This is a genomic window from Zobellella aerophila (assembly GCF_039539325.1).
GTDB lineage: Bacteria > Pseudomonadota > Gammaproteobacteria > Enterobacterales > Aeromonadaceae > Oceanimonas > Oceanimonas aerophila.
Genome location: NZ_BAABCX010000001.1, coordinates 346,029 through 1,268,774 on the forward strand (window position 1 = coordinate 346,029; position 922,746 = coordinate 1,268,774).

General features: G+C 58.6%; 817 protein-coding genes, 22 tRNA genes, 1 other RNA gene, 11 pseudogenes, 1 CRISPR repeat array, 3 riboswitches and 1 other annotated feature (2 of these 856 running past the window's edge). Of the genes and pseudogenes, 379 read left to right on the plus strand and 472 right to left on the minus strand.

The window, feature by feature from the left end; translation table 11 throughout:
- On the minus strand, window positions 1-194 hold the start of the coding sequence (msrB, locus tag ABD806_RS01620; protein ID WP_344954069.1) for a peptide-methionine (R)-S-oxide reductase MsrB. It extends 277 nt beyond the left edge of the window; 194 of the gene's 471 nt are visible here — the first part of the coding sequence; it begins with the start codon at window positions 192-194; its stop codon lies beyond the left edge, outside the window.
- 12 nt (window positions 195-206) lie between these two features.
- The gene (gene msrA, locus ABD806_RS01625) at window positions 207-812 is read right to left on the minus strand and encodes a peptide-methionine (S)-S-oxide reductase MsrA (protein ID WP_344954071.1); all 606 of its coding nucleotides are present in this window, start codon (window positions 810-812) and stop codon (window positions 207-209) included.
- A gap of 182 nt (window positions 813-994) precedes the next feature.
- Between msrA and ABD806_RS01630 the strand changes: the two genes are divergently transcribed.
- Window positions 995-1,777, plus strand: a complete 783-nt coding sequence (locus tag ABD806_RS01630; protein WP_344954073.1) for a TSUP family transporter — start codon at window positions 995-997, stop codon at window positions 1,775-1,777.
- A 3-nt stretch (window positions 1,778-1,780) separates the two neighbouring features.
- Here ABD806_RS01630 and ABD806_RS01635 read toward each other — a convergent pair whose 3' ends face one another.
- Both ABD806_RS01635 and speD read right to left on the minus strand, forming a co-directional pair.
- A complete protein-coding gene (locus ABD806_RS01635; RefSeq protein WP_344954075.1) occupies window positions 1,781-2,650 on the minus strand; it encodes a LysR family transcriptional regulator in 870 nt (289 codons plus the stop codon).
- 88 nt (window positions 2,651-2,738) lie between these two features.
- Complete coding sequence (gene speD, locus ABD806_RS01640) at window positions 2,739-3,551, minus strand: adenosylmethionine decarboxylase (RefSeq protein WP_344954077.1); 813 nt, start codon at window positions 3,549-3,551, stop codon at window positions 2,739-2,741.
- A gap of 354 nt (window positions 3,552-3,905) precedes the next feature.
- Here speD and btuC point away from each other — a divergent pair, with 354 nt between their 5' ends.
- The gene (gene btuC, locus ABD806_RS01645) at window positions 3,906-4,916 is read left to right on the plus strand and encodes a vitamin B12 ABC transporter permease BtuC (protein ID WP_344954079.1); all 1,011 of its coding nucleotides are present in this window, start codon (window positions 3,906-3,908) and stop codon (window positions 4,914-4,916) included.
- Window positions 4,903-5,655 carry an ATP-binding cassette domain-containing protein gene (locus ABD806_RS01650; RefSeq protein WP_344954081.1) on the plus strand — a complete coding sequence of 251 codons (753 nt, stop codon included), beginning with the start codon at window positions 4,903-4,905 and terminating at the stop codon, window positions 5,653-5,655. The genes btuC and ABD806_RS01650 overlap by 14 nt, the downstream gene beginning before the upstream one ends.
- Window positions 5,656-5,677: 22 nt before the next feature.
- Here the strand turns inward: ABD806_RS01650 and ABD806_RS01655 are convergent, their stop codons facing one another.
- The 4 genes from ABD806_RS01655 to ABD806_RS01670 form a co-directional block, all read right to left on the minus strand.
- The gene (locus tag ABD806_RS01655) at window positions 5,678-8,728 is read right to left on the minus strand and encodes an efflux RND transporter permease subunit (RefSeq protein ID WP_344954083.1); all 3,051 of its coding nucleotides are present in this window, start codon (window positions 8,726-8,728) and stop codon (window positions 5,678-5,680) included.
- Complete coding sequence (locus ABD806_RS01660) at window positions 8,706-9,722, minus strand: efflux RND transporter periplasmic adaptor subunit (protein ID WP_344954085.1); 1,017 nt, start codon at window positions 9,720-9,722, stop codon at window positions 8,706-8,708. Before ABD806_RS01660 ends, ABD806_RS01655 begins: the two co-directional genes overlap by 23 nt.
- Before the next feature lie 104 nt (window positions 9,723-9,826).
- Complete coding sequence (locus ABD806_RS01665) at window positions 9,827-10,867, minus strand: 3-deoxy-7-phosphoheptulonate synthase (RefSeq protein WP_344954087.1); 1,041 nt, start codon at window positions 10,865-10,867, stop codon at window positions 9,827-9,829.
- 121 nt (window positions 10,868-10,988) lie between these two features.
- On the minus strand, window positions 10,989-11,402 hold the full coding sequence (locus tag ABD806_RS01670) for a VOC family protein (protein WP_344954089.1): 414 nt from the start codon (window positions 11,400-11,402) through the stop codon (window positions 10,989-10,991).
- A gap of 79 nt (window positions 11,403-11,481) precedes the next feature.
- Here ABD806_RS01670 and ABD806_RS01675 point away from each other — a divergent pair, with 79 nt between their 5' ends.
- A complete protein-coding gene (locus ABD806_RS01675; protein WP_344954091.1) occupies window positions 11,482-11,784 on the plus strand; it encodes a putative quinol monooxygenase in 303 nt (100 codons plus the stop codon).
- Between the two features lie 92 nt (window positions 11,785-11,876).
- Here the strand turns inward: ABD806_RS01675 and ABD806_RS01680 are convergent, their stop codons facing one another.
- Both ABD806_RS01680 and ppsR read right to left on the minus strand, forming a co-directional pair.
- Window positions 11,877-13,292, minus strand: coding sequence for a uracil-xanthine permease family protein (locus ABD806_RS01680; RefSeq protein WP_344954093.1), 1,416 nt, complete (start codon window positions 13,290-13,292; stop codon window positions 11,877-11,879).
- 284 nt (window positions 13,293-13,576) lie between these two features.
- Window positions 13,577-14,389 (minus strand): posphoenolpyruvate synthetase regulatory kinase/phosphorylase PpsR, encoded by an 813-nt coding sequence (gene ppsR, locus ABD806_RS01685; RefSeq protein ID WP_344954095.1) that lies wholly within the window; start codon window positions 14,387-14,389, stop codon window positions 13,577-13,579.
- A 189-nt stretch (window positions 14,390-14,578) separates the two neighbouring features.
- On the opposite strand from ppsR, the gene ppsA reads away from it, so the two are divergent.
- A complete protein-coding gene (gene ppsA, locus ABD806_RS01690) occupies window positions 14,579-16,960 on the plus strand; it encodes a phosphoenolpyruvate synthase (RefSeq protein ID WP_344954098.1) in 2,382 nt (793 codons plus the stop codon).
- A gap of 91 nt (window positions 16,961-17,051) precedes the next feature.
- Here the strand turns inward: ppsA and ABD806_RS01695 are convergent, their stop codons facing one another.
- From ABD806_RS01695 to ubiG, 6 genes are all read right to left on the minus strand, one after another.
- Window positions 17,052-17,555 carry a DUF6482 family protein gene (locus ABD806_RS01695; protein WP_344954100.1) on the minus strand — a complete coding sequence of 168 codons (504 nt, stop codon included), beginning with the start codon at window positions 17,553-17,555 and terminating at the stop codon, window positions 17,052-17,054.
- Between the two features lie 97 nt (window positions 17,556-17,652).
- The gene (gene yfaE / locus ABD806_RS01700) at window positions 17,653-17,925 is read right to left on the minus strand and encodes a class I ribonucleotide reductase maintenance protein YfaE (protein WP_344954102.1); all 273 of its coding nucleotides are present in this window, start codon (window positions 17,923-17,925) and stop codon (window positions 17,653-17,655) included.
- The gene (nrdB, locus tag ABD806_RS01705) at window positions 17,922-19,055 is read right to left on the minus strand and encodes a class Ia ribonucleoside-diphosphate reductase subunit beta (protein ID WP_344954104.1); all 1,134 of its coding nucleotides are present in this window, start codon (window positions 19,053-19,055) and stop codon (window positions 17,922-17,924) included. Before nrdB ends, yfaE begins: the two co-directional genes overlap by 4 nt.
- Window positions 19,056-19,258: 203 nt before the next feature.
- Window positions 19,259-21,538 carry a class 1a ribonucleoside-diphosphate reductase subunit alpha gene (gene nrdA, locus ABD806_RS01710; protein ID WP_344954106.1) on the minus strand — a complete coding sequence of 760 codons (2,280 nt, stop codon included), beginning with the start codon at window positions 21,536-21,538 and terminating at the stop codon, window positions 19,259-19,261.
- A 346-nt stretch (window positions 21,539-21,884) separates the two neighbouring features.
- Window positions 21,885-22,562 (minus strand): HAD-IA family hydrolase, encoded by a 678-nt coding sequence (locus ABD806_RS01715; protein WP_344954108.1) that lies wholly within the window; start codon window positions 22,560-22,562, stop codon window positions 21,885-21,887.
- On the minus strand, window positions 22,562-23,263 hold the full coding sequence (ubiG, locus tag ABD806_RS01720; RefSeq protein ID WP_344954110.1) for a bifunctional 2-polyprenyl-6-hydroxyphenol methylase/3-demethylubiquinol 3-O-methyltransferase UbiG: 702 nt from the start codon (window positions 23,261-23,263) through the stop codon (window positions 22,562-22,564). Before ubiG ends, ABD806_RS01715 begins: the two co-directional genes overlap by 1 nt.
- A 154-nt stretch (window positions 23,264-23,417) precedes the next feature.
- Between ubiG and gyrA the strand changes: the two genes are divergently transcribed.
- The 4 genes from gyrA (at window position 23,418) to aroA (ending at window position 30,121) form a co-directional block, all read left to right on the plus strand.
- A complete protein-coding gene (gyrA, locus tag ABD806_RS01725; protein ID WP_344954112.1) occupies window positions 23,418-26,072 on the plus strand; it encodes a DNA topoisomerase (ATP-hydrolyzing) subunit A in 2,655 nt (884 codons plus the stop codon).
- Between the two features lie 126 nt (window positions 26,073-26,198).
- The gene (gene serC, locus ABD806_RS01730) at window positions 26,199-27,284 is read left to right on the plus strand and encodes a 3-phosphoserine/phosphohydroxythreonine transaminase (protein ID WP_344954115.1); all 1,086 of its coding nucleotides are present in this window, start codon (window positions 26,199-26,201) and stop codon (window positions 27,282-27,284) included.
- Between the two features lie 345 nt (window positions 27,285-27,629).
- Window positions 27,630-28,730 (plus strand): histidinol-phosphate transaminase, encoded by a 1,101-nt coding sequence (hisC, locus tag ABD806_RS01735; protein ID WP_344954117.1) that lies wholly within the window; start codon window positions 27,630-27,632, stop codon window positions 28,728-28,730.
- A gap of 107 nt (window positions 28,731-28,837) precedes the next feature.
- Entirely contained in the window at window positions 28,838-30,121 is a 1,284-nt protein-coding gene (aroA, locus tag ABD806_RS01740) for a 3-phosphoshikimate 1-carboxyvinyltransferase (protein ID WP_344954119.1), read from the plus strand.
- A gap of 30 nt (window positions 30,122-30,151) precedes the next feature.
- Here the strand turns inward: aroA and ABD806_RS01745 are convergent, their stop codons facing one another.
- A complete protein-coding gene (locus tag ABD806_RS01745) occupies window positions 30,152-30,550 on the minus strand; it encodes a MerR family transcriptional regulator (protein ID WP_344954121.1) in 399 nt (132 codons plus the stop codon).
- Between the two features lie 136 nt (window positions 30,551-30,686).
- On the opposite strand from ABD806_RS01745, the gene ABD806_RS01750 reads away from it, so the two are divergent.
- Complete coding sequence (locus tag ABD806_RS01750; protein WP_344954123.1) at window positions 30,687-31,184, plus strand: radical SAM protein; 498 nt, start codon at window positions 30,687-30,689, stop codon at window positions 31,182-31,184.
- On the opposite strand, the gene ABD806_RS01755 is transcribed toward ABD806_RS01750, so the two are convergent.
- The 6 genes from ABD806_RS01755 to ABD806_RS01780 form a co-directional block, all read right to left on the minus strand.
- On the minus strand, window positions 31,156-32,988 hold the full coding sequence (locus tag ABD806_RS01755; RefSeq protein ID WP_344954125.1) for an EAL domain-containing protein: 1,833 nt from the start codon (window positions 32,986-32,988) through the stop codon (window positions 31,156-31,158). The two genes, ABD806_RS01750 and ABD806_RS01755, sit on opposite strands and share 29 nt — an antisense overlap.
- 178 nt (window positions 32,989-33,166) lie before the next feature.
- A tRNA-Asn gene (locus ABD806_RS01760) sits at window positions 33,167-33,242 on the minus strand.
- Between the two features lie 26 nt (window positions 33,243-33,268).
- Window positions 33,269-33,344: transfer RNA gene (locus tag ABD806_RS01765), tRNA-Asn, on the minus strand.
- 26 nt (window positions 33,345-33,370) lie between these two features.
- Window positions 33,371-33,446: transfer RNA gene (locus tag ABD806_RS01770), tRNA-Asn, on the minus strand.
- Window positions 33,447-33,473: 27 nt separating this feature from the next.
- Window positions 33,474-33,549 (minus strand) — tRNA-Asn (locus ABD806_RS01775).
- A gap of 28 nt (window positions 33,550-33,577) precedes the next feature.
- Window positions 33,578-33,709, minus strand: a complete 132-nt coding sequence (locus tag ABD806_RS01780; RefSeq protein WP_344954127.1) for a hypothetical protein — start codon at window positions 33,707-33,709, stop codon at window positions 33,578-33,580.
- 1,296 nt (window positions 33,710-35,005) lie between these two features.
- Between ABD806_RS01780 and phbB the strand changes: the two genes are divergently transcribed.
- The 5 genes from phbB (at window position 35,006) to glnS (ending at window position 41,276) form a co-directional block, all read left to right on the plus strand.
- Window positions 35,006-35,752 carry an acetoacetyl-CoA reductase gene (phbB, locus tag ABD806_RS01785; protein WP_344954129.1) on the plus strand — a complete coding sequence of 249 codons (747 nt, stop codon included), beginning with the start codon at window positions 35,006-35,008 and terminating at the stop codon, window positions 35,750-35,752.
- A gap of 60 nt (window positions 35,753-35,812) precedes the next feature.
- Window positions 35,813-37,021 (plus strand): acetyl-CoA C-acetyltransferase, encoded by a 1,209-nt coding sequence (locus tag ABD806_RS01790; protein WP_344954131.1) that lies wholly within the window; start codon window positions 35,813-35,815, stop codon window positions 37,019-37,021.
- A 266-nt stretch (window positions 37,022-37,287) separates the two neighbouring features.
- Window positions 37,288-37,623, plus strand: coding sequence for a phasin family protein (locus ABD806_RS01795; RefSeq protein WP_344954133.1), 336 nt, complete (start codon window positions 37,288-37,290; stop codon window positions 37,621-37,623).
- Between the two features lie 56 nt (window positions 37,624-37,679).
- Entirely contained in the window at window positions 37,680-39,461 is a 1,782-nt protein-coding gene (gene phaC / locus ABD806_RS01800) for a class I poly(R)-hydroxyalkanoic acid synthase (RefSeq protein WP_344954135.1), read from the plus strand.
- 153 nt (window positions 39,462-39,614) lie between these two features.
- Window positions 39,615-41,276 carry a glutamine--tRNA ligase gene (gene glnS / locus ABD806_RS01805; protein WP_344954137.1) on the plus strand — a complete coding sequence of 554 codons (1,662 nt, stop codon included), beginning with the start codon at window positions 39,615-39,617 and terminating at the stop codon, window positions 41,274-41,276.
- 75 nt (window positions 41,277-41,351) lie between these two features.
- On the opposite strand, the gene fur is transcribed toward glnS, so the two are convergent.
- Window positions 41,352-41,789 carry a ferric iron uptake transcriptional regulator gene (gene fur, locus ABD806_RS01810; protein ID WP_344954139.1) on the minus strand — a complete coding sequence of 146 codons (438 nt, stop codon included), beginning with the start codon at window positions 41,787-41,789 and terminating at the stop codon, window positions 41,352-41,354.
- A 208-nt stretch (window positions 41,790-41,997) separates the two neighbouring features.
- Between fur and ABD806_RS01815 the strand changes: the two genes are divergently transcribed.
- Both ABD806_RS01815 and ABD806_RS01820 read left to right on the plus strand, forming a co-directional pair.
- Window positions 41,998-42,495: a DUF4442 domain-containing protein gene (locus ABD806_RS01815; RefSeq protein ID WP_425583058.1), complete on the plus strand. Its 498-nt coding sequence runs from the start codon at window positions 41,998-42,000 to the stop codon at window positions 42,493-42,495.
- A 104-nt stretch (window positions 42,496-42,599) separates the two neighbouring features.
- The gene (locus ABD806_RS01820) at window positions 42,600-42,842 is read left to right on the plus strand and encodes an LPP leucine zipper domain-containing protein (protein ID WP_116473406.1); all 243 of its coding nucleotides are present in this window, start codon (window positions 42,600-42,602) and stop codon (window positions 42,840-42,842) included.
- A 58-nt stretch (window positions 42,843-42,900) separates the two neighbouring features.
- Here ABD806_RS01820 and ABD806_RS01825 read toward each other — a convergent pair whose 3' ends face one another.
- The 5 genes from ABD806_RS01825 to ABD806_RS01845 all read right to left on the minus strand — a co-directional run bounded on the left by ABD806_RS01825 (window position 42,901) and on the right by ABD806_RS01845 (window position 45,899).
- On the minus strand, window positions 42,901-43,800 hold the full coding sequence (locus ABD806_RS01825) for a L,D-transpeptidase family protein (RefSeq protein ID WP_344954144.1): 900 nt from the start codon (window positions 43,798-43,800) through the stop codon (window positions 42,901-42,903).
- Between the two features lie 170 nt (window positions 43,801-43,970).
- Window positions 43,971-44,498 (minus strand): flavodoxin FldA, encoded by a 528-nt coding sequence (gene fldA / locus ABD806_RS01830; protein WP_344954146.1) that lies wholly within the window; start codon window positions 44,496-44,498, stop codon window positions 43,971-43,973.
- 44 nt (window positions 44,499-44,542) lie between these two features.
- Window positions 44,543-44,827, minus strand: a complete 285-nt coding sequence (gene ybfE, locus ABD806_RS01835) for a LexA regulated protein (RefSeq protein WP_344954148.1) — start codon at window positions 44,825-44,827, stop codon at window positions 44,543-44,545.
- Window positions 44,828-44,830: 3 nt separating this feature from the next.
- Window positions 44,831-45,052, minus strand: coding sequence for a DUF2788 domain-containing protein (locus ABD806_RS01840; RefSeq protein WP_116473402.1), 222 nt, complete (start codon window positions 45,050-45,052; stop codon window positions 44,831-44,833).
- Between the two features lie 55 nt (window positions 45,053-45,107).
- Entirely contained in the window at window positions 45,108-45,899 is a 792-nt protein-coding gene (locus ABD806_RS01845) for an alpha/beta fold hydrolase (RefSeq protein ID WP_344954151.1), read from the minus strand.
- Window positions 45,900-46,028: 129 nt separating this feature from the next.
- Here ABD806_RS01845 and seqA point away from each other — a divergent pair, with 129 nt between their 5' ends.
- The 4 genes from seqA (at window position 46,029) to ABD806_RS01865 (ending at window position 50,699) form a co-directional block, all read left to right on the plus strand.
- On the plus strand, window positions 46,029-46,523 hold the full coding sequence (gene seqA / locus ABD806_RS01850; RefSeq protein ID WP_344956402.1) for a replication initiation negative regulator SeqA: 495 nt from the start codon (window positions 46,029-46,031) through the stop codon (window positions 46,521-46,523).
- A gap of 18 nt (window positions 46,524-46,541) precedes the next feature.
- The gene (gene pgm / locus ABD806_RS01855) at window positions 46,542-48,185 is read left to right on the plus strand and encodes a phosphoglucomutase (alpha-D-glucose-1,6-bisphosphate-dependent) (protein WP_344954153.1); all 1,644 of its coding nucleotides are present in this window, start codon (window positions 46,542-46,544) and stop codon (window positions 48,183-48,185) included.
- A gap of 302 nt (window positions 48,186-48,487) precedes the next feature.
- Window positions 48,488-49,513, plus strand: coding sequence for a succinylglutamate desuccinylase (gene astE / locus ABD806_RS01860; RefSeq protein ID WP_344954155.1), 1,026 nt, complete (start codon window positions 48,488-48,490; stop codon window positions 49,511-49,513).
- 322 nt (window positions 49,514-49,835) lie between these two features.
- Window positions 49,836-50,699 carry a hypothetical protein gene (locus tag ABD806_RS01865; protein ID WP_344954157.1) on the plus strand — a complete coding sequence of 288 codons (864 nt, stop codon included), beginning with the start codon at window positions 49,836-49,838 and terminating at the stop codon, window positions 50,697-50,699.
- Between the two features lie 66 nt (window positions 50,700-50,765).
- Here ABD806_RS01865 and ABD806_RS01870 read toward each other — a convergent pair whose 3' ends face one another.
- Together ABD806_RS01870 and ABD806_RS01875 are read right to left on the minus strand one after the other, a co-directional pair.
- Window positions 50,766-51,548, minus strand: a complete 783-nt coding sequence (locus tag ABD806_RS01870) for a nucleoside-binding protein (RefSeq protein WP_344954159.1) — start codon at window positions 51,546-51,548, stop codon at window positions 50,766-50,768.
- 469 nt (window positions 51,549-52,017) lie between these two features.
- Window positions 52,018-52,554 carry an HPP family protein gene (locus tag ABD806_RS01875; RefSeq protein ID WP_344954161.1) on the minus strand — a complete coding sequence of 179 codons (537 nt, stop codon included), beginning with the start codon at window positions 52,552-52,554 and terminating at the stop codon, window positions 52,018-52,020.
- A 134-nt stretch (window positions 52,555-52,688) separates the two neighbouring features.
- Between ABD806_RS01875 and ABD806_RS01880 the strand changes: the two genes are divergently transcribed.
- The gene (locus ABD806_RS01880) at window positions 52,689-52,898 is read left to right on the plus strand and encodes a hypothetical protein (RefSeq protein WP_344954163.1); all 210 of its coding nucleotides are present in this window, start codon (window positions 52,689-52,691) and stop codon (window positions 52,896-52,898) included.
- Between the two features lie 52 nt (window positions 52,899-52,950).
- Window positions 52,951-53,041, plus strand: a tRNA-Ser gene (locus ABD806_RS01885).
- Between the two features lie 299 nt (window positions 53,042-53,340).
- On the opposite strand, the gene ABD806_RS01890 is transcribed toward ABD806_RS01885, so the two are convergent.
- From ABD806_RS01890 to ABD806_RS01900, 3 genes are all read right to left on the minus strand, one after another.
- Window positions 53,341-54,477, minus strand: a complete 1,137-nt coding sequence (locus tag ABD806_RS01890; RefSeq protein ID WP_344954165.1) for a MalY/PatB family protein — start codon at window positions 54,475-54,477, stop codon at window positions 53,341-53,343.
- A gap of 81 nt (window positions 54,478-54,558) precedes the next feature.
- Window positions 54,559-55,455, minus strand: a complete 897-nt coding sequence (locus ABD806_RS01895; protein ID WP_344954167.1) for a LysR family transcriptional regulator — start codon at window positions 55,453-55,455, stop codon at window positions 54,559-54,561.
- Between the two features lie 102 nt (window positions 55,456-55,557).
- Window positions 55,558-56,325 carry a YciK family oxidoreductase gene (locus ABD806_RS01900; protein ID WP_344954169.1) on the minus strand — a complete coding sequence of 256 codons (768 nt, stop codon included), beginning with the start codon at window positions 56,323-56,325 and terminating at the stop codon, window positions 55,558-55,560.
- Window positions 56,326-56,469: 144 nt separating this feature from the next.
- Between ABD806_RS01900 and sohB the strand changes: the two genes are divergently transcribed.
- The 3 genes from sohB to ABD806_RS01915 all read left to right on the plus strand — a co-directional run bounded on the left by sohB (window position 56,470) and on the right by ABD806_RS01915 (window position 58,451).
- Window positions 56,470-57,492 (plus strand): protease SohB, encoded by a 1,023-nt coding sequence (sohB, locus tag ABD806_RS01905; protein ID WP_344956404.1) that lies wholly within the window; start codon window positions 56,470-56,472, stop codon window positions 57,490-57,492.
- Between the two features lie 94 nt (window positions 57,493-57,586).
- Window positions 57,587-57,677 (plus strand) — tRNA-Ser (locus tag ABD806_RS01910).
- Window positions 57,678-57,800: 123 nt separating this feature from the next.
- A complete protein-coding gene (locus ABD806_RS01915) occupies window positions 57,801-58,451 on the plus strand; it encodes a TIGR01621 family pseudouridine synthase (protein ID WP_344954172.1) in 651 nt (216 codons plus the stop codon).
- Window positions 58,452-58,575: 124 nt separating this feature from the next.
- On the opposite strand, the gene cra is transcribed toward ABD806_RS01915, so the two are convergent.
- Window positions 58,576-59,553: a catabolite repressor/activator gene (cra, locus tag ABD806_RS01920; protein WP_344954174.1), complete on the minus strand. Its 978-nt coding sequence runs from the start codon at window positions 59,551-59,553 to the stop codon at window positions 58,576-58,578.
- A 170-nt stretch (window positions 59,554-59,723) separates the two neighbouring features.
- Between cra and fruB the strand changes: the two are divergent.
- The 5 genes and pseudogenes from fruB to ABD806_RS01945 form a co-directional block, all read left to right on the plus strand.
- Window positions 59,724-60,809 (plus strand): annotated as a pseudogene (gene fruB, locus ABD806_RS01925) (fused PTS fructose transporter subunit IIA/HPr protein); the annotation flags it as partial.
- Window positions 60,810-60,884: 75 nt separating this feature from the next.
- A pseudogene (locus ABD806_RS01930) lies at window positions 60,885-61,166 on the plus strand (HPr family phosphocarrier protein); the annotation flags it as partial.
- A 117-nt stretch (window positions 61,167-61,283) separates the two neighbouring features.
- A pseudogene (gene ptsP, locus ABD806_RS01935) lies at window positions 61,284-62,933 on the plus strand (phosphoenolpyruvate--protein phosphotransferase); the annotation flags it as partial.
- Window positions 62,930-63,865: a 1-phosphofructokinase gene (gene pfkB, locus ABD806_RS01940; protein WP_344954176.1), complete on the plus strand. Its 936-nt coding sequence runs from the start codon at window positions 62,930-62,932 to the stop codon at window positions 63,863-63,865. The pseudogene ptsP and the gene pfkB, both read left to right, overlap by 4 nt.
- 16 nt (window positions 63,866-63,881) lie before the next feature.
- Window positions 63,882-65,618 (plus strand): PTS fructose-like transporter subunit IIB, encoded by a 1,737-nt coding sequence (locus ABD806_RS01945; protein WP_344954178.1) that lies wholly within the window; start codon window positions 63,882-63,884, stop codon window positions 65,616-65,618.
- Between the two features lie 103 nt (window positions 65,619-65,721).
- Here ABD806_RS01945 and ribA read toward each other — a convergent pair whose 3' ends face one another.
- Entirely contained in the window at window positions 65,722-66,330 is a 609-nt protein-coding gene (gene ribA, locus ABD806_RS01950; RefSeq protein WP_344954179.1) for a GTP cyclohydrolase II, read from the minus strand.
- 219 nt (window positions 66,331-66,549) lie between these two features.
- On the opposite strand from ribA, the gene cmk reads away from it, so the two are divergent.
- The 6 genes from cmk to pyrF all read left to right on the plus strand — a co-directional run bounded on the left by cmk (window position 66,550) and on the right by pyrF (window position 71,682).
- Complete coding sequence (gene cmk / locus ABD806_RS01955) at window positions 66,550-67,230, plus strand: (d)CMP kinase (protein WP_344954180.1); 681 nt, start codon at window positions 66,550-66,552, stop codon at window positions 67,228-67,230.
- A 108-nt stretch (window positions 67,231-67,338) separates the two neighbouring features.
- Window positions 67,339-69,012, plus strand: a complete 1,674-nt coding sequence (rpsA, locus tag ABD806_RS01960; RefSeq protein WP_344956406.1) for a 30S ribosomal protein S1 — start codon at window positions 67,339-67,341, stop codon at window positions 69,010-69,012.
- Between the two features lie 10 nt (window positions 69,013-69,022).
- Complete coding sequence (ihfB, locus tag ABD806_RS01965) at window positions 69,023-69,361, plus strand: integration host factor subunit beta (RefSeq protein WP_344956408.1); 339 nt, start codon at window positions 69,023-69,025, stop codon at window positions 69,359-69,361.
- 112 nt (window positions 69,362-69,473) lie between these two features.
- Window positions 69,474-69,761 carry a LapA family protein gene (locus ABD806_RS01970; protein WP_344954181.1) on the plus strand — a complete coding sequence of 96 codons (288 nt, stop codon included), beginning with the start codon at window positions 69,474-69,476 and terminating at the stop codon, window positions 69,759-69,761.
- Between the two features lie 8 nt (window positions 69,762-69,769).
- Complete coding sequence (gene lapB / locus ABD806_RS01975; protein WP_344954183.1) at window positions 69,770-70,939, plus strand: lipopolysaccharide assembly protein LapB; 1,170 nt, start codon at window positions 69,770-69,772, stop codon at window positions 70,937-70,939.
- Window positions 70,940-70,971: 32 nt separating this feature from the next.
- A complete protein-coding gene (gene pyrF / locus ABD806_RS01980) occupies window positions 70,972-71,682 on the plus strand; it encodes an orotidine-5'-phosphate decarboxylase (protein ID WP_344954185.1) in 711 nt (236 codons plus the stop codon).
- Between the two features lie 514 nt (window positions 71,683-72,196).
- Here pyrF and ABD806_RS01985 read toward each other — a convergent pair.
- Together ABD806_RS01985 and ABD806_RS01990 are read right to left on the minus strand one after the other, a co-directional pair.
- A complete protein-coding gene (locus ABD806_RS01985; protein ID WP_344954186.1) occupies window positions 72,197-73,276 on the minus strand; it encodes a PLP-dependent cysteine synthase family protein in 1,080 nt (359 codons plus the stop codon).
- A gap of 705 nt (window positions 73,277-73,981) precedes the next feature.
- The gene (locus ABD806_RS01990; protein ID WP_344954187.1) at window positions 73,982-74,383 is read right to left on the minus strand and encodes an H-NS family histone-like protein; all 402 of its coding nucleotides are present in this window, start codon (window positions 74,381-74,383) and stop codon (window positions 73,982-73,984) included.
- A gap of 169 nt (window positions 74,384-74,552) precedes the next feature.
- Between ABD806_RS01990 and ABD806_RS01995 the strand changes: the two genes are divergently transcribed.
- The 3 genes from ABD806_RS01995 to ABD806_RS02005 all read left to right on the plus strand — a co-directional run bounded on the left by ABD806_RS01995 (window position 74,553) and on the right by ABD806_RS02005 (window position 77,229).
- Entirely contained in the window at window positions 74,553-74,834 is a 282-nt protein-coding gene (locus ABD806_RS01995) for a hypothetical protein (RefSeq protein ID WP_344954189.1), read from the plus strand.
- A gap of 8 nt (window positions 74,835-74,842) precedes the next feature.
- Window positions 74,843-75,019: riboswitch (Lysine riboswitch) on the plus strand.
- 70 nt (window positions 75,020-75,089) lie between these two features.
- On the plus strand, window positions 75,090-76,667 hold the full coding sequence (locus ABD806_RS02000; RefSeq protein ID WP_344954191.1) for a Na+/H+ antiporter NhaC family protein: 1,578 nt from the start codon (window positions 75,090-75,092) through the stop codon (window positions 76,665-76,667).
- Window positions 76,648-77,229 (plus strand): thymidine kinase, encoded by a 582-nt coding sequence (locus tag ABD806_RS02005; RefSeq protein WP_344954193.1) that lies wholly within the window; start codon window positions 76,648-76,650, stop codon window positions 77,227-77,229. The genes ABD806_RS02000 and ABD806_RS02005 overlap by 20 nt, the downstream gene beginning before the upstream one ends.
- A gap of 49 nt (window positions 77,230-77,278) precedes the next feature.
- Here the strand turns inward: ABD806_RS02005 and ABD806_RS02010 are convergent, their stop codons facing one another.
- Window positions 77,279-78,529 carry an outer membrane protein transport protein gene (locus ABD806_RS02010; RefSeq protein ID WP_344954195.1) on the minus strand — a complete coding sequence of 417 codons (1,251 nt, stop codon included), beginning with the start codon at window positions 78,527-78,529 and terminating at the stop codon, window positions 77,279-77,281.
- A 170-nt stretch (window positions 78,530-78,699) separates the two neighbouring features.
- Window positions 78,700-80,163 carry a sodium/proline symporter PutP gene (putP, locus tag ABD806_RS02015; protein ID WP_344954197.1) on the minus strand — a complete coding sequence of 488 codons (1,464 nt, stop codon included), beginning with the start codon at window positions 80,161-80,163 and terminating at the stop codon, window positions 78,700-78,702.
- Window positions 80,164-80,370: 207 nt separating this feature from the next.
- Here putP and ABD806_RS02020 point away from each other — a divergent pair, with 207 nt between their 5' ends.
- Complete coding sequence (locus ABD806_RS02020; protein WP_344954199.1) at window positions 80,371-80,934, plus strand: porin family protein; 564 nt, start codon at window positions 80,371-80,373, stop codon at window positions 80,932-80,934.
- A 57-nt stretch (window positions 80,935-80,991) separates the two neighbouring features.
- Here ABD806_RS02020 and ABD806_RS02025 read toward each other — a convergent pair.
- From ABD806_RS02025 to ABD806_RS02035, 3 genes and pseudogenes are all read right to left on the minus strand, one after another.
- A pseudogene (locus tag ABD806_RS02025) lies at window positions 80,992-81,611 on the minus strand (transposase domain-containing protein).
- A 119-nt stretch (window positions 81,612-81,730) separates the two neighbouring features.
- Window positions 81,731-82,459, minus strand: a complete 729-nt coding sequence (locus ABD806_RS02030; RefSeq protein ID WP_344954201.1) for a DUF3379 family protein — start codon at window positions 82,457-82,459, stop codon at window positions 81,731-81,733.
- Window positions 82,452-83,021, minus strand: a complete 570-nt coding sequence (locus tag ABD806_RS02035) for a sigma-70 family RNA polymerase sigma factor (protein WP_425583059.1) — start codon at window positions 83,019-83,021, stop codon at window positions 82,452-82,454. Before ABD806_RS02035 ends, ABD806_RS02030 begins: the two co-directional genes overlap by 8 nt.
- A gap of 175 nt (window positions 83,022-83,196) precedes the next feature.
- Between ABD806_RS02035 and fadI the strand changes: the two genes are divergently transcribed.
- The 6 genes from fadI (at window position 83,197) to ABD806_RS02065 (ending at window position 88,374) form a co-directional block, all read left to right on the plus strand.
- Window positions 83,197-84,510 (plus strand): acetyl-CoA C-acyltransferase FadI, encoded by a 1,314-nt coding sequence (fadI, locus tag ABD806_RS02040; protein ID WP_344954203.1) that lies wholly within the window; start codon window positions 83,197-83,199, stop codon window positions 84,508-84,510.
- Entirely contained in the window at window positions 84,507-86,642 is a 2,136-nt protein-coding gene (gene fadJ, locus ABD806_RS02045; protein WP_344954205.1) for a fatty acid oxidation complex subunit alpha FadJ, read from the plus strand. The genes fadI and fadJ overlap by 4 nt, the downstream gene beginning before the upstream one ends.
- Window positions 86,643-86,754: 112 nt before the next feature.
- The gene (locus ABD806_RS02050; protein WP_344954207.1) at window positions 86,755-86,955 is read left to right on the plus strand and encodes a hypothetical protein; all 201 of its coding nucleotides are present in this window, start codon (window positions 86,755-86,757) and stop codon (window positions 86,953-86,955) included.
- A 75-nt stretch (window positions 86,956-87,030) separates the two neighbouring features.
- Complete coding sequence (locus ABD806_RS02055; protein ID WP_344954209.1) at window positions 87,031-87,204, plus strand: TIGR02808 family protein; 174 nt, start codon at window positions 87,031-87,033, stop codon at window positions 87,202-87,204.
- A gap of 406 nt (window positions 87,205-87,610) precedes the next feature.
- Window positions 87,611-88,123, plus strand: coding sequence for a phosphohistidine phosphatase SixA (sixA, locus tag ABD806_RS02060; protein WP_344954211.1), 513 nt, complete (start codon window positions 87,611-87,613; stop codon window positions 88,121-88,123).
- A 35-nt stretch (window positions 88,124-88,158) separates the two neighbouring features.
- On the plus strand, window positions 88,159-88,374 hold the full coding sequence (locus tag ABD806_RS02065; RefSeq protein ID WP_344954213.1) for a DUF1107 domain-containing protein: 216 nt from the start codon (window positions 88,159-88,161) through the stop codon (window positions 88,372-88,374).
- Between the two features lie 138 nt (window positions 88,375-88,512).
- Here ABD806_RS02065 and smrB read toward each other — a convergent pair whose 3' ends face one another.
- A complete protein-coding gene (gene smrB / locus ABD806_RS02070; protein WP_344954215.1) occupies window positions 88,513-89,037 on the minus strand; it encodes an endonuclease SmrB in 525 nt (174 codons plus the stop codon).
- A 54-nt stretch (window positions 89,038-89,091) separates the two neighbouring features.
- Here smrB and prmB point away from each other — a divergent pair, with 54 nt between their 5' ends.
- The 5 genes from prmB (at window position 89,092) to ABD806_RS02095 (ending at window position 93,282) form a co-directional block, all read left to right on the plus strand.
- Window positions 89,092-90,018, plus strand: coding sequence for a 50S ribosomal protein L3 N(5)-glutamine methyltransferase (gene prmB / locus ABD806_RS02075; protein ID WP_344954217.1), 927 nt, complete (start codon window positions 89,092-89,094; stop codon window positions 90,016-90,018).
- 16 nt (window positions 90,019-90,034) lie between these two features.
- Window positions 90,035-91,120 carry a chorismate synthase gene (gene aroC / locus ABD806_RS02080; protein ID WP_344954219.1) on the plus strand — a complete coding sequence of 362 codons (1,086 nt, stop codon included), beginning with the start codon at window positions 90,035-90,037 and terminating at the stop codon, window positions 91,118-91,120.
- A 204-nt stretch (window positions 91,121-91,324) separates the two neighbouring features.
- Complete coding sequence (locus ABD806_RS02085; protein WP_344954221.1) at window positions 91,325-91,855, plus strand: elongation factor P hydroxylase; 531 nt, start codon at window positions 91,325-91,327, stop codon at window positions 91,853-91,855.
- An 8-nt stretch (window positions 91,856-91,863) separates the two neighbouring features.
- Window positions 91,864-92,988 (plus strand): ATP-NAD kinase family protein, encoded by a 1,125-nt coding sequence (locus tag ABD806_RS02090; protein ID WP_344954223.1) that lies wholly within the window; start codon window positions 91,864-91,866, stop codon window positions 92,986-92,988.
- A complete protein-coding gene (locus ABD806_RS02095; RefSeq protein WP_344954225.1) occupies window positions 92,989-93,282 on the plus strand; it encodes a YfcL family protein in 294 nt (97 codons plus the stop codon). It abuts the gene before it with no gap.
- Window positions 93,283-93,419: 137 nt separating this feature from the next.
- On the opposite strand, the gene ABD806_RS02100 is transcribed toward ABD806_RS02095, so the two are convergent.
- Together ABD806_RS02100 and ABD806_RS02105 are read right to left on the minus strand one after the other, a co-directional pair.
- Window positions 93,420-93,507: transfer RNA gene (locus ABD806_RS02100), tRNA-Ser, on the minus strand.
- A gap of 155 nt (window positions 93,508-93,662) precedes the next feature.
- On the minus strand, window positions 93,663-94,088 hold the full coding sequence (locus tag ABD806_RS02105; protein WP_425583082.1) for a YbjN domain-containing protein: 426 nt from the start codon (window positions 94,086-94,088) through the stop codon (window positions 93,663-93,665).
- Window positions 94,089-94,307: 219 nt separating this feature from the next.
- Between ABD806_RS02105 and ABD806_RS02110 the strand changes: the two genes are divergently transcribed.
- On the plus strand, window positions 94,308-95,168 hold the full coding sequence (locus ABD806_RS02110; protein WP_344954229.1) for a universal stress protein: 861 nt from the start codon (window positions 94,308-94,310) through the stop codon (window positions 95,166-95,168).
- 54 nt (window positions 95,169-95,222) lie between these two features.
- Here ABD806_RS02110 and cysQ read toward each other — a convergent pair whose 3' ends face one another.
- The 3 genes from cysQ to cysD all read right to left on the minus strand — a co-directional run bounded on the left by cysQ (window position 95,223) and on the right by cysD (window position 99,028).
- Window positions 95,223-96,023, minus strand: coding sequence for a 3'(2'),5'-bisphosphate nucleotidase CysQ (gene cysQ, locus ABD806_RS02115; RefSeq protein ID WP_344954231.1), 801 nt, complete (start codon window positions 96,021-96,023; stop codon window positions 95,223-95,225).
- A gap of 195 nt (window positions 96,024-96,218) precedes the next feature.
- Window positions 96,219-98,129, minus strand: coding sequence for a sulfate adenylyltransferase subunit CysN (cysN, locus tag ABD806_RS02120; protein ID WP_344954234.1), 1,911 nt, complete (start codon window positions 98,127-98,129; stop codon window positions 96,219-96,221).
- Complete coding sequence (gene cysD, locus ABD806_RS02125) at window positions 98,129-99,028, minus strand: sulfate adenylyltransferase subunit CysD (protein WP_344954236.1); 900 nt, start codon at window positions 99,026-99,028, stop codon at window positions 98,129-98,131. Before cysD ends, cysN begins: the two co-directional genes overlap by 1 nt.
- A 119-nt stretch (window positions 99,029-99,147) precedes the next feature.
- Here cysD and ABD806_RS02130 point away from each other — a divergent pair, with 119 nt between their 5' ends.
- A complete protein-coding gene (locus ABD806_RS02130; RefSeq protein ID WP_344954238.1) occupies window positions 99,148-100,875 on the plus strand; it encodes an SLC13 family permease in 1,728 nt (575 codons plus the stop codon).
- 23 nt (window positions 100,876-100,898) lie between these two features.
- Here the strand turns inward: ABD806_RS02130 and ABD806_RS02135 are convergent, their stop codons facing one another.
- From ABD806_RS02135 to ABD806_RS02225, 19 genes and pseudogenes are all read right to left on the minus strand, one after another.
- On the minus strand, window positions 100,899-101,246 hold the full coding sequence (locus ABD806_RS02135) for a hypothetical protein (protein ID WP_344954240.1): 348 nt from the start codon (window positions 101,244-101,246) through the stop codon (window positions 100,899-100,901).
- Between the two features lies 1 nt (window position 101,247).
- The gene (locus tag ABD806_RS02140) at window positions 101,248-102,651 is read right to left on the minus strand and encodes a cytochrome P450 (protein WP_344954242.1); all 1,404 of its coding nucleotides are present in this window, start codon (window positions 102,649-102,651) and stop codon (window positions 101,248-101,250) included.
- Window positions 102,648-103,808, minus strand: coding sequence for a hypothetical protein (locus ABD806_RS02145; protein ID WP_344954244.1), 1,161 nt, complete (start codon window positions 103,806-103,808; stop codon window positions 102,648-102,650). Before ABD806_RS02145 ends, ABD806_RS02140 begins: the two co-directional genes overlap by 4 nt.
- Window positions 103,809-103,841: 33 nt before the next feature.
- The gene (locus ABD806_RS02150; RefSeq protein WP_344954246.1) at window positions 103,842-105,875 is read right to left on the minus strand and encodes a capsular polysaccharide biosynthesis protein; all 2,034 of its coding nucleotides are present in this window, start codon (window positions 105,873-105,875) and stop codon (window positions 103,842-103,844) included.
- A gap of 32 nt (window positions 105,876-105,907) precedes the next feature.
- Window positions 105,908-106,819, minus strand: coding sequence for a glycosyltransferase family protein (locus tag ABD806_RS02155; protein WP_344954248.1), 912 nt, complete (start codon window positions 106,817-106,819; stop codon window positions 105,908-105,910).
- 121 nt (window positions 106,820-106,940) lie between these two features.
- A complete protein-coding gene (locus ABD806_RS02160) occupies window positions 106,941-109,040 on the minus strand; it encodes a glycosyltransferase family 2 protein (RefSeq protein WP_344954250.1) in 2,100 nt (699 codons plus the stop codon).
- Window positions 109,041-109,050: 10 nt separating this feature from the next.
- Window positions 109,051-110,541: a methyltransferase domain-containing protein gene (locus ABD806_RS02165; protein ID WP_344954252.1), complete on the minus strand. Its 1,491-nt coding sequence runs from the start codon at window positions 110,539-110,541 to the stop codon at window positions 109,051-109,053.
- 14 nt (window positions 110,542-110,555) lie between these two features.
- The gene (locus ABD806_RS02170) at window positions 110,556-113,471 is read right to left on the minus strand and encodes a glycosyltransferase (protein ID WP_344954254.1); all 2,916 of its coding nucleotides are present in this window, start codon (window positions 113,469-113,471) and stop codon (window positions 110,556-110,558) included.
- 181 nt (window positions 113,472-113,652) lie between these two features.
- Window positions 113,653-114,540, minus strand: a complete 888-nt coding sequence (locus ABD806_RS02175) for a glycosyltransferase family 2 protein (protein ID WP_344954256.1) — start codon at window positions 114,538-114,540, stop codon at window positions 113,653-113,655.
- 64 nt (window positions 114,541-114,604) lie between these two features.
- Window positions 114,605-116,632 (minus strand): glycosyltransferase family 2 protein, encoded by a 2,028-nt coding sequence (locus ABD806_RS02180; RefSeq protein ID WP_344954258.1) that lies wholly within the window; start codon window positions 116,630-116,632, stop codon window positions 114,605-114,607.
- A gap of 16 nt (window positions 116,633-116,648) precedes the next feature.
- Window positions 116,649-118,667, minus strand: coding sequence for an FkbM family methyltransferase (locus ABD806_RS02185; protein WP_344954260.1), 2,019 nt, complete (start codon window positions 118,665-118,667; stop codon window positions 116,649-116,651).
- Window positions 118,668-118,706: 39 nt separating this feature from the next.
- A complete protein-coding gene (locus ABD806_RS02190; protein WP_344954262.1) occupies window positions 118,707-120,047 on the minus strand; it encodes a hypothetical protein in 1,341 nt (446 codons plus the stop codon).
- Between the two features lie 79 nt (window positions 120,048-120,126).
- A pseudogene (gene rfbC / locus ABD806_RS02195) lies at window positions 120,127-120,617 on the minus strand (dTDP-4-dehydrorhamnose 3,5-epimerase).
- 36 nt (window positions 120,618-120,653) lie between these two features.
- Window positions 120,654-121,736 (minus strand): KpsE/RkpR family capsule polysaccharide export protein, encoded by a 1,083-nt coding sequence (locus ABD806_RS02200; RefSeq protein ID WP_344954264.1) that lies wholly within the window; start codon window positions 121,734-121,736, stop codon window positions 120,654-120,656.
- A gap of 40 nt (window positions 121,737-121,776) precedes the next feature.
- The gene (locus tag ABD806_RS02205; RefSeq protein ID WP_344954266.1) at window positions 121,777-122,457 is read right to left on the minus strand and encodes an ABC transporter ATP-binding protein; all 681 of its coding nucleotides are present in this window, start codon (window positions 122,455-122,457) and stop codon (window positions 121,777-121,779) included.
- Window positions 122,454-123,242, minus strand: a complete 789-nt coding sequence (locus ABD806_RS02210; RefSeq protein ID WP_344954268.1) for an ABC transporter permease — start codon at window positions 123,240-123,242, stop codon at window positions 122,454-122,456. The genes ABD806_RS02205 and ABD806_RS02210 overlap by 4 nt, the downstream gene beginning before the upstream one ends.
- A gap of 9 nt (window positions 123,243-123,251) precedes the next feature.
- On the minus strand, window positions 123,252-124,970 hold the full coding sequence (locus tag ABD806_RS02215; RefSeq protein ID WP_344954269.1) for a polysaccharide biosynthesis/export family protein: 1,719 nt from the start codon (window positions 124,968-124,970) through the stop codon (window positions 123,252-123,254).
- A 24-nt stretch (window positions 124,971-124,994) separates the two neighbouring features.
- Window positions 124,995-125,297 (minus strand): DVU3141 family protein, encoded by a 303-nt coding sequence (locus ABD806_RS02220; RefSeq protein ID WP_344954271.1) that lies wholly within the window; start codon window positions 125,295-125,297, stop codon window positions 124,995-124,997.
- A 367-nt stretch (window positions 125,298-125,664) separates the two neighbouring features.
- Window positions 125,665-126,948 carry a capsule biosynthesis protein gene (locus ABD806_RS02225; RefSeq protein ID WP_344954273.1) on the minus strand — a complete coding sequence of 428 codons (1,284 nt, stop codon included), beginning with the start codon at window positions 126,946-126,948 and terminating at the stop codon, window positions 125,665-125,667.
- A 172-nt stretch (window positions 126,949-127,120) separates the two neighbouring features.
- On the opposite strand from ABD806_RS02225, the gene ABD806_RS02230 reads away from it, so the two are divergent.
- From ABD806_RS02230 to ABD806_RS02240, 3 genes are all read left to right on the plus strand, one after another.
- Window positions 127,121-127,342 (plus strand): hypothetical protein, encoded by a 222-nt coding sequence (locus tag ABD806_RS02230; protein ID WP_344954275.1) that lies wholly within the window; start codon window positions 127,121-127,123, stop codon window positions 127,340-127,342.
- The gene (locus tag ABD806_RS02235; RefSeq protein WP_344954277.1) at window positions 127,339-127,785 is read left to right on the plus strand and encodes a barstar family protein; all 447 of its coding nucleotides are present in this window, start codon (window positions 127,339-127,341) and stop codon (window positions 127,783-127,785) included. The genes ABD806_RS02230 and ABD806_RS02235 overlap by 4 nt, the downstream gene beginning before the upstream one ends.
- A gap of 359 nt (window positions 127,786-128,144) precedes the next feature.
- Window positions 128,145-129,737 carry an ABC-F family ATPase gene (locus ABD806_RS02240; protein WP_344954279.1) on the plus strand — a complete coding sequence of 531 codons (1,593 nt, stop codon included), beginning with the start codon at window positions 128,145-128,147 and terminating at the stop codon, window positions 129,735-129,737.
- 321 nt (window positions 129,738-130,058) lie between these two features.
- On the opposite strand, the gene ABD806_RS02245 is transcribed toward ABD806_RS02240, so the two are convergent.
- On the minus strand, window positions 130,059-130,913 hold the full coding sequence (locus ABD806_RS02245; protein ID WP_344954281.1) for a universal stress protein: 855 nt from the start codon (window positions 130,911-130,913) through the stop codon (window positions 130,059-130,061).
- Between the two features lie 14 nt (window positions 130,914-130,927).
- Window positions 130,928-132,412 carry a SulP family inorganic anion transporter gene (locus ABD806_RS02250; protein WP_344954283.1) on the minus strand — a complete coding sequence of 495 codons (1,485 nt, stop codon included), beginning with the start codon at window positions 132,410-132,412 and terminating at the stop codon, window positions 130,928-130,930.
- Between the two features lie 419 nt (window positions 132,413-132,831).
- Between ABD806_RS02250 and ABD806_RS02255 the strand changes: the two genes are divergently transcribed.
- Window positions 132,832-133,233: a phosphate-starvation-inducible protein PsiE gene (locus tag ABD806_RS02255; protein WP_344954285.1), complete on the plus strand. Its 402-nt coding sequence runs from the start codon at window positions 132,832-132,834 to the stop codon at window positions 133,231-133,233.
- Between the two features lie 57 nt (window positions 133,234-133,290).
- Here the strand turns inward: ABD806_RS02255 and ABD806_RS02260 are convergent, their stop codons facing one another.
- The 4 genes from ABD806_RS02260 to ABD806_RS02275 are packed head-to-tail and all read right to left on the minus strand — an operon-like array spanning window position 133,291 to window position 136,266.
- Window positions 133,291-133,773: a DUF3299 domain-containing protein gene (locus tag ABD806_RS02260; RefSeq protein ID WP_344954287.1), complete on the minus strand. Its 483-nt coding sequence runs from the start codon at window positions 133,771-133,773 to the stop codon at window positions 133,291-133,293.
- Window positions 133,770-135,017, minus strand: a complete 1,248-nt coding sequence (locus ABD806_RS02265; RefSeq protein WP_344954289.1) for an ABC transporter permease — start codon at window positions 135,015-135,017, stop codon at window positions 133,770-133,772. The genes ABD806_RS02260 and ABD806_RS02265 overlap by 4 nt, the downstream gene beginning before the upstream one ends.
- Window positions 135,011-135,697 carry an ABC transporter ATP-binding protein gene (locus ABD806_RS02270; protein WP_425583060.1) on the minus strand — a complete coding sequence of 229 codons (687 nt, stop codon included), beginning with the start codon at window positions 135,695-135,697 and terminating at the stop codon, window positions 135,011-135,013. The genes ABD806_RS02265 and ABD806_RS02270 overlap by 7 nt, the downstream gene beginning before the upstream one ends.
- Window positions 135,698-135,699: 2 nt before the next feature.
- Window positions 135,700-136,266: a DUF2796 domain-containing protein gene (locus ABD806_RS02275; protein WP_344954291.1), complete on the minus strand. Its 567-nt coding sequence runs from the start codon at window positions 136,264-136,266 to the stop codon at window positions 135,700-135,702.
- Window positions 136,267-136,565: 299 nt separating this feature from the next.
- Here ABD806_RS02275 and ABD806_RS02280 point away from each other — a divergent pair, with 299 nt between their 5' ends.
- The 12 genes from ABD806_RS02280 (at window position 136,566) to ABD806_RS02335 (ending at window position 154,803) form a co-directional block, all read left to right on the plus strand.
- Window positions 136,566-138,848: an FdhF/YdeP family oxidoreductase gene (locus tag ABD806_RS02280; RefSeq protein ID WP_344954293.1), complete on the plus strand. Its 2,283-nt coding sequence runs from the start codon at window positions 136,566-136,568 to the stop codon at window positions 138,846-138,848.
- Between the two features lie 275 nt (window positions 138,849-139,123).
- Window positions 139,124-139,915 carry a sulfite exporter TauE/SafE family protein gene (locus ABD806_RS02285; protein ID WP_344954295.1) on the plus strand — a complete coding sequence of 264 codons (792 nt, stop codon included), beginning with the start codon at window positions 139,124-139,126 and terminating at the stop codon, window positions 139,913-139,915.
- Between the two features lie 83 nt (window positions 139,916-139,998).
- Window positions 139,999-140,095: signal recognition particle sRNA small type (gene ffs / locus ABD806_RS02290), an RNA gene on the plus strand.
- Window positions 140,096-140,228: 133 nt separating this feature from the next.
- Window positions 140,229-140,855, plus strand: a complete 627-nt coding sequence (locus ABD806_RS02295; RefSeq protein ID WP_344954297.1) for a TnsA endonuclease N-terminal domain-containing protein — start codon at window positions 140,229-140,231, stop codon at window positions 140,853-140,855.
- On the plus strand, window positions 140,852-142,711 hold the full coding sequence (locus ABD806_RS02300; protein WP_344954299.1) for a Mu transposase C-terminal domain-containing protein: 1,860 nt from the start codon (window positions 140,852-140,854) through the stop codon (window positions 142,709-142,711). Before ABD806_RS02295 ends, ABD806_RS02300 begins: the two co-directional genes overlap by 4 nt.
- On the plus strand, window positions 142,701-143,723 hold the full coding sequence (locus ABD806_RS02305) for a TniB family NTP-binding protein (protein WP_344954301.1): 1,023 nt from the start codon (window positions 142,701-142,703) through the stop codon (window positions 143,721-143,723). Before ABD806_RS02300 ends, ABD806_RS02305 begins: the two co-directional genes overlap by 11 nt.
- A gap of 87 nt (window positions 143,724-143,810) precedes the next feature.
- On the plus strand, window positions 143,811-144,113 hold the full coding sequence (locus ABD806_RS02310) for a helix-turn-helix transcriptional regulator (RefSeq protein ID WP_344954303.1): 303 nt from the start codon (window positions 143,811-143,813) through the stop codon (window positions 144,111-144,113).
- A gap of 186 nt (window positions 144,114-144,299) precedes the next feature.
- On the plus strand, window positions 144,300-147,818 hold the full coding sequence (hsdR, locus tag ABD806_RS02315; protein WP_344954305.1) for a type I restriction-modification system endonuclease: 3,519 nt from the start codon (window positions 144,300-144,302) through the stop codon (window positions 147,816-147,818).
- A 32-nt stretch (window positions 147,819-147,850) separates the two neighbouring features.
- Complete coding sequence (locus ABD806_RS02320; protein ID WP_344954307.1) at window positions 147,851-149,479, plus strand: class I SAM-dependent DNA methyltransferase; 1,629 nt, start codon at window positions 147,851-147,853, stop codon at window positions 149,477-149,479.
- Window positions 149,479-150,942: a restriction endonuclease subunit S gene (locus tag ABD806_RS02325; RefSeq protein WP_344954309.1), complete on the plus strand. Its 1,464-nt coding sequence runs from the start codon at window positions 149,479-149,481 to the stop codon at window positions 150,940-150,942. The genes ABD806_RS02320 and ABD806_RS02325 overlap by 1 nt, the downstream gene beginning before the upstream one ends.
- A 24-nt stretch (window positions 150,943-150,966) precedes the next feature.
- Window positions 150,967-153,219 (plus strand): McrB family protein, encoded by a 2,253-nt coding sequence (locus ABD806_RS02330; RefSeq protein WP_344954311.1) that lies wholly within the window; start codon window positions 150,967-150,969, stop codon window positions 153,217-153,219.
- Window positions 153,220-153,225: 6 nt separating this feature from the next.
- A complete protein-coding gene (locus ABD806_RS02335) occupies window positions 153,226-154,803 on the plus strand; it encodes a DUF2357 domain-containing protein (protein ID WP_344954313.1) in 1,578 nt (525 codons plus the stop codon).
- A gap of 13 nt (window positions 154,804-154,816) precedes the next feature.
- Here the strand turns inward: ABD806_RS02335 and ABD806_RS02340 are convergent, their stop codons facing one another.
- The gene (locus tag ABD806_RS02340) at window positions 154,817-155,116 is read right to left on the minus strand and encodes a hypothetical protein (RefSeq protein ID WP_344954315.1); all 300 of its coding nucleotides are present in this window, start codon (window positions 155,114-155,116) and stop codon (window positions 154,817-154,819) included.
- Between the two features lie 129 nt (window positions 155,117-155,245).
- Between ABD806_RS02340 and ABD806_RS02345 the strand changes: the two genes are divergently transcribed.
- The 5 genes from ABD806_RS02345 (at window position 155,246) to ABD806_RS02365 (ending at window position 161,797) form a co-directional block, all read left to right on the plus strand.
- Complete coding sequence (locus ABD806_RS02345; RefSeq protein WP_344954317.1) at window positions 155,246-156,490, plus strand: TniQ family protein; 1,245 nt, start codon at window positions 155,246-155,248, stop codon at window positions 156,488-156,490.
- Between the two features lie 3 nt (window positions 156,491-156,493).
- The gene (locus tag ABD806_RS02350) at window positions 156,494-158,605 is read left to right on the plus strand and encodes a type I-F CRISPR-associated protein Csy2 (protein WP_344954319.1); all 2,112 of its coding nucleotides are present in this window, start codon (window positions 156,494-156,496) and stop codon (window positions 158,603-158,605) included.
- The gene (gene csy3, locus ABD806_RS02355) at window positions 158,592-159,635 is read left to right on the plus strand and encodes a type I-F CRISPR-associated protein Csy3 (protein WP_344954321.1); all 1,044 of its coding nucleotides are present in this window, start codon (window positions 158,592-158,594) and stop codon (window positions 159,633-159,635) included. The genes ABD806_RS02350 and csy3 (ABD806_RS02355) overlap by 14 nt, the downstream gene beginning before the upstream one ends.
- Window positions 159,636-159,637: 2 nt before the next feature.
- Window positions 159,638-160,249 carry a type I-F CRISPR-associated endoribonuclease Cas6/Csy4 gene (gene cas6f / locus ABD806_RS02360; RefSeq protein ID WP_344954323.1) on the plus strand — a complete coding sequence of 204 codons (612 nt, stop codon included), beginning with the start codon at window positions 159,638-159,640 and terminating at the stop codon, window positions 160,247-160,249.
- 327 nt (window positions 160,250-160,576) lie between these two features.
- Window positions 160,577-161,797: a hypothetical protein gene (locus ABD806_RS02365; RefSeq protein WP_344954325.1), complete on the plus strand. Its 1,221-nt coding sequence runs from the start codon at window positions 160,577-160,579 to the stop codon at window positions 161,795-161,797.
- Window positions 161,798-161,951: 154 nt separating this feature from the next.
- Here ABD806_RS02365 and ABD806_RS02370 read toward each other — a convergent pair whose 3' ends face one another.
- Both ABD806_RS02370 and ABD806_RS02375 read right to left on the minus strand, forming a co-directional pair.
- Window positions 161,952-162,098, minus strand: a complete 147-nt coding sequence (locus ABD806_RS02370) for a hypothetical protein (RefSeq protein ID WP_344954327.1) — start codon at window positions 162,096-162,098, stop codon at window positions 161,952-161,954.
- A gap of 194 nt (window positions 162,099-162,292) precedes the next feature.
- A pseudogene (locus ABD806_RS02375) lies at window positions 162,293-162,675 on the minus strand (transposase); the annotation flags it as partial.
- Between the two features lie 19 nt (window positions 162,676-162,694).
- On the opposite strand from ABD806_RS02375, the pseudogene ABD806_RS02380 reads away from it, so the two are divergent.
- Window positions 162,695-163,054 (plus strand): annotated as a pseudogene (locus ABD806_RS02380) (integrase core domain-containing protein); the annotation flags it as partial.
- Between the two features lie 76 nt (window positions 163,055-163,130).
- Here ABD806_RS02380 and ABD806_RS02385 read toward each other — a convergent pair.
- From ABD806_RS02385 to ABD806_RS02405, 5 genes are all read right to left on the minus strand, one after another.
- Window positions 163,131-166,868 carry a hypothetical protein gene (locus ABD806_RS02385; RefSeq protein WP_344954329.1) on the minus strand — a complete coding sequence of 1,246 codons (3,738 nt, stop codon included), beginning with the start codon at window positions 166,866-166,868 and terminating at the stop codon, window positions 163,131-163,133.
- 395 nt (window positions 166,869-167,263) lie between these two features.
- Complete coding sequence (locus ABD806_RS02390; protein ID WP_344954331.1) at window positions 167,264-168,502, minus strand: Wadjet anti-phage system protein JetD domain-containing protein; 1,239 nt, start codon at window positions 168,500-168,502, stop codon at window positions 167,264-167,266.
- Window position 168,503: 1 nt separating this feature from the next.
- Complete coding sequence (locus tag ABD806_RS02395) at window positions 168,504-172,016, minus strand: SbcC/MukB-like Walker B domain-containing protein (protein ID WP_344954333.1); 3,513 nt, start codon at window positions 172,014-172,016, stop codon at window positions 168,504-168,506.
- A complete protein-coding gene (locus ABD806_RS02400; protein ID WP_344954335.1) occupies window positions 171,976-172,671 on the minus strand; it encodes a DUF4194 domain-containing protein in 696 nt (231 codons plus the stop codon). Before ABD806_RS02400 ends, ABD806_RS02395 begins: the two co-directional genes overlap by 41 nt.
- Window positions 172,661-174,067 (minus strand): Wadjet anti-phage system protein JetA family protein, encoded by a 1,407-nt coding sequence (locus ABD806_RS02405; RefSeq protein WP_344954337.1) that lies wholly within the window; start codon window positions 174,065-174,067, stop codon window positions 172,661-172,663. Before ABD806_RS02405 ends, ABD806_RS02400 begins: the two co-directional genes overlap by 11 nt.
- A 174-nt stretch (window positions 174,068-174,241) precedes the next feature.
- Between ABD806_RS02405 and ABD806_RS02410 the strand changes: the two genes are divergently transcribed.
- A complete protein-coding gene (locus ABD806_RS02410; protein ID WP_344954339.1) occupies window positions 174,242-175,234 on the plus strand; it encodes a BrxR family helix-turn-helix transcriptional regulator in 993 nt (330 codons plus the stop codon).
- A 691-nt stretch (window positions 175,235-175,925) separates the two neighbouring features.
- Here ABD806_RS02410 and ABD806_RS02415 read toward each other — a convergent pair.
- Both ABD806_RS02415 and ABD806_RS02420 read right to left on the minus strand, forming a co-directional pair.
- Window positions 175,926-176,609 (minus strand): glutathione binding-like protein, encoded by a 684-nt coding sequence (locus ABD806_RS02415; protein WP_344954341.1) that lies wholly within the window; start codon window positions 176,607-176,609, stop codon window positions 175,926-175,928.
- Between the two features lie 10 nt (window positions 176,610-176,619).
- Window positions 176,620-177,321: a glutathione S-transferase family protein gene (locus ABD806_RS02420; protein ID WP_344954343.1), complete on the minus strand. Its 702-nt coding sequence runs from the start codon at window positions 177,319-177,321 to the stop codon at window positions 176,620-176,622.
- A gap of 124 nt (window positions 177,322-177,445) precedes the next feature.
- Between ABD806_RS02420 and ABD806_RS02425 the strand changes: the two genes are divergently transcribed.
- The 4 genes from ABD806_RS02425 (at window position 177,446) to ABD806_RS02440 (ending at window position 183,408) form a co-directional block, all read left to right on the plus strand.
- Window positions 177,446-178,018, plus strand: coding sequence for a TetR/AcrR family transcriptional regulator (locus tag ABD806_RS02425; RefSeq protein ID WP_344954345.1), 573 nt, complete (start codon window positions 177,446-177,448; stop codon window positions 178,016-178,018).
- 177 nt (window positions 178,019-178,195) lie between these two features.
- Window positions 178,196-178,858 carry a dienelactone hydrolase family protein gene (locus ABD806_RS02430; protein ID WP_344954346.1) on the plus strand — a complete coding sequence of 221 codons (663 nt, stop codon included), beginning with the start codon at window positions 178,196-178,198 and terminating at the stop codon, window positions 178,856-178,858.
- Between the two features lie 270 nt (window positions 178,859-179,128).
- Window positions 179,129-180,268: an efflux RND transporter periplasmic adaptor subunit gene (locus ABD806_RS02435; RefSeq protein WP_344954347.1), complete on the plus strand. Its 1,140-nt coding sequence runs from the start codon at window positions 179,129-179,131 to the stop codon at window positions 180,266-180,268.
- 26 nt (window positions 180,269-180,294) lie between these two features.
- Window positions 180,295-183,408, plus strand: a complete 3,114-nt coding sequence (locus ABD806_RS02440; protein ID WP_344954348.1) for an efflux RND transporter permease subunit — start codon at window positions 180,295-180,297, stop codon at window positions 183,406-183,408.
- A 778-nt stretch (window positions 183,409-184,186) separates the two neighbouring features.
- On the opposite strand, the pseudogene ABD806_RS02445 reads toward ABD806_RS02440, so the two are convergent.
- From ABD806_RS02445 to ABD806_RS02460, 3 genes and pseudogenes are all read right to left on the minus strand, one after another.
- Window positions 184,187-184,725 (minus strand): annotated as a pseudogene (locus ABD806_RS02445) (hypothetical protein).
- 43 nt (window positions 184,726-184,768) lie between these two features.
- A complete protein-coding gene (locus tag ABD806_RS02455) occupies window positions 184,769-185,059 on the minus strand; it encodes a glyceraldehyde 3-phosphate dehydrogenase NAD-binding domain-containing protein (RefSeq protein ID WP_344954351.1) in 291 nt (96 codons plus the stop codon).
- A 55-nt stretch (window positions 185,060-185,114) separates the two neighbouring features.
- Window positions 185,115-185,450 (minus strand): metalloregulator ArsR/SmtB family transcription factor, encoded by a 336-nt coding sequence (locus ABD806_RS02460; protein ID WP_344954353.1) that lies wholly within the window; start codon window positions 185,448-185,450, stop codon window positions 185,115-185,117.
- A 145-nt stretch (window positions 185,451-185,595) separates the two neighbouring features.
- Between ABD806_RS02460 and ABD806_RS02465 the strand changes: the two genes are divergently transcribed.
- Together ABD806_RS02465 and ABD806_RS02470 are read left to right on the plus strand one after the other, a co-directional pair.
- Complete coding sequence (locus ABD806_RS02465) at window positions 185,596-186,948, plus strand: hypothetical protein (protein WP_344954355.1); 1,353 nt, start codon at window positions 185,596-185,598, stop codon at window positions 186,946-186,948.
- 210 nt (window positions 186,949-187,158) lie between these two features.
- The gene (locus ABD806_RS02470) at window positions 187,159-189,393 is read left to right on the plus strand and encodes an NADP-dependent isocitrate dehydrogenase (protein ID WP_344954357.1); all 2,235 of its coding nucleotides are present in this window, start codon (window positions 187,159-187,161) and stop codon (window positions 189,391-189,393) included.
- A gap of 444 nt (window positions 189,394-189,837) precedes the next feature.
- On the opposite strand, the gene ABD806_RS02475 is transcribed toward ABD806_RS02470, so the two are convergent.
- From ABD806_RS02475 to lhpI, 3 genes are all read right to left on the minus strand, one after another.
- Window positions 189,838-191,124: an NAD(P)/FAD-dependent oxidoreductase gene (locus ABD806_RS02475; RefSeq protein WP_344954359.1), complete on the minus strand. Its 1,287-nt coding sequence runs from the start codon at window positions 191,122-191,124 to the stop codon at window positions 189,838-189,840.
- On the minus strand, window positions 191,121-192,572 hold the full coding sequence (gene nhaC, locus ABD806_RS02480) for a Na+/H+ antiporter NhaC (protein WP_344954361.1): 1,452 nt from the start codon (window positions 192,570-192,572) through the stop codon (window positions 191,121-191,123). The genes ABD806_RS02475 and nhaC overlap by 4 nt, the downstream gene beginning before the upstream one ends.
- A 343-nt stretch (window positions 192,573-192,915) precedes the next feature.
- Window positions 192,916-193,941 (minus strand): bifunctional Delta(1)-pyrroline-2-carboxylate/Delta(1)-piperideine-2-carboxylate reductase, encoded by a 1,026-nt coding sequence (gene lhpI, locus ABD806_RS02485; RefSeq protein ID WP_344954363.1) that lies wholly within the window; start codon window positions 193,939-193,941, stop codon window positions 192,916-192,918.
- A gap of 210 nt (window positions 193,942-194,151) precedes the next feature.
- Between lhpI and ABD806_RS02490 the strand changes: the two genes are divergently transcribed.
- Window positions 194,152-194,937, plus strand: a complete 786-nt coding sequence (locus ABD806_RS02490) for a helix-turn-helix transcriptional regulator (protein ID WP_344954365.1) — start codon at window positions 194,152-194,154, stop codon at window positions 194,935-194,937.
- A 280-nt stretch (window positions 194,938-195,217) separates the two neighbouring features.
- On the opposite strand, the gene ABD806_RS02495 is transcribed toward ABD806_RS02490, so the two are convergent.
- Window positions 195,218-197,476: a putative bifunctional diguanylate cyclase/phosphodiesterase gene (locus tag ABD806_RS02495; RefSeq protein ID WP_344954367.1), complete on the minus strand. Its 2,259-nt coding sequence runs from the start codon at window positions 197,474-197,476 to the stop codon at window positions 195,218-195,220.
- Window positions 197,477-197,791: 315 nt separating this feature from the next.
- On the opposite strand from ABD806_RS02495, the gene ABD806_RS02500 reads away from it, so the two are divergent.
- A complete protein-coding gene (locus ABD806_RS02500) occupies window positions 197,792-199,225 on the plus strand; it encodes a heavy metal sensor histidine kinase (RefSeq protein WP_344954369.1) in 1,434 nt (477 codons plus the stop codon).
- Between the two features lie 75 nt (window positions 199,226-199,300).
- Here the strand turns inward: ABD806_RS02500 and ABD806_RS02505 are convergent, their stop codons facing one another.
- The 3 genes from ABD806_RS02505 to ABD806_RS02515 all read right to left on the minus strand — a co-directional run bounded on the left by ABD806_RS02505 (window position 199,301) and on the right by ABD806_RS02515 (window position 202,601).
- Complete coding sequence (locus ABD806_RS02505; RefSeq protein WP_344954371.1) at window positions 199,301-199,822, minus strand: cupredoxin domain-containing protein; 522 nt, start codon at window positions 199,820-199,822, stop codon at window positions 199,301-199,303.
- 71 nt (window positions 199,823-199,893) lie between these two features.
- Complete coding sequence (locus tag ABD806_RS02510; RefSeq protein WP_344954373.1) at window positions 199,894-200,757, minus strand: copper resistance protein B; 864 nt, start codon at window positions 200,755-200,757, stop codon at window positions 199,894-199,896.
- Window positions 200,758-200,792: 35 nt separating this feature from the next.
- Window positions 200,793-202,601 (minus strand): copper resistance system multicopper oxidase, encoded by a 1,809-nt coding sequence (locus tag ABD806_RS02515; RefSeq protein ID WP_344954375.1) that lies wholly within the window; start codon window positions 202,599-202,601, stop codon window positions 200,793-200,795.
- Between the two features lie 179 nt (window positions 202,602-202,780).
- Between ABD806_RS02515 and ABD806_RS02520 the strand changes: the two genes are divergently transcribed.
- From ABD806_RS02520 to ABD806_RS02530, 3 genes are all read left to right on the plus strand, one after another.
- Window positions 202,781-203,464 carry a heavy metal response regulator transcription factor gene (locus tag ABD806_RS02520; RefSeq protein WP_344954377.1) on the plus strand — a complete coding sequence of 228 codons (684 nt, stop codon included), beginning with the start codon at window positions 202,781-202,783 and terminating at the stop codon, window positions 203,462-203,464.
- Between the two features lie 159 nt (window positions 203,465-203,623).
- Window positions 203,624-204,583 (plus strand): c-type cytochrome, encoded by a 960-nt coding sequence (locus ABD806_RS02525; RefSeq protein ID WP_344954379.1) that lies wholly within the window; start codon window positions 203,624-203,626, stop codon window positions 204,581-204,583.
- Window positions 204,584-204,723: 140 nt separating this feature from the next.
- Window positions 204,724-205,458, plus strand: a complete 735-nt coding sequence (locus tag ABD806_RS02530; protein WP_344954381.1) for a DUF6969 family protein — start codon at window positions 204,724-204,726, stop codon at window positions 205,456-205,458.
- Window positions 205,459-205,562: 104 nt separating this feature from the next.
- On the opposite strand, the gene gstA is transcribed toward ABD806_RS02530, so the two are convergent.
- Window positions 205,563-206,159 (minus strand): glutathione transferase GstA, encoded by a 597-nt coding sequence (gstA, locus tag ABD806_RS02535; protein ID WP_344954383.1) that lies wholly within the window; start codon window positions 206,157-206,159, stop codon window positions 205,563-205,565.
- Between the two features lie 250 nt (window positions 206,160-206,409).
- On the opposite strand from gstA, the gene ABD806_RS02540 reads away from it, so the two are divergent.
- From ABD806_RS02540 to ABD806_RS02555, 4 genes are all read left to right on the plus strand, one after another.
- Window positions 206,410-206,793, plus strand: coding sequence for a thioredoxin family protein (locus ABD806_RS02540; RefSeq protein ID WP_344954385.1), 384 nt, complete (start codon window positions 206,410-206,412; stop codon window positions 206,791-206,793).
- A 9-nt stretch (window positions 206,794-206,802) separates the two neighbouring features.
- Window positions 206,803-207,531, plus strand: coding sequence for a cytochrome c biogenesis CcdA family protein (locus tag ABD806_RS02545; RefSeq protein WP_344954387.1), 729 nt, complete (start codon window positions 206,803-206,805; stop codon window positions 207,529-207,531).
- Window positions 207,532-207,628: 97 nt separating this feature from the next.
- Window positions 207,629-209,023 (plus strand): hypothetical protein, encoded by a 1,395-nt coding sequence (locus tag ABD806_RS02550; protein WP_344954389.1) that lies wholly within the window; start codon window positions 207,629-207,631, stop codon window positions 209,021-209,023.
- Window positions 209,023-209,976: a metallophosphoesterase family protein gene (locus ABD806_RS02555; RefSeq protein WP_344954391.1), complete on the plus strand. Its 954-nt coding sequence runs from the start codon at window positions 209,023-209,025 to the stop codon at window positions 209,974-209,976. The genes ABD806_RS02550 and ABD806_RS02555 overlap by 1 nt, the downstream gene beginning before the upstream one ends.
- Before the next feature lie 196 nt (window positions 209,977-210,172).
- On the opposite strand, the gene ABD806_RS02560 is transcribed toward ABD806_RS02555, so the two are convergent.
- From ABD806_RS02560 to ABD806_RS02590, 7 genes are all read right to left on the minus strand, one after another.
- Complete coding sequence (locus ABD806_RS02560) at window positions 210,173-211,273, minus strand: FAD-dependent oxidoreductase (protein WP_344954393.1); 1,101 nt, start codon at window positions 211,271-211,273, stop codon at window positions 210,173-210,175.
- Window positions 211,270-211,884, minus strand: a complete 615-nt coding sequence (locus ABD806_RS02565; RefSeq protein WP_344954395.1) for a TIGR04282 family arsenosugar biosynthesis glycosyltransferase — start codon at window positions 211,882-211,884, stop codon at window positions 211,270-211,272. The genes ABD806_RS02560 and ABD806_RS02565 overlap by 4 nt, the downstream gene beginning before the upstream one ends.
- Window positions 211,881-212,552 (minus strand): TIGR04283 family arsenosugar biosynthesis glycosyltransferase, encoded by a 672-nt coding sequence (locus ABD806_RS02570; RefSeq protein ID WP_344954397.1) that lies wholly within the window; start codon window positions 212,550-212,552, stop codon window positions 211,881-211,883. The genes ABD806_RS02565 and ABD806_RS02570 overlap by 4 nt, the downstream gene beginning before the upstream one ends.
- The gene (locus ABD806_RS02575; RefSeq protein WP_425583061.1) at window positions 212,549-214,756 is read right to left on the minus strand and encodes an FAD-dependent oxidoreductase; all 2,208 of its coding nucleotides are present in this window, start codon (window positions 214,754-214,756) and stop codon (window positions 212,549-212,551) included. The genes ABD806_RS02570 and ABD806_RS02575 overlap by 4 nt, the downstream gene beginning before the upstream one ends.
- 31 nt (window positions 214,757-214,787) lie before the next feature.
- Entirely contained in the window at window positions 214,788-215,756 is a 969-nt protein-coding gene (gene arsS / locus ABD806_RS02580; protein ID WP_344954399.1) for an arsenosugar biosynthesis radical SAM (seleno)protein ArsS, read from the minus strand.
- A 191-nt stretch (window positions 215,757-215,947) separates the two neighbouring features.
- Window positions 215,948-216,160 carry an anti-sigma factor family protein gene (locus tag ABD806_RS02585; RefSeq protein WP_344954401.1) on the minus strand — a complete coding sequence of 71 codons (213 nt, stop codon included), beginning with the start codon at window positions 216,158-216,160 and terminating at the stop codon, window positions 215,948-215,950.
- Complete coding sequence (locus tag ABD806_RS02590; protein WP_344954403.1) at window positions 216,154-216,771, minus strand: RNA polymerase factor sigma-70; 618 nt, start codon at window positions 216,769-216,771, stop codon at window positions 216,154-216,156. The genes ABD806_RS02585 and ABD806_RS02590 overlap by 7 nt, the downstream gene beginning before the upstream one ends.
- A 484-nt stretch (window positions 216,772-217,255) precedes the next feature.
- Here ABD806_RS02590 and ABD806_RS02595 point away from each other — a divergent pair, with 484 nt between their 5' ends.
- Together ABD806_RS02595 and ABD806_RS02600 are read left to right on the plus strand one after the other, a co-directional pair.
- Entirely contained in the window at window positions 217,256-219,520 is a 2,265-nt protein-coding gene (locus ABD806_RS02595) for an Orn/Lys/Arg family decarboxylase (RefSeq protein WP_344954405.1), read from the plus strand.
- 8 nt (window positions 219,521-219,528) lie between these two features.
- Window positions 219,529-220,128 (plus strand): DUF938 domain-containing protein, encoded by a 600-nt coding sequence (locus tag ABD806_RS02600; protein ID WP_344954407.1) that lies wholly within the window; start codon window positions 219,529-219,531, stop codon window positions 220,126-220,128.
- 138 nt (window positions 220,129-220,266) lie between these two features.
- Here ABD806_RS02600 and ABD806_RS02605 read toward each other — a convergent pair whose 3' ends face one another.
- Window positions 220,267-221,415, minus strand: a complete 1,149-nt coding sequence (locus ABD806_RS02605; protein ID WP_344954409.1) for a GNAT family N-acetyltransferase — start codon at window positions 221,413-221,415, stop codon at window positions 220,267-220,269.
- Window positions 221,416-221,894: 479 nt separating this feature from the next.
- On the opposite strand from ABD806_RS02605, the gene ABD806_RS02610 reads away from it, so the two are divergent.
- The 6 genes from ABD806_RS02610 (at window position 221,895) to oppF (ending at window position 229,372) form a co-directional block, all read left to right on the plus strand.
- Window positions 221,895-223,262 (plus strand): YjiH family protein, encoded by a 1,368-nt coding sequence (locus ABD806_RS02610; protein WP_344954411.1) that lies wholly within the window; start codon window positions 221,895-221,897, stop codon window positions 223,260-223,262.
- Window positions 223,263-223,700: 438 nt separating this feature from the next.
- Entirely contained in the window at window positions 223,701-225,326 is a 1,626-nt protein-coding gene (locus ABD806_RS02615) for an ABC transporter substrate-binding protein (RefSeq protein WP_344954412.1), read from the plus strand.
- A gap of 225 nt (window positions 225,327-225,551) precedes the next feature.
- Window positions 225,552-226,472, plus strand: a complete 921-nt coding sequence (oppB, locus tag ABD806_RS02620) for an oligopeptide ABC transporter permease OppB (RefSeq protein WP_344954414.1) — start codon at window positions 225,552-225,554, stop codon at window positions 226,470-226,472.
- Between the two features lie 13 nt (window positions 226,473-226,485).
- Window positions 226,486-227,394, plus strand: coding sequence for an oligopeptide ABC transporter permease OppC (gene oppC / locus ABD806_RS02625; protein WP_344954416.1), 909 nt, complete (start codon window positions 226,486-226,488; stop codon window positions 227,392-227,394).
- Between the two features lie 12 nt (window positions 227,395-227,406).
- Entirely contained in the window at window positions 227,407-228,381 is a 975-nt protein-coding gene (gene oppD / locus ABD806_RS02630; protein WP_344954418.1) for an ABC transporter ATP-binding protein, read from the plus strand.
- Window positions 228,371-229,372: a murein tripeptide/oligopeptide ABC transporter ATP binding protein OppF gene (gene oppF, locus ABD806_RS02635; RefSeq protein WP_344954420.1), complete on the plus strand. Its 1,002-nt coding sequence runs from the start codon at window positions 228,371-228,373 to the stop codon at window positions 229,370-229,372. The genes oppD and oppF overlap by 11 nt, the downstream gene beginning before the upstream one ends.
- 62 nt (window positions 229,373-229,434) lie before the next feature.
- On the opposite strand, the gene ABD806_RS02640 is transcribed toward oppF, so the two are convergent.
- The 3 genes from ABD806_RS02640 to dinG all read right to left on the minus strand — a co-directional run bounded on the left by ABD806_RS02640 (window position 229,435) and on the right by dinG (window position 232,993).
- Window positions 229,435-230,067 carry a YccT family protein gene (locus tag ABD806_RS02640; protein WP_344954422.1) on the minus strand — a complete coding sequence of 211 codons (633 nt, stop codon included), beginning with the start codon at window positions 230,065-230,067 and terminating at the stop codon, window positions 229,435-229,437.
- Window positions 230,068-230,165: 98 nt separating this feature from the next.
- Complete coding sequence (locus ABD806_RS02645) at window positions 230,166-230,933, minus strand: sulfite exporter TauE/SafE family protein (RefSeq protein WP_344954424.1); 768 nt, start codon at window positions 230,931-230,933, stop codon at window positions 230,166-230,168.
- The gene (gene dinG, locus ABD806_RS02650) at window positions 230,933-232,993 is read right to left on the minus strand and encodes an ATP-dependent DNA helicase DinG (RefSeq protein WP_344954426.1); all 2,061 of its coding nucleotides are present in this window, start codon (window positions 232,991-232,993) and stop codon (window positions 230,933-230,935) included. The genes ABD806_RS02645 and dinG overlap by 1 nt, the downstream gene beginning before the upstream one ends.
- 255 nt (window positions 232,994-233,248) lie before the next feature.
- On the opposite strand from dinG, the gene ABD806_RS02655 reads away from it, so the two are divergent.
- The gene (locus ABD806_RS02655) at window positions 233,249-234,211 is read left to right on the plus strand and encodes a porin (RefSeq protein WP_344954428.1); all 963 of its coding nucleotides are present in this window, start codon (window positions 233,249-233,251) and stop codon (window positions 234,209-234,211) included.
- Between the two features lie 111 nt (window positions 234,212-234,322).
- Here the strand turns inward: ABD806_RS02655 and ABD806_RS02660 are convergent, their stop codons facing one another.
- Window positions 234,323-234,682, minus strand: a complete 360-nt coding sequence (locus ABD806_RS02660; RefSeq protein WP_344954430.1) for a transcriptional regulator, TraR/DksA family protein — start codon at window positions 234,680-234,682, stop codon at window positions 234,323-234,325.
- A gap of 79 nt (window positions 234,683-234,761) precedes the next feature.
- Entirely contained in the window at window positions 234,762-235,691 is a 930-nt protein-coding gene (locus ABD806_RS02665) for a tRNA-dihydrouridine synthase (RefSeq protein ID WP_344954432.1), read from the minus strand.
- A gap of 128 nt (window positions 235,692-235,819) precedes the next feature.
- On the opposite strand from ABD806_RS02665, the gene ABD806_RS02670 reads away from it, so the two are divergent.
- The 4 genes from ABD806_RS02670 (at window position 235,820) to ABD806_RS02685 (ending at window position 239,496) form a co-directional block, all read left to right on the plus strand.
- Entirely contained in the window at window positions 235,820-236,212 is a 393-nt protein-coding gene (locus tag ABD806_RS02670) for a YbaN family protein (RefSeq protein ID WP_344954434.1), read from the plus strand.
- Between the two features lie 68 nt (window positions 236,213-236,280).
- A complete protein-coding gene (gene apt, locus ABD806_RS02675) occupies window positions 236,281-236,826 on the plus strand; it encodes an adenine phosphoribosyltransferase (RefSeq protein ID WP_344954436.1) in 546 nt (181 codons plus the stop codon).
- 6 nt (window positions 236,827-236,832) lie between these two features.
- Window positions 236,833-239,115, plus strand: coding sequence for a DNA polymerase III subunit gamma/tau (dnaX, locus tag ABD806_RS02680; protein ID WP_344954438.1), 2,283 nt, complete (start codon window positions 236,833-236,835; stop codon window positions 239,113-239,115).
- A 51-nt stretch (window positions 239,116-239,166) separates the two neighbouring features.
- Complete coding sequence (locus tag ABD806_RS02685; protein ID WP_344954440.1) at window positions 239,167-239,496, plus strand: YbaB/EbfC family nucleoid-associated protein; 330 nt, start codon at window positions 239,167-239,169, stop codon at window positions 239,494-239,496.
- 131 nt (window positions 239,497-239,627) lie between these two features.
- Here ABD806_RS02685 and ABD806_RS02690 read toward each other — a convergent pair whose 3' ends face one another.
- The gene (locus ABD806_RS02690) at window positions 239,628-239,957 is read right to left on the minus strand and encodes a hypothetical protein (protein ID WP_344954442.1); all 330 of its coding nucleotides are present in this window, start codon (window positions 239,955-239,957) and stop codon (window positions 239,628-239,630) included.
- A gap of 204 nt (window positions 239,958-240,161) precedes the next feature.
- Here ABD806_RS02690 and recR point away from each other — a divergent pair, with 204 nt between their 5' ends.
- A complete protein-coding gene (gene recR, locus ABD806_RS02695) occupies window positions 240,162-240,767 on the plus strand; it encodes a recombination mediator RecR (RefSeq protein ID WP_344954444.1) in 606 nt (201 codons plus the stop codon).
- 129 nt (window positions 240,768-240,896) lie between these two features.
- Entirely contained in the window at window positions 240,897-242,807 is a 1,911-nt protein-coding gene (gene htpG / locus ABD806_RS02700) for a molecular chaperone HtpG (protein WP_344954446.1), read from the plus strand.
- Window positions 242,808-242,900: 93 nt separating this feature from the next.
- On the opposite strand, the gene ABD806_RS02705 is transcribed toward htpG, so the two are convergent.
- Window positions 242,901-244,664, minus strand: a complete 1,764-nt coding sequence (locus ABD806_RS02705; RefSeq protein ID WP_344954448.1) for an amidohydrolase — start codon at window positions 244,662-244,664, stop codon at window positions 242,901-242,903.
- Between the two features lie 413 nt (window positions 244,665-245,077).
- Here ABD806_RS02705 and adk point away from each other — a divergent pair, with 413 nt between their 5' ends.
- Entirely contained in the window at window positions 245,078-245,722 is a 645-nt protein-coding gene (adk, locus tag ABD806_RS02710) for an adenylate kinase (protein ID WP_344954450.1), read from the plus strand.
- A gap of 61 nt (window positions 245,723-245,783) precedes the next feature.
- Window positions 245,784-246,752 (plus strand): ferrochelatase, encoded by a 969-nt coding sequence (hemH, locus tag ABD806_RS02715; protein ID WP_344954452.1) that lies wholly within the window; start codon window positions 245,784-245,786, stop codon window positions 246,750-246,752.
- 149 nt (window positions 246,753-246,901) lie between these two features.
- Here hemH and ABD806_RS02720 read toward each other — a convergent pair whose 3' ends face one another.
- The gene (locus ABD806_RS02720) at window positions 246,902-247,372 is read right to left on the minus strand and encodes a hypothetical protein (RefSeq protein WP_344954454.1); all 471 of its coding nucleotides are present in this window, start codon (window positions 247,370-247,372) and stop codon (window positions 246,902-246,904) included.
- 156 nt (window positions 247,373-247,528) lie between these two features.
- On the opposite strand from ABD806_RS02720, the gene ABD806_RS02725 reads away from it, so the two are divergent.
- On the plus strand, window positions 247,529-247,726 hold the full coding sequence (locus ABD806_RS02725) for a DUF4250 domain-containing protein (protein ID WP_344954456.1): 198 nt from the start codon (window positions 247,529-247,531) through the stop codon (window positions 247,724-247,726).
- Between the two features lie 55 nt (window positions 247,727-247,781).
- Window positions 247,782-248,435: a thiopurine S-methyltransferase gene (locus ABD806_RS02730; RefSeq protein ID WP_344954458.1), complete on the plus strand. Its 654-nt coding sequence runs from the start codon at window positions 247,782-247,784 to the stop codon at window positions 248,433-248,435.
- Window positions 248,436-248,505: 70 nt separating this feature from the next.
- Here the strand turns inward: ABD806_RS02730 and cdd are convergent, their stop codons facing one another.
- The 6 genes from cdd to ABD806_RS02760 form a co-directional block, all read right to left on the minus strand.
- The gene (cdd, locus tag ABD806_RS02735; RefSeq protein ID WP_344954460.1) at window positions 248,506-249,363 is read right to left on the minus strand and encodes a cytidine deaminase; all 858 of its coding nucleotides are present in this window, start codon (window positions 249,361-249,363) and stop codon (window positions 248,506-248,508) included.
- A 17-nt stretch (window positions 249,364-249,380) separates the two neighbouring features.
- The gene (locus tag ABD806_RS02740) at window positions 249,381-250,067 is read right to left on the minus strand and encodes an LrgB family protein (RefSeq protein ID WP_344954462.1); all 687 of its coding nucleotides are present in this window, start codon (window positions 250,065-250,067) and stop codon (window positions 249,381-249,383) included.
- Entirely contained in the window at window positions 250,064-250,402 is a 339-nt protein-coding gene (locus tag ABD806_RS02745; protein ID WP_344954464.1) for a CidA/LrgA family protein, read from the minus strand. The genes ABD806_RS02740 and ABD806_RS02745 overlap by 4 nt, the downstream gene beginning before the upstream one ends.
- 17 nt (window positions 250,403-250,419) lie before the next feature.
- The gene (gene sbcB, locus ABD806_RS02750; RefSeq protein WP_344954466.1) at window positions 250,420-251,832 is read right to left on the minus strand and encodes an exodeoxyribonuclease I; all 1,413 of its coding nucleotides are present in this window, start codon (window positions 251,830-251,832) and stop codon (window positions 250,420-250,422) included.
- Window positions 251,833-252,139: 307 nt separating this feature from the next.
- Window positions 252,140-252,478: a MaoP family protein gene (locus ABD806_RS02755; protein ID WP_344954467.1), complete on the minus strand. Its 339-nt coding sequence runs from the start codon at window positions 252,476-252,478 to the stop codon at window positions 252,140-252,142.
- Between the two features lie 239 nt (window positions 252,479-252,717).
- Window positions 252,718-252,927, minus strand: coding sequence for a cold-shock protein (locus tag ABD806_RS02760; RefSeq protein WP_116473063.1), 210 nt, complete (start codon window positions 252,925-252,927; stop codon window positions 252,718-252,720).
- 349 nt (window positions 252,928-253,276) lie between these two features.
- Between ABD806_RS02760 and ectA the strand changes: the two genes are divergently transcribed.
- The 20 genes from ectA to ABD806_RS02860 all read left to right on the plus strand — a co-directional run bounded on the left by ectA (window position 253,277) and on the right by ABD806_RS02860 (window position 275,693).
- Window positions 253,277-253,789 carry a diaminobutyrate acetyltransferase gene (ectA, locus tag ABD806_RS02765; protein WP_344954469.1) on the plus strand — a complete coding sequence of 171 codons (513 nt, stop codon included), beginning with the start codon at window positions 253,277-253,279 and terminating at the stop codon, window positions 253,787-253,789.
- 60 nt (window positions 253,790-253,849) lie between these two features.
- A complete protein-coding gene (gene ectB, locus ABD806_RS02770; RefSeq protein WP_344954471.1) occupies window positions 253,850-255,121 on the plus strand; it encodes a diaminobutyrate--2-oxoglutarate transaminase in 1,272 nt (423 codons plus the stop codon).
- 55 nt (window positions 255,122-255,176) lie between these two features.
- Entirely contained in the window at window positions 255,177-255,584 is a 408-nt protein-coding gene (locus ABD806_RS02775; RefSeq protein WP_344954473.1) for an ectoine synthase, read from the plus strand.
- A 145-nt stretch (window positions 255,585-255,729) separates the two neighbouring features.
- Entirely contained in the window at window positions 255,730-257,166 is a 1,437-nt protein-coding gene (locus ABD806_RS02780; protein ID WP_344954475.1) for an aspartate kinase, read from the plus strand.
- Between the two features lie 153 nt (window positions 257,167-257,319).
- Window positions 257,320-257,604 carry a peptidylprolyl isomerase gene (locus tag ABD806_RS02785; protein ID WP_344954477.1) on the plus strand — a complete coding sequence of 95 codons (285 nt, stop codon included), beginning with the start codon at window positions 257,320-257,322 and terminating at the stop codon, window positions 257,602-257,604.
- Between the two features lie 180 nt (window positions 257,605-257,784).
- A complete protein-coding gene (locus ABD806_RS02790; protein WP_344954479.1) occupies window positions 257,785-259,407 on the plus strand; it encodes a DUF2813 domain-containing protein in 1,623 nt (540 codons plus the stop codon).
- A 36-nt stretch (window positions 259,408-259,443) separates the two neighbouring features.
- A complete protein-coding gene (locus ABD806_RS02795; protein WP_344954481.1) occupies window positions 259,444-260,178 on the plus strand; it encodes a hypothetical protein in 735 nt (244 codons plus the stop codon).
- A 94-nt stretch (window positions 260,179-260,272) separates the two neighbouring features.
- Window positions 260,273-261,409 carry an MFS transporter gene (locus ABD806_RS02800; protein WP_344954483.1) on the plus strand — a complete coding sequence of 379 codons (1,137 nt, stop codon included), beginning with the start codon at window positions 260,273-260,275 and terminating at the stop codon, window positions 261,407-261,409.
- 372 nt (window positions 261,410-261,781) lie between these two features.
- Entirely contained in the window at window positions 261,782-262,255 is a 474-nt protein-coding gene (locus ABD806_RS02805; protein ID WP_344954485.1) for an outer membrane lipoprotein, read from the plus strand.
- 622 nt (window positions 262,256-262,877) lie between these two features.
- Entirely contained in the window at window positions 262,878-263,834 is a 957-nt protein-coding gene (locus ABD806_RS02810) for a helix-turn-helix transcriptional regulator (protein ID WP_344954487.1), read from the plus strand.
- Between the two features lie 175 nt (window positions 263,835-264,009).
- Window positions 264,010-267,885 (plus strand): ATP-dependent RNA helicase HrpA, encoded by a 3,876-nt coding sequence (gene hrpA / locus ABD806_RS02815; protein WP_344954489.1) that lies wholly within the window; start codon window positions 264,010-264,012, stop codon window positions 267,883-267,885.
- Window positions 267,886-268,120: 235 nt separating this feature from the next.
- Complete coding sequence (gene rplY, locus ABD806_RS02820; RefSeq protein WP_344954492.1) at window positions 268,121-268,408, plus strand: 50S ribosomal protein L25; 288 nt, start codon at window positions 268,121-268,123, stop codon at window positions 268,406-268,408.
- Between the two features lie 680 nt (window positions 268,409-269,088).
- Window positions 269,089-269,460 (plus strand): VOC family protein, encoded by a 372-nt coding sequence (locus tag ABD806_RS02825; protein ID WP_344954494.1) that lies wholly within the window; start codon window positions 269,089-269,091, stop codon window positions 269,458-269,460.
- A 223-nt stretch (window positions 269,461-269,683) separates the two neighbouring features.
- The gene (locus ABD806_RS02830; RefSeq protein ID WP_344956419.1) at window positions 269,684-269,983 is read left to right on the plus strand and encodes a transposase; all 300 of its coding nucleotides are present in this window, start codon (window positions 269,684-269,686) and stop codon (window positions 269,981-269,983) included.
- Between the two features lie 25 nt (window positions 269,984-270,008).
- The gene (locus ABD806_RS02835) at window positions 270,009-270,380 is read left to right on the plus strand and encodes an IS3 family transposase (protein ID WP_344954496.1); all 372 of its coding nucleotides are present in this window, start codon (window positions 270,009-270,011) and stop codon (window positions 270,378-270,380) included.
- A 420-nt stretch (window positions 270,381-270,800) separates the two neighbouring features.
- Complete coding sequence (locus tag ABD806_RS02840; RefSeq protein ID WP_344954499.1) at window positions 270,801-271,397, plus strand: NADPH-dependent FMN reductase; 597 nt, start codon at window positions 270,801-270,803, stop codon at window positions 271,395-271,397.
- Between the two features lie 171 nt (window positions 271,398-271,568).
- A complete protein-coding gene (locus ABD806_RS02845; protein WP_344954501.1) occupies window positions 271,569-273,389 on the plus strand; it encodes a C1 family peptidase in 1,821 nt (606 codons plus the stop codon).
- Window positions 273,390-273,470: 81 nt separating this feature from the next.
- On the plus strand, window positions 273,471-273,962 hold the full coding sequence (locus ABD806_RS02850) for a gamma-glutamylcyclotransferase family protein (protein ID WP_344954503.1): 492 nt from the start codon (window positions 273,471-273,473) through the stop codon (window positions 273,960-273,962).
- 219 nt (window positions 273,963-274,181) lie between these two features.
- The gene (locus ABD806_RS02855) at window positions 274,182-275,144 is read left to right on the plus strand and encodes a ribonuclease Z (protein ID WP_344954505.1); all 963 of its coding nucleotides are present in this window, start codon (window positions 274,182-274,184) and stop codon (window positions 275,142-275,144) included.
- A 54-nt stretch (window positions 275,145-275,198) separates the two neighbouring features.
- A complete protein-coding gene (locus tag ABD806_RS02860) occupies window positions 275,199-275,693 on the plus strand; it encodes a hypothetical protein (RefSeq protein WP_344954507.1) in 495 nt (164 codons plus the stop codon).
- A 3-nt stretch (window positions 275,694-275,696) separates the two neighbouring features.
- Here ABD806_RS02860 and ABD806_RS02865 read toward each other — a convergent pair whose 3' ends face one another.
- Entirely contained in the window at window positions 275,697-276,554 is an 858-nt protein-coding gene (locus ABD806_RS02865; protein WP_344954509.1) for a PA4780 family RIO1-like protein kinase, read from the minus strand.
- A gap of 177 nt (window positions 276,555-276,731) precedes the next feature.
- On the opposite strand from ABD806_RS02865, the gene ABD806_RS02870 reads away from it, so the two are divergent.
- Window positions 276,732-278,582: an SLC13 family permease gene (locus ABD806_RS02870; RefSeq protein WP_344954511.1), complete on the plus strand. Its 1,851-nt coding sequence runs from the start codon at window positions 276,732-276,734 to the stop codon at window positions 278,580-278,582.
- Between the two features lie 49 nt (window positions 278,583-278,631).
- Entirely contained in the window at window positions 278,632-279,528 is an 897-nt protein-coding gene (locus ABD806_RS02875) for a dienelactone hydrolase family protein (protein ID WP_344954513.1), read from the plus strand.
- Between the two features lie 81 nt (window positions 279,529-279,609).
- Here ABD806_RS02875 and ABD806_RS02880 read toward each other — a convergent pair whose 3' ends face one another.
- The 4 genes from ABD806_RS02880 to ABD806_RS02895 form a co-directional block, all read right to left on the minus strand.
- Window positions 279,610-280,242, minus strand: coding sequence for an MBL fold metallo-hydrolase (locus tag ABD806_RS02880; protein ID WP_344954516.1), 633 nt, complete (start codon window positions 280,240-280,242; stop codon window positions 279,610-279,612).
- 52 nt (window positions 280,243-280,294) lie between these two features.
- Window positions 280,295-281,389: a tRNA 2-selenouridine(34) synthase MnmH gene (mnmH, locus tag ABD806_RS02885; protein WP_344954518.1), complete on the minus strand. Its 1,095-nt coding sequence runs from the start codon at window positions 281,387-281,389 to the stop codon at window positions 280,295-280,297.
- On the minus strand, window positions 281,382-282,419 hold the full coding sequence (gene selD, locus ABD806_RS02890) for a selenide, water dikinase SelD (protein WP_344954520.1): 1,038 nt from the start codon (window positions 282,417-282,419) through the stop codon (window positions 281,382-281,384). Before selD ends, mnmH begins: the two co-directional genes overlap by 8 nt.
- Window positions 282,420-282,543: 124 nt before the next feature.
- A complete protein-coding gene (locus ABD806_RS02895; protein WP_344954522.1) occupies window positions 282,544-283,737 on the minus strand; it encodes a class I SAM-dependent methyltransferase in 1,194 nt (397 codons plus the stop codon).
- 47 nt (window positions 283,738-283,784) lie between these two features.
- Between ABD806_RS02895 and yccX the strand changes: the two genes are divergently transcribed.
- Window positions 283,785-284,093, plus strand: a complete 309-nt coding sequence (gene yccX / locus ABD806_RS02900; protein ID WP_344954524.1) for an acylphosphatase — start codon at window positions 283,785-283,787, stop codon at window positions 284,091-284,093.
- 39 nt (window positions 284,094-284,132) lie between these two features.
- Here yccX and ABD806_RS02905 read toward each other — a convergent pair whose 3' ends face one another.
- A complete protein-coding gene (locus ABD806_RS02905) occupies window positions 284,133-285,653 on the minus strand; it encodes a fumarate hydratase (RefSeq protein WP_344954526.1) in 1,521 nt (506 codons plus the stop codon).
- 125 nt (window positions 285,654-285,778) lie between these two features.
- On the opposite strand from ABD806_RS02905, the gene pabB reads away from it, so the two are divergent.
- From pabB to ABD806_RS02920, 3 genes are all read left to right on the plus strand, one after another.
- On the plus strand, window positions 285,779-287,146 hold the full coding sequence (gene pabB / locus ABD806_RS02910) for an aminodeoxychorismate synthase component I (protein WP_344954528.1): 1,368 nt from the start codon (window positions 285,779-285,781) through the stop codon (window positions 287,144-287,146).
- Window positions 287,143-287,706, plus strand: a complete 564-nt coding sequence (locus ABD806_RS02915) for a CoA pyrophosphatase (protein ID WP_344954530.1) — start codon at window positions 287,143-287,145, stop codon at window positions 287,704-287,706. The genes pabB and ABD806_RS02915 overlap by 4 nt, the downstream gene beginning before the upstream one ends.
- Before the next feature lie 236 nt (window positions 287,707-287,942).
- The gene (locus tag ABD806_RS02920; protein ID WP_344954532.1) at window positions 287,943-289,325 is read left to right on the plus strand and encodes an L-serine ammonia-lyase; all 1,383 of its coding nucleotides are present in this window, start codon (window positions 287,943-287,945) and stop codon (window positions 289,323-289,325) included.
- Between the two features lie 268 nt (window positions 289,326-289,593).
- Here ABD806_RS02920 and metG read toward each other — a convergent pair whose 3' ends face one another.
- The gene (gene metG / locus ABD806_RS02925) at window positions 289,594-291,864 is read right to left on the minus strand and encodes a methionine--tRNA ligase (protein WP_344954535.1); all 2,271 of its coding nucleotides are present in this window, start codon (window positions 291,862-291,864) and stop codon (window positions 289,594-289,596) included.
- Here metG and apbC point away from each other — a divergent pair.
- The 6 genes from apbC to efp all read left to right on the plus strand — a co-directional run bounded on the left by apbC (window position 291,825) and on the right by efp (window position 298,140).
- Window positions 291,825-292,940 (plus strand): iron-sulfur cluster carrier protein ApbC, encoded by a 1,116-nt coding sequence (gene apbC, locus ABD806_RS02930; RefSeq protein WP_344954537.1) that lies wholly within the window; start codon window positions 291,825-291,827, stop codon window positions 292,938-292,940. The two genes, metG and apbC, sit on opposite strands and share 40 nt — an antisense overlap.
- A 115-nt stretch (window positions 292,941-293,055) precedes the next feature.
- A complete protein-coding gene (gene udk / locus ABD806_RS02935; RefSeq protein ID WP_344954539.1) occupies window positions 293,056-293,700 on the plus strand; it encodes a uridine kinase in 645 nt (214 codons plus the stop codon).
- 21 nt (window positions 293,701-293,721) lie between these two features.
- On the plus strand, window positions 293,722-294,303 hold the full coding sequence (gene dcd, locus ABD806_RS02940) for a dCTP deaminase (RefSeq protein ID WP_344954541.1): 582 nt from the start codon (window positions 293,722-293,724) through the stop codon (window positions 294,301-294,303).
- Window positions 294,304-294,325: 22 nt separating this feature from the next.
- The gene (locus tag ABD806_RS02945) at window positions 294,326-296,251 is read left to right on the plus strand and encodes an AsmA family protein (RefSeq protein WP_344954543.1); all 1,926 of its coding nucleotides are present in this window, start codon (window positions 294,326-294,328) and stop codon (window positions 296,249-296,251) included.
- Window positions 296,252-296,372: 121 nt separating this feature from the next.
- Window positions 296,373-297,533, plus strand: coding sequence for an elongation factor P maturation arginine rhamnosyltransferase EarP (gene earP, locus ABD806_RS02950; protein ID WP_344954545.1), 1,161 nt, complete (start codon window positions 296,373-296,375; stop codon window positions 297,531-297,533).
- A gap of 49 nt (window positions 297,534-297,582) precedes the next feature.
- Window positions 297,583-298,140, plus strand: coding sequence for an elongation factor P (gene efp / locus ABD806_RS02955; protein WP_344956421.1), 558 nt, complete (start codon window positions 297,583-297,585; stop codon window positions 298,138-298,140).
- A 186-nt stretch (window positions 298,141-298,326) separates the two neighbouring features.
- On the opposite strand, the gene ABD806_RS02960 is transcribed toward efp, so the two are convergent.
- The 3 genes from ABD806_RS02960 to ABD806_RS02970 all read right to left on the minus strand — a co-directional run bounded on the left by ABD806_RS02960 (window position 298,327) and on the right by ABD806_RS02970 (window position 301,355).
- Window positions 298,327-299,535 (minus strand): ammonium transporter, encoded by a 1,209-nt coding sequence (locus ABD806_RS02960; RefSeq protein ID WP_344954547.1) that lies wholly within the window; start codon window positions 299,533-299,535, stop codon window positions 298,327-298,329.
- A gap of 266 nt (window positions 299,536-299,801) precedes the next feature.
- On the minus strand, window positions 299,802-300,449 hold the full coding sequence (locus tag ABD806_RS02965; protein WP_344954549.1) for a glutathione S-transferase family protein: 648 nt from the start codon (window positions 300,447-300,449) through the stop codon (window positions 299,802-299,804).
- Between the two features lie 96 nt (window positions 300,450-300,545).
- Window positions 300,546-301,355 carry a DUF4922 domain-containing protein gene (locus ABD806_RS02970; protein WP_344954551.1) on the minus strand — a complete coding sequence of 270 codons (810 nt, stop codon included), beginning with the start codon at window positions 301,353-301,355 and terminating at the stop codon, window positions 300,546-300,548.
- A gap of 289 nt (window positions 301,356-301,644) precedes the next feature.
- Here ABD806_RS02970 and ABD806_RS02975 point away from each other — a divergent pair, with 289 nt between their 5' ends.
- Complete coding sequence (locus ABD806_RS02975; protein ID WP_344954553.1) at window positions 301,645-302,124, plus strand: low molecular weight protein-tyrosine-phosphatase; 480 nt, start codon at window positions 301,645-301,647, stop codon at window positions 302,122-302,124.
- 118 nt (window positions 302,125-302,242) lie between these two features.
- Here the strand turns inward: ABD806_RS02975 and rne are convergent, their stop codons facing one another.
- On the minus strand, window positions 302,243-305,314 hold the full coding sequence (gene rne, locus ABD806_RS02980) for a ribonuclease E (protein ID WP_344954555.1): 3,072 nt from the start codon (window positions 305,312-305,314) through the stop codon (window positions 302,243-302,245).
- A 329-nt stretch (window positions 305,315-305,643) separates the two neighbouring features.
- On the opposite strand from rne, the gene rluC reads away from it, so the two are divergent.
- Entirely contained in the window at window positions 305,644-306,594 is a 951-nt protein-coding gene (rluC, locus tag ABD806_RS02985; protein ID WP_344954557.1) for a 23S rRNA pseudouridine(955/2504/2580) synthase RluC, read from the plus strand.
- Window positions 306,591-307,232: an HAD family hydrolase gene (locus ABD806_RS02990; protein WP_344954559.1), complete on the plus strand. Its 642-nt coding sequence runs from the start codon at window positions 306,591-306,593 to the stop codon at window positions 307,230-307,232. The genes rluC and ABD806_RS02990 overlap by 4 nt, the downstream gene beginning before the upstream one ends.
- Before the next feature lie 88 nt (window positions 307,233-307,320).
- On the opposite strand, the gene ABD806_RS02995 is transcribed toward ABD806_RS02990, so the two are convergent.
- Window positions 307,321-307,899: a Maf family protein gene (locus ABD806_RS02995; RefSeq protein ID WP_344954561.1), complete on the minus strand. Its 579-nt coding sequence runs from the start codon at window positions 307,897-307,899 to the stop codon at window positions 307,321-307,323.
- A gap of 169 nt (window positions 307,900-308,068) precedes the next feature.
- Between ABD806_RS02995 and yceD the strand changes: the two genes are divergently transcribed.
- The 15 genes from yceD to ABD806_RS03070 all read left to right on the plus strand — a co-directional run bounded on the left by yceD (window position 308,069) and on the right by ABD806_RS03070 (window position 320,089).
- The gene (gene yceD, locus ABD806_RS03000) at window positions 308,069-308,590 is read left to right on the plus strand and encodes a 23S rRNA accumulation protein YceD (protein ID WP_344954563.1); all 522 of its coding nucleotides are present in this window, start codon (window positions 308,069-308,071) and stop codon (window positions 308,588-308,590) included.
- Window positions 308,591-308,611: 21 nt separating this feature from the next.
- Window positions 308,612-308,782, plus strand: a complete 171-nt coding sequence (gene rpmF, locus ABD806_RS03005; RefSeq protein ID WP_116473111.1) for a 50S ribosomal protein L32 — start codon at window positions 308,612-308,614, stop codon at window positions 308,780-308,782.
- Between the two features lie 10 nt (window positions 308,783-308,792).
- Window positions 308,793-309,803, plus strand: coding sequence for a phosphate acyltransferase PlsX (gene plsX / locus ABD806_RS03010; protein ID WP_344954566.1), 1,011 nt, complete (start codon window positions 308,793-308,795; stop codon window positions 309,801-309,803).
- A 5-nt stretch (window positions 309,804-309,808) separates the two neighbouring features.
- Entirely contained in the window at window positions 309,809-310,768 is a 960-nt protein-coding gene (locus ABD806_RS03015; RefSeq protein WP_344954568.1) for a beta-ketoacyl-ACP synthase III, read from the plus strand.
- A 13-nt stretch (window positions 310,769-310,781) separates the two neighbouring features.
- Entirely contained in the window at window positions 310,782-311,717 is a 936-nt protein-coding gene (fabD, locus tag ABD806_RS03020; RefSeq protein ID WP_344954570.1) for an ACP S-malonyltransferase, read from the plus strand.
- Between the two features lie 183 nt (window positions 311,718-311,900).
- Window positions 311,901-312,635: a 3-oxoacyl-ACP reductase FabG gene (gene fabG, locus ABD806_RS03025; RefSeq protein WP_344954572.1), complete on the plus strand. Its 735-nt coding sequence runs from the start codon at window positions 311,901-311,903 to the stop codon at window positions 312,633-312,635.
- 158 nt (window positions 312,636-312,793) lie between these two features.
- Window positions 312,794-313,030 (plus strand): acyl carrier protein, encoded by a 237-nt coding sequence (gene acpP, locus ABD806_RS03030; RefSeq protein WP_014292450.1) that lies wholly within the window; start codon window positions 312,794-312,796, stop codon window positions 313,028-313,030.
- 75 nt (window positions 313,031-313,105) lie between these two features.
- Window positions 313,106-314,347, plus strand: coding sequence for a beta-ketoacyl-ACP synthase II (gene fabF, locus ABD806_RS03035; RefSeq protein ID WP_344954582.1), 1,242 nt, complete (start codon window positions 313,106-313,108; stop codon window positions 314,345-314,347).
- A gap of 58 nt (window positions 314,348-314,405) precedes the next feature.
- Window positions 314,406-315,212 carry an aminodeoxychorismate lyase gene (pabC, locus tag ABD806_RS03040; protein ID WP_344954584.1) on the plus strand — a complete coding sequence of 269 codons (807 nt, stop codon included), beginning with the start codon at window positions 314,406-314,408 and terminating at the stop codon, window positions 315,210-315,212.
- On the plus strand, window positions 315,196-316,194 hold the full coding sequence (gene mltG / locus ABD806_RS03045; protein WP_344954586.1) for an endolytic transglycosylase MltG: 999 nt from the start codon (window positions 315,196-315,198) through the stop codon (window positions 316,192-316,194). Before pabC ends, mltG begins: the two co-directional genes overlap by 17 nt.
- A gap of 3 nt (window positions 316,195-316,197) precedes the next feature.
- Window positions 316,198-316,821, plus strand: coding sequence for a dTMP kinase (tmk, locus tag ABD806_RS03050; protein ID WP_344954588.1), 624 nt, complete (start codon window positions 316,198-316,200; stop codon window positions 316,819-316,821).
- Window positions 316,806-317,771 carry a DNA polymerase III subunit delta' gene (gene holB / locus ABD806_RS03055; protein ID WP_344954590.1) on the plus strand — a complete coding sequence of 322 codons (966 nt, stop codon included), beginning with the start codon at window positions 316,806-316,808 and terminating at the stop codon, window positions 317,769-317,771. The genes tmk and holB overlap by 16 nt, the downstream gene beginning before the upstream one ends.
- On the plus strand, window positions 317,761-318,549 hold the full coding sequence (locus ABD806_RS03060) for a TatD family hydrolase (protein WP_344954592.1): 789 nt from the start codon (window positions 317,761-317,763) through the stop codon (window positions 318,547-318,549). Before holB ends, ABD806_RS03060 begins: the two co-directional genes overlap by 11 nt.
- Before the next feature lie 143 nt (window positions 318,550-318,692).
- Window positions 318,693-319,109, plus strand: a complete 417-nt coding sequence (locus tag ABD806_RS03065) for an NfeD family protein (protein ID WP_344954594.1) — start codon at window positions 318,693-318,695, stop codon at window positions 319,107-319,109.
- A gap of 26 nt (window positions 319,110-319,135) precedes the next feature.
- Window positions 319,136-320,089, plus strand: coding sequence for an SPFH domain-containing protein (locus ABD806_RS03070; RefSeq protein WP_344954596.1), 954 nt, complete (start codon window positions 319,136-319,138; stop codon window positions 320,087-320,089).
- A gap of 102 nt (window positions 320,090-320,191) precedes the next feature.
- Here the strand turns inward: ABD806_RS03070 and ABD806_RS03075 are convergent, their stop codons facing one another.
- The 4 genes from ABD806_RS03075 to ABD806_RS03090 all read right to left on the minus strand — a co-directional run bounded on the left by ABD806_RS03075 (window position 320,192) and on the right by ABD806_RS03090 (window position 325,478).
- Complete coding sequence (locus ABD806_RS03075; protein WP_344954598.1) at window positions 320,192-321,370, minus strand: Bcr/CflA family multidrug efflux MFS transporter; 1,179 nt, start codon at window positions 321,368-321,370, stop codon at window positions 320,192-320,194.
- A 307-nt stretch (window positions 321,371-321,677) separates the two neighbouring features.
- Window positions 321,678-324,224 (minus strand): MlaD family protein, encoded by a 2,547-nt coding sequence (locus ABD806_RS03080; protein WP_344954600.1) that lies wholly within the window; start codon window positions 324,222-324,224, stop codon window positions 321,678-321,680.
- Entirely contained in the window at window positions 324,224-324,844 is a 621-nt protein-coding gene (locus ABD806_RS03085; RefSeq protein ID WP_344954602.1) for a paraquat-inducible protein A, read from the minus strand. Before ABD806_RS03085 ends, ABD806_RS03080 begins: the two co-directional genes overlap by 1 nt.
- The gene (locus ABD806_RS03090) at window positions 324,837-325,478 is read right to left on the minus strand and encodes a paraquat-inducible protein A (protein ID WP_344954604.1); all 642 of its coding nucleotides are present in this window, start codon (window positions 325,476-325,478) and stop codon (window positions 324,837-324,839) included. The genes ABD806_RS03085 and ABD806_RS03090 overlap by 8 nt, the downstream gene beginning before the upstream one ends.
- 101 nt (window positions 325,479-325,579) lie before the next feature.
- Here ABD806_RS03090 and ABD806_RS03095 point away from each other — a divergent pair, with 101 nt between their 5' ends.
- The gene (locus ABD806_RS03095; protein ID WP_344954606.1) at window positions 325,580-325,855 is read left to right on the plus strand and encodes a YebG family protein; all 276 of its coding nucleotides are present in this window, start codon (window positions 325,580-325,582) and stop codon (window positions 325,853-325,855) included.
- 1 nt (window position 325,856) lies between these two features.
- Here ABD806_RS03095 and ABD806_RS03100 read toward each other — a convergent pair whose 3' ends face one another.
- Window positions 325,857-327,626 (minus strand): ABC transporter ATP-binding protein, encoded by a 1,770-nt coding sequence (locus ABD806_RS03100; RefSeq protein ID WP_344954608.1) that lies wholly within the window; start codon window positions 327,624-327,626, stop codon window positions 325,857-325,859.
- 92 nt (window positions 327,627-327,718) lie between these two features.
- On the opposite strand from ABD806_RS03100, the gene ABD806_RS03105 reads away from it, so the two are divergent.
- The 7 genes from ABD806_RS03105 (at window position 327,719) to ABD806_RS03135 (ending at window position 340,403) form a co-directional block, all read left to right on the plus strand.
- Complete coding sequence (locus tag ABD806_RS03105) at window positions 327,719-328,177, plus strand: GAF domain-containing protein (protein ID WP_344954610.1); 459 nt, start codon at window positions 327,719-327,721, stop codon at window positions 328,175-328,177.
- Window positions 328,178-328,265: 88 nt separating this feature from the next.
- The gene (proQ, locus tag ABD806_RS03110; RefSeq protein WP_344954612.1) at window positions 328,266-328,814 is read left to right on the plus strand and encodes an RNA chaperone ProQ; all 549 of its coding nucleotides are present in this window, start codon (window positions 328,266-328,268) and stop codon (window positions 328,812-328,814) included.
- Between the two features lie 10 nt (window positions 328,815-328,824).
- A complete protein-coding gene (gene prc, locus ABD806_RS03115) occupies window positions 328,825-330,831 on the plus strand; it encodes a carboxy terminal-processing peptidase (RefSeq protein ID WP_344954614.1) in 2,007 nt (668 codons plus the stop codon).
- A 76-nt stretch (window positions 330,832-330,907) separates the two neighbouring features.
- Entirely contained in the window at window positions 330,908-333,514 is a 2,607-nt protein-coding gene (gene pepN / locus ABD806_RS03120; RefSeq protein WP_344954616.1) for an aminopeptidase N, read from the plus strand.
- Window positions 333,515-333,861: 347 nt separating this feature from the next.
- Window positions 333,862-338,697 (plus strand): NAD-glutamate dehydrogenase, encoded by a 4,836-nt coding sequence (locus ABD806_RS03125; RefSeq protein ID WP_344954618.1) that lies wholly within the window; start codon window positions 333,862-333,864, stop codon window positions 338,695-338,697.
- Window positions 338,698-338,754: 57 nt separating this feature from the next.
- Entirely contained in the window at window positions 338,755-339,762 is a 1,008-nt protein-coding gene (gene pyrD, locus ABD806_RS03130) for a quinone-dependent dihydroorotate dehydrogenase (protein WP_344954620.1), read from the plus strand.
- Between the two features lie 98 nt (window positions 339,763-339,860).
- On the plus strand, window positions 339,861-340,403 hold the full coding sequence (locus ABD806_RS03135) for a cell division protein ZapC (RefSeq protein WP_344954622.1): 543 nt from the start codon (window positions 339,861-339,863) through the stop codon (window positions 340,401-340,403).
- Between the two features lie 176 nt (window positions 340,404-340,579).
- Here ABD806_RS03135 and ABD806_RS03140 read toward each other — a convergent pair.
- From ABD806_RS03140 to ABD806_RS03160, 5 genes are all read right to left on the minus strand, one after another.
- Window positions 340,580-340,656: transfer RNA gene (locus ABD806_RS03140), tRNA-Met, on the minus strand.
- Window positions 340,657-340,689: 33 nt separating this feature from the next.
- Window positions 340,690-340,766: transfer RNA gene (locus tag ABD806_RS03145), tRNA-Met, on the minus strand.
- A gap of 33 nt (window positions 340,767-340,799) precedes the next feature.
- Window positions 340,800-340,876, minus strand: a tRNA-Met gene (locus ABD806_RS03150).
- Window positions 340,877-340,909: 33 nt separating this feature from the next.
- Window positions 340,910-340,986, minus strand: a tRNA-Met gene (locus tag ABD806_RS03155).
- 33 nt (window positions 340,987-341,019) lie between these two features.
- Window positions 341,020-341,096: transfer RNA gene (locus tag ABD806_RS03160), tRNA-Met, on the minus strand.
- A gap of 179 nt (window positions 341,097-341,275) precedes the next feature.
- Between ABD806_RS03160 and rlmKL the strand changes: the two genes are divergently transcribed.
- From rlmKL to rmf, 4 genes are all read left to right on the plus strand, one after another.
- Window positions 341,276-343,381, plus strand: coding sequence for a bifunctional 23S rRNA (guanine(2069)-N(7))-methyltransferase RlmK/23S rRNA (guanine(2445)-N(2))-methyltransferase RlmL (gene rlmKL, locus ABD806_RS03165; RefSeq protein ID WP_344954624.1), 2,106 nt, complete (start codon window positions 341,276-341,278; stop codon window positions 343,379-343,381).
- Complete coding sequence (locus ABD806_RS03170) at window positions 343,378-343,608, plus strand: glutaredoxin family protein (protein ID WP_344954626.1); 231 nt, start codon at window positions 343,378-343,380, stop codon at window positions 343,606-343,608. The genes rlmKL and ABD806_RS03170 overlap by 4 nt, the downstream gene beginning before the upstream one ends.
- The gene (uup, locus tag ABD806_RS03175) at window positions 343,605-345,503 is read left to right on the plus strand and encodes an ATP-binding cassette ATPase Uup (RefSeq protein ID WP_344954628.1); all 1,899 of its coding nucleotides are present in this window, start codon (window positions 343,605-343,607) and stop codon (window positions 345,501-345,503) included. The genes ABD806_RS03170 and uup overlap by 4 nt, the downstream gene beginning before the upstream one ends.
- Window positions 345,504-345,795: 292 nt before the next feature.
- Window positions 345,796-345,972, plus strand: coding sequence for a ribosome modulation factor (rmf, locus tag ABD806_RS03180; protein WP_344954630.1), 177 nt, complete (start codon window positions 345,796-345,798; stop codon window positions 345,970-345,972).
- A 106-nt stretch (window positions 345,973-346,078) separates the two neighbouring features.
- On the opposite strand, the gene fabA is transcribed toward rmf, so the two are convergent.
- Together fabA and ABD806_RS03190 are read right to left on the minus strand one after the other, a co-directional pair.
- A complete protein-coding gene (gene fabA, locus ABD806_RS03185; protein WP_344954632.1) occupies window positions 346,079-346,609 on the minus strand; it encodes a 3-hydroxyacyl-[acyl-carrier-protein] dehydratase FabA in 531 nt (176 codons plus the stop codon).
- Between the two features lie 94 nt (window positions 346,610-346,703).
- The gene (locus ABD806_RS03190) at window positions 346,704-348,659 is read right to left on the minus strand and encodes a Lon protease family protein (protein ID WP_344954634.1); all 1,956 of its coding nucleotides are present in this window, start codon (window positions 348,657-348,659) and stop codon (window positions 346,704-346,706) included.
- 263 nt (window positions 348,660-348,922) lie between these two features.
- Here ABD806_RS03190 and ABD806_RS03195 point away from each other — a divergent pair, with 263 nt between their 5' ends.
- Window positions 348,923-349,432, plus strand: a complete 510-nt coding sequence (locus tag ABD806_RS03195; RefSeq protein ID WP_425583083.1) for a phosphatase PAP2 family protein — start codon at window positions 348,923-348,925, stop codon at window positions 349,430-349,432.
- 18 nt (window positions 349,433-349,450) lie between these two features.
- On the plus strand, window positions 349,451-350,500 hold the full coding sequence (locus ABD806_RS03200; RefSeq protein ID WP_344954637.1) for an MJ1255/VC2487 family glycosyltransferase: 1,050 nt from the start codon (window positions 349,451-349,453) through the stop codon (window positions 350,498-350,500).
- Window positions 350,501-350,522: 22 nt separating this feature from the next.
- Here the strand turns inward: ABD806_RS03200 and ABD806_RS03205 are convergent, their stop codons facing one another.
- Both ABD806_RS03205 and ABD806_RS03210 read right to left on the minus strand, forming a co-directional pair.
- Window positions 350,523-351,470: a GGDEF domain-containing protein gene (locus ABD806_RS03205; protein ID WP_344954641.1), complete on the minus strand. Its 948-nt coding sequence runs from the start codon at window positions 351,468-351,470 to the stop codon at window positions 350,523-350,525.
- Window positions 351,467-352,255, minus strand: coding sequence for an ABC transporter substrate-binding protein (locus ABD806_RS03210; protein WP_344954644.1), 789 nt, complete (start codon window positions 352,253-352,255; stop codon window positions 351,467-351,469). The genes ABD806_RS03205 and ABD806_RS03210 overlap by 4 nt, the downstream gene beginning before the upstream one ends.
- 318 nt (window positions 352,256-352,573) lie before the next feature.
- Between ABD806_RS03210 and ABD806_RS03215 the strand changes: the two genes are divergently transcribed.
- Window positions 352,574-353,719, plus strand: a complete 1,146-nt coding sequence (locus tag ABD806_RS03215; protein WP_344954646.1) for a CapA family protein — start codon at window positions 352,574-352,576, stop codon at window positions 353,717-353,719.
- Here ABD806_RS03215 and ABD806_RS03220 read toward each other — a convergent pair.
- The 5 genes from ABD806_RS03220 to ABD806_RS03240 all read right to left on the minus strand — a co-directional run bounded on the left by ABD806_RS03220 (window position 353,607) and on the right by ABD806_RS03240 (window position 358,647).
- A complete protein-coding gene (locus ABD806_RS03220; protein ID WP_344954649.1) occupies window positions 353,607-354,416 on the minus strand; it encodes a substrate-binding domain-containing protein in 810 nt (269 codons plus the stop codon). The genes ABD806_RS03215 and ABD806_RS03220 overlap by 113 nt on opposite strands.
- A 264-nt stretch (window positions 354,417-354,680) precedes the next feature.
- Window positions 354,681-355,187: a DUF6933 domain-containing protein gene (locus ABD806_RS03225; protein WP_344954652.1), complete on the minus strand. Its 507-nt coding sequence runs from the start codon at window positions 355,185-355,187 to the stop codon at window positions 354,681-354,683.
- A gap of 511 nt (window positions 355,188-355,698) precedes the next feature.
- Window positions 355,699-356,925, minus strand: coding sequence for a DEAD/DEAH box helicase (locus ABD806_RS03230; protein WP_344954655.1), 1,227 nt, complete (start codon window positions 356,923-356,925; stop codon window positions 355,699-355,701).
- Window positions 356,926-357,254: 329 nt separating this feature from the next.
- Window positions 357,255-357,560 (minus strand): MTH1187 family thiamine-binding protein, encoded by a 306-nt coding sequence (locus ABD806_RS03235; protein WP_344954658.1) that lies wholly within the window; start codon window positions 357,558-357,560, stop codon window positions 357,255-357,257.
- A 142-nt stretch (window positions 357,561-357,702) separates the two neighbouring features.
- The gene (locus ABD806_RS03240) at window positions 357,703-358,647 is read right to left on the minus strand and encodes a LysR family transcriptional regulator (RefSeq protein WP_344954661.1); all 945 of its coding nucleotides are present in this window, start codon (window positions 358,645-358,647) and stop codon (window positions 357,703-357,705) included.
- Window positions 358,648-358,787: 140 nt separating this feature from the next.
- On the opposite strand from ABD806_RS03240, the gene speB reads away from it, so the two are divergent.
- The 4 genes from speB (at window position 358,788) to ABD806_RS03260 (ending at window position 363,066) form a co-directional block, all read left to right on the plus strand.
- Window positions 358,788-359,762 (plus strand): agmatinase, encoded by a 975-nt coding sequence (gene speB / locus ABD806_RS03245; protein WP_344954663.1) that lies wholly within the window; start codon window positions 358,788-358,790, stop codon window positions 359,760-359,762.
- A gap of 100 nt (window positions 359,763-359,862) precedes the next feature.
- Complete coding sequence (locus tag ABD806_RS03250; protein ID WP_344954665.1) at window positions 359,863-361,263, plus strand: YjiH family protein; 1,401 nt, start codon at window positions 359,863-359,865, stop codon at window positions 361,261-361,263.
- A gap of 233 nt (window positions 361,264-361,496) precedes the next feature.
- Window positions 361,497-362,270: a TIGR01458 family HAD-type hydrolase gene (locus ABD806_RS03255; RefSeq protein ID WP_344954667.1), complete on the plus strand. Its 774-nt coding sequence runs from the start codon at window positions 361,497-361,499 to the stop codon at window positions 362,268-362,270.
- A gap of 517 nt (window positions 362,271-362,787) precedes the next feature.
- On the plus strand, window positions 362,788-363,066 hold the full coding sequence (locus tag ABD806_RS03260; protein ID WP_344954669.1) for a hypothetical protein: 279 nt from the start codon (window positions 362,788-362,790) through the stop codon (window positions 363,064-363,066).
- Here the strand turns inward: ABD806_RS03260 and ABD806_RS18000 are convergent.
- The gene (locus tag ABD806_RS18000; RefSeq protein ID WP_425583062.1) at window positions 362,985-363,386 is read right to left on the minus strand and encodes a DUF2442 domain-containing protein; all 402 of its coding nucleotides are present in this window, start codon (window positions 363,384-363,386) and stop codon (window positions 362,985-362,987) included. The two genes, ABD806_RS03260 and ABD806_RS18000, sit on opposite strands and share 82 nt — an antisense overlap.
- Here ABD806_RS18000 and ABD806_RS03265 point away from each other — a divergent pair.
- Window positions 363,354-363,602: a hypothetical protein gene (locus ABD806_RS03265; RefSeq protein ID WP_344954671.1), complete on the plus strand. Its 249-nt coding sequence runs from the start codon at window positions 363,354-363,356 to the stop codon at window positions 363,600-363,602. The two genes, ABD806_RS18000 and ABD806_RS03265, sit on opposite strands and share 33 nt — an antisense overlap.
- 142 nt (window positions 363,603-363,744) lie before the next feature.
- Here the strand turns inward: ABD806_RS03265 and ABD806_RS03270 are convergent, their stop codons facing one another.
- Window positions 363,745-365,043: a tyrosine-type recombinase/integrase gene (locus ABD806_RS03270; RefSeq protein ID WP_344954673.1), complete on the minus strand. Its 1,299-nt coding sequence runs from the start codon at window positions 365,041-365,043 to the stop codon at window positions 363,745-363,747.
- Between the two features lie 470 nt (window positions 365,044-365,513).
- Between ABD806_RS03270 and ABD806_RS03275 the strand changes: the two genes are divergently transcribed.
- The 3 genes from ABD806_RS03275 to ABD806_RS18005 all read left to right on the plus strand — a co-directional run bounded on the left by ABD806_RS03275 (window position 365,514) and on the right by ABD806_RS18005 (window position 369,284).
- A complete protein-coding gene (locus ABD806_RS03275; protein ID WP_344954675.1) occupies window positions 365,514-368,360 on the plus strand; it encodes an AMP-binding protein in 2,847 nt (948 codons plus the stop codon).
- 58 nt (window positions 368,361-368,418) lie between these two features.
- Window positions 368,419-368,940, plus strand: a complete 522-nt coding sequence (locus tag ABD806_RS03280; protein ID WP_344956423.1) for a sigma 54-interacting transcriptional regulator — start codon at window positions 368,419-368,421, stop codon at window positions 368,938-368,940.
- A gap of 191 nt (window positions 368,941-369,131) precedes the next feature.
- Window positions 369,132-369,284: a helix-turn-helix domain-containing protein gene (locus ABD806_RS18005; protein ID WP_425583084.1), complete on the plus strand. Its 153-nt coding sequence runs from the start codon at window positions 369,132-369,134 to the stop codon at window positions 369,282-369,284.
- 149 nt (window positions 369,285-369,433) lie between these two features.
- Here ABD806_RS18005 and ABD806_RS03285 read toward each other — a convergent pair whose 3' ends face one another.
- On the minus strand, window positions 369,434-369,625 hold the full coding sequence (locus ABD806_RS03285; protein ID WP_344954677.1) for a hypothetical protein: 192 nt from the start codon (window positions 369,623-369,625) through the stop codon (window positions 369,434-369,436).
- Window positions 369,626-369,849: 224 nt separating this feature from the next.
- Between ABD806_RS03285 and ABD806_RS03290 the strand changes: the two genes are divergently transcribed.
- Window positions 369,850-370,233 (plus strand): dienelactone hydrolase family protein, encoded by a 384-nt coding sequence (locus tag ABD806_RS03290; RefSeq protein WP_344954679.1) that lies wholly within the window; start codon window positions 369,850-369,852, stop codon window positions 370,231-370,233.
- 10 nt (window positions 370,234-370,243) lie between these two features.
- On the opposite strand, the gene ABD806_RS03295 is transcribed toward ABD806_RS03290, so the two are convergent.
- A complete protein-coding gene (locus tag ABD806_RS03295; RefSeq protein WP_344954681.1) occupies window positions 370,244-370,555 on the minus strand; it encodes a hypothetical protein in 312 nt (103 codons plus the stop codon).
- 467 nt (window positions 370,556-371,022) lie between these two features.
- Between ABD806_RS03295 and ccoN the strand changes: the two genes are divergently transcribed.
- From ccoN to ttcA, 11 genes are all read left to right on the plus strand, one after another.
- Window positions 371,023-372,447, plus strand: coding sequence for a cytochrome-c oxidase, cbb3-type subunit I (gene ccoN / locus ABD806_RS03300; RefSeq protein ID WP_344954683.1), 1,425 nt, complete (start codon window positions 371,023-371,025; stop codon window positions 372,445-372,447).
- Between the two features lie 12 nt (window positions 372,448-372,459).
- Window positions 372,460-373,068, plus strand: a complete 609-nt coding sequence (ccoO, locus tag ABD806_RS03305; RefSeq protein WP_344954685.1) for a cytochrome-c oxidase, cbb3-type subunit II — start codon at window positions 372,460-372,462, stop codon at window positions 373,066-373,068.
- Window positions 373,069-373,083: 15 nt separating this feature from the next.
- Window positions 373,084-373,302 (plus strand): cbb3-type cytochrome oxidase subunit 3, encoded by a 219-nt coding sequence (locus ABD806_RS03310; protein ID WP_344954687.1) that lies wholly within the window; start codon window positions 373,084-373,086, stop codon window positions 373,300-373,302.
- On the plus strand, window positions 373,299-374,270 hold the full coding sequence (gene ccoP, locus ABD806_RS03315) for a cytochrome-c oxidase, cbb3-type subunit III (protein WP_344954689.1): 972 nt from the start codon (window positions 373,299-373,301) through the stop codon (window positions 374,268-374,270). The genes ABD806_RS03310 and ccoP overlap by 4 nt, the downstream gene beginning before the upstream one ends.
- 90 nt (window positions 374,271-374,360) lie before the next feature.
- Window positions 374,361-374,846 carry a FixH family protein gene (locus ABD806_RS03320; protein WP_344954691.1) on the plus strand — a complete coding sequence of 162 codons (486 nt, stop codon included), beginning with the start codon at window positions 374,361-374,363 and terminating at the stop codon, window positions 374,844-374,846.
- A gap of 1 nt (window position 374,847) precedes the next feature.
- The gene (locus ABD806_RS03325) at window positions 374,848-377,220 is read left to right on the plus strand and encodes a heavy metal translocating P-type ATPase (protein WP_344954693.1); all 2,373 of its coding nucleotides are present in this window, start codon (window positions 374,848-374,850) and stop codon (window positions 377,218-377,220) included.
- Entirely contained in the window at window positions 377,217-377,411 is a 195-nt protein-coding gene (ccoS, locus tag ABD806_RS03330; RefSeq protein ID WP_344954695.1) for a cbb3-type cytochrome oxidase assembly protein CcoS, read from the plus strand. Before ABD806_RS03325 ends, ccoS begins: the two co-directional genes overlap by 4 nt.
- On the plus strand, window positions 377,408-378,091 hold the full coding sequence (locus tag ABD806_RS03335) for a sulfite exporter TauE/SafE family protein (protein ID WP_344954697.1): 684 nt from the start codon (window positions 377,408-377,410) through the stop codon (window positions 378,089-378,091). Before ccoS ends, ABD806_RS03335 begins: the two co-directional genes overlap by 4 nt.
- A 69-nt stretch (window positions 378,092-378,160) precedes the next feature.
- Window positions 378,161-378,907 carry an FNR family transcription factor gene (locus tag ABD806_RS03340; RefSeq protein ID WP_344954699.1) on the plus strand — a complete coding sequence of 249 codons (747 nt, stop codon included), beginning with the start codon at window positions 378,161-378,163 and terminating at the stop codon, window positions 378,905-378,907.
- A gap of 28 nt (window positions 378,908-378,935) precedes the next feature.
- Complete coding sequence (uspE, locus tag ABD806_RS03345; protein ID WP_344954701.1) at window positions 378,936-379,856, plus strand: universal stress protein UspE; 921 nt, start codon at window positions 378,936-378,938, stop codon at window positions 379,854-379,856.
- A 72-nt stretch (window positions 379,857-379,928) separates the two neighbouring features.
- Window positions 379,929-380,852, plus strand: coding sequence for a tRNA 2-thiocytidine(32) synthetase TtcA (gene ttcA / locus ABD806_RS03350; protein ID WP_344954703.1), 924 nt, complete (start codon window positions 379,929-379,931; stop codon window positions 380,850-380,852).
- Window positions 380,853-381,046: 194 nt separating this feature from the next.
- Here ttcA and ABD806_RS03355 read toward each other — a convergent pair whose 3' ends face one another.
- The 10 genes from ABD806_RS03355 to thrS all read right to left on the minus strand — a co-directional run bounded on the left by ABD806_RS03355 (window position 381,047) and on the right by thrS (window position 390,476).
- On the minus strand, window positions 381,047-381,667 hold the full coding sequence (locus ABD806_RS03355; RefSeq protein WP_344954705.1) for a DUF2987 domain-containing protein: 621 nt from the start codon (window positions 381,665-381,667) through the stop codon (window positions 381,047-381,049).
- On the minus strand, window positions 381,664-382,440 hold the full coding sequence (locus ABD806_RS03360; protein ID WP_344954707.1) for a DUF2189 domain-containing protein: 777 nt from the start codon (window positions 382,438-382,440) through the stop codon (window positions 381,664-381,666). Before ABD806_RS03360 ends, ABD806_RS03355 begins: the two co-directional genes overlap by 4 nt.
- A gap of 227 nt (window positions 382,441-382,667) precedes the next feature.
- Entirely contained in the window at window positions 382,668-383,426 is a 759-nt protein-coding gene (cobB, locus tag ABD806_RS03365) for a Sir2 family NAD+-dependent deacetylase (protein WP_344956425.1), read from the minus strand.
- A gap of 82 nt (window positions 383,427-383,508) precedes the next feature.
- Window positions 383,509-383,805 carry an integration host factor subunit alpha gene (gene ihfA, locus ABD806_RS03370; RefSeq protein WP_344954709.1) on the minus strand — a complete coding sequence of 99 codons (297 nt, stop codon included), beginning with the start codon at window positions 383,803-383,805 and terminating at the stop codon, window positions 383,509-383,511.
- A gap of 4 nt (window positions 383,806-383,809) precedes the next feature.
- A complete protein-coding gene (pheT, locus tag ABD806_RS03375) occupies window positions 383,810-386,197 on the minus strand; it encodes a phenylalanine--tRNA ligase subunit beta (protein WP_344954711.1) in 2,388 nt (795 codons plus the stop codon).
- 15 nt (window positions 386,198-386,212) lie between these two features.
- A complete protein-coding gene (pheS, locus tag ABD806_RS03380; RefSeq protein ID WP_344954713.1) occupies window positions 386,213-387,196 on the minus strand; it encodes a phenylalanine--tRNA ligase subunit alpha in 984 nt (327 codons plus the stop codon).
- A gap of 159 nt (window positions 387,197-387,355) precedes the next feature.
- Window positions 387,356-387,712, minus strand: a complete 357-nt coding sequence (gene rplT / locus ABD806_RS03385; RefSeq protein WP_116473192.1) for a 50S ribosomal protein L20 — start codon at window positions 387,710-387,712, stop codon at window positions 387,356-387,358.
- 14 nt (window positions 387,713-387,726) lie between these two features.
- Window positions 387,727-387,924: a 50S ribosomal protein L35 gene (gene rpmI / locus ABD806_RS03390; protein ID WP_116473193.1), complete on the minus strand. Its 198-nt coding sequence runs from the start codon at window positions 387,922-387,924 to the stop codon at window positions 387,727-387,729.
- A gap of 78 nt (window positions 387,925-388,002) precedes the next feature.
- A complete protein-coding gene (gene infC / locus ABD806_RS03395) occupies window positions 388,003-388,545 on the minus strand; it encodes a translation initiation factor IF-3 (RefSeq protein ID WP_425583085.1) in 543 nt (180 codons plus the stop codon).
- On the minus strand, window positions 388,542-390,476 hold the full coding sequence (thrS, locus tag ABD806_RS03400) for a threonine--tRNA ligase (protein WP_344954718.1): 1,935 nt from the start codon (window positions 390,474-390,476) through the stop codon (window positions 388,542-388,544). The genes infC and thrS overlap by 4 nt, the downstream gene beginning before the upstream one ends.
- Window positions 390,477-390,875: 399 nt before the next feature.
- On the opposite strand from thrS, the gene ABD806_RS03405 reads away from it, so the two are divergent.
- The 3 genes from ABD806_RS03405 to ABD806_RS03415 are packed head-to-tail and all read left to right on the plus strand — an operon-like array spanning window position 390,876 to window position 392,723.
- A complete protein-coding gene (locus ABD806_RS03405) occupies window positions 390,876-391,739 on the plus strand; it encodes a fructosamine kinase family protein (RefSeq protein WP_344954720.1) in 864 nt (287 codons plus the stop codon).
- Window positions 391,740-391,747: 8 nt separating this feature from the next.
- Window positions 391,748-392,494, plus strand: coding sequence for a pteridine reductase (locus ABD806_RS03410; RefSeq protein WP_344954723.1), 747 nt, complete (start codon window positions 391,748-391,750; stop codon window positions 392,492-392,494).
- Between the two features lie 25 nt (window positions 392,495-392,519).
- Entirely contained in the window at window positions 392,520-392,723 is a 204-nt protein-coding gene (locus ABD806_RS03415) for a CPXCG motif-containing cysteine-rich protein (RefSeq protein WP_344954725.1), read from the plus strand.
- A gap of 44 nt (window positions 392,724-392,767) precedes the next feature.
- On the opposite strand, the gene ABD806_RS03420 is transcribed toward ABD806_RS03415, so the two are convergent.
- Window positions 392,768-393,373, minus strand: a complete 606-nt coding sequence (locus ABD806_RS03420) for a riboflavin synthase subunit alpha (protein WP_344954727.1) — start codon at window positions 393,371-393,373, stop codon at window positions 392,768-392,770.
- Window positions 393,374-393,546: 173 nt separating this feature from the next.
- On the opposite strand from ABD806_RS03420, the gene ABD806_RS03425 reads away from it, so the two are divergent.
- From ABD806_RS03425 to aptA, 6 genes are all read left to right on the plus strand, one after another.
- Window positions 393,547-394,935, plus strand: coding sequence for an MATE family efflux transporter (locus tag ABD806_RS03425; RefSeq protein ID WP_425583063.1), 1,389 nt, complete (start codon window positions 393,547-393,549; stop codon window positions 394,933-394,935).
- Complete coding sequence (locus ABD806_RS03430; RefSeq protein WP_344954729.1) at window positions 394,880-395,917, plus strand: DUF3080 family protein; 1,038 nt, start codon at window positions 394,880-394,882, stop codon at window positions 395,915-395,917. The genes ABD806_RS03425 and ABD806_RS03430 overlap by 56 nt, the downstream gene beginning before the upstream one ends.
- 91 nt (window positions 395,918-396,008) lie before the next feature.
- Window positions 396,009-396,085: transfer RNA gene (locus tag ABD806_RS03435), tRNA-Val, on the plus strand.
- 47 nt (window positions 396,086-396,132) lie between these two features.
- Window positions 396,133-396,209 (plus strand) — tRNA-Val (locus ABD806_RS03440).
- 47 nt (window positions 396,210-396,256) lie between these two features.
- Window positions 396,257-396,333 (plus strand) — tRNA-Val (locus ABD806_RS03445).
- A 265-nt stretch (window positions 396,334-396,598) separates the two neighbouring features.
- Complete coding sequence (aptA, locus tag ABD806_RS03450; protein WP_344954731.1) at window positions 396,599-397,921, plus strand: omega-aminotransferase AptA; 1,323 nt, start codon at window positions 396,599-396,601, stop codon at window positions 397,919-397,921.
- A gap of 125 nt (window positions 397,922-398,046) precedes the next feature.
- Here aptA and ABD806_RS03455 read toward each other — a convergent pair whose 3' ends face one another.
- Window positions 398,047-398,643, minus strand: coding sequence for an FMN-dependent NADH-azoreductase (locus ABD806_RS03455; RefSeq protein WP_344954733.1), 597 nt, complete (start codon window positions 398,641-398,643; stop codon window positions 398,047-398,049).
- A 1,000-nt stretch (window positions 398,644-399,643) separates the two neighbouring features.
- On the opposite strand from ABD806_RS03455, the gene ABD806_RS03460 reads away from it, so the two are divergent.
- From ABD806_RS03460 to ABD806_RS03470, 3 genes are read left to right on the plus strand one after another with little or no spacing between them, the layout of a single operon-like run.
- Window positions 399,644-401,566 carry a PrkA family serine protein kinase gene (locus ABD806_RS03460; RefSeq protein ID WP_116473221.1) on the plus strand — a complete coding sequence of 641 codons (1,923 nt, stop codon included), beginning with the start codon at window positions 399,644-399,646 and terminating at the stop codon, window positions 401,564-401,566.
- 27 nt (window positions 401,567-401,593) lie between these two features.
- Window positions 401,594-402,862, plus strand: coding sequence for a YeaH/YhbH family protein (locus ABD806_RS03465; protein WP_344954736.1), 1,269 nt, complete (start codon window positions 401,594-401,596; stop codon window positions 402,860-402,862).
- 8 nt (window positions 402,863-402,870) lie between these two features.
- On the plus strand, window positions 402,871-404,394 hold the full coding sequence (locus ABD806_RS03470) for a SpoVR family protein (RefSeq protein WP_344954738.1): 1,524 nt from the start codon (window positions 402,871-402,873) through the stop codon (window positions 404,392-404,394).
- A gap of 33 nt (window positions 404,395-404,427) precedes the next feature.
- On the opposite strand, the gene fadR is transcribed toward ABD806_RS03470, so the two are convergent.
- Window positions 404,428-405,141, minus strand: a complete 714-nt coding sequence (fadR, locus tag ABD806_RS03475) for a fatty acid metabolism transcriptional regulator FadR (protein WP_344954740.1) — start codon at window positions 405,139-405,141, stop codon at window positions 404,428-404,430.
- Window positions 405,142-405,280: 139 nt separating this feature from the next.
- On the opposite strand from fadR, the gene dsbB reads away from it, so the two are divergent.
- On the plus strand, window positions 405,281-405,784 hold the full coding sequence (gene dsbB, locus ABD806_RS03480; protein ID WP_344954742.1) for a disulfide bond formation protein DsbB: 504 nt from the start codon (window positions 405,281-405,283) through the stop codon (window positions 405,782-405,784).
- Between the two features lie 52 nt (window positions 405,785-405,836).
- On the opposite strand, the gene ABD806_RS03485 is transcribed toward dsbB, so the two are convergent.
- The 3 genes from ABD806_RS03485 to ABD806_RS03495 are packed head-to-tail and all read right to left on the minus strand — an operon-like array spanning window position 405,837 to window position 407,267.
- The gene (locus ABD806_RS03485; RefSeq protein ID WP_425583064.1) at window positions 405,837-406,277 is read right to left on the minus strand and encodes a YcgN family cysteine cluster protein; all 441 of its coding nucleotides are present in this window, start codon (window positions 406,275-406,277) and stop codon (window positions 405,837-405,839) included.
- The gene (locus tag ABD806_RS03490) at window positions 406,261-406,938 is read right to left on the minus strand and encodes a fumarylacetoacetate hydrolase family protein (protein ID WP_344954744.1); all 678 of its coding nucleotides are present in this window, start codon (window positions 406,936-406,938) and stop codon (window positions 406,261-406,263) included. Before ABD806_RS03490 ends, ABD806_RS03485 begins: the two co-directional genes overlap by 17 nt.
- A 47-nt stretch (window positions 406,939-406,985) precedes the next feature.
- Complete coding sequence (locus ABD806_RS03495) at window positions 406,986-407,267, minus strand: YcgL domain-containing protein (protein WP_344954746.1); 282 nt, start codon at window positions 407,265-407,267, stop codon at window positions 406,986-406,988.
- A 105-nt stretch (window positions 407,268-407,372) separates the two neighbouring features.
- Here ABD806_RS03495 and minC point away from each other — a divergent pair, with 105 nt between their 5' ends.
- Genes minC through minE form a run of 3 tightly spaced genes read left to right on the plus strand, consistent with a single transcriptional unit; the run spans window position 407,373 to window position 409,169 of the window.
- Window positions 407,373-408,056 carry a septum site-determining protein MinC gene (minC, locus tag ABD806_RS03500; RefSeq protein WP_344956434.1) on the plus strand — a complete coding sequence of 228 codons (684 nt, stop codon included), beginning with the start codon at window positions 407,373-407,375 and terminating at the stop codon, window positions 408,054-408,056.
- A gap of 24 nt (window positions 408,057-408,080) precedes the next feature.
- Entirely contained in the window at window positions 408,081-408,893 is an 813-nt protein-coding gene (gene minD, locus ABD806_RS03505) for a septum site-determining protein MinD (protein WP_344954748.1), read from the plus strand.
- Window positions 408,894-408,896: 3 nt separating this feature from the next.
- Complete coding sequence (gene minE / locus ABD806_RS03510) at window positions 408,897-409,169, plus strand: cell division topological specificity factor MinE (RefSeq protein WP_344954750.1); 273 nt, start codon at window positions 408,897-408,899, stop codon at window positions 409,167-409,169.
- Between the two features lie 54 nt (window positions 409,170-409,223).
- On the opposite strand, the gene rnd is transcribed toward minE, so the two are convergent.
- The 9 genes from rnd to ABD806_RS03555 form a co-directional block, all read right to left on the minus strand.
- Entirely contained in the window at window positions 409,224-410,318 is a 1,095-nt protein-coding gene (gene rnd, locus ABD806_RS03515) for a ribonuclease D (RefSeq protein ID WP_344954752.1), read from the minus strand.
- Window positions 410,319-410,369: 51 nt separating this feature from the next.
- Window positions 410,370-412,079 carry a long-chain-fatty-acid--CoA ligase FadD gene (gene fadD / locus ABD806_RS03520; RefSeq protein WP_344954755.1) on the minus strand — a complete coding sequence of 570 codons (1,710 nt, stop codon included), beginning with the start codon at window positions 412,077-412,079 and terminating at the stop codon, window positions 410,370-410,372.
- Between the two features lie 286 nt (window positions 412,080-412,365).
- Window positions 412,366-413,052: a tRNA (adenosine(37)-N6)-threonylcarbamoyltransferase complex dimerization subunit type 1 TsaB gene (tsaB, locus tag ABD806_RS03525; RefSeq protein ID WP_344954757.1), complete on the minus strand. Its 687-nt coding sequence runs from the start codon at window positions 413,050-413,052 to the stop codon at window positions 412,366-412,368.
- A gap of 7 nt (window positions 413,053-413,059) precedes the next feature.
- Entirely contained in the window at window positions 413,060-414,979 is a 1,920-nt protein-coding gene (gene yoaA, locus ABD806_RS03530) for a DNA repair helicase YoaA (protein ID WP_344954759.1), read from the minus strand.
- A 99-nt stretch (window positions 414,980-415,078) separates the two neighbouring features.
- Window positions 415,079-415,798, minus strand: coding sequence for a ZIP family metal transporter (locus ABD806_RS03535; protein ID WP_344954761.1), 720 nt, complete (start codon window positions 415,796-415,798; stop codon window positions 415,079-415,081).
- A 108-nt stretch (window positions 415,799-415,906) separates the two neighbouring features.
- Window positions 415,907-416,290: an ankyrin repeat domain-containing protein gene (locus ABD806_RS03540; RefSeq protein WP_344954763.1), complete on the minus strand. Its 384-nt coding sequence runs from the start codon at window positions 416,288-416,290 to the stop codon at window positions 415,907-415,909.
- Between the two features lie 101 nt (window positions 416,291-416,391).
- Entirely contained in the window at window positions 416,392-417,156 is a 765-nt protein-coding gene (locus tag ABD806_RS03545) for a ceramidase domain-containing protein (RefSeq protein ID WP_344954765.1), read from the minus strand.
- A 51-nt stretch (window positions 417,157-417,207) separates the two neighbouring features.
- Window positions 417,208-417,414 (minus strand): DUF3565 domain-containing protein, encoded by a 207-nt coding sequence (locus ABD806_RS03550; protein WP_344954767.1) that lies wholly within the window; start codon window positions 417,412-417,414, stop codon window positions 417,208-417,210.
- A 55-nt stretch (window positions 417,415-417,469) separates the two neighbouring features.
- On the minus strand, window positions 417,470-417,757 hold the full coding sequence (locus tag ABD806_RS03555) for a sll1863 family stress response protein (protein WP_344954769.1): 288 nt from the start codon (window positions 417,755-417,757) through the stop codon (window positions 417,470-417,472).
- A gap of 240 nt (window positions 417,758-417,997) precedes the next feature.
- Here ABD806_RS03555 and hglS point away from each other — a divergent pair, with 240 nt between their 5' ends.
- From hglS to gcvA (ABD806_RS03575), 4 genes are all read left to right on the plus strand, one after another.
- Window positions 417,998-419,368, plus strand: a complete 1,371-nt coding sequence (gene hglS / locus ABD806_RS03560) for a 2-oxoadipate dioxygenase/decarboxylase HglS (protein ID WP_344954771.1) — start codon at window positions 417,998-418,000, stop codon at window positions 419,366-419,368.
- Window positions 419,369-419,634: 266 nt separating this feature from the next.
- The gene (locus ABD806_RS03565) at window positions 419,635-419,805 is read left to right on the plus strand and encodes a TRAP transporter large permease subunit (protein ID WP_344954773.1); all 171 of its coding nucleotides are present in this window, start codon (window positions 419,635-419,637) and stop codon (window positions 419,803-419,805) included.
- A 65-nt stretch (window positions 419,806-419,870) separates the two neighbouring features.
- Window positions 419,871-420,203 carry a DUF3394 domain-containing protein gene (locus tag ABD806_RS03570; protein WP_344954775.1) on the plus strand — a complete coding sequence of 111 codons (333 nt, stop codon included), beginning with the start codon at window positions 419,871-419,873 and terminating at the stop codon, window positions 420,201-420,203.
- A 97-nt stretch (window positions 420,204-420,300) separates the two neighbouring features.
- Window positions 420,301-421,191 carry a transcriptional regulator GcvA gene (gene gcvA / locus ABD806_RS03575; RefSeq protein ID WP_344954777.1) on the plus strand — a complete coding sequence of 297 codons (891 nt, stop codon included), beginning with the start codon at window positions 420,301-420,303 and terminating at the stop codon, window positions 421,189-421,191.
- Window positions 421,192-421,223: 32 nt separating this feature from the next.
- Here gcvA (ABD806_RS03575) and ABD806_RS03580 read toward each other — a convergent pair whose 3' ends face one another.
- The 7 genes from ABD806_RS03580 to ABD806_RS03610 all read right to left on the minus strand — a co-directional run bounded on the left by ABD806_RS03580 (window position 421,224) and on the right by ABD806_RS03610 (window position 426,479).
- On the minus strand, window positions 421,224-421,409 hold the full coding sequence (locus tag ABD806_RS03580) for a DUF1289 domain-containing protein (protein ID WP_344954779.1): 186 nt from the start codon (window positions 421,407-421,409) through the stop codon (window positions 421,224-421,226).
- Between the two features lie 101 nt (window positions 421,410-421,510).
- Window positions 421,511-421,891, minus strand: a complete 381-nt coding sequence (locus ABD806_RS03585) for a VOC family protein (protein ID WP_344954781.1) — start codon at window positions 421,889-421,891, stop codon at window positions 421,511-421,513.
- A 190-nt stretch (window positions 421,892-422,081) separates the two neighbouring features.
- Window positions 422,082-422,885 (minus strand): hypothetical protein, encoded by an 804-nt coding sequence (locus tag ABD806_RS03590; RefSeq protein ID WP_344954783.1) that lies wholly within the window; start codon window positions 422,883-422,885, stop codon window positions 422,082-422,084.
- Between the two features lie 285 nt (window positions 422,886-423,170).
- Window positions 423,171-424,079 carry a hypothetical protein gene (locus ABD806_RS03595; RefSeq protein ID WP_344954785.1) on the minus strand — a complete coding sequence of 303 codons (909 nt, stop codon included), beginning with the start codon at window positions 424,077-424,079 and terminating at the stop codon, window positions 423,171-423,173.
- A gap of 241 nt (window positions 424,080-424,320) precedes the next feature.
- Window positions 424,321-424,845 carry a hypothetical protein gene (locus ABD806_RS03600; protein ID WP_344954787.1) on the minus strand — a complete coding sequence of 175 codons (525 nt, stop codon included), beginning with the start codon at window positions 424,843-424,845 and terminating at the stop codon, window positions 424,321-424,323.
- A gap of 291 nt (window positions 424,846-425,136) precedes the next feature.
- Window positions 425,137-425,712 carry a hypothetical protein gene (locus ABD806_RS03605; protein WP_344954789.1) on the minus strand — a complete coding sequence of 192 codons (576 nt, stop codon included), beginning with the start codon at window positions 425,710-425,712 and terminating at the stop codon, window positions 425,137-425,139.
- 287 nt (window positions 425,713-425,999) lie between these two features.
- Window positions 426,000-426,479, minus strand: coding sequence for a hypothetical protein (locus tag ABD806_RS03610; RefSeq protein WP_344954791.1), 480 nt, complete (start codon window positions 426,477-426,479; stop codon window positions 426,000-426,002).
- Window positions 426,480-427,020: 541 nt separating this feature from the next.
- Window positions 427,021-427,147, plus strand: a sequence feature (His leader region).
- A 45-nt stretch (window positions 427,148-427,192) separates the two neighbouring features.
- Between ABD806_RS03610 and hisG the strand changes: the two genes are divergently transcribed.
- The 12 genes from hisG to ABD806_RS03670 all read left to right on the plus strand — a co-directional run bounded on the left by hisG (window position 427,193) and on the right by ABD806_RS03670 (window position 441,235).
- Window positions 427,193-428,089 (plus strand): ATP phosphoribosyltransferase, encoded by an 897-nt coding sequence (hisG, locus tag ABD806_RS03615; RefSeq protein WP_344954793.1) that lies wholly within the window; start codon window positions 427,193-427,195, stop codon window positions 428,087-428,089.
- Between the two features lie 2 nt (window positions 428,090-428,091).
- Window positions 428,092-429,384 carry a histidinol dehydrogenase gene (hisD, locus tag ABD806_RS03620; protein WP_344956436.1) on the plus strand — a complete coding sequence of 431 codons (1,293 nt, stop codon included), beginning with the start codon at window positions 428,092-428,094 and terminating at the stop codon, window positions 429,382-429,384.
- Window positions 429,381-430,439 (plus strand): histidinol-phosphate transaminase, encoded by a 1,059-nt coding sequence (gene hisC, locus ABD806_RS03625; protein WP_344954795.1) that lies wholly within the window; start codon window positions 429,381-429,383, stop codon window positions 430,437-430,439. Before hisD ends, hisC (ABD806_RS03625) begins: the two co-directional genes overlap by 4 nt.
- Window positions 430,440-431,510: a bifunctional histidinol-phosphatase/imidazoleglycerol-phosphate dehydratase HisB gene (hisB, locus tag ABD806_RS03630; protein WP_344954797.1), complete on the plus strand. Its 1,071-nt coding sequence runs from the start codon at window positions 430,440-430,442 to the stop codon at window positions 431,508-431,510. It abuts the gene before it with no gap.
- Entirely contained in the window at window positions 431,507-432,097 is a 591-nt protein-coding gene (hisH, locus tag ABD806_RS03635) for an imidazole glycerol phosphate synthase subunit HisH (RefSeq protein WP_344954799.1), read from the plus strand. Before hisB ends, hisH begins: the two co-directional genes overlap by 4 nt.
- Before the next feature lie 79 nt (window positions 432,098-432,176).
- Window positions 432,177-432,914 carry a 1-(5-phosphoribosyl)-5-[(5-phosphoribosylamino)methylideneamino]imidazole-4-carboxamide isomerase gene (gene hisA / locus ABD806_RS03640; RefSeq protein WP_344954801.1) on the plus strand — a complete coding sequence of 246 codons (738 nt, stop codon included), beginning with the start codon at window positions 432,177-432,179 and terminating at the stop codon, window positions 432,912-432,914.
- Window positions 432,896-433,669 carry an imidazole glycerol phosphate synthase subunit HisF gene (gene hisF, locus ABD806_RS03645; protein WP_344954803.1) on the plus strand — a complete coding sequence of 258 codons (774 nt, stop codon included), beginning with the start codon at window positions 432,896-432,898 and terminating at the stop codon, window positions 433,667-433,669. Before hisA ends, hisF begins: the two co-directional genes overlap by 19 nt.
- Window positions 433,662-434,270: a bifunctional phosphoribosyl-AMP cyclohydrolase/phosphoribosyl-ATP diphosphatase HisIE gene (gene hisIE / locus ABD806_RS03650; RefSeq protein WP_344954805.1), complete on the plus strand. Its 609-nt coding sequence runs from the start codon at window positions 433,662-433,664 to the stop codon at window positions 434,268-434,270. Before hisF ends, hisIE begins: the two co-directional genes overlap by 8 nt.
- Before the next feature lie 120 nt (window positions 434,271-434,390).
- Window positions 434,391-437,522 (plus strand): PAS domain S-box protein, encoded by a 3,132-nt coding sequence (locus tag ABD806_RS03655; RefSeq protein ID WP_344954807.1) that lies wholly within the window; start codon window positions 434,391-434,393, stop codon window positions 437,520-437,522.
- A complete protein-coding gene (locus tag ABD806_RS03660; protein WP_344954809.1) occupies window positions 437,519-437,905 on the plus strand; it encodes a response regulator in 387 nt (128 codons plus the stop codon). Before ABD806_RS03655 ends, ABD806_RS03660 begins: the two co-directional genes overlap by 4 nt.
- The gene (locus ABD806_RS03665) at window positions 437,898-439,550 is read left to right on the plus strand and encodes a diguanylate cyclase (RefSeq protein WP_344954811.1); all 1,653 of its coding nucleotides are present in this window, start codon (window positions 437,898-437,900) and stop codon (window positions 439,548-439,550) included. Before ABD806_RS03660 ends, ABD806_RS03665 begins: the two co-directional genes overlap by 8 nt.
- A gap of 68 nt (window positions 439,551-439,618) precedes the next feature.
- On the plus strand, window positions 439,619-441,235 hold the full coding sequence (locus ABD806_RS03670) for an ATP-binding protein (RefSeq protein ID WP_344954813.1): 1,617 nt from the start codon (window positions 439,619-439,621) through the stop codon (window positions 441,233-441,235).
- Between the two features lie 106 nt (window positions 441,236-441,341).
- Here the strand turns inward: ABD806_RS03670 and lpxM are convergent, their stop codons facing one another.
- The 3 genes from lpxM to ABD806_RS03685 form a co-directional block, all read right to left on the minus strand.
- Window positions 441,342-442,310 carry a lauroyl-Kdo(2)-lipid IV(A) myristoyltransferase gene (lpxM, locus tag ABD806_RS03675; RefSeq protein WP_344954815.1) on the minus strand — a complete coding sequence of 323 codons (969 nt, stop codon included), beginning with the start codon at window positions 442,308-442,310 and terminating at the stop codon, window positions 441,342-441,344.
- A 105-nt stretch (window positions 442,311-442,415) separates the two neighbouring features.
- A complete protein-coding gene (locus tag ABD806_RS03680) occupies window positions 442,416-443,018 on the minus strand; it encodes a DUF924 family protein (protein WP_344954817.1) in 603 nt (200 codons plus the stop codon).
- Complete coding sequence (locus ABD806_RS03685; protein ID WP_344954819.1) at window positions 443,015-443,794, minus strand: DUF3025 domain-containing protein; 780 nt, start codon at window positions 443,792-443,794, stop codon at window positions 443,015-443,017. Before ABD806_RS03685 ends, ABD806_RS03680 begins: the two co-directional genes overlap by 4 nt.
- Window positions 443,795-443,916: 122 nt before the next feature.
- Here ABD806_RS03685 and ABD806_RS03690 point away from each other — a divergent pair, with 122 nt between their 5' ends.
- Window positions 443,917-444,432, plus strand: a complete 516-nt coding sequence (locus ABD806_RS03690; RefSeq protein WP_344954821.1) for an ATP-dependent zinc protease family protein — start codon at window positions 443,917-443,919, stop codon at window positions 444,430-444,432.
- Between the two features lie 14 nt (window positions 444,433-444,446).
- On the opposite strand, the gene ABD806_RS03695 is transcribed toward ABD806_RS03690, so the two are convergent.
- The gene (locus ABD806_RS03695) at window positions 444,447-445,463 is read right to left on the minus strand and encodes an adenosine deaminase (protein ID WP_344954823.1); all 1,017 of its coding nucleotides are present in this window, start codon (window positions 445,461-445,463) and stop codon (window positions 444,447-444,449) included.
- Window positions 445,464-445,634: 171 nt separating this feature from the next.
- Here ABD806_RS03695 and mtgA point away from each other — a divergent pair, with 171 nt between their 5' ends.
- From mtgA to asnB, 5 genes are all read left to right on the plus strand, one after another.
- Window positions 445,635-446,309, plus strand: coding sequence for a monofunctional biosynthetic peptidoglycan transglycosylase (mtgA, locus tag ABD806_RS03700; protein ID WP_344954825.1), 675 nt, complete (start codon window positions 445,635-445,637; stop codon window positions 446,307-446,309).
- Window positions 446,310-446,409: 100 nt separating this feature from the next.
- Window positions 446,410-447,162 carry an HAD-IIA family hydrolase gene (locus tag ABD806_RS03705; protein ID WP_344954827.1) on the plus strand — a complete coding sequence of 251 codons (753 nt, stop codon included), beginning with the start codon at window positions 446,410-446,412 and terminating at the stop codon, window positions 447,160-447,162.
- A 20-nt stretch (window positions 447,163-447,182) separates the two neighbouring features.
- Window positions 447,183-448,778, plus strand: a complete 1,596-nt coding sequence (locus ABD806_RS03710; protein ID WP_344954829.1) for a cation:proton antiporter domain-containing protein — start codon at window positions 447,183-447,185, stop codon at window positions 448,776-448,778.
- A 183-nt stretch (window positions 448,779-448,961) separates the two neighbouring features.
- Window positions 448,962-449,585 carry a 2OG-Fe(II) oxygenase gene (locus ABD806_RS03715; RefSeq protein ID WP_344954831.1) on the plus strand — a complete coding sequence of 208 codons (624 nt, stop codon included), beginning with the start codon at window positions 448,962-448,964 and terminating at the stop codon, window positions 449,583-449,585.
- Window positions 449,586-449,776: 191 nt separating this feature from the next.
- A complete protein-coding gene (gene asnB / locus ABD806_RS03720; RefSeq protein ID WP_344954833.1) occupies window positions 449,777-451,441 on the plus strand; it encodes an asparagine synthase B in 1,665 nt (554 codons plus the stop codon).
- Between the two features lie 89 nt (window positions 451,442-451,530).
- Here asnB and ABD806_RS03725 read toward each other — a convergent pair whose 3' ends face one another.
- On the minus strand, window positions 451,531-452,148 hold the full coding sequence (locus ABD806_RS03725; RefSeq protein WP_344954835.1) for a hypothetical protein: 618 nt from the start codon (window positions 452,146-452,148) through the stop codon (window positions 451,531-451,533).
- A 115-nt stretch (window positions 452,149-452,263) separates the two neighbouring features.
- Between ABD806_RS03725 and ABD806_RS03730 the strand changes: the two genes are divergently transcribed.
- A complete protein-coding gene (locus tag ABD806_RS03730; protein WP_344954838.1) occupies window positions 452,264-453,025 on the plus strand; it encodes a penicillin-insensitive murein endopeptidase in 762 nt (253 codons plus the stop codon).
- Between the two features lie 32 nt (window positions 453,026-453,057).
- On the opposite strand, the gene glpD is transcribed toward ABD806_RS03730, so the two are convergent.
- Entirely contained in the window at window positions 453,058-454,581 is a 1,524-nt protein-coding gene (gene glpD / locus ABD806_RS03735; RefSeq protein WP_344954840.1) for a glycerol-3-phosphate dehydrogenase, read from the minus strand.
- Between the two features lie 404 nt (window positions 454,582-454,985).
- A complete protein-coding gene (locus ABD806_RS03740; RefSeq protein ID WP_344954842.1) occupies window positions 454,986-455,747 on the minus strand; it encodes a DeoR/GlpR family transcriptional regulator in 762 nt (253 codons plus the stop codon).
- Window positions 455,748-456,004: 257 nt separating this feature from the next.
- On the opposite strand from ABD806_RS03740, the gene ABD806_RS03745 reads away from it, so the two are divergent.
- Window positions 456,005-456,859, plus strand: a complete 855-nt coding sequence (locus ABD806_RS03745; RefSeq protein WP_344954844.1) for an MIP/aquaporin family protein — start codon at window positions 456,005-456,007, stop codon at window positions 456,857-456,859.
- Window positions 456,860-456,883: 24 nt separating this feature from the next.
- On the plus strand, window positions 456,884-458,389 hold the full coding sequence (gene glpK, locus ABD806_RS03750; protein WP_344954846.1) for a glycerol kinase GlpK: 1,506 nt from the start codon (window positions 456,884-456,886) through the stop codon (window positions 458,387-458,389).
- 60 nt (window positions 458,390-458,449) lie between these two features.
- Here glpK and ABD806_RS03755 read toward each other — a convergent pair whose 3' ends face one another.
- The gene (locus ABD806_RS03755; RefSeq protein ID WP_344954848.1) at window positions 458,450-460,471 is read right to left on the minus strand and encodes a bifunctional diguanylate cyclase/phosphodiesterase; all 2,022 of its coding nucleotides are present in this window, start codon (window positions 460,469-460,471) and stop codon (window positions 458,450-458,452) included.
- A gap of 692 nt (window positions 460,472-461,163) precedes the next feature.
- Complete coding sequence (locus ABD806_RS03760; RefSeq protein ID WP_344954850.1) at window positions 461,164-461,352, minus strand: hypothetical protein; 189 nt, start codon at window positions 461,350-461,352, stop codon at window positions 461,164-461,166.
- A gap of 239 nt (window positions 461,353-461,591) precedes the next feature.
- Here ABD806_RS03760 and ABD806_RS03765 point away from each other — a divergent pair, with 239 nt between their 5' ends.
- A complete protein-coding gene (locus ABD806_RS03765) occupies window positions 461,592-462,572 on the plus strand; it encodes a DUF3179 domain-containing protein (RefSeq protein ID WP_344954852.1) in 981 nt (326 codons plus the stop codon).
- Window positions 462,573-462,602: 30 nt separating this feature from the next.
- Here the strand turns inward: ABD806_RS03765 and ABD806_RS03770 are convergent, their stop codons facing one another.
- The 18 genes from ABD806_RS03770 to ABD806_RS03855 form a co-directional block, all read right to left on the minus strand.
- Window positions 462,603-464,777 (minus strand): DUF6701 domain-containing protein, encoded by a 2,175-nt coding sequence (locus ABD806_RS03770; RefSeq protein WP_344954854.1) that lies wholly within the window; start codon window positions 464,775-464,777, stop codon window positions 462,603-462,605.
- Entirely contained in the window at window positions 464,774-465,160 is a 387-nt protein-coding gene (locus ABD806_RS03775) for a hypothetical protein (RefSeq protein ID WP_344954856.1), read from the minus strand. The genes ABD806_RS03770 and ABD806_RS03775 overlap by 4 nt, the downstream gene beginning before the upstream one ends.
- Window positions 465,150-465,905: a prepilin-type N-terminal cleavage/methylation domain-containing protein gene (locus tag ABD806_RS03780; protein WP_344954859.1), complete on the minus strand. Its 756-nt coding sequence runs from the start codon at window positions 465,903-465,905 to the stop codon at window positions 465,150-465,152. Before ABD806_RS03780 ends, ABD806_RS03775 begins: the two co-directional genes overlap by 11 nt.
- On the minus strand, window positions 465,902-466,438 hold the full coding sequence (locus tag ABD806_RS03785) for a type IV pilus modification PilV family protein (protein ID WP_344954861.1): 537 nt from the start codon (window positions 466,436-466,438) through the stop codon (window positions 465,902-465,904). The genes ABD806_RS03780 and ABD806_RS03785 overlap by 4 nt, the downstream gene beginning before the upstream one ends.
- Window positions 466,428-466,979 (minus strand): prepilin-type N-terminal cleavage/methylation domain-containing protein, encoded by a 552-nt coding sequence (locus ABD806_RS03790; RefSeq protein WP_344954863.1) that lies wholly within the window; start codon window positions 466,977-466,979, stop codon window positions 466,428-466,430. The genes ABD806_RS03785 and ABD806_RS03790 overlap by 11 nt, the downstream gene beginning before the upstream one ends.
- A gap of 38 nt (window positions 466,980-467,017) precedes the next feature.
- A complete protein-coding gene (locus ABD806_RS03795) occupies window positions 467,018-467,527 on the minus strand; it encodes a pilus assembly FimT family protein (protein WP_344954865.1) in 510 nt (169 codons plus the stop codon).
- Between the two features lie 160 nt (window positions 467,528-467,687).
- Window positions 467,688-468,911 (minus strand): type II secretion system F family protein, encoded by a 1,224-nt coding sequence (locus ABD806_RS03800; protein WP_344954868.1) that lies wholly within the window; start codon window positions 468,909-468,911, stop codon window positions 467,688-467,690.
- Window positions 468,911-470,608, minus strand: coding sequence for a GspE/PulE family protein (locus tag ABD806_RS03805; RefSeq protein WP_344954870.1), 1,698 nt, complete (start codon window positions 470,606-470,608; stop codon window positions 468,911-468,913). Before ABD806_RS03805 ends, ABD806_RS03800 begins: the two co-directional genes overlap by 1 nt.
- A complete protein-coding gene (locus ABD806_RS03810) occupies window positions 470,586-471,356 on the minus strand; it encodes a tetratricopeptide repeat protein (RefSeq protein ID WP_344954872.1) in 771 nt (256 codons plus the stop codon). Before ABD806_RS03810 ends, ABD806_RS03805 begins: the two co-directional genes overlap by 23 nt.
- The gene (gene mshL / locus ABD806_RS03815) at window positions 471,353-472,969 is read right to left on the minus strand and encodes a pilus (MSHA type) biogenesis protein MshL (RefSeq protein WP_344954874.1); all 1,617 of its coding nucleotides are present in this window, start codon (window positions 472,967-472,969) and stop codon (window positions 471,353-471,355) included. The genes ABD806_RS03810 and mshL overlap by 4 nt, the downstream gene beginning before the upstream one ends.
- On the minus strand, window positions 472,966-473,286 hold the full coding sequence (locus ABD806_RS03820; protein WP_344954876.1) for a hypothetical protein: 321 nt from the start codon (window positions 473,284-473,286) through the stop codon (window positions 472,966-472,968). Before ABD806_RS03820 ends, mshL begins: the two co-directional genes overlap by 4 nt.
- On the minus strand, window positions 473,279-473,935 hold the full coding sequence (locus tag ABD806_RS03825) for an MSHA biogenesis protein MshJ (protein WP_344954878.1): 657 nt from the start codon (window positions 473,933-473,935) through the stop codon (window positions 473,279-473,281). The genes ABD806_RS03820 and ABD806_RS03825 overlap by 8 nt, the downstream gene beginning before the upstream one ends.
- The gene (locus tag ABD806_RS03830; protein ID WP_344954880.1) at window positions 473,932-474,513 is read right to left on the minus strand and encodes a PilN domain-containing protein; all 582 of its coding nucleotides are present in this window, start codon (window positions 474,511-474,513) and stop codon (window positions 473,932-473,934) included. Before ABD806_RS03830 ends, ABD806_RS03825 begins: the two co-directional genes overlap by 4 nt.
- Window positions 474,497-475,375, minus strand: coding sequence for an MSHA biogenesis protein MshI (locus ABD806_RS03835; RefSeq protein ID WP_344954882.1), 879 nt, complete (start codon window positions 475,373-475,375; stop codon window positions 474,497-474,499). Before ABD806_RS03835 ends, ABD806_RS03830 begins: the two co-directional genes overlap by 17 nt.
- 155 nt (window positions 475,376-475,530) lie before the next feature.
- Entirely contained in the window at window positions 475,531-476,412 is an 882-nt protein-coding gene (locus ABD806_RS03840; protein WP_344954884.1) for an AEC family transporter, read from the minus strand.
- 81 nt (window positions 476,413-476,493) lie between these two features.
- On the minus strand, window positions 476,494-477,825 hold the full coding sequence (locus tag ABD806_RS03845; RefSeq protein WP_344954886.1) for a mechanosensitive ion channel family protein: 1,332 nt from the start codon (window positions 477,823-477,825) through the stop codon (window positions 476,494-476,496).
- A 245-nt stretch (window positions 477,826-478,070) separates the two neighbouring features.
- Window positions 478,071-479,321 carry a D-amino acid dehydrogenase gene (locus ABD806_RS03850; protein ID WP_344954888.1) on the minus strand — a complete coding sequence of 417 codons (1,251 nt, stop codon included), beginning with the start codon at window positions 479,319-479,321 and terminating at the stop codon, window positions 478,071-478,073.
- 240 nt (window positions 479,322-479,561) lie between these two features.
- Window positions 479,562-482,324, minus strand: coding sequence for a hybrid sensor histidine kinase/response regulator (locus ABD806_RS03855; protein ID WP_344954890.1), 2,763 nt, complete (start codon window positions 482,322-482,324; stop codon window positions 479,562-479,564).
- 191 nt (window positions 482,325-482,515) lie between these two features.
- On the opposite strand from ABD806_RS03855, the gene ABD806_RS03860 reads away from it, so the two are divergent.
- Entirely contained in the window at window positions 482,516-483,883 is a 1,368-nt protein-coding gene (locus ABD806_RS03860; RefSeq protein WP_344954892.1) for an SLC13 family permease, read from the plus strand.
- Window positions 483,884-483,949: 66 nt separating this feature from the next.
- On the opposite strand, the gene ABD806_RS03865 is transcribed toward ABD806_RS03860, so the two are convergent.
- On the minus strand, window positions 483,950-484,162 hold the full coding sequence (locus ABD806_RS03865) for a DUF1127 domain-containing protein (protein WP_344954894.1): 213 nt from the start codon (window positions 484,160-484,162) through the stop codon (window positions 483,950-483,952).
- A gap of 304 nt (window positions 484,163-484,466) precedes the next feature.
- On the opposite strand from ABD806_RS03865, the gene ABD806_RS03870 reads away from it, so the two are divergent.
- The 4 genes from ABD806_RS03870 to ABD806_RS03885 all read left to right on the plus strand — a co-directional run bounded on the left by ABD806_RS03870 (window position 484,467) and on the right by ABD806_RS03885 (window position 488,339).
- On the plus strand, window positions 484,467-485,945 hold the full coding sequence (locus ABD806_RS03870; RefSeq protein ID WP_344954896.1) for a sodium-dependent transporter: 1,479 nt from the start codon (window positions 484,467-484,469) through the stop codon (window positions 485,943-485,945).
- On the plus strand, window positions 485,942-486,046 hold the full coding sequence (locus ABD806_RS03875) for a MetS family NSS transporter small subunit (protein WP_344954898.1): 105 nt from the start codon (window positions 485,942-485,944) through the stop codon (window positions 486,044-486,046). The genes ABD806_RS03870 and ABD806_RS03875 overlap by 4 nt, the downstream gene beginning before the upstream one ends.
- A 123-nt stretch (window positions 486,047-486,169) precedes the next feature.
- Complete coding sequence (locus ABD806_RS03880; protein WP_344954900.1) at window positions 486,170-487,066, plus strand: DNA replication terminus site-binding protein; 897 nt, start codon at window positions 486,170-486,172, stop codon at window positions 487,064-487,066.
- Between the two features lie 76 nt (window positions 487,067-487,142).
- Window positions 487,143-488,339 (plus strand): Bcr/CflA family multidrug efflux MFS transporter, encoded by a 1,197-nt coding sequence (locus ABD806_RS03885; protein WP_344954902.1) that lies wholly within the window; start codon window positions 487,143-487,145, stop codon window positions 488,337-488,339.
- Between the two features lies 1 nt (window position 488,340).
- On the opposite strand, the gene ABD806_RS03890 is transcribed toward ABD806_RS03885, so the two are convergent.
- Window positions 488,341-489,249 carry a LysR substrate-binding domain-containing protein gene (locus tag ABD806_RS03890; RefSeq protein WP_344954904.1) on the minus strand — a complete coding sequence of 303 codons (909 nt, stop codon included), beginning with the start codon at window positions 489,247-489,249 and terminating at the stop codon, window positions 488,341-488,343.
- A gap of 169 nt (window positions 489,250-489,418) precedes the next feature.
- Here ABD806_RS03890 and ABD806_RS03895 point away from each other — a divergent pair, with 169 nt between their 5' ends.
- Both ABD806_RS03895 and ABD806_RS03900 read left to right on the plus strand, forming a co-directional pair.
- Window positions 489,419-490,348: a DMT family transporter gene (locus tag ABD806_RS03895; protein WP_344954906.1), complete on the plus strand. Its 930-nt coding sequence runs from the start codon at window positions 489,419-489,421 to the stop codon at window positions 490,346-490,348.
- Window positions 490,348-491,436, plus strand: coding sequence for an NADH:flavin oxidoreductase/NADH oxidase (locus ABD806_RS03900; protein WP_344954908.1), 1,089 nt, complete (start codon window positions 490,348-490,350; stop codon window positions 491,434-491,436). The genes ABD806_RS03895 and ABD806_RS03900 overlap by 1 nt, the downstream gene beginning before the upstream one ends.
- A gap of 100 nt (window positions 491,437-491,536) precedes the next feature.
- Here ABD806_RS03900 and ABD806_RS03905 read toward each other — a convergent pair whose 3' ends face one another.
- The 3 genes from ABD806_RS03905 to ABD806_RS03915 form a co-directional block, all read right to left on the minus strand.
- The gene (locus tag ABD806_RS03905; RefSeq protein ID WP_344954910.1) at window positions 491,537-492,727 is read right to left on the minus strand and encodes an amino acid aminotransferase; all 1,191 of its coding nucleotides are present in this window, start codon (window positions 492,725-492,727) and stop codon (window positions 491,537-491,539) included.
- A gap of 150 nt (window positions 492,728-492,877) precedes the next feature.
- Window positions 492,878-494,008: a mechanosensitive ion channel family protein gene (locus ABD806_RS03910; RefSeq protein WP_344954912.1), complete on the minus strand. Its 1,131-nt coding sequence runs from the start codon at window positions 494,006-494,008 to the stop codon at window positions 492,878-492,880.
- 167 nt (window positions 494,009-494,175) lie between these two features.
- Window positions 494,176-494,541, minus strand: a complete 366-nt coding sequence (locus ABD806_RS03915; RefSeq protein ID WP_344954914.1) for a SpoIIAA family protein — start codon at window positions 494,539-494,541, stop codon at window positions 494,176-494,178.
- Window positions 494,542-494,971: 430 nt separating this feature from the next.
- Here ABD806_RS03915 and ABD806_RS03920 point away from each other — a divergent pair, with 430 nt between their 5' ends.
- A complete protein-coding gene (locus ABD806_RS03920) occupies window positions 494,972-495,451 on the plus strand; it encodes a hypothetical protein (RefSeq protein WP_344954916.1) in 480 nt (159 codons plus the stop codon).
- Window positions 495,452-495,532: 81 nt separating this feature from the next.
- Here ABD806_RS03920 and ABD806_RS03925 read toward each other — a convergent pair whose 3' ends face one another.
- Entirely contained in the window at window positions 495,533-495,988 is a 456-nt protein-coding gene (locus tag ABD806_RS03925; protein WP_344954918.1) for a helix-turn-helix domain-containing protein, read from the minus strand.
- A 75-nt stretch (window positions 495,989-496,063) separates the two neighbouring features.
- On the opposite strand from ABD806_RS03925, the gene ABD806_RS03930 reads away from it, so the two are divergent.
- Window positions 496,064-496,555, plus strand: a complete 492-nt coding sequence (locus ABD806_RS03930; protein ID WP_344954920.1) for a DUF2938 domain-containing protein — start codon at window positions 496,064-496,066, stop codon at window positions 496,553-496,555.
- A gap of 57 nt (window positions 496,556-496,612) precedes the next feature.
- The gene (locus tag ABD806_RS03935; protein WP_344954922.1) at window positions 496,613-496,837 is read left to right on the plus strand and encodes a DUF2798 domain-containing protein; all 225 of its coding nucleotides are present in this window, start codon (window positions 496,613-496,615) and stop codon (window positions 496,835-496,837) included.
- A 124-nt stretch (window positions 496,838-496,961) separates the two neighbouring features.
- Here ABD806_RS03935 and ABD806_RS03940 read toward each other — a convergent pair whose 3' ends face one another.
- The 7 genes from ABD806_RS03940 to ABD806_RS03970 form a co-directional block, all read right to left on the minus strand.
- Window positions 496,962-497,360: a GFA family protein gene (locus ABD806_RS03940; protein WP_344954924.1), complete on the minus strand. Its 399-nt coding sequence runs from the start codon at window positions 497,358-497,360 to the stop codon at window positions 496,962-496,964.
- A 174-nt stretch (window positions 497,361-497,534) separates the two neighbouring features.
- Window positions 497,535-498,014 carry a VOC family protein gene (locus tag ABD806_RS03945; protein ID WP_344954926.1) on the minus strand — a complete coding sequence of 160 codons (480 nt, stop codon included), beginning with the start codon at window positions 498,012-498,014 and terminating at the stop codon, window positions 497,535-497,537.
- Between the two features lie 101 nt (window positions 498,015-498,115).
- The gene (locus tag ABD806_RS03950) at window positions 498,116-498,784 is read right to left on the minus strand and encodes a dihydrofolate reductase family protein (RefSeq protein WP_344954928.1); all 669 of its coding nucleotides are present in this window, start codon (window positions 498,782-498,784) and stop codon (window positions 498,116-498,118) included.
- 105 nt (window positions 498,785-498,889) lie between these two features.
- Window positions 498,890-499,327, minus strand: a complete 438-nt coding sequence (locus ABD806_RS03955) for a DUF1801 domain-containing protein (RefSeq protein ID WP_344954930.1) — start codon at window positions 499,325-499,327, stop codon at window positions 498,890-498,892.
- Between the two features lie 92 nt (window positions 499,328-499,419).
- Window positions 499,420-500,211, minus strand: a complete 792-nt coding sequence (locus ABD806_RS03960) for a hypothetical protein (protein ID WP_344954932.1) — start codon at window positions 500,209-500,211, stop codon at window positions 499,420-499,422.
- 15 nt (window positions 500,212-500,226) lie between these two features.
- Window positions 500,227-500,829: an N-acetylmuramoyl-L-alanine amidase gene (locus ABD806_RS03965; RefSeq protein WP_344954934.1), complete on the minus strand. Its 603-nt coding sequence runs from the start codon at window positions 500,827-500,829 to the stop codon at window positions 500,227-500,229.
- Window positions 500,830-500,922: 93 nt separating this feature from the next.
- A complete protein-coding gene (locus tag ABD806_RS03970) occupies window positions 500,923-502,401 on the minus strand; it encodes a lipase family protein (protein WP_344954936.1) in 1,479 nt (492 codons plus the stop codon).
- 357 nt (window positions 502,402-502,758) lie between these two features.
- Here ABD806_RS03970 and ABD806_RS03975 point away from each other — a divergent pair, with 357 nt between their 5' ends.
- Window positions 502,759-503,724 carry an integron integrase gene (locus ABD806_RS03975; protein ID WP_344954937.1) on the plus strand — a complete coding sequence of 322 codons (966 nt, stop codon included), beginning with the start codon at window positions 502,759-502,761 and terminating at the stop codon, window positions 503,722-503,724.
- Window positions 503,725-503,863: 139 nt separating this feature from the next.
- The gene (locus ABD806_RS03980) at window positions 503,864-504,142 is read left to right on the plus strand and encodes a leucine zipper domain-containing protein (RefSeq protein WP_425583065.1); all 279 of its coding nucleotides are present in this window, start codon (window positions 503,864-503,866) and stop codon (window positions 504,140-504,142) included.
- A 279-nt stretch (window positions 504,143-504,421) separates the two neighbouring features.
- Here the strand turns inward: ABD806_RS03980 and ABD806_RS03985 are convergent, their stop codons facing one another.
- Together ABD806_RS03985 and ABD806_RS03990 are read right to left on the minus strand one after the other, a co-directional pair.
- The gene (locus tag ABD806_RS03985; protein WP_344954939.1) at window positions 504,422-505,816 is read right to left on the minus strand and encodes a DEAD/DEAH box helicase; all 1,395 of its coding nucleotides are present in this window, start codon (window positions 505,814-505,816) and stop codon (window positions 504,422-504,424) included.
- A 201-nt stretch (window positions 505,817-506,017) separates the two neighbouring features.
- Window positions 506,018-506,332, minus strand: coding sequence for a DUF6172 family protein (locus tag ABD806_RS03990; protein WP_344954943.1), 315 nt, complete (start codon window positions 506,330-506,332; stop codon window positions 506,018-506,020).
- Between the two features lie 40 nt (window positions 506,333-506,372).
- On the opposite strand from ABD806_RS03990, the gene ABD806_RS03995 reads away from it, so the two are divergent.
- Complete coding sequence (locus ABD806_RS03995; protein ID WP_344954946.1) at window positions 506,373-506,690, plus strand: hypothetical protein; 318 nt, start codon at window positions 506,373-506,375, stop codon at window positions 506,688-506,690.
- A 74-nt stretch (window positions 506,691-506,764) separates the two neighbouring features.
- Here ABD806_RS03995 and ABD806_RS04000 read toward each other — a convergent pair whose 3' ends face one another.
- The 5 genes from ABD806_RS04000 to ABD806_RS04020 all read right to left on the minus strand — a co-directional run bounded on the left by ABD806_RS04000 (window position 506,765) and on the right by ABD806_RS04020 (window position 514,607).
- Window positions 506,765-507,121 (minus strand): hypothetical protein, encoded by a 357-nt coding sequence (locus ABD806_RS04000; RefSeq protein WP_344954948.1) that lies wholly within the window; start codon window positions 507,119-507,121, stop codon window positions 506,765-506,767.
- A 72-nt stretch (window positions 507,122-507,193) separates the two neighbouring features.
- Window positions 507,194-511,603 (minus strand): chromosome partition protein MukB, encoded by a 4,410-nt coding sequence (gene mukB / locus ABD806_RS04005; RefSeq protein ID WP_344956438.1) that lies wholly within the window; start codon window positions 511,601-511,603, stop codon window positions 507,194-507,196.
- 8 nt (window positions 511,604-511,611) lie between these two features.
- Entirely contained in the window at window positions 511,612-512,286 is a 675-nt protein-coding gene (mukE, locus tag ABD806_RS04010; RefSeq protein ID WP_344954950.1) for a chromosome partition protein MukE, read from the minus strand.
- Window positions 512,267-513,592, minus strand: coding sequence for a chromosome partition protein MukF (gene mukF / locus ABD806_RS04015; protein ID WP_344954952.1), 1,326 nt, complete (start codon window positions 513,590-513,592; stop codon window positions 512,267-512,269). Before mukF ends, mukE begins: the two co-directional genes overlap by 20 nt.
- Window positions 513,593-513,833: 241 nt before the next feature.
- The gene (locus tag ABD806_RS04020) at window positions 513,834-514,607 is read right to left on the minus strand and encodes a methyltransferase domain-containing protein (RefSeq protein WP_344954954.1); all 774 of its coding nucleotides are present in this window, start codon (window positions 514,605-514,607) and stop codon (window positions 513,834-513,836) included.
- A gap of 80 nt (window positions 514,608-514,687) precedes the next feature.
- On the opposite strand from ABD806_RS04020, the gene ABD806_RS04025 reads away from it, so the two are divergent.
- The 12 genes from ABD806_RS04025 (at window position 514,688) to gloA (ending at window position 525,577) form a co-directional block, all read left to right on the plus strand.
- Window positions 514,688-515,452 carry an ElyC/SanA/YdcF family protein gene (locus ABD806_RS04025; protein WP_344954956.1) on the plus strand — a complete coding sequence of 255 codons (765 nt, stop codon included), beginning with the start codon at window positions 514,688-514,690 and terminating at the stop codon, window positions 515,450-515,452.
- Between the two features lie 123 nt (window positions 515,453-515,575).
- Complete coding sequence (gene tpiA / locus ABD806_RS04030) at window positions 515,576-516,328, plus strand: triose-phosphate isomerase (RefSeq protein WP_344954958.1); 753 nt, start codon at window positions 515,576-515,578, stop codon at window positions 516,326-516,328.
- A gap of 174 nt (window positions 516,329-516,502) precedes the next feature.
- Window positions 516,503-517,465: a 6-phosphofructokinase gene (pfkA, locus tag ABD806_RS04035; protein ID WP_344954960.1), complete on the plus strand. Its 963-nt coding sequence runs from the start codon at window positions 516,503-516,505 to the stop codon at window positions 517,463-517,465.
- Between the two features lie 296 nt (window positions 517,466-517,761).
- Window positions 517,762-518,478 (plus strand): sulfite exporter TauE/SafE family protein, encoded by a 717-nt coding sequence (locus tag ABD806_RS04040; protein WP_344954962.1) that lies wholly within the window; start codon window positions 517,762-517,764, stop codon window positions 518,476-518,478.
- Window positions 518,479-518,569: 91 nt separating this feature from the next.
- Entirely contained in the window at window positions 518,570-519,151 is a 582-nt protein-coding gene (gene rsxA, locus ABD806_RS04045; RefSeq protein WP_344954964.1) for an electron transport complex subunit RsxA, read from the plus strand.
- A gap of 1 nt (window position 519,152) precedes the next feature.
- Entirely contained in the window at window positions 519,153-519,710 is a 558-nt protein-coding gene (rsxB, locus tag ABD806_RS04050) for an electron transport complex subunit RsxB (RefSeq protein WP_344954966.1), read from the plus strand.
- Window position 519,711: 1 nt separating this feature from the next.
- Complete coding sequence (gene rsxC, locus ABD806_RS04055) at window positions 519,712-521,931, plus strand: electron transport complex subunit RsxC (RefSeq protein WP_344954968.1); 2,220 nt, start codon at window positions 519,712-519,714, stop codon at window positions 521,929-521,931.
- Window positions 521,931-522,980 carry an electron transport complex subunit RsxD gene (gene rsxD / locus ABD806_RS04060; protein ID WP_344954970.1) on the plus strand — a complete coding sequence of 350 codons (1,050 nt, stop codon included), beginning with the start codon at window positions 521,931-521,933 and terminating at the stop codon, window positions 522,978-522,980. The genes rsxC and rsxD overlap by 1 nt, the downstream gene beginning before the upstream one ends.
- A 79-nt stretch (window positions 522,981-523,059) precedes the next feature.
- Complete coding sequence (gene rsxG, locus ABD806_RS04065; protein WP_344954972.1) at window positions 523,060-523,692, plus strand: electron transport complex subunit RsxG; 633 nt, start codon at window positions 523,060-523,062, stop codon at window positions 523,690-523,692.
- The gene (locus ABD806_RS04070) at window positions 523,689-524,384 is read left to right on the plus strand and encodes an electron transport complex subunit E (RefSeq protein WP_344954974.1); all 696 of its coding nucleotides are present in this window, start codon (window positions 523,689-523,691) and stop codon (window positions 524,382-524,384) included. The genes rsxG and ABD806_RS04070 overlap by 4 nt, the downstream gene beginning before the upstream one ends.
- A gap of 22 nt (window positions 524,385-524,406) precedes the next feature.
- Window positions 524,407-525,048, plus strand: a complete 642-nt coding sequence (gene nth / locus ABD806_RS04075) for an endonuclease III (protein ID WP_344954976.1) — start codon at window positions 524,407-524,409, stop codon at window positions 525,046-525,048.
- 121 nt (window positions 525,049-525,169) lie between these two features.
- Window positions 525,170-525,577, plus strand: a complete 408-nt coding sequence (gloA, locus tag ABD806_RS04080; protein WP_344954978.1) for a lactoylglutathione lyase — start codon at window positions 525,170-525,172, stop codon at window positions 525,575-525,577.
- Window positions 525,578-525,686: 109 nt separating this feature from the next.
- Here the strand turns inward: gloA and cysB are convergent, their stop codons facing one another.
- The gene (cysB, locus tag ABD806_RS04085) at window positions 525,687-526,661 is read right to left on the minus strand and encodes an HTH-type transcriptional regulator CysB (protein ID WP_344954980.1); all 975 of its coding nucleotides are present in this window, start codon (window positions 526,659-526,661) and stop codon (window positions 525,687-525,689) included.
- A gap of 232 nt (window positions 526,662-526,893) precedes the next feature.
- Between cysB and ABD806_RS04090 the strand changes: the two genes are divergently transcribed.
- Window positions 526,894-527,439, plus strand: coding sequence for a VOC family protein (locus tag ABD806_RS04090; RefSeq protein WP_344954982.1), 546 nt, complete (start codon window positions 526,894-526,896; stop codon window positions 527,437-527,439).
- On the opposite strand, the gene ABD806_RS04095 is transcribed toward ABD806_RS04090, so the two are convergent.
- Complete coding sequence (locus ABD806_RS04095) at window positions 527,423-528,622, minus strand: MFS transporter (protein WP_344954984.1); 1,200 nt, start codon at window positions 528,620-528,622, stop codon at window positions 527,423-527,425. The genes ABD806_RS04090 and ABD806_RS04095 overlap by 17 nt on opposite strands.
- Window positions 528,623-528,710: 88 nt before the next feature.
- Between ABD806_RS04095 and ABD806_RS04100 the strand changes: the two genes are divergently transcribed.
- From ABD806_RS04100 to ABD806_RS04110, 3 genes are all read left to right on the plus strand, one after another.
- Window positions 528,711-529,613: a LysR family transcriptional regulator gene (locus ABD806_RS04100; protein ID WP_344954986.1), complete on the plus strand. Its 903-nt coding sequence runs from the start codon at window positions 528,711-528,713 to the stop codon at window positions 529,611-529,613.
- Window positions 529,614-529,695: 82 nt separating this feature from the next.
- Window positions 529,696-530,685, plus strand: a complete 990-nt coding sequence (locus ABD806_RS04105) for a YeiH family protein (protein WP_344954988.1) — start codon at window positions 529,696-529,698, stop codon at window positions 530,683-530,685.
- A 135-nt stretch (window positions 530,686-530,820) separates the two neighbouring features.
- Complete coding sequence (locus tag ABD806_RS04110; protein WP_344954990.1) at window positions 530,821-531,246, plus strand: universal stress protein; 426 nt, start codon at window positions 530,821-530,823, stop codon at window positions 531,244-531,246.
- Between the two features lie 91 nt (window positions 531,247-531,337).
- Here ABD806_RS04110 and nfsA read toward each other — a convergent pair whose 3' ends face one another.
- On the minus strand, window positions 531,338-532,063 hold the full coding sequence (nfsA, locus tag ABD806_RS04115; RefSeq protein WP_344954992.1) for an oxygen-insensitive NADPH nitroreductase: 726 nt from the start codon (window positions 532,061-532,063) through the stop codon (window positions 531,338-531,340).
- 71 nt (window positions 532,064-532,134) lie between these two features.
- On the opposite strand from nfsA, the gene ABD806_RS04120 reads away from it, so the two are divergent.
- Window positions 532,135-532,821: a DUF2982 domain-containing protein gene (locus ABD806_RS04120; protein ID WP_344954994.1), complete on the plus strand. Its 687-nt coding sequence runs from the start codon at window positions 532,135-532,137 to the stop codon at window positions 532,819-532,821.
- Between the two features lie 66 nt (window positions 532,822-532,887).
- Complete coding sequence (locus ABD806_RS04125; protein ID WP_344954996.1) at window positions 532,888-533,796, plus strand: LysR family transcriptional regulator; 909 nt, start codon at window positions 532,888-532,890, stop codon at window positions 533,794-533,796.
- Between the two features lie 201 nt (window positions 533,797-533,997).
- Here ABD806_RS04125 and ABD806_RS04130 read toward each other — a convergent pair whose 3' ends face one another.
- The 15 genes from ABD806_RS04130 to ABD806_RS04195 form a co-directional block, all read right to left on the minus strand.
- On the minus strand, window positions 533,998-535,668 hold the full coding sequence (locus ABD806_RS04130) for an AMP-binding protein (protein WP_425583066.1): 1,671 nt from the start codon (window positions 535,666-535,668) through the stop codon (window positions 533,998-534,000).
- A gap of 98 nt (window positions 535,669-535,766) precedes the next feature.
- Window positions 535,767-536,234: an aminoacyl-tRNA deacylase gene (locus ABD806_RS04135; protein WP_344954998.1), complete on the minus strand. Its 468-nt coding sequence runs from the start codon at window positions 536,232-536,234 to the stop codon at window positions 535,767-535,769.
- A gap of 83 nt (window positions 536,235-536,317) precedes the next feature.
- Entirely contained in the window at window positions 536,318-536,683 is a 366-nt protein-coding gene (locus ABD806_RS04140) for a hypothetical protein (RefSeq protein ID WP_344954999.1), read from the minus strand.
- Between the two features lie 167 nt (window positions 536,684-536,850).
- Window positions 536,851-537,156, minus strand: coding sequence for an NIPSNAP family protein (locus ABD806_RS04145; protein ID WP_344955001.1), 306 nt, complete (start codon window positions 537,154-537,156; stop codon window positions 536,851-536,853).
- A 38-nt stretch (window positions 537,157-537,194) separates the two neighbouring features.
- Window positions 537,195-537,512 (minus strand): transposase, encoded by a 318-nt coding sequence (locus tag ABD806_RS04150; protein ID WP_344955003.1) that lies wholly within the window; start codon window positions 537,510-537,512, stop codon window positions 537,195-537,197.
- Between the two features lie 113 nt (window positions 537,513-537,625).
- Window positions 537,626-537,919, minus strand: a complete 294-nt coding sequence (locus ABD806_RS18010) for a chitin-binding domain-containing protein (RefSeq protein ID WP_425583067.1) — start codon at window positions 537,917-537,919, stop codon at window positions 537,626-537,628.
- A 160-nt stretch (window positions 537,920-538,079) separates the two neighbouring features.
- Complete coding sequence (locus ABD806_RS04155; protein ID WP_344955005.1) at window positions 538,080-538,598, minus strand: DUF2441 domain-containing protein; 519 nt, start codon at window positions 538,596-538,598, stop codon at window positions 538,080-538,082.
- A 119-nt stretch (window positions 538,599-538,717) separates the two neighbouring features.
- The gene (locus ABD806_RS04160) at window positions 538,718-539,044 is read right to left on the minus strand and encodes a low molecular weight protein tyrosine phosphatase family protein (RefSeq protein ID WP_344955007.1); all 327 of its coding nucleotides are present in this window, start codon (window positions 539,042-539,044) and stop codon (window positions 538,718-538,720) included.
- 72 nt (window positions 539,045-539,116) lie between these two features.
- Window positions 539,117-540,160, minus strand: a complete 1,044-nt coding sequence (locus tag ABD806_RS04165; protein ID WP_344955009.1) for a hypothetical protein — start codon at window positions 540,158-540,160, stop codon at window positions 539,117-539,119.
- A 95-nt stretch (window positions 540,161-540,255) separates the two neighbouring features.
- Window positions 540,256-543,363 carry a DEAD/DEAH box helicase gene (locus ABD806_RS04170; RefSeq protein WP_344955011.1) on the minus strand — a complete coding sequence of 1,036 codons (3,108 nt, stop codon included), beginning with the start codon at window positions 543,361-543,363 and terminating at the stop codon, window positions 540,256-540,258.
- Window positions 543,353-544,168 carry a Hachiman antiphage defense system protein HamA gene (locus tag ABD806_RS04175; protein WP_344955014.1) on the minus strand — a complete coding sequence of 272 codons (816 nt, stop codon included), beginning with the start codon at window positions 544,166-544,168 and terminating at the stop codon, window positions 543,353-543,355. The genes ABD806_RS04170 and ABD806_RS04175 overlap by 11 nt, the downstream gene beginning before the upstream one ends.
- Before the next feature lie 147 nt (window positions 544,169-544,315).
- Window positions 544,316-544,840, minus strand: coding sequence for a DUF6988 family protein (locus ABD806_RS04180; RefSeq protein ID WP_344955015.1), 525 nt, complete (start codon window positions 544,838-544,840; stop codon window positions 544,316-544,318).
- A 216-nt stretch (window positions 544,841-545,056) separates the two neighbouring features.
- Complete coding sequence (locus ABD806_RS04185; protein WP_344955017.1) at window positions 545,057-545,476, minus strand: hypothetical protein; 420 nt, start codon at window positions 545,474-545,476, stop codon at window positions 545,057-545,059.
- A 140-nt stretch (window positions 545,477-545,616) separates the two neighbouring features.
- Window positions 545,617-546,618: a DUF4917 family protein gene (locus ABD806_RS04190; protein WP_344955019.1), complete on the minus strand. Its 1,002-nt coding sequence runs from the start codon at window positions 546,616-546,618 to the stop codon at window positions 545,617-545,619.
- 1,300 nt (window positions 546,619-547,918) lie between these two features.
- Window positions 547,919-548,006: transfer RNA gene (locus tag ABD806_RS04195), tRNA-Ser, on the minus strand.
- Between the two features lie 356 nt (window positions 548,007-548,362).
- Between ABD806_RS04195 and rnt the strand changes: the two genes are divergently transcribed.
- Entirely contained in the window at window positions 548,363-549,022 is a 660-nt protein-coding gene (gene rnt, locus ABD806_RS04200) for a ribonuclease T (protein ID WP_344955021.1), read from the plus strand.
- 31 nt (window positions 549,023-549,053) lie between these two features.
- On the opposite strand, the gene ABD806_RS04205 is transcribed toward rnt, so the two are convergent.
- Window positions 549,054-549,704 (minus strand): cupin domain-containing protein, encoded by a 651-nt coding sequence (locus ABD806_RS04205; protein WP_344955023.1) that lies wholly within the window; start codon window positions 549,702-549,704, stop codon window positions 549,054-549,056.
- 66 nt (window positions 549,705-549,770) lie between these two features.
- On the minus strand, window positions 549,771-551,246 hold the full coding sequence (gene modF / locus ABD806_RS04210) for a molybdate ABC transporter ATP-binding protein ModF (protein WP_344955025.1): 1,476 nt from the start codon (window positions 551,244-551,246) through the stop codon (window positions 549,771-549,773).
- A gap of 178 nt (window positions 551,247-551,424) precedes the next feature.
- Between modF and ABD806_RS04215 the strand changes: the two genes are divergently transcribed.
- Complete coding sequence (locus ABD806_RS04215) at window positions 551,425-551,670, plus strand: TIGR02647 family protein (RefSeq protein ID WP_344955027.1); 246 nt, start codon at window positions 551,425-551,427, stop codon at window positions 551,668-551,670.
- Window positions 551,671-551,733: 63 nt separating this feature from the next.
- Here ABD806_RS04215 and ABD806_RS04220 read toward each other — a convergent pair whose 3' ends face one another.
- A complete protein-coding gene (locus ABD806_RS04220; protein ID WP_344955029.1) occupies window positions 551,734-552,339 on the minus strand; it encodes a peroxiredoxin in 606 nt (201 codons plus the stop codon).
- A gap of 244 nt (window positions 552,340-552,583) precedes the next feature.
- On the opposite strand from ABD806_RS04220, the gene ABD806_RS04225 reads away from it, so the two are divergent.
- Complete coding sequence (locus ABD806_RS04225; protein ID WP_344955031.1) at window positions 552,584-553,906, plus strand: Na+/H+ antiporter family protein; 1,323 nt, start codon at window positions 552,584-552,586, stop codon at window positions 553,904-553,906.
- A gap of 248 nt (window positions 553,907-554,154) precedes the next feature.
- Here ABD806_RS04225 and ABD806_RS04230 read toward each other — a convergent pair whose 3' ends face one another.
- Complete coding sequence (locus ABD806_RS04230) at window positions 554,155-555,057, minus strand: LysR family transcriptional regulator (RefSeq protein ID WP_344955033.1); 903 nt, start codon at window positions 555,055-555,057, stop codon at window positions 554,155-554,157.
- Between the two features lie 118 nt (window positions 555,058-555,175).
- Here ABD806_RS04230 and aguB point away from each other — a divergent pair, with 118 nt between their 5' ends.
- Window positions 555,176-556,066 carry an N-carbamoylputrescine amidase gene (gene aguB / locus ABD806_RS04235; RefSeq protein ID WP_344955035.1) on the plus strand — a complete coding sequence of 297 codons (891 nt, stop codon included), beginning with the start codon at window positions 555,176-555,178 and terminating at the stop codon, window positions 556,064-556,066.
- Window positions 556,066-557,157, plus strand: coding sequence for an agmatine deiminase (gene aguA, locus ABD806_RS04240; RefSeq protein ID WP_344955037.1), 1,092 nt, complete (start codon window positions 556,066-556,068; stop codon window positions 557,155-557,157). The genes aguB and aguA overlap by 1 nt, the downstream gene beginning before the upstream one ends.
- 175 nt (window positions 557,158-557,332) lie before the next feature.
- Here aguA and solA read toward each other — a convergent pair whose 3' ends face one another.
- Both solA and ABD806_RS04250 read right to left on the minus strand, forming a co-directional pair.
- On the minus strand, window positions 557,333-558,460 hold the full coding sequence (gene solA, locus ABD806_RS04245; RefSeq protein WP_344955040.1) for an N-methyl-L-tryptophan oxidase: 1,128 nt from the start codon (window positions 558,458-558,460) through the stop codon (window positions 557,333-557,335).
- A gap of 226 nt (window positions 558,461-558,686) precedes the next feature.
- Complete coding sequence (locus tag ABD806_RS04250) at window positions 558,687-559,025, minus strand: Grx4 family monothiol glutaredoxin (RefSeq protein ID WP_116472932.1); 339 nt, start codon at window positions 559,023-559,025, stop codon at window positions 558,687-558,689.
- A gap of 285 nt (window positions 559,026-559,310) precedes the next feature.
- On the opposite strand from ABD806_RS04250, the gene sodB reads away from it, so the two are divergent.
- From sodB to pyk, 4 genes are all read left to right on the plus strand, one after another.
- Entirely contained in the window at window positions 559,311-559,892 is a 582-nt protein-coding gene (gene sodB, locus ABD806_RS04255; RefSeq protein WP_344955044.1) for a superoxide dismutase [Fe], read from the plus strand.
- A 276-nt stretch (window positions 559,893-560,168) separates the two neighbouring features.
- On the plus strand, window positions 560,169-561,482 hold the full coding sequence (gene rimO / locus ABD806_RS04260; protein ID WP_344956440.1) for a 30S ribosomal protein S12 methylthiotransferase RimO: 1,314 nt from the start codon (window positions 560,169-560,171) through the stop codon (window positions 561,480-561,482).
- 281 nt (window positions 561,483-561,763) lie between these two features.
- Window positions 561,764-562,615, plus strand: a complete 852-nt coding sequence (locus ABD806_RS04265) for a MurR/RpiR family transcriptional regulator (protein WP_344955046.1) — start codon at window positions 561,764-561,766, stop codon at window positions 562,613-562,615.
- Between the two features lie 285 nt (window positions 562,616-562,900).
- Entirely contained in the window at window positions 562,901-564,340 is a 1,440-nt protein-coding gene (gene pyk / locus ABD806_RS04270; RefSeq protein WP_344955048.1) for a pyruvate kinase, read from the plus strand.
- A gap of 55 nt (window positions 564,341-564,395) precedes the next feature.
- On the opposite strand, the gene ABD806_RS04275 is transcribed toward pyk, so the two are convergent.
- Both ABD806_RS04275 and psrA read right to left on the minus strand, forming a co-directional pair.
- A complete protein-coding gene (locus tag ABD806_RS04275; RefSeq protein WP_344955050.1) occupies window positions 564,396-566,660 on the minus strand; it encodes an acyl-CoA dehydrogenase in 2,265 nt (754 codons plus the stop codon).
- Between the two features lie 29 nt (window positions 566,661-566,689).
- Complete coding sequence (gene psrA, locus ABD806_RS04280) at window positions 566,690-567,322, minus strand: TetR family transcriptional repressor PsrA (protein WP_344955052.1); 633 nt, start codon at window positions 567,320-567,322, stop codon at window positions 566,690-566,692.
- A 231-nt stretch (window positions 567,323-567,553) separates the two neighbouring features.
- Here psrA and rsmS point away from each other — a divergent pair, with 231 nt between their 5' ends.
- Window positions 567,554-567,715: a pleiotropic regulatory protein RsmS gene (gene rsmS, locus ABD806_RS04285; protein ID WP_344955054.1), complete on the plus strand. Its 162-nt coding sequence runs from the start codon at window positions 567,554-567,556 to the stop codon at window positions 567,713-567,715.
- A gap of 124 nt (window positions 567,716-567,839) precedes the next feature.
- On the opposite strand, the gene speA is transcribed toward rsmS, so the two are convergent.
- From speA to ABD806_RS04300, 3 genes are all read right to left on the minus strand, one after another.
- Entirely contained in the window at window positions 567,840-569,744 is a 1,905-nt protein-coding gene (gene speA, locus ABD806_RS04290) for a biosynthetic arginine decarboxylase (RefSeq protein WP_344955056.1), read from the minus strand.
- A gap of 73 nt (window positions 569,745-569,817) precedes the next feature.
- A complete protein-coding gene (gene speE / locus ABD806_RS04295) occupies window positions 569,818-570,675 on the minus strand; it encodes a polyamine aminopropyltransferase (RefSeq protein WP_344955058.1) in 858 nt (285 codons plus the stop codon).
- Between the two features lie 344 nt (window positions 570,676-571,019).
- Window positions 571,020-571,955 carry a patatin-like phospholipase family protein gene (locus tag ABD806_RS04300; protein ID WP_344955060.1) on the minus strand — a complete coding sequence of 312 codons (936 nt, stop codon included), beginning with the start codon at window positions 571,953-571,955 and terminating at the stop codon, window positions 571,020-571,022.
- A 91-nt stretch (window positions 571,956-572,046) separates the two neighbouring features.
- Here ABD806_RS04300 and olsF point away from each other — a divergent pair, with 91 nt between their 5' ends.
- Window positions 572,047-573,750: a bifunctional ornithine lipid synthase OlsF gene (gene olsF / locus ABD806_RS04305; RefSeq protein ID WP_344955062.1), complete on the plus strand. Its 1,704-nt coding sequence runs from the start codon at window positions 572,047-572,049 to the stop codon at window positions 573,748-573,750.
- A 68-nt stretch (window positions 573,751-573,818) separates the two neighbouring features.
- On the opposite strand, the gene ABD806_RS04310 is transcribed toward olsF, so the two are convergent.
- From ABD806_RS04310 to ABD806_RS04320, 3 genes are all read right to left on the minus strand, one after another.
- Window positions 573,819-574,091, minus strand: a complete 273-nt coding sequence (locus tag ABD806_RS04310; RefSeq protein WP_344955064.1) for an Rdx family protein — start codon at window positions 574,089-574,091, stop codon at window positions 573,819-573,821.
- A gap of 81 nt (window positions 574,092-574,172) precedes the next feature.
- Window positions 574,173-574,904 (minus strand): hypothetical protein, encoded by a 732-nt coding sequence (locus tag ABD806_RS04315; RefSeq protein ID WP_344955066.1) that lies wholly within the window; start codon window positions 574,902-574,904, stop codon window positions 574,173-574,175.
- 35 nt (window positions 574,905-574,939) lie between these two features.
- Window positions 574,940-575,500, minus strand: coding sequence for a YceI family protein (locus tag ABD806_RS04320; protein WP_344955068.1), 561 nt, complete (start codon window positions 575,498-575,500; stop codon window positions 574,940-574,942).
- Window positions 575,501-575,628: 128 nt separating this feature from the next.
- Here ABD806_RS04320 and ABD806_RS04325 point away from each other — a divergent pair, with 128 nt between their 5' ends.
- Window positions 575,629-576,537 (plus strand): LysR family transcriptional regulator, encoded by a 909-nt coding sequence (locus ABD806_RS04325; protein ID WP_344955070.1) that lies wholly within the window; start codon window positions 575,629-575,631, stop codon window positions 576,535-576,537.
- On the opposite strand, the gene folE is transcribed toward ABD806_RS04325, so the two are convergent.
- Window positions 576,534-577,190: a GTP cyclohydrolase I FolE gene (folE, locus tag ABD806_RS04330; protein ID WP_344955072.1), complete on the minus strand. Its 657-nt coding sequence runs from the start codon at window positions 577,188-577,190 to the stop codon at window positions 576,534-576,536. The two genes, ABD806_RS04325 and folE, sit on opposite strands and share 4 nt — an antisense overlap.
- 162 nt (window positions 577,191-577,352) lie before the next feature.
- Here folE and moeA point away from each other — a divergent pair, with 162 nt between their 5' ends.
- Window positions 577,353-578,594, plus strand: a complete 1,242-nt coding sequence (gene moeA, locus ABD806_RS04335; RefSeq protein WP_344955074.1) for a molybdopterin molybdotransferase MoeA — start codon at window positions 577,353-577,355, stop codon at window positions 578,592-578,594.
- Entirely contained in the window at window positions 578,594-579,346 is a 753-nt protein-coding gene (locus ABD806_RS04340; RefSeq protein WP_425583068.1) for a molybdopterin-synthase adenylyltransferase MoeB, read from the plus strand. The genes moeA and ABD806_RS04340 overlap by 1 nt, the downstream gene beginning before the upstream one ends.
- Window positions 579,347-579,373: 27 nt before the next feature.
- On the opposite strand, the gene moaE is transcribed toward ABD806_RS04340, so the two are convergent.
- The 13 genes from moaE to ABD806_RS04405 all read right to left on the minus strand — a co-directional run bounded on the left by moaE (window position 579,374) and on the right by ABD806_RS04405 (window position 590,079).
- The gene (moaE, locus tag ABD806_RS04345) at window positions 579,374-579,823 is read right to left on the minus strand and encodes a molybdopterin synthase catalytic subunit MoaE (protein WP_344955076.1); all 450 of its coding nucleotides are present in this window, start codon (window positions 579,821-579,823) and stop codon (window positions 579,374-579,376) included.
- A 1-nt stretch (window position 579,824) separates the two neighbouring features.
- Window positions 579,825-580,073 carry a molybdopterin synthase sulfur carrier subunit gene (gene moaD / locus ABD806_RS04350; protein ID WP_344955078.1) on the minus strand — a complete coding sequence of 83 codons (249 nt, stop codon included), beginning with the start codon at window positions 580,071-580,073 and terminating at the stop codon, window positions 579,825-579,827.
- The gene (gene moaC, locus ABD806_RS04355) at window positions 580,070-580,543 is read right to left on the minus strand and encodes a cyclic pyranopterin monophosphate synthase MoaC (RefSeq protein ID WP_344955080.1); all 474 of its coding nucleotides are present in this window, start codon (window positions 580,541-580,543) and stop codon (window positions 580,070-580,072) included. The genes moaD and moaC overlap by 4 nt, the downstream gene beginning before the upstream one ends.
- Window positions 580,540-581,055, minus strand: a complete 516-nt coding sequence (gene moaB, locus ABD806_RS04360) for a molybdenum cofactor biosynthesis protein B (protein ID WP_344955082.1) — start codon at window positions 581,053-581,055, stop codon at window positions 580,540-580,542. Before moaB ends, moaC begins: the two co-directional genes overlap by 4 nt.
- A gap of 137 nt (window positions 581,056-581,192) precedes the next feature.
- Complete coding sequence (locus ABD806_RS04365; protein WP_344955084.1) at window positions 581,193-581,786, minus strand: cytochrome c3 family protein; 594 nt, start codon at window positions 581,784-581,786, stop codon at window positions 581,193-581,195.
- A gap of 9 nt (window positions 581,787-581,795) precedes the next feature.
- Complete coding sequence (locus ABD806_RS04370) at window positions 581,796-582,260, minus strand: nitrate reductase cytochrome c-type subunit (RefSeq protein ID WP_425583069.1); 465 nt, start codon at window positions 582,258-582,260, stop codon at window positions 581,796-581,798.
- A gap of 27 nt (window positions 582,261-582,287) precedes the next feature.
- Window positions 582,288-584,777, minus strand: coding sequence for a nitrate reductase catalytic subunit NapA (gene napA / locus ABD806_RS04375; RefSeq protein ID WP_344955086.1), 2,490 nt, complete (start codon window positions 584,775-584,777; stop codon window positions 582,288-582,290).
- On the minus strand, window positions 584,774-585,046 hold the full coding sequence (locus tag ABD806_RS04380) for a chaperone NapD (RefSeq protein ID WP_344955088.1): 273 nt from the start codon (window positions 585,044-585,046) through the stop codon (window positions 584,774-584,776). Before ABD806_RS04380 ends, napA begins: the two co-directional genes overlap by 4 nt.
- A 2-nt stretch (window positions 585,047-585,048) precedes the next feature.
- Window positions 585,049-585,543, minus strand: coding sequence for a ferredoxin-type protein NapF (napF, locus tag ABD806_RS04385; RefSeq protein WP_344955090.1), 495 nt, complete (start codon window positions 585,541-585,543; stop codon window positions 585,049-585,051).
- A 219-nt stretch (window positions 585,544-585,762) separates the two neighbouring features.
- Window positions 585,763-586,743: a GTP 3',8-cyclase MoaA gene (gene moaA, locus ABD806_RS04390; RefSeq protein ID WP_344955092.1), complete on the minus strand. Its 981-nt coding sequence runs from the start codon at window positions 586,741-586,743 to the stop codon at window positions 585,763-585,765.
- Window positions 586,731-586,869, minus strand: a riboswitch (molybdenum cofactor riboswitch). (Overlaps the previous gene by 13 nt.)
- A gap of 476 nt (window positions 586,870-587,345) precedes the next feature.
- The gene (locus tag ABD806_RS04395; protein WP_344955095.1) at window positions 587,346-587,720 is read right to left on the minus strand and encodes an Hpt domain-containing protein; all 375 of its coding nucleotides are present in this window, start codon (window positions 587,718-587,720) and stop codon (window positions 587,346-587,348) included.
- The gene (locus tag ABD806_RS04400; RefSeq protein ID WP_344955097.1) at window positions 587,717-589,096 is read right to left on the minus strand and encodes a sigma-54-dependent transcriptional regulator; all 1,380 of its coding nucleotides are present in this window, start codon (window positions 589,094-589,096) and stop codon (window positions 587,717-587,719) included. The genes ABD806_RS04395 and ABD806_RS04400 overlap by 4 nt, the downstream gene beginning before the upstream one ends.
- Before the next feature lie 224 nt (window positions 589,097-589,320).
- Entirely contained in the window at window positions 589,321-590,079 is a 759-nt protein-coding gene (locus ABD806_RS04405; protein ID WP_344955099.1) for a Nif3-like dinuclear metal center hexameric protein, read from the minus strand.
- A gap of 55 nt (window positions 590,080-590,134) precedes the next feature.
- On the opposite strand from ABD806_RS04405, the gene ABD806_RS04410 reads away from it, so the two are divergent.
- Entirely contained in the window at window positions 590,135-590,944 is an 810-nt protein-coding gene (locus ABD806_RS04410) for a DUF1853 family protein (RefSeq protein ID WP_344955101.1), read from the plus strand.
- A gap of 20 nt (window positions 590,945-590,964) precedes the next feature.
- Here the strand turns inward: ABD806_RS04410 and ABD806_RS04415 are convergent.
- Both ABD806_RS04415 and ABD806_RS04420 read right to left on the minus strand, forming a co-directional pair.
- A tRNA-Cys gene (locus tag ABD806_RS04415) sits at window positions 590,965-591,038 on the minus strand.
- 13 nt (window positions 591,039-591,051) lie between these two features.
- Window positions 591,052-591,127: transfer RNA gene (locus ABD806_RS04420), tRNA-Gly, on the minus strand.
- A 245-nt stretch (window positions 591,128-591,372) separates the two neighbouring features.
- Between ABD806_RS04420 and ggt the strand changes: the two genes are divergently transcribed.
- Together ggt and ABD806_RS04430 are read left to right on the plus strand one after the other, a co-directional pair.
- A complete protein-coding gene (gene ggt, locus ABD806_RS04425) occupies window positions 591,373-593,109 on the plus strand; it encodes a gamma-glutamyltransferase (protein ID WP_344955103.1) in 1,737 nt (578 codons plus the stop codon).
- 16 nt (window positions 593,110-593,125) lie between these two features.
- The gene (locus ABD806_RS04430) at window positions 593,126-593,476 is read left to right on the plus strand and encodes an MGMT family protein (protein WP_344955105.1); all 351 of its coding nucleotides are present in this window, start codon (window positions 593,126-593,128) and stop codon (window positions 593,474-593,476) included.
- Window positions 593,477-593,480: 4 nt separating this feature from the next.
- Here the strand turns inward: ABD806_RS04430 and ABD806_RS04435 are convergent, their stop codons facing one another.
- Together ABD806_RS04435 and topA are read right to left on the minus strand one after the other, a co-directional pair.
- Window positions 593,481-593,645 (minus strand): hypothetical protein, encoded by a 165-nt coding sequence (locus ABD806_RS04435; RefSeq protein WP_344955107.1) that lies wholly within the window; start codon window positions 593,643-593,645, stop codon window positions 593,481-593,483.
- A 249-nt stretch (window positions 593,646-593,894) separates the two neighbouring features.
- A complete protein-coding gene (gene topA / locus ABD806_RS04440; protein WP_344955109.1) occupies window positions 593,895-596,537 on the minus strand; it encodes a type I DNA topoisomerase in 2,643 nt (880 codons plus the stop codon).
- Between the two features lie 336 nt (window positions 596,538-596,873).
- On the opposite strand from topA, the gene astB reads away from it, so the two are divergent.
- Complete coding sequence (gene astB, locus ABD806_RS04445) at window positions 596,874-598,211, plus strand: N-succinylarginine dihydrolase (protein ID WP_344955111.1); 1,338 nt, start codon at window positions 596,874-596,876, stop codon at window positions 598,209-598,211.
- Window positions 598,212-598,485: 274 nt separating this feature from the next.
- On the plus strand, window positions 598,486-599,142 hold the full coding sequence (locus ABD806_RS04450; RefSeq protein WP_344955113.1) for a Bax inhibitor-1/YccA family protein: 657 nt from the start codon (window positions 598,486-598,488) through the stop codon (window positions 599,140-599,142).
- Between the two features lie 571 nt (window positions 599,143-599,713).
- Here the strand turns inward: ABD806_RS04450 and ABD806_RS04455 are convergent.
- The 5 genes from ABD806_RS04455 to ABD806_RS04480 form a co-directional block, all read right to left on the minus strand.
- The gene (locus ABD806_RS04455) at window positions 599,714-600,064 is read right to left on the minus strand and encodes a cupin domain-containing protein (RefSeq protein WP_344955115.1); all 351 of its coding nucleotides are present in this window, start codon (window positions 600,062-600,064) and stop codon (window positions 599,714-599,716) included.
- Window positions 600,061-601,377 carry an NAD(P)/FAD-dependent oxidoreductase gene (locus tag ABD806_RS04460; RefSeq protein ID WP_344955117.1) on the minus strand — a complete coding sequence of 439 codons (1,317 nt, stop codon included), beginning with the start codon at window positions 601,375-601,377 and terminating at the stop codon, window positions 600,061-600,063. Before ABD806_RS04460 ends, ABD806_RS04455 begins: the two co-directional genes overlap by 4 nt.
- 10 nt (window positions 601,378-601,387) lie before the next feature.
- Entirely contained in the window at window positions 601,388-602,761 is a 1,374-nt protein-coding gene (locus ABD806_RS04465) for an FAD-dependent oxidoreductase (RefSeq protein ID WP_425583070.1), read from the minus strand.
- Window positions 602,762-602,857: 96 nt separating this feature from the next.
- Window positions 602,858-604,285, minus strand: a complete 1,428-nt coding sequence (locus ABD806_RS04475; protein WP_344955119.1) for an aldehyde dehydrogenase family protein — start codon at window positions 604,283-604,285, stop codon at window positions 602,858-602,860.
- 3 nt (window positions 604,286-604,288) lie between these two features.
- Window positions 604,289-605,485, minus strand: coding sequence for an aromatic ring-hydroxylating oxygenase subunit alpha (locus tag ABD806_RS04480; protein WP_344955121.1), 1,197 nt, complete (start codon window positions 605,483-605,485; stop codon window positions 604,289-604,291).
- A gap of 324 nt (window positions 605,486-605,809) precedes the next feature.
- Between ABD806_RS04480 and ABD806_RS04485 the strand changes: the two genes are divergently transcribed.
- The gene (locus ABD806_RS04485) at window positions 605,810-607,531 is read left to right on the plus strand and encodes a BCCT family transporter (protein ID WP_344955123.1); all 1,722 of its coding nucleotides are present in this window, start codon (window positions 605,810-605,812) and stop codon (window positions 607,529-607,531) included.
- Between the two features lie 73 nt (window positions 607,532-607,604).
- Here ABD806_RS04485 and gcvA (ABD806_RS04490) read toward each other — a convergent pair whose 3' ends face one another.
- Window positions 607,605-608,531 carry a transcriptional regulator GcvA gene (gene gcvA, locus ABD806_RS04490; protein ID WP_344955125.1) on the minus strand — a complete coding sequence of 309 codons (927 nt, stop codon included), beginning with the start codon at window positions 608,529-608,531 and terminating at the stop codon, window positions 607,605-607,607.
- A gap of 151 nt (window positions 608,532-608,682) precedes the next feature.
- On the opposite strand from gcvA (ABD806_RS04490), the gene ABD806_RS04495 reads away from it, so the two are divergent.
- Both ABD806_RS04495 and ABD806_RS04500 read left to right on the plus strand, forming a co-directional pair.
- Window positions 608,683-610,929 carry an FUSC family membrane protein gene (locus ABD806_RS04495; RefSeq protein WP_344955127.1) on the plus strand — a complete coding sequence of 749 codons (2,247 nt, stop codon included), beginning with the start codon at window positions 608,683-608,685 and terminating at the stop codon, window positions 610,927-610,929.
- Window positions 610,930-610,940: 11 nt separating this feature from the next.
- Window positions 610,941-611,270: a TusE/DsrC/DsvC family sulfur relay protein gene (locus ABD806_RS04500; RefSeq protein WP_344955129.1), complete on the plus strand. Its 330-nt coding sequence runs from the start codon at window positions 610,941-610,943 to the stop codon at window positions 611,268-611,270.
- Window positions 611,271-611,347: 77 nt separating this feature from the next.
- On the opposite strand, the gene dedD is transcribed toward ABD806_RS04500, so the two are convergent.
- The 6 genes from dedD to ABD806_RS04530 form a co-directional block, all read right to left on the minus strand.
- Complete coding sequence (gene dedD, locus ABD806_RS04505) at window positions 611,348-612,097, minus strand: cell division protein DedD (RefSeq protein WP_344955131.1); 750 nt, start codon at window positions 612,095-612,097, stop codon at window positions 611,348-611,350.
- Between the two features lie 9 nt (window positions 612,098-612,106).
- Window positions 612,107-613,351, minus strand: a complete 1,245-nt coding sequence (folC, locus tag ABD806_RS04510) for a bifunctional tetrahydrofolate synthase/dihydrofolate synthase (RefSeq protein ID WP_344955133.1) — start codon at window positions 613,349-613,351, stop codon at window positions 612,107-612,109.
- Window positions 613,351-614,214 (minus strand): acetyl-CoA carboxylase, carboxyltransferase subunit beta, encoded by an 864-nt coding sequence (accD, locus tag ABD806_RS04515; RefSeq protein ID WP_344955135.1) that lies wholly within the window; start codon window positions 614,212-614,214, stop codon window positions 613,351-613,353. Before accD ends, folC begins: the two co-directional genes overlap by 1 nt.
- Window positions 614,215-614,508: 294 nt before the next feature.
- Window positions 614,509-615,300, minus strand: coding sequence for a tRNA pseudouridine(38-40) synthase TruA (gene truA, locus ABD806_RS04520; protein WP_344955138.1), 792 nt, complete (start codon window positions 615,298-615,300; stop codon window positions 614,509-614,511).
- A 53-nt stretch (window positions 615,301-615,353) separates the two neighbouring features.
- Window positions 615,354-616,730, minus strand: a complete 1,377-nt coding sequence (locus ABD806_RS04525) for a FimV/HubP family polar landmark protein (protein WP_344955140.1) — start codon at window positions 616,728-616,730, stop codon at window positions 615,354-615,356.
- An 18-nt stretch (window positions 616,731-616,748) separates the two neighbouring features.
- Entirely contained in the window at window positions 616,749-617,864 is a 1,116-nt protein-coding gene (locus ABD806_RS04530) for a 4-phosphoerythronate dehydrogenase (protein WP_344955141.1), read from the minus strand.
- Between the two features lie 117 nt (window positions 617,865-617,981).
- Between ABD806_RS04530 and ABD806_RS04535 the strand changes: the two genes are divergently transcribed.
- Window positions 617,982-618,740, plus strand: coding sequence for a phosphatase PAP2 family protein (locus ABD806_RS04535; protein ID WP_344955144.1), 759 nt, complete (start codon window positions 617,982-617,984; stop codon window positions 618,738-618,740).
- 131 nt (window positions 618,741-618,871) lie between these two features.
- Here the strand turns inward: ABD806_RS04535 and fabB are convergent, their stop codons facing one another.
- The gene (fabB, locus tag ABD806_RS04540; RefSeq protein WP_344955146.1) at window positions 618,872-620,086 is read right to left on the minus strand and encodes a beta-ketoacyl-ACP synthase I; all 1,215 of its coding nucleotides are present in this window, start codon (window positions 620,084-620,086) and stop codon (window positions 618,872-618,874) included.
- 105 nt (window positions 620,087-620,191) lie between these two features.
- Between fabB and mnmC the strand changes: the two genes are divergently transcribed.
- The 5 genes and pseudogenes from mnmC to ABD806_RS18015 all read left to right on the plus strand — a co-directional run.
- Window positions 620,192-622,180, plus strand: a complete 1,989-nt coding sequence (mnmC, locus tag ABD806_RS04545) for a bifunctional tRNA (5-methylaminomethyl-2-thiouridine)(34)-methyltransferase MnmC2/FAD-dependent 5-carboxymethylaminomethyl-2-thiouridine(34) oxidoreductase MnmC1 (RefSeq protein WP_344955148.1) — start codon at window positions 620,192-620,194, stop codon at window positions 622,178-622,180.
- Window positions 622,181-622,399: 219 nt separating this feature from the next.
- Entirely contained in the window at window positions 622,400-623,347 is a 948-nt protein-coding gene (gene corA / locus ABD806_RS04550) for a magnesium/cobalt transporter CorA (protein ID WP_344955150.1), read from the plus strand.
- 44 nt (window positions 623,348-623,391) lie between these two features.
- Window positions 623,392-623,862: a CreA family protein gene (locus ABD806_RS04555; protein ID WP_344955152.1), complete on the plus strand. Its 471-nt coding sequence runs from the start codon at window positions 623,392-623,394 to the stop codon at window positions 623,860-623,862.
- A gap of 356 nt (window positions 623,863-624,218) precedes the next feature.
- The gene (locus tag ABD806_RS04560; protein ID WP_344955154.1) at window positions 624,219-624,503 is read left to right on the plus strand and encodes an ester cyclase; all 285 of its coding nucleotides are present in this window, start codon (window positions 624,219-624,221) and stop codon (window positions 624,501-624,503) included.
- Window positions 624,504-624,537: 34 nt separating this feature from the next.
- Window positions 624,538-624,633: pseudogene (locus ABD806_RS18015) on the plus strand (hypothetical protein); the annotation flags it as partial.
- 94 nt (window positions 624,634-624,727) lie between these two features.
- Here ABD806_RS18015 and uvrB read toward each other — a convergent pair.
- The gene (gene uvrB / locus ABD806_RS04565) at window positions 624,728-626,728 is read right to left on the minus strand and encodes an excinuclease ABC subunit UvrB (RefSeq protein ID WP_344955156.1); all 2,001 of its coding nucleotides are present in this window, start codon (window positions 626,726-626,728) and stop codon (window positions 624,728-624,730) included.
- A gap of 155 nt (window positions 626,729-626,883) precedes the next feature.
- Here uvrB and ABD806_RS04570 point away from each other — a divergent pair.
- Window positions 626,884-626,959, plus strand: a tRNA-Asn gene (locus tag ABD806_RS04570).
- A gap of 592 nt (window positions 626,960-627,551) precedes the next feature.
- Here ABD806_RS04570 and nagE read toward each other — a convergent pair.
- On the minus strand, window positions 627,552-629,063 hold the full coding sequence (gene nagE / locus ABD806_RS04575) for an N-acetylglucosamine-specific PTS transporter subunit IIBC (RefSeq protein ID WP_344955158.1): 1,512 nt from the start codon (window positions 629,061-629,063) through the stop codon (window positions 627,552-627,554).
- Between the two features lie 228 nt (window positions 629,064-629,291).
- Between nagE and nagB the strand changes: the two genes are divergently transcribed.
- The 5 genes from nagB to ABD806_RS04600 all read left to right on the plus strand — a co-directional run bounded on the left by nagB (window position 629,292) and on the right by ABD806_RS04600 (window position 633,753).
- On the plus strand, window positions 629,292-630,092 hold the full coding sequence (gene nagB / locus ABD806_RS04580) for a glucosamine-6-phosphate deaminase (RefSeq protein ID WP_344955160.1): 801 nt from the start codon (window positions 629,292-629,294) through the stop codon (window positions 630,090-630,092).
- A gap of 8 nt (window positions 630,093-630,100) precedes the next feature.
- Window positions 630,101-631,249, plus strand: coding sequence for an N-acetylglucosamine-6-phosphate deacetylase (gene nagA, locus ABD806_RS04585; RefSeq protein WP_344955162.1), 1,149 nt, complete (start codon window positions 630,101-630,103; stop codon window positions 631,247-631,249).
- A complete protein-coding gene (locus ABD806_RS04590) occupies window positions 631,249-632,466 on the plus strand; it encodes an ROK family protein (protein ID WP_344955164.1) in 1,218 nt (405 codons plus the stop codon). Before nagA ends, ABD806_RS04590 begins: the two co-directional genes overlap by 1 nt.
- Window positions 632,466-632,789 carry a translation initiation factor gene (locus tag ABD806_RS04595; RefSeq protein WP_344955166.1) on the plus strand — a complete coding sequence of 108 codons (324 nt, stop codon included), beginning with the start codon at window positions 632,466-632,468 and terminating at the stop codon, window positions 632,787-632,789. The genes ABD806_RS04590 and ABD806_RS04595 overlap by 1 nt, the downstream gene beginning before the upstream one ends.
- A 406-nt stretch (window positions 632,790-633,195) precedes the next feature.
- The gene (locus ABD806_RS04600; RefSeq protein ID WP_344956449.1) at window positions 633,196-633,753 is read left to right on the plus strand and encodes a TMEM165/GDT1 family protein; all 558 of its coding nucleotides are present in this window, start codon (window positions 633,196-633,198) and stop codon (window positions 633,751-633,753) included.
- Between the two features lie 332 nt (window positions 633,754-634,085).
- On the opposite strand, the gene nhaD is transcribed toward ABD806_RS04600, so the two are convergent.
- Window positions 634,086-635,531, minus strand: a complete 1,446-nt coding sequence (gene nhaD / locus ABD806_RS04605; RefSeq protein ID WP_344955168.1) for a sodium:proton antiporter NhaD — start codon at window positions 635,529-635,531, stop codon at window positions 634,086-634,088.
- A 374-nt stretch (window positions 635,532-635,905) separates the two neighbouring features.
- Between nhaD and argA the strand changes: the two genes are divergently transcribed.
- Both argA and lysC read left to right on the plus strand, forming a co-directional pair.
- Window positions 635,906-637,234, plus strand: a complete 1,329-nt coding sequence (gene argA, locus ABD806_RS04610) for an amino-acid N-acetyltransferase (RefSeq protein ID WP_344955170.1) — start codon at window positions 635,906-635,908, stop codon at window positions 637,232-637,234.
- 68 nt (window positions 637,235-637,302) lie between these two features.
- Window positions 637,303-637,473: riboswitch (Lysine riboswitch) on the plus strand.
- 70 nt (window positions 637,474-637,543) lie between these two features.
- Window positions 637,544-638,881, plus strand: coding sequence for a lysine-sensitive aspartokinase 3 (gene lysC / locus ABD806_RS04615; protein ID WP_344955172.1), 1,338 nt, complete (start codon window positions 637,544-637,546; stop codon window positions 638,879-638,881).
- A gap of 64 nt (window positions 638,882-638,945) precedes the next feature.
- Here the strand turns inward: lysC and ABD806_RS04620 are convergent, their stop codons facing one another.
- The 16 genes from ABD806_RS04620 to ABD806_RS04695 form a co-directional block, all read right to left on the minus strand.
- The gene (locus ABD806_RS04620; RefSeq protein ID WP_344955174.1) at window positions 638,946-639,761 is read right to left on the minus strand and encodes a DMT family transporter; all 816 of its coding nucleotides are present in this window, start codon (window positions 639,759-639,761) and stop codon (window positions 638,946-638,948) included.
- Between the two features lie 13 nt (window positions 639,762-639,774).
- Window positions 639,775-641,052, minus strand: coding sequence for an MgtC/SapB family protein (locus ABD806_RS04625; protein WP_344955176.1), 1,278 nt, complete (start codon window positions 641,050-641,052; stop codon window positions 639,775-639,777).
- A gap of 132 nt (window positions 641,053-641,184) precedes the next feature.
- Entirely contained in the window at window positions 641,185-641,892 is a 708-nt protein-coding gene (locus ABD806_RS04630; RefSeq protein ID WP_344955178.1) for a glutathione S-transferase family protein, read from the minus strand.
- Between the two features lie 71 nt (window positions 641,893-641,963).
- Window positions 641,964-642,434, minus strand: coding sequence for a VOC family protein (locus tag ABD806_RS04635; RefSeq protein ID WP_344955180.1), 471 nt, complete (start codon window positions 642,432-642,434; stop codon window positions 641,964-641,966).
- A gap of 103 nt (window positions 642,435-642,537) precedes the next feature.
- Window positions 642,538-642,915: a DUF2784 domain-containing protein gene (locus ABD806_RS04640; protein ID WP_344955182.1), complete on the minus strand. Its 378-nt coding sequence runs from the start codon at window positions 642,913-642,915 to the stop codon at window positions 642,538-642,540.
- Window positions 642,912-643,733: an NRDE family protein gene (locus tag ABD806_RS04645; RefSeq protein ID WP_344955184.1), complete on the minus strand. Its 822-nt coding sequence runs from the start codon at window positions 643,731-643,733 to the stop codon at window positions 642,912-642,914. Before ABD806_RS04645 ends, ABD806_RS04640 begins: the two co-directional genes overlap by 4 nt.
- 265 nt (window positions 643,734-643,998) lie before the next feature.
- Complete coding sequence (locus ABD806_RS04650; protein WP_344955186.1) at window positions 643,999-644,238, minus strand: hypothetical protein; 240 nt, start codon at window positions 644,236-644,238, stop codon at window positions 643,999-644,001.
- Between the two features lie 12 nt (window positions 644,239-644,250).
- The gene (locus ABD806_RS04655) at window positions 644,251-644,862 is read right to left on the minus strand and encodes a DNA ligase (RefSeq protein ID WP_344955188.1); all 612 of its coding nucleotides are present in this window, start codon (window positions 644,860-644,862) and stop codon (window positions 644,251-644,253) included.
- Between the two features lie 102 nt (window positions 644,863-644,964).
- Window positions 644,965-646,083 (minus strand): alanine dehydrogenase, encoded by a 1,119-nt coding sequence (gene ald / locus ABD806_RS04660; protein ID WP_344955190.1) that lies wholly within the window; start codon window positions 646,081-646,083, stop codon window positions 644,965-644,967.
- A complete protein-coding gene (locus ABD806_RS04665) occupies window positions 646,046-646,810 on the minus strand; it encodes a glutamine amidotransferase-related protein (RefSeq protein ID WP_344955192.1) in 765 nt (254 codons plus the stop codon). The genes ald and ABD806_RS04665 overlap by 38 nt, the downstream gene beginning before the upstream one ends.
- A gap of 36 nt (window positions 646,811-646,846) precedes the next feature.
- Complete coding sequence (gene amrS, locus ABD806_RS04670) at window positions 646,847-647,941, minus strand: AmmeMemoRadiSam system radical SAM enzyme (protein WP_344955194.1); 1,095 nt, start codon at window positions 647,939-647,941, stop codon at window positions 646,847-646,849.
- Window positions 647,942-648,274: 333 nt separating this feature from the next.
- Complete coding sequence (locus tag ABD806_RS04675) at window positions 648,275-649,120, minus strand: ABC transporter permease subunit (RefSeq protein ID WP_344955196.1); 846 nt, start codon at window positions 649,118-649,120, stop codon at window positions 648,275-648,277.
- Window positions 649,117-650,013 carry a putrescine ABC transporter permease PotH gene (gene potH / locus ABD806_RS04680; protein WP_344955198.1) on the minus strand — a complete coding sequence of 299 codons (897 nt, stop codon included), beginning with the start codon at window positions 650,011-650,013 and terminating at the stop codon, window positions 649,117-649,119. Before potH ends, ABD806_RS04675 begins: the two co-directional genes overlap by 4 nt.
- A 12-nt stretch (window positions 650,014-650,025) precedes the next feature.
- The gene (gene potA / locus ABD806_RS04685; RefSeq protein ID WP_344955200.1) at window positions 650,026-651,162 is read right to left on the minus strand and encodes a polyamine ABC transporter ATP-binding protein; all 1,137 of its coding nucleotides are present in this window, start codon (window positions 651,160-651,162) and stop codon (window positions 650,026-650,028) included.
- Window positions 651,163-651,217: 55 nt separating this feature from the next.
- Window positions 651,218-652,327 (minus strand): extracellular solute-binding protein, encoded by a 1,110-nt coding sequence (locus tag ABD806_RS04690; RefSeq protein ID WP_344955202.1) that lies wholly within the window; start codon window positions 652,325-652,327, stop codon window positions 651,218-651,220.
- A 112-nt stretch (window positions 652,328-652,439) separates the two neighbouring features.
- Window positions 652,440-653,768: a glutamine synthetase family protein gene (locus ABD806_RS04695; RefSeq protein WP_344955205.1), complete on the minus strand. Its 1,329-nt coding sequence runs from the start codon at window positions 653,766-653,768 to the stop codon at window positions 652,440-652,442.
- 241 nt (window positions 653,769-654,009) lie between these two features.
- Here ABD806_RS04695 and ABD806_RS04700 point away from each other — a divergent pair, with 241 nt between their 5' ends.
- From ABD806_RS04700 to ABD806_RS04710, 3 genes are read left to right on the plus strand one after another with little or no spacing between them, the layout of a single operon-like run.
- Window positions 654,010-655,362, plus strand: a complete 1,353-nt coding sequence (locus ABD806_RS04700; protein ID WP_344955207.1) for a glutamine synthetase family protein — start codon at window positions 654,010-654,012, stop codon at window positions 655,360-655,362.
- A 14-nt stretch (window positions 655,363-655,376) separates the two neighbouring features.
- On the plus strand, window positions 655,377-656,654 hold the full coding sequence (locus ABD806_RS04705; RefSeq protein ID WP_344955209.1) for an NAD(P)/FAD-dependent oxidoreductase: 1,278 nt from the start codon (window positions 655,377-655,379) through the stop codon (window positions 656,652-656,654).
- Between the two features lie 41 nt (window positions 656,655-656,695).
- Complete coding sequence (locus ABD806_RS04710; protein WP_344955211.1) at window positions 656,696-656,953, plus strand: DUF1289 domain-containing protein; 258 nt, start codon at window positions 656,696-656,698, stop codon at window positions 656,951-656,953.
- 35 nt (window positions 656,954-656,988) lie between these two features.
- Here the strand turns inward: ABD806_RS04710 and ABD806_RS04715 are convergent, their stop codons facing one another.
- The 5 genes from ABD806_RS04715 to queC all read right to left on the minus strand — a co-directional run bounded on the left by ABD806_RS04715 (window position 656,989) and on the right by queC (window position 660,823).
- On the minus strand, window positions 656,989-657,855 hold the full coding sequence (locus ABD806_RS04715; RefSeq protein WP_344955213.1) for an alpha/beta fold hydrolase: 867 nt from the start codon (window positions 657,853-657,855) through the stop codon (window positions 656,989-656,991).
- Between the two features lie 15 nt (window positions 657,856-657,870).
- Window positions 657,871-658,683, minus strand: a complete 813-nt coding sequence (locus ABD806_RS04720; protein ID WP_344955215.1) for a MetQ/NlpA family ABC transporter substrate-binding protein — start codon at window positions 658,681-658,683, stop codon at window positions 657,871-657,873.
- Between the two features lie 372 nt (window positions 658,684-659,055).
- A complete protein-coding gene (queE, locus tag ABD806_RS04725) occupies window positions 659,056-659,775 on the minus strand; it encodes a 7-carboxy-7-deazaguanine synthase QueE (protein ID WP_344955217.1) in 720 nt (239 codons plus the stop codon).
- A complete protein-coding gene (gene queD / locus ABD806_RS04730) occupies window positions 659,772-660,128 on the minus strand; it encodes a 6-carboxytetrahydropterin synthase QueD (protein WP_344955219.1) in 357 nt (118 codons plus the stop codon). Before queD ends, queE begins: the two co-directional genes overlap by 4 nt.
- Window positions 660,116-660,823 (minus strand): 7-cyano-7-deazaguanine synthase QueC, encoded by a 708-nt coding sequence (gene queC, locus ABD806_RS04735; protein ID WP_344955221.1) that lies wholly within the window; start codon window positions 660,821-660,823, stop codon window positions 660,116-660,118. Before queC ends, queD begins: the two co-directional genes overlap by 13 nt.
- A 258-nt stretch (window positions 660,824-661,081) precedes the next feature.
- Here queC and ABD806_RS04740 point away from each other — a divergent pair, with 258 nt between their 5' ends.
- Window positions 661,082-661,636 carry a hypothetical protein gene (locus ABD806_RS04740; RefSeq protein WP_344955223.1) on the plus strand — a complete coding sequence of 185 codons (555 nt, stop codon included), beginning with the start codon at window positions 661,082-661,084 and terminating at the stop codon, window positions 661,634-661,636.
- Window positions 661,637-661,689: 53 nt separating this feature from the next.
- Here ABD806_RS04740 and guaA read toward each other — a convergent pair whose 3' ends face one another.
- Entirely contained in the window at window positions 661,690-663,267 is a 1,578-nt protein-coding gene (guaA, locus tag ABD806_RS04745) for a glutamine-hydrolyzing GMP synthase (protein ID WP_344955225.1), read from the minus strand.
- Window positions 663,268-663,362: 95 nt separating this feature from the next.
- A complete protein-coding gene (gene guaB, locus ABD806_RS04750; RefSeq protein WP_425583071.1) occupies window positions 663,363-664,826 on the minus strand; it encodes an IMP dehydrogenase in 1,464 nt (487 codons plus the stop codon).
- 159 nt (window positions 664,827-664,985) lie between these two features.
- On the opposite strand from guaB, the gene xseA reads away from it, so the two are divergent.
- The gene (gene xseA, locus ABD806_RS04755) at window positions 664,986-666,329 is read left to right on the plus strand and encodes an exodeoxyribonuclease VII large subunit (RefSeq protein ID WP_344955227.1); all 1,344 of its coding nucleotides are present in this window, start codon (window positions 664,986-664,988) and stop codon (window positions 666,327-666,329) included.
- Window positions 666,330-666,647: 318 nt separating this feature from the next.
- Window positions 666,648-667,148 (plus strand): aminoacyl-tRNA deacylase, encoded by a 501-nt coding sequence (locus tag ABD806_RS04760; RefSeq protein WP_344955229.1) that lies wholly within the window; start codon window positions 666,648-666,650, stop codon window positions 667,146-667,148.
- Between the two features lie 190 nt (window positions 667,149-667,338).
- On the opposite strand, the gene sucD is transcribed toward ABD806_RS04760, so the two are convergent.
- The 8 genes from sucD to sdhC all read right to left on the minus strand — a co-directional run bounded on the left by sucD (window position 667,339) and on the right by sdhC (window position 676,817).
- Window positions 667,339-668,211: a succinate--CoA ligase subunit alpha gene (gene sucD / locus ABD806_RS04765; protein WP_344955231.1), complete on the minus strand. Its 873-nt coding sequence runs from the start codon at window positions 668,209-668,211 to the stop codon at window positions 667,339-667,341.
- A gap of 4 nt (window positions 668,212-668,215) precedes the next feature.
- Window positions 668,216-669,382, minus strand: coding sequence for an ADP-forming succinate--CoA ligase subunit beta (gene sucC / locus ABD806_RS04770; protein WP_344955233.1), 1,167 nt, complete (start codon window positions 669,380-669,382; stop codon window positions 668,216-668,218).
- Between the two features lie 81 nt (window positions 669,383-669,463).
- Window positions 669,464-670,669, minus strand: a complete 1,206-nt coding sequence (odhB, locus tag ABD806_RS04775; protein ID WP_344955235.1) for a 2-oxoglutarate dehydrogenase complex dihydrolipoyllysine-residue succinyltransferase — start codon at window positions 670,667-670,669, stop codon at window positions 669,464-669,466.
- Window positions 670,670-670,688: 19 nt separating this feature from the next.
- Window positions 670,689-673,499: a 2-oxoglutarate dehydrogenase E1 component gene (sucA, locus tag ABD806_RS04780; protein ID WP_344955237.1), complete on the minus strand. Its 2,811-nt coding sequence runs from the start codon at window positions 673,497-673,499 to the stop codon at window positions 670,689-670,691.
- Between the two features lie 93 nt (window positions 673,500-673,592).
- Window positions 673,593-674,309 carry a succinate dehydrogenase iron-sulfur subunit gene (locus ABD806_RS04785; protein WP_425583086.1) on the minus strand — a complete coding sequence of 239 codons (717 nt, stop codon included), beginning with the start codon at window positions 674,307-674,309 and terminating at the stop codon, window positions 673,593-673,595.
- 12 nt (window positions 674,310-674,321) lie between these two features.
- Window positions 674,322-676,088: a succinate dehydrogenase flavoprotein subunit gene (sdhA, locus tag ABD806_RS04790; RefSeq protein ID WP_344955241.1), complete on the minus strand. Its 1,767-nt coding sequence runs from the start codon at window positions 676,086-676,088 to the stop codon at window positions 674,322-674,324.
- 1 nt (window position 676,089) lies between these two features.
- The gene (sdhD, locus tag ABD806_RS04795) at window positions 676,090-676,434 is read right to left on the minus strand and encodes a succinate dehydrogenase, hydrophobic membrane anchor protein (RefSeq protein ID WP_344955243.1); all 345 of its coding nucleotides are present in this window, start codon (window positions 676,432-676,434) and stop codon (window positions 676,090-676,092) included.
- A complete protein-coding gene (gene sdhC / locus ABD806_RS04800; RefSeq protein ID WP_344955245.1) occupies window positions 676,428-676,817 on the minus strand; it encodes a succinate dehydrogenase cytochrome b556 subunit in 390 nt (129 codons plus the stop codon). The genes sdhD and sdhC overlap by 7 nt, the downstream gene beginning before the upstream one ends.
- Before the next feature lie 405 nt (window positions 676,818-677,222).
- On the opposite strand from sdhC, the gene ABD806_RS04805 reads away from it, so the two are divergent.
- Window positions 677,223-678,509 carry a citrate synthase gene (locus ABD806_RS04805; RefSeq protein WP_344955248.1) on the plus strand — a complete coding sequence of 429 codons (1,287 nt, stop codon included), beginning with the start codon at window positions 677,223-677,225 and terminating at the stop codon, window positions 678,507-678,509.
- A 50-nt stretch (window positions 678,510-678,559) separates the two neighbouring features.
- On the opposite strand, the gene ABD806_RS04810 is transcribed toward ABD806_RS04805, so the two are convergent.
- The 8 genes from ABD806_RS04810 to ABD806_RS04845 all read right to left on the minus strand — a co-directional run bounded on the left by ABD806_RS04810 (window position 678,560) and on the right by ABD806_RS04845 (window position 687,354).
- On the minus strand, window positions 678,560-679,099 hold the full coding sequence (locus ABD806_RS04810; protein ID WP_344955250.1) for an Hsp20/alpha crystallin family protein: 540 nt from the start codon (window positions 679,097-679,099) through the stop codon (window positions 678,560-678,562).
- Window positions 679,100-679,259: 160 nt separating this feature from the next.
- Complete coding sequence (locus ABD806_RS04815) at window positions 679,260-680,291, minus strand: ADP-ribosylglycohydrolase family protein (protein ID WP_344955252.1); 1,032 nt, start codon at window positions 680,289-680,291, stop codon at window positions 679,260-679,262.
- Window positions 680,292-680,372: 81 nt separating this feature from the next.
- Entirely contained in the window at window positions 680,373-681,392 is a 1,020-nt protein-coding gene (gene fbp, locus ABD806_RS04820; protein ID WP_344955254.1) for a class 1 fructose-bisphosphatase, read from the minus strand.
- A gap of 101 nt (window positions 681,393-681,493) precedes the next feature.
- Window positions 681,494-682,243 (minus strand): 3-deoxy-manno-octulosonate cytidylyltransferase, encoded by a 750-nt coding sequence (gene kdsB / locus ABD806_RS04825; RefSeq protein ID WP_344955256.1) that lies wholly within the window; start codon window positions 682,241-682,243, stop codon window positions 681,494-681,496.
- Window positions 682,240-682,428, minus strand: a complete 189-nt coding sequence (locus ABD806_RS04830) for a Trm112 family protein (RefSeq protein WP_116472803.1) — start codon at window positions 682,426-682,428, stop codon at window positions 682,240-682,242. The genes kdsB and ABD806_RS04830 overlap by 4 nt, the downstream gene beginning before the upstream one ends.
- Complete coding sequence (gene lpxK / locus ABD806_RS04835) at window positions 682,418-683,383, minus strand: tetraacyldisaccharide 4'-kinase (protein ID WP_344955260.1); 966 nt, start codon at window positions 683,381-683,383, stop codon at window positions 682,418-682,420. Before lpxK ends, ABD806_RS04830 begins: the two co-directional genes overlap by 11 nt.
- On the minus strand, window positions 683,383-685,134 hold the full coding sequence (gene msbA / locus ABD806_RS04840) for a lipid A ABC transporter ATP-binding protein/permease MsbA (protein WP_344955262.1): 1,752 nt from the start codon (window positions 685,132-685,134) through the stop codon (window positions 683,383-683,385). The genes lpxK and msbA overlap by 1 nt, the downstream gene beginning before the upstream one ends.
- Window positions 685,135-685,161: 27 nt before the next feature.
- Complete coding sequence (locus ABD806_RS04845; RefSeq protein WP_344955264.1) at window positions 685,162-687,354, minus strand: DNA internalization-related competence protein ComEC/Rec2; 2,193 nt, start codon at window positions 687,352-687,354, stop codon at window positions 685,162-685,164.
- A gap of 27 nt (window positions 687,355-687,381) precedes the next feature.
- On the opposite strand from ABD806_RS04845, the gene ABD806_RS04850 reads away from it, so the two are divergent.
- Entirely contained in the window at window positions 687,382-687,894 is a 513-nt protein-coding gene (locus tag ABD806_RS04850; protein ID WP_344955266.1) for a DUF2062 domain-containing protein, read from the plus strand.
- Between the two features lie 60 nt (window positions 687,895-687,954).
- Here the strand turns inward: ABD806_RS04850 and lolE are convergent, their stop codons facing one another.
- From lolE to ABD806_RS04865, 3 genes are read right to left on the minus strand one after another with little or no spacing between them, the layout of a single operon-like run.
- Window positions 687,955-689,196 (minus strand): lipoprotein-releasing ABC transporter permease subunit LolE, encoded by a 1,242-nt coding sequence (gene lolE / locus ABD806_RS04855; protein ID WP_344955268.1) that lies wholly within the window; start codon window positions 689,194-689,196, stop codon window positions 687,955-687,957.
- A complete protein-coding gene (lolD, locus tag ABD806_RS04860) occupies window positions 689,196-689,879 on the minus strand; it encodes a lipoprotein-releasing ABC transporter ATP-binding protein LolD (RefSeq protein WP_344955270.1) in 684 nt (227 codons plus the stop codon). The genes lolE and lolD overlap by 1 nt, the downstream gene beginning before the upstream one ends.
- Window positions 689,872-691,089 carry a lipoprotein-releasing ABC transporter permease subunit gene (locus tag ABD806_RS04865; RefSeq protein ID WP_344955273.1) on the minus strand — a complete coding sequence of 406 codons (1,218 nt, stop codon included), beginning with the start codon at window positions 691,087-691,089 and terminating at the stop codon, window positions 689,872-689,874. The genes lolD and ABD806_RS04865 overlap by 8 nt, the downstream gene beginning before the upstream one ends.
- Window positions 691,090-691,183: 94 nt before the next feature.
- On the opposite strand from ABD806_RS04865, the gene mfd reads away from it, so the two are divergent.
- The 7 genes from mfd to ABD806_RS04900 all read left to right on the plus strand — a co-directional run bounded on the left by mfd (window position 691,184) and on the right by ABD806_RS04900 (window position 700,945).
- A complete protein-coding gene (gene mfd, locus ABD806_RS04870) occupies window positions 691,184-694,627 on the plus strand; it encodes a transcription-repair coupling factor (protein ID WP_344955275.1) in 3,444 nt (1,147 codons plus the stop codon).
- A 175-nt stretch (window positions 694,628-694,802) separates the two neighbouring features.
- Window positions 694,803-696,254 (plus strand): FAD-binding oxidoreductase/lyase, encoded by a 1,452-nt coding sequence (locus ABD806_RS04875; RefSeq protein WP_344955277.1) that lies wholly within the window; start codon window positions 694,803-694,805, stop codon window positions 696,252-696,254.
- A gap of 109 nt (window positions 696,255-696,363) precedes the next feature.
- A complete protein-coding gene (locus ABD806_RS04880) occupies window positions 696,364-696,645 on the plus strand; it encodes a DUF503 domain-containing protein (protein WP_344955279.1) in 282 nt (93 codons plus the stop codon).
- 16 nt (window positions 696,646-696,661) lie between these two features.
- The gene (locus tag ABD806_RS04885; protein WP_344955281.1) at window positions 696,662-697,309 is read left to right on the plus strand and encodes a DsbA family oxidoreductase; all 648 of its coding nucleotides are present in this window, start codon (window positions 696,662-696,664) and stop codon (window positions 697,307-697,309) included.
- A gap of 1,286 nt (window positions 697,310-698,595) precedes the next feature.
- A complete protein-coding gene (locus ABD806_RS04890) occupies window positions 698,596-699,201 on the plus strand; it encodes a hypothetical protein (protein WP_344955283.1) in 606 nt (201 codons plus the stop codon).
- A 111-nt stretch (window positions 699,202-699,312) separates the two neighbouring features.
- On the plus strand, window positions 699,313-700,170 hold the full coding sequence (locus tag ABD806_RS04895) for a DUF2806 domain-containing protein (protein ID WP_344955286.1): 858 nt from the start codon (window positions 699,313-699,315) through the stop codon (window positions 700,168-700,170).
- 370 nt (window positions 700,171-700,540) lie between these two features.
- Window positions 700,541-700,945 (plus strand): VOC family protein, encoded by a 405-nt coding sequence (locus ABD806_RS04900; protein ID WP_344955288.1) that lies wholly within the window; start codon window positions 700,541-700,543, stop codon window positions 700,943-700,945.
- 276 nt (window positions 700,946-701,221) lie between these two features.
- Here the strand turns inward: ABD806_RS04900 and yegD are convergent, their stop codons facing one another.
- From yegD to hinT, 7 genes are all read right to left on the minus strand, one after another.
- Entirely contained in the window at window positions 701,222-702,580 is a 1,359-nt protein-coding gene (gene yegD, locus ABD806_RS04905) for a molecular chaperone (RefSeq protein ID WP_344955290.1), read from the minus strand.
- 224 nt (window positions 702,581-702,804) lie between these two features.
- Window positions 702,805-704,043, minus strand: coding sequence for an alanine racemase (gene alr / locus ABD806_RS04910; protein WP_344955292.1), 1,239 nt, complete (start codon window positions 704,041-704,043; stop codon window positions 702,805-702,807).
- A gap of 418 nt (window positions 704,044-704,461) precedes the next feature.
- Window positions 704,462-705,754, minus strand: coding sequence for an NAD(P)/FAD-dependent oxidoreductase (locus ABD806_RS04915; protein WP_344955294.1), 1,293 nt, complete (start codon window positions 705,752-705,754; stop codon window positions 704,462-704,464).
- 182 nt (window positions 705,755-705,936) lie between these two features.
- Window positions 705,937-706,947 carry a beta-N-acetylhexosaminidase gene (gene nagZ, locus ABD806_RS04920; RefSeq protein WP_344955296.1) on the minus strand — a complete coding sequence of 337 codons (1,011 nt, stop codon included), beginning with the start codon at window positions 706,945-706,947 and terminating at the stop codon, window positions 705,937-705,939.
- Between the two features lie 227 nt (window positions 706,948-707,174).
- Window positions 707,175-707,999, minus strand: a complete 825-nt coding sequence (locus tag ABD806_RS04925) for a choline kinase family protein (RefSeq protein WP_344955298.1) — start codon at window positions 707,997-707,999, stop codon at window positions 707,175-707,177.
- Window positions 707,989-708,633 carry a penicillin-binding protein activator LpoB gene (locus ABD806_RS04930; RefSeq protein WP_344955300.1) on the minus strand — a complete coding sequence of 215 codons (645 nt, stop codon included), beginning with the start codon at window positions 708,631-708,633 and terminating at the stop codon, window positions 707,989-707,991. The genes ABD806_RS04925 and ABD806_RS04930 overlap by 11 nt, the downstream gene beginning before the upstream one ends.
- Before the next feature lie 9 nt (window positions 708,634-708,642).
- Entirely contained in the window at window positions 708,643-708,993 is a 351-nt protein-coding gene (gene hinT, locus ABD806_RS04935; RefSeq protein WP_344955302.1) for a purine nucleoside phosphoramidase, read from the minus strand.
- A 169-nt stretch (window positions 708,994-709,162) separates the two neighbouring features.
- Between hinT and ABD806_RS04940 the strand changes: the two genes are divergently transcribed.
- The 3 genes from ABD806_RS04940 to ABD806_RS04950 all read left to right on the plus strand — a co-directional run bounded on the left by ABD806_RS04940 (window position 709,163) and on the right by ABD806_RS04950 (window position 710,453).
- A complete protein-coding gene (locus ABD806_RS04940; RefSeq protein WP_344955304.1) occupies window positions 709,163-709,420 on the plus strand; it encodes a hypothetical protein in 258 nt (85 codons plus the stop codon).
- A gap of 358 nt (window positions 709,421-709,778) precedes the next feature.
- Window positions 709,779-709,855: transfer RNA gene (locus tag ABD806_RS04945), tRNA-Pro, on the plus strand.
- 175 nt (window positions 709,856-710,030) lie between these two features.
- Window positions 710,031-710,453 carry a hypothetical protein gene (locus tag ABD806_RS04950; RefSeq protein ID WP_344955306.1) on the plus strand — a complete coding sequence of 141 codons (423 nt, stop codon included), beginning with the start codon at window positions 710,031-710,033 and terminating at the stop codon, window positions 710,451-710,453.
- Window positions 710,454-710,994: 541 nt separating this feature from the next.
- Here ABD806_RS04950 and putA read toward each other — a convergent pair.
- Window positions 710,995-714,609, minus strand: coding sequence for a bifunctional proline dehydrogenase/L-glutamate gamma-semialdehyde dehydrogenase PutA (gene putA / locus ABD806_RS04955; RefSeq protein ID WP_344955308.1), 3,615 nt, complete (start codon window positions 714,607-714,609; stop codon window positions 710,995-710,997).
- Between the two features lie 394 nt (window positions 714,610-715,003).
- Here putA and ABD806_RS04960 point away from each other — a divergent pair, with 394 nt between their 5' ends.
- Entirely contained in the window at window positions 715,004-715,447 is a 444-nt protein-coding gene (locus ABD806_RS04960) for an Lrp/AsnC family transcriptional regulator (RefSeq protein ID WP_344955310.1), read from the plus strand.
- 84 nt (window positions 715,448-715,531) lie between these two features.
- Here the strand turns inward: ABD806_RS04960 and ABD806_RS04965 are convergent, their stop codons facing one another.
- The 3 genes from ABD806_RS04965 to tamA all read right to left on the minus strand — a co-directional run bounded on the left by ABD806_RS04965 (window position 715,532) and on the right by tamA (window position 723,229).
- Window positions 715,532-717,346: a PglL family O-oligosaccharyltransferase gene (locus ABD806_RS04965; protein WP_344955312.1), complete on the minus strand. Its 1,815-nt coding sequence runs from the start codon at window positions 717,344-717,346 to the stop codon at window positions 715,532-715,534.
- 478 nt (window positions 717,347-717,824) lie between these two features.
- A complete protein-coding gene (gene tamB, locus ABD806_RS04970; protein WP_344955314.1) occupies window positions 717,825-721,517 on the minus strand; it encodes an autotransporter assembly complex protein TamB in 3,693 nt (1,230 codons plus the stop codon).
- Complete coding sequence (tamA, locus tag ABD806_RS04975) at window positions 721,514-723,229, minus strand: autotransporter assembly complex protein TamA (RefSeq protein ID WP_344955316.1); 1,716 nt, start codon at window positions 723,227-723,229, stop codon at window positions 721,514-721,516. The genes tamB and tamA overlap by 4 nt, the downstream gene beginning before the upstream one ends.
- A gap of 165 nt (window positions 723,230-723,394) precedes the next feature.
- Here tamA and mobB point away from each other — a divergent pair, with 165 nt between their 5' ends.
- A complete protein-coding gene (gene mobB, locus ABD806_RS04980) occupies window positions 723,395-723,940 on the plus strand; it encodes a molybdopterin-guanine dinucleotide biosynthesis protein B (RefSeq protein WP_344955318.1) in 546 nt (181 codons plus the stop codon).
- On the opposite strand, the gene ABD806_RS04985 is transcribed toward mobB, so the two are convergent.
- Window positions 723,894-724,451, minus strand: coding sequence for a peptide-methionine (S)-S-oxide reductase (locus ABD806_RS04985; protein ID WP_344955320.1), 558 nt, complete (start codon window positions 724,449-724,451; stop codon window positions 723,894-723,896). The two genes, mobB and ABD806_RS04985, sit on opposite strands and share 47 nt — an antisense overlap.
- A 74-nt stretch (window positions 724,452-724,525) precedes the next feature.
- On the opposite strand from ABD806_RS04985, the gene ABD806_RS04990 reads away from it, so the two are divergent.
- The 4 genes from ABD806_RS04990 (at window position 724,526) to ABD806_RS05005 (ending at window position 732,445) form a co-directional block, all read left to right on the plus strand.
- Window positions 724,526-725,218, plus strand: a complete 693-nt coding sequence (locus ABD806_RS04990; protein WP_344955322.1) for a DUF1499 domain-containing protein — start codon at window positions 724,526-724,528, stop codon at window positions 725,216-725,218.
- A gap of 45 nt (window positions 725,219-725,263) precedes the next feature.
- A complete protein-coding gene (locus ABD806_RS04995) occupies window positions 725,264-726,997 on the plus strand; it encodes an ABC transporter transmembrane domain-containing protein (protein WP_344955324.1) in 1,734 nt (577 codons plus the stop codon).
- Window positions 726,987-728,759, plus strand: a complete 1,773-nt coding sequence (locus ABD806_RS05000) for an ABC transporter ATP-binding protein (RefSeq protein WP_344955326.1) — start codon at window positions 726,987-726,989, stop codon at window positions 728,757-728,759. The genes ABD806_RS04995 and ABD806_RS05000 overlap by 11 nt, the downstream gene beginning before the upstream one ends.
- Window positions 728,760-729,295: 536 nt before the next feature.
- Complete coding sequence (locus ABD806_RS05005) at window positions 729,296-732,445, plus strand: transglycosylase domain-containing protein (protein ID WP_344955328.1); 3,150 nt, start codon at window positions 729,296-729,298, stop codon at window positions 732,443-732,445.
- A 124-nt stretch (window positions 732,446-732,569) separates the two neighbouring features.
- On the opposite strand, the gene ABD806_RS05010 is transcribed toward ABD806_RS05005, so the two are convergent.
- From ABD806_RS05010 to ABD806_RS05020, 3 genes are all read right to left on the minus strand, one after another.
- A complete protein-coding gene (locus ABD806_RS05010; RefSeq protein ID WP_344955331.1) occupies window positions 732,570-733,202 on the minus strand; it encodes a malonic semialdehyde reductase in 633 nt (210 codons plus the stop codon).
- Between the two features lie 81 nt (window positions 733,203-733,283).
- Entirely contained in the window at window positions 733,284-733,619 is a 336-nt protein-coding gene (locus ABD806_RS05015) for a DUF4144 family protein (protein WP_344955333.1), read from the minus strand.
- Between the two features lie 54 nt (window positions 733,620-733,673).
- Window positions 733,674-734,069, minus strand: a complete 396-nt coding sequence (locus tag ABD806_RS05020; protein ID WP_344955336.1) for a septal ring lytic transglycosylase RlpA family protein — start codon at window positions 734,067-734,069, stop codon at window positions 733,674-733,676.
- A gap of 271 nt (window positions 734,070-734,340) precedes the next feature.
- Here ABD806_RS05020 and cobT point away from each other — a divergent pair, with 271 nt between their 5' ends.
- From cobT to ABD806_RS05040, 4 genes are all read left to right on the plus strand, one after another.
- A complete protein-coding gene (gene cobT, locus ABD806_RS05025; RefSeq protein WP_344955338.1) occupies window positions 734,341-735,381 on the plus strand; it encodes a nicotinate-nucleotide--dimethylbenzimidazole phosphoribosyltransferase in 1,041 nt (346 codons plus the stop codon).
- The gene (cobS, locus tag ABD806_RS05030) at window positions 735,375-736,160 is read left to right on the plus strand and encodes an adenosylcobinamide-GDP ribazoletransferase (RefSeq protein WP_344955340.1); all 786 of its coding nucleotides are present in this window, start codon (window positions 735,375-735,377) and stop codon (window positions 736,158-736,160) included. Before cobT ends, cobS begins: the two co-directional genes overlap by 7 nt.
- An 11-nt stretch (window positions 736,161-736,171) precedes the next feature.
- Entirely contained in the window at window positions 736,172-736,711 is a 540-nt protein-coding gene (locus ABD806_RS05035; RefSeq protein WP_344955342.1) for a histidine phosphatase family protein, read from the plus strand.
- Window positions 736,712-736,817: 106 nt separating this feature from the next.
- Complete coding sequence (locus tag ABD806_RS05040; RefSeq protein ID WP_344955344.1) at window positions 736,818-737,384, plus strand: hypothetical protein; 567 nt, start codon at window positions 736,818-736,820, stop codon at window positions 737,382-737,384.
- Between the two features lie 28 nt (window positions 737,385-737,412).
- On the opposite strand, the gene ABD806_RS05045 is transcribed toward ABD806_RS05040, so the two are convergent.
- The gene (locus tag ABD806_RS05045) at window positions 737,413-738,660 is read right to left on the minus strand and encodes a CynX/NimT family MFS transporter (RefSeq protein ID WP_344955346.1); all 1,248 of its coding nucleotides are present in this window, start codon (window positions 738,658-738,660) and stop codon (window positions 737,413-737,415) included.
- 160 nt (window positions 738,661-738,820) lie between these two features.
- On the opposite strand from ABD806_RS05045, the gene mobA reads away from it, so the two are divergent.
- Window positions 738,821-739,417, plus strand: a complete 597-nt coding sequence (mobA, locus tag ABD806_RS05050) for a molybdenum cofactor guanylyltransferase MobA (RefSeq protein ID WP_344955348.1) — start codon at window positions 738,821-738,823, stop codon at window positions 739,415-739,417.
- 116 nt (window positions 739,418-739,533) lie between these two features.
- Here the strand turns inward: mobA and ABD806_RS05055 are convergent, their stop codons facing one another.
- Both ABD806_RS05055 and ABD806_RS05060 read right to left on the minus strand, forming a co-directional pair.
- Complete coding sequence (locus ABD806_RS05055; protein ID WP_344955350.1) at window positions 739,534-740,088, minus strand: NAD(P)H nitroreductase; 555 nt, start codon at window positions 740,086-740,088, stop codon at window positions 739,534-739,536.
- A gap of 80 nt (window positions 740,089-740,168) precedes the next feature.
- The gene (locus ABD806_RS05060; protein ID WP_344955352.1) at window positions 740,169-742,178 is read right to left on the minus strand and encodes an FAD-dependent oxidoreductase; all 2,010 of its coding nucleotides are present in this window, start codon (window positions 742,176-742,178) and stop codon (window positions 740,169-740,171) included.
- Between the two features lie 166 nt (window positions 742,179-742,344).
- Between ABD806_RS05060 and sppA the strand changes: the two genes are divergently transcribed.
- Together sppA and ansA are read left to right on the plus strand one after the other, a co-directional pair.
- Window positions 742,345-744,183 (plus strand): signal peptide peptidase SppA, encoded by a 1,839-nt coding sequence (sppA, locus tag ABD806_RS05065; RefSeq protein ID WP_344955354.1) that lies wholly within the window; start codon window positions 742,345-742,347, stop codon window positions 744,181-744,183.
- A gap of 46 nt (window positions 744,184-744,229) precedes the next feature.
- Entirely contained in the window at window positions 744,230-745,240 is a 1,011-nt protein-coding gene (gene ansA, locus ABD806_RS05070; RefSeq protein ID WP_344955356.1) for an asparaginase, read from the plus strand.
- 149 nt (window positions 745,241-745,389) lie between these two features.
- On the opposite strand, the gene ABD806_RS05075 is transcribed toward ansA, so the two are convergent.
- The 12 genes from ABD806_RS05075 to ABD806_RS05130 form a co-directional block, all read right to left on the minus strand.
- Window positions 745,390-745,638, minus strand: a complete 249-nt coding sequence (locus tag ABD806_RS05075; protein WP_344955358.1) for a hypothetical protein — start codon at window positions 745,636-745,638, stop codon at window positions 745,390-745,392.
- 693 nt (window positions 745,639-746,331) lie between these two features.
- Window positions 746,332-752,602: direct repeats of the CRISPR family, unit length 28 nt; unit sequence TTTCTGAGCTGCCTGTGCGGCAGCGAAC.
- A gap of 128 nt (window positions 752,603-752,730) precedes the next feature.
- Entirely contained in the window at window positions 752,731-753,282 is a 552-nt protein-coding gene (cas6f, locus tag ABD806_RS05080; protein WP_344955360.1) for a type I-F CRISPR-associated endoribonuclease Cas6/Csy4, read from the minus strand.
- Between the two features lie 9 nt (window positions 753,283-753,291).
- Window positions 753,292-754,320, minus strand: coding sequence for a type I-F CRISPR-associated protein Csy3 (gene csy3 / locus ABD806_RS05085; RefSeq protein WP_344955362.1), 1,029 nt, complete (start codon window positions 754,318-754,320; stop codon window positions 753,292-753,294).
- A gap of 11 nt (window positions 754,321-754,331) precedes the next feature.
- On the minus strand, window positions 754,332-755,312 hold the full coding sequence (csy2, locus tag ABD806_RS05090; protein ID WP_344955364.1) for a type I-F CRISPR-associated protein Csy2: 981 nt from the start codon (window positions 755,310-755,312) through the stop codon (window positions 754,332-754,334).
- The gene (gene csy1 / locus ABD806_RS05095; protein ID WP_344955366.1) at window positions 755,309-756,625 is read right to left on the minus strand and encodes a type I-F CRISPR-associated protein Csy1; all 1,317 of its coding nucleotides are present in this window, start codon (window positions 756,623-756,625) and stop codon (window positions 755,309-755,311) included. The genes csy2 and csy1 overlap by 4 nt, the downstream gene beginning before the upstream one ends.
- A 377-nt stretch (window positions 756,626-757,002) precedes the next feature.
- Window positions 757,003-760,296, minus strand: coding sequence for a type I-F CRISPR-associated helicase Cas3f (gene cas3f, locus ABD806_RS05100; protein ID WP_344955368.1), 3,294 nt, complete (start codon window positions 760,294-760,296; stop codon window positions 757,003-757,005).
- Entirely contained in the window at window positions 760,293-761,270 is a 978-nt protein-coding gene (gene cas1f / locus ABD806_RS05105) for a type I-F CRISPR-associated endonuclease Cas1f (RefSeq protein ID WP_344955370.1), read from the minus strand. Before cas1f ends, cas3f begins: the two co-directional genes overlap by 4 nt.
- Before the next feature lie 118 nt (window positions 761,271-761,388).
- Complete coding sequence (locus ABD806_RS05110) at window positions 761,389-762,225, minus strand: BrxR family helix-turn-helix transcriptional regulator (protein WP_344955372.1); 837 nt, start codon at window positions 762,223-762,225, stop codon at window positions 761,389-761,391.
- Between the two features lie 213 nt (window positions 762,226-762,438).
- Complete coding sequence (locus ABD806_RS05115) at window positions 762,439-763,641, minus strand: pyridoxal phosphate-dependent aminotransferase (protein ID WP_344955374.1); 1,203 nt, start codon at window positions 763,639-763,641, stop codon at window positions 762,439-762,441.
- 74 nt (window positions 763,642-763,715) lie between these two features.
- On the minus strand, window positions 763,716-765,122 hold the full coding sequence (locus tag ABD806_RS05120; RefSeq protein WP_344955376.1) for an amidase: 1,407 nt from the start codon (window positions 765,120-765,122) through the stop codon (window positions 763,716-763,718).
- Window positions 765,123-765,125: 3 nt separating this feature from the next.
- Window positions 765,126-766,094, minus strand: coding sequence for a D-2-hydroxyacid dehydrogenase (locus ABD806_RS05125; protein WP_344955378.1), 969 nt, complete (start codon window positions 766,092-766,094; stop codon window positions 765,126-765,128).
- A 132-nt stretch (window positions 766,095-766,226) separates the two neighbouring features.
- The gene (locus ABD806_RS05130; RefSeq protein WP_344955380.1) at window positions 766,227-766,859 is read right to left on the minus strand and encodes an HAD-IA family hydrolase; all 633 of its coding nucleotides are present in this window, start codon (window positions 766,857-766,859) and stop codon (window positions 766,227-766,229) included.
- A gap of 112 nt (window positions 766,860-766,971) precedes the next feature.
- Here ABD806_RS05130 and ABD806_RS05135 point away from each other — a divergent pair, with 112 nt between their 5' ends.
- Entirely contained in the window at window positions 766,972-767,811 is an 840-nt protein-coding gene (locus ABD806_RS05135; protein ID WP_344955382.1) for a helix-turn-helix domain-containing protein, read from the plus strand.
- A gap of 97 nt (window positions 767,812-767,908) precedes the next feature.
- On the opposite strand, the gene htpX is transcribed toward ABD806_RS05135, so the two are convergent.
- From htpX to bioB, 5 genes are all read right to left on the minus strand, one after another.
- On the minus strand, window positions 767,909-768,784 hold the full coding sequence (htpX, locus tag ABD806_RS05140; protein ID WP_344955384.1) for a protease HtpX: 876 nt from the start codon (window positions 768,782-768,784) through the stop codon (window positions 767,909-767,911).
- 286 nt (window positions 768,785-769,070) lie between these two features.
- Window positions 769,071-769,751 (minus strand): dethiobiotin synthase, encoded by a 681-nt coding sequence (gene bioD, locus ABD806_RS05145; protein WP_344955385.1) that lies wholly within the window; start codon window positions 769,749-769,751, stop codon window positions 769,071-769,073.
- The gene (bioC, locus tag ABD806_RS05150; protein ID WP_344955386.1) at window positions 769,744-770,517 is read right to left on the minus strand and encodes a malonyl-ACP O-methyltransferase BioC; all 774 of its coding nucleotides are present in this window, start codon (window positions 770,515-770,517) and stop codon (window positions 769,744-769,746) included. The genes bioD and bioC overlap by 8 nt, the downstream gene beginning before the upstream one ends.
- Window positions 770,514-771,650, minus strand: a complete 1,137-nt coding sequence (gene bioF, locus ABD806_RS05155; RefSeq protein WP_344955387.1) for an 8-amino-7-oxononanoate synthase — start codon at window positions 771,648-771,650, stop codon at window positions 770,514-770,516. The genes bioC and bioF overlap by 4 nt, the downstream gene beginning before the upstream one ends.
- A gap of 150 nt (window positions 771,651-771,800) precedes the next feature.
- Complete coding sequence (bioB, locus tag ABD806_RS05160) at window positions 771,801-772,832, minus strand: biotin synthase BioB (RefSeq protein WP_344955389.1); 1,032 nt, start codon at window positions 772,830-772,832, stop codon at window positions 771,801-771,803.
- Window positions 772,833-772,940: 108 nt separating this feature from the next.
- Between bioB and bioA the strand changes: the two genes are divergently transcribed.
- The 7 genes from bioA to ABD806_RS05195 all read left to right on the plus strand — a co-directional run bounded on the left by bioA (window position 772,941) and on the right by ABD806_RS05195 (window position 781,579).
- Window positions 772,941-774,209 (plus strand): adenosylmethionine--8-amino-7-oxononanoate transaminase, encoded by a 1,269-nt coding sequence (bioA, locus tag ABD806_RS05165; protein ID WP_344955391.1) that lies wholly within the window; start codon window positions 772,941-772,943, stop codon window positions 774,207-774,209.
- Between the two features lie 257 nt (window positions 774,210-774,466).
- Window positions 774,467-775,495: a TRAP transporter substrate-binding protein gene (locus tag ABD806_RS05170; RefSeq protein ID WP_344955393.1), complete on the plus strand. Its 1,029-nt coding sequence runs from the start codon at window positions 774,467-774,469 to the stop codon at window positions 775,493-775,495.
- Window positions 775,492-776,040, plus strand: a complete 549-nt coding sequence (locus ABD806_RS05175) for a TRAP transporter small permease (RefSeq protein WP_344955395.1) — start codon at window positions 775,492-775,494, stop codon at window positions 776,038-776,040. The genes ABD806_RS05170 and ABD806_RS05175 overlap by 4 nt, the downstream gene beginning before the upstream one ends.
- Window positions 776,037-777,338, plus strand: a complete 1,302-nt coding sequence (locus ABD806_RS05180) for a TRAP transporter large permease (protein WP_344955397.1) — start codon at window positions 776,037-776,039, stop codon at window positions 777,336-777,338. The genes ABD806_RS05175 and ABD806_RS05180 overlap by 4 nt, the downstream gene beginning before the upstream one ends.
- 327 nt (window positions 777,339-777,665) lie before the next feature.
- Window positions 777,666-778,589, plus strand: coding sequence for a LysR family transcriptional regulator (locus ABD806_RS05185; protein WP_344955399.1), 924 nt, complete (start codon window positions 777,666-777,668; stop codon window positions 778,587-778,589).
- Between the two features lie 246 nt (window positions 778,590-778,835).
- A complete protein-coding gene (locus ABD806_RS05190) occupies window positions 778,836-780,374 on the plus strand; it encodes an AbgT family transporter (protein ID WP_344955401.1) in 1,539 nt (512 codons plus the stop codon).
- A gap of 11 nt (window positions 780,375-780,385) precedes the next feature.
- Window positions 780,386-781,579, plus strand: a complete 1,194-nt coding sequence (locus tag ABD806_RS05195; protein ID WP_344955402.1) for a M20 aminoacylase family protein — start codon at window positions 780,386-780,388, stop codon at window positions 781,577-781,579.
- Window positions 781,580-781,684: 105 nt separating this feature from the next.
- Here the strand turns inward: ABD806_RS05195 and ABD806_RS05200 are convergent, their stop codons facing one another.
- From ABD806_RS05200 to paaA, 29 genes are all read right to left on the minus strand, one after another.
- Entirely contained in the window at window positions 781,685-782,632 is a 948-nt protein-coding gene (locus tag ABD806_RS05200; RefSeq protein ID WP_344955404.1) for a tetratricopeptide repeat protein, read from the minus strand.
- Between the two features lie 30 nt (window positions 782,633-782,662).
- Window positions 782,663-783,589, minus strand: coding sequence for a type II secretion system F family protein (locus ABD806_RS05205; RefSeq protein ID WP_344955406.1), 927 nt, complete (start codon window positions 783,587-783,589; stop codon window positions 782,663-782,665).
- A 13-nt stretch (window positions 783,590-783,602) separates the two neighbouring features.
- Window positions 783,603-784,577 carry a type II secretion system F family protein gene (locus ABD806_RS05210; RefSeq protein ID WP_344955408.1) on the minus strand — a complete coding sequence of 325 codons (975 nt, stop codon included), beginning with the start codon at window positions 784,575-784,577 and terminating at the stop codon, window positions 783,603-783,605.
- A gap of 8 nt (window positions 784,578-784,585) precedes the next feature.
- Window positions 784,586-785,893, minus strand: a complete 1,308-nt coding sequence (locus tag ABD806_RS05215) for a TadA family conjugal transfer-associated ATPase (RefSeq protein ID WP_344955410.1) — start codon at window positions 785,891-785,893, stop codon at window positions 784,586-784,588.
- A gap of 157 nt (window positions 785,894-786,050) precedes the next feature.
- Window positions 786,051-787,262 (minus strand): CpaE/TadZ family protein, encoded by a 1,212-nt coding sequence (locus tag ABD806_RS05220; RefSeq protein WP_344955412.1) that lies wholly within the window; start codon window positions 787,260-787,262, stop codon window positions 786,051-786,053.
- Entirely contained in the window at window positions 787,259-787,783 is a 525-nt protein-coding gene (locus ABD806_RS05225; RefSeq protein ID WP_344955414.1) for a TadE/TadG family type IV pilus assembly protein, read from the minus strand. The genes ABD806_RS05220 and ABD806_RS05225 overlap by 4 nt, the downstream gene beginning before the upstream one ends.
- Window positions 787,783-788,256, minus strand: a complete 474-nt coding sequence (locus ABD806_RS05230; protein WP_344955416.1) for a TadE/TadG family type IV pilus assembly protein — start codon at window positions 788,254-788,256, stop codon at window positions 787,783-787,785. The genes ABD806_RS05225 and ABD806_RS05230 overlap by 1 nt, the downstream gene beginning before the upstream one ends.
- A complete protein-coding gene (locus ABD806_RS05235) occupies window positions 788,256-789,545 on the minus strand; it encodes a pilus assembly protein TadG-related protein (protein WP_344955418.1) in 1,290 nt (429 codons plus the stop codon). The genes ABD806_RS05230 and ABD806_RS05235 overlap by 1 nt, the downstream gene beginning before the upstream one ends.
- Window positions 789,546-789,564: 19 nt before the next feature.
- Entirely contained in the window at window positions 789,565-789,834 is a 270-nt protein-coding gene (locus ABD806_RS05240) for an addiction module component (RefSeq protein WP_344955420.1), read from the minus strand.
- A gap of 9 nt (window positions 789,835-789,843) precedes the next feature.
- A complete protein-coding gene (locus tag ABD806_RS05245) occupies window positions 789,844-791,259 on the minus strand; it encodes a type II and III secretion system protein family protein (protein ID WP_344955422.1) in 1,416 nt (471 codons plus the stop codon).
- 16 nt (window positions 791,260-791,275) lie between these two features.
- Window positions 791,276-792,061: a Flp pilus assembly protein CpaB gene (cpaB, locus tag ABD806_RS05250; protein WP_344955424.1), complete on the minus strand. Its 786-nt coding sequence runs from the start codon at window positions 792,059-792,061 to the stop codon at window positions 791,276-791,278.
- 79 nt (window positions 792,062-792,140) lie between these two features.
- Window positions 792,141-793,376: an AAA family ATPase gene (locus ABD806_RS05255; protein WP_344955426.1), complete on the minus strand. Its 1,236-nt coding sequence runs from the start codon at window positions 793,374-793,376 to the stop codon at window positions 792,141-792,143.
- A 9-nt stretch (window positions 793,377-793,385) separates the two neighbouring features.
- Window positions 793,386-793,901: an A24 family peptidase gene (locus ABD806_RS05260; protein WP_344955428.1), complete on the minus strand. Its 516-nt coding sequence runs from the start codon at window positions 793,899-793,901 to the stop codon at window positions 793,386-793,388.
- A 57-nt stretch (window positions 793,902-793,958) separates the two neighbouring features.
- Window positions 793,959-794,159: a Flp family type IVb pilin gene (locus ABD806_RS05265; RefSeq protein ID WP_344955430.1), complete on the minus strand. Its 201-nt coding sequence runs from the start codon at window positions 794,157-794,159 to the stop codon at window positions 793,959-793,961.
- 469 nt (window positions 794,160-794,628) lie between these two features.
- Window positions 794,629-794,817 (minus strand): Flp family type IVb pilin, encoded by a 189-nt coding sequence (locus tag ABD806_RS05270; RefSeq protein ID WP_344955432.1) that lies wholly within the window; start codon window positions 794,815-794,817, stop codon window positions 794,629-794,631.
- A 66-nt stretch (window positions 794,818-794,883) separates the two neighbouring features.
- A complete protein-coding gene (locus tag ABD806_RS05275; protein WP_344955434.1) occupies window positions 794,884-796,206 on the minus strand; it encodes a L,D-transpeptidase family protein in 1,323 nt (440 codons plus the stop codon).
- Window positions 796,207-796,406: 200 nt separating this feature from the next.
- Window positions 796,407-797,003: a gamma carbonic anhydrase family protein gene (locus ABD806_RS05280; RefSeq protein ID WP_344955436.1), complete on the minus strand. Its 597-nt coding sequence runs from the start codon at window positions 797,001-797,003 to the stop codon at window positions 796,407-796,409.
- Between the two features lie 91 nt (window positions 797,004-797,094).
- Window positions 797,095-798,021, minus strand: a complete 927-nt coding sequence (gene paaX / locus ABD806_RS05285) for a phenylacetic acid degradation operon negative regulatory protein PaaX (RefSeq protein WP_344955438.1) — start codon at window positions 798,019-798,021, stop codon at window positions 797,095-797,097.
- A 144-nt stretch (window positions 798,022-798,165) separates the two neighbouring features.
- Window positions 798,166-799,455, minus strand: a complete 1,290-nt coding sequence (gene paaK, locus ABD806_RS05290; RefSeq protein ID WP_344955440.1) for a phenylacetate--CoA ligase PaaK — start codon at window positions 799,453-799,455, stop codon at window positions 798,166-798,168.
- A gap of 25 nt (window positions 799,456-799,480) precedes the next feature.
- Window positions 799,481-800,689, minus strand: coding sequence for a 3-oxoadipyl-CoA thiolase (pcaF, locus tag ABD806_RS05295; protein ID WP_344955442.1), 1,209 nt, complete (start codon window positions 800,687-800,689; stop codon window positions 799,481-799,483).
- Window positions 800,682-801,128 carry a hydroxyphenylacetyl-CoA thioesterase PaaI gene (gene paaI / locus ABD806_RS05300; RefSeq protein WP_344955444.1) on the minus strand — a complete coding sequence of 149 codons (447 nt, stop codon included), beginning with the start codon at window positions 801,126-801,128 and terminating at the stop codon, window positions 800,682-800,684. The genes pcaF and paaI overlap by 8 nt, the downstream gene beginning before the upstream one ends.
- Complete coding sequence (locus ABD806_RS05305; RefSeq protein ID WP_344955446.1) at window positions 801,125-802,624, minus strand: 3-hydroxyacyl-CoA dehydrogenase; 1,500 nt, start codon at window positions 802,622-802,624, stop codon at window positions 801,125-801,127. The genes paaI and ABD806_RS05305 overlap by 4 nt, the downstream gene beginning before the upstream one ends.
- A gap of 1 nt (window position 802,625) precedes the next feature.
- Complete coding sequence (gene paaG / locus ABD806_RS05310) at window positions 802,626-803,417, minus strand: 2-(1,2-epoxy-1,2-dihydrophenyl)acetyl-CoA isomerase PaaG (protein ID WP_344955448.1); 792 nt, start codon at window positions 803,415-803,417, stop codon at window positions 802,626-802,628.
- Entirely contained in the window at window positions 803,417-804,193 is a 777-nt protein-coding gene (locus ABD806_RS05315; protein ID WP_344955450.1) for an enoyl-CoA hydratase-related protein, read from the minus strand. Before ABD806_RS05315 ends, paaG begins: the two co-directional genes overlap by 1 nt.
- 9 nt (window positions 804,194-804,202) lie before the next feature.
- Window positions 804,203-805,264: a 1,2-phenylacetyl-CoA epoxidase subunit PaaE gene (paaE, locus tag ABD806_RS05320; protein ID WP_344955452.1), complete on the minus strand. Its 1,062-nt coding sequence runs from the start codon at window positions 805,262-805,264 to the stop codon at window positions 804,203-804,205.
- Window positions 805,265-805,290: 26 nt separating this feature from the next.
- Entirely contained in the window at window positions 805,291-805,785 is a 495-nt protein-coding gene (paaD, locus tag ABD806_RS05325; protein ID WP_344955454.1) for a 1,2-phenylacetyl-CoA epoxidase subunit PaaD, read from the minus strand.
- A gap of 11 nt (window positions 805,786-805,796) precedes the next feature.
- Window positions 805,797-806,561 (minus strand): 1,2-phenylacetyl-CoA epoxidase subunit PaaC, encoded by a 765-nt coding sequence (paaC, locus tag ABD806_RS05330; RefSeq protein WP_344955457.1) that lies wholly within the window; start codon window positions 806,559-806,561, stop codon window positions 805,797-805,799.
- A gap of 8 nt (window positions 806,562-806,569) precedes the next feature.
- A complete protein-coding gene (gene paaB, locus ABD806_RS05335; protein ID WP_344955459.1) occupies window positions 806,570-806,857 on the minus strand; it encodes a 1,2-phenylacetyl-CoA epoxidase subunit PaaB in 288 nt (95 codons plus the stop codon).
- A gap of 14 nt (window positions 806,858-806,871) precedes the next feature.
- The gene (paaA, locus tag ABD806_RS05340; protein WP_344955461.1) at window positions 806,872-807,804 is read right to left on the minus strand and encodes a 1,2-phenylacetyl-CoA epoxidase subunit PaaA; all 933 of its coding nucleotides are present in this window, start codon (window positions 807,802-807,804) and stop codon (window positions 806,872-806,874) included.
- A gap of 272 nt (window positions 807,805-808,076) precedes the next feature.
- Here paaA and paaZ point away from each other — a divergent pair, with 272 nt between their 5' ends.
- Both paaZ and asnS read left to right on the plus strand, forming a co-directional pair.
- A complete protein-coding gene (gene paaZ, locus ABD806_RS05345) occupies window positions 808,077-810,116 on the plus strand; it encodes a phenylacetic acid degradation bifunctional protein PaaZ (RefSeq protein WP_344955463.1) in 2,040 nt (679 codons plus the stop codon).
- Between the two features lie 254 nt (window positions 810,117-810,370).
- A complete protein-coding gene (gene asnS / locus ABD806_RS05350; protein WP_344955465.1) occupies window positions 810,371-811,771 on the plus strand; it encodes an asparagine--tRNA ligase in 1,401 nt (466 codons plus the stop codon).
- Between the two features lie 134 nt (window positions 811,772-811,905).
- Here asnS and ABD806_RS05355 read toward each other — a convergent pair whose 3' ends face one another.
- The 20 genes from ABD806_RS05355 to ABD806_RS05450 all read right to left on the minus strand — a co-directional run bounded on the left by ABD806_RS05355 (window position 811,906) and on the right by ABD806_RS05450 (window position 832,538).
- Window positions 811,906-813,198, minus strand: coding sequence for an NCS2 family permease (locus ABD806_RS05355; RefSeq protein WP_344955467.1), 1,293 nt, complete (start codon window positions 813,196-813,198; stop codon window positions 811,906-811,908).
- A gap of 156 nt (window positions 813,199-813,354) precedes the next feature.
- Entirely contained in the window at window positions 813,355-813,933 is a 579-nt protein-coding gene (locus tag ABD806_RS05360) for a HupE/UreJ family protein (RefSeq protein WP_344955469.1), read from the minus strand.
- Window positions 813,930-814,580, minus strand: coding sequence for an urease accessory protein UreG (gene ureG, locus ABD806_RS05365; RefSeq protein WP_344955471.1), 651 nt, complete (start codon window positions 814,578-814,580; stop codon window positions 813,930-813,932). Before ureG ends, ABD806_RS05360 begins: the two co-directional genes overlap by 4 nt.
- Window positions 814,580-815,278 (minus strand): urease accessory protein UreF, encoded by a 699-nt coding sequence (locus ABD806_RS05370; protein ID WP_344955473.1) that lies wholly within the window; start codon window positions 815,276-815,278, stop codon window positions 814,580-814,582. Before ABD806_RS05370 ends, ureG begins: the two co-directional genes overlap by 1 nt.
- Window positions 815,244-815,708, minus strand: coding sequence for an urease accessory protein UreE (gene ureE, locus ABD806_RS05375; protein WP_344955475.1), 465 nt, complete (start codon window positions 815,706-815,708; stop codon window positions 815,244-815,246). Before ureE ends, ABD806_RS05370 begins: the two co-directional genes overlap by 35 nt.
- Window positions 815,709-815,908: 200 nt before the next feature.
- The gene (gene ureC, locus ABD806_RS05380) at window positions 815,909-817,606 is read right to left on the minus strand and encodes an urease subunit alpha (protein WP_344955477.1); all 1,698 of its coding nucleotides are present in this window, start codon (window positions 817,604-817,606) and stop codon (window positions 815,909-815,911) included.
- 1 nt (window position 817,607) lies between these two features.
- Complete coding sequence (locus tag ABD806_RS05385) at window positions 817,608-817,928, minus strand: urease subunit beta (RefSeq protein ID WP_344955479.1); 321 nt, start codon at window positions 817,926-817,928, stop codon at window positions 817,608-817,610.
- 8 nt (window positions 817,929-817,936) lie between these two features.
- Window positions 817,937-818,239, minus strand: coding sequence for an urease subunit gamma (locus tag ABD806_RS05390; RefSeq protein ID WP_344955481.1), 303 nt, complete (start codon window positions 818,237-818,239; stop codon window positions 817,937-817,939).
- Window positions 818,240-818,249: 10 nt separating this feature from the next.
- Window positions 818,250-819,128, minus strand: coding sequence for an urease accessory protein UreD (locus ABD806_RS05395; protein ID WP_344955483.1), 879 nt, complete (start codon window positions 819,126-819,128; stop codon window positions 818,250-818,252).
- Window positions 819,129-819,420: 292 nt separating this feature from the next.
- Window positions 819,421-820,776, minus strand: a complete 1,356-nt coding sequence (locus tag ABD806_RS05400) for a cytosine permease (RefSeq protein WP_344955485.1) — start codon at window positions 820,774-820,776, stop codon at window positions 819,421-819,423.
- 470 nt (window positions 820,777-821,246) lie between these two features.
- Window positions 821,247-822,698, minus strand: coding sequence for a bifunctional 2-methylcitrate dehydratase/aconitate hydratase (locus ABD806_RS05405; RefSeq protein ID WP_344955487.1), 1,452 nt, complete (start codon window positions 822,696-822,698; stop codon window positions 821,247-821,249).
- 77 nt (window positions 822,699-822,775) lie between these two features.
- On the minus strand, window positions 822,776-823,888 hold the full coding sequence (gene prpC / locus ABD806_RS05410; protein WP_344955489.1) for a bifunctional 2-methylcitrate synthase/citrate synthase: 1,113 nt from the start codon (window positions 823,886-823,888) through the stop codon (window positions 822,776-822,778).
- Entirely contained in the window at window positions 823,881-824,756 is an 876-nt protein-coding gene (gene prpB / locus ABD806_RS05415) for a methylisocitrate lyase (protein ID WP_344955491.1), read from the minus strand. Before prpB ends, prpC begins: the two co-directional genes overlap by 8 nt.
- Complete coding sequence (locus tag ABD806_RS05420) at window positions 824,753-825,391, minus strand: GntR family transcriptional regulator (protein ID WP_344955493.1); 639 nt, start codon at window positions 825,389-825,391, stop codon at window positions 824,753-824,755. Before ABD806_RS05420 ends, prpB begins: the two co-directional genes overlap by 4 nt.
- A 325-nt stretch (window positions 825,392-825,716) precedes the next feature.
- The gene (locus ABD806_RS05425; protein ID WP_344955495.1) at window positions 825,717-827,636 is read right to left on the minus strand and encodes a putative bifunctional diguanylate cyclase/phosphodiesterase; all 1,920 of its coding nucleotides are present in this window, start codon (window positions 827,634-827,636) and stop codon (window positions 825,717-825,719) included.
- A 3-nt stretch (window positions 827,637-827,639) separates the two neighbouring features.
- Window positions 827,640-828,137, minus strand: a complete 498-nt coding sequence (locus ABD806_RS05430) for a putative pterin-binding protein (RefSeq protein ID WP_344955497.1) — start codon at window positions 828,135-828,137, stop codon at window positions 827,640-827,642.
- Between the two features lie 471 nt (window positions 828,138-828,608).
- On the minus strand, window positions 828,609-830,564 hold the full coding sequence (locus ABD806_RS05435) for a bifunctional metallophosphatase/5'-nucleotidase (RefSeq protein ID WP_344955499.1): 1,956 nt from the start codon (window positions 830,562-830,564) through the stop codon (window positions 828,609-828,611).
- A gap of 101 nt (window positions 830,565-830,665) precedes the next feature.
- On the minus strand, window positions 830,666-831,535 hold the full coding sequence (purU, locus tag ABD806_RS05440; RefSeq protein ID WP_344955501.1) for a formyltetrahydrofolate deformylase: 870 nt from the start codon (window positions 831,533-831,535) through the stop codon (window positions 830,666-830,668).
- Between the two features lie 143 nt (window positions 831,536-831,678).
- The gene (locus tag ABD806_RS05445) at window positions 831,679-832,155 is read right to left on the minus strand and encodes a GNAT family N-acetyltransferase (RefSeq protein WP_344955503.1); all 477 of its coding nucleotides are present in this window, start codon (window positions 832,153-832,155) and stop codon (window positions 831,679-831,681) included.
- Between the two features lie 44 nt (window positions 832,156-832,199).
- Window positions 832,200-832,538 carry a hypothetical protein gene (locus tag ABD806_RS05450; RefSeq protein WP_344955506.1) on the minus strand — a complete coding sequence of 113 codons (339 nt, stop codon included), beginning with the start codon at window positions 832,536-832,538 and terminating at the stop codon, window positions 832,200-832,202.
- A gap of 152 nt (window positions 832,539-832,690) precedes the next feature.
- Here ABD806_RS05450 and ABD806_RS05455 point away from each other — a divergent pair, with 152 nt between their 5' ends.
- Window positions 832,691-833,335: a phosphoribosyltransferase gene (locus ABD806_RS05455; protein WP_344955508.1), complete on the plus strand. Its 645-nt coding sequence runs from the start codon at window positions 832,691-832,693 to the stop codon at window positions 833,333-833,335.
- Window positions 833,336-833,485: 150 nt separating this feature from the next.
- On the opposite strand, the gene ABD806_RS05460 is transcribed toward ABD806_RS05455, so the two are convergent.
- Window positions 833,486-834,382, minus strand: coding sequence for a MurR/RpiR family transcriptional regulator (locus ABD806_RS05460; protein WP_344955510.1), 897 nt, complete (start codon window positions 834,380-834,382; stop codon window positions 833,486-833,488).
- A gap of 226 nt (window positions 834,383-834,608) precedes the next feature.
- Between ABD806_RS05460 and ABD806_RS05465 the strand changes: the two genes are divergently transcribed.
- Both ABD806_RS05465 and ABD806_RS05470 read left to right on the plus strand, forming a co-directional pair.
- Window positions 834,609-835,934, plus strand: coding sequence for an aspartate aminotransferase family protein (locus ABD806_RS05465; protein WP_344955511.1), 1,326 nt, complete (start codon window positions 834,609-834,611; stop codon window positions 835,932-835,934).
- Between the two features lie 106 nt (window positions 835,935-836,040).
- A complete protein-coding gene (locus ABD806_RS05470; protein WP_344955513.1) occupies window positions 836,041-836,598 on the plus strand; it encodes a carboxymuconolactone decarboxylase family protein in 558 nt (185 codons plus the stop codon).
- A 340-nt stretch (window positions 836,599-836,938) separates the two neighbouring features.
- Here ABD806_RS05470 and ABD806_RS05475 read toward each other — a convergent pair whose 3' ends face one another.
- Entirely contained in the window at window positions 836,939-837,826 is an 888-nt protein-coding gene (locus tag ABD806_RS05475; protein ID WP_344955515.1) for a LysR family transcriptional regulator, read from the minus strand.
- Between the two features lie 152 nt (window positions 837,827-837,978).
- Between ABD806_RS05475 and ABD806_RS05480 the strand changes: the two genes are divergently transcribed.
- From ABD806_RS05480 to ABD806_RS05505, 6 genes are all read left to right on the plus strand, one after another.
- Window positions 837,979-839,007 (plus strand): TRAP transporter substrate-binding protein, encoded by a 1,029-nt coding sequence (locus tag ABD806_RS05480; RefSeq protein WP_344955517.1) that lies wholly within the window; start codon window positions 837,979-837,981, stop codon window positions 839,005-839,007.
- Between the two features lie 18 nt (window positions 839,008-839,025).
- Window positions 839,026-839,589, plus strand: coding sequence for a TRAP transporter small permease (locus tag ABD806_RS05485; protein WP_344955519.1), 564 nt, complete (start codon window positions 839,026-839,028; stop codon window positions 839,587-839,589).
- 1 nt (window position 839,590) lies between these two features.
- A complete protein-coding gene (locus ABD806_RS05490) occupies window positions 839,591-840,889 on the plus strand; it encodes a TRAP transporter large permease (protein WP_344955521.1) in 1,299 nt (432 codons plus the stop codon).
- 97 nt (window positions 840,890-840,986) lie between these two features.
- Entirely contained in the window at window positions 840,987-842,486 is a 1,500-nt protein-coding gene (locus tag ABD806_RS05495) for a M81 family metallopeptidase (RefSeq protein WP_344955523.1), read from the plus strand.
- A complete protein-coding gene (locus ABD806_RS05500; RefSeq protein WP_344955525.1) occupies window positions 842,483-843,382 on the plus strand; it encodes a carbon-nitrogen hydrolase family protein in 900 nt (299 codons plus the stop codon). The genes ABD806_RS05495 and ABD806_RS05500 overlap by 4 nt, the downstream gene beginning before the upstream one ends.
- A 175-nt stretch (window positions 843,383-843,557) precedes the next feature.
- On the plus strand, window positions 843,558-844,829 hold the full coding sequence (locus ABD806_RS05505; protein WP_344955527.1) for a lytic murein transglycosylase: 1,272 nt from the start codon (window positions 843,558-843,560) through the stop codon (window positions 844,827-844,829).
- Between the two features lie 44 nt (window positions 844,830-844,873).
- Here the strand turns inward: ABD806_RS05505 and ABD806_RS05510 are convergent, their stop codons facing one another.
- Window positions 844,874-845,200: a cupin domain-containing protein gene (locus ABD806_RS05510; RefSeq protein WP_344955529.1), complete on the minus strand. Its 327-nt coding sequence runs from the start codon at window positions 845,198-845,200 to the stop codon at window positions 844,874-844,876.
- Window positions 845,201-845,301: 101 nt separating this feature from the next.
- Between ABD806_RS05510 and ABD806_RS05515 the strand changes: the two genes are divergently transcribed.
- The 4 genes from ABD806_RS05515 (at window position 845,302) to ABD806_RS05530 (ending at window position 848,173) form a co-directional block, all read left to right on the plus strand.
- A complete protein-coding gene (locus ABD806_RS05515; protein ID WP_344955531.1) occupies window positions 845,302-845,505 on the plus strand; it encodes a hypothetical protein in 204 nt (67 codons plus the stop codon).
- Window positions 845,506-845,511: 6 nt separating this feature from the next.
- A complete protein-coding gene (locus tag ABD806_RS05520; RefSeq protein WP_344955533.1) occupies window positions 845,512-845,997 on the plus strand; it encodes a Mut7-C RNAse domain-containing protein in 486 nt (161 codons plus the stop codon).
- 207 nt (window positions 845,998-846,204) lie between these two features.
- Complete coding sequence (gene rarD, locus ABD806_RS05525; RefSeq protein WP_344955535.1) at window positions 846,205-847,086, plus strand: EamA family transporter RarD; 882 nt, start codon at window positions 846,205-846,207, stop codon at window positions 847,084-847,086.
- Between the two features lie 193 nt (window positions 847,087-847,279).
- Window positions 847,280-848,173: a hypothetical protein gene (locus ABD806_RS05530; protein WP_344955537.1), complete on the plus strand. Its 894-nt coding sequence runs from the start codon at window positions 847,280-847,282 to the stop codon at window positions 848,171-848,173.
- A 6-nt stretch (window positions 848,174-848,179) separates the two neighbouring features.
- On the opposite strand, the gene ABD806_RS05535 is transcribed toward ABD806_RS05530, so the two are convergent.
- A complete protein-coding gene (locus ABD806_RS05535) occupies window positions 848,180-848,380 on the minus strand; it encodes a hypothetical protein (protein ID WP_344956486.1) in 201 nt (66 codons plus the stop codon).
- Window positions 848,381-848,452: 72 nt separating this feature from the next.
- Between ABD806_RS05535 and ABD806_RS05540 the strand changes: the two are divergent.
- The 7 genes and pseudogenes from ABD806_RS05540 to ABD806_RS05570 all read left to right on the plus strand — a co-directional run bounded on the left by ABD806_RS05540 (window position 848,453) and on the right by ABD806_RS05570 (window position 856,369).
- Window positions 848,453-849,468 (plus strand): annotated as a pseudogene (locus ABD806_RS05540) (ABC transporter ATP-binding protein).
- Entirely contained in the window at window positions 849,468-850,121 is a 654-nt protein-coding gene (locus tag ABD806_RS05545; protein ID WP_344955539.1) for an HAD family hydrolase, read from the plus strand. Before ABD806_RS05540 ends, ABD806_RS05545 begins: the two are co-directional and overlap by 1 nt.
- Before the next feature lie 89 nt (window positions 850,122-850,210).
- Window positions 850,211-851,965, plus strand: a complete 1,755-nt coding sequence (locus ABD806_RS05550) for a bifunctional diguanylate cyclase/phosphodiesterase (RefSeq protein WP_344955541.1) — start codon at window positions 850,211-850,213, stop codon at window positions 851,963-851,965.
- Window positions 851,966-852,151: 186 nt separating this feature from the next.
- On the plus strand, window positions 852,152-853,174 hold the full coding sequence (locus tag ABD806_RS05555; protein ID WP_344955543.1) for an amino acid ABC transporter substrate-binding protein: 1,023 nt from the start codon (window positions 852,152-852,154) through the stop codon (window positions 853,172-853,174).
- A 62-nt stretch (window positions 853,175-853,236) separates the two neighbouring features.
- On the plus strand, window positions 853,237-854,415 hold the full coding sequence (locus tag ABD806_RS05560) for an amino acid ABC transporter permease (RefSeq protein WP_344955545.1): 1,179 nt from the start codon (window positions 853,237-853,239) through the stop codon (window positions 854,413-854,415).
- 1 nt (window position 854,416) lies between these two features.
- Entirely contained in the window at window positions 854,417-855,517 is a 1,101-nt protein-coding gene (locus ABD806_RS05565; protein ID WP_344955547.1) for an amino acid ABC transporter permease, read from the plus strand.
- 99 nt (window positions 855,518-855,616) lie between these two features.
- Window positions 855,617-856,369: an amino acid ABC transporter ATP-binding protein gene (locus tag ABD806_RS05570; RefSeq protein ID WP_425583072.1), complete on the plus strand. Its 753-nt coding sequence runs from the start codon at window positions 855,617-855,619 to the stop codon at window positions 856,367-856,369.
- Window positions 856,370-856,574: 205 nt separating this feature from the next.
- Here the strand turns inward: ABD806_RS05570 and ABD806_RS05575 are convergent.
- A pseudogene (locus tag ABD806_RS05575) lies at window positions 856,575-856,939 on the minus strand (aldehyde dehydrogenase family protein).
- A gap of 128 nt (window positions 856,940-857,067) precedes the next feature.
- Window positions 857,068-857,163 (minus strand): hypothetical protein, encoded by a 96-nt coding sequence (locus tag ABD806_RS05580; protein ID WP_344955550.1) that lies wholly within the window; start codon window positions 857,161-857,163, stop codon window positions 857,068-857,070.
- A 1-nt stretch (window position 857,164) separates the two neighbouring features.
- On the opposite strand from ABD806_RS05580, the gene ABD806_RS05585 reads away from it, so the two are divergent.
- Window positions 857,165-857,695, plus strand: coding sequence for an AAA-type ATPase lid domain-containing protein (locus ABD806_RS05585; RefSeq protein ID WP_344955552.1), 531 nt, complete (start codon window positions 857,165-857,167; stop codon window positions 857,693-857,695).
- A 213-nt stretch (window positions 857,696-857,908) separates the two neighbouring features.
- Here the strand turns inward: ABD806_RS05585 and ABD806_RS05590 are convergent, their stop codons facing one another.
- Window positions 857,909-858,625 (minus strand): L,D-transpeptidase family protein, encoded by a 717-nt coding sequence (locus ABD806_RS05590; protein WP_344955554.1) that lies wholly within the window; start codon window positions 858,623-858,625, stop codon window positions 857,909-857,911.
- A 136-nt stretch (window positions 858,626-858,761) separates the two neighbouring features.
- Complete coding sequence (locus ABD806_RS05595; RefSeq protein ID WP_344955556.1) at window positions 858,762-861,419, minus strand: EAL domain-containing protein; 2,658 nt, start codon at window positions 861,417-861,419, stop codon at window positions 858,762-858,764.
- 240 nt (window positions 861,420-861,659) lie between these two features.
- Between ABD806_RS05595 and ABD806_RS05600 the strand changes: the two genes are divergently transcribed.
- Window positions 861,660-861,884 carry a hypothetical protein gene (locus tag ABD806_RS05600; protein WP_344955559.1) on the plus strand — a complete coding sequence of 75 codons (225 nt, stop codon included), beginning with the start codon at window positions 861,660-861,662 and terminating at the stop codon, window positions 861,882-861,884.
- Window positions 861,885-862,225: 341 nt separating this feature from the next.
- Here ABD806_RS05600 and ABD806_RS05605 read toward each other — a convergent pair.
- The 14 genes from ABD806_RS05605 to ABD806_RS05670 form a co-directional block, all read right to left on the minus strand.
- Window positions 862,226-862,312: transfer RNA gene (locus ABD806_RS05605), tRNA-Leu, on the minus strand.
- A 15-nt stretch (window positions 862,313-862,327) separates the two neighbouring features.
- A tRNA-Cys gene (locus ABD806_RS05610) sits at window positions 862,328-862,401 on the minus strand.
- Window positions 862,402-862,524: 123 nt separating this feature from the next.
- Window positions 862,525-863,073, minus strand: a complete 549-nt coding sequence (gene pgsA / locus ABD806_RS05615) for a CDP-diacylglycerol--glycerol-3-phosphate 3-phosphatidyltransferase (RefSeq protein ID WP_344955561.1) — start codon at window positions 863,071-863,073, stop codon at window positions 862,525-862,527.
- A 47-nt stretch (window positions 863,074-863,120) separates the two neighbouring features.
- Window positions 863,121-864,950 carry an excinuclease ABC subunit UvrC gene (gene uvrC, locus ABD806_RS05620; protein WP_344955564.1) on the minus strand — a complete coding sequence of 610 codons (1,830 nt, stop codon included), beginning with the start codon at window positions 864,948-864,950 and terminating at the stop codon, window positions 863,121-863,123.
- 5 nt (window positions 864,951-864,955) lie between these two features.
- Window positions 864,956-865,597, minus strand: a complete 642-nt coding sequence (gene uvrY / locus ABD806_RS05625; protein WP_116472692.1) for a UvrY/SirA/GacA family response regulator transcription factor — start codon at window positions 865,595-865,597, stop codon at window positions 864,956-864,958.
- Between the two features lie 433 nt (window positions 865,598-866,030).
- Window positions 866,031-867,926, minus strand: a complete 1,896-nt coding sequence (locus ABD806_RS05630) for a SurA N-terminal domain-containing protein (RefSeq protein ID WP_344955567.1) — start codon at window positions 867,924-867,926, stop codon at window positions 866,031-866,033.
- Between the two features lie 118 nt (window positions 867,927-868,044).
- Window positions 868,045-868,317 carry a nucleoid-associated protein HU-beta gene (gene hupB / locus ABD806_RS05635; RefSeq protein ID WP_116474491.1) on the minus strand — a complete coding sequence of 91 codons (273 nt, stop codon included), beginning with the start codon at window positions 868,315-868,317 and terminating at the stop codon, window positions 868,045-868,047.
- Window positions 868,318-868,547: 230 nt separating this feature from the next.
- Window positions 868,548-870,899, minus strand: coding sequence for an endopeptidase La (lon, locus tag ABD806_RS05640; protein ID WP_344955571.1), 2,352 nt, complete (start codon window positions 870,897-870,899; stop codon window positions 868,548-868,550).
- 137 nt (window positions 870,900-871,036) lie between these two features.
- On the minus strand, window positions 871,037-872,317 hold the full coding sequence (gene clpX, locus ABD806_RS05645; RefSeq protein ID WP_344955573.1) for an ATP-dependent protease ATP-binding subunit ClpX: 1,281 nt from the start codon (window positions 872,315-872,317) through the stop codon (window positions 871,037-871,039).
- Between the two features lie 79 nt (window positions 872,318-872,396).
- On the minus strand, window positions 872,397-873,020 hold the full coding sequence (gene clpP / locus ABD806_RS05650) for an ATP-dependent Clp endopeptidase proteolytic subunit ClpP (protein ID WP_344955575.1): 624 nt from the start codon (window positions 873,018-873,020) through the stop codon (window positions 872,397-872,399).
- A gap of 87 nt (window positions 873,021-873,107) precedes the next feature.
- Window positions 873,108-874,418, minus strand: a complete 1,311-nt coding sequence (gene tig, locus ABD806_RS05655) for a trigger factor (RefSeq protein ID WP_344955577.1) — start codon at window positions 874,416-874,418, stop codon at window positions 873,108-873,110.
- Window positions 874,419-874,639: 221 nt separating this feature from the next.
- Window positions 874,640-875,194, minus strand: a complete 555-nt coding sequence (locus ABD806_RS05660; protein WP_344955579.1) for a hypothetical protein — start codon at window positions 875,192-875,194, stop codon at window positions 874,640-874,642.
- Between the two features lie 239 nt (window positions 875,195-875,433).
- Entirely contained in the window at window positions 875,434-877,131 is a 1,698-nt protein-coding gene (locus ABD806_RS05665; protein WP_344955582.1) for an NAD-dependent malic enzyme, read from the minus strand.
- 127 nt (window positions 877,132-877,258) lie between these two features.
- The gene (locus tag ABD806_RS05670) at window positions 877,259-878,350 is read right to left on the minus strand and encodes a GGDEF domain-containing protein (protein WP_344955584.1); all 1,092 of its coding nucleotides are present in this window, start codon (window positions 878,348-878,350) and stop codon (window positions 877,259-877,261) included.
- A gap of 264 nt (window positions 878,351-878,614) precedes the next feature.
- On the opposite strand from ABD806_RS05670, the gene ABD806_RS05675 reads away from it, so the two are divergent.
- From ABD806_RS05675 to ABD806_RS05690, 4 genes are read left to right on the plus strand one after another with little or no spacing between them, the layout of a single operon-like run.
- On the plus strand, window positions 878,615-878,965 hold the full coding sequence (locus ABD806_RS05675; protein WP_344955586.1) for an ArsC family reductase: 351 nt from the start codon (window positions 878,615-878,617) through the stop codon (window positions 878,963-878,965).
- A gap of 28 nt (window positions 878,966-878,993) precedes the next feature.
- Complete coding sequence (gene dapE, locus ABD806_RS05680; protein WP_344955588.1) at window positions 878,994-880,127, plus strand: succinyl-diaminopimelate desuccinylase; 1,134 nt, start codon at window positions 878,994-878,996, stop codon at window positions 880,125-880,127.
- 11 nt (window positions 880,128-880,138) lie between these two features.
- Window positions 880,139-880,810 carry a M15 family metallopeptidase gene (locus ABD806_RS05685; protein WP_344956456.1) on the plus strand — a complete coding sequence of 224 codons (672 nt, stop codon included), beginning with the start codon at window positions 880,139-880,141 and terminating at the stop codon, window positions 880,808-880,810.
- A 3-nt stretch (window positions 880,811-880,813) separates the two neighbouring features.
- Window positions 880,814-881,041, plus strand: a complete 228-nt coding sequence (locus tag ABD806_RS05690; RefSeq protein ID WP_344955591.1) for a hypothetical protein — start codon at window positions 880,814-880,816, stop codon at window positions 881,039-881,041.
- Window positions 881,042-881,083: 42 nt separating this feature from the next.
- Here ABD806_RS05690 and ABD806_RS05695 read toward each other — a convergent pair whose 3' ends face one another.
- From ABD806_RS05695 to dapA, 3 genes are read right to left on the minus strand one after another with little or no spacing between them, the layout of a single operon-like run.
- Window positions 881,084-883,426, minus strand: coding sequence for a DNA polymerase II (locus ABD806_RS05695; RefSeq protein ID WP_344955593.1), 2,343 nt, complete (start codon window positions 883,424-883,426; stop codon window positions 881,084-881,086).
- A 51-nt stretch (window positions 883,427-883,477) separates the two neighbouring features.
- The gene (gene bamC, locus ABD806_RS05700) at window positions 883,478-884,488 is read right to left on the minus strand and encodes an NlpB/DapX family lipoprotein (protein WP_344955596.1); all 1,011 of its coding nucleotides are present in this window, start codon (window positions 884,486-884,488) and stop codon (window positions 883,478-883,480) included.
- 1 nt (window position 884,489) lies between these two features.
- Complete coding sequence (gene dapA, locus ABD806_RS05705; RefSeq protein WP_344955598.1) at window positions 884,490-885,377, minus strand: 4-hydroxy-tetrahydrodipicolinate synthase; 888 nt, start codon at window positions 885,375-885,377, stop codon at window positions 884,490-884,492.
- 132 nt (window positions 885,378-885,509) lie between these two features.
- On the opposite strand from dapA, the gene ABD806_RS05710 reads away from it, so the two are divergent.
- Together ABD806_RS05710 and bcp are read left to right on the plus strand one after the other, a co-directional pair.
- Window positions 885,510-886,037, plus strand: a complete 528-nt coding sequence (locus ABD806_RS05710; RefSeq protein ID WP_344955600.1) for a glycine cleavage system transcriptional repressor — start codon at window positions 885,510-885,512, stop codon at window positions 886,035-886,037.
- An 11-nt stretch (window positions 886,038-886,048) separates the two neighbouring features.
- On the plus strand, window positions 886,049-886,516 hold the full coding sequence (bcp, locus tag ABD806_RS05715) for a thioredoxin-dependent thiol peroxidase (protein ID WP_344955603.1): 468 nt from the start codon (window positions 886,049-886,051) through the stop codon (window positions 886,514-886,516).
- A gap of 88 nt (window positions 886,517-886,604) precedes the next feature.
- Here bcp and ABD806_RS05720 read toward each other — a convergent pair whose 3' ends face one another.
- The 5 genes from ABD806_RS05720 to ABD806_RS05740 all read right to left on the minus strand — a co-directional run bounded on the left by ABD806_RS05720 (window position 886,605) and on the right by ABD806_RS05740 (window position 891,934).
- Window positions 886,605-887,033 carry a DUF6691 family protein gene (locus ABD806_RS05720; protein ID WP_344956459.1) on the minus strand — a complete coding sequence of 143 codons (429 nt, stop codon included), beginning with the start codon at window positions 887,031-887,033 and terminating at the stop codon, window positions 886,605-886,607.
- Window positions 887,034-887,043: 10 nt separating this feature from the next.
- A complete protein-coding gene (locus ABD806_RS05725; RefSeq protein ID WP_344955605.1) occupies window positions 887,044-887,454 on the minus strand; it encodes a YeeE/YedE family protein in 411 nt (136 codons plus the stop codon).
- Window positions 887,455-887,683: 229 nt separating this feature from the next.
- Complete coding sequence (locus ABD806_RS05730; protein WP_344955607.1) at window positions 887,684-887,863, minus strand: hypothetical protein; 180 nt, start codon at window positions 887,861-887,863, stop codon at window positions 887,684-887,686.
- A 338-nt stretch (window positions 887,864-888,201) separates the two neighbouring features.
- The gene (locus tag ABD806_RS05735; RefSeq protein WP_344955609.1) at window positions 888,202-889,587 is read right to left on the minus strand and encodes an MFS transporter; all 1,386 of its coding nucleotides are present in this window, start codon (window positions 889,585-889,587) and stop codon (window positions 888,202-888,204) included.
- A 181-nt stretch (window positions 889,588-889,768) separates the two neighbouring features.
- Window positions 889,769-891,934, minus strand: coding sequence for a malate synthase G (locus tag ABD806_RS05740; RefSeq protein WP_344955611.1), 2,166 nt, complete (start codon window positions 891,932-891,934; stop codon window positions 889,769-889,771).
- Window positions 891,935-892,424: 490 nt separating this feature from the next.
- Here ABD806_RS05740 and ABD806_RS05745 point away from each other — a divergent pair, with 490 nt between their 5' ends.
- Complete coding sequence (locus ABD806_RS05745) at window positions 892,425-894,074, plus strand: putative bifunctional diguanylate cyclase/phosphodiesterase (protein ID WP_344955613.1); 1,650 nt, start codon at window positions 892,425-892,427, stop codon at window positions 894,072-894,074.
- A 184-nt stretch (window positions 894,075-894,258) separates the two neighbouring features.
- On the opposite strand, the gene iolG (ABD806_RS05750) is transcribed toward ABD806_RS05745, so the two are convergent.
- From iolG (ABD806_RS05750) to ABD806_RS05785, 8 genes are all read right to left on the minus strand, one after another.
- Complete coding sequence (gene iolG, locus ABD806_RS05750) at window positions 894,259-895,245, minus strand: inositol 2-dehydrogenase (RefSeq protein ID WP_344955616.1); 987 nt, start codon at window positions 895,243-895,245, stop codon at window positions 894,259-894,261.
- 27 nt (window positions 895,246-895,272) lie between these two features.
- Window positions 895,273-896,094, minus strand: coding sequence for a 5-deoxy-glucuronate isomerase (iolB, locus tag ABD806_RS05755; RefSeq protein WP_344955618.1), 822 nt, complete (start codon window positions 896,092-896,094; stop codon window positions 895,273-895,275).
- Between the two features lie 444 nt (window positions 896,095-896,538).
- Window positions 896,539-897,486 (minus strand): TIM barrel protein, encoded by a 948-nt coding sequence (locus ABD806_RS05760; protein WP_344955621.1) that lies wholly within the window; start codon window positions 897,484-897,486, stop codon window positions 896,539-896,541.
- Between the two features lie 136 nt (window positions 897,487-897,622).
- Window positions 897,623-898,372, minus strand: a complete 750-nt coding sequence (locus ABD806_RS05765) for a sulfite exporter TauE/SafE family protein (protein WP_344955624.1) — start codon at window positions 898,370-898,372, stop codon at window positions 897,623-897,625.
- An 81-nt stretch (window positions 898,373-898,453) separates the two neighbouring features.
- On the minus strand, window positions 898,454-899,494 hold the full coding sequence (locus ABD806_RS05770; protein WP_344955627.1) for an ABC transporter permease: 1,041 nt from the start codon (window positions 899,492-899,494) through the stop codon (window positions 898,454-898,456).
- Between the two features lie 21 nt (window positions 899,495-899,515).
- Complete coding sequence (locus tag ABD806_RS05775) at window positions 899,516-901,000, minus strand: sugar ABC transporter ATP-binding protein (protein ID WP_344955629.1); 1,485 nt, start codon at window positions 900,998-901,000, stop codon at window positions 899,516-899,518.
- Window positions 901,001-901,059: 59 nt separating this feature from the next.
- The gene (locus ABD806_RS05780) at window positions 901,060-901,983 is read right to left on the minus strand and encodes a sugar ABC transporter substrate-binding protein (protein ID WP_344955632.1); all 924 of its coding nucleotides are present in this window, start codon (window positions 901,981-901,983) and stop codon (window positions 901,060-901,062) included.
- 580 nt (window positions 901,984-902,563) lie between these two features.
- Window positions 902,564-903,574 (minus strand): LacI family DNA-binding transcriptional regulator, encoded by a 1,011-nt coding sequence (locus ABD806_RS05785; protein ID WP_344955634.1) that lies wholly within the window; start codon window positions 903,572-903,574, stop codon window positions 902,564-902,566.
- 227 nt (window positions 903,575-903,801) lie between these two features.
- On the opposite strand from ABD806_RS05785, the gene iolG (ABD806_RS05790) reads away from it, so the two are divergent.
- The 3 genes from iolG (ABD806_RS05790) to ABD806_RS05800 all read left to right on the plus strand — a co-directional run bounded on the left by iolG (ABD806_RS05790) (window position 903,802) and on the right by ABD806_RS05800 (window position 906,343).
- Window positions 903,802-904,815: a bifunctional inositol 2-dehydrogenase/D-chiro-inositol 1-dehydrogenase gene (iolG, locus tag ABD806_RS05790; RefSeq protein WP_344955637.1), complete on the plus strand. Its 1,014-nt coding sequence runs from the start codon at window positions 903,802-903,804 to the stop codon at window positions 904,813-904,815.
- A gap of 17 nt (window positions 904,816-904,832) precedes the next feature.
- Window positions 904,833-905,660 (plus strand): TIM barrel protein, encoded by an 828-nt coding sequence (locus ABD806_RS05795; protein WP_344955640.1) that lies wholly within the window; start codon window positions 904,833-904,835, stop codon window positions 905,658-905,660.
- A gap of 542 nt (window positions 905,661-906,202) precedes the next feature.
- Window positions 906,203-906,343: a hypothetical protein gene (locus ABD806_RS05800; protein WP_344955642.1), complete on the plus strand. Its 141-nt coding sequence runs from the start codon at window positions 906,203-906,205 to the stop codon at window positions 906,341-906,343.
- 437 nt (window positions 906,344-906,780) lie between these two features.
- On the opposite strand, the gene ABD806_RS05805 is transcribed toward ABD806_RS05800, so the two are convergent.
- The 11 genes from ABD806_RS05805 to ABD806_RS05855 form a co-directional block, all read right to left on the minus strand.
- The gene (locus tag ABD806_RS05805) at window positions 906,781-907,866 is read right to left on the minus strand and encodes a ferritin-like domain-containing protein (RefSeq protein ID WP_344955644.1); all 1,086 of its coding nucleotides are present in this window, start codon (window positions 907,864-907,866) and stop codon (window positions 906,781-906,783) included.
- A 9-nt stretch (window positions 907,867-907,875) separates the two neighbouring features.
- Complete coding sequence (locus ABD806_RS05810) at window positions 907,876-909,474, minus strand: GMC oxidoreductase (protein ID WP_344955646.1); 1,599 nt, start codon at window positions 909,472-909,474, stop codon at window positions 907,876-907,878.
- A gap of 3 nt (window positions 909,475-909,477) precedes the next feature.
- On the minus strand, window positions 909,478-909,945 hold the full coding sequence (locus tag ABD806_RS05815; RefSeq protein ID WP_344955649.1) for a hypothetical protein: 468 nt from the start codon (window positions 909,943-909,945) through the stop codon (window positions 909,478-909,480).
- Window positions 909,946-910,238: 293 nt separating this feature from the next.
- Window positions 910,239-911,192 carry a methionyl-tRNA formyltransferase gene (locus tag ABD806_RS05820; RefSeq protein ID WP_344955651.1) on the minus strand — a complete coding sequence of 318 codons (954 nt, stop codon included), beginning with the start codon at window positions 911,190-911,192 and terminating at the stop codon, window positions 910,239-910,241.
- Window positions 911,193-911,201: 9 nt separating this feature from the next.
- Window positions 911,202-912,479 (minus strand): SAM-dependent methyltransferase, encoded by a 1,278-nt coding sequence (locus ABD806_RS05825; protein WP_344955653.1) that lies wholly within the window; start codon window positions 912,477-912,479, stop codon window positions 911,202-911,204.
- Between the two features lie 104 nt (window positions 912,480-912,583).
- Window positions 912,584-913,225 carry a phage tail protein gene (locus ABD806_RS05830; protein ID WP_344955655.1) on the minus strand — a complete coding sequence of 214 codons (642 nt, stop codon included), beginning with the start codon at window positions 913,223-913,225 and terminating at the stop codon, window positions 912,584-912,586.
- 195 nt (window positions 913,226-913,420) lie between these two features.
- On the minus strand, window positions 913,421-914,056 hold the full coding sequence (locus ABD806_RS05835) for a phage tail protein (RefSeq protein WP_344955658.1): 636 nt from the start codon (window positions 914,054-914,056) through the stop codon (window positions 913,421-913,423).
- A gap of 590 nt (window positions 914,057-914,646) precedes the next feature.
- Window positions 914,647-916,149, minus strand: coding sequence for a CoA-acylating methylmalonate-semialdehyde dehydrogenase (locus tag ABD806_RS05840; RefSeq protein WP_344955661.1), 1,503 nt, complete (start codon window positions 916,147-916,149; stop codon window positions 914,647-914,649).
- Window positions 916,150-916,161: 12 nt separating this feature from the next.
- Complete coding sequence (gene iolE, locus ABD806_RS05845) at window positions 916,162-917,052, minus strand: myo-inosose-2 dehydratase (protein WP_344955663.1); 891 nt, start codon at window positions 917,050-917,052, stop codon at window positions 916,162-916,164.
- Between the two features lie 205 nt (window positions 917,053-917,257).
- Window positions 917,258-919,111 carry a 3D-(3,5/4)-trihydroxycyclohexane-1,2-dione acylhydrolase (decyclizing) gene (iolD, locus tag ABD806_RS05850; protein ID WP_344955665.1) on the minus strand — a complete coding sequence of 618 codons (1,854 nt, stop codon included), beginning with the start codon at window positions 919,109-919,111 and terminating at the stop codon, window positions 917,258-917,260.
- A gap of 2 nt (window positions 919,112-919,113) precedes the next feature.
- A complete protein-coding gene (locus ABD806_RS05855; RefSeq protein WP_344955668.1) occupies window positions 919,114-921,027 on the minus strand; it encodes a bifunctional 5-dehydro-2-deoxygluconokinase/5-dehydro-2-deoxyphosphogluconate aldolase in 1,914 nt (637 codons plus the stop codon).
- Between the two features lie 850 nt (window positions 921,028-921,877).
- Here ABD806_RS05855 and ABD806_RS05860 point away from each other — a divergent pair.
- Window positions 921,878-922,746, plus strand: the 5' portion of a protein-coding gene (locus ABD806_RS05860) for a MurR/RpiR family transcriptional regulator (RefSeq protein WP_344955670.1). Its footprint extends 1 nt past the window's final position; the window shows 869 of its 870 coding nt (coding positions 1-869); the start codon lies at window positions 921,878-921,880; the stop codon is cut by the window's right edge — 2 of its three bases fall inside, at window positions 922,745-922,746.

The following is a 922,746-nucleotide window of genomic DNA, read 5'->3' on the forward strand; positions in this document are numbered from 1 at the left end:
AACAGCGGCAGGGCGCACAGCTTGCAGATGTAGTTGCCTTCCTGCTTGTTATCCAGCAGGCCGCCACAAAACGGCGGTTCCGTGCCCTGGTTGAGCAGGATGCGCCGCTCTTCTTCACTCAGGCTGGCGGCCAGCCGGGCCAGCTGCTGCGGCTCGGGTGGGCTTAGATCGTAGGGGCTGGGGGTCTGAGCCATGGTCGGGTGTCCTTACTTCAGTCGACTTTTAAAGAAATGCTGTACCTTGGCCACCTTGGGCTGCGCGACGGCGGCGATATAAGGCTGGGCGGGATGCAGCGCCGCATAATTCTGATGATAATCCTCCGCCGGATAAAAGGCGGTCAACGGCTCCAGGGTGGTCACTATCGGGGCGGTGAATGCCGCGCCCTGCTCGAGCCGGGTGATATAGTCCGCGACCAGTCGGCGTTCGGCCTCGTCCTGATAAAACACCGCGGAGCGATACTGGCGGCCCTGATCATTGCCCTGGCGGTTGAGCTGGGTGGGATCGTGGGCGATGCCGAAAAACACCTTCAGCAGGATGGCCGGGCCTATCAGGGCACTGTCGTATTCGATGCAGATGGTCTCGGCATGATCGGTACGGCCGGTGCACACCGCATCATAGTTGGCGGTGTCGGCGCCGCCACCGGTGTAGCCCGAGGTGACCGACAGCACCCCCTCCAGCTGCCGGTACACGGCTTCCGTGCACCAGAAACAGCCGCCCGCCAGATACAGCCGGCGCTGTCCGGTATTGATAAAGGCGCCGTCGTCGGCCTCGGGAAAATCGCAAGGCAACAGGCTTAAAACGGAATCCGTCATCGCATTTCTCCTCGTTGAATGTGGGCGAGGCACGCCCTGCTGTTAAGTTACCATAGCCGGTAGCCTTGGCACACCTTGCCTGAACGATGAATAACAGGAATGGGTTGCAGTCTTTGCTTTCCCTGTCTCTGGCGGGGCACTCCTGTTAGGCTAGCCCCCGGATCAATACCTCGGAAACAAATATGGAACTGGACTTGCTCACCCTGGGGGGGCTGGCGCTGGTTGCGCTGGTGGCCGGCTTTATCGATGCCATCGCCGGTGGCGGCGGCCTGATCAGTTTACCCGCCTTGCTGGCGACCGGCATGCCGCCGACCATGGCCCTGGCCACCAACAAGCTGCAAAGCAGCTTCGGCTCGTTTTCGGCGACCTTCTATTATTGGCGGCGGGGGCTGATCGACTGGTCCAGCATGCGCTGGGCGGTGGCCTGCACCTTTATCGGCAGCATGCTGGGTACCCTGTTGGTACAGCGCATCGATACCGGCCTGCTGCAGCAGCTATTGCCGTTTCTGCTGGCGGCCTTCGCCCTGTATTTCGTGTGCTCTCCCCGGGTGGGGGATCAGGACCGGCAGCGGCGGCTGGGGGTGATCCCCTTCGCCCTGCTGGTGGGCACCGGGGTCGGCTTTTACGACGGTTTCTTCGGCCCGGGAACCGGCTCTTTCTTTGCCCTGGGCTTTATCGCCCTGGCTGGGTTCAGCATGGCGCGGGCCACCGCCCACACCAAGTTGCTTAACTTCACCTCCAACTTCGCGTCCCTGCTGTTTTTTATCCTGGGCGGGCAGGTGGTGTGGACGGTAGGGCTGGCGATGGCCGGCGGCCAGTTTCTGGGGGCCCGGCTGGGCTCCCGGGTGGTGGTCAGCCAGGGTACCCGCATCATCAAACCCATGCTGGTGACGGTGTCGCTGCTGATGTCGGCCCGCCTGCTGTGGCAACAGCATCCGGAGTGGTTTGCCGGCTGGCTCGGCTGATCGCTAGCTGCCAGTGTTCAGCGTCGGCTTCAGGGTCGCGAAGTGCTGCGCCAGAGCGGTGATCAGGCGGGCAATCCGTTCACGCTTGCGCGCACTGGGCCGGAAGCACAGGCTGACCGGGCGGGTCAGCCGGCTGTCGGCCGGCGGTAGATGGCAAAACGCCGCGGCTATGCCCATCAGGCGGGCAACCCCGAGCGGTACCGTGGCGGGTGCCAGGCCGGCGCGACCCAGCTCGGCGGCGGCAAAATAGGAGTCCATCTGCATCCAGGGGGATAATTGCGCCTGGCTGAGCCGGGCATTCAGGTAACGGTTGGCCGGATTGCCCAGATCGATGCTGATCACCCTGAGCGGGTGCCCAAATTCGGGGCGGTCGGGGTAAATCAGGCAAAAGGGTTCCTCCAGCAGGGGCAGTATCTCCAGCCCCTGGGCACCGACTATTTCGCCGGCACAGATCCCCAGCACCGCATCGCCGGCGCGGATCTTTTCGAGGATGACGGGGGTGTGGTGGGTGGCAAAATCGAGGTGCTGGTCCCGTTGTATGTAGTCACGCAAAAAGGGGCCCAGATAGCCGGCGAGGATGGTTTCCGAGCAGGCGATATGCAGCTTGCTGTCGTCGGTCAGCCGCTGGCTGTCGAACAGAACTCCCTTGAGTTCATCCAGGTTGGGGCCAATACGTTCCAGCAGGGCGAGCGCGTCCGGTGTCAGCCGCAGATGACGGCCGTCCGGCTCGACCAGCTTCTTGCCCAAGCGGGACTCCAGATTACTGATGCGCTTACTGACCGCCGACTGGGTGATATACAAACGACTCGCCACCTTGCCCATGGTTTTTTCCCGGGCCAGCAGGTAGAGGGTTTCCAGTCCTTCGAGCAGCATAACGATGACCTATTCCTTAGTGGAATAAGGAGCCTAGCAGTATCCGCAGGGAAATAAAAAGCCCGGCTGGTGGCCGGGCTTGGTGGGCTTACTGAATGTCCGGCAGGTTGCGGCCGTAGTAGATCTCCTGCATCTCTTTGTAGAGGCGCTCGGTGATCACTTCCGCTTCCTGTTCGGACAGGCTTTCCGGCGCCACGTCAAACAGGTACAGGGACAAGTCGAAGTCCTTCAGCATCATCTTGGTGTGGAACATGTTTTCCGAGTACACGTTCACATCCACCATATGGTACAGGCTCTTGATGTCGTCGGTCATGAAGTTCTGGATCGAGTGGATGGCGTGGTCGATGTAATGCTTGGTGCCATTCACATCGCGGGTAAAGCCGCGCACCCGGTAGTCGATGGTGACGATATCGGAGTCCAGCTGGTGGATCAGATAGTTCAGCGCTTTCAACGGAGAGATGATGCCGCAGGTGGACACTTCAATATCAACGCGGAAGGTACAGATGCCGGTGTCCGGGTTGCTCTCCGGATAGGTGTGCACGCAGATATGGCTCTTGTCCAGGTGGGCGACCACCGATTCGGGTGTGATGGGGCCCGGGGTCTCGGTCTTGTCGACCTGATCAGACTCCTTGATGGGCTCTTCACTCACCAGGATTGTTACGCTGGCACCCTGGGGCTCATAGTCCTGGCGGGCAATGTTGAGCACATTGGCCCCTACGATATCGCAGGCTTCGGTCAGGATTTCTGTCAACCGGTCGGCGTTGTACATCTCATCTATGTAGGCTATGTATTCGTCGCGCTTTTCCGACGTCGGCGCATAACAGATATCATAGATACAAAAGCTCAGGCTTTTGGTCAGGTTGTTAAATCCCTTGAGCTTGAGTTTTTTGGTTGATAGCACTTATTCCAATCCTCAACTGCACCGGTTCCCCGGTATCAAAAATGTCCCCACCTGCGCCCGGCAGGTGGGCTTAGCCCATGAATGCGGGCAGCCCCCTGGGCAACCGCACCATCATCGTTGATGTTAGCAAGACTCGGGTCTTACGCATCCTGATTACCATGTAGAGTCGCTCCCGCCCAACAACGGGCAAGAATAGGGGTCGAATTGTAGAGATTCGGCCCCCCAATCACAACCTTGTTATCTGTCATTTTAGCAAGCCCCTGCTGTTATCAGGGGTAAATTTGCCGGAACGGCCGGGTTTGTGGTCGCGCATCCGGGTGATACCATGCCCTTTTATCCAACCGGTGTCCGCCGTTGCTCGCACTACCTCTTCAACAACAGCAAGATAGACAAAAACGCTGGCTATGGGGGCTGGTCCTGGCCCTGTTATTCAGCGCGGCCCTGAGCCTGCACCTGGGGGCCTTTGAACTGGGGCTGGACGCCCTGTGGCGGGAGCTGTCACCGCTGGAGCGGCAGGTGTTCTGGCAGTTACGGCTGCCGCGCACCCTGCTGGCTATCCTGGTGGGGGCCAGTCTGGCCCTCTGTGGCGCCGTGCTGCAGGTGCTGTTGCACAATCCGCTGGCCGAGCCCGGCTTGATCGGCATATCCAGCGGCGCCAGCCTGGCCGCGGTGAGCACATTGGCGCTGGGGGCTAACCTGGAACTGGTGCTGCCATACTGGAGCCTGTCGTTAGCGGCCTTCCTCGGTGCCTGGCTGGTGACCCTGGCCCTGCTGACCCTGGCGCGCCGCCAGTGGCTGGGGCCGGGTCAGCTGCTGCTGTTTGGTGTGGCGGTGGGTATTTTTGCCAACGCCATCATGACCTGGCTGCTGTATCTGGCCGACGATGCCTCCCTGCGCACCTTCCTGTTCTGGATGATGGGCAGCCTGGGCTATGGTCAGCAGCTCAGCCTCTGGTTCTGGCTGCCGCCGGTGGCGGTGCTGCTGTGGCTGGGCCGGCAGGGCGCCAAGCTGGATCTGCTGGCCCTGGGCGAGAGCCAGGCGCACCTGTTGGGGCTCAATACCCGGCGATTGCGGCCCCTGCTGGTGCTGGCGGTGTGTCTGCTCACCGCCTTCTGCGTGGCGATGGCGGGGGTGATAGGTTTTATCGGCCTGGTGGTACCGCATTTGTTGCGTTTGCTGGTCGGTGGTCAACAGCGCTTCTTATTGCCGGCGTCCATGCTGGCCGGTGGCTGTTTCCTGACCCTGGCCGATATCGCCGCCCGCCAGGGGATCAGCAGCGGTGAACTGCCCATAGGGGCGGTGACCGCCACCCTGGGGGCGCCCCTGTTCCTTTATTTACTGGTGCGTCGCCATGCTGGTGTTTGAACGTTTTGCGGTGCCCGGCCGCATCGGTCCCGTCAGCTGCGGCTTTCAGCCGGGCAGGCTGACCTGCCTGCTGGGTCCCAACGGCAGCGGCAAATCCAGCCTGCTGGCGGGGGCGGCGGGCTTGTTGTCCGGCGAGGGCGGGGTAAGCTTGGACGGACGGCGCCTGGAGCGCTACGAGCTGGCCGAGCTGGCCCGGCGGCGGGCCATGCTCGGCCAGCAGCAAACCATGCCCCTGGGACTACGCGGCTTCGAGTTGCTGGCGCTGGGCGCCGAGCCCATCGGCGGGGTGACCGAGGCGGTATGCCTGGCCATCGCCGATCTCACCGAGCCGCTGGGCCTGAGCGGCCTGTTTGAGCGCACCGTCAGCAGCCTGTCGGGTGGCGAACAGCAACGGCTGATGATCGCCAAGGCTATGATACAGGTGAGTCCTTCTGTCAATGATCAGGCCCGACTGCTGCTGCTGGACGAGCCGCTGGCCAGCCTGGACTGGCAGCACCAGCTGAGCGTACTGCGGGTGTTGCAGCAACTCAGCCGCCAGGGGCTGGCGGTGGCGGTTTCTATTCATGATATCAACCTGGCCTGCCACTACGGTGATGAACTCTGGTGCCTGAAGCAGGGCCAGCTGGTGGCCAGAGGTGGCCCCGAGGTGATCACCAGTGTGCTGATTGAACAGGTATTCGGGGTACGCACCCGCTTGCTGGAGCAGGACGGCAGCCAGGTCTTTATGCCGCTGGATTAAATGGGTCTGTTGCCCGGCAACATTAATTAAACTGCCGGTACAGCAGGGGAATGGCGAACAGGGTGAGCAGGGTGGACACCGTCAGCCCCCAGACGATGGCGGTGGCGACTGGCCCCCAGATCAACGAATGGCCGGCCAGCCCGGTAGCCAGGGAGAACAGCCCGGCGATGGTGGTCAGCGAGGTGATTAAAATCGGGATCAGCCGCCGCCGGGCGGCGAACAGGGTGGCGTGGAGCAGACCCATGCCCGCTTGGCGGCGCTGGTTGGCGGCGGAGATCAGCACGATGGCCGAATTGACCGCGATACCGGCCAGGGCCACCACCCCGTACAGGGTATAGAGGCTGAGCGGGTTATTGCTCAGCAACAGGCCGAATACCACCCCGGTAAAGGCCATGGGCACCGTGGTCAGGATCAGCAGCGGCTGAAAATAGCTGTTGAACTGGGTGCCCAAAATCAGGTACATGACGCCCACCCCCAGCAGGAACAGCCGTCCCATGGCGTCCAGGCTTTGCTGTATGTCGTCCAGCTCGCCGGAGAAGTCCAGGTCGATATTGGCGAACCTGGCCTGATATTGCCGGTCCCAGCGCTCCCGGATCAGCCGGTTGGCCGCCAGGGTATCGGGGCCGCCCTCGGCGAGCGAGGCCTCCACCGTGATCGCCCGGCGGAAATTATAATGGCGGATATTGGCCTGGCTCTGGCGGCGTTCGGCGTGCACCAGCTGGCTCAGCGGCGCGGGTCCCGCGGGGCCCGGTAACTGAAAGGCCAGCAGCTGCTCGATATCCGTCAGCGGGCGGTCTTTGGCCTGCACCCTGACTTCCAGCTTCTGCCCCTGGTGCTGGATATCCGCCACCAGCTCGCCATCCACCAGCAGGTTAAGGGTGCGCAACACCTGCAGCGGGTCCAGACCGGCCTGGATTATCGCCTCATAATCGGGGCTCAGGGTCAGCGCCATGCGGCCGCCACCGGCGTCATTGTCGATATCGGTCACACCGTCAATATCGGCCAACAGTGTTTGCAGTGCCTGGGCGGCCCGGGTCACCTCGGCCACCTCGTTGCCGCGCACCTTGATGCTGATCGGGCGGGAGACAGGCGGGCCGCCGGCCAGGGTCAGGAAGGACAGGTTCAGGGGCCCGGGCAGGCTCGCGACGGGTTGGCGCAGCCGCTCGACTATCTCGGCCACTTCCTTGCCACCCTGTCGTTTGGGTGTGAGCCCCACCAGCAGCTGACCGTAGTGGTCGCCGAACAAGGGTTCCCGATCGGTAAACTTCTGGCCGCCGTAGCCGGCGATGGCGCGGATGTCGTCGGGGTTCAGGTGGGCCCGTACTATCCGCTCCAGCTGCTGTACCTTGGCTTGGGTGTCCTGCACCCGGGTATGGGCGGGCATTTCCAGGGTGATGTAGAACAGGCGCAGGGGATCCGAGGCAAAAAAGTCCATGCGGATCAGTCCCATGGCCAGGGACAGCAGGGCGGCGAGAAACAGGCTGCCGATCAGGCCAAAGGTTAGCCAGGGACGGCGCATGGCCTTGAGCAGATAACGCAGATACAGTTGTTGCAGCCGGCGACCCATCCGGCGGCGAAAACGCGCGCCCCGGCTGTGCCGGCGAAAGCGGACCCGGGCCGCCAGCACATGGGCGGGCAGCATCCAGAAAGCCTCCAGCAGCGAAATGGCCAGGGCCAGGCAGACCACCATGGGGATCACCTTCATAAACTGGCCGAGGATGCCGGGCAGCAGCATCAGCGGCAGGAAGGCCGCCATGGTGGTGAGCACGGCGCTGACCACGGGGCGGCCCACTTCGGCCATGGCCCCCAGGCAGGCATCCAGGGGTGGGGAGCCCCGGTTGAGGCGGTAATAGATCGACTCGACCACCACCACGGCGTCGTCCACCAGCATGCCCAACACGATCACCACCCCCAGCAGCACCACCACGTTCAGGGTTTCACCGGCGGCCCAGAGCACCAGGAAGGTGCCGGCGAGGATAAAGGGAATGCCGATGGCGGTGAGCAGGCCGATACGAAAGCCCAGAAACAGCCAGGCGACCAGCAGCACCAGGGTCAGGCCGATCAGGGCATTGGTCTGCATCACCCGGATGGCATTGCGGGTCGGGATGGTTTGATCGTCGACCAGGATCAGTTCGACCCCGGTCTGGTTACCGAGCCGGTTGCGGCCGTGCAGGTAGTCCTGGATGCGCGCCACCAACGCCAGGGTATTGGCGTCCCCCTGTTTCATCACCGACATCAGCACCGCCGGCCGGCCGTTCACCCTGGCCAGCTGACGGGGGTCGCGCCGTGCCTGCCGCACCTCGGCCAGATCCGCCAGGCGGATATGCTCAGCCGGGCCAACCAGCGGCAGTTGCTTGAGGGCATCGGCGTCGGGCTCCCGGCCGATCAGCCGCACCAGCCAGGCCTGATCCTCGACCGACACCCGGCCGGCGGCGATATCCCTGAACCAGAGCGCCACCGCATCGGCCAGCTGCACCGGCGACAGCCCCTGGCCCGCCAGCCGCGCGGGGTCGAAGCGTACCTGCAGCTCGGGCCTGAGCAGCCCGATGGGATCGACCCTGTCCACCCCATGGAGGAGTTCCAGATCCTGGCGGATGGCAAACGCCTGCCGGCGCAGGTTTTCGTCGTTGGCGGTGCCGACCACCGCCAGGGTGACGGTGGGAAAGGCGTTGGCCGAGGTGATCTCCAGCACAAAGGGGGAGGAGGCCAGCTCGGGCAGCTCGTCTTCGGCGTTGCTCAGCTCCCGGCGTACGCTCTGGACGTGCTTGTCGAAGGTACGGCTGTCGATGTCCTTGAAGCGGATCAGCAGGCTGGAGACATTTTCCCGGCTGTTGGAAGAGACGAACATGGTGTCGGGTATGGCCCGCAGGGCGTCTTCCAGCGGGTTGGTGACCTGACGCTCCACATCTTCGGCGGCGGCTCCGGGTAGGGCGGTGGTAATCGCCAGCCAGTTGAAGTTGATGGTGGGATCCTGCTGGCGCGGCAGTTGCCAATAGCCGATGGCTCCCACCACCAGCACCAGCAGGAAGCTCAGGTTGGCCAGCACATGATTAGTGAGCAGGCGTCGTATCATCCCGGCTGTCCTCGACCCGGACCGGGTCGCCGTCGACCACGGTAAACTGCCCTTCGATGATCACCCGGGTGGCGGCCGGCAGGGCGATGGCACTGGCCTGACCCTCGATGGCATCCGGCAGCGGCACGAAGCGGGCCCGCTCCTGTTCCAGCACCATAACGCCCAGCCGGTCACCGCGCCTGACCAGTAAATTGGCTGGCAACAGTGGCTCGGCAGCCTGCCAGACCAGGATCCCGGTGGCGCCGGTGAGGGGGCTGTGTTGGGTAAAGCCGAGGCGCAGCTCCTGGGTGCGGCCGGCGTTGATATGGCCGACCACCCGGCGCAGCCGGACCGGATATACCTGACCGGCAAACTCAAACCAGAGGCGCTCGGCCTCGGTAATCCGGGCCACCCGCGCGGGGGCCAGCAGTACGCTCAGCTCGGCGCCCTGTTCCTGCTGCAGCCGGAACAGGGGGGTACCGGCCTGCACCAGAGTGCCGGTGGCGCTCAGCCGTTCCAGTATGATGGCGTCGAAGGGGGCCGCAATACGGCAGCGTTCGGCATCCAGCTCGGCCCTGGCCAGGGCGGCCCGGCCGGCCTTGATATCGGCGTTGAGCACCGCCAGCTCGCTGCGGCGCTGATCCAATGCCTCCTCGGACAGGTTGTTTTGGCCGTGCAGGGCGCGGGCGCGGGACAGCCGCCGGGCCAGCAGTGGATGGCGGGCCTGCAGCTGCTCGAGGGCGGCGGCCTGTTGCCGGTGGCTCAGCTGTTGATCCTGGCAGTCCAGCTCGAGCAACAGCTCCCCTTGCGCGACCCGGTCACCGACCCGGACCAGGACTCGGATGACTTCTCCGGATATGCGGGCAGCCAGCAGGGGTTGCTGTTCATTGACCACCCTGGCCGGTGCGTCCTGTCGCTGAGGCTGGGTCAGGGCGGACAGCGGCGCGACCCTGACCGGTACCTGCGCCAGTACTGGGCAGGCCAGCAGCAGCAGCGCGCCGGGGAGTGCTTTCATCCATTTCTCCTGCTTGTGGATGGATTACCACAAGCATAGAGGAAAGCTGGCCGCCGATGAGGCCTGGGGGAGCTTCATCAGGCCATGGAGGGGCCCGTGATCAATTAAGCGAGTGCCTGATACAGCATGGCCAGCAGGCGTTCGCTGTCGCCCCAGCCCAGGCAGGCATCGGTGATGCTCTGGCCGAACACGGCGGCCTTGCCGTCCACCACCTGCTGGTTGCCTTCGATGATAAAGCTTTCGGCCATCACCCCGGCGATATGCCGGCTGCCCTGCTTGAGTTGCCGGCAGATATCCTCGGCCACCAACAGCTGGCGGCTGTGCTGCTTGAGGCTGTTGCCGTGACTCAAATCCACGATCAGCCGCGGGGTCAGGCCGGCCTGGCTTAAGCCCTCGGCGGCCAGACCGATGCTGTCGGCGTCATAGTTAGGAGCCTTGCCACCGCGCAGGATCAGGTGGCCGAAGGGGTTGCCCTGGGTCTGGTAGATGGTCATCTGGCCGTCTTTATCGGGGGAGCAGAAGATGTGGCCGTAGCTGGCGGCGCGCACCGCATCCAGAGCGATCTGGATATTACCGTCGGTGCCGTTCTTGAAGCCGACCGGGCAGGAGAGGGCCGAGGCCATTTCCCGGTGCACCTGGGATTCGGTGGTGCGGGCACCGATGGCCCCCCAGCTGATCAGATCGGCAATATACTGTCCGGTCACCATATCCAGGAACTCGGTGGCGGTGGGCACCCCCAGGGCATTGATATCGCACAGCAGCTTGCGGGCCAGGCGCAGGCCGGTGTTGACATCGAAACTGCCGTCTAGGTGCGGGTCGTTGATCAGCCCCTTCCAGCCGACGATGGTGCGCGGTTTTTCAAAATAGCTGCGCATGACGATGCACAGCCGGTCCCGATAGCGCAGACGCAGGGTGTTCAGCCGCTCGGCATAGGCCAGGGCGGCCTCGGTGTCGTGCACCGAGCAGGGCCCGATGATCACCAGCAGGCGGGGATCTTCGCCCTTGAGGATGGCCTCTATCTCGGCCCGTGCCTGGAGCACGGTCTCGGCCATGGCGTCGGTCAGGGGATACGCCTGGCTTAATGCTTTGGGCGTGATCAGGCTGTCCAGGCGGCGGCTTCTTAATTCGTCTGTATGTATCGACATAGTGTTCTCGGAAATATAGAAAGTTGGTGTGCAGGGCGCACTATGTCACTACCATAACGGAAAGCCGGCAGGCTGAAAACCTGCCGGCGTTATTATCATCGGGCGGGGGCATCAAGGGGGGTTACTGACCGGGTTTGCTGAACCGCTGCCCGGAGATGGCCGGGTGATAGATGGGCTGGATCACATTGCCGGCGGGATCCGTGATGTGGAAGCTGCGGGCGCCGTCGCTGTGGTCGAAGGGGCTATCGAGCAGGGGCACGCCCTTGCTCTGGAAATAGCGGTACCAGGCATCCAGTTCCTCCTTGGTGTCGACCACGAAACCGAAGTGATCCATACGCTGTACGCCGCTGGCCGCCGCTTCACCGCGGCCGAGGGACAGGTTGTCGTTGCCGCAGGTCAGGTAAACCAGGTTTTTGCTGGCCCGGTTCAGTACCGTCATCCCCAGGATGTCGACATAGAAGCGTTCACATTCTTCCAGGTTGGGCATCACAAAGGCGATATGGCGCATGCCATTTAAACGTCCGGGTCTTTCCATGGGAGGCTCCTTGTGCATTTGTTGGTAATATTGTGTACTATTTTTTATGTTTTTTAGAACATTTCTTAAGGAGTCTACCTTGTATTCGATTATTGTCAAAACCAAGCTCAAGGCCGGTACCCGGGAGCAGTTTCTGCCGACCATGCTGGAAAACGCGGCGGCCTCGGTACGGGATGAGCCGGGCTGTCATGTGTTTGATGTGCTGCAGGATAAGGCCGATCCCGAGTTGTTTTATCTGTATGAAGTCTACGAGGATGAAGCGGCGCTGGCCGCTCATAAGGAAACCCCCCATTACCAGCGCAGCCGGGCAGTGGTGAACCCACTGATCGCCGAGCAGTCGGTGATCAGGGCCGAGATGCTGGCGGTCAATCCGGGGCGGTAACTGGCCGTTTTTTGTGTAGTTAGAACAGCTTTTATCGCAAAAAGCCGGTCATGGGACCGGCTTTTTGTGGTGTCGACGGGGTTGGCTGCCGATTAGTTAGTGGCTTCCATCTCTACGGCCTTGTTCTGATAAGCCGCTTTCTTTTCGTCGTCGCCGTTCATTTCCTGTTCAATCTGCTCCCGCTCCCGGGCTTCGTCCAACAGCGTCTTCTTCGGCAGCATCATGTTGAGGGTAAAGGCCACCACGGCGGCCACGATGACCGGTGAGCTGACCAGCATGTTCAGGGTATCCGGCAGTTGGCCGATCGCCTCGGGTACCGCCTTGATGCCCATGGCCAGTGCCAGCGACAGGGCCACTATGGTGACGTTTCTGGAAGACAGCTCGTCTTTGATCAGCAGCTGGATACCGGTCATGGTGATCATGCCGAATACGATGATGGTGGCGCCGCCCAGAACCGGATAGGGGATGGTGGTCATCAGGGCACCGAATTTAGGCATAAAGCCGGCCAGGATCAGGAATACCGCGGCCACACCCAGCACATAGCGGCTGATCACCTTGGTCATGGCGACGATGCCCACATTCTGGCTGAACGAGGCGGTCGGCAGCGCACCGAACAGGGAGCCGACCAGGGTGCAGACCCCATTGCCCAGCAGGCCGCCGGACAGCTCCTTGTCTGCCAGCTCGCGGTTCATGCCGCCGACCGTGGTGGCCGACAGATCGCCGATGGTCTGTACCGAGTTGACCACGCAGATCACCACCATGGAGATGATGGCCGTGGCATGAAACTCGATGCCCAGGGCAAAGGGGGTGGGCAGCAGCAGCCAGGGGGCGTCGGCCAGCTTGGAGAAGTCGACCATGCCGAACAGGAAGGCCATCACATAGCCGACCACGATGCCGCAGATGATGGCGGCCAGGCGCAGATAGCCCTTGGCAAACTGCGAGCAGCACAGCACCACGGCCAGGGTGGTCAGGCCCACCAGCCAGTTTTCACCGCTGCCGAACCCGGCGGCATTGATATTACCGCTGCCGGCCATGTATTTGATGGCGATATCATAAAGGGACAGGCCGATCACCAGCACCACTGTGCCGGCTACCACCGGGGGAAACAGGTGGCGGATCTGCTTGATAAACACACCGACCACTATCATGGCGATACCACCGGCTATCTGGGCGCCCAGGATGCCGGGGACACCATACACGCTGCCGATGGCGATCAGGGTCGGTACATAGGCGAAGCCGACGCCGAAGATGGTCGGCAGGCCGGCGCCCAGCTTGCCGACGGGGTAGAGTTGCAGCAGGGTGGATATCCCCGAAAACAGCAGGGCGACCTGGATCAATAACATCGTCTCATAGGCATTGGCACCGGACACCCCGGCGACGATAAGGGGCGGCGTGACGGCACCCATGATCATGGCGAGTATGTGTTGAAAAGACAGCGGCAAGGCCTTGCCCAGTGAGGGTTTTCCATAAAAATCGAATACCGATTTGTTCTGGTTGGTGGTTTTCATAAAGACGAGTCCCTGATGATCTTTTGTCGTTGGCTTCTTCGGTCCATATTAAGCTGGTTGCGGATTGGCGCATCAGCTGTGTTGTTCTGCTGTTGTATCTATGTTAAGTGTAAATTGATGCGATGTATTATCTATTAGTGTATACATTTCTGTAAACAAAAAATTAATGTGTTGTTCTTGTGAGTGGCACAAAAGGTTGAGCAATAAGGGGAAAAATTGGCGAGAACAGGGCCGACTGTGGGGCAAGGAAAGGGCCAGGCAGAGATGGCCTGGCCATACCGGCATCAGAAAATACGTCGGCGGATACCGGCACGCTCCAGGATCTTGACCGAGATTTCCTCGACCGAATGGAAGGTGGTGTCGATAAAGGGAATGGCCTCCATGCGGAACAAGCGCTCTATCTGGTTCAGCTCGTAGCGGCACTGCTCCGGATCCGCATAGCGACTGTCGGCGCGTCGACGCTGGCGAATTTCCTGCAGCCGGTTGGCGTCTATGGTCAGGCCGAACAGCTTGTGGCGGTTGGCCTTGAGCATGGGCGGCAGGGTCAGGTGCTTCATGTCCTGATCGATAAAGGGATAGTTGGCGACCCGGATGCCGAACTGCAGGGCCAGGTACAGGCTGGTGGGGGTCTTGCCGCAGCGGGACACGCCCACCAGTATGATGTCCGCCTCGTCGTATTCCTTGGTGTTGACGCCGTCATCGTTGTCCAGGGCATAGTTGACCGCATCGATACGGGCATCGTAATGCTGGCGGTTGTCCATGCCGTGGGTCCTGTGGGTGCGTGGCTCGGCCTTGACTCCCAGCTGCTGTTCTATGGGGGCGACGAAGGTATTGAGGAAGTCGTAACACATGGCGTCGCTGTCGGTGATGATATGGCGCACCTTGTCGTCCACTATGGTGTGGAACACCAGTGGCTGTTTGCCGCTTTGATGGAAGCTGTGGTTGATACGCTCCCTGACCGCCAGCGCCTTTTCCTTGTCTTCGACAAAGGGCACGCTGAACTGCTCGAAAGGCAGGGGAAACTGGCTCAACACCGCATGGCCGAATACCTCGGCTGTGATCGCCGTCCCATCAGATACATAAAAAACCGTGTGCATGGGACCTCCAAGTCTCACTTTTAACATTTGCCTTGGGTAAAACGTTTACCCGCTTTTTGACGCCATTGTAGAATCATCCCGTGCATGCGCCCATAAGCGAACGTAAATAATAAAACGAGTTAAACCAGGCATGTGCATTTTCGCAGTAAGATTGAACGGAACCCTCGGCTAACTAATGGAGACGTCGCAGTGCAGGATAATGTGATTTGGTACGAACAGCTCGGTATGCATGATGTGGACCGGGTGGGTGGCAAGAATGCCTCCTTGGGCGAAATGATCAGCCAACTGGCCGGTGCCGGTGTGTCCGTGCCCGGTGGCTTCGCCACCACGGCCCATGCTTTCAACGAATTTCTTGAGCAAAGCGGCCTCAACGATCGCATTCATACGTTGCTCGACAGCCTGAATGTGGACGATATCGCGGCCCTGGGCGAAGCCGGTCGCACCATTCGCCAGTGGGTGATCGACACCCCCTTCCTGCCCGAACTGGAGCAGGCCATCGCCGACGCCTATCAGCAGCTGGCTGGCGAGGCCGGTGATCAGGCCTCGTTCGCCGTGCGCTCTTCCGCCACCGCCGAAGACATGCCCGACGCCTCGTTCGCCGGCCAGCAGGAAACCTTCCTCAACGTGCGCGGCCTGGACGCGGTGATGGTAGCCATCAAGCACGTATTCGCCTCGCTGTTCAACGACAGGGCCATCTCCTACCGGGTGCACCAGGGCTATGACCATCGCGGCGTGGCGCTGTCCGCCGGTATCCAGCGCATGGTGCGCTCCGACATCGCCGCCTCCGGCGTGATGTTCACCCTGGACACCGAATCCGGCTTCGATCAGGTGGTGTTCATTACCTCCTCCTGGGGCCTGGGCGAGATGGTGGTACAGGGTGCGGTCAACCCGGACGAATTCTATGTGCACAAGCCGACCCTCAGTGCCGGTCGTCCGGCGGTGGTGCGCAAGACCCTGGGCTCCAAACTGCAGAAGATGATCTACGCCGAGGGCGTCGAGCTGGGCAAGCAGGTCGACATCAAGGAAACCAGCCTGAGCGAGCGTCGCAGCTTCTCGCTCACCAACGATGAAGTGATGGAACTCGCTAAGCAGGCGATGATCATCGAACAGCATTACGGCCGCCCGATGGACATCGAGTGGGCCAAGGACGGTGCCGACGGCCAGCTGTATATCGTACAGGCCCGCCCCGAAACCGTGCGCAGCCGCCAGGACGCCAATGTGCTGGAGCGTTTCGCGCTCAGCCAGAAGGGCGAAGTGATCGCCGAAGGCCGGGCCATCGGCCAGAAGATCGGCGCCGGTGCCGCCAAGGTCATCGCCAGCATAGAACAAATGGACGAAATCAAGGCCGGCGACGTGCTGGTCACCGACATGACCGATCCGGACTGGGAGCCGATCATGAAACGGGCCGCGGCCATCGTCACCAACCGTGGCGGCCGTACCTGTCACGCCGCCATCATCGCCCGCGAGCTGGGGATTCCCGCCGTGGTCGGCTGTGGCGACGCCACCGACCGCATCCAGACCGGCCAGGAAGTGACCGTGTCCTGTGCCGAGGGGGATACCGGCTTTATCTACCAGGGCAAACTGGACTTCAATGTGTCCACCTCCGAAGTCGGCTCCATGCCGGTATCACCGGTCAAGGTGATGATGAACGTGGGTAACCCGGATCGGGCCTTCGACTTTGCCCAGCTGCCCAACGCGGGCGTGGGCCTGGCGCGCCTGGAGTTCATCATCAACCGCATGATCGGTGTGCACCCCAAGGCGCTGCTGGACTACGACCAGCAGAGCCCCGAGCTGAAGATGAAGATCGACGAGCAGATCGCCGGTTACGACAGCCCGCGCGAGTTCTTCGTCGGCAAGCTGACCGAGGGCATCGCCACCCTGGCCGCCGCCTTCTGGCCGGAGCGGGTGATCGTGCGCCTGTCTGACTTCAAGTCGAACGAATACGCCAACCTGATGGGCGGCGACGCCTACGAGCCGGACGAAGAAAACCCCATGCTGGGCTTCCGCGGCGCCTCCCGCTATATCTCCGACGACTTCCGTGCCTGTTTCGCCATGGAATGCGAGGCGGTCAAGCGGGTGCGTAATGACATGGGCCTGACCAACGTCGAAATCATGATCCCCTTCGTGCGTACCCTGTCCGAAGCGGCCTCTGTTATCGACATCCTGGCGGAGAACGGCCTCAAGCGCGGCGAAGCCGGCCTGAAGGTGATCATGATGTGCGAACTGCCGTCCAACGCCCTGCTGGCCGACAAGTTCCTGTCTTACTTCGACGGCTTCTCCATCGGCTCCAACGACATGACCCAGCTGACCCTGGGCCTGGATCGGGACTCCGGCCTGGTGGCCGGCTCCTTCGACGAGCGCGACGACGCGGTCAAGGCGCTGCTGTCGATGGCCATCCAGGCCGCCCGCAAGGCCGGCAAGTATGTGGGCATCTGTGGTCAGGGCCCGTCCGACCACGCCGACTTCGCCGCCTGGCTGGTGGAGCAGGGCATCGACTCGGTCTCCCTCAACCCGGATACCGTGGTCGACACCTGGCTGTACCTGGCCAAGCAGTTCGGCGAAAAGGAATAAGCCGGCAGGCCGGTTAAATAAAGAGCTGAACAAGGGCGCCCGCGGGCGCCCTTGTTGTTTTTCAACTCTCTGTGGCTGTCAGCCGGCGGAACTAATGCCAGTCGACGATCATTTCCAGTTTTTCCTGATTGTTGTCCAGGCCACACATTTCGTCGTAGGGCGTGGCTTGTTTCAGCCACACTTCGTCAAATGTCTCGTGTGAAAAGTGTTCCTTGATTTCATTCAGACAATGAAAGGCCCGGGGATGGTTGTGTTTATCCCTGACCAGTTTTTTATCTTGCCCCTCGACCATGGTTGCGAGATAGGTGCCGCCCTCAATAGACTCAATAAACAGATTCATATTGCCTCCGGGGTTGTGCCGAATGTGAACGAAACCGGTGATCATCCAGATCAACACACCTATACAGAGTATAGTCAGCCGGCAGGCGGCGGAGGCTGCACCGGTGGCCGGCTCCGCGGCGATACGGTCAGGGTGCTGTCGTTGAGGTAGCTCGCAGGGCCGATTAAATAAAGAACGAGGCTTGATTCTACAACAGCAGTCAGATCCCAAGCACAGACACGCCGTAAACCCTCCATGGGGGCTCCGCTGCGCCATCCCTGGCGCAGAGGGTCTGCTTCTCGGTTCCTGACTACTGTCTTATTTGTTTGGTGAGAGGGGTGCTCTCCAGGCAGGGTAGCAATAGCGGGCCTACTTAAGCCTGTTTCTTTACCGGCTCGGCCTCTATGTCCAGGGTGATGTCGCCGACCGGGCGGCAGCAGCAGGGTAGGATTTCGTCCTTGGCCACGCAGGCCAGGGGGACCTCCTGGTAGCACACTTTTCCTGCCAGCAGAGGGGTGCGGCAGGAGCCGCAGTAGCCGCTGCGGCACTGGTATTCCACCTCGTGGCCGGTGCGCTCAAGCCCGTCGAGCAGGGTTTCCCCCGCTCGAAGGGTAAAGCTGGCGTGCCGGGTGTGGATGCGGCTCACAGCTCGAAGTCACCCAGATCGTCATGGCTCATCTGGGAGTCGATCTGGCCGACCAGGTAGGAGCTGACCTCCACTTCCTGGGGGGCCACCTGCACGTTGTCGGACGACAGCCAGGCGTTGATCCAGGGAATGGGGTTCTGCTTGGCGCCGTCAAAGGCCGGGGCCAGGCCCACCGCCTGCATGCGCAGGTTGGTGATGTATTCCACGTACTGGCACAGGATGTCCTTGTTCAGGCCGATCATGGAGCCGTCCTTGAACAGGTATTCGGCCCATTCCTTCTCCTGGATGGCGGCATCCCTGAACAGCTCGAAGCACTGCTGCTCGCAGTCTTTGGCCACCTGGGCCATTTCGGGGTCGTCCTCGCCGGCGCGCAGGATGTTGAGCATATGCTGGGTGCCGGTCAGGTGCAGGGCTTCGTCGCGGGCGATCAGCTTGATGATCTTGGCGTTGCCTTCCATCAGCTCACGCTCGGCGAAGGCGAAGGAGCAGGCGAAGCTCACATAGAAGCGGATCGCCTCCAGGGCATTGACGCACATCAGGCATAGGTAGAGCTTCTTCTTCAGCTCGTAGCGGTTGACGGTGACCTTACGGCCCTTGATCTCGTGCTCGCCTTCCCCGTACAGGTGGTAGAAGTTGGTGTATTCGATCAGTTCGTCGTAGTAGCCGGCGATGTCCCGCGCCCGCTTGAGGATATGCTCGTTGGCCACGATATCGTCGAACACGGTGGCCGGGTTATTGACGATATTGCGGATGATATGGGTGTAGGAGCGCGAGTGGATGGTCTCGGAAAACGCCCAGGTTTCAATCCAGGTTTCCAGCTCGGGGATCGACACCAGCGGCAGCAGGGCCACGTTGGGGCTGCGGCCCTGGATGGAATCCAGCAGGGTCTGATACTTGAGGTTGCTGATGAAGATATGCTTCTCGTGCTCGGGCAGGGCCTGGTAGTCGATCCGGTCCTGGGACACGTCCACCTCTTCCGGGCGCCAGAAGAAAGACAGCTGCTTCTCGATCAGTTTCTCGAAGATATCGTATTTTTGCAGATCATAACGCGCCACGTTCACCGGATTGCCGAGGAACATGGGCTCTTTCATATGATCGTTCTGAACTTGACTGAAAGTAGTGTAAGACATTTCTATTATTCCGCGCATAAGGCGTAATGCTAGCCAGAAAAGAGGGATAAGAGGGGCCCCAGGCCAACCGTCGACGGCAGGGATGCCGTCGCCGAGCATACATGGATGTACTTGCTGCGTGTTGGCATGGGGTTCTCTTTTCCCGATAGCACTTGGCTGACGGGCATTACGCATCAAGGCGGGGTTCCCCCCGCCATCATGACTTAAATTTTACAGGCGCCGCCGGCACAGCCGTCGTCTTCTTCCTGCATATCGTTCTGGGCGTCTGCGGCACCATCACGGGTGTTATGGTAATACAGGGTCTTGAGACCGAACTTGTAGGCGGTGAGCAGGTCTTTCAGCAGCTGTTTCATCGGTACCCGGCCGCCTTCGAAACGGGCCGGATCATAGTTGGTGTTGGCGGAAATGGCCTGGTCAACAAATTTCTGCATCACCCCCACCAACTGCAGGTAGCCATCGTTGGAGGGCATCTTCCACAGCAGTTCGTATTGATCCTTCAGCCCGGCATAGTCGGGTACCACCTGCTTGAGGATGCCGTCTTTCGAGGCCTTGACCGACACCAGGCCACGGGGCGGCTCTATGCCGTTGGTGGCGTTGGAGATCTGGCTGGAGGTCTCGGACGGCATCAGCGCGGTCAGGGTACTGTTGCGCAGGCCCACCGTCTTGATCTGCTCGCGCAGGCCTTCCCAGTCCAGGTGCAGTGGTTCCTGGCAGATGGCGTCCAGATCCTTCTTGTAGGTATCGATGGGCAGCACACCCTGGGCATAGGTGGTTTCATTAAAGGCCGGGCAGGGGCCGAACTCGCGGGCCAGCTTGACCGAGGCTTTCAGCAGATAGTACTGGATGGCCTCGAAGGTCTTGTGGGTCAGGCCGATGGCGCTGCCGTCGGAATACTTCACCCCGTGCTTGGCCAGGTAATAGGCGTAGTTGATCACGCCAATCCCCAGGGTACGGCGGTTCATGGAGCCCTTGTGGGCCGCCAGCAGCGGGTAGTCCTGATAGTCGAGCAAGGCGTCGAGGGCGCGTACCGCCAGCTCGGCCAGCTCTTCCAGCTCGTCCAGGCTGTCGATGGCGCCCAGGTTGAAGGCCGACAGGGTACAGAGCGCGATTTCGCCGTTTTCGTCGTTGATGTCCATCAGCGGTTTGGTGGGCAGGGCGATTTCCAGGCACAGGTTGCTCTGGCGCACCGGGGCCACCGCCGGGTCGAACGGGCTGTGGGTGTTGCAGTGATCCACGTTCTGGATGTAGATACGGCCGGTGCCGGCGCGCTCCTGCATCATCAGAGAGAACAGCTCCAGGGCCTTGATGGTGCGCTTACGGATGCTGTCATCCTGCTCGTACTTGACGTAGAGTTCTTCGAACTTCGCCTGATCTTCGAAGAAGGTGTCGTACAGGCCGGGCACGTCGGAGGGCGAGAACAGGGTGATGTCGCCGCCCTTGATCAGCCGCTGGTACATCAGCCGGTTGATCTGCACGCCGTAGTCCATATGGCGGACCCGGTTTTCTTCCACGCCGCGGTTGTTTTTCAATACCAGCAGGGATTCCACTTCCAGGTGCCACATGGGATAGAAGAGGGTGGCGGCGCCGCCGCGCACGCCGCCCTGGGAGCAGCATTTGACCGCGGTCTGGAAGTGTTTGTAGAAGGGGATGCAGCCGGTGTGGAAGGCCTCGCCGCCACGGATGGGGCTGCCCAGGGCGCGGATGCGGCCGGCGTTGATGCCGATGCCGGCGCGCTGGGATACATAACGCACGATGGCGCCGGAGGTGGCATTGATGGAATCCAGGCTGTCGCCGCACTCGATCAGCACGCAGGAGCTGAACTGGCGGGTCGGGGTGCGCACGCCGGACATGATGGGCGTGGGCAGCGACACCTTGAACTGGGAAACCGCATCATAGAAGCGGGTCACATAGCCGAGCCGGGTGTCCTTGGGATACTTGGAGAACAGGCAGGCGGCCACCAGCATGTAGAGGAATTGGGGGCTTTCGTAGATGTCGCCGGTCACCCGGTTCTGCACCAGGTACTTGCCTTCGAGCTGCTTGACCGCCGCATAGGAGAAAGTCAGATCGCGCTCATGATCCAGGTGGGCGTGCATGGCCTCGAATTCGTTGCGGCTGTAGTCGGCCAGGATGTGCTGGTCGTACTTGCCCATTTCGGTGAGCTTGACCACATGGTCATGGAAATGAGGCGGCTCAAACTGGCCGTAGGCTTTCTTGCGCAGGTGGAAGACGGCCAGGCGGGCGGCCAGATACTGATAATCCGGGGTCTGCTCGGAGATCAGATCGGCGGCGGCCTTGATGATGGTCTCATGAATATCTTCGGTGCGGATACCATCGTAAAACTGGATGTGCGAACGCAACTCCACCTGGGAGACGGAGACATTGTCCAGCCCTTCGGCGGCCCAGGTGATCACCCTATGGATCTTGTCCAGGTCGATAGGCTCTTTGGCGCCACTACGTTTGGTAACCAGCAGATGTTTATTCATGGAACGGACCGTCTCCCATTGTTGTTATGCAGGGCTGTGGGCGGATGGGCGGCCCGAGCCTCACCTCTCATTATTGTGGTCCAATATTAAGAGGAATGCACAACATCTAGTTGTTGTATTGAAGGTGGGCTACAAGATAGTGGGTGCCCCCGGTATTTTCAAGCCGAGGGATCTGCATACGCCTGTGGATAATCTGTGTGGATCTTTTCGGGGTTTGTGCTCACTAACTGCTACTGCGTTTCCTATGAGGAGCTTACAAAACCGCGGTGATTTTATGGCCTTGTCGAAACTTTTTTTCAAATAAATGGCTTGCCAAAGCGGGTCGATGGAGATCCTGGTTGATCCATCAGCAGTTGGTGTCGAATGTGTCTTCCAGCCAGCGGCCGAAGTCCTGGACCGAGTCGATAATATGGTCGGCCTGCCACAGGGGCAGGACGGCGTCCGCGGCGATATAGCCCCAGGCGGCGACGGCGGTGGCCATGCCCGCCGCCCGGCCGGCCTCGACATCCCGTTGATGATCGCCGATATAGAGGCAATGGCCGGGGGCCACCGTCAGGCAGTCGGCGGCATACAACAAGGGGTCGGGGTGGGGTTTCTTGCGGGGCAGGGTATCGGCGCTGACGGTGACACCACAACGGGCAAACTGGGGGAGGCTGGCCAGCAGCGGCAAGGTCAGGGCGGACGGCTTATTGGTGACGATGCCCCAGGGGATCCGCCGGGCGTCCAGCCAGTCGATGACCGCCGGTATGCCCCGATAGGGGCGGGTATGGACGCACAGGTTCAGGGCATAGTAGTCGAGCATCTGGCGGCGCAGTTGCTCGAGTCCCAACTGCTCAATCAGTGCCGCATGGATACCTGCCTGCAGCAGGGCATAGGAGCCGTCCGAGGTGGTTGAGCGGATAATGTCATCGGACAGGGGAGGCAGCCCTAGGCCCTGGATCACATGATTGGCCGCCGCCCCCATATCCCCTGCGGTATCCAGCAGGGTGCCGTCCAGATCGAACAACACCGCCTTGGTCTGCATCAGAGCTCCGGTTTGATGGCATACACCATATAGTTTACATCCGCATCCGGGCTTAGCTTGAAACTGTCGGACAGCGGCCGATAGACCACACCGCTGATGTCCCGGACCACCAGCCCGGCCTGCTCGATATAGTGGCACAATTCGGCGGGGGTGATGAATTTGCGGTGATCATGGGTGCCCTTGGGCACCATCTTGAACAGGTGCTCGGCGGCGGCGATCATCATCAGCCAGGACTTGGGGTTGCGGTTGATGGTGGAAAACACCAGGGGCGCGCCGGGCTTGGCCAGGTCGGCGCAGGCCTGTACTACCGAGGCGGGCTCGGGCACGTGCTCGAGCATCTCCATGCAGGTGACCAGATCAAACTGGCCGGGCTGCTGCTCGGCCAGCTGTTCGGCGGTGGTCTGACGGTAATCGACGCTGACGCCCATCTCCAGGGCATGCAGGCGGGCGACCGCCAGCGGCTCTTTGCCCATGTCGACGCCGGTGACCTCGGCACCTTCCCGGGCCATGCTCTCGCTCAGGATGCCGCCGCCGCAACCGATGTCCACCGTCCGTTTGCCAAACAGGCCGCCGGCCTTGTCCGCAATCCAGTTCAGGCGCACCGGGTTGAGTTTATGCAGGGGCTTGAAGTCGCCTTCCAGATCCCACCAGCGGGAGGCCATGGCCTCGAATTTGTCGATTTCCTGTTGGTCTACATTCACGGGCAACGCCTTAAACGATTGGCAAAGTTAAGAGCGGCCATTATAGCCAACTCCCTTTTCGCTGCCAGCATGACTGCTGTGGTTTGTCATTTGTGTGTTAGAATGATGCGTTTTTTATTGCCGTATAAACAATAAATTGGGGATAAGGCTTGCTATGACCGATCTGGCCCGAGAAATCATGCCGATAAACATCGAGGAAGAGCTCAAACGCTCCTACCTGGATTACGCCATGAGCGTAATAGTAGGGCGCGCTCTGCCGGATGTCCGTGATGGTTTGAAGCCGGTGCATCGCCGCGTGCTGTTCGCCATGAACGAACTCGGCAACGACTGGAACAAGCCCTACAAAAAATCGGCCCGTGTCGTGGGTGACGTAATAGGTAAATATCACCCTCATGGCGACAGCGCCGTCTACGACACCATAGTGCGCATGGCCCAGGATTTTTCCATGCGCTATACCCTGGTCGACGGCCAGGGCAACTTCGGCTCGGTGGACGGCGACTCCGCCGCCGCCATGCGTTATACCGAAGTGCGTATGGACAAGATCGCCCATGAACTGCTGGCCGATCTGGATAAAGAAACCGTCGACTGGGTGCCCAACTACGACGGCACCGAAATGATACCCGCGGTCATGCCCACCCGGGTGCCCAACCTGCTGGTCAACGGCTCGTCCGGTATCGCCGTGGGCATGGCCACCAATATCCCGCCTCACAACCTGAATGAAGTGGTGGACGGCTGCCTGGCGGTGATCGACAACGAGCATATCAGCATCGATGAGCTGATCGGGTTGATCCCGGGTCCGGATTTTCCCACCGGCGGCATCATCAACGGCAAATCGGGCATCATCGATGCCTACCGTACCGGCCGTGGCAAGATCTACGTGCGCGGCTTGGCCGAGATTGAGGTGGATGATAAGAGCGGCCGGGAAACCATCATCGTTTCCGAGCTGCCCTATCAGGTGAACAAGGCCCGGTTGATCGAAAAAATCGCCGAGTTGGTCAAGGAAAAACGCATCGAGGGCATCAGTGCCCTGCGCGACGAGTCCGACAAGGACGGCATGCGCATCGTGATCGAGATCCGCCGGGGCGAGGTGGGCGAGGTCATCCTCAATAACCTCTACGCCCAGACCCAGTTGCAGACCGTGTTTGGCATCAACATGGTGGCCCTGGACAACAACCAGCCCCGCACCTTCAACCTCAAGGACATGCTGGAGTGTTTTATCCAGCACAGACGAGAGGTCGTGACCCGCCGGACCATCTTCGAGCTGCGCAAGGCGCGGGACCGGGCCCATATCCTGGAAGGCCTGGCCATTGCCCTGGCCAATATCGATCCGGTGATCGAGCTGATCCGCCGTTCGCCGACCCCGGCCGAGGCCAAGGCCGGCCTGATCGGGCAGGGCTGGGAACTGGGTAATGTGGCCGCCATGCTGACCCAGGCCGGTGACGATGCCGCCCGTCCCGACTGGCTGGAGCCCGAGTTTGGCATCCGTGACGGCCTTTATTACCTGACCGAGCAACAGGCCCAGGCCATCCTGGATCTGCGCCTGCACCGGTTGACCGGCCTCGAGCATGAGAAGATCCTGGAAGAATACCAGAACCTGCTCGAGCAGATTGCCGAGCTGCTGCATATCCTCAACAGTCCGCTGCGGCTGATGGAAGTGATCAGGGAAGAGCTGGAAGCCGTCAAGGCCCAGTTCGGTGACCCGCGTCGTACCGAAATCACCGCCTCCAGCGCCGAGATCAATATCGAGGACCTGATCACCCAGGAAGACGTGGTGGTGACTCTGTCCCACCAGGGCTACGTCAAATACCAGCCGTTGACCGACTACGAGGCCCAGCGCCGGGGCGGTCGTGGCAAGTCGGCGACCCGCATGAAGGAAGAAGACTTCGTCGAACGCCTGCTGGTGGCCAACACCCACGATACCATCCTGTGCTTCTCTACCGCCGGCAAGGTGTACTGGCTCAAGGTCTATCAGTTGCCGGAGGCCAGCCGGGCGGCGCGGGGACGTCCCATCGTCAACCTGCTGCCGCTCGATGAGGGCGAGCGGATCACCGCCATACTGCCGGTGCAGGAGTATGCCGAGGACAAATATGTGTTCTTCGCTACCGCCGAGGGCACCGTCAAGAAGACCAGCCTGTCGGCCTTCAGCCGGCCTCTGGCGTCCGGGATCCGGGCCATCAACCTCAAGGAGAGCGATGAGCTGATCGGCGTGGATATTACCGACGGCAGCAACGAGATCATGCTGTTCTCCGAGGCTGGCAAGGTGGTGCGCTTTGCCGAAGGCAGTGGCCGCAGCGATGATGAGGATGATGCCGACGACAGCCTGGAAGAAGGTGAGGGTGCCGAAAGCAAAGGCAGCTTCAAGGGCGTGCGGCCCATGGGCCGTACCGCCGGCGGGGTGCGTGGCATCAAGCTGGCGACGGGTGATAAGGTGGTGTCGCTGATCGTCCCCCGCGGCGAAGGCGCCATCCTCACCGCCACCGCCAACGGCTATGGCAAGCGTACCGCGCTTGAGGAATATCCGACCAAGAGCCGGGCTACCCTGGGAGTGGTGTCGATCAAGGTCAGCGAGCGCAATGGCGCCGTGGTCGGCGCCATTCAGGTGGATGACAACAATGAAATCATGTTGATCACCAACGGCGGTACCCTGGTGCGCACCCGGGTGTCCGAGGTCAGCCTGATCAGCCGTAACACCGCCGGTGTGCGGCTGATCCGCACCGGCGAGGATGAGCAGGTGGTCGGCCTGCAGCGCATCGAGGAAACCGAGGACGACGAGGTGTTGTCCGGGGATGCTGTCGATACCGAAGAATAACAAAAGGGGCGTGAGCCCCTTTTTGCTCGATAAGATGCCCATTCATATACAAAATCATTTTGACTCGGCAGCCCGCTGCCGTGTAAAAGCAAGTAAGCCCATTGGTTAGGATGAGTCATAAAGGAAATGGATAAATTGGTGTATAACTTCAGCGCAGGCCCGGCCATGTTGCCGGTTGAGGTAATGAAACAGGCCCAGGCCGAGTTTCGCGATTTTAACGGTCTGGGTGTGTCCGTGATGGAGCTCAGCCACCGTGGCGCCGACTATATGGCGGTGGCGGCGCAGGCCGAGCGGGACCTGCGTGAGTTGATGCAGATCCCGGACAACTACAAGGTGCTGTTCCTGCAGGGCGGCGGCCGTGGCCAGTTTGCCGCCGTGCCCCTGAACCTGATGGGAAAAAATGCCAAGGCCGACTATATCGTCACCGGCCAGTGGTCGAAGTCGGCGGTGGCCGAGGCGGAGAAAGTGGGCAAGGTGCGGGTGCTCGACGGTCTGCAAAAGACGGCGGACGGTCGCCAGGCGCTGGCCACCGGCTGGGATCTTGACCCCACCGCCGCCTATGTCCATTACTGCCCGAATGAAACCGTAGAAGGCATCGAATACGACTTTATCCCTGATACCGGTGACGTGCCCTTGGTGGCGGACATGTCTTCCACCATTTTGTCCCGTCCGGTCGATGTATCCCGATTCGGCATTATCTATGCCGGCGCCCAGAAAAACATCGGCCCTTCCGGACTGGCGGTGGTCATCGTGCGTGACGATCTGCTGGCCCAGGCCTGCCCGCAGACTCCGGCGATCCTCGATTATGCTGCCATGGCCAAGGCCGACTCCATGCTCAACACGCCGCCGACCTATGCCTGGTACCTGTCCGGCCTGGTATTCCAGTGGCTCAAGCGCCAGGGCGGCTTGGCCGCCATCGGCGAGCGCAATCAGGCCAAGGCCGAGCTGCTGTACGGTTTTGTCGACGCCAGTGATTTTTACCGCAACGACATCGCTCCCAGCGCCCGTTCCTGGATGAACGTGCCGTTCTGGCTGAAAGACGATGCCTTGAACGATGCCTTCCTCAAGGAAGCCAAGGCCGCCGGCCTGCTGGCCCTGAAAGGACACCGTATCGTCGGCGGCATGCGCGCCAGCCTGTATAACGCCATGCCCATCGAAGGGGTGCAGGCGCTGGTGTCTTTTATGGACAAGTTTGCCAAGCAGCACGGTTGAATGAACGGCAGGGCGTAAGCCTGCCGCCTGGTTACACCCTGTCTTTTGAACACAGGTTTTTGTTGACGTAGATGACAGCAATGAATCGGGCAAAGGGCACGGCTCCACCGACACGCCGTAAACCCCTCCCTGGGGGCTCAGCCGCGCCATCCTTGGCGCGGATGGTCGGTGGAGCGGACACCCTTTGCCCTCTTCGGGGCAGCGGAGTCGTCTGATGACACCTCTAACAGGCAGCTCTGGGTCATGCAAGAGGCAACCGTGTTGCCTCTTTCTCCAGTCTTCGGTTAACTCGAAGTTCAAGTCATTGTCGTCGTGCCTGATAGAAAAGAGTTGAAAGGAGCCATCGTGAGTATTAACTATCTGGCCCTGGCCAATGCCGGGGTCGACCAATTACAGCCTTATCAGCCCGGCAAGCCGGTGGAAGAACTGGAGCGGGAGCTGGGCATCAGCAACAGCGTCAAGCTGGCCTCCAACGAAAACCCATTGGGCCTGGGCCCCAAGGCCAAGGCCGCCATAGAGCAGGCCTTGCCCGAGCTGGCCCGCTACCCGGATGCCAACGGCTTTAACCTCAAGGCCAGGCTGGCAGGTCGGCTCAAGGTGCGTACCGATCAGCTGATCCTGGGCAACGGCTCCAATGAGCTGATCGACCTGCTCTACCACACCTTTGTGTCCGCCGGCCAGGAAGTGGTGTATTCCCAGTACACCTTCGTGGTCTATGCCCTGGCCACCCAGGCGCACGGCGCCAAGGCGGTGGTGGTGCCGGCCAAAGACTTCGGTCATGACCTGGATGCCATGGCTGCGGCTATTACCGGCAACACCAAGCTGGTGTGCATCACCAACCCCAACAACCCGACCGGAACCTTTCTGGGCAAGGCCGAGCTGGAAGCTTTCCTGGCCAAGGTGCCGGAAAACGTGTTGGTGGTGCTGGACGAGGCCTATACCGAGTATGTCGATGAAGCCGAACGCATCCCTTCCATCGACTGGCTGGCAGGCTACCCGAACCTGATCGTGTCCCGTACCTTCTCCAAGGCCTACGGGCTGGCCGGACTGCGGGTGGGTTACATGGTATGTCACCCCGAGCTGGTCGGGGTACTGAACCGGGTACGTGAACCCTTCAACTGCAACAGCCTGGCCCTGGCGGCGGCGGAAGCGGCGCTGGATGACACCGACTATCTGCAAAAGGCGGTCAATCTGAACCGGCAGGAAATGGCCAGGTATGTCGCCTTTTTCGAGGAAAAGGGCCTGAACTACATTCCCTCCAAGGCCAACTTTATTACCCTGGATCTGCAGCGGGATGCCGGTCCCGCGTATGAAGCGCTGCTGCGGGAAGGGGTGATAGTACGGCCCATCGCCGGCTATGGCCTGCCGACCTGTCTGCGGATTAGCATCGGCCTGGAGCACGAAAACCAGCGCTGCATGGAGGCGCTGGCCAAGGTACTCGCCTAATAACAAGGCCGGTGCAAACCGGCCTTGGTTTATCTTGCCCTGATGCGGCAGCCCTGTTAACGTCTAAGCAGCCCCTTTGGTTTATTTCTCTCGCATCCAGGAAAGTTATGGAAAGCCTCAAGTTACTGCCTATTACCCGGGTCGAAGGCCAGGTTAACCTGCCGGGATCCAAATCTGTTTCTAACCGGGCCCTGTTGTTGGCCGCGTTGGCTCAGGGCACCACCCGCCTGACCAACCTGCTCGACAGCGATGATATTCGTCATATGCTCGATGCCTTGAAGGCACTGGGTGTTCAGTACCGGCTATCGGAAGATAAAACCGAGTGCGTGGTACAGGGGCTGGGGCGTGCCTTCAGCGTCCATGAGCCGGTGTCCCTGTTTCTGGGCAATGCGGGCACCGCCATGCGCCCCTTGTGTGCCGCCCTCTGTCTGGGTACCGGCGAGTTTACCCTGACCGGTGAGCCGCGCATGTGGGAACGGCCTATCGGCCATCTGGTGGAGGCGTTAAGGGAAGCCGGGGCCGATATCAGTTACCTGAAGACCGACGGTTATCCACCGGTCTACATCAACGGCAAGGGGCTGTGGGGCGGCGATGTGCATATCGACGGCTCCGTCTCCAGCCAGTTTCTCACCGCCTTCTTGATGGCGGCCCCCATGGCGGCGGGCGATACCCGTATCCATATCAAGGGTGAGCTGGTCTCCAAGCCCTATATCGATATTACCCTGCAGATCATGGAGCAGTTCGGGGTTACCCTCGAGCACGATAATTACCAGACTTTCTATATCAAGGGTAACCAGAGCTATGTGTCGCCGGGCACCTTCCTGGTCGAAGGGGATGCCTCTTCCGCCTCCTACTTTCTGGCGGCCGGCGCTATCAAGGGCAAGGTACGGGTAACCGGCATTGGCCGCAACAGCATCCAGGGTGATATCCGTTTTGCCGATGTGCTAAAAGCCATGGGAGCCAAGATCACCTGGGGTGATGACTTTATCGAAGCCGAGCATGTGGCGCCGTTAAAGGGCATCGATATGGACATGAATCATATCCCCGATGCCGCCATGACCATCGCCACCACGGCGTTGTTTGCCGAAGGTACGACCCGGATCAGCAATATCTATAATTGGCGGGTAAAGGAAACGGATCGCCTGTATGCCATGGCGACCGAGCTGGCCAAGCTGGGGGTGACGGTGGAGGAAGGGGAGGACTACCTGGTGGTGACCCCGGTGACCCAGTTGCAAGAGGCCGAGATAGCGACCTACAATGATCACCGCATCGCCATGTGTTTCTCGCTGGTAGCGCTGAGTGACACACCTGTGGTGATCCTGGATCCCAAATGTACGTCCAAGACTTTTCCGGATTATTTCGATAAGCTGGAAAGTATCAGCCAACGTTAACAAGTCAAGGCCTGCGACAGCAGGCCTTGCTCACGTATGGGGTTTCATCTTTTCCAGGGTTTCCTTGGCCCTGATGTCGGCGGCTTCCAGCTCGGCCAGTACTTTTGCTATATCTTCCTGTTGTTGCCGCAAACTGGCGCGTTTCTCGTCGATCATGGCAATCATGGAATGCAGCTGGGGGCGGCTGCGATGCTCGGCATCATAGAGATCGAACAACTCACGTATTTCGGCCAAGCTGAATCCCAACCGTTTTCCCCTCAGGGTCAGGGACAGGCGGATCCTGTCTTTATGGCTATAGATGCGGGTATTGTTTCCCTTGCGGCGCGGCAGCAGCAGGCCCAGGTCTTCGTAATGACGGATACTCCGTGGAGTAATATCAAACTCATCGGCCAATTCAGAAATGGTATAGGTGACTTCTTTATTGGGCATATCCGGAACTCCTGACGTATGCTGCTACCTTCGGTGGGCCTGACCATACACCCATATGAGCGGACTGTGAAGCCTTGCTTTGACTCGGGGTAATGATTGAGTCAAGATGGTTATTTTGCCGCTAATCGGAGCTGCTGTGTTTATCTTCAAGGTCAAGGATCATGATGGTGCCCATGCGGAGATCCGCATTCAGGCCCTGGACTGGAGCCTGCGGGGAGACGTGGAATTTTCCTGCAGCCGGGATCATTTGGCCGTACTACTGCTGTCGGGCTGTCGCAGCGGTGCCGGTTTTTTCGAACTGCTGGCCGGTACCAAGCCCATGTATGTGGAGCAGTGGCTGGAGTATCTGCACGAAGCCGGCTCGTTGGCAGAGGTCGATGTCGAAATCAAGACGCCGATGGATGCGGATTATGCGGAGTTTTGCGGTTTTTCCGATGAACAGCTCAAGAAACTATTGGATTTGATCTACCAGGTCGGTGGTTTTAATCGACTGCAAATCATGCGTTATCTCAAACACCGCAATAATCCCTCGACCATGTCCACGCGTTACAATGCCGAGGAATTACTGCGTTATCGCCAGCTGGGTGAATTGATTAACTACCTGGTCAAGCTGAAGACACAGTCCGCTGGTTAAAATCGTCCATATCTGTGGGCCTGGCAATCAGATATCCCTGGATGCCGTCGATATACATGGTATCGAGCGTGCGTTTTTGCTCCGGTGTTTCTACCCCCTCGGCAATCACCCGGCAACCCAGTCGCTGGGCTAAATCCACTATCATGCGTACAAACTGCTGATTGGCACTGTCGTCCTGCAGATGCCTGACCAGCTGAGCATCCAGCTTGATGTAATCGGGTTTGAACTCCTTGATCTGACGAAATGAACCATAACCATGGCCGAATTTGCTGATCGCCGAACGGGCTCCGCAGCGCCTGAGCATATCTATCAGCCGCTTTCCTGCCACCAGCTGATATTCGAGGATGTGTTCATCCAGTTCGAACACCAGGGAGGACGTTACATTGACATCCCGCAGCAGGATGCGCTCAAGCCAGATAACAAAAGAGGGGTGCTGCAGGCTGGCAGGGGTGAGGTTGATCGCCCAACGTTGTGTCGACAGGTTTCTTGACGCGATACGATGGATCGCCATTTCTATGATCTTCTGCTCGAAATGCATCGATAAATCGAGTCGCTGCAGCATGGCAAAGACGGTGGAGCTGGGGTACCAGCCGTCGGTGTCATTCGGAAAACGTGACAAGATCTCATTGTAACCGGGCAGATCCGAACGTTTGAACTGCACCGGTTGCACCATAAGGTGAATGTGCTCTTCTTCCAGAATGCTTTCCAGCCGCCGCCGCCACTGGGTTTCGCCCAGCTCCTTATCATCCTCGTTTTTATGGACCACTTGCCAGCTGTTGGGTTCATTGACCTGGGCATGGGCCAGGGCGGAATCGGCGCGTACCAGTACCTGCTCGGGTGACTGGCCGGGCAACAGCTGGGTGAAGCCCATATAGGCGGTACAATCCAGGCCATGCAAATGCTGATAATGGTTGAAGTCCTGATGTAACTGGGTACCCAGGGATTGCGCCAATGGATCACATTGCCCTTTCATCAGTACGGCGATATCGGTGCCCGTGGTTCGGTAGGCCTTGGCACCCAGCATGGGCTGGATAGCCTTGCGTACAATACGGGTAATATCCTGCAGGTATTGATCCCCCGCCTGATGATCGAGACGGCTGTTGATCTCGTTCAGGGCGGTGGCGCGTATCATCAGCAGGGTTGAAACAGCCAGTTTATTTTCATCGTTCAGCAGTTGGGTCAGATCACGGCGGAATGCATAACGGTTACCTAAATTGGTCAGGCTGTCTTGATGGCTCTGCTGATGGGCCTCGCTCAGTTGTTGTTGCAGCGAGTCTATCTGGCTCTGATAGGCGTGATGCCACTGGATAATGCTTTGCTCCAGTGGGGTATTGCCGGTGGTCAGCTCCGGATCTGTATTGATGATCAAGTCGTGCAGATGCTGTTCCGTTTTCCGGTTTTCCTTTGACCAGCGGACGTAGAGGCCGATAAACAACAATAAGCTGGTGGCCATCAACGGCAGGGACAGGGACAGCCAATATTGGGTGGCAAAGCGGGTATCGAGTTGATAAAAAAACGGGGTGTCTCCCAGTATAAGTTGTTTGCTCTCGGCGGCGCTACCGAACCACCAGGCAGATGACTGTGGGGGAAGGGGCTGTCCGTAAGAAAGCTTGGCAATGCCGGGCAGGGATGCTACCTGAGCCTGTTCAACGGAATCCAGCCAGGTAGCGAGGTTGGCGGCAGTATCCCGTTCATGGTGTGCAAGGACTCGATAACCGCCCCACCAGGGCAATAGCAGGCTGGTCAGCACGGAAATCAGCGCCGCCAAGATCAATATTCGATTAAATGTACGGGATTCCCGCATAAATATTCATCCTTGTATTCAAATGGTGTATCTGAGCACTACACTGAATTAAAAATAGAATAAAGATGCAGAATATCATCCTGATACTCAAATGGTATATAAAAGAATAGGTAGAGATAAGGATAGAATAAGAATGTGGCGAGGGGGGGGACGAACCGAGATTAAGCTGCGTAAAATATGGCTCCCCCTGCTGGACTTGAACCAGCGACATACGGATTAACAGTCCGCCGTTCTACCGACTGAACTAAGGGGGAACAACTTGGAACTTTTCACTAAAAAATGGCTCCCCCTGCTGGACTTGAACCAGCGACATACGGATTAACAGTCCGCCGTTCTACCGACTGAACTAAGGGGGAACAACTTGTAACTTTTCACTAGAAAATGGCTCCCCCTGCTGGACTTGAACCAGCGACATACGGATTAACAGTCCGCCGTTCTACCGACTGAACTAAGGGGGAACAACTTGTAACTTTTTTACTAGAAAATGGCTCCCCCTGCTGGACTTGAACCAGCGACATACGGATTAACAGTCCGCCGTTCTACCGACTGAACTAAGGGGGAAGAGGCATCCTTGAATGCGAGGCGCATGTTAATGGCTGCCCTTGAGGCTGTCAACACCGAAACCGGCTTTCCTTGGCAAATCAGTTTGTTTGCTGCAAGAATGCTCAAGCTCGGGTGATTTCTGCAGCAATCGATTCTGCTTCTCCGGTGTTGTTGCCATCGTCCTCTCCTACTCTCTGCTTTTCCCATTGCCTGCCGGGCGAGCTACGGAGGATGCTGTGTCAAAACCCCGGCTGCGACTGCCTGATAGCGTCCCCATTGTGCCTCAGTGGGGGATTAATATTGGCTGCGTTATAGTCACTTAGGATGGCGGTCCGCCGAGAACATGCATTTATGGTTGGACCGGTGCCTTCGGCCTTGAGGCATGGTCGGCTCCACTATCGACGGTCAGGGACTTGAGCGGCACAGTGACTGCGTCATCAATGCACAATGAGGGACATCCGAAATGACTGTGCCTCATATTGCAACATCGACCAGGTACCGCACGCAGACACCTCGGGGTCCAAGGTCACCGTCGCAGGGTAACGGACCGTATATCCGGTGAATATTTACAGCCGTTGCCCGGCTTGGTGCCGGCAGCAAACTGTACATGGGGCTCTGCTGCGCGCTCTAACCGCCAGGGATGGCGGAAATGCCAATAATGCAGGAGCATATTTCGGCCCCGGCGTAGAAGGTCCGCTTACCGGCCACCTGCCTTTGCTCCAGATGCAGCAATATTAGGCTCGGTTATTGAGATGTTTAATTTGATGGGGCATCGTTTTCCAGGGGGGTCTGCGTTGATCCCTGTTATTTAAAAAGACGGTACCCAGCCGGCAGTCGCACACCAAGAGCACGGATAAATAGAATATGCGCCTGGTCCTGAGAAAATGCTGAAGCTATGTCGCTGTTGTTGTCATGTCTGTGTCATATGGTGTTGTGCAAGCCTCGGCGTTGGTCCTGTACTTGCAAATTGCTAGGAATCTTTATCTGACGGATAAAATATTTCACGTTGCCATCCTTTGGTCACCTCCTCGTCGGTCGGCCGGGGACATGACGTTTACGCTAGGGTAATAGTAATAAATGATATCTATAAGCTGGCTCGTATTTCGATACTTTCAATATCTGTTGTTGATAACATAAAAAACAGTTTAATGGTGGATGAAAACTCTCTTTTTGAAAATCTGTCGGCATAAAATCTCGATGCCCGACCATCCAATGGTTTGTTTTTAAGATGGATTGGTTTTCGGGTAATATAAAACCCCAATTTTACAACATTTTAACAAACAATGCTGCCTATTGATCATGACATTGTCATATAAATAAGTTTATAGTGAGCAACATCAAAATTAATTTTTCCTGACGGATTTGTCGGGAGTGATTGCAGTATTGAATCATGTTGTATGACGCTGCATATTCAATGCCTGCCAATAATCGATACAGACTGGTATACAGTTGAGAGAGCAAAGGAGTGGATTTGATGACACAGAAGAAAGTTGCATTAGTGACCGGCGCAGCCGGGGGTATTGGTACAGAAGTATGTCGTCAGTTAGTCAATAATGGATTTAAAGTTGTAGCCACTCACCGGCCCGGCAAGGCAGAACAGGCCCAGGCCTGGCTGCAGGAGCAGAACCTGGCCGACAAGGATATCAAACTGTTAGCCCTGGATGTTGCCAATCATGAGGGCGTTAGCCAGGCTCTGGGTGAATTACTCAAGGCTGAAGGCAGAATTGATGTACTGGTCAATAATGCCGGCATTACCCGCGATTCCGTTTTCAAAAAAATGTCACTCGAACAATGGCGTGAGGTGATGTCCACCAACCTGGACAGCCTGTTCAGCGTCAGCCAGCCTGTGTTCAATGCCATGTGTGAACAAGGCAGCGGGCGTATTATTAACATTTCCTCGGTAAATGGTTTGAAAGGACAGTTTGGCCAGGTGAACTATTCTGCCGCCAAAGCGGGCATGATTGGTTTTACCAAAGCCCTGGCCGCCGAAGGTGCCCGTTTTGGTGTGTGTGTTAATGCCGTTGCCCCAGGATATACCGCGACACCCATGGTGACCGCCATCCGTGAAGATGTGCTGGACTCAATTAAAGCGACGATTCCCCTCAAGCGTCTTGCCACCACAGAAGAAGTAGCCGGTGCTGTATTGTACCTGGCAGGTGAACACGGTGGTTATGTGACAGGTGAAACCCTGTCTGTCAATGGCGGCCTGTACATGCAATAAGGGTTTCGGACCCTCGATATCGACCTGTTATCAATATTCAATATAGAGTGAGCGTTATTTATGTCTGAACCTGTTTATATTGTTGCGGCGAAACGTACCCCCATCGGCAGCTTTTGCGGTGCCCTGAAATCTATTCCTGCCGCCCAACTGGCCGGCATCGCCATCAAAGGCGCCCTTGAGCAGGCCAACCTTGCCCCCGAGCAGGTCAATGAAGTGATCGTCGGCAACGTGGTCGGTGCCGGCCAGGGCATGGGCGTGGGTCGCCAGGCTGCACTGGCCGCCGGCATTCCTGTGGGCGTCCCCGCCTATAGCCTGAACATGGTCTGCGGCAGTGGCATGAAAACCCTAATGGACGCCTGTGCCCATATCAAGGCCGGTGATGCGGAAATCGTCGTTGCCGCCGGTTGTGAAAACATGTCGCAAATCCCTTTCGTCGCCAAGGGTGATCTGCGTAACGGCAATAAAATGGGTGATATGACCCTGTCTGATCTGCTGATCAGTGATGGTCTGACCGATGTGTTCAACAAATATCATATGGGCGTGACCGCCGAAAACGTGGTTGCCCAAGAAGGCATTACCCGTGCCGCTCAGGATGCTCTGGCAGCTGCCAGTCAGGCGAAGGCCGTGGCGGCCATCGAAGCCGGTCATTTCCAGGCTGAAATCGTGCCGGTTGAAGTGAAAGGCCGTAAAGAAACGGTCGTTGTGGATACCGATGAATATCCCAAGGCCGGCACCACCGCCGAGACCCTGGGCAAGCTGCGTCCGGCATTCAAGGCCGATGGCTCCGTGACCGCCGGTAATGCCTCTGGTATCAACGATGGTGGCAGTGCCATTATTGTTGCCAGCAAGTCTGCCGTGGAGCGCCTGGGGCTGACGCCGCTAGCCGAAGTGGTCGCCTATGGTCAGGGCGGTGTGGCACCCGAAGTCATGGGCCTGGGTCCGGTTCCCGCCATCGAGCAGGCCCTGGCCCGCGGCAACCTGAAACTGAGCGATATCGAACGTTTGGAACTGAACGAAGCCTTTGCCGGCCAGGCGTTGGGCGTGGTCAGCCAGCTGTCTGCCCAGCACGATATTTCCCAGCAGGCGCTGCTGGAGAACACCAACGTGAATGGTGGTGCCATTGCCCTGGGTCACCCCCTGGGGGCATCCGGCAACCGTATCCTGGTCACCCTGTTGTATGAACTGCAGCGCAGCGGTGCCGGTTTGGGCCTGGCATCTCTCTGTGTCGGTGGGGGTATGGGTACTGCCGTTGTCCTTAAAAGAGTTTAAGGCATGATTGAATACCGTTTCGTGCGGGCTGCCATCCAAAGGAACAGCCGGTAAGCATGCTGTTGGTGCCAGGACCTTGATGTGTTCCGGGCGGTCCGTTACCCATGGGGTAATTGCGCCCTTAAGCCCGCTGGAGCCGTCGGGCTGCGTGCTAGCCTGGCGTCTCGCATGAATTGAAATGGTCATTAAATAGATTTTATTAACGCGGGAGCCTCCCCGGTGGTGGCCTCGCGTATTATCCCTTTTAAAATTTTCGGAGTTAAACCATGTATACCGATATGTTCAAAACTTTTAACGATCAGACTGAAACAGCCTTTGGTCCCGTCGTTAAATTCAACCAGCTGGTGACTAAGAACTTTACCGATTTGACTAACCTGCAGTTGGAGGCCGCGCGTCAGTATGCCGAAATCGGTCTGTCCCAGCTGCAAGTCAGCAGCCAGGTTAAAGATGTGCAGTCTCTGATGGCCAGCAGCTCAAAGCAATTGGAAACCATGACCAAGATCAGTCAGCAAATGATCGAAGACGGTAAGAAAGTGGCTGAATTGGCGCAAGAGTTTAAAGCCGGTGTCGAGGCCCTAGTTGCAGAAGCCCAGAAAAAATAACGTCCTGTCATTACATTGCCCCCTTCTCGGGGGCCATATCGATATCAGGAGGGACAATGGAACAAAACAGTAACCAGGGTGCGGATCCCATTCGGCATTTTTTCCAGTGGAACGAGCAGATGTGGTCAGAGATGCAGCGGGAGCGGCTGGGTGATAATCCGGTTACTCAGGCTTTATCAGAATTGAATTCTCAGGATCTTGCCGCTTTTTACGAATCCGTAGCGTCAAACCCGGCGCATTTATTTGACGTGCAGATGCAGTGGTGGCAAGGCCAGCTGGCCATTTGCCAGAATGCCTTTGGTAAGAGTATGGGCATCGACAGTTCCAGTATTATTGAAGATCCTCCCGGTGATCGTCGTTTCCAGTACAAGGCCTGGAAAGATGAGCCCAACTTTGATTTTTTGCGTCAGTCCTATCTGCACTTTGCCAAATCATTGATGAAGACGCTGGATGCCATCGAAGGTTTGTCCGAGCCGGTTCGTCAGCGCCTGGCTTTTTTCTTCCGTCAGACCATCAATGCCCTGTCGCCGACCAATTTTATCTGGAGCAATCCCGAGGTACTGCAGCGTACCCTGGAAGAGAAAGGGGCTAACCTGGTTAAAGGCGTGAAGCTGTTCCAGGAGGATTTGGCATCCAGCGGTGAGTTGTTGAAAATACGTATGACCAAGCGTTCGGCCTTTGTATTGGGCAAGGACTTGGCCAGCACGCCGGGTGATGTGGTATTCAAAAACGATATCTTCGAATTGATCCAATACAAGGCCAGTACAGAGTCTGTTTTCCAGACCCCGCTGCTGATCATACCTCCCTTTATCAACAAATTTTATATCCTGGATCTGAAAGAGCAGAACTCCCTGGTGCGTTGGTTGAGGGAGCAGGGGCATACGGTTTTCCTGATGTCCTGGCGTAACCCGGGTAAAGAACAGGCCGACATCGGCTTTCAGGATTTAATCCATAGCGGCACCATGGAAGCGATCCGGGTGATCGAGCAGATCACCAGCGAAAAAGAAGTCAATGCCATCGGCTACTGTATTGGCGGTACCTTGCTGGCGTCGACCATGGCCTTGTATGCCGCCCGCCGGATGAAGCCGAGGGTGAAGAGTGCAACTTTCCTGACCACCCTGCTGGACTTCACCCAGCCGGGGGAAATCGGTGTCTTTATCAATGATCCCGTGATCAGCGCCATGGAACTGATGAATGATGCCGAAGGGTTTTTCGATGGCCGCCAAATGGCGGTGACCTTCAGCCTGTTACGGGAAAACAGCCTGTACTGGAACTACTACATCGACAACTACCTGAAAGGCGAAGAACCCTCCGACTTCGATATTCTTTACTGGAACAGCGACAGCACCAACCTGAGTGCTGCCTGTGCCCGCTTCCTGTTGCGCGAGCTGTACCTGAACAACAGCTTGAGCCGGGGGGGAGAAGTCAAGGTAGGCAACTTCGGGCTGGATCTGACCAAGGTGAAGACCCCCAGCTTCTTCCTGTCCACCAAAGAAGACCATATCGCCTTGTGGGATGCCACCTTTAAAGGCGCCAGCTTGCTGGGGGGAGAGAAAACCCTGGTGCTGGGGGAGTCGGGTCATGTGGCCGGTGTGGTTAATCCGCCGAGTAAGAACAAATACGGGTACTGGACATCGGATCAGGGTTTTGAGGATGCCGAGTCCTGGTTGGCCGGCGCCACCCGCGAAGCGGGCTCCTGGTGGCCCCATTGGCAACAGTGGGCCACCCCTTATCTGGGTGATAAGGTAGCGGCCCGGACGGTGGGCAGTGACGAATGTCCGGCCTTGATGGCGGCTCCCGGTCTTTATGTGCAGCAGACCCTGCCGATCGAAGAGTAAATATTGCTTGGTACTACTTCACCGCCCTTTCGGGCGGTTTTTTTTTGAGTGGCCTTGGCAGCCAGGGCACGATATTCCGCGTTCTGCTATTGAGCCCCGGGCGCAGATCATGGATCATGAGCGTTTGAATTAAGCCATCCCCGAGGTGTATGAATGAGTCAGGCGGACCATAGTCCCAGCAATTTTATTCGTCAAATCATTGATGAAGATTTGACGAATGGTAAACATCAGTCGGTACATACCCGTTTTCCGCCGGAGCCAAACGGATATCTTCATATCGGCCATGCCAAATCCATTTGCCTGAACTTTGGTGTCGCCCAGGATTACCAGGGCCAGTGTAACCTGCGTTTTGACGATACTAATCCGGAAAAGGAAGATGTCGAGTACGTCGAGTCCATTAAGCAGGATGTCAGCTGGCTGGGCTTTTCCTGGAGCGGGGATATTTGTTACTCATCCAATTATTTCGATCGCCTCTATGGCTATGCCGTTGAGTTAATAGAAAAAGGCTTGGCTTATGTTGATGAGCTGACACCTGATAAAATCCGTGAGTACCGGGGCACCCTGACCACTCCCGGGCGTAACAGCCCTTATCGGGACAGACCGGTGGAAGAAAACCTGGAGCTGTTTACCCGCATGCGTGCCGGTGAGTTTAAAGAAGGCCAGGCCTGTCTGCGTGCCAAAATTGATATGGCATCTTCCTTTATGGTGATGCGGGATCCGGTGATCTACCGGGTGCGTTTTGCCCACCACCACCAAACCGGTGACCAGTGGTGCATCTACCCCATGTACGACTTCACTCACTGTATTTCCGATGCCATCGAAGGAATCACCCATTCCCTGTGCACCCTGGAATTCCAGGATAACCGCCGGCTTTATGACTGGGTGCTGGACAACATCAGCATCGAGTGTCATCCGCGCCAGTATGAGTTCTCCCGGCTGAATCTGGAATATACCGTGATGTCCAAACGCAAGCTGAACCAGCTGGTGGTTGAAGGTCATGTTGACGGCTGGGACGATCCCCGTATGCCGACTATCTCCGGCTTGCGTCGCCGTGGCTATACCCCGGCGTCCATCCGCGAGTTTTGTCGGCGCATCGGCGTGACCAAGCAGGACAATACGGTCGAGATGGGCATGCTCGAAGCCTGTATTCGCGACGATCTCAATGAAAATGCTCACCGTGCCATGGCGGTGCTGCGTCCGGTGCGGGTGGTGATCGAAAATATGGCGGAGACTGAGCCGGAGATCCTAATGGCACCCAACCATCCCAATAAACCGGAGATGGGCGTTCGCGAGCTGCCGTTTACCCGTGAAATCCTTATCGACCAGGATGATTTCCGCGAAGAGGCCAACAAAAAATACAAGCGCTTGGTGCTCGGCAAGGAAGTTAGGCTGCGCAATGCCTATGTGGTCAAGGCCGAGCGGATAGAAAAAGATCAACAGGGCAATATCACCACCATCTTCTGCAGCTACGATCCGGATACCCTGGGCAAGGATCCGGCTGATGGCCGCAAGGTGAAGGGGGTCATTCACTGGGTCTCCGCGACTCAGGGGCTGCCCGCGACGGTACGGCTCTATGACCGTCTGTTCAGCATACCCAACCCGGGCGCGGCCGAGTCCTTTGAATCGGCGCTCAATCCCCATTCCCTGCAGGTGTTGACCGAGGCGGTGGTTGAGCCTTCCTTGCTGGCGGCCGAGCCTGAGCGGGCCTACCAGTTTGAACGGGAAGGCTATTTCTGCCGGGACAGCAAGTCCGATGGACTGGTATTCAACCTGACGGTGGCCTTGCGCGATTCCTGGGGTAAGGAAGAAGGCTGAGCCTGACTACCACCGCAGAGATTGAACTCAAGCCGCGCCAGTCGCGGCTTTTTAGTGGGAAAACGTTAGCGCGGATTATTGTTGCTCGTCATTATGATCACATTGATCATTCAGGCAATGGCCATAGAGATAGAGGCTGTGGTTGGTCAATTTGATATTGTAGTGGCCGGCGATCTCGCGCTGGCGCTGCTCAATCATTTCATCGTGAAATTCGATCACCTTGCCACAATCCAGGCAGACCAAGTGGTCATGGTGCTCCTGGGTGGCCAATTCGAAGACGGATTTCCCCCCTTCAAAATGGTGGCGGGTGACGATACCCGCATCGTCAAACTGGTTGAGCACTCGATAGACGGTTGCCAGGCCAATCTCTTCACCGTGTTCGATCAGCAACTTGTACAGATCTTCTGCACTCACATGCTGGGTCTCGGGCTGTTGTAACAGCTCCAGTATCTTGACTCTGGGCAGGGTAATTTTAAGCCCCGCTTTTTTCAGCGCCTGGTTATTATCAGCCATAAAGATAAATGTTCGTATTTCGTTTGGGTATTGCTTTCATTGTGCTTGTTCAGCCAGGCAAAGGCAACCCGAATATTATGTCTATGGCCAAGGGACCGGATTTGGCCTCGATATCGTCGTCTTGCTCAAATGTTGGCGGAATCAGTCTGTTTTTTACGGCGAACATTTGGTAACGTAACCCCAATCCCTAACTGGTCGGATGAGATTAATGAGGGTGGTATTTGCACGACCGCGCCTAGTGCAGGCGCTGCTCAACCTATGGCCGCCTTTCTGGGGCGCGGGCATTCGTATCGAAACCCTCAGTCCGGATTACAGCTATTGCCGGGTAGGCCTGGTGTTACGCTGGTGGAACAAGAATGCCAACCGCACTCAATATGGCGGCAGCCTGTTTTCGATGACGGATCCTGTCTATAGCATGATGCTGATGGCAGTATTGGGGTCTGATTATCATATCTGGGACAGGGCGGCCCGGATCACCTTTTTGAAGCCGGGGAGGGGGCGGGTGCTAGCTGAGATTCGCTTGAGCCATGATCGTATCGACGAAATCCGTTGTGCCACCGATGGGGGAGATAAATATTTTCCTCACTTTCGTATTAATATAGTTGATGAGCATGGCGAGCTGGTTGCCGAGGTCGATCGAACGCTATATGTGCGCAAAAAACGAGCATTTTCAATGAAATCCAAGACATTGAGCAAAAATTCCTAATGTCATGCTTTATAAAATAATTTGTGGTTTTATGATGTTTTCGTCCATACTTAGGGCGCCTAATGTGGTCATTTTGACTCCCAATAAAAAACAAGGAGCAGGTAATGCGTAATAAGAAAATGTTGATGGGTGGTATTGTAAGTGCTTTGTTGCTGGCTGGTTGTAGCTCCAATGATGCCCTGGAAAGCAAGGTAGACAGCCTGGCTCAGGACATTCAAGCTGTTCAGCAAGGTCAGCAAATGAACTCTTCCAAGATCGACCGTCTGGCCGCCGATGTAGCTGAAGCCCGCGCTTCTGCCGATCGTGCCAACTCCCGTCTTGACCAAATGGGCCGTTACACCAAGTAACAATGGCTTTACGTAAAAAAGGCCTGACAATGTCAGGCCTTTTTTATTGGTAAACGATTCAGTTGTACAGCTGGCCTATCATCTTGGGCATGCCTTGCTGCTGTTTGATGACTTCATCGACCTGTCTTTGGTCGATGCCCTGCTCGAACAGGGAAACCACAGGGGTCAGATCCAGCGGAGCACCCGCCTCGCCCGATGGGGTCAGTGGTTCATGCACTTCCATAAAGGTCTGGCCGTATTGATCCGTGCTGACTTTCAGGGCTTGGTTGACGATTTGCACCGGGGTTCCCTTGTCAACCTGGGCAAACAGCCATTCCACATGCTCTGGATACATTCGTATACAGCCGGCACTGGCACGTAGTCCCACATCCAGGGGGTCATTGGTGCCGTGGATCAGGTATTCGCCGCTGCCGTAGGCCAGGCGCATGGCGTATTCACCCAGGGGGTTGTCAGGCCCGGCGGGTACCACGGCCGGCAAGGGAATACCCTTGGCCTCGTATTCCTTACGGGTGTTAGCGGTCGGGGTCCAGGTTGGATCTTTACGCATCTGGCTGATCTGGGTGCTCATCTCGGGGGTTTCCCGTCCGACCCGACCGATACCGATGGGGAAGACATGGACTTGTTCGCCATTTTCCGGGTAATAGTACAGGCGCAGTTCGGCCAGGTTAATCACTATGCCCTTGGTGGCCGCCTTGGGCAGCAGCAACTGGTTGGGGATGGTGACCTTGTCGCCATCTTTGAGCAGGAACAGGTCTTTGCCCGGGTTGGCCGCCATAATCAGGATGGGGCTGACACCATAATATCTGGCCAGGCCGGCCAGATTATCGCCGTCCTGGACGACGTGGGATACCACTTGGCCGACCGGCTGGCCCTTGTCTTCCGGCAGGGGGAGGGTAGGTACCTGGGCCTGAGCCAACCAGGCGGGAACCAGTAGTAATAAAAATAAACGTTTAAACATGCGTTCTTTACTCTTGTTATGTTGCTTGAAAGCTTATCCGTGATAAACGACAGTCTTTTTATCGAAACTGCTGCGTGAGCACAGGGGTATTTTAAAGCCTGTTTAACTTTTAACCAAACACAAAAAAGGGACGCATTGCAGCATCCCTTCAGTAGACCGGGTTGTAGGTGTTATGCTTCCAGTTCTTTCAGACACATTTCTTCGTAGATCTGTTTGCACCAAGCTTTGACTCTGTCCTGGGTCAGCTCGGGCTGGCGGTCTTCGTCGATGCCAAGGCCGATGAAGTTGGCATCATCCACCAGGGCCCGGGAGGCCTCGAAGTCATAGCCTTCGGTCGGCCAATGGCCGATGATGATGGCGCCCTTAGGCTCAATGATGTCCTTGAGGGTACCCATGGCGTCGAGGAAGTATTCGGCATAATCTTCCTGATCACCACATCCGAACAGGGCGACTAGCTTGTCATTAAAATCGATTTGCTCAAGCTCGGGGAAGAAGTCATCCCAATCCGCTTGAGACTCGCCGTAGTACCAGGTCGGAATACCCAGAAGCAGCAAATCGAAACCGGCGATATCTTCTTTGGTGCTTTTGGCGATATCGTGCACTTCAACCAGGTGCTTACCCAGTTCTTTCTGGATCATCTTTGCCACGGCTTCGGTATTGCCGGTATCGCTTCCAAAAAACAGACCTACACTTGCCATAATTATGCTGTACCTGTCGAAAAGTGTGTTGCAGACCCTCTGGCCTAGTCTAAATCCTGTTGTTCCAGCTGTTGCAACAGGAGCGAATAAATAAGCTCAGCCCGACTGAGTTGCCGCTTGGCTGCCAGTACATTGAGTTGGCTCAGCAGTTGTTCATCCACTTTGAGCTCGATGCGGCTGAGACCACGTTCACGGTCACGTTTTAGCTGATTACGTTTATTGAGTTTTAACTGGGCTTGACGGGGCAGGGGGTTGGTCTTCGGCCTGCCGGGCCGGCGCTCATCGGCAAACAAATCCAGCGTGGTTCTGTCTGTATCCTGCTTGGCCATGGGTCAACCGAGTCCGTTTCCTTCCCAGGTGAGCTCGATGATGCCTTTGGCGACAAAGCCGGCACATCCCACGAATAACACCAACCATACGATAAAACGGCCAAACTTGGGGACATTTCCTCGTTTGAGCACGTCCTGGATGGCCAAGCCGATAAGCAGAAAAATGACCACAAAAAACAGTTTGAGGCCGATGCTTTCCAGCAGCTCGATTTGTTCAAATGACATTATCTTGCCTACCCATTAAAATTCGCAGCACTATACCATAAAGGATTCAAGCCTGTTAACTGGCCCGGGCCAGGAAATCCTGCACCAGGCGGTTAAACAGCTGGGGCTTTTCCGCATGCAGCCAGTGCCCGGTGCCCGGGATCACCCGCACCGTGGCGGCGGGAAACTGTGCCAGCACCTCGGGCTGATATTCCGGCAGCAGGTAGTCCGAGTCCCCCCCCTTGATAAACAGGATAGGCCCGTCGTAGCTCAGCTCACTTCCGGGCCAGCCGATAATCTCCTGATAATTGGCGATAAGGGCCTGCAGGTTGAAACGCCAGGTTTCCGGAGTGCCCGCCACAAAGGATTTCAATAGAAACTGCCGTACGCCGGCTTCTTCGATGTATCGGGACAGGATCCGGTCGGCTTCCCGACGGTCGTTGGCGCCCTCCCGCTGTACGGCCTGCAGGCCTTGAAACACCGCATCATGACGGGCCTGCCGGTAGGCGACCGGCGCTATGTCTGTCACCACCAGCTTGCTGACCCGCTGCGGCGCCATCTTGGCGGTCATCATCGCTATCTTGCCCCCCATGGAATGCCCGACGATGGCGGCCTGCTCCAATTCCAGCTGATCCAGCAGTGCCAGTATATCCTCGGCCATCTCCTGGTAACTCATGGTGTCTGTCCGGGGAGACAGGCCATGGTTGCGTACATCGACGGCGATGACGTCATGGTCGGCCGCCAGCACCCGGTTGACCCCGTTGAGATTATCCAGGTTGCCGAACAGGCCATGGATCAGCAGCACCGGGCTGCCTGTTCCCTGGCGGCGATGGTTGAGTGCCGCCTTCAGTGAAGTGTTAAATGGCATATATATCTCCTTCAAACAGAGTGCCGCTATTGTTGCCTTGTCAGGGAGAGGGTGCAAGCGCTTGGGCAAGGGCATAAGCCTATGTATAATTGGGCTCCATTATTGGGAGTGGACATGTCAACAAACACTATGAAAACCATAGAGGTAGATGAAGAACTGTATCGTTATATTGCCAGCAACACCCGGCATATAGGGGAAAGTGCATCCGATATTTTGCGGCGTTTACTCAAGCTGGACGAGCAGTTAGCCTCGGTTCGGCGGCAGCCGGCCCCGCCGGTGGCGACCGCTCAGGGTATCCACAAAATACTGGAGCAAGGCGAGCTGGCCAGGCAAGAAGCGGCCATCGACCGCTTTATGTTGATATTGTCCGAACTGTATAAGGAAAATCCGGCCGCATTCGCCCAGGCGAGTGATATAAAAGGACGTAAACGCATTTATTTTTCTGATTCAGAAGAATCCTTGCTTGCCGCCGGCAACACCACCAAACCCAAGGCCATCGCCGACAGTCCCTATTGGGTGATCACCAATACCAATACCGGCCGCAAGCGCAACATAGTCGCTCAGCTGATGGCCGCCATGGGCTATTCCCATGGACTGATCGAGCAAGTTTGCCAAAGTATTTGATTACCATTAAGGACAGTTATGACTATGCACCCCAGAGCAGGGATGCCGGCCAGCGCCGAAGATCTGGTTAATATCCCTCGTTTGATGGCGGCTTATTACCAGCTGGAGCCCGATGCCGAGATCTCATCCCAACGGGTCTCGTTCGGCACATCCGGCCACCGGGGCTGTGCCCTGGATGTGAGTTTCAATCAGCGTCATATTTGGGCTATCTGCCAGGCGGTGGCGGAATACCGGCAGCAGGCAGGCCTGAGCGGCCCTCTGTTTTTGGCCATGGACACCCATGCGCTGTCGGAAGCCGCCTGGGGCAGTGCGTTAGAAGTGCTGGTGGCCAACGGTCTGGAGGTCAGGGTACAGGCGGGGCAGGGGTATACTCCCACCCCGGTGATCTCCCATGCCATCCTCAATCATAACCGGCTGCACCAGAACGCCCAGGCGGACGGCATCGTCATCACCCCTTCCCATAACCCTCCCCGGGATGGCGGCATCAAATACAATGGCCCCGATGGCGGCCCGTCTTCCACCGAGGCCACCGGCTGGATCCAGGCCCGTGCCAATCGGCTGATCGCCGACGGCTGTCGCGAGGTGCGCCGTTTGCCCTTCGCCGAGGCCTTCGGGCGGGCGGTACAATACGATTACATCACCCCCTATGTGGCCGAGCTGGATCAGGTGGTCGATATGGTGGCGATCCGCAAAGCCGGCATCAAGATCGGCATCGATCCCCTGGGGGGAGCCGGTCTGGCTTACTGGCCGCCGATTGCCGAGCGCTACGGGCTGGATATTACCGTGGTCAATCAAAGCCAGGATCCGACCTTCGGTTTTATGTCCCTGGATCACGACGGCCAGGTCCGCATGGATTGCTCCAGTCCCTATAGCATGACGAACCTGCTAGCATTGAAGGACAACTTCGATATCGCCTGTGGCAACGACCCGGATTATGACCGTCACGGCATAGTGGATAGTGAAGGGCTGATAAACCCCAATCATTACCTGGCGGTGTGCATCCATTATCTGTTTACCCATAGGGCCCAATGGCCAACCACCCTGGCGGTGGGTAAGACCCTGGTGTCGTCTTCGATGATCGACCGGGTCGCGGACAGCCTGGGGCGTTCGCTGATGGAGGTACCGGTCGGTTTTAAATGGTATGTGACCGATCTGATGGCGGGCCGGTTGGGTTTTGTCGGTGAGGAAAGCGCCGGCGCCTCTTTCCTGCGCAGGGACGGCCGGGTATGGAGCACCGACAAGGACGGCTTTATTCCTTCCCTGCTGGCGGCGGAAATCCTGGCGGTAACCGGCAAGACCCCGCATCAGTATTACGCCATGCTGGCCGCTGAGTTAGGTCGCCCTGTCTACCGCCGGCTGGATGCCCCCGCCAGCCAGGCACAGAAACAGGTATTGGCCAACCTGAATGCCGATGATATCAAGGCAGCCAGCCTGGCCGGTGATGCCATCATCGCGACCCTGACCCGGGCGCCCGGCAACAATGCCTCCCTGGGGGGCCTCAAGGTGGTCACCGAGCAGGGCTGGTTCGCTGCCCGTCCCAGTGGTACCGAACAGGTGTATAAAATTTACGCCGAAAGCTTCCGCGACGCGGAGCACCTCGAACGTTTGATTGACGAGGCCAAACAACTGGTGAGCGCCGCCTTTGTCAAGGCAGGGGCGTAACCGGGCAGCTAACAGCAGCAGGCCGGCCTGCTGCTGTGCTCTCTCTTCGTATTTTACTGTCCAGATTTAAAATTTTTCATCCCGTGGCCAGCTTGACCCTGTGCATAACAAAAGGCTGAAAACCGTAAAAACGGCATAGGTTTGCGGTTCTGGTGCTTAAGTTGGCGAGGACCTTCATTCGATAGTGTTTTCTGCCGCTGCCCTCGCCGGGGGCGGTTCCCTGATCCGCTAGACATTGATGCTGACTTCATGTTTTATTTCAAACTGAAATGTTGTTTTTAATGGTTTAGCTGGAGGGATATATGAAGGTAAGCCGGATTGCGAATTTTTTGTCACTGAGCCGTGAACATCCATGGGAGCTGGCTCCCTTTAGCGAGCCGTTGGCAACCGGCGGTACCGTATCCGTCTGGGATACGGGGGTCGTCTGTTTTGAACCGGCGTCCCCGGGCAATAAAGATATCGTGATTTCCTGCGGCATCCACGGCAATGAAACGGCGCCAATAGAGCTGTGCGATCAGCTGCTGCGGGACCTGGTGGAGGGGAGGCTGAGCTGCCGGCACCGGCTGCTGCTGATTTTTGGCCATCCGGCGGCCATGAACCAGGGGGTACGTGAGCTCGAGGTAAATCTCAACCGCCTGTTTTCCGGTGCCCATGAGCGCGGGGATAGCCCCGGCCTGGAGCAACAGCGGGCGGCCAGGCTGGAGTTGTATGTCGGCCGCTTTTTCGGTCAACGCTCTGGTGCCGAGCGCCTGCATTACGATCTGCATACGGCGATCAGGCCTTCAAAATATGAAAAGTTTGCCATTTACCCCTATACCCACGGCCAGCCTTACAGCCGTCGGCAGCTGGCATTTTTGCGAGACTGCGAAGTCGACACCATCCTGCTGGCTCACGGGCCGACCACTACCTTCAGCTATTTCAGCGCTCATCGGTTTGGCGCCCATGCTTTTACCGTCGAGCTGGGCAAGGTCATGCCCTTCGGGCAGAATGATATGCGGCGGTTCAAGGCGGTCGATCATTGCCTGCGCCAGTTGGTGAGCGAAGCGGACTGGATGCCGGCTCCGCTTGAACCTGGTCAGATCCGGGTGTTCAAGGTATGCCGGGAAATCATCAAGCAGAGCGATGCCTTTCGTTTTCACTTCGGCAAGGATGTGGCGAATTTCACCGCCTTTGAGCCAGGTGAGCTGTTGGCTGAAGACGGTGAACACCGCTGGCGGGTGGATGCGCAGAGAGAGGCGGTGGTATTCCCCAACCCCGCGGTGGCGAACGGTCAACGGGCTGCACTGATGGTCATTGATTATCCCCTTTCCGGATCCGAGCTGGATTAATTGTTTTGCCCACGTCGCCGTCCGGCGACGTGGGAGCCGTATGCAGCCCTACTGCCCATGACGGCGATGACTTTATGCACAATAAACGGGCCACCCGTTACCTCCCTGCAACCTGCACCGCCGCATCCCTGGACCATAGCGCCTCAGTAAGACACTTTGTATATATGGATTATTAAATTTGTGATCAATTTGTTGATCATGATGATATTTGTATGTAATCATTTTTGTGTACAGTGTTGGTGATAAAATTTATTCAATTGTCTTAAAGCATCTGAAAAAACAGATGGAATGTCATTTTCTCAAGGTGAAGGAATCACATATCATGAACTATACCGGCAAGCGCGTTCTTACCTTTTCCACGCTGGCATTGGCCGTTACCTCTGCTCCTTATGTCGCCGCATCCACCTGGTCTGACACCTATATCGGATACAGGTATGGTACCGAATTTACCGAGCCCAATAATTCCAACCATATACAAAAACATGTCATCCAGTTCACTCATGCCAGCGGCTATGCCTATGGCCAGAATTTCCTGAATGTGGACTTGCTGCAATCGGACGGCAATGACAAGGCGAATGGTAGTAACAAGGGGGCGAGCGAGGCGTATGTGACCTATCGTCATCAGCTGCATCTGGGTAAGGTATTCGATACCGATCTGAGTGTTGGCCCGGTGAAGGAGGTGGCGCTGTCAGCCGGCTTCGACTGGAATACTAAAAATACCGCCTTTGCGCCGCGGAAACGCCTGTTGCTGGTGGGGCCGACCCTGAAGTTTGATTTGCCCAAGGGGTTTGCCGATCTGAGCTTGTTCTATGCCTATGAGCAAAATCACTGTGGCCTGACGCCCTGTGGTCTTCCGGGTAACCATAACGACATCAGTTTTGACCCCTATTATGTGGTCAGCGCCGCCTGGGGCATTCCGTTTACAGCGGGTTCCCTGCCGATGAAGTTCCAGGGTTTTGCCAACTACAACGGCGAAAAGGGCAAGGATTATTTCAACGCAGAAACCAAGCCCGAAATTCTCACGCGCAGCTCACTGATGCTGGATGTGGGTCAGCTGGCCTTCAACAAGCAAAACACCCTGTGGGCGGGGGTGGGCTATGAATACTGGCATAACAAGTTCGGTAACCACGGTAAGCCCGGCACCAATACCACTGCGCCGACCTTCCAGGTAGAATGGCATTTCTAAACCTGTATGACGGTGTCTTTGCTTTAGGGACAGACGGGAGGGCACCAGTACCTTCCCGTCTGTGGTTCAGAATCGCCAGACCGCCAGGCCCTGGACGGCACTTTCGATAACGTCACTGCCGAACTTGTGGTACCAGTATTGGTATTCAATACCGACGAACAATCGCTGAGGGTCGTTAAAGAGGCTTTTACCCAGGTCATAACGTAGCTGAGGTTGAGCCAGGAAGTGACCCTTGACCTTGTCACCAAACTCATTGTCGCGGCTGCCGATATATTCGGCATGGCCTTCCAGGCTGAAATCATGGTGAGCTAAGGCGAAAGGGAAGGCCCAGGCGGTATCCAGCATCCAGCTATCCCCTTCCTTGGGGGCGCCGTCGTTGGCCACACCGACGCTATCATCGATATAGGCGGTGAGCAGGGTATTGAAGAAGGCCGCGCCAGGCACATCCAGCGCCAGCTGGATGCCGGGCAGGTACTTGCGTATCTTGCTGTCGCCACCTGCATTAACACCCATGACCAGGCCCACATCCTTCACCGGCCCGAGGCTCAGCTCGGTCCCGCTGATCTTGCCCAGGCTGAAGTTGAAATAGCCCTCACCGTACCAGTCTCGCCGACGTTGTCCGTCGTCCCAGTCGGAATAATCGATAAAGAAGAAGTTATCACCGTATTTCCAGCCGCTGGCATGCTGCAGGGTATAGATGTTGGTGGTGGACTTCTGTTCTGGATCGGCGCCGAAAGGGTTCTGCTTAAGTTTACCCAGCTGATAATGCAATTCGGTGTTGCTCCAATCTGCACCGAAGGCCGGTGCGGCGGCAGCGGTAATCAGCAGTGCTAAGGCAGATTTTTTCATTATGACTCCCTGTCATGTAAGGAAAGGTATCCGTGTTGCTAATAAATCGTGTGTATCTAAATAAAATACGTGAATAACTAACGACACCATGATGTTACAGAACGGCCGGGCAGGATATTGTGACAAAGGTCATACTTTTAATTAAATCTTCATATGAAGATTCTTTCTATGGAGATACTTGCGCCGGTGTCAGCTGAGCGGAACCTTGCCGTTAGCGATGCCTTTTCGGATGGAATTGAATTTTTTATATTCAGATACATTCATAAATAAAAGGGAGCACGGTGGTGCAATGCCGTTCACTTAAGATGAAAAGGGAAGTCCTCCTCCACATGCCGACTCGCCGAAATCCGTCCCTGGGGGCTAGGCGGCATCATCCATGACGCCAACGGTCGGCTTGGTAGATGAGGGCTCCCCTTAACTGAGCAGCATTAAGTACGGTGGTGCTCCCTTTTTTGATGAGGGGTGATGGTCAGTCGGTGGCCACTTTGGCTTTGGCGCCGGTATTCGCAGTGCTTTCCTTGCTTGCCGGGATCTTAGGCCCAAACGGATAGCGACGGTGGGTGAAAGCCTTATGGTAGAGGCTGGCAAACGCGACCATAAACAGGGTTCCGGCCAATGTCGGCAGAATAAAGTCCATCGGCGGCAAGTGGGCACCAGAGAGGTAAATCAAGATCGGGTTGGCCCCGGCCGGAGGATGAAGGGTGTCGGTCAGCACCATCAGGGTGATCCCCAGCCCAAAGCAGACCGCCAGGCCGAGGACGGGATCCGGCAGTAACTGCATCCCCAATACCGCCAGGCAGGTTGTGAGCAGGTGCCCCAGGATCACGTGTTTGGGCCGAGACAAGGGTGCCGAGGGCAGCAGCAGCAGTAGCACCAGGGTGGCGCCGAGCGGTGCGCTCAGCACCATAAAGTGTGTCCAGCTTTTCAGATAACTGAGGAGGATTATTGCCACAAAGGCAGCCAGGCCGGCGAGGGTGGCGTCTCGCAGTCGATGTTTGAAATGCATGATGACCTCGATTGCAATGAGATATTGTTATTATCTATGGTTATAAAATAACGGGTTAAATTGTATTCAAAATGCATAAAAAATAAAAGGCGATCCTGATGCCAAAAGTTTATAACTTATAGTCGGAGGCCGGCATGAACGAACATGAATCCCTGGGTAAGGCGCTGGCCTGGCTGCTTGAACAGGAGCAGATTAGGGTAGAAGACCTCGCCGAGGCATCCAACCATTTCGATCTCTCACCGTTGGATGAGGCCTTCCTGCGCCACTACTTTGCCCTGCACTCAGCAGAACCGCGTGCAGACCATACAAAAAATACCCAGAGTGATGATTTTAAAGGCAATTAAACAAACAGCTATTTACAGGCACAACCACCGTCAGTATGATGCATTCCGTTCCGGAGGGGTGGCAGAGTGGTTTAATGCACCGGTCTTGAAAACCGGCGTGGGTTTATAGCCCACCCAGGGTTCAAATCCCTGCTCCTCCGCCATAGTCGCTTTGTACACAAAGCAAAAAACCGCCAGGCTAAACGCCTGGCGGTTTTTTTATGTCTGTGTGGTGGCCTGGACGCCCGGCAGGGTGGCGGCACCCAGGGGTTTGAGCATCGACATAGTGCCCTTCCTTAGGTGGGACGGGAAGCAGATGGGTGGTGTTGGCCAGGCCCTTAAAGATAGTCAAGAAATGTCTGTTCATGGCGCTGAATGGAGATGGCTTGCGGAAAGGTGTATGAGGCTGAGATGGGGATGGTTTTGAACGGATGGGGCGCCCGGTGTGCCCCATCCCTGCCCGTCAGCGGGCGTTGATGGCCGCGATCATGCGATGCAGGGCCTCATCCAGCATGGCTCTGGGGCAACCAAAGTTAAGCCGCACAAAGTCGCTGCCGCCGAACTGGCCGCCGGGAGACAGGCCCACCCCCGCCTGTTCAAAGAAGCCGATGGGATCCTCGATCTCCAGCGCGCTGATATCGATCCAGGCCAGATAGGTGGCCTCGGGCGACAGCACCTTGACCCCCGGTACTTTGCCCAGCCGCTCGACGATGATATCCCGATTCTGACGCAGGTAGGCCAGTTGCGCAGCCAGCCAGTCGTCACCATCCTGATAGGCGGCCTCGGCGGCGACGAATCCCAGCAGGTTGACATCGGCCATGATGCCGCGGGCGGCACGGGTGAAGCGGGTGCGCAGCTCGGCATTGGGGATGACGGCAAACGAACAACACAGGCCGGCGATATTAAAGGTCTTGCTCGGCGCCATCAGGATGATGCTGCGGTTGGCGGCATCGTCGTCCAGGGCGGCATAGGGCAGGTGCCGTTTGCCTTCATCCAGCAGCAGATCACAGTGGATTTCGTCGGAGCACACCAGCAGGTTGTGGCGTTTGGCGATGTCGTTGATCGCCAGCAGTTCTTCCCGGCTGTAGATGGTGCCGCCCGGGTTATGGGGGTTGCAGAACAGCAGCAGTTCGGCGTCTTTGGCCTGGGCTTCCAGCTCTTCCAGATCCAGCAGCCAGCGACCGTCCTTTTCGACCATGGACACATGGGCGGCCTTACGGCCGTGGAAGCCGGGGGCATGCAGAAACGGGTAATAGATGGGCTTGGGCATCAAAATGGAATGGCCCGGCTCGCTGAAGGTCTGGCAGGCCAGGTTCAGGGCCGGTACCACTCCCGGCATATACACCAGCCAGTCAGCTTCAATCCGCCAGTCATAACGCTCCGCCAGGCGGGCAATAATTAACTCGGTCAGGGCCGGGCTGGGGCGGCTGTAGCCGAAGATACCGTGGTCAACCCGTTCCCGTAGCGCCTCGATCACCGCCGGCGGGGCCTTGAATTCGGTATCCGCGACCCACATGGGCAGAATGTCGGTACCTTCATATTTCAGCCACTTCAGCGCCCGGCTCGGCTTCCTGTCTATCCACTGATCAAAATCAAACATAGGTCATCCTGTTAACAACGAGAGGGCCAGCATAAGGAAGACGCCGGGGGCTGGCAAGTTCTCGCCGACGGGGAACCCAGCTTAAGCCGGCACCGCTGTGCCGGACTGGCCGTAATCCTGTCTGATCAGGGTCAGCAGCAGGCTGGCCGCCGGCCCGGGCGGGGTGGCACGGGGCAGGATCAGATGGGTGAAGCGCTTACGCAAACCATGATGGGCCATGGGCAGCCGTTGCAACTGGCCCGCTTCCACCAGGGGGGTGACCACATCCAGCGGCAGCCAGGCGAAGCCGACCCCCCGGCGCAGCAGAGACAAGGTATCGTGCAGGTGGTTGATAACCCATCTTTCCTCGGTCCTGGCCCAGCCTTCTTCTTCCTCGCTGCCATCGGCCAGCACCAGCTCCAGCTGATGCTCTAGCTCGTGCTGGCTGACCTCGCCGAATTGGGTGAGCGGGTGATGGGGGGCGCAGACCGGGACATAGGTGGTGGTGGTCAGGGGCAGGGCGCTGGCCCCGGGGAAGGTGCGGCTGGCCAGCACGATATCGGCGGCCTGTTTGGTGACCACCGTCTGGCAGCCGGAAGGCTGGGCCTCCAGCAGGTGGATACGGCAGCCTCGGGACTGGCTGGTAAAGGCGGCGAGGGCGTCATACAGCGGCTGGCGCGGCAGCGACGCCTCCACCACGATACGCAGCACGGCTTCCCAGCCCTTGGCCAGCACATCGGCCAGCTGCTCCAGGCCTTCGATGTCCTGGGTCAGCTTACGGGAGCGGCGTAAAAACACTTCTCCGGCCGGGGTGAGGAAGGCCTTTCGGCCTTTGACTTCCAGCAAGGCAAGACCCAGTCCCTGTTGTAGCTTGGCGACCGCATGATTGAGGGAAGATTGACTCTTGTTAAGGGTTTCCGCTGCCTGGGCATAACCGCCGCAGTCCACGACTGCCTGAAAAATACGCCACTGCTCTACCGTGCTTTTGGGACGATACATGGCCTTTCCTTTTGCGCTGAACAAGGGCCCGGCCGGCCCTTGTGGGTGTTTCCCGATTAAACTACCCGTTTATTGTTAACCGGCTCGGCGAATCTTGCCAGTTCAATCAGCGGCGGAGTTGCGTACCTTGTCCGGCTGGGCATCCAGTGACTGACCGGTCACCTCCAGGCTGTCGTCGCTCATCAGGTAAAGATAGCTCGGCATGATCTCGGCCGGGGTACGCAAGCTTTCGGGATTCTCGCCCGGATAGGCGCGGGCGCGCATCGCCGTGCGGGTCGCACCCGGGTTGATGCAGTTCACCCTGACCCGGGTGTTGGACAGCTCGTCGGCCAGTACCTGCATCATGCCCTCGGTGGCAAACTTGGAGACGGCATAGCTGCCCCAATAGGCGCGGCCCCGTTTGCCCACGCCGGAGCTGGTATAGATGATGGAAGCGGGGGTGCTGGCTTTCAGTAACGGCAGCAGCGCCTGGGTCATCAGAAACTGGGATTTGACATTGACCTGTATCACCTTGTCCCATTCATCTTCGCCAATCATCTCGAGTGGCCCCAGGGTTCCCAACAGGCCGGCATTGAACAGCACGCCGTCGAGGCGCCCAAATTGCTGCTTGATAGTTTCGGCCATATCCAGATAGTGCTGGCGGGTCGCCCCCTGCAGGTCCAGGGGGACGATGGCCGGTTCGGGGCTGCCTTGTGCCAGCAGCTCATCATACACGGCTTCCAGTTTCTTCACGGTTTTACCCAGCAAGATCAGGGTGGCACCGTGGGCGGCGAAGCTCAGCGCCGACTGACGCCCTATGCCGTCACCGGCGCCGGTAACCAGGATAACCTTGTTTTTCAATAGTTCGGCCGATGGATGATAGTCCTGCATGAAGCCTCTTACATTTCAACGTTATGGATTGCAGGATCAAACCAGACTCTGGCGCCGGATGCCAGTGGCTGGTTTAAAAAAGCGATGGGTTCTGGCAAAAATGGCTCTTAGAATAGCGGCTGACATAACTGAGGAGATCCCATGCTGGAATTTTTCTATGAATACGGTCTATTCGTGGCCAAGAGCCTGACCTGGGTATTGGCCATCGTGTTGCTGGTCGCCCTGGTGACCAGTGTGATCGCCAAGCAAAAGCAACTGGCCGAGCGGCTGGAGGTGGACGATATCAGTGCCCGCCTGCGGCGCCAGAAACAACGCCTGCAGTTGGCGAGTGCCGTTACGGAGGCGGAACGCAAGGCGCTAAAGCAGGAAGTAAAGCGGGCCAAGAAGGAGGCCAAAAAAGCCGCCGCTACCCTCAAGCCCAAATTGTATGTGCTGGATTTTAAAGGCAGCATGGACGCCCACGAGGTCAGCGATCTGAGTCTGGAGGTCACCGCCCTGCTGCAGCTGGCCCAGCCCGGTGATGAGGTTTTGTTGCGTCTGGAATCCGGTGGCGGCGTGGTGCATGGCTATGGCCTGGCGGCGGCGGAGCTTGGCCGGCTGAAGGAGCACGGCCTGAAGCTGAGTATCGCCATCGACAAGGTGGCGGCCAGCGGTGGTTACATGATGGCCTGTGTCGGCGAGCAGATACTCGCGGCTCCCTTCGCCATCGTCGGGTCCATCGGCGTGGTCGCCCAGTTGCCCAATTTCAACAAGTTGTTGAAGAAGAAAGATATCGATATTGAGCTCCATACGGCGGGGCAGTACAAGCGTACCCTGACCCTGTTTGGCGAAAATGACGATGAGGGACGCGCCAAGTTTCGCGAGGAGCTGGAAGTCATCCACCAGCGCTTCAAGGAGTTTATCCGGGCCAACCGCCCGGCGCTGGTGCTTGACAAGGTGGCGACGGGCGAACATTGGCTGGCGACCGATGCCAAGGAACTGGGCCTGGTGGACCGGCTGATGACCAGCAGCCAATACCTGCTGGATAAGGCGGACAGCCATCATGTCATCAGCCTGAGACACAAGCCGAAGCAAACCCTGAAAGACAAACTGGCCAAGGCGGCGGAAGCCGGTGTCAGCCGCGGCCTGCTCAAATTATACGAGGCGGGGCAGCGACCTTTTGGCTGAATGGGTGGTTTTGCCCATTTATTGCCCACTCGCACGCGAGTCTTGATTTTAGGGTTTACAAGGCAGGGGCGGCTGCGTAATATTGGCGCCCGTCGGAGGGGTGGCAGAGTGGTTTAATGCACCGGTCTTGAAAACCGGCGTGGGTTTATAGCCCACCCAGGGTTCAAATCCCTGCTCCTCCGCCATATTGAACATCTGTGACCCGTCACCATTTAACGGGTAAAAAAAGCCCAGCATATTTCCATGCTGGGCTTTTTGCTGTATGTGTCGCTGCGTTTTAAATCCCTTCAGCCTGGTATATTTCCCCTATGACACAGATATTATTGGCCCACCCGGACTTTTATGCCGTCAACAAGGCCGCCGGCATAGGCATGCATCAGGAGGGGTCGGAGGCCGGCCTGGTCCGCGTGCTCAGTGAGCAATTGGGTGATGCCCTGTATCCGGTGCACCGGCTGGATAAAATGACCACGGGCGTGTTACTGCTGGCCCGAAGCCCCGAGGCCAACCGGGAATTAAGCCGGCAATTTGCCGAACGGGCCACCGAGAAGACCTACCTGGCGTTAAGTGATCGCAAGCCGGCCAAGAAGCAGGGTTGGGTGAAGGGAGATATGGAAAAGGCCCGGCGGGGCAGCTGGAAGCTGACCCGCACCCAGCATAATCCGGCGGTGAGCCGCTTTTACTCCCATTCCCTGGCTCAGGGCCTGAGGGCGTTTGCAATCTACCCCTTGACCGGCAAGACCCACCAGATAAGGGTGGCGCTGAAAAGCATCGGCTGTCCCATACTGGGTGATGCCCGCTATGGCGGTACACCGGCGGATCGGGGCTATCTGCATGCCTGGCGACTGGCCTTCCGCCATGGCGGCGAAGATTTTCAGTTGCAGGCCCCCTTGGTGGAAGGCGCGCTGTTTATCGAGCATGGCCCCGCCATGGAAAGTTGGGCCGCTCAGCTGGCACCCTGACCCGGATTGGCACCCAGATGGTCGCGGCTCTGCATCTTGCTTGCGTAACTGGCGGCTATCCGGTGGCATGTGCCGATTTATTGCCCCAGCCATTGGCTCTTTCCATGTAAACCGGCAGGGAAGATTAACGGCGGTGCAGGATGCGGGGTATGGGATAGTGGCCACTGCGATAGTTGCCGCGTATGGCATCCAGGGTCAGGGTCAGCACCTGTTGCGCCACCATGTGGTGATCCTGGGCTATGGTGCTGATCGGCGTGGACAGAAAGTCCAGCAGCCGGTGATCGCCGAAGGTACCCAGCTTGAGCCCGGATGGGAGCCGGGCTTCATACTGGTAAAAATAATCCAGCACCCCTTCCAGCAGGACAAACGCCGTGGTGACGATGGCCTGGGGACGTTGCCAGTTCACGTCCTCCAGCTCATTGAGCAGGCGAAAAGCGGTTTGCCGATCGAAGCGATCGCCATACAGCACCTGATAAGGGACCCCCGAGGACTCTAACGCCCTGATAAAACCCTGCTCACGTTCCAGGCTGACTCCCAGGCCAGGCGCGGCCGATACCAGCCAGATCTGCTCCAAATCCGGGGTAGCCAGGGTCTGGGCCAGGCGGAATGAGGATGCCCGGTTTTCGCTGCTGACGGAGATAAGCGGCGAGGGCAGGGAGCGGTCGACGCCGATCACCGGCAGGTCCTGATGAAGCCGCAGGTAAAAATCGTCTTCCGGTGGCAGGCTGGATGCCACGATCAGGGCATCGACCCGGCGTCCCTTGAGCATTATTGCCAGTTCCCGCTCTGTGTCTGCGTCATCGTCGGAGCAGGTTATCAGCACTTGAAAACCGGCCTGGCGGGCCTGCGATTCCAGCAGCTTGGCCAGGCGGGCATAGCTGGGGTTGTCCAGGTCGGGTACGATCAGGCCAAAGGTATGGGAAAGGGCGCCACGCAAGGCGGCGGCCTGCCTGTCCGGCTGGTAGTTATGGGCCTTGACCACCGCCATCACCTTGTCCTGGGTGACCTGACTGATCCTGTGTTGTTCGGCTTTACCGTTGATCACGTAGCTGGCGGTAGTGCGGGATACGCCGGCCAGGCGGGCAACTTCATCCAGTTTCATGTTAAAAATCCGTAAAAATGTGCACTGGATCATATCATCGTGATCTGCCAAGGCGGATAGCTTGCGCGATCTGCTGAAACGATTCAGTATGGGTTCAGTTATAAAATAACAAACATTATTTCAATCTTGATCCAGGATGTAGTGATCCTTGTAAATTAGCGGGTGATGTCATGCTTTCACTGTCCATACAAGACGTACAAATAGGTATCCGGCTGGCCGATAAACAAGCGGTCATTGCCGAACTGGCAAACTGGCTGGAGCGGGATGGCCTGGTGGCTTCCGGCTACGGTGCCGGTATGCAGGCCCGGGAAGCTCAAACTGCTACCTATCTGGGACAGGGGATAGCCATACCCCATGGTACCCTGGATACGCGGCATCTGGTACTGAAAACCGGTATCAAGGCGCTCCATCTGCCCGAAGGCGTGGAATGGGGCGACGGTGAAAAAGCCTACCTGGTGCTGGGTATCGCCGCCGGCTCCGACGAGCACCTGGGCCTGTTAAAACAGCTGGCACGTGCCCTGTCACAGGATGACTTGGCCGAGCAGGTCCGTACCGCCCGTAAGCCACAGGATATCCTGCAACTGCTGCAATGTGAGGAAGCGCAACTGGCGCTGAGTGCCCGGCAACTGGGTGTTCGGGTGGCGGCCAGCTCCCTGTCGCAGCTGGCCGAACAGGCCTGTGAACTGATGGGCGCGGATGCGGCAGAGCAACAGGCGTTAGGAAATGCGAGTCATCTGGGGCAGGGCTGGTGGTTGAGCCAGGTCGCGGCCAGTAAAGAGGCTAAGGCGGCACTGGTGACCCCGCTCGCCGTGTTTGAGCATCAACAGCAACCGGTGCACGGCTTGCTGGCCCTGGCCTCCAGTGGCAGTAGCCACAAAAACATCCTGAACCAGCTGGCCGACTGGCTGGTGGCCGGGCAGGGCACGGAGCTTGCTGATCACTCATCGGCCGAGGCTTTGCGGGTGGCCCTTAATACCGGCCCGGGCGAGGCCATTGGTGGTGAGCAGCGGGTACAGGTGCGCAACCCCCATGGCCTGCATGCCCGTCCCGGAGCCATGCTGGTGAAGGCGGCAAAGCAATTCAAGGCCGATATCCAGGTGCGTAACCTGGACGGATCAGGCAAGCCGGTATCGGCCAAAAGCCTGATGAAAATCATGACCCTGGGGGTAAAGCTGGGCCATACCCTGGCCTTCAGCGCTTCGGGCGAGGACGCCGACGCGGCGATAAAAGGCATGGTGGCGGCAGTGGAGTCCGGCCTGGGTGAAGACACGGTGGCACCGGCGGCCGAGCCGGTTCAGTCCGCAGCGCAATCCGATCCCCAGTCTGTAACCCCGGCGCTGGCCGCCAATGAACGGCTGGTGACGGTGCGCAATGCCCATGGCCTGCACGCCCGTCCCGGCGCCATGCTGGTGCAGACCGCCAAGATATATGAGGCCGACATTCAGCTGCGCAACCTGGACGGCGACGGTCACAGCGTATCGGCCAAGAGCCTGATGAAGGTGATCAGCCTGGGCGTCAAGGCCGGCCATCAGCTGGTATTCAAGGCTGAGGGCGTCGATGCGGAGCAGGCCCTGGCGGGCCTGGTCGAGGCGGTGGAGTCCGGCCTGGGCGAAGAGATAAGCACCCTGGCAGCGCCTGCCGCACAGGAGCAGGTGGCAGTGGAGACGGGTAGCCAGCCCGAGATGCATCAGGTACACGACATCGCCGCCAATACCGAATTACAGGGGGTGGCCGCCTCACCAGGCACCGCCATAGGTCCGGTGTTTGTCGAAGCGGCCATGGTGTTCGACTATCTTCAACATGCCGATGACGCCGCCGCCGAGCAAGAGAAACTGAACGCCGCCATCAGGCAGGCGGATGAGAGCCTGGCCGCCAGTGTAGCCGAGGCGACGCAGACCCAGGCGAAAGAAATCATGGCCATGCACCGGGAGTTGCTGGACGATCCGTCCCTGGCCGAAGGGGCGGTTGAACGTATCAGGCAAGGTCAGTCCGCCCCGGCCGCCTGGTGGTCAGAAATCGACTCTGCCGCCACCCTGCAGGCTGCCAATCCCGATACCCTGCTGGCCGAACGGGCCGCCGATATCCGGGATATCGGTCGCCGGGTGATGGCGATCCTGTGCAACACGCCCTTGCTGGAAAAACCGGCCAAGCCCTATATTTGGGTGGCGGAGGACATAGGCCCCTCCGATGTGGTGAACATGGACCCGGACAAGGTGCTGGGCATGGTTACCGCCGGTGGCGGAGCCTCTTCCCACAGCGCCATCCTAGCCCGCTCCCTGGGCATTCCGGCCCTGGTCGGCATGGGCGGTGGCGTGATGACCCTGGCACAGGATACCCAGGTTATCCTCGATGGCGAAGCCGGCACCCTGTGGGTCGCCCCCGAGCAGACGGCCTTGGAGCAGGCCAGGGCCCGCCAGCAACAGGAGCGTGAATTGGCGGAAAAAGCCTGGGCCAGCCGCGATCAGCATGCGACCACCCGTGATCAGCACAGGGTCGAAGTCTGTGCCAACCTGGGTGACACCGCCAAAGCGGTGGAGGCGGTGGACGCCGGTGCCGAAGGCGTCGGGCTGCTGCGTACCGAGTTTGTGTTCATGGCCCAGAGCAGCGCCCCGGATCTGGCCAGCCAGATTACCGAATACAAGAAAGCCATCGACGCCCTGGACGGCCGTCCCCTGGTGGCCCGGACCCTGGATGTGGGTGGCGATAAGCCGCTGCCTTACTGGCCGGTGCCGAAAGAGGAAAACCCCTTCCTCGGGGTACGCGGGATCCGTTTGTGCATGAAGAAACCGGAACTGCTCGAAACCCAGTTGCGAGCCCTGCTGACCGCCGCCGGTAACCAGCCGATCCGCATCATGTTCCCCATGGTCGCCGATTGGTCCGAGTGGCGCTGGGCTAAGCAAATGTTCGATCGGGTGCAGGCCGAGGTACAGGCCAAGGATGTGCAACTGGGCATCATGATTGAAGTGCCTTCCGCCGCCCTCAATGCTCATGTGTTTGCCGAAGAGGCCGATTTCTTCAGCATAGGCACCAACGATCTGACCCAGTACACACTGGCGGTGGATCGGGGTAATGGCGAGCTGGCCTCCTTGTCCGACGGCCTGAATCCTGCGGTGTTGCGGTTGATCAAGATGACGGTGGATGCCGCCCACGCCAAGGGCAAATGGGTGGGTGTCTGCGGTGAGCTGGGCTCGGATCCCAAAGCCTTGCCTGTGTTGCTGGGTCTGGGGGTGGACGAGCTGTCGGTCAGCCTGAAACGGGTCCCTCTGGTCAAGGCCCAGGTACGGGAATGGAGCCTGTCCCGCTGTCGCGAACTGGCCGAGCAGGCCCTGGTGGCACAAGATGCCGAAAGCGTGCGTGGCCTGGTAGGAGAAGCAAGATGAGTATTCTGACACTGACCTTGAATCCGGCGCTGGATTTGACGGTTTCATTGGATCAACTGACCGCGGGCAGCGTGAACCTGGCCAGGGAAGGACACCTGGGGGCGGCAGGCAAGGGGATTAATGTCGCCCGGGTGCTGAGTGACCTGGGTCATGCTCCCAAGGTCAGCGGTTTTCTCGGCCTGGACAACGATGCTGCGTTTCGGGCGCTGTTCAACCAGCACGGTATAGACGATGCCTTCGTTCGCCTGGCCGGCAATACCCGGGTCAACGTCAAGGTCAGCGAAGCAAGCGGTCGGGTGACCGACATCAACCTGCCAGGGCTACAGGTGTCCGATACCGAGTGGAATCGTTTGCTGGCCCGGCTGGAATCCCTGGCCAGCGGTTTCGACACCCTGGTGGTGGCGGGCAGCCTGCCGCCCGGGGTACGTCCCCAGCAACTGGAGGGCATGATTGAAATGTGGCGTGAGCGGGGCAAGCAGGTATTGCTGGACGCCAGCGGCGGTGCCCTCAAGGCGGGCATCAAGGGGCTGCCTTCATTGATCAAGCCAAACATCGACGAGCTGGCGGGCCTGGTGGGCCGCCCGGTCAGCGAGGGCATGGATCTGGTCGCCTGCGCCCGGGAGATACAGGCCCAAGGCATAGCTCATGTGGTGGTCTCGGCCGGGGAGGACGGTGTGCACTGGTTCAGCCCCACCGGTTACTGGCGTGCCCGGGTGCCTACCGTCAAGGTGGTCAGTACCGTCGGAGCCGGTGATTCACTGGTGGCCGGCTTCTGCGCCGGTTTTGTCGAGGGCTTGTCGGAAGAAGACACGCTGCGCCTGGCCTGTGCCCTGTCGGTAATGGCCGTGACCCAGGTCGGGGTGGGGATCCGCAATCAGAAGGAACTGCACGACTACCAGCGGGCCATCATGGTCGAGCGGGTAGCGGCATAAAGGAGAATATAGATAGATGAAAGCGCTTATTATTACCGCCTGCCCGACCGGCATGGCCAGCAGTTATATGGCGGCGCGGGTGCTACGCCAGGCCGGCGAGGAGCTGGGCTGGGATATCGCGGTTGAATGCCATAGCCAGCTGGAGCTTCTTACCCCTTTTACCGAGCATCAGCTAGCCCAGGCCGAGCTGGTGGTGGTGGCCGCCGCGACCGAGCTGGAACTGGCCCGCTTCAGTGGCAAACGGCTCTATCAGACCGGCATCCAGGACGCCTTGAACGCGCCCAAGGACTACCTGCAGCAGGCCGCAGCAAGGGCCGAAGTGTGGCAAGCGGGACCAGCCTCTGCCGGCAAGACCCGGCTGGTGGCGGTCACCGCCTGTCCAACCGGGGTCGCTCATACCTTTATGTCCGCCGAGGCACTGAATGAAACCGCCAAGGCCATGGGCTTTGAGATCAAGGTAGAAACACAAGGATCGGTCGGTGCCCAGAATGCATTGACCGCCGAGGATATCGCCGCCGCCGATTGTGTGATTGTCGCCGCCGATATCGAAGTGGATCTGTCGCGCTTCAACGGCAAGCGTCTGTATCGCACCAGTACCGGCCAGGCGTTGAAAAAGCCCAAACCGACCATCACAACCGCGCTGGATGAGGCCAGGGTATACCAGCATCAGGGGCAGCCCCAAGGTGGAGCAGACAAGTCGGATGATAAGAAAAAAGCCGGTCCTTATCAGCATCTGCTGACCGGGGTGTCCTTTATGCTGCCGATGGTGGTGGCCGGTGGCCTGATCATCGCCCTGTCCTTCGTGTTTGGGATCGAGGCCTTTAAACAGGAAGGTACCCTGGCGGCGGCGTTGATGCAGATCGGGGGGGCTTCGGCATTCGCCCTGATGATCCCGGTGTTGGCCGGTTATATCGCCTATTCCATCGCCGATCGCCCGGGTATTGCTCCCGGCATGATCGGCGGCATGCTGGCCAGCTCCCTGGGTGCCGGTTTCCTCGGTGGTATCGCCGCCGGTTTCCTGGCTGGTTACAGTGCCCGCTGGCTGGCGATCAAGGTGCCCATGCCTAAAGCCTTAGAGGCCCTCAAGCCGATCCTGGTGATCCCGCTGTTCGCCAGCCTGTTCACTGGTCTGGTGATGATCTATGTGGTGGGTGGTCCGGTGTCCGGCATCATGAATGCGATGACCGCCTTCCTCAACAACATGGGCTCGGCCAATGCGGTGTTGCTGGGCATACTGCTCGGGGCCATGATGTGTTTCGACATGGGCGGGCCGGTCAACAAGGCAGCTTATGCCTTTGGCGTGGGGCTGCTGGCATCGGAAACCTATGCGCCCATGGCGGCGGTGATGGCGGCCGGTATGGTGCCGGCATTGGGCATGGGCATTGCCACCTTCCTGGCCCGGCGCAAGTTTAACGACAGCGAGCGGGAAGCGGGCAAGGCCTCCTTTGTGCTGGGGTTATGTTTTATCTCCGAAGGCGCCATTCCCTTTGCCGCCCGGGATCCGCTGCGGGTGATCCCAAGCTGTATGCTGGGGGGGAGCCTGGCTGGCGCCCTGTCGATGCTGTTTGGTGCCAAGTTGCTGGCGCCCCACGGCGGTATATTCGTGTTCTTTATTCCCAATGCGGTGACCGCCCTGTTGTGGTACGTCATCGCCATCGCCGCCGGTGCCTTGCTGACAGGCGTGCTCTATTCGGTGCTCAAGCGCAGTGATGCGGAGCTGCTCGGCACCGCGCAGGTGGCGGCCAAGGCCTGAGTCGGCCGTCATGGTGAACAAGGCTCCGGCTGATAACAGACAGGGCCTAATCAAGAAGGGCCGTGGATTGCTCCACGGCCCTTCTTGCATTTCATAGCGGCTTTCAGCTTTCCTGCTCTTTATCCTTGAGCATATGGCCCAGCTTGCCGGCCTTGGTATTCAGATAATGCTCGTTGAAGGGGTTGCGCCCTTCCTGTAGCGCTACCCGCTCCACTATCTTGATACCGAAATTTTCCATCGCCTTCACTTTGCGCGGATTATTGGTCATCAGACGCAGCTGGGTTACGCCCAGGCTGTGCAGCATATCGGCACAGATGGTGTAGTCGCGCATATCGGCGGCGAACCCCAGGGCGACGTTGGCCTCAACGGTGTCTTTTCCCTGATCCTGCAGATGGTAGGCATGGATTTTGTTCAACAAGCCAATGCCTCTGCCTTCCTGGCGGACATACAAGAGCACGCCGCGGCCGGTTTTGGCGATGTTTTCCAGCGCCGCCTGCAATTGAAAACCACAGTCACAGCGCAGGCTGAACAGGGCATCGCCGGTCAGACACTCGGAATGAATACGGCCCAGCACCGGCTCACCATCGGTTATATCGCCCATCACCAAGGCGGCATGGTCCTTACCTGTTCCTTTTTCTTCAAAACCTACCAGGGTAAAAGTGCCCCAAGGAGTCGGCAGTTTCGAGTTTGCCATCCGGGTAACACTGCTCATGGCCTTCCTCATAAATTACGGCGAGTTATAAAATGGCGTTATTGTAAAGCGGATGGGCGCCAAGGTATAGGCACAATAGCATTCCCTTCATTTCCCACTCATTTTCCCCAAAATCTTATGTTAATTAATTGTATCTCATGCCTTTGCCGGCCAATTTCGATATAATGGGCCGGTGCGGCACCCATGGGTGCCCAATCAATCAATTTTCTGGAGGATGCAATGTCTGAACTAGCTCCCGTCATCACAGTCGATGGCCCGGGCGGTGCCGGCAAGGGAACCCTGTGTCAACTGCTGGCCGAAAAAATGGACTGGCATCTGCTGGATTCTGGCGCGATATATCGCGTGCTGGCGCTGGCGGCACTGCATCATGATGTGGCTCTGAATGATGAAAGTGGGCTGATGCCGCTGGCGGCACATCTTGATGTGCAGTTTCCGGTGGTGAACGGGCAGGTGAAAACCATACTGGAAGGCGAGGATGTGTCTCGTCCGATCCGAACCGAGAAAATGGGCGAAGCGGCCAGCCAGGTTGCAGCTTTCCCCCGGGTACGGGAGGCCCTGTTGCGGCGCCAGCGCGCATTTCGGGCAGGCCCCGGGCTGATCGCCGATGGCCGGGATATGGGCACCGTGGTGTTCCCCGATGCCGAGGTCAAAATCTTCCTCGATGCCAGTGCCGAGGAAAGGGCCCTGCGGCGGCTTAAACAGTTGCAAGACAAGGGCTTTGATGTTAGTTTTGACCGCCTTTTAAGCGAAATTCAGGCGCGTGATGACCGGGACAGAAACCGGGCCGTGGCGCCCCTTAAAGCGGCCGAGGATGCGCTGGTCATTGATTCAACCGATTTGTCCATTGCCGAGGTGCTGGACAAGGTGTTGAGTCATACTAAGGTTATTCTTGGTCGCTGAAGCGATTTTGGCTTTGCCGGCCTTAAGGACGAGGCGGCCAATGTTAATCACCCCCACCGGTGCTGGATTGCCCTGTGGATGTTCAACTTTAAAGTGTATCCATTAAACATGACTGAATCTTTTGCTCAACTCTTTGAAGAGTCTCTGAAAGAACTGGAAACCCGTCCGGGTTCCATCGTAAAAGGCGTCGTCGTTGCCATCGAGAACGGTATCGTTCTGGTTGACGCGGGTCTGAAGTCTGAGTCTGCCATCCCTGCCGAGCAGTTCAAAAACGCTCAGGGCGAGCTGGAAATCAGCGTTGGCGACAGCGTTGACGTAGCGCTGGATGCGGTTGAAGACGGTTTCGGTGAGACTCTGCTTTCCCGTGAAAAAGCCAAGCGCCACGAAGCCTGGCTGCAGCTGGAAAAAGCCTACGAAGATCAAGAAACTGTTATCGGCGTTATCAACGGTAAGGTTAAAGGTGGTTTCACTGTAGAAGTGAACAGCATCCGTGCCTTCCTGCCCGGTTCTCTGGTTGACGTGCGTCCGGTACGCGACACCCTGCACCTGGAAGGCAAAGAGCTTGAGTTCAAAGTAATCAAGCTGGATCAAAAGCGCAACAACGTCGTGGTTTCTCGCCGTGCCGTGATCGAAACCGAAAACAGCGTTGAGCGTGAGCAGCTGCTGGAAAACCTGCAGGAAGGCCAGGAAGTCAAGGGTATCGTCAAGAACCTGACCGACTACGGTGCTTTCGTAGACCTGGGCGGCGTAGACGGCCTGCTGCACATCACCGACATGGCTTGGAAGCGCGTTAAGCATCCTTCCGAGATCGTGAACGTGGGCGACGAAATCAACGTCAAGGTCCTGAAGTTCGACCGTGAGCGTACTCGTGTATCTCTGGGCCTGAAGCAACTGGGCGAAGATCCTTGGGTCGATATCGCCAACCGTTATCCGGAAGGCACTCGTCTGTCTGGCCGTGTGACCAACCTGACCGACTACGGCTGCTTCGTTGAGATCGAAGAAGGCGTTGAAGGCCTGGTTCACGTGTCCGAAATGGACTGGACCAACAAGAACATCCACCCGTCCAAAGTGGTTTCCGTTGGTGACAGCGTAGACGTGATGGTACTGGATATCGACGAAGAGCGTCGTCGTATCTCCCTGGGTCTGAAACAGTGCAAGTCCAACCCTTGGCAGCTGTTTGCAGAAACCCACAACAAGGGCGACCGTGTTTCCGGTAAGATCAAGTCTATCACTGACTTCGGTATCTTCATCGGTCTGGACGGCGGTATCGACGGTCTGGTTCACCTGTCCGACATTTCTTGGAACGCCAATGGCGAAGAAGCCGTTCGCGAATTCAAGAAAGGCGATGAAATCGACGCAGTCGTACTGCAGGTCGATCCTGAGCGCGAGCGCATCAGCCTGGGCGTGAAGCAAATCGACGAAGATCCTTTCAATAAGTACCTGTCAGATAACAAGAAAGGTGCTATCGTTAAGGGTAAAATCACTGCCGTCGATGCCAAGGGTGCCGTCGTTGAGCTGGAAGAAGGCGTGGAAGGTTACATCCGCGTTGCCGACATCTCTCGTGACCGTATCGAAGACGCTTCCACCGTTCTGAGCGTAGGCGAAGAAGTTGAAGCCCGTTACGTTGGCGTAGACCGCAAAAACCGCACCCTCAGCCTGTCTATCCGTGCGAAAGACGAAGCTGAAGAGAAAGCTGTTATGGATAACCTGAACCAACAACAGCAAGAAGAAGTTGGTTTGAGTGCCATGGCCGAAGCTTTCAAGGCTGCAAAAGGCGAATAAGCCTGTCCGAATTCAAAAGGGGGCGTTCGCGCCCCCTTTTTATTTGGTGCAGAAGGAGCAAGTAACCATGACCAAATCTGATTTAATTGAGCGATTGGCCACCCACTACAATCATTTATCTGCCAAGGAAGTGGAAAATGCCATTAAAGAAATCCTTGAGCAGATGGCATCCACACTGCAAACCGGTGACCGCATAGAAATACGCGGTTTCGGCAGCTTTTCCCTGCACTATCGTGCACCCCGCCAGGGCCGTAACCCCAAAACCGGGGAGAAGGTCGAGCTGACGGGTAAATATGTTCCTCACTTTAAGCCTGGCAAAGAGTTACGAGAGCGCGTCAACCCCGCCTGACAATCCATGGCATTCTTCGTTTGATCTCATATTTCATGGCATGACGACTGGTAGCTCAGGCTATTTTCCGGGATAATCGGCGTACTCAAAATTAGGATGTTGAGGGGGTAAGGTGAAAATTATTCTGGTCTTGGTTATCCTGGCAATTCTGTTTGGACTTGGGTTAACCTTGGGAACACAAAACGATCAATTGGTGCAGGTGAACTATCTCATCGCCCAAGGTGAATTCCGCCTCTCCAGCTTGCTGGCGGTAGTGTTTGTCGCGGGTTTTGTGTTGGGCTGGCTGATACTGGGTCTGGTGATGTTGCGCCTTAAGATGAATAATTCAGGGCTACGCAAGAAGGTCGATCGCCAACATAAAGAGCTGGAAGAACTCAGGGCCTTGCCTGCTAAGGATTGACGAGCCCCATGCTGGAATTGCTGTTTCTGCTACTTCCGGTAGCCGCGGCTTATGGCTGGTACATGGGACGACGGGGTGTTCGCCAGGATGCCCAGAAACAGTCAAATACCTTCTCCCGGCAGTATGTTGCCGGGCTAAATTTTTTACTTTCCGATGAACCGGATAAAGCGGTCGATCTCTTTATCCAGTTGCTGCAGGTCGACAGCGAGACCATAGATACCCACCTGGCATTGGGCAATTTATTCCGCTCCCGTGGCGAGGTGGATCGTGCCATCCGCATTCATCAAAACCTGATTGCCCGCCCTAATTTGACGCTGGAACAGCGCCACCTGGCTATGCTGGAGCTTGCCCGAGACTTTCTGGCGGCAGGTCTGCTGGACCGGGCCGAGCAAATCCTGGTGGAGTTAAGGGATGATCCCGACTATGAGCAGGAAGCGCTCAGCCAACTGATGATCATCAACCAACAGCTGCAGGAATGGGATAAAGCCATTGAAGTGGCGGCTCGGCTGAAAAAATTGCAAGGACTCAAGGTGTCTGTGCCCATGAGTCATTTCTATTGCGAGCTGGCAGAGCATAAATTGCGCCAGGACCAGCTTAAGCCTGCCATCGCCAGTCTTAAAAAAGCGCTGCAGGCCGATCCGGGTTGTGTGCGGGCCAGTATCAGGCTGGCCAGCCTCTATATGGAGCAGGCGCAATGGTCCCTTGCCATCAACCATTTGAGCAAGGTGAGCGAGCAGGATATGGATTTTGTCAGCGAAGCCCTGCCCAAGCTAAAAGATTGTTATCAGGCACTCGATCAGCCCGCCGAGTGGGCGTCCTTGTTGGAACAGCTGGTAGCCAAGGGGGCGGGCGCCAGCGCTGTGCTGATGCTGGCTGACTGGCTACAGCAAAATCAGGGCCAGCTGAATGCAGAGCAGCTGGTTCTGGGACAATTAAAGCGTCACCCGACCATGAAAGGTTTTTATCGCCTGATGTCTTACCATGCGGCCAATGCGGAAGCAGGACGAGCCCGAGAAAGCCTTGAAATGCTCAAGGATCTGGTAGACACACAAATCCACGCTAAACCGAGCCACCGTTGCGGTCAGTGTGGTTTTTCCAGTAATACCCTATTTTGGCAATGCCCCTCCTGCAAGCAGTGGGGGAGTATTAAACCTGTGCGTGGCCTCGACGGTGAATAATCACGCCAGACAGACAAATAAAAAGGTAGCAGATGCAAGACTCCAAGACTCAAGATCCAAAGATCATCGTCGCCCTCGACTTTGCCGATGAGCAGGATGCCAAGACCCTGGTTGCCAGGCTGACTCCCGAGGCATGCCGGCTGAAGGTGGGGAAGGAAATGTTTACCCTGTTCGGGCCCAGGTTTGTGCGTTATCTGGTGGACGCCGGCTTCGATGTATTCCTGGATCTCAAGTTTCACGATATTCCCAACACGGTGGCCAAGGCCGTAGCTGCGTCTGCCGAACTGGGGGTCTGGATGGTTAACGTACATGCTAGCGGCGGTGTACGAATGATGGAGGCGGCGCGAGCGGCCCTGGTGCCTTATGGTGATAAGGCGCCACTGCTGATCGGGGTGACAGTGCTTACCAGTATGACAGGTGAGGAACTGCATCAGACCGGCGTGTTACGTTCACCGGCGGAGCAAGTGCTGTCGCTGGCCCGTCAGGCTCGGCAGGCGGGACTGGATGGGGTGGTCTGTTCCGCCCAGGAAGCCAGTCTGCTAAAGGCCGAACTAGGGCCGGACTTCAAGCTGGTGACCCCGGGAATTCGCCCGGCCGGCAGCGAGGCCGGCGATCAACGGCGTATTATGACGCCAGAGCAGGCCATTGCCGCCGGCAGCGACTACCTGGTGGTAGGACGCCCCATCACCCAGGCGGATGATCCGGCGGCGGTATTGGATGAAATTAATCGCAGCATGGAATAAACACGGGAAGTTGGCAGAGAAACGGGCCTATTTCTCAATGCTGTTCAGTTAAGGGGGTCGTCACCCACTGGGCCGGCCATTGGCATCATGGCCGAAATATGTTCCTTGAATTTCCGCCATCCATGACGGTCAGATGGCGTCGTCGAGCCCCAGGGACGGGATGCCGGCGGATCTGCGTGGTGGAGGAGGGCTCCCTTTGCTGATTAACTGAGCTGCATTAGACTTACTTCTTACTTCTTACTTCTTACTTCTTACTTCTTACTTCTTACTTCTTACTTCTTACTTCTTACGTCTAAATAGCTGTTCCGAATAGTAGGTGACAGCGACCGGGTATCGCTAAGCAGAGCCTCTGCGCCAGGTATGGCGCAGCGGAGCCCTCAGGGGGGGCAGCTTGCTGCCTGCATCGAGCTTGGTAGCGGACTGAATATCCAGTGAATATTCGCAGCCGTTACCAAGCGAAGATGGCCTTAGCTCATGATGTGTCGGCGTGCGTTACCCGGTCGATGTAGCAGTATTAGGAACAGTTATTTAGCGCCTCAAATTCACCCCGATACCAGAAGGCCCTTAGCCTGTCCAGCCAGGGGGCGACATCCAGCCCCTGGCCCCGGCGCCAGTGGGCATCATAATAGGTATTTAGATAACGATCACCCTGATCACAGATCAGGGTGATCAGGGATCCCGACCGTTCTTGTTCCGCCATGGTCTTTAATTTAAGTAGGATGCCCATAAAGTTGGTACCGGTACTGCCGCCGCACTTACGGCCCAATATCTCTTCTAGCAACAGCATGGCCGCCAGGCTTGCCACATCGGGGATCTGATGCATGTCATCGATGATATCGGGCATGAAACTGGGCTCTACCCGGGGGCGGCCTATGCCTTCTATACGCGAGCCGTTGGCGGAAGTCAGCCCGGGATCCCGTTGCCGGTAATAGTCATAAAACACCGAATGCTCCGGATCCACCACGCACAGCCGGGTACGCATCTTGGAGTAGCGGATATGGCGCCCTATGGTCGCCGAGGTACCGCCGGTGCCCGCGCTCATCACCACCCATTCCGGTTCTGGAAAAGGCTCCTTGGCCATCTGTTCGAACATGCTTTCGGCAATATTGTTATTGCCGCGCCAGTCGGTTGCACGCTCGGCAAAGGTAAATTGGTCGACGAAATGACCGCCGGTTTCTTTTGCCAGGCGATATGATTCGGGATAAATCAGGCTGGCATCATCTACCAGGTGACATCGGCCGCCATAAAAGTTGATCTTGGCAATTTTTTCAGCGGAGGTGTGCCTGGGGATCACGGCGATAAAGGGTAAACCCAGCAACTTGGAAAAGTAGGCTTCGGACACCGCGGTACTGCCGCTGGAGGCCTCTATGATGGTCCTGCCTTCATCGATCCAGCCATTGCAGAGGCCATAAAGGAATAAGGAGCGGGCCAGCCGGTGTTTCAGGCTGCCGGTGGGATGGCTGGATTCGTCTTTCAGGTAAATATGACGATCTGGCCAGGACGGTGGTGTCACCTTGAACAGATGGGTATCGGCGCTGCGCTGGAAGTCGGCTTCTATCTTGTTGATGGCCTCGTTGACCCATAAACGACCCATGTTGGCTCCTGTTGCCGCAAATTTTTATAGTCTATAGGAAAGGAGAAAATATGTAATCGTCGGGTTTGCGCGTTTGATCAGGGTGTCCATACCTTGTGATAAGTATCGGATACGACCTCGCTCCGCCCATGGCATACCTGTACCGGCTTGAGCGCGAGGTTGGCCGGCGGGGAGCTGGTGGACAAGAATAACTCCAGGGTAGTTTGCTATGCTCACTGGATGAGTTGAAGTCCTTTATCTGTTGGTGCCGCGGCTTGTCGGGCCCGGATAAAATGTTGCCTCGAGGCCGGTTGAATAACATACAGAAAGAGTTGTTTGATATTGGGTGTGACTATCCTTTGCCTATAAAAGCCATTTTAGTAGTAAGCCAAATCTGACAGGGTTGACTGTCTGGAAGTCTGTATCGATGAGTTGTCTGCTCGTTTGCTTCTATTACGCCAGTTGATCTTGCCGGATGGAGTCAGCAGGTCACGGCATTTCATATGGCACGCACCATTGCCAGGCGGGCAAAGCGACAGCTGGTGTCATTGGAAATAAGGTTAATCCGGAAAGTACCAGGTACCCCGACAGGCTAAGTGACCTGTTGTTTGTATTGGCCTGGGATACCGCACTTCAGAGGGGGGAGAGGAGACTAACTGGCAGCAGGCTAAACTGAGGCTTAAGACGACTAAATAAATTTCAGGGCCGGAGGGCCCTGAAATTGTGTTATTTGATTAAGAAATCATCCAGGCTGCCGCCGTTGTCCAGTGCTGTTTGGATAACTGAAGGCTTGCGGCCTTGGCCAGTCCAGGTTTTCTGCTCGCCATTTTCGTCGGTATAGGCATATTTAGCAGGACGCTTACTACGACCGACGGATTTTTTGCTCGGTTCGGCCAGTTCAACCAGGTCATTAATATCGATGCCGTCGGCGGCCAGCATATTCATGTATTCTTTCAGTTTACGCTCACGTTCGGCGGCGGTGGCGCGTTCTTCTGCTTCAGCTTCGCGACGCTCTTCAACCACTGATGATAATTTTGCCAAGCCTTCTTCTAATTGCTCCAAGGTGAGTTCACGGCCAGCGGCGCGCAGGCTGCGGATATTCAGCAGGGTCTTTAGAAATTCAGTCATCGCGATTACCTATATAAGTTATTTGCTTCGATATTTAAGCTGGTTTAAGTCAACATAATTATTTTATATCACGCGGTTAACTAATACAAACTCAAATTAAAAATGAAGGAAGTGGTAATTCAAAACAATATTTTGTAATGCATTGCATATTGCAAAAAAGCATATGGTGATGAAAGTGTTAAACGTACTACCAACTGCCTGGGCTAAAATTTTTCCTTATTTAGTCTATGGTAAAGCTAAAGGTAAAGGTATCGGACAGAAACATCAGTTGTTCGGGCTGTTTATTAATCAGTTACTCACAACCTGGTGTGAAAAAAGAGGTACAAGAGATACAAAAGAGACCTTTTTGTTTAAAATCGGACTCATTGGTGACTCTTTTGATATATTGACCTGTAATGATTTATTTATTTGGATTAATATATTGATTTTAATGATTAAGTTAGTACAATGAGTTGTTCTAACTTGCGTAGAGGTGCGCGTCTTATCAGTTCAGTCGATCAGTTCAGGGTGATACTGTTTATGCTGATTAAGAGGAAGCCGCGCCGAAGCCGCCTTTGCCGATCGGGCAAGGTGGTTGGGATCAGGTCGAACAGGCCGGATACTGTCATGCATATGCCATGATGCGCTACTGCTGGGAATGTTAAGGGGCTCTGTCTGACTTGTCTTTTCCTGGTGGGTTTTTTAGCAAGCAAGCATAGGTGCTGTAATGGATTCCCATCTTTTTATTCAAACACATTGGTCTTTACTGCCACCATTATTGGCCATTTTGCTGGCTATAATGACCCGTCGGGTGCTGTTGTCGCTAGGAATGGGCATTGTGCTGGGGGGGCTGCTGGTTAACGAGTTTCAGCCTGTTGATTCCATTAGCCATTTGTTTAATAAGGTTTTATCCCTGTTTTGGCAGCAGGGAGGCCTGAATGAATGGAATATGAACATACTGTTATTCCTGTTATTGCTGGGTTGTATCATCAGTATCCTCAGCCGGGTAGGCGCTACTCAGGCATTTGCCGAATGGGCGCAAGAGCGTATTAAAAGTCGCCGGCAGGCTAAGATCATGACCGGTTTACTGGTGTTTGTCTTTTTTATCGACGATTACTTTCACAGTCTATCGGTGGGAGCCATATGTCGCCCTGTGACCGATAGATTCAACATATCCAGGACTAAGCTTGCTTACCTGCTTGATTCCACGGCGGCTCCGGTATGTGTGTTAATGCCGGTATCTTCTTGGGGAGCTTATATTATTGCCTTGGTAGGCGGCATCCTGACCAGCTACAGTATGACCGGGCACAGCGCTTTCGGTGCTTTTTTGTTGATGGGGAGCATGAACTTTTATGCCATCTTTACCCTGCTGATGGTCGTGCTGGTCATTAAGGGAGACTGGGATCTAGGGGCCATGGGGCGTCATGAATCCCTGGCCCTGGAAGGAGAATTGTTTGACGGTAACAAAGGTGCGCCACCAGGCGTAGCCGATATAGCCGGACCCGATGGACGGGTCAGTGATCTGGCATTAGCCATCGGTGTGCTGACATTGGTGACGGTATTCGGCCTGTTATTTAGCGGCGCACAGAGTCTGGCGGCAAATGATTTGCCTTTTAGCTTGCTGTCGGCCCTGGAAAATACCAATGTAGGGCGAGCCCTGGTATTAGGGGGTGTGGCCGGGTTAGTCGTTTGTGGCTGGGCGATGTTGCGCCAAAAAGCCGATGTCGGACAATGGGGGCAGGCGTTGTGGACGGGTATCAGGGGGATGCTACCGGCCATCTATATTTTGCTGTTTGCCTGGACCATAGCCGGTATGATTTCCGAGCTGGAAACCGGGAAGTATCTTGCATCCCTCATTCGGCAGAACCTGCCGGTCTATCTGCTGCCGGCCCTGTTGTTCTTGTTGGCGGGGATAATGGCATTTGCTACCGGCACCAGCTGGGGTACCTTCGGCGTTATGCTGCCTATTGCCGCGGATATGGTGATGGCGATCGATGCTCAGCTATTGCTACCGGGTTTATCTGCCGTCATGGCGGGAGCGGTATTCGGGGACCATTGCTCGCCCATATCAGATACCACCATATTGTCTTCTACCGGGGCTTCTTGCCATCATATCGACCATGTGATTACTCAGCTGCCTTATGCGCTGTCTATCGCTTTGGTGAGTGTGGCTGGATATTTGGTATTGGGGTATAGCGGCTCCCTGGCCACGGGCTTTATTGCTGCCCTGTCGTGTTTTGCATTGATACTCCTCGGCTGGCGTCGATGGCAAGGGAGGAGGGCCCATGGCGTCGCTGCACTATAAATATGCCGCCATGAATTCGGGCAAGTCGACCCAGCTTATTCAGGCGCACTTTAATTACCAGGAGAGGGGCCTGACACCCTATGCCATGACACCTCGCATGGATACCAGGGCGGGGATGGGTATTATCCGGGCCCGGGTTGGGTTGCAGCTTGAGGTGGATACCTTCGGCACAGGCTGTAACTTGTTCAGGTTGATCAAGGTGAAGGCAGAGCTGGCATCGCTGGATGTATTTATTTTGGATGAGGCGCAGTTTCTGACCCGGGCACAGGTGTACCAGTTGGCGCAAATCGTGGATGAGCTCAATGTTCCGGTGATGGCTTACGGTTTGAAAAGCGATTTTCGTGGTGAGCTGTTCGAAGGCGCTTACTATTTGTTGTGCTTGGCCGACAAGCTGGAAGAGCTGAAAACCATTTGCTGGTGTGGAAACAAGGCCCATATGAATGCCAGACTGGATGCCGAGGGGAGCCTGGTCAGGGAAGGAGAGCAGGTGGAAATCGGCGGCAATGAACGCTATGTGGCACTCTGTCGCCGGCATTATATCCAGGGTAAGGCTCGGGCCTGAGTGTTAAACAAAAGGCGCCTGACGGCGCCTTTTGTTGTTTGTTTCCTGCTCAGAATCGGTAGTTCATCTGAAGGCCAAACAGGTAGGCATCGCCGCCGGAGATAAATTCAAAGTTATCTTCTTTGACGTCGACCTTCTTACCGTTCAGGAAGGCAAAGGAGGCATCGAAGCTCAGTTGCTGGTTGTAGCTGTAAGTAGAGCCCAGGCTGTACCAGACACGGTTGCTGTCGGGAATCGAGATGGAGCGGAATGCTTCCCGTACCGGGGATCTGTCATAGGCAACACCGCCGCGCAAGGTCCATCGCTCATCGAGCCGATGGGTGGCGGCGGCACTCACCCGCCAGCTGTTTTTAAACTGTTCGTCTTTCTGGAATAGTTCCTGGCCGGTGGAGCCCACGGCTTTCAGCTCCTTAAAGCTGCTCCATTCGGTCCACAGCAGACCATAGTGCAGTGCCCAGTCGGGATTGAGCCGATGGAAACCGGAAAACTCCGCCATGGCGGGCAAGGTGACATCCAGGTTGGCGGGAACCCTCTGCTGTGCGGAAGTAAGTCCCGTAAACTCCCCACTAAACTTAATATCGACCCCAGACCGATAGCTCAGGCCCCAGCGGTTGTGCTCATCGGCCTCAACCAGCAGGCCGATATTCCAGCCGTAGCCCCAGTCATCGCCCTCCAGGCGAGCGGCCTCTGTTGTCGGTACCGTTCCTGGGATCAGCGCAGAGGCGATACCTAGATGGCGCACCAGCTCGGCATCGGCATATACCGCATTGACGCCGGCTCCCAGAGAGAGGTGGTTATTGGCCTTGAAGGCGATATTGGGATTCAGGTTCAGTGTTTTAAGCGAGGTCATGCCGGCGACCGTGCCCGCATAATGGTTGTCCTGATATGAAGTGGACAAGCCATAGTTGGTGAAGGCGCCGAAGCCCGTTGTCCACTGGTCGTTGATGGGCTGGATGTAATAGAAAAAGGGAACCAGGGCATCGCCGGCGATATCTTCGGATTGGGTGGGTAAACCGGAACCTTGGCCCGTTGCTGCCGTTGTCCCTTTACCTTCTACGTCTACCTCAGGGTTAACGTAGATGGCACCCGCAGAGAGTGCCGCGCTGTCAAACAGGGTCATGGCCGCCGGGTTACGACCTAATACAGAGGCGTTGTCGCCGATGGCTCCCTCTCCGGCATAGGCACGGCCGAGACCGGTGGTGTTTTGTTCGGCCAGCTGGAAGGCGGCGGAGTGGGCTTGCCCGGTTGCCACTGTAACAGCAGCGGCGAGCAAAGACAGTTTCAAGTTTTTTGGGCACATAAGTAGATTCCCTTACTCAACGTATCCTGCAGGTGCATTTGGATTTTATTGTTGGCGGTAAGTGGTATGAACTCTTACCAGATGACAAGATAAATAAGTGTAAAGGAAAAGTAAAACACTTGTTTACAAAAAAGGGCCGATAAGGCCCTTTTTGTTATTGATATCAATGGTTAGAGATCTGACTCCATTCTCCTGAACCCCAGCACTACGGTCTTTTCCGGCTCCCTGTCCAGCTTGCTGACCAAGATACAGGTCAGGCCACAGAGCAGGAAGCCGGGCACGATTTCATACAGATCGAACAGGCCGCCGTTGAGTTGCTTCCAGCCGATCACCGTCAGAGCGCCCAGGACGATACCGGCCAGGGCACCGTTACGGGTCAGGCGAGGCCAATATACCGAAAGAATGATGACAGGGCCGAAGGCGGCGCCAAAACCGGCCCAGGCATAACTGACCAGGCCAAGCACGGTGGTTTGTGGATCCAGGGCCAGCAACATGGCAGAAATGGCTACCACCAGCACGGCGATCCGGCCGATCCACACCAGCTCCTGGTCATGGGCATGGGGCCTGAGCCAGCGTTTGTAAAAGTCTTCGGTCAGAGCGGAAGAGCACACCAGTAATTGGGAGTCGATGGTGCTCATGATAGCCGACATAATGGCAGCGATCAGAAAGCCTGCCACCCAGGGGTTAAATACCGCATTGGCCAGTGCCAGGAACACGGTTTCTGCATTGATCAGTGGCGCATCGGCAAAATACACGGCACCGACCAGGCCCACGCCGAGGGCGCCAATCAACGACAGTATCATCCAGCTCATGGCAATGCGGCGTGACAAGGGTACCGAGCGGGGTGAGTCTATGGCCATGAAACGGGCCAGAATATGCGGCTGGCCAAAATATCCGAGTCCCCAGGCCATCAAGCTCAGGCCGCTCAGCAATGAGAAATCATGAAGAAAATCAAGCTTGTTGGCATCCATCTTACCCAGGGTGTCCAAGGTCTGCTCTAGCCCACCCAGTTCATTCATCACCGCCCAGGGCATGACGATCAGTGCCAGCAGCATCAGGATGCCTTGAAAAAAGTCGGTCCAGGACACCGCCAGGAAGCCCCCCATAAAGGTATAGGCCACGATCACGCTGCCGCCGATTAACAAGGCGCTCAGGTAAGGCAGGCCAAAAACCTTTTCAAACAGGATAGCGCCGCCGACCATGCCCGAGGCGGTGTAGAATACGAAAAATACCAGTATGGTGAGGGCGGAGATCACCCGCAGCAGACCCGAGGTGTCGGCCAGCCTGTTTTCCAGGAAATCGGGCAGGGTAAGGGAGTCATTGGCTTGTTCGGTATAGATACGCAGTCGCTTGGCTACAAACAACCAGTTCAGCCAGGCTCCGATCACCAGGCCGATGCCGATCCAGGCCTGGTTGACACCATACAGATAAACCGCACCCGGCAGCCCCAGCAGCAGCCAACCACTCATATCGGATGCGCCGACACTCAAGGCGGCCACCGCCGGCCCGAGTCGGCGCCCACCCAGGATATAATCGCTCAGCGAGCTGGTTGCCCGATAGGCGACCAAACCAATCAGCAGAGTGAGCAAGAGATAGCCGACAAAGGTAATCAAGATTGGGAATTCAATATTCATTGAGGAGATTCCTGTTGTTCCGAACAGCGTTTTCGCTTCCATGTGAGCGAGGGGGCGGCATGCTACACCAGATAGGGTGCTTACTTACAGCATAGTCAGGAATTTATTTGCCCAGCTCTTTGTTGTGGAACTTTGACTGAAGGTCTAGCTTTACTTTTACGGGTAAATGCGCAAACACAATAAGAACCAAAAACAAGGATTGTCGATATGATCAAACCTATCTTAGTGGCTTCATGCCTGGTGGCGGCCAGTGCTCATGCTCAATCCCCTGTATATACCAGCTGGCATAACCCTGACTATCAGTTTTATGTGGGGCTGAATTATGCCAACCTTGATTTTGACACGGACTCATTGAGTGAATCCGTTAACTGGGACTCTGTCGGGCTGAACCTGGGTTTTCAGCCGTCACCCTATCTTGCTGTTGAAGGTCGCCTTGGGAAGGGCTTTGGTGATGATACTGTGGCTGGAGTGGTGAAAACCGAACTTGAACATTATTATGGCGTTTATTTGTTGCCTCAGTTCCCGATCGAGGACGTTATGTCGGTCTATGGACTATTGGGCTGGACAGAAGCCGAAGCGGAGGCCAGTGCCCCTGCATTTGGCCTGAAAGAATCCGATTCTGAAAGCGATCTCAGTTATGGGGTAGGGGTGCGTTTCTTAGGCAAGCGTCACCAACGGGGAGTCGGCTTCTTTGCCGAGTATGCCCGCCTGTTGGACAAGGATGATTTTGAAATGGATGCGCTGACCGTGGGGCTGACCTGGCATTTCTGACCGCCCCCTATAGCCCATAGTGATAAAATGGAGGCCAAGCGGCCTAATGCTTGTCAGTTAAGGCGCTGGCAAGCGTTGATCCCTCGCAGGCCGGGTCGCGTAGCGCCCCGGCCTTTTCTTTACCGTCCTCGGGTAACTACGTTCGCGTTTGGCCGGCAAGATAAAACTCTCTGCCATATCCAGTATGGTTTGCATTACCTTGGGAATATTACCCGCTGCCACCGCCGGTAATAATTGCAGCTGACCGATAAGAAAAAGGGCCGCTGGCGCATCCGGCCATTTCTTTCTGGCCTGGGGCGAGACGCTCAGGGGAACCGGCTCCTGACCTGGACAAGCTTCCTGAGCCGCTGGTACTGGGCGCCTTTACGCAAGGGCAACAACCAATGACGTTCACTCCCCGCGGACTGCCAACGATGGAGTAACCCCAACGCATAAAAACCGCGGTCAAACAAGGTTAGGGAATGGCAACCATGGCTCATGGACAGGTGGTGATACAGGGAGATGCCCACCACGGCCCACACCATCACCTCCATTGCCAGGCGCTGTTTGCGAAGGGACGCAACGCCGGTATCGATTAGGCATTGTTCGATGAGTCCAGGCGACAGCAGATCGGACAAGCCGGCAAACTCTTCAGGGGTGAACTGATGAACGGCATCAAGCGCCTGACTTAATTGCATAAAAAATCCGATGACCAGTGAGCATCGGATTTTGTCAGTTATGCAGGCTTGGTCAATGGATCCTTAACTGATCGGCATTAGGCCAAGCGACCCCTTATTTATAGGCGAGCGGTGAGCAGTTAAATGATATGCTCCAGCGATGTTTTGACGGTGTCGGTTACCTGTTTAAGGTTTTCCTGCATATCGGTAACGATCACCAGGCGGTAATTTTGCATCGGTACCACCTCACCCTGCAGCCCCTGACCGGCAAATTGGCTTTCCATCTTTAACGGTTGATCCATGGGTACCAAAAAGATATTGATACGCTCATACTCGCCCGCGATCACCAGATGTGCGACCGTGCCGCCGGGAAACATGCAATGATTGGCATAGTAAATCTTGCCTACCCGGCTCATGTCACTCAAGCGGGCGCCATAGGGCGCCAACTTGGCATTGGCAGCGATCAGCGTGACCTGCTCATCCACATAACGGGTAAAGGGCATTTCCGTCTGTACATGCTGCAGGGCCACCTGAGCAATCGAAGGTAGCCCGGGACTGGCCTCGGCAGGTAAGTGGATAAAACGGGTAGCAAAGCCAAGGACAAAGGCTACCGAGGCGGCAATAGCCAAGTAGCGCCAGCCTGGCCCTTCTCTGTATTTTGGTTCACCCAGGAGGTGCCTCAACATCAGGGTATCGGGGAAGCCCTTGGGCACAGGCACATTCATGGCCTGTTCTAACTTATGATTGAAGTCTTTCATTTCGTTTAGAAACTGCCGGTTTGCTGCATGATCGGTGGAAGCAGATAGAAAATCCGGATGCTTATCGTTGGGATCGGTATAAACCCGACGGCGAAACTCTAACTCATCCATTGTTCCGACCTCTAATCGTTTTGTCATGATCCAGTGCCTCTTTTAACTGATTCCGGGCCCGGAATAGACGTGTCATCACCGTATTTTTGTTTAAATTCAAAATGTCGGCTATCTCTTCGCCACTGAATCCTCCGATCACCTGTAACAGCAGTGGCTCCCTGTATTCGATGGCCAGCTCACCGATATGACGCCTGAGCAACTCGCTTTCCATGTCCTGCTCCGGTCCAGGGCTGTGCTTGTCAGGGACCTGTTGGTTATCCAAGTCCACCAGGTCAAACTGTTTGCGTTCGAAACGGCGGGCATTTTCTCGTCTTAAAATGGTAATCAACCACGCCTTGGCCGCTTTTTCGTCTTTGAGGCTGTCGAGGGCCTTCCAGGCCCGTAAAAAAGTTTCCTGCACCAGATCCTCTGCCACCTGGCGGTCGTGACACAGCCAAAACGCATAACGAAACAAGTCCGCATGCAGGGCGTAGACCAAAGCCTCATAACGTTTTTGTTTTACCCTTATGCCTTTAGAGACCGCATCAGGCTTGGGTATCTTTCGTTTAAACAGGGAAATCATTGATCACCGTAGAGTAGGGGCGGCTTTTCCTAGTCTAATGTGCGAATAGGGACCACTCCAGCTTAATTGTTAAGCTTTTTCCTAAATCAGGATATTTTCAATCAACTGTTTTAAACCTGTTGTAGGGTTGCTAAAATCCCATAGAGGTCAGACCTCTTTAGAGCAAGGAGCGAACATGATGCTGGCTAGCAAGTTAATTACCCCTAGGGGCGACCGGATCGCCATTGTTGATGGGTTGAGGACCCCTTTTGCCCGACAGTCTACCGCCTATCGCGGCATTCCGGCGCTGGATCTAGGAATACTGGTGGTGGCGGAAATGTTGGCCCGTATGCCCATCCCGTCAACTGAAATAGAGCAATTGGTGTTTGGCCAGGTGGTTCAGATGCCCAAGGCACCCAATATTGCCCGGGAAATCGTGCTGGGCACGGAATTATCGGTAACAACCGATGCCTACAGTGTCTCACGGGCCTGTGCCACCAGCTTTCAAGCCGTCTCCAATATTGCCGAAGCCATGATGGCCGGCCAGATCAACACAGGTCTGGCAGGCGGTGCCGATTCATCATCGGTGTTGCCGATAGGTGTTTCCAGGGCCTTGGCCGAGGCCCTGTTGGATCTCAGCAAGGCCAGGACATTGAGTGCCAAGCTCAAGATATTACGTCGCTTAGGGTTGAAGGATCTGGCCCCAGTGCCACCGGCGGTAGCCGAATATTCTACCGGCCTCTCGATGGGACAAACCGCCGAGCAGATGGCCAAGCGCCATGGTATCAGCCGCAAGGAGCAGGATGAGCTGGCCCATCGGTCCCACCAGTTGGCCGACACCGCCTGGCAGCAAGGGCGGCTTGCCGATGAAGTGATGGCCGCCTATGTGCCCCCTTTTCAGACACCCTTGTTACGGGATAACAATATCCGCACCGAGTCTAGCCTGGCGGACTATGCCAAAGTGAAACCTGCTTTTGACAAACGGCACGGCACCGTCACCGCCGCCAACAGTACGCCCTTGACCGACGGTGCCGCCGCAATACTGATGATGACCGAAAGCCGAGCCAAAGCGCTGGGCCTCAGGCCGTTGGGTTATCTGCGCAGCTATGCCTACAGCGCCATCGACGTGTGGCAGGACATGCTGCTGGGCCCATCCTATGCGACGCCGTTGGCCCTGGAGCGGGCCGGCTGTCGGTTAAGCGATATGGATCTGATCGATATGCATGAGGCGTTTGCCGCCCAGACCCTGGCCAACCTGAAGATGTTCGCAAGCCGGCAGTTTGCCGGTCAGCAGCTGAATCGCAGCCAGGCCATCGGTGAGGTCGATATGAGTAAGTTCAATGTGTTGGGGGGCTCCCTGGCTTATGGCCATCCCTTTGCCGCCACCGGTGCACGCATGATCACCCAGACCCTGAGAGAGTTGAACCGCCGGGGAGGCGGGCTGGCATTAACTACCGCCTGTGCCGCCGGTGGCCTGGGCGCGGCTATGGTATTGGAGGCAGCCGAATGAACGAACAGGTCCAGACCAGCAAGGTGAGCGCCTTCACCCTGAGTAAAGATGACGGCATTGGCATTATTACCATGGATGTGCCCGGGGAGCGCATGAATACCCTGCGTACCAGCTTTGCCGAGGAGTTCAGAGCGTTGCTGATGGAAATAAAGGCGGATGATCAGCTCAACGGCTTGGTGCTGTGCTCCGGCAAGCCCGACTCTTTTGTGGCCGGGGCCGATATCAATATGCTGACCGCCTGCACCACGGCCGCCGAGGCGGCCGCCTTGGCCAAGGCGGGACAGCAGATCTTTGCCGAGCTGGAGGCGTTGGACATTCCCCTGATCGCCGCCATTCATGGCCCTTGCCTGGGAGGTGGGCTAGAGCTGGCCCTGGCCTGTCATGGGCGGGTATGTTCCGACGCTGACAGCACTCGCCTGGGTCTGCCGGAAGTACAGCTGGGGTTGCTCCCCGGTTCCGGTGGTACCCAGCGTTTGCCCCGACTGGTCGGCTTGACCCGGGCACTGGAGATGATGCTCACCGGCAAACCGCTGCGTGCCCGAGCCGCATACAAGGCCGGTCTGGTGGATGACATGGTGCCGGAAACTATCCTGATCGATACCGCCATCCGGTTGGCACGTCAAGGAAAGCCGGAGCATAAGCGCCAAACCGGGCTTAAAAGCCTGTTACTGGAAGCCAATCCCCTCGGCCGCAAGCTGGTGTTTGACAAGGCGCTGAGTCGCCTGCGGGACAAAACCCGGGGTCGTTATCCGGCGCCGGAAAAACTGCTGGAGGTGGTGCGCATCGGGCTGGAGCAAGGCATGGCATCTGGCCTGGGCGCCGAGGCCGCCGCCTTTGGCGAGTTGGTGATGAGCTCCCAGTCGGCGGCGTTGCGGCATCTGTTCTTCGCCACCACAGAGATGAAAAAAGAACGCAGCTTCGCCGGCGCTGATCCTTTGCCCCTACAGCGTATCGGTGTGTTGGGGGGAGGTCTGATGGGCGGCGGCATCGCCTTCGTAACTGCCACCAGGGCCGGATTGCCGGTGCGCATCAAGGATATCGACCACAAAGGCATCAATCAGGCCATGGCGACCTGCTATGGCTTGCTGATGCCCAGGGTGCGGGAAAAGAGACTGAGCCAATTCCAGATGCAGGTGCAGCTGGGCCGTTTGACCGGCGGTATCGACTATAAGGGGTTTGATAAGGTTGATATGGTGGTCGAGGCGGTATTTGAGGAGCTGCCGGTGAAGCAGCAGATGGTGGCGGATATCGAGACCCATTGCCCTGTACACACGATTTTTGCCTCCAACACCTCTTCTTTACCGATCCATCAGATTGCCGCCAAGGCGCAGCGGCCGGAACAGGTGATCGGGTTACATTATTTCAGTCCGGTGGACAAGATGCCGTTGGCAGAAATTATTCCCCATGCAGGGACCAGTGCCCAAACCGTAGCGACGGCATTGGCACTGGCCCGGGAGCAAGGCAAGACGCCGATAGTGGTCGGGGATAAGGCCGGTTTTTATGTCAATCGGATCCTGGCGCCCTATTTAAATGAGGCGGCCCGTTTATTGCTGGAAGGTGAGCCCATTGAGGGCATAGACAGTGCCTTGGTGGACTACGGCTTCCCGATTGGTCCCATCAGCCTACTGGACGAAGTGGGCATAGACGTCGCCGCCAAGATAGCGCCTGTGTTAGCGCGGGAGCTAGGTATGCGGTTTCAGGCCCCGGCGGCGTTTACCACCTTGCTGGACGACAAGCGTTATGGCAAGAAGAATGGTCGTGGTTTTTACCGTTTTGGTGGTAAGAATAAGACCAGGTCGGTGGATGAAGCCGTCTATCGGCTGCTGGGGGTTAAACCCAAGGTCAAGCTGCCGGCCCAGGAAATCGCCGAACGTTGTGTGCTCCCGATGTTGAACGAGGCGGTGCTTGCCCTGGAGGAGGGGGTGATCGCTTCGGCCAGGGACGGAGATATCGGCGCCATCTTCGGCATCGGTTTCCCGCCTTTCCTGGGCGGGCCCTACTATTATATGCAGCAGCTGGGTGCCCAGGCCCTGGTGGATAAAATGCAGGAGTACAGCCGTAAATACGGCGAGCGCTTCGCCCCTTGCGAGCCCCTGCGGCGCCGGGCACGGGAGGGACGGGGGTTTTACTGAGGGGGGGCCAGGGAGCGACGCAGAGCCGGCTCCTTGTGACGATTTTCTCGTTGAAGGCGCTTAAAAATCCACCTCTGCTGTGCTAGGCTTGCGCCATTGCGGAGGGTATTTGATGATGCTGTTGTTACTCTTTACTGCCCCTTTTTTCGGCTTGTGTTATTACGTCGCAGCGGTGCAAAGTGCGCTGCCGCCACGTCGCTGGGCGTTGCTGGGGTGTCTGTTCGGACCTGCGGTATTGCCGCTGTTTATGGCCAAACGGCGTTGGTCTCTGGTGTGTGCCCGGGGCATGAAATATTGCTTATGGCATGCCTGATTTGATCTCGCTCAAGCCGGTTGTACGGCTGAGCGGTTAAGCTATGCCTCATCAGGATCTGTTTGGAGATGTAAGATGAGTGCCCTGGAAAAGCTAATCTGGAATGTATTGGGTTACGCCGCCATGCCGGTCATCTTCTTGATTGGCTTTATCGGTGTCGCCGTGTTTACTTGCCTGGTACTGTTATGGCTGGATACCAGTAAACAGACATCAAGGTGGTTTGTTGACCCGGATCAAGCAGGCCGATGAGGGAAGTGATTAAGCTGGGTGTCGTTGGCGTCACGTTAACAGCCAGATAATCACCAAGCTGTTCTCGGATTCGGTTTCTGTTCACTCGTTAGTATGACATCTTTTGACTGGCCTCCTCGGCCAGTTTTTTTTCTGTTTTTTAAATAAAATGTCATAAATTCAGGGTAATCTTTGGCTGTAGCCGAGCCAGGGGTTGCTAGTTCCACCGTTTACCAGCCCGCTTCCCTGTCGCAGAAAAACAGGATTTCCTGTGAAGTTGCGATCTTTATGTTATAGCTAAAAGAAGACCTGGATTTGGCTCATTCGGCCTCTTAGTCAAAGGGTGAGCTGGATCCTTGAGCACAGGGAAGAGCAAAGGTATGATGCCCGCCGATGAGGGCGGAGTTCGCCTTAAAGTGAGGTGGAGATGAATATCTTTATCATGCGCCATGGCCAGTCGGCACCAGAAGCATCCAGTGATGCCTTACGGCCCTTGACTGAGCAAGGCAGGGACGAGACCTGTTTAATGACGCAGTGGTTGGTACCCCAGGTACCAGGATTTGATCGGGTATTGGTCAGCCCTTATTTACGTGCCAAACAAACCTGGCAGCAGATCGCCGACAAGATACCGGCGGCTCAGGTGGAATGGTGTGAAGAGTTAACGCCCAATGCGGATCCTGATATAGCAGCCAGCCTGCTGTTGGCATATGCTGAAATTAACGAAGCCGGTAACCTGCTGGTGGTCAGCCATATGCCTTTGGTCGGTTTTTTGGTTGAAAGCCTGTGTCCGCCACTGATGGCTCCCATCTTTGTGACCGCGGGTATCGCCAAGATTACCTTGAACGCGGGACAGGGTGCCGATTTTAACTGGTTGGAAGGACCGCATAATATCCGACCTCATTATGAACATTATTACCAGAAATGCAGGTCTTTAGGGTAGGGTAGAGCAAAAAATAGAATAAGCAGAGGTGAGTCATGCGTATTTTTAAACAGTATCAACCTTTGTTAATTGCCAAATACGTAAAAACCTTTTTCAGTGGTCGTTTATATATTCGTGGCCGGGGCGCGTTTTGGTATGCCAAAGGGATGTTGGTGATGCCTGCTCATGCAGATGAGCGCCATCGTACTACCGTGCAGGAAATCAATAGGTTGATAGGTCAGCTGCACATGCCTGCAGACGCGGCATCATAGATGGCCGTTCGCTAATCGGTGTTGCCGCGCTGGATGCGGCAATATCGTGCAAGCATGCCTTGGAGCTAGTCCGTAAGTTCATCGTTATCCGAATATTACCTTAAATCTGGATGAGCTCGAGCCTGCTAGCGTATCGCTTTACAGCTCGGTTTTTAACAACACCAGCAGGGCGGCATCTCCGCCCCATTCCCGCGTTGACTGATGGAAGGCCTGTACCTGAGGATGCTGTGCCAGCCACATGGGCAGGCGTTGCTTCAGAATGTGCTTGCCATGGCCATGCATGATGGACACGCAGCGCACATGCTGGCGCCGGGCCGCCAGTAACAGGGCCGACAACTCCTCCTTGGCCTGCTCCTGGGTCAGGCCATGCAAGTCCAGAAACAGATCCGGTACATAGTCGCCGCGTCGCAATTTTTTCAGTTCATAGGACGAGGTGTCGGCCTGACGATAGCGGGTGGGCCCTTCCTGCTCCAGGTAAGGCTCGTAGACATCGGAAAACGGATGCGCTTCGGCCTTGTCTTTCTTGCCTATCCACCGCTGAGCTTTCACCTTGACCGGCGTCCGGTGCGGACTTATGGTATCCTGCTTTATTCTACGGACACCCTGCACCGCCTCCTTAAAGAGCGTTTTATCGTCATCTTCGGGCGGGATGGATGCAGTCATAATTTGATGGGGTCCGTTTGCTTAAAACAGCCATTTTATCGAGGTGAAGGGGTTTTGGACACGGTTTTTCATGATGAGGCGCTCACCGAGCTACATACCATAGGCGACTGGCTGCGTTTTGCCACTAGTCGTTTTCAGCAGGCCGGCCTGTTTTACGGTCATGGTACAGATAATGCCTGGGATGATGCGGTGCAGCTGATCTTGCCTCTGCTACACCTGCCACTGGATTGTCCGCCCACCATACGGGACGCCCGGCTGTTACCGTCAGAGCGAAAGCAGTTGCTGGATGCCCTGCGACAAAGGGTAGAGCAGCGCCTTCCCACGCCTTATATCACCCATACCGCCTGGTTTGCCGGTTACGAGTTTTATGTTGATGAGCGGGTGTTGATCCCCCGTTCACCCATCGCCGAGCTTATCGACAGCCGCTTCGCGCCTTGGCTGACCATTGAGCCCACCCGTATCATGGACTTGTGTACCGGCTCGGGCTGCATTGCCATCGCCCTGGCCCACGCCTTCCCCGAGGCCGAAGTGGACGCCCTGGATATTTCCCGTGATGCGCTGGATGTGGCGGACATCAATATTCAAAACCATGGCCTGGAGCAGCAGGTGATCCCGATTGAGTCGGATTTGTTTTCGGCGCTCCCCGCTGGGGACAAATATGACCTGATTGTGACCAATCCACCCTATGTGGATGAAGAAGACATGGGGGATCTGCCCGAGGAATTCCGGCACGAGCCTGAGCTGGCACTGGCTTCGGGCTTCGACGGGCTGGATTTCACCCGCCGTTTGCTGGCCCAGGCCTGTGACTTCCTGAGTGACGAGGGACTGCTGGTGGTGGAAGTGGGTAACAGCCTGGTACATATGGAGTCCTGCTTTCCCGAGTTGCCGTTGACCTGGGTGGAGCTGGAAAAAGGCGGCCATGGGATCTTTGTTATCAACCGTAACGATCTTCTACCTTTTCGTGATCAGTTTTTAGTTTAATTAAAAGGAAACCACAATGGCAGGGAACAGTATTGGAACCCTTTTTCGTGTCTCCACCTTTGGCGAAAGCCATGGTTTGGCCTTGGGCGCCGTGGTGGATGGCGTGCCGCCGGGGGTTGAGCTGACAGAAGACGATCTGCAGCAGGACTTGGATCGGCGCAAACCCGGCACCTCCCGTTTCACCACCCAAAGGCGTGAAGCGGACCGGGTTAAAATTCTGAGCGGGGTATTCGAAGGCAAGACCACGGGTACCTCTATCGGCTTGTTGATTGAAAACACCGATCAGCGCTCCCAGGATTATTCCGCCATCAAGGACCTGTTCCGTCCGGGTCACGCGGATTACACCTATCACCAGAAATACGGTATCCGGGACTACCGGGGGGGCGGCCGCTCCTCCGCCCGGGAAACCGCCATGCGGGTCGCTGCCGGCGCTATCGCCAAGAAGGTGCTGGCCCAGTTTGGTGTGTCCATCTACGGTCACTTGACTCAGTTGGGCCCGATCAAGGCTGAGGCCTTCGAGCGGGACATTATCGAGACCAATCCTTTCTTTTTTGCCGACGCCGGTAAGCTGGATGCGCTTGATGAATATATGCGCGAGCTGAAAAAAGAGGGTAATTCGATTGGGGCCAAGATCCAGGTGGTAGCCAGCGGTGTGCCCGTGGGCCTGGGGGAGCCCGTATTCGACCGACTGGATGCGGACATCGCCCATGCGTTGATGAGCATCAATGCGGTCAAGGGGGTAGAGATCGGCGACGGCTTCGATGTGGTCGAGCAGAAAGGCTCGGAACACAGGGATGAAATGATGCCGGAAGGTTTCGCCAGCAATCATGCGGGCGGTATTTTAGGCGGTATTTCCAGCGGCCAGGACATAGTGGCCAGCATAGCCCTCAAGCCGACCTCCAGCATCATGGTGCCAGGCAAGACCATAGACGTAAAAGGGGACGCCACCGACATGGTGACCCGCGGCCGCCATGACCCTTGCGTCGGCATCCGTGCCGTGCCCATCGCCGAGGCCATGCTGGCGATCGTGTTGCTCGATCATTTAATGCGGCATCGGGCGCAAAATGCCGGAGTCAGCACCACCACACCGTTGCTGAGGTAAGCTCAGCAGGAAGGCCGGATGTCAGCTGGAAGTCGACTGCCTCCTTGTGGGTCAGAACTTGTTCTGACAATTGCGTAGGCCGGGCCTTGGCCCGACTAAAAAATCTTGGCCCGACGAGCTGACCCACAAAAGGCGGCATCCCCTACTTGTGGGCCCGGGCTTGTTAAGTAAAATAGCGGCTTCGCACAGAGAGCCGCTTTTATCATGTCATTTTGCTACCGGGATCTGATTTCCCTGTTTCACCAAACCTTCTTTGACACGTACAATACCCGTCTGGAATTAGGCGATGATGAGCCTATTTATCTGCCCGCCGATGAGCGGGGCGGCCATCACCGGGTAGTATTTGCGCACGGTTATTTTGCCAGCGCCCTGCATGAAATCGCCCATTGGCTGCTGGCGGGAGAAGCCCGGCGTACTCAGGTGGATTACGGCTACTGGTACCATCCCGACGGCCGGGATGCCCAGGCGCAGCAACAGTTTGAAGCGGTCGAGATCAAACCCCAGGCAATAGAATGGGCGCTGTCGTTGAGCTGTGGTTTTCCCTTCAACGTCAGCTGCGACAACCTGAACGGCACGGTCGAGCCGGACAGACTTGCCTTTCAGGCCAGGGTGCGGGAACAGGCCCTGGCCTATCTGGACCAGAGCTTTCCGCCACGGGCTGAAGCTTTTATGGCGGCACTCAGGCAACATTATGGTCGTCCCGTGCTGACCCCCGACAACTTTGACTATCAATAGGGTAGGGCATGTTTCGTATTGGACTGATTGTAAACCCGCTGGCTGGACTGGGTGGCAGTGTTGCCCTCAAGGGCAGCGACGGCATGGCGGCAGAGGCACTGGCGCGTGGCGCCGAGCCGCGGGCGTTGCAACGAACCCAGCTGGCTTTGACTGAGCTGGCGGCGCTTAAGGATCAATTCTTTATCTATACGGCTGCCGGTGATATGGGCGAAAGCGTCTGCCGGGCCCTGAACCTGCCCCATCAAACCCTTTATCAACCGGCCTGCCCCAGCACCGCGGCCGACACCCACCAGGCGGCACAGTTATTGGTGCGAGAGGGGGTCGATCTGTTGTTGTTCGCCGGAGGGGATGGCACCGCCCGGGATATCTGTGTCGAAGTTCCGGAAAGCCTGTGTGTGCTGGGTATTCCGGCCGGCGTGAAGATCCATTCCGGCGTCTATGGCGTGACTCCGGCCGGTACCGGCCGGTTGCTGGCCAGGTTGGTACGGGGTGAGCCGGTCAGCTTGGTCCAGGCCGATGTGATGGACATAGACGAAGCGGCTTTCCGGGAAGGCCGGGTGCGTGCCTGTCGCTACGGTGAAATGCGGGTGCCCGGCGAACTGGAATATATCCAGGCGGTCAAGGTCGCGGGCAAGGAGTCTGCCGAGCTGGTGCTGACCGACATCGCCGACGAGCTGATCGAGCGGATGGAGGATGACTGCTACTATATCATGGGCTCGGGAACCACGGTGGCGGCGGTGATGGAGCGTCTTGGCCTCGAGAACACCTTATTAGGCGTGGACCTGGTACACCAGGGCCGGCTTATTGCCTCAGATCTGGATGCCAGAGGCTTGTATGAGTATGTCAAGGATAAAAAATGCAAGCTGGTGATCACTTTGATCGGTGGCCAGGGCCATATTTTTGGTCGTGGCAATCAACAGCTGAGTCCCCAGGTCATCAGGGCCGTGGGGCCCGACAATATCTGGCTGCTGGCGACCAAATCCAAGCTGAATTCCTTGCATGGTCGTCCGCTGCGAGTTGACACCAATGATCCCGAACTGGATCGGCAGTTATGCGGTCTTATCCGGGTGATCACTGGCTATCGTGATGAAGTTCTGGTTCGGGTGGCAAACCCGGAATATGAGGCAGAATAAATGAATATTTTTGAATTTGAACGCCTGCTGCTGGCTGAAATCGACGGCAACGTCGCCCATTGTAGCGAAGATCAGCTGTTTGCCGGTGGTTATTTACGTGGCCATATCACGCTGGCGGTGGCTCAGAGCGAGATTGCCGGCCGCAACCATATCAAGGATGTAAAGGCCCGGGTTAAAACCAGCCTCAACCAGGCCATCCTCAGCGGTGAACTGAATGATAAGGATCAAAAACTGGTCCTCGGTTTCTGGCAGCAACTGGTGGATAAGGTAGACAAGCAGCTGACGGAACAGTAATTATTTCGGCAATCGGCGAAAATACCACTCGAAGAGTGGTATTTTTTTACCGCTACAATATAGTGAGACTCAGTATTGATGAACTGACAATTTGCAGGCATAAAAAAACCTGCTGTTAAGCAGGTCTTTTTATAATCTGGCGGTGAAGGAGGGATTCGAACCCTCGATACGTTGCCGTATACACACTTTCCAGGCGTGCTCCTTCAGCCACTCGGACACCTCACCAAATTTTTCGTGTTTTTTGATAACGGGTGTCACTGTCACCAGTTCGTTCGCACTCTCGCGGGAACGGGGCGTAATTTAGCGACTTGCCGTGCGGGAATCAAGGACTTTTATCCGCTTTGGGACTCAACTGCCTTAACTCCCGCCACTTTGGGTGCTTAGTGAACAGCGGAGCGGGGTTTTTGCTGTTCTTCCACCGCCAGTAACCCCAGCTCGGTAATCTCTTGTACCAGTTGCTGGGTTGCCATCATGGTCTGCTGCATAATCCACATGAACTGATGTTGTTCAATGCCGGCCTGGGTATGAATATATTCGGCCACGATCAGCCGGGGCAGGTTGTCGTCGATGATATCGACAAACACCTTCAAGCTGGGGTAGTTCATATTCAGCCTGCCCAGCTCGGCCATCAGCGGCAACAGGCCGGTGGGACGGATCTCCACCTCGGTGGTCATGATGGCGTTTTCATGCTCCACGAACAATCGGCTTTCCAATACCCCGTCCAGGCCCTGGATCTCGGATAAATGAATGCCGTGGCAATTTTCGCAGACATAATGGTTAATATGGCCGGCAACCAACCAACGCATGGCAACTTCAGCTGTTAACACGGGAAGTCCTGGAATGTAAAAAGAGGTCTAGTGTAAACCAAAGGCCTGCCCGAACAAAATAATAGCCAGGAGAGCCGGATAATCCCTGTAAAGAGAAGGCTTAATTTGCTTTTGTCGACAAAAGTGGGAATGCTTAGCAGAGCAGAGAGTTCAGGGTAATCTGCTCGTAATGGGTCCGTTTTGACTAAGGGGAAGGTTATGACTACTCTGCTCGCCGCCATCGACTTAGAGCCAGACTCAATGGTGGTTATCCGGCGGGCCAGCGAACTGGCTCGCGTGCTGGATGCCGACTTGCATTTGGTCCATGTGGTTGATGAGGCCTTCACCCTTTATGAGTCGCTGGTCGAGGCTCCTATGCGCCACCGCTTGGAGGAAGCGGGCAGACGGGCCCTGCAGGGTTTTGTTGATTCCTTACCTGAGAAGCTAACACAGCGCAGCCATTGCGATGTTATCTTGGGTAAACCGGCCAAGGCGATGATCACCAAGGCCAGAGACATTGCAGCCGATTTAATCATCGTTGGCAAGCATCATAAGGATCCGCTGCAGGACTTGTTTGCGGGTACGACAGCAGAGAAACTGCTGAGATATAGCCATATACCCTTATTGTTGGTAACGGGTGAGGTAACGGGGGCTTACCAGAGAGTAGTGGCGGCTACCGACTTTTCTCGTAGCTCCCACTATGCCCTCAAGTCTGCCTTATGGGTGGCACCACAAACACAAATACGATTGATACATGTGTTTGAGCCTCCTTTTATGGGACTCATTCATTACCGACAGCAAGATATGGAAGAGTTGGTGGCGCTGCAGAATACGCGTATCAAGCAGGAAATAGCCGAAGAAATGCTCCACTTCCTGGCCAGTGATGTTCAAAGCCGCATCAACACCCAGGTGTTGACCGGCGAAACCCAAGCCTGTATTGCCCATGCGGTGGACAAACATCGGTCACAACTGTTGGTGCTGGGTACCCATGGTCGGCAGGGGATAAACCGTTTGATGATGGGCAGCGTCGCCATGAATTTCTTAAGCGCGCCGCCCTGTGATGTGTTGGTGGCTAAATAGGCCGCCTGCTGTTGCATATAGTATTTTTGTCGGGCCAAGGCCCGACAATGGGGTTCAGGCAAACAGTTTGGGCCAGTCCAGCTCGTTTTTACCCAGCACCAGGAAGAAGGGATTCAGCACCTGCCGGGTATCGGCATAGCTGAGGGGCTGGCCATCGAGTTGCACCACGGCGCCGCCGGCCTGTGCTACTACACAATGGGCGGCGGCGGTGTCCCATAATGAGGTGGGCCCGAGACGGGGATAGGCATCGGCCGCGCCTTCCGCCACCAGGCACAGTTTAAGCGAGCTGCCCATGGCCACCAGCTCATGGGGCCCCAGTTTATCCAGCAATTGCTGCAATGAATCGCCCGCATGGGAGCGGCTGCCGACGATGCGCCAGACGGTACCCTGCGCATGCTCGGCCACCCGAATTGCCTGGCGTTGGCCCTCGCTGTCTATCTTAAAGGCACCAAGCCCGCTGGCGGCCACATAAGCCACGTCCAGCGCCGGGGCATAGACCACGCCCAGTACCGGCTTGCCTTGCTCGATCAGCGCGATGTTGACGGTGAATTCGCCGTTGCGCTTGATAAACTCCTTGGTGCCGTCGAGGGGGTCAACCAGCCAGTAGCGGCCCTCGTCATCGGCGCCGGAAAAGTTCCGGGTGTCTTCTTCCGACAACAGGGGCAGCTGTAAGGGCAGGGTAGACAGGCGTTCTGCAATCAGGTTGTGGGCGGCGGCATCGGCCTCGGTCAGCGGGGAGTTATCGGCTTTTTCTGCTATTGAGAATTCACGGCCATAAATGGCCATGATGGCGGCACCCGCTTCCCGGGCGGTGGCCTCGATACGGTCCAGCAGATCATGGGTCAGGTAAGTCATGGTTCATTCCAGAATGAGGTAAAAGGGGAGCGGTGACCTCGCCGCGATGATATCTGGCGAGATGCCGGTTTTATCGGCCCAGGCCCAAAAATCAGCTTGAAGCTATCAGTTGTAATCTGGAAGCAGAGCCCCTGTCAGGTTTAGCTTGGCAGGGGCTCTAAATGGTGATTTACAAGCTTCTAGCTTCTATAGGTTTCAATCCGCCAGCAGGATTCCCTGACGCTTGAGGGCTTCGATTACCTCATCGGCGGCGGCCTCGATGCTCAGGCCTGTGGTGTCCAGGCGAATTTCCGGATTTTCCGGCTGCTCATAGGCCGAATCGATACCGGTGAAGTTTTTCAGCTCACCGCGACGGGCTTTCTTGTACAGGCCCTTGGGATCCCGTTCTTCCGCGACGCTCAGCGGGGTATCGACGAACACTTCGATAAACTCGCCGTCTTCCATCAGCTCCCGGGCCATGCGGCGTTCGGAGCGGAACGGTGAGATAAAGGCGGTCAGCACGATCAGTCCGGCGTCGACCATCAGTTTCGATACTTCCGCAATCCGGCGGATGTTCTCGACCCGGTCGGTATCGGTGAAGCCCAGATCCTTGTTCAGGCCGTGGCGCACATTGTCACCATCCAGCAGATAGGTGTGGCGACCCTGGGCGTGCAGCTTTTTCTCCACCAGGTTGGCGATGGTGGATTTGCCGGCTCCGGACAGACCGGTAAACCACAGCACGCAGGGCTTTTGGCCCTTGGTCACGGCACGGGCGGATTTGTCCACATCCACATGCTGCATGTGGATGTTCTGGCTGCGGCGCAGGGCAAAATGCAGCAGGCCGGCACCGACCGTATTGTTGCTCATCCGGTCGATAATGATAAAGCCGCCGGTGTCCTTGTTGTGCTGATAGGCGTCGAAGGCGATGGCGCGGTCAAGGCTGATATTACATACGCCGATGGCGTTCAGTTCCAGTTTCTTGGCGGCGGTGTGCTCCAGGGTGTTGACGTTCACCTGATACTTGATATCGGTAATGGTGGCGGTCACCGTCTTGGTGCCTACTTTCAGCAGGTAAGAGCGACCGGGCAGCAGCGGTTCATCGTGCATCCACACCAGGGTGGTTTCGAACTGATCGGCGATTTCCGCCGGGGCCTCGACGGTGGAAATCACATCGCCGCGGGAAATATCGATTTCATCGGTCAGGGTCAGGGTCACCGACTGGCCGGCCACCGCCTGGGGCAGATCACCGCCGTGTACCACGATGCGATCCACATGGCTTTCCTTGCCGGAAGGCTGTACCCGGATACGATCACCGGGCTTGATCACGCCGCTGGCGATGGCGCCGGAAAAGCCGCGGAAGTCCAGGTTGGGGCGGTTTACCCACTGAACCGGCATGCGGAACGGGTTCCGTTGCAGGCGGGTGTCGTCCACTTCCACCGTTTCCAGGTAGCCCATCAGGGTGGTGCCGTGGTACCAGGGCATTTTGTCGCTCAGGGTGATGATGTTGTCGCCCTTGAACGCCGACATGGGGATAAAGGTGACCTTGGTCAGGCCAATCTGGTTGGCGAATTCGCTGTATTCTTCCACTATGGTACGGAAGGTTTTTTCCGAATAGCCCACCAGGTCCATCTTGTTGATGGCTACCACGATATGGCGGATCCCCAGCAGCGACATCAGGTAGCTGTGGCGGCGGGTCTGGGTCAGTATGCCTTTGCGGGCATCGACCATCAGGATGGCGGCGTCGGCGGTGGAGGCACCGGTGACCATGTTGCGGGTGTACTGTTCATGACCCGGGGTATCGGCGACGATAAACTTGCGTCGGTCGGTAGAGAAGAAGCGATAGGCCACATCAATGGTGATGCCCTGCTCGCGCTCCGCGGCCAGACCGTCGACCAGCAGGGCGAAGTCGATCTCATCGCCCTGGGTGCCCCATTTCTTGGAGTCGGCCTCGATGGCGGTCAGCTGATCTTCAAACAGCATCTTGGATTCATACAGCAGGCGGCCGATCAGGGTGCTCTTGCCGTCGTCCACGCTGCCGCAGGTGATAAAGCGCAGCAGACTCTTCTGCTCGTGGGCCTTGAGGTATTGCTCGATATCGGTGGCAATCAAATCGGATACGTGCGCCATTAGAAGTAACCCTCTTGTTTTTTCTTTTCCATGGATGCGGCGGAGTCGTGGTCGATAACCCGTCCCTGGCGTTCGGAAGTCTTGGTCAACAGCATTTCCTGGATGATGGCCGGCAGGGTGTCGGCATCCGACTCCACGGCACCGGTCAGCGGGTAGCAGCCGAGGGTACGGAAACGCACCTTCTTCATCGTCGGTACTTCGCCCTCTTTCAGCGGCATCCGCTCGTCGTCGACCATGATCAGGGCACCGTCGCGCTCAACCACCGGGCGCTCGGCGGCGTAATACAGGGGCACGATGGGAATATTTTCCAGGTGGATATATTGCCAGATATCCAGCTCGGTCCAGTTGGACAGCGGGAACACCCGGATCGACTCGCCCTTGTGCTTGCGGGCGTTGTACAGCTTCCACAGCTCGGGGCGTTGATTCTTGGGATCCCAGCGGTGCTGGGCGGTGCGGAAGGAGAAGATACGTTCCTTGGCGCGGGACTTCTCTTCGTCCCGGCGGGCACCGCCAAAGGCGGCATCGAAGCCGTACTTGTCCAGGGCCTGTTTCAGGCCCTCGGTTTTCATCACGTCGGTATGGATGGCCGAGCCGTGGGTGAAGGGATTGATGTTCTTTTCGATGCCTTCCGGGTTGACGTGCACCAGCAGGTCCATGCCCAGCTTTTCGGCCATCTGGTCCCGGAAGCTGTACATTTCGCGGAACTTCCAGCGGGTATCCACATGCAGCAGCGGGAACGGCGGCACCGACGGATAAAATGCCTTCATCGCCAGGTGCAGCATCACGGCGCTGTCCTTGCCGACGGAGTAGAGCATGACCGGGTTATCGGCTTCCGCCACTACTTCACGCATGATATGGATACTTTCGGCTTCCAGCCGTTGCAGGTGCGTAAGTGTCATGGTGTCTGTTCTCATCAATGGATTATACTAATAGCTAAATGTTATATTAAATCTATATATCCAGTTTATTTGATATATGATTACAATGATAGCCCTGCTTAAAGAGCGAGTGGTTATATATGTCAGCGTATTGGGTATTAGCATCAATCGGGGCCCTGTTGGGCCTGTTGATCCAGGGACGATTCTCGCCGGCCGTGCTGTTCAGCTGCTGGGCTGCTGGCTACCTGATGCTTGGCATAGTGGATGAACAAGTCCTGCTTGCTAGCTATTCTAACCCGGCCCTGGCGACCCTGATAGTGCTGATGCTGGTGTCGCTGGCGCTGGAGCGCTCGCCATTGCTCGATCGTTTTTCCGATATGCTGCTCAAGGGCAGGGAGTCTTTCGCTACCTTGCGCTTGATGGGGGTGACCGCGCTTTTCTCCGCCTTTTTGAACAACACCGCGGTGGTGGGTTCACTGCTGGGGGTGATTTCCCGCCAGCGTTACCTGCCGGCTTCGCGGCTGCTTATCCCCTTGTCGTTCGCCTCCATCCTGGGCGGTATCACTACCCTGATTGGCACCTCGACCAACCTGGTGGTCAATTCCTTTGTGGTCAATGCGGGCCTGCCCGCCCTGGGCATGTTCCAGTTTGCGCTGGTGGGCATACCGGTGGCCCTCTTGTGTCTGGCGGGCCTGCTGCTCAGTGCTAGGTTGCTGCCCAGCAACAATGCCCAGGATAAGGAAGCCAATCAGGCTTATTTTCTCGAGGCGGAAGTGATGGAGGGTTCTCCGCTGATTGGCAACAGCATAGAAGGCAACCAGTTGCGCAGCCTGGATGGCTTGTTTTTGCTGGAAATCGAGCGGCATGGCCGGCTGATATCTCCGGTATCGCCCGATGAAGTTTTGCATCAAGGTGATGTCTTGGTATTTACCGGAGAAACCCACAAGGTACAGGCATTGCAACGCTTTCAGGGCTTGGATGTATTCGGTTCCCGGGCCGATGCGCTGCTGGCCTCCAACCTGGTGGAAGTGGTTATCTCCAACGAGTCGGAACTGGCCAAGCGTACCCTGCAGGAAGTGGATTTCAGGACCATGTTTAATGCCGGGGTGGTGGGGATACGGCGGGGCGAACGGCGGCTGACCGGTCAATTGGGCCGGGTGCCGCTGCGGGTAGGAGACAGCCTGTTACTGGCGGTGGGATCGGATTTTACCCAGCACAAAAACCTGGATCGCAATTTTCATGTGTTGAACGGCACCCTGCTCAGACCCAAGCTGAGCGCCCGGCAAAGCACCCTGGCGTTTAGCGGTTTTGGCGGGGTGATTGCCCTGGCTGCCTTGGGGATCTGGCCCCTGTTCAATGGTTTGATAATGCTGCTGGCGGCGTTGCTGGTGACCCGGGTGTTGACGGTCAGCGAGTTGCGTCGACGCTTTCCGTTTGAATTGATGCTGATCATCGGCTCGGCACTGACGGTCGCCAAGGCGCTGGAAAGCTCGGGGGCGGCGGCGCTGGTGGCGGACTTTATGCGCCTGGTATTTGATGGCTATGGGGTATTGGGGGCCTTTATCGGCGTGTATCTGATCACCCTGGTGCTGACCGAGACGGTGACCAATAACGCGGCGGCGGCCCTGGCTTTTCCCATCGGCCTGTCTACCGCCCAGGCATTTGGTGCCGATCCACTGCCCTTTATCATGGCGGTGGCCTACGGTGCCAGCGCCTGTTTTATCGTGCCCTTTGGCTACCAGACCCACCTGATGGTCTATTCACCCGGCCGTTATCGCATGCTGGACTATATGAAGACCGGCCTGCCGGTGAGCCTGCTTTATTCTGCCGGGGTGATAGTGCTGGTGCCGCTGGTGTTCCCGTTTTAAGCCGAAAGTTTAAAGCTGGAAGCTTACTTGATGGTCTGCTTATGCAGGCCTTTTTGCAGCACCAGGTCGACGATTGGCTGTTCACGCTTGTTGGCGCGCCGGCAGTGATCCTGCTGGAACCGGTCGGTCAGCCAGACAACCAGGCGGGCCCAGCGCTTGTGGTCCCGTGCACGCCAGGCATGGGACGAAACCGACTCCCAGGCATAGCCGTTGAACACGGCGGCATTGACAAAATGATCCAGGGCGCGCACCCCGGCGCGAGCGCGTTCAACCCGGCCGAGGAAGCCCACATAACAAAGGATCACATAGCCCAAAATGGCCATGGGCACTACTACACACATCAGCAGAAAACCCGCTATACGTTCCCTCATATTACTCCCTGCGACTCAAGACCAATTTCATGCCATTGGCAGAACGGATGGTCAGCCGTCCCACGGGTTCGGGCACGAAGTCCTCAACCAGGGTAAAGCGGTAGTCCTGCAATAGGGTGGCCAGGATCAGGCTTGCCTCCTGCTGGGCAAAGGCCGCACCGATGCACACCCGGGGGCCCGCGCCGAAGGGCAGGTAAGACTTGTGCAGCGGAGTCTTGAACTGGCCCCGGGTAAAGCGGTAGGGATCGAAGCCATGGGGGTTGTCCCAGAAATCCTGGTGGCGGTGAATTAGCCAGGGAGAAACCACCACGGAGGCGCCCCTGGGCATTTTCTTGTCACGCATCTCGGTGGCAGAGGCGCACTGGCGGACCAAGAAGCCCACCGGAGGGTAGAGGCGCAAGGCCTCGCGGAACACATCCCGTACCAGCACCATCTTTTTCAAGGCTTCCACGCTTAAGGGCTGCTCCGCCAGCACTCGCTTGACCTCATCGTGGGCATCCTGCTGGATCTCCGGATACAGCGCCAGCAGATACAGCGACCAGCTGAGCGCACTGGCCGAGGTTTCGTGCCCGGCGAGGAACAGCATGGAAATCTGATCCACTATCTCATCAAAGCTAAACGGCTCACCCGAGCTGGCATCCTCCGCCAGCAGCAGGGAAGAAAGGATATCCTGCCGGCCCTCCAGCGCAGCCCTGGACTGCGGACAGCCGGCCCGGGCCGCTGCCGCCTCGCCGTAGCGGGGCCGGAGTATGTCCTCAATGGTGGTACGGATCACCCTGGCCGCCTGCAACTGCTTGCGCCCACTCAGGCTGCGTTGCAGCCAGTTCGGCATACGGAACATCCTGAGCAGGGCCAGCTTGGGTGACTCGGCCTGAAAATGTACAAAGGCGGCCAGGATACGACTGGCCTGCTTCGGCTCCAGTTTCGCCGACATGATGGTACGGAAGATGATGTCGGCGGTGACATAGGTTATTTCCGGATCCATATCCACCATGGGAGCCTGATCCAGCTGTTTCAGCCGGGCTGACATAGCGGTTGTCGCATCCAGCATCAGGCCAAACACTTGTTGCACGCGGGCATGTTTGAACGCCGGATCCAGCATATCCCGCTGAGCTTGCCACCGGCTGCCATTGGTGGTGAAGATGCTTTCTCCAAGCAGGGGGGTGAGGATGTCCTCCAGCATCTTGTGCTTGGGGAACTGCTCCACTTCCTGCACCATCACCCGGCGCACCAGCTCGGGTTGGTTGATCATGTAGAGCCTGAGGCCGGGCAGGTTGAACTGGCCCATTTTCATGCCATAGCTGCGTTCATACAGGGCATCCAGCCAGGAGTGGTGTTTGGTAAGGAACACCTTCCACAGCGAGGCCTTGGTTTTGGCCGGCTTCGGGAATACGGGACAGGTCATCGTTGTTGCTCCAGGCGCGCCGCAACCCGCTCGGGACCGGCGGTAAAGGCGAAAAAATCGTAGGGGCCGGCCTTGTCGGTGGCCATCAGATACAAGAAGTGCATGGTGTACCAGGCTCGTCTGAGCCTTTTATAGTGATCTGCATGATAGAGGGTGAAAAAGCGTGGCGACAATATCCTGGGGCCGGCTTCCCGGGCGCGTATCAGCCCACAGGAGGTGACGGGATCCAACAGCGGAAAACAGGCGCCATCGGTGGGGGCGCTGTAATCCAGCCACAGCAGCCGCGCATCTTGCCCCAACCGTTGCAGGGCCTGGCGAAACGGCTTGGCGCTGGGCTGAAAACTGAGCAACGGAATACAGTGCCCCAGGGTGATCAGCACCACCCGGCGGTGGGCAAACGGCTGCCTATCCTGAATATGGGCCAGTACCCGGGCCATCACGAGGACCACCAGCATGGTGCCGACGCTGTGGGCGATGATCACCACTTCTTCGTTATCGGTATCTTCGATCGCCCGGCTGATCTCATCGGCAAATACCGAGATACGCTGATCCAGCCCGGGGATATCGCCCCTGGCCCATTTGGCGGAAAAGGCATAGATGCGCAACAGCCAGAACACCGCCAGCCTGTTGCCCAGGCCCATAAAGCCGGATATAGCCAGGCAGCATACAAGGGCGGCGAGCAGGCTCCTCAGTATGCTATCGAGGCCGCCGGGCAGGGCGGGAAAGGGCGGCAGGGTCGATGCCAGGTAGCCCAGATAGCCGCTTGCCGTCAGGGCAAGTAGCACGAAGAGGACAGGATAAAGGCCGGCCAGCATTTGTTTGCGCGAGGCGCGGGCAAACGCCAAGATGCGACCGGTAGCGATATAGACCCACAGGCAATAACAGAGGTCGGTAAAAATAGCAGGCCAGCCCCGCGTCCAGTTGGCGCGGATAATATCGTCCCAGCTTAAAAAATTGTACCGGCTCCGGGTATGCCGGGTGTCCAGCTGCCACTGGTGCAGGTGGGCCGACAGCCGTCGCCGGCGGGAGACCTCGATCGCCAGCCCGTGGCCTTCGGCCTGCTTCGCGGCCTGGGACCGGTATAAAGCATGATAATGGGCGGCGCCACGAGGATCGAAGCCGGAAATATAAAACACCTGGCGTTGTTTAACCGTCAAAAGCCACCTCCTCCATGACCTGGTGAGCCTGGGTTATCCCCGTAGCGCTTCCCACAAATTTCGCACTCGGTGCGGCCACCAGCGGGTCAGGGGGGCCATCCCCATATTAGCGGCGGTCCGCTCCTGCTCCAACCGCCATGCCATGCGCAGCGGCGTGCTATACAAACCGGTCGGCCAGTCTATATAGGTGGGATACCAGGCATAGGTGGCGTACACCAGGGCGGCTAGCGGCAGGGGCCGGTGGCGGCGGGGAACTGGATGTTTGTCTTCCGTTAGTCCCCAACCGCTATAAAACGGCTGCCCCCATACGGTGACCGGCTTACCGCGGATCAGGGCTTCCAGCCCGGTGAGTGAGGTAAGCGTATGCACCGCATCGCATTCATCCAAACAGGCGACGATATCGGCCTCGCACTCGACCATATCGACGCAGGTGGCGAGCACCGCTTCCGCCACCTTGCCATGACGATTGCCACTTACCACATCCGGGTGCGGCTTAAATACAATAAAGGCCTCGGGATGTTCGTTCCGCAGCCGTTGCAACAGCGCGGCATTCCCCGACACGAAGGGACTGCCCAGGCGAATAGAAGCATCGTCATCCACCTGGCCGGGCACCAGGATGACGGGCTTGTCACCGGCCCTGACGCGCCAGTTTAACGCGGCTTGGGTGCCCACATTATATTTAGTCAGCGCCTGTTCCCGGAGGTGGTCAATCAGCCGTTCACCCTGTGCCAGTTCATGCCCGGTAAATGCATGGGTGGCCAGATACTGTTCGACGGTGCTGCATGTGCGCGGATCGTAATACATGCCCAGATTATCCACCACCAGGGACCCGGGCCGGCGCAGATCCGAGCCCAGGCCGACCGAGCGCAAAAAGCCGTCCTCCATCCGCCATACCGGCAGGGCATAACCGGCCAATTCCGGCTCAAATTTGCGGCCCCACGTCAAGACCGCATTGTTGCCGGCAGGCTCCCGCCCGTGCGGCAAAGCCGACACATCTTTGACAAACGTCAGCTCATCCGCATAACGACGTAAAAAAACGGGGGCGAATCGTCGCCGCCACAACGAAAACCCAACGACATACAGCTTGTTAACCCGACCGGCAGGCGGGCGCTGCACCAGGATCAAATCCAGTAGATCTTCCAGTTCGCACCGTTCACCGGTGATCGGATCTGCGTACCGGCAATAACGTAAATATGCGGCTGCCAGCAGCTGGTGGAGCGAGCGTTTGAGCCCCCGGCGTTCGATGGCGACCCGGTCGTCCGTCAGCCCCCAGCCGGCATAAAAAGGCGCGCCGAAGCACACCACCGGTTTGCCGACCAACAGCGCTTCAAAACCCAGTTGGGAAGTGACGGTATAGACCTTATCCACCGCCGTCATCAGTGCAAAAGGGTTGATGGAATCGGCCAGCAGCAACATATCGTCACCGACAAGGTTTGTTAAATAGCCCTTTTTGTTGCCCAGCAACACATCCGGATGGGTGCGAACAATCAGCTGGGCGCCGGGGTTTTCTGCGCGGGCGGCGGCCAGCATATCGGCAAAGCTGTGCTCACCCGCCAGCCCCAAATGCACGGCGGGGTCGTCCTTGGTCTGATCAATCACCAATACCTTGGGACGACCGGCATCCAGTTGACTGGCCAGATGCGCCGGAAGCTGGTTATCTCCATAGCAGTTATATTTAGTGACCCCTTGGGTTACCAGCATGCCTAACAGCGCTTCCGTCCGTCGCTGCCAGGCAGGGTTCCACCAACTGGTGTCACCGATCAGTTGTTCCAGCCGGCTCGGGCGGGTGGCGTCGTAATACACGCCCACCTCATCGACAATCAGCGACAACCGCACGGCTCCGGTTGCCGGGTGACCAATATAGCCGATAAAGCCGTCTTCCAGTTGCCAAAAGGGCAGGCCACGGCGGGTTGCCCACTGGCGTGCCCGGTCGGTATTGGCTTTCATTCCCCAGCCCACAACTGCGTTCAGCGACCCACTGGGTCTCCGAGTCAGGGTATGGGGAGCAAGCAGCCCATTGAGTATCCGGCGCTGACGCCAGATGCCGTGTGAAGTGGTTAGCAGCATTTAATACGGTCTAATGGAGTTCCTGAATTTCACTATAAAGGGGTGCCGGTGTTTTTTAATATTCGCTGCCGGTATAGGTCGTCTCGACTCAGCTTCAAGATGGCCTCTACCCACAGCTGTTGGTCCATCGGTAATAACAGACCATTGTGCTGGTGGCGGACGATAGACTGGTACACGGGATGATCGGCATAGATGCCTGCGGCACCGGCTCGGGTGATATCAAAAAACTTGGTATAGGAGCGGGCTGAATTAAAGGCATTGTCCAATAACGGAGCCAGGCCTATCGTTCTGCCAGGGTGACTCAACAAGGCCTGGTAGGCCTGCCACGTCATCGGATGGAGAACATAAACGCGCGGTAACGCGGAGAACAGCGAATGTACCCGGCTATCCCCAATTATCTCGAAGCAGAGGGTCGGCTCCTGTTTAAGCACGGCTTCGACGACCGGATACAGCCAACGGATCTCATCACTGTGCGATTCAGAACCATGATAGAACAGCGTTTTCAGTGGTTGCGGATCGCCATAGGGCGTTCCGGGCTGTAAGACGCGGGGGTTCCAGTCTGCATATTTCTCAGCCATCCAGGGTGTGGATACCCATAGCTGCGCACCGATCTTCCTGAGCCATTGCTGATGCCGCCAGGCAAGGCGATAAAGTTTCCAACGATAATGCAGCGGCAAGCCGGCGTGCGCTTTCAGGTCAAAGAGATCATCGTCCATAAAAAAAATGATCTGCCCCAACCGATCTTTGTTTGCCTCCACCCAGCGACGCCAGCGGGGTGACAGATAGCGCACGAAGATCACCGAATCACCTTCAAGAACGGTCACCGGCGGCGGTTCACCGAGCCCAACCCGTTCAGGCGTTACACCCAACGTATTCAGTAACGGCTGAATAAAAAAATCCGTCGTGGGGTTGGGAAGTTGTTCTACGATCAGGGGCCCAGGCATCATCGGTCCCCTAAACAAGGGGGGCTGTCGAAAACGAGGTCCAGGATCCTGCCCTGAGCCCAACTAACATCAGATATCGAAAGTGCTTGAAAATCCATGAGCCACTCGAACAAGAAAGCGTTCACCAAGGCCAGGTCACTCGCGGGACCTTGCCCAGCTTGAAGTCGGGTTGTGAATAGTTGAGGTTGGGGTTGTAGAACGGATCCCGTTCAATGACATGGCCCCAACACCTGCGCATGTACTCGGCTTCGCGTTTCGCCCGTGCCTGCTTCTCCGGCTCATCGTCCCGGCCTCGAGAAACGGATTCATGGTGGTACAGCTCCGCATAAGGCGTATAAACCACTCGCCAGCCTGCCTCTCTTACCCGCAGACAGTAATCTACATCGTTGAACGCCACCGGCAGGTTGGCTGCATCCAGCCCGCCCAGCCGTTGATAGAGCGTACGCCGGGTGACCAGACAAGCGGCGGTCACCGCAGACAAGTCCTGTGGGAGCACGGCCCGGTGCATATAGCCGGGATCATCCGCTTCCAGCACGCCATGTAGATGGGCCGCACACCCACCGGGCCCCAGCACATCGCCGGCATGTTGTACCCGACCGTTGCTGAAATACAACCTGGCGCCTACCACTCCCACGCCGGGCTGTAGCAAACGGGAAACCATTTCTTCAAGCCAATCGGGAGAGATGACCTCGGTATCATTGTTCAACAGGCAGAGGACCTCTCCCTTGGCCTGTTGAACCGCATAGTTATTGATGGCAGAAAAGTTAAACGGTTGATCATAGCGCAATACCCGCACCCGAGCATCACGATCCAACCGTTCAAGGTAAGCCAAGGCCCCGCTATCGCGACTTTGATTATCAACCACCAACAGCTCGAAATCCGGCCAGGTGGTCTTGCTCAGTACGCTTTCAACACAGGTCTTGAGGTAGCGCAGTGCATCCCGGGTCGGCACCACAATACTGACTTTGGGTCGTGGTTCGGGGAGTCGATAGCGCACCCTGAGATGGGTGCCTGATGGTTCCACCTCGGCCTCCACACCACGTTGCCTCAGATGTTTTTCCAGCACCTGTATATTGGCTGCCATCGCGGATGGACGGTATCTTTGATGGCAAAGCACGGCGGGGATATGACATATCGCCGAGGGGCCGGCCAGGGTCGCCGCATCCAGAATCAACTGAAAAGTACTGTCAAACCCCGCTTGCAGCAATACCCGGCGAAACAGATCGGCGCGCACGGCAAAGGTCTCGCCGACATAACCCGAGGCTAGCGCCAGCTCTTCAGACCAGTCCGGTTTGAACTGAGGATGAATCCGCTTGCCAGCCATCAGATAATCATGGTCGGAATAGATCAGTTTGGTCTCGGCAGTGCGTGTTTCAATCGTCATCCAGGCCAGTGTCCAGGGCGCCAACTCGGTCCCCGGAGCAAGCATAAAGACCCATTTACTGGAATCTAATAGGCCAGGGAGTGCCTCTGCATCCAGTACGGTTGCCCGGCCCCGCAGTTTTTCCTCGAGTTCGGCATGGTGCCGTTCAGTGGTTAACACCCAGGGCCGGAAAGGTATTTCCAGCTGTCTGCCAAGCGATACCAGCGAACGGGAAATTGCCGCTAACGGCGCACCTTCACGGGCATCAATTACGACATCAAAGACGCATTGCCGCAGCGCCTTGCCTGTTATCGCACGTTTCAAGCGCCTTCGATCGGCGGTTGTATGCTGTTCACAGAGGGCTATCCAGTCGGAGTAGGAGGGCGACGCGGCAAAATGACGGGCTTTACCCACCAGGCCATATGCCTTGCGCGGATTAAAAAGCGTTAACGCCCATGTGAGTCCTTGGGCACGGCGTTGTCGTAATGGTGTGTTTAAGAGCGCCGAGAAGGTCCGGCGCCACATCAAAATCCGGCAGGTGAGCAGGCTGACCGGCTCGAGGGCAATGGGGCCGGTACAGCTAACTGGCTCGTTGCTGCTGAGCTCAATCCATACACGCTGGACCCCCTTTGGTAAATAAACCAGCTCGAGTAGCGTACCTTTAAGCGTGACCGGCAGGGCAAAATGCTTTCTTTTTCCTTGCTGGTCTTCCGCTATCAGGTTTGCTTCCAGGCTCGAGCCCCTGTACTCGAGTAAACCACGTATCAGCACCCAGCCAGGACGCAATGCGCCTTGGCTGACACCGACCTTGAGGTGTTGCCATCGTTCCGAGTCCGAGGCATGGGAGGGAAAGATCATGGGGTCACCATCAATCCGGGCGCCTGCCACGATACCGCATAAAGCTGCGGGCAAGACGCATGCCTAAACTTTCGGTTTTGCGCGATGACAGTCGTGCATGTGCAACAAAAGCCAGAGGAACATGCCGGCTGCCCGAGATCATTCCCAGTTCGAAGCCTGCCTCTAGCCAGTGAGCCGGCAGCTCAAAAGAAAAGCCGCAGGGCCGGGACTGCCAGAACGGGGGGGCATGGTCTTCGCTGCCAAAAAGCGCACGAAGCACATCGAGACGCCTCTGCTGTGGCTTAAACTGCAGGTGACCTTGCCGGCCGGCAACGTATATCTCAAATTCCCGCTCAAGGTGGTCCTCTGTCACCAGCCACCCGGCTACCTTGAAAGTGCCCTCGTTAACCAGCCATTCGCCATTGGCCGGTGAGTCCAGGTGCCAGCGTACCCGTGGTGTTACGTCGTCCCGAAGCCGCCTGGTTATCCGCACGCAATCGGCAGGGCGGGCGCGAACCACGTCTTTAAGGTGCGTCTGGTAACCGTTGGCTTTTTCACACGCAAGCTTGGAGTCCGTGAGCGGCGTGTTGTCCCAGCAAAGTTCCACCGGGAAATACCCCAGTGATTGCAGGCTGTCTTTAATCTGCTGCCGGTACGCTTCGGGTACATAGGAGTCGAGCACAAAATCCCTGAAGCCCGCCTGGTCTACCCACAGCGCGACCACTTCCTCGGCCAGGCCTTGCGCCATCACGCGCCGGGTAACCCTGTCGATACTGGCCGTGGAGAATTCCTCGTTGATCAGCGTGCGGAGCTTATCGGACACCTCGAGTTGGCCTTCGAACACCCGCAAATAGGCGTGGTCGCCCGAGACGACAGGTACGCCAGGCTTTCCGCCAAACATCCGCCGGCTGATGGTGGACTTGCCCGACCCCGGATCCTGCATCAGCAGCCAGGCATAGGGTTTGAGTTTACGAACATGTACCACATAGCGCTGCAATGGATCGCCGGCCTGGTTAACACTGTGGCCAATCAGCTTCCAGGCATAGTCTTTGAGTTCAGTTCCCAGTTTTTTACAGGTAGGGAAATAGCGTTCGTCAATGGCGCGGCGCACCCTGACCCACTCATCCTCGGTACCTGGCGCCATGCTGATTTCCAGTACCAACAAGCCGTCGTTTGCCAGTGATGCCATCAAGCGATGGATTAAATCCGCCTGATCTTCTGCATAATGCAGCGCCGAAAGCAGGGTAATGACGTCGAATGGCCCTTCCGGCAGCGACGTCCATGACTGATTAATAAACACCGCTTCCGGGAAACGTAGCGCGGCTTTGCCAAGCGCAGTGGCGGAGTTATCTATGCCTACCACCCGGGTGGCGCCATCAAACAGGGCATAGCCACAAAAAAAACCTTCGTTACAGCCAACGTCAAGGAAGCGCTTGCCTTGCAAGGGGGGCAGGCGTAGCGCCTTGAGTTTGAGCAGGGACTGGGAGTCGCCCTTAACGCCGGGAAAAGACTGGTATTGCATCCCTGCTCCCCATCTTATAAAGGTGCCCCCGACTGGGCGTTAAGCACCTTGAGCAGTGCCGCCTGCATCACTTCTGGGCTGTAACACTGCTCTGCACGGCGCCGACCGGCATGACCCATATGCCGGCGCCATGCGGGATCCGCAGCCAGCTGGGCGATGCGTTCGGCCACGCCGTCAATATCGCCCGGTGGCAGTAAAAAACCGGTTTCGCCATCCATCACCAATTCGGCCGGCGCCTCCCAGCGGTAGCCAATCACCGGCTTGCCGGCCGCCATCGCTTCCAGCAGGGTACGGCCGAAGGACTCCGGTACGCGGGATAAATTCAGCACGATATCGGCCTGGGTCAGCGCGGCCGTGATTGGCATGTATCCCATAAAAATCAGGTTATCCGGTAAGTCACCGGCGGCCTGCCGATGTTTCAACCTGGTCACCTCTTCGGTTTCCGGGCCGATTAACAGGCAGCGCACGGCAGCTTGGCTGTGGGCTAATCGTTGTGCCAGCAGCACAAAATCAGATAAGCCCTTTTTAGGCAGGTTGCTGCTGATCAACGCTACCTTCACGCTGCTGGCGCAGGCGACGGGCAGCTCATAATCGGCAACATTTACCACGTTCGGCACCACGACCGATGGCGTATGAGGCCAGTAATCGGCCACCGCCCGTGAATTGGCGAGCAGGATGTCGGCCATGGCGGCGACCCGCTCTCGCATGATGGCCGGTGTTACACCTAATGCGGCACAGAGCTCGGAGTCTGACTCAATCAGCTCGTGCACATACCAGGCAACCCTTATACCGCATCGTCTGGCCGCCAGTAAGGGTTCATCCAGCACCAGGGTGTTGGCCAGCAGCATGGTGACCGCATATTGCTCCATCAACCCGGCAAACAGGGTCACGGTTTGCATGCAGGTGGGCTTATCGGCATGCCACCAGCCGTAGGGTAATACCACCAGGCGCCGGCAGCGTTGCCGAACGGCGGCAACATAGTCTGCGTTCAGGGCACTGGGTAGGGTAACCAGTACATTCAGTTGTAATGCCGATAATGCCGCCAGCACGTCCAGCAAGCAGCGTTCGGCACCAAATACCTGCTGGGCTGACTGGTGGCCGCAGACCATCACCCAGGGGCGGTTATCGTGCTCGGGTTGGCTCCCGGGCCAGTGTGGGCACGCCTGATATCCCAGACCTTGGCCAATCGTCAGGAAGTGGAGCAATGCCTCGGTAGCAGAAATGGGCTGTTCGACGCTGGAATAGAAGGCGGCATAGCTGGAGGTATTGAATAGCGGACCCGGATCTCGGCCTTCGGCAGCCCCGTGCCGGCAGTAATGCAATACCGGGTCGAAGGTGCTTTGTTGTAAGTCGGCATAATGACTGACGTACCAGGGGGCATCAAACCAACCACTTTGCTGAATGATATCCAGCCGGTCGGGACAGCTGACGACCTTATTGTGGCGACACAACAGCGGTGGTGCCGCAAACGGGCGTTGAGTCGGGGAAGCGGCCAGATACAGATCTCGGGGCCGGCGTGCCCGGGCGTGCCAGCGGCACGCCGCATCTATGTAGTGCTTTCTGACCCCATTAAACTGGGTGAGCAAATGTGTTTCATTGTGCTGAGTGAGTGATGATGACACAACACGGCCGATGGCCAAGGGTACCCGCGGCAATACTTCGACCACACTCTCGACGCCGTAGGCGGCCTGGACTCGCCGCAGGTATTCCGTGTCGGCGGCCACCCGCACCTCGTCCCAGCAACCCAGTTCAGTGACTGTAGCGCGGCGCAGCATCAATGAGGACTCATTGCGTTCGGTCCAACGCTCACCGGCACGCCATTGGCCAAACTGCAACTGGGGCGTTGCCCGTACCCAGAACGATACCGACGCCATACGCCGTGGCTGGGCAAGCAAAGCCAGTATTTGGTGTTCTATTTTTTGTGGATGCGACCAGTCATCGCCGTCGTGAGTGGTAACAAAGGCGCCGCTGGCTTTTGCCAGCCCCGCATTTCGGGCGGCATAAGCACCGCCATGATTGGCCCGTGTTAATATCCGCACCGTTTTGCCGGAGGGCAGGGGGTGGCGTGCCAACCAGTGTCGGGCCACAGCCTGCGTGTTATCGGTACTGGCATCATCAACCAGCAACAGTTCGATATATGGCCAGGTTTGTTCGGCCAGGGCGCGCAACGCGGTGGTAATGAAACCGGCGGCGTTATACACCGGCATAATGACGGTGACGGTGGCATCCGCTGCAGTCACGCCGGCGGGCAGTTTCGAGCCGGTGGCAGCGGTGCCCGCATGCAGGCTATCCAGTCGTGAGGGGGCCGACGGAGCGGCACCTATCTCACCTAACCCGTGGTCACGAAACACCTTATTCAGCAACGCCAGCTGCGCCTCGCTCGAGCCGGCCCGCAGGTTGGCCTGCGCCAGCAACAGATCGGTTTCTTGCGGTAACAGGGCCCTGGCATGCTGCAACAGCGCCAGGGCCTGAGCATGCCGGTGGGTGAACTGCAGCGCGGTTGCCAGCAATAGCCAGGGCCCTGGGTTGGTGGATGCAGGTGCAGTAGATGTGCAATAGGGTTGTAAATACGCCACCACCCTTGACCAGGAGCCCTGCCAGGCGGCCCAACGTGCCAGGGCCCACAGCGCCGTGCGGCGTTCTTGTTCGCTGGTTTTTGCATCCAGCAGCAGCGCCTGCAGTAATGGCAGCATCCGCTGTTCCAGCCCGCACCACAGATGATGTTCGTAAATCAGCGCGCGGTTTCGCTGCAACGGGCGATGCTCCGCCCGGCCATAGCGACAGTAATGGGTCCAGGCATCCATCCCGGCGGCGGCCACATCGGGGTTGGCAAGCAGATAGGCCGCCTCGTCAAAACTTGGCGGTGCAGAGGGCAAAGCCAGACCGGAGGCTGCCAGATTATGTTGTAACCAGCGGAATAGTCTAACCATACAAGCGATTGGCACAACCATGGGTTATTAGGCAAGAAAGGAAAAAGAGGGGGAATTGACCATCAGTTTCTAGTCTTGGCGATTTTAAATGGATTATATTACGGTGTCTGGTGTTATATTGATTTGGTTTTTTAAACTGATTTTTTAAAAGTAAAGGAATTACGTTGGTGGACTTTATTGTTCATGATGTGGGTTGGAAACTGGTTATATCAATTCTTGAGTTGAAAGTTGATATGTATTCACAGTTCACCTTTGATTCTATTTCAGAGTAAAATGGTACTGATGATAAATATTTGAACTCATCGCTGATGATGAATTCACTTGCTTTTCTTGTTAGCTGTCGCATCAGAAATTCGTGAGAGTTTTCATTTATGTTGTTTAGTTTAAGCCAATCATCGAAAGATTGTCTTTCTATATGGTTGGTTGGCATTTCTTTGTGATACTTGAATCTCAGGCTTCTTAATGCGACATTTTTCGGATGTTTCAGGACATCTAGGTGAAGAATGCAGCAGGGGCTGTTTTCCTTGTTCATGTATAATCGCTTTGGATTGTCTTCCATCGAGCAAAACTCGTCAGCATATTGACCATTTTTATACCTGAAAGAGTTACTTCTGTAAAGTCTAATGTCACCATTAAGGCCGGCATATTTATTATCCCTTCCAATGCAGTTGAAGCCAAAGCCGATATTTACGGCTTTAAATAAGCAAAGATCAATTTCTTTATCAATCATAAGGTCTATTGAGTCACTCAATAATGACTTGAAGTCAAGTTTTGCCCCAAGGTGAGAGCGCATGGCGACAAAGTCTGAATCCCATTTTAATATTAATTCGCTGTTGGAATTGTCAATTATCCAGTTCCTGCACTCGGCCATGCTGAGGTTTTTTTCGTTTTTTAAAGTAATAAGTCTCTCATCTTCAAACCCAGAAAGGATCTGAGCGGTTTTATCTGTGGAATCATTATCAACAACAATAACCGAGTCAACAATATCTAAAATTGAAAGTATGGATTCATTTATAGATGTGTCTGCATTTTTAACTACTATGCCAGCGGTGCATTTAAATCTAGGCACAATAAATCCTCTAAACGTTGTATTGTTTGATTGTGTGAGTAAAAATCAACAGGTTAGGGGGTTTCTATGTTTTTGTTAATTTGTATTTTCTACAACCTTCATTTTTGGAGGTGGCTTCGTATTTCCAGTTTTTTATATTCTGCCTCTTAAGTGCTTTATTAACTACATTGAAATGATTTTCTTTTTGAACGTGAGCATTTATGATGGATGTGTTGTTGCCGTGAATTACTCGATTGTAGCATATTTTATTTACGTGTTTGAATGGCCCTATTTCGCTAAGTTTTAAATACATATCATAGTCAACTGCATTGGTTATATTTTCATCAAATTCGTCCGTCAAAATCCATGCTCTAATAGTGAACATTCTGAAATGGTGGCAAATCATGGCAGTGGTGAATTTTTCACGAGAGTATTCTGGCCAGTTGTAACCATTGGATATTAGTGAGCCATCAGGGTTAACATTTCTATTCGCTGTATAAACACAAGCCAGTTTTGTATCAGAAAAAAACTCTTTCAAACAGGTTTCAACTGCATCCGGCTCCAAGTAATCGTCCGAGTCCAGTTGGCCGATATAAAAGCCTCTGCACATTTTTACGGCCGCATTAGACGCAGCGCCTATGCCACCGTTTTTATGTGTCATAAAGCGAACTCTTGGATGGTCAGAGTACAGCCTTTTCAGAAGCTGGAGTGTTCCGTCAGTAGAACCGTCATCACAGATGCACACTTCTAAGTCCACAATGGTCTGATTTAAAGCACTGGTTACACATCGTTCAATATATTCTTCACAGTTATATGCGGGTATATAGATAGATACGAGTGGTACACGTTTAATGGTGGCTCTGTTTATTGGTTCAAGCTTGCGGTAGAAGTAAGGTGTTTTTTGTTCGACGATTTTAATCGTAACTTCCTGACCAGCCGCCCTGTCGGTTTCATTTTCTCTTCCTGGTGGCTCTTGATGATAGGCTAAAGCACCATCTATGGCCTTGAAAAAACAGCCTGAACGATACAAACGGTAACCAAACTCGTTATCCTCCCCACCCCAATGAGTAAACTCTTCATCGAACCAGCCAGCAATAGCTAACCATTTTTTTGCGAAAGCGATATTACCTCCGCTGAAGAATCTGAACGGTGAGTCACACAGACGAAGGTTGTCGGTTTTTTGGAAGTGCTCTAGGCGCCAGTCAACAGAGACTTTACCATTGATATTGCTGCTGACACTGTTGTTAGTTTTTACCTCTGGTAATGATGAAATAAGTTCGGGATTGGCTAGTATATCTTCTGCCATGATGCTGTGAGTATCAATATATTTTCTTGGTCCAATAAGTGCGATATCTGAACTTTCGATTAAACCAGACATATAAGACTGAACCCAATGTCTTCCCGGTGCCATATCACAGTCTAAAATTGACACATAGTCATATTTTGCTGTTCTCAGTCCAAGGTTTCTTGTCGCACAAAGCTGATAGCCACAGTCTTTTTTTCTTACATATTTAATGTCCAAGGAGTTTTCATATTTTCGCGAGACTAAGGTTATATCCTCTTGGCTACCGTCGTCTGAAACTATCACTTCAAATGGGTATTCGGTGATTTGGTTCACCAGACAGGAAAGTGTTATGTCTAGAATTTCTGAGCGATTAAAGGTAGGAATGATAACGCTTAGTCCGATGTTGGTGTCTTGAATGCTGTTTTTCGCCTCCTTTTCCAATAGCCATGAATAGTCATTGGTTGATTCGGGTAGTGCCCTTAGGGTAAGGCTTTCAGGCCAATCTGCAGGAACAGGATTAATCTGTTTTACTGCAAGGGATTCTGATTTTTTTGTTTTTAATGAGTTGTAAAAATTGATGTTTTCTGTGTGCCTGTCTGGCGTGATGGTGTGGATGCTTTCTTGAGAGTTATAGAGTAATATTTGAGTGACGCAGTCCAGTGGGCTTAATGAGTCATTGGGGCTGTCTTTAAGCATCTTTTCGCATAGGTAAATGTTGTAAGAAACCAATTTTTCACCAAATATTTCAGATGCTTTTCTGTAAATAATGAGAGCTTCAGAATACTTTCCGTCGAGGTATGACTTCCTTGCCTGCTCGAAAATGCTCATGCTAATTACCTGCTTTTTATAAAACGTTTAAAATGGCCAGCCCTTTTTCACATGCGATCACTTCAACGATAAAATCATGATCAGTTGTGATCTTTCTCCATAACTCAATGATTTCCTGTTCTTCGGGTCGATTATAATCATCCATGACTAATGTTAGCTGATGATCTGGGAGTGATTGGATTAGGTTGGGTAATGCCGGAAATCTTGCATTTTTGTTTGTTGCTCCTGGAGGGCCATCGACCAGAACCATGATATTTGCTTTTTTTTCTTTGAGACTTACCGCCAATTTATTCAGTGTTTCTTGGCAGTCATAATATAAAAACTGCGTGTCATCCGTATATTGATAATCAACCAGCGGGGCGTGCACCAGCTCAACCAGGTGCTCAATGTTATTATCTGACAGTAATTTGGTGGTTTTTCTGTGGTAAATTATGTCATGTTCGAAAGAAATGATGTGGGGGAGTGTGTTGTAATTCGACTTATTGGTTTTTTGTTTTTTGTTTTTTGTTTTCGATTTTTTCTTGATGTTTTTTGTTGTCAAAGAGTACTGCTTTCTTTGTAAGGCTTTCGCCATTAATAGGGTCGATGTGCCACTGCCAAACTCGATGATACAATCGTAATCGTTAGCATCTATCAAGCCGATAAGGTAAAGGCCGAGATCCGGGCTGATTGGCCAGCCATGGAAGCTGAGAGGTTTAGAGCCTTTTTCAAGATAGTTCTGGATACCGATAAAACATTCTATTTGCTTGGCTGTGTTGGCCAATCCATTACTGATCTGGTTTTTAAGCCCTATCAAAGGCGTGGTGATTTTCTGTGCCTGTTCTGTGATGATTTTTTTTGTTTTCTCTTCCAGGGTATCCGCAATCTGCTGATTGCTTTCAATCAACTTCTGCATGTCCTTATGACAGGCGGACTCTTTTTCTTGCATTGCCAGGGTTTGCTTCAGTGCATCACATATTTCTTTGGTTCTATCACGTTCGCTTCTGGCTAGGTTGCTGTCTTGCCGGGCGGCAACCAGTTGTTGTTTTAGGTCGTCGTTGGCTTGGCTCGTCTCGTCCAGCCGCCGCCGTAGTTCGGCGGTTTGCTGTTCGTGGTCGGTTTTGGTATTGGCCAGCGTCTGCTGCCATTTGTTATTGGCCTGCTCCGCCATGGCCAGCCGTTGTGTCAGCTCGCTGTTGGCCTGCTTGGCGTCATCCAGGTGCCGTTGCAGTTCAGCAAGCTGTTTTTTATGTTCGGACTGGATGGCGGAAAATGCCTGTTTTAACCCATGGTTGGCTTTATTGGTTATGCCGAGTTGTTGTTTCAGTTCAGTGGCGGCATTGCTCACTGCTGCCAGTTGGTGGGCTTGTTCGGTCAGTTTTTGCTGCAGCTCTATTCTGTCTTTTTGTGCTTCGCTCAGGGCTGCTTCGGTGGCGTGCAACTCCAGCTTAAGCGTATTACGGTACAGGGTGTACGCCGGCCGATCAGGATCGCTGTTGTCTTTGGCGATGAGCTCATAGCCTTGTTGGTACAGGCGGCTCAGTACCTCGGTGCTGTTGCTGTCGCTGCTGTAGTGGGGATCGCTTGGGCAATATAGGATGATATGGGCAAAGGGATTGTGTTGATCCAGCCGTGCTAGTTGCTCGGTGATGAGCCGTTCTGCACCGGGCGCATCGATAATGAGCAGGTTATTCCCTTCCTCTGTCAATTGTACATCGTTCAACAGGGTGGCCAGGGTGCGGGTTTGTACGTCGATGACCTGTTGTATTTTCAGGCCCGGCATCAGTTGGGTTAGACCCGAGGCCGGATACAGGCTGCTGGCCTGATGCCAGTTATAGAGGTTGAAGCAGGCACTGCCATTATTGTCGGCAATGGCCAGTTGATAGAGGCTCACATTGTCGTTGGTTTGGATTATTTGCCTCAGTGCGGTGGCGTCCTGGGGGGAAGGTTCTATTAACACCAGGCGCTGCGCATGTTGGTAGTGTTTGTTGTCGTTACCTTTACCGGCACCTATGTGTACCAGGGTATTCAGCATATGTGGAATGTGAATGGTCATGGCAATGAGTCACCGTATATCGATGCGGGGCGGTTGTCTTTATGCGGTTGCGTTGGGCCGCGGGGCTTCTTCTTGACCGAATTTAAGATAATGCACCAAGGGGTTGAGGTTGCTCTCTGCAGTACTTGGATTCAGTTGCCGGTACCAGTCGGTGTCAAAGCGAACGCTGGGGTTACGGCCTTCGTCGGCGCCAAATTTCAGATAGTGTTCCCTGGGATCCATACCGCTTTCGGCCACGTCCGGATAGGTGGCCAGGTACCAGTCGGCGTCGAACAGTTCGGTTTTGGCCAACAGCCTGAGCTGTTTTTTCAGCTCGCGTCGTTCCGGCGACCTTGGCCGGAGCGCCTTGCCTAGTGAACGAATGGGAGCGGTGAGCTTCCAGCTGGCGCTGGCGGTGATGCTTTGCAGGCTTTGGTTCTGCTGTTGTATTTGCTGCCGCTGCTCGCTTAGCTGTTGAGTGAGTCCTTGGTTGTTCAGGTAGTAGTGCTCCAACTCCTCCTGAACTTGGTGCAGTTGTTGCAGAAGCATTTCATTTTCTTCTTCAACGTCCTTTTTGTCTTGTTGCAGGTATTGCAATTCGGCCCGTGCCTTATCGCGCCCTTGTTTGAGCGAGTCGCAGCTGGCTTGCAGACGCTGATGCTCTTCGCTCATGACCTGAATCTGTGTTTTGTATTCATGCAGGGCCTCTTCGTTGTCCATGTTTTGCTGGTGCAGGGCTTCCAGCTCTTCCTGTACCTGATGTAGTTGAGCAAGGAGCTGGTTGTTTTCCTGTTCCTTTTCTTCCAGTTGGCTAAGCAAACCGCTCTGTTGCGCGCATGTCTGTGCCTGTTTCACGAGCTGCTGGTGTAACTGCTCGATGTCGATGTCTGGTACGTCGGTATGGTTCAGCAATGGCGTGGTGCCGGCTTCCAGTTCTTGCAGGACATCGAGTAGTTCCGGCTGTTGCAGCACCAGCTGTTGTGCCAGCAATTGGCTGAGTGTTGTGGGCGGGACAATAGCTTCGAGGAGGGGGGGCTTGGCGTGAATGCCGAAGCGCTGCCGGCAATGCCGCAGAAATATTTGCGGCTTGAGCACGGCGTGCATGACGTTGATCAGCAGGGTCTGGCGGCGATGACGGCGATAAAACCGCAGGCATTGCCGCAGGGCGGTTTGCCATTGTTGCAGAGCTACGCTGGGTGTTTGCCCCTGATCCAGGGCGTAGGCAATGGCGATGTGTGCCGGGGTGTACAACAGCAGGTAGGCCCGGCTCGTCACGGCCGCGGCGTTGCCGGTGCATTGTTCCGGCTCAATGCGGTTGGCCGGGTTCCAGCCCAGTTGTTGCAGCAGGCTGTTAAGGTGTCGCCATTGGCTGTATGGGGTTGAAGCTACCATTAATTCCATTTAAGCAAGCTCCCGAATTTTTGTTATTCATTCATCCTGGTCGTCAGGCAAAGGTGTCGGCCTGCCCAAGGAGCAAGTCTTACCGATCTTTGGCCGAGAGTATTGGCTGTATGCCGTGCAGGGGCCAGTCTATGTTCAATGCCGGATCGATCCATAGCAGGGTGCGCTCGTGCACCGGCGCGTAAAAATCGGTGGTTTTGTATAAAAATTAAGCGCTGCCGCTCAGCACCAGAAAACCATGGGCGAAGCCTTCCGGTATCCACTGCTGGCGATGGTTGCTGGCGCTGAGGATGACGCCTACCCATCGCCCGAAGGTGGGGGAGTCGCGGCGCAGGTCAACGCTGACATCAAACACTTCACCCTGGGTGACTCGCACCAGTTTGCCCTGTGGTTGTTGTATCTGGTAATGCTGGCCGCGCAAACCCCCAGTGCCGATTTGCTGTGGTTGTCTTGTACGAAGGTACGGGCTTGCCCGGTGAGTTCGATAAAGCGGTGCAGGTTAAAGCTTTCGTAGAAAAAACCACGTTCATCACCGTATATGACGGGCTCCAGCAGGACCACATCGGGTATCTGTGTGGCAAATGGTCACAGAGCCACCAGCTATTTTCAGTCTCTGTGATCCCTGACTATCAACATGATCATATTAATGATGAAGGCCAGAAACAGGGTGGTGATGGCAAACACACTGCTATTATAGAGTCGCTCCGGTTCGGTGGCGTATTCTGGTAACAACGGACTCTGCAGCACGCTCACTTGCTTAAGTTTTCGGGCAGCCTCGATGCGGGTGTTTTCCAGTGCGGCCAGGGCGCTGGAATAGGTTTGTTGGGCGAACTGGGCTTTTAATTCCAGGGTCTGATATTCCGATGAAATCCGGTTAAGGGCATTGCCGGCTGCCTGTGCCAGGCGGTTACGCTCTTTTTCTATTTGTTGCTGCAGCGCGTTTATTTCGCTTTTTATCTGCACCAGCTCGGCCGAGCGGGTGCTTTGGTAGCTTTGAGCGGCACTGTATTTTGCTTGTCCCCGGGCCAGCTCTCCCTCCAGCGTGGCAACGACCTGGTTAAGGCTTTCCACCGTGTGAATGGGGGAGATCAGGCCATATTCGTTCTGGTAAGCGAGCAGAACGCCCCGGGCCTCATCTAGCCGTTGTTCCAGCCGGTCTACCTGGCGTTCAAGAAAGCGCACCTGCTCTTCCGCCAAACGCTGGCCCATGTCATTCATATGGGCTTCACCGGCGCTGAGCAGCAGTTGCGCCAGGGCATGGGCGAACTCGGGATTAAAGGCCTGCACATTGATATTCAGAACACCGGCGTATTCATCCAGCTCGACGGATACACGCTTTTTATAGTATTTATGCAGCTCTTCAATGGGGGCGCCGGTTTTGAACAGACGGGAAAAAAGATCGCCATTTTGGCTATAGTGTTCGCGAAAAGGTAGTGCTTGTTGCACTTTTTTCAGCATATCCACCGAGAGCAGATGTTCGCGCAACAACAAAAGGTCGCTGTTACTGCTCCCTCCTTTTAATATGCTGGAAAAACTGAGTTCCGGCGCGGCGATGTGTGGGCTTTCCAACACGACGGTGGCACGGGATACATAACGGTCCGCGGCCCATGCAAACCAGTAAAAACTCACGGTGATAATGGCGAGCATGGCCGCCGCCCAGTGCGGTTGGGATTTAATAAATCGCATCATAAGATTATTAACCAGCAAAATAAGGGTGAGATATCTCTCATTACGTATTTGATGGCGAGCCGGATTCCTGGTGATAGGCCGCGATGGCCTGATTGATATCGTCGTACCAGCTGGCTTCGCCTTCTTTAAGGTAAATCCCGGCCTGGCACAGCTCTTTTAAGATAGCTTCGCCGTGCGACACTATGATCAGGCTGGATGTTCCGATCTTATCCTTGAAGGCCTGACTGGCTTTGTCCCTGAAGTTGCGATCCCCCACGGCGGTGGCCTCGTCAGACAAATACACGTCAAAGTCAAAAGCCAAAGACAATCCAAAGTTAAGTCGGGCGCGCATGCCGGAGGAGTAGGTTTTAATCGGCTGGTCAAAGGCTTCGCCCAGTTCGGCAAATGTTTCTACATAGTCGATAATGTGCTGCACGTTGAAGCCGCCGCCATGTACCCGGGCGACAAACTTGACGTTCTGCCGGCCGGTCATGGAGCCCTGAAAGCCGCCGGAAAGACCGATGGGCCAGGAGACCCTGCACTGTCGTTCCACTGAGCCGCGTTCGGGGTTATCCATGCCGGCAATTAGCCGCAACAGCGTGCTTTTACCGGCACCGTTCCGCCCCAGCAGACCTACACTCATTCCTTTGGGAATGGTGAGGTTGATGTCTTTCAGTACCCAGTCGCTTATCGAGCCGTCGTGGTTGTGATAGCGTTTGTACAGGTTTTTGATGTTAATCATTGTGCTTTCAGCCTGTTGCGATAATGCATATGCATTAAGAGACCGAGGGCATTGAGTGACAGTATAAACAACCACAAATAGCTCAGGCTGGTGCCGTTAACCATCCGGTAGTGTTCAAAGAAACCCAGGCGCAGTAGCTCCAGCCCATGCACAATGGGATTGGGCATGAGATATTCCAGTGCATGATGAGGCAATACATTAAGCGGCAAGATAACACCTGATATGATCAGCAGTGGCAGGCTTAACATGCGCACAATGCGGGCCAGTTCGGGAACAAGCGTGCCCGCCACGGAAACGACCAGACCGGCTCCCAGGCCGAGTGACCATAGCGAGAACCAGGCGAACATGGCGTTAATGGCATTATCGGGGAAAATATCCAGCTTCAGCAGCAGCCCGCCCACCACAAACAGCAGGAAGATAAAGGTTCTGAGCATGCCTTCCACAAAGTTGCGTACCAGCACCGTGTCTACCGGCTGTACCTGGCGGTAGGCAAACAACGCCTGATTGGCATCGACCGCCCCCAGGCTGCGCATCATACCTTCACGTACCAGAAAAAAACCCATCATGCCGGTAATCATCCAGGGGATAAAATCGGCTCCCATGATCAGACCATTGCTGTGGCTGATCAGGCTACGTATCAGCACCATAATGGCAATCATCGCCATAGGCTCGAAGATCATCCAAAACCAGCCCAAGCGGTCGGTCATGGTACGGGTGACCGCTTCCCGCATAAACATGGCAAACCATACGCTGCGGGTAACCTGCCAGGGCGTTCGTGCTTGCATGGCATTTTCCTACAGGTCTATCGCCACTTTGGCGGCCACCGCCAGCTGATAGAGGATCTGGCTGATGCTGGTGGCCAGCTGCAGGTTTTTGGTGGGCACGACCGGGAGGACCAGGACTTCGTCGCCCGCGCGCAGGGTCACCTCGTCTGCCTCGCGTACCTCGCCGTTCTGACGCACCACCAGGATGCGTTTTTCGTCCGCGTGCTGGGTAAAGCCGCCGGCGCCTTCTATATAGTCGATGGCCTCGCGGCCGGGAGTGAATACCACCGACTGGGGTACCAGCACTTCACCGCTGATCAGCAGGGAGTCACTGCGTTCGGGAATGGTGATGATGTCGCCGTCCTGCAGGCGGATATTGCTGATCTGGCCGTTGTTGGCCAGCACCAGCCGGCCATTGGGCTCCACCTGGGCGGCACGTTTAATGAAGCTGTTGATCAGTTCGGCTTCTTTGACCCTGATCTGGGCCTCTTCGGTGGTAGCGGAAGAGGCGCCCAGGTAGGTGGTTTCCAAGCGGGCCAGACTCTCTTTCAGAGACTGTTTTTGCCGTTCGGCGACGCTCACCCGTTTAAGGGAAATGCTGTGCACATCGGTCATGTCTTCGGGGACCGGAATGGCGTCCAGCAACTCGTGCAGCTGGGTATCGCGCGGCAGGGCAAAACGGGAGGGGCCGTAGTAGCTGCCTTCTATCTGTACCACTATGGTGTCGTCACGCATGTCGGTACTGAATACCACCTGGTCTCCGTTTTGCAGCTGTTGCTGGTTAAAATCGGCCAGGGCTATGTAGCTGGAGATGGGCCCGGTGTTGCGGGCCCCCCGCAGCAGCGCATGGGTGACGTTGGATTTCAGCCGGGCAAGCTCCAGCAGGGACTGTCCGGACATCATATTGGGGGTAAGCTCATAGCGGTAGGGGCGGGCAACGTCACCTTCTACGGTGACGGTAGGGCCGCGCTCTTCCACCACTATGGTGTCGCCGTCGCGAAACTGCGGGCGTGGCAGGCTGCCATTGATCAAAAAGTCGTACAGATCGGCACTGGCTATGGTGCTGCCGGTGCGCACTATCCTTACCCTGCGGTAGCTGCCTACGGCATCGTCTATACCGCCGGCCTGATCGAGAAAATACAGCAGCGAGTCATTGGGGGTGCCGGCAAAACGGCCAGGATTGGTGACATAGCCGGTCACGAATACTGAAACAGGCTGCACGCCCTGCAGGTTGGTGTATACCTGCACGTTGTTGGAATACACGGAATTAACGGCGGCGCGTACACGGCCGTCCAGCTGGCTGTGCCGAATGCCTTGTACCCTGATGGGGCCGACGGCGGGAATGAAGATATTGCCCTGGGCGTCGACCGGCAGCACCCTGTCTATATCCACCGCGCCCCATACCCGCAAGGTGATCTGGTCGCCGGGTGCGATGATGTAATCGGCGTTCAGGCCGTCGGCGCGAACCCCCCGGAAGCCGCCGGTGAACAAATGGGCGCCAAAGCTTGGAATGCTGTGGTTGGTGGTGGCGTGTGACTGCAGCGGGCCGTAGCGGCCGTTCTGCCAATAGGTGTTGGTGTTGCTGCTGGCCTGGTCGGCTTCGGACGGTGCGTTAAAACGGCTGTGTTGCTCGGGGGGCAGTTCACCGGCACTGGCGCCAATCAGCTGGGCCTGGCTAGCGTGGGTGACGAGCGCCAAAATGGCAAACAGGCACGCCCGGTTAACAAAAATATTGATACGGCTGTTCATATAGTGACCCGAGTTGTTGTGTGTTCAGCGAGTAAGCAAACGGGTAACCGGACGCACCGGGGCCCAGGTATTTTGGCCTGTCTGGCAGACGATGTGTTGCTGGGTGTCGCCGGAGGGCAGGGTAACGTCCAGCTTCCGGCAGGTGCGGCCGCTGGCGGCAAAGTAGGGTGTACTTGCCTGTATCTGTACATTGCTGCCCCAGGGGCTGTGCTTCAGGGTAACGACGCTGCCGGTAACGGCAGAAGCGAGATAGTTGTTCAATTCAGACTCGGACGAAAAAGGCGCTGGGCCGTTGTCGACAGGGTCGGCCTGCATATTTTGTATCATTGAGCATCCACTGGTAGTGAGGATCACCAGTGTCAGCACGAAAAACTGAAGTACCTGTTTGAATTTTGACTGCATCAGACTATTGCGCTCTGTAAATTCTGAAAAGTGGCGTAGGGTCAGGCCGGTTGCCTGTTGATTCACGGGGTTCTGTACGGCTGTACGGGATGATGATTTTAAATGTAACTATTTTTTGCTACGGAAGCGAATACGCTACCGCCCTTAGGTTACAGCTCCCAACTCGCTGGTTTCACTACTCCTTGTCAAACCCTGCTGCAAATCGTTTCTTAAGGCTGCCCAATACTAAAATGCTTTTTCATGTCGCCGGCAAAGGATAAACGGCTTTATGTTTGTTGTTGTACATCGGCGCTCAACTGGCTTGTTGCAATGGTGCTTCTGGTATATCGGCTTCGATTAAGACCGGCTTTGGATGGGTATTATCGAGTTGAGAGGATTCCCCCAATCGCTGCCAGACTTGTTCGCAGGTTTTTTTATATTCACCATAGAAACTGCCGTTAACCTGGGTATGGCTTAATAAAAAAAGCCGGAGTTGCGTAAACAACGGGTGGTTTACCGGCTCTGGTCTCTGCCAGAAGGTGTCCAGCCCACATTGGCTGGTGAGTCCGGGCAGGTCATACAAGGCCTTGCCCAGTGTGAGCGTCGGCACTTTGTGCAGCAGGGCAGAGATGCCGACCGTGCTGTTGATGGTGACCACCCCTTTACAGTGACGGTAGAGTTCGGGCAAGGAAAACTCGAAGCCGTAGAATACCCTGTTGTTTAAACCCAGGCGTGTGCAGTGTCGCTTGATCTGCCGGCGATAGTTGCTGTACCCGCGATCCATGGGATGATGCTTAAGCACCAACACATCATCTGCCGCAGCGTTAGTGGCAAACGAATCCATGATATGGCTGATGGCCTGAGCCACGTCCTTGAAGGGCGAGTGGGCCCGTATTTGGAAGTCATCCGCTACCTGTAGCGGTATCAGGAAAATATTCCCGGAATGATGGTCGATGAGCCGTTGCTGCTGTTCCCTGTCATGGGCCTTATGGCTGAGCTTGGTGTACCAGCCCTTTAGCCAGGAAGTGCCCTCGGTCCAGCACGGACGATGGCGATGATGTACATAATGGGAAAATCGACCTGCATTCAACTGCATGCCCAGGTAATAGCGAATTGCATAATAAATACGTTTATTGAAGGTGGGCGCCACCGCAAAGTGAAGCTGTTCGTCGTCGGTTGGCGCCTGGGATGCCAATAATGATGCTAGCCGCCCATACCAGGGGCTGTGGGCATTCACCCCACCCTTTTCGAGGGTAATGTAGTCGGGCCTTAAATAACCTTCTTCAAACACATAAAAGTCAATCTTGTGTTCCAGGCAGTAGTGGCGCGCCTTGAGATGATATGCACGGCAGTCGTTATAGCAGAACACGGCATCGATGCGATGACTTTTGACGAAATCGGCAAGATAGCGGGGCCAGTCAGGCAGGCTGCCGTGATAGCTGGTGTTGGTTCCGGCACAGGGCCAAGCGTCATCTCCACCATTGAAGTTGAGCTTATGCACCCGTATGCCTTGCCCGTCTAAAAACCGGGAGAAGCGCTGAAAAAAAGGCCCCAAAGGTCCTTGGAGTAGCAATACTGACCGCATGCTTGCACCCACCTTTCTTTCTTTAGTTAATTTATCTATATATTTTCTTTATGTTTTCATTAAGTTAAGTATGTAAGCAGGCACAAAAGCCGCTGAACTCTAACACCCCTCTACTCCAATATAGGCGGGTTGGCTCGGGGTTCAACCCCGATGTTGAGATGTCTGATCTGGATCTCATCGCCAGATGAGCGCCATTCATGGCTTTTTTTCAAAAGTGTTCTGGAATAAAGGGGATACTGGCGTTGCGGACCCCGGTGGAAATGGAGCCATTCTCCGGAACAAAATCGGCTTAATGCTGGCGACTATCATGGGATATAAGCCACTGCCCGGCGGGCAGCCAGCGGCGGTCTATGATTATACGAAGGATCATCACAATCGCTTGAAAGCGTTCCAGGTGACACTATGAAAAAATCACTGCTAGTGCAAACGTTAACCACGGAGCCGGCCCGGACCTGCTGCTTGGCGCCAGCAGATCATCAGGTGCTGGAGCAGGCTGCGGCCGAGCTGGGTCTGGCTTTCTGGTCGGTGGATTTCAGCGGGGTAACCGACAAGGCCGGCTGTGTGGATCGGCTGACCACCAGCCTGGGAGTACCCGGCTGGTTTAGCGAGAACTGGGATGCGGTGCACGATGGCTTTATCGAATTGGTCGAACCTGATCAAAGGGGCGGCCTGCTGTGCTTGCGGTGTGTGGATGCATTCGCCAGCCAGGATCATGCCAGCTGGCTTATCCTGTTGGATCTGTTGGCCGACGCCACCGAATACTGGTGCGAGCAGGAGCTGCCCTTCTGGTGCGTGGTATTAAGCTCGTCACCCGTGTCTTTGTCTTTGGCTGAGCTGGAAAACCATTGAGTTAGAGCGTAGGTCGGACTTAGGCCCGACGCTGAAGGGGTGTTCTATGTTTAAACATTGTCGGCCCAAGGGCCGACCTACCGGTGACTTGTGGCTCCGCAAATACGCTGGCAATAACTTGCCGGATGAAACCAGGCTCTCAATCATCCTCCCGCTTTCCGCTTTCCGCTTTCCGCTTTCCGCTTTCCGCTTTCCGCTTTCCGCTTTCCGCTTTCCGCTTTCCGCTTTCCGCTTCAGTCTTTGAACTTTGCCGCCAGTACCAGTATCCTTGGAGCCCAGTGTCGGTGTGTTAACCTTGTTGATGTCGCCTTTGGGCCAGATCCCGCCCCTTAATTCTTAGTGAAAAGTGAGTTAATTCTTTGATTTCTACCAACAACATTACCATGCAGTTTGGTGCCAAGCCGCTGTTCGAAAATATTTCCGTCAAGTTTGGTGATGGCAACCGCTATGGTCTGATCGGCGCCAACGGCTGCGGGAAGTCCACCTTTATGAAAATTCTGGGCGGCGATCTGGAGCCAAGCGCGGGCAATGTTAGCCTGGATGTCAACGAGCGACTGGGCAAGCTGCGCCAGGATCAGTTCGCCTACGAAGATGCGCGGGTACTGGACGTGGTGATGATGGGACACAGTGAGCTGTGGGCCGCCATTCAGGAACGCGACGCCATTTACGCCAACCTGGAAGCCAGTGACGACGACTACATGAGAGCGGCGGAGCTGGAGGGCAAGGTGGCGGAGTACGATGGCTACACCGCCGAGGCGCGAGCCGGCGAGCTGTTGCTGGGTGTGGGTATCCCGGTCGAACAGCATTTTGGTCCCATGAGCGAAGTGGCGCCGGGCTGGAAGCTGCGGGTACTGCTGGCCCAGGCGCTGTTTTCCAATCCGGACGTGCTGCTGCTCGACGAACCGACCAACAACCTGGATATCGACACCATCCGCTGGCTGGAAGGCGCGTTGAACGAGCGTAACAGCACCATGATCATCATCTCTCACGACCGTCATTTCCTGAACAGCGTCTGTACCCACATGGCGGATCTGGACTACGGCGAGCTGCGGGTCTACCCGGGCAACTACGATGATTATATGCTGGCGTCTACCCAGGCGCGCGAGCGGCTGATGTCCGACAACGCCAAGAAAAAGGCCCAGATTGCGGATCTGCAGTCGTTTGTGGCCCGCTTCAGCGCCAATGCCTCCAAGGCCCGTCAGGCCACTTCCCGCGCCAAACAGATCGAAAAGATCAAGCTGGAAGAAGTCAAGGCCTCCAGCCGCCAGAACCCCTTCATCCGTTTCGAGCAGGAGAAAAAACTGTATCGTAACGTGCTGGAAGTGGAGCAACTGGCTCAGGGCTATGGCGAAGTGCCGCTGTTCAAGAACCTGAACATGCTGGTGGAAGTGGGGGAGCGCATTGCCATCCTGGGTACCAACGGCATCGGTAAGTCGACCCTGGTCAAGACCCTGGTCGCCGAACTGGCTCCCGTCGGCGGCCAGTACAAGTGGTCGGAAAACGCCACCATCGGCTATTATGCCCAGGATCACGCCGCCGATTTCGACATGGACATCACGGTGTTCGACTGGATGAGCCAGTGGCAACAGGAAGGGGACGACGAGCAGACCATCCGCGGCGTACTCGGCCGCCTGCTGTTCAGCCAGGACGACATCAAGAAGAAAGTCGGGGTGCTGTCCGGCGGTGAACAGGGCCGTATGCTGTTCGGCAAGCTGATGCTGCAAAAGCCCAACATACTGGTGATGGATGAACCCACCAACCACCTGGATATGGAATCCATCGAATCGCTGAACATGGCGCTGGAGATGTATCAGGGGACCCTGATCTTCGTCTCTCACGATCGGGAATTCGTATCGTCACTGGCTACTCGTATCCTCGAGCTGAGCGAAAACGGCATCCGCGACTTCAGCGGCAGCTACGAAGATTACCTGCGCGAGCAGGGCGTGGTGTAACCGGAACCGGAATAAAAAAGGCCGGGGATATCCTGTATCCCCGGCCTTTTTATTGTTGTTGGTGCAGGCCAACATCTCGCTCCGGTTGACCCGATTTTATTTGGATAGCCGTTATACCAGTTCCATTAAGTATCTGATCTTCTTTTGGGCCTCAGCTGCAGAGGCATCATAGCCGTCTCCCACGACACGCCAAATACCTTCACGGTCGTGAGAGCCGCTCTCGGTTGCCTCTTCTTGAACACCGCGTTGCCCGCGGACAGCGCTAACAAGCTATGATGATGCATCAAGGAGGATAAGGGAGCGACTCCACAGGCCCGGTGCTTACCGCAGCACCAGCAAGGGGGCTTTGGCGGCGGCGATCATGGCGGTGGTGGTGCTGCCCACCAGCCATTGGCGAATGCGGGAATGACCGTAGGCGCCCATCACCATCAGATCGATATGGTTGTCCTGCTGATACTGGCCGAGCACCTTGTCCACATCGCCGGCGACAATGCGGGCCGGGGCATGGATACCGGCGGTCTCCAGGGTGGTTTTGGCCCAGTTCAGCTGCTCCCGGTTGTCGTCGGTGTCGGCACCGACCAGTACCAGATGGCAGCTGAGTCCCTTGAACAGCGGGCTCTGAGCCAGCATTTCCACGCCCTTGCGAGTGGTGGCACTGCCGTCGAAGGCCAGCATGATGTGCTGCGGCGCCTTGAACTCCCCCAGGGTGACCAGCACCGGCCTGTGCACGGCACGGATCACCTGTTCAACGTGGCTGCCCAGGTGGGCAAAGGCGGAGTCGCTGTCCTCCCCATGACGGCCCAGTACCAGCAACCGGGTATGGGGCTCAAACTCCACCAGGGTGTCCACCAACTCACCGTGGCGTTGCAGGGTAGTGGGCTCGTTCACGCCGTCTTTAACGGCGCGTTCCCTGGCCGCTTCCAGCATCAGCCGGCCCTGCTCCTTCGCCAGCCTGGCGCGTTGTTCATCCAGGCCGGCCAGTTCCTCCAGCAGATGCTCCTGGGTGCCCAGGCCGATGGTGCCGCTCAGATCGGCCAGATCCGGCTGTTTGGCCTTGTCCAGCACATGGATCAGGGTCAGGGGGGCATCCAGGCGCAGGCTGGCCCAGCTGGCGAAATCACAGACGGCGCCGGCGAAACCGGAGCCATCGATACATGCCATTACATTGGTGGTCATCATTTTCCCCTTGTTCAGTGGCCCATCAGCTTTTCTACGGCGTCAGGCTTATTATGCACGGCGAAGCGGTCCACGAGTGTGGCACTGGCCTCATTTAGGCCAACCAGTTCCACTTCGGTTCCCTCCCGGCGCAGCTTGAGCACCACCTTGTCGAGCGAGCTGATGGCGGTGATGTCCCAGAAATGGGCGCGGCTCAGATCGATGCGCACCTTGTCGATGGCCTCCTTGAAGTCGAAGGCGGCGATAAACTGCTCGGATGAGCTGAAGAACACCTGGCCGACCACCCGGTATTCGCGGGTACCCTCGTCGGTCAGCTCGGAACCCACATAGAGGATCTGGCCCACCTTGTTGGCGAAGAACAGGGCGCTGAGCAGCACGCCGACCAGCACGCCGTAGGCCAGGTTGTGGGTGAACACCACCACCACCACGGTGGCGACCATCACCACGCTGGAGCTGGTGGGGTTGGTGCCCAGGCTGCGCAGGGACTCCCAGCTGAAGGTACCGATGGACACCATGATCATCACCGCCACCAGGGCGGCCATGGGGATCTGCGACACCCAGGGGCCGAGGAACACCACTAGGATCAGCAATACCACACCGGCCACCAGGGTGGACAGGCGGCCGCGGCCCCCAGATTTTACGTTGATCACCGACTGGCCGATCATGGCACAGCCGGCCATGCCGCCGAGCAGGCCGGTGGCGATGTTGGCCAGGCCCTGGCCCTTGCACTCGCGATTCTTGTTACTCTGGGTATCGGTGAGGTCGTCCACTATGGTGGCGGTCATCATGGATTCAAGCAGACCCACCACCGCCAGCGCCAGCGAGTAGGGGAAGATGATGCCCAGGGTTTCCAGGTTCAGGGGCACCTCGGGCCAGAGGAACACCGGCAGGCTGTCGGGCAGCTCGCCCATGTCGCCGACGGTGCGGATATCCAGGCCGATCACCAGGGAAACGATGGTCAGCACTATGATGCACACCAGCGGTGAGGGCAGCAGCTTGCCGACCACCGGCACCAGCGGCAGCAGGTAGATGATGCCCAGGCCGGCGGCGGTCATGGCGTATACATGCCAGGTGACATCGGTCAGCTCGGGCAATTGCGCCATAAAGATCAGGATGGCCAGGGCGTTGACGAAGCCGGTCACCACGGAGCGGGATACGAAGCGCATCAGCTCACCCAGCTTCAGATAGCCGGCGACAATCTGCAACAGGCCGCAGAGCAGGGTGGCGGCGAGCAGGTATTGCAGGCCGTGTTCCTTGACCAGGGTCACCATCAACAACGCCATGGCGCCGGTGGCGGCGGAGATCATCCCCGGCCGGCCGCCGGCAAAGGCGATCACCACCGCCATGCTGAAGGAGGCATAGAGGCCGATCTTGGGATCGACGCCGGCGATGATGGAAAAGGCGATGGCCTCCGGGATCAGGGCCAGGGCCACCACCAGGCCGGCGAGCACGTCTCCTCTGATGTTGAAGAACCAGGTTTGCTTGATACTGGGCAGCATGATTGTTGTTCCAAGGTTGTAGGTAAAAAAAGCAGTTCAACTACCATACCGGCTAGAGCGGCCCGGTGTGGTACGAAATTATAGACATAGCGAACAGCTCGCCCGGAGACGGGCAGGGGGCGCTGCGGGATAGGCACAGCAGGAACGTAAGACTAGGGCGGCGTGGGCGCTTTATTCAAAAATGTCATAAATAATTATTTTTTTATAAGTTTTGTTTTTTCAAGCCGGGGTATTATAGGGAGTAAGGCCGGGGGGTACAAGGTTGGGGCTCAGGGGAAGCCGGCAGAGAACGCCGAAACCTGCTGCAGGTAAGAATTTATTTTTGCTGCAACGGAACCTGTGCTGACTACAGCTTTAAATTTCTGGTATAAATTTTGCCTGTAAAAATGTAAGGCAACCAATTCTTTAAGGACGAAAAAATGAACGATATGCGGATATTGGGTAGCCAGTTGCTACATGGATTACAATATCTTGGTTTGATGATAGTGGCACTCGCCACCTTGGTGGCGGTGGGCATAGAGGTCAACACCATGTGGGTGGCGCAGACCGTGACCCTGGCCGATTTGCTGCTGTTGTTTATCTATCTGGAAGTGCTGGCCATGGTGGCCATCTATCTGCAGTCGGGCAAGTTGCCGATCCGCATTCCCCTGTATATCTCCATAGTGGCGCTGGCCCGTTACCTGATCCTGGATATGAAGGGCATGGATAACTTGCGGCTGATCGTCGTCGCCGGTGCCGCCCTGGTGCTGGCGCTGACCATACTGGTGATCCGTTTCGGCCATGTCCGCTACCCTTACGACAAGGATGAGGGCGGGCATTAAGCGCTACTCATTGTAGGAGCCAAGTGCTTCTTGGGGACTTGGCTCCCATACAATCCATCAGAGATTGTAGGGTTCGACACCCATTCCTTCCAGCGAATACGAGGCCTGGGCGATATCATGGCTGGCGCCGACGGTGCGCAGGGTGCCGGTCACCCAGACCGCTTCCCACAGATCATCGACCTTGGCCCCTTGGGGATAGTCCACATAGACAATCTGGTTGGTGGGGGGCGGTGGTACGTGAATGCATGCGCCAAAATAGGGCACCAGGAAGAAAGTGGTGACCTCCTTGCTGTCGCCTTCGAGCGGCACCACGAAGCCGGGCAGGCGCACCCGCTGGCCATCCAGTGATGCCACCACCTTACCGACCGGCTGGGACGGGATGGCGAACTCGTCGTCATGATCCACCTCGGGCAGCGGTGGCGGATTTAGCTGTTCTTCCAGCGGAATAAGCTCATCCCATTCCAGGGTTTTATAGTCGTCGGCCCAAGCGGGCGAGAGTACCAACGCCAGGGTGGCCATCAGCCAGGTTAATCTTTTCATATTTTGATACTCATACCGTCGTTAACAGAGTAGCGATAGGCCTGCGCCGCGGGCAGCAGGCCTATCACCATACCCGCCAGCCAGATCAGGCCCAGCAGACGCCATTCGGCGGCGGTGGGCAGGCCTGGATAGAACAGCAGTCCGTATTGCGCCTGCACCAGGGGCGCGGCCAGGGTCAGGACAATATACAGAGTAAGCATGCCCAAGAAAATACCCAGACCGGTGAGCACGGCGGCTTCCAGCACCAGCAAGGCGAACAGATGGTGGGGGCCGGCCCCCAGCGAGCGCAGTATGGCCAGTTCCCGGCGGCGGGCCGAGAGGCCGGCGAGCAGGGTGGTCAGCATGCCCAGCAGGCCGGCGGCGACCACAAACAGGGCGATAAAGGCGATCGCACGCTCTGCCATGCTCATCATGCTCCATAGTTCGTGCAGGGCGGTGCCGGGCAGAATGGCCGACAGTGGCTCGGTCCGGTAGTTATTGATCGCCCTTTGCAGCTGGAACGCCAGTACCTTGTTATCCAGCCCCATCAGGAAGGCGGTAATGGCCTTGGGAGTGAGATCGGCGGCACGCGCCTGATCCGGGCTCAGGCTGCGGGCCTGGCGGCCGCCCTGCCAGCCCAGGTGGATGGCTTCCAGGCCGTCCAGGCGCACATGCACGGTTTTGTCCACCGGCGTGCCGGTCGGCGCCAGTATACCCACCAGGGTGAAGGGCAGATCCTCGTGACGGCTGAACGAGGTGTTGCCGGCGCCGTGGGCAAGCACCAGGCTGTCATTCAGGCGATAGCCCAGCTGGCGTGCAACATCGGCGCCGATCACCGCCTCGAAGGTATCGGCGAAAGGCCGGCCTTCGGTCAGGTCCAGCCGCTGCTGGCGGCCGTAGGCGTAATGGCGGAAATAGTCTTCGCTGGTACCCAGCACGCGGAAGCCCTGATGGGAGTCTCCCAGCGAGAGGGGAATGGTCCAGGCAACCCCTTTCTGCCGTTTGATCTGCTGATAAGATTCCCAGCTGATGTTGTTGGTGGGATTGCCCAGCCGGAACACCGAATACAACAGCAGGTTGAGTTGCCCCGAGCGGGCGCCGACGATGAGATCCGTGCCCGAGATAGTGCGGGCAAAACCGTCTTTCAGCTCAATCCGGACTTTTTCCACGCCCACCAGCAGCACCACACTGATGGCGATGGCCGCCAGGGTCAGCCCGGCGGTGAGCCGGCGCGCCCACAAACTCTTAAAGGCCAGCATCAACATAGGTTCACCTTATTCAGCTCGGACAAGGACAGTACCCGGGAAAAGAGCGGTTCAAGAAAAGGATCGTGGCTGACAAACACCAGGGTGCTGTCCTGCTGTTGGCATTCGGTAAACAGCAGCTCGATAAAGGCCGCCCTATTGTCCGTATCCAGCGCCGAGGTGGGCTCATCGGCGATCACCAGCTCGGGACGGCCGATCAGCGCCCGGGCGGCGGCTACCCTTTGTTGCTGGCCGATGCTCAGGTTGTGTACCGGCTTGTGCCATAGGCCGCGGGGCAGTTGCAGCTCAGCCAGCAGCCGCTCGGCCTCGGCCCCTGCCGGGGCCCGCAACCGGCTCCGCTTGTGGCGTGAAAATATCAGTGCCGAGGTTACATTTTCCAGCACCGACAGGAAGGGCAGCAGGTTGAATTGCTGGAAGATATAGCCCAGGTGATCGGCGCGAAACCTGTCCCGGGCGTGCCCGCCCAGCCGGGTCAGATCCTGGCCCAGCACGGCGAGCCGGCCCTGATTGGCCTTCTGTATGCCGGCGAGCAGGCCCAGCAGGGTGCTTTTGCCGCTGCCGCTTGGACCCTTGATAAAGACCCGTTCACCGGGGTAAACGCTCAGTTGCTCGATATGGAGCAGCTCGGGTTGATCCGGCCAGGCAAAGCGCAGTTCGGTGATATCAATCAGTGCGGCCATGATTACCAGTGGATACGGGGTTGAGAGGGGGTCAGGGTGGTGGCTAGCTGGCCGGTGGGCACGATAGCCTGTACGTCCAGGCGCTCGAGGCTGGGATACAGGTCGAACAGGGTAACATCCAGGCCGTTCAGGGCCGTCGGGTTGGCACAGTGGTAATAATAGTGGACCGTAATATCGTTATGGCCCTGCTCGCCGTCTGCATCATGTTCTTCATGCCCTTCATGCCCTTCATGCCCTTCATGCCCTTCATGCCCTTCATGTTCATCGTGACTGGCATCGCCCAACACCACCTCACCGAGCCGGCACTGAGCTGCGGTGGCCGGGCTGAACAGGGTATCGGCCTGGCGTACTCTTGCCAGCGAGGCGGCCAGGCTGGCTTGGTCTTGCTCGGTCTCGGCCTGATGTTCAAAGCCCACGATGTCGGCGGCGGGGGCGTTCAGCACCAGCACCAGCTGTTCCCCATCCAATACCAGGTTGAGCTGGCCGAAGCCGTGTTCATGCACGCCCAGCTGGGTTTGGGCAGGTAGTGCAAAAGGCAGCAGGGAGAAGGCGAGGGCAAGATATTTCATGGCGGGCTCCGTATTCCAAAAAACAGAAGTGTTATGTTATAACACCTGCCGGTATGATAGCAAAGTGCTCCGTATTAATTTTATTAATTCATTGATAAAAAAGATAAAATACAGCTCGTTTGGACTTGCTTTGGGATCTTTTATACACTGGCCGCCTGTTTCTCCCTGCGACTTGCCTGCTCCTCGCCAGAACGATTTTTGGGCAAGATTGCCCTACCCAGGCGGACGATAGGCAGGGCCGCTGCCATTGCAAACTGAACCACCCGGCGCCTCCTGGCCGTGGTGATGCCGGAGTATCCATGCCTGATTATAAACGAATCGAACCTTACGACGGTGCCGCCGGTGGCTGGGGAGCCCTGGTATCCACCACCCGGGCCCTGCTCAACAGCCGGCGGCCGTTGGCTAATATCCGCAACCTACTCAAGGTCAATCAGGCCAAGGGCTTCGACTGTCCCGGTTGCGCCTGGGGCGATGCGGCGGGTCATAGCGTCAATTTTTGCGAAAACGGCGCCAAGGCGGTGGCCTGGGAGGCCACCGCCAGCCAGGTGCGGGCGGACTTCTTCCGCCGCCACAAGGTCAGCGCCCTGCGCCGGCAGAGCGATTACTTCCTGGAATACCAGGGCCGCATCGCCGAGCCGCTGAGCTATAACCCGGCCACCGATGAATACGAGCACATCAGCTGGCAGGATGCCTTCGAGCTTATCGGCGAAAAGGTAAGGGCGCTGAGCTCGCCCGATGAGCTGCTGCTCTATACCTCGGGCCGAGCCAGCAACGAGGTGGCCTATCTGTATCAGCTGTTCGGCCGTTTTTATGGTACCAACAACTTCCCTGACTGCTCCAACATGTGCCACGAGGCCAGCGGCGTGGGCTTGAGCCAGAGCATAGGGGTGGGCAAGGGTACGGTGACCCTGGATGACTTCGAGCAGGCCGACGCCATCTTTGTGTTTGGCCAGAATCCGGGCACCAATCATCCGCGCATGTTGCATACCCTGGGACAGGCGGCGAAAAAGGGCGCGGCCATCGTCAGCATCAACAACCTGAAGGAGCGGGGCCTGGAGCGGTTCGACAATCCGCAGGATCCCAGACATATGCTGACTCGCAGCACCTCCTCCATCAGCTCCCTGTACCTGTGCCCCAAGCTGGGCGGTGACATGGCGCTGGTGCGCGGCATGGTCAAGCAGCTGTGGGACTGGCAGCAGCAGGGCCGGCCGGTGTTCGACCGGGACTTTATCGATCGGCATACCCAGGGACTGGATGGCTATCTCGGGTTGGTGGAACAGACCGGCTGGGCCGAAATAGAGGCACAGTCGGGCCTGAGCCGGTCACAGATCACCGAGGCCGCCGCAGTGTTTGCCGGTGCCAAGCGGGTGATCTGCACCTGGGCCATGGGCATTACCCAGCATCGCCATTCGCTGGCAACCGTGCAGGAGATAGTCAACTTGCAGCTGTTGGCCGGACACATCGGCCGCCCCGGCGCTGGTTTGAGCCCGGTACGCGGGCACAGCAATGTGCAGGGTAACCGCACGGTCGGCATCAACGAGCTTCCGAGCGATGATTTTCTGGATCGGCTGGAGAGCCATTTCGAGCGGCCCATGCCGCGGAAGCACGGCCTGAACACGGTCGAGTCCATCGCCGCCATGGAGCAGGGCACGGCCAGGGCCTTTATCGCCCTGGGCGGTAACTTTGCCGCCGCCGCTCCGGACAGTGGCCGTACCCAGACGGCGTTGAGCAATTGCGAGCTGACCGTGCATATCAGCACCAAGCTCAACCGCAGCCATCTCTGGCCGGGCAAGGCCGGACTGATCCTGCCCTGCCTGGGCCGCACCGAGCAAGACCTGCAAAACGGCACGCCCCAGTACATCACGGTGGAGGACTCGTTCAGCATGGTGCATGCCTCCCAGGGGATGACGGCACCCAACTCCCCCGAGCAGCGCTCGGAGGTGGCGATAGTGGCGGGCATCGCCGCCGCCGTACTGGGCGAGGAGGAACTGCCCTGGACCGTACTGGCCGGCGACTATGGCCGCATCCGCGAGCTGATCGGCCAGACCATCCCGGGGTTTGAGGATATGAATACCCGGCTGGACACCCCGGGCGGCTTCTACCTGGACAACAGCGCCGCCCGCCGCGAGTGGCGGACCCCGTCCGGCAAGGCCAACTTTTTCGCCCATCCCCTGCCGACTCAGCTGTTGCCGCTGGAATTCGAGGGCCGGCCGGTGCATACCCTGCAGACCCTGCGGGCTCACGATCAGTACAACACCACCATCTACGGGCTGGATGACCGATACCGGGGTGTGTACGGTCAGCGCATGGTGCTGTTTATCAACCGGGAGGACCTGGTGGTGCTGGGAATGGAGGCGGGGCAGAAGGTGACCCTGCAATCGGTATGGACCGATAACCGGGAGCGCAAGGTCGCCGGTTTTACCCTGGTGCCCTACGATATCCCCCGGGGCAACCTGGCGGCCTACTACCCCGAGACCAACCCGCTGGTGCCCCTCGACAGCATCGGGGAGGGCACGGGCACCCCCACCTCCAAGGCCATCGGCGTGGTGCTGATCCCCGAGCGGGACAGCCGGATCCTTTAATCCCCGGATGCCAGCCGACTCCTTTTTGAGGCCCTGAGTGCAAGTGTCATTCAGGGCTTTCGTGTTAATATGGGCCGGTAACCAGCAAGTCCGGGATGTGGTAGGTGTTTTTTGGCTCCCTCTACGGATTGTATTTGGTGTTTGAGCTGGAGGGTTCCTGTCCGTATGCTGCTGTCGCCGGTGACAATACCTCATCCCCTGTTGCCGGCCAGGACTGCCTCAATCACCTTGAGCTGGTTTGAACGCGTAATGCCATCGATATTTTAGGAATAATAATGACCTGGATAATGTATCTGGTGCTCGGTGCCTGCGCCGGGACCATGGCGGGACTGTTTGGCGTGGGCGGGGGCCTGATCATCGTGCCCGTGCTGATCTTCAGTTTTAAATTGCAGGCCATCGGCGGTGATGTCATGGCCCATATGGCGGTCGGTACCTCGCTGGCGACCATTATCTTCACTTCCATCAGTTCGATTCATGCCCACCATAGCCGCAAGGCCATCGACTGGCCCCTGGTGGTGCTGATGTCGGGCGGCATCGCCGTGGGCGCCTGGCTGGGCGGGTTCACCGCCGACAAGATTTCAGGCCCCCACCTGCAGATGATTATCGGTATTTTCGCCTGGCTGGTGGCGGCGCAGATGCTGCTTAACCTGGTACCCAAAGGCCGTGCCCAGCTGCCCGGTAAGCCGGCCCAGGTAATGATAGGCGGGGTGATCGGCTGGGCATCGGGCATTTTCGGCATCGGTGGCGGTTCGCTGACGGTGCCCTTTCTTACCTGGAGCTCGGTGCCCATGCAGCGGGCGGTGGCGGCCTCGGCGGCCTGCGGCCTGCCCATCGCGCTGGTGGGCACCATCAGCTATCTGGTGCATGGCTGGGGGCATGCGGATCTGCCGGACGAGGCCTGGGGCTATATCTATTTGCCTGCGCTGATCGGGATAGTGCTGACCAGCATCCCCTTTGCCCGCTTTGGCGCCCTGTTGGCCCATAAACTGTCGGCCAAGGTGCTCAAGCGCAGTTTTGCCTGCTTGCTGATCGCCATTGGCGCGAAATTTCTGCTGTTTCCCGGCTAACGGCCAATAAACCAGCACTCAAACGCCGCTCCATTGCAATTGATGCTCAGTTTGCTAGACTGGCGGCGCTTCGATGGTGACCCCGTTGGTCCTCTCGCATCGATACCTCGTCGACCTGGTCAGGCCCGGAAGGGAGCAGCCAAGGCGAGCGACTCGAGTGCCGGGATGTGGCTGGCGGGCGTCACCTCCAATTTCGTAATTTGTCGCTTTTAGCATAAGTTGACAAATCTTTACTATAAGCTGACAAAATTTGCACCATAAGGTGACATAGCCTACTTTTGTTGTAGTATTACAACAAATGACGGTGCTGCCTATGTATAGGCGTCGGTTGAAACACTCCCCGGTAAAAAATATCTTCCGCTTTGCCAGCGCCAAGATGAGCGCTGTAGTGACGGTTGAATCCTCTCTTGAGTTCGATACTTGCTTCCACCTTGAGTATTCCCGTGACATAGCTTCGTTCGAGGCACAACCTGAAGGTTTCTACTACACCTTTGAAGGTAAATTGTTGCCTTACACGCCGGATTTTAAGGTCCAACATCGGCAGCAAGGTACACAGTTCATTGAAATTAAACCCCATGAAAAGACGCTGAACCAATACTTCAGGACGCGCTTTCAGGCCAAACAACTGGCAGCTCAAGATAAAGGACTCACATTAATACTTGTCACTGATCGCCAGGTGTGTGTCTACCCCATACTCGGTAACCTCAAACTTCTTCATAGATATTCAGGTTTTCAATCCACGACCTCTTTGCATCTGCAGTTGCTTGAAGCCGTAGAGAGGTACGGTGTGACTACCCTACTCAATCTGGTTCGTTCTACTGGTATTCGGCAGGGAGAAGTGCTTAGTTCGATTTTGTCATTGATCGCTTCAGGTAAGCTGGACTCAAATTTGGTCGATCAGGATTTTGGACTTGATTCTGAAGTCTGGAGTGTGCAATGACTACCAATAGCTCTGGCAGAGGTTTTTTTACCGATGAATTTGAGTACGCTGATGATGAAGTCATCCAGGAAGCGGATTCATCTCCGGCTGATCCGGTGACGGTACCGAGAGACCTTGCCAGTTACCCTGAAGAGACGAGAAATGAGGTACAACGGCGAATTGGATACATCAACTGGGTGAGAAAGCGTCTGGACGGAGGCTGGACCAAAGCGAAACTTGATCCTTTGATTCAGCAGGCATCTGTAGAGATTGAAGGTTATCCACCCAACTGGCGGACTTTGGTAAGGTGGTGGAAGTTATATTCAAGCTCGGGCTATGAACTTGCTTCGTTAATCCCCAAGCATGGGGGAAAGGGAAACCGCAAGAGCAAAGCTGATGCCAATGCCGAAGTGTTTCTTGACAGAGCAATTGAACGCTATCTAGTAAAGGAAAGGCCGTCCATTGCAAAAGTATATCGCTATTATGCGGACTCAATACGCTTGGCTAACCAACATCTTGAAGGAGAACGGATAAAAGCTTTGTCATACTATGGGTTCTATAACCGAGTCAAAGAGTTACCTCCTTATGAAGTCGCAGTGGCTCGCTATGGAAAATTTATTGCGGACCAGAAGTTCAACGCAATAGGCGCTCACATACCACCTGAGCGTATACTGGAAAAAGTTGAAATAGACCATACTGCACTAGATCTCATTTTACTGGATGATAAACTATTGATCCCTTTAGGCAGGCCTTGCCTTACCCTTCTTGTTGATTGTTACAGTCACTGTATTATCGGATTTTATATTGGTTTTGAGGGAGCAAGCTACGACTCGGTGCGAAAAGCACTACTGCACTCCATCAAGCCAAAAACTTATGTCCATGACCGATATCCATGCATTGAGCATGACTGGCCATGTTATGGAAAACCAGAGATTCTCGTGGTTGATAATGGAGCTGAATTCTGGAGTGAAAGTCTTGAACTCGTTTGTTTGGAAATGGGTATCAATATCCAGCCTAACAAGAGGCGAACTCCATGGCACAAACCACTTGTTGAGAGAAATTTTGGCATTGTCAATAATATGTTGCTGGATGATATACCGGGAAAAACCTTCTCTGATATTCTCACGAAAGCAGGGTACAATCCGGAAAAAGATGCCATTATGCGTTTTTCCACTTTTATTGAACATTTTCATCAGTGGGTGATTGATAAGTATCATAACAGTGCAGACAGCCGAAAGCGTTATATTCCGGCGTTGTTATGGAATAAGGGTTTCCAGTCGTTGCCCCCTGCCAAAATTAGTGGAGAGGATTTAAAAAAGCTTGAGGTCATCATTGGCCTGTCTGCATATCGCAAGCTAAGACGTGGTGGTATCCATATCCATTGTCTTCGTTATGATTCTGAAGAGTTGTCCCATTATCGAAAAAATAACTCGCCTAAAGATTCGGTACTGGTGAAAACCAACACGGATGATTTGTCGTCAGTTCATGTCTACCTGAAAGGTATGGATGGGTATCTTCAAGTACCCTGTATTGATCCGGTTGGCTACACAAAAGGGCTTACGTTACAGCAGCATCAAATAAATCTCCGTCTTCATAGAAATTATATCGACGATGCCTTGGATCTGGATAGTCTGGCAAGGGTAGGGAAGTTGATGAATGAGCGAATTGAACGTGAGATAGAAGAGCTGAGTAATTTCAAAAATAAAAGTCGTAGCCAGAAGGGCATGTCTCGGCTGGCTCGGCATCAGCAAGTGGGTAGTGGTGAAAATGGCAGCGTAGTACCTCAGCAAGAACTGTTGCCTCTAAAATCCGAACAGGATACCGACAAACAACTGGAAGACTGGGATGACTATGTGGACGACCTAGATGGCTACTGATCAAACTTTACCACCAGAGAAGGAAGACCTGCTCAGACAGTTTGTCACCTGCTTTGTGGAGTATCCGGTCGTGACGAAAATATATGAGGATTTTGATCGGTTGCGATATAATCACAGGCTCGGTGGAGAGCAGCAGTGCATGCTTTTGACAGGAGACGCTGGCAGTGGAAAATCAATGCTGGTGAAAAATTATCAACAGCACTTTTCAAAAGCTAGTCAGGGGGGGTACTCTCATAACCCATTGCTTTTCAGCCGAATTCCCAGTAGGCCTACGCTTAGTGCAACAATTTTGCAGTTAATCAGAGATTTAGGTCAAGACAGCGCTGCTCGTGTTCAGAGAAGAAGCTCCGATATTTATCTAACCGATGTTCTTGTTCAAAGCCTTATAAAATACGGAATAGAACTTATTGTTATAGATGAGTTTCAAGAACTAGTAGAGTATAAAACTGACCGAAAGCGGACTGAAATCGCTAATCGACTTAAATTGGTAAGCGAAAAAGCCCGAATATCTATCGTACTCGTTGGTATGCCTTGGGCAAAAAAAATCACAGAAGAACCACAATGGGCTTCTCGTCTGATGATCCGACGGCAAATCCCGTTTTTCAAAATCTCCGAAGAGCGGGATAACTTCGTCCGATTTTTGATGGGGTTGGCGAACCGTATGCCGTTGCTGGAAACGCCAAGGCTGCAGGAAAAGCATACAGTGTTTGCCTTGTTTTCTGTTTGCAAGGGATGTCTCAGAATCCTGAAATATTTCCTCAATGAAGCACTGAAGCTGGCTTTGCTGGATGATGCACCGACCCTGCAAAAAGAGCATCTTTCACGCACTTTTGTCATGCTCCATCCAGAAAAAACTAATCCTTTCAAGCAAAACATTGATGAATTGTTGGTCTCGGAAGTAAAGGAGTATTCCAGATACGATGAGGGGGCTACACACTCTGAAGATGCGGTTATCCCAACCCAGTTCACTGATCGTCTCCCCATCTCCATGTTGTTAAAAAAGTCACGCTAAACGGAAACCTTGCTAAGAAAACCTTAGTACAATTACACTCAGTGTACTAAGATAATCTTAGCTATCTGTGTCAATCTGGATAGCGTTATGGATTCCCCTTTACCCAGGAGGCTCAAGGCGGCCCGTCTGAGTTGCCAGCTCACCCAGCGAGAACTGGGGGTTTGTCTCGGCATGGAAGAAAACACGGCGAGTGCGAGGATGAATCAATACGAAAAAGGCAAACATGCACCGGACTACCAGACCATGCAGAGGCTGGCCAAGGTGCTGGGCGTGCCGGTCGCCTACTTCTACTGTGATGATGATCTTCTGGCCAAGTTGCTTTGTGCTATCGCCAAGCAGCCAAAAGAAAAGCAGGAGCAGCTGCTACGGGAACTAGGCGAAGATGAGTAATTTTATTGCCTCGACTTCATCTATCGGTCTTTCTTGTTGAGTTTTCCAACCAGCTTGCCTCTAAACCATTGGCCTTTCCGACCGGGGCTGATAAATTACCTGCCATAAAAGTAATCCCCTGAATTATCAGAATAAAAAAACAGTCACCGGTACATGTGGCTGATTATCAGAGCACAGGGAGGCAGGGTGCAACACCTCGACGTTACATCATCCGTAAACTTCGGCTTTCTGGCCGAGCACGATGAACTCTTTATCCAACTGGCGGCGGCAGCCGAACGCGCTTTTGCCAGCGATCCCAACACTACCCTGATCAAGCTGCGTCAGCTGGGTGAAGCCCTGGCACAGCATCTGGCTGTGCTTTCCGGTATCGAATTTGATACCCAGACCACGCAGGCCGATCTGCTCTACAGGCTTGGCCGAGAGCTGAAGTTCGAGCCTGTCATTCGTGAGCTGTTTCATACCTTGCGCATAGAGGGCAACAAGGCCACCCATCAGTTCAGAACCCAGCACAAGGAAGCGTTGGACGGCCTCAAGATCGCCCGGGCACTGGCTATCTGGTTTCACCAGTCCTTTGGCAAAAATGGCACCAGTTTTAAACCCGGTCCCTTTGTGCCGCCGGCCGATCCCAGCGGGCAGCTCAGACAGCTGCAATCGGAAATAGAGCAGCTCAAAAGTGAGCTGCAGCGGGCCAACGTAGAGCTGGACTCCAGCCAGCAGCTCAATGACCTGGTCGCCAGAGAAAAAGCCGAATACGAAGCCCTGGCACTGGCCATGGATGAAGAATCCCGCGCCAAGGCTCAGGAAGCCCTTGTGCACGAACAGGCTCTGGCTCAGCAGCAGCAAGAATACGAGCAGAAGATCACGGCGTTGCAGCAGCAACTGGCGGAGCAGGGTGAAAAGTCCATTTCATCCCAGCGCCAAAAGATTGCCAAACAAACTCAGGCCGCCAGTCAACATGTTGTGTTGAATGAAGAGCTGACCCGAATTCTGATTGATCAGCAACTGGTGGAAGCCGGCTGGGAAGCCGACACGCAGGAGCTGACCTACAGCAAGGGTGTCCGGCCCGAAAAAGGGGTTAATCGTGCCATTGCCGAGTGGCCAACTCAGGGAGGTCGCGCCGATTATGTGCTGTTTGCCGGCCTGACACCGCTGGCGGTGGTGGAAGCAAAAAAAGAAAACGTGAATGTGGCCGACAAAATTCGTCAGGCCGAACGCTACAGCAGAAACATCGAAATCAGCCCTCCGCTTGTCGGAGCCTGGGAGCTGGCTGGCCACACAGTAGCCTGGCCGGATGAGGCTGAAGGTCACTACAAGGTGCCTTTCCTGTATTCCTGCAATGGCCGCCCTTATGTGCCCCAGCTGGCGGAGCAATCCGGCACCTGGTTTCGTGATGCGCGGGATCCCAGCAACCTTCGCCGTGCCTTGCCCGGTTTCCATACGCCAAAGGGCTTGCTGGACTTGCTGGGTCGCAGTAAGGAGCTTGCCGAACAGCGGCTACAACAGGAGCCTTTTGGCTATTTAAAACTGCGTGACTATCAGCAGGCTGCCATCACGGCCACCGAGAGCTCGTTGGCCCGTGGCGTGCGCAACGCCTTGCTGGCGATGGCCACCGGCACCGGTAAAACTCGTACCATCATTGGTCTGATGTATCGCTTTCTCAAGGCCGAACGGTTCAGGCGCATTCTGTTTCTGGTGGACCGTACCGCCCTCGGGCAGCAGGCGATTGATGCCTTTAACGAAGCCCCGCTGGAGCAGAACCACACCCTGTCTACCATCTACAACCTGGCAGAGCTGGGTGATATGGCGGCCGAAGCGGAAACCCGTATTCAGGTGGCCACGGTCCAGGCCATGGTTAAGCGCATTTTCATGAGTGATAACCCGCCACCGGTCGATCAGTTTGACTGCATCATTGTAGACGAGGCGCACCGGGGTTATACCCTGGATCAGGAAATGACCGAAGGCGAACTGGCCATACGGGATACCAGCCAGTATCTCTCCAGCTATCGCCGGGTGCTGGACTATTTTGATGCGGTCAAGGTAGGCCTTACCGCAACACCGGCCAAACACACCAGCGAGATTTTCGGAAAGCCGGTTTACACCTATTCCTATCGTGAAGCGGTGGCAGATGACTGGCTGATCGACCACGAGCCGCCCATCCGTTACGAAACCCTGCTCACCAAACACGGTATCCAGTTTGAAAAGGGGAGCAAGGTGGAAGCCATCAATACCCAGACCGGTGCCATTGAAACCGCCGAGCTGGAGGATGAGCTGCAATTTGAAGTGGATGCGTTTAACCGCAAGGTGATCAATGAACACTTCAACCGGGTGATCTGCGAGCAGCTGGTGCAGGAGCTGGATCCCTTTGGCGAAGAAAAAACCATGATCTTCTGCGCCACCGATCTGCACGCCGACATGGTCAAGCGCCTGCTGGATGATGCCTTCAAGGCGCTCTACAACGGTGACTACAACCAGGCTGCGGTAGCCAAAATCACCGGCAAGAGCGAAAAGGTTGAGCAACTGATCCGGCAATTCAAAAACGAGCGCTATCCCAACATTGCCATCACCGTGGATCTGCTCACCACCGGTATTGATGTGCCTCGCATCTGCAACCTGGTGTTTATGCGCCGGGTTCGCTCGCGCATTTTGTATGAGCAGATGATAGGCCGGGCCACCCGCCGTTGTGACGACATCGGCAAAACCGTTTTCCGTATTTACGATCCGGTCGATATCTATGCCGTCCTGCAAGACGTCAACACCATGAAGCCTCTGGTGAAAGACCCCAACATCACCCTGGAGCAACTGATGGGCGAGCTGACCGATGCCGAACATCTTGAGCAGGCCCTGAACAGCCCAGGTGAGCAGAATGGTGAAAGCCATGCCGATGTGGTGCTCAGCCAGCTCAGCCAGAAACTGATGCGGGTGCTGCGCAAGGCCGACAACAAGGCCGAGCACAGGCCGGAGATAAGGCAAAAGCTGGGCGAGCTGGAGCAGTTGTGGGGAGTTGAGCCCAAGTCCCTGCACCAGCATCTGCACCAGCTTGGCCCCCGGCAGGCTGCCGAGTTTCTGCACCAGCATGCCGGGCTGCTCAACCAGCTCGCGGAGATCAAAACCCTGCTTGGCAGCGAGAATATGCCGGTCATTTCGGAGCATGAAGACGAGTTGATAAGCCGGGAGCAAACCTACGGCGTGCATGAAAAACCGGCGGATTATCTGGACAGCTTCAACCGGTTTGTCAGGGAGCAGCTCAACCAGTCGGCAGCCTTGGCGGTGGTGGTCAACAAACCCCGGGATTTAACCCGCGAGCAGCTTAAAGAAGTGAAGCTTTTGCTGGATAATGCCGGCTACTCGGAAGCCAGGCTGCAAAGCGCCGTGCGTAACCAGAGCAACAAGGACATTGCCGCCAGCATCATTGGCCACATTCGTCGTGCCGCCCTGGGCGAAGCCCTGGTGCCGTTCGAGCAACGGGTGGCGGCGGCCATGGACCGGATTTATACCAGCCATACCTGGAATCCAAACCAGCGAAGATGGCTGCAACGGCTGGCCAAGCAGCTCAATCACGAGGTGATTATCGACCACGACACCATCAACCAGATGCCGGCCTTTGAAGGAGGAGCCAGGCAACTGGACAAGGTGCTCGACGATCAGCTGGATACCGTGCTGAACGAGCTTTCCGACGCGCTCTGGCTGGCACTGAACGCCGGATAATGCCCCAACAACCCAAAATATCAGGATAACGAATGACCAATAACGATATCGTCCAGAAACTGTGGAACCTGTGTGACGTGCTCCGTGATGACGGCATCAGCTACTCCGACTATGTCACCGAGCTGGTACTGTTGCTGTTTATCAAAATGGTGCATGAGAACACCGAGTCCGGCACTCTGAAGGAGCACCCGCTGCCGGAAGGTTGCCGCTGGACGGATCTGAATGGCAAATCGGGCATTAATCTGCTTAACGACTACAAGCGTATTCTGCTCAGCCTCTCTACCGGCAAGGACGGTGACGGCAACCTGGTGCATGGTGATCCACTGATCAGCGCCATTTATGCCGATGCCCAGACCCGGCTGAGCGAGCCCCGCCATCTGGAACAAATGATCAAGAACCTGGACCAAATCGACTGGTTCAGCGCTCAGAAAGACGGCCTGGGTGATCTCTATGAAGGCTTGCTGGAGAAAAACGCCGGTGAAACCAAGTCCGGCGCGGGCCAGTATTTCACGCCCCGCACGCTGATCAACGCCATGGTCCGCTGCATCAAGCCCCGGCCCGGCGAAGTGATTCAGGATCCGGCAGCCGGAACCGCAGGCTTTTTGATTGCCGCCGATCAGTACATCAAGGAGCAGACCGACGATCTGTTCGACCTGACCGCCGCCGAGCAGCGTTTTCACAAGAACAAAGCCTTTGTGGGCATCGAGCTGGTATCAGGCACTCGCCGCCTGGCCCTGATGAACTGCCTGCTGCACGGCATGGAAGGGGACGGCGAAGGCGTGGTGCACCTGGGCAATGCCCTGGGGCAGGCGGGCAGCGCACTGGCAAAGGCCGATGTGATCCTGGCCAACCCGCCTTTTGGTACCGCCAAGGGCGGTGATGCCAGCATTACCCGGGACGATCTCACCTATAAAACCAGCAACAAGCAGCTGGCTTTCTTGCAGCATATTTACCGCAACCTCAAGCCCGGTGGCCGGGCCGCCGTGGTGCTGCCCGACAACGTCTTGTTCGAGGCCGGGGTCGGCACAGAGGTGCGCCGGGATCTGATGGACAAGTGCAACCTGCACACCATACTGCGCCTGCCCACCGGTATTTTTTATGCTCAGGGGGTCAAGACCAATGTGCTGTTCTTTACCAAGGGCAGCTCCCTCGACAAGTACCAGAGCGAATCCTGTACCGACAACGTCTGGGTGTATGATCTGCGTACCAATATGCCGAGCTTCGGCAAGCGCAGCCCCTTTGGCGAGCAGCACCTCAAATCCTTCGAAGCGGTATACGGCGACAAGCCCGACGGCACCAGCCCGCGTACCGAAGGTGAATGGAGCTTTGGCGCGGAAGACATCGACCTGGTACCGGAGGCCAGAGAAGCCGATGAAAACCAGAACGTGGACGAGCACCTGGCCCACAGCCGCTGGCGTTGCTTCAGCCGCGACTGGATACGGGAGCACAAGGGCGACTCCCTCGATATCAGCTGGTTGAAGGATAAGGACAGCGTGGATGCCGCCAGCCTGCCGGAGCCCAATGTGCTGGCAGGCGAGGCCATGAGCGAGCTGGTACAGGCTCTGGGCGAGCTGGATGCGCTGATGCGCGAGCTGGGTGCCGGTGATGAGGCGGATGCACAGCGGGTACTGCTGAAAGAGATGCTGGGTGAGGGGGAGTAATGGCTAACTTAAATATACCCGAGCCATGGCAAGCAACGGTACTTGAAAACGTCCTGTTACAAGTCGTTGGCGGTGGCACTCCCAGTAAATCACGAGTTGACTACTACAAGGGACATATTCCTTGGATGAGTGTCAAAGATATGAACAAAAATGTTCTTTATGACACTGCGGATCATATAACTCAGGAAGCGGTAGAAAACAGTAGCACAAATATTATACCGGCTGGTACGCCTATTATTGCGACACGTATGAGCTTAGGGAAGATTGTTATAGCAAGTTTTGACTCAGCTATTAACCAAGACCTTAAAGCTCTATTTTTACCTCCTGATATCTCAAAGGGTTACCTAATTTATTGGTATCGTTCTATCGCTAGAAATATTGAACAGTTGGGTACAGGGACAACTGTAAAAGGGATTAGGCTAGAAGTCTTAAAGGGACTTGATTTCCCATTAGCACCATTGTCAGAACAAAAAGTCATCGTCGAGACCCTCGACACCCTGCTGGCTCAGGTGGAGAGCATTCAAACCCGTCTGGAGCGGGTACCGCACATCCTCAAGCGCTTTCGCCAGTCTGTGCTGGCGGCGGCCGTGAGCGGCAAGCTGACGGAAGAGTGGCGCAGGGAAAACCCTTGTGATTCAAAAGAACAATTAAAGTCGATAAAAGAACTTTATCCGTGCAAGCCTCCAAAAAGTGATCTGGCCAAATTCCATGAGCTACCTGAATCATGGAGTTGGGCTTTTGTTCGGGAAGTTGGCTCTGTACAACTTGGAAGGCAGAGGGCGCCAAAATATCACTCTGGCTCTAATATGCGCCCGTACCTGAGAGTTGCAAACGTAATGGAAGGATACATTGATACCTCTGATGTTATGGAAATGGATTTTGATACCCAAGATTTTGATAGGTATCGACTTCGTGATGGTGATATTTTGCTCAATGAAGGGCAGAGTCATGAGCTTGTTGGCCGACCGGCTATATTCCGAAACGAGTTAGAAAACGTCTGTTTTACCAATACATTGGTCAGGTTCCGGCCACACGGTTCTATTTCGAGCGAATTCTCTTATATGCTGTTTTTGAGCTACCTAAAAACAGGAAGGTTTCAGGAAATTGCATCAAGGACTGTCAATATTTCTCACTTAGGAGCAGGGCGGTTTGCAGATATGGAGTTTCCGTTTCCTCCATTCGAAGAACAAACCGAAATCGTCCGTCGAGTCGAACAGTTGTTTGCTTATGCGGATACCATAGAGCAGCAGGTCAATCAGGCTCTGGCCCGGGTCAATAATCTGACCCAGTCCATTCTGGCCAGGGCCTTCAGTGGCGAGCTGACCCGGGCGTGGCGTGAGGCCAACCCGGAACTGGTCAGTGGCGATAACAGCGCCGAGGCATTACTGGCCCGCATTCAGGCCGAGCGGGCAACCCAGAAGAAAACCAGCACCAAAAAAAGCCGCACGGCGGCAACACAATAACTTAATAAACAGCACAGGGATGTTATGACAATCAATTTAACCGACGATAACCAGCTCAAAGCGGTGGTCACCGCCATTCAGCCCTTTGAGCGCAGCAAGGGCTGGCTGGACAACCTAGCCGCGTTTCTCGACGAAGTCCGACAGGCCGATCTCGATACCCGCGCCTCGCAGAGTTTTCAGCAGCGGCTGTGGGAGAACAACCCGGTCAGCAGCGTCGGCATGGGCACCGTGGATGTGAGTGCGGCTCTGGCCGACCCGACATTTCGACGCTGGTTGGCTGAAGCCTCTTTGAAACCCCTTCCCGAAGGGGCGGAGGCTCGTCTTGCCTGGTTTCAGCAATTACATGATGAGATTGTAAAAAGGCTGAGATCTTATGGAAACCGGGTGGCCCGGGTTAAAGTTTTTCGGGTGCTGGCCGCCTTTTATCCGCGCTACTTCAGCACCATCACCTACGGCAGAATGGCACTGGAATGTCATCGCGCCTGGTTTGGCACCGCCAGAGGCAAGCCCGGTCCTGTGCCCCGGCAACTGGCGCTGATGGCCCGGCTGGAACAATTGCTTGGTCCGGCAGAAGACAGCCCCCGTGCACTGGCTGAGCGCATGACCCTGCCCTGGATTGTGTATGAAGATCATGTGCAGACCGTCAGCACCGAAGTAGAGACAGAAACCTCCACATTACAGGGCAAGCTCGAGCTCAAGCCATTACCCGCCCTGCAGCGGCGCAAGGGCTTTACCAGCATTCGGGGTGGCATGGATACCCTGTTCAGTGCCCTGAGTTTTGTGGTGGAAGGCGTAAGCCGTGAGGAGCTGCTGGACTTTTTGCGTGCGGAGTTTCCCGATTACCGGGACAGCAGCCTGCGCACTCTGCTCAGTATCTTCAAACATGAGTTTTATGTCATTCAGGAAGTGGACGGCTTGATCACCCAGACGGCGAGGGGAGAGCTGTTCCTGGAAACCGAAGATCCCCAGGAGCTGATCCCGCTGTTTATTACCCGGATTCTGGGGGTGGATCATGTGTTGTGTGCCCTGAAGGACGGGGAAAAGACCACCGACGAGCTGATCCGGTTGCTGAAGCAGGTTAACCCGGGCTGGACCACCAACTATGCGCCGGGAGCCATGCTCAAATGGTTGCGTGACTTCGACTTGCTGACCCCGACAGACAGCAATACCCATGTGCTGACTGACACTGGCCGATATTGGGCAGGGCAGATCCACTGGACCCCTGAACCCCTTCCCAGAATGGTAACCCCGGAGTCGGAAGACAAGCCGTCTTCGGCTGCGGCACTCGATATCAACAGTCTCGATTTAGCCGCACTAATTGGTGCCGTGACCGATGGCACTGCCTTTTCAAAACACCAGGCCAGCCAGTTGCATTGTGGGTTGTGGGCACACGAGCGGCGTCATTTTGCCATTCTGGCCGGCTTGTCGGGCTCGGGCAAAACGCTGCTGGCCCAGCGTTACGGTGAAGCCCTGGCGCGGCAGTTTGGCGTGTCGCCGGAGCAGCATGTGTTTGTACAGGCGGTACAGCCCGGCTGGTATGATCCTTCTCCCTTGTTTGGTTATATCAACCCGCTGCGACCCGACAACTATGTACGTTCACCCTTGCTGGACTTCCTGTTGGCGGCGGCCAACCATCCGGATCAGCCTTTTGTGGTGATCCTTGACGAAATGAACCTGTCTCACCCGGAGCAGTATTTTGCACCCGTGTTGTCGGCCATGGAGTCGGGAGATCGGCTACGGCTGCATAACGAGGGCGACAGCTTTGATGGCGTACCCATGACCCTGGCCTATCCGGCCAATGTGGCCTTTATCGGTACGGTGAACATGGATGAAACCACCCAGGGCATTTCCGATAAGGTGCTGGATCGTGCCTTTACCCTGGAATTCTGGGACATCAATCTGGATGACTATCCACACTGGCATCGTTTTTCTCTGGCAGAAGATCAGCTGACCCAGGTAAGAGAATGTCTGAACGGGCTGCTGGAAGCACTGGCACAGGAACGGCTGCACTTTGGCTGGCGTACAGTAGAGGACGTACTCAGTTACCTGGATAAGGCGCTCAGAATGCCTGACAGCAAGCTGACCGAGTCGCTGGATGATGTGGTGTATGCCCGCATACTGCCAAAGCTGAGAGGAACAGAGAGCAACCGTCTGCACCGGGCTTTGGATAACACGATGAAAGTGCTGGAGCAGCACGATTTGACCCGCAGCAGAGCCAAGGTGCAATCGCTCAAAACTGATTTGACCGATACCGGCATGATGCGTTTCTGGCGTTGATGCAGTATGGAGCTGTTCATTTCACAAAAGCAGGGTGAGCAGGCTGCGCCCTGTGGCTGCTTATCTCCGGGCTTGCCGTTTACCGGCTGTATGGAAATGCAAACCTACCTGATTGCCGTCCCCTGTGAACAGGCGCGATTGTATGTAGATGATGCCCCGCTGGACATGGATGCGCGGCAGCAATACTGGGAGTGGCAGCCGGGGTTCTATGCCGGATCCGTTGAACTTGAGCTGGAACTGCCGCAACTGCGTGATCCCATTCGCTATGTCGTTGATGTGGGTCCAGAACAGCAGAAAACCGGACGGGAGCAGTATCTTGAATATCTGCAGCAAATCGCTGACTTTGACCCTGGCTTGTTGTTGGGCAGAGAGCCTGCCATGCACGGGCTTGGAGGGCGTTCGGCGTCCCCTGAGCAAGTGTGGCTGGAGTATGCCCGCTTGCGTCAGTTTATTGGCCGATACCTTAACGGCCTGAAACAGATCTGTGAGCGGCCTATTATTCGTCATGCCAGTCAGCGGGCCAACATGCCCTTGTCTGTGGCAAAACGGGTAGATGGAACAAGCTTGCAGCAGCTGGCCACTCGTCCGGGATTGCTGGCGGCTCTGGCCGGCGAGCCGGAAGCAACAGACACTGCTGTTACCGATGCAGACCCACGCATTAATGTGCCTTTCTTTGAGCCGACCATGGATACCCCGGCCAACCGGCTGGTAGCACGTCAGCTCACAGAGGTGAGAAGGCGGGTCAGAGTACTGGAGCAGCGCCTTTCCACGATGGCAACAAAAGCCTCGGAAACCGAAACCGATATATGCGCTCGTCTGCCCAGACGCAGGAAGTACCTTGCGCAACTGGATCGGCAATTGGCTCGCATAGCGGCGAGTTTGCCTTTTGCGGTGGCCAACATCAGCAAGAAGAGCGGGGCAGAGCTGAACTCGGTGGCCGGGTATCCCCATTACAGCCAGGCTCACAGAATGGGGATACGGTTGCTGCGTCAGGGCCTTTCCGATCTTGCCGACGACGAGCAGCATGCCCTGGCACCCACCTGGGCAATATACGAAGCCTGGTGCTTTGTCGCGCTTTCGCATGCCTTGAAGCAGCGCTTCCCGGACCTCAACTGGGCCTTGAAGATTCAGCAGACATCGGCAGATCTGCTGCTGAGTGGCAGCGGGAATGGCATGACCATCCAGCTTTACTATCAAATGACCTGCCGAGGAATGTCTAAGCCGAACAGCTACAAGTACTACTCCATTACCGGTGAGCGCCGGCCGGATTTGGTGCTGGAAGTAACGGAGCAGGGTATGACCCGCTTTATCTGCCTCGACAGCAAGTACTCTGCCAGCCGCAGGCGCATTCTCGACGCCATGTCTTCGGCCCATATCTACCATGACGCGTTACGCCGAGATGAAGACAGAGCTCAGTTATCGCTGATCCTGGTACCGGCGAATAAGGAGCTTAAAGAGCTCACCGAGGGGGATTACTGGCGGAAGCATGGTGTCGGTTGCTATTCGATGAGGGAGATGAAAGATGCCCAAGAGCTTCTGGGCAAGCTGCTATGGTCTGAGTTGCCGGTACGGCTACAGGCTTAGGCTGCTGTCTTGTCTATAAAATTTCGTTACTACCTTCAACCAAGCCAAACGCCAGGCCCGGCTCACAGCTTTCTCCTGAGGAAGCTTTGTTGCGTGAATGCTGTTCCTTAAGGGTAGCCAAAGCCGTAAAGAAACAGCCTTCACACAGGTGGACCTGATAAGATTCACCATCATGTGTCGAGCCATACCCCCAGCTTGCCTGCAGCACGCCGAACTGGGGACCGCAGCGACCATTGTCCGAGGTACTCTCGCCGCAAACGTCGCACTGGACATCGGTAACTACATCTACCAGCTTCTTGCTCGTTATCTTCATTCAAAACATCCCTGACCAAACGTCCTTGAAATGTGCAGTCCAGTATAGCGATTGATGCTTGGTTGCACTTGCCGTGTTGGTAATCTCTGCTAAACCTTAGCTAAGATATTCTTAGTTTTGTGGTTGCTGATGAAATTTCTGTTCAAACCCGAGCCTTACCCGGATGAGACCCTTGAAAGCTATCTGCTTCGGTTGTCTCAGGATAACGGTTTTGAGTCTTACTCGGTGTTCAGCAGCGTGTTATGGGAAATGCTGATGGAGCGGGATCATGAAGCGGCAGGAGCTTGGCCTCGCAGCCTGAGCCGAGTCAATGTATACCACACAAGGAACAGCAGCGGCCTTCGGGTACGAGCGCTCCAACTCATCGAACAGATGACCGATTTGCCATCCATGCAGTTGCTGAGCCTGTCACTGATGGGATCGGCCGCCAGGTTTGGGCAGCATGTCGCGGTACATCGCGCCGGCGTTGATATTCCCCGCCTGTTTTTGCGCACCGCTGGCGTGCCTGTGTGTCCTCATTGCATCAATGAATCTGCCTACATTCGGCAATATTGGCATTATCACCCCTATGTCGCCTGTCATCGGCATCGCTGCGCGCTGCTGTTTCAGTGTCCTGGTTGTGAAGCTGAGCTGAATTACCAGTTGAGTGAATCGATAATCCAGTGTCAGTGTGGCTATGAGCTAACCCATGAGCAACCTGCTGAAGCATCTGACGAGTTGGGAGCTCTGGCAGACCTGGTGGCCGGTGAGCCTGCTCACAGCGCTGGCTCCAACCCTCTGCTGGTAACTCAGGATCAGTCGATGAGGTTTGGTGCTCTGCTCTGGTTCCGGCAACGCCATCATCAGCCAGGCATGGAATCGGACCAGATCAGTAATAACGATTTTTCTGGTGTAGTCGAGTACTTTGGCAACTGGCCTCAAAGTTTGTGGCAGGAGCTGGAAGAAACAAGGCTGACTGCTGAATATGGTCTGACGCAAGCCTACCACCAGACTGCTTTTAGTCGCGTTTTCGGTTCTTTGTTGACAGCTTGCGGGCAGCTTCCCATGCGAGAAACCAGCAAAAACTTCATTCTGCGCGAAGTACAGGCTTATCTGGTCCAGTTGGTACGGGAGCATCCAAGATCCCGACAGCCCAATATTGGCGACATTTTACTGTCGGTGGCCGAAGCGGCAGCATTGTTGTCTACCAATTACAGTCAGGTGTACCGGTTATGCCAGGAAGGGATGCTGAAAATAAGTAAGCGCCTTGGGCTGAGGCAAGACCTCCACCCAAATCTGGCGGCCTTTCGCCTGCGGCATGTTGTTGAAGCAAAGCTTTCCTACATGCAATCCCATCAAGATGCGGCTATGAACACTTATCTGCCCAAATGGTGAGCTATGCACCTGAGAGACGTACTGAACATACAGGACATTCAAGAACGGAATGGCAAGCTGCGACAGAGTTTTGCGTCACTGGCACCCTGGCTTGAAACTGTGGGAGAGGAAAAATCAGCGCTCGTGACTTTGCTCAACCTCACCCGCAGAAGGGCCGAAAACGTTGATTTGTGTGATGAACAAAGTGCCACAGAGGCGTTGGCAGATTCCGCTCATCTTTCCCGTTGCATAGAAACGGTTCGCTGGCAGCATAGTCACAATTTGAAATATCCGGATACTCGCGTGCATGGGCAACGTTTGGTTGCACCTTCTCCTACTTTGATCAGTGGGTTGGTTACCAGTGCGGGCATAGATGTACATCTTGGCTGGACACACAACAGCGCCAATATTAACCATGCAAAACTTTTTTCAGGTGCATTCAGATACAAGGGAGTCGTTACCAACCTCGCTCTCTTACTGAGCGCCGGAGTAAAGGTATGGCTGAAGTCTCTGGTTGAGCTGGGTTTGTCTAAGCTTGATGTTGAGGTAGTCATCGAAGAGGTTAAAAAACAGACTGAGGTGAGCTTGTGCCCGGAAAGTGTTAGTCCCTATTCCAAGCAGTTACGTTTTCCACTTGATGATAGCCAGGGAACTCCGCGCTATTTGTCGTTTACGCCAGTCATCAGCGATAGTCTGGTAGCAGAAATTCAACGGGCTGCAAGTAGTAAAAAAGCTCGTGTTACATATTTGAATCACGCTCGCTCAGCCAGCATAGGTGATCTGGCCGCAGCACGGGGTGGACGCCTGGCGGTGTTGTTTTACCCTCCGCCAGTCTGGCGCAGTGAGCGAGCTTTCTTTTCTCAATCGCGCAAGAAGCTAGGTGATGCTCTGTTTGATCACAGTGCAATTCTAGGTGACTCAGCAAGGCGGGCCATGGCTGCCATTATCCGGCAGGATCGTTTGCTGTCCCATCAACAGGCAAGACAAGTTCGCGAGCGTGCTCTTCAGGTGTTGAGACGTCAGCTCGCCTACTGGCTTGCTCCGGTGATCGAATGGCGAGATGAACTATCAAATTCATCAGAGCTTGCAAGAGATGATGCAGTAGTCAGTCTGGCACAGCGGTTGGCAACCATTCCTCTTCCAAGACTACCAGAGCTCAGTGGCGAGTTGGCTGCCGCTGTGCATGAGGCGTTACAGGGGCACCGTAAAGGGCGGCCCTATGCATACCACCCTGACTTAGTGATTGTGCTGAAGAACGAAATAAATTGGCTATTACAGCGTCTGTCGGATCAGACCCCGCTGGCATCGACTACTTCCAGCACTTGCTACGTACACATGTCCGGGCTCAGGGTATATGAAGCTCTGGCGTTGTCAGGCCCTTACATTTGTGGGCTGCCATCACTAACGGCGCTGGGAGGGATGGTGCATCAATTCCAGCGGCGGCTGAGCCAGCAGCTTGGCGCTGAGGTTAAGATTCAGGGAGCCGCCTGGTTCCTTCGCCAATATAGCTTGAATGCAGGTAGTAACTTGCCCGAGCCGGACCATGTGGCAAAACGGGTGAAAATCAGCCCTGTTGTCAGGCCCGGAATAACAGAAACACGCACCTGCGACATGGTCATGGACCTAGTAGTAGCAATTCAGACTGGGTCGCACCTGGAGTCTGTGAGTCAGTTAATGGCCGCACTACCCAGCCGTTTCGCCGGCGGCACAATGTTACCACCAGCTCTATACGAGCAGAGTCAGTGGTGCCATCTCTATCATGATACTGGCGAACTCTTCAGTATCCTTTCACGTCTGCCTCGAAATGGCCGTTGGATATATCCTGTAAAAACAGAGGTTTGTAGCTTGGATGGAATGCTGGAAGAGATGGCATCTGAGTCAAGCATGAGGCTTGTTAATTTGGGATATGTGGGGCTTCATAAACCTGGTCAGCGGGATGGTGCGTTGGAACCCATGCATTGTTACGCAGAGCCAGCCATGGGGCTGGTGCAGTGTCGAGACCCTGTCAGTGTAAGGCTGAAAGGGTGTTTTGATTTTCTGTCCAGTGCATTCTGGCGACTAAATTGTCAAGACGGGACTATGATAATGGTTAGGTCTGATGTGTCGGCTGAGCCCCAATATCATGATAATATGTAACCACCTCAACTATATGCGCTCTTTGTCTCCCGGCAAAGCCATCTTCTATTACCAAACAAAAGACCGTGAGTTCAATCCGCTACAGGTGGAAAGAACCTCCATATCCGGACAAAAATCGGGGCTAAATGAAGCCTATGATAATAGCATGAAGCCTTTGAATGTAGGGCTACATGCATTGTCCTGTGCCAATATACACACTATTGATTGCTGTTATGTCCCACCAGGAGTCAGTGAACTGTACTGCCGATTCTCTTTGAGGGTTGAAGCAAATTCACTCGAACCTAACATGTGTTCTGATGGGGCAGTGAAAAAATTGCTCAGTGAGCTTTCTCACCTCTACAGATTGAAAGGGGGTTACCAAGAACTGTCCAGGAGATATTGTAAAAATATATTGATGGGTCGGTGGTTGTGGCGAAACAAGCACACTAGGGGAACTCGTATTGAAGTGGAGTCATCTTCAGGTCGTAAATATTCTATAGAGGACTCAAGGCAGCTCACCTGGCATGATAAGTGGGAAAGTGAAAATAAGGAGCAGCTTGAAAAGTTGAGCTCTGAGTTATCTGTAGCACTTAGTACTCCTGACACCTATTGGTATGCTGATGTAAATGCCATTATGCAAACAGGGTTTTGTGATGAAGTATACCCTAGCCAGGCTTTTACCGAAAAGGCAGGGAAAGGTGAGTGCAGTCGGCAGCTAATGACAGCTATCTGTAACGATGGTAGCAAGGCTGCCTGCTTTAGATCCGACAAAGTTGGGGCTGCAATACAGATGGTTGACGACTGGTGGTCACCTGATGCCGATAAACCGCTGAGAACACATGAATATGGCGCAGATAGAGCCAGTATGATAGCCATGCGGCACCCGTTGAGAAAGAACGACTTTTACCAACTTCTGACAAAACTGGAAGAGCTTGTTGAACAAATAAATGGCAGTGAGTGCCAAGATGGTAGCCAGATTTCTGGTGATATTCACTTTTTGATGTCTGTATTGATTAAGGGAGGGATGTTTCAACGGGGGAAGGAGAAGTAAGCATGAGATACGCCTTTGTCATTAAATTTATGCCCGAAAAGGCTGATGAAAAACTGTTGGCTGGAAGGTGTATTAAAACTCTTCATTATCATCATGGTAAATGCTCTAATTTTTCTGTTGGTGTAGGTTTTCCTTCGTGGAGTAGTGAATCACTAGGTAGGCACATATCTTTCTCTGGCGTGTCAAGTAGGCAGGTTTGTGAATTAAATGAAGAACATTATTTTAAATTTATGAAAAATGAAGGTTTTTTTGGTGTTTCTGATGTTTTTGAAGTGCCTGAACATGTCTATGATGTTCGTTTTATCAGGAATCAAGGTGTTTCAAAGTGCTTCGCTGGTGAAAGGCGAAGGCGTATGCTCAGGGCTAAAAGGCGTGCAGAGAACAGGGGTGAAGTTTACTCTCCTGATGAAAATTTAGAAGAAAGAGTAGTAGATAACTTTCATGTGGCCTATGTGGATAGCAGTAGTACAAATCAACGGTTTGCACTGTTTATTCAAAAAGAGATAGCCAGTGATGAAGTGAGCTGTGGCTATAATGCTTATGGTCTCTCGACAAACTCACATCACAGAGGAACAGTGCCAGAGCTAGGACACTGCTTGGAAACTATTTTTTGATATTGTGCTAAAGTTAGCTGATAAGCATATACTTATGTCTTTGGTGTGAAAAAGATTTTTTTCAAGTTGTACGCTTTATGATTTTGACAAGTTTATGATTATAGATAATGTTAAATAGTGTACTGCCGGATAGGCAGCTGAGAAACAGGACGCCAACCCGGTCACCAGCGCACTGGTGTGTACTGCCGGATAGGCAGATGAGATTAGGTCAGGAATAGAGCAACCAAAACGAGGATGCTTAGAACTACCGGAAAGGTAGAGTGTATATAAACAGTCCAGTTTGAACTGGGCTGTTTTTCATAAATTTTATCTGCAAGGTCTTTTGAAGTGGCTAAAAAAATAAAGCTGGCCTATTCTGGCTCTAATTTTGCGTTGCTACCTCCAATCAGTGATGTCGTGAGCTTATTTGGTGGACCTGCATCTACTCCTGCCATGATTAGAATGATCGCTCGACATCGAAAGCTGGACAAGCCTCCTGCTGGGCTAGACAAGAAGACTTTAAATAAAGCATTCGATACGGGAGTATCCTCCCGAGTTGCTGATAAAATTACAGATTTCATGATTGATGTTAATAGTGACTGTAAGTATTTATCGATAGATGAATTAGTGAGGATGCTACAGGAGAATACAGCGGAACGAGGAAATGGCCCAGTATGGCTTGCATCCATTCAAGGCTTAAAGGAAGGGTTGCAACGAAGCGCTCCGGATAAACCATTGCTACGTCGAACAATATCATTTATTGAAGGGCGAATTGAGGTGGAGGCTCACATTTTTCGAGTCGCACAACAAGCTGACGTTCCTCTTTATATTAAGTTGTTATTAGATGCTGTTAAAAATCACACGTTAATTAATTATTCAAATGCTGAAAAATCACTTTCTATTCTTCCCATGTTGCGAGTAGATGGAGAGTGCTGCTGGTTATTGTCAAGTGAAGAAGGGGAAACAATAGAAGTTTTCTGCTTGCAGTTTTACTTGGATTTTTATTTCTCTTTGTTGGTATGTATTGAGTTGGATGTTATTGAGGATTCATTTGTTGCAAGTGAGTCATGTTTGGCTAGTGAGCTGTATGATGGTTTATTAAGTGAAGTTTTTACAAAGTCCATTGATAATGAAAAAAGAAAGATAAATCAAGCATTTGAAAACTTACTGGATCATTGGAGGGAGAGCAGGAGTTTATCATGGAGTCAGATTGCGGAGTACATCCCAGACCCTGAACCCATGCGTAGTCGAATCCCCTGTAAAAGAGCGCGTTCACCAGAAAAAATTAAAGAAACAAAAAATAGGCGGCTACATGAGTGGCGTAATGATACAATGCCAACTGATGACCAACTTGAACGATTTATAAACAACCTGATACCTGAAAAGGATGGCCAGTTCTATCACTTTGTTATTGCGAAGTTAGTTTTAGGGTGGGGAAGGCTATTGCATAGGTTTTTGGAGAAAAAAACGAAATATATTAATCATCAAGATATTCTCAATCATTTTAAATGTTATTCTGAGTATCGTATATGGATGCAAAGCAGGCTGCCGTTTAAGCAGCCTGAGTAAAATACAAACTAATGATCATCCTCTAGCCGATCTTCCCAGTCATCTGGTCGCTCGTCTTCACCTCTGCTCTGCCAATAAGAATCATTGTTAGGGTTCAGCTGATCAGCGTGATTGTCTTGGTCGTCTTTAGTTGACATCAGTGGCTTCCTCCCTTTTATGTTTTATTTTCATTGTGAGCTGCTAGGCTCATTGCCTTTGCAGCCCAACTCCCTTTGGGTACTTTCCCATCATACTTTTTTGCTGTGGCTTTCTGGATGCGGCGCGCAGCATCCTTGGTCATTGGAGCTTTTTCAGTTGCCATGAGTATCTCCTTTATGGTGAATATAAGCCTGACGCTTCAGGCCTTATCACTATGAGCGATAATCATGTAGATCGGCAGATGAGTCGTGGGGGGATTTTTTGATGCTGGAACGGGCAGCTATTGTGTATGAGGGAGTTATTAATCAAATGAGAGCCGGAGCAGCCTGTCCTTACTGGGTTTTTGATGCTGTGCTGTCTCCATTCACCTTCACCGAATACTTTCAGCCCGATGGCGTCGATAACCAGATGACTGACAGCGCCCTTGCTGGGCAAACGGTATTTAACGTTGACTGTCTGGGCGTGCTTGCTGATGCTGCTGTAGCTAGGTGAGGTCAGCGGCACCTCCATCAACTGAAAAATGGAGTTGATAAGCCCTTCCAGTGCCCGCAGTAGCAGGCCAAAGAAAGCCTTGAGCATCAGCGCCGTTTCAATGGCGCTATTCGCTGTAGTGGAATCCGCGTCCTCGGCGGCCATTGCTCAATGGCTTGTTCATCAATCCAGAAGGTGAGCGAACCGCGATTGACCAATGCCCGGTTGTACTGCCGCCAGTTACTGATGTTGTGCCGTGCTTTTCCAATCTGCCTGCTCCCGATTGAGCTGCCTCTGCTGCGGATATTGACTGACCGGGGGACTGAGTATTGTGGCAAAGCGGAGCAGCATGATTACCAGTTGTATCTGGCAATCAATGACATCACGTATACCAAAACCAAGGCACGCTCACCCCAGATCAACGGTATCTGTGAGCGCTTCCATAAGACAATATTACAGGAGTTCTACCAGGTAACTTTCAGGGAAAAGGTTTACAGCACACTTGATGAACTGCAAGACGATCTGGATATCTGGCTGGAGTACTACAACAATGAACGAACCCATCAAGGAAAAGTGTACTGTGGTCGTTCCCCCATGGACACGTTGATTGATGGCAAATCAGCTTGGCAAGAGAAGTATCTGAGCTGATTAAGATCTGACAGTAACGAGTAGAAAAGTCGGTAACTGTCAGATCGGGTCTGAATTAGTACAGATTAGCTGACCACTACAACATGTTTAGTTCATTTTTTATCCAGGAATCCAAAGTGTCCACTCGAACAAACTGAGTCGCAATAGGGTAAGGTGGGTGAACCATCCAGTAGTACACATCGCGACTAACATAGAGATCTATATTTCTTACAGAGGAGGTCTTGGATTGGGGCCAATTTAGTATTTCAAGCAGCTTGGAACGATTCTGCTCCACAAACTTTCTCCGGCGCAGAATTTTGCTGAACTGACCAGCTCTATCATTCTCTGCCTTACCAAATATCCTATCACGGAGCCTACGGCCATCTTTCAACGTGTATGGCGGTTGGTTGTACTTACACTCGACTGTTACGAGCAAATTTTCCTCTGGCCAGTACGCAAAAACATCAAAGTCGCCAACGTCCTCGAACCCCTCGCTCTTGAACCGCCTAAAAAAGTCTATACCTCGCAGAACAAATGGGGTATGCCGACGAAATATGTCTTCAGAGCGAAGCTCCAGCCGTGTCTCAATACTCTTCTTAATCCCACGAATGACCGGATCAACATGAGGCCACTTAAAATCAGCTGGGAGATAGCCATCTCGTACAGCGGACATCCAGATATTCATTGCCCGGCTAACAGTTTCTGCACCCCAGCGCAAATCCGCTCCATCCATCACAAGCGGCCTGATTGTGTATCGGTGGACTCGCTTATTATGCTCCCAATATGGGACATCTCTCTCATCAATGTCTTGCCCGGATAGCCTGCGAACACCTATCTCTGAGAGTGTGAGAAAGCCCACAATTTTTTCAGCCTCGGAAAGCTCAAGCCCCTCAATACTGCTAGCAAGTACTTGAGTGATACGACTTGGGGCAGCCGCATAAGATAGTGCAAGTTCATCATCAAAACCGTGCCGCTGAGCTTGAGACAAAACAACAAGTGCTGTAATCATGTTCTGTAAATCAAAACCTAGGTCGGTTATGAATGCCTTCTTAAGTTTTTCTGATGACAGTAAATCTTCCGATTCACCCTCTACAGAATCTTCGTCGTTTGCACCAAGCCCTAACCTTGACTTCGCATACTCCCGTGCGAATGCTGTTTCCCGGTCATCGGAACCTGCCGAATAGAAGACTGCCGGAATATATGAGTCGTCGATCTCAACACCCCCTACATCTATACCGTTGTGAAGAGTATCACTCGCTCCAGTTAGCACCATGTACCAATCGACCAAACCCACTAGCTCTTGTAGTATGTCCTCCGTGATTTCACCATCACCACTAGCTGGTGAGCTAACGGTCTTCTCCAGCAGATATCTATAGTGACGAGCCGCAGTTCCGAACTCTTTACGTGCGTCCTCAACGGAATCTAATCGGTCATATTCCACAGAATGTGAAAGACTCTGACGAGCCCGTTGGATTTTTACTCTCTCAGAAACCAAAAGCGCATCGTGCTGCTCTATCAATGCTTTCAACAGCTGACACCTGTCGAGCGATGCGAGTCGATTTTCAATGTAAAGGCGTAGGCGAGTGCTGGCAGGATCAATCCTGACCTTAGCACCTGACAATTCATATCGACCAGGAACTAGGCCTAGCGCCATGATTTCCGCAGCCAGTTGTCTGCGAGCAAGCTTGTAATAGGTGGGCGAGGGAATAATAGGATTCACATAGTCGGGAACATCGACATGACGGGCAACAATTCTAACGTGGTAACGAGCAGCTTCCGCTGCTCTGAAGGACAGTCGCTGTACAAAGTCGTCGGGCATCTCCAAGCAGCATGCAGCATGACACTTCTTAAGCGTCTCCAGTAAGCAACGAACCTCAAACGATCCGTCCTTAGCTGCATTTAGCCCAGCAAGCACTACGCGTGTATCTACTTGCAGCTGAAACTTCCCAGGATGATTTCTATCAACTTCTACCACAGTGACTACATGCGTAAATCCGTCTAAAGGCAGAAGGGGCTCCTCAGCATTAGCAAGGCTAGAGGGGGCAGGGACGCAGGAGAAGATTACGTGCGGTTGATGATACAGCGGAATGTCGGCCATCAGCTCACTGCAACGATAATTGCAGTCTGCAAGAATCTGGACGAAAAGGTCTATTAAACGAGCATCTTCAATGCGCGGCGTCTTGGAAATGTCCATTATGGTTTGAATGGTGCAAGAACCAACCGATGTTGAATATGCAACCGCTTTGTGATGACGTGATTGGAGTCGAACAACCCCTTCGGTTGAATGACTCAACCTCCATCCAATGGCTCCATCCGGAAACTTTTCAGGAGCGTTAGACCAGAAATTTTTTAGTGTTTTGAAGCGCCAGGAAGTGCCCCAGTGTGGGTCTATCCCAATAAAATTAGGGGAAATTGCCCCTTCGATAAGTACTCCGTATGTATCCTTAAATGACGCAAAAAGGTCAACTGCTCCGCGAGAGAATAGGCTGAGAGAGCTATTTTGTTCGTCGGTGAACTTCCAATAATCCTGCAGCTCATCAATATCACTTAGACTATCAAAAATACTGATGAAATCTGCTAAAGGTAACAGACGAGTTGGCCTCGCGGGCATGTTGATGGTGCTAAGTGCTGTACCAGCTAGAGTAATGACAATAACGATATGAAGTTCATCGACACTTGGTCCTGAACCCTCTCTTGATAGTGTGAGGAAACGCCCGTCAGCAAGGAGAAAGTAGATTAGCTCACCGCGTCCCACCTTTCCGTATATGTTTTTTGCAGCATCTGACAGACGCTCATTCGATGCATGGTCGCAAGCACAAATAAGATATATGCCGGAATTGGCTGAGATAATGCAACTAATAGGAAGGTCTTCACAGGCAGTTTCACCTACATAAAGAGTGACCGGTCCCATGATGGTTCTTTGGAATCGTTCAGTAACAAACTGTGCAAGTTTCTTATGTGCTTGAGGGCTTACTCCAACAAGGTTCTTGTTGGCCCAGTGGTCAATAATAAGCCCTGGGGCGCTACGAACTGACATCGGCAACCAAATGCCATCGCTTTCGACGGCTATATAGGGCAGAGCTATTCCCTGCATCACAGCATTTCCGAAAGCTCCGTATTCCAGTGGCGCTTTAAACACACCCAAATGAGCGTCGAGTATGCCTCCTGACTTATTTCGCCAGCTCTTAATATCCTCTCCAACTTGCTGGAGCACTGAACTACAAGCAAGCCAGAATCTTTCAGGGGGCACCTCGGCATGAGCTTGCTGAGCTTCAGCAGTGACCCCCATCCCCTGAACATCAATCGATTCGATGATCTTAGCTTGCAAAGCAACAGCAAGATCCATTAAGGCTTGTGCTTCGGGGATGTGCGCATAGGTGATGCGGAATGCTTCTACAAAATCCGGAGCCCTCTCAATGCAACTTCCGTAAAACATCGGGACGAAGTTGTGAGCGAGGCGTACCTTGATTTCGCCCCAGTCAGCTTCAGGAGAAAAATCTTCAAGCATAGGAAATTCGGGCCATGCCTCATATAGTGACTCCGTAAATGCTTTGAAATCTGTATAGCTGGTGATCTGCCCCCCTTCCTGAGTATCTTGCGCGATCTCTAGCAGAACACGCCAAGCAAAAATGTGTTTAATAGGGCTTCCGGTGTTAGCAGGCCAAAGTTCAGAGACACACAAAGCAATAGCGGCGTCTAGAGGATTATATTGGCGAAATAATGTTCGCGTTGCCTCAAGGTGCTTACAGAAGAGTATCTCCTGATCTACTCCACCTGACATTAATCCATGAAGTTCAGGCATCTCACGCAGTAAAAAATCATAATCAGTTTCCATCCGCGCCTGTCTGCGCTCCCGCTTCTCCCGAGACTTTCTACCCACCTCATATTCTCCTTATATACAGATACTGTCAGCGTGTAAGCAGCAGGTCGAACAAGTGTCAAAGACATAAGAGGCAACCCTCATGATCAAGAGTTACATTAAATTGTAAACCATCTTCCAGTTATACTACAGTAATAAGCTTGGAATCCTCGGCTTACAGCTGGCAAAGCTCTAAAACCGTGGCCATTTTTAGTTGACCACTACAGTTTGAACTGAAATAGCTATGGCGCAATATTGCCGAATACCGTTACAAAGAAGTCCATGGTGGTCTTATCGGACGGGGAATATCTCGAGGAGGCAGCTCTACCTACCTCACAAATTTGTGCTGGAGTGGTGTGAATTGCTGCACCTCAATGTTTCAATGGACTGACTGGAGCAATCTGCTCCTGCTCGATCCAAGGTAGACTCTCCAGCGGGAGTTTAGCCAGTTCCTCATAGAGTACTGAAATAGCTGGATAACCTCTTGCTGATTCAAGCGCCTGCATTAATTCGAGCACAGGTTTACTTTCGAGTTCGTCATCAGCCTGAGTCTGTACTTGCTCCTCCACACCCATAAGGTATGGCTGGATATCGGTATCAAGTCGCTTCGCCAAGAATGCAAGGATTCGGTAGCCACCTGCATCCCGATCACCCCAGTGATAAATCGGTACTGCACCGCGCAGTTCAGCTATGATGATCTCCATTGCATGCGCCCACGAGCGCGGTGGGAAGCCTGCAGTGTAAATAATCAAACCCAAATCATCGATCTCGCGTACATACCTCTCAAAGCTGGCGCGGTTTTCAATGAAAAGCACATATGGTGGTCGTTGGCCCCACTCAATGCCTTTAACTTCATCCGGGGAAACACCGATTCCATAGTGGAGTGCAGATAAGTCGATGACACCACGGCAGTGCAACAGTCCGTCCGCTTTGAAGCGCATTGGTATTGGGTACTTGCTAATCCCAAAATATTCCAGCAGCTTCACTCCATCTTCAACCAGACCCACAACATCATCATCGATATGCGGCAGCATCAGCTTTCGAATGAGGCCGGCAAAGCTCTTACTCTCTAGCTTCTTGGAATCGCCATAGAGTTCAGCACTGAGGGTGCGAATGTCGGGCACCGGCTCCGCGTCAGGAGACTGAACGATATACTCCACAAGCTTCATTGCATCAAATAGTCGATCGGCTTGGTTACGCTTCACACCATAGAACGTCTTGTTGCTCGACCATACCTGGGCAATTTCCGATTTCGTGTCATCCCACCAGGGCACATTGAACTCGGCGGCTTCTAAATGATGAAATGCAACTTGAATTTCATCAGCCTTTGGTGTGATCCCCTGGCTCTCTATGAAGCTGCGACCATCGGTGATTTGGACATACTCAATATGCTTGAATGCCCCCAGCGCCACTTTTCGCTGATACTGGATTTCCAAATCTGCAATGGATTCAAGCGCCTGGTGCAATGCCGTTTTGGTGCTGTTGCTGAGCGCGAAGTACCAGTGATAGGCGTGATCGGTAATACGTATCCTGCACTCAGACTCCACACTTTCAGGCTTATTTATTTTCTTGACCAGTTGATTGATGAATGTCTCAACGTGAGTGCTCATATCATTCAACCGCCTTGGCTTGTGCTTTCAGCTCAGCCGCACGCTCAATTACCAGCTCTGGATGGTAAACGGGGTTGCGTTGATCAATGAGCTCTTGTCCTGCCTCGAATATCTTCGTGTGATCAATCACCACATCCCTGTCCTCACGGCAGATGGTATAGATCTGATCCATTTCCTTACCGATTTTTAGGGTCACTTCAGGCGGGGCCGCAATCAGCAGTTGCAGCCCAATTTCTTTGAGAAAGGCAACCGCAGCGCTCGCATTCCCACCATCCATGTTGTTGAACGCTTCATCAAGGAGCACCAAAGACGCGCCCCGAGAAGAGTGACCACGGATCTTGTAAACGTTCATAAAACTCGCAGCCAGCGCAATATACGCCGGTGTCTGTTGCTCACCGCCAGAACCGGTTCTTTGCATATCCGTCACGCTGCGTTCAACTCCAGTGTCAGGGTTGCGCATCTTCATGTCGTAGGTAAAGAAACTGCGATAGTCACTTATCTCATTAATTAGGTCGTCGCCACTGATCAGTGCCTCTTTCAACAGGGCAATAGCCGGATGTTCTGATGCAATTTCAAACATTGTACCGACTAACTCAGTCTCTTCCTTATCCGCGGTCGTAATGAACTCGTAGACACTATACAGGCTCTCAGTCTCGAGAACCTTAAAGTGAAAACTGTAGATGTTATCGTGGAACGGGATCTTCCTAAGCAAGTTATTGAGCTGATTGAAGGTATATCTCATCTGCTCAAAGCGGCTTTGCAGCTCGCCTACTATGATGCCGCGAAAGTTTTTCTCCATCTGTTCAGCGGCTTCTTGAGCCGCCTGGCGATGCTCTAGAAGTTGGGCCGCTAGGATACGTTCAACCCAGTCCGTGCAATCCATCTCAATGAAGTGGTACGCCTCTGCATTAGCGTTATCAGGTCTTGCTGCCTCGAGGAGCTCTTGGCGATTCGCAATATCCTCCGCAAAGTCGGTCGTGAACCTAATGACCTTCAGGTTCAGCTCTCCGCGTGAACTGAGTTCCTTTTCCCGCGCTGCCTGGGCGTCATTTTGGGCTTGGTTTCGAATTAGGGAGTAGATTCCTTCTTTGCCCTCAAATTTCCGCTCATAAGTCTGCCAGCGTTCATCCGCTTTAGCAGCATCGTGCAGGGGTGACTTTTCTGTTTCACTGCGAATTCGCTCAGCTTCGTCCCTCTGGGGTTTGAGGATTTCAATGTCAGCACGTATGGTCGCAAGCGCGGATTCGACCTGCTTCTGTTCGGCTTTGGCGTTTGTGATCGCCGTATTACACGCATCGAAGTCCTTCTCAGCCTGATCATTTGCGGCCTTGAGCCGTTCATCTTCGGATGTCAGCGGTTTCAACTGCTCTTGTGCGATAGACAATGCCTCTTCTGCTGCCACCAGGCGTGTGCTTTGTTCCTGTACGGACACAGCCCCATCCACGATGGATGCCGATATCCCGGCCCACTGACGGTTGAGATGACTTAGCGTTGTTGCTGGCGCACTGAAACTCGCCAAGCGTTGCGCGAGCACATCAAGTTCGGTCTCCAGGCGCTCACGTTGCTGCGCTTTAGCATGCTTACCAATCAATAGCCCTTCTATCCGAGCGGTACCGCCCACAGTACCGCCGCCGGTCGCGAGGCCTGAGGCCATGAGCGCTTTGCGCTCTCTTCTCAACTCATCGCGCGTTGCCGCCATCTTAGTTCTATCCAGAACGATGTTCATAAAGCCGCGTGCGATCGGGTCGCTGGTATCGATCAGCGTTGAAACCATCCGGTCAGTAGGCGCTTTGTTGGCGCGTAGAGCATGATCAGGGTTAATTATGCGTGCACGTTTGAGCCGCGGGTCTTGCTTCTGTGCAATCTCATACACTTCGAGCGCGTGGTCAAAGTCATGCACAGCCACCACCAGTGCTTCGCGGTTAGGTCCCAGATATGACTCCACCGCTTCCTGCCAGTTTTTATCGGTGATCTCACAGAGATCACAGACGGGTATGGACTGAATCCCCTCGCGCTTGAGCAGTTCGATGGTCATGCTAGTCGCTAGGCTGATGTCCGATAGCCCCTGATGGAGTCGTTCAATACGCCTCTGCAATGCCTCGCCCTGATTCTTGATTTGTGCCTGCGCGTGGCTCACATCCTTATCAGCGGCTTCCACGAGTTCTGTCATCTCGCCCAACAGCGTGTTTGCACCTCTGATCTCGCCGATCACTTTTAGAGTATTCGCCGGATCCGATACGGATAGGTAATCGACGCCTGCTTGCTCGAGTACATCCGCACACACGGCCCAATGTTTGGCTAACAGCTCGAAACTAAGGATGCCCAGCGTGTCAAGAAATCGTTGCTGGATTACTGAACGCACCGCCACCTTCAGTGAGTACGTTGATTGGGTGAGATCAGACGTGGATTGCGCCACGGCCTGCTGTGCAACCTCAACGTTTTTACTCAGGCTCGCCGCATCAGAGTTTTGCCACGCGATCAGTGCGTCCTCACGACGCTGCTTGAGTTCAGGTAGCCGTGGCGTTTCTCGCTCGATGGTACGTTTAGCCGCCGCTAGGCGGTTCTGTGCGGTTTCTTGTTTGTCCTCGAGACGGTTGAGCTGTTCATTGAGCCGCAGAGCCTCAGCTTCCTGTGAAATCCATCGAGCATGGTGGGTGTTGGTACGGTGCTTAGTGACATTTTCCGATTCCTTAATCAATGACTCGCGCGCGTCTTTGTGGCTTTCGGCTCGTACAATCTCCTCCTCAATACGTTGGTGCTCGAGAAGGTCTTCACGCAACTGGCTTGTTTCAATAGGGTCCTGTGGCAGAATGAAGTCTCTAATAAAGGGATCTATCGGACTGTCCATCTTCAGCTGCAGCGCGTTTGATAATGTCTTAACCAGCAAGTCAGGCTCGATTTTGCCGTTGCGAGTCTGATCAACCGACATCAACTCAGATATTTTTTCTCGTGTCGTCCGCGCACTGTCGAGCATCTCATAGCTCACCGCACCGCGGTGCTCTTTGGTTGTCAGTTTCATGCGATCAACAAATTCGCGCCATGGTAGAAAAGTGTCATCCCCGGATAGCAAATCAGCTTCAGTGATGTGGCGCCCTTTAATGATATGGCCGCGGGTTTCAATGTTTGACGATTGGCTATTAGCATAGACAGACAGCCCAAAAGCATATGGGCGTTGATGATCGTCATACCAGTTTAAGAAGATGTATGTATTGGCACGTTCGCGCTGGCAACTCTTTGCGTCGTTTTCTTTGAATTCGCCTAGTGCATAACTGCGTGCTGAGCGATCCGAGACTTTAGCATCAGAGGCCGGGTTGTAGCGGGTTTTACGTTGGTCTCCACCCATCAAAACAAACTGGATCGCATCAAAGATCGTTGTTTTTCCCGCCCCGTTTTCGCCCGATACCAGCGTGGCTGATGCATTCAGATAGATCGTCTCCAGCTCGAATAAATACCACTGTGCCAGCACAACATTGTCAAGGGTATGTGCCGAGATGGGGGTATTCTGCGCTGTCATCGAGCGCCTCCTCAGTTTCAATGGCGTAGGTTTCTTTGTGCGTTGCTTCGTCTGACGCAGATTCGGGTGTGTAGCTATCTATAAAGCGGTTGAGCGTACCCACGTAAGTTGGACCCACCACACGGGTGATGTTGGGGAGTACAGTCACCTCGTGGAGTTTGGTATCGGGGTCTCTATTTCCGAGCTCAATAATTCCCTTCTTCCTCAGATTATCCAATGCGGCGCTGGTTTCTGTTACAAGAGGTTTTTCTCCCTTGACCTGTTCATACTGATTTAGAAGCTCTGCCGTCGGCGGTGTCACACGCCCAAGCTCCGTACGCCCCATCGAAGCTTCAGCATCATACATTTTCCGTAGAATGAGCAGGAACAACGTAGAGATGATATCCAGTTGTTTACCTGAACCTCGTGGTAATATCCCTGCATAGCCGAAGTTGCGATCGTAGTACCACGTCATATCCAACCCATCAAAGAGCTTGTGAAAATAAGTCTGATTATCCTCACACAACTTGAAGTGCTCTTTTTGGCCGCGTTTTCCCTTCCATACCCACTGTTTCTGCAGTAGATATGCCGCCGTGTTACGCAGACTATCAGCATAATCGGCGGATGTTTTCGCCTCGATTTCTTTCAGCTCTCTGAGCATAATTTCACTGGCCATGCGAACGTTTCTCCGTGGTGGTCTGATGTCGGATTATCAGGCGACGACCGGCCATCTGTTCAAGATCCGTCCATTCCCTTTCATCGAACTCAACGCTGTACGTGGACAGCAGGGGGTAAAGCGGATGCGTTTTCGATACGCCTTGTGCCAATAGGCGTAAATGAAGTGCCGCCATCATGTCATCATCGGTATCGATCCTAAGATCATCCGTGGTCATCTGAACTCGACCTCCAAGATTCGACTCAATGAAGTTTGCAACACGTGCTGGATCGCATTTCTGGAAGTTGATGTGCTCTTGCTTGAGCTGGTTGTATGCCCGTTTTTCCCACAACGGTTTTTGCTGTCTGCGTGCTGTCGGCACAGGCGGCACCGGCTTTGCCTTGGGTGTAGCCAGCCGGCAATCGGTGAGAAGTTCTTCACTTATCAATGGGCTAGGCAAGGTGTCTAACGAAGCTTCACTCGCGATACGGTCAAGCAGTGCCTGAATTTGTTGACCCATATTGCTCGGGGTGTGCACGGTATACTTGATCTTCTCGTGCATCCGTCGGGTTATACGGCGTGCATAGTCCTGTGTCTTCTTGAACAGTGGATCAATCCCGTCAAACGCTTTGCTTAATCGATCCAGATCTGCCTCCACAAGCTGAGCTGAAGGATTAGAAATGTCGTCGCGCTTATAGGCTTTAGCGCACGCTTCTAGGCGATCCGGACTAAAGCGAATATCGCTTACCAGTTTACGAATCTTACTGGCGTGAAGGTTGGGGTTTCCTTTCAGAGCCAATTTCTCAATATTGGGCAGAAAGAGTTCGCCCAAGTACTCTTCAAAGTAAAAGGCGAAATGGCTACTGCCCTGGGTGGTATCCCCGCTAATCACATGGTGAATTTCGCGAATGTTGCCTACGAGTGCTCTGAGCCGGTTTAAGAAATCTTCCATGTCATCAGCCGCTTTGCGCACTAATGAACCGTTAGCTGGGTCTTTAACCACTTCAGAAAGGTTTGAGCGAACCGCTAAACACACCACACCTAGCGAGGGGGGCTCAGCACTCATACTACCAAGGAAGTGCAACAACCGCCGTGCATTTTGCGCCATCCAGACAACGTATCGATACCCGCTTTCCTGCTCTTCCCGGATCCACCCGGTATCACGCAGGCGGCTATAAACGTACTGTTCTGGTGCGGAGTTTCCTGCTATTGCCTCACCCGACTCTATTTCGAGACGTAAGTTCTTATTGGCAATATAGTCCCGTAGAAAGACTCGGACCTGTTGTGGTGTAGGTTCATCTACCAGTTGCGCCGGATCCAGGAAGGCATCGAGCTCAACTAATAACGCAAGCATCGACCGCCCATTCTCGCCCGAAATCGGTTTAAACAGATTGGTATTGAGTGTGTCAAAGCTCACAGAGTCACCCTACGCACCTTCGTTACGTTCTAGGTCTACCTAGAGATACAGTGTAGACCATTGAATGTATATTTTATATACCCATATATTAATTATAGGTAGTAGATATTTATACAGTGGTAGCTTACACTTGCGGGAGTATGATCAACTAAGCGAGAGTAGAAGAGCCGCTATATGCAGTACTCGCAGTACATCAAACCCGCTATCGCCTCAGATACGCAAACTATCTCTGTGACGGACCTGGCCAGTAAGCGGCTCAAGGCTGGGGCGTTCTCGCACCCTCAGTGGCTGCGTTTGTGTTACATCGAGCGTCAGCTACTCTGGGAGCGAAGGTTAACAACGACCATGCTGATGGAGACCTTCGGGATATCACGTCCCCAGGCTCAGAAAGACATAAAGCTTTACCAGCAACTCGCGCCTAAGGCGCTGAAGCCATATCAGTTGAGTATTCCCTACCATCAACCCACTGAAAGCTTTGAGCCGGTGCTGTTGTCCGAAGCGGATTTGCAGTGGCAGGCCATTGAAGAGTATGCGCCACCTATAGCCGCCCACACCACTGAAATGCCCATGCTGATACGCCGTCATAATCTGCGTGTTCTAGCCCGATTGCTCTCGGCCATTGAGCACCAGCGGTCTATTGAAGCTGTGGTTGCAACGATGAGCTCACCCAAGGGGCGTGGTAGACGGTTAATGCCAACGGCGATTGCGTTCGTTAATAATCGTTACCACGTACGCGCCTTTTGTTGGGATAACATGGCGTATCGTGATTTCCTTATTGGTCGTTTCAAAAGCACCCCTAAAGTGGTTAAACCCTCGAAGGGCGTGAAGGACTGGGGCGATAACGCGCCTGCCTTTGAGCGTTGTAGGGGTGTTCCACCTGAATCTGATGCTGAGTGGGAGCAGATGATCGAACTTGAGCTAAGACCTAATCCGCATCTCAGCCAAGATCAGCAGGCATTAATCGTGACCGATTATGAGTTGGAACATGATAGAGGCTTGAAGCGGATCGTACTTCGCAAACCGTTAATCGGTTACTTCTTGGTCGATAATCGCATTCCTGCGAGCGAAGCCGAGTACAAGTTTGCTGTTCATGAAAACCCTAAGGCTTGGCCTGTATTTGCCTTTACGACGGACTCAAATAGGCCTGCCCACAAACTCGGATTTTAGTCTGGCTGATCTCACTTACTAAGAGCCGGCTAGGTGTAGTAGCACGCTCATCCTGGATTTAATCCTTTACCTTGTACAAACAGACCTTTTAAGTTGGCTCAAGGGTTTGTCTAAAACGCCGGCCTTGAGTGAGCAGCATTAGGCACATCGTGTAGTAATTTTACTAACGAGCTTGTAGGCGGTCAGCCAGCAGGGTGCACATTATGTCACTTAATGGTTGATTTTCATGTCATCTTATGCAATAGGAAATGCTGTAAGCTTTTGATTTGTGCTTACAGTTTTTGTCAGCTTATGCTGTAAGCGACATAATTGTCGTTTCCCCATAAGCCGATATAGCCTGTTTTTGTAGTAGTAAGACTACAAATAGTGGGTAGGTTATGTACCGGCGCCGCTTGAAACACCCCCGAGTAAAAAATCTCTACCGATTTGCCAGCCGTAAGAGAAAGCCATACAGACAGTTGGGTCATCTCTTGAGTTTGATGTCTGTTTCTACCTCGAATGTTCCCCTGATGTGGCCTCATCCATTATTTTTTGATGGCAAGCACCTGCCCTACACCCGATTTCAACGCCTCCATAATCTAGTGGCCAATCTGACTTGGCCACTAGATTATGGAAGCTATACAAAAAAAGGCCGACTCCCGGAGTCGTGCCTTTGTTTGCTCCTGGCTTGAGCCTGATTGTTGTATCAGGCTCAAGCCGTTTGCCCGAACAGCAGTTTCTTGCCTTCCTCGGTGACCGCCGGGCGGTTGGTCCAGGGGGCGCCTTTTTGGTAGGCGGTGACCACGGCTGGGCGGTTTTGCATGTGTTCAAACCAGCGTTTCAGATGCGGGAAGTCGTCAAGGTTCTGCTGCTGACGCTCGTGGGGCACGACCCAGGGGTAGGCGGCCATGTCGGCGATGGAGTATTCGTCGGCGATCCAGCCGCGGCCTTCGAGGCGCTTGTTGAGTACCCCGTACAGCCGGTTGGTTTCCTTGACGTAGCGCTCCATGGCATAGGGAATGCGCTCGGGGGCGTACTGGACAAAGTGGTGGTTCTGTCCGGCCATGGGACCCAGGCCGCCCATCTGCCACATCAGCCATTCCAGCGCGGTTTTGCGCGCGCGGGGTTCAATGGGGAGGAAGCGGCCGGTTTTTTCCGCCAGATAAATCAGGATGGCGCCGGATTCGAACACCGAGATTGGCTCGCCGCCATCGGCAGGTTTGTGGTCCACGATCGCGGGCATGCGGTTGTTGGGTGACAGGGCCAGGAATTCGGGCTTGAACTGATCGCCGGCGCTGATATCAACGGGGTTGAGGCTGTATTCAATTCCGGCTTCCTCCAGGAAGATAGTGATCTTGTGGCCATTGGGCGTGGGCCAGTAATAGAGATCTAGCATAGGGTTACCCTCAGGCTGTTGTGGTGGAATTCGCATTATTGTCAGCATAATTTTGCGGGAACAGGGCGCGCATGGCGGCTTCGTCACGCTCCGCCTTGAACGCGATATCCTTGCCCATTTCCCGGGCGCGGGCAACGGCGGGGCGGCTGTTGATGCTGTCGAACCAGCGTTTCAGGTTCGGGTAGGGCGCCAGGGCGTCTTCACCCAACACGAAGGTGGCCTTGTCGAGCCAGCCCCAGGCCGAGATATCGGCAATGCTGTAGCTGTCGCCGACGATGTACGGGCGGTTTTCCAGGTGTGCATCCAGCACCTCGTAATGACGCTGTGTCTCACGCACGTAGCGGTTGATGGCGTAGGGAAGTTTTTCCGGCGCCATGTATTTGAAGTGCACCGCCTGGCCGGAAAAGGGTCCGACGCCGCTGGCGATGAACATCATCCAGGACAGCAGTTCACCGTGCTCCTGCGGAGCCCCCGCCAGCTGGCCGGATTTCTCGGCCAGGTAGAGCAGGATGGCGGTGGAATCGAATACCCGCACGCCGTTGTCGTCAATGGCCGGTACCTTGCCGTTGGGGTTGATGGCGCGAAAGGCGGGGAAATGCTGTTCACCCTTCAGGGTGTCGACGGGCACGAGTTCATAGGGCAAGCCCGTTTCTTCCAGGTAGAGGGCAATCTTCAACGGGTTGGGCGCGCGGTTAAAAAAGAACCTGATCATGAGGACCTCCAAAGTAGCTTGAACATTCATTCAAGCACTTCTTGAGTGTTCGTTCAAGCTTGATTTGAACGTTCATTCAAGCAACGGCTATACTATAGCCTGATGAATCAGGGCGGTGGCGAAGATGACGCGGATACAGTTTGATCGGGAACAGGTGATTCGGGATGTAACCCGACTATTCTGGCAGCAGGGTTTCGGCGGCGCATCCATGCAGATGGTGGTCAAGGCGACCGGACTCAAGCCTGGCAGCCTGTATCTGGCCTTTGGCAGCAAGGAAGGTCTTTACCAGGCGGCACTGGAGCACTATGCCCGCCAGTCTCAGGCTACGCTGTGCCAGACGCTGGAGCAGGCGACGTCCATCGGCGAGGGGATATGCCGGCAATTGCTGCGTATGGTGGAGGAGTCCGGCAAGGTGGATTACTGCAGCTGTTTCCTGGTCAAGAGCCAGCTGGAATTGGCCGCATCCGGGGGCGACCTGCAGCACAGCGTGAGCACTTATCTGACCGAAATTGAAAGTCTCTATGCCGACTATCTGGGGGGCATCTATCCACCCGGGCAGGCCCGGCAGTATGCGGCGAGCCTGATGCTGCACATCTTTGGTATCCGGGTGTATGGCTACCTGGGACATGAGCGGGATCTCATCGTGGCGGCCGTGAAAGCGGGCCTGTCCTGGTTGCCGTGGGCGGATTGCGATTAGCGATTGCCGGCGGTACCGCCAGCAGTTAATGGACAGCCTAGATCCTATAGACAGATTTGCGGCCCCAAGTAGAACGGCCACACTAAAGAGGAAAGCAAGTCGGTGCGTAGCGAGCCGTCAGTTGAGAATAAGAGGCTTGCTTAGATAGGTGGGTGTCGGGAACAAGGGGAGGACAAGATGGAGGGGGCTGTCGTTCATCGTGAGGTGCGGCTCAAGACCGCCGGTGTCGTCCTGGATGGGTTGCTGGCGTTGCCCCATCAGTGCCGGGCGCTGGTGCTGTTTGCTCACGGCAGTGGCAGCAGCCGGTTCAGCCCCCGCAATCGGCTGGTGGCGGAGCGGCTCAATGCCGCCGGCATCGGCACCTTGCTGTTCGATCTGCTGACGGCGGACGAAAGCCGCATCGACGATGTGACCCGCGAGTTCCGTTTCAACATCCCCCTGCTGGCCCGGCGGCTGCTCGGGGCCATCGACTGGGCGGGCGGCGAGGTCGATACCCAGGCGCTGTACCTCGGACTGTTTGGATCCAGCACCGGAGCGGCGGCGGCCCTGCTGGCCGCCGCCGAGCGTCCCCGGCGGGTGGCGGCCCTGGTCTCCAGGGGCGGGCGGCCCGATCTGGCTGGCCCGGCCCTGTCGAAGGTTCGGGCTCCGACCCTGTTGATCGTCGGCGGCGAGGACCGGCAGGTGCTCACCCTCAACCGGGAGGCGGCGCAGCAGATGACGGGTGCCGTTCGGCTGGAGACGATACCGGGTGCCAGCCACCTGTTCGAAGAGCCGGGCACCCTGGATATGGTGATCCGGCTGGTCAGCGACTGGTTCGCCCAGCACCTGCAACAGCATTGAGGGTGGTTTGGTCCAGCCAACCCGTTAGCCCTCCTTGGCTGCCCTGGCCAGACTGTCGGCAGTCGCGTCCCGATATCCCTGAAGCGGGACAAGTTCGGTACCGGCATCGCGACGGGCCGAGCTGGCTTCGTCTAAACTTCAGCTACAATCCCGTAGCGGATTCCCAACCGGCCTCGACGTTGCCGGTGAGTCGCATATGGCAGGGGTTCGCAATCAAGCGGTGCCGGCGAATGGGCCGGCGATGAGCCGCAGAGGTGACAGAGGGCGCAGATGTTGAGAAAACTTCTTTGGGCCGGTCTAGGCATCATCATAGTGCTGCCGATCGTCGGCGGCCTGATGGTTATCAAGCTGTTCCAGTTTGAGGCGATGGAGGTCGCCGGCGCCCAGCAGCTGATGCCGCCGGAGCCGGTCAACGTCGTCGAGGTACGCGAGGCGAGCTGGCAGTCGAGCATCGCGGCGGTCGGCTCTGTGGTGGCCGTGCAGGGGACGCTTATCCGCACCGAAGCCGAGGGCATAGTACGTGACATTGCCTTCGAGGCGGGTTCCCGGGTGAAGGCCGGCGAGCAACTGGTGCGCCTGGATGTCGATATCGAGCAGGCCCAGCTGCGTGAGGCACAGGCCGCCGCCGCCCTGGCACGGCTTTCCTTCAGGCGGGGGCAGCAACTCAGGAAGAGTCAAAGCATTTCCCAGGGAGAGCTTGATTCACTCGAGGCCAATATGAAGCAGGCCAATGCCCAGGTCGATTTTTTCCGCGCGCTCATCAATAAGAAAACGTTGCGTGCGCCCTTCGCCGGTCGGCTCGGCATCCGTCATATCAGCGTCGGCCAGTTTCTCGACAAGGGCAGCCCGGTGGTGTCGTTGCAGTCGCTCGATCCCGTGTATGTGGAGTTTTCCCTGCCGCAACAGCGGTTGGGAGAGTTGTCCGAAGGGCTGCAAGTGACGGTGTCGTCCGATGCCTATCCCGAACAGCCGTTCACGGGCAGGGTGACGGCGTTCAATCCGGAGATAGACCCGGTTACCCGCAGTGTCCGCGTGCAGGCAACCCTGGCCAATCTCGACGGCCGGCTGCGGCCCGGCATGTTTGTCTCGGTAGATATGCTGGCTGCCCGCTCGGAAACCGTGCTGCTTATTCCGGTCACGGCGGTGCAGCATGGGTCCTATGGCGACGCCGTCTTTGTGGTTGAAGAGGGTGAGCAGGGACAGGACGGCGGCCCCCCGCTGGTGGTCCGGCAACAGCTGGTGCGTCTCGGCGCACGGCGGGGTGACTTCGTGGTGGTGACCGAGGGGGTCGCGGTGGGTGAACAGGTCGTGTCCACCGGTGTGTTCAAGCTGCGCCCGGGCATGGCCGTGGTCATCGACAACCGGCTCGCCCCGGACTTCAAACTTGAACCCAGGCCCGACAACACCTGAACCGGGTGTCAGGAGCGCGATCACCGATGAAAGCCTTCACCGATCTCTTCGTTCACCGCCCGGTGCTGGCGCTGGTGGTCAATATCGTTATCGTCATCGCAGGCCTGCAGGCCTGGTGGTCGCTCAGTGTCCGCCAGTACCCGCAAAGCGAGAACGCCGCCGTCATTGTCGCCACCCCCTATGTCGGCGCCAGTGCCGAAGTGGTACGCGGTTTCATCACCACCGCCATCGAGGGCGCCATCGGCTCCGCCGACGGCATCGATTATGTGGAATCGAAGAGCCTGCTCGGCCTGTCGCTGGTGACCGCGCGGCTTAAGCTCAATTATGAGCCGACCAAGGCGCTGGCCGATATCACCGCCAAGGTGAACCAGGTGCGCAACGAACTGCCGGCGGAGGCGGAAGTGCCGTCGATCAGCGTGCAGTCGGCGGATTCCGAGTTTGCGTCCGCCTACCTGAGCTTTTCCTCCGACAGCCTTTCCCAGAGCGAGATCACCGACTACCTGGTGCGGGTGGTGCAGCCCCGGCTGGCGGCGCTGGCGGGGGTGCAGCGAGCCGAGATCTACGGGGCACGCACCTTTGCCATGCGCGTCTGGCTCAAGCCGGAGCGGATGGCGGCCTTTAATATCAGCCCGGCCGAGGTCCGGGCCGCCCTGGCGGCGAACAACTTCCTGGCGGCGGTGGGCAGTACCAAGGGTGCCCTGGTGCAGGTCTATCTCACCGCCAACACGGACTTGCACACGGCGGAGCAGTTCAGGCAACTGGTGATCCGTCAGGAAAACGACACCCTGGTGCGCCTGCAGCAGGTGGCCGAGGTAGAGTTGGGCGCCGAGGACTATGATACGGAAGTGAGTTTCAACGGCCAGACCGCGGTATTCATGGGCATATTCCCGCTGCCCAACACCAACACCATAGAGGTAATCCAGGGGGTGCGCGCGGATCTGGCCGCGCTTAGGCAGGATCTGCCCCCGGGGCTAGAAGGCAGCCTTGCCTATGATGCTTCCGAATATATCGACAACGCCATCCACGAGGTGGTCGGCACCCTGACCGATACCCTGACCATAGTGGTGGTGGTCATCTTCCTGTTCCTCGGTTCGTTCCGCTCCGTGCTGGTACCTGTGGTGGCCATTCCGGTGTCGCTTGTCGGCGCCATCTTCCTGATGCAGGCATTCGGCTTCACCCTCAACCTGCTGACGCTGCTGGCCATCGTGCTGTCGGTGGGCCTGGTGGTGGACGATGCCATCGTCGTGGTGGAAAATGTCGAACGCCACCTGCGTGAGGGGCGTACACCCTTTGATGCCGCGCTGATCGGGGCGCGGGAGCTGATCGGCCCGGTCATCGCCATGACCATCACCCTGGCCGCCGTCTATACCCCCATCGGCCTGCAGGGGGGGCTGACCGGCGCGCTGTTCCGCGAATTTGCCCTGACCCTGGCCGGCGCCGTGACCATCTCCGGCATCGTCGCCCTGACCCTGTCGCCGATGATGAGCGCCACCTTGCTGCGCAGTGCCGAGCGGGAAGAGCGTGGCTTTACCGGCTGGGTCAACCACAGATTCGATCGTCTGCGTCAGGCCTATGGCCATGTACTCGAGCGGATACTGAATGGCCGGCCGGCGGTCTATGCCCTGTGGGCCGTGCTCAGCCTGATGGTGGGGCCCATGTACCTGTTTTCGCCCAAGGAGCTGGCGCCGCTCGAAGATCAGGGTTTTATGTTCGGCATCATCAATAACGCGGCCAATGCCTCGGCGGATCAGAAGATCCATTTTGGCCGGTCGGCGGAGCAGGTGTTCCTGTCGGCGCCCGAGCGGGAAATAACCTTTCAGATCCTGCTGTCGCCCTCGGATCCGTTCGCGGCGGCCCTGGGCGTCGGCGGCTTCAGCGGCATGGTGGTCAAGCCCTGGGATCAGCGCAACCGCTCGATCCGGGAGATCGTGCCCGAGATGCAGGTCGGGTTGTCGGCCATTCCCGGCCTGCAGGTGTTCGCCAGCCAACCGCCGGCCCTGCCCGGCGGCAGCAACTTTCCAGTGGAGTTCATCATCGCGTCGACGGCCGAGCCGGAGCAGATGCTGGCGTATGCCGAGCAGCTGCAGTTGAAGGCGATGGAAAGCGGCCTTTTTTATTTTCCGCCGGAGATTGATCTGAAGATTGACCAGCCCCAGTCGGAAATCGTGCTCGATCACCAGAAGGTGGCGGCGCTGGGGCTGACCAACGCCCAGGTCGGCGCCGATCTGGGCGCCGCCCTGGGGGGCAACTATGTCAACCGTTTCAACATCCAGGGGCGGGCCTACAAGGTGATCCCGCAAATTGCCCGCGCCGAGCGACTCAACCCCGATCAGCTGGCAAACATCTACGTGACCGGGCCGGGTGAACGGCTGATACCACTCAGCGCGATCGCCACCCTCAGCGACAGCACGGTGCCGCGTTCCCTCAACCGCTTTCAGCAACTCAATGCCATCAAGTTGTCGGGAATGACCGCCCAGCTGGACGAAGGGCTCAAGGTCCTGGAAGACGCCGCGCGCGACATGCTGCCGGCGGATTACACCATCAACTATACCGGCGAGTCACGCCAGCTACGCACCGAGGGCGGCAAGTTCCTGCCGGCCCTGGGGCTGGCAATACTGATGATCTTCCTGGTGCTGGCGGTGCAGTTTAACTCGTTTCGCGATCCCCTGGTGATCCTGCTGGGCTCGGTGCCGCTGGCGATGTTCGGGGCCCTTATCTTCACCCTGCTGAAGATGCCCAACCCGGACTTGCCCCACTGGACAGACGGTTGGACCACCACCATGAACATCTACGCCCAGGTCGGGCTGGTGACCCTGGTCGGCCTGGTGTCCAAGAACGGCATCCTGATCGTCGAGTTTGCCAACAAGCTGCAGCAGCAGGGGCACGACAAGCTGGCGGCCATCGAGGAGGCGGCGATGACCCGTTTTCGCCCGGTGCTGATGACTTCGGTGGCCACGGTGGCGGGACACTTCCCGCTGACCCTGGTCGACGGGCCAGGGGCGGCGGCGCGTAACTCCATCGGCTTGGTGCTGGTGGGCGGCATGGCCATCGGCACCCTGTTTACCCTGTTTGTGGTGCCTTCGCTCTATATGCTGATTGCCAGGCAGCACCGGAAACCGGAGCCGGAATCGGGAAACTAGAATAGGATAGAAAACCGGGGGCCGGAATAGGAGGTCGGCGCGATGATGTTTTTCGCGGGTTGAAACCCGCCCTACAGGGGTATACAGGTTCATCTGGTTGCTGTAGGTAAGAGTTCATTCTTACGGCGGGCTGTCGGGTTGATACCCGACCTGCGGGAGTTGCCAGGATCATCGGATTGCTGTGGGAACGAACTTGTTCGCGATATTCAGTTACAGCGAACAAGTTTGGGCCCACAGGGGTATGCAGGTCATCGGGTTTGTTATAGGTAAGAATTTATTCTTATTCAGCGCGCTGTCGGATTAAAACCCGATCTACAGGCATATGCCGGATCCCGCTTTCCGCTTATGCCCTGGCGCTTGCCCCGTGACGGGGCGGGGCCAGGGAAATCAGTGCCGCCAGCGTGATAAAGGCGGTGGAAATCCACAGACAGGCCGTCCGGCACCTTGCCCGATTTCTTGCCGGTCAGGCGGGGTGCCAGCGACTGCACCATGCCATAGCCGATCACCAAGATGGCCAGGAAGCCGCCCACCTGCCAGTGAGCCCGCCCAGGAAGAAGCCGGCCCTCTTGAGGGCATTCTTGGAGCCGGTGAGTACCGCTACCCAGTGATACAGGCTGCCCTGGGCCTGGCCCGGCACCCGCACTTGATGCTGCTCTTGGCGCTCATCTTGTTGAGCTCCTTGGCGATGCCCGACAGCGCTTGGGCAGCCACGCCTGGGGAACCAGCAGCATGGCCAGGGCGCCGACCTGCAGTGCCAGCCCCGCATTCATGGTGCGATTCAGCCCCAGCCGGGCTCCCAGCCACCTAACAGGTTGGTGACCACCCCGAAGATCTCGTAGAACAGAAACAACAGGACGATCTCCAATGGCTGGTAGCCCAGGCCATGGAAATAAAGCACCACCAGCATGCGCAGGGCGCCGTCGGCGGCGGCCTTCAGCAGGGCGTTGACCTCTTCCGCCGTGGTGGCGCGTTCCAGCTCGGATACGCAGTCGGTGAGCGAGTCATTGGCCAGCGGCACCCGGATGGCGTGACCGTTCAGCTTGCCCTTGAGCTCGGGGAAAATATGGGTGATGGCGGTGGCCGAGCCGGTGGGGATCAGGCTCTGGCCGCAGGCCCGGGCCCGGCGCAGATCCTGATGGGGGCATCGAGTATGGTCTGGGTGTTGGTAATGTCGTGCACCGTGGTCATGGAGCCGTGCCGGATGCCAAGCCTCTCGTGGACAACCTTGACCACCGGGGCCAGACAGTTGGTGGTGCGGGAAGCGGCGGTCACTATCGGGTGTTTGCCCTTGTCGTAGAGGTGGTCATTGACCCCCATCACCACGTTGAGCACGCCTTCCTCCTGGTGACCACCACCCGCTTTACTCTTGGGCCAGGTAGGCCTTAAGCAGGGCGGTTGATTTCATTTTGCCCGAGGCTTCGATCACCAGATCGCAGCCGGACCAGTCGGTGTCTGCGATCGCGCTGTTACGGGTGCAGGCAATGCGCCGATCACCGATGACGATGTCGTTGCCCTCGGCCCTGGCTTCATGCTGCCAGCGGCCGTGCACCGAATCGAAGTTGAGCAGGTGGCTGAGGGTGGCGGCGTCGCCGGCCGGGTCATTGATCTGCACGAACGCCATGTCGTCCCAGCCCCATGTGGCCGAAGCCATTGATACCTACTTTGATGGTCATGATATTTCCTTTTGGTGGATAAAGAGTTGTTAATTAACGGCTGCGCTGGAGTCGGTCGCCCATGGCGGCCAGCTGTGTGAGGCTGTCTGCCAGGTAGTCGGGATTATGGGCCAGGGTCTCGGCTATTACTTGCCGCATCCAAGGGGCCAGCTCGGGGCTGAGCCGGTAATAGACCCACTGGCCCTGGCGTCGGTCCTGCAAGAGGCCGTCTTTGCGCAACTGGGCCAGGTGACGCGACACCTTGGGTTGGTTTTCTCCCAGGGCCGACATCAGCTCGCAAACACACAGTTCCTGCTCGTGCGCGATCAGCAAGATGCATCTGAGGCGGGTGTCGTCGGCCAGGCACTTGTATAGCTGGAGGGGACTCATGGGATCTTGATCGGTTAATATATATGAAAATCACTATATGTGTTAAGTCATGACCGGCATAAAGCGCGCTGGCGGGGTGCGCCGGGCATCGGCTTCTGTGGCACAATAAGAGCCGTTATTTATCGCTCAAGATCAAGGGGTAGGGGTGAGTCAGGTCAAGGTGTCGGAAAAGTACCTAAGGTTTAAAAACGGCAGCAGCCTGTTTATCCGCTACCGTCAGCCGCTGGCCGGCTGGCTGATTGCTTCGGCGCTGGCCCTGGTTATTGCCCGCATCCTGGGAGCCGGCCTGTCACCGGCCTGGCCGGGGGTGGCCTACGGGGCCGCCTCGGCACTGCTCTGGCCCCGGCTGGCCCGTCGCAATCGCATCCAATCGCTGGTGCTGCTGGCCCTGGGCGTGTTGTGCCTGTTATGGGGCCGGTTGCAGGGAGCAGGTTTTGAGCTTGAACGCCTGCTGGCGGGAAACAGCGCCTTGCTCTCCATGTTGGTGGCGGTCAGTTTTCTGGGCCTGGTAAGCCAGCCGGCCGAACAGGAAGGGGAGCGCTTGCCCAGAGGGAAGCGCGCGGTCGGCTCTACCCTGATGGCGGTGCACCTGTTCGGTGCCGTGATCAACCTGTCGGCCATCTTTATTATCGGCGACCGGCTCGGCCGGCGTACCGCACTCAGCCGGGACCAGGTTCTGGCCCTGGTGCGCGGTTTTTCCGGTGCGGCACTGTGGTCGCCCTTCTTCGCCGCCATGGCGGTGGCCCTGAACTTCGCCCCGGATGCTCAGTTGTCCGCCATCTGGCTGGTGAGTATCCCGCTGGCGGCCCTGTCTCTGGTGTTCGCCTTCTGGCAGTTGTGCCGTTGCTCCGGGGACGGTGCGGCAGAATTTACCGGTTATCCCATGCACTACGGCGGCCTCTGGCTGCCGATGCTGTTGGCGACGGCGGTCTTTGCGATGCATGAATTTTACCCTGCGTTATCGGTGCTGGCGGTGATCACCCTGCTGACTCCGCTGCTGACCCTGCTGGTGCTGCCGTGGCGCAGCCGCGAGCCGCTGGGGGTATTGAGCCGGCAGGTAAGCGGGCGGCTGCCGCAGATGGCCAACGAGCTGATGTTGTTTCAGTGTGCCGGCGTACTCGGCTATGGTTTGGAGCTGCTGGTGTCGGGCCTGGAGGGCGGACTGCCGCTGGCCGGTTTCGGGGCCTTTGAGGCGGCCCTGAGCTATGGCGTTATCGTGCTGTTGTCGTTGGTGGGGGTGCATCCCATTATCAGTATCGCCTTTGTCGGCTCCCTGCTGGCACCGCTGGCGCCGGATCATTCGCTGCTGGCGCTGGCCTTCCTGGCGTCCTGGTCACTGGGCGCGGCAGTGGGTCCGCTGTCGGGAATGAACCTGGCGATCCAGGGCCGTTACGGGGTGGATTCCTTCAAGATAATGCGCTGGAACCTGGGTTATCTGGTGGTGATGTCGGTGTTGGTGGTGGCGGCGCTTTATCTGCTGGAACGTCTCCTGCGCTGACTCTTTTGGCGTCGGAGATAAGCCCCCGGCGCGACCGCCATATGATTTTTTAGTCGGAAAATGCGACTGACTACTTAAGGTTGGGGGCCTAAATGTCATACAATACGCGCCGGAAATTCAATCCATCGGTTACAGCCTGCATTAATACCGATCACAAGTCGTTGCAACGCTGAGCCGTTGGCTCCCCAGCCGTATCAATTAGGGAAAATAATGACGACTCAAAAAGCTACCATCGTCTATACACTGACCGACGAAGCCCCCGCACTGGCCACCTACTCCTTGTTGCCTATCGTACGTACCTTTACCAGCGTCGCTGGTATCGATGTAACCCTCAGCGATATCTCCCTGGCCGCCCGTATTCTGGCCGCCTTTCCCGAGCGTTTGAGCGAAGAACAAAGGGTCGTAGACGGTCTGGTCGAACTGGGTGAACTGACCCAGGATCCCCACGCCAATATCATCAAGCTGCCGAACATCAGCGCCTCCGTACCCCAGCTGCGCGCCTGTGTGGCCGAGCTGCAGTCCCAGGGCTACGACATCCCCGACTTTCCTGAAGAGCCGAAAACCGCCGAAGAAAAAGCCATCCGCGAGCGCTATTCCAAGATCCTCGGCAGCGCGGTCAACCCCGTGCTGCGGCAGGGCAACTCCGACCGTCGTGCCCCGGCGGCCGTAAAAGCCTTTGCCCGTAAGTATCCTCACTCCATGGGCCAGTGGAGCAAGGCATCCCGCTCCCACGCCGATTACATGAACGGCGGTGACTTCTTCTCCAGCGAACAGTCCGTGACCATGAACAAGGCCCAGACGGTACGCATCGAGTTCGTCAACAAGGCCGGCCAGGCCGAGCTGAAGAAAGAGCTGCCGCTGGAAGCAGGCGAAGTGCTGGACAGCATGTACATGAGCAGCAAGGCGCTGTGCGATTTCTTCGAAGGCACCCTGCAGGATGCCAAGGAATCCGGCGTGATGTGGTCCCTGCACGTCAAGGCCACCATGATGAAGGTGTCTCACCCCATCGTGTTCGGCCATGCGGTCAAGGTATTCTATCGCGAGGTATTCGAGAAGTACGGTGAGCTGTTCGACGAGCTGGGTGTCAACCCCAACAACGGCCTGAGCAGCGTGTACGACAAGATCAAGGCGCTGCCCCAGTCCACCCAGGAAGAAATCGAGCGGGCCATTCACGACTGCTATGAAAACCGTCCCGAGCTGGCGATGGTCGATTCCGTCAAGGGCATCACCAACCTGCATATCCCCAGCGATGTGATCGTCGATGCTTCCATGCCGGCGATGATCCGCACTTCCGGCCAGATGTGGGGTCGTGACGGCAAGCCGAAAGATGCCAAGGCGGTGATGCCGGAGAGCACCTATGCCCGTATCTACCAGGAGATGATCAACTTCTGCAAGACCAACGGCGCCTTCGATCCGCGCACCATGGGCTCAGTCCCGAACGTAGGCCTGATGGCGATGAAGGCCGAGGAATACGGCTCCCACGACAAGACCTTCGAGCAGACCGAAGACGGCACCATGCGTGTGGTCGCGGCCGACGGCACCGTGCTGATGCAGCATGAGGTGGAGAAGGGCGACATCTGGCGTGCCTGCCAGACCAAGGACGCGGCCATCCGCGACTGGGTCAAGCTGGCCGTCACCCGCGCCCGCAACTCCAGCACCCCGGCGGTATTCTGGCTGGACGAGGAGCGTGCCCACGACAATGAGCTGCGCAAGAAGGTCGAAGCCTACCTGCAGGAGCACGATCTGAACGGTCTGGATATCCGCGTCATGTCCTACAACGAGGCCATCCGTTTCTCCATGGAGCGCATGAAACGCGGCCAGGACACCATCTCCGTCACCGGCAACGTGCTGCGCGACTACCTGACCGACCTGTTCCCGATCATGGAGCTGGGTACGTCCGCCAAGATGCTGTCCATCGTGCCCATGCTGGCCGGCGGCGGCATGTACGAGACCGGTGCCGGCGGCTCCGCGCCCAAGCATGTGCAGCAGCTGCTGGAAGAAAACCACCTGCGCTGGGACTCCCTGGGTGAGTTCCTGGCCCTGGCGGTGTCCCTCGAGGAGCTGGGCATCAAGGACGGCAACGCCCGCGCCAAGATCCTGGCCAAGTGCCTGGACAAGGCCACCGAGCTGCTGCTGGACAACGGCAAGTCGCCGTCACGCAAGGCGGGCGAGCTGGACAACCGTGGCAGCCACTTCTACCTGAGCCTGTACTGGGCCCGTGAACTGGCCGCCCAAACCGACGACGCCGAACTGGCCGCCCACTTCGCGCCGCTGGCCCAGGCCCTGAGCGAGAAGGAAGCGCAGATCGTCGCCGAGCTGAACAGCGTACAGGGCCAGCCGGCCACCGAGCTGAAAGGCTACTATCACTTCGAGCCCGCTGTGGTCGAGAAGGTGATGCGTCCGAGCGCCACCCTCAATGCCCTGCTGGGCGCGGTGAACGGCTAAGCCGAGCGTATTTGCCCTGATTCAGGGTGTTAGCTAAAAGCCCGGGGCGGTTTAACCGCCCCGGGCTTTTTTATTCTTAGTCACTCATACCAATCTGATTGAGCGTCTAGTTATGGGCGTCTAATAGCATAATGCCAGTCAGTTAAGCGTAAAACGGGATTGATTAGCTTCCCGCCGACACGTCGTAAACCCATCCCTGGGGGCTCTGCCGCACCATCCCTGGCGCAGCAGGTCGGCTTGAAAGCCAACCAATCCCGTTAACTGACCGGCATCACGTTTAATAGCCTGCTTGTTTGAGCAAATGGCTATCAGAGGTAGCCAGCTGTGGTATCCGGTTTGTCAGCCGCCGCACTGACGGCAGCCGAACAACGTCGGAGCCCTCAGGGACGAGTGCATGGCGTGTCCGCGTGCGCTACCCGGTCTATGTAGCAGTATTGGGAACCGTTATTCAGCTTCCGCTTGCCCAGCGGCTGTGCGCGGCGTGCCAAAGCGGGTCACGCGATAGGGAGACAGTTCCACCACAGGCCTACGCTCTTCCACCAGGGACAGGATCAGCTCCGAGCTGATGGCCGCCTGGGTCAGGCCCAGATGCTGGTGCCCGAAGGCCAGCAGCAGTGAGGGATGGCGAGGGTGCCGATCGATCACCGGCAGCGAGTCGGGCAGGGTGGGACGGAACCCCATCCACTCCTGTTGAGGCCAGTCATGGTCGGCCAGGGCCGGCAGCAAGGCCCGGCTCTGGTGACGCAGGGTGGCGATGCGTTTGCGCTTCGGCGGGAGTTTAAGTCCACCCCATTCGCTGAAGCCGACGGTGCGCAGACCGTTGGCGAGGGGGGTCATCACCAGATGGCGTTCGGCTGAGCCGATCGGTCGGGATACCGGCGGCGACGGGCATTGCCAGGTGAGGTGATAGCCGCGCTCGGCTTCCAGCGGTACTTCAAGTCCCAGCGGCGCCAGCAGCTGCCGGCTCCAGGCGCCGGTGCTGAGGATGGCGCGGTCAAAGCGATACTGGCCGCGGTCGGTGGCCAGCGTGATGCCCTGCCGTGCCGGCGAGAGTGCGTGTACGCCGGTGTGAATAAATTGCCCGCCGCGCCGCTGGAAAGCCCGATACAGCGACTGACACAGCAGCAGGGGATCATCCATCTGGCAGGCGTCCGGGTAGAAAATAGCATGGGCAACGCGGCCGGCGAGGGCCGGCTCCAGCTCGGCCACCGTCTGCCGGTCGATCAACCGGGCGTTGATTTGCCAGTCCTGCAGGTGGCGAAGATGGCGTTGCGCCGCGGCCAGCGCCCGGGGATTTTCCCACACCTGCAGATAACCGGAGGCCAGCAGGTGATGCCCGAGACCCTCGGCGGTCAGCAACCGGCGCCAGGCATCCAGCGCCTGGCGGTTAAGGGCGTGTAATGCACGGCGGCCGTCGGTGGCTTTTGAGGCGCTCCCGCTGCGGATAAACTTCCACAGCCAGGGCAACGCCTTGTGGAAGTAGGCAAGCGGCGTGGCCACCGGGCCGTGGGGGCTGAGCCACAGCCGGAGCGCGGCTTTTAGGGTGCCCGGGTTGGCCAGGGGATCGATCAGTTCGGTCGCCAGGTAGCTGGCGTTGCCGGAAGAGGTCTGGCTGCCCGGCGGCTGGGCGTCAAACAGGGTCACCCCGTACCCGGCCCGCTGCAGGGCCAGGGCGTTGCAAAGGCCGACGACGCCGGCGCCGATGACGGCAATCTGTGCTGCTTTTTTCATTCTGTTACTACTCCAGGCTCGGCATGGGCGCGTTGACTAAACCAGCCCAGCTGCGCATAGACAATGCCAATCACCGGCGACAGCCAGCAGGCGAAAGCCAGTGGCGCGTAGAGCAGGGCACTGTAATCCCCGCCCACGACGGTCAGGCCCAGGGCTCCAATCACGAAGGCGCCGCCGGCATTCCACGGGATCAGCGGAGACACCAGGGTGCCGCCTTCCTCTATCGCCCGCGACAGGTTCAGGCGGGAGTATCCCAGCTTGTTGTATTCTGCCTGATACATGCGCCCGGGCAAGGCGATGGACAGGTACACGTCACCGGAGATCACATTGGTGGTGATGGAGGTGATGATGGCGCTGGTTTGCAGGCCCTTAAAGCCCCGAGACAGCTTGAGGATGGCACCGACCAGGGACTCCAGGCAGCGGGTCCGCTCCAGGGCGCCGCCGAAGGCCAGGGCGAACATCATCAGGGTGACCACCCAGGTCATGGAGGTGACGCCGCCACGGTTGAGCAGGCCGTTGAGCGCCTGGTCTCCGGCTTCTATCTTGAAGCCACCATGGGCGAAGGTCAGGATCTGATGCAGGTTGTACCCATACTGGCTCATGGCCACCATCGCGCCCAGGCTGAATCCGATAAACAGCGCCGGTATGGGGGCGACCTTGAAGAAGGCCAGGACAATCAGCGCCAGGATCGGCAGCATGGCGGGCCAGCCCATGTCGAACTGGGTCAGCAACCCTTGCTTGAAGCTTTCAATCTGAGCCAGCTGGTCGATGTCTGCCAGCTCGCCGGTGGTGCCGACGAACAGATACAGGAAGAAGGCCAGGATCATGGCGGGCACAGTGGTGGGCATCATATTGCGGATATGATCAAACACATTGGTTTCTGTCACGGCCGCCGCCAGGTTGGTGGTGTCGGACAGGGGGGAAACCTTGTCACCAAAGAAGGATCCCGACACCACGGCACCCGCGGTCCAGTAGACGGGAATGGAAAACGCCTCGCCGATGCCGATCAGCGCCAGCCCCACGGTACCGACCGTGGTCCAGCTGGAGCCGATGGCCAGCGAGACCACGGAGCAGAGCAGCATGGCCGCAGCCAGAAACCAGCCCGGATTGATCAGCTCCAGACCGTAATAAATCAGCATGGGCACGGTGCCGCTGGCAATCCAGGTACTGACTAGCATGCCGACCACGATCAGGGTGGCGATGGAGGGCATGGCCACATGCAGCACATGGAAGGCGCCGGCTTCGATGTCCTTCCAGCGATATCCCTGGGCCCAGCCGACCAGGGCGGTGATGGCAAAACCGATGGCCAGGGCGATATGGGGGGTAAAATCCTTGTAATAAAAAATCTGCAGGGCGAGCAGTGCCACCGTGGCCAGCACGGGAATGCAGGCAATGGGCAGGCTCGGCAAGCTGTTGGTCACAGTACCCTTCTGAATGGTGGTGTACATAAGATGTCTCTCCATGACGATATCATGCCGGGCAAGATGACTTTCCCCGGCAACGGGTTGGCTCGTTTAAATAACTGTTCCTAATACCGCTACATCGACCGGGTAGCGCACGCAGACACGCCGTGAGGACATGACACTCGATGTTTCCACCCACTGCGAACATTCACTGGATGTTCGGTTGGGTTGAAACACCTCGTCACAGCGTGCAAGCTCGCTCCCTGAGGGCTCCGCTGCGCCATCTGGCCGCCATGGATGGCGGAAATGCCGGAACGGCAGGAGCGTTTTCCTGCCCTGGCGCAGCGGGTCTGCTTAGCGATACCCGGTCGCTGTTTCGAGTGACCCACTATTCGGAACAGCGATTTAAGGCCGGGACACTCTCACCGGCTTGAACTGCTGGGTGGTGACGGCTGTTTTTCCCCCGGCAGCGCTGATAGGCAAGCACGGCCGCGGCCAGATCTTCGATGGCGGCGCCGACGGACTTGAACAGGGTGATGGCCCGTTCGGGGTCGGCCAGGGCGGCGCGCCCCCCGTGGGTGCCCCGACACAGCTCGGGCAGTTCGGCCAGCACATCGGCTGCGGTGAGCACACCCTGTTGCAGGGGCATGAGCAGCTCTCCGCTTTCACTCAGGGCACCGGCCCGGGTATCGACAAAAATATGGCTGCGGCGCAGCGCCTCATCATCCGCTTCGCGCATGGTGGGGGTGAAGCTGCCGACCAGATCAAGGTGGCATCCCGGGCTAAGCCATGCTCCGTTCAGGATGGGCGTGCTGGCCATGGTCGCACAGCTGATGATGTCCATCCGGGCGGCAATCTCGGGCAAGATTTCCTGGGTGGCGACCCGGATGTCAATCCCTTGCTCCCGGTACTCCATCGCCAGCTCCGCCGCCGCGGCCGGGTCCCGTGCCCAGACCCACACCTGGGTGATGGGGCGGACGGCCATATGGGCCTGGATCAGGCGGCGGGCCATGCGGCCGGCGCCCATGACCAGCAGCTTGCTGGCATCGGGCCTGGCCAGATGGCGGGCCGCCAGGGCGGACGCGGCGGCGGTGCGGCGTGCGGTCAGCTCGTTTCCTTCCAGCTGGGCCAGGGGTTGGCCGGTTTTGCCGCAGCTAAGCAGGTAATGGCTGCTGAGGCCCGGCAGGTTGAGTCTGCTGTTGCCGGGGAAGACGTTCACCTGCTTGACTCCCAGGTACTCATTTTCGATCCAGGCGGGCATCAGCAGCAGCGTCGCCTGCGACGCACCGGGCACATCGATGAAGTGATGATGGCGGACCGGAGAGTGAACGTCCTTGGTAAACATCGCGGCCAACTGCTCGATAAGGGCGTCCCATGGCAGGGCATCGATCACTTGTTGCGCGTTCAGTTGCATGATTCACCTCAAGTTTGCGGAGATGAGGCCATGCTAAACGGCTATGGCGGATAAAAATTGGCAGAGGCTATCAAGTGGTTGTCTCAGACTGCCAAAATCGGCGGAGTTGGCCAGGATAGGGCTAAATATGGTTAACCTGTGATTCACAAGCGGCGCGGCCAGGGTTAGTATGCGGCTGATTGCGTGATACCGGATGGAGAGGCTGCGCCCATGATTGTAACCCAGGCCCGAAAAAATGTGATTGCCACCCGCTCGGGGGAGCATCTCCATGCCTATCCGCAAATACTGATAGGCGTGGCTGGCGCTACCCGTTGCGAGTTCGATAACAGTGCCACCCGGGTGGTGCGCGGCAGCGTGCTGATGGTGCCCAACTCGGCGAAACACAGTTACGCCGGGCAGGGAGAAGACAGCGAACTGCTGGTCCTGGATCTGAATCTGGCGGATGAACTGGTGCGCTCGCTGGAAGCGGTGTGCAGCCTGTCGTTTCGAGATACCTTGTTCCGCTCACCCCAGTCGGTGGAACTGGCCGGGGAAATCCAGCCCTTGCTGGACTTTGCCCGCTACCAGCTGGCACTGGGCAGCAGCGTCATCTCCCAGCTTGTGAACCAGCAGTTGGTCACCCTGTTCCTGACCCTGATCAGCCAGCATTATGCAAGCAGCAGCCGGGACAAACTGCCGACATCGCTGCGCCTCGATGTGCTGGATCGGCTGATCGACAACTCGCTGGATGAGCCGCCGGCCAATCAGCTGTTGGCAGAGGCCCTGCACATCAGTGAAAGCCACCTGTACTACCTGTGCCGTAAGCAGTTCGGTTTGACACCGCAGCAATACGCCAGTGCCCGGCGCCTCAACCGGGCCCGATCCTGCCTGCAACAAACGAAAATGAGTGTGACCCAGGTGGCCCTGGAGCACGGTTTTTCCGATACGGCCGCCTTTTCGCGGGCCTACAAGCGTTATTTCGGCCATTCCCCCCGCCAGGCTCGAAGCGCTGGTTAGGCCGCCGCCGGGCGAGGTAAGAGGGCAACAGGAGAAAGCTACCCGGCTGGCGTTACCAATGGCTGGTAGTTGACCAGCCATTGGTACATCAAGCGCACCTCTTCGGTCAGCGGTTTACGATTGTTGACCGCCAGGTAATAGCCGCGTCCCGAACGCATGCTGACGTCATTCAACTGGACCAGAGAGCCGTTTTGTCGCCCTGGGTTCGGTGAGCCAAGACGATGGCGCGTCGTGCTCTGGGCCTGTGCCGCTTCGGGGCAAGGTGCGCACCGCGCCGTCATCATGCGGAGCGGGTGACCCGACAGGCATTGAGCAGCAGGGCCTCCAGCTGCTCCGCCGGCTGCGGATGGGCATAGAGGAAACCCTGCAGGAGATCCACCTCCAAATGCCGCAATATGCGCGCCTGCTCCGCCGTTTCTACACCTTCGGCGACCACCACCAAATCCAGCGCATGGCCCAGTCCGGTCACCGCGCGGACGATCGCCTGATCGACGTTACCCTCGCTGATGCCCATCACGAAGGAGCGATCGATTTTGAGGGTATCGACCGGAAAGTGCTTGAGGTAGGCCAGCGAGGAGTAACCGGTGCCAAAGTCATCAATCGCTATCTGAGCACCCAGCTCGCGCAACGCCTGCAGGGTCGAGGCGGCGGCTTCGGGATCGTTCATCACCGCGGTTTCCGTCACCTCGAAGCCAAATTCGATACGCGAGGGGTCGAAGGCGCAGGTGCTGAAAATACGCTTGACCGTATCGACCAGGTCGGACTGGAGCAGTTGCCGGGGGGAAAGGTTGACGGATATCCCCAGGGGCAAATGTGTATCGCGCAGGAAGCTCCAGGCCTGGGCCAGGCGGCAGGTTTCTTCGATGACCCAGGTGCCGATGGGCACAATCAGGCCCGTCTCCTCGGCGATGGGGATAAACTCCGCCGGTGAGAGCAGCCCCTTGACCGGGTGCTGCCAGCGCAACAGGGCTTCTACCGAGACCACCTCCCCGGTGGCCGCCGCCACTATGGGCTGGAAAAACAGACAGAATTCGCCATGATCGAGGGCCCGGTGCAGCTCATTCTCGATCTGCAGCCGGGTCGTGACCTGCATCTGCATCTGTTCATCAAAGAGCTGATAGTGGGAGTGCCCCCCGGTCTTGGCTTCATACATGGCGATATCGGCCGAACCGATCAGCTTTTCGGCATCCCAACCCGGCTCCGCCATGGCGATGCCGATGCTGGCGGCGACGAAGACACTATCCTCTTTCAGCTGGATAGGCGGAGCCAGCTCCGCCAGCAGGCGCTGGGCGATGGCGATCGCATCCGTATGGCTGGCGACATCGGGGCAAACGATCACGAATTCATCGCCGGCGAGGCGGGCGACGGTATCGGTCGGACGCATGACCTGCCGCAAACGTTGCGCCACCGTGATCAATACCTGATCGCCGGCATCGTGGCCGAAGCTATCGTTGATCCGCTTGAAATGGTCCAGATCAATAAATAACACGGCAATACCGTCATTGGACCCCGCCCGCCGGGACAAGCACTGTTGCAGCCGGTCCAGTACCAAAGCCCGGTTGGGGAGCCCGGTTAAGGCATCATGCAGGGCCCGGTGTTCGAGCGCCTGCTCGGCCTCCTTGCGGGCACTTATATCGTGGGCAAAGGCAAAGAAGCTCCAGTCGTTTTCCTCTTCCAGGGACCAGAGGGTGATTTCGAGGGGGAACTCCCGGCCGTCGCGGTGCAGGGCCGGCAGTTCGAGCCGTTGTCCCAGCGCCTGCGCCTTGCCATGGGTGAGGAAGCGTGCCAGTCCACGCTGATGGGCATCGCGGTATTGGTCCGGTACTATCGTCTCGGCAACGGTTTGCCCCAAGACCTCGGCCCGAGACCAGCCAAAGATGGTTTCGGCAGCCCTGTTCCAGGCGGTGATGGCGCCCCGGGCATCCATGCCGATAAAGGCGTCCCCCGCACTGTCGAGGATCTGACGGCTGCGCTGCTCGCTGGCCAGCAAGGCTTGCTGCGCGTTTTGCCGCTCGAAGACCCGTCCCAGCTGGACACCCACCTGTGCCATGACATCCAGCAGTTCAGGCGACAAGCGTTGAGGACGGGTGGTAAAAAACTCCAGCACCGCGGTGATGCTGTTTCCCGAACGGACGGGGAAGGCAAAGCCCGTGGCCAGGCCGGCCGCCATGGTCGCGTCCTGGCGGGGAAAATGAGCGTCTGCATGGGTATTTATGACCTCGAGAGGCTGGCCTTCCAACAAGACCGGCCCCGGTAGTCCAATCCCCGAGGTAAAGCACAGTGGTTCACTGGCCCGACGGAAAGCCTCGAAGCTGTCCGTCGGATAACGGTCATCCACATGCCAGATCCCGGTGGAAACCAGCTCACCGCCCGGCCGGTATTTCAGGGTGTGTCCCACGGGCCAGCCGGTGACCCGGCAAACGCTCTGCAATATTTTGCGCAATGCGGCATCCACGCCGATCGCCTCATTGGCCGCGACGGCGACTTCTTTCAGCAGGTGAAGATAGCGGGTGGTGGCATCATCGGAACTACAAGGCATCTTGACTCCTATCTGTTCGGCCGCGTTGAAACAGCCACTCATGTTCATTTGACCCCCTATTCGGCATCACGGCAGCCGAGGGGTAGGTCGGGGTATTCACCTGGGTGCGGGAAACTATAGCAGTATCAAGGAGTCGCACTGAAACATTATCGAAGCCCGAGAGCCGCTGCGTGTCGGCCATCAGGATTCTGCCTGGTAAGAAAAGGCAGTATGATAGCCGTTTTTGGCAACGATATTGTTCACCGCCTTCCCCGAGTGATAAAGGCCCGGCGCCGGGCTATCGGCGGGGAGATATTTTGACAGGAGAAACCCATCATGCGCGGCCTGCGTTCCCTGACCGCCCGATTGAGCCTGATGTTTGGGGTGATCATGATAGCTATCTGGAGCCTGGTCAGCCTGCTGCTGACCCATGCCCTGGATCATCACTTTGCCAGACAGGACGCCGATAATCTCCGGGGCAAGCTGCAACTGGCCAGGAGCTTGCTGTCGGGGTATACGGATACCGGCAGCCAGGACTGGGCGGCGCTCAACCGGGAGCTGGACAGGATGCTGTTGGGACACAGCGGCCACTATCTCCTGATCACCGATCCCCAGGGGCGGGTACTGGTGGACACCCACCCACCCGGAGCGTCACAACCGGGCAGCGGGCGCATGGTCGGGCTGTCGGAGGCGGACTTGGGCAGCATGGACTCCTGGCAAGAAGACAACAGGGGTTACCGCAGCATTACCGAACGTCAGCAGGTTGACAGCCGCCCGGGAGCCGGCTACCCGCCTTACTTTATGGTGCGTGCCGCCCTCGATACCAGTTATCACCAGCATTTTATCAGTGACATAAAGAAGGGGCTCTACTGGTTTACCGCCGGCATCGCCCTGATCTCGCTTTTCCTCGGTTGGTTCGCTTCCCGGGTGGGGTTGACGCCGTTACGGGAGCTGGCCTCGGTCTCGGAAAACGTGACCGCGAATAAACTCAGCCAGCGTCTTGCACTGGATCATGCCCCTGCCGAGTTGCATGCGTCGATACAGTCATTCAACGCCATGCTGGATCGACTGGAAACCTCGTTTCACCGGTTGTCCGAGTTTTCCTCGGATATTGCCCACGAGCTGCGTACCCCGGTGAACAGCCTGATGATGCAGACCCAGGTAGCCTTGTCCAAGGAACGCAGTGCCGACGATTACCGTGAAGTGCTCTATTCAAATCTGGAAGCGGCCGAACGGCTCGCGCGCATGATCAGCGAAATGCTGTTTCTGGCAAAATCCGAGCATGGCTTGCTGAGGGTACAGGGGGAAGAGCTTGAACTGGCAAAAGAGCTGGATGAATTGGTGGAATTTTTTGAGCCGCTGGCTTTTGAACAGCAACTGCACATCATCCGCCGGGGCAACGCCAGATTATTGGGTGACAGGGCCATGCTACAGCGGGCCTTCAGCAACCTGTTGTCCAATGCCATTCGTTACACCCCAACGGGAGCCAGCATAAGGATTGATATTGAGGAGGATAATGCCGGTGTCTCGGTCGGCGTCGCCAACCCGGGTACCCGGATCCCCCCCGCGGAGCTATCGCGGTTATTTGATCGTTTCTACCGGGCCGACTCCGCCAGACAGCAGGTGACGGAAGGAACGGGCCTGGGGCTGTCCATTACCCGCGCCATCGTCGAGGCCCATGGCGGCAGCTTATCGGTCCATTCGGATAACAGGGAAACCCGTTTCACCGCACGATTTCCCGGTGTTGGCAAGAATAAGGGTATGCAGTGATTTAAAGTGCTGTTATTGAGTAACTTATGCTGATAGCTCAACGGAGTTTCCCATCACTCCGTTGAGCCGGATGTATTACATGACTTGAATCTTACCTTGCATGCCGGCTTCCATATGGCCGGGTAGCAAACAGGCGAAGTCAACGGTGCCGGCCTGAGTGAACTGCCACACCAGGCCGCCTCGCTGTCCGGCGGCCAGGCTCAGCATGTTGGCTTCTGCGTGTTTCATCTCGGGCATGTTACGCATCATTTCCGCATGCTCCCGCAGCTCATCGGCAGAACCGATCACCAGTTCGTGAGACGCCTTGCCGGCGTTCTTGACGAAGAAGCGGACGGTTTCCCCGGCCTTGACATCAATCTGGTTGGGCGTGAAGCTCATGTCGTCATTCATGATGATCTCTATGGTGCGGCTGACGTCGGCTGCCTTGCCCGGTTGCCCGGCGGCGGAGCCATGCATACCCATGCCCATATCAGCCATGTTATGGCCCTTATGCATGTCGGCCATATTATGGCCACCCTGATGTTCTCCGGCCGCCAATGCCAGGCCAGGTAACAGGGCTAACAGTAGGGCAGGCAATGCTTTTTTCATTGTTTTCATGTTATTGGTCTCGTTAGTTGGTTAAAACGGGCGTGCGGCACACAGCCCGGTATTGTTAAAAACAGCGGTGGTTAAAACCAGAAACGCACCCCGGCAAGCCAGCGGGTCTCCTCGGTTTTATCGTCATCTTCGCGGGCAAAATCGGCGGTGTTACCGAAGGATTTGGCCCACTCCACCCCTACATAAGGCGCAAATTGCCGGGTAAGTTCATAGCGCAGGCGCAGTCCGGCGGCCAGGTCGGCCAGGCCCTTGCCGGTCATGCGTTCGGCATCGTCTTTACCGTACAGGTTCATTTCCATACGCGGTTGCAGTACCAGGCGCTGGGTGAGCAATAACTCGTACTCGGTCTCCAGGGCGAACGCCGTTTGCCCGTCCTCGCCGAGATAGGCGGTGGCATCGACCTCAAACCAATAGGGTGCCAAACCCTGGACACCGAATGCCAGCCAACCCTGATCCGGTCCGTGACCGGTGTCATAGCGAACCCCCAGTTGGGTATCCCATAAGGGTGCGATCGCATGGCCCCAGAGCAGTTCGGTGCTGGCCTCCGCCAGCTCGCCGTCGGCGATATCCCCTTCACCCTTAAGCACCAGGCGGTCATAATCCCGGCCGAACCAGGCCTGGCCGTCATAGGCCCACGAGTCCTCCTCGCTGGTGTAGACCCGCTCCAGTCGGTCGATCAGTAGGCCGCCCCGGTAGTGTTCATCCGCCAGGCGCAGCTGACGTGCTCCAGGAAGGACGTAAGGGCCTGATTCCAGAGTGAAACCGCCGGAGTAGGCATGAGGATCCCGGGCGTCGGCAGGGGCTGGGCCGCCTTGCATCTGCATGTCGCCATGATCCATGCCCTCCATCTGCGGCTGATCAGCCTGAGCCCAGGCGGGCATGATATTGAACGCTGTCAGTGCAACAGCAGCGGGTGTTAATCTGAATAGGCTCATTATTATTCGTTTCCTTTTGTTGCCGATCCCAACACTTAAGACACCACGACTTCACGGAACATGCCCGCATCCATATGGAACATCAGGTGGCAATGCCAGGCCCAGCGGCCGGGTGCGTCTGCCGTCACCAGGAAGCTGATGCGCTGTGCCGGTTGTACCGGTATGGTATGACGGCGCACCTGGAAGCTCCCATCCGGGTTCTCCAGTTCGCTCCACATGCCGTGCAAATGCATGGGGTGGGTCATCATGGTATCGTTGTGCAGTATGATCCTGATCCGCTCTCCATATTGGAAATGGATGGGCGTTGAACTGCCGAATTCCACCCCGTCCAGTGACCAGGTATAACGCTCCATGTTGCCGGTGAGGTGCAGCTCAATTTCGCGCTCGGCCGGACGGGGATCCATAGGGCCGCCCGGGGTACGCAAATCGGCCAGGGTCAGTACCCGTCGCCCGTTGTTACGTAAGCCCACGCCGGGATCGTCGAGATTGGTGCGGGGCGTGTCCACCCGCATGTCGACACTGGGCCCGTACTCGGTTTTCGCATGCTTCACCTGGCTGCTGGCTTTCGACAATCCTGCGGCCATGGAGCCGTGGTCCATACCGGCCATGGAGCCGTGGTCCATACCGGCCATGGAGCCATGGTTCATACCGGCCATGGAGCCATGGTCCATACCGGCCATGGAGCCGTGGTCCATGCCCCCCATATCGCCCATCATGTCGGTCATGGTCAGCCATTCCGGTTTATCCAGCTCCGGCACGGCGGCGGCAAGGCCGGCTCGGGTGGCCAGGGTGCCCCGGGCATAACCGGTCCTGTCCATGGCCTGGGCAAACAGGGTATAGGCATCACCTTTTGGCTCGACGATAACATCATAGGTTTCGCCGGGGCCGAAGCGGAATTCATCGACCGTCACCGGCTCGACGTTGAGGCCATCGGCCTGCACCACCGTCAATTTAAGACCGGGAATGCGCACATCGTAGAAGCTGTTGCCTGCCCCATTGATAAAACGCAAACGTACCCGTTCTCCGGGTTTGAATAAGGCGGTCCAGTTGCCGGCGGGGGTGGTGCCGTTCATCAGGTAGGTCAGGGTCTGCGCCGAGAGATCCGCCAGATCGGTGGGGCTCATACGCATCTCATTCCACATCTGGCGGTTGTTCATCGCCGTCCGTAATCCATCCCGAGAAGCATCGCGGAAAAAGTCGAAGACGGTAGGTTGGTTAAAGTTGTAGTAGTCACCCTGGCTTTTCAGCTTGCCGAATACCCGCATGGGGTTTTCGTCGGTCCAGTCGGAAAGCAGGACCACATGTTCCCGATCCGCCTGGATGGGATCCGCTGCTGCCGGTTCAATCACGATGGCGCCATACATGCCGGTCAGCTCCTGCATGCCGGAATGGGAGTGATACCAATAGGTGCCGCTTTGTTCCACCCTAAACTGGTAAGTGAAGGTTTCACCCGGCGCTATGCCGGGGAAGCTGATGCCCGGTACACCATCCATTTGGTAGGGCAGGATAATGCCGTGCCAATGAATGGAGGTATGCTCTTTGAGCCTGTTGGTTACCCGGATGGTGACCGTATCTCCTTCGCGCATGCGCAGGGTAGGGGCTGGAATGGAGCCATTTATGGTGGTGGCCATGCGTGTCTTCCCGGTGAAATTGACCGGGGATTCGGCGACCACAAGATCAAACTCGGTACCGCTGAGCACGGGGGCGTCACCGGTAAGGGTACCCTGGCTGCCGGCCCAGGCCGGTTTTAACAGGGGTGACATGCCCAATAACACCCCGCCGGCGGCAAGGCCCTGAACGAATCTACGACGCGGTAAATCCGGCATGTTAAGAGGATGCTTCATGTTGCTATGTCCCTTTCCTTATTGAAAATATTGCATTGATACTTAAGGCTATCCTACGGGCCGGTTACTTTCCGGCAGATGACCACTTCATTACAAATTTGTCATCTTGGTGTCGGCACACTGACACTAAAATTTCTGTTAGGCTCAGACTCATCTTGAATGATGGATAACAAGTACAAATGAAGCTTCTGATCATTGAGGACGAAATGAAGACCGGCGATTACCTGCAACGGGGCCTGAGCGAAGCCGGTTTTGTGGTCGATCTTGCACGCAGTGGTTTGGATGGACATCATCAGGCGATGGTCGAGCCCTATGATCTCATCATCCTGGATGTGATGCTGCCGGACGTCGACGGCTGGCGCATCGTCCAGTCGTTAAGAGACGAAGGAAAGCAGATGCCCTTGCTGTTTTTAACCGCCCGCGACAGCGTGGAAGACAGGGTCAAGGGCCTTGAGCTGGGTGCCGATGACTACCTGGTCAAGCCGTTTGCCTTCTCTGAATTGCTGGCCCGGGTGAGAACCTTGCTGCGCAGGGGCACCGGCGCCAGCCTGAGTGACCGTCTGCAGGTCGCCGACCTGACCCTGGAGCTGTCACGACGGCGTGTCGTCCGTGGCAGCGAGCGCATCAACCTCACCAATAAAGAATTTGCCTTGCTGGAGTTGCTGATCCGCAGACGGGGTGAAGTCTTGCCCCGTTCGCTGATCGCCTCGCTGGTATGGGATATGAATTTTGACAGCGATACCAATGTTATCGATGTCGCCATTCGTCGCCTGAGGGCGAAAATCGACGATGGCTTCGAACCCAAGTTGATTCAGACTGTACGCGGTATGGGCTATACCCTGGACGTGCCGGATAAAACCTAGACGGGCCGAGGGCATCCGCCCTCTGTTTGGTCCAAGCAATACCGGGTTGTCGATAAAAATGATTGGCGGCTTGTAATAACCGGGGGGCTTATCGCGTCTTATTAACCAGGGGTGTCCCCTGTGCCTTTCATGGATGGTTTTATCTTAAGGAGCATGATCATGCGTCGATGTCATTCCCAGCCCGCGATTAACTTCCGTATTACCCCTGTTGCCGCCCTGGTGTCGGCTTCTCTGCTGACCCTGGCGTTGTCGGGGCCTGTGCAGGCTGCCGAATCGGGTGTTAATGGCATCCCGCTGATTGCCATGAGCGAGAAGCCTTGTGCCGCCAACCCTTGTGCGGTTAAGAATCCCTGTGCCGCCAACCCTTGTGCGGTTAAGAATCCCTGTGCCGCCAACCCTTGTGCGGTTAAGAGTCCCTGTGCCGCCAACCCTTGTGCGGTTAAGAATCCCTGTGCGGCCAAACCGGCGGCAGTCAATCCCTGTGCCGCCAAGGCCGTGCAACGTCCGGCCAATTACCAGCCCTATCAGGGAGACAAGGCCGAGCTGGTGAGCTTGGGGCAGGCGTTGTTCAACGACACCAGCCTGAGCAGCAATGGCCTGTCTTGCAGCAGCTGTCACCAGGGCCAACAGATGTACCAGGCCAGCTTTGCCATGGCCTATCCCCATCCGGTGGCGATGGCTCAGGGTCAGTTTGGCCTGAGCCAGGTGCATCTGGATGAGATGATCCAGATTTGCATGGTCGCCCCCATGGCGGCTCAACCCCTGGCCTGGGATTCGAAAGAGTTGGCGGCCCTGGTGGCCTATGTAGAGACGGAGCAGGCCACCTTTAATCCCTGTGCCGCCAAGAGCCCGTGCGCGGCCAACCCCTGCGCCGCCAAGAACCCCTGCGCGGCCAACCCTTGCGCGGTGAAGAATCCGTGCGCGGCCAACCCCTGCGCCGCCAAGAGCCCGTGCGCGGCCAACCCCTGTGCCGCCAAGAACCCGTGCGCAGCCAACCCCTGCGCCGCCAAGAACCCCTGCGCGGCCAACCCCTGCGCCGCCAAGAGCCCGTGCGCGGCCAACCCCTGTGCCGCCAAGAACCCGTGCGCAGCCAACCCCTGCGCCGCCAAGTCGCAGTGAGGGGATAAAAGGCAGCCTGCAACTGACGAAGGGGAAACAGCAGGCATGCGACCAGTCGGCGGTGAATAGCCGGTTCCGCCGACTGATCGATCTGTGTTATCGAACGCCAGGTATTGAAGATGACGATTTCAAGGATGCCTATGACAGCAATCACACGCCAGCCTTTGCCCGAGCTGGTGCCGCCGGTGGCGGCTAGCCTGACGCCCGGGGACATTCGCCGGATGCGCGAGGCCGGCGCCCGGATCCGAGAATGCTACCGGGTGTTGAGCAAGGGCGGGGTCAATATCGTCGGTGACGTGCTCAAGGGGCAGGGGACCTTCTATGAAATGACCCACTATCCCCTGGATGATGTATTCGATAAAGACAGCCATAGCCAGTATTACTACCATGCCCATCGCGGCGGCGAAGTGGAGCATGGCCACTTCCATACCTTCCTGCGCGCGCCGGGCATTCCTGCGCGACTGAAGATGCTGGACTATCCCGGTGCGAGTGAACCCTGGCCCCGGGGAGAGCAGGCCATTGCCCATCTCGTCGCCATTTCCATGGACGGCTGGGGCTATCCTGTCGGCCTGTTCGCCTGCAATCGCTGGGTGACCGGTGAGAGCTGGTATCCGGCCGAGGCGGTGATTTCCCTGCTGGACAGCTTCGTCATCGATCATGCCAACCCGTCCTGGCCGGTGAATATCTGGCTGAGCAACATGCTGGTGTTGTTCCGGCCCCATATCGAGGCGTTGCTCCGGCACAGGGACGCGGTGATCGCCCACTGGCAGGCGCTCAATCCCGGGCGGGACGTGTTCGAAGACCGGCAGTTGGAGATCACCGGCCAGCTATTGATTTCGGTGGATGACTGGCTGGCCGAGCTGGAAGCACTATGAGACGGGCAGGGACGACCTGGCTACTGGCCCACGGTGGCCGCCTGGGATCCTGCGGCCCCACCATCATGGGGAGCCGCAGGCTCGGAAATGAAGGGACCCGTGGTTCAGCCGCCGGTCGCCGCTTTTACCGACGCGCGCTGCGCGACGCGGGTCAGGTAGGCATTCAGCCGGGGGTAGGGTGTGAGATCCGCGCCCAGCATGGGGCACCAGCCCAGCACGATATAGAGATAGGCATCGACGACGGTAAACTGGTCGCCCATCAGATACTGATGGGCGGCCAGGTGCTGGTCCAGATAGGCGGCCCGCTGGCCAAACTTTTCGAGCAGCGCCGGTTTTGCGACCTCCGCCAGCTTGGGGTTGAACAGCAGGCCCAGGGTCTTGTGCACCTCCGAGTTGACAAAACCCAGCCATTCCTGAAGGCGGTAACGGGCCAGGGTGCCGTTGGCCGGGGCCAGGCCGCTTTCCGGTTTTTGATCGGCGATGTATTGCAGTACCGCCACGTTTTCGGTCAGCACCTCGCCGTTGTCCAGCTCAAGGGCGGGCACATAGCCTTTGGGGTTGATATCGTTCAGATACCGGCCATCAGGCAGGCGCCGATCGCCCCCTAAATCCACCTTGACCAGGGCGAAATCCAGCCCGGTTTCGAGCAGGCAGATATGGGCGGCGGAAGAGCAGGAACCGGGAGCGCTGTAGAGTTTCATGGGACATTCTCCTTACCGATGAGGGGTCAATGTTGTCTGCTGCCGGCGGCGACAGGTATCGCTGCGACAGACTCCCGGTGTGGGGCACAGTTAAAAAAATATAGCCTAAGTCTGGGGGGCAGGGTCAAGGCAGGCATCAAGCACAGAAAATTCCTGCCGCCTGTAAGAAAAGCCTGCCCGGCTGCGTCTATTTTTATAACCCCGGCGTGGATAACGCCAGTCCATTTCATGACGATCCCGAGGATGCCCGATGACATTGTTAAAGACACTATTGTGCTCCGTCGCCCTGCTGGTTGGGGGCCTGGCGCTGGCGGCCGGAACCCAGCCTTTTTCGCAGCAGGCATTTGCGCAATTGCAGGCCGACAAGGCGGCGGTGCTGGTGGACGTCTACGCCGATTGGTGCCCCGTTTGCCAACGGCAGGAGGCGGTACTGGCGCCGATGCTGGCGGAGCCGGAATTTGCCCATGTCACCCTGCTCAAGCTGGATTTCGACCGGCAGAAGGAGGCACTCCGCGCCTTGGGCGTGAATCGCCAGAGTACGCTTATCCTGTTCGACGGTGGTGAGGAAGTCGCTCGGGTGCTGGGGGAGACCGACCCGGAACGGTTGCGGGCTTTCCTCGGGCAGCTCAGGTAAGGGCACACCATGGATATAGGGATTACCCTGCTGTCCTTCAGCCTGTTGGCCGGCCTGCTTACCACCCTATCGCCCTGTGTGTTGCCGCTTCTGCCGGTGGTGGCGGCCTCGGCCATGGCCAGGCAACGGCTTGGGTTGTTTGCCCTGGCGCTGGGCCTGGCGCTGTCCTTCACCCTGGTGGGGACAGCTATCGCCTCCTTCGGCCTGGCCTTGGGGCTGGAGGGCCAGGGGGTGCGCCTGGGGGCGGCCCTGTTGATGCTGCTGGCTGCATGCTGGCTGCTGAGCGGGCGGCTGCAGAACTGGTTCAGTACCCGTACCGCCCGTCTCGGTGAACGGGGGCAGGCCCTGCTCGGCGGTTTCCACCCCGATGGCAATCGCGGTCAGCTGCTGGTGGGGGCGTTGCTAGGCGTGGTGTGGACGCCCTGTGTCGGCCCTACCCTAGGGGCGGCGATCGTCCTGGCCGGCCAGGGCCACAGCCTGGGCGCCGTCACCCTGGTGATGCTGGTGTTCAGCCTGGGGGCCGTGGTGCCCCTTATCGGCATAGGCTTGCTGTCCCGCGCACAGTTTGTCAGAGGCCGGGAGCGTTTCCTCAGCCTGGGACGGGGCGGGCGCAAGGTCATGGGGGGCAGCCTGCTGGTGGTGGCCTTGCTGGTGCTCACCGGCCTGGACAAGCGGCTGGAGGGTTGGCTGTTGTCGTTAAGCCCGGCCTGGCTACTCGAACTCACCACCCGGTTTTAGGGGAGCCCGAGACTGTGCATTAATGTCGCTGACAGTGTGCATTTGGGAGCAAGACGCGCCCCGTGTTTAGACCGATTAAAACAACCAAGGAAAGATCATGACCAATATCCATATCCCCAGCCTGATCGGCATCTTATCCCTGATAGGACTGGCCAGCCTGCTGCTGTCGCCCCGGGTGCGTACCGTCGAGGGCTTCTTCGCCGGACGTGATGAACGGGGGGCGGCCCCCGGGGTGCTGACCCTGACCTTCTCCCAGGTGACCACCTGGATCTTCGCCCGCTCCCTGCTCAATGCCGCCATCCTCGGCTATTTCTTCGGTATGGCCGGGGCCCTGGCCTATGCCGCCTATTACGGCTCCTTCCTCTCCGGTTGGCTGATTGTCGACCGGCTGCGCTACCGCCATGGGGTCGGCAATATCCAGAGATTCCTGCAATCCCGTTTCGGGCGATTGGGAGCCGGCTGCTACAACCTGCTGATTTCCCTGCGGTTGTTGACCGAGGTTTTCGCCAACCTGTTGGTGGTGGGTATGGTGTTCGGGGTGGCCGATTCCCAGGCTTATACCTGGTCCATCCTGGCGGTGGCCGGCCTGACCCTGGCCTATTCCATGACCGGCGGCCTGCGCGCCTCGCTGCGTACCGACGTACTGCAGATGAGTCTGTTGCTGCTGCTGATCGCGGCCATCGTCGCCATCACCCTGATCCATCCCCTGTTCGATGCCAGCGCCCTGCTGGCCAGCAGCCCGCAACTCACCAGCCCGGGCTGGGTGCTGCTGGTGGTGGCCCTGCTGCAGGTACTGAGCTACCCCATGCACGACCCCGTGATGATGGACCGGGGCTTCCTGGCCGATCGGGACACCACCCGGCGCAGCTTTATCCATGCCTTCTGGCTGTCGGCCCTGCTGATCCTGGCCTTCGGCATGGTGGGGGTCTTCGCCGGCCTGCACGGCGGGGAAGACAAGGATCTGCTGCTGACCCTGGAGCGCCTGCTGGGTGCCCCGGCCATGTATTTGCTCGGCCTGGCGCTGGTGATTTCCGCTGCCTCGACCATGGATTCCACCCTGTCCAGTGCCTCCAAGCTGATGGTGGTGGACATGAAGCTGAGCCGGCCCTCGGCGGGCCATGGCCGGGTCGCCATGGCGCTGTTTGCCGCCGGCGGCCTGATCCTGGTGTTTGTGGGCAGCAAGGATCTGTTTGATGCGGTCGCGGTCAGCGGCACCGCCTCCCTGTTCCTCACTCCGGTGATCCTGTTCAATGTTCTGGCCGGTCGGGAGGTGGCACGCTGGAGCTTTATGGTCGCCTTCGCCGCCGCCATGGGCGGGGCCGTGCTCTACTTCCTGGAGAAGGCCAGGTATGTGGACTGGATAGGCCCGCTGACCGGGGTGGAGCACAGCTACAGCAAGCTGTTGGTGATCACCATCGGCATATTGCTGACAGGGATTGCCAGCTTTGCCCTGGGGCTCAAGCCCAGGGATGACCGCAAGGTGCAGTGCTGATGGCGACCGAGGGGCGCAGTTGCCCCCTGAGCTACCGCCTCGATCCCCGACAACTGGGCCGGGAGCCGGCTGTGGCGCGGGAGAGCGTCTATATCATCGGCGGCCTGTATGGCAACTGGGCGGCACTGCAGGCCATCGACACCCTGCAACGGCAGGAAGTGGCCGCCGGGCAGCCGGAGCCCGGGCTGGTGTTCAACGGGGATTTCAACTGGTTCAATGCCGATGACAGCAGTTTTCGGCGGATCAACGAATGGGTGCTGGCGCACTCGGCCATACAGGGCAATGTGGAAGCCGAGCTCGGCTCACCGTCGGCCGGGGCCGGTTGCGGTTGCGCCTACCCCGACTGGGTCGGGGGCGAGACGGTGACAAGATCCAACGCCATCATGGCCCGCCTGCAACGGACCGGTACCAATCATGACGATCTGCGGGCCCGCCTGGCGCAATTGCCCAGGCAACTGGCGCTGACGGTGGCTGGGCACAGGGTGCAGGTGCTGCACGGCGATCCCGAGTCCCTGGCCGGCTGGCAGCTGGCACTGGAGTCCATGCCGACCCCGGGCCGGATCAGCGACCGGCTGGTTGACTGGTTCGAACAGGCCGATGCGCGCATTTTTGCCTGCAGCCACACCTGCCTGCCCTATATGCAGGACTTCGATATCAATGGCGTACGCCATCTGGTGGTCAACAACGGCGCCGCCGGCATGCCCAACTTCAGGAGGGACCGGCGCGGATTGCTGACCCGGCTCAGTACCCGTCCGTCCCCCGTACCCAGCCTCTATGGCACCCGCCTGGGCACGCTTTATTGCGATGCCATCCCCATCGACTGGAGCGAGCAATGGGATATCTGGTTTGCTGGCCAGTGGCCACCGGGCTCACCGGCCTGGGAGTCGTACCGGGCGCGGTTTATGAGCGGCCCCGCGCACCGGTTGGAGGATGCCATCAGGCTGATGGGGTGAAGCCTGGAGGTGTAACAGGCCCCAAGCAGGAATAGTCACTGCCATGGCCCCTCATATTTTTGTAGGTCAGTTTTCTACCTGACAAATCGTTGTCAGAATAAATTCTGACCTACAGCAAACAATCGAGGCTGCAGGTTTCTATGGGCTCGAACTTGTTCGAGCCCACAACAGCTTCAGATCCACAAGATCTGCCAGGTCACCGGCTGAAGCGGCCGATAAACCCTCTGTCGATATGATCCTTCCAGAACCAGACCCACTTGCCTTCCATGCTGACGGGGCCCCAGGAGGCCACCGCGTGGCGGGGGCCGGTGGCCAGCAGGTAGAGGGAATGGCGGCGGGGGCGGTAGCAGGTGAGTGGTTCCCCTTCAAGGGCGGCCCTGAGGTTGCCTGCCAGCACAGGCCCGGCATGCACCGCATGCACCCCGGAGCGGGCCATGACCACATCCTGGCGGGCGCACACATCCCCGGCGGCAAACACCTGTGGGTGGGACAGGCTCTGATGATGCCCATTGATCGCTACATATCCCTGCTGGTTCAGGGCGAGATCGGTGCCGATCAGCCAGGGCGGGGCGCTGGCGCCGGCGGCGGCAATCACGCAGTCGGCAGCCAGCTGGTTGCCGTCGGCCAGCATCACGCCCTGTCCGCTGCCGGCCGCCCGCTGCTCATGCACCTCGATGCCGGCCTCGGCCAGCATCCGCCCGATGCGCTGTCGCGCACCCTCGGCATGGCCATTGAGGGGGCCTGAGTCCGAGGCCACCAGGATCACCCGGCCGTCGATTCGCTCTTGCACGAAGGCATGTTGTGCCGCCAGTGCCAGCTCGACCCCGGCCGCTCCGCCGCCGACCACCAGCAGCCGGTAGCCGGGAGTGCGGCGTGCCTGCGCCAGCCGTGTTGGCCATTGGTCAAAGAACCGGGTCAGCGGCTTGGCCGGCAGCAATTTGTCACCGGCTGCCTGCAGCCAGGACAGGTCTACCTCGCTGCCGGTGTCCAGCGACAGCAGCGTGTAGTCCAGGGTGCGGCCATCGGCCAGGGTCACCATGCGGTTATCCGCATCCAGGCCGATCACACGTTGGGTCTCCAGCCGGACTTGTGCCGCCCTGGCCAGTGGCCGCAGATCGATGCGGCACTGATCCCGGCTGTAGTGGCCGGAAATCCATCCGGGCAGCATGCCGGAATAGTACTGGTGCGGATCTGGCGTGACCAGCACCACCTCAACGCCGGCCAGCGGCCGTTTCGCCAGGGCGGCCAGCACATAGAGATGGGCGTGGCCGCCGCCGGCCAGGATCAGTCGCCTCATGAATTTATCCCGTGCTCAGGCAAGTGGTGTAGATCGCCGGGCTCATCGATATCGGGCAGGGGCTCGGCCCGGTGACAGCTCCAGCCCAGCTCGTCGAGGCGGGCCAGGGTGATGGAGCCTACCTGCGATGTGCTCCAGGGAATGTCGGTAAACAGGCGAGGGTGGAAGCGGGTCAGGCCGAGCAGCACATAGCCGCCGTCCAGGGCGGGGTGGATGACTGCGTCTTTTCGATGCAACTGGTCGGCGGTGGACCGTAGGCGGGCCGGGATCAGCGCCGGACAGTCGGTGCCAATCAGCAACACCCGGGGCGATTGGGCCAGCCCGCGCTTGGCGGCCCGGGCCATGCGTTCGCCCAGGTCGCCGTCGCCCTGGTCACTCAATATCAGTCCCGGTGGCAGGGGAATATCAGCCCAGGCCGGATCCCTCGGGTTTGGGCTCATGCACAGCTCCACCGGGCCCAGATCGGCAGTCAGGCCGCGCGCCAGGGTGGACAGCAGCATCTGCCTTGCCAGCCGGGCCGCGCCCTCGGCGCCCAGCGCCGGGATCAAACGGGTCTTGGCCTGGCCGGGCAGGGGCGCCTTGGCGAAGATGATAATGCGGGTCTGGCTCATCGGTAGGCCCTCGCCAGCTGCTCGGCCGGGGCGCCGCGCCAGTAGGCGAAGCGCAGCCGCCACATCAGCCAGATGGTGCGCCACAGGCCCCGGCTTTCCCAGCGCCGGCCGGAGGTGCTCACTTTCAGGCTCAGGCAGGCGGGGGCTGACAGGTGCTTGAGCCGTTTGCTGAGCTCTATGTCTTCCATCAGCGGTTGATCGGGAAAGCCGCCGATACGGCTAAAGGCCTCGCGGGTCACGAATATGGCCTGATCGCCTGTGGCGATGCCGGTCAGCCTCGAGCGCAGGTTCATCAGCCCGGCGACCACCCCGAACATGGGGTGGCGGCCGCTGATGCGCACATCGAAGCGACCCCACCTATGTTTGCCGTCGGCAAGGGCGGCTTGCAGCGCCTGCAGTCCCATTGGCGGCAATAGCGTATCCGCATGGAGAAACAGTAGCAGTTCGCCGGTGGCGGCGGCCGCCCCCGCGTTCATCTGCCGGGCCCGGCCCGGTGCGGTTTCCAGCACCCGGAACCCGGCTTGGCGGGCGATGGCCACCGAGTCGTCGCGGCTGCCGCCGTCGACCAGGATTACCTCGCAGTGACAGCCGCGCAGAGGCAGGCGGGCCAGCATCCCTGGCAGTGCCCGGGCTTCGTTGAGCATGGGGATGATGATCGACAGTGTCATCGCGATACCTCTTTCCGGGCATCGTCACCGGATTGCATCCTGTGTCCGGCCTGCTTCCCCCGGCGCCAGTCATGGTAACTGCCCACCCAGCTCAGCAGGCGCTCGGGCGCATGGGCCCGTTTCCATTCCCCGGCCGCGTACTTGTTGGCCTCAGACAGGGTCGGATAGATATGAATGGTGCCAAGTATTTTGTTCAGCCCCAGCCCCTGCTTCATCGCCAGCACATATTCGGCAATCAGGTCGCCGGCGTGTTCGCCCGCTATGGTAACCCCCAGAATTTTATCCTTGCCGGGTACCGTCAGCACCTTGATAAAGCCTTCATCGCTGCCGTCGGCGATGGCCCGGTCCAGATCGTCCAGGCCATAGCGGGTCACCTCATAGGCAATGCCCTTTTCCCTGGCTTCCTGCTCGTTGAGCCCCACCCTGGCCACTTCCGGCGCCACGAAGGTGGCCCAGGGGATCACGCTGTAGTCGACCCGGAATCGTTTGAGGTTGCCGAACAGGGCATTGACGGTGGCGTACCAGGCCATATGGGCGGCGGTATGGGTAAACTGGTAGGGGCCGGCCACATCCCCGGCGGCATAGATGTTGGGGTAGAGGGTTTCCAGATAATCGTTGGTCTGCACCGTGCGGTTGGTCTGTATGCCCAGCTGCTCCAGGCCGTAGCCCTGCAGGCGGGCGCCACGGCCCAGGGCCAGCAGCAGATCGTCGAATTCGATCTCCACCTCATGGCCCTGATGCTCGGCAACCATCAGCTTGCGCCCGTCCCGGCGCTCGAAGCGCAGCGCGGTGTGGCCGGTGAGCACTCGCACCCCGTCGTGGGTGAGCGCGCTTTCTACCAGCCGGCTGACGTCGCTGTCTTCCCGGGCCATCAGCCGGTCGGCGAGCTCGACCTGGGTCACCTCGGAGCCCAGGCGGGCAAAACTCTGGGCCAGCTCGCAGCCGATGGGGCCGCCACCCAGTACCAGCAGCCGACGCGGGGGCTGCTCCCGCTTGGCAAACTCGTCCCACAGGGTATCGCTGGTGAGGTAACCCACCCGCTCCAGGCCTGGCAGCTCGGGCACCAGGGGGCGGGCGCCGGCGGCGATAATGATGCTGCGGGCGGTCAGCCGCCGGATGCTGCCATCGTTGAGCGCGATTTCTACCGTCCAGGGGTCAACCAGCCTGCCGTAGCCGGTCAGTACCTCGACCCCCAGTTTGGTGTAGCGCTCTATGCTGTCGTGGGGTTCAATCTTGCGGATCACCTCGTGTATCCGGGCCATCACCGCCTTGAAGCTGAAGGCGGGCGCGCCGGCCTCCAGGCCATAATGGTCGGCGTGTTTGATCTGGTGGGCCAGTTTGGCGCTGCGGATCAGCGCCTTGCTCGGCACGCAGCCGGTGTTGAGGCAGTCACCACCCATCTTGTGGGCCTCGACCAGGGTCACCTTGGCCTTGACCGCGGCGGCGATGTAAGCACTGACCAGGCCGGCGGCGCCGGCGCCGATCACGATCAGGTTGCGATCAAAGTGGCGGGGGCGGGTCCAGCTGCGATAGACCCGGCGGCGCTGGAACACCCGCACCAGGGCGCGGGCGATAAAGGGAAAGATGCCGAGCAGGGCAAACGACAGCAGCAGGCCGGGAGACAGAATGCCACCCAGGCTGTCGATGGCCGCCAGCTGGGTGCCGGCATTGACGTAGACCAGGGTGCCGGCCACCATGCCCAGCTGGCTGACCCAGTAGAAGGTGGTGGCCCTGATCGGCGTCAGCGCCATCAGGATATTGATCAGGAAGAAGGGGAACACCGGCACCAGCCGCAGGCTGAACAGGTAGAAGGCACCGTCCCGGGCCACCCCCGCATTGATGGCTTTGAGCTTGTCGCCGAACCGGCGCTGCACCGCATCCTGCAGCAGGAAGCGGGACACCAGAAAGGCCAGGGTGGCGCCGATGGTGGAGGCAAACGACACCAGCACAAAGCCCTGCCACAGGCCGAACAGGGCGCCGGCGGCCAGGGTCATGATGGCCGCTCCCGGCAACGACAGGGCGGTGACCAGCACATAGAACACAAAGAAGGCACCGGCCAGCAGCCAGGGGTTGTCCGCCTTGAAGCCGGCGATATCGGCCTGGTGCTGCTTGAGCGCCTCCAGGGTCAGCTGGTTGTCCAGATCGAACAGGAAAAAGGCGGCCACCAGGGCGGCCAGAGCCAGGATGAGGAGGAGTCTGCTCATGATGATTCCTTAAGGGTGAGTCCGGCCATACTTATTGTTTGTCTTCGTTCAGGGCGCCGCCGCAGCTGCTGCCCTGGCCGGCGGTACAGCCGTAGCAGTGATCGGCAATGCGGATGGGCTGGCCTTCCAGCTCACGGCTGAGCAGATCCCGCAGGTGCGGCCATTCGCCACCGGGCAGGTGTAGGCCGAGTTGCTGGTTGAAATCGCAGTCGTAGAGGTAGCCCTGCCAGTCGACGCTCACCGTGGTGCGGCACATCAGGTTGTTCAGGTTGGCGGCGGCATGGTTGTCCTTGAGCAGGCGCATATAGTCGTGAAACTGCCGCTTGGTGATCAGGTAGTCGCCGAAGCGCTTGATCGGCATGTTGGTCAGCGCGAACAGCTGGTTGAATACAATGCCGAAATGGTCGAACAGCTGCTGTTTGTAGGCGGCCTCCAGGGCCTCCTGGGGCGGCGGCAGGCTGGGCCCCAGGGGGTTGTAGACCAGGTTCAGGGTCAGCCCGGAGCCGGGCTGGCCATAACCCAGCCGGTTCAGTACCTGCAGCGCCTCTATGCTTTTGTCGAAGGTGCCCTTGCCGCGTTGCTTGTCGACATTTTCCAGGGAGTAGCAGGGCAGGGAGGCCACGATCTCGACCTGATGCTCGGCGAGAAAGGCCGCCAGGTCTTCATATCCCGGCTCAAATAAAATGGTCAGGTTGCAGCGGTCGATCACCTTGACGCCCAGCGCCCGGGCAGCGCGGACCAAGTCGCGGAAGCCCTGGTGCATCTCGGGCGCGCCGCCGGTGAGATCCAGGGTGTTCAGGCCTCGGGCCTGCAACACCCGGGGGATCAGCGCCAGGGTGTCGGCGTCCATCATCTCGGTGCGGTGGGGGCCGGCGGCCACATGGCAATGTACGCATTTCATGTTACAGAGATAGCCCAGGTTGACCTGCAATATATCCAGGTTACGCCGGCGGATCGGCGGGAAGTCGGTGAGGTCGAGTAGCGGCAGTGTGTCTCTCATGGGATATCCATTATTGTCGGAGTCTTGAGTATATAGTCCGCGCCGGTGGGGAATTTATTACAGCGTTTATGGTTTTATTCAGAGGAATAGAGGGATTGGGGGGTGTTTGGGAGTAGGGAAGGGGATCTTGTAGGAGCGGCGGCCCCGCCGCGATGTTTGCCAATCCTCAATCCTCAATCCCCAGCGCCGTTTCATTTCCGGTCCTTGTCCGGCTTGTCTCCGGCCGGCGGTTGCTGCCGGGCAAAGGTGCGCGCCATCCGGCGCAGGGCCGGCAGCTGTTTTTCGAAGTTGCTGCAGGCCGAGCACATCAGGGTATGCACCTTGAGGGCCAGTTTTTCGTTTAATGTCAGCGGCCTGTCCTGGGCCTCGGACATCAACCGGGTTGCTTTATGACAGTTCAACATCGGCAGTCTCCATCCAGATACCATTTGTTTTCCAAGCATTCCCGCAGGCGCAGCCGGGCCCGATACAGCAGCACGTTTAGGTTGCTGACGCCGATCTCCAGCTCGGCGCAGATATCGCGGCTTTCCAGGCCGACGAACTCGCGCATCATGAATACCCGGCCTTGATTGGGGGGCAGGTCATCGAGGCAGGCCTCGAAGATGCGCCAAAACTGGCTGTCTTCGGCGCTGCCTTCGGGCGATGACCAGGCCACCGGCCGTTCGTCCCGTTGCCACATGCCCCTCTGGTTGAACAGGGCTTCCTCCAGTCCGTCATCCTCCGTCCGGGTCAGGCTGCTGATGTTCACCAGGCGCTGGTTCTTGCGCAGCAGATCGGCAATCTTGTTTTTCAAAATGGCAAATACCCAGGTCTTATAGGCGGCCCGGCCGGCAAAGGCCTGGGCATGCCTGAAGGCCCCCAGCAGTGCTTCCTGCACCGCATCTTCCGCCAGGTGGCTGTCCCTCAGCTGCAGGGTGGCGAATTTGAGCATCTGCAAGCGCAGTTCGTCAGACATCAAGGCGTCATGGGCAGGGCCGGTAGGGTGAGTGTCTTTCGGCACGGAGTCCTGGGTCATTGCTGACTATCCTGAGCGGTAATGAATATCTGGCCATACTGTATCTTGATAGCCAGGCAGACACCAGACTCAGCAGAAACCAAGGCAGTGGCTCCCGGACCGATAGACAGCCCTGTATTTTGTTTTCATGATCCTTTGGTCGTGGCGGGGAGGCATTTATTACAGAGAGTGGCAACTTTTTACGTTGTTACCGGGTAGGTTGCCATCCTTTATAAATGCAAAAATGATGAATATATAATCATTTATGAATTCCGCCCGCCCGCTTTCCCATGGTGCTGGCAACGGGCGGTTTCGGCAGTATCCGGGCCGAATCCGGCAGCGTTTCATCGACGCCGTCAGCCCGCTTTAGCCGCGGCCGCCATGGCGTTTTTACAGGTGAATGTTTATGTAAACTTATTTTGTCACGCGCCGTGATAAGGATTAGAATTGGCGACCATTAACAGGCCGCCACCGTCTTCCGACACAGCACCCGAGGAGCCATTCCATGCAGTTTTATTTTCCCATCGTGATCATCGATGAAGACTTCCGCTCCGAAAATACCAGCGGCTCCGGTATCCGGGAGCTGGCTTCGGCCATAGAGAAAGCCGGCATGGATGTGGTGGGCTACACCAGTTACGGGGATCTGACCTCTTTTGCCCAGCAACAAAGCCGGGCCGCCGGTTTCATCCTGTCGATCGACGATGAGGAATTCGGTGGCGGCAGCCGGGAAGAGACTCAGTCGGTGCTGGATCAGCTGCGCCGCTTTGTCGAGCAGATCCGCCATCGCAACCCGGATATTCCGATTTACCTGTACGGTGAGACCCGTACCGCCCGGCATATCCCCAACGACATACTGCGCGAGCTGCATGGCTTTATCCATATGCACGAAGACACTCCCGACTTCGTGGCCCGGCATATCATCCGCGAAGCCAAGAGCTACCTGGACTCGCTGGCACCGCCTTTCTTCCGCGCCCTGACCCATTATGCCCAGGACGGCTCCTATTCCTGGCACTGTCCGGGGCACTCGGGGGGGGTGGCCTTTTTGAAGTCACCGGTGGGGCGCATGTTCCACCAGTTCTTCGGTGAAAACATGCTGCGCGCCGATGTCTGCAATGCGGTGGACGAGCTGGGCCAGCTGCTGGACCATACCGGGCCGGTGGCCGCCTCGGAGCACAACGCCGCGCGGATTTTCAATGCCGATCATCTGTTTTTTGTCACCAACGGCACCTCTACTTCCAACAAGATAGTGTGGCACTCGACCGTGGCCCCGGGCGATATCGTGCTGGTGGATCGCAACTGCCACAAGTCGATCCTGCATGTGATCATGATGACCGGCGCCGTGCCGGTATTCCTGATGCCGACCCGTAACCATTACGGCATCATAGGCCCGATCCCGCGCAGCGAGTTTGAGCCCGCGCGTATCCGCGAGAAGATGATGGCCAATCCCTTCTGCCGCGAAATCCTCGAGAAGACGCCTGATGTCAAACCGCGGGTGCTGACCATTACCCAGTCCACCTACGACGGCATCCTCTATAACGTGGAGGAGATCAAGACCCTGCTGGACGGCGAGATCGACACCCTGCATTTTGACGAGGCCTGGTTGCCCCATGCGGCCTTCCATGACTTCTACGGTGACTATCACGCCATCGGCGAGGCACGGCCGCGCTGTAAGGACTCCATGGTGTTCGCCACCCAGTCGACCCACAAGCTGCTGGCGGGGATCTCCCAAGCCTCGCAGATCCTGGTGCAGGACGCAGAAGACAACAAGCTGGACCGGGATCTGTTCAACGAAGCCTACCTGATGCATACCTCAACCAGCCCCCAGTACGCCATCATCGCCTCCTGCGATGTGGCCGCGGCCATGATGGAAGCTCCGGGGGGCACGGCGCTGGTGGAGGAGTCCCTGGACGAGGCACTGGAATTCCGCCGCGCCATGCGCAAGGTGGATGACGAATACGGCGATGACTGGTGGTTCAAGGTGTGGGGGCCGGATGACTTGACCGATGACGGCCTGGATCACCGGGACGCCTGGATGCTGCACGCCGGAGAAAGCTGGCACGGTTTCGGGGATGTGGCCCCGGGCTTCAACCTGCTGGATCCGATCAAGGCCACCATTCTCACCCCGGGCCTGAACGTGGACGGCAACTTTGCCGATGACGGCATCCCCGCGGCCATCGTCGCCAAATATCTGGCCGAGCACGGGGTGGTGATCGAGAAAACCGGTCTCTATTCCTTCTTTATCATGTTTACCATCGGCATCACCAAGGGCCGCTGGAATACCATGGTCACCGCCCTGCAGCAGTTCAAGGATGACTACGACAAGAATGCACCCCTGTGGCGTATCCTGCCGGAGTTTATCCAGAAATATCCGCAATACGAACGGGTGGGCCTGCGCGACCTCTGCGCCGATATTCACCGCTTCTACAAGCAGAACAATGTGGCCCGGATGACCACGGAAATGTATCTGTCCGATCTGGTGCCGGCCATGAAACCGGCGGATGCCTTCGCCCGTATGGCCCACAAGAAGATCGACCGGGTGCCGCTGGATGAGTTGACCGGCCGGGTTACGGCGGTGATGCTCACCCCCTATCCGCCGGGCATTCCGCTGCTGATCCCGGGCGAGGTGTTCAACGACACCATCATCAGCTACCTGAAGTTTGCCCGTGAGTTCAATGGCAAATTCCCCGGCTTCGAAACCTTTATCCACGGGCTGGTGGCGGAACAGCAAGCGGGGCAGACCCACTACTATGTGGACTGCGTGGCGGAATAGGGAGCATCATGACCGACAAACCCTTTTCCCAGGCCTGTGAAAACAACAAGCGACCGATCCTGGCGGTGCTGCGGCAGGTGTTCGGGCGGTCCGGTGTGGTGCTGGAAGTCGGTAGCGGCACCGGCCAGCACGGGGTATTTTTTGCCGGGCAGCTGCCCCATCTGCATTGGCAGCCGAGTGACAGGGCCGAGAATATCCCCGGCATGTCGCTCTGGTTTGCCGAGGCCGGGCTGGCCAATCTGTTGCCGCCCCTGGTGCTGGATGTCACCCAGGACGGCTGGCCGGCCGGGCGTTATCAGGGGGTCTTTACCGCCAATACTCTGCATATCATGTCCTGGTCCGAGGTCGAGGCGATGTTTGCCGGGCTGGCCAGGGTCCTTGCACCGGAGGCATGGGTCTGTATCTACGGGCCTTTCAATTACGAGGGCCGTTTCACCAGCCCCAGCAACCGGGCCTTCGATGCCATGCTGCGCAGTCAGAATTCCCGGATGGGGATACGGGATATCGCGGACGTGACCGAGCTGGCCGAGCGGCATGGCCTGGCCCTGCAGGCGGATCATGCCATGCCCGCCAATAACCGGCTGCTGGTGTTTCAATATCATCGGTAGGAGGCCCGGCCCCGGGTCGATTTTCGGTGTCGCTTGCAGGCTCCTTGCAGTACAGTAGGTCGGGCCTTGGCCCGACGATTCCCCAATCCCTGCCCCCCCCAATGCCGGCCCAAGGGCACGACCTACAAGCTTCCCGCTTCAATCCTGTTGTTTAAAAGGCAATTGGGTGCGGCATTGCACCTGATAGCGGCGCATCTGCTCCGCTTCCCGGCGGCAGTAGTCGGCAATCGCCTCATTAAACCCCCGCTCGAACAGTTTGACATACCCGTAACAGAGCCGTGGCTCGAAGCCGCGCTGCAGCTTGTGCTCGCCCTGGGCCCCGGCATCGAAGCGGGCCAGGCCCTGTTCGATACAATATTCGATCCCCTGGTAATAACAGGCCTCGAAATGCAGGAACTCCAGCTCCTGCTCACAGCCCCAGTAACGGCCGTACAGGGTGTCATCGGAGCGAAAGCACAGGGCCCCGGCTACCAGTCGTTGCTCCCGATAGGCGGCAAACAGCACACATTGGTCGCGGCAATATTCTCCCCATCGCAAGAAGGTGTCCAGGGTCAGGTAGCCATCGTGTCCGGCGCGTTTCTGATAGGTGCGCCGATAGAAGTGGTAAAACTGCCGCCAGAGGTCGGGGATGAGGGCATCACCGGTCAGCGTGCGGAAACGGATGCCGCAATCCAGCACCCGGGCTCGCTCCTTCAGCAGGTTTTTGCGTTTGCGGGAGCTGAATCGGGCAAGGAAGTCGTCCATGCTCCGGTAACCCCGGTTCAGCCAGTGGAACTGCACATTGAGCCGTGGCAGCCAGTGCTGCTTCTGTAACTGCTGCCCCAGTTGCGGTTCGCAAAACAGGCACTGGTAGCCGCTGGCGCCGATTTTCTCACTCAGGGTGATTAACCCCTGCTCAAGCAGGGGCATGACTTGTGCCGGTTGATGGCCGGGCGCCAAACCCAGCCGGGGGCCGCCGGCGGGGGTAAAGGGAATGGCGCACACCAGCTTGGGATAATAGGCAAGCCGGTGGCGGTCGTAGGCCTCGGCAAAGGCCCAGTCGAACAGGTATTCGCCATAAGAATGGGTCTTGATATAGCAGGGCATGGCGGCAATCAGCTGCTGCCCCTGATACAGGCAGGCGTATTGTGGCAGCCAGCCGGACGCGGCCCCTATGCTGCCGCCCGCCTCCAGTGCCTGTAAAAAGCCATGGCGGGTAAAGGGATAGCTGTCGGCAAACAGACTGTCCCAGGTCACGGCGTTCACTTGGGTGATACTGGGGATAAAGACCAGTTCGGGGGAGGGCATGGCAACCTGTCTGATATCTAATATGGCTGCCGTCGAGTATACCATTTCCCCAATCCCCAATCCCCAATCCCCAATCCCCAATCCCCAATCCCCAATCCCCAATCCCCAATCCCCTTCCCAAGAAGATACCTACGCTCCCAGGGCTTGTCCCAAAAGGGGATCCGTGTCGCTGATTTAGAACCATGGCCGGATTGCGGCTTGCATGTGATTACAAATTGCTTATACTGCCAGCCCAAAGTTAACAATGCAGAACAAAAAACTAACAAATTGATATTTGGTGGATTTAAGTTTTGATATTGTATTTTGATTAAATATATTTGGCTATCAAATAAGTATTCACCAACCTTTCATAATATTGACAACTTATTCATTGTTGAGTTGTTTTTATTCTGCGAGCGCTAGGTGGGTTGCATAAAGATGCGGTTTTTTACCTTTTATAACCAAGTTGGGTGATTTGCCTGATTAAGGAAGGACAACCTATGGAAAAGACATTGCTGGGGCAGGCCGCCTGTAGCAGAAGAAACCTGCTGATGTTTCTGGTGCCATCGCTGGTGGGCATATTGCTGTTTATGACTCCGGTCAGTTATAACGGCGATCTCACCATCATGATTGCCGTGCTGGCCAAGGGCCTGCAGGCCGTGCTGGACGGTTACCTGGCCTTGATCGTGACCCTGCTGATCTGCGGCTCGGCGCTGATCAGCCTGTTTACCAAGGCAATGAAGCCGGCCTGGATAATCGAGCACCGCTTCCTGGGCAGCCTGTTCGATATCAGGCCTATCTGGCTGGTCAGCCGCCTGCTGGGTGCCCTGTTCGTGGTACTGGCTTACAGCCAGACCGGCAGCGAGCTTGTCTTCAGCGAGGTGACCGGTGGCCTGGTGCTCAACGATCTGCTGCCGGTGCTGTTCGCGGTGTTTATCTTTGCCGGCCTGCTGCTGCCCCTGTTGCTCGATTTTGGCCTGCTGGAATTTGTCGGCACCCTGCTGACCGGCCTGATGCGGCCCATCTTCCGCCTGCCCGGGCGTTCGGCGGTGGACTGCATGGCGTCCTGGCTGGGTGACGGCAGTGTGGGTATCCTGCTGACCAGCAAGCAATATGAAGGTCACCACTACACTCAGCGCGAAGCGGCGGTGATCGGCACCACCTTCTCGGCCGTCTCCATTACCTTCAGCCTGGTGGTACTGGCCCAGGTCAAACTTGAGCATATGTTCCTGCCCTATTATCTGGCCATCTGTGTCGCCGGCATCGTCGCCGCCATAGTGGTGCCCCGACTGCCGCCCCTGAGCCGCAAAAAAGATCTGTTTATCAACGGCCGGCCCCGCGGCCAGGATGATGAAGCCATCCCCGCCGGCCAATCGTCCCTGAGTCACGGCTTTAACCTGGCATTGACCCGTGCCGGCAAGGTGGAAGGCCTGGGCCAGGTGGCCAAGACCGGCGTGTATAACGCCCTGGATATGTTGTTCGGCGTGCTGCCGGTGGTGATGGCGTTCGGTACCCTGGCGCTGATCATCGCCGAAAACACGCCCTTGTTCAGCTGGCTGGGCATGCCTTTCGTGCCGTTGCTGGAGCTGTTGCAGATCCCCGAAGCCGCCGCCGCCTCGGAAACCATAGTGGTCGGCTTTGCCGATATGTTTATCCCGGCGATCCTGGCCACCTCCATCGAAAGCGAGATGACCCGCTTCGTGATTGCCGCCCTGTCGGTGACCCAGTTGATCTATATGTCGGAAGTGGGCGCCCTGCTGCTGGGCAGCAAGATCCCGGTGAATATCGTCGAGCTGTTCGTCATCTTCCTGCTGCGTACCCTGGTGACCCTGCCGGTGATCGCGCTGATCGCCCACCTGGTGTTCTAAGCCAGCCATATCAGCCGCGAATACCACGCCAAAGCCCCGCGAAAGCGGGGTTTTTTATGGCGGCTCATTATCGTTACCAACCCATGATATGGCATAAGCGTATTTCATTACTCCAGCCGAAAAATCATCGATTTATCGCGTCATTGACCTAAATGGCGCGATTTTATTGCGCCATATCAAAGAAGATCGTGTTATCGGCTCTCCGGACAGTTACAGGGCACAAAATCGTTACGCGGTGGTTGCTTTTTTGTTAAATCTTATTTATCTTCCCGGTTGGTTGGCATTATTGACCGCTAAAATGGCGTTTTTTTGAATTATTGTGCTAATAATTAGCCGATTTTGGCGGTGGTTATTCTATTGGTCATGTCTCATTTGGCTATGCTTTCCTGGTGGTATCCTAGCGGTACATCGGCCGGGTTTCTTAATGGAGTAAGATGAATGAAGCTGAAAAAAACGGTACTGGCAACCTCGTTACTGTCCTGTTCCCTGCTGGCCATGGCGGGACCGGCCTGGGCCGCGGACGTGCCCGCCGGCACCCAGCTGGCCAAGGTGCAGCAACTGATCAAGGGCAACGGCGCCGAGCCCGCCACCCTGGACCCCCATAAGACGGAAGGGGTGCCCGAGTCCAATATTCTGCGTGATCTGTTTGAAGGCCTGGTGGTATCCGGCCCCAACGGCGAAACCCTGCCCGGCGTCGCCGAGAGCTGGGAGACCCAAGACAACCAGAACTATCTCTTCCACCTGCGTGCCGACGCCAAATGGTCCAACGGCGAAGCGGTCACCGCCCATGACTTCGAGTACAGTTTCAAGCGGGCGATTGACCCCAAAACCGCTTCTTCCTACTCCTGGTACCTGGAAATCCCCACCATCATCAATGCCGGCGCCATCCTGAAAGGTGAAAAAGACCCCGCCACCCTGGGCGTCAAGGCCCTGGATGAGCGGACCCTGGAAATCAAGCTGGAACAGCCGGTGCCTTATTTTGTGACCATGCTGTCCCACACCACCACCTACCCGGTCAACCAGAAGGTGGTCGAGCAGTTCGGCGACGAATGGACCAAGCCGGGTAACCTGGTGTCCAACGGTGCCTATACCCTGTCCGGCTGGGTGGTCAACGAGAAGATCGAGCTTTCCCGCAACGCGCACTACTGGAACAACGACAAGACGGTGATCGGCAAGGTTACCTACCTGCCCATCGCCTCCCAGAATGCCGCCATGAACCGTTTCCTGGCCGGTGAGCTGGATATGACCTATGAAATGCCTATCGAGCATTTCAAGCGCCTGAGCAAAGAAAAGCCGGAAGAGGTCAAGATCGCCGGTTATGTCGGCACCTACTACTACCAGTTCAACACCAGGAGGGCGCCCTTTGACGACGTACGGGTGCGTAAGGCCCTGTCTTATGCCATCGACCGCAAGGTGATCGCCAACCTGGTGATGGGACAGGGGGAAAAACCCGGCTATACCATGACCCCGGAGATCGTCGATGGCTTTACCCCACCCGAGCTGGCGTGGGCGACCTGGCCCCAGCAGGAACTGGATGCCAAGGCCAAGGCGTTGCTGAGCGAGGCCGGTTATGACAAGGACAAGCCCCTGAAGCTGGAACTGCTCTACAACACCAGCGACAACCACAAGAAGGTGGCGGTGGCCGTGGCGTCCATGTGGAAGAAGCATCTGGGGGTCGAGGCCGAGCTGGTGAATCAGGAATGGAAGACCTATCTGGATACCAAGACCCAGGGCAACTTCGATGTCGCCCGGGCCGGTTGGATTGCCGACTACAACGAGGCGTCGTCCATGCTGGATCTGCTGCAGACCACCCATGGCAACAACGACGGCAAGTACTCCAACCTCAAGTATGACGAGCTGATGAAGGCCTCCCGCTCCATCGTCGACACGGTGGCCCGTAACGACAATTATGCCCAGGCCGAGGAAATCCTTGCCGAGGACATGCCTATCGCGCCTATCTACCAGTACGTAAAGGCCCGCCTGGTGCAGCAGCACGTGGGCGGTTACCCCAACAACCCGCTGGATAACCTCTATTCCAAGGATATGTATATCCTGGCCAATTAAGTCGTCGGGTGGCAGTACCATCTTGCTTGGACAGAAGTCAGGTCCGTTAGCAGACCCCCTGCGCCAGGGTCGAACAATGCTCCTGCATTTTCGACATTTCCGCCGTCCATGGCGGTCAGTGGCGCAGCGGAGCCTACAGGGATGTATTCATGGCGTGTCTGCATTCGGATTTGACTACTGTCGCACAGTTAGGGCCTACATCTGCAATTATCTTGAGGCACGACCATGTTTAAATTTATGGTAAGGCGAGTGCTGGAAGCCATTCCCACCCTGCTGGTGTTGATCACCATTTCCTTTTTTATGATGCGCTTCGCCCCGGGCAACCCCTTCAGCTCGGAGCGCAGCCTGCCCCCCGAGGTGCTGGCCAATATCGAGGCCAAATACGGGCTGGACAAGCCGGTGCTGGAGCAGTACTTCGGCTATCTGGGTAACCTGTTGCAGGGTGATCTGGGGCCCTCCTTCAAATACAAGGACTTTTCCGTCAACGATCTGGTGAGCCAGGCATTGCCGGTGTCCGCCGAAATCGGCCTGTATGCCTTCCTCGGCGCCGTGCTGTTCGGGGTGACACTGGGGGTGGTGGCGGCGCTCAGGCAAAACAGCTGGATTGATTATCTCACCATGTCGACGGCCATGGTCGGGGTGGTGATCCCCAGCTTCGTGCTGGCCCCCATCCTGGTGCTGGTATTCGCCATCAGTCTCAAATGGCTTCCAGCCGGCGGCTGGAACCAGGGCGCGCCCCAGTATCTGATCCTGCCGGTGGTGGGCATGATGATGCACTATATCTCGGCCATCGCCCGTATCACCCGGGGTTCCATGATCGAAACCATGAGCTCCAATTTTATCCGCACCGCCAGGGCCAAGGGCCTGCCCCTGCGCCACATCATCCTCCGGCACGCCCTGCGGCCGGCCATGTTGCCGGTGGTGTCCTACCTGGGACCGGCTTTCGTCGGCATCATTACCGGCTCTGTGGTGATCGAGACCATCTTCGGTTTGCCCGGCATCGGCCAGCTGTTCGTCAACGGCGCCCTCAACCGGGATTACTCCATGGTGCTGGGGCTGACCATACTGATCGGCGCCTTGACCATCGCCTTCAACGCCCTGGTCGATATCCTCTATGCGGTTATCGATCCCAAGATCCGTTACTAAGCCGGAGCACATCATGGTCTTAACCAAAGAAAAACGTGACGCCCTCGGACAGTTTTCCGAGCAGCTGGAGTTGGAGGGCCGCTCCCTGTGGATGGATGCCCGACGCCGCTTCTTCCATAACAAGGCGGCCCTGATCAGCCTGATCATCCTCGGCTTAATCACCGTGCTGGTGCTGGTGGGGCCTTCCCTGTCCCCATACGCCTATGACGAGACCGATTGGGGCGCCATGATGGCGGCCCCCAGCCTGGATAGCGGCCATTACTTCGGCACCGACTCCCTGGGCAGGGATCTGTTCGTGCGCACCCTGGTGGGGGGACGCATCTCGCTGATGGTGGGGCTGATGGGTGCCTTGGTGGCGGTGATCATCGGCACCCTGTACGGTGCCGCCTCCGGTTTTATCGGCGGGCGCACCGACCGGGTGATGATGCGGCTGCTGGAGATCCTCTATTCCTTCCCCTTTATGTTCTTCGTGATCCTGCTGGTGACCTTCTTCGGGCGCAACATACTGCTGATCTTCTTCGCTATAGGGGCGGTCAGCTGGCTGGATATGGCGCGTATCGTGCGCGGCCAGACCCTGAGCCTGAAGAGCAAGGAATTCATCGAGGCGGCGGAAGTCTGTGGGGTCGGCAAGGCCACCATAGTCACTCGGCACATAGTGCCTAATGTGCTCGGCATAGTGGCGGTATATGCCACCCTGCTGGTGCCCGGCATGATCCTGTTTGAATCTTTCCTCAGCTTCCTCGGCCTGGGAGTACAGGAGCCGATGACCAGCTGGGGTGCCTTGCTGGACGAAGGCTCCAAGTCGATGGAGATTGCCCTGTGGCAGCTGTTATTCCCGGCCGGTTTCATGGTCACCACCCTGTTCTGTTTCAACTTTCTGGGGGACGGTCTGCGTGACGCCCTGGATCCGAAAGATCGTTAAGGAGCGCCGTCGATGAAGCTGTTGGAAGTCCAGGATCTGCGGGTGGAATTCACCACCCCGGACGGCAATGTGGTGGCCGTCAACGACCTCAATTTCTCCCTGGATGCGGGAGAAACCCTGGGCATAGTGGGCGAATCCGGCTCCGGCAAGAGCCAGACCGCCTTCGCCATCATGGGGCTGCTGGCCAGGAACGGCATCACCTCCGGCTCCGCCCGCTTTGAAGGGCGGGAAGTGCTGAACCTGCCGGAGAAGGAGCTTAACCGGATCCGCTCCGAGCAGGTTGCGATGATCTTCCAGGACCCCATGACCTCACTCAACCCCTATATGAAGGTGGGCCCCCAGCTGATGGAAGTGCTGATGCTGCACAAGGGCATGACCAAGGCCCAGGCCTTCGAGGAATCCGTGCGCATGCTGGATGCGGTGAAGATCCCCGAGGCCCGTAAGCGCATGGGGATGTTTCCCCATGAATTCTCCGGCGGTATGCGCCAGCGGGTGATGATCGCCATGGCCTTGTTGTGCCGGCCCAGGTTGCTGATCGCCGACGAGCCGACCACGGCCCTGGATGTCACCGTTCAGGCCCAGATCATGACGCTGTTGAACGAGCTGAAGCGGGAGTTCAACACCGCCATCATCATGATCACCCACGACCTGGGGGTGGTGGCCGGCAGCTGCAACAAGGTACTGGTGATGTATGCCGGCCGGACCATGGAAGTTGGCCTGGTGGACGACATCTTCTATCGACCTAGCCACCCCTACACCGAAGGGTTGCTGAAGGCGATCCCCCGGCTGGATACGGGCGGGGGGGTGCTGCCGACCATTCCCGGCAATCCCCCCAACCTGTTGCAGCTACCGGCCGGTTGCCCGTTCCAGCAACGCTGCCACCGGGTACATGATATCTGCCGCAGTGAGACGCCGCCGCTGACCCGCTTCGGGGAAGGGCGCCAGCGCGCATGCCATTGGGATTGGGAGGCCAAGAATGTCGGATAAAAAACTGTTGCTGGACGTACGCGCGCTCAAGGTGCACTTCGAGGTCAAGGGCGAGCAGGCCTGGCCCTGGTCCAGGCCTGCGGTCCTGAAGGCGGTGGACGGTGTCAGCCTCAAGCTGTACGAGGGGGAAACCCTGGGGGTGGTGGGTGAGTCCGGCTGTGGCAAGTCCACCCTGGCCCGGGCGGTGATCGGCCTGGTGCAGGCCAGTGCCGGCGAGGTGGTTTGGCTGGGCCGGGATCTCACTCGACTGGGGCATAAGGAGTTGCGGGAAAAGCGCAAGGAAATCCAGATGATCTTCCAGGACCCGCTGGCCTCCCTCAATCCCAGGATGACCATAGGCGATATCATCGCCGAGCCATTGCGCACCTTCTACCCGCAGATGCCGAAGGCGGAGGTGAAGGACAAGGTCAGAGCCATGATGGTGAAAGTCGGTCTGCTGCCCAATGTGGTCAACCGCTATCCCCATGAGTTCTCCGGCGGCCAGTGCCAGCGCATCGGCATCGCCCGGGCGTTGATCCTGGAACCTAAGCTGGTTATCTGCGATGAGCCGGTCTCGGCTCTGGACGTATCCATCCAGGCTCAGGTGGTCAACCTGCTGAAGGAGCTGCAGCGGGAGATGGGGTTGTCGCTTGTCTTCATCGCCCACGATCTGTCGGTGGTGAAGCATATCTCGGATCGGGTGCTGGTGATGTATCTGGGCACGGCGGTGGAGCTGGGGGAGGGCAAGGCGTTGTTCGAGCGGCCCACCCATCCCTACACCCGGGCGCTGATGAGCGCGGTGCCGGTGCCGGATCCGGATTATGAACGCTGCAAGCAGGTGCAGATCCTGCACGGCGAGCTGCCGTCGCCGCTCACGCCGCCGTCCGGTTGCGTGTTTCGCACCCGTTGCCCGCTGGCGGACGCAGGTTGCGCCCAGACCCGGCCGGTACTGGAGGGCAGTGAACAGCATCGGGTGGCCTGCCTCAAGGTGGCGGTAGAGCCAGGCAGGTAACTGAGGAGTGGGGGATTGGGGAAGAGGAAATTGATGAATAAGTCCCCAGTCCCCAGTCCCGCTTATTGCTGCTGAATCATCCAGATCTGGAAGGCGCGGCGGGTGTCCTTGTCGGCGGCATTCCACCAGTGCTTGAGCATATCCAAGGCATCGGCATTGACGCTGGCATCTCCAAACTGGGCCTCGGCGGCGGCCAGGGCGGCGTCGGTGCGACCGCCGAAGGATTTGCCGGTTTCTTCCAGGTAATCCTGGATGCCGCGGGCCACATCCATGCCGGCGGGTCTGTGGATGCTATAGAGTTCGGCTTCAACCGGCTGGCCGCTATTCTGGTCGACGATGCGCAGCTGGCTGCCTTGATCGCGCAGGAACGCCTGCGCGGCTCGGTAATTGACCGGGGTCTGGTAATCCAGGGTCAGCTCGGCATCTTCCGGCACCTCCAGGGTGATTATCACCGGATCGCCGTTCAGCACCCGGATATCGGTGCGGGTGGAGTAATCCTCGGTATAGCTGATGGCGAACTGGTGCTTGCCTGCCTTCACATCGACGTTATGTATGCCGCGCATGGCGCTGTGGTCGGTCTTTTTGCCGTCGACCAGTAAAATCTGATAAGGCTGGGGGGCTTCAAAGCTGGCGGCCATGGCGCCGAAGGGCAGGCTGACCACGGCCAGGGCGGCGAGGGTAGTACGCATTTTCATCAAGGGCTCCTACACAGGATAAGCAAATGCCAAGCATTTGAACTGGCTGAGATATTAACGCTCCGGATTGTGGCAACTTTAGCGCGCCGGCGCAATGCTCAAAACCAGGCCTGCCAGGCCAGCTTGAGCGACAGGGCCAGCACCATCACCACAAATATGGGCCGGATAAAGCCGGCACCAAAGCGGATCGCCGAGCGGGCACCGATAAAGGAGCCCGCCATGATGCCCACGCTCAGGGTCAGCCCCAGTATCCAGTCCACCTGACCCAGGGCGATAAAGGTCAGTAGCGACACCAGATTGCTCGTTAGCACCATGCCCTTGGCCAAGCCGGACGCCAACAGCAGGTTGAGCCGGTACAGGGCCATCGACGAGACGATCAAAAAGGCCCCGGCGCCCGGGCCGAAGGCGCCGTCATAGGCGCCGAGCAGGCCACCCTGCCACCATTGGCGACGGTGCAGCTGCTGACCGGGTCTGGGCAGTTGATTGCCCTGGTGCTCGCGCCGGCGATTGACGATGGTGTAGATGGCCACCCCGAAGATCAGCAGGGGCAGCAGCTTTTCCAGCCAGAGAGCGTTGATCTGGTTGATAAGCAAGGTGCCAACCAGGGCGCCGACGGCGGCGGCCAGCAGGGCTCGCCACCAGAACCCCGGCTGCAGCAGCCGCTGGCGATAAAAGGTGAGCGCGGAGGTGAGCGAGCTCAGGCTGGCCGCTACCTTGTTGGTGCCCAGCGCCATATGGGGTGGCAGGCCAGCGCTGAGCAGGGCGGGAATGGTCACCAGCCCGCCGCCGCCGGCTACCGCATCGAGGAAGCCGGCCAGCAGGCCGGTCAGCGCCAGCAGAAAATAAACGGAAAAATCCAATGCCATCAGTCTGTTATTTCTTGGGTAAAGGGCGGCAGGGCGGCCAGCAGGGCGGCCCCGTAACGGCGGGTGACGATGCGCCGGTCGAGCAGCACGATTCTACCCTGATCCGTCTCGCTGCGCAGCAGCCGGCCGCAGGCCTGAATGAGTTTGCGTGACGCCTCGGGTACGGTCAGCTCCATAAAGGGATTGCCGCCGCGCAGGCTGATCCATTCCGCCATCGCCTCTTCCACCGGCGAGGTGGGCACGGCGAAGGGCAGCTTGGTGATGATCAGATTGGTCAGGTAATGGCCGGGCAAGTCCAGCCCTTCGGAAAAACTGCCGGTGCCGAACAGTACGCTGGGGCTGCCGCCGTCGCGGCGCAACCGATGCAGCTGCAGCAGGCTCTGGCGGCTGGCCTCGCCTTGCACCAGCAGGCTCAGGCCTTTGGCCCTCAAGCCTTCGGCGACCACCTGCATCTGCCGGTAGGAAGAAAACAGCACCAGGTTGGCTCCTTGCTCCTCCAGCCAGCGGGGCAACTGTTCGATTAGCACCCGATCGAAACCGGCGTCGCCGGGCTCACAGCCGATATCCGGGATGGTCAGTCGGGAGCCGGGGTAGTCAAAGGGGGAGTTCAGGCGCAGATATTGGCTGCCGTCATCGGCCTTCAGGCCCACGGCGCGGCGAAAGTAGCTGAAGTCGTTGAGGGCGGTGAAGGTGGCTGACACCATGATCACCGCCGTGGCCCGGGACCAGCACCATTGCTCCAGCAAATAGCCCACCGCCAGCGGGGTGGCGCACAGGCTGATATCCTGATTTTTGTCATCCTGCTCCAGCCAGCGGGCCGGAGGCGTATGTTTGGGGCCCAGCGGGCGGGTCATCAGCTCACAGAGGGTGGCGGTCTGTTCGGCGCGCAACTGGGCCTGGTTGAGGCTCGCCAGCCAGGGCTCCGCCTGTTTCAGTGGCAGGCTGCCCAGCTTGAGTTGTTCGGCGACCTGGGCCTGCAGCCGCTCCAGGCCACGCTGCAGGCCGGTATTTTCTTCTTTCAACTGCACCAGCTGCAGGTGCAGGGCGTCGGGCAGCTCACCGGCGGCGAAGCGCAGGCAGCCCTGCTCATCGGTGGTCAGTTCGGAGCCACTCAGGGATTGTTGCAGGGCGCTCAGGGTCGGGATCTGCTGTTGCAGCGCCGACTGCACCCGGGCCAGCACGCGCTGGGCATCGGGCTCGGTCAGTCCTGCCGCATGCTTGCCGAGGCCCTGGTTAAACAGCTCCAGCCAGCGGCGGGTGGCGCGCAGCGGCAGCCGGGCCGAACCCTGATCGCGGGCGATATCGGCAATATGATGGGCCTCGTCCAGCACATAGATACAGGCTTCCGGCTCGGGCAGGATGATGCCGCCGCCCATCTTCAGATCGGCCAGCAGCAGGGCATGGTTGACGACGATCACCTCCACCTTGTCCAGTTCGTTGCGGGCCAGCTGAAAGGGACAATGCTGATGACCGAGCTGGGGCTGACAGCCGTGGCGTTGGGCCTGGATCAGCTGCCAGAGTTCGTCGGTGATGGGCCTGGGCCAGCTGTCCCTATCACCGGCCCAGGCGCCGCTCTGGCGCGCCTGCCACAATTCGGCCACCAGCGCCTGGTCGGCGGCGCCCAGGCCGGCGACCGGCTCCAGCAGGCTGAACTGGGACTCGCCCTCCGCCAGTTGGGCCAACTTGTGGTTGCAGCAATAGCGGCCCCGGCCCTTGGCCAGGGCGAAACGAAACGCCGGCAGGCAGTGCCGCAGATAGAGGGGCAGGTCTTTCTCGACTAACTGCTCCTGCAGAGCCAGGGTGGCGGTGGAGATCACCAGTTTTTTCTGGTTGAGACGGGCCCAGGGCACGGCGGCCTGGATATAGGCCAGGGATTTGCCGATGCCGGTGCCGGCTTCGGCCACCAGGATGCGGCGGCTCGGCTGATAGTGGCCCATCAATACCCGGCCGATTTCGGCCACCAGGTAATTTTGCGCACGGCGCGGCTTGAAACCCGCGATCGCATCGCTGAGGCGGCGGTAATTGTCGCGGACAAGGGTAGGATATTGGGTATCTGTCATCGGCCGGCCTGGAAGGAAAGTTGGCGCAGAGTATACCGGCTAGATGAATTATCGCCAGATGCAAGGCGATGGTGCGGGAAAGGGGGCGGTTGTCACATTTGTGTAACGTGCGAGCGTTAATGTTCTAAAAAGTTCCCGAGTTATTGTTGCGCGGCCAAAAAACCGATGATAGGCTGCCTGCCATAGTGACGTGTTACGTTGCTAACACAGGGAATTACAAGGACTTAGTGTTTAATAACAGTAGGCATACATAAAATGAAAAAAACGATTCTTGCACTGACTATTCCGGCTCTGTTCGCCACCTCCGCCAGCGCCGTTGAAATCTACTCCGCCGAGGACGGCTCCAAAGTTGAAGCCTACGGCCGTGTGCAGTACAACGCCGGTGAGCTGAAAGGCAGAGACAATGAAAACATCGGTGGTGACGGCGAAGCCCGTCTGGGTTTCAACGTCCTGTATAACCTGAACAACGATGTCGACCTGATCGGTAAGCTGGAATGGCAGGTAACCGCAGAAAGCAATAACGATAACAAAACCCAAGATATCGACGCCCGTTATGCCTGGGCCGGTTTCCGCTTTATGGATACCACCGACCTGACCTTCGGCAAGAGCGAAAACCCCTTCGTCCAGCTGTCCAACGTAACTGATATCTTCAACATCAACGGTGCCGCCTCTTATCTGCACGGCTTCCGTATCGATGACCAGGTTCGCGTTTCCTATGCCGATAACGGTGTTGATCTGCGTGCTGCCTATGCCTTCGCCGATGAAAACCGCTTTAGCAATGCTGATGGCACTCCCGAAAACCAGTATAGCCTGTCTGCCGGCTATGCCACCCCCTTCGGCCTGGGTTTGGTTGCCGCCTATGAAGCACAGAATAAACGTGGTGGCAATAACGACCTGGACTTCTGGGGCCTGGGTGTTAACTACGCCATCGACGGCTTCTATGTGGGTGGTACCTACGGCGAGTCCGACAATGACGCGGCCAATGACGTACGTTTCTGGGAACTGGCCACCAGCTACAGCGTAGATGCTTGGACTATGATTGCTGCCTACAACAACCGGAAAGAAACCGAAGGCGCTGAAGACACCAAGGTAGACGAGTATGTGCTGGGTGTTCAGTACAAGTTCACTCCCAAGACCAAGGTATACGGTGAATACGTGATCAACGATGTCACCGGCTCTAACGACCGTTACGGCGTTGGTATCCAGTACAACTTCTAATATCGGTTAACTCCGAATTAGCAGTAAAAAGCCGGCTTAACGCCGGCTTTTTTAGTGACCGTGGGTCCGATTCCAGTAGGAGGCCCGAATTCTCCAATCCCCAATTCCCAATCAGAGCTCCCACACCCCATGCTGGGCCTTGTTGTATTTTTCCTCACAGGGCGCGCAGCGCTGGCGGCAGGGATCTTGCCACAGCAGCTCAGGGGGCAGCGGCGCCTCGCAATCACTGCACAGGCCATACAAGCCCAGCCGCCACTGACAGAGGGCGGCATCCACCCGCTTGAGCAGCTTGATTTGGGCCTGCAGTTGAGGACTGGCGTGGAGTGCCGGCAGATCGGCCCATTCATCCGCCGGCAGGGCAAGCAGATCATCGGCCAGGCTGGTGTCCAACGCGCGTACCGCATCGAGGAAGGCCCGACGCCGCTGCCGGGCCTGCGCCCGTAATCTCGCTGCTAACTGTTTGTTTGTCATTATCTTGTCCATCTTGACATCCGACACTGATACCTGGGGGCAGTATAGGGCCGGGGCGAGTTGACAAAGATGATACGAATCAAAGGAGTGTCAGGCAGCGCTGGATCTCGTCGGCCCGCTTGAGGGTGCGGATCTGCTGAAACAAGGCACTGGCTTGCGGGTACTGCAGCTTTAAATAGCTCAGCCACTGCTTGACCCGGTTGGGGTAATAAACGCCCTTGTCGCCGGTGATCTCCTGGCGGGAATAATCCAGCAACAGGCGGATCACCTCCGGCCAGGCGAGCGGCCGCTGCTCCACCTTGATAACGGCGGCCAGGTTGGGCAGGGCCAGGGCGCCGCGGCCCAGCATCAGACTGGTGCCGCCGCTCTGGAGCTGCGCCCGCCGGCCGTCGGCGGCATTCCAGATTTCACCGTTGGCGATCACCGGGATGGCAACGGCCCGGCGGATTTCCGCGATGTGATGCCAGTAGGCGGGGGGACGGTAGCCATCCCGCTTGCTGCGGGCATGCACCGTCAGTTCATCCACGCCGCCCTCATACAGGGCCCGGCTGTTTTCCAGGTAGCTGTCCCGTTCATTCAGTCCTAGCCGGATCTTGGCGCTGACCGGCAGGTGGGCCGGCACCGCGGCGCGTACCGCGCGGGCGATGCGGTAGAGTTGCTCGCTGTTATCCAGCAGGGCGGCGCCGCCCCTGTGCTTGTTGACGGTCTTGGCCGGGCAGCCGAAGTTGAGATCGATGCCGTTGGCCCCAAGTCGGCAGGCTTGGGCTGCATTTTCCGCCAGCCAGTCCGCTTCCTGCCCCAACAGCTGGATGCGCACCGGCGTGCCGCTGGGGGTTGTGCAGCCCCGATGCAGCTCGGGGCACAAGCGATAAAATACCCGTGGAGGCAGGCGCATATCCACCACCCGGATAAACTCGGTGACGCACAGGTCGTAAGGGTTGATACGGGTCAGCAGATCCCGCATCAGGTGGTCAAGCACCCCTTCCATCGGGGCTAAAATCAGGCGCATAGGGGCTCGGCAAAAGGCGGGATTTTAAAGCTTGGAACGGGATGCGGCAAGCGGGAAGCCGGAAGAGCAGGGACTTCCCGCTTGCCGTTGGGGCTGTTATGCTGGGGATGTTTGCAGAGGAGGCCGTTATGCGCGTACTGTTTGCCCTGCTTGGCAGCCTGTCTTTGGGTCTGGGGGTGCTGGGCGTTTTTTTACCGGTGTTGCCGACCACCCCCTTTGTCTTGCTTTCGGCCTTCCTGTTTGGCAAATCCTCCCCCCGGGTGCATCGCTGGCTGCTCCATCATCCCTGGTTCGGCGGCATGATCCAGGACTGGCAGCAGTGCCGGGGCCTGCGCTCCCATGTTCGTCGCCGGGCACTGCTGTTGATGAGCGCAAGCTTCGCCTTTTCTATCTATATGGTCCCCCTATGGTGGGTGAAAATCGGACTGGTGCTGACATATGTTGCCCTGTTGGTGTGGTTTTTGCGCTTACCCCTGCTCCCGGACCGGCCTGCGGTTGCAATGAAACAGCCTAGGCCCTAAGCTAGCCGCAATTGAATGACCATGCCCTCATGTTCAGTGGGCACTTTTTTCAGGGCTGCCATCATCTTATGAAACAAGAAACTCTTAAACTGATTGCCGACAGCATCGCCACCATTGCCGATTATCCCCAGCCGGGGATCCAGTTTCGCGATATCACCAGCCTGGTGGAAAACCCCCAAGCCTTTGGCCTGACCATAGAGGCGATGGTCGAGCAGTACCGTCATTCCGGCATTACCAAGGTGTTGGGCACCGAGGCGCGAGGCTTTATCTTCGGCGCCCCGGTGGCCGCCGCCTTGGGGGTGGGCTTTGTGCCGGCGCGCAAGCCGGGCAAGTTGCCCCGGGAGGTGATCGAAGTTGCCTATGATCTGGAATACGGCCAGGACAAGCTGCAGATCCATGTGGATGCGATCTCACCGGGTGAGAAGGTGCTGATCATCGATGATCTTCTGGCCACCGGCGGTACCGTCGAGGCGGCGGTCAAGCTGGTGCGGCGCTGTGGCGGCGAAGTGCAGGACGCGGCCTTTGTGATTGCCCTGCCTGCCCTGGGTGGAGTGCAGCGCCTGACCCACCTGGGCGTGAAGGTAATGAGCCTGGTCGAGTTTGACGGTGACTGATCGGCCATGAGCTATCAGGTACTTGCCAGAAAATGGCGGCCACAGCGCTTTGCCGATGTGGTGGGCCAGGAACATGTACTCAAGACCCTGGTGAACGCCCTGGCGCTGGGACGGCTGCATCACGCCTATTTGTTCAGCGGTACCCGTGGGGTGGGCAAGACCTCGATCGCCCGTCTGCTGGCCAAGGCGCTGAACTGTGACGGCGGCGTCACTCCTGAGCCCTGCGGCCGATGCGGCAGCTGTCAGGAAATCGAGCAGGGTCGCTTCGTCGATCTGCTGGAGATAGACGCCGCCAGCCGCACCAAGGTGGAAGACACCCGGGAACTGCTGGACAATGTCCAGTATCAGCCGGCCCATGGCCGTTTCAAGGTGTATCTGATAGATGAAGTGCATATGCTGTCCCGGCACAGCTTCAATGCCCTGCTGAAAACCCTGGAAGAGCCGCCGCCCCATGTGAAGTTTCTGCTGGCCACCACGGATCCGCAGAAGCTGCCGATCACCATTTTATCCCGTTGCCTGCAATTCCATTTAAAAAGCCTGGAGCCGGAGCGCATCGATGCCCAGCTACAGCATATCCTGACCGAGGAGCGAGTGGGCTTTGAGCCGGCGGCAACCGCGGCGTTGGCCCGGGTTGCCGACGGCAGCCTGCGCGACGCCCTCAGCCTGACCGACCAAGCTCTGGCCTTTGGCAACGGCGAGGTCAGGTTGGCCCAGGTCGAGTCGATGCTCGGCAACGTCAGCCGGCAGAGCCTGCTGGCCCTGGTGCAGGCCTTGCTGGCCGGCGACGGTGCCGCCTTGATGGCGCAGGTGGCCCACCTGGCCAGCCTGGGACCCGATTATGACCAGTTGCATAAGGAACTGATCGCCTTCTGGCATCATCTGGCCCTGGCGCAGCTGGTGCCGGCCCATCACCTGCCTTACGCGGATGAGCTCAATCGCCTGGCCCCCCTGGTGCCGGCGGAGCAGATCCAGCTTTATTACCAGATTTGCCTGCAGGGACGTAAGGACTTGCCTTTTGCTCCCGATGGTCGCTCGGCGCTGGAAATGACCCTGTTGCGGGCGCTGGCGTTTCAGCCGGTCGCGGCCTCGGCCGATGCACCGACCGTCGCAGGGGGCGGCGGGTCTGGCACAAAAAAGCCCGACGCTGAGCCGCGGCCGGCCGGCCAGGCCGAGGCTCAGCCGGTGCGACAGCAAGCGGAACGGGTGGGCGCCGAAGATGAAACCATGGCGGCCAGGCTGGCTGCCGAGCAGGCCGAGATCCTGGCCGAAGCCGACAAGCTGGGCAAGGTGACGCCGGCTCAACCGGCGGCGACCATGGGCTGTGAGCAGGGGACCTCAGTGCCGGAAATCGACGCATGTGCCATGCCGGCACCGGATAACGCTGCAGAACCAGAACCAGAACCAGAACCAGAACCAGAACCAGAACCAGAACCAGAACCAGAACCAGAACCAGAATCCGCACCGGCAGCACAGTCGTCACCGGAAGCCGAGCCGGGAGCCGCGGTGCGGGTGCATGATGAAGCCGCCGATGCGGTGGCCCGGATCCGGCGTTTGATCCAGACCCGTAACCGCTTGCGCAGCCAGGAGTCGGCGGCGGAGACGGCGACCGAGGTGGTGACAGCGAGTCGCCCGGCTCTGCCGGCGTCTGGCAAACCGGCAACGGTCCAGCCGGCGATGAGTGCGCCTCCCGTGGCCGGGAGCGACCTCCGTCCGTTCAATCGGCAAGCCCGGGAGGAGTTGCCGCCCCTGGAGGCCTACGATGACGTGCCTTGGGCTTTGGATGAGGATGTATCGGCAGCACCCGAACTACCGGTGCCTCCGGTTGCGACCCGGGCCAAGCCGGTGGTACCGGCCGACATCGTACCGCCGGGGCCGGCTCCGCTCAAGGCCGCCAGCCTGCTGGCCGACGCGGAAGACGCCTGGACCCTGCTGCTGTCCCGTTTATCGGTGGGTGGTTTTTTGCGTCAACTGGCGATGCACAGTACCCTGGAACGACAAGATACGCGCTGGCAGTTAACCCTGCGGCCCGAACATGGCCATCTGCTGACCGAAAAGACCCGCGGTGAGCTGGCCGCCCTGCTGAGTGACTATACCGGCCAAGCCATCGAGCTGGGGGTGTCTCTGGGGCAGGGGACGGGCCTGACGCCCTATGAAATCGAGCAGCAGCTGTTTCAGGCGGCAAAAGTGCGGGCCCGGGATGAAATAGAGACCGATGATGCGGTACAATTTTTTATTTCCCGTTTTGCGGCCAGCCTGGATCTGGACAGCATTGAACCTATGGCAGAATAAGGCTTTGGCCTTCGCCATAACCCGTTAAACCGTTAACAAAGAGTAGAACCTATGTTTGGTAAAGGTGGACTTGGAAATATCATGAAACAGGCCCAGCAGATGCAAGATAAAATGCAGAAGCTGCAGGAAGAGCTGGCCAAAATGGAAGTCGTGGGTGAGTCCGGTGCCGGCCTGGTTAAGGTCACCATGACCGGCAGCCACTCGGTACGCCGGGTTGAGCTGGACGACAGCCTGCTGGAAGATGACAAAGAGCTGCTGGAAGATCTGCTGGCCGCCGCCGTCAATGATGCCGTACGCCGGGTGGAAGAACAAAACAAATCCCGCATGGGCGAGCTGACCGGTGGCATGCAGCTGCCACCCGGCTTCAAGATGCCGTTTTAAACAAAGCTGTAAGCTTTAAGCCGGAAGCTGGAAGAAAAACACTGGCGTCTGACCGCTCCGTTCATTATCTTTCAGCTTCTAGCTTCTAGCTTCTAGCTTCTAGCTTCTAGCTTCTAGCTTCTAGCTTCTAGCTATTCATGCCAAGCGCCGTAAAAACAGTGCTTGAGCTCATGGAGCAGGGTTTCATAGTCGTTGTGAACATAATGGATCTGGCAAAAGCGGCCCGACCAGTTGGCATAACCCTTTAGCTGCCCCTTGGCCATCTTGGCCATCTGGGGTATTTCGGGTACATGGTTGAGTTGGGCATAGTCATCGTAGATGTTCAGCGTGATGACATAGGAATCGAAAGTTTCCTTACCTTCCGGCCCTTCCGCCGTCAGGCTGCCGCATCCGCCAAGTACAATGAGCCCGCACCCGCATAATATCCCCCTGGATAAAGGGGTAAAATGATGGCATCTCATAAAACAGTTCCCTGTTACCGTAATGCATCGATCATCCTGATCTTCGGTTTTTCTGTACTTGGTGAACTGCGTTTCTTCGGTCTGGTCTGTCGCCGCGCATTGGCTTAAGTGTAGTTGCTGCAGGAAAAGGTGATTAGGATCACCGAATAAGTTGGGAAAACTTTGTACTGCCGATGGTTTTAACTTGTTTAGGATGGTGATTACATGCGTTTTAGCCCGCTGTTGGATGAGTTGATCAAAAGTTTGCAGGTGCTGCCCGGTGTCGGCCCCAAGTCGGCCCAGCGCATGGCCTTTGCCCTGTTGGAGCGCCAGCGGGCCGGTGGCCGCAAGCTTGCCCATGTGCTGAGCCGGTCCCTCGACCACATCGGCCACTGCCGGCAATGCCGAACCTTTACCGAAGAGGCGCTGTGCCCCCTTTGTGCCAATCCCAAACGGGCTGCCAACGGTCAGCTGTGTATTGTGGAAAGCCCCGCCGACGTGGTTGCCATCGAGCAGACCGGCCAGTACCGGGGACGCTATTTTGTGTTGATGGGACATCTGTCTCCCCTAGATGGGATCGGGCCTGAAGATCTGGGCCTGGACAGGCTGGCCGACTGGCTGGCAGCGGAAGTATTTGAGGAGCTGATCCTGGCCACCAACCCCACGGTGGAAGGGGAGGCCACGGCCTACTTTATTGCCGATATCGCCCGCCGACAGGGGGTACGGGTCAGCCGTATCGCTCACGGGGTGCCCATCGGCGGCGAGCTGGAGCTGGTGGACGGCAATACCCTCAGCCATTCGCTGATGGGCCGCAAGGCGTTTGCCGATTGATGTCGGGAATGGTGGATAGGGAACGGGGAGTGGAAAATCCCCAATCCCATATTTTTCTTTGCGCCCGCTTGAAATCGCCGACCGCATCCCCATCTTTGTTGGCAAGGTTAATCAAGCAAGGAAACTCCCATGTCCGAAGCCGTGCACACTGAAACTCATGGTTTTCAAACCGAAGTCAAACAACTGCTCAACCTGATGGCCCACAGCCTCTATTCCAACAAAGAGGTATTTCTGCGCGAGCTGGTGTCCAACGCCGCCGACGCCGCCGACAAGTTGCGCTTCAAGGCCCTGTCCGACAGTGCCCTGTATGAAAGTGACGGCAACCTGCGGGTGCGCCTGTTGCTGGACAAAGACAACAAGACCCTGACCATTTCCGACAACGGCATCGGCATGACCCGGGACGAGGTGATCGAGCACCTGGGCACCATCGCCAAGTCGGGCACCAAGGCCTTCTTCGGCCAGTTGTCCGGTGATCAGGCCAAGGACTCCCAGCTGATTGGCCAGTTCGGGGTGGGTTTCTATTCCGCCTTTATCGTCGCCGACAAGGTGACGGTACGCAGCCGGGCCGCCGGCGAAGCCGCCGATCGCGGCGTGCAGTGGGAGTCGGACGGTGACGGCAGCTTTACCGTGGCCGATATCGAGAAGGCCGACCGTGGTACCGATGTGGTGCTGCACCTGCGCGACAGCGAAGAGGAGTTCCTCGATGACTGGCGCCTGCGCAGCATCATCGGCAAATACTCCGACCATATCAGCATCGCCGTGGAAATGTGGAAGGAAGGCGAGCCCGAGCGTGAAGAAGACGGCGAAAAAATTGCCGCCACCGAGGGCGAGTGGGAGCAGGTGAACAAGGCCACCGCCCTGTGGACCCGCGCCAAGGGCGAGGTGAGCGACGAGGAATACCAGGAGTTCTACAAGCATATCTCCCATGATTACCAGGACGCCCTGGCCTGGAGCCACAACAAGGTGGAAGGCAACCAGGAATACACCAGCCTGCTGTATGTTCCCGCCAAGGCCCCCTGGGATCTGTGGAACCGGGATCAGAGCCATGGCCTCAAGCTGTATGTGCAGCGGGTGTTCATCATGGATGATGCCGAGCAGTTTATGCCAACATACCTGCGGTTTGTCAAAGGGGTGCTGGACTCCAACGATCTGCCGCTGAATGTGTCCCGCGAGATCCTGCAGGACAACAAGGTGACCGCCCAGCTGCGCAAGGCCTGCACCAAGCGGGTGCTGTCCATGCTCGAGCAGATGGCCAAGAACGATGCGGAGAAATACCAGGGCTTCTGGAAGGAATTCGGCAATGTGCTGAAGGAAGGTCCGGCGGAAGACTTCGCCAACCGCGAGCAGATCGGCGGCCTGCTGCGCTTTGCCAGCACCCATAACGACTCCGATGCCCAGACGGTCTCGCTGGATGACTATATCTCGCGCATGCCCGAAAGCCAGGAGAAGATCTACTACATCACCGCCGACAGCTATACCGCCGCCAGCCACAGCCCGCACCTGGAAATCTTCCGCAAGAAGGGCATCGAAGTGCTGCTGATGTGGGAGCGGGTAGACGAGTGGCTGATGAACCACTTCAGCGAATACCAGGGCAAGCAGCTGGTGTCCGTCACCAAGGGCGCGCTGGATCTGGGTGAGCTGGACGACGAAGAAACCAAGAAGGCCCAGGAAGAAGCCAAGGAAACCCTGGCGCCGGTGCTGGAGCGGGTCAAGTCCGCCCTGGCCGACGAGGTGAAGGAAGTACGCCTGACCCATCGTCTGACCAGCACCCCGTCCTGCGTGGTGGCCGGCGAGCACGACATGAGCACCCAGATGCTCAAGCTGATGCAGGCGGCCGGCCAGCCGGTACCCGAGCAGAAGTACATCCTGGAGCTGAACCCGGAGCATGTGCTGGTCAAGAAGCTGAGCGAGCAGCCGGAAGGTGAGCAGTTCAACGAATGGTCGCACCTGCTGCTGGAGCAGGCCCTGCTGGCCGAGCAGGGCGGCCTGAAAGATCCGGCGGCCTTCGTGTCCCGTATCAACCGTCTGTTGCTGGGCTAAGTGCTACAGCGGGTTGCCTGCGGGCCGATGACGGTGGCAGCCGTCCGGCTGCAGTGACAAAAATGCCCTGCCATCCGGCAGGGCATTTTGTTGTTATTGTGCCGGAGGCGTCTGGTAATAGGGCTCAACATGGGAGCCGGTGAACACCTCTTTACCCGCCACTATGGTCTTTTCGACCGCCACATCCCGCAGATGCAGGGGGTCGACCGTCAGTGGATCCTCGGCCAGCACTACCATGTCGGCCACCTTGCCCTTTTCAATGGAGCCCCGTTGCTGCTCGTCGAAGGTCAGGTAGGCCGGGCCCAGGGTATAGGCCCTGATGGCTTCCTCGACCTTGATAGCCTCTTCTGCGCCATAGACTTTGCCATCGTAGCCCATGCGGGTGGTGGCCGCCCAGATGCCGAGCAGGGGGCCATGGGGCAGGCCATCCGAGCCGTAGGCTATCTTGATGCCGTGATCCAGCAGCGAGCGCTGGGGGTTTTGCCGCTCAAGCCGGTTGCCGCTGACCGCGGCCAGCATAAAGGCGTTGTTGTAGTAGGTGTAGTTGGGCTGGGTATCGACGATGATGTCCAGCTCGGCGAGCTTGGCCAGGGTCTCCTCGGGAGGACGAATGGTCAGGTGATGCAGGTGGTGGCGATGATCTTCCCTCGGACTTTCCTTCAGGATCCGCTCCAGCACCTCTACCGCCTGCACCGCGGCGGCATCGCCTATGGTGTGGATGCCCAGCTGCCAGCCCAGCTCGTGGGCGCGCTTGCCCACCTTATACAGGCTGTCCTGGGGGATCACCGTCACGCCGTCGAAATCGCCTTTCTGGTTTTCCCAGGGACCCCGTTCATCGAAACGCACCTTGCCGTCATAGGGCTTGAGGGTTCGGAAGTCGGGCACGGCAATGGCGCCATCCATGGACATCTTGATGGCGCCTAGTTTCAGCCGATCATCACCGACCCCGGTATGAAAGCCGAGGCCTTCTATTTCGGCCAGGCTGGTTTCCACGTTGTCATAGCCGGGAAACAGGAAGATTTGCAGGGTTGCCCGGGGCAGCTCGTCACCCCAGCGGGCGTAGACATCCTGGATCAGGCGCAGCTCATTGGGTCGGACACCGGCTATGTTCACGCTGGTGACCCCCATGGGCGGGAACTTCTTCAGCTGGGCCCGCAGGTTTTCCCGGGCGCTGTCGTCACTCAGGGCCGGATTGGGGATAACGCTGGTGGCATAACGCCGGGCCCCCATGGTCAGCACCCCCAGGGGCTCACCCTGTTCATCACGGACGATCAGGCCGTCCTTGGGTTCCGGGGTATCTTTACTCAGGCCGGCCTTGTCGATGGCCATTGAGTTGAGTGTCAGTTTCAGCACGCCACAGGCCAGCATCACCGGGTGGTCGGGTACGATGGCGTCCAGCTCCCAGCGATTGGGCATCTTCATATGGCAGTAGGGGCGGTTCATCAGGCCGACCAGCCATTCGCCGGCCGGCACCTTGGCGGCCTCTTGTTCCAGTACCTTGCGCAGCTGTTCCGGGGTGGGAATGTTGAAGGTGGCGCCAAAGGGCCTGGGTCCGGTGCCGACATGGATATGGCCGTCATAGAAGCCGGGCAGCAGGGTCTTGCCTTGCAGGTCGACCAGCTTGGTGTCTGCCGAGGCCAGCGTCTGAATTTGGCTGTCGTTGCCGACCGCCATGATCCTGCCGTCTTTCACCGCGACCGCCTCGGCGATATCGAAGTTGTTGTTGACGGTCACCACCTTGGCATTGTGATAGATGGTGTCGGCAACACCGTCCGGATCGGTGGCGGTTGCGTGAAAGGCCATGAGCGGCGCCATGGCCAGTGCCAGGTGGGCAACCTTGCGCATTACATTTTCCATATGTTCCTCTTATAACATCCATTCGACACGGGTTTAGAGCAATGGGACTGATGGTGATAAGCATGGCTCCCTCGGGTACAAAAGAGCCACCGCTCAAGCTTGCTAACAATTATTTTATTTTTGGTTAGCAATTTTGTATCAGATACCATTTGGTCAGGTGTTTTTAGTGCCAGTGCCTTGCCTGCGGTGGTACCAGGTGTCGCCGCGCCAAGTGTTTACCCCTGTGATTATCAGGCATTTTCGGCCGAGTGAGGGGGCGACGGCGTTATTTTTCCGCGCCTTTCCCGGATTAAAAGCGGCCCTTTTCTCATCAATAGGTCTAACAGCTCCCCGCTCTGACTTGTTCCCATGGCGGTGTCGTGACACAATCAGGCCCCAAAATATGAATGACTAATCGATAAGAGGACGCAGATATGCGCATCGTTTTGCTGGGTGCACCGGGCGCGGGCAAGGGAACGCAGGCACAATTCATCATGGAGAAGTTTGGCATTCCGCAGATTTCCACCGGTGATATGTTGCGTGCCGCCATCAAGGCCGGTACCCCGTTGGGGCTGAAAGCCAAGGAAGTCATGGATCAGGGGCAACTGGTGTCCGACGATTTGATCATCGGTCTGGTCAAAGAGCGTATCAGCCAGGACGACTGTGCCAAGGGCTTTTTGCTGGACGGTTTCCCTCGCACCATTCCCCAGGCCGATGCCATGTGCGATGCCGGTGTTGAGGTGGATTATGTGCTGGAATTTGCCGTACCCGATGACGAAATCGTCAAGCGCATGAGCGGACGCCGGGTCCACCCGGGCTCGGGCCGTGTCTATCACCTGGTGTATAACCCGCCCAAGGTGGAAGGCAAGGACGATGTTACCGGTGAAGAGCTGGTGATCCGTCCGGATGATGAAGCCGGCACCGTACGCAAGCGCCTGGCCGTCTATCACGAGCAGACTGCCCCATTGATCGGCTATTACAAGCAGCAGGCCGATGCCGGTCGTACCCGCCACTACAAGGTGGACGGCACCCAGTCGGTTGAGCAAGTTAGCCGCGAACTGACCGATATTCTCGCGTAATATCACTAAAGGCCGTACTGTCGTCAGTGCGGCCCTGATCTATTCAGGATAGGGTAACAAGGTGAAAACAGGCGTTTTACTGGTAAACCTGGGTACCCCTGCAGCCCCGACCGCTAAGGCGGTGAACGCCTTTCTGAGTCAATTCCTGCACGACTACCGGGTTGTGGATATGCCCAGGGCACTATGGTGCCCCTTGCTTCATGGCATTATCTTGCCGTTCAGATCTCCTAAGGTTGCCAAGCTGTACCGCTCTATCTGGTGGCCGGAAGGTTCGCCACTGATGGTGGTCAGCCGGCGCCAGCAACGGGCATTGCACGAGGCATTTATCCGTGAAGGCATCGATATGCCGGTGGCGTTGGCCATGAGTTACGGCGAACCTTCCATGGCCACGGCCTGGCAGGAACTCAAGGCCGCTGGGGTGGGCCGGGTGATCATACTGCCGCTGTATCCGCAGTACTCGGTCAGTACCACGGCATCGGTGTTTGATAGCTGGGCCAGGTTGATGAAAGCCGAAACTTGTCTGCCGGCCTTTCGTTTTATCCATGATTACCATGAGCACAGTGGCTATATCCAGGCCCTGGCCGATTCGGTGCGTGATCATTGGGCTGAGCACGGCCAGGCGGATATGCTGCTGCTGTCTTATCACGGTATTCCCAAGCGTTTCCAAGATAAAGGGGATCCTTACGGGCAGCAATGTCACCGGACATCGGAGTTGGTGGCGGAGCAGCTGGGCCTGGAGCGCCACCAGTGGCGCACTACCTTCCAGTCCCGCTTTGGTCGTGAGGAGTGGCTCAAGCCTTATACGGATGAGGCCATGAAAACCCTGCCCGGTGAGGGAGTCAAGCGGCTGGATGTGATTTGTCCAGCATTTTCCGCCGACTGCCTGGAAACCCTGGAAGAGGTAGCCGAGCAGAACAAGGCGCTGTTTATCAAGGGGGGCGGCGAGCAGTATCACTATATTGAAGCCCTGAATGACCGTGGCTCACATATCCAGATGATGCTGGATCTGGTGTGCCGCGAACTGGCCTGAACGATGGCTTGCCCGGTAAACAGGGAATGGTGAGCAGGGAATAGGGAAGAGGACTGCTGCAGCAAAGTTAGGGTTGATCTGCTATTCCCTATCTCTTATTCCCGAACCCACGCTCCCCAATCCCCAATCCCCAATCCCCAATCCCCAATTTAGTGCAGGGCCGATGGCCCGGATTGTACGGTAATGATAAATCCCCGACAGTTCCCCCTCCGGGCCGCTTCCTGCAGGCAAACCTGCTGATGCAGGCCGGGCTTTGCCTGCCAGCTGACCAGGGCACCGATACTCCCCTGTGCCAGGGCGCGTTCCATCAACGACTGATTTGCCCCCTGAGGTATCCCCTGGATGCTGAGCACCCGGTAGGGAGCCACTCCCGCCAGCTGCAACGCCTGCTTTGAGAGGGGGGCGGGGGGGTTTACCATCAGGATCCAGCCTCGCCCCTGCCGGCTGATGGTCGACAACTCGGCCAGTAACCGGGATTGCTGCCGGCTGTTCCAGCGTTCGATCAGGCTGACCCCCTTGCCGATGGGCAAGGAGACGGGGTCTGGCATGGTTTGTGCCTGTTGCCAGGATCCGGACAGTACATCAAAGGTATTCGGGTGAGTGAGTATGATGGTGGCCATAAGCAATCCCTGTGGTTTATCTGTTTATATATACAGTAGTATTGCAGGGTGCCGGTGGTCAAGAAAAATACTGGTTATAATTACAGTATTTTTTGGCGGAGGTGGTGGCTCGGGTATGGGGGCTATACTGAGCAGGGAAATATCAGGAGGCTCATTATGGATGCGGTACAGTTAGAGCGCATGGATCCTCATATGGTGCTGGGCATCATCAATGAAAAACTACGGCTGGAATGTGACAGCCTGGATGCCTTGTTGGCGCTCTATGATCTGGATGCCGGGCACTTAAATGCGCGCATGGCGCAAATCGGCTATCACTACGATGCGCACAGCAATCAATTTAAACCAAACACTTGATGGCGGCATCCGGGTCTTGCGATAGTGGGCAACCTGGTTATGGCATGGAGTGAATATGGACGCGGATTTCTGGCATCAGCGCTGGCAAACATCACGTATCGGCTTTCATCAGCCGAGGGTCAACCGCCAGTTGCAGGAGCACTGGCAGGCGCTGGCGAGCCCCGAGCGGGCGGAGGTGTTGGTGCCCCTGTGTGGCAAGAGCCTGGACATGCATTGGCTGGCCGAGCAGGGACATCATATCGACGGCTTCGAGCTGTCGCCCCTGGCGGTACGGGATTTCTTTATCGAGGCAGGAGTGACACCCCGACAACAGCAACTGACGCATTATCTGTGCTGGCAGGCGGGTGACATCAGCCTGTATCAGGGGGACTTCTTTCAGGCGGAGAGCCTGGGCAAACGATACCGGGTGGCCTACGACAGGGCGGCGCTGATCGCCCTGCCCGAGCAGCTACGTGCCCGTTATGCCCGCTTGGTGGCCAGTCTGCTGGTGCCGGGCGGCCAGATGCTGCTGATCACCCTCGACTATGCGCCGGCCCAGTCCGAAGGGCCGCCTTTTTCGGTCACGGAAACCGAGGTCAGGCGGCTGTTTGAGCCCTGTTTTGAGATCACCTTGCTGGGCCGGATCGAAGAGGGCATGAATAATCCCAGGGTGGCGTCGGGGGAACGAACATTTTTTGACGAGCTGTGCTTCAAGCTGGTACGACGCTAGCCGGTCGGTCAAATAATGAATCTGATACCGTTACGTTTAGTCATGGCTCCCGCCGCGTAATCAGGGGTGGTTATTTTATCATCATCTTTGCCAATGGGATTGCCGTAAACCGGGACAAGGTCTGGGCCGCAGTCTCATATTGCTGGATCGGGGCTTGCCGCTCAACCAAAACGGCCCGGGTTATCTGTCCGCCATGGCCGCCGCCGAGCATCAATTGGCTAAGCGCCAGCTGCATCGGGCTCAGGCTGGGATTGAAGGCGGCGTTTTCCAGGTAACGCCCTCTACAGACTCGGCCGTCGTCGAGCGCCAATGCGACCCCGGCCCGGTTACCGCTGTATGGAGCATAGCTGGCGTTGGCCTCGGTCAGGGCGGCGAGCAAAAGCGGATCTTCGTCGTTCAGGGTGAATTGTCCGGCGCCGGCGCTCAGCATGCCTTCCCGGATACCCAGATCCGCCGGGCCGAAGGCATGGGGCAGGAGGTCGCCCAGGTCGTGGCCGCCGTCCGGCAATAACACGGTCAGGGAGTCGGGCTGGTTGAGCTCATTCATAAACTGGCGGCAATGCCCGCAGGGGCTGGCGCTGACCACGATTTTTGCGATGGATTGCTCTCCCCACAAGGCGGCATGGCCGATGGCGGCCTGCTCGGCGTGCAGCGAGTGGTTCAGCGGCAGACCCGGCACTTCCAGGTTGGCCCCCAGATACCAGTGGCCCGAGCCGCCGACGGCGATGGCCCCGACCTGAAAATGGGATACGGGTGCCGAGGCTTTCTGCCGGGCCAAGGGCAACAGGGCCAGGGCCAGGGCATCGATATCGCGGGCGGTGGCCTGCCCGAGCGCCTCGACCTGGGCCGGGGTAAAGGTAGCGGAGGACTGTAAATTGGCTTCACTCAGAGCCTGTTGCAGGGGGGCGTCAAGCAGGGCAATCGCCATCAAGGACTCCTTATCGATCAGTAGGTTAACCAAAGGTACAGATGGAAGATGGGCGGCGCCAGCAAGGCGGTCAGGATGCCGCACATCACCATGGCCAGGGAGGAAAACGCCCCCTGCACGGCACCCACCTCCGCCGCTGCGCCCGTGCCGATGGCATGGGCGGCGGCCCCGATGGCGATCCCCTGGGCCTGGGGATCCCGAATGCCGGCCAGCCGCATCAGCGGAAAGCCGATGATGGCGCCCATCATGCCGACGATAATGACCAGCCCGGCGGCGATGGCCGGGATTCCGCCCAAAGAGGCACTGACACTCATGGCCAGGGGGGTAGTGATGGATTTGGTGGCGACCGAGGCCAGTAATTCTGGGCGGGCGGCCACCAGGGCGCCGATCAACAGGGTGGTGCCGACCGAAATCAATACCGACAGGCCGCAACAGGCCAGGATGGGGAGCAGCTGCCTGCGGATCTGGGCCGCCTGCTGATAGAGGGGCAGGGCAAAGGCCACCACCGCCATATCCAGCAGCAAGCTCAAGGGCCGGGTGCCTTGCCGGTAATCGGCCAGATCCAGATCGGCGACGGCCAGCAAGGCCATCAGCACCAGGGCCGGCAGCAGTATGGGGTTCAGCAGCGGGCTTTTAAAGCGGCGCGCCAGTTTCTTGGCCAGCAGATACAGGAGGGCGGTCAGGGGCATGGCCAGCCAGATCATCGGTTCCACCTCTGATACAGGTGGCCGACGCCGAGCAGGATTAGCACCAGCCCCGCCAGCGCTGTGCCGATGATGAGCCACAGGCCGTCGCGTAGCACGTCCAGATAGCCGAGCAGGCCGACTGCCACCGGAATAAACAGCAGGGCCATATGGCGCAGGATCAGCTGTCCGCCATCATGTACCCAGTGCAGCCGGATCAGCTGCAGGCTCAACAGCATAAACAAAACGAACAGGCCGATGATGCTGCCGGGAAAGCCGAACGGCAGCACGGCCGCCACGCCCTTGCCGAGCTGCAGGCAGGCCAGGATAACCAGAAAGTCTCTTACCAGTCCCATGAGGTTGCCTGGTCCTTTTAAAGTGACTGCACGTAGCGGGCCATGGCGCGCAGCAGGCCCAGCTTGGCGTCGTTGTCCTGATGTTCGATCACCAGTTGTTCCAGCCTGGCCATATAGGGCTCCAGCTGAGGAGTCAGCTTATCCTGGCAATGCAGACGCCAGCGTTGCCATTCCTGCTCGTCAAGGGTGTGCGGGTAGTTGCGGGCCCGGTAACGGAACAGCATCTCGGGCAGGCGGGCATCGTTGAACTGCAGCGGCAGTGCGGCCAGGGCATCGGCGCTGCTGCTGCGGATCATGGCCATGGCCGCCTTGTCGGCCTCGCCGAAAAAGCCGCCCTGGTAGAGGGCGGTATCCACATCCGTGATGGATTTTTCTGGCCAGGCGTCGCTGTACAGCTCGACCACCTTGGCCCGGATCTCCGGATGGCGCTGCAACAGATTCAGGCTATGCCGGCATTGCTGACGATCAATACCCAGTTCATCGGCACGGGCTTCGCTCAGGGCGGCGGCCTTGGCCAATACCGGGCATTTGTTGATATGGATAAGTTTCAGGGGGACGGGAGCCAAATCTCCCAATTCGCTGCGCCGGGTGTAGAGGCGCTCACGCAGGGTGGTGACATCCAGCTCCACCAGGGGGGTGAGATCCATTGCCAGGTTAACGCAGATCACCGCATTGGCATTGTCCGGATGCCAGGCCAGGGGCGCTATCCAGGTGGCACAGCCCTGAAAGGGGGAAAACATGCCGGAAACATGGACCAGCGGCGTGCCGTTCACCACATCGAGCAGGGCTTTGACCTTGCCCTTGGCCCTGAGCTCAAACAGGTAATCAAACAGCCTGGGCTGGGCTTGCCTGAGCAGGCGGGCCAGGGCGATGGTGGCGCGCACGTCGGCCAGGGCATCATGCGCATTGCTGTGGCTGATACCGTTGGCGGCGGTCAGCTGTTCCAGCCTGAAGCTGGGTTTGCCGTCATCGTCCAGCGGCCAGTTGATGCCATCCGGGCGCAGGGCATAAAAGGCGCGGACCACATCCAGCAGATCCCAGCGGGAATTACCCTGCTGCCAGCTGTAGGCGTAGGCATCGTAAAAGTTGCGGTACAGGGTATAGCGGGTCACCTCATCATCGAAACGGATGTTGTTATAGCCCAGTATACAGCTGTTGGGCTGGCTGAACTGCTCATGGATCCGGGCGATAAACTCGGCCTCACACAGGCCGTCCTGCTCTGCCTTCTGGGGGGTAATGCCGGTGATCAGGGTCGCTTCCGGGCTCGGCAGGTAGTCGCTTGGCAGGCGGCAATAGAGGGTCAGGGGGTCGCCCACTTCGTTCAGTTCGGCATCGGTCCTGATGCCGGCGAACTGGACCGGCCTGTCCAGGGCCGGGTTCACTCCGGCTGTCTCGAAGTCGTGAAAGTAGAAGCTTGGCTGTGTGGTCATGGTTTGCCCGTATCCCGGTGCCCGTAGATGACTTTCATTATGCGTGACCCGCTTCCGGATCCCAAGCCATGAGCCGGGAGATGGCTAATAAAGGGGGTTGATAGCTGCTGTTTTAAACAATTTTTGGCGAATAGCGAGGGGCTTTGCAGCTTTGCTGTGGGAGCGGCGATTTCGCCGCGAAAATCAGCCATCGGCCCGATGTCCGGTCTCCCACAGAGTTCAGGCTTGCAGGCACATACCGGGGCTCAGACATGGCGCCAATAGAAAAAGCCGGCCATCGGGCCGGCCTTGGGATCAGGGTGACGATTTACTCGGCGACGTCTTCGACGGGTTCGAAATCTTCGTCATTGCTGCTGGATTGCATGGGGGTACACAAGCGATGTACCCGTTTTGGTCCTATTACCTTCAAATATTTCAACCACACCTTGGCATGATTGTTATTCAGGGCCGCCCCTTGCTGAACCTGCTCGATAAAACGCTGTTCTTCATCGGTTGCCGGCGCTCGTTGGCCTGTATACAAGCTCAGCATGGCATGGCCGCATTGTTCAAGCAACAGGGCCTCCGCCACCGTAAACTCACCACAACGACGCAAACCGCGAGGGAAGTGGGCGAAGTCCTGAAAAGGCTTGGGTGACTCAAAGCTCATTTTCACTCTCACTCTAAGTGGCTCTCTAGATCGCGAAAAGTATGGCACTGTGTGACTCGATGCAAAATCAATTTTTTGTTCGATACGACAAAATATTTTTAACAAACGATTGGAGAATAAAAAACACCCGCCTTAGTACGAAATTTCGCCTTTTTCGGTTGTTGTGGGCCGGATTGTCGTGAGCCGAGACTTAAAGTGGCGCGGTGCGCCACTTACGTTCAGGTGAGGAGGAGGGGAGGCTAGAGCAGTTCAACTTCATCGGCCTGCGGGCCTTTTTTACCATCGGTTACCACAAAGCTGACCGCCTGGCCTTCCTTGAGGGTTTTAAAGCCTTCGTTTCGTATCGAGGAAAAGTGCACAAACAAGTCTGCGCCCGATTCACGGGAGATAAAACCGAAGCCTTTCTCTTCGTTGAACCACTTAACGGTTCCTGTTTCTTTGGTGCTCATATCTGCTTTCCATGTTGCATAACGAAAGAGTGATGAAACCAGCTCCACCACTGCTCTTGAGCTTAGCAGGTGGCGATAAAATAGGCGAAAAGAAAGGATGGAACGGGTCCGCCGTCGTCCGTTTTTGGCCTCGATCGGGTTTTAATCCCGGCGGGAAGGCGTTTTTCGGGAGAAGGGACCGGTTATCTGGGAGCGTAAAATGATTACTGTTGTAATAATAATTTCATGCAATTTTTCAGTTTTTTATAACTTTTTTGGCGTTCTTTCCTTGTAATTATCAGTTTTGGTGGTAGTTTGTATAGCGAACTCAATTTAGCTCACTAACTAAAAATGTTTAGGCATCTAAATTATGGATACTGACACGACCAGGGTACAAGCTACCCAATTACTCTTGCGCCACCCTTTAGCGACCGATGGCCTGGCGGTCCACCGGCTGATCGCCGGGTGTGCCCCGCTAGACACCAATTCGGCCTATTGCAATTTGCTGCAGTGCCTGCATTTCGCCGACACCTGCATGCTGGCCGAAGAAGATGATGAAGTACTCGGCTTTGTCTCCGCCTACCGCAAGCCTACGGATCCCGACACCCTGTTCGTCTGGCAGGTGGCAGTCGATGAGCGGGCGCGGGGCAAGCGCCTGGCGCGCACCCTGCTGGATGCCATCCTGTCCTCGCCTGGTGCCGAGGGCGTCAAGGTGATCGAAACCACCATCACCGCCGACAACGCCGCCTCCTGGGCGTTGTTCGACGGGCTGGCCCGCGACAAGGGACAGGACAAAGGTGAACGCCATGTGCTGTTTGATCAAAGCCGCCATTTTGGTGGTCTGCACGGTAGTGAAATTCTCTATCGCATCACCCTGGGCTGAGCACCGCATCCGTATTTATTTTTATCTACAGTTTTTAACTCAAGACTTTAAGGAGTCGTAATGGGTATTTTTGAGGTAATGGAATCCGGCGTACAAACCTACGCCCGTTCGTTTCCGGTTGTTTTCGACAAGGCTCAGGGTGCCTGGCTGACAGACAAGAACGGCAAGCGCTACCTGGACTTTCTGGCTGGTGCCGGCACGCTTAACTACGGTCATAACCATCCGGCCCTGAAAGAAGTATTGATCGACTATATCCAGGCCGACGGCATCACCCATGGCCTGGATATGCATACTTCGGCCAAGGGCGCCTTCCTGACCGCGCTGCAGGACATCATCCTTAAGCCTCGTGGCCTGGACCATGTAGCCCAGTTTACCGGCCCGACTGGTACCAACGCGGTGGAAGCGGCCATGAAGCTGGCCCGCAAGGTCACCGGTCGGGACAATATTGTCGCCTTTACCAACGGCTTCCACGGCGTCAGCCTGGGGGCGCTGGCTGCGACCGGCAATCAGCATCACAGGGGTGGTGCGGGTACCGTGCTGGCCAATGTCACCCGGCTACCCTATGACGGTTACCCCGGCGCCGGTGAAGACAGCCTGCTGCTGTTTGAAACCATGTTGGGCGACAATTCCAGTGGTCTGGACAAGCCAGCCGCGGTGCTGTTTGAGGTAGTTCAAGGTGAAGGCGGACTGAATGTGGCCTCCATGGACTGGCTCAAAAGGCTCCAGTCAATCTGCCGCAAGCATGGCATCCTGATGATTGTCGATGATATCCAGGCGGGCTGCGGACGTACCGGTACCTTCTTCAGTTTCGAACCGGCCGGGATCAAGCCGGACATCATCACCCTCTCCAAGTCGCTCAGCGGTTATGGTCTGCCCTTTGCCCTGGTACTGATCCGGCCGGATCTGGATCAGTGGGAGCCGGGGGAGCATAACGGTACCTTCCGTGGCAACAACCATGCCTTCGTGACCGCCCGCAGGGCACTGGAGATCTTCTGGCAGGATGATGAATTCGCCAGCGCGGTGCGTGCCAAGGGCGAATTGTTGACCACCCGCCTGCAGAAGCTGGTTGATCGCCACCCCACGCTGTTTGTGAAAGTCAAGGGGCGGGGCATGATGCAGGGCATCAAATGCCGTGACGGCGATATTGCCGATGTGATCACCAGCAAGGCCTTCGAACGTGGCCTGGTGATCGAGACCGCAGGACCGGACGATGAAGTGGTCAAGTGTCTGTGTCCGTTGATCATCAGTGAGCAGGATCTCAATCAGGGCTTGGACTGGTTGGCAGAGGCCATAGAGGAAACCGCCGGCGAGCGCCTGGGCAAGGCTTCCTGAGCGATAGCAGTGCCATCATGAGCACATATCAACATAAGAATTTAAAGGATGTTACATGATCGTTCGTACCCTTGATGAATGTGAAAACAGTGAACGCCGGGTGGTGTCGGAAACCGGCACCTGGGAAAGTACGCGCATGCTGCTCAAAGACGACAACATGGGTTTTTCTTTCCATATCACCACCATCTACGCCAATACCGAGACCCACATCCATTACCAGAATCACCTGGAGTCGGTGTATTGCATCAGCGGTGACGGCGAAATCGAAACCCTGGCCGACGGCAAGGTTTATCCCATCGGGCCCGGCACCCTTTATATCCTGGATCAGCACGACGAGCATCTGCTGCGCGGCGGTAAAGAGGAAATGAAGCTGGCTTGTGTCTTCAATCCGCCGCTGACCGGCAAGGAAATACACGACAAGGACGGCGTTTATCCGCTGGAAGCCGAAATCGTTGACGACTGAAGTGCAGCATAAGGGGAGTGTACGGCTCCCCCATGCGACCTGACGACCATTTCGGACATTTTCAGTGGGCAAGGCCCATGTCCCGGCCCACTGAAAATGTGCGACCCAATTCTTCTATACCAATAACAAAATCACAGGGGTTATTGTGTCTCACACAGTAGAAAAAATCGGCGGTACCTCCATGAGCCAGTATCAGGCGGTACGCGACAACATTGCGCTGTACAACCGCACGGAGGAGCAGTATTACCGGCGCATGCTGGTGGTCTCGGCGTTCGGTGGCATTACCGACGGCCTGCTCGAATGCAAGCGCACCGGTGCGCCCGGCGTTTACGCCACCTACGCGGACGCGGAAGACGAACACGCCTGGGAGCAGGCGCTGGATAACGTCAGTGCCCAGATGGAAAAAATCAATCGGGAGATGTTCGGCGAGACCCCGGAGCGCTACCTGGCGGATGCCTTCCTGACTGAGCGCATCAAAGGTATCCGCGACTGCCTGCGTCACCTGCGGCAGGTCTGTGCATTCGGCCAGTTTCAGCTGGCCGAGCAGCTGCAGACCATTCGCGAGTTGCTGGCCGCCATGGGCGAGGCCCACAGCGCCCATAATATGGTGCTTTACCTGCGTCAAAGCGGAGTGAATGCCGTACTGATGGATCTGACCGGCTGGCGTACCGACCAGGCGCTGCCGCTCAACGAGGTGCTGCAGCAGGCGCTGGCGAGGGTGGATCTGGCCACCCAGCTGCCGGTGGTCACCGGCTATGCCCATTGCAGGGAAGGGCTGATGAGTACCTTTGACCGGGGTTACAGCGAGATGACCTTCAGCCGGCTGGCTGTGTTGAGCGGCGCCCGGGAGGCGGTGATCCACAAGGAATATCATCTGAGCAGCGCCGATCCGCGGCTGGCGGGCGAAGATCAGGTGATCCCCATCGGCCTTACCAACTATGATGTGACCGATCAGCTGTCCAACCTGGGCATGGAGGCTATCCATCCCCAAGCCGCCAAGGGCCTGCGTCAGCAGGGCATACCGCTGCGGGTGCGCAATACCTTCGAGCCGGATCACGAGGGTACCCTGATCACCACCGGGTATCGCAGCCCCTCGCCCTGTGTGGAAATGGTCGCCGGCCGTCGCAACCTGTTTGCGGTCGAGCTGTTTGATCAGGATATGGTGGGGCGGGTATCCCATTACGCCGAGGGTTTTACCGATGAGCTGGACAAGATGCAGCTGAACCTGGTGGCCAAGGACATGAACGCCAACACCCTGACCTATTATCTGGCCGGTAACCGCAAACAGGTGCGCAGGTTGGTCGATGCCCTGCAGCGCCGGTTCCAGAACGCCGAGCTGAACACCCACAAGGTATCTCTGGTATCGGCGGTGGGCAGCGATATGAATATTCCCGGCCTGCTGGCGCGCTCGGTGGGCGCGCTGAACCGGGCCGAGGTGCCGGTGCGGGCCGTGCACCAGTCGCTGCGGGCGGTGGAAATGCAGTTCATCGTCGATGACGAGTACTATCAGCGGGCGGTGGTTGCGCTGCACGATGAGTTGGTTCAGACCCATGCGGAAACAGTCGCATTGGCCGTCGCCTAAAAACTGGGATTGGGGACTGGGAAATGATGCCAATCCCCAATCCCTATCCTCCAACCTCCAATCGTTCTGCCCGGGCCCCAATCCAAGCCCCATTAGATTTTCCTCCCGCTTTTTGGCAGACTGACAGCCACATTTATCAATGGTGTTACCGTTATGGCCAAACGTGCCTGTGCCCTGCATATCCTGGTTAAAACCCAAGCCCAGTGCGACGCCTTGAAGGCCGAACTCGACAACAAGGGCGCCGACTTCCATCTGCTGGCCAAGAAACATTCGCTCTGTCCCTCGGGCAAGCGCGGCGGGGATCTGGGCGAGTTCAACAAGGGCGACATGGTTGGTCCCTTCGACAAGGCGGTGTTCAGTGGCCCCGAGCGGGTGGTGCAGGGGCCGATCAAGACCCGCTTTGGCTATCATCTGATCAAGGTGCTCTATCGCAGTTAATGCACAGTAGCGGGAACATCCCAGGTTTCCCCCGAACAGATTGTTCGTTTACGCGGGTCTCTGTCATCATAAGCTTAGGGTGTGTCCCATTATTGTGTATTCATTACGCTGAGGCTGTAGCGCCGCGACGAAATCATAAACAGTAACGGGACACGCCCTCAGCCCTGAACAGGATGCGCCATGTACCTTGAGCATATTACTATTCGTAATTTCATGGGGCTCAACCAGCTTTCCCTGCCCCTGGAGCAGAGCACGGCCTTGATAGGAGAAAACGCCTGGGGCAAGACCAGCCTGTTTCGCGCCTTGTGGCGGCTGATGGGCCAGGGCTCCTGTTGCTACCAGTTTACCGATGAAGACTTTTACCGGGATGACACTGGGCCCGAGCCGGAAGAGCTGCAGATAGTCCTCAGCTATCGTGAGCACAGGCCGGGGATCTGCGAGCATTCCAACCGTCTGGCGACCCTGGCGCCGGTCTGGGTCAAACACAAGGATGGCTATCACCGGGTGCATTACCGGGCGGCGGCCAAGCGAACCCCAGCGGGGGTAGAGACCGAACATGATTTTATCGATGGCGCGGGCGAACCCATTCCCCTGGACGCTCCTGCGGGGCTGGTGCACCGGCTGATCGAAATGAACCCTGTGTTCCGCCTGCGGGACTCCCGGGGGGCTCCTCAGGATCTGCCGATCGTGACTCTGGACGGTGACTATGAGCAGCTGTTGAACCATTTGAGTGAGCAGTTGGCCGAAGCAAAAGCCCTCAGCCAAGGCGATATCAAGGCGGGGCTGGATGCGGTCCGCCAGCTGTTCGAACATTACTTCACTTCCCAGGGCGCCACCAGCCGGGCGCCCAGGCGGGCCCGGGACATCGCCATTCACCCGGTCACCCTTAGCCAGCTGGGCAAGCTGAACGACTGGCAGCCGATGGGCGAAGACAGCGGCCTGTCTCTGGCGCTGACGGCCATCGCCCATACCATCTTGCAGGCCAGGGAGGGGCGGCCCATCGAGACCGGCGCCCGGCCCATGCTTTTAATAGAAGATCCCGAAAGCCGTTTGCATCCGACCATGCTGGCGGTCACCTGGGGGGTGCTGGATCGCTTTCCCGGCCAGAAGCTGGTGACCACCAATTCGGGCGACCTGCTGTCGGCCTTTCCGCTTAATCAGTTGCGGCGGCTGGTGCGCGTCACCACCGAGACCCGTTGTTTTCACCTGGGCAACGAAAGGTACAGCGGCGAGGATATGCGCCGCATCGCCTTTCATGTACGCATCAACAGACCCATGTCGCTATTTGCCCGCTACTGGTTGCTGGTCGAGGGGGAAACCGAAATCTGGCTGCTGTCCGAACTGGCCCGGATCTGCGGTTATGTGCTGCCGGCGGAAGGTATCAGGGTGATCGAATTTGCTCAGTGCGGCCATACCCCCTTGATCAAGGTCGCGCGGGACTTCGGGATCGGCTGGCATCTGCTGACCGACGGCGACGAAGCCGGCCAGAAATACGCCCAGGGCGTGCGTAGCATGCTGCGCGGCGAGCGGGAAGTCGATCATCTGACCGTACTGCCGCGGGCCGATATGGAGAATTATCTGTTTTATAACGGGCTGGAGGATGTATTTCGTCAGGAAGCCCAAATTCAGGACAAACACACCCCGGCCAGCAAGATCATCGATCGGGCCCTGAGCCGGCGCAGTAAGCCCGGCATGGCGCTGGCGGTGGTCGAAGCCATTGAAATGCAGGGCCCGGAACGGGTGCCCATGGAATTACGGCAGATGTTTACCCGCATAGTCGCCATTGCCCGCCGACAACGTTAATATGGCCGCCATTCAGAACCCGTGGAGATGTGACTCATGACAGAACTGCTTCCGGCGCGTTTGTTTGCGCCCCTGGCATTGACGGCCATCACGGCCTTGGCACTGTTAATCTGGGTATTGCGTAACGGCGACCTCTGTCCCGGGCAGCGGCGGCGTATCGGCGACGGCGTTTTGTCGGTGTGGGCGGTATTTAGCCTGGCCCTGATGCTGGGAGCAGAAGCCGGAGTACAGACGCCGCTGCTGTCGCTCGGGGGATTCACGTGTGTAGTCGGCCTCGGCACCGTGCTGTATCAGGCCCGGTTACAGGGCAAACGCAGCCTGCCCGTGAGTTGGCACTATCCTGCACTTGCCCTGGCCATGCTCTGCGGAGTATGGCTGATAGGCATCATGGGCATGGCGGCATTGCTGGCGGCCGGCACCGGTGGCTGCGTCTTTGCCCACCTGATCTTGGTGCGGGCCAGGCACCGGCTGCAGGCGTTTAACATTTTGTTGCCGCTGGCAGGTATCGCCTTTGCCGCCGGCTGGCTGCTGGTGCTGTTGGTCCAGGCGGTGATCGAGCTGAACATTAATCAACGGGAGATGACGGCCCTGATCGTGCCTTTCGTGCAGATGAGTGCGGCTGTGCTGACCGGATCCCTGATATGGTTACTACCCTTGTTACGCAAGGAGCAGACGAAACCACCGGTGATCGCGGTTGCGGCTTTGTTAATGATAGCTGCCCTGAGCATAGGCCAGGGCATCCTCTGGGAGTTATCGGTTAACATCAGTTAAACATAAAAAATTTGCTGTAAATCACAAGTTTTTCTCGTTTTACTTGCTTTTAGCCCCTACCTAGAATGCGCCTCCTGATCATCCGGAGGCCTTCATGCACCTTTTCCCCCTCTATACCCACCTGGTATTGCTCACCCTGGGCAATGCCTTCCTGGTTACCCTGGTGGCCATGGCACTGGATGCCCAGGGCGCGGCGGCCTCGCAGATTGGCCTGGTGGGCTCGGCGTTTTACCTGGGCATGCTGGGCGCCAGTTTCTTTGCCGATAAGCTGATCCAGGGCCTGGGACATGTTCGTGTCCTGGTGTTGTGCTGCGTGACCCTGACCGGTGCCGCCCTGGCCCTGACCTGGACCGATGCCATGTCGCTGTGGTTTATGCTGCGCATGCTGGCGGGCATGGCGGCAGCCGTCAGTTTCGTGGCGGTAGAAAGCTGGGTACTGGGGGTGGCGCCGCTGCACCGGCGCTCCAGTGCCATGGCCCGCTATATGCTGGTTTATTACTTCAGCTACGGCATCAGCCAGCTGTTTATCGACTGGATCCCGGCCACCAGCAGCCTGGGGTTCTGGCTGGCCGCCGGCCTGTGTGCGGCGGCAACCCTGCCGTTGATCGGCTCTCGCCGTCCGGATTTGTCGGCGGAGTCCGAGCCGGGCGCTTTGTCCGGCAAGCCTTCCCGTGCCGATCGCGCCCTGGGCCTGGCCGGCTGCCTGGTGGCGGGCATGCTGCTGGGCGGCCTTTATGCGCTGATGCCGATCCAGTTGCAGCAGATCGCCAAGCCGGAGGAAATGGGGCTCTATATGGCCTGGCTTATCCTGTGCGGCATGGCCTTCCAACTGCCTAATGGCAGCTTGGCCGATCGGTGGGGCAAGCGCACCATGATGGTGGGACAGACCCTGATGGTGGGGTTGGGATGCCTGCTGTTGTGGGAATTCAAGACCGGCTGGAGCCTGATCCTGGCGTTCAGCCTGCTGGGGGCGGGGGCTTTTACCCTGTATCCAACCACCATGTCCTATGCCTGCGGCAAGATGCACGGCCGGGCCTTGGTGAAGATGACCCAGAAACTGATGTTCGCCTACAGCATAGGTTCGCTGACCGGTCCCATGATCGCCGGCATCATGCTGGAGAAATATCGATTCGGGTTGTTTTTGTTTATCATCCTGCTGGTCGCGGGCTGGGCGTTGTGGCTGTTGCTGGTGAGGCTGGTACTGGATAAGCCCTTGGGCAATACCGCCTGATGATGGTGCCCTTGCCTGCTCCTGGTGGAGCGGCGACCCCGCGCGATATGTCCATCGGCCCGGGGGCGGTCCCCGGCAAAAGTCGGACCCACGGTGGTGTTTGTTGTCAAAGCCTGTTTCAAATGAAACAGGCTTTGACATTTTAGGGCCGTTGACTTCTGATAGGTGATGATAGGGCCCCGCCATTAGCAAGCGTTGACAGTGCGGGCATACCAGCCGGTATGGCTCGGTCAGGTGCACTGGTTGAAGGGGATTTCTCGGTATCAGATGCAAGTTTGCCGGAAAAGCGCTGGTCTATACTTTTAACAGGCAAGTCATAGAGATAAACGTCTACGCTTGGACAGGCCCATGACGCGGGGGAAGGGGAAGTAGATGAAACTGAAATCCATATCCATTGTACTGGCACTGGGTGTCCTGCCCCTGGCTGGCTGTAGCACCACAGATGTGTACTCGGGGGATGTCTATCGCAGCAGCGAGGCCAACCGGGCACAGAATGTCACCTTCGGCACCATCGTCTCGGTACGTCCGGTCACCATACAGGCGGGTGATAAGGATCCCAATGTGCTAGGCAGTGTCGGTGGCGGCGTGGTCGGCGGTATGCTCGGTCACCAGGTCGGTGGCGGTAGCGGGCGATCCCTGGCCACCGCCGGCGGCGCCATTCTCGGTGTCATGGCCGGCTCCAAGATTGAAGATAAGGCCAGCCAGGTCAGTGCCGTTGAACTGGGGGTCAGGACCGATGCCGGTGAAAACCTGGTCATAGTGCAAAAAGCCGACCGCAGTTGGCAAGCCGGCCAACGGGTCCGCCTGATCGGTACCCACAGCAATATGATCGTGGCTCCCTACTGACGACAGGCAGTCACAAAAGCGTAAAAAAAGCGCTTCCTTTCAGAAGCGCTTTTTTGTTTTACAGGAAATAATTTTATTTATTAGTGTTTTACAGTCCTGTCTTCCCGGGCTCAGTTAAAATTGTGCCAAAGAAGGTACAGAAACGGCCACTACGGCCGCACAGACTGTAAAAATGATAGTTATGACTAACTCTTTCATCTTTTACCTTCCTCAACAGTGGGCTGTACACCCAATATACGGGCTTGCTGAGTCCTTTTCAATCCATGTTTTGTTATTTTGTGGGGTATGTGGCAGATATTTGCTGAAGCTCCTATTTCTTATTTTTTATGATTCTTTCACAAGGGCGGGGAACCCTTTTAGCTGCTGGGGGGATGACTTTTGTTTTTTTAATTTACCATTAAAAACATTATTTTATCGTTTTTGTGTGTGATTTTTTGGCGCTTTCTAGTGCTGGGCTGCGGCTCTGGTATTTTTTACTGCGGATGAGATTTTCCGTATTTTGTTGGCCAAAATTTGACGTGGGCGCTAGCCTTACTGGTTACAAAAACAATAATGAGCACAATGGGAGCGATATATGGCAGCGATGACGGCTCAGACGCGGCTTTTGTTACTGTTGAGTAGGATGTACGACAGCCGTGCCCGGCAGGAAGAGCTTAACTTAACCCTGGGATCTTTCTGCCGCGAACTCGCCTTGGACGGCATGACCCTGGCGTTAAGCCCGACAGGCTGCACCGGAGATCCCGGAGAGTGGCATTATTTTGATGCCGGCCGGCGTTATCGCAGCCAGAGGGCGTTCGCCGGGCTGCTTGCCGGCCGAGACCGGCCCGCCGCCGACGGTTGTTTTTTATTCGGCCAGACAGCCCGGGGGTTCATGCTGCCGCCGGGGCAGGGTGCGGGTGGCGGTGTGCTGGTGGTGCAGGGCCGGCCGCCGTTGCGGGAACGGCTGTCCCTGTTGCAGCTGCTGGCTGCGGAACTGGCCCGATGGCAGTTGCATTACTGGTCGCTCCACCACTTAAGAGAACAAAACCGTTGCCTGCGTTACTGGGTAAACCTGACTGAGCGCCCTCAGTTGTTGCTGAATGCCGACGGTTGCCTGGTCGAGGCCAACAGGGCCGGACGTGAGCTGCTCGACAGCGAGCTGGGGATCCGGCTCGACGGCAAGGGGCAGTTGCAGGTATGCCCGGGCGAACTGGCGGGCCCGGGTCGTTGGCGCTCCCTGGGTTTGCTGGTCGGGGACTTGACCGAAGAGCGCCTGCGGTTGGTGCTGGATACCGGTCAGGGGGCGCTGGTGATGCATGTTATGCCCTTACTAAATAATCGGCGGCATTGGTTGCTGACCCTCAAGGATCCGGACTACCAGCCCAAGGTGGATGCCGACAGCCTGGCCTGCCTGTTTGAGCTGACCCGCACGGAAAAAGAGCTCCTGATCCTGCTGGGCAAGGGCTGCAACAGCCAGGACATCGCCAGTTACCGATGTGTCAGCAAGGAAACGGTGCGTTCTACCCTGAAATCCATCTTCCAAAAAACCGGCCGCCATCGGCAAAGCGATCTATTGCTGCTGATGCAGGCCATGAGCTAAATAACTTTCCCAATACAGCCACATCGACCGGGTAGCGCTAAGCAGGCCCCGTCGCTGTCTCGAGTGACCTACTATTCGGAACAGCTACAGTTAGCGGTACACAGCTTGGACTCCATTCCGGCCTCGTTTCTGTTAATATGCGCGCCATTTAGCGTGCGTGTTTTGGGGATTTGGTTTGTCTGTTGAGCAATTGCTGGCCCAATTAAAAGAGTGCAGGGGAGCGGATCGGGGGCGTTTGCGCCGCCGCCTGCAGGGTATCGAGAAACTGGCCGAGGCCAAGCGGCAAAACGTGCTCGCCGTGATCGGCGCAGATCTGGCGGCCTCCCGTGCCGAGCGCGGCCGCCGCCTGGGATTGTTGGCCCAACCCATCCACTACCCGGCCCAGCTGCCGGTCAGCGACAAGCGTGAGACCATCAAAGACGCCATCCGTGATAACCAGGTGGTGATCATCGCCGGTGAAACCGGCTCGGGCAAGACCACCCAGATCCCCAAGATGTGTCTGGAGCTGGGCCTGGGCGTTGACGGCCAGATTGGCCATACCCAGCCCCGGCGGCTGGCGGCGCGCAGCGTGGCCAAGCGGCTGGCGGACGAACTGGGCTGTGAACTGGGCGAACGGGTCGGCTACAAGGTGCGCTTTAACGATCAGGTGAGCGCCGAGACCCAGGTCAAACTGATGACCGACGGCATGCTGCTGGCGGAAATCCAGCAGGACCGTCAGCTGCGCCAGTACGACACCATCATCATCGACGAAGCCCACGAACGCAGCCTGAATATCGACTTTATTCTCGGTTACCTCAGGCAGCTGTTGCCCAGGCGGCCGGATCTGAAGGTGGTCATCACCTCGGCCACCATAGATCCGGAGCGTTTCTCCCGCCATTTCAACGATGCGCCCATCATCACGGTGTCGGGTCGTACCTATCCGGTGGAGCTGCGCTACCGGCCGCTGGTGGTGGACGACACCGAGCGGGATCAGCTGCAGGGCATTTTCGATGCGGTGGCCGAGCTCACCAAAGAAGGGCCGGGCGATATCCTGATCTTTATGAACGGCGAGCGGGAGATCCGCGACACCGCCGATGCGCTCAACAAGCAGCAACTGCGTCATACCGAGATAGTGCCGCTCTATTCCCGGCTGTCCAATGCCGAGCAGAACCGCATTTTCGAGTCCCACTCGGGGCGGCGCATCGTGCTGGCCACCAACGTGGCGGAAACCTCGCTCACCGTGCCCGGCATCCGCTACGTGATCGATCCGGGGACCGCGCGTATCAGCCGCTATTCCCACCGCACCAAGGTGCAGCGGCTGCCCATCGAGCCTGTGTCCCAGGCCAGCGCCAACCAGCGCATGGGCCGCTGCGGCCGGGTGGAGGCGGGGGTTTGTATCCGCCTGTATGGCGAAGACGACTTTATCAGCCGGCCCGAGTTTACCGACCCGGAAATTCTGCGCACCAACCTGGCCTCGGTCATCTTGCAGATGCTGTCCCTGGGACTGGGCGACATCGGCGCCTTTCCCTTCGTCGAGCCGCCGGAGAAAAAGCATATCAGCGACGGCGTGCGCCTGCTGGAAGAGCTGGGGGCGGTCGGCGAGAACCAGGGCCGGCTCAAGCTCACCCCGCTGGGGCGTGATCTGTCGCGGTTGCCGGTGGATCCGCGCCTGGCGCGCATGGTGCTGGCGGCGCGCGACTATGGTTGCGTGACCGAGGTGATGGTGATCACCGCCGCGCTCAGCATCCAGGATCCGCGCGAGCGACCGCTCGACAAACAGCAGGCGGCGGCCGAAATGCACCGCCGCTTTGCCGATGCGGACTCGGATTTTGTGGCCTTCCTCAACCTCTGGCAATACCTGAAGGAACAGCAAAAAGCCTTGAGCGGCAACCAGTTCCGCAAACAGTGCATGAGTGAGTTTCTCAATTACCTGAGGGTGCGCGAATGGCAGGATATCTACACCCAGCTGCGGCTGGTGGTGCGCGAGCTGGGCTTTCCGCTGAACAGCGAGCCCGCCGATCCTGCCAGCCTGCACCGGGCCTTGCTCACCGGCCTGCTCAGCCATGTGGGCATGCGCGATGGCGACAAGAAAGAGATCCTGGGCGCGCGCAACGCCCGCTTCCATATCGTACCCGGCTCGGCGCTGTTCAAGAAGCCGCCCCGCTGGCTGATGGTGGCCGAGCTGACCGAGACCCAGCGTCTGTATGGCCGTATCGCCGCCCGCATCGATCAGGCCTGGCTGGAAGAGGCCGGGCAACACCTGCTGAAGTCCAGCTACAGCGAGCCCTACTGGTCGAAGAAGCAGGGGGCGGTGATGGGCTATCTGAGCCAGTCCCTGTTCGGCCTGCCGGTGGTGGTGCGGCGCCGGGTCAACTACAGCGAGGTGGATCCCAAACTCTGCCGGGAGCTGTTTATCCGCCAGGCGCTGGTGGAAGGCGAGCTGGCGACCCGCCACGAATTCTTTCACCACAACCGCGCCCTGCTGGAGCAGGCCGAAACCCTGGAACACAAGTCGCGCCGCCGGGATCTGGTGATCGACGACGACACCCTGTTCCGTTTTTACGATGAGCGGCTGCCTGACGACATTGTTTCCGTTCGCCATTTCGACAAGTGGTGGCAGACGGCGCGCAAGGCCAACCCGGAGCTGTTGCACTTTACCGAAGAGATGCTGCTCAACGAGCGCGCCGGGGTCGTGACCACGCGGGATTATCCGGATGCCTGGCAGCACGATGGCCTGAATCTGCCGCTGGCCTACCAGTTTGAGCCGGGCAAGGACGAAGACGGCGTGACCGTACGCATTCCGCTGCCGCTGCTGAACCAGGTGGCCGCCGGTCCCTTTGAGTGGCAGGTGCCGGGCCTGCGCCGGGAGCTTTTCATCAGCCTGATCAAGTCGTTGCCCAAGCCGATGCGCAAGCATTTCGTGCCGGCGCCCAACTTCGCCGAGGCACTGCTGGCGGCCATGACCCCGTTCGACGGCCCGTTGCTCGAGCAGATGGAAAAACACCTGCGACGCATGACAGGCGTGACCGTGCCCCGGGAAGACTGGGACTGGAGCGCATTGCCGCCGCATCTCATCATGCGCTTTGCGGTGATGGACGCCGATGGCAAGGAGTTGGCCACCGGCCGGGATCTGGACGCCATCAAGCTCTCCCTGCAGGGCCAGGTGCAGACCGCGCTCACCCAGGCGGTGGACGACGACCGCTTTGAGCAGGAAGGCTTGCTTGAGTTTCCGGCCAGGGCCATTCCGCAAACCTTTGCCGCCAAGCGGGCCGGGTTCGAGGTAAAGGCCTATCCGGCGCTCGCCGATCAGGGCAACAGCGTGGCCCTGCAACTGTGTGAAGACGAAGCCGGCCAGGCCCAGACAATGTGGGACGGTCAGTGCAAGCTGCTGCAACTGCAACTGCCGTCGCCCATCAAGTATTTACAGGACAAGCTGCCCAACAAGGCCAAGCTGGGGCTGTATTTCAATCCCTACGGCAAGGTGCTGGATCTGGTGGACGACTGTATCCGCGCCGGCATTCATGCGCTTATGCGCCAGCACGGCGCCCCGGCCTGGACCCCCGAAGAATTCGACATTCTGAAGGACAAGGTGGCCGGCGAGCTCAACCCCACGGTGGCCGACATCGCCCTGCAGGTGGAAGAAGTGCTGAGCCGGGCCCAGGGCATCAAGAAACGGCTCAAGGGCAAGATAGACCTGGCCCTGGCGATGGCCATGTCGGACATACAGGCCCAGCTGGACGGGCTTATCTACCGGGGCTTTGTGACCGACACCGGCGGCGAACGGCTGAAGGATGCGCAGCGTTACCTGGAGGCCCTGTCGAAGCGGCTGGACAAGCTGGCCATAGATCCGCACCGGGACCGGGCCCACCTGCTGAAAATTCAGAATGTGCAGACCGCCTACCAAGCGCTTCTCAACAAGCAGCCCAGGGGCAAGCCGCCGACCGCCGAGGTGAAGGAGATCCGCTGGATGATAGAAGAGCTGCGGGTGTCTTATTTCGCCCAGACCCTGGGCACGCCGTATCCGATTTCCGACAAGCGGATCCTGCAGCAGATAGCGGCGATAGGGAGCTGAAAGCCGGTGGTCTCGGAGATTCGCGTTCCCAAGCTCTGTGTGGGAACGCGGTGTGATTTCCAGTCAGCCGCTAGCTTATTTGGCCAAAGGAGCAGCTCTTCCGACACGCGGTAGGCTCAGGCGCGCCACTGACCTAAGTTCTTGCCCCGCCATCCGCCGCCGTGTTAGACTTCGCGCGCTTTTATCTGGCGGGAGTCGGTCGCAGCTTCCGCCCATTACTTATAGAGAGAAAATTATGTCTTTTACATTCGAAGCTGAAATTCGTTCTGACCTGGGGAAAGGTGCGAGCCGCCGCCTGCGTCACGAAGAAAAAGTACCGGCCATCCTGTACGGTGCCGGTCAGGAGCCTGTTGCCCTGTCTCTGGACCACAAAAAACTGAACACCGCTCAGGAAAGCGACAGCTTCTACAGCGAAGTGCTGACCCTGGTGATCAACGGTGAAGAAGTGAAGGCCAAGGTACAAGACATCCAGCGTCACCCCTACAAGCCGAAACTGGCTCACCTGGACTTCGTTCGCGCCTAATCGCAACGAAACAGACGCTTAAAAAAACCGCCGCAAGGCGGTTTTTTATTGCTGGCAGAATAGTAATACCAAACAGATTTAATAACTGATCTGTTTGGTTGTTCTGCAAAGGCGGCCAAATGGTCAGCTCCTCCGACACGCCGTGAATACCTCCATATAGGCCCCTCCGCGCCGTCTGACCGCCATGGATGGCGGTCAGACGGCATTTCCCGAGCCCTCAGGGATGAGTTAATGGCGTGCCGTGGGAGGTGATTGTGTTGCCTCTGAAACTCAGGCTTAAATATGATCAGATTTTTATTCTAGTTAGTATAAGTAACCCACCGATGTTTTTTGCCTCTTACTTCTACTTTTGTGCAATTGCCCGATACTTGCTCTGCGTCCAGAATGGTTTTGTACGGATACTGGGTGAACAGGGGATGGTTACAATGGCAGCTTGCGACGTTAGGGCGGTAGCATGGTTAAAAGCGGCGCGAATTTCGCTATGCTCCAGCCATACCACTCAGCATTTCCCATCAGGTATGAGTTACTGCCCTACCGCCGCTTCACGCCGTCAGGGCCGCGAGAGAATTCGGACGCTGGCGGATCCCCTCATAATTCGGTAATTCCTGCGCCATGAGCCAGACGCATTAACTCCAGTCTGGCCCGGCAGCATCTGTTCGGTGACACACTAAGGAGTTCACATGACAATAAATGCAACATTCTCAGCAGGCCGAAACATTGCAATGAAGACTCCGCCTCATTTATACGAGGTCACCGTCCAATTTTACCGAGATGTGCTCGGCCTCAAACAGATAACAAAGCACGCTCCGTCAGTGGGGTTCGAGTTCGGCTCTAATAACCTCTGGATTGATAGCGTTCCTGGCATAAGCCAAGCTGAAATATGGCTTGAAGTAATTACAAACGATGTCTCTTCGGCCGCAGAGTATCTCAAGTCGGCTGGCATAGTGCGCTGCGACGAGATAGAGCCGCTACCAGAGGGGTTTCAGGCGTTCTGGGTGTCAAGCCCCGCATCTATCGTCCATCTCATTTGCAAAGACTCCGAGTCATGGTAGCTGCGGCACCTAATAAGTCGTTGGAAACTGTAGTGTTCAACTGAATGGGAGAATGTCATGAAGTTTTTAATTCAGTGTCTAGTTCTTACTGAACGCAAACTATGCTAACCCGAATGGTGAAGTGGCTATAGTTTCCCGAACACACACCTTCTATGGGCAGGTAAGATCACCTGCCCATAGAAGGTGTGTGTCATGAGTCAGAAGAAAGCCAATTCCTATACAGCTGAGTTTAAAAGAAGCCGCGGTCAAGCTGGCCGTGGAATCTGAACAACCTGTCACTCAAACCGCCAGAGAGCTGGGTATCAACGTCAACACGCTGCATACCTGGATCAGGAAGTATCACGGTGAGCGGGATGTCAGCTCCGGTAGCACGGTTGATGATCAGCACCTGTATGAAGAGTTGAAACACCTTCGGCGAGAGAACGCCCGGCTCAAGGAGGAGCGTGAGCTGTTAAAAAAGGCGGCCGCTTTCTTCGCCAAGGAATTCGCTGAGGTACGCCTTCATCGACGCCAACCAGGGTGAGTTCGACACCGCCCTGATGTGCCGAGTGTTTGAGGTGTCTCGCAGTGGCTATTACGAGTGGCGGTCCAAGCCGTCCAGCCAGCGAGAGCAGCAGGATGAGGCGTTGAAGGCGAGGATCCGTGAACACCACGAAGAGGGTCGGGCAACCTATGGTTCTCGGCGTATCCAGCGCAAGCTGGCCGGAGAATACAAGGCGGTCAGCCGTTGCCGGATTGCCCGGCTGATGAAGGAAGAAAGCCTGGAGTGCAAGACCCGGCGGAAGTTCAAGGCGACCACGAACTCGAAGCACGACAAACTTACGGTATTCAGCACCGGTGACGTAATTCAAGATGCGCGCGCCCTGCAGCGTAATCATAGGTATCCTGCCGTGCCTAATGGAAGCCGTCCTCGGCAGTAAGGATCAGCGGCTTTTTCCGGGTAGCGGCGGTGGAGGCGGCGGTTTTTTCGGGGGATGGGGCAGGTGGGGCGCCGGCGGATTTCTGGGCTGTTGCTTGGGTTTGCTCATGGCTGGTTACCTGGCTGGTTGATAAGCAGCAGGGTAAGACCCGGCATCCGGCTACCCTACCTTTATGTCTACTTCTTGTTTCGCCAACCTGCCAGCGGCGAGGCCGTTTTTCGGCAGGACCAAACCCGGGCTGTTCCCTTGCCCCAGAGCAGCACAGTTTGTGCTCTTCATCCCCATGCGATGGTTTTTTCTCTTAAGCTTTACATTGAAATGACAGCGAACGAGCGGGTGAACGCCGCTGCGGTGATGTCTCTTCCCTCCCGACAAAACAGGCAAAGGAGTACGGCCTGCCCCGGTAAACAGGAGTATGTGATGAAAAATATTAAGATTGTGACCATATGCGGAAGTGTGCGTCCGGGTAACTACACCGCCATGGCCCTCAAGTTAGCCCTGGACGAGTTTAGCAAGATGCCCGGGGTGGAGGTGATCTCCATTCGGCTGGAGACATTGGATCTGCCGTTGCCGGGTATGCCCCCTAAAAACCCCGCCGCTATCGAGCAGTTTCAGCAGACGGTCGGGGCCGCGACGGGGGTGCTTTTGGCTTCGCCTGAATACCATGGCGGGATCAGCAGTCCGATGAAACTGGCTATCGACAACCTTGGTTTCCCGAGCATGCTGGCCGGCAAGCCCGTCTCCTTGCTGGGGGTGGCGGCGGGGGTGATTGGCGCCATCAAGTCCACCGAGCAGCTGCGGGCGATCTGCGCCCATATAGGAGCGGTGCCGCTACCCCTGGCGATATCGATTGCCAGGGTGCAACAGGTGTTCGATGCGGACGGCCGTTGTCTGGACGCTGACACGGAAAAATACATCCGCCGAGCGGCGAGCAACCTGCTCGACTACATCAATGATGCGGTATGCCCGAAAATCAGCCTCGAAGCCATACTGCGCGGCCAGACAGCAGAAAGCTGAGACGGCACGAATGGCAAGATGGATGTCCTATATGGAATGTACCCATGGCATTCAATGCCTCTATCAATAAGGCGGGTGGCGGAGCAGTGATCGGCGTTTATCGCGCCATCTTAATTACGGATAAACTGACTTATATAAAGCTATCGATTGGCTTCCAATCAGGAGATAGGTATGTCCAGTTATCCTCCCAAAGCCTCCCTGAATGTCGTGGCGGATGCCCCCGACCTGCGAGACCGTTATTACGAGCCGACACTGGCTCCCTTGAAAGATGTCATCCATCCCCCGGGTAATCTATACATTCTCGACCAGGGCAAAGAGGGGGCCTGTACCGGCTTTGGTCTGGCGGCGACCATCAACTTACTCTACCGCTTCCAGAATAAGAATCACAAAGTCAGCCCACGCATGCTCTACGAGCTGGCCAGGCGATACGACGAGTGGCCGGGAGAAGATTACGAAGGCTCCAGTTGCCGGGGAGCGATAAAAGGCTGGAAAAATACCGGAGTTTGCCTGGAGGGTCTGGCGCCCTATGGGGAGTGTCAGGGAGATTTCATTATCACGCCGGAGATCTCGGAGGATGCCAGGAAGCGAACGCTCGGCGCCTATTACCGGATCGGGCCGGACATCACCGACTTTCACGCCGCCATTAATGAAGCCGGCGTCATTTACGCCTCGGCGAAGGTTCACAATGGCTGGTACGCTCCCGTTGAAGATCAAGACGGAGAAGCGTATATCCCCGAACGAGACGGCATTATCGGTGGTCATGCGTTCGCTATTGTCGGTTACAACCCAAAGGGCTTCTGGATACAAAACTCCTGGGGCGAGGATGATTGGGGCAAGGGTGGCCTCGCACTCTGGCTTTATTCCGACTGGGCAAAGCACATCATGGACGCCTGGGTGGTGCAGCTGGCGTTGCCCACGCCACAAATATTTTCTGCCAGTGTTTCCGTCGGGGCTAAATCCGCCACCAATCGGGGCGCATCCATGGGGTCGGTACCGAGGCAACAAATAGAGGAACATTTTGTGCACCTCGATGACGGTGCCTATCACGATAAAGGGCGCTACTGGAGCAATCGCGATCATATGGCGCTGGTGCAACACCATCTGAAAACACGCCGATTTGAGCATATTTTACTGTATGCGCACGGCGGGCTGAACAGCGTCAAAGCCTCGGCGAGGCGTATTGCGGCGATGAAAGACGTGTTTCTTGAAAATGGAATTTATCCATTTCATTTTATGTATGACACCGGCCTGGCCGAAGAATTAAAGGATATCATCATCGGCAAGAGGGATGACGCGGACATGATAGCGGGCGGCATCAGCGATTGGTTTGATCGCCGCATTGAAGATCTGACCCGCAAGCCCGGCCGGGCCCTCTGGCGTGAAATGAAATTTGGCGCCAGAAAACCCTTCAGCACAAAGAACGCCGACGGTACCGATGTGCTCGACAGAATCATCACCAGCCTTCGCGCCCTGGACCGCGACATCAATATCCATCTGCTTGGCCATTCGACGGGCGCCATCCTCCAGGCTCACCTGCTGACTCGGGCAATCTCGCTTTTTCCTGATCTCACCGTGAGCACTTGCTCGCTGCTGGCCCCGGCGGCCACCAAGGAGTTGTTCGATTCAGAGTTCCGGCCTCTGCTGGAAGGCAAGCACATTCAAAACCTGTGTATTTACAACCTCACAGACAAGTTGGAACAGGACGACAACGTAGCGAAAATTTATCAAAAATCGCTGCTGTATCTGGTTTCCCGTGCCTTTGAGGAAAATACCCTTGCGCCCCTGCTGGGCATGCAGAAATACAACAGCCTTATCGAGGTGGATGGTTTTCCTGTCGAGTTTGTCTACAGCCGGGGAAGGAAGAGCGGGCGCAGCACCAGCGAGAGCCACGGTGGATTTGATAACGATCCTCATACACTGAATGATGTGTTGAAGCGTATCTTAGGAAAAACCCCCAAGAGAAAATTTACTGCCGAAGATCTGACGTATTGATCAGCAACGCCAGCCAGTCGTTGTCTGTACATAGTCCTTCAACCATGGCTGGTATTAATTTATCAGTATTTTCGAGGCGCGATGAAGTATTTTGCCTATGGTTCCAATATGTCGCTGGCCCGGCTGCGCGAGCGGGTGCCGAGTGCCCGGAAAATGGGCACCTATACACTGCGAAGGCATGTGCTGAGGTTCCACAAGCGCAGCCGGGATGGCTCGGCCAAATGCGATGCCTATGCAACCAATGAGGACGGAGACTATGTCCTTGGCGTTTTGTTCGACATCAGCGAAGCCGATAAAAAGGCACTGGACGGCGCCGAGGGGCTGGGCCGGGGCTATAACGAAAAGAAGGTTATCGTTGTCGGTCAAGATGGCAGTGTCGTCCTCGCCATTACCTATTACGCCACCCATATCGATGACGCGCTTGCTCCTTATTGCTGGTACAAGACGCATGTATTGCTCGGTGCCAGGGAGGCCGGCCTGCCGACAGCCTACATCCGGCAGATCGAGGCGGTTGCCGCGCTGGAAGATCCGGACCGGGAGCGTGAGCGCAGGGAGCTGGCGATATACAGTTAACGAAGTTTGAGGTCACCTGCGCTGGATAACGGCTGCGAACATTCACCGGATGTTCGGTCCGTTATCCAACTCGGTGCAGGCAGTAAGCTGCCCCGGAGGCTCTGCTGGCCGTCCATGGCGCAGAAGGTCGGCTTGGAAGTCAACAAACCCCGTTAACCAACAGGCATTACCCCTGAAGACGGCGGATCATGTAATTAAGTGATCGGTATAAGGCGGATTATGGACATTATCTTTTTGGGCACCTCGTCGGGTACGCCCACCAAGACCAGAAACCTGTCCGGTGTTGCGCTGAGGAAGGCAGGCTCAAAGCCTTGGTTCCTTATTGATTGTGGTGAAGGAACCCAGCATCGCCTGCTGCATACCAATTTATCGTTAAACAGCCTGCAGGCGGTCTGCATCACCCATGTACATGGCGATCATTGTTATGGCCTCCCCGGGCTGCTGGCGAGCGCGACCATGTCGGGGCGCAGCGCAGCCCTGACCATTATCGGCCCCGCCGCCATCCGGGAATTTATTGAAGCCACACAAAAAGCTACCCAGCTGAGGCTTTCTTACCCGGTTAACTTTGTCGACGTGGCGGGGATGTCGGGCGTATTTGACGGTGATGGGTTCGACATCGACGCCGTGGCCTTGTCCCACCGGGTGCCCTCGTTTGCCTATGTTTTTGTTGAAACGGGCCTGTCCCGCAAGCTCGATGTAACCAGATTGAAAGCAGATGCTATCGAGTCCGGGCCTGTGTGGGGACAGCTCCAGCGAGGTGAGGACGTGATACTGCCGGATGGTCGCGTTATTTGCAGCCGCGACTACCTGCTTGAGGTACGCAAGCCGCGAAAAGTCATTATCTCCGGTGATAACGACACCCCCGCCTTACTTGCCGAAAGCGCGAAATCGGCCCATGTGCTTGTGCATGAGGCAACCTATACCGAAGCCGTCGCCGAGAAGGTCGGTGCAGGGCCCCGGCATAGCTCGGCAAAGGCCGTCGCTCAATTCGCGGCAGAGGCGGCTATTGCCAACCTGATATTGACCCATTTCAGCCCGCGCTATAAGGATAGCGGCGGATCCGGGCTCACCATCGGGGATATCGAGCTGGAGGCAAGGACATGTTACGCCGGCAACCTGTTGCTGGCTAACGATCTAGACATGTTTCATCTCGACAGGGCCGGAACCCTGATCAGGCGATAACAGGGGGCTTGCTATAATCAACGCACGCACCAGCCTCGCATGCACGGGAGTCAAATGAACAAAAAGCTTGCCTACCTAAGCGACAGATACCATGAACGGCTGTCCAGGCTGAGCTATATCGAGCAACAAGGTGCCACCCTGCTTATCGTTGCCACCGTCATCATTATCGCCGTGGCGCTGATTGCCATTATCCAGGCTGGCGTACTCTTCCATCCTGCTCACCCAGTCGGCTGGCTTAGGTTGATCTCGCTTCTGCTGGCCGTGTTTGCACTGATCTGCGCCTGGGGTCATGCCTTGCTGACCTGGCGCAGCGGCGAGCGCTGGGCCCTGCCGGTTGAGCGGAAAACACTGGCCTGTCTTGATGCTGAAAATGCGGAAGAGGCCAGCCGGCACCTCTGTGATGATCATCTTGATGCCGTCGAAAGGCTGGCGGGTGAGCTGACCAATAAACAGCGTTTTCTCGGTTTTGCGGTGGAAGAGCTTACCCTGAGTGCTTGGCTGCTCGGTCTGTCGGCGGCACTGAGTATTTATAGGATCCTCTCTGAATAACCTTCAATCCGGCTGCCGGGCTTCGTGCATGCGCGCCTGGCGGGCCTGCTCTTCGGCCATGGCCGCCTTGATTTCTTCCAGCACCGAGTCGACATCGGCGGCTTGGGTACTTTCTTCAAACAAGCCGGTCAGGGCGACCTCGGGGTGTAATTCGCCCGCTTCGAACAGCGCCCACATTTCCTTGGCATAGCGGCTCTCCAGCAATTCGGGGGCGTACTGGCCGTAGTAGCTGGTCATATTGTTCACATCCCGCTCCAGCATCCACTGGGCATGGTTATTGGCGGCCGCATCCACCACCTGGGGCAGATCGATAATCACCGGCCCGGACTCATCCACCAGCACGTTGAACTCCGAAAGATCCCCATGGACCAGCCCGGCACAGAGCATGCGCACCACGTACCGCATCACTAGGGCGTGATCTTCCCGGGCCTGCTCGGCAGACATGGACACGTCGTTCAGGCGCGGGGCTACCAAACCCTCGTCATCGGTGATCAACTCCATCAGCAGCACACCGTCAAAGCAGCCGTAGGGCTGGGGGACGCGCACCCCGGCCGCTGCCAGGCGGTAGAGGGCGTCTACCTCGGTATTCTGCCAGGCCTGCTCCTGCTGGTCGCGACCGAATTTGGAGCCCTTCTCCATGGCCCTGGCCCGGCGACTGTTACGCACCTTGCGGCCTTCCTGGTATTGCACCGCCTGCTTGAAACTGCGTTTGCTGGCCTCTTTGTAGACCTTGGCGCAGCGGATCTCGGCGCCACAGCGCACCATATAGACGGTGGCTTCTTTGCCGCTCATCAGCTGGCCGATGACCTCATCGATCAGGCCTTCATCAACCAGGGGTTGGATTCGTTTCGGAGTTTTCATAGCGCCCTTATACCCTAGTTGGAGCCGGGATGGAATACGGCGAGGGGATCTTCCGCCGTTGGTGGGGCCGACGGGTTCGGGCCGTGGTTTGTGGGTGAAGTCGTGCCCCGGGTCAGAAACCCGGCCTACACTGTGACTGTGCGGGCCGATGCCCGGATGCATCCTGTTGGAGCGCCTATGACCGTCGAACAACTGATCATTATTGCCGTGCTGGTGGCGACCATGGCCATGCTCCTGTGGGGGACATGGCGACACGATCTGGTGGCGCTGGCCGCCCTGCTGGTGTGCGTGCTCACCGGCCTGGTGCCGGCCGAGGAGGCGTTTGCCGGTTTTGGCCACCCGGCGGTGGTGACCGTGGCCTGTGTACTGGTGTTGGGATATGGCCTGCAGAAAAGCGGGGCGGTCAATGTACTGGCGCAGCGGTGCCTGCCTGCAGCAAAGGGACCGACCCTCAGCATACTGACGCTGATCGGCCTGGCGGCCTTGCTGTCCGGCTTTATGAACAATGTCGGTGCCCTGGCGTTGCTGATGCCGGTCGCCATGCAGCTCGCCGCCAGCCAGGAATTGCCGCCGGGCCAGGTACTGATGCCCCTGGCCTTCGGCTCCATCCTGGGGGGCATGACCACGCTTATCGGCACACCGCCCAACCTGATCGTCTCCGGATTCCGGGCCGAGGCCGGGATGGGCAGTTTCGCCATGTTCGATTTTACTCCGGTGGGCCTGGCCGTGGCGGCTGCCGGGGTGGTCTTCGTCGGCTTGGTCGGCTGGCGGCTGGTGCCGGTGCGCAAACAGGCGGATGCCGGCAGTTTTGACTCCGCGGCCTACCTGAGTGAGGTGCGCATTGTCGAAGGCAGCAAGGCGGTCGGCATGAGCCTGCGCGAGGTCGAGCGGATGCTGGATGAAGCCGATGCCCAGATCGTCGGCCTGGTGCGCGGGGAGGTGCGTATTCCCGTGCCCAATACCCGGCGGTTATTGCAGGCCAGCGATATCCTGGTGATCGAGGTCGAGCCCGAGTCCCTGGTCCTGGCGTTGTCCAGCCTGGGTCTCAAGCTGGAAGGGCAGGAATCCGCCAACGAAGAAGATGAACAAAACGGCAAACGGAGGGATGGCCCCCGGCCAGCGCACCAGGACTTGCCCGATGAAGAAAACGGCGAAGAGACATCCGGCTCAGACGAGGTGGAGATCCAGGAACTGGTGGTGACGCCCACCGGCCTGCTGGTCGGTCGTTCGGCCACCGACATTGAGCTGCGCTCCCGCTATGGCATCAACTTGCTGGCCATTTCCCGCGAAGGAAGGCATTCGATCAAGCGACTTCAATCGGCACCCGTGCAGGCCGGGGATGTGTTGCTGGTGCAGGGCAGCCCCGAGTCCCTGTCAGGTTTTGCCGCCGAGTTCGGCTGCCTGCCCCTGGCCGCCCGCGATATCCGGGTACCGGAGGAGGGGCAGGCACTGACCGCCGCCCTGATCATGGCGGTGGTGGTCGGGGCGGCCGCCCTGGGAGTGCTGCCTGCGGCCATCTCATTCGCCATCGGGGTGTTGGCCTATGTGGCATTGAAGCTGGTGCCGCTGCGCTCCATTTACAGCGCCATCGACTGGCCGGTGATCATGCTGTTGGGCGCCATGCTGCCGGTGGCCGATGCCATGGCGACTACCGGCACCGCCGATATGCTGGCGCAGCTGTTGCTGGACAAGGCGGCGCAGGGGCAGGCGGTGATTGGGCTGGTGCTGCTGCTGGTGGTGACCATGTTCCTGTCTGATCTGATGAACAATGCGGCCACGGCGGCGGTGATGTGCCCGATTGCCATCAGTACCGCCGCCCAACTCGGAGTCAGCGCCGATGCCTTCCTGATGGCCATTGCGGTCGGTGCCTCCTGTGCCTTCCTTACCCCCATCGGCCACCAGAACAATACCCTGATCCTGGGGCCGGGGGGATTTCGCTTCGGAGATTACTGGCGGCTGGGCCTGCTGGTGGAGCTGATCGTCATCCTGGTCAGCGTGCCCATGCTGCTGTGGGTGTGGCCGCTTTGAGACCGATGGGCTGCTACACTCAGTTTGGTATAGATACAGGAGCAAGCACATGAGCAAGCAACGGAATGTCCCCATGATCCCGGCCAAAGCCTTTGAGCTGTATGATCGATACGCCCACGGTTTTATTGACCGCCGCCAGTTTTTAACCGGCCTGGGTCGGGTGGCGGTGGGCGGGATGACGGCCTGGGCGCTGTTTAACGCCCTCAAGCCCGATTATGCCCGGGCCCAGCAGGTGTCTTTCAACGATCCTGATATCCAGGGCAGCTACCGGGAGTTCGACTCACCGGAAGGGCACGGCAAGGGACGCGGCTATCTGGTTCAGCCCCGTGAGCTGTCACAGCGGGTCGGCACCGTGCTGGTGGTGCACGAGAACCGGGGGCTCAACCCCTATATCGAAGATGTGGCCCGGCGCCTGGCCAAAGCCGGGTTGATCGCCTTTGCGCCCGATGCCCTCTATCCGCTGGGCGGATATCCGGGCAATGACGATGACGGCCGGGTCCTGCAGCAACAACTGGATGCCGGCAAGGTGGTCGCCGACTTTTTCGCGGCAGCCCGTTTCCTGAGCGCCCTGGACGGCGGCAACGGCAAGTTGGGGGTCGTGGGTTTTTGCTTCGGCGGCGGCATGGCCAACAGGCTGGCGGCCGAGCTACCGGAGCTGATCAGCGCCGCCGTCCCTTTTTACGGCATGGCGCCGGACCTTGAGACGGTCGCCGACATCAGGGCTGCGATGCTGGTACAGATGGCCGAGAACGATGAGCGTATCAACGCCCGATGGCCGGCCTATGAACAGGCGTTGCAGCAGCATAAGGTGCGTTACCAGGCGTTTACCTATCCAGGCACTCAGCACGGCTTTCATAACGACTCCACGCCCCGTTATCATCCGGAGGCGGCCGAGCTGGCCTGGTCCCGGACCCTGGGTTTCTTTGCCGAGCACCTGGGTGGGTAGCCGGCCATAACCTGTGGGCGCGGGGACAGGCCCAAGGCCGGGCCTCCCACTTGATACTCATCCGAACTTACAGACGCGGTATTACCGCAAATACGGGTTGTTGAGCCGCTCCTCGCCGAAGCTGCTCTCCGGGCCGTGGCCGGGGACAAAGACGATGTCGTCGCCGAGCGGCAGCAGGGTATGGGTGATGGCGTCGATCAGCTGCTGGTGGTTGCCCCGGGGGAAGTCGGTGCGGCCGATAGAGCCGTTGAACAGCACATCGCCGACAAAGGCCAACCGCTGTGCCTGATGTACAAACACCAGGTGGCCAGGGGTATGGCCGGGACAGTGATAAACGACCAGGCTCTCCTGGCCGACCCGGACGGTGTCGCCGCCCTCCAGCCAGCGGTTAGGGCTGAAGGGCACCACGGGCGGAAAGCCGAACATCTGGACCTGCTGCTCGAGCATGTCGATCCAGAAGGCGTCCTCCCGCTGAGGGCCGATCACCGGCACCCCTGTGCCGGCCGCCAGCTCACCGGTGGCGCCCACATGATCCAGATGGCCGTGGGTGAGCAGTATGCTTTCCAGGAGCAGACCGCGTTCTTCAATCTCGGCCAGCAGCCGCTCGGTTTCGCCGCCGGGATCGATCAGCGCCGCCTTATGGGTGGCGCTGCACCACACCAGGCTGCAGTTCTGGGCGAAAGGGGTGACGGGCAGGGTAACTCGGTTCAGCATCGATTCACTCTTTTTTTAACATAATGTCATGCTCGGCGTAGTCTGCATAGCATCAGGCGGAAGGCAGAGTTCGGGCCTCGGGCTGGCTGGCCAGCCACTCGGCCAGCTCATCCGCCTCGCCACGCCGGACAATACGCGACTCCTTCTCCGCCAGGTGGCGGTGGTAGATGGGGTCGTAGTAACGTGTCAGCAGCTCGGCAATCCACTCCCGGTGGCCGTCGCTGCCAAAGCCCTTGGCCTGTTGGGCCAGGGCGTCATCCATGATGTGCGACAACCGGCGCCATTCCCGGTCACCCAGGCGCTTGTAGAGGCGTTTCAGGCTGTCCTGCAGATAGTCGCCGAGACGGACCATATCCTGATGGAAATGGGTCAGCATCAGATCCACGTAATCGTACTGGATTTGCCTGACCCGCTGTTCGAAGGGGACTTCGAGCACCAGCAGCGGCGCTTGCTGCATCTTCCGATAGAGATCCAGGGGCAGGGCACAGCGGCCGATCATGGCGCTTTCGTCTTCCACCAGCCAGCCGTCAATGCCGGCCCGCCGCTGTTTGAGCCGGGCGATGGCGAGGCGATTTTCAAAGTTAATAGGGGTCGGCTGGGGTTCTCCCCAGTGGCCGAAGCTGGAGCCGCGATGGTGGGCACAGGCTTCCAGATCCAGGGCCAGGGGGGTACGCGACAGCCAGTCGGTTTTGCCGCTGCCGGTGAGCCCGGCCAGTACAAACCCCGGCCCCTCGAAGCCCTGTTCGATAACGCCGAGCAGATGCCGGCGCAGCGCCTTGTAGCCGCCCTTGACCCGGGAGACGGGGCGGCCGGCCTGGGCTAGCCAATGTTGAACGGTTTCGCTGCGCAACCCGCCCCGGAAACAATAGATGACCCCGTCCGGATGCCGGGTCAGCCAGTCCATCCAGCCCTGCAGCCGTTGTTCGCGCAGCTCGCCGGCCACCAGCCGGTGACCCAGCTCGATGGCCGCCTGCTGGCCCTGTTGCTTGTAACAGGTGCCGACCCGGGCACGTTCATCATCGGTCATCAACGGCAGGCTGCTGGCCAGGGGAAAGGCGCCCTGGCTAAACTCCACCGGGGCGCGCAGATCGAGCAGGGGGATATCCTCGCCCAGCAGCCGGCCGTAATCGTCAACCAGTTCAGTCACCACGCACCTCGATGCGGTTGGCGCCCGGCTCGGTCAGCTCGCCGATGGCTTTCAGCTTCAGGCCAAATTCGGCGGCAGCGGCGAGAAACTCGGCCTCGGCCTGGGGGCGGACCGCCACCAGTAGGCCGCCGCTGGTCTGGGGATCGCACAACAGCCGCTGCTGGCGCACGCTCAGCGAACCCAGCTTGTGGCCGTAGGCGTCCAGGTTGCGCAGGGTGCCACCGGGTACGGCGCCGGCTTCCAGGTAATGATCCAGGTTGGGCAGCAGCGGGATGCGCGCCATCTCCAGCCGGGCACTGACGTTGGCGCCTTCGCACATCTCCAGCAGGTGGCCCATCAGGCCAAAGCCGGTGACATCGGTCATGGCGCTGACGCCCTCGAGCAGGGCAAAGGCCTGGCCCGGTTTGTTCAGCTGGCACATCAGCTCCGGCGCCAGCTGGCTGTCCTTGTCGCGCAGCACGCCTTTTTTCTGGGCGGTGGTGAGGATGCCGATCCCCAGCGGCTTGGTGAGGAACAGCTTGTCGCCGGCCGCCGCGGTATCGTTGCGCTTGAGGCGTGTCAGCGGTACCTGGCCGGTCACCGCCAGGCCGAAGATGGGTTCGGGGGCGTCTATGCTGTGGCCGCCCGCCAGGCTGATGCCGGCGTCATGGCAGGCCTGGCGGCCGCCGTCGATGACATGCTGGGCAATTTCCGGCGGCAGCTTGTCCAGCGGCCAGCCGAGGATGGCGATGGCCACCAGGGGCGTGCCGCCCATGGCGTAGATGTCGCTGATGGCATTGGTGGCGGCGATGCGGCCAAAGGTGAAGGGATCATCGACAATCGGCATGAAGAAGTCGGTGGTGGAGATGATGCCCATGCCGTTGCCGATATCGACCACGGCGGCATCGTCCCGGCTGCCGTTGCCGACCACCAGGCTGGGGTCGTTAAAGCTGGGCAACTGGCTTTGCAATATGGTGTCCAGTACCTTGGGGGAGATCTTGCAGCCGCAGCCGGCGCCATGGCTATATTGGGTCAGACGAATCGGTTCCACTTGGGCTCCATGGATCTTGCTTGGGGTAAGCTCCCTATACTAATCGCAATGGTGACAAAGCGCATTAACCAAGGGAGGTGTTTGCGGGCACATGCGGGTCCGGTGGCTACCGGACCCGCAGCGGTTACCAGGCCTTGACCACCAGGCCCTTGAGGTAATGACCTTCCGGGTAGGCGGTGCCGATGGGATGATCGGCGGCCTGATTGAGTCGCTCGAGGATTTGCGCGTCCCGGCCGGCATCGAGGGCGGCGTCGGCGACGATTTTCTGGAACAGATCCGCGGTCAGTAGCCCTGAACAGGAGAAGGTAAGCAGGATACCGCCCGGGTTCAGCAACTGGAACGCCAGCATGTTGATGTCCTTGTAGCCGCGGCAGGCGCCGTTGAGCTGGGCCTTGTTCTCGGCGAACTTGGGCGGGTCCAGCACGATCACATCGAAACGCTCTCCCTGCTCCCGGTATTCCCGCAGCAGCTTGAACACATCGGCCTGCTCGAAGCGGGCCCGGCTCAGATCCAGGCCGTTGAGTTCGGCGTTTTGTTGCGCCAGGGCGAGGGCGGACTCGGAGACATCGGCGTTGATCACCTCTTTGGCACCCCCCTGCAGGGCATAGACGCCGAAGCCGCCGGTATAGCTGAAGCAATTCAATACCCGCTTGTCTTTACAGTAACGGCCGGCGATGCGGCGGTTGTCTCTCTGATCCAGGTAGAAGCCGGTCTTGTGCCCCTGCTCCACGTCGATCAGGATGCGCACGCCGTTGTTTTCCTCGATCACCAGCGGCTGGGGAGGCAGGGTGCCCGCCAGCAGGCCCTTGCGCTCCTTCAGGCCTTCCTTCTTGCGCACCGCGACATCGGAACGCTCATAGATACAGGCGTCGGGATAGAGGGCTTGCAGCGCCTCGACGATGACAGGCCGCCAGCGTTCGGCGCCGGTGCTCAGCAACTGGCACACCAGCACATTGGCATAGACATCTATGGTCACCCCGGGCAGGCCGTCTGACTCGGCCGCGCACAGCCGGTAGCCGGTGAGGCCCTGCTCTTCGATCAGCGGCTGGCGGCCATCTTTGGCGCGGGCCAGGCGGCGGTAAAAGAAGTCGCCGTCTATGGTTTCGTCCTGGTCGAAGGTCCATACCCGGGCACGGATCTGGGATTGCGGAGAATAAAAGCCTCGGGCCAGCCATTTGCCGTTATGGCTGTAGATGTTGATGGTGTCGCCGGCATTGGGTTGGCCTTCCACCCGCTCGACGGCGCGGGAGAACACCCAGGGATGGCGGCGGAGCAGGGATTTTTCCCGGCCGGCGGTAAGATAGATGGCTGCGGTCATACTTATGGTGGCTTTGCTGATAAAGGGCCACAATTCTAGGGTGTGGCTTGGCAAAACACAAACGGGGAGCCGAAACCATGATGGCGAAGGTGGCGAAAAAAATCTGGGTCAGCGGTCTGGTGCAGGGGGTGGGGTTTCGTTATTACACCCAGCGCCAGGCAGAAATCCTGGGGGTCAGCGGCTATGCCCGTAACCTGGCCGATGGTCGGGTCGAGGTGGTGGCCGAGGGAGAACGGCACAATGTGCAGCAGTTGGTGGACTGGCTGGCGGGGGGAGGGCCGTCCCATGCCCGGGTTGATGCCCTGGAGCAGGAGGAGATAGCGGTCGCTGATTATGCCGGCTTCGATACCCACTGAGCCGGGGGCAGGGCTGCCCCCGGCTGTTTGCCAGTGCTGTTAGCCGGCCAGTTTGCCGTCCAGTTCTTCGATACGGGCCTGCCAGATGGCCGGGCCGCTGACGTGGGCGTTGTGCCCTTCGCTGTCAACCGCCACCGTGACCGGCATGTCTTCCACCTCGAATTCGTAGATGGCTTCCATCCCCAGATCTTCGAAGGCCAGCACCCGGGCTTTCTTGACCGCCTTGGCTACCAGGTAGGCGGCGCCGCCCACCGCCATCAGATAGACGGCCTTGTGCTGCTTGATGCTCTCGACGGTGGCCGGGCCGCGCTCGGCCTTGCCCACCATGCCGAGCAGGCCGGCCTGTTCGAGCATCATATCGGTGAACTTGTCCATCCGGGTCGAGGTGGTGGGGCCGGCGGGACCCACGGCCTCGTCGCCGATGGCATCGACCGGACCCACGTAATAGATGAACCTGTCCTTGAAGTCGACCGGCAGCGGCTCGCCGTTCTTGAGCATTTCCTGGATGCGCTTGTGGGCGGCGTCGCGGCCGGTAAGCAGTTTGCCGGACAGCAGTACGGTTTCACCCATCTTCCATTGGGCGATGTCGTCGCGGGTCACGGTATCCAGGTTGACCCGGCGTACGTTCTCGCCCACTTCCCAGGTGACTTCCGGCCAGTCTTCCAGCTTCGGCGGGGTCAGTTCGGCGGGGCCCGAGCCGTCCAGGTGGAAGTGCACATGGCGGGTGGCGGCACAGTTGGGGATCATCACCACCGGCTTGGAGGCCGCGTGGGTGGGCGCGGACTTGATCTTGATGTCCAACACCGTGGTCAGGCCGCCCAGGCCCTGGGCGCCAATGCCCAGCTTGTTGGCTTTCTCGAAGATTTCCAGGCGCAGTTTTTCTTCGGTGGTCTCGGCGCCACGGGCTTTCAGCTCGTGGATATCGACCGGGTCCATCAGCGATTCTTTGGCCAGTACCGCGGCCTTTTCGGCGGTACCGCCGATGCCGATGCCGAGCATTCCGGGCGGACACCAGCCGGCGCCCATGGTCGGCAGGGTCTTCAGCACCCACTCGACGATATCGTCGGAGGGGTTGAGCATGACCATCTTGGACTTGTTCTCCGAGCCGCCGCCCTTGGCGGCGATGGCCACTTCCACATGGTCACCGGGCACCATCTCGACATGCACTACGGCCGGGGCGTTGTCTTTGGTGTTGATACGGCGACCGGCGGGATCGGCGACAATAGAGGCGCGCAGGGGGTTATCGGGGTTGTTGTAACCGCGGCGTACGCCCTCATCCACCATTTCCTGGACCGTCATATCGGTTTCCCACTGCACCTGCATACCGATTTTAACGAAACAGGTGACGATGCCGGTATCCTGGCAGATGGGCCTGTGGCCTTCGGCGGACATGCGCGAGTTGATCAGGATCTGGGCGATGGCGTCTTTGGCGGCCTGGCTCTGCTCTTTGTGGTAGGCTTCTTCCATTGCCTTGACGAAGTCGAGGGGATGATAATAGGAGATGTACTGTAGGGCGTCTGCGACTGAGTCGATAAAGTCCTGCTTCTTGATAATGCTCATGGCTTCCTCATGGGTTATCGGGCTAGCTCTGTGTTGTTATAAGCCCCGCTATGATACGCTTTGCCGCCCTTGCCTGCCAACCTGTGCGCCAGGCGAACTGCCAAAACTGTCGATTGGATTACATAATGTTGCAAATTCATAGCCAGCCCTTCACCGGCTCGGTACATGATTTCTTTGCCCCTATCGCCCACCTGCCCTGGGCCATGTTGCTGGAGTCGGGCACCCTTGAGCGTGCCGACAGCCGTTTCCATATTATCAGCGCCGCGCCCCTGGCCACCCTGGTGACCCGGGGCGAAACCACCCTGATCGACTGCCAGGGAAAGCAGGAGACCTCCCCGGATTCCCCCTTTACCCTGCTGCAAGGGCTCCAGCAACGCCTGCTGGGCCGGCTCCAGGCCCCGGCGCAATGGGCCCATCTGCCGTTTCTGGGCGGTGCCCTGGGGCTGTTCGGTTACGACCTCGGCCGCCGTCTGGAGCGGCTGCCGAGCCTGGCTGCCGATGAACTGGCCACCCCGGACATGGCGGTGGGTATTTTCGACTGGGCCTGGGTTATCGATACCCAGACCGGCCAGGCCCATCTGCTGGCGCTGGGGGATGAAGCGCAATTGCATGAGCGGCTGGCCTGGTGGCGGGCGCAACGGGTAGCGCCGGCGCAGCCGTTCCGGCTCGAGGGGGGCTGGCGGGCCAATCAGGACTATGACGACTATCGGGCCAACTTCGAGCGGGTGCAGGCCTATCTGCGTGCCGGCGACTGCTATCAGATCAATCTGACGGTGCGCTTCGATGCTCCCTTCAACGGCAGCGCCTGGCAGGCCTATCGTCACCTGAGCGCCCATAACCGGGCGCCGTTTTCCGCCTTCCTGCAGCTGCCAGAGGGGGCCGTGCTGAGCCTGTCGCCGGAGCGTTTTATTGAGCTCGACGGCCGGCGGGTGGAAACCAAGCCGATCAAGGGCACCCGGCCCAGGGGCAGTTGCCCAGCCGAGGACGCGGCCCTGGCCGCCGAGCTGGCCGACGCCCCCAAGGACAGATCCGAAAACCTGATGATAGTGGATCTGCTGCGCAACGATATCGGCCGGGTCTGTGTACCCGGTTCGGTCAGGGTGCCCAGCCTGTTCGCCATCGAGTCCTTTCCGGCGGTTCACCACCTGGTGTCCACCATCACCGGCGAGCTGCAGCCGGGGCTGGACGGCACCGATCTGCTGGCGGCCACCTTTCCCGGCGGCTCCATTACCGGGGCGCCCAAGGTGCGGGCGATGGAAATCATCGAAGAGCTGGAGCCCCATCGCCGCCATGCCTATTGCGGCAGCATCGGTTATATCAGCAGCCATGGACGGATGGACACCAGCATTACCATCCGCACCCTGATGGCGGAGCGAGACCGGCTGTATTGCTGGGCGGGCGGCGGTGTGGTGGCCGACTCCCGGGTGACCGATGAATATCAGGAGTTATTTGATAAACTGGGCAAGATACTTCCCGTCCTGGAGGAACTATGACTCGGGCAGAGCTGTTGGCCCGTTTTAACCTGTTGCCGCCGCTATCCGATCCGTTTTTGCCCGCCCATGCCCAGGCGGCGGCCGTGCTGCTGCCCCTGCAGGAAGGCGAGCGGGGCCTGGAGCTGATACTCACCCGGCGCAGCCGCCATCTGCGCCATCATCCGGGGCAGGTCAGCTTCCCCGGCGGGCGGGTGGAAGAGACCGACATCAGCCTGTGGCACACGGCCCTGCGGGAAAGCGAAGAGGAAATCGGCCTGGATCCGAGCCTGTGCCAGCCGCTGGGCCGGCTGCGTGCCCAGTATACGGTCTCCGGCTTTGCGTTGACGCCCTTTGTCGGGCTGGTGGATGCCTCCGCCCGTTTTACCGCCAATCCCGCCGAGGTGGAGGAAGTCTTCCAGGTGCCGCTCGAGTATTTGCTCGACCTCAGGCGGCATCATCTGTTTACCCTGCGTCGCCGTGGCCGGCTGCACACCGTCTGTTTCATCCGCTGGCAAGGGATCTGGGTATGGGGCATTACCGCCGCCGTGCTGCATCAGTTTGCCCTGCAGGTCGCCAGATAAGCCTCCCATCTTAGATACCCACCCAGGCTACAACGGGTATATTGCCGGCCCGGGGGGACTCTCTGGCCGTCGGTTCCCATGTTCCATGTTTCCTGTCCCTCCTTCTTCCATCCCGGATTTGACATTTCGATCACATCTTCAAAAAATCTTGTTGGGTTGTCGCTAAAAAAAATCTACAATCATTCAATATAAGTTGAATGGCTGCATTCAATACCTGTTGTGCTTGGAGTGATCAGATGATTAGCGTGTTCGATATGTTCAGTATTGGCATTGGCCCTTCCTCTTCCCATACCGTGGGGCCCATGCGGGCGGCTCATGCCTTTGTTCAGGCTCTGGCAGAGCAGGATAACTTGACCCGGGTTACCCGGGTCGAGGTCGAACTCTTCGGTTCTCTGGGCCAGACCGGCATCGGTCACGGCACCGGCAAGGCGGTGATCATGGGCCTGGCCGGCTTCGATCCCGAAAGCGTCGATGTGGAAATGATCCCCGGCTTCCTGGCCGAGGTCGATGCCAGTCAGACGCTGCTGCTCAACCAGAGCCACAGGGTCGAGTTCCCGCGCACCGGTGCGGTTACCTTCCATCGTCGCAAGACCCTGCCGCTGCACAGCAATGGCATGACCTGCCGGGCCTTTGTGGGTGATGAGCTGCTGAGCGAGCAGTCCTATTATTCCATCGGTGGTGGTTTCGTGGTGAAAGCGGAAGACTTTTCCGACACCAAGAGCCAGGCGGAAGCCGCGCAGGTCGCCAATCCTGCCCCCTATCCCTTCAAGAGTGCCGCCGAACTGTTGCGCCTGTGCCGTGAGCACGGCATGTCGATCAGCAGCCTGATGATGGCCAACGAAAAGGTCAACCGCAGCGAAGCAGAGATAGTGCAGGGGCTGCGCGAGATCTGGGCGGTGATGCAGGCCTGTGTCAAGCGCGGCTGCAAAACCGAGGGTATCCTGCCCGGCGGCCTCAAGGTCAGGCGTCGTGCGCCTTCGCTTTATCGCCGCCTGACCAGCGAATCCCAGTACAACAAGGATCCGCTGAGTGTGATGGAATGGGTGGATCTGTTTGCCCTGGCGGTCAACGAAGAAAATGCCGCCGGTGGCCGGGTGGTGACGGCGCCGACCAATGGTGCCGCCGGTATCATTCCCGCCGTGCTCCATTACTACGACAAGTTTGTGCAGCCGGTGGACGACGATGCCTTGGTGCAGTATTTCCTGACCGCCGCCGCCATCGGCATCCTGTATAAGGAAAATGCGTCCATTTCCGGTGCTGAAGTCGGTTGCCAGGGTGAGGTGGGTGTTGCCTGCTCCATGGCGGCCGGTGCCCTGACCGCCGTGGTGGGCGGTACCATCGATCATGTGGAAAATGCCGCCGAAATCGGCATGGAGCACAACCTGGGCCTGACCTGTGATCCGGTCGGCGGCCTGGTACAGGTGCCTTGCATCGAGCGCAATGCCATGGGCTCGGTCAAGGCCATCAATGCCAGCCGGCTGGCCCTGCGTGGCGATGGCGACCACAAGGTATCCCTCGACAAGGTGATCAAGACCATGCGCGACACCGGTATGGACATGAAAACCAAGTACAAGGAAACCGCCCGTGGCGGCCTTGCGGTGAATATCATTGAATGTTGATATGAAGCTTTAAGTCGTAAGCGGTCAGCAACAAAGAGCCCGGAGATCCGGGCTTTTTTATGGTGCGCCTTGTCTTGGGATTCGTTGCTTATCCCAACCTAGGGCTAATGATGTTGACTATGGCAGCGGCGACCTCGCCGCGATTGGCTTTGGTCTGCGGGCTATCGGCCGGGGGGCCTCCTGCAAAAAAGATAAGGTCTTCAGAAATCAGAAAGCCCGGAAGAACCGGGCTTTCTACTTCCAGCATACCGCTTTCAGCTTCGAAGGGTTATTTGATGCGCATCCCCGGCTGGGCGCCGTCGTGGGGCTCGAGGATCCACAGGTCCTTGCCGCCCGGGCCGGCGGCCAGCACCATGCCCTCGCTCATGCCGAAGCGCATCTTGCGCGGCGCCAGGTTGGCGACCATCACCGTCAGCTTGCCTTCCAGCTCTTCCGGGTTGTAGGCCGACTTGATACCGGCGAACACCTGGCGGGTTTCGCCGCCCAGATCCAGCTGCAGGCGCAGCAGCTTGTCGGCCTGGGGTACCGCTTCGGCCTTTTTGATCAAGGCCACCCGCAGGTCGACCTTGGCGAAGTCATCGAAGCTGATGGTGTCACCGATGGGGTCGTCGGCCAGCGGGCCTGTGGCCTTGGCGACCTGGGCCTGTTCGGCGACCAGATCCTCTTTCGAGGCCTCGATCATGGCGACGACCTTGTCGGCGTCGATGCGGCTGAACAGGGCGCTGAACTTGTTGACCTTGTGGCCCAGCAGCGGCTCGGCCACCGTCGCCCAGCTCAGTTCGCTGTCGAGGAAGGCCTCGGCCCGCTCGGCCAGTTGCGGCATCACCGGCTTGAGGTAGGTCAGCAGCACCCGGAACAGGTTGATGCCCATAGAGCAGATGGCCTGCAGCTCGGCGTCCCGGCCTTCCTGCTTGGCGACCACCCAGGGTGCCTTGTCATCTACATAGCGGTTGGCCTTGTCGGCCAGCGCCATGATCTCGCGGATGGCGCGGCCGTACTCGCGCTGTTCGTAAGCCTGGCCGATACGTTCGGCGGCATCGGCAAACTCCGCATACAGTTCCGGTTCGGCGCATTCGGCCGACAGGGCGCCGTCGAAACGCTTGGCAATAAAGCCGGCGTTGCGCGAAGCCAGGTTGACCAGCTTGTTGACCACGTCGGCATTGACCCGGGCGACGAAATCATCCAGGTTCAAGTCCAGATCGTCGATGCGGTTGGACAGCTTGGCGGCGTAGTAGTAACGCAGGCACTCGGGGTCCAGGTGTTCCAGGTAGGTGCCGGCCTTGATAAAGGTGCCCTTGGATTTGGACATCTTGGCGCCGTTGACGGTGACATAGCCGTGCACAAAGATATTGGACGGCTTACGGTAATCGCTGCCTTCCAGCATGGCGGGCCAGAACAGGCTGTGGAAGTAGACGATGTCCTTGCCGATAAAGTGATATAGCTCTGTGCTGCTGTCTTTGCTCCAGTACTCGTCGAAGCTCAGGTCGCCGCGCTTGTCGCAGTAATTCTTGAACGAGCCCATGTAGCCGATGGGGGCATCCAGCCAGACATAAAAATACTTGCCCGGGGCATCGGGAATTTCAAAGCCGAAGTAGGGTGCGTCGCGGGTGATGTCCCACTGCTGCAGGCCGGACTCGAACCACTCGCCCATCTTGTTGGCGGTTTCCTCCTGCAGGGCGCCGGAGCGGGTCCAGGTCTTGAGCATGCCCTCGAATTGGGGCAGGTCGAAGAAGAAGTGCTCGGTTTCTTTCATCACCGGGGTGGCGCCGGATACCGCGGACTTGGGATTGATCAGCTCCACCGGGCTGTAGGTGGCGCCGCACACTTCGCAGTTGTCGCCGTACTGATCTTCCGCCTTGCAGCTGGGGCAGGTGCCCTTGACGAAACGATCCGGCAGGAACATGGCTTGTTCGGGGTCGAACAGCTGGGAGATGCTGCGGCTCTGGATAAAGCCATTGGCCTTGAGCTTGCCGTAGATCAGCGCCGCCAGCTCCCGGTTTTCCGGGCTGTGGGTGGAATGATAATTGTCGAAACTGATATTGAAGCGATCGAAGTCGCCCTTGTGCTCCTGCTGCACGGCGGCAATCATGGCCTCGGGATCCACCCCCAGTTGCTGAGCCTTGAGCATGATCGGGGTGCCATGGGCGTCGTCGGCACAGATGAAATGGACCTGATGACCACGCATTCGCTGGTAGCGAACCCAGATATCGGCCTGAATGTGCTCCAGCATATGGCCAAGGTGGATCGAGCCGTTGGCATAGGGAAGGGCGCAGGTGACGAGAATCTTACGTGGATCGTTGACCATAATTTCCATCTTGTTGAATGAGTTGAATGAATCGCGTGGGACCTCGCATGTTACCCGAGATTGTCCGGCTGGCCAAGGAGTGGAGGTCGGGGTGTGGCTCACCGGGACTGTCCGTGATTTCATGTGTCCCAGGCATATAATTGCGCCGCCAGGCGGTATTAAGCCGGGGTGAGCGTTTCGTCGGCCCGGGCTTTTTGGTAGAGTGCAGGCAAGTATACCAGCAGGTAGCAGCATCGATGATAAAAGAGCAAATAACCGCCAGGCTTGAGCATTTCAAACCCGAATACTGGCAGAAAGATCCGGTGAGCGCCGGTTTTGTGCGGGCCATCGAGATGGCCGACGGCGTTCTCAGCATCCGCCTGGTGCTGCCCTTTGCCGACACGGCTGTGCTCGACAGTCTGAAGAGCCTGGATGACGAGCTGTGCCAGATAAGTGCGGCCCATGCGGTCAACTGGGATCTGCGCATCGATGTGGCTACCCTGGCCCGCGCCAACGAGGCCCAGGGGATCGGTGGGGTGCGTAATATCATCGCCGTGTCATCCGGCAAGGGCGGGGTCGGCAAGTCGACCACGGCGGTCAACCTGGCCCTGGCCCTGAAGCGCCAGGGGGCACGGGTCGGCCTGCTCGACGCCGATGTCTATGGTCCTTCCATCCCCATGATGTTGGGCGTGGCCGATGCCAAGCCCCACAGCGATGACGGTAAGACCATGGCGCCGATCCAGGCTCATGGACTGGTGGCCAACAGCATCGGCTTCCTGGTCGGTGCCAACGATGCCACCGTCTGGCGTGGTCCCATGGCCAGCAAGGCGCTGACCCAGATCCTGCGGGAAACCCGCTGGGGTGAGCTCGACTACCTGGTGGTCGATCTGCCGCCGGGGACCGGCGATATCCAGATCACCATTTCCCAGCAGGTACCGACCACCGGTGCCCTGGTGGTGACCACACCTCAAAACGTGGCCCTGGCCGATGCGGTCAAGGGCATCAACATGTTCGGCAAGGTCAATATCCCGGTACTGGGGGTGATCGAAAACATGAGTTATCACCAGTGCAGCCGGTGCGGTCATCAGGAAGCCTTGTTCGGGGAGGGCGGCGGCGCCCGGGTCGCCGGCGAACAGCGGGTCTCCCTGCTCGGCCGTCTGCCGCTGGATGTGAATATCTGCCGGCATATGGACTTGGGCACGCCGACCGTGGTGGCCGACCCGGATGGCCATATTGCCCGGGCCTATCTGGATATCGCCGCCCGGGTGGCGGCCGGTTTGTATTTCGCGGGTAAGCCCATTCCCACCAGCTTATATACCAAGTTGGTATAGCGCCACGGGGCCCTCGTGCCCTGTGGGTTCCGGCCACGCCCGCTTGTCTTTTGAGGAGCGGCGTGGCCGACTCGTTATCATTAAGCCTATCTCGCTGCCATATTTAGAGGTTGTTATGTTAGAGCCAAGCCGCAGCTGTGTCATTATCGGCATTGCCGGTGCGTCTGCTTCCGGAAAAAGTTTGATTGCCCAGACCATCTACCATGAACTGATCGCCGAGCTGGATGCCGCCGAAATCGGGGTGATCAGCGAAGACTGTTATTACCGGGATCAAAGTGAGCTGACCATGGAAGAGCGGCTGAAAACCAATTATGACCATCCCAAGGCGCTGGACCACGCGTTGCTGGCCGCCCAGCTGCAGCGGTTGAGACAGGGACAATCGGTGGATATTCCCCAATATTCCTACGTGGCCCACACCCGTACCTCGGAAACCATCCGCTTCGCGCCGAAAAAGGTCATCATCCTCGAAGGCATACTGCTGCTCACCGATGCCAGGCTACGTGAACTGATGGATGCCACTATCTTTATGGATACCCCGCTGGATATTTGTCTTATCCGTCGTCTGCAGCGGGATGTGGAAGAGCGGGGCCGGTCCATGGAGTCGGTCCTGCAACAATACCGGGAAACGGTCAGGCCCATGTTTTTACGGTTTATCGAGCCTTCCAAGCAGTACGCCGACATCATAGTGCCCCGGGGTGGTAAGAACCGCATCGCCACCGATATGATCAAATCCCGGATCCGCCATCTGCTGATGGATTAATGTTCAGTTTAAGGAGTTGTAATGCGTCTTTGTGACCGTGATATCAAGCTGATGCTGGCCGAGGGCAGGATCCGCATCGTGCCCGAGCCCTCGCCCGAACGCATCAGCGGCGTCAGCCTGGATGTGCTGCTGGGCAATGAGTTCCGGGTGTTCCAGGATCACACAGCCCCCTACATCGACCTGAGTGGCCCCGGTGCTCAGGTGTCCGAAGCCATCAACCGGGTGATGAGCGACGAGATCTTTATTCCCGATGGCGAGGCCTTCTTCCTGCATCCGGGCGAGCTGGCCCTGGCGGTGACACACGAGTCTGTTACCCTGCCGGATGATATCGTCGGCTGGCTCGATGGGCGCTCCTCCCTGGCTCGGTTGGGTCTGATGGTGCATGTGACCGCCCACCGTATCGATCCCGGCTGGTCCGGGCGTATCGTACTGGAGTTTTACAACAGCGGTAAGCTGCCGCTGGCCCTGCGGCCAAAAATGGTGATCGGGGCGCTGAATTTTGAAACCATGTCGGGACCGGCCGAGCGGCCTTACATGAGCCGTTCCAATGCCAAGTACAAGTCCCAGAAGGGAGCGGACGCCAGCCGTATCAATCAGGACTGAAAAACTAAACAGGATAATAACAATGAAAAAATTACTTTATTTTTTTGGGGGGTTGTTACTGCTGGTGGTGCTGGCCATGGTGGTGCTGGTCCAGCTGGTGGATACCGACAGGGTCAAGCGGGTGATGATCGATCAGGTACGGGAGCGGACCGGCCGTACTCTGGTTATCGAGGGAGATATCAGCTGGCGCTTTTTTCCCTCGGTCGGTTTTACCCTGGGTAAGTCCGCCTTGCTGAATCCGGACGGCTTTGCGGAGGGGGCAACATTGTCGATCGGCGAGGCCAGCCTGGATGTGGCCCTGATGCCGCTGCTGGATGATCGCATCGAGATCGGTGAGGCGGTGCTGAACAATGCCCGCCTCCATCTGTTGACCCGGGCCGATGGGGTCAGCAACCTGGATGACTTGAGCGAGCCGGGCCGGCAACCGGGGCAGGCCGCCCCCGCCGGTGACGAACAGCCGGGCAGCGTTTCCCGGCGCTCCCCCTTAAGTTTCAGCCTGGCCGGGGTGCGGGTTGAGAATGCGGAAGTGATATTGCAGGATGAGCGCAGCGACAGCCTGACCCGCATCAATCAGGTCAATCTGCAGCTGGCCCGCTTTGCCCCCGGCGAGTTTGTGCCGGTCAGCCTGTCGGGCGATCTGTTTCGGGATGAAATCCAGGCCAAGATCGACACCCAGGGCCAGCTGCGGCTGTCCCCCGAGTTCGACCGGCTGCAACTTGAGGGGCTGGTGTTGAGCCTGGACGCCCGGGGACGGGTCCTGCCGGGCAATAAGCAGCTGCAGCTGAGCGGCTCGCTGGACTATGTGCTGGCCGACAAAACCGCCAGGATCAGTGACATGCAGCTGGCTCTGGGTGCCCTGGAGGTGCAGGGCGAGCTGTCCGTCAGCCATACCCCGGTACCCGCGGTGCGTTTTGAACTGGCGACCGAGCTGCTGGATATGGACACCCTGATGGCGGAATGGTCGCTGGTGGAGGAGGGCGCAGGCACGGATGAGGATGGAGCACAAGCCGCGGTTCCCGAGGTGCCGGCCACGAACGGCGACAAGTCGGCAGAGCCCGACTTGGGGTTCCTTAAAAACCTGGACTTGTCCGGTACCCTACAGGCCGACAAGGTCCTGGCCCATGGCATGGAGCTTGAGCGGTTGCGCCTGCTGCTGAAAGTGGCGAAAGGCAGACTCAAGGTCGAAGATGCCGAGGCCAGCCTCTACCAGGGGAAGATACAGGCCAGCGGTGAGCTGGATACCAACAAGAGCCCGGTCGCCTTCCGGGTGCATAAACAGCTGGAGCAGGTGGATGCCCGCCAGTTGCTGCAGGCCGCCCTGGATGTCGATCACCTGGCGGGCAGCGCCGATCTGAGCCTGGACTTGCAGGGGCGGGGGCTGGATGCCGACAGCATAAAGCGGAGCCTCAAGGGCAACAGCCAGCTGCACATTCGGGACGGCGCCCTGTATGGGGTGAATATTCCCGCCCTGCTCCGCCGTGGCTATGCCCAGGTGAAGGGGCAGCCGCTGCCGGCGGAGGAGGCGGTGCAAAAAACCGACTTCAGCGCCCTGACCGCGGATTTTATCGTGAGCAAGGGGCTGGTTAGTACCGACAACCTGCAGATGGCGTCGCCCTTGCTGCGCCTGCATGGGGCGGGCAACACCCGCTTGCAGGATAAATCCCTGGATTTTTTGCTGGACACCACCATCGTCGGCACCCTGGAAGGGCAGGATGGTAAACCCATGGACGAGTTGAAAGGCATCACTGTGCCGTTGCGCATTACCGGCACCTATCAGGAGCCTAACTATGGCCTGGATATGCAGCTGGTGTTTGACCGCTATCTGAAGGACAAGGTGGATAAAGAAGCCGAACGCCTGAGCGAGAAACTCGGAGAGAAGCTGGATGAAGAGAAACTCGATAAACTCAGGGAGAAGCTGCCCGGTCTGCTGGATAAGCTGAAACTCTAGTCCGGCACTGCCTGCCGCCCCGAGAGGCCCGTCCCGTCGCGATCTTAGCTATCGTCCGGGGCGGGTCTTATTTTATTCCGGCAATGCCGGGTTTTACCGACTGTGACATGAGGCAATCGAGATGACTGACCCGCAACGGCGACCACGCTGGGATCTGTTCTGCAGCGTGGTCGATAACTACGGCGACATCGGTGTCTGCTGGCGGCTGGCCCGGCAGTTGGTGGCCGAGTTCGGCCTGGAAGTGCGGCTGTGGGTCGATGATCTGCACAGCTTCCAGCGGTTGCTGCGTTCGCTGGACCCGACCCGTGATGAGCAGATCCGGCGGGGGGTCTGCGTGCGTCGCTGGGGGGAGCCTCTCGAGCCGGAGCCATCGGTGGCGGATGTGGTAATCGAAGCCTTCGCCTGTACCCTGCCGGCTTCTTATATCGCGGCCATGGCGGCACGCAAGAGCGCACCTGTGTGGATCAACCTCGAATACCTGAGTGCGGAAGCCTGGGTGGGGGAATGTCATGGCCTGGCCTCACCCCATCCGCAGCTGCCGTTGCGCAAACACTTCTTTTTTCCGGGCTTCGGTGCGGACACCGGTGGCTTATTGCGTGAACGTGGCTTGCTCGAGCGGCGTCGTGCCTTCCAGGCCGACAGTGCCGGGCTGGCGGCCTTCTGGCATCGGCTCGAGCTGCCTCAACCGGCGCCCGGGGAGCTCAGGTTGTCGCTGTTCAGCTACGGCAGTGCCGAGCTGCCGGCCTTGCTCCACTGTTGGAGTGCGTCGCCCCGGCCGGTATTTTGTCTGCTGCCGGAAGGACGCTACGCCGAGCCGGTGGCGCACTGGTTCGGGCAGGAAGGAGCCGAACCCGGCGCCCACTGGCAACGGGGGAACCTGCAGGTGCGGGTCATGCCTTTCCTCGAACAGGACAATTATGACCGCCTGTTGTGGGCTTGCGATCTGAACCTGGTGCGTGGCGAGGACTCTTTTGTGCGCGCCCAGTGGGCGGGACGGCCGCTGGTCTGGCAACTCTACCGACAGCAGGAAAATGCCCACCGGATCAAGTTGCAGGCTTTCCTGGACCGATATACCGCGGGGTTGGCGTCCGGGCCGGCCCGGGCCCTGTATGATTTCTGGCAGGCCTGGGATCGAGAGACGGGCGTCGCCGCGGCCTGGCCCGCCTTTATCGCCCACTATGATGCCTTGATGCGTCACGCCGAGGACTGGATTGAGCGGCAAAAAAAAGTCGGTGATCTGGCGACGAATCTAGTGCGGTTTTGCCGGGGAAGCAGGCTATAATCGCGCCGATTTTTTCCCCCTTTTCCAACACCGAGATTGAAAAATCATGATGAAGACAGCTCAGGAAGTGCGTGCAGGCCAGGTGATTATGATCGGCCGTGACCCCATGGTCATACTGAAGGCCGAGTTCAATAAATCCGGCCGTAACGCCGCTGTGGTGAAGATGAAACTGAAAAACCTGCTGACGGGTGTGGGCACCGAAAGCGTGTATCGGGCGGATGATAAATTCGAGCAGGTGATCCTTGAACATAAGGAAGTCAGCTACTCCTATTTTTCCGATCCCCTCTATGTGTTTATGGATGAAGAATACAACCAGCTCGAGGTGGAAGCCGAGAACATGGCCGACGCCCTGAAATATCTGGTCGACGGCATGCAGTGTGAAGTGGTGCTGTACAATGAAAAACCGATCTCCGTCCAGCTGCCGACCATAGTGGTGCGTGAAGTGGTTTACAGCGAGCCGGCCGCCAAGGGGGATACGTCCGGCAAGGTGATGAAGCGGGCCAAGCTGGAAACCGGCTTTGAACTGTCGGTGCCGGCATTTGTCGAGATCGGCGACAAGATAGAGATCGACACCCGTACCGACGAGTATCGCAGCCGAGCCAACTGAGCCTTCGGTCTGTTCATGCAAATGCCCGGCCATGGCCGGGCGTTTTTGTCTCTGGGCCCTGAAGCGTATTCCGGTACCAGGTTGATAAGGGGCAGCCGTTGCCCGGCAGTGGCGGCTATTCGGTTGGATATTTGTCGGCTATCTTGTCGCCTCTATCCAAGGGTATCCGTTGCCGGGCAGGGCCGGTCATTCCTTGGGATTGGCGGCTATCTTATGAATGCTGAGATCGGCACCGTCAAACTCCTGCTCGTCACTCAGGCGGATGCCGGCAACGGCTTTGATGCCGCCGTAGACCAGGGCGGCACCGAGCAGGGCGGTCAGCACCCCGGCCAGGGTGCCGATCAGCTGAGACGCCAGGCTGACCCCGCCCAGGCCACCCAGCGCCTGGCTCCCGAAAATACCGGCGGCGATGCCGCCCCAGGCGCCGCACATGCCGTGCAGTGGCCAGACCCCCAGCACATCGTCGATTTTCCATTTATTCTGCTGCAGGGTAAACAGCCAGACAAAGAGGGCGCCGGCTACCGCGCCCACCACCAGGGCACCGATGGGGTGCATCAGATCAGAGCCGGCACAAACGGCAACCAGGCCGGCCAGGGGGCCGTTATGGATAAAACCAGGGTCATTCCTGCCCAGTAGAAGGGCGGTGATGATACCGCCGACCATCGCCATCAGCGAGTTGACCGCTACCAAGCCGGAGATGCCGTCCAGGGTCTGGGCCGACATGACGTTGAAGCCGAACCAGCCGATCGACAGGATCCAGGCCCCCAGGGCCAGGAATGGAATATTGGAGGGCGGAAACGCGACCAGGCGGCCACCGCGATAACGGCCCCGGCGGACGCCCAGTAACAACACGGCGACCAGCGCAATCCAGCCGCCGACACCATGGACCACCACCGAGCCGGCGAAGTCATGAAACCCGGCGCCGAAAGAGGTTGCCAACCATGATTGGAAACCGTAATTGCCGTTCCAGATCATGCCTTCAAAGAACGGATAGACAAAGGCCACCGAGAGGGTCGACGCGGTCAGGATCGGCCAGAATTTGGCACGCTCGGCAATGCCGCCCGACACGATAGCAGGAATGGCCGCGGCAAAGGTCATCAGGAAGAAAAATTTGACCAGCTGGTATCCATTACTTGCCGCCAGGGTCTCGGCATCCTGAAAAAAGGTAACGCCGTAGGCGATCCAATAACCGACGAAGAAATAGGCCACGGCGGAAAAGCCAAAGTCGGTCATGATCTTAACCAGGGCATTCACCTGATTCTTATGGCGGACCGTGCCGACCTCGAGAAAGGCAAATCCGGCATGCATGGCAAAGACCATGATGGCTCCCATCAGGATAAACAGGGTGTTTGCGCTTTGCGTCAGGGCTTCAACGGCACTGGTTACATTTTCCATTCACCAAAATCTCCTTACATCTATGCTGCGGGAACAGCGGTGTTTGCACCTTGGTGGTGCATGCTACGAGTTATCACCCCAAAAAGGTGCATGAATGCTGGGTGTTACTTTATTTTGCCCATTTTAGTGCCGAAGGTATTTTTATAAGTATTTGAAAAATAATTTAAAAATAGAATCAGCACCATGCTGGTGCCTGGGCGCACCCTTTTGGGTACCTTGCCCGGCACTAAAATAAAGCATGAACCATGCCAGATCCTGGGGCGGGATTATTGGTTGGCCTGCATCGCCGCCAGTGCCTGTTGCTGTGCGGCAATGACGGTCTTGCTGTGTTCCCGCTCGGCGACCCGCGTCAGCCAGGCGGCCAGGGTCGGCACTTCATGCAACGGATCCCAATGGTAGACGGCGTCCATCAGGGGGAGGACGAGACTCAGCACGTGCAGTACCACTATGTCTGCATAGCTGAATTCGTGGCCGGCTATCCAGGGGCTGCATTGCTCCACCCGGGTGAGCGCTGCCAGCCCCCGGACCACCTGGGGCCTGACTTCATCATAGGCACTCTGGGACAGGGGCTCGCCAAAGAGTACATGACCCAGATGCCGGCGGGCCGGGCCATCCAGGTAGAGCTCTGCGATGCACATGATTTCGCGCACCTTGGCCCGGGCGTAAGGGGAGGCGGGCAGCAGCGGCGGCTCGGGCCGGGTTTCTTCAAGATATTCCATGATGGCCAGGGATTCCGAGATAAAGCCTTGGTCGGTTTCCAGGCAGGGGATCTTGCCCATGGGGCTCTTGCCGAGAAACGCCGGTTGTTGCGAGGGCGGAGTGGTCACTTCTTCGAAGGGGATGTCTTTTTCCAGCAGGCTCTGCTTGATCATATTGTAATAATTACTGACGGCGATGCCGTGAAGCTTCAACATAACGGACTACTCCATTTCCATTTTCCGTCACCATGACGAACGAGTGTCGTCCTGATCCTGTCCATGAGCATGGTCCAGCCCGGCGGTTTTGACCAGTCAGCCACCCTGGCCGGTGTCTGAGGGCAGGGTGCTGGCCTGGCGCAGTATGTTTACCACCCCGAACTGGCGGATGCTGTCCAGTTCCTGCCGATTGACGGCGAACAGGGAGCCGAGAAAGCCGAGGGCATTGACCTCGGTGACCACACGTCGGCATGAACGGGGGATCAGCCACAGGCCTTGGGGCAGCAGGATCAGGTTAAAGGGATGTTCCGGCGCCAGCGCCAGTTGGTGGCAGGCCTGCCGGTAGGCAGCAAACACCCTGTGACTGTCATCGTCGGCGCACAGGGCAAGCCAGATGCCACGGGGACAGAGCAGACGGCGGGTATCGGCATCCCTGGGATTGACCGGGGGACCTGTCAGGCCGGTGTTGAAGTGTCCCGGCAGCAGTTGGAAGTGCCGATGTGGCTGGCTGGCCCCCGCCTCGGTACCACCATTGTAGAATCCGATGGCGTCATGGGCGGTGAGCAAGGGCCAGAAAGCGGCAAAGTCCTGTTCGGTCAGGGAGCCGTCCTGGGGTTGGAAACGCCGGGTGATCAACAGCAGGTGGTTGGCCAGCAGATTAAACTTGTTCAGCAGCAGACTGTAATGGGGGTATTGGGCGACCAGCAGCTCGGGATCCGGTGAGGCAAAGGGATCCCCGTGGTTCGGACCTGTGCCGTGGGGTTTATGGAAGGGGCCGTCCAACTGGTGGATCAAGAAGGTCAGCCCCAGCTCCTGGTGGGGGAATACCCGGGTGGGAATGCTGCACAGGGCACCGCTGCGGCTTGCCCGTGCGGCCACTTCCCGGCCGAGTTCAAATATATCCACAAAGTTGTCCTTGTGTTTTGGCGGAGCCCGTCGTCTACCTTTCAGGTTAATCCTCAAAACGGGGGCTGAAAAGGCTGGCTCCTGGCTGTCGGCATACATTGCCGAGCTGTTCGATAATTTTCTTTATCTTTCATGTAGTTGCCCGTATAAATCGGATCAGAGGCGGAAGGAGGACTCAACTGGTCTGTTGTAATTCAGGAAATCTCCCCCAAAATTATCCGTAAATACCTGAAAAAACTTAAGTTATTATTCACTCCCGGGCGAAGAGCCGAAAAAGAGGGTTAAGATTTTGAAAAACAAGGAAAACTATAAGGTTTTATTCGTCTGTATGGGCAACATCTGCCGTTCACCCACCGCCGAAGCCGTGCTCAGGGGCAAGGCCCGGCAGGCCGGTGTGCCGCTGGTGGTCGACTCGGCCGGCACTATCGGCTATCACGTTGGGGCCGAACCCGATGCGCGGGCGCAGGCCGCCGGTCAGGCCCGGGGTTATGACTTTTCCGGTATCCGTGCCCGCAAGGTACAGGCCGAGGACTTTGATCGATTTGACTTTATTTTGGCGGCGGACAGGAGCAATCTGGCCGATCTGAAGGCCCAGTGCCCGCCCGAGCATCTGCATAAGGTCAAGTTGCTGCTCAGCTTCGCGACCTGCGGCGAGCTGGAGGTGCCGGATCCCTACTATGATGAAGAAGAAGGCTTCGAGCGGGTACTGAATTTGATCGAGTCGGCTTGTGATGGCCTGCTACAGGCGATGGCGCTGCAGCGTGGTTGAGTCTAAATAGCTGTTCCGCGACGTAGCAGTATTAGGAACAGTTATTTAGCGGGTTATCTGGTAAAGAAAAAGGCTCCCGCGGGAGCCTTTTTGGTAGCGATGATGAGGTGATTAGCCTTTATTGGGGCTTGCTCATCGGAGCCGATGCCTTATTACGGGCGGCGGCGGAGCCGGCATGGCGACCGCTGATCAGCAGCGGTTTACGCTCCAGAGGCGGATAGTCCACATGTACCTTGGGCAGTTCGGGGGCCGCCGGCGGCTTGGTCATGGGCGCAGATGCTTTCCTGGCCGCCTGATATAAACCGGACTGGGGGTGGCTGACCTTGATCACCTCATGGGCAGGGTGAGCTGGGGAGCTGGCGTCCACCACTGGGCTCGGCTCCGGCTGCGCAGCCTGCTCTTCCGACACGGCTTGGGCCGCGGGCTGTTCGACCGCAGGCACGGGCTGTTCGACCGCAGGCACGGGCTGTTCGACCGCAGGCGCGGGCCGTTCGACCGCAGGCGCGGGTTGTTCGACCGCAGGCGCGGGCTGTTCGACCGCAGGCGCGGGTTGTTCGACCGCAGGCGCGGGCTGTTCGACCGCAGGCGCGGGCTGTTCGACGGCAGGCGCGGGCTGTTCGACCGCAGGCGCGGGCCGTTCGACCGCAGGCGCGGGCCGTTCGACCGCAGGCGCGGGCTGTTCAACCTTGTCTTCAACCACCAGGGCTGGGGACTGTTGGCTGTCGGCAGTGACTGCCTGCTCCGTTTCCTTGGCAACCCATACATGCTCACCCTGGGCGGCGATCAGGGCGGCGGCGCTGTCCTGGCGACGCTGACGCCGGCTGTCTTCGTTGATGCGCTTACGCTTCGGCATCTGGCTCCGTTGATGACCATGGCGTTCGGCGGCCGGTTCGGCCTGGGCGGCCTCTTGTGGTTGCACACCTTGTTCGGCCTGAGCCTCTGACTCGGCGACAACCTCTTCTTTACGCGCTCGGGGAGCGCGGCGGGAACGTCTGCCGCTCGGCTCAGCCTGGGCTTCGTGCGAGGTGCTTTCCGGGCTTAGTTCTGTGCTTACAAGGTCGGCGGACTGAGTCTGTTCCTCTGCCTGCATACGCACTTTTTTACGCATCTGACGGCGCTGACGACGCTCGGCGATGGCCTGTTCTTTTTGCTCCTGTACACCGGTTTCGGCGGCCGCCACGACGGTGGCCGGCTCGGCGGGCACATCCTGCTGTTGCGGTTTGCGCGCCTGGGTGGTGGCATCGGCCGGGGCCTGTTCGCGACGCGGCTTGCGACGCTCACGTCTGGGTTTGTCGGGCTTGGCCTCGGCTTCAGGCTGGCTTTCCTGCGGCTGGGGCTTGGCGCGGCGCTCTTCCTGCCGGGCCTCGGTGCGGGGCTTGCGGCTGGAGCGGCTGCGCCTGTCGTCCCGCTCGCGGCGGTTGGCTTGACGGGCTTGGACCGGTGCGGCCTCCGCCGGCGGCGTGATCACCTGCTCAGCCGGTGGCTGGGCCGAACCTTTAAACAGGCTGGCAATGGCGCTGCACAGGCGACTGAACAAGCCCGCTTGCGGCGGTGCGGATACCGGCTGTTCGGGTTTGCTTACCACCGGGGCGGGTTGGGCAGGGGCGGTAAAGCCTTGCAGGGCAGGTTGCTCATAGGGGGTGCCCTGGGTTTGTTTGGGGGCGTAGACCGGCTGTTCAATCCGGGTTTTCAGCTCATAGCTGGTTACATCTTCCATGTCATTGGTGCGAATCCGCTCCACTTCAAAGTGGGGGGTGTCCAGCTGCTCATTGGGAATGATGTAAATATCGGCCTTGTAGCGGGTTTCCAGGCTGGCGATCGCTTTGCGTTTTTCGTTGAGCAGATAGGCGGCGACGTCGACCGGAACCTGAGCATGGATCTGGCCGGTATTGTCTTTCAGTGCCTCTTCTTCGATCAGCCGCAGAATCGCCAATGCCAGGGATTCGGTGTCGCGTATGGTGCCCTGGCCCAGACAGCGAGGGCAGACATGGGTGCTGGACTCGCCGAGCGAGGGGCGCAGGCGCTGACGGGACATCTCCAGCAGGCCGAAGCGGGAGATGCGGCCCAGCTGGATGCGGGCCCTGTCCTGGCGCACGGCGTCACGCAGGCGGTTTTCCACCTCGCGCTGGTGCCGTACCGGGGTCATGTCGATGAAGTCGATCACCACCAGGCCACCCAGGTCGCGCAGGCGTAACTGGCGGGCGATTTCTTCCGCCGCTTCCAGGTTGGTCTGCAGGGCGGTTTCTTCGATATCGCCGCCCTTGGTGGCCCGGGATGAGTTGATATCGATACTGGTCAGGGCTTCGGTGGGATCTATCACTATGCTGCCGCCGGAAGGCAGGCGAACTTCCCGCTGGAAGGCGGATTCGATCTGGCTTTCGATCTGGAAGTGGCTGAACATGGGCACTTCGCCCTCGTACAGCTTGACCCGGTTGACGAAATCCGGGCGCACCAGCTGGATATGCTGCTTGGCGCGCTCGAACACCAGCGGGTTGTCGATCAGGATTTCGCCGATATCACGACGCAGATAGTCCCGAATGGCGCGTACGATGACGTTGCTTTCCTGGTGGATGAGGAAAGGGGCGGAGCGGCTTTCGGAGGCTTCCTGGATGGCGGACCAGTGGGTCAGCAATACGTGCAGATCCCATTCCAGTTCTTCGGCGGATTTGCCGACTCCGGCGGTACGCACGATAAGGCCCATGCCGTCGGGCAGCTTGAGCTGACCGAGGGATTCTTTCAACTCGGTGCGCTCATCACCCTCGATACGGCGGGAGATGCCGCCGGCCCGGGGATTGTTGGGCATCAACACCAGGTAGGATCCGGCCAGGCTGATAAAGGTGGTCAGGGCGGCGCCCTTGTTGCCCCGCTCTTCTTTATCGATCTGCACGATGACTTCCTGACCTTCCTTGACCACTTCCTTGATATTGGGGCGGCCCTGGTAGCTGTAACCGGCGGGGAAGTAGTTGCGGGCGATTTCTTTTAAGGGCAGGAAACCGTGACGTTCGGCGCCGTAGTCGACGAAGGCCGCTTCCAGGCTGGGTTCGACCCGGGTGATTTTACCTTTGTAGATATTGGCTTTCTTCTGTTCGTGGCCCGGGCTCTCGATATCCAGATCATACATTTTCTGGCCGTCTACCAGGGCAACGCGCAACTCTTCTTCTTGAGTCGCGTTGATTAACATTCTCTTCATTGAGTACTCTTTTTATAGATTTTTGCTGTTGCTACAGCGTCCGCGTCCCCTCATCAGCCTTTTATTCCGACCGGCACCGGCCTCGAGTCTATAGCGTAATAAATGCAGCCTCCCGGCTGGATACGCATGAGGCGCTTTTCGGGTGCGTTTCTCGACGAAGGGAAAGGGTCCCGGAGGTCGCGAATAAAACGGATAATCAGGGGTGTTCAAGGTGCGTCACCAGACCTTGGTGATGCAAAAAACCCAGGCATTATCACATTTTATCCACAACCTTAGCAAGGCACCTTTTTTACAGCAAAAAGGGTTCGGGCAATGCTAGAATGGCGACCATGAAACAAGAACCGCAAAGTGTGCGACTGCTCACCATAGAGGCTGAGCATGAAGGGCAGCGCATCGACAATTTTTTACGGACTCAGCTTAAAGGCGTTCCCAAAAGCCTGATTTATCGAATACTGCGCAAGGGTGAGGTAAGGGTTAACAAAAAACGGATCAAACCTGAATACAAACTGCTGACCGGTGACCAGGTGCGGGTGCCGCCGGTGCGGGTCGCCGAGCGGGACAATGAGCTGCCTTCGGCCCGGCTGGGCAAGGTGCAGGCGCTCGATACCGCCATCATCTATGAAGACGATGCACTGATCGTGTTGAACAAACCCTCGGGCACCGCGGTGCACGGCGGCAGCGGCTTGAGTTTCGGGGTCATTGAGGGGCTGCGGGCATTGCGTCCCGAGGCGCGCTTCCTGGAGCTGGTGCACCGGCTTGACCGGGATACCTCGGGCATTCTCCTGGTGGCCAAGAAACGCAGCATGCTGCGTAGCCTGCACGAGCAGCTACGCGAAAAAACCATGGACAAGCATTATCTGGCCCTGGTACGCGGCCAGTGGCAGGCCCATCAAAAGGGGGTGAATGCGCCCCTTAAAAAGAACGAACTGGCTTCGGGGGAGCGGGTGGTACGGGTGGATAAGGACGGCAAGCCGTCGGAAACCCGCTTCCGTATCGTGCAGAAGTTCCAGGAAGCCACCCTGGTGGAAGCCAGCCCGGTCACCGGACGGACCCATCAGATCCGGGTGCATGCCCTGCACGCCGGCCATCCGATCGCCGGCGATGACAAATACGGTGACCGCCAGTTTGACGAGAAGATGCGTGGCCTGGGCCTGCAGAGGCTGTTTTTGCACGCCTGTCGCATCCGCTTCTTCCATCCCGGGCTGGAGCAGACCATGGTACTGGAAGCGCCCCTTGAGCCGGCGTTGAAGACCCTGTTGACGCGGATGGCGACGGCATGAAATATCAGCTGGTGATTTTTGACTGGGACGGCACCCTGATGGACTCGGTGGCGCGCATTGTGTCTTCCATGCGGGGAGCGGCAGGAGACTGCGGCCTGCCGCTGCCGAGCCCGGAGCGGGTACGGCACATTATCGGGCTGAGCCTGCGGGAGGCGTTTCCGGTGATCTTCGGGGCCTTGTCTGCGCACCAGACCGACGCGCTGTTTGAGGCCTACCGGCGCCATTATCTGGAGCTGGACACGACCCCGACCCCCTTGTTTGCCGGGGCGGCGGAGACCATCAGCCAGTTGCATGGCCAGGGATACCGGCTGGCGGTGGCCACCGGCAAGGCCAGGGTAGGGCTGGACCGGGTACTGGCCGACACCGGCCTGGAGCCCTATTTCCATGCCCTGCGCGGTGCCGATCAGGCTAAATCCAAACCTGATCCGCTGATGCTGTATCAGATCCTCGATGAGCTGCAGCTCAGGCCGGAGCAGGCGGTGATGGTGGGTGATTCCATCTATGATCTGGCGATGGCCGAGGCCATCGGAATGGACCGGATAGGGGTGACCTATGGGGTGCACGATAAAACCCAATTATGCCAACATGCGCCGATCACCCTGATCGACGATATCCGCCAGCTTGGGCATTGGCTTTAAAAGAAGCAGTGTCAGCAAGCCTGTATCCATTCGGAAGATCTTGCCATCAATGGCGGGATCTTCCTGCTCCTAGCTTACTGCTGTGTTTTCAAGGCACATCCACCCCAAACTCGGCCAGCAGCTCGACCAGCGCAATCAGCGGTAGGCCGATCAGGCTGTTGGGATCCCGGCCTTCCATGCGTTCAAAGAGGCTTATTCCCAAGCCTTCGCTCTTGAAGGCCCCGGCGCAGTCCAACGCCGGCTCGCGGGCAAGATAACGCTCGATCTGTGTCTCGCTCAAGGATCTGAAGTGTACCTGGTAGGGCTCAACCAGCGAGCGACATTTCCCGCTGGCGGCATCAAGCAGGGCGAGGCCGGTATAAAAGGTGACATGTCGGCCGCTGGCGGCGGCCAGCTGGGCCCGGGCATTGGCCAGGGTGCCCGGCTTGCCGAGTATATGTCCCCGGTTGACACAAACCTGATCCGAGCCGATGATCAGCCCCTTCCGGTAGTGGCCGGCCACCGCTTCGGCTTTTTGTTGGGACAGGCGCAGCACAAGCTGTTGCGGCGTTTCCGCGGGCAGGGGGGTTTCGTCGATATCCGGGCTATGGCAACGGAAGCTCAGCCCCAGACGGGATAACAGTTGTTGCCGGTAAGGAGAAGAGGAGGCGAGGATCAGGGAGGACATGAGTAAGAATAGCGCCGATAATATAAGGAAACGATAGAGGTATTTTAGGGGGGTTGGCCGCTATCGTCATGCCTCTTGGTTTATTCTTTGGCTCCCGGCCCCGTTATCTCGGCTGTGGCATGTTTTTCCCTTTGACTCCCGTGACTTGACGCTATAATATGCGCGCCTTATGGAAAAGGTAAAGTTGCCCATTAAGGTTGACCCCGCACGCTGTGCGCTGAAACGGCTTGAGTATCGAGGCGTATTCGCGCCTGCGCTGATGCCCAGACTGGCGGATTCAACCCAAGGTATCCATGGTGATATCGACGTGTCTCTGAGCTTTGGTACAGATGCCCAGGGGCTGCGCGTGATGTCGGGTCAGGCCCGAGTACAGGCGACGCTCCAGTGCCAAAGATGTAACGAGCTGTTTGATACCACTATAGAGTCCGAATTTACATACACGCCTCAGCATGAAGATGCCGATGCGCCGGAATTGCCAGAAGAGTACGACACCTTCGAGGTGGATGAATTTGGCGAGATCAGCCTGGTTCAGGTCATCGAGGATGAGCTCATCCTCAATCTGCCCCTGGTACCGGTTCATGAAAATGAACACTGTGCCGAAGGTAAATATGACATGAGCTTTGGTGATATCCCAACCACCGAGGAACGGCCGAATCCTTTTGCAATCCTGGAAGAATTAAAACGTAAGTAACTGATTTAGGAGTGAGGTCAAATGGCCGTACAACAGAACCGTAAAACCCGTTCCAGACGTGGTATGCGTCGTTCACACGATGCACTGAGCACTGCCGCTCTGTCTGTGGACCAAACCACCGGCGAACTTCATCGTCGTCACCATATCACCGCCGACGGTTTCTACCGTGGCAAAAAGGTAATCGCCAAGTAAGGGTTGCCTTTTGCCGCAGCTGACCGTTGCGTTAGATATGATGGGGGGCGATTATGGCCCCCCGGTCACAGTGCCTGCCGCCGCGCAGGCACTGTCGCTTTTGCCACATCTCAAGCTAATCCTGTTTGGCCTGGAGCCGGAGTTGAGCGCCTGGCTTAACCGTTGCAAGCTGCTTCATCATCCCCGCGTGTCGGTATGCTTTACCAGCCAGGTGGTGACCAACGAGCAAAAGCCGACCCATGCCTTGCGTTACGGCGCCAACTCTTCCATGCGTAAAGCCCTCGATGCCCTGGCCAGCGGGGAGGCGGCTGCCTGCGTCAGTGCCGGCAATACCGGTGCCCTGATGGCGATGGCGATACGGGTATTAAATACGGTACCCGGGGTCGACAGGCCGGCGTTGATCACCCGCTTGCCCCAGGCCAGGGGCGGCTATGCGCTGTTGCTGGATGTGGGCGCCAATATCAGCTGTGATGCCACTACCCTGGCCCGCTTCGGGGTGATGGGGGAGCAGGCCGCCCGCCATGTCCTGGGGATCTCCTCGCCGCGTATCAGCCTGCTCAATGTGGGGGCCGAAGCCAGCAAGGGCAGTGACGCCATACGCCAGGCGGGTCAGTTGTTGGCGGCGATCCCCAACCTGAACTATACGGGATTTATTGAGGGGGACGGCTTGTTTGCCGGCCGGGCCGATGTCATTGTGTGTGACGGCTTTGTCGGCAATGTCGCCCTGAAGACCAGTGAGGGGGTGGCCCGCATGTTGCTGGGCTTGGGGGAAAGGCGCGGTTTGTTATGGAAAATGCTGCGTTTCTGGATAAAAAGACGCCTTTCCCATCTGAACCCCGACCAGTATAACGGGGCGAGTCTGATAGGATTACGCGGCAGTGTGGTCAAGAGCCACGGGAGCGCCGGCTCGCCCGCCTTTTTAAATGCGATTTTGCAGGCTGTTGCCGAAATTGAGCATGAATTGCCCGCGAGTATCGCGCATCGTTTTGATACTGCTCCAATGGACAGTCACGCAAGATAACGCCTATGAACAGTAAAATATTGGGAACTGGCAGCTACCTGCCAGAGGCGGTACGCACCAATGCCGACCTGGAGCAAATGGTAGAAACCAGCAATGACTGGATAGTAGAACGCACCGGCATCAGCGAACGTCGTATCGCCGGGGTGGAAGACACCATAGCGACCATGTCCTATGGTGCCGCGCTCAGGGCGCTCGAGGCGGCCGGCATCGGCGCCCAGCAGCTGGATATGATAGTGCTGGCTACCACCAGTGCCGACAATGCCTTTCCGGCGGCGGCCTGTGAGGTGCAGGCGATGCTCGAAGTGCCGGGTATTCCCGCCTTTGATATTGCCGCCGCCTGTGCTGGCTTCAGCTATGCCCTGAGCGTGGCCGACCAATTTATCCGCGGCGGCCAGGCCCGGCATGTGCTGGTGATCGGCGCCGATGCCCTGTCACGCATGTGTGCACCCGACGACAGGTCTACTATTATTCTGTTCGGCGACGGCGCCGGTGCCGTGGTACTGGGTGCCAGCGAAGAGCCGGGCATTCTGTCCACGCACCTGCATGCGGACGGCCGTTACGGTGAGCTGCTCAAGCTGTCTCATCCGAAACGGGGTGTCAGCGGCAGTGAGATGGACGCCTATATGCATATGAAAGGCAACGAGGTGTTCAAGGTTGCGGTATCACGGTTGAGCGATATCGTCACCCAGACCCTGGAAGCCAATGGTATCGACAAATCCGAACTGGACTGGCTGGTCCCGCACCAGGCCAATTACCGTATTATCAACGCCACCGCCCGCAAGCTGAACATGCCGCTGGAGCGGGTGATCCTGACTCTGGATAAGCATGGCAACACCTCGGCCGCGAGCGTACCCATCGCCCTGGATGAAGGGGTGCGGGATGGCCGAATTCAAAGGGGTCACCTGGTGTTGCTGGAAGCCTTCGGCGGCGGCTTCGCCTGGGGCTCGGCGTTGGTACGTTATTAAAGAAGGAAACAGAATGTCATTTGCCATTACCTTTCCCGGACAGGGATCTCAGGCGGTGGGTATGCTCGCGGGCGTGCTGGCCGACTTTGACGTGGTAAGAAATACCTTTGCCGAGGCCTCGAGCGCCCTGGGATATGACTTGGCCGAGCTGGTGCTCAAGGGCCCGGCGGAAGAGCTGAACCAGACCTGGCGCACCCAGCCAGCCCTGCTGACCGCGTCGGTCGCCCTGTGGCGGTTGTGGCTGCAAGAAGGCGGTGTCCAGCCAGCGGTGATGGCGGGCCACAGCCTGGGCGAGTATTCGGCCCTGGTCTGTGCCGGCGTGCTGAGCCTGAGTGATGCGGTCAAGCTGGTCGAGTTGCGCGGTCAGCTGATGCAGCAGGCGGTGCCAGAGGGCACCGGCGCCATGTCCGCCATCATCGGCCTGGACAACGACACCATCATCGCTAACTGCGCCCAGGCGGAGCAGGGGGAAGTGGTCTCTGCGGTCAACTTCAACTCTCCCGGCCAGGTGGTGATCGCCGGCAACAAGGCGGCGGTCGAGCGGGCCAATGCCCTGATGAAGGCAAGCGGTGCCAAGCGCGCCCTGCCGTTGCCGGTCAGCGTGCCTTCCCACTGCGCCCTGATGCGCCCCGCCGCCGAGCAGCTGGCGCAGACCCTGGCGGCGATGACCTTCAATGTGCCCGCCATTCCGGTGGTCAACAATGTCGATGTGGCGCTGGAAATCGAGCCCGACCGGATCAAGGACGCGCTTGTTCGCCAGCTGTACAGCCCGGTGCGCTGGACCGAAACCGTCGAGTCGATGGCGGAGCAGGGCATCACCCTGGCGCTGGAAATGGGCCCGGGCAAGGTGCTGACCGGCCTGGCCAAGCGCATCGACAAGCGGGTCGAAGGCCTGGCCGTCAATGACGCCGCCGGCCTGCAGCAGGCATTGGCGGCCGTACAGGGTTAAATAGGGCCATGTGGAGACACTGGGCTTCCTGTAAATAACGAACAGAATTGATGAGGGATGGCAGGGGCGTGGCCAAGCCGACCGTTGGCGCCATGGATGGCGCCGCCGAGCCCCCAGGGATGGGTTTACGGCGTGTCGGCGTGCTTCACCCTGTCAGCCCTTTGCACAGTCTAAGGAGTCACTATGAGTTTTTCCGGTAAAGTGGTACTGGTCACCGGCGCCAGCCGGGGGATCGGTCGCGCAACCGCTGAATTGTTTGCCAGCCGTGGCGCGACCGTGATCGGGACCGCCACCAGTGAAAAGGGTGCCGAGGCCATCAGCGCCTATCTGGGCGAACAGGGTGCGGGTCTGGTATTGAATGTCACCGATGTCGGCTCGATGAACGCCATGCTGGACACCATCAAGGCCCGCTTCGGCGATATCGATATCCTGATCAACAATGCCGGCATCACCCGTGATAACCTGATGATGCGGATGAAGGATGAAGAGTGGCAGGATATCCTGGACACCAACCTGACCTCGGTATTCCGCCTGTCCAAGGCGGTGCTGCGGGCCATGATGAAGAAACGCTTCGGCCGTATCGTCACCATCGGCTCCGTGGTCGGCACCATGGGTAATGCCGGCCAGGCCAACTATGCCGCCGCCAAGGCCGGCCTGATCGGCTTCAGCAAGTCGCTGGGCCGGGAAGTGGCTTCCCGCGGCATTACCGTCAATGTGGTGGCGCCCGGATTTATCGAAACCGATATGACCCATGCATTGAATGAAGAGCAAAGGGCCGGTATCTTGTCACAGGTTCCGGCCCAGCGCCTGGGCGATCCCAAGGAGATCGCCTCCGCCGTGGCATTTTTAGCGTCAGAAGAAGCGGGATATATCACCGGTGAGACACTGCACGTTAATGGCGGCATGTACATGGTTTGATGAAAATGACCGCAATTGCAGGCTGTTTGGCGGAAATTGCTGCATTTTTAGCAAGAATTCTGGTTAGACCAGCCTCAAATAGGCTTGCAAACTGCGGTCAATTTAATACACTACCGCAACGACACGCACTTGCGTATTTCTAAAGGAAAATACTGGTCATGAGCAACATCGAAGAACGCGTAAAGAAAATCATTGTTGAACAACTGGGTGTTAAGGAAGAAGAAGTTAAATCCGAAGCCTCTTTTGTTGATGATCTGGGCGCTGACTCCCTGGACACAGTTGAGCTGGTAATGGCTCTGGAAGAAGAATTCGACACTGAAATTCCTGATGAAGAAGCGGAAAAAATCACCACCGTTCAAGCCGCGATTGATTACATCAACGCCAATCAGGAATAACAAACCTGTACCGGGGCGGCGCTCGCCGTCCCGGTTCTTTCCCTTTTGTACTAACCCCCTTTCGGAGGCGCTCCTGTGTCAAAACGCAGAGTCGTGGTGACTGGCCTCGGTATGCTCTCTCCTGTCGGAAACACGGTTGATTCCAGCTGGCAAGCCCTGTTGGCAGGTCAAAGCGGCATCACCAACATTGAGCACTTTGATACCACAGATTACACCACCAAGTTTGCCGGCCTGGTAAAGAATTTTGATCCCGAAGCCCATGGCATCGCCAAGAAAGAAGCCCGCAAGATGGATTTGTTCATCCAGTACGGCGTGGCGGCTGGTCTGCAGGCGTTTGCCGATGCGGGTCTCGAGATAACAGACGCCAACGCCGATCGCGTTGGTGTGTCCATCGGTTCTGGCATAGGTGGTTTGGGTCTGATCGAACAGAACCATACCAGCCTGATGACCAGTGGCCCGCGCAAGTTAAGCCCGTTCTTTGTGCCGTCGACCATCATTAATATGGTGTCCGGTCATCTTTCTATCATGAAAGGCTTGCGCGGTCCCAATATCGCGGCAACCACCGCCTGTACCACTGGTACCCACAGCATCGGCCTGGCGGCCCGGATGATCGCCTATGGTGATGCCGACGCCATGCTGGCCGGCGGCACCGAAAAAGCGTCCACGCCAATGGGCATGGGTGGCTTCGCGGCGGCCCGGGCACTGTCTACCCGCAACGATGAACCCGAGAAGGCCAGTCGTCCCTGGGATAAAGGTAGAGACGGTTTTGTGTTGGGTGACGGCGCCGGTGTTGTCATGCTGGAAGAATACGAGCATGCCCTGGCCCGTGGCGCCAAAATCTATGCCGAGCTGATCGGTTTCGGCATGAGTGGCGATGCCCATCATATGACGGCGCCGCCCGACGACGGCAGTGGTGCCGCCAAGGCGATGATCAATGCCATCAAGGATGCAGGTATCTCCCCCGATGCCATCGGCTATGTCAATGCGCACGGTACTTCCACCCCATTGGGTGATGTGGCCGAGCTGAAGGCGGTCAAGCAGGTGTTTGGTGACCATGCCTATCAGCTGATGGTCAGCTCCACCAAGTCGATGACCGGCCACCTGCTGGGCGCCGCCGGGGCGATTGAAGCCATCATTACCGTGCTGGCATTGAAAGAGCAGTGCGTGCCGCCCACCATCAACCTGGACGATCCGGATGATGAGTGTGATCTGGATCTGGTGCCGAACCAGGCTAAATCCGGACAGTTTGACTATGCCTTGTCCAACTCTTTTGGATTCGGCGGTACCAATGGCTCATTGATCTTCAAACGCATATAATGGCCCCAGGCCTGAAACAGCCCGGCCCGGTGCCGGGCTTTTTTTTTATTTGGAGATTATGGAACCCATTATCATCGATACCGACAGCGGGGCGGCCCTGCGTCGAGGCTGGCAGCTGGGCGATGGGCATTTCACCACCATCCATGCTCAGGCCGGCAGGCTCCGGCTGTGGTCCTATCATCAGGCCCGTCTGGCCGAGGCCTGTACCCGGCTGCAGATGGCCGCGCCCGATTGGGTTCGACTCCATGATATGGCCCTTGAACTGATTGCTGGCGGCGGCGAGCAGGCGGTGCGCATCAGCCTGCTGCGCGGCCCGGGGGCCCGCGGTTATGGTATTGCCGGCTGTGGGGATACCACAGCTGTCTTCAACTGCTCGCCGTTTCCCGCCCACTATCACGACTGGCGGCAAACGGGGATAGGATTGGGGGTATGCAGGGGACGGCTGGGCAGCAGCCCGCTGCTGGCGGGCTTGAAGACCATCAACCGGCTGGAACAGGTGCTGCTTAAAGCGGAGCTGGAGCAGGCCGGCCTGGATGAAGGCCTGGTGCTCAATGAGGTGGATGAATTGGTCGAGGCGGTGACCGCCAACCTGTTTTGGCGGCGGGGAGGGCTGGTATTCACCCCGGACCTGTCGCGCTCCGGGGTGACAGGCACGGTGCGCCGCTGGGTGATAGACACCCTGGCTGAAAGGGGGCAGAGGGTGCAGCCGATCAGGGCCGGACTCTCCGCCCTGTTGCAGGCCGACGAAATTTGGCTGACCAATGCCCTGATGGGGGTGGTGCCGGTGGCATCACTGGCCGAGCGGGTGATAACCTCTTTCCCGACGGTTCGACAATTACAGTGTGAGTATGAAAAGCGTGTTTAAATGGCTTGGTCGTTTGTCCTTCCTGCTGACCTTTGGTCTATTGGGTTACGGTGCCCAGCAATGGGTTCAGCTGGAAAATATGCCGGTGGCTCTGCAGGAAGAACCGCTGTTTGTGGTCGGACGTGGGGAGACCAGCTCTCAGCTGATCAACCGGCTGAGCGCCGATCCCGTGGCTGCGCTCAGCCGCCGGCTATGGCTGCGGCTTCACCCGGAGTTGACTGCGGTCCGGCAGGGCACTTACCAGCTGTCCCCGGGCATGAGCGTGCGTGCGGCCTTGACCAAGTTTGTCAACGGCGATATTTATCGGCTCCAGGTGACCCTGGTTGAAGGGTTGCGCTTCCAGGACTGGCAGGCGCGGCTGAGCGAGGCCGAATATCTGGATATCGAGCTGGCCAGCCTGAATGAATCTGATCTGCTCGCCCGTCTGGGGAGCAAGCGGAGCAAGCTGGAAGGCCTGTTTCTACCGGAGACCTACAGCTATAGCCCGGGCGATAGCGATATCACCATCCTGGAACGAGCCTATCGCGAGATGCAGGATTTCCTGGCCAAGGCCTGGGCCGAGCGGGCTCCAGGCCTGCCGATAAAGACGCCTTACGAAGCCTTGATCCTGGCTTCCATTATCGAGAAGGAAACTGGCATCGCGGACGAGCGGCCGATGATCGCCTCCGTGTTTATCAACCGGTTGCGCCGCGGCATGCGCCTGCAGACGGACCCTACGGTGATTTATGGCCTGGGGGACGAATACCAGGGCGACATCCGCAAGCGGCACCTGCAGACTCATACGCCCTATAACACCTATATGATAGACGGCCTGCCGCCGACCCCCATCGCCATGCCCAGCAAGGAGGCGATCCTGGCGACCCTGCAGCCGGCCGAAGGCGACTACTACTACTTTGTGGCCATGGGGGAGGGACGCCATTATTTCTCCAAAACCCTGGCCGAACATAATAGGGCCGTGCGCCGTTATATTCTCAACAGGTAAGCGATGAGCCAATTTATTGTTATTGAAGGACTGGAGGGCGCCGGCAAGAGCACGGTTCAGGGCCATGTGGTTGACTGGCTCGAGGCCAAGGGCCTGCCGGTTGTCACCACCCGGGAGCCCGGCGGTACGCCATTGGCGGAGAAGATGCGGGCGTTGGTCAAAGAGGTCCATGCCGAGCCGCTGACCATGGAAGCCGAGCTGCTGCTGATGTACGCCGCCCGGGTGCAACTGGTTAAAAACCGCATAGTACCTGCCCTGGCGGCCGGTAGCTGGGTGGTGGGTGACCGCCATGATCTGTCTTCCCAGGCGTATCAGGGCGGCGGCCGGGGCATAGATGCCCGCTTGATAACCCGGATCAAAGAGGCGGTACTGGGTGATTTCGCTCCGGATCTGACCCTGTATCTGGATATTGACCCGGAGCAGGGGCTGAACCGGGCCCGGGCCCGGGGCGCACTGGATCGGATAGAACGGGAGCAGCTGGACTTTTTTATCCGTACCCGGGCCCGTTATCTTGAGCTGGCGAACGCCGATCCCGGTATTATTATCCTGGATGGCGGCCAATCGCCGGAGCAGGTGAAAGCCGCCGTCGTCGCCTGTCTGGAGCAACAGTTGTGTATCCCTGGTTAGTGCCGCCTTACCATCGTTTACAGCAACAGCTGCAACGGGGGCAACTGGCCCACGGCCTGTTGCTGAGCGGTATTCAAGGCATGGGCAAGCGGGTACTGGCCGATCATTTGGCAAAAACCATATTATGCCAACATGCAATTAACGCCCCCTGCAAACAATGCCATGCCTGCCAGCTCCATCGGGCCGGTAACCATCCGGACTACCATCTGTTAAGCGGGCAGGGCGCCAACATAGGGGTGGATACCATCCGTTCATTGAGCCGGGTGCTGGCGGAAAGTGCCCGGCTCGGCGGTGCCAAGGTGGCGCTGCTTGATCATGCGGATAAAATGACCGAGGCGGCGGCCAATGCCTTGCTGAAAACCCTGGAGGAGCCGGCGGGACAGGCCTGTCTGATCCTCATCACCCATCAGCCCGAACGACTGCTGCCGACCATCCGCAGCCGTTGCCAGCAATGGGCCCTGGGATTGCCCGCCGCCGATCAGGTGCTGACTTGGCTGGCAGAGCAGGGGCTTGAAGCCAATACCGCCATCCTTAATATCAACCAGGGCTCGCCGCTGCAATGCCGGGACTACCTTAATTCCGAAGCCGATAACCAGCGGCTGAGTCTGTTGCAGGACTTTGTAGCACTGCCGGCACAGCCCCAACGGCTGCCACAACTGCAGTCCGCCATATTGGCGCAACCGGTCACATGGCTCTGGCTGCATTTCCTGCTACAGGATGCGCTGCAATTGGCGCAGGGCCTGTCCCACTGGCTGAAGATGGAGGATTGTCGGGCCCTGAGCCGGCAATTGAGCGCCCGGGGAGGCCATCAGCTGCTGGCCGCCATCACCGGATTGCGTCGGTTGGAGCAGGGGGTAAACCTGCCAGGAGGCCGCCCGCTAAACCGTTCCCTGCAACTCGGCCAATGGCTGAACCAATGGATAACAAGAGGAGAAAAGCTTGCTGGTTGATTCCCACTGCCATATCGATCGTCTGACATACGGCAATAAACATGCCAATATCGCCGAAGTAATCAACAAGGCCGGAGCCCGTGGCGTTAACCATATGCTGTGCATCAGCGTGGGCCTGTCCTCGTTTCCGGCCATGCTCGAGGCCATCGCGCCCTATCCCCAGGTGTTTGCCTCCTGCGGGGTGCATCCCTTGCATCAGAACGACGAGCCGTTCGATGCCGCCTTGCTGCGCCAGCTGGCCGCCAACCCGGCGGTGGTGGCCATCGGCGAGACCGGCCTGGACTATTTCTATGCGCCGGAGACCAGGGAGCTGCAGAGGCCAGCCTTCGAACAGCATGTGGCAACGGCAGTCGAGCTCGACAAACCGTTGATCATTCATACCCGGGATGCCCAGCAGGACACCCTGGATATTCTGCGCCAGGGCCAGGCCCGGAAGGTCGGCGGCGTCCTGCACTGCTTTACCGAGTCGCTGGCGATGGCCGAGGCGGCCATCGAGTTGGGGTTTTATATCTCCATTTCCGGCATCGTCACCTTCCGCAGCGCCGATGCCTTGCGGGAAGTGGTCAAGGCCCTGCCGCTGGAGCGGTTGTTGGTGGAGACCGACTCCCCCTGGCTGGCGCCGGTCCCCTTCAGAGGAGAGGAAAACGAGCCTGCCTATGTACGCACCGTGGCCGAGTATATCGCCCAACTGAAGGGGATCTCTCCGGAGCGCGTGGCGGAGCAGACCACCGCCAACTTCTTTGAGCTGTTTAAGCTGGCCAAGCCGGTCACCGCCTGATGGTATGAAAAACGGGGAGCAGGGGAGGGGCACATGCCATCTTCCTGATCCCCCGTGCCGTTACTGATTGATTTCCCTTCCCTTGCTTCCTCCTCTATAGTAACTGTGTTTCATTTGTAGCCGATTTATCGCAGGAACTTTCTATGCTGCTTGCTTGGCACCTCTGGCTGATCGCCGCCTTGATCTTGTTGTTGTTGGAGTTGCTGGGAACCGGCTTCTTTGCCTTTGCCCTGGGCCTGGCGGCCCTGGTCGCCATGATCTCGGCCCTGCTGGACCTAGGGGCGGCAGGCCAGTGGTTTACCTTTGCCATTGCCGCGGCCCTGATCGCCCCAGCGCTGAAGGTATTGTTTCGCCGGTGGGCACCGTCACGGCGCAGCAGCGGCCTGGCCGGTGAGCGGGGAGAGCGGGAAGGGGTACTGGTGCAGCTGGGAAACGGTGAGTTCAGGCTGAAACTGGAAGGGGATTTGTTCCCCGTACGCAGTGAATCAAACCGGCCTCTGCTCGCAGGAGCCCGGGTCAAGGTGCGCCGTTTTGACGGCATCACCGCCTTAATCGACTGATTTTAATACATGCTGAGGAGTGCGCAATGGATGCTATGCTGCTGATCTCGCTGATCCTGACCGGGTTGATCCTGGCCTTGATCATCAAGGGACTGATGATAGTGCAACAATCCGAGGCCGTGGTGATCGAGCGCCTGGGTAGCTACAACAAGACCCTGAGCCCCGGCGTCAACTGGGTGATCCCCTTCATCGACAAGCCCAGGGCCATCAAGGTACGCCGCTACCAGGCCATCGACGGTCAGAATGTGCCCGTGGTGCTGGAAGAAACGCGCATCGATCGGCGGGAAACCGTACTCGACTTTCCCGGTCAGGCGGTGATCACCGCCGATAACGTCAGCGTGACCGTCAACGGTGCCCTCTATTTTCAGGTGATCGATCCCGAGCGAGCGGTATACCAGACCGAAAACCTGATCCAGGCAATCGAGATCCTGGCCAAGACCTCCCTACGGTCTGAGGTGGGTAAGATGGAGCTCGACAAGCTGTTTGAATCCCGTCAGGAGATCAACGATAAGCTGCAACTGGTGATGGATGAAGCCGGCAACAAGTGGGGAGTCAAGGTCACCCGGGTGGAAATCCAGGACATCAATATCCCGGTTGAGGTGGAAGACGCCATGCGCAAGCAGATGGCCGCCGAGCGGGAACGGCGGGCCCTGGTACTGCGGGCCAGCGGTGAGCGGGAAGCCGCCATCGCCCAGGCCGAGGGGGAGAAGCGCTCCAACATCCTGGTCGCGGAAGGTGAGAAAGAAGCCGCCATCCTGATGGCGGAAGGACAGCGTCAGGCCATCGACAAGGTGCTGGCGGCAGGTGGCGAGCGCCTGGATCCCCAGTTGGTCATCGGCTACCTGCTGGGCCTGGAATACCTGAAGACGCTGCCGGACATCGGCAAAGAGGGGGATCGTATCTTCCTGCCCTATGAAGCCAGCAGTGTGCTGGGCGCGGTGGGCAGCCTGGAATCTTTGTTGCGGAATACACCTAAGTAACCAACAGACGGGGAATGGAGATCAGGGAGTGGCCATACATTCCCAAGTCCCCATTCCCTTTTTAACACCCCTTTATTTAACATAATCATGACGATGGCGAAATCATGTTCTCTGACATAGCCCCCAGTAGGCCAGCGAGGAGAGCAGGGCACACAGGCTCATCATGATTATCATATAGAGGGGGGAGCTGTCGGGAAGGGCCGACACGAGGGCACCGATCAGGGCGGCCAGGCCGAAACGCAGGGTGCCGGCGAGGGAAGAGGCGGTACCCGCCAGGTTGGGATGGGCGGTCAGCAGGCTGGCCATGGTATTACTGCCGATAATGGAGATCACACCCACGTAAAACATGATGGGCACAATCAGCGACCAGAGCCCCCAGCCGAGTGAGGGTCCCACCGGCATCAGCAGGCCGGCGGTCAACTGGATAAACAGCCCCGCCCGCAGCATGTTCTGGGAACCCAGGCGGCGTACCCATTTGCCATTCAGGGTGGTGAACAGCATCAGGGTCAGCACATTGACCCCAAACAGGTAGCCGGTATGTTGGGCCGAGAGTCCGTACAGCTCAATATAGATAAAAGACGCGCCGGTCAGGAAGGCGAACATGCCAGCAAAGGAAAAGGCGCCGCACAGCATGAAGCCGATGGCCTGGCGTTCGGTCAACAGCCGCAGGTAACTGCGCAGGACGGCGACCAGCCGAAGGGACTGCCGCCGTTCCGGGTCCAGCGTTTCCGGCAGCCGCCAGGCACAGGCCAGCATCACCAGCAAGGCGACCGCGGCCAGCACCCAAAAGATAGAGCGCCAGCCAAACCAGTGGGTCAGATGGCCGCCAATCATGGGCGCAGCCAACGGGGCTATCGTCATCACCAGGGTGATATAGGCCATGGTGCGGGCAAAGTCTTCGCGCTCAAACAGATCCCTCACCAGCGCCTGCACCACCACGGCAGAGGCGGCGCCGGCAAAACCCTGGGCGGCCCGGGACAGGGTGAGCGCCTCGATACCGGAGGCCAGGGCGCAGATCAGCGCGGTTAAGCCAAACGCCAGTATCCCCCCTAGCAGCACGGGACGGCGGCCCTTGGCATCGGACAGGGGACCAAACAGCAACTGACCGACAGCGAAGCCGCCGGTATACACCGCCAGCGTTGCCTGTACGGCGTGGGAGTCGCTGTTGAGCGATTCGGCAATCGCGGGCATGGCTGGCAGATACATGTCGATGGCCAAGGGAGTGAGGGCTGAGACGGCCCCCAGCAGGATAATGAGCGGCAGGGTAGCGGGAGATGGCATGGGTTGAGGGTATTCCACAGGGGCGGCCAAGCGGCTCCATCGACTTGCCGTCAACAAAAAAAGCCAGGTACAAAATCCGTGTACCTGGCCTAGGGGAATGGCTCATATGCTGAGCCGTGCGCTAGTGAGAAGTCACCAAAAAAATAGGTGCACTTCTGATTAACTATTAGTAGAAATACGTCTTATTGCCAACTTATCAGGCAAAACGCACCCTCTATAGCCATGTTGGCACTCATCGTCGTTTCAATGAGCATCCCCTTTTGACACCCCTCCAGCTTACCGCCTGGCGGCCACAGGCTCAACCTGCTCAGGGGGCAAAGACCGGATCCCAGGCTTGCCAGTCTTTGCGGGCCTCGGGATACAGGGTAAAACGGCTGCCGGCCGGCATCACGGGGCCGGCATCGGGCGGGGTATTAAAAGCGATACCTCCGGTGGCCAGGCTTTCCAGGCTGGAAAATTCGATTTCGGCGCCAGTCAGCCCCAGCTCGGCCCGCACCCCGGACACATTCCAGAAACGGCTGCCCTCACGCACCAGATGGTGATAAGCGGGCTCGATATCCAGGGCGATGGCGACATGGCTGCCGTCTCGGGCCAGGCGAATCTGGGACACCTGACCGACCTTGACCCGGCGGAAATAGACCGGGCTGCCGATATTGAGGTTATGGCTGTCGGCACTGGTCAGAGTGATAAGCTGGCCCGAAGCGGGAGCCTGTTCGCTCAGGATAAAGGTCTCCCGGGGTTTGCCCTGGCCCGGGGTGGCGGCGATAAAGGCCCCCCGCCAGATGCTGTCCAGGTTCTTGGCGCCGGACAGGGATAACGACAAGTTTTCCACCACGAAGCGGCTGCCCTGGTTAAGGAATTGCGTGGCATAGCGGCCGTCAATCTCGCCCAGGAACTGCACCTGTTCTAGATCCGACGACAGCCACAATTGGTTGATCCTGCCGATCTCCAGCCCCAGGTGACGGATCGGAGCCCCGGCTTTGATGCCCAGGCTGTGGTCGGCAATAAAGCTGACCGAAACCCTATGCGCCAGGGCCTCTTCCTGATCCGGGTATAGCCAATGAGCCTGTTTACGCAGCCGGGGATGGCGATCGAAGGCCAACCCGCCGGCCAGCAGGCGGGACAGGTTTGGCAGGATCACCCGGGCGCCGTCCAAGCCGACCTTGGCATCCAGCGCCGGCAGCCGCCAGAAGATGGCCCGGGTATCGAGGCGGTCCTGGTATTCCGGCTCGATCGCCAGCACCAAGCTGATCCCCCTCGAATGAGGCCGGATGCTGCGGATTTCCCCGGCCTTGAGTCCCCGGTGATAGACGGGAGTCCCCACCTGCAGCCCATCGGCTTCATCTGTTTCCAGTTTCCACTCGACAAAGGGCGCGGTGCGGCTGGCAGCCCGTTCGTCGGCAAACAACTGATCACTGCTGCTGTCGGACAGTACCAGGCCGATGCCGCCTTTAAGCCAGGTAGTGAGCGGCGCGGCCTGTACGGACAGCCCCTCGATGCTGGCTTGCACATTCAGCGGTGACAGGCGATAGAAGCGGGCCTTGGGCAAGAACGCCACATACTGTTCTTCAATCGCCAGCCGCAGGTGGGCCTGGCCATCAGACTTCAGCCTGGCCTCTGCCACATAGCCCACCGTCTGGCCTTTAAAGACCACCGGCGCCTGCTCGCTGATCCCGGCCAGGGTATCGGTCTGTAGGGTAAGCAGGTGGACGTTGTCCAGATTGCCCTGGGTCACCTTGACGATCTTGGCCGGTTCGCCCGGCTCATAGTCGAGCAACAGGCGGGGACCGGAAAACAGATCGGGCAGGTTTTCCAGCAGGCCGTCGCCGAGGGCAGGGCGTACCAGCCGCAACCGGCTGTTGTCGGTGATCCGGAAGGCGTGCTCCGGATCGATCAGGGCTCGTACATCTAGGCTGCCCTCAGCCCCCACATTGACGCGGGTGATACGGCCGACTTCCAGCCCCCGGTAGTAGATGCCCATGCCGGTCTTGAGGGTGACCCCCTGATTCGCTTGTAGCTTGATGCGTACGCCACGGCGGGCGGCATCCAGGTTGGCATACAGGGTAAAGGTGCTGCCGCTGTCCGCCTCGGCCGAGTCGGCTGGTGCGTCGAAGGCGATCCCTCCGGCGAGCAGGGCGGCGACACTGGCGGTTTCTACCTCGATGCCGCTGGGACCGAGCTTGGCCTTGATGCCGCTGACATTCCAGAAGCGGCTGTCGGTGCGCACCAGGCCTTGATAACCCGGCTGGATATTGAGCTCGAGGATCACCCCGTCTTGTTCATCCGACAGCCGCACATTATTGATGTTGCCCACATTGACCCCCCGGAAATAGACCGGAGAGCCCACCGACAGGGAGTCAAGATGACCTGTTTTCAGCCGGATCAATTTGCCGTCTATACCATAGCCCACGGGAGGATTGTCCAGGGCCCGGAACTGCCTGGCTTTGGCGTCATCCGCTGTTCCCGGCTGCATATTGATGTAGTTGCCCGAGACCAGGGCGTCCAGGCCGGATATCTCGGTGAGTGAGGCCTTGGGGCTGACCAGCCAGAACTGGGTATCTGAAGTCAGCAGGTGATGGGCATGATGATCGATGCGCACCTCCACCGCCACCCCTCGGCCCGAGTCGGCCAGCCTTATATCCTGTACCTGGCCGACTTCCACCCCCTGATATTGCACTAGGGTCTTGTTTGGCACTATGCCGTTGGCCTTGTCGAAATGAATTTCGATGGTGGTGCCCGCCTGGCTGAACTGCTGATATAAAAAACTGCCGGCCAGCAGGACAGCCAGCAAGGGCAGCAACCAGATAGGGGAAAAACGGTGGTGTTTACGGATTACAGGTTCGGCACCTTGCATCAGGGTTCCTTTGACTCGTTATCATTATCCTGATCCCACAGCAGGCGGGTATCAAGCGACTTGGCGGCAAACAGGGTCAGCACCACCACACCGCCAAAAGCGGTGGCCGCAGGTCCGGGGGTGACATTGAGCAGCAGCCCCCGATCGATGGCGGACATCATCAGGGCAATCACAAATAGATCGAGTATCGACCAGCGACCAATAAACTCGATAAAGCGATACAGGCGCATGGCACCGGCCTGATTGAGCGAACCGCCGACCTTCAGACGCAGGCAGATCCAGGACAGGCCCAGGATCTTGAACAAGGGCACGATCACGCTGGCCACCAGCACTATGGTAGCGATGCCGGGCATATCGTTACGATAGAGGCTCATCACCCCGGAAAAGATGGTGTCCTCGTCTACCATGCCGAAGGTCTGCAGGCGGGTTATCGGCAGCAGATTGGCCGGCAGCATCAGGGCGCTGGCGGAAATCAGCCAGGCCCAGGTCCAACTGAGCGAGCGGGGGGTACGCAGATGCAGGTGGGCGCCGCAACGGGGGCAGGCGCTCTGTTCCCGCCAGCGCACCAACTTGTGGCAACGATGACAGCCGAGCAGCGCAGGTGGTTGTAGCTTACTCATCACCTCTCCCTTCGACGTGAACGGGCAGCAGATCCAGCCGACGCCAGTAGATTTCCGGATCATAGAGGCGGTGTATCAGGGTGATCAACATCATCAGCGCCGCCAGCGGTACCAGGGCTGGGCCGAGGGTAAGATCGGCCACATCGATCAGTTTGAAGATAGCCACCATCAGGCTGATCACAAAGACCTCCACCATGGACCATTCCCGGCAATGGTTGACCAGCACCAGCAGGCTGACCAGCATGCGCCGGGGCCAGATATCGACTGACAGCAGTATGATGCCGGTAAAAAGCCCGAGTGGGGCCAGCAGCCCGCACCAGGCCACCAGGCCGGACACGAACCAGTAATCCTGCCGCCACAGCAGTAAGATGCCCTTAAGCATGGTGACGTCGATCATCTTGCCGGCCAGATAGAGCTGAAACAGGTTTTCCACGACCGATGGCCACAACAGCAGCAATCCGGTGATGGCCAGGGCCAGATGATGGCGGCGGCTGGTCTGGCTGCCGGAGAAAAGGTGCTCGGCGCAACGGGGACAATAGCCGTCGGCCCGGGTATTCAGGGTTTCAATAATAACCACCAAGTCACAGCTTGGGCAGGTCATCACACTGCGTTCGGTAGCGGGAGTTTCGTTCATGGCACAAGAGTACTGAGCCGTACCAACTTTGCCAAGCACCACTTGCATTTAACATTGAGGAATTATACTGTGTTTATATACATGCTTTGCCGGAGACTGAGATGGCCGTTACCCTGCAATACCTGGTAGTACGAAACGGGATAACAAAAATGACCTTTACCGATAAAAAAGAGGCGGATGCCTATGATCGTCTGCTTGATCTGGCGGACCAAATAGAGGAGCTGCTGGCCACCGGCCCAGTTGAGCTGAATGAACAGGACAGGGAGGCCCTGGCCCTGTTCCTGGCTCAATCCCAGGACAAGCTCAATGGCTTGAGCAAGAAAAAGCCCGCCAGGGAGAAGGAAAAATCACCCGACACCGTCAAGGCGGTTGCCTGAGTCAGTAATACAGGGTCCGGTACAGGCCAGGTTGGGCCAGCAGTTCATGGTGGGTGCCGGCCTGGCTGATCCGTCCATCTTCAAATACCAGCACCCGATCGGCCTGACGCACGGAGCTTAGACGATGCGCCACTATCAGGGTAGTGCGCTTGTGCAAGAAACTGGCCAGTGCCTGATGCAGTTTCTGTTCGGTTTCCGTGTCCAGCGCCGAGGTCGCCTCATCCAGGATCACGATCGCCGGATCCTTCAACACCATGCGGGCGATGGCCAGCCGTTGTTGCTGGCCACCGGACAAGCGCACACCACGGCGGCCGATCTCGGTATCCAGCCCCCGCTCCATGGCGGCGACCACTTCGTCCAGCTGGGCGACCCGCAGCGCCTGCCACAGCGCCGGGTCGTCATGCTGGTCGCCGAGGCAGAGGTTGGCCCTGACCGTATCGTTAAACAGCACCGGTTGCTGCAGCACGCTTGCCACATGCTCCCTGATGGTGGCGAAACCGATGTCATCCGAGCTCAGGCCGCCGAAGCGGATTTCACCCTTATCGGCAGGATACAAACCGAGCAACAGCTGAATGAAGGTGGACTTACCGCCGCCGCTGGCTCCCACCAGCGCCACCTTTTCACCCGCCTCGATAACCAGGCTGACATTATCCAGTACCTTGCGCTCACCATTATAAGAAAAGCTAAGGTTGCTGACCTCGATCGGCAGGGTGACGGCGCCCGCAAAGGGGTTGCTGCCGCTTCTCTCCTGGGGCTCGCCGCCCAGACTCAGCAGGCTGTTGATGCGAGTGAGGGCAGCACTGGCCGCATAAAAGGAATACTGCATATTGAGCAGTTCCTGCACCGGCCCCATCATAAACCAGAGGTAGCTGAACACGGCGAAGATCTGGCCCACGGTCAGATCCGTATAAAGCACCATGATCATGCCCACGGCGCGGAACAGCTCGACTCCCGATAAAAACAGCAGGAAACTGGCTCGCCCCGCGGCTTCGCTCTTCCAGGCATATTCGATGGCGGTATCCCTCACCCCCCGGGCACGATCGATGACCCGCAGCAGATAATGCCGCTCCCGGTTGGCGGCGCGGATTTCATGGATGCCATCCAGGGTCTCTACCAGGGCCTGCTGAAACAGCTCGAAGGCACCGTTCTCCTGGCGCTTTAAACGTTTTACCTTGGCCCCGATACGGCTGGAGAAAAAGACCACCACCGGATTGAGCAACAGGATAAACAACCCCAGCTGCCAGTTGATCAGCAACAGGATGACCGCCGTGCCCACCACGCTCAGCAGGCTGATCAGCAGCCGGCTCAGGGTTTCCCCCAAAAATTTGTCCAGGGTCTCCACGTCGGTCACATAATGGGAGCTGACACTGCCGGCGCCGATGGCCTCGAAAGAGCGCAGCGAGGTCTTCATCAGCTGGCGGGCCAGCCGTCGACGGATCTGAAAGGTGATATGCTTGGCCACCCGGGCAAAATGACGCCCCTGGATAATGTTAAACACCAACGCCAGACCGCGCAGCAGCAGGGTAAGCGCCAGCACCGCCAGGATATAGCCCACCCCGGTTTGCCAGGCGGCAGGCAGCAGATAATCCAGGCCGGCCAGCAAAGTGCCGGGCATGTCGAGCAGCACCTCATCGACCAGCAGCGGCATCAACAGGGGCACGGGTACCGCCAGCAGGGTGCCGATCAGCGCGACCATATGGGCATAGATCAGTAACTTACGATGGCGCTTCATCATGCGCACCAGATCGGGCCACTGTAAAACCGGCAGCATTAGGTTTTTTTTATCCATCAATCACCATATCTGGTTTTCATTTTGGCAAAGGGCAGGTAAGTTAGGCGAAAATTAACGGCCGCATTCCCTTTATGACTGAAAAATCTGCATTTTACCAAAGCCTTACCCAACAGGCATTAGCCTTGTGTGACGGTGAGCCCAATCGGATTGCCAAACTCGCCAACCTGTCAGCCCTGCTCAACCTGGCCCTGGATGATATCAACTGGGTCGGGTTTTATTTACGGGAACGGGACACCCTGGTGCTGGGCCCCTTCCAGGGAAAGCCCGCCTGTGTCCGCATTCCCATGGGCAAGGGGGTCTGCGGCAGCGCCGCCGCCTCCGGTCACATCCAGCGCATCGCTAATGTACATGAATTCGCCGGCCATATCGCTTGTGATGGCGCCAGCAATGCGGAAATTGTGCTGCCGCTGGGGCAGGGGGATGAGGTTTGGGGGGTGCTGGACATCGACAGCCCCCACTATGGCCGTTTTGACGAGCAGGATGAAGCGGGACTGGCGCAATTAGTCGCACAAGTATTACCCCTTCTGTAACCCGGGGGGTCGCTTTTGCCGGCGCTCCCTTTATAATAACAAGGTTAGGTTGGGCACCACGCCCACAGGTCTGAATCCAAGGTATTACATGGAAAACACTGAAAAACTGAAAAATAGTAAAGAAGTCATCGCCTATCTGGCAGAACTTTTTCCCCATTGCTTTATTGCCACCGGTGAAGCCAAGCCATTGAAGATCGGTATCTTTCAGGACTTGGCCGAGCGCTTGGCAGAAGATCCCAAAGTATCGAAAACCCTATTGCGTACCGCCTTGCGCCAGTATACGTCCAGCTGGCGTTACCTGCACGGGCTCAAGGCCGGCATGAGCCGGGTCGATCTGGATGGCCAGCCCTGTGGTGAATTAACCCAGGAGCACATAGACCATGCCAAGGGCGCCCTGAAGGAAAGCAAGGAAAAAGTCTTCGGGGCCCGTAAAAATGACAAACCGGCCGTTAAAAAGGCCCGTCCCAAGCCGCGCAAGGTCGATCCAGCGAACTTGACCGTGGAGCAGGATGTCAAAGTCGTATTGGGCAAGTCGCCGGTACCCGCTACCATCAAAGAAGTGACCCGGGACGATGTCCAGGTAGAACTCAGAACCGGCCTGTCGGTTAGGGTTAAATTTGATCATCTTATTCTCTAAGGAGTAGGATTTGAGCAGACATGTAATTCGCTTGTCCCTGGTTGCTGCCAGCATCATGGCGGCGGGGGTAGTGGCGGCAGTCCCCGCTACCTATGATATTTCCGCTATTCCTACCCTGGCGCCGGAAACACAACACTCGGCCGCCAGCAAGCGGATTACCGCGCTGTTTACCCGTTCCCACTATCAACAGTTTCAGCTTAACGACACCTTCTCGGAAGAGATCTTTAACCGTTATGTTGAAAGCCTGGATTTCAGTAAGAACATTTTTACCCAAGCCGATATCGCGCGTTTCAAGCGCTATGAGCACCTTTTTGACGACACGCTGCGGGCAGGAAGGTTGGAGCCGGCGTTTGAAATGTATAACGAAAGTCTCAAGCGTCGTTATGAGCGCCTGCTGTATGCCCTTTCCCTGCTCGATACGCCGATGAGCTTCGACGGCAATGACAGCTATCAATTCGACCGCAGCAAGGCGGACTGGCCGAAAGACGAGGCCGAACTGGACCAGTTGTGGTATTCAAGGGTCAAATATGACGCCCTGAGCCTGACCCTGGCCGATAAGGACTGGGATGAAGTCAAAGATACGCTCAGCAAACGCTACAATAACGCCATCAAGCGGCTGACCCAAAGCGAAAGCGAAGACGCCTTCCAGGGCTTTGCCAATGCCTTCGCCAGGGCCATCGAGCCCCATACCAGTTATCTCAGCCCGCGTAACGCCGAACGCTTTGAAACCGAGATGAACCTGTCCCTCGAAGGGATAGGAGCCGTGCTGCAGGCCGAGGACGACTATACGGTGATCCGCTCGCTGGTACCCGGCGGCCCCGCCGCCAAGTCCAACGAACTGCTGCCGGACGATCGCATTATCGGGGTGGGTCAGCATGCCGAGGAAATTACCGATGTGATTGGCTGGCGCCTGGATGAAGTGGTGGATCTGATCAAGGGACCCAAAGGTACCAAGGTCTGGCTGCAGATCCAACGCGGTCAAGCCGCCACCGTCCCGCCCAGAGTCATCGAACTTACCCGCGATACCGTACGCCTGGAAGACAGGGCCGCCAGCGGCAAGGTGGTGGAGGTAGAGGGTCGCAGGATAGGGGTGGTGAATATCCCCAGTTTCTATGTCAACCTGAGCGTCGATGTGGCCAAGGAAATAGAGAAGCTCAAGGCCGAGAACATCAGCGGCTTGGTCATCGATCTACGGGCCAACGGTGGCGGTGCCCTGACCGAAGCCTCGACCCTGACCGGGCTCTTTATCGACAGCGGGCCCGTGGTGCAGATCCGTGATGGCCTGGGGCGGATCTCGGTGAACAGCGATGATGACAATCAGCTGGCTTATTCCGGTCCGATGACGGTACTGGTCGATCGCTATTCGGCCTCTGCTTCTGAAATTTTTGCCGCGGCCATGAAAGATTACGGTCGGGCCCTGATCCTGGGTGAAAATACCTTCGGCAAGGGCACGGTGCAGCAACACCGCAGCCTGTCGCGCATCTATGATCTGTACGAAAACCCCATGGGCTTTATCCAGTTTACCATTGCCAAGTTTTATCGCATCAATGGTGGCAGTACCCAGAACAAAGGGGTAGCGCCGGATATTCCTTTCCCGACCGCGGTGGAAGCGGAAGAAAGCGGGGAGAGCATGGAAAAAAATGCCTTGCCCTGGGATCAGATCTCCAGCCTGGATTTCAGCCAGGTCAATGACCTTAAACCGCTGCTGAACAAACTGCGCACCCGTCATCAGGCGCGCATAGAAACAGATCCTGAATTCACTTATATCTTCGACGACATCAAGGAATTCAAGCGGCTAAAGGATCAGGATTCGATCTCTCTCAACCTGGCCAAACGCAAGGCCGAGCTAGATGAGCAGGATGCCAAGTCCCTGGCCCGGCTCAACGATCGCCTGGCTCGCGCCGGACAACAACCGGTCGAATCTCTGGATAAAGCCCCGGCCGATTTTGAGGCGGAAGACAGTTATCTGAAAGAAGCTGCCAGGATCACCGCCGATCTGGCCGAGCTGGTCGGTTAATTCTTCACAACCCGGATAGTGACGATATCCGGGTTTTCTTTTTAAAGCCCATCTGACTTTAACGAGATCCCCACTTATGAGCCAGAATAAGCCCCAAACACAATACCGTGACGATTATCAGCCGCCGCTCTACTGGATAGATACCCTGGACCTGGATATTGATCTGGACGACAGCCAAACAGAGGTCGTGGCCATCAGCCGGGTGCGACGTAATGGCGACCATAATGAGCCCCTGGTGCTCGATGGCGAACAACTGGCATTGCTGGAGGTCGCCATCAATGGCCTGGCAAGCGAACAATATGAGCAGACCGATGACAAACTTATCCTGCCTTCCGTCCCCCAGGAATTCGTGCTGACCATCAAGACCCGCATCAATCCGGCCGCCAATACCGCCCTTGAAGGCCTGTATAAGTCCGGTGATGCCTACTGTACCCAGTGTGAAGCACAAGGTTTCAGGCGGATCACCTATTATCTGGACCGGCCCGACATCCTGGCCCGTTTCAGCACCCGCATCACCGCCGATGAACAAGCCTACCCCTATCTGTTGTCCAACGGCAACAAGGTGGGGCAGGGTACCCTGGACAATGGCCGGCACTGGGTACAGTGGCAGGATCCTTATCCCAAGCCAGCCTACCTGTTTGCCCTGGTGGCCGGTGATTTCGACCTGCTGCAAGACAGTTTTGTCACCCGCAGCGGCCGTCATGTGGCCCTGGAAATTTTTGTTAACAAGGGCAATCTGCACCGGGCCGGACACGCCATGGACAGCCTCAAGGCCTCGATGAAGTGGGACGAAGAGCGCTGCAACCTGGAATACGATCTCGACATCTATATGATTGTGGCGGTGGACTTCTTCAACATGGGCGCCATGGAAAACAAGGGCCTGAATGTATTCAACGACAAGTTCGTGCTGGCCGACGCCAATACCGCTACCGACGATGATTACCTCGATATCGAGCGGGTCATAGGTCATGAATATTTTCACAACTGGACCGGCAACCGGGTAACCTGCCGGGACTGGTTCCAGCTGTCATTGAAAGAAGGGCTGACCGTGTTCCGGGACCAGGAGTTCTCCTCGGATCTGGGCTCCCGTACCGTCAACCGCATCCGTAATGTGCGCCTTATCCGCGGGCCCCAGTTTGCCGAGGATGCCGGCCCCATGGCGCACCCCATTCGTCCGGATGCGGTGATCGAAATGAACAACTTCTACACCCTGACGGTGTATGAGAAGGGCTCGGAAGTGATCCGCATGCTGCACACCCTGCTCGGCGAGCGGGACTTCCAGAGCGGGCTCAGCCTGTATCTGCGACGCCATGACGGTCGGGCCGCGACCTGTGACGACTTTGTCGCCGCCATGAGCGAGGCCAGCGGTCGGGATCTGTCCCGGTTCCAACGCTGGTATGCCCAGTCGGGAACCCCGGTCCTGACGGTGCGTGACCACTACGACGCCGCCACCTGCCGTTATCAGCTGCAGGTAAAGCAACACACGGCACCGACCGCGGATCAAAAAGAAAAACTGCCGCTGCATATTCCCTTGAGCATGGCGCTCTATAGCGAGCAGGGTGATGCCATTCCCCTGGTATGCCGGGGACAGTCGCGGGCGGAAGTGCTGGATGTGCTGGACGCCGAGCAGACCTTTGTGTTCGAGCAGGTACCCAGCCGCCCGGTGCCGGCGTTGTTGCAGGGATTCTCCGCCCCGGTCAAGCTTGATTACCCCTATACGGACAAACAACTGGCGCTGTTGGCCAAGTGCAGCGGTGATGAGTTTGTGCGCTGGGATGCGGTCCAGATGCTGATCAACCAGGCGGTGAGGGACAACATGGCCGCCGCCTCGCAACAGCAGCCCCTGGTGCTGCCCCAAACCCTGGTCGAGGTATTCCGTACCCTGCTCGAGGACCACGAGCTGGACTCGGCGCTGCAGGCGGAAATGCTGACCCTGCCCAGCGTGAGCAGCCTGGTTGAGCTGTTCGAGCAGGTGGATATCGATGCCCTGGCGCGGGTGCATGAGCACCTGGGCCAAGGGCTGGCCAAGGCACTGCAGCCCTTGTGGGCCAAAACCTATGAGCGGTTGCAGACCCCCGAATACCTCATCCTGCACCAGGATATGGCCAAGCGGGCATTGAAAAACGTCGCCCTGGGCTACCTTGCCCTGGCCGGAGAAGAAACCGTGGTCGACCGCCAATACCGGCAGGCCAACAACATGACCGACACCCTGGCCGCCCTCGATGCCGCCAACAGGGCGGGACTGGCCAGCCGCGAGCCGTTGATGGCCGACTTTGAAGCCAAGTGGCGGCAGGACGGCCTGGTGCTGGACAACTGGTTCCGCCTGCAGGCCATGGCACCTGCCGACGATACCCTGGAAAAGGTCGGCAAGCTGATGCAGCACCCCACCTTCAGCCTAGCCAACCCCAACCGGGTTCGGGCCTTGATTGGCGCCTTCTGTGCGGCCAACCCGGTACAGTTCCATCGCCCCGATGGTACCGGTTACGACTTGCTGGTGTCTGTTCTGGAGCAGCTTAACAGCACCAATCCTCAGCTGGCCTCCCGACTGCTGACGCCGTTAATCCAGTTTGCCCGCTTCGATCCGCCGCGCCAACGGCTGATACGGGCCCGTCTGCAGCAGCTGATGGATAAACCGGACCTGGCCCGGGATCTGTTTGAAAAAATCAGCAAGGCCCTGGCATAAACAATACGGCCGATTGAGGCCCTGAATCGGTATTCGCCCGTGCATATAAAAAAGCCCCAATTCGGGGCTTTTTGCATTATTTACCGCTTAAATTTAAATAGTTAATGACCGCCCTGCTTAATTATTCAAAGCAAGGGAGAAACAATTCAATGTCATTTAGCACATTATTTTGGCAAACCTTTTATTTGCATTGATTATATTCCACACACAAGTGACCGGGTCGATATTTTTAGATATTTTATAACGGGTTTTCTCGCATTATCCTTACCCCGGGCTTACACTGTTTTGGTCCCATTGGGGCTAGTCACACCCCATGGTTATTGCCTGTACCCGAGGAACATCGCGCCATGACATTTAGAGACGCTGCAGCATCCGTTCTGCTTGAAAACGTCAATCAACTTATTGAAAAGAAGTTTCCTGATACCCTTTCCCCCCTGGTCAATACCTTTGTTGCCAAGCTCTATGGTGGCATGACCCATGATGACCTGAATCACCGCAACGACAGCGATCTCTACGGCGCCGCCATCAGCCTGTGGAATGCCTTTGAAACCCGCCCAGATCAAGAGCCCTATGTGCGGGTCTATAATCCCGAGCTGTCCCGCCATGGCTGGCAGTCACCCCATACCATAGTCGAGTTGATCCTCAAGGATACGCCATTCCTGGTCGACTCGATCCGCATGGCCCTGAGCCGACTGGGGATCACCGCACACCTGATGCTGCACCAGCCCATGCATCTGCAACGGGATGAGCAGGGACACCTCCAGCAGTTCCTGAGCAGTAAGGACAAACAGCCCCAGAAGCGGGCCGAAACCGCTTTCCTGATCGAGATAGACAGGCAGACTAAGGAAGAATCAAGGGAAAAACTGCGCAGCGAGCTGTTGTCTGTGGTGCGGGAAGTGGCGCTGGCGGTCGGAGACTGGCAACCGATGAAAGTGCAGCTGCAAACGGTGATCGATGAGTTGCCCAAGCAGGCCAAGAAGGCAGATCCGGAAGCGCTGAAAGAAACCCTGTCGTTTCTCAGTTGGGTGGCGGAGCACAACTTTACTCTGATGGGCTACCGCCGCTACCATGTTTCCGCCATTGAGGGGGACTATGAACTGCGGCCCGAGGTTGAATCCAGCCTGGGCATCATGAGAAATGCCCCCCATACCGAAGCACTGAAACTGAGCAGCCTGACGGACGCCGGGCGGCAGGCGGCATTCAGCCAGGATATGCTGGTACTGACCAAGACCAACCATAAATCCCGGGTGCACAGACCCGCCTATATCGACTATATCGGCGTGAAACGCTTCGATAAAGACGGCAAGGTAATAGGCGAGGACCGCTTTATCGGCCTGTATGCCTCCAGCATCTATAACACCAGCGCCATGCAAATTCCGTTGATCGGTGCCAAGTTGCGACGGATCATCGACGCCTCCGGCCTCGAAGTCGGCTCCCATGCCTATAAGGCCCTGCTCAATATCCTTGAAACCTATCCACGGGATGAACTGATCCAGGCCAGTGAAGACGAAGTGCTGGAAATCGGCATGGGGGTACTGGGCATGCAGGAGCGGGACAAACTCCGGCTGTTTGTACGCCGGGATGTCTTCGGCCGCTTTTTCTCCTGCATGGTCTATGTCACCAAAGAGCGCTACAACACGGCGCTGCGGGAAAAAACCCAGCAAATTTTGCAACGCTATTTCGGCTCGGAAGAGCAGGTCGAATTTACCACCTATTTCTCCGAAGGCGTGCTGGCGCGTACCCATTACTTGATCCGGGTGCAAAACAATTCCATGGATATAGACGTGAACGAAATCCAAGCCAACCTCAACGAAGCCGCCCGCAGCTGGGAAGACAAGCTGGAAAGCGCCCTGTCCGCCAGCTACGGCGAAGCCGAAGGCAACCATCTCAAACATAAATACCGGGATGCCTTTCCCCGCTCATATACCGAGCGGGTGATGCCGGGCTCGACGGTAGCCGATATCGAAAAACTGGAAGCGCTCAATGATCAGAACAAGCTGGGTATGCTGTTCTATCGCGCCCAGGAGGAAGAGCGGGACTCCAGTCGGGTGCGGCTCAAGCTGTACCACAGGGCCGAGCCTATCCACCTGTCCGATGTGCTGCCCATGCTGGAGAATATGGGGCTGAGGGTCATAGGCGAGACCCCCTATGAGATCACCTGTCCGGCAGAGACTTTCTGGATCCTGGACTTCTCCATGCTCTATACCGGCCAGCCCCTGGATCTGGACGCCAGCCAGGAGCGTTTCCAGAAAGCCTTCGCCCAGGTATGGAACAACGAGCTGGAAAACGACGGTTTTAACCGCCTGGTGCTGGAAGCAAACCTGACCGGCCGGGAAGTGAGCGTGTTGCGCGCCTATGCCAAATATATGCGTCAGACCGGTGTCACCTTCAGCCAGAGTTACATAGAAGAAACCCTGTCCCGCTACCCGCAACTGGCGGCCCAACTGTTCGGCCTGTTCCAGCGCCGGCTGTCACCTCGCCTGAAACAGGATCCCAAACAGCTGCAAAAACTGCATCAGCAGTTGATCGAGCAACTGGATCAGGTCGCGAACCTGGATGATGATCGCATCATCCGCCGCTATATGGAAATGATAGAAGCCACCCTCAGAACCAATTTCTATCAGCCTGCGGTCGACGGTAGCGAAAAGCCCTATATCTCCTTCAAGATGGCGCCGGAGTCCATCAGCGACATGCCGTTACCGTTGCCCAAGTTCGAGATCTTCGTCTACTCGCCACGGGTGGAAGGGGTCCATTTACGCTGGGGCAAGGTGGCCCGGGGCGGGTTGCGCTGGTCCGATCGACGGGAAGATTTCCGTACCGAAGTACTGGGCCTGGTGAAGGCGCAGCAGGTCAAGAATACCGTGATAGTTCCGGTCGGCGCCAAAGGGGGCTTCGTCTGCAAGCAGCTGCCCGAAGGGGACAGGGCAGCCTTCCTGAAAGAGGGCCAGGCCTGCTACCGGCTGTTTATTCGCGGCCTGCTGGATGTGACCGACAACATCATCAAGGGGGAGGTGATCCCGCCGCAACAGGTGGTCCGCCATGACGAGGACGACTATTACCTGGTGGTCGCCGCCGACAAGGGCACGGCGACCTTTTCCGACATCGCCAATGAAATCAGCGCCGAATACGGACACTGGCTGGGTGATGCCTTCGCCTCCGGCGGTTCGGTCGGCTACGATCACAAGAAAATGGGCATTACCGCCAGGGGCGCTTGGGAATCCGTCAAGCGGCATTTCCGCGAGCTGGATATCGACTGCCAGCAGAGCGAATTCAGCTGTGTCGGGGTGGGCGATATGGCCGGCGACGTGTTCGGCAACGGCATGCTGCTGTCCAGCCACACCCGCCTGGTCGGTGCCTTTAACCATATGCACATCTTTATCGACCCCGAACCCGATGCGGCCAGCACCTTCAAGGAGCGGGAGCGTCTGTTCAGACTGGCCGGTTCGAGCTGGGATGACTACGACAGATCCTTGATTTCCGAAGGGGGCGGCATCTTCCTGCGTTCGGCCAAGTCCATCAAGCTCAGCCCGCAGATGAAAAAACTGCTGGGTACCCAGAAGGCCAGCCTGACACCGACCGAGGTCATCCGCCACCTGCTGACCGCCGAGATCGATCTGTTGTGGAACGGTGGTATTGGCACCTATATCAAGGCCAGCGGCGAAACCAACAGCGATGTCGGTGACCGGGCCAACGATGCGGTTCGGGTCAATGGTAAAGAGGTGCGGGCCAAAATCGTCGGTGAGGGCGGCAACCTGGGTTGTACCCAACTGGGTCGGATTGAGTATGCCGCCAATGGTGGTCGCATCAATACCGATTTCACCGACAACGTGGGTGGTGTGGACTGCTCCGATAACGAAGTCAACATCAAGATCATGCTCAATGCCCTGGTCGATAAGGGCGAGCTGACCATGAAGCACCGTAACCAGCTGCTCTACGATATGACTCAGGACGTGGCCCAGATAGTGCTGACCAACGCCTATCGCCAGTCACAGACCATTTCAGTTACCGCGCACCACAGCGGCTCCCAGCTGAAAGAGCATCAGCGCTTCATGCAATGGCTGGAGCGCGAGGGCAAACTGGATCGCAACCTGGAATATCTGCCCAGTGACGAAGAGCTGACCGAGCGCATGGCCGATGGCCGGGGCATGACCCGCCCCGAGCTGGCCGTCCTGGTGGCCTATGGCAAGATGGTACTGAAGGAAATGCTCAATATCCCCGAGCTGACCGAAAATGCCTATATTGCCAAGCTGTTGCCGGTCAGCATGCCCAAGCCCCTGGTCGAGCGTTTTGGTGATGCCCTGATGGCACACCCGTTGCGGGGTGAAATCATCGCCACCCGCCTGGCCAATATGATGGTCGACGACATGGGTTTTAACTTCGCCAACCGGATGCTTGACGAAACCGGTGCGACCATCGCCGATATCGCCATCAACTATGTCATCGCCCGGGAGATATTCGGCATGAATGCCCTGATGCGGGACATAGAAGCGCTGGATAACCAAGTCTCGGCGGATCTGCAGCTGGACATGCTCTACCAGACCCGCCGCATGGTACGCCGCGCCAGCCGCTGGCTGCTGCGTTCCCGCAACCGCAACATGGGGATTGAAGAGACCATCGCCCAGTTCGGTCCCGCCTATGCCACCTTGAGCGAGCACCTGTATGAAGTCATGGTGCCGTCCGAAGTGGTCGAGCATAAGGCGGCCGTATCCAGGCTGGAAGAGCGGGGGGTACCCGCCTCGGTGGCGGCCCGTGTCGCCCATATGAGCAGCCTGTTCTCGGCACTGGACCTGGCCCAGGTGGCGGCAGAACAGGGGCGGGATATCTGTGTGGTCGCCGAGCTTTACTTCCATATGGGTGCCAAACTCGATCTGCACTGGTTCCTGGATCAAATCAACCAGCAGGCGGTGGGTAACCACTGGCAGGCACTGGCCCGGGCAGCCTTCCGGGAAGAGCTGGATTACCAGCAGCGCAGCCTGACGTCGGCCATCCTGAAAAGCTGTAAAGCCAAGGGTGAATGCGCTATCATGCTCGACCAGTGGCTGAATGAGCATGAACAACTGCTGAACCGTTGGCAGCAATTGCTGGCCGACTTCAAAACCTCGGGTAGCCATGAATTCGCCAAGTTTTCGGTCGCCCTGCGGGAGTTGAACCTGCTCAATCTGAATTGTCTTAACGCCGTCTGAGCGGCGTAAGCGCAAAAGCCCCGGCCATGACCGGGGCTTTTTTATGAGGAAAAAAGCGTGTATTCACTGGCTAAAGCTGTTCTTTTTCAATGTGACCCGGAAAAATCCCACGAACTGACCTTAAGTTTGCTGGCCAAAACCCAGCATACTCCCCTGGCCGCCCTGTATCGCCGGCCCATTGCCAATAACCCGGTTTCTGTGATGGGACTGAATTTCGCCAACCCGGTTGGGTTGGCTGCGGGGCTGGACAAGGACGGTGAATGTATCGATGCCTTTGCCGCCATGGGTTTTGGTTTTATCGAGATCGGTACGGTGACGCCCCGGCCCCAGGTCGGCAACGACAAACCGAGGCTGTTTAGGATCAAGCCAGCCGAAGGCATTATTAACCGTATGGGATTTAATAATAAAGGCATCGATAACCTGATCGAGAATGTAAAACAGTCCCGCTATAAAGGGATCCTGGGGATCAATATCGGTAAAAACAAAGATACCCCGATCGAGCACGGCAAGGATGATTATCTGATCTGCATGGAAAAAGCCTATGCCCATGCCAGCTATATCACCGTGAATATCTCATCACCCAATACCCCGGATTTGCGCTCCCTGCAATACGGGGAGGCACTGGATGATTTACTCTCGGCACTGAAAGAGAAACAGGCCACCTTGGCCGCAGCCCAGCATAAATATGTCCCCCTGGTGGTGAAGATAGCGCCGGATCTGTCATCGGCCGAAACGGAGCAGATTGCCGACAGTTTATTGCGCTTTCATATCGATGGCGTGATCGCCACCAATACCACCCTGGATCGCAGCCTGATCTTCGATCTTCCTCATGCCCATGAAGCGGGAGGCCTGAGCGGTCGGCCGGTGCAGAATAAAAGTACCCAGGTCATTCGTGAACTGGCCGGATATCTGGATGGCAAGCTGCCGATTATCGGGGTAGGGGGCATAGATTCATTAACGGCGGCGAAAGAAAAAGTCGCGGCCGGCGCCAGCCTGGTACAACTTTATACCGGTTTTATCTATCATGGGCCCGGCCTGGTTCATACCCTGGCCAGACACCTTTAAGCTAATTTGTGAACTAAGTATTTGCCCCTGGCCCAAAAATAAAATATATATGGAATCGTCAGGGGAATATTTTTTAATTATTGAAAGGCGACATCTGGATGCTGCTACAACCGAACGATAGTTGGCGCTGGTTTTTCGGAGAAGATCGGCGCCTAATGCTGGACCTGGGTGAAGAGATGATCTTTGCCACCGGCTATTTAAAAAAACATCTGGTCTATGGCGATAATTTATCCATGGGCTTTTCGGTAGAGGATACTGGCCTCTATTACATCTTTCTCGACAAGCTATCGGCCCTGGGCTCGGCGGCGCAAAGGGTGCAAATGGCACTAAACGGCGTGGCGGTGGTCCGATTTTATAAACCACTGATGCCGCAAAGCTGGTTTTTTACACCCCAGGCCGACTACCACCAGCCGCAGCTGGGTGAATTGATCGCGCTCGAGTGCGGTAGCGGCCGGCTGACCATGATGGTAGTGGAAACCTCTCCTTCAGCCTCGGTATGTATTTCCCTCTCGGCACCGACCGAGCTGAACGAAGCCAAGTCCCTACCCACTTTTGGCGCCATCAAGGTCATGAACGACCGGCTGATCAGCCTGGAATGGGAAGAGCAACGATTGGAAATGGCAACCAGAAGGGTAGGCTAGAAATTTAAGATAAGGAGAATAGGAGCCTGAAAATCAAGGTAAAACTGTGGGTATAGGCAACTTGGTGTGGAAAAAACTCAGTTCGTGCAATCCTTGAGTTGGTTGCTCGAGTAGGCAGGTGGATTTGATCCGACCACCTTACACGCTGACACCCAATCTTGTGCCTTGCACTAAATTGGTTGCGGGAGCCGGATTTGAACCGACGACCTTCGGGTTATGAGCCCGACGAGCTACCAGGCTGCTCCATCCCGCGTCCGTTACTGCACGCTTACTGGTATTGCTTTATTGGTTGCGGGAGCCGGATTTGAACCGACGACCTTCGGGTTATGAGCCCGACGAGCTACCAGGCTGCTCCATCCCGCGTCCGTTACTGCACGCTTACTGGTATTGCTTTATTGGTTGCGGGAGCCGGATTTGAACCGACGACCTTCGGGTTATGAGCCCGACGAGCTACCAGGCTGCTCCATCCCGCGTCCGTTACTGCACGCTTACTGGTATTACTTTATTGGTTGCGGGAGCCGGATTTGAACCGACGACCTTCGGGTTATGAGCCCGACGAGCTACCAGGCTGCTCCATCCCGCGTCCGTTACTGCACGCTTACTGGTATTACTTTATTGGTTGCGGGAGCCGGATTTGAACCGACGACCTTCGGGTTATGAGCCCGACGAGCTACCAGGCTGCTCCATCCCGCGTCCTCAGGCTGCGTATACTAGTGATCTGCATCATTGAATGCAAGGCCTTTACCAGCGCCAGGTGTCGTTTGCACAATAAAGCCGCGACCTGGTTATCTTCTAGACAAGGCTGCCAATTTTTACAGACGGACTTCGCTTTGAGGTATAATACCCGCCTCTTTTGCCAAACAAACCTGACTATGCTGCCGTTTTTTGCTACCTGCCCCAAGGGCCTCGAATCCTTACTAACCGACGAACTACAACACCTGGGTGCGCTCGAACTCCAGGAAACCGTCGCCGGTGTTGCCTTTAAGGGCAGCCTGGAAACCGCCTACCGGGCCTGTCTCTGGTCCCGGCTGGCGTCCCGCATCATGTTGCAGCTGTCCGACTTTAGCATGCGCAGCGACATGGACCTGTATCTGGGTGCGGCCAATGTGGAATGGGAACAGCATATTCAGCCCGGGCAGACCTTTTCTGTAGACTTTTCCGGTGGTAATAACGAGATCACCAACACCCAGTATGGCGCCCTGCGGATCAAGGATGCCATCGTCGATCGCCTGAACCGACTGCGCGGCGAGCGCCCGAACGTCGACAAACGGATGCCCGATGTCCGTATCCTGGCCCACTTAAAGCGTAACCAGCTCAGTATTACCTTGGACCTGTCCGGACCGGCACTGCACCAGCGCGGGTATCGCCAGCAGGCGGGAGAGGCCCCATTAAAAGAGAACCTGGCGGCAGCCATTTTATTGCGCAGCGGCTGGGATAAAAGCTCACCCCTGGTCGATCCCATGTGCGGCTCCGGCACCCTGTTAATAGAAGCCGCGCTGATGGCCACCGATCAGGCGCCGGGCTTGCTGCGTCGGCGTTTTGGTTTTAACGCCTGGTCCGGCCATGACGATGCCCTGTGGCAGAGCCTCAAGGCCGAAGCCAGTGTCCGCGCCACCCGGGGTTTAAAACAGTGCACCACGACCTTATATGGTTGCGACCAGGACTCACGGGTGCTGGGATTTACCCGCGAAAACGCCGTGGCCGCCGGCGTGGCGCAGCTGATCCAGGTTGACCGGGGGACGCTCACCGAACTGACCAATCCCAGCGAACAAACCGGCTGGCTTATCTCCAACCCGCCTTACGGCGAGCGCTTGAGTGATTTCCCTTCTTTATTAGGCCTGCACCAGACCCTCGGAGAAAAGCTGCGGGAGCAATTCAAGGGCTGGCATGTCAGCCTGATCTCCAGCTCTCCCGAACTGCTCAGTTGCCTGCGACTGCGGCCGGAAAAACAATATCGGCTGTTTAACGGAGCCCTGGCTTGTGAACTGAGAAACTACCGTATCGCCGACGACGCCAGACCGGCACGGCCGGTGGCGGAAGACTTTGCCAACCGCCTGGGCAAGAACATCAAGGCACTGGAAAAGTGGGCGAACAAGGAAGGTATCGACTGCTACCGGCTCTATGACGCCGATCTGCCGGAATACAATGCCGCCATCGACCGCTATCGGGAATATCTGGTTATCCAGGAATATGCCGCGCCCAAGACCATTCCCGAGCACAAGGCCCAGGCCCGCTTCTTCGACCTGGTGCAAGCCACCATGGCGGTAACAGGGGTGAGCGGCGACAAGGTCGTGCTCAAGGTACGCGCCCGGCAAAAAGGCACCGAACAGTATGAAAAGCTCGACCGCCGCGAGCAATGGCTGGAAGTACAGGAGCACAATGCCCGCCTGCTGGTGAACCTGCATGACTATCTGGATACCGGCCTGTTCCTGGATCACCGACCGATCCGCAAGCACCTGGGCGAGTTGGCCCGGGGCAAGGATGTACTCAACCTGTTTGCCTATACCGGCACCGCCACCGTGCACGCAGCCCTCGGCGGCGCCAAAACTACCACCACTGTGGATATGTCCAAGACCTATCTGGCCTGGGCCGAGCGCAACCTGCGACTCAATGGCCTGGGGGGCCGTCAGCATCAGTTTATCCAGGCCGACTGCCTGAGCTGGCTGACGCAGCCGGGGGCCGATTATGACCTGATGTTTGTCGATCCGCCCACCTTTTCCAACTCCAAGCGGATGGATGACGCCTTCGATGTGCAGCGGGATCATATCAAGCTGCTCGGCATGCTGAGCAGGCGGCTGCGTCCGACGGGCCTGCTTATCTTCTCCAACAACAAGCGCCATTTTAAAATGGATCTGGAGGCGCTGGCTGAGCTGGGACTGAGCGCGAAAGATATTACCAAGGCCAGCCTGCCCAAGGACTTCGCCCGTAACCCGCATATCCATAACTGCTGGGAAATCCGCTGGAGCACGCAATCGTGATGACATTATTCTCCACCGACGGCTGTCACCTCTGTGAGCAGGCCTGGCAACTGCTGGAACAAGGCGGACTGGCGGCACAGACCCGGCTTCAAGACATTATGGATAAAGAAGAATGGCTTACCGCCTATCGGGTGCGTATTCCGGTCCTACGGCGTGAAGATGGTGCCGAACTAGACTGGCCCTTTACCACCGCCGATCTTATTGAATTCAATCGAGTGCGAACATGAGTCTGTTAACCCTGCAAAACGCCCAACTGGCGTTTGGTGACGCCCCCTTGCTGGATGGCGTTGAACTGAATATCTTCACCGGCGAACGCCTGTGTATCGTCGGCCGCAACGGCGCCGGCAAGTCGACCCTGATGAAGGTCATCGCCGGTGATATCCAACTGGATGATGGCCGTCGCCAGCTGCAACAGGGCATAAAAATCGCCCGACTCGAGCAAGATCCCCCCAAGGTTGCCGACGATCAGACAGTTTTCGACTATGTGGCCGCCGGCTTGGCCGAACTGGGTGAACTGCTGGCCCGTTACCATCATCAGCTGGAGCGGGTCGCCACCGACAGCTCTGAAAAAGCCATGAACGAGCTGATGCGGCTGCAGGAGGCGGTCGAGCATGCCAACGGCTGGCAGTTCGATACCCGTATCAACCAGAGCCTGACCCTGCTCGGGCTGGATGCCGACACCCGCTTGAATGATCTGTCCGGCGGTTGGCTGCGCAAAGTGGCGCTGGCCCGGGCGCTGGCCAATGATCCGGACATATTGCTGCTCGATGAGCCTACCAACCACTTGGATATCGACGCCATCGCCTGGCTGGAAAGCTTCCTGATCGATTTTCGCGGTGCCATCGTGTTTGTCAGCCATGACCGGGCTTTTATCCGTAAGATGGCCACCCGTATCTTGGATCTCGACAGGGGCAAGGTATCCAGCTGGCCCGGAAATTACGATGAATACCTGGTCAACAAGGAAGAAGCACTGCGGGTGGAAGCCGAGCAGAACGCCCTGTTCGACAAGCGCCTGGCCCAGGAAGAAGCCTGGATCCGTCAGGGCGTCAAGGCCCGCCGTACTCGCAATGAGGGGCGGGTACGGGCCTTGAAGGCCCTGCGCGTCGAGCGCAGTCAGCGAAGAGAAAGCATGGGCAAGGTCAGCGTCAGCCTAGATGAGGTACGCCGCTCCGGAAAAATCGTCTTTGAAGCGGAGAAACTGCATTTTTCCTACGAAGGCAAGCCCCTTCTCAAAGACTTTTCCGCCATGGTCCAAAGGGGTGACAAGATAGCCCTGGTCGGCCCCAACGGTTGCGGCAAGAGCACCCTGATCAAACTGCTGCTGGGCCAGCTTGAAGCACAGCAGGGCACCCTTAAAGGTGGCACCAAGCTGGACGTGGCCTATTTTGACCAGTACCGGGAGCAGCTGGATCCGGAGCGCACCGTGATGGACAACCTGGCCGACGGCAAGCAGGAAGTGGAAGTGAATGGCCGCTCGCGCCATGTCCTGGGTTACCTACAGGACTTCCTGTTCGAGCCGAAGCGGGCCCGGACCCCGGTCAAGGCCCTGTCCGGCGGCGAGAAAAACCGCCTGCTGTTGGCCCGGCTGTTCCTCAAGCCCAACAACCTGCTGGTGCTCGATGAGCCGACCAACGATCTGGACGTCGAAACCCTGGAACTGCTGGAAGAGCTGCTGGCCGACTATCAGGGAACGCTGTTGCTGGTCAGCCACGATCGGGACTTTATCGACAATACGGTCACCCATTGCTGGCTGTTTGAAGGCGAGGGCAAGGTCAGCGAATATGTGGGCGGCTACCAGGACATGCAATTCCAGCGCGCCCAGCAGGCCGAGGCCGTGCCGGCAGACAAACCGAAAGACAAGCCCGAACCGAAAGTCGACACCAAGGCCAAGCCCGGCAAGAAGCTCTCTTATAAACAGCAGCAGGAATTGAACAGCCTGCCTGCCAAGCTGGAGCAGCTGGAGCAGCAGATTGGTGCATTGCAGCAGGACATCAGCCAGCCCGAGTTTTTCAGCCAATCGGAAGACATTACCCAGGCCGCCCTGCAACAGCTGGCCCGGCTCGAAGAAGAGCTGGAGCTGGCCTTTGCCCGCTGGGAAGAGCTGGAGGCCCTGTCCGTCTAAGGAAGGCCACCGCAATATCGCGTCACTCCCGTGCAAGCGGGAGTGACGACTCCCAGGCTCCAGCCGCTCCCGTAAATAGCGCTAAATGGCACAGACGACGGCCCCTCCGCGGCCTGCATTTAGTGTTAAATATTCTTTAATAGAATATTCATAAATATCAGTCGCTAATCATGCATACTGAACTATGCTCAGAAATTAACCCTTGACCTGAACAACGGAGTCCACTATTCATAGTGGACGGTGGTTACGAAATCGCCGTACACTTTTTGTTGATTAAATGAGGGTCATACCTATGAAGAGACAAAAACGTGACCGTTTGGAAAGAGCGCGTACCCGCGGTTACCAAGCTGGAGTCAGTGGTCGTTCTAAAGAGCAATGCCCCTACAATGATTTTGATGCCAAAGGCCATTGGCTAGGGGGATGGCGAAATGCAATGGAAGACAAGGGTTCCGGCCTCTTCATTAAGTAATATGTAGGTTCAACATTCAACAAAAAGGCCCCGCATTCGCGGGGCCTTGACGTTTTACGGCTATCGGCTTACAGAAAGGTTTCGTATCTGTACCTGGTCGGTAAGATCAGAAGCTGGAGGTATCGGTGAACAGGCCGACCTTCAGATCCTTGGCTTCGTAGATCACCCGGCCGTCTACTTCGACGATACCGTCGGCAATGCCCATGATCAGCTTGCGCCAGATCACCCGCTTGAGGGTGATCTTGTAGGTCACTTTCTTGGCGGTCGGCAGGATCTGACCGGTGAATTTGACTTCACCCACGCCCAGGGCCCGGCCCTTGCCGGGACCGCCTTTCCAGCCGAGGAAGAAGCCGACCAGCTGCCACATGGCATCCAGGCCCAGGCAACCGGGCATCACGGGATCACCGGGGAAGTGGCAGTCAAAGAACCACAGGTCGGGGGTGATATCCAGCTCGGCCAGGATTTCGCCCTTGCCATGCTCGCCGCCTTCGTCACTGATGTGCACGATGCGGTCCATCATCAACATGTTGGGGGCGGGCAACTGGCTGTTGCCCGGGCCAAACAGTTCACCCCGGCTACAGGCCAGCAGGTCGTCTTTGGTAAAGGCGTGCTTGCCTAATTCTTTTTGTGAAGCCATCAAACTCTTCCAGATTGGATCAGGCACCAAGGCCTTGATAGTAAAATTCGCGCCACTTTAGCGAACAGCTGTGCGCTAAACAAGTCCGATCTCTTCAACGCCGGAATAAACGCCGTAAAAAGCTGCTTTCGACCGTATGGCCGTTCAGCTCATCCAGCCGATCCCGGATCCGGCCAAACAGGGTGTCCGGCTGTTCCACGTCGCCGGCCACGCAGCCGGTCAGCAGCGCGATGGCCTGCTCCACATGGGCCACCGGGTAGATATGAAAGCGGCCGGCGGCCACGGCGGCGCTGACTTCGTCCGACAACACCAGTTGCAAGCGGTTGCTGGCCGGGATCAGGACTCCCTGGTCGCCGGTCAGCCCCTGGATCTGGCACAGCCGGTAGAAACCCTCGATTTTTTCGTTCACGCCGCCAACCGGCTGCACATTGCCGAACTGATCGACCGCGCCGGTAATGGCGAAGTGCTGATGAATGGGCTCCTTGGCCAGGGCCGAGAGCAGGGCACAGAGACCGGCCAGAGAGGCGCTGTCGCCGTCGATTTCATGATATGACTGTTCAAATACCAGATTAGCCGATAACGGCGAGGGATGCTCGGCGCCAAACAGGTTGGCCAGATAGCCGTGGATGATCATCATCGCCTTGGCATGAATATGGCCGGCCAGCTCAGACTTGCGCTCGATATCGGCCACATCGCCGTCGCCCAGGTGCACGGTGGCGGTCAGCCGCACCGGCTCGCCGAAATCATAGGGGTGACCGGTTATCTGGATAACCGACAGGCCGTTGATCTGGCCGATGGCCCGGCCCTGGGTCTGCATCAGGTACTGGCCGTCACGCACCCCCAGATCCGAGTGCTCCACCAGGAAGTTGAGCCGGTAGTCCTGTTCGGCCTGGGCCTTGATGACATGGGCCTCGGTGATAAGTTCGGCCTGCTCTCGTTTGGCGATCACCTCGGCCAGCTGCATCAGGGCCACCAGTTGAGCCTCGACCAGGGAAAGCCGATGCTGATGTTCGGTCAGGCGACAGCCGTAACGACACAGCCTGAGTATCGCCTTGGCGTCCATATCCAGCATCCGGTGCTTCTCCCGCAGATGGGCGAGAAATCCCACATAGCTGCCAAGATCGGTCTGACCATCCCATTCGGGGATGATATCGGCCCGTAAAAACACCAGGGTGTCCAGCTCCCGATCCAGCAGATAGAGTTCGGCGACCGACAGCCGATCCCCCACCAGGATCAGGTGGATATCGAGGGGCGGCGGTTCGGGTTGGAAATAAAAGGCCGCCATTTCGGCCGGGCGGGTCCATTCGACCTTGCGGGTGGCCAGGGCATTCTTCAGCCGGAACCACAGGTTGGGCTGCTCCAGCAGTTCTTCGATCGGCAGAATCAGGTAGCCGCCATTGGCCTGATGGATCAGGCCCGGCTCCAACAGATGATGATGACTGAATACGGTGCCCTGTTCGGTCTGAAAGTGAATGGCACCGAACAGCTGTTCCGCACTGAACTGGCGGGCGTAGACGATGGGGATGTTTTCATCGTACCTGTGCACCATCAGGTTGATCAGGATAGGGTGGCTGAAGCCCTGGCCGCTCGCCACGTGCTGGGACAAGGCGGACAGATAGTCGGCAACCTTTTCATCCTGCTCCTGTTTTCTCAGGATCCGCTCGACGATATGCTCGGCTTCCAGGTGGCGGGATGACAGCTCCAGCAGCTGGCCGACCAGCTCACAAAACTCGACGCCGGTACCCGCCTTCAGCTTGAGCCAGATCGGTTTCTGCGGATGGAACAGGTTCTCGGCATAGCAAAGATCGAACAGATCCGCATGGCTGGCATGCTTGTTCACCAGATCCTGCACCAGCTCTTCATAATCCACGCCCGGAAAACCGTTCAACAGCAAGACAGGATTGACCGCCGTCAGGCCCGTCAAGGTGGCGAAGGCCGAGTCAACCCTGGCCTGCAGCGAACTGAAGGTAAGGGGGGGGCATTCGGTCAGGGTAGTTAGCGATGGCGCATGAAAAACAGGGTTCAGTTCGGCAGGACTCAGTGGTTGCACACGACGACTCATAAGCTGGAATAAATTGCTGCCAGTATACTGCAGCACGCCGGTCGGTCGACACTTTCAGGTAAAAAGGTGCACTATTTTTAGCTTTTAGCGAACCTTCCCTCGGCAAGGACTCGCGACCTTGGTCGATTAGGTCTCTTTCGCGGATGCCCTTCACTCGAACCGATATGTCATCAATTTGTCAATCCATGGTCACCCCCTGGTCATAGCCGGCGCCTAAGGTACTGGTGAGAGATGGAGGAATCGCTATGCGCCTGGATACCCTGACCCGCTGGGATCATCTGTTGTTCCAGAAGAGCCAGTCCCACAGCTACTGGCGACAATGGGCCGGCGTGTCCCGCTGGGTTTCCCGCACCGGAGACGGGCCGCCTTATGCCGTGCTCGGCCTGGTGTTATGGTTCAGCCATCTGCCCCAGCTGCAGGGCTATGTGGTGGATGCGCTGATGGCCTTTGTCCTCGAGCTGCCCTGTTATCTGGCCATCAAGAATACCTGCAAACGGCGGCGGCCCACCGCGGCCATCGCCGGCTGCCAGGCCTATATCCAGCCTTCCGATCAGTTCAGCCTGCCTTCTGGTCATACCGCCGCCGCCTTTTTAATGGCGGTGCTGGCGGTCGCTCATCTGGGAATATGGGGAGTATTGGCACTGCCTTGGGCGCTGATGGTCGGCCTGTCACGGGTTCTGCTAGGGGTGCACTTTCCCAGCGATATCCTGGCCGGTGCCGCGCTTGGCGGCGGCATCGCCTGTTTTATCCTCTGGTCCTGAGGCTGACAAGGAGTTCACATGCGTATTCTTTACGGTGTACAAGGCACCGGCAATGGCCATATTACCCGCGCCCGAGTGATGGCCACAGAGCTGGTCAGGAGGGGGATCCAGGTAGATTTTCTGTTTTCGGGCCGTGCGCCCGGAGGTTACTTCGACATGACGCCCTTTGGTGACTTCCAGACCCGACCCGGCCTGACCTTTGTGGCCAGGGAGGGACGGGTGTGCCTGATGAGCACCCTGCGGCAAAGCCGGCCGGTTCGCCTGATACGGGACATCCTGGCGCTACCGGTCAAAAATTACGATCTGGTGCTCAATGACTTCGAGCCCGTTACCGCCTGGGCCGCCAAGCGGGCGGGGGTACCCAGTGTGGGGGTGAGCCATCAGGCCGCCTTCCTGAAACCCATCCCCAAGGAAGGGGAAAACCTGGGGGCCAGGCTGTTGATCCGCCATTTTGCGCCGACGGATGTGCAGTTGGGTGTGCACTGGCATCACTTTGGCCAGTCCTTCCTGCCGCCCATTATCGAACATCGCCGGCAACACGGGCCGGTACGCGGCGACAAGGTCATCGTCTATCTGCCGTTTGAAGCGCCGGCAGACATAGAGGCCCTGCTCGCCCCCTTTCCCCATGTCGAATTCTATTGCTATCACCCCGAGGTCCGGCCGGAAGACCGGGGCCATATCCATTTCCGGGCCCCGTCGAGACAGGGTTTTCATCGGGATCTGGCCGACGCGGCCGGGGTGATCTCCAACGGCGGCTTCGAGTTGGCCTCCGAGGCGTTGTGCCTGGGCAAAAAATTGCTGTTAAAGCCATTGCAGGGCCAATTTGAGCAACGTTCCAACGTACTGACCCTGCGGCGGCTAGGCCTGGCGGCCACCATGCACCGGCTGTCGACCCGCGCACTCGAGGTCTGGTTGTCCCTGCCGCCGGCGGAGCCGGTGACCTATCCACAGGTGGCTCCACGCCTGGTCGACTGGCTGCTGGCGGGTGACTGGCACAACAGTGAGCGGTTGTGCCAAAACCTGTGGCAAGAAGTGGTATTTCCGGATTATTGCCAGCTGCCCGGGTGAGAGGTTGCAAGTCGTGAGGTCTTTAGACTGCATCTGTGTGCTGTCGTGATGAACGGACAAGGCATTGTTGGCTGCCGATAACCTGGTTTCTCCCCGATTGCTTAGCCTGATAAAGCGCCGCGTCGGCCCGCCCTAACAATGCATCAAGCGGCTCACCGGGAGTGAATGAGGCTACACCTATGCTGGTTGTTACCTGACGTGCTGGGGTAAAAGACGGTTGCTGGACTCGCTCGCGGATCCGCTCGGCGATCTGGATCGCCTGATCGGCCGGGGTTTCCGGCAACACGACAAGAAACTCCTCTCCTCCCCAACGAAATACCTGGTCAGCCGCTCGCAAGGCATCACGAATGCGCCCGGCCGACTCAACCAGCACCTTATCTCCCACCTCGTATCCAAACCTGTCGTTGATTTGTTTAAATTGATCGAGATCGAGCAGCGCAACGGACAGCGACTGCTCCCTGTCCCGTTCTCGGCCCAGCAGTGTCTTGAGCAGTTCCTGACCTGCACGACGGTTAGGAAGTTCGGTGAGTGAGTCTGTGTACGCCAGCTTCCTCATCTTGTTACCAAGCCGGGCAAGCTCATGGGCTCTATCTTCCAGTTCCTGGGTGCGAATACGCACCAGCCTATCCAGCTCTCGATTCCATTTCCGCAAGGTCAATTCGGCCTGGCGGCGTCGGTGAATATTGGCGAGCAGGACAGCCACCGTAGATACAAGGGCAAGGATGACAGCCAGACTGATGATGATCACTTGGCGATACCGGTACCAGATGCCTTCGGGCTCAAAGGCCAGGGTGCTGTCCGGCGGTAAAAGATCCGTTTTGATGTTGAATCGTTGCAATGCCCGGTAGTCGAAAGACGGTCGGTAGTCAGTATCGTTGAGCACCGGCAGTGCGGATGGCGGTGTTCCGGCCAAGATTTGTTGTGCGACCATCGCGGCATGCCGGCCATGCGTGTAGGGGTTATTCATCATGCCCCGACGACCCCGGTACCCAGCATCAGGCTGCCCCACATGCCGAACAGCGGAGCTTTCGAGTCGGCGGTCAGCGGTGGCAGATCGTGTGTAAAAGAAAAATAGCGTCCGCTGTTGTCTTTATGGATTGCCAGCATCAGCACGGCTGCGTTTTCCGGGAGCGCGGCCAACCGCTGCTTCAGCTCGCCGAAGTTCATATCGTCCCACAGCTCCAGTCGGACCTGTGGGTACCGCTGTTCCCGGGTAAACTGTTGCATCACCGATCTGGCATGACGGCCCATCTGGAGGCCAAACTCGGTACGATCCGCCAGCATGATGATCCGCTTGGTATCGGGACGGACCCGCATCATCAGATCCAGATTACCTTCTATTTCCATGCCTTCCAATAATCCGGTATAACGCGGGCGTGCGGTAAGCCGCTCTGGCCTGAAGACATTGATTCCGGCAAAGACCACGGGCACCTCCGGAAACAGCTGGTCTCCCCATGTCAGCATGAAGTCGAGGGCGTAGTCGTCGCTGGTGATGATCACATCAGGATGGTACTGGCGATACTTGATTTGAAACAACGCTGCCAGTGAGTTGGAGTAAGCCTCATTGCCCACCATACGTCGACCATCGAGAAATTCCACATGGAGATCCTCGACTTTAATGGACTGTGCCAATTGCTCGCTTACCCCCTGGGTCAGCTCTGCTGTCCAGCGATACTGTGGGTGATAGGAATTTATCAGCAATACCTTTTGCCCGGCAAAAACATAACCCGCATGAGTCAGCAGCAGTATCATCATGATTCGCCGCCAGCGGCGGAGAAAGGTAACGGCCTGCTTGACTGTTGAGCTGGGACGTTTCTGGCTGTGGTGCATGACAGTGGCTCTGAGGGGTTATTTCATGACAACCGGCGAAAAATCGGGTAACGACGCTTCTTAATGAGGCATCGCATTATGCATGCAGACCCCAGATACCCGCACTTTTTTAGTAGATAAATATAACCAGGATCACAGTTGCTCCCGGATGGCGTTGCCTGGATCAATCCCCCATGACTTGCCAGAATTGAGCTGATGACGACCATCTTGTGTTCTGGTTGTCCGCTGTAGTGATGCGATCCTATGTCAAACCCGGACAGTATCAACCTGTTTTTGTGTGGTGATGTGATGACGGGGCGAGGCATCGATCAGATACTGCCTCATCCCGGCGCGGCCATCCTCCACGAAGACCATGTAAAAAACGCCGCCGACTATGTCCGGCTGGCGGAAAGAAGGAATGGTGCCATCCCCAGAAGCGTGGATTTCGCCTACATCTGGGGAGACGCCCTGGCGCAGCTGGCACGGGTCAAGCCGCAATTCCGGCTGATCAACCTCGAAACCAGTATCACCACCAGCGATGACTGGCAGCCCAAAGGCATCAATTATCGCATGCACCCGGCCAATGCCCCCGTACTCGCAGCGGCCCGCATCGACGTCTGCGTACTGGCCAACAACCATATCCTGGACTGGGGAAGACAGGGGCTGACCGACAGCCTGAGAACCCTCAACAACCAGGGGATCAGAAGCGCAGGCGCCGGGGCGAACCTTGAAGAAGCGCAGGCCCCGGCCATTTGCCAGCACGGGGCAGGACGGCTGCTGGTTTTTTCGATGGCGACCGGCTCCAGCGGTGTACCGGCCGAATGGGCCGCCGGCCCCGGACGGGCGGGGGTGGCCTTGTTGCCGGAGCTATCGACGGGGACGGTGCACCGTATGCGGGAGCTGATACAGGGCTGGAAACGACCGCGGGATCTGGTGATCGCCTCCATTCACTGGGGAGGCAACTGGGGCTACCCTGTTCCCGAGGCCCATACCGAGTTTGCGCACGGGCTGTTGGAGGCAGGCGTCGATCTGGTGCATGGCCATTCCTCCCATCACATCCTGAGGATGGAAGTCTACGGGGGCAAGTTGATCATCTATGGCTGCGGTGATTTTATCAACGATTATGAAGGCATTGGCGGTCACGAACGCTACCGCGGCGATCTCCCGGTGATGGTTTTCCCCAGGCTCTCCCTCGACACCGGCAGGCTGCTCTCCCTGCGCCTGGTCCCCCTGCGCCTGCAGCGATTTCGTCTTGGCAACGCCGCTCCCGAGGACGCGGCCTGGTTACAGCAACTGCTCAATCGCGAAGGCAAGAAAACAGGCACGCATTTTGACCTGTCGGCCGATCACTCCCTAACCCTGCGGATTCCCGCTGGCGGGTCGGTGCTTCGAGTATCCCCGACTGGTTGATGGGCCTGTATACATGGGAGTCGGTGGCAAGGATCCCCTGGATGTTCACCCGCTTTCCCGCCCGCTCGAGGGCGTGCCCGAGCGCTTCGAGCAGGGTGCCGGGGGAGACGGGACAGTCCCTGTGCATCACGAAGGGAGGGGCGGGTGCCTCGGTGCTTCTGCCCAGGATAACAATCCCCTCAGTATCGAGCAGCGGCCAGCTATGGGCATCGATGGCCGCGAGCCCGGCATGCCCCTCGCGCAGACAGTCCAGGCTGGCGGCATGGGAGCCGCTGACCAACACTTCGTCACAGGCCCGGCCGTGCGCCGCGGCCCATTCAAACAGGGCGGCACAACCGGAGCGGGAGCTGGTCGAATTCACCACGAAACGCCCCGAGGCATTTTGCCCGCGCCCCTCGGCGATCACTATGTGGCTGAAGTAATGGCCCGGGGTGCAGTCGAGATCGCTGAATATCGGGCGGGCTACCGGCCTAAGCAATTGCGCGGGGAGGGTAAACAAATCCGGCCCGCAGCACTGGCTGATCACCAAGCCGGGCTGTGCCCATTGCTCGGCGAGCGGTAGGCGGCGCTCCAGCTCATCCGGCAGGGGGCCCGTTCCCCGCTTGAGCAATTCGGCTTTGAGCACGGACCAGAAGTCGTCCAAACGTTGCTGCATCACCGGCAGATCGTACCAGGGTAGACTTGCGACCAGATTCAAGGCTTATATTCCTAATATTCGGAGCGTTCGGCTTGTTTACGGGAGGCGCAAAGCATATATCAGATGGGCTCCTGAAGGAACGGCCCGTCCCCTTGCCGGCCTCTTCCCATGCATTGGTCGCTGCTCTTGGCTAGGCCCTGGACTGGAAGGCGGGTTTTCTGCCGGGCATGGCCGGCGCCATGCTGAACCATTATCCCCACCGGCGCAGGCCTGATAGAGCAGGCCATCGCGGGGTAAATCTGCCGCCGAGATGACGGCTCACTGTCACTCTTTGTCCTGGCGAAAAGCGGCCAATGACACCACCTTGTCCGGCATGTTCGGCGTATCCGCCGCCGCGATTTCCCGCATCTTGAGTCCCGGCGGCGGTTCACCGCCGTGCAGCCTGAGTGCCCGGAAGCGCGTAGCGGCCTGCTCGACCTGCAAGGGGCTTGCACCACAATATTCGCTCAGCCAGTGACAGAACATGGCCTTCAACAGCCGCTCGATAAACAGCGACACAAAGGTCTCGCTGTCGCCTTTGCGCAAGCCGGTAAAGGTCATGCAATAACGGCTGTTCAGCTCCATCGCGATCAGGCAGTTCTGACCCTGCACTTTGATGGCGTGCACCAGCCATTGGGAGAGATGGGGCTGCTGGCCATGATGGTTGGTCAGCCGGCGGTGATCCTCGGCAAATAACGGGCCGGGTGGGGCTTCGACGGGGGAGCGATTCACTCCCTTGCGGATACAGCTGAACAACTGCGCCGCGGCCTTGGTGCAGTTAAAGATCAGCATGCCGGCACCGTCTGGGTCATGTCGTTATTCATCCGTTGTCCTCCTGTCATGGTGAGTTATCCTGAACTGCCTGATGTCATTGCTGACACATCACCTTAGCAGGATAACAGGGCAGGGGGAGTGCGCCGAACTTTAACGATATCGGTTGCTGAAAACATCCCCTAACAGCCAACGCCGTCAGACTTTCAGCACGCGGAGCACCCGCTCTGGTGGCGGTAGCAGCAGGGGGTGAGTTGTTCAGGCGGATTGTGCAGCCAGCACCGAATATCATTGGCGTGGATCAGCAGCGGCATACGGTCATGGTATTCGGCACAAGTCCGGTTGGGATTGATGGTGAGCGTGCTCAGTTGCGGATCCCGTCGCCAAGCGCACGAAACATTGTAGTATCCACCGGTCCCATTCGTGCGTATTGATTGAGGGATAGCTTGCCCAAGACGGTTAAACTACCGGAATGGGTACGCCCGGCTGGATATTATGGTAAATATAGATAGCTGGTTCACGGGCTATTCTATTAATGAGATGGCTTGCTTTTAAACTGTTTAATACTGCGCTTGTTGGTGCTGCGGCGGTTGGCCTGTTTATCCCGTGCCGGACGCCGGCGTTCGCCGCCGGCAGGCTGGTCAGTGACCGGAAAGCCGGGCAACTCGAGCAATGTCAGCTCCCGCCCGGTTAGTTCGCGGATCGCGGTCAGCGCGTCGGCCTCTCCGTGACAAACCAACGAGATGGCGAGGCCACGACGGCCCGCCCTGGCAGTACGGCCAACACGATGTACATAGACAGGGGCGCTGGCGGGCAGGTTCAGATTGATCACCACCGGCAAAGCTTCCACATCGATGCCTCGGGCCAGCAGATCGGTGGCAACCAGTACCCGCACTTTACCTGCCTTGAAATCGGCCAGCGCCTGCTCACGTATCGCCTGCTCCTTGGCTCCGTGCAAGACCGCCACCGCCACACCCGCCTTGTCGAGCCGCCGGGTCAGAGCATCCGCATCGTCCCGTGCATTGATAAACACCAGCACCTGGGACCAGGGAGCCTGCTGCAACAGTGCGAGCAGGGCCTGTGCCTTGCTGCCCTTGTTGACGAGGTAGCAACACTCTTCTACCTCGGTGACCACGCTGTTGGCGTTATGGGCCTCTATGCGCTGTGGGTCGTTGAGCAAGCCCATGGCCAGATCATGCAATGACGGCGGCAGGGTAGCCGAGAACAGCAGGGTCTGGCGTTCGTTCGGCATCAACGCGAGCAGGCGTTGGACGTCTGGCCAAAAGCCCATTTCCAGCAAACGATCCGCTTCATCCAGGACCAGTTGCTGTACCGCCGCCAGCTCGATGAGTCCTTGTTCAAGCCAATCCAGCAAGCGACCCGGCGTCGCGACCAGCAGCTGCGGCAGACGCGCCAACTCGGCCAGTTGCAATTCCTGCTCGACCCCGCCGCATAATGTGAGTACACGGAGGTCCATTTCCCGAGCCACTTCCTGCAAGGCACCACTCACCTGCGCGGCCAGCTCTCGGGTCGGTACCAGCACCACCGCCTGCACCTTGGGAACGGCCGGCTTGGCACAATGCAGCAAGGGCAAGCCAAAGGCCAGGGTTTTGCCGCTGCCGGTATGGGCCAGCGCCAGTACATCTTGCCGAGCCAATACGGCGGGGATAGTCAGCTGCTGGATCCGCGTCGGGGTGTGCAAATGTGCGGGCAAGGCGGTTAACACAGAGGGGTGAAGGTCAAGCTCGGCAAACATCATGGGACATACTACTCAATAAACCGGAGGCGAAGTCTAAACAGTAGGCGGCCATAAGTAAATCATCCACTTGCCGGAACATAACCTTGATATCTCTTATTTTAATAGCAAATAGCGGTACGTTATCGAGCTGTTCAAAGCCTTGGACAACCATTTATTCTTAGGTTGCAACGCCGGTATAGGGCTGAGTCAGGGCAGGGGACTGAACGCCTGCCCACAGGCAGGCGCCATCGTCCAACTCTATGCGAAGGGCTATGCCGATAAATGTCGTAATCCGCCTTCGCAGGATGATAAAGCCCTCGTCTCTCCAGGCAGCACCTTATGGTCAGTCGCTATTCAGAGACCAGTTTATCCTGAACACTGGTCACTTTATCGGCCATGGTCTGCATCCGATCAATGCGCGTTCCCAGTTTCATATGGCTGGTAATGCGTACCGCACCGGCTGCGTGCAGATCTTCATGGCAGCGCTTCACCGCCGCCATCACATCTTCCCATTCACCTTCGACATTGGTTCCGTATCCGTGCATGGTGTGGGTGAGGCCTGCTTCTTCAAAAATTTTCTGGCACATGGCCACATAAGGTGAAACGGAAGTACCCACGCCGCCGGGTGATACCATAATATCCATCAGTACGTACATTTCCTGTCTCCTCGGTTATGAATGTTATATAGCGGTATTCGAGCTTGCTTGTAGCCATGGGTAAAGGGCCAGTCCGCATTTTCGTGTTGGCCAGCCCCGTCGGTATAAACCGCGCTGGCTGCTTACTGTTGATACTCGGTGTCTAAAAAGCACTGTTGCTCTCGATACCGTAAGTTTGCCGTAACTCATTCAAGCAGGCTTCTCGCAGCTGGTTGGGTTGCGCTTCATCTCGCCACACGGCGGTAAAGGAGGTTTTGAAGTTAAACTGATCAGGCAACAGCACTCGCATCAAGCCTCGCTCTTCCCACTGCCTGGCGTAATGCCCCGGCAGGAATCCGATGAACATCCCACTCAGGATCAGGGTGGCAATTCCCTCCATTTGATAGGCATGGGCCGCCGTTTTCAGCAACGCCTGCAATTCAAGCAGATGCGCATCTGGTTTATAGCCGGGACTGACATAGTCGTGCTGAGCCAACAGGGACGGCTCCAGCTGCTGTTCTTCCAACGCAAACAGGGCATGGCCTTGCGCACAGTAGAGGTACGAGGTTTCCCAGTAAAGTGGTTGGTAAACGAGGCCCGGCAACTCCTGATGACAGGGGATAATACCGATATGCAAACGTCCTTCGATTAACGCCCTTTCAATTTCATTGGGAGAAGTGGTTTGCATCACAATCTGCACATCCGGCCCCAGTTGCTTGAGTTTCGCGATCACCGAAGGCACCTGGGAATGGGGATCAGTAATGGTATTGTCTGTGAGTCCTAAATGTAACTTGCCCACCAAGCGGTTATGCACCGCGTTGATGTTGGCCCGGAACTTTTCCAGATCAGCCTGAAGCTGCATCAGGCTCTCGTATACCACTCGACCTTGAGCAGTCAGTGCGAACCCGGAACGGCCTCTGTAGCAGAGATGCATATGCAGACGGGTTTCCAAATCTGCCATGTAACGACTGATGGCAGAGCGGCTGATGTTGAGTTCTACTTCAGCCGCTGCAAAGCCCCCGCACTCCACGACCGTTTTAAACACCCTCAGCAGGCGCAAATCAAGATCGCTGATCAAACCAGCCAGGGCATTGGCTGTCTGTTTCATGATTGCCATTTATGTCAACCAAAGGTTACTTGATTGTAGTTTATTGAAACATATCTACGGCCCGATACTTTGTCAAACAAGGTCCTGTCTATACCAGACCTTGTGGATACCGTAACCCATGACTCAGTAGAGGTAACCCAATGTCAGAGCAGTTCAACAGCTTCAAGCCTATCGACTCCAATGCCACTCCGCGCTATGCAGGTATCGCGACCTTTATGCGTCTACCCTATCTCCCCGTAGCACAGGCTGGTGCCGTGGATATTGGTCTGATCGGCATCCCCTGGGATGGCGGTACCACGAATCGCGCCGGGGCTCGGCATGGACCTCGACAGATGAGGGATCTGTCATCATTGATGCGGAAGTTCCACCCGAGCTTGGGGATCAATCCCTACGATCTGGCCAACTGTGCCGATCTGGGGGATACGCCGGTCAATCCCATCAAGATAGAAGACACCTTGGAACGGGTTGAGGGCTTTTATCGACAGGTACTGGAGCAAAAGATTATTCCCCTGTCGGCAGGGGGGGATCATCTGGTGAGCCTGCCCATTTTGCGGGCATTGGCGGAAAAACATGGCCCCATGGGGATGGTGCACTTTGATGCCCATACCGATACCTTCGATCGCTATTTCGGCGGCTGCAAGTACACCCATGGCACACCGTTCCGTCGCGCCATCGAGGAAGGCGTACTGGATCCCAAGCGGGTCGTTCAGATAGGTATCCGTGGTGGGCTCTACAGCGAAGATGACGATGCCTGGGGGCTAGGGCAGGGGATTCGTGTGATCCGCATCGAAGAGTACTTTGAGCTTGGGGTGGAAGGGGTCATCAGGGAGATCCATCGGGTGGTCGGTGATCAAAGAACCTATGTCAGCTTCGATGTGGACTGTCTTGATCCTGTCTATGCCCCCGGTACCGGGACGCCGGAAGTCGGTGGCATCAGCACCCATGAGGCACAACGGATGCTGCGCAGCCTGCGTGGGTTGAATCTGGTGGGTGGGGATGTGGTGGAAGTCGCACCGCCATTCGATCCCAGCGGCAACACAGCCCTGGTTGGGGTCACCCTGATGTGGGAGATCCTCTGCATGCTGGCCGAACAAGTGGCCAAGCGAAGAGGGTAACCTTCCAAACTTCCGCAGTCAGCCCAGCCGAGCCTGGTATGTGCCGGGCTTAATCATGCTGCTGAGTGCATTGAAAATCAGGTATCAGAAGGATCTGGACATGACAACCAAAAATACCCCTATCCAGCGGGCTGAATCCGATCGCCCGTTATCCGGCTTTAACGCCAAGGCCTTGTTGCGATTTATCATTCCCTCCTTACTCGGTGTACTTGCCTTTCTTATTCCAGTCGAAGACAAGGGACAGATCACCATAATGATGGCCATCCTCTCCAATTGGCTGAAAAACGAGTTGATGGAATATATGATCATGATTGTGATCGGCATCATCGGGTTATCGGCGATAATCACCGCTTATGTGACCCTGCTTAAACCCAGGTGGGTCATACCAGGATCCTTCATGGCCGAGTTATTTTCGGTGAGCATGCCCTGGCTATTATTACGCGTGAGTGGCCTGGTCATGGTCTTGATGATCCATTATCAGGTGGGGCCGGAGTGGATCTGGTCCGAGCGGACGGGACTGATAGTGCTAAAGGATCTGGCGACGACGATAGTCACCATTTTCCTGTTCGCCGCGCTCTTGCTGCCCCTGTTAACCGACTATGGCCTGATGGAATTTGTCGGTACCCTGTTCCGTAACATTTTCCGCAAGCTGTTCTGCATTCCCGGTCGCGCCTCCGTCGATGCCACCGCTTCCTGGTTGTCATCGGCGGCGGTCGGCATATTGATTACCTCACAGCAGTATGAAAAAGGTTACTACTCTGCCAAGGATGCGGCGGTGATAGCGACCAATTTTTCGATTGTCGCCGTGCCTTTTACCCTGGTGATTGCCGAGTTTGTCGGACTGGGGCACCTGTTTATCGAGTATTATGCCACTGTGGTCGTTACCGGCATGGCGGCGGCCATCATTGTTCCCCGGTTGCCGCCATTATCGCGCATGTCTCACGACTATTATCCTGCGCAGGGGCAAGTGTTGAATGAAGAGGTACCGGCAGGACATTCGCTGTTTACATGGGGGCTCCGACAAGCCGTGGAGAAGGCTCGCTCGGCACCAAGCTTGCCGGGCCTGTTGAAGGCTGCGGTCCGAAATACCTGCGATATCTGGTTCGGCCTGATGCCGCCACTTATCGTGATTGCCACGGGGGGGCTGGTCGTGGCGGAGTTTACCCCGATCATGACCTGGCTCTCTTATCCCCTGATCCCGATACTGGAGTTGTTGCAGCTCCCCGAAGCAGACAAAGCCGCGCCCGCGATGCTGGTGGGATTTGCCGAGATGTTTCTGCCTGCGGTCATTGCCGCCGGTATCGAGAGTGAATTGACCCGCTTCGTTATCATATCCGTCTCCGTCACCCAGCTGGTTTATATGTCTGAGGTGGGGGTGATGCTGCTCAAAAGCAAAATCCCCCTCGGGTTCATGGATCTGGTGAAGATTTTTCTGGTCAGGACGGCGGTGATACTGCCCATTACCTCCCTGATTGCCCACCTGGTGGTTTTTAGAGGCTAAAAGCCATGTGGTGTAGATAAGCACGAGGGGCAAGATCAACGATCTTGCCCCTCGTGCTCAGCAGAAAAATGGCGCCCGATTCGATAAGACAACAGTCACCCATCGTTTATGCCGGTAGTGGTGTGGGATGCAGGGCAGGGGGCTCGGCACCAAACGATAAGATGGCTGTTCAATTCACCTTCTACAGCTATGTTAGTAATAGTTGATAATCACCCAAGCAGCAGGAGTTCGCCATGAAGACATTGCATGGTATTCAGGGCATGTTGTTTGATCTTGAAGGTGTCCTGTATGTTGGCGAACGGGCCATCGACGGAGCTGTCGACACGATAAAGGCCATCAATGATCGGCAGATCCCCCATCGGTATGTGACGAATACCACCACCCAGTCCAAGGCGTCGTTGTCACAGAAATTACAGGCTATGGGGTTTCCTGTTGAGCCGCACGAGATCCTGAGCGCCCCCGCGGCGGCTTGCGTATACCTGCGCCAACGTCACCCTCGGGCATGCTATTTTGCTGTCTCGGCGGCGATCAGGGAGGAATTTCGTGAGTTTCCCACTTCGGACACCGGTCCTGAGGTCGTGGTTATCGGAGATATTGGCCGCGCCTGGACGTACGATCTGGTTAATCATCTCTTTCAGATGGTGATGGCCGGTGCGGATATCGTGGCGCTGCATAAAGGAAAATATTGGCAAACGCCCGAGGGTCTGCGTGTGGATATTGGAGCCTTCATCGCGGGACTGGAATATGCCACCGGCGTTGATGCCACCGTTATCGGGAAGCCTTCTCCCGCGTTTTTTCAGGCGGCGGCCCATGAATTGCGTTGCCCGGCAGAGTCGATCCTGATGGTGGGCGATGATATCGATGCCGATGTGGGCGGGGCGCAACAGTGCGGGATAAGGGGCGTGCTCGTTAAAACCGGGAAATATCGCCCAGAGCATGCGGCCGCCTCGGCCATTGTTCCCGACGGTGTCATTGACTCAATAGCCCGGCTTACCCGCTATCTCTGATCGATAACGCCCATAAGAGCTGGGCAAAAGACGCCCCCGAGGACTGATGTTATCTGGATAAACCGGGTTTTTCCTGGTCCGGCAATGGCGTTGAACGGGCATTAGCGTAGCTATTGGCCAGTCCATTAGTACGGGCACCACTGAATTATGGTAAATAGGGGTATCCATTTATCACGCTAAATAACTGATACAAATACCGCTACATATCGAGACAGAAGTCAGGATTCGATAAGCAGACCCTCCGCGCCAGGGATGGCGCGGCGGAGCCCCCAAGGATGGGTTTACGGCATGTCTGCGTTCGAGCCTGATTTCTGTAGCACAATTAGGAACAGTTATTTAGGGTCAGAAGGGCTTGGCCACAATCCTTAGCATTAATGAAAGAGACACCAAGTGACACCATTTTCGGCCCGGAGTCCACAGTCTTTAATAGTGGACTCTTGTTTCATTTTGACACGTTGGCCGGGTCTGTCGAGGGGCTATAATGGGCTTGTTTTGGGGCTCTTTGATGGGGTAATCGATGAAGGTCAAAACGCTAAAGCAGCTTGAGGTGATCACCGATGTGCGCTGCGATGTACGCGGCTGCAGTACTGTTATGGCGGAGGGCTATTCACCCCAGTTCGGTGTGCTGCAGGCAGCTTGGGGCTACGGTTCCCATCATGACGGCGAGCGCTTTGAAGTCGATCTGTGCGAGTCGTGTTTCTTCGGGGCCTTGGCTCATCTACGCGAGGTGCGTCGTATTAATAGTTTGTTCGATGATGATTGGTCGTCGGGAGCTGGCTCTGCCGAGTTGATATAGGTGAGCGGGTATCGCTGTGGATGCTGGATGATATCGAGGGTGAGATCGACGTCTAAGTCAGGCCATCGTATCCCGTTTTCTCCAAACGATTCCACGTTGTAGATTTTGCTTTCCGAGGCGTTCCGGAGCCAGGGAAACAGGTCGTAGCCGAGGAAATATTCCAGGCCGTTGATTCTGAGCCATAATCCTTCGGATTCCAGTCTTGACACCTGAACGGTAAGCATATGATTTATTGGTACGAGACTCTGGACATCTTCTAAGTATATCAATTGCTTAGAGGGTATCCCATGTCTGTAAAAAATAAGATCCGTGACCGTCATCCCGATGGTCGACTGAAACGGTATCGTCGGTTGAGTGGTCGGCTGGTAACCTGTGCCAAGTGGTATTCCAAGTCACTGCGCTGGTTCCGCAACTTGCGGATGACCCGGCCAGAACGGCGGGAAGTGCAGCGCTTGCTGTGTCTGGTGCGTCGAGATGTCGATCCGGACGGTCTGGTTTTTCCGTTGAACCACAAGCCAACCCAGTACTGGTACTGACCACTGCGCGGTCTTTTCCCTATGATCCACCACTTCGCATAATGTATATTATGTTAAATAATATATTTAAAAAGGAAATAGTCACACCGTTGTGGCGCTATTTCCTCATTCATACGACCCGCTCTACCTCCCACACCTATCTTCAGTCTTCGGCTTTCAGCCGATCCAGTCGCTTGCCGGCCGCACTTTCGTGGCGTTCCACCTTGCTGGTATGCAGATACTGAGAGGTGGTGTCTATGCTGTCATGGCCGGCATCGGCCTGCACATGGGACAGCGGCCGACCGTTATAGTTGATGTCGTGGGTAATGCCGGTGTGACGGATGCTGTGCACGGTGAGCGTACGCATCTCGGCGGCGTCCTGATCGAAGCCGTCGGCGGCGGCGACACCGGCGGCCAGGGCAATCAGTTCATCGAGTGAATCGCGCAGCTGGCGAATGCCCAGGTTGGCGTTGAGCAGGCCCTGATCCCGGCCTCGCCCCGCGGCCCGGTGGCGCACAAACAGCGGCGTATTTTCATTGGGTGCCGGCAAGGGCGACAGCTTGAGGTAGCCACGGTAGCGTTTAAGCGCCTCCAGCAGTTCGCGGGAGGCCGCCACCGTGCGCCGCTTGCCGCCTTTGCTGATCGGGATATAAAAGCTCCAAATACCGGTTTTGCCGTCGCGGCGGAACTGGCTCATCACCGGCGAAAAGCCGGGCCGGGCCGCGACTTCGGAAACACGCAGGTAGCAGGCGTACATCAGCGACACCAGGAACAGGGTCCGTTCATGGCGCTCGGGCTGCTGCTCGGCCAGGCGCTCGGCGGTGCTCATCATATAAGACCACTGCAGGTCGCTGAATACCCGGACTTCGTCTTCTTCTCCCGAGGCGGCGGCCTGCACGGGTGTGGATCCAAAGCGACTGTGGCGCATCCACATCACCGCCGGATTGCGCTCGGTCACTTCCTCGTTGATCAGGTAGCCATAAAAGGAAGACAACACCGCCATCTTGGTCTTCAGCGCCTTGTCACTGAGCCGGTAAGGCTGTTCGCAACCATCCACTTTCTTGCCCAGGAACGGCCGCCACAGCGGATTGGGCTGACGTTCACCCCATTCCTTGTTGAGCACGAACTGGGCCACGTTACGATAAGCAATCAGCTCCCTGGGTGGTGCCAGACAGTAGTCCACATAACGATTCATCATCCGCCGGGTTACCGCCGTCGGCGAGGCCTGCTCGACATCAAAGCACCAGTGTAAAAAAGTGGTCAACTCGCTGCGATAGGTCTTGTAGTTGTTTTCGCTGAACCGGCTTTCCAGCAGCCAGTCCATGGCATGCTCGTAGATAAAGGCGGCTTCCGCCACCCGGTTGAGGGTGAGTTCGGCGATATGCTGGTTGACGACGCTATTGCCCTCTTCCTGGTACTGGGGGGCATCAAACAGGGGGATCACGGGTGGCATGCTCGGCATCGGCACTCCTATATAACACTAAAAAATATTTTTATTTTATCAAAAACAACAATTTAATAAAATGCCGATAAACTGCATTATCGGCATTAAAGCATATAAAAAACAGGATAATAAGATTATGACGATTACCCTATGACTTGCTGCTTTCGTTGGCATGGCTGCATATAAGGACGGAAGGCTCGGGAACCATGTCCTCGCCCCGACTCACCCATAGCATGGCCCAACAGCATATGAAAACGTGCGCCGAAATGACTTACCGCCGGTAGCATCCTTCCCGGGCCGTAGTCGGCCAGCAGCTCCCCCGCCCGTTCATCCGGTCGAGCCGAAAATCAATTCGGCACCTTGTTACCGGATGATGAGCCACCGGGTGCTCTGCCCCATCCGATAAGGGCCAGGGCGGCTGCCAACGGCTATAGTTGGTAGAGATAGTCTGGACGCTAAGGCTTGATTCACCACACCACGGCGACCCGGTGAAAGACGAAGACGACCGCCCCCAACAAGACGGCTCCCGCGAGCAAAAGCTGCTCGCGCTGGTCGACCATACCCTGCGCGATCTGCAGCCGGAAGCGCCGGCGATGCCCCCTGCCCGGCTCGACAGCTCCCTCGACCGTGATCTCGCCCTCGACAGCCTGGCCCGGATGGAGCTGTTGCTGCGCGCCGAGCGCGCATTCGGGGTCAGTCTGCCGGCAGAAACCCTGCAGCGCGCCGAAACGGTACGGGATCTGTTGATCGCCATAGAACAGGCACCAAGCGCCTCGGCGGAGCGGGATCGGCCAGTGCCGGCCGCGGCGGCCGGGCCCACCCCGCCGAACGACGATGAAAAGGTACAAGCCAGCGCCCTGGCCACCGCCACCACCCTGCTGGAGGTGCTCGACTGGCATGTACAGGCACATCCGCAACAGCTACAGAGCATCCTCGTCACCGAGGAGTCCGAACAGCGTCTCGGCTATGGCGAGCTGGCGGCAGGCGCCCGGGCCGTGGCGGCCGCGTTGCAGCAGGCGGGGGTCGAGCCGGGTCAGACGGTGGCCATCATGCTGCCCACCTCCCTCGCCTACTTTCACTGTTATTTCGGCATACTGCTCATGGGCGCCATTCCGGTGCCCATCTACCCGCCGACGCGGGCGTCCCAGCTCGAAGATCATGTGTTGCGCCATGCCGGCATCCTCGCCAATGCCGAGGCAGTGCTGCTGATCACGGTGCCCGAGGCCATGGTGGTAGGCCGCCTGCTGCAGGCCCGGGTGCCGGGGCTGCGCCGGCTGGCTACCCCCGAGCAGCTGGCCGCCCCGGCGGATGGCCTGCGCCCGGTCGACATCCGGGGCGAGGACACCGCCTTTATCCAGTACACCTCGGGCAGCACCGGCAACCCCAAGGGGGTGGTGCTGAGCCATGCCAACCTGCTCGCCAACATCCGCGCCATGCAGCAGGTGCTGGCGGCAAGCCCGAGCGACGTCTTCGTCAGCTGGCTGCCGCTCTACCACGACATGGGTCTTATCGGCGCCTTCCTCGGCAGCCTCTATGTGGGCCTGCCCCTGGTGGTGATGTCGCCCCTCACCTTCCTGGCCAAGCCCGATCGTTGGCTGTGGGCCATCCATCGCTATCGCGGCACCCTATCGGCGGCCCCCAATTTCGCCTACGAGCTTTGCCTGAAACGCATCGAGCCGACGGCGCTGGAAGGGCTCGACCTGAGCCGTTGGCGGCTGGCCTTCAACGGCGCCGAGGCGGTCAGCCCCGACACCCTGAAACGTTTCGTCGAGCGTTTCGCACCCTACGGCCTCAAGCAGGAAGCCGTCACCCCCGTCTACGGCCTGGCCGAAGCCTCGGTCGGGCTGCTTTTTCCCCCGCTCGGGCGCGGCCCGCTGATCGATTGCATCGGGCGCGAGCCCCTGGCACTCGAGCACCGCGCCCTACCCACCGCCGAGGAGGACGAGGGTGCCCAGCGTTTCGTGTCCTGCGGGGCACCCTTGCCCGGTTATGCCATCCGCATCGTCGACGAGGCGGGCCAGGAGGTGGGCGAGCGCATCGAGGGCCGGCTGGAGTTCAAGGGCCCGTCGGCCACCCGGGGCTATTGTCGCAACAAGGAGGCCACCGCCGATTTGTTTCACGACGGCTGGCTCGACACCGGCGATCGTGCCTATGTCGCCGCCGGCGAGGTGTACCTCACCGGACGGGTGAAGGACATGGTGATCCGCGGCGGGCGCAACCTCTATCCCCAGGAAATCGAGGAGGCGGTCGCCGCCGTGGAGGGGGTACGCAAGGGTGGGGTGGCGGTGTTCGGCAGCCCGGATCCGGCTACCGGCACCGAGCGTTTGGTGGTGCTCGCCGAAACCCGCCTCGAAGGCGGCAGCGCCCTCGGCCGGCTGCGCCAGGCGGTGGTGAGCGCCGTGTTGGGCGTGCTGGGTGAGCCGCCCGACGAGGTGGTGCTGGCACCGCCCCATACGGTGCTCAAGACTTCCAGCGGCAAGGTGCGCCGCGCCGCCAGTCGCAACCTTTACCTCCAGGGGCGCATCGGCAAGGCGGCTCCCACGGCTTGGCTCCAGTTGCTCCGTCTGAGCCTGGGCTCCGCTGCGCTCTGGTTGCGTCGCCTCGGCGGGCAACTGGCTGGCGTCGCCTTCGCCCTGCACGCCGTCCTGATGCTCGGGCTGCTGGCTCCCCCGGTCTGGCTGGCGACGCTCGCCACGAGCTCGCCCACCGCCGCCTGGCGTCTGGGTGGGCGGGGGGCCCGGCTGCTGCTGCGTCTGACCGGCATTCCCTTCAGGGTGGAGGGGCTTGAACGACTCCCGTCGGCCCCCTGTGTGCTGGTGTGCAACCACGCCAGCTACCTGGATGGCCTGTTGCTGGTGGCGGCCCTGCCCCGGCCCTACGCTTTCGTCGCCAAGCGGGAGCTGCGTGCCCAGTTCGTTGCGGGTCGCTACCTGAAGAAACTGGGAGTGGCGTTCGTCGAGCGCTTTGAGGTGCGGCGCAGTGTGGAGGACGCCAACCGCATGACCGAGCTGGTCAAGGGCGGGCGCTCCCTGCTGGTGTTCCCGGAGGGGACCTTCGTCGCCCGTCCGGGGCTGTTGCCCTTCCACCTGGGCGGTTTTCTCGCCGCCGCCGGCGCGTCCGTGCCGGTGGTGCCGGTCAGCATCCGCGGCAGCCGATGGGTATTGCCCGCTAAGTGCTGGTTGCCCCGGCACGGCGCCCTCGAGGTAGAGGTCGGTGTCCCTCTGCCACCGCGGCAAGAGGACGAGGAGGTGTTCGCGGCGGCGGTGAGGCTCAGGCAGGCAGCCCGCGCCTGCATCGCGCAGCAACTGGCAACGACAGAACGGGAAGGCGGATGAGGAAGAAAAACGACTAGGCGGCCTGCACCCCGCTGCCGCCCCCAGCCGTCGCAACCCGCTGCAACGGGCGGCGGGTGAAGAGCCCTATCTGCGGCGCCAGAGCGACATCTGCCAGCGCATGGTCGACCGGGGGATCAGCATCCTCATCCAGGGTGAAACGGGTACCGGCAAGGAGGTCTGGGCCCGGGCGCTGCACAACAGCAGCCAGCGCAGACACAAGCCCTTTGTCACCCTCAACTGTGCCGCCATCCCTGAAACCCTGATCGAAAGCGAGTTGTTCGGTTATGGCAGTGGCGCCTTTACCAGTACCCTCAAGGGCGGCAAGCTGGGAAAAATACATGCCAGCTCCGGCGGCACCCTGTTCCTGGCCGAGCAGGAGGTGACCCCGGTGGGCCAGATAACCCCGGTGCCGGTGCAACTGAATGTGGTTTGTGCCACCCACAGGGAGCTGCCGGCGCTGGTGCAAGAGGGGGAATTCAGGGAAGATCTACTATCGTATCAGCGCCCTGAAGGTCGTGCTGCCTCCCTTGCGGGACCGGCAGGACAAATCCGGGCTCATCCGTTGCCTGCTGACCGATAACCAACCGCTGCCGGCGCTGACCGCCGAGGCCCTGCTGCTCTCCTACGCCTTGCCCGGTAATATCCGGCAGTTGCAGAGTATGCTGCAATTCGCCCTGCCCGAAGAGCTGTTCAGCCCACAGCTGCTGACCCGACCTGATAGCACCAATCAATCGCCATCGGGAACGCGGGGAAGCGAGTGCACCTGCCAACCTGGCGCGGGACTACCTCAAGAGCACCCTCGACAGCCATGCCTGGGTGATCACCTCGGCGGCCCGGGCCCTGGGCATCAGCCGGGCCACCCTGCACCGCAAGATGAATAAATACGATCTGGTATCACCGAACAAAAGGGATGGTAGCGGCTAATGACCGCGCTGAATTTGGCCACCGCGGCGCACGCCGACATCCAAGTTGGCACAGCTTTAGGCTTTACTGATTGACCTTAGGCGGTGGCGGTCGTCAACAAATGGCCGCCGGTCCCTGAGGAAGCGGCGGCCAAACTTATGGCGGGGATGTTAGTAATAGCCGTCTTCCGGATTATGTACCTGGGGATCGTCCAGCACGTCATCTATATCTACGTCGAACTCGCGCTTATCCCGCAGCGCCTTCAGATGCAGGCTATGATGCTCGGTATCTATGGTCATGATCCAACCCGGTCCTTTCCGGGTGGCACAGAGCATGCCGCTATGCAGTCTTGATATGTCCATGGTGTTTCCCCCTCTCACTTCTCACTGCCTGTGTTAATTATGAGCGACCTGCCCCATTACTCCAAATACCCGCTTTCAGGCTAGGGTTGTAGGGATGCCCGCTTGGAGACCCCAAGATGAAGATATCGGCGCTGGCACAGCAGGCGAGGAGACACAACAGTGGTAAGCGAAAATCTGAACTAATAAGGTGGACGGCCGGACCTTTAACGGTTACCTGGCCTTTGATGACAGTCAAGGTTCCCTCCGCCCCGGCGTACTGGTGGTGCGAATGGTGGGGACTGAACGATTATGTACGTCGGCGCGCCGATATGCTGGCCGAGCTGGGCTACGTGGCCCTGCCCGCCGGCAGCCTAATCCGCATCGCCGCCTTTAACGGTGGAGCCGACCCCATGGTGTCGGCCGAACAGGTGGCCGCCTTCGAGCAGGAAATGAAAGCCGCGGGTGCCGACTACCTAGTCGTCAACTACCCGGGCGCCCTGCACGCCTGTACCAACCCGGCGGCGGACAAGGCGGCGGCCGTGTTCGGCCTGCCCATCGGCTATGATAAAGCGGCGGACCAGAACTCCTGGCAACGGCTGCAGCAATTTTTGGCGGACAACTTTAGCTGACCCATGGTTCCTAACGACCGACGTCAAACAGGAAGCGCAGCCGTTGGCTCTTGCCCTCAAGTTCCACCTCAAGCACCCAGGCCCATGTCATGCGAGCCTCTGTGCAGGCACCAACCAGGGCCTGCCCCCGCCACAGGCCCGGGCTCTCCTCCTCGATAAGCGCGGGCAAGGTGCCCATGTACATGGTCTCGCCTTCCAGCACGCTGCGCGTCACCTTCACCCCGGGAGCGGAGAACTTCACTTCCAGGGTGAAGGGGGTTTCGGCAGACAAGGCGTCGGCATAGAGCCGGGCCTCGGCACTGAGTCCTGCCTGTTCAATCAAGCATAATTTGTGACTTATATCGCAAAAATTGACATTTTCCTGTTCCGATCCGTCTTCGCCAGGCGCGTACCAATAGGTCCTGAACAAAAAAGCCGACACTAAAATAACCATCACAATAATAATTTGCACCAGCTTAGGCCCGGTTAAACGGTCTCTCATACCAATTTACTTCCTATATTGCTCACAATCTGCTGAATGGCTTGATTTCGATCAAGGCGGGGCCTTATGCCTTATGGCCAGCTTAAGTGGTAATCATATTACTGTTTATACTGTTATTTTTGTACTCACTCCTTTATCATCTGCCACGTGTTTTCAGACCCCCTTACTTCTTCTTCGTTAACAATTAGTTAACGAAGCCTTTGGAGCGCCTGAATTCTTTGATAAACCCGGTTGCTTTTTACCTTCCGACGTGAGCACCGCTCGGTGCGCACAAACCGAAGAACAGCAGTGGAAGCGGAACTATAACGATGAGTCAAACTAATAACCAACCAAACTACAACTACACGGTAGTTCGTCAGTTTACGGTCATGACCGTAGTCTGGGGTGTGATAGGTATGTCGCTGGGCGTGTTGATCGCTTCGCAGCTTATCTGGCCTGCCCTCAACTTTGATACTCCCTGGCTGACCTACAGCCGGTTACGTCCGTTACATACCAATGCGGTGATATTCGCCTTTGGTTGTAGCGCCCTGATAGGCACCTCCTTCTATGTAGTACAACGAACCTGTCAGACTCGGCTGTTCGGTGGTCCGCTGGCCTCCTTCGTATTCTGGGGCTGGCAGGCAATTATCGTCGCCGCCATCATCACCCTGCCCCTGGGATATACCACTTCCAAGGAATATGCCGAGCTGGAGTGGCCGATCGATGTCGCCATCGCCGTAGTCTGGATAGCCTACACCGTGGTGTTTTTCGGCACCCTGGTCAAACGTAATACTTCCCATATCTACGTTGCCAACTGGTTCTACGGTGGTTTTATCCTGACCATTGCCATACTGCATATCGTCAACAGCATGGCGGTACCCCTGAGCGGCATGAAGTCCTACTCCATGTACGCGGGCGCGGCCGATGCCATGATCCAGTGGTGGTATGGCCATAACGCGGTGGGTTTCCTGCTGACCGCCGGTTTCCTGGGCATGATGTATTACTTCGTACCCAAGCAGGCCGGCCGTCCGGTTTACTCCTACCGTCTGTCCATCGTGCATTTCTGGGCCCTGATCACCCTGTATATCTGGGCCGGTTCCCACCACCTGCACTATACCGCCCTGCCCGACTGGGCCCAGTCCCTGGGCATGGTGATGTCGCTGATCCTGTTCGTACCCTCCTGGGGGGGCATGATCAACGGCATCATGACCCTGTCCGGTGCCTGGCACAAACTGCGTTATGACCCCATCCTGCGCTTCCTGATCGTGTCCCTGTCGTTCTACGGCATGTCCACCTTCGAAGGCCCCATGATGGCCATCAAGACTGTCAACGCCCTTTCCCACTACACCGACTGGACCGTGGGTCATGTGCATTCCGGTGCCCTGGGCTGGGTAGCCATGGTCTCTATTGGCGCCGTTTATCACATGATCCCCAATGTGTTCGGTCAGGAGCGGATGTACAGCCTCTCGCTTATCAATACCCATTTCTGGCTGGCGACCATCGGCACCGTGCTCTATATCGTGGCCATGTGGATCAGCGGTGTGATGCAGGGCCTGATGTGGCGGGCGGTAAACGAAGACGGCACCCTGACCTACAGCTTTGTCGAGGGCCTGCAGGCGTCTTACCCCTTCTATTTCGTACGCTTCCTGGGCGGATGTTTCTTCGTCCTGGGTATGTTGCTGATGGCCTATAACACCTATCGCACCATCTATGCGCCGAAAGGCTCATTGCAAGCCATTCCTCAGCCGGCATAAGGAGATCCGTGAATGAAAAATCGTCATGAGCTGGTCGAAAAAAACACATTCTGGCTGATTGTACTCACAGTGATAGCCATCAGCTTCGGTGGCCTGGCGGAAATCGTCCCACTGTTTTTCCAGGCCCAGACCACCGAGCCGACCGAAAGCCTGCGGCCCTATACCGCATTGGAAATGGAAGGCCGGGATATCTATATCCGCGACGGCTGTCATGTCTGCCATAGCCAGATGATCCGTCCGATGCGTGCCGAAACCGAGCGTTACGGCCACTATTCCGTTGCCGGTGAAAGCGTGTGGGAGCACCCCTTCCTGTGGGGCTCCAAGCGTACCGGACCGGATCTGGCCCGGGTCGGCGGTCGTTATTCCGATGAATGGCATCGGGTACACCTGATCAACCCCCGCGACGTGGTGCCCGAGTCGAATATGCCCGCCTTCCCCTGGCTGGAAACCAACATCCTCGACGGCAGCAAGTCGGCGGACAAGCTGCGCTTGTTCCGGGACAATTTCGGTGTGCCTTATACGGATGCAGACATCGAGGGAGCCGAAGCGGCGGTAAAAGGCAAGTCTGAAATGGATGCGCTGATCGCTTATCTGCAATCTTTGGGTCATGGCCTTAAGTAACGGGAGTCGACGATTATGGATTTCAGTACCCTGGAAGGCCTGAAGCCGATGCTGATCAGCATTCAGACCCTGGTCCTGTTCGTGCTGTTTATCTGCCTGGTGCTGTGGGCCTACAGCAAGCGGCGTAAAAGCACTTTCGATGAACTGGCCAACTCCATCTTCGATGAGGAAGAGCAGGCGGCCGGGCAATACCAAGGGACTGATCCTGATCGCGCAGGAGCAATTAAAAAATGAGTACTTTTCTTAGTATATATGTCTCCATCATCAGCCTGGGCGTGATTTTCGGTCTTACCGGCCTGCTGATCTGGTGTTTGAAAGATAAAATGGGCATAGAAGAAGGCGCCTCTACCGGCCACACCTTCGATGGCATTGCCGAGATGAACAATCCCCCGCCCAAGTGGTGGAGCTACCTGTTCTTCATCATGGTGGTGTTTTCCCTGATCTACCTGGTGCTGTATCCGGGTCTGGGTAACTACAAGGGCCTGCTGGGCTGGACCAGTTCCAACCAGGCCATCCGCTCCCTGGAAGAGTCTCAGACCGCCACCGAAGCCGCCCGGGAAACCGGCCAGCTAGTGCAGTATGACCGGGAAATCGTGAAAGCCGACGAGGTGTTCGGTGCCCGCTTCAAGGAGCTGGCCTATGAAGCAGACGGCCAGAACTACCGCGCCATCGCCGATATCGCCCTGGATGACAAGGCCACCAAGGTCGGCCAGCGTCTGTTCCTGCAGAACTGTGCCCAGTGCCATGGCTCCGACGCCCGTGGTGCCCGCGGCTTCCCCAACCTGAGCGATGCCGACTGGCTCTACGGCGGTACCCCTGAGCAGATCAAGACCACCATCATGCACGGTCGTCAGGGCGCCATGCCGGCCTGGGGCGACAGCCTGGGTGAGCAAGGTGTGCAGGAAGTGACTTCCTATGTGCTGAGCCTTTCCGGCCGTAAGGTGGACGAAGTCGAAGCCCAGAAGGGGCAGGCCCGTTTCGCCGTGTGTGCCGCCTGTCACGGCATGGATGGCAAGGGTAATGCCGCCATGGGGGCCCCCAACCTGACCGATGGCATCTGGCTCTATGGCGGCTCTCGCGGCGCGGTGGAAGAAACCATCCGTCACGGCCGTGGTGGTGTGATGCCAGCCTGGAATGAAATCCTCGGCGAAGACAAGGTGCACCTGCTGGCCTCGTACGTATACAGCCTGAGTAATAACTGATCTCGCCCTCCGGGCTAAGTAAAAAAGCCCCGATCCGTCGGGGCTTTTTGTTATATTAATGCCCGTCCTTTCCAGCCGTAGGAATTCTTTATGCAACGCCCCTGGTTTCAACAATTCTGGCCCTGGTTCCTGATCATCCTGCCCCTGTGCGCCGTGGCGGCCAGCCTGTACACCTTTTACATCGCCACCAAGGGCGCCGACAGCATGGTGGTGGATGATTATTACAAGAAAGGCAAGGCCATCAACCAGGATTTGAGTGAGTTAAGGAAAGCGGTCGAGCTGGGGCTGGTGGCCGAATTGCGCTATCGGGATGGCGAGCTGACCCTGCGGCTCGAAGGTGAGCACAATAATGGCGAGGCGCTCAGGCTGCGCTTTATCCACCCCACCCAGGCCGAGCGTGATTTTGGTGCCCTGCTGACCAGCGATGCCCATGGCGTCTATCGATACCGCCCGGAGAACCAGGGTCTGCAGGGGCAGTGGAACGCCCGGATAGAGGCCTTCGATGGCCGCTGGCGCCTGCAGAAACGCGTGACCCTGCCTATCCCGGATCGGCTTGTTATCCGCGCCGGGGGCTGAGATGTCCGCCTGTTTCCATTGCGGTGAAGCTGTTCCCGCAAACAGCGACTATACCCTTGAATTCGAAAATAACACCGAGCGGCTCTGTTGTCCGGGTTGCCTGGCGGTGGCGCACACCATCATCGAATGCGGACTGGCCGGTTACTATCAGCACAGGACCGGCCCCGCCTCCCGCACCAGCCTGGTGCCCGATGAGCTGAAACAGCTGCAGCACTATGATCTGGCCGAGATCCAGCAGGACTTTGTCAGTGTCAAGGGGACACAGCGGGAGGTGCTGCTGTCCATCGACGGCCTCAGCTGTGCCGCCTGTGCCTGGCTGATCGAACGCCACTTGGGCCAGATACCCGGCGTCGCCTCCATCCAGGTCAACAGCACCACGGAGCGCGCCCGGCTGCGCTGGGTTGAGGATAAGGCCAGGCTCAGCCAGTTACTGGCCGCCTTTGCCGACATCGGCTATCAGGCCCGTCCCTTCCAGCCCCATCAGCAGGAGCAGGCCTATAACCGGGAGGTGAAGTCCTACCTGCTGCGCCTGGGCGTGGCGGGTATCGCCAGCATGCAGGTGATGATGGCCGGCATGGCCCTCTATGATGACCTGTTCCCGGATCTGGAAGTCGAGCTGCTGGTGACCTTTCGCTGGATCAGCCTGCTGCTGTGCATTCCAGTGATGCTTTACTCGGCACTCCCCTTCTACCGCAACGCCTGGAGAGGGTTGAAGAACCGGGCCCTGAACATGGACCTGCCGGTATCCCTGGCCATGGTGTTCGCCTTTATCGCCTCTGTCTATGCCACCCTCACCAATAGCGGTGTGGTCTATTACGAGTGCGTGTCGCTGTTTGCCTTCCTGCTGCTGGCCGGCCGCTTCCTGGAAATGCGGGCCAAGCGCCGGGCGTTGGAAATCACCTCCAACCTTACCCATATGGTGCCCATGCTGGCCCGGCTGGAGACCCCGGACGGTGAGCAGGAGGTGGCCGCCAGCACCCTGCAGGCGGGGCAGCTGGTGCAGGTGATCCCGGGCGCCGCCATTCCCGCCGACGGCGTCATTCTATCGGGCCGGACCAGCATCGACGAGTCCATGCTCACCGGGGAGCATATGCCCATCCCCAGGCAGACGGGCGATACCGTCTTCGCCGGCACCACCAACATCGAATCGCCGTTACGAATCCGGGTGCTGCGGCCCCTGTCCCGCTCCCGGGTGGCCGAGATACTGCGCGCCCAGGATGAGGCCCTGGCCGACAAGCCCAGGGTGGCGCTGCTGGCCGATCGGCTGTCCCGCTATTTTGTCGCCGCCCTGTTGCTGGTTGCCCTGCTCACCTACCTGGGCTGGCTGTGGTTCGATGCCGATAATGCCTTCTGGATCATGCTGGCGGTGCTGGTGGCCACCTGCCCCTGTGCCCTGTCGCTGGCGACCCCGACCGCCCTGACGGTAGCCAGCGCCCGCCTGACCCAGGCCGGGGTGCTGGTGCGCCGGGGCCATGTGCTGGATACCCTGCCCAACATCAACCATATCGTATTCGATAAAACCGGCACCCTGACCCAGGGCAAGGTAGCGCTTGAGTCCGTCGAAATCTTAGGTCAGCTTGCCGAAGCCCGGGCACTGGCCCTGGCTGCCGCCCTCGAGGCCCAGTCCGAACACCCCATCGCCCGGGCCTTCCGTCCCTATCGGGATGCTAGCCTGCTCGTCGAGAAGAGAGAAAACCGGGTTGGTAAGGGGGTGCAGGGGGAGTTCGAGGGCCGCGGCCTGTATCTGGGCAGCGGCCCTTGGCTGGGAGCCGAAGAGGCTGCCGGTGACGGCTTGAGCATCTATCTGGCCGACGACCAAGGCCTGCTGGCGCGCTTTAACCTGGCCGATCCCCTGAGACCGGATGCCCAAGCGTTGATCGCCCATTGCCGACGGCAAGGGATCAAGACCAGCATCCTTACCGGCGACGGCTCGGGACAGGCCGACCGGATAGCCGCCGAATTGGGTGTGGATCGCCTGATCAAAAGCGCCAGTCCGGATGACAAGCTGGCCTACCTGCGCCAACAGGATGAATCGGGCGATGTCTGCCTGATGGTCGGCGACGGCATCAATGATGCGCCGGTACTGGCCGGCGCCCACGTCTCTTTTGCCATGGCCGGCGGCACGGATATCGCCAAGAACAGCGCCGATGCGATGTTGCTGGGAGACGACTTGCAGCGTATCCTGCTGGCCCGGCGCATTGCCGGTCGCTGTCGCCTGATCATCAAGCAAAACTTCAGCTGGGCACTGGGCTACAACCTGGTTGTTCTGCCCCTCGCCGCCCTGGGCCATGTGTCGCCCTGGCTGGCCATGCTGGGAATGTCCGCCAGCTCCCTGATTGTGATGACTAACTCCCTGAGGCTGTCCCGCTTATGAATGTCTGGTTCCTGATCATCCCGGTGATCCTTGTCTTTGTGGTTATCGCCCTCGCTATTTTCTTCTGGTCGGTCAAAAACGATCAGTTCGAAGACCTGGACCGTCAGGGCAGCAATATCCTGTTCGACGACGATGCCGAGGCCCACAGGCGGGCCCAGCCTGCCGACAAGCACAGCAAGCCGCAGCCATGACCAACCAGCTTGATCCCTGGGCAGCCCTGCTGATTGGCCTGCTCGGCGCCGGCCACTGCATCGCCATGTGTGGCGGGGTAGCGGCGGCGTTTTCGATGGCCATTCCCAAACGGCAACGACGCTGGCAATGGCTCTATCTGCTCAGCTACAACACCGGGCGCATTGCCAGCTACAGCCTGGCCGGCGCCCTGGTCGGCAGCCTGTTTGCCAGCCTGGCCGATGTCAGCCTGGGTCGACAGGGGTTGATCTTCCTGCGGGTGCTGACCGGGCTGATGATGATACTGCTGGGGCTGTACTTGGCGCGTTGGTGGTTCGGGCTGCTCAAGCTGGAACGACTGGGCAATGGTCTTTGGCGCCGGCTCAAGCCCCTGGCGGGGCGTTTTGTGCCCTTCAGACATCCCTTCGCCGCCCTGCCTTTCGGCATGATCTGGGGCTGGCTGCCCTGCGGCCTGGTGTATTCGGCGCTGACCTGGAGCGCCGTCTCCGGCAGCATGGTCCAGGGGGCGCTGATCATGGCGCTGTTTGGCCTGGGCACCCTGCCGACCCTCTTGGCCCTGGGCGGGCTTGCCGAACAACTCAGGCACTGGCTCAACCACCCAAACTTCCGCACTCTTTCAGGTATCTTATTGATTCTTTATGGTTTATTCACGCTAGTCCAGAGTCTGCGGCAGCTGTACTAACCTTCAAAGTGGCCTCCTTTGATGCTATGATTGACATTTGCTGGCAATAGAGAATAGAGAGCGGAACCCATGGGCAATCAGTCTAAAACCGTTAAACCGCTGGCGGGTGCTAAAGCCATTCATTGCCAGGACTGCAGTATCAGTCAGCTGTGTATCCCCCTGGGGCTGAATTCGGATGAGCTGGATGAGCTGGACAACATCATCGAACGCAAGAAGCCCATTCAAAAGGGCCAGGAGCTGTTCAAGGCCGGTGAGGAGTTGAAATCCCTTTATGCCATCCGCGCCGGTACCGTCAAGTCCTATACCCTCACCGAGCAGGGGGATGAGCAGATCACCGCCTTCCATCTGGCCGGCGATCTGGTGGGCTTTGATGCCATCAACACCGGTATTCATCCTTCCTTCGCCCAGGCGCTGGAAACCGCCATGGTATGCGAACTCCCCTATGAGATCCTGGATGAGCTGTCCGGTAAAATGCCGCGGCTGCGCCAGCAGATCATGCGCCTGATGAGCAACGAAATCCAGGGCGATCAGCAGATGATATTGCTACTTTCCAAGAAAAGTGCCGAAGAGCGACTGGCCGCCTTCCTGCACAGCCTATCGACCCGCTACTCCCAACGGGGTTTCTCGGCCCGTGAATTCCGTCTGACCATGACCCGGGGCGACATCGGCAACTATCTGGGACTGACGGTGGAAACGGTCAGCCGCCTGCTGGGCCGCTTCCAGAAAAACAAGCTGATTGAGGTCGACGGCAAATATATACGTATACTTGAATTGCCTGAACTGGCGTGTTTAGCGGGTGCGCCCGCTACTGTCTGATAATCAGACTCTTATCTAGGGGGTGTCTATGATCAAATACCAACGTATCCTGGTGGTTGTCGATCCGGTTGCCGAAGCACAACCTGCCTTGCACAGAGCCGTGGCGGTGGCCGCCCTGGAAGAAAAGGCGGCCATCACCCTGTTTTTGCCCATCTATGATTTTTCCTATGAGATGACCTCCATGCTCTCCAGTGAAGAGCGGGATGAAATGCGCGAAGGTGTCGTTCAAGGCCGAACCGAATGGCTACAAACCCTGTTAACGCCCTATCAGGACAGCAGCATCCACTTTGATGTCAAGGTGGTGTGGCATAACCGTCCCTTCGAGGCCATCATCCAGCAGGTACAGGAGGGAGCCCATGATCTGGTGGTCAAAAGCACCCACAAGCATGCCCTGATCCAGTCTTTTATCTTCACCCCTACCGACTGGCACCTGCTGCGCAAGTCTCCTTGTCCCGTGTTGCTGGTCAAGGAGCGGGACTGGCCCATGGGCGGCAAGGTGCTGGCGGCGCTCAACTGCTGCAGCGACGACCAGGCTCAGGAGGCCCTGAACCACAAGATCATTGCCGAAAGCAAGGAAGTGGCCCGCCTGCTGTCGTCCCGTCTGCACCTGGTCAATGCCTATCCGATCACCCCGGTCAACATGGCCCTGGAACTGCCCGACTTTGACCCCCATGCCTATAATGCCGCGGTGAAGAAACAGCATGAGCGGGCACTCTATGAATATGCGGTGCGCTTCGATCTGGAGCCGGGCGAGCTGCATCTGCATGAAGGCCTGGCGGAGGAAGTGATCCCCCAGTGTGCCGATAATATCGATGCCAGCCTGGTGATCCTGGGCTCGGTCGGCCGTACCGGCTTTTCCGCGGCCCTGCTGGGCAATACCGCCGAGCATGTGATAGACAAGCTGAAATGCGACGTGCTGGTGTTAAGACCGGATCCGGTACAGGCGTAATCTAGCCACTGGCGCCTTGCCCTCGAGGCGCCAGTCACTATAATAGCCCCAGTTTTTTTGGCCGGGGTCATTATGTCTGTTCAAACTGCCAAGCAAGTCTATAACTTTAACAAGCTGCAGAAGCGGCTGCGCCGCAATGTCGGCCAGGCCATCGCCGACTTCAACATGATTGAAGCGGGTGACAAGGTAATGGTCTGCCTGTCCGGTGGCAAGGACAGCTACGCCATGCTGGATATCCTGCTTAACCTGCAGGCCCATGCACCGATAAAATTCGAGCTGGTGGCGGTCAATCTGGATCAGAAACAACCCGGGTTCCCCGAGCATGTGTTGCCGGCCTACCTGAACGAGCTTGGCGTCGACTACCGGATCGTGGAAGAAGACACCTACTCCATCGTCACCGACAAGATCCCGGAAGGCAAGACGACCTGCTCGCTCTGCTCTCGCCTGCGGCGGGGCATCCTCTATCGCACCGCCAGCGAGCTGGGCGCCACCAAGATAGCCCTGGGCCATCACCGGGACGATATCCTGGAAACCCTGTTGCTCAACATGTTCCACGGCGGCACCCTGAAATCCATGCCTCCCAAGCTGGTCAGTGATAACGGCAAACACGTGGTGATCCGCCCGCTGGCCTACTGCAAAGAAAAAGATCTGGTGCGCTACGCCGAGGCCAAGGCTTTTCCGATCATTCCCTGTAACCTGTGCGGTTCCCAGGAAAACCTGCAACGCAAGGCCATTAAAACCATGCTGCAGGACTGGGACAAACGCTTTCCGGGACGCATCGAAAGCATGTTCCGCTCGCTACAGAACATAGTGCCCTCTCACCTGCTGGATCATCAGTTGTTCGATTTCAAGACCATCGACAGCCACAGTGGCGTGATCGACGGCGGTGATATCGCCTTCGACACCCCGGCTCTCCCTTCCCGCTTTGTCGATGAAGAGGATGACGAACCGCAGATCCCGAGCGGAGAGCGGTTGCAGGTGATTGAAATAAAATAAAAAGGGCGCCAAGCCCCTAATGCTGTTCAGTTAAGGGGAGTCCTCCTCTACACGCCGACTCGCCGCCCCCCCCCCCTCCCTGGGAGCTCGGCGGCGTCATCCATGACGCCAACGGTCGGCTTGGTAGAGGAGGACTCCCCTTTTCATCAGTGAACGGCATTGCGCCAAGCGCCCTTTTTTATTGCTGCAATCGGTTAAATCCAGGGGGTGATGCGCACCGCCGGCAGTACCAGGCTGCCCTCGCCCGCCAATTGCTCGTCGCCCAGGCTGAGCCTGCCCGATTCCGTCTTCACTCCGTCCACTGTCAGTGCCCCTCCCTCCGTCGCCGGTGCCAGATGCAGGCCCCGGATCTCGGGTACGAAGTACCTGCCCGGCCAGCCGGCCATTTTTGCCAGCAGTGTCTGCATCTCGTCGCGTACCTGGCGCAGCTGGACCAGCTCCAGCCGGCCGCCCTCGAGCTGGGCCTGGATCTGGATCGAGATATCGCACTGTTCCTGCTCCGCCAGCTCCAGTGCGACCACCGCCTTGTCCAGGTCCAGCTGCTTGTCGTAAGGCAGGATGAACTGGCCGTGTGGCAACAGGGTGACTTCCCCGCGTTGCTCACCGTCCACCCGGACCCCGCCCGCCAGTATGGTGCACAGGCCGCCACCGTCAGCCTGGCTGAGATAGAACCCCAGCTCGGCCTGCTCCACCTTGGCCTTTTGCACGGTTTTCATATGTTTGAAGAAACCGCTGTACCCCAGCTCCAGGGTCTGGGCCAAGGCGGGGCGGGTCGCCAGTATCAGTGTCAGCAGGCTAAGGATGAGTATTTTCATGCTTCAAAATGATCCTTGGATGAATATGACTGCACATCCGCGCCCTGCTGATGTTCAGCCTCGGGTAAGACGGCACCACCGATACCGCAGGCCTGACGATAAATAATGCCCTTGACCACAATGTAGAAGGGAACCACCCAGACCAAACCGATGCCGAAGCTGGCCACCGCCACCATAAACAGCAACACCAGCAAGGCATGGATCATCAGCATATTTAACCACTGACGCAGGAACAGCCGGATCGAGGTGCCGATCGCCTGCAAGGGTGACAGGCCCTTTTCCAGCATCAGGGGAAAGGTAAACATCAGCGCCACGCTCAGTACCAGGGTGGGCAGCATGGCCAAGGCCGGCGACAGGCCCAGGCTGGCCCCTAGCGGCAGGAACAGGCTGGTGAGCAGCCCCATGATCAGGCTGGCGACGGCCAGGGGAAGCAGGTGGCGGAAATAATCGAAGATCTGGCTGGAACGTATGGCCAGGTTGCCGGCCCGGTGCACCCCTATCATATCCAGGCCGCCGCTCATGGGCGCCATGACCATGGATATCAACAACCCCAGCAGGCTCCCGCTCCATGAGTTTTCCTGTTCGTCGCCCATGGCCGTAAGCAATAACTGGTTGAGTAATAACCAGCAGCCTACCACGCCAATGACCGCCATCAACATGGGCAACTTGGCACCGTAGATACGCTGCCAGGCCTCTTGAAAAATGGCTTTGGGTTCCAGTTTAAAGCCCTGGGTCAGGGATTGTTGCAGTCGTGCAAAACGAGGTTCTGTCATATCGCATTCTCATCCATTGGGTATGGCCATTATATCGGATCCCCGGCATCGAGGCAGCAAGTCTAAGCCATTATAAAGTTTAGGGATTTTGTCAACAGGACAAACCGAGAAGCCAAGTCGGAATAACTCAGCCGGTAAGGGAAGGGACTTACTTCAGCCGCTGATGATGGATCGATGAGCTGCTGGCGATGGCGCCATCGCCAGCAGGCGGTCATAGAGCGGTGTTTTTACTTACGGCTTCGTCCCGCCAGCAGCTCATCCACATAGGCGGTCACCACCCGGGTCGCCGGGCCATACCTGTGTTCGCCGAAATGGTTCTGTACCTCGCTGGGCTCGAGGTTGATCTCCAGGGTATGGGCATGGTGCATGGCGGCTTCATGCACGAATCCCGCCGCCGGATAGACATTGCCCGAGGTACCGATAGCGATGAACAGGCGGGCCTCACTCAAGGCATGGTAAATACGGTCGAGCAGCAAGGGCATTTCTCCGAACCAGACCACATGGGGCCTGAGCGGCTCGGGAAACTGGCAACAATGACACAGATCCGTGGTGTGCAGCGGTCCGCTCCAGGCCACCGTCTGGTTGGAATGGGGACAGCGGGCTTTTAACAGCTCACCGTGCATATGGACGACATTGCGGCTCCCCGCCCGCTCATGGAGATCGTCGATGTTCTGGGTAACCAGGGTCACTGCGCCCGGCCATTCCCGTTCGAGACGCGCTAGGGCGTAATGGGCCGCATTGGGCTCCACCGAGCCGAGCAGGGCCCGCCGGTCATTGTAGAACCGCTGGACCAGCTCTGGATCCCGACGATACCCCTCGGGCGTGGCCACATCCTCTATCCGGTGCTCTTCCCACAAACCATCCGCAGCCCTGAAGGTCCTGATCCCCGACTCTGCCGACACCCCGGCCCCGGTCAGGATAACGATATTGTCTTTGCCCACCGCCTGCTGCCTCTGATTTTTATCTCTATAACAGGCTAACAGCATTGCCATGACAGGCCAATGCTGCCTTAGTATAAAAACAAAAAGCCAAGCTGGGAGCCTGGCTTTTTGGGGCTATAACTGAACGTCAGTCAGCTTCGAGAGCATTTTCCACCCTGGCCTTTAACTTCTGGCCGGGGCGAAAAGTAACCACGCGACGAGCCGAAATGGGAATATCTTCCCCGGTTTTCGGGTTGCGCCCAGGACGCTCATCTTTGTTACGCAATTCAAAATTACCGAAACCGGAGATTTTGACCTGCTCGCCCTGCTCGAGTGCCGTTCGAATTTCTTCGAAAAATGCCTCGACCATTTCCTTAGCATCTCGCTTGCTTATGCCCAGCTCGGTGAACAGATGTTCGGCAATATCAGCCTTGGTTAGCGCCATAGGCTTAGTCCCTCAAGGAAGCATTAAACTCAACTGAGAGGGCCGATACTATGTTGGCCAGGGTATCGGCGATCTCTTTCTCTTCCAAAGTCCGTTGGGTATCCTGCAACACCAAGCTGAGCGCCAGGCTCTTCTTGCCGTCGGCAATACCTTGTCCTTGGTATACATCGAACAAGTTTATGCCAACCACCTGTTTTCCGCCAACTTTTCTAACTAAATCAAGGATATCTGCGGCAGCCACCGACTGCTCTACCACCAGGGCCAGATCCCGGCGGTTGGCCGGGAAACGGGATATCACCCCCGCTTCCGGTACCCGCCGATGGGTCATGGCGTCAAGCTCCACCTCGAACACATAGGCCTGGGACTTGAGGCCCAGTTTGCGCAGCAGGCTGGGGTGTATGGCTCCCAGCACACCGACCTGACGGCCATCGCGCAGCAGGGCCGCCGATTGACCCGGATGCAGGCTGACTTGTTCGGTGCGGGTAAAGGCGAAGCTGAGCTCGTCATGGCTCAAGGCCAGCAGGCTTTCCAGGTCCCCCTTCAGATCGAAAAAGTCCACGCCGCGGTTACTCATGTCCCAATGTTCATCGACCACGGGTCCCAGCAGCAAGCCAGCCAGCATGGGCGTCTGGCGCACCCCGTTTTCCGCCTCCGCATCGGGAACAAAGGTCAGACCCTGCTCGAACAGACGCAACCGGGATTGCTGCCGATTCTGGTTATAGACGGCCGCCTGGATCAGGCCCGGCCACAAGGACACCCGCATCGCCGACATATCGGCAGCAATCGGATTGGGCAGGATCAAGGCCTCGGCATCCGGAAACAGCAGCTGTTGCATGGCCGGATCGACAAAGCTGTAGGTGATGGCTTCCTGATACCCCAGATCGACCAGGGCATCCTTCAGCCGGTTGAGGGACAGCTTGGCTTCCTGATGATTGGACATGGTCAGGCCGGCGACCGGTGCCACATCCGGGATCTGGTTGTAGCCGTAGATACGGGCCACCTCTTCCACCAGATCCTCTTCGATGCTGATATCGAAGCGGTAGCTGGGCACCACCACCTGCCAGCCGTCGACGGTAACGGTCACCACCAGGCCCAGACGGTTGAGCATATCGGTCACTTGGTCGACCGGGATCTCTACACCGATCAGGGCATTGAGCCGGGTGTGGCGCAGGGAGACGCTCGCCGCCTTGGGCAGATGGGCCTCGGAGACGGCCTCGATCACGGGGCCGGCCTCCCCGCCGCAGATCTCCAGCAGCAGGGCGGTCGCCCGCTCCATCACCTTGTGCTGAAGCTGGTAGTCCACGCCCCGTTCGAAGCGATGGGAGGAGTCGGTATGCAGACCGTAGCGGCGGGCCCGGCCGGTGATGGCCAGGGGCTGGAAGAAGGCGCACTCCAGCAACACGTCCCGGGTGTCACCGTTCACACCGCTGTCCTGGCCGCCAAAGATACCGGCCATCGCCAGCGGCTTGCTGTTATCGGCGATCACCAGGATGTCGCCGTCCAGGGTGACTTCGCTGCCATCGAGCAGGGTCAGTTTTTCGTCCTGAGCCGCCCGACGCACCTGGATACCGCCATCCAGGGTGGCCAAATCGAAAGCATGCATGGGCTGCCCCCATTCCAACAGCACGAAATTGGTGATGTCCACCACGGGATCTATGCTGCGGATGCCGCTGCGACGCAGTCTTTCCTGCATCCAGATGGGGGTTTCGGCCCGCACATCGATATTTTTAACCACCCGCCCCAGGTAGCGCGGGCATGACTCCGGGTCGTCCAAGCGAATATCCACCGCATCCCGGATGGTGGCGGGCACCACAGGGATTTCGGGCCAGTTCACGTCCTGCTGATTGAGTACACCCACTTCCCGCGCCAGGCCGGCCATGCTCAGGCAATCGGCCCGGTTAGGGGTAAGATCGACCTCGATAATCACGTCATTGAGTTGCAGGTAGTCGCGCACCTCGGTACCGACAGGGGCGTCCTGGGGCAGCTCTATGATACCGTCGGACTCCACGTCTATGCCCAGCTCGGTGAAGGAACAGAGCATGCCGTGGGAAGGCTGGCCACGCAGCTTGGCCTTCTTGATTTTGAAGTCGCCGGGGAGCACGGCGCCGACCACGGCGACTGCCACCTTCAGGCCTTGGCGGCAGTTGGGGGCGCCACAGACGATATCGAGCAGCTCATCGCCGCCCACATCGACCTTGGTGACCCTCAGCTTGTCCGCATCCGGATGCTGACCGCATTCGACCACTTCCCCGACCAGCACCTGAGAAAAGTCGCCGGCCACCGGCTCCACGCCGTCCACTTCCAGACCGGCCATGGTGATCTGCTCGGCAAGCGCTTCGGCATTAAGACCGGTTGTTACCCATTGCTCCAGCCATGATTTAGAAAATTTCATTTTCGCTCCCGCCGCTTACTGGAATTGTTTGAGAAAACGTTGATCGTTTTCAAAAAAGGCCCGCAGGTCATTGACGCCGTAACGCAACATGGTCAGACGCTCAACCCCCATGCCGAAGGCAAAACCACTGTACCGTTCCGGGTCTATGCCCACGGAGCGCAGCACATTGGGGTGGACCATGCCGCAACCCAGCACTTCCAGCCATTTGCCGTTCTTACCCATTACGTCGACTTCGGCGCTGGGCTCGGTAAAGGGAAAATAAGAGGGACGGAAACGAATTTGTAAATCTTCTTCGAAGAAGTTATGCAAGAAGTCGTGCAACACCCCTTTGAGGTGGGTAAAGCTGACATTCTCATCGACCAGCAGGCCTTCCACCTGATGGAACATGGGGGTATGGGTCTGGTCATAGTCGTTACGGTAGACCCGCCCCGGGGAAATGATGCGGATCGGCGGCCGCTGATGCTCCATGGTGCGGATCTGTACGCCCGAGGTCTGGGTGCGCAGCATCAGCTTGGGGTTGAAATAGAAGGTGTCGTGATCGGCCCGCGCCGGGTGATGGGCCGGAATGTTCAGGGCGTCGAAGTTATGGAAGTCATCCTCGATTTCCGGGCCTTCGGCCACCTGGAAGCCCAGCTCGCCGAAGAAGGACTCGATGCGTTTGATGGTGCGGCTGACCGGGTGAAGGCCACCTGCCTGCTGGCGGCGACCCGGCAGGCTGATGTCCAGGGTCTCACTGGCCAGCTTCTGATTGAGCTCCGCCAGTTGCAGTGCCTCACGCTTGTCGTTCAACGCCTCGGTCACCGCCTGTTTGGCCTGGTTGATGGCCTGGCCGGCAGTGGGCCGTTCCTCGGCAGAGAGCTTGCCCAGGGCCTTGGACTGTTCGGTGAAGAACCCTTTCTTGCCCAGGTAATGTACCCGGATCTCATCCAGTTCGACGGCGTTGGCGGCAGCCTGGATCTCCGCCTGTGCTTTGACGATCACGTCTTCCAGCTGATCCATGTTTTCCTCGTTAACTCGCCCGGGCAGAGACCCCGGACCTTAAATATTTTGAAAGGCCTTGATAGTAAAGGAAATGGCCCGGCCACGCCACTTTTGCTCCGGGCCGGGGCCATTAAAAAAGGAGGCCTGAGCCTCCTTTTGTCACTGCAGTCTGTCGACTTAAACCAGGGCTTCTTTGGCTTTGGAAACCAAAGCGGTAAAGGTGGTTTTGTCGTGTACGGCGATGTCAGCCAGGATCTTGCGATCGATCTCAACGGAGGCTTTTTTCAGGCCATCGATGAAGCGGCTGTAGGACAGACCGTTCTGGCGGGCCGCCGCGTTGATACGGGCGATCCACAGTTGGCGGAACTGACGTTTTTTCTGACGACGGTCACGGTAAGCGTATTGACCGGCCTTGGTGACGGCCTGGACCGCAACGCGATAAACGCGTGAACGGGCACCGTAGTAACCTTTGGCCTGCTTCAGAACCTTCTTGTGACGAGCGTGTGCGGTAACACCACGTTTAACTCTTGGCATTGTTCACTTCCCCTTTAAGCAGTTGGCAACATGGCGTTGATTTGAGCGACATCAGACGCGGCAACCATAGATTTGCCACGCAGCTGGCGCTTACGCTTGCTGCTCTTCTTGGTGAGGATGTGACGCAGGTGGGATTGCTTGCGCTTGAAGCCACCGGAGCCGGTTTTCTTAAAGCGCTTGGCAGCGCCTTTATTAGATTTCATTTTCGGCATTTAAAAAAACTCCGCATTGTTAATAACAACAAACAGCAAGGCGAACCGGGCACAAAGTGCCCGGTTACTTGCAGGGCCTTACTGTTTTTTCTTCGGGGCAAGCACCATGACGGCTTGACGGCCTTCCAGCTTGGGGAAAGCCTCGACCAGGGCCAATTCGTCCAGATCCGTTTTGATACGGTTGAGCAAATCGAAACCCAGCTCCTGGTGCGCCATTTCACGCCCGCGGAACCGCAGGGTGACCTTGGCTTTGTTGCCTTCTTCTAAAAAGCGAACCAGGTTGCGTAGTTTTACCTGATAGTCGCCTTCATCTGTACCGGGTCGGAACTTGATTTCCTTGACCTGGATTTGTTTCTGCTTTTTCTTCTGCTCTTTGGTCGCCTTGCTCTTCTCGTAGAGGAATTTGCCGTAATCCATGATACGGCAAACCGGCGGCTCGGCGTTAGGACTGATTTCTACCAGATCCACACCCTGGGCAGAGGCCGCTTCCAGGGCCTCGGTAATCGAGACGACCCCCAGCGCTTCACCTTCCAGGCCTACCAGGCGTACTTCTTTTAATCTGATCTCTTCATTCAGTCGGTTGCGGGAGGCCGGTTTGCCTCCCTTTTTAGGGCTTTTTATAACCTATCCTCCAGTGTCTTCTTACCGCGAGTGCGGATCTCCTGTTGCAGTAATTGAGTCAGCTCTTCGAGCTTGAAGCTGCCGAGATCCTGTCCTTTCCGGGTACGAACCGCCACTTCGCCGGCTTCGACTTCCTTATCGCCGCAAACCAGCATGAAAGGTACCCGCTTCAGAGTATGCTCGCGAATTTTAAAGCCTATCTTCTCATTTCTCAAGTCCGCCTTGGCCCTAATGCCAACATTATTCAAGTCGTTAGCCAATTGCTGGGCGTATTCGGCCTGATTGTCGGTAATATTGAGCACCATGACCTGGGTCGGCGCCAGCCAAGTCGGGAACAGCCCCGCGTATTCTTCGATCAGGATACCGATGAAACGCTCTATCGAGCCGAGGATGGCACGGTGGATCATCACCGGCACGTGGCGCTCGTTGTCTTCGCCCACATAGCTGGCACCCAGGCGACCGGGCAGCGCGAAGTCAAGCTGCACGGTACCACATTGCCAGGCACGATTCAGGCAGTCGTACAGGGTGAATTCAATCTTGGGACCGTAGAAGGCGCCCTCACCCGGCTGCAGTTCATACTCCAGACCGTTGGCCTTGAGCGCTTCTTCCAGGGCCAATTCGGCTTTATCCCAGATCTCATCGCCGCCGATCCGCTTTTCCGGCCGGGTAGAGAGCTTGACCGCCACATCGGTAAAGCCGAAGGTTCCGTAGACGTCGTACACCATCTTGATACAGGCGGACACTTCGCTCTGGATCTGCTCTTCAGTACAGAAAATATGGGCATCATCCTGGGTGAAGCCGCGGACCCGCATCAGGCCGTGCAGGGCACCGCTCGGCTCGTTACGATGGCAACAACCGAACTCCGCCATGCGCAGCGGCAGATCCCGGTAGGATTTCAGGCCCTGGTTGAAGATCTGCACATGGCCCGGGCAGTTCATCGGCTTGATCGCATAATCCCGGTTCTCGGAATGGGTGGTAAACATGTTTTCGGCATATTTATCCCAGTGGCCGGACTTCTCCCACAACACCCGGTCCATCATGAAGGGGCCCTTGACCTCTTCATACTGGTATTCACGCAGCTTGGTGCGCACAAAGTGTTCCAGCTCGCGGAAGATACTCCAACCGTCGTTATGCCAGAACACCATGCCCGGTGCTTCTTCCTGCATATGATAGAGATCAAGCTGCTTGCCGATTTTACGGTGATCCCGCTTGGCGGCTTCTTCCAACTGGGTCAAATATCCCTTCAGGGCCTTTTTATCGGCCCAGGCGGTACCATAGATACGTTGCAGCATCTTGTTCTTGGCATCGCCCCGCCAGTAGGCGCCGGAGACTTTCTGCAGCTTGAAATGCTGACAGAAACGCATGTTGGGCACATGGGGGCCACGACACATATCGATGTATTCTTCATGGTGATACAGGCCGGGCCTGTCATCCTGGCTGACATTCTGGTCCAGGATTTCAATTTTATAGGGCTCATGCCGCCGGGCGAAGGTATCGCGCGCTTCCTGCCAGCTTACCTTCTTCTTGATCACCGCATATTCGGTCTTGGCCAACGCCATCATCCGGGCTTCCAGGGCTTCCAGATCTTCTTCCGTCAGGGTGTGATCCAGGTCGATATCATAGTAGAAGCCATTGTCGATCACCGGGCCTATGGCCATCTTGGTTTGCGGCCACAACTGCTTGATGGCGTGCCCCAGCAGGTGGGCACAGGAATGGCGCAGTATTTCCAGACCGTCCTGATCCTTGGCGGTGATGATGGCCAGGCTGGCGTCGTGGTTGATCAGGTCGCTGGCATCGACCAGCTGCCCGTCGATACGGCCGGCGATACAGGCCTTGGCCAGGCCGGCGCCGATATTCTGGGCCACATCCAGCACGGAAACGGGGTGTTCAAAATGGCGTTGGCTGCCATCGGGAAGTGTAATTGTCGGCATGAAATATCCTTCACAGTGGTGCACCGTACCAAAGCGCACATGTCGTTTACAAAGGTGAATAAACCGGTAACCCCCTGCTCTTTCTGACTTCACTCTGTCAGCCGGGTCCTCGGAAGGCCTGAGCCAGCGCTTCTTTCACCAGAGCAAGAGAAGGCGTAGGGTAGCAGATGCCTCCGCCTCTGTCTGCAATCCGTTATCTGCCCTGCCGCCGAACCAACAATCCTGTCATATGCCGATGTCGATGCTCGCCGGCATCTCGTTATTTTCAGGTTAAAATGTGGACGATAGCCATTTTTTCAACTTATCTGCCATCCATCTTCCTATTTTGTTTCGGCAACCGTCTGGGCAGCCCTTCTTTGGCCTATACTGTTGACGAATCAGGTGGCACCAGGAGGCGTTATGTGGCAAATCATCGCCAACCAGATTGCGGAGGCGACAGGAACCGAGTTCAGCATCCTTGAAAAGGTGCCCTTGTCCGGAGGCGATATCAATCAGGCTTACCGCATCACCGACGGCCTCCAGTCCTACTTTGTCAAACTCAACGACCGCGACAAGCTGGATATGTTCCGCTGTGAATGGAACAGCCTCGAACATCTGCATGCGTCTCAAACCCTGCTGATCCCTAAGCCCATTTGTTGTGGCACCACCGCCAGTATCAGCTTTTTAGTGCTGGAGTATCTGGAGTTCGGAGCGGCAGATGAACAGGATTGGCATATGCTGGGTCGCCAGCTGGCCCACCTACACCAGTCGCGCAGCCAACCCATGCACGGCTGGGATGAAGATAATTATCTGGGTACCAGTGTGCAGCCCAATGCCTGGCATAAGAAATGGTCGGTGTTCTTTGCCGAACAACGCATCGGCTGGCAATTAAAGTTGCTGGAAGAAAAAGGCATCCGCTTCGGTGATCTGGAAGAAATCGTCGGTGCCATCAAATTACGGCTAGCCAACCATCATCCCCAGGCTTCCCTGTTGCACGGAGATCTGTGGCGTGGCAATGTAGCCTTTTACCAGCATCAGGGAGTGCTCTTCGACCCGGCCAGTTATTTTGGTGACCGGGAAACCGATATTGCTATGACGGAATTATTTGGTCAGTTTCCCCAGTATTTTTATCAGGGATATCAGGCTGTTTCGCCTCTCGATGGGGGCTATCCCCAACGGCGGGAAATTTATAAACTGTATCATTTACTCAATCACGTAAACCGTTTTGGTGATGCTTATCAGGCGCAAGCCAAAGCCAGTATTTACCAGATTATTGCCAGCTAGGAGAAAGTATGTCGGCACCAGTGCTTTTTATAACCGGAGCAGCCAAGCGAATTGGTGCGGAAATCAGCCAGCATTTACATGGCTTGGGATATCGCTTGGTGCTTCATTATCACCAGAGTAAAGCCTGTGCCGAACGTCTGGCCGCCGAGCTGAACGAGGCCCGCCCCGGCAGTGTCGCCCTGGTACAACAGGATTTAACCCAGCTTGATGCCCTGCCCTCCCTGGCCGATAGGGTACTCGGCCAGTATGGCCGTTTGGATGGCCTGATCAATAATGCGTCCAGTTTTTATGCCACGCCCTTCGGCCAGGGTACTCCCGACCAGTGGCACGATCTGATGGCAACCAATGTGGCGGCTCCCTATTTCCTGGCCCAGACCCTGGCCCCGGCCCTGCAGGACAGTCAGGGATCCATCGTCAATATGGTGGACATACACGCAGAAAAAGGGCTCGAAGACCATCTTATCTATACCATGGCCAAGGGGGCACTGATCACCATGACCCGAGGGCTCGCCAGCGAGTTGGCACCCAGGGTCCGGGTTAACGGGATAGCCCCCGGGGTTATCCTCTGGCCCGAGCACCCCTTGAGCGATGTGCAAAAACAGCAGGTACTGAGTTCTATTCCTATGGGGAGAGCCGGTTCACCGCAGGACATTGCCGAGACCATGGCCTTTTTGCTGACCGGTCCCGCCTATCTGACCGGGCAAATCATTGCACTCGACGGCGGGCGCTCAACAAAAGGATTGAACAACGTCTGATAACTCAATCGATGAGGGGCAGGGTATGCGTGACTTTTTCGAGAAAAATATTGTCTGCCCTCATTGTGGTTATCACACCCGGGTCGAAATAGACGCGTCGGCAGGTGGGCAGGATTATTACGAAGACTGCATGGCCTGCTGCAATGCAATTCATCTGGTTGTCACGCGCAATGAACTCAGTGAGGAAGTTGAGCTGTGTATCGATGCGGATGATGAACAGATATTCTGACCGTATATGGTCAGAATATCTTCATGTATGTTGGCATAACAATATTATTTTGACGCCATCACCCTCTCTACCGTATCGACGATGGCCTGGGTCTGGGGGTCAATCTCAATGTTAACCAGTGCCCCCTGCCGTATCTTACCTAAATTGGTACGCTGCAAGGTTTCCGGGATCAGGTGCACCGCAAAACGATCGGTCTCGACTTGGCCTATGGTCAGGCTAATCCCGTCTATCCCTATATATCCCTTACTGAATACATACTTGCTCAGTTCCGCCGGCAGCTCGAACCAGAGCGTCCTGTTGTGGCTGCTGTCCTGAGTCTCCAGCAGCCGGCCGACGCCCATGATATGCCCCGACATGGCGTGACCGCCGATCTCATCGCCGAAACGGGCCGCCCGTTCCAGGTTGACGCTGTCGCCAATCTTCAGCCGTCCCAGGTTGGTGACCCGTAGGGTTTCCTGCATCAAATCAAAACTGACCCTGTCCCCCTCGATATGGGTCACGGTCAGGCAGCAGCCGTTATGGGCCACGGACGCCCCCAGGGCCAACCCCGGCAGCATATCTGCAGGCAAGGCCACCACATGGGTGCGAAAGTCGGTTTTGTCGATAGTCTCAAGCAGGGTACCCATACCCTGCACAATTCCGGTAAACATAGATGTCAGCCACTCATTAAGACGATATTAAGAACTCTGGGAAAACGTCCAGAATACGGTTATATTTCGATACATATGCCAACCGCCGGCCATACTCCCTGATAAAAAGACAAAAGTCCGCCATCAGGTAGCGTTTTTCGCTTTTAATCCGCGCCATCACAGTGAGAAAAAACATGGTTATCAGGCCTTATCTTGCCGAGACATGGCATCTGCTGCGCCTATGCGGCCCGATACTGGTTGCACAAATCGCGCAAACCACCATGGGCTTTATTGATACTGTGATGGCCGGTCAGGTCAGTGCCGTCGACCTGGCTGCGGTTGCTGTGGCAACCAGCTTCTGGTTGCCTATCATACTCCTGGTTCAGGGCGTCGTCATGGCCCTGATCCCCATCATCTCACAACTCAACGGCGCCCGCCGCCATGGGGAGATCGCGGGTGCCGTTCATCAGGGCTTTTGGCTAACACTGCTGGTCACCGGGCCCGCCATGCTGGCGCTTTATTATTCCCCCCACACCCTGCATTGGATGGCGGTGGACCCCGTCCTTGCCGAGAAAACCTCCGGTTATCTGCACGCCATCCTCTGGGGCATGCCCGCCTACGCCCTGTACCAGGTGCTGCGCAATTTCAGTGAGGGCCTGTCTCATACCCTGCCCACCATGGTCATCGGTTTTATCGGCCTCTTGGTCAACGTACCCGCCAACTATGTACTTATCTATGGCAAACTGGGCTTTCCCGCCCTGGGTGGGGTCGGCTGTGGTTATGCATCGGCCTTGGTGTTCTGGGCCATGCTATTGGCCATGATCGTCTACACCCAAAAGTCCCCCCTATTAACCCGCTTTCATGTCCTGTCGTACCTTAGCCCGCCGGACTGGCGCCAGGTCAACCGGCTTTTTCGCCTGGGCCTGCCCATCGCCCTGGCTATCTTTTGCGAGGTCACTCTATTCACCATCGTCGCCCTGCTGCTGGCCCCCCTGGGGGCCGACGTGGTCGCCGGCCACCAAATCGCCATCAACTTTTCCAGCATGGTGTTTATGCTGCCCCTGAGCCTGGGCATGGCCCTGACCATACGGGTCGGCCACAGCCTGGGAGAACACCAGCCCATGCAAGCCAAGCTGGCCAGCATTACCGGCATCGGTTTTGGTTGCAGCCTGGCCATATTCACCGCCCTGCTCACCATCATCGCCCGCCACTGGATAGGCGAAATCTATACCGATAACGCCCATGTGCTGGAGCTGGCCTCTAGCCTGCTGTTGTTGGCGGCGCTTTATCAAATTTCCGACTCGGCCCAGGTCATCGCCGCCGCAGCCCTGCGCGGCTATAAGGACACCCAGATGATTTTTTACATTACCCTGGTCGCTTACTGGTTGTGCGGCCTGCCCGTCGGCATGATCCTGGGCCTTACCGACTGGCTGGTGCCGGCCATGGGCCCCCACGGCTTTTGGGTTGGTTTTCTGGTAGGCTTAACGATAGCGGCACTGATGCTATTATGGCGGTTGAACGTTATTTATGAACGGGTGGAAAACCACAGTCGCACTGGTCAGCCTCTGGTTGACGGCCTGTAATGCCGACAACGAACTGGAAGGCCACTTTCAGACCTACCTGACGCGCATCGCCCATGTGCTGGAGGAGACGCCGCCCACGCTCTCCCCACCGCTTCCCCTGCCGCCCTTTCCCACCCAGCGGCAGCTACAGCAGTTGCCGCCCCGTGTTTCCGCCGGGCTGCTGGATACCCTCAAGCTTGGCCAATGCCAGCTGTTATCCCTGGTGGGCGAACACAACAGTCCCCTGGGCCGCACCCAAGGTGCGGCCAGCCAGCTGATCTACCATCTACAGTTCCAACAGGGTCTGCACGCCTGTATCGCCCACCCGGACACGGATCAGCAGCTGTTGGACTGGTTGCAGAAGCTGGAACAGCAAAAGGCACCGCTGTTGACACTCTATCACTGGAACATGATGGTATCCGAACCGGAAATCCGGGCCGTGCTGACACCGAGGCAACGCATCCTGCCTTTTAGTGAACAGACCGGGTTCAATGCTACCCTGGTGGCATTCGAGCTGTTCTACCGGCTACAGCGTATCGCCCAGGGGGACACCGGCCAACTCCCCATCGGCGAGCTGCAGATGAATAGAGCCCTATCCGGCCTCTATGGCAATGATTACCTCGGCCAACTGTTCTATTCACTCCATGCCTCTGCCCATTACTTACGGCAAAGCATGGTGTTTTTGCAGCGGTTGGCAGACGTTGACTGCGGCCCGGCAGGCCGGGTTGACGCGGAGCGATTACGCAATGCCATGCAGCATTACTACATCAAGGATATCCAGGCATATTTTACCCGGCTGGATCGACAATTTGTGCAGCTAGCCCCCCTGATATCAGCCAGCTTGCGGCCACCTCACTCCAGGGTAGGAATAATGGCGGTATATCGGGGACAGATGGCCTCAGGCTTACAGAGCGAACTCTATCAGGAATACCGCCAAAACGTGCTGGAGCATGCCCGTCTATGGCAACGATTCCTGGCGCGGTGTGATATTTCACCGACTTGAGCAATAGTTCCGCAGCCGTTTGTCAGATAATAAAAAACACTTGCCCCTATCCCGGCCCTTGGCTAGTATACGCAGCGCCCGAAGGCAGCCCGCGTTCTTAGCTCAGTTGGTTAGAGCACCACCTTGACATGGTGGGGGTCGGTGGTTCGAATCCACTAGAACGCACCACTTTACTGTGAAAACAGCGTGAGAAAACACGTTAACATCAACAATATGCGTCCTTAGCTCAGTTGGTTAGAGCACTACCTTGACATGGTAGGGGTCGGTGGTTCGAATCCACTAGGACGCACCACTTTACTGTGAAAACAGCGTGAGAGAACACGTTAACATCAACAATATGCGTCCTTAGCTCAGTTGGTTAGAGCACTACCTTGACATGGTAGGGGTCGGTGGTTCGAATCCACTAGGACGCACCAGATTAAAAAAAAACCTGCCTGGCGCAGGTTTTTTTGTGTCCGTCAGCCTGACGGATCCATCCCAGACCCATGCTCCGCGATAATGGCAGTGAAGCCAGCTCATTCAGGCTCAAGAGCTTATAGCAACGCCCCTTTCATTTATGTTTAACAGCCTCAAACTAAACATTGAAACGGCATGATTTTTCAAACATTCCATCTTGTTCACACTGCTCATACCAACCAAACCGCGAACAATCGCGTAGCGATAGTGTGAGGGAAAGCAGAGATGAATACCACAGAGTTAGCCGCCCATTGGATGCCCTTTACCCCCAACAAAGCCTTCAAGGCCAACCCCCGTATGCTGGTCGGTGCCCAGGGCATGTACTGGACCACGGACGAACAGCGCCAGGTGCTGGATATGACTGCGGGCCTGTGGTGCTGCAATGCCGGACACGGCCATCCCCATATTGCCGAGGCCATAGCGCGGCAGGCCCAGACCCTGGATTATGCGCCCTGCTTCGGCTTTGGCCATCCGTTATCCTTTGAGCTGTCGGAGCGGCTGGCTCAACTGGCCCCGGGCAACCTGAACAAGGTATTCTATACCAACTCAGGTTCCGAATCGGTGGAAACCGCGCTGAAGATGGCACTGGCCTACCATCAGGCCCAGGGGAATGGCGGCAAGCAGATTTTTATCGGCCGGGAACGCGGTTATCACGGCGTTAACTTCGGCGGGATCTCGGTGGGTGGGCTCACCAATAATCACAAGGCCTTCGGGCAATGGATTCCCAACGATCACCTATCCCATACCCAGGATCTGGAGCTGAACGCCTTCTCCCGTGGTTTGCCCCTGTATGGCGGCGAGGAAAAAGCCAATGAACTGGAAAAACTGATCAAGCGCCATGATGCCAGTCGCATCGCCGCCGTGATCATCGAGCCGATCAGCGGAGCCGGCGGTGTCTTACCTCCCCCCATTGGTTACCTAAAGCGCATCCGCGAAATCTGTGACCGGCACGGCATATTGCTGATCTTTGATGAGGTGATCTGCGGCTTCGGACGTACCGGCAATGTCTTTGCCAGCCAAACCTTCGATGTAATCCCCGATATCATCACCACCGCCAAGGGCCTGACCAATGGCGCCGCCCCCATGGGTGCGGTATTGGCCGGTGACCATATCTATGAGGCGGTAGTGGAAGGTGCCGGTGCCGGCGTGGAATTATTCCACGGCTATACCTATTCGGCCCACCCGCTGGCCTGTGCCGCGGCGATGGCCACCCTAGATATCTATGAGCAGGAGGGGTTGTATCATAGAGGCGCCGAGAAGGGAGAGCTGGCCCGCTATTTCGAGCAGGGCCTGCACAGCCTGAAAGGCTTGCCGGGCGTGGTGGATATCCGCAATTATTCTCTGCTCGCCGCCGTCGAATTTGAGCCACTGAACGGCAAGCCGGGTGCCACCGGGGGCCTGATCCAGACCGCCGCCTGGGAGCAGGGCATGATGTTGCGCTCGCTGGGCGACGCCATCGCCATGTCACCTCCGCTGATCATTGAAAAATCACACATAGATGACGCCATCGGTATACTGGAGCTGTCCATCCGCCAGCAATTGAGCTGATAGCGGAAAGGCGGCCAGTTAGGGCCGCCTTGCTGGCCATCATTGAAACCGCATGTGAAATCCTAATAAAAAAAGCAGACGACCATCTGCTTTTTTGCATGTTGGCATAATTTAGATTCAATCCATCATGCTACCAACTGTTCCAGCGCGGCTTGAGCCTCGCTCAGCCCTGCCTTTTGTGCTTCCTCCCCCATGCCCAGGGCCTCGGCATATACAAATTCCACATCGGTAATGCCGATAAAGCCCAGTATGGTCTGCATATAGGGGGTGATCAGATCGCTCGGCTTATCTTTATGCAAACCACCACGCGTGGTGATCACCACTGCTTTCTTGCCCGTCATCAGGCCCTGCGGCCCCTGTTCCGTGTACCTGAAAGTCACGCCGGCACGACAGATAAGATCAATCCAGGCTTTCAGTTGCACCGGAATATGAAAGTTATACATGGGAGCTGCAATCACCAATGTATCGGCCGCCTGCAATTCCTCAACCAGTTGATTAGACAGGGCCAGGATATCTTGCTGGTGCGGATCCAACCCTTCGCCGCCGCGTATCGCCGACACGGCGGCACCATCGAGGAGCGGTAAGGGACTGGCGGCCAGGTCACGGATCATCGGCTGTTGACCATCTTTACTGCCTGCACGGTCGATCATAAAGTCGATTAATTTAGCTGATTGTGAAAAGTCACCCAGGATGCTGGATTTCAGTACCAAAGTACGAGTCATGTGCTTCTCCATTATGTTTTATATGTTTGATATATATAATGAAATATTAACAGCTTGGTCTAACCCAAGTGGAGTTAACCTGATGACAAAACTGTACAGGGGTAGTGAATGACAAGAAATTGGAAAAAGAAGATAAAGACAATCAAATATTTTGAATGAGCCATCGAGAGTGATGTGTCGTTTACGCTAACGTAAACCATTCTGTTTGATTATTACAAAAAGAAAACCCTCGCAAGCGAGGGTAAAACAAACGGAAACGTGCTTAAACAGAGCTATGCATCCTTACCTAACAAGTTGCTAAATCGGCTGGAGCAAGTTGACTAGACCTTGATGCCCTTCCAATCTATCCGCGAGGGGAAGTGAAGTCAATGTAAAAAAATCACTAAATCAACAACTGCACAACAAACCACCAAAAATATTACGCTTACGTAAATGTAAGGAAAAAAGACATCAGTTTTCCGGAAAAATCAAGGCAATGATTCTATCTATAAACCACCCCGTACCGGATCTCCTCGGCGGTATCGGCCCACCCCGTTTAAATACCTGTTCTTAATACTGCTACACCGACCAGGCACCGCACGCAGACACGCCGCCCCTCCATGGGGACTCCGCCGCGTATCTGACCGCCAAGGATGGCAGGAAAGCCAGAATGGCGTCCGCATAGCGATATCCGGTCGTGGCTTCCCGTGCTCGGCTATTCGGAACAGCTATTTAAATCTAACAAAGCCATGTTACATGCTAGTTACAAGGCAGCCCGGGATTAACTCGTTGGTCAACGAGGCTATTACAGGTTCCAACCATCCCAAAAAGGGATTCATTAGAATACATATCATAAATGCGAGCAGTGTAGCAAAACGTTTGAAATCGCTAGTATTAATCAGGCAAAAAGAAAAAAACCTGACTAACCTTATTAGTAAAGCATGAGCGAAGCGATGAAATCTGAGTGCGCAAGACCCTGTCTCTGATTGTGAAGAGACCGGTGATTTAAGGGGGATTGATTATGGGAATTTTTGAGCATTATCAAACGCGCTATGAAAAAGCCAAGGAAGAAGAGTATAGCCTGCAGGAATTCCTCGAGATGTGTCGTGAGGATAAAGCCTGCTACGCCTCGGCCTCCGAGCGCCTGTTGATGGCCATCGGCGAGCCGGAAATGATAGATACGGCCCAGGTACCCAGGTACAGCCGCTTGTTTTCAAACCGGGTTATTGCCCGCTATCCTGCGTTTTCGGAATTTTACGGCATGGAGGACAGTATCGAGCAGATAGTATCCTACCTAAAGCATGCCGCCCAGGGCCTGGAAGAAAAGAAACAAATCCTCTATTTGCTGGGTCCGGTCGGTGGTGGTAAGTCTTCCTTGGCCGAACGACTCAAGTCCCTGATGCAAAAGGTGCCTATCTACCGGCTGAAAGACTCGCCGGTCAATGACCACCCATTTTGTCTGTTCGACTTGGATGAAGACGGTCCGGTAGTGGAGAAAGAATATGGCATACCGCGCCGCTATCTGAGGCCCATCATGTCACCGTGGGCGGTGAAGCGACTACATGAGTATGGCGGTGATATCACCCGCTTCAAGGTAGAAAAGATCTACCCCTCCATCCTGGATCAGATCGCCATCTCCAAAACCGAGCCCGGTGACGACAACAACCAGGACATTTCTTCTTTGGTCGGTAAGGTGGATATCCGCCAACTGGAACACTATTCCCAGGATGATGCGGATGCCTATTCCTTCTCCGGCTCCCTCTGTAAATCTAATCAGGGACTGATGGAATTCGTGGAGATGTTCAAGGCGCCGATCAAGGTGCTGCACCCGTTGCTGACCGCCACCCAGGAAGGCAACTATAACAGTACCGAAGGCCTGTCTGCCCTGCCCTTCGAAGGAATTATACTGGCTCACTCCAATGAGTCCGAATGGCAGCATTTCAAAAACAACAAAAACAACGAGGCCTTCCTCGACCGGGTGTATATCGTCAAGGTACCCTACTGCCTGCGTGTAACAGAAGAAGTCGAAATCTACAAAAAGCTGTTGTTGAACAGCGAACTGTCCCATGCCAAATGCGCCCCCGGCACCCTGGAAACCCTGGGGCAATTCACCGTGTTGTCCCGGCTGAAGGAGCCGGAGAACTCCAGCATCTACTCAAAGATGCGGGTCTATGACGGTGAAAGCCTGAAAGATACGGATCCCAAAGCCAAGTCTTACCAGGAATACCGAGACTATGCAGGAGTTGATGAAGGCATGAGTGGCCTGTCTACCCGTTTTGCCTTCAAGATATTGTCGCGGGTCTTCAACTTCGACCATGCCGAGGTGGCGGCCAACCCGGTACACCTCTTCTATGTACTCGAACAACAGATAGAAAGGGAGCAATTCCCCCAGGAGACCCATGACCGTTACCTGGAATTTATCAAGGGTTACCTGATCCCCAAATATGTCGAGTTTATCGGCAAGGAAATCCAGACCGCTTATCTCGAATCCTATTCTGAATATGGGCAGAACATCTTTGACCGTTACGTTATCTACGCGGATTTCTGGATCCAGGATCAGGAATACCGGGATCCCGAAACCGGTCAGCTGTTCGACCGTGCGGCCCTGAACGCCGAGCTGGAAAAAATCGAGAAACCGGCGGGGATCAGCAATCCCAAAGACTTCCGTAATGAAATCGTCAATTTTGTGCTGCGCGCCAGGGCCAATAATGCGGGTAAAAATCCCAACTGGACCAGCTACGAAAAACTCAGGACCGTTATCGAGAAGAAAATGTTCTCCAACACCGAGGAACTATTGCCGGTTATTTCCTTCAACGCTAAAACCAGTGCCGATGAGCAGAAAAAACATGACGACTTTGTCGCCCGTATGATGGAAAAGGGCTATACCCGCAAACAAGTACGACTGTTGTCCGAATGGTACCTCAGGGTACGGAAGTCAAGCTAATCGCGACTCACACTCGTTGGGGGGATTATGGCGCATTTCATCGATAGACGGTTAAACGGACGGAATAAGAGCGCAGTCAACCGGCAGCGCTTTATCCGCCGCTATAAACAGCAACTCAAAAAGGCGGTGTCGGACGCCGTCTTAAAACGCAGCATCCAGGATATCGACAAGGGTGAGAGTGTTTCCATTCCCACCCGGGATATTTCGGAGCCCACTTTTCATCAAACCAAAGGAGGCAAGCGCGAGCAGGTCCATCCGGGCAATGATCAGTTCATCACCGGCGATCGGGTCGATCGCCCCCTAGGCGGGGGCGGATCCGGAAGCGGGAAAGGAGATGCCAGCAACCAGGGCGAAGGTCAGGACGACTTCGTCTTTCAGATATCCAAGGATGAATATCTGGATCTGCTGTTTGATGGCCTGGAGCTGCCCAATCTGGAGAAAAACAAGCTCAACAAGATAAGCGAAATGAAAACCTTCAGGGCCGGTTATACCTCTGATGGCGTACCTAACAATATCAATATCATACGTTCATTACGCCAATCCCTGGCACGCCGTACCGCCTTGCAGGCGGGCAAAAAAAAAGATGTCCAGCAACTGGAGCAGGAACTGGCCGAGCTGAGCAAGCGCCCGGCGGTAAACTATGCCCGTATTCAGGAGATAGAAGATGAAATAACAGAGCTCAGGCGCCGTATAGAGGCCGTCCCCTTTATCGACACCTTCGATCTGCGTTTTAATAACTTTGTCAAACGCCCCATCCCCTCTACTCAGGCGGTCATGTTCTGCCTGATGGATGTATCCGGCTCCATGGATCAGGCCACCAAGGACATGGCCAAACGCTTTTACCTACTACTTTATCTGTTTCTTACCCGTACCTACAAAAATGTGGACCTGGTCTTCATCCGCCACCATACCCAGGCCAAAGAAGTAGACGAGCAGGAATTCTTTTACTCCCAGGAAACCGGCGGCACCATAGTGTCCAGCGCCTTGCAGATGATGAAAGAAGTGATGCAGGCCCGCTATCCGACGGATCAGTGGAATATTTACGCGGCCCAGGCTTCTGATGGCGACAACTGGGCCGATGATTCACCCCTGTGCCGACAGTTGTTGAATAACGATATCATGCCGTTTGTACGCTATTACGCCTATATCGAGATCACCAATCGGGCCCATCAGACCCTCTGGCACGAGTATGAGACAGTGGCGCGAAGTTATCCTAATTTCGCCATGGAGCATATCCGCACCCTTGAGGATATTTATCCCGTGTTCCGGGAGCTTTTTAAGAAACAAGCGGCATAGAGGTGGCTATGGAGCAAATCTTGAGTAAGACGAAGCCCCTGAGTGATGGCCCGGACTGGACCTTCGAGTTGCTCGAGGCCTACCATCAGGAAATTTCCCGGGTCGCCAAGAGTTATGGACTCAACACCTATCCCAACCAGATAGAGATCATCATGGGCGAGCAGATGATGGACGCCTATTCCAGTATAGGCATGCCCATTGGTTACCATCACTGGTCCTACGGCAAAAAATTCATCCAGACCGAGCAAAACTACAAACGCGGCCAGATGGGCCTGGCCTATGAAATCGTCATTAACTCGAATCCCTGTATTGCCTATCTCATGGAAGAAAACACCCTGCCCATGCAGGCACTGGTGATTGCCCATGCCTGCTATGGTCATAACTCCTTCTTCAAGAATAACTATCTGTTTAAGACCTGGACCGATGCCGAGTCCATTATCGACTACCTGTTGTTTGCCAAACATTATATTAATGAATGCGAGGAAAAATACGGCGTCAGTGAGGTTGAGGCCATTTTGGACAGCTGCCATGCATTGATGAACTACGGGGTGGATCGCTACAAACGGCCACAAAAACTGTCACTAGCCGAAGAAAAGCGCCGTCAAAAAGCACGGGAGGCCTACCTGCAGACCCAGGTCAATGAACTATGGCGTACCCTGCCCCGGATTGATGACAGCAAACAGGTTAAAAAACGCCGTTATCCCCAGGAACCGGAAGAAAATATCCTGTATTTCATCGAGAAACACGCCCCCCTGCTCGAGCCCTGGCAGCGGGAGATAGTGCGTATAGTACGCAAGATCAGCCAGTATTTTTACCCACAGAAGCAAACCCAGGTGATGAACGAAGGCTGGGCAACCTTCTGGCATTATACCATTACCCAGCACCTGTACGACGAAGGCCTGGTCACCGACCGCTTTATGATGGAGGTACTGCACAGCCACACCAATGTGATCTACCAACCACCTTATAACAGCCGTTACTACTCGGGCATCAACCCCTATGCCCTGGGTTTCTCCATGTTTCAGGATTTACGGCGTATTTGCGAGCATCCCACCGCCGAAGACAAGGCTTGGTTCCCTGATATTGCCGGCTCTGACTGGGTCAAGACCCTGCACTTTGCCATGGAGAACTTCAAGGATGAGAGCTTTATCAGCCAGTTCCTATCACCCAAATTGATGAGGGACTTTCACTTCTTTGCCGTTGCCGACGATGACACCCGTAACTATCTGGAAATCTCGGCGATTCACGATGAACTGGGCTACCGACAATTAAGGCAGACCCTCTCCAACCAATACAACCTGTCTAATCTGGAACCCAATATTCAGGTCTATAACGTAGCCGTAAAAGGCGACCGTTCCCTTACCCTGCGCCATGTACCCCATAACCGTATTCCCCTGGCGGATTCACGCCACGAGGTACTCAAACATGTGCATCGTTTGTGGGGCTTTGATGTGATCCTGGAACAGGAAGAGCCGGACGGGAGCGCCAGCATTATAGGTCGTTGCCCTGAGTTATCGGCATCCGATATCTGAACCTACCCTGCCTCCCCCGGAGGCAGGGTAGTATTAGTTTTGCACCAGGCTTTCCGGCATATGCTCACGCATATCGTGCCACAGCTTGCCCGAGGCCTTGCCATATTCCCGAACCAGCTCCGCCACGTCGTTGGCACGCTGCGCCACAGCAAGCTCGGCCAGGGCCAGATAATAATTCCTTGCCAGCTGGCGGGACGGGGCAGAAGAGAAGTAGTAACGACCCACCCGGCAATACAGCCCCTTGAAGCCATTTAATATCAGCGCATAGATAGGGTTGCCCGAGGCGAAGGCCAACTGATGATGAAACTCATAATCAAAGGCAGCAAAGGCATGAGCTTCGTCATCCAATCCAGCCAACGCCTGAACAGCCTCGATGACCTTTTCCGGCGCATTTTTGACCGCCGCACGAATAAAGATGCTGCTGATATGGGTACGGGCAGACAACAGCTGCTCAATCAGCTCCGGTACCTTTTCCTCATCCAGGCGCGCCAGGGTTTCCAGTATATTTAACCCCGAGGTTTCCCAGAAATTGTTTACCCGGGTCGGTTTGCCATGCTGTATGGTCAACCAGCCATCCCGTGCCAGGCGCTGCAGCACTTCCCGTAAGGTCGTTCTGGTGACGCCGATAAGCTCGGACAACTCGCGCTCGGCGGGTAAGATGGATCCCGGCGGGAAACGGCTATTCCAGATCGACTCTATGATATATTCTTCTGCGAAACTGGCGGGGCTTTGAGCCTTTATGACCATGTAACCACTCTGTTAAAATTGTTATACCCGGTAAAATTGGCAACGATAATAACAGAGCGGACCAGTTTCTAACAAGTGCAACCGGGCACCTAGCCGATTTGATCGGCCGCCGGGTCTCCTTTCTCAATATGAGGTCAGCATGCTGTTTTCTTTTTCCTGCTCGCGTATCGCCTGGGCCCTGCTCACCCTGTGTGCCACCCTGCTATTGGTAACAGCCCTGTTTTTTCAGTATGTTCAGGACTATCAGCCCTGCGTGATGTGTGTCTACCAAAGAGCCGCCCTGGTCGGCGTGATCTTTGCCGGCCTGCTTGGCTGGCTGAACCCGGCTCATCTGTGGCTGCGCTCGGGCGCCTTGCTGCTATGGCTGGCATCCTCGGCCGAAGGCTTGCTCTTGGCCCAGGAGCATGTGGGTTACCAACTCAACCCTTCGCCTTTTAATGTATGCACCAGCTTCGCCGAGTTTCCTGCCTGGTTACCGCTGGACCGCTGGCTGCCCTGGTTGTTCAATCCCACCGGTGACTGTGCCAGCATCGACTGGTCCTGGCTCGGCTGGAGCATGCCCCAATGGCTGATCGGCATCTTTGCCCTCTTTGCAGGCCTGGCGGTGCTGTTTACCCTGGTGCAGCTAACAGGCAGGCGCTAAAAAAAAACGGGAGCCCAGGCTCCCGTTTTCATATCGATACTGGTGCTGAAAATTAAATTGCCCAGGTGACGATATGATCTTCCCACTCACCGACTTCTGACTCATGTACCACCTTGCCGCGAACCGACTGGCCCGCCCTGTGCATGGCACTCTTGCTGCCGGTGCGCAATGGATGCCAGGCAGGCAGGTCTTTGCCCTCGGCCAGCAGACGATAGGCACAGGTCGAAGGCAGCCAGTAGTATTCCTCCAGCTTGTCCCGGGTGATTTTCAGGCAGTCAGGCACCCGCTCAAAGCGATGGGCATAATCGCTACAGGCGCAGGTACGGGTGTTAAGCAGCTCACAGGCGACATTGGTATGTACCAGTTCATCGGTATCTTCATCGATAAACTTGTTCAGACAGCACTTGCCACAGCCATCACACAAGGCTTCCCATTCCTGATCGGACATCTCGTCCAAAGATTTGCGATACCAAAAATCAGCCGGCACTGGCATCACCAGCCACCTTGGCGGTAAACCGATACTGACCATCCAGCACCATTTCCAACTCATCCCCCTTATGCAACTCACCGACCCCTTTAGGCGTGCCGGTCAATACCACGTCGCCCGGGTTGAGGGTGAAACAACGACTCATCTCCGCCAGCAGGTGACCGATTGACCACATCATCATGGCGGTGTTACCGACCTGACGCTCGACTTTATTAATGGCAAGGGAGAAATCGAGATGCTGCAAGTCATTGAGCATTTCGGGCTCGGCAAAGGGACTGATCGGACAGGCACCGTCGAAGGCTTTGGCCCGCTCCCAGGGCTGGCCCTTGGCTTTAAGCTTATCCTGCACATCGCGCAAGGTCAGATCCAGTGCCAAACCGACCCCCACCACGGCCTCCAGGGCATGGCCCGGCTCGGCGTGACACAGACGCCGCCCGATCAGCAGGGCCACTTCCAGTTCATGGTGCACGGCACCCAGGCCGGTGGGCAAGATCAGCGGCATGTCCAGGGGAGCCAGGCTGGTGGCCGGTTTGATAAACAACAGGGGCTGCTCTGGTACCGGGTTGTTTAATTCGGCGGCGTGTTCTTTATAGCTGCGCCCGACGCAGACCACCTTGCCTATCGCATAAGGCAAGGGATGTCCTTCTAAATCAAGATGTTGATACATGTCATTTCTCCCGAACGACCACCATAAGGGCTCGGTCACTATTTAGCTTAGTCAGAGGAGACGGATTGTTCAGCCAGATGCGCCTTCAGCAGGTTTTCCGGCGGTGGCGGCAACTGGAGGTAGTAGCCCTGGGTCCGGAGAGACAGGGTAACCTTGTTCAGATCGGCCAGGGCCAATCGGGTTTTCGTTGCCAGATTGATCAACATCACCAGCTGTGGGGTACCAAAGGTCGCCAGCAAAGGTGCGGGGACGCGCGAGAAGTCGTCGCGTCGCTCAACAAATAAATAGGTTTCCGCCTTTTTGGGGCTTTTATACACTACACACAACATGGAAATGATTATAATCCGTCGGGTTTATTGCCTCTAGGTGAGGCAAACTATAACATCTGGACGACCAATAACAAAAAGGATTGGATCCTCGGGGGACGGCCGCATATGGCGGAACGCGGAATCGAACTGAAAGGTACCAGCTTTACCTTATCGGTACTTCATATTACAGATAATGATGTAGCTACCGTCAGGCAGCAGCTGCTCGAAAAAATCGCGCAGGCGCCGGACTTTTTCCGCGCAGCCCCCCTGGTGGTCAATATTGAAAAGTTAACTAAAACCATAGACTTTACCTCCTTGGCAGGCATTATTAGGGAGTTGAAGCTGGTTCCCGTCGGGGTAACAGGCACCAAAGATGAAGCAACACGCTCCGCCATCAGGGCGGCCGGACTGGCAGTCATGGCTTCCGGGCGGGTTGCGCACAATGAACCCGTCCCAGGCAAGGCGGCAACCCCTGTTCCCCAGACGTCGAACAAGTTACACATAGGCCCGGTACGCTCAGGACAGCAACTCTATGCGCCCAATGGTTCCCTGGTGATCCTGGGCTCGGTCAGCAATGGTGCCGAACTGATTGCCGATGACAGCATCCATGTTTATGGCCAGTTGCGGGGCCGAGCGGTGGCCGGCGCCAAAGGTAATGAAGCCGCACGTATTTATTGTGACCAACTGATGGCTGAACTGGTTTCCGTTGCCGGCCATTACCAGGTTAGCGATGGTTTGCTGGAACCCTATTGGGAGCAAGCCGTCAGCATTTCCTTGGCTGGCGGCCAGTTGAAACTGGAAAAGCTTTAATTAACGACTTTTAGGGAATTAACTATGGCACGAATCATCGTCGTCACATCCGGCAAAGGCGGTGTTGGTAAAACCACCTCCAGCGCGGCCATCAGTACCGGTATTGCCAAGCTGGGTCATAAGACCGTCGTTATCGATTTTGATATCGGGCTTCGCAACCTGGATCTCATCATGGGCTGCGAGCGCCGTGTCGTTTACGATTTCGTTAATGTTATCAATGGCGATGCCAACCTTAACCAGGCCCTGATCCGCGACAAGCGGGTCGATCAACTCTATATCCTGCCCGCGTCCCAAACCCGGGACAAAGACGCCCTGACCCGGGACAGCGTGGAAAAAATCCTCAACGATCTGGCCGACATGGGTTTTGAATACATCATCTGTGACTCCCCCGCCGGCATCGAAACCGGAGCCCTGATGGCGCTCTACTTTGCCGATGAAGCCATCGTCACCACCAACCCTGAAGTCTCCTCGGTACGCGACTCGGATCGCATCCTGGGGATTCTGTCTTCCAAGTCCCGTCGGGCGGAACAGGGCATGGAGCCGATCAAGGAGCATCTGCTGCTGACCCGCTATGCCCCGGACCGGGTAACCCGCGGGGATATGCTGAGTGTGCAGGATGTACAAGAGATCCTGTCCATTCCGCTGCTGGGCGTCATCCCCGAGTCCCAGGCGGTACTCAAGGCCTCCAACTCCGGTGAGCCCGTGATCCTCGATCAGGAGTCCGATGCCGGCCAGGCCTATGCCGATGCGGTTGCCCGTCTGCTGGGGCAGGAGAAAGAGTTCCGTTTCCTTCTGGAAGAAAAGAAAGGCTTTTTCAGCCGATTATTTGGGAGTTAATGCATGTCTCTACTGGACTATTTTCGTTCAAAAAGGAACCCAAACAGCGCCAAACTTGCTAAAGAGCGGCTGCAGATCATTGTGGCCCACGAACGTAGCCAACGGGATGCCCCTGATTACCTACCCCAGATGAAGCAAGATATTCTGGATGTGATCCGCAAATACATCGAGATAGATATTGACAAAATATCGGTACAACTGGATCAAAAAGGTGACAACTTGTCAGTGCTCGAGCTCAATATCATGCTTCCTGAGCCAGAAGAAAAGGCCCAGTAGCCGGCAAAACAGGAAGAGCAGTCGGATTTATGTGCTGCTCTTCCCTCTCTAACGCTATAGTTTTCCCTGCAGTAACTCGCCACGCCAGCCTTCCAGCAATGCCGGTACCATGCTGCCGTCTTCCCCTAGTCGCCATTTCCAGCCAAGATATTGATGTATCAATCTTTTCGATGCGACCAGCTCGGCGGGCAGACCCCGGCTTGCGGCCGCCGCTTCGACGATACCTTTAATCCGCTTCAATTCCGCCTTATAACCGGGAAAATCCACCAGCCGCTTGACCGGCTCGGGCCAGCACTCCGGGTTGGCCAGCGCCTCCCTGGTCAGACGTAGCAGGGTTTCCCCATGGCGCTTGATCTCCATGGGGTCCAGTCCCAGACGCTGCAGATCCGACAGGCTCTGTGGCAGGCGGCCGGCGATTTCACACAAGTGGGCCTCCTTAACCACAAAGTTCACCGCCAGATCACGTTTTTTTGCCTCGGTCAGGCGCCATTCAGCGAGCTTCTGCAAGATGCCGATGCCTTGCTTATCCAGGGTCCAGGCATTCTTGATATCCAGGTAGGCCAGCTCCGGTGGTGTGCTCAGGCTGCGGCGCTTGACCGCCCACTCGCACTCCTGCTCAAACCAGGTAAACAACTGCCGTTGCTCAAGCCGCTCACGCAACTGCTGATAAACCGGATACAGATAAATGACATCGTCGGCGGCGTAGCGTAATTGCTCCGCCGACAGCGGCCTGGCCAGCCAGTCGGTCCTGGCATGGGCCTTGTCCAGGGGCACCCCCAGGATCAGCTCGACCAGGGCGGCAAACCCCAGCTGGGCGCCCAGGCCCAGAAACGCGGCGGCCAACTGGGTATCGTGTACCTTTCCGGGCAGGGCACCGCTTTGATGCTGAAACAATTCCAGATCTTCACCGCCGGCATGGAGCAGGCAGAGCCTGTCCGAGTCATGCAACAGCTGCCATAAGGGTTTTAAATCGGTGACCGTCAGGGGATCCACCAGCACGGTTTGCCGACCATCATGCAGTTGATAGAGGCCGGGCTTGGCATAAAAAGTACGGGTGCGTACAAATTCGGTATCGACCGCCAGTATGGGTGCCTGGGTGGCACAAAATTCGGTCAGGGCGGCATTGTCTGTGATTAATGTATAGTTCATGGGATCTTCTTGCTTGGGCAAAAAAAACCCCGGTTGCCCAGGGCTTTGCTATCAGGCGGCCTTGTCTCTTAATTTGCGCCGCAGAATTTTACCGACGTTGGTTTTGGGCAGTTCGTCCCGGAATTCTATCACCTTGGGAACCTTATAGGCAGTCAGATATTGTTTACAATGGGCAACCATAGCCTTTTCATCCAGCAGGCTGCCCGGCTTTTTCACCACCACCAGCTTGACGTTTTCCCCCGACACCTGGCTGGGCACCCCGACAGCCGCGGCCTCCAGCACCCCCGGATGCGACATGGCGACCTCTTCTATTTCATTGGGAAACACATTGAAACCCGACACCAGTATCATGTCTTTCTTACGATCGACAATCTTCAGGAAGCCCTGTTCGTCCATGGTGGCAATATCCCCTGTACGCAACCAGCCGTCATGGAAGCCGTCGTCGTCTTTACCATCCTCTCCCCAGTAACCACGCATCACCTGAGGACCCTTTACTTCCATTTCGCCCGGGGTATGGCTGTACCGGACCCGCTCCCCGGCCTCATCCACCAGCCGCACCTGGGTAGAGCAGACCGGCAGGCCGATGGCACCGTTGTAGCCTTCCAGATCATAGGGGCAGACGGTCACCAGGGGCGAGCATTCGGTCAGGCCGTAACCTTCCAGCAGCTTGCTGCCGGTGATATCCTGCCATTGCTCGGCCACCACCCGCTGTACCGACATGCCTCCCCCTATGGTGAGCTTCAGGGTCTTGAAGTCATGATTCTGAAATTCCGTATTGTTCACCAGGGCGTTGAACAGGGTATTGACCCCGGTGATGCAGGTGCAGGAGTAGCCTTTAAGCATTTTGACCAAGCCGGGAATATCCCGGGGATTGGTGATCAGCAGGTTTTCCGCCCCCAGCCGCAGGAACAGCAGGCCGTTTACCGTCAGCGCAAACACATGATACAGCGGCAACGCGGTGACCACCTTTTCTTCGCCGGGTTTCAACATGGGGCCATAGACCCCCAGGCATTGTTCAACATTGGCCAACATGTTGCGGTGACTGAGCATGGCCCCCTTCGACAGGCCGGTGGTGCCCCCCGTGTATTGTAAAAACGCCAGGCTGTCGCCGTTAAGCTCAGGCCGCCGGTAGGTCATCTCCCCACCCTTGGCCAGGGCCTGTCGATAACCGACGGCGGCCGGCAACCGGTAGGCCGGCACCATCTTCTTGACGTGCTTGACCACAAGGTTAAGCATGGTGCCTTTCAGCAAGCCCAGATGATCCCCCATGCGGGTCAGGACAATATGGTCGATCCGAGAGTGTTTCATCGCCTGGGCCAGGGTATCGGCGAAATTCTCCAGGATGACAATGGTGCCGGCACCGGAATCTTTGAGCTGATGCGCCAACTCCCGCGGGGTGTACAGGGGGTTCACATTGACCACCACCAGTCCGGCGCGCAGGGCACCGAACAGACAGACCGGATATTGCAGCAGGTTGGGCATCATCAGCGCGATACGTTCCCCCGGCTGCAATTTCAGCCCTTGCTGCAGGTAGGCGGCAAAATTCCGGGACTGCCGGTCCAGCTCCCGATAGCTCATGGTCCGGCCAAAGTTGCGATAGGCGGGCTTATCGGCAAAGTCCGCGACACTCTGTTCAAACAGGGCCATGAGCGAACCGAACCTGTCCGGGTCTATATCGGCGGGCACCCCCTGGGGATAACGCTTTAACCAGGGTTTGTCAGACAGTAAAGTGGGCTGGTGTGGGGGCAGCTGTTGTTCCATCAGGCTCTCCGGGTGCAAGCAGATATTCAATCAACCGTTTAAATTAACTGTTCTAATTCAAACATATCGCTACCGACCGCTAATATCAACAGATGTTAACGATATGTTTGTTTTATCTGCTGCTAACGCCGGCGCAAATGCCAGCTTCGCAGGCGCCGCTGCCTCTGTTGCAGACGCCGGCGCCGATAATAGGTGACCCTGTGATAGGGGCGCTGAGAAAAGAGCGGCTCCGGCATGTCCTGCTCCGGCGGCTCTCGGCATTCGGGGTGATCCGCCACTGGTCCGCCTATTCCCGACCCGGCAGCTTTTTCCAGGTGACCTTGTCACGCAGATACACGGGCTGGGCCTCGGTCGCGGTGACCCCCAGACCGGCGGCATGATCCCGGAGGGCCTGCGGCAACAGATCACGGGCCTCGGGAAAAGGCACCGCCTCACAGACAGTGTCTACCCGACCGGCCAATTGAGGATAGCTGACAAAACCGCTGCCTGCTCCTTGTTGCCAGCGCGGTGCCATCGTGGCCACGAGGTATTCGGCGGGATTGATAACCTGTTCGGCTTCCGTCAGGGTCATCACCCCCTGCTCCAGGGTATAACCCCCCACATAGATTTCCCCCATACGGGCGTCGATACAGGCCAGCGCCCGGGCACAGGCGGTTACCCGGTGCGTCCCCTGGGCCAGCGCCTGCAGGTTGGAAACCCCATACAGGGGCAGATCGGCCCCAAAGGCCAGCCCCTGGGCAATACCGATGGTAATGCGTACCCCGGTAAAGGAGCCGGGTCCCCGGCCGAAGGCCAGGCCATCCAGCTGGCTGAGCTGCACACCCGCCTCGGCCAGCAGCTCGTCTACCATGGGTAAAATAAGATCCGTATGGCCACGGGGTGCCACCTGATAACGGCATGACAGCTCCCCGTCTACCCATAAGGCGGCGGAGCAGGCTTCGGTGGCGGTATCAATGGCCAGCAATCGGGTCATCTTGTTCTCACTCTAAGGTTGATAAAAATTCGGCGACGGTGGTCAGCGAGCGGGTCCTCGGCATGGGCGGCAGGCTGTTGATAAAATCGGCGCCATAGGCCCGGTTCACCAGCCGACTGTCGGTAATCACCAGCACCCCCCGATCAGTCACATCGCGGATCAGCCGGCCTACCCCCTGTTTAAGGGTGATGATGGCCTTGGGTAACTGCACCCGGGCAAAACCGTCCTCGCCCCGATGGCGGCAATCTTCAAGCCGGGCGCTGAGCAGGGGATCGTCCGGCGCACTGAAGGGGAGTTTGTCGATCACCACGCATTGCAGGGCGTTGCCACGCACATCTATGCCTTCCCAAAAACTGCTGGTCGCCACCAGTACGGCGCGCCCGTCCTGGCTGAACTGCTCCAGCAGGCGGACCTTGTTGTCCTCACCCTGCATCAACACGGTACGTTGCAGCCGGGCCCTGAGCACCTCGGCCACTTCCTTCATCACCTGATAGCTGGTACATAAAAAGAAACTGCCGCCGGGCACCGCGGCCAGGGTGTCAACCAGGGTATCGGCCAGGAACCGCCCCCGCCCGGCACCATTAGTTTCCGGCAGGTAACGGGGCACACACAGGCGCGACTGGCGAGAGTAATCAAAGGGACTGTCCAATTGCAAGGTACGGCAGCGGCTGAGCCCCATATCGGCACAGAAATGGGCAAAACTCTCCCCCACCGCCAGGGTGGCCGAGGTAAACACCCAACTGACCTCATCCTTGGCAAGCTCGGCGGCGAAGCGATCGGCGACCGACAAGGGCGTTTTATGAAAACTGATATGCTGGCGGTGGGCGTCATACCAGTAGGAATAACCCTTGTCCTCCACCCGGGTAAGCGACTCCAGGGCGGCCTTGACGCTGATCAAGCGTTCAAAGCACTGGCTGAGCTGTTCTCCCCGCCCCATGCACAGCTTGAGCACCTCATAGCTGAAATCCAGGCTTTCCTTCAACCGCTCGAGGGCGGCGGCCACCTCGGTACGGGCCAACATGGGCCTCAGCTGGCCACGCCCCGTCTCCCCCCCAAAAGCCAGCCGCAGATCCAGCGCGCAGCGCTCCAGCTGATCCGCCGCCTTGCCCAGCTGGGCCATGTCCTTGGCCTCTATCTTGTAGGCCAGGCGCAGATCCCTGGCCAGATCGACAAACAGCCGGCTGGACTGGCTCTGGCCAAAATACTGTCCGGCAATCTCGGGCAACTGGTGGGCTTCATCGAGGATATAGGCGTCGGCATCCGGGATCAGCTGACCGAAACCGGTATCGCGCACCGCCATATCGGCAAAAAACAGATGATGGTTGACCACCACCACCTGGGCTTCCATCGCACGGCTGCGGGCCTTGACCAGGTAACAATCCTGATAATGGGGGCAATCTCTGCCCAGGCAGTTGTCGTTGGTGCTGGTGACCAGGGGAAGGATCTCGCTACGTTCGGGCAGGCCGGGAATATCGCCGATATCGCCGGTGCTGGTGAGCGGCAGGAAACGGCGAACCTTTTGCAGATCGGCGAGCCCCTCGGCAGAAAGCTGAGGAACGGCATCGCTCAACAGACCCAGGCGTTCGATACACACATAGTTGGCCCGTCCTTTCAGCAACGCGACCGGGAAGTGATAATCCAGCGCCTTGATCAGGGTCGGCAAGTCCCGGTGAAACAGCTGCTCCTGCAGGTTGCGCGACCCGGTACTGAGCACCACCTTCTTATCGGTGGCCAGCACGGGCGCCAGATAGGCGTAAGTCTTGCCGGTACCTGTACCCGCCTCCACCACCAAGGGGATCTTATCTTCCAGGGCTTGCCCGACCGCCGCCGCCATATCGACCTGGGCCGCCCGGGGCACAAAGCCGTCGATGGCCCGGGCCAGGGGCCCGTTTTCAGCAAAGAGGGTTGAACTGTTGAGGTTTTCCACAGGCTTCGGGCGTCATGATGTAAAAGGCTGATTATACCAGAAAAGAATCGCCCCCGTCGCCCGCGACCTGGGCTCGGCATCCCCGCTAGCACAGGACACTCAGGATGCGGTGGCCATATGCCCCACCATCCCCAGGACAAACCCCAGTACCGCTCCCATGGGCGGCGCCCAGTGTTTATCCAGCACCGCCTGGGGCGCGATATCCTGAAATACCGAGTAAAGAATGCCGCCGGAAGCAAACAACATGATGCCGGCCACCAGCGACGGATAATCGGCCAGCCCGAGATAGCCGGTCATCCCGGCGGCGGGCCCACACAGGGCCATCAATGCGAACATGACGATGATCCTCAACCGGCTGTAACTGGACGAGGCATTCAACTCCCGGAAAGCATTGAAGCCTTCCGGCAGGTTTTGCAGCGCCATCAGGCAGGCGAGCAACAAGGCGCTACCACTGGCCCCCATGGCGAAGGCGGCCCCCAGCGCCAGTGATTCGGGAATAAAGTCGGACAACATGGCAGACAGCTGACTGGCCGGCGTTTTTATCCTATTAAGAAAAACATCCAATGCCATGAACGCCAGCCCCCCGCAGCAAAAGCAGATCGCGGCCGGTAAGGGTGAGAGGCTGATCATGCCGTCCGGCACCAACACCAGGGCCACCGCCGACAGCAAGGCGCCACCACCGAAGGCCACCACCGAATGGCGGAACTCCTCCTCCAGCCAGTCCGGATGGATCCGCTCCACACTGGCTATCAGGGCCCCAAGCGGCATGGCCATTCCCGCCAGCAGCGTAAAGGCAAGGATCAACAGTAATTCAGACATAGACGCCCTTATCTAAAATAACCGGGACAACACATCCCTGAAACGAAAACTGACAGTCAGATGCGTGATCAAGCGCTCTCTTTTCACATCGGCACCCGCCGGCCATGCTCAAGGTTGTTCCAATATGGAAAAGAGTTCATCCATGCCTCGCTCAACCGCCAGCTGATAGGCGGTCTTGTCGGCAAAACCGGGCGCACCTGAGCCCCGTTGAGAAAGATTGGCGCCGGCGTTCGCCAACATAGTCGCGATGCGCGGCTGTTCGGCTATGATGGCCAGCATCAGGGCGTTCAGGCCAAACTTGGCCGTCACATCCAGATCCGCCCCATGGTCGATCAGCACCGACACCAGCTCACCGTGGCCCGCCAGGGCCGCCAGCATCAGTCCGGTTTGTCCGTAGCGATCACGGGCATTCACCTCGAGGCCAAGGTGCAACAGCTCGCACACCGCCTCGAGATCCCCTAGCTTAATAGCGTCTTGCCAGTATGGATCCATGGTTATTGCGCATCCCGGTATCGATAGCCATGAAAACACCGTTGATCAACATGGTAGTCAACATTGAAATACCCCATTGAAACCGGTTGTTGCCGGCGGCATCAGCGGGCCACCGCCGGTACCCTCACCGGCTTCCTGACCTGCAGCATCCACAACAGACTATAGCAGCCGCCGCCGGCGAGCAGGTGTTTGAGCGTGTGCCCGCTGATCACCTCATGAGTGGCCTGAAATATGACCAGATCGTACACCTCCGCCACCTCCGCCAGTCCATACCACGCCAGCGCTACCAGCAGCAACCACCGGTGGGAATATCCACTGTCGAACAGCATCATCAGGATCGGAATCGACAACAGGGGCACGAATTGAACCCAGAAGTAGAAACGAAGATCATCGAACCAGTGCCAGTAGAGGACACTGGCCAGCCCCAGCAACAGCGCCGACGGCAGTAATAAGCGGACAAGGCGCGGTCGCAGATATTCACCGAGCAAGGCAATGAACAGTCCCATAAAGCCGATCGTCATCGGCAGCCGGTCCCATAGCAGGCTGTCGTCATTCGGCTGCCAGTGATAGTAGGCAGAGCCCGCACCCACCAGGGCAATACCGGCAAACAGGGCCCGCCAGGCCGCACTGGCGGCGCCCACCCGGCCACGTCTGGCAGTCAGCAGCCCCGCGCTTCCAACCAGCAAAAACGGCAGGCTTGACAGTACGTTCAGGCCGTGAGAGAGCCCCAGAAAACGCCGTTGATCGGCAAAGTCATGGTAGGCCAGGCTCTGGGCTAATGGCTCGAGGCTCAGTACCCACCCCAACGAGCCGAGCACAAACAACCACAGCAGCAGGTAACGCCAATCGTCTTGAAGTCTCCCCATCGCCGCCGGCTCCGCTTTCGGATGGATCCATGAATAAAACGCTGCCGCAGGCTACATATGGTCTTTCGGCGCACCCTCATCGCACTTCTTGCATTCCAGTGTATGGCCGAGCATGGCCGCCCGCCCCTCACCGGTGATGACCCAGGGTCGGTTAAACCAGGGCGGCTGGTGCCGGACATGCTGGAAGTGGCCGCAGCCGAGCTCGGCCACCCAGTGATGCTCTTCATCCTGGTGGTAACCGACGATGCTTTGTTTCATAAGGATAAGGATGCCGTACAGGGAGAAGGGTGGACATCACCACAACTTGGTAAATTTATTTGAATCTGGAGGCTGCCGACTTCAGGGCCTGGCCGAGCGACTCCCACGCATTTTCGATCCCTGACTTGAGATCGACCCAGGCTTCATCGCTCGCCTGCTCGAGTTCGGTCAGTTTCTTGCCGGCCTCGTCCCTCCTGGACTGCAACACCTTGATCTGTTTGTAGTATTCTACCTGGATATCGGCTTTCGCCTTATCCGCCTTGGCCTTGAGCCGGTCGAGCTCCGCGTCCCACTCGTCCAGCTGGGCCTGCAGTTTCTGCTGGTAGGCGTCTTTCATACTCATGGTGAATCTCCTTATCAAATGGCTGAAACATGCCACGCCACATCGTTAAAGATAAAAAGAGCCGACGCCCCGCCTGCCGGAATATGGCCTGAGCCTCTTCGAGCGTAGGCCCTGCCCGCCCGCCTTGCAATCTATTCCTGTTTGGAATGGAATCACGACCAGTTGCCGTTTGTCACCACCACCACTGTGGTATTAAGGTGCAGATAATGAATAAAGCCCCTCGTAAAGGACCTAATATCCATGCCTGCCAGCCATTATTTAGCCGCGGACGAGATCCGTACCCTGTTTTCCGAGTCCATGTCGCGCATGTACCAGGCCGAAGTGCCCCAATACGGTCAGCTGATGCAGCTGGTTGCCCGGGTCAACGCCGACACCCTGGCCGCACAGCCCGCGCTTAACCGACGGCTGCAGGACAACGACGAGCTGGCGCGCCTGGGCGTTGAGCGACATGGAGCCATTCGGGTCGGCACCGCCGCCGAACTCCACATGTTGCGACGGGTCTTCGCCATCATGGGCATGCATCCGGTGGGATACTACGATCTGTCGGAAGCCGGTGTCCCGGTTCACTCCACCGCCTTCCGCCCCACGGACGAAGCCGCTCTGCAACGCAACCCGTTCCGTATCTTTACCTCGCTGCTGCGCCTGGAACTGATCGAGGATCAGGCACTGCGGGCCCGGGCGGCAGACATACTGGCACAGCGCGATATCTTCATCCCCCAGGCCCGGGAGCTGGTCGCCCAGGCCGAGCAACAGGGTGGCCTGACCGAGGAGCAGGCCCGCCAGTTCGTGGCGGCCATGCTGGAAACCTTCCGCTGGCACCGGCATGCCACCGTCGATCTGGCCACCTATCAGGCCTTGCAGGATGCCCACCGGCTGATCGCCGACGTGGTGTGCTTCCGCGGGCCCCATATCAACCACCTGACGCCCCGAACACTGGATATAGATACAGTACAGCGAAAAATGCCAACCCATGGCATCAACCCCAAGGCGGTGATTGAAGGTCCGCCCCGTCGCCGCTGCCCGATCCTGCTGCGCCAGACCAGCTTCACCGCCCTGGAAGAGTCGATCATGTTTGCCGGCGAGCAGCCGGGCACCCATACCGCCCGTTTCGGTGAAATCGAGCAGCGCGGCATGGCGCTCACCCCCAAGGGCCGCGCCCTCTACGACGAGCTGCTCAACCAGTCACGCCAGGCACCGACCCAGGCCGACAATGCCGGCCACCAGCAGCAGTTGGCGGATATTTTCCGGGCGTTTCCCGATGATGAAGCCAGCCTGCGCGAACAGGGCCTGGGCTACTTCCGTTACCAGCTCACCGAAGCCGGTCGCCGTCAGGCAGGCAGGGGAACCGCCGCCACCGGCGAGCTGGAGGCTCTGATCCGGGACGGCCTGGTCGAAGCGACGCCCATTACCTATGAAGACTTCTTGCCGGTCAGTGCCGCCGGCATCTTCCAGTCCAACCTGGGCGGCGCCAGCCACTCGGCCTATGCGCAAAATGCCAACCAAGCGGCCTTCGAGCAGGCGCTGGGTTGCCCGGTTACCGATGAGTTCGGCCTCTATGCCCGCCTGCAGGACGACTCCGCAAGGCAGGTACTGCAGGCCCTGGGCACCTGATCGGCACAGCGCTGCCGACTCTCCGGGACCGGGCGCACCACCTGCCCGGCCAACGGCAAAGGGAGGCCATCGCCTCCTTTTTTCATGCCCGGCCGCACCTGAGACCATACCAAGGCCAAGGAACGCCAGACGTTTCACGCCATCGGATTGCAGACAGATGGCGGGATGAACTGGACTCTCGGCCGATAAGGACAATGCCTTTATGAATAAAAAATTTCCGGCAGTTCCGTCGGCAACACGGTAGCGTCCGGCTCCTCACCATTCCGATGATGAAGAAGGCCGGCTTCAAGCCCGAATTTGCCGCCGCCTTTATCATGGTCGAATACATCGGCGTGCCCTACGCCGAGATCATGCTGGCCGCCATTATCCCCGCCGTTCTCTACTTCAGCGGCATCTTTATCGGCGCCCACTTCGAGGCCAAGAAGCAGGGCAAGTAGCGGATATTACCCCGCCGGTCTGTCTGGCCGCCTATGCCGGGGCCGGTATCGCCCGGGCCAACCCGATGAAAACCGGGGTGACCGCCGTTAAACTGGCCATCGGCGCCTTCATCATCCCCTATGTGTTCGTCTACAACCCGATCCTGGTGATGGTGGACGTCAACCTGCCGGAACTGGCGATGGCGCTGGCCTTTGCATTGCTGGGCATGATGGCCATCAGTAGCGCCCTGATCGGCTATTTCATCCGCCCCTCCTCCCTGCTGGAAAGAGCCATGCTGCTCGCCGCCGGCCTGACCATGGTGATGCCGGGGATGATCAGTTCGGGTTCCGGCCTGGCGCTGATCGCCGTCAGCTATCTGCTGCAGCGTCAACGGCCCGCGCTGACCGCCGCCGCCTGATCCGCATCTCGACCCGGCCATCCCCGGCCGGGTCGATACTCAAGCAAGGCCGTCACGGGTATACTGGGCAACTGTTTCCCTCTCGCCGCCCGGATTTATGCGCTATTTACCTTCCATCTCTGCCATGCAGTGTTTTGAAGCCTCGGCCAGGCATCTCAGCTTTACCCGCGCCGCGGACGAACTCAGCCTGACCCAGAGCGCCGTCAGCAAGCAGGTGGCCCAGCTCGAATCCTTCCTCAACCGCAAGCTGTTCCGGCGGGTCAGACGCTCGCTGTGCCTGACCCCCGAAGGGGCCATCTATATCGGTGAAGTCCGCAAGATCCTGGCCCAGCTGGAAATGTCCTCCCAGTACATCATGTCGTACAACAGCCACCAGGACCTGCTCAAGATTGCCACCCTGCCCACCTTCGGCGCCCGCTGGCTGGCGCCGCGTCTGGCCCGTTTCCTGAACCGTTACCCCCACATCAGCCTGGACTGCTGCGACAGGGTCGATGTCTTCGATCTGGACAAGGACAGCATCGACATCGCGTTTTTTTATGGCCATGGCAGCTGGCCCGGGCTGGAATGCCACCGGCTGTTTGCTGAAGAAATGGTGCCCGCCTGCTCGCCGGCCCTGCTGGCGGGCGGCACGCCGGCCTCCCCCCTGGAGCTGACCCGCCACCGGCTGCTGCACCTGTCCACCCGCCCCCAGGCCTGGCACGACTGGTTTGCCTCCCAGGATCTGACCACGGAGCACAGCTACCAGGGCAACCGCTTCGAAACCTTTCATATGCTGATCCGCGCCGTTATCGCCGGCTGCGGAATAGCCCTGATCCCCCGCTTCCTGATCGCCGACGAGCTGGACAGCGGCGAGCTGGTGATCCCCTGGTCCCATGCCCTGATCAGCGCCAACGCCTATTACCTGGTGTATCCGGAGCGGATGGGGGAGATAGAAAAGGTGCAGCGGTTTGTCACCCACATGCTGCAACCGACTGACGAGGCTGAATAAGGTGGCAGCCTCAGCGCCACCGCATCCAGCCATTACCCCACTATGGCCGACGCCTCTTGGGCCCGGCTCGCGGCGACCCGGGCCAGTATCTGCCGTTTCTGCTCGTTGCCGGCACGGCTCCACTGCATGATCTCCTCGATGCTGCGCCTGCACCCCCGGCAGATCTTATCCTCGTCGAGGGCGCATTCCCTGATGCAGGGTGAGCTTACTTCTGACATATCACCATCCCTCTGTTTATCTCGACCCCAATAGCGACGCTGCGAACCGGGTCCGGCTGACAGCCACACCCGTTTATACCACCCAGGCATATTCCTCGCCTTCAAAGGCTACCATAGGGCCGGGTGATAACCTCAAGAAGATGTCCATTCGGGTCTTCAAAATACAGCCCCCGACCGCCGTCATGGTGGTTGATCTCGCCCAGCCGGCGCCGCCCCGGATCGGCCCAGTAATCGGCCCCTCGCTCACCGAGTCGGGAAAAAACTTCATCAAATTCGGATTCGCTGATCAGGAAGGCATAGTGCTGCGCCGCGATGTCGCCGTCGGTGTCCTGAAAGTCAAGGCTGACGCCGTTGGCCAACTCGACCACCAGGAAAGGGCCGTAACAGACGGCTTCCGGCAGCCCGAGCGTTTCTGTAAAAAATGTTGCGGATGTCTCTTTATTATGTGACAGCACGATAGTGTGATTGAGCTGTACCGCCATACGGTGTCTCCTCCATCCATGCGGACCCATGCCCCGCCCGGTAAGTTTGGCATATTTACCAGAAGGAAAGGCCCACACCCCTCGGAAACGGGTATGTGGGCCTGGGGCAACCTCCGGCTACCGGGCCGGCGAGTCATGCTGACCCCGCCTCCGATAAACGGATAAGACGGCCGCATTCACGGCGGTGCATTTATCTACGGCAGTATTCCATGGTCGGTGTGACCTCTTTGATTTCGTAAGCGACGCCCGGCACCAGGATATACTCACTCGCCCCCACTTCGCTGTTGGGGTTGCCCCAGTCGTAGGTGTAGCCCAGCCCGGTCCAGGGCACCCCGGCACTGCCCCGGAAGCTCTTGTAGTAGAGGTTCTCGTAAAAATTGCGATAATCGGCAATATTCTTCACTTCGGGTACCTGCTCACCAAAGTGCAGCTGGCAGCCCTTGCCGTCAACCTGCGGATTGACACAGGGCCGAAACAGATCGGCCGGATCCACCCACATTTCAACAAAAACGTCATACTGCCAGCTGGGATCCAGCCCCAGGTACTGTTTCAGCCGCAGCTCCACCCCCTCTTTGGATGTGTCCGGTCGGCGGGCAAGCAGGTCGGCGCACAGCTGCTTGACCTGCGGTGCCGTGGTTACCCAGACCGCATATTCCGGGTTCTCCGAGGTCTTGTCGTAGGGCTTGAAGAACTGTTCATAGGCGCCCTGTGCCTTCCAGGTGGCCACCAGGATCCGCGATTGGTCGGCATTCCAGACCAGCGCCGGGTTGTCACGGGTCACGGGCACCAGCTCAGTGGAGATTTCCGCCTCTTCGACGAAGGCGGCATCGACCACGGCCCGGCCATAAGCCAGCTCCAGCTCGCCGGCCATCCCATCGGTGGCCAGGGCGGCTATCGTCAGCATAAAGGGACCGATACGCCGCCTGCGCGCTGCTGACCGGGTATTGGCGCTGCTTGTTCCAGCCACCAGAGGGTTGTTCCTGACTGTTTTCATCATCGTGCTCCTTGTTGTTATTGTCGTCTTGATTAAGTCCTGACCATGACCGGGTTGAGAGGGTTCGTTTCAGATTTCGCCACGAACCGAACCGGCCCCCGGCTCCCAATCGGTATCCCCCGGCATAGGGCAAGATCGAAGCCCTTTGCCCATAAGGATGTATGAAAGGTAGCCGCTGTTTCGGCCTTCCGGATCGGCACCTGTGGTTTCGGTGTCAGCGCGAGCGGAATGCGACCGCCTTGTCCGCGAGGGTGCCGGGCAGGCAGTGCAGCGTCGGACAAGCGATCACGGACGCGCGCCGATCGTTGCAACGCATTTTTTGAAGCGATCGAGTCCGCCCCACGCCTCGAATCGCGCCTTAGCGCGCGAGCGAACATTCTCCCGCGTAAATGGGGCAGAGAGCGTCTCGTTGGGCAGGATCAGCGCGTGGACCTTCTCCACGCCAAACCGATACGTGTCTCGCCGGCTCTGCGGATCTTCGGTTAGCTTGAGCAGCGTTTTCGCGAACGCGACCGAGCCCTCGGCGAGACCCCAGCCAGGCCCCCGGTCTCCGACGATACCGTATTCGATCGCGTCATTCGCCGGGTTATAGTACACGACGACATCGCCCTTGCCGACGCCCAGGTTAGTGAAGGCTCGCGCGCCAGGATAGATGCTGAAGGGGATCTCCAACGAATTAAGATAGCGTTCCTGGTCGCAGCGCCCCTTGGTCTCATCGGCGGCGAGCGACGTTGTCGATACGAAGTAGCCGGCATAGGGCCCGGACTGGATGAGGCACGGCGTCGCCCCATGGGCCGCGACCCCGTAAAACTCCATTTTAGGCTTTCCCGGCGCTTCCCAGCCGGCTGCCTTCGCCTCGCGAAAAGCGGCAACCAGCTCTCTGCATTGTGCGTAGTTGAGCTTTCGCCCGTCCGGCAGACGCGCGTTGGCGCCGTTGCAAATCGTGTTGATCGCCTTGTCACGCGAGCCCCATGGGTCTTCCGGATGATAGGACGTCGGCGCGCCGTCCGTGTTCACGGCCATCGGCGCCGTGAAGAAGAGCGCACCCGCACCGCCGTAAATGTTGCGCTCGCCGTGATGCTTGGTTGTATGCGTGAAGGCGCGCTCAAGACCGCACTCGGCGGTCGCCCCGAGCGACGGCGTTACGGCGACGACGGTGGCCGTTAGCCCGGCCAAGACGATTCTAGAAAGCATGGATCTACCCTCATTATTGATGAAACCAGCCATCCGACGTGGTGGGGCTCCCCCCGGTATGGCCAAGGCGGCGCGGATGCTGTATTCGGAGCTGCGGGCTCCAGGCCCTCGCTCGAGTGCCCGGGCAACGCCCTGTTAAGATGTGAAGCACGCAATGACCAAGCTTCTGCATTACACTTCAACACCAAAATCACCACAAACCAACAGTGCCACGCGTGCTGAATCACTCTTGAACAGTTTGTTATGTTGCGACTTCCCAGTGACAAAAGACTATTTCACCTGATACTGATTGATCACAAATGGAAACTGGAGGATGCTCTTCCCAGAATTCAAGGCGACCCAACCAACCACCCCAGTGATGAAGCAAATCGTGATAGTCTGCCACTAAAATTACAAGCTGAACTTTGATTAAGCTATCATTAGTGGGAGTGAGGCTAGAAAGTTTAAACCTATCTCTTTCTATCTTTTTCAACCATTTATCTTGAGTAGCATTTCCAACTAGTGCCACTTCCATAATGAACTCAGCATTGCCAACTGGAGACTTAGCGTATATGTCAGCGTGAAAGCGCCCTACACTTTTAGAACATAAACTGCGATAACTTGGTTTAGGGCTACAGTGGTAATTTGCTTTTTTAAGGGCATCAAAAATTTCCCAGTTTATCCATTCCTCATAAGAGTAATTAGTCTTTGAAAATTCGATGATTTTCTTGTGGCTTTGATGTAAATGACAACTAATAAGTTCAATTACACTTTCCATATCTGCCATTAAACTTCCTAGCAACATAACGTTTGTGTTACTGGTGCCTATTCAGCGTAGCGAAGTGTTGCGCGAACAACATAAAGGGATGGATGTCCAGCGCCTCAGAGACCTCCTTTACACTCCTGTGCTCTTCATCGCTCCAGAGGACAGCTTGTTTCTTGAAGTCGTTACTGTACTGCTGGGTTCATTTTCCTGTTTTGTAAGCGGGCATGGCTCACCTCTTTCCGTTATCGAGGTGTGTCCGTTAAAGCGGGTGAGATCCATGGTCCTTTGCATGCTTTTGTTATATTCATCGAATCACAAAATTTCTGCGCTAAACGAGCCATGAGTAATTGTTTTGTCAATATCTATTGACGCCACATTTAGCCAATTTTTCCAAATATTTTCAATATCTGCTTCGCACTCTCTCATAAAACTTATTGTACATAGATCATACAACCCATTATCTAAATCAATTGCACTATTAATTTCTTCTGACAACATTTTTGATGTTTCAGTATTTTGTGAATTAAACGGTTTTCCGTGGGCAATAGAGTCACGGTAACTTTTGAGATATTCAATTGTTGTATATGGCCGGGAGTTTTTATCAACCTTTATTCCAAGAACATTATTTATCTTTTTTACTTTTTTATGGAATGAATCCCGCTCTTTCCAATTCAAAATTTTCATGTGACCTACAAAGTTCACTTTCGCTTCGAATTCGAATGCATACATGATTAAACAAGACATGATATCTAAAGAAATCCCTTCATTGTTTCCAGCGGCATGATTTTTTTCTATTCTTTCCTTTAAATGGAATGCCGCATTGGAAATGTCATTGTGAACATATATGTTTTTGGTGACTTCTTTCTTAACAAGCCTTTTCTTTTTCAACTGAACCTCCGTATGAATATAACGCTTGATTCAGGTGCGCTGTAGGCGTCACTTGGAACCACTTGCAGAGCAAGAACATGAACATGAACATGAACATTCTATAAATATACGCTTATCAAATTAGAGTATATTTACCCAAATTGATATCTGAAATAATTCTTGGAAACTAATCACCTGTTCAAAAAGCATCCAGCGAGTTATTGAGTCTATAAGTCAATAACTTAAACGCTATTTATTTGTTCTGGTCGTACCATTCATGCTCTTGCCCTGGAACCACTTGCTAGCACCTAGGTCTGATTTAACAAATTAAGCAGATGGTCATATTCTTCCATTTGTATATCTGTAAGAAGGTCTTTCAATTTAACTGTCATTGTTGTTTGAGTTTCTCGACCATCATGTTTATCTATATGCTTAACAACGTTCGGAGTGAAGCATTTAATTATTTCAATTAGACCATTGTCATCTGTAATAAAGTTCGACCTAAGGTACCCACCAACCCCATCACGACCCATTTTCTCAATTTCAAGCTTGATACCTGCAAACCTAAATAGCTGTTCCGAATGGTAGATCACTACCGGCAGCGACCGGGTGCCGCTAAGCAGACCCTTCGCGCCATCGTCGAAAAATGCTCCTGCCGTTCCGGCATTTCCGCCATCCATGGCGGTCAGGTGGCGCGGCGGAGCCCCCAGGGAGCGAGCTTGCTCGCTGTGACGAGGTGTTTCAACCCAACCGAACATCCAGTGAATGTTCGCAGTGGGTTGAAACACCCAGTGTCATGTCCTCAGGGCGTGTCTGCGTGCGGTGCCCGGTCGATGCAGCACTTGTAGCACTTACTATTAGGAGCAGTTAATTAAACCAGCACCTGTTCATGCTGAACCCGCCGGAAGCCAAGCCGGACCCTGGGCAGGCTACCGCCGGACCTGTCGGCAGCCATCCCGTAATTTTCCATTTGAGACCATTTTGGTCCTGAACCGCGGATAAACACAACAGGAATTCATGCATTTTGCGATGCGCCCTGTGTGTTTCGGGAGCCGGGCGGCGTAGGCCACATCGGGCGGGTGGCAGGGCCGCCGCCAAGGGGTAAGGCGACCGGCCGTTACCCGTTGCTTGCCTCGTTCGGCCCCAGCTGCTGCCACCGGCCAGGGGAGCGGCCAGCCCGGGGAGCAACCACATGACTATCTGCTTTATCTGCATAGTTATTTATTGGTAATTTGGGGTTGGCAAACGGGGTGGGCCTTGGTATTGTGAGCGCAGATCAATTTTATCAGACAGCGGATCACCCGATTTTATGAATTTCCTGCTCAACGCCAAGCATCATCATCATCCCGACTAGTCTTTCAGAATCATATGTTCTGGAAGACCTTTCGCTTGGCGGCTTCCAGCAGGACACACTCATACAGACCCTCGGAAGCCCAACTTCCGGGGGTTTTTTGTTTTAAGTTCGTTTGAAAATTTCGCTATCACAACAAGGAAAAGAACCATGGACCAGAATCGTCTTCGCATCGCCATCCAGAAATCCGGTCGCCTGAGCAGCGATTGCCAGAAACTGCTGAAGGGCTGCGGCGTCAAGCTCAACCTGCGCGAGCAGAGGCTGATCGCCCATGCCGAAAACATGCCCATCGATCTGCTGCTGGTACGCGACGACGATATCCCCGGCCTGGTGATGGACGGCGTGGTCGACTTCGGCGTGGTCGGTGAAAACGTGCTCGAAGAAGTGGTCATGGAGCGCCGCTCCCAGGGTGAAAGCGCCGATTACAGCGTGCTCAAGCGCCTGGACTTCGGCGGCTGCCGGCTGTCGCTGGCGGTGGCGGAAGAATTCGACTACCAGGGCCCCCAGAGCCTGGAAGGCAAGCGCATCGCCTCTTCCTATCCCTGGCTGGTCAAGCGCTATATGGACAGCAAGGGCATCAAGTTCAAGAGCGTGATGCTCAACGGCTCGGTGGAAGTGGCCCCCCGCGCCGGCCTGGCGGACGCCATCTGCGATCTGGTGTCTACCGGCGCCACCCTCGAGGCCAACGGCCTGCGCGAGGCCGACGTCATCTTCCGCTCCAAGGCCGTGCTGATCCAGTCCGCAGCTACCTTAACGCCTGAAAAACAGCAGATTATTGACCGGCTGATGCCCCGCATCCACGGCCTGCAGCTGGCCCGGGAAAGCAAATACATCATGCTGCACGCGCCCAAGGAGAAGCTGGAAGACGTGATCAACCTGCTGCCCGGCGCCGAACGCCCCACCATCATGCCCCTGGCCGGGGAAAGCAACCAGGTCGCCATCCACATGGTGAGCAGCGAAGACATGTTCTGGGAAACCATGGAAGGCCTCAAGGCCCTGGGCGCCTCTTCCATCCTGGTGCTGCCCATCGAGAAGATGATGGAGTGATGATGAAGACCCTCGACTGGAATCAACTGAACGGCCAGGCCCGCGCCGACGCCCTGCGTCGCCCGGCCCTGGAAAACAGCGGCCGCGAAGCCCAGGTGGCGGACATCATCGCCCGGGTACGCGGCGGGGGCGATGCCACCCTGCTTGAGCTGACCCGTGCCTTCGACAAGGCCGAGCGAAGCAGCCTGCAGCTGACCGAGGCGGAAATCAAGGCCGCCGGCCAGCGCGTCGACCAGGAGCTGAAGGACGCCATCGAACTGGCCATCGACAATATCAGCGCCTTCCACAGCGCCCAGCTGCCCGCCCCCATCAGCCTGGATACCCGGCCCGGCGTGCGCTGCGAGCTGCGTTATCAGGCGATAGAAAAGGTGGGCCTCTATGTGCCGGGCGGCAGCGCCCCGCTGGTGTCGACCGTGATGATGCTGGCCATCCCGGCCCGGCTGGCCGGCTGTGAGCGGGTGGTGCTCTGTTCGCCGCCGCCGATCAACGACGCCATCATCTATACCGCCCACCGCTGCGGCGTGGATGCCATCTATACCCTGGGCGGCGCCCAGGCGGTGGCGGCCATGGCCTACGGCTCGGAGACGGTGACCAAGGTGGACAAGATCTTCGGCCCGGGCAATACCTGGGTGACCGAGGCCAAGCGCCAGGTGGCGGCCGATGTGGACGGTGCGGCCATCGACATGCCCGCGGGCCCGTCGGAAGTGCTGGTGATCGCCGATGGCACCGCCGACGCCGATTTTATCGCCGCCGATCTGCTGTCCCAGGCCGAGCACGGCCCGGATTCCCAGGTGATCCTGGTGACCCCGAGTCGCCCCCTGGCCGAGCGGGTCGAGCAGGCCCTGGCCCGCCAGCTGGCGCAGCTTTCCCGCAAGGATATCGCCACCCAAGCGCTGGCCGAGAGCGTGACCTTTATCTGTGACGATCTGGCCCAGGCGGCGGCCATCTCCAACGCCTATGCCCCCGAGCACCTGATCGTACAGACCGCCGAGCCGCGGCTGTTGTTGCCGAGTCTCCGCAATGCCGGCTCCATCTTCCTCGGCGCCTGGACGCCGGAGTCGGTGGGCGATTACGCCAGCGGCACCAACCACACCCTGCCCACCTATGGCTATGCGCGCACCTATTCCAGCCTGGGTCTGGCCGACTATCAGCGCCGTTTTACCGTACAGGAGCTGAGCCCGGAAGGACTGCTGGCCATAGGCCCGGCGGTCGAGCTGCTGGCCGCGACAGAAACCCTGGATGCCCACAAAAACGCGGTAAGCCTGCGGCTTGCCAAACTGGAGAAACAACAATGAGCATCACCGCCCTGGCCAGAGCCCAGGTTCAGGCTCTTACCCCCTATCAGTCGGCCCGCCGTATCGGTGGCCAGGGCCATATCTGGCTCAACGCCAACGAAGCGGCCGACAGCGGCGACTACACCCTGGATTGCGCGCGCCTCAACCGCTATCCCGAGTGCCAGCCGCCCATGGTGATCAACCGCTACGCCGCCTATGCCGGCCTCAATCCCGAACAGGTCCTGGCCAGCCGCGGCGGCGACGAAGGCATAGAACTGCTGATCCGCACCTTCTGCGAGCCGGGCAAAGACCAGATCCTGCAGTGCAGCCCCACCTACGGCATGTATGCCATCAGCGCCGAAACCAACGGCGTGGGCATTGTCGACGTGCCGCTCAATGCCGACCGCCAGCCCGACTTCGATGCCATCATCGGCCGGCTCGACGAGGTCAAGCTGGTATTCCTGTGCTCGCCCAACAACCCCACCGGCGATCTGGTCGACCGGGCCGGCCTGCTGCGCCTGCTGGACGCCGCCAGGGGTCGCGCCCTGGTGGTGGTGGACGAGGCCTATATCGAGTTCTGCCCCACGGCCAGTCAGGCCAGTCTGCTGAATGAGTATGCGGAGCTGGTGATCATCCGCACCCTGTCCAAGGCCTTCGGCCTGGCCGGGATCCGCTGCGGCTTCACCCTGGCCAACCCGGAAGTGATCGGCCTGCTGCTGAAGGTGATCGCCCCCTACCCCATCCCCGAGCCGGTGGCGCAGATTGCCGCCCAGGCCCTGAGCGAAGAGGGGCTGGCGCGCATGCAGACCCGGGTCGACGACATCAACCGCCTCAAGGCCGAGCTGGTGGGCAAGCTGGCCGCCTCAAAACAGGTCAGGGAAGTGTTCGCCGCCAACGGCAACTATGTGCTGGTGCGCTTTGCCGAGGGCGCCAAACTGTTTGCCCGCATGGCGACAGCCGGTATCATACTGCGCGACTTTTCCAGCAAACCGGGACTTTCCGACTGCATTCGTATCACCATAGGCCAACAGGCCGAAATGGACGCGGTACTCGACGTACTGCAACAGGAGCAATAAGTGACTAAGGAACGTATTTTATTTATCGACCGCGACGGCACCATGGTGGAAGAGCCGCCGGTCGACAAACAGCTGGACCGCCTCGACAAGCTGGCCTTCCTGCCCGGGGTGATCCCGGCATTGCTCAAACTGCAGGATGCCGGCTACCGGCTGGTGATGGTCACCAACCAGGACGGCCTGGGCACCGACAGTTTCCCCCAAGCCGACTTCGACGCCCCCCACAACCTGATGATGCAGATCCTCAACTCCCAGGGCGTGCGCTTCCAGGATGTGCTTGTCTGCCCCCACTTCCAGCACGACGATTGTGCCTGCCGCAAGCCGCGTCTGGGGCTGGTGAAGGACTATCTGCAGGCCGGGCGCATCGACTTTACCGACTCCTGGGTGATCGGCGATCGCATCACCGACATCCAGCTGGCCGAAAACATGGGCCTGCCCGGCCTGCAGTACGGCCACAACGGCCTGGGCTGGCCCGAGATCGTCGCCCGCCTGCTGAGCCGCGGCCGCAACGCCGAGGTGACCCGCACCACCAAGGAAACCGATATCCGCATCAGGCTGGATCTGGACCAGAGCGGCGGCAACAAGATCCACACCGGCCTCGGCTTCTTCGACCATATGCTGGATCAGATCGCCACCCACGCCGGCTTCCACCTGGAGGTGGCGGTCGAGGGCGACTTGCATATCGACGACCACCACACGGTGGAAGACACCGCCCTGGCCCTGGGCGAAGCCCTGCGCAAGGCGCTCGGCAACAAGCGCGGCATCGGCCGCTTCGGTTTCGTGCTGCCCATGGACGAATGCGAGGCCGCGGTGACCCTGGATCTGTCCGGCCGCCCCTTCCTGGTGTTCGACGCCGAATTCCATAAAGACAGCGTCGGCGACATGGCGGTGGAAATGGTGCCCCATTTCTTCCGCTCACTCAGCGACAGCCTGGCCGCCAACATCCACCTCAAGGTCACCGGCCACAACACCCACCACATGGTGGAAAGCCTGTTCAAGAGCTTCGGCCGCGCCCTGCGCCAGGCCATCCGGGTGGAAGGCGACGAGCTGCCGTCGAGCAAGGGGGTCTTGTGAACACAGTCATTATCGATACCGGCTGCGCCAACCTGTCGTCGGTACGCTACGCGGTCGAGCGTCTGGGCTACAAGGTGCAGGTCAGCAAGGAAGCCGAGGTGCTGCTGGCCGCCGACAAGCTGCTGCTGCCCGGCGTGGGCACCGCCCGCGAGGCGATGAAAAACCTGCACGACCGCGACCTGATCGCGCTTATCAACCAGCTGCAGCAGCCGGTGCTGGGCATCTGCCTCGGCATGCAGATGCTGGTCAACCGCTCCGAGGAAGGCAATGTCGACTGTCTGGGCAAAATCGACGCCGACTGCACCAAGATGGTGGGCGGCGACGGCATCCGCCTGCCGCACATGGGCTGGAACCAGGTCACCCCCATGCCGGGCCATCCGCTGTTCAAGGGCATTCCCGACGACAGCTTCTTCTATTTCGTGCACTCCTATGCGGTGCCGGTCGGCGAATACACCCTGGCCTCCTGCCAGTATGGCCAGGCGTTCAGCGCCGCCATCGGCCAGGAGAACTTCTTTGGCGTGCAATTCCACCCGGAGCGCTCCGGTGCCGCCGGTGCCCAACTGCTGAAAAACTTCCTGGAGCTGTAATGATTATTCCTGCAATAGACTTGATTGATCGTAAGCGGCAAGGTGCCCAACAGCAGACATTTTCCTGGAGCCGTAACACATGATTATCCCTGCAATAGATCTGATCGGTGGCAAGGTGGTGCGCCTGTATCAGGGCGACTACCAGCAAAAGACCGAATACACCGCCTCACCCCAGGAGCGCTTCGACCTCTACGTGGCCGCCGGCGCCACCCAGCTGCACCTGGTGGATCTGGACGGCGCCAAGAACAGCGACCAGCGCCAGCTTGACGTCATCAAAAGCCTGATCGAAAACACCCCGATGCCGGTGCAGATCGGCGGCGGCATCCGCACCGAGCAGGACGTAAAAGACCTGCTCGATATTGGCGCACAGCGGGTGGTGATCGGCTCCACCGCGGTGAAAAACCCGGAAATGGTGGCCGGCTGGCTCAAGCAGTACGGCCCCGAGCGCATCGTGCTGGCGCTGGATATCAACATCACCGCCGACGGCGAAAAGAAGATCGCCATCGCCGGCTGGCAGGAAGACAGCGGCATCACCATCGAGTCCCTGCTCGAGCATTACCTGCCCGCCGGCCTCTGCCATGTGCTGTGCACCGATATCTCCAAGGACGGCACCCTCACCGGCTCCAACGTGGCCCTGTACCGGGAGCTGTCGGCCCGCTACCCCACCATTTTGTGGCAGGCCTCGGGCGGCATCGGCAGCATCGCCGATATCGAGGCACTCAAGGGCTCGGGCGTGGCCGGCGTGATCCTCGGCCGCTCCCTGCTCGAAGGCAAGTTCACCGTTGAGGAGGCCATCGCATGCTGGCAAGACGCATAATCCCCTGCCTGGACGTCAAGGACGGCCAGGTGGTCAAGGGCGTGAAATTCCGCAACCACGAGATCATCGGCGACATAGTGCCACTGGCCGAGCGTTACGCCGCCGAGGGCGCCGACGAACTGGTGTTCTACGACATCACCGCCAGCAGCCAGGACCGGGTGGTGGACAAGAGCTGGGTCAGCCGGGTGGCTGAGGTGATCGACATCCCCTTCTGCGTGGCCGGCGGCATCAAGTCCATCGAGGACGCGGCGCGCATCCTCGAGTTCGGCGCCGACAAGATCTCCATCAACTCGCCGGCGCTGGCCAACCCGGCACTGATCACCGAGCTGGCCGACACCTTCGGCGTGCAGTGCATCGTGGTGGGCATCGACTCCTACTTTGACGAGGCCACCGGCCAGTATCAGGTGCATCAGTTCACCGGCGACGAAAGCCGCACCCAGGTCACCCGCTGGAACACCTTCGACTGGGTGCAGGAAGTGCAGCAGCGCGGTGCCGGCGAGATCGTGCTCAACGTGATGAACCAGGACGGCGTGCGCCAGGGCTACGACATAGAGCAGCTGCTGCGGGTACGTGCCCAATGCCAGGTGCCGCTGATCGCCTCCGGAGGCGCCGGTGAAATGGTGCACTTCCGCGATGCCTTCCTGGAAGCCGACGTCGACGGTGCCCTCGCCGCCTCGGTGTTCCACAAGGACATCATCAACATCGGTGAGCTCAAGCAGTACCTGAAAACGCAAGGAGTGGTAGTACGTGATTAATGCAGACAAACTCGATTGGGACAAGGTGGACGGCCTGATGCCGGCCATCGTCCAGGACTGCCACAGCGGCCGGGTACTGATGCTCGGCTACATGAACCGGGAGGCCCTGGAAAAGACCCAGCAAACCGGCCAGGTCACCTTCTTCAGCCGAACCAAGAACCGGCTGTGGACCAAGGGCGAAAGCTCCGGCCATGTGCTCCAGCTGCGCGATATCAGCACCGACTGTGATAACGACACCATTCTGGCGCAGGTCGAGCCCATCGGCCCCACCTGCCACCTGGGCAATGTGTCCTGCTTCAACGAGCAGCAGCTGCCAAGCTTAAGCTTCCTGGCCGAACTGGAGCAGGTGCTGGCCGCCCGCAAGGGCGCCGATCCCGCCTCCAGCTATACCGCCAGCCTGTACGCCAAGGGCACCAAGCGTATCGCCCAGAAGGTGGGCGAGGAAGGGGTCGAGACCGCCCTGGCCGCCACCGTGCACGACCACGACGAGCTGGTGAACGAGTCCGCCGACCTGCTCTACCACCTGACCGTGCTGCTGCAACAGGAAGGCCTGAGCCTGTCCGATGTCATCGGCAAGCTCCACGAGCGCCACCAGAAGTAAAACCTTGGCCCGGGGCTTTTGCCCCGGGTCCTGTTCAACCACCGTCCAACCAATAACCTCGGCCTTCTGCTCAATCGAGGATGATGCTAGTCTAACGCTTTATTCAAATGGAGCTGAAGCATGCAGACGCCGGCCATCCCCGACAATGAACATGAACGGCTCGCGGCACTGTTGGCGACGGAGCTGCTCGACACGCCTGCCGAGGCGCGCTTCGATCGCCTGACCCGGCTGGCCCAACAGTACTTCGAGTCCCAGATTGTGCTGATCTCCCTGGTCGACAGGGATCGCCAGTGGTTCAAGTCCCGACAGGGGCTGGATGCCTGTGAAACGGCCCGGGATATCTCCTTCTGCGGCCATGCCATCCTGGAAGAAAGCATCTTCCAAATCCCCGATGCCAGCGCCGATGCCCGCTTCCATGATAACCCCCTGGTCACCGAGGCCCCCTTTATCCGTTTCTATGCCGGCGCTCCCCTGCACAGCCCCTGCGGCCAGCGCATCGGTACCCTGTGCCTGATCGACGGCACCCCTCGCCAACTGGATGAAAACGAGCTGGCGGTGTTACGCGACTTTGCCGATTGCGTGGATGACCAAATCAAGTTTATCCAGGTCAAACAGCAGGAGCGGCGGCTCTCCACCCAACAGAAACTGCTGACATTCAACGAACAACGGCTGCGAACCCTGATCGACAGTACCGAATGCGGTACCTGGGAGTGGCAGGTGCAAACCGGTCAGCTGCGCCTGAACGAACGCTGGGTCGGCATGCTCGGTTACCGCCTGGACGAGCTTGAACCCATCAGCATCGAGACCTGGACAAGGCTGTGTCACCCCGATGATAAGGCCCATATTGACCAGCTGTTGACCCAGCATTTTGACAACCAGCTGGACAGCATCGATACCCAGTGCCGGCTCAGGCATAAAGACGGCCACTGGGTCTGGGTGCAGAACAGGGGCCGGGTCGTCAGCTGGACCGCCGACGATAAACCCTGGCTGATGTCGGGCCTGCACATGGATATAACCGAGCAGAAACAAGCGGAGCAGGCCCTCGAGCACGCCTATGACCTGCTGGAAAAGTCCAGTGAAGCCGCCCGGATCGGCACCTGGGAGGTCGATCTGCTCACCAACCGGGTGACCTGGAGCCGGGTCACCCGGGAAATCCATCAGGTCGCCGCCGACTTTCAACCAAATGTGGACAATGCCCTGGCCTTCTATCCGCCCGGGCCGGATCAGCAAACCATTTCCGCGGCCTTTCGGGCCGCCGTCGAGTACAACCAGCCCTATGACATTGAACTGAATATCACCACCGCCAAGGGACAGGAGCGGGCCGTGCGGGCCATCGGCCTGCCGGTGTTTGAGCAGGGTCAGTGCCGGCGGGTCTACGGTTTATTTCAGGACGTCACCGAACACAAGCAGACCGAGATGGCCATCAAGGAGCAGGCCGAGTATACCCAGGCCATCCTCAACAATATGGTCGACGGCATGTTGACCTTCGATCAGCTTGGCCGGATCCTGTCCGTTAATCCGGCCGCAGAAGAAATCTTCGGCTACCGGAGCGGGGAGCTGCTCAAGCACAGGGTAAGCCGTCTGTTGCCCGCAGAGAACGGTGACGATGCCGCAGGCTCCGATCTGATCCGCATCCTGAGCATAAAACGGGAAACCGAGGGTCAACACAGAAACGGCACCGTGTTCCCGATGGAATTGACAGTATGGCAGGTCACCCGGGCCGGCCGGCCGCATTATGTGGCCATGGTGCGCGATATTACCGAGCGCAAGCGGCTGGAACGGATGAAGAGCGAATTTGTCTCCACCGTCAGCCACGAGTTGCGCACCCCGCTGACCTCCATTTCCGGGGCTTTGGGACTGATCACCGGCGGCGCCCTGGGCGAACTTCCCGAGCAGGCGCTGAACATGATCGGCATCGCCCACAACAACAGCCAACGGCTGACCTATCTGATCAATGATCTGCTTGATATCGAAAAACTGGCGGCGGGCAAGGTACATTTTGATCTGCAGCCGCAATCGCTGCGCCCCCTGCTCGAACAGGCCATCGAGGCCAACCTCACCTACTGCCTCGACCGCCACATCCGGCTGCAACTGGACGCAGATCCCGGCGACATAGAGGTGAAGGTAGATCACCAGCGGTTGATGCAGCTGCTGTCCAACCTGTTGTCCAATGCCATCAAATACTCCCCCGAACAGGGCGTGGTCACCGTCAGCACCCGGGTTGAACAGACCCGGATCCGGGTTTCCATCACCGATCAGGGCCCGGGAATTCCGCTCGAATTCCAGTCACGGGTATTCGACAAGTTTTCCCAGGCCGACGGCTCCGACACCCGCACCAAGGGAGGAACCGGCCTGGGCCTGGCCATCTGCCGGGAACTGATCAGCCGCATGAACGGTACCATCGGCTTCGACTCGCAGCCAGGCCATGGCAGCTGCTTTTACTTCGAACTGCCCCTGTGGCAGCAACCGGCCCGACGTTTCGACACCGATCCCGCCGACCACCATCCGATCCCGCGGGTCCTGGTGATTGAAGACGAGCCGGATATTGCCTACCTGTTGTCGCAGATGCTCGGCCGGGCCGGTTACCGGGCCGACATTGCCTACTCGGGAGCAGAGGCGCTGAAGGCGCTGGAACAACAGCGCTTTGATGCCATCACCCTGGATCTGATGCTGCCGGATATCGGCGGGCTGGACATCATCCACCGCCTGAAAAACAGCCCGGCCACGGCCAATATTCCGGTGATCGTGGTCTCCGCCAAGATGGAGGAGGGCCGGCTGTCTCTGAACGGCCACTATACCGACATCGACTGGCTGGCCAAGCCCATCGACGAGCACAGGCTGATCGAGGCCGTCGATCGGCTGATCCCGGAGCAGCCCGACGCGCAGCTGCGGATACTGCACGTAGAAGACGACAGGGATCTACACCAGGTGATCCATGCCATGGCCGGTGCGCGCTTTACTTTCCGGCTCGCCACCAGCCTGTCTCAGGCCCGCCGTCGCCTGGCCATGGAAAGCTTCGACGTGGTTATCCTCGACCTGGGGCTGCCCGACGGCTCGGGCTGGGAACTGCTGCCGGAAATCCGCCAGCGCCAGCCCCGCGCTCGGGTCGTGATCCTCTCCGGCGATCAACCCAACCCCCTTGCTGCCCGCCAGGTTGAAGCCGTGCTATTAAAGTCCCAAATCTCCCCCCATCAGCTGGTCGAAAGCATTCGTCACCGTATCCACTCCACATTAAAAGGTGATCATCAATGAAGGTATTGCAACGGGTATTATATGTAGAGGATGAACCCGATATTCAGGCCATCGCCCAGCTGGCGCTGGAGATGGTGGGCGGATTCGCCGTCAAGATCTGTTCTTCGGGAGCGGAAGCGATGGAGCAGGCGGCCGGCTTCGCACCGGACATGATCTTGCTGGATGTGATGATGCCGGAGATGGACGGCCCGACCACCTTCCGGGCCCTGCGGGAGCAGCCGGAGCTGGCCGAGATACCGGTGGCCTTTATGACCGCCAAGGTACAGCCCAGCGAAATCGCCGAGTTGAAGGCACTGGGCGCCCTGGATGTCATCGCCAAGCCGTTTGATCCCATGACCCTGGCCGATGAAGTGAGGGCCATCTGGAAACATCACCATGAATGAAAATGAGCATAGTCAGCGGATCCAGATCCGGTTGCTGGCGCTGCGCGAGGACTACCTGAAACGGCTGCCGGAGGAACTGGCAGAGATGCGCCGGCTGGCCACCCAACTGCTGCAGGAGGATAAGCCTGCGGGGACCCTGGGCATATTGCAACACCGGCTGCACAAGCTGGCAGGCTCCGGCGGTACCTTCGGGTTGCCCGAGCTGAGTGGCTATGCCCGCCGGCTGGAGCAGCAGATACACCTCTGGCTGGACAAGCTGCCTCCCAGCCAGGTCGAGCTGACGGCATTTATCGGCGAAATCGGCACCTTGGCGGAACTCAACATGCACACCGGCTATCCGGGAGCGGATCAGCCTCCCCCTTCACGCCCATTAGCGCAGCAGGATATGATCCATCTCTGGCTGGTCGAGGACGATCGGCTGCTCGCCCGCCAGCTGGTCGACCAGCTGACATCTTTCGGCTATCGGGTGACCCATTTCTGCCAGCTGGCGGAAGCCGACCAGGCCTCCGCTCACGATAGCCCCGATATCCTGCTGCTCGACGTGATGCTGGAACCGGAAGGGATCAATACCACAGAGCAGATGACGCTGCTGCCCAGGCTCATGGCCCTTTCCTGCCCGCTCATCTTTATTTCGGCCCGGGATGATTTCCCATCCCGGGTCCGGGCCGCCCAGCTGGGCGCCGAAGGCTATGTCCTCAAACCCATAGAGGTACCTCGGCTGGTCAACCGCATCAGCCGCATCATGGAGAACCGGGCTTCGCCACCGGAGCGGGTGCTGCTCGTCGAAGACGATCAGCTGCTCGCCGACCACTATCGACTGGTGCTCGAATACGCCGGCATGGCCGTTGAAGTCTTGCAACAACCGGAGCAGATCGCGGAAACGGTTTTTTCCTTCCGCCCCGAGCTTATCCTGATGGACTTGTATATGCCCGACTATTCGGGACCGGATCTGGCGGGGGTATTGCGCCAATATGACAACTGGGCCGGCCTGCCGATCGTCTATCTGTCGGCGGAGACCGACCTGGGCCGCCAGATACAGGCCCTGCGCTCCGGCGCCGATGACTTCCTGACCAAACCCATCTCCGATGCCCAGCTGGTGGCGGCGGTACGGGTACGGGTCAACCGTGCCCGGGAACTGATGGCCCAGATCAACCAGGACAGCCTGACCGGACTGTTAAAACACGCCACCATCAAGGAAGCCGTCGATATAGCGCTCACCCGGGCCCTGCGTGACGGACACCCGGTCACCCTGGCAATGCTGGATATCGACCATTTCAAACGCATCAACGACAACCATGGCCATGCCACCGGCGATATGGTGATTTCCGCCGTAGCCATGCTGCTGCGTCAGCGGTTGCGTCGAACCGATATTATCGGACGCTATGGCGGTGAAGAATTTCTCGTCGTGCTGCCGCGATGCGATGCCGCCTCGGCCCACCACCTCATGGACGAGATCCGTAAAGACTTCGCCCAGGTACGCTTCAGCAAAGGGGACACCGGCTTTACCTGCACCCTGTCGCTGGGGCTGGCCTGTACGGCCGCCTTCCCGGTCGACACCGGCGCCGAACTGCTGGCCCGGGCCGATCGGGCCCTGTACCAGGCCAAGAATACGGGCCGCAACCAAACCAGAACGGCAACTCAATGATCACCCCGGCCTAAGGACAGCCCATGAACGAGACGTCGCCATTTTACCGACTGATCAGGAATCTCATCTTGGGGGCCCTCCTCGCGGTCGGCGTGATAGAGCTGAGTATCTGGCAGCTTAACGCCTATGAGCGCACCCACCAACGCCAGCAACTGGCCATGCGCAGCGGTGAACTCAAGGCCGAAATAGAAAACCGACTCAACAGTGCCATCTATTTAAATCTGGGGCTGGCCTACTTTATCCGCAGCCACGGCGGCCGGCTTAACCGCGAAGAAATCACCCCCTGGCTAACCACCATGACCACCGAAAACCCCTATATCGTCAATATCGGTATCTCTCCCGGTAACAAGATATCCATGATTTATCCGGTCGAGGGCAACCGTGCCGTACTCGGCTCCTACCTGCCCGACATACCGGCCCAATGGCCGGGGGTGCAGCAGGTCATGACCACCGGCAAGCCCAGCCTGTTCGGCCCCCTGCCCCTGATCCAGGGAGGCATAGGGCTGATCCATCGCGTCCCCATCTTTATCGGCGGAAAATACTGGGGCGTGATCAGTACGGTCATGAATGCAGAGACCCTGCTCGCGGTGATTGATGATCACCGCCGCTGGCCGGGCCTGCGCATCGGGCTGGACAAAGCGGATGACGACAGTGACAGCGGATTCACCGCTATCTGGGGCAGTCCGCTCCAGGAGCAACCATTGCAATACCGGGCGCTGCTGCATCTGCCCGATGTCACCTGGCGGCTGACCATCCAGTATCAGGATGGCAGCCCAGGCCTGGGCTGGTGGCGACTGCCCATCTACGGCGCGCTGCTGTTGATCATCTGGCTGGCAGCCTGGCTGGGCCAAGTGCAGATCCGCCGACGACTCGAAAAAGTCGCCCTGAAAGCCGAAGGCGAACGGCTGAAAAAGAGTTTCGTGGCTACCGTCAGCCATGAACTGCGGACCCCACTCACCAGCATTCGCGGCTCCCTCAGCCTGCTTGAAAACGGCATGGCGGGCCCCCTGCCGGCCGACGCCAGCCGGCTGGTCGACATTGCCCACCGCAACAGCCAGCACCTGCTGGCACTGGTCAACGACCTGCTTGATATCGAAAAACTGGAAAACGGCAAACTCAGCGTGCAGCTCCAACCTTACCGGCTGAGCGAGCTGCTGACCGAGGTGCTCGCAACCACCCGGGCCTATGCCGAGCAATATGGGATTGAATGGGCGCTGGACAATCCCTATCCGGATGCCCGGATCCTGACCGATGGCATCCGCTTCAACCAGGTGCTGAGCAACCTGATGTCGAATGCCGCCAAGTTCTCTCCCCAGGGCGAACAGGTGGTGATCAGCGTCGCCTCCCACGCCTTGGGCTGGCAGATCACCGTCAGCGACAAAGGACCGGGAATACCGGCGCAGTTTATACCCAGGGTATTCGAGCAGTTCGCCCAGGCGGAGGATACCGACAGCCGCAAGACAGGCGGCACCGGGCTGGGCCTGGCCATCGCCAAGGGCATGACGGAGGCGATGGGTGGGCAGATAAGCTTTGCCACCTCTACCACCGGCACCCATTTCAGCGTGGTATTCCGTCGGGCCGAGCCCCTGTCCACGGCGGCCTGCCCCCGTCAGAACTCCCCCCGCTCGCTCAGGAACAACGGGAATAACGGAACAAGGGTGGAAAGCCATCCGGGGCAGCCCTAAGGGCTGCCCCGCTTTTCCCTGGCAATCAACCAGTCGTCAAGCTTGCCCACCAGCCAGAGGACAAGCAGCCCGAGGCTGACCATCGAGAGGTATTCCAGCCAAGCCATCATTCTTTCCTTATGGCGCGAATACCCGCCTCATAGCGACCTTCATCCGAGTCGACCTGGGTCTGAAAATATTTCAGGAACCACATATATTGCTCGGGCCAATCCTGCAGCAGGGCTTCGATTTCCGCATTCATGGCCCGGGTATCCTTAGTGATATCACCGCTCGGATAGGGTGCCATCGGCGGATGGATCAGCAGCTCGTAGCGATGCGCCTCGGTGTTGTAGATACACAGCACCGGCAGCACCTTGGCGCCGGTGAGCCGTACCAGCTTGGGCAGCGCCGGCAGGGTCGCCTTCATTTCGGCAAAGAAGGGCACAAACAGGCTGGCTTCCCGCCCATGGTCCTGATCCGGCAGGTAACCGAAATGCTTGCCCTCCCTGATGCTCTTGATCACCGCCTTGATGCCGGCGTCGCGCTCATAGATGATGCCGTTGAAACGGGCCCGCTGCCGATTGATAAACCAGTCGAACAGCTCGTTCTTGGCGCTGTGCATCATGGTGCACATGGGCAGGCCCAATGAACTTAAATAGACACCGCCGGCGTCTATGGTCCAGGTGTGGGGCATCAGGAAAATGATCTTCTCGTCCTGCGCCAGGCAGGCATCCAGGTGTTCCTGCCCCTGGATCTTGAAGCGCCCCTGCAGATAGGCCTTGCTGCGCGCCGTCCAGGCGCCATAGCCGATAAAGCCCATCAGGCCGGTACGCACCGATTTCAGCAGCATGGCTTCCACCTCGGCCGGGGACAGCTGCGGAAAACACAGCCCGATGTTAGTGCGGGCGATATAGCACTGTTTCTTCGCCAACCTGACCAACAACGGCGCCAGAGACCCGGCAACCGCATCGCGTGCCCGCACCGGTGCCCAGGCCAGCAGCCAGAGCAGGCCCAGGGCCAGCCAGGTGCCCCAGTATTTGGGATGCAACAACACGGGTTTAAAACGCAAATCAAATACGGGATCATGCCCGGACATAACACCATCCTTAATTAAAAGTGATCATCAGCCTGTCTCCGGCCGGCTTCACGCCCCGGCACAGGCATCCAAAGGGGCGCAGTGTAGAAAAAAATCGCGCTGAAATCACCCCTGGCCAAAACGCTCGCCGCCCTCGGCCAGCCACCGGGCCTCCTGCTCGGTGTCGGCCCGGCCCAGAATGGCGTTACGATGAGGAAAACGGCCGAAGCGATGGATGATATCCAGATGCCGCCGGGCATAATCCAGCGCCTGTTCGCCCATGAATCGGTGCGCTGCGGGGAACTCCCCTGCCAGGGACTCGAAGCAGGACACGCTCAGGCATTGGCAGGCCAGATCCTCCGCATGCTCCAGGGGAAGGTAGAAAAACAGTCGCTCCGATAAGGTCAGCTCCTTATCGGCCCCCCTGGCCAGCCCGTCCAGCACCAGCCCCCGCGCCTTGAGATCACCGGCGAACGCCCGTTGTTCACGACGATAGGCGTTGCGGGTAAATTGATCCAGCAACAACACCAGTGCCAGGCGCCCAGATCGCTGATCGACCCAGTCATCTAGCTCACCCGCCAGGGCCTGCTCCAACAGGTTGCCAAAGCGGCTGACGATTTTCCGGTCGAATGAGGGGCCGCCGGCAAACCATCGCTTCTGATAAACCCTGTCACTGATGCCTGACGGCTGCTCGCCAAACCAGAATTGCACAACGGTTGCAGGGGTCATATTCGGTTCCTTTTCGGTCGAAAATAATCGGTGTTGCCGTAGAAGCCCGGCTCCTCGTTGGCCGGCCACCAGCCGGGCACCCCCAGGAGCGGCAAGGGCAACAACGGCCGGGGCCGGGAGAACATATCCAGGTTGCCAATGGTAGCGGCCAGTGCCTGATCCAGCCACTGGTATTGGGCCAAGGGGGACAACCGATAAAACGCGGCCTCCGCCTGCAGCACCAGGCATTTGCCGGTCAGGCCGATAAAGGGCGCCAGCGCCTGCTCATAGAGGGCATGGCCAAATATGAAGGGCAGCCAGTCCCGCTGCCAACGCGACCGCCGTTCAATAAACAGGGCGTGCCAGTCGTGCTCCCGCAACAGGGTTTCCAGCTCTTGCTTGTCGGGCGCCACCAGCACCAGACCGCATTCATCGAAATGGGTGAGGCGATCGCGTCTGGGGGTGCGGGGTCTCAGGCCCACCCGCTGGATGTCGTCCATATGCTGGCGGTTAAGCAAGGCCTTGGTGCGGGGAAACTGCCACCAGATGACGGCACCGAAGAAATCATGCCAGTTGTGCTCGCGGGTCGGCACCTGGCCCAAGGCCACCGCCTCTTCATAGTAATGATCCATGGCCATAAAGGCGCTATCATCGATAAAGGTCACCGGTATGTCCCCTTCCCGGAACCGGGCCAACTGGCTCACCGAGGGCCATTGTCGCCAGGGCATGGGCGACAGCAGGGGGCGCAGCTGTCCGAGAATCGGGTTACGGTTAATAAAATCGGGATCCCAAGGCATGTCAGGCTACTAGTGGTTGAAAACGTTCAAGGATACCCCGCCTGGCCCGCGCTGGCTAACCGGATTGGCCTTGTGTAATATGACGCCGCTTTTCGGCCTGATCTTAATGTAGGAGTGTTGCCATGAAATGGTTCTCGGCCCTGGTACTTGCCGTGAGTTTATTGTCACCCTATGCCATCGCCACCGAACAGGACGGCGATGAACTGAAGGTGGATGGAAAATGGCTGCTGGGACGAGTCGAATGGATCTGGCTGCCGGCCCTGGATGACAAGATCAAGGCGCGCATCGATTCCGGCGCCAAAACCTCCTCGATGAGCGCCACCGGTATCGAGGAATTCAAAAAAGACAAGCAACGCTGGATCCGCTTCAGCTTCGAGCACAATAAGCACATGGTGCGGCTGGAGGCACCGCTCAGCCGCTACGTCAAGATACGCCAGGCCAACACCAAAAAGCTGGACCGACGCCCAGTGGTATTGCTGGACGTCAGGCTGGGAGATCTGGAAAAAGCCGTGGAGTTCACCCTCAAGGACAGGACCCGCATGCTCTATCCGGTGCTGCTCGGGCGGGAGTTTATGGGCACTAAGGTGCTGATTGACCCTTCCCGCCTCTATATCCAGCCGGTGCTGGAAAAAGACTGAGCCGGCAACCAAGGCTACAGGGTTACCCCGTAGCCTTGGCCGTAGGCCAGGATTTCCCGGCTCAAGCGGGCCTTTTCTTCCGGCGACAACCAGCAGGCATTGACCGCGTTCAGGGTGATCACCAGTAACTGTTGATCGCTGGCGCCCAGCCCCTGCTGCACCGCCTGGTAGTTGGCGTTCATATAGCCGCCGAAATAGGCCGGATCGTCGGAATTGATGGTCACCTTCACTCCCGCCTGCAGCAACCGCAATAAGGGGTGATCGGACATCTTGTCCACCACCCTGAGCCGGAGGTTGGACAGGGGGCACTGGGTCAGGGGCACATGCTCGGCCGCCAGCCGGGCCATCAGCTCCGGATCCCGGATAGCCGCCACCCCATGATCGATGCGCTCGACCGAAAGCACATCCAGGGCATCGCGGATATTCTCCGGCGGTCCCTCCTCGCCCGCGTGCGCCACCAGCCGGAATCCCAGCTCCTGGCAGGCGGCGTACACCCGGCCGAATTTGGCCGGCGGGTTACCCTGCTCCGACGAATCCAACCCCACACCGGTGATCTTGTCCTTGAAGGGCATGGCATCTTTCAGGGTATCGAACGCATCCTGTTCGGACAGGTGACGTAAAAAAGACATGATCAACCGGCTGGTCATGCCCCATTCCTGCCTGGCCTGCTCCAGGGCCCGGTGGATACCCGATATCACCACCGCAAAGGGCACGCCGCGTGCGGTATGGGCCTGGGGATCGAAGAATATTTCCGTGTGGCGAACCTGTTCGGCATGGGCTCGGGTCAGGTAGGCCCAGGTCATGTCGAAAAAGTCCTGCTCATTCAGCAGCACCCTGGAACCCTGGTAATAGATATCGAGAAAAGATTGTAAGTCACTGAATTGATAAGCGGCTTTGAGCGCCGCCTGGTCGGCATAGGCGAGTTTGACATCGTTGCGTCTGGCGAGGGCAAACACCAGCTCCGGCTCCAATGTCCCTTCGATGTGCAGATGCAACTCCACCTTGGGCAGACCTTCGATAAACCCGGACATATGAACCTCCACCACCCAGCTGTTTTGATTTAACCATACCAAAGAAACGCCCTGCTTGTGAGGAGAAAGGGACATTTCTTGGTCTGGATCGGCTGCGTATGCAGACAAGCACCCGGCTTCTGATCAAAAATGCCCGCTGCCGCTTTTTTTCGCTGTTATATGGATAGTTGAATGACCCGTCTGATGAAACGATTGCTGCTTTGGCTGGGTATCCTGTTGCTGGCCGGCCCCTTGCTGGTGACCATCGCCTATCGGGTGCTGCCTGTCCCCGCCACCCCGCTGATGGTGATCCGCCTGTTTGAAGGCGAAGGCATCCGTAAGCATTGGCGCGGCCGGGACGCGATTTCAAGCCACCTGAAAAAGGCGGTGATCGCCGCCGAAGACAACCGTTTCTGCCGTCACCATGGCTTTGACTGGAATGCGTTTGGCGATGTGCTGAATGAATTTCAGGCCAACGGCAAGTTGCGCGGCGGCAGCACCATCAGCATGCAAACCGCCAAGAATCTCTACCTCTGGCCCGGGCGCAGTTATACCCGTAAGGCCCTGGAAGCCCTCTACACGCCCCTGCTTGAGATGACCCTGCCCAAGGACAGGATCCTCACCCTCTACCTGAACATTGCCGAATGGGGTCCGGGCATTTACGGGGCCGAGGCCGCGGCCCGCGCCTATTTCAATACCTCGGCTGCCCGGCTGAACCCTTATCAGGCCGCATTACTGGCGGCGGTCCTGCCCAACCCCAGGCGCTTCAATGCCGGCGCGCCGTCCGCCTATGTACGGAGCCGGGCCGGCATCATCCAGCGCCGTACGGGCCAGTTGGGTCCCTTACTTAATTGCGTCAAAGCATAACAAAGCCTTATCCTTGTCATAATTCTGTCATACTCAGCCCTGACAGTGAGTAGATACTCGGGCTCCTGGCCTAATGCTGAAGAATAATAAAGGGATACGAATGACAAAACCTAACCTGATCTGTGATATCGACGGCGTCATCCTGCACAACAACGACCTGATCCCCGGGGCCGATTTCTTTGTCAAACGGGTGCTGGAGCAGGAAATGAACCTGCTGTTCCTGACCAACTATCCGGCCCAGACCCCGAAAGATCTGCAAAACCGGTTTTACTCCGCCGGCATCAGCGTCCCCGAAAGCTGTTTCTATACCTCTGCCATGGCCACCGCCGACTTCCTCAAACGCCAGAGTGGCGAAAAGGCCTATGTCATCGGGGAAGGGGCGCTGATCCACGAACTGTACAAGGCCGGCTTTACCATTACCGATATCGACCCGGACTTCGTGGTGGTGGGCGAGACCCGCAACTATAACTGGAGCATGATCCAGATGGCGGCCAAATTTGTCGCCAATGGAGCCCGTTTTATCGCCACCAATCCGGACACCCACGGTCCCCATATGCACCCGGCCTGCGGTGCCCTGTGCGCACCTATCGAGCGCATGACCGGCAAGAAACCCTTCTACGTGGGCAAGCCCAGCGCCTGGATAGTCCGCGCCGCGCTCAATCATATGGATGCCCACTCGGAAAACACCCTGATCATCGGCGACAACCTGCGCACCGATATCCTCGCCGGCTTTCAGGCGGGCCTGGAAACCGTGCTGGTGCTGACCGGCGTCAGCCAGGTGCCGGATATTGACAAGATGCCGTTCCGTCCCCAGCATATCTACAACTCCGTCGCCGACATCGACCTCTTCTAACAACAAACACTGACTGGTTCATGGATCCTATCTTTATCGCTATCGCCTTTGGCTGCGGCCTGGCCGTTTATCTGGTTAACCTCCCCCCCCTTATCGGCTTCCTGGCGGCCGGCTTCGTGCTCAACGCCATGGGGTATGAAAGCAGCGCCGTGCTGGAGACCCTCGCCAACCTGGGGGTCACCCTGCTGTTGTTCAGCATCGGCCTCAAACTCAACATCAAGACCCTGCTCAAGCGGGAGGTCTGGGGCACCGCCAGCGGCCATATCCTGCTCTCGACCGGACTGTTTGCCCTGGTGCTGATGGCGGTGAAATGGGCCGGACTCACCCTGGCCCTGGAGCTGCAGTGGAGTCAGGCCATACTGCTGGGCTTTGCCTTGAGTTTTTCCAGCACGGTGTTTGCGGTCAAGGTGCTGGAAGAGCGCAGTGACATGAACACCTTCTATGGCCGTATCGCCATCGGGGTGCTGGTGATGCAGGACCTGTTCGCGGTGGCGTTTCTCACCTTCTCCACCGGCAAGGCACCCAGCCCCTGGGCGCTGTCGCTGCTGGTGCTGCTGCCCCTGCTGCGGCCGCTGTTCTTCCGGGTGCTGGAGCGGGCGGGCCATGGCGAACTGCAGATCCTGTTCGCCATCTTCCTGGCGCTGGTGGTCGGGGTCGGCGGCTTCGAGCTGGTAGGCATGAAGGGCGATCTGGGGGCACTGGTGGTCGGCATGATGCTGGCTTCTCACCACAGTGCCTCCTCCCTGGCCAAATCGTTCTTCAATATGAAAGAGCTGTTCCTGGTGGCCTTCTTCCTCAATATCGGCCTCAATGGCATGCCCACCGCCGACACCCTGTGGCTGGCCGCCATACTGCTGCTGGTCCTGCCGCTGAAGAGCCTGATCTATTATATGTTTTACAACGGCTGCGGCCTGCGTGTCCGCACCTCGCTGCTGGCCACCTTCAGCCTGACCAATTATTCGGAATTCGGCCTGATCGTGGCGGCTCTGGCGGCCAAACAGGGCCTGCTCAGCAACGACTGGGTGATCGTCGCCTCGATCGCGCTGGCTGTCTCTTTTGTGGTGTCGGCCCCGCTCAACAGCCATAACGAAAACATTTACCGCCGCCTGATAGGCCGCTTCCGTCCCAAGGAGAAGCTGCGCCTGCATCCGGACGACATGCCCATCGAGCTGGGAGATGCCCAGGTGTTGATCGTCGGCATGGGCCGCATCGGTCAGGGCGCCTACATGGAACTGGAGAAGCGCTACCGGGGCAAGCTGCTGGGGATCGACAGCGACGAGAAAAAAATCGAGCTGTTGCAGGGGCTGCGGCTTAACGTCATCAAGGGCGATGCCTCCGACTCGGATTTCTGGGACAAGACCAATATCGGCGATCAGCTGGAATATATTTTCCTGGCCATGCCCAATCACGCCGGTAACCTCTATGCCCTGGAGCAGATCCGTCACACCGGTTTCAAGGGGCGGGTCGCGGCCATCGTCCGCTTCCCCGACGAAGCCGCGGCCCTGCGCGAACTGGACATCGACGCGGTGTTTAACATCTACGAAGAGGCCGGCTGCGGCTTTGCCCGCCATGTGCTGAACGGCCAGGTGCCCGCTTCACCCACAGGGGCGGTGTAGGGGGTGCCCCGTCACTGTGCATAAATTACGCTGACGCTGTGCCGCCCTGCTGGGGCGGCAACGAAATCATAAGCAGTAACGGGACAGCCCCTACTTTTTTTACCTTCAGCACAAAATTAATTCGCTGTAAAAGCAGGGACGGCAGGCGTATATCAAACGGATCTTTATCCAGGTCTGTCTCCCATGTCCCTGCCCTGCCCCACCCGAACTCCCCTCGATGCCCTGGTCGATGCCGTTGCCGAACAGGGCATCGGGGTTTTTCCCGACTTTTTCTCAACGTCGCTGATTGCTGCCTTGCGGGACGATGTGCATGCCCTGCCGCAACATCAGCTGAGCCCGGCCGGCATAGGCCGGGATCTGGCCCATCAGACCAACAGCCGGATCCGTACCGACAAGACCTGCTGGATAGACGGCCACAGCCGGCCGCAACAAGATTATCTGGCGCTGATGGCCGAGGTCCAGCAGCAGATGAATCGCCAGCTGTTCATGGGATTGCAGGACTATGAATGCCACTACGCCCAGTATCAGGGCGGCGACTTTTACAAGAAGCACCTGGATGCCTTCAGGGGACGCAGCAACCGCCGGTTGACCACGGTCGCCTATTTAAACCCCGAGTGGCGAGCACAGGATGGCGGCGAGTTGCTGGTCTATGAGCAACAAGGCAAGCATCCTATCCAGCGGGTATTGCCCCGGGCCGGCACCCTGGTGTGCTTTTTATCAGAGCGGTTTCCCCATGAGGTACTACCCGCCCGTCGCACGCGGCTGAGCATCGCCGGCTGGTTTCGGGTCGACGGCCCCCTCGGTTGAACATAAAATAAAAAACAACCATAAAACAGGCTCTAATGTATCAATAACTTATTTTTTTAATACTTTAATTGATGATTAATCATAAAGGTGCCTTTTTTTATAAATTTTCAATATTTCCGCTTTGCAAGGCCGGAGCACTCTGGCAACCTGAGTCTATGTTTTATAGATGAGTCAGTTACAAGGACAGCCCCATGTGCTCCATTTTCGGTATTCTCGAACTCAAGTCCGACCCCGGCGCGCTACGCGCCCGCGCCCTCGAACTATCCAAGTTGCTGCGCCACCGTGGCCCCGATTGGTCGGGTGTCTATAGCAGCGACCATGCCATCCTGGTCCATGAGCGACTGGCCATCGTCGGCCTGGACAGCGGCGCCCAGCCCCTGTACAACACCGCCGGTACCCATGCCCTGGCGGTCAACGGCGAGATCTATAACCATAAAGAGCTGGAAGCCGAGCTCACCTGTGGCTATGAGTTCCAGACCAAGTCCGACTGCGAGATCATCCTGGGCCTGTATCAGGAGAAAGGGCCCGAGTTCCTCGACGACCTGAACGGCATCTTCGCCTTTGTCCTGTACGATCAGGAGCAGGATGCCTATCTGATAGGCCGGGATCATATGGGCATCATCCCCCTCTACACCGGCCATGATGAAGCCGGCAACTTCTATGTCGCCTCGGAAATGAAGGCCCTGACGCCGGTGTGCAAGACCATAGAGGAATTTCCCCCCGGGCATCTGCTGTACAGCAAGGAAGGAAAGCTGCGCCGCTACTATCAGCGTGACTGGGAAAGCTATGATGCGGTCAAGGGCAACGGCTCCAGCGTGAGCGAGCTGCACGACGCCCTCACCGCCGCGGTCAAGCGCCAGCTGATGTGTGACGTGCCCTACGGCGTACTGCTGTCCGGCGGCCTGGACTCCTCGGTGATCTCCGCCATTGCCAAGCAGTTTGCTTCCCGTCGTATCGAAGATAACGAGCAGTCGGAAGCCTGGTGGCCGCAGCTGCATTCCTTCGCCGTCGGCCTGGAGGGCGCGCCCGATCTGATCGCCGCGCGCAAGGTCGCCGATCACCTGGGCACCATCCACCATGAACTGCACTACACGGTGCAGGAAGGCCTGGATGCCCTGCGCGAGGTGATCTATCACCTGGAAACCTACGATGTCACCACGGTGCGCGCCTCCACCCCCATGTATCTGATGGCCCGGCGTATCAAGGCCATGGGCATCAAGATGGTCCTGTCCGGTGAGGGTTCTGACGAGCTGTTCGGCGGCTACCTGTATTTCCACAAGGCCCCCGATGCCAAGGAATTCCACGAAGAAACCGTGCGCAAGCTGCAGGCCCTGCACATGTTCGATTGCCTGCGCGCCAACAAGTCGATGGCGGCCTGGGGCGTCGAAGCCCGGGTGCCTTTCCTCGACAAGGAGTTCATGGACGTGGCCATGCGCCTGAACCCGTCCGACAAGATGTGCGGTGCCGGCAAGATGGAAAAACACATACTGCGCGAAGCCTTCAGCGATCTGCTGCCTCACGAGGTGGCCTGGCGCCAGAAGGAGCAGTTCTCCGACGGTGTCGGCTATTCCTGGATTGACAGCCTCAAGGCCATGGTGGAGGAGCAGGTCACCGATCAGATGATGGCCACCGCGGCGTTCCGCTTCCCGCTCAGCACCCCGACCACCAAGGAAGCCTATTACTACAGATCCATTTTTGAATCCCACTTCCCCCAGGAATCCGCCGCCAGGTGCGTACCTTCGGGACCCTCCGTCGCCTGCTCCACGCCCAAGGCGCTGGAATGGGACGAACAGTGGAAAACCATGGCCGACCCTTCCGGCCGGGCGGTAAAAGGCGTACATAGCCAGTCTTACTGAAGCCTGGAAACAAACTAGAAGTTATAAGTAAAAACGGGCCTTCATATGAAGGCCCGTTTTTTTGACTTACCGCTTAACCCTGGTGGTGTTTAATCCCAGTCGTCATCCTCGTCTTCATCATCTTTCCCCGGCTCTGGCGGGGTATCCACCACCAAGGGGGCCAGCACGGATACCGCCGCCAGCAGGGGCTTGCGGGGCTGCCAGTTGCCCACAAAACCGAATCGATAGCGGTCATCTCCCAGGTGGAATCTGTCTTCTACCTGGGTGCCCAGAGTCTGGCTGAGCAATGCCAGCTCCTGCTCGGACAGGGACACGTCCAGGGTAAAGGCGATGATGGCGCCGTCATGACCCGGCAGCTTGCCCTTGTCCACCGCCATCACCCTGTCTCTGGGCAGGGCCACCGCCTCCCCTTTCACACCATTGATGATATAGAGCCGTTCCCGATCGAACGCCAGGTTGGTCAGCCGGCGCCGGCTCCAGCTGGCCGGCCACAGGCTGAGCAACAGCACGGTGCCGCCGAATATCACTCCCACCCAGTGGATCAGGCCAAAGCCGGCCTGACCATGCCAGAGTGCCGCCGCCACCGCAGTCAGGCTGGCCAACAGCACCAGGCTGTGGGTCAGGTAAAAGCGCAATGGGGGCGGACTCGATATAAAGTCGAGCGGCCGCGCCAACACCTCATCCAACGGTAAAGGATGGACTGTCATGATCTTTCTCATCTGTATCCAAAACGCCTACCCTAACAAAATTATGATCGTGCATAAATTAAAAGCCGGCGGCATTATGCTGGGGTAACAAGACGGCGGCAACACGGAGGAGAACATGGTGCCAGGCCTGTTGATAGCGATATTGTGGCTGCCCATGGCCGCCTGGAGCCAGGCGGTGGGCGAATACGCCGCGGGTTGTCAGCATAATGCCAGCGCCCTGCCGGACAGGGGACCCGGCTACTATGTCATTCGGCGCCAGCAGGCCCGCTACTACGGTCAGCCCGAGATGATCCGCTATCTGCAGGACCTGGGTAAAAAAATAGTCAGCGCCGGGCTGCCCCCCATGCTGGTGGCCGATATCGCCAAGCGTCGGGGCGGCCCCTTCGCCTACGGTCATCGCAGCCATCAGACCGGGCTGGATGCGGATATCTGGCTGCGCCATCCGCCCCCCAATCCCGCCAGCGAACGGCTTGCCACCATTACCGCCGTAGATATGGTGGATCATCGCGACTATTACCTGACCGGCGCCTTTACCGACCATCAGCGTCAACTGATCGCCCTCGCGGCAGAGGACGAGCGGGTCAGCAGGGTGTTTGTCCATCCGCTGATCAAACAGGCGATGTGCCGGGCTTATCGGGATGCAGACTGGCAGGGCAGGATCCGCCCCTGGTTCGGCCATTCCAGCCATTTTCATGTGCGCCTGCACTGCCCCGCAGGGCACCACGACTGTGTGCCACAGGCGCCAGTCCCCAGAGGAAGCGGCTGTGGCCACGAGCTGGCCGGCTGGCTGCAAGACAGGGCCGGCGAAATTACCGTGACCGCCACCGCCCCCTGGCGGCCCCGGTTACCCAGGGCCTGCGCCGGCTGGGCGGAATAATCTATTTAACATAACCATTACGGGCGCGAAGACTAGGCGCGCAGGGCCTGGGTTGGCTGCAGGCGTCCGTTGCGGCGGTGAGCCATATAGGTCGCCAGCTGGTCAACCTGCCGGGAGTCGAGTTCGATGCCCAGCTTGGTACGGCGCCACAGCACGTCTTCCGGATAGAGGGCCCATTCATGGTCCATCAGATAATCGACTTCCGCCTGCCACAGACGCGGATGAAAATACTGACCCAGCTCCTCCGGGGCCTTGGCCTGGCCGAGCCAATCCCAGGCATTCAGGCCATAACGGGCAACGACGAGCCCTGCCCAGTCGACATCAATCCAGGGATAGTCCTGCATCAGCTTGGCCTGCAGCTCCGCCCTGCTGCCGTTGAACTCGCCGCCCAGCAGGGTGGCATCCCGGGTCCAGGCCGGGCCCATCCGGGGAAAATAGGGGGTTAGTTTGCCGAGCGCCGACTCCGCCAGCCTGCGATAGGTGGTCAGCTTGCCGCCGAACACCGACAACAACGGCAAGGCCCCCGCCTCGTCCTCCAGCTCCAGGGTGTAATCCCGGGTAATGGCCTGGGGCGAATCGGACTCGTCATCACAGAGCGGGCGTACACCGGCATAGCTCCATACCACCTGCTCCGGGGTCAGCTCCCCCTTGAAATGCCGATTGACCACCTGGCACAGATAGTCGACTTCTTCCGGGCTGATGGCCACGTCGCGGGGATCCCCCTGATATTCCACATCCGTGGTGCCTATCAGGGAGTATTTGTCCAGATAAGGAATGACAAACACGATCCTGTTGTCTTCGTTTTGCAGAATATAGGACTGGGACTCGTCATGGATACGGGGCACCACGATGTGGCTGCCCTTTACCAGGCGGATATTGCGCGGGGACGGACTGTGCAGGCCATTATCAAAGAACTGTTTCACCCAGGGGCCGGCGGCATTGACCAGCGCCTTGGCGGTCACCTGGCGCTGCTCCCCACTCAGCTCGTCTTTTACCGTCACCAGCCAGCGGCCATGCTGCCGCTCGGCACCGATACAGGGGGTGCGGGTATGGATATGGGCGCCATGGCTGGCGGCCAGGCGGGCATTGAGGGTCACCAGCCGCGCATCATCGACCCAGGCATCGGAATATTCAAAGCCTTTGGTGATGCCGTCCACCAAGGGACCGGTGCGATCGAACTTGAGGCCGTGGGAGCCGGGCAGGGTCGCCCGCTTGGCCAGATGATCGTACATAAACAGGCCGATACGGATCATCCAGGCCGGCCTGAGGTGCGGCCGGTGAGGTAACCGGAAGCGCATCGGGCTGATGATATGGGGCGCCATTTTCAACAGCACCTCCCGCTCGGCGAGGGCTTCCCTGACCAACCTGAATTCATAATGTTCCAGATAACGCAGGCCACCATGGATCAATTTGGAGCTGTTGGAAGAGGTTGCGCTGGCCAGATCCTGAGCTTCAAACAAGGCGACTTTCAGTCCCCGCCCGGCGCCATCGGCCGCGATGCCCACCCCATTGATACCACCACCTATGACCACCAGATCAAAGTCATTGACGCTCATACGAACCTCACTCCTTGCGATAATGTTCTTTTGTATTCGTAAACGAACATTACTGTATCTTCTTTAAGCATAGCTGCCAAGCTCGGATTGAAAGAATTTTAAAAACAGGTGGGGGAAAAGGAAAAACAGGGGCGGACTCAGCGGGCAAGGACCAAGTATACCTGGAGGACTAAGGATTGGGGATTGGGGCGGAGCTGTTGTGGGAGCGTCGACCTCGGCGCGATGTGCCTGAAGAAATATGCAGATACTTGATGGCCTGACGGCCATATCGCCCCGAGGCCGGGCCTCCTGCAAGCCGGAATGTGCAGGATCATCGGTGTGCTGGAGTCAGAATTTATTCTGGCAGCGGCTTGTCAGGTTAAAACCTGACCCATAGGAGGGCCCTTGTCGATGGGGGTGATGGCCTACGAGCAGATATAACAGGCGACCTGGTTGGCCTCCATCAGCTTGAGTACGGTTGACGGCGGAGACTGATCGGTAAACAAGGCGCTCACCTGGGTGATATTGCCCATATTGACCATGGCGTTACGGCCGAACTTGCTGTGATCGGCCGCGAGCAACACCTGCCGGCTGTTGTTGATAATGGCCTGGGCGATGCGCACTTCGTGATAGTCAAACTCAAGAAGGGAGCCATCTGTATCTATACCCGAAATGCCGATGATCCCGAAGTCGGTGCGGAACTGCTGCACAAAGTCCCGGGTCGCCTCGCCCACTATGCCGCCGTCCCGGTTACGCACCTCACCACCGGCGATGATCACGGTAAAGTCTTCCTTCTGGCTGAGGATACTGGCCACATGGATATTGTTGGTAATCACCCGCAGTTCATTATGCTCCAGCAAGGCCCGTGCCACCGCCTCGGTGGTGGTGCCGATATCGATAAACAGTGACGCCCCGTCGGGGATCTGGGCCGCAATCGCCTTGCCGATACTTTCCTTTTCCCGGGCATACATGACCTTGCGCGAGTCATAGGCGGCATTGACGGTACTCGACATCAGCGAGGCGCCGCCATGATGGCGGCGAATGCTGTTTTGTTCGGCCAGATCATTCAAATCCCGGCGGATGGTTTGCGGGCTGACCTCAAACTGGGCCACCAGATCTTCGGTACTGGCAAACCCCTTCAGCTTAAGCATTTCCAGGATCTGCTGGTGGCGTTGGGTTTGTTTCACTTCCGCAACTCCCTGTCGTCTAAAGATTAAGGTACAAAAATTGTACCCGATCGAACATTCAAATCCCAGTTCAGTCACCCATGACGATAGCAAGGATGAAAAAGAACATTTTCGAACACGGGTATTCGAGCAAATCCTAACTTGTTAAAAAAGTGTGACTCAAGACACAAAAACTGATCGGACCTATTTTCGATATCGAACATTTAGGTGATAGTTAGCCCGACTTCAATCATCAATCAACATACATGGAGGGAATCATGGCCATCAAACGTCCAAATACACTCATGGGAGAGTGCATATCCGAATTTATCGGTACCGCCCTGCTGATCTTTTTTGGCGCCGGCTGTGTCGCGGCCCTGGTGGTTGCCAAGGCCAGTTTCGGGTTATGGGAAATCAGCCTGACCTGGGGGGTGGGGGTAGCGATTGCCATCTATGTGGCCGGCGGGGTATCTGGCGCCCATATCAATCCGGCGGTCACCCTGGCCCTCACCCTGTTCCGGGGCTTCGAAAAACGCAAGGTGCTGCCCTTTATCATGGCCCAGCTGGCCGGTGCCTTCTGTGCCTCCGCCCTGGTATACAGCCTGTATCAACCGCTGTTTGTGGAATGGGAACAGGGTATGGGGGTGATACGTGGCAGCCAGCAGAGCCTGGCGCTGGCCGGTATTTTCTCAACCTATCCCCACCCTTTGCTGTCCAATGGTCATGCCTTTATGGTGGAACTGGTGATCACCGCCGTGCTGATGATGGCGATACTGGCACTGACCGACGACAAAAACGGGGGACCCAAGGGGATGGCCGCGGCGCTGCTGATAGGCCTGCTGATCGCGGTGATCGGGGCGGCCACCGGCCCGCTCACCGGCTTCGCCATGAACCCGGCCCGGGATTTTGGCCCCAAGCTCTTTGCCTGGCTGGCCGGCTGGGGAGATATCGCCCTGACCGGCGGCCGTGATAACCCCTACTTCTGGGTGCCCATTCTCGGTCCCGTGGTCGGTGCCAGCACCGGTGCCTGGCTGTATGATCATGCCATCGCCCGGTTTCTCCCCGCGGCGAATGGTGTCGATAGCACCGGGAAAGTCACCCAGCCTGATCAGGAACAACAGGCCCGCGCCTGACAGAATCAACAAGGAGATAACCCGATGACGCAAGAAAAACGCTACGTGGTCGCCCTGGATCAGGGCACGACCTCTTCCCGTGCCATTATTTTTGATGAAAACGCCAATATCCAGGGCGTGGCCCAACGGGAATTCGGCCAGATCTACCCCCAAGCCGGCTGGGTTGAACACGACCCCATGGAGATCTGGGCCAGCCAGCGATCGACCCTGACCGAGGTGCTGGCCAAAACCGGTATCAGCGCGGATCAGATTGCCGCCATCGGCATCACCAACCAGCGTGAAACCACGGTCGTGTGGGAAAAAAGCACCGGCAAACCGGTTTACAACGCCATCGTCTGGCAATGCCGCCGCACCGCCGAGCTGTGCGAGCAGCTCAAGGACCGGGGCCTGGCCGACTATGTGAAAGAAAACACCGGCCTGGTACTGGACGCCTATTTCTCCGGCACCAAGCTCAAGTGGATCCTGGATAATATAGAAGGCGCACGGGATAAGGCCAACAAGGGCGAACTGCTGTTTGGCACCGTCGACACCTGGCTTATCTGGAAGCTGACCGAAGGCCGGGTGCATGTCACCGACTACACCAATGCCTCGCGCACCATGCTGTTCAACATCAACAGCCTGCAATGGGACAAGAAGCTGCTCGATGAACTGGGCATCCCCGACTCCATGCTGCCCGAGGTGCGTCCATCCAGCGAGGTGTACGGCAAAACCAACATCGGCGGCAAGGGCGGCACCCGAATTCCCATTGCCGGTATCGCCGGCGATCAGCAGGCGGCGCTGTTCGGCCAGCTGTGTTTCCACAAAGGCATGGCCAAGAACACCTATGGTACCGGCTGCTTCCTGCTGATGAACACCGGCGAGCAGAAGGTCAGCTCCCGCAATGGCCTGCTTACTACCCTGGCGGTCGGCGCCAAGGGGGAAGTCAACTATGCGCTGGAAGGCTCGGTGTTTATGGGCGGGGCCACCATCCAGTGGCTGCGGGACGAGCTGGGGCTGATCCGGGAAGCGGATGACACCGGCTATTTTGCCGAGAAGGTAAAAGACAGCAACGGCGTCTACCTGGTCCCCGCCTTTGTCGGCCTGGGCGCCCCCTACTGGGATCCCTATGCGCGCGGCACCCTGATCGGCCTGACCCGGGGCGTAAACCGCAATCATATTATCCGGGCGGCGCTGGAAGCGGTCGCCTACCAGAGCAGGGACCTGCTCGACGCCATGCAAGAAGACTCCGGCCTGATGCTTGCCGCCCTCAAGGTGGATGGCGGGGCCGTGGCCAACGACTTCCTGATGCAGTTCCAGGCCGATATCACCCATGCCAGGGTGGTGCGCCCGAAACAGACTGAAACCACCGCCATGGGTGCGGCCTTCCTAGCCGGCCTGGCGGTCGGCATGTGGCAAAGTACCGAAGAGCTGGCCGACAAGTTCGCGGTCGACAAGGAGTTCAAACCGCAGATGGACAACGCTACCCGGGCCCGCCTCTATCGTGGCTGGCAGAAGGCGGTACGCCGTTCGCTGGACTGGGCCGAACACTGATCCGTTAATCGTTAGCTGCGGCAAGTCATGCTCATGACTTGCCGCTTTTTCTTATCCCGCTCAATCCTGGACGCCGTAACGCCGCCCCTGTCCCTGCAGGACCGCCAGCTGCGCCGCCGACAGCGGCCTGCTAAAGAGAAAACCCTGCCCCAGGTTGCAGCCATGTTCGGTCAAGAAGGCCTGCTGGGCTTTATTTTCAATGCCTTCGGCGACCGTCTTCAGCCCCAGCTTGTTGGCCAGGGCCAGCACCGCCAGCGCAATGGTCGCGCCCCCGGACTGTTCGGGAATACCGCCGATAAAGGCACGGGAAATCTTGAGCGTATGAATAGGGAAGCGCTGGAGATAAGCCAGGCTGGAATAGCCGGTACCGAACTCGTCGATAGACAGCCCGACTCCCAGGGAGCGCAGCTCCTGCAAGGTAGCGACCACCCGGTCGATATCCTCTATCAACAGGCTTTCGGTCAGTTCCAGTTCCAAATAATGGGGGGCCAGATCCGTCTGCTGCAGGACCGAGGAGACCCGTTCGACCAACCCGGCCTGCCGGAACTGTTTCGCAGACAGGTTAACCGCCATGGTGATGGCCGGATAGCCGGCCTGTTGCCACTTCCTGGCCTGGGTGCAGGCGGTGTGCAAAACCCATTCGCCGATGGGCATGACCAACCCGGTTTCTTCCGCCAGCGGGATAAAGTCATCCGGGAGTAGCAGTCCCCGGGTAGGATGCTGCCAGCGGATCAGGGCTTCGACACCGGTAATGCAGCCGCTTTTCAGATCGACTTTGGGCTGGTAATGCAGGCAAAGTTCATCCCGCTCGATGGCCCGCCGCAAATCGGCCTCGAGGTTCAGGCGCGCCAGGGCTTGTACATTCATCTCAGATTCGAAGAAACAGTAGTTATTGCGTCCCTCAGCTTTGACCCGGTACATGGCCGTGTCGGCATCACGCAGCAAGGTTTGGGCATCCTGACTGTCTTGGGGATACAGGCTGATACCTATGCTGGCACCGACGATAACCTCATGGTTGTCCAGCTGCAGAGGCTCACGCAGGCTATCGAGTACGCGCTCAACCACCACCACCACTTCTCGTTCATCACGCACGGCAAGCACGATAACAAATTCGTCTCCACCCCAACGGGCCACCGTATCGTCTTCCCGCATGGAGGCTGCCAGGCGGGCCGCCGCCGACTGTATCAGCTGATCCCCGGCGACATGCCCCAGGCTATCGTTGACCCGCTTCAAGCCGTCCAGATCCACCATCAGTACCGCAACCATGGAACCGCTGCGTTTTACCCGGCTAAACGCCCGCTGCATCCGCTCAAGCAGCAGGCTGCGATTGGGTAACCCGGTCAGCATATCGTAGTTGGCCAGCTGATATAGGCGTTCTTCATTCTTGAGGCGGGTGATGTCGGAAAAGGCACCCACATAATGTGTTGCCTTGCCCCATTGATCCCTGATGGCATTGATGGTCAGCATCTGCGGATACATTTCGCCATTCTTGCGCCGATTCCAGATCTCTCCCTGCCAGTAATCATGGGTGCGCAGGCCGGCCCACATGGCATAATAGAAACTCTGGTCATGTTTACCCGAGCTGAGCAGGCTTGGTTTGCGCCCTTCTACTTCGGATACCTGATAACCGGTGATTTGGCTGAAGGCGGCATTGACCGCCACTATATTTCCTGTCGTATCGGTGACCATGATGCCGTCGCCGACACTGTCGAACACCTTGGCCGCCAGCCGGAAACGCTCCTCGTCCCGATGACGCTCGGTAATATCCTGGATGACACCAAACATGCATACAGAAGCGTCACCCTCAAGGGTGATAAAGCCACCCTCTTCATAGATAAAACGCACAACGCCATTTGGCCGCACGATACGGTATTTCAGGTGGTAATTTTTACGCTCTTGCAGGGTCTGCTTAATATGCGCTTGGTATCTGGGACGATCATCGGTATGAATACATTTTATAAAAGACGAATAGGGCAAGGCCCCTTGGGGTGTAGGCAATAACCCCAGGATACGAAAGGCCTCTTCCGAGCAAGTCACTTCATCGGAGCCCAGCGTCCAGTCCCAGTTGCCGATATGAGCCACTCTTTGCGCCAACCGCAGGCTGGCCAGGGTATGCTGCAGGCTATGCTCATTTTGAGAAGGCTCATTTAAGGATATGATTTTGCTATTATTTTCATCTGTATAATCCTGTCCATCGGGTGCATTCTCTAGTGCATTTTTTCCAAATATCATTGAAAGAAAGCCTTTTCACGTATGCTCACCCGGCGTCTTCGATGAGTAATCCAGACGCTTAACAGGACAACGCTATCCTTGCACAGGTGCCTATTTATCACAGAGTATCGGCCAGCAGGAGTAACATCTGGCATGGCGTTCCGGACCATCTGTTCCAAAGTAGGGAAGCTGGTCAAATAACTGGCACATAGGATAATGGATTTCGTGACATAATCAAACTGCGGGGCGTCTAAAAATTATTCATTCCGCCCAGCCTGCTTCATTTTAAAAGAGTAAACTGCCATTATGAACCATCGAAAAGGTGACAACAGGCTCAGTAATGCTTCTTGAAATTAAAACAATGAATGACTTTAAAATAAAAAAACAATAAACCATTGATCATTTAACCATATGGCTCATAACATAAAATACCTGTAAATCAGGGTAAATAGCGCCTTGCCGGCTGGCCCGAACAAGGCGCTAAAGATACTCATCAATAGTAATATGCTTGGCGGGAAGCCATATCATTCAGGCGACCTCCCGTTTTATTAACCGACGGTCACTTAAAAGCACATGCCGGCCGGCTCTTTGCCCTGCTTCTTCAGCTCGGCACAAAACCTGTTATCAATCCCATCCCCTTTCATGGAAAATGCTTTTTGCACCTCGGGCAAGCTATTTACCTGGCCGGCCTGAGCGGGTAGTATACCGAAGGCAAAAATAGCGGTAAGCAACAGCGAAGTTAAGGTTTTCATAATATTCACCTCTTTATCGTAAAAAGGCGCCCTATTACTTGATAATGAGCACCATAGTCTTTACTGCCATCGACTGCGTGACAGTTGCCTATATAGACGGGCAACTCCCCTCATTTATTACGTAAAAACACTTTTAACTCATAGTCAAAAATAAAACCCCTGTTCTACTGCAACAAAGGCAGCCTTTATCTATCCAACAGGTAAATGCCTTTTTCGATGACGGTTAGGCTCTGCCCTTCATGAAGCTCATCCACGCGCGCTTTCACCACTGTCTGCCTCGGGCCCGTTATATCATGGCACTCGCCGGCCTGCTGACCGGGCTGCTCCTGATCAGTAGCAGTCCGTCGGCCCAAGATACCCGCCTCAATGGCTTTGTGCTCGACGATGCCCTGGTGCCTGTTAACGAGATCCTGCCGGGCGGCCCGCCCCGGGATGGCATACCCGCCATCGACAAACCGGTATTTATCGGCGCACCCGAGGCAGACAAGATATTGTCGCCGGAGGATGAAGTCATCGGACTGGTCCACCTCGGCCACGTGAAGGCTTACCCCGTCGCCATCCTGAACTGGCATGAGGTGGTCAACGACCGTTTAGGTGAAGCTCCTGTTGCCGTCACCTATTGCCCGCTGTGCGCGACCGCCGCGGTATTTATTGCCGAACTGGACGGCAAGACACTGGAATTTGGTGTATCCGGGCTGCTGTATAACAGCAATGTACTGCTTTACGATCGCCAGAGTGAATCACTTTGGTCGCAAATCATGGCCCAGGCCATTTCCGGCCCCATGAAGGGCCGCATGCTGAGCACGCTGCCGCTGTCACTCACTTCCTGGCAGAGCTGGTACCGGCGTTATCCAAACACCCGGGTGCTGTCGGCCGACACCGGTTATTTCCGCGACTATGGCAGGGATCCCTACCAACGTTACGCCACCATCAACAAGCTGATGTTTCCGGTGCGTAGCCAAAGCCGGGCCCTGCCCCTGAAAGAAATGGTGACCGGACTGGTGGTGAATGGCGAAGCCAAGGCCTACCCACACCGGGTCCTGAACAAATCGGCCGCGCCCGTTTACGATACCTTGGGCGGCCAGCGCCTGCGTATTACCCTGGATCCGGCAGGAAACCCGCATTTTTTCACCGAGGATGGCCGGGAGCTCAGCGGGCAACCAGGCTACTGGTTCGCCTGGTTTGCCTTTTATCCCGAAACAGCCATATTCGGGCAATAACGGGTGACGACTGATTGTTCGCTGCGGGTATCAGCGGACCACCTCCCGTCGGTTGAAGGTGCGGTCATTGGCATGTTTGCGTCGCTCTTCGGTGATGTTCAGCCTGGCGGAGGGGCTAACCAGCGTGTCGCCATCATGGGGTTGCAACCACTGATCCACCTCAAGCTCCACCTCGAATTCGGCTGCCCGCTGATATCCCGTGACGATTATCCCGTCGAGGCCGTTGCCATCATTATCTACCGCCAGCGATGGCGATGCGGCACCCTCCGGTTTGGTCGCGGTCGCAGTGATGGCGGCACCATTCTTGATATGACTGGCAAAGCTGAAGTGATTTTCGGTCTCGGGCACGGGATTGTTGCCTTTATCAAGGTAATACAGCTGCCCCCTGATATGACCATCGGTATTGATCGGCAGCTCGGTGTCTTCCAGAGTCAGGAAACCGTAGCGCAGCCGGTCCTGCTCATCCGCCAATGTGGTCTCGTCATCCACACCCTGGGTGTGATCATGACCACCGATGGTCAGCTGCAGTGGCTGCGCCAAACTGGTTTCGGCAAAGGGAAGCTCTTTCTTTAATATCAGACCGTCAGGATCCAGCTCGATCAGGTGCTGTCCCGACTCTGGTTCCGAGTAGGCCAGCTTCATTGGAGAGGACGACAGGATGCTGTCCAGCCAGAACTCGCTATTGGCCTTGAGACCACCGGCAAATTCGCCGCTGTAGCTGGGCAGCGAGTTACCATTTGTATCCAAGCCTTCCACCACAAAGCCGGGCAGCCTTGCAAACCCGATCGGATCCGGTTGCGCTGCATAAACCACGTTCTGCTCTAGATCACCGGATACGCTTTCTTTTACGCGAAGCGACGCCGGCACGGTACGGCCGATATTGGCACTGGAACCCTTGGTTAACCTATTGCCACAGTTATCGGCATAAGACGCACAATGATCGGCCACCACGGCTTTTACCAAGGTAACCTGAGTAAAACCGATTTCATCGTCGAAAGCGTCAAGGGGCGTACTTCCCGAGCCTGCGCTTGGCTCGCTAATTGTCACTTCTTCGGGAAGATTGAAGTTGTACCCGGGGAGCTCTGCACCTTGTTGATCGTTGCTGCCATCAACACCATAGGCCAGGAATGTGAGTGGGACCGAGGTCGACTCCCCGGCCCTGGCCAGCACTGGACAGCCCGAATGATCCGCATAAATAAAGGCGTCTCCTACCGGCGGACACTGGCCGGCCGGCTGCACTTCTACCCTATAGGGCACAAATGCCAGCTCAACACTTTGGGGGGCTTGCCCTTCAGCCTTGGGAATCAGGGTCAGAGGCAGTGCCGTGGGACGATTATATTTGATATAAAGCGGGGTGTTCAGTGGCAGCCGATAGTCCCCATTATTTGCAAGTGGAGTATAAGGGCCGCTATCACCAACCCTCTTATAGGAGAGCTCGCCACCACCGTAGCTTAGCTGAAATTCTTGTTCGGTAGCGGCACCTGAGCTTGCGATGGTTATTTTTGCGGCATTCCCATCCTCTCCGTTTACATAACCAATTTGTTCGACCACATCCAGAGTGGGTTGTTCCTGCTCTTTATCAAACCAGCTGAAGTCATATGAACAGCTGTTACTGCTATCAATCTCAGCATGAGATTGCATCGTTAAATCACGAGAGCTCACTCGGCCACAAAAGTCGCCATGGGGTGTTTGCAGGGTAATATCGCCTGTGGCATAGAGGTAACCATAAAACTGTCCTTTAATATTTGCATTGCCATTGACAAACACCAAAGCACCATTATTACTACCACCAACGCGACCATGTGGCTTTACATCCAGATCCCCATTAATAATATAAAGATCCTCTCCACTGCCATTACCAAAAACTTCATGATTCTCTACATTATGTGCATTATCAATAATATAAACATCTTCTCTATCTTTTAATTTATTAAAGTCAACTGATACAGTCGCCGAAAAATCATTATCCACATAACAACGGTCGCCATAACACCTAGCATGTTGATGGTTGTTATTAAAGCGTTTGAACTCGACCAGTCCTGATGCTCTGCCTTCCCCCAGTATCGCGGCATGCGAATTCATACTGATTACACCACTAGCGGAATGACTCTGCACCGTATAAGGAAAGATTTCTTCAATGGTCTGTGCCAACGTGGGAGCACTCCAGCACAGGGGCACCAGCAGCAGGGCTTTCAGATAGTTCATTCAATCACCTCGACTTCAATATTGCGGATAACCGTTATTGGGCCGGTGCTACAGCTGCCCTTGGCAACCACATTAATCTGGATAGTACCGGTTTCGTCAACGGTATGCCGAGGCCCGGTTTCGGCCTCGGCCGCGCAGCCACGGATTTCGGTCGTGACCGCCGCACTGGCATTGATATCGGCCAGCAGTTCAAACACCTTCCGTTCCAGGGCCGACTCGGCCGCCAGCCGGGCATTCAGCGCCTGCGCCTCGTATACCAGCTGCTGGCTGCTCTGGCCGGAAAGCCGCGCCAACCCCGTCATCAGCGCGGCCATCACCAGAATGATAAATATCACGCTCAGCAGCATGCTGCCGCCGTCTCTGGAACGTATGCTAGGGCTCATAGATCACCGAGATCTGGCTGGGCAGCACCAGCTCGCCATCACGGGTTTGCAGCGACAGCTCCAGATGCAGCAACTGAAGGGACTCATCATAGTCTGAAAAAGCGCTACTGGACATGATATTGGTCAACATCAGGACGGGAGCCGACCAGCCGGCGGCCGTCTTTTGGTCACGCCATAGGCCGCCATTTTGCAGGCAAAAGCGTAACTGACGCTGATGCAGCAGGGTATAACGCTTGTTCTGCCCCTCCCGATCAAAGCTGGCCGGCAGACCAAAGGCATCGGCAAAGGCCAGACTGTCGGGTGCCGAAACCAGATCCTTCAGCGCAACCACATTATCCGGCAGGCTGGCAGGATACGCTTTCCATCTTACCTCCTCAGCGCTGCTATCGGCGCGTACCGCCAAGTTTATCTCGCTGACAGGCTCGCCCTGCAATACCAGCGGCACGATAAAACGGGCGCTACCATCGCTTACCAGCCCGCTGTATTTTCCGGCGGCCAACACCGGCACGAAAGACACGCAACGGTTACTCTCGCTCAGGTAAAGGCTGGGGCTGTAGGCCAGGCTCAGTTCCCGCTTGATGCGCTCCATGGCGAAACGGGCACCGGCCAGGGCCTGGGCGCGCTGCGCCGTACCCACATAGCTGCCGGCCAGATCGGCGATAAAACGGGTGCCGAACGCGGCGCTGATGCCGATCAATACCAGCACGATCACCAGCTCCAGCAGGGTAAAGCCGCGCGCCTTCATCGGAGATTGTACCTGTGCAGGGTAAAAGAAAGGGTGCTGCCACGGGCAATGCTGATGCCAATGGTCACTTCCTTGAAGGGCTGCCCTTTAGCATCGGTGCTTGGCGTCACACAGCTTTCCACGGTAAAGCGCCGGTAGAGCGCGGCCTGAGATAATCCCAGCTGGGTGGCCAGTTGCTCGCCGTCAAGGGCGCCGCCATCACACCAATCGCTAAAATCATCCACATCATCAAAACGGGTAATCAGGCCCTTGTCCGCTTCCTCTTCGGTTCCAAACTCGGCCTCGACCGTACAATCGAAGCCGGGGGTTATATCACACCGCTGCTGCATATTCGGATTATTTTGCCCATCGTATTTAACCGCCAGGACCTGCTCCACCAGACCCTCGGCCAGCGACACCGCCCGAAACTGAAACACCGGATCCAGCTGGCGCGGCTGACTGGCGAAAAACAGCGTCGCCCCCCCCAGCACGATAGCGAGAATGGTCAGCCCCAGCACAAACTCCAGCAGGCTGAAGCCGTGTTCAGGGCGCATGAATATAGCCCTCGGTTTCCACCCGAACGGTTTTACCGCCCAGGATGATATCGAGTGGTTCTGTCAACAGAACCGGATTGCCGGCAAGAATAATAAAAGGACGCCCCAGCCGACTGTCTTCACTGAGAAAATCGGAACCGGCGGCCGGGCTGCCAAATTGCAGGATAAGCGGCAAGGCTTTGCTCGCCTCTATATCCAGGTTACCAGCGCCCAGAAACAGGCCTTGCCCGGCATGCTCTTCCAGTACTGTATCGGCAAGCAGTGTTAACGACAAATCGCAGTTTTGGGTAAGGGAAAAACCGGTGGCGGTGATAATTACCCGGCTGCAACGCTGCAAATCCCCCCCTTTTAACGCGGCTTCTGGATCATTCATCGCTCGTAGCTGGGCCAGCCGTAACAGGCCCATCAGGCTGTCGGCCTGCAACCGTTGCTCAAACTGGCCACCCACCGGCAGGCGCGGCAAGGCCACCGCCGCCAATATGCCGACCAGCAGCAGCACGGTTATCAATTCAAGCAGGGTAAAACCGGCGGATTTATGCATAGGGGGAAAAAAGGCGGCTTACGCCGCCTTTTCTGTGATTAGCAACTTGTAGTTACACTTGTAATAACTGGAGCATCGGTTGCCGTCGCTTGAGTATACTCCACATTACAACCTGTTTTCTGACCAATACGAGCAGAAGGAATGATTGTTATCTTTCCAGAGTCGATGAAGTGGGTAAACGACTTGCCTGCTGCGGCTGTATCAGCATTACCACCTGTACCTAAAGTACCGGCACCGATATCCAAATCTTGCAACATAGCGATAATACCAGCCTCAGCAGCCGTAGGATAACCATAAACAAATGAAACATCAGCTCCATCTACATCATGTGTAGCAGCTGTGGTTTCCTTATCCCATCCTTCCAGAATAGCTTTGGTATTCGCCAATGTGGTGGCCGACTGGATAGACCCTTTTAAAGAGTTAATATTTGCACTATACGCATCACCCTGCAGGTTCAGGAAACGCGGGGCCGCCACTGCACCCAGGATGCCCAGGATCACAATCACCACGACCAGCTCGATCAGGGTAAAACCCGCTGCTTTTTTCATAAAGACTCTCTTATTTCAAGTTATATTTTTGTTGAAAAAAATTAGCCACTTTCTAATAACTATCAGCTGCTTACCGCCTATATGACAAGCCGGGGGCAATCATACTAAGCGTAAGTTTTTTTATCCAGCCCGTTTGCTTGAGGTTAAGCCGCCGCCATTATTATCTGCCTTGTGTTACATCCACCATATCCCACATGGGGGTGAAGATACCCAGTGCCAAAATCAGCACCATCGTCGAAATCACCACTATCAGCAGCGGCTCGATCCTGGCGCTCAGGTTGGCGATATCATAATCCACCTCCTGTTCGTAGAAACGGCCCGCCTCCATCACCATTTCATCCACCCGGCCGGTTTCCTCCCCCACCCGGAACATCTGCAGGATAAGCGGGGTAAACACCCGGCTCTCGCGGGCGACCTCCGGCAGGCTGCGGCCGCCGGCCAGCCCTTCGCCCATCGCCAGGATGGCACGGGTCAGGAAGGCGTTGGCGGTGGCGTTGCCCGCCAGGGTCAGCACCCGGGTGATGGGCACCCCGGCCGCCAGCATCATGGCAAAGCTGCGACAGAAACGGGCCAGTAAAATACGCTTGAGCAGCGGCCCGACGATGGGCAGCCGCAGCTGCCACTGGTGCCAGGCATAGCGGCCCGCCGGGGTGCGGATATAGCGCCACCAGAGCCCCGCCACCGCCGCCATCAGCAGCAACAGCTGGCTGCTGTAATTCACCATGAAATGCGAGGTACCCAGCAGGAAGCGGGTGGTCCAGGGCAGCTCGGCGCCCATGCCGGCAAACATGCTGCTGAATGCCGGGATCACATAGAGGTTGATCACCACCATGGCGCCGGCCATAGCCGCCATCACAAACAGCGGGTAACGGATGGCCGCCTTCACCCGTCGACGGGTATCCAGCTCCAGCTGGTAATAGTGGGCCAGCTGTAAAAACGCCTGTTCCAGCTGCCCCGTGCTTTCTCCCACTTCCACCAGGGAGACAAACAGCGAATTGAAAAGTTGGGGATGGGCGGCGAGCGCGCTCGCCAGGGTCTGGCCGTTGCTCAGGGCCAATGCCACCGCCTGCAGCGCCTCGCTCAATACCTTATTGTCGGTGGTCTCGGACAGGCCTTCGATAATCTGCAGTATGGGGATACCGGCGCGGGTCAGGGAAGCCAGCTGGCGGCTGAGGATCAGCAACACCTCGGGTTTCAGGCCACCCTTGAGGAACTGCCTGATCTCGAGCCAGGTCTTGACGCTGGCTGCGGCCGGCTTTATTTCTATGGGCAACAGACCCGACCCGATCAGGCTGTCACCCACCGCCTGGGCGCTGGCGGCTTCCATCCTGCCGTGGCTGAGCTGCCCCTGGCGATCACGGGCCCGGTATTCGAAAAACGGCATCAGTCACTCCACTCCGCCAGCCGCAGCACTTCCCGCACCGAAGTCCGACCGTCCATCGCCAGATCGAGGGCCGCCTGGGCCAGGGTCCGGAACTCCTCACGTCCTGCCAGCTGGCGATTGAAGGCTTCTATATCCTGTTCGCGCAGGGCATCGGCCATCTCATGGTTGATCTCCAGCCACTCAAACACCCCGAGCCGCCCCTTAAAGCCGCTATGGTTACAGCCGGCGCAGCCGCGCCCGTGGTAATAGCGGGCATTGTCCGCCGCCGGGTTCAGATGCAGCAGGAACTGCCGTTCGCCCTCTTCCGGCAGATAAGGCTCCCGGCAGTGCTCACAGAGCCGGCGTACCAGCCGCTGGGCCAGCACCGCCTTGAGGGTACTGGCCACCAGATAGCCGGGCACCCCCATATCCATCAGCCGCACCGCCGAGCTGGGTGCGTCGTTGGTGTGCAGGGTAGACAGCACCAAATGGCCGGTCAACGCCCCGCGCATGGCAATTTCGGCGGTGTCCTGATCGCGCATCTCGCCGATCAACAGCACATCCGGATCCTGCCGCAGGCTGGTGCGCAGTATACGGGCAAAGGTCAGGCCAATCTTGCCGTTGACCTGGACCTGATTGACTCGCGGCAATCGGTATTCCACCGGATCCTCGGCGGTGATGATCTTGCGTTCCGGGGTGTTCAGTTCGCTGAGCGCCCCGTAGAGGGTGGTGGTCTTACCGCTGCCGGTGGGGCCGGTGACCAGTATGATGCCGTTGGGGCTGGCCAGCCGGCGGCGAAAGGCCGCCAGCATGGCCGGCGGCATACCGGCCTTGTCCAGTCCCAGCAGTCCCCGGGATTGATCGAGCAGCCGCAGCACCACCGCCTCGCCGCCCTGCACCGGCATGGTGGCCATGCGCACATCAACCCGGCTGTCGCGGATGCTCAGTTCGAAGCGGCCATCCTGGGGCAGCCGACGCTCGGCGATATCCAGTCCGGCCATCAGCTTGAGCCGCGACAACAGGGCCGGGCCGATGGCGGCCTCTTTCAGCTCGGTTTCCTGCAGCACGCCGTCCACCCGCATGCGCAGGCGGATCAGCGTTTTCTCCGGCTCTATATGGATATCGGATGCCCCTATCTGCAGGGCATCTTCAAACAAAGAGTTAAGCAGCTTGGCCACCGTAGCCTCGCTGTCATCCAGAGCGTCGCCGTCGTTCAGGGTGCGGCTGGGCGCATGCTCATCATGCAGCTGGCCGGCCAGGCTGGCGATATCGTCGGTGCGCCGGTACAGCTGGTCATAGAGCGCCAGCAGCTGGCTGTGGGGGGCCACCGCCAGCTGGATCTCCCGGGGGGCCAGCAGGTGGCTGATGGCGTCCTGGGTATCCAGATCGGCCGGATCCGACAGCACCAGGGTCGCACTGGTCTCATCGCCGGCGATCACCAGCGCCCGGTAACGACGGGCATAGACTTCCGACAACAGCTTGACGGCATCCTTATCGATCCGCTCCCTGTTCAGATCGAGCAGCGGCAAATCCAGCTGACGGGCCACGAAGCCCAGCAGTTCCAATTCGCTGAGCATCCCCATCTGTACCAGATGGATTCCCATCCGACCGCCGTCGCGCTGCTGCCGCTCGAGTACCGCTTCCAACTGCGCCGGGCTGATCACCCCATGTTCGAGCAGCAGTTCGCCCAGTCGTTTAGTGAGTTTGCGTTGCGCCATATTGCTCCAGTTGTTGCCGCACGAATCGCAGGGAGGCGGTGCCGAGATCGGCGCTGGCCAGGGCCCTCTGGTAGGCCGGCACGAAGTCCTGTCCCAGCGAACGCTGGCAGAGACCCAGCGACAGCCACCAGGCACCGACATCCGGAGCATGGACCAGCAGGCGATGATAAAGCTCGACCGCGCTGTCGCAGTCCCCACTGCGCCGGGCCATCTCCGCCTTCAGGCTGTAATAATCCAGGTGGCTGGCCACTTCGGGGACAGCACCGTCCAACACACCGAAAGCAGCGGAATAGCGTTGCTGTTCGGCCAGCAAGCGGGCCAGCGCCAGACGCATATCCGCATGCCTGGGCGCCAGGGTCAGCCCCTGTTGCAACTGCACCCTGGCGTCGTCCAGCGCTCCCCGGCCATATTGCATGGCCGCCAGCCGCAGACGGATTTCCTGCTCATCCGGGTATTCCGCCAACAGCCGGGCCAGGCGGTATTCGGCTCGGGCCCAGTCACCCTCGGCCAGGGCCAGATCGGCCTGCTCCTGAGTTTGCCGTACCCGCTCAGGCCTGCTCAGGGTCACCTCGGTAATACTCAGCTCTCCCCCCGGGGCCGGCAGCTCAGCCAGTTGCTCGCTCCAGTCGGCCGCCTGCCACTCGTCGGCAAATTCCGGCTGCGCGGCCGAGCGTTCACTGGCCCAGCCGGCAGGGATCCAGGATGACAGCAAGGCGGCCAGCAATCCCAGGTAAGGGTGTCTGCTCATAAGGCTCCCGAGCTGATATTGGCCAGCGGCGCCGGCAGCGGCGGATACCATTTTTCCAGTAAGGAACGAGAGCGTTGCAGCTCGGTTTGCCAGGTATTCTCATTGACCACCACGGGGCGCAGCATGATCACCAGTTCACTCTTCCTGGTGGCCAGCTTGCGATTCTTGAACAGGTTGCCCAGTATCGGGATCTCGCTTAACAGGGGCACCCCCGAGTTCTGCTCGCTCTGGGTTTCCTGCATCAGGCCGCCGATGATGACAAGCTCGCCGGAACGGGCTTCGACCACGGTATCAGATTCGCGGATGCTGCTGCGTGCCAGGGGCAAGCTTATCGTGCCACTGCCGAAATTGATGGTTTTGGTACTGTCTTCGACCTGGCTGACGGAAGGATGCACATGCAGCAGGATACGATTATCATCGGCAATCTGCGGGGTGACGTCGAGGGAAATGCCGGAGAAAAACGGCGTCAGCTCTATCTCCGGGGTGGTGGTGGTCGAGGTGCCGGTGGTGGTGGTGACCGAAAAATCGGTAACGAAATATTCGTCGGTACCCACCTTGATCACCGCCTTCTGGTTATTACTGGCGGTCACCCTGGGGTTGGACAGGGTATTCACCTCACCCTGGGTTTGCAGCAGGCTGACCACCGCATTGAAATTACCATCGGTGATGTTGAATACCACGCCACCGCCCAACAGGTTGGCGATGGGATTCAATGCCAGGGTGGTGGGCGGGTAGATCAGGGCGCTGTCGGCGGTCACCAAGGGCTCGGGTGATCGGCTGGCGCTGCTGCCGGCGGTCAGGTTGCTCCAGTCGATGCCCTGCTCATAGCCATCGTTCAGTTCCACCTCGATGATCCGCGCCTCCAGCACCACCTGGCGTTTCAGCTGGCGTTCGGCCCGGGTTAAAAAGTCTTCCACCAGGCCCAGCTCATCGGGGGTACCCCGCACGCTGATCAGCCCGGCCTGGGGATTGGTGACCACCACCCGCCCCTCCTCCTCGCCCAGCAGCCGGCTCAGGGCAGCTTCAAGCTCCCCCCAGAAGTCGCTGTTGGCACTGGTGTTGATGCGGGTGCCGCTGTTGTCGCCGCCGTTATCGCTGCTGCTCAGGCTGCTGCCGCTGATCGCCGTTTGTGACAGGCCTTCCCGGCTCAGCATCAGGTAATTGACATTAAAGGTACGGGTGCGCACCCCGGAAGGAAATACCTGATAGATGTTGTCTGTTTTCTGAACCCCATAACCATAGAGGCCTGAAATCGCCGCCAGAATTTCCGGCAAGGTAACCTGACGTAAATACAGGCTGATGGTGCCATCCACCCCAGGGTGCACGGCGATGCTGATATCCTGCTCATCCCCCAAGGCGGCAAAAAAGCTGCGGGCATCCACTTCGTTGGCGGCGATATCGAAGCGCCGCTCTGCACGGGCGGGGGTCGCTTCCGCCCGACGCGCCTGGCCGGCCAGCAGCTCCCGCTCCACCGCCGCCGGCACAGGATCCGGCCGCAGCGTCAGCGCATCATCCAGGCCGCCCTTTGGCAAGCTGCCATCGGGTGCGCTGACACAGGCCGCCAGAGACAGGCTCAGCAACGCGATAACACATGTTTTTGGCACCGAGTTCATTGCACGCCCTGTGAGATAAGTGGAGAAAACAGCCTCAGCTCGAGGGATTCCCCTTGTGCTTCAAGCCGTACCTGCCGCCGTCCAATGGCCGCCAGCCGATAACCGCCGATCCGATCGCCCAGTCGATAGCGCTGATCGTCGATAATGGCACTGGCATCACGGCCATTGTGCATGACCGCCTGTAACCGAAACGGCTGACGGACCCCGGTCTCGATCACTGACGGCGACCTCGGCTCGGGCTCCAGGTTCAGGGGTCGGGTCGGGTCCTGCAACAGCGGGGCCGAGCCCAGCATCAGCAAGACTAACGGATTAACCACGCAACAGCTCCTTGTGTTCACTGAGGGTAAAAAAATCCAAACGGATACGGGCGACCGGATATTGCTCCAGCTCAAAACCCAGGCTTTGCCAGAATAATTTACCCTGCAGCAGCTCTAGCCGGCGCACATAGTCCAGCAACTGGACATAGCTGCCCGTCAGCTGCAGGCTGATGCCGTGTCGATACAGGGTATTACCGCCTTGGGTGGTGATCGCCTGGGCCGGCCTGTTCTGCAGCTGCACCAGTTGCAGGCCGCTGTCCTGCTCCAGCACGGCAAGCAGCAGCTCCGCCATCTGCTCTGGCCCCACCAGACTCTGCAGCCGGCCTTGCACACTGTTATCGAGCCGGGCCAGGCGGCGATTGAGCCGTTCTATCTGTTGTTTTTGATCGGTGTTCGACAGGCCCGCTATGCGTGCCTTGAGCGCCTCGCCCTGTTGTTGCCGTTCGGCGATGGTGCGGCTCAGCTGCTGGTTATCGGCGACCAGCTGCCGCTGGCGCGCCAATACCGTTGCCTCGAACAACAGCAGGCCCAGCCAGGCCAGCAAGGCCCAACCGGCACCCAGCAACAGCCAGCGTTCGCGCCTATTGCGGGCCATAAACAGGCGGTTCAGTTGTTGCCAGTGCTGTCGTTGCAAAGAGAACCCCTTCATCGGCTTGCCTGCTGTTCGCTGTGCAGGCTGAAAAACAGCAGCTCGTCCTGCCCCTGGCGGATCTCCAGCTGGCCAAAATCACGCCCGCGCAGGGAATCTGTTTGTTTGAATCCCAGGATCCAGGCAGGCACCGCCCGCGCATCCCGGGCATAACCGGTCAGCGTCATGGTCGAGCCATCCAGAGTCAGGCCCTGCAGGGACAGATCCCGCCAGGGCACACTGGCCAGATCGCTCAAAATGCCCCCATATGACACCAGATTGTCGCTGCTGAGCAGCCCGAGCAGCTGCCGTCGCTCGCGAATATTCTGCTCCAGCCGGTGGCGCTCATCCTCGTCCTGACTGCGGCTCAACAGGCTGACACCCTGCCGAAGGCGATCGAGATTGGCCTGGGTGGCCTCGGCATTGGCACTTAACTGGCGATGTTCCTGGGTTTTGCGATACACATCCAGGCCGGTCAGCGCGAATATCAGCAGCCAGACGATACCAATGACCAGGGCCCCCCTCGGCCACCACCGCAGGGAGGGGGACTCTTGCCGAGGCCGCAGGCTGGCCTGATAAAACTCAACCCGTTGCTTCATCGCCGCCACCCTTCAGCATCCCCAGGGCAGGCAGGGCCTGGGGGAGCAAGACCGCATCGGAAAGGGAGCTGGTCTGCATATTAAATATCTGGGCTATCGACTGCGCCAGGGCCGGGGTAACCCGCGCCGGCAAGGCCAGATACCAGTGTTCGGGGGGCATCAGCTTAAGCTGGCCGGTGGCATAGTCGATACTGCGCTGCAGCTCCAACAGCAGGTTGTCGAAAATAAATTGATCCGCCGATATCGAGTCGTCGTCGAGGGCCTGAAAACCGCGAATGGTCCGCGAAAACTGCCACTGCCGGTGATGAATAAAGAGCAGCGTCAGCTCCTGGCCCGGGGCCTTGTACAGCACCAGACCATGAATATCCGGCCCCAACAGATTGGCGAGTGCCAGTTCATCCACCCCTATGGTGACCACAGGGCACAACGGCGTGATCGCCTGAACCAGGCTGGCCAGCCGGTCCCGGGCGCTGTGATAGACGGCGATCCTGGCTTCCCCATGGGCCGATGGGGGCAGGTCGATATAGTCAAACAGCAGGTTGTCGACCGGTTCGTTGACCAGATCGCGCACGCACCAGGGCAGTGCCAGGGGCAATTCGTCATCGGGTAGCTTGGGCCTGGGCAGCTGCAGCTGCTGATACCAGCCGCGTCCCAATGCCAGTTGAATTCCACGGCCCTGCCAGCGTTGCTCCTCAATAAACGCAGCCAGGGCTGCGCCAGGCGCCTCATGGCGGGCAATCGCCCGTTGGTAAACCCGGGTCTGATCCTGCTCATCGATCGCCAGGATATTATCCTGTGTCAGATACACACCCAGTTTGGCTGTGGGGCCGTCTTTCTTAAACCCCTTGAGACTCAGTCGCATCTGGCCCGCACGTCAAAAAGAAAGGGCTCAGTATAAACAGATAAAAATGTTTTATAAACAAACAGTAAAGGCTATTTAATGTACCAACTCTCCGGCCGTCGCCGGAGCACAGCCATCGCTGCCTTCATCCTCTCGTTATTTTTCACCCAGAACGCTTAGATAAAGGTCAGGGTAAGATAGACCACCAGGGGAATGGTAAACACCGACATGGCATTGCCCAGCAGGACGATACTGGCCATCTTGTCGGGCTGGCAGCGGAACTGCTCGCATAACAGGTAATTCAGCACCGCCGGCGGCAACATCACCGACAACGCCAGCAGACGCAGCCAGTCGTCGGTCAAGGGCAGCAGCCAGGCCACCAGCAGCAGGCTCGCCGCCCCCACCAGCAGGTAACTAATGTTCACCCTGAAGGCCAGCCCCAGGTTGCCCATCTCTCCCTCGGACAGACGCACCCCTAGGGCAAACAACATCAAGGGCACCGCCATCTGGCCCAGCAGTTCGGCCGAGGTAGTGATAAAACCGGGCAGCAGGGAGGGATGATCCGCCAGTCCCATGCCCAGCGCCGCCGCCCAGATAGTGGGGTTTTTCAGCCACTGCCAATGGCCCGCCTCCCGGGAAAGGATGAACAACCCGAGGGAAAAATGAACCAGGTTGGAAAGCACGAACAGTATCACTATGGCACCCAGTTGCTCGGCACCATAGGCCAGCATCATCAGGGGAATGCCGATATTGCCGGTGTTCCTGAACATGCCGGCCAGGACCTGGGTCCGCCGCTCCAGCCCTTCGAAGGAAAACAGGGTCAGCAGCAGTCCGGGCAACAGGATAATCAGCAGGCCGGCCACCATCAAGGGCCAGCTGCCGGCCAGCGTGACGGGGTTTTTGAGCAGGGCGGAAAATACCAGGGCCGGACAAAAGACGGCGACATTGGCGAGGTTAACAAACCCCATGTCGGCATGGGCCTGGCGACGGCCAAACACAAAGCCCACCACCACCACGGCAAACACGGGCACCACAATATTAAGCAAGGTCAGTAACATAAGGCTGGCTGGCAAAAAAGAGGCAGTATGGCCTGCCCGGCACAGGCTGTAAATATCGTACCTTGGCCTGTGCCGCTCTGCTTACGGCTCTTTCGGCGTCGTCGGGGCCACCTCGGCCGGGGGCGGCGGCACCGCCTTGATATGCAGATCCCGCTGGGGATAGGGAATGGTGATACCGGCCTGCTTGAAGGCGTGCCAGATGGCCAGGTTGATCTGGGAGCGGATATTGCCGACACCAGCTTCCGGATCCCGGATCCAGATCCGCAACTCCAAATCGATACCGCTTTCACCAAAACCGCGCAGCTGGACCGTGGACTCGGGGTAAGCGAGGACCCGGGGCGAATTCTGGATGCATTCCAGCATCAGCGCCATGGCCTGTTCCGGATCATCCTCGTAGCTTATCTGTACCGGAATACTGACCCGCACATAGGGATCGGTATAGCTCCAGTTAATCACCTCCGAGGTGATCAGGTTTTCATTGGGGATCAACGTCTCCACCCCATCCCGGCTCTTGACCACCACATAACGGGCGCGCAGCTCCTCGACCCGGCCAAACTGGCCAGATACGGTGATCACATCGCCGGGCTTGATGGATCTGTCCAGCACCAGGATAAAGCCGCTGATGAAATTACTGGCGATGCGCTGCAGACCAAAACCGATCCCTACCCCCAGGGCACCGCCGAACACCGCCAGGGCGGTGAGATCTATGCCCACCGCGTCGATGGCAAGCAACAATGCCAGGGTGATCAGGAAAAACTTGCTGAACTTGGCGAAGGCGACCTGCATCGACGGCGCCATATAGGCCGATAACTTCATCCGCCGTTCCAACAACCCGGATATCCAGAAAGCCAGGGTCAGCAGCATGGCGACCAATACCACCAGCTTGATGGTCGACAGCAGGGAGATACGGGTCCTGCCCATGTCGAAGGCCACCGCATCCAGGGTTTCGGTGACCACCGGCAACCAGCCCAGCAGGTGTAAAGCCACCACCAACCAGATGCCGGTAGACACTATATTCTCCCAGGCCATCAGCATGGGGGTGGGCGGAAATCCCTTGCGCAGCAGGTAGACGAGGATACGGATCAGCACCAGGGAAAGCAGCAGGGGCACGGCTATGCTGATCAGCATCACCGGCAATGACAGCATCAGCAGGGCTGCCTTGCCGAGCAGCACCCACAGCAGCATGGACAGGGGGAACACCACCTTCTGTACGGTCCGGCGGGTGACATGACGCAGGCCCGAGCCCGGTGCGCCGTCATCCAGATGCAACAGCCGGCTGGCGAGGCGGTTGACCATCAAGGCGCCCAGCGCCGCCAGCAACAGGACGATCAGCTGATAAAGGACGGTTGCGGAAAGGATCTGTTCAAACCAGTGAGGCAGGCGTTCAAACAGCAGGGTGAGTATCTCTTCCATGATAACTCCATGTCAGGGTGTGCCCCCTTGCCATTCGTTAACGAACGGCAAGGGGGCACACCTATTATCACTCAACTCTATCCCATTGCCCGGCCCACTGCCAGACGCCATCGAAGCCGCGGGCGTATCAGCCCCATGGGCGAGCAGCGCATACCCGCACCCGTCATGGCGGTCTCTCCCGCCGCAAAAAATCCCCGCGGGCGCGGGGATGTTGGGAAGGCTCGCGATAAACGGCGCCGAATGGCTCAGTAGCGGCTGATTGACAGTCCCTGCGGATCTATGTCCGGCTGCCTGCCGCTGATCAAGTCCGCGATCAACTTGCCGGACCCCGGACCCATGGTCCAACCCAAGGTACCGTGGCCGGTGTTCAGCCAGAGGTTCTTGAGACGGGTGCCGCCGATAATGGGGGTGCCGTCGGGCGTCATGGGACGGAAACCGGTCCAGAAGCTGGCCTCTTCGATCTTGCCGCCCTCGGGAAACAGGCTCCTGACGGAATGGGCAATGGTCTCACGCCGGGCCTCGGGCAGGTCGCTGTTGAAATCGGCCAGCTCGGCGGTACCGGCGGCACGGATCCGCGTGTCGAAACGGGTAATCGCCACCTTGAAGGTTTCATCCATCACGGTGGACTGGGGAGCATCCGCATCTTCCTTTACGTCTATGGTCAGGGAATAGCCCTTGACCGGGTAGATCGGCAGGCGGATCCCGAGGGAATTGAGCAGGAAGGGAGAATAGCTGCCCAGGCAGACCAGCACCTGATCGGCGGTTTCCAGCCCCTTGTCGGTCTGCACCCCGCTGATCCGCTCGCCATCGCGCACCAGGCCCTTGATCTCGGTGTTGAACTTGAAGGTGACGCCCTGTTCGATACATTTCTTCACCAACGCCTTGGTAAAGAGGTTGCAGTCACCGGTTTGATCCTCGGAGAAATGCAGGCCACCCACCAGCTGGTCTTTTACCCGGGCCAGGGCCGGCTCACGGGCGATACACTCCTCCACATTGAGCATGGCATGAGGCACCTTGAAGTCCTGCAGCACCTTGATGTCCTTGGCGGCATCATCCACCTGCTTCTGGGTGCGGAATACCTGTAACAGGCCTTTCTTACGGCCTTCAAACGGCAGCTTCAGTTCATCCTGCAGGGCGTTGACACACTGCCGGCTGTAGTCGGATACCCGCACCATACGGGATTTATTGACGCTATAGGATTTTTCGTTGCAGTTAGCCAGCATCGACAGCATAAACTGCCATTGCATCGGGTTCAGGCTCGGGCGGACCTTGAGCGGGGCGTGCTCCTGAAATATCCACTTGATGGCTTTGGCCGGGATACCGGGGCCGGCCCAGGGGGATGACATGCCAAACGACAGCTGTCCGGCATTGGCAAAGCTGGTCTCTTCGGCCGCTTCAGGCTGTCGATCCAGCACCACTACCTCATGACCCTGCTGAGCCAAATACCAGGCACTGGTAACACCGACGACTCCACTACCCAAGACCAAAACTTTCATAACACTTCCCTACAAAGATGCGGACATGACGACAATATCATCTAAAAGAAGGGATAAATCCAGAGTAAAAAAACAGTCAAACCGGCCCCTGTCAGGCCATGCTGGGCGCTGGCCCTGACGGCGCTGTATGTTCCGCTGAAGCGATAATATTTAATAGATAAATATTTCAGTAACTTTTACATTATAAGAACTATATACCGCATTAATGAAAATTGTGATTGAGTTGGCAAAGTGAGAAAATCATTCTCCAACAGACTGTGCTGGCCAGGATAAATGGCTCAGGACATGAGCGGCCTGCTCCCGGGTTTTGGCGAAAACGCGGGTCAGTTCATCCATTTTCTCCGGCGACGGGGTTCCCCCTTGTTGTCCTTCAGCCTCCAGCTCGCCCGCCAGCGCGGCCAGCGGCTCGGCATAAATATTGGCAGCGACTGCGGCCAGCCGCCGCAGCACCTTGTTCGCCTCCAGGTCGTCCCCATTGGCCAACGCCGCCTGCAATTGCCACACATCATCCTGATGCTCCTCGATAAACAGCCTGAGTAATAAGGTAAATGCCCGGCTGTCCCGTTCGAACCGGCTGCGGGCCTGGTCCAGGGCCAGATAGCCGCTCTCCCCGTCCTGGACACCGCTATCCCGAGCCCTGCTGTTATCGGATCCCGGAGCCCCCCTTTGCTCATGGCCCAGGCCGACCTGAAGCAGCGCCTGATACAACTCGATGCGATTGACCGGCTTGGTGACATAGCCGTTCATGCCTGCCTCCAGGCAGGTTTCCCTGTCGCCGCGCATGGCGCTGGCGGTGAGGGCGATAATGGGGATCTGGTGGTTAACCCTGAGCTTGCGGATTTGGCGGGTCGCCTGAAGGCCATCGAGGATCGGCATCTGCAAATCCATTAGAATGGCATCGAAGGTATTTTTCGACACCATGTCTATTGCCTGCTGGCCATGATTGGCCAGGGTCACCGTCACCCCGACTTTCGCCAGAAACTCGACGATCAATTGCTGATTGACCCTGTTGTCTTCTGCCAGCAAGAGATGACAGCCCATCAACCGCTTGCGGTAAAACCAGGTGTCATCTGCGTTGGCAGATGATGGCGCCATGGCCTCGGGCTGGGGGTTGAGCACCTTGGACAGGCAGGCCAGCAAACTTTTTTCGGTAATCGGTTTAGACAGGAAATGGCGGATACCCAGGCTATCCATCTGCCCCGAGGGCCGCTCCCGGCCAAAGGCACTGGTGATCACGATATCAAGCCCTGCCAGATGGTGCTGCCGGGTAATGAAGCCGGCCAGATCCAGGCCATTATCCTGGCCCAGCCGGCAATCAATCAGCGCCAGCCGTAACTCGGCCCCCCGCTGCTGGATAATCTCCTTGGCAGAAACCGCATCCCTCGCCGTATAGAGGATAAAGCCGGCATCCCGGATGATGCGGCCCATGAGCTCCAGCACCAGTTCATTATCATCCACCAGTAATATTTTTTGACCGGGAATAAAATCAGGCCTGTGCTCTTCATGGGGGCTGACGGCGGCCCGCCGCAAGGGCAATACCACCTTAAAGGTCGACCCCAGTCCCGGCTGACTCTGTACCGATATGCTGCCCTGCATCAACTGGATCAGATGCCGGCTGATGTTGAGTCCCAAACCACTGCCGCCGTACTTGCGGGTGGTGCTGGCATCCAGCTGGGTAAAGGGCTTGAACAGGCTGGCCAGCTTTTCGGGCATGATGCCGATACCCGTGTCCTTTACTTCAAAGCACAATCGTTGTTCATCCCCGGGGCAGAGATAAATCGCCAGTACCACTTCTCCCCGCTCGGTAAACTTGACCGCATTGCTGACCAGGTTGGCTAATATCTGACCTAACCGTAAGGGATCCCCCTGTAGCTGATCGGGTACATCCGGCGCCTTGTTGATGATCACTTCCAGCTGCTTTTGCTCCGACATATCGGCAAACAGACCGGACAAAGTATCCAGCTGCTGGTTCAGATCGAAGGCTATGTCTTCCAGCTCCAGCTTGCCCGACTCCACCTTGGTCAGATCGAGGATATCGTTGATCAGCAACAGCAGGGTATCGGAGGAGGTGCGGATTTTTTTGATATATTCCGCTTGCTGGGCATTAAGGGCCGTTTGCTGCACCAGGGAGCCAAAACCGATAATCGCATTCATCGGCGTGCGGATCTCGTGGCTCATATTGGCCAGAAAGTCGGTTTTCGCCCGCGCCAGGGCCATTGATGCCTGATTGGATTGCTTTAACTGTTTATTGCGCACATGCAACAACGCCATTCCGGCGCTGAAGATCACCCCCAGCATCAGCGCCAGGATCAGCAGCAGCCGCTCCTTGGCGCCATTAAGCTCTTCTTCCCAGCGCTTTTTCCACTGCAACAGCCCGGTGACATCGTCATCCCCCAGTTGCCGGCGCAACCCTATGATACGCCGCAGGCTCTGACGATACAGCCGGTGCCCATACAGCATCTCGGTCAGTTGCTCATCGGCCCCAGCTGCCAGGGATTGGGCGACATTGGCCAAATGGTCGACAAAGGCCGGTTGGAAGGCATACAGATAGAGTTCACTGAGTTCCGACAAACGCTCAATGCCGGCTAATTGCTCCGGGCTGACCGTCTCCAGCATGCCGAGCTGCTGATGAAACTCCTTCAGGGCATAACGAAGGCGCAGCTCCTCCTCCTGCAACTGGCTCAGTCCCGACAGATAGTTTTGCAACTCGGCCATCACCGGCCGTAGATCCGGCTCCTGGTGCTCCCAGCCCTTAAGATAGTCGTTGAAATGACCCAGGCTCAGCGAGAGGCTTTGGATCTTGCCCTCCAGCCGGACATCATTCTCGGCATCCAGCATGATGATTTCATGATGCACATGATGCAGATCATCGACCAGGGGACCGGCCCTGCTCGCCAATTCACGATAGTCCCGATACTGTCGCTCCAGCAACAGGCTATAGAGGCTTAGACCCAGCACTAACAGCAGGGCCGTAAGCATGGTAATTCGGATAAACGTTGGCATGTCGGGGCTCTAAATTCAGGCTGGCGGCAAATCCATCATGATAATCGACCAGGCGGGGTAACTTAAGACAAAGTGCTCACGCAAGACCGGTATCCGTCATAAAACGGACAAGACAAGTACAAAACCCTGCCTTTGGCCTATTATGAGACCATGTTCTTTCATTCAATAATAACAAGATACAGAGCGTAAACATGCCCACAGTCCCCCCTCAAAAAACATCCAGGATCGGCATCAAGGGCTGGATATTACTCGCCGATATCTGTTTATTCGCCACCCTGCTGGTTGTCCTGCCTTTTGAGCCCGATGTCAATAAAGGCTTGAGCCTGCTGATCTTTATTGCCGTATTATGGCTGACCGAAGCGATACATATCACCATTACCGCGCTGATGGTCCCCCTGCTGGCGGCGGTGTTGGGCATATTGACCACGGGGGCCGCCCTCGGCAACTTTGCCAACCCCATCATCTTTTTATTCCTGGGGGGCTTTGCCCTGGCCGCCGCCATGCACAGCCAGGGGCTGGATAAGTTGATCGCCAACCGCATCCTGCAGCTGGCCAACGGCCGCTTAAGCATCGCCGTGTTGCTGATGTTTCTGACCACCGCCTTCCTCTCCATGTGGATCAGCAATACCGCCACCGCCGCCATGATGCTGCCGCTGGCCCTGGGATTGCTCAGCTGCCTGGATCAGCATCAACACAGGGCCACCTATGTGTTTGTCCTGCTCGGCATCGCCTACAGCGCCAGCATCGGCGGGATCGCCACCCTGGTCGGCAGCCCGCCCAATGCCATCGCCGCCGCCGAGGTGGGCCTGAGCTTCAGTGACTGGATGGCACTGGGTCTGCCCATTACCCTGCTCCTGCTGCCGGTGGCCATCGTCATCCTGTATCTGCTGTTTCGTCCCCGGCTCAATCAACGCGTCGAATTACAGCAGGAAGAAATGCGTTGGACCGGTAAGCGAAAAATCACCCTCGCCATCTTTGCCCTGACCGTGGCCTTATGGATTTTCTCCAGCCCGGTGTCTGCCGCCCTGGGAGGGCTGAGCGCCTTCGATACCCTGGTCGCCCTGCTCGCCATCGTCTTGATCGGCCTGAGCCGGGTGGCCGAATGGCAACACATCGCAAAACATACCGACTGGGGCGTCCTGCTGTTGTTCGGTGGCGGCCTGACCCTGAGCAGCGTGTTGCGTGACACCGGCACCAGCCTGTTTCTTGCCAATTACCTGGCGGAGCTGCTGGCAGACGCCAGCCCCTTCGTGATCCTGCTGGCCATCACCGCCTTCGTAGTGTTCCTCACCGAGTTGGCATCCAATACCGCCAGCGCCGCCCTGCTGGTCCCGGTATTCGCGGCGGTGGCGGAAAGCCTGGGGCTGACGCCCGTGATGGTGGCCTCCGTCATCGCGGTGGCGGCGTCCTGCGCTTTTATGCTGCCGGTGGCCACGCCCCCCAATGCCATCGTCTTCGGCAGTGGCTTGATCCGCCAGGGCCAGATGATGAAGGCCGGCTTTGTCCTTAACCTGGCCTGTATCGGCATACTGGCCGGCTACTTTTATATTTTTGGCTAAACGCCGTCGTAATAAAAAAGCCGCTGTTAAACAGCGGCTTTTTTATTGGCGCATCCTTGCGGTGTATTACCTTTGCCAGAACGGCTTGCTGATTTCCCGATAGCGGTCTGATTCGTTCAAACCGATGTCTTTCAACAGATAGGTGGGCAATTCCGCCAGTTCACGACGGCTGCGGCTGCGCTGCAGCCAGCTGTTCATTCTGGCAAGGACACCGGCTTTGCCCTGCTGCCGGCGAGATGTTTGAGTAAAAGCAACTGATTGCTGAAGAGTCTGGTTCATGATGCGCCTCCGGTAGATTTCAAGCCAAGAATACTGCCGGTATTACCCCCCATCAAGCTACCTTTCTTGTGTATAAAAATCAGTTTTTCTAATGCAAAAAACAAGCACAACTCTCATTATCTTATTGTAAAAAATGAAGTTAATTAAACAAACAACAATAAACTATTCATTAACATTACATAAAAACTAATAAGTGAATTACCATTCATTTTTGCTGACAAACCATTCTCTCCCTGACTTTTTTCTCTTCCCCGCTATCGGCTACGCTATTGTTAAATATAATCATCTCGCCCAAGGGGTCATTATGAGTCGTGAACAATGGGGTTCCCGCACCGGCTTTATTCTGGCCGCCGTGGGGTCGGCCGTGGGGCTGGGTAATATCTGGCGCTTTCCTTACGTAACTTATGAAAATGGCGGCGGGGCTTTCTTCATCCCCTACCTGTTCGCCATGCTGACCGCCGGCATCCCCTTTATGATTCTGGAGTTTACCCTAGGCCATAAATACCGCTCCGGTGCCCCTAAAACACTGGCCAGCCTGAATCGCCGCTTCGAGTGGCTGGGTTGGTTTCAGGTGATGATCTCGGCCGTTATCGCCTGCTATTACGTGGTGGTGATCGCCTGGGCCATTTCCTATTGCTATTTCGCCTTCAGCCAATCCTGGGGGGACGACAGCAACAGCTTCTTCTTCGGCACCTTCCTGGGACTGACCAGCGATAACGCCCCCTCCCGCCTGGGCGACCTGCGCTGGAACCTGCTGTTGCCCCTGAGCATTGCCTGGGCGGCTACCTATGTCGCCACTTACCGGGGGGTGCAGGGCGGCATCGAAAAAATCAACAAAATACTCATGCCCCTGCTGTTTTTGCTGGTGCTTTACCTGATTGCCCGCATCGCCTTCCTGCCCGGTGCCCTCGATGGCATCAACTGGATGTTCGCCCCCGACTTCAGCAAGATCTGGGATCCCAAGGTGTGGTCTGCCGCCTATGGCCAGATTTTTTTCACCCTGAGTGTCGGCTTTGCCATCATGCTGTCTTACGCCAGCTTCTTGCCGGAAAAATCCGATATCAACAACAACGCCTTTATGACGGTATTGATGAACTGTGGCTTCTCCATGCTGGCCGGTATCATGGTGTTCGGCGCCCTCGGCTATATGGCCCATGCCCAGGGCACGGCACTGACGGAGGTGGTCAGCTCCGGCGTCGGCCTGGCGTTTGTCACCCTGCCGACCGCCATCAACCTGTTGCCGGCGCCGGGCATCATGGGGCCCCTGTTCTTCCTGGCCCTGGTGTTTGCCGGCGTCAGCTCCCATATTTCGATAGCCCAGGCGGTCATTACCGGGTTGATGGACAAACTGGGCTGGAACCGCCATCAAGCTTCGACCCTGTTCTGTACCCTGGGCTTCCTGATCAGCCTGTTATTTATCACCCAGGGGGGACTGCTGCTGCTGGACCTGGTCGATTACTTTATCAACAATGTTGCCCTGCTGGGCGCCTGCCTGCTGGAATTGCTGCTGGCCGGCTGGCTGTGCCGGCTGACCGACTTCCAGCGTCATGCCAACCGGCTATCGGAATTCAGGGTCGGCAACTGGTGGCTGTTCTGCATCCGCTTTGTGTCGGTGGGCATCTTGCTGATATTGCTGTTCAACAATATTCTGGGCGCCTTCCGCGAGAATTACGGCGGTTATGCTAATCATGAAATTTATTTCATCGGCTGGGGCATGATCGGCATCATGCTGATCCTCGCCCTGTCGATCAACGCAGCCAGCAGGCAGGAGTCACGCTTATGAGCACGGGTGCCATCATCATGATGATCATCGGCTTGGGGTTGACCTGGGGTGGTGCCGCTGTATGCCTGGGTATCGCGCTCAAGAGCAGGAAGGGTAAATAGCCCTGGCCGATCCCGTGATGATCCGGGATTGGCACTCATTTTCGTCCCTTTCCGCCGATCCCCTTGCCCGCCTTTTCCTTCATTGCTACATTGACAGTCAACCTAAGTATGTTGGCATAAAATATGTTTACTCTCGCCGCCCGCCTGCGCGCCACCCTGGAACAGCTGGAAACCAGCCTCAACGACCTGACCCGGCTGCTCGGCCAAGACCCATCCCAGATCCTGCAGGCCGCCTGCTATCCCCTGCCCGATGTGCCGGCCGGCAAGGAGCATGAGCCCATCGAGCAGATCAGCGTTTCGCGCCTGATCGGCGAATCCGCCCTGGCCACCGCCTTGCAGTCCTACCGCCAGTGGCACATGCGTGCCGACTGCTCGAGCAAGGCCAGTTTCCGGCTGCCCGGTTATCTGGTGTTACCCACCGACGCCCGGCCGGCGCTGGTCCCCCTGGTAGAGCAGATCAACCAGCTCAAGCAACAGTTTCGCAGCCAGGTACAGGAAGCCGAAGGCCGGGACCAAAAATTCACCCTGGTGCACGACACCTTTCCCGGGCTGATCACTCTGCAGGTCTATCGCCAGCTGGTGCTGCTGCCCCGTCCGGCCTCCCGCCTGGGCTTTACCTGGGCCAACAAGCAGATCATCCGCAAAATAGACAAGGACGAGCTGGTCCGCCAGCTCAATGCCGCCAAGGCCACACCGCCGGCACTGACCGACGCCCTCACCTGGCAGCAATGCATCGATCGGGAGATTTACGATGTGAAGCGGCTGCCCGCCGGGGTGGAATTAAGGCTGCGACGCCCGGTCAAGACCCATCCCATGGTCAATGTACGCTGGGCCGAAGAGGTAAGCCCGCGTCAGCAACAGGTAAAGGCCCACCTGCCGCTCTTGCTGTGCCAGGACACGCCGCCGGCCGTCACCCCGCTGGGCGATTACCCGCCGGCCAAGACCCGTCAACGCCGGCCGCAGCGTATCGCCGATGAGCCGCTGATCCCCCGGCTGCATATTTATCCCTATTATCCCTAAGCAGCCGAAACTCCTTTTGCCTGATCCTCATTACCATGGTTAAATCAGTTACAATTGATACTTTTGGAACAGATCCATGGGCCTTCCCCTCTCACTGTTGTTACTGCTGGCCAGCCTGGCCGGCCTGACTCCCCTGGCCATCGATATGTATCTGCCGAGTCTGCCTACCATAGCGCGGGATCTGGGCGTGCCTATTTCCCAGGCCCAGTTGACCATCAGTGTGTTCCTGGCGGGGTTCGCCCTGGGACAGCTGTTTTACGGGCCGCTGGCCGACAGCGTGGGCCGCAAACCGGTGATGCTGTTGGGCACCACGATCTTCAGCCTGGCCAGCCTGGGCTGCGCCTTTGCCGACAGCATAGAAACCCTGATGGCCTTTCGCCTGCTGCAGGCGGTGGGCGGAGCGGCCAGCTCCGTGGTGCTCAATGCCCTGCTGCGGGACATGTTCGAGCGGGATCAATTCGCCCGGGTGATGTCGCTGGTGATACTGGTGATGACACTGGCGCCCCTGCTTGCGCCCCTGATAGGCGGCTACCTGATGCTGGTGGCCCACTGGCACAGTATTTTTATTTTGTTGGCGATAATAGGGGTGCTGGTCAGCATGGCTCTGGCCATCAAGATCCCCGAAACCATGAAGCCCGAACACCGCCAGCCCTTTCACCTGCTGCCCATTTTGCGCAATTACGGCAAGGTGCTGCAGCACAGGGCGGCGCTGGGTTACATACTGTGCGGCGCCCTGACCACCGCCTCCATGTTCGCCTTTATCTCCGGTTCGCCCCTGGTCTATATCGAGGTTTTCGGCGTGCCTCCCCAGCATTACGGCTTGCTGTTCGGCCTGAATATTGTGCTGATGATGATATTGACCTTCGGCAACAGCCGCCTGGTCAGGCATTTGGGCAGCGATCGCCTGCTGCAGCTCGGCCTGACCGTCTCGGCCCTGGCCAGCAGCTTGCTGATGGTCAACGCCGTCGGCCAGTTCGGCGGCCTGTGGGGCATAGTGGTACCTGTGATGATCACCATAGCGCAAATCAGCCTGGTCGGTGCCAATGCCATGGCCGGCCTGCTCAGCCACTTTCCCCAGGCCGCCGGCACCGCGTCGGCCCTGGCCGGGACCCTGCGCTTCGGCCTGGGGGCGGTGGCCGCCTTCGCGGTCAATAGCAGCGCCCTGCTCTCTCCCCTGCCGATGACCAGCGTGATGGCCATCTGCACCATACTGGCGCTGCTCAGCTACTGGTTGCTGGTACGCCCTTCCCTGCTCAGGGTGGCGGAAGCCTGATTCAGGTAGTTGCGCGCATACCCGATTTAGCAAACTGGTCCAACAGCCAGTCTTTCAGGGTGCCGGCCGACCGGCTGAGGGGCTGGCGCCTGGGGTGGACCAGGTAGTAGCTCTTATCCAGGGGCAGAGACAACCCAAACGGCTCGATCAACTCCCCTCGCTCCAGCTCTTCCTGCACCAGGAGGTGGTTGCTCAGCACCACGCCCTGGCCACGCTTGGCCGCATCGATCGCCAGCAGGGTCTGGTCGAAGTACAGCGCCGGTATCCGCTTGCTTACTGCTGGGGCAAGGGTAGTAAAGCGGCTCAGCCAGTCATCCCAGAACGGGTAAGGCGTGGCCACGATCAAGGTTACCCCACTGAGCCGGTCCGGATGCTGCAATGCCATGGCATCACCATAGGCGGGAGCACAAAACAACCGGACTTCGTCGTCGAAAACCTCCTGTACCTCCAGCGACGGGTCTCGCCCGTCGAAATGCCGTATCGCCAGATCCACCGCTTCCCGCTGAAAATCAACCGGATGATTGGAGGCATTGATATGGACTTCGATGTCGGGATGGCGGCTGACGAAATCCCCCAGCCGGGGGCCCAGCCATTTGGCCGCCAGGGTTTGCGACAACGACAGGGACACCCGATCCGGGGAGGTTTCCCGGCAGGCTTCACTGGCGGCGCTTATCTGTTCCAGCGCCGGCGCGATACGGCTGAAATAGCTCATGCCACGTTCGGTCACCTGCAGCTGGCGCACCTGCCGCACAAACAGCGGATACCCCAGCCAATGCTCCAGCTTTTGCACCTGTTGCGAGACCGCACCCGGGGTGAGATGCAACTCTTCGGCGGCCTGCTTGAAACTGGCGTGACGGACCGCCGCCTCGAAGGCCACCAGGGCCCGCAGCGGCGGCATGGGCTTATGCATCAGTGATCTCCCGCAAGCAAGCATTGCAACCGGACTGGAAACGCCATTCTCTCATCCCTCATGAAATAGATTATCTATTTTATATGGCAGATTAAATCGTTTGTCGCGCCAACTCAAATGGCCAGAATGAAACGATATCGAACCGGGATTAAGAGATAGGGTGCACGACATGAAATATCTGCCTGTTATGGCTTTTCTGGCCCTGGGGGTGATCTGGGGCAGCAACTTCGTATATATGAAGCTGGCGGCCGAGCTGATCTCGCCTGCCCAGATCGTGCTGCTGAGGGTGGCCTCCGGACTCTTGCCCATTGCCCTCTACGCCTACTTCAAGGGGGGATTGAAACTGGCCCACCTGAAACATAGCAGGCACTTTTTGGTCATGTCGCTGCTGGCCACCGTGATCTATTACTATGGTTTCGCCAAGGGAAGCTCCCTGTTGCCCTCCGGCGTGGCCGGCGCCCTCAGCGGCACTATCCCCGTTTTTGCCCTGTTGATGGGCATGCTCCTGCTTTCCGGGGAACCGGTTTCCATCAAGCGGGTGCTGGGTCTGGTGGCGGGGTTTTCCGGGATACTCCTGATTGCCCGCCCCTTCTCGGATGATGTGGCCGCCACCAATCTCGAAGGCGTCGTCTATATGATCTCGGGCTCGTTAAGCGTGGGCGCCTCCTTCATCTATGCCAGGAAATACATAGTGCCGCTAAACATATCCAGCGCGGCGCTGACCACTTACCAGCTCGGATTGAGCCTGCTCATCCTGTGCATCATCACCGACTACAACGGTATCGCAAACATCAATGATGACCTGCATGCGATGGCCGGCGTACTCCTGGGTCTGGGCCTGCTGGGCACGGGTCTGGCCTGCCTTATCTACTACTACCTCATCGACCAATGGGGTGCCGTTTCCGCGTCGTCGGTGACCTACATTCCTCCCCTGGTCGCGCTCCTGATCGGCTCGACCCTGATGGGGGAAGATATCGGCGCGATTGAATACCTGGCGACGGGCCTGATATTTGCCGCAGTCCTGCTTATCAACCAGAAGACCCGCAACACAGTGGCCGAGCCCATGCCCGGCAAGCGACTCGTACCGGAGGATTTATAATGTCCCAGCTATTTTCTGCCTTAAAGATAAAAGACGTCACCTTCAAAAACCGCATCGGGGTTTCTGCCATGTGCCAGTACAGCTCGCTCGAGGGCGTTGCGACCGATTGGCACCTGGTTCATCTCGGCTCCCGGGCCGTGGGCGGTGCCGGCCTGATCATGTCCGAAGCCACCGCGGTCACCCCGGAGGGGCGCATCACCCCGGGCTGTGCCGGTATCTGGAACGATGCGCAGGCAGAGGCGTTGCTCCCGATCACCCGTTTTATCGAGCAACAGGGGGCGGTGCCCGGCATTCAGATAGCCCATGCCGGCCGCAAGGGCAGCGCCGCCAGACCCTGGGAGGGCGGGCATCACCTGCACAATGACGAAGGGGGTTACGACATCATAGCGCCTGGTAATGAGCCGTTCGACAGCGACGGCATCCGGCTCTGGAAAACACCACGCATGATGACGGTCGCCGATATCGAACAGACCCAGCACGCCTTCGTCGCCGCCGCCGAACGGTCCTTGCAGGCAGGCTACAAACTGCTGGAGATCCATGCGGCCCATGGTTATCTGCTGCACAGCTTCTTCACGCCGCTGGCCAATCGCCGCCAGGATGAATACGGGGGCAGCCTTGAAAACCGGGCGCGGATGCTGCTGGAAACCACGAAAAAAATCCGGGATGTCTGGCCGGAACGGCTGCCGCTGGCGGTCCGGCTTTCCGCCGCCGACTGGGATGAACAGGGGTTAACCGTGCAAGACAATATTCAAATGGCGAAATGGCTCAAGGAGCTCGGCGTCGACATTATCGACTGCAGCGCGGGAGGAGCCAGCCCGGCTTCAAGAAGCTCGCTGGGCAGCAGGAACGCCGATCAGATAGGGCTGGCCGCCGACATCCGGGAAGGGGCGGATATCAAGACGATGGCGGTCGGTACTGTGACCGAAGCGAAGCAGGCGGAACGGATCATCGCCGGGGGTCAGGCCGATCTGGTGCTGCTCGGCCGTGAAATGTTGCGTGATCCCTACTGGCCCTTCCATGCGGCCCGGGCCCTGGGCGTGGATACCAAAACCGTTATGCCGGTGCAAAATGCGTTTTTTGTCGGCTAACAATGGCTGAAAACATAAAAAAGGGCCGGTTGTCTTGGCAACCGGCCCTTTTCAGGTAAGCCCACGATGCGGGGCGTTGTTATCGGCTCAAAGGCACCGTTTAGATAACGGCGGCGATGGCGTTACACAGGGCGTCGATGTTGGCCTTGGTGATGCCGGCCACGCTGATGCGGCCGGAGCCGACGATATAGATGCCGAACTCGTCCTTCAGGCGGGCCACCTGCTCTTTGCTCAGTCCAGAGAAAGAGAACATGCCGTTCTGGCGGGCGATAAAGCTGAAGTCCTGATCCACGCCCAGGGCGCTCAGCTTCTCGACGAACAGGGTACGCATCTCCTGGATGCGATCGCGCATCTCGGCCAGCTCCGCCAGCCAATCCTGGTACAGGGCCTCGTCTTCGGCAACCATGGCCACCACGGCGGCACCGTGGGACGGCGGGTTGGAGTAGTTGGCACGGATGATGCCTTTGATCTGGCTGAAGGCGGTGTCGGCCACGGCGGCGTCGGTGGCCACCAGGGTAAAGGCACCCACCCGCTCATTGTACAGGCCGAAGTTCTTGGAGAAGGAACTGGCAATCAGCAGCTCGCTGTTATGCTCGGCAAACACCCGCAGGCCCTGGGCGTCTTCTTCTACGCCCCGGGCGAAGCCCTGGTAGGCGAAGTCGAACAGCGGCAGCCAGCCCTTTTCGGCGGACAACCGGGCCAGCTGAGCCCACTGTTCGGCGGTGGGATCGATGCCGGTCGGGTTATGGCAGCAGCCGTGCAGCAGCACCACATCACCGGCCTTGGCCTGGCTCAGATCGGCGAGCATGGCGTCAAAGTCCAGATCCTTGGTGGCGGCATCGTAATAGCCGTATTCTTTGACTTCCAGGCCGGCGGTGGTGAACACCTTCTGGTGGTTGGCCCAGGTCGGGTTGGAAACCCAGATGGTGTTGGTGTCGAGCTGACGGGCGATAAACTCACCGGCGATGCGCAGCGCGCCGGTACCGCCGGGCGCCTGGGCGGTGCGGGCACGGTTGGCGCCGATCACGGCGGAGTCGGCCCCGAACAGCAGTTTTTGCACCACGCGGCCGTAGGCCTCGGTGCCTTCTATGCTGAGGTAGTTCTTGGTGGTCTGCTCCTGCACCAGGCGGGCTTCTGCTTTTTTCACGCAGCGCAGCACCGGGGTCTGGCCTGCTTCATCTTTATAGATGCCCACGCCCAGGTTGATTTTGTCGGTACGGGGATCTTTGCGGAAAGCATCGGTCAGGCCCAGGATAGGGTCGGCCGGTGCAGCTGTGACCTTCTCAAACATAGCGTTTTTAATTCCTTGTAATGAAGTAAGGGGCATTCGAAATCGCTCACGCGAACGAGCCCCTAGTTATAACATTTGCCCGACCATTAAAAAATGGCTTTATGCAACGGCTCGGGGATAAGCACCAGGCAAAGGCAAAACCTGGCCCCTTCACTGGTTTTGCCTGCCGAGCCAGGGCTCCAGGCCCTTGGCCTCGTCGATAAACAGCTGCAGATGGGGAAAGGGCATTTCGATGCCCGCCTCGTCCAGGCCCTGCTTGATGGTTTCGAGCAGTTCGCAGGAAATTCGGCCCTTCACCTCCACGTCTTCCGCCCGCACCCACACCTGGGCGCTGAGGTTCAGCGACGAGTCGGCCAGCTCGCGCAGCTGGATCCGGGGTTGCATGCGCTCGTCGTTGATCACCTTGGGGTGGGCGGTCAGCAGCGGCATGATCACCTGCCGCGCGTGTGCCACCGATTCCTTGTAGGCGATACCCAACGGAATGCGAATGCGGGTGGGGCCTTCGGCACTGAAATTGATGATGTCTGAGGTGGCCACGCTGTCGTTGGGGATCATGGTGAAAACATTGTCCCGGGTGCGCAGCCAGGTGGTGCGAAAGGCGATGCGGATCACCTTGCCCTCCTCCCCGTGAATGCGCACCCAGTCGCCGATGCGGAAGGGCCGCTCGATAAGCAGGGTGATACCGGCAATGAAGTTGGACAGGGTGGACTGGGCGGCAAAGCCCACGGCGATACCCACTATGCCCAGGCCGGCGATGATGGAGAGCACATCGAAGCCGAACTGGGCCAGCACGGTGATGGCCCCCAGGGCCACGATCGATACCGACAGGGTATTCTTGCACAGCTGCACCAGCGAGGAGTCGAGATGATGGCGTGACAGGCGGGCGATGAGCCCTCGGGACAACAGCAGCCAGAGCACATAAAAGGCCAGCGCCATCAGGCCGGCACGGGCGCTGCCCTTGAGCACGCCCTCCTCCGCGCCGTACTGGGCCAGGATGGCGATGAGGGTGGCCAGCCCCAGCAGATAGCGCAACACTGTGCGTGCCGAACGATAGGGCCCGCCACCATAGCCCCGCCGCCCCAGCACCAGCTTCAGCAGGCCGGCCAGCAGCCAGTACAGGACCCCGAACAGCAGCACTATCATCACAGTGACCAGCAGCTGGCCCAGGACAACGACGGCCAGCTCCTGCCAGTTGAATCCGCTCAGCCCCAGGGCATCACCGGTGTCTTGCAAACTCTGGTAAAACTGCCGCCACAGCAGCGCAATGCCGGAATCTTCCATCTTGGCGTCCTTGTGCATGACCGAGGCAAGGGGTTCCCCCCCGGGCCTGCCGATTTCCCGAAACTATAGCATCTGCCGGGGCGTCAACGACCCGCGGGGGACAGGCCCGCCATGAGCATCACCCATTTGGATCCTTCCCTCTTGACGGGGGCGGCTCCCGGCCCGATCTAGCTGGCGAGCCAGGCTTCCGCTTCCGAGATCCTGTCTGGCGGGAATGCCTTTATCTCGAGCCCCGGGATCAAGGCCCCTTCCAGCTTACTGGCGGTCCGAACCCAGTCTTGCTCGGCAACGACGGCTACCTTGTCAAATCGCCTGATCATCCTGAATAATTCCGGAATGCGGGAAAGCTCCACGCCAATGGCGCCCAGGGTGGGCCAGTCGAAATCACCGATACGGTACAGCATCTTGCCGTTGTTTATGTCCCCGGTTTTTTCCACCAGGGCGTCCAGCGCGGCCTTCATGTCATCGCTGTTGAGCTTGCCGCTGAATTCAATATCCAGCCGGTTCGCCCCCTTTACCACTATGTTGAACATGCTTCCTCCTGGCTATTGACCGGTTGCAGGCACCATGCTGCAGCGCGGCATCTATTCATGCTGAGACAGGTTGAACCGGGCCTGTGCCCCGGTTGGCTGTTGGGCCCTGCCCCTGAATATGCGAACATATTGGTCAAAATTTAATCAATCCGCATACCAACCAGTATACTTGGATAGAGAACGACTCTGTCCGCAAGGACGCATATTGATAGAAAGGAGTGACAGAAACAGTTGTGATCTCAGGTGTGTTAACCCTGACGTCGTTGCCTTGTGCTCCCGCAAGCAGGCACAATCCAGCGATTTGAGTGCTTGGTTGATGTGTTGATGATTAATCCAGGCAAGGAGTTTCTTCATGAATACCTTCAAGAAACTTTCACTGGCCCTATGCGTCAGCGCTCTACTTATCCCTGCCTCCACGCAGGCCCAGAGTATGCAAACCCAGAACATCGGGCCGAGTAAAGGCGACCGGGAATTCTCGCTGTCCGGTACCGGCACCAGCGACAAGGATTTCGACAACAGCAGTTTTGGCATATCCGCCGATCTCGGCTGGTATTTAACTGACAGAACGGTAGCAGGGGTGCGCCAGAGCGTTTCCTACGCCGATATCCAGGGCGAAGACCTCTCCGATGATTTCTGGAACGGCAGTACCCGCGGCTATATCGACTATCACTTCGGCAGCCGGGCGGCGCGTCCCTTCGTGGGTGCCTCACTGGGTGCCATCTATGGTAACGGCGTGGAAGAAACCGGCACCGCAGGTCTGGAGGCCGGCTTGAAATACTACGTGCTCCCCTCCACCTATATCCTGGGGCGCGCCGAATACCAGTTCCTGTTTGACAGTGGCAGCAGCGCCAACGACAACTTTGACGACGGTGCCTGGGCCTACGTGTTCGGTATCGGCTTCAACTTCTAATTGCCCTGCCAACATTGACCAGCCTCTCACGAGGCTGGTTTTTTCTTACATTTCTACCAATCCGGTTGCTTGACGGGGTAATTACCCTGTCCGGCGCAACGTTTTGTTAGGGCGCCGCTTTCGTGGCAACCTCTTCTTGCCGCCATCACCAATAGCCCCCGATGCGGCCAACCCCAACAGGCGCCGGAACTTTGGGCATTCCATATGGCTCGGCGCGGAGCATACCGCCGCGTGCCGAAGTCCATCTCGCATCGCCATCAATTTTTGAATGGTTCGATCGAGCTCCTCCGCCTTGCTCGCCAGTAACTGCCGGTCGATCTGAGGGTGTCCGTCTGCCCCCAACATGCCGGCGATTTCGTCCAGTGAAAAACCCGCCGCACGGCCTAGCGCGATCAAAGCCAGCCGCTCTAACACATTGGCGGTGAACAATCGGCGCAGCCCCCTCCTGCCAACGGAGGTGATTAACCCCTTGTCTTCGTAGAAGCGCAGCGTTGAGGCAGGAACGCCGGAACGTTTAGCGACTTCGGTAATATCCATACACCCCTTGACCTCAAGTTGACTTTAAGTTGTACGCTAGCACTGCACCTGAATAAAGACAATTTGGAGAACATCATGAACACCCTGATATTCACATTCATCATCGGGATAGGCGCCACTGCAGCAATGGACCTGTGGGGAGTCGTGCGTCAACCTCTGCTCGGCGTCGCCCCCCCCAACTATGGGCTGGTGGGCCGCTGGTTCGCCCACATGGCACGCGGGCGATTTCGCCATGAATCCATCGCGGCATCTGCTCCGATGCGCGGCGAACACCTTATAGGCTGGACAGCCCATTACCTGATAGGCATCGCTTTCGCCGCCTTGCTGATCAGCATCTGGGGGGGCGAGTGGCTGCGGCAGCCAACGATGGGCCCTGCTATTGCTGTAGGCATGGGCACCGTCGTGGCGCCCTTCTTAATAATGCAGCCGGGCATGGGGGCCGGCATTGCCGCCTCCCGAACACCACGCCCCGCATCCGCCCGAGTGCAGAGCCTCATCACCCACGCGGTTTTTGGTCTCGGGCTCTATGCAACAGGCTGGGTTATGCACTTCTTTTACTCGTCATGAATGAAAGCCAACCGAAAACAATGCTCTCATTCTGCAAACTAAACATAGGAGAACAGCATGCGTATTCCTGCTCGTTTTGCACCCGTTGTTTTTAGCGCCTTGCTCTCGGCCATTATGGTCTGCATCGTCTCGGCCTTCGTCCTTATCGTCTCACAGGGTATCCACTCCGGATTCCCGGCACAGTGGCTCAGAAGCTGTTTAACGACATGGCCGATTGCCTTTCCAACCGTCGCCATCGTGGCTCCATGGGTACGGCGGCTGGTCGGCCGAATAACCGTTTAATGTCGGGTAGCTGCGCCAGACTGCCTGGCATCAAGGCCGTTGGACACCCAACTCGGGGGCATAAGCTCGCGTGATAGCCGCGAGCTTATGAGCTCCGGTTCATTCTGGCTTTGTTTTGTGATTTTTATGCGCCAAATTTTTCAAATACTTGTTGCTCGGTAAGATGCTCTGTTTGATTAGCAAAGTCGTAACAGTCTGGCTTTTTATCTATGAATATTTGTTGCTTAAACCGGAATCCGCTCTCTGACTGAAACAGCCCCAGCGGAACTATATATTCATTTGAGTGCTTCAAATGATAATACAAATGAGTTCCACAATTTACACAAAACCCCCTGTCCGCCCACTCCGATGAAGCATAAGACTTAATGGATTCACTGCCGGTGATGACAACATCCGCACCACAATGCACCGCCAACAGAGGACCTCCCCCCCATCGGCGACAGATGCCACAATGACAAGCCTCGAACTCTTTAGCGTCATTCGCTTCAATAGTGACAGACTCACAGAGACATGTTCCTTTCATAAAATATCCTATTCGTTGATGACGGAATTAACTTCCCCTGTCGCGCATGCTTCCGGCGCTTGTACGCCGGCGTATTCCACCTCGATGTTGTTGGATCGCGGTGTCACTAACACGGGATAGCAACCGTCCGACGCAACCGGTTGTTATCCCGCGGCCTACATCTCGATGAATCGTTCAATGTGGTCCGTTTGCCGCCCGCTCAATCTCGGCGATGTCAATCTTCACCATCTTCATCATCGCTTCCTGCGCCCGTCTCGCGCACTCCCTGTCGCTATCGTTGAGTAATTCGATCATGCGGGTCGGAACGATCTGCCAAGAGAGACCCCAGCGATCCTTGAGCCATCCGCAGGCGACTTCTGCCCCTCCGTCGGCAAGCGCAGACCAGAGTCGATCTACTTCTGGCTGGTCCTCGCAGTGGATCTGGAACGACACGGCCTCGGTGAAGGGAAACTGAGGGCCGCCATTCAGTCCCATATATTTCGCCCCGGCCAATGTGAATTCGACAGTCAACACCATGCCGGCGGGGCCGCTCGGTGTGTCGGCCGGCGATCTCAATACGCGATCGATTCGTGAATTGGGAAGTAACGAAACATAGAACCGCGCCGCCTCTTCGGCGTCGCCGTCAAACCACAGGCAGGGAACGATTTTTTGCATGAGAGTTCTCCAGAATTAAGCGGGATAGCACCTGAATTAAGCCCCGCCACGAGAGCGCCGACTTACATGAATGGTTAGCCCGCACCGATGCCTGCTTCACATCATCGCCGCTCATTCGCCATCTTTTTGCGTCGGGCCAACTCCTTCTCACTCGGCTCGGCACTCGCAAACGAACCCGCGCGGATATCGCCACCGGGTACATAGGTACTCATCACAACGCCAGTGGTCGAGACCTGGGAGCGAACGAGCCGCAGCGCGCATGGCCTGGCCGTCTCGCCAAAGAGGCGCTTGCCCCGCCCAAGCACCACTGGAAAAGTCCACAGGTTGTACTCGTCTATCAGCGATGCGGCCTGCAGGGTTTGAATCAAATTGCCGCTGCCTATCACCTGCAGATCGGGGCCCGGTTGGGCCTTGAGCGCGATGATTGCCGAGGCTACATCGCCATGGAGCAGGGTCGAGTTGTTCCAGTGGAGCCTCGTCAAAGTGCGCGAAGCAACATACTTTTTTGCGGCATTGAGCCTCCTCGCCATCGGATCCTCATCGGGCTGGTATGGCCAGTGCGCTTCGAATATCTCATAGGTCCTACGACCGAGCAGCAGCTCTCGATCCTTGCCGTCGAAACCGGATGTCGAAAGATCCATGGCCTCGTCCCAGTAGTTGAACATCCAGCCGCCAAGGGTAAAACCGCCGGTCGGGTCTTCTTCCGGACCGCCGGGCGCTTGCATGATGCCGTCAAGCGACGCAAACGCAGATACGATGAGCCTTCTCATGGGCACACTCCTGTGGTTTGTAAGAGGCCGGTCTTGCTCATGTGCGCCGTTTAACTTGTAATCCACAGCAGAGCAAGGTGTTTTCCCGTGCCTTTGCCTGTACGACTACCTTGCCTTTGTTTTTCCAGATGTGTTGAGGGCGAGCGCTGCACGGATGAGGGCTTTGAACGCGCCCGCATCGACCTCCTCCCCTTCATGGATATCAATCGCGCGCCGTTGTTTGCCTTCGAGACTGGAGTTGAAGAGCTTGGCGGGGTCAGGCAGCGAGGCCCCCTTGGCAAACGTCAGCTTCACTTTCGACTGGTACGATTCGCCTGTGCAGATGATCCCGGCGTGCGACCACACAGGCACCCCTGCCGGGTTACTGGGCTTAAACCATTTGCACTCCTCAACGACATCCGGAGCCGCCTCTTTTATGAGATCACGTATCCGGCTCAATGCCTCACCGCGCCAGCCTCCGAGGTCAGCGATTTTCTTATCGATCTGCTCAGCCGCTGATTGGCTTGCTGCCGAACCGGAATGTCTCATGTCCTTATTCTCCATGTGAGGGCTAACCCTAACTATAGAAAGTGTCTGTTGTTCGTGGGTCACTCGATAACCCAACGCTGCCAGCAGAGGCGCAGCTTTGCTGCGTCCTATTGGTTGGCCTTGTTAGCACTATCTAGAATTTGAACTCTGTGTGTTTTTGGCAAAGGGATGCTCATAATTTTAAGGTTGAGAGATTCAATTAATACCTCGTTGTCGTCTACTTCATCTATAAACCTCAAAACATCTTTTAGGGGAAAAAAGGTTGCCACTACTACCCTGTCCATGTCTTTATTATCTACTTTGTTGTGCCATTTTCCCGATATTTTAGCGCCATAGCCCTTTGCATCAGCTTTCTTTTCAGCTTCTTCAAAAAGAGTAGCTGTAAGTACAAAGTCTGTATACTGAACAATTAAACCGTAGTTGGCGATCTCACCTGATGGTATGGAATCAAGCTTAGTCTTGAGGCTAGTAAAATCTATGTCGCTTCTTTTTGCTTTAGTAACAGAGTTTTTTATAAGTATCACCTCGGCTTTCTTTTTATCTGTTAATGAACCAGATATAAAGCTTAAATAACTGGCAGAAGCGGCTAGATTCTTCTCTACAAGTTTTTGTTCCCATAGTTCGGTTTTTATATCTATCTTCGGTTCAGCATCTGATTTGAGATAAGTTTGCCATTGAACTTGTCCAGTAGAAGTATTCACAACTGACCCAAGAACAAAGGTAGGATCTGAATCTACAAAGCTCTTAGCAATCTCTAGCTCATTATTCTCACTTATCACTCCCCTTAATTTTTCTGCCGTCGGCACATCTGGAATATCGCCAGTTTTTACTGACGTTGAAGCGCATGCCGCGTTTGACATACAAATTAATATTAGAGCAGTAAATTTTAGCAATTTCATAGGTTCCTCCTTAATTTATGAATTTTCGATTGATTGAATATATCGCACTATAGCTCGCTCATGAAAATCAACGATCTTTGTTCGCCCCCATGGAGTGAGCAGTATATTTCGACATTCAAATTCATTATCCATGAAGAAGTTTTCAGTCAGCAAAGCTGGCATTTTCGTATGGCGTACCACATAGAAGTTTTTATCTTTATCGTAGTCACCATCGCGTAAATCTGCCCTTAGTGGGCTATCCGGGAACTCATTCATGAACTCCTCAGCAAAGAAGTTGGCAATTCGGTCACTTTCGGTAGTACCTTCAGACGTAAATACTTCAAACCCTGAACCTCCACCTGCATTTGAATGGATGCTCAAATATATACAATTTTGACTCGCGTATTTATTTGCTCGTTTAACACGAGTTGCAAGGGTGATATCTCTTTGTTCAGGACATATCAAAACGTATGGCATTGACCTAAGAGACAATCTTTCTGCTAGGCTGTTGACAATCCAACGGTTGAATTCCCCTTCAAATAATTGACTTCCATCATCCCAAATAGGAGAGCGTTTTCCCGCTGTTTGATATTCACCATTGATTATTCCTCCATGGCCTGCATCCAATAAAATTAACATCGAAAAGCTCCTTTTCTCACTGCCCCAGAGTGCTAACGCTCGCGTAATAGGCGTGAGCTTGCGAGCGTCCTAATTGACGTGTTTGTTATGTCATTATTTAGTTCTAAAAGCATGACGCATATCTCTATCCAGCCAATAAAGCTCACCATCACTTCTCATTAGAAGGGAGACTATTACCTCAATATCTAGGAGAGAGATTCGGTATTGTTTTTTGTGAAATTCTTTCTTAATAATCTCATGAATGGCAAGATATTCACTTTTCTTTTCAGGAAGATTCAATATTTTTTTAACTGTATTGATAAGAAGTATTTCAAACTTGCCTTCGCTCATATCTTTTTTGATTGTGCTTAATCTATATATCCTGTTACTAATAGTCCGCCTAAATTCTCCAATCGCATGATCGTAGGTTTCATGAACACCGTTGATATCTGAATTTTTTATCCTTTTTTTAATTAGTCTTCTCAAAAATATTTCGTAAAAGTCATCATTGATAATGAGTGATTTTTTTTGGAAGTCGCTAGTAAAGAAAGGAATGTGTTTATATGGGTTAACTTCAGAATAAACCTCACTAAAACAGAAATCATACAGTTTATATTCGACACTTTCGACATCATCCGGATACTCGTAATCTAAGTCATGGATTGATATTTTTTCGATTTTGTTGTTTTTTAGATAACGAAAAAAATAGTTGACAGAGCATCCATTTTGAGCAACCACATTGCTAGTCAAAGAAGTTTTTTCATGAAAGCATGAAGTTCTCCACGGCTCGAATGGCGAACCTTCTTTCTTTGTATATTTTCTTAGCTTTATTTCTGACCTAGAAAAAATAAGCTCTACGCTCATGCCTTTAAATGCTGAAGTTTCCGGGTAAGGATAAAAATTTCTACTAAGTCCTGAATTGATAAACACATTCGCTTGATTCTTCAGTTTTTCAATTAGTTCTGGATCAGGGCTTTGACTAAGATGGGAGTGGCCAAGAGACTTCTTTGTTCGGTCATATGATATGTACTCAATGTCTTTACAACCCATTATGGCATTATCTGGTTTAACAATTTTATTGTCGTTTATGCTTCCGCAAAAAATATGCGATACATGAAAACTGGCAGAATCGTCCCAAATTTTGTTGTCGTTAACCCTCATTACCGTAATGCTCTTATTTCGATGTGGGGTATGTAAAGTTACTAAAAACACACCTTGTCGTGACCAATATAAAGATGAGTATGTCTTTGCAAGCAGTCCACCTTGGCTATGCGCTATAAATATAACGTTCTTATACCTTGATATGGCTCCATAAAGCTCAAAAGATATTCTCGTCAGGTTATTTATTGGCCACTCCTTTTCCAGAATGAATGAAACGTCGATCTTCCCGTACGAAAACATCGCAAAATCAAAAGTTGAAAACGGATAAACATCCTTGATTCTGTCCCAGAAATGTCCTTTTTGATTATGCAATTTAAATGCGTCTTTAGACTTACTTAAAATCCCATGAACAAAAATGACAATTGTATCTGAGCCACGTAGCAAAATTGGGTCAATCTGAGCACTTCTAAAATAGTATCCTAAAATCTTCATTTATGAACAGAATCTTCCTTTCTTTCAGACATAACATTTTAATACTGCGCATGCGCATTTACACTTTTATATCTATGCGACAATAGCAAGATAAGCCCATGATTGAAATGGCTTTTCTCAACTCACACGCCATTCCTGCCAGATAAAATCGAGCATGCGCATATCTATGCCTACACGTGCACAGAATCTACAAAGCATCCCCTACTAATACATTGATAATAAAGTAATTTTTAATCCTTCCCTAGTCATAAACACGCATCTCCCGCCATCAATTTAGGCACCTGAGCTAGACAACTCCAAATATACTGTATACTTATACAGCAATTAGTAATAATGTACCACGCAGGAAGATCAGCCATGGGCAGCAGTCCCTTTCTCAATCAGGTTCGGCAGGAGTTGCGGCTTCGCGGGTACAGCCTTCGTACCGAGAAAACATATCTGCAGTGGATTAAGCGCTACATCCGTTTTCACCATTTGACGCATCCGGAAAAAATGGGGGCGCCAGAAGTACGAGCGTTCCTGTCCTGGCTCGCCAATAAGCAGCATGTAGCGATTAACACCCAGAAAACGGCCTTGAATGCCCTGGCATTTCTCTACCACAAGGTGCTGGCTATAGAGCTGGGGGAACTTGGCTTTCAGCATGCCAAACAGCACCGGCGTTTACCCGTTGTACTCACCCGGGAAGAGGTAAGACTCATTCTTGAACAGCTGGATAAACACCATCGGCTTGTCTTCTCGCTGCTGTATGGCAGCGGTCTCAGGATCACCGAATGCCTGAGGCTGCGCATTCAGGACGTCGGCTTTAATGACGGCTCAATTACCGTGCGAAACGGTAAAGGTAACAAGGATCGCAAAACGGTATTAAGCCGCAATCTTCATCCTGCCCTGCATGCTCAAATCGAACAATCCCTGGCCATACAGCAAGAAGACAACAAAAGAGGCTACGGTCCTTCGCTACCGGGTGCTTTAGGCAAAAAATATCCAAATGCCTTTCGCCACAGTGCCTGGATGTTTTTGTTTCCGTCGGTGAGCTTGTGCATGCATCCTGTCACGGGCGTTATTTGCCGGCATCACTTACATGATTCCGTACCACGTAAGGCACTCAAAGCCGCAGTGATCAAATCAGGCATTCGGCACAAAAGGATCAATTGCCATACTTTCAGGCACTCCTTTGCCACCCACCTGCTTGAAGCCGGCCGCGATATAAGAACGGTGCAAGAACTACTGGGCCACAGCGACGTGCGAACAACACAGATCTATACCCATGTGATTGGGCAGCATTTTGCAGGCACCTGCAGCCCGCTCGATAATTTCTTTGGGTAACACTGAACCCGGCCAGGGCAAAGGTGGATCGGCTGATCATGTCCGACAGACATGCTACCGCCCGGATCTTGCGGGCGATCTGGCCTCTCCTCTTTTCTGCTGTCTGAGGTTATTTCGCCGGAATTAGTATTTAACTCATATGGGGCCTTTGCATTATAGGCGGCGCTGGTTGCGAAATGGAAGTGTGAAAAGGGAGCTGCCACCGTACTACTATTTGGTTCACCGAGTTGCTGTCGAGGGGCTGCGGCCAGAAGAAACCGCTCAAGGTGTCAGTGTGAGAACCCTGTACAAGTGGCTCAAGCGCTACCGTAAAGAAGGGGAGACCGGTTTGCAGAACCGAGCTTCCCGCCCACGTCACTGTCCCCATGCAACTCCCGACACCATCAGAGAGGAAATCTGCGAACGCCGCCGAGAATGAATTTATCCCGCTCGAAGTGGCGGATTGTCTGAACGCCAGATAAAACAAGGCCCCGGGCATTGCCGGGGCCTTCTAATATAGCGGTTCCGAATAGCCGGTCACTCGCTACATCGACCGGGTATCGCTAAGCAGTCCCTCTGTGCCAGGGACGGCGCAGTGGAGCCCTCAGGGGCCGCTTGCTGCCTGCATCGAGCTTGGTAGCGGACTGAATATCCAGTGAATATTCGCAGCCGTTACCAAGCGAAATGAGTAATCTCGTTAGGCGGCACTGATTATTATTTAACGTGAATATTGCTCGGCGCGCTTGCCGCGTAATACCTTTTTCTTCGGCCCAGTACCTTTTGGAGTATTTGTTTTTTTCAAGCGCACGGGTTTCGCGGTGGTCTTGCTACCCGCTTCACCACTCGACTTGGCACGACCTGGTTTACCTTTGTGCCGAGTCTCGCTTGAGGCTTCAAGCTCAATAACCGTTTCACTGGCTCTGTTTGAACGTCCAGACAAGACCTTACGCGAAATACTTTTTAACAGTGTGCCACGGCTGCTCACTTCAAAGCCCGGCTTGATGATGCGCTTAATGTCGGTGCCAATCAGCTTTTGAATGCGCTCCAGGGTTTGCTCTTCTTCACGACTGACAAATGAAATGGCATTACCTGCCGCCCCAGCCCGACCCGTGCGGCCGATACGATGCACGTAATCCTCCGGCAGATAAGGCAAGTTGAAGTTCACCACATAATCCAGGCCCTGAATATCCAAACCACGGGCGGCAACTTCGGTGGCGATCAATATTTGTAATTTGCCGGATTTAAAATCGGCGATAGCGCGACGTCTCGACCCCTGGCTTTTATCGCCATGGCAAACAGCGGCATCAATTTTACTCTTTTTAAGGCCGGCCAATAGTCGGTCGGCCTGCTCCTTGGTACTGGTAAACACCAACACCTGAAACCAGTTTTTTTCTGCCAACAACTGTTCGAACAATTCGATTTTGCGACTTTCTTCTACCGGATACACCGCATGTCTTACGGTATCGGCCGTGCTATTGATTTTAGTCACCCGGATGTGCTGATGATTATTCAGAATCTTATGTGACAATTCATTTACAGCGGGTGATGTTGTGGCTGAAAACAGCAGGGTTTGGCGTGTTGCTGCGGTCAGCTGCATCAATTTCAGCACATCAGCGATAAAGCCCATATCCAGCATACGGTCGGCTTCATCCAGCACCACAAATTCAACGTCACTTAATGCCACGTTACCCAGGGTCATGTGCTCCAGCAAACGGCCGGGGGTGGAAATGACAATATCAACGCCCGCCCTTAATTTGTTGGCCTGGCCACCCATTTTAACGCCACCGTACAGTGCCGTTACACTGATAGGCAAAAACTGCGCATAGGCACCGATAGCGTCGGATAATTGCTCGGCCAATTCACGGGTTGGCGTCAGGATCAATGCACGCGGGCGTCGCTCGACGGTTGCTTTGGGTTTATCCAGCATGCGTTGTAAAACAGGAATAGCGAAGGCAGCGGTTTTACCCGTGCCTGTTTGCGCGGTCACTTGTAAGTCTTTACCGCGGCGCGCGGGCACAATGGCCTGCATTTGTACGGGAGTCATAGCACTGTAGCCACATCCAACAAGAGCGCGTTGCAGATCTGGGGCCAAATCTAAAGATGAAAATTGCATAAGAGATCCTCTGTAGAGTCGCTACAGTAAAAAAATCGAGGGCAGAATATACAGTATTTTGGCGGTGGGGGTGAGGATTGATTTTGAGTGGAAAGATGGACCTCAGGCGGTGCCTGGTTGCTAGCGCATCCCAAACACCCGCCCAGGGTGTGGATCAGGGGAACAGATCTGCTGCGATAAGCATCTTGATTCTTCCCCTTCTTAAGCTTCGTCATCGGCTGCGGCAACACTCGGGCGCGGCTCGTGGTTACACGCTCTGGCGAGGATCTCGACATAGAACTCGGGTAGTTCCTGCGCCACGGCAGCATCGATATGTTTATTGATTTCAGACGTATAGATCTTTTCTGCTGCATCCTCAGACGCACCAAAGCGACAATCGAAAGTCCAGTAGTCCATACCTTCGGGCAGCGTCTTGCGACGCTCTCTGTTAAGATACTTCTTAATGTCATACTTGATTGAGTCCACCAGGCGAGCAGGTTTCAGCTTGGGGTGAGTTAAAGCGATGGTCTTTTTCATGCGGGGTTCCTACTGGTGTGTTCTCAACCGTAAAAGCTGATTGATCGTTGAAAAACGCATTCTACATGGATGGATAGCAGATAACCGCCTATTTCAGCGGTTTCCTGGCGAAAAAAGCCAAGCTTGCCCCATTGCCGATCCCGATCGCAAGAACCGGCTAAACACCCGGGCCAACCGGAACCTGAGCGGCCGCTTCACCTGCCCCTTTTTCACCATCAAAAACGTGGCGAAGGTGGACGATAAGCACCTACTGGTGACCAACGACCACAACCCGCCCGGCTCCACCGGACGCCGGTTGAATGCCGCCGATAGCGAGTTCATCTTGCTAGACGCGGCCGATTTTCTGAAAGCCAGATAAAACAAGGCCCCGGGCAGTGCCCGGGGCCTGAGCAGGACAATGATACCCGCCGGCACGCGACCGGCTGTTACGCCTTATTCGACCCGCTCAAGCACCATGTTCATGATGCCGTTCCCCCGGACAAGAGTGTTGTCGTCAACAATTTTCCAGGCTTCTTCGGAGCCCTTATCCTTGAATACCAGATAACGCGACTCCCCGGACTCACGAACAAAAATATCATCGAACTCGGTGCGCTGCCCTTCCTGTTCAATATAATCGGAGCCGATAACGATTCTCTGGGTGCCCGCTAAGCCGGAAAACTCGCTTATCAACTGATTCATCATCTCGTTCGATGAACCGGCCTTGGTCTGGTACTCGCCCTCAAACCCATGATCACAACCGGCCAGCACACCCGCCAGGGCCAGTAACAGCATATATTTAACCAGCTTCATTTCTTCCCCTCGTTACGATTTAAAGCATGATGCAGGGGCCATGACCCCGGCCCCTGCAAAGGCCGGCTTCGGTTACGCCACCTGCTCTTCGGCGAAGCCGCGCAGGCCCACCACATGCACATGTTCCTGCTTGCCGTGCACCTTGCGGATCAGCTTGTAGGTGGTGCCTTTTTCCGGGCTGATGTTTTCCGGTGCCGCGATCAGCAACTGCATATCCTGGCGCTCGCACAGCTCGAACAGGGTGGCGATGGAGCGGGCATCGAGCCGCGCCGCCTCGTCCAGGAACAACAGCCGGCAGGGCAGCACATCCCGGGCGCGCAGATGGCGGGACTCATCTTCCCAGCTCTGCAGCACCATCAGCAGGATGGCCTGGCCGGTGCCGATCGCCTCGCCGGTCGACAGGGCGCCGCTTTCGGCCCGCAGCCAGCCATCGGCGCCGCGCTGCACTTCGATGTCCAGATCCAGATAGTTGCGGTAATCCAGCAGCGCCTGGCCCAGTACCTGCGGGCTGCGCTCGCCCTGTGCCAACTGGGGATTGAGCCGCTGGAACAGCTTGCCCATGGCTTCGGAGAAGCCGAGTTCCTTGCTGTTGAACAGATCCTGGTGCCGCCCCTCCGGGTCGTTGAGCGCCTCCAGCAAACGGGCATAGGTATCGCGCATATTGACGTTGAGCCGCACCCCGCGCACCAGGCCGAAGCTGATATTCTGCAGGCCCTGGTTGAGCTGGCGGATACGGTTCTGCTCCCGGCGGATGATGGTGGTGATCTTGGCCGCCACCTCAACGGACGACAGCGACAGGTGGCCCTCGCGCTGCTTGAGTTCATCCGCCAGCCGGCCCAGCTCGATTTCCATCTCTTCCAGCGCCGCTATGGGATCGTCGGCACGGATAATGTCGTGGCGAATGCGGGCCTTGAGGTGCTGGAACACCAGGATATAGAAACGCACCTTCTCCAGTATGTTGCGGCTGCCTTCCGAACGGCGCAGGGCATCGCGCAGCTCCTCGTCATGGGCCACCGCCAGGCGCAGGGCGCCGAGCGCCTTGTCGGAAATGGAGCGCAGCTCCTCGGCGTCGAGATAGGCCAGCTCGGGCCGGGACAGCCGTTGCGCCACCCGATGCTCCCGGGCCAGGCGCTCAACCCGGGCCCAGTTGGCCTTGTGGGCCACCAGCAGCTTGCGGGCGCTGTAATAGCCCTGACCGTCCTTGCCGAGGCGCTGGCTCAAGGATTCGATTTCCCGTTTGGTCACCTGCCGCTGGGCCTCGGTCTGGCTGCGTTTGCCGCGGGTGTGCACCAGCTCGGTTTCCAGCTCCCGCTTGGTCTCGCGCGCCTTGTCTTCCATGTCCGGGCCGAGCGCTATGCCCAGGGCCGCCAGCTCCTGGCGGAACTCGTTAAGGGTGGTGCTTCTGGCGTCAAAGCCGGTGGCCAGGGCGGTGCGCGTCTGCAGGGCGTCGCCCAGCCGGCCCGACAGCTGTTCGGCGCGGCCGATGGCCTGCCGTCGGGCCTCCTCCGCCAGCACCAGCTTGGCCTTGAGGCTGTCGTTCATCGCCGAACTCTGGCTGATCAACTGCTCCGCATCCGCGTAGGCGAAATGGGGCAGCCGCGCCACCAGCTGGTTCAGGGCATAGGTCCGGGCCCGCGCCGCCGACAACTCGGCTTCCGCCGCCTCGGCCTGCGCTTTAAGCTGGTCGTAGTCGGCCGGATCCTGGCGCAACACGTGCACCTGCTCCGCCAGCCGTCCCAGGGCGGCACCGTGGCGGGCCATCAGCTCCTTGGCCTGGGCCAGCCGCTCCGCCTCCCCTTGCGCGGCCGCCAGCCGTTCGCCGAGGCTGTCGTCCCCCAGCAGGGCCGACAGCGGCAACAGCTTGTGCGCCAGGCCCTGCTGTTCGCGCACCCGGGCCAGCTGGGCCTGCCCCTGCTGTTGCTGCTCACCGAGTCGGGCCTGCTGACTCGCTATCTGCTGCTGCTGCTCGGCCAGTTCCGCCAGCGCCTGTTCCGGACTGGCGGTGAAGGCCAGCTGCAGATGTTTGCTGACAAACTCGCTCAGCTGATGATACAGCCGGCTGTGCTTCTGCTGGGCGAAGGCGGTCTCGGCATAGCGGCTGCCGACCTGCTCCAGCTCGTCATTAAGCTGTTCGATACGCGCCTCCCGCGCCGCCCGGCCAAACAGGGGCTCGTCGGGGAAGCGGGAGTAGCGCAGCTGGCGCGCGCCGCTCTGCACCCAGATGGCCCCTTCCAGCTCGGTGGCTTCCAGCACGTCTTCGTCGAAGGCGTCCGGATTGCCCTGGATCAGGAACACGTCCGCCGGACAGTCCTCCAGGGCCTGCAGCTGGGCCAGTGCCGCTTCCGGCTCGGCCACCACTATGGCGTGGCGGGCCGGGCCATAAAGGGCTTCGTAATAGGGGGCATCGTCCACCGCGATATCGTCATAGACCTCGGCCAGCAGGGTGCCGCCCAGTTGTTCGCACAGGGCCAGCAAGCGGGGATCGGCATCGCTGCCGCTGCTCAGCCGGCGAACCTGCTGCTCGAGCTGCTGTCTCTGGCCGAGGGCCTGCTGCTTGTCCTGCTCGGCCTGGTGCTCCAGACGCAGCGCCTGCTGCATGGCGGCGGTCACCTCGTTGCTGTCGACCAGCGGCTGGCCGCTCAGCTCGCGCAGCCGCTGCAGCTGCTCCTGGGCCTGGTGCCAGGCCGGGGCCCGGGTGCGCAATTGGGCCACCTCGGGCGCTATCTGCTGTGCCTTGCCGCTCAGTTGGCGCTGTTGGTCGGCCAGCTCCGCCAGCTCTTGCTCCAGCCCGGCCTTTTGTTCGTCCAAGGTGGCCAGGGCAATATCCAGATCGGCCTCGTCCCCGATGGACAGCCCGCAGGCCGCCAGCTGATCCTGCAAGGCGCGCACCCGTTGGCCCCGCTCATCCGCCTGCTTGGCGTCATTCAGCACCTGGGTGATGGCCGCTTCCCGGTTGATCATACCCTGATCCCGGCGGCTCTGCTCCAGCAGTTCATTGGCAAGGGTCCAGGCCTGGCGCCGATCCACTTCCCCCTTGATACCGGTCAGCAGCTTGAGCGCCTGGCCGTGCTGGGCATGGGCCGCTTCGGCCAGGGCCAGCTGCTGGCGGTACGCCAGCACCCTCTGGGTTAGCGCCTGTTCCGCCTGCTGATGGGCCTGCTCCTGGCTTTTGGCCGATTCGGGAGTCAGTTCGCTCAGCGCGCACTGCTGCCTGGCCTCGGCCAGCGCCTGCTCCGCCTGCCGGTACTGGATGGCCCTTGTCTGCTGGGTGTCCAGTGCCTGCTGATAGTCGGCCAGCTGGCTCTTCAGGCTGTCGACCTCGGCTTCCGCCGCCACGCGGCCGGCCTTGGCCTCGTTATGTTCATCCTCCAGCTCGGCCAGGATCTCTTCCTGGATGGCCAGCTTTTCTTCCAGCTCGTCCAGTTCGGCCTGATAGGCGGCTATCTTCTCGTTGAGTTTGACGCCGCTCAGCACTCGGGCCAGATGCTCCGAGGCCAGGTCCAGCTCCTCGGTGAGCATGCGCTCCCGGGAAGCCAGATGCTCGAGTTCATCGGCCAGGTAGATAAGCCGGGATTTTTCTTCGGCGAGGATGCGCCGCTCCTCACTCAGCGCCTTGCGCGCCGCCAGCGCCTGCTCGGACAGCCGGCGTTTTTCGGCGCTGTGGCGGACATAATCCGCCGCCACGTAATGGGTGGTCTCGGTGATCAGCTGGCGGAACAGATCCCGCTGGCGCTGGGTCTCGCGGATGGCATCCAGGGTGCGGCGGTTCTCGAAGATAGCCGCTTCCATATCGGCGAAGGCCTTGCGGATGCCGGCGTTTTCCGGCAGCAGGTAATCTTTCAGGCTGCGGCTGATGGTGGAAGAAATGCCGCCATAGAGCGAGGCCTCGATCAACCGGTAGAACTTGACCCTGTCCCGTTGATCTTTCAGCTTCTTCGGGGTGATGCCCGCATCGAACAGGAAGTGATGGTACTCGGAGATGGTGTTGAAACGGGTGAATCTGGCCCCCGCCTCCTGCACCACCGCCTTGAGCTCGTTCAGTGAGCGCACCTGGCCACGGCCATCCTCCAGCCGACTCAGCAGCAGCTGCAGGGGGGCGCTGTCGCCGGTCAACGCCTGGATGCCGAAGGGGGTCATGTTGACCTTGTTGTCCCGGTTGGCGACCTGCTCCAGGTGCACCCCGAAACAGAGTCGCTCCCCCTGCCAGTTGATCACCTCGAGCAGGGAGTAGCAGTGGCCCCGCTGCAGCTTGCCGTACAACCCCTTGTCGCGGCTGCCGGACTGGCTGCCCGCCTCTGTGGTATTGCGAAAATGCAGCAGGCTGAGATCGGGGATCAGCGCGGCGATAAAGGCCGCCATGGTGGTCGACTTGCCGGCGCCGTTGCCGCCGGAGAGGGTGGTCACCAGCTGATCCAGCTCGAAGGTACGGGCAAAGAAACCGTTCCAGTTAACCATGGTCAGGGAATGAAACTTGCCTCTGATGGGGGTTGTCACTCGGCGTTCTCCTGTTCTGCATCGGCCTCGGCACGGTTGGCCACCGCCTCGCCTTCTTTGATCATCCGCAGCTGCAGCGCCTTGGGGTCTTCATCGCTACGTACGTCGGCGGCGAAGCGGAACACGGCTTCGGTAATGCGGAACCTGTCTTGGCCTTCGATGCCGATCACCATGCCCAGTCGTTTCAGCCGGCGCAGGGCGGTCTTCAGTTTGTCGGTCAGTTTTTTCTTGTCCAGATCCGAGCCGCCGGCGCGCTGGTTGACCATGCGCAGCAGCGCCTGCTCGTTGCTCAGGGTGAGGATTTCTTCCTGCAGATCGGCGAGGGAGAAGACCCCCTCGTTGGCCAGCCGCTCCGGGCTCAGGTAGAGGTAGCAGAGCACCTTGCCCACCAGCATTTCCAGTTCGGACAGGATGGAAGTGCCCAGCTCGCTGCTGGCCCGGGGACGCAGGTAATAAAATCCCTCGGGCGCGTGGATCAGCTCCACCTGGTAGCGCTGGTAAAAGGCTTCCAGCTCCGCATAGAACTCCTGCAGCAGGGAATGCAGCTCCAGCTCGTCGGCACTGATATGGCGCCCGCCCCGCAACTGGGTATCCAGGGCCGGAAACAGGGGGTTGGCGATGGCCAGCGCCAGCCGGGCCGTCAGGGGGAACTCAGTATTGGTCGATAACATGTGCTTGTACCTTGGCCCCGTGGGCGTTGATGTTCTGCCAGTCCGGCGTGCGGGCGCCCTGAATTTCGGCGTCCGCATGGCCGAGCTTGACCGCCTCGTCGATCAGCAGACGGGCAATATCGAAATGTTGATGTTGGGGGAAATCATGCAGGTAGTCCCTGAGCACCCGCACCAGATCCAGGGGCCGCCCGGTGAGCGGATAATCCTGCAGCTGCAGCTGGATACGCCCGCCCAGCTCGGCGGCCACATCCACCACCTGCTGGTATTCCAGCGCCTCGGGCAGCTCGCCGGTCACTTCGTCCGCATAGGCGGCCATGGTTTCGTCGCGCAGTTCCAGCAGGGGGCTGGCGGCGGCGATACGCAGCTGCCAGTTATGCTCGTCAAAATGCCGGATCGACTCGCGCAACCGCTGGCTGAAGGCACGGTTCTTGTCCATATCGATGGCGGTGCGGATAAAGCGATGCACATGGCGGTCGTAGCGGGACCACAGCTCGATGCACTGGCTGCCCCAGTGGATGATGGCGTCCAGCCGGGCCTGCAACTGCTGGCACAGGGGCGCGAGCGCCTCGCCGCGTACGCTCTGCTGCAGCAGTTCCTCGATATTGAGCAGGCTCAGCTGCAGGCCGTGGCCGGCCTGATCCAGGGTATCCTGCAGCTCACGCAGGGTCAGCCCGGTTTCCCGCAGCAACTGTTCGCAGGCGCTGATCGCCTCGTGCCAGTCCTTGTGGAGCAGGCCGGCGATATTGGCCTTGACCGCGTTTTGCTGTTCGTCCATCGCGCGCTGGGTGTCGTCGATACGCGCCAATTGCTCGGCCACCGAATACTTGAGGCGGCCTTCCACCTCCAGCATCCAGACCGCATCCGCGGGCTCCTCGGCGATGGTCTTGGCTACCTTGTCCAGATCCTGGGCTATCTGCTCCAGCAGCAGCGACAGCTTGATCTGGCTGACGTCGCGCTGGGCGGCAAAAAATTCGACGATGGCCAGTCCCAGCCGGGTCAGCCGGTACAGGCTGTCGCCCTCGCCGGGCGTGCTTTGAAAGCGGCTCAGCAGCCGCTGGCGCACCAGCTCGTTGATGGCGTTGTTGGCCCGGGAGACCTGGGTTTCCTCGACCTGCTCGAAACCCCTGCTGACATAGGAAAACGCCTGATGCAGGTCAGCCTCGCTCAGCTGGGGCTGTTCGCCGTCGCGGCCGATTATCTGGATGGCCAGCAGAAAGGCCAGCCGGTCCGGGGCCAGGCTCAGCCCCAGATTTTCTTCTTTTACCCAGCGGATCCAGTCCGGCAGGGTTCTGGACATTTCCGTCATCTAGCAGCTCTCTTCAATTCTGGTTTCTACATGCCTGCTTGGCTTAAAACGTCGGTGGCATCAGGTGACACCAGGCCACAGGGCTCGCTCCGCCGGCCCTCTGTGCCAAGGCTGAAACATGCTCCCTGCCGTTCAGGCATACCCGCCATCTGGCGGTCAGGGGGCACGGAGCAGGCCCCGGGTTTACGGCGTGTCAGTGGCGCTGTCCCTCGCTCCGGACTCCTTACTTATTCCTGAATCCTCAGTCGCCTTTCTTCGCCAGCACATGAATATAGCGCCCCAGGCCCACAAAGGGCTCCTGCCGGGCGTGGGCCAGCTCCATTTCCAGCAGCTGTCCGGGCTGCTCGGTACGGATCTCCCGTCGCACCATATAGTCGTGCAGCACCCGCACCCCGGTGCGCCCTGTTATAGCAAAGCCGAGTCCGGCAAGCCATTGCTCGACCTCGCCCGGCCGACAGGGCCTGGGCGGTGTCAGTTTCTGGCGTCGTTTCTTGACCAGATCGGCTTCAACATAATCAAAGTGGCCCATCACCAGGCTCTGGAACAGCAGGCCATCCCGGTTGTAATACATCAGCGAGAGGTGACCCTGCTCCCGCAACAGACCACCGAGGGTAGCCAACAGGCCGGCCTGATCCTCCACCCATTCGAGCACCGCATGACACAGGATCAAGTCGAAACGGCCGAGTTCAGCGACCGAAAGATCCTGAATGGGTCCGTGAATAAATTCAAAGACGTGGGACAGGTCTTTTTCGGCCACCTGGCGCCTGGCTTCGGCCAGCATTTCCGCCGACAGATCACAGAGTACGACCGAGTGGCCCAGGGCCGCCAGCCGTTGGGAAAAGGGCCCGAAGCCGCCGCCCGCGTCCAGGATCCGCAGGGGCCCGGCCGGCAGCCGCTCGAGCAGTTCCTGCAGATCCCGCCACACCACCTTGAGGCGAATCTCCCCCTTGATGGTGCCGTAGATATTGCGGGCAAAGGTGTGGCTCTTGCCATCGAAGCTGGTATTTGAATGCACGTTTTTATTTCAAGCTAATCCCGGTGCGGCTATTCTGGCACAACCCCCCCGGTTAACAAACGCGTGTATGCATGGAGACGATGTTTTTGCTTAAAAAGTGGCTGGGCAGCTTGCTGCTGCCCCTGCCCCTGTTGCTGACGTTGAGCCTGATCGGCGTCATTTTCATCATGTTACGCCGCCACCGCCGCGGATTAGTCCTGCTGCTGTTCGCCCTGCTCAGCCTGACGCTGCTCTCTACCCGGCCGGTGGCCAATGCCCTGCTCCACCCCCTGGAGTCCCGTTATCCTCCCTATCGGGCACCGGTCGATAGGGAGCCGCCCGACGACATCATCGTGCTGGGGGCCGCGGTGGCCGCCGATCCTGCCCTGCCGCTGGTAAGCCAGCTGAGCCAGGCCGGGCTGGCGCGCATCGCCGAAGGCGTACGCCTGGCGCACCTGTATCCCCGGGCACGCCTGATCCTCACCGGCTACAGCGGCGGCGAGGCCATGACCAGTGCCGAACTCTACGGGGAAGTGGCCCAGGTCCTGGGCATAGCGCCCGAGCGCCTGCTGCGGCTGCCGGAGCCGAAAGACACGGCGGAAGAAGCCCGTCTGGTAAGGCCGCTGATTGCCGGCCGGCGGGCGATTTTGGTCACCTCCGCCAGCCATATGCCGAGATCCATGGCCTTATTTGAAGCGGAGGGAGTCTATCCGGTCGCCGCCCCCACCGGCCATCTGGCCAAGGAAACCCAGGCCGGACTACCGCTGTACAGCTACCTGCCCCAGGCCCGCTATCTGTGGCGCAGCGAGCAGGCCTGGCATGAATATCTGGGCCGCGCCTGGCTGCGGCTCAGGGACGCCTTTTAGGCGTAACCCACTTGACTTAAAACCGACAAAAGAAGAAAAATTACATCATTTTGTGGCCGTCTCGCTAGGCGAGCAAGCATTCACACCATATAATGACGACATTTAACCAAAAGGAAACAACTCATGAGACAACCACTGGTAATGGGTAACTGGAAGCTGAACGGCAGCAAGACCATGGTTCACGAGCTGATCACCGCGTTGAAGGCACCCGCCGAGGCGGCGAGCCGGGTGGCGGTCGCCGTCTGCCCTCCCGTGCTGTTCCTGGGAGAGGCCCAGCAGGTACTGGCCGACAGCAGCATACAGCTGGGCGCACAGGACGCGGACATCCATACCCAGGGCGCTTTTACCGGTGAAAACTCGCCGGCCATGTATCAAGAATTTGATGTCTGTTACGTCCTGGTCGGCCACAGCGAACGCCGTACCCTGCACGGCGAAACCGACGCCCAGGTGGCCGCCAAATTTGCCGCCGTCCAGGATGCCGGCCTGATCCCCGTGTTATGCATAGGCGAAACCCTGGAGCAGTTCGAGGCAGAGCAGACCCGGGCCGTGGTAGAGCGCCAGCTGCAAGCCATCATCAGCCATTCCGGCGTCCAGGCCCTGGCCAATGCGGTGATCGCCTATGAGCCGGTGTGGGCCATCGGCACCGGCAAGACCGCCACACCGGAAATCGCCCAGCAGGTGCATGCCGATATCCGTGCCTTCCTCGCCCGCCAGGACGACAATGTCGCCGCCGCCGTGCAAATTCTCTACGGCGGTTCGGTGAAGGGGGCCAGCGCCGCCGGTCTGTTCGCCATGCCGGATATCGACGGTGCCCTGGTCGGCGGCGCCGCCCTGCAGGCGGACGAATTTGCTGCCATTATTACCGCAGCAGCCTGATCTTTTATCTACAATGTTGGTAATTTTACTACATTAGCCGATGTTTTAGAGACCGGGAGCAATGACGTCCGCCGGTGACACGCCGGTGGAGCCCCCCGTCTTCGCCCCTGGATAGCCGCTCGGCCATCCAGGATAAATGTCGGCTGTTGGAGTCCAGCAACTCTTGAGGCCAATATGATTAAGCGAATTGGTGTACTGACCAGTGGTGGCGATGCCCCGGGCATGAACGCGGCCATTCGTGCCGTGGTGCGGGCCGGCCTGCACCACAACCTGGAAGTCTTCGGTATTCACAGCGGTTACCTGGGCCTGCACCAGGACAACATAGTGCAGCTGGAGCGCCACAGCGTTTCCGACGTCATTACCCGCGGCGGTACCTTCCTCGGCTCGGCCCGCTTCCCCGAATTCAAGGAAGAGCAGACCCGCCTGGAAGCGGTCGAAAACCTGAAAAAACACGGCATAGACGCCCTGGTGGTGATCGGTGGTGACGGCTCCTATATGGGCGCCATGCGCCTGACCGAGATGGGCTTTCCCTGCATCGGCATTCCCGGCACCATCGACAACGACATCGCCGGCACCGACTTTACCATCGGCTTCGATACCGCCCTCAACGTGGCGGTCGAGGCCATCGATCGGTTGCGGGACACCTGCAGCTCCCATAACCGCATCTCCGTGGTGGAGATCATGGGCCGCCATTGCGGCGATCTCACCTCCTCGGCCGCCGTGGCCGGCGGCGCCGAGTATGTCATCGTGCCCGAAATCGGCTTCGACAAGGACGAGTTGATCAAGCAGATAGACGAAGGGGTCGCCAAGGGCAAAAAACACGCCATCGTGGCCATTTGTGAAAATATCTGTGACGTCAATGAGCTGGCCCGGGAAATTCAGGCCGCCACCAACCGGGATACCCGGGCGACCATCCTCGGCCATACCCAGCGCGGTGGTACCCCCACCGCCCAGGACAGGATCATGGCCAGCCGCATGGGCGCCAAGGCGGTGGAACTGCTGCTCGAAGGCTACGGCGGTCGCTGTGTCGGTTTGCAGAGCAACCATATCGTGCATCACGATATTATCGATTGCATCAAGCATCTGAAACGTCCCTTCAACGAAGAGATGTACCAGCTGTCCACCACCCTGTTCTGAACCGCCGAGGGCGCGCGCCGCCCTTATCGGTTTCCTGTTTCCCGCGCGGTCAGTTTCATTTTTAATGCAACTGACCGCGCCCGCTCAATGTTCCGCCCTTCCCCGCCTGCCTCTCCTCTACGGGAAAAAGCCGCTGATATCCCATCACCTGGGCAGACCAGTCGGCTCAACGCCCTGGTGCCAGGGCAGGTTAGCCGGCCGGCAAACTGGTATTTTCAACCGGCCTGCTGCTATGATGCTAATCATTGGTCGTATACCGCTTTCCACCCCACAATAACGATAAGAAGAGCCCGAACTTGGACTATACGATTTTAGCCCTGGCCGGCCTGGCCTGCTTTACCGGTGCCTATGTGCAGACCGCCATCGGCTTTGGCATGGCAATTATCGCCGCCCCCATCCTGTTTTATCTGGACCCCGCCCTGGTGCCGGGGCCCTTGGCCTTCGTGTTGCTGGTGATGTGCATCGTCAACGGCTGGCGCTTTCGCAAGGGGCTGGAGCTCGATCTGCTGGTGCCCGCCCTGGTGGCCCGGATACCCGGCAGCGCCCTGGGGGTCTTTTTGCTGGCGGTGGTCTCCCAGCAGGTGCTGGCGATACTGATCGCCCTGGTGATCATGCTCGGTATCCTGGTCCGGTTGGTCGATATCACCCTGCCGATGACCCGCACCAACCTGGCCATCGGCGGCTTCCTGTCCGGGGTGATGGGCACCAGCACCACCATAGGGGGCCCGCCCATGGTACTGGTGATGCATGGCGCCGATATGCACCGTATCCGCGCCAACCTGGCGGGCTTCTTCGTGGTGTCCACCCTGATGTCGGTCGGCGCCCTGATCCTGGGGGGCTACTTTACCCTGTACCACCTGCAGCTATCCCTGCCGCTGGTGCCGGCCGCCATTATCGGTAACTGGCTGGCGGTACGCACCCTGCACCTGGTCTCCAAGCCGGTGATGCACTATGGATCCTTGCTGCTTTGTACCGTGGCGGTGATCGGCATGTTAATCAATACCTTGTCTTAGGGAGTCTGAGGGACACTGGTCTTTAACCGGCATTGTTAAACGCGCCATAAAGTCCGATAATAGGCCAGCGATTCAATCTTGCTGAGTGAACATGTCTGAATATCTGCTGTTGTTTGTCGGCACGGTGCTGGTCAACAATTTTGTTTTGGTGAAATTCCTCGGGCTTTGTCCGTTTATGGGGGTATCCGGCAAGCTGGAAACCGCCATCGGCATGGGGATGGCCACCACCTTCGTGCTGACCCTGGCGGCCGCCTGCTCCTATCTGGTCAACCAGTATATATTGCTGCCGCTGGACCTGCTGTATCTGCGCACCCTCTCCTTCATCCTGGTGATCGCCGTGGTGGTGCAGTTCACCGAAATGGTGGTGCACAAGACCAGCCCTACCCTCTACCGCCTGCTGGGGATCTTCCTGCCGCTGATCACCACCAACTGTGCGGTACTGGGCGTGGCCCTGCTCAATATCAATGAACGCCATAATTTTATGCAAAGCCTGGTGTACGGCTTTGGCGCGGCCCTGGGTTTTTCCCTGGTGCTGGTGCTGTTTGCCGCCATGCGCGAACGGCTGGCGGGCGCCGATGTACCGGCCCCCTTCAAAGGCGCCGCCCTGGCCATGATCACCGCGGGCCTGATGTCCCTGTCCTTTATGGGCTTCACCGGACTGGTAAAACTGTAGTATGAGTCACCTGCTAATCGCTATCCTGGTTCTGGCCCTGCTGGCGCTGATCTTCGGCCTGGTACTGGGCTTTGCCGCCGTCAAATTCAAGGTCGATGCGGACCCCATCGTCGAACAACTCGATGAATTGCTGCCCCAGACCCAGTGCGGCCAGTGCGGCTATCCCGGCTGCCGGCCCTACGCTGAGGCGGTCGCCGACGGGGACGCCATCAACAAGTGTGTGCCCGGTGGTGATGCGACCATGCGCAAGATTGCCGATCTGATGGGGGTCGAGCCCCAGCCGATGGGCGAGGAAGAGGCTGCGGCTCCCGAAAAAAGAGTCGCCTTCATCCATGAAGACATGTGCATCGGCTGCACCAAATGTATCCAGGCCTGCCCGGTCGACGCCATCGTCGGTGCCACCAAGGCCATGCATACGGTGCTCAAAGATGAATGCACCGGTTGCGATCTCTGTGTGGATCCCTGCCCCACCGACTGTATCGAGATGATCCCCGTGCCCGTCACCCCCGATAACTGGAAATGGCAACTGCAACCCATCGCCATCAAACAGGTAGAGTAAGATGTCCCTGTTGCACGATTTAATTCAAGGCAAGCTGCATCGCTTCCATGGGGGAATACATCCGCCCGAACGAAAAACAGCCGCCAATCAAACCCCGATTGTCGACGCCGGCCTGCCGGCCGAACTGGTATTGCCGGTGCGCCAGCACATCGGCCAGCCCGCCCAGCTCCGGGTGGCCATCGGCGACAGGGTGCTGAAGGGAGAGCCGCTGACCGAGCCGCTCAACCCCATGATGATACCGGTTCATGCCCCGACCTCCGGTGTCGTCAGCGCCATCGAGGCCAGGCCCTTGTCCCATCCCTCCGGACTGGACGGGCTGTGCGTTGTGCTACAGCCCGACGGCGAGGACAGCTGGCGGCCCCGTTTTCCGGTGGCCGACTACCGGGTGCTGGGCGCCGACGTGCTGCTCGAGCGCATCCATGAGGCCGGCATCACCGGCCTGGGCGGTGCCGGCTTTCCCACCCATGTCAAACTCAGGCCGCGCAAGAAGGCCATCGATACCCTGATCATCAATGGCGTGGAATGCGAGCCCTATATCAGCGCCGATGATCGCCTGATGCGCGAACACGCACAGGAAATCTTGCAGGGCATCGAGATCCTGCGCCACATAGTGCAGCCGGCCCTGACGGTGATCGCGGTCGAGGACAACAAGCCCGAGGCCATCGCCGCCCTGCAGGCCGCCAACGCTGACCAAGAGGTGCTGGTGGTGGCCGTGCCCACCAAGTATCCCTCCGGCGGCGAAAAACAGCTGATCGAAATCATCACCGGCCAGCAGGTCCCCCACAACGGCTTGCCCGCGGATATCGGCATAGTGGTGCAGAACGTCGGCACCGCCTTCGCGGTCAAGCGGGCCATCATCGATGATGAACCGCTGATCCAGCGGGTGGTGACCCTGGCCGGCGACCGCTTCGGAGAACAGGCCAATGCCTGGGTGCGTATCGGCACCCCGGTACGCTATCTGCTCGATAAATTCCGGCTTGAACCGGAGCCCCGGCAACGCATCATCATGGGGGGCCCCATGATGGGCTTTACCCTGCACAGCGCCCAGGCGCCCATCATCAAGGGCAGCAACTGCCTGCTGGCGCCAAGCCAGCGGGAACTGCCGGAGCCGGCCGCCGAGCTGGCCTGCATCCGCTGCAGCCAGTGCGCCGACGCCTGCCCCGCCACCCTGTTGCCCCAGCAGCTGTACTGGTATGCCAGGGCCAAGGAGCACGACAAGCTCAACAGCCATAACCTGTTCGACTGTATCGAATGCGGTGCCTGTGCCTATGTCTGCCCCAGCCAGATCCCCCTGGTCCAGTATTATCGGGTCGCCAAGGCCGACATCCGCCAGGCCGAGCGCGACGCGGAACTGGCCGAGCGGGCCAAGCACCGCTTCGAAGCCCGCCAGGCACGGCTTGCCCGGGAGAAAGCCGAACGCCAGCTGCGCCAGGAAAAGGCCGCCAGTGAGCGCAAGGCGCGCATGGCCGAGCAGGTCGCCGCCGGCGGGGAAGATCCGGTGGCCCTGGCCCTAGCCCGGGTCAAGGCCAAGCAGGCCGCTCCCGAACAACCCCAGGATATGGCCGCGGCCCGCGCCGCCCGCAAGGAAGAGGCACGCCGCAAACGGGAAGAGAAGCAGGCCGCCGGACAGGCCGATGGCCGGATAGATGCCGAGCCCCGGGGCGACACCGCCGATGGCAAAAAGGATGCGGTGGCCGCCGCCATCGCCCGCGCCAAGGCCCGCAAGGCAGAGCAGCCCGAACCGGTAACAGGGCGTGAACCCGCTGCCGGGGAAACCGATCCCAAGAAGGCCGCGGTGGCCGCCGCCGTCGCCCGCGCCAAGGCCCGCAAGGCCGCCCAGGCAGAGCAGCCTGAACCGGCCGAACCGGTAACAGGGCGTGAACCCACAGCCGGGGAAACCGATCCCAAGAAGGCCGCGGTGGCCGCCGCCATCGCCCGAGCCAAGGCCAAGAAAGCTGCTCAGGCCAAGCAAGCGGAACCCGAGCCCGTTGCCGAGGCAGACGCGGAGGACGCCAAGAAAGCCGCCATTCGCGCCGCCGTCGCCCGGGCCAAGGCCAAAAAAGCTGCTCAGGCCGAGCAAGCGGAACCCGAGCCGGTTGCCGAGGCAGACGCGGAGGACGCCAAGAAAGCCGCCATTCGCGCCGCCGTCGCCCGGGCCAAGGCCAAAAAAGCCGCCCAGGCCGCCGACTCACCCACCCAAGAACACAAAGAAGAGCAATAATGGCGTTTAATGTTGCAAGCTCTCCCCACGATCATGCCCGCCTGGCCACCAGCGCCCTGATGCTGCGGGTCTGTTATTGCCTGATCCCCGGGATACTGGCCCAATGGTGGTTTTTTGGCTGGGGTACCCTAATCCAGATAGGGCTGGCCGTGGCCACCGCCTATGGTGCCGAAGCCCTGGTACTCAGGCTCAGGGGCAGAACGATGGCCGCCGTCAAAGATAATTCAGCCCTGCTGACCGCCCTGCTGATCGGCATCGCCCTTCCGCCCCTGGCCCCTTGGTGGCTGGTGGTGATCGGCACCGCGTTTGCGATTATCGTCGCCAAACAGCTCTATGGCGGCCTGGGTCAGAACCTGTTCAATCCCGCCATGGTCGCCTATGTACTGTTGCTGGTGTCGTTTCCCCTGCCGATGACCGGCTGGTTGCCGCCGGCCGAATTGCTGAGCCACTCACTTACCCTGACAGATACCCTGTCCGCCATCTTTACCGGCTTTACCCTGGATGGTTTCAGCCCCCATCAGCTGCGGGAACTGGCCGACGGCACCACCATGGCCACCCCGCTGGATACCCTGAAAACCGGCCTGACCCAGGGCCATACCAGCGCCGAGATCCTCACCAACCCTATTTTTGGCGGCCTGGCCGGCGTCGGCTGGCAATGGGTGAACCTGGCCTACCTGGTCGGCGGGCTGGCGTTGTTGCGGTTGCGGTTGATCAGCTGGCCAATTCCGGTGGCCATCCTCGCCAGCCTGCTGGTGTTCAGCCTGACAGGCTTCCTGGTGTCTCCGGATGGGGCGGCCTCCCCCTTGATGCACCTGTTATCCGGGGCGACCATGATCGGGGCCTTTTTTATCGCCACAGACCCGGTGTCGGCCGCGACCACCTTCAGGGGCCGCCTGGTATATGGGGTGCTGATCGGCTTGCTTATCTATGTTATCCGCACCTTCGGCGGCTATCCGGACGCCATCGCCTTTGCGGTCTTGCTGGCCAATATGACGGTGCCCATGATAGACGCCCTGACCAAACCCAAAACCTATGGAGAGTCACGCTGATGCTCGCCATGATGAAACGAGATACTTTTGTCCTGACCCAGGCCTTGGTCCTGTCGTGGCATTCCGGAGGACTTTTCTGATGTTCGCCATGATGAGACGCAATGGCCTGACTCTGGCCGCCTTTGCCCTGGCCTGTACCGCCTTTGTGGCGGTGACCCACAGCCTGACCCGGGACACCATAGTGGAGCAGGAGCAGGCCCAGCTGTTGCTGGTGCTCAATGAGCTGCTGCCCGCCGACACCCATGACGAAGCCCTGTTCGAACACTGCGTCTTGCTCGGTAACGAACAATACCTGGGCACCAGCGAGGCGCTGCCCGTATTCGCCGCGGTCAAGGGCGGTGAGCACCAGGGCTACGCCATCGAGACCATAGCGCCCGACGGTTACAGCGGTGCCATCAAGCTGGTGGTGGGAGTGCAGGCCGACGGCCGGCTGTCCGGGGTCCGGGTGCTCAATCACAATGAAACACCGGGTCTGGGTGACAAGATCGAGTTGAAAAAATCGGCCTGGCTGCTGTCGTTCGACGGCATGGAGTTGCTGGGCGAAGATGACGCCCGCTGGGCGGTGCGCAACGACGGCGGCCAGTTCGACGCCTTCACCGGCGCCACCATCACCCCCAGGGCGGTGGTCAAGGCGGTACGCAATGTCTTGTTATTGGTCAGCCAGCACCCGGAACTGCTGGCCCAGGCCCCCCGCTGTGGAGCATCCCTGTGACAGAACAACATAAAGAGATTATTCGCCAAGGGCTGTGGGGCAATAACCCGGCGCTGGTGCAGATCCTGGGACTGTGTCCGGTATTGGCGGTGACCAGTACCCTGACCAACGCCATGGGGCTGGGCATCGCCACCCTGCTGGTATTGATCGGTTCCAACCTGACCGTGTCCCTGGTGCGTCGCTGGGTACCCAACGAGGTGCGCATTCCCATCTATGTGATGATCATCGCCAGCCTGGTGACCAGCGTGCAGCTGCTGATGAACGCCTATACCTATGGCCTGTACCAGTCGCTGGGCATCTTTATTCCGCTGATCGTCACCAACTGTGTGATCATCGGCCGGGCCGAAGCCTTCGCCTCCAAAACCACACCGGCCCTGGCCGCCCTCGACGGCCTGATGATGGGCCTGGGCTTTACCGCCGTGCTGCTGGTGCTGGGCGGGCTGCGCGAGCTGCTTGGCCAGGGCACCCTGTTTGACGGCGCCGAGCTGCTGCTGGGCGACTGGGCCCGGGGGCTGAGGATCGATGTGCTGCACCTGGACAACGGCTTCCTGCTGGCGATACTGCCGCCCGGCGCCTTTATCGGCCTGGGACTGCTGATTGCCGCCAAGAACTGGCTGGATGCCCGGCTGGCGGCCCGGCGGGCACCGGTAGCCAAGGCTGAAATCACCCGGGCGCGGATCACCTCACTGTGAAGATGAGCGAGGGCAGCTTATTGTGAATAAAGACAAACGTCGGCAAATACTGGAACGACTGCGGGCCGAAAACCCCCATCCCACCACCGAGCTGAACTACAGCAGCCCCTTCGAGCTGCTGATCGCGGTGATCCTGTCGGCCCAGGCCACCGATGTGGGGGTCAACAAGGCCACCGACAGGCTGTATCCGGTGGCCAATACCCCGGAAGCCATCCTGGCCCTGGGGGTGGATGGGCTCAAGCACTATATCAAGACCATAGGCCTGTTTAACGCCAAGGCGGAAAACGTCATCAAGACCTGCGCCATCCTGCTGGAACGACACCAGGGACAGGTGCCGGAAAACCGCGAGGCGCTCGAGGCCCTGCCCGGAGTGGGCCGCAAGACCGCCAATGTGGTGCTCAACACCGCCTTCGGCTGGCCCACCATTGCGGTCGATACCCATATCTTCCGGGTGGCCAACCGTACCCGCTTCGCCCCCGGCAAGAATGTCGATGAAGTAGAGCGACAGTTGCTCAAATGGGTGCCGGCGGAATTCAAGCAGGATGTCCATCACTGGTTTATCCTCCATGGACGCTATACCTGCGTGGCCCGCAAGCCCCGCTGCGGCTCCTGCGTGATCGAGGATTTATGCGAGTTCAAGGACAAGGTCTATCCGAACGACTAACCCTCCCGCACCGCTGGGCTAAGGAATAAATGGGACAGACGACCAGGCGATAATAGAGACCATACTGAAGACGGTGAAACCGGCTTATAAGGCCGATTTTCAAACATTGGGAGTGATTGTAATGCGCATTCTGCACACCATGCTGCGGGTCGGTAACCTGCAAACGTCGGTTGAATTCTATACCAAGGTGATGGGCATGAAACTGCTCAGAACCAGCGAAAACCACGAGTATAAATATACCCTGGCCTTTGTCGGTTATGGCGATGAAAAAGACGAAGCCGTGCTGGAGCTGACCTACAACTGGGGCACCACCGCCTACGAGCTGGGCACCGCCTATGGCCATATCGCCATCGAGTCGGACGATATCCATGGCACCTGCGACGCCATCCGCGCCGCCGGCGGTCAGGTGACCCGCGAGCCGGGCCCGGTCAAGGGTGGCTCCACCGTCATCGCCTTCGTGGAAGACCCGGACGGCTACAAGATTGAGCTGATAGCCAAAAAAGACGCGGGCAAGGGCCTGGGCGAATAAACCGGAAACCCGAATATGCCGGGGAATGGTGAGCAGGGACTGGGGAATGGAGCCGCCGGCCCCGCGTGACCAGCCCCGGTTTTTTCTCTATCCAGCCTCCGGCTATGCTTTACCGGTAAGGCAGCTCTATGCCTTCAAACAGCCGGTCTATTTCGTCCGGCGCCTTCAGGGTAATTGCCCGGTCGACCCGCTCCCGGGTCAGGTGGGGGGCGAAACGCTCCATAAAGTCATACATATAGCTGCGCAGGAAGGTCCCCTTCCTGAAGCCTATCTTGGTGGTGCTGGAGGCAAACAAGTGGCTGGCATCCAGGGCCACCAGATCATGGTCCTGCGCAGGGTCGACCGCCATGCTGGCCAGCACCCCGATGCCGACCCCCAGCCGTACGTAGGTTTTAATCACGTCGGCGTCGGTGGCGGTAAACACCACCTTGGGCTCGTAGCCGGCCCGGGAAAAGGCGGTATCCAGCTCGGAGCGGCCGGTGAAACCGAACACATAGGTCACCAGCGGGTATTTGGCAATATCCGCTATGGTCGGCTTGCTGATGACGGCCAGGGGATGCTCCCTGGGCACCAGTATGCAGCGGTTCCAGTGATAGCAGGGCAACATGATCAAGTCTTGGTAAAGATGCAGGGCTTCGGTGGCGATGGCAAAATCGGAGGTGCCCTTGGCAACCGATTCGCTGATCTGCACCGGCGTACCCTGGTGCATATGCAGGGAAACCTTGGGGTAACGGGCAATAAACCCCTTGATCACATCCGGCAGGGCATAGCGGGCCTGGGTGTGGGTGGTGGAGATGTTGAGGGTGCCCTGATCCGGATGGGTATGCTGGCTGGCCACCGCCTTGATACTCTCGACCTTGCCCAGGATCTCACTGGCGATACGGATGATATCCTGCCCGGCCGGGGTGATCTGGGTCAGGTGCTTACCGCTGCGCTCAAAGACCTGGATCCCCAACTCATCTTCCAACATGCGCACCTGTTTGCTGATCCCGGGCTGGGAAGTGAACAGGCTTTCCGCCGTGGCGGATACATTGAGGCTGTGGTTGGCGACTTCGACGATATAACGCAGCTGTTGCAGTTTCATGATTTCAACTGATTAGGGTAATTGAGTTAATACTATCAGACCCTGAGAAAATATCCTCTGCCGATCTCCCTGTGCGACCGAAGATTGCGCTGCTGAGCAGGCTTCCGCGGTCGCCAAGGCCCCCGTCCTGGGTTAACATCCCTCCCGGACAAGCGCGCCTCGGCAGGATCTGCTACCGGCCGCCCGCCGCTTGGTACTTTCCCACCACACCATTTGAAGAGGAAACGGCACAGTGAGCACCGCCTTATCCGCCCTGCTGGGTGATATCAACCGCTTTCTCCAGGCCCTCGAACAGGGACTGGCCCGGTATCGACTCGGGCCCGGGCTCGGCCATATGGATCATATCTGCTACCGGGCAGACAGCAACCGGCAATACCTGAAGCTGCGCTCGGCCCTGCTGGCCCATGGTGAGAACCTGGTCGAGGGCATGGTAGGCGGCCGCCCCATCATCACCTTTGCCCTGCACAGGCCCATCGCCAGCCCGTTCGGCCCCATTCCCTGCCTGGAGCTGGCCGCGCCCAAGCCGGGCAGGCAGCACCTTGCCGGACTGGAGCACGGCGAGCTGGTGGTAACGAGCCTGCAACAGCTGCTGACGAACCATCCCCAGGTGCCCTTCAATACCAAGGGACTGACCCAGGATCCCGCCGAGCTGAGCCTGGCCCTGCCCCCCTACCAGGTCAAGTTTCATCAACGGAGTCTGGCGGAGATCATCGCCGAAGAGAAGGCCCGGGGCCTGGTGGTGCCGGTACCGGAGCATTACTTCAGCCGGGCGCCATAGCGGCACGAGCGCGCTTTTCCTGTCTCAGCAGACGCAGGCTCAAGCCGGCGGTAACCAGCAATACCCCCATCATGCCCCAGGCCACGCCGGTCAATCCGCCCCTGTCCCAGAAGGGATACAGATACAGGCCGCCCAGGCTGGCTCCCAGATAATAAAACACCAGATACAACGACGAGGCCAGCGCCCTGTGATCCTGTACGCTGCGGCCCACCCAGCTGCTGGCGCAGGCATGGGCCAGGAAGAAGGCGAAGCTGTCGGTCAGCAACGCCAGCAGGATCAGCGGCAGCTCGCCGCTCAGCAGGCCCAGGTTGCCCACCGCCATCAGGCCGATGGCGCCCAGCAGGGTCTGGCACAGGCCCAGGCGGTGAATAAGCAGGCCGCTGATGCCCGAGGCCAGGGTGCCGGTCAGATAGGTCAGGAACAGCAGCCCCAGGGCGGCCGGGGCCAGGGCAATGGGCGGCGCCGCCAGGAAAAAGGCCACATAGGTGAACTGGTTCAGGAACACCATGAAATTCAGGCCGCCCACCAGATAGACGGGCCACAACAGCGGGTTTTTAATATGCGCCAGCAAGGCACGGCTGCTGCCGCCCTTTTTCGCCGGCACAAAATGTCGGGAGGCCGGCAGCAGCCTGGTCAACGGCAGCCAGAGCAGCAGGCTGACCAGGCCCAGCACCAGGAAGCCGGCCTGCCAGCCTCCGAACCACTGGGCGGTCAGGCCGCCCAACACCCGCCCGGCAATACCACCGAGGGAATTGGCCGCGATATAGATACCTATGCTGGTCACCAGGGCCTGGGGGCTGAACTCCTCACCCATGTAAGCGACGGCGGTGGCCGGCAAGCCGGCCAGGAAGAAGCCCTGCACCCAGCGCAGCCACACCAGGGCGGTAAAGTCGGGCACCAGCGCCAGCAGGATACCCAGGGCGATGGCCACCAGCAGGCAGCCCAGCATGATCCGCTTGCGTCCCATTCGATCGGCCACCCGCGCCCAGAACAACAGTCCCATGGCCAATCCCAGGGTGGCGGCCGACAAGGCCCAGCTGGCCTGCAGGGCCGACAACTGAAAGTCCCGGGCCAGCAAGGGCAACAGCGGCTGGGCCAGGTACAGGTTGACAAACACCAGCATGGAGCCGAGGCCCAGGGCCAGGGTGGCACGCCACCAGAGGGGGGTTTTAAGCGGGATCATGGTGTGCTCCTTATTACTGTCTTGACCTTATCCCGCCACCATGTATATATAAAATATATTTTTATTATTAAAAAAATAACAAATATATATGATTGAAACCAAATGGCTCCGCCAATTCTACGCGGTGGCCCTGACCGGCAGCATTACCCAGGCGGCGGAGCAGCTCCATCTGGCCCAGCCGGCGGTCACCATCACCATCAAGAAGCTGGAACAACAGCTGGGGGTCGGGCTGTTTGAGCGCCGCCAAGGACGGATGACCCTGACCACCGAAGGAGCACGGCTGTTCCAGCATGCGGAGCGCATCATCCATGCCCTGACCCTGGCCGAACAGGATATGGCGGCCCTGCAGGATCTCAGCGCCGGCGAGGTCTGCATCGGTATTCCCAGCATGCTCGGCTCCTTCTATTTCCCCCCCTTGCTGATGGCGTTCAAACATCGCTACCCCGGGCTGTCGATCCGGGTGGAGGAAGCCGGCACCCAGGAGCTGTTGGGTAGGTTATGCCAGGGCCAGCTGGGGCTGGGCATCGTGCTCACCTCCAGCCTGCCCTCCGGGCTCACCGGGTTGCCGCTGCTGCGGGAAGAAATGGTGGCGGTGGTGCATCGGGATCATCCGGCCCGGCTGCAACCCCATATCCCTCTCCATGAGTTCCTGCAGCAGGAGCTGGCGGTATTTCGCCACGGTTTTTTTCATCGGGAGTATATTGAGCAGGCGGCGCAACAGGCGGGGATCAGCCCCCGCATCGGTTTTGAAAGCAACCTGATCCCGTTGCTGAAGGCGGTGGTGCGCCAGGGTTTTGCCATCACCAGCTTCCTGCGCATGGTGATCGAGGACGACCCGGATCTGTTTGCCGTCTCCTTTGCCGAACCCTACTTTATGGATTTATGCCTGGCCTGGCCCAGTGAACGCCGCCTGTCCCGGGCCGAGCAGGCGTTTATCGAGTTTATCCGGGAAGATAAGCGGGCCCAGGACGGGAAAAATCAATTAAATTGATAATAAAATTAAAAAACTTCAATTTTTATTACCTTTGATAAAGGCATAGGCTGCTTATCACCCTAGCGATAAGGAGATAGCCATGTTTGCTCTTGTTCCCGGTTTAGCCCTCGCCGGTGTGCTGGCCGCCGTCAGTATGACCTTGTCCAGCCGGCTTGACCTGGGGGTCAGCCCGCTGATTTTCGCCATCGTGCTGGGCCTGCTGGTGGGCAACCTGTTGCCCATGCAGGCACCGGGGAAGCATCTGGCGGGTCTGGAATGGTGTAAGAAGCGGCTGCTGCGCATCGGTGTGGCCTTCTATGGCATCAATATTACCCTGCAGCAAATTGCCGATGTGGGCAAGGGCGCCCTGTTGGTGGACTTTATCATGCTCGTCTCCACCCTGGGCATCGCCTACCTGCTGGGCCGGCGCTGGCTCGGCCTGGATGTACCCACCAGCCTGCTGGTAGGCTCGGGCTCGGCCATCTGTGGCGCCGCTGCCATTATGGCCACCGAGCCCGTGGTACGGGCCAAGCCGCAGCAGACCACGGTCGCGGTCGGTACCGTGGTGCTGTTCGGTACCCTGGCCATGTTCATCTATCCCCTGCTGTATCCCTTCTTGGGATTGAGCCCTCAGGCGATGGGGATTTACACCGGCGCCACCATTCATGAAGTCGCCCAGGTGGTGGCTGCCGGCAGCGCCATGGGGGCGGATATCACCCAGGTGTCCGTGATCGCCAAACTGACCCGGGTGATGATGCTGGCCCCCTTCCTGATCCTGCTGGGTGCCTGGTTGAGCCGCAGCCAGGGCGGCACCGCCGTACGCGCGCCCCTGCCCTGGTTTGCCTTCGGCTTTATCGCGATAGTGATCCTAAACTCGGTATTAAGCCTGCCGCTGTCGCTGGTAGAGAACATCAAGGTTCTGGATACCTGGGCCCTGACCATGGCGATGGGCGCATTGGGATTGGGCACCCAGCTGGCCGGCATAAAGCATGTGGGCTGGAAACCCCTGGCATTGGCCGCCTGCCTGTTTGCCCATTTAACGGTCACCGGCCTGGGGGTCACCCATCTGGTCAGTGCCTGGCTGTCCTGAACCCGGTCCCCTGCCGGTACCCGGGCTCCAAAAACAGCCAAAGAAGCGGGCTTTGCTTGCCATCTCCCATTCGGCGGCTGTTTTTCACTATATAGTGATGTATCGCGCTATTAACCAGGTCTTCGAGGAGTCCCTATGCCTTATCGCAATATATTACTGGCACTGGAGTTAAGCGAGCGGGAGAAGCCCTTGTTGAAGCGGGCGGTGGAACTGGCCGAACATTGCCGGGCCCGCCTGCACCTGGTGCACGTCGATCCCGAGATGAGCGGAATTTTTGTGGGCAGCCTGAACATGGATTTGCGTCAGCTGAAGATGAAGCTCAAGTTGGAAAGCGGCCGCGAGATCATGAATATGCTCCGGGTAGAGCAACGCCAGGTAGAGAGCGTCTCCTTACCGACCGGAGATATACAAAGGGCCATCCGTCTGGCCGCCAAGGAAAAAGAAGCCGACCTGCTGATCTGTGGCCACCACGCCGGACACAGCTTCCTGGGGCACCTGTTTTCCAATGCCGCGCGTTTTATCGACATCGGTGGCTGTGATGTACTGGTGGTCAAGTTGTAGATTGAAGGAGGAGAGTGGTCACAGGCAGTCTTGCAAAGATCGTAAGCAGGTTCTAAACGGCACCGGATCAACCCACCCGGCACCTGGCGCCTTATTTCAGGCAATAGCCCTGGCTGTGCAGGAAGGCCAGCATATAGGGCCGAGCCTCCTTGGCCAGCGTCGCGCCTATCTGCCCGGTCCAGGTCATGGATTTATTGCCGCCGGTACGGGTTTGATAATAATGCAGTACCGCCTGATCATAGGCCGCCATCAACGCAGGATCCTGCTCCGTCTGATAGCGGTTTTCGAAGAACATCATCTCCCGGGGCAAGCGGGGCTTGGGCTCAGGATCCTGATCCGGATGGCCGATACACAAACCAAACATGGGCACCACGCCCTTGGGCAGCCCCAGCAGCGTCACCAGCTCGGCCGGATGGTTACGCACGGCGCCGATAAATACCCCACCGAGCCCCAGCGATTCGGCGGCGATCAGGCTGTTCTGCCCCATCAGGGCGGTGTCGATGGCGCCAATCAACAGTTGCTCGGCAAAGCCGGTCTGGGCCTCGGGCACCCATTGCAGGTGGCGGTGAAAATCGGCGCAAAACACCCAGAATTCGGCGGCGGCCCCCACGTAGGCCTGGTCGCCACAGAGTGCCATCACCTGTTGACGCAGCGCCGGATCGGTGATGCGGATAATGGCCGAGGCCTGCAGGAAACTGGAGCTGGGCGCCGCCTGGGCCGCCGCCATGATGGCATCGAGCTGCTCCGGCAGGATCGGCTGTTCGGTAAACTTGCGGATGGAACGGTGGCTGCGAAGCACATCGAGTGTGGGTGTCATTATTACCTCTTTTAATCGTTCTCTGTGTATCATCACCTTATCGGATAAGTACAAAAAATGGGAGCCTGCCGGTGCTTGAAACCCAACATATAGAACCCATGTCCCGGCGTCATGGGCTCAGCCTGACGGTGACGGGCACGGTTTTTATGCTGCTCCTGCTCGGCGTGCTCTACTGGCTCGGAGGCCGAGGCCACCTGGTGGTCTATTTCCTGTTTCTGACCAGCCTGGTGATGACCCTGCTCGGCATACTCAAGCTCCGGGAGCCGGTGTACAGCTTTTCATTAAGCCGGGACAGCCTGCATTTTCATCATAAAATCGGCGGCTGGAGCCTGCACTGGTCCAATATCATCCGCATCGATCAGCCCAGGTTCAGTGTCGGCCTGGAGCTGACCGAGCTGCCCTATATCGGCCTGAAGATCCGTGATTACGACGAGCTGCTGCCACTGATGACGCCCCGGCTGGCGGTACACCTGCTGACCGAGCAACGTCCGCTGCTGACTATGGCCCTGCGCTATCAGACGGTCACCCGCCACCAGCTGCAGGACTGGCTCATCGAGGACAGCCACTACCGCTCGGCCGCTGGCCGGCACTATGAGGGGGTACTGGCCATGCTCGCCAACCGCATGAGCCACTTGAGGCAGCTGTACGGCTATGATCTGCTGGTGCATGAGTCCAACCTGGACAGAGACCCCCCCGACTTCGTCGCCTTGCTGCGCCGCTACCAGAGCGCGGACTCGCTCCCTCCGGAGCAAAACTGACGCGACGGTTTTCACCCGGAGAAAACGGCGGCACAATAGCCGTTCTCTCATGCCGGGCCGATACCGATGAAACATCTGGATGACTTTTATTTATTCGTCAAAGTGGTGCAACAGGGCGGGTTTTCCCATGCGGCGGCCGAGCTGGGCCTGCCCACCGCCACCCTCAGCCGCCGTATATCCGGGCTGGAGCAGTCGCTGGGCTGCAAGCTGCTCAGCCGTACCACCCGCAAATTGCAGCTGACCGAAGAGGGGCGCCGCTATTTTGAACGCCTCAATCCCCTGCTTAACGAAATGGAGCAGGTCACCGGGGATATTCAGGGCCAGAGCCAGACGATCAGCGGGCTGATTAAAATTGCGGCCCCCGTCGCCATCTCCAACACCTTCCTGATCGATGGCATTACCGAGTTCTGCCTGCAATATCCGCAGATCCGTATCGATCTGCTGCAAAGCAACGACTACACCAGCCTGCTGGATACGGATCTGGATGTGGTGTTTTTCAGCGGTGAATTGCCCGACTCCAGCCTGAGGGCCCGACGCCTGGGTGAGGTGCAATACGGTTTGTTCGCCTCGCCCCGCTACATTGAACAGTACGGTACGCCGACCCTGCCGGAGGAGCTGGATCAGCATCACATCATCCAATGCTGGCCCCATAGGAACTGGCAGCTGACCCACCAGGACGGCCGTCGCTTTCACCTCAAGCCGGTGGCACGACTGTCGGTCAACCAGATGCACTCGGCGGTCAAGGCGGCCATCCAGGGCCTGGGCATCGTCAATGTCCCCGAACATTATGTCGCCCATCATCGGGAAAACGGCCTGCTGAGGCCCGTATTAGCCGGCTGGCGGGGCGGCAAACGCCCCTTCCACATGGTCTTCCATAATCGGGAGCTGGCACCGGTAAGGCTGAATACCTTTATTGAATTTATCGACAGCCGTATGCGTGAACGGTTGGCGTCCACCTGGATAAGGGAAAAATAAGGCGGGAAAGACGAACAAAAAAATGGGCAGCTTCCTGCTGCCCGACTCCACTAACAATAAGATAAAAGATAAATTCTGTAAGCTGGGCAGACAAAGTAGCACAAGCCGTAGCGGTTAATTAGTTACGAATATGTAAAACAAAAAAGCCCATTATTCCATTTTTGGAATAATGGGCCTTGAGGGCCGGATCTCCCGCCGGGATCAATGCAGATCCTGCTCCCACAGTATGTGCTGACCCGCTACCCAGTGCTGTTCTATCTCGGCATATTGCTGCTCCAGCAGGTGCCGCTTGATTTTCAGGGTCGGGGTCATGATGTTGTTTTCAATCGTCCAGGGCTCCTTCATTACCAGGATGCCGGCCAGCCGCTGGTGTTTCTCCAGCTTGTCGTTGATCTTTTTCAGTGTGTTCGCCAGCCGTTCGGCCAGGGCCCCCTTGTGCCTGGTATCCGTGCCCTCTCCCAGTTGCACCAGGGCAATCGGCTGAGCCAGGCCGCTGCCGATGACACAGACCTGCTCGATCAGCGTATTTTCAACCAGCATGGCTTCTATCGGCACCGGCAACACGTATTTTCCCTTGGCGGTTTTAAAGGCATCCTTCACCCGCCCGGTAATGGTCAGATAGCCCTCGTCGTCGAGCTTGCCCTGATCGCCGGTATGCAGCCAGCCGTCTTGCAGGGTGCTGGCGGTGGCCTCTTCATCCTTGTAATAACCACTCATCAGGCCGGCGCAACGGCACAGCACTTCTCCCTGCTCGGAAATACGGATGTCGACGCCCACCCCGGGCTTGCCGACCGTGCCCACCTTGTCGCTGCGAAACGGATAATTGAGGGTGGAATAGGCCAGGTTTTCGGTCATGCCCCAGGCTTCGGTAATCGGCATATCCAAGCGTTCATACCAGCGCAGCAAGGAAGGGGCGATCGGTGCCGAGCCACAGCCCAGGATCCGCGCCTGGGAGAGGCCCAGCCCCGCCCGGATTTTCTTTTTTATCAGGCCCGAGACAAAGGGGAGCCGCAGCAGCAGATCCAGCCGTCCCTGGGGCAGTTTCTCCAGGATCCGGCTGCGGAAGTTGGTCCACAGCCGGGGCACGGAAATAAACAGGGTCGGCGAAATGGTTTTGACGTCTTCAATAAAGGTCTCCAGGCTCTGGGCGAAGGCCACCGGCAGGCCGCCGTACAGGCTGGCGCCCAGGATGTAGACCCGCTCGGTAATATGGGCCAGGGGCAGATACGAAAAGGCCCTGTCCTCGCCGGTCAGGCTCGCGGTTTGCACTATGCCCCGGCAGGCGGCCCCGTAGGCGGCAAAATTGATCATCACCCCCTTGGGCTGGCCTGTGCTGCCCGAGGTATAGACCAGGGTCATCAGGCCCTGCGCATCCGGCACCGGCCGCTCGGCCCAGGGCTCCTGTGCGTTCAGCCATTCATCCCACTGATGATCCGCCGCTATCCCCGACTTGTATGGCATGGCGATGCGGATCAGCCCCTCGGGTATGCCCCCGGCCTGCTGCTGCGGGTCGTCCAGCTTGCCGATAAACAGCGCCCGGCTTTCGCTGTGCTCCAGCACATAACGCACGGTATCTTCCCCCGCCGTCGGGTAGATGGGCACGCTGACATAGCCGCCCATCTGCAGGGCGAAGTCACAGATAAACCATTCAGCACAATTTTTTGACAGAATGCCCACTTTATCGCCCGGCGCCAGACCCAGGCCGCGCAGGCCGCTCACCAGCCGGGCCGCCTGCTCCAGTACCCGGGACCAGCTATAGGTATGCCAGTGCCCTTCCCTGGGCTGACGAAGGTAGACGGTATCGGGCCGGGTGTCGGCCCAGTGGTAGAGCATTTCCAGTGGCAGTTTGGCGGGGGCTTGAGTCATGGACATCCTCTGTCATAGGCAAGCGGGGTATCTAGAAGCATAGCCGAAAGAAACCGCCGTGAGGCTGCCAACTGCTTGATGTGGCTCACAAAGTTAAGGGGTATTCAAGGGTGGCTCCAATATCCCTGGCGGCTGCCGGCCAGCAACATGCGAAACGCGTCGCCCTCCAGCTGCAGCAGGTGTTTATGATCGCCGGCTTCCAGGTAGAGCCGGGCCAGGGGGATGAGGGCGTCGTCCAGGATCGTTTCTATCCCGTAGGCCGGTCCCAGGGGCGGTATCGCCCCGGGGCGACAATCCGTGAACAGGCGCTCGGCGTCCGCTTCGGGGGCCAGCTCCAGCTCCCGGTTCAACCCTTCCCGGATACGGTTGACCCTCACCCAGTGGTTGCCCGGTATCACGGCCATCAGATAGCCGGCACCATCCTTGAGCAGCACCGCCTTGACCAGATGGTCATCCGGTATCTGCGCGGCCATCGCCGTCTCCCGGCTGGATTCGCTGGGCCCATGGCTCAGCAGCTGATAGGACACCCCTCGCGAGGCCAGGTATTCCTTAACCGTCTTTGCTACCGCCATTAGCCTTGCTCCTTCAGTGACTCGACCACCTCCCCTGAGTGTAATCCTTCTGAAAAAGCCGCGCAGAAAACGCGGGGGCGCGATCATCCCGAGCCGTTTGATGCTGTGCTACCGGGAAGAACCCCAGTTACTTGGATAAAACCAATCAACTTCCGTTCGTTGGAAACAGCCGCAAACGCCAGCAGCACGACTGCAACAGCAAACACGAGGAAGGTGAGCATCATGATCGGCAGCATCGCCGCCATCAGCACCAGTGTTGATTCGGGCAAGGTTCCCGTTTTAAGGCCGGCTGCAACTACCCATGGATTTACCATATAGGGGACCTTGACCCATAGCCAGATCGCGAGCACAACAAGCAGCAACAAAATGAACCCACCGAATAAAGGCCAGTACCTGGTGAGTTTCTCTCTCTTTTCAACGAACGACAATTCAGCAGCAGACAGCTTCACAACTTCATACCTCATATTAACGATGACGAGCAGCCGCTTAAACCGTTCCCCGTCACGACGTTTGTAAAATCAGCGTGAGGACTGAACAAAGTAATGTGAACACGCCGAATTGTAGAACGATGCAGAAGCGAATATCCCCATTGGCTTATTCCTGCTGAGCAAGATGATCAGTCGAAAACTGGTTTAAAGAAATTGCGTTCGTAGCTAAGAATACATCTGGTATCTTCCGCATATTTAAAAGCGGCAACACAATCAGCATCGTTGAACGAATTTTTTCGGTATTGCTCATACTCCGCAAGGCTTGGGAATGTAAACAATGCCAGCGCGATATTGTTGGCGCCTTCTGATGGCAAGAAGTAGCCATTGTGAGTACCGCCAAATTTGTTGACGAGTGGAATCCACATTTTTGCGTATTTTTCGAATTCTTCAACTTTATATGGATCGATCACATATTTTAAATAACAGGTTATCATTTCAATCCCCTTGCTTTAAATAACTAATTTTAATTATTTCACATTGTCGGGCTCACGATTTTGCTATGAGCCGTGATGAAAGGCAGCCCATGGAATCGATGGTGACCGGCAAGCCGCGCTCTCGTAAGAGTTTCTTTCATGGGCTGCAACAAACAGCTCTGTGAACTCACTCCATGCATCACGACTTTCCCTTTCCGATACTCTTTGCGCCACCGCGACAGCATAAAGGGATGGGTGTCCAGCGCCTCGGCTACCTCCTTCACACTCTGGTGCTCTTCATGGCTCCAGAGGGCAGCTTTTATATTGAAGTCGTTGCTGTACTGCTGGGTTCGTTTTCCTGTTTTGTAAGCTGGCATGGTCCACCTCTCTGCATTATCGAGGTGTGTCCGTTAAGCGGGTGAGGTCCATGTCCCAGTGCCTGCGTTTGTTAGGAGAGATGCACATTTCCGAACCTTAAAAACTGCGATGGCTACCTTGATAAAGGCAGAGGCTCCGAAATCTTGTCGTCGCACTTCGCGAGATGAGGGTAATCGCAGTATCCCCACGGCCGATCATCCTCGACATAATGTAAACCGGTGGGACATGGCATTACTTTGGCCTTGCCGGCTAAATCACAAGCTATGTATGTACTGCAATCACCATTGGGATTGGCGTAATTCGCATTCAATTCTCGCCCCTCACAGAACTCTTCCTCTGTGCCCATGACCGTTCCGCTGTATAAAACAGAGAAAACCAGAAATACATGAAGAATTGATTTATTCATTATTCCCTTCCAGTTAGTTGAACATAACAGAAATGACGAAACATGCCGCAAACTAATAGCCTAACGCCGCATTAAGGTGTGAGCTACGCTTGGCTATACTTGAGCGAAGCGAAACCGCCAAGCGTTGCGAATCACTCTTAAATGCTTTGTTATGTGTTTATTACCCCACTTGGTCACCGATAATAACAGGTAGCTCAAGCAGAATTTCCCAGAAACTTTCGGGAATAGGTCCTTGATTTCCATTCCAGTATTCATCTGCAAAGTATGAACAGACAAGTGAAGTTTGATTGTTATCTAAGAGCACCATATTTCCTTTAAAGTATGGTTTTTCAGAAAGCACTTCAAAGATCCTGTCACTTGGTTGACCGAATCTATCACGAAAGGCCATGGCTTCATCTATAGATTCGCAAGCAAAAGAACACTCAAATCTAGATTTAATTTCTGGGAAGTGCGCTCTTCTGACGTATTCAAATAATAATTCTATCGCTGAGCTAGAGATTTGCCCATGACTACCATTTTTTAGAAGGTAGTTTTCGCCGTGAGCTGACACTCCATTTGGAAAGAGTTCATCCACGTGCGACTGTAATACTTCAGGACTAACATCATCATATTTGGTGATATCAATTACGGTACCACTAGACAGAGTTCCAAGCCTATCCACCGTATAAAATTTCTTCATCTATACCTCAAAACTATGAAAAACACATAACGCAAAGCTTAGCGGCGAGCGGATGCGAGTCCACAGCCTACCGCGAAGCGGTGTATTTAAGGCTGTATTGCTACAGCGTATTGTTACTTTTAACCAAGCCTCAAGTGTTTAGTTACTTTGCTTTTTAGTAGCCTAACTAAATCAGGGTCCATTCGTTCGTAGTTATCCGGTATATCTAGGCAAACTAGCTTCTTACCCTTTAACAAATCTTTTAATTTCTTAGAGACCTTGTTGCGATGCGTTTTTTCCATAACAAAAATTATGTTTGCCCATTCAATAAGATCACCACTAACAGGAGTTTCCGCATCTGAATTTGTACCACAACCTATAGCGTTGATATTTTCAAATGTACTAAAGACTTCCTCTCCGGTAGGTGATCGAAGTCTATTTTCACTACATACGAACAGTAAGTTCAAAGATAATCCTTTCTACTAAAAGTAACGCCAAAAGCATGGGCGCGGCTTTTTTGCGCCCAATGCCTTTTCTTGTTATACGCTTCCACTGTATTTAGTGATTTGTAATTGGTTAAGTAACCTTCTTCGAGGCTCCCCAAATCGCTCGGACATCAACCTAATATATGCGCTCATACCCTTTACTTCCTCATTGTCATTATAACCAGGCCAAAAGAATGGAACCGATTTATTGTTTAGACTCTCGATGAACATAATATGAGTTAGAGCTAAAAAGATTCTTACAAAATTCGCAGGATTATTAAAGTCATTTTTTAGCATATGAACAATAATATGGCGATTAAAACCATCAGTATTATCTGAACTTGGCTTATATAGGACTTCTGAAAAAAACAATTTAAAGGAATTAATGACATCAGACTGTGGGCAAATATGTGTAAAAAAGTCTATCTCTACGTCTGTATTGTAGGACTTTCCGGGATACCAAGCATAGCTATCTACTTTTCGCCTTCCCCAATTAAGAGTTAAATCCCTTAAGCCGTTTTCGAATTCTTTGGAGCTAACATTGTTTGGACTTGTTCCTAGAACCGAAGTTTGGATGTTTCTTAACCCAGCCTCGAAAATAGGCATCAAGGATAGGATCGCGATATGATCCATTCCAATATAGTATGCTTCAATAGCTTCAAATATTATTGTCTTATACTCTTTGAAGCTCTCACTCACTGAAAAGTATTTATTGAAATAAGTAAGTGCAACTTCAATTGAAAAAATACTATGCAACCACTCATCAGAAGCAGCTTTTGGATTTTCTTTTTTATTTATCTCAAAGATGTCATTCGTGACTTGACCTTCACCAATATATAAAGGTACGGGTATTGCTAAATCTAGCATCCTCTTTTGCGTAAAAGTTACTCTCCCCCATTTCTTATTGTAATAGTCAATGCTTCTCTCTGTTACGAAGCAAACCCCTTCGTCAGTAACAATTTCAAATCCAGGTTTACCAATATCTTTACTGGTAACTTCGACGGAAATATTTTCATCCTTTGCGAAAATTGAGGCTATTAACTCTTCCGTAACTTTAGGAAGTTTGGAAATTTTTTTAAGTGTTTTCTCATACTTCATTGATGAACCCGATTTGCGTATAACGCCGCGCTCTGCGGCAAATTTGGAGCGCAGCGGAAAATTTGTCCGATAGCAGCGCTTTGTTACACGGCAACTTAACCACTAAAATACGATGGGAACTCGCTAATACACTCACTTACAACCTGATGGTAGGTCCTTAATATATCGGAATCAAACACATCAGAATCAACTCCTTGACCATTAAGAACAGAACCAAGGCGCTTGCAAACCTCTCTATCAACATAGCCCTGAGAATAGAGCCACATTTCAAGGCTATTTGACAGCCCAAGTTTTAAACGTGTTTGCAAGCTCCTAAGAAGCTCCAATACATCGTCGCCCAATCCTTTACCCTCAGCCACATCAGCTATTGCCCCGACATACAACATAGAATCAAAAGAGAGTGCACCGTCAGCCAATTCTACTACGTGGTCCATTTTAATAGCTCTTTGCTGCGACCCTGCTTGATAATAAACGCCTGATTGAACCAAGTGACCATGCAGATCCTCGTAGCTAGTTCCTGAAATCCATAATTTTGCAAATTCTAATATTACGTATTCAGGCTTTATTTTGATAAACATCTTGTTGTTATTGAGCTGAGATAGCAAAGGCCAGCAAATCAAAAGAAGTTCATCTGAGCTTTGAGCTTGTGCTATTTCACCCCAATTTTCATCAAGCCAATTTTCGATTAAGAATAGATTTTTCAACCCCAGTAATGATTTTCCGAAGAATGCTATTTTCTCTTCGGGCACGGAAAGAACTCTACCTGCGATAAGTGAAAAAGCCGCCCGTAGCTGTTGTTTCTGATCTTCGTCTGACAAAAAATAAGCCAATGTTCCCCGGGCCAACTCATCAAAGAACGTTTGAGGCGCACCTGGATTGTCTTTCAAATAGGACAAAAAATAGCTTTCTATTGCTTCGATTAAAGCTTCTTTATAATCCATCTGATCCAGTAGCGAACTGATATCAATAGCGTTTTGATTTCCTGCATCTATACAGCTTTGTCTATAGCCGGCGGGATTTGCGATGAACTGGATAACATCAACATTAAGTTCTGCAAAATCAAAAGGCGAGATCAAGTCCAACAGGCTACTAGCGCAGTCCTCCGCATTAGTAAAATCGAGCAAATGCATCGCTCTTTGCCATCGCCAGCTTTCACGAAAATCATTGCGCTTATCAAAAACATCCGTGTCCGCAAAAATGACACTTCCTTCGGTATGGTATCCAGCTCTGCCTGCTCGCCCGATGAGATTGTGGAAGTCTCGCGTGGTGATTTCTTGTCCTGCTTGAAATGTACTTGAAACAACTAAATACCTAATTGGAAGATTCACACCCTGGGCAAGGGTTGAGGTACATACTACCAACACTGATTTATTGGATTCCATTGCCCACTCTACAGAAACACGGATACCATTCGGAATGTTGGAACTATGCGGCAATATTCCAAAGGAAATCGAACGAGTAAATATAAACTCATCTCCAAAATGCAAACTAGAAAGGTACGCAATTTTTTCCAATTCGCGTTGATCGCTAGAAATGCTCGGGGGTGGTAAAGTAAGCCCTCTATCGTAGTAATCAACTAAAAGCTCGCATATAGATGTGACAGTACTCTTTACACCGCAGAAGATAGCAACAGGTCCTTGATGGCATAATTTAACCCCTAAATAAGCTGCGACGCTGGAATTATCGTTTTTTGCAGGAAAAAGACGAGCGTTCCTCTCTCGACCTCTCGTTCCAAGGTTTACTTGCTCAATCACTCTAGGAACGAAAAAATCTCTATCTGCTTCACGATCTTGATCGATGTATTGAAGTTGACCCATTGCGGTTTGCCAGCTTGCGAAGGCTGTACTTCGTACAGTTGGTAAACATCCTGCTCCTTGAATCTCAATACCGGCCTCTCCATTAAGCCATTCACCAATAGAGTTTGCGTTAGCCATTACTGCGGAGATCAAAACCTTCTGGACGTCATCGCCTACGCGGGACTTGAGGTAGGCCATTAATAACTCGTATGTGACGCCTCTCCTTCCAGTGTCAAACTGATGCCCTTCATCAAAAATAAGCAAGCCAATTGAGTCAGCTAAAGCAGGTTCATGCCTCAGAAGATAAACAAGTTTCTCCGGTGTGGTAACAACAATAGACTTGGTCGCTATTCCATCCTGAGTGGCTTCTCCTATTAAAAATCTTATGAGATCGTCGTCACTATCGGAAATATCCAGAACATCTTGTAATTCATTGATATTTACTTCCTCACCCTCGAACGCCTGCTGAAATGTAGCCGTAATCTCCCTGCATAAGGCTCTAAATGGCGCGACAATTACGGCAACGTCAGAGCGCCCAGACAAAAACGAGCTTCTAATTATTAATTCTGTAGATTTTGTCTTTCCTGCACTCGTGGGCATTTGCACAACAGCAGATACACCAGAAAAAACTCCTTGCTCGCCTAGTAACCTCTGAGCAGGCCAAAACTCTTGCACAAATGTCGGCTTAATAATTACACCAACCCATTGTGTTATTGGAATTTTCGTATATTTCGGCAAACAGACTATTGGCGAGTTTTCTAGTTTTCGTAGCAAGATAGAAGAAATAATGTCGGCAAATAGAAGCTCTCTATCCGAACCTTTCTCGTACACTTCATCCCTCAAGGCCTGTATTTTCTGTTTAAAGCTCTGGGCATCAAGTGTTAAATCAAAGAAACTACGAGTGGCGTAGCCGACATCATCTATTGCCCGAGTTAAATAGGTTTCTTTAACGCGATACCAACCCTCTTCGAAGTTAGACTTCAATATCCATATCAGAATTCCCTCAAGATTAGTATCAGTGAGCAGTTCTGTCTTATAGACCAAACTTTTGGCCAGAACGATGGAGCTACCGGGCATGTTCGCTAAATAGTAAGCCGCCGAACCTATAATCTTTAGATAAATAGTCATCTCATCAGCCAGATGAGACTGAATCAAAGCATCAAAATATTGCCCAACTGAGATTAGCTCAGACTTTAGCTCTTCATGCTCATCAGTCTCTTCAACCTGCTGTTCTCCACGAGCTTCGAGAGCTGACAGGTCGCCCAATATCCCTATAGTCGTAATCAATAATTTACGTGGGTCGACAGGTAGCTCTATATGAGATGCTTCATCAATAGCAAATTCATACATCTTTGCTTTCGACTTTGTAATTGCCAGCATTTTCTTTGAGGACGACTCAAGCTTCATTTGCTGCCCTCTCGTATAGAGCATGGACCAAAGACATCAATACAGGGCCTCTAATCACTATCATCTCCAAGTACGCTGGGGATGAATGCTCATTAGTTGAAGCTTCAGCTAAGGTTTCGACGCAACATGAACTATCAGTTAAAATCGCTGCGGCCCCAAATTTTGTTTTATATGGGTGATCAACATTCTTTTGGAATCTTGAGATGATGCCCATTCCAGCTAAATCTCTCTGATCATACAGCCTTTGCTTTGCACCGTTTAATGACTCCGCAAGTCTAGCCTCATCCTTTGAACTGTCGTCAATTGCGGTTTGCAAAGTGTTTTTGACATTGTTCTCAGAAAGACGAGCCTTGACCTCGTATATTAATAATTCGTCTTTTCTGGAGGGGATTTTATTCTTTTGCTTAAAACCCAAAACATCTGAACCCTTGGATGACTCATTACCAATTATTTTCCGGTCGTAGCGAGTTCTTGGAACATAGTAATCATGGAGAAACATCAAATAGTCAGCGACCAAAATTTCAGCAAAATCTCCAGAACGGATACTTGGTCCAGGGCTTTTAGTTTTATGCGGAAACTTTAGATTTAACAAATAGTCTTTTTTTGTCTGCCCTTCAGGTTTGAGTATCTCTATTTCATCATCACTGCAATAGTGATTCCTGAAATGCCTTGCCCAGTTTGACATGACCTCTTCATTGGCTACATCGTAAGCGAACTCATATACAGGGACGTTCTCACCTGTTGAAATAGCGATTACTTCACCAGTATCGTGAAGCCACTGAATATGTTCTTTAGTCCATGGCATTTGCAGTATACCGAGCCCTTCTATGTTTAATTATTCGTGTTGACCAGAGTGCCAATCTCGACAGGTGCCGTGTAACGCCAGCCAGCATGCGCGGCTACGGAATGGAGGCAAAGCCGCAATGGAGTAGACGTCGCGTGCCTGGCCTTGTTATGAGTTTTGCGGTTTGGCACTAGGTAGGCAGTCCGCAAACTCAGTTTGAATTTTGGGTATTTTGCCTCGCTGCTCACCGCCACCATGCAGTATGACCAATAGCATTCCCGCCATTACAGAAACCCCGTTTGAAGCGCGAAGCATCTGTTCCAATAACGGAGCTGGGTATCCCTTGCTGTGACGATGAATTGCATGAATGCCACCATGAACATATGAACTAAGGGGCTTCCAAGAATACTCTTTGAATTCCATCAGCATATCTACAGGTTCCTGTGGAGCTTTACCCTGCAGCTTCTCAAGCATTTCGCTGAGCATTGGCAGCTTGTTTGCTGTATTCGCTGATTCTTGGGTTAGCTCACTAGTTAATTTCGAAACTGCGATTTCTGAGGCCGCATAAAGCAACCACATAGCTCTGACCAGAGCCTCATACTGAAGACGGACAATTCCCGTAGCAGAGGTCAAATTACCGAGCGAAATTAGCACTTTTGCACTTTCAGCATGTTCAAAGGCAATACTACACATGACCCTACTTGCCCTGACTCTCTCCGAGTCATCGAACGGGGCAAGTCCCAGAAGCGCCGAGAGCTCGCTTTCTAGTTCAGCGGAACGTGACAGAAGGCTATTGATCACTGGTATCCTCTTTACTCATAACGCCCGCCACAACGGCGCGAGTTTACGAGCGTCCGGCAGCCGCAGGCTGCAAATTGTTGGCGTTTGTTAGAAATTTATATTGCTTCATTAGCATTTTAATTGGTATCGATACATGTTTTTCTCTGTATCAATGTGATAAAGCCAAATAAAGCATTCGGTATCACCTACTGCAAGATTATCCCCTCTTTTTAGGTATCTCCGTTTACCCCCTAGCAGAACATATGTGCCATGTGAACGATAATCACTCTCTACTGCAAATGTTATCTCGTGACGCGTCAACAATGCTGTCCCTCCAATACCTCGAATAAATTCAGAGTTTTCTGGTATAATTTCCAGCTCCGAAGGAACAACATCATAACCTTTCGGTGCAATTAGTTTTGCGCCATACAACTGAAAGTTTATCGTCAACTGATTAGGAGGCAGGAAGCCCAGCAGAGTAACTGCTACGCCAATTACTGCAGCTATAGCACCAAGCATGGTAAAAAATGGTTCCAATGACTTTAACATATTCACCTTGTTACTTCGTGATTTCTAACGCCTTGCTAAGGTGCGGCTAACTGCCACAGAAACTGAGCAAAGCCACCGTAATCACTAAACCCAACCGAACCAAAAATGCCAAAGGTTAGCCGTCACTCTTAAGCAATTTGTTAAGTGGCGATGTTCCACGCACCCGGACTTAAGCAATTAAAAAATACGACTTTGACCTCTTTACCTACGTGATCTTTAATCATTTGTGCAACTCTAGTGCAATACGCTTGATCACCACCAAATACTGAAACAGCTATTTTTTCCACCTTAGAATTAGCTAAACGTGTAAGAATATGTGCATCATGCTCGCCAAAGCCCCAGCCATAAATAGTTAGATTCTTTCCTACTCTGGGAATAACTTCTCGATAAACAGTGTTCAAGTAGTGACTATTTTGAATTGCATTAACTTTTTGCTTTGATGTACCCTCGCTGACAAATAGAGGGATATAGTCTCCTGTTTCCCAATCTCTGAGTATTGATCGAAGTAAATCACCACCACGGGCTTCTAGCTTTTTCTCTTGTTCTACAACGTCACGGGCGAGAACCAAACTACCATGAGGGTAAAAAACTAATGTGGTTTTTCGATCCCAAATACTGATCGACTCTCGAAATCGCTTCCAATCTTCGTCAAATTCACCACGTAGAAAACAGTCTTTGAAGCTATGACCATTATATTCTCGGTTCGCATACATAATGACCCAATACAAAGATAGGTCATAGTTTAAAGATAGAACCGTTTTAAACGGTTTTAGAAAACTCGCTATGTTAGCTAATTGATCTTCTACTTCGTAGTATTCAGGGTGAATGCTACGTACAGCCTCAATTAAACAATGCCTAACGTGTTCGTACGCACTCTTTGTAGCATTATCTTTGATATCAAGAGCCAAATTTACTCGATTGGCTTGCCATACCAGACGTAGAACAAGCTCAAAGTCGTCCGTATCAAAGTGGTCGAATAATTTCTGTACATTTTCTACGAGTAACCCGTTATCTACAGCATGCTCTTTAAGCGAGGGATAAGAAAAGCTTGAATTGATACCAATTGAAGCGCCATTACCTAGTAGAATTGAACCATCAAAATCGTCAGAGATGTCAGCCCATTCTTTAATTTTATATGCCATAGTTTATAATTTTCTCCTAGCCACTTAACGCCTGCGATAAGGGGCGACAACGGTTACCGCCCGAGCTCAACCAGAGTGCCATAAACACCGAAGCCAAACCAAAACAAAATCGCCGTGCGTTAGGCGTCCCTCTTAATTGCTTTGTTATGAAACTTAAATTAAACCAATGGTTTGTGCAATGTGCACAAACTGACTTTAACAATGAGTTCACCATATCACAGACGACTCACTGAACACCGAAAGCCCCAAAACAAGGGCGTTCCAAAGGACTAACCGGACTGCTAATAGCCGAGCGTCGGTGAGTTGTTGCACTTAGGTACAACGGCTTATTAGCAATACCACCCTACTCGTTCAGCCCGCAAAAACAGAACTTTCAATTAGCTAAAATAAAGCGCATTTCAGCGACAATGTTAGGATCAAAGACTGAACTTTAAAAAGGTTTCATAACATTTTAATACTGCGCATGCGCATTTACACTTTTATATCCATTCGACAATAGCAAGATAATATTATGATTTAAATGACTATTTTTAACTTACAAGCCATTCTCACCCGATAAAATCGAGCATGCGCATATTGGTGCTTGGCTATGCGCAGAATCCACGAGCAGTCATCCACTAACGCCTTAATAATAAAAGTAATTTTCAAATATAACCGCTCATAAACGCGCATCTCCCGGCATCAATCTGAGCATCTAAACTGAACGACTCCAAATATACTGTATACTTTTTCAGCACCAGGCCATGATGTGCCATGCTGGAAGATCAGCCATGGGCAGTGGTCCTTTCTCAACCTGGCTCGGCAAAATACGGTATCTCGTGGATACAATTTTCGTCCCGGGAACACATGCCTGCATGCGGACTAAGCGCTACATCCGTTGTCACCATTTAACGCATCTGGAAATGGGAGCGGCAGAATAAACGGCTCGGCGGCCATGCCTTTCGTCATCCTTTGCCACTCTCCGGCGGAAAAATGCTGCCGATATTCGCACCATACAGGAACTGCCGAGCCACGATGATGCGCACACCGCCGGTCCGTTGAACACGCTACCGCCCCGACGTTTCAGGCCGCCACTCCCTACCACTACCATGTCCAAATGAATTCTATATTGGCGTTTAGGTGGAAGCATGGCAATTGCAAAAATGGTAAAAAGGAAGGCAAAACGCAAAAATAATGCCTTGCTGTAGAGATGGGATAAAAAAGAGACTGGGGCTGTGGTGGCGAACGGGCCGGTTTACATTGAAAGACGGATGACATACGAAAAAAAACCCGCTGACAAGTCAGCGGGTTTTTCTAAATCTGGCGGTGAAGGAGGGATTCGAACCCTCGATACGTTGCCGTATACACACTTTCCAGGCGTGCTCCTTCAGCCACTCGGACACCTCACCAAATTTTGTTTCGGTATGTTTTGCGGTGCTACCTTCACCGTCTTGCTGACTTCGGGTCTTTGTCCTCGGGCTGACGCAGCACGCTACGTGACTAACACCCGGCTCCGCCTCTTGGCAGCCACTCGGACACCTCACCAAATTTTGTTTTGCTGCCGGTCCGTAACCGTCCTCAGCGAGCGGGACGTATAGTAGAAAAGTCGCGGGTTCGGCGCAACGACTTTTTGCGTATCTGCGACCGTTTGGCCAATAATACGCCACTCATGGCGGTGAAGGGGCCGGCCGGCCTGTTTGCGGGGCGACCTTTTTCAGCGGCTCTGGCATAATAGCCGGCCGATTCAGGTTAACGTCAGGGTACTATGGCTGAGATAACAGCACAAACACGGCTTAATGAACGCTTCCGGGGCTATTACCCCGTGGTGATCGATGTGGAAACCGGCGGCTTTAACGCTCAGACCGATGCCTTGCTGGAGATTGCCGCCGTCACCTTGAAAATGGATAAGGATGGCTGGTTGCTCCCGGATCAGACCTTCCATTTTCATGTCTCGCCGTTCGAAGGTGCCAACCTGGAGCCGGCCGCCCTCGCCTTTACCGGCATAGATCCGTTCAGCGCCCTGCGCGGGGCCGTTACCGAAGAAGAAGCGCTGACCCAGATCTTCAAGGGAGTGCGCAAGGGGCTCAAGGCCGCCGGCTGCCAGCGGGCCATCGTGGTCGCCCATAATGCCTCTTTCGATCACGGCTTTGTGATGGCCGCCGCCGAACGGGCCGAGATCAAGCGCAACCCCTTCCATCCCTTCGCCACCTTCGACACCGCCACCCTGGCTGGGCTCGCCCTGGGCCAGACGGTGCTGGCCAAGGCCTGCAAGACGGCGGGGCTCGATTTTAACAATAAAGAAGCCCACAGCGCCCTCTACGACACCTGCAAAACCGCCGAGCTGTTCTGCACCATCGTCAACCGCTGGAAGGCACTGGGTGGCTGGCCGCTGCCGCCGGACGAGAGCAACTTCCCGATCGGCTAGGCCGGTGGGCTCCGTAACCGGGGAGCATGGCTTAATCGCGGGCCGGTGCCAGATGTCCGGTACGCACCCATAACCGGGTGCCCGGAGCGGCGGTCAGTGCCGGTTCGGCCCCCGGCGGGAAACGCAGCCAGCTCAGGGCCGCCAGGCCCCTTTGTCCTTCTTTCAGCTCGCCCGCGAGCACCAGCAGTTCCAGGCCGCGCCGATAGCAACAGGGCGGGAAACGACCGCCGTCCGGAAAGTCCAGCACGCTGGTTACCTCCCCCTCATGCCTGTGCAGTGGCAGCCGCCGGTAGCCATGCTCACCGATGACCCACTGGCCGTCCCGCTCTGTCATCACCAGGGTGCCGGTATCCTCCGCCGCGAACTGGTTGAGCTTGACGAAGATCACGCAGCCATCCCGGCTGAAGGAGCTGTGCCGGCTTTGGGGCGGGTGGCGTACATAGCTGCCGGCGGCATAGTCGCCGTTTTCATCGGAAAACGTCCCCTCCAGCACCCAGAACTCTTCTCCCAGTGGATGGTTATGGGCGGGAAATTGCGCCCCCGGCTCGAAACGCACCAGGCTGGTCACATGGCCGCTCTCGGCCTGCTCCCGCTCCAGGGGATAACGCCAGACGCCGGCGGCGGGGGATGCCTGCCAGCGATCGGAGTCATAGGGGAGTAACAGTGTTTGCGAAAAGTCCATGTTGAGCATCGGTTAATGTCCCGACAGCCAAGGAGACCCTCATAGTCACCCTCCCCTCAGGCGAGGTCAAGCCCCTTTCAACGATGTCGTCTGATAGACGAAGCCGTCCCCGCTGGCGACAAAGCTGAGCCGATGGCTGATGCAGGCCGGGGCGTCCTGCTGATGGTGCGACACAAACAGCAACTGGGTCTGGCCTTCGGCCACCAACAGGTCTATCCAGCGCTTGACCCAGTGCCGGTTGAGGGTATCCAGGCCCTGCAGCGGCTCATCCAGGATCAGCACCGGCGGGTGCTTGACCATGGCCCGGGCGATCAGCAGCAGCCGCTGCTGACCGTAAGACAGGCTGCGGAACGGCACATCCGCCTGCTCGCTCAGGCCCAGCAGCGCCAGCCATTCCCGGGTCAGGGCCAGCTGCCGCTCGCCGGGTTGCTGATAGACGCCGACGGAGTCAAAAAAGCCCGACAGGATCACCGAGCGAGGGGTGGCGGTCACCCGGTATTCCAGCTGCATGCTGGCACTGACGTAGCCGATATGCTGCTTGATGTCCCAGATGCTCTCGCCGCTGCCCCGGCGGTGGCCAAACAGGGTCAGATCATTGCTGTAGCCCTGGGGATGATCGCCGGTCACCAGGCTGAGCAGGGTCGACTTGCCGGCGCCGTTGGGGCCGACTATCTGCCAGTGCTCGCCCGGGTTCACCTGCCAGTTCAGGCCATTCAGGATCTGCTTGTCGCCATAGCGGATGCGGATATCGCGCATCACGACCCGGGGCGTCACCCCGTCCAGCTGGCGACGCTGTGCGTCCGGATCGGCCGCCGGCAGGGCCTGGGCGGCCTGTTCCCGGGCTTCCAGATGGGCCAGCTGGGCCATCAGTCCCGCCCGCTCCACCTCGGCCCGTTCGCCGCCGGCCACCAGCTCACAGTCGGCCAGGATGCCGAGCCGGTCGGCGCAGGGGGGAATTTCCTCGAAGCGGTTGAGGATCAACACCAGGCTCTGGCCCTGGGCCACCAGCTCGCCCAGCAAGCGGCTGAGGGCCGCGTGGGCATCGACGTCCAGGCCATCAAAGGGCTCATCCAGCACCAACAGGTCCGGCTGCCGCAACAGGGCCCGGCACAGCAGCACCTTGCGGGTTTCGCCGGTAGACAGGTATTTAAAGCCCCGTGACAGTAAGCCGGACAGGCCAAATCCGGCGGCCAGCCCGGGCAGGGCTGACGGATCACTGGCCCCTTCCAGCATAATCTCCTGAGCGGTGTGGCCCTGATCTTCATAATCGAGGTAATCGCTCTGATCTTCTTCCCGCTCCCGCTCCGCCAGCCGTTGCTGCTGTTCAAACGACACCCATTCAACCCGGCGGAACCGATTCTCCATCACCCCCGACACGCGGTGCAGCTCACCGGCCAGCACCTGGGCCAGGGCCGTCTTGCCGCTGCCGTTGGCACCGACAAAGGCCCAGCACTGGCCCGTTAGCAGGGCCAGCTCGGGGATCCTGAGTTGGCGTCGGTCGGTGATGGCGAATTGGGCGTCCCGGATGTTGATGCTGGCCATGGCTTGTGGTCCTTGAATGAGATGTAAATGGGCCATGATGGGTAAAGCCGGGAGCGGATGCAAGCCGTGAAAGCGACCCGTGTAACTCCGTTATTGTGAGCCAGCGCCCAGCTCCGCCCGGAAGAAGGCGTTAACGTCAGGGCTGGACTTAGTGACACCTGCGGGTTAAGGAAGACATATGGGTTATAACCAGGCGTTAGTCGATGAACTGAATCTGTTACTGCATTTTGACTTGGATACCACTCAGCAAGGTATCAAGGTGCACCATACGGCGGCGCCCTCCCAGATCGGCGCCGCCGAGCGGCTGCACCAGAAAGGGCTGATCACCCTGCACGATGGCGGCTATCTGACCGAGCTGGGGCGGGAAGCCGCCGAACATGCGCAAATCATGCTGGGACTGCTGAAGGAAACCACCTCGGCCTGACCCCGGCTTGGCGCATACAAAAATGCCGGCTTGCGCCGGCATTTTTAATTATTTCAGCCGTGATTACAGCTGTTCGGCGTTCTCGGCCAGGTACTTGGCCACGCCTTCGGTAGAGGCCTGCATGCCTTTCTTGCCTTTTTCCCACTGGGCCGGGCACACTTCGCCGTTGGTTTCGTGGAATTCCAGGGCGTCGACCATGCGCAGCATTTCGTCGATGTTACGACCCAGGGGCAGATCGTTGACCACCTGGTGACGGACCACGCCGTTCTTGTCGATCAGGAAAGAACCACGGAAGGCCACGCCGGCTTCCGGATGCTCAACGTCATAGGCCTGGCAGATTTCGTGCTTGACGTCGGCAACCAGCGGGTATTTCACCTGGCCGATACCGCCGTTTTCCACCTTGGTGTTGCGCCAGGCGTTGTGGCTGAACTGGGAGTCGATAGACACACCAATCACTTCCACGCCGCGCTTCTGGAATTCTTCGAAGCGATGATCGAAGGCGATCAGCTCGGACGGGCACACAAAGGTGAAGTCCAGCGGATAGAAGAACACCACGGCGGCTTTGCCCTTGGTGAATGCTTTCAGGTTGAAGTTTTCAACGATTTCGCCATTACCCAGTACGGCGGCAGCGGTAAAGTCAGGAGCCTGACGGCCTACCAATACGCTCATGTGTATCTCCTTGATTATCTGTGGGTGGTTTTTATCAAACCGGATTGTGTGCCTAAACAGTATATGGGCGCCCCGCACCAAACCCAAGGGAGCCGACCCCCTTCTTTACGCCGAATGGCGAGGAAGCATACAGGCACCAGGAACACCCCCTGACACATGAGGAAAAATAATACTCGACATACGGGTATTATTTTGCAAACTAGCGCCCCTTGTCCCCCTTCGCCAATCAAAAAAGGATAAGTCAATGAATCCTGTCGTTGTCGCCGTCTGCCTAATGCTGGCATTGAGCCTGCTGCGCATCAATGTGGTGGTCGCCCTCTCCCTCAGTGCCCTGGCCGGTGGCCTGGTGTCCGGCATGTCCCTGACCGAGGCGGTCAACACCTTTGCCGGCGGCCTCGGCGGCGGCGCCACCATCGCCCTCAGCTACGCCATGCTCGGCGCCTTCGCGGTCGCCATTGCCCGCTCCGGCATCACCGATCTGCTGGCCCAGAAGGTGATCAAGGCCCTGGGCCGAGATGCCGATGCCCGCCGGCTACTGTGGGTCAAGGCGCTGCTGATGTGCAGCATTCTGCTGGTGGCCGTCTCCTCCCAGAACCTGATCCCGGTGCATATCGCTTTTATTCCCATCCTGATCCCGCCCCTGCTGCATGTGATGGCCAAGCTGCGGCTGGATCGCCGGGCCCTGGCCTGCGTGCTGACCTTCGGGCTGACCGCCACCTATATGCTGCTGCCGGTGGGCTTCGGCGGTATCTTCCTCAACAATATCCTGCTGGCCAACCTGCTGGAAAACGGGGTACAGGCGGACAAGTCCATGCTGCCGATGGCCATGGCCATGCCGGTCGGCGGCATGTTCCTGGGATTGCTGGTGGCGGTATTCGTCAGCTACCGCAAGCCGCGCCACTATGATGAAGGCAAGATACTGGCGATCGAACCGGAACATATCACCATCAACTATGCCCATATCATGATCGCCGTGCTGGCCATCCTCATCGCCCTGGGCCTGCAGCTGTATAGCGACTCCATCATCCTGGGGGCCATGGCCGGCTTTATTATCTTTACCCTGGGCGGGGTCATTAAATACCAGGAAAGCCAGGACGCCTTTACCCAGGGGGTGAAGATGATGTCGCTGATCGGTTTCATCATGATTGCCGCCGCCGGTTTCGCCGCCGTGGTCAAGGCCACCGACGGCATCGGCACCCTGGTGCAGGCGGTGGAATCGCTGATCGGGGATAACAAATCCCTGGCCGCGCTGACGATGCTGCTGGTGGGCCTGCTGATCACCATGGGTATCGGCTCTTCTTTCTCCACCATTCCGATCATCGCGCCCATCTATGTGCCCCTGTGCATCGCCCTGGGCTTTTCGCCCCTGGCCACGGTGGCCATCATCGGCACCGCCGGTGCCCTGGGCGACGCCGGCTCGCCGGCCTCCGACTCCACCCTGGGGCCGACCTCGGGCCTGAACGCCGATGGCCAGCATGATCATATCTGGGATTCGGTCGTGCCCACCTTCCTGCACTACAACCTGCCGCTGATCGCCTTCGGCTGGCTGGCGGCGATCAGCCTGTAATTCGGGAGGTTCTGTCCTCTCCTCCTGGGGAGCGGCGATCCCGCCGTGATAAAAACCCGAGATAAGGTTCCCACGCAGAGCGTGGGAACCAGATACATGAATCTACTATCGGCCCGGGGTCGGGCCTTCCACAACTATCCCGCCATCCCCAATCCCTGTTCCCTGCTCCCTGATCACCGACAATCTACGTCACCGGCGGGAGTGAGCCCCTAATCCAGAGGTGCCGTCCTCTCCCCCTTTCCCGGAATTCAGATCAGCTCGCGGATCAGCTGTCTCAGCCATTGCAGCGCCGGTTGCCGGTCATGCAGCGGGTGCCAGACGCAGTTGAGGTGATAGGCGGGCGAGTCCGGCGGCAGGGCCACCATCCTCAAGGGCCAGGCGCCGGCCAGCAGCTCGGCCACCTTTTGCGGCAGCACCAGCAGGTGATCGGTCTGGCTGACGATGGCTGCCGCCGACATATAGCTCTGGCTGTTGACCGAGATGATGCGCCTGAGCCCCTGCCCCGCCAGCCAGGTATCGACGATCGACTCGCGGGTGCCCAGGGGCGAGTGGAACACATGGGGCAGGGTCGTCAGCTCGTCCAGCGACAGATGCGTGCCGACCGCATCATGATCCCGGCTGACCAGGCCCGCCAGCGGCTCGGTCAGCCAGGTTTCCTTCTGTAACCCGGCCGGCAGCTTCATATACTCATCGAAGCCCAGCACCAGATCCACCTCGCCATTGGCCAATCCTTCCTCCGGCAGCTTGTCGCGCAGTATATGGATCTCGATCCCCACCAGGGGCGCGGCCAGCTTCAACCGGCGGATCAGCGGCGGGATCAGCACGCATTCCACATAGTCGGTGGTGCTCAGCACAAACCGCCGGCGGGAAGTGGCGGGATCAAAGCGCGCCGGCCGGCTGAGTTGCTGCTCGAGCAGTTGCAGGGCCTGGTGCACCGCCAGGTGCAGCTCCAGTGCCCGGGCCGTGGGCACCATACCGGCCTGGCTGCGCACCAGCAAGGGATCGGCAAAAAACTGACGTAGCCGGTTCAACGCATGGCTCATGGCCGGTTGGCTGATAAACAGCTGCTCCGCCGCCCGGGTGACATTGCGCTGTGTCATCAGGGCGTCGAAGGCCAGCAGCAGGTTCAGATCGAGTTGATGCAGCTTCATGCATTATTCGCCATATGAATAATATAATTAATACTATTCATTTGCTGAATGGATTGCCAGCGCCCAGACTGGGACTGTCTGTTTATCAACGTCTTTATCTTTGTGAGGAGAGTTCACCATGACCAAGGTTACCGTCGCCGCCACCCAGATGGCCTGCAGCTGGGACAAAGAAGGCAATATCCTGCGTGCCGACAAGCTGGTGCGCCAGGCCGCGGCCCAGGGTGCCCAGATAGTGCTGATCCAGGAACTGTTTGAGACTCCCTATTTTTGCATCGATCAGAGCCCGGAACACTTCGCCCTGGCCCATGAACTGGACAACAGCCCGCTGATCCGCCATTTTCAGGCCCTGGCCAAAGAGCTGGCGGTGGTACTGCCACTCAGCTTCTTCGAGAAGGCCGGCAACGCCTACTACAACTCCCTGGTGGTGATCGACGCCGACGGGTCCCTGTTGGATGTCTATCGCAAGACTCATATCCCCAACGGCCCCGCCTATCAGGAAAAACAGTTCTTCACCCCGGGCGACACCGGCTTCAAGGTGTGGCAAACCCGCTATGCCAAGATTGGCGTGGCCATCTGCTGGGATCAGTGGTTCCCGGAAACCGCCCGCAGCCTGGCGCTGATGGGTGCCGAGTTGATCTTCTTCCCCACCGCCATCGGCTCCGAGCCGGCCTATCCGGACATCGACAGCCAGCCACACTGGACCCGTACCCAGCAGGGCCACGCCGCCGCCAACCTGGTGCCGGTAATCGCCTCCAACCGCATCGGCACCGAACGGAGCAAGTATATAGACAACCTGGAAATGACCTTCTACGGCTCCTCCTTTATCGCCGATCAGTTCGGCGAACTGGTCGCCCAGGCGGACAAGAGATCGGAATGCGTATTGGTGCACAGCTTCGACCTGGAAGAAGTCGCCAAGACCCGCATCAGCTGGGGCCTGTTCCGGGATCGCCGGCCGGCCATGTATCACACCCTGCTGACCTCCGACGGCAAAACCCCGGGAGCGCGCTAATGGCTGCACAGTTTCAGGGCCTGCCGGCCCAGTCCGGCTTTTACATGCCCGCCGAATGGGCACCGCAACAGGCGGTGTGGATGATCTGGCCCCACAGGCCCGACAACTGGCGGGAACAGGGCAAACCGGCCCAGGCCACTTTTGCCCGCCTGGCCGAGGCGATCTCCGCCGCCACCCCGGTTTATATGGCGGTGCCGGCGGCGCAGATGGCCGAGGCCCGGGCGCTGATGCCGGCCCAGGTGGAGCTGGTTGCCATCGACAGTGACGACGCCTGGGCCCGTGATACCGGCCCGACCCTGGTGGTCAACGACAAAGGCGTGGCCGCCGGTATCGACTGGCGCTTCAATGCCTGGGGCGGCCACCAGGGCGGTCTCTATTCCCCCTGGGATAAGGATCAGGCCATGGCCAGGGCCATGCTCGCGCACCAGCAGTTGCCTGTGTACGAGTCCCCCCTGGTGCTGGAAGGTGGCTCCATCCACGTGGATGGCGAAGGCACCCTGCTGACCACCAGCGAGTGTCTGCTTAATCCCAACCGCAACCCTGATTTCACTCAGGCCGAGATTGAGCAGCAGCTGCGCGACTACCTGGGGGTGGAAACCTTTATCTGGCTGCCGGAGGGCGTCTACATGGACGAAACCGACGGTCATATCGACAACATGGCCTGCTTCGCCCGTCCGGGCGAGGTGATACTGCACTGGACCGATGATAAGGAAGATCCCCAGTATGCCCGCTCCCGGGCGGCCTATGAGGTACTGAGCCAGGCAGTGGATGCCCGGGGACGCAAGTTGAAGATCTGGAAAATGCTCCAGCCCGGCCCCCTCTATATCACCAGGCAGGAGGCCGCCGGGGTGGCCGCCGGCGCCGGTGTGCCCCGGATGGCCGGCGAGCGGCTGGCCGCCTCCTATGTGAACTTCCTGATCAGCAACCAGCGGCTGCTGTTCCCGTTGCTGGATGAGCGCACCGATGACCAGGCCCGCCAGCTGCTGGAAACCATCTTCCCCGAGCTGGAGGTGGTGGGCGTGCCGGCGCGGGAAATCCTGCTCGGCGGCGGCAATATCCACTGCATCACCCAGCAGATACCGGCGGTATAACAGTCAGGACCCAAGGCCTGCCAGTGAAGTATCAAACGGGATTAATTGGCTTCCCTCCGACCCGCCGTCAACCCATCCGTGGGGGCTCTACTGCGCCGTCCCTGGCGCAGAAGGTCGGCTTGAAAGCCAACTAATCCCGTTAACTGACAAACATCTGGGCCAGAGCCCGCGCCTATTAAAAACGCGCTAGACGGAAGGGCGAGAGATCGAACCCCGGCTCGCCGTCCAGCATCCAGTTGGCAAACAGCTCCCCCAGCACGCTGGCAAACTTGAAGCCGTGGCCCGAACAGGCGCTGGCGATAAACACCCGATCCTGTTCGGGATGCCGGTCCAGGATAAAGTGCTCGTCGGGCGTGCGTACATAGTGACAGGCCTTGCCCTCTGTCATCTCCCCTGCCCCGGGCAGATAGGCACGGACAAAACTATCCAGCTCTTCCTCGTCTTCGGCAAAAGCGCCGAAGGGCAGCAAGGGTTCATCCGGCGACAAAAGCTGGCCGCCGTCGTGGCGGCCGACCTTGAGTCCCGCCCCTTCCAGGGTGGGGAAACCGTAATAAATAGCATCGGGCAGATCGGCCGAAAAACCGGGAAACGCCACCGGGCCGTAGCCGGCTTGGTCAACGCCATACCAGGCAAAGGTTTTGCGTACCCGCTGCAACGGCAGCGGCAGCCCGAGCCCCGCCAGCAACGGTGCGACCCTGTGGCCGGCGCTGACCAACACCCTGGCCGCGCTCAACTGCAACCCCTTCTCCGTGCTGACGGTGACCTGCCGGCCGGCCGCTCGCAACCCGGTGACCTTATGACCCCCCAGCAACACGGCGCCCCGCTCCCGGCCCAGCCGCCGCCAGGCCGACAGGGCCCGCTCGCAATACAGTACCCCGGCCTCGGGCTCAAAAGCGGCGCTAATGCCCGCGGGCAACTGCCAGGCCGACCAGCGGGCCATGGTCTGTGCCGCGTCCAGCTGCTCCAGCGTCAACCGGTATTCGGCGGCGCTGCGCACCACCTGGGTCAGGAAGGGGCGGCCGGCCGCGCCCAGGTTGAGCACGCCACAGGGCTCGAACAGCTGCTCACCGCCGAGTTGTTCAAGTTCCTGCCATAGGGTGCGGGCCCGCAGCAGCAGGGGGAGATAGGCGGCCCCCTCACCATAGGCGTAGCGGATCAGGCGGGTACTGCCGTGATGGGAGCCCAGGCTGTGCGGCGGCTCGCCCTCGTCCAGCAGTATCACCCTGGCTCCTTTGCGGGCCAGATAAAAGCCGGCGGCCATGCCGACCGAGCCAGCACCGACAATCAGTACATCTGCATCCATATTGATTCCTGTGTGTTAATGCCGGCACATGGCGGGCACAGCATGCCATAGCGCCGATGTCCTTGAATGACGCGAGGCGCGAGGGGAAACAAACTTATCACAGGTAAGCGGATGAAACATGAGGAGCGGAATGAAGTGCCGGGTGACGTCCCGAGCAGGATCGGCGGTGGTTGGCAGCTGGTCGACCGACCCGGGGGACGACCGACCAGTGCCGGAGACGGAGGACTTATGCTTCGTCTTTTTTCGGGTATTTCGCGGCCGTTTCGTCGATCAGGGCCTTCAGTTCACCCTGCTGGAACATTTCCAGGATGATGTCACAGCCGCCGATCAGCTCGCCGTCAACCCACAGCTGGGGGAAGGTCGGCCAGTTAGCATACTTGGGCAGTTCGGCACGGATATCCGGGTTCTGCAGGATATCCACATAGGCAAAGGGCTCACCGCAGTTCATCAGCGCCTGGGACGCCTGGGCAGAAAAACCGCAGCTGGGGAATTTGGGAGAACCTTTCATATACAGCAGGATCGGATTCTCGCTGATCTGAGTCTTGATTTTTTCAATGGTGTCCATGACCACCTCGGACGGCTTGTTGTTAAAAAATCTATTCTACTGGATCTCCGGTGGGTCACAAGCCTTGGCCATTATAAATTGGTATCTGCTTGGCAATAAATAGCCGGCGCGCCCCGGCTATTCCCTACAAAAGCTGTTGTTGTTTAGCCGTCTGGCAAACTGTTACAATCGTTTGAGCAATGTGCCGCTATTCTGAAAACTCGGATGTTTACCTTCCGCAAGGAAAGAAAGTCAGCAATGTCTCAAGCCAGCCCTGGTTGGCATACCAAAATGGAGAAAATAACAATGGCATTTGAACTTCCCGCTCTGCCTTATGCGAAAAACGCCCTGGAACCCCATATCTCCCAGGAAACCCTGGAATATCACCACGGTAAACACCACAACACCTATGTGGTTAACCTGAACAACCTGGTTCCCGGCACCGAGTTCGAAGGCAAGTCTCTGGAGGACATCATCAAGACCTCCAGCGGTGGCATCTTCAACAACGCCGCCCAGGTCTGGAACCACACCTTCTACTGGAACTGCCTGTCTCCCAATGGCGGCGGCGAACCCACCGGTGCCCTGGCCGATGCCATCAACGCCGCTTTCGGCTCTTTCGCTGCCTTTAAAGAAGAATTCACCAAGTCCTGCGTGACCAACTTCGGCTCCGGCTGGACTTGGCTGGTGAAGAAGGCCGACGGTTCCGTCGCCATCGCCAACACCTCCAACGCCGGCTGCCCGCTGACCGAAGGTGCCGCCCCGCTGCTGACCTGCGATGTGTGGGAGCATGCCTACTACATCGACTACCGCAATGTGCGCCCCGACTATGTCAAAGCCTTCTGGGCACTGGTGAACTGGGACTTCGTGGCAGAAAACTTCGCCAAATAAGTTCTGGTTAACTGAAAACACCCCGGCCTGTCACAGTATTTGAGCAGATGGTGGGGTGTCCTTTAAGTCGACCGTTGGCGCCAGGGATGGCGCCGCCGAGCCCCAGGGAAGGATTTGGGCGTGTCGACGGAAGGATACTCCACCGTCAATCTGCCAAGAAACACTGCTGACATAACCGGGGTGTTTTTGTTGTTGCCTCTTTTTTGTACAAACCATTTGGGTGTAGAATGCGCCCTCTTTTATTTATCCCCTTGAAGTGAGTTAAGCCACGTGAGTATGTCTGTCCCCCGCATCGGTTTTGTCAGCCTGGGTTGCCCGAAGAATCTGGTCGATTCCGAACGCATCCTGACCCAGTTACGTATCGAAGGTTACGAAGTGGTTCCCTCCTACGACGATGCCGATCTGGTGATAGTGAACACCTGTGGCTTTATCGACAGCGCCGTGCAGGAATCCCTGGAAGCCGTGGGCGAGGCCCTGAGCGAAAACGGCAAGGTGATCGTGACCGGTTGTCTGGGCGCCAAGGAAGATCAGATCCGTGAAGTGCACCCCAAGGTACTGGAAATCACCGGCCCCCATTCCTATGAGCAGGTGCTCAACCATGTGCACCAGTATGTGCCCAAGCCGGACTTCAACCCCTTTGTCAGCCTGGTGCCCGAGCAGGGCGTCAAGCTTACCCCCAAGCATTATGCCTACCTGAAGATTTCCGAAGGCTGCAACCACAAGTGCACCTTCTGCATCATCCCCTCCATGCGCGGTGGCCTGGACAGCCGTCCCATCGGCGAAGTGCTGAGCGAAGCCCGCCGCCTGGTCGACGCGGGGGTGAAAGAGCTGCTGGTGATCTCCCAGGACACCTCCGCCTACGGGGTGGACGTGAAGCACAAGACCGGCTTCGCCGACGGCATGCCGGTCAAGACCCATATGCAGACCCTGTGCGAAGAGCTGGGCAAGATGGGTGTCTGGGTACGGCTGCATTATGTCTATCCTTACCCGCACGTAGACGACCTGATCCCGCTGATGCGCGACGGCAAGCTGCTGCCTTACCTGGATATCCCGCTGCAGCACGCCAGCCCGCGCATCCTCAAGTTGATGAAACGCCCGGGCGCGGTGGAGCGCACCCTGGAGCGCATCCGTAGCTGGCGCGAGATCTGCCCGGAGATCACCATACGTTCGACCTTTATCGTCGGCTTCCCCGGTGAAACCGAAGAAGACTTCCAGCTGCTGCTCGACTTTATCGAGCAGGCCGAGCTGGATCGGGTGGGCTGCTTTACCTACAGCCCGGTGGAAGGCGCCCGCGCCAACGAGCTGCCGGACCCGGTGCCGGAAGAGATCAAACAGGAGCGCTTTGATCGCTTTATGGCGCTGCAGCAGGCCATCTCCACCCGCAAGCTGGCGCTCAAGGTGGGCAAGACCCTGGAAGTGCTGATCGACGAAGTGGACGAAGAAGGTGCCATCGGTCGCTCCAGCGCCGACGCCCCGGAAATCGACGGCCTGGTCTACCTGAATGGCGAAACCAGCCTCAAGCCCGGCGACAAGGTGATGGTCAACATTCAGCATGCCGATGAATACGATCTCTGGGGTGAATTGGCGTAACCCTGCCCCGCTTCACCGTAATTGATACAAAAGCCCTGTTACCGCCCGGTAACAGGGCTTTTGTTTGCGAGAATGATGACAACCGTTGTTAATTCCTTCCATTTGTCATTTAATGACATAAAAAATTTAAATCCTGTCCTCTATCAGGTACTGTTTTTAGAGATTAGTCATACTTTGCTACAGGACTGCTCTCAAGCTAACCGTTTGTCTTGTATAGTAGACATCATATTTCAGCAGCATGGGGTGGCTTACACCCTGTCGCACCCAGCCCGGTTACCCAGATGAATACGTTAGAAAAAATCACAAAAAATATCGAAAGTTTCAGCAAGTCTGAAAGAAAAGTGGCGGAAGTCATCCTCGCGTCCCCGCAAACCGCCATCCATTCCAGCATCGCCGCCCTGGCCAAGCTGGCGGATGTCAGCGAGCCAACCGTCAACCGTTTCTGCCGCCGCCTGGATACCAAGGGCTTTCCCGACTTCAAGCTACATCTGGCCCAGAGCCTGGCCAATGGCACTCCCTATGTGAACCGACATGTGGAAGAAGACGACACGCCCGAGTCCTATACCGCCAAGATTTTCGAGTCCAGCATGGCCTGCCTGGATGCCGCCCGCCACAGCCTGGACCCGCTCGCCGTCAACCGCTGTGTCGATATCATGACCCAGGCTAAAAAATTGTCGTTCTTCGGCCTGGGCGCCTCTTCCGCCGTGGCGCACGATGCCATGAACAAGTTTTTCCGCTTTAACGTGCCGGTGCTCTGTTTCGACGATGTGGTGATGATGCGCATGAGTTGTATCGGCAGCAGCGAAGGCGATGTGGTGGTGCTGATCTCCCATACCGGTCGGACCAAGGCCCTAGTGGAAATAGCCCAACTGGCCCGCCAGAATGATGCCATCGTCATCGGCCTGACCGCCAAGGATTCTCCCCTGGCGCGGGAGTGCTCCCTGGTGCTGTCGATGGACGTGCCCGAAGACACGGATGTGTATCTGCCCATGGCCTCGCGCCTGGCCCAGATGGTGCTGATCGATGTGCTGGCCACCGGCTTTATCCTGCGCCGCGGCGGCAAGTTTCGGGAAAACCTGAAGAAAGTTAAAGAAGGGATAAAAAATTCACGATTCGATAACCCCCACCTTTGATATTGATCAAATGGCCGGCATTTGCCGGCCATTTTTGTGACCCCGTCTACACTTCTTGCTACACATAGGGTATTCTTGGTAACAATTTACAAAACTAAGGGCACAGCGTCAGATCGTGAGCAAGCCAGTCACAATGTTATCCGGATGTCATATCAGCCGAAACATGGCCGTCGAATCGCTATCTGCAGATGCCTACTGTCAGTTCGACATTCGCAATCCACACCGTTTTAAACCCCACGCCTATTGTTCACCATTACTTCGAATGTATTTCAACTGGAGTCTCTTATGTTAAGACGTACCAAGATTGTCACTACCCTGGGCCCGGCCACCGATCGCGACGATAACCTGGAAGGCATCATTCGCGCCGGTGCCAATGTGGTGCGCATGAACTTCTCTCACGGTACCCCCGAAGATCATATGGCTCGCGCCAACAAGGTGCGGGACATCGCCCAAAAGCTGGGCAAGCACGTCGCCATCCTGGGTGACTTGCAGGGCCCCAAGATCCGGGTCTCCACCTTCAAAGACGGCAAAATACAGCTGGCCGTCGGTGACAAGTTCGTGCTGGATGCCGCGCTCGGCAAGGGCGAAGGGGATCAGCAGCAGGTCGGTATCGACTACAAGGCACTGCCTAAAGATGTCAAAACCGGCGATGTATTGCTGCTGGATGATGGCCGGGTACAACTGCGGGTAGAAACCGTCGACGGCGACCGGATCCTGACCGAAGTCACCGTCGCCGGCCCCCTGTCCAACAACAAGGGCATTAACAAGAAAGGTGGTGGCCTGTCGGCTCCGGCACTAACCGAAAAAGACAAGCAAGACATCATCACCGCCGCCAAGATCGGCGTCGATTATCTGGCCGTGTCCTTCCCCCGCACCGGTGAAGACCTGCGTATCGCCCGTGAACTGGCCCGCGCCGCCGGCAGCAATGCCAAGATAGTCGCCAAGGTCGAGCGCGCCGAAGCCGTGGCCACCGATGCCGCCATGGAAGATGTAATCCTGGCCTCGGACGTGGTGATGGTGGCCCGGGGAGATCTGGGGGTGGAAATCGGCGACCCCGAGCTGGTGGGTGTGCAGAAAAAACTGATCCGCACCTCACGCCGCCTGAACCGGGTGGTGATCACCGCCACCCAGATGATGGAGTCCATGATCAGCGCCCCGCTGCCGACCCGTGCCGAAGTGATGGACGTGGCCAACGCGGTGCTGGACGGCACCGATGCGGTGATGCTGTCGGCCGAAACCGCCGCCGGTGACTTCCCGATCGAAACCGTCAAAGCCATGGTGGACGTCTGCCTGGGGGCGGAAAAGCACCCCAGCGTCAATGTCTCCAATCACCGGATGAATTACACCTTCACCTCGGTGGAAGAAACCGTCGCCATGTCCACCATGTATGCGGCCAACCACCTGCAGGGCGTCAAGGCCATAGTGGCACTGACCCACTCAGGCACCACGCCACTGCTGCTGTCCCGCATCAGCTCCGGCCTGCCGATCTTCTCCCTGTCCCGCGAAAAACAGACCCTGGCCTGGTCCAACCTGTACCGTGGCGTCACCCCTGTCTACTTTGAACCGGCCGACGAGCTGAGCACGGCGGAGATCTGCCGCGAAGCTCTGGCCTGCCTGAAGCAGAGCGGCTACGTCAGCACCGGCGATCTGGTGCTCCTGACCCACGGCGATAAGATGGAAGTGGTCGGCAGTACCAATACCTGCAAGATCCTGACCGTGGAATAAGCCGGGCCTGACTCAGCTGAAAAAAAGCCGAATCAACTGGTTCGGCTTTTCAGTTTCAGGCGGCATCGGGTTTATTATGCGATTGGCGGGCCAATGCCTCTGCCGGGAAGCTGTCCACCGCGATGGCGGCGCGACGCCATTCATCCGCCTGCAGCAGCCGCTGAATATCGGTCTCGGTCAACACGCCCTCTGCCCTGGCCTGCTCGAGCAAGGCCGCCAGCGTCCCTTTTCGAGGCAGGGTGCCGTCATGCTGGGCATCTGCCAGTTTTTTCTCCAGTCCCCTTACCGCCAACATGGCACCGAAGGCCCGCTCCAGCTGGCCCAGGCCAGGCTCGCTCTGTTCACCGACATAACAAAGCCGGGTCAGCCGTTCACGGACCCCCCCTGTGCTCATCAACTGCTTGCTGACTGCCTGGGCATGCCGGTCCAGCGGCTTCTTGTATCGCTTGCCCAACGGGAAGATCAGGGTTTTCAGGGTGAAGGCCATGACCCGGTTGGGGAAATTCTGCAGGAATCCCTCCAGGGCATCGGCGATCAGGTACAGGTTGCGGCCGACGGCATAATGCACGAACGGCAGTTCATCGGCGGGACGGCCGTTGTCCTCATAAAATTTCAAGGTGGCCGAAGCCAGGTACAGGTGGCTGAGCACATCACCCAGGCGGGCGGAGAGCATCTCCTTGCGCTTGAGATCCCCGCCCATCATCAGCATGGCCACATCGGCACAGAGGGCCAGGGCCTTGCTCATCCGGGTCAGCTGCCGGTAATAACCGGCGGTTTCACCGGCCACCGGCGATGGATTCAGCCGGCCGGCGGTCACCCCCTGCCAGAAGGCGCCACATACATTGCCGAGGGCGAAGCGGATATGCTTGAACAACAGCGTATCGAAGGCATCCAGGCCGGCCTGCTCATCCGGGTTGGCCGCCGCCTCCAGCTCTTGCAGCACATAGGGATGGCAGCGGCTGGCTCCCTGGCCGAAGATCATCAGGTTACGGGTCAGGATATTGGCCCCCTCCACCGTAATGGCCACCGGTATGCCCAGATAGCTGTGGGCCAGGTAGTTGCTTGGCCCCATTTGAATTCCTTTTCCCGCGTGCACGTCCAACGCATCGTCGATGACGATACGCGCCATTTCCGTCATATGATATTTGGAAATGGCGGTCACTATCGCCGGACTTTCATTTAAATCCAGGGCGCGGGTGGTTAAACGGCGGGTCGCCTCCAGCTGGTAAGTCAGACCACCGATGCGGCCCAGGGCTTCCTGTACTCCTTCGAACTTGCCGATGGATAAACCAAACTGCTTACGTACATAGGCGTAGGCACCCGTGCTGCGTGCCGCCAGATGGCCGCAGGCGGTGCCCAATGCCGGCAGGGATATCCCCCGCCCGGCAGACAGGCACTCGACCAGCATACGCCAGCCCCGTCCAGCATAATCGGGGCCGCCGATGATCCACTCTAGGGGAATAAACACATCCTGGCCCCGGGTGGTACCGTTCAAGAACGCCAGCCCCATGGGGAAATGGCGATCGCCGATTTCCACCCCCGGGTGGCTGGTGGGGATCAGGGCGCAGGTAATGCCCAGCTCTGTTTTATCACCCAGCAGGGCGTCGGGATCGTACAGTTTGAAGGCCAGCCCGAGCACGGTGGCCCGGGGGGCCAGGGTAATATAACGCTTATCCCAGTTCAGGCGGATGCCGAGCACCTCTTTGCCTTCGTACTCAGCCCGACAGATCACGCCGGTGTCAGGAATGCCGCCCGCGTCCGAGCCGGCCTCGGGACCGGTCAGGGCAAAACAGGGAACCTCGGTGCCCCTGGCCAGCCCCGGCAGCCAGCGATCTTGTTGCTGCCGGGTACCATAGTGCATCAACAACTCACCGGGGCCCAGGGAATTGGGTACCATCACGGTCACCGCGGCACTGATGCTGCGGGTGGCGATACGAGCCACTATGGTGGAGTTGGCATAGGCGGAAAAGTCATGGCCGCCATAGGATTTGGGGATGATCAGCGCGAAAAACCCCTCCCGCTTGAGATAATCCCAAACCGCCTCCGGCAGTTCCCGCCACTCATTGACGATATGGTGGTCGTCAAGCATCGCCAGCAGAGTGCAGACCTGATTATCCAGGAAAGCCTGCTCTTCCCCGGTCAGGGTCGAGGGGCCATAGGCCATTAGCTTTGACCAGTCCGGCTTGCCCCGGAACAATTCGCCATCCCACCATACCGAGCCGGCCTCCATCGCTTCACGCTCGGTGGCCGACAGGGGGGGCAAGATCTTTTTAAAGACGTTAAACGCGGGCCCACTGATCCATTTTTTCCGTAAACTCATGCTCCCTGTCCTCCTCTGACGGTGCGTGATTAATAATGGGGCCGGGCGCCGACACCACTGGCGAGATAGGGGATCAGCTTGCGCACCAGGCCTTCGACGTCTATCTCTTCATTAAAATCGGCCTGGGCGATATCCCGCAAGGCATCGCTGGAGGCCATGGTGAACACCACCGTGCCCAGGGTAAAGTGTACCCGCCAGAACACATCGGACGGCGATAATTCCGGGGCCCCCTTGCGGATGGCCTGGGTAAAGTGCTCCAGCACCTGGCCATAGTGGTTGACGATAAACCAACGCAAAAAGCCCTGGTTATCGATATAACCCCGGCCGAGCAGCTGAATAAAGATCTCCGGCCCCCGTCGTTTGATCCTGGTGAGTGCCATCAAGGGGGCGACAAAACATTCGAACACCTGGTGCAGGTTGATGTCGGGCTCCTTCAGCAAGCGCTGCAGCGCTTCATCCACATTGGGCATAAAAATGCTCAGGTAACGGTCCATCACCGCCTTGATCAAGTCTTTCTTGGAACCGAAATGGTAATTGACCGACGCCAGGTTGACATCTGCGGTACTGGTGATGATGCGCAGGGAGGCATCGTTGAAGCCTTGCTCGGCAAAGAGCACCTCGGCGGCGTCAAGTATTTTTTGTTTGGTGTCTTTCTTGCTCATCGGTCATCCAGGAATAAAACGCATGTTTGAAATTTACGTTTCGATACCGGCTGCTGTCAAGCTAAAAGCCCGAGAGATATTTTTTATTTTTGAGAATTTACCGGGAACCTTCTGGTTAATCTTTGTTCATATATAGTGCCACTGCAATTAAGCACTAAGTCTTCGCCCAGCCCTGCTGGGCATTTTTTTGTGTAAAATAAAGCAATTATCCGAAACCAGACAGGAGGCGCCATGAGCCTGGCCGATGCCCCACCGGAAGTTCAGCTGGCCGTTGATTTGATTGAGCTGCTGGAACTCAACGAGATAGAGCCCGACATCGCCCTGGCAGCCCTGGCGATCGTCAGGCGAGATGTGGAACGTAAGCTGGCACAGCAGGAAACGGATAACGGCTAGAAAATTGACTGGCCCTCGGCACCGCGGACGCGGATAGTAAAAAGCCGGAAGCCGGGGAGCCTGCCTCCACCGGTTGGCAGCCAAGCTCTCCAGACTTCCGGCTTAAGGGATAGCTCCCGGCGTCTTACAGCTCGTCTTCCAGGTAGGCATAGCCTTCCAGGCCGGCCGACAGCTCTTTCAGTAGCATGGTGCGGGTCGCTTCATCCAGATCGGGATGGTTGGCCAGTACTTCGTAGCGGGCATTGATCACCGACGGGTCGATATCCACGTAGCGCAGCATCTCGGCCACATTACTGCCTTCTTTCACATTACTGATCACCACCTGGCCCTGCTCATCCACCGCCACTTCGGCACTGTGGGTATCGCCGAACAGGTTGTGCATGTCACCCAGGATTTCCTGATAGGCCCCCACCAGGAAGAAGCCCAGGTACTGGGGTTGGCCGGGGATGAACTCGGGCATCGGCAGGGTGGTTTCCACACCCTGGCCATCCACATACTGATCGATGGCACCATCCGAGTCGCAAGTGATATCCAGGATCACCGCCCGACGGGTCGGTGCCCTGTCCAGTCCATCCAGTGGCAACACCGGGAAGATCTGATCAATCCCCCAGGCGTCGGGCAGCGACTGGAACAGGGAGAAGTTGACGAAGCATTTATCCGCCAACTTCTCGTTCAGCTCATCGATGATCGGCCTGTGGGCGCGGTTCACCGAGTCCAGCCGCGACTTGATGCCCAGGCAGATATTCAGGTGCATTTCTTCCGCCCAGGCCCTGTCCTCCAGGGTCATCACCCCCATGTTGTACTGCTCGTGCACGTCGGCCAGCTCGGCTACCGTATCGTGATAAATTTCCAGCAAAGGTGGATCGTCCCGGCACAGATCTTCCCAGGTTTCCCAGATATTTTGCAGCAAAAACGCCGCGTCATCCGCCGGCGCCTTGGCTGCCTGGGGCTTGGCGGATTCTATGCTGATCACATTGGCCACCAGCAGTGCATGGTGGGCGGTAATGGCCCGGCCGGACTCACTGATGATCAGCGGATAAGGCAGCTCATATTCACGGCACACATTGCCGATGCCCCACACCACATTGTTGGCATATTCGCGCAGGTTATAGTTAGCCGAGCAATAGCTCTGGGAGCGGGTGCCCTCATAGTCAACCCCCAGGCCGCCGCCCACGTCCACGATATTGACCGGCACCCCCATGCGCCGCAGTTCGCCATAGAAGCGGCCGCATTCACGCACCCCTTTCTGGATATCGCGAATATTGGCGATCTGGGAGCCCAAGTGGAAATGCAGCAGCTGCAGCCAGTCCAGGCAGTCGGCGTTACGCAGTTGTTCGACCAGGCTCAATACCTGGGCGGCGCTCAGGCCAAACTTGGATTTCTCACCACCACTGGATTGCCACTTGCCCGCCCCCTGGGAGGCCAGCCGGGCGCGAACCCCCAGCCGGGGCGATACATTGATGCGCTTGGCCTCTTCCATCACCATGGTCAGCTCGGACAGCTTCTCGATCACGATATAGACCTGATGGCCCATCTTGGTACCGAGCAGCGCCAGGCGGATATATTCCTTGTCCTTATAGCCGTTACAGACGATCACCGATTCGGTTTCATGGCTATGGGCCAGCACCGCCAGCAGCTCCGGTTTGGAACCCGCCTCCAGACCCAGCCTGGGCTTGTCTTTATAAGCCTTGGTCACCGCCTCCAACACGCCGCGCTGCTGGTTGACCTTGATCGGATAAACGGTCAGGTAGTCACCCTGATAACCATAATCCTCTATGGCGCCATTGAAAGCACTGAACAGGGCATCGATACGGCTCTTGATGATATCGGGAAAACGCAGCAACACCGGCGCGGCATAGCCTTCCGCCTTAAGTTGCTCAACCACCTCGGTCAATACCACCACTGCATCGGGGCGGCTCTTGTCCGGGGTGACAACGACTCTTCCCTGGTCGTCCAGATGAAAAAAACCGGCTCCCCAATAAGGCAGGTTGTATATCTTGAGAGCATCGTTTGCGGACCAATCAGCCATATCTTTGTCCCATCTAAAATGTTAGGGCCATAGAGTAAATCGAGCCTGAAAAGTTCAGGCCCGAGTCAGTGAATTACGCCTCGATGGCATCGAGTACGTAGCGAGGCAGGGCAAAGGCACCCTTGTGTACCTCTGGGGTATAGTAACGGGTTTTCAGCCCGGCCGCCTTGAAACGGGCCTGCAGGGTATCCAGGGCCACCGTTTTCAACGAGGGGTCCTGGCTGGCCCAGGCCAGAGTCATCACGCCGCCCACGTAGGTGGGTACGGCCGCGCAATAAAAGGTGCGGTCGGCGAAATAGGGTGACAGCCGCTTGGCGGTAGTGGTCACCTCATCCAGCTGCATGAAACAGACACCGTTCTGGGCAACAAAAACACCGCCCTCGTTGAGGATCCGTTTACAGCCTTCATAGAAGACGGAGGTAAACAGGGCCTCGCCCGGACCGATAGGATCCGTGCTGTCGGAAATGATCACGTCGAAACGCCCGTCACTGTTGGCGACAAAGTCCTTACCGTCACCGATCACCACCTGTACCCGGGCATCTTCATAGGCCCCCTGGGAATGGTTGGGCAGGTATTCCTTACACATCTCGATGACCTGCTGATCGATTTCCACCATGGTGACCCGTTCAACGGTCGGGTGCTTGAGCACCTCACGCAGGATGCCGCCGTCGCCGCCACCGATGATCAGCACGCTTTTGGCATTGCCGTGGGCGAACAAGGGAGTATGGGTGAGCATTTCGTGATAGATGAATTCATCCCGCTCCGTGGTCTGGATAACCCCATCCAGGGCCATCACCCGACCCATTTCCTGATTCTCGAATATGATCAGATCCTGGTGCTCGGTCTGATGATGAAACAACACCTTGTCGATGGTGAATGACTGACCATAGCCTGGATAGAGGCTTTCTAAATAACGCGTGTCCTGAGACATGGCTAACTCCTTGACTGGGCGTTCAAACGAACGCCACCGGCACAGGCCGGGCATAATACCAACAGCGACAGTATAGCCGCCCGTCTAGAATACTCGGTCGATTGACACCTCGAGTAACCAGGCACCGAAGGGATGAATAGCCGGGGCGGCGCGAGCCGTGCAAAGTTGGGGTAAGTGACTATTTACATGAAACAAAGCCCTTGACCCACGGCTTCGCCCTCAATCACGGGTATTCCCTCGGTTCCGCACAGGACCAAGGCCTGGCGCCCCTGTCAATCGGGAGGCGAGTGTACACAGTGCATGCCCGCTTGACCAGCATCAATATCCTGTAATAAGGGCATTTTTTAGCATACAGGTATATCTAGTAACGCCGCTCCCAGTGAATATAAAAAATAGCGACCACAGCGCAGACCCAGTTGATAATCTTGCTCCAGTTGAGACCTAGTTGAGCCCAACACCCGGCTTTCCAACGGCCGGCTGGGGTAGATCTCGATCACCTGGGCATCGATTGGCGGCTCCTTGATAAAGGACTGGGTATCGGAATAACAGCGCTCATGGGCCCGCACTATCTGCATGATTTCCCCCAAGCGATCGGCACCAATCCAGCTCTCCAGGCGCTGGGCCCATTGCAGGCTGACCTTGCTGTGTTGGGGGACGGTACGGATCACCACTATGGTCCTGGCCCCCCGCCGATAGGCTTCCTGTACCGGGATGGCATCAGCAATGCCGCCATCCTGGTAGCGCTCGCCCTGCCAGTGTACGCCGGCCCGGTAAAACAGGGGGATAGCACTGGATGCCTTCATACCCGTCATCCAGTCGACTTCCCGGGGATGGAAATAACAGGCCTGAACATCCCGAGCCCGGGTGCTGCAAAACAGCAGTTCTCGGCCGTTCAGGCGACGCATGCCCGTTTCGATATCCAGGGGGTGCTCACCGGCCAGTACCTCGAAATACCAATCCAGATCCACCAGATCTCCGCCTCGGACAAAATCCAGTGGCCGGAAAAAGTTCGATCGGGTGGTGTAATCGATGATCATTTCCCTGGCATAGCCGGCCGCATTACAGGTAAAGGCCGACAGATTCTGGGCTCCCGCCGACGAGCCTATCATCAGCTGGAAAGGGTCATACCCCTCCGCCATAAAGGCATCCAGCACACCGGCCGTAAAGATGCCTCTCTGTCCTCCTCCCTCGCATACCAGGGCTAACTTGCCCCTGTCATCAGACTCCAGCCCCTGCAAAGGAGCCACCCTTTCCCTATTGATTGATAGATGATTCGCCATAATTGCATCCTGTCATTAAAGCGTCATCGGAGCGCCACTGATTGTTCATTCCTTCCTTTTAGTATTAGCTTAAACCATGGAGGAGCCTGCTATGTTATCTGTTGATACCCTGGCCGCCGAACATCTACCCAAATGGCAACATTTTCCCGGCTGCAAAGCCCTGCTGCGTTACCTGTTGCATGAGCAGGCCTTCGGCCAGTTCGCAGCGCAATATCCGCATCTAAGGGGGCTCGATTTTGTCGAGCAGGTGCTGGAATACTTCCGCTTTCATATCCAGTTGCGGGAAGAAGAACTGGAGCACATCCCGAGTCAGGGCCCGGTGGTCATTATTGCCAACCACCCGATCGGTTCCCTCGACGGCCTGGCGCTGTTGCGTTTGGTATCCCGGGTGCGACCCGATGTGAAAATCGTCGCCAATCAACTGTTAGCCAAACTGCCCCCCCTTTCCTCGCTGCTGTTACCGGTCGACAACCTGGGTGGGCGCACCGGACGGGCGCAGCTGCATGCGGTGAGCCAGCATCTTCAACAAGGCAGGGTGGTGATCATTTTTCCGGCAGGATCCGTCTCCCGCCTCGGCGCCAAAGGCATACAGGATGAACGGTGGCATTCAGGATTTATCCGGCTGGCGACCAAAAACCGGGCCGCGGTGGTGCCTGTGCACCTTCACGGCCGCAATTCCGCCCTCTTCTACCTGAGTTCCATGGCCTATCGTCCGCTGAGCGCCCTGTTGCTGGTACGGGAAATGTTTCGTCAGCGGGACAAGCAGCTCCAGGTACGCATCGGCCAGGCCATCCCCTGGCAAAACTGCCGGCAGAAGGGCCTCAGCGACAAGGGACTCACCCTGTTGTTTCGCCGCCATCTGTACCGGATCGGCAAGGATAAGCCAGGGCTGTTTGAGACCCAGTCGGCCATCGCCATCCCCGAGCCGCGTCAGCTGCTGAAAAAGGCGGTGGAACAATGCGAGCATCTGGGACAAACTCATGACGGCAAGTCGATTTACCTGGCCCGGGCGGAACAGGACAGCCATTGTGTGATCCTGCGGGAGGTGGGCAGGCTGCGGGAACTATCGTTCCGGACCGTGGGAGAAGGTACCGGCCGGCGCCGGGATCTGGACAGGTTTGATGATGACTACTATCACCTGATCTTATGGCATCCCCATGATCTGGAAATCATCGGCGCCTACCGTTTTGTGCCGACCCAACGGCAGGTGGCGGAGAAGGGCCTGGACGGCCTCTACAGCCATCACCTGTTCGACTATGACAGCGGCATGCAGCCCTATCTTGAGTCGGGCCTGGAGTTGGGCCGCAGTTTTATTCAGCCGGCCTATTGGGGCCGCCGCAGCCTGGATTACCTGTGGTTCGGTATCGGCGCCTTCCTGGCCCGGCATCCCCAGTATCGTTACCTGTTCGGCCCCGTATCCCTGAGCGCGGCCCTGCCGCTGGCGGCCCGCGAGTTACTGGTCGCCTTCTACCGCCTGCATTTTCCCGCCACTAACACGCTGGCCCGCTCCCGCCGGCCGCTGCCGCCCAGTGCACCTCAGCTGCTGGCCACCTTCGGCGGCACCGACTATCAGCAGGATCTCACCCTGCTCAAGCACCTGCTGGACAACATGGGCGTCGCCATTCCCACCCTCTATAAGCAATATACCGAGCTGTGCGAAGCCGGTGGCGTACAGTTTATCGACTTCGGCACGGATCCCGACTTTGCCGACTGTGTCGACGGCCTGGTGATGGTGGATCTGCAACGGCTGAAAACCAGCCGTTATCAGCGCTATATCGCGCCCCATATAAAATAGCTATTCCGAATAGTCAGTCATTCGAGACGGCGACCGGGTCTCCTGGCAGCAGTATCAGGCACGGTCATTTAGCGGTCGACATGGCCTAAATCCCGCTCAGGGGCAATTTTGTCCCGGAGCCGTTGCTTGATTTCCTTGGCCTCGGGAAAGCCCTGATCGATAACCCGGCACCAGATCAGCTCGCCATCCACATAGATCTGAAATTGCCCTTTCTCCCCCGGGATCAGCGCCACCTCCCCCACTTCATCGGCGAAGCTGGACAGGATTTCCTGAGCCAGCCAGGCCGAGCGCAGCAACCAGCGGCACAGGGTGCAATAACGTATTTCTACCCTTGGTTTCATCTTTCATTCCCCAAAAGCACAAGCATGGCGCAAGCTCTCAGGCGGGTAAAGCACAGAAAGCGCCCGCAGGCGCTGATAAGATTAATACAAAGAGGCTTCGGGCCAGATCAGCCAGAGCGTCAGGCCACCCAGCACCAACGCCGATCCCAGGGATGCAGTGGAAGCCCGCCAGGCACCCTGACCACCGGCCTTGAGCAATTGCTCCAGCAACGGCGGCACCAGCGCCAGCGCCACCACCCACAGATCCATGGGCACAAACTGCCAGCATAGGGTCAGCAGCAGCACATAGGCACCGATCATGCCCCGGTCGGATATGCCGCGCCGTAGGCCTACCAGCCATAATAATCCCGCCAGAGCAGCCATTGCCCCGGCACTCTGCGCCAGCAGCAGGCTGCCGTCGATGGCCACCACTATGGCAAGCTGACTGGCACCGGCAGCCATTCCCAGACCGGTACTGAGGTCGCGCGTCTCGCGCCCTGCCAGCCACAGCCAACAGAGCAGCAGCCCCAGCAGCGCCTCGGGATAACGGGACAGCAAGGCCCACAAGGCCAGTAAAAACACCCCCGTTATCAGCACAAAGTGCACCACCCGCCCCGCCACTTTAGGCAACAGGGCCGCCACGGCCGGCACCCAGAAAGCAAACGGCAGCCACTGTGTGCCCTTGGTCGGCCACCAATACCAGCTGGATGCCCAGCCGATGGTCAGCCACACCGCCACTCCTGCCACCCACCAAAATGCCGACGGGCGCCACCAACCGATGACGCCCGCCACAAAGGCCGGCAACAGGGTTTGAAGCAATAGTTCAACCCCCATTGGGAACCCCTCTTATTACTTAACCACAGGTGGGATTACTGACGAATCCCTTCGACAAAGACATTCAGCTCGATATCATCACCAATACCGGGCAACCCGTATTCCATGCCGAACTCACTGCGTTTGATCTTGCCGACCGCATTGAAGCCGTTGCGGAAACCACCCCAGGGATCATCCCCTTCGCCGACAAAGGCCACATCCAGGGTAACCGGCTTGGTAACGCCATGCAGGGTCAGATCCCCGGTCAGCTTGCCGGACTCTTTGGTGCCTTCATAACCGGTACTGGTGAAGTTCAGGGTCGGATACTGGCGAACATCAAAGAAATCGGGGCTGCGCAGGTGCTTGTCACGCGGCTCATGATTGGTATCGACACTTTCGGCCTGAATCGTCAGGTCGACTTTCGCCGCCGCAGGGTTGTCACCATCGAAGAAATAGCTGCCTTCAAACTGGTTAAATCGACCCAGCATGGTGCTGAAGCCCATATGGCTGACTTTAAAGGCGATATTGGAGTGGGCATCATCCACCTTATAATCGGCGGCCATCACGGGGCCGGCCAACAGGATAGAAGACCACAGCAGGGAAGCAGTGCGTTTCATGGGTTTCTCCGTTCTCTAGTTCGTCTGTTTGATTAACCAGTATTCATTCGAGTTTTGATACTAAACTACGTTGAAAAAGAGAACAATTTCAACTTTAATAAAACATTATTTACCACTGGTTTATAATCATGGATCAGCTATCTGCCATCCGCGCCTTCTGCAAGGTCGTTGAGCAACAGAGCTTCACCAAGGCTGCCAAACAGCTGGATATGTCCGTGGCCATGGTGTCCAAATTGGTCAACATCCTGGAAAAAAACCTGGATGCCCGCCTGTTGATGCGCACCACCAGGCGAGTCAATGTGACCGAAGCCGGCCACCTGTATTATGAAAAGTGTCATGCCATACTGGCCGAACTGGAGCAGGCGGATGCCCTGATTTCCCAACACAGCCAGCAACCGAGCGGGCGCATCAAGATTTCGGTGCCCATGGATTTCGGCACCCTCAAGATAGCGCCCCTGCTGACGGATTTTTTGACCCGCTACCCGGATATCCACCTGGATCTGGAATACGGTGATCGGCTGGTCGCCCTGGTGGAAGAGGAATTTGATCTGGCGCTGCGGATCAGCACCCTTGCCGACTCGTCGTTAATCGCCCGCAACCTGTGCCCCATTACCATGGTCGCCTGTGCCTCACCGGACTATTTGGAGCGACGAGGCGCACCCGACCACCCGACCCAGCTCGCCGACCACAGTTGCCTGACCTATGCCCTCACCGATCCCGAATGGCTGTTCACCCAGGGCAAGCAGGCTTACCGTGTCCGTCCCAACAGTACCATGCGCGCCAACAATGGCCGCGCCCTGGCGCTGGCCGCAAGCCAAGGGTTGGGCATCATCATGCAACCCCATTTCATCGTGGACGACTACCTGGCACAGGGCAGCCTGGTCCCCCTGCTGGAAGACTACAGCCTACCCAGCTTCAACCTGTATCTGGTCTATCCCCACCGCCATTTTCTTCCCAACCGGGTGAAATGCTTTGTGGATTATATGGAGGCCTGCTTTAAGAAGCAGAAAAAAGCAGGGGATCCCCCTGCTGATTAACGACCCACGCCGGTTAGAAATTCCTGGCGGGTATCCGGACGGCTTTTGAAAATACCGCCCAGGGAGGTGGTGGTGGTGCTACTGGTGGAGTCCATCACGCCACGGGCCTTGACACAATAATGCACCGCGCTGATGCTGACCGCCACGTCGTCCGATTCCAGCAGGGCCTGCAGGGCGACCAGCACTTGCTGAGTCAGCCGTTCCTGTACCTGGGGACGGCGCGCAAAAAACTGCACTATGCGGTTGATCTTGGACAGGCCAATCACCTTGCCACGGGGGATGTAGGCCACGGTGGCGGTGCCGTCAATGGTGACAAAATGATGCTCACAGGTACTGGTCAGGGAGATATCCCGAACCTGAACCATTTCATCTACCTTCATCTTGTTGTCGATCAAGGTGATTTTGGGAAAATGAGCATAATCCAGCCCGGAAAAGACCTCCCGGACATACATTTTGGCAATGCGTTTAGGGGTTTCGCACAGGCTGTCATCGGCCAGATCCAGACCCAGAACATCCATCATTTCGGTCATCAAACCGGTAATGCGCTGCTGCTTTTCATCCAATGTCAGACCGTTATCCAACATAGGGGTTTCCAGGCCTCTGGCTTCCAGGGCCGAACGAACCAAAATGGCGGCTTCGCTCAAAGCGGTCATGGGTATCTCCATGGAATTAGGAAAATAACTAGGTCATAGTAGTTCATTTGAGCCCGCCTGTGAATGGCGATATCAACCGTCTCGGGGCCCAAAAAATATGCCAAAATATCTCAGTAATCTGAAATACTAACATAATACAATTGCATAGCTAGGTGAAAAATTATGGCAAGTCACGACTGTTGTAGCCAACCGGGGCTGCGTCCCTACCATGAAGCCAAGGCCGATATGTTGGCCCACCTGGCTGCAGTGATCGAACCCGATGTCGTTTCCCTTGAACAGGCCCTCAATCATATCCTGGCCGAACCCGTGCTTTCCCCTCTGGACGTGCCTTCATTCGCCAACTCCGCCATGGATGGTTATGCCCTGCGGGCGGCAGATATCCCCGCCGATACCGGACTGAAACTGGTGGGCACCAGCCTGGCGGGCCACCCATACAATGGTAAAGTCGCCGCCGGCGAATGTGTACGCATCATGACGGGCGCTGCCATGCCCCTGGGTGCAGATACCGTGGTGATGCAGGAAAACTGCCGCTCCGAGCACAACGTGGTCTACATCAAGGAGTCCGTCAACCCGGGACAACATGTACGTCACCCGGCGGAAGACCTGGCCCAGGGCGAACTGGTGTTTGAAGCCGGCATACGCATCAATGCCCGGGTGCTGTCCGTGCTCTCGTCCCTGGGCATGGAGCAGGTCAGCGTATACCGACCGCTCAAGGTCGCCCTGCTGTCCACCGGCGACGAACTGAAGGCGCCGGGCGAATTATTGTCACCCGGCGATATCTATGACTCAAACCGGATTGGTGTGCAGGCCATGCTTACCCGGCTGGGAGTCGAGGTACTGGATCTGGGCATTATTGCCGACGATCCAGCCCAGATCCGCCGCGCCTTCTTGAAGGCCGCCGAACGGGTAGATGCCATTATCACCTCGGGTGGTGTCTCCGTGGGTGATGCGGACTATACCAAGCAGATCCTGGATGAGGTGGGCGAGATCGGCTTCTGGAAACTGGCCATCAAGCCGGGCAAGCCCTTCGCCTTCGGACGTATTGGCCGCTGCGCCTTTTTCGGGCTGCCCGGCAACCCGGTCTCGGCGGCCGTGACCTTTCACCTGCTGGTACGCCCGGCCTTGGCCAAGCTGGCCGGTGAACGGTATCAGCCACCGCTCACCCTGCAGGCCAAGGCATTGTCCCCCTTTAAAAAGGCCCCTGGGCGGATGGACTTCCAGCGGGGGTTGGCGCAGGTCCTGGACGACGGCACCCTCGGCGTCCGCCCGACCGGTGCCCAGGGCTCGGCGGTATACAGTGCCCTGGCCCAGGCCAACTGCCTGCTGCACCTTGAGCAGGACAGGGGCAATGTCGAGGCCGGCGAGCTGGTGACCCTGGAACTGATCGACGGACACTACCTCTGATGGCCGGGCTCAGCGATCAGGAATGGCTGCGCTATAACCGTCAGATAGTGCTGCGCCAGTTCGATATCGACGGTCAGGAAGCATTGAAGAATGCCGCCGTGCTGATCGTCGGTGTCGGCGGCCTGGGCTGCGCCGCCGCCCAATCACTGGCGGTGGCTGGAGTCGGCCGGTTGACCCTGGTGGACCATGATGTGGTGGAGCTGTCCAACCTGCAGCGGCAGGTGCTGCATCAGGATGCGGATCTGGGACGATTAAAGGTTGAATCCGCCGCCGCGTCATTGGCCGCCGTCAACCCCTATCTGAATGTCAGCACCTATGGGCAACGTGCCGACGAGAGTTTGTTGGGTAAGCTGATCCCCCAACACCAATTGGTGCTGGATGGCACCGACAATCTGGATACCCGCCAGCTGGTCAACCGCCTCTGCCACCAGGCGAGGGTGCCTTTGGTGTCGGCGGCGGTGATCCGCATGGAAGGCCAGCTCAGCGTCTTTACCTATCATGATCATGAGCCCTGCTACGCCTGTCTCAGCCGGCTGATGGGTGCCGACAGCCTCAGCTGCGTGGAAGCCGGGGTGTTGGCACCCATGGTCGGTGTCATGGGCTCTCTGCAAGCCCTGGAAGCCATCAAGCTGCTGGCCGGCATGGGCAAAAGCCCGTGCGGCAAGCTGGTGCTGGTAGACGGCCTGCAGTTGGGCATGCGCGAGCTGACCCTGCCCAAGGCGCCCGACTGCCCGGTGTGTGGAGCCGGCTGAGTCAGCCATCGGCAAAGGGGCTCAGCTTCAGTCCCTTTGCCACCTTTCCGCCGCCTGGCTATCGCTGTCCTTGGCTTCCACCCAGCGCTCCCCTTCCCGGGTCTGCTCTTTTTTCCAGAACGGCGCCCGGGTCTTCAGGTAGTCCATGATGAAATGACAGGCCTCGAAGGCAGCTTCCCGGTGGGCGCTGGCCACCCCGACAAAGACAATCTGATCACCCAGCGCCAGCCGACCGATGCGATGGATCACCCGGCATTCCAGCAGGGGCCAGCGCGCCTTGGCCTGCTCCACTATCTGTTGCAGGGCATGCTCGGTCATGCCCGGGTAATACTCCAGGACCATGCCGTTCACCGCCTGGCCCTGGTTCATGTCGCGCACCTTGCCGACAAAGGTGACCAGGGCCCCCACCTGATGACTCTCGCTGAGCGCCTGGTATTCGGCCGCCAGGCTGAAATCTTCGGCTTGTACCCGGATCATCTCAACCTCCGGTGACCGGCGGAAAGAAGGCCACTTCGTCCCCCGCCTTAATGGGGGTGTCGAGCGGCACTATGGTATGGTTGACCGCCGCCAGCAGCTTGCCCGAAGACAGCGCCAGCGCCCATTTGTCACCCCGGGTTACCAGCGCCTGGCGTACGGCCTCGACATCGGCGTATTCGGCAGACAGCGCCAACTCGTCCTGGCCAACCAGCTCGCGCACCTGCGCAAAAAACAGCACCTTGATGCTCATGCCTTGAAGTCTCCCGATTTGCCGCCGCGCTTCTCCAGCAGGCGCACCCCTTCTATGCGCATGTCCTTCTGCACCGCCTTACACATATCATAGATGGTCAGGGCCGCCACCGAGGCGGCGGTCAGGGCCTCCATTTCCACCCCTGTCTGCCCGGCCAGCTTGCAGTAGCTTTCGATGCGCACGCCGTTGCGTTCGCTATCCGCGGTCAGGGCTATGTCCACCTTGGACAGCGCCAGCGGGTGACACAGGGGGATAAGATCGGCGGTCTTCTTGGCCGCCATGATGCCGGCGATCCGGGCGGTGGCAAAGACGTCACCCTTGTGATGCCGGCCGGAGACGATCAGCTGCAGGGTCTCGGCGGCCATCAATACCCAGGCTTCGGCGCGGGCTTCGCGCACCGTCACCGGCTTGTCGCTGACATCCACCATATTGGCCTCGCCCGAGGCATTGAGATGGGTAAATTGACTCATGCGGACCCCAGGTGCATCACGAAATTACAGGGCTTGTGGCGGGCATCCAGCTGCTCCAGCAAAATCTTGCTCCAGCCGGTACGGCAGGCGCCGGTGGAGCCGGGCATGCAGAAGACCGCGGTGCGGTTGGCCAGGCCCCCGACCGCGCGGCTCTGCACCGTGGAGGTACCCAGCTCCTGATAGGTAATATGCCGGAACAACTCGCCAAAGCCGTCGATCTGGGTATCCAGCAACGGCAGCACCGCATCCGGAGTGGTATCGCGGCTGGTAAAGCCGGTACCGCCGGTGATCAACACCACCTGTACCTCCGGGCCGGCTATCCAGCGGGATACCAGGGCGCGAATGGCATACTTGTCGTCTTTCACTATGACCTTTTCCGCCAGCCGGTGGCCAGCTTCGGTCAGGGCATCGGTCAGATAGCGGCCGGAACTGTCGGTTTCTTCATTACGGGTGTCGGAGACGGTGAGCACCGCTATGCTCAGAGGCACAAAGGCATTATTGGCATGACTCATGACTTCCTCTCAGAATTTTCACGCAAAGATATTTTATAAGGGCATTCTCGCACAGCTTGGCATGAGGTCAACGTGCAGCGGCTTAAAAATCAAGCCGGCGCACAAGGTCACCGGCTTAGGGCAGCTGATGGGTGGCGTTAGAACCCTTCTACTCCTGCCATATCGGGCAGCTGATGCGCGATGCCCTTATGACAGTCGATACAGGTTTTTTCACCGCTGGCGAGCGAGCTGGAATGGGCCTGGGCGCTGCGCTTGCCCTGCAGGCTGATGTCCATATAGTCAAAGTTATGGCAGTTACGGCATTCGCGGGAGTCGGTCTCCTTCATCCGTTGCCATTCCCTTTCCGCCATATGGCGGCGATGCCCCTCAAACTTCTCCCGGGTATCGATAATACCGGTGAGCTTGCCCCACACTTCCTTGGATGCCGCGATCTTGCGCACTATCTTGTGGGTCCACTCGTGGGGCACATGGCAGTCGGGGCAGCTGGCCCGCACTCCGGAGCGGTTGGCGTAGTGAATGGTATCCCGGTATTCCAGGTAGACGTTTTCCTGCATCTCATGGCAACCGATACAGAAGCTTTCGGTGTTGGTCACCTCCAGCGCCGTATTGAAGCCACCCCAGAAGATCACCCCTCCGAAAAATCCAAAGACCAGCACCAGGCCCACAGCCACCTTACTCGGTGAACGAAACACGTGCCACAGCCGTTTTAACAGGCTTTTCTGCTCGTCCATAAGGGTTCCTTACCTGAGCGATTCGACGGGGGTGAAGGTATTCTCCACCAGCGGTTTGGCACCGGTCTGCGGCACATGGCACTGCATACAGAAATACCGGCGCGGACTGATGTCACTCAGGGTCAGGCCATCCCTAGGTTCAAAGTGGGTGACGCTCACCCGGGGCGCGTTGCGGGAGGCCGCGTTTTTCCAGCCATGGCAGGACAGGCAACGGTTGACCTTGAGATCGACTTCATAACCCCGGACCTGGTGCGGGATCAGCGGCGGCTGATGCATATACTGCCGATCCTGGATATCCTGATCCTTGAGCGGGTCGCGGATCCGCTCCGGAGCCGGATCCTGATCGAGTGACAGCGCCCCGCGCAGGGACTTCATTGTACCGGTATCAAGGCTGGCGCCGTCGCTTTGCGCCTGAGCCGGCCCCACCCCCATCACCAGCAGCAGGGCAGTTATCAGCTTTACCGTTTTATTCATCGTCTGTGCTCCTCATTAGCGCCTCTGTTACGCCTTGCCGATCTTGACCGCGCACTTTTTGAAGTCGGTCTGTTTGGACAGGGGACAGGTCGCATCCAGGGTCAGCCGGTTGACCAGCTGGTGTTCATCAAACCAGGGGATGAACACCAGGCCCTTGGGCGGACGATTACGGCCACGGGTTTCAACCCGGGTTTTTATCTCCCCGCGGCGGGACGCCACTATTACCTCATCCCCCCGGCGCAGCTTGCGCGCCTTGGCATCTTCCGGGTGCATAAACACCTGGGCATCCGGATAGGAGCGGTGCAGCTCGGGCACGCGCCGGGTCATGCTGCCCGAGTGCCAGTGTTCCAGCACCCGCCCGGTCGACAGCCAGAGATCATATTCCTGATCGGGCGACTCCGCCGCCGGCTCATAGGGCAGCGCGAAGATCACCGCCTTGTTGTCCTTGTGGCCGTAAAACTGCACGCCGGTGCCTGTCTTCACATACGGGTCGGACCCTTCACGGTAGCGCCAGCGGGTTTCCTGGCCATCCACCACCGGCCAGCGCATACCGCGCGCCTGGTGGTACATGTCGTAGGGCGCCAGGTCATGGCCATGGCCCCGGCCAAAGGCGGCATACTCCTCAAACAGGCCCTTCTGCACGTAGAAACCGAAGTGATCACGCTCGTCATTCAACTCGTTCTTGCAGTCCTCCGCTGGGAACCGATCCACCTGGCCGTTGCGATAGAGCACCTCATACAGGGTTTTCCCGCGGTATTCGGGCATCCTGGCCAACAGCTCCTCGGGCCAGACGTCTTCCATGGTGAAGCGTTTGGAGAACTCCATCAGTTGCCACAGATCCGACTTAGCGCCCTCCGGGGACTTCACCTGCTGATACCACACCTGGGTGCGGCGTTCCGCATTGCCGTAGCCGCCTTCTTTTTCCACCCACATGGCGGTGGGCAGTACCAGATCGGCAGCCTGGGCGGTGACCGTGGGATAAGGGTCGGACACCACCACGAAGTTGGCCGGGTTACGGTAGCCGGGCAGCCCTTCCTCATTAATGTTGGGGGCGGCCTGCATGTTGTTGTTACACATCACCCAGTAGGCGTTGAGCTGGCCGTCTTTCAGCATGCGGTTCTGCATCACGGCGTGATAGCCCACCTGGGGATTGATGGTGCCCTCGGGCAGTTTCCAGATTTTCTCGGCTGTGGCCCTGTGCCGATCGTTGGTGACCACCATATCCGCTGGCAGGCGGTGGGCGAAGGTGCCCACTTCCCGGGCGGTGCCGCAGGCGGACGGCTGGCCGGTCAGGGAGAAGGGGCTGTTGCCCGGCTCGGAAATCTTGCCGGTCAGCAGGTGGAGGTTGTACACCATGTTGTTGGCCCAGGTGCCCCGGGTGTGCTGGTTGAAGCCCATGGTCCAGAAGGACACCACCTTGGTATAAGGGTCGGCATAGGTCTGAGCCAGCGCTTCCAGCTTGTCGACCGGCACGCCGGACAGTTTGGATACGGTGTCCACATCGTAGTCGGCTACGAAGGCGGCAAACTCGTCGAAACTGATCGGGGTCGCCGCACCCGAGTCCGGATGCTCGGCCGCCTGCTGCCGGGCATGGGTCGGGCGCAGGCCATAACCGATATCGGTCTCGCCCTTGACAAAATTGACGTGTCGTTCGATGAACGTCTTGTTTACATAGCCGTTTTCAATGATGTAATGGGCGATGAAGTTGAGCATCGCCAGATCGGTTTGCGGGGTGAAGACGATGCCGTTGTCGGCCAGCTCGAAGCTGCGGTGCTCGAAGGTGGACAGCACATGTACCTGTACATGGGGGGCACTCAGCCGGCGATCGGACACCCGGGTCCATAAAATAGGGTGCATCTCCGCCATGTTTGAACCCCACAGCACGAAGGCATCGGCGGCTTCGATATCGTCATAGCAGCCCATCGGCTCGTCCATGCCGAAGGTACGCATAAAGCCGGCGACGGCAGAGGCCATACAATGGCGGGCGTTGGGATCCAGGTTATTGGAGCGGAACCCGGCCTTGAGCAGCTTGACGGCGGCATAACCTTCCATGATGGTCCACTGGCCGGAGCCAAACATGCCCACACCGCCGGGGCCCTTTTCTTTCAGGGTGGCTTTCCATTTCTCCGCCATGATGTCGAACGCCTGCTCCCAGCCGATCGGCGCGAAGTCCCCGTTTTTGTCGAACTTGCCGTCTTTCATGCGCAACAGGGGCGTGGTCAGCCGATCCTTGCCGTACATTATTTTCGACAGAAAATAGCCCTTGATGCAGTTTAGGCCCCGGTTGACCGGTGCCTCGGGGTCACCCTGGGTGGCCACCACCCGGCCGTGCTGGGAGCCGACCAGTACCGAGCAGCCGGTACCGCAAAAACGGCAGGGGGCCTTGTCCCATTTAATGGCGGTTTGATCCCGGCTGGTGATCAGGTTGGTGGCACCGACAGGCACCGTCAATCCTGCGGCGGCGGTCGCGGCGGCAAGCGCATTCGCCTTCATAAAGTCACGTCGACTCAGCTTCATACCTGCTCCTCACCTGCTTCCAGTTCGGCAAACTCATGATAAATAAGGGTGGTTGACAAGATGCCATCTAATAATGCGATTTGCTCTATCAGGCTGACCACCGACTTCTGGCTGGGCCCTTCCAGCAGCACCACCAACTTGCCCCGCTCCTCCGTGACCGGTGTCTCGGCTCCCGGCAGGGCGACGATGGTCTGTTGCGCGGCAGCCAGCCGTTCCGGCCGGCAATGGACCACCAGGCTGGCTACATGCCATTCGTTGTTGTTTCCCATCGCTACTCCTGACATAGAACCGCTATGGTCTGCACCGGACAGGGCGCCACGCAGGCACCGCATCCGGTACACAGATCCCCGATCAGTTCGGGCCGGGATATTCCCCCCGGCCGCGGTTTAAATTTAATGGCCGCCGCATTACACACATCCTGGCAGCTACGGCAGTAGATCCCCTGCTTGGCCAGGCAGGCATCCCCAAAGCTGGCCAGCTGCCGCCAGGGAGACTGTTGTTTATCAAAAAAGATGTCTTGTCCGCAGCTGTCGACGCAGTTGCCGCAGAAACTGCACTCCCCCCGGGAAAACCGGATAATGGGATAACCGCCGTCACCCGGGACGATGATCTGCTCGGGGCACGCCCGCAGGCAGTCTCCGCAGCGGGTACAGCCCGCGGTAAAACCGAACCAGTCCACGGACCAGGGCAGGCAATTGGTCGGCCTGAGCGGCACCAATCCCCCTTTCAGCCATCGGCGTCTGGATAGATCCAACTCTTCTGTCATCTTGCTCGCTCCCCTTGCCGAACGGAGTTGTTCGGCCTAACCGACGACCGCCACCGGGGCGCCTAAGCCCTTAATTTTGTTATGGTCTCTGGATAGGGGTAACGATAAACGGGTAGCTGCGAGGGTGTCTTGCGCTGGATCAATGAATGACATCGAATTCAGGGGAAAGCCGGAGCTTTCCCCTGATGGGAAGGGATGACTGGGCAGGAAATAAAGCCGTCAGCCGCCAATGGAGGCGAGGTGGGGGGTGAAGCCGGTGTTGCCCTGATGCAGGAAGTGGCTGGCCTTTTTATCGGCGAGCGCCTCGCGCAGACGGGTCTGCAGGCTTGCCAACTGGTTATCCTCTGTCAGCAGGTCGCGCAGCTCGACACCGTAATCGCCAAACAGGCAGAGGTGCAGCTTGCCCAGGGACGACACCCGCAGGCGGTTGCAACTGGCACAGAAGTCCTTGGCATAGGGCATGATCAAGCCGATCTCCCCCTGGTAATCCGGGTGCCAGAACACCTCGGCGGGACCATCGTTATGGGCCCTGACCTTCTGCTGCCAACCCGTCCTGATCAGCTGCTCCTTGATAAGCGCCCCCCGCACATGATGGCGGCGGAACAAGTCATCCATCTCCCCGGTCTGCATCAACTCGATGAAACGCAGTTGAATAGGATGATGTTTAATCCACGCCAGGAAACGATCCAGCTCACCATCGTTGAGGCCGCGCATCAGCACCGTATTAACCTTGACCTGGCTAAACCCCGCCACCAGGGCCGCATCGATGCCGGCCATCACCTCATGAAAACGATTCTCACCGGTTATCTGCTGAAACATGCGCGGATCCAGGCTGTCGACACTGACATTGATGGCCGACAGGCCGGCCCGCCGCCAATCCGCTACCTGTTTGGCCATACGGTAGCCGTTGGTGGTGGTGGCCACCTTGCGGATACCGGGTGTGGCAGCCACCGTTTCGATGATCTGGGTAAAGTCCTTGCGCAGGGAAGGTTCGCCACCGGTGATGCGCACCTTATTGGTGCCCATGGCGGCAAAGGCCCGGGTCAGCCGGCCGATTTCATCCAGGGTCAGAAATGACTTACGCCCATCCGGACGATAACCGTCGGGCAGGCAATATTGGCATTTGAAATTACAGACATCGGTGATCGACAGCCGTAAATAGTAAAACTTGCGCGCAAACGCATCTTGCAATTCAGACATAAACACCTTTCCAAGCATGGGAGGCAAGGACATTTCTCTCCTTACCCTGACAGCCCTCAGGCTGAGCGGTCGGGCTACCCTATTCCGCAGAACTTAGGTCAAGCCGACTCGGAGTTTGTAAAATTGATAACCTCACTAACATATGTAAAAACAGGGTAACAAGGCAAGCAAAATCATCCCCCTCGGCGTGCTCTCACGTCGGAGTATGCCCCGATGACACCCCCGGCTTCCGGCAGCTATGGCTTCGCGTCCACGCACGATGCATGGCCATGGCAATACCATTTCCCGCGAGGTGGGAGAATACGGACGGCTGAGATGCTGACGCGTAAGCCGGAGTGCCGTCACGGCCGGCCGCGGCGTAGCTTTATCTGAATGGCCAAGTGAGGGAAGTAGTAAAATGCGAAAACAATATCGCACATCGACATACTTTTGCATTATGCAACTTGCTTTTATCTGGTCTTTTACCGGGAAAGTCAGTCATAGCGGGACTTTTAAAGTTGGCACGATAATTTCATATATATCATCAGTCGTTTTTATCCCGTGCTCTCTTCAGCTCTCGCTGAAGTTCGGTCAACCCCTTGGGTTGACCATTTTTTTGCCTGTCAGCCGCCCCCTGTCTCGTTTGTCATCTCTTCCAGCAATGCCGTCAGGCCCTGTAATAAAACGGGTGTCATGGCCGACACCTGCTCGCTGTCACCCCGGCGGCCGGCCACTTCCAGCTTTTCTGATAGAAACTGACAACGCAGGACACCATAGCTGCCACAAACCGACTTCAGGCTATGGCAGCTGTGGGAAAGTCGAACATAATCCTGATCGGCAAAGGCCTGGACGAGGTCCTTCCTTTGCTGTCGGATATCCTCAATAAACAAGCTCAGCAGCCTCTGAACGACCTCGCCCCCCAAATCCTGCCGCAAATGAACCAGACGGCTCCGATCCAGTAAAGGCAGGCGGGACTGCAGGCTGTGCCAGTCGGTCATTGCACCGTCTCCCAGGTCTGCAGTTTACGATAGATGGTCGAGGGACTGACTTCCAGCAGGGCCGCGGCCCGGGCTATATTCCCCTTGCAATGGGCAATGGCGGCTTCAATCGCCCGGCGCTCCTGGATGGCGAGGGGAAGCACACCTACGGGCGTCATTGCACCCGCATCGGCTGGCTCCAACGAGATGGCCGCAACCGCTTTATCCAACGGCGGCGGTAACATGTCGACCTGGATCCACTCCCCCTGATGCAAGACCACCGCATTGCGGATCACATTTTGCAGTTGCCGCACATTACCCGGCCAATGATAGGCCTGTAGCCTGTCTGTGGTGTCTTCCGACAGGCCGATGAACGCCTTGCCTTCTTCCCGGGAGACCTGCCGCACCAGGGTGTTGGCGATGCTGATCACATCTGCGCCCCGTTCCCGCAATGGCGGCAGGTGAATGGGGATCACATGCAGCCGATAATACAGATCCTCCCGGAAACGCCCCTGTTCGACCTCGGTCAGCGGATCCCGGTTGGTAGCGCAGACGATCCGCACATCGACCTTGATTTGTTTGGAACTACCCACCGGCTGGATATAGCCGGTCTGCAGGAAACGCAGCAACTTGCTCTGCAGCTCCAGATCCATTTCGCAAATTTCATCCATAAACAGGGTGCCGCCATCGGCCCGGATCACGGCTCCCTCCCTGTCCTGCAAGGCACCGGTAAAGGATCCCTTGACGTGACCAAACAACTCACTTTCCATCAGATCCTTGGGGATGGCGGCGCAATTCAGCGCGATAAAAGGACCGTCGATGCGGCCACTGAGCTGATGCACTGCTTCGGCACACACCTCTTTCCCCGTACCGCTCTCACCGGTAATAAACACGGTGGCGCTGCTGGGCGCGGCATTCTCAATCAGTCGATAGACTTTCTGCATGGGCAGGCTTTCACCGATAAACCCCTGAAAACGTTCCCGTTCAAACTCATGCCGATATTGATCGACCAGCTTGTTCAGGCTGCGAAATTTCATGGTGTTATGCAAGGTGACCTTGAGCCGTTCGGCTTCAACCGGTTTGTTGATAAAGTCATACGCTCCCAGACGCATGGCATCGACCGCGACATCCACGGAGCCATGGGCGGTCATCACTATGGTGGTAATGTTATAGCCCCCGTCATGGAGCCATTGCAGTATTTCCATACCGCTGGTATCGGGCAGTATCAAGTCGAGCAACAAAATATCGGGAGGCTGCCGGCGGATATGGGCCAGGGCCTGCTGCCCGGTATTAACCAGGGTCAAGGTTAGCGGCTCATCTTTGAGGTAGGCTTGATACAGGGCGGCCAAAGAAGGCGTGTCTTCCACCATCAATACATTCAGCCGTTCATCTACCATAGTCTGCTCCCACTTGTGTCATCCAGATCCCCTTTCTGTACCACCGTGTAAAAAACACTTGCAGCAGATTAACCAGATGTTAACATGGATTAAACATCTGATGTGACTCATATGTCACCGGTGTCCACTGCTCATCCATTTCATTTTCTGCTGTCGACAACAGCGACCTTTTATGCCTGTGTGGCTGCTGCGAAACCAGGGTATGCATGTACCCTGGTCTTTTTTTATGCCGGATTATCGATGTCGACAAACTCGACGCACAGTCCCTGCTCTTTTGCCAACCACTGCCCCAGCGCCTGAATGCCGTAGCGCTCGGTGGCATGGTGACCGGCGGCATAGAAATGCACCCCCAGCTCGCGGGCGATATGCACCGTCTGCTCCGATACCTCGCCGGTAATAAAAGCGTCTACTCCCTGTTCGGCGGCAAGTTCTATAAAGCCCTGTCCACCGCCGGTGCACCAGGCTACCTTGCTGATCAGCGCGGGGCCCGTCTCCCCTACATGCAACGGAGCCCGCCGCAAGCACTCATTGATGCGGGTGGCCAATTCGGCCCCGGTCAACGGCTGCTCCAGCACTCCCTGCACCGCCACGGACAAGGCATTGCCCGGCTCCAGCGGCCCCGTCACCCGGATACCCAGCAGCTGTGCCAGTTGGGCGTTATTGCCCAATTGCGGATGGATATCGAGGGGCAGATGATAGGCATAAAGATTGATATCGTGGCTCAGCAGTGTCTTCAGCCGTTGCCGCTTCATGCCGGTGAGTACTTCCTTCTCACCTTTCCAGAAATATCCATGGTGCACCAGAAGGGCATCGGCCCGCCGCTGGATAGCCTGCTCGATCAATGCCTGGCTGGCGGTCACCCCGGTGACCACCCGCATAACTTCACGCTTACCTTCTACTTGCAAACCGTTTGGGCAATAGTCCTTAATGGCACTGACATTGAGCAAATGGCTCAGGATTTGCTCCAGCTGTATATTGTTCAATGGCTGTTCCCGATTTGAAAATACGGTCGGTATTGTAAAACAAAAGGTGACCTTAATGAGTGCCCTGCTGTCAGAATTGTTAACCCGCCTGCAAACACCCGTGGTCAAGGATCTGGCTTGGGCACTTGCCAGCCCTAACCTGCTCAGCGGTTATTCCTTTATGCCGGAAAACCAGTGGTATGAGCAGCTGCTGACAGCATACCAGTCTCGCCTCTATCAGCTAGATCGGGCCCCTGAGATACTGCTACGCCATTGCCAGGCTCACCGGCGCCTGGGGCAGTATTTTGAATCGCTGTGGCATTTTTATCTGCTCGACTCCCCCCGCTTTCAGCTTATTGCTCATAACTGGCAGCAGGTAGAACAGGGGATCACCCTGGGCGCCTTCGATTTTATCCTGTGGGACAACCAGCTGAGCCGCTTTGAGCATTGGGAGTTGGCGGTCAAATTTTACCTGATAACAGAGCCAAATGAGCAATTTGGGAACGCCCTGGGTACCAATCCGTGCGACAAGCTGCGTCATAAGCTGGAGCATATGAGCCAGCGACAGCTGCCGCTCAGCCAAAAATCCACCATAGCCCGCAAGTTAAGGCATCAGGGTATCCTGCCCGAGCATCACCGGCTGATCCTCAAGGGCCGGCTCTATTATCCGCACCATTGCCGGCGTCTGCTGTGCCCCAAAGGGGAAAGGGGTGAATGGGGCTATCAGCCGCCGACCGATGATTATCGGGCACAGCAGAAACGGAGCTGGTTAACCGGTCATAGCCCGAGCGGAGTGCAAACAAGCGGCCATTGCTATCTTAACCCCGAGGGGAACTGGTACTTTTACATGGCGCAGGATTGGCCGGATATTGGGAATGAAAAATGAAATGGCAAGAGAGGAAAGAATGGAGGCGCGTTCCGGAGTCGAACCGGACTAAACGGATTTGCAATCCGCTGCATAACCGCTTTGCTAACGCGCCACAGAACCAAATTTGGAGCGGGAAACGAGATTCGAACTCGCGACCCCAACCTTGGCAAGGTTGTGCTCTACCAGCTGAGCTATTCCCGCATACACTTTAACTTTCTATTCTGAGAAGAATCGCCTCTCACAATCAACAATTGGCACTGCGTGCCGTTGACGGATGGGGATTATAGGGACCCGGCCTCACATTACAAGCGCTTTTTACATTATCGGATTTGATTGTATTATTTTTCATCGACAGGGATGGTACCGCGGCACAAGCGCCACCCCGCTTTTGAAAAACCGGCCAGTCTGGCTAAGCTTTGGCAAACACATCGAATCGGACGTTCGCCATGTTGCTTCGCTCCTGGCTTGTTTTATCTGCCCTGTTGTTTACCGGTCATACGCTAGCCGATAACGATGCCATAGCGCCGGAAGCGGCCACCGGCTACCGGGCCAGTCCCCTGGTACGGGCCGAGTCCAGCATGGTGGTCTCGGCCAACCCCTATGCCAGCCGGGCCGGACAGGCCGTGCTGGCAGACGGCGGCAGTGCCGTCGATGCCATGATAGCGGTACAGTCCGTGCTGGCTTTGGTTGAGCCCCAGTCCTCGGGCATAGGTGGCGGTGCCTTCCTGGTACATTGGCACGCCGGGCAGCAACAGCTGACTACCCTGGACGGGCGGGAAACCGCCCCGCTCGCGGCCGGCCCGAGCTTGTTCCTGGATGAGCAAGGCCAGCCCCTGACCTTTTTTGATGCCGTAGTCGGCGGCCGTTCGGTCGGTACCCCGGGCACTGTCCAGCTGCTGTGGGAAGCCCATCAACGCTTCGGCACACTGCCTTGGCGGCAACTCTTTATGCCCGCCATCGAACTGGCGTTGAGAGGGTTCGAGGTTTCCCCCAGACTGTCCCGGTTGATCGAAGGAGACAGGGAGTATCTGTCCCGGGATCCGGAGGCCAAGGCCTATTTCTTTCATAAGGATGGCCGGGCACTCCAACCCGGGGAGCAGAAAACCAATCCGGCACTGGCCGCGATCCTCACCCGGATCAGTATCGAAGGCCCGTCAGCCTTCTATCAGGGAGATACCCCCAGGGCCATCGTCGACAAGGTCCGCAATGCCCCGCGCCCGGGTACCCTGGCGCTGGCCGATTTCGCCGACTACCGGGTCAAGGAACGCCCGGCCGTTTGTGCCCCCTACCGGCAATATCAGATCTGTGGCATGGGTCCGCCCAGCTCAGGCGCCGTGACCCTGGGGCAGATACTGGGGATTTTGTCTCATTTTAAGCTCTCCACCCTGGGTCCCAATACCCCGGAAAGCTGGCGCCTGGTAGCCGATGCCTCGCGCCTGGCCTTTGCCGATCGGGCTCTGTATCTGGCCGACAGTGATTTCGTACCGGTGCCGGTAGCCGGCCTGCTGGATCCCGAATATCTGGCCGGCCGCGCCCGCTTGCTGTCGCAAACCAACACCGCGCTCCCCGAGGTCCACCCCGGCCTCCCACCCCGGGTCAACCGCCGGCCGGCACCGGACCAGTCCATCGAGTTCCCCTCCACCAGTCATATCAGCATCCGTGACGCCGCCGGCAATGCCCTGTCCATGACCAGCACCATAGAAAGCGGCTTTGGCTCCCGCCTGATGGTGCAGGGATTCTTACTGAACAACGAACTGACCGACTTTTCCTTCGTTCCCGAGCAGGACGGCAGGCCGGTGGCCAACCGGGTGGCCCCGGGCAAGCGTCCCCGCTCTTCCATGGCCCCGACCATAGTGCTGCATAATAACCAACCCTTATTGATCATCGGTTCACCCGGCGGCAGTCGCATTATCGGTTATGTACTGCAAAGCCTGCTCAATGTGCTCGACTGGGGCATGGATATACAGGAAGCCATCCACCAGCCCCATATACTGCACCGAGGAGAGAAGCTGGAAATTGAGCGAGGCCCCCTGGGGCAAGCCCTGCTCCCGGCGATGAATCAATTGGGCTTCGATAGCCAATTAACCGAGCTGAATTCGGGGACGCACGCTATTATGATTACGCCTGCCGGTTTGACCGCCAGTGCCGATCCCCGTCGGGAAGGGGTCGCCCTCGGGCACTGAATGAGATCTCTGCTGCATGTACGACACAAAACCGGTTTCACCCAGCCAACGTGTATTACAGCTGCTGCCCCTGATCCCCAGGGGTCGGGTGGTCAGCTATGGTCAGTTGGCGGATCTCGTAGGACTGCCGGGCCGGGCCCGTCTGGTGGGGCGCATATTAAGGGTGGAAGATACCGGAAACCTGCCCTGGCACAGGGTGGTGTCGGCGGCCGGCCGGATCAGCCTACCTGAAGGCAGTGATGGATGGCACGAGCAACGCCAACGGCTGTTAGCCGAAGGCGTGTATATTAAAGGCAACCGGCTGGATATGCGCAAATACCAATGGCAGCCGGATCTCGTGGCCATGCTGATGCTGATGGACCACTAGGGTGTCAGTCGGTTTCCTCCAGCAAGTCACTGATATGTACCTGAAAGGGGATGGTTTCATCCTCTCTTTGAAGCAACACCAGCTGGTTGATGATATCAACTTCCAGTACATAACCCGAGCCGTCTGACGTTCGACAGATCATGCCCGGCCTTACCTCATGAATATCCATATTCTCTCTCCCTCGCCATTAACCGCTGCGTTTGGCAACATCCCTGTTCTTTTTCTGTAGCCGCCATAGTGCCACCATCGCACGGTGACCAACGGCAGGCTCCGACAAACAAACAAACAGCAGGCTTCGGCCTGCGGCGAGTCTGTATGCGGAACCTATCTCCTGTATTCTGCCCGCCCGTGGACCCGGAGGGCATTCAGGTGGTTATCTGGCCGGTGCAGGACTGTCCTGGTTCCGCCTGTTACGGCCTTAATCCTTCTTGGTTTTGCCCTTCTGGCTAACCTGCCACCGGCCTGCCGCATAATGCGCCGTCCAGCCGGTTGCTTTTTTATTGACCTCTGTCATCACATATTGTTCCTTGTTTTTGCGGCTAAAGCGCACCACGGCCTTATTACCGTCCGGATCGGCCACCGGCGCCTGGGTCAGATACAGGAACTTTTCCGGCAAACGGTCCTTGAAGCGGATCAGCTCCTCCACCAGCGGTGCACGGGTTTCCCGTGATTTGGGAAAGTTGCTGGCGGCCAGGAACAGGCCGGCGGCGCCGTCACGCAACACAAAGTAGGCATCGGACTGGCTGCAGGGCAGCTCGGGCAGGTGTACCGGATCTTCCTTGGGCGGCGCTACCTCGCCGTTTTTCAGAATTTTACGGGTATTGCCGCAGGCCTCATTGGTACAGGCCATGTATTTACCGAAACGGCCATTCTTGAGTTGCATCTCGGCGCCGCAGCGATCGCAGTCGATCACCGGGCCCTCGTAACCCTTGAGCTTGAACTGGCCCTGTTCCAGCTCATAGCCGTCGCAATCCGGATTCTGGCCACAGACATGCAGCTTGCGCTTGTCATCGATCAGGTAGGCATCCATCGCGGTACCGCATTTGCCGCAGCGATGCTTGGCCCGCAGGGCGTCGGTTTCGGCCTCCTCATCGTTGGCCAGCACAAACTCATCGCCGGGCACCAGGTTGATGGTCTGTTTGCAGCGTTCCTTGGGCGGCAGGGCATAACCTGAGCAGCCGAGGAAGACCCCGGTGGTGGCGGTGCGGATGCCCATCTGACGGCCACAGGTCGGACACTCGATATCGGTCAGTACCATCTGGTTGGCGCGCATACCGCCCTCTTCCGCCGGCAGTTCGGCCCGTTCCAGCTCCTCGCTGAATTCCGCATAGAAGGCATCCAGCACCTGGGTCCAGTTGAGGCTACCGCCGGCGATTTCATCGAGCTTGCCTTCCATCTGGGCGGTAAAGTCATAGTTCATCAGCTCGGCAAAGCTTTCCTGCAGGCGATCGGCGACGATTTCGCCCATCTTTTCCGCATAGAAACGGCGGCTCTCGACCTTGACGTAACCCCGGTCCTGGATGGTGGAGATGATGGAGGCATAGGTCGAGGGCCGGCCTATACCCCGTTTCTCCAGCTCCCGCACCAGTGCGGCCTCGGTAAAGCGGGCCGGCGGCTTGGTGAAATGTTGTTTGGGATCCAGCCTGTTCAGGTTAAGCACTTCCCCCTGCTGTACCGCCGGCAGTTCGGTATCGTCCCCCTTGCGACCCTGGGGGCTCAACACCTTGGTCCAGCCCGCAAAGCGCAGGATACGACCCCGGGCCTTCAGTTCATAGTCTCCGGACTGGACGATGATGGTGCTGCTGTCGTACTGGGCGGGCACCATCTGGCAGGCGACAAACTGCCGCCAGATGAGATCATAGAGTCGTTTGGCATCCGCCTCCATGCCGTCGAGCTGTTCGGCTTTCAACTGCACATCCGAGGGGCGTATCGCCTCATGGGCCTCCTGGGCATTGGCCTTGGCACCGTACTGGTTGGCCGACTCGGGTAGAAAGTCCTTTCCGTACTGGCTCTGGATATACTCCCGCACCCCCTCGACGGCCTCCTGGCTCAGGTTGGTCGAATCGGTACGCATGTAGGTAATATAACCGGCCTCGTACAGCCGTTGGGCCAGCATCATGGTGCGTTTGACACCGAAGCTCAGTCGGGTGCTGGCGGCCTGTTGCAGGGTAGAGGTGATAAAGGGCGCAGGCGGCTTGCTCTGGGTCGGCTTGTCCTCCCGGGACGACACCTTGAAATTGCCGGCCTTCAGGGCATCCACCGCCGCCAGGGTATCGGCTTCATTGGTGGGCCTGAACTCCCGACCCTGATATTTGACTACCATCATGGTCAGTGCCAGTTGCTGCTCGTTGTTGAGCTCGGCCTGCACATCCCAGTATTCTTCCGGCACAAAGGCCTTGATTTCGCGTTCTTTTTCGACGATCAGGCGCACCGCAACCGATTGTACCCGGCCGCCGGACAGGCCCCTGGCCACCTTTTTCCACAACAGGGGTGAGACCATATAGCCCACCACCCGGTCGAGAAAACGACGGGCCTGCTGGGCATTGACCCGGTTCAGGTTCAGCTCAGAGGGATGACCGAACGCTTCTTGAATCGCCGACTTGGTAATTTCGTTGAACACCACCCGCTTAAAGCGGGCATCGTCTCCCCCGATCAGTTCTTTCAGGTGCCAGGCGATGGCTTCTCCTTCCCTGTCCAAATCCGTTGCCAGGTAAACGGTATCGGCTTTTTCCGCCAGGGACTGTAACTCGGACACCACTTTTTCTTTACCGGGCAGCACCTGGTAATCGGCTTTCCAGCCATGCTCCGGATCCACCCCCATGCGGGCAACCAGCGCCTGCCGCTCTTTTTGTTTCTTCAGCCTGGCTTTTTCTTCCGCACTCAGATGCTTGGTATCGGCGGCGCTGCGACCATTGGTTTTCTTGCCGGCGGAGGCTGAACCCGAGGTGGGCAAATCCCGAACATGGCCGACACTGGATTTGACGATAAAGTCTTTACCCAGATATTTGTTGATGGTCTTCGCCTTGGCGGGCGATTCGACAATTACCAGAGATTTACTCATAAAGCGCGTGTTGATCCTTTAAGTCTGGCCCCTGTCCGGGGTAACCGGTGGCGAGGTATTGACGGCTGTATAAGTGAAAAAACCGCAAAACGCAAACTTGCCTGTGCCAAACCGGAAAAAAATTGTATGAATTTATATTTATTTATTAACACCCTCATACCAGCAGGAATCAACTGCTTTTTTTATCAAGGTGCCTGTTCGGCCGCTTTTTATGCATTCTTATTTCCCTGGTGAAATCTGTTGTTAAAAACGGGTTACACCCACCAAATAAAACCACATATAATGTCCAAAACCAGAACATTCGCAGACATTTACACCATTTTAAAGGACAATATAATGGTTCAGTTCGAAGCTAATTTTGATGGCCTGGTCGGCCCCACCCACAACTATGCCGGCCTGTCTTATGGCAATGTCGCCTCTCAGTCCAACGCCCAGGATGCATCCAATCCGAAAGAAGCGGCCAAGCAGGGCCTGAAAAAAATGAAGGCGCTGAGCGAGCTGGGCTTGGTCCAGGGCGTGCTCGCCCCCCAGGAAAGACCGGATATCGACACCCTCAAGCGCCTGGGTTTTACCGGTACCGATGCCCAGATCCTCGACAAGGCATTCAGGGAAGATCCCGTGCTGCTGGCCGCCTGTTGCTCGGCCTCGAGCATGTGGACCGCCAACGCGGCCACCGTCTCGCCCAGTGCCGACACCCAAGATGGCCGGATACATTTCACTCCCGCCAACCTGACCAACAAATTCCACCGATCGATCGAACATGAAGTGACCGGTCGCATCCTCAGCCAGGTATTTGCCGATGAGCGGCATTTCAAACACCATGCGGCGCTGCCCACCAATGAGTATTTCGGTGACGAGGGTGCGGCCAACCATACCCGCCTGTGTGGCGATTATAGCCAGGCCGGGGTTGAGCTGTTCGTCTATGGCCGCAGCGCCTTCGATCTCAAGGCACCGGCTCCCAAGCGTTATCCGGCCCGCCAGACGCTGGAAGCCTCCCGCGCCATTGCCCGCCTGCATGGCCTGGGCGATAACACCGCCATCTTCATTCAGCAAAATCCCGAGGTGATCGACCAGGGGGTGTTCCACAACGATGTGATCGCGGTCGGCAACCAGAATGTGCTGTTTTATCATCAGCAGGCCTTCCTGCACACCGAACAGGCTCTGGCCGAGATCCGCGCCAAACTGCCCGGTACCGAACTGCATTTTATCGAAGTGCCGACCACCGAAGTTCCGCTGCAGGATGCGGTAAAAAGCTACCTGTTCAACACCCAGATAGTGACCCTCAAACCCGGCCATATGGCGATTATCGCGCCTACCGAGTGCCGTGATACCCCCAGCGTCAATGCCTACCTGAACAAGTTGACCGGCCTCAACAGCCCGATCCGGGAAGTGCACTTTATGGACGTCAAGCAAAGCATGCGCAACGGCGGCGGCCCCGCCTGCCTGCGGCTGCGGGTGGCGATGACCGAGCTTGAGCATGCCGCCACCAACCAGGCCTGCCTGATGAACGACGCGCTGTTTGCCCGCCTCAACCAGTGGGTCGACCAGCACTACCGGGATCGGCTGACCCTGAGTGACCTGCGTGACCCGGCGCTGCTGCAGGAATCCCGCACCGCCCTCGACGAGCTGACCCGCATCCTGCAGCTCGGCTCCGTGTATCCGTTCCAACGTTAAGCGGGAAACGAAAACATTAAAGTGGCTAAGCCGATCTGCGGTGCCATGGCCGGAAAGTGCTCCTGCCATTCCGGCATCCCCGCCATCCCTGACGGTCAGGGCGCAGCAGATCGGCCCATCGGCCAAATCCTCCCCTCGACCAACGGCGGTCTTGGCAAGGCCCGACCAGTAAATTTCCCCGCCATCTCTCGACATTGCCGCCATAATATGACCAAATGAGTCATAATCATTACGTCCTCTTGACCTTATAACCTGGCATACGGGAGTCAACAACATGCAATTCAACACCCTATCGCGCACCCAGACGGCGGTACAGTCAACCAACAAGGTACTGCGCAATACCTATATGCTGCTGGGCATGACCCTGGTGGTCGCTTCGCTGTCCGCCGGCGTCAGCGCCATGCTGGCCCTTCCTCATCCGGGACTGATCATCACCCTGGTGGGTTTTTACGGCCTGATGTTCCTGACCGAAAAAAACAAAAACAGCGGCCTGGGTCTGTTGTTTATCTTCGCCTTTACCGCTTTTACCGGTTACACCATAGGCCCCATCCTCAACCTGTATCTGAGTACCAGCTCAGGTACTGAAACCGTGATGCTGGCGCTGGCCGGTACCGCGCTCACCTTCCTGTCGCTGTCCGCCTACGTGCTGACCACCAAGAAAGACATGTCATTCCTGGGCGGCATGATGATGGCCGGCTTCGTGGTGATCATCGTCGCCTTTATCGCCAACCTGTTCCTGCAGTTGCCGGCCCTGAGCCTGGCAATGAGCGCCATGTTCATCCTGTTCTCCTCCGGCGCCATCCTGATGCAGACCAGTGCCATCATCCATGGCGGCGAGCGCAACTATATCTCCGCCACCATCACCCTCTATGTCTCTATCTTCAATATCTTCCTGAGCCTGCTGCACCTGCTGGGCTTCAGCCGGGATTAATCACCGGCACGTATTCCCAAAGCCCCGCAAGGGGCTTTTTTATAGTTACTGCATATTCCCCCAACCTTCCTTGCTTTATCCATGATGCCCCTGCTCCGTTTCGCTAACCACAGCCGCCACCTGGTCTTTTGGTCATAGATCGTCGGTATTCCCAACAAAGCGAAGCTCCAGCAGGGCTGCCTTCGAGTGTCTCCATCGTCGCCTGACGGACATGCCCTGGCAACCCGGTGGTAAGCGAGGGGGCCAAAGGGCCGGCTCCGCCGACTCGCCATGAATCCCTCCCTGGAGGCTCAGCCGCGCCATCCTTGGCGCGGATGGTCGGCTGAGCCGATCCCTTTGTCCTCCTTGAAGCTTCGGCGTCGCCTGTCTGTTATGCCAACAGCTCACTCGGGCGTCAAGAAGCAGGCTATGCTGACGATTTGTGGCCAAGAGACAGGCGAATGGCTTAAGGCTACCGGGACAGTGACTATTGCTTCCTGAAGATAAAAGCGGCCTTTCCCCGGTAAAGTGCGATGAACCCAAAAAAGCCGGCACAAGGCCGGCAAAAGTACTGCTGTTGGACTGGATACAGTCAGCTCAGACCATGCAGCTCCTTCCAGTTGCCCGGATGAACCACATAACCAAAGAGGGCATGACCGCCGTAGATCAGCTCGGTCCCTTCCGGGATCCACAGCATCTGGCCGGGACGGACTTCATGTTTCTTGCCGTTGGCGGTCAGTTCGAAGCAACCTTCGATAACGAAGACCACTTCATCGTACAGCAGGGTCCAGGCAACCTCGGCCCCTTCCCAACGGGCGAAGCCTACCCCGATATTCGGTGACACCTCGGGGCTCAGCGCCCGGGCCACATAGGCGGCTCCGGGGGGACCACCACGTACCGTAAAATCCAGTTCTTTGCTGTCGATTAATCTTACTTCACTCATATTTCGCTCCGGCTCTGCCATTTGGCCAGCATGATACGGCTCTTTACCCCCAACCCCAGAAAGGGCTCGGGCGGGTTCAAGCTGGGCATGCCGGTGACCTGCCGGATATCCTGCAGTTGCCGGGAGTCAGCCCCCACCGCCAAATCGGCCAGCAGGGTGCCGGAGATGGTGCCCCAGGCGGCCCCTACCCCGTTGTCACAGGCACTGGCATAGACGCCGTCCTCCAGCTGCCCGAAGAAGTTGGTAAAGTTGCGGGAGATAGCATAGACCCCGCCCCAGGTATGGGTAAAGGGCACCTGAGCCAGCTCCGGATAACGGGCGACGAAGGCCCTGCGATGATCGGCCCGGATCTTCTTACGCACACTCTCATCAACATTGGCGCCGTATTTGGGCACATGCTTGTAGGTGTTACGGATCAACAGCCGCCGGTCGGCGGTCATGCGCACCGTAGTGCCCGCATGATCCGCCGGGGTCAGGCCCCAGTCCAGCTGACCTCCGTAACGGACCAGCTCATCATCGGTCAACGGACGGGTCCAGCTGGCGAAGGTCATCACCGGCAACAGGCGGTTCTTCAGATAACCGAACTCGCGGGTGAAGATGCTGGTGCCCAGCAGCAGCTGAGGGGTATGGATGGTGCCCATGTCCCCCTGCAGCCGCCACATGCCGCCTTCCCGGGTCAGGGTACGGATCGGCGATTGCTCCAGCAACTCGACGTTGTCCGGCAGATGCTCGGCCATACCGCGCACCAGGGCGGCGGGCTGCATCAGGTAGCAGCCGGGGGTATAGATGGCCCGGTTGTAATAGTCGGTGCCCAGCACCCCGGCCAGCTCGTTTTTTTCCACCCGGCGGTAGGGTTCACCCAAGTCTTTCATCAGGTGTTCGAAGTGATCGAGGAAGGCCTCCCCCCGCTCACCGACGGCACCCTGATACTTGCCCGCATGAGACCACTGGCAGTCGATACCGTGTTTTTCCACCAGTCCCTGTAACTGGGCGATGGCGGCCCGGTTCAGGCCCAGCAGCTTCTGTTTATGGGCCGGATCCGGATGCTCCAAGGCAAACTTATGGGGCAGGTCGATCACAAAGCCCGAGTTGCGCCCCGAGGCGCCATAGCCCACCCGCTGCGCATCCACCAGCAGGATGCAAGCATTGGGCTTGTGTTCGGCCAGTCGCCTGGCCGCGGCCAGACCGGCGAAACCGGCACCGAGCACCACATAATCGGCATTGTGCTCGCCGCTCAGCACCCGGGCGGAGGTGGGCACCGGCAGGGCCTGATACCATCCGCAGCTATTATCATCTAAGGGTAAGGCTGTCATCTTTTATTCCTTAAGCTGCGTTCTGTTGTAAATTGAGCCGTGCCAGCCAGGCGCTTCTCTGCCCCTGCAGCTGGCTGCCAAGCAGGGCAAAGCCTTTCAGCTCACCGTCTACACCGTAAAAACCGGCGGCCAGCTCGGTGCCATGCACCTCGGTGCGCCATTCCCCTGCTCCCGTCGCCGGCAACACCGACAAGGGCAACACCGGGGTCTTGACCAGTACCGGCGTGGCCTTCAGGGCCGCCGCCGTGGTATGACCCAGCAGACTCTTGACCAGGGCCGGAATCGCCTGGTTGATGGGCGCGATATAGGGCGCCCACTGACCTTCCACCTCGGCACAGTCACCCAAGGCGAAGATATGCGGGTCCGAACTCTGGTGACTGGCATCGACACTGATGCCACGGCCGGTCGCCAGTCCGGCCGCCTGGGCAAGCCCGGCATTGGGCCGCAGGCCCACCGCGCTCAGCACCAGGTCGGCGTCCAGCGTGCGGCCGCTCTGCAGCTGCAGGCGGTAGCCCTCACCCTGGCTGTCTATCCGGTCGATGCTGTCCTGCAGGGCCCAGTCTACGCCCAAGCCGCTCAGGGCACGCTGCAATGCCTGTCCCAGGGGTTGCGGGATCAATCGTTCCATCGGCCATTGCCCCAGGCCAACCACAGTCACCTCGACTCCCTGGGCCGCCAGATCGTTGGCAAATTCGCAGCCGATCAGGCCGTCACCCAGGATAGTCACGTGTTTTTTGCCGGCCAGCTGTTGGCGGAACCGGCGGTAATCGACCAGGTCATTGACGCTGATCATAGCCCCCTGCTCGCCTTCAACCGGAATGACGATGGGGGATGCCCCGGTCGCCAGTACCAGGCGGCCATAGGGGTAGCTGCCGATGTTGGTGTGCAGCAGCTTGTTTTCCCGGTCGATATGCTCAACCCGGGTATGGGGATAGACCCGCACCTTGAGCCGCTGCTCCCAGGCCAGCGCCGTTTCGCTGACCAGGCTGTCGCCGTCCTTGCCCAGGGCCAGGGCGTTGGACAACGCCGGCTTGCTGTACAGGGCGCCGTCATCGGCGGTAAACAGGGTAATGGGCAAGTCGGGAGACTGGGCGCGCAACGCCGCCGCCAGCTGATAACCGCCATGACCGGTACCGATGATCACCACCGGCTCGGGGGCTGTCTCGGCAACCGGGGTGCTGACCTCGGCGACCGCCGCCAGCGGGGCCGGCTCTTCGTCGGTGATCTCCATCATCTCGAAGTCGGCCTTGCCCACCAGGCAGTCGGGGCACACCCAGTCATCCGGCACGTCTTCCCAGGCGGTACCCGGGGCAATGCCGTCGGCAGGCCAGCCCTTGGCTTCGTCATAGATCAGTCCGCAGATGATGCATAACCACTTTTTCATCTTGTTCTCCCCACTACCCTGTTACTGCTTTGCTTCAAGCCGGTGATGGTCAGTCTCAAGCCGACTGGCCACCTCCGGCCCTTTCACTGGTTGGTATCAGCCCTGGCGCAGGCGAATGCCGATATTGCGGGTCTGGACATAGCTGTAAATCGCTTCCTGTCCTTTCTCGCGACCAAAGCCCGACAGGCCCACGCCGCCAAACGGCGTCTCGATGCCACCGGCAAACCACTCGTTGATGAACACCTGGCCGCCGCGCAGCCGGTTGGCCATACGCAGGGTCTGGCTCAGGCCTTCGCCGAACACCCCGGCGACCAAGCCGAAATCGGTGCCGTTAGCCAGTTCGATGGCGTCGTCTTCGCTGTCGAAGGGCATGATCACTAGCACGGGACCAAACACTTCCTCCCGGGCAATGGTCATCTCGGGGGTCGCTTCGATCACGGTCGGCGCCACAAAGTAGCCGGACAAGTCAGGCGCCACGCCGCCGGTGAGGATCTGGGCGCCCTCGGCCCGGGCCTGCTCGATCATCGCCAGCACCCGCTGCTGCTGATCCTTGGAAACCACAGGGGTCAGATCCGGGTTGCCTTCGCCCTGACCAATGGTCAGGCCTTCGGCCAGGGCAACCACCGCCGCCTTCACTTCTTCGTAGCGGTCACGCTGCACCAGCAGACGGGACATGGCCGAACATACCTGGCCGGCATTGAAGAAGATGCCGACTTTCACACTGGCCAGCAGGGTATCCAGGTCCACGTCCTTGAGGGCGATGGCCGCGGACTTGCCGCCCAGCTCCATCACCGACGGGGTGGCGCGCTCGGCCGCATCCCTGAGGATGCGCTGGCCGGTCGGTACCGAACCGGTAAACACTATCTGGTTGGTGTCCTGATGCTTGACTAGGTGGCTGCCCACCTCCGAGCCCTTGCCGCACAACAGGTTGACCGCCCCCTGGGGGAAGCCAGCCTGCTCGATGGCCTTGACCAGCAGGGTCATGGCCAGCGGTGAAATTTCCGGAGACTTGATCACCACCGCATTGCCGGCCGCCAGGGCCGGGGCCAGGGAGCGGGCACAGATGGATACCGGGAAGTTCCAGGGCACAATCTGCACCGACACCCCGAACGGCACATACTGGGTGAAGTCCACATAGTCCTTGCCGAGCGGTACCGAGATGCCTTCAATCTTGTCGGCCATGCCCGCGTAGTATTCGAAATAGCGGGCCGCTTCCAGAAATTCATCCCGGGCGTCATTCAGGCTCTTGCCGTTTTCCCGGCAACCGACCAGGCCGCCCTCGTCGGCGATGGCGCGGATGGCATCGGCGGACTTCAGCAGCCAGCGGGTGCGCTGGGCCGGACGGACATCGCTCAGGGCGCCGCTTTCCACACAACGGCGGGCCGCGGCCATCGCCAGATCCGCATCCTCGATGCTAGCCTGGGCGATGGTGGCGTAGGCTTCACCGGTGCCCGGATTCATGACTGTAAGTTGGCGGGATGCATCCCGCCACTGACCATCGATATAGTTCTGATAATGCTGCATTGATTACGCCTCCAGCGCCGCTTTTACCTGGTTGGCCAGCCACTTCTGGAAGAAGTGGGTCGGCAGGTCCATCTCGGGAGAGAACACGCCACCGCCGAATCCGGGGGAGTGACGGCCTTTCTGCATGCCTTCCACGGCACCGATGTCTTCACCGAACACCACGCGCCAGGATTCCAGGGTGGCGGTACGGCAGGCGGCGTATTCGTCTTTGGTCGCTTCATCGCCCACATAGTAGAGGCGCAGGTTTTCGACGGTCTTTTCCGCATGGATCGGATCGATCATCATGGCGAAGGCGTGATCCGCCTGGATGCCCAGCAGCACGTTGGGGAACAGGGCCACGTATTCCGCATGACGCAACTTTTCTTCCGGCCAGCTCGGGAACTTGGGCAGGTGGGTACCGGCGGTGTCGGACAGGTTGTATTTGTAACTGCCCTGTCCGGCGAATCGCTCCTCGAACATGATGTTGTAGTGGTCTTCCAGCTTGGAATAGGTGTTCAGAGCCGGGTGCACCCAGGGCAGGTGGTAGGCTTCGCAGTAGTTTTCCACGGTCAGCTTCCAGTTGCTGGCCACTTCGATTTCCAGGTGGCCGCCCATGTTGGCCCGGCGCAGCAGGCCCAGGCCGTCTTCGCCCAGGAACTCTTTCCAACGGGTTTCCAGGGGCGCGATATGCTCTTCGAAGGGGGCGGCATCGCCGGACAGGTTGACGAACACCATGTCCATCCATACCGCGGAACGCAGGGCCTTGAGGCCGTGCTTTTCGCACTTGAAGCGATCATCCTTGTGCTTGGCGATGCCGCCCACATGGGGGGTGCCCTTGAGGTTGCCGTTCAGATCATAGGTCCAGGAGTGGTAGGGGCAGCGGATCATGCCCTGCACTTCGCCAGCCTCGTGCACCAGCTGCATGCCCCGGTGGCTGCAGACATTGTGGAATACCTGCACTTCCCCGTCCTTGTTGCGCATCATCAGCAGAGGCAGATCCATAAAACTGACCGGCTTGACGAAGCCGTTCTTGACCAGGTCGGAAGCAAAGCCGACACAGGTCCAGGTCTTGCCAAGAACTTGATCCCGCTCAAAGGCGAAATATTCCTGGCTGGTATAACACTCGTTAGGCATACCGTTGGCTTCGGTGATCGGGTTTAACACGCTGTCGATCTGCTCGAGCTGCCGGACTGGAATGATGGTCTGATTGACATTGCTCATTGTTATTTCTCCCACTGTGACGCAGTGCTCCCTGCGCTGATGTTGGCAACGGGCACGCGGGGTGCCGATGGGGAGCATTTTCGTTAACACCGAGGTAACAAACAAACGACTTTTTGGCCGGGTATGGATGAGCTTTTGTCATCCATCGCCCCCGCTCTCAGCTGTATCCTTGTGAATCCAGCGACTGGTTCTGCGACCCACGCATTACCAGTGCTCACTCATGGATGAGAAAAAATCAGTTGAGCCAGACCCCGCATGACCCTAACCTCTCGCCGTTAACAAGTGATTAACCATATATGCGTGCGACGCAGAGGGAGGAGTTATATGCGTGCAACATCCGGGATTCTAAAAGGATTGAATCCGACCGTGACCATCGCATCCAAGGTGCTGGTCATCGGTTTTGTCTTGTTTTGCGCCATTCTGGCCAACCAGGCCGGGCAATATTTTGAAACCGTATCCGGCATACTGTTGCAGAATATGAAGTGGTTTTACCTGGGATTGGTCAGCCTGGTGGTCGGCTTTTTGCTGTACCTGATGGTCAGCCGCTTCGGCCATATCCGCCTGGGCAAGGACAATGAAAAGCCCGAATTCAGTTACCTGTCGTGGGTCGCCATGCTGTTTTCCGGCGGCATGGGCATCGGACTGATCTTCTGGTCGGTGGCCGAGCCCATGTGGCACTACGCCGATAACCCCTTTACCGCAGGGTTAACCAATGAGTCCGCCGCCACCGCCATGCAGCTGGCGTTTTTCCACTGGGGGCTGCACCCCTGGTCGGTATTTATCATCGTCGCCCTGGCGCTGGCCTATTTTTCCTACCGCAAGGATCTGCCCTTTACCCTGCGTTCAATCCTGTATCCGTTGATTGGTGAACGCATCTATGGCCCAATCGGTCATGCCGTGGATATCCTCACCGTGGCCATCACCGCCTTCGGTATTTCCCAGACCCTGGGGATGGGGGTGATCCAGATCAACACCGGCCTGAACCTGGTGTTCGGCACCACCATCAGCCTAGCTGTACAGCTACTGATCATCGTTATCCTCTGTACCTGTGCCGTGGCCTCGGTGCTGTCCGGTGTCGGCAAGGGCATTCGCCGGCTGTCCGAGTGGAATATGCTACTGTCCTTGGTGCTGGTGCTGATCGTGCTCTACGTCGGCCCGACCCGCTATATCCTCAATACCCTGCTGGAAAGCACCGGCAGCTATACCCAGAACATAGTGGGCATGAGCTTCTGGAGCGATACCCAGAACGATTCCGGCTGGCAGAACTGGTGGACCGCCTACTACTGGCCCTGGTGGATGACCTGGGCCCCCTTCGTCGGCATGTTCGTCGCCCGCATCTCCAAGGGCCGCACCATACGTGAACTGATCGGCGGCGCGCTGATCGTGCCTACCCTGATCACCTTCCTGTGGATGTCGGTATTCGGCGGCGCCGCGCTCAAGGTCGAGCAGGACGCGCGTGTTGCCTATGAGCAGCAGGCCGTGGTGCTCGCCGAGTCCGGCCAGCAGCCGCAGGACGCCTTTACCGGTGGACCTATCCTGGCGGCGACCAAGGCCGATACCACCCAGGCGCTGTTCACCCTGTTCGATAACCTGGACACGGGTGCCATGGGCAAGCTGCTGAGCGTGCTGGCCTGCCTGCTGCTGGGCACCTATTTCATCACCTCGGCCGACTCCGGCACCCTGGTGCTCTGCACCCTGGATGCCGCGGGTGCCAGCGAACCCCCGACCTCGATCCGGGTGCTGTGGGGCATCATGATCGCCCTGATTGCGGGTGTGCTGCTTTACGCCGGGGGCCTCAAGGCGATGCAGACCGCCTCCATCATTGCCGGCTTCCCCATCGCCATCTTTATCGCGGTGATGAGCCTGACCCTGTTCCACAGCATCCGTCGGGAGCCCAAGCCCTGGTCCATGCTGCCCGCCCATGTGCACCCGGAACCGGCCAAGCTGGATGGCCCGGTCAAGCCGTTGGCAGAGGCCACTGCCGAGTCACAGTCCGGCCCGTCACAACAGGCTGACTGGACAGGCGAGCCCCTGCTCGGCAAGTAAGCTGCATCAATACCTTATAAAAGGCCGGGGAATACCCCGGCCTTTCGCGTTATGGCAAACCTGAAAACAGGGCTCAGGTCAGTCCCTTCTCGCCTACCTGCCCCGGCAGCTGTTCCAGCAGCCACTGGCGGAACAGCTTGACGCTGCTCGGCACCACGCCGCGGTTCAAGGGCTCGAGCATGCAGAAATTGGCCGGGGTACGCAGTACCGTGTCCACCGGCCGCACCAGGGCGCCGTTTTCCAGGTACTCGTCCACCAGCGAGCCCCAGGCCAGGGCGATGCCCTGACCATTGATGGCCGCCTGCATCAACATGGGATAATTGTTGATGTTGACCCGGTTACGGGGGCTGGCCGGGGGCAGGCCCACCTGCTCGAACCATTCCTGCCAACTAACCCAGTCCCGCTGGGACTCATCCAGATAGAGCAGCGTCTTGCCAAACAATTCCTCCGGCGTACTCCAGCCCTGGATCCGCTCCAGGTAACTCGGACTGCAGACCGGAAACACCTCTTCCGGAAACAAGGTGGTGATCTTCATCTCGTCCGGCGGTAGCCGGCAGTAAAACAGCGCGATATCACAGTCCAACCGGCGCAGATCCGTGAGCTGATCCGAGGCCAGGATGCGCAGATCCACCTCCTCGTGCTGCTGCTGAAAGCTGGCGACCTTGGGCAGCAGCCAGAGGGCGGCCATGGCATTGGTGGTCGCTACCGTCACCTGCTGTTCCCCCTGCCATTTCTTGATTTCCCCGGTGGCCTGAGCCATGTCCATCAGCGCCCGGTAGATGGTCTGATAATACTGCAGTCCGGTCGGAGTCAGGTTGATGCTGCGGCTGGCGCGGACAAACATCGGCTTGCCCAGGTACTCCTCGAGCTGACGGATCTGCCGGCTGATAGCACCCTGGGTCACATTGAGTTCGCTGGCGGCCAGGGTAAAACTGAGATGGCGGGCCGCCGCCTCGAAGGCCACCAGGCTGTTCAAAGGTGGCAAGGGTTTGATTTTCATCGGAGTTACCCAATATCAATGGTTACCCCTATTGTGAACAAAGGCCACTGATGACACCAGCCCCGCCGCCAATAAAGACCGAATTAGCCGTCGTGTCATCATCCTGCCTTGCGCTATTATCATCACTCTGCATGCCGTATATGAGCCCATGATGCCCAGCCTGCTAACCTGGTTAAGACGAATCCTTACCGACAGCCATTTCTTCTTTGCCCTCAAGGTATTGCTGGCCCTGTCCAGCCTGCTGTTATCCGGCTGGCTGACGGGAGAAATTCAGATTGCCGTCACCCTGGCCCTGGGGGCCATGGCCGCCGCCCTGAGCGAGGTCGACCAGTCCCCCTGGGGCCGCTTTCGTCAATTGCTGGTAAGCCTGGGCTGTTTTTTTACCGCCGTTACCGCCGTCAACCTGTACATAGATCAGCCGCTGCTGTTCGGCCCCCTGCTGGTGTTCGGTACCTTTGTGCTGATGCTGATGGGGGCCTGGGGCGCCTCCGCCCGGGCCCTGGGGTTCGGTACCCTGCTGGTCTCGCTCTACGCCATGCAGGGCCACTTGAACAGCCCCTCCTTCTGGTATCAGCCGCTGTTGCTGACCGCCGGCGCCGTCTGGTACGGCCTCATTTCCTGGCTGGTATTGCTCGCCTGGCCTTATAAACAGGTACACGAGCAGCTAGCCCAGTGCTACTTTGCCCTGTCCCGCTACCTGCTGGAAAAAGCCCGCTTTTTCGAGGCGCCGGAGCAGGAACATCAGCAGCTGCGCCACCAGCTGGCCCAGCTCAATATTCAGCTGGTGGCCGCCCTGGACAACACCAAACTGATGCTTAACCGCCGCCTGCACGGCGCTGAGCCCCAGGACGAAGAACTGAGCCGGCTGCTGGCGCTCTATCTGCTGGTGATGGATATGCACGAACGGGCCACCTCCAGCCACTATTCCTATCAGCAGCTGAAAGTTGAGCTGGAGCAGGGCAATCTGCTGACCGGCTACCAGACCGCCCAATGTGAGCTGGGCGAGGCTTGTTACCGGCTTGGCTATGCCATCCTGACCCACAACCGCTACCGGCACGGCAAGCGCATCGCCTGGATACTGAGCGCGCTCGGCGATCAGCTGGACTACAGCCATCTGCAGCGCCATTACCCCAACGCCCTGCTCAGCCCGATGAAATTTCTGGCCCGCAACATGCTGCATTTGCATCAGGCCTTGTTGCGGGCCGAGCAATTGACCCAGCCTCATCACCCGGCGGTACTGGATTACAGCAGTGACCGTATCGCGCTGGCCCGGGCCGAGCGGCCACCATTCTGGACCCGGTTGAAGGCACTGCTGCACCCCAATGCCATCCTGTTTCGCCATGGGGTCAGGCTCAGCCTGTGCTTTGCCCTGGGCTACGGCCTGATCGCCGGCCTGCAGCTGGAACAGGGCTACTGGATCCTGCTGACCATCCTTTTTGTCTGCCAGCCCAGCTTCAGCGCCACCCGCCAACGGCTGGTACAGCGTACCCTGGGTACCCTGGGCGGTATCCTGGTGGCCATGCCGCTGCTGGCCCTGTTTCCCTCGGTCGGCGCCCAGCTCATCATCATGCTGCTGAGCATCTTCATCTTCTTTACCCAGGTAAAGACCCATTACAGCTGGGCCGTCTGTTTCGTCACCCTGTTTTCGTTGCTGGCCTTCAACCTGCTGGCAGGCAGCGAGGAGCAGGTATTCCTGCCCCGCCTGCTCGATACCCTGGCCGGATGCCTGCTGGCCTTTATCGCAGTCTGGTTTATCTGGCCGGACTGGCAACGGCGTTACCTGCCCAAGCTGATGGCCGACGCCATGGAGGCCAACGCCGACTACCTGGCCGCGATCATCGGCCAATTTGCCCATAGTCGTAGCGAGCAGTTGGATAATCGTATCACCCCTAAGCAGCCTCATCAGGCCGGCATTGACATCGACCAGTTTGCCCATGGTCGTGATGAACAGCTGAGTTACCGTATCGCCCGCAAGCGCGCCCATCAGGCCGACAATCAGCTGGCCCTGGCCTGGCAGAATATCCGGGTCGAGCCGGTGCCCAGGCACTGGCTTAATCTGTGCTTCGACATCGCCTATCGCAACCATGCCCTGCTGTCCTATTTATCGACCCTGGGAGCTCACCGCAGGCATGCCGATGTGCTGCAGGACGCCCAGGTGCTGGTCGAACGGCTGCGGGCGGCGGCACAGGCATTGCGGGATGACCAGGAGCTGGCCGCCTTCACCCCACTGCCCAGTGCGCCGCGCGCCACCGACGATGAATGGGAGATCCTGACCCAGCAATTGCTGGGTCACATCACCCAACTGGTCAATAACCTCTACCTGCTGTCCCGAGGCTTCCAGCAACAGGAGACGTTGTCGCCGGTCCAGGCTGAAGGTAAGATCGGGCAGCAGCAATAACTGGAGTCGATATGTTGGAATTTAACGGCCGTCAGATAGAGACCGATGCCCAGGGTTACCTGAAACGGGTGCAGGACTGGCAGCCAGAGCTGGTTGAGTCACTGGCGGCGGAAGAAGGTATTGTCCTGACCCCCGAACACTGGGAGGTCATCCATTTTGTGCGGGAGTTCTATCTGAAATACCACAGCTCACCGGCCATCCGCGCCCTGGTCAAGGCCATGGCCAAGGAGCTGGGCGAGGAAAAGGGCAACAGCCGTTACCTGTACCGGCTGTTTCCCAAGGGCCCGGCCAAACAGGCCACCAAGCTGGCCGGCCTGCCCAAGCCGGTCAAGTGCATCTAGGCATCACCTAGGCATAAAGAAGGAGGCCACCCGCATCAGCGACTGGCCTCCTTCTCCATTTCCGGGCAGTTGAGGTATCAGGGATAGCTCTGTACCCGCCCCTTCAGGCCGGTCAGCCGTTCCAGGGCCGCCAGCTGCTGCTCGAGCCGGGCCTTGGAGTCGGGACCGACCCACACCCGGTTCAATACCCCCTGCTGGGGCACCGAAGGCGAGGTCTGGGCAGGATAACCTGCCGCCCGCAACTTATTGACCAGATCGTTCACATTTCCCGCATTACGAAATGCCCCCAGCTGCACCACAAAGCTGCCCTGCTGCGGCTGCGACTGGGCCGCCGCCGGTTGCGCCGCGGGCGCCGGGCGGATAATGGGGGCCGGCTTGATCACGGGTGCGGGTTTGGGAACCGGGGCCGGTTTGGGGGCCGGCTGCGCCGCCACCGCGGGAGCCGGCTTGGCAACCGGTTCCGGTTTGGCCGCAGGCTCCGGTTTGGGCGCGGCCTGCACCACCGGCTGGGGTTTAGCGACCGGTGCCGCCGGTGGTGCCTCCTGCGGTTGATCCAGGGTCCAGACTTCAGGCGCGGGCGCGGGCTCGGCCGGGACAACACGACCAGGCTCGGCCGGCTCGACCTGCGGGGCCACCGCCGCCGAAGCGACCGGCAACGGCTGCGTCACCACGGGTTGCGGCGGATCCAGCTCGGGACGCAGGGGAATGGTCACCGCCTCATCCTGGACCAGCTGTTTCTTGCCATCCAACAGATCGGGCAGGAAGATCACGCCCAGGGCAAACAGGATAACGGTGCCAACCAAACGATGCTGAAATTGAGTCGCCAAATGCAGTTCCTACCCGGTTATTTTGTTAGCCAATACATCTGCCACGGTGAAAAACGAGCCGAAGGCGATGACGATATCCTGCTCGCCGCAATCGGCTTCGGCCGCCGCCAGCGCCGCGGCCACCGAATCAAAACACCGCCCCCGGACATGCTTCGCCAGTTCCTCGGCGCCCGCTGCCCTGGGGCCGGCCAGGCTCGCCAGATACCAGTCATCCACCAGCGGCTGCATGGGTGCCAGGGTCGCGGCGATATCCTTGTCTTTGAGCATGCCCACCAACGCCAGGATACGACCTTTCACCCCCAGGCTCTCCAGCCGGGACGCCAGATAGCCGGCCGATTCCGGATTATGGGCCACATCGACCCATAACCGCGGGCTCAGCGGCTGCAAACGCCCGAGCAGCCGCGCCCGGGTGAGCCCGTCGACCACCGCCTGCCGGCCGGGGACGAAGGGTGAACAGGCCAGGGTGGCCAGGGCGGTGGCGGCATTCATCAGCGGCAGGTTGGGCAGCGGCAGATCCGTCAGCTGCAATCCCGGCCCGTCGAAATTCCAACGCTCACCCTGCTGTAGAAAATGGAAGTCGACGCCGACCAACCGCAGGGGCGTACCCAGGATCCGGGCATGATCCAACAGGCTCTGGGGCGGATCAGCTTCACCACAGACCGCCGCCTTCCCGGGCCGGAAGATACCAGACTTTTCCCGGCCGATGGCCTCCCGATCCGTGCCCAGCCAGTCGGTATGATCCAGCGCTATGGTGGTCACCACCGTCTGGTCGGAGGCCACCGCATTGGTGGCGTCGAGCCGGCCGCCCAGGCCCACTTCGAGCAGCACCACCTCGGGTGCGGCATCGCGGAACAACCAGAGCGCGGCCAGGGTGCCGAACTCGAAATAGGTCAGGGCGATGTCGCCGCGCGCGGCCTCTACCTCGGCGAAGGCCGCGCAAAAGCGTTCGGCGGCGGGAAATTGGCCGTTGATCCGCACCCGCTCCCGATAATCGAGCAAATGAGGAGAAGAATAGACTCCGACGCTGTGTCCCGAGGCCTGCAACATGGCTTCCATCAGAGCGCAGGTAGAGCCCTTGCCATTGGTGCCCGCCACCGTGATCACATGGCTCGGTAGGCTGAGCAGGCCCATCCGCCCCGCGACCGCTTCCATCCGGCTCAGGCCCAACTCGATATGGGCCATGTTCAAGCCTTCCAGGTAGACCAGCCAGTCGGCCAGGGAACGGCCCATGGAATCAGCTGACACCTTGCTCATCAGAGTTCGACCGGCTCCAGGTTCATCAGCTTGCCGATCAGCCCGGCGAGGCGATCGCGCATTGCACGGCGGTCGATGATCATGTCGATGGCGCCATGCTCCAGCAGGAACTCACTGCGCTGGAAGCCTTCCGGCAGCTTCTCGCGCACCGTCTGTTCGATCACCCGGGGGCCGGCGAAACCGATCAGCGCCTTGGGCTCACCCACGTTGACATCACCCAGCATCGCCAGGCTGGCGGATACCCCGCCCATGGTAGGATCAGTCAGCACAGAGATAAACGGCAGGCCGGCGGCCGACAGGCGGTTGAGGGCGGCGCTGGTCTTGGCCATCTGCATCAGCGAGAACAGGGCCTCCTGCATGCGGGCCCCCCCGGAGGCGGAAAAACAGATCAGGGCGCGGTTCTCGGCGATACAGGCATCGACCGCCTTGACGAAGCGGGCACCGACCACGGACGCCATGGAGCCCCCCATAAAGGAGAACTCGAAGGCGCAGGCCACGACCGGCAGACCCTTGAGGCTGCCCTTGAGAACCACCATGGCGTCTTTTTCGTTGCTGCTCTTCTGGGCGGCGCTGATCCTGTCCTTGTACTTCTTGGAATCCTTGAACTTGAGCACGTCCTGGGGCTCAAGCTCGGCGCCCAGCTCCTCCCGTCCGTCGTTGTCGAGGAACTTGTCCAGGCGTACGCGGGCGCCGATGCGCATATGGTGATCACACTTGGGGCAGACTTCCAGGTTGCGATCCAGCTCGGCCCGGTACAGCACCTGTTCACAGCTGGTGCATTTGCTCCACACCCCTTCTGGGATATTGTGACGACGGACACCGATATTTTTATTTTTGGGAAGAATCTTCTCAAGCCAACTCATGGAAATCCTTAGCGTTTATGCAAATATATCGCGCAGTTTGGTATTGCCGGCCAACGGCTGTCATGGTCCGCATTAAACCACAGAACTGCGTTCAGGTTGATAAAAAACTGGCGGCGCGGGCACCCAATACCCGTCAGTTAACGGGATGGGTTGGCTTTCGAACCGACCTTCTGCGCCAGGGACGGCGCAGCAGAGCCTCCATGGCGGATTTACGGCGTGTCGGTGGGAAGCCAATTCATCCCGTGTTGCGCTTAACTGACAAGCATTATGTCGCGCACCTGCCATATACCTTGTCTATAAATAGTCGGGCAGCCACAGCGGGCCCGGTACCGTCGCCGGCAGCTCGAAGTGTTCGGGGTAATCGACCGAGACCAGGTACAGCCCGCCGGCCTTGGCGGTCACCCCGGCCAGGTTGCGATCCCGGCCTTCCAGCACTTCCCGCACCCAGCCGGACTCGGCATTGCCCATGCCCACTTCCAGCAGGGTACCGGTAATATTGCGCACCATATGATGCAAGAAGGCATTGGCCTTGATGTCCAGCACCACGTACTCGCCGTAGCGCTTGACGTTCAGATGCATCACGTTGCGGTTGGGGCTCTTGGACTGACATTGTACCGCCCGGAAGGCGCTGAAGTCCCGCTCCCCCAGCAAACACTGACCCGCCTGGTGCATCTTGTCCGCGTCTATCGGCTGGGGGTAGTGGCTGACCCCATGGCCATGGATGGCCGGCCGCATCTTGTGATTGAAAATAATATAGCGATAACGACGGGCGCTGGCGCTGAAGCGTGCATGAAAATCGTCGCCGACCGGTTTGACCCAGCGCACGGCGATGCCGGCCGGCAGGTTGGCATTCATCCCCAGGGTCCAGGCGCCCGGCTGGCGGCTGGCATGGGTATCGAAATGCACCACCTGGCCGGTGCCATGGACGCCGGCATCGGTACGGCCGGCGCACTGCACCTCCACCGGGTGATCGGCAATCTTAGAGAGGGCTTTTTCCACCTCTTCCTGGACGCTGGGCACTTCCCGTTGACGCTGCCAACCATAGTAGCGACTACCGTCATACTCTATTCCCAGGGCGATACGCATAATCGAATCCAAGGTCAAAAAATGGCGGCAATTATACCTGTTAAGCCGGGCTTTTACAGGCGCTGCAACAGTTTTTTCGCCTGCTGCCGCTGCTCGGCGTTGCCGCGTTTCAATGCCTGTTTAAGCAGTGCCCGCGCGCCGTCCGCTTCGCCGATCTCGATATAGGCCAGGGCCAGATCCAGCTTGGCGCCGATGCCGCCTTCGTCCAGATCCACGTCCACCTCCTGGTGTCCGAGCACGGCGGCATATTCATCGAGCCCCACCTCCAGCCGGAACTCCTGCTCCTTGTCGGTGAAGCCTGCCGGCGCCGCCTTGCCCCTGGGCTCCACCCGGCCCGGCTCGGGTATGGGCTCGGATACGGCCACCGCGTCTGCCGTTGGCCCGGCAACAGGAGGCACGGAGCGAGGCGGTTCCGGCATTGGCTCGGGCGGCAGGGACGCCGGCTCCCGACTGACCGGCTGGATGTCGTCCAGGGCCGGAACATAGCGGCGGGGGGAGTCCACCAGATTAAGACCGGGACAGGCCGTCCCGCCCGCGGCCGTCTCCTGCTCCTCGGCATGGACCGCCGGCGCCGTCGACGGGAGCCGAATGGTCAAGCGATCCGCAGGCCGGCTGTCCGGGGGCCCGCACGGCATGGCCACAGGCTCCGGCGCTTCCTGCTCGGCATCCGCCTGCAGCCTGCCCCACCGCTTGAACAGCAACAACAGGATCAGCAGTGACGACAGCACCAACAACAGAGCCGACTTATTATCGGTAAAGGCCACCGACCAGCCGGGCTCGTTCACCGGTGGCGCCGCCCGGGACACCTTTAGTTCCTTCACCTCGTCACTGAGCGCGCTGACATGCTGGCGCAGCTGCCGATTAAACTGGTTCAGCTCGGTCAGCTGGGCGTTGGACAACATCAGCTGTTCTCGCAGTTCGTCCAGCAGCCGGCTCTGCAGCTCGTCCTGACGCTGGCCGTCGGCTGGGCCCCACTGCGGCTGAGCCTGGGCCGTCGCATCGGGCGCCACAGCGTCGATGACCAGCCTGGGCGGGACTACCCGGCCCAGACTCAACTGGCGGTACTCGACCTCGGCGGCCCGGGCCGAACGGTCCAGTACCTGCCGCTGGCTGGGCAGCGTCAGGTAGGCATCCCGGAGCAGCCGGTGGATATCGCCGTTTAAAAACGCCTGCGGGTTGAGATGGTAGATGGCCACCACCGTCTGATGCACGGTGGCCGGCGGCAATGTGTACTGTTCGGCGATGGTCCACAGGTTATCGGTACGACCGACCGGGCCATAACGGCTGTCGAGCACCACACTTGCCGCTTCCTCCCCGACAGCACCCGGCTCCGGCTCCACGACCTGCGCCAGGGCGCCGGTACCGAGAGGCGAAGCCAGGTAAACAACGGTACCGGCAGCAAAAGACCATCGTCTGATACGTTTCATCATGTTGCTGCTTCCTAAACGTCAGGTATTGAATCCCAATCCGGCCAGCTGGGTCAGCACCGCCTGATCCGGGTACTCCAGGGTCAGGGAGCCCAGCTCCCTGCGCTCCGGATAGGTTTTACGCAGGCGGTCGAAAAAGTCCGGCTGGCCAAGGGCCGCCCGAAAACGGCGGTCATCGGCATCGATATCGTACACCAGCCGCACCAGACGATTGAACATGTCCTGATCCGGCGCCTGCCCCAGGGTCAGACGGGCGATCGGCGGCGCCGGCAGCAAATGCTCAACCCCCGCGGTGACCGCCCTGCCCCGCCGTTGGCACAGGGCCTGATACAGGGCGAAAGTGCCCCTGGCCTTGCCTTCCAGGCTGTAGCCGGCGATATGGGGCGTGGCTATCAGGGTATGGGGCACCAGCTCGGCCAGCACCGCCGGCTCATGCTCCCAGACATCCATCACCAGGGTCAGGGGAGACGGGCCCTGCTGACGGTCGAGCAGAGCCCGGTTGTCCCACACATCGCCGCGACAGGCATTGACCAACACCTGCTCCGAACCGAGCCCCTCGATGCGCCCCCGATCCAGCAGGTGCCGGGTCGGATAGTCACCACCATGGGTCAGGGGCACATGAAAACTGACGATATCGGCCGTCAGCGCCTGCTCCAGGCTGACAAAATCACCGCCTTCCCGCGCCGCACGGGGCGGATCGCAGAGCTGTACCGCCATGCCCAGGGCGCGGGCACGGGCCGCCACTTCGCACCCGGTATTGCCGGCGCCCACCACCGCCAGCCGCTTTTCAGACAACTGCCAGCCCTTGTGTCCGGCCACCTTCAGCAGCGCCGCCAACAGATAGTCACCGACCGCCACCTTGTTGCAGCCGGGCGCGCTGGCGAAGCCGATCTGCCGCTCGGCCAGGTAGCGGGTGTCGATATGATCACAACCGATGGTGGCGGTGCCGACAAAGGTTAACCCCTGGGCCCTGGCCAGCAGCGCTTCGTCCACCCGGGTGATGGAGCGTACCAGCAGCACGTCGGCCTCGGCTACCTGCGCCGGGCTCATGCTGCGTCCGGGACAGGTCGTCACCTGGGCCCAATCGTCAAACAACTCATGCACATAGGGCATGTTTTCATCGGCCAGCAGCTTCATTATGCTTGTCTCCCTTGGTCAATAGCCGGCATTGTAACCCGTCTCGCCACCGGCTTCAGCTGCCATCAGGATCGGGTTTTGCTAGACTTACCGCCTCCTTGTGATGCGAGTCTGATCATGTTACCGAGAAAATTTGGTCTGCTGTTCCTGATCCTGGTCTTGCCGGTGGCGGTAGCCAGCCTGGGTTACCATTGGCACTGGAACTGGTTTCCGCTGCTCGATCTGGATGAGGCCCCAGCCCTGTTGGCCTATGCCCTGACCCTGACGGTGGGCAAGGCCGGTATCCTGCTCACCCTGGTGCTGCTCTGCCTGCTGACCCTGTTCCGCCGGCACCGAAAACCCCATCAGCTGCTGGTATTTTTCCTCTGCCTGTTTACCGCCCTGGGTGGCGCCTTCGTCACCAAGACGCTGGCCAAGCTCTATTTCAAGGAGCCCAGACCCTATGTGCTCTGGCTGGTCGAGCAGGGCCGCCTGCCCAACACCGACAGCTTCTATGCCAACCGGGAAAGTGTGCGGGAACAATTATTGCGACAGGGCTTGAGCCAGGTGCCGGAGCAGCAGATCCCGGGCTGGCTCAAGCTGCACTGGGGAGAAGAGGTCAACTATTCCTTCCCCTCGGGTCACGCCATTGCCGCCATGACCCTGGCCAGCTTCTTCTGCCTGTTGCTGAGCTGGCGGCAAGGCTCGCGCTGGCTGATCGCAGCACTGGCCACCTGGGCCATCGCCGTGTGCTATTCCCGCCTACTGCTCGGACTGCACTGGCCGGCCGATATCCTGGCCAGCGCCCTGCTCGGCTTTGGCTTCGGCGCCCTGGGGGCCGGCGGCTTTATCGCCTGGTATAACAGGATGGAATTGAAAGCGGGGAATAGGGAATAGGGAATAGGGAGCCCGTTACTCGGCCTTGTGCCGACAAGCACAGCATCCATCTGCATGCGGGGCCGGTCGGCCCACATGTCAAAAAGGGCGCCGAGGCGCCCTTCTTTATTAGTCTTTTAACCGGGCCGACATCAACCCTTGTATTTGCTCAACACCAGGCTGGCATTGGTGCCGCCGAAGCCGAAGCTGTTGGACATCACGGTATCCAGCTCCACTTCCTTGTATTCGGTAACGATCGGCAGCCCCTTGGCTTTCTCGTCCAGCTCGGTGATGTTGATGCTGGGGGCGATAAAGCCGTGTTCCAGCATCAGCAGGGAGTATACCGCCTCGTGCACGCCGGCCGCGCCCAGGGCATGGCCGGTCATCGCCTTGGTGGCGGAGATATAGGGGGCCTTGTCGCCGAACAGGCTGTGGATGGCCTCCAGCTCCTTGACATCACCCACCGGGGTGGAGGTGCCGTGGGTATTGATATACTGCACCTCGTGGGGGGCTGTGGCCATCGCCTGTTTCATGCAGCGTACCGCACCTTCACCCGAGGGGGCGACCATGTCGTAACCGTCGGAGGTGGCGCCGTAGCCGGTAATTTCGGCGTAGATATGGGCACCGCGCTTGAGCGCGTGCTCCAGCTCTTCGACCACCACTATGCCGCCGCCGCCGGAGATAACGAAGCCGTCACGGCCCGCATCATAGGTACGGGAAGCCTGCTCGGGAGTCTCATTGTATTTGCTGGACAGGGCGCCCATGGCATCAAACTGCAGCGCCAGGGTCCAGTCCACTTCTTCGCCGCCACCGGCAAAGACGATGTCCTGCTTACCCAGCTGAATTTGCTCCAGGGCGTTGCCGATACAATGGGCGGAGGTGGCACAGGCGGAGCTGATGGTGTAGTTGACACCCTTGATCTTAAAGGGCGTGGCCAGACAGGCGGAGGTGGTGGACGACATGGTTCTCGGCACCATGTAGGGACCGACCCGACGCACGCCTTTTTCCCGCAGTATGTCGCAGGCTTCGATCTGGTTCTTGGAGGAGGCGCCGCCCGAGCCGACCACCAGGCCGGTACGCTCGTTGGACACCATGCTCTCATCCAGGCCCGCATCTTTGATCGCCTGCTGCATGGAGAGATAGGCGAAGGCGGCCGCATCACCCATAAAGCGCATCACCTTACGGTCGATATGCTCCGCCGGATCCATCTTAACGTTGCCCCATACCTGGCTACGCAGCTTATAGTCGGCAAACTGTTGGGAATAGGTGATACCGGAGCGGCCTGCTTTCAGGGAAGCCAGGACCTCTTCCTTATTGTTACCTATGCTGGAAACCACACCGATCCCGGTAATGACTGCTCTTCTCATGTATCTGTCCCATTGTATCAATTTGGCGCCAATTCTAACCATAAAGCCTGGTCAAACTGGTCCGCTCTCACATAAAATGACCGATTTAACGGCCCTGGAGGTTCAGTGTCCCCCCACATTATTACAACTGCAAGCCTTGACTGGAATGAACAAGGCACGCCAGTGGCCGAAGCCTTCGATGACGTCTACTTTTCCAATGATAATGGCCTGGCCGAAACACGCTATGTTTTTCTCGGCCAGAACGGGCTGCCGGCACGTTTTATCGACCATGACAGGGCCCAGTTCGTGGTCGCCGAGACCGGCTTCGGCACCGGCCTGAATTTTCTCGCCACCTGGCAGGCCTTCCGCCATTATCGCCGGCACCATGCTAATGGTAATACCAAAAGATTGCATTTTATCAGTGTGGAAAAATTTCCCCTGACCAGAACGGACCTGCAAAAAGCCCTGGCCCACTGGCCCGAACTGGCCGAACTCAGCCAGCGGCTGCTGGCCGCCTATCCCCTGCCGATATCAGGTTGCCACCGGCTATGGCTGGATGAAGACACCAGCCTAGACCTGTGGCTGGGGGACGTCGCCGAGCTGCTGCCGCAGATGGAAGCCGGGCTTGCCGGCAAGGTGGACGCCTGGTATCTGGACGGCTTCGCCCCCAGCAAGAATCCCGAAATGTGGACCCCCGCGCTGTTCAGCCAGCTAGCCCGGCTGGCGCGCCCCTGTTCCACCCTGGCCACCTTCACCTCGGCCGGTTTTGTGCGCCGAGGCCTGCTGGCGGCCGGTTTCGAGATGGCCAAGGTCAAGGGCTTCGGCCGCAAGCGGGATATGCTGGCCGGCCGGCGCCGAGTCGACCAACGCCTGCCCTACGCCGGCCCTTGGTACTGGCGCCGGCCCGGCCAGGGTGACAGCACCCTGATCGTCGGGGCCGGCATCGCCGGCGCGGCGCTGGCTCATTCCCTCACCCGCCGCGGCCACCGCGTCACCCTGGTTGAACAGACGGAGCCCGCCAATGGGGCCTCGGGTAACCATCAGGGCGCCATTTATCCGTTATTGAACGGCGACCACGACAGCCTGAGCCGGTTTTATCTGCAGGCCTTCCTCTATGGCCGCCGCGCCCTGCCCCGGCTGGCCGAACAGGCGAACTTTGCCCATGACTGGTGTGGCGTGGTGCAGCTGGCCCATGATGCCAAGAGTTCGGCCAAGATCGACAAGCTGCTGGCCGGACGCTTCCCAAACGAGCTGGTCGAAGAGCTGGCTGCGGATGCCGTAAGCCGGGAAACCGGCCTGGAGGTGGAACTGCCCGGCGTCCGTTATCCCCTCGGCGGCTGGGTCTGTCCCGCCGAACTGACCCGGGCCTTTATTTATGCCGCCGAACAGACCGGACTACTCGACCGCCATTATCATACCCGGGTGACCGGCTTCGAAGTCGCCGGTACCGGCTTTGTGGTCGACACAACCCAAGGACAATACAGAGCCCATAACCTGGTACTGGCCAGCGGCCACCAGCTGACCCAATGGCCACAGACCCGGGAGCTGGCCCTGTATCCGGTCAGGGGACAGGTCAACCACCAGCCCAGCCAGCCGCCCCTGGAGGCGCTCAAGACGGTGGTCTGCTATGACGGCTACCTGACCCCGGCCTGGCGGGGCCGCCACTGTATCGGCGCCAGCTATGGCCGCAACCAGAGCAGTCTGGACTACCGCCCCCAGGAAGAGCGGGACAACCTGAACAAGCTGACCGCGACCCTGCCCGTGCTGCAGGGCCTGAGCCCGGAGGCCGGTGCCGGCCGGGTCGGCATTCGCGCCGCCTGCCGGGATCACCTGCCGCTGGTGGGCGCCGCCGCCAATAAAGCGGCGCAGCTCACGGACTACCAGGGGCTGCATCGGACGCCGGAGCAGCTGGCTCCGCTGGCCGACGATGTGCCCGGGCTCTATGTCTTGTCGGGGCTGGGCTCCCGGGGGCTCTGTTCCGCCCCTCTGCTGGCCGAGGTGCTGGCCGCCCAGCTGCTGGATGAACCCTATCCGTTGGCCAAGGATCTGCTGGCCGCCCTGGCCCCCAACCGCCACTGGGTACGCAAGCTGCTGAAAGGCAAGGCCGTCGACTAAATACTTTCCTTACTGTGCAACAGGGGTCGGGCCCGGACGCAGACACGCCGTGGATTAAGGCCATGCCTGTCGACTCGCTTCCCTGTCTCGTCAGTAGTGATTTCCGTTGTTTAGTCGGCCCCTCGCTATGCCATTAAAAAACAACAATAAATAGTGATAACCTGACAGCCGGCGTCGGTATCTATATAGTGCGGCTAAACAAAGTGACGGGAGTATTTGATGATCACCGCCTATCTGTTCAAAGATAAGACCTTCGAGATACAGCCGCTCACCCCGGCAGATTCCCTTCCCGAGCACACCCTGTGGCTGGATATTCACAAGCCCGACGAACAGGAGCAGCAGTGGATGAGCCGGCTGTTCGAGGAAGAGGCACCCGAGCTGGATGAACTGGACGATATCGAAGCCTCGGCCCGTTTCTATCGCGACAAGGACGGCCTGCATATCCATTCCTTGTTTCCCCAGCGCCTCGGCAAGCACATAGACGGCATCAATGTGCTGTTTACCCTGCGCAACGAGCTGTTGATCAGCTTCCGGGAAGACGATCTGGGGCTGATGCGCCTGCTGCGCCACTATATGCGCCAGGAACGGCTGGAGGTTGAAGACGCCGCCGATCTGCTGCTGGAAATCTTCCAGCTGAAGGTCGAATACATCTCGGATCTGATCGAAGACGGCTACAAAACTCTGGAAGGCACCGCCAAGGAAGTGCTGCAGGTCGATGATCTGCACAAGACGATGTCGGATCTGATGATGCAGGAAGACGGCAACGGCCACATCCGTCTGGCCCTGTACGACACCCGGCGGGCATTGCGTTTCCTCAGGCGGTCCCTGCGCCAGAGCGCCAGCGACGAACAGCGCAAGTGGATTGATGAAATGCTCTACGACATCGAATCCCTGCTGCCCCACACCCAGTTCCTGTTCGACAAGATCAACTTCCAGCTGGAGGCCGCCATGGGCTTTACCAGCCTGGAGCAGAGCAAGGTGATCAAGATCTTCTCGGTCGCCGCCGTGGTGTTCCTGCCGCCGACGCTGATCGCCAGCATCTACGGCATGAACTTCGAGATATTGCCGGAGCTGGGCTTCGACTACGGCTATCCCATGTCGCTGGTGCTGATGCTGATGTCCGCCTGCGGTACCTACTTCTTCTTCAAGCGCAAGGGCTGGCTGTAATTCAACCAGAAGGCGCTATATTCATTTTTGATAAGGACGCGGATATGTTCAAAAAAACGGCTACCCTGCTTTGCCTGTCTACCCTGCTGCTGGGCTGTGATAACAATGAAGTGGGCGATGTATCCCTGGGGCTGTTCACCACCAAGGACATCAAGATCGAGGTACTGACCGACCCGGACGTGCCGGGGGTGACCTGCCATATGTCGAACATAGTGGCGGATCTGGACCTGGCGGACCCCTCGGACATGTCAATCAGCTGCCGCCAGACCGGCGAAATCACCAAGGCGATGATCGACACCATCGACCGCTCGAAAAGCGGCGATATCGTATTCAAGAAGTCGAAAAGCATCTTCCTGAAAAGCCTGAAGATAAGACGCATCTTTGATGACCGAAGCCAGACGCTGCTGTATATCGCCTACAGCACCAAGGAGACCAGCGGCAGCTACAAACATTCAATGTCGACCGTCCCCCTGTGGGGCACCCAGGCCTACCAGTTCCCGCAGGCAGGCCAGTAAGGTATCAGCGGTAGCGGCATAAGTTGTGTGTTGCTGACCGCTTCAGTCGTTGTCTGTGTGTAGTGGCGCAGCCAAAGCAGCAGCAGGGATGACCGCCACCAACACGCCGCAAGTACACCCATGTAAGCTCGCACAGGCCATCTGACCGCCAGGAATGGAGGGAATGCCGGAACGGCAGGAGCATTTTCCGGCCCTGGCATGTGACGGGCGGCGGAGGTCATCCCTGCTGCCGCCTTCTGAATCGGGGGCGCGTTTTTCCCGCGCCTGAGGTGGGCCTTAGCCAGTCGATATAAGGCTGTTCTTGTCTATGGCAATAACGCGGTCTACCTTTGCTTATAAATTCCCCTGCGGAGTAGATGACCGTGAATCAAAAAGTCACCAAGTATGAGCAAGTATGGATAGATGGGTTGAATCGCGGTGATGTTAGTGCTGCGGATAAGTCCTTTTCATCGAACTGTGTCATTCATATGGCTGGAGCGGCAGAACCCAATCTTTCGGTTGCGGCATTCAAGGAGCTGGTTAGTGGTTTATTGGCTGCATTTCCAGATTTACGGCTAACAGTAGAAGATCAGATTGTCGCTGGTGACAAGGTGGCGACACGATGGACCGCCGTAAGGAACGCACACAGGTCCTCTCGGTGACTCACCGCCCACGGGCAACCGGGCGCAGTTTGAAGGGTTGATCCTGGATCGCGTGGTTGGGGAGCAGGTTGTCGAACGCTGGGAACAATGGGATCAAATGGGAATGTTGCAACAGCTCGGTATCCTCTGATCGGTCACAAAACGATATTGTCAAAACCGCCAGCTAACAAGGGCGCAGCAAAACTGCGCTCTTGAATAAGCTAATGACCGACAGGCCCCTCCCCTCAGCTGCGAATAAGCTGCTCGCGCAGTTCGTGGATACGATCGCGTGCCAAAGCCGCCTGCTCGAATTCCAGGTTCTGGGCATGGTTGAGCATCTCCTTTTCCAGCTGGGCGATCTGCTGGGTCAGCTCCTTGGGCGTCGGCAGGTGCGTCGGCGCCTGGGGCTTGTCCTTGGCCCGTTTCGAGCCGACCCGGCGGGTGCCGTCCAGGTCCATCACATCGCTGACCCGCTTGTTGAGCCCCTGGGGCACTATGCCGTTCTGCTGGTTGAAGGCATGCTGCAGCTCGCGGCGACGCTCAGTCTCGCCGATGGCGGCGGCCATGGAGCGGGTGATGCGGTCCGCATAGAGGATGGCCTTGCCGCTCAGGTTACGGGCGGCCCGGCCTATGGTCTGGATCAGCGAGCGCTCGGAGCGCAGGAAACCCTCTTTGTCCGCATCCAGGATCGCCACCAGTGACACCTCCGGCATGTCCAGGCCCTCCCGCAGCAGGTTGATGCCCACCAGCACATCGAACATCCCCAGGCGCAGATCGCGGATGATTTCCATCCGTTCCAGGGTATCTATGTCCGAGTGCAGGTAGCGCACCCGCAGACCATGCTCGATCAGGTATTCGGTGAGATCTTCCGCCATCCGCTTGGTCAGGGTGGTGACCAGCACCCGCTCGTCCCGCTCGGCGCGGGCGCGGGCCTCGGACAGCAGATCGTCCACCTGGGTGGCCACCGGCCGCACCTCCAGCTCGGGATCCAGCAGACCGGTGGGCCGCACCACCTGCTCGGCCACCTGATCACCGGACTTGTCCAGTTCGTAGGGGCCGGGGGTGGCCGACACGAACACGGTCTGCGGCATCAGCGCCTCGAATTCCTCGAAGCGCAGGGGCCGGTTGTCGAGCGCCGAGGGCAGGCGGAAGCCGTATTCCACCAGGGTATCCTTGCGTGAGCGGTCGCCCTTGTACATGCCGCCTATCTGGGGCACGGTGACATGGGATTCGTCGATGATCAACAGGCCGTCGCCGGGCAGGTAATCGAACAGGGTGGGCGGCGGCTCCCCCTCCCCCCGCCCCGACAGGTAACGGGAGTAGTTTTCGATGCCCGAGCAATAGCCCAGCTCCTGGATCATCTCCAGATCGAACTGGGTGCGCTGGCTGATGCGCTGCTCCTCCAGCAACTTGTTGGCCGCCAGCAGCTGTTGCTTGCGCTCCTGCAGCTCGGCCTTGATCAGCTCCATCGCCGACAGCAGGGTTTCCCGCGGGGTAACGTAATGGGTCTTGGGGTAGATGGTGCAGCGCGCCAGCTGCTTGCTGACCGCCCCGGTGAGCGGGTCGAACAGACTGATGCGCTCGATTTCATCATCGAACAGCTCAACCCGTACCGCCTCGTTGTCGGATTCGGCGGGGAAGATGTCGATCACCTCGCCGCGCACCCGGAAGCTGCCCCGCTGGAAGGCCGTATCGTTGCGGCTGTATTGCAGCTCCGCCAGCCGCCGCAGCATATCCCGCTGGTTCAGGCTGTCGCCGGTACGCAGGTGCAGCATCATACTCAGATAAGACTGGGGATCGCCCAGGCCGTAGATCGCCGACACCGAGGCCACGATCACCACATCCCGTCGCTCCATCAACGCCTTGGTGGCCGACAGCCGCATCTGCTCTATATAGTCATTGATGGAGGCGTCTTTCTCGATAAAGGTATCGGTGCTGGGTACATAGGCTTCCGGCTGGTAGTAGTCGTAGTAGGAAACGAAGTACTCCACCGCGTTATGGGGGAAGAACTCCTTCATTTCTCCGTACAGCTGGGCCGCCAGCGTCTTGTTGGGCGCCAGTATCATGGTGGGACGCCCCAGGGTGGCGATGACATTGGCCATGGTGAAGGTCTTGCCCGAACCGGTCACCCCCAGCAAGGTCTGATGGGCCAGGCCGGCGTCGATGCCCTCCAGCAGCTGGGCTATGGCCTTGGGCTGATCGCCGCCCGGTTGATACTGGCTGACCAGCTGAAATGCTTTACTCATCACCACTCTCCTTAGATACCGGCACCAGTTTACCCCCTAGACAGGGAGTAATTTAAGTAAAAACTTGGCTTTGCCGCCATCTAACTAAACTACCGGGATATTTCCCTTGACCGGACGCCGCCGGATGCGTACCATTCGCAGCCTCTTCACGAGATTCCCCCTTAGTTCAGTCGGTAGAACGGCGGACTGTTAATCCGTATGTCGCTGGTTCAAGTCCAGCAGGGGGAGCCAATTTTTGCTCCGCAGCACTTGATTTATCCACCGCTTTCAGATCCTTTCCCGATAAAAACCCACAATTTGTCTGTCGCTATTTCTGCGCCAGCGGCTGCCCATATGGTGTCGGCTATCCTGGCACTTGCAATATTTAACCAATTGATTTAATTAGTTTTTTCATTTGTTGAATATTTTGCCTTTTTTTCTGAAAGGCTTACCACGTCTGGCTTTGCACCGGTTTTAGCTAGCTAATTCACAAGGTTATCCACAGAAATAGTGGATAAGTGACGCAAACCCAGTAGCCACAAGGACCCCCTCGGTTGTGTATAACCTTTTGAGTCTGCTCTGTTCAAAAACGCGTCCATGGTAAGCATTTTTTTTTGCTGCGTGAGCAGGTCGTTTTATCCCCTTTGACGAGGCCGGGGTGGTACTGAGTTGATAGCTGCTGCCGCCAACAGAGCTTGATTAGCGAGTTCAGACTATGGATTTCACCGGCTTGGTACAAAATACCGGGTGAGCCTGGAGGAAGTGCGACTGTGACTGGATGATGGGGATTATAAGCGGGGAGCCGGGCACCGGCTCCCCTTGGTCCTGACTGTTTCCGCCGGCCTTATGCTTTGGGCGGCAGGGCTTTCATCTCGGCGGCAATAATTTCGGCCAGGGGCCCCAGGATCACCTGCAGGTTGTTGTCTCCCAGCTTCACTATCCCTTTGGCACCCAAGGCTTTCAACCTGGCTTCGTCGGCCAGGGAACGATCTTTCAGGGTCAATCGCAGGCGGGTGATGCAGGCATCGATATCGGTGAGATTACTGCTGCCGCCCAGGGCATCCAGATACTGGAGGGCCAGATTAGACTTGTCGGTTTCGGTTTCCGCTGCTTTCTTGTCGGCGGCAGCATCTACGCCATTATCGCGCCCCGGTGTCTTCAGGTTGAGCAGTACGATGGCAAAGTAGAAGACCACGAAATAAACCACACTCATCACCAGACCGATGCTTACCAGGATCCAGGGACGGGTCGCCAGGCCCCAGTTCAGCACCATATCAAACAGGCCGGCGGAGAAACCAAAGCCATGCAGGACGCCAAACAGGTTCACCACCACCAGCGACAGGCCGGTCAACACCGCATGGATGCCGTACAGCAGCGGCGCCAGGAACATAAAGGTAAACTCCAGGGGCTCGGTAATACCGGTCAAAAACGAGGTCACGGCAACGGAGATCAGCAGACCCGCGGCCTGGGCCCGTTTGTCTTTGGGGGCCGCCAGGATCATCGCCAGGGCACCGGCAGGCAGGCCGAACATCATCACCGGGAAGAAACCGGCCATAAACACCCCCGCAGTCGGATCACCGGCAAAGAAGCGGTGCAGATCGCCCCGGGTCACCTCGGACGCAATCTGGGTAATGCTGCCCCCATCGACACCGGGTACGGCGCCGCCGACCGTCAGGGTACGCACCAGGGCCGGATCCAGACAGATATTCTGCACGCTGCCGGCCACCTCATAGGTCACCCGCAAACACTCTCCCAGCCCAAACCAGAAGATGGAGTTCACCACATGATGCAGGCCGACGGGGATCAAACCCCGGTTCAGCAGGCCGTAAAAGAACTGGCCCAGGCCGCCCGACGTGGATACCGCCAGGCCAAAGCTGTCGATACCATGCTGAATAACGGGCCAGACAAAGCCGGCGATAAAGGCCGCCAGCAGGGCCACCAGACCGGTCATGATCGGCACCAACCGCTTACCGCTGAAGAACGCCAGATAATCCGGCAGCTTGACCATATGGAAACGGTTATAGCAATGACCGGCAATGATACCGGCGATAATGCCGCCAAAAAACGACATATCTATCTCATTGTTGATGGTTTTCGCCGCCCCGGTCAGCACGAAGTAGCCCACGGCGCCGGCCAGGGCCGCCGCACCCGCATCATCCTTGGACAGGCCGACGGCAATTCCCAGGCCAAACAATAGTGGTAATTGACTGAAGATGGCCCCACCCGCCTCGGCGATAAAGGAAATGCCCAACAAGTCCGGCTGTCCCAAACGCAGCAACAAGGCCGCCACCGGCAGTGTGGCGATGGGCAGCATCAAGGCTTTGCCTAATTTCTGTAAATAACCCAGCAGGTTCACGGTAGATCTCCTTAAATTGTTATCCACTAAAGGTGCATAAGTGTGTTGTCGCCTTCATGGCTGGCAGCCAGTCTACCCCATTTATTTCTCATCACAAATTAAGTCGTCATTATATGTGACACCGATCGCCTTTAAATCCCTCAATCCATCATTTTTAATGACAATGACACGGCACTTAATTTACCATGAAAAATATGATTTCCCTTATTTCCTGTATCGAGGACTACCATGCGTCTTATTCCCCAGCCCACCGCCGCCGATGTCAGCCTCTGGTCGGCACGCTATATCGCCGACCGCATCAATGCCTTCGCCCCCACCCAAGACAGACCCTTTGTGCTGGGCCTGCCGACCGGCGGCACGCCGCTGGCCACCTATCGGCGGCTGGTCGAACTGCATCAGGCCGGTGAGATCAGCTTCCGCCATGTGGTTACCTTCAATATGGACGAATACGTGGGTTTGGCCAAAACGCACCCCCAGAGCTACCACAGCTTTATGCATCAACATTTTTTTGAGCATATCGATATCGAGCCAGCCAACATCAATCTACTGGACGGCAATGCCGCCGATCTGGCCGCCGAGTGCACTCGCTACGAAAGCAAGATCAAGCAGTATGGTAAAATTCACCTGTTTATGGGCGGCGTGGGCAGCGATGGTCATATTGCTTTCAATGAGCCCGCCTCTTCCTTATCCTCCCGTACCCGGATAAAAACCCTGACCGAAGACACCCGGCTCGCCAATTCCCGTTTTTTCGATAACGATCCGAATCAGGTGCCACGCATGGCGCTGACGGTGGGGGTCGGCACCCTGCTGGATGCGGAAGAAGTGCTGATACTGGTCACCGGCCATAACAAGGCCCAGGCCTTGCAGGCGGCGGTAGAAGGCGGCGTCAACCATATGTGGACCATATCGGCACTGCAGTTGCACCCCCGCAGCCTGATGGTCTGTGATCAGGCCGCAACCATGGAGCTGAAAGTCAAGACAGTGCGTTACTTTGAAGAGCTGGAAGCGGAAAATATCAAACATTTATAAGAGGTTGTATGTTTGCCTTAACCGATTGCACCCTGTTTGACGGCAGCCGATGGCTGCCACGACATGCCCTGGTCATCGAGGGTGAAACCATTGCCGCCGTCCTGCCCCAGGAACGGCTGGACACCACGGTGCCGCGCCGCTCCCTGGGAGGGGCCCTGCTCAGTGCCGGTTTCATCGATCTGCAGCTCAACGGCTGCGGCGGCGTGATGTTTAATAATGCAATCAGCCTGGATACCCTGGCCACCATGCATCAGGCCAACCTGAAATCCGGTACCACCAGCTTCCTGCCAACCCTGATCACCTCGCCGGATCAGGATATGCACCAGGCGGTCAGCGTGATCCGGGACTATATGGGCCGCCATCGACATCAGGTGCTGGGGCTGCACCTTGAAGGTCCCTACACCAATATCCAACGCAAGGGCATCCACCCGGAACAACAGATCCGTGCCCTCGACGAGCCCATGCTGGCGTTTCTCTGTGCCAATGCCGATGTGGTGAAAAAAATTACCCTGGCACCGGAATGCAACCGGCCCGAACATATCGCTCGGCTGCGGGCGGCCGGCATCCTGGTGTCCATGGGCCATACCGCCGCCAGCTATGAGCAGGCCATGGCCGGCTTCGATGCAGGCATCGGCTTCGCCACTCATCTGTATAACGCCATGACCCCGACCCTCAACGGCCGGGAGCCGGGCGCCGTCGGCGCCGTCTACGATCATCCCCATGTCTATGCGGGCATAGTGGTCGACGGTTTCCATGTGCATTCCGCCAACGTACGCCTGGCCCACAAAGTACTGGGCGAGCGGCTGTGCCTCGTCACCGACGCCACCGCCGCCGCCGGTGCCGAGCCCGGCTTCAGCCAGTTCGACTTCTGCGGCGCCACCGTCTACCTGAGGGACGGGCAATGCATCGATCAGCATGGTACACTCGGCGGCTCAGCGCTGACCATGATGACGGGCGTCAGAAACCTGGTGGTGGATGTCGGCCTTTCCCTGGATGAGGCGCTGCGTATGGCCAGCCTCTATCCTGCCCGGGCCCTGGGTGTCGAGCACCGACTCGGTACCATCGCAGTGGGCAAGGTGGCCAATCTGGTGGCGTTCGACCGGGACTATAAGGTCAAGGCCACCCTAGTAAACGGAACCTACAAAGCGCAACCATAATGACCCGCGGACAAATTGCCAACGTCGACCTTATCAAGCAAGTCAACTGTGCGGCCGTCTATCGGCTGATCGACAGCCAGGGCCCCATCTCCCGGGTGAAGATCGCCGAGCTCAGCCACCTGGCGGCCGCCAGCGTCACCAAGATCACCCGTACCCTGATCGAATGCGGCCTGATCCGGGAAATGGCCCATCAGGCCTCCACCGGCGGCCGCCGCGCCATTTCCCTGACCACGGTGACCCATGCCTTTCATCTGGTGTCGGTGAAGCTGGGCCGGGAAGAGCTTCAGCTGTGCCTGTACAGCCTGGACGGCCAGGTGCTGGCCCGGCAGATCCATGCCTTTCCCCAGCAACCCCAGGCTGCCCTGCTCGATGCCCTGATTGCGCACATCGGCGATTTTATCGCCGAGCAGCGGCAACACCAGGCCCTGACCCTGGTCGCCATCGCCCTCACCATGCCGGGCCTGACCGACGCCGTGCATGGCCAGGTGGTCTATCATCCCAGTTTCCCCCTGGTCGATGTGCCCCTGGCCCGGCTGCTCAAGGAGGCCCTGGGGCTGCCGGTGTTTATCGGCAACGATATCCGAACCCAGGCCCTAGCCGAGCATTATTTCGGCGCCTCCCGGGATTGCCTGGACTCGGTACTGGTCAGCGTGCGCCACGGGGTCGGTGCCGGCATCATTACCGAAGGCCGCATTTTCCGCAGCCTGGGCCGGGATGTGGCGGAGATAGGCCATATCCGCGTCGATGCCCTGGGCGACCGCTGCCATTGCGGCAATTTCGGTTGCCTGGAAACCATGGTGGCCGATGCCGCCCTGCTCAAGCAAGCCGGCCGCATGCTGGAACAGGGCTTCGACAGCCTGCTGAAGCGCCAACCGCTGACCATGGCCAGCCTGTGCCAGGCCGCGCTTGACGGCGACCGCCTCGCCAGAGATGTGTTGGGGCGGGCCGCCGAGTATCTGGGCCAGGCGCTGGCCATCATGGTGAACCTGTTCAACCCGCAGAAGATCCTGATCGCCGGCGAACTCTGTGCCGCCGACAGCCTGCTGTTCCCCTTGATAGGCAAGGCCATAGCACACCAGTCCCTGCCCAGCTTCCATCGGGACCTGCCCATCGTTAAAGCCCGCTTCCAGGATGAACAGACCATAGGCGGTCTGGCCCTGGTCAAGCGTGCCTTGCTGGAAGGCGAGTTATTACAATTGATCATAGAGAGCCGCTGATGACGAAACTGGTGTACAGCACGGACCCCGACTGGCAGTCCAAGCAGGGGGCCTCGTCCCAAACAGCTCACTCGGGCCCCTACCCCGATGACGGTCTGGTGCGCATACGGCGGGAAACCAAGGGCCGCAAAGGCACCGGCGTGGTGTGCGTCTATGGCCTGCCCGCCGACCGGCTCAAGGACACCGCCAGCCTGCTGAAAAAGCAGCTGGGCACCGGCGGTGCCGTCAAGCAGGCCGTGCTGGAAATTCAGGGCGACCGGCTGGAGCAGGTGAAAGACCTGCTGGAAAAAGCCGGCTTCAAGGTAAAGAAGGTCGGCGGCTGACGCCGTAATGCCGGTCGGTTAACGGGATTGGTTGGCTTTCAAACAGACCTTCTGCGCCATGGACGGCGCAGCAGAGCCCCCAGGGATGGGTTTACGGCGTGTCGGCGGAAAGCGAATTAATCCCGTTTTACGCTTAACCGACAAATATGATGGCTGACGCCACCACTTGATTTTCTTTTCTCCCCCGCTAGAATGCCTCCTCCTGCACAAGGGGGAGTAGTCTCTCAGCCGAGACAGTCATCAACATAATTGGTGCCAAATCACCATGGTGGCTGTGACCCGGGTATTTTCTGCTACGAGATACCAGTGGTTTGACGAGACCTTTGACAGGCTGATGCCGATACCGGGGACGGGCGGCATGGCCTGCTCAATGGTTGAATATAACCCCGTCCCCTTTGGTATCGTTTTGGAAGCCTTATCCACCTCTACCCTGGCCGTGGCCATCGCCGAAATCGGCGACAAGACCCAGTTGCTGGCATTGCTGCTTAGCTGTCGTTTCCGCCGCCCTGCCCCCATTATCACCGGCATACTGCTGGCCACCCTGCTCAACCATGCCCTGGCCGGCTGGGTCGGTGTCTGGATCCAGCAATGGCTGGACCCCGACTGGCTGCGCTACCTGCTGTCGGCCTCCTTCTTTATCATGGCGGCCTGGATGCTGATCCCCGATAAACTGGACGAAGAATCGGGCAGCTTCCGCCATTTCAGCCCCTTGCTCACCACCTTCGTGCTGTTCTTCCTGGCCGAGATGGGCGACAAGACCCAGCTGGCAACCGTCCTGCTGGCCGCCCGCTTCGTTGATGGTTACTGGTGGGTGATTATCGGCACCACCCTGGGCATGCTGCTGGCCAATGTGCCCGTGGTGATCCTCGGCAAGAAAGGCGCCGAGCGTATCCCGCTCAGGTGGATACACGGCCTCAGCGCCGGCCTGTTTGTGATGCTCGGCATCACCACCCTCTGGTGGTAAAGCGTTAAGCTGTGTGTCTGTCTATTAGTCACAAGTTTCTGTTGATTCTTTTGAGAACAGGTAATCAGACAAAAGGCACTACTCCCCGACACGCCGTAAACCCATCCCTGGGGGCTCGACGGCGCCATCCATGGCGGTCAGATGGCATGTGCGAGCTTACAAGGATGTGCTTGAAGCGTGTCGGAGGAGACAACCCTGCAGCCTCTTTGTTCGCCCCAAGTAAGCCGGCAGACTTGTGACCAAGAAACAGGCTGTGAGCCTTCTAACATTCCCACGCTGAGCATGGGAATGAAAGCAACATAAACAGTGGGGGCATGAGCCCCCTTGCACCCTTAACCGTAAATCTGAAAGCTGGCGGCGTTCAGCCAGATATGGGCCAGGATACTGGCGATATAGCCCAGCAATATCACCGGGGTCCATTTCAGGTGGCCGAAGAAAGTATACATACCCCGTGCCTGCCCCATCAGCGCCACCCCGGCGGCCGAACCGATAGACAGCAGGCTGCCGCCTACGCCGGCGGTCAGGGTGATCAGCAACCAGTTACCATGGGACATATCCGGCTCCATAGACAGCACCGCAAACATCACCGGGATGTTATCTACCACCGCCGACAACAAACCCAGCGCTATGTTGGCATAGGTGGCGTTCCAGCCCGTGTAGAGCAGATCGGAGACCAACGCCAGATAGCCCATGAACCCCAGGCCGCCGACGCACATCACCACCCCATAGAAGAACAGCAGGGTATCCCACTCGGCCCGGGCAATCCGGCTGAAGACATCGAAGGGCACCACGCTGCCCAGGCGCCGCAAGGCTTCATCATCTCCCCGCTTCTGAGCCAGGACACGCTTGCGCGACAGGGAGCTGGGCAGGGTCTGGCGCAGGTAGTAACCAAAGAACTGCAGATAGCCCAGGCCGGTCATCATGCCCAGCACCGGCGGCAGATGCAGCAGGCTGTGGCAGGCGACGGCGGAGGCGATGGTCAACAGGAACAACAGCACGATGCGGATGGCACCCCGTTTGAGCTCGATGTCCTCATACATGGCGGCGGGCTGACGATTTTCCACATACAGGCTCATGACGATGGCCGGTACCAGGTAATTCACCAGGGCCGGGATCAGCAGGATAAAGAACTCGTTGAACTTGACGATACCCGCCTGCCAGACCATCAGGGTGGTGATATCGCCGAACGGGCTGAAGGCGCCGCCGGCGTTGGCGGCGATCACGATATTAATACAGCAGAGGTTGATAAAACGCTTGTCGCCTTCGGCCACCTTTACCACCACGGCACACATCAGCAGCGCCGTGGTCAGGTTGTCGGCAATCGGAGAAATAAAGAAAGCCAGCAGGCCGGTCAACCAGAACAGGCTCTTGTAGCTGAAACCTTTACGTATCATCCAGGCCCGCAGGGCATCAAACAGCCGCCGCTCCTCCATGGCGTTGATATAGGTCATGGCCACCAGCAGAAACAACAACAGCTCGGCGTATTCCAGCAGGTTGTGGCGGAACGCCTGCTCCGTCAGCCCCGGAATATCATGGTTGATGTAGGTCCAGCCGATGGCGGCCCAGATGATGCCGGCCGCCACCAGCACCGGCTTGGACTTGCGCAGATGCAGATATTCTTCGCTCATCACCAGGATATACGCCAGTACGAAGATAAAGACCGCGAACATACCCACCGTTGAGCCGGTCAGATCCAGCCGTTCCTCCACCGCCAGCACGGGCCCGCTCGCCAGCGCCGCAAGCCCCCCTAACACCGCCAAGCACAGTTTCCTTTGCATTGTTTTTTTCTCACTTTTGTTGTTTTAGCTATAGTTATTTGTGGTCCGGGATCCCGCCCATGCCCCGACAAAAAAATAGTAACATAAAGCGAAAAAAATAAATTTTCGTTTCTTGGGCGCCCATCCCATTTTTGCAGTTCCCCCCGTCGAGCGCTGGTCAGCGGCGGACCCGAATCCGAGTTAAAAGTGAATATAAAATTACAGACTCGAATGTAGGAAGCTTTCCACAAACAGCCACCAAACTGCGTCATTCATGGCCACAGCGCTAACAAACGGCTACCGCCACCTCGGCAAAAACCAAATATTTAATGTTGTTTTTTGCATGATTTTTCACGATCATTAGGGCCTATCCAGTCTCCAGTAAAGGAAAAGCCGTGCGCGACAACGATGCTGCTTTGGTCAAGGCATTTCGTCAATCCAGTCCCTATGTCAATCTGCATCGGGGCTCAACCTTTGTGGTCATGTTGGGTGGCGAAGCCATCGCCCAGGAAAATTTTCCCAATATCATCAGCGATATCGCCCTGCTCACCAGCCTGGGGATCCGCCTGGTTATCGTGTTCGGCGCCCGTCCGCAGATTGACAACGGCCTGGCCGAGGCCGGCCTGGAAGGGGTGTTTCATAAACAGACGCGGGTAACAGATGAAACCAGCTTCCGCATCATCAAGGATGTCTGCGGCGGCCTGCAGATGGATATCATGGCCCGCCTGTCGATGGGGCTGGTCAATACCCCGATGCAGAATGCCCGCATCAACGTAGTCACCGGCAACTTCGTTATCGCCCAACCCCTGGGTGTCGATGACGGTGTGGATTACCTGCATTCCGGCCGGGTCCGTCGTATCCATACCGACACCATCCATCACCAGCTGTCCCATGGCGGCACCGTGCTGATCTCCCCCATCGGTTTTTCGGTGACCGGCGAGAGTTTTAATTTGTCTTCGGAAGAGCTGGCCAAACGGCTGGCCATCGAGCTCAAGGCCGACAAGCTGATCGGCTTTTGCTCCCAGCGTGGCGTGCTGGATGAGTCCGGCGTGGCCATGCCCGAACTGTTCCCGGAGCAGGCGGAGGCGGCCTTGCAACGACTGCTGAACGAAGGCGATGAGATGTCGGGCACCGCGCGCTACCTGCGGGCAGCCATTGCCAGTTGCCGCGGTGGCGTGCCCCGCAGCCATCTGGTCAGCTACCGGGAAGACGGCGCCCTGATCCAGGAACTGTTTACCCGGGACGGGCTCGGCACCCAGATCGTCAGCCAGAGTGCCGAACAGGCCCGTCAGGCCCGGATCGATGATATCGGCGGCATCCTGGACCTGATCCGGCCGCTGGAGGAAGAGGGCATACTGGTGCGCCGTTCCCGGGAGCAGCTGGAAATGGAAGTCGACCAGTTCACCATTATCGAAAAGGACGGCGCCATCATCGGCTGCGCCGCCCTCTATCCCTTCCCGGAGGAAAGCATGGCGGAAATGGCCTGTGTCGCCATCCACCCGGATTACCGCCGTTCCAGCCGGGGCGACATGCTCTTGCACAAGGTGGAGGAACAAGCCAAGAAGCGGGGCATGAACGCCCTGTTTATCCTCACCACCCGCTCCATCCACTGGTTCCGGGAACGCGGCTTCGAGCCGGTGGACGTGTCGGCCCTGCCGATGGGCAAGCAACAGCTGTATAACTACCAGCGCCGTTCGAAAATCATGATAAAAAACCTGGTTTAATGTTAGTTTTTCCCGGTTAACCATTGACACTCGAGCCGTGAGTCAGTAGTTATAGGGAGCCCGTCATCGGGCAAAGAAGAGGCGCGTTGTTCAGGCAGCCGGCAGGAGGAGCTCCCACTCCCAGGATCGCCGGTCAGGGGACACAACGCCGAGGTGATAACAAAGGGGTGTTTGTTATCGTCGGCCACGGAGGCTGAATCCTTCGGGTTGTCACCTATGGGTGGAGTGCTTCTACGTGACCTTTCTCGTATCTGCAGTCGTTCCCCCGTTGTTATTTATTTTTCGCATGCATACTTCAAGGAGCTGCACTTGAATCAACTTATTGTCGCCAAATTTGGTGGGACCAGCGTCGCCGATCATCAGGCCATGAGCCGCTGCGCCGCCATCCTCGAACAGAACCCCCATACCCGTTTGGCGGTGTTAAGCGCAAGTTCCGGGGTGACCAACCTGCTGGTCGCCCTGGCCTCGGGAGAACATCAGCCGGCGCACCGGGCCGAGCTGCTGCAACAGCTGAACGACATCCAGCAGGGTATTCTGACCAGCCTCGGCAACCCCGAAATGCTGAGCCGTCATATCGAAGAAATCCTGCACCATATCAAGGAGCTGTCGGATAGCGCCGCGATCAGCCCCAGCAAGGCCCTGAACGACGAGATCGTCGCCCAGGGCGAGCTGATGTCCACCCGCCTGTTCGTCGAGCTGCTGCGACAGCGCGGCACCCCCGCCGTCTGGTTCGATGTGCGCCGGATCATGCATACCGACGACAGATTCAGCCGTGCCGCGCCCGATCTGGGCGCCCTGGCCCGGGCCGCCGTCGCCGAATTGCAGCCCCTGTGCGAAAAGCAACTGGTGGTCACCCAGGGCTTTATCGGCGCCGCCAGCGATGGCCGGACCACCACCCTGGGTCGCGGCGGCAGCGACTTTTCCGCCGCCCTGCTGGGTGAGGCGCTTGAGGCGTCCGCCGTGGAAATCTGGACCGATGTGCCCGGCATCTACACCACGGATCCCCGGCTGGTGACCGAGGCCCGCGCCATTCCGGAAATCAGCTTCAGCGAAGCCTCGGAAATGGCGACCTTTGGCGCCAAGGTACTGCATCCGGCCACCCTGCAGCCGGCGGTACGCCGCCAGATCCCGGTATTCGTCGGCTCCAGCAAGGCACCGGAAGCGGGCGGCACCTGGATCCGCAACGCCACCCCCCAGGCCCCGCTGTTCCGAGCCCTGGCCCTTCGCCGCAACCAGGTGCTGCTGACCCTGACCAGCCTGAATATGTTCCAGGCCCACGGCTTCCTGGCCGAGGTGTTCGGCATCCTGGCCAAACACAAGATTTCCGTCGACCTGATCACCACCTCGGAAGTCAGCGTGTCCCTGACCTTGGATGCGGGGGCCGAGCTGCTGACCGACGAAGTGCAGGCGGAACTCGGCAAACACTGCCACCTGAAGGTGGAACATGGCCTGGCCCTGGTGGCCTTGATCGGCAACCGCATGAGCGAAGTCAGCGGCACCGGCAGCCGGGTGTTCCAGGCGCTGGAAAACGTCAATATCCGTATGATCTGCTACGGCGCCAGCCCCCATAACCTCTGCTTCCTGGTCAACGATGACGCCGCCGCCGGCGTGGTACAGGATCTGCACCAGACCCTGTTGCCCGCCTAAATACCCTGGGCGCCCCTTCGGGCGCCCTTGCCCTTTCTGCCCCAATCATTGCAGAAATGTGATATTAACCACGCCTGAGGATCACCAGGGCCACCCCACCCAGCACCGCCACCGAGGCCAGCAAAAAACGCAGGGTCAGGGGTTCGCTCAGCCACAGTATACCCCCCAGGGCCGCCAGCATAGGCACGCTCAGCTGCACCGTGGCCGCCTGGGTGGCATTCAATCCGCCCAACGCCCGATACCAAACCGCATAGCCCAGGCCAGAGGTCAGGGTCCCGGACAAAACAGCATACCAGAGCCCCGTAGCATCCAGCCTGACCCAGGGTAAGCAGGCGAAGAACAGCCCAAGTCCCAGGGGGACGGCACGTAAAAAGTTGCCGGCCGTGGTCCGGGTCGCATCGGCGACACCCCGTCCACGCAATGAATAGACGCCCCAGGCCACCCCGCCAGTTAACATAATGACGGCACCTGCGAAGGGGGGTGCCGACACCCCCGGCAGCAACAAGCCCACCAGTCCGGCAAAGGCACACCCCAGCCCCAGGCTCTGCCAGCGGTTTAATCGTTCCCCCCGCCACAGACCCGCACCTATCATGGTCACCTGCACGGCACCGAACAACAACAGGGCCCCGGTACCCGTATCCAACGACAGATAGGCAAAAGAAAAGGCGGCGGCGTACAGAAACAGCGCCCAGGCCGGCCACCAGCTGCCCCCGCGCGCCACCAGCAGCCAGAGCACCAGGGCGCCGGACAGCAGGCGCATGCCGGTAAAGCTGGCCGCATCTATCCCGGTACCCTGGAAAGCCAACCGGCAGAGCAGCGAATTGCCGGCGAAGGCAATCATCGCCAGCAGGGTAGATAAGAACACCTGAACATTGGACATGCGACCATCCTGTTTAAAACCACCAGGCGGCCAGCACACCACCAAGCAGCGAAAGCAGCATGGGGGCCCCTACCCTGATGCCCAGCACCCGCCCGCCAAGGGTAAACGCCAGCAATGACTTGACGATATTATTGACCGAGGCGGCCAGTACGACGCCCAGCACGGCGGTGGCAAAGTCGATACCCGTCAGCGACATCCGTGTCAGTGACAGGGTGATGGCATCCACATCGGCAATGCCCGAGGCCATCGCCAGCAGCAGGATACCGGCATTGCCCAGCCAGTTTTTGAGCCATTCGCCGAGTACCATGATCACCATGATCAACAGGCCGAAGCTGATGGCTAGCTTGAGATCCAGCGGCTTCATCCTGAGCCGGGGCTGGTCGACGGTCACCGGCTTGCGGTGGCGCAACCAGATCAACACTGCCGGCACATAGAGCAACACCGTCATCACCAGCACCGGCAGCAACAGGGATGACAACAACCGCGGGTTGATCAGGGCGCAATAGACCAGGATACGGGGGAACATGGTGCCGCAGGCCAGCAATATGCCCACCGCCAGCAAGGGCCTGAGCCGGGGATTCGCCCGCGACAAGCGGGCATAATGCAGGGTCAGGGCGGTGGAGGAGCTCAAGCCGGCAAACAGGCTGGTAAAGAGGATGCCCTTCTCGGTGCCGCCGACCCGCACCGCAAAATAGCCGACAAAAGAGATGGCGGCGATCAGCACCACCATCCACCAGATCTGGTAGGGATTGATGGCCTGCCCCGGCCCCATATTCAGGTCCGGCAGCAGCGGCAGCATCACCACCGAGATCAGCAACAGCTTCAGGCCGGCGTCCAGTTCATGTTGCTGCAGCTTGTGCAACAGCCCGTGGATCTCCTGTTTGTTATCCAGGATAAAGGCGGTGATCACCGCGGCGGCGGTGGCGATGGCCGGATCATCCACCAGCGCCACGGCGCCAAAACAGAAGGTCAGGATAAGCCCGATGGCGCCGGTCACACTGTAATCGGCCACCTGCTGGCTACGGACCCGATAGGCCACCAGACAGATACCGAATACCCCCAGCAGGGACACCGCAAAAATCCAGCCGCCGAAGTGTTGGGAGAGCAGGGCCGACAAACCACCCAAGAGGCCCACCAGGGCGTGGGTGCGAATGCCGGCGATACGCATCCCGGCCTGGCTGTTCCGGGCCTGCCAGCCCCGCTGGATGCCGATCAGCATTCCCAGCAGCAGCGCAATGCCCAGCCGTGCCAGGGTCTGATGGCCGTCCAGCATGCCGGCCATCTCATCCATGGCTGCTGTTTTTCCAGCGGAGGTAACGACTCAGCTCATCCCGCCCCCACTCCCTCTCGCCGGCCCGTCCCGCACCTTTGACAAAGCGGGCCCTGGCTGTCGCCGCGCCCTGCTCGGTGCCATTGAGCCTCCTCAAGCCATGCCCGCTGATGAGCCGACGGGCAGCCGCCGATCGGCCAGTATCTTGCCCGCCTGGTGCGCCTCGGCTTCATGTCCCGGCTCACGCCAGGGCTCGCGGAGGGCGGCGTCCAACCAGTCCTGCATGGGTTTAAGTGCCAGCAGCTGCCGCACATAGCCATCGGCTGCGGGCGCCAGTTTGAGTCCGTAATTGCTCACCCGGAAGGCCACGGGCGCAAAAAATGCGTCCACGGCGCTGAATGCTTCACCCGCCAGCCAGGGGCCGCCGAAACGGGCCAGCCCCTCCGACCACAACTCGTTCAAACGCTCGATATCTTGCCGCAGTTCGGCATCGATCCCGTTCATTTCAACCTGCAGGCCACAGTTCATCGGACACTGGTTGCGCAGCGCAAAGAAACCGGAGTGCATCTCGGCGGCGGCGCAGCGGGCCCAGGCCCGGGCCTGGGCCGACCTGGGCCAGACCCCGGGATCATGCTCGGCCAGATATTCGGTAATGCCCATGGAATCCCATACCACTACCCCGTTATCCACCAGGCAGGGCACCTTGCCGGTAGGTGAAAACCGCCGGAATGTCGACCAGTTGGAGCCGGAGCCGAAGGGCTCCAGATGCTCGTTGAAGGGGATATCCAGCATCCGCATCAGTAACCAGGGCCGCAGCGACCAGGATGAGTAGTTTTTATTGGCGATAAACAGCTCTTTCATTATGCGATCCTTCCGTTAGCATCCTTACCCAAATACGGCCGCTCTCTTGGCGCCGGCCGTCAGAAATAGTGTCAGATATCCGCTTGCTGGAACAGCTCCTGGGCCCGCCGGGCGATGTCTTCTTCAGACAGGTCTTCCACATGGCTGGCGAGAAACCAGATATGACCGAAAGGATCTGCCAGGGTGCCGGTGCGATCACCATAAAACTGATCCTGCGGCTCACGGATTTCCCTGGCTCCCGCCGCCAACGCCTTGGCAAACTGCGCATCCACGTCTGCCACGTACAGGTACAGGCCGATGCTGCTGCCGCCCAGCTGCAGCGGATCGCGAAAGGCCTCCTGGTCGCAACTGTCGGCCAGCATTATCCTGGTATTTCCAATTTGGAGTTCCGCATGGCCGATTTTTTCGTCCGGAGCGGCCATGCGGAATAATTCCACCGCATCGAACGCCTGCTGGTAGAAGGCGATGGCCTGGGCCGCGCCCTTAATGCTCAAATAGGGCGTTACACTGGCATAGCCTTCGGGTATGGGTTTGACTGGCATCTTGGTCTCCTCGCGGGTTGCTTCATCGAACGGTTATATCCCATGGCCGGCGGTGTGCCGACCGGTCAACACAAGTGTGGCCACGCTCGCCGGAATGGCAAGCTCAGGCCCCCCTCGTGCGCCGAGACAATCGATAGCCAACCCCGCCGTAGATCAGCAGGTTAACGCCCAGGGCAAGCAGCCCCAGCAGCAGTTGCATGTCCGGCGTCAACCCGGGCGGATAGATGATGGCCATCAGATAATGGTCGATAAAGCCCCCCTCATAGCCGCTTTCCCCGGCCAGCCGCCGCAAGCGGTTTTCCAGCGGGGTGAGCGGGCAGGTACGGCCCTGACACTCGACCAGCATGGCCCATGCCGCCGAGGGCAGGTGGATAAACAACAGCCATTTACGCCACAGCAGCAACAAACCTCCCAGCAGGGCGAAGAGGATAAACAGCAGGTGCACCACCAACACCAGCTCGGCCAACAGGCGGGCAATCATGAGGCTGCGAGCGGACCCGCCGGCACGCTGCAGCGCATGCGCCGCACCGCATCCGGCTGCAGGGCCCGGGCCTGGGCCGCGTCGTCAAAACTGCGCTCGGTCGCTTCCAGCGTGCCGTTGGCATAGGCCTGCACCACGGTTTGGGCCCGGGTGCCATAGTCCGGGCGCACGATAAAAATGGAAGACAGGTCCAGCTCCCACTCGCGGGATACGCCGGTCATCGGCAACTCGCCCTCATCCGCCTGGGTGGGATCACTCAAAAACCGCATGCAGGCATCGACCAGCCCCCGGTGATCGCCCCCCAGTCCGGCCAGGCGGGCCTTCAGCCGCTCCAGCTTGGGCCAGGGGGTATCGAGCACCGCATTGGACAAACCATAGAGCCCCGCCGGCAGGCTGCGTGCCTCGGCCCCTATCTGGTTGCCGCAATACCAGACAGACGCAGGGCCGGTTACGCCGTAGATATCGCCCACCACCAGGTTAAAGCCGTTGTATTCATTGGCCCGGGTCATCAGTCGCCGACTGTAGTGCTCCGGGCTGATATGAGTATCGAGAAAATCCGCCACCAGCGCACCCCGGGAAGGCGCCAAGGGATGCTGGGGTACGCCGTTGCGAAAGTTGGTCAGGGCGGCAAAGCGCCCCGTTTTCGTTAACCCCAACCAGGTGCCGCCCGCCTGCAGATCCCGTCCCGCCCAGACACCGGCCGGCCCCGGCCACCAGTCGGCCGCCGCCGTGGGACGGGCATAAAACTCATCCCGGTTGGCCAGCAATAACAGCGGCATCTTCCCACCGGGATCCCAGGAAAAGGCGATCAGGCACATATCCTATCCTCTTGTGACAATTAGGGGGTATCCCGATACTATCATCGCCATCCCAACTGGCCGCACTCAAGACGACAGACGCAACGCATAGTGGGTCTATGGGTCGGCCGGCTTACTGCAAAAGCGGCTCGGGGCATTGGCTGAAGTTAGGGTGACGAGACGATAAATAGTTGTCGTTTCAAGATTATAGCCGTTTGATACAACTCGGGCGGGACCAAGCCGCCGGCCGCAACGGTTAGGAATGAGAATGACACCGGCCAAGTCGCTATTGCCGTGCCGGCTCTTCGTCTCTTACCCGCAGGAAGCTGACAAAGCGGGGAAAACCCTTACGGGTTTCCCCCCGGTACCGATAGCTGATGATGCTGCCGATGCCGGGGGGGTGACGACGCTGCCGGTCGGTAAAACCGGTGCCGATACGGAACCGCCGGCCGTCGGGGGTTTCCACCAGCAAGGCGCCGAGCATATGGGTATATTTTCCCCGACCGGGCAGGTGGCCGACCACCACCGCTTCCGCATCCTAGTGGTGTTTGAGCTTAAGCAAGTCGTCGGTGCGCCGGGCCCGGTAGAGGGCATCGCCCCGGCGCAGCATCAGCCCTTCCCCACCCCCCGCCGCCACCTCGGCCAACCAGGCCATCAGCGCCTCTTCGTCGGCGACTTTGCGTTGTTCAACCAGGGCAATATGGGGCGCAGACCGGTCACTGAGCAGTGCCTGCAGGGTGAGCAGTCGCCCCTCAAACGGCGACTCACTGGCGGGCAGGTCAAACACCATAAAGCGGATCCGCCGCCATTCCCGCTCGTCGGGCCGGTAACGGCGCACCGCACCGGACAGCTCATCGAAGCGTCCCCGTCCTATCCACAGCTCACCATCCAGTGGCTGGCCGGGAAAGCCGGCGGTAAACCAATCGGGCGCGTTTGAGCGGTTCCCCTGACGGGAGATCAGCGCATGGCCGTCCCAGTAGGCACGCACCCCATCAAGCTTTTCGCTGCTCCAGTACTGTGCAGGCACGCCTTGCTGCGCGTAGACCCCGGCCAACTGCAAGGGCGGCACGGGATCGGCAGTGACGGCTCCGGGACCGGCCAGCACCACCAGGCCGACCATGGTGGGCAGTAACAATGGATGATGTTTCATAAGGCTCCTCCCCGCACCCTGGAAGCATAAGCCAGGGAGGAGCCGGATGGCGAATGGCGGGGCGGTTCCACCCGTTTGGGGGTAGCTGCGCAGCGGGCAGGCTCAGCCCTTCAGGAGTTTGTCCAGGGGGGTGAAGGGCAACTGATGCGCCTCGGCCACCGCCTGATAGACGATATGCCCCTTATGCACATTGAGCCCGGCAGCCAGGTGGGGATCCTCCTTCAGCGCCTGCCGCCAGCCCTTGTTGGCCAACGCCTGAACAAACGGCAAGGTGGCATTGGTGAGGGCGAAGGTGGAGGTACGCGCCACGCCACCGGGCATATTGGCCACACAGTAGTGCACTATGTCGTCCACCATATAGGTGGGGTTTTGATGGGTGGTCGCCTTGCTGGTTTCGAAGCAGCCGCCCTGGTCGATGGCCACATCCACCAGCACGGCCCCTTTGGGCAACAGCGCCAGCATGGCACGGGTGATCAGCTTGGGCGCGGCGGCACCGGGGATCAGCACGGCTCCCACCACCAGATCCGCCCAGGGCAATTCTGCCTCAATCGCATCCGATGTCGAATACAGGGTCTTCAAGGCCGGGCCGTAGAGGCTGTCCAGCTCTTTCAGCCGGGCCAGGGACTTGTCCACCAGGGTGACATCCGCCCCCAGGCCCAGGGCCATCCGGGCGGCGTTGATACCCACCACGCCACCACCCAGTACCAGCACACGGGCCGGCGGCACGCCGGGCACCCCGCCCAGCAGCACGCCCCTGCCGCCGCGGGCTTTTTCCAGGCAGTGGGCCCCGGCCTGTATCGCCATGCGCCCGGCCACCTCACTCATCGGTGCCAGCAGCGGCAGACCACCGCTCCGATCGGTCACGGTTTCATAGGCGATGGCGATGCAGCCCGAGTCCAACAGACCCTGGGTCTGGGGCAGATCCGGAGCCAGGTGCAAATAGGTAAACAGCACCTGATCCGGCTTCAGCCGCTGGTATTCCTCGGCCTGGGGCTCCTTGACCTTGACGATAAGTTCGGCTCGGGAGAATACCTCTCCCGCATCGGCCACGATCTCGGCCCCGGCAGCCCGGTATTGCTCGTCACTCAGGCCAATGGCGGCCCCCGCATGGGTTTCAACCAGCAGGCGGTGGCCGTCCCGCACTAGCTCTTTGACGCCCCCGGGCGTCATCCCTACCCGGTATTCATGGTTTTTGATTTCCTTGGGGATCCCTATGTCCATCTTGCCTGCCTCCTGATTGAGGTGAAGAAGGTGAGGTTAAAAAGTCCAACAGCAGATGCATCACCGCCTGGCCATCATGACCCTGGTTAAGTGAGTCCAGCGCCTGTCGATACAGGCCGTCGCTGAAGCGATCCTTGCGTTGCTCAATGAGAAAACGGGAATAAGCCGGGGTAAACTCCGGATGCCCCTGCACACCGATCACCTGATCATCCAGGGTAAAGGCCGCATGGGGACAAAAATCCGAACCCGCCAATACCCTGGCCCGCTCCGGCAGGCTCAGCACCTGATCCTGGTGGCTGACCAGCAGCCTGAATCCCTCCGCCTGCCCGGGTCCCGCCGCTTGCTGCCGCCAGCGATAATCATGGTTGCCTATGCCCCAGCCCACCGGGGCCCGGGCCACCTCACCGCCGTGCATCAACGCCAGCAGCTGGTGTCCGAAACAGACCCCGGCGATGCGCTGTCCCTGCTCCAGCAAGCGCCGGACACAGGTCTTCAGCCGCTCCAGCCACGGATACCGGCCGAAGGCATCGAAGCGGGCGCCACTGATAATCCAGCCATCCAGTCGGGTATCTTCATCGGGAAACTGTTGCCGATGCACATCATATACCTGTAACTGCGCCTTGGGCGCCACCGCCCCTATGCACTCCCGAAACAGCTCGGGATAATCGCCGCCGACCCGGCTGAAGTCGCTGTCTATATGGTCACATAACAATAAGCCTAGCTGCATATCCCCCCGCTCCCGACGTTTTTATGTTTGATGTATCTATGTTGATGTGGGTCGCATGCGTACCATTTGCCGTTGCGCTCCCCATCTGCCCGGGGGACCCTTGAGTACCCCGGGCAGGAGAGTATGACATTGTTGACAGCGGCCATCGTCGGTGAGTCCCCAATGGCCAAGCCTATACCAGCAGCGTTCAATCAGCATCGCACCGCAGTGATGGCAATAAGTGCTTCCGCCACGGGTGTCGTAAACATTGCCGGTATAAGGATAACGAACGCCGTTCGCGAGGGCGATGTCCCGTGCCCGGGTAAGAGTTTCAGGCGGCGTACGGGATTTGTCCAGCATCTTCCAGTCGGGGTGAAAGGCAGAAAAGTGCATCGGTACATCGGGGCCAAGATGCTCGACTACCCACTGGGTCATGGCCGTCATCTCGGCACTGGAGTCATTTTCACCGGGGATCAGCAGGTTGGTGATTTCGAACCAGACTTCGGTTTCGTGCTTCAGGTATTCAAGTGTTTCCAGTACGACGCCGAGTTCTCCGCCACAGATCTTTTTATAAAATCGCTCGGTGAAGGCCTTAAGGTCGACATTGGCAGCGTCCATATGGCGATAGAACTCTGCTCGCGGCCCCGGGCTGATGTAACCGGCGGTGACGGCAATACTCTTCAACCCCTGTGCATGGCAGGCATCGGCTACATCCATGGCATATTCCATGAAAACCACCGGATCATTATAGGTGTAAGCAATGCCAATACAGCCCAGGCGCTTGGCGGTGGCCGCCAGCTCTTCGGGCAGTGCCCGATCGGCGAGGGTGTCCATCTCCCTGGATTTGCTCATGCCCCAGTTCTGGCAGAATTTGCAAGCCAGGTTACAACCGGCGGTACCAAAGGAAAGAATCGGGTGCCCTGGCAGAAAGTGATTGAGCGGTTTCTTCTCTATCGGATCGATACAGAAACCACTAGAGCGGCCCCAGGTATAAAGCATTATCTGGTTATCCTCACGCCCGCGTACAAAGCACAGGCCGCGCTGGCCTTCACGCAGTTGACAGGCACGAGGACAGAGGTCGCACTGGATTCGGCCATCATCCAGTTTGTGCCAGTATTTGGTGGGTAACACCCGGTGGGATTTGGGAGCCATCTAGCCGCCTCGCTGCCGCAGCACGCACTTTCAGTATAGTCCCCAGGCAAAAGCAAGTCCGTAAGCTGCTGATTCTGGTACCACTAAATAACTGTTCCTAATTGTGCTTCAGAAATCAGGCTCGAACGCAGACATGCCGTAAACCCATCCTTGGGGGCTCCGGTGTCTGACGAAGAGGCCAAGAAGAAATTTCCGGAAGGTTGGAAAGCCCCCAAACCCTATATACGGATCGTGCGGCAACCCTGAGCGCCGAGGGATGCCGCAAACCCTGAGCCCTACCGATGCTCACTTTAGATCGGGCAGGCGTCATGACTGGCAACGCTGACCCCTTGCCTAATCATCTCGGGCCAACGCCGCCTCCTGCAGACGGCGTTGTTCCGCCCGTACCATCAACCACCAGCCGACCAGGGTCACCAGGGACACCACCACAATAATGATGGTCGCCAGGGCGTTGATCTTGGGGCTCACCCCCAGGCGCACGCTGGAAAAGACCACCATCGGCAAGGTGCTGGCATTGGGCCCGGAGACGAAGCTGGCAATCACCAGATCATCCAGCGACAGGGTAAAGGCCAGCAACCAGCCGGCGACGATGGCCGGGGCGATGATCGGCAGGGTAATCACCAGAAAGACCTTCAGCGGCCGGGCCCCCAGATCCATGGCCGCCTCTTCCACCGCGCTGTCCAGCTCCCTCAGCCGGGAGCTGACTACCACCGCCACATAGGCCGAACAGAAGGTCACATGGGCAATCCAGATGGTGGTGCTGCCCCGCTGGGACGGCCAGCCCAGCCAGTCGCCCATGGCCACAAACAGCAACAGCAGGGACAGGCCGGTGATCACCTCCGGCATTACCAGGGGCGCCGTGATCATAAAGGCAAAACCGTGCTCGCCCCTGAAACGCCCCATCCGGGTCAATACAAAGCCGGCCAGGGTGCCCAGCACCACGGCGGTCGAAGCGGCGAAGAAGGCGATGGTCAGGCTGAGCAGGACCGCCTGGATGATCATCGGATCCTCAAACAGCTCGCGGTACCAGCGGGTCGACCAGCCGGCCCAGACGGTCACCAGCCGGGAGCTGTTAAAGGAGTAGATGATCAACAGCAACATGGGCAGGTACAGGAAACCGAAGCCCAGCAGCAGGATCAGCCGACGCAGCCAGGAACGGCTGGCGGGTATCTGGTTCATGGCCGGCCCTCCAGCTCTTTGCGCTGACTATGGTGGAACCACATGATAGGCACCATCAGCAACAACAGCATGATGCTGGCGACCGCCGCCGCCACCGGCCAGTCTCTGTTGTTGAAGAATTCCTGCCACAGCACCCGACCGATCAGCAGGGTATCCGGGCCGCCCAGCAGTTCCGGGATCACGAACTCCCCCACGGCCGGAATAAACACCAGCATGGCGCCGGCAATCATGCCCCCGCGGGTCAGGGGAATGATCACCGTCAGCAGGGTCTTCCAGGGCCTGGCGCCCAGATCGGCGGCGGCTTCCACCAGGGAATAATCCAGCCGCATCAGGGCGGTATACAGGGGCAAGACCATAAAGGGCAGATAGGCATAGACGATGCCGATATAGACCGCGGTATTGGTATTGAGGATCTGCAGGGGACTGTCGATCATCCCCAAGGCCAGCAGCACATTGTTGAGGAAACCGTTATTACCCAGGATGCCCATCCAGGCATAGACCCGGATCAGGAACGAGGTCCAGGACGGCAATATCACCAGCATCAACAGCATGTTGCGGGTCGAGGGCCGGGAATGCACTATCGCCCAGGCCAGCGGATAGCCGATCAGCAAACAGAGCAGGGTCGATACGCTGGCCACCTGCAGGGACTGCAGATAGGACTGGATATAGAGGCTGTCACTCAGTAAAAACAGGTAGTTGTTGAAATTCAGCAGCAGCTGCAGCTGGTTGTCGGCAAAGCTGAGCATCTGGCTGTAGGGAGGGATCGCCAGCACCGACTCCGACAAGCTGATCTTGAGCACGATCAAGAACGGGATCAGAAAAAACAGCAGCAGCCAGGCATAAGGCAGGGCAATCACCAGCTGACGGCCACGGAAACGGGGCAAAAGAGACATGGTCAAGGCTTCCTAGTCCTGCAAGACGGCACAGCTGTCCGCCTCCCAGCGCAAACTGACCCGCTCCCCCCAGGTCGGGTTACCCTTGTGCGAACGATGACGGTTGGGCAGGGTCGCCATGATGCGTTTACCCGAGGCCAAGCGGATATGATAGACAGACAGGCTGCCGAGATAGGCGACGTCTTCCACTTCACCGCTCAGCCAGTTGTCATCCTGGGGCAAATCCTGGTCACAGAGCTGCAGTTTTTCCGGCCGTATCGCTATGGTTACCGCCTGGCCTTCGGCCACCGACTGGCCATGGTTGACCAGGACCGGGTGTTCGAGTTCGGGGCAGGATACCAGACAGGTATCCGGCTCATCCCGCGCCACCACCCCGTCGAACAGGTTGACCGAGCCGATAAACTCGGCACTGTAGCGGCAATTGGGGTATTCGTAGATATCCAACGGCTTGCCGACCTGGATCAGCCGTCCCTTGTCCATGATGGCGATGCGCCCGGCCATGGTCATCGCCTCTTCCTGATCATGAGTCACCATCACACAGGTTACCCCCACCTGCTCGATGATGTTGACCAGCTCAAGCTGCATTTCTTCCCTGAGCTTCTTGTCCAGGGCCCCCATCGGTTCATCCAGCAGCAGCAGCTTGGGTTTCTTGGCCAGGCTGCGGGCCAGTGCCACCCGCTGCCGCTGGCCGCCTGACAGCTGGTGAGGCTTGCGCCTGGCATAGTCGGTCATCTGTACCAGCCTGAGCATCTCTCCTACCCGCTCGGCGATCTCGGCCTTGGGCAGGCCTTCCTGCTTCAGGCCGAAGGCGATGTTGGCCTCGACAGTCATATGGGGGAACAGCGCATAGGATTGAAACATCATGTTGATGGGCCTGTCATAAGGGGCTACGGCGGCGATGTCATGCCCATCCAGAAGGATCTGCCCCTGATCCGGTCGTTCAAACCCCGCCAGCAGGCGCAACAGGGTGGACTTGCCACAGCCGGATGCGCCGAGCAGGGCAAAGATCTCGCCGCGGCGGATGGTCAGGCTGACATCATCCACGGCCGCATAGCCATCGAACAGTTTGCTGAGGCCCTGGATTTCCAGGAAGGCCTCGGGTGTTGCCTTGCCGGCAAGCGGGTCTTGATTATGGGTATTATCCGGCAACTGTGCCTACTCCCTGCTATAAAAAGGTGCCGGTGAGCCCCGGCACCCAGGCTGTTTAACGTCCGGTTTTTACCCGGGTCCAGGCACGGGTGATCACCCGGTTCACCCGCTGCGGCAGCAGCTTGGCGGTAAACAGGCGATCCGCGGCCTCGGCGGTGGGATAAATACCGGTGTCATTGAGTATGCTTTCCTCTACAAACTCCCGGGCGGGCAGATTGGGATTGGCGTAGGCCACATAGTTGCTGACCGCGCCGATCACTTCCGGTTTCAGCAGATAGTTGATCAACTGGTGGGCATTGTCCGGATGCCGGGCATCCTTGGGGATGGCCAGCATATCGAACCACATCAGCGCGCCTTCCTTGGGGATCGAATAGGCCACCTTGACCCCCTGCTCCGCTTCATCGGCCCTGTCCCTGGCCTGCAGGATATCCCCCGACCAGCCGACCGCCACGCACACATCCCCGTTGGCCAAGTCATTGATATATTTTGAGGAATGGAAATAGGTGATATGCGGGCGCAGGCTCATCATCAGCTCGGTGGCCTCCCCCGAATAATCGGCGGGGCTGCTGCTGTTGGGATCCTTGCCCAGGTAGTTAAGCACGGTGGAAAAAATTTCGGTCGGCGCGTCCAGAAACGCCACGCCGCACTGGCTGAGCTTGGCCAGGTTTTCCGGCTTCAATACCAGATCCCAGGAATTGACCGGGGCATCTTCGCCCAGGGCAGCCTTGACCTTGTCCACGTTATAGCCGATGCCGGTTGTGCCCCACAGGTAAGGCACGCCGTACTGGTTACCGGGATCCTTGTCGGCCAGCAGGGCCATGATCTTGGGGTCCAGGTTGCCGTAATTCGTCAGCTTGGACTTGTCCAGTGCCATAAAAGCCCCCGCCTGGATCTGCCGTCCCATAAAGTCGCCGGTCGGCACCACCAGATCAAAGCCGGTATTACCGGCCAGCAGCTTGGCTTCCAGCACTTCGTTGGAATCAAACACATCGTAGGTCACGGCAATGCCGGTCTCGGCAGTAAAGTTCGCCAGGGTGTCCTCGGCGATATAGTCCGACCAGTTGTAGAAATTCACCTGGGGCGCTTCCTGGGCGTGTATACCGCCCCCCAGCACCAGCCCGGCAGCCAGCAGTGAGAGGCGAAAACCATTGTTCAAACTTGCCATGGGCATCTCCATCCGTGTAGGTAAAATCACATCAATTTTACGGGCGGCACATCATACTCATACCGACCCGATTCTGGAATCAGGTCTCCGTAATTTTTTCTATGCCGGTCGCTCACACATTGAGCAGCAGAAATTCCCGTTCCCAGGCGCTGATCACGGTAAAGAAAGCTTCATATTCCTTGCGTTTTACCGCGATAAAGGCATCGACAAAGCGCTGGCCCAGCACCTCCCGCAGATCGCTATTCTGCTCCAGCGCCAGCAGCGCCTCCTCCAAGCTGCGGGGCAGGCCGAAAGGCATGTTATAGGCACTGCCCTCGATCGGCGCCGTGGCCTCGATCCCCTGAACCATACCCAGATAGCCGCAGGCCAGGCTGGCCGCCAGCGCCAGATAGGGATTGGCGTCGGCGCCGGCGTAGCGGTTTTCGATGCGCCGATCACTGCCGCCCGAGCGGGGTACCCGCAGACCGACGGTGCGGTTGTCTTCCCCCCAGGCCATATTACGCGGCGCCGAATCGCCGAAGGCCAACCGCCGATAGGAGTTCACATTGGGGGCGAACAGGGCCACGACGGCGGGAATATAGTGCTGCATGCCACCGATATAATGCAGGAACAACGCGCTGTGGCTGCCGTCCGGGTTGGCAAACAGGTTGTTGCCGTCCTTGTCGACCAGACTCTGATGGATATGCATGGCACTGCCCGGCTCGTTTTTCATCGGCTTGGCCATAAAGGTGGCGTAGACATGATGGCGCATCGCCGCCTCGCGCATGGTGCGCTTGAACAGAAACACCTGATCGGCCAGCTCCAGGGCGTCACCGTGAATGAAGTTGACCTCCATCTGGGCCGCCCCCGACTCGTGGATCAGCGAGTCCACATCCAGCTCCTGGGCCTCGCAGTAGTCGTACATGTCTTCGAAGATAGGGTCGAACTCGTTGACCGCGTCTATGCTGAACGACTGGCGCGCCGTTTCCGGCCGACCATTGCGGCCGATGGGCGGTTCCAGGGGATAGTCCCAGTCCTCATTTTTCTTGACCAGGAAGAACTCCAGCTCCGGCGCCACCACCGGCCGCCAGCCCTTTTGCTCATAGAGCTTCAACACCCGACGCAGCACGTTGCGCGGCGCCATCTCCACCGGCTTGCCCTCTGCATCGAAACAATCATGGATCACCTGGGCGGTGGGTTCGCTGGCCCAGGGGACCAGCCGGGGGGTGCTGATATCCGCCTGCAGCTCCATGTCCTGTTCGGTCCAGTCGATCTTGTCATCGTCCGGCCAGTCGCCGTTGACGGTTTGCAGGAAGATATTGTCCGGCAGCCGCATGCCGCCTTCCTTAAGGAACTTGTCGGCGGGCAGGATTTTCCCCCGGGCATTGCCGGTGAAATCCGGCAGCAGGCATTCCACCTCGGTAATGGCATGTTGCCGCATCCACAGTCGTAATTTTTCCATGTCTTGCTTATCAGGATCTTGAACGCTCATGAGGCACACTCAACTGGATTAACCTGTATGGCTAGCATAGCCCATATGGGTTAAAAATAGCCTAATCAATAACTTGTTCGAAAATCAGGCAAAATGACAGACGCCGTACGAGCCAATGGGATCCGGATCATAATTAATCGACATCCGTATATTAAAGTTCGACGGCAAGGCTTAGTTTTATCGGGGATGCGCATTTTATTAAGGACACATTATGGGCAAGCCAACCAGCGTTCAACATCAGACCCGCAGCCCCTGGGCCGACTATCAATCCGTCGATCTGATGCTCTGCGACATCAACGGGGTGCTCAGGGGGAAACGCATCCAGGTCAGTGCCCTGGAGAAGGCCCTACGGGACGGCATCAGCCTGCCCGCTTCGGTGTTCGCCCTGGACATTACCGGCCAGACCGTCGAAGAAACCGGGCTGGGCCTGGCCCAGGGCGATACCGACCGTACCTGCCGGCTGCTGCCCCACACCCTGGCGCCCGTCCCCTGGCACAAGACGCCTTCGGGCCAGGTGCTGATGACCATGGAGGAGCTTGACGGCACCCCGTTTTTTGCCGATCCGCGCCATGTGCTGCAGAAGGTGCTGAAACGGCTGGAGGATAAGGGCCTGTATCCCTGTGTGGCGGTCGAACTGGAATTTTACCTGGTGGATCAGCACGAAGGGCCCGATGGCCTGCCCCAGCCACCGATCCTGCCGGGCACCGATGAACGCATGCACGATACCCAGGTCTATTCCCTGGACGATCTGGACAGCTGGGAGGACTTCCTGGTCCGGGTCGCCGAGGTCTGCGCCGTGCAGCGCATCCCCGCCGACAATGCGGTGGCGGAATATGCCCCGGGTCAGTTTGAAATCAACCTGGCCCACCAGAACAGCGCCCTCGATGCCTGCGATCAGGCGATACTGCTCAAACGCGCCATCAAGGCCATCGCCATCAAGGAAGGCATGTATGCCACCTTCATGGCCAAACCCTACAACGGTCAGGCCGGCTCGGGCATGCATATCCATGTCAGCCTGCTCGACAAGGACGGCAACAACCTGTTCGCTGACAACCATGAGCTGCTGCGTCAGGCTATCGCCGGTACCTGCAGCATGTTGCCCGAATCGATGGCGCTGTTCGCCCCCAATGCCAACTCCTATCGTCGCCTGCAGCCCCATATGTATGTGCCGCTGCACGCCAGCTGGGGCTTCGATAACCGGACCGTGGCCCTACGCATCCCCTCGGGAGACAAGAGCAATACCCGGCTGGAACACAGGGTGGCGGGCGCGGACGCCAACCCCTACCTGGTGACCGCCGCCATCCTCGCCGCCATCGATCACGGGATCAGCGAACAGCTGCGCCCGCCGGCCCCGATCCAGGCCGATGCCAACAAGCTGGATTTGGCGCTGCTGCCCTATCGCTGGCAGGATGCCCTGGACAGGTTCGCCCAGTCCCATCGGCTGTCCCAGTATCTGGGCAAGGAGTTTCACCGGGCCTACCTGATCAACAAGCGCCATGAGCTGGCCGAGTTCGATCAGCATGTCACCCCGCTGGAATATCAGTGGTATCAACACCTGGTCTGACCACAAGGGACCCCATGCACACAGCCCACACCGACTCCTATTATGCCGCCTCCCTCAACCTGCCCCTGGCCTACCCGACCTTGGAGGAAAACCTGGATGTGGATGTGTGTATCGTCGGTGCCGGTATCACCGGCGCCGCCGCCGCCCTGACGTTGGCGGAAAAAGGCTACCGGGTGGCGGTACTGGAAGCCAACCGGGTCGGCTGGGGTGCCTCCGGGCGCAACGGCGGCCAGATGATCTTCGGCTATGCCTGTGAACAGTCCAAACTGACCCGCATGGTGGGCCTGGAGACCAGCCGCGCCCTGTGGGATATCTCCATCGAAGCCATGACCCTGATGCGCCGACGCATCCACGACCACGGGATCGACTGCGATCTGGCCGACGGCCACCTGCATGCGGCGGTGAAACCGCGCCATATGCAGGAGCTGGAGGCCTGGGCCGAAGATCTAATACGCAACTTCGGTTATCAGGGGCTTCAGCTCTGGGATCGGCAACGACTGCGCCGGCAGCTGGCTTCCGATGCCTATCTGGGCGGCCTCTACGATCCCAACAGCGGTCATGTACACCCGCTCAATTACACCCTGGGGCTGGTCAAGGCCGCCGCCCAGGCCGGCGCGGTATTCTTCGAACAAAGCCCGGTGACCCGGATTGAGCGGGGGGCCACGCCGGTGGCCCATGCGCCGGGAGGCCAGGTGCGTTGTCGCCAGCTGTTGCTGTGCGGCAATGCCTATCTGCAGCATCTGGTGCCGGAAATCGAGCGTAAGCTCATGCCGGTCGGCACCTATATCACCGCCACCGAGCCCCTGGGCCGCGAGCGCGCCGAGGCGCTGATTGCTAACAACATGGCGGTGGCGGATCTCAACTTCGTGCTGGATTACTTTCGCCTAAGCGCCGACCACCGGCTGCTGTTCGGCGGCCGGGTCAGCTATTCCCGGCTGGATCCGCCCAACCTGGCCGCCGCCATGGGCAGGCGCCTGCGCACCGTGTTCCCGCAGCTGGCCGGCGTGCACCAGCAATACACCTGGGGCGGCTATGTGGGCATCACCCTCAACCGGGCCCCCCACTTTGGCCGGCTGGAGCGGAATATCTATTATGCCCAGGGCTTTTCCGGCCATGGCCTGGCGCTGACCGGCATGGCCGGCAGCCTGATGGCCGAAGCCGTTGCGGGCGATGCCGAGCGCTTCGATCTGTTCGGACGCATTCCCCACAGGGACTTTCCCGGCGGGCGCCTGCTGCGCACCCCGGCCCTGGTGCTGGCCATGGCCTGGTATCGATTAAGAGATCTGTTGTAATGCAGGTTAAAAATGCTCCATTATGGGAACAGGAGGTGCCGATGGAGCAGCTGGAGTTTTTCACCGTTCAGAGCCCCTGTATCGGTGTGTGTCAGGTCAATAACAGGGGCTATTGCAAGGGCTGCCTGCGCAGCCGGGAAGAACGCTTCAACTGGCTGCAGATGACGCCCCATCAGCAGCGGGAAGTGATCCGCCTGTGCCATGATCGCCGACGGCGGATCCTGGCCGCCGCCCGCAAGCAGCAGCTCGAACAGGAAGCCGCGGCACGCCCGCGCCAGGATGAGTTGCCATTCTTATAGCAGGGGGTGGTAAAGAAGTAGCAGGGAGCCCTCGGCTACCCCGGCCTGGCAGGCGCTGCCCCTGCGAGCCGTTCGCCGATCCAGCCGGCAATCTGCTCCGCCGCCTCTTGCTCCAGATGCAAGTGATGGCCACCGGCCAGTATTTTTAGCTCAAGGCCCGGCATCAGTCCGAGTTGCGACTCGACCCGCGCCATGCCGATGCCCTGCTCCGCCATCACCAGCAGCACCGGCATGGTGAGCCGGTGCAAGAAGGCGGCGATCTGCTGCTCGCACAATCGCACCACAGACGGCTGGGTCAGCGCCAGGTCGCTGCGCCAGTACCAGCCATCGGCCTCCTGCCGCAAGCCCCGTTCCAGCAACAGGCTGGCCGCTTTCCTGCTCACCGGCCAGCGGCCATTCATGCGCGCCTCGACCGCCTGCTCGAAACTGGCGTAAGGCCGCAACGAGCGCCGGCTCAGACGCGCGCCCTTGAGCAGGGCTTCGGCCATCTGCTCCGGCAACTGTTCGGCCGGACAATCGAGGGGGGTGAGTCCGTCCACCAGGAACAGCCGGCCGACCCGCTCGGGGAAGGCGCCGGCAAAGAGGGTGGCCACTCCGGCGCCCATCGAATGGCCCAGCAGCAGCACCCGCTCCAGCGCCAATTCGTCCACAAAGGCCAGTACATCGGCCACATTGTCCCAGATGTAATAGGGCTGGCCGGCGGGCCGGTGATCGGACAGGCCGTGCCCCGCCATGTCGAGGGCGAGCAGCCGTATATGCGGCAACCGCCGGGCCAGCAGGGTAAAGCTGGCCGCATTATCGAGCCAGCCGTGCAGGGCGATAACGGGAGTCCCGTTCGGATCGCCCCACTCCATCACCGCCAGCCGGCGGCCGTGTATTTCAAACTGCCAGCAACGATGCATCCGGTCCGTCCGCGCTTACTGGCCCCAGGCTTCGGGATATTTGTAGCCTTCAAAGTTTTTCACCACATAATCCTTGAAGGAGTCCGAGTTATAGGCGGCGATCACATCCTGCACAAAGGGCTCGTCCTTGTTCTCGCTGCGCACCACCACCCAGTTGATAAAGTCGTAGCTGCGCTCCAGGAACAGGCCTTCGGTGAAGGCAATGCCGCTGGAGGCAGCGTAGTTGCCATTGATCACCGAGAAGTCCACATCCTCCCGCGAGCGGGGCAGTTGCGCCGCCTCCAGCGGTACCAGCCTGATGCCCTTGTAATTCTCAACCACATCGAATTCGCTGGCACGCAGCTGCTCTATGCCATCCTTGAGCTTGATCCAGCCCATGTCTTCCAGCATCAGCAGGGCGCGAGCCTGGTTGGACGGATCATTGGGCAGGGCGACGGTGCTGCCGGCCTTGACCTCGTCCAGACTGTTCAGCTTGCCGGCGTACAGGCCCATGGGACCGGTGGGCACCTGGGTGATCGAGCTCAGACTCAGGCCACGATCCTGGCTGAAAGTATCCAGATAGGGCTGATTCTGGAAACAATTCACATCCAGCGCGCCTTCGGCCAAGGCCAGGTTGGGCATCACATAGTCGGTGAACTCCACCAGCTTGACGTTATAGCCCTGGGCTTCCAGCTGGGGCTTGATCGACTCGGTCACCATATCGGCAAAGTCGCCGACCGTGGTACCGATGACGATTTCATGCTTGTCGGGATCGGCAGCCATCAGCGGGAAAGAAAACGAACAGGCGGCCAGGGCCAGTAACGGCAGTTTGAGGAAGGTACGACGCATGAATGCTCCTTGGGGGATGAGAAAAAGTACAGGCGGAGGCGAGCGATACCAAGGCGCTGGCCGGATGCAGCCAGGCCGGCCTTTGGCGGCAGGGATGCCGCCACGGAGCATACATGGATATACTCGCTGCGTGCCAGCGTGGTATACCGGCCTGCGACACCATGAGATCCTGACTGCTCCGGATCAGAGAATAAAGCCAACCACCTGAACATATATACGTTTAGACTTTTAGATGGCCATGGTATCAACTGACACCATAAGAACCAAGCGAAAACGACGGTCATCCGCTGTTACGGACGAGACAGGAACGATAAATGGGTGGCGCAGGCGGGCAAACAGCAAAGATGAGGGATGGCGAAGGAATAGCGGGGCTCAGACCCCGCGTTCATTGTTCCAGATCAGCACATGCAGCTGGGGCAGTATCCGGGCACTGAACCAGCGATCGGCAGTCGCCCTGTCTACCAGCCAGCGCAGGCGGGCATTGAGCGCCTCGAGATCGGTAACCAGATCCGGCGCCTCCGGGGTGGCCGGTGCCGGGTTGCAGGGCTGCAGACACAGAGGCAGGTGGGGATAATCGGCGGCCACCGCCCTCGCCCACTGGTAATCGGCCTCATCGGCGATCACCAGCTTGAGGGTCACCCGAGGCTGTTCTCCCGCCGCCGCCAGACAGGCATCGAAACGGGCCGGATTGAAGGCCATCCCGGATGACGGCGGCTTGGGGCTCAGGGTCAGGTGATCCAGCTGGGCGAACCAGTCCTGGGCCCGGCTACCCTGGGTTTCCATAGCAAAGGTATAGCCCAGGCTGTGGCCCAGGCTCAACAACTCATCCAGGGGCTGCAGCGCCGGGTTGCCGCCGGACAGGGTGATCAGCAGCGGCTGGTCGCCGCTCAATGCCCGAACCTCGGCCATGATCGCCTCGGCACTCATCGGCGCCCAGTCGTCCTTGAAGCGGGGTTCAACCGCATACAGGGTATCGCACCAGCTGCACCGGTAATCGCAGCCACCGGTACGCACAAATACCGTCGGTACGCCGATCAGTGCCCCTTCACCCTGGATGGTGGGGCCGAATATTTCGCTGATGGCAATGCTCATGGCCGGTACTCGGCCCAGGTCTTAGGCGTTTCCGAGACACTGACCGCGCTCACTTCCGGCCAGCGGGCTCGGGCCCAGTCGAACAGATGTTTGGCCAGCCGCTCGGCTGTGGTGCACTCGTCGCCCAGCACCTCGTTCAGATGCCGGTGATCCAGCCGGTCGTCGATATAGTCCTTGAAGGCTTTCAGCTCCAGGTAATCGCGCACAAAACCGTATTGATCCAGCTGCTCGCTTTGCAGCTCGATTTCCACCACATAGTTATGGCCATGCAGCCGGGAGCAGGGGTGGTGGTCCGGCATCTGCTTCAGCTGATGGGAGGCGGAAAAGTGAAATTCCTTCTTTATTGTGAACATGCTTTTACCCTCGCCACCGCGGCCTGCCAGTATTCGGTATCCAGATACGGCGTCGGATCGACCACCCCGGCCAAGGCCATGGCCTCGATGCGCTCGACACAGGTGCCGCAGCGGCCGCAATGGGTCTCGCCACCCTCATAACAGGACCAGGTATCGGCTATCGGCACCCCATAACGGACCGCGTCCCTGGCGATGGCCGTCTTGTCGGCCTCTACATAGGGCGCGAACAGGGCCACCTCGCCCACCCCTTCCAGGGCCCTGGCCTGCATCTCGGCAAACAGCCGGATAAACTCGGGCCGGCAATCCGGATAGATAAAGTGATCGCCGCCATGGACGGCGATGGCCACCGTATCCAGGCCGCGGGCCGCAGCCACCCCGAAGGCGATGGTCAGCATGATGGCGTTGCGGTTGGGCACCACAGTTACCTTCATGTTGTCTTCGCTGTAGTGGCCATGGGGCACGGCAATGTCGTCGGTCAGAGCCGAGCCACCGAGCTGACGGCCGATATTGGCGATATCCATCACCAGATGGGGAACATTCAGACGCTCCGCACACAGGCGGGCCGAGTCGATTTCTTTCTTGTGGCGCTGGCCGTAATCGAAGGTCAGCAGGGCGCCCAGGGCACCTTCTGCCGCCAGCCGACAGGCCAGGGTGACGGAATCAAATCCGCCGGAGCATATAACTAACGCTTTCATTGTGAGTCCTTGTTTTATCCGGGTAGGCTGCGACCGGCTTCAAAAGCGAGCATATACTAACGGTTCTCGGACTGCAGGCCAATAGTTTTACGTAAAGATTTTAGCCGACTCGGACAGCTTCCGACCATCTCGGTATAAATAGCCATGACGCAGCCCGGTCAAGCTGGCTAAGATTAATAACGTGCGATGCCAGACAGCAGGCACAGGACAGCAAACGAAAGCCACAACATCAGAACAAGAACCAACAGCAGGCCAAGGATGATGAAAAACCTCGCACTTTTACTGGCAGCCGCCGTCTCGACCACCGCGTGCTCGGGCCTGAATCTCCCCATGTTTACCAGCATAGCCCCCAACACTCCCGGGCTGTCGACCACCCTCTCCGGCAAAACCGGACAGCGGGTGATAGACACCATTTCTTTTTCCTCCGTCAATGCCTTTGCAAAAGAACCGCTTACCGCCTGTGTCAACGGCCATATCTCGCCGCCGGCAACGGCTCAGCCCGACTCGGAGCCCCGGCTGATCAGCTTCGCCGGCAACGATCGCATCATGGCCACCGGCAGCAGCCCCTTCGATTATCGTCGCTACGGCGTGATACCGGCCAGGGATATCCTCGGCTTCAACCTGTCGGTGGCCGCCAGGCCCAGCGGCACCAGCTACCGGTTCAGAGACATCGTCCATATCCAACAGGGCACGGAACATCAGATACGCCTCTATGACAGAGGCAACCAGCTGGTTTACGACTCGCTGCAGGCCCTGTTCCAGCAGCTTGACGCCTGCGTGGCCGGTGGGCAGCGCACAAAAAAAACCGCCTGAACAATCAGGCGGTTTTCAGGGTAACTCGAGACCGGCTCAAGCCCGGATGGAAATCATTCCCACTCGATGGTGGCGGGCGGCTTGCCGGAGATGTCGTAAACCACCCGGGAAATACCGTCGATCTCGTTGATGATGCGGTTGGACACATGCCCCAGGAAATCGTACGGCAGGTGCGCCCAGTGCGCGGTCATAAAGTCGATGGTTTCCACCGCCCGCAGCGAGACGACCCAGTCGTATTTGCGGGCATCGCCCATCACGCCCACCGAACGCACCGGCAGGAACACGGTGAAGGCCTGGCTGACCTTGTTGTACAGGTCGTGCTTGTGCAGCTCTTCGATGAAGATGGCATCGGCCCGGCGCAACAGGTCGCAGTATTCCTTCTTCACCTCGCCTAACACCCGCACGCCCAGTCCCGGGCCCGGGAACGGATGACGATAGAGCATGTCGTAGGGCAGGCCCAGCTCCAGGCCGACCCGGCGCACTTCATCCTTGAACAGCTCTTTCAGCGGCTCGACCAGCTTGAGTTCCATGTCTTCCGGCAGGCCACCGACGTTGTGGTGCGACTTGATCACATGGGCCTTGCCGGTGGCGGAGCCAGCGGATTCAATGACGTCGGGATAGATGGTGCCCTGGGCCAGCCACTTCACATCCTGGATCTTGCCGGCTTCTTCATCGAACACTTCGATAAAGACCCGGCCGATGATCTTGCGCTTGGCTTCCGGATCCTGCTCACCCGCCAGGGCCGACAGGAAACGCTGCTCGGCGTTGACGTGCACTATGTTCAGGCCGAAATGATCGCCGAACATATCCAGCACCTGCTCGGCTTCGTTCAGACGCAGCAGGCCATTATCGACGAACACGCAGGTCAGCTGCGGGCCTATGGCCCGGTGCAGCAGCATGGCTGTCACGGATGAATCCACACCACCGGACAGGCCCAGCAGCACCTTGTCGCTGCCCACCTGCTCGCGGATGCGCTCAACCGCGTCCTCTATAATGGAAGCCGGGGTCCACAGCGCCGGGCAGTCACAGATCTGACGCACGAAGTGCTCCAGCATGCGTGCCCCCTGGCGGGTATGGGTCACTTCCGGATGGAACTGCACACCGTAGAAACGGCGGGACTCATCGGCCATACCCGCAAACGGACAGCTGCCGGTTTGCGCCACCTTGACAAAGCCTTCCGGCAGGGCCACGACCTTGTCACCGTGGCTCATCCACACATCCAGCAAGGGGTTACCCTGGGCATCCACCGCATCTTCGATATTGGCGAACAACGCACAGTCGCCAACCCGCTGCACCTGGGCATAACCGAATTCCCGCTCGGCCGAGCCGGCCACTGTGCCTCCCAGCTGCTCAGCCATGGTCTGCATGCCGTAGCAGATACCGAATACCGGCACCCCGGCGTTAAACACATACTCGGGTGCACGCGGACTGCCTTGTTCCGTAACCGACTCGGGCCCCCCGGACAGGATAATACCATTTGGATTAAATTCGCGGATTTGGTCTTCGCTGACGTCCCAGGCCCACAACTCACAGTAAACGCCCAGTTCGCGTACACGACGGGCAATCAGCTGGGTGTACTGGGAGCCGAAATCCAGGATCAGGATCCGGTTATCATGGATATTTTTGGTCATTGTTTTCCTACTGATGACAGACGCCGCTTGCGGGGGGTAGTCAAACGGCAATATAAAAACGGGGGATACTTCCCCCGTTTGCAGCAATTGCGGGATTAACCCATTCGGTAGTTGGGGGCTTCCTTGGTAATGGTCACATCGTGTACATGGGACTCCTGGATGCCCGCGCCGGATATCTTAACAAATTCCGCCTTGGTACGCAGGTCATCGATGGTGGCACTGCCGGTCAGGCCCATGGCGCTGCGCAGGCCGCCCATCTGCTGATGGATGATTTCCTTCAGCTTGCCCTTGTAGGGAACCCGGCCTTCGATGCCTTCCGGTACCAGCTTGTCGGCGGCATTGTCGCTCTGGAAATAGCGATCGCTCGAGCCCTTGGTCATGGCGCCCAGCGAGCCCATACCACGGTAGGACTTGAAGGAGCGTCCCTGGAACAGCTCGATTTCACCGGGTGACTCTTCGGTACCGGCGAACATGGAGCCCATCATCACGCAGTTGGCGCCGGCGGCCAGGGCCTTGGCGATATCGCCGGAGAAGCGGATGCCGCCATCGGCGATCACCGGAATATCGAGATCTTTCAGGGCCTCGACCGCATTGGCCACGGCGGTGATCTGCGGCACGCCGCAACCGGTGACGATACGGGTGGTACAGATAGAGCCGGGACCTATGCCTACCTTGACCGCGCTGACGCCAGCCTCGACCAGCGCCAAGGCGCCGGCGGCGGTGGCCACATTGCCGCCGATGATCGGCAGCTGGGGATAGGCCTTACGTGTTTCGCGGATACGGTTCAGCACGCCCTCGGAATGGCCGTGAGACGAGTCGATCAGCAACACATCCAGACCCGCATTGACCAGGGCCGTGATCCGCTCCTGGTTGCCTTCACCGGCACCCACCGCAGCACCCACCCGCAGGCGGCCCTGTTCATCTTTACAGGCGTTAGGTTTACGCTCGGCTTTCTGGAAGTCCTTGGCGGTGATCATGCCGGTTAGCCTACCCTGTTCGCTCACCACCAACACCTTTTCGATACGGTGCTGCTGCATCAGGGATTCGACCTGCTCCCTCGGTGTGCCCACGGTGACGGTAACCAGACGCTCTTTCTCGGTCATCACCTCATGGACCCGTTTGCCCAGATCATGCACGAAACGCACATCCCGCCCGGTAATGATACCCACCAGTTCCCCTTCGGCGGTCACCACCGGATAGCCGGCAAAACCGTTCAGCAGGGTCAGTTCGCGAATATCGGCGATGGTCAGATCCGGACCGACGGTGACCGGGTCGGACACCACCCCGCTTTCGAACTTCTTGACCTTGCGTACCTGGGCGGCCTGCTCTTCGATCGACATATTTTTGTGAATAAAGCCGATGCCTCCTTCCTGTGCCAGGGCGATCGCGAGATCGGCCTCGGTCACTGTGTCCATGGCGGCGGAGACGATAGGGATGTTAAGATTAATTTCCCGAGTCAAGCGGGTACGGAGATCTGCCGTGTTGGGTAAGACGGAAGAATGGGCGGGGACCAGTAATACATCATCAAAGGTCAGGGCGTCTTGGGCAATCCTAAGCATCGCAATATTCACCATAAGGTTTGGGGAAAAATATTGCCGACAAATTGTAGATATGTCGGGCCTTCGGGTAAAGCGATATTTTGTTATTTTATGTAATTAAGAGCAAAATATCGGGTAAAGCCAATTATTTTTATATAAAACTACTGCCAAGGGGCCATTTTGCACCAGGAAAAGTTAACAGATATCTATACGGTGACCCGCCTCAACCGCCACGCCCGCCTGCTGCTGGAAGGCGAAATGGGCGCGGTCTGGCTAACCGGCGAGATCTCCAACCTGGCCATGCCCGGCTCGGGCCACTGGTATTTCACCCTCAAGGACAGTCAGTCCCAGGTGCGCTGTGCCATGTTCAGGGGCAACAACCGCAGCGTGAAGATACGACCCAAAAACGGCGATCAGGTGCTGATCTTCGCCAAGGTCACCCTGTATGAGCCCAGGGGAGACTATCAACTGGTGGCCGAAACCATGGCGTCCGCCGGCGAGGGCCTGCTCAGGCAAGAATTCGAGGCCCTCAAGGCCCGCCTGGGAGCCGAAGGCCTGTTTGACAGCGAGCGTAAGCGTCCCCTGCCCACCCACCCCAGACGCATCGGCATTATCAGCTCCCCCACCGGGGCCGCGCTGCGAGATATTATCAGCGTGCTGGCCCGCCGGGCCCCCGGGCTCGAGGTCATCATCTATCCCAGCCAGGTACAGGGCGATGCCGCCGTGCCGCAACTGGTACAGGCGCTGGCCACCGCCAACCGTCGCCATGAATGCAGCCTGCTGATCCTGGCCCGGGGCGGCGGCTCACTGGAAGATCTCTGGTGCTTCAACGACGAACGCCTGGTCCGCGCCATCGCCGACTCCGGGCTGCCGGTGGTCAGTGCCGTGGGCCACGAAACCGATATCAGCCTGGCCGATCTGGTGGCCGATCTGCGCGCCCCTACCCCGTCGGCGGCGGCCGAACTGGTCAGCCGGGACAGCTCAGAGCAGGCACAGCAATGGCGGCAATGGCAACAACGCCTGACCCACGCAGGACGCCGCTATTTGGCTGGCCGGCAGCTGCGACTCGACCAGCTGTCGGCCCGGCTGCAGCGTCTGGATCCCCAGCAGCGGCTGCAGCAGCAGGCCCAACGGCTGGATCTGCTGGCGCAACGGCTCAACCGGGCAATGGCCCTGCGGTTGTTGCAGGCACGTCAGCACCTGGGCCAGCTGACCCTGCGTCTGCAGCACCAGAGCCCGGTCCGCCGGCTGACCGAAGAACAGGCAAGGCTCGGCCAGCTACAACGGCGGCTGGCCACGGCGATGGCCGGCCGGCTCGGTGAGGCCGGTCATCGTCTGTCCCTGGCCGGCGTCCGGCTCAACGGCGTCAGCCCCCTGGCGACCCTGTCCCGGGGCTACAGCATTACCAGCCATCAGGGTCGGGTGGTCATGGATGCACAGGCACTGACGGTCGGGAACGAAATTGAAACCCGTCTGGCCAGGGGCGTGGTCACCAGCCGGGTGATCGGGCTGACAACGGAATGACCCGGCTGGTAAGCTGTAAGCTATCGGCGTGTCGGCGTGTCGGCGTGTCGGCGGGAAGCTAATTAACCCCGTTTTACTCTTAACTACCGAGTATTCAGCCTATCGGCTCCTTTTTTATTAAGGACTACAGCCGGTCCATTTTATCCATCCGCCCGGGCCGGCGGCGCCGGTTCGGGTCCGGATGGGCTATCATTAAGGTAAGCCACCACCCGGAAGGCGGTCATTTAATAACCAACCCATTCAACTGCTACTATACTCAGTGAGCACGACAGAGGAGGCAGCATGTGACTTATGCACGCAAGCCTTCGGGAGGTAATTATGGGTATGTCGCTTGCACTGAAACACTACTTGGACAGCCAGCAGATCCCCTACGACATGGTGCACCATGCCTATTCAGAGGGCGCCGCTCAAAGTGCCATCGCCAGTCACATTCCTCTGGCCCAGATGGCAAAAGCGGTCATCCTGGAGAACGAAGGTGGTCAGCGGATGATGGCGGTGATCCCCGCAGCCGACAAGGTCGATCTGCAACGCTTTAACCAGTTGGTCCACAGCGAAGTCAGGTTGGCATCGGAGCAAGAACTGATCCGGATGTTCAAGGATTGTGATAAAGGGGCTATTCCGGCGATGGGTGAACCTTTCGCACTGGATACCCTGGTGGATGAAGCCCTGCTTGAAATGGCAGACATCTACCTGGAAAGCGGCGATCACAGAGACTTGATCCATGTCTCCGGTGATCATTTCCGTCAACTGGCCAATAACTGGCGTCACGGGGAGTTCAGCAGAAAGCCTGATCCCTGGAGCCGGGCCGAACGCATGTAGTCAAGAAAGCTATCAGCTATAAGCTGACAGCGGTAAGTAATACAAACCCGGCTGCCGAGCCGGGTTTGCTTATTTGACATCCTTACTCGTTCGAACGCTCCGTGTGGATATCAGCCAAAAACAAAGGAGCCTTTCGGCTCCTTTGTTTCTTAAAGCTTTAAGCTTATGGCTTAAAGCTGCTAGCTATGATTTACCAGCCGGTCACTTCACGCAGTGCCTTGCCGATATCGGCCAGGGAGCGCACGGTTTTCACACCCGCGTCCTGCAGCGCGGCGAATTTCTCATCCGCGGTGCCCTTGCCGCCGGAAATGATGGCGCCGGCATGGCCCATACGCTTGCCGGGAGGCGCGGTCACGCCCGCGATGTAGGAAACCACCGGCTTGGTGACGTTCGCCTTGATGTAGGCGGCCGCTTCCTCTTCGGCGCTGCCGCCGATCTCACCGATCATCACGATGGCTTCGGTTTCCGGATCCTTCTCGAACAGGGCCAGGATATCGATGAAGTTGGAGCCGGGGATGGGATCGCCACCGATGCCCACACAGCTGGACTGGCCAAAACCTTCGTCGGTGGTCTGCTTGACCGCTTCGTAGGTCAGGGTGCCGGAGCGGGAAACGATACCGACCTTGCCCTTCTTGTGGATATGGCCGGGCATGATGCCGATCTTGCACTCGTCCGGGGTGATCACGCCCGGGCAGTTAGGACCGATCATGCGCACGCCGGCTTCGTCCAGCTTCACTTTTACGTCCAGCATGTCCAGGGTAGGAATGCCTTCGGTGATGGTGACGATCAGCTGGATACCCGCATCGATCGCTTCCAGGATGGCGTCTTTGCAGAAGGCCGCCGGCACATAGATAACGGAGGCAGTAGCGCCTGTGGCTTCGACCGCTTCACGCACGGTGTTGAATACCGGCAGACCCAGGTGGGTGGAGCCGCCCTTACCGGGAGACACGCCGCCGACCATCTGGGTGCCATATGCCTGCGCCTGCTCGGAGTGGAAAGTGCCCTGGCCACCGGTAAAGCCCTGACAGATAACCTTGGTGTCTTTGTTGATCAGAATGCTCATGTTGTTATTTCCCCTGTGCGGCGTTAACGACCTGGACGGCTGCGTCGGTCAGGCTGGTCGCGGCGATGATGTTCAGGCCGGACTCGGCCAGTTTCTGGGTACCGGCTTCGGCATTGTTGCCTTCCAGACGCACGACCACGGGTACTTTCACGCCCACTTCCTTCACCGCACCGATAATGCCTTCGGCGATCATGTCACAACGTACGATGCCGCCGAAGATGTTGACCAGTACCGCCTGGACATTGTTGTCGGACAGGATGATCTTGAAGGCTTCGGTGACCCGCTCCTTGGTGGCGCCGCCGCCCACATCCAGGAAGTTGGCCGGCTTGCCGCCGTGCAGGTTAACGATGTCCATGGTGCCCATGGCCAGGCCGGCACCGTTGACCATGCAACCGATGTTGCCATCCAGGGCCACATAGTTCAGCTCCCATTTGGCCGCGTGGGCTTCACGGGCATCGTCCTGGGACGGATCGTGCATTTCACGCAGCTTGGGCTGACGGTACATGGCGTTGGAGTCGATGTTGATCTTGCCGTCCAGGCAGTGCAGGTTGCCGGCGGTGGTGATCACCAGGGGGTTGATTTCCAGCAGGGCGAAGTCATAGTCCAGGAACATCTGGCCCAGGCCCAGGAAGATCTTGGTGAACTGCTTGATCTGGTCGCCTTTCAGGCCCAGTTTGAACGCCAGTTCACGGCCCTGGTAGGCTTGCGGACCAACCAGGGGATCGATAGCGGCCTTGTGGATAAGCTCAGGGGTCTCTTCCGCCACCTTCTCGATTTCCACGCCACCTTCGGTGGACGCCATGAACACCACGCGGCGAGTACCACGATCGACGACGGCGCCCAGGTACAGCTCCTTGTCGATATCGGTGCAGGACTCAACCAGGATCTTGGCAACCGGCTGACCGTTGGCGTCTGTCTGGTAGGTCACCAGGTTCTTGCCCAGCCAGTTTTCGGCGAATTCACGGATTTCTTCTTTGGTCTTGGCCAGCTTGACGCCGCCCGCCTTGCCACGGCCACCGGCGTGAACCTGACACTTGACCACCCACATGTTACCGCCAATCTTGCTGGCCGCTTCTACCGCTTCCTGTGGATTATCACATGCGTAGCCTTCTGATACGGGCAGTCCGTATTCGGCAAACAGTTGTTTTGCCTGATATTCATGCAAATTCATGTTGCGTATTCCGTTGTTGTATTTGGGTTCAGGACATAAAAGTGGGCCGGGCTGCAAGCCCGACCTCGTTGTTATTATCGGTTATACGTCCAGCAGCAGGCGGGTCGGATCTTCCAGCAGCTCTTTGATGGAGACCAGGTAACCCACTGACTCACGGCCATCGATCAGACGGTGATCGTAAGACAGAGCCAGGTACATCATCGGCAGGATTTCAACCTTGCCGTCCACCGCCATCGGCCGATCCTGGATCTTGTGCATACCCAGGATGGCGCTTTGCGGCGGGTTGATGATAGGGGTAGACATCAACGAGCCGAATACACCACCGTTGGTGATGGTGAAGTTACCACCGGTCATGTCGTCTACGGTCAGTTTGCCGTCACGACCCTTGATAGCCAGTTCTTTGATGCTCTTTTCGATGTCGGCCAGGCTCAGGCGATCGCAATCGCGCAGTACCGGCGTCACCAGGCCACGGGGGGTGGACACGGCGATGCTGACATCGAAATAGTTGTGATACACGATGTCTTCGCCATCGATGGAGGCGTTGACTTCAGGATAACGCTTGAGCGACTCAACCACGGCCTTCACATAGAAAGACATAAAGCCCAGACGAATACCGTGACGCTTCTCGAACACATCCTGGTACTGCTTGCGCAAGCTCATGATCGGACCCATGTTGACTTCATTGAAGGTAGTCAGCATGGCGGTGGTGTTCTTGGCTTCCAGCAGACGCTCGGCCACTCGCTTGCGCAGACGGGTCATCGGCACCCGCTTCTCGGTACGCTCACCCAGGGGCACCACCGGCGCCTTGACTTCGGCGGCCTTTGCTGCGGCTGGCTTGTTGCCGCCCTTGATGAAGGCCTCCACGTCTTCCTTGGTGATCCGGCCACCCTTGCCGGAGCCGGCCAGCTTGGCCACATCGATATTGTGCTCGGCCACCAAGCGTCGTACCGCCGGGCTCAGGGCATCGCCGTCGGCATCGGCTTTCGCGTCGGCCTTGGCTTCACCATCTGCGGCGGCCGGCTTGTCCTTGGTTTCCTCACCGGCAACGGCGCCTTGCTTGAGCTTGCCGATCAGCTGACGGCCCAGCACGGTGGCGCCGGCATCTTCGATGATGGCTTCCAGGATACCGGCTTCGGGTGCCGGTACTTCCAGTACCACTTTGTCGGTTTCGATGTCGACGATCACTTCGTCGCGTTCAACCCGGTCACCCGGCTGCTTGTGCCAGGTAGCAATGGTGGCATCGGCGACAGATTCTGGAAGGTCGGGAACCTTGATTTCGATGGTCATCAATATGTCCTATGTGCGGTTATGCTTGAGTCAACGTCAGCGCGTCTTCGACCAACGCTTTTTGTTGTTGTAAGTGAACAGAGGTGTAACCCACGGCCGGTGACGCCGACGCGGCGCGCCCGGAGTAACGCAGGTTGGCCCCAACCGGAATGGCAGCCCAGAAATGATGCTGGCTGCAGTACCAAGCTCCCTGGTTTTGCGGCTCTTCCTGACACCAGACAAAGTCTTGCACATGCTGGTAGTCGGCCAGAATGGCAGCGACCTCTTCCTGCGGGAAGGGGTACAGCTGCTCAATCCGGATAATGGCCACGTCCGTTTGTTCGTTTTTACGGCGCGCTTCCAGCAGATCGTAATAGACCTTGCCGGAACACAACACCACGCGCTTGACGCCTTTGGGATCCAGGTCGTCGATCTCGCCGATGGCATTCTGGAAGGTACCGCTGGCAAGGGTTTCCAGTTCGGAAACGGCCAGCGGATGGCGCAGCAGCGACTTGGGCGTCATCACCACCAGCGGGCGGCGCATCGGACGCAATACCTGACGACGCAGCATATGGAACACCTGAGCAGGTGTGGTGGGCACGCACACCTGCATGTTGTGTTCCGCACACAGCTGCAGATAACGCTCGAGACGGGCGCTGGAGTGTTCGGGTCCCTGGCCTTCATAACCATGGGGCAGCAGCAGGGTCAGGCCGCACATCCGGCCCCATTTCTGCTCGCCGGAGCTCAGGAACTGATCGATCACCACCTGGGCACCGTTGGCAAAGTCGCCGAACTGGGCTTCCCACACGGTCAGGCCTTCCGGCTCGGCGGTGGCGTAGCCGTATTCGAAGGCCATCACCGCCTCTTCACTCAGCACCGAATCATAGACCTGGAACTGGCCCTGTTGCTCGGACAGATGGCACAGCGGGGTATAGGTGCTGGCATCATTCTGGTTGTGCAGTACCGCATGACGGTGAAAGAAGGTACCGCGGCCGGAATCCTGACCGGTGAGGCGCACTTCATACTTGTTGTCGCACAGGGTGGCGTAGGCCAGCACTTCGGCAAAGCCCCAATCCGCCAGCTTCTCGCCCTTGGCCATCAGCTTGCGATCCGCATAGATTTTCGCGACCTGACGCTGCAGGGTATGGCTCTCGGGATACTCGGTGACCCGCTCGGCCAGATCCTTCAGCTTATCGAGTTCGTAGCCGGAGTCATACGGCATGTCCCACTCGTGGCCCAGATAGGGCGACCAGTCGACCGAGTGTTTTTCCATCGGGCGCCATTCCTTGACCACGCATTCGCCGTGATCCAGGGCATCCCGGTATTCGTTGATCATGGCGGTGGCGTCTTCGGTCGACACCGTGTTCTTGGCGATCAGCAGATCCGCATAGATCTTGCGCGGCGTCGGGTGCTTCTTGATCTTCTGGTACATCAACGGCTGGGTTGCACTCGGCTCATCCGCCTCGTTGTGACCATGACGGCGGTAACAGACCAGATCGATCACCACGTCGCGGCCGAACTCGTTGCGGAAATCCAGGGCCAGCTGGGTCACCTGCACCACGGCTTCCGGATCGTCCGCATTCACGTGGAAAATCGGCGCCTGCACCATCTTGGCGATATCGGTACAGTATTCGGTGGAGCGGGTATCGCGCGGATTGGAGGTGGTAAAGCCAACCTGGTTGTTGATCACGATACGCACTGTACCGCCCACCCCGTAACCACGGGTCAGCGACATGTTGAAGGTTTCGGCGACTACCCCCTGGCCGGCAAAGGCCGAGTCACCGTGGATGGTGATCGGCAGCACCTGGCGGCCATCCGGGTTGTCGAGCCGGTCCATGCGCGCGCGTACCGAGCCGATCACCACCGGGTTGACGATTTCCAGGTGTGAAGGGTTGAAGGCCAGCGCCAGATGCACGGTGCCACCCGGTGTTTCGAAGTCGGAGCTGAAGCCCATGTGGTACTTCACGTCACCGGAACTCTGGGTCTCGTACTTGCCGGCAAAGGCGTCAAACAAGTCCTGAGGACGCTTGCCCAGCACGTTGACCAGCATATTCAGACGACCCCGGTGAGCCATGCCGATCACCACTTCACGGCCGCCCTTCTCACCGAAACGGCGGATAAGCTCTTTGGTCATGGGGATCAGGGCATCGCCCCCTTCCAGGGAGAAACGCTTGGCGCCGGGGAACTTGGCGCCCAGGTATTTTTCCATACCTTCGGCGGCGGTCAGGTTGTCCAGGAAACGCCGCTTGTCTTCGTCGCTGTACTTGGGTTCACCGACCACCGGCTCGAGCCGGCTCTGGATCCAGCGTTTTTCTTCGGTGCTGGTGATATGCATGTACTCGGCGCCAACGGAGCCACAGTAGGTTTTTTTCAGCGCGCTGACCAGCTCGCCCAGCTTCATGGTTTCCTTGCCGATAGCGTAGGAGCCCACGTTGAAGGTGGCGTCCAGATCGGCGCCGGTCAGGTTGTGAAATGCCGGGTCCAGCTCGGCGACGGTCTCACGCTTCCACAACCCGAGGGGGTCAAGGTTTGCATTCTGATGGCCACGAAAACGGTAGGCGTTGATCAGCTGCAGCACTTTAACTTGTTTGGCGTCAGTGTGGGGATCACTGACCGGGGTGGCATAGCGGGAGGTGTCTTTGGCCAGGCGGCGGAAATAATCTCTTACTTGTGAGTGGGGTTGCTCCGGAGATCCATCACTCGCCGGCAAAGCGTCGAACACGCTGCGCCACTGATCGGAAATGGACTCAGGATCAGCAAGATAGGCCTCGTACAGGTCTTCTACATAGGTCGCATTGGCACCGGCCAGGTGAGAGGATTCCAGCCAGGCTTGCATCACGCCATTGTGCATCTTTATCCCTTTAACTTCTCGACAGTAAAACTGTCATTCTGGGCGTCGAGTCAAAGCCGCCCAAGGGGCGGCTTGGTTTACAGCTTGGGCAGATTAAACGGCCCGTTTCAGCAGCATGGACTTGATATGACCAATGGCCTTGGTGGGGTTCAGGCCTTTGGGACATACGTTCACACAGTTCATGATGCCATGACAACGGAATACGCTGAAGGCGTCATCCAGTTCGGACAGGCGCGCATCGGCGGCGGTGTCACGGCTGTCCACCAACCAGCGGTAGGCGGCCAGCAAACCGGCCGGGCCGATAAACTTGTCCGGGTTCCACCAGAAGGAAGGGCAGGAGGTGGAGCAACAGGCGCACAGGATGCACTCGTACAGACCATCCAGCTTGGCGCGCTCGTCCGGTGATTGCAGATGCTCCCGCGCCGGCGGCAGCTTGTCATCGGCGATCAGGAAGGGCTTGACCTTTTCCCACTGGGTGTAGAACTGGGTCATATCGACCACCAGGTCACGCACCACAGGCAGGCCTGGCAGCGGCCGGATCACCACCTTATTGTCTTTCTTGAGCAGGTCAGACAGGGGGGTAATACAGGCCAGGCCGTTCTTGCCGTTCATGTTGAGGCCGTCGGAGCCACACACGCCTTCACGGCAGGAACGACGGAAAGCCAGGCTCGGATCCTGCTCTTTCAATGCCAGCAGGGCATCCAGCACCATCATGTCGGAACCTTCGGATACTTCCAGCCGATAGTCCTTCATATGAGGAGCGGAGTCGGTTTCTGGATTGTAGCGGTAAACAGAAATAGTAACTTGCATCATCCCCTCCCCTTAGTAGGTCCGTGCTTTCGGCGGGAAAGCTTCACGGGTTTTCGGTGACATATTGACGGCACGCTTGGTCATGGCCTCGGTTTCCGGGCTGTACAGGGAATGGCACAACCAGTTGTCGTCGTCCCGCTCCGGGAAGTCGAAGCGCGAGTGTGCGCCGCGGCTTTCGGTACGGAAGTTGGCGGCGACCGCCGTGGCGTAAGCGGTTTCCATCAGGTTGTCCAGCTCCAGACACTCGATGCGCTGGGTGTTAAAGTCGCGGCTGGTGTCATCCAGGCGGGCGGTTTTCAGGCGCTCGCGGATTTCTTTCAGCTCGGCCAGGCCTTCGGCCATGGCATCGCCTTCACGGAATACCGAGAAGTTGTTCTGCATGCAGCGCTGCAGGTCCTTGCGGATTTGTACCGGATCTTCACCGTTGCGGGTACTTTCCCAGCGGTTGTAGCGGGCCAGGGAGGCATCCAGATCGGACTCGGATGCGGCGCGGCTCTCGCCCATTTCATTCAAGGCCGTGGTCAGGTGCTTACCGACGGCGCGGCCGAATACCACTAGATCCAGCAGCGAGTTGCCACCCAGGCGGTTGGCACCGTGCACGGAAACGCAGGCGATTTCGCCGACCGCGAACAAGCCGTTGACCGGCACTTCGTTGCCGTTGGCATCCAGCTTCAGGGCCTGGCCATTCACGTTGGTGGGCACGCCCCCCATCATGTAGTGACAGGTCGGGATGACCGGGATCGGCTCTTTCACCGGGTCCACGTGGGCAAAGGTCCGCGACAGCTCACAGATACCCGGCAGGCGGGATTCCAGCACTTCCTGACCCAGGTGGTCCAGCTTCAGCTTGATATGCGGCCCCCAGGGACCATCGCAGCCGCGGCCTTCACGGATCTCGATCATCATGGAACGGGCCACGACGTCACGACCGGCCAGGTCTTTGGCGTTGGGCGCGTAACGCTCCATGAAGCGCTCGCCGTCCTTGTTCAACAGATAGCCGCCTTCACCACGACAGCCTTCGGTCACCAGCACCCCGGCGCCGGCGATGCCGGTGGGATGGAACTGCCACATTTCCATATCCTGCACCGGCACGCCGGCCCGCAGGGCCATGCCGACACCGTCACCGGTATTGATATGGGCATTGGTGGTGGACTGATAGATACGGCCGGCACCGCCGGTGGCCAGCACCACGGCTTTGGACTTGAAGTAGACAACCTCACCGGTTTCGATGTCGATGGCGGTACAACCGACCACGTCACCGTCCTGGTTTTTCACCAGGTCCAGGGCATACCACTCGGAAAACACGGTGGTCTGGTGCTTGACGTTCTGCTGGTAGAGGGTGTGCAGCAGGGCGTGACCGGTACGGTCGGAGGCGGCGGCGGTACGCGCGGCCTGCTCGCCGCCGAAGGCCTTGGACTGACCACCGAAGGGACGCTGATAGATGCGGCCGTTGTCGAAACGGGAGAAGGGCAAACCCATTTTCTCCAGCTCGAGGATGGCTTCGGGGCCGGTCTCGCACATAAATTCGATGGCGTCCTGGTCACCGATGTAATCGGAGCCCTTGACGGTGTCATACATGTGCCACTGCCAGTCATCATCGTGGGCATTGCCCAGCGCGACCGTGATCCCGCCCTGGGCGGATACGGTATGCGAACGGGTCGGGAAAACCTTGGACAACAGCGCACAGCTCTTGCCGGATTCAGCTATTTGTAAGGCGGCGCGCATGCCTGCACCGCCGGCGCCAATTACTACGGCGTCGAATTCGCGAATTGCAATAGTCACCTTATACACCCCACAGTACGACGATGCCGGTCAGCAGATAGACCAACAACAAAACCACCACCAGGAACTGGGCTACACCACGCCACAGGGCGGGCTTGACGTAGTCGGACAGCACCTGCCAGGCACCGATCCAGCCGTGCATCAGCACGCTGAACAAGGCCAGGAGGGTGAATACCTTGGTCGAGGTTTTGGCGAAAAAGCCGGTCCACACATCATAGGTGATGTCGTTGAAGGCGATGAAGCCAACCAGATAAATGGTATATAAGGTAAGAATTACAGCAGTAGCGCGGATCAACATAAAGTCGTGCACGCCGCTGCGTCCGAAGGTTGCAGAATTAGTTACCATACCAACACCCCCGCCAACAGTGACAGAAAGATGGTCACACCGAACGCTATCTTGGCACTCTGTGCACCAGACTCCAGTTCTTCACAGTAGCCCAGATCCATAATGAGGTGGCGTATGCCGCCCACTATGTGATAGGCCAATGCAGTCAGCACACCCCAGAGGATAAAACCGACGAAGAAACCGTCGAGAATATCCACAACCGCCAGGAACCCTTGCTCGGAAGAGAGCGAGTAACTGAGCAGCCAGATAAGGATGGCGAGCGCAAATAGCGTGATGACACCGGCAACCCGGTGGAGGATAGATGCGATTGCTGTGACAGGTTGGCGAATAGTCCGTAGGTCGAGGTTTACAGGTCTCTGTTTTTTAGTCACGGTCTTGCCCACTAGCTCCATGGAGCACGTTAGTTATTGTTTTAACAGTCTTGCCCGGGTATATGGAAATGTGGTGTGACACGAAAAGCATAATCAGGCACCGCGACCTGGCGGTCACTGCACCGTCATTATTTGCATCTGCGGCACGGCCACAACTGCATCCTATACCCTCGGGTGCCGAGTATAGGGAGGGGGGCAAATAAATACAACGCGGGCCCGGCATCAATTGCCAAATCTGTAAAGCTGATCCCACAACCGGGTTTACGCCTGGTAGGCAGGACGACTAAAATTGACATTCACCCCTTGTTCTGTTTTCAATATGGCCGAACCATGGGACGTGTTGGTGATTACTTTCTCATTAAAAGTGCATAACAATGCGGACCTGTGGACCTATTATAAAAAACAAGGAGACGTGTTATGGCTGACCAAAAGGCCACCCTGCATCTGCCCGGCAAGGACCCCATTGAACTTCCTATTTCGTCAGGTACTGCTGGCTATGATGTTATAGATATCAGTTCATTAGGCTCACACGGTTACTTTACCTTCGATCCCGGTTTTATGGCGACGGCCTCCTGCCGCTCTGAAATCACCTATATCGACGGTGATCTTGGCGTGCTGCTGCATCGCGGTTACCCCATAGACCAACTGGCTCAAAACGCAGACTACCTCGAAGTCTGTTATATCCTGCTGTACGGCGAGGCCCCCACCGCCAAGCAGTATGACGAGTTCCACCGCCATATCATGCGCCACACCATGGTCCATGAACAGCTGTCTTCTTTCTTTAAGGGCTACCGTCGCGACGCCCACCCCATGGCCATCGTGTGCGGGGTGATCGCCGGCCTGTCGGCCTTCTACCATGATCCCATGGACATCAATAACCCGGAGCACCGGGAAATTGCCGCCCATCGCCTGGTCGCCAAGCTGCCGACCATCGCCGCCATGGCCTACAAATATTCCATCGGCCAGCCTTTTGTCTATCCGCGTAACGATCTGAGCTATGCCGGTAACTTCCTGAACATGATGTTCGCCGTGCCCTGCGAGGAATACAAGGTCAACCCGATCGTCGAACGGGCCATGGACCGCATCTTTACCCTGCATGCGGATCACGAGCAGAACGCGTCCACCTCTACCGTACGCTTGTCCGGCTCCAGTGGCGCCAACCCGTTTGCCTGTATCGCCGCCGGTATTGCCTCCCTGTGGGGCCCGGCCCACGGTGGCGCCAACGAAGCCTGCCTGATGATGCTCGAAGAAATCGGTTCGGTCGACCGCATTCCCGAGTTTATCGAGCGCGCGAAAGACAAGGACGATCCCTTCCGCCTGATGGGCTTCGGCCACCGGGTGTACAAGAACTTCGATCCCCGCGCCACCGTGATGCGCGAAACCTGCCACGAAGTACTGGACGACCTGAAGATCAGCGATCCGCTGCTGGACGTGGCCATGGAGCTGGAGCGCATCGCCCTGTCCGACCCCTACTTCGTCGAGCGCAAGCTGTACCCGAATGTCGACTTCTACTCGGGCATCATCCTGAAGGCCATCGGCATTCCCACCAGCATGTTCACCGTGATCTTCGCCCTGGCCCGCACCGTCGGCTGGATGTCGCACTGGAACGAGATGATCTCCGATCCCAAGCAGAAGATCGGTCGTCCGCGTCAGCTCTATACCGGCGCCGCAGAACGCGAGTTCATATCTCAGGTCGAAAAATAATGCGTTGACCACCCCATGACAAAACAAGGCCGGCGTATGCCGGCCTTGAGTTATTGCTGGGAAATGTTGATCTGCTTGGAGGCATGTTCCGCATTAACCTGACGCGGGACCTCTATTTTTAGTACTCCGTCTTTAAACTGGGCGCTGATATCCTCGGCCCTCGCATCGGCAGGTAACGTCAACACCCGCTGGAAGTGACCATAACTGCGCTCAATACGATGCAGGGTGTCACTTTTTTCCTCATGCTCATGCCTCTTCTCTCCGCGAATGATTAACCTGTCCCCCTCCTGAGTCAGGGTCACATCCTCTTTTTTCACACCGGGGATTTCCACACCGATCAGATAGCATCCCTCACGCTCGCTGATGTCGATGCTGGGCTTGAGCTGGTTGAAGGCCGGCCAGTCGCCCGTCGACAGGTCACTACCGAACCGACGCAGGTTGCGCTCAAACAAACGCTCCATATCCTGCTGCAGGCGGGACAGGGGATGAAATTCCTGCTCATGCCCCACCATGGTCAAGGGCTCATCCTGCTCATGCTTAAACCAGTTCCAGGGTGCCAGCCTGGATGAGGACAAACGTTTCATTGCCATTTGAAGCCTCCTTGAGGGTCTGTTTTTTGACCTCACCTAATAATGTAAGGACATAAAACCGACTTTCAAAGAGCCTTAACAAGGTTAATGTTGATCGGCGCTTGCTTATCTAAATAGCCGTTCCGAATAATGGATCCCGGGAGGCCGCGACCGGCTATCGCTAAGCAGAGGGGCCCTCATGGCCGGGCTCGCGGCGTGTCGCGTGCAGTACCTGATCGATGCCGCGGTATCGGGAACATTTATCTAGCGGTGCCAGCCGGCTGAGCAGCCGGGCTATCCTCAGGTGCTCATTCAGCCGTAACAGCCAGCCCACGGGGATGCCTTTTTCGCCCATTCCCCAGTGGGCGGCGGCAAGGGCGCCAACCAGCAAGGCCCGGCCGCAACTGTCGCCACCGAGCAGGATATTGTCGGTAATCGCCCGGGAATAACTGTCGGCACGCTTGATCAGTGCCAGGGACAGGGGAAGGCTCTCATGCAGGCCACAACCGGTTCCCCATTGTTCGGCCAGCTCATTGAGACCCGGCCGGCCCTCGCATGCCGACCTCGCCCTCGCCTGCCATTCACCCGGCAGGCTATCGTTCACGGCCTGCAGCGCCTGCTCGAGGGGAGCTCCCCGCAGCAGCAGGTTAAGGCCATGGGCCAGGGCCTGACCGGCCTGCTGGACCTCAGGCAGGCGATGGGTCACGGCGGTGGCGGCCTTGACCCGGAGCTTAAGTTCGCTCAGGTCGGAATAGCAGGCGCACAGCGCGGGAATGGTGGCCAGGGCCGGGGTCTGCTCATCGTCGCAGCCCGACTCCGGGGGCCAGTCTTCGGCCGGCCCCTGCAGGGCCGTGAGCAAGGCCCGGGTCGGTTGATCGATATAGCCCTGATAACGGCCACCCGCGCTGAAATACCGAACAAAGGCCTGCCGATAGGCGGCACTGTTCCAGCCGCTCTCGGTCGCCACCACTTCGGCCGCCAGCAGGGCTGTTTCACCATAGCCTGACAAGTCTCCGGATCCTTTATCGGGGTAGCCGAAATAACCCGCCACACCCCGATAGTCGGCGGCATTGGGGGTGAGGAATACACAGCCGCCTTCCCGTTGCACAACCTCTGCGATGCGCTCCCTGTCATACAGCCAGTGCAGCCCCAGACTCGCCGCATCGGCTACCAGCACTCCCAGCAGCGGCAGATAGCTGTCCCTGTTCCACATAGGCATGGCTCCATTCAGTACACAGGGTAAGCATAAGCCATAAAAAAAGGCGCCGAAGCGCCTTAGTCATCCGTTCCGGGTTTATTCCGTCCCCAGGCTCGAATACTGGGTCATAAACTCCCCGGCCTTGTCCACCATACGGATTGAACCGACAAAATAGGGGGTGCGCTGATGCAGCTCCGTCGGCTTGATTTCCATGATGCGCCGGAAGCCGTCGGTGGCCTTGCCGCCGGCCTGCTCCGCCAGAAATGCCAGCGGGTTGCACTCATAGAGCAGCCTCAGCTTGCCGTTGGGAGCGCTGGTGCCGGAAGGATAGATATAGATGCCGCCCTTGAGCATATTACGGTGAAAGTCCGATACCAGGGAGCCGATATAGCGGGATGTATAGGGCCGCTTGCTGTCGTCATCCTTTTCCTGGCAGAACTTGATATATTTCTTCACCCCTTCGGGGAACTTGATGTAGTTGCCTTCGTTAATGGAGTAGATCTGGCCCTGCTCGGGAATGCGGATATTCTCATGGGACAGGCCGAAGGAACCGAGGGACGGATCGTAGGTAAAACCATGCACACCGTTACCCGTGGTATACACCAGCATGGTGGACGAGCCGTAGACCACGTAACCGGCGGCGATCTGGTTGATGCCCGGCTGCAGGAAATCTTCCAGGGTCACCGGGCCGCCCGGCTCGCTGATCCGGCGATAGATGGAGAAGATGGTACCGATGGACACGTTGACATCGATATTGGAAGAGCCGTCCAGCGGATCCATCAGCACCACATATTTGGAGTTGGCGCTGGTGTGGCTGTCGAACACCACGAAATCATCTTCTTCTTCCGAGGCGATGCCACAGACCTCGCCCCGGGCTTCCAGCGCCGCCTTGAAAATATCGTTGGCGAATACATCCAGCTTCTGCTGCACTTCACCCTGGGCATTTTCGCGGCCAAAGCTGCCGCCGATGATGTCTGACACCAGGCCGGCACGGTTAATTTCCCGGTTCACCACCTTGGCCGCCCGACGGATGGACGACAGCAGCGAAGTCAGCTCTCCCGTGGCGTTGGGGTATTCAGACTGCTTTTTAACTATGTACTCACCCAGGGTAATCATATTTATCCTCAGATATTTCCGTATTCGGGGCCGGTGGCGGCCCTTTAATTATGCGGGGAACTTTACCCCGAGATGTTTTTTTTTGCAGCAAATTATGTCATTCAGCCGGCGGCCAGCACGCGGCGTATCCCGTCCAGATCGGCCTGGGTATCCACCCCCGGCGGAGGCAGCACCCGGGCCCGGGCCAGGGCTATCTGCTCTCCATGCCAGAGCACCCGCAGCTGCTCCAGTTTTTCCAGCTGTTCCAGCGGGCTCGTCGGCAGGCTGATATAGCGTTGAATAAAGCCGGCCCGGTAGGCATAGATGCCGATATGACGCAAACAGAGGCTCAGGTCCGGGGCGTCTTTCGCCATGCCGTCCCTGTCCCAGGGAATGGGCGCACGGCTGAAATACAGGGCCTTGTCCTGCAGGCTGGCCACCACCTTGACCACATTGGGATCCCGCAGCTGGCCGGCCTCTTCGAGCGGGGTCGCCAGAGTCGCCATCGGCGCCTGGCTGGCGGCCAGCAGCTCGGCCACCTGATCCACCAGTGCGGGCGGCAGCAGGGGCTCATCGCCTTGTACGTTGACCACTATCTCGTCGGGGGACAGCGCCAGTTTTGCCACCACCTCGGCCAGCCGCTCGGTGCCCGACTCATGATCGGCGGCGGTCATGCAGACCTCGACCTCCAGCCCCGCCAGGGCATCGGCGATGCGCCTGTCGTCGGTGGCCACCACCACCCGGCGGGCGGCGCTCTTTTGCGCCTGCTCCACCACCCACTGGATCATCGGCTTGCCGTGAATATCGGCCAATGGCTTGCCGGGCAGCCGGGTCGAGCCGAAACGGGCGGGAATAACGACGATGAAGCTCATCCGGGCAGCTCGTCCAGATCCAGTTTACGGGCCCGGTTCTCCAGCAGCACCGGGATGTTTTCGGTGATCGGGTAGGCCAGGCGGTCAAACCGGCACACCAGCTCATTGTGCTTCCTGTCCAGCTGCAGCTTACCCTTGCACACGGGGCAGGCGATGATTTCTACCAGTTTGGCATCAATGGCCATGGTGAAGCTCCTTTAAACGGGTTAACAGCAATTGTTCAAACTCGCCCGGTAGGCGGGCATCGACGGGCAGAAACCAGGCATTATCATGGCCGCCCCGCCACTTTACCGCGTCTTTTTCGGTCATCAGCAGGGGCCGGGATTGCACCGCTGCCAACGCCTCGGATGCGATACCCCGATGGTCGGCCAGCGCCAGCTGCCGGTCAAGCACAAACCCCTGTTGTTCGAGGGTGGTGAAAAACCGGCCCGGGTTGCCGATGCCGGCCATGGCATGTACCGGGCTGCCGGCGGGCGGCCGCTGCCCCTGCCCCGCCCCGACCGCATTAAGCTCCCCCGGCGCCAGCGTCATCAGGTATTCCCCCGGCGCCACGGGACCGCCGTTATTGACCACCCCGGTAACCTGACCGAGGCGCCAACGGCCTTCGCGCAGCGGCCCCATCGGCAGCAGATGGCCATTGCCGAAGCGGCGCTGGCCGTCCACCACCACCAGTTCGATATCCCGGGCCAGGCCGTAATGCTGCAGGCCATCGTCGCTGATGATGATATCCACCCCCAGGGTCACCAGCTGCCTGGCGGCGGCGGCCCGGTCGGGGGCCACCACCACCGGGCAACCGCAACGGCGATAGATAAGCACGGGCTCGTCGCCGGCCTGCTCGGGGCCGGTATCGTCCGCCAGCTGCAGGGGATAAGCCTCACTCTTGCCGCCATAGCCCCGGCTGATCACCCCGGGACGGTAGCCCTGCTCCCGCAGCCATTCCACCAGCCAGACCACCAGCGGCGTCTTGCCATTGCCGCCGACGCTCAGGTTGCCGACGATAATCACCGGCACCGGAGCACGATACACGGGCTTCAGTCCCCACTTAAACAGCCGACGACGCACCTCGGCAACCAGCCCGAACAGCAGGCTGAAAGGCAGCAGTAACCACAACCAGGTCGGCGTGCGGTACCAAGCCTCCATTACTGGTCCCCGAACTGGATGGCCCTGAGCTGGGCATAGACGCCCTGGCTGGCCATCAGGCTGTGATGATCCCCCCGCTCCACTATCCGGCCCTCGTCTATCACCAGGATTTCGTCGGCATTTTCGATGGTCGACAGACGATGGGCGATCACCAGCGAGGTCCTGTCCTTACGCAGGGCATCCAGCGCCGCCTGGATATGGCGCTCGGATTCGGTATCCAACGCCGAAGTGGCCTCATCCAGGATCAGCAGGGGGGCGTTGCGCAACAGCGCCCGGGCGATGGCGATCCGCTGGCGCTGGCCGCCGGACAAGCTGGCGCCGTTTTCGCCAATCAGGGTGTCGTAGCCCCGCTCCAGCTTGTTGATGAATTCGTCCGCATAGGCGATTTTCGCCACCGCGATGATCTGCTCCCGGCTGTATTCGCCTTCGGCGGCATAGGCGATGTTGTTGGCGATGCTGTCGTTGAACAGGTGCACATGCTGGGACACCAGGGCGAACTGGCGGCGCAGATCGCTGAGTCGATAGTCCTGGATATTGACCCCGTCGAGGCGGATTTCACCCTCGTCGATATCGTAGAAGCGGGTCAACAGGCTGGCGATGGTGCTCTTGCCCGAGCCGGAGCGCCCCACCAGGGCGATGGTCTTGCCCGGTTCCAGGCTGAAACTCACTCCCTTGAGGGCCGGCGTGTCCTTGGTGGGATAGCGGAAGGTGACCCGGTCAAACTCCACTTGCCCCCGGGCCCGGGTCAGGGGCCGGCTGCCTTGGTCCTGCTCGCCTTCACTGTCGAGCAGGCCGAACAGACTCTGGCAGGCGGCGATGCCCCGCTGATAGGAGACATTGACCTGGGTCAGGCTCTTCAACGGCCGCATCAGCATCATCATGGAGGTCACGATCACGGTAAAAGTGCCGGGGGTCAGGCTGTCCTGGACACCGTCGAAGGTAGATACATAGAGCAGTACCGCGAGCGCGAAAGAGGCGATCACCTGCACCACGGGGGTACCGATGGCATCGGCCGCCACCATTTTCATGTTCTGCTGGCGCACCCGGTTGCTCACCCCGTGGAAACGCCCGGCCTCCACCCGCTGGCCGTTAAACATCAGCACTTCCTTATGGCCCTTGAGCATCTGCTCGGTGCTGCTGGTGATATTGCCCATGGCATCCTGCATGCCCCGACTGATGCGGCGAAAGCGGCGGCTGATGATGGCGATCAGCACCCCCACCACAGGGCCGACAGCGAAAAAGATCAGCGACAACTGCCAGGAGTGATAAAACATCAGCCCCAGCAGGCCGATCACCGTCGCCCCTTCCCGCACCAGGGTCACCAGGGTCGAACTGGCCGCCGCCGAGACCTGGGACGCATCGTAGGTGACCTTGGACAACAGGGTGCCGGTATTATGGCGGTCGAAAAAGGCCACCGGCATGGCCATCAGCTTACCGAACACCTGCTGCTGCAGCGACATCACCACATGGTTGCCGACCCAGGCCATGCAATAGTTGGACAGAAAGGTGCAGATGCCGCGCAGGAAGACGATGCCGATCACGAACAACGGCATCCATTTCAGCACGGCGGGATCCTGGCCGGTCAGGCCCTCGTCGATCAGCGGCTTGATGGAATAGACGAAGGTGGTGTCGACGGCGGCATAGCCGGCCATGCCGATGATGGCGGCCACCAGGCCGAGCTTGCGCTCCTTCACATAGCCCAGCAGGCGCTTCAGCACCGGCCAGGATGAGGAGTGTGCTTGTTCTGACATAAGGTCTCTGCCCTGTAAAATGAGCGGCTATTCTAACGACTTCCGCCCATTCAACCAAGCATTGAGCCGATTATACCAGGGACCCGGACGTCTCTGGTTCAGCAGCCGCCACCTATCCTGCGCCGCAGCCAGATGCAGCATGCCGTGCTGGCCGGTCACATATTGCTCGACCCCCTGCCGTTCAAGGCGAGCCACCACCTCCGGCGCCGGAAAGCCCCAGCGGTTGGCGAAGCCCGCAGTGTGCACCACCAGGTCCGGGGCCACCGCCCGGTTGAAGGCCGGGCTGGACGAGCTGCGGCTGCCATGGTGGGGACTGAGCAACAGCTGGGCATCCAGCCGCCGTCCGCTGCGGATCAGCCGCTGCTCCGCCCCCGCCTCGATATCACCGGTCAACAGTACCGCCAGCCGGCCATCGGAGATCCGCAACACGCAGGAATCATTGTTGCTGTGGCCGCTTACCCGCTCGGGCCAGAGTACCTCCAGGGTGAGCGATTGCCACTGCCGGCGCTGTCCGGCCCGGCAGCCCTGCCCGTCCGGCCAGGCCCCCCAGCGCCGGCCGACGGGCAGCACCCGCGCCAGATAGTCCCGGTTGCCGCTGTGATCCCTGTCATCATGGCTGATCACCAGATAATCCAGCCGGCGGATGCCCAGCTCGTTCAGCAACGGCAGTATCACACTATCTGCCATGTTGAATCCGGAGGGGTAGCGGTTGCCGGTATCATACAGCAGCGCCTGCCTGCCCTGGGTGACCAGCACCGCCAGACCCTGGCCCACATCCAGCACCCGGACCTCCCAGGCCGGCCCCGGCCAAGCCTGCAGCAGCAACAGGTACAGGCCGAGCGGCCAGAGACGGCGCGCCCCGGGCAGCAACCCGGCCAGCAACATCAGCACCAACAGCAGCAGGCCCCCTTGACCCCAGGCGGACAGCGGCCACCAGGGAGACAGGCTTTCCGCCAGCCATTCCAGGGCCGCCATCAGCCGGGAAAACAACCCATCCAGCAGCGCCAGCAGCGACGAGGCCTGCGCGGGCAACGGGACCAGCAACAGGCAGGTCAGCAGCAACAGCGGGATCAGCAACAGGGAGAACAACGGGATCAACACCAGGTTGGCAGGCAGCGACAGCCAGCTGAAACCGCCGAACAACAGCAACAGCAGGGGCAACAGCAGCAGGCACAGGGCCAGCTGCAACGAGACCAGCCCCTGGCGGCGAAACAGCAGCCGGGTGCCCAGCAGGGCGGCGACCGCCAGCACCGACAACCAGAAGCCCTGACTGAACACCAGCCAGGGCTGGCCGGCCAATAAGATGGTGCAACAGGCCAGCAAGATGCGCCGTCCGCTCCAGTATCGGCCCAGCTGGCTTACCCCCAGCCAGAGCATCAGCATCAGCAGGGCCCGCTGGGTCGGCAGCGAAAACCCCGCCAGCCAGGCATAGGCCAGCGCCAGTGCCATGCCGCCCAGGGCCGCCATCCAGGAGCGGCCGGTGAGGCTGCCCAGGCCATAGCCGAGGGCGGCCAACAGGCCGATATGCAGTCCGGAAATGGCGAACAGGTGGCTCACCCCCAAGGCCCGCAGCGTGTCCCAGTCGCCTTTGCTGAGCTCGCCCCGCTCACCGAAACTCAGTGCCAACAGCCAGCGTCGGGCCGCAAGACCGTCAGTGGCGGCCTCGAAACGGGCCAATAATGCGGATCTGAGCCCGGCCGGGGCGGGCTCATGGAACAGCAGGCCGGTCAGGTAGCCGCGGGCGCTGACCCCCTGTCCCAGCAGCCAGCGGGCGCTGTTGAAGCTGCCCGGATTCTGCAGGCTGTGGGGCGGCAACAGGCGGGTGACCGAGCCGATTCGATCACCCTGTGCCGGTATGGTTCCCTGCCCATACCAGGCCAAAAGTACCCGGGGCTGGGGGGAAAGTGCTTGACCATTCAGGCTTTCCAGCCTAACAATCAGCCGGCCTGTCGTTTCTTCTTTGGGGTAGGAGGCGATAACCTGACCCGCTATAATGTGACTCCTGACGGTCAATTCGGGCTGGGTAAGCCAGTTGAGTTGCCAGTGGCTATAGCTGAAAATCCATAATACCCCCAGCAGCAGCCAGCCACCGAGCAGGAAGCGCCGTAGCATAAGCAGACACAAGAGTGTCAACGGCAGCCACCAGTCCCAGGGTGGCAACCAGGGCCAGATCAGACTGGATGACACACCGGAGCAGAAGTAGAACAGCCGCTTATCCATGGGGTAAGTATTGCGGACCTGGAGCAGATGCCAAAAAAAACCTTACGACGCTTGATGCCCGACCCGGGCACCATCAAGAATAACAAGCATTTACAACTGCTTGGCGATCGCCTGCATGACAATAACCTGTGGCACCTGAATCGCCACTCGGCCGCCGGCGCCTTTGCCGTGGGCCTGCTGTGCACCTGGATGCCGATCCCGTTTCAGATGTTGCTGGCCGCCAGCCTGGCCATTTTTTTTCGGGTCAACCTGCCCCTGTCGATGGTGCTGGTGTGGGTCACCAATCCCATTACCATGCCGCCCATGTTCTATTTCGCCTACCGGCTGGGCTCCTTCCTGCTCGACAAGCCCCACCATTACCAGCATTTCGAGTTAAGCCTCAGCTGGCTGACCAACGCCATGAGTACCGCCGGGCCGCCGTTTCTGCTGGGCTGTGGCGTACTGGGGCTGGCCAGCGCCGCCACCGGCTTTATGGTGATCCACGGCCTGTGGCGATGGACGGTGCTGCGCCGCTGGAAACGCCGCCGGCAGAACCGCTGACAGCGGGAAGCTAAAAGCTAGAAAAACTTCCGGCTTCTCGCTTATGGCTTCCAGCTTTGCTCAGGCCTCCCCCAGCAACTGGCTGGGCAGCAGGCGGCCGGCACGCCAAGCCGGGTACAGGGTAGCCACGAAAATAAGCAGCAGCGCAGCGCCCACCACCAGCCACATATCCGCCCAGTGGAACTCGGTGGGGATAAAATCGATAAAATAGATCTCCGGATTGAGCAGCTGGTGACCGCTGACACTTTCATACCAGCGTATCAGGGCCGATAACTCCCGGGACAGCAGCACCCCCAACAAGGTGCCAATCAGCACCCCAAACACACCGTTGAGCATGCCCTGCACCACAAAGGCGCCGCGGATCTGCCAGGGACCGGCGCCCATGGTCTTGAGGATGGCGATGTCCCCTTTCTTCTCGTTGACCGCCATCACCAGGGTCGACACTATGTTGAAGCTGGCCACCGCCATCACCAGCAGCAGCACCACATACATCAGGGTACGCACCAACTGGATATCCCGGTAGATGTTGCCCTGGCTGCGCATCCAGCTGTCCACATAGTAGGGGCTGGGCAAGGCCATGGCCGCATTCATGGTCAGGGCATCCGCCGTCAGCACATCATCCACCTTGATGTGGAACCCGGTCACCCCCTCCCCCAGTTCCCGCAACTGCTGGGCATCCTCCAGATGGGTATAACCCAGCACGGTATCCAGCTGGCCGCCCAGGGCCAGTATCCCCACCAGGGTGAAGCTGTGGCGCTGGGGCGAGCCAAACCCCTGCTCGCCGGGCGCCGGCAGCAGCAACGACACGCTGTCTCCCAGCGCCAGCCCCAGCTGCTGGGCGATGGCCTGCCCCAGGATCAACTGGCGCGCCCCCGGCTGCAATACATCAAACCCGCCACCCTGAATAAAGGCCGACAGATCCGAGATCTGCCCCTCCAGTCCGGGTTCTATGCCCTGCAACTGCACCGCCTTCAGCTTGGCGCCCCTGCTCAACAGCCCGTCCAGCGGGACATGGGGTGAGGCCGCCACTATGCCCGGTGCCGACGTCAGTTGCGCCACTACGCCCCGCCAGTTATCCACCGGTCCCTGGGCCGTGGTCAGCTGGCCGTGGGGGATCACCGCCAGGATCCGTTGTTCCAGCTCCCGCTGGAAGCCGTTCATCGCCGACAGCCCCAGGATCAGCGCGCCGACCCCGATGGCGATGCCCATGATCGAGGCGGCGGAGATAAAGGAAATAAAACGGTTGCGCCGCTTGGCCCGGCTGAAACGCCAGCCCAGGAACAGGCTGAGGGGACGAAACATCAGTGTGCCTCCTGCAGCCGGCCGTCCACCAGCCGGGCCTGCCGGTCCAGGCGTGCCGCCAGGTTCAGATCATGGGTCACCACCACCAGCCCGGTGCCCGACTCGGCCTGCAGTTCGGCCAGCAGGGCGAACACATCGGCGGCGCTGTGGGCATCCAGGTTACCGGTCGGCTCGTCGGCCAGCACCAGCCGGGGACGATTGACCAGGGCACGGGCGATGGCCACCCGTTGGCGTTCGCCACCGGACAGCGCCGAGGGCCTGTGCTCCAGGCGATGACCCAGGCCCACCCGGGCGAGCAGCGCCTGGGCCCGCTCCCTGGCCTCGGCAACGGCCACACCCGCGATCAACAGCGGCATGGCGGCGTTTTCGAGGGCGGTGAACTCCCCCAGCAGGTGATGGAACTGATAGACAAAGCCCAGCTTCTGGTTGCGGAAGCGGGCCTGGGCCCGGGCCGACATCCGGTGCAGATCCTGTCCCTCCACCTGCACCCAACCACTGGTAGGCGCGTCCAGGCAGCCCAGCAGATGCAGCAGGGTGCTCTTGCCCGAACCCGAGCTGCCCACCACCGCCAGGCTCTCGCCCGCGTTCAGGGTCATGCTGACCCCGTCGAGGATCTGAATGTCGCGCTCCCCGTCCTGGTGGGCCTTGGTTAACTTCTCGACGACTAACAGGGGACTACTCATAACGCAATGCCTCGGCAGGATGAACCTGTGCCGCCCGCCAGGCCGGATACAGGCTGGCCAACACACACAATAACAGGGTGGAAATCAGGATAAATACCAGCTGGATCCTGTCCAGCTGCACCGGCAGGCTGTTACCGCCCGCCGCCGAATAGAAGTTGATGCCGAGCCCGCCCAGCACGGCGTCCAGGTTCAGGCACAGCACCAGCCCCAGCCCGAAGCCCAGCAGGGAGCCGAGCACGCCGCTGAAGCCGCCCTGGATCATAAACACCCCCATCACCCGATAACGGCTCAGACCCAGGGTCTGCAGCATGGCGATCTCGGCCTCCTTGTCGGTCACCACCATCACCATGGACGACAGTATGTTGAAGGCCGCCACCAGGATGATCAGCGCCAGCATCAGGCTCATCAGCCGTTTCTCCATGGCCACCGCCTGGAACAGCTCTCCCCGGCTCTGCTGCCAGCTGGCCAGGGTCAGCCCCTCCGGCAGCGGCGCCAGTCGATCGACCTCGAAGGCATCGTGCAGCCACAGCCGCAGGCCCGTGGCCTGGCCGGGCCCATAGCGCAGCAGCCGGCCCGCATCCTCCAGCCGGGCCAGCACCAGCTGGTTGTCGACATCGGTACCGGTGCTGAAGGTACCCACCAGGGTAAACAACCGCTGGCTGGGCACCCGCCCCAGAGGCGTAAAGCGGCTGCCTTCGGTGACCGTGACCCGCACCTGATCACCCGGCTCCACATTCAGGCTCCTGGCCACCCCGGCCCCCATCACCAGGCCGTAGGGCAGGTATTCGAAGAATTCCCGGGTCTGGCCGCTGAGGCCGGTCAGCAGGGGATCGCCCGCCGGAAAGGCGCCGAGGTCCACCCCATAGAGTTCGACCCCGGTCAGGTGCCCCGGCCCCTGCACCATGGCTTCTGCCTGGATAAAGGGCGCGCTGGCCTTTACCCGGGGCTGATTAGCGAACAGCGGGGCATACTGGCCGGGATCGGCCAGCCGGCGCTGCTCATTGGTCACCAGGGCATGGGGGATTACCCCCAGGAGGCGATCCTTGAGTTGTTGCTCGAAGCCGTTCATCACCGCCGACACCAGGATCAGCGCCGCCACCCCCAGCAGGATGCCGATGGTCGAAAAACAGGAGACAAACGAGGCAAAACTACGGCGCCCCCGGGCACCGGCATACCTGAGACCCAACATCAGGATCAGGGGTTGAAACATGGTATAATCATCCGTTTTGCAAAGGGTTTTACGTCACCCGCGAGTTGCGGAATAATAAAGGTTCGCGGTTAACGCAACAAGCTCCAGTGGACCCATGACAACAATAGATATCAAGAGCCCGACTCCCAGGCCCAAGGCCAGCCTGGGCAACCTCAGGGGCAGCAGCCTGGCACTGGCCATCGCCCAGCAGGTACAAAACCATGCCCACCTGGTGCTGCTGGTGGTCGCCGATACCCCCTCGGCCCAGCGCCTGGAGCAGGAAGTCGGCCATCTGCTGGCCGACAGCCGGCTGCCGGTGTGCCTGTTCCCGGACTGGGAAACCCTGCCCTACGACAGCTTTTCACCCCACCAGGATATTATCTCCCAGCGACTGGAAACCCTCTATGGCCTGCCCGCCCTGGGACGGGGCCTGCTGATCGTACCGGTCAGCACCCTGATGCTGCGCACGCCTCCGAGACAGTACCTGGAACATAACAGCCTGCTGGTGCGCACCGGCGACAAGCTGGATCTGCACGGCCTGCGCTCCCGGCTGGAACAGGCCGGCTACCGGGCCGTGGAGCAGGTGCTGGAGCACGGCGAATTCGCCGCCCGCGGCGCCCTGCTCGACCTGTTCCCGATGGGCGCGGGCGAGCCCTATCGCATCGATTTCTTCGACGACGAGGTGGACACCCTGCGGCCCTTCGATCCGGACAGCCAGCGTTCCCGGGATAAAATCGACGAAATCCGCCTGCTGCCGGCGCGGGAATTTCCCACCGACGCCGCCGCCATCGAGCGGTTCCGGGGCCAGTACCGGGAGCGCTTCGCCCTGCGCAACGAACCGGAGGCCCTCTATCACAGGGTCAGCCAGGGCCAGTTTCCCGCCGGCATCGAATATTACTTTCCGCTGTTTCTCGAGCGGGTCGAGACCCTGTTCGACTCCCTGCCCGCCGACACCCTGGTACTGACCCAGGGCGAGCTGACCCAGGCGGCGGAAGACTTCTGGGCCGATGTGCAGGCGCGCTACGAAGACCGCCGCCACGACAGCCTGCGTCCGCTGCTGGCCCCGGACAGCCTGTACCTGCCGCCCGAGGCACTGAACACCGCCCTCAAGGCCTATCCCCAGCTGGTGCTGAGCGCGGATCCGGTGGCCGAGAAAGGCGACCGGCGCAATGCCCCGGTCAACCCTTTACCGGAGCTGGAAATCGAGCACCAGAAGGGCACGCCCCTAGCCCGGCTGCAGGATTTCTGCCGGGATTTTCCCGGCCGGGTGCTGTTTTCGGTGGAAACCGCCGGTCGGCGCGAGGCGCTGCTGGAATTGCTGGCGGGCAGCGAACTCAAGCCGACGCCCTGCGACAGCCTGGCTCGCTTCCTGGACGGTAATGCACCACAGGGCCTGTTGATCGGCCCGCTCGCCCAAGGCTTTATCCTGGGCGAACAACTGGCGCTGATCTGCGAGGGCGATCTGCTCGGCGGCCGGGTGATCCAGCGCCGGCGGCGGGAAAAGTCCGCGAGCCTGAGCCCGGACACCCTGATCCGCAACCTGGCCGAGTTGTCCATCGGCCAGCCGGTGGTGCACCTGGATCACGGGGTCGGCCGCTACCTGGGCCTGCAGACCCTCAATGCCGGCGGCCTGACCTCCGAATACCTGACCCTGGAATATGCGGGCGGCGACAAGCTCTATGTGCCGGTCACCGCCCTGCACCTGGTCGGCCGCTACAGCGGCGCCGACGAGCCCAGCCTCAACCGGCTCGGCAACGACAGCTGGGCCAAGGCCAAGCGCAAGGCGGCGGAAAGGGTGCGCGACGTGGCCGCCGAGCTGCTCGACGTCTATGCCCGCCGGGCCGCCAAGCCGGGCCAGGCCATCGCCCACGACAAGGCCGCCTACCGCCAGTTCGCCGATGCCTTCCCCTTCGAGGAAACCGACGACCAGCTGATGGCCATCAACGCGGTGCTGACCGACATGACCCAGGCCAAGGCCATGGACCGGCTGGTGTGCGGCGATGTGGGCTTCGGCAAGACCGAGGTGGCGATGCGCGCCGCCTTCGTGGCGGTGCACGGCGGCAAACAGGTGGCGATACTGGTGCCCACCACCCTGCTGGCCCAGCAGCATTACGACAACTTCCGCGATCGCTTCGCCAACTGGCCGGTGCGGGTGGAGATGATCAGCCGCTTCAAGACCGGCAAGGAGCAGGACAAGTCCCTGACCGGCCTGGCGGACGGCACCATCGACATCGTGATCGGCACCCACAAGCTGCTCAGCCAGGATGTGCGCTTCAAGGATCTGGGCTTGCTGATCGTCGATGAAGAGCACAGATTCGGGGTACGCCAGAAAGATCAGATCAAGGCGCTGCGCGCCGATGTGGATATCCTCACCCTCACCGCCACCCCCATTCCCCGTACCCTGAACATGGCGATGGGCGGCATGCGCGACCTGTCGATCATCGCCACCCCGCCCGCCAAGCGGCTGGCGGTGAAAACCTTCGTGCGCGAATCGGATCCGGCCCTGGTGCGGGAGGCGATACTGCGCGAGCTCAAGCGCGGCGGCCAGGTCTATTACCTGCACAACGAGGTGCAGACCATCGAAAACAGCGCCCAGGCCCTGGCCGAGCTGGTACCGGAGGCGCGCATCGCCGTCGCCCACGGCCAGATGCGCGAACGGGAGCTGGAGCGGGTGATGTCCGACTTCTATCACCAGCGCTTCAATGTGCTGCTGTGCTCGACCATCATCGAGACCGGTATCGACGTGCCCACCGCCAACACTATCATCATGGACAGGGCCGACCGCCTGGGCCTGGCCCAGCTGCACCAGCTGCGCGGCCGGGTGGGCCGTTCCCATCACCAGGCCTACGCCTACCTGCTCACCCCCCATCCCAAGCGCATGACCACAGACGCCAAGAAGCGGCTGGAGGCCATCTCGGCGCTGGAAGACCTGGGCGCCGGTTTCGCCCTGGCCACCCACGATCTGGAAATTCGCGGCGCCGGCGAGCTGCTGGGCGACGAGCAGAGCGGCCAGATCACCGCCATCGGTTTCAGCCTCTATATGGAGATGCTGGAGCAGGCGGTGAAGGCGCTGCAATCGGGCAAGGAGCCGGCGCTGGATCAGCTGTTGCGCGCCCAAACCGAAGTCGAGCTGCGCCTGCCGGCGCTGCTGCCGGACGACTATATTCCCGATGTGAACATGCGGCTGTCGATGTACAAGCGCATCGCCACCGCCGACAGCGAAGCCGCGCTGCGCGAGTTGCAGGTGGAGCTGATCGACCGCTTCGGCCTGATCCCCGAGCCGGGCAAGAACCTGATGGCCCTGGCCGGGCTCAAGCTCAAGGCCAGCGAGCTGGGCATCGACAAGATCGACGCCGGCGCCAATGGCGGCACCATCAGCTTTGCCCAGGACGCCAAGGTGGACCCGGGCTACCTGGTCGGCCTGCTGCAGAGCCAGCCGCGCATCTACAAGATGGAGGGGCCGACCAAGTTGCGCTTTGCCATCCCCACCCCGGATGCCAAGGCCCGGTTGGCACTGGTTGGCGATATGCTCAACGAGCTGAGGGCGAACGCGGGGTAGCAAAGCGGCCGGGCACAGACCCGGCCCTTTGCCCGCACGGGGGCAAACCGCACAATAACCGGATAAAACCCGGGGTTTACAGCAGCATATGCGGAAGGTATATATCTCGCCCGGAAGGTATCTGCCTTCGGACAGGCCCCCTGTCTTTACCTGCGACCCTGTTTTTTGAGGCTTGATGAAACACGATTTTTCCAACGTCACCGCCGGTGGCCCCCTGCGGGTCGGCATACTGGGCGGCGGCGTTGCCGGTGCCACCGTGGCCCTGCGGCTGGCCGACATGGGCATACACTCGGTACTGATTGAAGCCAGCAACGGCCTGGTCAACGGTCCGCCCATCTGCCATCTGCACGCCGGCGGCAACCTCTATCGGGATATCAGCGACGAGCAGTGTCTGACCCTGCTGCGCCAGTCCATCGCCTCGGTACGCGCCTATCCGCACAGCATCAATCGTCGCCCCACCGTCATTGCCACCCCGGTATCCGATGCGGGCAACGCCGAGGCACTGCTGCCCCGGCTGGCGCAGGTTGCCCGGGAATATCAACGACTGGTGGAAGAAGATCCGGCCAACCGGGTGCTGGGCAACCCGGAGCACTATTATCGCTGCTACAGCCGCGCACAGTTCGAAGCGCTGGCCAATCGACCCTTGCCGACCCGGGCAGAAACCCATGACGACTGGATGATACCGCTGGCCCATCACCTGGATCCCGACAGCCTCAAGTTCCCGCTCATCCTGGTGCAGGAATATGGCTGGAGCCTGTTCCGCATGGCCGCCACCGCCACCCTGGCGCTGAACAGCTCACCGCACTGCGAGCTGCATTTTGATACCCGGGCCATGGAACTGCAACAAACCCAGGATGGCTGGCTTGTGCACGGCCGCGACCATCAGGGTCAAGCGCGGCAGTTCAGGGTGGACTTTCTGGTCAATGCCTGCGGCTTTCGCACCGGACAGGTAGATGACATGGCCGGTTACCGGCGCCAGCGACTGGTGGAATACAAGGCCGCCTATCTCGCCCGCTGGCACTGCGCAGAGCAATGGCCCGAAGTGATCTTCCACGGCGAGCGGGGCACCCCCCAAGGTATGGCCCAGCTGACGCCCTATCCGAACGGCATCTTTCAGCTGCACGGCATGACCGACAGCATTACCCTGTTCAAGAACGGCCTGGTCGCCAGCTGCGAGCAGAGCGCCCAGCCCCGCTTGCCACAACCCTATCAGGCCCAGCTGGAACAGGGCTGGCAATCCCCCGACATCGAGACCCGCACCCGACAGGCCATCGCCCACTTGGCACGCCTGCTGCCCGCCTTCGGCGATGCCGAGCCCGCCGGCAAGCCGCTGTTCGGCGCCCAGCAGATCCCGGGCACCGATCCCCGGCTGCGGGCGGCGGATGTCTCCTTTGAAGGCATGAACTATGCCCGGGTGGAAATCGTCAAGGCCAGCTCGGCGCTGACCGCCGCCGACCGTATCGTCGGCAGGCTCGCCGAACTGGGCTGGATAGAAATGGCTGACCTGCCGCTGTCACCGAGTCTCGCACTGACCCAAGGCCAGCACGCTGCCGAGGTAGCGCAGGAAGCCCTCCGCCTGGCCCGTGAACGCGGCTACCCGGACGAACTGGCGCTGAATATAGGCTGAGCCCGCCAGCCGCCCCGTTCCCATGCACCGCTCGGGAACGCAGGACCTGACCCAATGGAATGGCCTGAATATTTACTAGTCTGTTCAGCACAGCAGTAAGGAGCACGACATGCATATCGGCATTCTCACCATCACCTTTTCGCTGCCGGGGTGCCGCTCTCTGAAGGAAAAACGCCAACGCATGGGCGGCATGCACGAACGGTTTGGGCGCAACCCGGCGGTGGCCGTCTGCGAGAGTGGTGAACACAACAGGCACGATGCCAGCGAATGGTCCTTTGTGGTGGTCGCGGCCTCGAGACGAGAGGTTGAATCCCTGTGCAGCCAGATCGAAGAAAAGATACAGTGCACCGTAGAAGGGCGCATAATCGAGGTCACGCGTGAACTCCTCTAATCGAACAGGATCCATTATGAACAAGATTCAGATAGATATCGTTTCCGATATCGCCTGCCCCTGGTGCGCCATCGGTTTTGCCCGGCTGGAGCAGGCCATGGCACGGCTGGCACCGGAGTACGAGTTCAGCGTTCAGTGGCATGCCTTTGAACTGAACCCCGGCCACACCGGTCAAGGGGAGCCCATCTTGCCTGCCCTGGCCAAAAAATACGGGCGGAGCGAGTCAGAGATGCGGGAAAATCAAAGTCGTATGATGGCGATAGCCACCGATCTGGGCCTCAACTTCGAGAAATTACAGGTACGGCTGACCTGCAATACCTTCGATGCCCACCGCCTGGTGAAGTGGGCAGCCGAGCAGGGCCGGCAAACCGCCATGAAACAAGCCCTGTTCGAGGCGTATTTTGGCAAGGCGATGGATGTTTCCGATCACGCTGTGCTATTGAGTTGCGTTGCCGCACTGGGGCTGGACGAGGCAGCAGCCAAACAGGTACTGGACTCGAATCAGTACAGTGCCCTGGTACGAGAAGAGGAAGCCACCTATCAGCAGGCCGGTGTGACTTCCGTGCCGGCATTTATTATCAACAACAAGTACCTGATTTCCGGCGCCCAAGAACCCGACACCCTGGTGCAGGCCTTGCAGGAGATTGGCGCCGAATCTCCTTGAGCGACGCCCTGAATCGCAAGAAACCGGAAACGATCCCTTCTCGTTCCCAAGCTCTGCGTGGGAATGCAAACCACGCCCTGAGTACTCGTTCCCATGCTCCGCGTGGGAACGCAACCAGCAGCCTGTCCGTAGCCAGCGGATCAGGGCACCCGTAGATACAGGGAGCACGGCGGCCAAAGGGCCAGCTCCGCCGACACGCTGTAGATACCCTGTACGCTCACCGTTTCATCAACCGCCATGGAAGGCGGGAATGCCGGAACGGCAGGAGCATTTTCTGGCCCTGAAACGGAAGGTCGGCCGAGCCGATCCCTTTGCCCTCCCCGTTGTTTTCGGCGTCGCCGGTAACAAGAAATAGAAGCCCTCGCGAGCAAACGGCTCGCACAGCCGATCGCTTATGGCTTACCACTGTATTCGTTCCCATGCTCCGCGTGGGAACGCAACCCGCAGCCTGTCTGTAGTCAGCGGATCAGGGCACCCGTAGATACAGGGAGCACGGCGGCCAAAGGGCCAGCTCCGCCGACACGCCGTAAACCCCTCCCTGGGGGCTCAGCCGCGCCATCCGTGGCGCGGATGGTCGGCTAAGCAAATCCCTTTGCCCTCTTTGACACTCCGTCGTCGCCTGTTGGCGATGCCAACCGCTAACTCAGGCGTCAATAAGCAGCAGCAGGGATTGCCTCAGCCGACCGTCACATGCCAGGGACGGCATGTGCCGAGCGACACAGGAATGTGCCCGAAGCGTGTCGGGGGAGACAGCCCTGCTAATGCCTGGCTTCGCAGGCTATGCTGACGACTTGTGACCAAGAGACAGGCCGATGACTTACCGCTGTGTTTTACCCTCTTCCATTCCGCAATCTTTGCCGCCTATAATGCAAAAGTTTCATATGAGTTCAGCCGAATAATGGCGATCCGGCCTCAAACAACCGGCACCAGGAGAGGCCCGTTCGCCCGCAAGAGCCGGCGGTAGCCTGTTCGCTTTATCTACTCACGCCGCGGCGAGTAGCCCCAAACGACCGCCGGATGCTCGAAAATCACAACAGGCGTGCGTGATTTTGCTCAGATGATAAAAATAACCTTATGATAATCAATATGTTAAACAACAACGACGGGTAGATATCAGGCACCGGTAGCGGGCAAATCAGGCATGCGCATATTGATCATCCTGAAAGAGCCGATGATTAATAAAAACTTCCTTAAATCAGTACCTTACCAAGGCATACCGCAACAGGTACAATGAGTAAAAACGCGCATGCGCAGTATTAAAATTGTTATACGAAAGGAAGCATCGAGTGATCTACTTCGAAACAAAGAATGATTTAGCAAAAGTTCTAGAGTTTGTCCCAATAGTGAACGAATACTGGGAGGTCGAAGCTTCGCTAAACAGTAGAACTGCCAGAAATAACGATGAGCAGCTTGAGCGCTATGCTTCTTTAAGAGAGACTATCGCAAGGAAAACACCAAATATAATTCATATATCGAGACGGGCGGGAATCCCTTCTGTTTTACAGTCTTATCCAGCGCCAGCAGTGGGCGGCCCAGTTATTCCCGTAAACATATATGAATCCATACTCCAAGACGATAGTCATGGGGGCATTTCAAATCAACGCAAACTCGATACGCTTAATAAGCTAATTGGCCAACTCGAAGGTAAAATTGATTTCGAGTTCAAAAAAATAATTAACCCGCTCTTTTGGCTTGGTTTAGCCATAGAGAAAGTTTTGAGAATACCATTTTGGTTACTATCTAAAACTGGCTTCGAAATAGGAAAAATCGAAGATCATTTTTTAGGCAAGGCATTCAAACTGGTAGAAATTTTTGTTTTGCTATACATATCGATTAGGCTTGGAGTGCCAGATGAGTGGGTTACAGCAATACTCGATACTATTGGCAAATAAATCGTATAACAAGTCAAAGCACGCGGACTTGGTAAAGCTGTCACCTTTTTCGCTTGCGCAAAAAAGCCGCCAACTTCACCAAGCCGGTGTTTGAGGCGTTAGGAGTTAGTGATGCCAGATGACAATTCAACTTCGCTAGTTAATCTTGGAGACTTATCCAAGCCTGCAGACACCTTGATTAAGAAGGTGTCATCGGCTATAGGTGGTGTTTTTGAACCGTGGCAGATAAAGCGAGTTGCCAAAGCAGAAGCAGAGGCCAGCCTCATAAAAGCCAAATCTGAAATTGAAATTACTGATCTTCATCGGCGTGCAATGCACCGATTCGTTGAAGAAGAAGCTAATCGCCAAGAAAATATGGAGGAAATAACGAAGAAATCTATTCCTCACCTCAAAGAAGAATCCACACCAGAAGGAATGGAGGATGATTGGGTTACCAACTTCTTTGACAAGTCGCGAATTATCTCTGATGGAGAAATGCAATCACTTTGGGCAAAAGTATTGGCTGGCGAGGCCAACGCACCAGGCACATATTCAAAAAGAACCGTCAATTTACTCGGCGACCTAGACAAAAAGGATGCTGAGTTATTTCAATCGTTGTGTAGGTTTGGCTGGATTATCGGAAATTTTACCCCGCTTGTATTTGATCCTCAGGCAGAAATTTACAATCGAGCAGGAATAGATTTCTCAACATTGTCCCACTTAGATAGTCTTGGACTAATACAGTTTAATTTTATCTCGGGTTTTAATAGGCAACGTCTACCAAAAAACTTCGTCGTAGCCTATTGCGGCCAGCCATTGGCTTTAACCATGCAAAAAGATACTGACAATGAGCTAGCGATCGGAAATGTTCGCCTTACCCAGGCTGGAAGAGAGTTATCGAGTATTGTTAATTCCCCAGGGGTTGATGGGTTTGTTGATTATGTAAAGGAAAAATGGCGTGCATATCTGCCAACGCCCGAAAACTCCTAACAAGATAAGGCAGCGCGACGTGAAAACCGCCGCTTCGCTCTGGTTTTCACGCGCCTGCTTACGGCGTTATGTGATAAGAAAACTTCCTTGATATTTCGCACTTTCATTGCTGCCCTATGTTTAATGCCATGCTTTTCTTATGGTAGTGAAGCGTACTTGAACAACGCAGAAAAACAGTTCGAGTCATTGCTGGAATTATTACCTGAAGATAAAAAAAGAAAATGGAAACACAGAGACTTCGAAGAAGTCATGGATTACTCCAACAAACTTGATGAATTAGATAAGACCCACGAATCTCTCCGTTAGCGCCTATTGCCACTAGCATTAAGTATCAATTCAGCTCATACGTATTTTAGAAGGGAATTCATAAATGTTTGAAGTTGCCGGTATAGACCATATTGTACTGAGAACTAACAATTTAGAGAAAATGATAGAGTTCTATACGAAAGTTTTAGGTTGCAATATTGAGCGTGAAACTCCACCGGAAACGGGTCTAACTCAGCTAAGAGCGGGAAGCGCACTAATAGACCTAGTGTCCGTTGAAAGCCGCCTTGGAAAAGTTGGTGGTGGCCCACCTACTAAAACAGAAAATAATATGGACCATTTCTGTTTGCAAATAAAATCTATTCCAGAGAAAGAATTGATAGCCCATTTGTCGGCCTTCAATATCGAAACAGGAGAGCTATCTTCAAGGTATGGTGCACAGGGGTTCGGGAACTCAATTTATATAAATGACCCAGATGGCAATGTTGTAGAGCTACGAAACCAATTGTAGGGAACACACTTACACAAGGCAATGCAGCCGATGTCAAACTTTACTTATAAAATAGAGACTTAAAGGTTAGCATGAAGGAAACCACAAGAATTAATCACGCAGGAATTCGGGTGACCGTTCTTCAATCATCTCGGGACCGCCTTTCAGTCGGTCCCTGCTTGCGGTGTTGCCTGGCTTTTTGATTTTTTGACAGCCTTCAATATGTGCGCACTTAAGGCAATTCAATTTTAGAGGTAATAAACTTCAATTGCCTTAACGCATGGGTATTTTATGCCCTTATGAATAAATGGTCCTGGCCCAGCGGGTCAGGCCGGCGGTGACACTGCCGAAGTGATCGCCGATAACGATGGGGGTATGCTGAAACTGCTGTTGCAGAAACTGGCTCAACACCGGTGATTTGGCGGTGCCGCCGGTCACGAAGACCACATCGGGCCGGCAGCCGGCCTGGGCTATCGCATCCTGCATCAGCGCGGCAATTTTGGCCAGTTCCCGCTGGCAGGCGCTGGCAAAGCCATCCCGATCCAGGTCAAGGGTGAATCCGTCATCGATATCGGACAAATCCACGCGCTGTTGGGGGCAGTCCGTCAGGGCGATCTTGCCTTGCTCCGCGGCGTTGACCACCCGGTAGCTGAGTTTGTTTTTTTGCACGGTGAGCAAACGCGACAACAGCTCGGGCCGCTCGGCATCACGGATCAGCTGCTGCAGGAAGCGGCCGTTGGCGGCACTGTAAAACTCGGTTTGATGGTTGATGTTGTTGATGGCCATGGCTTGCCAGTAGCTGTTGACCGGTACGGCTTTACCGGTTTTCAGCATGCTGTCCATGCCGAAGCCCGGCATCATGCCCTTCAGCGCAAAGGCAATGTCAAAATCATTGCCCCCCACCCGCTCGCCGCTGTGGCTCAACAGGTCGCCTGTTCTGTCCTGTGCAGCCGCCTGTTTGGGCCCCATCAGCAGCATTGAGCAGTCCGTGGTGCCACCGCCAATATCCACCACCAGCACCCGGGTTTCCTTCTCCAGGCGGGCTTCATATTCAAAGCCCGCGGCCACCGGCTCGAATTGAAACTCAACCTCCTTGAAGCCCACCCGCCTTGCCGCATTGGTCAGTATTTGCAGCGCCTGCCGGTTACTCTCCTCGCCACGCAGCCCCTGAAAGTTGACCGGTCGGCCAATCACCGTTTGCGTCACGCCTCTACCGAGGGTGGCTTCGGTGAGCCTTTTTACATTGCTCATCATGGCCGCGACAATATCTTCAAACAGTTCAATTTGCTGGGGCAGCAGGCCACTGGCGCCGAGGAAGGATTTCGGTGATTTTATGTAGTAGCCTTCATCGGGCTCCTGCAGGTAATTGTTTAACGCCTGCACGCCGAATGACAATTCGGTCGGGTAGCCATCCAAGGCAAGCTCTCTCAACGCCGCCTGCCCTTTCAGTAATTGTCTTTGGCGCTGCCGCTGGAAGGTTGTTTGTTCTGCCGGGGGCAGGTGTTTGTACAGCCAGTTGACTATCACATCGCGGCTCGGGGCATACAGATTCGACGCTATGTATCGACCATGGTCACCCAAGGGTAAAATCTTCGGGTTATTGCCTTCCATAACGCCGACCGCACAGTTTGATGTGCCATAGTCAAAACCGATCATATCACTGCCCCACCACAAAAAAGGCCGAGAATGGTACAGACTCACCCGATGAGTGGCAAGCGTTTTCAAGCGGTCAGGAGCGGGGCCGGCTTAAATCCACCCCGAGTGGTGTGAACCGGCCCCTGGGTGGCTGATCCCGGCTCGCGTTAGCCCCGTATAGGGCATGGATAGCCGAAAAAAACGGGGAGGTCGCCCTCCCCGCTGCTGGCCCGGCTGTGAATGCGTTACTGGCTGACCACGGGTTTGAGGATCTTGGGGTTGGAGTTGCCCCACACCGTGTACAGGTCCGCCAGCAGGGCGCCGTTGGCGTCTTCCAGCTCACCCTGGGTGACTTCCGCCCCCCCCTGCTTGCCGAACAGCACCACTTCATCCCCCGGCTTGACGCCCGGAATGTCGGTGACGTCGATCATGGTGGTGTTCATCGACACCTTGCCCACCACCGGCGCCCGCTGGCCGTTGACCACCACATAGGCCTTGTTGGTGAACACCCGGCGGTAACCGTCGGAATAGCCCATCGGCAGGTTGGCCAGCAGCGAATCCCGCTCCAGGGTATAGGTGCCGTCATAGCCCACCAGGCTGCCGGCCGGGTAGTTGTTGACCGAGGCCACCCGGGTCTTGAACGACATCACCTTCTTGTATTCGGTATAGGACGGAATGGTGTCGCCATAGATGATGCCGCCGGGGCGAACCATATCCAGCCGGGCTTCCGGCACTTCCAGGGTGGTGAAGGAGTTGGCCGCATGCAGGGTCAGCTTGCTGCGATCCAGCTTGCCGTCTTCGATCAGCCACCGGGACTGTTCATTGAATTTGGCCAGCCCGGCGCGCACGAAGTCCGCATCTTCATACTGGAAGTGAGTCATGATGCCGACCAGCTCCAGGTTCTCCAGCGCCAGCAGCTCGCGGGCTTCCTGCTTGCCTGCTTCGGTCGCCACTTCCAGGCCGTTGCGGCTCATGCCGCCGGCATTCAGGCCCAGGTGATAGCGCAGGGTCTTGCCGGCGGCCTTGGCCACTTCGGCCGCCTGGCGGGCCGCCTCGATATCGCCGAACAGCTCTTCCATCTCGTATTGCAGGCCCTTGCTCACTTCCTGGGGCGTGGCGCTGCGTACCCGCATGATGCGTCCTTCATAGCCGCTTTCCCGCACCACTCGGGCCTCTTCGTTGCTGGTAATGCCGATGCAGGGAATATTGGCGGCCATCACCGAGGGCATCAGGTTGGCGATGCCGTGGCCGTAGGCGTCGGCCTTCATGATGGCGCAGATCTGCGACTTGCCGTCGAGCAGGGTCTGCAGGGTGCGGATATTGTGCTCGAACGCCGCCTGATCGACTTCCACCCAGGCGTTGGCGGACTCGAGCTGGGCACTGCTGGTATCCAGGCCGGTAACGGGAAGCTCGGGGGCGGCCTGCGCCTGGGTAGACAGGCAGCCGGCCAGGGCGACGGCCAGCAGGGTTGGGGTAAATTTCATTGCTTAGGCTCCTTGAATAGCGGGTCATCTGTTCCTTTGGCGATAGCTGCCGGCCGGAAAACCATTTCCAACCATCAGACGACAAATGCACTATACAGGGAAAGAGACAAAATTTAATATCAACAAAAAGAATTTAATTGATACCAAAAACCATAAATTAATAAAAAATTAAAACTTAACACTTTTATATTCTTCGTGTGTGCATAATTATTCTTTAATAAGACTTCATGTGCCCGGTTCTCTGGTCGTAAAACTCCCGCAAACGGATCATTTAAGACTCAATCGATGCATATTGTCAGTCGTTCGGGAAAGTCCGGACACGGACAAAAAACCGCCCCGGAATATATCTATGCGGCAAACAAAAGGCCCCTCGCGGGGCCTTTGTGGGTCTGCTTTACGAACGAAGGGCTGCATGTGCTCAGTGCAGCTTCAGTTTGGGCCTCAGCATCCGGTTGATCCGGCCCACCAGCATCATCAGGCCGGTACGCACATAGCCGTGAAGTGCCACCTGGTGCATGCGGTACAAGGAGATATACACGGTGCGGGCGACCCGCCCCTCCACCATCATGGAGCCGCGCATCAGGTTGCCCATCAGCGAGCCCACCGTCGAATAACGGCTCAGGCTCACCAGGGAACCGTGATCCTTGTAGACATAGGCCTTGAGCGGCTTGTTGTCGAGCTGGGCCACGATGTTGTCAAACGCCTGATCGGCCATCTGGTGGGCCGACTGGGCCCGGGGCGGCACCGTCTTGCCGTCGCCCTGGGTACAGGAGGCGCAGTCGCCGATCACGAAGATATGCTCATCCCGGGTGGTCTGCAGGGTCGGCTTGACCACCAGCTGATTGATGCGGTTGCTCTCCAGCCCGGCAATGTCCTTCATAAAGGTCGGCGCCTTGATCCCCGCCGCCCAGACCATCAGGTTGGCCGGGATCAGCTCGCCGTCCTTGGTCATCAGCCCTTCATCCGTCGCTTCCACCACCATGGTGGCGGTACGCACGTCCACTCCCAGCGCCTTGAGCTCCTTGTGGGCCATCGCCGAGATCCGCTCGGGCAGGGCCGGCAGTATCCGCGGGCCGGCTTCCACCAGGGTCAGCCGCAGGCAATCGCTGTTGAGTTTTTTAAAGCCGTAGGCGCCCAGGTGCTCCACCGCATTATACAGCTCGGCCGACAGCTCCACCCCGGTGGCGCCGCCGCCGACGATGGCGATATCAACCTTCTCGTCCACGGTGTCGCTCTCGGCATACTGCAGGAAACGATTCATCAGCTCGCCGTGGAAGCGCTCGGCCTGTTGGGGGCTGTCGAGGAAAATACAGTGGTCGCGCACCCCCTTGGTGCCGAAATCATTGGACACAGAGCCGATGGCCAGCACCAGTATGTCGTATTGCAGCGCCCGCTCGCCCACCATCTGCCGACCGTTATCATCCAGCAAGGGCGCCAGCTTGATGGTTTTTGCGTCCCTGTCGATATCGACCAGGGTGCCCAGGTGGAAGTTAAAACCGTGATTATGGGCCTGGGAGCGATAGCTCAGGCCGTCTATGCCCGCATCCATGGCACCGGTGGCCACTTCGTGCAGCAAGGGCTTCCACAGGTGAGTCCTGTTCCTGTCCACCAGCACTATCTCCGCCTTGCCCTTGCGTCCCAGCTTGCGTCCCAGCTTGGTGGCCAGCTCCAGGCCACCGGCGCCACCACCCACTACAATAATCCTTGTCATATACGACCTCTTTAAGCGAAAAGGAAAAACCTGCAGCTATGGCGGCATGCCATAGCTGCAGATTTTCACCCCGCCCATCCCGGGCGAAGGCTTCATTCTAAAAGTTGAGATTTAAATCACAAGAATGTTTTATGTAAAAACAAATTATCGGCAACCGCTGCCCCACATCGGTTGCCGCCGGTCTATTCGTGCCAGCCCTGCTCCCGGCCGACCCGCAACAGCCTCCTGCCGGCATCACGCCAGCGCGGGCTGCCGTAAAGCAGTTCGGGTCCGCCACAGGGCTTTTTACGCAGAGAGGAAAGATCCCGTCGCAGATCGTGGGGCAGGCTGTCGATGATCTTCACCGCCCCCGTGCGGTTGTTACAGGCCAGCAACAGGTCACAACCGGCCGCCAGGGCCAGCCGGGCCCGCTCGGGATAGTCGCCGGCCACCGCCGCCCCTTCCATGGTCAGATCGTCGCTGAAGATCAGGCCGCCGAAACCCAGCTTCTGCCTGAGCATGTCCTTGAGCCAGAAAGGAGAGAAACCGGCCGGCTGCGGGTCGACAGCCTCATAGATCACATGAGCCGGCATGATGCCGTCGACCTTGCCTTCTTCGATCAGCAACCGGAAGGGAAGCAGATCCGCCCGCTCGATTTCCGCCAGGCTGCGAGGGTCGACCGGACTCTCGGTGTGGGAGTCGGCCCGCACGCTGCCATGGCCGGGAAAGTGCTTGGCCACCGTCTTCATGCCCGCCTGGCGCATGCCTCTGATATAGGCGCCGGCATTGGCGATCACCTGCTCGGGATCCTGGCCAAAGCTGCGGTCGCCGATCACCTCGCTGCCCCGCTCCAGATCCAGCACGGGGGCAAAGCTGAGATCGATATCATGGGCCAGCAGCTCGGCGGCCATCAGCCAGCCGCAATCCTCCAGCAAGGACAGACTCTCCTGTCCCGCCAGCGCCGCGACCTTGCCCGGAGCCGGCAGGGGAAAAAATCCCCGGCGGAAGCGTTGTACCCGCCCGCCTTCGTGATCCACGGTCAGCAACAGGCCGGGATTGATGCGGCGAATGGCTTTGACCAGGGCCCGCAGCTGGGCGCTGTCGTGATAGTTACGGCTGAAAAAGATGACGCCGCCCAGGGTCGGATGCGCCAGCAGCTCTTTTTCTTCGGCATCCAGCTCGCAGCCATGCAAATCAAGAATAAAGGGGCCCATTATTTCTCCTGTAGATAAGACGGCCAATGCTTGCCATGGTAGTAAAAAGTGGCATATTGGCCCCTATTGCCTCAATTCTGCGTAAAAACGGGATTAATTGGCTTCCCACCGACACGCCGTAAACCCATCCCTGGGGGCTCTGCTACGCCATCCATGGCGCAGAAGGTCAGCTTGAAAACCAATCAATCCCGTCCACTGCAATGTGTCTTCAGGGCCAATATATTCGTCTACCTCTCAATATGCGTTAAAGAGCCAAGCAGCCTGGCGGTCGCCTGCCGCTGATAATCCAGGTAGCGGGTGTCGGCGCTCTGCTGCCACCGCAACGCCGCCCACAGGGCGGTGATCAGCTGAACCCAGGGCAGCCGGGCCCGGACCCTGGCCAGGCTGACATCTCCCCCCGCCCGGGCATACCGCTCCACCAGCCCAGGTCCCCTCTGTTCGTCAAGCCCGAAGCTGTCCCAGACGACCGCCAGTTCAAAGGCGGCATCCCCCATCGCCGCGTATTCCCAGTCGATCAGCCAGGGTCTGGGGCCCAACAAATTGGTGCCATTCAGGTCATTATGACAAAACACCGGGGTAAAGGGCCGGTTGAGGGCCGGTCGCTCGAACAGCGGCAGTACGGCCGCTATCTCCGCGGGTAGCTGCCGCAACCGGCTCAGGTAGCCAGCCAGCTGCACCCGCAGATCGAGCTGCGGCAGCGGCGGGGATAACCCATGCAGCTTGTTCAGGGCCACCGCCAGGGTGGCAACGGCAACCGCGTCCAGTTGCGGCCAGGGCGACTCATCCAGCCAGTCCAGCACCAGTATCCCCAGCGCCGGCTCGGCAAAACGGACAACCGGCGCCAGCCCCTCGTCTGCGGCCGCCCGGTGGGCGCAGAGCTCCCGCTGCCGGTCGATACCCAGCCACTCGGGCCGGGTACATCCCAGCCTGAGCCAGTAACTGCCGTTGAGGGTATCCAGCCGCCAGCTGCGGTTGGTCAGGCCACCGGCCAGGGGGGTCAGTTCGCCATCGAATGCCGCCGGTAGCAGGGCCAGCAGCCGGCTACTGTCCACTGACCTTGTCAGACCAGAGCACTTCGCCGCTGCGGAGATCCATCAGCTGACCACTCAGGCTGAAACCGGCACCGGCACGGTTCAGGCTGCCCGACAACAGGTAACCGGCACCGCTCTGCTTGCCCAGGCTCACCAGCGCGGCCATATCGGCCCGCCCGCTCTGATAGGCCAGTTGCTGACGCAGGTTGCTGACTTTGTCACCGTCCACGAAGGTCAGCCGGCTGCTCAGGTTGGCCTGCAGCCGTTGGGTCAGGGCACGGGTGTCCATCGGGCTACCCACCTGATTGCGGATATCGTCGAGCAGCACGGCGCCCTGTACTTCGTTGATTTCCTGACTGGACTTGAGCCGGTTGGCCAGGTTGTCCGCCAGCCGGGCCAGGGCCTGACTGCTGGTAGGGGGCGCCGGCATGGCCGGAGCGTCCGGCATCGTCACCGGGGAAACCGGTTCGCCGGGGATCATCAGCGGCGGCCTGGCGGGCGGCGGCACATCCACGGTCGGCGGCGGTGGTGGTGGCGCCGGGGTCACCGGCGTGACCGGCGTGACCGGTGCCGGCTGCCGCGAATAAGGATCGGGCAAGGTACAGGCCGTCAATACCGCGGCCAGCAGCAGGGGAAAAACGTGTAGTAATTTCATTGTGTCACCTTAGCGCGCAAGCATGGGTCCCAGGGATCGACCGCCCAACAGATGCATATGGATATGAAACACTTCCTGGCCGCCATGACGATTACAGTTGACGATCAAGCGATAGCCGTCCTCGCTGATACCGGCCTGCTCGGCCAGCTTGCGGGCCACGGTAAACAGCCGGCCCAGGGCCTGCTCATGCTCGGCTTCCACCTCGTTCACCGTCGGGATCAGCACATTGGGTACGATCAGGATATGAGTCGGCGCCTTGGGAAAGAGATCCCGGAATGCGGTCACCAGTTCATCCTGATAGAGGATCTCGGCGGGGATCTCCTTGCGAATTATTTTGCTGAATATCGTTTCTTCTGCCATCACCGTCTCCTTGAAAGATAAATCGCCGGCGGCCATCGGTGTGCCTCTCTGGCCATACCAGGATTCGCTATTATAACTGGGTTAGCCGCCAAAGGAATGAAGCTACCATGAATAAACTATTGATTAAAAAAGCAACCCTGGTCAATGAAGGTCAAATCAGGTTCAGGATGTGCTGCTCGGCGGTGAGCGCATCGAGCAGATAGGCCATAACATCGACGCCGACGGCCAGACCCGGGTGCTGGATACGGAAGGCAAGCACCTGCTGCCGGGCATGATAGACGATCAAATACACTTCCGCGAGCCGGGCATGCCCGACAAGGGCAACATCGCCACCGAGCACGCCCCCATACCTGGGCCGACAAGCAAAACCTCTATTTCGGCACGCCCTCGGGCCTGCCCCTGTACCAGCATGCCCTGCCGATGCTGATGGAGTTTTACCACAAGGGCATCTTCAGCCTGGAGACCATAGTGCGCAAACCTCCCACGCGGTGGCCGAGCGCTATCAGATCAAGGACAATCTCCTCTACCATTGCAGCTGGTCGCCACTCACCTGAACTAGCCTCAAGAGCCGGGTCGACATCACCCTGGTCAACGGCCGTATTGCCTACCAGAACGGGGCCGTCGCCGAGCAGGCCTTCGGCCAGCGGATGCTGTTCAGCCGCTAACTGGGCAAATAGCAGGCAAACAAACCCCAGTGGCCGAGACAGCGGTTGACAGCATCCGGCCCCTTCCCTAGAATCCCACCCCGTCGCACCGACCACGGAAAGTGCGACAATATTGGTTGACGGCGTGTAGCGCAGCTTGGTAGCGCACTGTCATGGGGTGTCAGGGGTCGGAGGTTCAAATCCTCTCACGCCGACCAAAAAAACAAAAAAGCCCGAAGGAAACTTCGGGCTTTTTTGTGCACGCGATTTTCGGCGAGTCAGCATTTGTCCGAGCCCGTTCCCGCGCCTCGGCCTGATGGCCTTGATCAGCGTCAAACAACGCCATAATCGGATACACTGATCGCCCCGCTTATAAAAGGAACGAATGGAACCATGGCTAACTTCAGACAAAAAACCCTGGCCCTCGCCCTGGCCGGCATTATCGGCAGCCAGCTGGCCGCCTGCGGTACCGTCTTCTATCCCGAGCGCAAGGGCCAGATCAGTGGCCGCATCGACCCCGTGGTGGCCATCGCCAACGGGGTTGGCCTGCTGTTTTTTATTGTGCCGGGTGTTATCGCCTTCGCCGTGGACTTTTCCACCGGCGCCATCTACCTGCCCGGCGGCCGCCGCGCGGAAAATATCCAACCCGCCGGCCGCCCGCTGACCGAGGCGCAGATCAACGACACCCTGTACAGCGCCACCGGCACCCGGGTCGACTGGCAACGGGATATGGTGCTGGTCGAACGGCTGGACAACGAACAGCAGCTACATCGCCTGCTGGCGGCCAACTCGGCGGCCACGCATCGGGTGCAATAAGCGCCATCGGGTTCACCAGGTGATCGATTAAGGACTCCCCCAGCCAAGCCGGGGGAGTCCTTTGTTTATTCGGCGCCAATCGGCAGGCGAACAATACCAAACAGATTAATAACTGCTCTATGTTGTTACTCTGTAAAGGTCGGGCAAAGGGTGCTCCTCCTCCGACACGCTTCAAGCACACTCCCTGTGACGCTCAGCACCTGACATCCCTGTCATGTGATGGTCGGTGGAGTAGCCCCCTTCGTCCTCCTTATGCCATCGAGTTGCCTGGTGGCGCTGTTTACAGGCAACTCGATGTATGAGAAGAGGCAGCAGAGATCGCCTCCCACGACCGTGAAATGCCATGGACGGCATTTCCCGAGCCCTCAGGGATGAGTTTATGGCGTGTCGTGGGAGGTGACTGTGTTGCCTCTGAAACTCAGGCTTAAATATAATCAGATCTTTATTCAAATTGGTATAAATATGAGCCGGACCCGGACGCGATAAAAAATAACGGCCGGGTCCCGTTGCCAGGACCCGGCCGTTGTCGTTTTTACTGCGCTTACTCCGAGGCGGCGATCAGGCTCGCATTGCCACCGGCGGCCGTGGTATCGATACAGAGATGACGCTCGATCACGAAGCGCTCCGCATCCTGCTCGGTGAGCAGCGGCAGCAGGGCGCCGTCGCGGCGCGACAGGGCAACGCGATATTTACGTAGCGTCGACTCGCCCGCCACGCAGGCCACCGCCTCAAATCCGCCCACGCTTTCCAGGGCGACGGGCTGCAACAGGCCATCCAGCCCCTGCACGGGAATGCCTGCGGCTTGTGCCGCGGCCAGAGCCGCCTTGGCGCCCGGCGCTACCACGACCACCCCGTTACCCTGGGACAGCGCGATGCCCGCCTGTTTCATGGCCGATGCCAGATCCGGCCCCAGACAGAGCACGACGCCACGGGGACGGCATAACAACCGGTTGAGCTCCCCGGTCGGTCCCGGCATTTCTTCCGGCGTGGCATCAAGGGCGGCAGGTACAGCGCCAAACGTCGGCTGCAGGCGCTGCGCACGATCCCGGGCCACCGACCATTTCTGGCCGTTCAGACCCTTGATCGCGGCCTGCAGCTGCTCCGCCGTCACCGTTTCGGCTACGGAGCTGTCTCCCCCTTGCACCGTTGCGGACTTCATAAAACGACGCACATACTGGGGGCCACCGGCTTTGGGGCCAGTGCCGGAGAGGCCTTCGCCACCAAAAGGCTGAGAGCCGACGATGGCGCCAATCTGGTTGCGGTTGACATAGATATTGCCGACCTTGACCCGGTTGACGATACGCTCCACCCGCTTGTCGACCCGGGTATGCAGGCCGAAGGTCAGACCGAAGCCCTGCGCATTGATCTGGTCCACTACCTGATCGATGTCTTTTGCCTCGAAGGTGGCAACGTGCAGAACCGGTCCGAAGATCTCCTCTTCCAGTTCATGGATGCCCTCGAGCTTGATCACCGTCGGTGCCACGAAGAGCCCTTCTGCGGGAACCGGCAACTGCTTGAGTACGCGACCCCTGGCAGCAAACTTCTCGCAATGAGCCTCGATGCCCCGCTTGGCATTCTGGTCGATCACCGGGCCCACATCGGTGGACAGCAACCAAGGATCACCCACGCGCAGCTCATCCATGGCACCGAACAGCATCTCCAGCAGGTGATCGGCGATGTCCTTCTGCACATAAAGCATGCGCAGGGCGGAGCAGCGCTGTCCGGCACTCTGGAAAGAGGAAGCCAGCACATCGCGCACCACCTGTTCCGGCAGGGCGGTTGAATCCACGATCATGGCGTTCAGACCGCCGGTCTCGGCGACCAGCGGCGCATCCGGGGCCATGGACTCAGCCATCACCTTGTTGATGTGCTGGGCGGTGGCGGTGGATCCGGTAAAGCAGACACCATTGATGCGCGGGTCGGAGGTCAGCGCCGCGCCGACGGTGCTGCCGCTGCCGGGCAGCAGCTGAATGGCCTCCCGGGGGATACCGGCCTGGTGCATCAGCTCGACGGCGCGGGTGGCGATCAGCGCGGTCTGGCCGGCGGGCTTGGCGATCACGGCATTACCGGCCGCCAGCCCGGCCAGCACCTGACCGGCAAAGATGGCCAGCGGGAAGTTCCAGGGCGAGATACAGGCGATCACACCACGACCGGCACCAAACTCCCGGTTACGAAGGGCTTCGTTCGGATAATAACGGGCAAAGTCGACGGCTTCGCGGATCTCGGCGACGCCATCCAGCAGGCTCTTGCCCGCCTCCCGGGTGGCCAGTGCAAACAACTCACCGGCATGCTCTTCGAACAGGTCGGCCACGCGACGGATACGCTCGCACCGCTCCTCGACCGACAGCGCAGACCAGATCTTGAAGCCCGACTGGGCGGCGTCGATGGCGGCTTCGATATCCTCGCTGGAAGCCTGGGTAACATAACCGACCAGATCCGAGGGTTTCGCCGGGTTGCGCACTTCTTCCACCTTGCCGCCGCTGCTCTCGCGGGCCAGCACGGGTCCGCCGGTCCACTGGCAGGTTTTGAAGCGGTCGCGTTCCGCTTCAATGGCCGCCACCTCCACCGGGTTGGTGATATCCCAGCCCTTGGCGTTCCGGCGCTTGGCGCCATAGAGGTCGGCAGGACGCGAGATCGCCATGCTGGACAAGGCATCCCCCATCGCCTCGACCGTATTGAAGGGGTCGCGGGCAATGTCTTCCGGCTTGATGCGGGTATCGACGATCTGGTTGACGAAGGAGCTGTTGGCGCCGTTTTCGAGCAGGCGCCGTACCAGGTAGGCCAGCAGATCCTGGTGGGCCCCTACCGGTGCGTAAATACGGCAGCGGGTCCCCTGTTTGGTGAGCACCGCATCGTGCAGTGACTCGCCCATGCCGTGGAGGCGCTGAAATTCGAAGCAGTCCTTCCCCTGGGCCAGTTCCAGGATGGCCGACACCGAATGGGCGTTGTGGGTGGCGAACTGGGGATAGATACGATCGGTCATACCCAGCAGTTTCTTGGCACAGGCCATGTAGGACACATCGCTGTTGACCTTGCGGGTGAAGACCGGAAAGCCTTCCAGGCCCATCACCTGGGCGCGCTTGATTTCCGCGTCCCAGTAAGCGCCTTTCACCAGGCGTACCATGATGCGGCGATCCAGCTTGCTGGACAGCGCATACAACCACTCGAGCACATGCGCGGCACGCTTGCCGAATGCCTGCACCACGACGCCGAAGCCGTCCCAGCCCGCCAGGGCCGGATCGGACAGCACGGCTTCGATCACGTCCAGGGACAGATCCAGGCGATCGGCTTCTTCCGCATCGATATTGAAACCCATGTTGGCGGCTTTGGCCTGCTTGGCCAACTCCAGGGCGCGGGGCACCAGCTCGCTCATCACCCGATCTTGCTGGCCGAATTCGTAACGGGCATGCAGCGCCGACAACTTGACCGAAATGCCGGGGTTGTTACGGATCTCGGCGTGCACACAGCTCGGTGCCAGGGCCGCGATCGCCTTTGAATAGGCGCGATGATAGCGTTGCGCATCCGCATCGGTGCGGGCAGCCTCGCCCAGCATGTCGTAAGAGTAGGTGTAGCCGCGAGACTCGTAGCTCTTCGCGCGCTTGACCGCCTCCTTAATATCGCGTCCCAGCACGAACTGGCGGCCCATTTCCTTCATAGCCTGGGCGACGGCGGCCCGCACCACCGGCTCTCCCAGTCGCTTGACCATGGCGCGCAGGGTGCTCGCCAGCCCCTGGGAGTCGACCGGCGAGAGCAGCTTGCCGGTGATCAGCAGTGCCCAGGTGGAACTGTTGATCAGCGAGGAGCTGGACTGTCCCCGGTGCTCGCCCCATTTCCCGGAAGAGACCTTGTCTTCGATCAGCGCATCTATGGTGGTCTTGTCCGGCACCCGCAGCAGGGCTTCGGCCAGGCACATCAGGGCCACGCCCTCCTTGGTGGTCAAGCCGTACTGGGCCAGGAATTTTTCCATCATGGTCGGGGTGGAATTGGCGCGCACATCGCGTACCAGTTCGGCGGCACGCGCCGAGATGCGCGTGCGGTCGTCGGAGGAGATCCGGGCATCGGCGACCAGTGTTTTGACAACCCTTGCCTCATCTGCCAGATAGTGACTACGAATATTATCCCGGCAAGCGGCCATCGACAGTACTGTATTGTTCATCCGCCCTTCTTCCTCTGTGGTTATGGGTACAATCTTATGGTCGCCATTCTATCCACAAACCATGAGTCAGATTGCCCATATATAAGCAACATGAATCATATTTTGACTTTTTATTGATTGATATTTTTACTTTTTCACCATAAAAAACCTAAAAACATCCCAAATGGACTATTCACCCATCCGGATGGGCCCCCGCCGCCGTCCCGGCCTGAACAACAGTACCCGGGAACAAGCACCCGACACGGCAAAGGCCGGTCTCGGCCGCCCTGGCCAGCAGGCACACCGAAGATCGAAGGGTCGATTTCACCATTAAAGAAACCTATGTAGACTATTGGAATACATTTAACCGGCAGAATGGGAATAAACACTACAAATGGCGGAAACAACGGGAAATTTGGACAGGGCAGACCTGCAGATCATCAAGGAGCTCCAGGAGAATGCCCGGATGACGGTGACCGAGCTGGCCTCCCGGGTCGGCTTGTCGAAGACGCCATGCCAGCTGAGGATGCGCCGGCTCGAGGAACAGGGCTATATCACCGGCTATACGGTGCTGGTCGATCAGAACAAGCTCGGCCTCAGCCACATCGCCTTTGTCCAGGTCACCCTCAACGACACCAGCAGCAAGGCCCTCACCGCCTTTAACACCGCCGCCCTCAAGATCGGGGAAATCGAACAGTGTCACATGATCGCCGGCGGTTTCGATTACCTGCTGAAGGTACGCACCAAGGACATCGTCTCCTACCGTCTGGTGCTGGGAGAAAAAATATCCACGCTGCCGCACGTGCTGCAGACCAGCACCTTCGTGGTCATGGAAAGCGTGAAGGATATCGGGCTGTAATGCCGCCCGGATTAGACAAGTGGTCTATTTCAGTTCCACTTGACGGCCCTTTGCCCGGCTTGTGCATCGCAAGGCACGGGAGCATCAATAGGCGCCGCCGATGGCGGGCCTGAGGTTGTCATAGAGCGGGATCAGGCTGTTCAGCTCCGCCGGGGCCAGCCCGGGTTCGAGCCGGGCCAGCCGCGACCGGCTGCGCGCTATGCTGGCCGGTCGCAACAGCATCACATTGGGGTACAGGCGCCGGCCCTCGGCCAGCAAACGCTCGGCCTCTGCCTGTTCACCGGCCGCCCACAGGGCCAGGGCGGCATTGTAGTAGATACCTGCCCTCGGGGTATGCAGGATAAAATGCCGGGCCCAGCGGGCATAGTCCCGCAACAGGGGGCCATCCGCCGTCAGCAAGGCCTGTTTCAACTGCAGATGTCGGCGATAAAAGGCGCTCCTGTCATACCATATCCAGGGGTTGAGCACCGCCTTCAGCTCGGCCGGAGTACGGTTTTCATCCTGGGCGTAGCGGGTCAGCTGCTGGCTGGAATACAGGCCCGTGGCCATAAACAGCATCACCCCCAGCGACCAGGCCCGCACCGGCCAGCGACTCCAGCGCGGCGGCATAGGCAACAGGCAGCGCTGGCCATATTCCGCATCGATCACATAGACCAGCAGCAGGGTCATAAACCAGTGCGGCAGGGAGTGATAGAAGGGAAACTCGGTCTGACTGTGGATAAACACCGGGCTCAGTACCCCGACCCAGGCCAGGGCCTGGGCGAAGGGCACCCGGTATAGCAACCGCAATACCAGCAGGCTCAGCAATACCAGGCCGGCCAGGGGCACCACGCCGCCCTCTATGGTCCACAGCAAGAACTCGTTATGGGGATGGCCCATCTCGGTAAACAACGCCGGCGCTCCCGGGGTCAGCTCGCGCCAGTCGGCATAGGTCTGATAGAAGGCATACTCGAAGCTGCCATAGCCGTAGCCCAGCCAGGGCTTGTCCAGCCACATGCGCAAGCCGTGCCGATAGATATCCAGGCGACCATCGGCTTCGGTATAGATGGCCAGGCTGCGTTTGCTCATGTCGAACGCATCCAGGCCACCGACCCCCACCAGTACCCCGAGCGGGATCAGCGCCAGACAGGCCAGCAAACGCTTGGAGCGGGTCTTGATCAGGGTTTGCCATATCAGGGGTTGCAACAGCAACAACCCCACCAGCAAGCCGAGCTGGCCGGCCCGCGATTGCAGCAACACCACCAGCATGGCGCCCGAGCCCAGCACGGCGGCAAACCAGCAGGATTTAACGATAAAAAGACGCCAGGGGGACTTGATCTCGTTCAGCCAGAGATACACCGCCAGCACCATGCCGGTGGCAATAAAGCTGGACATCACATTGCGGTGTTGAAAGATACCATAGGGGGAGCGCACCTCGGTGTTGTAACCAAAGCGGTTGCCCGGCTCGAGCAGGAAGAATTGGGCCAGGCCCAGCATGATTTCGATGCTCACCGCCGCCAGCAGGCAATACAGCAGATATCGCCGACCCTTGCCGTTGAAGCGGCATTGCTGCAGGGCCAGGTAGAACAGCAGCCCCCCCAGCAGGCCCAGCATGCGTGGCAGGGCATGGCCGGCCACCGTATTGTGCTCGGGATAAAAAAACGGCAGGCACAGCAGGCCGCTCGCCAGCAGGGTACCCAACCAGAAGCGGCTGGTTAACAGACGGCGCTGCCAGTGCCATAGCCCGACCGCCGTCATCAGGCCGATAAAAAACCAGCCGATGATATTGAAGGGCAGCTGCAGGCCGATACCGAACAGGTGAGGCAGATAGAGATGCATACCCAACAGGCAATAAAGCGCGGCACAGCTCAGCATTACCTTCGCTTGCTTTTCTTGCCGTACCACCTGCTCGATTTTCATTCTTTAAAGGGAACTCTCGGATCGGGCCGTTATCGATGGCCCACACTTTACCCAAGCCGGCCGCAAAATGCATGGGTTCAAGGGCCTCTACCCGGCAGAATTTGCCCGATGGCAATGGGTCATCAAGCATTTTTCATTGCTCAACACGAGTCAGGCCCGAACACAGATACGCCGTAAACCATCCATGGCGCAGAGGGTCTGCTTACGGCTCCTGACTTCTGTATAAAATGATGTGGCATCAAACCTAATGCTGTTCAGTTAAGGGGAGCCCTCATCAACCAAGCCGACCGTTGGTGTCATGGCCGGAAAATGCTCCTGCCGTTCCGGCATTCCCGCCATCCCTGGCGGTCAGTGATGCCGCCGAGCCCCCAGGGAAGGGATTTCGGCGAGTCGGCGTGTGGAGGAGGACTCCCCTCTTCATCTTAAGTGAACGGCATTGGGCATCAAACCAGTTATTTATTATCTCCCTATTCCCCGCCTAAAACTCAAATTTATAGAACAAGTCTATCGCCTGATTCAGACCGCTGGCCGCCTGCAGGTACAACCTGGGCAGGAGTTCGTAACGCAGGCGGACCTCGCCGATGGCGGAAAAGACCCCGACCCCGTAACCGATCTGCAGGCCGGGCAGCACATAGGCGCTGAGGCTCACTCCAGTGCTGTCCCCCGAGCCCTCGGTATCGAGCACCACATCCTGCAGGCCCAGGCTTTCCGCCACCCCGGTGACCACGCCCCCCACCTGGCTCACCCCGGCGCCGATCAGCATGGATTGCACTATGGAGTTGCTGTCCGTTTCGCCGCTGCCCAGGCCACGTCCCCGTAACAGGTAGGACAGCTGCTCCACCTGGGGCATGGCCGGCTCGGTGAACACCTGAAGCTCGGGTTGCGCCGCATTGCCCGAGACCCGGACCCCGGCGACGACGCTGCTGTCGGACATAGCCGATGGATTGCGGATCGCCTCAACCGACAGATCAGGCTGACCGATGGGACCGCTGAACAGTATGCTGCCTTCCCGGATCAGCAGGTTCTGGCCATAGGCCCGGAAGTTACCGTTGATCAGGCGGATTTCGCCATTGGCGCGCATCGACTGACCCGGGCGCTGAACCAGCCGCAACCGGCCTTCCAGCCGGGTTTTCAGGCCATAGGCCTCAAGCCGGACATCCTCTACCAGGCGCACCTGCAGCCGGATATCCACCGGCAAACGGGGGCCCGTTTCCAGGACCACACCGTCCCGTTGCACCACCACCACATCCTTGGACAGGCCGACGGCGCCCTGAGGCAGGCTCTTCACCTCGATACGGGCCCAGGGGATCAGAATTTCCCCACGGATCTTGGCCTGTTCCCCCAGGGTAATCTGCATATCCGGGCTGACCTTGACCCGCCCCATCCCCGGATACCCCACAGCCAGCTCATTGCCCTGCAGACGGATCTCGCCGGTTACCGGCAGGCTGGCCCAGTCCAGCTCGCCATTGATGCGCAAGGGACCGTTGCCCACCCGCATGGCGCCTTCAACCAGGGCGTTATTGCCGCGGATATCCATCCGGGTGCTGAAGTCGCGCACCGTGACCATATCGGAACGGGTATCCACCTCACCGCCGGTCAGGCTGATAGTGCCGAATAGCAGTGGCTTATTCAGGGTGCCGTCCAGCCGGCCCTGGCCGGCCAGGGTACCCTGCAGCCGCAGTACTTCCGGCAACAGGGGCGCCAGCCAGCCCAGGCTGAGGGAATCGATGGCCAGGTTGCCGCTCAGGCCCCGCCGGCCATTGAGTTCGCTGACATTGGCGTTGACCCTCAGGTTGCCCAGGGTGCCCGAGCGGAAGTCAAGCTCCGACGCCAGCCGGTTGTCTTCGGTGTTGGCCTTAAAGGTCAGGCTCTGATAGGCCACCCTGGTTCCCCCGCTGATGAAGGTGCCGGGGGTGGCGCGGATATCCGCGTTCAGCCGCGGACGCTTGCCTTGCCAGGCAAACTCGGCCCGGCCTTCGAGTACCGCCTGCCAGGAGAAATCCTCGGGAAAGAACGCCTGGAGCCGGGCAATATCAAACCGATTGAAGCTGAACCCGCCCCGCCCCTGGTCGGCACTGGCCTGCAGCGCATCCACACAGAGGGACGCCTCTCCCGAGCGCCAGCAATGAGCACTCGCCCGCAGTTGGGCCTTGGCCTGTATCCAGCTGAGCTCCACCGACGGTTCCAGCTGCCAGCGATCCAGTGGCGTATCCAGGCTGGCCTGGATGAGTTTCCCCCGCCAGCCCGCCTCGTCAAGGCTGCCGGTCAGCGCCAGCTCACCCGCCAACGGCTTGCCCTGGATCTCCAGGCTGAGCCTGTGCGCCCGCTGATCGCCATCGGCCTGCAGCCGCAGATCCTGCCAGCGGAGCTCCCCCGAGCGCAGCTGGTCTACCCTCAGGCTAAGGCTACCGCCGACAAGCTTGCCCAGGGAAAGCTCCGAACTCAGGGCCAGGTCCGTGGCGCTGCTGCCGTTGAAACCGGCCTGGGGACTCTTGATATCGAGCGACACCCTGGGCGCATCCCGCTCCCCGCGCACCGCAATCTTGCCCGCCAGGGAACCGTACAAACCCGGCGCATACACCGCCAGCTCGGGGGCGTTCAGCTCACCATCCAGCCGCCACTGGCTGTCGATGCGACCATTCACCCTCAGCACATTGTCGCCATTGTTAAGCTGCAGCCGCTCGACTTCGCCCTGCAGGCTGTCGTCCAGCGCTATCCGGCCCTGCAACCGCAGGGGGTAGTCCCTTAGCCGGCCGCTGACATCGGGCTCGACCCGCAATTGCCAATGCCCCTCCGCCAGGCTGAACCGGCTGCTGATGGCGCCATTCAAACGACCGGGTAGTTCGGCCACGAAGACACTGGGATCCACCTCGTTCAAGTTGACCACCCCGTCCCAGCCGATGCCCCGGGCCCAGCCCAGTCGCCCTTCCAGGGCCAGCTCGCCCTCAGGCAGGGTGAGCTTGAGGGGGGCCAGGCTCAGTTGGGAGAAATCCCCCTGGCCGGTGAGCGCAACGGCAAATTCGGGCAGATCCGGCCCCTGGGCCCGGCTGTGCAGGCCGAGCCGATAACCGTCCAGATCTCCCTTCAGGGTCAGCTTGCCCTGCTCCAACCGCCACTCCGGCTGGTTAAGGGGCCAGCCCAACCGTTCGAAGTCCAGGGTTAAATCAAAGGGCAGTTCGGGTTGTAACGGCGAAGCCGACAGCTCGGCATCGGCTTCGATGCCTTCCCGCAGGGTCAGCCTGGCCTTGAGCCTTGCCAGGCTCTGGCTGAGGGTCAGGGCCAGCCGCTGACCGGCCAGCTGGCCGTCGAGCAGGGGCTCGTGCAACTCGGCATCCAGCTGCAGCGCCAGGGGATAATCACCGCTCAGGGTGGCCTCACCGGTCAGCGAGAACCTGGCCAGTTCGTGCTCCACCTCAAACTGGCCTATGCTCAGCTCGCTTTGCTGCCCCTGCACATTCACTTCCAGCCGTGACAGGGCCTGAACCTGGCCGTCTTGCACCAGCTGGCTGTCCAGCAGCCGCAGCTGCTCCACCTTCAGGGGGAACGGCAGCCGTATCTCCGGCAATACCAGCGGTTGCCCGGGTGCGGTCGTAGTCGCCGCCGGCCCGGCCCCGCCGACATCGGTGGCGATCAGGGTGATCATCAGGCCGCTCATCTGCGGGCCTGTGACCCTCATGCCGGTGTCATCCCAGCGGGCCGACACCAGCAGGCTTTGCCAGGCGATGGTCTGCCCCGGCAGGCTGATCTTGACCCGGTCGGCGCGAATTTCATCGAGTTCGACAAGCAGCGGCGGCGCTATCTCGCCGAGGGGCTCCCCGGGCTCATCCGCATCTTTACCGGCGGGTAGCGCCTTGATGCTCACCTCTATGTCGGCGGCATCCAGTCGCTTCAGCCAGAAACGACCGTCCAGCACCTGTTTCAATTCCCAGTCGACGGTGACCGCCTCTGCCTTCATCGCCAGGGAGTCATTTTCATAGGCCAGCCGACTGAATTGCCAGCCGTAACCCAGCTGCCCGGACACCAGCTCACCGCTCAAGCCGGGCAACTGGCGTTGGGTCAACTGCCACAACCACTGGTTGCCGGTATGGGTAAACAGCAGCCCGGCCACCAGCAGCAACAGCAGCACGACCAGCGCCAACAGGCTCAGGGAAACGCGTTTAAACCAGATCATAATTCGGGGCCCAGGGTAAAGTGTATGCGCCAGGGGGTATCCGGCTCGGATACCCCGAAGGCCAGATCGAGGCGCACCGAGCCGATCGGTGTCAGCCAGCGCACCCCGACCCCGGTGCCCACCTTCCAGGCTTCGCTGTAGTCATTGGTGGCGGTACCGGTATCGACAAAGGTGGCCAGGCGCCATTTCTGCGCCACCCGGTAGTCATACTCCAGGCTCAGGGCGCTGGCATATTTGGCGCCCAGGCGATCGCCGTTCTCGTCGAGGGGGGTGATGGATTCATAACTGAAGCCGCGCACCGTCAGATCGCCACCGGTGAAGAACCGCAGGGAGGGCGGCAGATCGGTCACCGCATCCACCCACACGGCCCCCTGCTCGGCCCGGGCGATGACCCTTTGTTTTTCATCGATGGAGCGTAACCACTTGGTGCGTCCCCAGAGACGCACGAAGCGGGTGTCCGAGCCCCACCAGGGTTCGGACAGCTCCAGAGTTGCCAACTGGGTATCGCCCCAGACGGGATCAAGCCCGCCTCTGACCCGGGTACGGTTGAAGGACACCCCAGGGATCAACAGGAAGCTGCTGTCCCTCTGCTCGCCCTGGGTATAGGATTCAAACTCGCTGCGGATAAAGGTATCCCGAGTCCAGTCGGTGACACTCTTGTCCCACCTGTGGATCGAGGCCACCAGCCGATCACTCTCGGTATCGTCCTCGTCCAGGCGCTGATAGCCCCCCTGCAGGGTGTAGTAGTTATTCAGCGGATGGCCGCGCGGTATCTTGTAGACCAGGGTAATATCCTGTTTCGGTGCCGACAACTTGAGGGTAGTGTTGACGCTGTGGCCCAGGCTGTTGATCCAGGGTTTCTCCCAGCTGGCCGAGGTGCGCGGGCCTTCATCGGTCGAGAACCCCACCCCCAGCTCGACTTCATTGTCGGCCTTGGCGCGCAGTACCACCGACAACGGCACTCGCTGGTTTTCGTCGGCCTCGCTCACCATCGGCAGCACTTCTACCTGGCGGAAATAGCGGGTAGCCGACAGGGAGCGGCTCAACTCGGCCAGCCGCGATGCCTGATAGGGATCGCCCGGCTTGATATCCACCAGCGGCTTGAGCAGTCGCTCCACCGGGCGATCCGTGTCTATCCTGAGCTCGCCAAACTTGTATCTGAGACCCGAGTCGAAGGCCAGTTCCACATCGGCGGCATGCTCCCAGGGATACACCCGGACCTGGCTTTTTTGATAGCCGGCATCGAAATAGCCCCGGGTCAGGGCCAGGCTCAACAGGCCGGCCTTGGCCTTCTCATAGACTTCGTGGTGCAGCACATCGCCCTGTTTGAGGGCCAGCTTGCCGAGCCGCTCGGCGAATGCCGGATCCGCCGCCGCATCACCGTCCAGCCGTATATCCAGGTCGCGGATGCGCACCGGTTCGCCGGGGGCTACCCGGATCACCAGCAGCTCGGGCCTGTCTTCGGCAGGGCTGATGTCGATCTCGGGGTTGTAGTAACCCAGTGCCTGCAGGCTGTTGCGAACCGCCATGTCAATGTCGTCACCAAAGCGCTCTATCTGCTCGGGCTTGAGCGGGGGCAGCTGCTTGAGGTAGGCCTCGGCATTGTCTTCGAGCTCGCCCTCCAACCCCTGCAATTGATACTCGACCTCCTGGGCATGGCTCCCCAGGCTCAGCAGCATCAACGCCATCGCTCCCCATAAACGTATGCTCATACCGCCATCGTCCCCTGGATATTGTTTCGCACCGCTATGAGTACTCTTATTATATGCCTGACGAGAAGCAGGCCATGGATGCACTACTTTAACAGGCGCACCCTTGTCGAAAAGCCCTCATTATGGGAATCTTCAATCCGCCTTGTTCCCTACTCGAGTCGCCTTATGTCGCCATCCCCTACTCGCTGTTCCCTGCTGGGCTTTGCCGGCTTCAGCGGCAGTGGCAAAACCAGCCTGCTGCGCCGGCTGTTGCCCCTGTTGCGCCGCCACGGACTGGCCGTCGGCGTGATCAAGCATACCCATCACGATGTCGAACAAGACAGTCCCGGAAAGGACAGTTACGAGCTGCGCCATGCCGGCGCAACACAATGTCTGCTGGCAGGACCCAATCGTAGCATTCTCACCTTTGAAAATCTTCACCCCCAGGAACCAGAGTTAAGTGAATCCCTTTCTCGATTGGATCTGGACGCGCTGGATCTGGTGCTGGTCGAAGGCTTCCGTGAGGCCGCCATCCCCAAAATTGAAATTCACAGGCCCGCCCACGGTAAGCCCCTGCTCTGCCTGCAGGACGCCTGGATAGTGGCGGTGGCCAGCGATGAGCCCGGGCTACCGATATCCTGCCCGCTACTGGATTTAAACCAGCCCCAGCAGGTGGCCGACTTCGTTATCCAGCAACTCGCCCAGGGCCGGCTGCAGCGGGTGAGAGGCTAAGGCCGGCGCCATCCGGATAGCCACAGCCGTCCCGGTACAGGCCATACAAGAGCCCATGATGCCGGGCAAACGCCTGCTGTCGCGGCAGGGCCAGGGTAAAGTTGCCCCTGGGCAGGATGCGGGTCGCGACCGGCCGCCCCGAAATTAGCGCCAGATGGGACCTGCTTTGCTGAGCCCACTTCTGTTGCAACTTGGTTTGCACATAGATGGCCGGGCTGTAGACGTCGCCCCGATCGCAATACTGTCCCTGGGCGTCGAAAGGATCTATCGCCGACCAGTACAGGGTCAGCAGCTCGCCATAGCTTATTTGCTCATCGTCGTAGTTCACCCGCACCACCTGCCGCCGCTGGTATTTGTCGCCGCTCATCCAGCCCGCTTCCGTTGACGATACCCCGGGACGCCCGGCAAACAGCGCTTCCATCACCCAGAAGCTGCCACCGGCAAACACCGCCTGGGCGGCCTGAGCCTGGGGTATCAACAAGCACAACAGCAGCCACATTTTCAGATACATACCCCATTGCTCCTTTACTTCCTTAGCCCGCCTGATCATAGTTGAGTTATCGCCTGCTAACTTATTGATAAATTATGGAAACAGTTATCGGCTCCCGCCTGCTCTGGCTGGCCTTGCTGGCCTGTCTGCTGCCCCTGCTCGGGGCCCTGGGCAGCCGCTGGCAGCTCTGGCCCTACAGCCTGGGCCTGCTGCTGTTGCTCGCCGGCCTGCTGCTGGCGTTGCCGGTACTGGCCCTGGCCCTGTGGCAACGCCAGTGGGTTAGCCTGTTGCTCGCCTGCCTGCCGTTGCTGGTGCTGGTGCCCCCCCTGATCCAGGGATTCAGGCTGCCGGTGATCAACGACATCAGCACGGATCTGGTGTCGCCCCCGGTCCTGAACGCGGCGGCGCGTTTGCGCGGCCCCCGGCACCATGACCCGGCCTACCCCGGGCCGGCAACGGCGGAAAAACAACGGGCCCGCTGGCCGGCACTGGAGGCCCTGACTCTGCCCTCGCCACCCCGGGAGGTCAAGCGGCAGGTGCTCGCCCTGGTGCAGGAACGGGGCTGGCGGCGGGTCGAGGGCGAAGGAGAAAACGACATGCAGATCGAAGCCGTGGCACGCAGCCGCTGGTTCGGTTTCGAGGACGATGTGGCCATCCGGCTGACGGCGCAGGGCGGCCACACCCGGGTGGATATGCGCTCCGCCTCGCGGGTGGGCAAGAGTGATTTCGGCGCCAATGCCAAGCGGGTGCAGACCTTCCTGGCCGACCTGGAGCACAAATTTAAGTAAATGACGCGCCTTGGTTAACCCGCTATTTTCTGGTTCGGAGCAGGTATGCAACTTTTCTGGCAACTGGGTTGGTTCTTCAAGGCCCACTGGCGCACCTACAGCCTGTCGCTGGCGATGCTGGCGGCGGTGGCGGTGATGAACATGGCCATCCCCTACCTGATCGGCAAGGCGGTGGACCGGCTGGTCACCCCCGCCGCCGGCCAAGCCGAAGGCCGCTACCTGCTGTGGATCATGCTGCTCGGGCTGGCAATCTACCTGTTGCGGCTGGGCTGGCGCTGGATCCTGTTCGGTACCTCCTACCGGCTCGGCAATCAGCTGCGTCGCCGCTTTTACCAACGGCTCACCCGCCAGGGCCAGGCCTTTTACAGCCGGCACAATACCGGGGATCTGATGGCCAGGGCCACCAACGACATCGACGCCATCGAGATGGCTGCCGGCGAGGGGGTGCTCACCGGCTTCGACGGCCTGCTCACCCTGGTGCTGGTATTGATCATGATGTTCGGTTTTATCGACTGGCGCCTGGCGCTGGTGGCGCTGCTGCCCTTCCCACTGATGGGCTGGTGTTTCTACCGTATTTCCAACGCCATTCATCACCACTTCAAGGCGGCTCTGGAGCAGTTTTCGGTGCTGAACGACAAGACCCAGGAGGCGATCGCCGGGGTACGCATGGTCAAGGCCATGGGCCGCGAGCAGATAGAAAGCAAGGCCTTCGACCGGATTGCCGAACAGGCCGCCGAGCGCAACTTCCTGGTGGCCAGAACCGAGGCCCTGTATGAGCCCGTGGTGTTTCTGTCCATGTCCGCCGCCCTGCTGCTCACCGTGAGCTTTGGCGCCTGGCTTATCTGGTATCAGCAGCTGACCGTCGGTCAGCTGACCAGCTTCACCCTGTATCTGGTGCAGCTGATCTGGCCGATGTTCGCCTTCGGCTGGCTGCTCAACATCGTCGAGCGGGGTAGCGCCGCCCTGACCCGGGTCGACAGCCTGCTGGCCATCCCCGACAGCGTGCCCGATCTGGGGCTGCGAGAACCCGTCTCCTGCGCGCTGGCGGTTGCCGAGCTGGATTTCAGCTATCCGGGCAGCCGGCAGGCCGCCCTCCGCCAGCTCCATTTCACCCTGGGCCAGGGGCAGGTCCTGGGCCTTGCCGGCCCCACCGGTGCCGGTAAAAGCACCCTGCTGCAACTACTGATGCGCTACTGGGACACGGCGCCGGGCCAGATCCGCCTGGGCGGCCATGGGCTGGCCGAATACCGCCTGGACAGCCTGCGCCGGCAATTTGCCTATGTACCGCAAGACGCCTTCCTGTTCAGCGCCAGCATCGCCGACAACATCGCCCTCGGCCGCCCGGATGCCGACCGGGAGCAGATCATCGAGGCCGCCCGGCTGGCCTGTGTGCATCAGGACATAGCCCAGCTGCCCGACGGCTATGACACCCAGGTGGGCGAACGGGGCCTGACCCTGTCCGGGGGCCAGCGCCAGCGGCTGGCCATCGCCCGGGCACTGCTCAGCCAGGCGCCGATCCTGGTGCTGGACGATGCGTTATCGGCGGTGGACGTGCATACCGAGCAGGCCATCCTCGGTCATTTGCGCAGTCGGCGTCACCAATCCTGCATCATTGTCAGTCACCGGCTGTCGGCACTGGAGCACGCGGATCAGATCCTGGTGCTCAACCACGGCCGGGTACTGCAGAGGGGCTCCCATGCCGAGCTCAGCCGACAGGACGGCTGGTACCGGCGTATGTGGACCTATCAACAACTGGAGGCGGTGCTTGATGAAGCCTGAACAACCCCAGGGCAAGGCCACCTTCGGCCTGCTGCTCGACTATGTGTTCCGGGACAAGAGGCTGTTGCTCAAGGCGGTGATCCTGCTGCTGCTGGCCACCGCCGCCGATGTCGCCGGCCCGGTGCTGGCCAAGGTGTTTATCGATGATTACCTGCTGGCCCGGGCGCTATCCCCCGGCCCGGTCACCGCCCTGCTGCTGGCCTATATCCTCAGCCAGGTGGCCGCCGCCTGGCTCAGGTATCAGCAGACCCTGCGCTTTACCGAAATGGCCCTGGCCGCCGTGCTGGATATACGGCAGCGGGTGTTCGCCCATGTGCTGCGCCTGCCGATGGCCTTCTTTGACCGGGCCAGGACCGGCCGCCTGGTGAGCCGGGTCACCAACGACACCGAAGCCATCAAGGATCTGTATGTGCAGTTCCTGTCCGTGGTGCTGACCAACCTGGTATTGCTGGTGGGCATCATCATCGCCATGGCGCTGCTCGACGTGCGGCTGATGCTGGTCTCCCTGCTGCTGATCCCCGCCGTGGTCGGGGTCATCTACCTGTATCAACGACTGAGCGGGAAAACCGTGGCCGAAAGCCGCCAGCTGCGTTCCGAGATCAACAGTGAGCTGAGCGAGTCGATTGCCGGCATGGCGGTGCTGCAGGCCTGTGGCCAGCAAGACGACGCCGCCCGCCGCTTCGATAGCCTCAACCAGCGCTACTACCGAGCCCGTATGAGAACCATCAAGGTGGGCGCCGTGCTGCTCAGGCCCGCCATCGACCTGCTCAGTGTGCTGGCGCTGATCGGCATCATCCAAGTGTTCGGCTGGCAGCAGACCGCCGGCGTGGCCGAAATCGGCGTGCTCTACGCCTTCCTCAATTTCCTCGGCCGCTTCACCGAACCCCTCGCGGAAATCACCCAGCGCTTCAACCTGTATCAACAGGCCATGGTGGCCGGTGATCGCGTCTACCAGCTGATGCACCAAGCGCCCCAGCAGCATGGCCGGCAACGCCGGCGCATCAATGCCGGCAAGGTGGCCTTCCGCCAGCTGCATTTTCAGTACCGGGCCGACAAGCCGGTCTTCAAGGGCCTGGACATAGAGATACCCGCCGGCCAGTTCTACGGCGTGGTGGGACACACCGGCAGCGGCAAAAGCACCCTGCTCAACCTGCTGCTGGACTTCTATCGGCCCGCCGCCGGCCAGGTGTGCATCGATGACACGCCCCTGCACCTGTACAGCCGACACGCCCTGCGCCAAGGGATCGGCCTGATCCCTCAGGATCCCTTCATCCTCGCCGGCAGCCTGTATGACAACATCGATATGGGCCGCGGCCTGCCCAGGACACAGGTAGAGCGGGCGGCACGGCAGGCCCACCTGCTGCCGCTGATCGACGAGCTGGAATCCGGTTTCGACACCCGGCTGGGCGAACGGGGCACCCGGTTGTCGACCGGGCAGCGGCAGCAACTGGTGATCGCCCGGGCGCTGGCGGCCTCGCCCAGGATACTGCTGCTGGACGAGGCCACCGCCAATGTCGACAGCGAAACCGAGCAGGTGGTGCAGAGGGCGCTCAAGGAGCTGCACGGCAAAGTGACCATGATAGTGGTGGCACACCGGCTGTCGACCATCAGCGGCGCCGACCGGATCCTGGTGCTGTCACACGGCGAGCTGGTCGAGCAGGGCAGTCACCGCCAGCTGATGGCCCGCCCCCAGGGGCTGTATAGCGCCATGTACCGGCTGCAGCAGCAGGCCCGGCAGCTGGCATGGGCCGAGCAGGCCTGAACAGCTAAATAACTGTACCTAATACGGCTACATCGACCGGGTAGCGCACGCAGACACGCCATGCAGACATGACACTCGATGTTTCAACCCACTGCGAACATTCACTGGATATTCGATTGGGTTAAAACACCTCGTCACGGCGAGCAAGCTCGCCCCATGTGGGCTCCGCTGCACCATCTGACCGCCATGGACGGCGGAAATATCGAAAATGCAGGAGCATTTTTCGACCCTGGCGCAGAGGCTCTGCTTAGCGATACCCGGTCGCTGTCTCGAGTGACCTCCTATTCGGAACAGCGATTTAGTACAACAACGGTTATCGTGCAAGGCGTAATAAGTTAAAACAATCGCATTCACCGTGCCCATCACAAACTTTCATCGTCGCCCGCTACCAAAAAACTCAGCGATATCAGTATACTTGCCCTCCTCATCCCGCTGGCATACCGCCGCATAATATTTTTCAAAATGCCCCCTGATCCGTCGCCGTACGGCTACGCTTGGAATAGGTGGCTAATAATAATGGCACTGGGGGGTCTAACATGGGTGGCATGCAACAAACGGAGTCTACCGCTATCGCCTTCACCGAAGAAGAAATGGCCTCTGTCCGCCTGCCCAAACCGGTCAGGCGCAAGTCCCGAGGACGCCTGTTGATCTGGCTGGTGCTGTTTATGCTGCTAGCCGCCGCCGCGGTGTTCGTTGCCTATGAGATGCGTACTTCCCAATTGCAGGCCAGGCAGCTATCCCGCTATGCCAGCACCCTCACCTACAGGGTCGAGCCCGGCCCCAGCGACGCCATTCACTATCCAGGAGCGGGTCCCTTCGACAAACGCTTGGGCTACAGCACGCTGCCGGCCCTGCTCGAACGGCTGCAGCAACGCGACTTTATCATCGAGCAGCAGGTACAGTTTTCTCCCGCCCTGCTCGATTACTCCAGGCGTGGCTTTTTCACCCCCTATCAGGAAAAAACCCAGGCCGGGCTGGTGATCAACGACTGCCGCGCCGAGCCCATCTACCACCATAGTTACCCCCGGCGTCATTATGCTGACTTTACCGCCATACCGCCGCTGGTGTTGCAGGCCTTGTTGTTTGTCGAAAACAAGGACCTGCTCAGCAACGAATACGCCCAGGTCAATCCGGCGGTCGACTGGCCCCGTTTTGCCAAGGCGGCACTGTCCCAGGTCGGCAGGGCGCTGGACATACAGGATGACTCCGCCGGCGGCAGCACCCTGGCCACCCAGGTCGAAAAATATCGTCACTCCCCGAATGGGCTGACCGTTTCCCCCAAGGAAAAACTGCGGCAGATGATTTCCGCCAGTGTCCGCGCCTACCAGGATGGACCGGAAACCCTGGCCGCCCGTCAGGAAATTGCCCTGGCCTACCTGAATTCCGTGCCCCTGGCGGCCGCGCCCGGTTATGGTGAGATACACGGCATCGGCGATGGTCTCTGGGTCTGGTACGGTGCCGACTTCAACAGGATCAACCAGTTGCTGACGCCGGATTATGTGCAGACCCTCTCCCTGGATGAGCAGGGGCTGGCCTTGCGCCAGGTGCTGTCCCTGATGATTGCCCATCGCCGTCCGTCCTATTATCTGGTCCGCGGCCGGGAAGAGCTGGAGTCACTGACCGACAGCTATCTGCGCCTGCTGGCCCGGGACGGGCTGATCAGCCCGCCGCTGCGCGATGCGGCGCTGGCGCAACCGTTGAGCTTCCGGGATTTCCGGCAGGCGTCGGCGGTGATGCCCGTCGAGGGCAACAAGGGATTACAGGTTGCCCGCAGCCGCCTGGGCAAATTGCTGGGGTTGTCCATGTATGATCTCGACCGGCTCGATCTGTCGGCCAGTACCACCTTGCAGGACGAGCTGCAACAACAGGTCACCGACTATCTGCACCGGCTGGCCGATCCCGACTTTGCCCGGGAGATAGGCTTGTTTGGCGAGCGGCTGCTGTCGCCGGAAAAGACCCAGGAGGTCAATTACAGCTTTACCCTGTTTGAACGCGGCCCGCACAGCTTCCAGGTCCGAGTGCAGACAGACAACACCAATCAACCCTTTGATATCAATGAGGGCAGCAAGCTGGAGCTGGGTTCGACCGCCAAGTTGCGGGTGCTGACCACCTACCTGGAAATCATCGCCGAGCTGCACCAGCGCTATGCCCACCTCGGCAGGGAGGCCCTGCGCCAGGTCGAAGTCGACCGCCAGGATCTGCTCAGCCGCTGGGCCATCGATTATCTGCTGCGCAACCCGGACCCTGACCTGACCAGCATGCTGCAGGCCGCGCTCAACCGGCGCTATTCCGCCGGCACCGGCGAACGCTTCTTCACCGGCGGCGGCATACACACCTTCCATAACTTCCGCAAGGAAGACAATGGCCGCAACCCAACCCTGATGGAGGCACTTCGTGAGTCCATCAACCTGCCCTTTGTCCGCCTGATGCGGGACATAGTGCGCTACAGCATCCACCTGAACGAAAACCGCACCCAGCTGCTGGCCGACGACAAGGATCCCCGCCGCCGGGAATACCTGAGCCGCTTCGCCGATCGGGAAGGACGGGTGTTTTTACTGCGTTTCTGGCGTAAATATCAGGGCAAGGACGAACAGACCCGGCTGGACACCTTCTTCGACGGCCTGCGGGCCACCCCGACGCGCCTGTCGGCCGTGCACCGCTACCTGATGCCGGACGCGGATCCTGAGGCCTTCGCCGCCTTCCTGCACCAGCGGCTGCCCAATGAAAAGCTCACCGACAAACGCATTGCCGACCTGTATCACAGCTATGGTCCGGGCGCCTACAGCCTGCCCGACCAGGGCTATATCGCCCGCGTCCACCCGTTGGAGCTGTGGCTGCTCGGCTATTTACAGGATAATCCCCAGGCGACCTATAGTGACGCCGCCACCGCCAGCCAGGAGCAACGCCAGGAGGTGTATGGCTGGTTGTTCAAGACCCGGCACCGCAGCGCCCGCGACAACCGGATCCGCACCATGCTCGAAGTGGAAGCCTTCCTCGACATTCATCAACGCTGGCGGCGACTGGGGTTTCCCTTCGATCACCTGGTCCCCTCCCTGGCCACCGCCATCGGCAGTTCCGGTGACAGACCCGCCGCCCTGGCCGAGCTGATGGGCATCATCCTGAACGACGGGGTACGGCTGCCGACGGTACGTATCGACGGCCTGCATTTTGCCACAGGCACTCCCTACGAGACCCGGCTTGGCCGGGATCCCTCCCGCGGCCAGCGGGTCATGCCCGCCGAGGTAGCCGCCGCCCTGCGCAGCGCCCTGTCCGATGTGGTGGAAGGGGGCACGGCACGGCGCCTGCAGGGCAGCTTCAAGCTGGAAGACGGCACCCCCCTTACCCTGGGCGGCAAGACCGGGACCGGTGATAACCGTCTCGAAACCGTCAGCCGTTACGGCCAGGTGCTGTCTTCCCAGGCTCGCAACCGCACCGCCACCTTCGTGTTCTACCTGGGAGAAAACCATTTCGGCACCCTGACCGCCTATGTACCGGGCAGCCAGTCGGACAAGTTCCGCTTTACCTCGGCACTGCCGGTGCAGGTGCTGAAAGGCATGGAGCCGCTGCTGCGCCCCTACCTAACCCCGGGCCAGAACAGCCAGTGCCAGCCGCCAGGACTTATCGACACCCAGACGGTGGAGCATAACGGCCAGAAGACCCACCGGGAACAGCAGAGAGAGGGCTGAGCGGACGACCCCTGGTCTTTTGCAGATCCGAATGTATTCGGACAAAGTGGTGTACCCGAACGGATTCAGGGCCACCGGTGATCGCCGCCCCCGACTGGGCGGGCTGGTGCGCGCGCCCTGGACATCACAGCAGCTTGCAGGCCTCGTCGAAGCCCAGCCGCGGACCGCGGGGAAACAGCTGCGACGGATCGCCGTAGCCCAGGTTGCAGAGGAAATTGGTCTTGATATGGCTGTCCGGGAAGTATTCCTGCTGAAACTCATCCTGGCGGTCTTCTCGGGGGAAAAATTCGTGGTCGACCCTGGCCTGGTTGAAGCCGGACATGGGGCCGCAATCCAACCCCAGGGCTCGGGCAGCCAGCATCAGGTAGGCGCCTTGCAACGAGCTGTTGCGCCGGGCGGTGGCGGTGGCCAACTCGGGGGTGTCGGCAAACCAGGCACGCGCATCCGCATGGGGGAACAGCCTGGGCAATTGTTCATAGAACCTGCCGTCATAGCCCAGGATAACGGTGACCGGGGCCGCCATCGTCTTGTCCACATTGCCGGGCGCCAGCGCCGGCAGCAGCCGTTGCTTGGCCTCGGCCGTGCGCAGGAACAGGATGCGGGCGGGGCAACAGTTGGCACTGGTCGGCCCCCACTTCATCAGCTCATAGAGCCGATGCAGGGTGTCGTCGCTCACCGGCTTGTTGAGCCAGGCGTTATGGGTGCGGGCCTTGCTGAATAACTGATCCAAAGCCTGTTCGTCTAATGGCTGATGCATGCGCTTTCCTCCTGACGGCCTCCCTCACAGAGGCCAGCCTCAAGCATAGCAAAGCCCGCGCCTGGTCCGGCAGCGGCCGGCTCAGAGATCGCCGATCGATTCGACCAGGGCAATCGCCTCCGCTATGGTACGCGCGTTCAACTTGGCGACACAGCAGACACCGGACTGGGCGGCATGGCCCCTGAGCAGGGTGACCAGTTCCGCCAGTGTCGCAGACTGCCCGCTGGGCCGGGGAACCACCCTTTGCTGATCGTTTTTTACCAGGGCATAGATCTGGCCCTGGCCGTCGATCAAGCTGTCGCCCGCCTCCAGGCTGGCGGCATACAGCTCCGCATCCAGCTCCCATTCGGACTGACTGCCGATATAGCTCAGCTCGTCTTCCCCTGAATATTTGATAATCGCAGGCCAGGCAACCAAGGTATTCTCCCAACAAACCGCAGAGGTATCGTTATTAGTATTGACCCGGATAAGCTATTTAAGCTCGACAATCTCGACCGGCACCACCCCTGCCCGGGTCATACTGAGCTCTCTGGCGGCCTGCTCGGACAGATCGATGACCCGGCCCCGGCTGTAAGGACCGCGATCATTGATACGCACCACCACCGATTTGTGGTTGCGCAGGTTGGTCACCCGCACCCGGGTACCGAACGGCAGGGTGCGATGGGCGGCTGTGAGGGCGTGCTTATTAAATTTTTCACCGCTGGCGGTTTTCCGTCCGTGGTGCCGGCTGCCATAGAAGGAAGCCTTTCCTTCGGCCCGGTAACCACTCGTCTCGGGAGAAGCGGGATCAATGGGGCTGATGTTTTGAATGCTGCCACAGCCATGCAAGAAGGCGAGTGTGGCGAGCAACAGCAGGATTCGTCGCATGCAGAATTTCCTGAAAAAAGACACTGTTTCCGGTTAATGGGAGGCAGCATAGGCAAGCCGCCCCCCGGCGGCAAGCCCAACCCCGCCCAAGCCCGGTTTTGAGCAATATCGACGGTTTGGTACGAAAAAAGCCGACGCACAGCCGGCCAACGACCAGCGCCATTAAAATAACAAATTCGGCCCGGTTGGCCTCAATTGTGCACCTGGATGCTATGATTGGCGGCTTGCCCATTTACTCGAGAATGATATGCCCAGCGCCCGCGATGCCCTTGTGTTACCAGCCATACCCCCACTCGCCGATGCCGCCCTGGCCAGGCAGTTGCAGGAGGCTATCGACAACAAGACCAAGCCGCTCGGCGCCCTGGGCCGGCTGGAACAACTGGCCCTGCAACTGGGCCTGATCCAGCACACCCGGGCCCCACGCATAAGCCAGCCGCAAATCCGGGTATTCGCCGCCGACCATGGCCTGAGCAGGCATGGTGTATCGGCTTATCCCGGCGCGGTGACCGCACAGATGGTGCATAACTTCCTCAACCAGGGCGCGGCCATCAATGTGTTCGCCCGTCAGCATGGCATCGCCTTGCGGGTGGTTGATGCCGGTGTAGACGCCGAGTTTGCCGAGCATCCCCTATTGCTGAACCATAAAATCCGCCGGGGCAGCCGCGATGCCCTACATGAAGCCGCCATGACCCGCGACGAATGTATCCGGGCACTGCAGGCCGGCATGAGCGTCGTCGAACGGATGCCCGGCAACCTGCTGATCGTCGGTGACATGGGCATCGGCAATACCTCCGCCGCCAGCCTGTTGCTGGCCCGTCTGGGCGAGCTGCCGCTGTCGCTGTGCATCGGCCGGGGTACCGGCCTGGATGATGAGGGCTTGGCGCGTAAACAGGATATCCTCTGCCGGGTACTGGCTCGCCACCCGCAGGCACAGGCGCCCCTGGACACCCTCGCGGCCTTCGGTGGCCTGGAGATCGCCATGATGGCCGGCGCCCTGATCATGGCGGCCAGCCAGCGGCGTGTCCTGTTGATGGATGGATTTATCGCCGGCACCGCCCTGCTGGTGGCCGAGCGGCTGGCCCCCGGCGTGCGCGACTACGCCGTGTTTGCCCATCGCTCGGGAGAGCCCGGTCACCGGCAACTGCTGGCCCTGCTGAACGCCGAGCCCCTGCTTGATCTGGGCATGCGGCTGGGCGAAGGCAGCGCCGCCGCCCTGGCTTATCCCCTGCTGCTGTCGGCCGCCGCCTTCCTCGAGGAAATGGCCAGCTTCGACTCGGCCGGGATCAGCCGGCAGGAGCAGGCCCCATGCTGAAACACGAGGCCCGCCTACTGCTGGTTGCCGTGCAGTTTCTCACCCGCATCCCGGTACCGGCCCTGCCCGGCTACCATCCCGACTGGCTGCATCAGAGCAGCCGTCATTTTCCCGCCGTGGGACTGCTGGTCGGACTGTTGAGCGCCGCCGTGTACTGGGGCCTGGCACAACTGTATTCTCCCCTGGTCGCCGCCGTCGGCAGCACCGCCTTCAGCATTCGCCTGACCGGTGCCTTTCATGAAGACGGCCTGGCCGATACCTGTGATGGCCTGGGTGGGGGACTCACCCGAGAACAGGCACTGACCATCATGAAGGACTCGCGCCTGGGAACCTACGGCACCCTGGGACTGGTGCTGGCGCTGCTGCTGAAAGTCAGCCTGCTGGCCAGCCTGCCGCTCGAATGGGCAGTGCCGGCTCTGGTGATCGGTCACGGTGCTTCCCGACTGACCTGTATCAGCCTGATCGCCTGCCTGCCTTATGGCGGCAGCCTGGAGCATGCCAAGGCCAAGCCCATGGCGCAGCAGCTTACCCGGCAGCAGGGCCTGCTCGCCGCCCTGTGGGTGCTCATGCCGCTGGCGATACTGATCCCCACCCAGTCCCAGATACCCCCGGCCAGCTGGCTGCTGGCGGGGGTATTGGCCATGCTGGCCGGTCTCTACATGGCCAGGTTGCTGATGCGCCGCCTGGCGGGATATACCGGAGACGGCCTGGGCGCCACCCAGCAGCTCAGTGAGCTGGCCATCTATGCCGGCCTGGCCGGCGGACTCAACCTGGCCTAAGGAAGCGTAAAATGCGTTTATTCATCTGGCGCCATCCCAGGCCGATTAACGCCGCCGGTATCTGCCTGGGCCGCACCGATCTGGCGATCGATACGCGCAAGGCCCGCCGACTGGCCGGACGGATACAGCGCTTTGCCCATCGTCATCACTTGCCGAAAAAAATATATGTCAGCCCCCTGCAGCGTTCCCGGCTGGTGGGAGAAATACTGCACAGCCAGGGCTGGGAACTGGTGCGGGAACCGGCGCTGCTGGAGTTCGACTTTGGCAACTGGGATGGCCAGCCCTGGCACCATATCGGCAAACACGCCATGGACCTCTGGTGCGCCGATTTTGCCGAACACCATCCGGGCAAGGGTGAATCTTTGTCCGAGCTGTTTACCCGGGTCGAGCTATGGCTGTCTGGCCATCCGCACGGTACCAGGCTGGCGGTGGGCCATGCCGGCTGGATCAATGCCGCCATCATGCTCAGCCAGGGAAAACCCGTGCCCCGACAACCCGGGCACTGGCCGGCACCGGTCAACTACGGCCAATTGACCGAGCTCAGCCCATGAGGTTCATTGACAGCCTCCAGCCGCCCTGCTAAGACTAAAATGCTGCCTCAATCTAGCCTTGACCGCCCCGGTTAACGCAGGCAGCAATGGTAAGGAGCTAATAACAATGAACGGTTTGGTTCCGCTTCCGCGCGTTACCCTGGGCGTGATACTCGGTATGAGCTGCAGTTTCTCCCTCGCGGCAACCCCGGAAGAAAAAATTGCCAGCGCCATGAGCGCTGCGCCGCCCTCCGTCAGTGCCACCGCCACCATCCTCGACTGGCCGGCCGACATGGCCGCCGAGATGCCGACGCTGCGTCAGGGTACCAACGGCTGGACCTGCCTGCCGGATATGCCGGCCACACCCGGTAACGATCCCATGTGCCTGGATGCGCCCTGGCTGGACTGGTTGAATGCCTGGGTAAATAAAACGACGCCGGTCACCAAGGAGCTGGGGTTCGGCTATATGCTGCAGGGCGGTTCCCCCGAGAGCAATACCGACCCCTATGCCAGCGGACCCAGCGACAGCAACGAGTGGATCACCGAGCCGGTGCCCCACCTGATGATACTGGTGCCCGATGCCGCCATGCTGGAAGGACTGCCAACGGATCACAACAATGGCGGCCCCTGGGTGATGTGGCGGGATACCCCCTATGTGCACATCATGGCACCCATGCCGGCCTACCGGCCTTGATGGATGCCTCATAAAACCAGCCCCGGCCTCACCGGTTGGGGCTTTTCAATTTTTGCAGGGCCGACCCGGCTTTATCCTGATCGGGCACCACATTGATGGCCCTCGCCGCATGCCAGCCACAGCCGAACTGGATCAACTGCATCATCATCAACAGCAACAAGGCCAGCTGCCAGGTGCCGCTCAGATCCTTCAACATACCCAGCAGGAAGGGCCCCACCGCCGCCAGCAAATAACCGATGCTCTGCGCCATGGCCGACAAGGCCGTGGCCTGGGCGGTGTTGCTGGCGCGCAGCACAAAGAACGACAACGCTAGGCTCAGGGCCCCCCCTCCCCCCGCCCCAATCAACGAGGCCCACAGCCAAGGCGTCGCCGCCGCATCCCACCATAGCCCTCCCAGGCCGATCACGGACAACAGGAAGATGGCCACCGCCAGCGGCCGCTGGCTGCCCATCCGGGCCGCCAGGATAGGCACAAACAGGTTGAAGGGGATGCTGACCAGGTTGATCATGGCCGTGGCATTGCCGGCCTGTCCGGCATCCAGGCCGGTGTCGATCAGCATCTTGGGCAGCCAGGTGGCCATGGAGTAGAAAAAGAACGACTGCAGGCCCATATAGAAGGTAATGGACCAGGCCAGGCCATCACGCCACAGGCTGACCTTGACCGGGTTTTGCGGCCTGCCCACCCCTTTCGCCTTCAGCATCGGCAGCCAGAACAGCAGGCTGACCAGGGGAAATAAGGCCCACAGCACCATGGGGTAACGCCAGCTGCCAAAATGGTTCATCAGCGGGACCGCCAGATATACCCCCAGACCGGCCCCCAGGCTCAGGGTGACCGAATACAGGCCGGTCATCATCCCCATCTTGCGGGGGAAAAAGGCTTTCACCAGGCCGGGGATCAAGACGTTGAGCAGGGCAATGGCCAAGCCCAGCAACAGGGTGCCGGCAATCACCAGGGCATAGCTTTCCGTCACCCGCAATCCGGCCCCTATGCTGATCACCAGCAGACCGGAAATCGCCAGGAACTGAGGGGCACAGCGACGGGTCAGCCAGGGCACGCAGATGGACATGCCCCCGAAGCAGATCAACGGCAGTGTGGTGAGCATGCTGAAGCCACTGGAGCTGATCTGCAGGGCGTCACGGATCTCCTGAACCAAGGGCCCCACCACCACCAAGCCGCCACGCAGGTTGGCGGCCGCCAGCATCAACGCCATCACGGCCAGCAAGGCGAGCAGGGGACGACCGCTGAAAGGACCATCCGGATATTTTATTGTTGTCATTGAACTACCTTAAGTGCCGAGACCAAAGATTTTTTCGCCAATTATGTTGCCAAAGGATTAAGAGACAACAGGAAAAGACAGAAAAAACAAAATCGGGCTAAAGAAACCCACCTGTTAAAGGGTTAGTATTGAAGGGCAAGCTGCCAGCCACGGAATCACTATGCTAGACCCGAAAGACATTACCGCCGTTATCCTTGCCGGAGGAGAAGGCCGCCGCATGCAAGGTGCCGACAAAGGCCTGCTCTCCCTGTGGGGCAAGCCCCTGGCCCAGCATGTATTGGAGCGACTCAAGCCCCAGGTCGCCGCCGTACTGATCAACGCCAACCGCAACGTGCCCCGTTACCGGCAACTGGCCCATGTGATCCAGGATGAATGTTATGGTTTTGCCGGACCACTGGCCGGCTTTGAAGCCGGGCTGGCCCATGCACCCAGCGAATGGGTATTGTTCGTGCCCTGTGACAGCCCCCTGATCCCGCTGGATCTGGCATCCCGCCTGTGCCGCGCGGTGCAGCGCCACGACCAGATAGCGGTGGTCGACGACGGGCGGCGGATCCATGCCGCCACCGCCCTGCTGCACCAATCCTTGCTGCCTTCCCTGTGCAATTACCTCGATGGCGGCGATCGCAAGCTACAACTCTGGTATCAACGACACGAGCTGGTTCCGGTCGATTTCAGCGACGAAACCGAGGCTTTCTTTAATCTGAACACCCAGGAAGCACTGCAGCTACTGGAGCAAAGGGGTAAGTCCGGGGAATAGTGAGCCGGAATTGGGGATGGAACGCTGTGGGAGCGGCGACCTCGCCGCCTTGCTTCTCATCTTCTTGGCCCGGGGTCAGGCCTCCCACCAGGGTCAAGCCTGTCCCCAGTTGCGCACTATTCCCCGAAGTAACGCACAAACTGGGCGGGATCCCGCTCCGGCAGCTTGCGCACTTCCACCAGGGGGGTACCCAGATACAGGAAACCCACCAGCTGATCCTCGCCCGCCAGCCCGAGCTGCCGGTGAACAAACTGATCGAAAATAAACCAGCCGGAACGCCACATACCGTTGAACCCCTGAGCCTGGGCCGCCATCTGCATCGCCATCAGCGCGCAACCGGCGGACAGCTGCTGCTCCAGGGGCGGCACCTTGTCACTGGGTTTGACCTTGGCGGCCACGGCGATCACCAAGGGCGCCCGTAGTGGGGCCAGGCGGGCCTTCTCCACCTTATCTTCTGCATCACCGCGTTTTTGCGCGGCCTGGGCAAGGATCTGCCCGAGGGCATCGCGCTGCTCGCCGGCAAACACGATAAACTCCCAGGGCATCAGGCCGCCATGATCCGGCGCGCGCAGGCCGGCGTTGAATATGGCGTCAAGCGCCGGGCCCGCCGGTGCCGGCTCGGCCAGGCGGGGGCAAGAATGACGGTTCAGCAATAACTCAAGTGCGTCCATCGGGATCTCCTAACAACGATGGCGATACCTTAGCACAAGGCCAAATGAAAATAACCCTCATTCAGCTATTGCCCGCAGGGTCAGATCACCGCCGCCAGCTCGGCCCCCTGGCGGATAGCCCGCCTGGCGTCCAGCTCGACCGCCAGGTCGGCGCCGCCGATCAGATGCACCGGCAGGCCCCCGGCCGCCAACCCCGCCTGCAGTTGCCGCTCCGGCTCCTGGCCGGCGCAGATAATCACATTATCCACCGCCAGGCACAGCCGTTCGCCGTCTTTCTCTATATGCAGCCCCCGGTCATCTATCCGTTGATAAACCACCCCGCCCCACATGTTGACCCTATGCTGCCGGAGGCTGGCCTTGTGGATCCAACCGGTGGTCTTGCCCAGCGTCTTGCCCGGATTACCCGGCTTGCGCTGCAGCAGCCACAGCTCACGTCCGGACGCAACGGCCCCCCTTGCCATCAGGGCACCGGCCTTTTGATATTGGACGTCTATGCCCCATTGCACCAACCAGTCGGCCCGGGATTGCCCGGCCTCCGCCACCAGATATTCGGCCATATCAAAACCGATGCCGCCGGCGCCCACGATCGCCACCCGCTTGCCCACGGGGACGTGGCGGGCCAGCACATCCAGGTAACCGAGTACCTTGGGATGGTCGATGCCGGCAATCTCCGGGGTCCGGGGCCGGACGCCGGTGGCCAGTATCACGTCATCGAAGCCTTCGCCCAGCAACGCCGGGGTCGCCTCGGTGTTCAACCGCAGCCGCACCCCGGCCCGGACCAGGCGGTGATGGAAATAGCGCAGGGTCTCGTAAAACTCTTCCTTGCCCGGGATCTGCTTGGCGTAGTTGAACTGGCCGCCGATTTCGGCGGCGCGTTCGAACAGGGTCACCCTATGGCCCCGCTCGGCGGCATGGCAGGCAAAGCTCAGCCCCGCCGGCCCGGCGCCGACTACCGCCAGCCGCCTGGGTCGCGTGCCGGGCACGAAATTCAGCTCGGTTTCATAACAGGCGCGCGGATTGACCAGGCAACTGGCCCGCCGCCCCTCGAACACCTGATCCAGGCAGGCCTGGTTGCAGGCGATACAGGTGTTGATCAGCCGGCCCAGATCCGCCGCCGCCTTGTTGACGAAATCCGCATCCGCAAGCAAGGGCCGCGCCATGCACACCAGGTCCGCCTCGCCCTGCACCAGTATCTGTTCCGCCACCTCAGGGGTATTGATGCGGTTGGTGGCGATCAACGGCACTGTCAGGGAGGCGCGCACCCGGGCCGTTACCCAGCTGAAGGCGGCGCGCGGCACGCTGCTGGCGATGGTGGGTACCGGCGCTTCATGCCAGCCGATGCCGGTGTTGATCAGGTTGACGCCTTCCCGCTCCAGGGCCTGGCCCAGGGCGATCACTTCTTCCAGGGTGGAACCCTGCTCCACCAGGTCCAGCATCGACAGCCGGAAGATAATGATAAACTCCGGGCCCGTCGCCGACCGCACCGCCCGCACTATCTCCAGCGGAAAACGGATGCGGCGTTCGAAGCTGCCGCCCCAGGCGTCCTGCCGGTGGTTGGTGCGGGCACAGATAAACTGATTGAGCAGGTAGCCTTCCGAACCCATGATCTCCACCCCGTCATAACCGGCCCGCCGGGCCAAGTCGGCGGTATGGGCAAAATCCGCGATGCAGTCGTGGATCTGGCGTTCACTCATCACTCGCGGCTTGAAGGGACTGATGCGGGCCTGTTCGGCGGAGGGGGCCTGCAGAAACGGGTGGTAGGCATAACGACCGGCGTGCAGTATTTGCAGGGCGATCTTACCGCCTTCCCGATGCACCGCCTCCGTCACCAACCGGTGCCTGGCCAGCTGCCAGGGGAAACTGAGCTGGGCCGAATGCGCCATCAGCCGCCCCCGGAAATTGGGGGCGATGCCGCCGGTGATAATCAGCCCTACCCCGCCCCGGGCCCGCTCCCCATAAAAGGCGGCCAACTTTTCAAACCCGCCCGGCTCTTCTTCCAGGCCGGTGTGCATGGAGCCCATCAGCACTCGATTCTTCAACTGGGTAAAGCCCAAATCCAGGGGCGCCAGTAACTGGGGATAACGACTCATGCTCCCTCCGCCAAAAGTGAAAACGAATGACAGCTTCAGGCTAATGGATTAAAACACCTTTTTCAAACGATTGTTTACATGACGCCGGAGCTTCCACCATGGCATTGTGCCGCCGACAAGGCCATAATGTTTTGATTAACCAAATATTCTTAATTAGGGCGTCGTTATGTGGTCTGCCATTAAATGGTTTTTCCGCATCCTGGGTCGGGTGCTGAATGCCATTCGTATGTTGATTATCAACCTGCTTTTTCTGCTGGTGCTGGTGTTTGTTATCCTGATCTTCACCAGCAAGGAAGAAGCGGTGCCCCTGCCCGATCACGCGGCCCTGACCCTCTCCCTCACAGGCCCAATATTGGAGCAGGACGACATTCCCAACACCCGCCGGCTGATGCAGAAATGGCTGAGCGGCGATACCACACCGCCGCCGACCAGCCTGAGCCGGATAAAAGAGGCACTGGAGCTGGCCCGCAACGATCAGCGCATCGGCGCCGTGGTGCTGCGGCTGCAAAACATGACCGAGTCCAGCCTGACCAAACTGGACGAAGTCGGCGCCGCCCTCGAACACTTCAAGACCTCCGGCAAGCCGGTGTATGCCATCGCCGACTACTATACCCAGGGCCAGTTTTATCTGGCCGCCCATGCGGACGAGATCATGCTCAACCCAGCCGGTGCCGTGACCATCCAGGGCATGGGCGTCTATCGGCTGCACTACAAATCGGCCTTCGAGCGCTTTAACATCACCCCCCATGTGTTCCGGGTGGGCACCTATAAATCCTTCGTCGAACCCTACCTGCGGGACGACATGTCAAAGGAAAGCCGGGAAGATACGCTGCGCTGGCTCAACCAGCTGTGGCAACATTACCAGGAGCAGGTGGCCAAGTTGCGCAACATCCCCCATGACCATATCGCGCCCAGCAAGGAGCAGTTGCTGGCCCGTTTCCATGCGGTTGACGGCGACCCGGCCAGATATGCCGAATCCCTCAAGCTGGTCGACCGCCTCGCCAGCCGCACCGAAATGCTACAGACCGTGGCCGAAACCGTGGGCTGGGACAGCGAGCTGAATCACTACTCCAGCGTGGAAATCGACGCCTACCTGGCCCGCGCCAAAAAAACCCAGGACAGCGCCCCCGCCGTCGGTATCATCACCGCCAGCGGCGCCATCATGAGCGGCGAGCCCGCCAGTAATACCGTCAGCGACGAACACCTGAGCGAACTGATCAATGAAGCCCGGCTGGATGCGGACATCCATGCCCTGGTGCTGCGCATCGACAGCCCCGGCGGCAGCGCCTTCTCCGCCGAGCAGATCCGCACCGCCCTGCTGCAATTTAAAGACAGCGGCAAACCGCTGGTAGTGTCGATGGGCAGCACGGCCGCCTCCGGTGGCTACTGGATTGCCGCCGATGCCGACCGCATCTACGCCGCCCCCACCACCCTCACCGGCTCCATCGGCGTGTTCGGCCTGTTCCTCACCTTTGAAGAAGCCTTTGAGAAGCTGGGCCTGAATACCGATGGTGTGGGCACCACCGATTTCGTCGGCGGCGGCCTGACCACGGGCCTGCCCGAGCACACCAAGGAACTGATCCAGCTGGGCGTGGAACACACCTACAACCAGTTTGTCAGCCTGGTGGCCAAGGGCCGGAGCCTGAGCACGGAGCAGGTGGAAGCCGCCGCCCAGGGCCATGTGTGGACCGGCCGGGACGCCCAGCGCCTGGGCCTGGTGGATGAACTGGGTTACCTGGACGATGCCCTGCAAGGTGCCGCCACCCTGGCCGAACTGCCCAGCTACCGGGTCAAGCCGGTGCGCCTGGCGCCTTCCGCCAAGGACCTGCTGCTGGAAGAGCTGTTCCTCGACAGCCCGCTCAGCCTGGACGATGCCCTGGCCGCCTGGCTGCCGGCGTCCCTGCAATCGGCCGGCGACCGGCTCGAGCAGGAGCTGAGCATGATCAGCCAGCTGGACGACATCAAAGGCCAGTATGTGCTCTGCGTGGAATGCCAGGGCCTGTAAACATTGACCACGCGCCCGAGCGGGCGCGTCTGCAACGGAAACCCAGATGAGCAAAAAGGCTGTCTACATCGCCTATACCGGCGGCACCATCGGCATGCAGAAGTCCAGTAAGGGCTATGTACCGGTGGCCGGCTTTATGACCGACTGCCTGGCCCGCACCGCGGAGTTTCAGCGTCCGGAAATGCCCGACTACCATATCCACGAATACAGCCCGCTGATCGACTCCGCCGATATGTCACCGGCCGACTGGCAACGCATCGCCGACGACATCCGTGCCAACTACCAGCAATACGACGGCTTTGTGGTGCTGCACGGCACGGATACCATGGCCTTCACCGCCTCGGCGCTGTCTTTTATGCTGGAAGATCTGGAAAAACCGGTGATCGTCACCGGCTCCCAGATCCCCCTGGCCGAGCTGCGCTCCGACGGCAGGCCCAACCTGCTCAACGCCCTCTATATCGCCGCCCACTACCCCATCCACGAGGTGACGCTGTTCTTCAACAACCAGCTGTACCGGGGCAACCGGGCCAGCAAGGTCCACGCGGACGGCTTTAATGCCTTCGACTCCCCCAACTTCCCGCCCCTGCTCAATGCCGGCATTCATATCCAACTGCAGGCCGGCACCCTGGGCCAGGCCGAAGGCAAGGCCCTGCGGGTGAGCCCCATCACCCCCCAGCCCATCGGGGTGGTGACCCTGTATCCGGGCATTTCTGCCGAGGTGCTTGCCAATATCCTGCAACAGCCGGTGAAGGCCTTGATCCTGCTCTCCTTCGGGGTGGGCAACGCGCCGCAAAACGACGCCATGCTCGACCTGCTCAAACAGGCCTCCGCGCGGGGGGTGATCATCGTCAACCTGACCCAGTGCCTGCGCGGCACCGTGAACATGGAAGGCTACGCCACCGGTCACGCCCTGGCCCGCGCCGGGGTGATCTCCGGCTACGACATGACCACCGAGGCCGCCCTGACCAAGCTGCATTACCTGCTGAGCAAAAACCTGCCGGCGGAGGAAATTCGCCGGCTGATGGGCCAGAACCTGCGCGGCGAACTCAGCCGCTGACGGCGGCCGCTGGGGGAACGGCGGCTCCCCGCGATAGTGTGCCCGTATATCGGCCCGAGGTCGGGTCTCCCACTGGCCTGCCGTGAAGTGCCCAAAAACAACCCCACAGCCGATAGCTGTGGGGTTGTTTTGGTGTCTAACGTGAGCGCTTAAATATCCAGGATGGACTTGGCCTCGCCCAATGCCGCCATCGATTCATCATGTTTGCCGGCGTTATGCAGGGCCTCGCCCTCGGCGCGCAACTCGATCACTTTTTCCATATCCTCGGCGGAGAGCATGGGATTTTCCGCCAGCTTGGCGTCGATGGCCTGCATCTCATTAGGACAATTGTGAGCCAGGGCCGCCCCGCTGGCACCCAGCAGGGCCAGGCCAACAAAGGCAGATACTAACGTACGCATGGTAAACTCCTTCCACTATCAGACAGTAATTTCAGATTAGTGCAAGGACCCTCGCCGCGCCATCAGACACAATGGCCGAAATAATCAGGCATTTTTCAAGCACCGCTTGAAAGCCACTGGACCCGCCTTTACAGTGCCCGACCTAAAAAGACGCCGGGCAACTGATTGATTTTTAATATCCCCGGCCGAATAACAGCTCTGCGATCTGAACGCCCCTGATCCCTTTCTCCGCCCTGGCACGCCACTGATAATCGGCCCCTTGTCTCACCCGCTATTTGACGGACTCCCGCTGTCTCGCCAGAAACTGGCCTTTATCCAGGCCATTACCTTCCGATTTACGCCTTCCTGGCCATCGGTACCTGCCCATAGTGGCCCTGAAAAGCTCGAATCCGACCCCAGGGCCGAGGCCACAGTCATCTCCTCCACCGACAAGGGCAGAAGAAAACATCATTTACTATCCGGATTTAGTTGACCACTACGGCCTGAATCAACACCGGTCTTTTTTCATTCGAATTAATGTAAGTGAGAAAGAACCAACACCAAGCCAGATATACAGGTAGCAACAGTTAACTAAGACGTAACCAATACTGTCTATGTGGCAGTAAATGCCGGTTCCGACCTAATGCAGTACAATTTATAAGCTGCCTGTCCGGCAGCGGGGGCTATGCCAGCCTATTCATTGGCGATGATTGCTTTCTGAGCTGCCTGCGCGGCAGCTAGACCCGAACCGGCACCGTCGACGGTTTTCAGTTTTTTCTGAGCTGCCTGTGCGGCAGCGAACTTCCGCGCCGGTTCGGCCACGTTTCCCGCCCATTTCTGAGCTGCCTGTGCGGCAGCGAACTCAGGGTGGTGATCAGCTTGGGTCGGCGAAACTTTATGAGCTGCCTGCGCGGCAGCTAGGTCCCCCCAGGGGATGGAGGCGGTATCGGTGGATTTCTGAGCTGCCTGCGCGGCAGCTAGGCCGATGACGGTCGAGAAGTCGTCAGACGTTTTTTTCTGAGCTGCCTGCGCGGCAGCTAGGAGCAACCCTCCTTCCGATGCGGGATTCGATGATTTCTGAGCTGCCTGCGCGGCAGCTAGGTACGGCGGTAAATGCGGTATCGAGAGCGGCTTTTTCTGAGCTGCCTGTGCGGCAGCTAGGGAGGGCGAACACCACCTGATCGTCTGGCCGCATTTCTGAGCTGCCTGTGCGGCAGCTAGGACAATTATCTTCCAATCACTATTATCCACAGTTTTCTGAGCTGCCTGTGCGGCAGCTAGGAGCGGGCTGACTGCCTCGACCATGTTGCCCCTTTTCTGAGCTGCCTGTGCGGCAGCTAGGCTTTCGGCGCTCATTACACGGCTGTTCCGGCATTTCTGAGCTGCCTGTGCGGCAGCTAGGTTGGCGGCAGGGCCGGTATCACTCAGGGTGATTTTCTGAGCTGCCTGTGCGGCAGCGAACGCCACCGCCAAGCTGAAAGAGGTATCCGATCATTTCTGAGCTGCCTGTGCGGCAGCGAACGATATGGGGCAGGCTCTACACTGCCTTCTGCTTTTCTGAGCTGCCTGTGCGGCAGCGAACAATGTATTCCGATGGGTACAAGGAGCATTTCGGTTTCTGAGCTGCCTGTGCGGCAGCGAACACGGATTTCACTGCAATGGATTTGATTTTCATGTTTCTGAGCTGCCTGTGCGGCAGCGAACTTCTTTACTCCGTGTCAGCGGTAACCCTTCTCTTTCTGAGCTGCCTGTGCGGCAGCGAACGAAATCGAAGGCACGGAACGCCGTCACCTCCGTTTCTGAGCTGCCTGTGCGGCAGCGAACCTGGGCGCTGGCTTGGGCTTCACGTCCCTGCTTTTCTGAGCTGCCTGTGCGGCAGCGAACATCAGTAGGGTGCCGGCGGCCTCCCAGCCGATTTTCTGAGCTGCCTGTGCGGCAGCGAACGTGGTGCGCGCGCCGGCGCTGGTGCCGCCCGATTTCTGAGCTGCCTGTGCGGCAGCGAACTGGTTGAGGTAGGCGGCCACGTCCGCCTTGCTTTTCTGAGCTGCCTGTGCGGCAGCGAACCGTATGACGGCGCTTGTACGTGGTCGCGTGCATTTCTGAGCTGCCTGTGCGGCAGCGAACGTCACCGTGACCAACGCCGCCACCCGCGAACATTTCTGAGCTGCCTGTGCGGCAGCGAACTGAGCAGGCGGAGTAATCCGCCTTTTTTGGATTTTCTGAGCTGCCTGTGCGGCAGCGAACGAGTAATTCTGAGCGTTCTTCGCCTTGATGATTTTCTGAGCTGCCTGTGCGGCAGCGAACTATCAACCGTGGGCACTAACGTCCTGCTGACTTTTCTGAGCTGCCTGTGCGGCAGCGAACGCGTTGCCGTTGCCGTCGCCCACCGCCATCTGTTTCTGAGCTGCCTGTGCGGCAGCGAACTTTCAGCCCTGCCAGCGGAGTGCCGGTTGGCATTTCTGAGCTGCCTGTGCGGCAGCGAACGACGGCACCGTGATCAACCTGGTCAACAACGTTTTCTGAGCTGCCTGTGCGGCAGCGAACTGGGCGGACATGCGCAGATCGCGGACGTCTGATTTCTGAGCTGCCTGTGCGGCAGCGAACTACCAGCGTACAGCATATCCGTTGTCGTGGATTTTCTGAGCTGCCTGTGCGGCAGCGAACATTTTAGACAGCAACACCGAAAAGCGCACTACTTTCTGAGCTGCCTGTGCGGCAGCGAACGTGTTGAGATCCTGCCTGAACTGTCACTGGAATTTCTGAGCTGCCTGTGCGGCAGCGAACTCAACGGGGAACAATATTTCCCCTGTCCAGGCTTTCTGAGCTGCCTGTGCGGCAGCGAACTGGGTTGAAACTGCATGTCTGCCACACCACTTTTTCTGAGCTGCCTGTGCGGCAGCGAACTACAAGATGGAGCGAGACACCATCACCATCAATTTCTGAGCTGCCTGTGCGGCAGCGAACTTTCCAACGAACAAGGCCAAAGCTCGGGGTGTTTTCTGAGCTGCCTGTGCGGCAGCGAACCTATAAATAACCCATTCTTGACGGCTTCCGCTTTTCTGAGCTGCCTGTGCGGCAGCGAACAACGAGGATGCGCTGATTTTCGTTTGCGAGATTTTCTGAGCTGCCTGTGCGGCAGCGAACTACACGATGGAGAGAGATACCATCATCATCAATTTCTGAGCTGCCTGTGCGGCAGCGAACGGTTCGACTCGTGGCATGTGTACCTTGCGACATTTCTGAGCTGCCTGTGCGGCAGCGAACCTAGAATGCGGCCGGCGTTACCAGTTTTTACCTTTCTGAGCTGCCTGTGCGGCAGCGAACATGTTCATGCTCCCTAACGCTTTGCTCTAACTTTTCTGAGCTGCCTGTGCGGCAGCGAACGCCGACAACCGCCCATGGCGCGGACGCACCAATTTCTGAGCTGCCTGTGCGGCAGCGAACATGAACATCAGAACAGCCATCCGCCGCCAAGTTTTCTGAGCTGCCTGTGCGGCAGCGAACAAATAGGTGGCTCAAAACTGGCGCCTTCTGTGTTTCTGAGCTGCCTGTGCGGCAGCGAACGCTCTATATCCATCGGCACCAATGGCAATGGTTTTCTGAGCTGCCTGTGCGGCAGCGAACTTCCTTATTTTGAGGAGTTTGATGAATCCAAATTTCTGAGCTGCCTGTGCGGCAGCGAACCGGGTGATCCAGCTCGGCAAGCCCGACAGCGTTTTCTGAGCTGCCTGTGCGGCAGCGAACTGTGCAAGCATGCTATCCATGCGCCGCAGTGCTTTCTGAGCTGCCTGTGCGGCAGCGAACGATTTAACTCAGCGCATTACGCGACGGAGGTATTTCTGAGCTGCCTGTGCGGCAGCGAACAGTTATAACAACATTGCCGAACAGCTCGAACGTTTCTGAGCTGCCTGTGCGGCAGCGAACACGAAACCAAACGGGCCGAGAAACCCCGCTTTTTTCTGAGCTGCCTGTGCGGCAGCGAACCAGGTCCGCCCCGCTCAGGTTCGCCCCGCGCATTTCTGAGCTGCCTGTGCGGCAGCGAACACGGCGGCCACGCTGACCGTTGGTGAGCTACTGTTTCTGAGCTGCCTGTGCGGCAGCGAACCTTGCCAACTGTGGGCGCTAATCTAACAGCCATTTCTGAGCTGCCTGTGCGGCAGCGAACTGCCCTGGCGGCACATTCAGTTATCGAAGCGTTTTCTGAGCTGCCTGTGCGGCAGCGAACGCTAACCAGTGTCGGGCTATTGGCGAACACAATTTCTGAGCTGCCTGTGCGGCAGCGAACTTCAGCCGGTATTCATTGGCGATAGCCAGGAATTTCTGAGCTGCCTGTGCGGCAGCGAACGTTTTCGTTGTGGTCCCTGGACCTATCGTAGTTTTCTGAGCTGCCTGTGCGGCAGCGAACTTCTCTGCCCGCTTTAACCAGTGCCTGGCAATTTTCTGAGCTGCCTGTGCGGCAGCGAACTTATCACCCACCGGTGCCTGTCTGTGTGTGTCTTTCTGAGCTGCCTGTGCGGCAGCGAACTGCTCGTATCCAACTCCAACCGATGTGTTGCCTTTCTGAGCTGCCTGTGCGGCAGCGAACCAGAATTGCCAGCGCACCCAACGGTTTGTATTTTTCTGAGCTGCCTGTGCGGCAGCGAACGACCCCCTGGCACTGGATGCCGATCATCTTGTTTTCTGAGCTGCCTGTGCGGCAGCGAACACACAAATAGGCCAGGCAGCTGCCGCTGGCCATTTCTGAGCTGCCTGTGCGGCAGCGAACAATGCTTTGACTCTGTCCGGGCTCTTACCAATTTTCTGAGCTGCCTGTGCGGCAGCGAACTACTGGTCGTCTTGTTCCTGACTCCAGACGGCTTTCTGAGCTGCCTGTGCGGCAGCGAACAGGAAGACGACGATGAAATCATTGTTACCGTGTTTCTGAGCTGCCTGTGCGGCAGCGAACTTTACGAGTGATTGAGGCAGGCGCACGGTAATTTTCTGAGCTGCCTGTGCGGCAGCGAACCAGATGGTAAGCGCGTCGCCATGATCGGCGATTTTCTGAGCTGCCTGTGCGGCAGCGAACGTGGTGCGCTTGACTACCAGAGTGCCCTGGTTTTTCTGAGCTGCCTGTGCGGCAGCGAACGAAATGGCCGACGCCATGCTTAAGGCGAGGGATTTCTGAGCTGCCTGTGCGGCAGCGAACTGTCCTCCCGGCAAAGCCCGGTGAACCAGTGGTTTCTGAGCTGCCTGTGCGGCAGCGAACAACCCCCCCCCGGTCCACAGACAGGTTTTTTTTTTCTGAGCTGCCTGTGCGGCAGCGAACAGGTGGCCGAACGCAACGCGGCCAAACAAGCCTTTCTGAGCTGCCTGTGCGGCAGCGAACCCAACCCTGATAAATCAGCACATCCGCAAACTTTTCTGAGCTGCCTGTGCGGCAGCGAACTGGAGAAGGAGAAGCGGCTTAAAATCCTGGTATTTCTGAGCTGCCTGTGCGGCAGCGAACAACGCCGAGCCGGCGCTGATGATGGTGGAAACTTTCTGAGCTGCCTGTGCGGCAGCGAACGTCACGGTGTTTGATGCCGAGCTGAACAAAGATTTCTGAGCTGCCTGTGCGGCAGCGAACGAAACCCTAGCGGCATGAAATCGTCACTTACTTTTCTGAGCTGCCTGTGCGGCAGCGAACATCGCCATGGTCACGGCTAAAGCCCTGGTGCGTTTCTGAGCTGCCTGTGCGGCAGCGAACGAGGCCGTCCAGGTCATCGATGCTCAGGCCCATTTCTGAGCTGCCTGTGCGGCAGCGAACTGGCACGCCGTGCATCTGTACCGCCGCCAGGATTTCTGAGCTGCCTGTGCGGCAGCGAACCGGTAACGTCCATAGTGTTTCTCTCTCTATTTTTTCTGAGCTGCCTGTGCGGCAGCGAACGTCGATAGTCCGTATTACACATACAAGCTGGATTTCTGAGCTGCCTGTGCGGCAGCGAACTCAGGGGGTCCATGTCCCCAGACCGACCAGACTTTCTGAGCTGCCTGTGCGGCAGCGAACCTATCAAGGGCACTGGTATAATCGACAGGGACTTTCTGAGCTGCCTGTGCGGCAGCGAACAAAAGTTGCGATTGGCTCAGCAAGACTGGCAATTTCTGAGCTGCCTGTGCGGCAGCGAACAGGAACGAGCCGTGACGCTACTGGAAGCTGCTTTTCTGAGCTGCCTGTGCGGCAGCGAACTGGCCGCACAGGCGAGCCCCTGCGGCTGTCCATTTCTGAGCTGCCTGTGCGGCAGCGAACTCATCGGCATCGCCGGTCTCGCGCACATATATTTTCTGAGCTGCCTGTGCGGCAGCGAACGAGCTGAGCCGCCAGGACTTGGTATTCCTGGATTTCTGAGCTGCCTGTGCGGCAGCGAACCACGAGGGCTGGACCGTGGGGGTACTGACCGATTTCTGAGCTGCCTGTGCGGCAGCGAACTTAGGGATAAGGATCAGCCCTGCATAAGCTGCTTTCTGAGCTGCCTGTGCGGCAGCGAACTGGGTAGTGCTAGCTATACAAGTAGCAGTTATTTTCTGAGCTGCCTGTGCGGCAGCGAACTGTCCTTTGCCCAGCAACGCTCCGCAAGCAGTTTTCTGAGCTGCCTGTGCGGCAGCGAACAGCAAGGCCGAGGTTATAAGGGTTTCGTTGATTTTCTGAGCTGCCTGTGCGGCAGCGAACTTTTCGTCGTCACCAATCCATGTGCCAGTTGTTTTCTGAGCTGCCTGTGCGGCAGCGAACTCGGCACCAACCTGTCCGCAGAGCGTGCCCTTTTTCTGAGCTGCCTGTGCGGCAGCGAACATGACGCTCTTTCCGGTGTCCGATCCGATAACTTTCTGAGCTGCCTGTGCGGCAGCGAACGTTGTTACCGATTGCGCCACCTCTTCCGGCCCTTTCTGAGCTGCCTGTGCGGCAGCGAACAAATTTCACCTATTCCATTGCGCACGATTTGCTTTCTGAGCTGCCTGTGCGGCAGCGAACAGTCGTACTTTAGTTATAACTTACTGATTGTTAAAGATAATATTTATTTTTATCCAAAACCCTTCTTTAAACACATAAAGATAACCCATTGATTAACAATGGCTTATCTCATGACCTAAATAAAAGGTTCAGAACCAGGGAATAGTCGCGGTACGGCTTAGACCGTAAGCACTAAAAACACCATCGCTTGGCTTATCCAACAGAGGGCCGTGTTCGATATAGACCCGCAACCTATTGCCATTGGAAAGACTGCGCAGTTGCACAAAGGGCAGGGTCAAACGTTTTTGCTGTCCTTCCGGTATCTGCTGCCAAGCCTCTGCTTCACTTAACCAACCTTTGGCTATTGAACGTTTGCGTTTGTTATGAGCGCTTTTTGCTTGTACACGGCTGACGGTGCGGTACTGAACCAGCTCAGGCACCGCTTGCAAAGCTGTACTCTGGGTATAATCCTTCAGCCCCTGCAGCCAGTTATCTGTCAGCAACACCTCAAGATCATGCCTGGAGCCATGTAATCGCAGCACATCACCCAGACGTTTTTCAAACCGAGGGAAACTAACACCTACTTTGCCCTGCGTCTTTTGCCCCAACTGCCGATGCAGTTTGGCAAAAACAGCATTAAGCAAATCACTCTGGCTGAATTCCGGATCCGGCAGCACCCTGATATCAAGGTAATGGTCCATATATGCTCCTTAGTCAGCCTTTTCACCAAAAACACCACCTCGCACCAGGGTAGCAATCACATAATGCTGCTGATCGATAGACGGAGCTTCATCTTTCAACACCCAGCGGTCTAGCAGACTGTAAAAGTCCATGTTTTCTTTGGGCTGGCGATAGGCAGTGCCGCGGTTGGTTACCGAGCCATAGGGTTCAACGGCAATGGGGCCCAGCTCTTTCGCTCCCGGATACCAGGTATCGATGGTGCGCAACGCATTACCGATTTTTTGGGAGTGCATCGCCGCTACGTCGCCCACCTGGTAGAGGTATTTGCTTTTGCTGTTATCACGGCTGCCATTGAGCACCAGCTCCTGGGATGGGAACACTTCCTGCCCGGCACCCAGCCGTACAAAGGCTTCCACCTGCAAAAAAGCAAAACGGTTACCCAGCAAGCCCTGGCGAATCACCTCAGCCAGGGAAGTCAAATCACCCTGATCGCGATTGAATGCACGCAGATTGAAATGCTGGGCATTAAACACCCAACTGGTCTGTACCTTTTGCTCCACAATATGAGCAATATGCACTTCCATCGCTTCTGCACCTACCCGGTTGCGCCACAGAAAACGGCCGTTCGCTAGGTTTTCCGCATAACGGTTCGCCAACTCGTGAAACTGCTGCTCCTCGATATAACCCAGAATTTTCCCGGCCAGAGCGGCCTGATAAGCCTGGTCATTACAGGATGAGGGAGTAGCCAGATCCCCCAGTACTCTCAGGGTAAAACTGACTTTCAAGGTGTCCGCATCAAAAGGCAGAGCCACCATATCCACCCGTTGCAGGTTCGCTTTCTGGATCTCCGCATCCACTTTTGCCGGATCATTGGCGATGGCGTTTTTCAGACGGTTGGAAATAGTGCCTCGCACATCCTTGCTCTGAATAGCCAACGGCTGCCAGCTTTGGCTTTGCTCTCTATGTTGCCAGTTACCCGCGTGCATCAGCGCATCGGAATTGGCGAGCTTACGTTCAAAAGCCAGTACGGATGCGGTCTTAAGGGTGTTTTTAGCCATGATATTATTCCTTAAAAGTTATCTTCAAAGTCGTTAGATTCTTCGTCATCTTCCTGATAAGCATTACTGCAAAGATAAAGCTCATCCTGATATCGGTAAGACCAAAATATCGTTTCCAACTCGTTGACTCGGTGAGGGCTCAGCCATTGCCCCAAGCTGTATACCGACTCCACGAAACGAAAGGGAGTGTCGGGATCACGGCTGTTGGCGACAGTTCCTGGGTCGTACAACGGAGATATGGCCTGATAACCGACGGCAATAGGCACCAGATAGCCTGGTGACGGTTTGGGTTGACGCCGCCACTCAACCTTTTCCTGGTTTTCCCCGGTCTCAGGCTGATATTTAAGCGCCACAAAATCGAGCAAGCTATCAAGCAGTTCAATCTGGGAGCCCGATGCCTGCTCTTGCCGTTGTCGATGGTGTGCTGCTAATACGTCATGACGATCCACTAGCACAAAGCCCGGCAACAGTCCCAGCATCAGCCGACGCGTCATGCGGGCTCGCTCTTTCTGATCCCGCTCCAGCTCCTGCCAGCGAACCTGAGCAATGTCGGTAATGGTGCCGCCGGCCAGTCGTTGGCACAGCGCCAGTTCATGCACCAGCTCTTTCAGCCCGGCGATTTTTTGTTCCAGTGTGCCGCCTGCCAGGTTTATCTCTTCTGCGTCAAACTCACACTCAATCAGCAGGGTCACCGTCATGTGCATACGCCCTTCTTCATTGAAGGGAGCCGTGTTTCCCTCTCTGGTCAATGGATTGCGCGTAAGGGCAAACACATGTTCACCCCAGCCACCGGGCTGATAAGCCTGTACCTGATGCTCATGGCCAATCACGGCGCAGCCGCCCAAGGTCAAACCACAGCGCTGATCCAGCTTGCGCGACAACGCATGGGTGAAGCCCAGAAAGTTGGCGATCCCCGGAAAACCCCAGGTTAAACCGGTAATGGCATTGGCATTTTCCACCCGAATATGGCGGAGCTGTAACAGGGACTTCATACCATTGCCTCCATATCTTCCCGCAGGAGCCGCAACTCCCGCTCCAGTTGGCCCGCCCATTCATTGGACTCGACATCCTTCATCGACAGCTTCTTGTGCTGCAACTGTTTATTCAGCCATTGGCCAAAATACTGGGCAATCTCCTGCTGCCAGTCTGTGGCTGCCCGTCCGTCCACAAAGGCAGTATCGGCACGACGAGGATCCAGCCAGTATTTCTCTACGGTGCTGATATCGGATGCCAAGCTCCAACCCGCAGCCAGTGACTGATAGCGGGCCGCCAGCTGATGCAAATCGGCCACCAGCGTCGCCAGCAGTTTTTTGCGCCGATTGCGGATCTTTACGTTGCTGTCTTTATCGCTTACCGCAATCAAGAAGGTCTTCAGCTCATTCACAACAGGCCGACTTTGGCGAGCATACTGCCCCCAGAAGGCGTTTGAATGAGCCGGTGGTGTCACGCGGGTTTGCCAGTGCGGTGGCTGACAATTAAGCAGATACGCCTTGCCGCCACGCTGACTGTTCAGCAGGGAAATATTCTGGGGTTTGGTGCCGCCAAAGGTCTGTATCGCCAACTGGGGATAATCGACGATCACTTCCTGATGAGGGCGCTTGTCGGATCGGGCCTTTCTCGCTTCCTTGGCGCTATCGGAAAAACGGCTGTTATTTACCCGCTCAAAACATGCCTGTGTCAGCGCCGATGAAAACAGAGGCCCAAGCAGGTGGTATCCATGGGCCGCTACCGGGAAATAAATTTGTTTGGCCAGCTTATGAGAGCTTGGGTCTCGGCTTTGCAGTGCTTGTCGAAACCCATGCAGCCAGGCGGACAGTTGCTCTTCATTTTTCGCAAAAGGCTGCAAAGGGCTGGCATCACCCTTGGACAACAAGTCAATCAGCCGTACACCATCAGCCTGCAACAGCAGCAAGTTTGCCACATCCAATGCCGCCGCATTACCGACCACATCCAGCTTGGGCGCCATTAAATTACCGCTGCCAAGATAGTCTTCCATCTCTGACTTGGTCAGAGAAAACAAACTGCTGCCTTTAGCATCACTATGGCTGTATTTCAGCGCATGGGTGACCAGATTTATCTGCTTAGCTCTACCAGAAGCAGCATCCAGCCAGTTGGCAGGTGAGTACTTCTCGATTTCCAACTGTCGTTGCTCAGTATATGTCGCTTCCCACTCGTACAGGGCATCAGGATCTGTTGCCAGACTGCTACGTTTTTTTTCTGCTTCCTTGTCCAGCTTCTCCAGCCGGATACTGCTGCGATCAGCAATATATTCCGATATCGCCGCGCTTAGCTTAGAACTCGGCATCAGGCTCTCCTTTTATCAGATTCCAATCAAATGTAATACGGGGAAAGACACCACAATCTGGATAGACATATTGACCGATACCAAAGCTCCCACCCCGGCTCCACACAACCCAATCATCAATCGCTTTGTTAACCGCTTCATCATGAGCCCTATCTGCATAATACAATCAAGCAGCAAGATACATCTGCTCAACCCTGACAGGATTCATACTACACCTAAAAACACAAAAATCAAACCTAAGAGTCTCACAAGAAAAAATTTTCTTTCTGCAACCCAAGTGAGTTATCATGCCTGTACTGTCGAACAGACAGCTCAGAAATAAGAGTCTCATCGACTAACGCAACTCAACTGCCGAACAGGCAGCATGTACGACATGCCTAATCCGGCATGTCGTACACCCCAAACCAGGGATGGTAGTGCCATTTAATGATGGTATTTTCATTACCTACCCTGAGACGCAGCTCGGTAAAGCGCAGGCTTACCCGCTCTACATCCTGATCCAGCCGCTCGGCCAACTCGCCAATCAATGCCTCTGGATCGTTGTCAAGCCAGGGACTCACCGCAGGGGCACACTGATAGCTCACCCGTTTAAAACTCTTTTCCCTCAGTTCGGGATTGCCATCATCTGCCAGGGAACAAAAGCGCCAGTGGTCGCCTTCTTCCTGCAGCCATAAAAAGAAACGCTCATCCGGCCTGGACTGACGAAACGGCAGCAGGCGCTGTAGCTCAAAACACCAAGCAGACTGATGACGCCACCACTGGGCGGCGTAATTGGCGATCTTTTTATGACCAAACAACTGGGCCGACAGATGAGCATGTTCCAGTCCTACCAGATTATTCTGGTGGCGCAATGGCACAGGTCTGAGGATGCGTGGATTGGCATTGATCCAGCGATATTGCTCCGGCTCCAGAATTGCTCCGAGATCATGTTGTTTAAGCTGAAATTCGGGTTCACGTTCATGTTCAAACCCGGGATGAAGATAAGCCGGTGACTTACCCCGCAACGCCTTTATATTCTTGTTAAATATCAATAAATTAGGTTGTTCAGGTGGCTGCTTCCGATGGCGCTGAATACGCCCCGCCAGCTGGATTAAAGAGCGCATGGAGCTGGGTTCGGCAATAGCCCAGTCATAATCATGATCACGCCCAACTTCTGCAACGGGAGAACTGCACACCACAAATACATGATGCCGCTCCGGATGCTTGTTCAAGGCAGCTTTGATCTCGGGAACCTCCCAGAGGGCATCTGAGTGATGACGGTCCAACGCGGCATCCAATCTTGCCTCCATTTTGGAGCGCACCAGCATGGGGTGCTGACTGTGATAAACACAAAAGTGCAGCCGAAAATCTGCGGGCGGCGCCAGCTGACATAATTGCTGGCTCACTGCCACCAGATCCTTGATATTGGCCATGCGGATTAGCCCGATAGAAGCCGTCTTGCCACTGGCTTGTTGCCGGGTTGAATGGGCTTGATGCAGGCGCCATATGCCCTTGTATAAGGTACTGGCCACCGCTTGCATAACGACCTCAGCTGATTGTCCTACGGCTGCTACCGGCAGTAATTCCGCCATGCGTAACGCATGCTGCCGATTGGTTAACCGCGCTACCCGCCGTGTCACGAATGCCTGATGTTGCTCCTTAAAGCTATCCAGGTTGGCGTGCTGACCATGCTCCGCCGCCTGTTCATCAAACCAGGCACAGCAAACCGAATCTGGAGTTTCAGGCAAACCGCAGGCGACATTAAAAATACGACAGCCCGCCAGGTAGGCGTCAAACAAGGCACAGATCAGCGCCGGTGGCAGGGTCGCCGATGACAGCAGTACTCGGCTGCCCAGCAGTCCTGCCCAGTTAACCAAACGGCACAAGGCAGGCAGGTCGGCCAAGTCGAAGTCGTCCGGCTCGTCCAGTACCAGATCAGAGGTCAGCAAGCGCAACATGGGCGCTATCTGCTTGCCTCCTCTGCCGCCTTCGGTGGCTGGTATCAAATGATCGATGGTACTGACCAACACCGGAGCGCTGATCAGTTGATGCAGCTTGTCCGACTGTTCCAGCCAACGACGCAGGGGGCCATCATCCAGACTGCCGTCGTAACGCACATGCTGATCTTCATCCACTAATGGAGCTGCCGACTCACTGCCACTTTTTTCCTCGCGGCTAATGTTATCCACATCTTCCACCCGCAACTCATGCAACTGCTTGACGGCCTGGGAACCGATCAATACCGCCAGCTCGTCGGACTCCAGATGCAGCCGTTCGCGCAAGGCATCACCGGTTTGCAAGGTCAGGGTACGCAACCCCAGCGCCACGCTGAAACGACAACCCTGCTTTTCGTCCGACAAGCCGTACATGATACGGGCATTGGCAAAGGTCTTGCCGCAGCCGGTCGAGGCCATATTTACCCCGAAAAAGCCCTGCCGGGATGATGCCGATGCCAGCCCTTGTGCCAGTTCATAAGCTTTGTCCTGCCAGCGGTACTCCGCCAGGGTACTGCGTTTTTTTAACTTTTTGTGCCGGCTAATGGCAGGCAGATAACGGCGCAGCTTGGGTAATCGCCGGGCTAATAGCAGCGCATTGTGCCCAACCCCGATATTATGCTCATCCAACTGCTGCTTGAGTGCTCTGGTTACCCTATCGGTGTTGGCATATGCCTGATAGTCATCGTCTTGCCACTTGGCAACGGCTGCACCGGCCGAGTAGCTGTGATCGGCCAGCATCAGAGAAAGCCGGGCCAGATGCAGGGTAAAAGGGTCTTCTGCCAGCCAGTTACGTTTTAGGAAAGCTGTGTGTTTCAGCGCCCGTTCGGCAAGCTGATGCGCCTTGTTACACCAGGTTTGGCTGGCAACCGGGGTACCTTGATCGAATTGCCATACCTGCTGCCAGTCGTCATCGGTCCAGTCCGGCTTGAGACACTGGGGCGAATTCCAGCTGGCATTCAGGCGTTCCGAGTCTATCGCCAACGACTCAAGATCAGGCGAAGCCAAACTCCCGCATTTTACAAACTGGGGCAAGCGGTGGTGAGAGACGATAAGCCAGCCGATGGTACGTGCCAATGGCGGCAAGGCTTTGAAAGGATTACTTCCCAACTGACCGGCGCCATCCTGAATGTCCCTCAAACAGGCCAGTATCGCCGCATCATCGTTCGGGGATACCTGTTCCAAATGAGTCAGCCATTCTTGATCGCTGCGACCATTCACAAAGGCCTGGAACAGCCGCAAGGAAACCCACTCATGCCGATAGGGTTCGGCACGCATGGCCATGACCAGCAGCTTTTCCTGAAACAATCGGTTGGCCTTGCCAAAATCGTGGAACAGGCCGGCAATGCCCGCCAACAGGGCAATCACCTCGGCGGTGTGCCAATTATCCTCATCCTTGGTTTTCAGCACGTCCAGGCCGGTGGTATTGGTGGGAACCGTCCCTTGTTCGTTGAACTTGCTCATATTGCCGACAATCCACAGCAGCTCGCTGCGACCACCGGTTTTCAGCCAATGACAGGCCACCGCCGTATTTCGCCTGGCGGTTTTGCGCAGCAGCTTGCGCAAGGTCAGCAATCCTTCCTGGGTAATGACGGTTTGCCAGGTACGATCTCCCTTACGTTCGGCAAACTGGTCAAGAATGCGGCGTGTGTCCTGCAGAGCTCTTTTGTTGCATTGGGATACCAGCAGAATATTCATGACCTGCCCTCGCTCAACGCCTCTGCCACCTCCTTGATGGCGTCGATCATCAAATCCATGGCCTGCGCCTGCTGAAAAGCCGAGATAATACGCTGGCGGAACTCCTGCTCCTCTTCTCCCGCCATGGCGGCAATAAAGGCACTGGGCAACACTAAAGCATCCTTGATGAGATCCGCCACATCAAACACCAAACCACCCCGGCGAGTCTTGCCATGGAGCACCGCCAAACCGTGAGGCAGACCCATCACCCAGGTAGCGGTGGCCGCGAGGCCATAGGCCAGATAATTGCCGTGGTCGAGAAAACGGTTGGCCGTATCAACTCCGCTGCCGCCCTTAGCACGGGTAAAATCGCCATACTGCACTGCATTACCGGCCAGCTTATAGAGTGCCTTAGTCATGACCGCTTCCTGCGCCAAGACATCGTTGCTGCTGCTGCATTCCACCAGACGAGTTTCAAAACTGTCGAGCACACCATTCAAGCGGGATTCGCTTAGCTCGAAACCGGATTCCCGCTGCATCCTCGCTCCCAGCCATAAACGGCGAATATGAGCGATCCGCATTTTCTGAAAACGGATAGCGGCCTCTAACCGTTTATCATCATCGAACCAGAAACTGACCCACTGTTGCAGGTATTCGGTAGGCCGGTATTCGCTTTGGGAGTTCAGCCAAGAGACGGCCACTTCCGCCTCGTTGGCCGCAAACAAGGGCGTGCCGCCGCCACCGCAAAAACCAACCAAGACGCCCGCCTTGGCGAATTCCCGCATCGCCGCCTGGGTCACGGAAGTTCCGGTTCCCAGGAGGATGGCCGTGGTATTGGCAATGGGAATATTCCAGTAGAGGGACTGTTTGCCCTCTTCGGTGACGTACTCGACCCGGCCACCGTTCACCAGCACCCGGCAATACTCCAGGTAATAGAGATTGGCCCGTTTGGAATGCAGTATCGTCTTCAAATCTGATGGTGATAAATCATCCATTTGCTCAATCCTTATCCTGCGTCGATGTTGCCGAAAGGCTCATGTATATTCCAACTCTGCCCCATTCCCCCTCCCCCGCCAATGCTGTGCAAAAACACATGTCGTCTGGCTTTACAGGTCAGAACAGCCATTCCTTCATTTCCTCGTGATTGGCCAGGATCAGTTGCTGGGCGGCGGGATTGCCGTCGAGCATTTTCACGCTCACCTGCATCTCGTTCAGCAGGTACTGGGCCAGGGCGGCACGGGTGGGCAGGTGCAGTTCGCCGTTTACCATGTCGTAGTCGTAGGCCAGAGCCTCCTGCTGGGCCGCGCTTAGGCGGGGATCGGGCTTGAGGATCAGGCTAACCTGGGTGTCCCAGGCGGTGTCGGGGGGCAAGGGGGTCTGTTGCAGGCCTTCCAGGCCCGGCTCGCCGTGGAAGCGGCTCAGCACAAAGTCCCGGTAGCCCTGGGCCTTTTCGCACCAGGCGCGCAGGTGCCAGCGCCGGCCGGTGTTGACGAAGCGGATGGGCACTATGATGCGGCCATCCCGGTCCGGCTTGCTGACGGCACCGTAGTCCACCTCCAGCCGGTGGTTCTGGCGCATGGCATGAACCAGGGGGCATATCACCTTGGGGGCGACGTTGCGCGGTGGCGACGCCAGAATGGCGTGCTCCAGCCGGTAGCCGGGCTCAACGGGCATGGCGTGGGCGCGCTGGCCGGTCATCCAGTTCAGGTATTCGGCCACATCATCAGAGATAAAGGCGGGCTTGAAGGCCGGGGTGGGCAAATGCCCCTTGCGGGAGGCGCAATAGGCCAGGTTGCCGGGCTGCTCCTGCAAATACCGGTTGATGTCTTTGCTGGCCTGCTGGCGGCTCAGGCCAAAAAACTGCTGCAGATGGGTGCTGGTTACCCGGCCTTCCCAACAGGCAATCAGCTCTATCAGCCAATAACGGCGACGGGGTTCGGTTTTTATCATGGCGTCCGTGCTTTTTGTTTTTTTGCCATTTAAGGCAGAGCCGGACCAATACTTCAAATGAAATATATATTTATCGTTGGTTATTCTTGATAAACCTGAGCTTCATCAATAAATGTTGGTGAAAAAACCAAGTTTAAATAATGGTGCTACCGATGTCGGCTGGCTGCCCTGCCAAACCAGTCCGGCCCCTAAAAGACATGGCTTTGTGCCAAATCATTCCCAGTCCTGTTTTTTCAGCCAGGGGATCATGCGCTCGAAGGCTTCGTCCAGTTGGGCGATGGAGGTGGAATAGCTGATGCGCAGGGCATTGGGCATGGCGTTGCCGAAGGTATCGCCGGGGATGGTGCAGACCCCGATTTCCTTCAGCATTCTCAGCGCCACATTGGCGGCATTCACGCCTTCCGGCAGGCCGGGAAATAAATAAAAGGCGCCCTGGGGGCGGTAGCCGGTTAAATAAGGCGCCTGGTCGACCCACTCAATCAATCTATTCCGGCGCTTGCTGTATTCGGCCACCATATTATCGATAAAGTCGCTGCTGCCGTTTAATGCCGCCACGCCCGCCCATTGAAAGGGGGTGTTGGCCACAGTGGTGGTAAACATGTGGTAGCGGCGCAGTTTTTTAATGGCGCCCTGGCTGGCCATCAGCCAGCCGATACGCATGCCGGCCATGCTGTAGGTCTTGGAGAAACTGCTCACCACCATCACATGATCCAGATCGCTGCAGCAGGATAAGACGCTGGGGTAGCTGAGGCCGTCGTAAATCAGATGGTCATAGACTTCGTCGCTGATCACATAGATGCCCCGGTAGGCGGCTTCTTCCACTATGGCCTCCACCGTTTCCCGGGGATACACGGTGCCGGTGGGGTTACCGGGGGAGTTGAGCACGATGGCATAGGTGTTGACATCCATGGCGTCGATCACTTCCTGGGGGTCCAGCTGATAGCCCAGCTCGGGGCGCAGCGGCACATGCCGCACCACGCCGCCGTTCATGCGGATCAGCGGGGCATAGAGCATAAACGCCGGATCCGGCACGATAAACTGCCGCCCCGGGGCCGAGGTGGCGGTCAATGCCAGATACAGGGCCTCGGTGGCGCCCGTGGTCACCAGGATATTCTCCGGGCTGAGCGGCCGTTGGTAGCGTTGGCCGTAGTAACCGGCCAGGGCCTCCAGCAGCTCCGGCAGGCCGGCGTCCATGGTGTAGCCGGTCTGGCCCGCATACAACGCCCGGCTGGCGGCGTCGATGATATGGGGTGGCGTGGGCAGGTTGGGCTGACCAATAGACAGATGGATCACGTCCTCCATGTTGGCCGCCAGGTTGACCATCTTGCGGATGCCGGGCACCGGGATGGCATGTATGGCCGGGTTCCAGATAGGATCTTCGCTTTCGTAGAAGTCTTTATCGTCCAGGGTACTCATCATGCCTCCTGCGTTGTCCATGGCGGGCCGAATGAATTCGGCCCGCCAAACAGCCCCATGCCACCGTCCTGCCTTCAGTTCTGCGCCAGCATGGGTGGACACAGGGTCAGACCCAGCGCCTGCTGGTAGGCATGGGCCACCTGCAGTACCCGGGCATCGTCGAAACGGGCGCCGACCAGCTGAATGGCCATCGGCAAGCCATTGGCCGCCAGCCCCGAGGGCACGGAGATCGCCGGCTGACCGGTCAGGTTGAACGGGTAGGTAAAGGGCGTCCAGGTCGGCCAGCGGGTAGCGGGCCAGTCCACCGGCACCTCCCGGTTGGTGTCGAAGGCGGTGATCGGCAGGCAGGGCGTCAGCAGCAGATCGTACTTGTCGTAGAAGCGCGACATCCGCTCGCTCAGGGCCATGCGCTCGTTCATGGCGCCCAGGTAGTCGAGCATGGTGCAGCGCTCGGCCTTGCTCACCACCTCCACCAGCGCCGGGTCCATCTGTGCCCGCGCCTTGGGTCCCAGATCCCGCAGGGCATTGGCGGCCCCGCCATAAAACAGGTGGCTGAAGGCGGCCAGGGGATCGCCGAAGCCCGGATCCATTTCGATCACCTCGGCGCCCAGTTCTTGTAGCAGCGCGGCGGCCTGGGCCGTGGCCCGGGCGATATCGGGATCGACATCCACGTAGCCCAGGTTGGGGCTGAAGGCGATGCGCAGGCCTTTGATCGGTGCTGCCAATCCGGCCAGATAGTCGATATTGCGCCGGGGCGCGGCCAGGGCATCGCGGCTGTCGGCCCGGGTCAGGGCATTCATCATCAGTGCGCAGTCGGCCACGGAACGGGCCATGGGGCCGGCATGGGCCAAGGTGCCGAAGGGGCTGGGCGGCCAGTGCGGCACTTCGCCATAGCTGGGCTTGAAGCCGACGATACCGCAAAAACCGGCGGGAATACGGATGGAGCCGCCCGCATCCGTGCCCAGCGCCAGCGGCCCCATGCCCAGCGCCACGGCGGCGGCACTGCCGCCACTGGAACCGCCGGCGGTCCTGGTGATGTCCCAGGGGTTGTTGGTGGCGCCGCACAACGGGCTGTCGGTCACCCCCTTCCAGCCGAATTCCGGGGTGGTGGTCTTGCCGAGCGGCACATAGCCCTGGCTCATCAGCGCGCTGACCGCGGGCGCGGCCTTGTTGAGGGTGCTGTCCGGCCTGATGGTGCGCGAGCCTTTCAGGGTTGGCCACATGGGGGTCAGAAACACGTCTTTCACCGCCACCGGCACGCCGTCCAGCGGCCCGAGCGGACGGCCTTGCCGATAACGTTGCTCCGACTCCCGGGCCAACGCCTGCGTGGTCTGCTCATCGATCAGGCAATAGGCATTGACCGCCTCGTTATGCCGCGCTATCTGCGCCAGCATGGCGGTGACCGCCTCCACCGGCGACAATTCACGGCGTTGATATAAACGGCTTAGCTCGAAGGCACTCAGGGTCAGCACTGGGTTCATCGCTTACCTCCCGTTAGTAATAAATCCGCTGCTTTTATCCACCACATTGAGTAACGACTCGCCCCGCTCGAAGCGGGCGAAGTTGGCCATGAACTGCTCGCCCAGGCGTCGCTCCCAGCCCACCAGATCCCCCGCCATATGGGCGGAGATCATCACATTGGGCAGGGTCCACAGGGGGTGTTCCGGCGGCAGCGGCTCGGGGTCGAACACATCGAGGGCGGCGCCGGCAATCTCCCCTGACTGCAGGGAGTGCAACAGATCCTCGGTGACCACTATGGGGCCGCGTCCGACATTGATAAAGCGGGCATGGGGAGCCATCGCCCGGAAAGCATGGCGGTCAAACAGTCCCCGGGTCCGGGGGGTGAGCGGGGCCGTCACCACCACGTAATCCGCCTGGGGCAGTTGCTCCAGCAGCTGATCCTGGCCGACCACCCGGGCGAAGGGCGGCTGTACCCGCGGGCTGCGGGCCACGCCGGTGACCCGCATACCCATGGCACCCAGCACCCGGGCCACCTCGGCGCCGATGGCACCGGCGCCGACCACCAGCACCCGTTTGCCGACCAGGGTTTCCGTGTCTCTGTGTTGCCAGCTGCGGCTGCGCTGCAGGTGCAGGTTGGTGAGGGTATCCTTGGCAAACATCAGCACGGCCCCCAGCACATACTCGGCGATGCCGCGTTCGAAGTTGCCCCTGGCGTTGGTGAGCACTATGTCGCTGTCACGCAGGGCCGGGAAACACAGCCGGTCGACCCCGGCACTGGCGGCATGCACCCATTTGAGCTTGGGTTGGTCGGGCCAGGCCCGTTCCAGCAGATCGGTACGAAAGTCGGTGACCAGCAGGATATCGGCCTCGGGCAGGCTCTGGCGCAGGCTGGTTTCGTCGGTGGCCAGGGTGAGCCGGGCTTTGCGCTCCAGCCCGTCCAGCCCGGGCAGCGGGGATTGGTCGGGGCCGCTTAACAGCACCACATGGGTCATCGATGCATTCCTTGGGTTGGGTTCTTTCCCCTACCCTAGTCGCCAAGGCGCTCCCAATGCCAATTTTTTTGTCCTTGTATGACCAAGTTGTGAGCTGATGCGGGGCCGAAAAGGCGCCGGCGGCCGGGGGCCTTAAACCGGCAGGCTGAGCTCCCCGCCCCGGTAGCGTACCCCCTGGTAATGGGGAATTCGGGCCAGCACCCGCCGGTGCCGAATGTCGCTCTCGCCGATCACCACCACCCGGCAACCGGCGGCCAGGGCGGCTGCTATGCCGGCACTGGCGTCTTCGAACACCACGCACTCCTGCGGGGCCCGGCCCAGCAGCCTTGCCGCCAGCAGATAAGGTTCGGGATGGGGCTTGCCCCTGCTCACCCGCTCGGCGGTGACCCGTATTCTGGGCAGCGGCAGTATGCTGGTGTCCAGCTTGGGAATGGATACGGGCAGGGTGCCCGAAGTACAGATCGCCCAGTCTCGCTCATCCAGGGAGCAGAGCAACTCCCTGGCTCCCGGTATTTCACGCACGCCGGATACCGCCGCCATCTCCGCCTGCTCCAGCCAACGGACTTCGGCGGCGATGTCCAGGTGCGGGGCCAGGGCGGCGATCACCTCCCGGCTGGGGATGCCGTGACAGATGGACAAGACCGATGCCAGCGAGATGCCGTGGCGCTCGCACCAACGCGACCAGGTCTGGTTGACGATGGCGGTGGTATCCACCAGGGTGCCGTCCAAATCGAAAATAAGTGCCTTTGCTGCTATGACCGTCATCTCGTCCTCCTTTGGTTGCTATCCAGCCTACCCCCGGGGACCGGACGGAATGACCACACCGGTTCAACAAGTGATACTATTGGCTCAATTATGCCGTTCACACTGAGCCTTTATGTTAAAGCGAGAGTTACACCTGCTGCCCCATGACAGATCCTGGGGCTGGACGGATCTGAACCTGACCCGGGTGCCCTTCCAGTGGCATTATCATCCGGAATACGAAATCACCCTGACCCTGGGGGCCGAGGGGATGCGCTATATCGGCGAAGATGTGGACAGTTTCGGCGCCTGCGATCTCACCCTGATCACGCCCAATGTGCCCCACACCTGGGATGCCAGGCCGGGAGAAAACCAGCAGGTTTATGTGATCTTCCTGCCGGAAGACTGGCTCAGGCGCCAATGCGAAGCCGGCCTGACCGAATTGCACGGCTTCGCGCGCTGGCTGAAACAAGTCGGGGCCGGGGTGGTATTCAGCCCGGGCACGGCAACAAGGGCCAAACCCCTGTTCACCCAGCTCAAGCGGGGCGGGCTCGGCGCCCTGGGAGCCCTGTACCGCCTGTTTGCCCTGCTGATGCAGGATCAGGGCGCCCGCCTGCTGGGCGGCCGTAACACCAGCATGGAAGACAAGCGCCTTGGCCGGCTGCTGGCCTATCTGCAGCAGCACTATCAACAGCCCCTGCGCCTCGAGCGGGTGGCGGACTTCTGTGCCATCAGCCCGGCGACCCTCAAGCGCCTGCTGGCCAGTCACTGCGAAACCAGCTTCAGCCAGTACCTCAATCACCTGCGCCTGGGTCATGCCTGCCACCTGCTCACCACCAGCACCCTGGCCATCTCGGTTATCCGTGAGCAGGCGGGTTTCTCCAATGCCAGCCATTTCAACCGCCTGTTTCTGACCCATACCGGGCTCAGGCCCCAGGCGTTTCGCAGCCGCTTCGGCTGGCGTAAACTCCAGTAGCGGATCGCCGGGCTGGTCTCATCCCCGGGAACCACCGGATAACGCATACAAAAAAGCCCCGGCCAATGGCCGGGGCTTGCGCCATACCGTCCTGTTGTTAACCCAGTTCGCGCAGGGCCTGGATGCGTTTTTCCAGCGGCGGATGGCTCATAAACAGCTCGCTGTGCCGCTTGCCGTTGATGCCGAAGGCGGCGAGCGAGCCTTCCAGCTCGCTTTCCGGGCCACGGCGCAGGCGCTCGAGGGCGGCGATCATTTTCTCCTTGCCCACCAACCGGGCCGAGCCCTCGTCGGCCCGGTATTCGCGCTGGCGGCTGAACCACATCACGATCACCGAGGCCAGCATGCCGAACACCAGCTCCAGCACCATCACGGTGGCGAAGTAGGCGATGCCGCCCAGGCCGCCGCCTTCTTCTTCCTCGCCGCGGCTGAGGAAGCTGCTGATCAGGTTGGCCACGATACGGGCAAAGAACATCACGAAGGTGTTCACCACCCCCTGCACCAGGGTCAGGGTAACCATGTCGCCGTTGGCCACGTGGCTGATCTCATGGGCCAGTACCGCCTCGGCCTCGTCCCGACTCATGCTGTACATCAGGCCGGTGCTCACCGCCACCAGCGAGTCGTTGCGGCGGGCACCGGTGGCGAAGGCGTTCATGTCGTTGGACTGATAAACACCGACTTCGGGCATGCCGATGCCGGCCTGTTGCGCCTGACGGGCCACTGTGGTGACCAGCCAGTGTTCCATTTCGTTCCGGGGCTGCTCGATCACCTGCACACCGTAGGCGCGCTTGGCCATCCACTTGGACATAAACAGCGAGATGGTCGCGCCACCAAAGCCGAACACGGCACAGAATACCAGCAGGCCGGTGATGCTGCTGCGGTCGATACCCAGCACGGAAAATACAATATTCAGTACCACACCCAGTACCAAAACCACGGCCAGGTTGGTGGCGATAAACAGCAGAACGCGTTTCATAAGCCTTCCTTAACGATAGAGGTCTGCCGACATAATATGTCCGAATGGCCAGATTTCAAGGGCGGCGAGATGAATTATTCCGGGCTGGCGGCAAAGCGGGGATGCCACCACGTAAGTCGGGATACGATCATTCGGGATACGATCATTATGTAGGTCGGGTCTTGGCCCGACGTTAAAGCATGGTCGGCTGTTTGTGGGATCGTCGACCCCGGCGCGATAGGAGTTACATGGCCTTGCGGCCCATAGGCCCGGGATCGGGCCTCCTACAGGGAATATTAAATCTGATCTACAACAGTGCGGCGATATCGAGGAAGTGCTCGGGGTAGCCGATTTCTTCGTCGCTGAGCCAGGGCAGCTCGCCGAGGAAAGGCGCGGAGATCAGCCGTTTCAGGGTCTCGGCATTTTCCTGGAAGTGCTGCATATCCGGGTCGACCCGGTTAAGCACCCAGCCGGCCACCGACAGGCCGTCGCGGCGGATCGCTTCTATGGTCAGCAGGGCGTGATTGATGCAGCCCAGTTTGGCGCCCACCACCAGGATCACCGGCAGATGTTCCCGCTTGACCCAGTCCGACAGGAAGTGCTGCTCGTCGAGCGGCAGCCGCCAGCCGCCCGCGCCTTCCACCAGGATCCAGTCGGCGGCGGTTTCCTTCAGCCGCGCCAGGCCCTGGCTGATGTGACCGCTTTGGATGCTTTCATTGGCCAGCCGGGCGGCGATATGGGGGGCGATGGCCGGCGCAAAGGCGTAGGGATTGACCATGGCATAGGGCAGCGGGATAGAGGCTTCCCGCTGCATGGCGTTGGCGTCGCCGTTGCGCAGCTCGCCGTCCACTAGCTCACAGCCGGAGGCAACCGGCTTGTAGCCCACCACTTTTTTACCGACCTCCTTGGCGGCACGCATCAGTGCCGTGGTCACCAGGGTCTTGCCGACTTCGGTATCGGTGCCGGTGACAAAAAATGCCTTAGCCATATATCACTCCATATGCCAGTCGATAGCTGGCCACATATTGGCCGGCCGTGTTCTTAGGATAGGCAAGATTCAGTCGTTGCCAACCGGCCTTGCCTAGCAGGCCATTGCGCCGGGCTCCGTTGACCTGGTTGGCGCCTATGCCCTTGAGATCCAGCAGCAGATCCTTTACCCGGCTATAGCCGAGCGGCACATCCACCACCGTCAGCCGGGCCGGCCGGCCGCAGTTATCGAGCAGGGCCTGCAGCCGTTCCCGGGTGATAAAGCGGTTGATATGGGCATGGTCGTCGACCGCCCGCCAGGCCTGGGCCAGCTCCTGCAGGCTGCCGTCCAGCAGGGTAGAGAACACCAGCACGCCGCCGGGCTTGAGCCGCTCGCTCCAGCCCCGCAGCCAGGCGGCCGGAGCGGCGCTCCACTGCAGGCAGAGGTTGGCGAATATCCAGTCGAGGCTGTCCGGCGCCAGCGGCATTGCGTCCATATCGGCACAGATGGGCAAGATAGAGGCTTTTTTTTGCGCCTGCTCAAGCATATCCGCCGACAGATCCAGCGCCAGCAAGCGCTCGGCTTTGGCCGCCAAGGCCGGCAGGAAATAACCGCTGCCGCAGCCCAGATCCAGCCCGCTAGCCCGGGTGCCCGACGGCAGCAGCGCCAACAGCGCCTCGCCGCTGGTGCGCTGCAGGCCGTTATGCTGTTCATAGCTGCGGGCGGCCCGGCCGAAAGCGGCGGCCACCCGGGCCTTGTCTATATGTTGTTCGAGTTCGGCGGTCATAGGCTGTCCTGCAAGGCGCCGATCAAGGCATCGATATCCCCTGGCCGGTGGGCGGCGCTCAGGGTAATGCGCAGCCGGGCCGAGCCGGTGGGCACGGTCGGTGGACGTATGGCACCGACCCAGATCCCTCGCTCTTGCAGGCGGGCGGCGAGCGCCAGGGTACGACCTTCCTCGCCGATCACCAGCGGCTGAATGGCGGTAATAGAGGGCAGCAGCTCGCAGGGCAAGGAGGCCACCCCCTGGCGGAAGCGCTCGACCAGCCCGGCCAGATGGGCACGCTTGTCGTCGGCGCGGCGGACCAAGCGTACCGCCGCCAGTATCGCCGCCGCCTGCGGGGGCGGTAGGTGGGTGCTGTAGACATAGCCGCGGCCGTAATTCTGCAGATAGTCGATCAGTGCCCGGCTGCCGCCGACAAAGGCGCCGCCCACCCCCAGGGCCTTGCCGAAGGTGCCCATCATGATCTGCACCCGGCTTGTTGCCAGGCCAAAGTGGCTGAGGGTGCCCCGCCCTTGGTGACCGAGCACACCCAGGCCATGGGCGTCGTCGATCATCAGCCAATTCCGGCTCTGTTCGGCGAGGGCTACCAGCTCGGGCCAGTTGCCCAGGTCGCCGTCCATGCTGAACACGCCTTCGGAGATGATCAGGCCGGCCTGCGGGGTTAACCGGGCCGCCAGCGACGCCATATCGTTATGGGCAAAGCGCCGCATCCGGGCCGGACTGAGCAGGCCGGCTTCCTGCAGCGAGGCATGGTTGAGCTTGTCCTGCCAGCACTGGTGATCCTTGGTGAGCAGTGCCTTGATAATCGCCTGATTGGCCGAAAACCCCGAGCTGAACAACAGCACGGCTTCCACCCCCAGCCAGTCGGCCAGCTCGGCTTCCAGCGCCCGGTGGATCGCCTGATGCCCCACCACCAGGGGTGACGCCACCGCGCCCACGCCATACTCCCGGGCTGCCTGTTCGGCGGCCAGGCGCAGCTCGGGCGCCTGGCTCAGGCCCAGGTAATCATTGCCGGCAAAGTTGAGATAAGTCTGTTCATTGGCATGCAGCAGGCGCCCGGCCACCTTGTCGATGGCTGCCAGCCGGCGTGTCAGTCCCGCGGCCTCACGGTCGGCCAAACTCAGGTTAAAAAGCATAGTTTCCTCGAGCTATAAGCTGGAAGCAGCCAGAGCCGTATTTAAGTCATGTGAACGCCGCGGGCCACTTGCTGCCTGCAGAATAAAAACCGCCATTTCACACAACGCCGAATGGCTTCCAGCTTAAAGCTTCTGGCTTCCAGCTTTATTTTAAGCTTCGTAATACAGGGGTTTCGGCTCGTTGTGGGCGGCAAGCTGTTCATGCAGCTCGATTTCTGCCATCTGGTCCGGCTTCTGGCTGGCACCGCTCGGCCGAACACCCAAACGCTTGAACAGCTGCATGTCGCTGTTTTCATCCGGGTTGGGGGTGGTCAGCAACTTGCAGCCGTAGAAGATAGAATTGGCGCCGGCCATAAAGCACAGGGCCTGCATCTGGTCATTCATCTTTTCGCGCCCGGCAGACAACCGCACATGGCTCTGGGGCATCAGGATACGAGCCACGGCGATGGTGCGGATAAAATCGAACTCGTCCAGATCTTCCTGGTTTTCCATCGGCGTGCCCTTGACCTTGACCAGCATGTTGATGGGCACGCTCTCGGGCTGACGCGGCAGGTTAGCCAGCGCCAGCAGCAGGCCGGCGCGGTCCTCCGGACTTTCGCCCAGACCGACGATGCCGCCGGAGCAGACTTTCATGCCAGAGTTGCGCACATTTTCCAGGGTGTTCAGGCGATCCGCATAGGTGCGGGTGGTGATGATGTCGCCATAATATTCCGGGCTGGTATCCAGGTTATGGTTGTAGTAGTCCAGTCCCGCCTCGGCGAGCCGGCCGGCCTGCTCGCCCGACAGCATGCCTAAGGTCATGCAGGTTTCCAGCCCTAAGGATTTGACCTCTTCCACCATCTTGACCAGATAGGGCATATCCCGCTCCTTGGGGTTACGCCAGGCGGCGCCCATGCAGAAGCGGCTGGAGCCGTTGGCCTTGGCCTCCCGCGCCCGCTCCAGCACCTTGTCCATTTCCATCAGCCGCTCGGCCTCCAGACCCGTGTTATAGCGGGCGCTCTGGGGGCAGTATTTGCAGTCTTCCGGGCAGGCGCCGGTCTTGATCGACAGCAGGGTGCTGACCTGCACTTCGTTGGCATCGAAGTTGGCCCTGTGCACCTGCTGGGCTTCAAACAGCAGATCGAAGAAGGGGCGTTCAAACAAGGCGAGTACCTGCTCGCGGGTCCAGTGTTGGCGGCTCATGGTGTCCCCAATGTCCTTAAAATCAAGAGGTGTTTTGCTTGGCTAGTGTAAGGACGGGCGCTATCCTGTCAACAACAAAAAATATTAACGGTTTACATTTGGTTAAAAATGAATCAATTTGACGTACAATTCGATCTCGACCACCTCTGGCACCCCTACACCTCCCTCACCCACCCCCTGCCCTGCTACCCGGTTGAACGGGCCGATGGGGTGTATCTACAGCTGGAAGACGGCCGCCGCCTGGTGGACGGCATGTCATCCTGGTGGGCCTGCCTGCACGGCTATAACGTGCCGGAGCTGAACCGGGCCGCCAGCGAGCAGCTGGGCAAGATGTCCCACGTGATGTTCGGCGGCCTGACCCACGCGCCGGCGATAGAACTGTGCCAGGCGCTGGCCAAGGTGCTGCCGGTTGGTCTGGACCGCTTCTTCCTGGCTGACTCCGGTTCGGTGTCGGTGGAAGTGGCGCTGAAGATGGCCATCCAGTACTGGCATGGCCGGGGTCAGCCCAAGACCCGCTTCGTTTCCTTAAGCCGGGGCTATCACGGCGACACCTTCGGCGCCATGAGCGTGTGCGACCCCAACGGCGGCATGCACAGCCTCTACGAGGGGTTTTTACCCGAACATATTTTCGTGCCCGCCCCCCGAAGCCCCTTTGGCGGCGCCTTCGATGCCGCCGAGCTGGCCGAGCTGGAAGCCGTGCTGGCCGAGCATCATGCTGAGCTGGCCGCGCTGATCCTGGAGCCCGTGGTCCAGGGGGCCGGGGGCATGCGCCTTTACCACCCGGACTACCTGAAAGGGGCCCGTGCGCTGTGCGATAAGTATGATGTGTTGCTGATTGCCGATGAAATAGCCACCGGCTTCGGTCGTACCGGCAAGCTGTTCGCCTGCGAATGGGCCGGCATCAGCCCGGATATCATCTGTATCGGCAAGGCGCTGACCGGCGGTTATATGACCATGGCGGCGACCATTACCAACCGGCAAGTAGCCGACACCATCTGCAACGGCCCCGCCGGGGTACTGATGCATGGCCCCACCTTTATGGCCAACCCCCTGGCCTGCGCCGTGGCCAAAGCCAGCCTGGAGCTGCTGCTGGCCTCCCCCTGGCAACAGCGGATAGCCGCCATCGAAGCGCAGCTTAAACGTGAGCTGGCCCCGGCCCGTGATTTACCGAGAGTGGCCGATGTACGAGTGCTGGGCGGTATCGGGGTGATTGAACTGCACGAACCGCTCAATGTCGCCGATGCACAGCAACAGCTGGTGGAGCTTGGGGTGTGGATCCGCCCCTTCGGCAAGCTGCTGTACGTGATGCCGCCCTATATCATCCAGCCCGATGAGCTGAGCCAACTCACCCGCGCCATGAACCTGGTGGTCGGTTAACCCAACCTTGTCCGGCGTAAGTCGAGCCTTGGCCCGACATTTGCCCGACTGACCCGTGATTGCCGTAGGTCGGCCCGAGGGCCGACCTCCCCCATCCCCTTATTTCCCATTCCCCATTCCCCATTCCCCATTCCCTCAAAGTGTTACGCATGCGTTAAAAATATTATCACCAAACACTTCACTTTTTAAAAATATATGATGTATTGTGTATCGCGTCATCTAGCTCAATGTTGTTGCTCATCGAGAGGGAGAGAATTATGAAAGGTATATGGATATCGCTGCTCGCCGCCGCCGGACTGTGGCACGGGCAGGCGGCTGCCACCACTACCATGCGCGTTGCCACCTGGCTGTCACCCACCAGTGAAATGAATGCCGTGGTGCTGCCTACCTGGGGCAAATGGATCGAGGAAGCCACCGAAGGCCGGGTAAAAATCAAGCTGGAGCATGATCTGGGCCAGCCCCAGAGCATGATTGACTTGGTTCAAGATGGTGTCGTAGCCGCATCATGGACGTATCATGGTTACTTTCCCGGTCGCTTTAAACTGACCACCATCGCCGAGCTGCCCAACCTGAATGCCGGTGCCGAGGCCGCGTCCGTCGCCCACTGGCGCATTCATCAAAAATACCTGGCCAAGGCAGGTGAGCATGGGGACGTGGTGGTCGCCGGCCTGTTTACCCATGGCCCGGGTGAGATCCATACTCGCGAACTGCTCACCAGCCTGAGCGATCTGCAGGGCAAGAAAATCCGCATCGGCGGCGGTGTGCAAAACGCCATCGGCGAAAAACTGGGCGTGACCGGCGTCGCCGCGCCCACCACCAAGGTGTATGAAATGCTCACCCAGGGTGTGGTCGACGGCGTGTTCAACCCGATGAATACCAAGCGCAGCATGCGCTTCAAGGAGGTCGCGCCCTATACCCTGAAAATGCCTCACGGCATGTATCTGGGCAGCTTCGGCATCTTTATCAATCCCGACTTCCTCGACCGCCTGTCCGAACAGGATCGCGAGGCCATCATGGCCGTCTCCGGTGAGAAGCTATCGGCCATGGCCGCCCGTGCCTGGGTGCAGGGCGACCAGGAAGCCGAACAGGATGCGCTCGACTACGGCAATACCATCACCCCGGCCAGCGAACAGGATATACAGCTGTTCGGCGAGCTGACCAAAGATCTGCAGCAGCAGTGGCTGGATGACGTCGCCGATCGCAAGGTGGACGCCGCCCAGGCGCTGACCGAGTTCAGGCAAATCGCCCGCGACTACCAGGCGCAGCAGCAAGGTAGTCAGGGATGAACCGGCCTGCTTCTCTGGCGGCCCGTCTCTGGTGCAACAGTGCCGCTGTATTACAGCGGCTACTGGACCGGCTGGCGGCCCTCATGTTGATACTGATGATGCTGCTCACCACCGTCGATGTGGTGGGCCGTTATCTGTTCAACCGTCCGGTGACCGGCTCCGCCGAACTGATTGAAATCATGCTGGCCGCCATGATCTTCTGTGTGCTGCCCACCATCACCTGGCAGCAGGAACATGTGGCGGTCGACCTGACCGAACACCTGCTGCCCCGCCGGCTTAGGCAACTAAGGGATCGTCTCTATCACCTGCTGATGGTGGTCGGCGCCGCCTATATGGCGATGACGGTATGGAAGCTGGCGGAGCGGGCCGCCCGCTATGAGACCGTCACCGAATACCTAGCCATTCCTACCTCGGGCATCATGTTTTTTATCGCCGGCTGCCTGTGGCTGACCGCCTTTACCTTCCTGGTATTGGGTGTTATCAGCACGCGCGTGGCGTACACCGGGCAACAGCAAGGTAATCAGCGGGAGGCTGTTTCATTATGATGGAATCACTGATTGGCTTCGGGGTGCTGCTGGCACTGATATTCATGCGCATCCCCATCGCCTTCGCCATGGCACTGGTAGGCATCGTCGGCTACGCGGCCCTGTCTGACTTCAACTTTACCGCCGCCCTGTCGGTCAGCGCCCGGCGGCTGCTGGACACCGCCCAGGACTACAGCCTGAGCGTGATCCCGCTGTTTATCCTGATGGGCAACCTGGTCAGCCGCTCGGGTCTGTCCAACGAGCTGTTCCAGGCATCCCACGCGTTGATCGGTCATCGCAAGGGCGGCATGGCGATGGCGGCGATCACCGCCTGCGGCGGTTTCTCCGCCATCTGCGGCTCCAGCCTGGCCACCGCCGCCACCATGTCGCGGGTCGCCATACCGCCGATGCGTCAATTCGGCTACGCCGACAGCCTGGCCACCGCCGCCATTGCCGCCGGCGGTACCCTGGGGATTTTGATCCCGCCCAGCGTGGCACTGATTATTTATGGCGTGCTCACCGAGCAAAGTATTCGCGATCTCTTTGCCGCCGGCCTGGTCCCGGGCATCCTCGGTGTCCTGCTCTATCTGGGAGCGGTCCGCTACGTGGTGTGGCGCGACCCCGAAGCCGGCCCGCGGGGAGAGGCCATGAGCCGCACCGAAAAATGGCGGGCCTTCAAGGGCGTGGGCGGTATCCTCAGCCTGTTTATGCTGGTGATGGGCGGCATCTACCTGGGCGTATTCACCCCCACCGAAGCCGCCGGCATCGGTGCCGCCGGCGCCCTGGTGATCGCCCTTAAACGCAAGACCCTGACCGCCAAAGCCCTGCTGGACGTGCTGACAGAAACCGCCCGCACCTCCACCATGCTGTTCTGCGTGGTGATAGGCGCGCTGATCCTGTCCAATTTCATCAACCGGGCCGGGCTGCCCGACCACCTGGTGGAGCTGATCACCGGTTTCTCGCTGTCGCCTATGATGGTGGTGCTGCTGATCATCGCCATTTACCTGGTGCTGGGCGCCGTGTTCGAGAGCATGTCGATGATGCTGCTCACCGTGCCGGTCTTCTTCCCGGTGGTGCAGAGCATGGGGCTGGACCCCATCTGGTTCGGCATCATAGTGGTGGTCGCCACCGAGATCAGCCTGATCACCCCGCCGGTGGGCATGAACGTGTTCGTACTCAGCGGCATGCTCAAGGATGTCAACAGCGCCACCGTGTTCCGCGGCGTCACCCCCTTCTGGTGCGCCGACATAGTGCGCTTGGGCCTGCTGATCTTGCTGCCGGCACTCACCCTCTGGCTGCCGAACCTGCTTTACCGGTAACCGGCATCGTCGTGCCAAGGCACCGACCTTGAGGCCTAATGTCGGTCAATTAACGGGATTGGTTGGCGTTCAAGCCGACCTTCTGCGCCAGGGTCGAAAAATGCTCCTGCATTTTCGACATTTCCGCCATCCATGGCGGTCAGACGGCGCAGCAGAACCCCCAGGGATGGGTTTATGGCGTGTCGGCGGGAAGCTAATCAATCCCGTTCTGCGCTTAACTGACAAGCATTAGGCCTTGCGTCCGGCATGAATTTTATCGGCAATGCCCAGGGTTGACGTTATCCTTGCTTATTGATCACATCACCCCTCGGGAGTGCAGACATCTTCATGGACGTCAGTTATCGCCAGCTTAAGGCGTTTATCCATCTGGTTGAAATCGGCAATATGACGGCGGCGGCCGATGCCGTGCATATGTCCCAGTCCGCCCTGAGTCAGATAGTCAAACGCCTGGAAGAACAGCTCAACAGCCAGCTGCTGCTGCGGGAAAAGCGCCAGCTGGTCATCACCGCCGCGGGCGAGGCCCTGTATCGGGAAGCCCGGATCATCGTCAACCGTCTGGAGCGGCTGCGGGCAGAAAATGATCTGGCGGCCCGGGGGCAAACGCCGCCGTTTCGCATCGCCACCCTCTACACCACGGCGCCCCTGGTCACCGAAAGCCTGCCCGATCTGGTGCGACAACTCCCCTCACTCCCGCTGGTGCTGGATGAAATCGGCAGCATCCCCCTGAGCCGGGTGCTGTCCAAGGGGGAGTTCGATGTCGCCGTCAGCACGCCGCCCTTCGACGCTCACTTTCACTTTATCCCCCTTTACCGGGACTTTATGGGGCTGTATTGCCGCCGGGATCACTCCCTGGCCCGCCAAGACAGCATCAGCTGGGAGCAGGCCGCCAACGCGGCCAACATCGGCGTACCGGAAGGCAACAGCCTGCGCCTGCATGCGGATCGCATCTTCACCCAGCTGGGTATCCACTACAGGCCCGACATGACGGTAGCCCATCCGTCCACCATGCTCGGCATGCTGCGGGCCGGCATGGGCGCCACCCTGCTCTCGTCGACCTTTGCCCACTGCCAGCCCCTGGGCGATATCGTCTTTGTACCGATCGAGGAGCCGCGGGAATACCGCACCTTGGGGGTATTACTCGGTCAACATATTGCCATCGATGATCCCCGGGTCGTGATCTTCACCCAGGCGCTGAGGCGCCACCTGAACAGCTCCGCGGCCTTTCGGGAACACGCCATTATCCTGCTCTAAATACCCCTTCCTAATACCGCGACCGGGTGGTGCATGGCGTGTCTGCCTGCGCTCCCCGCTCGCGGTCGCGAGTTCCCCACTATTCGGAACGACTATTTAGCCCCCATTGCCCGTTAATACCGTTTTGCTAATGGTTCAATAAGAAAGCAGAATCCTTATATGGCCCGCTTTATGGCATAACTCTGCCCAGCACTTCCATCCTGCATAGGCACGGAATGTCTTTTCATTGGTGACAGGAGTTATAATATGCAAGCAGTCATGCCCAACACACGTCTGGCACGCACCCTGAACTGGGTGGAGCTGGCGGGTAGCAAACTACCCCACCCCTTCACCCTGTTTTTCTATCTGGTATTGCTCACCATCGGCTTGTCGGCACTCTTTGCCTGGCTTGATGTGTCCAGCCTGCATCCTATCAGCGGCCAGCAGATCCAGGTGCGTAGCCTGGTGTCCGGCGCAGGGCTGGAGTGGTTTGTCACCCATTTCACCGATAACATCACCCGTTTTGCCCCCTTTGGGCTGGTGATAGTGATGGCCATAGGTATCGGCTTTGCCGAGCAGGTGGGCTGTATCTTCGCCGCCCTGCGCCTGATGGTCACCCGGGTGCCCAAGGCGACCCTGGGCTATGCCATGGCCTTTACCGGCATCATGGGCAACATCGCCTCCGACGCCGCCTTTATCATCATTCCCCCCCTGGCAGCCCTGGTGTTCCTGGCCGCCGGCCGCCACCCGCTGGCCGGTTTTATCAGCGCCTTTACCGGTGCCGCCGGCGGCTTCTCCGCCAACCTGTTGATCGGCGGTAATGACGTCCTGCTGGCGGGCATCACCAACGAAGCCCTGCTCAGCGTATCGGATCAGTTGCAGGTATCCCCCGTTTCCAACTGGTATTTCCTGATCGTCAGCGTGTTCCTGCTGACCCTGGCGGGCGGGCTGGTCACCGACTATCTGATCGAGCCCCGCCTGGGCCGCTACCAACAGGCACAGCAACAAGATGCCCTGGAGCCGCTGAGCGAGCGGGAACGCAAGGGCCTGCGTTATGTGCTGTACGCCAGCCTCGCCTTCTGGGGGCTGATTACCGCCCTGGTGGTGCCCGAAGCCTCACCGCTGCGCAACCCCGATACCGGCGGCCTGGTGCCCTCACCCTTTATGTCCGGGCTGGTGACCATCATCTTCTTCTACTTTATCGTGATTGGTCTGGTCTACGGCTTCACCGTCGGCACCCTGGCGTCGGAAGCCGATATTCCGGTCATACTGAACAAAGCCACCCAGGTGGTGATCCCCTTTATCGTCCTGACCCTGGTGATCGCCCAGTTTATCTATATGTTCAACTGGACCAACCTGGGTGCCATCCTCGCCATCAAGGGCGCCGAGCTGCTCAAGCTGAGCGGTTTGAGCGCCTTCCCGCTGCTGGTTGCCCTTATCTTGCTGGTGGCGGTGCTGAACCTGTTCCTGGGGAGCGCCTCGGCCAAATGGTCCTTGCTGGCCCCGGTGCTGATCCCCATGTTCGCCTTTCTGGATATTTCCCCATCCGTGGTACAAATGGCCTATCGTATCGGCGACTCGGCGACCAATCCCATTTCGCCCCTGTTCCCTTATCTGCCGATCATGCTGTCCTTCATTGCCAAATATAAGGAGGACGCCCATGTCGGCACCCTGTTCGCCATGGCCCTGCCCTATTCCATCGCCTTCCTGCTGCTGTGGATAGCCCAACTCGGGCTGTGGATGCTGCTGGATCTGCCGCTGGGACCGGATGCCGCTTCTTTCTCTATTTCCCTATTCCAAAAATAAAGGAGTACACCATGCAGCTGTACCAGGACATCTGTCAGGAGCTGGACACCTTTACCGCCCTGCGCCGCCATCTGCACCAGCACCCCGAACTGGGGTTCGAAGAACGAGCCACCGCCGCCCTGGTGGCGGACCAACTGCGGAAATACGGTGTGGAGGAAATACACACCGGCATAGGCGGCACCGGCGTGGTCGGTATGATTCAGGGCAAACCGGGGACGGGACGGATTGGCCTGCGGGCCGATATGGATTGCCTGAGCATGACCGAAGCAAACACCTTCGCCCACGCCTCCTGCCACCAGGGCAGGATGCATGGCTGTGGCCATGACGGCCATACCACCATCCTGCTGGCGACCGCCAAGTACCTGAGTGAACACCGTGATTTTCACGGCCAGGTTGTGCTGATCTTCCAGCCCGCCGAAGAGGGCCTGGGAGGCGCAAAGGCGATGATCGACGATGGGCTGTTCAGCCGCTTTCCCTGCCGGCGGGTGTATGCGCTGCATAATTTTCCGCGTATCCCCCAGGGCCATATCCACCTGTGCCCGGGTCCGATGATGGCCAGCTCCGACAACTTCCATATCCGCATCATTGGCCAGGGCGGCCACGGCGCCATGCCCCACCTGGCCAATGATCCCGTGGTGATCGCCGCCAACCTGATTTTATCGCTGCAAACCATCGTCAGCCGCAATATCGATCCCATACAGCCCGCCGTGGTGTCCTGCACCATGATGGAGGCCGGCGAGGCCACCAATGTGATCCCCGACTCGGCCACCCTGCAGGGCACCCTGCGCGCCTTCAGCGCCGAAAACCGGGCCTTTGTCAAAGAACGGATCCAGACCCTGGCCAGCCATATCGCCGCCGGTTTCGGCGCCCGGGCCGAGGTCGCCTTCAACCCGGGTAAAAAAATCGGCTACCCGCCCCTGGTCAATGATCGGGAAGCAACCGACATCGCCCTGCAAGCGGCGCAAGAGATCCTAGGAGCGGACAGGGTGCTGGCCAAGGCAGCGCCCGTACCCGGCAGCGAAGACTTCAGCTATATCGCCGAGGCCGTACCCAGCTGTTATGTACTGCTGGGCAACGACCGGGACCACGACAGCCCCCATAACAAGGTGTTCTTGCATCACCCCCAATACGACTTCAACGACGCCATTATCCCGGTGGGAGCCAGCTATTTCGTCAAGCTGGTGGAACTGGAGCTGGGCCGGTAAGGTCCGTTATCGTCGGCGCGGGTCGGCCCTTGGGCCGACCTTATCCGATAAGCAATGGATGATATCTGCCGCCGGCATATCGGCCCCCGGCCCGACAATACGAGTCTACCGACGGCTGATGGCCGACATGGTTTTGGCCTGCTCCAGGTTCTCCACCGCCCTGGGGTAATAGGAAGGCGAGGCATCTATGGCTCGCTGGAACAGGCCGCTGGCCAGACTGTATTCCCCCTCCATCAGGGCGATATAGCCCAGATCATTGAGCGCTTCGGCCTGGGTCATGATCTTGCGCATCGCCTGCAAGGCCTCCTGCTGACGCCCCCATCTGAAGTACAGCAAGCCCAGGTTGCTCCAGGCCCGCTGATAATCGGGCTGCTGATTCACCGCCCGGGTAAAGGCACGCTCCGCCTTGGGATATTCGCCGTCGAGGTAATAGGAAAAGCCCAGGTTGCTATAAACCGTGGCCGAACCGGGCGCTATGGCCAGGGCGCATTGATAGTATTGCCGGGCTTCGCGGCCCCTCTCTATGATGTCGGCCAGCAGGCCCAGGGCGTTGTAGCTGCGCCATGGCGACCGGGCATCGGCCACACAATGGGCAGGATCGACGGCTTCGGCTTGGCCCAGCCGGAGCCGGTCCGCCGCCACTATCTCGTGAAAGAGCTGTTCCGCCTCGTCATGGCGTTTCATATCCACCAGCAGCAGCCCCAGTGCCTCACGCACATCACCACGTTCCGGGTTGTGGCTCAGGGCCTGACGATAAGCCTGCTCGGCCTTGCCGTTGTTGTTACGCTGCCGCTCCAGGCCGGCAATGCTCAGGTAAACATCGCTCTTGTCAAACTCGGCGAAGGCCAGCGCCTGGTTAAAGGCATAGATGATGGAATCCGGGTTACCCGAGGTCTGGGCCTGGGAAATCAGCATCCGCGCCTCACCGGCATTGGTCGGGCGGATGATCCCTGCCCCCGGGGTCTTGCCGGTGGTCATGCCGTCGTCCTGCGAGGTGCCGGCGGCACAACCGGTCAACAGCAATATCGTCAGCGCAATGGTTGTTTTTTTCATTGTCGATCCTTAAGCCAGCCTTGGCTGTGGTTAACCCCCGAACACCCTGAACACCTTGATCAGTGCCGGCCCGATCGCCACGATAAAGAAGGACGGCCAGATCAAGGTGACCAGGGGGAAAATCAACTTGGTGCCGATCTTGGCGGCCAGTTCTTCCGCCTCCTGCTTGCGCTTGATGCGATATTCATCGGCAAACACCCTTAATGTCTCGGCAATGCTGGTGCCCAGCTGAATACTCTGGTTGATGGCCACGTTCAGGCTGCGGAAATCCTCCAGGCCGGTGCGCAGGATAAATTCCTCGAAGGCCTGCTGCATGCTCAGGCCCGCCCTGAGCTTGGCAGAAATCAGGGTCAACTCGTGAGACAGTTCATCATGACTCAGGTTGATTTCCTGGGACACCCGCTGCAACGCCGCCTTGAAGCCCATGCCGGCCTCGGTACAAACCACCAGCAGGTCCAGTGCGTCCGGCATGGCCATCTTCATTTTATTCATGCGGTTATTGGCCAACCGCTCGACCACGAACACCGGTAACACGTAGGCTACATAGCCGCACGCCATCATGATAAACAGCACGAATTTAAATGGCAGGGTCGTCAAGCGGGTCAGCAATAAGAAACACCCGACCAGGGCCGCGATGATCACCAACAAACGGAGCCCGACAAAAACATGGTAGGCGGATTCCTTCTGGAACCCCGCATGCACCAGCAAGGTCCGGATACGGTGACCGCTGAGCGCCCCCTGGTTATTGTTCCTGGCCACCACCAGCCTCTGCTCCAGGGTGTGCTGGCTGGCCTCGGCTTCCTGTATGCCTTTAAGCTGTTTGCGATAGGGATTATTCACGCCCCCGGCCACCAGGGCCAGCCCCCAGAACAGGGTGATGGCCGACAGCCCCACCACCCCTACCAGCAGCCACTGCCGTATCTGCGGGTCGGTAAGGCTTGCCTCTAACATCTCCATCAAGCTGTCCATATCACACCTCTATCTTGATGATTTTACTGATCCACCAGGTTCCCAGCACCATGCCTACGGCCCCGTAAATCAGCAGCTGCTGCCCTTCCTCGGTACCAAACAGCTCGGCCACATAGCTGGGCGTGGTCAGATAAATCAGGGCAAACAGGGCAAAGGGCGTCAGTACCAGAACCCAGGCGGACATGCGTCCTTCCGCCGACAGTGTCCTGAGCTGGCGATTGAACCTGAAACGTTCACGGATGATGCGCGACAGCTTGTCGATATTCTCCACCAGGTTACCGCCGGTTTCCCGCTGCACCTGCACGGCGCTGATCAGCGCCATATTGGAGATGCTGGGCACCCGTTCCAGCAGGCTGGTCATCGCCTTGCGGATATCCTTGCGATAGTTGATATCCGCAAACACCAGAGCGAATTCCCGGCCGATGGGGTTGGGCATCTGCTCGCTGATAAGCTTGATGGTATCGGCGAAGGAATAGCCCGCCTGCAGGCCCCGCTTCATCACATCCAGCGCCTCGGGCAGCTGTTGCTCGTACAGGGAAAGTCGCTGGTAATAATTACGCCTGAGCTTGATCTGGGTGGCAATGCTGGGTAGCAACAACAAGATCAGGCTGAGTACCCAGTTATGCCATAGCAGCCAGCAGCCCAGGCTCAGCACCAGGGTGCTCAGGCCGACCAACAACACTAGCTGGTGGGCATAGAGCCTGGAGCCTGCCAGCTCGAGGGAGAAGGCCACCCGCTCCATCATGGGCAGGGTTTCCAACTGCCGCATCAGCGGCGACAGTGCATCCAGCTTCTTGGTGCGAAAGATGGACGCCTGTCCCTGCTCCCGGTTTTCGTCCGCCAGGGCCTTGACCCGTCGCTTGAGCAGGGCGGTGCGGTTCAACCGGGGATGGGTGACCGGCACGAACAGCGCCAGGCTGAGGGTCACCGCCGCCAGCCCCACCAGGGCGAGAAAAATCAGGGTATCGATGGCCATATGACCTCCTAGAGTATCCCTCGGTGCACGTCATCGCCGCCGAACAGGCTGCGGGGCAGCACCATGCCGCGCCGCGCCAGGCGGTCATAGAAGTTGGGCATGACCCCGGTGGGCCGGTGCCGGCCGAGTACATTTCCCTCGCCGTCGACACCGGTGCGCTCGAAGGTGAAGATCTCCGACATGGTGATGGTCTCGCCTTCCATGCCGTGCACCTCCTGCATGCTCACCAGCCGCCGGCGACCATCCTCCTGGCGCTCCAGCTGGATGATCAAATCCAGCGCCGAGGCCACCTGGGCACGGATATTTTTGATCGGCATATCGAAACCGGTCATGGCCACCATATTCTCCAGCCGGCCCAGGGCATCCCGGGGGGTATTGGCATGAATGGTGGTCAGCGAACCTTCGTGGCCGGTATTCATGGCGGTGAGCATATCGAAGGCCTCGGCGCCCCTGACCTCCCCAATCACGATGCGATCGGGCCGCATCCGCAGGGTGTTTTTCACCAGATCCCGCTGGCTGACCTCTCCCTTGCCCTCTATGTTGGCGGGCCGGCTTTCCAGCTGCACCACATGGGGCTGTTGCAGCTGCAGCTCGGCGGAGTCTTCTATGGTAATGATGCGCTGGTTGGCGGGAATGAAGCCCGACAATATGTTCAGGAAGGTGGTCTTACCCGTGCCGGTGCCGCCGGAGATCAGGATATTCAGCTTGCCCTTTACCACCGCCTCCATCACCTCGGCAACGGCGGGGGTGATGGTGCCGAAGTCGATCAGGGTGTCGATGGCCAGCTTTTCCACGGTAAAACGACGGATGGAGACGGTCGGTCCGTTGAGCGCCAGCGGCGGGATAATGGCATTGACCCGGGAGCCGTCCTTCAGGCGGGCATCCACCATGGGAGACCGTTCATCGATGCGCCGGCCCACGCTGGATACGATCCGCTCTATAGTCCCCATCAGGTGCACATCGTCCCTGAAAGTCAGCGGCACCTTCTCTATCCGTCCCCGTCGCTCGATATAAATATTGTTGCAGCCGTTGACCATGATATCGGCCACGGTGGGATCGGCCAGCAGGGGCTCCAGGGGTCCATGACCCAGCACTTCATCCAGGATCTGCCGGATGATTTTTTGCCGCGAATCCAGCGACAGCGGCGTCGGCGAGTCCTGCATCAACTGCAGGCACAGGCGCTCTATCTGCTCACTGGCCTGGGCGCTGGATACGGTCTGCAACATGGGCAGGTCCAGCATATCCATCAGCTTGTTGTGTAGCCGCTGTTTGTGCGCCTCTTCATCTTGACTGAGTATGTAGTCTTCCAGGTTCATCCTTGACCCCCTTGGTGATGGTATATGTCCATCACGGTAATTAATAGCGCAGTCCATACTCTTTATCGTCGGGCCGAGGCCCGACCTACGCAATGGACATATCCTCAAATTCGTAATATGCCGTAGGTCGTGCCCTTGGCCCGACATATGCCCTTCATCAATGCCTGCCCAGCAGCCGCTTGAATAACCCGGGCTTATGTCCTTGTGGTGCCCCCGGCTTGGTAAGTAGGCTGGTGGTAATGCTCTCAAACATCGCCACCAGCTTGTGATTGCTCTTGACCTCCACCACCAGCTGACCCAGATCGGTACAGGTCTCGGCCAGGGCGAAATCATTGGCAAGCGTCTGTATTTGTTTTATTTCGGTGGCTTTTTCAATTTCTTTCAGGGAAACATCCTTTTTCTTGTCGTAGCGGTTCACCAGTAAAATAATCTTGTTCTTACTGATACCCAGCTCTTGCTTGAGTTGCCTGAGCAGATAGATTGTCTCCCGCAGGCCCGATAGGCTTTGCTGCATCACCACCAGCACATGATCGGCACTTTCCAGCATCGGCAGGTTCCAGCTTTCCGGTCCGCGGGACATATCCACCAACACCTGGCTGTATTGGCTACGCACCAGATGGAGCAGTTGGGCACATTGCCTGGCGGATACCGGCCTTTCTTCACTCAAAGACACGGAGCTCGAAGGCAGCAGATCCAGCTGTTCCCGCGCCTGGCTGACCATGCCCGCCAATGCCATGCTGTCCAGCTCAGTCGCCCGCGCCATGGCGTCCGCCAGGCTGCCCTGTTTTTCCTTGATATTGAGGTAATCGGTTAACGAGCCATATTGCAAATTGGCATCCAGCAGCGCCACCTTGTGTTTCTTGCTTAGGGCATGGCCCAGGTTGGCACAGATAAAACTGGCTCCCGAACCAGACTTGCCGTTGACCACCACGGTCACCGGCGCCAGCTCGGCGCTGGCATTCAGTTGCGTGGCAATCCGGCCCAGGGCCGACCACAGCTCACTCGGATCGCAGTCATGGGGTAAGAAGTCCACCGCCCCCATGCGCATGGCCCGCCGCACCAACTGGGTGTTCTTGGCGTCTCCCACAAAAATCAGCGGACGCTTGCTCGGTGCCTTGCGCTCCAGTTCTTCATACACAGGCGCCATCAGCGGGTTATCCACCAACAAAAGAACATGACGCTCATTCTTGGGCAGGGACTCCTGCTCGCTGAGCCGCTTAAGCTGCAACTGGCTGGAGTGGAGCCGTACCTTGAGCAGCGGCCAGAGCCGGCCCTCCGGATCGATCACATCCAGCTGCAAGGGGCAGGACAGTACCGGGGCCGGGTGTGCGGTTTCTCTTTCCAGTTCTACTATTTTGGCGTCTGTCATAGGCTTACCCCTCCGGTATCGTCGCAAATCGCATCCCCTTGTCGGGTCTGACCCAGGCTTTCGGCCCTCAAGGTAGAGGAGAAGTCAGGAGCCAGCATGGACAAGTCGATGGTCAGCGGCAAAATCATCTGATATTGATAATTGACTATCTGGCTGCGCACATAGCGGATATTGTCGAAATCGGTACCGGCCGGATCAGCAAGCGTGCTGGCGGTTTGGTCCAGATAGGCGAAAGCCAGGTTGGTCGGCACAAAGCCCGGCATGCTACCCGCCAACTGATTGACTACCGCGCTCGCCACAGTACCATCCTGCACTTCCTGCACCCGGCATACGGTCGCCAATCGGGCTGCCCGACGCGAAACCTCATTCAATAGGCCCCAGGTATACATAAGGCGGCCCACTTCCATCACCGCGAACAACACCAGAAATACCACAGCGCCGACGATGGCAAACTCCACAGTGGTGGTGCCCTGTTGTCGATGGGTATTGTAGCCCGCCCAGCTGCGGGAACATTTTTTCATTACAATTCCCTCACTGTAATACTGGTTCTTAAAGGAAAACTCAGAGACAGGGTGTTACCAAAGAAGGTATTAAAGGTAGTCCCCAATACTGGCTGCCAATCGTAATTCACACTCACCTGGTAATAGAAGTCGCCACTGCCAACAGGTGTTTCATCATAGGAGAAGCTGATATCGTCGGCGGCCAACCCCGGCAGTACGGGATCACTGCCGCCGGTTTCTACCCCGTAGAGGATCAAGCTTTTAATTTTGTCTTCCCGCGCCCCACGGGCTGCAATATCCGCATAGTTGTCAGAGTCCAGTACTATATGGGAGCCGGCCCTGACGGCCTTGGTCAGGGTATTATATTGATACAATAAGCGACCAAACTCGCCGATGGCCAGCAGCAGCAGCAGCAGCACGGGTAACACTACCGTTGCCTCTACTGCGGCCAGCCCTTGCTGGCGCCGGGGTAATTTAAAATGATATCTGTTCATCAGGAGTCACCGTTATCAGAGTCCTTATACAAAACCAGCTTATCGGTGTTACTGTTACCCGGTGTAGTTCCCCCTAAACCACAATTAGCTATCTTTTCGGCCACGATATATTGGCTGTTACCTTTGCCGGTGACCTTCTGGTTTAAAAACATGCAGGCGACCCCTACCACGGGAATTTCACAGCGACCATTGCAGCCCGGGGTGCAATTACCGATCGGCACCTTAACGATGCGTCTGTTATCGACACAATTGCTTGGTTGGGCGGGATTCACATTCTGGCCGTTATAATATTCCGGATAACTCTGCAAATGAGCCAGCTTGACCTGGTCAGTCAAGGTTACGTTGCCGGCGCTAGCAACATCATAGCCAAAGTCAATATCATCAAAGGTCAGGGCACTCGGGGCCGGCTGCGAGCAGTCGGGATAAAACGCCTCTGAGCCACCGTATGTCGGCGGATCGCTGGGGGCGGAAAGGGGAGATTTGAACTCATTGAAACGGGTGTTCAGGCCCAGCGCGGGTCCAATCATATTGCCCGGCTCTGTGGTTGCGTCCTGGCCTACAACGACAACGGATTTATCCGTTAAGTCCCCGGCCAGGGCATTACGGAACACGTTGGCGCCCGTGCCTTCGAGTGCCAGCCCCAGGAAGTTGCCGCCGCCTACCGGTGCCTTTTTATGATGATTGGTTTTAATCACAATCACATCCCCCTGAGCATCCGGGGTGGATGGATTGAAACCAAAGTTATCCTGGTCATCCAGATCCTTGGCGCACATTAACAACGGAATAACCCTGTTATCTTCCGCCGATGTCCCACTTAAAGGCCCGGCCACCGCCGATGATCCCACCTGCCAGGTATCCACCAGCAACTGGGAAAAAAACTGGGTGACGGGCACGGTATTGAGCCTGACCCGGATAAACCTGGCCGCTTCATCGGTAGTAGGGATAAAGGGCACCACTTCTTCGGAGAACTCCACCGTCACCGCCGCAGCCAAATTGCTGGTGTCGATATTGACCTGGCTGAAACCGTCACCGGTAAATACCGCCTGCAGGGTATCGTACACCGCCGTCCTGGCATCATCATGGCTGTTGCCCTGGGCTGCAGTCCCGGACAGGGTCTTGGCGCCGCTTAGCGCCGCCGAGTCCACCGCGTCCTGAACCCGGGTCTTATTCAGCACCAGATAGCCGCCGTCCAGCGCCAGGGCGGTAAAGGCCAGCAATACAAAGAGCGCTACCGTCACCAGGACGAGCACGGCGCCGCTTTGCCTTGGGTGAGATAGCGTCCTGTTCATGCTCCACTCCTACTCATGTTTAATTGCCAAAATTAAGGGTGACCTGGGTCTTGCCCTCGGCCGGCGCCTCGGCTCCCTTCACGTATTTACCGTAGAGGGGCACCCCATAGTTACCGTTCAGGCTGAGGGCGGCCATCTTGCCGTCGTTACGCGCGGGGGCATCCGGATCCATGATCTGCAGCTCGTTCATTTCATCTATCGTCTCGCCCATGGCGAAGTCGTAGTGGCGCTCGTTGGCACAGCCCGCCAACAGGCCGGTGACAAGCAAAAGTATCGGTGCGCTTTTCATAGTCGCCTCCTATAAAGACTGGCCATAGGTTTGTTCCATACCACCGTCTCCGCTGACGGAGGGATTGGTGCCCGTATTGGCTGAAGATGGTTGTGCCATGTTCGAGTCTTCCTGTTCCCGGCTACGCTCGGACATACGCCCCAACAGGTAAAACTCCATGTCGGTCGGCTCGATAAAGCCGTCGGTGGGCAGGGTGACATGTTGCCTGTCGAAGGGCCGTACCAAACGCGGGGTAACCATAATCACCAGCTCGGTTTCTCCCTTGATATAGCTGCGACTGGTAAAGAGGTTGCCCAATACCGGAATATCGCCGGCGAAAGGCAGCTGGCTGACCGATTCGCGGGTGTTTTCACTGAGCAGGCCGGCGATACCTACGGTCTGGCCGTCACCCAGCTCGACCGTAGTGCTGGCACTGCGCTTGTTCAGGGCGGTGATATTGCCGAACACCGGAATTTCCGTAGTATTGGCGGTGGTGGGTTCACTGACATCCACGTTAAGATTCAAATTGATCTTGCCGCTGTTGAGTACCACGGGGGTGAACTTGAGCCCAACACCAAATTCCTTGAACTCCACCGCTATGCCGTCTTCGTTAGGTACGGGTACCGGGAACTCGCCACCGGACAGGAATTCCGCCGACTGACCGCTGATGGCGGTGATCCTGGGTTCGGCCAGCACCCGGGCCAGACCGCGGGTCTTGGCCAAATCCAACGCCACCGAGAACAGGGTATCCGCCGTTTGCAGTGTGCCGACCAGGGTATTGGTGCCGAATTCGGCAAGCGCAGGCACGCTGTCGCGCAGCAGATCGAAGCTCCAATTGCCGGAAGGCTCGCTGAGGGCAAAGGCGGAATCCCAGTTGCGGGCGGTGTCCCGTGCCACCTCGGCGACCGTTACCTCCAGCATCACCTGCTGGCCGCCGCCGACGCTCATCATGTTAAGCACCTCGGAGCGGGCCACGCCCCCCTCGGCGGCGACCACGTAGCCCCGCGCCAGTTCATAGGCGGAATTAAGCTTGTCGAGATCCGACACCTCGCCGCTGACAACCAGCTGGCCCTGGGAGGTATGGACCTGGATCGGCTCCGTAGGCAGGAAACGGTAGAGCCGTTCCTTCAGCCCCTGCAGATCATGGCTGACCTCGATATCCATCACATCCATCAGCTGGTCGTTCAGATCCCAGACCATCAGGTTGGTATGGCCCAGCGACTTGCCGACCAGATACAGCTCCTTGTCCTGCAACACCAGCACATCGGCGATGGTCGGGTCGGCGACCGATACCCGGCTGGCGGGCCGATCGAGCATAAGGGAACGGGACTTGTGGATGGGCAGGAACACCTCGTTGCCCGGCTGTTGCAGGCTGCCGCCCGCCTGGCCGGCCAGCGGCACGGCCAGCAACATCAGTCCCAGCAATCCTGAGCGCAGATTTTTCATAATCACCTCCGTGTGATTAGCTTTTTATTGGTACTTGTTGTTGGCTGGTGCCCTTGATTAAATCCACCGTGGATTGACGCGGCCTGGCCCTGGGTTTGGGTGAGGATTCCGCCTCTGGGCTGGTGGCGACGGCCACCGTCGCCGGCACCGCCTGATCCAGGGTATCGGCCGGGTTGCGCAGGGCCAGCTGGATGCGACCGTTGGAGCTGGCGTTGACCAGTTTCTCGGCCTGCTCGGGGTCGACTTCCAGGGTGACCGCACGCACCAGCTTGGGCCGGTTTTCATCGGTGTGCTGGGTCTGATCCACCGCCAGCACCTTGAGGTTCTTCAGCACCGTCTGGGTCATGCTGTTATCGGTGAACAGAATATCCACCCGGTTGCCCGGCAGCAGGAAACCCGCCACCCCGATCACATCATTGACCCGCACCGTGACCGCGCGCATGCCCGGATCCAACAGTACCGACAGGGTGCTGCCCTCACCCAGGGGCGCCAGCCGTTCCATACGCAGCACATCGCCACGATAGAGGTTATTTTTGGCCACCATGCCCTTGGCCTGCTCCAGACTGGTCAGGGAGCCGGGAGATACCAGGCGGGTGTCTATTTCCTTAAGCTGAAGATGCAGAGGGTCGATTTGGGTGCCGGGCACCAGATCCACCGCCGCCACCACCACCTGGGTGGAGCCGGAGGGGATGGTGGCGACCTTGGCCGTACTTTGCTGGGTCAGCCAGTTGTTGGCCATCCAGGCGGCGCCCAGGCCAAAGACTATTGACAACGCAAAGAGTAACAGGGTACGTGTTTTCATAACCTAATCCTTGGTTTGATTGTTATTGTTAATCCGTTACTGTTAATTCGTTATGATCAATCCTGTCGCATGAGTATAGTCAGTGTACGCAATACATGTTCCAGGCCTGAGATAAAACCCCCCGGGTCAAAGGCCGGTTGGCCTGATTATTAAAGTGCATGATATCGCGGGCGATACCCAATATATCCCTGGGATAGCAGGCGATCAGTGGTTTGCCGCTCTTCATGTGCAGCTCCTCGACCATAAATTCAAATAACTGCTCGGCGTCTATCAGATGATATTTTTCCAGGTTGATATTCCACACCTTCCGATACAATTCCACGGGCATGGCCTGCAGATGAATTTTATAACCCAGACGGCGTAAGAAGGCCTCGTCCGCTATGGTTTCCGGATCCAGGTTGGTGGAAAACACCAATATCTGTTCGAAGGGAATATCGAAATGCAGGCCATTGGCGAGGGATAAAAAATCCCGTCGTTCTTCCATCGGCACTATCCAGCGATTAAACAATTCATCGGCGGAAAACGCCTGACGCCCCAGGTCGTCGATCAGCAGGACACCGTTATTGGCCTTTAATTGCAAGGGTGCGCCGTATTGGCGCGATTGCCGGTCGAAACGCACTTCCAGCATATCCAGCCGTAATTCACCACCGGCCATGACCAGGGGTCGGCGACAGGCAATATAGCGTCCGTCTATGTCCGGATCCCGGACCTCCGAGCGCCAGTGATACTGGGGATCGAAGACGGGTATTATGGTATTCTGCACCGCTATGGCATAAGGCACCTGGATGTTTTCTTCAAAGATATGATTGAGCCGGCGGCAAAGATAGGTCTTACCCGTGCCCGCATGACCATAGATCAACAGCGGCCGGCGGGAATTGAGCGCCGGGCCCAGGGTGCCGACCAACTCATCGGAAATCACCAGGTCATCCAGTGCCACCAGCAGCCGCTCTCGGGTGACGCTGCACTCCCCCAACGACTGGGCGGTCACCAGCCGGCGGTATTCCTCCAGGGTGATCGGCGCCGGCCCCAGATAGCCATCCCGGGCGGACAGCGCCTGGGCTTCAAACTGGCCCATATTGGTGAGCGCATAGCGGATGGCATCCTCCGCTCGCCCGGTGGCGAGCACCTCCAGCAGCTGCAGGGCTTTCAGCTCCTGCGCCAACGGCTCGACGATGCTGCCGCGCAGGCACAGCTTGTCGGTGAGGGAAGCCAGGCTCTGGGGGCCGTCTTCCTGGATGTGGCGTAAAATCAGCTTGAACAACAGCTCGCGGGACAGGCCGGTGTCGGCCAGGGTCTTGGGTTTGGGTAGCCACATGGGGTTCTCCTACACCAGGGTAAAGAGGTTGAAGTGATTGAGCACCACGGCAAGCCCGGCACCCAGGCTCAACGCCGGACCATAGGGCACCTTGAGCCCCGCCAGCTCGCCGTCCACCGGTGCCAGATACTGCTTGGTGCCCAAAATATAACCATAGCGCATAAAGCTTTGTTTGAAGCCCGTCCAACCTACTTTATAAAAAGCAAATATCAGCACCAGCGGCAGGCCGATCACCAGGCCATAGAGCAGGGCTTCCAAAAACAATTTCCAGCCGAGGAAGGCAGCGATGCCCAAGCCCAGTTTGACGTCGCCCCCGGCCAGCAATCGGAAGAAAAACAAGGGGAATAACAGCAGGAAGGCATAGACCAGACCGGTCAGGCTGAAGGCCAAGCCTTCTCCCAATAAAGCATGGTAGATCAGCGCCAACAGGATAAAGGGCAGGGTCAGCCAGTTGGGAATTTTATGGGTGCTCAGGTCCAGCCAGGAGGCGGCCAAGAGCAGGGAAAACAATGGTAGCTGTTCCATAGCGTCACCATGTTTAAGTTAATTATTAGGGCAGCTAAGCTGCCCTTTTATCCTGGCTTAGCTACAATTAGCCCCGCTAGCTAATCCAGTCGAAGCTGCTGTACACAATCGATCAATTTGACCATCAACGGCCGTACCTAATTGTGTAAAAGCTGTAACCACCGCCGCGGCCACCAAAGCACCGGCCACCGCATATTCTACCGTGGTCAGACCCTCTTCATCGTTCAGCAGGCGAACAATTTCTTTTAAAATCAACATAAAAATACCCTCGTTCCTTCTTGAATATTTTTAACCGGAATATTCCGATCGTTATTTAATTTTTTTTATACTACCGGGAAACCCCGAGATAGATAGCCTAAATCGACTACTAACTGATTTCATATATTCGGCTTACCTCCTGTCTGCTCGATTATATGGGCACCATGTTCCGGGATTCACCCGGATCCTAAATCATTTCCTGTTACACCATTAGGTATAACCACCAATCCGCGTTTAATCAAAGATAATCCCTTGTTTTATCAGTGCAACTTTTCGACAGATTAAGGCCTGAACAGGCCGGATTCATTCGAATTTATGTAACAAAAATAAGACAGCCCCCATAAAAACGGGCGGGTCACCAGATCCGCCCGTTTTTATTGAATATCCGGCTGTTCTTGTGGCCAGCCTAATCCTCTTGAAATATGCCGCCCCCTTTTATCGGCCCGAGGCCGAGCCTCCTACAGAGTATTTAAGAACAGGGGGTACCATCATTTTTCACCACTTGGCACATGGTATCCACCCGGCTGCCGACCCCCTCACCCAGGGCCACAAAGGCCCCCACCAGGGTCACCGTCACCAGGGCACCGGCAATGGCGTATTCCACAGTAGTCAGGCCGTCTTCATCGAGCAATAAACGCTTCAGTTCTGTGAATAACATATTGGTCGCTCCTTCCCTGTTGCGAACTCCAATAAGATATAACCCCTCTAGACCGACAGTTCAAAATCAAACATCGCCATTTTTTCGATAGATATCCGGCGAGAACACCAGCCGATCCTCGTCGTTGACCCAGGTGGTGAAATACACCAGATACACCGGCAGCTCCCCGCTGGCCGGCAGGATGCGGGTCTGCTGGTGTTCGGGCAGCCGCCAGCCCAGGCTTTCGGCCAGCCGCTCCGGCTCCGCCAGGCGGATGCAACCATGGCTGAGGGCCCGGCCAGCTTCACCGAACAGGGTTTTATCCGGGGTATCGTGCAGATACACGTCAAAGCGGTTGGGCATTTCAAACTTGAGCCGGCCCAGGGCATTGCCGGGCCCCGGCGCCTGCACCAGGCGCACACCGCTGCCCCGGCTCCAGTCCAACTCGGCCAGGCTCATCTTCACCCAGCTTCCGTCCTGGGACACCAGGGCGCTGAACCCATGGCGGGCCAGGTAACCGCTGTCCCGACGCTGGGCCGGCAACAGCTCTTCACGCACTATGTTGTCGGTAGGGGTCCAGTCGGGATTGACCTTGAGCGCCTTGATGTACGTGGCCAGCTCGGGGGTGGGCCAGTCCGGGCGGCCGACAATTACCTTCATGCTCAGATCCGGCTGCCGGCCGTGATAGAGGGTAAGCCGGTAGGCGGGGATATTGACCAGCACATAACGCTCGGTCGCAATGGGCGGCAACAACAGCCAGCGACGCAGGTTTTGCCTTATTTCATCGCGGGCCGCCGCCGGTGACCGATCCAAAACGGCCCGGGTCTCATTATTCAACCAGCCTTTGTCCTGCAGGCCATGGGCCCGTTGCACCCGAGTCAGCGCCTCGCTCAGGGGCCTGTCCAGCGCATCCGCCCTGCCCCTGGGCTCGGGCAGCCGGTAACCCAGCTCGGCCAGCCGCTGGCGCAGTGCGGGGATGGCCCTGTCCCGCTCGCCGGGGCGCACCTCGGGCCCTGGCGGCAACCGGGTATAAGACCGGGATCCGGCCAGGATATGGTAATGCCGTTTCAGCTTTTGATAGCCCGGATAATCAGGCACCTGCCGGGCCATATAATCGTCTAGCTTGCCGGCACTCCATGCACTCTCGAAGCCCGCCAGCCCCCACTCGGTAGACAGTGGCAGCTGGGAAAACCGCTGCCGCCGGTTCAGTATCTGCCGCCACTCCCGGGTAAGCCAGCGGTCTTTTTCCGCCACGCTCAGTGCCGCAAACGCCGATTCCTCGGGCAACAGCAACTGAGTCAGGGTCTGGCCGGCACGGTTGAGCTCGCCGTTATGATGCCACAGCATTTCACCTTGGGCCCGGACCGGCAGACAGAGCAGGCCAAGCAGTATGATTATCAGACGCAACATCATCTCCCCTCCCTGGGCATGGTGCTGGCCTAATTATGGTCGGGATTTGAAAAAATGCGGGGAGTTTGTTGATACCGGATAGCACATCACCGCCGGCGGCCGTTATTGTCGGGCATTGTCGTCGGGCCAAGGCCCGACCCACGGCGGTGGATGTACCCCAGATTCGTATTATGCCCGTAGGTCGCGCCCTTGGCCGACGTTCACGCCTTGTATTTCGGCATATAATCCGCGTCCTGGAACAGGCGCTTGCGGTCCGGTTCGACCATGGTGAGCGGGCTGACCAGGTGCATGCTGTCCAGGCAACGGCGGGTCAGGTCTATATAGGTCTGGGTACCCTGGCGTTTCCATTCGATTTCTTCGGCCCTGAGCTCACGCAGCACCTTGACGGGCGAGCCGGCCACCAGCACCCGGGGCGGGATCTGCATTTCGGCCTTGACGAAGGAATGGGCGGCAACGATGGCACCCTCGCCCACCAGGGCACCGTCCATCACCACCGCATTCATGCCGATCAGGGCATTTTCGCCCACCACGCAGCCGTGCAGTATGGCACCGTGACCCACATGGCCCCAAGGGCGCACCAGGGTGTCGGTTTCGGGGAAACCGTGCATCACGCAGTTGTCCTGGATATTGGCGTTGTGCTGGATATGGATGCGGCCGAAATCGCCCCGTAATGATGCCAGCGGGCCTATATAGCAGCCGCGCTCGATTATCACATCGCCGATCAGCACGGCGGTGGGATGCACATAAGCCCCCTCTTCCACCACGGGGCGGATACCGTCAATTTCATAGCATTGCATCTTATTACTCCATTTGTGGGAGCGGCGACCCCGCCGCGATAAATAGCAGCACGGCTCCATCGGCCCGAGGTCGAACCTCCTACAGGAGTGGCTAGCGTCTCAGGCCGCCAAAGCGCTGGTAAAAACCGGCATCGGCCGGTGGCAATGGCCCTTCCGCCGTGCGTCCTGTGCTCCAGATATACTCCTCCGCCGCCTGGTAGAGCATATTGTAGATATTGGCGCACAGGGTCTGGGCCGCCATTCCCGGCCAGCCCCTGGGCAACAGCGCCATCGGCAGGTGCGGGTCGCGCAGCTGCACCCGGCGGTAATGGTGGATAAGCAGGGTCCTGAGCTGAAATGCCTGGCCGGGATCCAGCTCCCGGCTGTCTTCCAGCAGGGGCAACAAGGGCCGGTACAGGGCCAGGAATTCCTCATAGCGCCGGCTGATGTCGTCCAGCGGCCAGTTGACGCTGACCATCCTGGGCAAGGGGGGCGGCGAGCCCAAGCCTAAATCCAGGGTACTGGCCTGAAAGATCACCACCTGTTCGCCCATATCCAGTTCACGCAGCAGCTGGCGCAGCTTGCCCTGATCCAGCCCCGGATAGGCCATCAGGTTGGGGGCGATGCTGGCACAACCCAGCCACTCCAGCTCTTTTTTCAACTGAGCCTTGGCTTCCAGTTCCAGCGAGCTGAGCAGCACCAGATCCCAGTGCCCATCCCAGGCTTTTTGCCCCATATCGTAGATGCGGGTTTCGGCCTGCTGAAAACGACGGACACTGCTTTCGGTCACCCGATAGAAACTCAGCCGGCCGATACGCTCCGAACTCAGCCATTCGCCTTTGGCCAGACGAAATACAGAGGTGCGCACGAAGCGTTCGTTAAAGCCAAAGCCGGACAGCATATCTATCAGGCTGGCCAGGCTGATGCAGCCGCCGCGATGGGCGATGGCGTCACCGAAAATGGTCATGATAAGCGAAGTGCCGCTGACGGTTTCGTAGTCGAGGGCCTGCTGGATAAGCGGGCTTAGTCGGGAGTCCATTGAATGTTGATTACCAAATTCGTGAGTTGTAGGCTTTGTCTATTTCGTCGGCCCAAGGCCGACGAAATACCCCATTAAACCCCGTTTAACTGACTTATATCAAACAAAAAGTGGCGCTTACGCCACTTTTGTGTATCAGTCCTGTCAGGCACTCTTGCGCAGATCCACCACCCGTACCGCCTTACCTTCGGAGCGGGGCAACTGGCCCTCGCCCACGATGTCTACCTGGGTGGAGATGCCGATCATCGCCTTGATGCGGTGCTTGAGCTGATAGGCCAGCGAATGCGGATCGGCACTGGCATGATCGTGACGCAGCTCCACCTTGACCCGCAGCGAGTCTAGGTGACCCTGACGGCTCACTTCCAGCTGGTAATGGGGGGTCAGCTGGGAGAACTTGAGCAGTTGCTCTTCCACCTGGGTCGGGAACACGTTAACGCCACGGATGATCAACATATCATCGCTGCGACCGGTGATCTTGTCCATGCGACGCATGGTACGTACCGAGCCCGGCAGCAGGCGTGTCAGATCCCGGGTGCGGTAACGGATCACCGGCATGCCTTCCTTGGTGATGGTGGTGAACACCAGTTCGCCCAGCTCGCCGTCGGCCTGCACCTCGCCGGTACTGGCGTCGACTATCTCGGGATAGAAGTGATCTTCCCAGATGGTGGTGCCATCCTTGCTCTCCAGGCACTCCATGGCCACCCCCGGCCCCATGACTTCAGACAGGCCGTAGATATCTAGGGCGTCGATGCCCAGGCGCTGTTCGATCTCGCCGCGCATGGCGTTGGTCCAGGGCTCGGCACCGAACACGCCCACCCGCAGGGAACACTTGCTGGCATCACCCATCTGCTTTTCCAGCTCGTCGATGATGTTCAGGCAGTAGGACGGGGTCACCATGATGCCGTCGGGCAGGAAATCCTGGATCAGCTGGGCCTGCTTCTCGGTCTGACCGCCGGACATGGGGATCACCGCCGCCCCCAGGCGCTCGGCACCGTAGTGGGCGCCCATGCCGCCGGTGAACAGACCGTAACCATAGGCCACATGGATCTTGTCCTTGTGGCTCAGGCCGGCGGCGCGCAGGGAGCGGGCCACCACATCGGCCCAGATGTCGATGTCCTGCTGGGTGTAGCCCACCACGGTCGGCTTGCCGGTGGTGCCGGACGAGGCATGCAGCCGCACTATCTTGTCCATGGGCACGGCGAACAGGCCGAAGGGATAGTTGTCGCGCAGATCCTGCTTGGTGGTGAACGGAAACCTGTTCAGATCCTCCAGGATCTTGCAGTCGGACGGATGTACCCCGGCCTCGTCAAACTTGCGCTTGTACATGGGCACGTTTTCATAGGCGTGGTACAGGGTCTTCTGCAGCCGTTCCAGTTGCAGCGAGCGCAGTTCGTCGATAGACGCGGTTTCGATATGATCCAGTTGAGTTGTCATGAGTGCCTCCTCCCTTTGGCCTAATTCAGTCGATGTTTTCCACGATCAGCGCGACACCCTGGCCAACGCCGACACACATAGTACAGAGGCCATAACGGCCATGGGTGCGTTTCAGTTCATTGACCGCCGCCATTACCAGGCGTACGCCGCTCATGCCCAGGGGATGGCCCAGAGAAATGGCGCCGCCGTTGGGGTTAACCCGGGCGTCGTCATCCTGCAGACCCAGCTCGCGCAGTACCGCCAGCGCCTGGGCGGCGAAGGCTTCGTTGAGTTCGATCACGTCCATCTGTTCCAGGCTCAGGCCGCTCTTTTCCAGCACGGCGCGTACCGCCGGCACCGGGCCTATGCCCATGTATCTGGGCTCGACACCGGCGCTGGCCATGGCCAGTATACGCGCCTTCGGCGTCAGACAATACTCGGCCACCGCCTGCCCGCTTGCCAGCAGGGTGCAGGCGGCGCCGTCATTGACGCCCGAGGCGTTGCCCGCGGTCACCGAGCCGCCGGCCCGGAACGGGGTCGGCAGCCGGGCCAGATCCGCCAGGGTGGTGTCGGGACGCGGGTGTTCATCCCGGGTCACTTCGGTCACCTTGCCGTTGCGGCCCGGGATCACCACCGGCACCATGCCCTGGGCCAGGATGCCGGACCGGCGCGCCTGTTCGGTCTTCAGCTGGCTGCGCAGGGCAAACTGGTCCTGATCTTCCCGGCTGATATTGAAGCGCTCGGCCACGTTCTCGGCGGTTTCCGGCATGGCATCGATGCCGTATTGCTGCTGCATCAGCGGGTTGACAAAGCGCCAGCCGATGGTGGTGTCATGCACCTCGTTGCTGCGGGTAAAGGCACCGGTGGCCTTGGGCATCACGAAGGGCGCACGGGACATGGACTCGACCCCGCCGGCCAGCACCAGCTGGGCCTCGCCGGCCTTGATGGTGCGGGCGCCGAAGCCGATGGCATCCAGACCGGAGCCGCACAGGCGGTTGACGGTGGTGCCGGGCACCGTGGTGGGCAAGCCCGCCAGCAGGGCGGCCATGCGCGCCACGTTACGGTTGTCTTCACCGGCCTGGTTGGCGCAGCCCATGATCACTTCGTCGACTTTTTCCCAAGGCAGTTGCGGGTTGTTTTCCTTCAGTCGGCGTAACGGGATGGCGGCCAGATCGTCGGCCCGCACCGCGCTCAGGGCGCCGCCGTAGCGGCCCACCGGGGTCCTGATCATGTCGCACAGATAAGCATCAGTCATTGTTTTCTTCCTTTAAAATGGTTCCCTTGACCTGGTAGGAGCGCCCGCGGAACAGAGCCAGCGTTTCTCCCGATTCGTTTTCCAGCACCACGTCATAGGTGCCGGTGCGTCCGCCCCGGTGCAGCTCGCGGGCACGAGCCCGCAGAAACTCGCCGGCGAAGGCGGGCTTGAGATAATCGATGGTACAGCCCTGGCCTATGGTCACCTTGTTGTAGCCATTGCAGGCAAAGGCAAAGGCCGAGTCGGCGAAGGTAAAGAGGATGCCGCCCTGTATGCTGCCGTGGCCGTTGAGCATCCAGGGTTGTACCCGCATGGTCAGCACGGCGGTACCGGCGGTCACGCTTTCTATTTCCATGCCTAGGTGCCGGCTGCAGGCATCGTTGGCGAACATGGCCTCGGCACATTGCCGGGCCAGGATGTCGGTCGGCTGCTGGTTCATGCGGCTGCCTCCGCGCTCGCCCAGTGCCGCAGTTGCAGCGATGGCCGGTATTTTTCCTCGCCGTAGAGGGCCCTGAGGTTGTCGAGCAGGCTCAGCAGGCGCCGGTAACCCACCTCGGCGCCCCAGGCCACCGGCCCCTTGGGATAGTTGACACCGAAACGCATCGCCAGGTCGATATCTTCCGCGCTGGCCACCCGGTGCAGGCAGGCTTCCGCCGCCTCGTTGACCAGCATGGCCAGGGTGCGCAGCACCAGCATGCCCGGATGATCCGACAGCAGTAGCACCTGCTTGTCCAGGCGCTGGAAGAAGCCGGTCACGGCGGCCACCTGCTGGTCACTGCAATACTCTGACACCCCCAGGGCGATATGGCTGACGGCCTCATAGTCGTCGGCCCAGTCCAGCGCCATGGCGGCCTGGCCCGGGTGGCGCAGGGCACAGCTGCGGCCATCGGTCAGCTCGACGCGCACGCCGTCGATCAGCAGCGCCGGGCTGCCGTCACGCCGCTCCAGTTCGCCCGGAAAACGGGCCAGCAGGGCCTCGGCACCCTTGAGCCCGGACCAGTCGCCCTGCACCACCACCCTGGCTGGCGCCCGCTCGGCCGGGGCCGGCAGGGTGTCGAGTACGGCCTTGCCGCCTTGGTAGGCAAAGAAGCCCTGACCGCTCTTGCGGCCGAAGCGGCCCGCATCGACCAGGGCCTGCTGCACCAGCGACGGACGATAACGGGGCTCGTCGTGGAAGGCACGGTACACGCTGCTGCTCACCGCGAAGTTCACATCCTGGCCGATCAGATCGGTCAGCTCGCAGGCGCCCATGGGGAAGCCGCCGCTGCGCATCAGGGTGTCCAGCAGCTGCGGGCTGCCACACCCTTCCTGCAGGGCGCGCAGGGTTTCGCCGTAATAGGGACGGGCGATGCGGTTGACGATAAAGCCCGGGGTGGAGCTGGCATGTACCGCCACCTTGCCCCAGTCTCTGGCCAGCGCCAGCAGGGTATCGCGCACCGCAGGCTCGGTGGCCAGGCCGGAGATCACCTCGACCAGTTTCATCACCGGCGCCGGGTTGAAGAAATGCAGGCCGGCCAGCCGCTCGGGGCGGGACAGGGCCGCGCCGATGGCGGTGATGGAGATGGACGAGGTATTGGACGCCAGTATGCACCGGTCGCCGCAGATGCCTTCCAGCTCGGCGAACAGCTGCTGCTTGATGTCCAGCCGCTCGATAATCGCCTCGACCACCAGGTCGGCACCGGCCAGCTCGCTCAGGCTCTCGGCCGGGCGGATGCGGGCGCGCAGCGCGCTCGCGTCCGGTTCGCTCAGCTTGCCACGGGTGACCCGGCCGGCCAGCCGGCTGGCAAAGTCCTCCAGGGCGCGGGCGGTCTGGGCCGGGTTGGCGTCATACAACAGTACCAGGTGGCCGGCCTGGGCCGCGACTTGGGCGATGCCCATGCCCATGGTGCCGGCGCCGATCACCGCCACTTCGTCTATGCGGATGTTTTCTGTCATCTTACCGTCCCCTGTATTCGGGGGTGCGCTTGTTGAGGAAGGCGTCCACCCCTTCCCGGTAATCTTCGCTGCGCCCGGCCAGGCGCTGCAGGTCCCGCTCCAGCTCCAGCTGTTCGTTCAGGCTGTTGTCGGCGGCGCTGTTGATGGCCCGCTTGATAAGACCCAGGCCATAGGTCGGCTGGCGGGACAGCTGCTGGGCTTGCTGCATGGCTTCGCTTTGCAGCCGGTCGTCTTCCACCACCTGCCAGATCATGCCCATCTCCCGGGCCTGCTCGGCGCTGACCTTATCGCCCCGCAGGGTCAGGGCCAGGGCGCGGGCTCGGCCGATCAGCCTCGGCAACAGCCAGGTGCCACCGGAGTCGGGCACCAAGCCCAGCCGGCAGAAGGCCTGGATAAAGGAGGCGCTGCGGGCGGCGATGACGATGTCGCAGGCCAGGGCGATATTGGCGCCGGCGCCGGCGGCCACGCCGTTCACCGCGCAGATAACCGGCTTGGGCATGCCGGTGATACGTTTGATCAGCGGGTTGTAGTAATGGTCGATGGACCGGCCCAGATCCGGTGCCTCGTCGCCGCTGTTGACGGCCCGATCGCCCAGATCCTGGCCGGCGCAGAAGCCGCGGCCGTTGCCGGTGAGCAGGATGGTGCGCACCTCCGGGTTGTTTTCCCAGTCCTTGAGCACGGCTGCCACTTCCTGGTGCATGGCCTCGTTAAAGCTGTTGAGCTGGGCCGGGCGGTTCAGTACCAGGACGCCGACGGCGCCTTCCCGATGGCATTCGATATGTTGATATTCCATTACTTCCCCCGGTAGTGCGGTGCACGTTTTTCCAGGAAGGCATTGATGCCTTCGTTTCTGTCTTCGGTGCCGGCCAGCCAGACAAAGGCCTGGCGTTCCTGGCGCAGGCCCTGGCTCAGGCTGGTTTCCTGGCAGGCCTTGATGGCGCCCTTGGCGGCCTGCACCGCCAGCGGGGCTTGGCCGGCTATCTGCCGGGCCAGCTGGTGGGCATATTCGTCGGTCAGCGCCGGGACGCACAGCTGGCTGACCAGGCCCAGCTGATGGGCCCGCTCGGCGGTGATAGGGTCGCCTGTGAGCACCATCTTCATGGCGGTCTGCTGGCCAAGCTGGCGGCTCAGCCGCTGGGTACCGCCGGCGCCGGGCATGATGCCTAAGCGAATTTCCGGCAGTCCCAGCAGGGCGCCCTCGCCCGCCACCACCAGGTCACAGTGCAGCACCAGCTCCAGGCCGGCACCCAGGGCGTAGCCGTTGACGGCGGCTACCAGCGGCTTGTTGAACGCATCGATACGCTGCCACAGCGAAGGTCGCACATCCTGCTGCAGGGCGACCGCGTCCAGGTGGCGCATTTCTTCCAGATCGGCGCCGGCGGCAAAGCAGCGTTGGTTGCCCCGGATCACCACGGCCCGTACCTCGGGGTTGGCGGCGGCGTCCGCCAGCACCTGGCCAATCTCGGCCAGGGTCTGGTTGCGCAACGCATTGCGCCGCTCGGGCCGGTTGAGGCTGATGGTCAAGACCCCGGCGTCGGCCGGGCTGACCAGAATATCCTGACAGTTCATCCTCTATCCTCAGTCGTCGAAGCTGATGCGCACCACACCGCCCCTGGGCCGGGCCTGACAGCTCAGTACATAACCCGCGTCCAGCTCGTCCTGCTCCAGGCTGTAGTTGAGGTCCATGTCGACCTCGCCTTCCACCACCTTGCATTTGCAGGTGGCGCAGACGCCGCCCTTGCAGGCGTAAGGCAGATCGGCGCCGGCATTGAGCGCCGCGTCCAGGATGCTGTCGTCTTCCGGGCGCACCTCTATCTGCATTTCCCGGCCGTCGAGGATGATGCTGACCTCGCCCTGGCTGCGGCCGGCACGCTGTTCGGCGCTGAGCGGACGGGCCGGGCCTGTGTTGAAGCGCTCGGTATGCACCCGCTCGCGGGCCAGGCCGTACTCCGGCAGCACCCGCTCGACCGCGTTCATCATCTCTTCCGGGCCACAGGCGAAGCAGTGATCGACCTCGGCCGACAGCAGCTGGTGTTCGAGCAGGGCACGGATCTTGGCCTCGTCCAGGCGACCGTTGAGGATCTCGCTCTCGCCCTGCTCCCGGCTGAAGATACAGATAAACTGAAAGCGGGTCGGATAGGCGTCTTTCAGATCGGCCAGCTCAAAGGCGAACATGGTCTGGCCCCAGCTGCGGTTGCCGTACACCAGGGTGAAACTGGCATCCGGCCGGCTGGCCAGCAGGGTCTTGACGATGGACAGCAGCGGCGTGATGCCGCTGCCGGCGGCAAAGCCCAGGTACCGGGCACCACCCAGTTTTTCGGCCTGCTGGAAAAACACGCCCTGGGGCGGCATCACTTCCAGCAGATCGCCCGGCTTGAGGTGGTCGTTGACCCAATTGGAGAAACGGCCGTCAGGAATGCGCTTGACCGCTATGGTCAGGTCTTCGTGGTCTTCCCGGCTGCAGATGGAGTAGCAGCGGCGCAGCTCTTCGCCCTCATGCAGATGCCTGAGGGTCAGGTGCTGGCCGGGCTTGAACCGGAACCGGCGCCGGTTGTCGCCGTCCAGCTCGAAGGCAATGGCGATGGCGTCGCGGGTCTGTTCCTGTACGGATTTAACCCGCAACGAATAAAACTGATTCATGACTCTGCTCCCTATGCGGTTGAGGGCTAAATGCACTTGAAATAATCGAAGGGCTCGAGACAGTCCCGGCACTGGTATTGAGCCTTGCAGGCGGTCGAGCCGAACTCGCTGAGCAAACGGGTGTGCCCGCCGCCGCATTGCGGGCAAGGCACCCCGTCGGAGGGGATCAGATACTGCCCGCAGGCCGGCCCCTGAGGCGGCGCTATGCCGTATTCCCTGAGCTTGCGTTTGCCGTCGGCGCTCATCCAGTCTGTGGTCCAGGCCTCGGACAAATCCAGCTGCACCCGGGCCGGACCCAGCCCGGCGCCGTCCAGCGCGCCGAGGATGTCCGCTTCCAGCATGTCGGTGGCCGGGCAGCCGCTGTAGGTCGGCGTCAGGCGGATACACAGGCTGCCGTCCGACGCCACATCCACGCCCCGGATCATGCCCAGGTCGGTGACCGACAGGGCCGGTATCTCGGGATCGGTGACGGTTTTCAGCACTTCCCAGCAGCGGGGAAGTCGGTGGTCGCTAATCTGCACCTGACACCCCCTTACCAGCTCATGTTCGGGTAACTGCGCTGCAGGCTCTGCATCTCCGCCAGCAGGTAGCCCAGATGCTCGGTGTGCAGGCCCTGCTTGCCGCCCTGACGATAGGCGGCCCGCTCGGGCAGGGTCAGCGCCGCCTGCCCGGCCTGCTCGGCAATCCGGCCGGCCCACCGGGGCGCCAGCGCCGACAGTTCGGGGATGATGCCGGCCGCGGCCAAGGCGTCTTCCACCTGGTCGGACACGAACAGCTCACCGGTAAAGCGCCACAGCTCGTCGATGGCGGCCTGGGTGCGACGGGCGCTTTCTTCGGTGCCCAGCCCCAGCCGTTGAACCCAGCCGCTGGAGAAGCGCAAGTGGTAGTTCACCTCTTTCAGGGACTTGACCCCAAAGGCGGCCAGCGGCGCGCAGCCGGACTGGCTCAGCCCGGTGAACAACAGCTGGTGGTAGTGGTCCATAAACCACTGGCGGACCAGGGTCTGGGCGAAATCGCCGTTGGGCTGTTCGCACAACAGCAGGTTCTTGAACTCCCGCTCGCCGCGCTGATAGGCCAGCCGGTCCTCGTCACGGCCCAGACCTTCCACCTCGCCGGCCAGGGTCAGCAGGGTGCGCGCCTGACCCAGGATGTCCAGACCGATATTGGCCAGGGCGATGTCCAGCTCCAGCTCGGGGGCATGGCCGCACCACTCCGACAGGCGGTGGGACAAAACCAGTTGGCTGTCGCCCAGGCGCAGCAGGTAGGTAAACAGAGAATCTTGCAATGCCTTGTCCATGAGGCCTCCTACATATGGCCTATGCCGTCGGGAATGCGGTAAAACGTCGGGTGGCGATACACCTTGTCGTCGGCGGGATCGAAAAAGGCGCCTTTGTCTTCCGGCTGGCTGGCAGTGATCAACGCAGACTTGACCACCCAGATGCTGACGCCTTCGCGGCGGCGGGTGTAGGCATCACGGGCGTTTTCCAGCGCCATGGTTTCATCGGCGGCGCGCAGGCTACCCACATGGCGGTGATGTAGGCCCTGCTTGCTGCGGATAAAGACTTCGAATAACGGCCATTGATTGTTTTTCATCTGCTCTTCTCTCCTTAAGCGGCTTGCTGACGGCGGGCGGCATAGGCGCTGGCGGCTTCCCGCACCCAGCGGCCTTCTTCCCAGGCCTTGCGACGGGCGGCGATCCGCTCGTGATTGCAGGGCCCCTGGCCGGCGACCACCGCATAGAATTCATCCCAGTTGATCTCGCCGAACTCATAGTGGCCGGTTTCTTCGTTCCACTTCAGATCCGGATCCGGCACGGTCAGGCCGAGGGCTTCGACCTGGGGCACAGTGTTGTCGACAAACTTCTGGCGCAGCTCGTCGTTGCTGAAGCGCTTGATGTTCCAGGCCATGCTCTGGGCCGAGTTGGGCGAATCATCGTCACAGGGGCCGAACATGGTCAGCACCGGCCACCAGAAGCGGTTGACCGAATCCTGAGCCATCTGCTTCTGCGCTTTGGTGCCGCCCGCCAGCGCCATCATGGCTTCGAAGCCCTGGCGCTGATGGAAACTTTCTTCCTTGCAGACCCGTACCATGGCGCGGGCATAAGGGCCGTAAGAGGCACGGCACAGGGCAACCTGGTTGACGATGGCCGCACCGTCGACCAGCCAGCCGATGGCGGCCACATCTGCCCAGCTGAGGGTGGGATAGTTGAAGATGGAGGAATACTTCATCTTGCCGTCGATCAGCTTTTCCACCATGTCATTCCGATCGGCGCCCAGGGTTTCGGCGGCGCTGTACAGGTAGAGAGCGTGGCCCGCTTCATCCTGTACCTTGGCCAGCAACACCGCCTTGCGGCGCAGGGTCGGTGCCCGGGTAATCCAGTTGCCTTCCGGCAGCATGCCGACCACTTCGGAGTGGGCATGCTGACCGATCTGACGGATCAGGGTCTTACGGTACGCCTCGGGCATCCAGTCCCTGGGCTCTATGCTGATCTCAGCCGCGATAGTCTGGTCAAACTTCGCCTGTTGTTCTGCGCTCTCCACCACTAAGCCTCCAATACCAGTTAATGCAACATTTCAAAAACATGAACTCAAAGTAATATGACACTAAAATAATTTCAATATATTTTTTTATGAATCATATTTAGGTATTTAAAATCTCAATATAAAACAATAATTTATATATTTAAGTGGCGATAAACACCCGAACGCAAGGTCAATACAGATTGACATTACCACAAAATAAAAACAAATTATGTAACACCAAATTGTTAAATGTTCGCTTTGATGTGTCACGTAAAGAGGGAGAGGAACCCATGGAAAAGCTGCAAAGCTATGTGTCCGGCCAATGGCAGGCAGGAGCCGGAGCGGGTCGCCTGGTCAGGCATGCCGTAACCGGCGAGTCTCTGTATGAAGTGACCAGCGCGGGCCTGGACATGACGGCCATGCTGGCTTATGCCGGACAAGGCGGCAAACAACTGGCGGCCATGAGCTTTCACCAGCGGGCGCTGATGCTGAAAAATCTGGCCGGCCACCTGGCGGCACAGAAAGAAGACTTCTATGCGCTGTCCGCCGCCACCGGCGCCACCCGCAAGGACAGCTGGATCGATATCGAAGGCGGCTTCGCCACCCTCTTCACCTATTCCAGCCTGGTACGGCGTGAACTCTCCGACGAGCGTATCCTGGTCGAAGATGGCTGGACACCCCTGTCCCGCAAGGGCGGTTTCGGCGCTCGTCATATCCTCACCCCCAAGCCCGGCGTGGCGGTGCACATCAACGCCTTCAACTTTCCGGTCTGGGGCATGCTGGAAAAACTGGCGCCGACCCTGCTGGCGGGCATGCCGGCCATCATCAAGCCCGCCACCGACGGCGCTCAGCTGGCCCAGGCGGTGGTCAAGTCTGCCGTTGAGTCCGGCATACTGCCCGCCGGCGCCCTGCAGATCATCTGCGGCGGTGTCAACGACCTGCTCGACTTGCTGGGCCCCCAGGATGTGGTGACCTTTACCGGCTCGGCCCACACCGGCCAGACCCTGCGCGCTCACCCCAACTTCAACCGTCAGTCCATTCCCTTCACCATGGAAGCGGACTCGGTCAACAGCGCCATCCTCGCCGAAGGTGCCGCTGACGAGGCCACCACACTGTTTGTGCGGGAAGTGATGCGGGAGATGACCACCAAGGCCGGGCAAAAATGTACCGCCATCCGTCGCGCCTTCGTGCCCCGCGCCCTGCTGCCCCAAGTGAAAGAGGCCCTCTTGGCCCGGCTGGGCAAGGTGGTGCTCGGCGATCCGGCGAAGGAAGGCGTGACCATGGGTCCGCTGGCCAGTCAGCGCCAGCTGAAAGACGTTTCGGCAAGGGTCGAGCAGCTGTCGGCCCAGGCCGAAATCCTGTGCGGCGCTCACCTTAAGCCGTTCGAGGTGCTGGCCGACGACCCTGCCGCCGGCGCCTTCTATCCGCCGACCCTGCTGCTGTGCCACCAACCGAAGGAAAGCCCGGCGGTCCATAACACCGAAGCCTTTGGTCCCGTCTGTACCCTGCTGCCCTATGATTCGGAGGACGAGCTGGTCGAGCTGGTCGCCCTGGGCGAAGGCAGCCTGGTGGCGTCGGTGGTGTTCGAGGCCGGCCAGGATGTATCCGAGCTGGTCGGCCGGCTCGGTCCCTGGCATGGTCGCCTGCATCTGCTGGATCCGATCAGTGCCGAAGAAAGCACCGGTCACGGCTCGCCCCTGCCCCACCTGGTGCACGGCGGCCCCGGCCGTGCCGGCGGCGGCCAGGAGCTGGGGGGCCTGCGCGCGGTCAAGCACTATATGCAACGCACCGCCATCCAGGCTTCGCCCGGAGCCATGAGTCGGGTGACCCACAGCTGGAACACGGGAGCACCCGTGGTGGTCGATCGGGTTCATCCGTTTCGAAAATACTTCGAGGAGCTGGCCGTCGGTGAACAGCTGAAAACGGCCCGCCGCACCGTGACCGAAGCCGACATCGTCAACTTCGGCTGTCTGAGCGGTGACCACTTCTATGCCCATATGGACAAGGTAGCCGCCGCCGCATCGCTGTTCGGCGAGCGGGTGGCCCACGGCTATTTCGTGGTCTCCGCCGCCGCCGGCCTGTTCGTGGATGCGGCCCCGGGCCCGGTGATCGCCAACTACGGCATGGAGGGTCTGCGCTTTATCGAGCCGGTGAAGATCGGCGACACCATACAGGTGGAGCTGACCTGCAAGCAGAAGACCCGCAAGCCCAGACGCAGCCCGGAAGATCGGCCCCAGGGCGTGGTGGTCTGGGATATCAAGGTCAAAAACCAGCGTGACGAACTGGTGGCCAGCTACGATATCCTGACCCTGGTGGAAGCCAAAGACTAAAAGGGAGCGGGGATGGGGGTCAGCTCACCCACCCCCATGCCCTACTCCCTATTCCCCTCCGTACCGGCCGCCGATATCCCAGGCCCCCGCCTGCGCGAGGGTGAAGATGGTAATAGCCAGGCTTTGGCTTGGCATTGATCCCCGGGCATCTTTTACTTGAGTCCTGACGGTACACAGGTAACATTAGACCCCTTATATAGATAGCAGGATCGGCCAGGGGCCGATTTCATTGAAAGCTGGAGAGCGTTATCAAGATGACCCATGCATCCGTTGCAGACGTGCTTGCGGGCAAATATGCCACAGGCAGCACCCTGACCATTAAGGGGTGGATTCGCACCCGCCGTGACTCCAAGGCGGGTATTTCGTTTTTGGCCGTACACGACGGCAGTGGTTTTAACCCGCTGCAGGCAGTGGTACCCAACGAAGTGGCGAATTACCAGTCAGAGGTCGTGCGTCTGACCACCGGCTGCTCGGTAGAAGTCACCGGCATCCTGGCCGAATCCCAGGGCAAGGGCCAGAGTTTTGAGCTGCAGGCTTCCGAGGTCAAGGTGGTCGGCTGGGTCGACGACCCCGACACCTACCCCATGGCCGCCAAGCGCCATTCCATCGAATATCTGCGTGAATACGCCCACCTGCGCCCGCGTACCAATATGATGGGCGCCGTCACCCGGGTGCGTAACTGCCTGGCCCAGGCGGTGCACCGTTTCTTCCATGAGCGTGGCTATGTGTGGGTCGCCACCCCGATCGTTACCGCCTCCGACTGTGAAGGCGCCGGTGAAATGTTCCGGGTATCCACCCTGGATCTGCAGAACCTGCCGCGTACCGACAAGGGCGATGTCGACTTCAGCGAAGACTTCTTCGGTAAAGAAGCCTTCCTGACCGTGTCCGGCCAGCTGAACGGCGAAACCTATGCCTGTGCCCTGAGCAAGATTTACACCTTCGGCCCCACCTTCCGCGCCGAAAACTCCAACACCAGCCGCCACCTGGCGGAGTTCTGGATGATAGAACCGGAAGTGGCCTTCGCCGATCTGAACGATATCGCGACCCTGGCCGAAGACCTGCTCAAGTATGTGTTCCAGGCGGTGCTGGACGAGCGCATGGATGACATGAGCTTCTTCGCCGAGCGTATCGACAAGGAAGCGATCACCCGTCTGCAGGACTTTGTGGCGAAGGACTTTGCCCAGGTGGATTACACCGATGCGGTGGAAATCCTGAGAAACTCCGGCAGGCAGTTCGAATTCCCCGTGGAATGGGGTATCGACCTGTCTTCCGAACACGAACGCTACCTGGCCGAAGAGCACTTCAAGGCACCCGTGGTGGTGAAAAACTACCCGAAAGACATCAAGGCCTTCTACATGAAGCTGAACCCGGACGGCGAAACCGTCGCCGCCATGGACGTGCTGGCGCCCGGTATCGGCGAGATTATCGGTGGCTCCCAGCGGGAAGAGGTGTTGGAAGTGCTGGACGAGCGTCTGGAAGCAATGGGCCTGAATAAGGAAGATTACTGGTGGTACCGGGATCTGCGCCGTTACGGCACCGTGCCCCACTCCGGCTTCGGCCTGGGCTTTGAACGGCTGGTGGCCTATGTCACCGGCATGGGCAACGTGCGCGACGTAATTCCCTTCCCCCGCACCCCGCGCAACGCCGAATTCTGATTTTCAGTTTTCCATACGGTAAAAAGCCCCGAATGTCGGGGCTTTTTCATGATCTGCAAGGAGCGGCGACCTCGCCGCGATTATCTTCAACAAGACCTGCCCCATAGGCCCGGGATCGAGCTTCCTGCCTAACCTTAAATCCCAAAGGCAAACTTCAATACAAACAGCACCGCCATCGCCCAGACGGTAGTGCTGATCTCCGCGGCTCGCCCGGACAACAGCTTGACCGCAACATAGCTGATAAAGCCCAGGGCGATGCCGTTGGCGATGGAGAAGGTGAACGGCATCATGGCCACCACTACCACGGCGGGCACGGCTTCGGTAATATCATCCCAGTGCAGATGGCTGAGCTGGGACATCATCAGCACCGCCACATACACCAGGGCTCCGGAAGTCGCATAGGCCGGCACCATGGCCGCCAGGGGAGATATCAGCAGGGCGGCGATAAACAACAGGCCGGTCACCACCGCGGTCAGGCCGCTGCGCCCCCCCGCTGCCACGCCGGCGGCGCTTTCCACATAGGAGGTGGTGGTCGAGGTGCCCAGCATGGAGCCGGTGATGGAGGCCGTGCTGTCGGCCAGCAGGGCCTTGCCCAAACGCGGCAGACGACCCTGTTCATCCAGCAGCTTGGCGCGCTGCGCCACGGCGATCAGGGTGCCCGAGGTATCAAACAGATCGACAAACAGGAAGGCGAAGATCACCGACAGCATGGCCAGGTTAAAGGCCCCGGCGATATCCAGCTGCATAAAGGTGGGTGCAATGGAAGGTGGCATGGCAACGATGCCGTGGTACTGCACATCACCGAAGGCGATGCCCAGGCCGGTGATGACCAGGATGCCGATCATCACGGCACCGTGCCAATTGCGCGCCGCCATGCCGATGATCAGGAAAAAGCCCAGCACCGCCAGGCCTACCGGCAGGCTGGTGATATCGCCCAGGGCCACCAGGGTAGCAGGATGATCGACGATGATGCCGGCATTTTTTAGGCCTATCAGCGCAAGAAACAGGCCGATACCGGCGGCGATACCGATTTTCAGCGGATTGGGGATGGAATTGATGATCCATTCCCGTACCTTGAGCAGACTGAGCAGCACGAAGATGCAGCCGGAGAAAAACACCGCCCCCAACGCGGCTTGCCAGCTGTAGCCGTCGGTCAACACCACCGTATAGGTAAAGAAAGCGTTCAGCCCCATGCCCGGCGCCAGTGCGATGGGATAATTGGCGAGCAGCCCCATGATCAGACAGCCGATGGCCGCCGCCAGACAGGTGGCCACGAATACGGCACCGTGATCCATGCCCGTCTCGGCCAGGATCGCGGGGTTGACGAAGATGATGTAGGCCATGGTCAGGAAGGTGGTGATGCCGGCCACCACTTCCTGGCGCGCATTGGTGCCCAGCTCTTTCAGGTGAAAATATTTGTCTAGCATAGGAGGATCTACTGTATCGATAAACGTGCCTAAAATTATCGACTCAAGAGAAGCCTTTGGCAATCATGGGGCCGATCTGCCATAGAGGATGCGAGTGTCAAGCCGGAAGCCAGACTGTCGATGTCCGGCTTCCAGCGGCAAGCTGACGGCGAGGATTTAGATGGCGGCCATGATCCCGACGCCGCTGATGACAACACCGGCAATCCGGACCAAGGTGGCATGCAATCTGCCTGCAGCCAGCCAGCCGGCGCCATGCAGCAGGCCCGTCGCCAGCACAAAGCCGGCAAAGTAACCGATGGCCGACGCCGAAGCGGGCAGCTCAAGGCCGTGGGCATTACCGTGCAGCAAGCCGAACAGGGCGCATAATCCGGCGCCAATAGCCGGGCGGACGACCCGGCCTGTGCTCATCATCAGTCCCAGCACCACCACTGACAGCACGATGCCCGCCTCCAGGCCGCCTACGCTGATACCGGCCAGGCCGAACAAGGCGCCGACCAGCATAAAGCCGACAAAACCGAGCGGCAGTTGCCTGGCCGGGCGCTCCCGGCCCGCTACCGCCAGCATGCCCACCGCCACCATGGCCAGCAGGTGATCCCAACCCAGCAGCGGGTGCAACAGGCCGAACACCAGGCCCTGGGTCTCACGGCCGGTATGGGCAAAGGCCAGCGCCGGGGCAGAGGCCGTCAGGACAATCAGTGTGTTGTTGATCATGGCTGTTTTTATGCGTTTGCTCATGGCTGCTCTCCTTCAATGACAAAATCGTCGGGCAGGGGTCGCAACATACCCTCTCGCTGAATAAACCGGATAATTTCCTGCAGGCCGTCGCCCCTCACCAGGTTGCTGAACACAAAGGGCCGCTCCCCGCGCATGCGCCTGGCATCTCTGTCCATCACTTCCAGCGAGGCGTTGACCATGGGCGCCAGATCGGTCTTGTTGATGATCAGCAGATCGGATTTGGTGATACCCGGGCCGCCCTTGCGGGGGATTTTGTCACCGGCGCAGACATCGATCACATAGAGAGTCAGATCCGACAGTTCGGGGCTGAAGGTGGCCGACAGGTTGTCGCCGCCGCTTTCCACCAGCACCAGCTCCAAATCCGGGTGGCGCACCTGCAGGGTGTCGATGGCGGCCAGATTCATGGAGGCATCTTCACGGATGGCGGTATGGGGGCAGCCGCCGGTTTCCACACCCATGATCCTGTCTTCACTCAACGCCTGATGGCGCAGCAGAAACTCGGCATCTTCCTTGGTGTAGATATCGTTGGTCACCACCGCCAGGCTGTAGTGCTGGCGCAGCGCCAGGCACAGCTGGCGCAGCAGGGCGGTTTTGCCCGAGCCCACTGGCCCGCCGACGCCCACGCGTAAACATTGTGTTGTCATCATCAACTCCGAAATAAACGGGAATATTGGGTTTCATGCAGGCAGCTGGCGTGAACCTGCCCCGGCAGGCTCAAGCCCAGCTGCTCATCATCCAGGGTTTCCGCCAGCTGCAAGTGCTCGATCAGCGCCGGCTTCAACGCCAACAACAGCCGCTGGGCCGCGGTCTGGCCCAGCGGCAGGGTCTTGCTGGCCACCGACAGCTGGTTTTCCAGCCAGCCCCACAGCCAGCCCAGCGCCGCCCATTGCGGGTCCAGGCCCCAGTGGCGGGCAGCCAGGCTGTACACCGCCATAAAGGCCGGCTGCGGCGGCAAGGCCGACACCGCCAGTCCCTGCCCCTTGAGCAGACGGATCAGCGCCCTGGCCTGCTGCTCGTCTTCAAACAGCAGCTCGCGGGTTTCCCGGCTGGCGCGCAGAAAATCACTCCAGTAACCGAGCTGTACGCTGTCTTGCCGCTCTCCGGCGGCGGCCAGCCGCAGCAGCACGGGAATATCCAGATAAGCCAGACCACGCAGCATGCCGCTCAGCCAGTCCTGCAGGCAGGCTTCATCCTTGACCCAACCCAGTTCAATCGCCGACTCCAGACCGCTGGAATAGGCAAAAGCCCCGATCGGCAGCGCCGGGCTGGACAGATGCAGCAGCGCCAGCAACTGGCCGGCCTGGCTGCCATCAGTGGTCATGGTCGTGTCCATGACTGTGTTCATGCTGATGCCCTTGATAGGCGCCGGACTCGGGATGAAAAGAGGCTTCACCCGCCTCCAGGCGCAGGCCCAGGTGTACCGCCAGGTGCTCCAGAACATGATCGGGCTGGAACCTGAGCCAGCACTCGCCCAGCTGTAGGGTGACATGACGGTTGCCCAGGTGATAACAGGCACGGGCAAAGGTGGGCCAGCCGCTGGCATGGGCGGTGATCACCGGCTCAGGCCGGGCCACCACTTCGAAAATCCGCCCACATTCACTGCTCAGTTTGTCACCCTGGGCCAGAACCTGGCCCCGCTCCAGAAAAACGCCCAGCTCGGTGCCGTTATCGCTGACGGTTTTAAAACGCCCCTTCTGCCGCACTTCAAAAGTCAGCGTCAGCCGGTCTTCGGCTGGGCGCGCGCTCTGGCCCAGGTTATGAGTAATTCGCAACATTCTTGAACTCCAGTTATGCGTTGGCCATGCAGGCCATGTCAGGGGATAACCAAGCCGGCCCTCTGCGCCAGGGCCGAAAAATGCTCCTGCAATTTCGACATTCCCGCCCTCCCTGGCAGTCAGATTGCGCAGCGGAGCTACCACGGATGGGTTTACGGCGAGTCGGCGTGTTGCTCCTGACATGGCTGGTATAGCCCCCGTTAAAACAACATATACAACTGGGCCAGAGGCAGTACCTCGGCCGGTTCGCAGCTCAGCAGTTCCCCATCGCAACGCACTTCATAGGTCTGGGCGTCGACTTCAAGCACAGGAGTGGCACCGTTATGGATCAGATCCTGCTTCCTGATATTGCGGGTATTGCAACAGGCCACCAACTGCCGAGTCAGCCCCAGTTCACCGGCCAGATCCCGCTTACATGCAGCCTGGCTGACAAAGGTCAGGCTGGTGGCCGCCGCCGCCTTGCCCTGGGCGCCGAACATGGGTCGGTAGTGCACCGGCTGGGGGGTGGGGATGGAGCCGTTAACGTCACCCATGGGCGCATAGGCGATAGTGCCGCCTTTGAGGATAAGCGCCGGTTTGATGCCGAAAAAGGCCGGATTCCACAGCACCAGATCGGCCAGCTTGCCCACTTCCACCGAGCCCACCTCGTGACTGATACCGTGGGTGATGGCCGGGTTGATGCTGTACTTGGCGATATAGCGCTTGGCCCGAAAGTTGTCGCAGCCCAGGGCCAGGTCTTCCGGCAGCAGGCCGCGCTGCTGTTTCATCTTGTGGGCGGTCTGCCAAGTACGGCACACCACCTCCCCTACCCGGCCCATGGCCTGGCTGTCGGAGGAGATCATCGAAATCACCCCCAGATCCTGCAAAATGTCTTCCGCCGCTATGGTTTCCTTGCGGATGCGGGAATCGGCGAAAGCCACATCCTCGGGAATATGGGGATCCAGGTGATGGCATACCATCAGCATGTCCAGGTGTTCGTCCACGGTATTGACCGTATAGGGTCGGGTCGGGTTGGTGGAGGACGGCAACACATTGGACAGGCTGCAGGCCTTGAGGATATCCGGCGCATGGCCGCCGCCGGCCCCTTCCGTATGGTAGGTGTGGATGGTGCGCCCCTTGAACGCCGCCAGGGTGTCTTCCACAAAGCCGGATTCGTTGAGGGTGTCGGTGTGAATGGCGATTTGAACATCGTACTCTTCCGCCACCAACAGGCAGCAATCGATGGCCGCCGGCGTGGTGCCCCAATCCTCGTGCAGCTTCAATCCCATGGCGCCGGCATCCAGCTGTTCCCGCAGAGCCTCCGGCAAACTGGCGTTGCCCTTGCCGAGAAAACCGAAGTTCATCGGCAGCTGATCGGTGGCCTGCAGCATGCGGGCGATATGCCAGGCGCCCGGCGTGCAGGTGGTGGCCTTGCTGCCGGTGGCCGGCCCGGTGCCACCGCCGATCATGGTGGTAATACCGGAGCAGATGGCTTCTTCCACCTGCTGCGGACAGATGTAATGGATATGCGAGTCCACCCCGCCGGCAGTCAAGATCATGCCTTCACCAGCGATCACTTCGGTGTTCGGACCGATGTTGATGGTGACGCCGTCCTGGATATCCGGGTTGCCTGCCTTGCCGATGGCGGCGATGCGACCGCCCTTGATGCCGATATCGGCCTTAACGATGCCCCAGTGATCGAGAATAAGGGCATTGGTTACCACCGTATCCAGGGTCTCGGCATCGCCCAGCTGGCTCTGGCCCATGCCGTCGCGGATCACCTTGCCGCCGCCGAACTTCACTTCTTCGCCATAGCAGGTGTAATCCTGCTCCACCTGGATCCACAGATCCGTGTCCGCCAGCCGTACCCGATCGCCGGTGGTGGGGCCGAACATCTCCGCATAGGCGGCACGACTCATGTTATTCAACCTGCTCTCCCAGTGGCCCCATCACCTCTCCCCGAAAACCATACACCCGGCGTTTGCCGCCCAGCGCCACCAGCTGCACGGAGCGGCTCTGGCCCGGCTCGAAGCGTACCGCGGTGCCGGCGGCGATATCCAGGCGAAAACCGAGGGCCTGCGCTCTATCCAGGCTGAGCGCCGGATTGACCTCGGCGAAGTGATAGTGCGAGCCCACCTGTATCGGCCGATCACCGGTATTGGCCACCACCAGGGTACGCCGCTCGCGGCCGGTGTTGAGCTCGATATCGCCCGCGGCTAGTTGAATTTCTCCCGGTATCATAAGGCCTCCTATTGAATGGGATCGTGCAGGGTGACCAGCTTGGTGCCGTCGGGAAAGGTTGCCTCCACCTGCACTTCCTTCACCAGTTCAGGCACGCCGTCCATCACTTGCTCCCGGGTCAGCCAGTTGCGGCCGCTGCCCATCAGCTCAGCCACGGTACGGCCGTCCCGGGCACCCTCCATGATGGCGGCGGACAAATAGGCGACCGACTCGGGATAATTCAGCTTCAGGCCCCGCGCCAGCCGGCGCTCGGCCAGCAGGCCGGCGGTAAACAGCAGCAGCTTGTCCTTTTCTCTTGGACTCAGTTCCATCTTACTCTCCTCAGGTCAACCAAATACGCGGGATGCAAGCCGGCCGTGCCAGCACGGCCGGCCTGATCAAGGCCCAGGCCCGCCACAGACCGCCCCGGCAGGCACTCATATCAGAGCCCAGGTAACGCACCAGCAGCACACCCAGTCGCTCGGTCACAGTAAAATCAGGCGTGGGCAGGACCTCTCTGAGCTGCATGATCAGTTCATCACCCAACCCAGGGCCCGAGGCCAGCAGGGTACCGAACACACAATGACCAGCCAGGCCCACCCGGCTGTGCCGCAAAGAGTCACCGCCTTCCAGCTGCAGCCGTTCGTTCAACAGCAGGCGGCCATCGCGCCATAAGCGGATGGCCTGGCTCAGGCGACCGGCATCAAAGGTTTCTCCAGCGGCAGGACGGCCCAGGCAAACCAGATCCCAGCCGATAAAACGGGCATCTCCACTCAGCTCAATACGGGTATCCAGCACAGCATTGGCATCGCGATAGACGATGGTTTCCTGGGGCAGCCACTCACATCCGGCGTTATCCGCCAGCTGTAAAAACACCGACTGGCCCTGCGCCACGCCGTCGCTGTCGCGTCCGTAGATCTTGCCGGCGGAGGGGGTGGTCAGCAGGCTCTGGCTCCCGGCGCCCGCATGAACACTAATGGCCAGTCGATCACCGGAGACTAGGCCACCGGGTGGGTGCAACACATAGAGGTGGCAGACCCCCCCTTCCGGATAGAAAGGCCGCTGAATACGCAAGGGACCGGCAAACTCCAACCCCTTGAGCCGGGTACGCTCGCGGTCCGCCTCCAACCGCATATCCAGTCGGGCTAACCAGCTACGCTGCTGGCCGTACCCGCGGATCTGGGCAGCAGCTTCCGTTATACGGGCAGGGATTGGGATCATAAAGGCGGTTCTACATCAAATATTCTGTATACAATGCTCTACATAATTCGTGCCAATATTAAAAAGTTAAACTATATTAACAGCTTATATATTTATCGTGGATAAGTGAGAGCACCTGCCCTGGAGGATTCGGCGTTGTTTCCCCATGTTGGTGCAAGCAGGAATGCAGGCAATCCAAGATGGTGCATAGCTCATAAGCTGATGCCCGGAGTGGCCTTCCAACTGGCGGAAATAAAAAAGGCCCCCATACCGAGCATGGGAGCCAAAACTTACGGACTTACGCTTTGCTATATCAGACTTCGACTTGCAGTTTTACGGTCTGCGCCGGCTTGGCGATGGGTTTCATCAGCAGGGTGTAACCCACCACGCTCACCGTCAGGCCGACAAAGAACGCCAGATCCATAAAAACAACGCTGGCCAGGAAAGACAGCCCGTACACCAGGAAGGCACGCAGGTTGTAGTTGTTCTGGTAAACAAAGGGTCCTTTGGGGTCATAGAAATCGTTCACGTCCAGCTGACCCTGGCGCAGCAGATAGAAGTCGGCCAGCATGATACCGGCCACCGGTCCCAGCAGGCCCGAGGTGATCACGCTGAACCACAGCAGGTTATCGGCAAATACCCAGGGCATCATCAGCAGGCCGATGGCACCGGAAATGGCCACTCCCTGGGCAAAGTTCAACCGGGGGAAGACGTTCATCAGGATCAGCGCGGACGGCATCAGGTTGGCCGCGGTGTTGGTGGACCACTGGGCGAAAGCGATGGTCAGCATGCTCAGGAGCAGCACGATGGGCGAACTCATGGAGTTGGTCACGATCTCGATAGGATCCCAGGTACCGGTCAGGATACCGCCTATCATGCCCACCATCAGGATACCGGAGCCGATCACGATCAGGCCGGTGATCTGGGCAAAAAAAGGCTTGCGGTTACGGATAAAGAAATTGTTGCTGCTGTGGTCGCGGGAACGCTCCAGCTTGCGGGTCATATCCGGGCTGTTCAGGCCCATGGTGATCCAGATGCCGGCTATCGCCATCACCGCGAACCAGAAGGAGCCGTTATCCAGGGAAGGTGCGGCCAGCACGTCACCTATGGTGGCGTTGTTGGTTTTCAGCAACCAGAAGGTCACCAGACCGATCAGTATGGTCAGCGCCGGAATGGCGACCCAGTCGAACTTGGCCATGGCTTTCATGCCGTAAATCGCGTTGACCACCTGCAAAACCCCGAAGACCAGGATGAGGATGGTGGTGTTGGAATAACCAATCCACATTTCCAGCACCTTGCCGATGGCCACCGCCGCGACCCAGGTCTGGAAGCCAAACCAGAAACAGGCGGGAATGGCGCGGAAGGCCGCCGGTATTTTCGCCCCCTGATAACCGAAGCAGGAGCGGATATAAACGGTAAAGGGAATGCCATAGCGGATACCGATATCGCCGGCCAGGATCAGGATAGTGGTGACGATGGCATAGGCGGCCAGTATGGCGCCGATAATGGTCCAGGGAGACAACCCCGGGTACAGCTGGGCCCCCATGGTAAAGGCACCCATGTTGATGGTCATCCCCGCCCAGAGCATGGTGAAGTCCCAGATATTGATATCCCGGTCCTTGTCCGTAGACGGCATTAGCTCGGGGTTGTTCATTTCATGTGCAGCCATGGGTTACATCTCCCTGTTGGTGTGCTGCGACAATTGTTACCGAACCTTAGGTTCGATTGACAAATTGCCAAGGTTGTTGTGAAAAAATCAGGTTTAATAAAACAAAAATAACAAAACCGTGTGAACAAACTTACTAGATTATCGTTAACGATGTTATAAATTTTGTTCATGATTAACATTTTTGTGATTAAGGTCACAAAAATAAAATAATCAACTTATTGCCTACAATTACCGTCAATTAATTTAATTGATATATAAATCAATAAGATAACTAGCAGCCAGCAGAGGGGTGGTCTCAACAAAGATCAGGGCTTACTCGCCTTAATGGCAAGTGCCAGGCGGATAGGCAATGGAAGGAGAGGAGCAATACGGAGCCAAGCGGGATGAAACCAGCCGAGTATGCGAGCATCCCGGGCTAGAACTATCATGCTCCCGGGATACAGGCTGGCGAACAGGGCAATGCCATCGCCTCAGTTGATGACGAATAACGCCATAAATTCGTTGACCGGGGTGGCTTCCAGTCGTTTTTGATCGAGGCACAGACTCAGGATCTGCCGGCAATGTCCTTCGGGAAAACGGGTCTGCAGGTTGCGCATAAACTTGCGTTCCAGCACCGGAATGCCCTCGTCACGACGGCGCCGGTGACCGATGGGGTATTCCACCTCCACCTTCTCTGTGCTGGTGCCATCCTTGAAGAAGATCTGGATGGCATTGGCGATGGCGCGCTTGTCGGCCTGCAGGTATTCTGCGCTGTAGCGCGGTTCTTCCACTACCTCCATCTTGTCACGCAGTAGGTCGATGCGGGCGTCTCCCAGATGGAAGCTGTCTTCATAGTGCTCGGCCACCAGGTCACCATAGAGCAAGGGCACGGCTACCATGTATTGCAGGCAGTGATCCCGGTCGGCCGGGTTGGCCAGGGCGCCCACCTTGGAGATGATCCGCACTGCCGACTCATGGGTGTGGATCCGGATGCGGTCTATGTCGTCGATGCGGCCTTTCACCTGCGGATAGAGATGCACGGCACATTCGACCGCGGTCTGGGCATGAAACTCGGCCGGGAAGCTGATTTTGAACAGCACGTTTTCCATCACATAGCTGGCCAGGGGCTGCTTGACCTTGAACGCCTCCCCCTTGAACAGCACGTCATAAAATCCCCATTTGGGAGCGGTAAGCACCGAAGGCAGACCCATCTCTCCCTTCATGGTGATCATCGCCAGGCGCACGGCGCGGGCGGTGGCGTCCCCCGCCGCCCAGGACTTGCGCGAACCGGCGTTGGGGGCATGGCGATAGGTGCGCAGCGAGCAGCCGTCGACCCAGGCCTGGGACAGGGCATCGACTATCTGCTCACGATTGCCGCCGAGCATGCGGGTAACCACGGCGGTGGACGCTACCCGCACCAGCAGCACATGATCCAGACCCACCCGGTTGAAGCTGTTTTCCAATGCCAGGACCCCCTGGATCTCGTGGGCCTTGATCATGGCGGTCAGCACCTCTTTCATGGTCAGCGGCGGCCTGCCCCGGGCCACCGCCACCCGACTCAGGTAGTCGGCAGTGGCCAGGATACCGCCCAGGTTGTCGGAGGGATGCCCCCATTCGGCGGCCAACCAAGTGTCGTTAAAATCCAGCCAGCGGATGATACAACCGATATTGAAGGCGGCGGTCACCGGATCCAGTTCGTGAGAGGTACCGGGCACCCGGGCACCGTGCCGTACCGTGGTGCCGGGCACCAGGGGTCCTAAGTGCTTGGTGCACTCGGGGAAACGCAAGGCCAGCAGGCCGCAGCCGAGGGTATCCATCAGGCAGTGGCGGGCGGTATTGTAGGCCTCGGTGGAAGCAATGTCCGCATTGACCACATAGTCGGCGATAGCCACCAGCAGCTGATCCGGCTCGGGCCTCTGGTTCAGATCGAAATTGGCACTCATCTCGGTATCCTTTTAATTTGCACTGGGATTGGGGATTGGCATTCGAGCTCCCAATCCCAGGTTCCCAACCACGGCTCCTAGCGCTTCTCTATCGGCAGCCAGTCCTGGTGGCCCGGTCCCACGTAATCGGCGGTGGGACGGATGATGCGATTATGGGCGCGCTGCTCCATGATATGTGCGGTCCAGCCGGTGACCCGGCTCATCACAAAAATAGGCGTAAACAGCTTGGTGGGTATACCCATGAAGTGATAGGCGCAGGCATGATAAAAGTCGGCATTGGCGAACAGTTTTTTCTCCCGCCACATCACCTCTTCCACCCGCTCCGATACCGGGTAAAGTACCCGATCGCCCACCGCCTGCCCCAGCTGTTTGGCCAGGGGCTTGATCAGGGCATTGCGCGGATCTTTCACCCTGTAGACCGCATGGCCAAAGCCCATAACCTTTTCCTTGCGCTTGAGCATCTCCAGCAGCTCGGTCTCGGCCTGCTCGGGGCTGCTCCACCGTTCTATCATGGCCATGGCCGCCTCGTTGGCGCCGCCGTGCAGGGGGCCGCGCAAGGTACCGATGGCGGCGGTGACCGCCGAATGCAGGTCGGTCAGGGTGGAGGAACATACCCGGGCGGCGAAGGTAGAGGCATTGAATTCGTGTTCAGCATAGAGGGTAAGCGAGCAGTGCATCACCTTGACATCCAGCTCGGGCGGATACTGGCCACGCAACATATGCAGGAAGTGGCCTCCTAGGCTGTCATCATCGAGCGCGGTCTCGATACGCACGCCGTCATGGGTGTAGCGATACCAATAGCAGAGGATAGCCGGCAACAGCGCCAGCAGGCGCTCGGCCGCGTCCTGCTGCTCACTGAATTTAAGCTCGGTTTCCAGGTTGCCGAGCATGGAGCAGCCGGTGCGCAGCACGTCCATGGGGTGCGCCGAGGCAGGAACCTGCTCCAGCACGGTGCGCAGCGCCGCCGGCAGGCCGCGGTTGGCCCGTAGCCTGGATTTGAACGCCGTCAGTTCGCCCTGGTTGGGCAAATTGCCTTTCAGCAGCAAAAACGCCACTTCTTCAAACTGGGCCTTAGCCGCCAGATCTTCGATGTCGTAGCCGCGATAGGCCAGGCCCGAGCCGGATTGCGCTACGGTGCAGAGCGCAGTTTGACCGGCGGTCTGGCCGCGCAGTCCTTCTGAATTACTCATCTTTTCCTCCTTGGGCAAACAGGGCATCCAACTTGGCTTCATAGCAATGATAGTCGAGGGTCTGGTAGAGCTGTTCACGGGTTTGCATCTGCTCGAGCAGCCCGCTCTGCTCGCCTTCACTCAGAATATGACGATAGACGGTTTCGGCAGCCCGGCTCATGGCGCGAAAGGCCGACAGCGGATAAAGCACCATGGCCACCCCGACGGCCTTGAGCTCCCTCTGGCTGAATAATGGGGTCTTGCCGAACTCGGTGATGTTGGCGAGCACCGGCACCTTGACCGCATCGCAGAAAAGACGGTATTGCTCCAGGCTTTCCATCGCCTCGGGGAAGATCATATCGGCTCCAGCCTCGACACAGGCCTGGGCCCGCGCCACGGCGCTGGCCATGCCCTCCACCGCCAGTGCGTCGGTGCGCGCCATGATGGCAAAGCGGGAGTCGGAGCGGGCATCCACCGCCGCCTTTATCCTGTCCACCATCTCCGCCTGGCTCACGATCGCCTTGTTGGGCCTGTGCCCGCAACGCTTCTGGGCCACCTGATCTTCGATATGGATGGCGGCGACACCGGCCCGCTCCATTTCCCTGACCGTACGGGCGATATTAAAGGCTCCGCCGAAACCGGTATCCACATCCACCAGCAACGGCAGGTCGCAGGCCCCGGTAATGCGCCGGGCATCTTCCAGCACCTCACCCAGGCTGGTGATGCCCAGATCCGGCAGGCCGAAAGAGGCATTGGCCACCCCGGCCCCGGACAGGTACAGGGCTTGGTGCCCGGCCTGGCCGGCCTGCATGGCGCTGTAGGCATTGATGGCCCCGACGATGGGCAGTGGCCGGGTGTTTTTCAGCGCTTGGAACAAACTGTGCTTCATTGCATTTCCTCCTGAAATTGCACCAGCAGGTGCCGACGGCTGCGGGCCACATGGCGACGCATCAGCAGTTCCGCCAGCTCGCCATCCCCCTGCAGCACCGCATCGAGGATCTGGCGGTGTTCGAGCAGCGCCTGCCGGGGATCTGAATGGCGGTATGAGAGCCGATGGCGGTACATGCGCAGCAGCTGGTAAAGCTCATCACCCAACAAGCTGACCAACATGCGGTTGTGGCTGGCCTTGAACAGCAGATAATGGAAGTCCTCCTCCCCTTGCTGACGCTGGTATTCCTCCTGACTGTCGACAAATTGCTGATGCTGCGCCAGCAAACGGGTCAGTGCGTCGGCCTCGGCCGGGGTAATGGCCATGGCAGCCAAGCGGCAGGCCATGCCTTCCAGGGCTTCCCGGACCGCAAACAGCTCGGTCAACCCCTCGGGCGTCAGCGAGACCACCCGTGCCCCCTGACGGGGTAATCGCTCCACCAAACCCAGCCCTTCCAGCCGCAGCAGGGCTTCACGTACCGAGCCCCGGCCCACCTCGAAGCGGCGCGCCAGCTCGGGTTCGGACAACTTGGTGCCCGGCGTCAGCTCGCCGTTGACCACGGCTTCCACCAGCCTGGGGGTAAGATCTTCACTCAAGACAGCCATATACCTTGTCGACAAAAATTAACAACGCACCTTTAAAGTAGCAGGTGATTCGTAAATAAAAACAATATTTGTCGACAAAAATGCCGACCCACTCGAGTAATGGATCAGCATCTCCTGTAGGAGGCACGACTCCGGGCCGATAGTGGGAACACCGACCTCGGGAAGATGAACTGTGCCATATCTCATCGCGGTGTGGTCGCCGCCCCCACACGGGATAAAAGGGAAGGAATGAAAATACGGATGGCGGGATGCCGAGGCAGCCGGAAAGTAGCAAGCCGGCACAGGCCTCCACCCCTGGACCGGGGGGAGGCCGATATTAGCGCATCAGGTTATCCTGATCGGTCTGTGGCAGGATCAAGGGCCGAGCCTTTAAATACTGGGTCATCAGGATCGCGGCCGCCGGGCGGGTCATATGATAGCCCTGCCCCAGATCACAGCCCAATTGCTTGAGGACACGGAGATGGTTTTCCTCCTCTATGCCTTCTGCTGTCACCTTCATACCCAGGTTATGGGCCAGCTCGATGATGGTCTTCACTAGGCTGACGGCCCTGGGATCGGTCGGCAGATCCTGAACGAAGGATTTGTCTATCTTCAACTTGTTCACCGGCAACTGGCGCAGATGGCTGAAAGAAGAATAACCGGTGCCAAAGTCATCCAGAGCGATGCCCACCCCGAGTTCGCGCAATGATGCCAGGGTTTCCAGGGAAGAAGCGGTGTCCCACAGGCTGGTGTCCTCGGTGATTTCCAGCACCAGGCTGTCGGCCGGTATCTCCGTTGCCGCCAGGGTCTTCTCCACCGTATTGGCCAACCGGCCACCGGCGAAGATGTTGGGGCTGACGTTAACGTTCACCTTGAGCTGGGTAAATCCCTCCTTATGCCAGTACGCAAGCTGCCGGCAGGCTGTGTTCAGCACCCACTCGTTCAGCTGCTGGGCCAGGCCGTGCTGTTCGGCCACCAGGATGACCTCCAACGGATTGACGCGGCCATAATCCGAGGGTTGCCAACGCAACAGGGCCTCGACCGCCTCGATTTCCAGCGAGTCCAGCCTGAAGATCGGCTGGTAATGCAGGCACAGCTGGTCGGATTCCAGGGCCGCTTTCAGCGCCACCGCCAGCCGCTGGCGACGCAACCGCTGTTCATCCATGTCTGTGGTAAACAGCCGGGCCGAGCCACTTTTGACGGTTTTTGCGTAATACATAGCCGTATCCGCATGGCCGAGCAGGTCGACAACTTCATGGCCATGATCGGGATAGATACTGGTGCCGATGCTGGCGAACGGCGTCAAGTGTCCCCCTTTCATCTGTGCTTCCCGACTCAGGGTATGTCGCAGTCGAAGCGCCATCTGCAAGGCATCATCAGGGCCACCCACCCGCTCCTGGACCACGATAAACTCGTCACCGCCGATACGGGCTATGGTACCAGCATTGTTAACACAACGGTGCAGCCGTTCAGCCACGATACACAGCAGTTGATCTCCGGTTTCATGGCCGAGTCCGTCATTGATCTCCTTGAAATTGTTAAGATCTATCATATGCACGGCCAACTTGCCTTGTTCCCGCTTGGCCCTGTCGATCGCCAGCTCCATCTGCTGGTAGAAGTGTGTGCGATTGGGCAGGCCGGTCAACGCATCATGGTAAGCCAGGTGGCGGTTGCGCCGGTTTTCCCGATAGAGCAGGAACAGCATCAGGCCGCCGCTCAGCAACAAGCCCCCCAGGTAACCGAGGGAGTGGACCCTAAGGTTATGGGTGACATCAAGCTGGCGCCAGGGATCGATACCCGAGAAACTGTTGACGTTGAAATCCCGCGCCTGCTGGCGAAAGGGGGCCAGCTCCTGCTGTATCGCCCTGATACCTTCGATATCACCGGCCTGCAGGGAAAATACGCGCTCGTCCAACCGGATCAGCAGGGCCTCCAGCGCATCGAGCAGCGCCTTGGCCTCGGCCCGCTCCCGCAGGGGAGCACTTTCTTTCCCCTCTTGCAGGACATCGATGCGGCTCCACAACAGCTCGAAACGCAGCTGCATATTATCGACATTGGTCGAACCCGAGGCCAGTTGCTCCAGGGCGTGGTCGTACTTGAGCAGCTCCATTTCCAACTCGGAGGAAGACCAGCCGATCCCCTTGATGGTGCCCGAAACATAGCGCACCACCTCGATATCGCGGTTATAGCTATAGATGGAGCTCGCCCCGAAGATAAGCGAAATCAGGGGGAGCAGCACCAGCTTGAGGAGTTTCATGGCTTAACGTATGTCCAGGCTGCTCAATTGCCACACCATGGTTTCATGATGTTTTTTGGTGTTGAGTTCGGGATAGTCATCAAGCGGCAGCACAATCCATACCGGGCCTTTATCCCGGATGCGCATTTGTTTCCCGTCCTGATGGGTAGCCAGGAGCACGGGATAGTTTCGCAGCCCCTGGAGTGGAATATCGACATGGTAGTCGTTGAGTGCGATGGCCCGCATGACATTACCCTGGGCTCCCACCCGCGCCAGCATGTCGCTGAGTAGGACACCTCTGTAGACATGCGCCCCCTTGGTCCAGGGCGTGCCGGTACGGATCTCCTTCTGCGGCAGGCTCTGCAACAGCCGATAATCGAAATCGGCCTGATCGTCGGCATTGGTCTGCTGGATCTGTCCGGTGACCGAAAGCACGACCGGGCCGGTGGGGGCCGCCAGCTCGGCGGCGCTAAGCGGCGCTCCCCAACCGGCCAGGGCCAATAGCGTAAAAAGCAAACGCACCAGAGAGGCCTTGACTTGCTGGCCTGATGCCGCGGTTCCGTTAGCCGCACTCCGGTATCGGGTGAAAAGGGCCAATTTAGTCATAGGTTCTCCAATCTGACTATCCAATGACGCGATAGAGTTGACGGCGAGAGACTCAATAGAGTTCAAATATTAGTCTAATATCTATCGGGGGGTTAGATAATAAAGGTATTAAAGTCGACAGGAAAGCCACAAAAATTAATTGAATTCATATGAATCCGTTTCTTTTCAATTAATTATTGCAAAAGAAAAAAACAGTGGCGGATAGCGATGCAATCTAGTGAAGCTCAACATCCACAACGCTCTCTGACCAGCAAGCAGGAAGGACTTGGCAGCCTGCGCAATAATCGCATGATCCCGGTTAGGGTAAATGGGATTGAGCCGGTACCGTGAAGACAAGGTACCGGCTCTGCTTCAGCTTTTCACGATGCGCCGGTGGACGGCGACACCTTACAACCGGTTGAGGGTGACGGTGGGTTCGGCAAGCGGCGTCAGCACCGGGCGCCGATCGCGGACATAGTCGATAAAGGCCTGGGCATCGGTATTGCAGCGTACGCCTTTGGCGCTACAGTCCAGGGCGCCGTTGGCATAATGTACCTGCACCTTGCCCCCTGCGGTTTTGCTCAAGCGCGCCACCGGGAAGACGGTCAACCGCTCGTTGACATAGGCCAGGTCCAGGCGGTCGGACAACACTTCCTGGGCCCGGAACAGGGCTTCCCAGCCGTCATTGCCCGAAGCACTGTAGCTGCTCATCACCACATGGTAGAGCTTGTTCGGCTGGATTCGCTGCCATTGGCCGTCGGCAAGATATTCCAGCTGACCGATGTAGCCCTTGCCCGGTTGGGTTTCGTTGAATTGATAACGCAGGCCGCTGCTGTAAGGAAACTTACCCGTATGGGCGCCTTCCGGCAGGCTCTGGTTCACCACATCGATCAGCAGGGCCGCGACTTGCTGGCCGGTCAGCGACAGCAGGCTCAGGGCATTACCGAACGGCAGCAATTCCAGGCTAGCATTACCTTCCCTGAACTCCCCCTGCTCCAGGTTGTTGCGTACGCTGCCGGCGCCGACCAGGGCGAAGTCGATGTGACGGCCGGTCAGGGCCTGCACCTCGGGTCGATTTACCCAATACAGCTGGCTGGCTGCCACCAGCGGGGCAACCTTTGAGCCGTGGCTGTCACTGCCGTCCTCACCGGGCAAACGCACATGCTGCAGGGTAGCGGGCACTTGGCCGATCAGATCTCCATAGGCCTGCTCCAACGCGGGCCTATATTGACCGTCGATATGTTCACGCAGGGCGGCATCCTCTTCCACCAGCGCGATATTGGGCTGGGCCTTTACAAAATTGCGCACCCGGCCCTCGGCCTGCTTGTCGAGCCGGTCTTGCGGCTGTTGACGGATATCGCCATAAAACCGATTGTCCGCCAGCAGGGTGTTTTGTCCGTCACAGGCGGTCAGCTGTCCCTGCCCGTCGAAGGTGATCGCCACCTGCCCCATGGCCTGGGCATATTGCCCGGCCTGTACCACACAGGTTTTGCCCTGGCCGTCCGGGTTTCCGATCTGCTGGGCATAGCGTTCGCCACGGGCCAGCCCCAGGTTACTGAAATCACCCATCAGGGTATGGGAATGACCGCCGACGATCAGATCGATGCCATTCACCTCCCGCGCCAGCCGCTGATCCCGCTCCAGGCCCAAATGGGTGATGGCGACGATTTTATTGACGCCCATGGCCTGCAACGCATCCACTGTTTGCTGGGCGCCCGCCACTTCTTGACCGAAGCGCAGCGCGCCGATCTGAGGGGAAATATCGGGCATATCTTCCAGCACCAGGCCCATCACCGCCACCACGGGATCGTCATCCGCATCCTCCAGGCTGTCAAGCCGGCGTTTTTCAACGCCATTGAAGGCATAGAGCACATAGGGTTTGAGGTTTTCCTGACCCGCCAGGTCCGGATCCTCGCTGGCATCCAGGTTGGCCGCCAGCACGGGGAAGCTCAGCCGTTCGATAAAGGCCGCCAGCCGGGCGTTATCCAGATCGAACTCGTGGTTACCCAGGGCCATGGCGTCCAGCTCCATACGGCTGAGCACATCCGCATTCATGGCGCCGTTATTGAGCTTGAAATAGCCGGTGCCCTGCCAGGCATCGCCGCCATGCACGAACAGCAGGCTTTGATCGTCGGCTTCGGCCTGCCGGCGCAGCTGATCGGCCCGGGCCAACAACCGGGGATGACCGCCGAAACGGGTGAACAGGCTGCGGCCTTCGAACTGGAGCTGGCCGGGGATGGCATCGAAATGAGAGTGGGTGTCGTTGATATGCGCCACCGTCAGGGTGAAGGGCTGCTCGGGTTCGGTGCTGGCACAGGCACCGAGGGCCAATGCCAAACTACAGGCCAGGATATTTCTTTTCATTGATTCACTCCATGCAGGATCATCTTGGCACGATAAAAAGCGCCGGGCTTTTATGAGCATCCGGCGGCCAAGTAACGGGTATTGTTCACAAAATAGGGAGATTAACTGGTAAATACCACCGTCTTGCCATTATGCAGGAAGACCCGCTGCTCGATATGATATTGCACCGCCCGCGCCAGGGTAATGCACTCGATGTCCCGTCCCTTGGCGGTCAACTGCTCCGGATAATGGCTGTGATCCACCACCTCGACACCCTGGGTGATGATAGGGCCTTCATCCAGATCGTTGTTGATATAGTGTGCGGTGGCGCCGACCAGCTTGACCCCCTTGTGGTAGGCCTGATGATAGGGTTTGGCCCCCTTGAAACCGGGCAGCAGGGAGTGGTGGATGTTGATGGCCTTGCCGTTGAGGGTGTCGCACATTTCCGGACTCAGCACCTGCATATAGCGCGCCAGTACCACCAGATCCGCCTCGCATTCATCTATCACATTGAGCACCTGGGCTTCCTGCTCGGCGCGGTTGTCGGCGCTGACCGGCAGGTGATAATAGGGAATGTGGTGCCAGTCGGCCAGCCGTTGCAGATCCGGGTGGTTGGAGATGATGGCGGGAATTTCGATGGCCAGCTGCCCGGTGCGATAGCGATACAGCAAGTCGTTCAGGCAGTGGTCAAATTTCGATACCATGATCACCACATTGGGCCGGTAGCTGGTGGCGGTCAGCTGCCATTGCATGGCAAAGTTCCGGGCCCGCGATTCGAAACCGGATTTAAAGCCCCCTTCATCGAAGGCCTGTTCCCGGGGAGGCCTGAACTCGACCCGGATAAAAAAGTGCTTGCTGACCACATCATCAAAGGTCTGCATTTCTACCACATAACAGCCCTGCTCTCGCAAATAACGGGTCACCACATCGACAGTGCCCAGGCTGCCGGTGCAATGGGCGGTTAGATAATAGGTGTCTTTCGGCTTGGCCACTGATGATCTCCTCTACACCAAAACAAATAACGGGCTTGTCCCTGTGGCCACTATTCTGGAATAAATGGCCAGGCGGCACCAGCAAGATAAGCGGCGACCGCAAAATAAGTGTGCTCGGTGATTCAAAGGGTAATGACAGCGGGCTAAGGAGGCCCCAACGGCTGGGTCATCGCAAAGCGGATAAAGACCTGCCCTCCCCGGGTCACCTCTTGCCGTTCAACCACCTGAAATCCGCATCGTTCAAACACCGGCCTGGACAACAGGCTGGCGTCTGTTGTCAACTGCGCCACCCCACGACGTCTGGCCTCCTGCTGCAGGTCACCACACAGCCAGCTGGCCAGTCCCCGGCGACCATGCTCGGCCAGCACATACAGCAGGGCCAGATGATGGTCCGGATACAGGGAGGCAAAGGCCACCGGCGCCTGCTGCCAGCAAGCCACCCGGGTATAGCCCCCCTCGACCATGGTGCGGAATTCATCCGCATATAAATTGGGAAAGTCCGACCAGGCTGCCACCTGTCCGGCGCTGTAGCCTATGCCGCCCTGGGCGGTAACCGCATCGCGATAGACCCGTGCCAGCCGGCTTAAATCCGTTTCCTGATAGTCCCGGATCAGATACATATGTTCTCCTCCCGGGGAGGTGAACCGGGTTGAGGATGTCCGCGTCATTGGCGCCGTCGACCTTCACCCAACCCGTTACCCCGGTTTTCGGGCTTGTCCAACCACAGCAGCTGTCGTTCCTTGCGGCGGGCACTAAATGCCATCGCCCCCCCGGCGATACAGACCATAACGCCAAACACCCAGGAGCGTTCGGGTGCCCATAGCATCACCCCCGAGCCCGCCATCATCAGCACGAAGCCCATCAGCTTGGCCCGGGTGGCCCGCCCGTTTACCGCCAGCCTGGCCCGGCAGTAGGGACAGACAACATGCACATCCACCCCATGAGTGGTGGAATCGGCCACCTGGGACGGCCGGATAACTTGCTGACAAGACGGACACTGCACAGGTTTTGCTCCTGACTAAAACGGTGAGATTCCCCCAAAACCACGGCCTCGGGGCGAACAGGCATTATAAACAGATGCTAATGTTAAATCATGGGGGAGTCGACGGTTAGCCGGCTTGTAAGTACGCACCCAAGTTGCAAGGGGACACAGCGGTGGACCGTCAATTCGAGCACAGACGCGCGGCAGGCAAGGCCCTGGCCAATGCCTTGATGACATATCGGGACCAGCCCCGATTAGTGGTCTTGGGACTGCCACGCGGCGGTGTGCCGATTGCATACGAAATCGCCCTGGCCCTCCATGCCCCGCTGGATGTGCTGCTGGTGCGCAAACTCGGCTTCCCCTATCACCCGGAGCTGGCCATGGGCGCCATCGCCTCGGGGGGCGCCCAGGTGCTCAACCAACGGCTGCTGCACGGCAGTGACATAACACCGGCACAAATCCAGATGGTAGTACAACGGGAAACCGCCGAGCTGGCGCGCCGGGAAACAGTCTATCGGGGCCAGGCGCAACCGCTCGAGGTCGCCGACCATACGGTGATAGTGGTTGATGATGGCCTGGCCACGGGGGCAACCATGGCGGCAGCGGTCTCGGCACTGCGCTCGCTGCAGCCCCGACGCCTGGTGGTAGCGGTGCCGGTCGGCTCCCAGGAAGCGGCCCGGCGCATCGCCGCCCAGGTAGACGACTTCGTCTGCTTAATCACCCCGGCCAGCTTCAACTCGGTGGGCCAGTGGTATCGACAGTTTCCCCAGGTCAGCGATGAAGAGGTATGTACGCTACTTTCACATCCTTGCCACTAAATAGCTGTTCCGAATAGTTGGTCATTCGAAACAGCGGCCGGGTATCGCTAAGCAAACCCTCTGCGCCAATGTTGCTGGTGCGGTGACGAAATCATGAACAGTAACGGAATACCCCCAGCCCGCACATTCACAGGCTGAAAGCCCGACCCGCTACAGGGCTGCATTCATGGCGGCGATCAGCTGCTCCCGCTTTTTCAATGACGCTATGGCACTTTCCCCAAGGAGGTTCGCCACCTGAGTCAACAGGCCTTCGGCCAGCAGCATAAAGGCACACATGCTGTTGCTGAAAAACAGGCTCTGGGAAGGCACATAGAAGGCGTGGGTCGCGATTTTCGCCAGTGGCGAGTTCGGGGTATCGGTAAAGGCGATCACCTTGACCCCCTGCTCCGCTGCCACCCGCGCGCTGGTAATCACCCCAGTGGTGTAGGGGAAACAACTGGTCACCAGCAATACATCTCCCGGCTCGAGCTGGGCAAGGCCATCGGCGGCACCGTGCAGACCCGCGTCCAGCATGGCCACCTCGGACCTGAGCATCCCCAGGGCGTAACTGATAAAGGAAGCGAGCGAGCCGAACTGGCGCATGCTGTGGATACGGATCCGGGGAGCATGGGCCAACAGTTCGGCGCCGAGTTCGAAGGTTGCACTTTCCATGTTTTCGACCAGGGTCAGCAGGTTGGCGCTCTCCTGACGGGCCAGGCGGGTGAGCAGATTGAGGCTGTTGCGCTCGCTGCCCAGCACCAGCCGGGAAGCCTGCTCGCTATAAAAATGGCGTCCCTCGGTCAGCTCCCGGCGGAAGACATCCTGAAAGTCGCTGAATCCCCTGAAACCCAGCCGCTGGGCCAGCCGGGACAGGGTTGAAGGATTGACCCCCTGAGCTTCAGCCAGCTCGCTGATGGTCATCACCGCCGCCTGCTGGGGTGCGGTGAGCATGGCCGACAGCGTGCGCCGGGCCCGCCCGCCCAGGGTGATGCCGGCCCGTCCCTGCTCTATTTCAACCAGCAGGTTGCGCAACGCCTCCAGGGTTTGCGGGATTTGCGTATTTTCCACCACTCCGATTCACTCCTTCTCGGTTCGACAGGATTCAGCAAGGCACCTGCTCCTATTATGCCATATTTTTTTGCAAATCATGCATGCTCCTAACTGCCGTTTTATTTCGACTTCATCGGGCCGAATGGTGTTTGTTCATTGCAGACAAAAAGATGCCAAAAAATAATTTTGCGTAAATTATTTGCATTGATATATTAATGCAAACAAACACACCATAGAGGTCGCCATGAGCCATGTCCTGCACCGCAGCCTGACCCAGTCCTACCCCACCGCCGTGGGCGGCGATGGGGTCTACCTTATCGACGCCGAGGGTAAGCGTTACTTTGATGCCTGTGGCGGTGCCGCCGTTTCCTGCCTGGGTCACGGCGACCCGGCGGTGATCGCGGCGGTGCAGCAGCAGGTGGCCACCCTGGCCTATGCTCACAGCTCCTTTTTCAGCACCGAGCCGATGGAAGCCCTGGCCGATTTACTGGCGGAACAGGCACCCGGCGAGCTTAACTATGTGTATTTCGTTTCCGGCGGCTCGGAGGCGGTGGAAGCCGCGCTCAAGCTGGCCCGTCAGTACTTCGTGGAAAAGGGCGAACCCCGGCGGCGCCACGTCATCGCTCGCCGCCAGAGCTACCACGGCAATACCCTGGGCGCCCTGGCCGCCGGTGGCAACCAGTGGCGCCGACAACAGTTTCAGCCGCTGCTGATTGAGGTGAGCCATGTCAGCCCCTGCTACGCCTATCGCGACCAGCTTCCGAGTGAAACGCCCGAAGCCTACGGTGTCCGCCTGGTGGCCGAGTTGGAAGCGGAAATCCAGCGCCTGGGCCCGGAGCAGGTGATGGCCTTTATCGCCGAACCGGTAGTGGGCGCCACCCTGGGCGCCGTGCCTGCCGTACCCGGCTATTTTAAGGGCGTCCGCGACCTCTGTGACCGCCACGGCATCCTGCTGATCTGTGACGAGGTGATGTGCGGCATGGGCCGCACCGGGGCGCTGTTTGCCAGTACTCAGGAGGGCATAGTTCCCGATCTCTTGTGCATCGCCAAAGGCCTGGGCGCCGGCTACCAGCCCATCGGCGCCACCCTGGTCAGCCAAACCATAGTAGACACCTTCAGAAACGGCAGCGGCTTCTTCCAACACGGCCATACCTATATCGGCCATGCCACCGCCTGCGCCGCCGCCCTGGCGGTGCAACAGGCGATCGCCGAGCGCGGCCTGCTGGCGCGGATTAACAGCCTGGGCGAGCAACTGCAGCAGGCGCTGGAGGAGCGCTTCAGCACTCATCCCCATGTGGGAGATATCCGCGGGCGCGGCCTGTTTCGGGGCATAGAGCTGGTGCAGCACAAAGCCAGCAAGGCCCCCTTCGAACCGACACTTAAGCTGCACGCCAAGGTGAAGACCGCCGCCATGGACGCCGGCCTGATGTGCTATCCCATGGGCGGCACCCTGGACGGTCGCCGGGGCGATCATATCCTGCTGGCCCCGCCCTTTATCATGGAAGACCGGCATATCGACGAGTTGGTGGATAAGCTGGAGCAGGCACTGAATACGGTTTTCAACACCTGACTGAATAAGCAATAACAGGGTGCGGCTCCGCCGACGCGCAGACATGTATTTGCGCGTGTCGGCATGCCGTGCCCTGCAGCGCTGTTCCCGAAACTAAGGAGCCACCATGCAATCAAGACTGAGTGACGTTAACCCGGATACTGCCCAAGGTGAACAAAAGCGGGTGCTGGACGCCATCCTGAGCGGTCCCCGGGGCAACCTGGACGGCCCCTTCCTGGCCTGGATCCACAGCCCAGAGTTGGCCGACAGGGCCCAGGCCCTGGGCGCCTTCTGCCGCTACCACACCGGCCTGCCCTTGCGCTTGAGCGAACTGGCCATCCTGATCACCGCCGCTCAATGGCAGTCCCAGGCCGAGTGGCAAATTCACGAACCCATCGCCCATCAGGCCGGGGTATCACAGGCAATAACAGAGGCGATCCGCACCGGTCGAGAGCCCAAATTCCAGGCCGAGGACGAACGCCTGGTCTACCGGCTCACCACCGAGCTGTACCACAGCAAACGTATTTCCGACTCCCTCTACCACAGTGCCCGGGAGCAGTTCGGCGAGCCGGTTCTGGTGGAGCTGGTCGGCCTGCACGGCTACTACGCCCTGGTGGCCATGACCCTCAACGCCTTCGACGTACGCCGTCACACCGAGCAACCCTTGCCGTTTCCGGAGCCCTAATAGGCTGCGGGGGAGCCGGTCCTTTCACGATAAAACAAATGATCTATTTAGTGTCCACGTACAGATAGGCCAAAGGGCCAACGCCGCCGACTCGCCGTGGCTCCTTCCCTGAGGCTCGGCCGTGCCACTGACGGCCATGGATGGCCGGAACGGCAGGAGCATTTTCCGGCCGTGGCACGGATGGTCGGCTGAGCAGATCCCTTTGTCCTCCTTGAAGCTCCGACATCGCCTGTTTGTACCTCCAGCAGGCAACTCAGGCATCAAGAAGAGGTGTCCCTGCTGTCTCTGGAATTACGTCACAACCAAGATGACTAGATGCATCAGCAAATTGGTATCAGTCCTATTCATCGGTCATCTGCAGCCGCAGCCGCTCGATAAAGGCCCGCACATAGCCGGGCCTCAGGGAAGACTTGGGCGTCAGTATGCCGATATCCCGGTAGATGCGGGGCTCGCTCACGTCCCTGTACACCAGATCCGGGATGCACAAAGCCTCCACCGCGCAGCGGGGGACTACCGCCAGCCCGTCACCTTTGCGCACCGTCATAAAGGCCCCCAGGATGGAATGGATCTGGTGAAACCAGTTGAGGTGGATATGCTCGTCGTCCATGGCCCGCTGGATCTTCAGCCAGTTGCCGCTCTGCTCGATATTGGACGCCATGGGATAGGCCGCCAGCTCCCGCCAGCGTAAATCATCCTGCCCTGCGACAGGATGCTCCCGGTTGCACACCACCCCCAGGGGCTCCTTGTACAACAGCTCGAACTCCACCTCTGGGTTGGCCGAGGTGAGCATGCCGATGCCCACATCCAGGGTGCCCCGCGCCACTTCCGTCACCAGCTCAATCGCGTTCATATCCAGGATGCGGAAGGCGACGAAGGGGTGGCTGACCCGCAGGCTGGCCAGGGCCTCAGGTATCAATTTAAGCCCCAGGGAAGGCAGGCAGCCGATGCGGATCAGCTCGCGCCGATAGGAGGTCGCGTTACGCAGGCTGGCCACCGACTCCTCGGTTTCCATCACTATCTTGCGGGCCCGCTCCAGAAATTCCCGCCCGGCGGCGGTGAGATGCACCTGACGGGTGGTACGGGTAAAGAGCGGCACCCCCAGGGTTTCCTCCAGCTTCTGGATACGCCGGCTCAGGGCCGGCTGGGTGATGTTCAGCTCGTCGGCGGCGGCATGGAAAGCGCCCAAATCCCCCAGGATGACGAAAGCTTTGAGATCTGAAATTCTCACATTAATAACATCCTTTTATTAATAACCAACATTTATCGATTTATCATATGCATCGCCTTGTGGCAACTTAACCTTATGGCCTTGGAAACACCCCCTGCTTCCAAGGCCCGGAGTTCAACGGAAAGAACCTATGTCTTTTAGGAGAAATACAGATGAAATCATTTCCCATCCTCGGTAAGTGCCTGACGCTCGCTTCCTCGCTGCTGCTACTGGGCCATTCCCACCTTGCCGCCGCCCAGGACAAGATCACCTGGACCATGGTGTCCCCACTGACCCCGGCCATCGCCTATATGCCGCTCTACCAGCAACTGGCCGACAATATCACCGAACGCAGCCAGGGCCGACTCACCGTCAACTTCCTCTCCTTCGGCCAGCATCCCTTCAAGGGGCCGGATATCCTCACCGCGGTGCGGGACGGGGTGGTGCAGATAGGTAATTCGGCCGACGTCTACGTCAGCTCCCTGGAGCCGGCCGTTGCCTTTATGGGCCTGCCTTTCCTGTTCGACAACCTGGAGCAGGCCAAAACCACCTTCAATGCCCTCAAGGAGCCCTATTACCAGCCGATTTTCGCGGATAAATACCAGTCCGAACTGCTGACCAGCTTCGTGATCAGCGGCTCCGCCATCCATGCCAAGAAGCCCCTGGATAATAGCGATGCCCTCAAGGGCCAGAAGATCCGGGTGTTCGGCAAGGAAAGCGGCGACATGATCCGCCTGCTCGGTGGCGAGCCGGCCACCGTCGCCTTCGGGGAGCTGTATACCGCCCTGCAACGGGGCACCATAGATGGCGCCCTCACCGGCATGGACGGTGCAAATGCGGCCCGGGTCTACGAGGTGGTCGACAACAACACCTGGTGGAACTGGTCCTATCCGGTGGAATTCACCTTCGTTAACCGCCAGGCCCTGGCCGCCCTGCCCGAGGATCTGCAGACCATAGTGCGCGAAGAGGCCGCCAGCATTAACGCCGAGCTGCAGGCCAATCGGGATCTGGGCACCATGCGGTTGCTGATCAAGGCCATCGAGCAGGACGGCATTACCGTGACCGGCCTGTCTGCCGCCAACCTGGCAGACTTCCGCACCCGTACCCAGCCCATCCTGGATGAATGGCAGGGCAAAACGGGCGCCCTCGGCGAGCAGGCCTTCGCCATCTACCACCAGCTGCACGACAGCGCCGCCCAGTAACAGCTGGAAGGACTCGACATGACTCACATCAGCCCCTCTGCACCGGAGCAGGCCGGCCTGCTAGACCGGATTGCGGCCGTCACCTCCGGCATAGGGCGGGAGCTCGCGGTCATCGCCATCATCCTGATGATGGCGCTGGTGGCCCTGAACACCCTGGCCCGCGCCCTGCCTTCGGTCAATGGCCTCTACTTCGTGGAGGAATACACCGGCTACCTGTTCGTGGCCGTCACCTTCATGGGGCTGGCCGACACCTTCCGCCACCACGGCCATGTGCGGGTCGAGTTTCTGATCCGGCAGCTGCCGCCCAAGCCCGCCGCCGTCCTGGAGCTGCTGGTCACCCTGGCCGCCATCGGCATCATCTCGGTACTGGCCTGGTTTGGTGCCCAACTGCTGCTGGGCAGCATCCGGAGCGGCGAACTGGCCCAGACGGTGACCCAGACGCCGCTGTGGATCCCCCGGCTGTGTCTGCTGCCCGGCTATCTGTTGTTGTTGCTCGAGCTGCTGGTCAAGCTGCAGCACGGTCTCTGCATGCTGAGCGGCTGCCCTGTCGCCCGTCAGCTAACCCCCCGGGAGGAGCACTAAGATGGAACTGACGATACTGAATATGGTACTGGCGCTGCTGATCCTGGCCCTGGTGCTGTTGAGCGGCATCTGGATCGCCATTGGCCTGGCCGGACTCGGACTGGCGCTGTTCCACTTTTTCCTGCCCGCCGGCATGATGCGCATGGTGGAGACCATTCAGTACAACGTGGTGGACGACTTTATCCTGGCGGCCATCCCCCTCTTTATCTTTATGGGCAGCCTGCTGCTCAAGGGCGATATCGCCAGCAAGATCTACCGCGGCCTTACCCCCCTGGTGTCCCGCCTGCCCGGCGGCCTGGTACAGACCAATATCCTGTCCTGCGCCGTGTTCGGCGCCTGCTCTGGCTCCAGCCTGGCCGGTGCCGCCACCATGGGTACCCTGGCGGTACGCGAGCTGACGGAGCGGGGCTACGATCGCAAGCTGGTGTACGGCTCCCTCGCCGCCGGCGGTACCCTGGCGACCATGATCCCCCCCAGCATCCTCTTTATCATCTACGGCAGCTTCGCCGGCCAGTCGATCAGCACCCTGTTTATCGCCGGCCTGGTGCCGGCGCTGATCATGGTATTGCTGTTTATGGGATACGTGGCCCTGGTCGCCCTGAAAAATCCGGCCAGCTGCCCCAGGGTGGAGCCCGCCTCCCTGGGGCAAATCCTGACGGCGATGAAGACCCTGGCCGCCCCTGTGCTGCTGATCACCGCCGTGCTCGGCTCCATCTATAGCGGTTTCGCCACCCCTACCGAGTCCGCCGCCGTGGGCTCTGTCGGCGCCCTGCTGATCCTGCTGGCCGAGCGCCACCTGCAATGGCGGGTAGTACGAGAGGCGGCGGTGATGTCGGTGCGCACCACCTGCATGATCGCGCTGATGATGATCGGTGCCCAGCTGATCTCCACCGCCCTGTCCATGCTGCAGATCCCCTTCCAGATCAGCCAGATGATCCTCAGCCTGGAGATGGCACCCTGGGTCATCGCCCTGGTGGTAGCGCTGTTCTTTATCCTACTCGGTTGCCTGATCGAGGGCACCAGCATGTTCTTCCTGACCTTTCCCATCATCTATCCGCTGATGATGGACCTGGGCTTCGATCCCATCTGGTTCGGGGTCATGATGGCGCTGTTTATCGAGATGAGCCTGATCACCCCGCCGGTCGGCCTCAACCTCTTTATCATCCACCAGGTCTCAGGCGAGGCCAGCATGGCCAGGACCATCCGCGGCGCCCTGCCTTTTTTCTTCGCCATGCTGTTGATGATGCTGCTGTTTATCGCCTATCCCCGGCTGGTGCTGATGCTGCCCAACGCCTTCTAGTCCGGTACCGGCCCGTCCCCGCGAGGGGCGGCGCCGATCCGACCTTTTAATAAATATGTTTAATAAATATCAACTGTTGATACAGAAGGGTGACTTTATGAAGATAGCCATCGCCGGGTTCCATATAGAGTCGGTCAGCTTCCTGGCCCATACCTCCGGCTACCAGGACTTCGAGGCCGGCGCCCTGCGCGGCGAGGCCCTGCTCAAGGGCCTGTCCGGTACCAATACGGTGATCGGCGGCATGCTCGATATCTGCCGGGAGCGGGCGATAACCCCGGTGCCCCTGGTCTACGCCTACCTGGGCGCCCTCGGCCGGGTAGCCGATGAGGTGATCGAACGCTACACCACAGAGATCTGTGAGGGACTGAAACAGGTTCCGGATCTGGACGGTGTACTGCTGCACCTGCACGGCGCCGCCTGGGCCCCCGGCTATGAGGATCCCGAGCGGCACATGATAGAAGCGGTACGCCAAGCGGTGGGTGACGGGGTGCGGCTGATGGTGGCCTTCGACTACCACGGCAACCTGGACGAGCACAGCATAGCCCGGGCCGACGCCGCCTTCGCCTACCACAGGTCGCCCCACACCGACATGGGCGATACCGGGCGGCGCTGTGCCGACTGCATGGTCCGCACCCTGAACGGCCAGCTTAAGCCCCATTGCGTCCTGCTCAAGCCGGGCCTGCTCACGCCCAGCATCTTCAGCGCCACCCAGCTCAGGCCCCTGGCCGATGTTATTGCCGATGCCCGCCGGCGGGAGCAGGATGCCGCCGACTACCTGGATATCTCGGTGATGGCAGGCTTTTCCTATGCCGATGCCGTCAACACCGGCTTCTCGGTGATTGCCGTCAGCGGCGAATGCCGGCAAAGAGCCGAGTCAGAGGCCAGGGAGATCCGCGACCGGCTCTGGCAGGAGCGGGAACGCATCTACCGACCGGAGCCGGTTTACGGCGTGAAAGAGGCGGTGGCGGAGGTCATGGCGCGCGCACCACATGTCTCTAAGCCCTTCGTGCTGCTGGAGCATGCGGACCGCCTGAACGACTCCACCTATGTGCTGGCGGAGCTGGTGGCACAAGATGCCCAGAACGCCGCCGTGCCCTTTCTATGGGATCCCGAGGCCGCCCGCCGGGCCGCCGCGGCCGGCGTCGGCAACCGGGTCCGGCTCAAGCTCGGAGCCCACAGCTCGGATAAAGCCGGGCCCCGTCTGGAACTGGAGTGCGAAGTGCTGCAGGCCGAGCCCAAGACCTATCATATTTCCGGCGCCATGCTGCAGGGCACCCGGGTCGATCTGGGACTGACCGCCCTGCTGCGCGTCGGCGGCATCCTGATCAGCGTGGTCAGCCGGCCGGCCTTCGGGGTGGACGAAGACGCCTTCACCGTGTTCGGGCAGGATCCCCGGGATTACGATATCATCGTGCTCAGATCCAAGACCCATTTCCGTCAGGTGTACGAAGCGTTAGCGGAGCAGATACTGATCGTCGACACCCCGGACTACGGCCCGGCCGATCTGCTCGGCCTGCCCTACCGGCGGCTGGACACCCGGAAGGTCTACCCCTTCACCACCGCCATGCCATCAGCGCAGCAGGAGGAACCATCATGAGCACAACATTGGCCGTCAGCCTGGCCCAGATCGAGGTGATACCGCTGGATGCCGACGCCAACGGTGCCAAACTGGAAGCCATCGCCCGCCGCGAGGCGGCGGCAGGCGCCCGGCTTATCGTCTTTCCCGAGTTGTGCAATACCGGCTATATCGAGCCCCTGGCCCCGGGCCAGCCCTTCACCGATCCGGGATTGTCCCATGCCGACTACGGCCATCGCCTGTACCAGTCGGCAACGACACTCGAGGGTGAGCTGATCCAGCGCCTGATCCGGGTGGCCGTCGAGTACGACTGTCACCTAGTCACCGGCCTGGCCCTGCGTCATCCCGAGCTGACCGGCGCCCTGCTCAACGCCTCGGTGCTGATAGGTCCCGGCGGCGTGTGCAGTATCTACGCCAAGGCTCATCTCTGGCACAACGAAAAACTCTATTTCGTACCGGGCCAGCGCTTCCCCGTATGCCAGACCCCCATCGGCCGCATCGGCATGCAGGTGTGCTACGACATCCGCTTCCCCGAGGTTACCCGCAGCCTGGCCCTGGCCGGCGCCGAGCTGGTCACCAATGTCTGGGCCTCGTTCCGCGAGCTGGACCGTCCTCCCACAGACCCTCTGCTGTTCCACCACCGGGCCTTCACCCGCGCCCAGGAGAACGGCCTCTACTTTTTAAGCTGCAACCGGGTGGGCGAGCACGGCGGCTACCGCTTTATGGGCCGCAGCCTGGTTGCCGCGCCCGACGGCACCATAATCGGCGCCCTGGACCATGAAGAGGAGGACTGCCTGCGGGTGGAGATAAAACTTGACGAGATCGAGCGCTATCGCATGGCAACCGGCATCTTCACCGACCGGCGTCCCGCTCTGTATCAGGCGTTGAACCGGCCCGCGGATGGGCCGACCGGATAAAACGGCGCATCACGGCTGATAACGCTAGCGGAAAGGAGGAGCGAAGCACGGGCAGATGAAGTGCCCCCTGCATCGTCCGCGCGGCTAAATTTATAGCCGACCCAGGCGCACGGCTTTATTTTTTCCAGGCATAGGATATGCTGCCCGCAGTTCATCAGTAAGGCAGGATAACAGCTTGAAACCTCTCCATATCAGCGCTTTTTTCGCCGGCGTGATGCTCAGCGGCTGCGCCAGCCAGCCTGCGTCCCCCCAGGCTCCCTTCTCCCCCCAGGCACCTGCGGTTACCGGCCAGACCAATGCGACGGGCGTCCCCACCTCGCCCGCCACCGAGGCCGGCTTTGTCCAATGGCGCAACGGCTTCCGGACCAAGGCCATCGGCGCGGGCATTGCTTCCCGGGTATTTGATCAGGCCTTTGCCGGTGTGCGTCTGAATCAGGAAGTGATACGCCTGGACGGTCGTCAGGCGGAATTTACCAAACCTATTTGGGAATACCTGGATTCCGCCGTTTCCCAGAGCAGGGTGACGACAGGACGCCAAAAGCTAGGTGAGCTGGGCACGACCCTGGCCGCCATCGAACAGCGTTATGGGGTGGATGCCGAGGTGTTGCTGGCAATCTGGGGCATGGAAACCAATTTCGGCTCCTATCGCGGCAACACCAGTACCATCGAAGGCCTGGCCACCCTCGCCTATGAGGGCCGCCGCCGGGCCTTTGCCGAGGAGCAGCTGATCGCCGCCCTTAAGATACTGCAATCCGGCGACACCACGGCGGAGCGGATGCGCGGCTCCTGGGCCGGCGCCATGGGCCATACCCAGTTCATGCCCACCAGCTACCTGCAATATGCCCAGGACTTTACCGGTGACGGCCGTCGCGACATCTGGTCTGATGATCCCGCCGATGCCCTGGCGTCCACCGCCCATTACCTGGCCAGGTTCGGCTGGCAACAGGGGGCGCCCTGGGGCGTTGAAGTCAGGCTGCCGGCCGGATTCGACTATTCGGCGGCGGATCAAAACAACCTGCAGCCCGTGTCCTACTGGCGCAGTCGAGGCATCACCACCATCGCCGGCCAGCCCTTGCCCGACCATGGCGACGCCGCCATCCTGGTGCCGGCCGGCGCCCGGGGCCCGGCCTTCGCCATTTTCCATAACTTCAAGGTGATCCGCCGCTATAACAATGCCACCTCTTATGCCATGGGCGTTGGTCATCTGGGTGACAGGATTGCCGGTGGCGGCGAATTCCAGCGCCCCTGGCCGAGAGGCGAACGAGAGCTGAGCCGGAGCGAAAAGATGGAACTGCAGCGCCGGCTGACCGAGCGCGGCTTCGATACCCGGGGTGCCGACGGGGTGATTGGTCCCAATTCCATCGGCGCCATCCGCCGTTTCCAGCAATCCCTGGGGTTGACTGCCGATGGTTATCCGACCGAATCCTTGCTGCAACGGCTGCGTTAACCCGCTGCCATGGCCATGATGGCGGCCAAGCCGTCATCCGCCGCTTATGTAGCGTAAAACACCGCCAGCCAGAGGGTATCCTGCTCCGGGTGGGTCCAGGCCACCCTGTGCTTGCGGCGGGCGGGGATCAGCAGGTAATCGCCGGCTTTCAGCCTTATCTGCTCATCCGGTTCCAGCAAGGCCAGCTCCGCCTCGCCCTGCACCAACAGCACAAATTCATGCTCATGTTGATCGTACCAGAAGCCCTCGGGCGAACCATGGCCGCGGGAAACGATACGTTCGATACGCACCCGATCATTGCCGGCGAGGGTCAGGATTAGCTCTTCGGGCAGGGTGGCGGGGATGTCTTGCCATAGGTTATGCGGGATCATCTTGGTTTCCTTTTCAAAGATCACATAAATGGAACATATATTCGACAATGGCATGAGATAGTGATTAACTGCCGTTGATTGTGAACAAGGGAGCCATCGCCATGAAAGAGAAGGATCTGATTTTTTTCCAGCCCCTGTGGCGGCGTATTGCCGTTACCCTGTTTTGCCTGGCCTGGTCTCTGTACGAATGGCTGTCCGGTGCCCAGCTCTGGGGCACTATCACCGCGGGTATTACGATTTATTGCTACTGGTGCCTGTTCCATACCTTCCAGCCTATCAAACCGACAGATACCCACGTCCGCTAGCCGGTCATGAGCGAGCCTGATACGGCTCCCCGCTTCCTCGCCGATGCCATGCTCGGCCGGCTCGCGCGCTGGCTGCGGGTGCTGGGCTACGACACCTTCTATGATCCGGCCGGTGATGACAAGGAACTGGTCGCGCTGTCCGATGCCGAGCACAGGGTGTTGCTCACCCGGGACCGGCACCTGGTGCACTTCCTGCGCCCCCGCCACCCCTTGCTGATCACCGCCGAGAAACCGCTGGTACAGCTGCGGGAGGTGATCGGTGCCTGTCGCCTCTCCCCGCCGGCCGAGCTGTTTACCCGCTGCCTGCTGTGCAACCAGCCGCTGCGGGCAGCCACCGCCGAAGAAGCGGCCACACTGGTGCCGGAAACGGCCCGGGGCCTGCCGGGCCAAGTGCGCCGCTGCCCCCATTGCCGGCATATCTACTGGTACGGCAGCCATACTCGGCGCATGCGCGAAACGCTGCTCAGGGAATTGCCGGACTGGCTGCGTTAACACCATAACCCTCTTGCCCGGCAACGAGCCCCCGCCACATTGGCAGAAACCGACCCACTTACCGGACTAAAGCAGACCATTCATCTGCATTATCGGCTCAAATTTAGCCATATATGATAAAAGTATCCCTTTATCACGATACATTTCATCGGGCTCAGGCCATATACTGGCGCCTACCTTTCAACCCTATTGAATCAGGAGGCCAGCTTGTCCAGAGGTTTGTTCTTGTCGGTCCTTTCCTCCCTACTGTTTGCACTCTTGTACTATTACAGCAGCCTGCTTTTCCCTCTCGACGGGGAACAGGTATTTGGCTGGCGCCTGCTGTTGACCTTTCCCTGCCTGACCCTGTTTATGATCGTCAGTGGTGACTGGACCGCCGCCAGCAACCTGGGACGCCGGCTGCTGCACAGCCCGGCGTTAGTGGCAGGATTGCTGGCATCAGCGTTTTTACTGGGCGTTCAACTCTGGCTGTTTATGTGGGCGCCGCTGGTCGGCCGGGCCATGCAGGTTTCCCTGGGATATTTTCTGATGCCACTGGTTATCGTGCTGGCCGGCGGGCTGTTTTACCGGGATCGATTGTCGCGCCTGCAAAAACTGGCGGTCGTCTGTGCCGCCCTCGGCGTCGCTCATGAACTGTATCGGGTGGGCGGTTTCTCCTGGGAGACCCTGCTGGTCGCCTTCGGCTACCCCCTCTATTTCATGTTGCGCCGCCGGCTCGGCACCCACAATCTCGGCGGACTCTGGTTCGATATGGCGCTGCTGCTGCCCGCCGCCGGCTGGTTTGTCGCGACAGGCTCGCCGCTGGCTATACTTGAAAGCCGCCCGGCCCTGTATCCGCTGATCCTGCTGCTGGGCGCGCTCAGTGCCATGGCCTTGATCTGTTATACCCTGGCCAGCCGGCTGCTGGCCTTTAGCCTGTTCGGCCTGCTGGGTTATGTGGAGCCGGTGCTGCTGGTAGGTGTTGCCCTGCTGCTGGGCGAGAGCATCGGAGCCAGCGAGTGGCTCACCTATCTCCCCATCTGGCTGGCGGTGATGCTGCTGGTGCTCGAAGGGGTCAAACATCTGTCCACCCGCCGCCTGGTGCCTTAGGGGTTGCCGGCAACCGGCATTCATTGCCGATACCGAGCAGTCCTTGCACACATGTCCATACACCGCACAGCATCGCTAAAAGACAGGGGGACCGTGCTTGTTTTATTGCTAAAAGCGGTAGAAATAACAAGACTGTTTGTAATACAAGTAGCTGATTTCAATACCACACCATTGCAACCCCATGACAGGATACATGATACGCTTGATTCTTCTGTTCTTAGGTTTTTCCTTGCTGATTGGCTGTGCGTCTGCTGACAGCCCGCGGCTGGCCCTGACCCCGGTCGCCGACTTCCCGGATCGCCTGTCGGAAACATCCGGACTGGTCGCCTGGCAGGACGGTTTTATCAGCCACAACGACAGCGGCAACGGGGTGGAATTGTTTATGCTGGATGCGGCCGGTCAGATCCGGGAGATCTGGCCGCTGGCCGGCGCGCGCAATCGCGACTGGGAAGACATCACCATTGCCGGCGATACCCTTTATCTGGCCGATATCGGCAACAATGGCGGCTACCGCCGGGATCTGGTGATCTATCGGCTGAGCATGGCATCGCAAGCTGCCCGGGCCGTGCAGGAAATTCCGGTACGCTATGCCGAGCAGACCAATTTCATGCCCCCCCAACATCGGCACAACTTTGATGCCGAAGCCCTGACCTGGGTGGACGGCGAGCTTTGGCTGTTGACCAAACGCTGGCTGGATGAGCAGACCGCCCTCTATAAGCTGGATCCGGGCGCTCCGCCCACCCCGCTGACCGAACAACAACGGCTGGATACCCGGATGCTGGTCACGGCCGCCGACTATGATGCGGGCAGCCAGACCCTGATAGTGCTGGGCTATGGCCGTAACTGGCTGGTTCGACGGGCTTACCTGTGGCTGTACCCGGTGCGGGACGGGCGCATCATCGAGTGGCAAGGCCGGCATTTCACCCTCGCCGAAGGAGGGCAATTCGAGGGGGTCGCCCTGGGTGCGGACGGACATCTCTACCTGACCCGGGAAGGCTATCAGAGCAACCTGTTCCGCAGCCAGCAGTCGCTGGCGGTACTGTTGCTAGGCGGACTGGCCCAGGGTCCGGATGCGCCCCGGCCCTGAGCGGGATCAGGGATGGCCGACGCCCTGCACGTGACTGTCAATGAGGATGCGCACCGCATCATGGCGCCAGAACTCCCGATCATAGTTGATGCGGGTCACCGCCAACACCGGGCTGCCTTCGGCCAGGCTGAGCGCCCGGGCCGCCTCGCCCCGGGCGGCGGTGGTGTACAGCCAACGCACCAACAGTGGCCACCTTACCAGCGCCATGGTGATGTCCTATTTCCTCTTTATCGGCGTGGCGACCTGGTTCGCCCTGCGCCAGCAAACCCGGAGCACCTGATGCATTATCTGGAAGTCGCCAACCTGACCAAATCCTTCCCGACACCCCGGTGTTCAAAGACATCCGTTTTGATGTCCGCCAGGGGGAATTCATCATCCTGCTCGGTCCTTCGGGCTGCGGCAAGTCCACCCTGCTGCGCAGCCTGGCGGGACTGATCACCCCGGATCGGGGGCAGATACGGGTATCCGGGGAGGACATCACCTACCTTCCCCCCCAGAAACGGGGCATCGGCATGGTGTTTCAAAGCTATGCCCTGTTCCCCAACCTGACGGTGGCCGGCAATATCGCCTTCGGCCTGATCATGCAAAAGTGCAGCCGGCAAGACATCAGCCGGCGGGTCGCCGAGGTGGTTGAGTTGGTCGGCCTGAACGGCCGGGAGCATTTTTATCCGGCCAAGTTGTCCGGTGGCCAGCGACAACGGGTCGCCCTGGCCCGAGCCCTGGTGGTGCACCCGCGCATCCTGCTGCTGGATGAGCCCCTCTCCGCCCTCGATGCCCCCATCCGCAAGCACCTGCGCGAGTAGATCCGGGCCATTCAGCAGCAGCTGAACCTGACCACCGTCTTCGTCACCCATGATCAGGAAGAAGCGCTAACCCTGTCGGATCGCATCTTCGTGATGAACCAGGGGAAAATAATCCAGGCCGATACCGCCAAGGCGGTCTACACCCGGCCCGCCAGCGGTTTTGTCGCCAGCTTTATGGGCAACTATAATCTGCTCACCGCCGAGCAGGCCCGCCAATTGTTGGGACTCAAGATCTGCGGCAAGCTGGCCATCCGTCCCGAGTCCATCTATATCCGCGAACCCGGCCGGGACTATGGCCCCGCCATGACGCCAGCGGTGCCGGCCCGGATCGCCGGCCACCAGCTGCTGGGAAATGTGATCCGTTATCATGTCCAGGCCGCCGGCTGCCTGCTAACGGTGGATCGGCTCAACCGGGGAGCCGACGCCCTGTTGGCGATCGGCAGCTCGCTGGAACTGGTATTTAACAGCACCGAACTGAAGGAAGTTGCCTGATGAAACTGGCTATTTTTGATCTGGATGAAACCCTGATTGCCGGCGACACCGCCAGCCTCTGGCTAGAGTTTCTGGTGCGGCGCAAGCTGGCTCCGGTCGGCATACTCGAGCAGGAACGCACCCTGATGACCGCCTATTACCAGGGGCGCATGGATATGGACGCCTATATGGCGCTGACCCTGGCCCCCATCCGTCACTGGCAGCTGCAGGATCTCTCGCCCCTGGTCGAGGAGTTTATCCGTCAGGACATACTGCCGCTGGTCTACCCGGACGCCCGTGCCCGGCTGGCCTGGCACCGGTCCCAGGGCCACGAAATCGTGATTATCTCCGCCACCGGAGAACATCTGGTCAAACCCATAGCCCTGGCCCTGGGGGTACGGCACGCCATCGGCATCATGCTCGACTGTTGCGATGGCGTCTATAACGGCCGTACCCGCGGCGTGTTCAGCTACCAGGAAGGCAAGCTGGTCCGGCTGCAGGAGTGGCTAGAACGGCAGGCATTGAGTCCGTCCCACAGCTACGGCTACAGCGACTCGCTCAATGATCTGCCGTTGCTGGAGTTTGTCGACACCCCGTTCGCCATCAACCCGGGCGAGCACCTGGCCCACATCGCCCGCGGACGCAACTGGTCCTGCCTCAATTGGGAGCTATAAGCATCCCTACTGTCACAACTTGTTCATATTACGGCAATAGACTCCCGCCATCTTGTTATGAATGGTGACTTATGACGGTGCTAACCTGTTTGACCGATTCTCTCACTGCATTAATCGCCCAAGGAGGTCTGCGCCCCCTGTTCCAGCCGATCGTGGATACCCGACAAGGGGGGCTGATCGGTCATGAGGCGTTAATACGTGGCCCCGCCGGTCATGCCCTGGAATTCCCCTATGATCTGTTCGGAGAAGCCAAACGGGTCGGCATGTTGTCGGAACTGGATCTGACCTGCCGCGAAGCGGCCATGCAGGCCTACAGCCAGATGGAAATGGAAGGCTACCTGTTCCTCAACGTCAATCCCAATGTGCTGCTGGACAAGCAGCACCCCCGGGGTTGTACCCTGCGCCTGGCCCGGGAACTGGGTATTCCCGCCGAAAAAATCGTGATCGAGCTGTCCGAGCAATACCCGATCCAGAATCCGGAAGATCTCAAGCAGGCCGTGCACCGCTATCGGGAAGGCGGCTTCCTGATCGCCATCGACGATCTGGGCGCCGGCTATTCGGGCCTGAAACTCTGGTCTGAAGTAAAGCCCGACTTCGTGAAGATCGATAGGTATTTTATCGAGCATATCGACGGAGATCCTATCAAACGGGAGTTTGTACAAAGCATCATCACCCTGGCCAGGGGCATGCAGTCCCGGGTGATTGCCGAAGGCATCGAAACCGGTGACGAGCTGCGGCAACTGCAGGACATGGGCATCCATTATTGCCAGGGTTACTACTTGGGCCGACCCCAGATGACTCCCCTCGCCGCACCGCCGCGGCTACCCGTATCCGATCAATCGCTCCCGCTTCGCCACCATAAAGAAACCATCGCCTTGCTGGCCCGCCCCGGCCACACCGTCGACATCAATACCCCGGTTCACCGGGTGTTTGACACCCTGCTCGCCAACGGCCAGCTGCATTCACTGCCGGTGCTCGATCGAGGCATACCGGTCGGCCTGGTACGCAGGGAGAAGATCATGGAGCTGTATTCCGGCTCCTATGGCCGGGCCCTGTATGCCAACAAGTGTATCAAACATGCGATGGATGCCCGGCCGCTGGTGGTCGACTGGCAAAGCCCGCTGGAACGCGTCAGCAACCTGATCACCGATGATGATGAGATCTCGGACCACAGGCACTTTATTATCAGCCGCCAGGGGCGTTATTACGGCTTGGCCTCGGTGCGCGGCCTACTGCGCACCATGACCGAACTGCGCCTGCTCCATGCCCGCTATGCTAATCCGCTGACCCTGTTGCCGGGCAATGTGCCCATCTACCGGGAAATCGATGAGGCCCTGCAGCAACAACGGGATTTTTATGTTGCCTATTTCGACCTCAACAACTTTAAACCCTATAACGATGTCTACGGCTATGCCCAGGGCGACAAGGTCATCCAATGGGTTGCCCGGTTGTTGCAGGAAGTGCTGGTCGGCGACGGCCAGTTTCTCGGCCATGTGGGAGGCGATGACTTCGTTGCCGTCCTGGATGGTCGGTGCGACTGGCCGGTGCTGTGCGACACTATCATCCAGCGTTTCGAGGCGGGGATCGCCGGGTTCTACTCGGCAGAGGATCAACTGAGAAAGGGAATTGTCGCCAACTCCCGCAGCGGCGAGCAGATTTTTTATCCGCTGCTGGGCATGGCCATCGGCGTGGTCCATCCGGATAGCCGCAACTGCCACTGTCACGAGGATGTGGCCAGCCTGACCAGTCACGCCAAACAACAGGCCAAACGCAGACAAGCCAGCCACTGCTTTATCAGTGACAGGCGTGCCCCTCACCAGGGGGAGTCAATCGCCACGGGCTGAATTCGCTCCGATCATGGTAATTGTTTGAGTCCACCTCTTCCTTGCCGCCGTTTTACGATCTCTCTCAAAACTTTACGATATTTTAACACCTTAGCCCCTGGCTTATGCTAATACTCTAGTGGGGCATCGGAGGTTCATATGCCTTAATAGAATAAAACGACCGAGATTTACAAAAGGAAGTGACGTATGACAAGAACAGGAAAAACCTCCCTCTTTATCGCCACTGCCCTGGCATTAGGCTTGGCCCAACAGGTTCAAGCCGCCACCCTGGATACCATAAAGGAGCGGGGAGAGCTCAAGTGCGGTGTCAACAGCGGCCTGGCCGGCTTCTCTAACCCGGATGATAAGGGTGTATGGCGGGGGCTGGATGTGGATCTGTGCCGGGCCGTTTCCGCCGCAGTCTTTAACGACCCCGACAAGGTTCAGTTTATTCCCCTCAATGCCAAAGAGCGTCTCACCGCCCTGCAATCCGGCGAAATCGATGTGCTGTCGCGTAATACCACCTGGACCTCCAGCCGCGATACGGATCTGGGCGTGAACTTCACCGGCGTCAACTATTATGACGGCCAGGGCTTCCTGATCAGCAAGAAACTGGGCGTCACCAGCGCCAAGGAGCTGGATGGTGCCGCCATCTGTATCCAGGCGGGCACGACCACCGAGCTGAACGTAGCCGACTATTTCCGCAAGAATGACATCGGCTACACGGCTGTGGTGTTCGATACCTCGGACCAAACGGTACAAGGCCTGGAAGCCGGCCGCTGTGACGTACTGACCTCGGATCTGTCCCAGCTTTACGCACTGCGCACCAAACTGTCCAACCCCGACGATGCCATGGCGCTGCCGGAAGTGATCTCCAAGGAACCCCTGGGACCGGTGGTGCGCCAGGGCGACGACCAATGGTTCAACGTGGTCAAATGGACCCATTTCGCCATGGTCAACGCCGAGGAGCTGGGCATTACCAAGGCCAATGTCGATGACATGCTCAAGTCGGACAACCCGGACATCCGTCGCCTGCTGGGCAATGATGCCGATTTCGGCAAGGGCATGGGGCTGGACAAGGACTGGGCCTACCGCATCATCAAACAGGTAGGCAACTATGGTGAAGTGTTCGCGGCCAACGTGGGCCAGGACTCCCCCCTGAAGATTGAACGGGGCCTGAACGCGCTGTGGACCGAAGGCGGTCTACAGTACGCACCTCCCGTCCGTTAACCTCCCGGGGACTGTGCCCGGCACAGTCCCCTCCTTATCCCCGATTGCGAGGATTGCGGCCTATGTCCTCAACCCCGAATGCTCATCAAGTCCGCTTCTGGCGTGATCCGGCCAAGCGGGCGCTGATATTCCAGCTGATACTGCTGGCCCTGGTGGCCTGGTGTATCTGGATTATCGTCGACAATACCCTGAACAACCTGTCTACCCGGGGCATCACCACCGGCTTTGGTTTCTTGAACGATACCTCCGGCTTCGCCATCGCCCAGTCGCTGATCCCCTACAGTGAAACCGACACCTATGGCCGCACCTTTGTGGTCGGCCTGCTCAACACCCTGCTGGTGTCTTTCTTCGGCATTATCTTCGCCACCATATTGGGCTTTATCCTGGGGGTGGCACGCCTGTCACCGAACTGGCTGATCGCCAAATTCGCCTCCGCCTATGTGGAAGTATTCCGCAATATCCCCCTGCTGCTGCAGATGTTTTTCTGGTATTTCGCCGTCCTGCGTACCCTGCCCGGGCCAAGGGACAGTCTGAATATCAACGACACTTTATTCTTAAATGTGCGCGGTCTGTATCTACCCGAACCCATCCCCGGCGCGGGTTTTCATTTTATCTGGCTAGCGCTGACCGTCGCCATCGCGGTCTCGGTCTGGCTGGTACGTTTTAATCATCGCCGCCAGCAAGCTACCGGTCAGCGATTCCCGGCCTACTGGCTGTCCCTGCTGCTGATAGCCGGCCTGCCGCTGCTGGTCTTTTTTGCCCTGGGCCGGCCGCTGGAATGGAATTACCCCGAACTCAGGGGCTTTAACTTCCGTGGCGGCATGGCGGTGATCCCGGAGTTTCTGGCACTCTGGCTGTCGCTGAGCATCTACACCGCCGCCTTTATCGCCGAAATCGTGCGCTCGGGCATCCAGGCCGTGTCTCATGGCCAGACCGAAGCGGCCCATGCCTTAGGCATTAAAGACAGCCTGACCCTGCGGCTGGTGGTGATACCTCAGGCGATGCGGGTAATTATCCCCCCGTTGACCAGCCAGTATCTGAACCTGACAAAGAACTCCTCCCTGGCCACCGCCATCGGTTATCCGGATCTGGTCTCGGTGTTTGCCGGCACCACCCTCAACCAGACCGGCCAGGCGATAGAGGTGATCGCCATTACCATGCTGGTCTACCTGACCATCAGCTTGTCGGTATCCTGGTTTATGAACTGGTTTAATGCCCGTATGGCCCTGGTGGAGAGATAAGATGTTCAAGGACACACTGACTCCGGCGCGGGAAGCGCCACTCGCCAGTACCGGACTGGTCGGCTGGCTGCGCGCCAACCTGTTCTCCGGCCCTGTCAACAGCCTGGTCACCCTGGCCGGACTCTATATCCTGTATCTGCTGCTGGTCCCCGTCATCGACTGGGCCCTGCTCAAGGCGGACTGGAGTGGCGCCGACCGCACCGCCTGCACCAGCGGCGGGGCCTGCTGGGTGTTTGTTGCCAACCGCTTGCAGCAGTTTACCTATGGCTTTTACCCCAGCTCAGAGCTGTGGCGCATCAACCTGACCTTTGTGCTGTTCGTCGGGCAGCTGGCCTGGCTGGCCTGGCCCAATGCACCGGCAAAGAGCTGGGTCGCCCCCTTCGTGGTGCTGGTATTCCCCTTTATCGCCTTTATGCTGCTTTACGGCGGTTACTTCGGCCTGAGCATAGTGTCGACCCATCAGTGGGGCGGCCTGACCCTGACGCTGATCCTGGCGGTGGTGGGCATTGTCGCGGCACTGCCGTTCGGTACCATACTGGCATTGGGACGTCGCTCCCATATGCCGATCGTGCGCAGCCTGTCGGTGGTGTTTATCGAGTTCTGGCGTGGGGTACCGCTGATCACCGTGCTGTTTATGTCGTCGGTGATGCTGCCCCTGTTCGTGCCCGAGGAACTGACCCTGGACAAGCTGGTCCGGGCCATGATCGGCATCATTTTCTTCCAATCCGCCTATATGGCCGAGGTGGTCCGCGGCGGCCTGCAGGCCATTCCCAAGGGCCAATACGAGGCGGCCGAAGCGCTCGGCCTGAATTACTGGAAGATGATGGGGCTGATCGTCTTACCCCAGGCGATGAAAATGATGATCCCGGGGATAGTGAATACCTTTATCGCCCTGTTCAAGGACACCAGCCTGGTGTTGATCATCGGCCTGTTCGATCTGCTGGCAATAGTACAGGCCGGCTTGTCCGACCCCAACTGGCTGGGCTATTCCACCGAAGGCTATGTGTTTGCCGGACTGGTGTTCTGGGTATTCTGTTTCGGCATGTCCAAATACAGCCAGCACCTGGAACATAAACTCTATACCGGGCATAAGAAACGCTGAGTAAACGGGGTTAATACCGCTACCTTTCTGAGAATGGTCAGGAGCCGAATAAGCAGCCCTTCGCGCCAGGGATAAATAAATGGCATCAGGAGTGAAGTAATGGAGCAAGAAAAACACGAAACCATGGTCGCCATGCACAAGGTCAACAAGTGGTACGGCGACTTCCATGTGTTGCGCGATATCGACCTGACGGTCACCAAGGGGGAACGTATCGTCATCTGCGGCCCTTCCGGCTCGGGCAAGTCGACCCTGATCCGCTGCCTCAACCGGCTGGAGGAACATCAGCAGGGCGATATCATCATCCGCGGCACCCCCTTGACCAATGACGTCAAGAACATCGAGACCATACGCCGGGAAGTGGGCATGGTGTTTCAGCACTTCAACCTGTTCCCTCACCTGACCGTACTGGAAAACTGCACCCTGGCGCTGATCTGGGTACGCAAGACACCGCGCAAGGAGGCGGAAGAGATCGCCATGAAGCTGCTGACCCGGGTCAAGATCCAGGAGCAGGCCAGGAAATACCCGGGCCAGCTGTCCGGCGGCCAGCAGCAAAGGGTGGCCATCGCCCGCAGCCTGTGCATGAACCCGGAGATCATGTTGTTCGACGAGCCCACCTCGGCGCTGGATCCGGAGATGATCAAGGAGGTGCTGGATGTCATGATCGAGCTGGCGGAAGAAGGCATGACCATGCTGTGCGTGACCCACGAGATGGGCTTCGCTCGCACGGTGGCGGACCGGGTGATCTTTATGGACGAAGGGCAGGTCATCGAAGAAAACGATCCCGAGACCTTCTTCCATCACCCGCAGTCCGAGCGTACCAAGCTGTTCCTGAGCCAGATCCTCGGGCACTGACAAAACACTATCGGCACACTGATGCCGTATGCCGGTCAGCATAACTGGCCGGCGTAATCCGCGGCTTGCCGGGGACGATAAGGGCATGGCGAAAACCATACTCTTAGCAAATGAAAATTTGGGCGCCGCCTGCCGGCGGCGCACACGACGTTCAGAATAAACCGAGCGGATTGCTGTCGTAGCTCACCAGCAGGCTCTTGGTCAGCTAGTAGTGATCCAGCATCATCTTGTGGGTTTCACGGCAGCTCCTCGATTTTAGTCCCCCGAAGGCCGCATGGGCTGGGTAGGCGTGGTAACAGTTCATCCAGATACGCCCGGCCTGAATGCCCCGTGCCATGCGATAGGCACGGTTCACATCCCGGGGCCAGACCCGGCGCCCAGGCCAAACTCGGTGTCGTTGGCGATGGCCAAGGCCTCGGCTTCGTCCTTGAAGTGGGTGACCCCCACCGCCGAACCGAATATTTCCTCCTGGAATACCCGCATCCTGTTATCGCCCTGGAAGATGGTCGGCTGAATATAGAAGCCGTTTTCCAGCCCGCCGATCCGGTTGGCCTGGCCGCCCAGCAGCATGTCTTCGATGCACTTGCCGACAAACTCCGGCTCATAGCGCAACAGGTCTTCAAAGAAGATATTGGGGACTTACCGCCCAGCTTCACGGTGGAGAGGATCAGCCGTTCGGCCGCAGCCTTCAGCACATGCTACCCAACCGGGGTAGAGTCGGTAAAGGCCAGCTTGGCGATGCCTGGATGGCGCAGGATCGCCTCCCCCGCCTCTTTACCCAGGCCGTTGACCACGTTGATCACCCCGTTCGGCAGCCATATCCCGGAGCCGGTGGACTTTCAACTGAACGCCGACAGCCACCAAGAGCTGACCACCATGGTCAGTGAAGGCCGTTTCCGCCAGGATCTGTACTTCCGGATCAATGGCTTTTCCCTGACGTTGCCGCCGCTGCGGGAATACAGCCGTGATGTCATCAAACAACTGGTAATGGCGCTGCTGGCCGAACAGCAGGGGAGCAGGACAAGTACCCTGGATGACGCCGCCATGAAGGTACTCCGCAATTGCGGTTGGCCGGGCAATATCCGCCAATTGACACAGATGCTGGAGGTGGCCGAGGAAGGCCAGCTAAGCCCCGCCCATTTACCCGAATTGCCGGCCTTCGACGTGCCGGTACCGGTCGCCAGGAATTTAAAAACTCTGGGTGAGCGATTGCTAGCGCAGGCGCTGACGGAATGTAACAGCAACGTCAGTGCCGCCGCCCGCAGGCTTAAGCTGAGCCGTACCACCCTCTACGCCAAGCTGAAATCGCTTGGACTCAAACCCTAAATAACTGTTCCAAATAATCGGTCACCAGAGACGACAGCTGGGTATCGCTAAGCAGACCCTCTGTGCCAGGGCCGGAAAATGCTCATGCTATTCAGGCATTTCCGCCATCCATGGCGGTCAGTGACGCAACTGAGCCCTCAGGGACGAGTGCATGGCGTGTCTGTGTACGCTGCCCGGTCGATGCAGCAGTATTAGGAATAGTGATTAAGCAGATTAAATATCGTTCTTAGGAAAGCGGGCAAACTCCTGCTTGATCTGGGCGTACAGCTCGGGCGCCCACCAGGGCAACTCGGGGGCAATGCCATCCATCGGCTTGCTGCGGGGATCATGCGGTGCTATCACCACTGATACCTGTTCCATGCCTATGGTATTGACCAGTACAAACAGCTCTTCGATGGCCAGATCGCCAACGGCTAGACAGCCGACCGACTCGGCCTTGCCGTGAATAAAAATATTGGAACCGGGCTGGCTGCGACCTTCTTTTGCGGCCCGCATAAGATCGTAGCTATTCGGGTAATTCAGCTTCATGGATAAATGAAACTGGCTGCGGGGATTCAGATCGGTGATCTTGTAGATGCCTTCGGGGATCTGTTTGTCCCCTTCCCGCAACTTGGGCCCGGGCCCTCCGCTGGTTTTGCGAATGGGATAGCTGCGGATAAACTTAAAATCGCCGCCGGCATTTCGGCCCCACAACTCCAGCGACTTTTCTTCCTTGGTCGCCAGCAGCACAGCTTCCAGGGGCGGATAGGTGACGCCGGAGCCCATAAAATAAGGCTTCATGCGCACCTCGGCCGACGGACCATAGGAGGCCACCACCCGATCGATGGCATTGTAGTAGTCATAGTCGGAGGAGAGGCGCTCGGCCGCAGCCGGACTGAGTAAACCAGCAAAAAGCACAGTGGCGGCAGACACACCAAAAAACAGACGCATAGATAATAAAAAGCCAAAAAGACGAGTTACTGGAATGATAGCCCGGCTTGGCTTTGGTTGGAATCTGCCAGGTTAAAAATCTTGGCCCGTCGCGACGGCCACTCATCTCCTGCCGATGTCGAGGTGAAGCGTCCTGTTATTTTTCCAGGGCAAAAACGGATGCCGGCTGGCCGTGAGCGGGGCTGAGCATCCGCTCCAGCACCTGGGCCGGCTCGGGCCGGGCAAACAGGTATCCCTGATACAAATGACAACCGCTGGCCAGCAGGGTCTGCCGCTGGGCCTGGGTTTCCACCCCTTCCGCAATGACTTCCATCCTCAGGGACCGGGCCAGTGCTATGATGGTGCGGACGATCTCCAAGCTGTTGTTATCGTCCGGCAAGGCCCGCACGAACGACTGATCAATCTTCAGTTGATCCAACGGCAGCTGCTGCAAATAGAGCAGGGATGAATAACCAGTGCCGAAGTCATCAACCGCGAAACGCACGCCCCTGTCTTTCAGCGCCCTCATCCGGGCGATGGCGATCGGCATATCGCTCAGCAGCATGGACTCGGTCAACTCCAGCTTCAGTCGCGCCGGGTTGGCGCCGGTTTGTGCCAGCACGTCCTGCACTTCCTCGACAAAACCGGCTCGATACAGCTCCGCGGCACTGAGATTCACCGACAGCGTCAGCCCTGCCAGCTCAGGCTGTCTTGACCAAGCCGCCAGTTGCTCGCAGGCCAGCCGCAATACCCCGCTGTCTATCCGTCCCATCAGGCCGGCCGACTCCGCCGCCTCGATAAAGGCGCCCGGCGCCAGTACCCCCCGCTCGGGATGTTGCCAGCGCACCAGGGCTTCGGCACCGATCAATCCTTGATGTTCCCCCAGCTGCGCCTGAAGATAGATGACGAACTCCCCCCGCTCCAGGCCGCGGATAATATCTTTTTCCAACTGCAAACGTCGGGTAACCGACGCCTGCATCTCGGTGTCGAAAAAACATAAGCGTCTCTTGCCCTCCGCCTTGGCCTGGTACATGGCCAGCTCGGCCTGGTGTAGCAACTCATCCAACGGCTGTTGGTCATTGTCAAACAACACCAGTCCCAGGCTGGCACTGCGGTGCAGACTGTGCTGCTCGAATGAATAAGGTTGTAGCAAGGCATCCAACAGGCGCTCGGCCATCTGCTTGAGCTGGTCCAACGCTTCGCCGGGCTGATGCGGCCAATCGGTCAGTAAAACGGCGAATTCATCGCCCCCCAGGCGGGCCACAGTGTCGGTTTCTCTTATCGCCTTGTTCAATCGCTGGGCGACCTGCAACAAGATTTGATCCCCGGCACTGTGTCCCCACAGATCATTGATATCCTTGAAATTATCTAAATCAATAAAGATCAACGCCCCCGGCCGGCGATGACGGCTGCTCAGCACATAAGCCTGTTTCAGCCGCTCTTCCAGCAGACGACGATTGGCCAGGCCGGTAAGCACATCATAAAATGCCAGCCTATTGATCTGTTGCTCATCCGCCTTGCGCTGGCTGATATCGCTGATCGCCGCCACATAATGACTCACCTGGCCCAGTTTGTTGTTTACCGAGCTAATAGACAGCCACTGGGGATAGACTTCACCCGACTTCCGCTTGTTATAGATTTCACCCTGCCAGTTGCCGGTATCTTGAATGCAGTACCACATATGCCGATAAAACTCGGGAGTATGCCGACCCGAACTGAGCATGTTAGGCGTTGAACCCATCACCTCGGCGGGTGTATAGCCGGTGATGTCGGTAAACTGCCGGTTCACCCGCAAGATGCGATTATTCGCATCAGTGATCAGCATGCCCTGAGAACTCTCAAAGGCCGCCGCCGCCACCCGCAGCTCGGTCTCGGCCTTCACCCGCTCGGTGATATCGCGCACTATCATCACCACCGCCGCCTGCCCCTTGGGCAACCCATGGAGTGCCTGGGCATGGCCCTCGTATACCTTGCAGCCTTCGGAGCTATCCAGCCGATAAACGATGGAATGGGAGCTGTTTCTGGCCAGGGTGTCACGGATAAACACTATCACCCGCTCGGCTTCGGCCGGTGACAACAGATCCTGCAGTCGCTGTCCCCGATGACGAACCGGCGCATCGGGCCGGGAAGCCGGTGGAGCGGAAGCCACCTCCAGGTAGTAGCCCTCTTCATCGATGACCAGCAGCTGATCAGGAATGGCACCGGTAATGGCCCGCAGGCGCGCTTCACTGGTATACAACGTCTGCTCTGTTTGACTGCGGTTCTGGGCATCCTGCAACACCAGCCCCAGCAGCACCGTCAGCGGTACCAGCATCGACATCATGGGCATAAAAACAGACTGCGCCTGCAGCCAGATTTCCGTAGGCAGCAGCAAATATGACAGGCGTTCACCGGCAAAGAGCAGCAGGCTCAACAACAACAATGAGCGGATATTCAGCTTCAGCCAGCCATGCCCTATGATACAACGCAGCCCAATCCCCAACCCGGTGGCCCAGGCCATGAGGAGTATGCCCGATGGTGCCCCAACGCCTCCCAGCCACCAGCGATAAGCCACCGCCACCAGCCCAGCCAAGACACCGGCCACCGGCCCTCCAAATAACCCGGCCATGGCCAGCACCACATCGCGTGCATCCAGGAGTACACCCGGGGCGACAGCATAAGAGTTCCACATACACACACCGGTCATGGCGCCGTATAAGAGCCCGGAAGCCAGCCGCCTGGCCCATGGCCGGCCGCCCCATAGCCTGACGTTATAGGTCAGCAGCCAACACAAGGCCAACAGCAGCACGGCTTGCTCGATAAAAGAAACAATCATGGGGAAATGGGGCTAACGATGGGAGCTGTGGATGCGATAAAACAATCAGGGCGGGCAAGGGTTGTTATTATCTGTGTGATGGCCATTGAATCTTAATGATTTTAATCTTGGGAAAAGACCATAAAACAAAGAAGGACTTAAGGTAAAGAAGAATTTTGAATCGCCGACAAAAGATGACTCCCTGTCCCACCCTGGTTTTTGTACTAAACTTCAAGGTCCCGGCATCGAAGGAGAAACAAGATGACAGAGTTCGTGGATTTAGCTACCGAGACCTGGGATGAACTGCAGGACAAAAGAAAAAAACTGCGAGAAGCCAGCGACCATTACGATCAAAAGGTCCAGTCGCTCAGGGCGGGTAAGTGCAAACGGGAAGATGTGGTGAAAGCCTTCCGTCACAAGCAGCAGGCACATGATGCTCATGCAGAAGCCTTCCACCGTATCTTCAAGGTACCAGAAAACATCTGAATTGTGCCTCAAAACCATCCTCAGACGGCCCACCACGGCCGTCTTTATGTTAGCCCCGATAACGCGGCCCCATAGAAGGCAACAGGTGAAATGTCCGCAGGCGCGACTTTCCCTCCCCACCTTCGCGCCTTTCGGAAACACCCAGTCATATTACGACGTGTTCGGGTACCTGCCAGGCAGCCCTTATCGGACATGGCATAGTCCGCAAGATGAACAAGCATAAACGGAAATAAGGGAATGGGGATAAAAAGAACCGGAAAATAAAGCCGTGTTGTGCCGGGTAATGATCTAGGTAGCCAGCAAATAACGAAGGGATATTAAATCAGCTCATTTATTTTGAATGGTGCCCGGAGCCGGACTTGAACCGGCACGCTGTTACCAGCGAGGGATTTTAAATCCCTTGTGTCTACCGATTTCACCATCCGGGCAGACCTGAAGTGATCTGGAGGCGCGTTCCGGAGTCGAACCGGACTAAACGGATTTGCAATCCGCTGCATAACCGCTTTGCTAACGCGCCATGAAGAATTGCTTCCAGATGGCAAGCATTCTAATCGGCAGAGCCCGGCAGTCAACTGTAATATTAGTCTTTTGGCCCGTTCGCACATTTTTTATGCGCAAATGCTTGTTTGATCGACAAAAGTCAGCCTTCGCTGGTCAGATCCGACCAGGCGGCCCGTAGGTAATCATAGGCCGAAACCAGGGTCAGGCCAGTGGCCACATAGAGCAGCAGATAACTTCCCCAGATCATATAGATGCTCTGCTGCCAGATAAGACCGATCAGCGCCAGCATCTGTATGGTCGCTTTCCATTTGCCTATCCAGCTCACCGCTACCCGAGAACGCTTGCCGATTTCCGCCATCCATTCACGCAAGGCGGAAATGATAATTTCCCGGGCGATCATGATCATCGCCGGCACCGTCACCAGTATGCTGCTGTAGTCTTCGGTGATCAGCACCAAAGCCGCAGCCACCATCACTTTATCGGCAACCGGATCCAGGAAGGCGCCGAATTGTGTGGTTTGATCCAGCTGACGTGCCAGGAAACCGTCAAACCAGTCCGTTATCGCTGCAATGGTAAATACCAGCGCCGCCCAAAAATAGGACCATTCAAACGGCAGGTAGAACAGAACAATAAAGACGGGAATTAACAGAATACGGAAATACGTCAGTGAGTTTGGAATATTTATCATTGTTATCAAACCATAGGATCATGCCGCCACATGGTGCATGATGGAACTCAGTGATGCAATGCATCATGTATTTTTTCTGCCATCTCGCGGCTGATCCCCGGGACCTTGGCTAATTCATCGACACTTGCCCGATTGACTTCTTGCAGGCCCCCCAGATATTTGAGCAAGGCCTGACGCCGCTTGGGACCGACCCCCGGGATCACTTCCAGGGTACTGGTGTTACGCACCTTCCCTCTCTGGGCCCGGTGACCGGTGATGGCAAAACGGTGGGACTCGTCCCGAATATGCTGTATTAAGTGTAGTGCCGGCATATCGGCCGGTAAATGCCGTTCTTCATGGCTGCCGCCCATGATCAGGGTTTCCAGCCCCGGCTTGCGGGTCACACCTTTGGCTACGCCCACCAGCAGCGGCTGTTTTGGCTGCCCCGCCAGTTGTTCGGCTATGACCATTTCGGCCCTGGCCAACTGGCCCAGGCCGCCGTCGATAAACAACACATCAGGCAGCTTGTCAGGATCAGCCTGATGGAAACGCCGGCTCAGGGCCTGCTCCATGGCGGCGTAATCATCACCCGGGGTAATGTCGGCGATGTTATAGCGGCGATATTCGCTCTTCTGGGGCCCCTCGCCGTTGAACACCACGCAGGAGGCTACCGTCTTCTCACCCATGGTATGGGAGATATCAAAGCACTCCATGCGCAAGATGGGGCCTAGGTCCAGAGTCTCCTCCAGCTGGCTCAGGCGCTGCCTGAAGGTGCTTTTATGGGCCAGCCGGCTGGCCAAGGCCGTTTCGGCATTGGTGCGGGCCAGCTTGATAAAGCGGGCCCGCTCGGCCCGGGTCCGGCTGCGGCAGCGCACCTTGCGCCCCTGATGCTGGCTCAGGGTATCGCTCAGCACCGCTTCGTCATCCAGGCTGCGATCGAGCAATATCTCCCCTGGCGCCTGGCGCCCGCCGGCGTCGGATAGATAGAACTGTAGCAGGAAGCTCTGCAGCACCTCCTGCGCGTCCGTATCTGGCGGCACCTTGGGGAAGTAACTGCGGCTGCCCAGTACCTTGCCTTGGCGGATAAAGAGCACGTGCACGCAGGCCAGGCTACGCTCGCAGGCCAGCCCCACCACATCCCGATCGCCCTGCAGGTTGCCGCTGACCGATTGCTGCTCCTGCACCCGCCGCAGCGCCTGCAGCTGATCCCGGAAACGGGCCGCGTCCTCGAAGCGCAGCTCCTGGCTGGCCTGTTCCATGCTGTCGGCCAGATCCTGCAATACCTGCTGGTTCTTACCCTGCAGGAACAGCCGGGCCAGCATCACCTGGTGACGGTACTCCTGCTCGCTGACCAGCCCCTTGACACAGGGTCCGGCACACCGCTTGAGCTGGTACATCAGGCACGGCCGGGAGCGGTTGGCATAATAACCGTCTTCGCACTGACGCACCGGAAACAGCTTTTGCATCAGGTGCAGGCTTTCACGCACCGCGGCACCGTTGGGGTAAGGCCCGAAGTACTCCCCCTTGGCCTTGCGCGGGCCACGATGAATGCCGATACGGGGATGAGGATGCTCGGTGATAATGACATAGGGATAAGACTTGTCATCCCGCAACAGCACATTGTATCTGGGCAGATACTGCTTGATCAGGTTGTGTTCGAGGATAAGCGCTTCGGTTTCGGTATGGGTCACCGTCACCTGTACATCGCAGATCTGGCGTACCAGCGCCCGCGTCTTTTCTCCGCTGACCTGGGTACGAAAATAGGAGGACAGTCGCTTTTTGAGGTTTTTGGCCTTGCCGACATAGATAACAACCCCGGCGTTGTCGTACATACGATAAACGCCGGGTTGTTCAGTCACGACCTTGAGAAAGGCTTTTGCATCAAAAGACTGGCTCATCGCCGCTATATTTTTTCTGAGTCCAGCATGCCGTAGCGGATGGCAAGATGGGTAAGCTCGACATCGCCGTTGATGTTGAGTTTGCTGAACAGGCGATAACGATAACTGTTGACCGTCTTCGGGCTCAGGTTCAGCTGCTCCGAAATATCGGTCACGCGCTGGCCCTTGGTGATCATCAGCATGATCTGCAGCTCGCGTTCAGAGAGCTGCTTGAACGGGTTTTCTTCATTGGAAAACTGGCTCAGGGCCATACGCTGGGCGATTTCCGGGGAAATATAGCGCTGCCCGCTGTTTACCAGCCTGATCGCATTGATCATCTCCTCCGGTCCCGCCCCCTTGGTCAGGTAACCGGCCGCGCCGGCCTGCATCACTTTGGTCGGAAACGGATTTTCGGTATGTATGGTCAATACGATAATTTTCACATCCGGGTTGAAACGCAAGATCTTGCGGGTAGCCTCCAAGCCGCCAATGCCCGGCATATTCATGTCCATCAGGATGACATCCGGGTGTTGCTCGCGGCACCATTGCACGGCATCTTCACCGCTTTTGGCCTCGCCAACCACCTTCATCCCTTTGACATCTTCCAGTATGCGTCGGATCCCTGTGCGCACTAACTCATGGTCATCAACCAGGAATACGTTAATCAAAAGATTTCTCCGACTGCTGTTAGTTTATCGGCTTATAACACTTTACCCGAGATGGGCATCATAGCGGAAGATGCCCGAGGATAAAACCTGCCACCACCTGAAGTAATGCTCGTCCATTAAGCGTGAAACGGGATGAACTGGCTTCCCATCGACACGCCGCAAACCCATCCTTAGGGACTCCTGCGCCATCTGACCGCCATGGATGGCGGAAATATCGAAAATGCAGGCGCATTTTTCGACCCTGGCGCAAAAGGTCGGCTTGAAACCAGCCCATCCCGTTAACGGACCGGCATTACGCCCTCGGGGCACACTTTATTATCAAATTGAAAACAGAGATGCAACATTTCAAGGCCGTTTAGGCGGATTGTTTATCCTATCCTTGGCGCTGACAGAGCGCCATTTGACGATAAAAAAGGCGCCGTAGCGCCTTTGTTCAGAAGTTATCGGTTTCTGGCAACTGCCGGTAGTCGATGTCGGCGCCGGCCTTGAGGGCCTGAAGCAAGCTGCGGTATTCGCGATCGGCAAGCAGACTGCTCTGGCCCTGGCGGATTTGCTCGACATTCTCGGAAGCGGTCTCCGGCGTGGTCACCTTGTTGAGTCGGATCACTACCCGATCACCATTAGAGAGCACAACTATACTCAGGCTGGGCTCTGCTGCCGGGGTCGCCATGGCGAACAGGGCATTCAACAAGCCCGGCTCCAGCTCGCTATCGTCGCGGGTAACCGCAGTCAGCGTGCTGGACTCAACCTGATATTGCGCCAGCAACGGAGCCTGCTGCCCCGCAGACCAGGACTGTTGCAAGGCGTTGGCCGCTTCCTGGGTCAGCTGATCAGCCTGGCTTGCCGCCACCCGGTTCCTTACCTGCTCACGCACCTCGGCCAGCTCACGTACCGCAGCCGGACGCCGGTCGGTCACATGGATGACGGCCGCCTTGTTCTGACCCAGGGAAATCAGCTCGGAATTGCCGCCCTGCTCTCTCAAACGCTCGCCGAAGGCTTCCTGTATCAGCCGGGGATCCTTGATGGCGGCCGGGGCATCCAGCGCCGAGAAATAGTCGGTTGATACTATCTCCAGGCCCAGTTCCTGGGCCGCCATATCCAGCGAGTCAGGGAATTCGAAAGCCAGCTCGGCCAGTCTCTGCTCCCGGGCATAGAAGGCATCAGAGGCCTTGTCCTGGGCCAGTCGCCTGGCGATGTCGGCGCCGACCTCATCCAGTGACTTGCTCGCTGCGGGACGAACATCCAGCAGGCTGATCAGGTGCAGGCCAAACTCGCTTTCCACTATCCCGGAGACATCGCCGACCTTGGCCAGGGCAAAAGCGGCATTGTCAAACGCCGGATCCATGGTGCCCGGCGTCATCCACTCCAGCTCACCGCCCTTGGCACCGGAAAACACGTCATCCGACTCGGTTTTAGCCAGCTCGCTAAAGGATTCACCAGCCTGCAAGCGCTCGGCGATGGCCTTGATTTTGTCCGCCGCCTCGGCCCCCTTGTTCACCATGATATGGGCGACCCTGCGCTGCTCGGGCTGGGTATAGCTGGCCAGGTTGGCCTGATAATAGTCCCGGATCTCCTGCTCATCGATATCATCGACCGAAAAGGCAGAGGCATCCAGCATCAGGTAGTTGATCTTGACCTGCTCGGGGCGCTGGAACTGGCCGGGGTTTTGCTGATAGTAGGCTTCAATCTCGGCCTCAGAGGGGTCAACCTGCTCGATAAAGGCGCTCAGGGGCAGACGCACATATTCGCCATCCCGTTGTTGACGGCTCAGACGATCCAGCCAGCTGGCTTCCTGCTCCAAGGTAAAGCTGGAGCCCAATACCGTATTCATCAGCATTTGCCGGCTCAGATCCTGGCGTACGCTGTCGCGTAACTGCTCGGCGCTAAGGCCACTGCGGGCCAGCAACTGCAAATAGCGCTCATTGTCGAACACGCCGTCTTGCTGAAACTCAGGCAGGCTGCGAATGGCGTTGCGAACCTGTTCATCGCTGGCGCGCAAACCCAGCTCCTGCACCTTTTGATCGATCAGCCGCTGCTCTATCAACTGCTCCAGCACCGAGCCGCGGATTTGCTCAACATATTGGGGGTCGCCTAACAATTGGCTGAACTGAGCACCCAGTTGGTTTTCCAGTCGTGCACGCTCGTTGCGATAGGCGCTTTCCAGGGTCTGCAGGCTGATTTCGTCACCATTGACCACAGCCGCGATTTCCGGCACTGGCCGGCTTACATAGCTGCCAACCCCCGCCAGGGCAAAAGATACAATGATTAATCCCAGGACCACCTTAGAGGTGGTGCCTTGAGTACCGGCTCGAAGTTTGTCAAAAAACATGGATGTTAGTTACTCCCGATAGACGGCTTGCCGCCCCATCCGAAAAAAAGCGCACCTGAAGATGCGCCTTGTTCGGATCATGATCTGAACTGGAGCTAATTCCAGCAGCCAGTATGACTTAGTTTACAGCGTCTTTCAGCGCCTTACCGGCTTTAAACGCGGGGGTTTTGGCGGCGGCGATTTCGATGGCCGCACCGGTTTGCGGGTTACGACCGGTACGGGCGGCCCGCTCACGCACGGCAAAGGTGCCAAAGCCGACCAGTGAAACCTGATCACCCTCTTTCAATGATTCGGTAATCGCCTCGACCACGGCATCCAGCGCACGACCAGCAGACGCCTTGGTAATATCGGCACCTTCGGCAATTTTGTCGATCAGTTGAGATTTATTCACAATCATTCCCCTTGTCGTTATTTTAGTGCTCGTGACAGGACACTGAGCTAACCTTGATTTTGTTATTCATTGGTAGATGACTAGACCACGGGTGCGGCTTGTCCTGCTACTGATTGCCATCAATGAAGGCAAAAATCCCTCGCCTTCATTGACCCGGTAAAAACGTCATCCAAGGCTACTGCGACTGATGGCCGCTGACAAGCTTGAAACCGCCATTTAGGCTAAAAAGCTCAGGCTGACACCACAGAAAATCCTTCCGGAGCCTCTTCCAGCGCCAGCTCCAGCACATCTTCAATCCAACGTACCGGATGAATTTCCAGATCCTGTTTCACGTTATCCGGAATTTCTTCCAGATCCCGTTCGTTTTCCTTGGGGATCACCACCCGCTTGATGCCCCCCCGGTGTGCCGCCAGCAGCTTTTCTTTCAGGCCCCCGATCGGCAGCACTTCACCACGCAGGGTGATTTCTCCGGTCATGGCCACATCGGCGCGTACCGGATTGCCGGTCAGGCTGGACACCAGGGCGGTGCACATGGCGATACCGGCGCTGGGGCCATCTTTGGGGGTAGCCCCTTCCGGCACGTGCACATGGATATCCCGTTTTTCGTGGAAGTCTGCGTTGATACGCCATTTTTCCGCGCGCGAACGCACCACCGTCAGCGCCGCCTGGATGGACTCCTGCATCACATCACCCAGCGAGCCGGTATAGGTCAGCTTGCCCTTGCCCGGCACATTGGCCACTTCAATGGTCAGCAGATCACCACCCACTTCGGTCCAGGCCAGGCCGGTCACCTGTCCCACCTGATTACGCTCTTCCGCCTTGCCGTAATCGAAGCGATGTACGCCCAGATAAGACTTGAGGTTTTCCTGGTTGATCACGACCTGTTTGATGTCTTTGTTGAGCAGGATTTCCTTGACCGCCTTGCGGCAGAGTTTGGAAATATCCCGTTCCAGGCTGCGCACCCCCGCCTCCCGGGTGTAGTAACGGATAATGCCGATAATAGCCGAGTCTTCCACCACCAACTCGTCGGGTTTCAGACCATTGCGGCTGAGCTGCTTGGACAGCAGGTGACGCTTGGCGATGTTGAGCTTCTCGTCCTCGGTGTAACCGGACAGCCGGATGACCTCCATCCGATCCAGCAGCGGCGCCGGAATATGCATGGAGTTGGAAGTGGCCACAAACATCACGTCGGACAGGTCGTAGTCCACTTCCAGATAGTGATCGTTGAAACTGTGGTTCTGCTCCGGATCCAGCACCTCCAGCAGGGCAGACGCCGGATCACCGCGCATATCGGAGGACATCTTATCGATCTCATCCAGCAGGAACAGCGGGTTGCGCACCCCGACCTTGGCCATTTTTTGGATCAACTTACCGGGCATGGAACCGATATAGGTCCGGCGGTGACCACGAATTTCCGCCTCGTCACGCACCCCGCCCAGAGCCATACGCACATATTTGCGTCCGGTGGACTTGGCGATGGACTGTCCCAGAGAGGTTTTACCCACGCCGGGCGGCCCCACCAGACACAGGATGGGTCCTTTCAGCTTGTTGGTACGACTCTGTACCGCCAGATATTCGATGATGCGCTCTTTCACCCGCTCCAAACCATAGTGGTCGGCGTCGAGGATCTCCTCGGCCTTGGCCAGGTCCTTCTTCACCTTGGAACGCTTCTTCCAGGGTACCGACAGCACCCAATCGATGTAGCCACGCACCACTGTGGCTTCCGCCGACATGGGTGACATCATCTTTAATTTGGCGAATTCGGCCATGACCTTGCCATGGGCCTCGTCGGTCATGCCCGCCTCGTCTATCTTTTGCTGCAGGGCCTCGAACTCGTCGGGCACATCCTCCAGCTCACCCAGCTCTTTCTGGATGGCCTTCATCTGCTCGTTGAGATAGTACTCCCGCTGGCTCTTCTCCATCTGTTTCTTGACCCGGGCGCGGATCCGGCGTTCGACCTGCAGCAAGTCGATTTCCGACTCCATCATCGCCATCAGGAATTCGAGCCGCTCACCCACCTGGCTGATTTCCAGCACCTTCTGCTTGTCTTCCAGCTTCAGGGGCATATGGGCCGCCATGGTATCGGCCAGGCGCGCGGCGTCTTCGATCGCCGACAGTGAGGTCAACACCTCCGGCGGGATTTTCTTGTTGAGCTTGATGTAGCCTTCGAACTGGGTGATGGCGGAGCGCACCAGCACTTCCTGCTCCTTTTCATCCAGCGGCTGGGTGGCCAGGTACTGGGCATCGGCCACGAAGTAACCGTCCTGCTCGGACAGGCTTTCCAGCCTGGCCCGCTGACCGCCTTCCACCAATACCTTGACGGTGCCATCGGGCAGCTTCAACAGCTGCAGCACATTGGCCACGGTACCCACCTGATAGATATCATCGGCCCCCGGCTCATCGGTGGTCGCATCTTTCTGCGCGACCAGCAGTACCTTTTTGTCCTGCTCCATGGCCGCTTCCAGACAGCGGATGGACTTCTCCCGTCCCACAAACAAGGGGATCACCATATGGGGATATACCACCACGTCACGGAGAGGCAGGACGGGGGTTTCGATGCGTTCGGAACGCTCTAGGGTCATAGTGTCCTCTCAGCTTGAATGCAATTTATTAGCGCTTGGGCAGTATATGGGGGCGTGATCGCCAGATTCAATCACCGCCTGGGCAAAAACAATAAAAGGGGCATGATGCCCCTTTATATCGACTAAAAATAGCTCAATCAGTCACCGGATACGGCCTGGTTTTCCCCTTTCTGAAAAATCAGGATAGGGTCAGACTCGCCTTTAATCACGGTTTCATCAATGACCACTTTGGCCACGTCGTCCATCGACGGCAGGTCGTACATGGTATCGAGCAACACACCTTCCACGATGGAGCGCAGGCCACGGGCACCTGTTTTACGCTCCATGGCCTTGCGGGCGATGGCACGCAGGGCATCTTCACGAAACTCCAACGCCACATCTTCCAACGAGAATAAGGCACCGTACTGCTTGGTCAGGGCATTTTTCGGCTCGGACAGGATCTGTACCAGGGCGTCTTCATCCAATTCGGTGAGCGTCGCCACCACCGGCAGACGGCCGATAAACTCGGGGATCAGGCCGTATTTGACCAAATCGCCCGGCTCAACCTGGGTAAAGATTTCACTCAAGCTGGCCTTGTCGTTCTTGGTTTTCACCTCGGCGCCAAAGCCGATGCCGGTGCCCTTATCCATCCGCTGTTCGATCACCTTGTCCAGGCCGGCAAAGGCGCCACCACAGACGAACAGGATCTTGGAGGTATCGACCTGCAGGAATTCCTGCTGCGGATGCTTACGCCCACCCTGGGGTGGTACCGAGGCGACGGTGCCTTCGATCAGCTTCAGCAGGGCCTGCTGCACCCCTTCCCCCGATACATCACGGGTGATGGACGGATTGTCCGACTTACGGGAGATCTTATCGATCTCATCAATATAGACGATACCGCGCTGGGCCTTCTCCACATCATAGTCGCATTTTTGCAACAACTTCTGGATGATGTTCTCTACGTCCTCCCCCACATAGCCGGCCTCGGTCAGGGTAGTGGCGTCAGCCATGGTAAAGGGTACATCCAGCAGGCGAGCCAGGGTCTCGGCCAGCAGGGTTTTACCCGAGCCGGTGGGACCGATCAGCAAAATATTGGACTTGCCGAGTTCCACGCCATCGGAACTGGTCGCATTGCGTAACCGCTTGTAGTGGTTGTACACCGCCACCGCCAACACCTTTTTGGCGTGGTCCTGACCGATAACATAATCATCCAGGTGCGCACGTATCTCGTGGGGCGTGGGCAGCGCCTCACCTTCCCGCTTGGGGGAAATGTCTTTGATCTCTTCGCGAATGATGTCTTCGCACAGCTCGACACATTCGTCACAAATATAGACGGAAGGGCCGGCGATCAGCTTACGCACTTCGTGTTGGCTTTTACCGCAAAAAGAACAATACAGCAGTTTGCCGCCGTCCCCTTCACCCCTGCGTTTGTCTGTCATTCAGTCACCTCTTATGCGTACAGGCGACGGAGCGCTCGCCACTCATATTGAGAGTGTATAACACCCCACCCCGCTTTGCTCAATCGCGCTTGTGCAGTACCTGGTCGATCAGGCCATATTCCTTGGCTTGGACTGCCGACATAAAGTTGTCCCGGTCGGTATCCCGCTCCACAACCGACAGCTCCTGCCCGGTGTGTTCGGCCAGCAGACGATTGAGTTTCTCTTTAATATACAGAATTTCCTTGGCATGGATCTGGATATCCGATGCCTGCCCCTGGAAGCCGCCCAGCGGTTGATGGATCATCACCCGGCTGTTGGGCAGGGCGAAACGCTTGCCGGTGGCGCCACCGGCCAGCAGGAAGGCGCCCATGGAGCAGGCCTGCCCCATGCAGACGGTACTGACGTCCGGCTTGATGAACTGCATGGTGTCATAAATGGACATGCCGGCGGTCACCGAGCCTCCAGGGGAATTGATATAAAGGTATATATCCTTCTCCGGATTTTCCGACTCCAGGAACAACATCTGGGCACAGATCAGGTTGGCCATATGGTCTTCCACCTGGCCGGTCATAAAGATCACCCGCTCTTTCAGCAGACGAGAATAAATATCGTAAGAACGCTCACCCTTGGCGGTTTGCTCCACCACTATGGGTACCAGAGCAGCCAGGGGCCCGTCCATCAGCGAAGTATCATTATTTGACATAAGGTCTTGTCCCCTAAATAAAATGGCCCGAGTGCACTAACACTAGGGCCATTATACGCAACAGCTTATTGCTTAAGTCAAATGTTCTTAAGCGCCAACGCCCGGCTTGTTCATCAGTTCGTCAAAAGACACCTGCTTGTCGCTCACCTGAGCCTGTGCCAGCACAAACTCGATGGCCTGATCTTCGACCGCCAGGTTACGTACGCTTTCCAGCAGTTGCTTGTTATCGTTGTAATAGGCGATGACTTCGGCCGGATCTTCGTAGGCAGAGGCCATGGACGCGATGATTTCCTGTACCTTGGCATCATCGGCCTTGATGTCGTTCTGCTTGATCACTTCACCCAGCAGCAGACCTACGCGTACGCGGCGCTCGGCCTGGTCCTGGAACAATTCGGCCGGCAGTTGTGGCGCATTTTTAGTGTCCATGCCACCAAAGCGCTGCAGGGCCTGCTTGCGCAGGTTGTCGATTTCACCGTCGATCAGGGCCTTGGGCACCTCGATCTGGTTCTGGGCGATCAGGCCGTCGATCACCTGCTCCTTAACAGAGGCTTTCAGCGCCTGGGCCAGCTCGCGCTCCATGTTTTTGCGCACTTCGGCTTTCAGACCGTCGACAGAACCGTCGGCGATGCCGAAACGCTGTACGAATTCTTCAGTCAGCTCAGGCAGTTGCTGGGCTTCAACCTTGGTCACGGCGATGGCGAACTGAGCCGGCTTGCCTTTCAGGTTTTCGGCGTGGTAGTCCTCGGGGAAGGTCACTTCCAGGGTGAAGTCGTCGCCGACCTTCTTGCCCAGCAGGCCGTCTTCAAAGCCAGGGATCATTCGGCCGGAGCCCAGTACCAGCACGAAGTCTTCGGCGGCGCCGCCTTCAAACTCTTCACCGTCTACCGAGCCGACGAAATTCATGGTCACGCGGTCGTCGGTGGCGGCTTCACGCTCGACTTCAACCCAGTCGGCGTGCTGCTTGCGCAGGGTGTCGATCATCTTGTCCAGTTCGACATCGGTCACTTCGGCCTGCGGCTTTTCGACTACAACCGCATCCAGGCCGGTCACTTCCACTTCCGGGTAGACTTCAAAGGTAGCGGTGAAGGTGAAGTCTTCGCCGGCCTTGATGGCGGCAGGCTCCATGGTCGGCATGCCGGCCGGGTTCAGTTTTTCGGCCATCACGGCTTCGAAAAAATTACGCTGCATCAGCTCGCCGGCCACATCGGCTTCGACTGAGGGGCCAAACATTTTCTTGATAACGGCTAAAGGCGCCTTGCCAGGACGGAAACCATCGATACGACGGGTTTTGGCCAGCTGACGCAGACGGCCGTTGACTTCACCTGCCACTTTTTCAGCCGGTACAGTGATGGTCAGACGGCGCTCCAGGCCTTGGGTCGTCTCTACAGAAACTTGCATTATATTACCTCAATTCTCTTCAGCACCTTGGTGCTGACCCTGTGATGTAAATGAAGCAGCGAGCTGCTCCTTGAGTCCTGGTGAAGACCTGGGTCTTCATGGCAAATTGACGCGGCATTATAGCGAGGCAAAAAAGCAGCGTCGAGCGGCAGTAAAACTCCTGTTGGGCAATATGGGGGATCAATTCCGGTTTTCAACCCTGTTCAAGGACATTTTGGGGATCAGGGCATCGTCCGGTTAAATGCTTTCCATTTGTTCTGGGCCAGGATCACCCAGCGCGGTGTCGCAGCACCGGTACCGGCTGCCTGCAACTGGGGGTGCGCCCCGGCCACCCGTGCCAGGATAGCTTCCTGGGTCGGTTCCACATCCACAAAGAACACGTGCTTGCCCGCCTGCAGTGCGTCCATAAACTTGCGAAAGTCCCGGTGCGGATTCTGGATGCCGAACATGCCGCCTTCCCAGGCACCAAAACCCAGCGCCACTATCGCCAGGAAAATAAAGGGAACCCAGCCGACCGTTTCGGTGATGCCGGACAGATAGCTGAGCAGCAGTACAAAGCCGGCGGCAACGGCGCCGATCAAGGCCCCCACTTCGGTGGCATGGACCACATCTTTCTTCAGCACGGCCTCTACCTCATGCAGCCGGTGTCGTTCTACCTCCCCGTCTCTTTCACTGAGTACGTGGATCTGGGGCTGGGTAATGCCACAGCGCTCCAGTTCCTGCTCGACGGCTTCCAGATCATCCAGGTTGTCGCTGACATAATAATACCGCTTCATCACCAACCTCCCCGATCGGCAGGCGGCCGTGCCAACCGCGCGAACGACCGATCAGTATATTTAAAAGTATAATCAAAGCGGCTCTTCCCTGCCCCGCTACTCGTCAGGCAGCCGCCAGCACCGGATGTGCGTCCGGGGAAAAGGTAAATGAAGGCAGACCTTGCTATCTCCAAGCATAGGAGACAAAAAACGCCGGTGGGGTACCGGCGTCATCATTTACAAGGCTGGATGAACAGTGCTTAGAAAGAAACCCGGCGGTATTTACGGTATTCCGGGGTCCAGAAGTTGGCCTCTATCGCCTCGTCCAGGGCGGTATCGGAAATCTGCAGCGCCTGTCCCTGCAACTGGGCAGTTTTGGCCACCATCTTGGCAATCTGGCGGCTTACCTGCTGAATATCCTCCAGGGGGGGCAACAAGGAACCTTCACCGTTGATAGCCAGCGGCGAACAGGCGGCCAGGGCCCGGCTCGATGCCATCAGCATGGCATCCGTCACCCGCTTGGCGCCACAGGCCAGCACGCCCAGGCCGATGCCGGGAAAAATATAGGAGTTGTTGCACTGGGCAATTTCATACAGCTTGCCTTTGTATTCCACCGGTGCAAAGGGGCTGCCGGTGGCCACCAGCGCCTGGCCGTCGGTCCAGTTGATAATGTCTTCCGGTGTCGCCTCCACCCGCGAGGTGGGGTTGGACAGGGGGAAGATGATGGGCCGTTCACAGTGGGCGTGCATGGTTTTAACCACCGCTTCGGTGAACAGGCCCGGCTGACCCGATACCCCAATCAGGATATCCGGCTTGCCGTTCTGCATCACTTCCAGCAGGGAGATATTTTCCCCCTCGGTCTGCCAGTCCTGGATGCTGTCCATGGGCTGCGCCAGGGGCCGCTGGAAGTCCAGCAGGTTGGGCATGTTGCTGGTCAGCAGGCCGAAGCGGTCGACCATAAACACCCGTTCCCGCGCCTTGGCATCGCTCAGGCCTTCGGCCTTCATCTGGGCCACTATCTGCTCGGCAATCCCGCAGCCGGCGGAGCCGGAACCCAGGAATGCCACTTTTTTCTCGGACAATTTGCTGCCGCTGGCCTCACAGGCCGCGATCAGGGAGCCCAGGGTGACCGCCGCCGTGCCCTGAATATCGTCATTGAAGCAGCACAGCTCGTCCTTGTAACGGTTGAGCAACGGCATGGCATTCTTCTGGGCGAAGTCCTCGAACTGCAACAGCACATTGGGCCAGCGGCGCTTGACCGCCTTGATAAAGGCATCCACAAACTGATCGTATTCCTCACCGCTCACCCTGGGGTTGCGCCAGCCCATATACATGGGGTCGTTGAGCAGTTGGGGATTGTTGGTGCCCGCATCCAGTACCACCGGCAGGGTATAGGCGGGAGAGATGCCGCCGCAGGCGGTATAGAGGGACAATTTACCGATCGGGATACCCATACCGCCGATGCCCTGGTCACCCAGTCCCAGGATACGCTCACCGTCGGTGACCACGATCACCTTGACGTTGCGCTTGGTGGCATTTTGCAGGATATCGTCGATACGATCTTTGTCCGGATAGGAAATAAACAGGCCCCGGGCCCGGCGATAGATATTGGAAAATTCTTCACAGGCCTTGCCCACGGTCGGGGTATAAATGATGGGCATCATCTTGCTCAGATGATCTTCGACCAGGCGATAAAATAGGGTTTCATTCGTATCTTGGATGTTGCGCAGGTAGATATGCTTGTCCAGATCGTTCTGAAAGGAAATATATTGCCGATAAGCTCTGGATACCTGTTCTTCAATGGTTTCTATATTGTGCGGCAACAAGCCATCCAGGTTGAACGAGATCCGCTCTTCTTTGTTAAAGGCACTGCCCTTGTTCAGCAAGGGCGTTTCCAGCAGGGCCGGACCGGCATAAGGAACGTAGAGGGCGCGTTTTTCCTGTTTGTCCTTGGGCATAAGACATCTCGCTATTGTTGTCCCGTTGGGGGATATGGGTGGAGTCAAACTGGGCAAGGCCAGCAGTATAAGCCATGGCCAAGCCCGACGTAAGCACCCTGCACCTTGTTCTGTCCAGACAACTGCCTCAGGCGGCCAGTCTCTCCGGCATCACACAGTTACGCCCCCTGCTCTTGGCGGCATAGAGGGCTTCATCGGCCTGCCGCAGCAGCGCCTGCACCTGGCTGTCTTTATTACCTTCCACCACCCCTACGCTGATGGTGACATTGACCTCCCTGTCGTCCAAGGGGCTGACCACCGGCTGGGATTCCACCGCCAGACGCAAGGTCTCGGCCTGGCGCAAAGCCTGCGACAGCGACGTATCGGGCAGCAAGACCATAAACTCTTCCCCGCCATAGCGCGCCACCATGGCGTCCTGGCCCAGGATGTCCAGTATGGTATTGGCGACCGTGACCAGCACCTCATCACCCATCAGATGGCCAAAATCATCATTGATCCTTTTAAAGCGGTCCAAATCCAGCAGGAGCAGGCTATAGGGACGCTCATCCTTGCTCTGGTAGCGCACCTGCTCCAGTTGGCGCACGAACAGGCGACGGTTCATCAAGCGGGTCAGGGGATCCCGGGATGATTCCCGGTAGAGATCGAGCAGCATGCGCAACTGGCCGCACTGCACCCAGACCATGGCCAGCCCGAAGCTGAGCAACAGCCAGACCCTGTCCACCAGCACCCCGTTGGTCAGGCTGCCGTGATCCAGCCAGTAATCAGAGGCCAGCACCAGCAGGCTGATGGTCAACGCCAGCTTGATGCTGGATTGCAGCTGCAGGGGCAGCACCCCCAGCAGTCCCAGCAGGAAATAGGGGAAGGCGAGGTAACCGACGGGGACCGCCTCTCCCTGAAAGCTCCACAGGGCGACCCAGTTGAACGCCAGCATCACCCCCACCAGATAGTAGATGGAGGCCACCATCCAGCGGCGGTTGAGTTTGCACAGATAACTGAGCGGCAACAGGGGGGTCAGCATGGCGCCGGTGATCAAACGCGTTTTCCACAGCAAATTGAAATGCGCCGAATCCAGCACCAGCCAATCCATCGGTATCCAGCCGGCGATCCCGATGATCAACAGGGTCACCAGCCAGCGAAAGCGGATGGCGACCACCCCGACCCGGGTTAGCTTAAAATCTCGGGAGTGATAACGATCACTCCAGTATTCCTTAAGTTCCAACCTTTATCCCCTCTCCATATGCTTAAACAGCAAATTCGATAAAGCGCCAGGTGCAGGCATGCCCCGCGACAATACACGGAAACCGGCGACGACAGGACGATGAAGTGGATAACAGTACCCAAAGCCCGGGCCCGGTGCCAGTGTAAATTGGTCTGGCTTGAACCCGGCCCGCGGGTCTGTTGCGTCTCCGCAGGCCGCTGGCTCAGGTTGCAGCTGTTACGCCGAAATGCCAGAATCCAACCACGCTTGCAACAGGACCCCCCGATGACCATCAAACTTTACGGCATCAAGAACTGCGATACGGTAAAAAAAGCCCGTAAGTGGCTTGAACAGCATGCCATCGACTACCAATTTATCGATCACAGGATCGATGGCCTAGATCCGCTGGAATTACAGGACTGGCTGGCACGCCTGGGCTGGGAACAGCTGGTCAATAAAAGAGGCACCAGCTACCGCGCCCTGAGCGATGAAGACAAGGCCACCCTCGGCCCGGATACCGCCGCCGCCCTGCTCACAGCCACCCCCGCCATGATCAAGCGCCCCCTGCTGGTCCATGACGATCGGTTGCAACTGGGCTTTAACGCCGCTGACTATGCCCGTTTTTTTAATCAATAACGTATTTAATCGGTAAACAAGGACAACAATGACTGATTCCGCCGTCCTGGCCCTGACCAAAGACTTAATCAACCGCCCCTCGGTTACCCCGGAAGATAAGGGTTGCCAGGAGCTGATGGGCGAACGTCTCGCCGCCCTTGGATTCACGCTGGAAACCATGGTGTTTGAGGACACCACCAACCTGTGGGCCCGGCGCGGCAGCGAAGGGCCTCTGTTCTGCTTTGCCGGCCATACGGATGTGGTGCCCCCCGGCCCCCTGGATAAATGGCATACGCCCCCCTTCGAGGCGACAGAAATCAATGGTTACCTGCACGGCCGGGGCGCCGCCGACATGAAGGGCTCGCTCGCCGCCATGGTGGTGGCCACCGAGCGCTTTGTGGCCCAATATCCGGATCATCAGGGCTCCATCGCCTTCCTGATCACCAGCGACGAGGAAGGCCCCTTTATCAACGGCACCACCCGGGTAATCGACACCCTCGAAGCCCGCGACGAGAAAATCACCTGGTGCCTGGTGGGGGAGCCCTCCTCCACCGCGGAGGTGGGCGACGTGGTCAAGAATGGCCGGCGTGGCTCACTCACCGGCGACCTGACCGTCAAGGGCATACAGGGCCATGTGGCCTATCCCCATCTGGCCGACAACCCGGTGCACAGGGCCGCCCCCGCCCTCGCCGAGCTGGCCAATACCCTGTGGGATCAGGGTAACGAGTTTTTCCCGCCGACCAGCTTCCAGATAGCCAACATCCAGGCCGGCACCGGCGCCTCCAACGTGATCCCCGGCGAGCTGCATGCCCAATTCAATCTGCGCTTCAGCACCGAGCTGAACGAGGCCAAGATCAAGGCCAGGGTGCACAGTGTGCTGGATGCCCATGGCCTGGACTATGAGATCAAATGGCTGCTGAACGGCAAGCCTTTCCTCACCGACAAGGGGGACCTACTCGAAGCCACGGTCGCGGCGGTCACCGCCGTGCGCCATCAGGCTCCCGCCCTGCTCACCACCGGCGGAACCTCCGACGGCCGCTTTATCGCCCAGACCGGCGCCCAGGTGATCGAGTTGGGGCCGGTCAACGCCACCATTCACAAGCTGAACGAATGCGTGAAAATCGCTGATCTGGAGCAGTTGACCGATATGTATCAAGGCATACTGGAGCGGTTGCTGGCATGAGCCAGGCCGGCATCAGCAACGATGCCCTGCTGGGCCTGAGCGAGGATCACCTGGTCAGCCTGGCCGATGGTCATCGCCTGCGGCCCGGTGCCGCGGCCGCCTTTGTCAAACTGCAGGCGGCGGCCGCGGCCGCGGGCTTCAACCTGGTGCCGGCTTCCAGCTTCCGCAGCTTCGAGCGACAGATGGCCATCTGGAACGGCAAGTTCGACGGCAGCCGGCCGTTGCTGGATGCCGACAGCCGGCCGCTGGATGCCCTCAGCCTGGATGAGCCACGGCGCATCGCGGCCATCCTGCACTGGAGCGCCCTGCCCGGCACCAGCCGCCACCATTGGGGCACGGATCTGGATGTCTACGATCCGGCGCTGCTGCCCACCGGCGCACTGCTTCGGCTCGAGCCCTGGGAATACGGACCGGACGGCTATTTTTATCCGCTGACCAAGTGGCTGGATGCCAACCTGACCCGCTTCGGCTTTTTCCGCCCCTACCGCCTGCCGCTCGGCGGGGTGGCGGTCGAACCCTGGCACCTGAGCTACCGCCCCCTGGCCCGGCCCTGTGCCGCCCGGCTGACCCCGACGCTGGTCGCGGCGGCCATCAGTACTCGACCTGTGGCCGGAAAAGCGCATATCCTTACCTTACTGGACGAAATTTTCGCCCGCTATGTCCGCAATATCACCGAGGATTAAACCATGAGCACCTGGCTCTGGATCGCCCTGCCCCTGCTGTTTCTGGTCGGCCTGTTCGTCGGCGCCCTCAAGGACACCAAGAGGATTGAAAAGTCGGTGGAAAAAAACCGCGACAAGATGAATCTGAAAGACTGGGACACCGAAGAAAGCAAAAAAGACAACTGGGGCGTTCCCCCCGGCAGCTACCACCCCGATGACAAGGAGGGTAAGGACAAAGGGAATAGGGAATAGGGGTTGCAAGCCGGTCCCTAATTACCAATCCCGGTCACCAATCTAGAACAGCCCCAGTTGCCGGCCAGTCAGCGCCTCGAAGCTCAACCCCACAAACGGCAGTATGGCGTCGGCCACCGGCTTGAGCTGGCGGTCTATATAGTGCTGGTAATCGATGGCCGAGCGGCGGTACTCCTCGGGCTCCGGGCCGTTGAGGGTGATCAGGTAACGGATGTGGCCCTTTTGCTGATAGCGCAGCGGGCGTCCCAACCGGGCGTTGTGCTCGTCGGCCAGCCGGGCCGCCCGCACCTGGGGCGGCTGGCTTTTCACATACAGGGCCAGGGGCCGCCGCAACCGCTTGCGATAGACCAACTCGGCATCCCGCTCTCCGGCCAGGGTCTGCGCCAGGGCGGTACGCACAAAGTCGCTGGGATCCCGGTCCTCAAATACCAGCCGGTAGAGTCGGGTCTGAAACCACTGGGCCAGGGGAGTCCAGTCCGAACGCACCGTCTCCATGCCCTTAAAGATCAGCGACACCCGGCCGTCTTTTACGCTCAGCCCCGCATAACGTTTTTTCGAGCCCTGCTCCCGGCCGCGGATGGTGGGCATCAGGAAGCGGGAATAATAGGTCTCGAATTGCAGCTCAAGATGACTCTGCAGCCGGAACTGCTCGGCCAGCGTTGCCTGCCAGCCATCGTTGACCAGACCCGCCAGACGCCGCCCTTCCGCGCTGGCCGAGGCCTCGTCGTGGTTGCCGGCGAGCAGCACAAAGACCGAGTCGGTGTCGCCATAGATCACCCTGTGCCCCTGCTGTTCGATCCAGGCCGCGGTTTGCTGCATGATGTCATGGCCACGTAGGGTGATGGACGAGGCCAGCCGGGTATCATAGAAACGGCACCCCCCCGAGCCCAGTACCCCGTAAAAGGAATTCATCAGGATCTTGATGGCCTGGGAACGGGGCCCGTCCTGCTGCCGCTTGGCATGATCCCGCTGTTGCCACAGTGCCTCGATGATGGCCGGCAAAAAATGCCGGTGGCGGGAAAACTGTCCGCCACGGAAGCCGGGGATGGCATCCGCCTCCTGCAGCCCCAGCACCAATCCTAGGGGATCTATCTTGAAGGTACGGATAATGGAGGGATATAGACTCTTGAAATCCAGCACCAGCACATGGCGATAGAGGCCGGGCTTTGACTCCATCACATAGCCGCCTGGGCTTGCCAGGCCGCCGTCGGCGGGCAGGTTGGGGGCCACATAGCCCGCCCGGTGCACATGGGGCAGATAGAGGTGGGTGAAGGCGGCGACCGAGCCGCCGCTGCGATCCAGCTCCAGCCCGGTGAGCTGGCTGCGCAGCCGTAAAAAATCCAGCAGCCGGGTGTGCTCGAAGATATCCCACACCAGACGGCAATCTTCCAGGTTGTAGGCCGCCAGTTTGGGCTTATTATGGCGAAAATCCCTTTGGATGGTGGCCAGCCGGTTGGCCACATCCTCGGTTTGCTTGCCCCGTCCCAGCAGCCGTTGCGCCACCTGCTCCAGGCTGAAACTGTCGAACTGATAACAGGCGGTCTTGAGCGCGTCTATGCCGTCGATGGCCACCCGACCCGGCAGGGTGACAAACACCTGGCCGCTATGGCTGGCCTCGCGCAGATAGGCCCCCTCGCCCCCCCGGCCCAGCTTCAGCCGCAGCCCATGCAGGGCCGCGCGCTGCAGGATCAGCCGCAGATCGAAGTTGACCAGGCTCCAGCCGATGATCAGGTCAGGATCATATAGGTTGAGCTCCTGCTCCAGGGCCGTTAATAAGGCGGGCTCGTCGGCAACCCAGCGGATATCGGTCGCGGCGGACTCGGGCTGTCCAATCATCAGTACCCGGGCCAGCCCCTGGCCATAGAGGCCGATGGAGTAAAGCTCACCCTTGGCCGAACATTCGATATCCAGGGACAGGGTGCTGAATTCCGGCTGCCAGTCGCCGGGCTTGAGCCGGGGTTGGGTAAAACGGCGATAGCCGGAGGCCGGCAGCTGCCGGCCGATAAAATCCACCGAACCCTGGATGAAACGGCTGAACAGGTAGCGCTCATGGAGGCGAAAGTCGTCTTCATAGACAGCGATGGCGGCGGCCCTGAGCAGGGCCGCCGCCTGTTTATGGCTGGCGAGGCTGGTAAAATACAGCACCGCGACCGGCCTGTGCTCAAAGGTCTGCAGGCCGGGTTCGGCCCATTGATAGTCGATACCGGCCAGCAGGCCGGCTATGGGTGCCGCCTCATCGAGCGGCACCATCAGCAACGGTCGCTCACCCTCAAGCACCAGCTTAACCGGCCCCTGCTCGCTGCACAGCCAGTACACTATCTCGGTGTTACCCGCCAGATCCCGGCTGTGCCGGGTCAGGATAAACCCCCGTTGGATCTCATCCATCGACGCCCTCCCCGCGTTTATCCCACCACTGGAAAAGGGGAAGAACCGCGGTTACTTGATCAGATCGGTCCGCTCGAAGGCCTTGGCCAGCGTCCTGCTGAATTGGCCCAGCACCTCGGCTGACACCGGCACCCGATCCTTGTCATTGATCATGATGCTGGTCTGATTGCCCAGATCCCCTAACTGGATCCGATATTCATCCTCGGGAACATCCAGGGCCGGCAGGCCCAAATCCTGCCATTTGCCGTCGCTCAGGCCATCAAACTCGACGTCCAGATAACCCAGCGCCTGTTGGCGGTTGGTGATATCGAAGCCCATCTTCGGCAACAGGGTCACCAGGCGGCGCCAGGTACGGTCATAGCCTTGCGCCGCCAATATCCGGCCCTGGGCCGGATCCAGCTCAATCCCGATCGGCCCCTTGTCCAGCTCACTTTCCCGGGCCGTCAACGCGGACTGATAGTCCAGTGAAAAGGCGTTGAGCATGACCGCTTCCGCCCTTTGCCGATCCTGGGGGCGCAGGGTCGAATCGCCACGCTGCTCGGCGATGGTCACCGAGATCGCCACGGCGCGACGCACCGGATCCGGTGCAAACTGCCATACATACCGGAGCTCAGGCTCGCTCTTGGCGCCGACCCAGTCGGTCAACCAGCCCTGGTCATTCCTGTTGAAATCAATCTCTTGCTTATTCAAGAAGCTTTCCAGCGCCAGGGCCAGCTCCTGTTCCAGGGGCTGATCCAGGCGCTGTTGATAAAACCAGAGGGCAGAGCCCTGGTCCGCTACCTGTGAGCCACGGATCAGGGGCAAGACCTGGATCGGCGGACGGATATCCAGCTCGGTGCCTTTGGCACCCAGGGCGGCCTGGGCGGACAAGGCCGGTACCACAAACTCGTTGTTAAAGGCCGGGGCATCCAGGCCAGCCGGTATCAGCAGAGGCCTGATGCGCAAGGATTCCTGCTGATAATCAAAACCCCGGTTGGCCTGGCTGCGTTTTTCCGGGCTGCTGCAGCCCGCCAGGACAGTCAGGGCCAGCAGGCCGACCAGTGCCCTTTTATTCTTTACCATGTTATCCACGCCCTATTAACTCCGCTTGGTTCAACGCTGCCATCACCTTGTCCTGGCCGGAGGCACTCAGGGGGATCAAGGGCAAACGCGGCATATGTGTATCGATGAGCCCCAACTGCATACAGGCCCATTTCACTGGTATTGGATTGCTATCACAGAACAGGTTTTGGTGCAGAGACATCAGCCGCTCGTTGAGCGCCCGTGCCCGTGACCAGTCACCGGCCAAGGCTGCCCGATAGAGGCTCGCCATCTCCGCGGCCGCCGCATTGGCGGTGACCGAAATCACCCCATGCCCCCCCAGGCGGACAAAATCCAGTCCAAGATCGTCGTCACCACTGAACAACAGGAAGTCATCACCGCACAGGGACTTGAGCCGGCTCACCCGCTCGAGCCGGCCACTGGCTTCTTTGATGCCGATCACCTGCTCAAGTTCCGCCAGCCGAGCCACGGTCTCGGGCAACAGATCACAACCGGTACGCCCCGGCACATTATAAAGGATCTGCGGCAAGGCACTGGCCCGGGTAATGGCGCCATAATGGGCCAGCAGGGCATCCTGGGAAGGCTTGTTATAGTAAGGGGTCACCGACAGTCCCGCCGCCACCCCCATCCCTTCCATCTCCTGGCTGAGACGAATGGCCTGACGGGTGTTATTGGAGCCGCAACCACCGATCACGGGAATGCGGCCCCCGGCAAACGCCAGCACCGCCCTGACCACTTCCAGGTGCTCGCTCGTGGTCAGGGTCGGCGACTCACCCGTGGTACCCATGGCGGCGATGGCACGGGTGCCGCTGTCGATATGATAATGAACCAGCCGCTCCAGGCTGACAAAGTCTATTTCACCCTCAGCCGTCATGGGGGTGATCAAAGCCACTATGCTGCCGCTGAACATGGACATTCCCGTTGGTAATCAAGAGCCCGTATGGTAGTGGTCCCCCCCTTGGAATACAAGAGAGCCGCTGGAGCCCATGGCGATTTGTGCTACCATGGCCGGCTTGTTCACCAGCATTTTTCGGACAGCCTGATGACCCATCATCTTGTGGTGACCGCCATAGGCGAAAACAGACCCGGCATAGTCAACGAAGTGGCCCGTCATGTCACCGACTGTGGCTGCAATATTGTCGATAGCCGGCTCGGTATCTTCGGCAATGAATTCACCTTTATCCTGCTGTTGTCCGGGAGCTGGAACCAGATCACCCGTCTGGAAACCACCCTGCCCCTGTTCGGCCAGAGCCTGTCCCTGATCACCATGATGAAACGCACCCAGGTGCTGGTACAGCCCAGTTATGCCCTGAGCGCCTATGTGGAGCTGGTGGTGCCGGACCGGCCGGGGATCGTCAATCGCTGTACCCAGTTTTTCAGTGATCGGGGTTGGGATATACAGGCGATGCAAAGCCAAACCCTAAGCGGCGAAGAGTCGGGCATGTTCCAGGCCGATTTTCAGCTTAACCTCCCCGAGAGCCTGGCCGACGGCGAGGCCGAGCGCGCCTTCGAAACCCTCTGCCATGAGCTGGACAGCCAACGACACAGTTTTCGACTCAAACGCAAATAACCGGAGTGCAGATGACATACTTGAGCCAAGGCAGCACAGCGCCTGCGTTTACCCTGTTGGATCAAAACGGCAAGGGCATCAGCCTGAGCGATTTCGGCGGTAAAAAAGTCCTGGTGTATTTTTACCCCAAGGCGATGACGCCCGGTTGCAAGGTACAGGCCTGCGGCCTGCGTGACAGCCAGGCCGAGCTGACCAATCACGATGTGGTGGTATTGGGTATCAGCCCGGACCCGGTCAGCCGCCTGAAGAAATTTGAACTGAAGGACGAGCTGAACTTCACCCTGCTGTCCGACGAAGACCACGCGGTGGCCGATGCCTTCGGCGTCTGGGGCCCCAAAAAGTTCATGGGCAAGGAATACGACGGCATCCATCGCATCAGCTTCCTGATAGACGAGCAAGGTCGGGTGGAGAAGGTGTTCGACAAGTTCAAGACCAAGGATCATCATCAGGTGGTGGTGGATTACCTGAACCAGGCGTAAATGATAAAGGCTGCATCATCCCGGCAAGGAATCGCAGCCTTTTCATTGGGTTAGTCCAATCACCGTAGCGTCCGGCGACTCGAGCGACTTAAAGCTTACCGCTTCCAGCTACCGTCAGGCGGCCCACCAGCCAAAACCCTGCGCCCATCGCCAGGATAAAGACCCCCACCTGCCATTGCAGGCTGGCAGCCAAGCCGATGGCGGGGCCGGGGCAGATACCCGCCATACCCCAGCCGGCACCAAAGATCGATGCCCCCAGCAGCAGCCGGCCATCGATAACCGGCGCCGCTACCTTAGGCAAATCGGTCCCCAGCACGCATTGGCCGTGCTTGGTTCGCCAAAACCACAAGCCGGGGGCAAACACCGCCAGCGCACCGGCCATCACCAGCGCCAGGCTGGGATCCCAGGCTCCGAACACATCCAGAAAGCCCAGGACTTTGGCCGGATTGATCATGCCTGAGAGCACCAGCCCTAACCCAAACAAGGCACCGGACAGCAGGCCGATAAGATACAGCATCATCTTGGCCTCACTTCAGCATGGCAACGGTGGCAATACCGGCGGCGATAAACACCAGGGTCGCCGCCATGGAACGCCGCGAGCCACGGCCCAGACCGCAGATACCATGGCCACTGGTACAGCCATTGCCCAGGCGGGTGCCTATGCCCACCAACAGGCCGGCCAGCAGCAGTTTTCCGGGCGCCATCCCGGCCAGTGACGGCACCTCCGCCATCCCGGACTGAAACAGCAGCAGCGTCGCCGACAGCAAGCCGGCCACGAACGCCAGCCGCCACCCCCTGTCGGAGTGACCGCCGAGACCGATCAGGATGCCGCTGATCCCCGCCACCCGACCGGCAGCCACCATCAACAGCAAGGCACCCAGGCCGATCAGCATGCCGCCGAACAGGGCGCTCCAAGGGGTAAAGTTCACCACCGTCATGACGAGCTCCTTTAAATTAGCATATGCTAATAATAGCGATGATCATTGAATTATCAATCACCAATGCAATGAGCAGCGGCGGGGCTGTTGCGCGAGGGAAACAAGAAAAAATAGATATACAGGGGGTTATATTGACGGCCGCCCATGATACCGGGAACTGACCGAGGTGACGACGGCTGCCCCCCATGGCCGTCGCGCTGGGGACAGCTTGCGGCTTGTACCAGGCCGCTCAAGCCTGAGCCGGCGCTCTTCGCAGCGGGATCACCTTGCTTTGTTGCTCATCCAGCCAGAGCCATAACTCGGCCAGGCGGCAGTCGTCACAGTCCTGGATGTCCCGCTCAGGCTCGCTGGCCCGCAATCGGTTGGCATGCTCATGAACCTGAGTAAGCAAAGATAATGGTGTACGCATCACTGTATTCCCTGACTGGCGATTGGATGAGTTCAGCCTAACCCAAGGGATTGACAGTTTTATGAATCATGAGTGCTGCGCGGTGCAGGCTCCGCAATGACACCTAGCGGCGCAATACATGAACAGTAACCTAAATAACTGATACAAATACCGCTACATTTCGAGACAGAGGTCAGGATTCGATAAGCAGACCCTCTGCGCCAGGGCCGGAAAATGCTCCTGCCGTTCCGGCATTCCCGCCATCCATGGCGGTCAGTGGCACGCGGAGCCCCCAAGGATGGGTTTACGGCGAGTCTGCATTCGAGCCTGGGCTCTGTAGCACAATTAGGAACGGTTATTTAGCTACTCGCCGCCAGGGACTGCTCAACCCGGGGTTCCGTCTCCTGCTCGGGCTCTGGTTCCGGCAATTCCAGTTCCATCTGGCAGGCCTGAGCCTCGGCAATCTCCTCGGCTTCCATATCCGGGAAGACTTCTTCAAGGGGCACATCGACAAACTCTTCGTTACGGGGATCCAGCTCGACGATAATACCGGCCGTTTCCACCGGGGTCTGGATATAGTGGGCCTGCTCGATCACCGGCACCGACTTGCTCCGCCACTGCCAGATCCAAGTATAGATGCCGAGCAAGAAAGCCACCCCGGCACAGCCGTAATATAAGCCTTCAGCCCCCAGCAGCGTCATCATGCTCGAGCTGAACAAGGGGCCGAGGGAACTGCCCAGGCCATAACTCAGCAGCAACGTGGTACTGGCCGCCACAATATGATGGGCCTCCATACGGTCATTGGTAATCGCCACCGCCACCGGATAGATGGATGCGACCATGCCCATGTAAAAGGATGAAAAACCGATCAGCAGCCACAGGTGCAGATGGCCGAAGAACACCACGCTCAGGGCACTGGCGGTAATCAAGACATTGATCCATACCATGATCTTGCTGCGATCCAGCTTGTCGCACAACCGCCCCAGTGGCCAGGCAAACAGGATAAAGGTAAACACGGAAGCCGCCATGAAATAAGAAAGCTGATTGACCGGCAGTCCGACCTCAATGGCATAAACCGGCGCCATCGAATAGAAGCTGCTGATCAATATACCGCTGCACAGGGACGCCAGCAGCCCCGCTGGGGCATCCTTGATAATCGCCTTTACGCTGATCCGTTCACTGTGCTCTATCGTGGGGGCCTCCATCCGGCTGAGGGATAAAGGCACCAGGGCGGCGGTCAGCACGATGGCGCCCAAGGTAAAGGGTACGAAGGCCGCCGGATCCGTCAGACCGATCAGCAGCTGGCCGGCAGTGGCCGCCACATAGGTACAGATCTGGTAGGTAAAAAACAGGGTCGCCCGGTACTCGTTGGTTGCCACGGCGCTGAACCAGCTTTCGATGACAATGAAGCAGCCGGCCACCGCCACCCCACTTAAGGCACGCAGCAAGGCCCACACCATTATGCTGTCGGTCAGCGGAAAGATCATGGTCGAGCAGGCGAGGAAAGCACTGAATACCGCAAACGCCCGGATATGCCCGACCCGCTGAATCACCTTGGGACCATATAAGGAACCGAGCACAAAGCCGACGGAATAACACACCATGATGCTGCCGATCAGGGTCGGCTCGACCTTTTTCAGTCCCAGGTTGACTCCCAGCAGGGTCATCACAAAGGTATTTCCGCCCATCAGCAGGAACACGCTGAAAATCAGGGAAGAAAGGGAAACTACCAAGCGTTTGATCATGTTGCCGGTCCGTGCTGCTGTCATTAATTATTGGTTCAATTGGGCGAAAGACTAACAGGTTACATCCGATATTGCGCCCCAAAAAAACCATGATACTTTCGCATGGCGCAGATGAGTAAAATTCATGGCTTATAAACAAAAATCCCCGGACCAGCCGGGGATTTTTTGTGTCAGCTAACGCTTAACCTTGCGCCTTCAGCTTGCGCCGGTAGGCGTGCAGCAAAGGCTCGGTATAGCCGCTGGGCTGGGTGGTGCCTTCGAACACCAGGGCACAGGCGGCCTCAAAGGCGACACCGTCAAAGCCGGGGGCCATGGTGCGATACAGGGGGTCGCCGGCATTCTGGCTATCCACCACCGCCGCCATACGGCGCATGGATTCCGCTACCTGCTCTTTGGTGCAGATACCGTGGCGCAACCAGTTGGCGATATGCTGAGCGGAGATCCGCAGGGTTGCCCTGTCTTCCATCAGACCGACATGGTTGATATCCGGCACCTTGGAACAACCCACTCCCTGATCTATCCAGCGCACCACGTAACCCAGGATACCCTGGGCATTGTTATCCAGCTCCTGCTGGATCTCCTCTGCGCTCAGGGCCGCGGGATCGGCCAGCATCGGAATGGTCAGCAAATCATCCAGGCTGGCGGCCTGACGGCTGCGCAACTCGTCCTGACGGGCCGCCACATTAACCTGATGGTAATGGGTCGCGTGCAGGGTAGCCGCGGTCGGTGACGGTACCCAGGCGGTGTTGGCGCCGGCCTGAGGATGGGCGATTTTTTCCCTGAGCATATCCGCCATGTTGTCGGGAACGGCCCACATGCCCTTGCCGATCTGGGCTCGGCCCTTGAGGCCAGCGGCCAGACCCACGTCGACGTTGTTGTTTTCGTAGGCCTGGATCCAGGCCTGCTGCTTCATGTCGCCCTTGCGTACCACGGGGCCCGCTTCCATGCTGGTGTGGATTTCATCACCGGTACGGTCGAGGAAACCGGTGTTGATAAACACCACCCGTTCGCGGGCTTCATAGATACAGGCCTTGAGGTTGGCACTGGTCCGGCGCTCTTCGTCCATGATCCCCACTTTCATGGTATTAGGCTGGAGCCCGAGCACCGCTTCGATACGGCCGAACAGTTCGCAGGCGAAGGCCACTTCTTCCGGGCCGTGCATCTTGGGCTTGACGATATAGATGCTGCCGGTGCGGGAGTTCCTGAACTTGCCGTTGCCCTTGAGATCGTGGATGGCGATCAGGCTGGTGACCAGGCCATCGATGATCCCTTCGGGCACTTCGTTGCCGTCTTTATCCAGCACCGCTTCGTTGGTCATCAGGTGGCCTACGTTGCGCACAAACAGCAGGCTGCGGCCATGCAGGGTAAAGGTATCGCCGTCGGCGGAGCGATATTCCCGATCCGGGTTCAGGGTCCGGAGGATTTCCTTGTCGCCCTTTTGCACCTTTTCGGTCAGGGTGCCTTTCATCAGACCCAGCCAGTTGCGATAGACGCCAACCTTGTCTTCGGCATCAACCGCCGCGACCGAGTCTTCACAATCCATGATGGTGGACAGGGCGGACTCCAGCAGCAGATCCTTGATACCGGCCTTGTCGTCCTTGCCGACCACATGGCTAGGATCAAACTGCAGTTCGATATGCAGGCCGTTGTTGCGCAGCAATACCGCCTCGGGTGCCGAGGCATCGCCGTTAAAACCGACAAATTTCTCGGCCTGGGCCAGACCGGTTTGTTCGCCATTTTCCAGGGTAATTTGCAACTGGCCGTTGACCAGTCGATAGCCGACGGCGTCCGCATGGCTGCCTTTGGCCAGGGGGGCGGCCTGATCCAGCAGCCGGCGACCCCAGGCCACCACCTTGGCGGCACGACGGGGATTGAAGCTGCTGCCTTTTTCGGCTCCGTCAGTCTCGGCAATGGCATCACTGCCATAGAGGGCGTCATACAGACTGCCCCAGCGACCGTTGGCGGCGTTAAGGGCATAGCGGGCATTGTTGACCGGTACCACCAGCTGAGGACCGGCCAGGACCGCCAATTCGTCATCCACGTTGGTGGTGGTGACTTCAAAATCGGCCACCGAAGGCTGCAGGTAGCCTATTTCTTGCAGGAACTGTTTGTAGGCGGCCGCATCATGGCGTTGATGCGACTGGTGCCAGCTGTCGATCTGCTGCTGGAGGTGATCTCGCTTGGCCAGCAGGGCACGGTTCTTGGGCGCCAAATCGTTGACGATTTGTTCCATGCCGGTCCAGAAGGTGGCAGGCTCGACGCCGGTGCCGGGGATTATTTCATTAACTACCAGATCGTGGAGAACGGTAGCAACTTGTAAAGTTCCGAGGTGAGTACGTTCCGTCATATGTGGTTTCTTCTATTTGTCTGTTTATGTAACGACTGATTATTGACCCTATTGCTTGGGAGCCACAGTTTACCTTGGGAAGCCATATACTGGCAAAGCAGAAATGCAATGTTTAGTCACATATTTTTTACAAAATATGCATATTAAATCACTAATTTTTTGCCACACCTCGGGCAAGTCATTGTTATAACTTGAAATAACTTTCAGAGCCGTCTCCAATTCAGAATTATTTTGTGCAAAAAAAAGTACACAGAGCCCGGGAAGGAACTCAGGCTGTTACCCGTGATTCCAGGTCCCGGGATGGCTCAGCCGAATGACTCGCCCGGGCATGCTCCGCTCCTGTCCATGATTTCGTCGCCATCCCAACAAGGCGCTACGGTATCAACACAATGTATGAGTAATAACAGGACCCCTTAAACTGTTAGACAACGGCGGCCACCTCCGGCTACCCTCGAACACCCGTTTATCATTTTGTTCACCGAACCATTCCATGAAGCCACCTGAGCCCCTCGGCACAGAAGACTATCTCGACAAGCTCAGCAAGGCACCGGGCAAAGACAGTTTTCCCGTTTCCCTCTGGGCCATGCCGCTACGTTTAACGCTCTTTTATATGCTGATCGCCGCCGGCTGGGTGCTGAGTTCCGACGCCCTGACCAATCTGCTGATTGCCCGTTATGGCACTGAGCTTAGCTGGCTGCATACCATCAAGGGGATCGGCTTCGTGCTGTTAACCGGCTTGGCCTTCTACGGCCTGACCCGCTCCCTGGTACGGCAGGCCTGGAAGGCGCATCTCAAGTATCATCAGGCCTTGGCCCGGAAACAGGCCAGGTTGATCGAGCTGACCCATTTTGATGCCCTGACCCGGCTGGCCAACAGACGATCCTTTCATCATGCCCTGACGCGGGTCTGCGCCGCCCGCCGGCAGGGTTATCTGTTGCTGATCGGCCTGGATCGGTTCAAGCAAATCAATGACAACCTGGGCCACGAGGCCGGCGATGAGTTGTTGTGCCTGGTGGCGGCTCGGCTGCGCCAGCAGTGCCATGCCGACTGCCACCTGGCCAGGACCGGCGACATATTCTCCTTGCTGCTGCCCGGTGACGGCGCGCCCGCCGATGTGATGGCCTGGTCCCAACGACTGAAACAGCTGTTGGCCCAACCCTTCACCCTGGCCCAGCATACCCTCTTCATCACCGCTGGCATGGGTATCGTCCGCTGGCCCGACGACGGCCCGACGGCGGACGAACTGATGCGCCACGCCGAGTACGCCTTGGCAGAGGCCAAACAGAAAGGACGTAACAGCATCTGCGTTTATGCGCCCCCGGCCAAGGCCGAACTCCCCATCAGTACGGTGTCGCTGGAAAATGCCCTGCACCGGGCCTGGCAGCAGCAGGACTTCAGCCTCCATTACCAACCCAAGCTCTGTCTGCAAAGCCGCCGGATCCTGGGCTTTGAAGCCCTGATGCGCTGGCAGCCGCAAGAGCTGGGCCCGGTGTCGCCTGCCGTTTTTATCCCGGTACTGGAAGACACGGGTCTGATCATTCCCGTCGGTTACTGGCTGATCGAACAGGCCTGCCGCGATCTGCAACGCCTGTCCGAGCACGGTTTTGAGCAATCCATCGCCATCAATATCAGCGCCCGCCAGCTGACCCAGGACGATTTTGCCGAACAGCTGCTCACCCGGCTGCACCAGGCGGGTATTCCCCCCCAGCGGCTGTCGCTGGAGCTGACCGAAAGCAGCCTGATGCAGGAGCCAGAACGGGCCAAGCGGTTGTTATCCCAGTTACGCGAGGCACATATCTCCATTGCCCTGGATGATTTCGGTACCGGCTATTCCAGCCTGAGTTATCTGAAACGCCTGCCGGTCGACATGCTCAAGATAGATTGCAGCTTTATCACCGATATCGTGCAGGAGCAGGACGACAGAGGCATAGTGGACGCCATCATCCGCATGGCCCATGGCCTGTCGATGACGGTGGTGGCGGAAGGGGTGGAAACGGCGCCGCAGGTGGAATTGCTGCAAGCGTTCGATTGTGACCAGATCCAGGGCTACTGGTTTGCCAGGCCCATGCCTGTTGACGCACTGATCGCCTGGTTATCCGAGGCGGAAGGGGCCGGTGTCTATCGGAGGACTGACTCCTGAGCCGGGCCGATTAGCCATAAAAATATTCATACATAAAAAAGCGCCTGCCACTGGCAGGTGCAAACCAGACTACCCGAGTCTGATACCCATTGAGAAAGATCACAGGCGCTCGGCGTTCTCCGTCCTCCCCTCGCCCGAGCGAGCGTGGCGAGCCTGATACAATGGGGGCCAACCGCCCCCACCATTACAGGCGGACCGTCTTGCCGGTGGTATAGGACTCCAGCGCGGCATCGGCCAGGCGCAGGGCCTGTTCGCCTTCCTTGCCGCCGCTCAGACACTCGGCCCGACCCAGCGCCACGTCCACGAAATGCGCCCACTCTGCCCGGAAGGCCGCACTGTAACGCTCCAGGAAGAAATATTGCGGGTTGGCCGCACTGACCCCCTGACCATTGGCCAGCAGAACCGTGTTTTCCAGCTGGTTCTCGGCCCGGAGCAGTCCTTCCGAGCCCAGCAGTTCGATGCGCTGGTCGTAGCCGAAGCCCGAGCGGCGGGTATTGACGATGGTGCCCAGGGCGCCGGAGGCGAACTCCAGGGTGATGGTGGCGGTATCGATATCGCCGGCCTCGCCAATGGCCGGATCCACCACGCAGCTGCCGCGGGCGGTCACCGCCACCACCGGCTCATTGACCAGGTAGCAGGCCATGTCGAAGTCATGGATGGTCATATCGCGAAACATGCCGCCGGAGCGCTGAATATAGGACACGGGGGGCGGTGACGGATCACGGGAAACAATCAGCACCGACTCGGCCTTGCCGATCTGCCCTTGCTGGTAGCGGTTGCGCACGGCGGCAAAGTTGGGATCGAAGCGGCGATTGAACCCCACCAGCAGCGGCACCTTACATTCTTCCACCACCTTGAGGCAGGCCTGCACCCGCTCCAGGCTGAGATCCACCGGCTTCTCACAGAGGATGGCCTTGCCGCTGCGCGCCGCCAGCTCGATAAAGTCGGCGTGGGTGTCGGTGGCCGAGCCGATCACCACCGCATCGATGCTCTCGTCGGCCATCACCTCTTCCAGGGTTTTCACCGGCGCGCCGGTTTTCTCGGACAGGCTAATGGCCGCTTCCGGGAAGGCATCCACGATGGCCACCAGCCGGCTTTCCGGGTGGGCCACAATATTCGCCGAATGCACCTGGCCGATACGGCCGGCGCCAATCAATGCCACATTAATCATCTCTCGTCTCCTGTCCTTGTGTTCGACTTACTTGTTCTTGGGGTAGTTGTCTGAATTCACCCAGGCGTGATCGGCTTCCCAGGTAAAACGCCACTTGCGGATGGGGCCGGCCATGACATTCAGGTAATAGTTGTTGTAACCGGCAATGGTCGCCACCGGATGGTAGCCTTTTGGCACCTGCACCACGTCCTGGTTATAGGGCGCCATGCACTCGTCCAGCTCGAAATCGTCGGTATAGACCCGCTGCAGGGCAAAACCCTGAGGCGGATCGAAGCGATGGTAATAGGTTTCTTCCAGATAGGTTTCGCCCGGCTCGGCGTCCCTGTCGTGCTTGTGGGACGGATAGGAGCTGGTGCAGCCTTCATCGGTGAACACTTCCACCACCAGCAGGCTGTCCGCCTCGGCAGTGTCGGGCAGAATATTGTGTACATAACGCTGGTTGTGGCCCTTGCCACGCTGTTCGGCGTCGACCTGCTCCGGGCCGATCAGCCGCGCCTTGTGGTTGCCATGGCCCGGTGCGCGACAGACCGCCAGCTCCAGCCTGGTTTCGGCGGTAACGGTAAACTGATCGTCGTTGGGCACATACACGGAATAGGGTTTCTTGCGCTCGAAAGGACTCATGCGTTCGCCGATGGATTCGACACTCAATTCACGGGTGCGCACGCTGGCCTTGCCCGCCACCAGCACCAGGCAGACTTCCTGATCCTGGGTGTCCTGACTCAGGCTCTGGCCGGCTTCCAGTTCGTACACCTCGAAGCCCACATACCCCCAGCCGGCCGACTCCGGCGTAATGCGCTGAATGGCACCCTGACTGTCCGGTTGCTGGCGCCTGGATAATAACTTGGACATCCGCTCTTCCCTGGTTGATGAATTATTGATTCTGTTACAACTGACAATAAAACATTTATTTCACACTATGAAGCCGTGGATCTGGAAATTGAGCGCCTCTTTAACAAAGTTGTGACCAAAGACGCAATTTATTAACCTGACAACAGAGCATAAAGCCAGGCCCCGCCACCAGGGTGGCGAATTTCGGAAATACCTGTTTCACATATTGCCGGCGATAGTGCTCGGGGGCCAGCGTCCCGCGGCGGACAAAGGGTGGGGTCAGCAGGCCAGACTGACGGTCACACCCTGCTGGCCGCCTTAAACCCCTTGCCCTGCAAAAAGGTCAGAAAGGTCAGAAAGGTCAGAGTGACGGTCACATCCTGCAAATCCTTTGCCCTGCAAAAAGGCCAGAGAGTGACGGTCACACCCTGCTGGCCGCCTTAAACCCCTTGCCCTGCAAAAAGGTCAGTCAGAGTGACGGTCACATCCTGCAAATCCTTTGCCCTGCAAAAAGGTCAGGCTGGCGGTCACATCCTGCAGGCTGCCGGCGGCATTGCGCGGATCCCGCTCCTGCTCCACCGTGATATAGCCCTGATAGTCCAGCTCCCTGAGCAATGCATAGATGGCGTCGTAGTCCAGCACGCCCCGGCCGATGGGGCACATGACGCCCCGGACGCAGGCGGCAAAGAAGTCCACCGGCTCGGCCATCACCTCGGCATAGACCTGCGGATCGATATCCTTGAAGTGCAGATAGTCGATACGCCCGGCATGGCGCCGGATCCAGGTCACCGGATCCATCTTCGAGTAGTAGAGGTGGCCGGTATCCAGGCACAGGCCCGCCACCTCGGCGGGAATATCGGCAACCAGTCGTTCGATTTCGTCCTCGAATTCGATATAGCCGCCCGCGTGGGGATGGATCACCACCCGCACCCCGTAGCTGTCCCGGGCCAGGGTGCCGATGGCCTCGATGTGCGCCATGGTTTGCCGCCAGCGCTCGGGCGAGAGCCGAGGGGCGCGATCCGGATGACCGGCCACCAGGCTGCGCTCGGCATGGACATGGTCGATCAGCACCAGGTAGGGGGCAGCAAAGTGCTGGCCCGGCGCTGTGGGCAACCGGGGCAGCCTGGTGAGCAGGTCGCAGATATCATGGGTCTGCCTGAGCAGGTTGTCGAGGTTGGCCGGGTCCACCAGATCGTCGAAGATGGTGCCCGCCACCACGCTCAGGCCGAGGGCATCGAGGGCCGTGCCGACCCGGTCGATATCCAGCGGCAGATAGCCGTAGGGCCCGAGCTCTATGCCCCGGTAGCCGGCCTGGGCCGCCTCGCTCAGTACCCTTTCCCACGGCGGCAGGTGGGGGTTGTTGATGTCCTCCACGCCCCAGCAGCAGGGGGCACTGGCAATATACATGGTCATAATGGCACCTAAAACAGGGCGTTAAGCCGTTGTTGAACTGGGTTGTTAAAGTCAAAAAACAGGCAGAGCCAATACTCGATTTGTTGCGCTTGATGGCCGCTGGTGAACAACGGGGTTGCGCCATATGGCGGCCTTGTCACCACCAGACCTGCAGGCTCCGTTGCAGGAAGTGCAGTCCGGAGAGAAACAGCAGGTCGTAACACAACCGATAAATAAGCTGCTGGCTGGCGGTCTTGATCAGCCAGACGCCGATCCACACCCCGACCGGCACCAGAGGCACCAGCACCAGCGAGGTTTGCATATTGCCGGCGTTAAGCTGGCCCAACAGGGCATAGGGCACCAGCTTCATCAGGTTGATCAGGCCAAAGAGCATCGCCATGGTGCCGATCAGCAGCCGTTTTTCCAGCTGCTGGGGCAGGAGGTACATGCTGGCCGGCGCCCCGCCGGCATGAACGGTCGTGCTGAACAGGCCGGCAAACATGCCCCACAGGGTGCCCTGCCCCAGTCCCCCGGCCCTGGCCGGCACCGGCGGAGTAAACCAGTGGTGCAGGCAGAACAGCACGGAAGCCAGACCCACAAAACCGGTCAGCAGCCAGTCCGGTGCCCGGGCCATCAGCTGCCATGCCAGTACTACCCCCACCAGGGCGCCGGGAATGATCTGGCGGATCTGGCGCCAGCATATGTGACGACGGTGCGAGGCCACCGCAAACACGTCCATCAGGCACAGCAGCGGCAGCAACACGGCGGCGGCGGTGGTGGGATGCGTGGTCAGGCTGAGCAGGGGCACCGCCACCACCCCCAGGGCACCGCCCAGCCCTCCCTTGCCGATGCCGTAGATCAGCACGGCGGGAATGGCAGCCAGATAAAAGTAAGGGTCGGTAATCACCTGGCCTCCTTCGCATACAAAACAGGCAGGAGCCTGGGGCCACCTGCCTGAATTAAGGGCAAATCACAACCGGTTACGGGATCAGCGTTTGGCCCGGTTACGGCGCATGTCGATCACCACGGCCCCGACGATGATGCCGCCCTTGATGATGTCCTGCATGTAGGTATCCACCCCGATAAAGGTGAAGCCGCTCTTCATCAGGCCGAGGATGATGGCACCGATCACACAGCCGGTGATACGCCCCACCCCGCCCATCAGGCTGGTGCCGCCGATAACCGCCGCGGCGATGGCGTCCAGCTCGTAGGCCATACCCATGCTGGACTGGCCGCTGCTTACCCGCGCCGCCATCACGATGCCCGCCAGGCCGGACAGGGCCCCGGCGATGGAGTACACAATGACCAGGTACTTGTCGACATTGATGCCGGAGACCCGGGCCGAGGTCATGTTGCCGCCGATGGCGTATACATACTTGCCGTAGCGGGTGTGCTTGAGCGCGATATGGAAGATCACCGCCACCACCAGGAAGATCACCACCGGCATGGAGCCGCTACCGATGGCGGTAAAGCCGTCGGACAGGAAGCTGATGGGGTTACCCTGGGTGTAATACTGGGCCAGACCACGGGCGGAGACCATCATGCCCAGGGTGGCGATAAAGGGCGGGATCCCGGTTTTGGTGATCAGATAGCCGTTGATCACACCACATAACAACCCCACCCCGATACCCGCCAGTATCGGCACTATGGCCGGCAGATCGACCAGGGCCGGATACATGGGCGAAATGCTGTCGGCAGTCTGTGCCAGACTGGCCGCCACCACCGCTGTTAGCGCCACCAGCGAGCCGGAGGACAAGTCGATGCCGGTGGTGATAATGACCTGGGTCACCCCGACCGCGATAATGCCGATAATCGCCACCTGCAGCACAATCAGCACCAGCCGGCCCGGGTTCATCAGGAAAGTCTGGCCACGGAATACCCAGCCCAGCACTTCAAACACCAGGGCGATGCCGATCATCACCAGGAAGATGCCCATGTCCTTGGGCATTTTTTTCTTGAGATTGTCCCAGATGCCTTCCTGATTGGCTGCAGGCGCCACCACGTCTTTATTCATCTTTATGTTTTCCATAGTCCAAGTCCTTTTAACCGATTATTCCGACGCCAGCTCGAGGATTTTTTCCTGAGTGGCGTCCGCCTTGTCCAGAATGCCGGTGATGTGCCCTTCGTGCATGACCATCACCCGATCACTCATGCCCAGGATTTCCGGCAATTCGGAAGACACCATGATGATGGCCACGCCACGATTGGCGAGCTCGCTGATCAATTTGTAGATTTCGGCCTTGGCCCCCACATCGATACCCCGGGTTGGCTCATCTAGGATCAGGATCTTGGGCTGAGCCAGCAGCCAGCGGGCAATCAGTACCTTCTGCTGGTTGCCGCCGCTCAGGTTGTTGATAATCTGATCCATGGTCGGGGTCTTGATATTGAGCTTCCGGATCTGCTCCAGGCAGTCCTTCGCCATATCCGAATGTTTGACGAACCCCCTGTTGTCGATGTACTTGGGCATCTTGACGATGCTCATGTTCTCCAGTACCGACAACACCAGGAACAGGCCGGATTTCTTGCGGTCTTCGGTGAGGAAGGCCAGCCCCAGATCGATGGCCTGGGCGGGCGAGCCGATGGTGACCTGCTGGCCTTCGAGCACTATGCTTCCGCTGTCCGCCGGGTGCACACCAAACAGGCTTTCCATTACCTCGCTGCGCCCGGCGCCGACCAGGCCGGCCACCCCCAGGATCTCGCCGCGCTTGAGAGAGAAGCTGACATCATGGAACTTGCCGACACGGCTGAGGTTGTCGATGCGCAGCACTTCTTCACCGATGTTGTCATTGAACTTGGGGAACATCTGGGTCAGCTCACGGCCCACCATCCTGGTGATCAGGGTCTGGCGATCGAAGTGTTCGGTCTTGTCCGAGCCGACATAGGTGCCGTCCCGGAAGATGCTGATCTCGTCGGTGATTTCGAAGATTTCGTCCATCTTGTGGCTGATGTAGACGATGGACTTACCCTGCTCCTTGAGATCGTTAATGATACGGAACAGGTGAAACACCTCGCCCTCGGTCAGTGCCGAGGTCGGCTCGTCCATGATCACCACGTCCGCATCGTAGGACACCGCCTTGGCGATCTCGATCATCTGCTGGGTACCGATACTGAGCTCACCCACCATCTCATCGGGCTTTACCTTGATATTGAGTTGCCTGAGCAGCTGGTCGGTTTTCCGGTAAAGGATATCGTGATCGACAAAGAGACCTTTCATCGGCTCGCGACCCAGCCAGATATTTTCCGCCACCGTCATGTAGGGCACCAGATTCAGTTCCTGGTGGATCATGGAAATACCGGAGTGCAGCGCATCCATGGTATCGCAGAAGCTCATTTCCTTGCCTTTGACCTTGATGGTGCCGGTATCCGGGGTATAGATACCGATCAGGCACTTCATCAGGGTGGACTTGCCGGCGCCGTTTTCGCCCATCAGCGCATGCACACTGCCCGGCCGTATCTTCAGGGTTACGTTGTCCAGTGCCTTGACACCGGGGAAGCCTTTGCTGATGCCTTCGGCTTCGAGCACATATGGGTACATCTGATTTCCTCCAAGACGTCTCACTGGACCCCGCCGGGTGGCGGGGCCCGTGCCAAACCTTAGTTACGCCCAACGTACAGCTTGTAGTTATCCGCAGTAACGAGCTCGTAGGGGATCATGATGTCCTGCTCCACAGCCTCACCCATGGCCATCTTGTAGGCGGTCTCGACGGCCGCCGCCCCCTGGCCCCTGGCGTCCTGGAACACGGTCACATCCAGCATGCCTCGGTCAACAAAGGCCAGGGCGTCGGGGGTGGCGTCCACCCCGCCGATAATCACCTCTTTCAGCCGGTTCTTGCCCAGGGCCATGATGGCACCGATGGCCATCTCATCATTGTTGGCGGCAATGGCGTCGATTTCGTAGCCGGACAGCAGCCAGTTATTGGTCACATCGATGCCTTCCTTACGGGCAAACTTGCCGGTTTCCTTGGCGATGATGTGGATGTCTGGATACCGGGCGGCCACTTCCTCCACCCCACTGGTGCGGTCGCGGGTCGCCTCGTTGGACAGCTCGCCCATCAGGATGGCCACATTGCCCTTGCCACCCAACTTCTCGGCGATATATTCCATCTGCAATTTGCCGGCGACCTTGGAGTCCGAACCCACGAAGGCCATTCCATCGGGCAGTTCGACTTCGGGACGACGATTGACGAACACCAGCGGGATACCGGCTTCACGAGCCCGCTTGATGATGGGTGCCACCGCCTGGGTATCCACCGGGTTGAGGATAATGACGTCCAGTTTCTGGTTAACGAAACTTTCCACCTGCTGTAACTGCTGGCCCACGTCCGACTTGGCATCTTCAAACTGGGCGTCAACGCCTTCCAGCCCGGCCGCCTTCTCCTGCATGGCCTGACGGACCAGGGCCAGGAAGTTGTCATCAAACTGAGCCATGGACACCCCAATTTTGATGTCGTCGGCAAGGGCACCGAAAGGCAGGGCGGAGGCCAGGGCGGAGGCAACAATCAGCTTTTTGAATTTCATGGTCTTACTCCTTGTGAGAAACCGGATATGTTTCGTTCCTTGCTCGGGCCATCCAACCACTTGACCGCCCGATAAAATAGTTACCCGTGATATTGAACTGTTAATTGAATGTTTATTTCGAAATCAATAATGTTGGAACTTGTAACTTTATGCAAGACAACAGTACTCCTGGACATTGTGAAAATAACAATTCTTTGACATGGATCGTGTTATAACGCTGTTAACCCCCATAAACCAGGCAACACAAACAAATAAAATACATTTAAATCAAATACTTAAAAATAAATCAGAAAGCAGGGAAAATATTGCCGGCCCAGCTCACCGAACATGGGAGAGCCGGCCAAAGGTGAAAAAAAAAATGAAACGCGGATTTCAAATAAAAAAGGGCATGGAGCCTAATATGACGCTGACCACAGCCATAACTCATGATTAGAAAACAAATAAACACCTTTAAATCATAAGTTTAAGAATTAAATATAAACGGAGGGAACACAGCATGCCCTGCACCCGGACATGAAATAGCAGGAACAAGGGTGAAAAAAAAAATGAAATACGGTTTTCAACAAGTCGCGGTCAGCACCTAACTCCCCAGGTTCTCCCGGGTGATCAGGGAAAAATCAATGCGCTCCCCGGCACCGGGTGCACTGCCCTGCTCAAGATAACCGAGCAACAGCTCCAGAGCGCGAAAGGCATGCAGCCTGGGGTTCTGATCCAGGGCCAGGTGCATCAGCCCCCGGCGTAACAGGGTCTCGGTAGTAGCGTGTCGTTCATGGCCGATCAACACACAGCGACCGCCCAGACCCTGTCGTTCCAGCAATCGGGCGATGATAGCGTTGCCGGGACCCGTGTTGTACACAGCCACCACCCGGCCCTGATTGAGCCGCTCCCGTACCAGCGACTCGATAAGGCCGTTCTGCTCCCTGCCCTCCAGTACCAGCGGCGCCAGCCGGAAACCGGACTCGGCCAGCCGCTCCCGGCAGCCCCGGACCCGTTCTCTGTGCACCAGTACTTCCTGCGGGCCGCATACCAGCAGCACCTCTCCCGGCTGATGGCACCACTGATCCAGCAACCAACCCGCGGTGCGGCCGGCGGCATACTGATCGATCCCCACATGACAAAGCGGTCGGGTGCCGGGCAGCTCGGTCACCAGGGTGATCACAGGTACTCCCCTGGCCATGGCGGCATTGACCGCAGCCACCACCTCGGGGTGATCCGAACCAAACAGGATGATGCCATCCCGCCTGGCGGCGGCCTGGGTCAGTTTTTTCGCCAGGCGGGCCGGATCCGCTTCATTGACAAGGGTGCGATGTAGCACCAGGCGCCGCTTGCCCAGGCTGTCGGCGGCCTGCATGAAACTCAGACTCAATTGCTTGAAGAAATAGGTATCGCTGTCACTCAGAAACACCTCCACATGGCGCAGCCGGTGCCACTCGTCGGGCAACACCCGTTTCATGCCCAGCTCCCGCGCTACCCGGATCACCCGCTCGGCGGTGGCCGGTGCCACATTGCCTCTTTCGTTCAGCACCCGATCCACCGTGGCCTCCCCTACACCGGCCAGCCGGGCCACCTCCGCCAGGGTGATCTTCTTCATGGTTTTCCCCTTCCACTGTCCTGAATCCCGCCAGTATAGCCGGAATGATGGTTTTCCATCATCACAGTCTTGGTGTTTGCTCCCCACACCTGCTTATAGTGCGAGGCATGAAATACAGGTCCCCACGATCCGGACATGATGAAACATGCAGGCCGGTTCAAGACGGATACCGGTGAGCGTCGGCACCCTGCTCCGACGATAACTTGATGTTTTATATGGAGGAAACCATGACAATCAGAATCGGTGTTATCGGCACGGGCGCCATCGGCGAAGACCATGCCCGGCGTATTACCCATGTGCTTTCCGGCGGGCACATCGTGGCCGTGACCGACGTCAACCGGTCACAGGCCGAGGCGGTAGTCGCGCGCCTGGGGCTGGACGCCAGGGTGTACGACGACGGCCATGAGCTGATAAAGGCCGCGGATGTGGATGCCCTGCTGGTCACCTCCTGGGGCCCCACCCATGAAGAATTTGTACTGGCCGCCATCAAGGCCGGCAAATATGTGTTCTGTGAAAAGCCGCTGGCCACCACGGCCCAGGGCTGCCTGAACATCGTCAACGCCGAAGTCGCCGCCGGCCAGCGCCTGGTGCAGATCGGTTTCATGCGCCCCTACGACAGGGGCTACCAGCTGCTGAAGCAGGCCATAGACGACAATCAGATCGGTGAGCCACTGATGGTGCATTGTGCCCATCGCAACCCGACGGTGCCCGAGAGCTATATCACCAGCATGGCCATCGTCGACACCGCCATCCACGAGCTGGACGTGCTGCGCTGGCTGCTGAACGACGACTACAAAACCGTGCAGGTGGTTTATCCCAGGCGTACCCGCAACCGCTTCGAACACCTGGCCGATCCGCAGGTCGTGCTGATTGAAACTCACAAGGGGGTGCGCATCGATCTGGAGATCTTCGTCAACTGCCAGTACGGCTATGACATCCAGTGCTCTGTGGTGGGTGAAACCGGCATCATTAATCTGCCCGAGCCGCAAAGCCTGCTGGTGCGCAGTGATGCCAGGCTGTCCACCGCCATCCTCACCGACTGGAAACAGCGCTTTATCGACGCCTACGACATCGAGCTGCAGAACTTTATCAATGGCATTGCCCAGGGTCGCATCGAAGGTCCTACCGCCTGGGACGGCTATGCCGCCGCCGTGGCCGCCGATGCCTGCGTCAAGGCCCAGGAAAGCGGCCAGATCGAGGCGGTGGTCATGGCCGAGCGCCCTGCTTTCTATAACCAGTGATCCGGAGCGAAATCAAAATGCCTCAAATGAACCTGACCTTTGCACTGAACCATATGACGGCGCCCGGGCTCAGCGCCTTCGAGCTGCTTGATGCCGCCAAGGCCCTGGGCCTGAAGGCCGTCGAGCTGCGCAACGATGTCGCCGACAACAGCGTCAGCGAGCTGGACAACGCCCGCGCCATCGGCACCAAAGCCACCGCGCTGGGTATGGAGACCCTGAGCATCAACGCCCTCTATCCGTTCAATATCTGGAACGAGGAGCGTGCCGCCCAGGCCGAAAGGCTGGCCGAACTGGCCGCCGCCTGCGGCGCCACCGGCCTGGTGCTGTGCCCGCTCAACGACGGCAGCGACCTGGGCCCGGAAGAACAGAAGCAGGCCGGCCTGGAGCAGGCGCTGCAGGGGCTCAGGCCGATACTGGAGAAACACGGCCTCAAGGGCTTCGTCGAGCCGCTGGGCTTCCCTATCTCCTCCCTGCGGCTGAAGAAGGATGCGGTGGCCGCCATCAAGGCGGTGGGCGGTGAAGACTGCTTCGCCCTGGTGCATGACACCTTCCATCATATGGTGGCCGGTGAGACTGAATTCTTCCCCGAGTTCACTGGTCTGGTGCACATCTCCGGAGTGGAAGACACCGCCATCGGCTATGAGCAGATGCTGGACGCCCACCGGGTGCTGGTCGGCCCGCAGGATCGGCTGAACAATATCGGTCAAATCAGGACCCTGCTGTCGTCCGGTTATCGGGGCTACCTGTCGTTCGAACCGTTCGCCCGGGAAATCTGCGAGCTAGAACAGCCCCTGCCCGTCGTTCAGGCCAGCATGCAGTGCATTGTCGAGGGTGTAAACGGCTAGGCCTGTTCTCCGGCGACCCTGGTCGCCGGAGTCGTCTGCCGCCAACGGCTTTCCCCTTTGAACCTGTTTACGATCTTTGCAAGACTGCCTGGCGCATCCAGCGAAGAGGCGGCAGGGCCACCTCCTCCGACACACTTCAAGCACATCCCTGTGACGGTCGGTGGAGGCAATCCCTGTCGCCTCCTTCAATCCCCGGCGCTGTCTGAAAAAAACACCGGCAGTCGGATGCGCGGCGGAGCAGTGCGCTTTGCCCGAGTACTAAAGAGCTCAAACAGCTTCTTATATCGGCCAAAGGCTGACCGTGGTGTTTTCATTCCGTCTTGAGGTGGGATTGCCTCAGCACCAGGGCACCAGATAGCGCGAGGGCGCCTCGTCCGCCGTCAGCCGCCGGATGGCCTCGGTGATCAGAATCTGCAATGGCTGCCGGCTTCTCCCCTAACCCGTAATGCTTCCAGCGCCCCCATCGCCAGGATGTCGTTTTCGCAAAACAATGCCTCGACTCTTTTATCCCGGGGAGTCACCTCCAGATACTGGTTCAGGCTTTGATAACCGAAATCGCGTTGGTAGTGCGCATGATGGGCTACAACGACTGGGTCAGCCTGGAGATGGAAGACTTCACCATGTCCACCGAAGCGGGCATCCAGTCCTCCATCAACGCGCTAAAACAAACCATCAGCAGGTAATACCCGACTGCACCGTCAGTCATCCGGCAGCCAATGGTTTTCATCAGTGGTTGCCTGTTTCAAAGCCGGACCATATTGAAGTGGCCGGCTTTTTTATTACTGGCATTCGTATGAATGCCATATGTCACATCATTTGGTCGCCAGGGCGTGCTCCGAAGCATATCGCGAAGCCTTTGCGGGCTAGAGTCAGGCCGATGACCCACCCCATGTTGCCCGAGCCTACTATACCTATCCTCATCACCCCTCCCCAGGCCCGGTAAACCGGCGATGTCCAGCCGACCGGCCAGCACTTCGCCAGGCTAACGCCTGATATCGACGACCATCATCAGGCCCTAGGTTTCCAACTCCGGGGTAGATTGAGGGCAAAGATTCAAGGACCCCATCACCCTTAGTCCCCGCCTGAGGCGGGGACTAAGGGTCAGCACCAAGCGGTGCCGTCAGCCGGCACCCTTGCTGGCGTAGGGGGGCGGCACCCACTCGAAGGAGGGGCCACCATGGCGGCCCTCCGGGTCCTCGGCGATGGGGGTCGTCATCATCTGCCGCGCCACCGGCGTCAGGCTGTGCATGCCGTTGACAATGGCGGTGTAGAGCACCTCGGGGTTGCCGTTGAAAGCCTGGGCTATCTGGTCGAGCATCAGGGAGTAGGCCGCATTGAATTGATGGTTCCAGCGCGCCATCTGTTCATCACCACCGTAATCGGCCGCCTTGGGGTTGCGGATGATGGGATAGACTGCGGCGAAGTCCACCTCGAACTGCGTCCCCGTGGGCGGCTCCTTGGGATGGTCGTCCGGCCGGTAATGACGGCCGAAGGCGATTTCCCTGAAGCGGAAGAAGTGGGCCACTTCCAGAGGCTGGTCGAAGTAATGGCGATCGCCATCCATCAGGCCGCCGCCTGCCCCCTCCCCCTGCTCGATGATCAGCTGCAGCGCTTCCCTGGCGCTGGCCAGGGTCGTGATCACCACGGGCTTGCCCCCGCCGGCCCAGTAGTAGTTCTCGTCGATCTGGTGGGCGGGATCGCCACAGAACACCTCGGACTCGGGGTACTGGGCACACATCTGCGCCAGCTGCTGCTCGATCATCTGGTAGAAGGCGCCTATGGTGATGCCGGGCACCTCGATTTCGGCGAACGCCTTATAGCTCGGCTCCCGATCCATCCAGTCGGTGGGCATCTCTATCTGCATGAAGGTGTCCAGGCCAGCCTCACTGAAGGGCGCCAAATCCACCTCGAACTGCCGATCGCGAAAGCGCTGGCCCTCGAACTCCATCGACAGCGGATAGGCGGGGAGGTTTCCCTCGCCCAGGGCCACCCGCCCGCCCAGGCTGGCAGTCAGGTTGCCCACCAGGGTCATGTGCAGCATTTCCTCCATCATCACAGTGCGGATAAGGTTGGCCGCCACCCGGTTGGCCTCGGGCCGGATGCTGAGCAGGGCGGTCAGGTAGGGGGGTATGGTCGACAGCTCCAGCTCCATGGCGGTCTGCAACAGGGGGAAGAGGGCGTTTTTTTGCTCTTGTAGGCTCTGCATGACGACTCCTTAGGCAACCGGGTGGCTGATGAGGTGATCGCCCAGCCGCAGCGACAGGGCGGTAAGGGTCAGGGTCGGGTTGACCGCCCCCAGAGACGAGAAGGCCGCGTTGGAGCAGACATAGAGGTTGTCGACACCGTGGACCTTCATGTGCCGGTCGGTCACCCCTTGGCTGGGGTCATCACTCATGCGGCAGGTACAGGCGGCGTGATCGGCCCGCCAGGAGATGCTGACCTTGGGCAGCAGCTCCACGCCCATGCCCTCGAAGATCCCCTGCACGTGCTGCTTGATCTCCTCCATGCGCCGATCGAAACCGGCGGCCTTGGAGTAGTCGACTATGGTTTCCTTCAGGCCAATCTGGTTGATCTGGTCCAGGTTCATCACCCGGTTGGGGAGTTCGCTGAACACCTCCACCATGCCGTGCAGCTGCACCTGATTCTGGCCCAGCACCGCCTGGTCGATGTCCTCCCGCACCATGCCGGCCTGCATGGCGCCCTCCAGGTTCACCCCTGGCGAGCTGGGCGGATTGATCAGGATGAACTTGCCCTTCTGCTGCTGCTCCGGGCTGTCGAAATGGCGCGAGCACAGGGTGGGAAAATTCATTTCCGGCTGCAGTTTCAGGGGGTTCCCCTTCTGTACGCCGTTGAACATGAAATAGGGGTGGGTGATGAGGTTACGCCCCACCAGATCGTGATCGTTGCCGATGCCGTTGGGCCAATGGTCCGAGGTAGAGCGCAACAGCAGCTTGGGCGACTCAATGGCGCCGGCGGCGATGATGATGCGATCCGCCTCCACCCTCAGGGTTTCGCCCCTGGCCTTGTCGTAATACACAACGCCCTTGGCCACCGACTTGCCGTCCAGGACGATCTCCTGCACCACACAGCCGACCCTGACCTCGAAGTTCGGGTAGGCGCACCACTGGAACATGTCGTTGAGGAAGTTGGTAGCCGCATAACGGGCGCCGAAGGGACAGTACTTGCAGGTGCCCGTGGTCTTGCAGGGGGCATGCCGCGAGGTGGTGTCGGTGATGCCGTGCCGGGCAATGGGCAGATGGGAGTACTGGATGCCGAGGGAGGACATCGACCGTGCCACGGGTTGATCCTCCAGGGTGTAGGGGAAGGCCGGGAAGGGATAGTCCTCGCTGCGCGGCACCGTCGGATCATGGGAATCGCCCGACACCCCGATGTAGGCCTCGGCCTGGCCGTAATAAGGCTCCAGCTCGTCGTAGTCGAACGGCCAGTCGATGCCCTGGCCGGTGTTGGTCTTGAGGGCGAAATCCTCCGGCTTGAGGCGGAACGACCAGCCGCCCCAGTGGATGGTAGAGCCACCGTAGGTCATCACCCGGGAGCCCGTCAGGGGCACTTCGGTCGCCCCTATGCTCAGGTTCTGCCCTGGCTCGTCCCGCTCGGGGTACGGCAGGTCCTTGTACTTGTCGTAGGGCAGCTTACCGGTGATCAGGTAATCCTCCCACAGGGCCGCATCCTGCATCTTCACCTTGGCCCCGGCTTCCAGGATCAGGATGGCGGCGTCGGGATTGGCACCCAGCAGGCGCTGGGACAGGGCGGCAGCGGCCACACCGGAGCCGATGATCAGGGTCTCGACTTTCATCCGTCATTCCTCCGCCGTGCGATAGGGGGCCGGTTGGCCGGGAATATTGGCGCCGCCGATAAAACCGGGGTAGTTGTCGGCGCCGAAGACTCGGAAGCCGCCTTGGGCCAGCTGGAAGGTCACGAACTCGTTGGATACCTTCTGCCGGGTCACCGCCAGGGGAGTTTCGGCGGGGGGCTGATTCGCCTGGGCATCGGTAAACAGCAGCCGGTAGGCCTGCTCCTGGCCCTGCTCGGCGATCAACTGGTCGAGGGTCTGCCGGGCCAGCTGATAGTACTGGTGGTAGATGGGCCGCAGGTTGATGCGGTTTTGCATGAAGGCATACAGCCGCGAACGGTAGGCCTCGGCGTCGTCCAGGTTGCGCCAGAAGATCCCTATCTGCCTGAACAGCTCGAACATGGCCTCGAAGGTCTCCCCGTCGAGGGAGTCCAAGGATTGCGTCAGCGGATGCCGGACTTGCTGTTGGTACATATCACCGTCCTTAGTTGTTTGACTGGCCAGGATCTACCGCGATCCCTGAGGCCCGGATGTTGTGCCCGGGCCAAGGCCGCCGATCCCCTGCTCCACCTTCTCCCGCCGCCATGGTGTGAGGTGCGGCGGCGCAAAGGCGTGATTCAGCCTAGTTAAAGATTCAAACGAAAACCAACCGACTGAGTGGCTTTCGCGCTGGGGTGTGCGCTCGCCCGCACTTCCTGCCCGGGCCGGACCAGGTCCGGACGGGAGCGACAGGTGAATCGCATTGACGCCGCCGGCCTGTCCGCCTGCTAGCTGTCAAAACACATGGCCACACTCAAGCCTGCTTGCATGGCGAAGCGGTAGCCGTCGAAGACGCCGTCGTTGTTCATCAGGATATCCAGGCGTAGCACGCCGTCCCGGGTCGCCACCTTGAGGCCGCTTGCCTGGTCGATGCTCAGTATGGTGCCCGGTTTGATGCCGTAGTTGTCCTCCCGCAGGGCCGTGGCCTGCAGCAGCTGGACCTGGTTGGCTGCCATCCGGAGCAGGCTGCCATACTGGGGGTTTCCCGCCCGTACCATGTCGGCGATCTCGGTCGCCTCCTGCCGGCGCCAGTCCACCCGCAGCTGGGCCGGCGTCGGCAGCGGCGCCAGGCTGGCATCCTCCCCGGCCTGGGGCCGAAGCGGTGGCTGCCCCCCAGTTGCCACCAGCTGCTCGACCACCCGCTCGGCCAGTTGCGGCAGCCAGGCCGCCATCCGCCCGAGCAGGGCATTCAAGGTGTCGTAGGGCCCTATCTCGAAGGGCTCCTGGAGCAGCACCGGGCCTGTGTCCATCCCTTCCTCGACCCGCATCACGCTGTATTGGGAATGGCGATGGCCCTCCCTGATCAGCCAGTATAGGGGCTGGGCGCCGCGGTAAGCCGGCAGGTGGGAGGGGTGGATGTTGTAACAGCCCCAGGCCGGCGCCGCGCGCAGCGCCTCGGGCAGACGATGGCGAAAGGCGCAGATCAGGCCCAGATCCGCCCCCAGATCCCGCACCGCGGCCACACAGCCGTCCGGCTGGTCCGGTAACAGGGGCAGGCGGGCGATACCGGCCTGCTGCAATTGTTGCTCGAACAGGGCAAACTCGCCGTCCGGACGCGGCGTCAGCACCACGGCGGCCAGCCGGCCCTGATCATGCAGGTGCAGGATGGCGGGCAAGGCCAGCAGGCTGGAAGAGAAGAACACGACCTTGACGGCCTCGTCCTGGCGGACGTCGGAATTCATCTTGGTCTCCTAGGCCCAGGTGGGCATGAAGCCGGGCTGGCCGGTCAGCTTGTAATAGAACTGGATGTGATCGCCGCTCTTCAGCAGCAGGTCGTCGGGCTCGGCGGCGCGAGGCCGGAAGTCGATACACACCGCAGTGTCGGGCAGCGGATGGCTGATGCCCGAATCGTACTCGCGGACCCCTTCCTGGCCGAAGGTGGTCGCCTCCACGCAATAGAGCATCAGCTTGTGCGACAGGTCCGGCTGATCCTTGGGCAGCTGGACCCGGCCGCATTCGAGTACCGAAGCCCCCTGCCCCAGCTGGATTTCCTTGAGCTGCCGCAGCGAGTCCAGGGTCAGATCCAGTATGGCGCCCAGCTCCACCCGGGTAGCGGCGGCCTCCGGCTTGACCTTGCTGGAGTGGGTGTAGCCGGCGTCCTGCCACTGGTCCACGAACTCGGCTTGGCCCTCGTTGAGGAAGGCCCGCACCCTGATCCGCTCGGGGATCATCAGGGCATCCGCTGCCAGGAAGCGGCTGAGGTGCCGCGCCATGCTGAGGTGCCCCTCGCGGCTGAACCCCCGTTGCATGGCTTCCAGCACCAGCAGATCCACGGGTTGGGCCGGCCGGTAGTCCATGACGTCCATGCACAGGACGTCTTCGATATAGTCTTCGATGTCCAGGTCCCGGATCAGGTTGTGCAGCACCTGCACTGCCCCTTCCTGGATGTCGATCAGGGTGATCCGCAAGGGACGCAGCCCGGCCTGGGGCTGGGCCTTGTAATGGCGGATCAGCGGCAGCAGCAGGGGCGCGAAGGGACCGCAGGCCGGATACAACACGTGCAGCGGCTGCGCCGATCCCTGTGTGCTTTGTGCCCGGATGGCCTGGTCGATGCCGCGGATAAAGGCCCGGACCCGATAGATGTCCTTGCAGGTATGCACGGCGTCCTTGACCGCCATGACGCAGCCGGTGCGGGTGAAGAACTGGCGGGTATCCTGCGCCTCGCCGAGCTCGCTCTGGCGATAGACCCTGAACAGCTGGCTGGCAGTCTCGGCGAAGAGGTCCACCAGCTGTTGATGATCCGCCTGGCCGTCCTGCAGCAGGGTCGAGGCCAGGGTCTCCATCTGCTCCCTGAGCTGCTCCTGCTGTTCATCCAATGGCACCGCTTGCAGCAGGTTTTCCAGCTGGCGCCGCAGCGACTGGGTGAAGAGTCTCTCCAGTTGCGGATCGACGAAGGCGGTCTCCGCCTTGAGCGGCCGGGTCGAAGGGGCGGCGTCGCCGGCCCGGTGCTGTGCCTGTTCCAATCTCATGGCCTTTCCTTTTCCGTCTCGAATGGGGGTTCCGTTCTTCTTGTGCAGGCCCTTCGGCGAGCGGCCTGGCGCCAGGGCGCAACCGGCGCCGTGGCTCCGGTCAATCAGCTACGCTGGGGATACTGCCCGGCACCGCTGCCCAGGATCACATAGGTCACCGCCTGGACCGGGCTCTGGATGGGGAAGGACTGCGAGCCGCCGCTATTCCCCACCGCCACGTCCCCCTGGATCTGTAGATCGCTGAGCTGGGCGTTGCTCCGGATGGCGCCGCCGTTCAGGGGGCTGTCCGCGGTATTGGAATAGCCGTTGGTCACCGGGCTCAGGCCCGCCGTCGCCGTCGCCAGGTAATTGCCTTCGGCGGTGGGGGTGTTACCCTGGCCACCCTTAACATAGAGGGTGCTGGTTACGGTGATATCGGCACTGGCCGAAGTGATATCGATGGCCGCCTGGTGGCTATGGCTCGGCAAATGGAGGGTAGACAATATCTGTGTCGGGGAACCGGCACGCTGACCCAGATCATAGTCGTACAATCCCGGTCCCTGGCCGGTGCCGACGGCGGCCCGGCCACGCAGGTCGGGCAGGCCGAAAGTCACCCGCCCGTCGCCGCCGAAAGCATCTCCCATCAGGCTGTAGAGCGCCGTTTCCTCGGTGATCGCCAGCAGCCGGCCATCGCAGGGATAGGCATTTCTCGGGGCAAAGGTAATGCCCAGCGGCAATATGGTTCCCATGGTCAAGGTATCTTGCATCTTAAGTCTTCCTTGTCTGCCGGCAAGCCGGCGTGGTTGCTATCAAAGGCTCCCCGGTGACCGCCCACTACCACCGGGGGAGCATCCCTAAAATTATTCGCTGCCCAGGCAAACCTGATTGAAACGGGTGTGCCTCTGTAAAGATTCAATAGAAAATTTCAAGACAAACCACGGCCGGCACCGTGGCCACCAACATTAAGGCCGCTGGGGATACAGGCCACCGGCCAGGATCACATAGGTCACCGCCTGGACCGGATTCTGGATGGAAAAAGCCTCCGACCCGCCGGTATCACCCACCTCGACGCCGCCCTGGATCTGCAGGTTGCCGAGCTGGGCCAGGCTGGAGATAGCGCCGCTATTCAGGTTGCTGTCCGCGGTATTGGAGTAGCCGTTGGTCACCGCAGACAGGCCCGCCGTCGCCGTCGCCAGGTAGTTGCCTTCGGCGGTGGAGCTGTTGCCCTGGCCGCCCTTCACATAGAGGGTACTGTCCACGCTAACGTCGGCGCTGGCCCCGGTCACGGCCATGGTCGCCGTGTGGTTATGAGTCGGCATATTGTCGACCGACAACTTTTGAATCGGGGAACCGGCACGTTCACCCAGATAATAATTATCCAGCCCCGCTCCCTGGCCGGTGCCGACGGCGGCACGGCCACGCAGGTCAGGCATGCCGAAATTCACCCGCCCGTCACCACCGAAATTCGTCCCCATCAGGCTGTAGAGGGCCTGCTCTTCGCTAATGGGTACCAGCTGGCCGTAGCATATGTAGGTATTCGCCGGGGCAAAGGTAATACCCAGCGGCAGTATGGTTCCCGTCGTCAACGAATCTTGCATGATAACTATCTTCCCTGTTATGCCGGCGCACCGGCGTGATTTGCCTCGTTCGTTCCCCGGGAACACCCCACCACCGCCCGGGAACGCCCTTCACTACCCTAAAGTAATTTCCGAGGTACGCAAGCAAAACAAGGCTCCAAACTGGTCCGACTGGCTGAGTTAATAGAGATGGCCCGTCATGGCTTTATCCATGTCGGCAGCTGTGAATCCCGTGTCGCTTCGCCATTTGGATATGGGCTGCAATAACAATCAGCAACATTCTAAATCAAGCTAGTAGAACTCGATCGACACCTTAACCCGCTATATAGCGCGCCGATATCTTATCTGCTCATTCACCTGTGGAGCACAAGCTGGCTTGACGAATGCGCAACCGGGCGCGCAACAATGACAGGTCAGGTAATGGTGTGAAAGAGGCACTCAAGGTAAGCAGAGCGCAGAGGCTGGCTCGTTGTCGGCGCGACTCCTGGGGTATATCGCTCCCAGTCAGCGATGTCAGTCCCGACGCAGCACCCTGCTCTTTCATGGACCTAGGGTGGCGCTCGTAAAAGAGCCTGCACAAGGCAGGCTCCTGATTACCCTTGTTCGGTCGCTTACTTCATGGTCGGCATGGAGAACTCGGCGGCCTGCTGGGGCTCGGAAGGCCAGCGGCTGGTCAATGTTTTCATACGGGTGTAGAAGCGTACGCCATCGGGGCCATGCATATTCAGCGGACCGAACACGGAGCGCTTCCAACCACCGAAGGAATGGAACGCCATCGGCACCGGGATCGGCACATTGATGCCGACCATGCCCGCCAGCACATCCTGGCCGAACTGACGACCGGCATGGCCATCACGGGTGAAGATGGCGGTGCCGTTGCCATATTCGTGGCTGTTCACCAGCTCCAGCGCCGAAGCGTAATCGGGCACACGCACCACCGCCAGCACAGGACCGAAGATTTCTTCCTGGTAGATGGTCATCTCCGGCGTCACCTTGTCGAACAGGGTGCCGCCGACGAAGTAACCGGCCTCATGGCCCGCGACCTTAAGGCCACGACCATCCACCACCAGCTCGGCGCCCTCGGCCTCGCCCTGGTTGATGTAGCCCACCACCTTGTCTCTGTGGGCCGCAGACACCAGGGGCCCCATGTCGTTTTCCTGCCCCTTGACCACGCCCGGGCCGATGCGCAGGGCTTCTATCTGGGGCTTGAGCCGGGCAACCAGTTGATCGGCCACTTCATCACCCACCGCCACCGCCACCGAAATGGCCATGCAGCGCTCGCCGGCGGCACCGAAGGCGGCGCCCATCAGGGCATTGGCCGCCAAATCCAGATCCGCATCAGGCATGATGACGGCGTGGTTCTTGGCGCCACCCAGGGCCTGACAGCGCTTGCCGTGGGTACTGGCGGTGCTGTAGATATACTCGGCGATAGGCGTGGAGCCGACGAAACTGACCGCCTGCACCCGGTGATCGGTCAGCAGCACGTCCACCGCTTCCTTGTCGCCGTTGACCACATTGAATACCCCATCGGGCAGACCCGCTTCCTGCAGCAGCGCCGCTAGGCGCAGGCTGGCAGACGGATCCTTCTCGGAAGGCTTCATCACGAAGGTGTTGCCGCAGGCGATGGCCACCGGGAACATCCACATGGGCACCATGGTCGGGAAGTTGAACGGCGAAATACCGGCACAGACGCCCAGCGGCTGCATCATGGAATGGCTGTCGACATTGGTGCCCACATTCAGCGAATGCTCGCCCTTGAGCAGATGAGGAATGCCACAGGCAAATTCCACTACCTCCAGGCCACGGGTCAGCTCGCCCACCGCGTCGGAATAGACCTTGCCATGCTCGCTGGAAATGAGCCTGGCCAGTTCATCCATGTTCGCCTCCAGCAGTTCCTTGAACTTGAACAGGATGCGGGCACGGCGCAGCGGGCTGGTGGTGGCCCAGCGCGGGAAGGCCTTCTGGGCAGCGGCAATGGCGTCACGCACTTCGTCGGCGGAGCTCAGCACCACTTCCCTGCTCTGCTCGCCGTTCGCCGGATTGTACACGGGGGCGGTGCGGCCGCTCTGGCTGGCGGTCAGGGTTCCATTGATAAAGTTTTGTACTTGTTCCATCTTGTTTCTCCGTTACAGCAAGCCTGCGTCTTTGGCGAACGCATGTAAGTGGTTGTGACCCAGGGTGGCATAGGTCAGGGGATGGGCGACGGACGGATCCTGCTCGGCTTCAACCACCAGCCAGCCCTCGTATTCCGCTTCTTTCAGCACCCGGAACAGGCCGGGATAATCGACGCAGCCATCACCGGGCACGGTGAAGGTGCCGTCGAGCACCGCATTGAGGAAGCTGGCGTTCCGGTTGCGTGCCTCTCTCAATATGTCGGCACGAATATCCTTGCAATGCACATGATTGATGCGTTTGGACCAGCGACTGGCCAGGTCAATCGGATTGCCGCCGGCAAAGGTGATATGACCGGTATCCAGCAGCAGACCCACTTCCGGGCCGGTATGTTCCATCAACGCATCCACTTCGGCTTCGGTTTCGATCACGGTGCCCATATGGTGGTGATAGGCGACCTGCACCCCCTGGGACTGGGTGTAGCGGGCAAACTCGGTGAGCCTGGCACCGTATTCCTCCCAGCGCTCGGCGGGAAAGCGGGGCCGCTCGGAGACGGGTTTGTCCTGCCGGCCGTGGATGCAGCCGGTCACTTCGCAGAATACCATCACCTTGCAACCCATCGCCTTGAGCAGTTGCAGATGTGGCTGCACCGCCGCGATTTCTTCTTCCACCGACCGTTCCAGCAGCTGACCTGAATACCAGCCGGATACCAGCTCCAGCTCGTGCCGGTGCAGGATGGGCTTGAGCAGCTCCGGAGCCCGGGGGAACTTGTGACCCAGCTCGAAGCCGGCAAAACCGGCCTGCCTGCCCTCATCCAGACAGGTGGCCAGGGGGGTATCACCGCCCAGGCTGGGCAGATCGTCATTGGCCCAGGTTAACGGGTTGATGCCCAGTTTTACGCTCATGGTGTTCTCCAATATATTGCACTCCAGGCAGACAATTCGGCTGCCGGGCGGCGGGACTGATTGGCCGCTAAGCCGCCCCTCCGCGCCAGGGATGGCGCGGCGGAGCCCCCATGGATGGGTTTACGGCGTGTCGGCGTGAGGCCGGTCAATCCCGCTTTCCAATCAAGTGGCAGATGCCGGTTGTCAGGCCCTGCCGGAATATGGCTTACAGATTCTGCTGCTGGCGGGCCTTGTGGGTCTCGTAGCGGGCGCGGGCTTCCTGCACCTGGCTGCGGGGCGACACTTCCGGCACCGCCACCTCCCACCAGGAGCCCCCCTCTTCGCTGACCACCAGGGCATCGGTATCCAAAGTCACCACATAAGTGATGTCCGAGGCCCTGGCCCGCTCCAGCGCCGCCTCCAGCTCACTGATATTGCCTACCTTCTCGCCTTTCGCCCCCAGGGCGATGGCATGGGCGGCAAAGTCGGTCCTGGGGGCGCCGCCTGCCACCGTCAGGCAGTCATCCAGCATATTGTTGAAGCCGGGTCCGCCGCAGAACTGCTGCAACCGGTGAATACAGCCGTAGCCGCGGTTGTCGAGCACCACCAGGATCATCTTCCGGCCCAGCATCACCGAAGTGGCGATTTCCGAGTTGAGCATCAGATAAGAGCCATCACCCACCATCACGAATACCTCGGAGTCGGGCCTGGCCATCTTGACCCCCAGGCCGCCGGCGATTTCGTAGCCCATGCAGGAGTAGCCATACTCCATGTGGTAGCCCTTGTCATAACGGGTGCGCCACAGCTTCTGCAGCTCGCCGGGCAGACCGCCGGCGGCACAGACCACGATGTCCTGCTCGCCCGCGGCCCGGTTGACCGCGCCCACCACCTCGGCATCGGTGGGCAAGCTGGTACCACGGTCCGTGGTGGCCACCTCCTGGACGTGCAGCCACTCGGCCCGCAGCCGGGCGGCTTGCTCTACCCAGCTGCCTTCGAGCCGCCAGCCTTCAAGACCCGCATGCAGCTGCTGCAGGGTCAGCCTGGCATCCCCCACCAGCGGCAGGGCCTTGTGCTTGACCGCGTCGAAAGAGCCGACATTGATGGTAATGATGCGTGCATCGGGGTTGTACATGGCACGGGAGCCGGTGGCGAAGTCGCCCAGCCGGGTGCCCACCGCCAGGATCAGGTCGCAATCGGCGGACAGCGCATTGCTCGAAGCCGCGCCGGTAACACCGATGGCGCCCATGTTCTGGGCATGATCCCAGGGCAAGGCACCCTTGCCGGCCTGGGTCTCGCCCACCGGCAGGTGGTATCGGGTAGCCAGCTGATCCAGTTCCTTCAGCGCGCCCGAGTAGTGCACCCCGCCACCGGCGATCAACAGCGGTTTCTTCGCGGCGCGAATAAGCGAGATAGCCTCATCCAGCTCCACCTGGTCCGGCCCCTGGCGGCGCAGGCGGTGTACCTTTTCATCAAAAAAGTGCGCCGGATAATCAAAGGCCATGGTCTGCACATCCTGGGGCAATGCCAGGGTGACCGGGCCGCACTCCACCGGGTCGGTCAGCACCCGCATCGCCTGGGGCAGCGAGGTCAGCAGTTGCTCCGGACGGGTGATGCGGTCGAAGAAGCGGCTCACCGGCTTGAAGCAGTCGTTGGAGGTCATGGTGTGATCACTGAATACCTCCACCTGCTGCAATACCGGATCCGGCTGGCGGGTGGCGAAGGTGTCCCCCGGCAGGAACAGGACCGGCAGGCGATTGACATGCGCCACCGCGGCGGCGGTCACCATATTGGTGGAGCCGGGGCCGGCGGAGGCGGTACAGGCCATCATGCGCCGGCGGTTGTGAGTCTTGGCAAACGCGATGGCCGCATGGGCCATGCCCTGCTCGTTGTGTGCCCGGTAGGTCGGCAGTTGATCGCGCACCTGGTACAGCGCCTCGCCCACACCGGCCACGTTACCGTGGCCAAAGATGGCAAACACCCCCTCGAACAGGGGCAGGATCTCCCCGTCGATGTCCACTTTTTGTGCCGTCATAAACTTCACCAGGGCCTGTGCCATGGTCAGACGAAGAGTACGAGACATGCTTATGCTCCTTGATGACGCTGACGCCAGAGGGCGATCAGGTTGTGGTATTTCTGTTTGATGGCGTCGATCAGGCCCTGGTCATCAATACGCCCGGCCAGCCAGTCCCGGGACGGCGCCCCAAAAATGCTGCGACCGATGGCGAAGCCCTTGACCAGCGCCTTGCCGGCGGCGGCATTGAAGCCCACCCGCAGCTCGTCTTCAGGCGCATCCAGCCCCAGGATAACCACCCCGTGGCAGTGGGGGTCGCGCTCGGTCACCACCGCGGTCACTTCATCCCAGCCATGGCTGGACAGGGGCGGCAGCTTCCACCAGTCGGGCTTGACGCCGATGTTGTAGAAGCGCTGCAGCGCCCGAACATACAGTTCATCGCTCTTGACCATATCGGCCGGCAGTATCACCTCGAGCAGCAGTTCGTGACCGCTCTTGCAGCAGGCCTGATACACCTCGGTGATCAGCCGCTCCTGCTCCAGGCGCAGCGCTATCTGATCTTGCGGATGGTAGAACACCAGACACTTGACAATATGCTCCAGCGGCCAGTCGATCAGCTGGCTGCCGATATTGCCATGCTCCAGCCGCAGCGGGCGCGAGCTCGGCAGCTCCAGCGGCCGGCCAATCCACCAGCCCTGGCCGGTAATTTCGTTGAGCACCGGCTGGCCGAAGGTGGTGTCGGCCAGGATTCCGGCCTTGCCCTTGAGCCCTGCCTCGCTCGCCACCTGACGACCGGCCTTGAGGATCAGTTTTTTCAGGTGTGGGATCGCATCGATATCGGCCCCTGCCTCGATGGCCATATCCACGAACTGGCGGCGATGGTCAAAGGCCAGGATGCACAGGTCGTCCCACTCCCGGTCCCGGGTAGTGACCCGGTGCAGGTGATTGAGCCGCGCATCCAGATCCGGCCGCGGCACCGACTCGGCACGGGACAGGTAGTCATCCAGCTCTTCCTTGCTCGGCATGGCCGGCGCACAGCCGTGACGGGACACCACCAGGGCACCACAGGCATTGGCGTAACGGCAGGCCTGCTCCCAGCCCTCGCCATTGAGGTAGCCGCGCAGCAGGCCGGACATAAAGGCATCGCCGGCCCCCAGTACATTGAGTACCTCCACCCGGACCCCGTACACTGTCAGTCCCTCGTCCAGGGTCGCGGGGATGGCCGCCTCGAACACCGAGCAGCCCAGCGGGCCGCGCTTGCAGACCAGGGTGGCGTCGCTTACCTCACGCACGGCGTTCAGTGCGGTAATGGTATCCGTGCTGCCACCGGCAATATGAAACTCTTCTTCGGTACCGACTATCAGATCAAACTGGCCCAGCATGGCCTGCAGTTCGGCGGTCACCCCGGGGGCATCCAGGTAGCGGGTTTCGCCATCGCCCCGGCTGGTCAGGCCCCAGAGCACAGGGCGGTAATCGATATCGAGGGCGGTTTTCACACCATGTTTGCGGGCATACTCCAGCGCCAGCGCAACCGCGGCACGGGTATCCGGGTGAGAAAGATGGGTACCGGTAATGGCCAGGCACTTGGCCGAGGCAATAAAGTCCTCGTCGATGTCTTCCGCCCGTATGCCCATGTCGGCGCAGTTTTCCCGGTAGAAAATCAACGGAAAGGTATCTTCATCCTTGATGCCGAGCACCACCAGGCCGGTCAGCCGCTCGCTGTCGGTTTTCAGGTGACTGACATCGACGCCCAGGCGTTCCAGCTCTTCGCGCAGAAAACGTCCCATATGCTCATCGCCAACCCGCGACAGCATGGCCGACTTGAGGCCCTGGCGGGCAGTGCCATAGGCAACGTTACCGCTGGATCCCCCCAGGTATTTGGCAAAGGTCGCCATATCTTCCAGCCGGGCGCCGACCTGCTGTCCGTACAGGTCAACGGCCACCCGTCCGAGGCAAATTACATCAAGATGTTTTCGTGCTGACATTCCGCTCTCCTTACAAGGGCCGATTGGCCATCATCCCTATTGAATTTTTCACATGAATCCACTCGCGACGCTCGACGAACAGGGCGGTGGCATGGCAACAGCGGATAGAATCGATACCGATCAGAGCCACTCGTGTTGCTGCCGCCTTCATCTCAATCTCATCGCCTCGGGAAAAGTCACATTTCATTTTTCCATTTATACGAAATGATTATTCCATTATCAATATGGAATGAAATATTTACATGTAAATGTGATGTGACACACATTTTCGCCATTCTCATCGCCCGTCTTTTGGAACCGGCACAACAAAGAAATAAAAAACCATTTAATATCAAAATCTTAAAATAAAAAATCTGAGTTGACATGATGAATCTGGGGCGCGGAAGCGGGTTGACCGCAGCCAGGGATGTAAAAAAGCGTGTTACGACAGGTTCAACCCCTTCCCCTGAGTTTCCCCATCCAGGGCCAACCCTGCGTGGAGAATGACTAAATAACGGATACAAATACCGCTACATTTCGAACAGGGGGTCAGGATTTGCCAAGCGGCCCCTCCGCGCCAGGAAGGGTGTGGTGGAGATCCAGGGACGAATTAAAGGCGGGTCCACTGCAAATGCTTATAAATTCAGCATAATCATAAAAATTTATTGGGTTTAACGTTATTATTTATGGTTAGGCATGGCGCGGCAGTATCGTCGGAGGGATGGAGGAGCCATCAGGGTGGTTTTTTGCCAGCTGAATCGATTAATCTAAAATGAAATATTTATTCTGACCAGATGTTTCATTTATACTGCAACCAAGTTACCGGCCAGTACCAACAGCCTGTCATCCGTCTGCCTTTTCGAGAGTGTCCATGTCAACACCGAACAACTATTCCGAGTTACAGGATGTCATCCGCAGCCGCTATGGTGAACTCAGCAGGCGCCTGCAGCAGGTGGCCGCCTACGTGCTCGATAACACCAACAGTGTCGCCTTTGATACGGTGGCGGTTATCGCCGAGCAGGCCGATGTGCCGCCCTCCACCCTGATCCGTTTCGCCAATGCCTTTGGCTACAGCGGTTTCAATGATATGAAGCAGGTATTTCGCCGCCACCTGATGGAAGAAACCGCCAACTACACGGAAAGGGCAAAAATGTTTCGGGATCTGGAAGATCAGCCATCCCCGGAACAGCCGGAGGAAATACTGAACGAGTTCGCCCGGGCCAATGTCCAGGCCTTGCAACAACTGGCGGCCCAGACCTCGGCAGAAGATCTGAATAAAGCCGTGCAGATACTGGCCGACGCCGAGAATATCTATGTGATTGGCCTGCGCCGCTCCTTCAGCGTCGCCACCTACCTGACCTACGCCCTGCGCCACCTGAACCGGCGGGCATTCCTGATCGATGGTCTGGGCGGCATGTTCCAGGAACAGCTGGAGCTGATCGGCCCCAAGGATGTGGTGGTCGCCATCAGCTTCTCTCCCTATGCCAGGGAAACCCTGGCCTTGACTGAAACCGCCTCCATGGTAGGTGCCAGGCAGATCGCCATTACCGACAGTCAGGTCAGCCCCCTGGCCTCATTCAGCGACATTTGCTTCGTGGTGAAAGAGGCCCAGGTAGACGCCTTCCGCTCCCAGTCTGCAAGCCTGTGTCTGGTGCAGTCCTTCGCGGTATCCCTCGCCTACCATGATAAAGACCACAAAAAAGATACAGACGACAGAAAAACCCCCATGTCCGGAACGTG

What these genes read in the sequence shown, in the direction of transcription:
- msrA (WP_344954071.1), bottom strand. Translation starts at nt 812, where the DNA reads ATGACGGATTCCGTTTTAAGCCTGTTGCCTTGCGATTTTCCCGAGGCC.
- ABD806_RS01630 (WP_344954073.1), top strand. Translation starts at nt 995, where the DNA reads ATGGAACTGGACTTGCTCACCCTGGGGGGGCTGGCGCTGGTTGCGCTG.
- ABD806_RS01635 (WP_344954075.1), bottom strand. Translation starts at nt 2,650, where the DNA reads ATGCTGCTCGAAGGACTGGAAACCCTCTACCTGCTGGCCCGGGAAAAA.
- ABD806_RS01650 (WP_344954081.1), top strand. Translation starts at nt 4,903, where the DNA reads ATGCTGGTGTTTGAACGTTTTGCGGTGCCCGGCCGCATCGGTCCCGTC.
- ABD806_RS01655 (WP_344954083.1), bottom strand. Translation starts at nt 8,728, where the DNA reads ATGATACGACGCCTGCTCACTAATCATGTGCTGGCCAACCTGAGCTTC.
- ABD806_RS01660 (WP_344954085.1), bottom strand. Translation starts at nt 9,722, where the DNA reads ATGAAAGCACTCCCCGGCGCGCTGCTGCTGCTGGCCTGCCCAGTACTG.
- ABD806_RS01665 (WP_344954087.1), bottom strand. Translation starts at nt 10,867, where the DNA reads ATGTCGATACATACAGACGAATTAAGAAGCCGCCGCCTGGACAGCCTG.
- ABD806_RS01670 (WP_344954089.1), bottom strand. Translation starts at nt 11,402, where the DNA reads ATGGAAAGACCCGGACGTTTAAATGGCATGCGCCATATCGCCTTTGTG.
- ABD806_RS01680 (WP_344954093.1), bottom strand. Translation starts at nt 13,292, where the DNA reads ATGAAAACCACCAACCAGAACAAATCGGTATTCGATTTTTATGGAAAA.
- ppsR (WP_344954095.1), bottom strand. Translation starts at nt 14,389, where the DNA reads ATGCACACGGTTTTTTATGTATCTGATGGGACGGCGATCACAGCCGAG.
- ABD806_RS01695 (WP_344954100.1), bottom strand. Translation starts at nt 17,555, where the DNA reads ATGGCGCAGCGGAGCCCCCATGGAGGGTTTACGGCGTGTCTGTGCTTG.
- nrdB (WP_344954104.1), bottom strand. Translation starts at nt 19,055, where the DNA reads ATGTCTTACACTACTTTCAGTCAAGTTCAGAACGATCATATGAAAGAG.
- nrdA (WP_344954106.1), bottom strand. Translation starts at nt 21,538, where the DNA reads ATGAATAAACATCTGCTGGTTACCAAACGTAGTGGCGCCAAAGAGCCT.
- ABD806_RS01715 (WP_344954108.1), bottom strand. Translation starts at nt 22,562, where the DNA reads ATGCAGACCAAGGCGGTGTTGTTCGATCTGGACGGCACCCTGCTGGAT.
- gyrA (WP_344954112.1), top strand. Translation starts at nt 23,418, where the DNA reads ATGACCGATCTGGCCCGAGAAATCATGCCGATAAACATCGAGGAAGAG.
- serC (WP_344954115.1), top strand. Translation starts at nt 26,199, where the DNA reads ATGGATAAATTGGTGTATAACTTCAGCGCAGGCCCGGCCATGTTGCCG.
- aroA (WP_344954119.1), top strand. Translation starts at nt 28,838, where the DNA reads ATGGAAAGCCTCAAGTTACTGCCTATTACCCGGGTCGAAGGCCAGGTT.
- ABD806_RS01745 (WP_344954121.1), bottom strand. Translation starts at nt 30,550, where the DNA reads ATGCCCAATAAAGAAGTCACCTATACCATTTCTGAATTGGCCGATGAG.
- ABD806_RS01755 (WP_344954125.1), bottom strand. Translation starts at nt 32,988, where the DNA reads ATGCGGGAATCCCGTACATTTAATCGAATATTGATCTTGGCGGCGCTG.
- ABD806_RS01780 (WP_344954127.1), bottom strand. Translation starts at nt 33,709, where the DNA reads ATGGCAACAACACCGGAGAAGCAGAATCGATTGCTGCAGAAATCACCC.
- phbB (WP_344954129.1), top strand. Translation starts at nt 35,006, where the DNA reads ATGACACAGAAGAAAGTTGCATTAGTGACCGGCGCAGCCGGGGGTATT.
- ABD806_RS01790 (WP_344954131.1), top strand. Translation starts at nt 35,813, where the DNA reads ATGTCTGAACCTGTTTATATTGTTGCGGCGAAACGTACCCCCATCGGC.
- ABD806_RS01795 (WP_344954133.1), top strand. Translation starts at nt 37,288, where the DNA reads ATGTATACCGATATGTTCAAAACTTTTAACGATCAGACTGAAACAGCC.
- phaC (WP_344954135.1), top strand. Translation starts at nt 37,680, where the DNA reads ATGGAACAAAACAGTAACCAGGGTGCGGATCCCATTCGGCATTTTTTC.
- glnS (WP_344954137.1), top strand. Translation starts at nt 39,615, where the DNA reads ATGAGTCAGGCGGACCATAGTCCCAGCAATTTTATTCGTCAAATCATT.
- fur (WP_344954139.1), bottom strand. Translation starts at nt 41,789, where the DNA reads ATGGCTGATAATAACCAGGCGCTGAAAAAAGCGGGGCTTAAAATTACC.
- ABD806_RS01815 (WP_425583058.1), top strand. Translation starts at nt 41,998, where the DNA reads ATGAGGGTGGTATTTGCACGACCGCGCCTAGTGCAGGCGCTGCTCAAC.
- ABD806_RS01820 (WP_116473406.1), top strand. Translation starts at nt 42,600, where the DNA reads ATGCGTAATAAGAAAATGTTGATGGGTGGTATTGTAAGTGCTTTGTTG.
- ABD806_RS01825 (WP_344954144.1), bottom strand. Translation starts at nt 43,800, where the DNA reads ATGTTTAAACGTTTATTTTTATTACTACTGGTTCCCGCCTGGTTGGCT.
- fldA (WP_344954146.1), bottom strand. Translation starts at nt 44,498, where the DNA reads ATGGCAAGTGTAGGTCTGTTTTTTGGAAGCGATACCGGCAATACCGAA.
- ybfE (WP_344954148.1), bottom strand. Translation starts at nt 44,827, where the DNA reads ATGGCCAAGCAGGATACAGACAGAACCACGCTGGATTTGTTTGCCGAT.
- ABD806_RS01840 (WP_116473402.1), bottom strand. Translation starts at nt 45,052, where the DNA reads ATGTCATTTGAACAAATCGAGCTGCTGGAAAGCATCGGCCTCAAACTG.
- ABD806_RS01845 (WP_344954151.1), bottom strand. Translation starts at nt 45,899, where the DNA reads ATGCCATTTAACACTTCACTGAAGGCGGCACTCAACCATCGCCGCCAG.
- seqA (WP_344956402.1), top strand. Translation starts at nt 46,029, where the DNA reads ATGAAAACCATAGAGGTAGATGAAGAACTGTATCGTTATATTGCCAGC.
- pgm (WP_344954153.1), top strand. Translation starts at nt 46,542, where the DNA reads ATGACTATGCACCCCAGAGCAGGGATGCCGGCCAGCGCCGAAGATCTG.
- astE (WP_344954155.1), top strand. Translation starts at nt 48,488, where the DNA reads ATGAAGGTAAGCCGGATTGCGAATTTTTTGTCACTGAGCCGTGAACAT.
- ABD806_RS01865 (WP_344954157.1), top strand. Translation starts at nt 49,836, where the DNA reads ATGAACTATACCGGCAAGCGCGTTCTTACCTTTTCCACGCTGGCATTG.
- ABD806_RS01870 (WP_344954159.1), bottom strand. Translation starts at nt 51,548, where the DNA reads ATGAAAAAATCTGCCTTAGCACTGCTGATTACCGCTGCCGCCGCACCG.
- ABD806_RS01875 (WP_344954161.1), bottom strand. Translation starts at nt 52,554, where the DNA reads ATGCATTTCAAACATCGACTGCGAGACGCCACCCTCGCCGGCCTGGCT.
- ABD806_RS01880 (WP_344954163.1), top strand. Translation starts at nt 52,689, where the DNA reads ATGAACGAACATGAATCCCTGGGTAAGGCGCTGGCCTGGCTGCTTGAA.
- ABD806_RS01890 (WP_344954165.1), bottom strand. Translation starts at nt 54,477, where the DNA reads ATGTTTGATTTTGATCAGTGGATAGACAGGAAGCCGAGCCGGGCGCTG.
- ABD806_RS01895 (WP_344954167.1), bottom strand. Translation starts at nt 55,455, where the DNA reads ATGTATCGTCCCAAAAGCACGGTAGAGCAGTGGCGTATTTTTCAGGCA.
- ABD806_RS01900 (WP_344954169.1), bottom strand. Translation starts at nt 56,325, where the DNA reads ATGCAGGACTATCATCCATCGGCCGAACTATTGAAAAACAAGGTTATC.
- ABD806_RS01915 (WP_344954172.1), top strand. Translation starts at nt 57,801, where the DNA reads ATGACACAGATATTATTGGCCCACCCGGACTTTTATGCCGTCAACAAG.
- cra (WP_344954174.1), bottom strand. Translation starts at nt 59,553, where the DNA reads ATGAAACTGGATGAAGTTGCCCGCCTGGCCGGCGTATCCCGCACTACC.
- pfkB (WP_344954176.1), top strand. Translation starts at nt 62,930, where the DNA reads ATGAGTATTCTGACACTGACCTTGAATCCGGCGCTGGATTTGACGGTT.
- ABD806_RS01945 (WP_344954178.1), top strand. Translation starts at nt 63,882, where the DNA reads ATGAAAGCGCTTATTATTACCGCCTGCCCGACCGGCATGGCCAGCAGT.
- ribA (WP_344954179.1), bottom strand. Translation starts at nt 66,330, where the DNA reads ATGAGCAGTGTTACCCGGATGGCAAACTCGAAACTGCCGACTCCTTGG.
- cmk (WP_344954180.1), top strand. Translation starts at nt 66,550, where the DNA reads ATGTCTGAACTAGCTCCCGTCATCACAGTCGATGGCCCGGGCGGTGCC.
- rpsA (WP_344956406.1), top strand. Translation starts at nt 67,339, where the DNA reads ATGACTGAATCTTTTGCTCAACTCTTTGAAGAGTCTCTGAAAGAACTG.
- lapB (WP_344954183.1), top strand. Translation starts at nt 69,770, where the DNA reads ATGCTGGAATTGCTGTTTCTGCTACTTCCGGTAGCCGCGGCTTATGGC.
- pyrF (WP_344954185.1), top strand. Translation starts at nt 70,972, where the DNA reads ATGCAAGACTCCAAGACTCAAGATCCAAAGATCATCGTCGCCCTCGAC.
- ABD806_RS01985 (WP_344954186.1), bottom strand. Translation starts at nt 73,276, where the DNA reads ATGGGTCGTTTATGGGTCAACGAGGCCATCAACAAGATAGAAGCCGAC.
- ABD806_RS01990 (WP_344954187.1), bottom strand. Translation starts at nt 74,383, where the DNA reads ATGACTGAATTTCTAAAGACCCTGCTGAATATCCGCAGCCTGCGCGCC.
- ABD806_RS01995 (WP_344954189.1), top strand. Translation starts at nt 74,553, where the DNA reads ATGAAAGTGTTAAACGTACTACCAACTGCCTGGGCTAAAATTTTTCCT.
- ABD806_RS02000 (WP_344954191.1), top strand. Translation starts at nt 75,090, where the DNA reads ATGGATTCCCATCTTTTTATTCAAACACATTGGTCTTTACTGCCACCA.
- ABD806_RS02005 (WP_344954193.1), top strand. Translation starts at nt 76,648, where the DNA reads ATGGCGTCGCTGCACTATAAATATGCCGCCATGAATTCGGGCAAGTCG.
- ABD806_RS02010 (WP_344954195.1), bottom strand. Translation starts at nt 78,529, where the DNA reads ATGTGCCCAAAAAACTTGAAACTGTCTTTGCTCGCCGCTGCTGTTACA.
- putP (WP_344954197.1), bottom strand. Translation starts at nt 80,163, where the DNA reads ATGAATATTGAATTCCCAATCTTGATTACCTTTGTCGGCTATCTCTTG.
- ABD806_RS02020 (WP_344954199.1), top strand. Translation starts at nt 80,371, where the DNA reads ATGATCAAACCTATCTTAGTGGCTTCATGCCTGGTGGCGGCCAGTGCT.
- ABD806_RS02030 (WP_344954201.1), bottom strand. Translation starts at nt 82,459, where the DNA reads ATGGATGAGTTAGAGTTTCGCCGTCGGGTTTATACCGATCCCAACGAT.
- ABD806_RS02035 (WP_425583059.1), bottom strand. Translation starts at nt 83,021, where the DNA reads ATGATTTCCCTGTTTAAACGAAAGATACCCAAGCCTGATGCGGTCTCT.
- fadI (WP_344954203.1), top strand. Translation starts at nt 83,197, where the DNA reads ATGATGCTGGCTAGCAAGTTAATTACCCCTAGGGGCGACCGGATCGCC.
- fadJ (WP_344954205.1), top strand. Translation starts at nt 84,507, where the DNA reads ATGAACGAACAGGTCCAGACCAGCAAGGTGAGCGCCTTCACCCTGAGT.
- ABD806_RS02050 (WP_344954207.1), top strand. Translation starts at nt 86,755, where the DNA reads ATGATGCTGTTGTTACTCTTTACTGCCCCTTTTTTCGGCTTGTGTTAT.
- ABD806_RS02055 (WP_344954209.1), top strand. Translation starts at nt 87,031, where the DNA reads ATGAGTGCCCTGGAAAAGCTAATCTGGAATGTATTGGGTTACGCCGCC.
- sixA (WP_344954211.1), top strand. Translation starts at nt 87,611, where the DNA reads ATGAATATCTTTATCATGCGCCATGGCCAGTCGGCACCAGAAGCATCC.
- ABD806_RS02065 (WP_344954213.1), top strand. Translation starts at nt 88,159, where the DNA reads ATGCGTATTTTTAAACAGTATCAACCTTTGTTAATTGCCAAATACGTA.
- smrB (WP_344954215.1), bottom strand. Translation starts at nt 89,037, where the DNA reads ATGACTGCATCCATCCCGCCCGAAGATGACGATAAAACGCTCTTTAAG.
- aroC (WP_344954219.1), top strand. Translation starts at nt 90,035, where the DNA reads ATGGCAGGGAACAGTATTGGAACCCTTTTTCGTGTCTCCACCTTTGGC.
- ABD806_RS02085 (WP_344954221.1), top strand. Translation starts at nt 91,325, where the DNA reads ATGTCATTTTGCTACCGGGATCTGATTTCCCTGTTTCACCAAACCTTC.
- ABD806_RS02090 (WP_344954223.1), top strand. Translation starts at nt 91,864, where the DNA reads ATGTTTCGTATTGGACTGATTGTAAACCCGCTGGCTGGACTGGGTGGC.
- ABD806_RS02095 (WP_344954225.1), top strand. Translation starts at nt 92,989, where the DNA reads ATGAATATTTTTGAATTTGAACGCCTGCTGCTGGCTGAAATCGACGGC.
- ABD806_RS02105 (WP_425583082.1), bottom strand. Translation starts at nt 94,088, where the DNA reads ATGCGTTGGTTGGTTGCCGGCCATATTAACCATTATGTCTGCGAAAAT.
- ABD806_RS02110 (WP_344954229.1), top strand. Translation starts at nt 94,308, where the DNA reads ATGACTACTCTGCTCGCCGCCATCGACTTAGAGCCAGACTCAATGGTG.
- cysQ (WP_344954231.1), bottom strand. Translation starts at nt 96,023, where the DNA reads ATGACTTACCTGACCCATGATCTGCTGGACCGTATCGAGGCCACCGCC.
- cysN (WP_344954234.1), bottom strand. Translation starts at nt 98,129, where the DNA reads ATGGCGCACGTATCCGATTTGATTGCCACCGATATCGAGCAATACCTC.
- cysD (WP_344954236.1), bottom strand. Translation starts at nt 99,028, where the DNA reads ATGACACTTACGCACCTGCAACGGCTGGAAGCCGAAAGTATCCATATC.
- ABD806_RS02130 (WP_344954238.1), top strand. Translation starts at nt 99,148, where the DNA reads ATGTCAGCGTATTGGGTATTAGCATCAATCGGGGCCCTGTTGGGCCTG.
- ABD806_RS02135 (WP_344954240.1), bottom strand. Translation starts at nt 101,246, where the DNA reads ATGAGGGAACGTATAGCGGGTTTTCTGCTGATGTGTGTAGTAGTGCCC.
- ABD806_RS02140 (WP_344954242.1), bottom strand. Translation starts at nt 102,651, where the DNA reads ATGACCTGTCCCGTATTCCCGAAGCCGGCCAAAACCAAGGCCTCGCTG.
- ABD806_RS02150 (WP_344954246.1), bottom strand. Translation starts at nt 105,875, where the DNA reads ATGCTGCTAACCACTTCACACGGCATCTGGCGTCAGCGCCGGATACTC.
- ABD806_RS02155 (WP_344954248.1), bottom strand. Translation starts at nt 106,819, where the DNA reads ATGCCTGGGCCCCTGATCGTAGAACAACTTCCCAACCCCACGACGGAT.
- ABD806_RS02160 (WP_344954250.1), bottom strand. Translation starts at nt 109,040, where the DNA reads ATGATCTTTCCCTCCCATGCCTCGGACTCGGAACGATGGCAACACCTC.
- ABD806_RS02165 (WP_344954252.1), bottom strand. Translation starts at nt 110,541, where the DNA reads ATGCAATACCAGTCTTTTCCCGGCGTTAAGGGCGACTCCCAGTCCCTG.
- ABD806_RS02170 (WP_344954254.1), bottom strand. Translation starts at nt 113,471, where the DNA reads ATGGTTAGACTATTCCGCTGGTTACAACATAATCTGGCAGCCTCCGGT.
- ABD806_RS02180 (WP_344954258.1), bottom strand. Translation starts at nt 116,632, where the DNA reads ATGAGCATTTTCGAGCAGGCAAGGAAGTCATACCTCGACGGAAAGTAT.
- ABD806_RS02185 (WP_344954260.1), bottom strand. Translation starts at nt 118,667, where the DNA reads ATGACCATTCACATTCCACATATGCTGAATACCCTGGTACACATAGGT.
- ABD806_RS02190 (WP_344954262.1), bottom strand. Translation starts at nt 120,047, where the DNA reads ATGGAATTAATGGTAGCTTCAACCCCATACAGCCAATGGCGACACCTT.
- ABD806_RS02200 (WP_344954264.1), bottom strand. Translation starts at nt 121,736, where the DNA reads ATGATGCGATTTATTAAATCCCAACCGCACTGGGCGGCGGCCATGCTC.
- ABD806_RS02205 (WP_344954266.1), bottom strand. Translation starts at nt 122,457, where the DNA reads ATGATTAACATCAAAAACCTGTACAAACGCTATCACAACCACGACGGC.
- ABD806_RS02210 (WP_344954268.1), bottom strand. Translation starts at nt 123,242, where the DNA reads ATGCAAGCACGAACGCCCTGGCAGGTTACCCGCAGCGTATGGTTTGCC.
- ABD806_RS02215 (WP_344954269.1), bottom strand. Translation starts at nt 124,970, where the DNA reads ATGAACAGCCGTATCAATATTTTTGTTAACCGGGCGTGCCTGTTTGCC.
- ABD806_RS02220 (WP_344954271.1), bottom strand. Translation starts at nt 125,297, where the DNA reads ATGATACAAAATATGCAGGCCGACCCTGTCGACAACGGCCCAGCGCCT.
- ABD806_RS02230 (WP_344954275.1), top strand. Translation starts at nt 127,121, where the DNA reads ATGAGCGCCATTCATGGCTTTTTTTCAAAAGTGTTCTGGAATAAAGGG.
- ABD806_RS02235 (WP_344954277.1), top strand. Translation starts at nt 127,339, where the DNA reads ATGAAAAAATCACTGCTAGTGCAAACGTTAACCACGGAGCCGGCCCGG.
- ABD806_RS02245 (WP_344954281.1), bottom strand. Translation starts at nt 130,913, where the DNA reads ATGACCACCAATGTAATGGCATGTATCGATGGCTCCGGTTTCGCCGGC.
- ABD806_RS02250 (WP_344954283.1), bottom strand. Translation starts at nt 132,412, where the DNA reads ATGCTGCCCAGTATCAAGCAAACCTGGTTCTTCAACATCAGAGGAGAC.
- ABD806_RS02255 (WP_344954285.1), top strand. Translation starts at nt 132,832, where the DNA reads ATGAACGATATGCGGATATTGGGTAGCCAGTTGCTACATGGATTACAA.
- ABD806_RS02260 (WP_344954287.1), bottom strand. Translation starts at nt 133,773, where the DNA reads ATGAAAAGATTAACCTGGCTGATGGCCACCCTGGCGTTGGTACTCTCG.
- ABD806_RS02265 (WP_344954289.1), bottom strand. Translation starts at nt 135,017, where the DNA reads ATGTTGATGCTGGCCTTTAAGAGTTTGTGGGCGCGCCGGCTCACCGCC.
- ABD806_RS02270 (WP_425583060.1), bottom strand. Translation starts at nt 135,697, where the DNA reads ATGGCCGCACTGATTGATATCACCGAACTGCGCTTTGCCTGGCCGGAT.
- ABD806_RS02275 (WP_344954291.1), bottom strand. Translation starts at nt 136,266, where the DNA reads ATGAAATATCTTGCCCTCGCCTTCTCCCTGCTGCCTTTTGCACTACCT.
- ABD806_RS02280 (WP_344954293.1), top strand. Translation starts at nt 136,566, where the DNA reads ATGCCTGATTATAAACGAATCGAACCTTACGACGGTGCCGCCGGTGGC.
- ABD806_RS02285 (WP_344954295.1), top strand. Translation starts at nt 139,124, where the DNA reads ATGACCTGGATAATGTATCTGGTGCTCGGTGCCTGCGCCGGGACCATG.
- ABD806_RS02295 (WP_344954297.1), top strand. Translation starts at nt 140,229, where the DNA reads ATGTATAGGCGTCGGTTGAAACACTCCCCGGTAAAAAATATCTTCCGC.
- ABD806_RS02300 (WP_344954299.1), top strand. Translation starts at nt 140,852, where the DNA reads ATGACTACCAATAGCTCTGGCAGAGGTTTTTTTACCGATGAATTTGAG.
- ABD806_RS02305 (WP_344954301.1), top strand. Translation starts at nt 142,701, where the DNA reads ATGGCTACTGATCAAACTTTACCACCAGAGAAGGAAGACCTGCTCAGA.
- ABD806_RS02310 (WP_344954303.1), top strand. Translation starts at nt 143,811, where the DNA reads ATGGATTCCCCTTTACCCAGGAGGCTCAAGGCGGCCCGTCTGAGTTGC.
- ABD806_RS02320 (WP_344954307.1), top strand. Translation starts at nt 147,851, where the DNA reads ATGACCAATAACGATATCGTCCAGAAACTGTGGAACCTGTGTGACGTG.
- ABD806_RS02325 (WP_344954309.1), top strand. Translation starts at nt 149,479, where the DNA reads ATGGCTAACTTAAATATACCCGAGCCATGGCAAGCAACGGTACTTGAA.
- ABD806_RS02330 (WP_344954311.1), top strand. Translation starts at nt 150,967, where the DNA reads ATGACAATCAATTTAACCGACGATAACCAGCTCAAAGCGGTGGTCACC.
- ABD806_RS02335 (WP_344954313.1), top strand. Translation starts at nt 153,226, where the DNA reads ATGGAGCTGTTCATTTCACAAAAGCAGGGTGAGCAGGCTGCGCCCTGT.
- ABD806_RS02340 (WP_344954315.1), bottom strand. Translation starts at nt 155,116, where the DNA reads ATGAAGATAACGAGCAAGAAGCTGGTAGATGTAGTTACCGATGTCCAG.
- ABD806_RS02345 (WP_344954317.1), top strand. Translation starts at nt 155,246, where the DNA reads ATGAAATTTCTGTTCAAACCCGAGCCTTACCCGGATGAGACCCTTGAA.
- ABD806_RS02350 (WP_344954319.1), top strand. Translation starts at nt 156,494, where the DNA reads ATGCACCTGAGAGACGTACTGAACATACAGGACATTCAAGAACGGAAT.
- csy3 (WP_344954321.1), top strand. Translation starts at nt 158,592, where the DNA reads ATGATAATATGTAACCACCTCAACTATATGCGCTCTTTGTCTCCCGGC.
- cas6f (WP_344954323.1), top strand. Translation starts at nt 159,638, where the DNA reads ATGAGATACGCCTTTGTCATTAAATTTATGCCCGAAAAGGCTGATGAA.
- ABD806_RS02370 (WP_344954327.1), bottom strand. Translation starts at nt 162,098, where the DNA reads ATGGCAACTGAAAAAGCTCCAATGACCAAGGATGCTGCGCGCCGCATC.
- ABD806_RS02385 (WP_344954329.1), bottom strand. Translation starts at nt 166,868, where the DNA reads ATGGAAACTGATTATGATTTTTTACTGCGTGAGATGCCTGAACTTCAT.
- ABD806_RS02390 (WP_344954331.1), bottom strand. Translation starts at nt 168,502, where the DNA reads ATGAGCACTCACGTTGAGACATTCATCAATCAACTGGTCAAGAAAATA.
- ABD806_RS02395 (WP_344954333.1), bottom strand. Translation starts at nt 172,016, where the DNA reads ATGACAGCGCAGAATACCCCCATCTCGGCACATACCCTTGACAATGTT.
- ABD806_RS02400 (WP_344954335.1), bottom strand. Translation starts at nt 172,671, where the DNA reads ATGGCCAGTGAAATTATGCTCAGAGAGCTGAAAGAAATCGAGGCGAAA.
- ABD806_RS02410 (WP_344954339.1), top strand. Translation starts at nt 174,242, where the DNA reads ATGCAGTACTCGCAGTACATCAAACCCGCTATCGCCTCAGATACGCAA.
- ABD806_RS02415 (WP_344954341.1), bottom strand. Translation starts at nt 176,609, where the DNA reads ATGCTAGATCTCTATTACTGGCCCACGCCCAATGGCCACAAGATCACT.
- ABD806_RS02420 (WP_344954343.1), bottom strand. Translation starts at nt 177,321, where the DNA reads ATGATCAGGTTCTTTTTTAACCGCGCGCCCAACCCGTTGAAGATTGCC.
- ABD806_RS02425 (WP_344954345.1), top strand. Translation starts at nt 177,446, where the DNA reads ATGACGCGGATACAGTTTGATCGGGAACAGGTGATTCGGGATGTAACC.
- ABD806_RS02430 (WP_344954346.1), top strand. Translation starts at nt 178,196, where the DNA reads ATGGAGGGGGCTGTCGTTCATCGTGAGGTGCGGCTCAAGACCGCCGGT.
- ABD806_RS02435 (WP_344954347.1), top strand. Translation starts at nt 179,129, where the DNA reads ATGTTGAGAAAACTTCTTTGGGCCGGTCTAGGCATCATCATAGTGCTG.
- ABD806_RS02440 (WP_344954348.1), top strand. Translation starts at nt 180,295, where the DNA reads ATGAAAGCCTTCACCGATCTCTTCGTTCACCGCCCGGTGCTGGCGCTG.
- ABD806_RS02455 (WP_344954351.1), bottom strand. Translation starts at nt 185,059, where the DNA reads ATGGCTTCGGCCACATGGGGCTGGGACGACATGGCGTTCGTGCAGATC.
- ABD806_RS02460 (WP_344954353.1), bottom strand. Translation starts at nt 185,450, where the DNA reads ATGAGTCCCCTCCAGCTATACAAGTGCCTGGCCGACGACACCCGCCTC.
- ABD806_RS02470 (WP_344954357.1), top strand. Translation starts at nt 187,159, where the DNA reads ATGACGACTCAAAAAGCTACCATCGTCTATACACTGACCGACGAAGCC.
- ABD806_RS02475 (WP_344954359.1), bottom strand. Translation starts at nt 191,124, where the DNA reads ATGAAAAAAGCAGCACAGATTGCCGTCATCGGCGCCGGCGTCGTCGGC.
- nhaC (WP_344954361.1), bottom strand. Translation starts at nt 192,572, where the DNA reads ATGTACACCACCATTCAGAAGGGTACTGTGACCAACAGCTTGCCGAGC.
- lhpI (WP_344954363.1), bottom strand. Translation starts at nt 193,941, where the DNA reads ATGCAACTGAACGCGCAACAAGTGATCGATGCCCTGCCATGGGACGCC.
- ABD806_RS02490 (WP_344954365.1), top strand. Translation starts at nt 194,152, where the DNA reads ATGATTGTAACCCAGGCCCGAAAAAATGTGATTGCCACCCGCTCGGGG.
- ABD806_RS02495 (WP_344954367.1), bottom strand. Translation starts at nt 197,476, where the DNA reads ATGCCTTGTAGTTCCGATGATGCCACCACCCGCTATCTTCACCTGCTG.
- ABD806_RS02500 (WP_344954369.1), top strand. Translation starts at nt 197,792, where the DNA reads ATGCGCGGCCTGCGTTCCCTGACCGCCCGATTGAGCCTGATGTTTGGG.
- ABD806_RS02505 (WP_344954371.1), bottom strand. Translation starts at nt 199,822, where the DNA reads ATGAAAACAATGAAAAAAGCATTGCCTGCCCTACTGTTAGCCCTGTTA.
- ABD806_RS02510 (WP_344954373.1), bottom strand. Translation starts at nt 200,757, where the DNA reads ATGAGCCTATTCAGATTAACACCCGCTGCTGTTGCACTGACAGCGTTC.
- ABD806_RS02515 (WP_344954375.1), bottom strand. Translation starts at nt 202,601, where the DNA reads ATGAAGCATCCTCTTAACATGCCGGATTTACCGCGTCGTAGATTCGTT.
- ABD806_RS02520 (WP_344954377.1), top strand. Translation starts at nt 202,781, where the DNA reads ATGAAGCTTCTGATCATTGAGGACGAAATGAAGACCGGCGATTACCTG.
- ABD806_RS02525 (WP_344954379.1), top strand. Translation starts at nt 203,624, where the DNA reads ATGCGTCGATGTCATTCCCAGCCCGCGATTAACTTCCGTATTACCCCT.
- ABD806_RS02530 (WP_344954381.1), top strand. Translation starts at nt 204,724, where the DNA reads ATGACAGCAATCACACGCCAGCCTTTGCCCGAGCTGGTGCCGCCGGTG.
- gstA (WP_344954383.1), bottom strand. Translation starts at nt 206,159, where the DNA reads ATGAAACTCTACAGCGCTCCCGGTTCCTGCTCTTCCGCCGCCCATATC.
- ABD806_RS02540 (WP_344954385.1), top strand. Translation starts at nt 206,410, where the DNA reads ATGACATTGTTAAAGACACTATTGTGCTCCGTCGCCCTGCTGGTTGGG.
- ABD806_RS02545 (WP_344954387.1), top strand. Translation starts at nt 206,803, where the DNA reads ATGGATATAGGGATTACCCTGCTGTCCTTCAGCCTGTTGGCCGGCCTG.
- ABD806_RS02550 (WP_344954389.1), top strand. Translation starts at nt 207,629, where the DNA reads ATGACCAATATCCATATCCCCAGCCTGATCGGCATCTTATCCCTGATA.
- ABD806_RS02555 (WP_344954391.1), top strand. Translation starts at nt 209,023, where the DNA reads ATGGCGACCGAGGGGCGCAGTTGCCCCCTGAGCTACCGCCTCGATCCC.
- ABD806_RS02560 (WP_344954393.1), bottom strand. Translation starts at nt 211,273, where the DNA reads ATGAGGCGACTGATCCTGGCCGGCGGCGGCCACGCCCATCTCTATGTG.
- ABD806_RS02565 (WP_344954395.1), bottom strand. Translation starts at nt 211,884, where the DNA reads ATGAGCCAGACCCGCATTATCATCTTCGCCAAGGCGCCCCTGCCCGGC.
- ABD806_RS02570 (WP_344954397.1), bottom strand. Translation starts at nt 212,552, where the DNA reads ATGACACTGTCGATCATCATCCCCATGCTCAACGAAGCCCGGGCACTG.
- ABD806_RS02575 (WP_425583061.1), bottom strand. Translation starts at nt 214,756, where the DNA reads ATGAGCAGACTCCTCCTCATCCTGGCTCTGGCCGCCCTGGTGGCCGCC.
- arsS (WP_344954399.1), bottom strand. Translation starts at nt 215,756, where the DNA reads ATGAGAGACACACTGCCGCTACTCGACCTCACCGACTTCCCGCCGATC.
- ABD806_RS02585 (WP_344954401.1), bottom strand. Translation starts at nt 216,160, where the DNA reads ATGTTGAACTGTCATAAAGCAACCCGGTTGATGTCCGAGGCCCAGGAC.
- ABD806_RS02590 (WP_344954403.1), bottom strand. Translation starts at nt 216,771, where the DNA reads ATGACCCAGGACTCCGTGCCGAAAGACACTCACCCTACCGGCCCTGCC.
- ABD806_RS02595 (WP_344954405.1), top strand. Translation starts at nt 217,256, where the DNA reads ATGCAGTTTTATTTTCCCATCGTGATCATCGATGAAGACTTCCGCTCC.
- ABD806_RS02600 (WP_344954407.1), top strand. Translation starts at nt 219,529, where the DNA reads ATGACCGACAAACCCTTTTCCCAGGCCTGTGAAAACAACAAGCGACCG.
- ABD806_RS02605 (WP_344954409.1), bottom strand. Translation starts at nt 221,415, where the DNA reads ATGCCCTCCCCCGAACTGGTCTTTATCCCCAGTATCACCCAAGTGAAC.
- ABD806_RS02610 (WP_344954411.1), top strand. Translation starts at nt 221,895, where the DNA reads ATGGAAAAGACATTGCTGGGGCAGGCCGCCTGTAGCAGAAGAAACCTG.
- ABD806_RS02615 (WP_344954412.1), top strand. Translation starts at nt 223,701, where the DNA reads ATGAAGCTGAAAAAAACGGTACTGGCAACCTCGTTACTGTCCTGTTCC.
- oppB (WP_344954414.1), top strand. Translation starts at nt 225,552, where the DNA reads ATGTTTAAATTTATGGTAAGGCGAGTGCTGGAAGCCATTCCCACCCTG.
- oppC (WP_344954416.1), top strand. Translation starts at nt 226,486, where the DNA reads ATGGTCTTAACCAAAGAAAAACGTGACGCCCTCGGACAGTTTTCCGAG.
- oppD (WP_344954418.1), top strand. Translation starts at nt 227,407, where the DNA reads ATGAAGCTGTTGGAAGTCCAGGATCTGCGGGTGGAATTCACCACCCCG.
- oppF (WP_344954420.1), top strand. Translation starts at nt 228,371, where the DNA reads ATGTCGGATAAAAAACTGTTGCTGGACGTACGCGCGCTCAAGGTGCAC.
- ABD806_RS02640 (WP_344954422.1), bottom strand. Translation starts at nt 230,067, where the DNA reads ATGAAAATGCGTACTACCCTCGCCGCCCTGGCCGTGGTCAGCCTGCCC.
- ABD806_RS02645 (WP_344954424.1), bottom strand. Translation starts at nt 230,933, where the DNA reads ATGGCATTGGATTTTTCCGTTTATTTTCTGCTGGCGCTGACCGGCCTG.
- dinG (WP_344954426.1), bottom strand. Translation starts at nt 232,993, where the DNA reads ATGACAGATACCCAATATCCTACCCTTGTCCGCGACAATTACCGCCGC.
- ABD806_RS02655 (WP_344954428.1), top strand. Translation starts at nt 233,249, where the DNA reads ATGAAAAAAACGATTCTTGCACTGACTATTCCGGCTCTGTTCGCCACC.
- ABD806_RS02660 (WP_344954430.1), bottom strand. Translation starts at nt 234,682, where the DNA reads ATGACAAACAAACAGTTAGCAGCGAGATTACGGGCGCAGGCCCGGCAG.
- ABD806_RS02665 (WP_344954432.1), bottom strand. Translation starts at nt 235,691, where the DNA reads ATGCGCCTGATTTTAGCCCCGATGGAAGGGGTGCTTGACCACCTGATG.
- ABD806_RS02670 (WP_344954434.1), top strand. Translation starts at nt 235,820, where the DNA reads ATGCGCGTACTGTTTGCCCTGCTTGGCAGCCTGTCTTTGGGTCTGGGG.
- apt (WP_344954436.1), top strand. Translation starts at nt 236,281, where the DNA reads ATGAAACAAGAAACTCTTAAACTGATTGCCGACAGCATCGCCACCATT.
- dnaX (WP_344954438.1), top strand. Translation starts at nt 236,833, where the DNA reads ATGAGCTATCAGGTACTTGCCAGAAAATGGCGGCCACAGCGCTTTGCC.
- ABD806_RS02685 (WP_344954440.1), top strand. Translation starts at nt 239,167, where the DNA reads ATGTTTGGTAAAGGTGGACTTGGAAATATCATGAAACAGGCCCAGCAG.
- ABD806_RS02690 (WP_344954442.1), bottom strand. Translation starts at nt 239,957, where the DNA reads ATGAGATGCCATCATTTTACCCCTTTATCCAGGGGGATATTATGCGGG.
- recR (WP_344954444.1), top strand. Translation starts at nt 240,162, where the DNA reads ATGCGTTTTAGCCCGCTGTTGGATGAGTTGATCAAAAGTTTGCAGGTG.
- htpG (WP_344954446.1), top strand. Translation starts at nt 240,897, where the DNA reads ATGTCCGAAGCCGTGCACACTGAAACTCATGGTTTTCAAACCGAAGTC.
- ABD806_RS02705 (WP_344954448.1), bottom strand. Translation starts at nt 244,664, where the DNA reads ATGGAAAATGTAATGCGCAAGGTTGCCCACCTGGCACTGGCCATGGCG.
- adk (WP_344954450.1), top strand. Translation starts at nt 245,078, where the DNA reads ATGCGCATCGTTTTGCTGGGTGCACCGGGCGCGGGCAAGGGAACGCAG.
- ABD806_RS02720 (WP_344954454.1), bottom strand. Translation starts at nt 247,372, where the DNA reads ATGGCCACCATCATACTCACTCACCCGAATACCTTTGATGTACTGTCC.
- ABD806_RS02725 (WP_344954456.1), top strand. Translation starts at nt 247,529, where the DNA reads ATGGATGCGGTACAGTTAGAGCGCATGGATCCTCATATGGTGCTGGGC.
- ABD806_RS02730 (WP_344954458.1), top strand. Translation starts at nt 247,782, where the DNA reads ATGGACGCGGATTTCTGGCATCAGCGCTGGCAAACATCACGTATCGGC.
- cdd (WP_344954460.1), bottom strand. Translation starts at nt 249,363, where the DNA reads ATGGCGATTGCCCTGCTTGACGCCCCCCTGCAACAGGCTCTGAGTGAA.
- ABD806_RS02740 (WP_344954462.1), bottom strand. Translation starts at nt 250,067, where the DNA reads ATGATCTGGCTGGCCATGCCCCTGACCGCCCTCCTGTATCTGCTGGCC.
- ABD806_RS02745 (WP_344954464.1), bottom strand. Translation starts at nt 250,402, where the DNA reads ATGGGACTGGTAAGAGACTTTCTGGTTATCCTGGCCTGCCTGCAGCTC.
- sbcB (WP_344954466.1), bottom strand. Translation starts at nt 251,832, where the DNA reads ATGACCACACAGCCAAGCTTCTACTTTCACGACTTCGAGACAGCCGGA.
- ABD806_RS02755 (WP_344954467.1), bottom strand. Translation starts at nt 252,478, where the DNA reads ATGAGCTTTGAGTCACCCAAGCCTTTTCAGGACTTCGCCCACTTCCCT.
- ABD806_RS02760 (WP_116473063.1), bottom strand. Translation starts at nt 252,927, where the DNA reads ATGAGCACCAAAGAAACAGGAACCGTTAAGTGGTTCAACGAAGAGAAA.
- ectA (WP_344954469.1), top strand. Translation starts at nt 253,277, where the DNA reads ATGGATACTGACACGACCAGGGTACAAGCTACCCAATTACTCTTGCGC.
- ectB (WP_344954471.1), top strand. Translation starts at nt 253,850, where the DNA reads ATGGGTATTTTTGAGGTAATGGAATCCGGCGTACAAACCTACGCCCGT.
- ABD806_RS02775 (WP_344954473.1), top strand. Translation starts at nt 255,177, where the DNA reads ATGATCGTTCGTACCCTTGATGAATGTGAAAACAGTGAACGCCGGGTG.
- ABD806_RS02785 (WP_344954477.1), top strand. Translation starts at nt 257,320, where the DNA reads ATGGCCAAACGTGCCTGTGCCCTGCATATCCTGGTTAAAACCCAAGCC.
- ABD806_RS02790 (WP_344954479.1), top strand. Translation starts at nt 257,785, where the DNA reads ATGTACCTTGAGCATATTACTATTCGTAATTTCATGGGGCTCAACCAG.
- ABD806_RS02795 (WP_344954481.1), top strand. Translation starts at nt 259,444, where the DNA reads ATGACAGAACTGCTTCCGGCGCGTTTGTTTGCGCCCCTGGCATTGACG.
- ABD806_RS02800 (WP_344954483.1), top strand. Translation starts at nt 260,273, where the DNA reads ATGCACCTTTTCCCCCTCTATACCCACCTGGTATTGCTCACCCTGGGC.
- ABD806_RS02805 (WP_344954485.1), top strand. Translation starts at nt 261,782, where the DNA reads ATGAAACTGAAATCCATATCCATTGTACTGGCACTGGGTGTCCTGCCC.
- ABD806_RS02810 (WP_344954487.1), top strand. Translation starts at nt 262,878, where the DNA reads ATGTACGACAGCCGTGCCCGGCAGGAAGAGCTTAACTTAACCCTGGGA.
- rplY (WP_344954492.1), top strand. Translation starts at nt 268,121, where the DNA reads ATGTCTTTTACATTCGAAGCTGAAATTCGTTCTGACCTGGGGAAAGGT.
- ABD806_RS02825 (WP_344954494.1), top strand. Translation starts at nt 269,089, where the DNA reads ATGACAATAAATGCAACATTCTCAGCAGGCCGAAACATTGCAATGAAG.
- ABD806_RS02840 (WP_344954499.1), top strand. Translation starts at nt 270,801, where the DNA reads ATGAAAAATATTAAGATTGTGACCATATGCGGAAGTGTGCGTCCGGGT.
- ABD806_RS02845 (WP_344954501.1), top strand. Translation starts at nt 271,569, where the DNA reads ATGTCCAGTTATCCTCCCAAAGCCTCCCTGAATGTCGTGGCGGATGCC.
- ABD806_RS02850 (WP_344954503.1), top strand. Translation starts at nt 273,471, where the DNA reads ATGAAGTATTTTGCCTATGGTTCCAATATGTCGCTGGCCCGGCTGCGC.
- ABD806_RS02855 (WP_344954505.1), top strand. Translation starts at nt 274,182, where the DNA reads ATGGACATTATCTTTTTGGGCACCTCGTCGGGTACGCCCACCAAGACC.
- ABD806_RS02860 (WP_344954507.1), top strand. Translation starts at nt 275,199, where the DNA reads ATGAACAAAAAGCTTGCCTACCTAAGCGACAGATACCATGAACGGCTG.
- ABD806_RS02865 (WP_344954509.1), bottom strand. Translation starts at nt 276,554, where the DNA reads ATGAAAACTCCGAAACGAATCCAACCCCTGGTTGATGAAGGCCTGATC.
- ABD806_RS02870 (WP_344954511.1), top strand. Translation starts at nt 276,732, where the DNA reads ATGACCGTCGAACAACTGATCATTATTGCCGTGCTGGTGGCGACCATG.
- ABD806_RS02875 (WP_344954513.1), top strand. Translation starts at nt 278,632, where the DNA reads ATGAGCAAGCAACGGAATGTCCCCATGATCCCGGCCAAAGCCTTTGAG.
- ABD806_RS02880 (WP_344954516.1), bottom strand. Translation starts at nt 280,242, where the DNA reads ATGCTGAACCGAGTTACCCTGCCCGTCACCCCTTTCGCCCAGAACTGC.
- ABD806_RS02895 (WP_344954522.1), bottom strand. Translation starts at nt 283,737, where the DNA reads ATGACCGCAGCCATCTATCTTACCGCCGGCCGGGAAAAATCCCTGCTC.
- ABD806_RS02905 (WP_344954526.1), bottom strand. Translation starts at nt 285,653, where the DNA reads ATGAGCATTATCAAGAAGCAGGACTTTATCGACTCAGTCGCAGACGCC.
- pabB (WP_344954528.1), top strand. Translation starts at nt 285,779, where the DNA reads ATGTTGCAAATTCATAGCCAGCCCTTCACCGGCTCGGTACATGATTTC.
- ABD806_RS02915 (WP_344954530.1), top strand. Translation starts at nt 287,143, where the DNA reads ATGACTCGGGCAGAGCTGTTGGCCCGTTTTAACCTGTTGCCGCCGCTA.
- ABD806_RS02920 (WP_344954532.1), top strand. Translation starts at nt 287,943, where the DNA reads ATGATTAGCGTGTTCGATATGTTCAGTATTGGCATTGGCCCTTCCTCT.
- metG (WP_344954535.1), bottom strand. Translation starts at nt 291,864, where the DNA reads ATGCTGCTACCTGCTGGTATACTTGCCTGCACTCTACCAAAAAGCCCG.
- udk (WP_344954539.1), top strand. Translation starts at nt 293,056, where the DNA reads ATGTTAGAGCCAAGCCGCAGCTGTGTCATTATCGGCATTGCCGGTGCG.
- dcd (WP_344954541.1), top strand. Translation starts at nt 293,722, where the DNA reads ATGCGTCTTTGTGACCGTGATATCAAGCTGATGCTGGCCGAGGGCAGG.
- ABD806_RS02945 (WP_344954543.1), top strand. Translation starts at nt 294,326, where the DNA reads ATGAAAAAATTACTTTATTTTTTTGGGGGGTTGTTACTGCTGGTGGTG.
- earP (WP_344954545.1), top strand. Translation starts at nt 296,373, where the DNA reads ATGACTGACCCGCAACGGCGACCACGCTGGGATCTGTTCTGCAGCGTG.
- efp (WP_344956421.1), top strand. Translation starts at nt 297,583, where the DNA reads ATGAAGACAGCTCAGGAAGTGCGTGCAGGCCAGGTGATTATGATCGGC.
- ABD806_RS02960 (WP_344954547.1), bottom strand. Translation starts at nt 299,535, where the DNA reads ATGGAAAATGTAACCAGTGCCGTTGAAGCCCTGACGCAAAGCGCAAAC.
- ABD806_RS02965 (WP_344954549.1), bottom strand. Translation starts at nt 300,449, where the DNA reads ATGTTGAAGCTTCACGGCATCGCCGTCAGTAATTATTACAATATGATC.
- rne (WP_344954555.1), bottom strand. Translation starts at nt 305,314, where the DNA reads ATGAAGAGAATGTTAATCAACGCGACTCAAGAAGAAGAGTTGCGCGTT.
- rluC (WP_344954557.1), top strand. Translation starts at nt 305,644, where the DNA reads ATGAAACAAGAACCGCAAAGTGTGCGACTGCTCACCATAGAGGCTGAG.
- ABD806_RS02990 (WP_344954559.1), top strand. Translation starts at nt 306,591, where the DNA reads ATGAAATATCAGCTGGTGATTTTTGACTGGGACGGCACCCTGATGGAC.
- ABD806_RS02995 (WP_344954561.1), bottom strand. Translation starts at nt 307,899, where the DNA reads ATGTCCTCCCTGATCCTCGCCTCCTCTTCTCCTTACCGGCAACAACTG.
- yceD (WP_344954563.1), top strand. Translation starts at nt 308,069, where the DNA reads ATGGAAAAGGTAAAGTTGCCCATTAAGGTTGACCCCGCACGCTGTGCG.
- rpmF (WP_116473111.1), top strand. Translation starts at nt 308,612, where the DNA reads ATGGCCGTACAACAGAACCGTAAAACCCGTTCCAGACGTGGTATGCGT.
- ABD806_RS03015 (WP_344954568.1), top strand. Translation starts at nt 309,809, where the DNA reads ATGAACAGTAAAATATTGGGAACTGGCAGCTACCTGCCAGAGGCGGTA.
- fabD (WP_344954570.1), top strand. Translation starts at nt 310,782, where the DNA reads ATGTCATTTGCCATTACCTTTCCCGGACAGGGATCTCAGGCGGTGGGT.
- fabG (WP_344954572.1), top strand. Translation starts at nt 311,901, where the DNA reads ATGAGTTTTTCCGGTAAAGTGGTACTGGTCACCGGCGCCAGCCGGGGG.
- acpP (WP_014292450.1), top strand. Translation starts at nt 312,794, where the DNA reads ATGAGCAACATCGAAGAACGCGTAAAGAAAATCATTGTTGAACAACTG.
- pabC (WP_344954584.1), top strand. Translation starts at nt 314,406, where the DNA reads ATGGAACCCATTATCATCGATACCGACAGCGGGGCGGCCCTGCGTCGA.
- mltG (WP_344954586.1), top strand. Translation starts at nt 315,196, where the DNA reads ATGAAAAGCGTGTTTAAATGGCTTGGTCGTTTGTCCTTCCTGCTGACC.
- tmk (WP_344954588.1), top strand. Translation starts at nt 316,198, where the DNA reads ATGAGCCAATTTATTGTTATTGAAGGACTGGAGGGCGCCGGCAAGAGC.
- ABD806_RS03065 (WP_344954594.1), top strand. Translation starts at nt 318,693, where the DNA reads ATGCTGCTTGCTTGGCACCTCTGGCTGATCGCCGCCTTGATCTTGTTG.
- ABD806_RS03070 (WP_344954596.1), top strand. Translation starts at nt 319,136, where the DNA reads ATGGATGCTATGCTGCTGATCTCGCTGATCCTGACCGGGTTGATCCTG.
- ABD806_RS03075 (WP_344954598.1), bottom strand. Translation starts at nt 321,370, where the DNA reads ATGCCATCTCCCGCTACCCTGCCGCTCATTATCCTGCTGGGGGCCGTC.
- ABD806_RS03080 (WP_344954600.1), bottom strand. Translation starts at nt 324,224, where the DNA reads ATGCAAGGTGCCGAACCTGTAATCCGTAAACACCACCGTTTTTCCCCT.
- ABD806_RS03085 (WP_344954602.1), bottom strand. Translation starts at nt 324,844, where the DNA reads ATGAGTAAGCTACAACCACCTGCGCTGCTCGGCTGTCATCGTTGCCAC.
- ABD806_RS03090 (WP_344954604.1), bottom strand. Translation starts at nt 325,478, where the DNA reads ATGAACGAAACTCCCGCTACCGAACGCAGTGTGATGACCTGCCCAAGC.
- ABD806_RS03095 (WP_344954606.1), top strand. Translation starts at nt 325,580, where the DNA reads ATGGCCGTTACCCTGCAATACCTGGTAGTACGAAACGGGATAACAAAA.
- ABD806_RS03100 (WP_344954608.1), bottom strand. Translation starts at nt 327,626, where the DNA reads ATGCTGCCGGTTTTACAGTGGCCCGATCTGGTGCGCATGATGAAGCGC.
- ABD806_RS03105 (WP_344954610.1), top strand. Translation starts at nt 327,719, where the DNA reads ATGACTGAAAAATCTGCATTTTACCAAAGCCTTACCCAACAGGCATTA.
- proQ (WP_344954612.1), top strand. Translation starts at nt 328,266, where the DNA reads ATGGAAAACACTGAAAAACTGAAAAATAGTAAAGAAGTCATCGCCTAT.
- pepN (WP_344954616.1), top strand. Translation starts at nt 330,908, where the DNA reads ATGAGCCAGAATAAGCCCCAAACACAATACCGTGACGATTATCAGCCG.
- ABD806_RS03125 (WP_344954618.1), top strand. Translation starts at nt 333,862, where the DNA reads ATGACATTTAGAGACGCTGCAGCATCCGTTCTGCTTGAAAACGTCAAT.
- ABD806_RS03135 (WP_344954622.1), top strand. Translation starts at nt 339,861, where the DNA reads ATGCTGCTACAACCGAACGATAGTTGGCGCTGGTTTTTCGGAGAAGAT.
- rlmKL (WP_344954624.1), top strand. Translation starts at nt 341,276, where the DNA reads ATGCTGCCGTTTTTTGCTACCTGCCCCAAGGGCCTCGAATCCTTACTA.
- uup (WP_344954628.1), top strand. Translation starts at nt 343,605, where the DNA reads ATGAGTCTGTTAACCCTGCAAAACGCCCAACTGGCGTTTGGTGACGCC.
- rmf (WP_344954630.1), top strand. Translation starts at nt 345,796, where the DNA reads ATGAAGAGACAAAAACGTGACCGTTTGGAAAGAGCGCGTACCCGCGGT.
- fabA (WP_344954632.1), bottom strand. Translation starts at nt 346,609, where the DNA reads ATGGCTTCACAAAAAGAATTAGGCAAGCACGCCTTTACCAAAGACGAC.
- ABD806_RS03200 (WP_344954637.1), top strand. Translation starts at nt 349,451, where the DNA reads ATGCGTATTCTTTACGGTGTACAAGGCACCGGCAATGGCCATATTACC.
- ABD806_RS03205 (WP_344954641.1), bottom strand. Translation starts at nt 351,470, where the DNA reads ATGATGAATAACCCCTACACGCATGGCCGGCATGCCGCGATGGTCGCA.
- ABD806_RS03210 (WP_344954644.1), bottom strand. Translation starts at nt 352,255, where the DNA reads ATGATGATACTGCTGCTGACTCATGCGGGTTATGTTTTTGCCGGGCAA.
- ABD806_RS03215 (WP_344954646.1), top strand. Translation starts at nt 352,574, where the DNA reads ATGTCAAACCCGGACAGTATCAACCTGTTTTTGTGTGGTGATGTGATG.
- ABD806_RS03225 (WP_344954652.1), bottom strand. Translation starts at nt 355,187, where the DNA reads ATGCTGATCTTTAACTGCACCAAGGCCGCGGCGCAGTTGTTCAGCTGT.
- ABD806_RS03230 (WP_344954655.1), bottom strand. Translation starts at nt 356,925, where the DNA reads ATGATGTTTGCCGAGCTTGACCTTCACCCCTCTGTGTTAACCGCCTTG.
- ABD806_RS03235 (WP_344954658.1), bottom strand. Translation starts at nt 357,560, where the DNA reads ATGTACGTACTGATGGATATTATGGTATCACCCGGCGGCGTGGGTACT.
- ABD806_RS03240 (WP_344954661.1), bottom strand. Translation starts at nt 358,647, where the DNA reads ATGAAACAGACAGCCAATGCCCTGGCTGGTTTGATCAGCGATCTTGAT.
- speB (WP_344954663.1), top strand. Translation starts at nt 358,788, where the DNA reads ATGTCAGAGCAGTTCAACAGCTTCAAGCCTATCGACTCCAATGCCACT.
- ABD806_RS03250 (WP_344954665.1), top strand. Translation starts at nt 359,863, where the DNA reads ATGACAACCAAAAATACCCCTATCCAGCGGGCTGAATCCGATCGCCCG.
- ABD806_RS03255 (WP_344954667.1), top strand. Translation starts at nt 361,497, where the DNA reads ATGAAGACATTGCATGGTATTCAGGGCATGTTGTTTGATCTTGAAGGT.
- ABD806_RS03260 (WP_344954669.1), top strand. Translation starts at nt 362,788, where the DNA reads ATGAAGGTCAAAACGCTAAAGCAGCTTGAGGTGATCACCGATGTGCGC.
- ABD806_RS03265 (WP_344954671.1), top strand. Translation starts at nt 363,354, where the DNA reads ATGTCTGTAAAAAATAAGATCCGTGACCGTCATCCCGATGGTCGACTG.
- ABD806_RS18000 (WP_425583062.1), bottom strand. Translation starts at nt 363,386, where the DNA reads ATGACGGTCACGGATCTTATTTTTTACAGACATGGGATACCCTCTAAG.
- ABD806_RS03270 (WP_344954673.1), bottom strand. Translation starts at nt 365,043, where the DNA reads ATGCCGAGCATGCCACCCGTGATCCCCCTGTTTGATGCCCCCCAGTAC.
- ABD806_RS03285 (WP_344954677.1), bottom strand. Translation starts at nt 369,625, where the DNA reads ATGGACATATCAAGACTGCATAGCGGCATGCTCTGTGCCACCCGGAAA.
- ABD806_RS03290 (WP_344954679.1), top strand. Translation starts at nt 369,850, where the DNA reads ATGACAGTCAAGGTTCCCTCCGCCCCGGCGTACTGGTGGTGCGAATGG.
- ccoN (WP_344954683.1), top strand. Translation starts at nt 371,023, where the DNA reads ATGAGTCAAACTAATAACCAACCAAACTACAACTACACGGTAGTTCGT.
- ccoO (WP_344954685.1), top strand. Translation starts at nt 372,460, where the DNA reads ATGAAAAATCGTCATGAGCTGGTCGAAAAAAACACATTCTGGCTGATT.
- ABD806_RS03310 (WP_344954687.1), top strand. Translation starts at nt 373,084, where the DNA reads ATGGATTTCAGTACCCTGGAAGGCCTGAAGCCGATGCTGATCAGCATT.
- ccoP (WP_344954689.1), top strand. Translation starts at nt 373,299, where the DNA reads ATGAGTACTTTTCTTAGTATATATGTCTCCATCATCAGCCTGGGCGTG.
- ABD806_RS03320 (WP_344954691.1), top strand. Translation starts at nt 374,361, where the DNA reads ATGCAACGCCCCTGGTTTCAACAATTCTGGCCCTGGTTCCTGATCATC.
- ABD806_RS03325 (WP_344954693.1), top strand. Translation starts at nt 374,848, where the DNA reads ATGTCCGCCTGTTTCCATTGCGGTGAAGCTGTTCCCGCAAACAGCGAC.
- ccoS (WP_344954695.1), top strand. Translation starts at nt 377,217, where the DNA reads ATGAATGTCTGGTTCCTGATCATCCCGGTGATCCTTGTCTTTGTGGTT.
- ABD806_RS03335 (WP_344954697.1), top strand. Translation starts at nt 377,408, where the DNA reads ATGACCAACCAGCTTGATCCCTGGGCAGCCCTGCTGATTGGCCTGCTC.
- ABD806_RS03340 (WP_344954699.1), top strand. Translation starts at nt 378,161, where the DNA reads ATGGGCAATCAGTCTAAAACCGTTAAACCGCTGGCGGGTGCTAAAGCC.
- uspE (WP_344954701.1), top strand. Translation starts at nt 378,936, where the DNA reads ATGATCAAATACCAACGTATCCTGGTGGTTGTCGATCCGGTTGCCGAA.
- ttcA (WP_344954703.1), top strand. Translation starts at nt 379,929, where the DNA reads ATGTCTGTTCAAACTGCCAAGCAAGTCTATAACTTTAACAAGCTGCAG.
- ABD806_RS03355 (WP_344954705.1), bottom strand. Translation starts at nt 381,667, where the DNA reads ATGAAAATACTCATCCTTAGCCTGCTGACACTGATACTGGCGACCCGC.
- ABD806_RS03360 (WP_344954707.1), bottom strand. Translation starts at nt 382,440, where the DNA reads ATGACAGAACCTCGTTTTGCACGACTGCAACAATCCCTGACCCAGGGC.
- cobB (WP_344956425.1), bottom strand. Translation starts at nt 383,426, where the DNA reads ATGCTGTTAGCCTGTTATAGAGATAAAAATCAGAGGCAGCAGGCGGTG.
- ihfA (WP_344954709.1), bottom strand. Translation starts at nt 383,805, where the DNA reads ATGGCGCTAACCAAGGCTGATATTGCCGAACATCTGTTCACCGAGCTG.
- pheT (WP_344954711.1), bottom strand. Translation starts at nt 386,197, where the DNA reads ATGAAATTTTCTAAATCATGGCTGGAGCAATGGGTAACAACCGGTCTT.
- pheS (WP_344954713.1), bottom strand. Translation starts at nt 387,196, where the DNA reads ATGGATCAGCTGGAAGACGTGATCGTCAAAGCACAGGCGGAGATCCAG.
- rplT (WP_116473192.1), bottom strand. Translation starts at nt 387,712, where the DNA reads ATGCCAAGAGTTAAACGTGGTGTTACCGCACACGCTCGTCACAAGAAG.
- rpmI (WP_116473193.1), bottom strand. Translation starts at nt 387,924, where the DNA reads ATGCCGAAAATGAAATCTAATAAAGGCGCTGCCAAGCGCTTTAAGAAA.
- thrS (WP_344954718.1), bottom strand. Translation starts at nt 390,476, where the DNA reads ATGCCGACAATTACACTTCCCGATGGCAGCCAACGCCATTTTGAACAC.
- ABD806_RS03405 (WP_344954720.1), top strand. Translation starts at nt 390,876, where the DNA reads ATGTGGCAAATCATCGCCAACCAGATTGCGGAGGCGACAGGAACCGAG.
- ABD806_RS03410 (WP_344954723.1), top strand. Translation starts at nt 391,748, where the DNA reads ATGTCGGCACCAGTGCTTTTTATAACCGGAGCAGCCAAGCGAATTGGT.
- ABD806_RS03415 (WP_344954725.1), top strand. Translation starts at nt 392,520, where the DNA reads ATGCGTGACTTTTTCGAGAAAAATATTGTCTGCCCTCATTGTGGTTAT.
- ABD806_RS03420 (WP_344954727.1), bottom strand. Translation starts at nt 393,373, where the DNA reads ATGTTTACCGGAATTGTGCAGGGTATGGGTACCCTGCTTGAGACTATC.
- ABD806_RS03425 (WP_425583063.1), top strand. Translation starts at nt 393,547, where the DNA reads ATGGTTATCAGGCCTTATCTTGCCGAGACATGGCATCTGCTGCGCCTA.
- ABD806_RS03430 (WP_344954729.1), top strand. Translation starts at nt 394,880, where the DNA reads ATGAACGGGTGGAAAACCACAGTCGCACTGGTCAGCCTCTGGTTGACG.
- aptA (WP_344954731.1), top strand. Translation starts at nt 396,599, where the DNA reads ATGAATACCACAGAGTTAGCCGCCCATTGGATGCCCTTTACCCCCAAC.
- ABD806_RS03455 (WP_344954733.1), bottom strand. Translation starts at nt 398,643, where the DNA reads ATGACTCGTACTTTGGTACTGAAATCCAGCATCCTGGGTGACTTTTCA.
- ABD806_RS03460 (WP_116473221.1), top strand. Translation starts at nt 399,644, where the DNA reads ATGGGAATTTTTGAGCATTATCAAACGCGCTATGAAAAAGCCAAGGAA.
- ABD806_RS03465 (WP_344954736.1), top strand. Translation starts at nt 401,594, where the DNA reads ATGGCGCATTTCATCGATAGACGGTTAAACGGACGGAATAAGAGCGCA.
- ABD806_RS03470 (WP_344954738.1), top strand. Translation starts at nt 402,871, where the DNA reads ATGGAGCAAATCTTGAGTAAGACGAAGCCCCTGAGTGATGGCCCGGAC.
- fadR (WP_344954740.1), bottom strand. Translation starts at nt 405,141, where the DNA reads ATGGTCATAAAGGCTCAAAGCCCCGCCAGTTTCGCAGAAGAATATATC.
- dsbB (WP_344954742.1), top strand. Translation starts at nt 405,281, where the DNA reads ATGCTGTTTTCTTTTTCCTGCTCGCGTATCGCCTGGGCCCTGCTCACC.
- ABD806_RS03485 (WP_425583064.1), bottom strand. Translation starts at nt 406,277, where the DNA reads ATGCCAGTGCCGGCTGATTTTTGGTATCGCAAATCTTTGGACGAGATG.
- ABD806_RS03490 (WP_344954744.1), bottom strand. Translation starts at nt 406,938, where the DNA reads ATGTATCAACATCTTGATTTAGAAGGACATCCCTTGCCTTATGCGATA.
- ABD806_RS03495 (WP_344954746.1), bottom strand. Translation starts at nt 407,267, where the DNA reads ATGTTGTGTGTAGTGTATAAAAGCCCCAAAAAGGCGGAAACCTATTTA.
- minC (WP_344956434.1), top strand. Translation starts at nt 407,373, where the DNA reads ATGGCGGAACGCGGAATCGAACTGAAAGGTACCAGCTTTACCTTATCG.
- minD (WP_344954748.1), top strand. Translation starts at nt 408,081, where the DNA reads ATGGCACGAATCATCGTCGTCACATCCGGCAAAGGCGGTGTTGGTAAA.
- minE (WP_344954750.1), top strand. Translation starts at nt 408,897, where the DNA reads ATGTCTCTACTGGACTATTTTCGTTCAAAAAGGAACCCAAACAGCGCC.
- rnd (WP_344954752.1), bottom strand. Translation starts at nt 410,318, where the DNA reads ATGAACTATACATTAATCACAGACAATGCCGCCCTGACCGAATTTTGT.
- fadD (WP_344954755.1), bottom strand. Translation starts at nt 412,079, where the DNA reads ATGGAACAACAGCTGCCCCCACACCAGCCCACTTTACTGTCTGACAAA.
- tsaB (WP_344954757.1), bottom strand. Translation starts at nt 413,052, where the DNA reads ATGACCCGATTGCTGGCCATTGATACCGCCACCGAAGCCTGCTCCGCC.
- ABD806_RS03535 (WP_344954761.1), bottom strand. Translation starts at nt 415,798, where the DNA reads ATGTCTGAATTACTGTTGATCCTTGCCTTTACGCTGCTGGCGGGAATG.
- ABD806_RS03540 (WP_344954763.1), bottom strand. Translation starts at nt 416,290, where the DNA reads ATGGATCCATACTGGCAAGACGCTATTAAGCTAGGGGATCTCGAGGCG.
- ABD806_RS03545 (WP_344954765.1), bottom strand. Translation starts at nt 417,156, where the DNA reads ATGGGGAGACTTCAAGACGATTGGCGTTACCTGCTGCTGTGGTTGTTT.
- ABD806_RS03550 (WP_344954767.1), bottom strand. Translation starts at nt 417,414, where the DNA reads ATGAAACAAAGCATCGTCGGTTACCACCAGGATGAAGAGCATCACTGG.
- ABD806_RS03555 (WP_344954769.1), bottom strand. Translation starts at nt 417,757, where the DNA reads ATGAGTATGAAAGACGCCTACCAGCAGAAACTGCAGGCCCAGCTGGAC.
- hglS (WP_344954771.1), top strand. Translation starts at nt 417,998, where the DNA reads ATGCCTGCCAGCCATTATTTAGCCGCGGACGAGATCCGTACCCTGTTT.
- ABD806_RS03565 (WP_344954773.1), top strand. Translation starts at nt 419,635, where the DNA reads ATGATGAAGAAGGCCGGCTTCAAGCCCGAATTTGCCGCCGCCTTTATC.
- ABD806_RS03570 (WP_344954775.1), top strand. Translation starts at nt 419,871, where the DNA reads ATGAAAACCGGGGTGACCGCCGTTAAACTGGCCATCGGCGCCTTCATC.
- gcvA (WP_344954777.1), top strand. Translation starts at nt 420,301, where the DNA reads ATGCGCTATTTACCTTCCATCTCTGCCATGCAGTGTTTTGAAGCCTCG.
- ABD806_RS03580 (WP_344954779.1), bottom strand. Translation starts at nt 421,409, where the DNA reads ATGTCAGAAGTAAGCTCACCCTGCATCAGGGAATGCGCCCTCGACGAG.
- ABD806_RS03585 (WP_344954781.1), bottom strand. Translation starts at nt 421,891, where the DNA reads ATGGCGGTACAGCTCAATCACACTATCGTGCTGTCACATAATAAAGAG.
- ABD806_RS03590 (WP_344954783.1), bottom strand. Translation starts at nt 422,885, where the DNA reads ATGAAAACAGTCAGGAACAACCCTCTGGTGGCTGGAACAAGCAGCGCC.
- ABD806_RS03595 (WP_344954785.1), bottom strand. Translation starts at nt 424,079, where the DNA reads ATGCTTTCTAGAATCGTCTTGGCCGGGCTAACGGCCACCGTCGTCGCC.
- ABD806_RS03600 (WP_344954787.1), bottom strand. Translation starts at nt 424,845, where the DNA reads ATGGCAGATATGGAAAGTGTAATTGAACTTATTAGTTGTCATTTACAT.
- hisG (WP_344954793.1), top strand. Translation starts at nt 427,193, where the DNA reads ATGGACCAGAATCGTCTTCGCATCGCCATCCAGAAATCCGGTCGCCTG.
- hisD (WP_344956436.1), top strand. Translation starts at nt 428,092, where the DNA reads ATGAAGACCCTCGACTGGAATCAACTGAACGGCCAGGCCCGCGCCGAC.
- hisC (WP_344954795.1), top strand. Translation starts at nt 429,381, where the DNA reads ATGAGCATCACCGCCCTGGCCAGAGCCCAGGTTCAGGCTCTTACCCCC.
- hisA (WP_344954801.1), top strand. Translation starts at nt 432,177, where the DNA reads ATGATTATCCCTGCAATAGATCTGATCGGTGGCAAGGTGGTGCGCCTG.
- hisF (WP_344954803.1), top strand. Translation starts at nt 432,896, where the DNA reads ATGCTGGCAAGACGCATAATCCCCTGCCTGGACGTCAAGGACGGCCAG.
- ABD806_RS03655 (WP_344954807.1), top strand. Translation starts at nt 434,391, where the DNA reads ATGCAGACGCCGGCCATCCCCGACAATGAACATGAACGGCTCGCGGCA.
- ABD806_RS03660 (WP_344954809.1), top strand. Translation starts at nt 437,519, where the DNA reads ATGAAGGTATTGCAACGGGTATTATATGTAGAGGATGAACCCGATATT.
- ABD806_RS03665 (WP_344954811.1), top strand. Translation starts at nt 437,898, where the DNA reads ATGAATGAAAATGAGCATAGTCAGCGGATCCAGATCCGGTTGCTGGCG.
- lpxM (WP_344954815.1), bottom strand. Translation starts at nt 442,310, where the DNA reads ATGTCCGGGCATGATCCCGTATTTGATTTGCGTTTTAAACCCGTGTTG.
- ABD806_RS03680 (WP_344954817.1), bottom strand. Translation starts at nt 443,018, where the DNA reads ATGACCCCTGCAACCGTTGTGCAATTCTGGTTTGGCGAGCAGCCGTCA.
- ABD806_RS03685 (WP_344954819.1), bottom strand. Translation starts at nt 443,794, where the DNA reads ATGCCTTGGGATCCCGATTTTATTAACCGTAACCCGATTCTCGGACAG.
- ABD806_RS03690 (WP_344954821.1), top strand. Translation starts at nt 443,917, where the DNA reads ATGAAATGGTTCTCGGCCCTGGTACTTGCCGTGAGTTTATTGTCACCC.
- ABD806_RS03695 (WP_344954823.1), bottom strand. Translation starts at nt 445,463, where the DNA reads ATGTCCGGGTTTATCGAAGGTCTGCCCAAGGTGGAGTTGCATCTGCAC.
- mtgA (WP_344954825.1), top strand. Translation starts at nt 445,635, where the DNA reads ATGACCCGTCTGATGAAACGATTGCTGCTTTGGCTGGGTATCCTGTTG.
- ABD806_RS03705 (WP_344954827.1), top strand. Translation starts at nt 446,410, where the DNA reads ATGACAAAACCTAACCTGATCTGTGATATCGACGGCGTCATCCTGCAC.
- ABD806_RS03710 (WP_344954829.1), top strand. Translation starts at nt 447,183, where the DNA reads ATGGATCCTATCTTTATCGCTATCGCCTTTGGCTGCGGCCTGGCCGTT.
- ABD806_RS03715 (WP_344954831.1), top strand. Translation starts at nt 448,962, where the DNA reads ATGTCCCTGCCCTGCCCCACCCGAACTCCCCTCGATGCCCTGGTCGAT.
- asnB (WP_344954833.1), top strand. Translation starts at nt 449,777, where the DNA reads ATGTGCTCCATTTTCGGTATTCTCGAACTCAAGTCCGACCCCGGCGCG.
- ABD806_RS03725 (WP_344954835.1), bottom strand. Translation starts at nt 452,148, where the DNA reads ATGACAGTCCATCCTTTACCGTTGGATGAGGTGTTGGCGCGGCCGCTC.
- ABD806_RS03730 (WP_344954838.1), top strand. Translation starts at nt 452,264, where the DNA reads ATGGTGCCAGGCCTGTTGATAGCGATATTGTGGCTGCCCATGGCCGCC.
- glpD (WP_344954840.1), bottom strand. Translation starts at nt 454,581, where the DNA reads ATGAGCGTCAATGACTTTGATCTGGTGGTCATAGGTGGTGGTATCAAT.
- ABD806_RS03745 (WP_344954844.1), top strand. Translation starts at nt 456,005, where the DNA reads ATGGCCATCAAACGTCCAAATACACTCATGGGAGAGTGCATATCCGAA.
- glpK (WP_344954846.1), top strand. Translation starts at nt 456,884, where the DNA reads ATGACGCAAGAAAAACGCTACGTGGTCGCCCTGGATCAGGGCACGACC.
- ABD806_RS03760 (WP_344954850.1), bottom strand. Translation starts at nt 461,352, where the DNA reads ATGAAAACCTTAACTTCGCTGTTGCTTACCGCTATTTTTGCCTTCGGT.
- ABD806_RS03765 (WP_344954852.1), top strand. Translation starts at nt 461,592, where the DNA reads ATGAAGCTCATCCACGCGCGCTTTCACCACTGTCTGCCTCGGGCCCGT.
- ABD806_RS03770 (WP_344954854.1), bottom strand. Translation starts at nt 464,777, where the DNA reads ATGAACTATCTGAAAGCCCTGCTGCTGGTGCCCCTGTGCTGGAGTGCT.
- ABD806_RS03775 (WP_344954856.1), bottom strand. Translation starts at nt 465,160, where the DNA reads ATGAGCCCTAGCATACGTTCCAGAGACGGCGGCAGCATGCTGCTGAGC.
- ABD806_RS03780 (WP_344954859.1), bottom strand. Translation starts at nt 465,905, where the DNA reads ATGAAGGCGCGCGGCTTTACCCTGCTGGAGCTGGTGATCGTGCTGGTA.
- ABD806_RS03785 (WP_344954861.1), bottom strand. Translation starts at nt 466,438, where the DNA reads ATGCGCCCTGAACACGGCTTCAGCCTGCTGGAGTTTGTGCTGGGGCTG.
- ABD806_RS03790 (WP_344954863.1), bottom strand. Translation starts at nt 466,979, where the DNA reads ATGCATAAATCCGCCGGTTTTACCCTGCTTGAATTGATAACCGTGCTG.
- ABD806_RS03795 (WP_344954865.1), bottom strand. Translation starts at nt 467,527, where the DNA reads ATGAAAAAAGCAGCGGGTTTTACCCTGATCGAGCTGGTCGTGGTGATT.
- ABD806_RS03800 (WP_344954868.1), bottom strand. Translation starts at nt 468,911, where the DNA reads ATGCCGTTTTTCGAATACCGGGCCCGTGATCGCCAGGGGCAGCTCAGC.
- ABD806_RS03805 (WP_344954870.1), bottom strand. Translation starts at nt 470,608, where the DNA reads ATGGCGCAACGCAAACTCACTAAACGACTGGGCGAACTGCTGCTCGAA.
- ABD806_RS03810 (WP_344954872.1), bottom strand. Translation starts at nt 471,356, where the DNA reads ATGAGCAGACACCCTTACCTGGGATTGCTGGCCGCCTTGCTGTCATCC.
- mshL (WP_344954874.1), bottom strand. Translation starts at nt 472,969, where the DNA reads ATGAACTCGGTGCCAAAAACATGTGTTATCGCGTTGCTGAGCCTGTCT.
- ABD806_RS03825 (WP_344954878.1), bottom strand. Translation starts at nt 473,935, where the DNA reads ATGAAGGGGTTCTCTTTGCAACGACAGCACTGGCAACAACTGAACCGC.
- ABD806_RS03830 (WP_344954880.1), bottom strand. Translation starts at nt 474,513, where the DNA reads ATGAAGCAACGGGTTGAGTTTTATCAGGCCAGCCTGCGGCCTCGGCAA.
- ABD806_RS03835 (WP_344954882.1), bottom strand. Translation starts at nt 475,375, where the DNA reads ATGCGACTGAGTCTCAAGGGGTTTAAGAAAGACGGCCCCACAGCCAAA.
- ABD806_RS03840 (WP_344954884.1), bottom strand. Translation starts at nt 476,412, where the DNA reads ATGTTACTGACCTTGCTTAATATTGTGGTGCCCGTGTTTGCCGTGGTG.
- ABD806_RS03845 (WP_344954886.1), bottom strand. Translation starts at nt 477,825, where the DNA reads ATGGAAGAGATACTCACCCTGCTGTTTGAACGCCTGCCTCACTGGTTT.
- ABD806_RS03850 (WP_344954888.1), bottom strand. Translation starts at nt 479,321, where the DNA reads ATGAAAGTTTTGGTCTTGGGTAGTGGAGTCGTCGGTGTTACCAGTGCC.
- ABD806_RS03855 (WP_344954890.1), bottom strand. Translation starts at nt 482,324, where the DNA reads ATGCCAACGTTTATCCGAATTACCATGCTTACGGCCCTGCTGTTAGTG.
- ABD806_RS03860 (WP_344954892.1), top strand. Translation starts at nt 482,516, where the DNA reads ATGCCCACAGTCCCCCCTCAAAAAACATCCAGGATCGGCATCAAGGGC.
- ABD806_RS03865 (WP_344954894.1), bottom strand. Translation starts at nt 484,162, where the DNA reads ATGAACCAGACTCTTCAGCAATCAGTTGCTTTTACTCAAACATCTCGC.
- ABD806_RS03870 (WP_344954896.1), top strand. Translation starts at nt 484,467, where the DNA reads ATGAGTCGTGAACAATGGGGTTCCCGCACCGGCTTTATTCTGGCCGCC.
- ABD806_RS03875 (WP_344954898.1), top strand. Translation starts at nt 485,942, where the DNA reads ATGAGCACGGGTGCCATCATCATGATGATCATCGGCTTGGGGTTGACC.
- ABD806_RS03880 (WP_344954900.1), top strand. Translation starts at nt 486,170, where the DNA reads ATGTTTACTCTCGCCGCCCGCCTGCGCGCCACCCTGGAACAGCTGGAA.
- ABD806_RS03885 (WP_344954902.1), top strand. Translation starts at nt 487,143, where the DNA reads ATGGGCCTTCCCCTCTCACTGTTGTTACTGCTGGCCAGCCTGGCCGGC.
- ABD806_RS03890 (WP_344954904.1), bottom strand. Translation starts at nt 489,249, where the DNA reads ATGCATAAGCCCATGCCGCCGCTGCGGGCCCTGGTGGCCTTCGAGGCG.
- ABD806_RS03895 (WP_344954906.1), top strand. Translation starts at nt 489,419, where the DNA reads ATGAAATATCTGCCTGTTATGGCTTTTCTGGCCCTGGGGGTGATCTGG.
- ABD806_RS03900 (WP_344954908.1), top strand. Translation starts at nt 490,348, where the DNA reads ATGTCCCAGCTATTTTCTGCCTTAAAGATAAAAGACGTCACCTTCAAA.
- ABD806_RS03905 (WP_344954910.1), bottom strand. Translation starts at nt 492,727, where the DNA reads ATGTTTGAGAAGGTCACAGCTGCACCGGCCGACCCTATCCTGGGCCTG.
- ABD806_RS03910 (WP_344954912.1), bottom strand. Translation starts at nt 494,008, where the DNA reads ATGGAAGATTCCGGCATTGCGCTGCTGTGGCGGCAGTTTTACCAGAGT.
- ABD806_RS03915 (WP_344954914.1), bottom strand. Translation starts at nt 494,541, where the DNA reads ATGTTCAACATAGTGGTAAAGGGGGCGAACCGGCTGGATATTGAATTC.
- ABD806_RS03920 (WP_344954916.1), top strand. Translation starts at nt 494,972, where the DNA reads ATGCAAACCCAGAACATCGGGCCGAGTAAAGGCGACCGGGAATTCTCG.
- ABD806_RS03925 (WP_344954918.1), bottom strand. Translation starts at nt 495,988, where the DNA reads ATGGATATTACCGAAGTCGCTAAACGTTCCGGCGTTCCTGCCTCAACG.
- ABD806_RS03930 (WP_344954920.1), top strand. Translation starts at nt 496,064, where the DNA reads ATGAACACCCTGATATTCACATTCATCATCGGGATAGGCGCCACTGCA.
- ABD806_RS03935 (WP_344954922.1), top strand. Translation starts at nt 496,613, where the DNA reads ATGCGTATTCCTGCTCGTTTTGCACCCGTTGTTTTTAGCGCCTTGCTC.
- ABD806_RS03940 (WP_344954924.1), bottom strand. Translation starts at nt 497,360, where the DNA reads ATGAAAGGAACATGTCTCTGTGAGTCTGTCACTATTGAAGCGAATGAC.
- ABD806_RS03945 (WP_344954926.1), bottom strand. Translation starts at nt 498,014, where the DNA reads ATGCAAAAAATCGTTCCCTGCCTGTGGTTTGACGGCGACGCCGAAGAG.
- ABD806_RS03950 (WP_344954928.1), bottom strand. Translation starts at nt 498,784, where the DNA reads ATGAGAAGGCTCATCGTATCTGCGTTTGCGTCGCTTGACGGCATCATG.
- ABD806_RS03955 (WP_344954930.1), bottom strand. Translation starts at nt 499,327, where the DNA reads ATGGAGAATAAGGACATGAGACATTCCGGTTCGGCAGCAAGCCAATCA.
- ABD806_RS03960 (WP_344954932.1), bottom strand. Translation starts at nt 500,211, where the DNA reads ATGAAATTGCTAAAATTTACTGCTCTAATATTAATTTGTATGTCAAAC.
- ABD806_RS03965 (WP_344954934.1), bottom strand. Translation starts at nt 500,829, where the DNA reads ATGTTAATTTTATTGGATGCAGGCCATGGAGGAATAATCAATGGTGAA.
- ABD806_RS03970 (WP_344954936.1), bottom strand. Translation starts at nt 502,401, where the DNA reads ATGAAGATTTTAGGATACTATTTTAGAAGTGCTCAGATTGACCCAATT.
- ABD806_RS03975 (WP_344954937.1), top strand. Translation starts at nt 502,759, where the DNA reads ATGGGCAGCAGTCCCTTTCTCAATCAGGTTCGGCAGGAGTTGCGGCTT.
- ABD806_RS03980 (WP_425583065.1), top strand. Translation starts at nt 503,864, where the DNA reads ATGGGGCCTTTGCATTATAGGCGGCGCTGGTTGCGAAATGGAAGTGTG.
- ABD806_RS03985 (WP_344954939.1), bottom strand. Translation starts at nt 505,816, where the DNA reads ATGCAATTTTCATCTTTAGATTTGGCCCCAGATCTGCAACGCGCTCTT.
- ABD806_RS03990 (WP_344954943.1), bottom strand. Translation starts at nt 506,332, where the DNA reads ATGAAAAAGACCATCGCTTTAACTCACCCCAAGCTGAAACCTGCTCGC.
- ABD806_RS04000 (WP_344954948.1), bottom strand. Translation starts at nt 507,121, where the DNA reads ATGAAGCTGGTTAAATATATGCTGTTACTGGCCCTGGCGGGTGTGCTG.
- mukE (WP_344954950.1), bottom strand. Translation starts at nt 512,286, where the DNA reads ATGTTATCGACCAATACTGAGTTCCCCCTGACGGCCCGGCTGGCGCTG.
- mukF (WP_344954952.1), bottom strand. Translation starts at nt 513,592, where the DNA reads ATGACGGAAATGTCCAGAACCCTGCCGGACTGGATCCGCTGGGTAAAA.
- ABD806_RS04025 (WP_344954956.1), top strand. Translation starts at nt 514,688, where the DNA reads ATGTTTTTGCTTAAAAAGTGGCTGGGCAGCTTGCTGCTGCCCCTGCCC.
- tpiA (WP_344954958.1), top strand. Translation starts at nt 515,576, where the DNA reads ATGAGACAACCACTGGTAATGGGTAACTGGAAGCTGAACGGCAGCAAG.
- pfkA (WP_344954960.1), top strand. Translation starts at nt 516,503, where the DNA reads ATGATTAAGCGAATTGGTGTACTGACCAGTGGTGGCGATGCCCCGGGC.
- rsxA (WP_344954964.1), top strand. Translation starts at nt 518,570, where the DNA reads ATGTCTGAATATCTGCTGTTGTTTGTCGGCACGGTGCTGGTCAACAAT.
- rsxB (WP_344954966.1), top strand. Translation starts at nt 519,153, where the DNA reads ATGAGTCACCTGCTAATCGCTATCCTGGTTCTGGCCCTGCTGGCGCTG.
- rsxC (WP_344954968.1), top strand. Translation starts at nt 519,712, where the DNA reads ATGTCCCTGTTGCACGATTTAATTCAAGGCAAGCTGCATCGCTTCCAT.
- rsxD (WP_344954970.1), top strand. Translation starts at nt 521,931, where the DNA reads ATGGCGTTTAATGTTGCAAGCTCTCCCCACGATCATGCCCGCCTGGCC.
- rsxG (WP_344954972.1), top strand. Translation starts at nt 523,060, where the DNA reads ATGTTCGCCATGATGAGACGCAATGGCCTGACTCTGGCCGCCTTTGCC.
- gloA (WP_344954978.1), top strand. Translation starts at nt 525,170, where the DNA reads ATGCGCATTCTGCACACCATGCTGCGGGTCGGTAACCTGCAAACGTCG.
- cysB (WP_344954980.1), bottom strand. Translation starts at nt 526,661, where the DNA reads ATGAAACTGCAACAGCTGCGTTATATCGTCGAAGTCGCCAACCACAGC.
- ABD806_RS04095 (WP_344954984.1), bottom strand. Translation starts at nt 528,622, where the DNA reads ATGATCCCGCTTAAAACCCCCCTCTGGTGGCGTGCCACCCTGGCCCTG.
- ABD806_RS04100 (WP_344954986.1), top strand. Translation starts at nt 528,711, where the DNA reads ATGATTGAAACCAAATGGCTCCGCCAATTCTACGCGGTGGCCCTGACC.
- ABD806_RS04105 (WP_344954988.1), top strand. Translation starts at nt 529,696, where the DNA reads ATGTTTGCTCTTGTTCCCGGTTTAGCCCTCGCCGGTGTGCTGGCCGCC.
- ABD806_RS04110 (WP_344954990.1), top strand. Translation starts at nt 530,821, where the DNA reads ATGCCTTATCGCAATATATTACTGGCACTGGAGTTAAGCGAGCGGGAG.
- nfsA (WP_344954992.1), bottom strand. Translation starts at nt 532,063, where the DNA reads ATGACACCCACACTCGATGTGCTTCGCAGCCACCGTTCCATCCGCAAG.
- ABD806_RS04125 (WP_344954996.1), top strand. Translation starts at nt 532,888, where the DNA reads ATGAAACATCTGGATGACTTTTATTTATTCGTCAAAGTGGTGCAACAG.
- ABD806_RS04130 (WP_425583066.1), bottom strand. Translation starts at nt 535,668, where the DNA reads ATGTCCATGACTCAAGCCCCCGCCAAACTGCCACTGGAAATGCTCTAC.
- ABD806_RS04135 (WP_344954998.1), bottom strand. Translation starts at nt 536,234, where the DNA reads ATGGCGGTAGCAAAGACGGTTAAGGAATACCTGGCCTCGCGAGGGGTG.
- ABD806_RS04145 (WP_344955001.1), bottom strand. Translation starts at nt 537,156, where the DNA reads ATGATAACCTGTTATTTAAAATATGTGATCGATCCATATAAAGTTGAA.
- ABD806_RS04150 (WP_344955003.1), bottom strand. Translation starts at nt 537,512, where the DNA reads ATGCCAGCTTACAAAACAGGAAAACGAACCCAGCAGTACAGCAACGAC.
- ABD806_RS18010 (WP_425583067.1), bottom strand. Translation starts at nt 537,919, where the DNA reads ATGAATAAATCAATTCTTCATGTATTTCTGGTTTTCTCTGTTTTATAC.
- ABD806_RS04155 (WP_344955005.1), bottom strand. Translation starts at nt 538,598, where the DNA reads ATGAAGAAATTTTATACGGTGGATAGGCTTGGAACTCTGTCTAGTGGT.
- ABD806_RS04165 (WP_344955009.1), bottom strand. Translation starts at nt 540,160, where the DNA reads ATGAAGTATGAGAAAACACTTAAAAAAATTTCCAAACTTCCTAAAGTT.
- ABD806_RS04170 (WP_344955011.1), bottom strand. Translation starts at nt 543,363, where the DNA reads ATGAAGCTTGAGTCGTCCTCAAAGAAAATGCTGGCAATTACAAAGTCG.
- ABD806_RS04175 (WP_344955014.1), bottom strand. Translation starts at nt 544,168, where the DNA reads ATGCCATGGACTAAAGAACATATTCAGTGGCTTCACGATACTGGTGAA.
- ABD806_RS04180 (WP_344955015.1), bottom strand. Translation starts at nt 544,840, where the DNA reads ATGTGTAGTATTGCCTTTGAACATGCTGAAAGTGCAAAAGTGCTAATT.
- ABD806_RS04185 (WP_344955017.1), bottom strand. Translation starts at nt 545,476, where the DNA reads ATGTTAAAGTCATTGGAACCATTTTTTACCATGCTTGGTGCTATAGCT.
- ABD806_RS04190 (WP_344955019.1), bottom strand. Translation starts at nt 546,618, where the DNA reads ATGGCATATAAAATTAAAGAATGGGCTGACATCTCTGACGATTTTGAT.
- rnt (WP_344955021.1), top strand. Translation starts at nt 548,363, where the DNA reads ATGGCTGAGATAACAGCACAAACACGGCTTAATGAACGCTTCCGGGGC.
- ABD806_RS04205 (WP_344955023.1), bottom strand. Translation starts at nt 549,704, where the DNA reads ATGGACTTTTCGCAAACACTGTTACTCCCCTATGACTCCGATCGCTGG.
- modF (WP_344955025.1), bottom strand. Translation starts at nt 551,246, where the DNA reads ATGGCCAGCATCAACATCCGGGACGCCCAATTCGCCATCACCGACCGA.
- ABD806_RS04215 (WP_344955027.1), top strand. Translation starts at nt 551,425, where the DNA reads ATGGGTTATAACCAGGCGTTAGTCGATGAACTGAATCTGTTACTGCAT.
- ABD806_RS04220 (WP_344955029.1), bottom strand. Translation starts at nt 552,339, where the DNA reads ATGAGCGTATTGGTAGGCCGTCAGGCTCCTGACTTTACCGCTGCCGCC.
- ABD806_RS04225 (WP_344955031.1), top strand. Translation starts at nt 552,584, where the DNA reads ATGAATCCTGTCGTTGTCGCCGTCTGCCTAATGCTGGCATTGAGCCTG.
- ABD806_RS04230 (WP_344955033.1), bottom strand. Translation starts at nt 555,057, where the DNA reads ATGAAGCTGCATCAACTCGATCTGAACCTGCTGCTGGCCTTCGACGCC.
- aguB (WP_344955035.1), top strand. Translation starts at nt 555,176, where the DNA reads ATGACCAAGGTTACCGTCGCCGCCACCCAGATGGCCTGCAGCTGGGAC.
- aguA (WP_344955037.1), top strand. Translation starts at nt 556,066, where the DNA reads ATGGCTGCACAGTTTCAGGGCCTGCCGGCCCAGTCCGGCTTTTACATG.
- solA (WP_344955040.1), bottom strand. Translation starts at nt 558,460, where the DNA reads ATGGATGCAGATGTACTGATTGTCGGTGCTGGCTCGGTCGGCATGGCC.
- ABD806_RS04250 (WP_116472932.1), bottom strand. Translation starts at nt 559,025, where the DNA reads ATGGACACCATTGAAAAAATCAAGACTCAGATCAGCGAGAATCCGATC.
- sodB (WP_344955044.1), top strand. Translation starts at nt 559,311, where the DNA reads ATGGCATTTGAACTTCCCGCTCTGCCTTATGCGAAAAACGCCCTGGAA.
- rimO (WP_344956440.1), top strand. Translation starts at nt 560,169, where the DNA reads ATGTCTGTCCCCCGCATCGGTTTTGTCAGCCTGGGTTGCCCGAAGAAT.
- ABD806_RS04265 (WP_344955046.1), top strand. Translation starts at nt 561,764, where the DNA reads ATGAATACGTTAGAAAAAATCACAAAAAATATCGAAAGTTTCAGCAAG.
- pyk (WP_344955048.1), top strand. Translation starts at nt 562,901, where the DNA reads ATGTTAAGACGTACCAAGATTGTCACTACCCTGGGCCCGGCCACCGAT.
- ABD806_RS04275 (WP_344955050.1), bottom strand. Translation starts at nt 566,660, where the DNA reads ATGAGTTTACGGAAAAAATGGATCAGTGGGCCCGCGTTTAACGTCTTT.
- psrA (WP_344955052.1), bottom strand. Translation starts at nt 567,322, where the DNA reads ATGAGCAAGAAAGACACCAAACAAAAAATACTTGACGCCGCCGAGGTG.
- rsmS (WP_344955054.1), top strand. Translation starts at nt 567,554, where the DNA reads ATGAGCCTGGCCGATGCCCCACCGGAAGTTCAGCTGGCCGTTGATTTG.
- speA (WP_344955056.1), bottom strand. Translation starts at nt 569,744, where the DNA reads ATGGCTGATTGGTCCGCAAACGATGCTCTCAAGATATACAACCTGCCT.
- speE (WP_344955058.1), bottom strand. Translation starts at nt 570,675, where the DNA reads ATGTCTCAGGACACGCGTTATTTAGAAAGCCTCTATCCAGGCTATGGT.
- ABD806_RS04300 (WP_344955060.1), bottom strand. Translation starts at nt 571,955, where the DNA reads ATGGCGAATCATCTATCAATCAATAGGGAAAGGGTGGCTCCTTTGCAG.
- olsF (WP_344955062.1), top strand. Translation starts at nt 572,047, where the DNA reads ATGTTATCTGTTGATACCCTGGCCGCCGAACATCTACCCAAATGGCAA.
- ABD806_RS04310 (WP_344955064.1), bottom strand. Translation starts at nt 574,091, where the DNA reads ATGAAACCAAGGGTAGAAATACGTTATTGCACCCTGTGCCGCTGGTTG.
- ABD806_RS04315 (WP_344955066.1), bottom strand. Translation starts at nt 574,904, where the DNA reads ATGGGGGTTGAACTATTGCTTCAAACCCTGTTGCCGGCCTTTGTGGCG.
- ABD806_RS04320 (WP_344955068.1), bottom strand. Translation starts at nt 575,500, where the DNA reads ATGAAACGCACTGCTTCCCTGCTGTGGTCTTCTATCCTGTTGGCCGGC.
- ABD806_RS04325 (WP_344955070.1), top strand. Translation starts at nt 575,629, where the DNA reads ATGGATCAGCTATCTGCCATCCGCGCCTTCTGCAAGGTCGTTGAGCAA.
- folE (WP_344955072.1), bottom strand. Translation starts at nt 577,190, where the DNA reads ATGACCGCTTTGAGCGAAGCCGCCATTTTGGTTCGTTCGGCCCTGGAA.
- moeA (WP_344955074.1), top strand. Translation starts at nt 577,353, where the DNA reads ATGGCAAGTCACGACTGTTGTAGCCAACCGGGGCTGCGTCCCTACCAT.
- ABD806_RS04340 (WP_425583068.1), top strand. Translation starts at nt 578,594, where the DNA reads ATGGCCGGGCTCAGCGATCAGGAATGGCTGCGCTATAACCGTCAGATA.
- moaE (WP_344955076.1), bottom strand. Translation starts at nt 579,823, where the DNA reads ATGATCCGGGTACAAGCCGAAGATTTCAGCCTGGCGGCCGAATACCAG.
- moaD (WP_344955078.1), bottom strand. Translation starts at nt 580,073, where the DNA reads ATGAGCATCAAGGTGCTGTTTTTTGCGCAGGTGCGCGAGCTGGTTGGC.
- moaC (WP_344955080.1), bottom strand. Translation starts at nt 580,543, where the DNA reads ATGAGTCAATTTACCCATCTCAATGCCTCGGGCGAGGCCAATATGGTG.
- moaB (WP_344955082.1), bottom strand. Translation starts at nt 581,055, where the DNA reads ATGAGTCATGCCAATAATGCCTTTGTGCCTCTGAGCATAGCGGTGCTC.
- ABD806_RS04365 (WP_344955084.1), bottom strand. Translation starts at nt 581,786, where the DNA reads ATGGACGAGCAGAAAAGCCTGTTAAAACGGCTGTGGCACGTGTTTCGT.
- ABD806_RS04370 (WP_425583069.1), bottom strand. Translation starts at nt 582,260, where the DNA reads ATGAATAAAACGGTAAAGCTGATAACTGCCCTGCTGCTGGTGATGGGG.
- napA (WP_344955086.1), bottom strand. Translation starts at nt 584,777, where the DNA reads ATGAAGCTGAGTCGACGTGACTTTATGAAGGCGAATGCGCTTGCCGCC.
- ABD806_RS04380 (WP_344955088.1), bottom strand. Translation starts at nt 585,046, where the DNA reads ATGGGAAACAACAACGAATGGCATGTAGCCAGCCTGGTGGTCCATTGC.
- napF (WP_344955090.1), bottom strand. Translation starts at nt 585,543, where the DNA reads ATGACAGAAGAGTTGGATCTATCCAGACGCCGATGGCTGAAAGGGGGA.
- moaA (WP_344955092.1), bottom strand. Translation starts at nt 586,743, where the DNA reads ATGTCTGAATTGCAAGATGCGTTTGCGCGCAAGTTTTACTATTTACGG.
- ABD806_RS04395 (WP_344955095.1), bottom strand. Translation starts at nt 587,720, where the DNA reads ATGACCGACTGGCACAGCCTGCAGTCCCGCCTGCCTTTACTGGATCGG.
- ABD806_RS04400 (WP_344955097.1), bottom strand. Translation starts at nt 589,096, where the DNA reads ATGGTAGATGAACGGCTGAATGTATTGATGGTGGAAGACACGCCTTCT.
- ABD806_RS04410 (WP_344955101.1), top strand. Translation starts at nt 590,135, where the DNA reads ATGAGTGCCCTGCTGTCAGAATTGTTAACCCGCCTGCAAACACCCGTG.
- ggt (WP_344955103.1), top strand. Translation starts at nt 591,373, where the DNA reads ATGTTGCTTCGCTCCTGGCTTGTTTTATCTGCCCTGTTGTTTACCGGT.
- ABD806_RS04430 (WP_344955105.1), top strand. Translation starts at nt 593,126, where the DNA reads ATGTACGACACAAAACCGGTTTCACCCAGCCAACGTGTATTACAGCTG.
- ABD806_RS04435 (WP_344955107.1), bottom strand. Translation starts at nt 593,645, where the DNA reads ATGGATATTCATGAGGTAAGGCCGGGCATGATCTGTCGAACGTCAGAC.
- topA (WP_344955109.1), bottom strand. Translation starts at nt 596,537, where the DNA reads ATGAGTAAATCTCTGGTAATTGTCGAATCGCCCGCCAAGGCGAAGACC.
- astB (WP_344955111.1), top strand. Translation starts at nt 596,874, where the DNA reads ATGGTTCAGTTCGAAGCTAATTTTGATGGCCTGGTCGGCCCCACCCAC.
- ABD806_RS04450 (WP_344955113.1), top strand. Translation starts at nt 598,486, where the DNA reads ATGCAATTCAACACCCTATCGCGCACCCAGACGGCGGTACAGTCAACC.
- ABD806_RS04455 (WP_344955115.1), bottom strand. Translation starts at nt 600,064, where the DNA reads ATGAGTGAAGTAAGATTAATCGACAGCAAAGAACTGGATTTTACGGTA.
- ABD806_RS04460 (WP_344955117.1), bottom strand. Translation starts at nt 601,377, where the DNA reads ATGACAGCCTTACCCTTAGATGATAATAGCTGCGGATGGTATCAGGCC.
- ABD806_RS04465 (WP_425583070.1), bottom strand. Translation starts at nt 602,761, where the DNA reads ATGAAAAAGTGGTTATGCATCATCTGCGGACTGATCTATGACGAAGCC.
- ABD806_RS04475 (WP_344955119.1), bottom strand. Translation starts at nt 604,285, where the DNA reads ATGCAGCATTATCAGAACTATATCGATGGTCAGTGGCGGGATGCATCC.
- ABD806_RS04480 (WP_344955121.1), bottom strand. Translation starts at nt 605,485, where the DNA reads ATGAGCAATGTCAATCAGACCATCATTCCAGTCCGGCAGCTCGAGCAG.
- ABD806_RS04485 (WP_344955123.1), top strand. Translation starts at nt 605,810, where the DNA reads ATGCGTGCAACATCCGGGATTCTAAAAGGATTGAATCCGACCGTGACC.
- gcvA (WP_344955125.1), bottom strand. Translation starts at nt 608,531, where the DNA reads ATGAAAATCAAACCCTTGCCACCTTTGAACAGCCTGGTGGCCTTCGAG.
- ABD806_RS04495 (WP_344955127.1), top strand. Translation starts at nt 608,683, where the DNA reads ATGCCCAGCCTGCTAACCTGGTTAAGACGAATCCTTACCGACAGCCAT.
- ABD806_RS04500 (WP_344955129.1), top strand. Translation starts at nt 610,941, where the DNA reads ATGTTGGAATTTAACGGCCGTCAGATAGAGACCGATGCCCAGGGTTAC.
- folC (WP_344955133.1), bottom strand. Translation starts at nt 613,351, where the DNA reads ATGAGCAAGGTGTCAGCTGATTCCATGGGCCGTTCCCTGGCCGACTGG.
- accD (WP_344955135.1), bottom strand. Translation starts at nt 614,214, where the DNA reads ATGAGTTGGCTTGAGAAGATTCTTCCCAAAAATAAAAATATCGGTGTC.
- truA (WP_344955138.1), bottom strand. Translation starts at nt 615,300, where the DNA reads ATGCGTATCGCCCTGGGAATAGAGTATGACGGTAGTCGCTACTATGGT.
- ABD806_RS04525 (WP_344955140.1), bottom strand. Translation starts at nt 616,730, where the DNA reads ATGATGAAACGTATCAGACGATGGTCTTTTGCTGCCGGTACCGTTGTT.
- ABD806_RS04530 (WP_344955141.1), bottom strand. Translation starts at nt 617,864, where the DNA reads ATGAAGCTGCTGGCCGATGAAAACATGCCCTATGTGCATGAGTTGTTT.
- ABD806_RS04535 (WP_344955144.1), top strand. Translation starts at nt 617,982, where the DNA reads ATGTTACCGAGAAAATTTGGTCTGCTGTTCCTGATCCTGGTCTTGCCG.
- fabB (WP_344955146.1), bottom strand. Translation starts at nt 620,086, where the DNA reads ATGAGAAGAGCAGTCATTACCGGGATCGGTGTGGTTTCCAGCATAGGT.
- corA (WP_344955150.1), top strand. Translation starts at nt 622,400, where the DNA reads ATGATCACCGCCTATCTGTTCAAAGATAAGACCTTCGAGATACAGCCG.
- ABD806_RS04555 (WP_344955152.1), top strand. Translation starts at nt 623,392, where the DNA reads ATGTTCAAAAAAACGGCTACCCTGCTTTGCCTGTCTACCCTGCTGCTG.
- ABD806_RS04560 (WP_344955154.1), top strand. Translation starts at nt 624,219, where the DNA reads ATGACCGTGAATCAAAAAGTCACCAAGTATGAGCAAGTATGGATAGAT.
- uvrB (WP_344955156.1), bottom strand. Translation starts at nt 626,728, where the DNA reads ATGAGTAAAGCATTTCAGCTGGTCAGCCAGTATCAACCGGGCGGCGAT.
- nagB (WP_344955160.1), top strand. Translation starts at nt 629,292, where the DNA reads ATGCGTCTTATTCCCCAGCCCACCGCCGCCGATGTCAGCCTCTGGTCG.
- nagA (WP_344955162.1), top strand. Translation starts at nt 630,101, where the DNA reads ATGTTTGCCTTAACCGATTGCACCCTGTTTGACGGCAGCCGATGGCTG.
- ABD806_RS04590 (WP_344955164.1), top strand. Translation starts at nt 631,249, where the DNA reads ATGACCCGCGGACAAATTGCCAACGTCGACCTTATCAAGCAAGTCAAC.
- ABD806_RS04595 (WP_344955166.1), top strand. Translation starts at nt 632,466, where the DNA reads ATGACGAAACTGGTGTACAGCACGGACCCCGACTGGCAGTCCAAGCAG.
- nhaD (WP_344955168.1), bottom strand. Translation starts at nt 635,531, where the DNA reads ATGCAAAGGAAACTGTGCTTGGCGGTGTTAGGGGGGCTTGCGGCGCTG.
- ABD806_RS04620 (WP_344955174.1), bottom strand. Translation starts at nt 639,761, where the DNA reads ATGTCCAATGTTCAGGTGTTCTTATCTACCCTGCTGGCGATGATTGCC.
- ABD806_RS04625 (WP_344955176.1), bottom strand. Translation starts at nt 641,052, where the DNA reads ATGGATGAGATGGCCGGCATGCTGGACGGCCATCAGACCCTGGCACGG.
- ABD806_RS04630 (WP_344955178.1), bottom strand. Translation starts at nt 641,892, where the DNA reads ATGAAAGAGCTGTTTATCGCCAATAAAAACTACTCATCCTGGTCGCTG.
- ABD806_RS04635 (WP_344955180.1), bottom strand. Translation starts at nt 642,434, where the DNA reads ATGCCAGTCAAACCCATACCCGAAGGCTATGCCAGTGTAACGCCCTAT.
- ABD806_RS04640 (WP_344955182.1), bottom strand. Translation starts at nt 642,915, where the DNA reads ATGATTGCCCGCCTGTTGGCCGAGCTGGTGTTGGTGGTGCACCTGCTG.
- ABD806_RS04645 (WP_344955184.1), bottom strand. Translation starts at nt 643,733, where the DNA reads ATGTGCCTGATCGCCTTTTCCTGGGATCCCGGTGGGAAGATGCCGCTG.
- ABD806_RS04655 (WP_344955188.1), bottom strand. Translation starts at nt 644,862, where the DNA reads ATGAAACATCATCCATTGTTACTGCCCACCATGGTCGGCCTGGTGGTG.
- ald (WP_344955190.1), bottom strand. Translation starts at nt 646,083, where the DNA reads ATGGACATAGGGATCCCCAAGGAAATCAAAAACCATGAATACCGGGTA.
- ABD806_RS04665 (WP_344955192.1), bottom strand. Translation starts at nt 646,810, where the DNA reads ATGCAGCTAGGCTTATTGTTATGTGACCATATAGACAGCGACTTCAGC.
- amrS (WP_344955194.1), bottom strand. Translation starts at nt 647,941, where the DNA reads ATGGCTCCCAAATCCCACCGGGTGTTACCCACCAAATACTGGCACAAA.
- ABD806_RS04675 (WP_344955196.1), bottom strand. Translation starts at nt 649,120, where the DNA reads ATGAACCAGATACCCGCCAGCCGTTCCTGGCTGCGTCGGCTGATCCTG.
- potH (WP_344955198.1), bottom strand. Translation starts at nt 650,013, where the DNA reads ATGTCTCTTTTGCCCCGTTTCCGTGGCCGTCAGCTGGTGATTGCCCTG.
- ABD806_RS04690 (WP_344955202.1), bottom strand. Translation starts at nt 652,327, where the DNA reads ATGGCAAGTTTGAACAATGGTTTTCGCCTCTCACTGCTGGCTGCCGGG.
- ABD806_RS04695 (WP_344955205.1), bottom strand. Translation starts at nt 653,768, where the DNA reads ATGGAAAAATTACGACTGTGGATGCGGCAACATGCCATTACCGAGGTG.
- ABD806_RS04700 (WP_344955207.1), top strand. Translation starts at nt 654,010, where the DNA reads ATGGGCAAGCCAACCAGCGTTCAACATCAGACCCGCAGCCCCTGGGCC.
- ABD806_RS04705 (WP_344955209.1), top strand. Translation starts at nt 655,377, where the DNA reads ATGCACACAGCCCACACCGACTCCTATTATGCCGCCTCCCTCAACCTG.
- ABD806_RS04710 (WP_344955211.1), top strand. Translation starts at nt 656,696, where the DNA reads ATGGAGCAGCTGGAGTTTTTCACCGTTCAGAGCCCCTGTATCGGTGTG.
- ABD806_RS04715 (WP_344955213.1), bottom strand. Translation starts at nt 657,855, where the DNA reads ATGCATCGTTGCTGGCAGTTTGAAATACACGGCCGCCGGCTGGCGGTG.
- ABD806_RS04720 (WP_344955215.1), bottom strand. Translation starts at nt 658,683, where the DNA reads ATGCGTCGTACCTTCCTCAAACTGCCGTTACTGGCCCTGGCCGCCTGT.
- queE (WP_344955217.1), bottom strand. Translation starts at nt 659,775, where the DNA reads ATGAGCATTGCCATCAGCGAAATATTCGGCCCCACCATCCAGGGTGAA.
- queD (WP_344955219.1), bottom strand. Translation starts at nt 660,128, where the DNA reads ATGTTCACAATAAAGAAGGAATTTCACTTTTCCGCCTCCCATCAGCTG.
- queC (WP_344955221.1), bottom strand. Translation starts at nt 660,823, where the DNA reads ATGAAAGCGTTAGTTATATGCTCCGGCGGATTTGATTCCGTCACCCTG.
- ABD806_RS04740 (WP_344955223.1), top strand. Translation starts at nt 661,082, where the DNA reads ATGATGAAAAACCTCGCACTTTTACTGGCAGCCGCCGTCTCGACCACC.
- guaA (WP_344955225.1), bottom strand. Translation starts at nt 663,267, where the DNA reads ATGACCAAAAATATCCATGATAACCGGATCCTGATCCTGGATTTCGGC.
- guaB (WP_425583071.1), bottom strand. Translation starts at nt 664,826, where the DNA reads ATGCTTAGGATTGCCCAAGACGCCCTGACCTTTGATGATGTATTACTG.
- ABD806_RS04760 (WP_344955229.1), top strand. Translation starts at nt 666,648, where the DNA reads ATGGGTATGTCGCTTGCACTGAAACACTACTTGGACAGCCAGCAGATC.
- sucD (WP_344955231.1), bottom strand. Translation starts at nt 668,211, where the DNA reads ATGAGCATTCTGATCAACAAAGACACCAAGGTTATCTGTCAGGGCTTT.
- sucC (WP_344955233.1), bottom strand. Translation starts at nt 669,382, where the DNA reads ATGAATTTGCATGAATATCAGGCAAAACAACTGTTTGCCGAATACGGA.
- odhB (WP_344955235.1), bottom strand. Translation starts at nt 670,669, where the DNA reads ATGACCATCGAAATCAAGGTTCCCGACCTTCCAGAATCTGTCGCCGAT.
- sucA (WP_344955237.1), bottom strand. Translation starts at nt 673,499, where the DNA reads ATGCACAATGGCGTGATGCAAGCCTGGCTGGAATCCTCTCACCTGGCC.
- ABD806_RS04785 (WP_425583086.1), bottom strand. Translation starts at nt 674,309, where the DNA reads ATGCAAGTTACTATTTCTGTTTACCGCTACAATCCAGAAACCGACTCC.
- sdhD (WP_344955243.1), bottom strand. Translation starts at nt 676,434, where the DNA reads ATGGTAACTAATTCTGCAACCTTCGGACGCAGCGGCGTGCACGACTTT.
- ABD806_RS04805 (WP_344955248.1), top strand. Translation starts at nt 677,223, where the DNA reads ATGGCTGACCAAAAGGCCACCCTGCATCTGCCCGGCAAGGACCCCATT.
- ABD806_RS04810 (WP_344955250.1), bottom strand. Translation starts at nt 679,099, where the DNA reads ATGGCAATGAAACGTTTGTCCTCATCCAGGCTGGCACCCTGGAACTGG.
- ABD806_RS04815 (WP_344955252.1), bottom strand. Translation starts at nt 680,291, where the DNA reads ATGTGGAACAGGGACAGCTATCTGCCGCTGCTGGGAGTGCTGGTAGCC.
- fbp (WP_344955254.1), bottom strand. Translation starts at nt 681,392, where the DNA reads ATGATTACCCTGGGTGAGTACATAGTTAAAAAGCAGTCTGAATACCCC.
- kdsB (WP_344955256.1), bottom strand. Translation starts at nt 682,243, where the DNA reads ATGAGCTTCATCGTCGTTATTCCCGCCCGTTTCGGCTCGACCCGGCTG.
- ABD806_RS04830 (WP_116472803.1), bottom strand. Translation starts at nt 682,428, where the DNA reads ATGGCCATTGATGCCAAACTGGTAGAAATCATCGCCTGCCCCGTGTGC.
- lpxK (WP_344955260.1), bottom strand. Translation starts at nt 683,383, where the DNA reads ATGGAGGCTTGGTACCGCACGCCGACCTGGTTGTGGTTACTGCTGCCT.
- msbA (WP_344955262.1), bottom strand. Translation starts at nt 685,134, where the DNA reads ATGTCAGAACAAGCACACTCCTCATCCTGGCCGGTGCTGAAGCGCCTG.
- ABD806_RS04845 (WP_344955264.1), bottom strand. Translation starts at nt 687,354, where the DNA reads ATGGATAAGCGGCTGTTCTACTTCTGCTCCGGTGTGTCATCCAGTCTG.
- ABD806_RS04850 (WP_344955266.1), top strand. Translation starts at nt 687,382, where the DNA reads ATGCCAAAAAAAACCTTACGACGCTTGATGCCCGACCCGGGCACCATC.
- lolE (WP_344955268.1), bottom strand. Translation starts at nt 689,196, where the DNA reads ATGTTTCGTCCCCTCAGCCTGTTCCTGGGCTGGCGTTTCAGCCGGGCC.
- lolD (WP_344955270.1), bottom strand. Translation starts at nt 689,879, where the DNA reads ATGAGTAGTCCCCTGTTAGTCGTCGAGAAGTTAACCAAGGCCCACCAG.
- ABD806_RS04865 (WP_344955273.1), bottom strand. Translation starts at nt 691,089, where the DNA reads ATGTTTCAACCCCTGATCCTGATGTTGGGTCTCAGGTATGCCGGTGCC.
- mfd (WP_344955275.1), top strand. Translation starts at nt 691,184, where the DNA reads ATGACAACAATAGATATCAAGAGCCCGACTCCCAGGCCCAAGGCCAGC.
- ABD806_RS04875 (WP_344955277.1), top strand. Translation starts at nt 694,803, where the DNA reads ATGAAACACGATTTTTCCAACGTCACCGCCGGTGGCCCCCTGCGGGTC.
- ABD806_RS04880 (WP_344955279.1), top strand. Translation starts at nt 696,364, where the DNA reads ATGCATATCGGCATTCTCACCATCACCTTTTCGCTGCCGGGGTGCCGC.
- ABD806_RS04885 (WP_344955281.1), top strand. Translation starts at nt 696,662, where the DNA reads ATGAACAAGATTCAGATAGATATCGTTTCCGATATCGCCTGCCCCTGG.
- ABD806_RS04895 (WP_344955286.1), top strand. Translation starts at nt 699,313, where the DNA reads ATGCCAGATGACAATTCAACTTCGCTAGTTAATCTTGGAGACTTATCC.
- ABD806_RS04900 (WP_344955288.1), top strand. Translation starts at nt 700,541, where the DNA reads ATGTTTGAAGTTGCCGGTATAGACCATATTGTACTGAGAACTAACAAT.
- yegD (WP_344955290.1), bottom strand. Translation starts at nt 702,580, where the DNA reads ATGATCGGTTTTGACTATGGCACATCAAACTGTGCGGTCGGCGTTATG.
- alr (WP_344955292.1), bottom strand. Translation starts at nt 704,043, where the DNA reads ATGAAATTTACCCCAACCCTGCTGGCCGTCGCCCTGGCCGGCTGCCTG.
- ABD806_RS04915 (WP_344955294.1), bottom strand. Translation starts at nt 705,754, where the DNA reads ATGACAAGGATTATTGTAGTGGGTGGTGGCGCCGGTGGCCTGGAGCTG.
- nagZ (WP_344955296.1), bottom strand. Translation starts at nt 706,947, where the DNA reads ATGGGCCCCTTTATTCTTGATTTGCATGGCTGCGAGCTGGATGCCGAA.
- ABD806_RS04930 (WP_344955300.1), bottom strand. Translation starts at nt 708,633, where the DNA reads ATGAAATTACTACACGTTTTTCCCCTGCTGCTGGCCGCGGTATTGACG.
- hinT (WP_344955302.1), bottom strand. Translation starts at nt 708,993, where the DNA reads ATGGCAGAAGAAACGATATTCAGCAAAATAATTCGCAAGGAGATCCCC.
- ABD806_RS04950 (WP_344955306.1), top strand. Translation starts at nt 710,031, where the DNA reads ATGGCTAACTTCAGACAAAAAACCCTGGCCCTCGCCCTGGCCGGCATT.
- putA (WP_344955308.1), bottom strand. Translation starts at nt 714,609, where the DNA reads ATGAACAATACAGTACTGTCGATGGCCGCTTGCCGGGATAATATTCGT.
- ABD806_RS04965 (WP_344955312.1), bottom strand. Translation starts at nt 717,346, where the DNA reads ATGAAAATCGAGCAGGTGGTACGGCAAGAAAAGCAAGCGAAGGTAATG.
- tamB (WP_344955314.1), bottom strand. Translation starts at nt 721,517, where the DNA reads ATGATCTGGTTTAAACGCGTTTCCCTGAGCCTGTTGGCGCTGGTCGTG.
- tamA (WP_344955316.1), bottom strand. Translation starts at nt 723,229, where the DNA reads ATGAGCATACGTTTATGGGGAGCGATGGCGTTGATGCTGCTGAGCCTG.
- mobB (WP_344955318.1), top strand. Translation starts at nt 723,395, where the DNA reads ATGTCGCCATCCCCTACTCGCTGTTCCCTGCTGGGCTTTGCCGGCTTC.
- ABD806_RS04985 (WP_344955320.1), bottom strand. Translation starts at nt 724,451, where the DNA reads ATGTATCTGAAAATGTGGCTGCTGTTGTGCTTGTTGATACCCCAGGCT.
- ABD806_RS04990 (WP_344955322.1), top strand. Translation starts at nt 724,526, where the DNA reads ATGGAAACAGTTATCGGCTCCCGCCTGCTCTGGCTGGCCTTGCTGGCC.
- ABD806_RS04995 (WP_344955324.1), top strand. Translation starts at nt 725,264, where the DNA reads ATGCAACTTTTCTGGCAACTGGGTTGGTTCTTCAAGGCCCACTGGCGC.
- ABD806_RS05000 (WP_344955326.1), top strand. Translation starts at nt 726,987, where the DNA reads ATGAAGCCTGAACAACCCCAGGGCAAGGCCACCTTCGGCCTGCTGCTC.
- ABD806_RS05005 (WP_344955328.1), top strand. Translation starts at nt 729,296, where the DNA reads ATGGGTGGCATGCAACAAACGGAGTCTACCGCTATCGCCTTCACCGAA.
- ABD806_RS05010 (WP_344955331.1), bottom strand. Translation starts at nt 733,202, where the DNA reads ATGCATCAGCCATTAGACGAACAGGCTTTGGATCAGTTATTCAGCAAG.
- ABD806_RS05020 (WP_344955336.1), bottom strand. Translation starts at nt 734,069, where the DNA reads ATGCGACGAATCCTGCTGTTGCTCGCCACACTCGCCTTCTTGCATGGC.
- cobS (WP_344955340.1), top strand. Translation starts at nt 735,375, where the DNA reads ATGCTGAAACACGAGGCCCGCCTACTGCTGGTTGCCGTGCAGTTTCTC.
- ABD806_RS05035 (WP_344955342.1), top strand. Translation starts at nt 736,172, where the DNA reads ATGCGTTTATTCATCTGGCGCCATCCCAGGCCGATTAACGCCGCCGGT.
- ABD806_RS05040 (WP_344955344.1), top strand. Translation starts at nt 736,818, where the DNA reads ATGAACGGTTTGGTTCCGCTTCCGCGCGTTACCCTGGGCGTGATACTC.
- ABD806_RS05045 (WP_344955346.1), bottom strand. Translation starts at nt 738,660, where the DNA reads ATGACAACAATAAAATATCCGGATGGTCCTTTCAGCGGTCGTCCCCTG.
- mobA (WP_344955348.1), top strand. Translation starts at nt 738,821, where the DNA reads ATGCTAGACCCGAAAGACATTACCGCCGTTATCCTTGCCGGAGGAGAA.
- ABD806_RS05055 (WP_344955350.1), bottom strand. Translation starts at nt 740,088, where the DNA reads ATGGACGCACTTGAGTTATTGCTGAACCGTCATTCTTGCCCCCGCCTG.
- ABD806_RS05060 (WP_344955352.1), bottom strand. Translation starts at nt 742,178, where the DNA reads ATGAGTCGTTATCCCCAGTTACTGGCGCCCCTGGATTTGGGCTTTACC.
- sppA (WP_344955354.1), top strand. Translation starts at nt 742,345, where the DNA reads ATGTGGTCTGCCATTAAATGGTTTTTCCGCATCCTGGGTCGGGTGCTG.
- ansA (WP_344955356.1), top strand. Translation starts at nt 744,230, where the DNA reads ATGAGCAAAAAGGCTGTCTACATCGCCTATACCGGCGGCACCATCGGC.
- ABD806_RS05075 (WP_344955358.1), bottom strand. Translation starts at nt 745,638, where the DNA reads ATGCGTACGTTAGTATCTGCCTTTGTTGGCCTGGCCCTGCTGGGTGCC.
- cas6f (WP_344955360.1), bottom strand. Translation starts at nt 753,282, where the DNA reads ATGGACCATTACCTTGATATCAGGGTGCTGCCGGATCCGGAATTCAGC.
- csy3 (WP_344955362.1), bottom strand. Translation starts at nt 754,320, where the DNA reads ATGGCTAAAAACACCCTTAAGACCGCATCCGTACTGGCTTTTGAACGT.
- csy2 (WP_344955364.1), bottom strand. Translation starts at nt 755,312, where the DNA reads ATGAAGTCCCTGTTACAGCTCCGCCATATTCGGGTGGAAAATGCCAAT.
- csy1 (WP_344955366.1), bottom strand. Translation starts at nt 756,625, where the DNA reads ATGCCGAGTTCTAAGCTAAGCGCGGCGATATCGGAATATATTGCTGAT.
- cas3f (WP_344955368.1), bottom strand. Translation starts at nt 760,296, where the DNA reads ATGAATATTCTGCTGGTATCCCAATGCAACAAAAGAGCTCTGCAGGAC.
- cas1f (WP_344955370.1), bottom strand. Translation starts at nt 761,270, where the DNA reads ATGGATGATTTATCACCATCAGATTTGAAGACGATACTGCATTCCAAA.
- ABD806_RS05110 (WP_344955372.1), bottom strand. Translation starts at nt 762,225, where the DNA reads ATGATAAAAACCGAACCCCGTCGCCGTTATTGGCTGATAGAGCTGATT.
- ABD806_RS05115 (WP_344955374.1), bottom strand. Translation starts at nt 763,641, where the DNA reads ATGAGTACCCTGGACGATAAAGACTTCTACGAAAGCGAAGATCCTATC.
- ABD806_RS05120 (WP_344955376.1), bottom strand. Translation starts at nt 765,122, where the DNA reads ATGAACCCAGTGCTGACCCTGAGTGCCTTCGAGCTAAGCCGTTTATAT.
- ABD806_RS05125 (WP_344955378.1), bottom strand. Translation starts at nt 766,094, where the DNA reads ATGACCCATGTGGTGCTGTTAAGCGGCCCCGACCAATCCCCGCTGCCC.
- ABD806_RS05130 (WP_344955380.1), bottom strand. Translation starts at nt 766,859, where the DNA reads ATGACGGTCATAGCAGCAAAGGCACTTATTTTCGATTTGGACGGCACC.
- ABD806_RS05135 (WP_344955382.1), top strand. Translation starts at nt 766,972, where the DNA reads ATGTTAAAGCGAGAGTTACACCTGCTGCCCCATGACAGATCCTGGGGC.
- htpX (WP_344955384.1), bottom strand. Translation starts at nt 768,784, where the DNA reads ATGAAACGCGTTCTGCTGTTTATCGCCACCAACCTGGCCGTGGTTTTG.
- bioD (WP_344955385.1), bottom strand. Translation starts at nt 769,751, where the DNA reads ATGGCTAAGGCATTTTTTGTCACCGGCACCGATACCGAAGTCGGCAAG.
- bioC (WP_344955386.1), bottom strand. Translation starts at nt 770,517, where the DNA reads ATGACCGCCGAACTCGAACAACATATAGACAAGGCCCGGGTGGCCGCC.
- bioF (WP_344955387.1), bottom strand. Translation starts at nt 771,650, where the DNA reads ATGCTTTTTAACCTGAGTTTGGCCGACCGTGAGGCCGCGGGACTGACA.
- bioB (WP_344955389.1), bottom strand. Translation starts at nt 772,832, where the DNA reads ATGAGCCGCCAACACTGGACCCGCGAGCAGGTACTCGCCTTGTTTGAA.
- bioA (WP_344955391.1), top strand. Translation starts at nt 772,941, where the DNA reads ATGAATCAATTTGACGTACAATTCGATCTCGACCACCTCTGGCACCCC.
- ABD806_RS05170 (WP_344955393.1), top strand. Translation starts at nt 774,467, where the DNA reads ATGAAAGGTATATGGATATCGCTGCTCGCCGCCGCCGGACTGTGGCAC.
- ABD806_RS05175 (WP_344955395.1), top strand. Translation starts at nt 775,492, where the DNA reads ATGAACCGGCCTGCTTCTCTGGCGGCCCGTCTCTGGTGCAACAGTGCC.
- ABD806_RS05180 (WP_344955397.1), top strand. Translation starts at nt 776,037, where the DNA reads ATGATGGAATCACTGATTGGCTTCGGGGTGCTGCTGGCACTGATATTC.
- ABD806_RS05185 (WP_344955399.1), top strand. Translation starts at nt 777,666, where the DNA reads ATGGACGTCAGTTATCGCCAGCTTAAGGCGTTTATCCATCTGGTTGAA.
- ABD806_RS05190 (WP_344955401.1), top strand. Translation starts at nt 778,836, where the DNA reads ATGCAAGCAGTCATGCCCAACACACGTCTGGCACGCACCCTGAACTGG.
- ABD806_RS05195 (WP_344955402.1), top strand. Translation starts at nt 780,386, where the DNA reads ATGCAGCTGTACCAGGACATCTGTCAGGAGCTGGACACCTTTACCGCC.
- ABD806_RS05200 (WP_344955404.1), bottom strand. Translation starts at nt 782,632, where the DNA reads ATGAAAAAAACAACCATTGCGCTGACGATATTGCTGTTGACCGGTTGT.
- ABD806_RS05205 (WP_344955406.1), bottom strand. Translation starts at nt 783,589, where the DNA reads ATGGAGATGTTAGAGGCAAGCCTTACCGACCCGCAGATACGGCAGTGG.
- ABD806_RS05210 (WP_344955408.1), bottom strand. Translation starts at nt 784,577, where the DNA reads ATGGCCATCGATACCCTGATTTTTCTCGCCCTGGTGGGGCTGGCGGCG.
- ABD806_RS05215 (WP_344955410.1), bottom strand. Translation starts at nt 785,893, where the DNA reads ATGAACCTGGAAGACTACATACTCAGTCAAGATGAAGAGGCGCACAAA.
- ABD806_RS05220 (WP_344955412.1), bottom strand. Translation starts at nt 787,262, where the DNA reads ATGACAGACGCCAAAATAGTAGAACTGGAAAGAGAAACCGCACACCCG.
- ABD806_RS05225 (WP_344955414.1), bottom strand. Translation starts at nt 787,783, where the DNA reads ATGAAAAAATGTTCCCGCAGCTGGGCGGGCTACAATACCCATCGACAA.
- ABD806_RS05230 (WP_344955416.1), bottom strand. Translation starts at nt 788,256, where the DNA reads ATGAACAGATATCATTTTAAATTACCCCGGCGCCAGCAAGGGCTGGCC.
- ABD806_RS05235 (WP_344955418.1), bottom strand. Translation starts at nt 789,545, where the DNA reads ATGAACAGGACGCTATCTCACCCAAGGCAAAGCGGCGCCGTGCTCGTC.
- ABD806_RS05240 (WP_344955420.1), bottom strand. Translation starts at nt 789,834, where the DNA reads ATGAAAAGCGCACCGATACTTTTGCTTGTCACCGGCCTGTTGGCGGGC.
- ABD806_RS05245 (WP_344955422.1), bottom strand. Translation starts at nt 791,259, where the DNA reads ATGAAAAATCTGCGCTCAGGATTGCTGGGACTGATGTTGCTGGCCGTG.
- cpaB (WP_344955424.1), bottom strand. Translation starts at nt 792,061, where the DNA reads ATGAAAACACGTACCCTGTTACTCTTTGCGTTGTCAATAGTCTTTGGC.
- ABD806_RS05255 (WP_344955426.1), bottom strand. Translation starts at nt 793,376, where the DNA reads ATGTGGCTACCCAAACCCAAGACCCTGGCCGACACCGGCCTGTCCCGC.
- ABD806_RS05260 (WP_344955428.1), bottom strand. Translation starts at nt 793,901, where the DNA reads ATGGAACAGCTACCATTGTTTTCCCTGCTCTTGGCCGCCTCCTGGCTG.
- ABD806_RS05265 (WP_344955430.1), bottom strand. Translation starts at nt 794,159, where the DNA reads ATGTTGATTTTAAAAGAAATTGTTCGCCTGCTGAACGATGAAGAGGGT.
- ABD806_RS05270 (WP_344955432.1), bottom strand. Translation starts at nt 794,817, where the DNA reads ATGTTATTCACAGAACTGAAGCGTTTATTGCTCGATGAAGACGGCCTG.
- ABD806_RS05275 (WP_344955434.1), bottom strand. Translation starts at nt 796,206, where the DNA reads ATGTTGCGTCTGATAATCATACTGCTTGGCCTGCTCTGTCTGCCGGTC.
- ABD806_RS05280 (WP_344955436.1), bottom strand. Translation starts at nt 797,003, where the DNA reads ATGCAATGCTATGAAATTGACGGTATCCGCCCCGTGGTGGAAGAGGGG.
- paaX (WP_344955438.1), bottom strand. Translation starts at nt 798,021, where the DNA reads ATGGACTCCCGACTAAGCCCGCTTATCCAGCAGGCCCTCGACTACGAA.
- paaK (WP_344955440.1), bottom strand. Translation starts at nt 799,455, where the DNA reads ATGACAACTCAACTGGATCATATCGAAACCGCGTCTATCGACGAACTG.
- pcaF (WP_344955442.1), bottom strand. Translation starts at nt 800,689, where the DNA reads ATGACTGATGCTTATCTGTGCGACATGATCAGGACCCCGGTGGGCCGC.
- paaI (WP_344955444.1), bottom strand. Translation starts at nt 801,128, where the DNA reads ATGAACCAGCAGCCGACCGACATCCTGGCCCGGCAATGTGCCGAGGCC.
- ABD806_RS05305 (WP_344955446.1), bottom strand. Translation starts at nt 802,624, where the DNA reads ATGACAGAAAACATCCGCATAGACGAAGTGGCGGTGATCGGCGCCGGC.
- paaG (WP_344955448.1), bottom strand. Translation starts at nt 803,417, where the DNA reads ATGGAATATCAACATATCGAATGCCATCGGGAAGGCGCCGTCGGCGTC.
- ABD806_RS05315 (WP_344955450.1), bottom strand. Translation starts at nt 804,193, where the DNA reads ATGAACTGTCAGGATATTCTGGTCAGCCCGGCCGACGCCGGGGTCTTG.
- paaE (WP_344955452.1), bottom strand. Translation starts at nt 805,264, where the DNA reads ATGAATCAGTTTTATTCGTTGCGGGTTAAATCCGTACAGGAACAGACC.
- paaC (WP_344955457.1), bottom strand. Translation starts at nt 806,561, where the DNA reads ATGGACAAGGCATTGCAAGATTCTCTGTTTACCTACCTGCTGCGCCTG.
- paaB (WP_344955459.1), bottom strand. Translation starts at nt 806,857, where the DNA reads ATGAAAAACAATCAATGGCCGTTATTCGAAGTCTTTATCCGCAGCAAG.
- paaZ (WP_344955463.1), top strand. Translation starts at nt 808,077, where the DNA reads ATGGAAAAGCTGCAAAGCTATGTGTCCGGCCAATGGCAGGCAGGAGCC.
- asnS (WP_344955465.1), top strand. Translation starts at nt 810,371, where the DNA reads ATGACCCATGCATCCGTTGCAGACGTGCTTGCGGGCAAATATGCCACA.
- ABD806_RS05355 (WP_344955467.1), bottom strand. Translation starts at nt 813,198, where the DNA reads ATGCTAGACAAATATTTTCACCTGAAAGAGCTGGGCACCAATGCGCGC.
- ABD806_RS05360 (WP_344955469.1), bottom strand. Translation starts at nt 813,933, where the DNA reads ATGAGCAAACGCATAAAAACAGCCATGATCAACAACACACTGATTGTC.
- ureG (WP_344955471.1), bottom strand. Translation starts at nt 814,580, where the DNA reads ATGATGACAACACAATGTTTACGCGTGGGCGTCGGCGGGCCAGTGGGC.
- ABD806_RS05370 (WP_344955473.1), bottom strand. Translation starts at nt 815,278, where the DNA reads ATGAACACAGTCATGGACACGACCATGACCACTGATGGCAGCCAGGCC.
- ureE (WP_344955475.1), bottom strand. Translation starts at nt 815,708, where the DNA reads ATGTTGCGAATTACTCATAACCTGGGCCAGAGCGCGCGCCCAGCCGAA.
- ureC (WP_344955477.1), bottom strand. Translation starts at nt 817,606, where the DNA reads ATGAGTCGTGCCGCCTATGCGGAGATGTTCGGCCCCACCACCGGCGAT.
- ABD806_RS05385 (WP_344955479.1), bottom strand. Translation starts at nt 817,928, where the DNA reads ATGATACCGGGAGAAATTCAACTAGCCGCGGGCGATATCGAGCTCAAC.
- ABD806_RS05390 (WP_344955481.1), bottom strand. Translation starts at nt 818,239, where the DNA reads ATGGAACTGAGTCCAAGAGAAAAGGACAAGCTGCTGCTGTTTACCGCC.
- ABD806_RS05395 (WP_344955483.1), bottom strand. Translation starts at nt 819,128, where the DNA reads ATGATCCCAATCCCTGCCCGTATAACGGAAGCTGCTGCCCAGATCCGC.
- ABD806_RS05400 (WP_344955485.1), bottom strand. Translation starts at nt 820,776, where the DNA reads ATGGCTGCACATGAAATGAACAACCCCGAGCTAATGCCGTCTACGGAC.
- ABD806_RS05405 (WP_344955487.1), bottom strand. Translation starts at nt 822,698, where the DNA reads ATGAGTGCCAATTTCGATCTGAACCAGAGGCCCGAGCCGGATCAGCTG.
- prpC (WP_344955489.1), bottom strand. Translation starts at nt 823,888, where the DNA reads ATGAGTAATTCAGAAGGACTGCGCGGCCAGACCGCCGGTCAAACTGCG.
- prpB (WP_344955491.1), bottom strand. Translation starts at nt 824,756, where the DNA reads ATGAAGCACAGTTTGTTCCAAGCGCTGAAAAACACCCGGCCACTGCCC.
- ABD806_RS05425 (WP_344955495.1), bottom strand. Translation starts at nt 827,636, where the DNA reads ATGAAACTCCTCAAGCTGGTGCTGCTCCCCCTGATTTCGCTTATCTTC.
- ABD806_RS05435 (WP_344955499.1), bottom strand. Translation starts at nt 830,564, where the DNA reads ATGAAAAGAAATATCCTGGCCTGTAGTTTGGCATTGGCCCTCGGTGCC.
- ABD806_RS05445 (WP_344955503.1), bottom strand. Translation starts at nt 832,155, where the DNA reads ATGTATCTGATCCGGGACTATCAGGAAACGGATTTAAGCCGGCTGGCA.
- ABD806_RS05465 (WP_344955511.1), top strand. Translation starts at nt 834,609, where the DNA reads ATGAGCCATGTCCTGCACCGCAGCCTGACCCAGTCCTACCCCACCGCC.
- ABD806_RS05470 (WP_344955513.1), top strand. Translation starts at nt 836,041, where the DNA reads ATGCAATCAAGACTGAGTGACGTTAACCCGGATACTGCCCAAGGTGAA.
- ABD806_RS05480 (WP_344955517.1), top strand. Translation starts at nt 837,979, where the DNA reads ATGAAATCATTTCCCATCCTCGGTAAGTGCCTGACGCTCGCTTCCTCG.
- ABD806_RS05485 (WP_344955519.1), top strand. Translation starts at nt 839,026, where the DNA reads ATGACTCACATCAGCCCCTCTGCACCGGAGCAGGCCGGCCTGCTAGAC.
- ABD806_RS05490 (WP_344955521.1), top strand. Translation starts at nt 839,591, where the DNA reads ATGGAACTGACGATACTGAATATGGTACTGGCGCTGCTGATCCTGGCC.
- ABD806_RS05495 (WP_344955523.1), top strand. Translation starts at nt 840,987, where the DNA reads ATGAAGATAGCCATCGCCGGGTTCCATATAGAGTCGGTCAGCTTCCTG.
- ABD806_RS05500 (WP_344955525.1), top strand. Translation starts at nt 842,483, where the DNA reads ATGAGCACAACATTGGCCGTCAGCCTGGCCCAGATCGAGGTGATACCG.
- ABD806_RS05510 (WP_344955529.1), bottom strand. Translation starts at nt 845,200, where the DNA reads ATGATCCCGCATAACCTATGGCAAGACATCCCCGCCACCCTGCCCGAA.
- ABD806_RS05515 (WP_344955531.1), top strand. Translation starts at nt 845,302, where the DNA reads ATGAAAGAGAAGGATCTGATTTTTTTCCAGCCCCTGTGGCGGCGTATT.
- ABD806_RS05520 (WP_344955533.1), top strand. Translation starts at nt 845,512, where the DNA reads ATGAGCGAGCCTGATACGGCTCCCCGCTTCCTCGCCGATGCCATGCTC.
- ABD806_RS05530 (WP_344955537.1), top strand. Translation starts at nt 847,280, where the DNA reads ATGATACGCTTGATTCTTCTGTTCTTAGGTTTTTCCTTGCTGATTGGC.
- ABD806_RS05535 (WP_344956486.1), bottom strand. Translation starts at nt 848,380, where the DNA reads ATGGCGCTGGTAAGGTGGCCACTGTTGGTGCGTTGGCTGTACACCACC.
- ABD806_RS05545 (WP_344955539.1), top strand. Translation starts at nt 849,468, where the DNA reads ATGAAACTGGCTATTTTTGATCTGGATGAAACCCTGATTGCCGGCGAC.
- ABD806_RS05555 (WP_344955543.1), top strand. Translation starts at nt 852,152, where the DNA reads ATGACAAGAACAGGAAAAACCTCCCTCTTTATCGCCACTGCCCTGGCA.
- ABD806_RS05560 (WP_344955545.1), top strand. Translation starts at nt 853,237, where the DNA reads ATGTCCTCAACCCCGAATGCTCATCAAGTCCGCTTCTGGCGTGATCCG.
- ABD806_RS05565 (WP_344955547.1), top strand. Translation starts at nt 854,417, where the DNA reads ATGTTCAAGGACACACTGACTCCGGCGCGGGAAGCGCCACTCGCCAGT.
- ABD806_RS05570 (WP_425583072.1), top strand. Translation starts at nt 855,617, where the DNA reads ATGGAGCAAGAAAAACACGAAACCATGGTCGCCATGCACAAGGTCAAC.
- ABD806_RS05590 (WP_344955554.1), bottom strand. Translation starts at nt 858,625, where the DNA reads ATGCGTCTGTTTTTTGGTGTGTCTGCCGCCACTGTGCTTTTTGCTGGT.
- ABD806_RS05595 (WP_344955556.1), bottom strand. Translation starts at nt 861,419, where the DNA reads ATGATTGTTTCTTTTATCGAGCAAGCCGTGCTGCTGTTGGCCTTGTGT.
- ABD806_RS05600 (WP_344955559.1), top strand. Translation starts at nt 861,660, where the DNA reads ATGACAGAGTTCGTGGATTTAGCTACCGAGACCTGGGATGAACTGCAG.
- pgsA (WP_344955561.1), bottom strand. Translation starts at nt 863,073, where the DNA reads ATGATAAATATTCCAAACTCACTGACGTATTTCCGTATTCTGTTAATT.
- uvrC (WP_344955564.1), bottom strand. Translation starts at nt 864,950, where the DNA reads ATGAGCCAGTCTTTTGATGCAAAAGCCTTTCTCAAGGTCGTGACTGAA.
- ABD806_RS05630 (WP_344955567.1), bottom strand. Translation starts at nt 867,926, where the DNA reads ATGTTTTTTGACAAACTTCGAGCCGGTACTCAAGGCACCACCTCTAAG.
- lon (WP_344955571.1), bottom strand. Translation starts at nt 870,899, where the DNA reads ATGACCCTAGAGCGTTCCGAACGCATCGAAACCCCCGTCCTGCCTCTC.
- clpX (WP_344955573.1), bottom strand. Translation starts at nt 872,317, where the DNA reads ATGACAGACAAACGCAGGGGTGAAGGGGACGGCGGCAAACTGCTGTAT.
- clpP (WP_344955575.1), bottom strand. Translation starts at nt 873,020, where the DNA reads ATGTCAAATAATGATACTTCGCTGATGGACGGGCCCCTGGCTGCTCTG.
- tig (WP_344955577.1), bottom strand. Translation starts at nt 874,418, where the DNA reads ATGCAAGTTTCTGTAGAGACGACCCAAGGCCTGGAGCGCCGTCTGACC.
- ABD806_RS05660 (WP_344955579.1), bottom strand. Translation starts at nt 875,194, where the DNA reads ATGAAGCGGTATTATTATGTCAGCGACAACCTGGATGATCTGGAAGCC.
- ABD806_RS05665 (WP_344955582.1), bottom strand. Translation starts at nt 877,131, where the DNA reads ATGCCCAAGGACAAACAGGAAAAACGCGCCCTCTACGTTCCTTATGCC.
- ABD806_RS05675 (WP_344955586.1), top strand. Translation starts at nt 878,615, where the DNA reads ATGACCATCAAACTTTACGGCATCAAGAACTGCGATACGGTAAAAAAA.
- dapE (WP_344955588.1), top strand. Translation starts at nt 878,994, where the DNA reads ATGACTGATTCCGCCGTCCTGGCCCTGACCAAAGACTTAATCAACCGC.
- ABD806_RS05690 (WP_344955591.1), top strand. Translation starts at nt 880,814, where the DNA reads ATGAGCACCTGGCTCTGGATCGCCCTGCCCCTGCTGTTTCTGGTCGGC.
- ABD806_RS05695 (WP_344955593.1), bottom strand. Translation starts at nt 883,426, where the DNA reads ATGGATGAGATCCAACGGGGGTTTATCCTGACCCGGCACAGCCGGGAT.
- bamC (WP_344955596.1), bottom strand. Translation starts at nt 884,488, where the DNA reads ATGGTAAAGAATAAAAGGGCACTGGTCGGCCTGCTGGCCCTGACTGTC.
- dapA (WP_344955598.1), bottom strand. Translation starts at nt 885,377, where the DNA reads ATGTTCAGCGGCAGCATAGTGGCTTTGATCACCCCCATGACGGCTGAG.
- ABD806_RS05710 (WP_344955600.1), top strand. Translation starts at nt 885,510, where the DNA reads ATGACCCATCATCTTGTGGTGACCGCCATAGGCGAAAACAGACCCGGC.
- bcp (WP_344955603.1), top strand. Translation starts at nt 886,049, where the DNA reads ATGACATACTTGAGCCAAGGCAGCACAGCGCCTGCGTTTACCCTGTTG.
- ABD806_RS05720 (WP_344956459.1), bottom strand. Translation starts at nt 887,033, where the DNA reads ATGCTGTATCTTATCGGCCTGCTGTCCGGTGCCTTGTTTGGGTTAGGG.
- ABD806_RS05725 (WP_344955605.1), bottom strand. Translation starts at nt 887,454, where the DNA reads ATGACGGTGGTGAACTTTACCCCTTGGAGCGCCCTGTTCGGCGGCATG.
- ABD806_RS05730 (WP_344955607.1), bottom strand. Translation starts at nt 887,863, where the DNA reads ATGCGTACACCATTATCTTTGCTTACTCAGGTTCATGAGCATGCCAAC.
- ABD806_RS05735 (WP_344955609.1), bottom strand. Translation starts at nt 889,587, where the DNA reads ATGATCAAACGCTTGGTAGTTTCCCTTTCTTCCCTGATTTTCAGCGTG.
- ABD806_RS05740 (WP_344955611.1), bottom strand. Translation starts at nt 891,934, where the DNA reads ATGACGGAACGTACTCACCTCGGAACTTTACAAGTTGCTACCGTTCTC.
- ABD806_RS05745 (WP_344955613.1), top strand. Translation starts at nt 892,425, where the DNA reads ATGAAGCCACCTGAGCCCCTCGGCACAGAAGACTATCTCGACAAGCTC.
- iolG (WP_344955616.1), bottom strand. Translation starts at nt 895,245, where the DNA reads ATGATTAATGTGGCATTGATTGGCGCCGGCCGTATCGGCCAGGTGCAT.
- iolB (WP_344955618.1), bottom strand. Translation starts at nt 896,094, where the DNA reads ATGTCCAAGTTATTATCCAGGCGCCAGCAACCGGACAGTCAGGGTGCC.
- ABD806_RS05760 (WP_344955621.1), bottom strand. Translation starts at nt 897,486, where the DNA reads ATGACCATGTATATTGCCAGTGCCCCCTGCTGCTGGGGCGTGGAGGAC.
- ABD806_RS05770 (WP_344955627.1), bottom strand. Translation starts at nt 899,494, where the DNA reads ATGGAAAACATAAAGATGAATAAAGACGTGGTGGCGCCTGCAGCCAAT.
- ABD806_RS05775 (WP_344955629.1), bottom strand. Translation starts at nt 901,000, where the DNA reads ATGTACCCATATGTGCTCGAAGCCGAAGGCATCAGCAAAGGCTTCCCC.
- ABD806_RS05780 (WP_344955632.1), bottom strand. Translation starts at nt 901,983, where the DNA reads ATGAAATTCAAAAAGCTGATTGTTGCCTCCGCCCTGGCCTCCGCCCTG.
- ABD806_RS05785 (WP_344955634.1), bottom strand. Translation starts at nt 903,574, where the DNA reads ATGAAGAAGATCACCCTGGCGGAGGTGGCCCGGCTGGCCGGTGTAGGG.
- iolG (WP_344955637.1), top strand. Translation starts at nt 903,802, where the DNA reads ATGACAATCAGAATCGGTGTTATCGGCACGGGCGCCATCGGCGAAGAC.
- ABD806_RS05795 (WP_344955640.1), top strand. Translation starts at nt 904,833, where the DNA reads ATGCCTCAAATGAACCTGACCTTTGCACTGAACCATATGACGGCGCCC.
- ABD806_RS05805 (WP_344955644.1), bottom strand. Translation starts at nt 907,866, where the DNA reads ATGCAGAGCCTACAAGAGCAAAAAAACGCCCTCTTCCCCCTGTTGCAG.
- ABD806_RS05810 (WP_344955646.1), bottom strand. Translation starts at nt 909,474, where the DNA reads ATGAAAGTCGAGACCCTGATCATCGGCTCCGGTGTGGCCGCTGCCGCC.
- ABD806_RS05815 (WP_344955649.1), bottom strand. Translation starts at nt 909,945, where the DNA reads ATGTACCAACAGCAAGTCCGGCATCCGCTGACGCAATCCTTGGACTCC.
- ABD806_RS05820 (WP_344955651.1), bottom strand. Translation starts at nt 911,192, where the DNA reads ATGAATTCCGACGTCCGCCAGGACGAGGCCGTCAAGGTCGTGTTCTTC.
- ABD806_RS05825 (WP_344955653.1), bottom strand. Translation starts at nt 912,479, where the DNA reads ATGAGATTGGAACAGGCACAGCACCGGGCCGGCGACGCCGCCCCTTCG.
- ABD806_RS05830 (WP_344955655.1), bottom strand. Translation starts at nt 913,225, where the DNA reads ATGCAAGATACCTTGACCATGGGAACCATATTGCCGCTGGGCATTACC.
- ABD806_RS05835 (WP_344955658.1), bottom strand. Translation starts at nt 914,056, where the DNA reads ATGCAAGATTCGTTGACGACGGGAACCATACTGCCGCTGGGTATTACC.
- ABD806_RS05840 (WP_344955661.1), bottom strand. Translation starts at nt 916,149, where the DNA reads ATGGAACAAGTACAAAACTTTATCAATGGAACCCTGACCGCCAGCCAG.
- iolE (WP_344955663.1), bottom strand. Translation starts at nt 917,052, where the DNA reads ATGAGCGTAAAACTGGGCATCAACCCGTTAACCTGGGCCAATGACGAT.
- iolD (WP_344955665.1), bottom strand. Translation starts at nt 919,111, where the DNA reads ATGTCTCGTACTCTTCGTCTGACCATGGCACAGGCCCTGGTGAAGTTT.
- ABD806_RS05855 (WP_344955668.1), bottom strand. Translation starts at nt 921,027, where the DNA reads ATGTCAGCACGAAAACATCTTGATGTAATTTGCCTCGGACGGGTGGCC.